Below are 922,746 nucleotides of genomic sequence, written 5' to 3' on the forward strand. Positions count from 1 at the left end.
TTGTTTATGGACCATGGCGTATTAGCGGCGGCAGGACCTCACGACGAGCTCCTTGAACGTGTGCCTCAATATGCCGAGATGGCCCATATTCAGCGAAAAGGAGGTTCAGCATGAACGAGCTGGCGATTTTGTCCAAGGCCATGATAGCAGAGCGTAAGGATATTCTCCTGTCGATTCTGGGAGGGTTTATTGCCGGCGCAGCCGGTGTGGCCCTCTTTTCCGCAAGCGGGTATCTGATTTCACAGACGGTCTTTATGCCGCCGCTCTATACCTTGATTGTTCTTACCGCGCTGGTCAAGCTGCTGGGTCTGCTCCGGGCGGCAAGCCGTTACGGGGAACGCCTGTATTCGCACAGAGCAACCTTTTCCATGCTTAGCCGTTTGCGTACAGGCTTTTTTGCCAGGCTGATCCCGTTAACGCCCGGTATATTGAACAAGAACCGCAGCGGAGATCTGCTTGCGCGTATTGTCGGCGATGTAGAGAGTCTGCAGAATTATTTTTTGCGTGTCGCTTATCCGCCGGTGATCGTCATCACGGTGTTTCTGGCAACCATGGTGTTCAGTGCCTCTTATTCATTCTGGATGGCCTGCTTGTTCGTAATAGGGATGCTGCTGACAGCAGTGGTTGTACCGGGAATCGTATTGGTGGGCCAGCGGGCGATACACGGCCGCGTCCGTAAGCAGCGGGCGCTGCTGTCAACGGAAGTCACCGAGGTCTTGTACGGCTTCCGCGATCTGAAGGTGTACGGGCAATTGCCGCAGCGGGAGCAGCAGCTCCAGGCGGCTTCGGCAGCACTGACAGCAGAGCAGCAGCGTGCAGCAGGTCATCTGCTGCGCGGACAGGCGATGCACACCTTTGTAACCTTTTTTATTTCCTGGGGTGTACTGACGCTTGGGGCCTATCTAATTATGGAGGGTGCGCTGGCTGGCGTGTTTTTAGCGATGCTTGTGATGGCCGCACAGACGGTGTTTGAAGAAGCTGGAGCCATGGCCACTTTGCCAGCCTATAAGCAAGACAGTGAGCATGCGGCCAAAAGGCTGACTGAAACCGTATTGACTGCCACTGATTTACCTGTGCACCCGGACCGCACTCTGCCCGCGGGAAATCCGGTTTCGGTGGAGCTGTCCGGTGTTACGTTCCAATATGATGATGAGTGGCGGCCTGCGCTGACAGAGCTGTCACTGCAGCTCCCGGCAGGCTCCAGAACGGCAGTGGTCGGACCGAGCGGGTCCGGCAAATCCACCCTGATTGATCTGCTGCTCAAGCTGCGCACACCTGCATCCGGGGAGATACGTTTGGGCGGCATTCCGGTACAAGAGCTGGATGAGTCAGGCATTTGGGAAGCTTCGAATGTCGTCTTACAGCAAGGTCATTTTTTCCGTGGAACAGTCCGTGACAACCTGCTGCTGAATGGAGAAGAAGCATCTGACGAAGTATTGTTAGAAGCTCTCGCTAAGGCCCAACTGCCGGATGTGGCATTACATGATGTGGTATTCGAAAAAGGAGAGAACCTGTCCGACGGGGAGAAGCAGCGTCTGGCGCTGGCCCGGGTCATGCTCCGCAAAGGGCGGTTGTGGCTGCTGGATGAACCGACCTCTTCGCTGGATTATGTAACGGAAGAGCGCGTGTTAACCCGTCTCTACGAACAAGCTGCCGGAGATACCTTACTGCTCATTTGCCACCGGCTTACCGGCCTGGAAAGCATGGACAGGATTATCGTCATGGAGCAGGGCAGGGTCATCGAAACAGGTTCATATGCGGAGCTAATGGAGCAACAGGGCTACTTGTACCGTATGAAGCAAATAGAGCTGCAAATGATTGGAGAGCTATAGGCAGAAGGTCTCTATCGCGAGGCGATTATTCATGAATTGATTAACAATGCGACCATCGATATGATTATGCTGCTCACCTTAAGGTGAGCCTTTTTTTTGGTGAAGAAAGTCACATTTTAATTTTGGGATATATGCTATTTTTATCTTGTTAAATGTAAATATTACCTCCTATACTAATTCTCCCTACTTTATACCTATTCATCCCCTTTAATGGTAATAGTTAATTATCACTACTCTGAAGTCTACCAATCCGTTGTAAAATGCATATTTATGCAAAATAATACATAGTTAGTCAATGGAATTTTTTTGTGATTTACAGTTGTGAATGATAAGCATAGTAAAAGGAGCGAGAGGTATGAATAAGCAGACGGACAAGCTAGTGGCGATTGTGGGGATGGGCTGCAGGTTCCCGGGAAGCGCAAATAATGTAGAACAGTTCTGGGACATCTTGAAGTCAGGCAAGGATACGATTACGGATATTCCCGAGGATAGATGGAGTGTTGAAGAATATTATCATCCTAACAAACAGGTAAAAGGAAAAAGCCACGCCAGGCGTGGAGGATTTATCGATAAGTTTGATCAATTTGATGCAAAGTTCTTTGGGATTAATGCCAGAGAGGCAGATCAAATCGATCCGCAACAGAGGCAAATGCTGGAGATTGTCTGGGAGGCTCTAGAAGACGCAGGAATTAAGCCCGGCAGTCTGAGCGGTTCCCGCACCGGTGTGTTTATCGGCGGATTTACGCTCGATTATAAAATTCTGCAATTTGCTGACGCTGCACAAATTGGAACCCATGCTGCAGTAGGAAGCATGATGACGATGTTATCGAATAGAATCTCGTACATATACAATTTAATGGGTCCCTCTCTATCCATAGACACAGCCTGCTCGTCCTCCGTGGTTTCTGTTCATGAAGCCTGCAAAAGTCTGCACAACGGTGAATGCGATCTGGCCTTGGCAGGCGGCATGGAACTGATCTATGCCCCGGAATATTTCATAGCCGAATCCAAAGGCGGATTCTTGTCGGTGGACGGAAGCTGCAAGACCTTCGACGCTGCTGCGAACGGTTATGTCAGGGGGGAAGGGGGCGGAATCCTTGTCCTTAAAAGTCTGGAAAAAGCGCTCGAAGACGGCGACTATGTGTATGCCGTGATCAGAGAGAGCCTTGTGAACCAGGACGGAAAAACGAATGGTATTACGGTTCCTAACGGCGAATCCCAAAAGATGCTGCTGCAGGATGTATATGCGAGAGCAGGGATTGCCTCCGATGAAGTTCAGTATGTCGAATTGCATGGAACCGGAACAGCACTGGGTGATCCCATTGAAGTCAATGCGGTCGGTGAATTCTTTGGAGAGCACAGGACGGAAGATAACAGATGTATCATGGCCTCGGTCAAACCGAACATCGGTCATCTGGAGGCAGCTTCCGGCGTAGCATCGGTAATCAAGGCGGCGTGCATTCTTGATCATAGACAGATTGTGCCGCATATCGGAATGAAAGAGCTTAATCCTGAGCTTGATCTGGACAAGCTGAGGCTAAGAATTCCCTTAACCAATGAAAGCTGGCCGCAGGATGGTAAAGATGCCATCGTCGGTGTCAATTCGTTCGGTTTTGGCGGAACCAATGCGCACGTGATTTTACAGGGAATAACGGGTGACAGACAGTACGATGGAACAGTCAACGAAGAACTGCCTCAAGTATTAACCATCTCCGCAAAAACAGAACAATCCTTAAAGGCTCTTGCCGCAGAATACACTGAATTTTTGAATCAAACCGCCGAAAGCTTACCGGATATTTGTTATTCCGCACTTACCAAACGTGAGAAATTCCCGAAATCCCTTGTGTTATTCGGAGGGAATATACAGGAGATCATTCAGGGTCTGACAGATTATCAGCAGGATACTTTGCCGCAGAATGTGGTTGTGGGCAATGAAGGTAAAGACAAGCGACTGGTGTTTATTTTCACCGGCATGGGTCCTCAATGGTACGCGATGGGACGCGAGCTCTATCATGTGAATACGGTATTCCGCAATACGGTCGAGAAGTGCCACGCTGAGTTCTCCCGATACTTGTCCTGGTCATTGATGGATGAATTCCTGATTCATGAGGAACAATCCAGCATGCAGTTCACCGAAGTCTCCCAGCCGTTGAATTTTACGGTGCAGGTGGCCTTGGTTGAGATGTGGAAGAGCATGGGGGTTGTCCCGGATCTGATTATCGGACACAGTGTGGGTGAAGTGGCAGGATTGTATGCTGCCGGTGTCTACAGCTTTGAAGATGCGGTCCGGATTTCGTATTACCGCAGTATGCTCCAGCAGCGGCTGACGGGTAAAGGCGGTATGCTTGCGGTTGGCTTGAATGAAGAACAGGCCAAGGAGCTGATTGCTGACAATAACGACAAAGTATCCATTGCGGCAATCAACAGCAACACAAGCGTAACCCTGTCCGGAGATATGGCCTGTCTTACAGAGATCAGCAGCAAGCTTGAAGTTGACGGTGTTTTTAACAAGTTCTTAAGAGTAACGGTACCTTATCATAGTGTGTTTATGAATGAGATTAAATCGGAGCTGCTGGAAGCCCTGCGCGATATTCATCCGCAACCAACCAAAATCAGAACGTATACCACCGGAAATGGCCAGCTGGCGGAAGGGCCGGAGCTGGATAATGAATACTGGTGGCTGAATGTATCCGGTTCCGTGTACTTTGCCAAGGCCATGGAACAGATTTTGGAGGAAGGCTATTCCTGTTTTGTTGAGGTTGGCCCTCATCCGGTACTGGCGAATTCAGTCAGTGAGCTTGCGAGTGAGAAGGATATAGAAGTTCTGATCTCGCCCTCCCTCCGCAGAAATGATCCGGAAATACCAAGAATGCTTAGAACCTTGTCTGAGCTATTCTGTGCAGGCTATGAAATTGACTGGTCCCGGATCTACAGAGGAACCTTTAAGTATGTGAAGCTGCCGCATTATCAATGGGAGCATGAGAGGTTCTGGAAGGAATCCAAAGAGCATATGAAGAGACGCCTTGGACAGAAAGAGCATCCTTTTATCGGATACCGCAAGAACAGCGTGGTTCCGGCATGGGAAGCGGAAATCAATGATTATATTATGCCGTTCGTCTCAGACCATTGTGTAAATGGCAGTGTACTGCTGGCCGGAGCCCATTTCATTGAAGCCTCGTTCCAAATGCTCCGTGATTACAGCAAATTAAGCATTGATGAGGTGTATGGTTTATATCATATTCACTTTAAAAGAGCGCTGTTCCTTGATGAGAACAATGCCGGCCATATGTCTATTAACTATGATCCGCAGCATGGTGTGGTGAAGATCGGAAGCCTGGCAGATGGCGATGTATCCAGAACTACCGAGAATTTCCGTGGGGAATTTGTCAGAAAACAGACCTGGAGTGTGAGCCGGACAGCCGATCTGGAGGCTCTTAAGCACAGTGCCAAGGAAATTCTGAATCAGGCGGAATGCTACGGGCTGCTGGAGAAAATGAATTTCACCTACGGCCCTATGTTCCAGGGACTTAAGAAGGTATGGATTAATCATAATGAAGTTCTGGCTGAGATCTGCACGCTGGACGAGTTAGGCATCCAGGACATGGATAATATCCTGCATCCGGCTATTCTTGATGCTGCCTTTCAGTCGCTTCTCGTTAATCAATTTGATGAGCTGAGAGATCACGGACAAGTTGATATTAAGCTGCCGGATACGGTGGACTCAGTCGTCGTATACGGTAACACGTCCGGTCCATTGCGGGTCCGTTCTATAGTGAAGGAATCGGGTAAGGAGTTCATTGCCGGGGATATTGAAATCTATGATGAGCAAGGCAACATTGTTGTCATTGTAGACAACTTTGTGGCCAGATCCGTAGAGAAAAGTCCGGAAGCTGCCGTGCTTAGCGAGAAGAATCTGAAAGAATGGTTCTATGGCATTGAATGGAAGGCTCAGGAGGTAGAGAACGATGAGCAGCTGATCGCAGCTCGACATTCGTATACGAACTGGGTTGTGCTGTGTGATGCTTCCGGCACGGGTGACAGGATTGCCGGGAACCTAAGCGGCAGAGGCTATAACTGCAAACGGTTCTACGCGGATTATCAGAATCCCGGCAACCAGGATGCAGGCAGTGTTATTGTCAGCAATAATCAAGCGGATTATATCAAGCTGATTCAGCACATGGATCAAGAGCAGGAATACGGCATTATCCACCTGTGGGGTATGGACATTACAAGTCATGATCAGATGGACACGGATGCTATTGAGGCTTCCAAGCAGAAGGCTGTCAACAGTATCCGCCATGTTATGAATACTTTGAATGAGCACTCCGTGAAATATCGTACTTGGGCAGTTACCCAAGGGGCAGTCAGTGTTGACGGCAAGGAGCCAGTTGATGTGCTGCAGGGAGCGGCTATCGGTATGTGCAGAGTAATCAGCCACTCCGAGTGCATTGGAAGCTGGGGAGCAAGTATGGATATCGATCATCACCCCGCCTCTGTCGATCTTTTGATCAATGATCTGGAGAACTATACACGTGAAGATCAGCTGGCGTATAGAAACGGTGTCCGTTATGTTGCCAGACTGGAGCATATCTACGATCTGGACGGGAACATCCCGGTAACTATGGCGGACAATAAGATTTATCTGGTCACGGGTGCAATGGGCTCACTCGGGCAGATCACTGTGAATTGGATGTACGATAAGGGAGCCAGACATTTTGTATTGATAGGCCGTACCCCGTTTCCTGGTAAAAAAGAACGAAAAGTGATGACTTCATCCCATAAGCTGTACAGCCAGGTGCAATTTATCAATGAGCTTGAACGGAAAGGCTGTACCGTTGAAGTAGCCGCGCTGGACATCGCTAATGAAGCAGCAGTCGGGGAGCTTACGCATAGATTGATTCATGAAGAAACCATGCCGATCGGCGGTGTGATCCATATTGCCGGTGTAGTCAAAGACAAATTAATGATGCAAATGGAGCAGCATGAGTTCGATGAGGTCTATGACACCAAAGTTAAAGGCGCATGGCTATTGAATAAATATCTTGAAGAGGTTGAACTGGACTTTTTCATTATGTACTCTTCCACAGGATCAGTCGTTACGGCGGTTGGACAAGTGAATTATGCCGCAGCGAACTCCTTTATGGATTCACTGGCCTGCTACCGCCGCAGTAAAGGCAAATCTGCCTTGAGTCTGGGCTGGGGACCATGGGGTGTAGGGATGGTTAAAGAAAAGAATTTGATTGATCATTATAAATATCAAAGAGGCATGAACCCTATCTATGCGGTGAATGGCATGCAGGCGCTGGAAAGAGTGTTCGGACAACAGCTATGCCATGCTGTAATCGGTGAAGCGGACTGGCCGCTTGCGCTTAATAATTATCCGGGCAAGCCGGCATTGTATAATCACCTCGCCATGCAAAGCGAAGATACTGCAGGGGACATGCAGGAGACCGACTTATTCAGCATACTGGCCAAAGCCTCCGGCATGGAAGAAAAAAGTGCAGTTATCATGGATTTCTTCGCTGAGATCATCGCTGAGACCATTCATGCCAAGAAGGATGCGCTTGTTCTTGATGAGCCGATCAGTTCGGTTGGAGTGGACTCCATTATCGCTGCAGAGATCAGAAATAAAATAAATAAGAAATGCAGTATTAACATTTCCATTGTTGACCTTCTGGGCGGAATCAGCATTGCTGACTTGGCCGGAAAACACTTCAATGACATTAACGACTTAATTATTGAAGACGAATCCGAAGCAGACCTGGAAGCATTATTGGACCAGTTAGAGAATCTGACAGAAGAAGAGGCTGCACTTCTATTATCTAAATAAAAACGGAAAGGAGGATACAGAAGCATGGAAATATCCGCTCAGAATGATGATCTTAGAGACCTCGATATTGCCATTATCGGAATGGACTGCCAGGTTCCGGGAGCAGATGACGTAATGCAGTATTGGGAGAATCTGTGCAACGGGACGGAGTCGCTTACCTTCTTCACCGATGAGGAGCTTCGGGCAGCGGGGGTACCGGAAGAACTGCTCAGCAATCCCGAGTACAGGAAGTGCGGCTTCAAAATAAATAATATTGAGCAATTTGATGCGGCGTTCTTTGGCTTCACGCCCAGGGAAGCGGCACTGATGGACCCGCAGCAAAGAATTCTGCTTGAGAGCTCATGGCGGCTGATGGAAAGTGCCGGGTACCAATCGGACCAGTATGCAGGGAAGGTGGGCGTATTCGTCGGAACGGGAACCAGCAAGTATTTATTGAAGAATATTATGTCCAGTATGGATCTGGATTCCACTCCCGAGATCAGACAAATATGGATTGGGAACGATGTTCATTATGCTTCGACCATGATTTCCTACAAGCTGAATCTGAAGGGACCGAGCGTGAACGTGCAGACTGCATGTTCCACTTCCCTGACCGCCGTAGTTCTGGGCTGTCAGGCTCTGCTGAACTATCAATGCGATATGGCCATTGCCGGAGGGAGCTCCCTGTCGCTTCCTCAGGTTAGCGGTTATCTCTACATCAAAGGAGAGGTTCTTGCGGAGGACGGACATTGCCGGCCGTTTGATAAAGATTGCAGCGGTTCATTAAGCGGCAGCGGAGTAGGAACCGTGCTGCTGAAAAGATTGGAAGATGCTGTGAACGACCGCGATCATATCATCGCTGTCATTAAGGGAGCCGCCTTTAATAATGACGGTTCGGCAAAGGTTGGTTATTCGGCACCAAGCATTGAAGGCGAACGCAATGCGATTAAGAGCGCCCAGATACTAAGTGAGATAGATGAAGAAACGATTACTTATATTGAGACTCATGGAACAGCGACTCCCATGGGGGACCCCATAGAGGTACAAGCACTTACAGAAGCCTTCTCGGAAGCCACGGACAAGCTGAATTTCTGCGCCCTGGGTGCAGTGAAAGCCAATATCGGACATTTGGATTCTGCAGCAGGTACGGCCGGGTTAATCAAAACCAGTCTGATGCTCCAGAAGCAGAAGCTTGTACCCTGCATTAACTATAAAGAAACGAATCCTAACATTGATTTGCAGAACTCGCCTTTCTATGTCAATACCCGTCTCAGAGACTGGAACCCGGATTGCGGGGTAAGAAGAGCAGGCGTCAGCTCGTTTGGTATTGGAGGGACCAATGTTCATGTAGTCCTGGAAGAAGCGATCGACACCCGCAAAGTCGAGAGTAATGAGGAATTCCAATTGCTGCTGCTATCCGCAAAGACAAAGACCGCTTATGAAGAGATTGCCGGGCAATTGCTGGATTTTGTGCAAAATAATAAAGATATTGATTACCGTAATATCCTGTATACGATGAATATCGGAAGAAAGAGACTGCCCTATCGAGGCGGTCTGGTCTGTAACAGCAGAGAAGATCTGATTCATAAATTGGGCGGGAGCCTTCCTGCCGTAAAATCTCCAAATGAGAACGAAAAGGAAATTGTATTTCTGTTCCCGGGACAAGGCGTGCAGTATGTGAATATGACAAAACAACTGTACGATACGAAGCCTGTATTCCGGCATGAGCTGGATAAGTGCTTCGAAATCCTTCAGAAGCAGTTGAACTATGATTTAAGACAGCTTATCTTTGCAGATCAAGCGGATGCTAAGGGTGAGGAGACACTCACAGAAACCCGTAATACACAGGTTGCTCTATTTGCCGTTGAGTACTGCTTGGCCAAGACTTTGATGCATTGGGGAATTACTCCCAAAGCTCTGCTGGGGCATAGTGTTGGAGAGTACGTAGCCGCTTGTCTGGCCGGGGTATTCTCACTCGAGGATGGTCTTAGATTAATGGTCATGCGGGGCCGGATCATCCAAAGTCTGCCGGCGGGCGAAATGCTGTATGTGAATATGAACGAGCAGGAAGCGCAGGCCTATATTAACGGGAAGGTCTCACTGGCCTTGATTAATTCCGAGAACCGGGTGGTATTGGCCGGGGATAGCGCAGCGCTGCAGGAAGTGGTCGAACAGATTACAGAGGATCGAGAGTACAGAATTCTTCACACCTCCCATGCTTTTCATTCCTATATGATGCAGGGGGCAGTGGAGGACATGCTGAAGGTGCTCCAGACGGTGACGTTCAACAAGCCGATGATCCCGATCATGTCCAATGTCACGGGAGAGTGGCTGAAGCCGGAAGAGGCGATGAGTGCAGACTATTGGATACAGCATATGCTGGGCACTGTCAGATTTAAAGATGCTGCACTTCATTTGGCACAGAAAAATTATAAATACTTCATCGAAGTGGGTCCGGGAAAAACGCTCTCTGTCTTTATGCAGGATAATTTGAAAGACTACGCGGAGTGCCTATTGTTCCAAACGGTCCGCGGCATTAAGAATACGATGAATGATAATAAATTTCTGGCGGAGTTCGTAAAGAAGGCCTGGATCAGCGGACTAACCATTGATTTTGCAAAATATTACGAAGATGAAAGCTTATTCAGAACCCCTTTGCCGACGTATCCTTTTGAAAGGAAGAGACATTGGATTGAAGCTGGCAAGCAGAAGGCTTATGAAGCGGCTGGAAGCAACGGCTGGGATAGGGAGCTCTCAGCAGACAGTGCTGTAGAAGCGGACACGATAGAGTATAACCGGCCGGATATATCGGTGGAATATGAACAGCCTGACAATGCGATTGAAGAGAGTATAGTGGAAATCCTCCAGGAGATTATGGGGATCACGCCGATTGGAATCAACGATAACTTCTTTGAGCTTGGCGGACATTCTCTGATGATCACACAAGTCGTCCTGAGAATTAAGGAACTCTATGGGATTGAATTGCAGTTGAAACTGTTTATCGAAGCACCGACTGTCAAGAATGTAGCTGACCTTGTATTGGAAGAGTTGTCAGAAAGCCTCGATTTGGATGCAGTCTAAATATGGACAGTTAGAGGTGTGGAGAGATGCAGAACAACGAAAGCGGAAGCGTGAAAAACAGAGTGAATGCCTTGTCGGACGCCAAGAGACTGCTGCTGGAGAGTCTCTTGGAGGAACAAAGAAAAAAGAAAAGACAGATCATCCTGCAAGACAAAGGGCTGCATAGGGTCAGCAAGAGAGCACCGGAGTTGACCGTGTTGCCTTCCAACTATATGCAAAAGAAAATTTGGTATGTCGAACAGCTCTTCAATGAATCGATTACGTATAACGTTTCGGGTTATGTGAAATTCCATGGGAAACTTCAGGTGGAGCTTTTGCACAAGGCCTTCAGAACGGTGGTTAAGCAGCAGGAGGTGCTGCGTTCCAAATTCAAGGGAGGACAAGGACAGCTTGAGGTTGAGCTCAGCGAAGATACCGAAGAGCCGGCCTTCAGAATGTATGATTGCTCCCAGGCAGGGATGGAAATATCGCCTGACGATATCAGGCAAAGGATGTACACGGAAGGAATACAGCCGTTCCGGTTAGCTGAGGGCAAGCTTATTCGCCTGATCTGTTACAAGCTTAGTGAGACCGAATGGATTGGACAAATTGTTTGGCATCATATTGTATCGGACGGCTATTCAAGCGGCATTTTTATTAGAGAACTGCTTCAACTGTATGAAGCCTATACAGGCGCAAGCATGGTACCTGTACAGGAGCCCGTTGTGCAATATTATGATTATGTCATCCACATGAATGAACGGATTGCCAAAGGCGAGTTCGATCATCAGCTTAAGTTCTGGAGGGAACAATTGTCGGGCAGCAGCATGAGCTGTATGCTTCCAACGGATTACACGGCCGGTCATGGGCTTACCTATCATGGCGAACGGGTAGCTTTTTCAATCCGCAAGGAGATGAAAGTAAAACTGGAAGCTGCTGCAAAAAAACACGGAGTTACACTGTTTGTATTGTTAATGAGCGCACTCAAAATCATGCTGCATAAGTATGTACACCAAAACGATATTATTGTCGGGGTCCCGGTTACCGGCAGAAATGAAGAGGAATGCCAGAGCATCATCGGGTGCTTCCTGAACATGCTGCCGATCCGCAGTAATATTGGTGAAGAGCAACCATTATTCGATTATATCCAGGCGGAGAATGCCCAGGTGATGCAGGCCTTGAAGCATCAGGATTTGCCGTTTGATTTTATAGTAGAGGACTTGAAGGTAGAAAGAGATTTGCTGTCCACCCCGATCTATCAGGTGGTGTTCAGTTATGAGACCAATGCGTTAAAGGATATTACAACAAAGGATTTCTACATAGAGTTCGAAGAACTGGATTTAAAAACGGCCAAGGTTGATCTGGCGCTGGAAGTCAATGATGAAAAGGATGGGTTAAGCGCCTGGTTTGAGTATAAATCGGATAAATTCTCCCGGGAGCGGATTGAAAAGATTAAGGATTATTATCTGAATATTCTGCAATTCATTGCTGAATATGACAATCAGCCTATAAAAAATATTGAAATGATCCCGGAAGAAGAAAAGGATGAGATACTCTACTCTTTTAACGAAAAGGTTACGGACTATAAGCCACAGACCATTAAGCAGTTATTCGAGACCCAGGCGGCGCTCCGGGAAGAGGCAGTAGCCATAGTGTGCGGCAATGAGCGGATTACCTATAGAGAACTGAATAACCGCAGCAATCAACTGGCACATCATCTGCGGAAATACGGTGTGGGCTGCGAGAGTCTGGTTGCCATTATGCTGGATAAATCCATTGAGGCCATCATTGCCATACTGGGGGTAACCAAGGCTGGCGGAGCTTATATGCCGGTGGATTCGGCTTATCCCCGGGAGCGGATGGAGTATATTCTGGAAGACAGCAATGTCCGGTATATGATAACTTCCGGCATCCATCAGGATTATGCAGGCATTGAGCAGATTTCAATGGGTGACAAGCATATCGATACCGAGTCCACGGACAATCTTACGGACCACAGCAATCCGGATAATCTTGCTTATGTAATCTATACCTCGGGAACTACAGGTCAGCCCAAAGGCGTTATGGTGGAACACAGCGGTATTGTTAACTTGAGAGATTATTTTTGGGATAAATACAAAGTGACCACGGATGATACGATCCTGCAATTTGCCAATCTTGTTTTTGATGCCTCTGTCTGGGAAATGATTATGGGAATTCTCACCGGTGCAAGACTATGCATCATTACCAAAGAAGTAGCGCTGGATGTGAATCTGCTGGAACTGGAGCTGAAAAGGCATAACGTAACCGTTGCCACCTTGCCTCCGCCATACTGGAATGTAATAGCGGATAGACCCATCGGAATCCGTCTGTTGATCACAGCGGGATCAGCAGCAAGCGTCAATCTAGTGGAGAATTTGCCAGAGCCGATTGAATATTTCAATGCGTATGGACCTACCGAGACTACGGTCTGTGCGTCGGACTGGCAATACGAAAGGACTGTTCAAATCCCGAATAGAATTCCGATCGGCAAGCCAATTGCCAATATGCAAATCTATATTATGAATTATACTTCCTTATGTGGAAAAGGAATTATTGGAGAATTATGTATAGCAGGAGTAGGCATTGCCCGGGGGTATCTGAACAGGCCGGAACTGACAGCGGAGAAATTTATTGATAATCCCTATGGTCCCGGTAAATTGTACCGGACGGGGGATTATGCTAGCTGGCTGAACGACGGAAATATTGCTTTTACCGGAAGAATAGATCATCAGGTCAAGATCAGGGGACACCGGATCGAAATCGGAGAGATTGAGAATAAACTCTCTTCTCATAACAGAGTGATTGAGGCGGTTGTTATCCCGGAGATTGACCACAAGAGCAATCTTTATCTGGCAGCTTATGTAGTTGTGGATGCAGCAGTGACTCTGACAGAAATCAGAAGCTTTTTGAACGATGGATTACCTTCGTATATGATCCCATCAGCATTTTATACGCTTGAGGCCATTCCGCTTAATATGAATGGTAAGCCGGATAACAGCAGATTAGCGTCCTTAGGCCAGCCTATGGAAGCGGAGAACGATTTTGCTGAACCGACCACAGAGATTGAAAGAACGCTGGAACGAATCTGGTGTGAGCTCTTAGGAGTTGAGCGGGTTAGTATCCGTGATCATTTCTTCGAAATTGGCGGAGACTCCATTATCAGCATGCAGGTTATTGCTAAGGCGGCAGAGGCAGGAATTAAGCTCGAATTAAAGTCTTTTTACGATGATAAATGTATTGAACAAATGGCCTTAAAGGCTGCGGCAGTTGAACACATCTGCTGTGATCAGGGAGAGGTTACAGGTACTTACCTGTTGACACCTATCCAGCAGTGGTTCTTCACCAATAATTTCCCGGAAAATAACCATTGGAATCAGTCTGTAAGCTTTGAATTGAAGCAGACTGTAGATGCTGGGCGATTGAATGAAGCACTCAATGAAGTGTGCCGGCAGCATGATTTGTTAAGAACCCGTGTACTTCCCGGAAAGGCTCCAAGGTATGCGGATATTCTGCCGTTTGCCTACAGCGAACGCCTGAAGAAAGTAGAGATTACAGCTTGTGATGACTATGAGCAGCGGATACAGCAGGAATTGCCGGCTTTTCAGCAATCTCTTAATTTGCAAGCGGGAGAAGTGTTTAAAGGGCTGCTTATTGTGTCCGATACATGGTCAAGTAGCAGACTGGTATTGACAGCGCATCATCTGGTATGCGACGCGGTGTCCTTCAGGTTCATCGCTGAGGATGTATTGAATGGCTATCAAGCCTTAATAGACAAGCGGGAAGTCAGGCTTCCGCAGAAAACCTCATCCTTCATAAGATGGAGCAACGCAGCAGAAGCATACGCCGGCAGCCATGAAGCAGTGAGCAAAAAAAAGGAGTGGACCAAAGAAATTGGGGCTCATTCAAGAAAAACCAAAAGAGGCTGCTCCAGCATTGACAATCTTGAAGGAGAAGCAGAGCACTGCCTGTTCTCCTTATCGGAAGAAGATACCGCCAAGCTAATGATTGAAGTGCCTAAGCATTACAGCATTCAGCCGATTGAGGTCATGATTGCCGCCCTGGAAACGATACTGCATGAATGGGATGGGGCAGACCATACCTTATATCTGGAAAGTCACGGAAGAGATATGCTTGCCGATCAGGTGGATCTGTCAAGAACGGTAGGCTGGTTTACCAACCTGTATCCTTTGTACTTCTCCGCAGATGATATTTCAACTACTGGAGCTACGTTAAAAAAAGTGAAAGACAGATTAGCTGCCGTGCAGAAGCGTAAGTTCGAGTTCTTGCTTAGTGATTACCCCCGTGAAGCTATGGATATTGTTTTTAATTACATGGGGCATTTGGATAACAAGAACCCGCAGCATGAACACTTCCGGCTGATTACCGGAGAACCGCTGTATACCAGGGGATTAAAGAATACAAGAGTCAGTCTGCTTGAAGTCAACGGGTATATCCAGCAAGACCGCTTAACCTTCGAGTGGGGATATAACCCGAATATCCATTCCGGGGAGAACATCGTGCAGCAGGCCAATGCTTTCACGGATACGCTTAGGGGGATGATCAGCTACTGTATTGAATCTGAGGATGATGGAGTTTCCGCTGCAGATTTTGACGATGTGGATATGGAAGATTTAGATTTCATCTTGGCAAAGTTCAATTAAGGTCACTCAGGGACAAGAAAGAGGAGAATACATGAACAAGAGGAACGTTGCAGATATCTATGGATTATCCACCATGCAGGAAGGCATGCTGTTCCACAGCTTGAAAAGTGAAAGCAGCAGCATGTATTTGGAGCAATTCTCGTGCAAATTACACGGGCAGATTAATTTCGAATATTTTTGGGATTCCTGGCAGAAGGTCATTAACGATCATTCCGCTCTAAGAACCGCCTTTGTCTGGGAAGGTGTGAAAAAACCTGTTCAGGTAGTTTTGAAGCAATGTGAATGCAGCTACATTCAGTATGACTGGAGCAATCTGCCGCTTGAAGAAATCGGGCATGATTATAGCACGTTTCTTGAAAATGATCGAATGATGGGTTTTGAACTGGACAAGGCTCCGCTGATGAGGTTTGCTCTAATTCAAATTACTGAAGACAGCTATTATTTTGTCTGGAGCTTTCACCACATTATCATGGATGGCTGGTCACTGCCTCTGGTACTGGAGGAAATGTTCGGGAATTATAAAGCGTTCAAGACAGGGGAAGCGCCGGCGAAGCACAAATCCGCATCATTTAAGGACTATATCCATTGGTTGCATAAACAGGATGCCGAGGTCTCCAGACAGTACTGGAAAGACAAGCTGAAGGGCTTTGAGGAAGCTTTGCCTCTCTATACTGTACCTGCAGTGGAAGAGCAGAAGGGTGAGACCCGTAAACTCTCCTTACGGCTTCCAGAGGATATACATCATTCTATCGAGCAGATCACTAAAAGTAATGGGTTCAGCTCCTATCAACTGTATAATCTTGCCTTTGCCATTCTGCTGAGTAGATACAGTGGAAAAGAAGATGTTGTCTATGGGACAACTGTGTCGGGAAGACCTGCGGAATTAAAAGGTATCGATCAAACCGTAGGCATCTTTATCAATACCATTCCGGTTCGTGTTCAGTTAGACGGTAACCTTACCCTGCTGGAGTGCCTGGAGAACCTCACACAGGATCAAATCAGCCGCAGTCCCCATGAATATATGTCTTTGGCTGAGATCAGCAGCGCTCATAATCTGCCTCAATTATTCCAGAGTATTTTTGTATATGAGAATTATGCCAACGCTCAGGCTTATAAGGATATCACAGAGTTCTCAATAACAGAGCTGCAATTAAGAGAAGAAATCAATTATCCGCTGGCCTGGGTGGTTAAGCCGGATCACGGAATCCTTGTGGAGACGATTTATAATTCCGCTTATTTCAGCGACAGGATCATTGAAGAATTTCAAAGGAGCTTCATAACGATTTTGGATGAAATGGTCCTTAAAATAAATGAAGCTATCCGCACGATTCAACTGCTTCCATCTGAGCAGAATACAGATTTCAAAGCAGGGAAGGCAGTATCCGCCGTTGTGAACTTGCATAACCAGCCTATCCCTCAGATATCAGCTTCCGCTATACCGCGCGTTCTGATTGTTGATACATATGGGCACCCGCTTCCGGACGGATTCGAAGGCAGTGTATGTACGCCGGATCAGACCGCCTCTGGGTACATGGGCCGTTATTATGCAGATGGAACGTTAATGATTAATGAGACCTTAAGCACCAGCATGGTAATTGGCGGAATCAAACGTGATTTGCCTGCGCTGGAGCGTGCCCTAAGAGCGGAATCATTAGTAGAAGACGTGAAGATGCTTCACCGTTATAACAGGAAGGGTGAATCCAAGCTTGTTGTCTATTATGTGGAGCCGGTGACGGATGCTGTAGTGGAACAAGCGGCATTCGATGAAGAACGAACCAGAGCCATAAGAAGTGCAATCGCCGACAGATTGTGCATCTTGCTTGACTTAAATAAGAAGGATTGTCTGGCAGCAGCAGAGTTCGTTCCTGTGTCAAACATTCCTTATTACAGAGATGGCGTTGTCAAAATCAATGATCTGCTCGAACTGGAAATTATTAATGACAACCTCATTCAGCGCTGGAGTAACTTAGTGATCCCGGATGAGCAGAGCGCTATGAGTGAATCTCCTGTGAAGTTCGTGCGCAAGGCCGTAAGAATCAGCCGGGATAACGTGCATATCTCCGATTTGGCCGAGCATTTTTCTTTTATTAAGAAGAAGAGCTCCGGCAAAACGGATAACGTTGAAGTGGTTGAAGCCCGCAAGGAAGAGAGCGGCGCTGACACACAGCTATCACTCATTGTTGGAGAAGAAGTGATCATTCCTGAGGATACCGTCTTTGATCTGGGTTATTACATCAAACGGGCTGCCGATCAAGCTCCTGAGGATTATGGCATCCGGTTCGTTAATTATGATGGCAGCATTGAGTTTGCTAACTATAAGCAGGTCTACAGTGAAGCCAAGGCTATCTGCTGCGGTCTTATCGAAAGAGGATTGCAGCCTGGGGACAAGGTCATCTATCAGATGGATAACAACCGGAATTATGTAAATACCTTCTGGGCTTGTATGTTAGGCGGCTTTATCGGGATTCCGGCTACGGTAGCTGCTTCTTATAAAGAAGATAATGCAGTGATCCGCAAACTGTTGAATGCTTGGAAAATGCTTGAACAGCCTGTGATTGTGACGGATGAAGCTCTGGCTGAAAGTATTCGCAGTGTTCCCGGAGTTCTTGGCGGCGAAGAAGAGTTCACCGTCTATTCCGCTGAACAATTGATGAACAGCCGGGAACTAGAAATCACCTACGAGGTGAAGCCGGATGATGTAGCGCTGCTGCTGCTTACCTCGGGAAGCACAGGAATGCCGAAAGGAGTTATGCAGACCCACAGAAATATTCTGAGACGCACCATTGCCGCCTGCCAAAATAACGGGTTTGGTCCAGAAGAAGTGACCTTTAACTGGATGCCTATGGACCATGTGGGCGGAATTGTAATGTGTAATGTAAGAGACATCTATCTGCATTGCCAGGAGATTCTGGCACCTGTTAATTATATTCTGGAAGCTCCGCTCCGTTGGCTTACGCTGATGAGTGATTTCAGAGCTACGAATACCTGGGCACCCAACTTCGCCTTTAATTTGATTAACAGCCTTGAGGGTGGAATCAAAGAACTGAATATTGACCTGTCTGCCCTGCGATTTATAACCAACGGCGGAGAAGTGGTGGTGGCGCGGACCGCACTGAAGTTTAATGAGATCCTTAAGCCATATCATCTGGATAAGTCGGCAATGATGCCGTGCTTCGGGATGTCCGAGACTTGTGCGGGTTCCATATATTCCACGGATTTCGGTCAAGATGTAGTGAAGCAGGAGGATAGCAGTGTAAGTGTAGGCAGACCTCTTCCAGGGAACAGCATCCGTATTGTCGATGCTCAGAATGAATTAGTGCCTCTTTATACAGAGGGACGCTTTCAGATGGCCGGGGTGTGTATTACACCGGGATATTACAATAACCCCAAAGCAAACGCCGAAGCATTTACGTCAGACGGCTGGTTCGATACGGGGGATCTGGGGATTATAACCGACCGGGGACTTACCATTACAGGCAGGGCCAAAGACATCATTATCATCAATGGTGTCAATTATAATAATTCGGAAATTGAGGCCATCCTTGAGGAGATTGACGGGGTTGAAGTATCTTATACGGCTGCGGTATCAGTCAAAGCAAGCGGTTCACAAGAGGAAGAACTAGCGATATTCTTCCATCCGGTATCTATGGATGCCGTGAGGCTCAAAGGAATCATCAAAGAGATGCAAAAGGTCATCACTTCAAAAATCGGGCTTGTTATTGAATACATTATCCCTCTGGCTAAAAAAGAGATTCCAAAGACAGGAATTGGTAAAATTCAGCGGATTCTGTTAAGAGATTCCCTGCTTGCCGGCAAATACGATGCTGTCCTGAAAAAACTCGAAATCGTCAGAAATAAGAACACCGTAAAGCCATGGATATTCAAGAAAGTATGGAAGCCGCTGAGCTTTAAGCTTAAAGAGGGCACCGTACCCTGCATCAATATCCTGGTGTTTGAGGACCGCCACGGATTGGCGGGTGAATTCATAGAAGGTATGGGCCTGGATGAGACCAGGGTCATATCGGTCAAGCAAGAGGACCGCTTCCAGGTATATGACCGGAATCATTATGGCTGTGATTATACCCGTTATGAGGGCTGCAAAGAGCTGTTTGACTATTTTAAGCAAACCGGGTGGAAGGCTGATCATATGATCTATCTTCCCACTTATCAAATCAACGCTAGCGGAGATACAGATATCTCAAGCAGTAACCAACTCGGTGTCTTTAGTCTAATCCACTTACTGCAGGTATTGGCGGACAATGACCTATGCGCTTCTACAAGCCTGTATGTGGGTAGCAGCAATGTGTTCCAGGATGCAGGCGGCCTGGGAACCCGTTATGATAATGCCGCATTAATCGGCTTCATGGCTACTCTGGATACGGAGAATACGGGTTTACGATCGCTGCTGATCGATTTGGAAGGCAGGGATATCAAGCAGGACGCCCGCTTATTACGCGCTGAGATTATGCACGGAGAGACTGCCGTGAAGGAAATCAGTTACCGTGACGGCAGGCGATTAACCTGGAAGCTCCGGAATGTGCCTTTACGGAAAGCAGAACCCAAGACAAGGATCAAACAAGGCGGAAATTATGTGGTAACCGGGGGCCTTGGGGGCATCGGCACAAAAATCTGCAGTCAGCTCATTGAAAACTATCAAGCGAATCTTCTGATCCTGGGAAGAAGCGATCTGGGGACTCGTGAGGATAATGATAGCAGAGTTCAACATTACAACCAATTAGTTGCACTAGGAACTTCCATCAGTTACCGGCAGGCGGATGTGTGTGTGCTGGATTCCATCGTTCAGGCGGTTGAAGATTATGAGCAATCGAAGGGAATTCAGATTGATGGAATTATCCATCTTGCCGGGAATTCAAGCTACCAACGGCATTTTGACAACCGGGATTCATACCTGATTACGGAAATCGGACAGCAGACTTTTACCGAAGAATTCAATGCGAAGGTCTATGGCGTGCTAAATTTGTTTGAACTCTTGAAAAGCAGAAAAGATGCGATGTTGATTACTTTCTCTTCGGTGACCTCGCTGCTCGGAAGTGCGACCTTCAGTGCTTATGCGGCAGGAAACAGCTTCCTGGAAATGTTCTGTAAGTATGCAGCCGGCCAATTAGGGTATGCAGTGAAATGTATCTCTTGGACGATGTGGGATAAGATCGGAATGACTGCGGGCAGCCTGCAATCCATTAACAGTCTCAGTGAATCCATCGGGCAGCATGTGATCAGTGAGCAGGATGGCCTGTTATTCTTTGAAGCCCTGCTGAACCTTGGTGACGACATGGTCTATGTAGGAATTGACGAGAATAATGTGCATATCAGCCACAGAATCGATGAGAAAGTGTATGCCAAAGAATATCTTGCTGTCTACAGGCAGGAAGATACAGAGGCTCTTCTCCAGCTTGAGAACGCCAAGGTCCTAGATGATTATGGCGCGGTAAGCACGCTGAAGATGCTCACGGTCAATAGGGATGGTGAAGTGATCGAAGAGGAACAAGCAGAGCCATATGTAGAAGCGTCTACAGATGCTGAGAGAATCATAAGCAACATTTGGTCCGAAGTATTAGCCGCCGGGAAGATAGGGATGAATGATAACTTCTTTGAGCTTGGAGGACATTCCTTAAAGGCAACCCAGGTCGTCTCCAGAATTAAAAAAGAATACGGGATCGAATTTGCCATCAATGACTTATTCTATCATCCGACCGTTGGAGCGCTGGCTAAGCTTGTGGAAGAGAGGGTTCGCCCGGTTACGGATTCTAAGGGGGAAGGTCCCCTTTCAAAATTATCTGATGAAGAGAAGAAACAGGGCATACCGGCTTCTTATGCCCAGCAAAGACTTTGGTTCTTAAAACAATATGATGAAGAAAGCGCGTTTTACAATATTCTGGAGACCATCAGGCTTAAAGGCGAGCTAAATGTCTCCTGCCTGCAGCAGGCTGTTACAGAAATCGTCAAGCGCCATGAAGGACTCAGAACGACCTTCGACAACATTGAAGGGCAAATTATGCAGGTTCTGCATGATGTGGATGCCGTCTGTATCCCTCTGCAGAATCTAACGCATGTGGAAGAAGAGGCAAGAGAACAGGTAATTACCGAACTGGCAGATGAAGAAGTCCATCAGGAATTTGATTTCAAAAACGGACCATTAATCAGATGTAAGCTGCTTAAATTCGCCGCAGATGAGCATGTTATTTTCCTCACCATGCATCATATTATTTCTGACGGCTGGTCTATGGGAGTCTTTGTACAAGAATTCGTCGAGCTATATGATGCCTTAGTGAATCAAAAGCCGGCCGAATTACCCAAAATTGAATGGCAATATGCGGATTATACCCAGTGGCAGAGGGACTGGTTCACCGGAAAGGTTAAAGAAGACCAGTTCGTATATTGGAAGAACAAGCTCAAGGATGTTGCTACCCTGGATATTCCGTCGGATTACGACAGACCGAAAGTACAGACCTTTAACGGGAAAAAGGACTTCTTTGTATATAACAAGAGCATGATGGACCGGGTGAATGAACTGGCAGAAACTACGGGAGCTACACCCTTTATGATTTATCTTGCGGCGGTCGATGTCCTGTTCGCAAGATATACCGGACAGGATGATATCGCTATTGGAACCCCGATTGCCAACCGTACGCGGATGGAGACAGAGAATACAATCGGATTCTTTGTGAATACACTCGTGCTCCGCAATGATTTGTCAGGCGATATTTCCTTCATGAAATTGATTGAACGGGTAAAGGCAAGTGCGCTGGAGTCCTATGATGCGCAGGATATGCCGTTCGAGATGCTGGTGGATGAATTGGAGCTAGAACGCGATTTAAGCAGAAACCCGTTGTTCCAAGTGATGTTCTCCCTTCAAAATGAAGCACTGCCAGATTTCAAGCTGCCGAATCTTGCGATTACCAGAGTGGAAACAGACAATAAATCAGCAATGTTCGATTTCTGGATTTCTATGAGAGAGCTGGAAGACGGAGTGCACACCTTATGTGAATACAATACGGATATCTATAAAACAGGCACCATACGGAAGATGATGCGGCATCTGGAGAACATCATCAACAGCCTATGCGCAGATCCCTATCAAAAAATCAGGCAGTTCAATTTCATGGATAAAGAAGAAATCAATGAAATCCTCTATGAGCACAATAAGACGGATTATACATTTGAGAAAGAATTATTTATCCATGAATTATTTGAAGAACAGGCTACCTTAAGACCGGATGCACCGGCGCTGAGATTCCAGGGAGACACGCTTACGTATCGGGAATTTAATATGCGGGTGAATCAAGTCGCCCATTATCTGATTGCGCAGGGGATAGGCAGTGAAGATTTTGTTGGTGTGTACGCAGACCGGTCTATTGAAATGATGGTAGCTGTCTATGGGATTCTAAAAGCAGGTGCGGCCTATATCCCTATTGATCCAACATACCCCCGGGACCGGGTAGATTATATGCTACAGGATTCTGAGGTTAAGCTGGTGCTGTACTGCATGGACGAGACCGATGCGCTTGCGGGAATCCGGAAGGTGGATTTGCGGGATAAGGAACTGTTCCTGCCGATGAGTACAGATAATCCGGGAGTACAGGTTGAAGGTACCCACGCGGCATACATGATTTATACCTCAGGTTCGACAGGAAAGCCTAAGGGAACGATTAATATTCACAGCGGCATCCGAAACCGTATTGTATGGGGCCAAAAAGAATTTGGGATGCAGCCGGGAGATCGGCAGGTGCAGAAGACACCCTTCAGCTTCGATGTATCCTGCAGCGAGATTTTTTGGGCGCTGACGGTAGGTGCCTGTCTGGTTATAGCGAAGCCGGAAGGGCATAAAGACGTGGAGTATCTCGCTCAGCTGATCAGGGATGAACAGATTACCATCGCTCATTTTGTTCCTTCGATCCTGAAGCTGTTCCTGGAGCATCCCGGAGCCAAGCAGGCAGGAAGCAGCCTGAGAAAAGTGTTCTGCAGCGGGGAGGCATTGCCGTACCGGTTAAAGGAACAGTTCTTCCAGACCTTCGATGCAGGTCTATACAACTTGTATGGCCCTACCGAAGCCTCCGTTGAAGTATCTTACTACGATTGCAGCGAGCAGCTGGATAAAGAGATAGTGCCGATCGGCAAGCCCATTTCCAATGTACAGCTGTATGTACTGGACGAGTACATGAATCCCGTTCCTTACAATGTGAGCGGAGAGCTATTCATTGCCGGTGTGAATCTGGCCAGAGGATACTACAAACGGGACGACCTGACAGCCGAGAAATTCATTCCGAATCCGTTCAGTAAATATGTGGGTGCACGGATGTACCGGACCGGTGACATTGTCAAATTGCTGCCGGACGGCAACATCAACTTCATAGGACGCGCTGACAATCAGGTCAAAGTAAGAGGACTGCGCATTGAATTAGGGGAAATCGAAAAGGTGATTCAGTCCCATCCTTCCGTTAAGGATAACGTAGTTATAAACCTAGAGGATGGAAATGATGTAAGAATCGTGTCCTATATTGTCCGTGATGTGAATTATAGAGAACTGGATGTCATGGAGGAGAGCAAGGAACAGGTCACCCAGTGGGAGTCAATATTCGATAATGCCTACAACAAAGAGGAAACGATTCAAGATTTCAGCTTAAATACAATCAGCTGGAACAGCAGCTACACCGGGGAGAAGCTTGGGATCCCGGAAATGGAAGAGTGGCTTGCCGATTCCGTAGATCTGATTAAGAGCTTTAAGCCGCGGAGAGTACTGGAGGTCGGTTGCGGTACAGGGATGATTCTGTTCAAAATCGCCCCGTTATGCGAAGAATACGTGGGTATTGATCTATCGAGGATAGGCCTAGATTATATCGAACGGAATTTGGACAGCTCCATGAATGTCAGACTATATCAGAAATCGGCTGATGAGCTTGGTGAGCTGCAGAATGAGACGTTCGACACCATTATTATCAACTCTGTCATTCAGTACTTCCCGAGCGGAGCGTACCTGAATGAGGTGATTACTACTCTTTTAGGCATGCTGAACAAAGAGGGAACCCTTTTTATCGGTGATGTACGTTCCCTGCCGCTGCTGAAGAGCTATCATACTTCGGTGGAATGGTATAAGGCTCCTGCGGATACCACCGTGCAAGAATTAAACGACCGGATTAAGAATTCCATTACAGCGGAGAATGAGCTGCTGTTAGACTCCAGATATTTCTTGAGTCTTAAGGACTCCCTGGAGCAGGTAGAGCATGTGTCCATTCTGCCTAAAGTAACAAAGTTCGAGAATGAGATGAGTAAATTCCGCTATCAGGTAGTGATTCGAACGAAAGAAGCGGAGCAGCTGGACAATATCGTTCAGTTCAGCTGGCGGAATATACAAGCGGAGCAGGGGCTCCAGGATATACTCACCGGGCGGCAGGATGACGTTATTGTAATCCATGATGTCCAGTTCGATAAGCTGGTTCATGAGAACAAGGTTGAGTCGCTGCTGAATGACGATGCGATACAAGCTGCAACTGTCCGTGAGCTGAGAGAAGACGTTAGAGAGCTTCAACTGTATGCTCCAAGCTTATATGATTTGCTCGTGCAGGATGGCGGAAATTACCGGCTTCGCGCTTTGTGGAATGGTCATGGCGAGAGCGGAGATTATCAATTGATCTTGTTCCATAAGAATAAATATGGACCGGACACCTGTGCCTATGATTATGAAGTACCGAATTTCATCCGCTTCAATGAGGACCAAAGTGTATACTTCACCAATCCTCTGGAGTGGAAAGATAACCACAAGTATATTCCTGTCATCAGAGAACATATCAGAAGTCAATTACAGGATTATATGATTCCATCGTTCTTTATTGTCTTGCCGGAGATGCCGTTATTGCCAAATGGCAAGCTGAATAAGAAGATGCTTCCGGAGCCTGGAAGGTTAAGAAGAAGCGTAATGAATGAATTTGTAGAAGCAGCCAATGACAACGAAGCCAAGGTCAAGCGAATATGGGAAGCCGTCCTGAATGCCCGGAACATTGGCGTCAATGATAATTTCTTTGATATTGGCGGCCATTCGCTGCTTGTGGTTCAGGTCTATTACAAGATCAAGGAGAGCTTTGATACGAATATTACAGTGGTGGATATGTTCAAATACCCAACCATCCGCAGTCTTTGTGAATATCTGGGGGAGACAACGAGCAGCTATGCCGAAGTCGCTTCTGCAAGTGAAGTGATGGAGACAGAGAAGGAAGCCATGAAGGTAAAGAGGAAGCGCCTTAAGGAGCTTTTGAAAAGATAAGTAAGGAGTACTTATATGGAGACTAAGAAGGATAAAATCAAATCCTTATCAAGGGAACAGCTCGCAGGACTAATTACAAAGTCCAGAGACAGCAAAAAAAGGGATATTGAGCGGGTGGCCAGAACCTCGAATGCGTTCAGCCAGTCCTTTTCACAGCAAAGACAATGGTTTATGGAGCAGTTCATGAACGGTGGCGTATTTAATGTCCCGCAGTCCTATCGGCTCAAAGGCGATATAAGACTTGATATTCTGGAAGATGTGCTCAATGCAGTCGTTGAGAAGCATGAAAGTCTTAGGACAGTGTTCAACACGATAGATTATATCCCGTCACAGATTATCAAGCCGTATGAAAGGTTCCAGCTGGATATTATTCATTTGGAAGAATCCGACCCTTCTTTGAGAGCTGCCAAGATCAAGGAGATGAACAGCGAAATCGCAAGACGGCCCTTTGATTTGACCGTAGGCCCTTTATGGCGGTTCTATGTGTTGATATTGTCTGAAGAAGAAATCGTATTGACCCTTTCCCTTCATCATATTATCTGTGACGGCTGGTCCTTTGGTGTAATCATGAATGAAATTGCCGGGGCCTATCGGGACAGGCTTCACGGACAAGCTACCCGTTCATTGCTGCAGGTACAATATGTCGATTATTCGGAATGGCAGCGTAAAAGAATTGAAGGCGGCCAGCTGGATGATCAGCTGGAGTATTGGATTGGCAAGCTTAAAGATGCACCAAAGGCCATTCATTTACCCTACGATTATAGAAGGGGCAGCACACAGACTTATCGGGGAAGGACGGAATACTTTTTCATTGAAACAGAAGCAGTGAAGGCAATGAGCGACAGATGTGTGCAAATGAATGGCTCGATGTACCATATGATGATGTCCGCGCTAACCCTTCTGATGCATGGCTACAGTCTGGATAATAAGCTCTGTATTGGAACACCGGTTGCCAACAGAAACCAGCTTGAATTGGAGAAATTAATCGGCCTATTCATTAATACGGTAGTGATCCAAAGTGAAATAGCCAGCAGCATGACCTTTGCAGAGTTATTCACCCAGGTTAGAGACCATTGCATGGAAGCCTTTAATCATGCGGAGATTCCGTTTGAACAAGTGGTAACGGGCCTAGATATTGAACGTCAGATGCAGCATTCACCAGTGTTCCAGGTGCTGTATGTTCAGACCGAGGAGTCGATGCTGAGTGTTAGTATTCCGGGAATTGAGGTTGAAGTACTCCCAGTATCGGTAGAGACGGCACAATTCGATTTGTCGTTGTACGCAACCATTCTGAAGAATGGAATATCTGCAGGGTTCGAGTACAATACGGATCTGTTCGCCCAGGATACCATTCTGCAGATGATTGAGGATTTCAAGCTATTAATCCAGTTGATTACTGAGAATCCTGACCGGACCATCGGTGAATTCGTCTCCTCTCTATCGCGTAAGAAAGTAGTGATGACGGTCGTCTCCTCCTTCGAATCCGGGCCGGTAGGAGAGCCGATGGAATTCTGGCTGGATAAGCTCCGGATCGACTATAAGCTGCAATTCGCACCGTATAGCCAGGTGTTCCAGCAATTGATTGATGATACGGGACTGTTATGCAGAAGCAGTCAGGGCATCGGCATCCTGTTACTCCGTTTGGAGGACTGGATTCAAGGCATGGATGCTAAGGATGCTAGGCTTGAAGCCGTGCTGACGGACAATGCGAACCGGTTCATCCAATATGCCTGTAGCTTTGTGAACAAGCATCAGTCCAAGGTCATCCTATATCTGTGTCCGGCATCGGATAAAGTCAATCAGATGAATGAAACAAAGCGGCTCATTCAACAGTCGGAGCAAAAAATAGCTGCGGAATGTGCGAAAAACGGGAATATATCTGTACTTCATGGAGACGAAATCGCTGTGAAATATAAGCTTAGTGAGTATAACGACGGTCTTGGTGATGAAGAAGGGCATGTTCCTTATTTAAGAGAGTATTACACGGCGATGGGCACAGAACTGGTCATGAGTATTTACAATACAGCACTGCAGTCAACGGGCTGAATGATGAGAGGATGCTGAAGTTATGACATTAAAAGAGATTGTTGCGGATATTCTGGCCATACCGGACAAAGAAACGATTCACGAAGACTTGTCACCGCAAAATGCTCCGGAATGGACAAGCCTGAAGCATATCAAGTTAATCACAACTATTGAAGATACCTATAAGGTGAAGTTCTCCTTCAAGGAAGTAAAAAGCCTGAAAAATCTTGCCGCCTTTATAACGGTCTTAAAGAGCAAAGGAGTAAGCAATGAAATCTTTGAATAATGCCATTGCCGGGCAGGCGGTTCTGGCGGGAAGCACTAGTGATCATGATCTGGAAAGAATGCTGTTGATCCGTCAATATGAGCTATCGGTCCTCGGGCTTTTTTCAAGCGGACATGTCACAGGGACCACTCATACCTGCATGGGACAAGAATATATCCCGGTAGCGTTGAATCCGTTCATTGAAGAAGAAGACTTTGTGATCAGCAATCACCGGGGGCATGGGCATTATATTGCCAGATATGGGGATGCCCAGGGCTTGCTGGCAGAGGTCATGGGCAAACAAGGCGCCGTATGCAATGGAATCGGAGGAAGCCAGCACATTCGCAGAGACCGTTTTATATCTACAGGGGTTCAGGCCGAAGGCATAGCGGTAGGCACAGGCATCGCCTGGAGTTATAAATACAAGCAACAAGATAATCTGGTATTTGTCTATATTGGAGACGGAACCTTTGGCAGGGGCTGCGTATACGAAAGCTTGAACTTTGCCGGCATATGGAATCTCCCGATGGTTATCGTTGTAGAGAACAATGGAATAGCAATATCAACCCATCAAAGCTACAGCATGTCGGGAAGCATAGAAGGCCGGGTACGGGGGTTCGATCTTGATTACCTGTGCATCCGGAGCAAAGCTGTTAATGAAATAAGAGAACAGACTGGTGACGCTATACACCGTGTCCGCAAAGAATCCAAACCCCTGGTCATTGAATTTATAACAGATCGGGTCGCGTCCCACAGTAAAGGTGATGATACTAGAAGTGCTGATGAGCTTGAAAGAGTCCGGGAGAATTACTGGTACAACCAAATGAAAGCCAGCGATAAGGCAAGGGTAGAAAAGCTTGAAGAAGCTGTCCGGAATCAAATGCAAACGCTGCAGGAACTTGTCATACACAGAGAGGGAGCCGAATGGGCGGACTATGAAAAAAGAAAAAATAAATGAGAATTTGAGACATGCCATTCATCAACTGATGTGTGAGGACGAGGCAGTCGTTGTAATCGGGGAAGATGTACGTGAGCCTTATGGGGGTGCCTTCAAAATCAACAAGGGATTATCTGATGATTTTCCGGACAGAGTGATTGGCACGCCGATAAGTGAAGAGGGATTTGTCAACATGGCAAGCGGAATGGCAATCATGGGCCACAAACCGATCGTGGATATGATGTTTTCGGATTTCACTACATTGTCATTTGACCCTCTGCTCAATTTTGCGTCCAAGTCGGTAACCATGTACGGGGACAAGCTGGATCTCAGCATGATTGTCAGATGTGCGAATGGCGGTTACAGGGGGTACGGACCTACACACAGCCAAAGCATGCAAAAATACTTCATGGGCATCCCGAATCTAAGCGTGTATGAGCTGTCTCCTTTTCATGATAATTATTATGTGTTTAACCGGATGTTGAGTGAGAAAAATCCTTGTATTTTTTTTGAAGAAAAAATAATATATTCCCAGTACAGGTATGAAAATGGCGTAATCGATGAACTTTTCAACTATTCCTTTAAAGGTGACCATGAGAACTGGGCAGTCGCCAGTATAGAAGAAAACAGTGTACCGGATGTTCTGATCCTTTGCCCCGGAGGCTTGGCTTCCATGTGCATGAAAGTGGCTGAAAAGCTGATTATGGCGGATGAAATTGAAGTTAAGGTAGCGGTACCTTCCAAGCTGTATCCCTGCGGAATCGAGGCCATTATTGAAGATGCGGTTGCAGCCGGCAAGATTCTCATTGTGGAAGAGGGGACCAGCGGGCATACCTGGGGCGAAGGAATAGCGGTCAAATTATATCCATATCTCAATAAGCAGAAGGATGGAGCCATTGAGCTCTTAAGTTCTTCTGACAGCATTATTCCTGCATCTAAGTATTATGAAAGCCAGGTACTGGTAGGGGAACAGGACATTTATGAAAGTGTACTGAAGCTGATGAAAATCGCTAAAGAAGGATAACGGAGGCGGGTATGAGACCAATTGTTGTTCCACAGTTAAATGCGAATGATAACAGCTGCTTGATCCAGAACTATTATTGCGCGGAGGGCGAATTCATTCATTCCGGTGATCTAATTACCACCTTGGAGACCTCCAAGGCAGCTATTGATATCGAATGTGAAGCAGACGGCTATTTTTATCCTGCGGCTAAAGAACAAACCGATGTGAGAACCGGCGAGGTTATTGCCTTTGTTTTTGAGTCCCTCCAAGAGATGAATACATACAAGGAATTATCCGTGGGCAGTGCCACAGCAGAGAGCACAGCCAATTACAAACTTTCCAATCAGGCAGAAGCGTTTGCCGCATTGCACCAATTTTCGCAGCAGGAGCTGTCAGCCTTAAATAAGAAATTGATTAAATTAAGTGACTTGGAAGAGCTGCTGAAGCAAAGAATCGATGGGGATGAGGCCCGGATTCTCTTGAGTAAGAATCAAAAACAGGTCTCTAAAACAGTAGCCGAATCGCATACGAATATTCCAAACGCCTTTTTATTAATGAAAGTATATTGTGATGAAGCTCTAACCGGAATGCGGGAAATCGGTGAGCAGCTTGAGGCCATTGTAGGGTTTGGAGAAGTATTACCGGTGCTGCTGGTATCGATCAAGGATGAATTCCCATTGATGTACGGAAAGCTGAAGGATGGAGATACATTTATTCCTGCTGCTGAAGTCAATGTCGGTGTGACCATCGATGTGGGGACAGGTCTCTACATTCCGGTAATTAAAGCTGAACACGCTGGAAGAATTGAGCATACTGCAGAAATAATGATGGAATATAAATATAAAGCCTTAAGAAGCAGTTTTGCTGAAACGGATCTGATGGGCGGAACGATAACGATTAGTCTGAATACAAGCGCCGATGTGGTCAGCGTCATTCCCATCATTCTGCCGGGCCAGACCGGGATGATCTCCGTGGGTGCGGTAATGAAGGAATTGGTCCTGAAAGAAGGGACAGTGGCAGAAAGAAGCTATATCAATCTTGGCCTGGCGTACGATCATCGTGTAGTGAACGGATTCTATGCGGTCGAATTTTTGGCGCGGCTGAAGAGCAAGCTTGAACATTTTGAGATCAATGTGTAAGGTGTGAGCCCGGAAGTGGAGAGTGAAGGAGGAGGATGTAGTGAGTGACATGCCGCACAATATTTATGTATTGTCCAGCTTCACTGCTGATTTACTGGAAGACTATCTTGAAGAAGATATCAAGGAACTCGGGCTTCAGTCCAAAATTGAAACCGGACCTTATAATCAGATCATATCCCAGTGCATGGACCCGGACAGCTTATTATTTCAGAAGAAACCGGATTATTTAGTCATCTGGACCCGGTTGGAAGATATTATAGGCCGGAAAGATTTCTATCGGAAAGAGAGCTTTAATTCATGCAAGGCTGATCTGTCGATGTTGATCGAGGCCGTTCTGCAGGCGAAGGCGGCACTCCGCTGCAAGCTGATTTTTATGCTCCCTCCTGTCTATGAGAACAGACCGCTGGGAGTCGGTGACCTGCAAATTGTGTACGGTGCAATGGAAACGTCCATGATGCTGCGAAAGTTTATGATGGATAAGCTTAGATTCGTTGAAGGCATATACCTGGCAGACGGGGAAGAACTGATCCGCAGATACGGCGCAGATCAGAGCTATCACATGGGCATGTATGCTTTTGCCAAAGCTCCTTATGTGAATAGCATCTACAAAGAGGCTGCAAGACAGATTAGCCGAATCATCAAGCTGGATCTGAGCAATAAGCGCAATATCCTTGTCTTTGATGCGGATGTCCTATTGTGTGAGCAAGAGGAACAAGAGGGACACGCAGTTCTTCATCAATTGGATGAGCAAAGAGTGGTTACGGATGATTCCTACCTTTTATTTCAGCGCTATCTGCAGGAACTTGTAAGCTGGGGAAATGAAATCATGCTGTGTTCCAGATCCGCTCCAGGACAATTGAATGCCATATTGGACAGGGAAGATCTCATCCTCACCAAGCAAGAATGTAAGTATATGAGCTGTGAGTGTGAAACGATAACAGAAGCAATCCTGCAAATACATAGAGAACACGATGTTTCACTGGATCAATTCATTGTACTGGATACGAAAGAGCTGCACTTAAGCGGAATACGGCAGGTGCTGCTGCCGGAGGATTCGACACTGTGGATGCAGAGCGTAGAGGCCTCGGGGATTCTGGATTATATATCCGCTGAAGCTTCCCGTTACAGCAATGGCGAAGCTGTCTTGGCAGACAAAACTGAGGAATACAGTCTGGAGGAATTCCTTCAATCCATCCAGCTGGAAGTCACTCTACGGGAAATCAATGAGCTGCAGGCCGAACAGATCGAGCATATCCTCCATAATACCAAAGACTTCAACCTGACAGGATTACTATGGACACAGGAGGAAATCATCGGAGCGCTTGACGGGGATAATCAATTGATTTATTCCGTAAAGGTACAAGACAGATTTGGAGATTACGGCATGGCCGGTACCATCATTGGGACAGTTGATAAGAAGAGCTTCAAGGTTGACGCTCTGCTCTTAAATTGCCGGGTGCTTGGTAAAAATGTTGAATACCATTTAATGAAGGAATTAGCCAATAGAATTAGAGAACACCAGTGTGACTCTATAGTGTTCCACTATCAATCCAGCGGCAGGAATGAGAGTGCGGCTCAATTTCTGGCCAGGATTACCCGCACCGACTTGAAGCGTGTTCACACAGGTGAAGCCCTGACAATTTCTTGTGAAAAGCTCGAGGATTATGCGAATGAAGCACTCCACCCTAACAAAGCAGACCAAGAACCGGATATGCCAGACAAACCGCACAAGGCAGACCGCAGCTTCGACCCCTACCAGTTCATTTTCAACAGATGGAATAAGCTGGATGAAGCCGAAAAAGCTCAAATTAACGATCTGGTTAGTCATACAAAGTCTATTAAAGAAATAATGAGGGCGATTGCGGATTCGAAAATGAAAACAAGAACAGGCGTTAAGGCTGAATATCTGCAGCCGAGAACGGAAACGGAGCAAAAAATTGCCGGCCTGTGGGCAGATATTCTTAACGTTGACAAAGTAGGAGTTTTGGATAACTTTTTCGAACTTGGCGGAACCTCCATCATGGCGGCCCAGCTCATTGTAAAGTTCAAGAATGCCTTTGATATGATGCTGCCGGTGCGGATTTTCTTCGACAGTTCGTCCATTGAGCAAATGGCGATGTATATTGAAGCGGTCAAAAGCGAGCAAAATAAACAGGATATTAATGAATCCGCCGTAAGTAATTTCCGCTATAAGACCCGGGAATTCTTGAAAAATGAGGTGTGGCTGGACGAGGAAATTACCGGAGCTAAGGAACTTCAAGCGTGGGATCATACCCGGATCCATAACGTCCTTTTGACCGGTGTGACAGGATTCCTGGGGGCATTTCTGCTGCAGGAGCTTATTACTATGACAGATTATCATATGGTGCTGCTGGTCCGTGCGGACAGTGTGCAGAGCGGCTACGACAGAGTTGTGGCTAATATGGAAATGTACAATTTATGGGACGAGGCTTACAGAAGCAGAATAGAAGTCTGCACGGGCGATCTTGCCAGACCGTTGCTCGGCCAACAGCTGCAGGATTTCAACGAATTGGCAGTCCGAATCGATTCCATCTATCATGCGGGCGCTATCACTAATTTCCTGGAGCCGTATAACAAGATTAAAGATGTAAACGTACAGGGAGTTCAGGAGATTTTACGTCTGGCATCCACTCATAAGTTAAAGCAGGTACATTACGTGTCAACTCACTATGTATTCTCTACGCTCTCACACGAAAACGGCTATATCGCATACGAGGATAGCATTCCGTCCGATCATGAGGTGCTTGTACTGGGATATCAGCAAAGCAAGTGGGTTGGCGAGAGAATAATGGCTCTAGCCAAAGAGAGAGGCATTCCGTTAAGTATCTACCGCGTCGGCAGAATATCCGGCTCCAGTACCACAGGGGCATGTCAAACCAGAGATATCATGTGGCTTATGATCAAAAGTTGTGTAGAGGCAGGAGTATTGTTCGAGGAGAATGTGAATATAGAATTTATTCCAGTGGATTATGTCAGCAAATCTATTGTGGCATTGTCCATCCAAGCGGGATCAAGCAACAAAAACTTCCATATTGTCGCCAGTAAAATGAACACACTAAATCAAGTGTATACCTGGATGAATTCGTATGGGTTCAAAGTTGAAAAAATGCCCTATGAGCAGTGGAAGGATGAATTGGTGGACAGAGTTGCCGAGAATCCTAATCTGAATACCACCAAGGCTATGCTGCCGTTCATTCCGGAAGATATGGGTGAATGGGATGTGGAAATTACGTATGACACTACCAATGTTACCAAAGGCTTGAGTGAAACCACCATCACTTGCCCAGAGGTAGGAGAGGAGGTGTTCAACCGTTATTTGGATTACTTTGTGAAGACAAAGTATTTTGAGTTAACACCCTGAGGGCAAGTGGATGATCTGAAAAGTTTACATTATATGATTTTATAGGAGGAACAATGATGAAGGAAAGATTGGATGTAATGACAGCAAAAAAAATGAGCCTGTACACTAGCGGGATGTGGGTCTCTCTCCTCATAGGCTTGCTCTACGTGGGAATAGGTATTCTGATGCCTATTGATCCGGCGGAGAAATACAGAGGAACGGAATTCTATGAGCAAATTGCCGCCCATCCGTTTATTCCGCATTTATGGAGATATATTTTCGTAGCGATCGGCTTCTTGTCCATCTACTGGATATCGGCAGCAGTTTCAACATTGAGATCCAAAAGCTATGAATGGGAAGGCTTTTACAAATGGGTAACCATTGTTGGTTATGGCGGCGCCGGCTTGCTGTCCTTGGAGTGGATGAGAGAAATTTTTATTATGAAGGTTATGACTTTGTATTCCACAGGCAATGAAATGTACCGGGTAGCCTTGGAAGTAGCAGCTTTCCCGCTCGACCCTGACTTTATCTGGATGTTTGGCGGCTTTGGATTATGGTATCTGGTAACTTCGCTGTTGGCCAAAAGAAATCAGGTCTTCTCCTCCAAGCTCAACATCTTGGGCATTATCGTCGGACTGGATTTGATCATCACCATGGTTTTTGCCATGACAGACACAATCATTTATTTCGATGGCGGTCAGATGACTGTTATGCAGATTACGGCTCTCCTCGGCGGTATTATGGGGGCTGTGTATCACATCTGGATGTTCTTTGATATGCGAAAGAATCAAGCGCAGTTCGAAAAAAGCATGACTACCTTGCTGGAGCAAAAAAAGAGTGCGGCATAAACGCATGCAACCCATCCTAACTAAAAACAGGCTCGGCTTTTCTCTCAAGGGCCTTATTATTCTTTTGTTGGTATTGCTTCCTAATCTGCTATTTTACGCATTTGCGATAAACGGAACTGCCGGAACCGGGGCGGCCTTTAACAACAAGGTTGAAATGATTAGTTATATTGAACGTGTTAGCCAAGTGTTACTTATGCTTGTATTAATTTTCCGCGTAAATAAAAGCTCCCCGTCATTGCAAAGCAGGTATGTGGTTGGAATGGCCGTATTTTTACTGCTCTATTACGCTTTATGGATTCGTTATTTTGCGGGCGGGATGGACTATACCTTGATCAGCGGGACTTTTTTCGTATTCATGGGGATGTCCGTCTTCCCGTCCGTGTATTTCGCTTTAGCAGAGAAATGGCTGGGGGATCATTTGGGAGTGGGGATCGCCATTACCTTTGGGGTATTCCATACCCTTAACACCTATCTGAATTTTGCAGCTTAATGAGAATAGTGGAGGGTAACATGAAACAAGAGGTTAAACCATGGTTTTTTTTCAAAAGAAACGCCGAAAAGTCCGAAATCAGATTACGCTTGTTTTTGTTCCCTCCTGCGGGCGGGGATGTGTCAACCTTCCTGCACTGGGAAGAGCAGATGCCGCGAGATGTGGAGACCTGCTTGGTCAGGCTGCCGGGCAGAGGGGCCAGAATAACGGAGCCGGCCATTGATAATGTGGATATACTTACAGATCTATTGCTCCAGGAAATGAAAGAGTACACGGATGTGCCCTACGTGCTGTTCGGGCATAGCATGGGAGGGCTGGTCTCCTATGAGCTGACGCAAAAAATATATAAGCAGGGGCTTAACTTACCGGAATATGTAATTATATCAAGCATGAAAGCACCCAACTATATGAACAAGTTCACGGAGAGTCTGACCGAAGACGGAAATGACAAATTATATCTGAAGAGCAATGCTGAATTTATGGATACAATCATCAGTCTCGGCGGAATCCCGGACGCTTTCAGTGAAAACAGAGAGTTTCTGGAATTAATCCTGCCTACCTTTAGAAAAGATATGAAAATGTGTGAAACGTACAATCCTGAGAATGCGCAAGCTGTCCCGGTGTCATTTGATATCTATGGCGGGAACCGCGATAGCATTGCTACTAAGAAAGAACTAGAGGGATGGAAGAAATACACCACCCAAAAATATGCACTCACCCTCTTTCAGGGGAACCATTTTTATTTCATGGATAATCCCAATATGCTTCTGTTCCATCTGCGCAATAAATTAATGGATATAGGGAATAAGCTTACGGATCAAACTCATAGAGAGTGGAGGATGAAAGATGAATGTGATTCAAATAGATAACCTGGTCAAAAAATTTGGTGACTATACCGCAGTAAACGGACTCAATCTGTCCATTGAAAAAGGTGAGGTGTTTGGTCTGTTAGGCCCGAATGGAGCCGGCAAGAGTACCACGATTAATCTGGTATGCGGCCTGCTGCATGCGACATCGGGGAACATCAGGCTATTCGGAAATAAGGTGGAGGATGAGAAAAGAAAGCTTGGCTTTGTCCCGCAAAACATTGCCCTGTATGACAATTTCACTGCGTATGAGAACGTGAAGTTCTTCGGTGAGCTGTATGGACTGAAGGGGAAAGAATTGGAGAATGGAATTGATGAAGCCTTGGAATTCACCGGCCTGTCCGATGTCAAACGTAAAAAAGCGAAGACATTCTCCGGCGGGATGTTAAGACGATTGAATATTGCCACTGCTTTGGTCCATCAACCGCAGATTCTTATTATGGATGAGCCAACGGTCGGGATTGATCCGCAGTCCAGAAACCACATCCTGAAGTCTGTCCAGCGGTTAAATGAGAAAGGCGTGACGATTGTCTACACAACACATTATATGGAGGAAGTTGAAGCGATCTGTAATCGCATAGCCATTATTGACAAAGGCCAGGTCATTGCTTCGGGTACAAAGAAAGAATTAACAGATCTGATCAGTGATAAGAAATCTCTGCAGTTAACCGTTGATGATGCTCTTGAACTGGATAAGGAAGCAATCTCTCATATTGATGGCGTGGTTAATGTGGAAATCAATGACAACCTGATCCAGGTGGAGTCGTTAAAAGAAAATGATAATTTGAATGCAATTATTGCATACGTAAACAGCAAAAATGTGAAAATCAGAAGTATCGGCACCACAGATGTTACGTTGGAAACCGTATTCCTGACATTGACAGGGCGCAAATTACGCGACTGACCATAGAGTCTAGAGGAAAGGAAGATCATATGTTTCAGATCATAAAGAAAATCATTAAAAATCAAATCAGAAATCCAAAGTGGTTATTATTCTTGATGATATTCCCTATCTTTTTAATGATTCTGATCGGTTCGATTCTAACGAGTGCTTTCTCCGATAAATCAAATCTGACCAAGGTTGACGTTGCGTTGCTCAATCAATCGGAAGGAATGGCAGCCGAGGTTATTGATGCCTTAACCACAGCTTCTGTATCCATCGAAAAAGATTACGGGATCAAAATGGGCTACACCGACTCAGAGAAAGAAGGCAAAAAAGAGGCACGGGTGAACAAAAAAGTATTCGTGCACCTGGATAAGGAGAAGATCCTGGTCTACGGAAATGAATCGGAGCCGTTAAATACAGCGAGAGTGGTAGCCTTATTCCGCAGTGTGGCCAGCAGCATTCAGACGGTTAAGGAAGCCTATAAAATAGACGGGGAAAAAGCGATTGAACTGATTGGCGCGGATAATGCCACGTATGAAGTGCCTGTAGAGCTGATTCCCTCCAAAAGTGCCATGAGCTCCTATGATTATTATGGAGTGGTGGAATTAACGCTTATGGTGATGTATATGATGCTGATTCCCATTGGGGATCTGTTTACGGATAAAAGAACCAAAATCAAAGAGAGAATTTTACTTACAGGACTTAGCAGGGTAAAGTATTATTTCGCTTCGTTGGCTGCGTATTCCATTTTTGCCTTAGCGGTGTTCATTCCAGCCTTTATCTTTTCTATCACATACTTGGGAGTAAACTGGGGCAATTATTCTGTGCTCATGTACTTGTATATCGTTTTATTTGCCATATTCAATGTGGCGCTAGGCATGTTATTGGCCCAGTTATTAAAAGCCCGCGGCAAAGTGGATGTGATTCTGTCTGTGATTATCCTGCCGATTTTCTCCTTTCTTGGGGGATCGTATACCCCCTTCCCTTATGATATGGGCGGTGTTTTCGGCAAGATCCTGCTGGTCTCCCCGTTAAGATGGGTGAATGTCGGCATTTTCAAAAGTGTCTACGCGCAGGATAGTCAAGTTATCTGGGTAAGCTCTTCCATATTTATCCTTTTAATATTCATCTGTCTCTTTATTGTGGTTGCTAAAGAAAAGAAGGAGGAATTAAGAGCATGAGAACATTTTATGCATTAATAAAAAATAACTTAAGAATTTCGATAATGCATAAACCGATTTCTTTTCTGTTAATGACCATTACTCCGATCATCGTCCTGATTATTGCCAGTAAGCTGGTCAGCTATTCCACAACCTTTGTTAACGTAGGCATTGCGGATGGGGATCATAGCCGGGCCTCAGAAGCCGTAACCCAAATTGTCGGCGGTCTTGAGGGCATTAAGGTCTTCTATATGGATGAGAATGAAGTGGAGGCTAATTTTCAAAGTAATAAAATCAATGCGGCTTTGGTCATCCGCAGCGGATTCCAGAATGGATTGTTAAATAATTCGATCGAGAAGCTAGTAGTGAAAGGAAATGAAGAGCAGAACGTCTATACCCTGCTACAGGCCATCCTCAAGAATCATTTGTTGAATTTACGTAACTTGGGCAAGATTTCTGGGGGGGATGCTGCTGTATTCGAGAATGCGGTAGGCAATTATATCGCCAGCTCTGAGTTTGTGGAGAAAACCTCTCTTAACGATTTGTATACGGAATACAACAATTCCAATATCTTTGTCGGATTTTTGATCCTGTTCATTTTCTTCAATTCATCAGCTATAGCGAATGTAATCAATACGGATAGGGAGCGCAATATTTACGCCAGGATCTTCCTCTCTCCGGCCAAAGTATGGATGTATTATCTGTCTAATGTACTCTGCAATCTGGTCATCGTCGCCTTTCAAATCCTGGCCGCAGTCCTGAGCATGGAATATTTCACGAATACCTCCATTGGCGTGGAGCCTGGTGTGCTGTTTCTGATTCTCTTCCTGACGGCGTTGGTGGCGGTCTCCTTGGGGACATTCTATGTTTCCATTACGGAAGAGGCGGATGCGGCTTCAATGATTTCCAATTTTGCGAACCTGCTGATTGTTATCCTGGGCGGCTGCTTTATTCAGGTGGAGCTGTTTCCTAAATTAATCAATGCCATTTCCTATATTTCACCGGCAAGATGGGCTATGGGAAGTATTCTGGATTTACAGCAAGGATTAACCTTGGGAGATATAGCTGGAAACGCGTTTTTACTTGGCGGAATGGCAGCGGTGATTCTAGCCGTGTCGGTAATCATAACCAGCAAGCGGGAAAAGAAATTCAGAAGTCTTTCCTAAGTGGCAACTAATTCAACTAGACAAGGATAGGAATATAACTATGGCAGAACTCTATTATATGAATATCGAAGACCCCATAAGTGCTGAAGATTATCAGACGTTACTGGGCACATGTACTTCAGACAAAAGGGAAGCCATACACAAATTCAAATTTGAGGCAGATCGGAAAAGAACATTGTACGGGGAAGTGCTGGCCAGATTCATGATCACAAAGAAAACTGGAGTAACGATGAAAGACATTGAATTTGACAAAAATTCATACGGAAAACCTTATGTAAAGGATCAGAATGAGATATTTTACAATATATCTCATTCTGGAAAGTATGTAGTCTGCGGATTGGATACTGAGGATATTGGAATAGATATTGAAGAAATTCGGGACATTGACCTGGATATTGCTAAACGCTTCTTCCATGTCAAAGAATATGAGGATATCATTTCTCGGGAAATAAGAGAGCAGGCTCATTCGCTGTATGATTTCTGGACGTTAAAAGAAAGTTATATTAAGTTTTTGGGAGTCGGGCTGAATAAGCCACTGAACTCATTTTATTTCATGATTAATGGAGAATCCGTACAGCTCTGCTCCCAAGAAGACCATACAGTTTATTTTCACCGTTACTTGCTACAGGATAATTACAGGCTTGCCGTTTGCGTAAGCACACCTGATCATATCCATATGGAAAAAATATCACTTCATGACCTTGTAGCCTATATTAAGAGTGAAAGTTAATGGATAAAATCTGGTAAGGAGTCCCTGGCATGAAGAAAATAGTTGCGATTTCCGGAGCATTAAGCACTTTGTTTTTTTTGATACATCTTATAGTGGCCTGCATCTATTACGCAGGAATCATGCCGTATGGATATATTCATATGACCATCGGCGGCATTCTGTCCATTGTCATGTCCGTCCATATGCTTTCCGCTATCTTCCTGATGGTGAAAAATCGCCAAAGGGATAAACAAGCCAAGCAATATCCGCAGCTCAATATGGGCACTGTAATCCAGTCCGCAACAGGTATTTTCACAGGGATATTTTTATTGGTGCATATCCTGGTGATTGAATTAAGTAAAAGGATAGACGGGACTGTGTTTAATATTATTTATGTTTCAGCAGAGTTTTTGTTTCTCTTAACTGTAGGTCTGCATATGGCCATCAGCGTGCCCAAGCTCTTTATATCCATGGGAGTCATTAAAAAACGGGAGCATTACCCGCTCTTCATCAGAGGGACCTATGTCTTCTTAGCCTTGGTGCTGGTGATGTATATGGGTTCCCAAATTATGTTCTGGGCAGCATAGACAGCCGGGTGAATCTTGTTGTCTGAGGGAGAGAGAGGAGTGTCAGCATTCGGATGAAGAATATACTAGTAATGGGCAGTGGCCTGGCCGGAATGACGGCAGCGCTGAAGCTTGTGGAAGAAGGAGCAGCTGTTACCTTGGTGTCACCGGCGTATTCAGAGAGAGCACAGTCTGTAATGGCCATGGGCGGAATTAATGCTGCCTTGAATACCAAGCAAGAAAATGATTCGGTAGATGAGCATTTTGCGGATACTATGCGGGGAGGCAGTGATCTTAATGACCCTGAAGCCGTGGCTAATCTGGTACAGAGGGCTCCGGAGATCATCCGCTGGCTTGAAGAAATCGGTGTGAATTTCACCCGGGATGAGAAGGGCAGAGTGGATCTACGGAATTTCGGCGGACAAAAAAAGAAACGTACTGCTTACGCCGGTGCGCGTACCGGTAAACAAATTGCCACAGCTATCATAGCTAAATGCCGGAAATATGAAGCTGCTGGCCAAATCAAGCGGCTGACGGGTTGGAGATTCCACTCCCTATTAATAGAGGGGCAGGAATGTGCGGGTGCTGTTCTGTTGCACGAAAACACGAACGAACTGCAAAACCTGGTTGCTGATGCTGTGATTATGGCCGTCGGAGGGCCGAATGGTGTTTTCGGAAAAACTACCGGCTCCAGATTAAATGATGGCTATGCTGCGGGAATGCTGCTTGAACAAGGGGTCGAATTTTCGAATCTGGAGATGATTCAATATCATCCTACGACAGTACATACTCCTTCCAAACGTATGCTGATTACGGAGGCTGCACGTGGCGTCGGAGGAAGATTGTACGTCATCAGAGAGGGGCAGCCCTGGTACTTCATGGAGGAGTGGTTTCCGGGATATGGGGCATTAATGCCGCGTGATGTGGTGAGCCAGAGTATCTATAAAGTGTGCAATGAGATGAAGCTGGGCATTAACGGGAGCCAGGAGGTTTATTTGGATGTCTCTCATCTGTCCCCGGAAATTATTGATGTACAGTTAGACGAAGTTGTCAGCATCTGTTCGAAATTCTTAAAGGTTAACCCGTATAAGGAACCCATTCCAGTGGCTCCAGGGATTCATTACTTTATGGGGGGAATCAAGACGGATAAGGATCACACCACGAATCTAGCGAGACTTTTTGCCGCAGGAGAATGCTCCGCTCAATATCACGGAGCCAACAGACTGGGCGGAAATTCGTTATTAGGCGCGATTTGTGGAGGATGGGTTGCAGCTGAAAGCTCTCTATTGGTCGGCCCAATGGATAAAGCTGCCGCAGAAAAAATAGGTGAACAGCAGCTGGAGACAGCAAATCAGGAGCTGCAGCATTGGGAAAAGAGGGCGAATACTTCTATAAAAGGCTATTTTCAGATTAAACAAGAATTATCAGAGCTTATGTATGGCGCCATGGGTATATATAGAAAAGAGAGACAGCTGCTGGAAGCCAAAAAAAGGCTGGAGGCAATGAACAACGACACCGCAGAGTCCTGGTATCATCATCATTTTTATGAATACAAAACATTATCAGCCAATATTTTATTGGCAAGGGGAATGGTCGAGTCGGCATTGGCCAGAAAAGAGAGCCGGGGGGCACATCAGAGAATCGATTATAGTGAAAAAAATGATACACAATTCAAGAAATCTACGAATGCAGTATTTCTGAATAATAGTATCTGCATTGAGTTTAATTAAGAAAAGAGGCAGTACTATGAGTATCAGGATTAATATCAAGCGGCAGGAAAATGGGGCGAAGGAAGCCTACTGGCAGAGCTTTGAATACTCGGGTGAATTACATGTATCCATAGGGACTCTAATTAATAATTTGAATAGTGAAATGCTGGAAAAGGACGAGGGAGAACGGCCAATCCGCTTTGACTGCAGCTGTGAACAGGGGCTGTGCGGAGCGTGTGCTATGGTGGTTAATGAGAAGCCGGTACTGTCCTGCCAATTATTTTGCGATGATCTGGTACAAGAGAACAATGAAATTACGATTCATCCCCTAAGTAAATTCCCGGTCATAAGCGATTTGGCAGTGGACCGGAGTCAAATGTTCGAAGTGATGAAGGACATGAAGCTATGGCTGGAAGAACCGGCAAAGGTTAGAACCGCCAATTTAACGCTGCAATATGAAGTGTCCCAATGCCTGATGTGCGGCAGTTGTCTGGAGGTCTGCCCCAATTACAGCCTGGGTGAGTTATTTACTGGAATGTCCTCCGCGATGTCGATGACTAATCTGACCTTATTAAGTGAGGACAAAGCCTATAAAAAACAATATACCCAAAGAGTATATGATGGCTGTTCCAAATCTCTTGCCTGCCAGGAAGTTTGCCCCATGGACATTCCGATTGTGGAGGCGATCTCCAAAATGAATAGAGTATCGGTCTGGGGAATGTGGAACATGTTTGGGAAACATGGATAAAATGAAACTGATTGATATAATTACCAAACTACGATAGCGGAGGACACACCATGAAACAACTCTACATCAAGCAAAAGGTATTCAGCATAGGCGAGAAGTTCACGGTGAAGGATGAGCGGGAGCAGGATGTGTATTACGTGGAGGGCAGCTTCATGCGGATTCCGAAGACGTTCTCGATTATGAATGCAGGCGGAAGGGAAGTAGCACAGATTACGAAGAAGGTGTTCAGCTTCCTGCCCAAGTTCTTCGTGGAAGCGGATGGCCGTGAGGTGCTCACCATTAAGAAGGAGCTGTCGTTCTTCAAGGCGCGTTATTCGATAGATTCGGCGGATATTGAGGTGCACGGGAACTGGTGGGATATGGATTTCCAGGTCTTGCAGCGCGGGGCGGTCGTCGGGGAAGTGAGCAAGAAGTGGTTCACCTGGGGCGACAGCTACAGCGTGCAAGTATGGAATGAGGAGCTGGAGGCGATCATCATCGCGATAGTAGTCGCCATTGATTGTGTGAAGAGTGATGAAGCCTCGTCTTCTAATCAGTAACTATTCTTCCAACAACATAAAAGACAAAAAAAGCAGCGGTTCTCCCGTTATTGGAGAATCGCTGCTTTGTATTTGGTATAAAATCATGAAACAAAATTGATAATGAGAAGCATCAAAACTGATATCTTACCGCAATGAAAGCGGATACAATAAATTTGTAGTAATAATCAAGAGGGGGCAAGAACCATGAAGATCAAAAAAAAGACAATGTTACTGGCAAGCTCGGTAGTTGTACTGTCTGCCCTAATGAGCGGCTGCAGTAAAGAAGCGGCAAGCCCGGAAGCATCACCTGCTGCCCCTGCGGCATCGGAATCCTCCCAGGAGCCTTATGTAGTCAAAATAATTATGGTGGACGATGCGGATGATGAAGCGGTGAAGGCGGTTGCCGCAGAAGCAAGCAAAATTACAGAAGCGAAGTTTAACACCACTATTGAGCTGGTCCGGTACGGCTTCAGTTCCTTTAATCAACAAAGAAATCTGATGCTGTCCTCCGGGGAGAAATTTGACCTGATGCCAAGCCTGGGGCTGACCGTTCCGAACGCCTCCAACAGCGGCCAGGTGGTAGCGCTGAATGATCTGCTCAAGGAATACGGCAAGGATATGCTGGAGCAAATACCGCAGTCCGATTGGGATTCGACTTCCGTGGACGGGCAGATCTATGCGGTCCGCAATAATAAGGAGCTGGCCTCCGGTTATGGCTATACCATCCCGACAGAGTATCTGGAGGCGCTGGGCACCGATCCTGCTTCGATTAAGACTGAAGAGGATTATGAGGAGCTCCTCAAGGCGGCCAAGCAGAAATACCCAAACATGTACCCGCTCGTCTCGGATGCCGGAACGATGGGATATTATATTTCCTACAAGGATGATTTGGGAGGAGACCCCGGGGTACTGGAGGATTCCACCAAAGACAGCACGACAGTGGTGAACTGGTATACCTCTGATACCTACAAGGAGATTGTAGCGCGGCGTTATCAATGGCAGCAGGAAGGGCTGCTGCTTCCCAATGGTTCAACCAACTCGGAGAGCGCGGTTAGTCTGATTAAGGCCGGGAAGGCCTTCTCATCCATCACCAACACCAAGCCTGGTGTAGAGTCCGAGATTGAGAGAAGCACGGGCAAGCCAATGACGGTCATTGAACTGGTCTCCCCGTACTCTACAACCAATAATATTAACAACCTGTGGTATGTTCCCCATAACAGCGAGAAGCCGGAAAGAGCGGTGCAGGTGTTGAATGAAATGTACACTAACCCTGAACTGGCAAATATCCTGATCTATGGCGTGGAAGGCAAGAATTATGTAGTAAAAGACGAATCCAAAGGGCTTATCGATTACCCAGAGGGCATGGATGCCGGTAACAAGACCTACAACGTTGATCCGTGGGCTTGGCCGAATGAGCTGATCTCTCATGTGTGGGCATCCGATTCCCCTACCGTGTGGGAGGATACACTGAAGTTCAACGAAGAAGCCATCAAGTCCGTGGCCAAAGGGTTTGTCTGGAACAACACGAAGGTACTGCCGGAGATTGCTGCAGTGAATAATGTGCTCTCGAAGTTTGTTAATGCACTGGATTGCGGAGATTTGAACCCTGACGAAGTGCTCCCCCGTTTCGAGAAGGAGCTGAAGAGCGCCGGCATCGACACGATTATCGCGGAGAAGCAGGCCCAGCTTGATGCCTGGCTCGCCCAGAAGAAATAACAGCTAGTTAGCCATAAGAACGCTCCCCCGGTCCGGCGGTCAGGACAGCAAGAGCGGGTTCCGGCCGCCGGGGCAGGGAGAGGGGAGGAAGCCAATGAGTCGCGTGAAAAAAATGAGCCGCTGGAAATTTAAACAGTATCTGCCCCTGTATCTGCTGTTGCTTCCCGGCACGATTTATATCATCATCAACAACTATATTCCCATGAGCGGAATCATTGTTGCCTTCAAGCAGTTTAATTACCAGAAGGGGATCTGGGGCAGCGATTTCATCGGGCTTAAGAATTTCGAGTTCTTATTTAAGACCCAGGATGCCTGGCTGATTACACGCAATACGCTCGGTTATAATCTGTTATTCATTGTCATTGGAACTCTGATGTCCGTAGGGGTAGCGATTCTGTTGAATGAGGTGACGTCAAAGGTCGCCAAAAATATATACCAGACCACCATTCTGCTGCCTTATCTGATCTCGATCGTTATTGTGGGTTATCTGGTCTATGGCTTCTTAAGTGCCGAAACCGGATTTATCAACAATTCACTCCTGAAGCCGCTTGGGATAGATGCTGTCTCATGGTATACCAGACCCGAGTATTGGCCATATATTCTGGTAATAGTGAATGTCTGGAAGTATTTCGGCTTCAATACGATTATCTATTATGCCACCTTGGTCGGGATCGACAGCGGCTTCTATGAGTCAGCGGCAATCGATGGTGCAGGCAAGTGGAAGAGCATCCGCCATATCACCCTGCCCACGCTGAAACCGACAATCATCATTCTCACGCTGATGGCGATTGGGCGGATCTTTTACTCGGACTTCGGGCTCTTCTATCAAGTGCCCATGAACAGCGGGGCGCTGATGAATGTAACCAATACCATTGATACTTATGTCTACCGCGGACTTATGCAGACCCAGAATATCGGAATGTCCTCGGCTGCCGGTGCGTACCAGTCTATGGTCGGATTTGTCCTGATTCTGCTGGCTAATTATATTGTCAAAAAAAGAGATCCCGACAGTGCATTATTCTAGAACATTCATAGAAAGCAGGGAATGCAGATGGTTCAAACCAACAAGGGCTTCCGGGTGTTTGTACACTTATGCCTGGCTGCAATATCAATATTATGTATCATTCCCTTCCTGCTGCTGATCGTATCGTCCATTACCAATGAGACCAGCCTGATTCAGGACGGGTATTCATTCTTCACCAGCCATCTTGATTTCACCGCATATAAGTATATATTCACTAATTCCAGCGATGTGGCCCGGGCGTATATGATCTCCATTATCGTCACGGTAGCCGGGACAGCGCTAAGTCTGCTCATTACCACCATGTTCGCTTATCCTCTGTCGCGCAGGGATCTTCCGGGGAAGAATCTATTTTCCTTTTTCATTTTCTTCACCCTGCTGTTCTCCGGCGGATTAATTCCGAGCTATATTATGTGGACACAGGTCTTCCATGTGAAAAATACCATGTATGCGCTGATCTTTCCCAATTTGCTGATGAACGCGTTCAACGTCATTATGATGCGCAGCTATTTCACGACGAACATTCCGGATGCCGTGACGGAAGCGGCCAAGATTGACGGAGCCGGGGAGATCCGGATTCTGTGGAGAATTGTACTGCCCATGTCCCTGCCGATTATTACAACACTGGTCCTGTTTATCGGACTCGGGTACTGGAATGACTGGCTGAACGGACTTTATTATATCAGCGACACAAGCTTGTACAGCTTACAGGTTCTGCTCAATAAAATGCTATTGGACACACTCTTCATGATGAGCGGACTCGGCAATAAGCTGCAGGTTAACATGGCGATGAACTTTCCGACAACTGCAATCAAAATGGCCATTGCCGTAATAGGCCTGCTTCCTGTACTGGTGGTCTATCCGTTTTTCCAGAGGTATTTTGTCAAAGGGATCGTTGTCGGTGCAGTTAAAGGATAAGGGGGAAGAATTTCAATGCCGGACTATTCAAATTTTAAGGTAGCCTTATATTTTACGACGAGATGTATTTCCAATTTTGATTCTGTAGAGAGCCTAAGACGCGGTTTTGATTTTTTTGAGAAGCATTTGAACTGCTCCAAGGTCTATCTGGAGACCCACAGGGACGATATGGACATGTCCAGAGAGCAGCTTGAAGCGATGAAGCAGTTCTTCCTTGCCAAAGGAATTGCGGTCTCCGGCGCGATTACAACCACGCTGATGAAGACGACACTGAGCAAGCCGCTACGCAATGAAACCGGGGTTTTCGGCAGCGGGGGCACGATTTTTGGAAGCCAGGCCGAGCCGGTTGAAGAAGGCTATAAGCGGTCTTGCACAACGCTGTGCTACACCAATGAGGAAGAGCTGCTTAAGCTGGAGGACATGGTCAGATTCTCGGCGAGCGTGTTCGATGAGGTAATTATTGATGATTTCTTCTTCACGAACTGCACCTGTCCGTCCTGTATCAAGGCCAAGGGGGAGCGGAGCTGGGCGGATTTCCGCTTGCAATTGATGACGGATGTATCGGAGAATGTAGTTATGCGCGCCGCCAAAGCGGTCAATCCCAAGGTGAACATGATCATCAAATTCCCGGACTGGTATGAAGCCTATCAGGAGACGGGGTATAACCCCGAGACACAGGCCGGGATATTCGATGAGATCTATACCGGCACGGAGACGAGGGATTCCAACCATTCCGCGCAGAGCCTTCCGCGATATGGCAGCTATTCGCTCATGCGCTGGCTGGAGAAGCTGAAGCCCGGGCATAATGCAGGAGGGTGGATCGATTCGCTGGGAAGCACGCCGCATATCTCCTATTTCCTCGAACAAGCCTATCTCACGCTGTTCGCCAAGGGGAGAGAGCTGACCTTGTTCTGCTACAGCTGGCTGATCGACACCGTTCAGATTCCTGCACTCGGTCATGAGCTGGGCCGCCTGGATCAGGTGCTGGGTGCAGCCGGCAATCCTGTGGGCTTATCGGCGTATGAGCCGTTTCATGCCCGGGGCGAGGATCACCTGTACGATCATCTGGGCATGGCCGGATTCGCTCTGGAGCCTGCACCCCAATTCCCGGACAGCTCCGGCCTCGTCTTCATCTCGGCAAGCGGCGCCCAAGATCCTGACATCATGAATAAGCTGAGTAATCACCTGCTGAACGGATCGGATGTCTGTATCACCTCGGGGTTCCTGCGGGAGATGCAGGGCAAGGGTATCGCAGAGCTTACCTCGGCAAGATATACCGGCAGAAAAGCCTGCTCCAATGAATTTGTCTCCGAAGGCTCAGCCTTCAGCGGCTCCTACTGGAGCGGAAGCAGCGTGCTGTTGCCGGTCATTGAGTATATGAGCAACGCCGGGGATTGTCTGGTCGCGCTTAAGAAAGAAAACCACTGGGCTCCCGTGCTGTTAAGAAATAAATACGGCAACGGAACCGTCTATGTTCTGACCGTACCGGATGACTATGTCGAGCTGTATCAGTATCCGGCAGAAGTACTGACGATCATGCGCCAGCATTTGATGGGCGATTTGAAGATTTATCTAGAGTGCAGAGGGAAGATTTCCGTCTTCCTGTATGATAATGATACGTTTATTTTGGAGTCTTTTGCGGACGGCGAGGAGAAGGTTAAGGTGCACGTATCCGGGAATGGACGCAAATTGGTGGATGTAAGAACCGGAAATGTACTGCCGGTCTTTTACGGGAGACCGAATGAATCCGTATTTGAGGTTGAGGTGCAGCCGCTCCTGTACAGAGTGTTCAAGTTGGTATAGATATCCCCCGAGGAGAGCCGGATGCTTATGAGAGCGAGAGCACGAATTTCATATAAAAAACAGACCCTGCTGATCCTGCTGCTACTGATCGTTCCCTTTCTGATTTGCCTGCTTTTATACAATCTGTATACGGCAAATACGGTGGTGAACGCCAATATATTGCAGGAGAACAAGAGCAAGCTCCGTGTCTACTCCTCGTCCTTCGAGAAGAATCTGTCCAATATCCATGCCTTCATGTCAACAACGGTAGCGAACGATACGAATTTCAAGGTCCTGGGCTATAAAGTGGGGAAATTAGACGCCTTCCTGTCCGCCAATGAGATCCTGGAGAAAAGCAAAAATGTCATGTCCATGTATGATATCGTTACCGGTTTTTTTCTATATTCTGCCCCTAACGGACTGATGTGGAACGAATTTCAACTTAGAACCGAAACGATGAACCGCCCGAAGCTGACAGAAGAAGTGCAGAGGATGATGCAGCAAGGGGATTTCACGCCTGCCGGGTGGTTTGTGCGCGAGCTAAATGCTGAATCCTATCTGGTCCGGGTATTTGAATACAAGCAGGCTTACTTCGTGTCCATCATCCACCTGAACAGAGCCGCCCAGTTACTGAATATCGACGGTTCGGCGAATGCCAATGCGTTGCTGTTTGCTTCCGGGGACATGCGTTTGTTGACGGCCGATCCCGATTTAGATCCTTCAGCGCACGTATTGACAACGAATAGCAGCGGCAAGCCTTATGATACAACGAAGGTAGGAGAGAAGAAGTACCTGTTCATTCAGAGCGACTTCGGGGTGAGCGGGGTGAAGATGGTGTATCTGGTGGCGCTGCGGAGCATCTGGGCCAATATGGACTCCAAGCAGTTATCGCTGCTGTTCTCCTCGATCCTGTGTCTGCTCCTTGTTCCTCTAGGTTATTATCTGCTCAACCGGTCCTTTTTCTCTCCGTTTAAGGGCATGGTCCACACGATGAATAGTATCAAAGACGGTAATTTTGACGTAACCATGAGCAATCAGTCGCCGATCCTGGAATTTGAGCAGATGAGCGAGACCTTTAATGAGATGCTCCAGGAGATCAAGTCGCTGAACATCAAGACCTATGAACAGATGCTGGAAGCCCAGCTGGCCACCATGCAGTACCTGAGAATCCAGATCCGTCCGCATTTTTATCTGAACTGTCTGAACAACCTGTATGCCCTGGCCGAGAACGGAGACTATAAGCAGATCCAGGAGATAATCCTTCTGCTGTCAGGGTATCTGCGGCATATGTTTCAGGAATCTCCCTATTTTGTCTCCCTGGCGGATGAAATGCGTAATACAGAGACGTATGTGGAGCTGCAACGGATGACGCAGTCCATACCGATTTATTTCTCGGCGGATGTGGTGGACGAGCTCCGGGATTTCCCCATCCCCCCGATCACGATCCTGACGTTTGTTGAGAATTCCATGAAATTCGGGATGTACCAGAACAAGTCCTTGATTATCCATGTGAAGGTCAGGCTGCTGAAGAATGACGCAATGAACTATGTCAACATCACCATTCTGGACAACGGGAAGGGCTTCCCGGAGGAGGAGCTGAACCGCCTGAATTCGGAGCAGACCGGGGAAGACTCGCAGCATGTGGGAATCAGCAATGTGAAGCGCCGCTTTTATATTCAATATAAGGGCAAGGCGATTCTGTCTTTCTCCAACTCCAACGGCGCATGTGTGGATATATTCATTCCGTATTCCGAGCCCGAATCCCAGGCGGAGCCTGAGACGAACAATGGGGTGGTCTAGATGATTGTGCTGATTGTGGATGATCAGATCAATATTGTGGAGGGTATCTATTCAGGGATTAACTGGAAATCCATCGGGGTGGAACAGGTGCTGAAGGCATTCAATGCCCTGGAAGCGAAGGAGATTCTTAAAAGCCAGATTGTCGATATTCTGCTCAGCGATATTGAGATGCCCGGGGAAAGCGGTCTTGACCTCCTAAGATGGGTGCAGGAGAAGCAATATGAGCTCATCTGCCTGTTCCTGACCTCTCATGCGGATTTCGAGTATGCGAAGGAAGCGGTTCAGCTGGGCGGGCATGACTACATTCTTCAGCCGGCCAAATATGAGGATATTGAGCAGTCCATCATCCAGGCGGTCCGCAAAATTAAGGGCAAACGCGAGACCGAGAAATACTCCTCCTACGGGAAGCTGCTGTTCAATAACAGTGAGCGTATTCTGCAGGTTCTGCTGAAAGAATGGTTCACAGAGAATTCTACCCATGTGGAGCATTTCCTGGCAGATATGAGAAGCTTCAATATTCCGATTAACGAGAGCAGTAAGGTGTACTTGACGTTAATCGATATGATCAGCGACCGTGATTCCTATAGTGTATGGGATACCCCTACCTTATCCTATGCCTTGTCGAATATTATTACGGAGCACTTTGACGCTTACAGGCAGCAGATTCTGCTGATTCCCGTGGAGGGGCAATGCTTCTTATGTATCATTTTCTCCCGCGAGAACGAACTGGTCAGTACCTGGATTCTTAAGCAGCAGCTGGACAGCTTGAGAGGGTTCATGCAAAAGTATTTCAAATGCAGGATTGCCTGTTATTCCGGCTCCTCCCTGTCTATCGATATGCTGGGCAAGCGGTTCGCTGAGCTCCACAAAATGAAGGAAGACAATGTTACGTTCCTGGATGACGTATTCATATGGAATCAGGATCAGATGCTACCGCAGAATGCAAGCCATGCTGAGGATATACATCTGTGGAATCAATTCCTCGGCAAGGGATCGCCTGAGCAGATCCTGAGTCACGTGCTGTCCTTTCTTAGACAAAGGTCGGAGGAAGGGGCTCTGAATGCGGAACGCCTGAAGCGCTTCTACCAGAACTTCATGCAGTTGCTCTCCCATATGACAGGGTATATGGACATCTCCGTCAATGATATCTTTGAAGGCAGCGAATGGCTGGACAAGTCGCTTCATTCCTATTCCAGTGTAGCGGACATGGAGAAGCTGATTCAATATGTGATGGAATATTTCCAGAGTGTGGCCGTATCCAAGCAGGATGCGCAGCGGCTGGTAGATAGGATCATCCAGTATATCCGCAGCAACATAGAGATTGATATCCGGAGGACGGATATTGCCGATGCTGTCCATCTGACACCCAATTACGTCTCGCGGCTGTTTAAGAGTGTAATGAATGTCTCCCTGAAGAGCTTCATCATCACCGAGAAAATGAACACGGCGCGAACGCTGCTACGGAACACAGCCCTGCCCATCAGCATGGTTGCGGCCAAAGTAGGCTATGCCAATTTTTCGCATTTCACGCAAGCCTATAAATCATTCTTCGGCGTAATTCCCATGGAGGACCGGCAGAACTGAAATTCTGAACGTTGCCCTTACTGGTTATCAAACCGGGGGCAACGGCTGGAAGTCCCGATAGGCTCTGGAGTTACGGCGGCGAAGCCCCGGCCTTGGCCTGTCGCTGGTAATTTCGCGGTGTATACCCGGTCACCTGCTTGAATTGCCGGCAGAAATGCTCCACATTCGGATAACCGCACCGTGCTGCGATATCAGCGATGCTCTCTGTGCTGTGGATGAGGTATTCCTTGGCCATGCGGATGCGGCTGTTAATGACATCTTCCATACAGGAGAGTCCGAAGGTTTTTTTGTAGATATTCTGAAGATAGCCTGAACTGATCTCCAGCACACCGGCCATTCTGGCTACGGTCCAGTACTCCCCGGGATTGGTCTGAATAGACGTGCGCAGCTTCAGCAGCTTGTAATATTGCGGGGTAATATTGTCCTGAAAATAGGATTCCCACAGCTTGTTGAACAGTGCACGCAGGAGCAGATCGATGGAGGAGGCTTTGCAGTCCCCGCCCATATGATGCTCGCTGGCGAGCAGCTCAAGCAGCTTTTGGCAATAGTCAGGGTCGCTAAGCGCAAAGGGGATACCTAAGGGAAGCGGAGATTCGGTAACATAAGGCTCATTGGATTCAAAACGAATCCAGTCATTGATGAATTGGCCGGCGCAGGCCTGATAATATACTTTCTGCTGCGGCTGGTAAAGAACTACGCTGTGGGCAGGGTATTGCTTGAGTCCGCCATGCACCCAGAATAGAGCCGGAGTCTTGGTAATGACCAGGAGCCAGTGCGCGCCAGCGGGAACATCTACAACGAAATTAGAACCGTGTATCGTATTGCACTCGACATAGTGAATAAGGGCCATTTCCATCCTCCTCCCGGCAACCATGCTTAATTATAGCATGGTTTTTTTTATGTTTTTGTCAATGCCGGATAAGTGAAGTAAAAATGTGAGCGTTGTCAATAAATAGGTGCCTCCCCCATAATGAAAGCGTAACCAAATAAAGACCACAATAATTGAACTGGGGGTTGACTATGAACACAGGTACAAGAAAAGGTCAGAGCCTACTGAAGAGCACTTCCATCCTGTTGTTGTCTGCACTGCTGTTATCCGCTTGCTCGGGCAAGCTGGAATCCGGTAACGGCGGCAAGGAAGCGGCAGCCGGTAATGATCCGAAGCCAAGCGCAGCTGTTGATGAGAGTCCGCTCGGCAAATACGATCCTCCGATTGAGCTATCGTTCGTCAGAGATCTGAGCGATGTGGTAGAGAATAACGTGCTTGGCGTATTGAAGGATGAGACGATTGATAACAACCGCTGGACCAAGTTGTATGAGGATCAGCTCGGCATCAAGATCAAATATAACTGGATTGTGAAGGGCAGCCAGACCTCGGATCAATATTTGCAGAAAATCAATGTCACCCTGGCCTCCGGGGATCTGCCGGATGTAACGCCGGTCAACGCCACCCAGCTCAAGCAGTTGGCCGATTCGGACCAGCTTGAGGATATGACGGCGTTATATGAAAAGTATGCTTCCCCGTTCACCAAGAAGGTGCTGTCGGGAGAAGGCACAAGTGTATTCGATGCCGCGACCTTCGACGGCAAGCTGATGGCTATCCCGAGCCTGGAATCCTCCATTGAACGCTCGATGTATATCTGGATTCGGACAGACTGGCTGGAGAAGCTCGGTATGCAGCCGCCGAAGACGATGGCGGATGTCCTGGCGATCTCTGAAGCGTTCGCTGATAAGGACCCTGACGGTAACGGCAAGAAGGACACCTATGGCCTTGGCATCACCAAGGATCTGTGGGGCGGGGCCATGGGACTGGAAGGCTTCATGGCCGGGTATAATGCCTATCCGAACATCTGGCTGGATGATGGAACCGGCAAGCTGGTCTACGGCAGCATTCAGCCGGAAGTGAAGAAAGCGCTCCAGGTGCTGCAGGATATGGCCAAGAAGGGCCAGCTTGACCAGGAGTTCGGTGTCAAGGATGGAGGCAAGGTCTCCGAGCTGATCTCGGCCGGCAAGATCGGGATGGAATACGGCGAGCAGTGGAATTCCATCTGGCCGCTGCAGCTCAACCGTGACAATGATCCCAAGGCGCAGTGGCAGGCCTTCCCGATTGTCTCGGAATCGGGCGACACGCCGAAGGTGCCGCTGAAGTTCAGCACAACCCGCTTCTTCGCAGTCAAGAAGGGCGCTGCCCATCCGGAAGCGGTGATCAAATTGTTCAACCTGCATGTCGAGAAGAACTGGGGCGAGACGGCCGAATTCGATAAGTACTATGCACCGCCGGAAGCGGAAAGTGTCTGGCAGCTGTCTCCGGTTACGCCGTATCCGGTCACGAAGAATGTAGATGCGTTCCGTGAGATTGATGCTGCCCGCAAGGCCGGTGACTTCTCTACACTGAAGGGTGAAGCCAAGACGATCCAGGAGAAGCTAGAGTCCTATGCTTCAGGTTCAACGGAGGGCTTCTCCCTGTGGGGCTGGGAGCGGATCTATGGAGAGCAGGGCTCCATGGGCATAGCTGACCAGTATATCAAGAATGACCAGTTCCTGCAGGAGAAATTCGTCGGCGCTCCGACTCCGACTATGGTCGAGCGCAAGACAACGCTTGAGAAGCAGCAGAATGAAATGTTTGTCAAAATCATTCTGGGTGACCCTATCGATAAGTTCGACCAGTTCGTGAAGGACTGGAAGAAGCTGGGCGGGGATCAAATTACGCAAGAGGTCAACGAATGGTACGCAGCGACTAAGAAATAAAGCGCCCCTGGAGGAAGAAAACGACCTTTTCTTCCTCCATTCCATTCTTGCCTGCAGATGTGGAGGATAACGATGAGAACAAAACTGCGAAAAGAACTGCCGCTTCATTTGATGCTTTTGCCGGGACTGGTGATGATCATTCTGTTCTCCTACGTCCCCATGGCCGGTGTCATGATTGCATTCCAGAAATTCATCCCTGCCAAGGGCTTGTTCGGGGATCAAAAATGGGTGGGCCTCGATAACTTCGAATATGTGATGAACCTGCCAAGCTTCACACAGGTGCTGTGGAATACGCTGTTTATTTCGAGTCTCAAGCTGATTCTGGGCCTGATTATTCCGCTGGTATTCTCGATTCTGCTGAACGAGCTGGCCAGTAATGTAATCAAGCGTTCCGTACAGACAGCGATCTATCTGCCGTATTTCTTGTCCTGGGTCGTGCTTGGCGGCATCTTGATTGATATTCTGTCTCCATCGGGCGGGATTGTGAATGAATTCCTCGGATGGTTCGGTGTCTCCAAGATATTCTTCCTCGGCGACAATGACTGGTTCCCCTTTACGCTGATTGCTTCGGATGTGTGGAAGAACTTCGGTTACGGCACGATTGTATATCTGGCGGCTATAACGGGCATTGATCCCGGGTTATATGAAGCAGCTACCATTGACGGTGCGAACCGCTGGCACAAGACCTGGCATATTACCATTCCGGGCATACGCATGGTCATCGTCCTGCTGTCGGTACTCAGTCTGGGTCAACTGCTGAACGCGGGCTTTGATCAGGTTTTCAATCTGTACAGTCCACAGGTCTATGAGAGCGGGGATATCCTGGATACCTTCGTCTACCGGATCGGTCTGCTCGACGCACAATACGGCGTAGCGACTGCCGTCGGCTTCTTTAAATCGATCATATCGCTTACCTTAATTTCCAGCTCGTATTTCCTGGCTTACCGTTTCGCCAAATACCGGATTTTTTAGAGGAGGGAGTACCCTTGGAGCAACAGCTAACGCCTAAACCGGAGGAATGGACTCCCATTCGCCCCAAAAAACGCTTTGACGGGATTGCGGTATTGAACGCAACCGTTCTGATTCTGGTCTCACTGCTCTGTATCCTCCCGCTTATTCATATTATAGCGGTGTCCTTCAGCTCCAGCGCGGCCGCCTCCGCAGGGTATGTCAGGCTCTGGCCGGTAGATTTCACCTTCGCCTCGTATATGTATACGATGAGCCGCACAGAATTCTGGCAGTCAATGCTTGTATCGCTGACCCGGATCGGGATTGGGACACCGCTGAACTTGTTGCTGACGATCCTCGTGGCCTACCCGCTATCCAAGGAATCACACGCTCTGCGGTTCCGCAGCGTCTATGCCTGGGCCTTCTTCGTCACGATGCTGTTCAACGGCGGGCTGATCCCCTGGTATACCACGCTCAAGGAGTACGGCCTGCTGGATTCCATCTGGGCGCTGGTGCTGCCCGGCGCAGTTCCTGTGTTCAGTGTGGTGCTGCTGCTTAACTTCTTCCGGGAGATTCCGAAGGAGCTGGAAGAGGCGGCGCTGATTGACGGGGCCGGCCACTTCCGGACGGTCTGGTCCATCTTCGTGCCGATCTCCAAGCCTGCGCTGGCTACACTGGCCTTGTTCTCGATGGTGGAGCACTGGAACAGCTGGTTCGACGGCCTGCTGCTCATGGGGAATCCGGCCAACTATCCGCTGCAGAGCTATATACAGACGATAGTGATCCAGCAGAACCTGTCGAATATGTCGCGTGATGCCATGCTTGATCTGGCGCTGATCTCGGACCGGACGCTGAAGTCTTCCCAGATCTTCCTCGGCTCCCTGCCGATTATTCTGGCCTATCCGTTCCTGCAGAAATATTTCGTGAAGGGAATTGTACTCGGCAGTGTCAAAGGTTAACCTCCCGGAAGTTATGCATAAGCCTGCGGCTCTCCCCGGATTCAGGCTATAATGGTGAAAATGATTGCTGGGGGCCTGGGACTGTTGTTCAAAAAGGATTACTCACTGCGCAATACGATATTTCTGCGGCTGATTGTGACCTTTCTGCTCATTATGCTGCCTATTCTTGTCTTCGCCGCTTATCTGTATCAGTGGATTGTGCAAACGGCCAGCAGCGATATCCGAAGCTCGGCCAGCGCGCAAACCGTCTTCTACTTAAATGATATGGAGAATGAGATCGAGCGGATGAAGCTGCTGCAATACAGTCTGCTGGAGGATGAGGATCTGAACAAGCTGGCTCTGACCTGGGAGACGCTGCCGACCATTGACCGCACGGAGAATCTGAATTCGCTGATGAAGCGGCTGTTCATCGTGCAGAACAGCAGCACGTATATCAAGGACGTCAGGGTTCATATCATGACTATAGGCCGCACTATCTCATCGGTTGGCGGCGTGCGTGAGATTGAACTGAAGCGCTTCCGCGAGATCCGCTCGGTCTTCGGGGACCGCCGTTCCCAGGTGATTGAGTGGGATGGCGGCCTGTACCTTAGTGCGATGAAGCAGCGGGGCATCAAGGGGGCGGAGCCGCTGCTGACGGTCGAGATTGAGCTGGACACCCAGGAGCTGCGGGCGGCGCTGGGCCAATTCAATACGTATCCCGGCAGTGGAACGCTGCTGCTCTCCGATAGTGCGAGATTCGCGCTCTACAGCATGACCGGCGAGCTGTCGCAGGCGGAACCGTCCCAGTATGCCCGGGATATCCGCGCGGTGGCCTCCGGGGAGAGGCTGAGGATCGCAGGTGCGCCTTATTATATCGTCCAGACCGGCTCACAGGAGCTTGGCTTGTCCATCTACCGGATCATCCCGGAGGCTATTATCAAGAATCCGCTGAGCAAATTCTATACCTGGGCCTGGGTGTTCGCCGTGTCTGCGCTTGCCATCATCATTGCTTTTGCACTATCGACCTACAAGTTCATTCATAAGCCGATGCTGACGCTGGTGAAGAGCTTCCGGAGAATGGAGCAGGGTGATCTGGACATTCATATCCAGCATGAGTCGAAGGATGAATTCCGTTATCTGTACAGCCGCTTCAACCAGATGGTGAGCAATCTGCACTCCCTGATCGACCAGGTGTACAAGCAGAAGATTATGGCCCAGCGGGCAGAGCTGAAGCAGCTGCAATCACAGATTAACCCGCATTTTCTGTACAACAGCTTCTTCATTCTGAACACAATGGCGAAGACCGGCGATACCGAGCGGATCGAACAGCTTACTACGATGCTGGGGGAATACTTCCAGTTTGTCACCCGGAACGCTTCCGATCTGGTGTCATTGGAGCAGGAGATTCACCATGCAAGGATGTATACAGAGATTCAGGCCATGCGCTTCTCCCGCAGAATTGGGGTCCGGTTCGATGCCTTGTCGGAGGAGCTGAAGAAGGTGCCCGTTCCACGGCTGATTGTGCAGCCGATTATTGAGAACGCGTTCAAGCACAGCCTGGAAAAGAAAGCCATGGAGGGCCTGATCATTGTCCGCTTCGTGCAGGAAGGCCCGGATATCCGCATTATCGTTGAGGATAACGGGGACCGGCTGAGCGATGACACGCTGGAGCAACTGAAAGAGTCCCTTAATGTCTATCAGGAGCAGGCGGAGACCACCGGCCTTGTGAACATTCACCGGCGCATCCGCATAACCTTTGGGGAAGAGAGCGGCTTGCTGGCGGACCGGAGTGAGCTGGGCGGACTAAGGGTAACCATCCTGCTTAGAGCTGGAGGTGAGAATGCTGATGTACAGGATGCTTATCGTTGATGATGAAGAGATTATCACAGATGGACTGGCGGTGATTTTCGGCAAAATGGCGCTTGAGCTGGACATCTACAAGGCCTACTCGGGCCGTGAAGCGCTAAATCTGCTGCACCGGACCCGGGTGGATATTGTCCTGTCTGATATCTGCATGCCCGAGATGGACGGGCTGGAGCTGATGGAGCATATCCGCCGGAGCTGGCCGCAATGCAAAATCGTCTTCCTGACCGGACACAGCGACTTCAATTATGTCTACCAGGCGATTCAGGCTCCGGGCGTCCAGTATGTGCTCAAGAATGAAGGTTATCCGAAGCTGATTGAAGCGGTGATGCGTGCGCTACAGGAATTGAACGACACCATGCAGGTGAATGATCTGATCCGTGAATCCAAGGAGCAGCTGAACACGCTGGAGACCTTGGCACAGGGCGATTATTTCCGCCATCTCATTCACAGCGTCAAGGCGGATCAGGATATGGCCGGGGACTTCGTCCGTCTGAACATTCCGCTGGATGCTTCGCGGCCGGTGCTGATTGCTCTGGGCAGCATCAGTGATCCTGAATCCTCGCGCACGTATATGGACCGCCGGGAGACAGCGCTTGCGGTCAAGTTCCTGTCGGAGAAGCTGCTGAAGGAGCGGACGGTCAGCCTTGGGGTTATCGACCGGTACGGTGACCTGATCTGGCTGATTCAGCCGGGCGGGACGCGAGAGGCTTCGCAGCCGGAGGATTTGGAGCAGATGATTAAATTTCTGGAAGGCACCTTCGAGCTGATTCAGCAGTCGTGCAGGGAATCGCTGGAGGTCGGGATGGCCATCACTCTCAGTGCGGAGGAGTCTGCCTGGTCCAGGCTTCAGGTAGTGTACGATAAAGCGAGGCAGGTTCAGCATTACCGGGCAGGCGACGGAGAGCGGATGGTGCAGAAGGTGCAGCTGAATGAAGCGGCGGCGCCGGATACCATGCGTGACCGGTTCATGCAGGGCAAGGTGGAGACTCTGGCTGCGCATCTGGAGGCGGGCCGTAAGGAGGAATTCCTCCGGCTGTTCGGGGAGATGGCTGAACCTGCTGGGCAGGAATGCACGCGGGGCAACCCTTATTTGACTGAGCTGTATTACACCATTGCTCTGATGCTCATGTCGTATACGAACAGATGGGAAGCGGACCAGGAGATCGGGGCAAGCGGGCTGATGCAGCTGGAGGTCCACCGGACATGGGGAGAAGCCTTCCGTTATCTGGAGGACACCGCCGGGAATCTGTTCTCTGTCCGCAGGAGCGGCGAGCAGAAGCGGGCGGCGGGTGTTATCGACCGGATCTGCATATATATAGAAGAGAATCTCGACCAGGACCTGTCGCTGGTCCGTCTGGCCGATGTGATCCACTTCAATCCTTCCTATCTGTCCCGCCTGTTCAAGCAGGAACGGGGGATCAATCTGTCCGAGTATATCGAGGAGTTGCGCGTCCGCCAGGCCAAAGATCTGCTGCGCAGAGGGGAGCTGAAAGTGTCGGAGGTCGGCTCGCTAATCGGCTACGTCACCCCGCAATCCTTCACCCGGGTATTCAAAAAGTGGACCGGAACCACGCCGCAGGAATACCGTATGGATGTGGTTGGCGGGTAAATGTCCTGCGCTCGTGGCTGGCGGCCACGGGCGAGGGTGGAGCAGGGGAGAGATAACGGGGAAGGTCCATTGGGTGAGAGCGACAGGATGAGAGACGTAAGAATGAGATACATTGGATGAGAAATATTAGAGGAAGATATAGTCGCTCCTTCGGGATGGATGGCGTTGCCTCCATTGTCCGGGGGAGCGATTGTTCGTTGAGGAGAGTAAATGAAAGGGATAAATCCCATTGATGCAGCCAAAAGTCGGCTGGACGGGCGAATGAAAGGGATAAATCCCATTAATGCAGCCAAAAGTTGGCTGGATGGGCAAAAGAAAGGGATAAATCCTATTAATGCAGTCAAAAGTCGGCTGGATGGGCGAATGAAAGGGAAAAATCCCATTAATGCAGCCAAAAGTTGGCTGGATGGGCGAATGAAAGGGAAAAATCCCATTAATGCAGCCGAAAGTGGGCTAGATGGAGAAATGAAAGGGATAAATCCCATTGATGCAGGCGACAGTGATGGTATTAGAGTAACGAGGAGCACCGCAAGTGCCCCTGATATCGGCAGAAGTTAGCTAAATGAGTGAATGAGGAGCAGAAGTGCCCCTGATATTGGTTGAAGTTGGCTAAATGAGTGAACGAGGAGCAGAAGTTGGCTAAACGAACAAATCAGGAGCACAAGTGCCCCTGATTTCACTCTACATAGTCCATCTGCCCCGCCAGAAGTAGGCCAATGGAGGACAGTGAGGCCAACTCTAGCTAGTTTCTTTTACTTATAAATCCGATAATTCCCGCTCAGCGCCAGCATGGTGAAGAAGTATAGACAGTTGTCGTAATACCGCCGTTCTCCGGTGCGCAGCGGGGTGTCCCAGAATAGCTTGACGAAATGCCCGGCATCCGGGCCATCGGCGGCAAGCGAGGCCATGGCCAGAGTGGATAGCAGGCCGACCGGATGCAGCGAAGGCTCGTCGAACGGCTGACCGTCAATGGTATACCGCCGGTAATCAGCCGGATCGATATCGCGGAAGAAAGCCTGAATGCGGTTAGACTGCTCTACCTGCCAAGGATCGCAGCGGAACCATTCATAATCCAGCCCAATGTTGGCGGCGACCCGGTAAGCATCACTGAAGAAGTGGCGGAAGTCGCCATGCGGTTGAGGTTCCGCCGGAGTTCCGTCATAGTTGGCATATTCCGGCGACAGCCCGGTAACCGGGTGGCAGGCCAGATGCAGGTAATCCCGACTCTGAGCAGCGGCATCCTTCCAGAACGCCCGGTCTGCTTCATCCGCTTGCAGCGCAAACAAATCATAGAAATGCGGCAAATGATAGGAGGGATCGCTGAACGGAGTCTCAGGGATGAACTTGATCAGCCGGGTCTCCGGGTCCCACATCGGATGGCCTTCCCCGTCTTCTCCCTTGTGCACACAAGCGCGGAGAATGATTCTGGCCTGCTCGGAATAATTGAACGGCGCGGCTCCGTCACCCCAGCGGCGGGAAGCGAAGAACAGTGCCATCGCGAAGAACTCCTCTCCATCCGGCGCGGGACCGGGAGACAGCCGTGTACCGTCCAGTTTACAGTGCCAGGCGAAATAATCCTTGTAACGGCCTTCCGTATGCTGCATGAATACCTTGGCGAAATTCCAGAGCCGGTCGAACTCCTCCTTTTTATCCATCTGAACCGCCATCATCATCCCGTAGGACATGCCTTCTGTGCGCACATCGGTATTGCCTGTATCTACAATATAACCCTTATCCTCATCCATAGTATGATAGAGCCGGACATCAGGGGCGCCGTAGAACATTTCGTTCCAGGTATCTTCCAGCCGCTGCTGAATTGCCTCCGGACGCAGTCCGTTCTCAAGGAACAGATTTCTGTACTTCCCTGTGTAAAAAGAGCCCTCTGTAGTATTCATCATAACATCCTCCAGGTGAATTTTATTTTGCCCAAGTATATCATAAGCGGCAGTATAGAGATTAAAGCGTTTTCCAGATATTTTATAGAGGATTCCGGCTCCGGCCCATAATCTAAGGATAGATCAAGCTTAGGTGTCTATATGTCATGGACTTCACGCCAAAAGCTTCTCTATACTGATAGGGACATGCTGCAAGATGAATAACAAGGTAAGGGTGATAGAGCTATGAATGAGGTGGCAGAGCTAATGAAGCTTACAGTCTACACGCGCATACCGAACCAGGATTACACCGGGTCTCTCGCCAACAGTGTTCATATGGCCTGTGCAGATGACCCTAACGAATTTCAGCCGCTGAACCGGAACTATGGCCTATTATTTGCCGTGGCCACCGTGGATGAGAACAATGTGATTCATGAAAAAGGACTCAAAAACCCCTATCTGTTCCGTACACAGGATGGTGCTTTCGGGATGATTGCGGTAAGGATTGACGCCTCGGGGGAGGATGACGGGGAGAGCAGGGGGCAGATTCTGCTGTGGACCTCGCCGGATCTGGTGACCTTCGATGCCCAGCGGCTTGTCCGGCTCGATAATGAACGCTATGTAAAAGAAGCCGTCTGCGCACTGGACAGCACTGGCGGATATGAGATCCGCTGGCAGGACAATGACGGCAGCTATTATGTGAACCGGCTGGCCGACCTGCGGAAGCCGGAAGGGATCTCGCCGCCGGAGCCTGCGGAAGCTTACACAGTAGAGCGGCCCGCTCAGCCGCTGCCCGGAACCCGTCCGGGGAATGTGCTGACAGTAGATGGTCCCGCCGGCCGCAAGGTTCAGGCGGCCTGGACCCCGGTGCATAACACCGGTATTCGCGTGGCGGAGCAGGTCAGTGTCCACTCCGCCGGCGAATTGACAAAGGTCAGAGCCACAGCGCTATATTCTGACGGCTCCACTGCCGATAAGCGGGTAGCCTGGGATACCGCAGGGATTGATTTCACCTTGCCGGGAACACATACCATACCTGGCAAAGTGGTCACTCATGACTTGCCGTTCCCGTTAGCAAGCGGCTATGCAGACCCGGTGATTCTCCCCTGGAACGGCAGGTATTACTTCCTGGCTACCAATGACAATGTCAATAATATCGGCATCTATGTCCGCGTGGCAGATACCTTGCAGGACTTATTCGCTCCGGGCTTCCAGGAAGCCGTTATACTGGACCTGAATGAGGAGCTGAACTTCATCCAGACCTTCTGGGCACCGGAATTCCATGTCATCGGCGGGGAGTTGTGCATTCTGTTCGCTGTTGGCGGTAAGGTATGGGGACCGCAATGCCATCTGATGAAGCTGAACCCCGGCGGCGATATTATGAAGGCCGGGGATTGGAGCACGCCGGTCCGGGTGAAGCGGATGGACGGTACTCCATTGGCCGCAGACGGCATTACGCTGGATATGACTTATTTCAAGGCAGACGGCACCTCCTGTGTAGTCTGGTCTTACCGCAAAGGAATCGGAACGCCGCTGGATACCGGCTCCATGCTATACATCGCCACTGTAGATGAAGCGAACCCGGCGGTATTAACCAGTGAGCCGGTGCTGCTGTCGCGTCCGCTGCTGGGCTGGGAGAATGTTCAGGGCACGATTAATAACGAAGGCCCGTATCCGCTCCTGACGGAAGATACCGTGTATATTGCCTATTCCGGCGGGGCGGCAACGGGATATACCTATGCGGTGGGCTGGTTAAGCATTCCACGGGGCGGCGATGTTCTGGATGCCGGTGCCTGGAGTAAGGCGGGCACACCGGCACTTTCTTATTATTCGCTGGACGGGGTGTACGGTCCGGGGCATAATTCCTTTTTCCAGGATGCAGACGGTACTACGCTAGTCCTCTACCACGGGGAAGAGCAACTGGTGAAGCATGGAACGAGATGCTCGGCGATCCACAGAGTCCATTACAACAGTAACGGCGTACCCTTGCTCGATGTGGCCGGGGAGAGAGATGTACATCCGGATTACGCCGACTGCACGATACAGGTAACGGTGCTTGCTTAGTCTGGAGTCACGGCAATTCCACAATGAAACATTAACAACGACAATCTATATAACAAATGGAGGATGTTAGAATGACACAACAACAAGGATTTAACCCCTATTTGCCTTCCTGGGAGTATGTGCCGGATGCGGAGCCTTATGTTTTTGAAGGAAGAGTATATGTCTATGGCTCGCATGACCGATTCAACGGACACGCCTTCTGTCTGAACGACTATGTCTGCTGGTCAGCGCCGGAGGACAATCTGGGAGATTGGCAGTATGAAGGGGTGATCTACAAGACGACAGATGACCCGCTCAACCCGGAAGGCAGCATGTGTCTCTATGCACCGGATGTGACGCAGGGACCGGACGGGCGCTACTATCTCTACTATGTACTTGACAAGGTTTCTGTCGTATCGGTAGCGGTCTGCGATAAGCCGGGCGGCAAATATGAATTCTACGGTTATGTAACCTACGGGGACGGCACGCGTCTGGGCGAACGGGAAGGCGATGAGCCGCAGTTTGACCCGGGGGTATTGACCGAAGGAGACACCACTTACCTGTACACCGGCTTCTGCGGATACGGCGACAAATCCAGACACGGCGCGATGGCTACCGTACTGGGTCCCGATATGCTTACGATTATTGAAGAGCCTGTGTTCGTTGCACCGAGCCAGCCTTACAGCCAGGGAACCGGCTTCGAGGGCTATGAGTTCTTCGAGGCCCCTTCCATCCGCAAAAGAGGGGATATCTACTACCTGATCTATTCCTCCATCTCGATGCATGAGCTGTGTTATGCCACCAGCAGTCATCCTACCCGGGATTTTGTGTATCAGGGAGTCATTGTGAGCAACTGTGATCTGCATATCGATACGTATAAGCCTGCGGACCGGACGATGTATTACGGCGGCAATAACCACGGCAGCATCGTGGAGGTTAATGGAGCGTGGTATATCTTCTATCACCGGCATACCAACGGGACCGCGTTCTCGCGCCAGGGCTGCATCGAGCCGATTACGTTCAGTGAAGACGGCACCATCCCGCAGGTGGAGATCACAACCTCCGGCCCGAACGGCGGCCCGCTGGAAGGACGCGGAGAATATCCGGCTTACCTGGCCTGTCATTTGTTCACGAAGGATCAGGAGATGTACACCGGAGGCTTTGGCAAGGTGGGTGCCTGGATGGACAGCAGGTTCCCGAAGATTACCCAGGACGGCAGAGACGGCGAAGAAGAGGTTGGTTATATTGCCAATATGACGGAGTCGGCGACCGCCGGATTCAAGTATTTTGACTGCAAGGGGGTTAGCCGGGTCTCCATCAAGGTGCGGGGATATTGCCATGGGGAGTTCCAGGTGAAGACGGCTTGGGACGGGCCTGCGCTTGCTTCTATTCCGGTAGGCTTCACCAACGTCTGGAAGGAATATGCTGCGGAAGTGGCGATTCCGGACGGTGTGCAGGCCTTGTATTTCACGTATACCGGCAATGGCGGCGCGCAGTTTGCATCGTTTACGCTGGAATAGACCGGAGGCATCAGACCAGGCATGACACAGACAGCAGGACCAGGGTGCGTGTTCCCGGTGCTGCTGTTTTGTCGTTCACATCGTAGAGCGTACGCTCTCAACCTGCTGCTACACGCCGGAAGAATACCGGGCCTTGTATTCTGAGGGAGTCATGTTCATATAATGCTTGAACCATTTGGAGAAATAGCTGACATGCTGGTAGCCTGACTCCAGTGCAGCCTCCAGCACATTGTATGATCCGCTGCGGAGCAGACTGGCCGCCTGGCTGATGCGGATATAATTCAGATACTCCATCGGGCGCATCCCTGTCTGAGCCTTGAAAAACTTGCAGAAATGCGAGCGGCTCAACGCTACCACGGCGGCAAGCTGATCCAGCTCCAGCCTGTCGCGGGAATGCGCCTCCATATAGCTCAGCACCTCCCGGATCTGCCGGTTATATTCCCGGCCGTGCCGGGTCTCCGCCGCCGGGTTCAGCCTGGTCAGCCCGTATTGATAGCTGTCTGCGATGAACAGCAGTAAGAGCGCCTTCAGGCTCATTTCGTATGCCCCGGGCTTACGCTCATAGCGGCTTAACAGCTCCCTGATCAGCTGAAGCAAGGGGGAGTGGGCGGCATCTGCAGCAGATAACAGAGCGGGAAGCCGGACCTTCCCTTGCAGGACGGGGTCCAGGAACAGCTCCTGTACCCTGTCGGGCTGCGGCGAAGACAGCCAGGAGCCTTTGAACACGATGGAATAATAACAGGTGCCGCCCATTGCGGTGTCCATGCCCGAATGAAGCTCACCGGGATGAACGATCAGGGCATCTCCAGCCTGAATGGAGAACTCGCGGCTCTCAATATGGAAGGTAGCGTTGCCCTCTGCCAGATAGATCATCTCCATTTCGTTATGCCAGTGCACCGGAAGAATGGAATGCACGCGGGCCTGATGCTCCACCCGGTAGATATGCAGCGGGAATTCCGGCTGGCCGTGCAGCTTGTTCTCCCGGTAACGGTGTTCGTACATGATGCCCTCCTCTGAATCGCTATATTGTGATGATATCGCGCAAATATATGTTAGATGAACCGTTATCAATAATAATATCATTATAACCAGAGGAAGTCATAAGGAAGGGTGAAACCATAATGAAACTGATAACTGTTCAATCCGGCGAGGCTGGCGTAAGGCTGGAGACTACAGAGGGGATTATGCATATTGCCTGGTGTACGCCGGGGATTGCCAGAATCCGCTATACGCTGAATGCTGAGCTGAGCGGTAAAGAGAGTCTGATGGTGGTAAGCCGGCCAGAAGCCGAGACCGTACCTTACACTATCACAGACCTGCCCGGCCATCTGGAGATCTCAACGGCGCAGCTAACGATTGAAGTGGATAAAGAGACCTGTGCCTTCAGCTACAGAGCTGCGGACGGCACGCTGCTGACACGGGAGCCGGCCAGAGGCGGCAAAACCCTGGAGCGCACAGAGGTCTATCATACAGTCTTCGATGCTTCAGCAGACACGGTAGAGACCGGACAGGGTGCTGATGGGTTGCGTGCCAGAGCGGAGGGCGTGAACCGGAGACTGGACCGGGAGGCTTTTCATACGAAGCTGGAATTCGAATGGCAGGAAGGTGAAGCTCTGTACGGACTCGGTTCCCATGAAGAGGGGATGATGAACCTCCGGGGACGGCAGCAATACTTGTACCAGCAGAATATGAAGGCGGTTGTACCGGTACTGGTGTCTACACGCGGCTACGGGATTCTGGTAGATTCGGGATCTTATATGACTTTTCATGATGATGCCTTTGGCTCGTACCTCTGGAGCGATGCGGATGAAGAGATGGATTACTATTTCATTTATGGTCCGGAATTCGATCAGATTACGGCGGCAATCCGCTACCTGACCGGAGAAGCACCAATGCTGCCGAAGTGGTCCTTCGGGTATGTGCAGTCCAAGGAAAGATACGTCTCCCAGGCGGAACTCCTTGCCACCGTGCAAGAGTATCGTGAACGTTCGCTTCCCCTCGACTGTATCGTACTTGACTGGCAGTCCTGGACGGGTAATCTGTGGGGACAAAAGACTTTCGATCCTGAGCGCTTCCCCGATCCCTCGCAGATGATGAACCGCCTGCACGCCATGAACGCCAAGCTGATGGTATCGATCTGGCCGATTATGGGCGCGGGCGGGGAGAATCATGAAGAGATGAAGGCACGCGGTTTCCTGCTCGGCAATCAGGCGACTTATGATGCCTTCTCGGAGGAGGCTCGTGCGCTGTACTGGAAGCAGGCCAACGAAGGGCTGTTCGCCCACGGCATTGATGCCTGGTGGTGCGATTGCACCGAGCCGTTCGAAGCGGACTGGAAGGGTGCGGTGAAGCCGGAGCCGGAGCAGCGGCTGCTGATTAATACGGAAGAATCGAAGCGGTATCTCGATCCGGGCTTGATCAATGCTTATTCCATGCAGCACTCCAAAGGGATCTATGAAGGCCAGCGTGCAGCGACCTCTGCGAAACGGGTGATCAATCTGACACGCTCCGCGTTCGCAGGACAGCACCGCTACGGCACGATTACATGGTCAGGCGATATAGCCGCCAACTGGGAGACGCTGAGGAAGCAGATAGCAGACGGCCTTAACTTTTGCATGACCGGTTCGCCTTATTGGACTTTGGATATCGGGGCGTTCTTCGTGAAGAATCACAAGGAGCAATGGTTCTGTAGCGGGGATTATGACGAAGGTGTTGCGGATCTGGGCTACCGGGAGCTGTATGTCCGCTGGTTCCAGCTCGGAGCCTTCCTGCCGATGTTCCGTTCCCATGGCACGGATACGCCGAGGGAGATATGGCAGTTCGGCCAGGAGGGTGAGCTGATGTATGACACGCTGGTGAACTATCTGAAGCTCCGTTACAGGCTGATGCCATACATCTACTCCCTGGCCGGAGCTGTGGCACACCGCAGCTATACTATGTTCCGTGCGCTGGCTTTCGATTACCGGGAAGATGTGCAGGTCCATGCCATCGGCGACCAGTTCATGTTCGGTCCGGCCTTCATGGTGGCTCCTGTGACAGAGGCCATGTATTACGGTCCCGGCTCCCGCGAGCTTGAGGGGGTTCTTAAGCAGCGCCGGGTCTACCTCCCTGAAGGCGAATGGTATGATTATTGGAGCGATGAACGGCTGGAGGGCGGCGTGACGATTGAAGCCAAGGCGGATCTGGAGACGCTTCCCCTGTATGTCCGTGCCGGGTCCATTGTTCCGCTCGGCCCCGATGTTCAATATACGGATGAACAGCCGGAGGCGGTGACGAGACTCAAGGTATACGGCGGCAAGGATGCAGCCTTCACCCTGTATGAAGATGAAGGCGATAATTATAATTATGAGACCGGCGCCTATGCCATGATTGAGCTGAGCTGGTGTGAAGCGGACCGCAGCCTGACTATCGGGAAGCGGGCCGGAGACTATGCCGGAATGCAGGCGGTAAGGCAATTTGCCGTAGAGCTGGCCGGTTATGCGGGAAGCCGCATTGTCACTTATGAAGGGGAAGCTGTAATTGTCCGTGAAGCGGACCTGCAGAGCTGAGACTTCATTCGAAGTGTGACTCATTGTACGCTTGATAGAGAAGCTCTAGTAAGCTCTGTTACTCTTGCGGTAGGCGGCGGGTGTCATGCTGGTGATTCTTTTGAATGTACGGTAGAAATGGGGCAGGCTCTCGAAGCCGCAGGCCATGGCAATCTGCTCGATGGTATAGCTTGATTGCAGCAGGCTGTCCTTGGCGGCAAAAATCCGCTTCGTCGCAATATAATCCGTCACATTCATGCCCAGACGCTGCTTGAAGACCCGGCTGAAGTGGGCCGGTGAGATCGACGCCCGTGCAGCCAGAGAGCTTAGCTCCAGCGGCTGATCCAGATGATCGTTGATATAGCTGAGCGCCTCACGGAACCACTCCGGCAGCAAGGGACTTGAAGCGACAGGCTCAGCGGCTTGCGGCAGGCAGTAGCGGTTCAGATGCAGCAATGTAAGATGAAGCAGCAGCGTAAGCGCCTGCCCGCCGTCCGGCTGATTCTGCTCACGTTCCCGGTGGATCGCATCGATATCATTTTGCAGAATTTCAGCATGCTCTGGAGACAGGGTATACTTGTACTGCTTGTTTGTCTTGGCAGCGTCGAACAGCTTCAGATAGGGATAAGACTCACTGTAGGTATGGTTATGGATCAGGGCCGGGCTGAAAAAAAGGGCGGAGGAGGTCACCGGCTCCTCATTATCGGGAAATCCCCGGTGTACCGTGTTTCCGGGAACGACAATAATGTCACCCGGATGCATCTCATAAAAGGTCTGATCGATGAAAAAGCTTCCTTTGCCGCCGTATACGTAAATGAATTCGTACCAGTCATGCTGGTGGTCGGGCAGCTCGCGCTGCGGACTTTTCGTTTCCTTATAGTCCAGCAGCAGCGTAACCGGCAATTGATGGTCAAAATGCCTGCGGATCGGTTCCATGAAGTCGCCCCCTGAGTTAAATCTCTGCATTCTTACCCACATCATATCAAAATAAGGTATAGATTTGTTTGTTTAAGCTATTTTTATTCCTTTATCGGATGTTTACAATAAGGTGGAATGGAGGCGTTATCATGTATATTGATGCTCACCAGCATTATTGGAAGATAGACAGGGATGATTATGGATGGATTACGCCGGAGATTCCGGTGCTGTTCCGGGATTATCTGCCCGCTGATCTGGAGCCGGAGCTAATGAAGCACGGGATCAGCCGTACGATTGTCGTACAGGCTGCACCTACGGTGGAGGAGACGGAATATATTCTGGGACTCAGCGGGCAGGCGGAGTCTGTCGCGGGCGTGATTGGCTGGCTGGATCTGGCAAGCCCTTCCTTCCAGGCCGAATTCGAGCGCCTCAGCAGACATCCGAAGTTCACCGGGCTGCGGGTGATGATTCAGGAGATGGCGGACCCCGGTGTGCTTTTGACCCGGCCTTATATAGAAGCGCTCTCATATCTTGCGGAGCGGGATGTGCCGGTAGACCTGCTGGTGCTGGCCGATCAGCTTCCGCAGCTCATTGAGATGCTGGAACAGGTTCCGGGACTGCGGGGAGTCATTGATCACCTGGCCAAGCCTCCGATTGCATCGGGTAGCCTGGAGCCGTGGAGAAGCCAAATGGCAGAGGTTGCCAAGCATCCGGGAATTTACTGCAAGCTGTCCGGGATGGTCACTGAAGCAGATCCCCAGGGCTGGACGCAGGAGGATTTCACGGCTTACGTACATGCTGTGCTGGAGCTGTTCGGACCCGGGCGGGTGATGTTCGGCAGCGACTGGCCTGTGTGCCTGATGGCGGCAACCTATGAGGAGGTTGTGGGGATTCTGCGCACAGCACTGCAAGGACGATTGTCTGCGGAAGAGATGGAGCCGGTATTTGGAGCGAATGCTGCTAGATTTTATAAGCTGGATTCACTAATTATAGGAGGTTGAGCGATATGAAATACAGAAAGCTGGGCAATACGGGACTGGATGTCTCCGCATTAAGCTTTGGGGCCTCTTCGCTGGGCAGTGTATTCCGGGAGGTTCCGAAGGATGAGGCTATCCTCACGGTTCATACGGCGATTGATCAGGGGATTAACCTCATTGACGTCTCCCCTTACTACGGCCTGATGAAGGCGGAGACAGTGCTGGGTGAGGCACTCCAGACGGTACCGCGCGACAAGTATATCCTGAGCACGAAGGCCGGACGTTACGGCGAGGGGGAATTCGATTTCTCCAGAGAGCGGATCATCCGCAGCGCGGAAGAGAGTATGGGCAGACTGGGCACAGATTACCTGGATATTCTGCTGCTGCATGATGTTGAATTCGGCTCGCTTACGCAGGTGATGGAGGAGGGGATTCCGGCGCTGGAAGAGCTGAAGCAGGCGGGCAAAATCCGTTACTTCGGCGTCAGCGGCCTGCCGTTGAGTGTGTTCGAGAAGGTGCTGCCGCAGACCAAGCTGGATGTCATTCTGTCCTATTGTCATTATTCGCTGAACGATACCACACTGCTCCGGCTCCTTCCGCTGCTGGAGGAGAGCGGCACAGGGCTGATGAATGCGTCACCCATCTCGATGGGGCTGCTCAGCAACCGTAAGGTGCCGGATTGGCATCCGGCAGGAGCGGAGATTCAGGCCGCATGTCAGCGCGCCGCTGAGTATTGCAGGGACAAGGGAGAAGACATCGCCAAGCTGGCGGTCCAGTTCTCCACCGCGAACGAGCAGATTCCTACGACCTTGGTCAGCACGGCGACGCCAGCCAATATCCGCAACAATATCAAGTGGACCGAAGAGCCGATGGACGAACAATTACTGGCAGAAGTACGCGATATTCTGAAGCCGATTGATGGGGCTACTTGGCCGAGCGGCCGGGCAGAATGGAACGAAGCACCAGGCCGGAACGGGGAGCGCTTATAATGAAGGGAATTATTTGTGAGGAGATCGGAAAATTCGTATTCAGGGAAGATCTGCCGGAGCCGGAGCTGGTGGACGGGGAAGCGGTTGTAAGCATCCGCCGGATCGGCATCTGCGGGACAGATCTCCACGCTTACCGGGGCAACCAGCCTTATTTCACTTATCCGCGTGTGCTGGGGCATGAGCTGTCCGGGATTATTGAGGGCATTGGCGACAACGCGCAAGGGCTACAGGCCGGTGACCAGGTCAGTGTCATTCCGTATCTGCATTGCGGAGAGTGCCGGGCCTGTCTGAGCGGTAAAACGAATTGCTGCCAGAAAATGAGAGTGTTCGGTGTTCACCTGGATGGCGGAATGCGGGAACGGGTGAGTCTGCCTGTCGGCAATCTGCTGAAGACAGACGGGCTGACGCTGGATCAGGCGGCCATGCTGGAGCCGCTGGCGATCGGTGCCCATGCGGTGCGGCGCTCGGGTGTCGGTGAGGGGGAGCAGGTGCTGGTGATCGGGGCAGGACCGATCGGACTGGGCGTGATGGCCATGGCCCGGTACGCTGGGGCGAAGGTCATTGCGATGGATGTCAACGATGAACGTCTGGCCTTCTGCAAGGGCTGGGCGCAGGCAGAGCATACGGTAAGCGCCTTGAAGGAGCCGAAGGAACAGCTATCGGCGCTTACAGACGGCAATTTCCTGCCGCATGTCATTGATTCCACCGGCAACATCTCTTCTATGGAAGGGGCTTTCGGATTGGTCGGGCATGGCGGTACGTTGACTTATGTCGGCTTGGTCAAAGGGAACATTACCTTTAGTGACCCCGATTTCCATGCCCGTGAGATGACGGTGCAGGGCAGCAGAAATGCGACCCGCGAGGACTTCGAACGGGTGATTAGTGCCATTAGGGACGGTTATATTGATGTGGACCGCTATATTTCCCACCGCTGCTCCTTCGGGGAGATGATAGGGCAGTTCGAGAGCTGGCTGAGTCCTGAAACCAAGGTGATCAAGGCGCTGGTGGAACTGGATTAACGGATGAAGCTGGACTAACGGGTGGAACTGACTAACTACGAAGGAGCGGAATTGTAATGAAAAGCAAGGAACACAGCCAGCGGTTATGGTATAGTGAACCGGCACAGAATTGGAATGAGGCGCTGCCGATCGGCAACGGCCGGCTCGGGGCGATGATCTTTGGCAGGGTGGCTGAGGAGAAGCTGCAGCTTAATGAGGATTCCGTATGGTACGGAGGTCCGCGTGACCGCAACAATGAAGATGCGCTGCCCCACTTGCCGAAGCTCCGCCAGCTGATTCTGGAAGGCAAGCTGAGGGAGGCGGAGGAGCTGGCGGCCATGACGATGGTGGGGCTGCCGGAAGCACAGCGCCATTATCTGCCGCTTGGCGACCTGCTACTGTCGTTCGGCGGACATGAGCAGCCTGCTCAGGACTATCAGCGTGAGCTTAATCTCGAATCCGGTGTATCCCGGGTGAGTTATTCCACCGGTGGAGTGCGGTATACCCGTGAGCTGTTCGCAAGCTTCCCGGATCAAGCCATCGTGGTACGGATTACCGCTGACCGGAAGAACGCAATCTCCCTCAAGGCCAGATTCAACCGCCAGAACTGGAGAATGCTGGAGAAGACCGAGAAATGGAATGACAGCGGACTGGTGATGGGCGGGGAATGCGGCGGGCGCGGGGGCAGCTCGTTCGCTGCTGCATTGAAGGTCGTCACAGAAGACGGAACCTGCCGCAACATCGGCGAATATGTGCTGGTGGAGGGGGCGAGCTCGGTTACGCTGCTGCTTGCCGCAGGAACCACATTCCGCCATCCCGATCCGGCGCTGTATGCCAAGCGGCAGTTGGAGGCCTTGAGTATGGTTCCTTATAAGGAACTGCTTGCCCGTCATGTCGCTGATTACCGCAGCCTATACGGACGGACCACGCTGACGCTGCCGGAGAACCCGGAGCTGAGCGGACTACCGACCAGTGAACGGCTGAATCGGTTCCGGCAGGGGGGAGAGGATCACGGGCTAATTACAACCTACTTCCAGTATGGACGTTATCTGCTGATCGCCTCCAGCCGTCCTGGCTCCTTGCCTGCGAATCTGCAGGGCATCTGGAATGACAGCTTCACCCCGGCCTGGGACAGCAAATTCACGATTAACATCAACGCGCAAATGAATTACTGGCCGGCTGAACTCTGCAATCTGGCGGAATGCCATGAGCCGCTGTTCGATCTGATCGAACGGATGCGTGAGCCGGGACGGGTGACCGCGAAGGTGATGTACGGCTGCGGCGGCTTCACGGCACACCACAATACAGACATCTGGGCAGATACTGCTCCTCAGGATACGTATCTGCCAGCCTCGTTCTGGCCGCTGGGAGCAGCTTGGCTGTGTCTGCATATGTGGGAGCATTACCGGTTCAGCCAGGACCGCCAGTATCTGGCGAATGCCTACGATACGATGAAGGAATCGGCACAGTTCCTGCTGGATTACCTGATAGAGGATGAATCGGGCCGGCTGATTACCTGCCCGTCCGTCTCGCCGGAGAACACGTACCAGCTTCCCGGCGGGGAATCGGGCGTGCTGTGTGCCGGAGCCTCCATGGACTTCCAGATTATTGAGGCGCTGTTCAAGGCCTGCATTCAGAGCGCGGAAATCATTGGACGGGATGAGGCATTCCGCGAAGAGCTCCGCTCAGCGCTGAACCGCTTGCCGGGGCCGCAGATCGGTAAATACGGCCAGATTCAGGAATGGATGGAGGATTATGAAGAGGTAGAGCCGGGGCACCGTCATATCTCGCATCTGTTTGCGCTATATCCGGGGGATGCCTTCACAGTGGAGCATACACCGGAGCTGGCGGCAGCGGCCCGTACGACGCTGGAACGCAGACTTGCCAGCGGCGGCGGACATACCGGCTGGAGCCGGGCGTGGATCATTAATTTCTGGGCGCGGCTCCAGGATGAAGGCAAGGCTTATACGAATGTACGGGCGCTGCTGGAGCATTCTACTCTGCCCAATCTGTTCGATAACCATCCACCGTTCCAGATTGACGGGAACTTCGGAGGAACAGCGGGCATCGCGGAGATGCTGCTGCAGAGTCATACAGATAGGATCAGATTGCTGCCTGCATTGCCTGCGGATTGGAGCGAGGGCAGTGTCAAGGGACTGCGGGCAAGAGGTGGCTATACGCTGGACTTCTCGTGGGCGGACGGACATGTTACTGAAGTGATTGTTACTTGTACGGTATCCGGCACATGCCGCCTGGAAGGCCCGGGACTGGCTCCGGTATCGTTCGCTGGAGAAGCGGGCAGTTCGTATACCTTCACCGGGTAGATTAATATTAGGCTGGCTAGTTGACGAATAGGATAGTATAGTAATGTGGGATTGGCGTATTTGCGCCAGTCCTTTTTGCGTGCGTGGTTGGCTAGAACGTCGAGCGGGCCGGATGTAATCGAAAAACCGAACACAATGGAACCGGGAGCGGCGCGCAGGCCCAATGTAGGCGAAAAACCGACCACAATGGAACCGGGAGCGGCGCGTAGGCCAAATGTAATCGAAAAACCGAACACAATTTGTTGGGGGAGTGCGTGTGGGCCAAATGAAGAGCACAAGTGCCCCTGAAATCGCCGAAAGCGGGCCACCGGAGCAAATGAAGAGCACAAGTGCCCCTGAAATCGCCGAAAGTGGGCCACCCGGAGCAAATGAAGAGCACAAGTGCCCCTGAAATCGCCGAAAGTGGGCCACCCGAGCAAATGAAGAGCACAAGTGCCCCTGAAATCGCCGAAAGCGGGCCACCCGAGCAAATGAAGAGCACTAATGCCCCTGTTTCGCCGGATTCCGCCAAAATCCGGCAACCCTTGCAGGCCGTAAGCAGGCTAATCCCCAAGCGCAGCCAGCTCTGAAAGAACGGCAATTCCGCTGCCACGCTGCAAGCAAGCGTTTTCTTTTTATGAATTTTCAGGGGGGAAGACCTATATTCTATGAATTGTAAGCGCATTCTGAAAACGTATAATTAAAGTTGTCACCAGGAGAAATGATAAGCATAAGCGATTAGCCAAAAAGGGGAGGCATAACAACATGCACAAAACGGCAAAACGTTCAGCAGCAGCCGCTGCGGCCGGTGTATTAGCACTCACACTGGCATTGACAGGCTGTGGATCAAGCAATAACACCAGCAACACCGGTACCAAGGATACCGCCACTGGAGGAAACGCCAGCCCGGCAGCAGCCGGAGACGACACGGCTCCGGTAACGTTCTCGGTATTCATGAACGGTCCCGGACAACAGCCAACGCCTGACAATAAGATTCTGAAGCTGATCAAAGACGAAACCGGAATCACCTTCAACCAGGAATTCCTGGTCGGCGACCTGCAACAGAAGCTCGGGGTCATGATTGCCGGGGGAGATTACCCGGACATCCTGTCGGGTGACGACAAATTAATCAATGCCAAGGCATACATTCCGCTGGAGGATCTGATTGAGAAATACGCTCCCAACCTGAAGAAGCATTATGGTGCGGTCTGGAACCAGATCAAGGATGAGAGTGACGGCCACATCTACGTACTGCCAAGCTATGGCGTCTATCAAGGTAAAATTACCGAGCCTACTTATCAGGGACCAGGCTTCTGGCTGCAAAAAGGCGTGCTTGAGGAAATGGGCTACCCTACTCCCAAGACCCTGGATGAGTACTTCGATATCATTGCCAAATATAAAGAAAAACACCCGGATATGATCGGGTTCGAATCACTCAACTTCGACTGGCGCGTGTTCCCGCTGCAGAATCCCCCAGAGCATCTGTCGGGGCATCCGAATGACGGGGCCGTTATTGTAGATAACAATGTAGCACAGATTTTTGCCGACAAGGATATCTCCAAGACCTACTACAAGAAGCTTAATGATATCAACGCTCAAGGCTTGATGGATAAAGAAGCCTTCGTACAGAACTATGACCAGTACCTCGCCAAGATAGCAAGCGGTAAGGTCATCGGGATGTTCGACCAGCACTGGAACTTCCAGGACGGCGAGAAATCCCTGATCTCCCAAGGCAAGCTGGAAAATACGTATATCGGCTTCCCGCTGCTCTATCCGGGCGCAGAAGAATGGTATCGTGACCGCGGAGCGGTCGGCACCAACCGCGGATTCGGAATTTCGATCAATGCCAAGGACCCTGTCCGCATTATCAAATTCTGGGATAAGATGATTACCGAGGATTGGCAGAAGACGCTTCAATGGGGCGTAAAAGGCGAAGATTATGAAGTGAACGCAGACGGCTCCTTCTACCGTACACCTGAGCAACGTGCGAATGCGGATCAGACCAGCTGGCAGGTAGCTAACAAAATCTCAGGGATGTTCGGTTACATGCCTAAGATTCAAGGTACGTACAGCGACGGTAACGCAGCAGATGCCGGTACACAGCCTCAGGAATTCTTCGACAGCCTGAAGCCTTACGACCAGAAAATTCTGAAGGCGTACAACAAGAAATCATGGTCCGAATTCTTCAAGGAACCAAAAGAGAACAATATCTACTTCCCTGCGTATTCCATCGTGCTTAAGGATGGTTCACCGGCACAGCTCGCACAGTCCAAGCTGAATGACCTCATGATTAAGTATTTGCCGAAAGCCATTATGGCCAGCCCTGCTGAGTTCGACGGCGTGTGGCAGGATTATGTGGACAGAATCCACAAGCTGGACATCAAGGCTTATGAAGACCGGATGAATGAAGGCATTCAGCAGCGTATCGAAAAATGGAGCGTTAAATAAACCATTCAATACAGAAGTAGGAGCGGGAAATGCTGTTTCCCGCTCTTCCTAAATAGGAATGCGTGAATAGGACAACGTGGAGAGAATGATTTTTACAGGAGGGAATACAACATGTCTGATGCCGTACTGGACAAACAGGTCAAAAAACAGAAGACCCGAAAAAGAAAAATCGATCCGGAAATCGGTGTGGAACTCAGCTGGAAAACACTGAAAACACAGAAGCAGCTTATTTTTATGTCCGTGCCGATTGCACTCTATCTGATTATCTTCAACTATGTTCCCATTTGGGGCTGGCTCATGGCCTTTCAGAATTACCGCCCGGCGGTGTCCTTCGGCCAGCAGGAATGGGTAGGCTTGCAGCAATTCAAGTTTTTATTCTCTGATGATACCTTTATGCTGGTGCTTCGCAATACCATTGCGATGAGTTTCATTAACCTTGTACTGGGTACGGTTACGGCTATCGGTCTGGCTCTGCTGCTGAATGAGATCAAGCTTAAGTTCTTCAAGCGCGCGGTTCAGTCGATTTCTTATTTGCCGCACTTTCTGTCCATGGTTATCGCTGCGGGGATTGTGTCCACTTCACTCTCCATCGATGGCGGGATTGTGAATGTCGTTCTAATGAAGCTTCACCTGATTAAAGATCCGATTATGTGGCTTAGTGAAGGGAAATACTTCTGGGGCATTATCGGGGCATCGAACGTGTGGAAAGAGGTGGGCTGGGGGACGATTATCTATCTGGCTGCTATTACCTCCATCGATCCTTCCCTGTACGAGGCAGCGTCCATTGACGGCGCGAAACGTTTTCAAAAGATGCGTTATATCACGCTTCCGGGAATCAAGGCTACATTCGTTATTTTGCTGATTATGAACATTGGACATATTCTGGATGCCGGCTTCGAGCTTCAATATCTGCTGGGCAACGGACTTACTGTGGACTATTCGCAAACCATTGATATCTTTGTAGTGAAGTATGGTCTGGCTATGGGTAACTACTCGCTGGCTACGGCGGCAGGGATCTTCAAAACGATTGTCAGTGTCATTCTCGTATTCATCGCAAACAATGTCGCAAAACGCCTCGGCGAAGAGCGATTACTATAGAGGAGGAAGCCCATATGAAAGCCGGGACCAAAGGTTCAAGCCGGATTGAGCCGGTTGTATTTCATACGTTCAACACGATATTTATGCTCTTTGTGGTTACTGTCACGCTCTATCCGTTCCTCCAGACGCTGGCGGTATCCTTCAATGACGGCAGTGACACGCTTACCGGGGGAATCTACCTCTGGCCCCGTGTATGGACGCTGGAGAATTACCGGGCGGTCTTTATATCAGGAACGATCTATCATGCCGCATTTATCTCGGTATCCCGTACGATTATCTCAACGGTGCTTGGTGTTTTCCTTACTACGATGCTGGCGTATGCACTGGCGCAGCCGCAATATATTTTCCGCAAAAAGATCGGCCTGCTGTTCATCCTGACCATGTATTTCAATGCCGGGCTGATTCCGAACTACTTCCTGATCAAGAATATGGGCCTGCTGCATAACTTCATGGTCTATATTCTGCCGAGTCTGGTCAGCGCGTTCAACCTGATTATCATGCGGACGTATATCCGCGGGCTTCCGTTCAGCCTTACCGAATCAGCGAAGATTGACGGGGCGGGTGAATTCAGGATTTTCTGGAAAATCATCTTCCCGCTCTGTACGCCTGTCCTGGCAACCGTCGCACTGTTCATCGCGGTAGGCTCATGGAATTCCTGGTTTGACACATTCCTCTATGCCTCCTCGGATATCAAGCTCAGCACGCTGCAATACGAAATGATGAAGATGCTCGGCTCGATTATGAGTGCGAACAATGATCCGTCGATGCTTGCGGGAGGCCAGAACAATCAGGTCCAGTCGCTGGTTACGCCAGCCTCCATGCGTTCAGCCATTACGATCGTTACAGCAGTTCCGATTCTGTTCGTCTACCCTTTCTTGCAGAAGTATTTCGTGGTAGGATTGAACCTGGGTAGCGTAAAAGAGTAATTGTCAATACGTATTATAGTAAGAAAAATATGTATACTATAACCGTTTCGGGTGCAGCCGAAGCGGTTTCTCCTGTTCAACAGTGGTGAGCCAGCAGATCATAAAAAAACTAGAACAAAGATGGTGATTCCATGCTTAAGGTACTGTTTGCCGACGATGAGCCGATTATGCTGGAGGGGCTGCGCTTTCTGGTGGACTGGAAGGCACTCAACTATGAAGTATGCGGCGAGGCGCTGGACGGGGAGGATGCGCTGCAGCTCATTCACAGCACCCGTCCTGATCTGGTCATCACCGATGTGCGCATGCCGGTCATCGATGGCCTTGAGCTCATTCGAAGAGCCTCAGAAGGCGATTGCCGCCCGAAGTTTATTATTTTTAGCGGCTATGCTGACTTTGAGTATGCCAAGCGGGCTCTGAAATACGGAGTCTCCAACTATTTGACCAAGCCTCTGGATGAAAAGGAGCTGACGGAGGCGCTGCATACAGTAACCGAACAGATTCTTAAAGAACACAAGGCATCCTCACGGCGTGACGCGCTCTCGGCTCTGATGCAGGAGGATACGGTATCCCGGCTCCTGATGCGGGAGAATTCGGAGGAGGAGCGGGAGAAGGGGCTGAATATGCTGGGGATCGGCCCTGCCTCGCGGCTATGCTGTGTCCTGGTCCATGGAGCCGCGCCGGACAGCCTGCAAATGCGCAAGCAGGTCACCGCCATGAGCGGCAAGGAGCCGCTGCGCAGCATCTCAGTCTATCCGTTCACCGCAGGCAGCGGGAAGCACGGGTATCTGCTGGTGTCACCGCAGGAAGGGCCGGCGCTCGACCGGACACTGCTTACCCGGTGGATGGAGGAGATGCGGCCGCTGTACACCACGCCGGTCTTTTTCGCGGCAAGTCTCCAGCATCAGGGCAAGGAGGCCTTGAATACGGCATACCGTGAGGCGCTGGCTGCTGAGCTGTGCAGGCACGATACCACGGGGAGCGATGCCGCCGGCTTCTTCGAGAAGCAGGATAAGTCGCAGATGGCCATGCTTCCGGCAGAGCTGAGACGATCGCTGCTGCAATCCGTCACCGAAGGGAATACCCAGCATCTCACGGATCAGCTTGGCGAGGTGTTCAAGATTTTCTCGGCGGAGGTGGCGTCCAGCTCCTGGATCGACGCTTTTCTGGCCAATGTCAAAGCTGAGCTGCTACGTGAAATTACCGCCAGAGGGGGAGACTATGCGCAGTGGGTGCAGAAATGGTTCCCGTCACGGCATACAGCCAATTGCCTGCCGCTGCTTGAGCGTCAGATAGAGGAGGAGCTGTGTGAGGCTGCAGAGTGGTTCGCAGCGGCTGCGGACGGCAGGGTGGAGGATCAGATTGTGGCCGCAGCGATCGAGTATGTCCGCGGGCATTATCAGGAGAAGCTGAAGCTGCAGGATATTGCGGGGCACCTGCATGTGAACTCGGCCTACCTGGGACAACGGTTCAAGAAATATTACGGCAGCTCCTTTAACGATTATCTCCATGAATTCCGCATTGAAGAGGCGAAGAAGCTGCTGCGCCGGACCGATATGGGTATTTCCGATATTTCAAGCAGAGTGGGCTATTCAGACGCCGATGTGTTCGCCGCCAAGTTCAAGGCGCTTAACGGAGTTACACCTTCCGTGTACAAGAAGAGTTAATTCATGAGGAAGGAGGGGCGTGCATGAAGAATAACCGGAAGCCATCTGCCTTCATCAATGATATTCCGCTTAAATACAAGTTTTTGTTTATCTACTTACTCTGTGTGCTCGTCCCCATACTTAGCATCAATGCCCTCTTTTATGTGCAGATCAGCCGTAATGTGGAGGCACGGGAGAGGGAGAATCTGGAGATTTCGGTAGACCGGGTGGCCTATGACCTGATGCAGATCGTGAACGAATGCTTGGCGATCAGCAATACGGTGGCTGCGGACCGGCCTTACATGGAGATGATGGATTACGCCTACCCGGATAATGAGGCTTATTATGATGCCTATAATGATTCTCTGAAGGATAAGCTGCGGCAGTACAGCACGCTCCACTCCTATATTTCGTGGATGGGCATATACACCTCTAATCCGACCATCCAGAACGGCAACAGCTACTTCATTCTGTCGTACGCGGATAAGCAGAGTGAATGGTACCGCAAAATCTCAAGCAGCACAGGTAAGGTGCTGCTCACTTCTTATCAGGGAACCGACCCGCTGAATCCGCCGCAGCAGGAGGTGCTGGTCAGCCTGATCCGCAAGCTGGATAACTTCACGGGCCAGCCCTACACGAAATATCTGAGGATTGATCTGCGGCTGAACAATGTACAGGAGCTGTTCCAGAAGGAACGTGACTATCTGGATTTCAAGCTGCTGGACGAGAAGAACCGGGTTGTGCTGGACTCGAACCGTTCCTTCTCCTCGCTGGATGCGAGTGCCTTGCTGAATGTGGACACCAGTCTTGACCAGCCCTCCAAGCAGATTGTCCGGGCGCTTAGCAGTGCGGCCTACACCAAGGGATGGCGGCTGGTCGGAACTCCGGAAGGGCGCAAGATCAGCCATGAGATGGACCGTGCGCTCAGGAACTCGCTGATTCTGGTCCTGCTGACGATCATCCTTCCCACTCTGCTCATGATTGTGATTATACGCTCCTACAATCTGAGGGTAAGGCTGCTCTATAAGCATATGAAGCTGGTCAAATATGAACAATTCGAGAGCATTGATATGTATGAGGGGAAGGATGAGATCGGAGGTCTGATCCGCAGCTTCAATCTGATGACAGGCAAAATCCGCAATCTGATCAATGATGTCTACAAGCTGGAGATCCAGAAGAAGGATCTGGAGCTGGAACGGGTGCGGGCAGAGCTGAAATATCTGGAGAGTCAGGTAGACCCTCATTTCCTTTTTAATACGCTGAATGCGATCCTGGTCATCTGTAAGAAGTATAAATATGAACAGGTTACCGATGTCATTAGGAATCTGGCCCTGATTATGCGCAGGCTGCTGAGCTGGAAGGATGATCTGATTACGGTGGAGGAGGAGGTATCCTTCATCGAGATGTATCTGCAGATTGAGAAGTTCCGCTTCCAGAACCGGTTCTCTTATGTGCTGGATATTGCGCCTGAGGTGCTGAACTGCCGGATACCCAAGATGAGTATACAGGCTCTGGTGGAGAATTCCTGCAAGCATGGCCTGCAATCGGTCAAATGGGCAAGGGAAATTCACGTGTCCGCTTCGCGGAATGAGACAGGTCTGCTGATTGTGGTGACTGATAATGGCAAAGGAATCGAGAAGGAGAAGCTGGAATGGATCAAGTCCCATCTGGAGACAGAAGAGGATACGGGACAGAATGTTGGCCTCCGCAATGTGTATAAACGCCTCATGCTGTACTATAACGGCAGAGCCGAATTCAGTATTGAGAGCACCGAATACGAACGTACGGTTATTACTATCCAGATTCCCGAGGATTTGAGTCTGGTTCCGATGGGGGAGGGAGCTCATGTATAAAGTAGTGCTCGCAGATGATGAGACCATTGCCTTAGAGGGGCTGCGGACGCTGACCGACTGGGAGGAGCTGGGCTTCGAGGTATGCGGCGCCTGTGAGAACGGGGAGGAAGCACTGGCTGCCGTTATCCGCAGCTCGCCGGATCTTGTGATTACGGATATCCGCATGCCCGAGATTGACGGGCTTGAGCTGATCCGGCGCGTACGCAGCCTTGATATGGAGCAGCCGGTCTTCATTGTGCTCAGCGGCTACGGCGAATTTGAATATGCCAGAACAGCCATCCGTTACGGGGTAAGGCATTACCTGCTGAAGCCGGTTATGGATGCGGAATGGGATAAGGTGCTTACGGACATTACGGATGAGCTGGAGCTGCGACTTAAGCAGACCATGCAGCAGAGTATGCTGTCCAGCCGTCTGCTGCCGCTTGCCATTGCGCGGATGCTTGAGGGACACTGGGCAGAACCGGATGAGGAAGCTGCTGAGCAGATGGACCGCCTGGATGAGGCGGCCACTGGGTGGACGTATGTGCATGTGGAGGGCAATAGCAGCCGGATTACGGAGCTGTGCCGGGAGCTTGCCGGACCGGGCGGTGCAATGCTCATTGATCTGCCCGGGGATCAGGCCGGGCTGGTCGTGGAGAGCTCGGGGGCGGCGGCAGGGCTGGCGGAGCAGCTATACGCCGGGCTGACCCGCAGCGGAGTAAAGGGCTCGGTCAGCATCGGGCCAAGTGTGCGGTCCCTCCGCGAGCTGCCGGTCTCCTACCGCGAAGCGGCAGACGCTGCGGCCCGCCACTACTTCTATTCGGACGGGTGCGGTCCGGTGGATTCGGCCAGTGAAGCCGAGGGCCAGGTTAATTACACGCTGCCTTCCGCAGAGCTGATTGAGGAGATAATCAGCGCAGTGGAGCGGCTGCAGGAGCATAAGGCTGCGGAGAAGCTGGGCGAATTGTTCCGCGGGTTCAAGGAGAACCGGACAGATCCGGGAGTCGTCCAGATGACGGGCATGGATATCATGCTGCGGAGCATGGAGCTGCTGAAGGAATTCGGCGGCGCGGACGATCAGTGGATCGGCACGCTTGATTTTTTCAGAACGGAGCCGAGGTCCCTGGAAGACTTGCAGGTTACCCTGGAGACAGCGCTCTCCACCAGTATGAACTATATCCGCCAGCACAAGGAGCGTAACTCCGAGCACCCGCTGACCCGCGTGGAATGCTTCCTGCGGGATCATTATGCGGAGCATCTGACGGTAAAAGAGATTGCAGAGCATTTCTATATCAATCCGGTGTATCTGGGCCAGGCCTTCATCAAAAAGCACGGCATCAGCATTCTGGAATACATTCATAATTTACGGATCGAAGCGGCCAAGCAGCGGCTCGTCGACACTCATGACACGGTCAAAAGCATTGTGGAGAGTGTCGGTTACGTACACTATCACCATTTCTTAAGAGAGTTCGAGAAACGGACGGCGCTGAAGCCCGTTCAGTTCCGGGCACAGGCCCAATCTGAACAAGGCTAGGGTATCCATTTATTTATTAGGGTCCAAGTCTTTACTATGGTGATGGTAAACGCATTCAAATACGTTATGATAGAGATAGCTGTCCAAAAATTGCTATTCAATGGAGGTTAGAAAAGATGAAGCAAGCCAGCAGCGAAATTCCTGCATTACATGAGATGTTCCGGGAGGCCTTTAAAATAGGGGCTGCCGTCAGTACTGGCATTATAGCTGCCCAGGGTTCTTTTATTGCCAAGCATTACAACAGCATTACAGCCGAGAATGAAATGAAGCCGGTAGAGGTTCAGCCGGAGGAAGGGAGCTATTCCTTCGAGGCTGCGGACGGTATCTTCGAATTCGCAGAGTCGCGCGGGATCGGTGTCCGGGGGCATACGCTTCTGTGGCATAACCAGACCGGAGACTGGATGTTCAAGGATGCGGAAGGCGGAGCCTGCAGCAGAGAGCAGCTGCTTGCCCGCCTGCAGACCCACATTAACACGGTAGTGGGCCGTTACCGGGGACGGGCCTATGCCTGGGATGTAGTGAATGAAGCGATTGAGGATAAAACAGACCAGTATCTGCGGGATACGCGGTGGCTTGAGATCATCGGCGAGGATTATCTCCGTCAGGCCTTTGAAATGGCACATCAGGCGGACCCTGACGCTCTTCTGTTCTACAACGACTATAATGAGACCGATCCTGTCAAAAGCGTCAAAATCCACAAGCTGGTCCGCAGCCTGCTAGATCAGAATACGCCGATTCACGGTATTGGGATGCAGGGACACTGGAATATCTATGGTCCCTCCATTGAGGAGATCCGTAGTGCTCTTAAGCTCTACGCGTCGCTGGGGCTTAAGATCCATATTACCGAGCTGGACCTCTCCGTGTTCCGTCATGACGACAAGCGCACGGATTTGAAAGCGCCAACAGCTGAAATGCTGAAGCTTCAGGAGGAGCGTTATGCCGAGATCTTCGCTCTTCTGCTGGAATTCAGAGACTCCATTGACTCGGTGACCTTCTGGGGCGTGGCCGATGACTACACCTGGCTGGACGGCTTCCCCGTCCGGGGACGCAAGAACTGGCCGTTCCTGTTCGATGAGCAGAAGCAGCCGAAGGCTTCATTCGCCCGGCTGGCCGAGCTGGCGGCTTCGCAATCTTAATATTCGTCCCAAGCTGGACACCATATCATATCTGGAGGGAATCCAATGACAACTCAATTGAAGCAGGCTGCCGGCAAGGTACAGCCAAATGGCAATCCGCTGGTGGCACACAGATACGGAGCCGATCCTTATGCCCTGGTATTCGGGGACAGAGTCTATCTGTACATGACCAATGATGCGCTGGAGTATGATGAGAACGGTGTGGTGAAGGAGAACTCCTACAGCAGCATTAATACGATTACCGTAATCTCGTCCGCTGATCTGGTGAACTGGACCGATCATGGTCCGATAGCTGTAGCCGGACCGGAGGGTGCAGCGAAGTGGGCAACCCAGTCCTGGGCACCGGCAGCACTTCATACCGTAATTGACGGTAAGGACAAGTTCTTCCTCTACTTCGCCAATAATGCCAGCGGCATCGGCGTTCTGTCGAGTGACAGTCCGGTGGGTCCATGGGTGGACCCGATCGGGGAGGCACTGATTCTGCGCTCCACGCCTGGGGTAGAGGATGTGACCTGGCTGTTCGACCCGGCAGTGCTGTTGGATGACGACGGCAAGGGGTATATCTACTTCGGAGGCGGCGTCCCGGAAGGACAGTTCGCCGAGCCGGGCACAGCACGGGTAATGCCGCTGGGTGAGGACATGACCAGTGTGGCGGGTACAGCGGCAGTGATTCCGGCCCCGTTCATGTTCGAGGATGCCGGAATCCATAAGTGGAACGGAGTCTACTATTATACCTACTGCTCGAACTTTTATGACGGGCAGCGGCCGGAAGGCAGCCCTCCTGCGGGAGAGATCGCGTATATGACGAGCAGCAGCCCAATGGGTCCATGGACTTATCAGGGGACGATCCTGAAGAATCCGGGACATTTCTTCGGCGTATCCGGTAATAACCATCATGCGGTCTTCCAGTTCCATGACAGCTGGTATATTGCTTATCACGCCCAGACCTTGTCCAAGGCCCAAGGGATTGCGAACGGCTACCGCTCCACCCATCTTAACCGCCTGACTCATCATGAGGACGGGTCCATTCCCGAGATTCATGCGGATTACGAAGGTGTGCAGCAGCTTGCAGCGTTGAACCCGTATGAACGGATTCCGGCGGCAACGATGGGCTGGAGCGCAGGGGTGAAGACAGTATACCTGGCCGAGGGCGGAGTTCAGGCGGTCACGGATGTGGAGCAGGGCGGCTGGATCGGACTTTCCAGGGTAGACTTCGGCAGCGGAGCTGAGTCGTTCCAAGTCTCGGTCCTGAGCCTGGAAGCGGGCGGCGTGCTGGAGTTGCATTTGGATGAGCTTGCGGGTCCGGTTATCGGCAGACTGACGGTTCCGGCGGCGGACGGCTCGCAGGAATGGGTAGAATTGAAGACAGAGGTCCAGGGAGCAGAGGGAGTTCACAACCTCTATCTGGTGTTCACAGGAGAGAGCGATAAGAGCCTGTTCAAGCTGGCCGCTTGGCAGTTCACTGCACAAGAACACTAACTTCAAGGGGGCAGAACATTGAATACAGCCAGAATTACCAATCCAGTGATATGGGCAGATGTCCCGGATGTGGATGTCATCCGGGTCGGCCCTGTGTTCTATATGGTCAGCACCAGCATGCACTCTATGCCAGGCTGCCCGATTATGAAATCGGTGAATCTGAAGGACTGGGAGATTGTCAGTTACGTCTTTGATACCTTCGAGGACACTCCGGCCTTCCGGCTGGAGGACGGCGAAGGCATTTACGGCGGCGGTTCCTGGGCTGCCTCGCTGCGGTGCAAGAACGGAATCTACTACGTATGCTTCTCCTCCAATGACACGGACCGGTTCTATATCTACCAGACCCGTGATATTGAGCACGGACCGTGGGAGCGTTCGGTCATCCCGGACCTGCACCATGACCCGGCGCTGCTGCTGGATGATGACGGGCGCAACTATGTAATCTACGGGAACGGGGACATCCGCATCCGGGAGCTGAATGAGAACCTTACAGGTTGGATGCGCTTCGGAACGGAGCAAATGCTGCTGGAAGGCGAGCGGCAGGGCATTATGCTGCGGATGGAAGGCTGTCATGCCCATAAGCGGGGCGGGTATTATTACCTGTTCTTCATCGAATGGCCTGCAGAGGGCAACATGCGCAGACGCCAACTGTGCTACCGGTCCCGGGAGCTGCTGGGTCCGTATGAGCGCAGGGTTATTCTGGACGACAACCTGGGCTACGAGAATCGAGGTGTAGCGCAAGGCGGGCTGGTCGATACTGAGGACGGCGACTGGTATGCTGTGCTGTTCCAGGATCACGGGGCGGTTGGACGCGTTCCCTGCGTATTCCCCGTGAGCTGGGAGAACGACTGGCCGGTGATCGGGGATGGCGGCAAGGCTCCGCTGGCCTTCGATACGAAGCTTCCCGCCGAGGAGGCGAAGCCGCTTGTAATCAGCGATGAGTTCGAGTATACGGAGAACCGGCTGGCGCTTCAGTGGCAATGGAACCATAATCCCGATAACGGGCTATGGTCGGTTACCGAGCGGCCGGGCTGTCTGCGGCTGCATACAGGCCGGACAGCTGAAAGTGTCGTAACGGCGCGCAATACGCTGACCCAGCGGACGGAGGGTCCGGCGTGCAGTGCCGAGACGCTGCTGTATCTGGGCGGCATGAACGAAGGGGACCGGGCCGGCATGGTTGCTCTCCAGTCCGGGTACGGCACGGTTGAGGTAACCGCCGGAGAGCAGGGACAGTTCACCGTGGATATGTGTATCCAGGGTGACGATGGCGTTGAAGTGCTGGAGAGTATCCCATTCACGGGTGAGCGTCTCTCCCTCAGGATTGATTTCAACTTCAAGGATGGTGTGGACGAGGCCCGGTTCTTCTACTCACAAGGCGGGGAGGTCTGGCATTCCATCGGGCAGACGCTGCATATGGAATATTCGCTGGATCATTTCATGGGCTACCGGATCGGCTTGTTCAATTATGCGACCCGGCAGACCGGCGGCTATGCCGATTTCGATTATTTCCGTTATCACAGAGAGGATTAAGCCCGGGTCTGGAAATGGGATGCATATTCGCTGGGTGTCATCGATGTATGCTGTTTGAATATTCTTCCGAAATACGTCAGGCCCGTGAATCCGACCCGGAAGGCCACCTCCTGAATCGAATGCCGGCGAAGCTGGAGCAGGCGGCTGGCCTCATGCACCCGCAGCATGTTCACATATTCGATTAAGGTCTTGCCGGTATTCTTTTTGAACAGATGGCAAAAGTAGTTGGGGGTCACACAGCAGATCCGTGCGGCCTCCTCCACAGTCAGCGGTTCATGGAAATGGTTGCTAAGGTGAATCAGCAGGGGCTGGATGCCCGTCTCCTGCCGGTCTCTTTTGGAAGGCGGTGCTGTGAACTCTGCCAGGGGATAAGCTAGACCCAGGGAAGAGAACAGGCCGCCTTTGATACATAATTCATACCCGGGGCTCTTGCTCTGGTAGCTGTAAATAATCTGTTCAATGCATCCTCTGATCTGGCGGGTAACCGGCTGGTCCGCCCCATAGAAGGCGGGCAGCCGGATCTCACCGGAGAGGAGCGGCCGGATATGCTGAAGCTCAGTCAGGTCCCGTATACCGTTCAGCAGCGCTTCGTTGTAGACAACCGCATACAGCTCACTGCCATCCTCTGTCGGGTAGGCCGCATGAATCTGCGGACGGCTGACGAAGGCAAGCTCACCCTGCACCAGTTCTCTGGAGTGGGGGCCGACCTGGACGCGGAAGCGGCCCTTGGTCACGAGAATCCATTCGAGATGGTCATGCCAGTGAGGCGGAATAATACTGCGGTCCGGAAAGCAGATATGAAATACATTGATGGGAAACAGGCCCTCGGGAATTTCCGTGTGCTCTTTTTTCCATGGATAAGGCTTGTCCTCGAACGCTTCACTCATCTTATTCCCTCCACACAATCGTAATATCGTATGATAGATGCGTACTTTTATGTATAGTATAGCGGCTTTGCACTCTTTATAATGTGGTTGCAACCTTATTATAGAACTGTTGGAGGGATCGCGCTATGTTTCGTGAAGAGAATGGCAGACTAATCAGAGAATATGACCATGAGAGAGTCTGGATAGAGCCTTGGGGAGAGCATTCGCTGCGTATCCGGGCTTCGTATGCGGAGATTACCGATGAGCAGTGGGCACTTCTGCCTGCTGTGCAGACGCTGAGTCATATATCAATTACCCCAGAATGTGCGACGATTGTGAACGGGAATATCCGGGCGGAAATAACAGATAAGGGACAGATCTTCTTCTATAACCAGCATGGCAAGCTGCTTCTTAACGAGACGGAGGATACCTATCAGTTAAAATACGGGGGCAGAGAGCTAAGCGCCATCCCCGGCAGCAGTGACTTCTCCGTGAAGCTCCGGCTGGAGGCGGACCCGCAAGAGAAGCTGTATGGCATGGGGCAGTATCAGCACTCCTTCCTGAATCTGAAGGGCTGCTCGCTGGAGCTGACCCACCGCAACAGCCAGATCAGTATTCCGTTTGTGCTGTCCAGCGCCGGTTACGGGTTCCTGTGGCATAATCCGGCGATCGGACAAGCGCATTTCAGTCTGAATGTGACCGAATGGACAGCCCCGTCCACCAAGCAGCTGGATTATTGGATCACCGCCGGTGACTCGCCTGCCGAGATCGAGGAGGCATATGCCAAGGCTACGGGAACCGTACCGATGATGCCGGAGTATGGCATGGGGTTCTGGCAATGCAAGCTCCGCTACCGTACGCAGGAGGAATTGCTGGAGGTAGCGAGGGAGCATAAACGGCGGGGTCTGCCGATCGACGTCATCGTGATTGATTTCTTCCACTGGACGAATCAGGGGGACTGGCGGTTTGACCCGGAATATTGGCCCGATCCTGAGGCGATGGTGCAGGAGCTGCAGGAGCTGGGCATTGAGCTGATGGTCTCGGTCTGGCCGACGGTCCAGACGGAGAGCGAGAATTATAAGGAGATGCTGGAAAAAGGGTACCTGCTGCGCTCGGACCGCGGGGTGCGGACGCAATTCCAGTTCCTCGGCCAGAATGCGATCTTCGATGCGACGAATCCGGAGGCCCGCAAGTTCCTGTGGGGACTGATTAAGCAGAATTATTATGATAAAGGGATCAAGGTCTTCTGGCTCGATGAGGCGGAGCCGGAGCTGACGGTCTACGACCATGATATCTACCGTTATCATATCGGCTCGAGCAAGCAGATCGGCAATATTTACCCCATGAAATACAGCCAGACCTTCTATGACGGCATGGCGGCTGAAGGCCAGGAGAATATCATCAATCTGGTCCGTACCGCCTGGGCGGGCAGCCAGCGCTACGGGGCGCTCGTATGGTCCGGAGATATTCACTCCAGCTTCAAGGTGCTCAGCATTCAGGTGCGGGCCGGACTGAATATGGCCGTGGCCGGGATTCCATGGTGGACCACCGACATCGGCGGCTTCCATGGGGGCAATCCGGCAGATGCCTCCTTCCGGGAGCTGATGGTCCGCTGGTTCCAGTACGGCGCATTCTCTCCGGTATTCAGGCTGCACGGGGACCGTTCCCCTTTTGTTCAGCCCACCGGAACGCGGGGCGGGGGCGTATGCGGAAGCGGCTCGGATAATGAAGTGTGGAGCTACGGGGATGAGGCGTATGTCATCTTCAAGGAGTTCATGCAGATGCGGGAGCGGCTGAAGCCGTATATCCGCGGGCTGATGCAGGCGGCACATGAGAAGGGCACGCCGCCTATGCGTCCATTGTTCTATGATTTCCCTCAGGACCCGGCGGCCTGGGATATCGAAGACCAGTATATGTTCGGTCCCGATCTGCTGGTCGCCCCGGTGCTGGGCGAGGGTGAACGGGCGCGTAAGGTGTACCTGCCGTCCGGCTCAGAGTGGACTCATGTCTATACCGGCACTGCCTATGCTGGCGGACAGGCTATTATGGTCGATGCGCCGCTTACGCAGATTCCGCTGTTTGTGCGGGACGGTGCCGAGTTGCCTGTGCTTGGCGGGACTGAGGAGTAAGGCAGAAAATAGTTAAATAGAGCAGCGATTCTCCTGATAGTGGAGGGTCGCTGCTCTGTTATGTGGGCCGAATGTAAGCAAAAAACCGAACACAATGGGCGTGGGCGAAGGTAGATAGCGAAAAGTAAAGCATTATTGGGGGGTATACAAGCTAGAAACAGCCTTGGCAAGGGTTTTGCCATGCCTCTAACTAGGATTAGTTGGAAATTATCCACGTGTTAAGGAACGGAGGAGCGCTAGCCAGAGAGCAGATGGAAAAACAGCACTTAATCTGAAGCGGAACATTCAAAGTGGAGGGAATCCTTGAATTTAAATGACGTTTATCCAACTATTTCCTTCAGATGCTGCGAATGATCACAATTAAGATACTTTTTTCCAACTATATAGATTGAACTAAAAACTTAAGTTAAGGGAAAAGTGGCGGAGGGGAATTTTGGAACTGGAGGAGCGGTAGCGACCGCCTTTGTATTTGGATTTCTACCGCTAAGAGCGGTTTTATTCAGGAAATTCAAATACAACAGCGGCCGGAAGTCCAAAACTTCTCTGGAGTCACGGCAATCCCAAAACATAAAAACCATTAGTTCAATTTATATAATTATTAATGTTGCTTGGAAGCCAACCGCTCCCGGTAGGCGCGGGGGGAGAAGCCGGTCAGTTGGCGGAACTGGCGGCAGAAATGCTCGACATTGGCGTAGCCGCAGAGGGCGGCGATCTCGGCGATTTTATGCTGGCCGAAGCCCAGCTTCTCCTTGGCCAGCCGAATCCGGCATTGGATGACATCCTCCATGCAGGAGATGCCGAAGGCGGATTTGTAGATGGTCTGGAGGTAGCCGGTGCTGATGTGCAGATACCCGGCCATCGAGGATACAGTCCAAGGGTGGCCCGGATTGCTGTACAGCGTCTTGCGCAGCTCCAGCAGATTATAATACTGCGGCGTCAGCTTGTCCTGGGACGCTTCGGACAGCTTGTTGAACAAGAGGCGGAACAGGTAGTCAATGGACAACTCCCGGTAATCGTTCTGGAACGAGTTCTCCAGCGACAGCAGCTGGAACAGCTGATGGCAATACCCGGGGTCGGGCAGGGAGAACGGGCTGCCCAGCGGCAGGACGCTTTCGGTGATATACGATTCATCCGCATCGAAACGGACCCAGTCGTTGACATACCTCCGGGAGCAGGCGCGGTAATAGATGTTGTGCCCTGGAGGATACAGAGCGACAGAGTGAGCGGGAAATTCCTTCAATTCACCGTCCACTTCGAACACCGCCGGAGTCTGGGTCAGGACAAGAAGCCAGGCGTCCAGTCCTTCGGGGATACTGTAGACGAAATTGGCCGGATGTGCGGCATCGTATTCCACGTAATGAATTGTGGGCATGGGCTTCTCCTTTCTGCGGATAGATCAATTAATGGTCAGTAAATATCATTGTTAGAATTTCGGTGAATCTCTATAATTTGTAGTGGATATAAGAGTGAATTCTAAGGTTAACCGAACAGTGCGTGATTATTGTTATTAGTAATTATCAATATGAAGGAAGGTTATGAATCCATGATACCACAACAAAACGAGGATCGGAAAGATATCCTTTGCTATACAAGACTGCCGCAGGAGGATATCGTGTATGCATCGAAGCTGGCTTACAGTATGCACCTGGCTTACAAGACGGAGAGGGGCCAGTATCAGGCATTGAATCATAACTCAGGTGTCCTGTTCGCCAAGGCGACGGAGAATGAGGATGGGACGCTCCGGGCCAAAAGCCTGAAGCAGCCGTATCTCTTTTACTTGGCAGACGGGAATTTCGGCGTCCTCGCCGTGCGCACTGAGGCTGACGGGGAAGCAGATGAACAAAGCAAGGGCAAGGTATTGCTGTTCTCCTCTCCCGATCTGCTGCAATACAGCGAGATTGGACTGCTGGAGCTTAAGGCAGACACTCGTGTAAGCGATGTCTCCTGCACCTACGACCCGGAGCGGAACGGTTACCTGATCCAATGGATAGACGGGCAGGGTCAGGGCTACGAGAATTTCACTGCCGACATCATGAGCCTTACGAATGTCTCAGCACCGGTGGAGGCGGAGCCGTTCACGCTGGAAGCGGTGCAGACTGATATCGAGGGAATCCAGCCGCGTAATAGGATCGCTGTCTCCCCTGAGATAGCCCGCAGACTCTTCTGTAAGCTTACGGTACCGGAGAACATTGCTGTCGTAGTACCGGACCGTGTGAATGCGGCATCGGTGGAGGATGTGAAGGGGGTCCGGGCAACGGCCCTATATAGTGATGGAACGCAGGCTGTCAAAAAAGTCCATTGGAACACGGATGCCATCAACTGGGACAAGGCCGGAACCTATAGCATCACCGGTGAGATCCATCAGGATCACTTTCCATTCCCGGTTGCACTTAACCGTGCGGACCCTTGCATTGCAGAGTGGAGGGGGAAATACTATTTCATTGCGACTAATGATGCGGATAAGGAACATACGTTGTATATGAGGGAAGCCGATACGATTCCCGGGCTGGTAACTGCCGAGGAAGCCCTGATCCTCGATTCCTCCACGTATGAAGAGATTGGCGGCCTGCTGTGGGCACCGGAACTCCATATCATTGAAGACGAGCTGTATATTTTCCATGCCGCAACACCCGGCGAGTTCTTCCAAGAGGAATCACATGTGATGAAGCTGAATCCGGGCGGGAGTCCCATGAATGCTGCGGACTGGTCCAGGCCCCGCCGGGTAGTGAAGAAGGACGGCAGCTATCTGTGCGAGGCAGGCAAAACAATCTCGCTGGATATGACCGTCATCCGCTGGAACGGCAAACTCTATGCGGCATGGTCGGAGCGCCAATTCCTGCCGGTGGATCTTGGAGCCTGGGTCTATATCGCCACGATTGACCCGCAGGAGCCGTGGAGGCTGACGAGTGATCCGGTGCTGTTGACCCGGCCGGATTACGGCTGGGCCAATAACCATACGTTCGTGGATGAAGGTCCGTTTGCTCTGTATACCGATGATAAGCTGTACGTGACTTTTGCCAGTGCAGCGGTGGATGCTACTTATGTGGTCGGTCTGCTGACCGCAGACAAGGGGGCAGATTTGCTGGATATTCAGAGCTGGACCAAGGGCAATTATCCGCTGCTGACCTCCAGAAGCGTACCGGGAGAATACGGGCCGGGCCATAATTCCTATGTGACGGACGAGGACGGGGTCATCTGGAACGCCTACCACGCCAGACCGGGAATCGAGGGACCGCGCAGCTCCGGCCTGCGCCGTGTGCATTTTGACATTGATGGTGCTCCAGTTCTGGATCTTACCGAGGAGAAGGACCTGAATCCGGGCCTGAAGCAGGTATCCATGGAAGTCATCGTAGGCTAGACTACGGGCCCGCCTAACTCTATAATATTCCTTATCATCGGGGAATCCTTGACCGTTTACTTAGGCCGGGGATTCCCTTTGTTTCACGATCTTACCGGAGGAGTGGATGCTGAAGTGTACGGGATCATTATTGTCGATGATGAGCTGTTTGTCCGCAAGGGCCTGATCGGAATGATTGACTGGGAGGGCAGCGGATTCCGGATAGTGGATGAGGCGGACAACGGGGAAGATGCGCTGGAGCTGATCCGGGCCAAGCGGCCGCAGCTCGTAATCACCGATATCCGCATGCCGGTCCTGGATGGCATCGGGCTGATTGAGGTGGTGACCGCGGAGCAGCTTGGAACGGAATTTATCATTATCAGCGGATATAACGATTTCCGGTATGCCCAGCAGGCGGTCCGGTATGGCGTGCTGGACTATGTGCTGAAGCCGATTAATGAGCACGAAATTGTGAAAGCGCTTCATAAATTCCGCGATTTATTCACTGCGCGCAAGCAGCTCCAGGACCGGCTGAGCATTCATGAGGGAGTGAAGCGGGTGGAGGCGCTGATCCGGGGGGAAGCGGCGGATGAAGTGCTTGACGCCTGGGAGCAGCAGTGGATAGAGGCGGGGTCCCGCCAGTTCACTTATGTGCTGCTGGAGGTGAACAATGTGTTCCCCTGGAGCGGGCAGTCCATGCCCGGGAAGGCGGAGCTGAAGGAGGCGATCCGGCAGGCGGTGCAGCAGTTCACAGCAGAGACGCCTATTATCTATGAGCACCGGAGGTTCTTCGGCTTCATTGTGCCGGAACATTATCTGGCGAACCATGAAGGGGAGCTGCGCAGCTTCCTGGAGGATTGTCTGAGCAAGCTCTATCAGCGTTATCCCTTGCAGGTTCAAGCGTATGCGGGCAGGCCGGTGAGCACGCTTCAGGAGCTGAAGCATTCGTATACCTCGGCCAAGCAGACTGTGGAGTACAAATATGTCCGGCCTGCCCAGCCGATTCTGCTGTCCTCTGATATTGCCGGTCTGTCCCTGAACTACATCCATACCAGTAGTAGGGTGTTTCAGGCGCTGATTGAAGCGATTGAGGAGGGTAAGCACACGGAGATCATGGGCGGGATCGGTAAGCTGTTCGCAGAATTTCAGGAGAAGCTGGTCTCCCGGGAAGCGATGAAGGCCGTAGCCATTCAATGCGTCCATAGTGTGCTGCATACTATACGGAGCATGGAGGGGGATGAGAAGCAGCTGGCGAGCCTTGTCCCGATGATGAACTGGCCGGATCATAACATCACCCTTGCGGAGCTGAGGTCCTTGTTCGAAGCCTTTGCGCTGGAAGCGGCGGAGCGGATTCAAGAGCTGTACCAGAGCTACGGCAGCAGCGGGCTGTACCGGATCAAGTGCTATGTGGACCGGAACTTCCATGAGAACCTGAACCTCAAGCAGATCGCAGGCCAGTTCTTTATGAACTCAGCCTATCTTGGCCAGGTGTTCAAGAAGAATTACGGCATGTACTTCAATGACTATCTGCTCCAGCTGCGTATCACCGAGGCCAAGAAGCTGCTGCGGCAGACCGATCTGCGGATCTATGAAATCGCCGAGCAGGTCGGATTCAAGAATGCCGATTATTTCGTCACCCAGTTCGAGAAGCTGGAGCAGAGAACGCCTACAGAATATAGAAACCGGACGGGCAACCGTTAATGCCAGGAGGAGGCGCTGCATGAAGCTGCTGAATAATATCCGGCTCAGGAATAAAATGTTCCTCGTCTATTTCCTCGGGGTCATCGCTCCGATTATTCTCACGAATGTGATCTTCTACAACACGATTACCGGAAATGTGAAGGCGCAGCGGATCAAGGACATCGATCTGGCGGTGGAACAGATTAAGAATGAGTTCCGGCTGATGGTGGATCAGGCCGTGGGCTTGTCCTCTTTTTTCTATGCGGATTACAAGACCAATGAGGTGCTGGACCGTAACTTCACACAGACCGAAGACTATGTCGAGGCTTACGACCTCTATCTCAGGTCCACCCTGAACAACTATTCCCCGTTCTCTTCCTCGCTGCAAAACAAGACCATCTATGTGGATAACCCCACGCTGCTGAATTCTGGGAATATCGGGATTCTGTCCGCGGAGGTCCGGGAGAGTGTCTGGTATAAAGAGTGGATGCAGGAGGCCTCTTCCCAGCCGATGTTCGTTCGCACCCAGGATGCAGGCGGCCGGTTCCAGTCGTTCTCGCTGCTGCGGAGGATGGATTATTTCGCGGACCGGATGGTCAAGGAGAAGCTGGTGAAGATTGATTTTAAGACGATTGATCTGATGGAGGTCTTCGCCAATCTGAACGTGCAGGGGGATGTGTATCTGCTGGGGCCGGAGGGCCGGATTGAATATACGACGAACCGGGCCATAGACTGGCAGGGGAAGGAACGGCTGCTGTATACCTCCCTGAAGCAGGAGCAACTCATTGATTTCGAGAAGGAATACGGCAGTATCAGCTATCTGTCCGGCTGGCGGATTGTCGGCACAGTGAATGAGAAGGAGATCATCAAGGAGGTGCTGAAATCCCGTTATTTCATCCTCTGGTCGGCCTGCCTGATGATGATTGTCCCCACCGTTATTATTCTGATCATTACCCGTTCGATCAACCTCCGGATTATTGAGATCCTGAAGCATATGAAAAAGGTGAAGACGCAGCAGTTCCAGATGATCATGCACGGGGAATCGCGCGATGAGATCGGCCAGCTGACCCTGGAGTTCAACAGTATGATTATGCAGATTAAGGCTCTGATTAACGATGTGTATCTTACAGAGATTCAGAAGAAGTCGCTGGAGCTGGAGCGGCGGAAGGCGCAGCTGAATGCTCTGCAGAGCCAGATTAACCCGCACTTCCTGTTCAATGCGCTGGAGACGATTCGGATGCGGAGCCTGCTGAAGCAGGAGAACGAGACGGCCAAAATCATCCAGAGCATGGCGATGATCCTGCGCAGCTCGCTGACCTGGAGTAAGGAGTGGGTGAGCGTGGAGGAGGAGCTGGGCTTCATTCTCTGTTTTCTGGATATCCAGAAATACCGGTTCGAGGATAAGCTGAGCTATCATATCGATGTGCAGCCTGAGGCCTACGCCTGCGTTGTCCCCAAAATGGTGTTCCTGCCCTTCGTGGAGAACGCCAGTATTCATGGCATCGAGCCGCTCAAAAAAGGCGGAAGCATTGAGATCCGCATCAGCATGGAGGGGGATGAGGTGGTCTTCCAAGTGGCGGACAACGGGATTGGCATGAGCAGTGAGCAGGTTGACACTCTGTACGGATACCTCGACATGGAAGGGATTATCGGCGAGCGGATCGGAATACAGAATGTTATCTACAGAGTAACGATGCTGTATGGCAGGCGCGCAATCTTCCAGGTGGACAGCAGACCGGGTGAAGGGACACGGATTGAGCTGAGAATTCCAGTTCATCCATAGTTTTCAAAGGAGAAGCCATAATTTCACGGGTAACGGAGGAATGAAAACGCTTTTATACTAAAGAAGCACTAAACCATGAATATACAAGGGGGAGTACAGGCAATGGGTAAAAGCAAGAGAATATGGCTTCTCGCTCTGACGGCAGTCGTCTCATTATCCGTGGTGACGGCTTGCACGGGGCCTAATAATGCCAAGAAGAATACGGGGACGACGGAGCCGACAAGCGCTGCCGCTACCACAGAGACCGAACCCAAGCAGGATAAGGTAACGTTCAAAATCTTCAACGGGGTGGCCGGCTCAAAGGACGGAAATACCAATGAGACGACCATCGGCAAGCTGCTGGAGGATCAGACCGGTGTCAATTTCAAGCTGGAATTCGTGGTGGGTGACCTCAATACTAAGATCGGAACCATGATTGCGGCCAACGATTACCCGGATGTGCTGATTCCCGATGCCGCTATAGAGGAAGTGCTGAATGCCGGTGCATTCATCCCGCTCGACGAGCTGATTGAGAAGTACGGTCCGAACATCCAGCGTGTGTATGGCAAGTCTCTGAATCAGATGCGCTCCAAGGACGGTAAAATCTATTTCCTGCCGATTGCCGCCCAGGTGAACGATTTCATTCCTGAGCCGGAAGCCGGTGCGGGGTTCTGGGTTCAGCGCCGTGTGCTGGAGGAAGCGGGTTATCCGAAGATCAAGACGCTGGATCAATATATAGAGCTGATTAAGAATTATCGCGACAAGCACAAGGATGAGAATCTGACGGGCATGGTCTCCCTTACACATGACTGGAGATTCTTCGCCACCTCCAACCCGCCGATGCATCTGATGGGCTATCCGAATGACGGTAACGTTACAGTGGATACGAACACCTGGGAAGCCAAGACCTATGCCGGTGCCGAGTCCACCAAAAAGTGGCTGAAGGCGCTGAATGACCTCAATGCTGCCGGTCTGTTCGATAAAGCCTCCTTCGTCGATAACTATGACCAGTATATTGCCAAATTAACCTCCCACAAGGTGCTCGGCTTCTTCGACTACCGCTGGCAGGTGGATAATGCGCTGAATGTGCTGAAGGATGCCGCCCGTAAAGATCCTTCCCTGGACGGCTTCAAGTATTTCCCGCTGCCGGTAACCTTCGAGGAAGGCACGCCGGATGCTTATCTTGATCCGCCTGGGGGTCTGGTAACAAACCGTGGAATCGGGATTACCGTCAGTGCCAAAGACCCGGTCCGCATCATCCAGTTCTTCGACAACATGCTGACCGAAGAGAACCAGACCCTGATGTCCTGGGGAATCAAGGGCGAGACGTATGAAGTGAATGAACAGGGCCGCTACTACCGTACGCAGGAGCAGATCGACAAGATTGACGAGCCGTTTAGAGAGAGCTTTGGCTTCAAGTACTTCAGCTGGAACTGGCCGATGTATAATGCCACTTCTACCCTGGCTGACGGAAATGCCAAGAATGTTGCCAGCCAGCCGGAGGTGTTTCAGATGACGCTGACCGACAAGGATAAGGCGATCTTAGAGAAATACGGCGTACAGACCTACAGCCAGCTGTTCGCTGAACCGGTTCCGCGTCCGTACTTCCCGGCGTGGGGCTTCGCGAAGGAGCAGAATTCCCCGGAACAGCTCTGGGAAGCCAGCAAGGATGAAATGACGAAGAAATATTTCCCTAAGCTGGTGCTGACGACTCCCGATAAGTTCGAAGCAGTCTGGGAGGAATACATGAAGGAATTCGGCAAGCTCGATACTGCGGGTTATGAGAAATGGACCACTGAGCAAGTCAAAGCGAAGGTCGAACTGGCGAACCAATAGCCGCCGGAATCGGCGGGAAAGACCAGGGCTGTACCGAGATGCTGGTCTTTCCTGCTTGCCGCTTAGACACCCCGGTGCGCTGAAGGAGAGAGATACGGATGGATAAAAATACGGTACCCGCGTTATCCCGGCCGGCGGCGGATAAGGAGCCGGGCCGGATGAGGCTGTTCTTCAAAAAGCTGGGCCAGCAGCGGGCCTTGGCAGTGATGTCAGTCCCTTTTCTAATCTGGCTGTTTGTATTCAAATACTTGCCGCTGTGGGGCTGGAGCATTGCTTTCCAGGATTATAAGCCGGCCAGGAAGTTCATGGAGCAGACCTGGATTGGCTTCGAGCATTTCAAATTTCTGTTCGGGGATGACCGCTTCCTCCGGGTGCTCCGCAATACGCTGGCGATGAGCTCGATTAACCTGTTCTTCGGCTTCGTCACTGCGATCACCCTGGCCTTGCTGCTTAATGAAATACGCAATATTGCCTTCAAGCGTGTAGTGCAGACTGTCAGTTATTTGCCGCATTTTATCTCCTGGGTCGTGGCGGCGAGCATCATTCAGACGACGCTGTCCCCGGATGGTACGATTAACCAGCTGCTGGTGGGTCTGGGCTTCCTTGACCGCGGCAATGAAATCCTGTTCCTGGGTATCCCGGAATACTTCTGGACCATCTTCGGAGCCAGCTCCGTCTGGAAGGATATCGGCTGGAACACCATCGTCTACCTGGCGGCTATGACGACGATTGATCCCACACAGTATGAAGCAGCGGAGATCGACGGCGCGAACCGGTTCAAGAAAATGATCTATGTCACGCTTCCGGGCATCAAGTCTGTTGTGATTGTCCTGCTCATTATGAATATCGGCTATCTGCTGGAATCGGGATTCGAGCCGCAGTACCTGCTGGGCAACGGCATGAATGTGGATTATTCCGAGAACATTGATATATTCGTACTGAAATACGGAATTGCCCAGAGTAATTTCTCTCTGTCCATCGCAGCGGGAATGTTCAAGACGGTCGTCAGCTTCATCCTGTTGTTCATGGCGAATAATGCCGCGAAGCGCATGGGCGAAGCCAGGCTGTATTAATAAAGGAGGCGCAGGCATGGAGACCGCAGCTGTCCATAAGAAAAAACGCAAGCCCCCCATAAGCTCTTCCACCGGCGACCGCTTGTTTGTCATTTGCAACTACTGCTTCATGATCGCACTAATGATTGTTACCCTGTATCCGTTCGTGAATGTTCTTGCCGTATCGCTTAACAATGCGCAAGATTCTATTAAAGGCGGGATCTACCTTCTTCCCAGAGAATGGACGCTGGCGAATTACAATTATATTCTGAGAGAGGCCACGATTTTTCATGCGACCTTCATCTCGGTGCTGCGCACTGTGATTGGAACGGTAGTCACTGTCTTCTGCTCGGCCATGCTGGCCTACACGCTTAGCAGACAGGATTATGTGCTGCGCAAATTCATCACCGTAGCTTTTATCATGACGATGTACTTCAACGGCGGCCTGATTCCCAATTACCTGCTGATACGGGATATGGGACTGGTTGGCAGCTTCTGGGTCTACATTCTTCCGGGAATCATCGGGGTGTTCAACCTGATTATTATCCGTTCCTTCATTGAAAATCTGCCGGAGAGCATCATCGAATCGGCTAAGATTGACGGCGCGGGCGATTACCGGACCTTCTTCAGCATCATCCTGCCGCTTACGGTACCCGTGCTGGCTACGGTGGCGCTGTTCTCGGGGGTGTTCCAGTGGAACTCGTGGTTCGATGTCTTCCTCTATAACTCGTCTGATGCAAGTCTCAGTACCCTGCAATATGAGCTGCAGAAGATTCTGCAGAACTCCAATACCACCACCGGCACCTCGTCGCTGGACGGGATGATCCAGGGGGCAACGGGAGGCCAGCAGAATGCGGTCACTCCGATGTCCGTGCGGGCAACGATGACGATAGTAGCGTCCGTGCCGATTATTATGGTGTATCCGTTCCTGCAGAAGTATTTTGTCAAAGGCATGATGGTCGGCGGGGTCAAAGGTTAGGTTGTCTAATTGTATACAAGAGTTCTTCCTTACGGGGAATTATCTTAGAAGGATCGTATGCCGGATGTACAAGGCCTGCGGTCTTTTCTATGAGGATTGTATACATGGTTATAGCAAAATAAAGTATTTTCATTTAAAATGTCCATATGACATACAAGAAAGAGGAGGATGCTAATATGGAATATCATGTTGCATTGCGAGGGAGCGATCAGGCTCCCGGTACAGCGCAGTGGCCCTTTCGCTCAATCTCCCGCGCTGCGGCGCTGGCGGAGCCTGGAGATACGGTTACCGTTCAGGCGGGTACATACAGGGAATGGGTGAGCCCGGCTAACGGAGGAACAGAGGAACAGCGGATTGTTTATCAAGCTGCCGGGGATGGGGAGGTCATCATCACAGGTGCTGAGCCCGTGGCAGACTGGCAGGATGAAGGGGATGGTGTCTGGAGTACAGAGGTGCCGAACAGCCTGTTTGCTGTGCGCAATCCTTTTGAAGAAAAATTATACGGCGACTGGCTGTTCGAAGGGGCGTTTGAGCCGCATCTGGGGGAGGTCTACCTGGACGGCAAATCGTTGTATGAATGTGACAGCGTTACCAAGCTGCGCGATCCTCAGGTATGGCCGCAGGCCAAGTACCCGGCGGACTCTCTGCTCCAGTGGTATGCAGAAGTAGGCGCGGCTTCCACCAGGATCTGGGCGAGCTTCGGGGGCAAGGACCCGCGCCGGGAGAATGTGGAGATCAGCGTTCGCCCTTATTGCTTCTGGCCGGAGCAGACTGGACGGGGTTATATAACCGTCAAGGGCTTCACGCTCCGCCAGGCTTCTCCCCAATGGGCACCGCCGACGGCGTTGCAGGAAGGGCTGATCGGCCCCCACTGGAGCAAAGGCTGGATCATTGAGGACAACCACATCTGCGAGTCCAAATGCACAGGGGTGAGCCTGGGCAAAGAAATCTCAACCGGGCATAACGAGTGGTCAAATGGCCGGATGAAGGGCGGGACGCAGCGGGAGCAGGAGGTTATTTTCCGCGCACTCCGCCAGGATTGGCATAAGGACAACATTGGAAGTCATATCGTCCGCAATAATGTAATTCATGATTGTGAGCAGGCCGGAGTTGTCGGCCATTTGGGCGGGGCCTTCAGCCAGATTGTCCAGAACCGTATTTATAATATTCATCATAAACGGATTTTCCACGGGGCAGAGGTAGGCGGAATCAAGCTCCATGCTTCACTGGATACCCAGATTTGCGAAAATGTCATCTACAGCTCCTACCGGGCGTTATGGCTGGACTGGCAGGCACAGGGCACCCGGATCAGCCGGAATGTGTTCTACGACAACCTGTCCGAGGATTTCTTCATGGAGGTGTGCCACGGTCCTTATATGGTGGATCACAACCTGTTCCTGTCGCCGATGAACTTCCGCAATATGGCCCAGGGCGGCGCGTTCGTCCATAACCTGTTCGCCGGAAGATTCGTGGTGCGCCCCGAGCTTACCCGATATACACCGTACCATATGCCGCATGAGACAGCGGTTGCGGGTTACAGTAATATCGCGGGCGGGGATGACCGCTATTATAACAATATCTTCCTGCGTGATGAGGATACGGGCAATGAGGTAGTGCCGATGACCTTCTTCGAGCATCTGCCGCTTACCCCGAGAGAGCAGCTTAATGATAACGGTGAACGGGTGATGGACGGTATCCCGGATAATTCCCGCTGTTATCTACATCCAGTTGGACTGGGCGGCTATGACGAGCACCCGAATGCGCTGCATAAGCAGTGGTGGGAATTGACCAAGGAAGAGATCAAGGCGATGATCGATTCCGGCAAGCCATTCCATCCTGAACAGATGGCTCTTCCCGTTGCAATTCAGGGCAACCTGTATCTGAAAGACGCGGTGCCGGGTACGCATGAGCCGAACGCGAAGGTCTATGCTGACAAAGGCATTGAGATTGAGGTTGATCCGGCTTCCGGCAAGGTGCAGGTGAATATTGTGAACCCTGAGCTGCTGCGTGCTGCCGCGCCGACCGTGGTCACCACGAATCTGCTGGGCCGAAGCTATCACGCCGAGATGCGTTACGAGGAGCCGGACGGCTCGGCGTACCGGTTCGACCGCGACTTCTTCGGTAAGCAGCGCCCGGACTCGAATGTGACGCCTGGACCGTTTGAATTATCCGATAATGCTGCAGTGAAAATAGTGCTGTAGAAGGTTATGGTTGAGAGCCTGTCCCTGGGGACAGGCTCTTGTGTTTTTTAAAGACATTTATGAGTTGCGGCTATCTGTGCGTAAATGCCCTCCCAATGAGGCGCGTGCCGAATGTAGGCGAAAAACCGACCACATTGTGCTCGGCGGGGATGCGTGGGCAGAATATGGTCGAAAAACCGACCACATTGGGCACGGCGTGGTCGCGTGGGGATGGCGTAAAGTAAGTTGTGTACCAAGATTTGGAGCCTAGTCAGGCACCAAAAAAGTAGGGTATCCTCGGGATTGCGAAACCACCAAGGAGGAACCCTACCAATGAATATTTTACCCGAAAGTTCGCTGAATAATCTATTTGAAAAACTTGTTAAAGATTTTGTGAAAGACAACATGGAACGCCTGTTGCGCGCCGAAATCCAGGGGTTTATGGAGAGTGAAGAAGCTTGGCGCCAGCAATAGTCGCAATGGCTACTATACGCGAGACTTACACACGAAATATGGCCATATCGAGGATCTTCAGGTGCCCCGAGACCGCCAAAGCCTTTTCCAGACGCAGTTGTTTGAGCCGTACCAGCGGCGGGACGGATGGTTAGAAGAGGCCGTCATCCAAATGTATAAATCGGGCATGGGTACGCGGGATGTGGCCCGGTTCATTGAAAGTATGTTTGGCAGCCACTACTCCCCAACGACGGTCAGCAATATTACGGCTACAGTGCTGGACGATATCCACCAGTGGCAAAAGCGGCCACTGAGCAAACGGTACTCTGTGATCTATTTAGATGGGCTGTACGTGAAGCTGAAACGGGGCACGGTTCGTGGTGAAGTGGTCTACTTTGCGATGGGAATTGACGAGGAGGGACAGCGTCAAATTCTCGGGTTCTACGTGGGTGGCCAAGAGAGTTCGAATGGCTGGCGGGAGGTACTCAAAGACCTGTACGACCGCGGAGCGCAGGAAGTCCTGCTGGGTGTGTTTGACGGGCTACCGGGACTGGATGCGGCGTTTAAAGAGACCTATCCTCAGGCGGATGTACAGCATTGCGTAGTGCACAAAGTGCGGGCCACGTTTCATAAAATTCGGGTGGAGCACAAAACCGATGTCATGGAGGCGTTGAAAACCGTATATACGGCACCGGATGAAGTGGTAGCCCGGGCTAACTTTGATACGGTCAAAGCGAAGTGGAACAAGCTGTATCCGAAGGAAATGAGGTCCTGGGAGGAACAGTTATCCACACTCCTGACGTTCTACAACTATCCGCTGTCGATCCGTAAAGCGATCTACACGTCGAACCCCATCGAGCGGATGAACAAGGAAATCCGCAAGCGTCTGAAACCGATGAACAGTCTGACAAACATGGATGCCGCAGAGAAAATCGTGTACCTGGAGATGCTGGAATACAATGAACGTCATGCAGGGCGGGTCGCCCAAGGCTTTGGAGTGGATGCCGTTAAAAAGAAGCTAAAAGAGCTATTCGAAACACGCTACCCCTCTTTGCCCACACCGGAAGAGGCGTAGCAGAGAAATCCAGTTTCTGGGAGTCGGGGTTCCCCCTCCCCCAGAAACACTACATCCCAACCCGTAACCCGGGGGAGGCACTTCTACTCTTTTACACAAACTTCTTGACGCTACCCGCGTGGGCGGAATATGGTCGAAAAACCGACCACAATGGAGACGCCGAGGGTGCGCGTGCCCAATGTAGTCGAAAAACCGACCACATTGGGCACGGCGTGGGTGCGTGGGCGGAATATGGTCGAAAAACCGACCACAATAGGCGCGCCGAGGGTGTGAGGGCCAAATGTGGTCGATAAACCGAACACAATAGGCACGGCGGGGGGCGTGGGCCCAATGTAGTCGAAAAACCGACCACATTGGGCACGGCGTGGGCGCGTGGGCGGAATATGGTCGAAAAACCGACCACAATGGAGACGCCGAGGGTGCGCGTGCCCAATGTAGTCGAAAAACCGACCACATTGGGCACGGCGTGGGTGCGTGGGCGGAATATGGTCGAAAAACCGACCACAATAGGCGCGCCGAGGGTGTGAGGGCCAAATGTGGTCGATAAACCGAACACAATAGGCACGGCGGGGGTGCGTGGGCCCAATGTAGTCGAAAAACCGACCACATTGGGCACGGCGTGGGCGCGTGGGCGGAATATGGTCGAAAAACTGACCACAATAGGCGCGCCGAGAGTGTGAGGGCCAAATGTGGTCGATAAACCGAACACAATAGGCACGGCGGGGGTGCGTGGGCCCAATATGGTCGAAAAACAGACCACAATAGGCGCGCCGAGGGTGTGAGGGTGCGCCACGTAAGCCAAATGTATGCGGAAAACCGAACACAATCGGTGCCGCTGCGCTGAGGGATGGGCCCCGTCTCCGCAGCCCGTACCCTTTTAGAGAAATCCTGCAAGAAATGCAGCAATGCGGCCTAAGTCACAGTATACAATGAGGCATCAGCATCCTTCACCCGCAGGGTGAATTTGTTCTATACAGAGCAATGCAATAAATGATCCTAACAGATCTCTGCCTATAAAGGAAGTGGCCATACGTATAATAGAAGAAGCGTGAATGATTAGAGTCGAAAGAATGGAGATGAGGAGATGAAGGCGTTCAATGAAAAGTACATAGACACCCCGGAGAACTTCAACAACGTTCATGCCTTTTTGAGAAAAATGGTAACTTTGACGGGTAAACTTCAGACCTGGGAATTTGTCAGATTCGAGTTCTGGGACAAGTATGAAGCGCTCAAAAGTGCAGACCCTGATTTCAGGGGGGGAAATGCACATCTATGGAAGAATGAAGCCGGTGAGATCACAGGCCTGTTCATTTCCGAATCCGGAGGCGGTTTCTTCAGTTTAATCGTTCATCCGGATTACCCGCATCTGGCGGACGAGATGGTCGCATGGACCCGGAATGTATGGGGCAAGGAGAAAAAGAAGCTCAACACCGATTGCTATCCCTACGGTCTGGAGGTTCAGGCATTATTAGACCATGGTTTTGTGCAGGATTCCCATATTGGGAATACAAGAAGATACGATCTTTTGCACACGGAGTACACGTTGAACCTGGAAGAAGGCTTTTACATCCGGTGCATGGCGGAAGGGGCAGACGAAGAATCGAAGGGCGAGTTGATTGAACAGATCTTCTCTCCGTCTGATTCCGGCCCAGTCAAGGTAGAGTATTGGAGAAAAACTCTGCCGTCCTATCTAGCGGAGCTTGATTTCTCTGTGATTGATGATAAGGGCCGGCATATTGCCTTCTGTTTCGGGTTCGTGGATCAGGATAACGGGATTGCGGTCATAGAGACGATCGGGACCCACCCCGACTACCGGCAACGCGGATTCGGCAAGGCGGTTGTTACTGCCTGCTTCTTGCGGCTGAAGGAGCAAGGTGTGACAACTGCTTATATAACGGGTTTTTCTGCTGAGGCTAATGCTCTATATCAATCCCTGCAGCCGGTGGAGATTACTCCGATGCATTCGTATGTATACGAAGGTTAAATACAATCGGGACTGTCCAATGTAGGAGAAAGCAGAAGACCTTCTATCCTACATATATTTTTTCTGCAACAGGTTCCTCAGCAGGATTCTACACTTAGTTTATTGAATAAACTAAGTGTAGAGGAATACATATAATCCAAGAGAGGAATGAGCAGCTTTGGACATGAACCATCAGAAGTATACAACACAAGCAGCGGGATATGATCAGGAGAGAGAAGGGATCGAGCGTGGTAAGATCACAATGATCCAATACCCCTCTGCCACAGTAGGCAACACCCGGAAGGCCAGAGTCTATACGCCGCCTGGATACTCTAGCACAGAGAAATATAGTGTCTTGTATCTGCTGCACGGCATTGGCGGAGATGAAGACGAATGGTACACTCACGGCACGCCACAGATTATTCTGGACAACCTTTATGCTGATCACAAGCTGAAGCCCATGATTGTTGTATTGCCGAACGGGCGGGCGATGTTGAATGACCGGGCGGAGGGTGACATCTTCGCTCCTGACAAGTTGGAAGCCTTTGCAACCTTCGAGTCTGATCTGCTGAACGATCTGATCCCTTATATTGAAGCGAATTATTCTGTGCTGACGGACCGGGAGCACCGCGCGCTGGCCGGGTTGTCCATGGGCGGAGGGCAATCGCTCAACATGGGTCTGAATAACCTGGACCGCTTCGCCTGGGTGGGAGCCTTCTCTGCGGCACCTAACACGAAGGAGCCGGAACTGCTGGTACCGGAACCGCAGAAGGTAGCGGACGCGCTTAACCTGCTCTGGTTATCCTGCGGAGACCTCGACAGCCTCAAATATGTCAGCGACCGCACCCATGCTTATTTCTCAGAGCATAACGTACCGCACATCTGGGTAGAAGAGCAGGGCGACCATGACTGGCCGGTCTGGAAGAACGGGCTGTATCAGTTCGCTCAGCTTATTTTTTAAGGGAGCAGGAAGAACAGTTTCCGGTAACAAAAAAGGCAGCCCCAAGCCATTTCCATGGCTCCAGGGCTGCCTCTTCTTTTACTTTTACAGCTTACGCAGTAACGCTCATTTGCTTACTTATTAGCAATCGCATCGGCGCGCATTTTAACGATTTTCTCTGCTCTTTCCTTGTCTACGGCGAAGACATCGTTCCAGCCGAGTCCTTCCACATCGCTTTTCAGCTTGGTCCAGAGCTGGTCGAATTCGGCCTGGTCTTTGGCGAAGATCATTTTCCAGGAGGTGTTCTTGACATAATCCGAGATCTGGCTGCGTTTGTTCTTGACGTCAGAGGAATCAGAGCCAAGACTGGTGTTGATATTCGGCACAATGTCGATCATGTTGTTCTTCGTATAGTACTCGGTCGGAGTAGTAGCATCATAGGTCTTCTGCCAGTCTGTAGTCAGCGCAGTCTTGTTGGCTTCAATGGTGGATGCCCAGTAGGTGCTGTTGTAGAATTCTTTGGTTTCCGGGTCAACCACGAAATCACTCATAATCATCGAGTTGACCTTGCTCTGGCCGTCCTGGTAACCGCCGCCGCCGTATTCGGCAGGGACCGGGGTGTTTTCCTGGAATGCCGTCTGGCCGACTTCGGTCAGCTTGAATTTGCCGTCCGGTGTCTTCTCATAGTTGAAGCCTTCGAAGCCGTTGGTATAGTAACGCAGACCTTCCGGTGAAGACATCCAGTCCATCAGTTCCATAATTCTTTCCGGCTCTTTCGCCTTGGAGCCGATAGCGAACACTCTGCCGTTCCCGAAATAAGCATCACTGTTCTGGATCAGGTGGGTATCGCCGATCGGAACGGCTACGTTGCCGTCGCCCTGGTTGCCGCGTTCAATCGTGTTGTAGAACCCTCTCTGCCAGGAGTACCACAGGAGCAACACCTGCTTGTTGGTCAGCTTCTCAGATACCTTGTTCCAGTCCTGGGAAGGGGAATCCGGGTCGACGAGACCCATTTTGTTAGCGTCATAATAGAACTGCAGAATCTTCTTGTACATACTGTTGTCGTCCACGATCGGAACGATATCGCCCTTGGCATTCAATTGAATCGTTGTCGTGCCGTTCGGCTGCTCATAGCCATACCAGTTGCTCAGCCACCGGACATTCTCCATGCTGCCGCCGTCCCAGTCCTTCCACAGCGTGATCGGAACAATCGGCTTGCCATCCGGAGTCTTCGGATATTTAGCCTGCATGTCCTTCAGGGCGGTCATCAGGTCGTTCAGATTATTCAGCTTCGGCGCGCCGATTCCTTTGTAATAATCCCAAGGCATAATCGGGCTGGAGTAAGGCAGCTCTTCTGAGAAAGTCGTTGGCGAAGTATCGGCGGTGAAGGCCGGGAGAGCATAGATTTTACCGTCTGGATTCTGCTTCTCGAAGGCCACATTGAACGGCTTGAAGTGATTGTCTACATATTGGGACAGATGCTCCGTGTTCTTAATCATGTCGGTTAGATCCATAATCATGCCTGCCGGAATCAGTTCCTCGAGCTGGCTGTTCTCAATAATCAGGAGGTCGCCGAGGTCGCCGGATGCCGAGCGGGTCTTGTACAGCTGGTCGCCCGCTACCTGCGGAGCCAGAATGTTCAGTGTGATATTGAACTTGTCTTTCAGCAGCTTGCCGTACCATCCCGTCTGCTCGCCTTGATAGTTAGCTGCGTTGTCGAATACCGTAATGGTTAGAGGTTTGCTGTGATCGATGCCTGTGCTTGTGCCCGGATCGGATGACTCAGTAGGTGTTCCGGGTTCGGCCGTCCCCGCAGCAGTTCCTCCATTGTTGGAATTACCGCTGCAACCACTTAACGCCGTTGTTACCAGCAGGATGGTCGTCCCTAGTAACAGCGCGGACTTTCTGCCCAGCTTAATGTGTGTTTTCATGTGTAGCCCCCCGAATGATTAATGTATCATAATGGCGCAGGTCCGTTAGCCTTTCACAGCGCCAATTATAATTCCTTTGACAAAAAATCTCTGGAAGATCGGATATACCAGCAGGATTGGTGCGACTACGATAATGGTAACTGTCATGCGAATGGAGGTTGAGGTCTGCTTGGTCGCCAGAGTAGCCATCGCCGTTGAGCCGGCATTCTGCAGGTTGACCATGGTGGACAAGGAGCTCGCCTGATTGATGTAGTTATACAGTATGAACTGTAAGCTATAGAGCTTACTGTCCGTTACCAGCAGGAGCGTATCTTGGAAGGAGTTCCATTGGTTGACGGCCGAGAAGATGGCAACGGTTGCAAGGATCGGCTTGCTGATCGGCAGAATGACTTTGTAGAAAATCGTGAAGATTCCTGCACCGTCAATGCTGGCCGCCTGCTGAAGCTCCTTCGGTGTTGCCTCCACGAAGGTTTTGACCAGGATAATGAAGAAAGGAGCAACAACGGACGGAAGAATATAAGCCAGGAAGTTGTCCGTCAGATGCAGCGATCTCATGGTCAGATACCAAGGGATAATCCCGGCATTGAAGAACATCGTGATGATGGTGAAGCGGTACCAGAATTTCTTGCCCCACATGTCCTCCTGGGCAAACATGAATCCGAGGAAGGCCGAAGCGCCGACTGTTAGCAGTGTACCGATCACTGTTCTGCCGAGAGAGATCATAAAGGCATTGCCCAGACCCGGGATTTTGAACACATCGATATAATTCTGGAAATGAATGCCCTTAGGCCAGAAAATAATTTCGCCCTTGGCGCTCAGGTCGTTCGCGCTGATCGTGTTGATAATGATCGAGTAGAACGGATAAACGCAGATGAAGGCGAACAGTGAGAACAGGATATAAATAATAGTAGAGATGATTTTATCGGTAGCGCTGACCTGCATTTTGACCGTTTTTTTGGTGATGTCGATCTCCCGGGTGTTTGGCGTAAGACTGGTCTGGTTGTCACTCATACAATGCCCTCTCCTCTCAGCATTTTGGACAGCCCGTTCACCGAAAAGAGAAGCACCACGCTGATTACACTCTTCAGCATACTGATCGCAACGGAGACGGAATAGCTGCCGCCGCCCATGGCGAGGTTATACACATATAGATCAAGAACCTGAATAGTGTCCTTGTTAAACGCATTCTGGAACACGAAATACTGCTCCAATCCGTTGTTCAGGAAGCTGGCAATCTGGAGCATCAGCAGGACGAAGTAGGTTGGCATCATGCTTGGCAATACGACATGGCGGATAACCTGCATCCGGGTAGCCCCGTCTACATAAGCCGCTTCATACAGCGATTCGTCGATGCCCATGATGGCTGCGATGTACAGAATGGCGGACCAGCCGAGTGTCTTCCAGGTAGCCCAAGCCCACATGGTCCACCAGACATGCTCCGAGCTCTGCAGGAACATTGTAGGTGAATCGGTCAGCCCGGTCATATGCAGGAAGCCGTTGACCATCCCCTCACTGGAGAACATAGAGAAGGCGAGGGAGTACACAAGCACCCAACTGATAAAGTTCGGCAGCGTGGTGACCGTCTGGATGAATTTGCGGAAACGTACCGCCTTGATCTCGGTCAGGAAGATGGCGAAGATCATCGGGAGCCAGGAGAAAAGGATGCCCAGTCCGCTGATGCCGAAGGTATTCCAGATGACCTGCATCAGCTGGTCGATCTTGACCTGATTCTCAACCAGGGAATGGAACCATTTGAAGCCGACGAACTCAGATTGGGACAACGGGATAGGCGGGGTGTAGTCAAAAAATGCATATACCCAACCATAGAGCGGATAGTAGGCAAAGACAGCGAGTAAAAGCATAAAGGGAGAGATGTAAAGGAATTTCCGGAACGAATTGCTTCTCATGCTCTGGCTGCGCATTGTTTCACTCCTCATCATATTCTCTTTGTATGATTGCTTCCTGAAGCTAAGCCGGGGCAAGCAATCCCGGGCATCTTGTCTGTCTGTCATCCCCCTTCTTCAGTAAGCAACTTCCGTTTTTGATAACGCTTTCATGTATGAAACTATAATAAGTTATCGTTTATCTTCCTACAATGACCGATCCTCACCAATTATTGATCTATTGTCAGGTGAAGGAGACTCGGATGAGAAGGGCAATTGTATGGGAGGGGCGAGTGAGAGAAGCAGGATTCGGAGCCGAAACGGGAGTTTTTAGGAGTGGGAAGAAAGGAATGCGGGAGGCTAAGTGGAAAACGTGAGAGTGATGAGGGGTATTAGTGCCCCTGATTTCATCAAAAGTGGGCGGATGAGCCGAATGAGGGGCATTAGTGCCCCTGATTTCATCAAAAGTGGGCGGATGAGCCGAATGAGGGGCATTAGTGCCCCTGATTTCATTAAATGGACGAGGAGCAGCGCTTTGATGGTCTGGCAGGCAGCAGCCGTACTTATTCAGAGCCTTGCTCCAGATTTCGTACAGGCCGCTCCCTCCACCCCCCTCTGCCTCAGGCAATGACGAAGCACTGCTTGCGGTATTCATTGGCGCTGGTTCCCGTGTATTCTCTGAATTTCTTGTAGAACCAGTCGATTTCCGAATATCCGACAGCGTCTGCAATCTCATAGATCTTCATGTCGGTCGTTTCCAGCAGCAGCTTGGCCTTCTCCATCCGCTGGCGCAGAAGGTATTCGTTGAAGGACATCTTCTCCTGCTGCTTGAATTTCTGTCCGAGATAGGCGCAATTGAAGTTCAGGGTGTCGGAGATCTGCTTGAGTGTAATATTATGATGGAGCTGCTCATCCACGCATTGCTTGATCGTACTGACGATCGGACACGGGGAGGACGGCTCTTTTTGAATGGTGAACTGAGCATAATCCCGCTCTACAGCAGCGGGTTTGCCAGCCTGAGCCAGCACCCGACTAACCGCCTCCAGACTTCCGCCCAGCTCAGCCGGGTCCACCGGGTCTGTTAAGTAATCGCTTACATTATAGAGTAAGGCTTGGCGCGCCAGCCCGAAATCTCCGCTGCCCCCGAGCAGAATAATCGGAACGGAGCTTCCCTGCCTGATCTGCTCACAGACTCTCATGCCCGGCGTATGGGCATCCCTGATATTCAGAAGAACTAGTGATATCCCCTCGCTTCGGATCAGCCGCAGAATATCGGATGAATAATCAGCATGCGCATGAATGATGAAATTCTTAAGTCTGCTCCCTGCCATATAAGAAGCGATCTCCCGCACTTGGGCGTTTCGCTCTACACATAAGATTCTGTACAACATGAAGACCCCGCTTTCAGAGAGAAGTTAAGCTTCCTTCATTCATTATGTGCAACAGAGCCGGGCGCTACAATGTGCAATTCTTGCACCAGGCTCCATTTGTTTACCTGATCGAAATCCGGTTGCCCGGTGGATAAGGACTTGCGGGCCGGACCTATAATTTGACAGGTGAACACCTGAAGTTAGACGGGTTGCTGCCTGAAAATGTAAGCGCTAAACTTTCGAGGTAAGTCATTCATACTTGGGGGGACAGATCATGCGGGCAAAAAAGGTAATGTCAGTATTCATTAGTATGTTGTTATTAGCTGCAACGACGGCATGTGGAGGAGCGGGGAACGGCGGGAACGCCGGCGGGGGAGCGTCAGCCCAGCCGGCAGCGGCTACGGAGGCTCCGGCAGCTGAAGCCACTGCAGAAGCTACACCGACTGCAGAGCCGAGCAATGCTACACCGGAAAAAGATTTCGATATGGGCGGCAGAACGATCAAGATCGTGTCCTGGTGGGATATGACGATTCCTGAGGACAATCCTGATAATATCCAGCGCTCGAAGAATCTGAAGGAATTGATGGCCAAGCATAATTTCAAGGTTGAATATGTAGCGCTGGACTTCGGTGAATACCAGAAGAAGGTTGTGGCTTCACTGGTCGCCGGTGAACCGCTTGGCGATATTGTCAGAATGGGCAAGGGCTATATGATTCCGGTGCTGACGAAGCAGGATATGTTCTGGCCGGTTGACGAGTACACCAAGAATGAGAATGCCTTCAATCAGCGTATGACTACAGAATTCTCGCAATATGAGGGCCGGGGCTATGGCTTCTCGGAGAATGCGGGCAACCTGATCAGCGGAGTATTCTATAACCGCACCCTGATGAAGAAGCTGGGCATGAAGCCGCTCCAGGAATATGTGAACGAGGATAACTGGAACTGGGAGACCTTCACCCAAGTTGCCAAAGAAGCGAACAAGGATACAGATAACAACGGAAAACTTGATGTTTGGGGTTTGGCCTCAGGCGGGTTCCTGGAAATGGCACTGGCCTCCAACGAGACCGATCTGACCATTGACGATAAACAGAATCTCGATGATCCCAAGCTGCTGGAGGTCTTCAAGTTCATCGCCAAGCTGGGTGCCGAGAAGGTAGCGCGGCCGACAGAAGGCGGGGACTGGCAGGAACCGGCGCAGTTCTTCCGTCAGGGGAACACGCTGATGTATGCAGGAGCAGATTATGAGGCGAACGGCTTCAAGACGGATATGAAGGATTATGATATCGGCTTTGTTCCTTTTCCAAAAGGACCTAATGCTACCGAATACCACAGTGTGGAATCCAATGTCCAGTTCCTGACCATCCCGAAGAAGGCCGAGAATCCGGATCAGCTGCTGTATATCTGGGAGAAGATCAACGATATCGAGTCCATCTACGATTATCCGAAGCAGGCTTCCCTGGAGAGCACGTATGACAACGAGGATGATATCAACAACGCCAAGCTGGTCGAAGGCGGCATGCTGCTCACGAACCATAATACCTTCTCAACCATGCCTTATTACGAGATGATTGACGAACTGAAGAAGGGAACCTCGGCATCTACTGTCATTCAGAAGTACAAGGCGAAGGTTCAGGCTTCTGTAGACGCAGTCTACAAAAAATAAACGGATATCCGCATGGAACAACAGTCCCCCGCGGACTGTTGTTCCCATTCTTGCTGAAATTAAAAAGAACCATATAAGAAGCACTAAAGAAATTAACGAAAAGCAAAAAGAAGCGGAGGGGAAATTTGGAACTGTAGGAGCGTTAGCGACCGCCTTTGTATTTGGATTTCTACCGCTAGGAGCGGTTCAAATTAGGAAATTCAAATACAACAGCGGCCGGAGGTCCAAATGTTCACCGCAGTGACGACCATGCTTCGTGTTCAACTCTGAGGTGCTTCTTATATAACTTACGCTTGAAGAACTTATGATCCATCGCTTAAAGGGAGGAGTACGTTGAATATTCGAATCAGGAACATAGCGATTATATTGGTTGTTGTCCTGCTGGCCGGGACGATCTGGATATTTAATTCCTCGGGGCAGCCTGTGCATTCCGACTCTCCCGCAGCAGGCAAGTTCACGGCAGCCACGCAGGATGCTGAAGAAGGCAGCTATGAAGCCTATCTGAAGCAACACGGGGATGCCCCGCGCCCTGACCGGGAGATCCGCATCGAAGGGGAGAGCTATTCCCCCGGCAGCGGAGATGTCTTTGAGGTGAAGCAGCAATTCGAGGGGCTTGACGGAGCAGCAGTCATTACCCAGGAATCGGGAACCATCTCCTGGGAGGTGCCGGTTCCGGAATCCGGGCTGTATAACATCCGGGTTCATTATTATCCTGTGGAAGGCAAAAGCTCGTCCATTGAACGTTCCTTATCCATCAACCGGGAGGTGCCGTTCAAGGGAGCGGATACCTTGCTCTTCGACCGGGTCTGGGGGAACCGTGAGGAGGTCATTAAGCAGGATGACCGAGGCAACGATCTGCGCCCCAGACAGGTGGAACAGCCGGTGTGGCAGTCCACGGTCATTGCGGACAGTGAAGGCTTCTATGAGGAGCCGTATGCCTTCTATCTGGAGCAGGGAAACCAGACCCTGTCGCTGACCGCACTCCGTGAACCGATGGCCATTGATTATATTGAGCTGTTCCAGGACCGGACAGTGCGCTCCTATGCAGAGGCTAAGCAGGAGTATGAGACTAAGGGCCTTCAGCCGGTACAAGAGCCTTATATCGAGGTCCAGGCCGAAGCGGCATCCGCCAAATCCTCGCCTACCTTATACCCGTTATCCGACCGCTCCAGCCCGGCAGTGGTTCCTTATGCCGTCTCAAATTTAAGGATTAACACCATCGGCGGGGTGAACTGGAAGCTTCCGGGGCAATGGATCGAATGGGAGATTGATGTCCCTGAAGAAGGTCTGTACCGGATAGCGCTCAAGGAGAAGCAGAATCAGCTCCGGGGCGTCTATGCCAACCGCAGCCTGACTATTGATGGTGAATATCCGTTCACCGAGATGAAGCAGATCCGCTTCAATTACTCTCCCGGCTGGCAGATGAATGTACTCGGCGGGGAAGAGCCTTATCTGTTCCATCTTACAGAAGGGACGCACAAGCTGAGACTGACCGTGACCCTGGGCGATATCGCGCCGCTGGTCCGTACCGTCCAGTCCAGTGTCCTGACCTTGAATGAAATGTACCGCAATATTCTGGCGATTACCTCCAACAACCCGGATAAGTTCCGCGACTATCAGCTGGAGAAGCGGATACCGGAGATGACCAAGGTATTCCGGGAGCAGGCGGAGATTATCCGCGGTGTCGGCGAATACCTGGAGCAGGCCACCGGGGAACGCAGCGACAAGGTATCCGTGCTGTACTCGATGGTTACCCAGCTGGAGGATATGGCTAAGCATCCGGACACGGTAGCCAAACGGCTGGTCTCCTTCAAGACGAATGTCGGCGGACTGGGGACCTGGATTCTTAGCGTGCGGGAACAGCCGCTGACACTGGATTCACTGGTGGTCTCGGCGCCGGATAAGCCGCTTCCGTCTGCGCAGGCGACCTTCTTCCAGAAGCTGAAGCATGAGCTGAGAGCGTATGGCGCCTCGTATACCGAAGACTATGACAGTATCGGTAACGTGACGAAGAACCAGAAGGCGATTACGGTCTGGATTTCGACCGGCCGGGATCAGGCTCAAGTGATGAAGAGCATGATTGACGATACCTTCACGCCGGATTCGGGCATCTCCGTGGCACTGAGGCTGGTGCCTCCGAACATTCTGCTGCCGGCAACCCTGGCGGGCGAAGGGCCGGACGTAGCCATGCAGATCGGCGAGGATCTTCCAGTGAACTATGCGATGCGCAAAGCATCGGCCGATCTGTCCCAGTTCGCCGATTTCAAAGAAGTGGCTGACCGCTTCCGCGACAGCGCCCTTACGCCTTATAAGTACAATGGAAGCGTCTACGGGCTGCCTGAGCAGCAGATCTTCCCGATGCTCTTTTACCGGAAGGATATTCTGCAGGAGCTTGGTCTGGAGCCCCCTACTACGTGGGAGGAAGTCTACAATGTCGTCTCTGTGCTGCAGAGACATAATCTGGAGTTCTATCTTCCCCTGGAGGATACACTGAACAACGCGACGCTGGTGCCCAATGCGGCCTTCACCATGCTGCTCTACCAGAACGGCGGGCAGCTCTACACGGACGACCAGAAGCGAAGCGCGCTGAACTCGGAGACCTCCATGAGTGAATTTAACAAGTGGACCCAGTTCTATACCAATTACAAGTTCCCGGTGAAGGTGGACTTTCCGAACCGTTTCCGTACAGGCGAGATCCCAATCGGGATTGCCGATTACACCATCTATAACAGCCTGACAGTAATGGCGCCGGAAATCCGCAATTTGTGGGAATTCACGGTGGTGCCGGGAACGAAGCAGGCGGATGGCACGGTGGACCATAGCGTAGCCAGCCATACAACCGGTGTCATGCTGCTGGAGAATGCCAAGGACAAGGATTCGTCCTGGGAATTCATGAAGTGGTGGACAGACAAGGACACCCAGGTCCAGTACGGCCGGGAAATGGAAGGGCTGATGGGAGCGGCGGCACGTTATCCGACCGCGAACATTGAAGCACTGGAGGAGCTGCCGTGGCCGGTGAAGGATTACAAGGAACTGGAGAGCCAGTGGCAATGGGTGAAGGGTAACCCTCAGGTTCCCGGCGGGTACTTCACAGGCCGGCATCTGGACAATGCGTTCCGCAAGGTGGTCAACGGAAATGTGAATCCGCGTGAAGCCCTGTCGGATTATCTGATCTACATTAACGATGAAATTCAGATCAAACGGAAGGAATTCAAACTTCCGTATTAGGTTGGAGGCTGTAAGCTGATGGTACAAATACAGAATACCACTGAACCAGCCTTGCCAGGGCTGGCTGGCGGTCCGGTCAAGGAATCCCGCCTGGCGCAATTATGGAGAGATATCAAGAAGAGCAAGCATTATTATTTCATGATGAGTCCCTATATGATCATCTTCTTCCTGTTCACGGTAATCCCGGTGGTCGTCTCCTTCGGGCTGAGCTTCTTCTATTTCAATATGCTGGAGACGCCGAGATTCATCGGCTGGGAGAACTATTCCAGGCTGCTGCTGGGCGATGATGTGTTCATGATCGCGCTGAAGAACACCTTTCTGTTCGCTGTGATCACAGGCCCGTTAAGCTATATCGCATGCTTCCTGTTCGCCTGGCTGATTAATGAGCTGTCGCCCTTTGTCCGGTCGCTGATGACGCTGGTCTTCTATGCGCCTTCGATCTCGGGCAATGTGTTCTTCATCTGGCTGATCGTCTTCTCGGGGGACAGCTATGGTTACCTCAACGGCTTCCTGATGAAGATCGGGGTGCTGCTGGAGCCGATTATCTGGCTGCAGAATGAGAAGTACATTCTTCCCATTATCATTATTGTGCAGCTCTGGCTGAGTCTCGGCACAAGCTTCCTGGCGTTCATCGCCGGACTTCAGACCGTGGACCAGACGCTGTTCGAGGCCGGAGCGATGGACGGAATCAGGAACCGCTGGCAGGAGCTGTGGTTCATTACCCTGCCGTCCATGCGTCCGCAGCTGATGTTCGGCGCGGTCATGCAGATTACCGCCTCCTTCGCGGTGGCCGAAGTCTCTATTGCGCTGGCGGGCTTCCCGAGTGTCAACTATGCGGGACATACGGTGGTCACGCATCTGATGGATTACGGGACACTGCGCTTTGAGATGGGCTATGCCTCTGCGATTGCTACTATTCTCTTCGCAATTATGCTCGGAACCAACATGATGACCCAGAAGCTGCTTCGAAAGGTGGGTGAATGACCCTGTATTCAAGAGTGATAGGGGCCCTTCGCCCTCAAAAAAGACTGAACCGTTCCTTTGCTGTCAGCTTTATGCTCTTCGGCCTGCTGCTGGGCTTCGGCGCGTTCATGGTTCTTCCGCTGATCTATACGGTGAACAATGCCTTCAAGCCGCTGGATGAGCTGTTCATCTTCCCGCCGAGATTCCTGGTGCGGAACCCGACGCTGGAGAACTTCACCGATCTGATGGTGATCATGGGCAATTCCTGGGTGCCGTTCACCAGATATATTGCGAATACTCTACTGATCACACTGGTAGGGACCGCAGGACATATCCTGCTGGCGTCGGCAGCGGCGTATCCGCTGGCCAAGTTCAAATTCCCGGGCTCCAGCATTCTGTTCAAGATTGTAGTGCTGTCCCTGATGTTCTCGCCGCATGTTACGGCAATACCGAACTATCTGGTCATGTCGCAGCTGGGGTGGATCAATACCCAGGCGGCGATTATCGTACCGTCACTGGCCTTTTCACTAGGTTTGTTCCTGATGAAGCAGTTCATGGAGCAGATCCCGGATGCACTGATTGAGGCGGCCAAAATCGACGGTGCGAACGAGTACCGCGTGTTCTGGCAAATCGTAATGCCGAATGTGAAGCCGGCCTGGCTGACGCTGATGATCCTGCAATTTCCGGCGCTGTGGGGCACAGACGGAGGAAGCTTCATCTACAGTGAGAACCTGAAGACACTTCACTACGCGCTCAGCCAGGTCATCCAGGGCGGGATTGCGCGTGCCGGGGTCGGAGCGGCCGTCGCTCTGCTGCTGATGACCGTGCCGATTCTGTTGTTCATTATTTCACAGAGCAGTGTCATCCAGACGATGGCCACATCCGGTATGAAAGAGTAGAGAGGAGGAACGGTGACAATGGTCGCAAGGATAAAGAAACTGAGAACCGGTCTGCTGGCCTTGTGCTGCCTGGTCAGTCTGGGGCTTGGCGGAGAGCTGGCCCTGGCAGAGAGCGCAGCCCCTTCCTACAATTATTCATACTGGGGGAATGCGGTGGCGGCTCCGTCCGCCTACGAGGCTACTACGCTCATCACGGGTGCCAGCTCCGGTGCGGGCCCATTCAACAATCCGCAGGATATTCAGGTTACGGCGGATAAGCAGATTTATGTTCTGGATAGCGGCAATAACCGGTTTGTGATTCTGGATCAGGACTATAAGTCCGTCAAGACGGTAAATGCATTCCAGTTCAAGGGGAAGGCGGAGAAGTTCAACAATCCGCAGGGCATCTATGTGACGCAGCAGAAGGAAGTGTATGTCGCGGATACGGGCAATAAGCGTATCGTCCATCTCGACAGCGACTTCAAGGCTGTGGGGATCATTGAAGCCCCGAAGTCCGAGCTATTGCAGGCGAACTTTGAATTTCAGCCTGTCCGTGTTGCTGTAGACAAGGCGGACCGCATCTATGTGATGTCGGCCGGCGTCTTCGACGGTTTCATGGAATTCGGGGCGGACGGCGTGTTCAAATCGTTCATTGGCGCGAACCGGGTGCATGTCGATGCGGTAGAGTATTTCTGGAAATCGATCTCCACCAAGGCGCAGCGTGAGCAGATGGTGATGTATACGCCTACCGAGTTCACGAATCTGGACATTAATGACGAAGGCTTTCTGTACGCTACCAACGGTGACGATTACGGGGACCCGATCAAAAAGCTGAACGCGCAGGGGGCAGATATTCTGCGGAGAGAGGGCTATTACAAGCCCAGCGGTGATCTGCTCTACTCCACGCGCTCAGGGGGTGCCCCGCGGCTCGTGGATATCGATGTGAGCGACAGTGAAATATACGCGGTGCTGGATGCCAGCCGGGGCCGGGTGTTCACGTACAACGGGGACGGCTATCTGCTGTACATTTTCGGCGGAATCGGTAACCGTCTGGGCGAATTCAACACTCCGGTTGCCATTGAGCACAGCGGTGACGATATTCTGGTGCTGGATCAGGCGCTGGGTGAAATCACGGTATTTCAGACCACAGAGTATGGAAGAACGCTGAACAGTGCCGTGCGCAGCTACTATAACGGTGATGAGGAGATGGCCTCTCAGCAGTTCAGCAAGGTCGTCAACCTGAATGCGAATATGGAGTATGCCTATGCGGGTATAGGCAAGGCGTATCTGCGGCAAGGCGAGTACAAGGAGTCGGCGGAGTATTTCGAGCGCAGCATGGACCGGACCAACTATTCCAAAGCGTTCCTGCTCTACCGTAAGGAAGTGCTTCGCGGACATTTCTCCACCATTATGACGGCTCTGATCGCGCTGGTGGCCCTATGGCTGGGCCTGAGAATGTACCGGAAAATGAAGGCCAGAAAGAAGGTGGAGCTCCATTGAACAGAGAAGCGCTGCAACATCCGCTGTATGTGATGGTTCATCCGTTCAACGGATACTGGGACCTCAAATATGAACGCAGTCAAAAAACCAGTCTGATCATCTCCTTCGGCATTCTGTTTATGCTGATTCTGACGAATGTTCTGGGCAATCAATACAGCGGGTTCCTGGTCAATATGAATAATCCCCGGTATCTGAACAGCCTGCTGGAGGCGGTCTATGTGCTGGTTCCTGTTCTGTTCTGGTGTGTGGCGAACTGGTCGCTGACTACGCTGATGGACGGGGAGGGGAAGTTCACGGAGATTTTTATTACCACCTGCTTCGCCCTAGTTCCGATTGTCCTGATTAATTTCCCATGGATCTGGATCAGCAATTTCATCTCGGCCCAGGAGAGCTCTTTTTATTACTTTTTCAAAAACTTTGCCATTCTCTGGTCGGGACTGCTGCTGTATGTGGGCATTATGACCGTTCATCAGTTCTCCCCGTCCAAAACGATCGGGACGATTCTGCTGACGCTGCTCGCTATGGCCTTCATGGCTTTCCTGACCCTGCTGTTCTTCAGTCTGGTTCAGCAGATGATTGCATTCGTCTCGACCATATACCAAGAAATTGTCTTGAGGAGATAGGAGGAGGACCGGGAATGAGGAAGCCGTTAATCATGCTGCTCTCGATTCTCTTCAGTATGAGTGTGCTGGCCGGCTGTTCGGCGTCAAGCTCAGGCAGCCAGGCCAGCGGGCATGAACCGAATCTTGAAGTGTCCTTTACGGAAGGGAGCGCGCTGAAATCTGCCTTCACCGATAGTGGGGTGAGCGGCATGACAGGGGTGCTCGAGAACGCGCAGCTCCGGCTGTTCATGGATGAAGCTACCGGAGGGATTGCCGTCAAGAATCTGTCGGACGGGACGGTCTGGTACAGCAACCCGCTGGACCGTGAAGCGGATGCCAAGGCCAGCGGGGATAATAAAGACCTGCTGTCCGCGCAGCTCAAGCTGGATTTCTATAACAACCTGGGTCAAGTCAGCTCTGTCAATTCATATACGGACAGCGTGGCCCATAAGCAAATGAAGATGGAACTGACGCCGGAAGGCGTCAAGGTCTTCTACCAGTTCGGAACGACCGCCGCAACAGCGGAGGATCTGCCGATGAAGATGGGCAAGGAGCGGTTCGAGGAGAAGATCATGAGCAAGATGGATAAGACCGGGCAGCGGACGATGAAAATTGCCTACACCTTCGATGAGGAGAACGGGGTATATACGCGAAACGATGAAGCGCTGAAGGGGCTTCAGCTGGAGCGGACCCTGAAGGGCTTCGAGAAGGCGGGGTACACAGAGGAAGATCTGCAGCAGGACATCGCCGAGAACAAACTCAGCCAGACCAAGCCTGCGCCGCGTATTTTTCAGCTCGCCATTGAATACGCCCTGGACGGGGATCAGCTGGTCGTCAAGGTTCCGGCAGCGGATATCCGCTATCCTGCGGATTATCCGGTGAATGACATCTCCCTGCTGAGCTTCCTGGGTGCCGGAGGGAGCAAGGATTCGGGTTCCATCCTGGTGCCGGACGGCTCAGGAGCGCTGATTCATTTCAATAACGGAAAGATCCGTTATCCCGCATATAAGCAGGCGGTATATGGTGTGGATGGGACGATGGAGACCACAGATGCCTATGCGCAGCAGCAGGAGGTCAAGCTGCCGGTGTTCGGCTTGATCCGGGAGGAAGGCGCCATGCTGGGCATTATTGAACAAGGTGCGTCCTTGGCTACCATCAACGCGGATACCAGCGGCAGATTGAATGGATACAACTATGTGTATCCGAGCTTCACCCTGATTGCCAAGGGAGATCTTACCCTGACGTCAAGTGATCAGAACCGCACCCTGCCGAAATTCCAGCAGGAGCCGCCTAAGACAGATTATGTCGTCCGTTACGCGTTCCTGAGCGGAGCAGAGGCCTCTTATCCGGGCATGGCGCGTTATTACCAGAGCTATCTGGCGGAGCATGGCGGACTGCCTGAGGCGCAGCCGGCAGCTTCCGCAGAAGCTCCTGTGAATACGCCGTTCTATCTGGAGCTGGTGGGCGGAATCACGAAGACCAAGCATGTCCTGGGTATTCCGTATCAATCGCTGGAGGCGTTGACGACCTTCGAAGAGGCCCAGAGCATTCTGGAGCAGATGAAGCAGCGCGGCATTGATCATATCAAGCTGAAATATGCCGGCTGGTTCAACCGGGGCCTCGATCACAAGGTGCCGGACCGGCTGTCTGTGGATCAGGCGATTGGCGGCAGCAAGGGACTGAACCGGCTGGCAGCATACGCTAAGGAGCAAGATATTCAGCTCTTCCCTGACGTCGCTCTGCTTCGGGCGAACCAGACCTCCGGCTTCCGTATTAATCAGAAGGCTTCCCGGATGCTCAGTGAGATTCCGGCAGCTGTCTATCCGTACAATATGGCCTTGAACCGGCGGGACCGTTCCTTCACGCCTGCCTACATTATTTCGCCAAGCAGGGTCGGCGGATATGTCGATGCCACGCTGAAGGAGATTGCGCCGTTTCAGACCGGGGGCATCTCGCTCAGGGATATGGCCGATCAATTGAACAGCGATTTCCGTAAAAATCAAGAAATTGACCGGTCTGCGTCCGAGCAGATATCGGTCCAATCACTGGAGAAGATTACCGGACAGTCCCTGCGCATTCTCGCGGACGGCGGGAATGCCTACGCCCTCCCGTATCTCTCTGACATTACGGATGCTCCGGTGTCCAGCAGCCGGTTCAAGCTGGAGGATGAGGAGATTCCGTTCTATCCGATGGTGGTGCGGGGATATGTGAATTACACCGGCAAGCCTTTTAACCTGTCCACGTTCACGAATCCAAGGCAGTATATCCTGAAGAGTCTGGAGTACGGCTCCGGTATCTATTATGAATGGATGTATGCGCCTAATTACAAGGTGAAGGATACCGACTTCGATAACCTGTATGCGGTCAATTACGAGCAGTGGATCAATCAGGCAGCCGATATGTACACTGAAGTGAACGGAGTGATGAAGAACGTTCAGAATCAGCGGCTGACGGGTCATGAGAAGCTGGCAGACGGTGTCTATAAAAGCACTTACGGTAACGGGATGTCTGTCATCGTCAACTACAATAAGACCGCAGTCCTTGCCGAAGGCCGGACGGTTGAAGCCGAAAGCTATATTACGGGTGGTGAGCAATCTTGAAATCCATACTTAGACTGGACCGCAGATCCTACAAAGAGCAAAAGGCATTAATGGGCTTCTTCTATGTGCTGCCCTGGCTGCTGGGGTTCATCTTCTTCTTCCTGATTCCGTTGTTGTCTTCGCTGCGCTACAGCTTAAGCTCGGTGCAGGCTAATTCCGACGGACTGATTGTTCATTTCAGCGGCTTCCAGAATTATGTCGAAGCACTGACGGTGAATACCGAATTCAACCGCTCGCTGGCCGATGCCATTATGAATATGGTCATCAATGTGCCGCTGATCGTCATCTTCAGCCTGTTCCTGGCGGTGCTGCTGAATCAGAAGTTCATCGGCAGATCGCTGGCCCGTTCGATTTTCTTCCTGCCCGTTATTCTGGCCTCCGGGGTCATTCTGAGCCTGGAGAGCACCAGCCTGATTCAGGCGGTCAACGATCAAAATGCCGGAGCGGGAGCGATTCAGGGACTGGGCACCTTCGAGCTGGAGGGGCTGATGCTGGATGCGGGCTTAAGCGAATGGGTAGTGAACTATCTGACCAGCGCCGTGAGCCGCATCTATAGTATTGTAAGCCAGTCCGGCGTACAGATTCTGATTTTCCTGGCAGGTATCCAGACCATCTCGCCGCAGCTGTATGAGGCGTCCAAGATGGAAGGGGCAACCGGCTATGAGGCCTTCTGGAAAATCACTTTTCCCATGGTCAGCCCGCTCATTCTGGTGAATTCCATCTATACGATTATCGATTCCTTCTCGAATAACGCCATGACGGACCTGATCCGGGAGACCGGCTTCACCCAGTTCAACTTCGGTCTAAGCTCTGCGATGGCCTGGCTGTATTTCGCCGCAGTGGCCTTAATTCTGGCCGTCAGCAGCTATCTGATCTCGAAGAAGGTCTTCTACTATGATTAAAGGGAGGATGGGACTAATGCATGCGACCCGCTTACTGTCACTCGAACGCTGGAAGAAATGGATATGGTCCTTCGTGCGGCTAACGCTCATTGCAGGCCTGTCGTTCGTGATCCTCTATCCGGTACTCCAGAAGATATCCACGGCCTTCAAGGCCAAGAGCGATCTGTACTCACCGATTGTCGTCTGGCTTCCCGAGAATTACACGCTCGACAATTTCGTCAAAGCGATTGGAATAATGGATTACTGGCAGGCCTTGCTGAATACCTTCACCCTGTCGGCGCTGACTACAATCTTGACCGCCATCTCCTGCGCGCTTGCAGGGTATGGCTTCGCCCGGCTGAAGTTCAAAGGGAGCCAGCTGCTGTTCGCCGGGGTCATATTGACGATCCTGGTTCCGCCGATCACGATTCTGATTCCGGTCTACCTGAATTTGAAGGATTTCAGCCTGATGGGGCTGATTCCGCTCTTAACGGGCGGCAAATCGGTGAATCTGCTCAACACCTACTGGCCGTTTATTCTAACCTCTGCTACGGCGAATTCGCTGAAGGCGGGGCTGTACATTTTCATCTTCCGGCAGTTCTTCCGGGGGATTCCCAAAGAGGTGGAGGAAGCGGCTTATATCGACGGGGCCGGGGTAGGCAAGACCTTCTACCGGATTATGCTGCCTAACGCGATACCGTCCATTGTTACGGTACTGCTCTTCTCGTTTGTGTGGCAATGGAACGACAGCTTCTTCACCACGACTTATCTGACCTCCAGCAAGGTGATGGCGACCCAGCTCGGCTCGTTGCCGTATAATCTGGCGATTCTGCTGGAGGACGGCGCCAATTCCAAGGCTGATCCGTTCTACCTCAGCATGGTCCAGGATACAGGGATTCTGCTGGCGATTCTGCCGCTGATCATTATCTACCTGTTCGTGCAGCGGTATTTCGTGGAGAGTATTGAGCGTACCGGGATTGTGGGTTAACCGTAGAAGGAGGATGACTGTGCGCCAAAATAACAGAACAAGCACTCCGGCCAGATTGGCCCGGAGTATAGTCTTCGCAGCCGCGCTTCTATGGTTATCCGGCTGCTCCGCTCCTGGCGGGGATGCGGCTCCTGCTGCATCCCCGCCAGGGAATGTAGCGTCATCCCCGGCGGCCTCGCCCGGCGGGACTCCGGCCGCTGCCGCTACAGCTTCGTCTGATTCTGCGGCAGAAGCTCCGGTGCAGCAGGAGGCTCCGCCGCTGGCGGCAGCCTATGCGGATTACTTTCCTATTGGAGCTGCGGTGGAACCGGACCAATTGGAGGGTCCCGCAGCCGAGCTGCTGAAGCGGCATGTGAACTGGCTCGTGGCCGAGAATGCCATGAAGCCGGATGCGATCGCTCCGGCTGAAGGCACCTTCACCTGGGAACGGGCCGACCGGATCGTCGCCTTCGCGAAGGCGAACGGCATGGGGCTGCGCTTCCACACCCTGGTGTGGCACAGCCAGACACCGGAATGGTTCTTCCGGGATGAAGCCGGTCAGGCAATGGCGGATGAGACCGATGCAGCAGGGCGCGAAGCGAACAAGAAGCTGCTGCTGAAGCGGCTCGACAGCTACATCACCGCTGTTGTCAGCCGTTACAAGGACGACATCTCCTCCTGGGATGTAGTGAATGAGGTGATTGAGCCTGGAGACCCGGATGGCATGCGGGCCAGCGACTGGTATAAGATTACCGGCACCGAATTCATCGAGACAGCCTTCCGGGCGGCCCGCAAGGCTGGAGGGCCGGAGCTTAAGCTGTATATTAATGATTACGGCACAGATAATCCCGAGAAGCGGGACCGGCTCTACGAGCTGGTGAAGGACATGCTGGCGAAGGGGGTGCCGATTGACGGGGTTGGCCACCAGACCCATATTAATCTGGACTATCCTTCGGTGGAGAGCATTATCGAGTCCATGGAGAAGTTCCATGCTCTGGGCCTGGATAATCAGATCACCGAGCTGGATATGAGCCTGTATGTCTATAACGATCTCAGCGATGTCGGCCCTGTAGTTCCTGAGGATATCCTGCAGCGGCAGGCTGCGCGGTACGGCGAGCTATTCGCTGCTCTAAGAGACAGGAAGGAGCTGTTAAGCGGGGTCATGTTCTGGGGCATTGCGGATGATCATACCTGGCTGAGCACGTTCCCGACCGAGCGGACCGAGGCGCCGATGCTGTTCGACAGGCAGCATCAGCCCAAACCGGCCTTCCAGGCGGTCACCGATTTCTAAATGGTAAAGAACGGGTAAGCCAAACAAGAAATGCACCTTACAATTTCATTATTTTTGCCGGGATAATATAATATTCCGGTAATAAATAATCTTGCAAAGTGAGGTTGCAACTGGTGCCCAAAACAATCAAGAATACAATGGCCTGGACTGTCGCTGCATGCATGGCCGTACAACTGTTAACCGCTTGTGAGAGAAGCAATAACCTTGCGGAGCGTTCTCCGGTTCCTGAGGGACAGCCGGGGAGCGCTTCGTTATATGAAGAGCCGGGTCTAAGCAAATATGATCCGCCCATCCAGCTGTCGTTCGTACGTGAGAACAACGATGCGCTGGAAGAAATACTGAAGGAATTGCCGGGAGAGTCGCTGGAGCATAACCGCTGGACCGAGCTGTATGAAGAGGTGCTCGGCATTAGGGTCACCTATGATTGGACGGAGTGGAGCTCCATCTACTCCCGCAAGCTGGGGGTATCTCTGGCCTCCGGGGATATCCCTGATATTGTGCGGGTGAATGCTTCGCAGCTCAGGGTGCTGAGCAATGCAGGGCTGATCCAGGACCTGAGCGAAGTCTATGACCAGTATGCAACCCCGTTAACCCGCAAGGTGCTGAGCGAGGAAGGAACGGGCCCGTTCGAGACGGTTACCCTTGACGGCAAGCTTATGGCGATCCCGGAGACCAATTCGTCCATTGAGGGCGCGATGTTCCTGTGGATTCGCACGGACTGGCTGGAGCGTCTCGGCCTGCAGCCCCCACAGACGATGGCAGAGGTGCTGGCTATTTCGAAAGCGTTTACGCAGCAAGATCCTGACGGTAACGGCAAGCATGATACCTATGGCCTTGCGGTCACCAAATATCTGTGGGACCCGGTCATGGGACTTACCGGGTTCATGGCCGGTTATGGTGCGTATCCCGGAATCTGGATTAAGGACAAGACCGGCAAGCTGGTCTATGGAGGGATCCAGCCGGAGGTCAAGCATGCCCTGCAGGTGCTTCAGGAATTGTACCGGACAGGACAGATTGACAGGGAATTCGCCTTCAAGGACGGGGTCAAGGCCAGCGACTGGATTGAGCATGAGCAGGTTGGAATGATGTATGGGGAGCAGTGGGGCTCCTTCCTCGTGCAGTCCAGCCGTGAGCATAATCCGCAGGCTGAGTGGCAAGCCTTCCCGCTGGTCTCGGAGTCGGGGGCCGCGCCGAAGGTGCCGCTTCCGTTCAGCACCAACCAGTTCCTGGCGGTCAAGCAGGGCGTCCAGCATCCGGAGGCGCTGATTAAGCTGATTAACCTGCATCTGGAGAAGAATTGGGGGGCTACGAGTGAGGTGGAGCGGTACTATAACGCTCCGCAGGCGGTGTGGAAGCTGTCGCCGGTGACGCCGTTTCCGGTGCAGAAGAACCTGGAGGCCTTCCGGGAGCTGGAGACCTTCCGGCGCACCGGCGATGCCTCCGTGCTTCAGGATGAAGCGAAGACGATCCAGAAGCGGATTGCCGCTTACGAGGCCGGAGGTGCGGACAGCGAGACAGGCTGGGGCTGGGAGCGGACGTACGGGCCTTCGGGTGCTTTTTCCATCCTGGACGGGTATGAACGTAAATCTCAGCTGCTCTATGAGAGCTTCGTCGGCGCACCTACAGAGACGATGATCGAGAAGCAGAATATTCTAAATAATCTTCAGATTGATGCCTTTCTTGATATCATTCAGGGCAGACCGCTCAGCGGGTTCGATAATTTCGTGGCACAGTGGAACAAGCTGGGCGGCGAGCAGATTACGGCTGAGGTCAACGACTGGTACGCAGAGAAGGGCGGGAGCAGCAAATGACCGGACCTGAGCAGACGAGTGGAGGCGGTACACATGCTTAAGTTTCCTGCGGTGTCGATGCGCCACACGATTTTTATCCGGATGGTTGTCACTTATCTTGCTATTATTCTGCCGATTCTGCTGCTGGGACTCTACCTCTACAACTGGAGCTACAGGAATGCAAGCCAGGACCTGTCCAGAGCGACCCTGTCGCAGTTAACCTATTATCTGGAGGACCTGAACCGCGAGGTGGAGTGGATGGAGATCCAGCAGTATGATCTTGCCCAGGATACCGAGCTGAACAAGATTGCCGTGACCTGGAATTACATGGACGATGTTCAAAAGCGGGAGAGCCTGAACTACATCACGCAGCGGCTCACCTCTCTGAAGAACAGCAGCGCCTACATCGGCGATGTGTTCGTTCATATCCGTACCATTAATAAAACGCTGTCCGCGATGAACGGCATCGATGATTTTGACAGCAGCAAGTTCAATTTCTTCCGGTCCGTCGATCTCAGAAAAGAAGGCCGGCTGATCAACTGGAACAACTTCCTGGAGCTAAGCGTTACCCAATCCAGCGGCAGGAGGAATGAGCCTCCGCTCTTCATCGTGCAGATTGAGCTGGACAACGAGAAGCTGAAGGATTCGCTCCGGGCGATTAGCGCCTACGAGGAGAGCGGCTCGCTGCTGGTCTCGCGGCTGACGGATTATGCACTCGGTACAGAGAACAGCTCCCCGGAGCTGATTGAGAGCTATCACCAGGCGATCGATGAGGGGAATCTGTACAACTGGGAGCTGGACGGAATCCGGTATCATATTGACAGCTTCACCTCGGACAAGCTGGGGATGGCTGTGGCCACCTATTTGCCTGAGAAGGCGGTCAAGCGGCCGCTGACCAAGTTCGTGGTCTGGGCCTGGCTGTTCGCGGCGGCGTCCTTCCTGGCGGTGCTGATCTATTCCTACGCGACCTATAAGTTCGTCCAGAAGCCGCTGCTTGTCCTGATCCGCAGCTTCAAACGGATGGAGAGCGGCTCGCTGGATATTCAGATTGACCATGGCCGCAAGGATGAATTCGGCTATCTGTATCTCCGGTTCAACCAGATGCTCAGCCGGCTGCGGATGCTGATTGACCAGGATTACACCCAGAAGCTGATGATGCAGCGGGCGGAGCTGAAGCAGCTCCAGTCACAGATCAATCCGCATTTTCTCTATAACAGCTTCTTCATTCTCAGCGCCCTGGCGAAGCAGGGGGACAGCTCCCGGATTGAGGAATTCTCCGGCATGCTGGGCGAATATTTCCGGTTCATCACCCGTAACGGAGAGGATAATGTCCGGCTTGCGGAGGAGACGCGCCATTCCCGGATGTATACGGAGATCCAGAAGATGCGCTTCTCCAGGCGCATTCAGGTTCAGTTCGATGAGCTGCCGGAAGACATGGAGGAGCTGCGGGTTCCGCGTCTGATTCTCCAGCCGATTATCGAGAATGCCTATGAGCATTGTCTGGAGAAGCAGGCGGAGGATGGGGAGCTGCGGGTTTCTTTTGAACAGGAGGAACGGGAGATTCGCATTATTGTTGAGGATAACGGAAGCGGGCTGACCGATGAACGGATCGAGACTCTGAGAAGGCGGCTGAATCAGAACGGCGGAACGCATGAAGTCACCGGCATGAGCAATATCCACCGGCGTATCCAATTAATCTACGGGGAAGGCAGCGGCCTGTTCCTGGACAGAAGCATGTTAAACGGCCTCCGGGTCGAGATCCGGATTAGGCTGACGGGAGGTGAAGGTCTTGTACAGACTATTGATCGTTGATGATGAAGAGATAATAACAGACGGCTTATACGAGGCGTTCAACCAGCTGCTTCCGGACAAGCTTGATGTCTACAAGGTCTATTCGGCCAAAGCGGCCCTGGAGTGGCTCTCGCGCACCCGGATCGATATTGTGCTGACCGATATCCGCATGCCCGGCATGAGCGGGCTGGAGATGTCTGAGCAAATCCGGGAGTTTTGGCCGCGGTCACGGATTGTTTTTCTGACCGGCTACAGTGAATTCGATTATGCCTATAGTGCGCTGCAGCTTCCCGGCGCCCGTTATCTGCTGAAGACCGAGGGCTTCGACAAGATTATTGAGACGGTTCAGGAGGTGCTGCAGGAGATTGAGCAGGGCAATATGCTGAGCGAGCTGCTGGAGCAGTCCAGGGAGCAGCGCGATTCCATGGAGACGGCGGCGCAGGGCGATTATCTCCGCCATCTGCTTCAGGACAGCCAGGCCTTGTGTAAGGATACGGATGCGTTACGTGCAGACTTCAGCAAGCTGGGTATCAGCCTTAATGCGGATACCCCGGTCATGCTCGTTCTTGGACGGCTTACCTACCCGGAGGGCATCTCTTACATGGACCGGCGTGAGCTTCTGACCTCTTCCCGGCTGATCTGGAATTCCCATCTGGCGGAGATGACCCGGCATGCCTGGGTGCTTGACAGGCACGGGGATCTCCTGTGGCTGCTGCAGCCTCTGCATAATGCCGGGGCTGCCTTCGGCGTGAATTTCGCGCGGTATCTGGAGGGGACGCTGGAGATGATCCAGGAATCCTGCCGGCAGACGCTGGGCCTGCCGGTTGCTTTTACGGTCAGCGGCTCGGCCTGTGCCTGGACAGAAACCGGCCGCCATTACGAGCGGCTTCACCGGCTGCAGCAGATGAAGATCGGGGACGGCATCTCCATGGTGCAGATTGACCGCAGCGGTCCGCCGGAGTCTGACGCAGTCCGTGAGACTGGGGTCCGGCTCCAACAGCGGGTTGAGAATCTTGCGGCCCATCTGGATGCCGGACGGCGGGAGCGGTTCGCTGAGACGCTGGAGGAGATCCGGGAAGGCATTCATTCGGGCGTCTCCGTGGAAGAAGCCGCCGAGCTGTATTATACAGTTGCCCTTGTGCTGCTGTCCCATATGAACCGCTCGGAGCTCTACGGCCTTGTCAATGAATATGGCAAGCTGATGCGGCTGGACGAGCATTCTTCCCTGGGGGAGGGCATCTATTATCTGGAGAGGCTGGCCTCCGATCTCTTCGAGCAGAGAAGCACAGCCGAGAAAGAACGCTCCTCGGAGGTTATTGAACGGATCTGTGACTATATCCACAGCCATTTGGGCGAAGACCTGTCTCTGGTGCGGCTGGCCGAGCTGCATTATTTCAATCCGTCGTACCTGTCCCGCTTCTTCAAACAGGAGCAGGGTATTAACCTGTCTGAGTACATTGATCAATGCCGGGCTGTCAAGGCGAAGGAGCTGCTGGGAAATGAAACGCTCAAAATCCGCGATGTGGCGCTGTATGTCGGTTATGAGGCCCACCATTCCTTCACCCGGTTCTTCAAAAAAATGACGGGAATGACCCCCCAGGAATACAGGGAGTCTCTGCATGTAAATTTATAATCTGAGTCTATCAACTATAATTTGTAAGTCTATCAACTATAATCACACAGGTTTCAGCCCGTCTCCCCGCAGAGTACAATTCAGATGTATTCGCTTTCATTAAGGCGGCATCCGCCGATTTCACGAAATGAGAAGGAGATGGGTATCTGTGAGAAAAAGGAAGTTAAGCTTATCCATGAAGCTGCTGGTGATGCTGGCCCTGCTGCTGACGCCGATGCAGTCCGGCGGCGGCACTGCAAACGCTTGGGAGGGTTCGCCTGTTCCCAAGCTGCATGTAAGCGGCAATCAGCTGGTGAACAGCAGCGGGCAGCCTGTGCTGCTAAGCGGCTGGCATCAGCCTACCGGGGCTTACTGGACGTATCAGAACAGCAATTATTATCTGAACCGCAACGGCGGGAACCGGCATAAGGCCACTCTGGAGTACCTGAAGGAGATCACGGATACCTTCACCAGCACCTCCGGCAAATACGGCAACAGCCACGGCTGGTACTCGAATCAGGTCCGCCTGTTCATCGACCGGGAGGATATGGGCGATGTCGCAGCAGGAACGTATAACTTCGCGGGCCTTCAGGCAGCTACCCAGAATCTGATCATTCCCTATGTGGAGTATGCGAAGACGAAGGGGCTGTACGTCACGCTGGGGCTGGACTTCACCCTGCTGGACAATAAGGCGACCACCCAGGCCAATCTGGACAAGTTCAATCAGATCTGGGGTTACCTGGCCTCCCAGCCGGGACTCAAGAGCGCGGATAATGTCATGTTCGAGCTGGTCAACGAGCCGGTGCTGAGCGATGTGAACGGACAATGGGGCGGCAATCCCTCCCAGCCTAACTTCGCAGCTTTCTGGAATTCGCTGAAGAACTTCCAGAACTCCATGATCTCCACGATCCGCAGCAAGGGCGCGGATAATGTGATCTGGGCTTCAGGCCTCGGCTGGGATCAGCATTATCAGCTGACGGCATCGAGTCCGCTGACCGACCCGCTGAACAATTACGGCTATGCCGTACACTGGTATCCGGGCTACGGCGCTTATGACAATTACAACTCGCTACAGCAGATCTGGGATAGCAGCATCAAGCCTGCTGCCGATGCTTACCCGATCAATATTACTGAAACGACCTGGTTCAAGAACCAGCCGGGCGACTCCGCATATTGGGATCTGTTCAACGGTACGAATGCAGGCTTCGGCAAGAATACCAAAGCGATCTTCACCGCCGCCGGCAATGTCAGCATTGCTGTCCATATGAACGGCTTCCTGCTCGATCCCGGTCCCAAAAGCTCCTTCGCCGATCCGGACGGCGGGCTGCTCTATGACGGCAACGCCACCCGGGACGGCATGGCGCGCTTTATCTTCGAATGGTACTACGAGCGGGCACAGTTCAACCCCTGGAACGGGGTGTGGAACGGGGTCACCAACAATGCGAAATATAAGCTGATCAACCGGGCGTCAGGCAAAGCGATTGACGTTCCGAACGGGCAGAATACGAACGCCCTTCAGCTACAGCAGTGGCCGGAGAACACCGCGCTGGCTCAGCAATGGACGGTTACGGATATGGGCACGTACAATAATATTTACCGGCTGCGCAGTGTGAATTCTTCCGACAATAAGGTGATGGATGTGCGTAACGGCACGAAGAATAACGGCGAAGCCATCCAGCTGATGCAGGATTTGAACAACACCGCCCAGCAGTTCCGTCTCATCAAGCTGAGCAACGGCTACTGGAGTATTCTTAATGTGAACAGTAACAAGGCAGTCGAAGTCACAGGAGCCTCCACCGCAGACGGCGCGAAGCTCCAGCAGAACCTCTACCGCGGCGATCTGCACCAGCAGTGGAAGCTGGTCCAGGTGAACTAGAGCTTTATGGTAAGAGCCCCCTTCTCCATCTGCAGGGCGGTCTGGGACAGTACCGGATTGCCGCGCGGGGGAAAGGGGGCTTTTTGCGTGATGAAGCAGGGGAAAGGGGGCGGGCGAGGAGGTGCGAGGCCGAATGTGTGTGAAAAACCGAATACATTCGGCGCTGCGGAGGCGCGTGGGCGCAATGTAATCGAAAAACCGATTACATTCGGCGCTGCGGAGGCGCGTGGGCGCAATGTAATCGAAAAACCGAATACATTCGGCGCTGCGGAGGCGCGTGGGCTCAATGTAATCGAAAAACCGATTACATTCGACGCTGCGGAGGCACGTGGGCTCAATGTAATCGAAAAACCGATTACATTCGGCGCTGCGGAGGCGCGTGGTTGAAATGTAATCGAAAAACCGATTACATTCGGCGCTGCGGAGGCACGTGGGCGCAATGTAATCGAAAAACCGATTACATTCGGCGCTGCGGAGGCGTGCGGGCTCAATGTAATCGAAAAACCGATTACATTCGGCGCTGCGGAGGCGTGCGGGCTCAATGTAATCGAAAAACCGATTACATTCGGCGCTGCGGAGGCACGTGGGTGAAATGTAATCGAAAAACCGATTACATTCGGCGCTGCGGAGGCGCGTGGGTGAAATGTAGTCGGTCTGTAGAGGTGCGGGTGGCGAAGGCTGGAGTGCCGGGCGCAAAGGTGTGGAGGGAAACAGTTGCCTTTTATACACTTACTGGTGAACAAAAGGCTCCTCCTACGGCAATGGTTGGATAAACAACACTTAATTTTGCGCATTTCCACTAAAGTGACGAAATCAAACCCATTAGATGCTCTTTATCCACTTGCTCCCGCCTAATCCTGAGAATACGGAAAATTAAGATACCCTTTTCCATCTATGTCTAGAAGTGGAGACGGATCAAGCAGTTTTGATGGCGGCTAAGGAGGCAGATAAGCATCACACTCAAAAGCAACATTTGTCGATATGAAAGCAACGTCAAGCTATAGAATGCAAGGCCCCAGTATGATTAAATACATAAAGAATACAGCATTTATGCAGATGACTACTAGCTGGTAACTATTTATTTAATGATGGACTCGAAAGGATGAATACGAATGATGGACAAACAGCAACAGCTTGGCTTAACGCCGCCGATGGGATGGAATTCATGGAATACTTTTACTTGGGATATCAATGAGCAATTGATCCGGGAAGCGGCTGATACGCTGGTGGCGGACGGTTATAAGGATGCAGGGTACGAATACATTGTTATTGACGACTGCTGGAGCCTGAAGGAACGGGACAAGGATGGCAAGCTGGTGGCCGATCCGGACAAATTCCCGAACGGAATGAAGGCGGTTGCAGATTATATTCACTCCAAGGGACTGAAGTTCGGCATGTACTCTTGTGTGGGAACGCATACCTGCGCCGGGTATCCGGGCAGCTTCGAGCATGAATTCCAGGATGCCGCATCGCTGGCGGAATGGGGTGTAGACTTCCTGAAGTATGACTACTGCTTCAAACCCAGACATATGTCGGGGGAGCTGCTGTATAAGCGGATGAGTCTCGCACTTAAGAACTGCGGAAGAGACATTCTTTTCTCCGCATGTAACTGGGGTGAAGATAACGTCTACCAGTGGATTCGTGAATCCGGCGCGCATATGTACCGTTCCACCGGCGATATCCAGGACAGCTGGGAATCGATCAAGACGCTGGCGCTGTCACAGCTTGATAAAGCCGCCTACACCGGGGCCTACTGCCATAACGATCTGGATATGCTGGTAGTCGGCATGTACGGGGGCAGCAACAGCGACTTCATCGGCAGCCAGATCGGCGGCTGCACGGATGTGGAGTACAAGACGCACTTCTCGCTGTGGAGCCTGCTGGGCTCTCCGCTGATGATCGGCAGTGACATCCGCAAGGCGAATGAAGCGACCAAGAACATTCTGCTGAACCCGGATCTGATTGCCATCAACCAGGATATCGAGGGCCGCGGAGCTTACCGCATTAAGCCTGAGCCGCAGTGGTTCCATACCAATGAAGTATTCATGCTGGTAAAAGTATTAGCAGACGGTGACCTCGCGATCGGATTCTTCAATCTGAGTGATGGTCAAAGAGAGATGTCGCTGCAATTCTGGGATTTCGGGCTTCCGTATGCCTCCGGCAAATCGCTGTCCCTGTATGACTGCTGGGAGCAGAAGGAGCTTGGGGTGTTCAGAGAACGGTTCGCTCCGGTGGTTCCAGCCCATGACTGTCTGATCGTGCGGGCGAAATTGGTCTGATTGGTCTAGAGATAAGAAAGAAGAGAAGCGTATGAGCATGAACAGAACCTGCAGACAATGCGGGGTCCCTCTGATGACGGATGATGTGGCGATTTACCTGAAGCTGGTCACGCGCAATGCCCAGGATTTCCTGTGTATCGACTGTCTTGGCGAGCAGCTGAAATGCGGACGCGAGCCGATTGAGCGGCTGATCAAGTACTTCAGGGAATCGGGGAAATGCGTGCTGTTCCGTTAGTCACCGGAAGACAGCAGCGGATAGGCTGTTGTGGACCGAGTGCTTGCCGGTAGTGGATTTTTCGCATATATAGAACGACAAAAAGCTCACCGTAAAGGCGATTGCCTCTTTGGTGGGCTTTTTGGCCCGGAATTACCGGGATCTCAATTAGAGAAGCGTGCTCTCCCTGAATTCCTGGGGTGTGACGCCAAAATGCTCCTTGAAGACCTTGATGAAATACGTGGGGTTCTTATATCCCAGACGGTTCGCTATTTCATAAACTCTGTATTTACTGTCCTTCAGCAAGAATACAGCCTTCTCCATCCGCAGACGCAGCAGGTAATCGGACAGGTTCTCTCCCGTCTCCCGCTTGAAGACCTTGGATACATGGGTTGGGTGCATATATACATATTCGGCGATCGCCTGAAGGGAGACATCCTCCGACAGATGCTCCTGTACGAATTGATGAATCTGCGCGACAACGGAGTGACGGGAGGCGGACAGCTCGGTGTTCATCTCATGCTGAAGTCTGTCCAGCAAGCCCGTTGCCCAGTACTCCAGTTCTCCGATGCTCCTGATATCAAGCGGCGTATGCAGGCGGTAGTTTGTCAGCAGACCGCCGTTCTTATGCACAAAGTAGGAGAACGCGGACTTCAAGGCGTAATAAATCTCCGATAAATGCTCATGCGAGCCGCTATACTTCGTGCCCCATTCCAGCAACACCTCCTGGAGCTTCTCTCTTGCTGCCTCCCAGTTCCCGGCCTCAAGCAGATGTGGGAACAAGGGAGGCGAGTAGAGGGAAGCGACCACCAGGGAGGCCGGTTTGACATGATGACCGCCGAGCTGAACGACGAAGTCGTTGTCGTAGCCGATCTGCGAGCGGACCGTGGCTACGCAGCGCTGATACAGCTCCTCCACACTGGCCGGAAAGGTTCCGGAAGGGGAGAGAATGACCGAGACCGTGAGATGCAGCAACCGGCTGACAATCTGCCTCATCTCATCCGCGGTCTGTTCCAGTTGACGGCCGCTTGCGTCCCCGCCGCCATTCACAATGAACAGAAGATGGCCGTATACATCCTCGCAGCTCCAGCTTTTGAAGTGCTGGGACACCAGCTCCTCCACGATATTGGTAACAGCGAAGCCCGGAAGCGACATATCGGACGGATCGTAGCGCTTCTGCGGGTCCTCGATGCGGATCAGAATCAGGGAGATCGTATCGCCTAATCCGATTGGAAGGCCGTATAACTGGAGCTGCTCTGTCAATTTGCGTTCAGTCCACATGCGTCCCTGGATCAGATGGTTCAGCAGGTTGGAGCGCAGGATAGGCAGATTGCGGTGAACCATTGCCTGCGACTGCACGTAGGCAGTCATCTGCTCCCGTTCTGCCTGCAGCGCACGGGCCGCATCAGAGACGGCAGCGAGCAGCTCCTCATCCTTCACAGGCTTGAGGAAATAATGTGCCGCCTTAGCTTTCAGCCCCTGCTGGGCATATTCAAATTCGGCATGGCCGGTAAGCAGAATACTAACCGTCCTCGGCCACTTCTGCTTGACCGCCCGGATCAGCTCAATGCCGTTCATGCCGGGCATTCGGACATCGGTCACCACAATGTCTGCGGCGTTCTTGTCCATCTGCTCCATAGCCTGCTTGCCGGAACAGGCAGAGAATACGCTGGTAATGCCAGCCGTCTCCCAGGCAATGCTTGCGGTCATGCTCTCCACTAAGTGCTCTTCATCATCCACGATTAACAGCTTCATCATCCACCGCCTTCTCTGTCCAGTACAGCTCTACCCGCAGTCCCGAGTCCGCATTGACCGACAGCCTCACCCCTGAGTCCGCCCCGTACCGGAGCTGGAGCCGCCGGTGCACATTCAGCAGGCCGCAGGCTTCCGGCCGTTCTCCATACCGGTTCGCAAGCAGCTGCTGAAGCTCCTGAAGCCGGCCAGTGGTCATAGTGCCGCCGTTGTCGTCAACTATCAATGAATATCCGCTGCCGTCCAGGCTCCCGCTAATCGTTATTCTCCCGGGGCCCTCCAGGGCTTCAATCCCGTGAATCAGCGCATTCTCGACGATCGGCTGGAGAATCAGCCGGGGCACTTCAAGGCCCCGCATGAGGTCCGCCACCTCGATGCTGTAGCGGATGCGGCTCATCCGCATCCGGTGGATGCTGAGGTAATCGGCAGCGTTCTTCAGCTCATCCGCCAGCCTCACCGCCTGATTCTCCACCCGGGTCGTATAGCGGTAGTAATCGGACAGGTGATAGGCCATTTGCAGCACAGCATCCTTCCGTTCCAGCTTGGTCATGCTGATCACGTAGGACAGGCTGTTATACAGAAAATGGGGATTAATCTGTGACTGCAGCTGCTTCAGCTCAGCTTCATGCGTGAGCAGCTGCTGCTCCAGCACATTCTCGATCAGCTGCTGGATTTGCGCCGACATTTCGTTGAATCTGGATACAATGAGCCGGAATTCGTTATTTGCCTGAAGCGGAATTCTGGTCTTGTATTGTCCCATCTTGATGAGCTGAACCCCTCTGACCAGAGCGCGCAGCGGGACCTGAACATTCCGGTATAGCAGCCACGATAAGGCAATGCCCACGATGAGAATCAGTCCGAGGACAAGATAGGCGAACCGGTTGGTCACCCTAAGTGGCGTCAGAATCTCGGATAAAGGCACAATGTTGACCACATACCCGTCCAGCACCTGCACATCGGAATAGGACAGAAGGTAGGAAATTCCGCTGACATCCAGAGTAATATTGCCCTCATGCGCCAGCTGCGTCCGCTTTAAGGCGGATACAGCCTCCTGGAGAAGCTCAGGCGGGCAAGAGGGCGTGGATAAGAAGATGTCATCAGGTTTATAAAAAAGCGCTTCCCCGATTCCCTGCGATTGAAACTGCTCCAGCATCCGGATCACATGGTTCATGTGAAAGCTGATTTCAATGATCGAATTGGCTCTGGCGATGCCGCTGCTGGACTGGTAGGGCTCAAAGGTCAAGTGGATGACCGTGCCCTGTTTATCTCCGTGATCGTCATCCATAATGAAATTCCAGTTGTCCTTGCTCAGCCGCTGAAGACGCTCCAGATCATAGGAGGTTCCGTTGACCGTAGATATGGTCTGCCCTGAACGCGGCGAATAGACCGTGATTTCATTGATCCATTCCGTCGAGGCGCTTTGCAGATACAGCTTATCCTGAATGAGCTTTTTGCGGCTGATTTGTTCGTAGTAGCTGGAGTTCAGCAGGGACAGATCCTGAAATTCAATGACGTTCGGATCACGGATCAGGAGGTAGGTGAAGGTCTCCAGCTGCGTAATAATACTGTCCAGTTGTGTGGCTAAGGTAGATAGCCTGCTGATGCCCGACTGTTTGATCTGGCCGGTAATCACACTCTCATTGACTCTGCTCGAATACACCGACAAGATCAGAACAGGCAGCAATAATAACACCAGCGAGCCGACCAGCTTGGAGAAAAGACTACGTTCCTTGTTGCCCATCTGCTTCTGACTCCTAAGTTTTGTGCTTATCTTATTCTTTAACTGCGCCCATCGTCAACCCTTGTACGAAGAACCTCTGCAGGAACGGATAGACGAGCAGGATCGGCAATGCTCCTATCAGGATTTGCGCAGAACGCACCGTGCGTTCCGACAGAATTTTCAGCTGACTGGGATCAATGTTCGTGTTGCGCATGTCGCCGCTCTGAATGATCGTCTGCAGAAATGTCGCCAGCGGATACTGCCGGTAATCAGTCATATAGATCAGCCCGTCAAACCATGAGTTCCAATGCCAGACCATCGAGAACAAGGATAAGGTGGCCAGGGAGGGAAGCGACAAAGGAAGATAGATCGTGATCAGAGACCTCAGATAACCCGCCCCGTCAATGCTTGCCGCCTCCTCCAGCTCTTTGGGAATGGCGCGGAAGAATTGCATCATCAGAATGGTATTGAACACGTTCACCGCAGACGGCAGAATCAGGACCCACAGCGTGTTGGTTAAATGAAGCTGCGTGATCAGCAGATAGGTTGGAATCAGGCCGCCGTTGAATAGCATGGTGAAGACAAAGAACCAGGAGTAGAAGCTTCTGCCGTAAAATGAACGCGACAGGGTATAAGCGGCGGTAACGGTCAACGCCATAGACAGCAGGGTTCCGGCGAGCGTTCTTTCCACAGATAGAATTAAGGAACGCAGAAACAAGGGATTCGTAAGCGTTCTGGAGTAGGCTTCAGCCGTGAATCCGACCGGCCAGAAAAACACCTGATTAGCCGTAGCCGCCGCACTGGAACTGAAGGATACGGCCGCAACATGCACAAGGGGAAGGATACATAATACGGCCAGAACTGCAAGAAGCGCAGTGTTGAGCACTGTAAACCAGCGGTAAGAGATTGTTTTCCGATACATAGATTCCGCCTGCCTTTACTCAAAAGATGCGATAATTTCCGAACCGGTAGGCCAGCCGGTAAGCCGTAACGATCAGGATGAAGCTGATGACCGATTTGAATAAGCCGACGGCGGTCGCGAAGCTGAAAGAGCCGTTCATGAGACCTACCCTATATACAAAGGTATCTATAATATCCCCTTCCCGGTAGACCAGCGGATTGTACAGGTTGAAGATCTGGTCGAAGCCTGCATTGAGGATATTGCCCAGCGCGAGCGTGCCCACAACCAGGATAACGGGAACCAGCGCCGGCAAGGTGACATGGAGCGTCTGCTTGAACCGGCCTGCACCGTCGATCTCGGCGGCTTCATACAGCGACATATTGATGCCGCTCATGGCGGCGAGATAGATAATTGCGGCGAAGCCGAACTCCTTCCAGACATCACTGACCACTACGGTGATCCGAAACCAGGTTCCGTCTCCAAGGAAAAATACAGTATCGGTGCCAAGGAGCGTCAGCAGGTGATTGACAATTCCTTTGTTGCCTAGGATATCTGTCAGAATCCCGCCCAGAATCACCCAGGACAGGAAATGCGGGAGATATACGAGTGTCTGCACGAACCGTTTGAACAGCAGCGCGCGAACCTCATTCAGCAGCAAGGCAAAGAGGATCGGGACTATAATGTTGGCCGTGATCTTGAGCGAAGCGATAAGCAGGGTGTTATAGATGACCTGCACGCTGTCAGGATAAGTAAACATATATTGAAAATGCTCGAAGCCAACCCATGGTGAATGCAGGAACCCAAGCCGGGGCTTGAAGTCCTGAAAAGCCATCAACAGCCCCGCCATAGGCGCATAATTGAAGATCAGCAGACAGATTACAGATGGCAGTATGAGCAAATGAAGAGGTAGCTGGCGAGTAAATCGCGTCTTGCTCTTCTTCCATTCCATCATCCGGACAACTCCTCTATAGGTTCATTTGACAAAAGTCTTCTATTGGTTAAGCGCCTGATACCACTCGTTCACCTCTTTGGTAATATCATCTCCGCCGGAGGACTTCCATTTCTCCACGAAGCTGTCGAACGAATCCGGCGATTCTTGCCCGTAAATAATTTTCAGGAAAGCTTCACTTTCCATTTTGCGGAGCAGCTCCCCCTTTTGTGCCATGGTTGCTGTCGGAGGGCCGGTATATTTATCGAATACGGAAGCTTCGTCGATGTAAGTCTGCAGTACGGCAGCAGCCTCTGCCCATTTCTTCGGTCTGGCCGAGAAATACATTTCGTAAGGGGTTTCAGGTGTTTTGCCCTGGCCGAGCTTGGCCATGACCTCCAGCTCCTTTTTGGGCGTCTGAATGTCGTTGCCGTAGATGGTGTATTTCTTCACATCAATCCATCCGCCCGGGATTTTGTCCTGGTCATAGACCGGTTTGCCGTCCACGATGACATAGTCGTAGCCCTCGGCCCAGCCGTTAGCCAGTTCGGAGGAAGGATCGTAGAAGCCGGGTCCCATGATGGCGTCCAGATAGTTGAAGAAGGCCTCCATATATTTGAAATCCTTGTTGAAATAGAAGCGGACGGAGGATTGCGGTTCACTGCCAAAGCCCATTTTGCCGTCAATGCCTGCAGGAATGGGAACCGGTACATAATCAAAGGTCATATCCGCACTGAACGGATAGGAAGCCATCCAGGTCGGGCCGAAGACCATGCCGGATTTGCCCTGAACAAAGCTCTCCGCCGCCTTGGCTTCATCCATGATCCCGGCGTCTTTATCCAGATAGCCTTTGCTCATCCATTCGCTAAGCTTGATCAGGCCCTCCTTGACTGTAGGCTGAACAGAGCCGTACTGAAGCTTGCCGTCCGGCCCCTCTGTCCAGTAAGTAGGGATAGCAGATTGTCCGAACAGGAAATCGCTGGATACCATGAAGGTGTCCTTCACGGCCGTGACGCCTTTTTTGAGCGACAGGGATAATCCGAGGGTATCCTTGATCCCATTGCCGTCAGGGTCGCGGTTGACGAACGCATCCATTACAGCTTCCATATCCGCGATAGTCTTGGGCGCCTTCAGGCCTAAGGTATCCAGCCAATCCTGGCGAATCCAGAGCACACTGAAAGAGCTGTTGGCGTTGAAGGTAGGCAGGCCGTAATGCTTGCCGTCATAAGTAACCGTATTCCATATTTCGGGGTACTGGGCGTACAGATCCTTAAGCCGCTGCGAAGCGTACTTGTCAAAAGCCTCGTCGATATCCATCACCTTGCCGGAATCGACGACCTGATTCTCAAGCGTCGGATCGTTCAGGGTGAAGACATCCGGCAGCTTTTCATTGGAGTTAAGCAGAAGGCGGAGCTTGGTCGTGTAAGCATCTCCGGTTCCTACGGTCCAATCTACCTTAAAGTCAATGCCGAATTTCTCCTTGGCCCATTTGGTGTGGACATTATTCTCGATGGTCTCCCCATTCTTGAATTTGTTGTCGGAGCCGACCACACGGCCTAAGGTAATCGTAGCCTCTTGTTGCCCGGTATTTCCCTGATCCCCCTGTGCAGCCTGACCCGGATCGGATGCCGCACTGCAGCCGGCAACAGCTGTCAGCAGGACTCCGGCCACAAGGGCGATAGACGCCTGCTTCGCAAACTTTATCTTCATGTATTGACCTCCCTGTATGTGATGCTGTTTAGTATATCGCCCATGGGACCCAGGGATAAATAACAATATTGCGAGATTCATGCAAATATATTGGCCGTTCTATTTTACTTTCATTTTATTATATGAATTGATTCATTTATTATATTTCATATTATCAAGGCAGCATTTAATATAGTTTGTGTATTTTACTATTTTTATATGGCGGTGATTAGATTGTTGTATGCAGGAGCGAATTACCATCCGCATGACTGGCCCAAGGAGAGATGGGCACAAGATATTGAATGGATGCGGGCAGCATCCTTTAACGTTGTCCGGCTGGGGCATTTGTGCTGGGACAGCTTTGAGCCCTCTGAAGGCAACTTTACGTTTGAATGGTTCGATGAAGTCATGGATCTGTTTCACGAGGCGGGTATACAGGTCGTGCTGGATATCGCAACCCGCCCGGCTCCGACATGGCTCCACAAGAAGTATCCGGCGATTGACCGGACCGATACAAACGGCATCCGTATGGAAGCGCAAACACGCTATATGGAGGATATCGGCCACCCGGCCTTCCAGGAATACGCGTATAAGTTCGCCGAGACACTGGTATGTAAATACCGGAATCATCCGGCCCTGTATGCCTTCGGACTGTGCAATGAGCTGGGCTCGGGAGCGCCTTCCTATTCCAGAGAGGCCAGAGACCGCTTTGAAGCTTGGCTGAAAGACAAGTACGGCACGGTAGACCAGTTGAACCGGGCATGGACTACCCAGCGCTGGTCGCGCAAATTGAGCAGCTTCCACGATGTTGTGCTTCCAGTGTCCGGCCAGATTCAAGGCGCGCCGGAACGGGTGCTGGACATGTGGCGATTTTATTCCGATGAAGTCTTGGCTTATATGCAGGGTCTGAGCCGGATTGTAAGGCAGTTCGCGCCTGATGCCAGAGAATCTACGAATCACTGGTCAGAGAATCCCGGCTATGGGTTCGATTATCTGAAGCAATATGAGGAGATCATTGATCTCCCTGGTATCGGGTTCTACCCCGGCACCAATCCCGAGGACAGACGGGCCTTGACCGCCGCCTGCTTCTTCATGGATCACCGTATTGGCGAGCTTGACCAGCCCATCTGGTGCCTTGAATTCCAGACCGGCGACTTCGGAGGCTACGCTTCCCCGCGCCTGGCCATGAGAATGTATGCCTATCTCTCGCTTGTCCACAGGGCTCAGGCTGTCTGCGCATGGACCTGGCGGACGATGCTGGGCGGTGAGGAGCAATATGTATTCGGTCTGGTGGATCATGACGGCACGCCAGGCTGGAAGTATGAGGAGTTCAAACAAATCGCGGAGGAATTCAAGCTGCTGCAGGAATGCGGGCTTCCCAGACAGACCTCTCCGCAGATTGCCATCGCTTACTCGTACGAGAGCCTGAAGGTGATGGACGGCAACCGGAGTTACTACAAAACCGATTATACCCGGCAAGTCCTGGAGGCCTATGAGGCTATTGAGCGGGCCAATCTGGACTGTAATATTGTGAATCTGCGCAATATGCAGAAGGATTACAGCATCCTGATCGTGCCGGGACATGCCGTCATGGATACAGCCTCAGCGGCCGCCATTCGAACCTTCGTTGAGGCAGGTGGCACCGCTGTGATGACGGCGTATTCTGCGAAGGTCAATGAGCATAACCGCGTGTTCGATACCCCGATGCCCGGCGGGCTAAGCGATGTCTTCGGCATCCGCAGCGGAGCCTTCATGAGAACCAGAAGCCATACGCCTGCGGAGAATGCCGGAGGTCTTGAGAAGACAGAGCTTCATCTGGAACGGGAAAAGCCGGCTATTCTCCTCGGGGAGCAGGAAAGTCAGCCTGAGATCAGCTATTACGAGATACTGGAAGCCCGCACGGCAGAGACTGTGGCTTCGTTCACGAATACACTCGAGAAGTCGCCCGCAGTCACGCGGAACCGTTATGGCAAGGGAGAGGCGATCTATGTCGCGATACCGGCAGATGCCGATTTTCTAAGTCTGCTTCTTGATAGGCTGTACCCGGCGCTTGGCATCCAGAAAGGTCCGGTTACCCCTTCAGGCGTGGTCGCACGCAGCCTGGAAGACGGCTCTTTACTCTGTGTGAACACCACCGGTATAGAGCAGACCATACAGCTGGATAGGGAGGCATCCGGGCTGCTGTCCGGCAGCCGCTTCGCGGATTCGCTGACTTTGGGCGCTTATGAGGTAGAGCTGGTAACGTACTAAACTACTATCAAAGGGGAGCATAGGGATGAATGATAATATCAGAATCGCAGCGCAAGTAGTACCTTCTCCACGGCAGCTGGCCTGGCAGGAGCTGGAATTCTATTCATTTATACATTTTGGAATCAATACGTTCACCGATAAGGAATGGGGGCTCGGCGACGAAGCACCGGCAATCTTCAATCCCGAAGAATTTGATGCCAAACAGTGGGTGGAGGTGTGTAAATCGGCGGGAATGAGAGGCCTGATCCTGACCTGCAAGCATCATGACGGCTTCTGTCTCTGGCCCAGCAGCCATACCGGGCATTCCGTGAAGCACAGTCCATGGCGTGATGGCCAAGGCGATATGGTACAGGAGGTAGCGGATGCCTGCCGTGAGGGAGGACTGAAATTCGGGGTGTACTTGTCTCCGTGGGACCGCCATGACAGCCGGTACGGGACTTCGGAGTATAACGAATATCTCAAGGATCAATTACGTGAGCTGTTAACCGGGTACGGGGACATCTTCTGCGTCTGGTTCGACGGTGCATGCGGTGAAGGTCCGAATGGCTTGAAGCAGGTCTATGACTGGGACGGATATTATGAGGTGATCCGGGAGCTGCAGCCGGGCGCGGTGATCTCCGTATGCGGTCCGGACGTCCGCTGGTGCGGCAATGAGGCCGGCCATACCCGTGAGTCCGAGTGGAGTGTCGTTCCGGCAGAGCTGCAGGATTGCGAGAAAATCCAGGAAGAGTCGCAGCATGTGGACGACGGCGAATTCGCCAGACGCAGCAACTCCCGCGATGAGAATCTGGGGAGCCGGGAAGCCATCGCCGGGAAGGAGCTCGTCTGGTATCCGGCGGAAGTGAATACCTCGATCCGGCCCGGCTGGTTCTACCACGCTGCTGAGGACGACCAGGTCCGCAGCCTCGAAGAGCTGCTGGACATCTATGATAAGTCGGTTGGCGGGAACTCGACGTTCCTCCTCAATCTTCCGCCTGACAAGCGCGGTCTCATTCATGAGAACGATGCCCGGCGAATGGCCGAGCTGGGAAAGGTAATCCGGTCCACCTTCGCACATAATCTCGCCGCGGAGGCTCAGGCCACCGCAACGGAGACGGCGGGAGAGGCCAATGCGGCCGGCCGGGTACTGGACGGGAATAAAGATACATTCTGGTGCCCGGAGGAAGGTACGGAGCAGGCTTCCATTGAGATTGATCTGAAGGCGGAGCAGTCCTTCGATACGATCGTGCTCAAGGAGCATATCCAGTCAGGCCAGCGTATCGAACAGCTTCATCTGGAATATCTGGACGGAGCTATCTGGAAAAGGTTCAGTGAATGTACGGTTGTCGGACACAAGCGTATTCTCAAATTCCCGGAGGTTACGGCAAGGTATATCCGCCTGACCATAGATAAATCACGCTGGTGCCCGACCTTATCCGCATTTGAAGTGTATCTGAGCGCGGTGGAGTAAGCCGAGACAGCAAGGGGCGTCCCATAAGCCATATAATGGCTGCTTGGGACGCCCCTTTGTTTGGAGTAGGATGTATGTTTACACTTGGGTCTTGGGTGGAACTTTTGAAAGCGTCCCATGGGTGATAACTTGGCGGTACCACGGAAATTCCAGTTTTATGTGCAATCATTCCATCCTTTACATACATCAATCCACTCTGAATAACTAGAGTATTGTTCTAATTGTTTTATTGTAAGTTCAATCGCACTATTGCTACTCCCGCAAGCTGGATAGATTGTCTTAAAACGTTTTAAAGAGATGTCTAGATAAACAGAGACATCATTTTTAATAGCAAATGGACAAACACCTCCAATTGCATGACCAACCCTATCAATGGCTTCATCTGGAGAAAGCATTTTTGCTTTTGTTTTGAAATACTCTTTGAATTTTTTGTTATCCACTTTTGCATCCCCGGCGGCAACTACTAAAGCAGCTTGTCCATTTACCATAAAAGAAAGTGTTTTTGCGATTCTCTCTGGCTCACAACCTAATGCAGATGCAGCCAAATCTACGGTTGCACTAGATACTTCAAATTCTTTAATTTGAGAATCCATCCCATATTGTTTGAAAAAATCTTTTACTTTTTCAATTGCCATAATCATCACACCTCATTTTTAAATATTGTCTAGAAGATCATAGATGAAACTTGCCTATGCTCTTGGGTAAAAAATCATGTTGTAAATGACACATGGTTCTTGATAGGGATTATTATAGGAATGAGAAACATTAGCCCGAAAGCGGAGTGCTTGCTTTTCTTTTAGAACAATTTTTTTGTTGTTGACTACCATTTCTAACATACCTTGCTCCACAAAAACATATTCTTCCACACCATCAAGGTGCTTTTTAGATGGATGCTGGCATCCGGGATCAAATTCGATATAGAATATTTCAACGTTACGGGTAGGGTCAAAAGGAAAAACAGGAAAGGCTCTCATTTTTCCATCCTCTTCGAGGATAGCGTTTTTGGACAGTGTATCAACCACACTGCACTCCTCTTCTAGCTCTTCCAATAATAAAGATAAAGGAACTTTTAAGCCTACTGCGATTTTCCAAAGAGTTGTAATAGTTGGTGAAGACTGCCCTCTTTCAATTTGTCCAAGCATGGGCTTACTTACATCGGTAAGTTGAGAAACATCTTCAAGTGTAAGATTTCTAGTTGCTCGTATTTCTTTTAACCGTTCTCCAATAGCTAATACTGGCGATTGCACTGCATCACTCCTGACGTATGTCATAACATTTTTTAATATATTATAACATACAAACTACAGATGCAAGACCAATAAATGAAGTGCAAGAAATGTAAGCTGCCTTCTATAAACAAGCCTCCATAAACCAAAAACAGCAGAGCAGCGATTCTCCTGCTATTGGAGAATCGCTACTCTGCTTGATTTTTATGGTGTTGATAGCATAGCTTAGTTCATTAATTTCGCTTGTGACAGCAAGCGGAGGATGACGGTTGCCGCTTCCGCACGGGTTGCGGATTGACCCGGCTGGAATTGCCCGGCAGGTGTACCGGTGATCAGGCCGGCCTGAACCGCCTTGGCCACATCCTGCTGCGCCCAGCCCGCAATCTTATCTGCATCCTTGAAGGCTGCAGGCTGAAGCTCTGAAGCTGGGAGCGGCGAGCCTGCAAGGGCCATCGCCTTAACCAGAATAATGGTCATCTCCTGGCGGGTAATGATGTCGTTCGGCCGGAAATTATTGTCCGTTCCGCCCTGCACCAGACCCAGCTCAGCGGCTGTTCCGACACTTCCGGTGTACCATGCGCCGGAGGGGGTATCCTTAAACGAAACATCTGCCGAACCGGAGGAGGAGTAGCCTAACGCACGAACCATCATCGCTGCGAATTCCGCGCGCGTTGTGGTAGCGTTCGGTGCGAACCTGCTGTCCGTTAAGCCGGTGAGGATGTACTTGGAGGCCAGCTTTTCGACGGATGGCTGTGCCCAGTGCCCCTTGATATCCGCGAATGTCTTGTTGCTTGAAATTACCGCAAATGTCCCGTTGCTTGGACTGTAGAAGGTTACACCGGTGCCGTTGAAGACCGCCGGGACGAAGGTGAAGCTTCCGTCCTTCCCGATCCGGACCACGGTCGTATTCCGGCTGTCTGCCGGACTGTCGAGCTGCAGGGTGCCCCGGGAATGGCTGCCCTTGAACCCTGGAATCTCGACTGTGCGTCCGTTGGCTTCAGCTGTTACCGTGTATTCAATGGCAGGGCTGATTAATTTGCCCTGGGCTGCCAGAACAGCCTGAAGGATCTCTTGCTGCCGCTGTTCCGGCAGGACCGTCATACTGACCTTAAGCTTCCAGTCCCCGGTTCCCAATTGCTGTCCCCAAGCTGCGGTATCAACCGCTTTTACAGGGAAGTGGAAGGTGCCGAGCGGAGACGAGACGGTGATCTGTTCTGCCGCTTTTACTTTCTGCGCATCCAGTGTGACTGTAGCAGTGGTTCCTGTCACCTCTGCTTCGACGGTCAAATGGCCGCTGCCGCTTGGTGCTTCGGGCTGAACAGGGGTGACTGTACCAACGGTAGTGCCACCGCCGTTGTTATTGCCGCCGCCAGTTTCGCCGCCGTTGTTGTTACCGCCGCCAGGATCACCGCCGCCGTTGTTACCGCCGCCAGGATCGCCGCCCCCGTTGTTACCGCCGCCAGGATCGCCGCCGCCGTTGTTGCCGCCGCCAGGATCACCGCCACCGTTATTGCCGCCGCCAGGATCGCCGCCGCCGTTGTTACCGCCGCCAGGATCGCCGCCGCCGTTGTTACCGCCGCCAGGATCGCCGCCGCCGTTATTGCCGCCGCCGGGATCACCGCCGCCGTTGTTACCGCCGCCAGGATCACCGCCGCCGTTATTGCCGCCGTCGTCAATCGCAAGCGTATGCCGCGCATAAATATCGAACCGGTCGAACGCAGGCGCGTATTGGCGCGGAACCGCTGTGTAAGGAGTGAAGCCTTGCGCCCCGGTTCCTCCATAAGGATTGGAGCCGCCGTCATACGTATTATTGTTGGAGAAACGGATGCTGTTGGTGCCTGCTTTCAGTTCAACATCAAAGGTCTGTGTGGCGAACTGCTGCCATGAGATGGTGTTCTTGAAAAAGACCGTCTGCGGCTCGCCCCCGTTGACGCTTACTTGCGCATACCGTTCAACAACGTCATTGTTGTAGGCATGTGTCCCCGCACTTTCACCGTTCGCGTAGGTAACAACCAGTTTATAAGTGCCTGCTTTGGACACCGTGATGTCCTTAAGCTCCAGATACCGCTCTGCTCCGTCGAAGGAGGTAATGCCGTTCACATATTTGCCGCCTGAAGCATATTTGGCAAAGGCATCCTCGCGGATGAGCGGCAGCTCGGAGCCGGCCGGAGTACCTACGACCGTTGCCGCCTCTGCTTCAACGGAATATACAGAAGTCTGGCTGACGAAGGCTGCGTTAATATAATCCAGGCTAAGCGCAGCGCTGGACCGCACATCGATCAGGTTAATGCCTGTGCGTAAGAAGGTTGGTACTGTAGCGGTCTGCCATTGTCCTCCGGTATCGGTAACAGGCAGATCCACGAGTGGCTTGCGGTCATGTTGAATTTGCAATTTGCCTGCGCCCGATGCGGCATAGCGGATCTGCAGATCATACATGCCGTCTTGCAGCACACTTACCACAAAGCGGGTATTGGCGTTCTGGCTGCTGCCGTAGCCGGTCACATATCCGGCACCCTCGAAGCCTTCGAGGCTGCTCTCTCTGGATAATCCCAGCGCAGAATCATAGTCGGCGAATTCCGCTTGAACACGGTAGCTCGGCTCTGCGCCCAACACACCGCTATAAGTTAATTCCATCGCGTCAAGGGTGGATTCGCCCTGGCCTGCTTCTCCCGTATCCGGGTTGTATTTGCTGATGCCGATGGAATGCGTTCCTTGCGTCAGATCGGCAAAGATCGTATTGCCTCCTAGCAGCTGCATGTTGTAATCCGCACGCAGAACCACCTTCGTTGCCGGCTGATCGTCAATCTTGATGAACCATTCGGAATTGATGCGCTGATTCGCATCTCCGGTATTGGACTGATTGCGCAGGGTGGAGGTTGCGCCGCTGCCGCCAATCAGATCCAGACGGTAGCTCCCGTCTGCCGGAACCGTAACATCGGTCCACTTCACCAGGCTGTCCGCAGCCTTGATGCCTTGGACGTACTGGCCGTTCGAGGCGGAGCGTCCGGTACTCTTGCGCGGATAGTGATCCGTCAGGGTCACATTGGTCCGCACCTGCGCATTCTCAGCCTCGAAGCGCTTATAGAAAGTCTCCTTCGGGGCATGATCTACAGCCGGAGTAATGACTGCATAATACGCCGAGGTGTAATCGTTCAGGTTGACATCCAGTGTGACCGAGCCGTTCTTGACGGGATAATCACGGTCCAGGATCTGGGTAGGCTCTACGAGAAATCCGGTCAAGCCCGTATATCCAGCATGCCATACGGTGATATGCACCGCTTCTGCTTCTGTGAGGAAGGAGGGGCTGTTCCCATTGCCGGTCACGTTATTGAACACGATCTGGCCGTCTCCTTGTGTGCCTCCGAACGCGATACTGACCTGCTTTTTGTTGTCCTGAATGGAGCTTAGCCCGTACAAGCCGGGGCCGAAGGCATCATTCTCATGTCTGGCGTTGATGACCTCAATCTTGGCCATGTCGCCGCCCATCATATCGGCATACCACTTGTAGAGCCACCATGCCCCGTTAGGCTCGTTCTGCCCGGCGAGCAGGGACCCGTAGGAGTTGGCCGTGTTCCAATACGGCAGCATGCTGTTCATTTTCAGCTCATCATAACGTGCAATGTAATGAATCAGCGATCCGCCTACGGCAATCTCCGAGGTAGCGGCATACTCGTTGATGTCCACCTTGATCGGGAAGGGAACCGTCCGGTCCGGGTACAGCTCTTTATAGCGCTGCACGGACCCCGCTTCCACCGTCCGGAAGGTTGCTACGTTCGAGGGAGCCTGGTTGAAGGCTTTGTCCCACAGCATATGCCAGCTGATAATGTCCGGCAGACAGTCATTCTCTACGCAGTAGGGAATGAAATCCTCGAATACCTTGGCTCCGTACTGGGTCAGATTCACTCCGGAAATGACTGCACCGGGGTCAATCTCCTTGATTTTCTTCGTTACCGCCAGCCAGTCGCTGTTGAATACAGCTCTTGAATTCTTGCCTATCTGGTTATCCGCCAGCAGCTGGGGATAACGGGTATTGTTCTGCTCAGGCTCATTGAACGGGATATAGATGAATCTGGCATCCGCATCCCGCCCCGGATTCGCCGCCGCCCATTGCTCTTTATACGCTTTGACTGCCGTTGTAATCGGAATGACGGCTTCCTGAATATATTCGTTAGCCGTTCTGGACGGATAGTACCAATGCTGATAATAATCCTGCATAACGATATTTACAGCTTCCCCGCCAGCCTCGAAGAAATAGTCCGACACCCGCAGCGCGTCACCAGTCGGGTGCTGGATGCCGTTCGGCGGCTTCTGGGAGATATGCGAGGGCTTGATCGGAATCAGTGTATTGATATCCGGCACATTCGGCTCGCTGATCGCATACAGTGCGCCGGAAGAGCCATGGAATACAGGTCCGAGCGAGCGGTCTGCCAGATCAACCGAGATTTTGGCCGGCTTGGCTGAAGTGTTCTCTTCATGCTTCGTCTCTGCATAGAGTGCGCTGACCTGATTGGCATTTAACTGGACATTGTAGATCCGCAGATCGTCGAATTTCCCCTTGATATCTCCATCCGAGGTATAGAGCGATCTGCCGAAATCATTGAATTTCAGGGCGTTCAGATAATCACGCGAGAAAAAATGCTCCAGAACGGAGGGCATGGTCGCTCCTGATGAGCTTTTGCTCTGATCCAGACCTTTGATGCCAACAGGAACACCGTCCAGGTATACCTCATAGGCCCCGCTGCTGGTTATAGTGACGGTCACCTGCTGCCACTTGCCCTTGGCCGGGTTACGGTTCCAGACGATATCGCCTTTGTAGCTGGCAATCTGACTTGGATTCGTGCCGGTATAGATCCGGTTGCTGAACGTGCCGTCCCCGGCGATGATAATGAACTCGGAGTCCTGCCAGCCGCTTACCCCGGCATTGCTCAGCCCCTTCTCGGCAATTGTGGAGGACAGCAGACGGTTATAGGCGTTAGCCGAAGAGTCGATGTTGGCCCAAAAGGAGATGGACAGTTCATCCTTGATCCTGCTGTAGAGCTGATCGGGCAGCTTCAGCCAGGCAGTACCGTTCCCGCCGCCGGGTAAAGAGAGGACGTCTCCGCGCTGGTCGTCATAGACAATGGCAGCTACTCCCTTAAGCTCGGCGTGTTCAGCGGCCGCATCGGGGTAGACGCTGTTTACCACCGAGGTGCGGTCAAGCACCTGCCCGGAGCGGAAGCTCCACTGGAACAGCGGGACCGCCTCAGCAGCGGTCTTCAACTGGAGCTGATCCGGCGCAGTCTCCTGAACAGGAGCAGCCTCCGGCAGTGCAGCAGCATCCGCTACCGCAGCAGCATCCGGCTCCGCCGGGGAAGCAGGGGTTTCATCGGAATCAGGTGCCGTAACCGGATTGGTCACTAACTCCGAATCAGTCATCCATACAGAATCTTCCACAGGAACCGGGTCTGCGGCCGGAGCTGTGGAAGCGCTTGCCAAACTGGAGGGCAGGAGAGTCAGAATTGCCAGTATAGATATCAGTGAACGCTTAAGATATAGCCTCAATAGATACTCACCTCTTTTGTTTTTTTGGGGATACCTGTCCTAATAGAACGGTCTGCGCACTTGAACAATTCTCTATTCACTAACACTTATCTCCGCTATCTCCGCATAGGCACCGCAACCTCCCTGTCATGGCTGTTCGCTTCACCGAGAATGTTAAGTGAATGACCCTTACTATAAAATCAAGCTTTTTTACTGTTTTTGTTCCTTTCTTTACGTCTCTGGGTTACTGCCTGGAGCGGGCAGACAGGGAAGCTGAGGCGGGAGCCGTAGAATCCTGCCAGCCCTTTCCCCGTAATCCCCCTACATGTAAAAAAGGGAACGAAAAGAGTAAAAAAAAGACATGCAGAGCAGGGTGGCGGGAAAGCAGCCGGGAGTCTATCATTAAAGGTATTCTACAAAGGTATTCCACCAACTCTGCCGCCGGAGGTTATGACTTGAAAGCTCCCTTCACCTTGAAGCCCAGCCGCCGTTTTGTGAGCGTGAAGAACAAGATGCTGTTCTTTTTCCTGCTGGCCATTCTGATTCCGGTCGTGATTCTGTTCGCTAACTCCTATATCTCCTCCCAGCAGATGCTTGAACGTAAATATACGGACCTGCTGGCCGATGTGACGAGACAGTCGAATATCCGCATCGAGGAATTCCTGGAGGACACGAAGCAGATTTCTCTCATCGCCAGTTATGGGATTAACAGCTACATCTCAGCGGTCTCGCAGGAGAACTACCCGGTACAGAACTATCTGCACGACAGCTCCGTGACGAACGAACTGCAGGCCACGCAATTGCTGATGAATTACATCACTATGAAGGACCGCGCCATCTCTATCTATGTCTACAATCTGGTGAACGGCAGCGACCTCTATGTGGCCCCGAACAAGCCTGTCGATTATACGTATAACCCCCGTGAGGAGGACTGGTTCGCCGAATTCCTGCGTTCTGACGATATTACGCGCGATCTGCCGACCCGGCTGGACCTGCAGACCAAGGCGGACAGCAATTGGACGATCTATAATCTGCGCAAAATCTTCGATATGGAGAACGGCAAGCTGATCGGCGTAATGGCGGTAAGTGTAGACATAGATTTCATCAACCGGCTGAACAAGCGGATGGAGGCAGGCAACCGTTCGGCCTTCACTGTTACCGATGACAGCGGCATAATTATATTCAACAACAATTATAACCTGATCGGCAAGCCGTTCAGGACACTTTTCCCGGTCCGTGAGGAAGAACTTGCCGCAGGTTCAGGCAGGCAGATTGTCCGTGTATCCGGCAAGGACTATATTCTGATCCAGTCGCCATTTGAGGAACATAACTGGAAGACTTATATGTATATGCCCGTGGAAGAGCTCGCGGTGGAAGGCGACATCCTGAAGCGGAATCTGTGGACGATTGCTGTCGTGCTTATCCTGTTCGCCCTGGCCAGCTCGGTGTACATGTCGAATCTGATCACCCGGCCGATCAAGCAGCTGATCCGCAATATGACGCTGGTGGAGCAAGGGAAATTCGATAATCTCCCGGCGGTCCGCTCGAATGATGAGATCGGTGTCATGGCCAGCCGGTTCGAGCAGATGTCCGCTGAACTCAAGCAGCTGGTGGAGCGGATCTACGTGGAGCAGGAGCAGAAGGTCGAGGCTGAAATTCGCGCGTTGCAGGCCCAGATCAGTCCGCATTTTCTGTACAATACGCTGAATTCAGTCAAATGGATCGCCACCATGCAGCAGTCGGAGAAAATTGTTGAGATGACCGGAGCGCTGATCTCCATGCTCCGTTATACTGCCAAGACGGACAACCGGCTGGTGCCGATCCGTGAGGAGCTGGAGCACATCGGCCATTATATAATCATTCAGAAGGTGCGGTATTTCAACCGGATCGAGTTCCATTCGGAAGTGGAGGAGACGCTTGCGGAGCAGGAGATTCCGAAGCTGAGCATCCAGCCGCTGGTCGAGAATGCGATCTTTCACGGAATTGCCGACCAGGAGGACGGGCTGCTGTCTATCGAGGTCCGGCGGGCCGGTAATGCTGAACTCACCATTACGGTCAGAGACAACGGTGCGGGCATGAGCGCTGAGGCGGCAGCGAAGCTGCGCAGCAGGCTTTGCGGTGCAGAGGACAGCGGCGGCATCGGCGTTATCAATGTGCATCAGCGGGTACGCCGGTTATACGGCGAGCCGTACGGGGTATCGTTCGAGAGCAGTCCGGGGCAAGGTGCGGTATTCGTAATCACAATTCCCATTCGGGACAGGAAGGGGGCCTATTGAGTATGCTGGGTGTGCTTATCGTGGATGACGAGCTGCTAATGCGTATCGGCTTGAAATCGATTATTCAATGGGAAGATGAGGGATTTACGATTCTGGGGGAGGCCGCTAACGGGCGCGAAGCGCTGGAACTGGCCGGGACCCACCGGCCGGATCTGATTATTACGGATATCAAAATGCCGGTGATGGACGGTCTGGAGCTGATCCGGGAGGCCCGGCGGCTGGACATCGGCGGGCAATTCGTCATCCTTAGCTGTCTGGAGGAATTCCAGTACGCCCAGGAGGCGCTCAGGCTCGGGGCGGCGGACTATCTGATCAAGAGCGATATGAAGCCGCACGAGCTGGTGCATGTGCTGGAGACGGTTAAGAAGCGGGCGGTCCGCCTCTCCGCAGGCAGCTCCTCCGGAATGCCCCCCGGCTCCTACAAGGAGAGCATCGGGTATTTGAAGGAGACGCTCTTTAAGGAGCTGATCAGCGGCTTCAAGGCCGCCGGGGATGTGCGGGTTAACCGCGAATCTCTGCGCATCCGCCTGGCAGATGCGCCGATGGTGCTCCTGAAGCTGCGGATTAACCATTTTGAACAGCATAGACGCAAGTATGTGGAGCAGGATGAGAAGCTGCTGCGTTATTCAGTCACCAATATTCTTGAAGAGATTCTTCCGCGCAAGCGGGCGAAGGAGATCATTGTGATGAACTCTGCGGAATATGTGCTGCTGCTGGACCTCGGGCCGGAGGGGCGCATTGTCCGCGCGGAGATTGAACGCGCGGCCGCCAAGATTCAGGCGGCTATGAAGGATTTCCTGAAGCTGACGCTGTCCATCGGCGTCAGCGGTCCGGCTCCCGGCTTTGGCGGCCTGAAGCAGGCCTATCAGGAGGCGGACATGGCGCTTGACGAGCTGTTCTTCGCCAGCGGGAGCGGCCTGTCCTTCTATGATAAGGCCAGGAGCCGTCAGAGAAGGGGGGAGCGGCTGTTCATCGACAAGCCTTGCATGCGGAAGTTCAGGCAGGATACCGAGAGCGGAAGCGAAGGGGCGCTTGCCTTCCTGAACAGCCTGAAGGATACTATGCTGCTGGAGGGCTGCACGAAGCAGGCGGCGCGTTCGACCTACATACGGATGCTTGGCGCCATTCTGTCCTGCTTCCCGGCGCTTCCCGAGCCGAATGAAGCCGGGCTTACGGTGTACGAGAGCATTCTCCATGAAGAGAGTCTGGAGGGGCTGCACCAGACCGTCGCCGGTTATCTGGAGCAGTGCAGGGCGCAGATGTCGGAAGGCGAATCCTCCCGGAGCTATGCAGAGCAAGCGAGTGAACTCATCATGCAGCTGTATGCGGAGGATATCTCCCTGCAATCCGTAGCGGACCGGATCAACGTGAACGCCTCCTATCTCAGCAGGGTATTCAAGCAGGAGACCGGCGAGAACTTCGTCAGCTTCCTGACCCGGCTGCGCATGGAGAAGGCCAAGAGCCTGCTCAGGGACAGGAACATCAAGGTCTATGAGGTTGCTGAGCGTGTGGGTTATCCGAACACCGCGTACTTCAGCAAGCTGTTCAAGAAGCTGAGCGGGATGAGTCCTGAGGAATACCGGGGCTAGAACGGCAATTGTCAAAAAAAGAACAGAGTCTGTAAAAGAAGTGCATCCGCTGCGGGTGCACTTTTTGTATCTTCAGGGGATTGGTCAAAAAAAGGAAATGTTCCGTAAAAAACAGCCATTTCGATACCTGCCCCCTTCACCTACTATTGGAGGTGCAGCAGATGCAGCACATCCTAAATGGAAGTTGGGGGTAATTCTAGTGAAGAAAAAAAGCTTAGCAACCGTATTGTCCATCCTGCTTGCAGCGGCCACCTTGACCGCTTGCGGCAGTGGCAACGGCAACAGCAATACATCGGCTTCACCACCGGCAGAGGCAACGGATGCCGCAGCGGCCACCCAGGCGGCAAGCGGAGAGAAGGTCCAGCTGACCTACGCGATCTGGGATTCCAATCAGGAGAAGGGTCTGCGGACCATTGCCGATGAATTCGAGAGCAAGAACCCGGACATCAAGGTCGATATCGAGGTGACCGGCTGGTCCGATTATTGGACGATGCTGGAAGCGGGAGCCACCGGCGGCTCGCTGCCGGATGTCTTCTGGATGCATTCCAATGAGATCTACCGCTACGCGAATAACGGCATGCTGCTTGACCTGACAGACCGCATCAGTAAGAGCGAGGACGTCAAGCTGGAGAATTACCCGGAAGGACTGAACCAGATCTATAATCTGGGGGGCAAGCAATATGCGGTTCCGAAGGATTTCGACACCATCGGGCTGTGGTACAACAAGACGCTGTTTGACCAGGCGGGTGTGAAATACCCGGATGAGAACTGGACCTGGGATGATCTTCACAGCGCCGCGAAAGCGCTCACGAAGGATGGGGTATACGGCTTCCTCGCGCCGATGCACAACCAGGAGGGGTATTACAACTTCGTCTATCAGAATGGCGGCACCATTATTACAGCGGACAAGAAGTCAGGCTATGACGATCCGAAGACGATCGAAGCCCTGGATTTCTATATAAGCTTCGTACGTGACGGACTGTCCCCTGAGGTGTACGGAGATGCCGAGCGTGCCGATCTGCTGAAGAACGGCAAGGCGGCGATGGGCCTGTTCGGTTCATGGAACCTGAGCGGGTTCACAGAGAACGAATTCATGGCGAAGAATTTCGATGTGGCCGTCCTGCCCAAGAAGGCTGCGCAGGCCTCCATCTACAATGGTCTGGGCAATGCGATTGACGCCAAGACGAAGCATCCGGAGGAAGCGTGGAAGTTCGTGGAATACTTAAGCTCCAAGACCGGCCAGGAGCGCCAGGCGGAGCTGGGCGTTGCCATCTCGGCGTACAAAGGCGCGGCTGACAAGTGGGTGGATTCGAACAAGACCTTCAACATCAAGGCATTCGTTGACATGGTCAGCTATGGCGTAATCCGTCCGTATTCCAATACAACGGCTGTCTGGGAAGACAAGGCTTATGAAGCGCTGAAGCCGGCGTTCTCCGGCAAGGTGTCCGTAGAGGAAGCAGCCCGTAATGCAGCGAAGGTGATGAATGAGAGTCTGGCGGAAGAGAAATAAGCAAGAGTCATATGCCTGCGGCAGCCTCAGGGCTGCCGCAAGTTTGATAGGAGAGGGAAGCAGATGAATCATACCGTCAAGAGGAAAATTGGAGCCAAAACCTGGAATGAATGGTCCTGGGGCTGGTTCCTGATTGCGCCAACGATGATCGGCCTTATCGTCCTCAACTTCATTCCAATAGTGCAGACCGCTTACCTTAGCTTCTTCAAGAGCGGAGATTTCGGCAAAGGCAATATCTACATCGGATGGGAGAATTACCGCAAGCTGATTCATGATCCCCAGGTATGGCATGCTGTCGGCAATACACTGCTCTACACCTTGCTGGTCGTTCCTGTCAGCATTGCCATCGCCATGCTGGTGGCCGTCCTGCTGAACGGTAAGCTCGCGGGCCGCTCGCTGTACCGCACGATCTATTTCATTCCGATGGTCGCCGCTCCTGCGGCAGTGACCATGGTATGGCGCTGGATGTATAACCAGCACTACGGCCTCATTAATTACGGGCTGTCCAAGCTGGGCCTTCCGGCCGTCAACTGGACGACGGACCCGAGGGTAGCGATCTTATCCATCGCGGTGATCGGAATCTGGAGTGTCATCGGCTATAATATGGTGCTGCTGCTCGCCGGTCTGCAGGAGATCCCGAAGGACTACTACGAGGCTTCGGATATCGACGGAGCCAGCCGGGTACGCCAATTTTTCGTGATTACCCTGCCGCTTGTAACGCCAACCCTGTTCTTTGTTGTGGTGACCACGATTATCCAGGCCATGCAAGTGTTCGATGTCATCTATATGATGATCGATGTGAGTAACCCGGCCTATGACCATACAGTATCGCTTGTGTATCTCTTCTATAATAACTCGTTCAAGTACTCGAACAAGGGTTATGGCTCAGCGATTGTAATGGTGTTGCTCGCGCTGATCATGATCATCACCTTCTTCCAGATGCGAGCGCAAAAAAAATGGGTCAACTACATGTAGGAGGCGGCACTATGGCCAAACATAAACAACTTAACCGTATCTTAGCCCAACTTGTGCTGCTCCTGGGAGCAGCCGCGATGATTCTTCCGTTCGTCTGGATGGTGCTGACCTCGTTCAAGTCGGTTACGGAGTCCACCTCGATGAATCCGTTTATCTTTTTCCCCAAGACCTGGAGGGTGGAGAATTATCTGGAGGTATGGCGGCAGAATAACTTCCTGATCCTGTACTGGAATACGTTTGCGATGATGGCTCTAAGGGTGCTGTGCGCGGTGATGTTCAGCGCGATGGCGGCGTATGCTTTTGCCAGACTAAGATTTCCGGGGCGTGACTTCTGCTTCAGTCTGGTGCTGTTCCAGATGATGGTGCCGACCCAGATCTTCATCATCCCGCAATATCTGATGGTCGATACGCTGGGGATGCGCAATACGATCTTTGCGTTGCTGTTTCCAGGGCTGGTCAGTGCCTTCGGCACCTTCTTATTGAGACAATTCTTCATGGGCCTGCCTAAGGAGCTGGAGGAGGCGGCGAAGATCGACGGCTGCAATATCGGCCAGACCTTCGCCAGAATCATGCTCCCGCTGGTCCGCTCCGGTCTGGTGGCCCTCGGGATATTCACAGCCCTCTTCTCCTTCAAGGACCTGATGTGGCCGATGATCGTCAACACAAGCTCGGACGCGGCGACCCTCTCCTCGGCCCTGGCTAAGATTCAAAGCGCCTTCGCCGTGGACTATCCGGAGCTCATGGCGGCTTCCGTGCTGGCCATTTGGCCGATGCTGCTCATCTACATCCTGTTCCAGCGACAATTTATCGAAGGCATTGCAACTTCGGGGGGCAAGCTCTGATTGTCCGTTGACTGCAATCTATGGAATCGGTCAGAATATAACGATAGGGCAAGAACGTTACAGAAGCGAACGGAGAATAGATTAAGGAAGGGGAAGCGTCATGAAGAAGTGGAGACCCGGTATCGGGGGCAGCATTGTTCTGCTGCTGTTCATGATTGGCGGCTGTGATGCCCGGAGCAGTACAGACGCTTCCCTGCTGTCTGGCGGAGGCGGAGCAGCAGACACCCGCGAACCCGTCATCCTCCGGTACTCCAGCTATCTGCTGGATACGGCGCAAGCAGGCAAAGTGTATTTTGATGCGATTGCCGAATTCGAGAAGCTGTATCCCCATATTCAGATCGATGCAGATTTCATCCAGAACAATAATTATACGGCGGGGATCAAGATCCGGCTGCTGGGCGGTGAGCCGATGGATGTATTCGATACGTGGTCGCCCAGCCTGTTCGAGGAATTCCGCGCTCTGCGGAGCGATATGTACCTGGACCTGACCGGAGCCGATTTCCTCAAGGAATTCTACCCGAACTCCCTGCTGCCGGTTACGGTGGGCGGCCGGGTATACGGAGCGCCCGAGGTCATGCACAGTGACGGGCTGCTCTACAACAAAACCTTGTTCGACTCTCTCGGGCTGGAGGTTCCGCGCACCTGGGACGAGTTCCTTGCGCTCTGCGTGAAGCTGAAGCAGGAAGGGCTTATTCCGGTGGCAATGGATGCGGAGTGGTCCACAGCCCAGTTCTTCTGGGGGTCTATCATGTCGGATAACGGGGCGGATGCCGCCTGGACGAAGAAGCTGGAGAGCGGGGAGATCCGGACCCATGATCCGGTGTTCGTGGATGCCATCCAGAAGCACCGGGAGATTATCGACCGGGGGTTCGTGCCGCCGAACTGGAAGAGCCTGAAGCATGAGCAGGCCAAGGATCTGGTCGGCACAGGCCAGGCGGCCATGATTATTACCGGAACCTGGGACATCCCCAGCATCAAGGAGCGGAATCCGGCTCAGGATATCCGCTTCATGATGGTGCCGGGCAGTGTGCGGACGGTGCCGAATATCAATGTCGGCACGTACCGGGTGATCAGCTCGCGGACGGAGCACCCCGAGGAGGCCAAGCAGTTCGTGGCGTTCATGAACGGCAGGGCTACGCAGGAGAAGCTGGCCGCAGGCGCTTTGGCAGTGCCTTCGGTCATCTCGGCCCCGACGGACCGGAGCGATTCGGTCTCGTCCATTGCCGCTGCGGTAACGCGCGAGGACGCCACGCTCTATTGGCCGCATACGGTATCGACCGAGTCGCTCCAGGTGAAGATTCTGGAGGGCGTCAACCAGTATCTTGCCGGACAGCCCTTGGAGACCGCACTGGCCAATATCCAGCAGGCGATTGATGAGGCTGCGGCCAAGCGGCGGAAATCAGAGTGACCTGAGCAGGAGATGGGAGATGCCTCTAGAATATAGTCAGGGAGGCAGTTGAATATATAGACTGAAAGGGTAGGACACAATGGTTAAATACAGAACGGCAGCTCCGCACGAACGCGAGGAATACATAGATTTGGCCAACCTTTCCTTCCGCTTTGATTTTGAGGTCCTGATGCCCAAGGCCTATGACACAAGTGTAGATTCTTCCGCCATGCATAAGGTTGCTGTGGACGAGCAGGGCAGGCTGCGTGCGCTGGTGGCTGTTTTTCCAGAGTCACTGACGGTATGTGACCATACGCTGCGCACCGGCTATCTGGGTACGGTATCTGTTCATCCGCGTGCGCGAGGCGAAGGGCATATGAAAGCGCTTATGAACCTGTGGCTTGAAGAGCTGCGGGGTACCTGTGATATGGTTGTATTATATGGACAACGGCAGAGATATGAGTATTTCGGCTTCACGCTTGGCGGTGTCAAGTTCAAATATACCGTGGCAGAGGCCAATGTGCGCCATGGCTTAAGAGGGGTGAATGACACCGGAATAACCTTCCGTCCGCTGTTTGAGGTTGAAGGAGGAGCAGAATTTGCGCATAACCTGAACACCTCGCGGCTTGCTTATGTTGAACGCAGCTTAGAGCAACTGCCGCTGATTTTCGGTACACTCTGTCAAAAGGCACTTGGCGTTCTGGATCAGGGCAATCTGATCGGGTATCTGGTTGTCAACGAAACGGGCGATGATATAGCTGAATTCGCGCTGGAGAAAGCGGATGATATTCAGCGTACGATTAAGGCTTACATGGCCTACAGCAGAGCCGGGCGAATAACGTTGCATGCGCCGGAATATGACCTGCCGCTGAACACAGCGCTTGGCAGCATTGCCGAAGACTTCGTAATCGAGAATTCGGATATGTATCATATTCTGGATTTCGCCAACATCCTGAAGGCTTACCTTACGCTGAAGTTCAAGACCACAGGCATTATCCCGGGAGAATTCTCTGCAGTAATGGACGGACAGCCGGTGACGGCGCGGGTGGACGAAGAGGGCGTGAGTGTCGAGCGGTCTGCCATGCCGGATGCAGTTGTCCTCAGCAAGCAGCAGGCTCAGACGCTTCTGCTTACCCAGCTTGGCCGATATATGGCAGTGGAGGCACCCGCGGGCTGGTTCCCGCTGCCTCTGTTCTGGTACAAGATTGATAAATACTGAGCCATCCGTTGCGCGATAATCCCTGCCCGAAGCGGGCAACGGACAAGCCGGAGACGGGCGCTTATGCGTCTGCCTCCGGCTTGTTGTTGTATACAAAACTAGTGCAGCATCAGATTTAAACTGGTGGATGGGGCGCTTGATGCCTGAAGGACTACAGGAGTGGAGCCACCCCTTCAGATGCCATTCCCAGACGAAGACGGGAGTTGTCCCTTAGTGGCGTTTGCCCGGCATAACGGACTGAGGCGCGCTTATTCTGGATGAAAGTCACCACTTGGGCAAAGGAACGGACCCCAATGACCCTATTCTTGGAATTTCTACTCTAAACATCTTGTAGAGAGACGATAAGGGCTACTCAGTCCGTTAACCCGCAAAAAGTGGCGTTTTCCTGGGAATAGGGTCTCTCAGGTCCGTTAGGAGCAAACTCGAACGGCCGGTGTAGTTTCGTTTTACGGAACCTCCGGGATCTGACCTATTCACAGAATTAAATCTGATGCTGTACTAGATGGACTTCCGGAATTCCGCCGGAGTCATGCCGGAGAAGTTACGGAACAGCTTGATGAAGTAGCTGACGTTGTCATAACCCAGCTGCTCCGCAATTTCAACGATGGTCAGGTTCGTCTGATTGAGGAGGTCACGGGCGTGCTCCATTTTCACCCTGGTTACATACTCAATGAAGGTCAGCCCGGTCTCCAGACGGAATAACCGGCTGAAATGGGTGGGGTTCAGGCCCAGACGCTTCGCCATCTCCTCCATGCCAACCTTCTCGCTGATATGATTCATTACATAACGTTTGGCTTCGGCTATTTCTTTGCGGACATTCTGCTTCCACATGGAGCTTAGCATGAGTATTTTATCCTTCAGGAATTCCTCCAGCCATTCCATGAGCTGCTCCAGCGTTTCGAATTCCTGGATCGAGCGCTGGAGCCGCTCACTGTTGAAGTTGCTGACGAAGTTCTGCATGACGACATATTTCAATTCCAGCTCCATCACCATCTTGAGCAGCCAGCTCTTCACACTCTCCACCGGATATTTCTGGTCCCCGATGTACTGCTTGATCTCCCTGACCTTGGCTGCAAGCTGTGAGCTGTCCTCCTGCTGAATGCAGTCCCTCAGCTGCTGAAGGATCTCCGAATAATGGATGAACAGGTCCTCGCCGCTGGTCTGGACAGGCGCAAGCTTCATAATCGCTCCCTCGGCGGTATAGAAGCGCAGGGCATGGGAATCCAGCAGCGCCTGAATCTGCTTCTTAATGTCGATCAGACTTGTAGTAGCCTCCCCGTAAAAGAAGGAAATTCCCATCCGCAGATGCAGCTTCGCCATTCTCTGGACATGCCGGAAGTGTTCACGGAACTCCTCATAAAGATTGCGGACGAGGATATGCGGCAAAGGAATGAACAGGATGAACTGCCTTTCCGTCAGCGCGAACTGGATAATGCCGTCTATCTCCAGGAATTCCTGCAGCACATTATCCATCACGAACTGCAGGTTCACCACTCCGCCGAACCGCCTCTCCAGCTCATAGGAGCGCTCCGGGACCGCCAGTACAGGCAGATACGGTGTGCCTGTGTGCAGGCTGATGCCCATCGCTTCGGCTTGTCCGTACCACTCGGCTTCATCCCAGACCGGCTGCTCCACGAACATGCGGATGAACCGGGTCCGGATGGCGGCATGGTTCTGGCTGACCAGCTTCTCCATCTGGAGATAGTGGTTACGGGATTTCAATTTCACCTCCAGCCGGGCCACCGCCTCCGTCAATACGGCAATCACCTGATCGATCTGCAGACTCTCCTTCAATATATATTCGGCCACGTTCAGTTTCACAGCCTTCTGGGCATATTCGAATTCCCCGTGGCAGGACAGGATAATCGTCTGCAGCTGAGGGTTCACCTCCCGCGCCTTCTGGATTAGCTCCAGTCCATTCATCGCCGGCATGCCGATATCCGTAAGCAGAATATCCGGCTGATGCAGCTGGCAGGCTTCCCAGGCCTGTCTGCCGTCCGAGCAGCAAGCCGATAGTTCGAGGCCGAGGGTGTCCCAGGGAATCGAAGTGCTTAAATACTCCAACACCGGATAATGATCGTCTGCCAGTACTACTTTATAGGTCATGATTATCTGCTCCTATCCGCTTCACGGGCATGATTAACTGTACGGTGGTGCGTAGCCCGTGAATGCTCTCAATGTTCATCTCGAAGCGCTCCCCGTAGATTAGCTTGAGCCGCTGGTAGACGTTGATTAATCCGATGCCGCGAGCGGACTCTGCCACTGGCGTCCCGTCAGCACTCAGGGCACCTAACTCCGCATCCTTCTGCCTGATGTGCTGAAGCAGGGCTGCGAGCGTATGCTCCTCCATTCCCGTGCCGTTATCCTCGATGGTAATGGTCAGCCTGGACTGAACGAGTCCGATGGTGATGACGACCCGCCCTCCGCTCTGCAAGAACCCGTGCTTATAAGCATTCTCAATAATGGGCTGCAGGATGAACCGCGGCACCGTTTCCAGCAGCAGCTCTTTGTCCACATGCACTGCATATTCCGTAGGATATCTCATCGTGAACCGCATTAACTCCATATACTGCTTCGTGAAATCAAGCTCACTGGCAATGGAGACGAATTCCTCCCGGCTGGAGAAGCTGGCCCGCAGCATAGCGGAGAGGGAGCCGACGATCGCAGCATTCTCCTCATCCTGCTTCATCAGCAGCTTCAGCCGGATCGAACTAAGTACATTGAATAGAAAATGAGGGTTAATCTGGGCCTGCAGCATCGCAATCTCTGCCTGGCGCTTCAATTCCTGCTCCGTCTCCACCTGCCTGAGCATCAGCTGTACCCGGTCCAGCATGTTATCGAAGGAGTGTCCCAGGCTGCCGATCTCATCGGCTCCCCGGATGCCCGAGCGCACCATGAGATCCCCGTCCTCCACCCGGCGGGCCGCCTTGCCCAGGACAAGCACGGGCTTGGTGAATCTCCGCAGCAGAACCGTCAGCGCGAACAAGAAGCTGACCGCAAATATCGTCTGAATAATCAGGCCGGTCCGGTTAATCCCGTTCAACCTTTCCGTCAGCTGCTCATAGGGAGCGACACTGATGAGTCTCCATCTGGCAAACTTCAGCGGCAGTTCAAGGAGGAGCTGATTCTGCCCCTTGAACTTGACGATGTCAGGGAAGACCAGCTCATCTACAGGCAGCAGTTGATCAAAGCTTGTGCCTATCAGCTCCTGGTTCCGGTTCGACAGAATGTTTTCCTCTTCATCCAGCAGATACACATCCTCTTCCAGTGAAGCAAACCGTTCACGGATCGAAGCCTCACTGCGGCTGACAATCAGGTAGGCGTAGGGAGCGGCAGTCGTTTCTTCTCTTAAGGCACGCGCTGTCATGAAGATATACGGCTGCTCAGCCTGCAGGGAGGTCAGGTAATTGTCTTCTGCTCCCATAAATAAGGTGTCATACGGCGGGAGCTGCTCCAGAGTGGAGAACCAGCGCCGCTTCAGAAATTGCCGGGGATCATAATCATAGAAGGAATAATCGGAATAGGCATGTCCTTCCTTATCCAGCAGAGTGATCCTCAGATCGATGGTATCTCCGGCCACCTGCTCAAGGCGGCTGGTCAGGGTCCGCGCAGCTACGGGATTGGTCTTGGCATCCTCCAGCAGGGTCTTGATCTCCGGATCGAAATGGACGAAGTTCGACACCGACACCATCTCTTCGAAGATGACATCAATCTGCGACTGGACAATTCTCAGGGACTGCGTGGATTTCTCCAAGGAGTGCTCGCGGATAATCAGCTTGGAATAGACGTTGGTAATATAGAGCATCCCCAGTGCCGGAATTACAAGGCAGGCGATGGAGGTAAGGATTAGCTTTTGCCGGAAGGAGAGCTGACTGAGCCTGTGCTTTTCTTTCATTAATATCCCTCCAGTAGTAGACCTTCACAGACTTATGGTACTTGATTCTGCGGTTCGGCTCATCCAATAATTTTTTCGATTTAGAAAAAATAATTCTATACAAAGTTTTCGCCACAGATAAATTCGTTGCATGTGCTGTGAAATTTGCCCTTCTATAATAAAGCTACAAACATAAAAAGAGGTGGATAAAGTGGAGGTTATTACTGAAGAGGGGACGGCAAAACGGTCCGGCAGCCCCGGGATAAGCAAGATGCGCAAGCAATCCTTTTACGACAATATTGCAGGGTATTTATTCATTGCCCCCATGCTCATTCTGACCGTAACGCTGGTAATTATTCCGATTCTCCTATCCGGTGTGATCAGCTTCTCGAACTGGAACTTTGTATCCGGGCTGGACGGGTTTCAATTTGTCGGTCTGGATAACTACACCCGGCTGGTGCAGGACGAGTCCTTTCACCGCTCGCTCTTCAACAACCTGATCATGATTGCCGTCGTTCCGGTCGCGATGTTCCTGGCGCTGGTGCTGGCGGTGCTGATCAACAAGGCAACCTATTTCAAAACCTTTTTCAAAGTGATCTACTTCATGCCCTTCATCTCGAGCTTCGTGGCCATCGCCCTGCTCTGGAGAGTACTCTATCACCCGAACAACGGTCCGATCAACGGCTTCCTCAGATCTATAGGGTTCGAGCATCCGCCCATGTGGCTGGCTGATCCCAAGTTCGCCCTGATCTCGGTCATGATTATTATGGTGTGGACTTCACTCGGCTTCAATATGGTCATCTATCTGGCGGGCCTTCAGAATATCTCACGGGATCTGTATGAAGCCGCCGATGTGGACGGGGCCTCACCGCTCAGACAATTCTTCAGAATTACACTGCCGATGCTGTCGCCTACGTCCTTCTTCCTGCTTATCACAGGAGTTGTCGGGTCCTTCAAGGTCTTCGATCTGATTATGGTGTTAACCGGCGGCGGCCCGGCAGGCTCAACCTCTGTCATTGTCTACTACCTGTATGAGGTGGCGTTCGTGAATCTGGAGTCGGGCTATGCTTCGGCGATGGGCATTATTCTGCTGATCCTCATCCTGCTGGTGACCTTGTTTCAATGGGTCGGACAAAAGAAATGGGTCAACTACTAGGAGGTATACACATGCGATCGATCAAGCTTAACCGTGTTATTGTTACCGTTTTCATGGGGGTTGCGGGCATCCTGTTCATCATGCCGTTCTTATGGATGCTCTCCGCCTCCTTCAAGCCCGAGCTGGATGTGATGAAATATCCGATAGAATGGATTCCCTCGAAATGGAATGCGGTGGAGAACTACAAGCAGGTATGGGCGGGAGCCGTGCCGTTCACACTCTATTACTGGAACACGACGAAGGTTACCCTGATGTCTACAGCGCTGTCGCTGATTATTTCCGCCATGGCGGCTTACGGCTTCTCCAAAATCATTTTCAAAGGGCGGGATATTCTCTTCCTGGTTGTCCTGGCCACCTTCATGATTCCGACGCAGGCCATTCTGGTTCCGCAGTTCATTATGTACCGCTGGCTTGGACTGTTCGACAGCCATTTCGGGCTGGTGCTGCTTGCCGCCTCCGGCGTGCTGGGAACCTTCCTGCTGAGACAGTTCTTCCTGGGAATCCATGATGAAATTATTGAATCGGCGCGGATTGATGCAGCGGGCCACTGGACGATCTTCATGCGGATTGCCATGCCACTGGTGCAGCCAGCCCTTGCTACCTATATGATTCTCCGCTTTATCTGGACCTGGAATGATTACCAGAATCCGCTGATCTTCCTTCGTTCCGATTCATTGTTTACCCTGCAGCTGGGCATCCGGAAATTCGCTGATTTCAGCGGCGAGTTCTACTCCTTGATGATGGCAGGTGCCGTATCAGCCATTCTGCCATTGTTAATTATTTTCATGATCGGCCAGAAGCAGGTGATTGAGGGAGTTGCGATGGGCAGTGTCAAAGGCTAGACTAATTACATTACAGGGGGCCAAATCATGTCAAAAGTAAAACGTAATCTATTCATCGCTGTACCGCTGTTATCCCTGCTGGTATCCGGTTGCGGAGGCGCGGGCAATGCAGAGAAGCAGCCGGCGGCAACAGGTGCCGGAACAGGTGCAGAACAAGCGGTAACCATTAAGCTTAGCAACTGGTATGCCAAAAAAATGGACAACTGGGATATCGTCATTGCCGAGTTTGAGAAGCAGCATCCGAACATTAAGGTGGAATTCGCCTCTGCAGAGGACAACAACTCCAACGAGTATTATAAGAAGCTCGACCTGGCGGTGGCCGGGGGCGATGATCTGGATATCCTCATGTTCAGTAACATGACCTTCCTGTCCCAGCGTGCAGGGCTCGGCATGATCCAGCCGCTGGATGATTATCTGGCCAAGGACGGCATTAATTTCAAGGATGAATATACAGCCGATACCAGCATTGACGGCAAAATCTATGGACTGCCCGGCAAGTCCTCCCAGGGTCTGGTCATTATCAATGAGGATCACCTGAAGGAGGCCGGACTTGAGCTGCCTAAGGATTGGACCTGGGATCAGTACATGGAGTACGCCAAGGCGATGACGAAGAAAAACGGTGATAAAACCCGGTACGGCACCTACTTCCACAGCTGGATTCAATATGGATACATGGTGCAGAACTTCGGTCAATCGGTGAATGCGAATCTGACCACCGATGACGGCAAAAAAGCTAATATCGATAATCCATTCATGCGTAAGTCGCTTGAGCTGCGTCTTCAGGGAGAAGCGGAAGGCTCTGCCACACCGTATTCCGAGGTGGTCAGCCAGAAGCTGAACTACAGACCGCAATATTTCAATCAGGATACAAGTATGCTGGTCACAGGCTCCTTCCTGATCCCGGAAACCGGGGGGACTGAGACCATTCCTGCCAGTTTCAAAACGGTGTTTGCTCCGACTCCCAAGCTGAAGGCTGAAGATCCGATTGCAGCGAATGTGAGCGGGGATGTCTTGAGTATATACAGCAAATCGAAGCATAAAGACGAAGCCTACACTTTCCTCCGCTGGTTCTCCACCGAAGGGATTGTGCTGCAAGGCAAGAATATCCCATCCTGGAAAAAAGCCGATCTGAATGATGTGGTCGACCGGATCATTGCAGGCAGCAAAAACCCGGAGATGATTGATAAAGCCTCCCTGCTCTATGTTCTGGAGAATACCAAAGCCACTACGGCAGCTACGGCCGTTCCTTATCACGCCGAGCTGGAGAAGGTGCTGCTGGAGGAGTTCGATAAAATGATGCTGTCCGGTCAAAGTATCGATGATACGATTCAGCATGCACAAACCAAAATTCAGAAGATTATTGATTCCAAATCCTGAATAAAAGAGAACAGAAAGTAGATAGGAGTGTTGTTCATGCTGTATCCAATCATGACGGAAACCCGCAGTCTGTATGATCTGGGCGGGGTATGGAATTTCAAGCTGGACGATGGCTCCGGCTGGGACGAGAGCTGGCAGGCATCGAAGCTCACAGATACGATCCCTATGGCGGTGCCCTCGGCTTACAATGATCTTGGCGTAAGCCCGGAGATTCGTAATCATGTCGGCTGGGTCTGGTATGAGCGGGAGCTGTCCCTTCCGCGTAACGTCATGAATGAGCGGCTTGTCCTGAGGTTCGGGTCGGCGACCCATAAGGCGAAGGTATTTATCAATGGAAGCTTGGTGATGGATCATGCCGGCGGCTTCCTTCCCTTCGAGGGAGTGATTAATGACTATATCCGGCCTGGAACGAACCGGCTGACGGTAGCTGTTCATAACGTCGTGGATTACACCACATTGCCTGTTGGCCTGTACACGGAGACCGAAGGGCCGGACGGGAAGCTTAGGGTGAAGAACCAGCCGAACTTTGATTTCTTCAACTTTGCCGGATTGCAGCGGCCGGTGCGGATCTACTCTACGCCACTCATCTTCGTTCAGGACGTCACTGTAGTGACCGATTATAAGGAGGAGCAGGGGGAGGAGAGGCAAGGGATAGTCCGCTATAGCGTGGACATTAGCGGCGAAGCCGAGGTCCGGGTTACGGTACTGGATGAAGATGGGAACACGGTCTGCTCAGGGACGGAGCCGTCCGGTGTACTGGATATTCCATCTGTCAGACTATGGCAGCCGCTGAACGCCTACTTGTACACCCTGAAGATTGAGCTTCTGCAAGCGGAGCAGGTGGTTGATGTCTATGAGCTGCCGTTCGGCGTGCGGACGGTCCAAGTGAGGGACGGACAGTTCCTGATCAATGGCGAGCCCTTCTACTTTAAGGGCTACGGCAGACATGAGGATACCCCGTTCCATGGACGGGGCCTGGATGAAGCCGCGAACATAATGGATTTCAATCTGATGAAATGGTCCGGGGCCAACTCCTTCCGCACGGCGCATTATCCGTATGCCGAGGAAGTGATGCGTCTGGCCGACCGTGAAGGCTTCGTCGTGATTAATGAGACTCCGGCGGTAGGCTTGGATCTTAATTTTCTGGTGATGTTCTCAGGAGGTTCGAAGAAGGATACCTGGGCAGAGGTCCAGACCTTCGAGCATCACCGGCAGGTGATCCGGGAGCTGATTAACCGGGATAAGAACCATGCCTGTGTAGTGATGTGGAATGTAGCGAACGAACCGGCCTCCTATGAGGATGGGGCGTACGAATACTTCAAGCCGCTGATTGAGCAGCTGCGGGAAGAAGACCCGCAGCACCGTCCGGTGACCCTGGTGACGCATATTGAGGCATCCCCGGCGAACGACAGAATCTCTGAGCTGATCGATGTGCTGGCCTTCAACCGGTACTACGGCTGGTATGTGGACGGGGGAGATCTGGAGTCAGCAAAGGTCAAGCTGCGGATGGAGCTGCAAGCTTGGAGCCGGCGGTGCCCCGGCAAGCCGATGATGATGACCGAATATGGAACCGATACCGTGGCCGGACTGCATGATGTGGAGCCGATCATGTTCACGGAAGAATACCAGGTGGCGTTCTACCGGGCGAATCATGAAGTCTTCGACGAGTTCCAGGAGTTTGTGGGCGAGCAGGTATGGAATTTCGCCGACTTTGCTACCAGCCAGGGTATTATCCGGGTGCAGGGGAACAAGAAAGGCATCTTCACCCGTGACCGCAAGCCCAAGGCGGCAGCCCACGAGCTGCGCCGGAGATGGACGGAGATACCGGATTTTGGGTATAAGAAGTAGATTGAGTTTAAGTTGCAACGTAAGTTTGCAAGTCTCCAACCCTTCAAGCCTCCTGTTATGGGAGGCTTTTTTATACAATAACCCCCGGCTTGGCTGGGGGCCTTATGTGATACGTTGCAAGAGGGGAGGGCGGATATAGTTGGAAAAAAGGCACTTAATTTTGCCGAAATCGAGGGTTGAGGGCAAGCAGTTTGAAAAAGTACACTTAATTCCTGGAATCCGATGGATTTAGCAGAAGTCGGGCTGAGTAAGCTGCATTTTTCCAACTAATTAGTTTACGTACCCCTTTACCGCCAAAATAGATGTACAATTTCCACTTGTATAAGTCCGCCGCCATGAGTCAGACGCTGTAAGTCCCCCGCGCTCTCAACTGTAAGCAACACTCTCTCGAATCTGTAAATCCCCAGCCCACTAATGATCCAGTCCCGCCTTCCGCAGACACTGCGCCTGCCCGCTCCACTTCCCGCGAGACATTCTACAGTTCCTGCTTGGCGTATCTGCCCGGGGACATGCCGGCCACTTTGGTGAAGCTGCGGATGAAATTGGCGTAATCGCTGAAGCCAGATTGATAGCAGGCCTCGGTGATGCTAAACCCTTCGCGGAGGCAGGCCTTGGCTAATGAAATCCGGCGGTCCAGGATATAGGAACGGAGCGTTAAGCCTGTATGCTGTTTGAACTGGCGGCTAATATAGGTGCTGTTCAAATGAAAGGTGCTGCTAAGCTGCTCAAGCGTGAGGGTCTGGCCCAGATGGGCATCAATATACTCCATGGTCCTGCGGACCAGCTCCGGCATGATATCTGCAGGAACGATGCTTGTTCTATGAAACACGGTGTTGGTCAGCACCAATAATTGAGCAAGCATGCTGTTGGCGAGGATATCTGCCCCATACGCATCCGATGAGAGGACCTCCTCCAGATCGCCGGTCAACTTGAGAACCTGCTGAAGCTCGGCTTCCTCCAGATGCACGATGTTGCCCTTACCCTTCGGGCGGTAGTCGAAGCACCAGGATAGAGGGGTGGCCGGAGTAGACAGGCGGTGCAGATAAGATTTTTGGAGATTGATCGTAATCCGTTCATATTCCGATTCATCCTGGCTGAAGGAACGATGCATTTCTTCCGGGTTCAGCACAAGCAGATCTCCGCGCTGCAGGTGGTAGCAGCTGTTCTCAATATAGAACTTGACGTTGCCGCGCAGAAATAAGTACAGCTCATACGCTTCATGGCGGTGATAGAAGGTTCCCATATTATAGGTGGTTGTCCTGTGCAGGTAGAGGTAATCTTTATGGATAGGGTCATAGCGAAGCTCAAATGGCTCGTTCATAGGTAACCTCCGGATCATTTCGCGCAATAATAACAGCGGAACCTGCAATGATTCTTCTCTGGAACTACTTTAAAATGACATTATCCTAGCATGCAGGAATATGATTTGCAACCCTTTTATCGTATTACAACAGACTGGAGGACAGGGTAGTGGAACTGATCATAACGGCAAGAAGCAAGGCTCAGGAAGATCCTGAATATACCGGACTTAACGGGCATGGACTACATGCATCCGTTGAGATAACAGGCGGGACAGGCAGTGCACAGCACCCCTTTCAGGCTCATGTACAGATCACGAATCTGAACAGCACGCCTTGGTCAGGCGTTATTCATGTGGAGTTGCCGTTCGCTAAGGCTGATCCGCGCTTTTTTCTTCCCGCCTTTATGTATGGGCGCAACCGCGGAGAGGCTCCGCAGAATGTTCCGAATGAGTTCCCGCGGCTTAGAGACGGCCAGCCCTCGCGTCCTTCTTCTCCCTGGTGGATGGTCCGAAGCGACCGGCTGTCGCATCCGGCGGCGCTGGCATATGACAACGGTAAGGTATGGGGACTGTGTGCCAGCCCTTACTTTATATACAGGGAGGGAGAGAAGATCCAGTGGAAGCCTGGACTAGAGGGGGAGTTCTTGCAGTATGGCGGCTTCACCTGCTCGCTTGCCAAGGGAACGGTCGGCTATACGCTGGGGTATGAGAATGCTCCGCTTCTGTTCATCAAATCGCGTCTTGTCAAGGAACGGGCACCGCTGGAGGAGAACTGCTACGAACTGGCGGCATCAGAATCTGTAGCGTTCATGCTGGATTTGTATGACTACAAGGCTGAGTCTGAGCTGGGCATCAATGCCGCGCTGGAAGAGATCTATTCCCGCTATCATCAGCCCCCAAGACCCGGCAGCGGGATCAGGAGCGCTGCGGCCGATCTGTCGAAGGCCATCTATCAGTATGCGTGGCTGCCTGAGGACCGGAGTTACACAACCTTTGTCTATGAGGACAAGGAGACGGGCGGGTACCGGTACAATAAAATCATCTCCATCAGCTGGACAAACGGTCTGACTGTAGCCACCCCTATGCTGATGGCTGCGCTGCGGCTGGGGGATGAGCCGATGCGCGGGCAGGCGCTATCCTGCATTGAGAATATCATCGGGAACTCCATGAACCCGGCTTCCGGTCTTCCCTATGAGGCCTATCAGGACGGGAAATGGAGTATTAACGGCTGGTGGTTCGACGGAATGCGTACTCCGGGACATTCCGCCTATCTGTGCGGACAGGCCTTATTCTATATTATGAAGGCCTATGAATACGAGAAACGGCTCAAGCATGTCGTTCACGAGGAGTGGGTGGACTTCGTGCGGAAGATTCTCCCCGTACTGGAACGAAGCCGGAATTCGGACGATGAATACCCGACGATTCTCTCCGAGCGAACCGGTGCCGGGCTTGAATACGATTCCTTCAGCGGGACCTGGATCATGGCTGCCATAGCCTACTATAGCTGGCTAACCGGAAACCGGTCGCATCTGGACAGCCTGAAGCGCAGCGAGCGGCATTATTATGAGACCTATGTGAGACGGATGGAATGTTATGGGGCGCCGCTTGATGCGGATAAGGCGGTAGATTCTGAAGGGATTCTGGCGTATATCAGAGCGGTCAGATATCTGCATGCCCTCACTGGGGATGAGCTGTATCTGGATCATATGAGGGATGCGCTTGCTTACGAATTTACCTTTAAATTTGCTTACAATTCACCAGTGAAGGTGCCGCCGCTAAGCACGGTGGGGTGGTCGAGCTGCGGGGGAAGCGTGACCTCCGTCGCCAATCCGCATATTCATCCTATGTCGAGCAGCGTGGTAGATGAGCTGTATTATTATGTGAAGCGGCGTGAAGATCCGTATGTGAAGCAGCGGATGCTGGATACCATCGGCTGGGGCTGTCAGACCTACAACCGGTATGACCGGGAATTCGGTCACGGCCTGACGGGCTGGATGTCCGAGAGATTCTGCCACTCGGAGGGTCTGGTGACCGAGACCTACAGTGACGGTTCACCGGCCAGCACCTGGTTCTGTCTGATGCCTTGGGCCAGCGGCAGTATTATTGAAGGTCTGGTTGGCGAGTACTGGGAGGCGGACAGCGAGTAACGCTATTAATTCTCAATGTTGATATTCTGCCAAAAAGATGGGGCTGTCCCAAAAGGGACAGCCTCTTTTATCGTGGAAAATATGTATGCGAAAAACAGCATACATTTGCCTGGCACGCAGGCGTGAGGCCTGAATGTATGCGAAAAACAGCATACATTTTGCTGACGCGCAGGCGTGAGGCCTGAATGTATGCGAAAAACAGCATACATTTGCTGACGCGCAGGCGTGAGGCCTGAATGTATGCGAAAAACAGCATACATTTGCTGGCGCGCATGGAGCGGTCCCACTCCCCCAAATGCTTACGCTGAATCTACTCCAGCATAAAGAGCTATCCCAAGCAGCCGTTTCATGGCTTCAGGGACAGCTCCAATTAAGCTATCGTAAATTTCATACCCATCGTCTGCACTGCATTTCCTTGAATTTCAGTGGAACCATCTTCTACGAATACCGGAATTTCAAGTGCGGATATCAACTTAGTCCAGAACTTAACAGCTTTTACATTCGATTTGAACATCCCCACCTCGTAGCGGCCAGAATGCAGTTGGAAGATTTGCACGACAGCATCTTTGGCTATATTCGTGCCTCTGTATTTGGGCAATACAAATAGCTCCTGCACTGAATAGTCTACTTCCTTTGCAACATAAGGAGGAGAGGTAATCAGAATAAAGCCAACGATTTTGTCATTAAACGTGATGAAGTAAGGATACAACCGTTCGTCCCTATAATATGGCGAGATATCTTCCATTTCGAATGTACCTTCTGCTCCAATATCCTCCTGTGAGTAAGCAGAAAGCTCATAGAGATAGTAATTAAATAAATTTTCAAATTGTTCTTTGCTTGTATCTGTTATTTGTTGAATTGTCGCCTTCATCTTAACCCCCATATATTATTTTCTTTTCAGTGCCCTTTGTTTGACGGGGACCTTTGCTACCCTAACGATACAGTATCACACATTACGTCGAACGTAAGGTGAAAAGACAGCTATAACTAACGTTACCTTTTTCAAAAGAGTGCCCGGGCACTTACGGCAGCATACCAGCCCGGTACCTGCCCGGGGACATACCGGCCACCTTGGTGAAGCTGCGGATGAAGTTGGCGTAATCGCTGAAGCCGGACAGCTCGCAGGCGGCCGCGACACTCTTGCCGGAGGTAAGGTGGCTCATGGCCAGGGAGACGCGCTTGTTAACGATATAGGAGCGGACGGTAAGTCCCGTGTGCTCTTTGAACTGCTGGCTTATATATTTGCCGCTGTAATGAAATTCCTGCTCCAGCTGGGCGGAGTAGATCGGTTCGAGCAGATGCTCCTCGATGTAAGCCATCGTCCGGCGGACAAGCTCCGGCATGAGATTATGCGGCAGAGCGGCGGAGGACTGCTGCAGAGTGTTGATGAATACAAGCAGCCGGGTGGCATAGGAATCGGCCAGCAGATCCTGTCCGTACTCCTCGGAGTGCAGGCTATAGATCAATTGGTCCGCCAGTCTGGAATAGAAGGCGCACTGGTCGCGGGAGAGCCGGATCAGCGTGTTCAGCCCCGAGGGAAAGGCGTTGAAGCAGGCCAACAGGTTCGTGCGGCTGCTGGATAGCCGCCGCAGGGCGGATCTTCGCAGGTTCAGCCCGATCCGTTCATAGGTCTGGTTGTCGGCACAGACACAGCGGTGCATCTCACCTGGACGGATCAGAATCAGATCGCCGGGGGAGAGCTTGTAGCAGGACTGCTCCACATACATATAGGTATTGCCTCTCAGGAACAGGTAGATTTCGTAGGCATCGTGCCGGTGGTAAGGCTGAGCCGGGCTGAGCTGCTCCGTGGTGGTTGATTTGTGGAAGCAGATCATTTCTTCGGGGATCGGGGTGAACACATACTGGGCAAGCTGCTCCATGGCATCCATTCCTTTAATTGGATATATAAGGATTATCGGTATCCGCGCAATATAGTATCGCTGATATGCAACGACGATATATCAACTATTTAATATAATACAGGAATAGGAAGCGCTTGCAAGTGTTGCAAGGAAAAAGGACAAGCCTGTACAGGGTACAGCTGCCGCTTCGATTAGACAGGGGGTGCGACCAGAGGCAGAATTCGGCAGGAATGTTGTGCAGAAATCATATAATAAGGAGATGAAGCAATGAAATCAACGTTTAAAAAATCACTATGTACCTTGCTGGCAACGGTAACTATGTTGTCTATGCTGGTGGTGCCGCCGCCACCCAAAGTTTCAGCAGCCAGCGATGTGACGGTCAATCTGTCCGCCCAGAAGCAGGTGATCCGCGGATTCGGGGGCATCAACCACCCGGTCTGGATCGGGGATCTGACGGCCGCGCAGCGGGAGACCGCCTTCGGCAACGGAGCGAACCAGCTGGGATTATCCATTCTGAGAATCTCTGTGGACGATAACAAGAACAACTGGTCTAAGGAGCTGGACACGGCCAAGGCGGCCGTTGCCAAGGGAGCCATCGTCTTCGCTTCACCCTGGAATCCTCCTGCAAGTATGACGGAGACCTTCAACCACAATGGGAATACGTCAGCCAAGCGGCTCAGATATGATAAATACGGCGCATACGCCCAGCATCTGAATGACTTCGTGACATACATGAAGAATAACGGGGTTAACCTGTATGCGATCTCGATACAGAATGAACCGGACTATGCCGAGACCTGGACCTGGTGGACACCTGCCGAAGTCCTGAACTTTATGAAGAATTATGCCGGTTCCATCAATTGCCGGGTCATTGCTCCTGAGTCCTTCCAATATCTAAAGAATATGTCTGACCCGATTCTGAATGACTCCCAGGCGCTGGCCAATATGGACATTCTGGGTGCGCATTTGTATGGAACACAGGTGAACAACTTTGCCTATCCGCTCTTCAAGCAGAAGGGTGCAGGCAAAGAGCTGTGGATGACCGAGGTCTATTACCCGAACAGCAATAACAACTCGGCCAACCTGTGGCCGGAAGCGCTGGAAGTAGCCTACCATATGCACAATGCGCTGGTGGAAGGGGATTTCCAGGCTTATGTATGGTGGTATATCCGCCGCCAATACAGCCCGATGAATGAAGACGGCACGATCAGTAAGCGCGGGGACAGCATGGCCCAGTTCTCCAAGTTCGTCCGCCCGGGTTATGTAAGAGTTGATGCTACGAAGAACCCTAACACCAATGTCTATGTCTCGGCTTACAAGGGCAGTAACAAGGCAGTGATTGTCGCTATTAATAAAAGCACTTCGGCGGTCAGCCAGCGGTTCGTCCTGCAAAATGGCTCCGCATCGAGTGTGTCCCCATGGACCACAGACGCCAGCCGCAAGGTAGCCGCCGGCTCTAACATTAATGTGTCGAACGGCGCTTTCACCGCCCAACTGCCTGCGCTTAGTGTAACTACCTTTGTAGCCACACTCGGAAGCAGCAAAAGCTCAGTAACGGATGCAATCTATGACATTGAAGTAGATCCCGCCTTGGCTGAGGAAGTTCTTGCCCAGTAGAATACAGTCGCAGCATTTATGACTTAACCGAAGATAGAATCAGCATCCCGGCCTGTGAATCGCAGCTTGTATAGTGCGCTTACAGGCCGGGATTTTTGGTGCTTTCGGGTCATCGTTTAAATTTGAAAGAGAATAGTGTTATTTTAAAATGAATCGTGCATCCTTCTTCTATAAATGTACAATCTGATTTGTTAGGATATTACCAGGCAAAACAATGTAAGCGCATACAAGAGGAGGAATCTCTAGGATGAGTAAAAAGATCAGGAGAAAGGCACTCTCAGTTTCAATGGCTGGTGTGCTGCTGCTATCAGTCATTACCCCTATGCCATTCTCTAACCCGCTTCAAGCTGCTCCGGCTGCTGCCATGCAGGCTGCTATTGCTCCGGCACAGGTAACCGCCGATTGGTACAAGAGCTATCAGACGATGGATGGCGTAGGAGCCGCCTATGCGTATACGGATTCCGTCCATATGCTGCAGCTCGCTTCGGCCGGCCATCAGGATACGGTCCGGCATCTGCTGGATCTGACCTTCAGTGAACAGAAGGGTACAGGTCACGACATTGTCCGGGTGATCATCGGTGACAACGGCGGCCTGACGACTTCCGGGGCTACTGCGGCAAGCCCGGGGTTCAACCCGCTCACCAGTCTCCTGGCCGATGTGAATAATCCCGGCTTTGACATTGAGGGGAATGCCATTCCCATGCGTGGAACAGCAGGACAATACGGCTACAAGATCGAAGCGGAGAACCGCTATTATGACGGCAATACCGACAGCATCTGGCCGGTTGAACCGGAGCATGCTCCTGGAACGCTTGTACCTGTGCAAGACTTTGTATGGGATTATCCCTCCTGGAATCAGCCGATCGGCAATGACGACGGCGGCCCGACCAATCTCCTCAGTAAGCCCGGTGAACAGCCTGTAGTCATCAAGAATTCCCCGCGTACCCGCAAAGAGCTGTTCGATATCGATCAGGTCTGGACCATGCGCCAGGCACAGCAGTATGGCGTCAAGCAATTCTACGCCTGCACCTGGACCGTACCCTACTGGATGAGCCAGTCCAACACCAATTCTCCAAGCAAAATTGTCCGTGGCGACATCGCCACCATTGGCGGAAAACCAGTCAAAATATACTATCAGGCCTATGCAGATTATCTTGTCAATTATATCCGCGGTATGTGGGAGCAGTATGGGATTCCGGTTACCCACATCAATCCCTTCAACGAAGTCGATCTGGCGGGCGGCTCAGCCGCTTACGTTACGGAATTGATTAACGGTTACATCGGACCTGCCTTGAAAAAATCGATGCAGCCTGGCGGCGACCTCTATGATATTAAGAACCCGGAAGGCAAGCTCATTGACTTCATTCCCCAGCTAGCCGCAGTGGACGGCACCAATCTGGGCGCTTCCTTAAGCAGAGGCGGCGAGGTGTTCTCGCAGACGGACCCGGATAATGCGCTCGACAAGAATCCCTATCTCGATGTATTCACTACCCATCTCTACGGTACAGTTGGCATCGGTACGGATGAGAACAAGCTGTACCACACCGGGGATTTCTCCAAGAATCCTCTGGATTATACCAAGGATGGAAGCAAGTATCCCGAATATCTTACTAAGTATAAGCTCTGGCAGGCAGAATTCATGAACCAGGACACCGCTGACGGTTCGGCTGGAGCGTATACGCAGCGCTACGGCAATCAGAATATTAATGATGCCGTGCGCTGGTCAAATCTGATGACCAATATGTTCACCAGCAACCCGGGCTTCACCGGCTTTGTCTGGTGGAGCATGTGGGACAGCAACGGAGCAGACGGCTCTGACCTCATCCGCTTCGTGACGACCAACTCCCAGCAGGAGCCGGGACGGATCAGCACACTGACCGGTGAATACCGGTTGTTCAAGCGCTTTTACAGCTACGGGCATTTCTCCCGGTTCATGAATCCCGGCGATGTGCGCTTTGAGGTTACACGTGTACCGGCGCCTGATCTGAATGTGGTCGGCTTCAAGAATCCGGCTACGGGTGATTTCTCGATGACGGTATCGAGTGCCAACAACGATGACAGCGTTCAGCCGCTGGAATTCAATCTGAAGGACTTCCCGGCAGGAACAGATAGTGTGACGGTGTTCCGCACCTCGGGAAGCGAGAACCAGAAGAAGCTGGGTACGATTCCTGTATCGGGCGGCAAATTCGTCATTAATATTCCGTCGGCCAGCGTTGTGACGGTTGTTCCGTCCAAGGGAACCTTTGCCACTTATCAGGGGCTGGACGGGGAGCGCGATATCTTCTCCACGCTGGAAGCAGAGGGGAATGACAACAGCGTGCCCGGCGACAGTGCAGGCCAAGCAGGCCGTGCCAATGAGGCAGTGACACTGGGTGCAGGCGGTTATCTCGCTTACAACAATGTGAATTTTGCAGACGGCTCGGCGAACGGCGGTGTGGTCCGCAGACACTTGCTGTATCTTACCGCCCAGACGAAGTCGGCGCAGGGAGGCAAGCTTGCTGCTTATGTGCTTCCGGTGGGAACCCCTGCCGGCAGCAGCGCCGATATCCTGTCCCAAGGTACGCGGGTCGCAGAGATTCCGGTACCGGCCAATGACAGCTACGGCAAATTCCAGGACATGGTCGATACAGGCGATCTTAGTGCTTACGGCCATAAGGATCTGTATATCGTGGCCGAACCAAACGGGACTGCGGGTACGATCACCGTTGACCGCTTCCTGTTCGGAGCAGGCGATTCCGACTGGAGTACTGCCGCCAACAATTCTACAGTATCCATTCCGGGCAATCTGCTGCTCAACGGGGATTTTGATACGGCAACCGCTTCCAATACAGACAACTGGTCTGCCGGACGTTACAACAAGGGAACCTTTGAGCCTGCTGCTGCAGGACCAGTGTTAACGGCGGATACCATACAAAGCTATTCGGGTCTGTCACGTTACTTGAAGAACAGCTCGACCTCGAAGGTTGCCGGTTCCGGCAAGCTTGCTGGCCGCATCGACGCTGCGCAGCAGTATGATGGAATGTGGCAGGATGTTACCGGTAAGCTGAACAAGGGAGAGAGCTATAACTTCAAGGGCTACTTCCTCTCGATGATGAGCCGCCCGGACAGCTATGATGTTGCTGCAGAGCATCCGGGTGATGTCGAAGCGGCGCTGGTGTATTACGACGGGAACGGGAATCAGCTCGGAATGACTCCGATCAATGGCCGCGATATGCCTGAACCGTACGCAGCCCGTGAAGCCGGTGATCCTGCATACTGGGCGGGCGGCAAGTTCGTCGGACGCATTCTTGAGGGCGGGCCGCTTAGCTTAAGCTCCTTCCAGCCCGTGGATGTGAAGGTGGCAGACTGGCATGAGACGCCTAATCAGCCATTCACGTATGAGGAACCCGCAGGCACAGCGAAGGTGGTCCTGGCGGTGTATGCGAAGGATGCGAACATCCTGTATGCTGATCAAATGTCGCTTACTCCTGAGGCGGTCGTGTCGCACAACCTCTTTATTGATGGCGTTCAGCCGTCTGATTTTGACGAAGCGAAGCATGAATATAAATATACAGTCACCGGGAACGCCATTCCGAAGGTTACAGCGGTAACCAGCGATCCGGCTGAGCTTGTGAGTATCTCGCAGGCGGACAGTGCGCAGGGCACGGCAGTGGTCCGGTTTATCAAAGGGGAACAAGTTAAGACCTATAAAATCTTCTTCAGTACGAACGAGGTGGTTGATTTCTCGTATGGACTTCCGGCAGGCTGGGAGGTCGTGAATCCGGCTGATCCGCAGAACGTACTTAGCTATAGTGCTGAGGGTGCGGCCATCCAGACCTTGAAGAGCGATACGGACTATCCGGGCAGCCATAATATGCTGCAGATGCCGGGCTCTGCTGAAGGCAACTGGACGCTGACAGCGAAGCTCACCGTTGACAAACCGCTGAATGATCCGTCCATGGGTGAGAATGCCCAGGTTGGACTTGGCATCAGCGCTACTGCAAGCGGAGAATTTTACAGAATCAATGCAAGGAAGGTCAGCAGCAATATCAAAGTCAATAATTCAGGCAAAATTGGCACCCAATCCTTCACCAACAATACGAACCAGACTAACCTGAGCGGTACTAATTATTTCTTGCGGATTGTAAAAGAAGGCAATGTGGTGCAAGGCTATTTCTCCACAAACAGTGGTGCTTCCTGGCTGGCGATGGGGAATCCTTCAACGTATACCCCGGACTTCTTCAAGGATGCCAAGGTGCAGTTGTACGGAACCAATACGAGCGCTGTAACGGACTTCAAAGTCACCTTCTCGGGGGTTACCCTGGTGAAGACCCTGGGAGAGACGGGGGAAATTACTGCAGATCAACAGGCTGTAGAGGAAGCGGCGGCCTTGATTGGCAACCGGATTACCGTTCCTAATGCAGTGGAGGGTGAAGATAACACTAAGCTGATGGCCAAAGCGCAGGCGATTCTGGATGGCAATGAAGCGCTGAAGCAACTGGGAGTGAAGACCGCTATTACTCTCCAGGGAGGCGGATTCACGCTGACTGTAACTAAGGGAAGTGTCAGTGTAAAGGTCAGCCCGTTCACTATTGCAGCGGGGATGAAGGCGGTAAGAGATTTCGAGGATGGGACCGTGCAAGGCTTCCAGCCGAAGGGAAGTGCTGGCGTGAAGCTGGATCTTACCAAGGAAGCTAACCACACCACGGGCGGCGCTTATGCCCTGAAGGTCACAGGCAGAGCGGCTAACCCGGACGGACCTGCGGTCCAGGTCAAGGATGCCGTCACCATCGGCAACGAGTACAAAGCGGCGGTATGGGTTAAGCTGATCAGCCCGGCAAGCGCACAGCTCAAGCTGACGGCACAGGTCAATGCACCTACGCCGTACTATGTCAGTCTGGCTACACAGACGGTCAGTGCAGGCGGAGACTGGGTGAAGCTGGAGGGAACCTACCGTTATCTGCATGATGATGTCACTTTATATGTAGAGAGCCCTAATAGCACTACTGCATCTTACTATATCGATGATTTCAGCTTCACAGACACTGGTCTGGAGAGCATTCTTCCGCTCCAAGAAGTGTATAAGAACGACTTCCTGCTCGGCAATATACCCGGCACTAATGATCTTAATCCGGGCAACGGGCAGAATGCGTTCTTCAATTACCACTTCAATGCCGTGACCTTCGAGAACGAGATGAAGCCGGACGCGCTGCAGAAGACCAAAGGTACCTTTACCTTCAACAAATCAGACGATATGGTTGCCAAATCCCGGGCGATGGGGGCGGAGGTCCATGGGCATGTGCTGGTATGGCATAGCCAGACTCCGGCGTGGTTCACGCAGCAGGTGGATGCCTTAGGCAATGCCGTGAAGGATGGGACGGGGAATCCGGTCTATCTCAGCCGCAGTGAGGCACTGGCAAATATGAAAACCCATATCCGTACGGTCATGGAGCATTACAAGGATTCGGTGATCTCCTGGGATGTGGTCAATGAGGCGATGCAGGATGGTCCTCCGGCCGTAACGGACTGGAAGGATGCGCTGCGTAAGTCACCTTGGTACTATTCTGTCGGCCCTGACTTTGTAGAGCAGGCATTCCTTGCCGCCAGGGAAGTGCTGGATGAGCATCCATCGTGGAATATCAAGCTGTATTACAATGATTTCAACGATGATTTCCCGGAGAAGCGGGATGCCATCTATGACATGGTCAAAGAGATCAATGACCGTTATGCGCTGGCCCATCCCGGCAAGCTGCTGGTTGACGGCATCGGGCTGCAGTCCCACTACGACATGAGAACCAAGCCTGCCAATGTGGAAGCGGCGATTGAGAAATATGCTTCCCTGGGCGTGGAGCTCTCGATCAGTGAGCTGGATGTGCTGGCAGGCATGAATTATTCCCTCTCAGCAGAGTGGGCAGAGAAGCAGGCGAACCTGTATGCCCAATTGTTCCAGATCTACAAGAAGCATGCGGATGTAATCGCGCGTGTCACCCTTTGGGGATATACGGACAGCGCGAGCTGGAGAGCAGGCCAGAATCCGTTGCCGTTCATCAGTTCGCTGGCACCGAAGCCGGCGTATTATGCCATCCTTGATCCTGAGAAGTATCTGGCCGGGCATCCGCTCTATGTGACTCCAGAGACTAAGAGCTCTACGGCGCTGTATGGTACCCCTGACATTGATGGAAGCGTAGACGACCTCTGGGCGAATGCGCCGGAGATCCGGATTGACAATCATCTGATGGCGACAGCGGAGACCACAGGAACCGCCCGGACGCTATGGGATGAAGAGAATCTCTATGTGCTGTTCCAGGTCCAGGATACGCAGTTAAGCAAAGCCAGCACGGATAAGACGAAGCAGGACTCCGTGGAAGCTTATGTGGACGAAGACCGTATCAACGCCTGGCCGTACCGCGAGGATGACGGGCAATACCGGGTCAACTATGCCGGGGAGCAGTCCTTCAAGTTCCTCAGTAATTCGACACCGGCGGTCTCACCGGGATTTGAATCGGCGGCGGTAACCGAAGGAACGGCTTATACGGTGGAGATGAAGATTCCATTCCGCACACTGAGGCCGGAGAACGGGACACAGATCCGGTTCGATGCGCAGGTGAACAATGCAACCGGGTCCAATCTGATCGGCGTAGCCACCTGGAATGATCTGCTGGGCCGGGCTGCGAAATCAACAGAGGTGTTCGGCAGCCTTACTCTCAGAGGCAAGGGAGACGCAGCTCCGCCCGAGTGGTCTGAGGGAAGCAAGCTTGAAGCTGCCGATGTTACGCGTACAGGGGTTACCTTATCGTGGCCGGCTGCAATGGATAATCTTGGTGTTACCGGCTACCGTATCTACAATGGGATTGATTCCGAGCCGGTGCTTGTAACCGGTATCGAACCGGTGGAGACCGCAACCGGAGCCGTATATCGTTATGAGGTAGCTGGACTGCTGCCGAACACGTCATATACCTTCAAGGTAGAGGCAGGCGATGCGGCAGGGAACTGGAGTAAGGACGGACCGTCCGTTATGGTGACCACCCTTCCGGGTGAAGACATCACGCCGCCGGTCTGGGCGGAAGGAAGCACGCTTGCCGCTTCCGGTATTACGAGTAGCGGACTGACGCTGACCTGGTCGGCTACGGCCACAGATGACAGCGGCATCTACGGGTACCGGATTACGAACGGAACCGGAGATAAGCCGATTACGGTTACAGATGCTGTGTATACGGAGACCGTAACCGGTGCTGTATACAGTCATCAAGTAACGGGATTACAGCCGGGTAAGCAGTATACGTTCAAAGTAGAAGCGGGAGACACGGGCGGCAATTGGAGCGAGGGTGGGCCTTCTGTGTCAGCAACCACGCTGCCTGCTACCGACACCACACCTCCGGTCTGGATGGAGGGAAGCAAGCTTGAAGCTTCACGGATCACAGCATCCGGTCTGACACTAACCTGGACGCGGGCTGCTGACGATAAGGGAGTGACCGGCTACAAAGTCTATAGGGGAGCAGAGGAAATCGCTGCGTTGTCTGGAACAGAACTGCGGTACGAGGTAACTGGGCTTGCTGCGGGAACAGAGTATCATTTCTCGGTGCAGGCCGGGGATGAAGCCGGGAACTGGAGCAAGAATGGTCCTGCCCTCTCTGTAACTACGCTAAAAGACAGTGGCGGTCCGTCTGAGCCGACGCCAACACCAACAACAAGACCAACACCTACGCCGACGCCAGTACCGACGTCAGTACCAACATCAACAGCTACGCCAACACCGACACCAACATCGACGCCGGGAGCAACAGGTACACCGGCTGCGTCACAGACACCAGCACCTACGCAGACACCAGTGCCAAGCAGCCCGTTCAAAGATGTAGGTGCCAAATACAGCTGGGCTTCGGAGGCGATTGACACACTGTACAGTCTGGGCATCATCCAAGGAACCTCCGCGGCCACCTTCAGCCCGGAGAAGAACATTACGAGAGCGGACTTTGTGCTGCTGGTAGTGAGAGCATTGGGTCTCGAAGCGGAATCCGGTTCCGGCTTTGCAGACGTAAGCCAGGGAGCCTACTATTATGAAGCGCTCCGCATTGCGAAGCAGCTGGGGATTATCAATGGAACAGACGGCAGCAGCTTCAATCCGAAGGGCGAAATCTCGCGGCAGGATATGATGGTGATTGCAGCCAGAGCCTTGAAGGTGGTGAACAAATTATCTGCCGGCGGCAGTGCCGGAGACCTGGCCGGCTACACAGATAGAATGAAGGTGGCGAAGTATGCCATTGATAGTGTAGCGGCACTGGTCCAAGAGGGAATTGTCCGGGGAGACGGGCAATCCCTTCATCCCACCGGAACAGCCACGCGGGCGGAAGCTGCTGTCATGATCTTCCGCATACTGAAGAAGTAAAGAAGTAACACCCTGCAGGTAAAGCATAGAATCACATCATATAACCCTCACGGCCGCGAGCGTCCACCCATCGGAAGATGGGCCGGATGCTGGCTGGCCGGAGGGATTTTTGAGTAATATAAACTTCCACGTACCAAGTGCAATCCCTCGTCATACCTACCCGCCGGACAACCTAGTAGACCATCAGAATTAAACAAGTGATTTCATTCCAACAAAGCGGTAAGGGATGAAGCTGCGTTTGTAGCGAAAAAACAGGGATAAGTGTATTCAGTGCAACTAAAAACAGTGAAACAGATGTACATCCTCTTCTAATTGTATTTTGTGCAACTACATTTGCCCGGATGGGCGAAAATCCAGGTATAGGGGCATTTTAATTGCACGAACTACATCTAAACGGGGATTTGGCGGCACATCGGACGATTTAGTTGTACGAATTGCAATTAAGCCTCCAACTTGCCTCCTAATCGGGGTGAAGTAACCCCTCAGCAAGCCATTAGTTAAAGTAATTCTCCCGTGTAATCCTGCCCGGAAAGACGAAGCTACCGGAACCGGAATTGGAACTGGAACTAGTTGGAAAATGTACACTGGTGGATTAAGATACGTTTTTCCAACTGTATACTGCTCGAAGCTGTACGTTGGAGCCGGTTACTTCCTGTATCCGATGAGCCACACCCGTTACCTTGTTCCCTGTCATTACTCAACTATTCAGCCTGCCTAATAAACATCGCGTATCCTGCCTATCTCTGGGTCTTCCACATAGCATCCCGCATCCCGCAACTCTGGGTCTTCCCGCCCAGACCTGCCGCTACGCGTTTACCTTGCTGTTATACCGGAAGTACTAATATTTCCTCTGCATCTTCTTTTTTACAAATAATTAGTTTATCATTGCTTCATTCCAAAGATTAGGAGGATTTACTATGCATGGAGTAATAAAACATATAAGCCGATTGTGTGCGGGGCTTATGCTGCTGGGTGCTGTATCATATGCGGGAGGGGAGCAGGTACTGGCTTCGCCTGTCCAGAGTGGACAGGTGATCGGGACAGGGGCAGCGGCTCTGGCTGCTGTGGACGTCAGTTCTTCCATTACAGTGCTGGGCAGCCCGTTCAAGAAAGCGGCTTATGCGCGTAATGTCTGGGACATGCAGCTTTTTGGCGGCAAAATCTATCTGGGCCACGGCAACAGCAGCAACAATGCGCCTTCGCCCAATGCGGGGCCGGTTCCAATCTATTACTGGGATCTTGCCCAGAATAAATTCTCTGTGCAGGATGTTACGTATACGAACCCGGCGACAGGCAAGGTGACCACCAATGTCTATGTCATGGATGAGCAGATCGACACTTTCAAGGTGCTGAATGGGGAGCTGTATATTCCCGGGCATGACTCCAGAGTACCGGGGTGGGCTTACGGGAATTTTTATCGGCTGAATGGGGATCACTGGGATCAATACATGAACATTCCCGGAGGCATCCATGTGTACGATATGGCCTACTACAAAGGCAAGCTGTACGCAGCACTGGGCGCTAACGAAGGGCCTTTGATTTACGTGTCTTCGAACAGGGGAGCGACCTGGACCCGCTTCGGCTCTGTCTCCCAGTACGGTATTATGCGTACGTACAATCTGTTCGAGCTGGGCGACACACTGTATGCTTCCTCGGCCACGGCAGGGAAGACCCAGGGCATTGCAAATGACAAGGGGTATATGACTTCCATCAAGCAGAACAGCAGCGGGGGGATTCAGACGTCCAAGCTGACTTTTACCAGTACCCAGTTGTTCCCGGGGCTCAGCTTCGTTATCAAAGCGGGTGAAGTGAATGTTCCCGGTGTCAGCGGCCAGCCTTGGCTGAAGCTCCTGCGTACGACCCCGGTGAACGACCGGCTGCTCTATATTGCAGGGGTGATCTATAACGACCATCAAGCTATCCCGCAGGGACTGTTCTCGGCCGGAGCTAACTTCCAGAATGTGCGCAAGGAGCTGTTGCCTGACTCTGCTGTAGTGCCTATGGATATTCTGGAGCGCGGGGAGACGGTATATGTGCTCGGTTATGTCAAGGAAGCCTCGGGACAATATACGAATTACGTCTACCGCAAAAGTACCTCCAGCTTCGCAGCCGGCGGGGAGGGCTGGAGTGAAGTCTTCCACTTCAGCCGGGATACGTTCGCCCGTTCCTTCGAGGAACAGGGTGGCGATTTCTATTTCGGACTGGGGAGCTATGCCGACGTCCTTCCGGCTTCCACCGGCACGATTCTGAAGCTGAGCGCCTGGTCTTATTAATGGCTACTCCCCAATAATCGCAATATCCGTGTTGATCCATTTGGCTGTGTCTATATTCTTGGCCTGTAGAAGCAGCGTGTTGATGATATCCTCGCCCCAGTTCTGCTCGTTCTGTGAGATCACACGGGTAATCTGGCCGTTATCCAGCGCTTGCTGCAAGGCCGGGGTCAGGCCGAGGGCGAGGTTATAACGCTTCAGCCCCTTGGCCTTCCAGACCAGGACAGAGCTGGTGCTGGAGACGAAATCCAGATTAACCAGCGCGCTGAAATGGGGATGATCCGAGATCATCTGCTCCAGCTGCCCGGCAGCCCGCTCCTCACTGCCGTCGTTGTGACGGATCTCCAGTACATCAATGTCCGTATGCTGAGTCAGGTAAGTCTCAAGTCCCAGCAGTCGTTCCCGGGTGCTCTGCATCCGGGACATTCCGGACTCCACCAGAATCATTCCTTTGCCGCTTAGCAGACGTTCCACCGTCTGTCCCATCGCTGCGCCGGTTGCCCGGTTATCCGCCCCGATATAGGCTGCTCTCCGGCTGGCAGGCGAATCCGATTCGAAGCAGACCACAGGAATTCCTTGGGCGGCCGCTTTGTTAATCATGGCAGTGAGCGCCTGCGAATCCACCGGAGCAATCGCAATGCCGTCTACCCCCCGCTTAATCATCATCTCCATGATGCGGATCTGCTGCTCCAGATTGGCTTCATCGGGAGCTTGCACCAGCAGCTCTACATTATGCTTCCGCGCTACCGCTTCCGCTTTTCCGGTGATCATCTCGTAAGTGGCATTCACCATAGGGTAGATAATGCCGAAGGTCAGCGGAGGTTCTTCACCTGCACTTAACGGAGAATCTCCCGTTGTCTTCTCAGAAATATCCGCTGCTCCGGCAGCCTTAAGGCAGCCGCCAAGCAGGAAGCCTGCCGTCAGCAGCAGGAGAACCACGGACCAGCCCCGCAGCCTATTTACGTTCACGCATTTCCCGCCCCTCTGCGGATCGTCTGCAGCTGCTCCTCGGGTTTTCCCTGCTTGCGGAATTCCATGGGCGTCATCCCCGTTACTTTTTTGAACAGGTTGGAGAAATAATGCTGATCGTTATAGCCGACCAGATAGGCGATTTCAAAGGTTTTATGCCCCGTGGATTTCAGCAGCTCCTTGGCCCGGTCCATACGTGTAGCCGTCAGGAATTCCGTGATGGTCTGTCCGGTCGCCTGACTGAAGGTCTTGCTCAGATGGCTGGGACTGACCCTGACCACTTTGGAGATGTCATTCAGGGAGAGCTGCTCCTTGTCGTATTGCTCCCGGATATACTGTTTCACCCGGTCGATCAGCTCACGGTGCTTGTCTGCTCCTTCGGACCGCCATTCCCACAGCCGCTCGTACAGCTGCTTGAGATACTGAAGGCCGTCATCACTACTGGAGATTTGCTTCAGCTGTGTCTGCAATTCCTGGAGGATGCCGGCGTGGCCCGCCGCTGCGCGGAACCCGTTCTTCGCCGTCTGCACCAGCTCCAGGGTGATATCGTTCATCAGGTAACAGGCATATCCTGAGTTCCAGTTCATCTGCTCAAGCTCCTTGGACAGCTCCAGCAGGAAGCCGGACATCTGCCTGTGGTCGCCTGACTTCAGGAACTGGACCAGCCGGCTTCTGTCGAGCAGAACCCCATGGGCGCTAGGGTCATAATACGCCTCAAGCATAGCGGCGGAATGCATTCTGGACATCTGCTTGAACATCCGGTCATTCTCAGCCTCCAGATAAGAGAGGTGAATGCCCTGAAGACGTTCGCAGACCTTGCCCCGGCTGACGGACAGCTCCAGCCCGCAGCCCTCCCTCAGCCGCTTCTTCGCAGCCGTGCACAGGTCATCCAGAGTATGGTTCATCCGGAGCGGATCACTGCCTTTATAGATCAGAACCATCTCCATGCGGCTGCGCTTGTAGATGAAGCTGTCGGCCGCCTCCTTGAGCAGGCCTGCTAACAACGCCTCAGCATCCGGTGAAGCGGGGGGAAGCTCCGGGGACTCCTCCATATTGGGCGGATGCAGAGTAAATATAGCGGCGGCGTAGTAAGGAGCTGTTAACTGCAGCTCAAGCTGGGCCGCCGCTTCATAGGCGGCAGCGGTGCTGATCAGGCCTCCGCACAGATCGGCGAACAGATTCTCGGGGGTGTAGGCATATTTGTGCCTGATCCGTAATTCCTCATCAATCCGTGCGCTGACGCTGTGCAGAAGCTGCAGCAGGTCGGCTGCGCTGAACGGCTTCAGGCAGTAATCCTCGACCCCCAGGCGCAGCGCCTGCTGGGCATACTGGAAGTCATCATGGCCGCTGAGAATGATGATTTTGATCTGCGGGAATTTTTGGCGGACGACAGAGGTAAGCTCCAGGCCGTTCATGAACGGCATTTTGATATCGGTAATCAGAATGTCGGGCAGCTGCGCTTCAATAATAGGCAGCGCCAGCTCACCGTCGGGAGCGTCACCGCAATAGAGGAAGCCCTCCTTCTCCCAATCGATACATTCCCGGATATTCTCGCGGATCAGGATCTCGTCATCCACCAGCATAATCTTCTTCATCACTAGACCCCCCTGTTCTTGGGTATGCGAACCGTAATCTGTGTGCCATAGCCTTCCGAGCTGTCCAGACGGATACCATATTCGGGCCCGAAATACAGCCGCAGCCGCTGATGCACATTCTGCAGGCCGAATCCGCCCTGACCGGTGTCCTCGGGTTCCTCCGACTGGATGGGATGCTCGACCGATTTCCGCAGCGCCTCCAGCCGCCCGGTGGGAATGCCGATGCCATTGTCCGAGACCGTAAGCATAATGGTGCCTCCGTCGGTGTACCCGCCAATGCGGATCAGTCCCATGCCCCGCTTATTCTTAATTCCGTGATACAGGGCGTTCTCGACCAGCGGCTGCAGGGTCATATTCAGAATCGGATACTCCTGCAGCTCCTCCGCCACCTCCACCTTGAACTCCAGGATGTCGTGGTAGCGCATCTGCTGGATGATCAGATAGCTCTGCACATGGGCAAGCTCGGAGCGGATCTGTATCCAGTCGCGCCCGTTGTTGAGACTAAGCCGGAAGAACGCGGATAACGCCTTCACCAGCCGGATCACGCCATCGTGATTCCCCGCTTCCGCCATCCAGACAATAGAATCCAGCGTGTTATATAGAAAATGAGGGTTAATCTGCGCCTGAAGCGTCCGCAGCTCTGCCTTTTGCAGCTGCTGCTGCTTACGGATGCTCTGGGCCAGCAGCTCTTTAATCTGCTCCACCATAATGTTGAAGCTCTGCCCGAGATCGGCGATCTCATCGGTACCGTCCGGCTTGACTTTGGCTTCTAGATAGCCACTTGCGGTCAGGCGCATCTTGTGCTGGAGCAGCTGGATGGGCCGGGTTAGCCGCCGGGTCAGCAGATAATGGAGCGTGATCGCAAAAATAATGCTTAAGGCCACGCTGATAATAATCAGCTGCCTGATCCGGTTCGCCTCGGCCACGATCTCCTGCAGCGGGGCTATGCCGATAATCGTCCAGCCTGTCGCCAGCGACGAGGTATGGACGATGAACCGGGGCGGTCCGCCCATCTGAAGCACGAAGCTGCCGCTTCTGCCCCGTTCCCCCGCAGGAATCAGGTTGTCCTGAATAACGGCAAGTTCTCCCGCCCGCACAGGAGGAACATAGAGGGGATTGTTCTGCTCGTCCAGCAGGTAGAAGAATCCGGTAGTGCCGATCGTCACCTTGTCGCAGAACTCTTTAATGAAGGAATCGCTCAGATCCACAATGATATAACCGATGACCTCATGCGTAATCCGCTGCTTGACCGCCGTCATAATCGAGATCACGCCCTCGTCCCCGTAGGTGAATCCGTCCACCCGGTCATAGCCGGTTATCAGCGGCGGGGGCACCCGGAGGATCAGCTCCGGATTCTGGGATAACGCCTGAAAATGTGGATTGCGCAGAGGGTTGCTGGACGACTGGAAGATTCCCCGGCGCTCGCTGATGCCTTTGCCGTACAGATTAATCAGGCTGATGTTGAGCACATTCTCATACTTGTAGGTGTCCCGGTAGAGGGTGAAGGTCTGCAGAATGTCCTTAGCCTCCTGATAGGTCTCCGACTGTGAGAACAGAAAGTGGATGACCTGAGGATTATTGCTAAGCTCCAGCAGACGCTCGGTATCCTTGAACAGGTTATCCATATTCGTTCCCAGCATTTCGGCCTGAAGCATGCTTGAAGCCTTGCTGTGACTGGAAATGGATTGGTAGGATTTCTGGTAGGAAATGAGGCCGACGGCAATCAGCGGTATGGTGGACAGCACTATGAACAAAGCCAGCAGTTTGGCTCTAAGACTGGAGGAGATCCAGCGTGTAATCCGCATTATCGGGAATTCCCTTTCACAAGTAGAGTAGATGCCGTTCCTAACTCTATTTTATAACAAATATTGGAATACCGAAACAAAAAAGAAAGCGCAAACAAAATATCCACCTTTTGAATAAAAAAGTACACCAAAATACCTATTCGGAGGGAATAAACCCAAAATTAGAAAGTAAACGCCAAAGGCTGCCCGTATAATGCTCTTCTGTAAGCGTTCTATAATGGGCACAACACCGGAACAAGGTGAACGTCAAGGGGGAGGAATAAGGAGATATGAAGAAGCTTGGAAAAGTGGGGGCTGTGCTGGCCCTGACCCTGTCCATGACCCTGTTAGGGGCATGCAGCAGCAATAACGGCGGGAACACGGCGGCGGATACAGGTAAGACAGACAGTGCAGCAACGAAGGCGCCGGCGGCAAATGCCACCAAAGAGGCCAAGGACATCACGCTCGGCTTCTCACAGGTTGGGGCGGAGAGCGGCTGGCGCAGCGCGAATACGAAGTCCATTCAGGATTCAGCCAAGGAAGCAGGCTACACGCTGAAATTCTCGGATGCCCAGCAGAAGCAGGAGAATCAGATCAAGGCACTGCGTTCTTTTATCCAGCAAAAGGTCGATGTCATCTCCTTCTCTCCGGTAGTAGAATCCGGCTGGGATACGGTGCTGAAGGAGGCTAAGGCTGCGGGCATCCCGGTTGTTCTGACAGACCGTGCGGTGGATTCCAAGGATACCTCGCTATATGTTACCTTCCTGGGCTCCGATTTCGTGGAAGAAGGCCGCAAGGCAGGGAAGTGGCTGACCGAGCAGTATAAGAATGCCTCAGAGGACGTTAATATTGTGGAGCTGCAGGGAACTACAGGCTCTGCTCCGGCCAATGACCGGATGGCAGGCTTCGCTGAGACCATTAAGGATAACCCGCACCTCAAGGTCATTGCTTCACAGACCGGCGACTTCACCCGCGCCAAGGGCAAGGAAGTCATGCAGGCCTTCCTGAAGGCCAATAAGGATATCGATGTGCTGTATGCCCATAACGACGATATGGCGCTGGGGGCGATTCAAGCGATAGAAGCAGCAGGCCTGAAGCCGGGCCAGGATATCAAGATCATCTCTGTCGATGCCGTGAAGGACGGCATGCAGGCGGCCAGTGAAGGTAAAATCAACTTCATCGTTGAGTGCAACCCGCTGCTTGGACCTCAGCTGATGCAGGTAGTTAAAGATGTGGTCGACGGCAAGCCGGTAGAGGCCCGGATCGTGACCGAGGAGACCACCTTCACTTCCGAGCAGGCCAAGGAAGCTTTGCCTAGCCGCCAGTATTAATCAGTAAGTCGGGTAGAAAACTTGCTCCGGCGGTCCTTGAACCGCCGGAGCGGTTGTCTATGGAGAAGAAGGAGTGGATATAGCTATGAGCACACAGCAGCCCATACTGCAAATGACCCGGATCCATAAACGGTTTCCGGGGGTGAAAGCTCTGACAGATGTGAGTCTGCGCCTGTTCCCCGGCGAGGTTCATGCCTTGATGGGCGAGAACGGCGCCGGCAAGTCCACCTTGATCAAGGTGTTGACCGGCGTCTATTCGATTGACGAGGGCCTTGTAGAGATGGAGGGCACAGCGATCTCCATGCGCAGCCCGCAGGAATCGCAGGCTGCGGGCATCAGCACCGTGTATCAGGAGGTGAATCTGTGCCCCAACCTGACCGTGGCCGAGAATATCTTCATCGGCCGGGAGCCGCGGCGGTTCGGCTGCATCCAGTGGAAGCAGATGAACCTGCGGGCAGCAGAGCTGCTCCGGGAACGGATGAATCTGCACATTGACGTCACCCTGCCTCTACAGAGCTACTCTGTAGCGGTTCAGCAATTGGTTGCCATTGCCAGAGCGCTGAATATCTCGGCGAAGGTGCTGATTCTCGATGAGCCGACCTCAAGCCTGGATCAGAACGAAGTGGATCAGCTGTTCCGCATTATGAGGAAGCTTCAGCAGGAGGGGCTGTCGATCCTGTTTGTGACGCATTTTCTGGACCAGATGTATGAAATCTCCGACCGGGTCACCATTCTGCGCGGCGGCGAGCTGGTCGGTGAATACATGGCGAACGAGCTAAGCCGCCTGGATCTCGTACTCAAAATGATCGGCAAGGAGCTTCATCTGCTGGATGAGCTGCCAACGCTTGCGGCACAGGACAAGAACAGCCTGGGCGATGAGCTGCTGAGGGCGGAAGGGCTGGGCCGCCGGGGCGGAATCGAGCCGTTCGACCTGGCGATCCGCAAGGGAGAGGTCGTCGGACTAGCCGGGCTGCTGGGTTCCGGGCGGACGGAGGCGGCCCGCCTGTTGTTCGGTGCCGACAAGCCGGACTTCGGGCAAGTGATCTTGCCGTCAACTGGCGGCGGGGTGCACTCCCCCCGGGAAGCCATAGGACGGCGGATCGCCTTCTGCTCGGAGAACCGCAAGACCGAGGGGATCATCGGCGATCTGACAGTAAGAGAGAACATTATTCTGGCGCTCCAGGCCAAGGACGGGATGTTCAAGACGATCCCGCGCAAGCGGCAGGAGGAGCTGGCCGGAGAATACATCCGTATGCTGAATATCAACCCTCCCAGCCCGGACCAGCTGATCAAGAACCTCAGCGGCGGCAATCAGCAGAAGGTGCTGCTGGCCCGCTGGCTGCTGACGGAGCCGGAGCTGTTCATCCTCGATGAGCCGACGCGGGGCATCGATATCGGAGCCAAGGCAGAGATTCAGAAGCTGGTGCTGACGCTCTCCCGGCAGGGGATGTCGTTCCTGTTCATCTCCTCGGAGCTGGAGGAGGTGCTGCGGGTCAGCGACCGGATCGCCATTCTGCGCGACCGCCGCAAGGTGAAGGAAATTTCAGAGAAGGACATGAGCCAGCAGCAGATTATGCAGGCGATTGCGGGAGGCTGAACCAATCATGAGCTCAATAATGAAGCATCACTTATTCTGGCCGCTGTGCGTTCTGGCTGCACTGCTGCTGTTCAACCTGTGTTATTCGCCGGATTTCTTCTCGATCACCGTCCATGACGGGCATTTATACGGCAGCTTGATCGACATACTGAACTTCGGTGCCCCGCTGATCCTCGTAGCTATCGGAATGACGCTGGTAGTCGCTACCAAGGGGATCGACCTGTCGGTCGGTTCCATAGTAGCCATCTCGGGCGCTATCGCATGCTTGAGTATCAGCAGGGGAGCGGATCAGAACAGTCTGGGGCTGATCCTGACCTCGGTGCTGCTCGCCGCAGGCTTGTCCCTAATGCTGGGGGCCTGGAACGGACTGCTGGTCTCCGGGGCCGGGATTCAGCCGATTATTGCCACGCTGATTCTGATGGTTGCGGGAAGAGGCATCGCCCAGCTCATTACCGGCGGACAGATTATTACGGTAACCAGCACCAAGTATGCGTACATCGGGTCCGGTTCACTGGCGGCGCTGCCTTTTTCTATTTTTGTCGTAGCTCTGGTTCTGGTGATCGCTCTGCTGCTTACCCGGCGGACGGCCCTCGGCCTGTTCATCGAATCGGTGGGCTGCAATCCGGCCGCCAGTAAGATGTCCGGCATCCGTGCCCACTTAGTCATCTTGTCTGTCTATGTGTTCTGCGGCTTATGCGCCGGTATCGCCGGCCTGCTGCTTAGCTCGAATGTCTCCAGCGCTGACGGCAATAATGCCGGTCTCTGGTATGAGCTGGACGCTATTCTCGCCGTGGTCATCGGCGGGACGTCGCTGAACGGCGGCCGCTTCTATCTTACCGGCACCGTGATCGGAGCGCTGATCATCCAGACGCTGACCACCACCATCTATATGATCGGTGTGCCGCCGGAGATTACGCTGGTTGTTAAGGCCTGTGTCGTCCTGGCCGTCTGTCTGATCCAGTCGGATACCTTCCGCGCCGCGATTGCCGCCCGCTGGAAGTCGCGGCATTACCCCGCTGAGAAGGAGATGAGCCGTCATGTCTCTTAACCGCAAGTATATTCCGATTGTTGTCACCATTCTGCTGTTCATCGTCATGTTCACCGCCGGTTCCTTCCGGTACACAGGCTTCTTCTCTCTCCAGGTGCTGATGAATCTGCTGGTGGACAATGCTTTTCTGCTAATCACGGCGGTGGGCATGTCGTTCGTTATTCTGTCCGGCGGCATCGATCTGTCGGTCGGCTCGGTGATTGCGTTATCCACAATGGTCTCGGCAAGCCTCGTGCAGCAGCAGGGCTGGCCGCCCGCCGTGGTCATCCCGCTGGTACTCCTGATGGGGGCCGTATTCGGCACGGTCATGGGGGCGATTATCCATTATTTCTCCATCCAGCCGTTCATCGTCACACTGGCCGGAATGTTCCTGGCCCGGGGCTTATGCTATGTGATCAGCATCGATACCATTACTATTGATAACACCTTCTATACCGCTATGGCCCAGACGCGAATTCCGCTGCCGGGCGGCAGCTTCCTCTCCATCAGCGCTGTTATCGCTATACTTGTCGTAGCAGCCGCTATCTTCACGGCTCACTATACCCGGTTCGGGCGCAATGTGTATGCCCTTGGGGGCAGTGAGCAATCGGCACTGCTGATGGGGCTGCCTGTGGCGAGAACCAAGGTGCTGGTCTATACGCTTAGCGGGCTATGCTCGGCGCTGGCAGGCGTGGTGTTCACCTTTTACATGCTGTCGGGGTACGGGCTGCATGCCGTCGGCTTCGAGCTGGACACTATCGCGGCGGTCGTCATTGGCGGCACACTGCTGACCGGAGGTGTAGGATATGTGCTGGGCACCTTCTTCGGTGTACTGATTCAAGGCGTAATTCAGACGATTATCAGCTTCGAGGGCACGCTCAGCTCCTGGTGGACGAAGATCGTCATCGGCCTGCTGCTGTTCATCTTCATCCTGCTGCAGCGGGTGCTAAGCTCCAGGCGGCTGACTTTAAAAGAATAAGCACTCCGCATGGAGAGACAAATTATACTTGTCTCTCCATTTTATTGCTATATAATTGTAATCGCTATCATACAGAAGGGGGGATCTGCTTGCGAACGGTAAAAGAATGCCTGGTGCTGCTGTTCTTCGTCCTAACACTGATGCTGACGGGCGGCTGCACGGGTGGCGGAAATAACGGCGGGCCACAGTCGATTCCCATGTCCGAGCCTTCTCCGGCGGCCCTTACAGGCCTGCTGCCATCCGCAGCGGAGATTGCCGCTGACAACGAGCCTATCGTGCTGGGCTTCTCCCAGCTCGGGTCGGAGAGTACCTGGCGGGAAGCGAACACCGCCTCGATCCGCGAAGCCGCCGGGGAGGCGGGGATTACGCTGCTGCTGAAGAACGCCGAACAGGATCAGCAGCAGCAGTTCGAGGCCATCCGCTCTTTTATCCGCAGCGGGGTCGATGTGATCGCCATTGCGCCTGTGGTGCAGACCGGCTGGGAGCCGATTCTGCTGGAGATTAAGCAGGCCGGAATTCCGGTGATTATCCTGGACCGTTCAGTGAATGTACCGGACAGCTCGCTCTATGTCACGTTCATCGGCTCTGACTTCTACGAAGAAGGGGTGAAGGCGGCCAAGTATGTGAGGGACAAGATGCGCCATCACAGCGAAGAGATCCGCATTGCCGAATTGCAGGGAACCGTAGGCTCAACGCCGTCCATCGACCGCGGACGCGGGTTCCGCAAGCTGATCGCGGATCAGCCGAACCTGCGGATTACCCTGAGCGCCCCGGCGGATTTCACGCGCAGCGGCGGTCATGAGGTGATGAAGACCTTCCTGCAGCAGCCGAAGGAGCAGTGGCCCCGCGTACTCTATTCCCACAATGACGATATGGCGATCGGCGCGGTAGAGGCCATTAAGGAGGCGGGGCTTGTGCCGGGGGAGGATATAATCATTGTGTCGGTGGACGGGACGCGGCGGGCATTCGAGCAGATGGTGGCGGGAAGCATCAACGCGGTGGTCGAATGTAATCCGCTGCTCGGGCCTCTGCTCATGCAGGCCGTGAAGGAGATTATGGCCGGCCGGACCCTGCCGAAGCGGATGGTGACCCCGGAGGATATATACACCCAGGAGCTGGCTGTAATAGAGATCAACAACCGCAAATATTAAGACAAAAAAACCAAAAAATTTCAACTTTTCAAACAAAAATCTACATTGTTCATTGGGCAGAAGTATATTAAGATGATCTCGAATAACAAATATTAGTAGATTCATTCAAGTAATTCAATAGGAGGGGAGGATTGTGAGCTTCCGGCATAAGTAACGCATCCGATTGAAAGGGTTTACAAAAAATTGTAATGGAGGAGAATGCCGATGTTCAAAAAGCTCTCGGTGCTTGCGATGACCTTTGTTCTGCTGCTGGGCTGTATGCCTATGCTATCTGCTCAAGCGGCAGGGAACGCCACAGCCAAACAGCCGGGAAATTCCAATCCGCTGATGGACCACAAGCTGGGTGCCGATCCCTTCGCATTGACGTACAACGGAAGAGTCTATATCTATATGTCGAGTGATGCCTATGTCTATAACAGCAACGGAACCGTAAAGGATAATGATTTCAGCGCACTGAACAAAATTAATGTCATCTCTTCGGCAGATATGGTGAACTGGACAGACCATGGCGCCATCCCGGTAGCCGGAGCCAATAATGTCAACGGTTCTGCGGGTATTGCCAAATGGGCCTCGCTCTCCTGGGCGCCTTCAGCAGCCGTGAAGAAAATCAACGGACAGGACAAGTTCTTCCTGTACTTCGCCAACGGGGCATCAGGCATCGGGGTACTGACAGCCAACTCTCCGATTGGCCCATGGTCCGATCCGTTGGGTAAAGCGCTGGTGACAGGCAGTACACCGGGAATGTCCGGGGTGACCTGGCTGTTTGACCCGGCGGTGCTGGTCGATGACGACGGCAGCGGTTACCTGTATGCAGGCGGGGGCATCCCCAACACTTCGGACCCGGCATCTATCGCGAGTCCCAAGACAGCCCGCGTGCTGAGACTGGGTGCGGATATGACCAGCATTGTTGGAAGCGCCTCCACTATTGATGCTCCCTATATGTTCGAGGATTCGGGCATCCACAAGTACGGCGGCAAGTATTATTACTCGTATTGCTTCAACTTCTCCGGCACGCACCCGGCTGCCTATCCGGCAGGTGAAATCGGGTACATGGTCAGCAACAGTCCGATGGGGCCATTTACGTACACCGGACATTTTCTGAAGAATCCTTACACCTTCTTCGGGGTAGGCGGCAACAACCACCATGCGGTATTTAACTTCAACAACCAATGGTATGTTGTCTATCACGCTCAGACTGTGGCGAAGGCTGTCCTCGGTGACGGCAAAGGCTACCGTTCTCCGCATATCAACAAGCTGGTCCATAATTCGAACGGAACCATCCAGGAGGTTCAGGGAGACATGGCGGGCATCGCCCAGATTGCCAATCTCAATCCGTACACCCGGGTGGAAGCTGAGACGATCGGCTGGAATGCAGGCATTACAACGGAACGTACGCAGGCTGCGGGCGGTCCTGTCAGCAATATGAATGTGACCAATATTAACAATGGAGACTGGGTTGCTGTGGGCAATGCCGATTTCGGCTCCGGCGCGTCCAGCTTCAAGGCGAATGTGGCTTCCGCCACAGGCGGCGGTAAAATCGAAATCCGGCTCGACAGCGCAACCGGCCCGCTGGTCGGCACGCTGAATGTTCCTAATACAGGAGGAGCCCAGTCCTGGCAGGAGGTACAGACTACGGTCAGCAATGCGACAGGAGTGCACAGACTCTATCTGGTCTTTACCGGATCAGGCTCCGGCAATCTGTTCAACTTCGATTACTGGCAGTTCTCGACGGGCGGTGATGGCGGCACGACGCCTCCTCCGGTGAGCAAGGTGGAAGCGGAGGATATGACGCTCAGCGGGACCTATGCGGGCAAGATCACTTCCCCTTTCAGCGGAGTGGCGCTGTACGGGAATGATGACGCTGCTGCGTTCAATCAATATTATGCCTACGGCACGCATAACTTCTCGGTCCGGGGGGCTTCTAACAATTCCTCTACGGCGCGGGTGGATCTGCTGATCGGCGGTGTGAACGTTGGCTCCTTCAATTTTAGCGGCACAACCCCTTCTGTGCAGACGTTGACCAATGTGGCCCACGCCACCGGCAATCAGGAGGTCAAGCTGGTCGTAACTACGGACAATGGAAGCTGGGACGCCTATGTGGATTATATTGAATGGAGCCAGTGACGAAGCAATGGGGCGGGAGGAATGGGATTATGGCTAAAAAGGCAGGGCTGTACCTGCTGGCAATTTCGCTCATGCTTGGCATCCTGTTCAATCCTTCTACGGCTGCGGCGGCGACCTTCACCAACCCGTTTATCTATGCCGATGCCCCGGACAATGATGTCATCAGGGTAGGCAATGTGTATTACATGACCAGTACCACCATGCATATGACCCCTGGAGTCCCTATCATGAAGTCCTATGATCTGGTGAACTGGGAAATCGTGAATTATGTCTACGATACGTATGCGAACGGGGATGCCCAGAACCTGAACAACGGACAGAATGAGTATGGCAAGGGTTCCTGGGCCAGCAGCATCCGGTACAATAACGGGATCTACTATGTGTCCTTCGGGTCCAACTCAACCGGCCGGACTTATATCTATCAGACCTCGAATATTGAAAATGGCCCCTGGACCTCATCGGTCCTGAACAGCTATTATCACGATGCGTCGCTGCTGTTCGACAATGGCCGGGTCTTCCTGGTGTACGGAGTTGATAATATCAGCCTGATTGAGCTGACGGCAGATGCCAAGGCGATTAAGTCTGGCGGAATCAGTCAGGTCATCATCCCGAATTCCAGCAATATTGTCGGTTCGAGCTTCATCGTGAAGGCCGAAGGTGCGCATATCCAGAAGATCAACGGCTATTATTATGTGTTCCTGATCTGCTGGCCTTCGGGAAGCGGACGCACCCAATTGACCTACCGCTCCACCAGCTTAACTGGAGGCTATACGGGGCAGGTGTCACTTAACGACTCGGGCATTGCCCAGGGAGGAATCGTGGACACGCCATCCGGCTCCTGGTACGCGATGCTCTTCAGAGACAGCGGGGCGGTCGGGCGGATGCCGTATCTGGTGCCGGTAACCTGGTCAGGGAACTGGCCGGTCTTCGGAAGCGGGGGCAAGGCGCCGCGGACCCTGAACCTGCCTGCCGAAGGGTATCCGGTGAAGAAGGTGTACGAGTCAGACGAGTTCACAGCCCCATCTTCAGGCTCAGGGCTGGCTAAGGTCTGGCAGTGGAACCACAATCCTGATAACTCGAAGTGGTCGCTGACTCAGCGCCAAGGCTTCATGCGGCTGACGACCGGCAAGGTAAGCACAAGTCTGCTGGATGCCCGGAACACGCTGACCCAGCGGACGTTCGGACCGAAGAGCACAGGCATCACGGCTCTGGAGACGGGCGGAATGAAGGACGGGGACGTTGCCGGACTGGCTGCTTTTCAGGCTAAATACGGGTTCGTCGGTGTGAAAATGTCCGGCAATTCCAAATCCATTGTGATGGTCAATGCCAGCTCCGGGTCTATGACTCAAGTGGCGGGTGTGCCGCTCAGCCAGAACAGAGTCTATCTGAAGGTGCTCTGCGATTTCACTAATCAGACGGATAAGGCGTACTTCTCCTATAGTCTGGACGGCAACAACTGGACATCCATAGGGAATACGCTGCAGATGTCTTATACGCTGCCTCACTTTATGGGCTACCGGTTTGCGTTGTTCAACTATGCGACGAAGTCAGCGGGCGGCTATGCGGATTTTGATTATCTGCGTCTGGAATAGCTTGTTTGAATTTGAACCCAATTAGAAAAAGGAGATGTATTCAATTGAAGAATAGAATCAAGAAGGTTGTGGGCGGGCTCGCCTTAGCGAGTGTGCTGCTCACTTCTGTGATGGCAGGCAATGCCAGCGCAGCAATTACCAACGGATCGAAGTTCCTGGGGAATATTATTGCCGGCAGTGCTCCCAGCAACTTCACCACCTATTGGAATCAGGTCACCCCTGAGAACGGCACCAAATGGGGAGCGATTGAAGGCAACCGCAACCAGATGAACTGGGGCAATGCGGACATGATCTATAACTATGCGATTAGCAAAAATATCCCGTTCAAGTTCCATACCCTGGTCTGGGGAAGCCAGGAGCCTAACTGGGTTGCCGGCTTACCGGCAGCGGAGCAGAAGGCGGAGATTAGCTCGTTTATTACTCAGGCAGGCCAGCGTTATTCGGCCAAGTCAGCTTTCGTGGATGTTGTCAATGAACCACTGCATGCCAAGCCTTCATACCGCAATGCCATCGGCGGTGATGGAAGCACCGGCTGGGATTGGGTCATCTGGTCCTTCCAGCAAGCCCGGGCGGCGTTCCCGAATTCCAAGCTGCTCATCAATGAATATGGCATTATCGGTGACCCCAGTGCGGCCGACAAGTACGTGAACATTATCAATATCCTGAAATCCAGAGGACTGATCGATGGTATTGGTATTCAGTGCCACTACTTCAATATGGATAACGTAAGTGTGAGCACCATGAATACTGTACTGGGTAAGCTTGCTGCAACAGGCCTGCCAATCTATGTCTCCGAGCTGGATATTACCGGTGATGACAACACCCAGCTTGCCAGATACCAACAGAAATTCCCTGTGCTCTGGAACCATCCTTCCGTTAAGGGCGTAACCCTGTGGGGCTACATCCAGAATCAGACCTGGGCAGCCAATACCCATCTGGTGAATTCCAACGGTACAGAGCGCCCTGCCCTGAAATGGCTAAAGCAATACCTGGGCGGCTCGTCGGCCCTGATGGAAACCACCGACACCCAGGACATCACCGACAGCGTGATCCAGCCGGACAGTGTGGTTGAGCCAGACCTGCAACTGGATCTCCAGCCCGTGCTGGAACCCGTTCCGGCCGAGTAAGCTGAGGCAGGCCTTCACCATAAGGGCTGTTGCCAAAGTGTGAACAAGGCTGTTACTGATGTATGAATATGGCTGCTCCCCAGCGTGATAAGATGCGCCGGGAGCAGCCTTTTTTTGGTGGGATGCAGTGCGGAGGTGCGCGGACCAAATGTAGGCGAAAAACCGAACACAATGGTTAGTGCGGAGGTGCGCGGACCAAATGTAGGCGAAAAACCGAACACAATGGTTAGTGCGGAGGCGCGTGGGCCGAATGTAGGCGAAAAAGCGAACACATTGATTAGTGCGGAGGCGCGTGGGCCGAATGTAGGCGAAAAACCGAACACAATGTGCGTTTGCAGATGGACCGTAAGGCTCCTTGTGATCTTTATCTTGCGTTCGCTGACCAAAAGTGGCACACTAGTGCTAGATATGTCAAACGTGGCAAAGAATGCCCCGCTCCCTTCTCTTGCAGAAGGAGGCGGGGTTTTGTGCGTTTAGAGAATAATTTCATTGCAGAGCGGGGGAATTAAAGTGGGCTTTACAGAAGAACATGACCAATGGTTAAGCAAGCATTTGAAACGAAGAAAGGGGGAGCGGCTCGATGCACTTAAGCGGGGGCATAGCTACGGTAACCGCTTATTCGTTGAATGTGTGTGGTGGCCGCTTACCGGACATTTTCACGGACTCCATCCGGAATATGAAGTTAAGGACTGGCGCGGGAGATCCTATTTTATTGATTTACTGTGGAAGGTTGGTTCCTCGCGTATTGCATTTGAGATTATGGATTATGGTTCGCATGGTACGGACCGGAGTAAATACCGGATGGACTTGAATCGCGGTCTCTTCCTGCAATCACAGGACTATATGGTGCTCTATATCTCACTGGATGAGTTGAAAGAAAATCCCTCTTTTGTCCTCTCCACACTGCGGAACGTTCTGTCTCCTTATTTGTTGGCAGGAACTGCTAATAGAAGCACAGAGAAATCCTATTCCAGAATCGAACGAGAATTGATGAGGTTAGCTATCCGTAACTATCGTGTCCTTCGTCCCATTGATGCAGCGAGAGAGCTTGAGTTACATTACACGACAATTATCAAGTACAGCCGTATGCTGGTGGATAAGGGGAAATTCCGTCCTGTAGCTAGAGGGACATCTCCACGAGTTACATACTACGAGTACATAGGTACAATTCAAAGTCCAGATCTGGTCTAAAAAACAGCGTCACCGAATGTAATCGAAAAACCGATCACATTGCGCCGGACGGGTGGTGTGGACGGAAATGTAATCGAAAAACCGATTACAATCAGCCGGGCGGGTGGTGTAGCCGGAAATGTAATCGGAAAACCGATTACAATCGGCCGGATGGGTGGTGTAGCCGGAAATGTAATCGGAAAACCGATTACAATCGGCCGGGCGGGTGGTGTGGACGGAAATGTAATCGGAAAACCGATTACAATCAGCTGGATGGGTGGTGTATCCGGAAATGTAATCGGAAAACCGATTACAATCAGCTGGGCGGGTGGTGTAGCCGGAAATGTAATCGGAAAACCGATTACAATCGGCCGGGCGGGTGGCGTAGCCGGAAATGTAATCGGAAAACCGATTACAATGGGCCGGGCGGGTGGCGTAGCCGGAAATGTAATCGGAAAACCGATTACAATCGGCCGGACGGGTGGTGTAGCCGGAAATGTAATCGGAAAACCGATTACAATGGGCCGGGCGGGTGGTGTAGCCGGAAATGTAATCGGAAAACCGATTACAATCGGCCGGGCGGGGGGCGTAGCCGGAAATGTAATCGAAAAACCGATTACAATGGGCTGGATGGGTGGCGTAGCCGGAAATGTAATCGGAAAACCGATTACAATCAGCTGGATGGGTGGCGTAGATGGAAATGTAATCGGAAAACCGATTACAATGGCCCCTATCCGCTACCCCCACCCCCATCCGCCGGAGGAAGAATGAGTGTCCCCTCCCTATACACCTTCCTGTACTGTGAAGGCGTGTACGAAGTAACCTTCTTAAATATCTTCGAGAAGTACAGCGGGTCGTGGTAGCCGACCGAGTAAGACAACGACTTCACCGACAACCGCGACTCTGCCAGCAGCTCGGAGGCCCGCCGGATACGCACGGTGGTCAGGTAGCCGGAGATAGAGGTGCCCGTCTCTTTTTTGAACAGCCGGAACAGGTAACTGCGCTCAATCGACACATATTCCACCACATCCAGCACCGATAAGGAAGACTTCCAATAGTTACTCTCAATATAGGCCTTCGCTGACCCTACATAGTCCTTCTTGAGACTGGCCTGCTCACTCGGATAATACTCCATGTAATACGACAGCAGCAGATGAAGCGCTGCATCCGAGCGCTCCCGTGCATACGGCTCCTGTTGATACCCCTTGACCTGATCGAACATAGCCCTGAAATCCTGCGGGGCAGCCGTTACAACGGGCTGGTCCGGTGAGATATGAATCATGGCAAGTAGGCGCAGAGCCTCCGCCCCGCTGAACTCAATCCAGCAATACGCCCATGGGTCCTGCGGATCAGGATAATAATACACCTCTGTCTGCGGAAAAATCATAAAGCTCTCGCCCGTCTCCACAGGGTGTACCGTCTGGCCGGTCTTCAAGTAGCCCCTGCCGCTTACGATATAATGCAACGCATATACATCACGGACGCCGGGTCCCCATCTGTGCAGATTGGGGGGCTTGTACCCGTTCCCTTTTACCATAGGACCCTCGCCAAGTCCGAATTCCTTTGAGTTCATAGTTGGCACCTATATCCTTCATCTTAGAGCTTCTGTTATAAGAAGCACTAATGAAATTAACGAAAAGCAAAAAGAAGCGTAGGGGAAATTTGGAACTGGAGTAGCGGTAGCGGCCGGAAGTCCAAATGTTCACCGCAGTGACGACCATGCTTCGAGTTCAAATCTTAAGTCTGTCTTCTATACTATAAGACGAATACAACAAATAAACAAAGGAAGCGTATTCAAAAATGACAACGCTTTCTTAAGAATGTTGGCTTACGCCGTCCCCGGGCTTGCAGGTAAACTAAAGGTACGAGGGAGGAGCGCATATGGAATTGGAAACACAGCCAAGAAGTCTCGGAACCGGCGGCGGCCGGCGGTCGATATTATGGAAGCGGTTTAAAAAACAGAAAGTACTGCATTTGTTCGTCGGGCTAGGCATGATCTATCTGCTGATCTTCGCGTATACTCCGATGTTCGGCATACTGATGGCGTTCAAGGATTACAGCATCTCCAGCGGCATCAAAGGAATCTTTACCAGCGATTGGGTCGGGCTGAGGTATTTCGATGAATTCGTCCATGACTATCAATTCGGCAAGCTGGTCCGCAACACGCTGGTCCTTAGTCTGCTGAAGGTCATCTTCGCCTTCCCGGCGCCGATCCTGCTGGCGATCATGCTGAACGAAGTGAAGCACATGGCCTTCAAGCGGTTTGTGCAGACAATCAGCTATCTGCCGCATTTTATCTCCTGGGTGGTCGTGGTTGGCGTATCCTATGCCTTCCTGTCCGCCGATGTCGGTGTGGTCAATAAGGCGCTGATGGCGATGGGCTTCACGGATGAGCCGCTGGCCTTCCTGACCAGTCCGAATTACTTTTGGGGGCTGGCGGTAGGGAGTGCGGTGTGGAAGGAGATGGGCTGGTGGACGATTATTTTTCTGGCGGCAATATCGGGGATCAGTCCTTCCCAGTATGAGGCTGCTGAGATTGACGGTGCCGGAAGGCTGGCGCGAATCCGTTATATCACCCTGCCGGGGATGAAGGGAACTATCGTTGTTGTGCTGGTGCTGACCATCGGGAGTATTCTCGGCGGCGGATTGGTCGGCTCCAACTTCGAGCAGGCCTACCTGTTAGGCAACAGTATCAATAATCCAACCTCTGAGATTGTCCAGACCTACGCATTCAGGGTGGGGTTAAGCGACGGGAGGTTCTCCTATGCAGCGGCGATAGATTTAATTCAATCGGTGATTTCGGTAGCGCTGATATTCTCCAGTAACTATATTGCCAAGCGGGTATCAGGCTCCAGTCTGTTTTAGAGAGAGAGGAGGGAAGGCTATGCTGAAGAGTCAGCGGCAGAAGGATTTGGTTTTTGACAGCGTGATCTATGTGGTATTGTTCATTATTATGCTCACGATGCTGTATCCGTTCTATTATGTGTTAATTGCTTCCTTCAATAAAGGCTCGGACTCGCTGCTGGGCGGTGTGTATCTGTGGCCCCGGAACTTTACCCTGGAGAATTACCGGGTGTTCATGGATGATCCCAAGTGGGTGAAGGCGTTCCTGATCTCCGTACTGCGGACGGTGTCCGGCACCTTGCTCGGACTGCTGCTCACCAGCATCGTCGCTTACGGTCTATCCCATAGAGATCTGTTATTCAGCAAGGTCTATTTCACAGTGATCGTATTCGCCATGTACTTCTCCGGCGGGCTGATCCCTTATTATGTAGTCCTGCGTTCACTAGGCTTGTTAAATTCCTTTGCAGTGTACATTATCCCGTCTATGCTCAGCACGTTCTTCCTGCTCATTGCGATCTCGTTCTTCCGTGAAATTCCCGCTGAGCTAAAAGAATCTGCGCACATAGACGGGGCCGGTGAGCTTACGATATTCTTCCGCATCATCCTGCCGGTCTCAACGCCGGTGCTGGCAACTATGGCCTTGTTCATGGGGGTCGGGCAATGGAATTCCTGGCTGGATTCGGCTTATTTCGTCCAGTCCGAGGAGCTGCGTACGCTGGCCTTCCGCATGATGGAGGTCATCAACAAGAGCAACTCTCCGATGGATTCGCTGGCGGTAGCCAACAGTGCCTCGGCGGGTGTGACCAGCTTCTCCTTACAGGTCACTTCAATGGTGGTGTCGATTGTTCCCATTATCTGTGTGTACCCGTTCCTGCAGAAGTATTTCGTTCATGGCATCATGCTAGGCTCAGTAAAAGGCTAGGCCAGTGCTTCAGTGTTCAAATGTTCCATTGCTCATACAGCTCATTAATTCAATCATGGAGGGATTAGCTTGAACAAAAGCAGAAGCTTCAAGATCGTTGCAGCCGCACTCTCAATGGCCGTCGTATTATCCGCCTGCGGCGGTAACGGGGGAAATACCGGTCAGCCCGCCCCGTCCGGCAGCCCGGACGCCGCAGCAGGCGGGAATGCGCCGGCCAAGCCCGGACAGGTGAAGGAGTTAAGCCTCTTCATCGATGCGTCGTGGTACCCGGTTACGGAATGGAAGGGCCCGGTCGCCGACATGATTACCGAGAAGACAGGAGTGAAGCTGAAGGTTACGGTCGCTACCGATGATAAGCAGCTTCCGCTGATGATTGCCTCCGGTGACCTGCCGGACCTGGTGTTCACCTCTTCCAACATAGACCGGTTATCCGACTCGAAGCTGTCATATTCCTGGAATGAGCTGATTGAGAAATATGCGCCGGATTTCAAGATTGACAAGACCCGGATTGCCATTCATACCATGGATGACGGCAAGTTCTATACCGTGCGGAACTCCTTTGCGACCCAGGAGGAGATGAAGAATAGTAAATATTCGTTAGGCAGCGACGGCAACCCGGGCATCGCGGTCCGGGAGGATATTCTGAAGGAGCTGGGGAATCCGCCGATCAAGACCCTGGATGATTTCGTCAAGGTGCTGGGCATGGTCAAGGAGAAATATCCCGAGATGGTCCCGCTGATCATGGACAAGGACTGGATCGAGCAGTATTTCCTGGCCCAATTCGGTACGGAGACCCTGCTCGACGGCTGGTATGAACAGGACGGCAAGGTGGAATATGCGATCAGGCAGCCGAAGATGCTGGACTTCTTCAAGTTCATGAATAGCCTGTACCGCAACGGCTATATCCTGGCTGAGAATTTCGCACTGGCCAATGACCAGATTGATGATCAATATGCTACGGGCGGCAAAGCCTTCGCCCATAGCCATACTGTATCCACGGCAGATACCGATAACATCAAGATCAAGAGCAATCAGGGGAACTTCTCCTTCAAGATGCTGCCAAGCGTATTGTCGAAGGATGCCAAGGTAGTCAGCTCAGGACTCGGCTTCTCCGGAACCTTTATCACCAAGAAGAATAAGGACCCGGAGGCCTCCATCAAATTCCTTCAGTATCTGGCGAGCGATGAAGGCAAGAAGCTGACGATGTTCGGAGTCGAAGGGGTACACTGGACCTGGAATGAGGAGGGCCACCCCGACTTCAAATATAATCCGTCCGACGCTGATTTCGTGAACAGCAACGGGATTAAATGGTGGTATCTCTATAACGATGGGGTTACCGAAGGTATGCTGTCCTATGTTCCTGAGCTGCAGAAGACCCAGGCGCTGATGGAACTGAAGGCGGTCCGTATCTACAAGCCGGAGATCGGCTTGATCCAGACCCAGCCGGATTCACAGGAGAAGACCATTAAGACCAAGATCGATGAGATGGTCAAGAATGAGAAGGTCAAAATCTATCTGGCTGAATCGGAGGAAGCCGCAGTAGCAGCCTATGAGAATATGCTGAAGAACGCAGAGAACATCGGCCTGCAGAAGCTGACCGACTGGGCGAATGCGACCTATCAGAAGAAGAAAGAACTGTTCAAGTAAGCGAATTCCTGCCGGTAGAGACCTGTCTCTACCGGGTTTTACATGTTCATGGTAGGATTAGAGAACACAAGTCGGGCACCGGAGGGACAGACTGCCGTGAGCATCGTACGCAAGATGATAGTAGGATATATCTTTCTGATTTTTATTCCTGTAGTTACGTTTGGCTACTATTATTATAGTAAGATCTATGACAGTGTAAGCAGCCAGTTTGTGGAGAGCCGTCAAAAGATACTGGAGCAGGCCTATGCCAATATGAAGGCGGATCTGGCCCGGATTGATTCCACCCAGCGTATGCTGCAGTACAACCCGTATGTCACTGACTATCTGGACGGCAGCTATGAGACGGACTCAGAGAGCATATATGCCTATAACCGTTATATCAATCCGGTGATTCTGCAATCGCTTAATATCAGTCCTGAGATCGACACGTTCAGAATCTATATAACCAAGCAGGGCGTGCTGCCCATTACTGACCGGCTGCTCGAACTATCGGCGCTGGATGAACAGGGTGCCGAGGCTACCCGTATGCTGCGGCCGGGACAGGGCAAGTGGATCATTCCCGATCCTGAGGTGGAAGCGCCCCCGCTGGTATTCTACCAGAAAATATATAACAATGACTTTACCGAGATTGTGGGATTGCTGGAGCTGCGGGTCGGCAGTGAGCTGATCCGCAAATTCTACCGGGCGACAGGCGGAGGGGATTGGACCGCGCTGCTTCTGCCGGCAGAGGGCGGGCCGCTGGAGCGGGAAGGTATCCCCGCAGCGGTGGACGATGCCACCTGGAGAAGACTGACTTCGGGAGAAGCGCAGACCTATTTTATCAACCGGGAGGTCATTGTTAATCAGCTATATATGAAGGAACTGGGCGTACGTGTCGCCGTCATCGGCAAGGTATCCGAGGTGTTCCGCTCGATCCGGAGCCAGGAGCTGGTGATGATTACGACATTCGCGGTGCTGCTTGCGTTATTGTCGTTCGCCTATTACACACTCGCATCAACGATTACGAAGCGCGTACTCCGGCTCGCCAGACATATGCGCAACCTGAATGATGATAATCTGAAGCAGTCCATCAGCAAGGAAGATAAGCCGGGCCGCAGAGATGAGATCAGCTTCCTGACTGAGACCTATAATTCGATGCTCCTGCGTATGGATGAGCTGATCAACAATGTTCACCGGGCCGAGCTGCGCAATAAGGAAGCCGCTTACAAGGTGCTCCAGGCCCAGATCAAGCCGCATTTTCTCTATAATACGCTGGAGACCATCCGCATGCTGGCTGAATCGAACAACGACAAGGAAGTGGCGGAGATCTCTTACTGGTTCGGTAAGCTGATGCGCTACAGCCTGTCCGCCCAGGACGATCATACCGTTCTCTCCCAGGAGCTTGAGACCGTGGTCTTCTACCTCAATATTCACAAAATGCGGCTGCAAAAAAGACTTACCTATGAGGTCGATATCGCTGTGGCTGCGAAGACCCTGATCTGTCCAAGATTCATCCTCCAGCCGCTGGTTGAGAATAGTATTATTCACGGAGCTGCTGTGACGCTGCGGCCGGTCCATATCCTGATTCAAGCGCAGGAGACGGCAGAGGAGATCCGAATCAGCGTATCCGACAGCGGCATTGGCATTCCTGAGAACCAGGTGCGGCTTATTCAAGCTCGGTTATCCCGCGGGGAAGAGGTGAAGACTCAGGAAGAGGCGGAGGGAGGCGTGGGCCTGTATAATGTCAGCGAGCGAATTAAATCATTTTATGGCGGGACCTCACGGCTGGTTCTTGAGAGTGAGGAGGGCAAGGGGACCTGCCTGACCATCATCCTATCGAAAGGGGCGGCAGAGCAAGCATGAGAATTTTGATCGTAGACGATGAGCCGATTATCCTTGGAGGGCTGGTGAAGGTGATTGGCGGAGCCGCGCCGGTCGGGGCTGAGATCCGCGAGGCCGGTGACGCCTTCGAGGCGCTTCAGATTATGAAGGAATACATGCCGGATGTGACGGTAACCGATCTGCATATGCCGGAGAAAAACGGGTTCGAGATGATGGAGGAGGCGAAGGAGAACGGTTTATGTGAGCGCTTCATTATTCTTACCGGACATGATGACTTCGAATATGCCCGCCGGGCGCTCCGCTACGGGGTAGTGGACTACCTGCTGAAGCCGGTGGATAAAGAGGAGGTAGCCCGGCTGCTGAGTCAGGTGAACCGGAATCTTCCCTCCCTGGACAGTACGGACTGTCCGCCTCATGCCAAGCGGATTCTTGCCTATACCCGGCTGAATTATATGAATGACCTGTCCCTGGATCATCTGGCCGAGCTGATGAACCTTCATCCGAATTACATCAGCAGCCTGTTCAAGAAGGTCACGGGTGATACCTTTGTCAATTACCTGAATACCACCCGGATCAAGGAAGCGCAGAAGCTGCTGAGCCTCCACCGGGATCTGCCGATAGTCGAGATCGGACGCCGGGTCGGGTATGAGAACAAACATTACTTCAACAAGGTGTTCAAAAAATACACCGGCAGCACCCCGGGCGCTTACCGGGAAGACCACTAAGGCTTGCGCTCGGCCGGGAGGCCGGGCGCGATGGGGCATGCTGTACCTACACGCCTCTCTTGGCCTTCCGGCACTTCAGATTGTACGTACGCCCGTAGGCTTTGCCGTATCTCACGATCCGGTCCAGCATCCGGGTATCCTTCAACTTGGTGAACGGGCAGGGATCAGGGGCGGTGTTCACTTCCAGAATCCAGGGAGTCAGCCGCCGGTCCAAGGCCACATCCAGGCCGATTTCCTTAAGTCCGGGATAGGCAGAGCTTAACTGGATGGCGCACTTCACGCCAAGTCCGTACATTTGGGCAAGCAGAGTCTTGCGCTTCTCGGAACGGGTGTAGGCCTTCAGCAGCGTCTCCACCGGATAGATGCTTCCGCCCTGGCTGCCATTCGTAACCACCTTCTGCGGATGCGCCACGCGTCCCGCCGCTCCTGTAGCCTCCCACTTTCCCTGAAGATTACGCTGCACCATCACACGGATATCAAAAGGCCGTCCGCCGTAAGTCAGCAGCCGGATGCCCTTTTGTACCAGATAGGACCGGCCCCGGGTCTCCGCCAGGAGGGACTGATAGGCCTCGTTATAATTACCGAATGTGCTTATCCTTGTCCCTGCCTGATAGCGGTAGGACCGCGCGTTCCCCGAATCAGCCCCACTTCCGCCAGCGCCGCTATTGCTCCGCAGTATCCGCTGTTCAACCCTTATGACCCCTTCGCCTAACGAACCGCAGCAGGGCTTAATATAGACCATCTGATGATTTTGCAGCATGGTCTGGAGTACTCTCCGGCTTAGTTTTCGGGTCTCCGGGATATGCCGCTTTAATTCAGACTTCTTCGCCAGCACCCTTGTCTTCGTTAATTTATTGGATATTCGGCTGATTTGCTCCTTCATGCTACTCCCCCGTTCTATGGACTCTAATAGGCTATAGTACGGTACAGAGCCGGATTTGGCTTGGGCGGATGCCCCGGGGCTGAACACACAGGCGGATTATTACATAGTTTATTGAAGGTAATTCATCCGGGAGGCTGCGTTCAGGCAACCGGTGCGGGAGGCGTCGAAAGGAATGGCGGAGCAGTGGCGGGATAAAGTAAACGAAGTAATCAGGTACTTCCCCTGGTACAAGGATCTTATCGGCAATGAGCACGTGAATTGCAGTCTGGAGCATCTTCCCCTGATGACTTCGGATCTGCTGGATATTCATTATTATAACAACGAACCGGATGCTTCCCATGCCGTCTACCGGACCTCAGGCACCAGCACAGGACGGCGTAAATCAATCGTCTATTCGGAAGAGGATGAACAGCATTATATCGATATCAAAACCAGGCTGTTCGAAAAATTGCTTCAGGGAAGCGGATGTGCAAGGGCGCTGGCGGATATGGGGACCGGACATGCTGCGAATACCGCGCTGGCCATTTTTGCACGGCTGGGACTGGCTAACAGCTCCATTCCCTTCGAGTTGCCGGTAGAACAGCATATTGAGCGTATTCAGGCTTTCCAGCCCGACCTGCTGTACACCATGCCCTCTATCCTGGATCATATCGTATATGCTGCGGAGGACCCCCGGGCATTTGGAATCCGCAAAATCATTCTGGTCGGCGAGATCGCTACCCGGGAGTGGCAGCAGAACATGGCCCGCCTGTTCGGCCTGAGGCTGCAGGATATTACCGATACGTACGGTTCGATTGAAATCGGCACGATTGCTTATTATTCGCATGAGCTGGGCCGCTATCTGCTGGCTGAAGGCATCGTTGCCGAAGCTGTGGGAACGGAGATCGTAGGGGAAGGACTCGACCCGCTGGGTAACGGCGAAGGCATTCTCGTGCTTACCTCAACCGTGCGTAAGCTGCTGCCTGCCCTCCGGTTTGTCACCTATGATGTGGTGAGGGATTTCAGGACCGTGCAGGTAGACGGCGTGGAGCGGCAGAGCTTCCAGTCCATCGTCAAACGGGTGGGCCGTGAACTGAAGCATGGGGAGAAAATCAGCATCTACGATATTGAACAGGTGGTCTACCGTCATCTTCAGCAGGCCAGGGTCCGGGTTCATGTCAGCCATAATGCATTATCCGTGTATATCCAGAGCAGGTCAGCAGTTCCCTCCTGCATTCCGGTCATCAGGGAAGAGATCAGGGCGTGCATCCCGGAGATTGGTCTGATGATCGCAAATCACCTGCTTGACGATATTGAGGTCATTCTGACGGAAGAGGACGAGGAGCTTATCGGCGGGCAGGTGAAGAACAAGAAGCTGTATTACCGGAAAGATCAAACGGAGCAGCAGACAGTGGAGCAGCGGGCAGAGCCTCAGCTTACCAGCGGGATTTTATCTTCTATCGGACATACACCACTCCTGAAGCTGGATAATCTGTTTGCTGCCAGCGGGTTCAGCGTTTACGCCAAAATGGAGCTGATGAACCCGGGAGGAAGCGCAAAGGACCGCCCAGCCTTGCGGATGATCCGGGAAGCCTGGAAGGAAGGCCTTATCGGACCGGGGACCGTCATTATTGAATCCAGCTCCGGGAATATGGCCATCAGCCTGGCCATGATATGCAAGCAGCTCGGGATGACCTTCATCAGTGTGGTGGATGCCAGAACCACCGGGATGAATCTTCAGCTGCTGAAGACTCTGGGTGCGGACATTGATTTCATTGACCGCCCTGATCCTGAAACCGGGGAATTCCTGCCGGCCCGGCTGAAGCGTGTGCAGCAGCTGCTCGCGGAGATACCGGGCAGCTATTGGCCAAATCAGTATGCCAATCCCAATAACTATCTATCACATTATGATACGACCATGCCTGAGATCGTGACGGAGCTGGGGCAGGTCGATTACCTGTTCTGTAGTGTCAGTACCTGCGGGACGATAAACGGACTGGCAGAATACGTGAAGGACAATGGACTGCGGACCCGGATTGTGGCGGTGGATGCAGAGGGTAGCGTTATTTTTGGCGGCCATCCGAAGAAGCGGCTCTTCCCTGGACTGGGTGCCGGTATTGTGCCCCCGTTATGCAGACTGGACCTGATCGACCGGATTGTGCATGTTGCCGACGTTGATATGGTGAAGGGCTGCCGGGCGCTGGCCCGCAGGGAATCCATTCTGGCCGGAGCCTCCTCCGGGGCAGTGCTTGCTGCTATTCGGCAACTTAAGGAGGAGATTCCTCCCGGCGCAGTCTGCACCGCCATCCTGCATGATAAGGGAGAACGGTATCTCGATACGGTCTACTCAGACACCTGGGTTCAGAGCCAATTCGGAGCGGAGCTGCTGTCAGCCATGGATGAGTATCTGGTGTGACCACCTTACCTGAGCTTGGCCTTATCGGCTGGGGACCGATAAGGCCAAGCTTATTGTCAGATGACTATTAGCGTTCCTTGGCGACCCGATCAAACGGATTCAGATATAGTCATCACCTGGGAAGAAGGCCTATGGTATGATGGACGTAATCGTAATAGCAGATCCGCCCGTGATTTTACACCCCATTAACATCCTTAATATGTTGGCGTGATATAACTGAAACAATCGGTTATAAGAGGAGAAGATGAGATGAAGCTAAGCAAAGAGGAGAGATCGTGGATTCTGTACGACTGCGGGAATTCCGCTTATTCGATGGCAGTGACTACGGCGCTGCTGCCGATTATCTTCGGGATGTTCGATAATGTGGGCAGCAGCATGGACCTGGGGTACTTCAACTCCATCGCCAGTATTCTGGTCGCGGTCCTCAGCCCGATTCTCGGTACGATTGCCGATTATAAGGACCGGAAGAAGCGGTTTTTTATTTTTTTCGCTGCGCTCGGTATCCTTGCCACCGCCTCCCTGGCCTTCGTGTCCCCGGCCAGCGGGCAATGGCAGCTGCTCATCGCCTTTTACATTCTGTCAGCGGTCGGCTTCGCCGGGTCCAACATCTTCTACGATTCCTTCCTGGTGGATGTTACGGAGGATGAACGGATGGACAAGGTGTCTACCCGAGGGTTCGCCTACGGCTACATCTTCAGTTGTATTCCGTTCGGCATCAGCCTGCTGCTGATCTTCCTGCTGGGAATGGACAAGGCCATCGGCTACCAGATTGGGTTCATCATTACGGCGCTCTGGTGGGGGCTGCTGACGGTGCCAATGATCCGCGATGTGAAGCAGAGATATTATATCGAGCCTGAGCCGAAGCCTGTTGCCCGGAGCTTCCAGCGTATCGCTGCCACCTTCAGGAATATCCGCCAGCACCGAATTGTCTTTGTGTTCCTGCTCGCCTACTTCTTCTACATTGACGGAGTAGATACGATTATCAAAATGGTTGTGCCCTACGCCACCTCCGTCCTCGGCACAGATGCCCTGGATACCTTCACGCTGCTGGGAATTCTGCTCATCATCCAGATTATTGCCTTTCCCTGCGCGATTCTCTATGGCAATCTGGCCAAAACCTACTCCGCCCGGAATCTGATTATTGCCGGGATCTTCACCTATGTTATTTCCTGTATCGCAGCGTTCTTCATTAGCTCGGTGTGGCATATTTTCCTGCTAGGTGCGCTGATCGGCTCGGCACAGGGCGGGATTCAGGCACTTAGCCGGTCCTATTTCGCCAAAATCATCCCGAAGGAGAATTCCAATGAATTCTTCGGGTTCTATAATATCTTCGGCAAGTTCGCGGCGATTCTCGGCCCTGCCTTAATGTCCCTGACCACTACCTTGATCGGTGATGCCCGCTATAGTATTTTGTCGATTATCCCGCTCTTTCTGATCGGCTTCTTCATCTTCATCACATTGCCAAAGGGGACATAGTATGGAATCTACTGGACTGCAACCGCCACCACCCTCTGCTGCCAAGCATCTGATCGTCATTTCCTATGATGCATTCTCTGAAGATCACTGGGAGATGGCCAGCCGCCTGCCCAATCTGTCCAAGCTGATCACCAGCGGTGCCTGCAGCAACCGTCTCAGAAGTGTCTATCCCACGCTCACTTACGTGGTACATACGACCATCGCTACCGGCGTCTACCCGGATAAACACGGCATCTATCACAACAATCCGCTGCAGCCGTTCGTGCCGGAGGAGGAGCAGCGCTGGTTCTGGTTCCGGGAGGCGGTCCAGGTGCCAACAATCTATGATGCCGCGCGTAAGGCGGGGCTGAGTACGGCGGGACTGCTCTGGCCGGTAAGCGGCAAGTCCTCGATTCAGTATAATATCCCGGAGATCCGTGCGCTAAAAGGAGAGAATCAGGCGCTCAAGATACTGCGAAGCGGCAGTCCCCTGTACTGCGCCCGGCTGGAGCTGAAATACGGACGGATCAGGCAGGGCATCACCCAGCCGCAGCTCGATAACTTCACCACGAAATGCGCCGCCGATACGATCAAGCGGAAGAAACCGAACCTGCTGCTGATGCATCTAATCGACCTGGATGACACCAAGCATATGTACGGCACGGACAGCGGGGAAGTAGACGATGTCATCCTGCGAATGGACAACCGGCTGGGTGAGATCATGCAGGCGGTAGAGGATGCCGGAATCCGGGAGGAGACGGTGATTATGGTACTGGGCGACCATGGTCAGTTCAACGTGCGCTACAAGGTGCATTTGAACAATCTTTTGCAGGCTAAGGGGCTGATCTATGACAAGGACGGCGTGATGCACTGGCGGGCCTACTTCCAGAGCGGCGGCGGTTCAGCTTATCTGCATGTGCAGCCCGGGGATGAAGAAGCGCTGCGGCTGGCCTTGGCGGCGGTGGATGAATATAGGCGTGACGGAGCACCCGGCATTGAGAGTGTATATACGGAAGAGACGCTGAAGCAGCTTCATGCCAGTCCGGTGGCAAAAGTCATGCTTGAAGCACAGCGGGGCTACAGCTTCGATGAAGCGCTGGCGGACACGCTGGTCACCGATCTGCAGGCTGAGGGTATACGCTATGCTACGCATGGCTACTCGCCGGATGCAAGCGGGTACCGCTGCAATCTCGTCATCGCAGGGGCCGGGATCAAGCAGGGCTATCCCATCGGCGATCTGGAGATGGTCGACATCGCCCCGACGATGGGACGAATTCTGGGGATAGAGTTCGGGCCGGGGGACGGGCGGGTGCTGGAGGAGATTTTTGAGGCATAGCTAGGGGGATAGTAATGGTAGTATGAATGATGAATAGAGCAACTTCCATCGGTCTGATCAGGATGTCCGCGCACGCGGCCGCCGGGTTAGGCTTTTTTTGTTGATAGGGTGGGTGAACAGGAGGATAGCTTGCTTATGCGGAGGTGTGGAGCGGGTGCACGCAAGCTGAATGTATGCGGAAAACCGAACACAATGTGCGCGCCGAGGTAGAGTGGCGTTTACCGCAGGAAATAGGTGAATTTCCTCCACTTGCTAATGAACGAATGAGCGCTTCCCGGACAACAGTTGTATAAACAACACTTAATTTCAGCCCATTTAGCTGCAGAAGCCCAAACAAACTATTTTAGTTGCACTATTTCCACTTGTTTCCATGCATTTGCCTGAAGTGGTCTAATTAAGATACGTTTTTCCACCTGTTTGCCGCTAAGAGGGAGGCGCTGCCCCTGAACATTAACCAACGCCACGACTGTAATTTAAATTTAAATTACCGTTGACAATTTGCCTATGATCAAATATATTATCCATAAGAATAAAAGTTTCCTTAAGGAAACATATATGCAGATGAGAAACAATAGACACATTAATAGGCTATATAGTTTAAACTGAATAATTCAAGTTGCGGGAAAAGTGGCGGAGGGGGATTTTGGAACTGGAGGAGCGGTAGCGGCCGGAAGTCCAAAACTTCTCTGGAGTCACGGCCAATCCCAAAACCTAAAAAGACTAGATAGACCAAATAAGAGACGGGGTGCTGACATGATTCAGATTAAAGGTTTAAATGTTGATTATTTCGGCCATTCGGCGCTGGAAGGAGTGACGCTCGATATCCCCTTCGGGCATTCGGTAGGCATTATTGGGCCCAATGGCGCCGGTAAATCCACATTCATTAAGGCGCTGCTGGATGTGATCAAGAAGAGAAGCGGAACGGTGAAGGCAGAGGGGAAGGACATTGCCCTGTACAGACGGAATATCGCCTATGTGCCGCAGAAGAATGACATCGACCTGACTTTTCCCATTACAGTGAAGGATACGGTCCTGACCGGAACTTATCCGAACCTGAAGCTGTTCCGGCGTCCGGGGAAGAAGGAGAGAGCGATTGCAGAGCGCAGCATGGCGATGGTGGAGATCGGTGACCTTGCGGATAAGCAGATCAGCAATTTGTCCGGCGGGCAGCTGCAGCGGGTGTTTATCGCCCGGGCGCTGGCCCAGGAGGCCAGTGTGTTTTTCCTGGATGAGCCGTTTGTCGGCATTGATATGGTCAGCGAGCGCATCATTGTGAACCTTTTCAAGCAGCTCCGCGAGGAAGGCAAGACCATCCTGGTGGTGCATCATGATCTGCATGAGGTCGAAGAATATTTTGACAAAATCATTCTGCTCAACAAGCAGCTAATCGCCTTCGGAGATGTGCAGGATACCTTCACCACGGAGAACATCCGCAGAGCTTACGGTACATCCCTCGGCAATGTAATGATCCAGGGGGCGGGAGGTGCCGCTCATGCTTGAGTCCTTATCCAGTCTGCTGAATATTCCGGTATACGCTCTGAACGCCGGGTTATCTGCGATTATCCTCGGGATTGTCTCGGGGGCGCTCGGCAGCTTCATCGTTCTGCGCAAAATGTCGCTGATGGGCGATGCCTTATCTCACGCGGTGCTTCCGGGCGTCGCCCTGTCTTATATTCTGGGCATCAACATCCTGCTGGGCGCTTCGTTGTTCGGCCTGTTAGCCGCTATTCTCATTCAATTCATCACCAGCCGCAGCAATATTAAGAGCGATACCTCCATCGGCATCATTCTGAGTTCGTTCTTTGCACTCGGCATTGTCTTGATTACGTTTGCCCGCAGCGGGCTGGATCTCACCCATATTCTGTTCGGCAACATTCTGGCCGTTCCGCAATCCGAGCTGCTGCAATCCTTCATCATCATGCTGGCGGTGCTTGCCATCATTACACTGCTGTACAAGGAGCTGCTGATCAGCTCGTTCGATCCGGTGGTAGCGAAGGCATACGGACTGAAGACCGGCTTCTATCATTATCTGTTGATGATGCTGCTCTCCGTAGTGACCGTCTCCTCCCTGTCCCAGGTTGGGATTGTGCTGGTCATCGCCATGCTGGTCATTCCGGCAGCCACCTCGTATCTGTGGTCTAATTCCTTGCTGCATATGATCGTTTTGGCCTCTGCAGTAGGGGCAGCCTCGGGGATCATCGGTGTATACGTGAGCTTCCGCTACAATTTGCCGACAAGTGCAACCATCGTGCTGGTAGGCGTCACGCTGTTCAGCATTTCATTCATCATATCGCCTAAGAATAATTTTCTGCGGAAAGGATTGAAGCAAGCATGAGACTGTTCAAAATACTATCGGCATCCGTACTCATTCTACTACTCGCAGCATGCTCCAACACCAGTAAGGGGGGAGCGGATGACGGTAAGCTGGAGATCGTGGCCACGTATTCGATTATTGCAGACATGACCCGGAATATCACCGGAGATAAAGCGGAGGTCTACAGCATGGTGCCTATCGGCACTGACCCGCATATGTATGACCCGCTGCCCGCAGATACAGCCAAGGTCTCGAGTGCGGACCTGATTTTCTATAACGGCTTGAATCTGGAGACCGGCAAGGGCTGGTTCCAGGATCTGCTGAAGGTGACGAAAAAGGAAGCTGCCGCGTTTGCCGTCTCCGAAGAGGTCACGCCGATGTATCTAACCGAGAAGGGGAAGGAGTCCCAGGTTGACCCTCATGCCTGGCTGGATATACAAAATGCGGTCAAGTATGTGGACGTCATTACCGCGCGTGTGATCGAACGGGACCCGGACAACAAGCAGTATTATCTGGATAACCAGACCGCGTATGTGAAGGAGCTGACGGAGCTGGATCAGTATGCCAAGGAAGCTGTGAGCAAGGTCCCGCAGGAGAAGCGCGTCCTGGTGACCAGTGAAGGGGCCTTCAAATACTTTTCCCAGGCCTATGGCTTCGAGTCCGCCTTCATCTGGGAGATCAACACGGACAGCCAGGGAACACCGGAGCAGATGAACCGGATCATCGGCATTATCAAGGAGAAGCAGATTCCGGCGCTATTCCTGGAGACGAGCGTCAACCCCAAGACGATGGAGACGATTTCCCGCGAGACCGGTGTGCCGGTGCACTCCAAGATTTTCACGGATTCTCTGGCTAAGGAAGGGGAAGAAGGAGACACCTATCTGAAGATGATTAAGTGGAATATCGATAAGGTCGTTGAGGGCTTGTCCAAGGAATAGGCAGATGCCTGTGTGCGAAAAAGAGACCGCAACAACAAATAACCCGCAAGGCCGGATAAGCACTGCTATCCTTGCCTGCGGGTTATTTGTTATCCTTAGGGGTTATTTTGTGTGGTGACAATCCCGAGCACGAAGCCGTCATAGCCCTTGCTGCCTACTGTCTGTATAGCAGTAGCATCTATACGCGGCTCTGCGGAGAGCAGCTCCATGAATTGCCGGATGCCTTGAACCCGGTCATCCGCACTGCCCGGGTCAATAACCTCGCCGTCACGCACCACGTTATCGGCTACGATGACTGCGCCCGGCCGGGCCAGCTTCAGCGCCCACTTCAGGTAATGCGGATTATTAGGCTTGTCGGCATCAATGAAGATGAAGTCAAACGGCTCATAGCCCCGGGCTTCCAGTAGCGCCAGCGAATCCAGCGCGGGGCCTTCAATTACCTCTGTCTTGTCTGCCAGCCCCGCCATTCTCAGGTTATCCTCAGCTACTACAACATGCTTGTGCTCGAATTCCAGCGAGACCAGCCTGCCCGTCTCCGGCAACGCCCGCGCCAGCCAGATGGTGCTATAACCGCCCAGGGTGCCAATCTCCAGAATGTTGGACGCTCCCTTCATTAGGGCGAGCAGATGCAGCAGCTTCCCCTGATTCGGAGCGACATCAATCGCCGGTAAGCCGGCCCCTGTATTCGCATCCAGCACAGCATCCAGGACCGGATCTGCCGCCAATAATCGGTCATTGAAATAAGCGTCTACGTTGCTCCATTTGTTCTGTTCTTCCATGTGAATCCCTCCGTTAGTTGTTTTTTTGTATTGGTGTATTAGAACTGCTTTAAATATAAGGGATTATCATTCATAATACTAATATATGTTGATGGTCTAATCATAAGTATTAGTTATGAATATAAATTATAAATAGGAGCGTATTTATGAACATTCATGCACTGCGGCTTTTTTATTATGTAGCCGAGACGGGAAGCGTTACGAAGGCGGCTGCCCGGCTGAGGATCAGCCAGCCGGCGGTGACCAGCCAGATCAAGAGGCTGGAGAAGGATTTGGGGTTGCCGTTGTGTAGTCCCAGCGGCCGGGGAATCTCGCTGACTCCCTTCGGGACAGAGCTGGCGAAGCAGGCAGGCAATCTCTTCACCTATGAAGAACGGATAGAGGAGTTCGTAGAGGATTACCGCCAGGGCCGGAAGGGGAAGCTGCGCATTGCCGCCACCTATCTTCCGGCGAATTTCCTGGTCCCGGGCTGGGCCGCCCGGTTCAAGGCAGGGCAGCCCGAGATGGAGATTGAGATTACCACGACCAATTCCACGCAGGCCTTTGAACAATTGCAGCGTCATGAAGCGGATGTGGCCTTTTACGGGGGCGGAGCCAAGGAGAAGCCGGAGGATGTAGACTGGCTGGAGCTGTTTGAGGATGAGCTGTGGTTCGTAGTGGCCCCTTCCCATCCTTTTGCCAATGGTACGGTATCGCTGCCGGAGATGATGCAGGAGCCGTTCGTGATGCGTGAGGAAGGCAGCTCCACCCGGGAGCGTCTGGTCTCGCTCTGTACAACCTACGGCCTGAAGCCGCCGCGTGTGACCCTGCAATTCAGCGGGTTGGGCGAAGTCATTCGTTCGGTCATGGCAGGGTATGGCGCCAACTTCATCTCCTCGCTGGCTGTGCGGGACTATGTGGAGTGGAAGCAGTTATGCCGGGTACAGGTGGAGGGCATTCAGCTTAGCAATCATATTGCTGTCTGTACACGCAAGAACGAGACCCTGTCAGCCGGGCTACAGCGGTTTATTGACATCTGCCGGGAATGATAAAACAATAATTAAATATTATTATTCGATCTAAATATATTGATAAACGATAAATACTGTGTTAAATTGAACTCACAATTAATGAGTGAGGTGCTTGTCTTGATGAAACGTAAACCCGCTTCAACCACTTTTTTGAAGGCTGTGATTCTTCTGCTGGGCATGGGTGCACTGGCCCTGTGTATCTTTGCGGTTCCGTCCATCGCCGGCTTTGCAGCCGAGCTGTATCCGGAGCATGCGTACCTCAAGGCTCTGGTCATGATTGATTTATACGGGGCGGCGGTACCTTTCTACATTGCGCTCTATCAGACCTTCAGGCTGCTGGGGTATATTGACCAGAACATGGCCTTCTCGGAGGCTTCGGTACAGGTGCTGAAGAATATCAAGCACTGCGCAGTGGCCATCAGCGGGATATTCGTTATAGGGTTGCCGCTGTTCTATCTGATGGCGGAGAAGGATGATGCCCCGGGGATCATCGTCATCGGGATGATCCTTATTTTTGCCTCGCTGGTCATTGCCGTGTTCGCGGCAGTTCTCCAGAAGCTTTTGAAAGACGCTATTGAACTGAAATCTGAAAATGATCTGACAGTCTGAGGTGACGACCATGGCGATTATAATCAACATTGATGTCATGCTGGCCAAACGGAAAATGAGCGTAACCGAGCTTACGGAGCGGGTGGGAATTACGATGGCGAACCTGTCCATTCTGAAGAACGGCAAGGCCAAGGCGATCCGCTTCTCAACGCTTGAGGCGATATGTAAGGCGCTGGACTGCCAGCCGGGAGATATTCTGGAATACACAGCGGATGCTATAGAATAATGGACACCGGGAGCGGGGAGGGAACGGTATTGAGAGTCATGACACGGCTGCTGCACTTCGGGTATCATCAGGCGATGAGCTGTATTTTTCCTGTAGCGATCTTTGGAACGTTAATCCTGACCCGCACAATAGAGCTGCCGTTCATCCACCGCTATGATCTGATTCTGCTAATCCTGCTTACTGTGCAGTATCTGATGTACCGGAGCGGGCTGGAGACGCTGGATGAGCTTAAGGTCATCTGTGTGTTTCATATAATTGGACTGGTGCTGGAGATGTATAAAATAAAAATGGGCTCCTGGGCCTACCCGGAACCCGGTTATGCGAAGCTGCTCGGTGTGCCGCTGTACAGCGGATTCATGTATGCCAGTGTGGCAAGCTACATGTGCCAGATCTGGCGCAGGCTGAAGATGGAGTTGACCGGCTGGCCGGGTCTTGCCGCTGCGGGACTGCTGGGAGGAGCGATCTACCTGAACTTCTTCACCCACCACTATATTCCGGATTTCCGCTGGTGGCTGACAGCCCTTGTAGTAGTGGTATTCTGGAGAACCTGGATCATCTACCGGGTGCAGGGTAAGACGTACCGGATGCCGCTTGTGCTGGCTTTTGCCATTGTAGGCTTCTTCATCTGGCTGGCCGAGAATATTGCGACCCTCCTGGGAGCGTGGCAATACCCGGACCAGCACGAGAGCTGGCAGCTGGTAGGCTTTGGCAAGATCAGCTCATGGTTCCTGCTGGTGATTATCAGCGTGATTATTGTCGCTCAGCTTAAGCATGTGAAGGCCGGCCGGAACGGGTCCAGATAGCCAGTCCGTCCAGCGGATAACGGAAGGACGGTCCCGTTCCGCCGGAGACGGAAGGGATTAGCGAACATTGTTCCCCGTTGTAATCAAGGGAGAATAGCTGTTCAATGTGATAGACACCGGGAGACGGTGCTGACTCATAGAGTCTCAAGGCGACTCCAGCAGCCGTTGCTGCTGTGATGGATGCTTCATGTACGCCTGTGATTCCGTATTCTCTGGAGGCGGGTATACCGTCCTTCATGCCACAGGCATCGACTTTGACCGCGTAGCGCTCGGACCCGAAGCGGAAGCGGGTGAACGCCTGGACCGCGAGGTTGCGGAGCGTCCGGTTACGCAGCAGACGGGAGAGTCCGGTGCGGCGCAGCAGCGCTGCGGCTGACGTCATGCTCCGTGAATCGAAGCAGAGCCGGGTCGAGACAGAAGGTACGGTAAGGGTCTGAGGCAGAGTCATCTGATCCGAAAAAGGAAACCGGTAGGCTCTATGCGTCCGCAGAGCAAACCCGAAATCCGCAGACTTAGCCTCCGTGAAGCTTGAGGCGGTGCGCGGTCTGCCGTGTTCGGTAATCTCGAAGTCGGCTCCAAGGTTGTCCACCGTCCACTCCATAGCCGCCTGTCCATGGCTGTCACCCAGTCCCAGCATGATCGAGATGTCGATCTGCTCTGTATGGTCCAGCTCCTGGACAGCCCGTGCCGCAAGCAGGTTCGTTAACCCTGGTGCGAGGCCGACACTCAGCACTGCTGCCGCCTTGAGCTTATGCTTCACAGGGTCGAGCCTTTGCAGCATAGTCAGGAAGTCTCCGCTTGCCGAGACATCTACATAATGGGTGCCGCTCTGGAGGCAGGCTTCGGCCAGCCGGGTGTCCTGCTGATCCAAACACATGACGACCAGCTTGACCTTCCCCAGCAGCTCTGGGGGAAGCGGCTTCTCTGCCGACAGGCGCAGCGGCTTCACATATCCGCCGGTACTGCGGGAGAATTCCTCTGCCCGGTTCAGGTTTCTTCCTGCCGCGTAGACCTTGCCGGGGTGCTGTGCCCCGAGTAGCCGGCATATCTGTGACCCGACATGCCCGTAGCCGCCGATTACTACAATATCTGTTTTCATGAGTATTCCCGTCCTTCGTGGTGGATTGCAGAATCTGCGGTATAATTAACGTTACGTATCATTATCCTGCTAAGGCGGGCGGCAGACTATCCCACATTTGTGGGATTTCGGGAGGACAGAAGATGAACAAGGGAGTACATAGCCTATTACAGCTTGACCCTGTCCGGGGTGGTCCGGTTCTGGATTCACAGCAGTACCGCGAAGCGGTAATTGCCAGGCTCCGCCTGCTGGTTCCGTTCGCTGCGGCCTGTTGTACGACAGTAGACCCGCACACGCTTTTAACCACAGGGGCAGTCACGGAGCAGGGACTTGAAGAGGTTCATCCGCTATTGTTCGAATATGAATATCTGCATGAGGATTATATGAAGTATGAGCAGTTAGCGGTGTCGGATATTCCGGCAGTCTGCTTAAGCGGAGTGACCGGGGGAAGCCTGGAGAAAAGCGCGCGGTACCGCAAGGTGCTGCAGCCCGCCGGATTCGGGGATGAGCTGCGCGTAGCGCTGCGCACAGGCGGGGTCTGCTGGGGGTTCCTGACCTTATTCCGTCAGTTGGGCCAGCCGGCGTTTCAGGAGCAGGAATGTGCCTTGTTGGCTTCGGTAGCTCCGCTGATCGCTGAACGTCTGCGTGCGTATGCCTCCGTCCTGCCGGTATCCGGAGCGGACCGGGCAGTGCCGGAGGATAACGGTATTCTGGTGTTGAGTGAGCGGCTGGTCCCGGTCAGTGCGAATGCAGCAGCCCGTTATTGGCTGAAGCAGATCTGGAGCCTGGAGCAGCTGGAAGAAGGGCAGCTTCCAGGCCCGGTGCGTGCCGTTTGCCTGCGGGTGCTCGGCGCGAAGAAGCCCGCCGGAGCCGGGACTTCTCAGGCAAGAATAAGTCTTCCAATCGGAGACGGGGCGTATCTGACAGTTACCGCAAGCCTGCTTGGCGGCCCGCAGACACAGCTCGCCGTATCCTTGGTAAGTGCCCGCTCCGGCGATGTTTTCCGGCTGCTGGCCGAAGCCTTCGCCCTGACCGCGCGGGAGAAGGAGTTGGCAGAGCTGCTGGCGCTGGGGTTATCGACCAAGGAGCTGGCCGAATCGCTGCATATCTCCGCCTACACGGTACAGGATCATTTGAAATCCATTTTCGCCAAGACAGGCGTATCCAGCCGCAGAGAGCTGATCAGCCGGCTGCTTCCGCGATAAGGGTCGAGAATTACTTATGTGAATTACTAATGTAGAACAAATAAGGGGAATCTCCACAGCCTTTGGCTGGAGATTCCCCTTGCTTCATGTTCGGACTTGTATAGATCTGGAACTGCTTCGAATGAATTCTTACTGGCGCAGTGTCTTCAACGCGCCGCTCCAGGCCAAGACCTGATCCAGCATAGCATTGACATTGGCAGCATGCAGGTCAGCCGGCTTGAACACCGAGCCGTTCTCGAAGTCGGTGAACAGCGAGAGCAGCGGGTGGACACGAACATCGGCGACGGACAATTCGCCGAGAATACCGCGCAGATGCTCAGCAGCGCGGGCGCCACCGGCGGAGCCGTAGCTGACGATTCCAGCAGCCTTGTTGTTCCATTCTTCGCGGGCAGAATCCAGTGCGTTCTTCAGTGCACCGGAGAGACTGTGGTTATATTCCTGAACGATGAATACGAATCCGTCCAGGGTAGCCAGCTTAGCTGCCCAAGCCTGAGCTTCAGCGTAGCTGTCGCTCTCCCCGAGCAGCGGCAGCTTGAAGTCAGCAATATCTACGATTTCGTAATTAGCATCTCCACGGGCATCAGCGATCCCCTTCACCCATTCGCCTACCTGCGGGCTAACGCGGCCCTGGCGTGTGCTTCCAAGAATAATTCCGATATTAAGTGTTGTCATTGTAATTCCTCCTCGAATTTTGTTTTCCGTAATTTGTTTTGCTTGATATGTTTTTTATTATAGCTGATAACTTTAATAAAGCAAGTGAAATTTTGAAACCTAGTTAAATTTTTAGTTAAAATTAAAGCGGCCCAATCGCAGACCCGAATCTGGGAAGGCAATGGACCGCAATTGGTATTATGTCTCTGGTTGCAGCTAATGGCCGGCTTCGGCCGAGTTCACTTTTCCAGCCAGCCGTTTAACCACATAAGGTATGGTGATGGAAGTAAGGATAACAGTAAAAGCAATCTGTGCTATAGCTGTATCCGCATATGGTGCATAAGCCGGGTTAAAACCGGCAGCTATCCCGGGCACAACCATCGATAGACCGGCGACTGAACAGGTAGCCGCCGCTGCATACCCCGGGCGTTTTAACAAGTGACGGTCAATCATAACCAGCGGCAGCAGACAAAGCAGGAAGAAGAGTAAGGTTAGCAGCAGGCCGGATAAGCTCGATCGGAAGGCCAGGCTCAGGTTGATGCTAGACCCGAAGCTGATGCCGAGGAATGGCAATAGGATCACTGTTCCCGGAGCAAACATCCTCTGAAGGTTAGCATCAAGATTGCCAAGCAGTATACCTACGGCAAAAGGGAGCAGCGTGGCCGCCACGCTAAGATAATCAATCTCTGCCCCGCTGGCCGAGTTCAGAATCATGACCGGAATGACCGGAACAGCAATCAGGTTCAAAATACCAAAGGCTCCCTGATCCATTTCATCTCCGTAGGAATTCATCAGCGCCAGGTAAAGGCCCGGATTGCAGCTAGTCAGCACTGCGATGAAGGCAATGGCAGAAATACCGGCAAAGCCCTCGATGCCGAACCCATAAACGAATGCCCATCCAAACATCCAGGCGATCAGGATTCTTGCCAGAACATGCACCCCGGCGCGCTTCAGTGTAGCAGGGAGCAGGCGGAGGTCCAACTGCGTCCCGGATACAAACAGGATCAAGCCGATAAGCACCATCGTTCCTCTGGAGGTAAACAGAGCGGTTGTAGGATCACCAATGCCGAACAGCTGCGGAAACACCGTGTTGACGGCGGCTGCCAGCAGCATGGGGACGATGAGCAGACCGCCAGGTATTTTTTGGACAGACCGTAGTATATTCATACTGTCTACAGCTCGGCCCCGTTCGTCCGGATAACATTCTGATACCAATAGAAGGAATCCTTGCGGGTTCTCTTCATCGTCCCGTTGCCGTAGTCATCCTGATCCACATAGATGAACCCGTAACGTTTGCTCATTTCCGAGGTAGAAGAGCTGATCATGTCAATCGGCCCCCACATGGTATAGCCTATCATTTCGACACCATCCTGAATGGCCAGCCCCATCTGATCGATATGTTTTCTCAAGAAATCTATGCGGTAAGGATCGTTCACAGTACCGTCTTCATTCAACTTGTCGTAGAAGCCTGAGCTGTTCTCCAGAATAAACACAGGCTTGTGGTAGCGGTCATACACCAGATTCAACGTATACCGCAGCCCCACAGGGTCGATCTGCCAGCCCCATTCATTTTCAGGCAAATGCGGGTTTTTATAGACACTGTGTACGTTACCTGCCGTCAGTTCGAGCTGCTCTGTGTCACTGCTGGAGATCATGGAGTTGTAGTAGGACATACCGACGTAATCCGCTGTATGTGCACGGATGCTATCCAGATCGCCATCCTCGATGTGCAGCGTGATATTTTTGTCTTTGAAATAAGTCTTGGCGTAATAAGGATATTCGCCCAGGTTCAAGACATCGAGGAAGAACTGGTTTTTCATCTGGTCATCCTTCTGCATCTGGAGGGCATCCTCCGGTTTGCAGGTGTACGGATAGGTAGTGAAGTAAGCTACCATGCTGCCGATTTGGTTACCCGGATCAATCTTATGCGCCAGTCTGGTCGCTCTAGAGGCTGCCACGAACTGATGGTGTAACCCCTGGAACAGCATTTCCTCATAATTCGGTGCATCGTATTCGATAATTCCGAGCGTTTTTGCTCCGGCTTTGACACTCATATTGATCTCATTGAACGTCACCCAATACTTTACTTTGCCCTTGTAACGCTTGAATAACACCTCGCAGTAGTTGACATATAAGTCCACCAGCCTGCGGTTATACCAGCCGCCGAATTTGTCAATCAGCACGATCGGCGTATCGAAATGGCTAATGGTGATTAGCGGCTCCATGCCGTGCTTCAGGCACTCTTCAATCACCTGATCGTAGAATTGCAATGCCTTCTCGTTCGGGGCGGCATCGTCTCCGCCTGGGAATACACGGGCCCATGCGATGGAGTAACGGAAGACCTTGAAGCCCATTTCGGCGAACAGAGCGATATCCTCACGGAACGTGTGGTAAAAGTCGATGCCGCGGCGTTTTGGATATTTAACCGTATCCGGATCGTTTTTGGCCTCTTCAATCATCTCGCGGTTAATCTTCATCTGCTTGGTTACTTTACGATCGTTATTGGAGTTGAATTTCATCACATCTGGAATGGTCAGGCTCTTGCCGTCTATATTGTAAGCACCCTCTGCCTGACAGGCGGAGAGAGCGCCTCCCCACAGGAAGCCTTCCGGAAACAGAGATTGCGTCATTATAGTGTTCCTCCTTAATTGTATGAGTTACGGAATCAGTTTCAGCAGTGCTTCGCCTTCTTGGATTGAACCGCTATCTGAGGCCGTCAGTACATCGGCGAACTGCTGCATGTTGGTCACGACAATAGAGGTAATTGTAGGGTAGCCATCGGCAATAATTCCTTTGGAATCGAATTCCACCAGCAGGTCGCCTGCCTGAATGGATTGACCTTGCTCTACATAGGATTTGAAATGCTTGCCTTTCAGGCTCACCGTATTTACGCCGATATGAATCAGTATTTCCACGCCGTTCGCTGCTTTAAGCCCGATGGCGTGTTTGGTTCTGTACAATGCCTCAACCACTCCGTCAAAAGGTGCGTAGACTCTGCCTTCACTTGGCACGATGGCAATGCCTTTGCCCATCAGCTCCTGAGAAAAGGCTTGGTCCTCAACCTCGGCTAACGGCTTAATTTCACCTGTCATCGGACTGACGATCAGCATACCAGCGGTATCCGCAGCGCGGGATGCCGAAGGGGTGGCATCCTGAGTGGCTGCCGGCGGAGCGGCGTTCTTCTTAGCCTTCGTAATGGCTTGCCCGCCCGCATCTTCCTTGATGCCTGCGAGCAAGGTGAATACAAATCCCAGAACGACTGCTGCGATGGACCCGATCACAATATAGACGTAACGGTCTGCTGTATACGTTCCCAGGGCCAAGACTCCCGGAAGGGCGATGGCATTTGCACTCGCATGAACAATACTGTAGAAACCGCCTACGATTCCGGCTGCCGCACACCCGGCAAAGAACGGCCGTTTGTAACGAAGATTAACGCCGTAAATCGCCGGCTCGGTAATGCCGAACAGGGCGGTGAAACCGCTTGACCCGGCTGCGGATTTCATCGTATTGCTCTTGGTGAGAACGAAAACACCGAAGGCGGCTCCCGCCTGGGCCAGGTTAGCTGCAAGAGAGGCCGGCAGCAGCATGGTCGAGCCTATGCTGGCAATCTGTTGAATCTGGATCGGCATAATGGCGTAATGCATGCCAAACATAACCATAATGGGCTTGAAGAACCCGAGAATCGTACCTGCCAATACGCCAACGGTTGCATACAGGTAGTTGATGCCGTCGGTCAGCCAAGTACCGATATAAGAGCCGACCGGTCCAAGTACGATCAGTTCCAGCGGGATCATGATGAACAATACAATCATTGGAGTTAAGAGCACCCGCAGAAACTTGGGAATGAATTTGTCCACTACAGGGTAGAGGTAGCTCATGACCCACACGCCCAGAATGATTGGAATCACCGACGAGGAATATTTCATCAGCAGGATCGGCATGCCGAGGAAATCGATTGTTTTCACGCCGGTTTCGGCAATTTTGGCTGCGCCATCGAGAATCACGGGATGCATTAATCCGGCAGCAAGCGCAACGGCCAGATACGGATTGGTTTTAAATTTCTGGGCAGCACTTACAGCGATGAAGAAGGGCAGGAAGTAGAAAATCAGATCGCCAATCATATTGACGATGGACAGGAACCCGGAGCCTTCCATCCATCCTAGCGCTGCCAATACTGTAGCCACGCACTTGATCATACCGCAGCCGATCAAGGCCGGGAGCACTGGAGTGAAGATGCCTGCAATCGTCTCAAGGACCACATTTACCGGATTTTGTTTCTTTTTGGGAGCTGCATCCCCGTCTTCGCTCTGGAGGTTCTCCGAGGTGAGATTGCGCAGCTCAGCATACACAGCATCTACCTTGTTCCCGACCACCACTTGAACCTGCCCGCCTGCATTCTGCGCCTTCAGTACGCCTTCGAGTCGGTCCAGCGCCTTCAGATCGGCCTTTCTGTCTTCTTTAAGCACGAATCTCAGCCGTGTTGCACAGTGGGTGAGCGATGAGATATTACGTTCGCCGCCTACAAGCTCCAGTACGTTTTGGGCCAATTCCTTGTTGTTCATGACCATTCTCCTTACATAAAGTAGTCTGGGAATAAAAAAATGACCAAGCAAGGGAATCGTCATTCCCGTGTGCTTGGTCATGCCTGATCGAATCAGTAACAGTCCAATTCATAGTATGCAATTATCGGGCAGGGCCGGCTAGTCGTTGGAGATTAACCTTTGAATGTGAAGAATCAGATACAGCTTCTCATCATTGGTGCAGCTCCAGCCGTAATTGTTCTGCAGGAATGCCGCGATCTTCTCCACACACTCCAGTTCACGCGGGAATTTCTCTGTTACCATCTCAAACAACGCTTCATTCTCTTTCTTCAGCGACTTGCCGCTCATCTGCCGCATGATGAAATAACGGACATGGGTGGCGAAGCGCATGAAATGAATGGACTCTTCCTCAAAATCAATTTTCAGCGCGTATTTGATGATGGACAGCATCTCGCCGGTAACGGTGGTAATTTTGGTTGTATCGCTCATTTCTCCAGACCCCACCTGGGCATTCACAAAATGTAAGGCAATCAGGGTCGTTTCGGCTGCCGGGAGACGGACTCCCGCTGTAGCTTCAATTAACTGGACTGCAGCTTCACCTACACGGGTCTCATCCGGGTATAGGGTGCGCACTTCCCATTCCAGCGGATTCTTGATGGAGACACCTTCACGGGTACGGGCCAGAGCGAAACTTATATGGTCAGAGAGAGTGAGCAGCAGATTGGTATTGAACGTCTTATGCAGAATGTCGCTGCCCATGGTAATGACTTCTTCCGCCAGATAGATATGCTCAATCGGAATGCTGTTCAACAAGTCGTACATGCGGATGTTTTTGGGAGCGACAAAGATTTTCTCCACCACCATATCGGTTTCAGTCAACTGATAGGGGGTTTTTGGGAAACCAACGCCCTTGCCAACCACAAACACTTCCTCATTGTTGTCATTAATAGCAATAGCTACATTGTTGTTCACTTTTTTGATGACCTTCATACATACTCACCTCCCCTCCAAATAAAAATGACCGAAAAGGATTACAAAAAAATGTAATCGTTTTCGGTCATGCCTGGTTGCCCAGTAACAGTCCGTGTAAGGAATATAACCTTATTATAATCAGCAGATTCGAAAAGTCAATCATGCATTTTATGGGTATTAGAAATCAATTTATATGTCATTTTGCATAACATTGAATAGCTGATTTTAGGCTCGAATACAAAATATTCAGCGAAATAATTGATTGTCATGATGAAATTAGCTTAAAATACACTCAACAAGTCAGTTATTCTGACATATAATTAAGGAATCTTAAGTATCTATAATATATGGAGAGGTGGGGCAGCCATGATAGAGGAAAAGAAACGGCAGGCAGAGCTTGAGCTCCCGCGTGATTGCACCTTCTCGCCTGAAGACTGGCGTATTCTGGCCCAGTACTGGTATCCGGTGGCTACGGCAGCAGAGGTACAGGATCAGCCGGTGGCTGTGAAGCTGCTGGATATGAAGCTGGTATGCTACCGCAGCGGAGGCAAGGTGGTTATTGCCCGGGATCTGTGTTTTCACCGGGGAGCCCCGCTGAGTAAGGGATGGGTGGAGAACGGGGAGATTGTCTGCCCGTATCACGGGTTCCGCTATAATTGTGAGGGGAAATGTACTGCGGTACCGGCACATCCAAGCGCCAAAATCTCGCCCAAATTGAAATTGATTGTCTATCCGGCCATCGAACGCTACGGTCTGATCTGGACCTGCCTGGCAGATGCGCCGGAGCAGATTCCCGCCTTCCCGGCCTGGGATGATCCCGACTATATTAATATTCTAATCCCAAGCTTCGATATTGCCGGCTCGTCTGGGCGGCAGATGGAAGGCTTCCTTGATGTATCCCATTTCGCTTACGTGCATACGGCAACCTTCGGTGACCGCAATAATACAGAGGTTCCCCAGTACAAGGTGTGGCGTGAAGGGGAGACGGAGCTGGTGGCAGAATACTGGAGCACGGTCAGCAACTATGGCAAAGGGCAGGAGAATCCTGCGCCGGAAGGCTTCCAGTGGCTGCGGGAGTTCCGTGTATTCGCACCGTTCGCCGCTTCGCTAACTGTCTATTTCCCGGATGAGGGCAGGCTGAAGATTCTGAACTGTGCTTCTCCGGTGTCGGCCCGTTATACCCGGCTGTTCTGCCCGATCTCGCGGAATTTTGACAAGAACGCCCCCTTGGAGGACACGGTGAAATTCAATCTGCAGGTGTTCCAGGAGGATGCGGAGATGGTGGAGTCGCAGACGCCGGAGGATCTCCCGCTGGATCTGCAGGCTGAAGCCCATATTCCGGCAGACCGCACCTCCATTGCTTATAGACAGCTGCTAAGCAGTCTAGGGCTGGGGCAGAATTATACGTCCTGAGCATTATTAACAGCACACGCCCGGCAGCAGAGAGCAGAAGCTCGGCAGCCGGGCGTGTGCTGTTGTGTTGATTGGGTCTAGGCTGCCTGCGTAACGTCGAGTCAGCGGCAGCAGCTAGACCGTATAATTTTCCAGAGAAAGGCTCCATCTTCCGTCCACAAGCTCAATTCTGTGCAGGCTGGCATAGGAAGCCGGGAATTTACTGCCACGGTTATTCCAATCGATCCCTTTGATGATGTGATAGATGATATTTATGACACCGCCGTGTGTAACAATAATTATGTTATCATCGGGGCCGCTGTCCGCATGCTCTTCGCAGAGCCGGGTGAAGGTCTCTTGAATCCGTGTGAAAAATTCGAGCGGACTCTCTCCGCCGGGATAACGCTCGTCCATCCGCAGTCCTGAGAAGTATAAGCCGGGGTACCGTTCGTTCACGATTTCGTTCGGCATACCGGCGATCACGCCATTGTTCATCTCCCGCCAATCCATGCTGCGCACCAAGGGTAACTTCAGCTCTCTTGCCAGCTCGCCGGCTGTATCCAGCGCCCGCTGCAGATCACTGCTGACTATACGTTGTATAGGGAATGAAGCCGAATTCTCTCTCAAAAAACAGCCCAGCTTCTCGGCTTGTCTGTAGCCTTGGGTATTTAGCCCCCGCTGGCTCCATCCGCCGCGATATCCTTCGTCATCCTTGCCGTGTCTTACCAGATATATCGCCAACTGCTCCTCGGCCCCCTGTTCTATGATGCGTAAGTATGATTCCTTAAAAGGTTCCTTCAAAAAGGATATCCTGCTAAGTCTATCACTTACTTTCCAGAATGTTCAAGAACAGAAGTTACAGTAGGAGTAACGTAGCTTGACAATACCTGGACACAGCTTGCTTGGAGGGTTCGGGAAACTACTTGTTGTGCGGCACGAAGACAATACGCTGCTGGCTGCCCGGCGGAGTCTTCCATACTTGTTCAATTTCGGATAGCGGGTAAACCACAGGGTTAGCTGTAAGCTGACCCGCAGCAATCGCTTGGATCAACGCCGGGAATTCGGCCAGATATCCGGCAGGCGTGACGGACCCCTGGCCGCTGCCGATGATCTGGAAGTTGGCAGAACGGAGTGCAGCGGAAGGAATCGCGGCGTCCGCGCCTGCCATGGAACCGATCTGAATCCAGGTTAACAGCCGGCTGCGGTCGGACCGGCGGGTTAATATCGGGAGCATGGCGAGTGCAGCAGGCTCACCCCACAGATAGTCGAGAACGATATCCACTTCAGCTGAGGCTTCGCCGAGGTTCCGGGCCACTGCCCCGGGATCTCCGGTAAGCGATATGACTACATCTGCACCATACTGTGTAAGCGAACGCAGACGTTCCGGGTTCCGCCCGGCAGCGATGATCTGACTGGCTCCCATAAGCTTGGCGATCTGCACGGCCATTTGTCCAGAGTTGCCGGTAGCACCCAGAATGAGAACCTTGAACCCGGGCTTAGCCTGAACCCGGCGGCGGAGAGTTACCCAGGAGGACATAGCCGGATTCATCGCGGCGGCGATGAGCACGGGATCAGCATCTGCGGGGAGCGGGACAGCACGGCGAAGATCGATGAGGGTCTGGTCTGCGAACGATCCCAGGGCCGTATCGGTGGCTACAAAATAGACCAGCTTGCCATCCGGGAGCCGTCCGACGCCGTCAATTCCTGGGATTAACGGAAGTTCATCCGTACTCGTGTAGTGAGAACCATTGGCTTGTGCCCGGACCCGGAGATGTAATCCGGCAGCCAGCACATCCACCAGAGCTTCGTGTTCTCCTGAAGGTACCGGAGCGTCAACCTTTTCGTATTTCGGACCTGAATCGAATGATCTTACAATAGCAGCGTACATAAATAGGCCTCCATTTACCCGGATAGTTACCCGGGTGAGTGTATTGGTTTGTGAAACAAACTAAAAGGTTTGTAATACAAACAATAATAGTTTGTATTGCGTACAAAGTCAACGGCTGCTGTGGTACAATAGGAGCGAACAGGTCTGAAATATACAAAAGTGCGGAGTGAAATCAATGAGCGGTTACGATAATTCTTTTGATAAGCTGGATGATCTGTCGATGGTAGACAGCCTTGTGCAGCTATCCTTCCTGGTGCAGAATATCCTTGCCCGGATAGGCACGGAGCATGATCTGTCGATCATTCAGATCCGTCTGCTGGGAATACTGCGCGACCGGGAGCCGGGAATGCTGCAGCTGGCCAAGCATCTGGGCCTCGACAAATCCAGTATTACAGGGCTCGTTGACCGGGCGCAGCGCCGCGGGCTGGTAGAGCGTACCGTATCAGAGAGTGACCGGCGGGCATTCAATGTGAGGGCTACTCCGGCAGGCTGGAAGATTATTCACGAGGTCGGGGAGCAGATCGAGCGGCAGATTACGGCGGTAACCGATGGTCTTACCGTGGTTGAGCGGGCACAGATGATAGCCCTGGCCAGCAAGATTCTGGTCACTGCTCCAGGGATGAGCCGCTGAACGAAACGATAGGATTCGTGACGATGAAGCACATAGGAGGGATTTTCATGGATCAGGAGCTTATGAATGAGCTGGCATCTCAATTCAAGAATTCGCTGAAGGTGCTGAACGCGGTCGGTGCCGAGACCCGGCAAGCCATTCTGATGGCCTTGCTGCAAGGGCCGCAAGATCCGGGCATGCGTGTAGGCGAGATAAGAGGGATCACCCATTTTTCCCGTCCGGTCGTGTCCCATCATCTTAGAATATTGTTAGAGGCCGGAATTGTTAGCGTCCGAAAAGACGGCACCCGCAACTATTACCGGCTGGACTCCGGAAGCAAGCTGATGGTGCTCAAAAGCTTGGTGAGCGGGCTGGAGAAGGTTCTGGCACAATGCGAGCGTGAGGCAGGGATTCTCTGATTATGGAGAATCCCTGCTTTGCGGTATGCGGAAAACCGAATACAATCGCTGCTGTGAGGTGCGTGATCCAAATGTATGCTGAAAACCGAATACAATCTCTGCTGTATGGGTGCGTGGGTGCACAGGACAAATGTATACGCAAAATTTAAGCTACCTTGTTTCAGAAAAGCATGCTATGCTATAATCACTTACCGACAGACAGTCGGTCGGTGGTTGTTTATTTACAAATAAAGCTACAGTTACACCCAAAGATGCACGTACACTTACAGTCAAGGTTATATCCAAAGCCACAATCACAGTTACTCCCAAAGTTAGTATCATCCCACCTTTACATAAGGAGACATGACCATGAGAGTTGTAAAAGAAGCAGAAGCCCGCAGAAATGAGATTCTGGACGCAGCAGAGGAGCTGTTCGGACAGAAGGGCTTCGACGGTACCAGCACGGGCGATATTCTGGGCAAGGTCGGTATTGCGCGCGGGACACTGTATTATCACTTCAAATCGAAGGAAGATATTATGGATGCGCTGATTGAGCGGACGAATGCCACTATCCTTCATGCCGCGCAGCAGATTGCTGAAGATAAGAGCATCCCCGTCATTGAGCGGATTCTCCGTGCGGTCATGGCGCTGAACATCAGCAGCGGAGACGGCAGCAGCACGGAGATTATGGAGCATATCCACAAGCCGCAGAATGCGCTGATGCATCAGAAGGTTCAGAAGGCGGTCATCCGCAGCGTTCCGCCCATTCTGGCCTCCATCATCAGCGAGGGGATTGAGCAGGGGATATTCAATACGCCTTATCCGTATGAATGTATGGAGATGGTTGTGGTCTACGCCACCACCATTTTTGACCAAGATATGGTCGAAATGACGGAGGACGAGCGAATGTCACGCATTCTGGCCTTCATCACCAACGTGGAAAGGCTGCTCGGTGCCGGGAGCGGAAGTCTGATGAGCGTGATGCAGATGTTCGGCGGCTCCGGTGGAGTGGAAGCGGGCAATGGTGATGAATAGATCCGGCACAGGCTTCGGCAGATTCCTGTTTTTGTGGTCAGGACAACTGATCTCAGCTATCGGCGGCGGGCTCACCGCGTTCGGGCTGGGGATCTATACCTTACAGCAGACCGGGCAGGCTTCGGCTATGGCGCTGGTGACATTACTGGCATTCATGCCTTCCCTCCTACTCAGTCCAGTCGCTGGCGTGCTAGCGGACCGCTATGACCGCAGGCTGCTGATGGTGCTGGGGGATACGCTCTCTGCCTTAGGTCTGATCTATATTCTGGTCTGCCTGCTGAATGGAGATGCACAGCTGTGGCAGATCTGCTTAGGGGTGACTGTAAGCTCGGTATTCTCCTCGTTGCTAGATCCCGCCTATAAGGCTACGATAACGGATCTGCTTACCGAGGAGCAGTATACGAAGGCCAGCGGGTTTGTGCAGATTGCCGGCTCCGCCAAATATCTGATTTCGCCGCTCATTGCCGGGCTGCTGCTTACAGTCTCTGATGTGAAGCTGCTGCTGATTATCGACATCTGTACTTTTTTTCTAACCGTGCCTACTACGCTTGCGGTCCGCAGCGGTCTTACCTCCAAGAAGACGGAGCAGGCACCGGCCTTTATCCGTGAATTTCAAGAAGGCTGGAGAGCAGTCTCCGGGAATCGGGGAGTACTGGTGCTGGTGATTATGACCTCGGTCATGACCTTCTTCATCGGGTTCATCGAGACCTTGTCGATGCCGATGATTCTGGCGTTCTCCAGCAGTGCGGTCCTGGGGACGCTTGAGACGGTCATGGCATCGGGAATGCTGGTGTCGAGTGTCATTATAGGGATGCTGCATATACAAAAAAATTTCGTACGCATGCTGACAGTGTCGCTTTTTTGCTCAGGAATCAGTATCGCCGTCTTCGGACTGCGTGAGAATATTGTGCTGATTGGCGCTGCCGGATTTATGTTTTTTGCCATGTTGCCCTTTACGAACACGGCCCTGGATTATCTGGTCCGCACCAATATTGACAATTCCGTTCAGGGGAGGGCCTGGTCATTGATCGGACTGCTCTCACAGCTGGGATTCGTGGCGGCTTATATGCTGGCAGGTGTGCTGGCAGACTACGTATTTACTCCCTTGCTGGTGAGCGGCGGAGTTCTGGCGGATAGTGTGGGGCGGATCATCGGCACTGGCAGCGGGCGGGGGATGGGACTTCTCATCATCATTGCCGGGCTGCTGTTAAGCGCTGCTTCGGTCATGATCTATCGGCTCAAATCCATTACAAGTCTTGAGAGCAGGGGGTAACTTATGTTTTACCGAATCATCCGCAGAGATATCCGTACAAGTAAGGGAATTACGCTCACGACTATGCTGTTCGTAGCAGCTGCAGCCATGCTCGTCTCTCTGTCAGCCATTCTAGTCGTCAATCTGACAGGGGCCATCGATCATTTAATGACACAGGCGAAGACGCCGCATTTCCTGCAGATGCATTCCGGCCAGCTGGATCAAGCCCGGCTCAAGGCCTTTGCAGAGCAGAACAACAAGGTGGAAGATTACCAGGTGCTTGATTTCCTCAATGTAGAAGGCGCGAGGATTGTCATGGACGGGCATACGCTTGCGGACAGTGTTCAGGATAACGGCTTCAGCACACAGAGCGGGAAGTTTGATTATCTGCTTGATCTGGACGGGAATGTGATTGATGTACGGGGCGGCGAGGTGTATGTCCCGATCAGTTATATGAAGGATGGCTCCATCAAGGCCGGAGGTAAGGTTACCGTGGGGGATACAAGTCTCACCGTAGCGGGGTTCCTGCGGGATTCACAGATGAACTCGCTGCTCGCTTCATCGAAGCGGTTCCTCGTCAGCACGGAGGATTATGCGGAGCTGGCGCAGTACGGAACCACGGAATATCTGATTGAGTTCAGATTGAAGGACCTGTCGATGCTGGGAGCCTTCGAGACCGACTATACCGCAGCAGGACTTGAGGGGAACGGTCCGGTGATTACATATCCCCTGTTCAGAGTGCTTAATGCGATCTCGGACGGGCTGATGATTGCGGTGATCCTGCTGGCGAGTGTGCTGGTTGTTATTATTGCTTTTCTATGTATACGGTTCACCCTCATGGCAACCATCGAGAGCGATTACCGGGAGATCGGTGTCATGAAGGCCATCGGCCTGCGCGTCTCGGATCTCAAAAAAATCTATCTGGCCAAATATGCAGCGATAGCAGCTCTGGGCAGTATCCTCGGCTTGGCATTATCGTTCAGCTTCAGAGGTCTGCTGCTTGAGAATATCAGGCTGTATATGGGCGAAAGTGCGCATCCGGCACTTGCTCTGGCCTGCGGCATCCTTGGCGTACTGCTCGTATTCCTCGTTATTGTTGCCTATGTGAACAGGGTGCTGAAGCGTTTCCGGAAGATTTCGGCGGTCGAAGCCATTCGTTTCGGTACATCCCAGCAGACCCGGACGGGCTCAGGGCGGTTTACCTTGAGCGGCAACCGGCTGCTGAACACGAATGTCTACCTGGGTGTTAAGGATGTCTTGTCCAGAAAAGCTCTATATGCAACCATGCTTGCGGTGCTCGTCATCTCTTCCTTCCTTATGATTGTGCCCCAGAATCTCTATCATACGATCTCCTCTCCAAGCTTCATTACATACATGGGCATCGGTGACAGTGATCTGCGCATGGATATCCAGCAGACGGACCATATTGCAGAGAAGGCCGCAGATATTGCGCGGGTGATGGAGCAGGATGTGATGATCTTCCGTTTTGCCGTGCTGACCACTCAGGCGCTGAACGTGAAGCTGGACAATGGTGTCGTTGAGCGGATAAAGGTTGAGCTGGGCGACCATTCCATTTTTCCGGTTGCCTATGGTGAAGGACAAGGCCCGGTTGCAGCGAATGAGATTGCCCTCTCCGCCGCGAATGCCAAGGAGCTGGGCAAGCAAGCCGGTGATTCCCTGACCCTGCTCGTAGACGGAGAAGCGAAGGAGCTTACGGTGTCCGGGATTTATTCGGATGTGACCAACGGCGGGAAAACAGCCAAGGCCACCTTCACCACGACTTCGGATCAGGCCATGTGGGCCGTGATTTATGCGGAGCTTGCAGATTCCATGCTAATCAGCAGCAAGGTGAGCGAATATGCAGAGCGGTTCAGTTATGCGAAGGTGTCCGATATCGGGGAATATGTGACGCAGACCTTCGGCTCTACCATTAGCTCAGTCGGTAAGGCTGCATGGGCTGCTCTAGCCGTGATGCTGGTTCTGAATGTACTGATTACACTCTTGTTCATGCGGATGCTGGTAGCCAAGGACCGTTACTCTATTGCCGTCATGAAATCGATGGGCTTCCGGAATTCCGATCTGACTGTACAGTATTATGCGCGTTCTATATTTGTACTGGTGACCGGGATGGTTCTGGGCACCCTGCTGGCGAACACTCTGGGGCAGATTCTTGCCGGTGCTGTGATCTCCTCCTTCGGGGCTTCGTCGTTCAAGTTCGTGGTCCATCCACTCTCGGCGTATCTGCTGTGTCCGCTAATCATGACCGGTTCTGTACTCATCGGGGTGGTTATCGGCACATCGGGCATCGGCCACATTCAAATATCCGGCAATATTAAGGAGTAGATCAAGAAGATGAAGAAGATTATTTCGGGTGAAAATATAACCAAACAATACGGCACCGGCGAGGAGCAGCGCAAGGTGCTGGACGAAGTATCCGTCGATATTCACGAAGGTGAATTCGTCTCGGTGATGGGACCTTCAGGCTCAGGGAAATCCACGCTGCTGTTTGCATTGAGCGGAATGGACCGGATCGACTGGGGCCTGGTTACTTTTGAGGGCAGGGATCTGGGGATACTTGAAGAGGATGAGCTTGCGGATCTCCGCAGAACGGAAATGGGCTTCGTGTTCCAGCAGCCGACGCTGATGAAGAATCTGAACATCCTGGATAATATCATTCTGCCGTCGATGCGCGGCAACCGGCGAAAGGTTGCGGCGATTACGGATAAGGCGCAGCAGCTTATGCAGAAGGTGGGCATCGCGGAGCTGGCGAAGCGTGATATCACGGAGGCTTCGGGGGGACAGCTGCAGAGGGCTGGCATCTGCCGGGCGCTGATGGGCAGTCCGCGCATTATTTTCGGAGATGAGCCGACCGGTGCGCTGAATCTGAAGGCTGCCGAGGAGATCATGGACCTGCTATCCGGAATCAATGAAGAAGGGACGGCTATCATGCTGGTCACCCATGATGCCACTGTGGCGGCCAGGACGCAGCGGATTATGTTCATGTGCGACGGCCGGATTGTCGATGAGATACGCCTGCCGAAATACAGCGGAGGGACGCTTGAGCCCCGCATGAACTTAATCACGGCAAAAATGCGGGAGATTGGGATTTAATATTGAAATGAACCATTAGCCCGGGCTGTTCGTATTATAGTTATTTGCTAACACCAAGGAAGAGGTGAGAGGAAATGCTGACGATTAGACATTTTACGAAGAGCTATAAGGGCGGCAAAAAAGCAGTAGATGATCTCAGTCTGGTAGTTGAACGGGGCGACATCTATGGCTTCATCGGCCATAACGGCGCTGGCAAGACCACGACTATCCGCGCTGTGGTGGGCGTGCTTGATTTTGAACAAGGGGAGATTGAAATTGACGGCATCTCAATTAAAAAAGATCCGTTAGCCTGCAAGGCGAAGCTTGCCTACATCCCGGATAACCCGGACTTGTACGATCACCTGACGGGGATTCAGTACCTGAATTTCATCGGCGATCTCTTCAGTGTATCGGGGGCCAACCGGGAGCGGCTGATTGGGCAGTACGGCGATGCTTTCCAGCTTACAGCGAGTCTGGGCGATCTGATCTCCTCGTATTCCCACGGCATGAAGCAGAAGCTGGCCATTATCTCTGCCCTGCTCCATGAGCCGAAGCTGTTAGTGCTGGATGAGCCTTTTGTGGGGCTTGATCCGAAAGCGGCGCATACGCTGAAGACGATCATGGCAGATGTGTGCAGCAGAGGCAGTGCGATTTTCTTCTCCACGCATGTGCTGGATACCGCTGAGAAGCTCTGCAATAAGATTGCGATCATCAAAGGCGGACGGCTGATTGCCCATGGTAAGACCGAAGAGGTCAGAGGCGAGAACAGCCTGGAGGATGTATTCATGGAGCTGATCGATCATGATTAATGTCTGGAGATTAACGAAGCTGCAGCTGTTATCCTCCTTCGGCCTCAATAAAGCGCTGCATACGAAAGACTCTGCACAGAGACGGAAGGCGCTGCTGCTCAGCATCGCGATGATAGCCGGGATACTCATGATCGGAGCCGTGTCATTCGGCTACAGCTTCATGATGGCGCAGTCGTTCGAGCAGCTTGGGCGGATGGACTTATTGCTGGCAGTGATGATGGCGGCCACTTCGTTGGTCGGCTTCTTCACTACGGTCTATAAGGCAAGCGGGGTATTATTCAGTTATAAGGACTACGATATGATCATGTCTCTCCCGGTGAAGACCAGCCATGTGGTGGCGAGCCGGGTGCTTCAGCTCTATGTGATGAACCTGTTCTTCACGCTGCTGGTCATGCTTCCGGCGGGGGCGGTGTATGCGATATATGTGAAGCCGGGCGTGTTGTTCTATCTGTTTTTCCTATTGACGCTCTTCTTCATTACTCTGCTGCCGATTATAGCGGCTACGCTTGTGGGCACCCTCATTAGCTGGGTCTCTTCCCGGTTCCGGTCGAGCAAAATCCTGAATATGATCCTCACGTTCGCCTTCATCATTGTGCTGATGCTGGGCTCGTTCACGCTCAATCAAGGGCAGCAGGCGATTGCAGATGTTGGAGCCGCCTTGGGTGATATGATCTTCAAGGTGTATCCTCCGGCTTCCCTGTACGTTGATGCGGTCTGCTCGTATCGGGTAAGCGCCTTGCTCTTCTTCATCGCTGTGTCTGTGCTGGTCTTTATGCTGTTCTCAATCCTGCTGGCGACCCGGTATAAGGCGATTCATACAGGGCTTATGACCAGCCGAGCAAGCCGCGGATACACGATGAAGCCGCTGCAGGCGAATTCAGCATTCAAGGCCTTGTATCTAAAGGAGCTGCGGCGTTATTTCAGCTCGGTCAATTATGTGCTGAACACAGGGATCGGGATGGTGCTGCTCCTGATGATGTCCATTTCCTTATTATTCGTCAGCTCAGAGCAGCTGGGAACTATACTTGACATCCCGCAGCTGTCGGACTCCCTAAGTACGCTGAGTCCGCTGGTGATCTCTCTATTCGTTGTTCTGAGCTGTACGACAGCCTGCTCTATTTCGCTGGAAGGCAATCATCTGTGGATCTTGACCAGCTCCCCCGTGCCCAAACCGGCAATTGTATTCAGCAAGGTGGCGGTGAATCTCACTATTACGTTACCGGTTACAGCCGTAAGCTGGGGGCTGCTGGTCTATACCCTGCGTGCCGGGTTGACGGAGAGTATATTGATGCTGGCCGTTCCGGTAATCTATGCCTGCTATTCTGCGCTGCTGGGCGTTATGGTGAACCTGAAGCTGCCCAAGCTGGACTGGACCAGTGAAGTTGCGGCCATCAAGCAGAGTGCGTCGGTGCTGGTAACGATGGTTATCGGCGTTCTCACGCTGGCTGTTCCCGCCGTACTGTTCATGCTTCTTCCTGGGGTGGGCGGAAATCTCATCCTGCTGGGATACTGCATTCTAATGGCAGCGGTCTGCGCCGGCATGTACAGATATATACAGATCAACGGGGAACGGTTATTTCAGAAGCTGTAGCTGCTGAAGAAACCACGCTTGGAACGGAAAGAGACCTGACCTGTTCCAAGAGTGGTTTCTTTGTGTATTCAAAGACAAACAAATGATCACCACTGTCTTAAAACCGGTCTACGCATAACGTCCTATCCTCGATTTAACCTTCTTGAGCAACGGTCCCGCCAGGGCTCTTGCCTTCCGGGCGCCTTCACTCAAGATTGTGTCGATCTGCTCTGGCTCTGCCATGAGATCATAGTATTTCTTCCGTGGCTCCTCCAGAGCAGCATTAACTACCTGGAATAGCTCATGCTTGGCCTCACCCCAGCTAATGCCACTTAGATATTTGTCTCTTAACTCCTGCACTTGAGTGGGCGTCGCAAATTCTTTATACAACAAGAAAATATTAGAGGTCTCCGGGTCTTTCGGTTCCTGCGGAAGTGTAGAGTCAGTTTTGATTTTGCTGATCAGCTTCTTCAGGTTCTCTGCCGTTTCGAAAAGCGGAATCGTATTGTTATAGCTTTTGCTCATTTTCCTCCCGTCAAGACCAGGAATCACCGCTGTGCTCTCATCGACAATATAGTCAGGCAACTTGAACGTATCTCCATAAACCCGGTTGAAGCTTTCGGCGATATCTCTGGCGATCTCCACATGCTGAATCTGGTCTTTACCGACAGGGACCTTGTCTGATTGGAACAGCAGAATGTCCGCAGCCATCAGAATCGGATAGGTGAACAGGCCCATATTAACACCAGTATCCGCATCCACGCCCAGTTGTTCATTTTGATCTTGGATCGCTTTGTAGGCATGCGCACGGTTCATCAGTCCTTTGGACGTCAGGCAGGCTAGAATCCAGCTCAGCTCGAAGACCTCCGGCACATCAGATTGTCTATAGAAAATCACCCGGTCCGGGTCGAGTCCGAGTGCCAGCCAAGTGGCTGCGATACTGTAAGACAGATCACTGAACTCGTCTCTATTCTGTATAAAATTTAACCCATGGTAGTCGGCAATGAAGTAGAGTGAAGTGCAATCACTGGCCCCGGCGATTTGCAGTGCAGGCTTGATTGCTCCGATGTAGTTCCCCAGATGGACTTTGCCCGTAGGTTTAATTCCTGTTAATACAATGTCATTACTCATATTATCCCTCCGTCTATAAAATCAAAAAGGGGTCTTCTCATCCTGAAAAGGACGAGAAAACCCCGTGGTGCCACCTTAGTTAGTCCGAACGGTGATCCGGACCGCTTGAACGTATCGAAACCTCACTATAGGTTTGAATACGCGTCTCTTGTAACGACGAGACTTTCGCCAAAGCCTACTTCCTGAAGGTTCGGTTTGGATGCTCAGAAGCCCACTTCGGCATATTCCCTACACTGATTCGCACCTACCATCAGCTCTCTGAAGTATTCGTTATGCGTACTCTCTTCGTCATTGCAAAGTTATATAATATTGAATTAGTGTATTTATACAGTACTTTCTGGAGAATGTCAAACTTTAGTTCGCGTAGGGTTAGGAGTGAGTCCATGCAGACCATACGAGCAAAGCTGGAGGAGCATACGGCAGTAATCCAAATTCCTCCTTGAAGTTGCCGCTGCGTCAAGTGATAGGATAGGGATGTGATCACAGGAAGGAGGGAGAAATGAACAGGACGGTTGTTAGCATACAGCAATTGTCGGAGCAACTCGGGCTGACGAGCCGCACCTTGCGGCACTGGGAAGCAGAAGGATTGTTTCAGAGTAAGAGAGAGGTATCTTCCGGCTGGCGTACCTACGATGAACATGCGCTTAAGTGTATCAGGATCACAGCGCTGCTGCGGAGAATGGATATCCCGATCAGAGAAATACAGGCTGTCTTGGATAAAAGTTCTGTGCCTGTGCTTAAGCAGGTTATACAGAACAGGATACTTGCTCTACAGGTGCACCAGGAAGAACTAGAACAGATGGGACAGCAATTACATCAGGTACTCGATTACCTGAATACTTCCAATAAGAGAACCTTCATTCAGGAGGAACTGCTTAGCGAAATGGAGAATGTCTTTATGAGTAATGTAACCGGACAGTCCACATTTAAAGTGATTACACTGCCAACTATGAGGGTAGCCTTTCATATCGTGGTAGACGTTTCTCCGGAAGACAAAGCGATGGGTCCTATCATGGATTGGTTGGAATCCGCAAATCTCTTGGGCACGGCGAGGTTATTCGGCGGGAATATGAAGCCTATGCCAAGTAGTGCAGGTAAACCCTATGGCTATGGAATGTGTGCGACAATTCCCGAAGGAATCAGCGTCCCCGAGCCTTTCGAGGAAATGATCCTGCCCGGCGGGCTATATGCCAAGCTGGACAGCAGTGAAGACATTGGAGGTTCCTGGAAGATGCTGATGGATCAATTAGCCCATAGCCCAAAGTACCGCTCTGACCGCAGCAGACTCTGTCTGGAAGAACATATCCGCAATGACAGCCCTGCGGGCGGTGGAAATTTGTATGACTTGAGTTTACTGGAACCTGTAGTGTTGAAGTGAAAGTAACTATACACAAGAAAAGAAGGGAAGTAAATGAACATTGAGTTCAGTAAAATCAGCCAGTTTGAACGGGGAACATTGCTTGAACTATTGAAGGATGCTTATTCCTTCGACCGCAGGTATGAGCAGAACTGTCTGGAGGATTGGCAGGAGTTCGACCACTTTTTCTTTGACAATCTGCAACTTGCGGATCAATATGGGTTCATGACTACGCTGCATGGTAAGGCTATTGGCTTCGTATCCTGGGACCCGAGGCAGATGCCCAGATACGCTGAAATCGGCCATAACTGTATTGCGACTGCCCACAAAGGCAAAGGCTACAGTACCATGCAGCTTCAAGAAGCGGTCGACCGAATCCTGCGGAATAAAGTCGGGCAGATTCGGGTGACCACTAATGATGATCTGATCCCCGCGCAGCGGATGTATGAGCGCGTTGGTTTTGTTTTGCAGCAGAAACGGCACATGGGTCCTGGCTCTGTACTTAAGGGTGAACATTGGGACTACGTGTATAGGGTATAAAGCCAGGAGGTACATACAATGAAACAGTCAGAGGTTACATTAAGTAAAGCTACGTTGGAGGATGCGGCGGATATTCATGCTATGCAGCTTCAGGCCTTTATGCCGCTCTTGGAGAAATATCAGGATTATGAGACAAATCCGGCTAATGAAACGTTGGAGAGGCTCGTAGAACGGATGAATCAGGATTTTGTTGATTACTATATCATCCGAAACGCCGGAAATGCTGTAGGCAGCATGAGAGTCAAGAAGACAGATGAGCATCATTACTGGCTCGGTCAATTATGTGTAGTTCCGCAATCCCAAAGCCAAGGCATCGCCCAGCAGGCATTCGCCCGGATTGAAGAGATCTATTCGGATGCGAAAACGTGGGGGCTGGCGACCGTCGTGCAGGAGGAGCGAAACTGCTACTTGTATGAAAAGCTGGGCTACAGAAGGACGGGTGAGACCCAACAGATCAACGACAGGCTGACCTTGTGTTTTTATGAGAAAAAGCTTGTTAAGCAAAGTTAATGCTGATAGCTAAGAAATACTGCATAAATTGCAACTCTGGTTGATTAATACCTAAGTTTCGGGAGAAATGTTGTATAAAAAGCAGGAATAGTTCCGTCCAGCTGTCTGGTGGATGCGGAAAGCTGCCTTTTGTGCAACATTTTTTGATTACGGGCCATAGAGTGAGCAGAATGTTGCAATATGTGCAGGATTGTCACAGTTCATCTAGTAAAATGTGTTCAAAAACTATTAGTTCAGCGGCCTCTTCTTAAGAAGGGGCTATTTATTGTACTCAAGTACTTGACAACTGTAACTATAGAAAGTAAAGTAAGGATATAAAATATCTTAATTTAAAGATAATATTTAACCAAATATCTTAAATTAAATATATAATTCGAATGAATCAACTTAGGAGGCCATTCAAATGAACAAGCAAACCATGGGTATTCATCATATCACCGCTATTGTCGGGCATCCGCAGGAGAATATGGACTTTTATGCAGGGGTACTGGGACTGCGGCTGGTGAAGCAAACGGTCAATTTCGACGATCCGGGAACGTATCACTTCTACTTCGGCAATGATGGCGGGAAGCCGGGAACGATTATTACCTTCTTCCCGTGGGCGGATGCGTATCAGGGTAAGATCGGCGGCGGGCAGGTTGGTGTGACTTCATATGTGATTCCGGTCGGGGCGATGGCGTTCTGGAGAGAGCGGCTCACGGCATTCAAGGTGGCTTACACAGAGATGGAGCGGTTCGGAGAGCACTACCTGGAATTCGATGATCCGCACGGTCTGCATCTGGAGCTGGTGGAACGGGAGGCGGGTGAGCGTAATGAATGGACCTTCAGCGGCGTAACCCCCGAGGTGGCGATCAAGGGCTTCGGCGGCGCAACACTGCTGTCCACTCAACCTGAACAAACGGCGGAGCTGCTGGAGAAGGTGATGGGACTTACATTCGCAGGGCAGGAAGGTGATGTCGCCCGTTACCATTCGGCTGCGGATCTGGGAAATGTGGTTGAGTTGAAGGTAACGGCTGTACCGCGCGGTGAAATGGGTGTCGGCACCGTACATCATATCGCCTGGAGAGCGAAGGATGACCAGGATCAGCTTGAATGGCAGGATTATGTGCATGATAATGGATATGGGGTAACACCGGTGCAGGACCGGAATTATTTCAACGCCATCTACTTCAGAGAGCATGGGGAGATTCTGTTCGAGATCGCTACCGATCCTCCGGGCTTCGCTCATGATGAAACGCCGGAGACGATGGGGACCAGCCTGATGCTGCCGGAACAATACGAGCCGCACAGAGCACAGATTGAACAAGTTCTGCTGCCGGTTACTGTAAGAGAGCTTGACTAATCTGCTTTGACATTAAAAAGGAGGCACGAGCATGATCACTATTGATCCGCAGCAAGGCACCGAACGGGATAATTATAAGCTTCTGGTCGGGACGATTATTCCGCGTCCGATTGCTTTTGTAACTACCTTGTCGGAAAATGGGGTCTTGAACGGTGCGCCGTTCAGCTACTTCAATATTGTATCCTCCAACCCGCCTATGATCTCTATCTCTATTCAGCATGCCGGGGGGCAGCCCAAGGATACTGCACGCAACATCAAGCACATGAAGGAGTTTGTGGTTCATATTGTGGATGAGCAGAATGTCAGACAAGTGAATATGACTGCCGCACCGTTGCCGCCTGACCAGAGTGAGATCGCCTTAGCAGGTATGACGCCTGTGGATAGCCATCGCATTAAGATCCCTGGCGTCCAGGAAGCGAAGGTGCGGATGGAATGTGTGTTGGAGCATTGCCTGGAGCTGCCTAATAATGACCTAGTGATCGGCAGGATCGTGCAGTTTCATATCGATGAAGAGATTTACGAACAGGGAAGGATTGATCCGGTACGATTAGGGGCGGTAAGCCGGTTGGCAGGGAATAACTATGCGGGGATTGGGGAGATTTTTGAGATCGAGAGACCGGTGTAACGGCTGTGCTGGTGAGCAGACGGTTAGCCGTTTCAGCGGGGAATACAAGGACAGGTTATCACCTAAACAACAAAACCCTGGCGCTTGCGCCAGGGTTAATTATGATTCAGGAAGTATTGCATACAAAGAAATAATATGCTAATGTTAGAAGACTGTTGACTATTTTTGAAAATCAGATCGGAGGTAACGCATCTTATTTATATCTTAATTATAGCAAAGGGATATCCGGTTTGTCAACCCGCCTGTTTGGGACTATTTCAAGAAAGAGGAGTGATCAGGTGATGGAGAAGGTAAGCAGCTGGGAGCAGGAGCAGGAGTGGCTGGAGCAGGTCAAAGAGAAGCTGAAATCGGGGATCGCAAGCCTGGAACCGGAGGTTGGTCAGCTGAAGGAGCAGGCCACAGACATCCGCCGGAGATTCTGGGAAGAGGTTACGGTCAATACGAGTACGGAGGAGGATTTCGAAGAGAGCTTCTTCACCATTACCCAGCAGGACGCAGTCCTGTCTGAACGGGAACGCAGTCATGCGCGGAAGCTGCGGCAATGGAAGAATATGCAGCGGCTGCTGCCGTCGCCTTATTTTGGCCGGATTGATTTTCACGAGGAGGGTCAGGAGGCTGTGGAACAGGTCTATATCGGAGTGTCCTCCTTCATCGAAGAGGATGGTCTGAGCTTCGTGGTCTATGACTGGCGGACCCCCATTGCGAGCCTGTACTACGACTATCCGCCAGGAAAAGCAGCCTTCGACACACCCGGAGGACGGATTAGCGGAACGATGGAACTGAAGCGACAGTACCAGATCCGTGACGGTCAGCTCCAGCATTTGTTCGATTCGAGCGTTACGATCGGAGATGAGCTGCTCCAGCAGGTGCTTGGCAAAGGCGCAGATTCACAAATGAAGAGCATTGTAGCCACGATTCAGGCGGAGCAGAACGCGATTATCCGTAACGATACGAGCCGGATGCTTATTGTGCAGGGAGCGGCGGGCAGCGGCAAAACCTCGGCAGCGCTCCAGCGCGTAGCCTACCTGCTGTACAAACACCGTGAGCGGCTGACGGCGGATCAGATCGTATTATTTTCCCCTAACCCGATGTTCAACAGCTATGTATCTACCGTTCTTCCGGAGCTGGGTGAAGAGAATATGCAGCAGGTCACCTTTCAGGAATATCTGGAAACGTGGCTGGGTCAGGATTACCGGATTGAAGATTCGTTCGATCAGATGGAGTACGTGCTTACCGCTCAGCAGGAAGAGGGGTATGAAGCCCGTCTCAAGGGAGTCGGATATAAGGCGTCGGAAGCCTTCCTCCGGGCACTTCAGGGTTATGCGCAGTGGCTGAAGCTGGAGGGGATGCTGTTCAAGGACATTCGCTTCCGGGACCGCGTGTTAATCTCGGGGGAGCAAATCAAGAGCAAGCTATACAGCTTTGATCCTTCGATTCGTCTGCCTAACCGGATTACGCTGGTGCAGAAATGGCTGCTCGAAGAGCTGGCCAGACTGCAAAAGCTGGAGCAGGGAGCCGCCTGGGTAGAGGAAGAGATGAATTACCTCGACAATGACCAATACGCTGAAGTATACCGGATGCTGCACAGGGAACGGGGCGTGTTTGATTTTGCCGAGAAATACCTCCGCCTTCAGGAATTGCTGGTCCACAAGCGCGAGCAGGATGAGAGTGACTTTGATTTCGCCGAACGGGAGGAAGAGCTGCTGGCCCAGATGATCGTGAAGGAGCAGTTCAAACCGCTGAGACGGGGGATCAGGAAATTCACCTTTATCGACATGAACGGGTTATACCGCGAGCTGTTCACTGATGAGCGGGCCTACCGGGAAATGACAGGGGAAGCAGAGGTGCCGGAGCTGTGGCTGGAGATCTGCGGGCAGACCCGGAAGATGCTGGATAGCGGGACACTCTGGTATGAAGATGCGACCCCGTATTTGTATTTAAAAGAGCTAATCGAAGGTGTGCGGACGAATACGCAGGTGCGGCATATTTTTGTGGATGAAGGCCAGGATTATTCCATGTTCCAGTATGAGTTCCTCAAAAAGCTGTTTCCGCGTGCCCGCATGACGGTGCTGGGAGACTTCGGCCAGGCGATCTTCACGCAGGCGACGAATCTGTATGGAAGCAGCTCACCGCTGCTGAAGCTCTATGGAGAAGAAGAGACTAGCCAGTTCCTGCTGGTCCGCAGCTACCGCTCGACCTTTGAGATTGTGGAGTTTACGAAGCGGCTGCTGCCCGGCGGCGAGGCGATTGTGGCTTTTGAACGGAGGGGCCGGAAGCCGGTATTGGCTAAGCTGGACAATCGTGAGTTGAGGGCGGAGCGCATCGTGAAAGATCTCGCGGAGCTTCAGGCTGAAGGCTATAGCTCCATCGCTGTGATTACGAAGACAGCCGCAGAGAGCAGAGAAGCTTATGAGTGCCTGACTGCCCAAGGTGGCGCCCCGGAGCTGAGGCTGATTACGAAGAATACGCCCACTTTTGAAAAAGGAATACAGGTGATCCCCGCTTATCTTGCCAAAGGCGTGGAGTTCGATGCCGTACTGATCTACGACGCCTCCCCGCAGACGTATCACAGGGAGAGCGAGCGGAAGCTTTTTTATACGGCATGTACTCGGGCTATGCACCGGCTGCAGTTGTATACTACAGGGGAGTGGACGCCGTTTGTCGGTGGGGTAGATGGGGCGTTGTATGAGCAGACAGTAGCTACGCTATAGATCTAAGAAGGCCTCTCCAATTTAATGGAGGGGTCTTTGCATGTTGAGCCTGGTTCAACTATGAGCACGCATTGAATGGATCTGTGATACTTTTTTCATATCAAAATACTCTTTAAATGATATTTCACCTATTAATAGTGATTTGTTACGCTTAAATGGCTATTAAAAAGGAGGTAAGAAGATGGAATATCGGAAATTGGGTGCCAGCGGCTTATCGGTCAGTGAGATTGCTTTTGGAAACTGGATTACGCATGGGGCTCAAGTGGATAATGACACAGCCAAAGCTTGTGTCCATGCTGCATTGAATGAGGGAATTACTACATTTGACACCGCAGATGTGTATTCGGACACGAAGGCGGAGACGGTGCTGGGACAAGTCTTAACAGGTGTGCGGCGGGAGAGCATCGAGCTATGTACCAAGGTCTATCAGCCTACAGGAACAGGCCCCAATGACCGGGGATTATCCCGGAAGCATATCATGGAAGCTTGTAACTCCTCGTTGAAAAGGCTGCAGACGGATTATATAGATATCTATTATGCTCATAGATTTGACAATAAGGTTTCGCTGGAGGAGACCTTCCTGGCCTTCTCTGATCTGGTGCGTCAAGGGAAGGTTCTGTATGTGGGGATAAGCGAATGGACGGCGGAACAGATCACACAAGCTGCGGTGTTGGCTCGGGAGCTGAGGGTTCCTCTGGTCGCTAGCCAGCCGCAATATTCAATGTTATGGCGGGTGATCGAAGCGGAGGTGATCCAGGCTTCCGAGCGTGAAGGGATCGGGCAGGTTGTCTGGTCACCGCTGGCCCAAGGCATTCTGTCGGGAAAATATCTGCCGAATCAACCGGTTCCGCAGGGGTCCCGCGCTTCGACTTCGGCGGGTTCTCCGTTTTTTGAACGATTGGCTGGCCAGTGGCTGCACACAGAGGTTCTTACGGCGGTCTCCCGGCTGTCCTCACTTGCACACGAAGCGGGGCTGACACTGCCGCAATTGGCCATCGCATGGGTGCTGCAGAATCCGCAGGTGTCGGCTGCAATCATTGGGGCATCCAGACCAGAGCAGGTACAAGAGAATGTTAAGGCTTCAGGGGTGCGTCTTGGATCTGATTTGCTGAGTGAGATCGACAGAATATTAGAGGGGCTAGTTGAGCGTGATCCTGCAAAAACCGGGTGAATAACGCTGTCCGCTCACCTTTCACCTGGAATTATGTTCTTGTAAAATCTCTATAAATGCAGAGAGGATGGCCTGATTCGTATCCGTTCTCCAGGCGGCATAGAAGGGGACAGGCGGGACATTGTCTTCAAAGGGTCTGAATACGACTCCGCTGCGCTGGAAGACGGAAACTGAAGAAGGGACAATGGAAACCCCCAGGTTCGCTGCCACAAGGTTCACAATGGTATACATTTGTACGGCTTCCTGTACAACCTGAGGGTAGACATCATGCTCAGCGCAAAAGCCCATAATCAGATCATGAAAAGGAAGACCGTGCTTACGGGGAAAGAAGATAAAAGGCTCGGAACGCAAAGCGGAGACTGGCAATGCAGGCAGCTTGGCGAGCGGATGTTGATCAGGCAATACGGCAACCAGAGTTTCGTTGATCAAGCTGCAATGATTAATATTCTGTGCCGGCTCAATGAAGCGCATGAATCCAATATGGATGGTACCGTCATGCAACGCCTGCCATTGCTGGGCAGAAGTCATCTCCAGCAGGTTCAGCTGTATTTGAGGGAACCTTTGCCGGAAGATTTTGAGCACATCGACCATGATTCCGCCCTCTGCTGAACCTATGAAAGCGATGTTCAAATGTCCAATGATGCCTTGGCTTGCCAGCTGTACAGTTTGAATAGACCGCTCCAGTTGAGATAAAACCCGGCTGGCTTCCTCATAAAAAACAGCTCCCGCCGGTGTGAGGCGGACCTGACGCTTGTTCCGTTCAAATAGCTTCACGCCAAGCTCATGTTCCAGAGCTTGAATCTGCTGGGTCAACGGAGGCTGTGTCATATGTAATTTCTCTGCGGCACGATGGAAATGAAGCTCTTCCGCAACCGCAATGAAGTATTTTAATTTTCGTATATCCATTGTTGTGGTCCTCTTTTCCGGTGCATAATGACTGAACGAGTCGTGAAGGCCGTTTTACATGAATGCTCACAAGAAGTTCCACGATTCCTTTTGGCATTATAGCATATAAGGAGAGTAACTTATTGACATTAACAATTAGTTACACTAAACTGTAACATATACAGTGTAGTGTAACTTTTTTTTGTTTGGATAAGAAAGGGGAGTACGATGCATACGTACACTGCTAAGCAGTTGGCTGAAGTGCTACAGAATGAAGATCCGCAGATGAATCTGCGGACAGTCAGGTACTATACGCAGATCGGGATGCTGCCGCCGCTGGAACTGGTAGGCAATAAGAGGGCGTATACAGATAGTCATTTGCATTATTTACGGGCGATCCTTGTATTAACCAGGAGCGGCGAGACGCTGGCCTCGGCCCAAGAGAAGTTAGCCGGACTGACGATGGACGAAGTCATGAAGCTGGGCGATAACCTGCGGCTCTACCAATCGGATCAGATGCTCCAGAGTGAGATGCATGTTGTTAGTGAGGATGTCATTCTCTCTATTAGCCCGCGGATCACCCCGGCGCTCAAAGAGAAGATGGTTGAAGCGCTCACCCGTTTAGTTCAAGAGGAGGGGCAGGTATGATCCAAATGCGTTTTGCAAAATCTGCTATAGAGCAGGAAGAAGGAATGAATCATCTCTGGCTTCACATCGCGCTGCCCGGCGGGGTGCAGAATACCCGCTTACAATTAATCCTTCCGGCAGGGCTTCACCGGTCCCCTAATCTGAATGGTGCTGTTGAAGACAGCAGTGGGAGAATATGGATTGACGATACGCAGTCAGTAACGGACCTGTACGTTGAAATCTTCACCCGGGAGCCGGTCCCTTGCGGGGAGAATAGTATGGCGGTTGAATTGTCTTACACGGATAGGGATGGAACCGGTACCAGTGTTAAGCAGGTGATTCCGCTGAAGGTCGTGTCTGAGGAGGAGTCGGTGGAGATTCATACCGATGAGGAAGTGGTGCGCAGAATTAAAGAACTGCGACTTCCACAAGACAAAAGTGAGTTGAATGAGTATAACGAATACACCCCGGCCAAGCTAATCAGGCTTGATTCCAACGCTATGTCGGAATGGGAGAAGAAATACCGCGTGGAAGGGGCTAAGATCGAGATCATATGAGAACCCAATTACCATTATTCATTATCACCGGAGCCAGCGGAGTAGGTAAAACCACGGTCATGCATGAGTTGAGGGAGCAGATGCCGGAATTTGTTCTGTTCAGTACGGATGACGATAATTTCGGGACGACGGGGAAGAAGCTAGAGTATCAGGACCGGTATAATGTGCTGTTTCATTGTGCGCGTGCGGTTGCGTTATCCGGGAGAGGAACGATTATTTGCGGGACGATGATGCCCTGGGACGCCAAGAAATGCGATGTTTACGATGCCTTCAATGAAGTGCACTTTATTAACCTGCATTGTGACGATGCCACCCGAAATGCCCGCCTGCGGGGCCGGGAGGATGCAGCGACCTGGACAGAGGACATGCTCAGGCAGCACGAGGAATTCGCGCAGTGGCTGCTGGACCATGCCGATACGGAATATGATCCGCCGATGCCGACTTTTGACACCACTTCTACACCTACGGCCGCGCTGGCGGAACAGATCAAGGAGTATATTAAAGAAAAATGGAAGGGCAGCACGGGAATTGTCTCTTAGGTGAATAAATCTGCGGTGTATAGGATGGTTTACTTTCTGTTCGTGTGTAAAAGCTTAAGGCCATCCCGGTAGGGATGGCCTTTGAACTATTTTAGGTTATCCCACAGCGCCTGGAAGGCACCGGGCTCAACCTCGAAGAATACTGGCGCATTGCCGTAGCGCACAAGTCCCTTGCCGAACAAGGTTAGCTCTACCCGGGCTTTGTCAGCAAGTTCGAGGTAAACCAGCTTGCGGTCCTCATTGTCATAGATGCCTTGCGCCATGAGCGAGTCTGCGGACAGCGGCTTGGCGGCATTAAGCGCGCTCATGAAGCCGTTAAGCGCTGCGCCTTCCGGCAGCGGCAGGTATTGCTGTTTACCGTTATTCCAGCTGTCGAAGCTCTCCCACTGGGCGGAGGCGATGCGCCCGTCCAGGTTCAGCTTGCCGATCAGATCGGCTCCGCTGTTCACGGTAATTCCGTTCGTATGCTCGTACAGCTCGGCGAACACCTGGCCGTCCACCTCTGTATAGGACATGACCAGGAAGCCGGAATCATATCCTTTGACAGCATAGATATCCGTCTCTCCGATGTTCGAGGCCAGTTCCGTATACTCATCCTTGCCGCTCCATTCATCAATCCCGCTGGTCGTGCGGCCCAGCTTCTCCCCGCGCAGTGCAGCCGCATCGCCTGCTTCAATGCGGATCGCCGCCTGGGTATATATATTGCCCTGGTAGACGACCAGGCCGATCATATCGGCCACAGCACCGGAGCTTTTATCCGGCAGCTCGATCTTGGGAATAACGACTCCGGCAGTGTTCCCCGCAGGCGTGCCCGGATCTACCTGGGCTACTTGATTCGGGGAAGCTGTACCATTTAGCTGCTTCATCACGCTTGGTCCGGCCAGGCCGATTCCGGCAGCGACCAGCACGCTTGCTGCGATATAGACCATTTTACGCGGACGGCGCTTTTGTTCCATTTTACCTTCAAAACCTTGCTTCATTTCTCTGCTTGAACTCATAGTATCCACCGCTTTCTTATATTGGGTTCGAAACTGATCTTCCTTCATTCCGCTTCTGCTCCTTCCAGCTCCAGTCTTAACAGCTGCCGTCCGCGCTGAAGTCTCATCTTCACGGCAGACTCGCTGATCTGCAGAATTCTGCTGATCTCCTGGACAGGGTAATCCTCATAATAGTATAGATGAATGACAGTCTTATACTTCACCGGCAGTGCCAGCACGAGCTGCAAGACCGCCAGCTCCTCGGGGTTATCGGCCGTAACCGGCTCCACCCCTTCGAGCTTGACCTCGCGCTTGCGCCAGCCTCTGCCCAGCAGATTCTTGCAATGATTGGTGATGACCCGGATCAGCCAGGCCTTCTGGTGTTCGTCATCTTTGAATACGGGAGCCTTCTCCATCAGCTTGATGAAGGTGTCCTGCGTAGCCTCTTCGGCATCCTGGCGGCCGCCCAGATGAACCAGGGCAATCCGGTACAGCATATCTGCATATTGTTCGTAGCTCTTCATCACAGGATGGCCCGGCCGGGTCATGGGTTGCTGCATGAGGTTGTGCCCTCCTTTATCTATAACACCCTTTAGGACGGCATCCGGTCACATTTTGTTTCCGGGAATTTATTCTGCTTGTTCTAAGCTCACCCTGATACAGCAAAAAACAGGGGATGAAGAAGTCCAAGACTTCCTCATCCCCTGCGATAGAGGCCGTATGAAGCAGCCGGCTCATCCGGCCGCTTGTCTGTTTGCAGCAATCCCGCTGTTACTCCGGCGTTCCTTGGGTTACCCCGTGTACATAAGTCTTCCAGGGGGTGTCCAGCGCCCCTTGGCCCGGATTGTAAGTGAAGAAATACTCTACAGAATCGCCTTGCTGCACGTTATTGACCGCGTAGGTGTAATTGCCGTTGCCTCCGGAGGTCATGGCTACGTTCTGCTGGCCGCCGCCGTTGATCTTGTAATGCAGATCGGCGAAGGTGGCGCCGTTCACATAAAAGAGCAGGTTATTGCCTGTTTTCTTCAAGCCGCGCACCTGATCGCCGATCACAATGGTTGTTGGCGGCGGGGAGACTACAGTGATTGTGCTGCTGGAGGTTTTGTTACCATCCGCGGTTGTTGCAGTAACGGTAGTGGTTCCCGTTGCAATTCCGGTAACAAGACCACTCTGGCTCACTGATGCAATGTTGCTGTTCGCTACAGTCCAGTTTACCTGTTTGTTGGACGCACCGGAAGGTGCTACGTTAGCTGTTAACTGGACATTCTGCCCAATCTCCACTTGGGAGGTTGACGGAGTTACGGTAATGCCGCTAACCGGAACGGTACCCGGATTGCCCGGGTTCCCGGGATTTCCGCCGCCGCTGCCTTCCTTATACACCCGTACATAATCGACCTGCATCGTTGCCGGAATATCGGACGGAGCCGGAGTCAGTCCGCCGTCGAAATGTCCGCCCACTGCCAGATTCATAATCAGATAGAAGGGCTTGTCGAAGGGAGCATTAGGGTTGTTCGGTGCCGCTACAGAATACCACTGCACTCTATTGACCTTGAAGAAGAATTTGCCGTCCACATACCATTTCACGTTGTCTTCTTCCCAGACCATGGAATATACGTGATAGTCGTTCGCAAAGGTCTGACCTTGCGGGAAATGATATTCCCCGGCAATATACTTGTTCACCGGCCATTGTCCGCCGAAGTGAACCGCGCCGCTGGTCGTGCCGGGCAGCCGTCCTTTGGCTTCCATAATGTCAATCTCGCCGGATGCCGCCCAGGCACCGTAAGCCGCATCTTGTGGAAGCATCCACAAGGCTGGCCAGATACCGTTCCCTGTCGGCAGCTTGGCACGGATGTCCACCCGGCCGTACTGGAAGGATAGATGGTCTTTGGTGTTGATTTTGCCGGAGGAATATTGTGCATACCGGTTCGGGTCCTGCGGGAAGGACTTCGGATCGTTCTTGGCCCGGATATTCAGTTGTCCGTTCTGGACAAATACATTCTCGGTACTATTCGTATAATGCTGCAGCTCGTTATTCCCCCAGCCCCAGCTGTTAGGGTCATTGGTGATATAGTAACCCTGCTCATAGTTCCACTTGCTGGTATCCAGTGCGGTTCCGCTGAACTCATCCTGCCAGAGCAGGTTCATGCCCGCTACGGCAGGATCTGATGGAGTACCCAACGTAATATCTTCCTGATCGCTTTCATCTGGACGCGGGGCATTCGGATTGCCGGTGAAGGTATAATACACATAATTGCTGCCGATATTGCCGCCCTGCTGGCCGTTTAACGGATAGCCGATGCGGATCTCCATATTCTCCTGGATCGGCTGGAACCACAATCCATACACATAATCTGCCCAATAGCCCCACTGGTTCGCCGCAGACATATTGTTATAGCCGTTGCCTGCGTAGACGAAGCCGCTCTGGGCGGAATTGCTCAGATCGACCCACTGGCCGCCGATTTTGATCTGATACACATATTTGTTCAGCTCGCTGCCGATTGGTGCGCCCCCGTCAATTTTCGGCAAAGGGAAACCGATAGATCCGTTGTTATCCGCAGTGAAAGCTGTACCTTCATAAGCGGATAGGACATAGGAAGTTCTGACGGGCTGATTGAAGGTAAGGGTGTAGATCAGATTGGCTGATGAGGTCTTAGATTGCAGCTTCACATTGATCGATTCGGTGATGTTGAACCAGTATCCGCCGCCGCCTTCGGTGAACTGGCCGAAGTTGCTGTCGTAGATCCAGCCGCTGGCTGCATTGTTATCAATGTCAATCCAGGTGCTGCTGTTCACCGGCTTCACATAAACCTTCAGATCATCGGCCACAGCTTCATAGGTGAGCGCCGGATCATTATTGAAGGTAGGATAGGTGAAGCCAGCGCCGCCGGTGAAGCCTGCTGCAATCTGCGGTCCTTGGGTCGGCGTCATCGCGCTGATCGTTGTCTTGTTCAGGTTCTGAAAAGCCAGTGTATAATTCAGCGTAACCCCGCTATTCGCCTTGGAGTAGAGCTGGATCTCGGTTGTAGCCGAGAGGGTAAACCAGTAGCCGTTCTGGCCTCCGTCGCTCCAGTGTCCCCAGTTCTGGTTGTAGACAAAGCCGCCAACGCTGTCGATGTCTACCCAATTGCCATTTACTTTCACTTTGACGCCTACATCATCCGAAACATCGCTCCAGGACGCAGCCCCGCCGTTGAATACCGGCATCACGAACCCGTAGCTCGCCTGCCCGACGCCTGATTTGGAGATGACCGGACCGTCTGCCGATGAGAAATAAGCCATCGAACTAACCGTGGTTCCTGCGGCCTCTGCGCGCTGAATGCCTGAAGCAGGGAGCTGGCCGATGCCGGACAGCAGCAGCAGGACCAGGAACAGACTAAGCACCTTCCGCTTGAAACCGGGTTGCGTTTGCACAGTATAAAGTCGCTTCATACTTGCCCTCCTTTAATTAAATGGTAGTGAAGGTAACCGCTTACATATGAGAGAACATCTTTATTCTATCGAAACTTATATCCCGCTAAAAGGGACAATCTTTTTTGTTTTGACCCAATTTTTTGGGTCGCTTAGCTGCTGCGGCGAAAATATTGGCCAGTGCGTGTCCAGAAACATCATGAAGCGGTGGGATGGAGTGTGGGCAGGGGGCGCGTGGGCCCAATGTATGCGGAAAACAGCATACAATGGGCTGGCGCGAGGCGCGTGGGCCAGATGTATGCGGAAAACAGCATACAATGGGCTCGCTGAAGGCGCGTGAGCCAAATGTATGCGGAAAACAGCATACAATGGGCTCGCTGAAGGCGCGTGGGCCAGATGTATGCGAAAAACAGCATACAATGAGCTCGCGCTACCCGCGCGGGCCCACTGGGGATCAGCTTTTTTCACAGCACCGTGTCCCGGTAATCCTCTTCAATGGCAGGCTTCCGGCGGATCAGCAGACGGTATTCGGTCGGCTGCATGTCCATGGCTTCGCGGAAGGCGCGGGTGAAGCTTTTGTAGCTCTCGTAGCCGACCATGGCGGCAATCTCAATGATCTTGTGATCGGTCTCGGCCAGCAGACGCCGCGCTTTGCCCAGACGCACATCACGCAGGTATTCGGCGAAGCCCTTGCCGATATTCTTCTTGAACTGGTTGGAGAAGTAGGCGTAATTCAGCGAGACATGATTGGACACCATCGCGAGATCCAGCGGCTTGTGGTAATTCTCGTGGATGAAGCGGATGGCTTCATTCAAATCCTGCGAGCTGCGGTAGCTGCACTTGTATTCATAGTAGAACTGGTCCAGGCGCAGGAGCTGCTGCTGCAAGGCTTGGATATATTCGCGGATGCCGGGATAGTCGAACAGATTGCGCAGACACTCCAGATCCAGCGCTTCTTCACCCAGATAAGGACGGATGACACGCTCATAATCCTCCATCATCCGGACAACGGCGCGGCATAGCTGCTGGGTGTAACGGATGTGATAGCGCTGAAGCACCTCCTTGTGGAAGAGGCTGGAGATCCCTTGGGTGATTCTGCCGCTGTTACTTGTGCCGGTTAACTGGAAGAGGGCGTACAGCTCCTCATAAGGAAGCTCCCAGTGCTGCTCCAGCCGCGCGATGTGCTGAGGCAGCAGGCAGCGCGTATCCGGGAAAAGAAAGCTGTGGCGGTACAGATCAAGCACCTGTGTATAACTGCCCGGCAGAGTGCTTAATCCTTGGTGCGGATCAGTCATGGCCGTGACGGCCCCGATCTGCTCTTCGCTGAGCGCAGCAGGCAAGGCTCCCGGATCTATGGCTGCATCCACGGCCAGGACCAGGTGGGGGCGGTGCTGGAGACAGATGCAGCCCTGTCTGCCGTACACACGGTAGGCCACGGCTTCGATGCTGTGACTGCTGCTGGCCCCCGGCTGGTTAATCCAGCGCTCCTCGCGCAGGTGGCAGAGGCGGTAGCTGCGCCACAGCCCCGGGTTCTGCTGCTCAGTCGCGGCAATCCACGCTTCATCGCCCGCCGCACCTTGCATATACATCCGCAGCTCCTTGCGGTCCGTCTCCAGGGCGCGCTGCGAGAGCCGCTCGATATTGCTGGTGAGCAATCTGCGCGTCTCGATCTCCTGCCAGACATGCTCCACCGAGACCTGCAGGTCTTCACGCTTCACAGGCTTGAGCAGGTACCCTTTGGCCCCGAGCTCAATGGCCTTCTGGGCATAGGCGAAATCGCTGTATCCGCTAATGATCAGATAATCCGCCTTCAGGCCTTCCAGCCGGCTTTGCGCCATAAGCGCAAGGCCGTCCATATCCGGCATGCGGATATCGGTAATGACGAGCTGGATGATGTGCGCCCGGAGAAGCTCCAGGGCTTCAAGCCCGTTAGCGGCGCTGTACATATGCCCCGGCTGTTGCGGGAACTGGCAGAGCATCGCCTGCAGCCCGTCACGGATATGCTTTTGATCGTCCACCACCAGAATATTGATCATGCCTACCAACCTCCAAGATTCTCATTTTCCCAGGGCAGCCTCAGGGTTACACAGGTATATTCCCCTTGAACGCTGCTGATCCACAGGCCGCAATCCATGCCGTAATGGAGCTGCAGGCGCTTATGTACATTGTCCAGCCCCAGCCCGCTACTGCTGCTGCTGATAATCGGGGTGTCAGAATCGCCCCGCAGCACAGACTGCAGGCTGTCCAGCATCCGGGGAGCTACCCCGGCGCCGTCATCGCGGATCTCGATCAGCAGCAGACTGTCATTCTCTACCCGTACCGAAATGGTGATCTGAATACTGCCGCCGGAAGGGGCCGCATGGTGTACGGCGTTCTCGACAATGGGCTGCATGCACATCTTGGGGATGCGGTAGCGCTGCACCTCCGGCGGAAGATCTGCCGCGAGCTCAATGCTCCCGCCTTCCATGAAGTTGATGAACCGGATATAGCTGCGGATGTTGGCCAGCTCCTCGCTGAGCGCGACCGTATCGCTGCGCCACTGCATACTGTACCGCAGCAGGGAGCCCAGCGAGACCAGTGCGCCTGCAATGGCAGGCTGCCGTTCCACCTCTGCGCGCATTCTGATAGATTCCAGCGCATTGTACAGAAAGTGGGAGTTGATCTGCGAATGGAGAGAGTGGAGCTGCGCATTCTTGGCGATAAGCTGCTTATCTACTACCTGTGTCATCAGCTGCTGGATTTCGTCCAGCATACTATTGTAGCTGACGGCGACATAGTCAATTTCGTCACCGGTTTCGTTCGCGCCAAGCCCGGTATCAATCTTGGCATCCAGCTGGCCCCTGCGCACCTTGCGCATCGAGCCCAGCACCTTATCTAAGCGTCGGAAGATCCGCCGGGTCATCCTCGACACCAGCAGCAGCATCAGCAGCAGGACGGAGGAGGTGATGGCAATGACCAGCAGATACCCGTCGCGCGGACCTTTCATCAGTGCCTGACGGGAGGCGATGTCCACCACATAGGCGTTCAGGGGAGCGATATAACGGTAGAGCGCATAGTAAGTCTGGTCCCCGGAATGGACCTCAATGGGGGCCTTTTGCTCCAGTACGTTCAATTGCTCATGGGTCCGGCTAAGGATGTCGTCCAGCTTCTCTCCGGCCTTCTGCGGGAACACATGCCCCGGAAGGTAGACATTACGGGAAGCATCTGCGCTGTCCATGATCACGGTGAAGAAATCCCGCCCGCTGTCCTCCAGCAGATCGCTGAACAAGACGTTATGCCGCGCCCGGATCTCCATAATCGTAGGCAGCCTCTGCTGCTGGCCCTGAAGCCGCACCAGCCTGTAGTAAGACAAGGTATCTGCGCCATCCTTGAAGGAGAACAGCCGGAAGGCGGCACCGCCTTCATCCCGGAGGGTCATCCAGTAATCCTGCGGCCAGAACTTGCTGTAATGATAGATTTCCGGCCAGATTTCATAGACATCGGGGTTATCTACATAGAAGCTCAGACTGCTAATCATCGTATGGCTCTGGATGATGTTATGCATCTGTTCATATTGGTTCTGCTTGAATTTCACAAGCCGCAGACCGTCCCCGCGCATGCCCGAATGGATGAAATCCACGAAGGACTTCTGGGTCAGGGCGGTCGCGGAAGCGTTCTCAAGAAGTTCGAGCCGGCTGCGCAGCCGTTCGTTCAGCCGGGCGACATGGTTGCTGCCCTCGGCCATAGCCTCTTTATAGAGCTGGTTCTCCTGGCTGCGGATGAACAGGGAAGACACCACAATGGCCGGGATGGCGATCATCAGGCTGAAGGCCAGGAACAGCTTTTGCGAGATCGGGGCATTGCGGTATAGCCTTCTTAACGTGGTCAGCAGCTTCTTCATCGGTAACCCCTCCATCCCAGTAATATAGCATAGATCATAAATGGGCTGGTAGGGAATATGGCACGTATTTTAGCAGCTAGAGCCCGTAGGGGAGCCTCCTCTATGCAGGAAATACCGGCAGCCCTCACGGCCGCCGGTACAGCTCCATTACACAGGCGGATTATTCCGCCATCTTGCCTTTGCGCGCATCCAGCTCGGTCTGGCGGTATTCCATCACCTGCGCGAACCCGTAGCCGTCGCGGCGGGAGCGGAAGCTCTCGAACACCTTGTCAAAAGCCGCCTCATCCTTGGCCGTAATCAGCTCCGGCAGCACCTCTTCCCAGTTCTGGGAGATCCGTGACCAGGCAACCGCCACATCGGAATCGCCGAGCGGGTCCAGGCCTTTGTAGATCCCGCTGTCAATATCGGCCTGCGCATTCGCGAAGTCTTCCATTTGCTTGATGACCGGGGCTTTCTCCGGTCTCCACTGGTTGACGATGACCGGATTGCGCATCATCCAGTAGGTGTCCAGAATGCCGTATTCCTTCTCCAGCTTCTCGATATTGCTGCCCAGCATGTCGGCGAACTCGGCCTTAAGCTGCGGCTTGCCGCCCGCCGAATTCCAGGTTTCGCCCTCCTTGCCGAGGAACAGGTCACGCTGGCCCTCCTCGCTGGCGAGGTAGGTCAGGAAGCGGATCGCCCGCTCCGGGTTCTTCGTGGATTTGCTGATCATGGTCACCATCCAGCCGTCCATGTTGCCAGGGAACAGCTTGGCGCTCTCGCCCTTGTTATTCTGCGGCCCGTCAACCGCGATGTAGTAAGAGTCCGGGTTAGCCCCCGCCGCGAGCATCGGATTGACCGCTGACATGCCGGTCCATTCGCGGATCATCGTGAAGTAGCGGGCGTTGTTCGTTTTCTCCTCTACTTGGGTATCTGAATCCACCAGGAAATCGACGTTAATCAGTCCGCGCTCGTACGCTGTGCGGAAGGTTTTGAGCCAGGCGATGTAATCAGGATCGGTAATACGGTCATATACTTTGTCATCCTTCTCATGCGGAACCGCCAGCAGATTCTGGAGATATTCCGTCATCCCGTAAGGCACATTGCCCTGGGCGAAAAAGGGGCTGATCGGCTGGCCCTTATACTCGGGGTACTTATCCTTCAGCAGCTGCAGCGCACCCAGGAAGCCTTCCGGGGTACTGAGGTCCGGCTTGCCCATCTCCTCGTACAGATCCTTGCGGACCAGGAAGGTTTGGTTAGCCGCCGTCATGCCGGTCTCGTGCATTAGGTTAGGGCTGTAGGAATCATTGGGCACTCCGTAGGTGTTGCCGTTCTCCTGCCGGTACCACTTCAGCGTGCCGTCACCGGCGACCTTGAAGAAATAGGGATCATACTTGTCGGCGAGCTCGTTGAGCGCATAGACATGATCGCCTTCCCACAGCTTTTTGACAGCGGTCTCCCAGGAGCCCATGCTGATCAGGTCCGGCAGCTTGCCAGAGGTCATCATCAGCGTAACCTGCTCATTCGCTTCCCCTGAGGGAACCTCCAGCTTGACGTTCACGCCCGTCTTCTCGGTGACATACTTGGAGGCTAGGCTCTCACCCCAGGTGTGGGCATACCAGTTCGCGCCGACGAACCAGGTGAGATCCACCGGACTGGTATCGAGCTTCCAGGCGGGCTCCTCCGCATTCAGCTTGGTCTCGGTCTGCGGTTCCGGTGACGCTTCGGCCTGAGGCGCAGCCGTCGGCATATTCTCCTTAGTGGCGGAATTGCTGCTGCAGGCGGCTATGCTTAAGGCCAAGGTTACGGTCATCATTGCGGCCAGGATGGGGCGTACAGGTTTGCTTTTCACAGCATAATCATCCTTTCGGGTTAGGTGTGGTTAGACTTCCTACGGTTATCCCTTAATCGCGCCGATCATCACACCCTTGACCAGATAACGCTGAATGAAGGGGTAGAAGATCAGGATCGGCAGCGTAGCCACCATCATGGAGGCGAATTTGATCGAGTTGCCGGGCAGCCGGGCACCGAATTGGGCCATAGCCTGCTGCTGCATGAAGGACATGGAGTTCTCGGCGATGATTTTGTACAGCATGGTCTGCAATGGCAGCAGCTCCTGGGAATGGATGTAGATAACACCCTGATAATAATCATTCCAGTGATAGACGGCGGAGAACAGGGCGATGGTCGCAATGACCGCCATGCTGTTAGGCAGTACAATCCGGAACAGCACGCCGTAATCCGAAGCGCCGTCTACCTTGGCCGACTCCTCCAGGCTGTCAGGAATGGTACGGAAGAAGCTCATGAAGATGACCATATTAAAGAAAGTATACATGGACGGGATGATGAACACCCAGAAGCTATCATACAGGCCGAGCTTCGTCATGAGAATGAAGGAGGGGATGAGCCCGCCTGAGAAGAGCATGGTGATCAGAGAGATTTTGAGATAGAGCTTGCGGCCGATCAGATTGGACTTGCTGATTCCGTAAGCGATAATTGCGGTGAACAGCACATGCACCACCGTTCCGATAACTGTCCGCATTGTAGTGATGTAGAACCCGTTCATCAAGGTCTTATCGTTAAAAGCCACACTGTAGCTGGCCAGCGACAGCTCGGAGGGGAACCAGTTGACGGTGCCGAGTGAAGCCTGCTCCGGCGAATTCAGCGAATTGACGAGCACGAACCACATCGGGTACAGCGTCAGGAAGCAGACGGCCAGCATCAGCAGCGTATTGAAGATCTCAAACAAGCCGATCCGCCGCAATCCTCCATGTCTTGCCATGAATCGTTGATCTCCTTTCCAAGTGAATTTCTTGTGTTCAAAAAATACTGTCCCCCGTAAGCTTCTTGGAACTCTGATTGGCTAACAGCAGCAGTCCCAGCGCTACAATGGAGCGGGCGAACAGGACGGCGGTGGAGAAGGAATGGCGCCCGGAGACCAGCCCCATGTTATAGATGTAGAGGTCCAGGCTCTCCGCCATCTTCATGTTCATATTGTTCTTCAGCATGAAGATCTGCTCGAAGTTGCTTCCGAGAATGCCGCTGACGGCGAGGATGAAGAGGATGGCAATGGTCGGGCGGATGCTTTGCACCGTGATATGCCACATCCGCTGCCAGCGGTTCGCACCGTCCAGCTCCGCAGCTTCATACAGCCCCGGATCAATGCCCGCTATGGCCGCTATGTAGATGATCGCGCTCCACCCGGTCTCCTTCAGCGTATCGGTGAAGAAGGTGATCCACCAGAAGTACTGCGGCTCACTGTTAAACAGGATATCCCGGTCCTGAAGCCCCAGCGCCATCATCAGCTGGTTAATGACACCGCCTTCGCCCAGCCAGTTGAGCGCGATGCCGCCGAAGATCGTCCAGGCGATGAAATGCGGCAGGTAGGAGATCGTCTGCACCGTGCGCTTGAACCGCAGGCTGCGGATTTCATTCAGCAGCAGCGCGAATAGAATAGGGATGGGAAAACCGAGAACGAGCTTGATGCTGCTCATCCCGAGGGTGTTGCGGATCGAGCGCCAGAACCGGTCATCTGTCAGGAAATCGCGGAAATGCTTCAGCCCGACAAACGGAGATTCCAGCATAGGCTTCGCGATACTGAAATCCATAAAGGCTATGATCAGCCAGAGCATGGGGATGTAACAAAAGATAAACATCCAGAGAATGCCCGGGATCACCATGCTCTGCAGCTGCCACTGCCTAAGAAGCGCTTTCATTTGTCCCGTTCGGGTGTGGAACATGTACTGTACCCCCTTCCTTCTTCATCGTATGAAAAAGGCTGGCGGAAAAAAAGGCCATGATTATTGGCCCTATCCCAATTTTTTGGATTCCTCCCGCTGGGGCCGGAAATTCAGTATGCTGTGATTACATGAAGGGAGTGGGCCAAACGATGAACAGACTGGTATGGGAGCAGGATTTCCAAGGGGGGACTGCTGATTTGAAGCTATGGAACATCCGCCTTGGCAATGATCTGCTGGACAATGACGGGAAAGCGATCTTCCCGGGTTGGGGGAATGGAGAGCAGCAATTCTATACGGGGCGGCCGGGGAATCTGTCGGTTGGCGAGGAGGGACTGCGGCTGTGTGCCCGCCGTGAGGTCACAGAGCAGGAGGGGCGGAGCTTCGCTTATACCTCGGCCCGGATCGATACAAGAAATCACTTCGCGTTCTGCTACGGCAGGCTGACCGTGCGCGCCAAGCTGCCGGCCGGGCAGGGAATCTGGCCTGCGATCTGGCTGCTTCCGCAGGATCAGGCGTATGGACCCTGGCCGGCTTCCGGCGAGATCGATATTCTGGAGGCGAAGGGGCGTCTGCCCCGGAAGATAGCCGGAACTCTGCATTACGGTGCAGACATCGAGCGGAAGATTGTTGAAGAGTTCACTTACGAATTAGAGCGCGGAACGATTGAAGAATTCCGGGATTACACGCTGGAATGGCAGGAAGGCTCCATGAGATGGCTGGTAGACGGGCACTGCTATGCCGAGCGGCGGCTTGAGCCGGGGATGCCGTTCGACCAGCCCTTTTATCTGCTGCTTAATCTTGCCGTTGGCGGATGGTATGACCCTGTCGCGGTAGATGAAGCTGCGCTGCCTGCGGTAATGACGGTGTCGGGCATCCGGCTGTATCAGAGCTAAGGACAATCCCTCAGATCCCGGCAAAAATATCATTCAAGCGGTCCCAGTTGGCTGCGATCCAATGATTCTCCTGACGGAAGCGGACGAGCGGCGGGAATTCATCCTGCTGAGGCACAGCAATCCATTCGGCTTCCTTCCACCAGGTTAATTTCACTGACCGGATGAGTGTACTTGCAGGCAAGGGAGTATATTCACGGTAGCCCGTCACAAAGGCCCGTACCCGGTCCAGCCCGATTCCGTCCTCAGATAACGCGCAGGAGAGGATCGGCCGGGCTATATCGAACTCCGGGTAGACGAAATGCAGCCGGTCGAAGTCAAGGATCGCCGCCACCTGATCTGCGCTGAACAGTATATTATCCACGAACAGGTCCCGGTGCCCCCAGCCCCGTTCGCAGTCCGCGAAGATGCCGGTGTCCATCCGGTCGATGATCCTCCGCTGAAGCTCAAGCGCCGATAGAGTATCCTCGCTCTGCCGGGCGGTAGCCTGATGATAGCGTGCCTTCCAGTTTCTCACCATAGACGCCTGGCTGCGGACCTCCCAGTACAGCGGCAACGAAGCAGGCTGGGCGTTAAGTAACTTGTGCATCCGGCCGACTACTCTGCCCAGCGAATACATCTGCTGCTCCGTGGCCGAGCCGGGGGCAATACTGTGCCCGTCACACAAGGTCATCAGCACGTAACGTTCCTGTGAAGGCGTTCTCAATACATAATTTCCGGCGTGCGAAAATAACTTCGGAACAGGAAGGCCTTCCAGGTACAGGTGATCCTGATGGCTTAAGGAGACTTCCAGTCCGCGGGTGAGGGCTTCAGGGTAACGGATTTTACTGTACTGCTTCACGAACAGACGGCCTTGATCACTGTCCAGCCTCCACTTCAGATTCAGGAAGCCCTGATCGATCTGGACCGCTTCAGTGACATGCAACCCGAATTGTTCTGTGATGGAGTCCAGGATCTCATCCCGGATTCTTACGGCGGTGTCTGACATACAATATCTCCTCACCGGGATAATATAGAGGCTGGATTAGCGAAGTATTCACACTAGTAGAGCATCAGATTTAAAATGGTGGAGTAGAGGCTGAAAGAGACAGGGTTATAGAAATGGGAAAAAAGAGCGCAACAGACCGCGCTTCCTTGGTGGAGACATCAGCCTGCCAGCGGCAACCGGATAAAGCTCTTCATGCGGGGAGGGGGATGGACTGCCGGGCTTCTGCATCGTTTCCAGCGTTGCGGATAATTGCTTAATCATTACTCGCATATCCTCAAGCTCTGCACGCTGCTGGAGCAGCTGTACCGAAACGATCTCGCTCGCTTTTTGATCCAGTGTGTGTTCAATATACTCGATCCGGGACCATATTTTATTCATAGGGTCACCATCTGTATATAGGCTTGTATCCTCTTGCAGCGGGCCCCTTGGCAGCTTGTCGTTCGTGAGATCCCGATCTATGCCTTCCAGTGCTTCCCCCTGATTAATACGGTCTTTAATATGATTGAGCTGGCTGATTTGCTGCTCCGAGAAGGTATAATGTCCAAGACGGTCCTTTGGAAAGAAATCGGGGAACATGGCCGCCCAGCGTTTGATCGTAGTCTGGCTAACGGACAGCAGCTCCGCAGCTTCCTTTGTTTTCAGAATTTCCATTTCAATCCCTCCGGTGTAGTAGTCTTCTATGAGTTATTCGCTATTCTTCGGCGGCCCCCTGCACAGGTGACAAAGGAAGTGCTGATTCGCCAAGCAAAGTGTTATTACGACTATTCTTGCTCTCTAGAGAGCAGTGTACATACAGAAGAGTATAATTGTATCCCCGGAGAGCTCCAGAGGTAGAATCTATAACAAAGAAAAAGCTTTCCATAACCCCCTTCCGGGCAATTATGGAAAGCTTTCTTCAGCTAGTTACAGACATTGTGCTGAGCTGCCTTAAGGGAGAAGGCAGTTTATAGCAGGGCGAGCTTGAACTTGAAGGTATACGGACGGTTGGCAGGCAGCGTGAACTGCTCATGTGTTGGCGCACCCCAGCTGTCATCGCCGCCCACGCCCATTTGCTTGTAATTGACACGCAGCACGGTTTTGTCAGAGGCTGTCAGCTTGTAGCCGTGGTCGCTGGCTTCAAGCTCAGCCGGAGACCAAGGAAGTGCATTGACTTCAAGCGGCAGTGCGCCCTCCACAGATAATCCTTGTCCTTCGCGTCCTGCGGTGACGGAAGCATACCGTACATCCGTCTTGTTGCCGCACTCCTGCGGGCGGAGGTAATCCGTGAACTGCTCGCTGACCTTGCCTGTGTACAGTCCCAACAGAGCTCCGGACTTACGGTCCCAATAGTTCTCATGCGGCCCGCGGCCATACCAGGAGATCGTGTCCAGGCTGCTGTCCAGCTCGAAGACCATTCCGAATTCCGGGATCTCCGGCAGGGCGCTGCTGCCCGGGTTAAGCTCCTGTACAATCTCGACCGAACCATCCGTACGAATCTCGTAATGAACACGCAGGGTGGACTGCGGCTGCGTACCCAGCAGATAGTCAGCGGTCACGAAGCCGAGGCCCCCTTCCACACGGCAGCTGAACCGGGCCAGCTGACGCTCGTAGGACGCTTCCTTCCAGATCGCACAGCGCTCAGGATGCTTGTTGCCCAGATCATTGTCTGTTACAGCTCTCCAGAAGTTAGGTCTGGCCGGTGCGACGAGAACCTCCTTACCGGACGACTTCAGCGAGACAAGCGCGCCGGTTGCTGTCTCGAAGGCAAGCGCGAATCCGCTGCCCTCGAAGTTCACGAAGCCATCCTGTTCCTTCACTTGCAGGGTGCCGCCCGAAAGTTCCGGGTTACGGGACGGGATATACGGGGTTAACACGAACTGTTCCCAGGCAACTTCATGCGCGGCCTCAGACCAGGCGGTTGCGCCCTCCTGAACGAACGACACTGTAAGCACAGCTTCCTTGTCCGATTCAAGCAGCGCTGAATCCAGCGGAACGGTGAAGCCGGCTGCTTCTCCAGGCGCTGCGGAGAGCGGTAATTGTCCTTCCTGGGCCGCCTCGCCGTTCAGAGCCAGCGTCCATCTCAGCTGATAGTCTGCCAGATCCGTGAACAGGAAGTTGTTGCGGGCCTCGAAGCTTCCGCTCTTCAGATCCAGTGCGGTGATGGTGATATTCTGATAGCATTTCTTCACTTCGTAGAGCTTAGGGGTCACGCTGCGGTCCGCGAACAGCAGCCCGTTGCCGCTGAAGTTGCCGTCATGCGGCTTTTCCCCGAAATCCCCGCCGTAAGCCAGATAAGACACCCCTTCAGGAGTGGTTGTACGGATCGCCTGATCCACCCAGTCCCAGATGAATCCGCCCTGAATGCTGTCATATTTGTCGAACAGCTCCGTGTACAGATGCAGGCCGCCGCAGGAGTTGCCCATGGCATGGCTGTATTCACACAGAATGTAAGGCTTCTTCGGGTTGCTGAGAGCGTACTCCACGACTTCATCCGGCTTGATGTACATCGTCGATTCAATATCGCTGGCCGCGTCCGAAGGTCTGTAATGATAAGTGCCTTCATAATGCACCGGACGGGTCGGGTCAGCTTGCTTCAAGTGGTCATACATGGCCAGGAAGTTATCGCCGCCGAAGGATTCGTTGCCAAGCGACCAGATGATGACGGATGTGTGGTTCTTGTCGCGCTGCATCATGGAGTTACAGCGGTCAATGACGTTCGCGCGCCATTCCGGGCGGCTGCCGGGAACGTTGCCCTCATGCAATTCCTTCTGCCCGTATTGCCAGGAGCCATGTGTCTCCAGGTTCGTCTCGTCGATCACATAGAGGCCGTATTCGTCGCACAGCTCGTACCATACCGATTGGTTCGGATAGTGGGAGGTCCGCACGGCATTGATATTATGCAACTTCATCAGCTTGATATCGGTGATCATATCTTCCTTGGAGAGCGCGCGGCCGGTATCGCAGGAGAATTCATGGCGGTTCGTTCCCTTGAATACGATCCGTTTGCCGTTGATCTTCATCAGGCCGTCACGGATCTCGAAGGTCCGGAAGCCCGTCTTGCAGCTGAGCGCTTCCAGCAGCTCTCCCTGATCATCCTTCACCGAAATCAGCAGGGTGTAAAGGTTAGGCTTCTCCGCGCTCCATTTCAGCGGGTTCTTCACGGCTGCGGACAGCTTAAGCAGCTGAGTTCCCTCTTGTTCAAAAGCAAAACCGGCTGACACCGGCGCAGCCCATACCGGCTGCTGCTTGCTGTCGTAGAGCTGTACTTCAACGGTGTGTGCCCCGATGACCCGGTTATAATAGTTCTCCAGAGTCAGGTCGACCTGCAGCTCCGCATCGGTGAAGCTCTTGTCCAGCTCGGTGCGGACGAAGAAGTCGGCTACCCGTACTGGAGGCGCAGTGTAGAGATAGACATCGCGGAAAATTCCGCTCAGACGCCAGAAGTCCTGATCTTCCAGCCAGCTCGCATCACACCAGCGGTAGACTTCAACGGCCAGCTTGTTCTCGCCGGGAAGCAGGTAGGCGGTGATATCGAATTCTGACGGTGTGAAGGTATCCTCAGAGTATCCGGCAAGTTCGCCGTTCACCCATACATAGAAGGCGGATTCCACACCCTGGAAGCTGAGGAATACCGGCTGTCCGTCCCAATCCTGCGGAACGCTGAAAGAACGGATATAGGAGCCTACCGGATTGTATACCGTCGGAGCGAAGGGAGGCTTCAGATTCGGCTCGGATACTTCCCAAGGATAGCGTACATTGGTGTATTGGGGATAATCATATCCCTGGAACTGCCAGTGGGAAGGGACGGCGATATCTGCCCAGCCGGCAGCGTCGTATCCGGCCTTATAGAAATCCTTGATCCGTGCATCCGGGGTCTCGGCAAACGCGAATTTCCACGTTCCGTTCAGTGTCTGGTAACGGGATGAGGAAGCTTTATCCCCTTGCAGAGCGTCGGCTGCTGCCGGGAAGGACATCATGGAAGCATGGGCATCTATACGGTTCAATTGAAAAATCTCAGGATTATTGTTCCATTCGGGATATCCGTTGGCAGGCTGCTGATATGAGAGTTTGTTGCGCAAGTTAACATCTCCTTATATTGTTATATTCATATTATAGGATGGGAAATGTTCTGGGTATATATAATGATTTTGTTTAGATATAATAGAATATGAAACTAAGTGATGCCAGATTGCATCTGGAGGGAGGCTGCTATGGACAGTACGATGATCTTTTGCGAAATGGAAGATATGCTTCTGCTGCCCCTGTATCCCATGACCATTGGGTATTGGGAGCATCAGGGGGAGATGTCCCGGCCTGCGGGCTTCCCGGATTATCAGCTGCACCAGGTCCTCGGCGGCAAGGGTGAAGTGAATATCAAGGGGAAATCCTATATTGCCGAGGCGGGTGATATCTTCTGTCTCTACCCGGATGTGCCCCACTCTTATACGCCGCTTACCCGCGAATGGGAGCTGGCCTGGATCTCCTTCAACGGAAGAGAAGCAGCCCAGATGCTGCTCTACGCCGGAATACGGGAGTCCGGGGTGGGACGCCTCAGAGCAGAATCCATCCTTGCTCCGCTTGAGGAGATGCTTACGCTCTCCTGCGGCAATGAGCTTCAGGACAACATGGAGCGTTCCAAGCTGCTGTATGCCCTGCTGCTCGATCTGAAGCGCAGCCTGCTTCCGGCCTCGAATGAGGACAATGAGCTTGCGCGGATGAAGCCGGTGCTGCAATATATTGAGCTTCACCTGCACCGCCCGCTGCTGCTGAAGGAGCTGGCCGAGGTGGCGTCAGTCTCGCCGCAGTATCTGTGCCGGCTCTTCCAGCGGACCGTCCGTGAACGGCCGGTGGCCTATATTAACAAGCAGCGGATCAACCGGAGCAAGCAGCTGATGTTCAGCAGCCGGGGGCAGCGGATCTATGAAATCGCCCAGCGGGCCGGCTTCGAGAATGTCAGCTATTTCTGCGCTGTCTTCAAACGCACTACCGGCATGCAGCCGGAAGAGTGGAGAGGACTGCACGGGTTAGACTAGAGGAGCGGCTTCTAAGATAGCTCACGCAAGCTCCAGCTTAAACACAACCGGCAAGGCGCTTGTGACCGTAGTGGTACGGATGGTTAAGGCCTCAGTATCCCGTTCCCAGGAGGGCTGCTCACTGAAACCGAGGACTGTAATGTCCCTCAGGATTCCCTCGAAGCAGGGGGATTTCTCCCGGAGCGACTGGATGCGCACGATACCATCCTCCGGGTACACCAGTACTGTCGCATACAGGCAGCTGCCTTTTACAGTGAAGCGGATATCTTCCGGTGTGAACGTTTTGGCCTGGCCATCGGTAAATTGTCCTTCTTCAATACGTGTAGGCCCTTCCCCAAAGGTGCGCCAGAAGGAGGTATCATAGATCGCTTCTCCGTTTGTTCCCAGCCAGCTGCCGATGGCCGTCAGAATCGCCTGGTCCTCCTCTGCGAAGCTGCCATCGGCCTTGGGCCCTACGTTCAGGAGCAGATTGCCGTTCTTGCTGACGATATCGACCAGGTCGCGGATGATTTCTGCGGCGGATTTGTAGTCGTTATTCTCCGTATAACACCAGGAATTACGCGCTGCTGCTGTATCTGTCTGCCAGAAGAAGGGCTTCAGCTCGGCGAATTGCCCGCGCTCGACATCGGGGACCGCACTGCCGAACATGAAGGCATCATGCTTATAATTAATAGCAGCCGGCATTCCGCGCTCTGCCGCGCTATTGTAGTAGTAGGCCGCGAACTTTTGCAGATAGGGCCGGAAGGCCGCATTCTCAATCCACCAGTCGAAGTAAAAAATCTTGGGCTGGTACTGATCGACCAGCTCGCAGCAGCGGATCAGCCAGTCCTCCAGATACTCCCCGGACGGGGGAGAGCCGTAGGGATCATGATGATCCGGTTCCGGCATGGCCGGCCAGTAGAAGTCGCCGCGGACAAGCGGCTCGCGGATATCGGAGTCGAATTCCTTGCCGTGGGACATGAAGAACCAGTGCTCCGCGCGGTGGGAGGAGACGCCCAGCTCCAGCTCCTGCTCTGCGAAGGCCGCCTTCAGCTCGCCGAGAATATCCCGTCCGGGACCCATGTCATAAGTGTTATAATGAGAGACAGCGCTTTTATACATCTGGAAGCCGTCATGGTGTTCTGCCACGGGAATGACATATCTGGCGCCGGAGGCCTTGAATAGTGCAGCCCACCTGGCCGGATCGAACTGCTTCGCTGTGAACAGGGGAATGAAGTCCTTGTACCCGAACGTCTTGTGGTTCCCGTAGACTGCCAGATGATGCTCATATTCCTTCGTGCCCTGAATGTACATATTGCGTGAATACCACTCATTGCTGAAGGCCGGAACCGAATACAGCCCCCAGTGAATGAAGATCCCGAATTTGGCCTGGCGGTACCACTGCGGCACCTCATAAGCGCTTAACGATTCCCAATTCGCCTTGTAAGGGCCGTTCTTAATCGTCTCGTCAATAACCTGCAGATAATCAGTTGTGTTCATCATGAGCCAGTCATCTCCCTGTGTATGAAGTAATGCCTTTATTGTACCGGGCGGCAGGGCGGGTAAGAATGTACGGTGCTAACTTTTTGATGTACAAAAATAACCTTTAAGGCGGTCTGTCCCATGGACTCCCACAATCTGCTTACCAGCTACCTGGCCAATCTCAAGGTTGACCTGATTGTAGCCGACTATAACGAATGCTCTATGGATTGGAAGGATCTGGACTACACTCCGGATTACAGCAAATTCTATTACATAATTGGCGGAGAAGGCTGGCTGAAGATCGGGGATAAGGAGTATTATCCGCAGCCGGGTGAGCTGATTCTAATGCCGGAGGGGGTGAGGCAATCCTATGCCTGCATCAGCGAACGCCCCTTTCTCAAATACTGGTGTCATTTCAGTGCCAAGGTCGGGCAGATGAACCTGTTCCGTGTGCTTGAGCTGAGCCATGTCTGTCTTCCTGAGAATTCTGCTGCGGTTGAGGCGGCGTTCAAGGGGATCACCGACAGTGCCAGATCTGACGCGGTCTACGCCCCGCTGCTGGCGAGAAGCAAACTGCTTGAGCTGATGTCCTATTACCTGATGAATCTCAAGCTGGATGAGCTCTCTTATAAGAATCTCGGGGCGGCCCGGAAGCTGACGGCTGTCCTGGATTATATCGCGGAGAATATCGAGCAGAATATGAGCATTCATGATCTTGCCGAGATTGCATACATGCACCCGAACTACTTCATGCGCCTGTTCAAGCAGCAGATCGGCGTGCCCCCCATCCAGTACATTACCCGGCAAAAGATTGAAAAGGCCAAAGAGCTGCTGACCACCACCTCCGGTTCGGTCAGTGCGATTGCCGACCAGCTCGGCTTCGGCGATCTGTTCTATTTCTCCAAGCAGTTCAAGAAGCATGCCGGGCTTACGCCCACCGAATTCAGGAAACACAAGAGCGGAGGGATGATATAGTGATTCTGGAACAGAGCAGAGGTTATCAGATCCGGTTAATGGATGAGCAGGCGGCCAGGGAGATTGTTAATTGGAGATACGAGACGCCATATGCCCTGTACAATATGCTGGATGCGGCTGATGACGCAGAGGATATCGAGGAGCTGCTGGACGGCTCTTATTTCAGTGTAGCTGCGGCGGACGGAGCGTTGATCGGGTTCTTCTGTTACGGACAGAACGCGCAGGTGGGGGAAGGGATAGAGAGCGGACTCTACCTGGATGGAACTTCCCTCGATATCGGCTTGGGGCTAAGACCGGATCTGACCGGGCAGGGCCGAGGACTGGCCTTCCTGCAAGCGGGGATGAAGTTTGCAGAGCGGACGTATGACGCGAAGAGATTCAGATTGTCGGTGGCTGCCTTCAACCTGAGGGCAGTTAGCGTGTATAAGAAGGCAGGCTTCGTCCTCCTGCATAGCTTCGTACATCAGCACGGGGACAGCGAAATGGAGTTCCTGCTGATGGAGACCCGGGACATTGCTGCCCGCCTATAGCGCGAGTGGAGAATTCAGGGTGAAGTCTGTTAATATAGAACTACGGCATCATCCATATCAAAGGAGAATTCAATGTGAACGAGAACCTGAAGCAAGCGTATGTACAGTTAGGATTACCTGAAACCGTAACCAGAGAGGAACTGAACAAGCGGTTCGATCTGCTCCTGAAGCGAAGACGCGCCCTGACCACAGAGGAGGAGATAGCAGCCTACGAAGCGGATTTCCGGGCGTACAAGCTGATTCTCGATACCTGGGATGAGCAGGAGATCCAGAAGGCTGAAGACGAGCGGCTTGCCAAGTATGGACGCTTCTCCGGTACGGCAAGCAAGTGGGAGACCTTCATGCGGCTATACCGGACACATGTGATCCTCGGCATTATCGGGCTGCTGGTAGTGATTTTTGGCGGGAAGGCGCTCTATGACAATTATCAGCATAGACAATATCTAGCTTCTCTGCCGCCAGTAGATGCTAAGATTATGTTCATCGGCAACTTCGGAGTCACGGATACCAGCGGCAAGACCGAGGAGCTGGAGAAGGCGATCATCGCGGCTTATCCGGAATGGAAGCGGGTGGAGACGGTGATGACTTATCTGCCCAGAACGGGCGAAGGCTCTGACTCACTGGATATGAATTATATGCAAAAGGCTGTTGTGGAGCTGGCGGCGAACCGGCCGGATATCCTCATTCTGGATGAGGCCACCGTCAAGTGGATTGGCGGACAGACCGGATTCCAGAATCTGGAGCCGATCACAACGGACGGGAAGCTTGCCGCTGACGATACCCGCATGCAGTGGGGAGTCAACGAGGACACGGGCAAGAATGAGCTGTATGGTGTAGATATTCTGAAATCTCCGTTCATCTCAGAGCTGCCTATCAATTATAATGCGAAATCCATCATTATCGGTGTCCTGAATGACAAGGACAAGGATAAGATGCTGGCGTTTGTGAAGCATATTGCGGAGGAGCCGCCCGTTAAGTAAGCAGGAATTGGCTCTAAATTCCTTTTGAAAAAACAACGAAAACCTCTCTTCTATGGCTGGTTACACCGCCATCATGAAGAGAGGTTTTTGTCTGCTGGTTATTAGCTTACTTGATTACCCGTTCAGCCTTACTGCTCCAGACGGTAGCCCCCATGGAATACAGGACCGACATACTCATTGAACGCATAGCCATTGCGGATGGCGGCGGATACGAAATCCTTCGCCTTCACCACAGCATCCTTCACCGACAAGCCGTTAGCCAATCCGCCGGTAATCGCTGCGGCGAAGGTGCATCCCGCTCCATGGTTATGGGCAGGCTCGATCTTCGCAGTCTCCAGGACGAGGTATTCGCTGCCGTCGAAGAAGATATCAATCGCCTTGTCGCCGCCCAGCGCCTTGCCGCCCTTGACGACAACATTCTGGGTGCCGAGCTGATGGATCAGGCGGGCAGCTTCCTTCATCTGATCAAGCGTAGTCAGCTTGCCGAGACCCGAGAGCACTCCGGCTTCGAACAGATTCGGAGTAGCCACCGTAGCCAGCGGCAGCAGCAGATCGCGGATGGCATCTGCACTCTCCGGGTTCAGTACTTCATCCTCGCCTTTGCATACCATAACCGGATCGATCACGACATTGGTCTGCTTGTTGCTCTTCAGGGCCTGTTCAGTAACCTTAACAATGTCCACACTGCCGAGCATACCGGTCTTCATGGCATCCACAGGACCGCCAGCGAAGATCGTCTTAAGCTGTTCGGCAACGATGGCAGCATCGACAGGGTATACATTATGATGCCAGCCCCGGTCAGGGTCCATCGTTACAATGGTAGTCAGGGCACTAAGGCCGTAAGTACCGTATTCCTCAAAGGTTTTGAGGTCTGCCTGAATGCCTGCGCCTCCGCTGGAGTCACTGCCGGCAATGGTTAATGTCTTAATGATTTTTGACAAAGGTAACGTCCCCTTCTTGTATATAAATAGTATGCTGCTTATTATAACAAAAATCATCGGCTTAGTCCGCAAAAAAAGTATAAGCTCCAAAAACGCACCGCTGCCCTTGGGTGAGAGCAAGGGTTTGCCGGCTGCTGCACTGCATATCATGGTAGTCTAGTGGATTATGTATTCAGGAGGCTGCCATGATTGAGATCAGTTTATGCATGATTGTCCGCAATGAGGAGAAGAGCCTGCCCCGCTGCCTGGCTTCTGTGGAAGGGCTGGTCGATGAGATCGTCATTGTAGATACGGGATCGGCAGACCGCACCAAGGAGATAGCCGGTGCCTTTGGAGCCGCAATTTATGATTTTACCTGGATTGACGATTTCTCCGCTGCCCGTAATTACGCCTTCAGCAAGGCGACCCGGGATTATATCTTCTGGCTGGATGCGGACGACTATCTGAGAGAAGAGGATCAGGCGCTGTTCAGGGAGCTGAAGTCTTCGCTGCCGGAACACGTGGACAGTGTGAATATGCAGTATAATCTCGCTTTTGACGGAGAGGGAAGGGTGACGACCTCCTTGCGGCGCAACCGGCTGGTCCGCCGGGCGTGCGGGTTCCGCTGGATCGGTCCGGTGCATGAATATCTGGAGGTGTACGGCCCGTCGCTGGCAAGCAGAGTCTGTGTCACCCATGAGAAGGATAAAGCTTACACGGACCGCAATCTGCAGATCTACCGCAAACGGGAAGCGGCAGGAGAAAGCTTCTCTGCGCGCGATCAATATTATTACGCCAATGAGCTGCGCGACCACGGAATTCACCGGGAGGCCTGCCGGTATTACGAGCTGTTCCTCAGCGGCGGGCAGGGCTGGATTGAAGATAATATTCAGGCCTGCCTGCGGCTGGTCGAATGCCTGGAAGCACTTGGGAACAAGGAAGCGGCCTTCACTGCGGTCACCCGCACGCTGCAATATGATGCCCCGCGTGCCGAAGGCTGCTGCCGGCTGGGGGCCTGGCATCTGGAGAAGGGCCAGCTTCATCCGGCGATCTACTGGTTTGAGCTTGCTATTCAGCTGCCCGGACAGGCGGAGTCCATGGCGATGAAGAATGAGGCCTTCGCCACCTGGATTCCGAATCTGCAGCTTGCGCTCTGCTATGACCGGCTGGGCCAGCATGAGCGGGCCAACCGCTATAATGAGACTGCGCTGCTTCATTCCCCCGGCCATCCCAGCATGCTGTATAACCGGAATTACTTCCAGAAGCTACTGGGCGACAAGTATGTCTCCTTGCAGCAGCCCTGAACACATAACAAGCGCTCCCCTGCCGAGGCTGGGGGAGCGCTTGTTATTGTCTACGGATGTCCAGGCATTGCCGCAGGCTCCAGCAGCAGCTGAGGTTCACTCATGCGGATGAATTCCAGCACCTTGTCGTAGATAATCCGGTGGCCCTCCCGGTTGGGGTGGATGCCGTCCCGGCAGATGAACTTGGTGTAATCCGGCTGCTGCAGGAAGGCGCCCCGGACATCGATAATCTTGGTCCTGGTGCTCTCGGCGACCTTGAGGATAGCGGAGTTATAACGCTCCTGCCACCAGTAGATTTTGGTGACGCTGCCGAGGAACTTCATAATGTTCACTTCGGAATCGGGATTGTTGCCGCTGACCCACTTGAAGTAGTTGTCCGCATTCAGCGGAGGCAGACTCATCAGAATTGGCGTGATCCCCTGGTTCTTCAGGAAATGAATCATATCAGCCAGCATCCGCTCGAAGGCCGGAAAATCTGTCTTGGGACTATGCTCTGCCTCGGGATTGCTCGCAATCTCACTCCAGTGGTAGTCACAGTCATTGCCGCCGTATTCAATCAGCACCACATCCGGCTTCTCCTTCAGGACATCCCGCTTCAGATTACCGAAGCCCTTCATCAGCGTATTGCCGAATCTGGCAGTATTGCGCATAGCGCCCTTGAGCTTGCCCTGAAGCATGGATACATAATTATCCTCCAGAATGACATACTTGCTTCGGGTCTCGTCATACACAACGCCCTTGGAGATAGAATCCCCGCTGACCATATATTTGAACTGAGACCCCATGGACTCTTGCTGCTCCTCATTCCTGTTCATGCTCCCGCCTCCGATAACCCTAGTATATATACAATCAGTGTAAACCATACGTGCAGCCGTGCCTATGTATAGATGTCATGGGTTCTTAGTCTTGCCGGCAGTATTCTGGCGGATCAGTGGAAAATACAGAAAAGGTTCAACCTTATCCTCATAAGTTGAACCTTTTTCTGCATTCTCCGGGACCTCTACCCATTTTCTGCAAAAGGTCGGCTGGAGCGCGATTTTCCCGCACCGTTCCCTTTTAAAAAGGCAGCGGCTGTCCGTTCCATGATTTTGACACTGTTCTCCCAGGTCCATGATCTTGAATCGGTCTCCCCGCGTGCGGCGATCCGGCTCCGGAGTGCGGGATCTTGAATGAGCCGCATCACATCCGCCGCAAGCCGGTTCTCATACCGGTAGGACAACAAGGAGTTCTCTTCATGGCGGGCATACTCCAGATTTCCTCCCGCATAGACAGAGACCAACGCCGCCCCGCAGCGCATCGCCTCCAGCCCGGGCAACGAGCCGGTGTCGAAAATGCTGGAGCTGACAAAAATATCAGCACCGTTATAGTGATAGCATAGCTCCTCGTCATTGAGCGGCGTGAAGAAGCGGTATTTGCCGCTGTTCATCATCCTTTTTAGTGAATCGGAGGTGAAGCATTCATCCGGCGGACTGATGAAATTGATATTGACCCACGGGAAGTTCTGCTTCACGATATCCAGCTGATTCACCAGGTAATCCTGCTCGCGGTGCCAGGAGAAGCCGTGCTCCACCTTGCGCAGGATCGCTGTAATGTTCAGCGGTTCCTGAAGCTCCTTACGGATGTTCATGTTTCGGAATGAAGCACTGATCCCTACCGGTACAATGCTTCCGCTGATTCCGTGACCCAGCCTAATCAACTCCTGTTGCCATCTGGAGAGGACGATCAGCTTATCGGTAATGTGATAGGAGGGGAAGGATACCTCGTTCTGCGGCAGAAACAGCGGTTCATAGCATAAGGAGAGGCGGATATGCATACCTTTGCCGTTCAGGCTGGCTGCCTGTGAGACCGGAACCGTAGTGTAGAAATTGGAGACGATGATATCACTGACGGGGAAATCGGATTCGCGGAGCAGCGGGTAGTCGGTAATCAGCAGAGTGGAACGGACGTCATAGGAAACATCCCCTCCCAGCGGCATAACAATCACAACCTGGTGGCCCCGGGCAGTAAGACCGTTCGTAAGCTCCACGAGCATGCGTTGTGCCCCGCCATGGCTTAAGGTAAGAATGGGGAAAGTGAACCGCATCTGTGATCCCTTCCTTTCTGCACCATCGCCCTGCAAAAATGCGATAGGTATACTATTTTATTCAGTGAAAAGCGAAAAGTACCGCTAAGCGGTACTTTTGGAGGAAATGGGGTTATGGCCGGATTATAACGATTTGCGCAGATTGCGCAGCAGATTCACAGTGTCCCGGATCTCCAGGCTGGTGACATCCTCCAGCGAGACATCGATCATCGGCTTATGCGCCTCAAGCTTGTTCAGGAACTCAGCGGTGTGGAACAGTCCGGCTCCGGGAGCCCCGTGACGAATGCGTCCGCCGTCTTCATAGATTCCTTTGAGATGGGCGAGGATGATCCGGTCGCCGAACAGGTTGAAGGATTGATCGACGATCTCATCCTGGAGATGAACCTCTTCACCGATCAGGTTGCACGGGTCGAATACGACACCGATGGAGCTGGAAGGCACCTCGTCGAGGATGCGCCGCATTTTGGCTGGAGAGGACAGGGTATGGGTACTGACGCCTTCAAGCCCTAAGAATACGCCCCACTTCTCCGCCTCCTCTGCCAGCTCCTCAATCGTTGCCTTAAGGGCATCCCAGCCGAGCTCCTCATAGCGGTAAGGATCAAGCTCCTGGAAGGTCGTGAGTGCTCCCGTCTCCGTGGCGACCATTGGGGCACCGAACAGGCGGGCATAGCGCAGATGCTCCTTGAAGCGGTCGATCTCCGCCCGGCGGACCGCAGGATCGGGGTGGATCGGATTGATGTAGCAGCCCAGCACGCCGATGCGGATACCGGCCCTGTCAAATTGCTCACCGATATAGGAAGCCAGACCAGGACTCAGCTTGCCGGTGGAGAGGTCGATATCCTGTATGGCTTTGGACAGGGCGAGCTGTACGAAATCAATATTGTAGGTCTGAAGAGCGGCAATCAATTCCTTAATCGGCAGGCAGCCGGCTGTATGCGCCAACGTTCCGTAACGAATAATAAACAACTCCTTTGGAATTCTATGAATTTATATCTATAATATTAATGACGCTTACATAGACATGCAAGGTTAAAGAGTGCATGCACAACAGGAGGAATTGAGATGAATGCAATAGAAGCGCGTAAGCAAGAGCTGGAGAACTGCCGTCCAGAGCCGACACTGGACCGGGAGACGATTGATGAATTCTGGAATGATCTGCTCGCGGAAGATGAAGAGCAGCCGCTGGAGGTGAGCATCACCCCTGAAGATACCCCCTATCCGGGCATGAAGGTGAGCAAGGTCAGCTATATGAGCTATGGGGAGACTACAATCAATGCCTGGTATATCCAGCCTGCCGGTGATACAGAGAACACTGGAGACCGGCCATGTGTTGTGACCTTTCCAGGTTACACCGGAGACCGGGGATATCCCGAGCGTTACGCACATTTCTTGCTGCTTGGATACACAGTACTGGCCGTAGATGTTCGTGGTCAGCTTGGAGAGACCGGCAATCTGCTGCCGCAAGAGCATGGGATTGTCAGAGGCTGGATTACCCAGGGGCTGCTGGAGAAGGAGGAGTCCTATTATGTCGCGTTAGCCATAGATACCGTACGGGCTATAGAGACGGCAGCACAGCTGCCGGGGGTTGATCCGGCGCGTATTGCGATTACAGGAGCGAGCCAGGGCGGGGGGATCGCGCTCTTGGCAGGGGCGCTCAGCAGCCGCGTGGCTGCGGTAGCCGCAGATATTCCTAATCTGTGCCGGCTGGATTTCGGGGTGCTGAATTCCACCAGCTCACTTACAGAGATCGCGGAATACCTGAAGCGCTATCCGGAGCATCTGGAGCGTGTGCTGGAGAATCTGGCCTTTTTCGACATTGTTAATCTGGCTCACCGCCTCACTGTCCCTGTCCTGATGTCTGTAGGCTGGAAGGATACAGTATGTATGCCGGAGACGATCTATGCCGCGTATAACCGGATAGAATCGCCTAAGGAGATTATGGATTATCCGTTCTCCGGGCATGAGGTGAGCGAATTCCAGTGCAGACAGACGGCGTTGTTCTTCCAGGAGCATCTGGGCTCCTAAGTGAAGCATTATAAGCCACAGTGATTAGCCGCAAAGGAATGGTGTGAAGATATAGTAAGGGTTGGCGTGAGGCCATATATAGGCAGTCTAATCACCGGGAGGGAACTACGGATGGACAATCAGACAGGTAAGCTGCCGGCAGGAGTATTGGTGGAGAGCTTTGAGTATGACAAGAAGAATGAGGAGCTTGTGAAGAAGAGCTTCTGGAGCAAAACCAGGAAAGCCGCCGGTAAAATTCCCTTCACCAGAGAAGCGATAGCCATGTACTACTGTGCTATGGATGCCAAAACACCGCTATGGGCGAAAGGGATTGCTTTTGGAGCGCTGGCGTATTTCATTTCCCCGATTGATGCTATTCCCGATGCGCTGATCGGCCTGGGCTTCACAGACGATGCTGCCGTCATGGCGGCGGGCATCCGGGCTATTGCCGGACAGGTCAAGGAGGAGCATAAGCAGAAGGCGGAGGAGTTTTTCGAAGATTCATAATAGGCTGGAAAACGGCCCCTTTTTTTAAGCAGGATTAACGTGAGTACTTGGGTGGACGCTGCGTGAACGAACCGTTGTTCCAATCGCTGTGGTCGTAAGAATTTTTTTCATTCCCCTTAGCGGTGAAAATCCGGAGACCAAGGCGACCGCTGACGCTTTTACACAATCGTTTCGTCCTCTCCGCTGTTTAAGTGGGATACGAAAATATATTTTTTCAACAAAAACAGAAAGCAGCGGTTCTCCAATATGAGAGAATCGCTGCTTTTTTAACATTTGAATCCTTTGAAACATCTGAGATCTGACTCGTCTATAGAATATCTACTTTGAGACAGTCCCTATTCTGCTATGCCCCGTTACACTCCGGTGTCTATAGCCGGACTCTCAGAAATCTGCTGCTTCGCCTGGTACTCCAGACCCCAATCTCTCATCAGCTTGATGATCGGAATCAGAGACCGGCCGAATTCGGTCAAGGAGTATTCGACCTTCGGCGGCACCTGATGATAGACCTCACGGTGTACGACGCCATCCTCCTCCAGCTCGCGGAGCTGCAGGGTCAGCATGCGCTGGGTGATGCGGGGGCAGATGCGGCGGAATTCGTTGAACCGGACTGTGGAATCCATCATATGGTACAACAGCACACCCTTCCATTTACCGCCGATAACATCGAGGGTGAATTCTACAGGACAAGCAAAGGCATTACCATCAGGGCAAGTGCCGAAACCGCCTTTACGGTCGCGCATCACTGAACACGCTCCTTAGTATCATTTTGTATACTACATCACAAAAATGTGCGTACTTCTAAATGTGTTGTATATCCATTACTATAGGCATGGGAACAGGAAAACGTCAATTCCTTATCATGAACGATACACAGAAAGGGAGTATGGAGGATGGAGAACACAAGCACAGCAACTCAAATGACGAAAGAGCAGATTTTGGCAGCCTATGAGTACAGACATGCGACCAAAGAATTCGACAGCAGCAGAAAGATCAGCGGGGAGGATTTCGGCTTCATTCTGGAGACGGGACGTCTGTCACCGAGTTCGTTCGGCTTCGAGCCCTGGAAGTTTGTAGTTGTCCAGAACCCGGAGCTCCGGCAGAAGCTGCTGCCATACGCCTGGGGCGCGCAGAAGCAGCTTCCGACCGCAAGCCATTTCGTGCTTATTCTGGCCAGACAGCCGCGTGATCTGGCAGCTGACTCAGAATATATTCAGAGTATGATGTCGGAGGTACAGAAGCTGCCGGTTGAGATTGCAGAGGGCAAGCAGCGGGTCTACGGCGCATTCCTGAAAAACGATTTCGGCCTGGCTGGCAATGAGCGGGCGATCTTCGAGTGGGGCGCGCGTCAGACCTATCTGCCCCTTGGCAATATGATGACCGCAGCTGCGCTGATCGGCATCGATTCCTGTCCGATTGAAGGCTTCGATAAGCAGAAAATGGAGCAGCTTCTGGCCGACGAGGGGATTATGGACCCTGAACATTTCGGGCTGGCCTGCATGGTAGCCTTCGGCTACCGGAGCGGTGAGCCGCGTGTGAAGACCCGGCAGAACGCTTCGCAGGTGGTAGAGTGGGTCTAAGGGCGATAAGGCCTGCGAGCCGGAGGCTGTTATGAGGATCACAAAGAAACGGATGCTGCCCTGAGGGGTTGCATCCGTTTCTTTTTTTTGAAATATTAGATCAATAATGAAAGTACATAGAAGAGTCGAAAACTTATTGAAAATTTGCTGAAAACTCTGCTACTCTTAGGAAGTCAGCCTGCTGCCGGTAAGCGGCTGCTTATGATCGTCATTTCAAGATTGAAGGGATTCCTGCATTATGAAAATCATCCGCATTATCGCCGAGGTCTGCTTGCTGTATGTGTTCTTCCTGGCCGGAGGCTATCTGCAAGAGCTGCTGCATTTGCCGATTCCAGGCAGTATCGTGGGACTGTTGCTGCTCTTCGTGCTGCTTTTGCTAAAGATTGTGCCCGTGAAGCTGATCGAGAACGGCTCGTCCTTTATACTGGCGTATCTGCCCATGTTCTTCATCCCGGCCACCGCAGGCATCATGAACCATCTGGATATCTTTAGCGGAAGAGGCTTGCTCCTGATCGGCATTCTCGTCATCAGCAGTGTATTGACCATGGTTGTTACAGCACATTCCAGCCAGTGGATTGCCGCCCGCAGCGTCAAACGCTTAACACGCCGGACGTACCGTGCCCGTAATGTCCAAGGGAAGGGGAAGGAAGCATGAGAATTCTGCTGGCTGCCAGCTTCGTGCTGATGAACGTCGTGATCTATCTGGTCATGTCCATACTGTACAGACGTTACCGTCTTCCTGTCCTCCTGCCCGCGCTCACCGCAACGTTCACGGTTGTTGTGCTGCTCATGGGCTTCCATATCTCTTATGAGACTTATATGATCGGCGGCGACTGGATTAACCGCCTGCTGGGACCGGCGGTAGTATCGCTGGCTTATCCCTTATACAAACAGCGGCATGTACTGTGGAAGAATCTCCCCGCCATTCTCGGCGGAACGGTCACCGGACTTATGGTCGGAATGTTCAGCGGGCTGCTGATGGCAGCCGGACTCGGCTTCTCCAAGCTGTATGTGCTGTCCATTCTGCCCAAGTCGATTACCACCGCTGTAGCGATCCAGATCTCCAGCAATCTCGGCGGAGATTCATCGCTGACCTCCGTGTTCGTGATGGTTGCCGGCTTCACGGGAGCAATCGGCGGCCCCTATATAATTAAGCTGTTCAGAATCCGCAGCGAGTCGGGGATCGGCATTGGCCTGGGCACAGCTTCCCATGCCCTCGGCACCGCCAAGGCACTGGAATACGGCGAAGAGTCGGTGTCCATGAGCTCTGTAGCCATGACTGTGTGCGCGATTGTCGGCTCCATCGCCGGACCGCTAGTCGCCTGGATCATGTACCATTAAGCTTGCAGCATTCAGTAATCAGCCGTTCACACGCAGCCGGATTACGTTCCAGGAAGCAGCCGGAAGCATTGCGCTCACCCGGCCGCCATCTGCGGCTGCTGTTCCCCGGTTGTGCGGAAGCACATTCGACGGGTTGGAGCGGGTATTGGCCGCCTGAAGATCCTCATGCTCAAGAACCGTGTGCTGAATAACCTCTACAGCGCCGAAGCTCCGCAGATCAACCGCCAGCTCCATGCCTTCGCTCAGATGGCGGTTCACTGCAAACACAGTAACCTCGTTCAGCTCCTCATTATATACACTGACCGCTTCCAGATATGGAACGTCGGTGAAATCCTTGGAATCATATTTGGAACTTGTAATCAGCGGGTGCAGCACCGTTCCCCGGCCGTAGATGGAGGCATGCATGTAAGGATAATAAGTGGTCTGCAGCCAGAGCGGTCCGCCATCCTCCGTCATAATCGGTGCAATGACATTAATGAGCTGGGCGATACAGGCCATCTTGACCCGGTCTGCATGCTTAAGCAGGCTGATCAGGCAGCAGCCCACCACCAGCGCATCCTCCAGGGTATAGACATCCTCGAATTCAGGCGGTGCAATCTGCCAGTGCTGCTCAGCACGGCTAGAGCCCTGCGATTTCCATACATTCCATTCATCGAGGGACAGGTAAATCTTTTTCTTGCTTTTCTTCTTAGCCTTGATATAATCACATACTGCTGCTACGCTGTCGATGAACTGATCCATATCAAGCGATTGGGCCAGGAAATTCGCTGTATCCCCATCATTGTTATTGTAGTAAGTGTGCAGCGACAGGAAATCGACATTATCATAGGTGAGATCCAGAACTGTAGCTTCCCATTCGGCAAAAGTGCTCATGTTGCTGCCCGAGCTGCCGCAGGCGACAAGCTCCAGAGAAGGATCCACCCAGCGCATCGCTTTGGCGGTCTCATTGGCGAGTCTTCCGTATTCGACTGCAGTCTTGGCTCCGATCTGCCATGGACCGTCCATTTCATTGCCCAGACACCAGGTGCGGAATTTGTGCGGATCCTTGTAGCCATGGGAGATCCGCAGGTCACTCCAGTAAGAGCCGGAGGGATGGTTGCAGTACTCGACCAGATTCCTTGCAGCGTCGATTCCGCGTGTGCCCAGGTTCACTGCCATCATCACTTCAGAACCGGCCAGCTTGGCCCAATCGGCGAATTCATTCGTGCCTACCTGGTTAGTCTCTGTAACCCACCAGGCAAGTTCAAGAGAGCGCTTCCGTTCCGCCTTGGGTCCTACGCCGTCTTCCCAGTTATAACCGGATACGAAGTTGCCTCCCGGATAACGGATGATCGGTACGCGTAGTGCCTTGATAGCCTGGAGGGCATCGCCGCGGAACCCGTTCTCGTCAGCGGTAGGATGTCCCGGCTCATAGATTCCGCCATAGACGGCCCGGCCCAGATGTTCAATGAAGGAACCGTACAGCCTTGGATCTACCTCGGCCAGCTTGAAGTCTTTGTCGACAATCATCTTGGATTGAATGCTCATAGTTAGAATCTCCTTTGTATTAGATTAATGAAATAGCTAATCGTTCAAGCCCGTTTATGATTACATGATACGAATTACGGGGTATACTAAGCAATAACTAATTTCAGGATTAACTTAATAACTAATTCAAAGAGCGCGGAGGGCCACCGATGTATTTAACCACAGATTCCGAATCGTTGAAGGTCTATGAAGCACTTGCCAGTGAAGTGAGGCTGCGGATCATCGATCTGCTTAGCAGCGAGGAGATGCATATTAAGGAGATTGCGGCCAGGCTGTATCTCAGCAGTGCCATTGTCAGCTCGCACGTTGCCAAGCTGCAGAAGGCCGGCATCGTCAGCTCCCAGATGAAGCGGATCGACGGGGGGACTTATAAATTCTGCTCACTTTCCGCGAATTTCTTGCAGATTAAATTATCCGGGGCCAAAGGCATCGCCCGCAAAGTAGTGGAGGTCTCTGTCCCTGTGGGCCATTACACCGACCTTGCAGCTTCACCGACCTGCGGCATTGCCACAACCGAGAAGCTGATCGGGTATTATGACGACCCGCGTTATTTTCTGGACCCGCAGCGGGTGGATGCCGGCATTCTCTGGTTCGCCAAAGGATACGTGGAATATAAGGTTCCGAATTATCTGTTCATGGATCAGACGGTCCAGGAGATTGAGATTTCCATGGAGATCGGCTCGGAGGCACCGAGTGTGAACGAGAAGTGGCCTTCGGATATCTCTTTTATGATGAATGGCATTTCGCTTGGCAAATGGACCAGCCCCGGAGACTTCGGCGTAATGAGAGGCCGGCTGACTCCAGCCTGGTGGAAATCGGATGTGAACCAGTACGGTCTGCTGAAGGTGCTCAGAATTAATGCAGGGGGAACTTATATAGACGGCCAGCAGATATCGGCAGTTACCATTGATCAGGTGGGCTGGCAGCAGGACCAGTGGAGCTTCAGGTTCACGGCAGAAGACACCACCCGAAGGCGGGGTGGCTTAACGTTATTCGGGCGCGGCTTCGGGAATTACGAGCAGGACATTGTGTTTCGTGTGTATTACGAATAAGAGGGAGCAGTCTGCCGAAATGGCAAGTGAATGGATAGAACAGTGAATGGATAAGACAAGTGAAAAGGATCTTTGTTCACATGAGATGTTTGCAAAAGGGGTCTGCGGGTAACTATAACTACGTAGTTCAAATCGCGTACAAGTTGCATACAAGGAGGAATTCACATGTCAGATCATTCCGGTAATGAAGCAGACATCCGCAACAAAGAGAATAAAGACGGGGATTCACTCGCAGAACGCAAAAAGATGGAGAACGGTGTGGATATTGAACCGGAAGCCGATGATTGGGAAGCCAAACCGGCCGAAACCGCCCATCCTGACCCGCTTCCTAAGAATTCGGGTGTAGGGGATTAAGGTATAAGGCATATGCACATAGCAGACTGTTCCTACTGGGGCAGTCTTTTTTCTGATATAGGGATTATGATTTCACCAGACGCAGGCCGACGGAGGTAATAAGGAGTCTGGAATGTATGCGAAAAACCGCCAGATATTCCCGTCATAGCATCCGGTTCCTGGAGGCATACTAGCTCCAATTGGAAAATAATTGGGAGCGGAGGCGGGAATAACTACGATGACACCTTTACTTTTACAGAATAGTTACAGTGTAGTGGCTGCGGCAAGCCCCTATCTGTTCTATTTTACTGTCTATTCGTTTCTGGGGTGGGTCCTTGAAGGCAGCTATAGCCTCTACAGCACGGGAACCTTTCGCAAAGAAGGCTTCCTCAAAGGGCCATTTAAGCCCATGTATGGCTGCGCACCGCTGCTGCTGCTGGCGGCACATGAAATTAGGCTTCCCTTGCCGTTATTCCTGCTGCTTGCGCTGATTGTCCCTTCGGCGGTTGAGTTTGTCAGCGGCTGGCTGCTTAAGGGGATCTTTCGTAGACAATGGTGGGATTATTCAGGGATGCCGTTACAGCTGCAAGGGCATATCTGCCTGAAATTCTCGCTGTATTGGTGGGGACTGTCAGTGGCTTGCATCTTCGGCTTGCATCCGCTGGTACACTTCCTGTATCTGCATATGGAGCGGGTATGGATGCCCATACTTCCCGTCGTCCTGCTGTTATTCACAGCAGATCTGCTGTGGACCTTCCGCACCCGTCGCCGGGGGCTGCAACTGCTGGATCATCTGTTGGAGCCACCAGAGCTTGGAGAAGGTTGAGTAGTTTGTGACGAATGCGAACATAAAAAATGCAAAGAACCCAAAGACATCTCCGCCTTATGGCTGGAGATGTTTTTGGGTTCTATAACCTTTTAGTTCAACAACAAAATTTATTCACTTGAACTACAATTGTAAGTCAGACAAGGAATATCATACAACCATGTCAAATATAGTGCTAACCCAGTTTATTCATAAACCGTGGAGCGGGAGGGAACATGAACAACTTTTTTAGCAAATACAGCCGGGCTATTATAATTCTTGAAACGCTACTTATTGCGGTACTCTCACTATTGCTGATACGGGAAGTCAACAAGCCAGCCCCTCTGGTCAGGGACCAGCGGAACTTAATTACGCATTTTGATCAGCTGGATTTGGACAGAATTACAGAAATGATACATAGATTTAAAGAAGGTAAGGGAGATAACCTCACCATGCTTCAATGGGGTGTTGACAGCGGGCCGTATATTCATGATTTCTACAACGATGGCAGGGTACTGCACTGGACGGTGGACAACAGCCGGGACTGGGCAGGCGACGGCGGGAAGATCGAATATGTGTGCAGAGCGATCCGGCTTGCCGAGACCGAGGAGTTCTATAATGTTGAGCTGAGGGATTGTGAGAATCAGCCGGGTGATTTCGTTGTTCATCCGATTTCTTTCCGCAAGGATGAGCTTTAGGCTGGAATTAACAATGATATAGGGACCAATTGAAATCAAGTCAGGAGGAGGCTTCATGTCAATATCTGAGTATTACCGGGAGCTGCGCGGAAAGGCCGGCAACGGGCTGTTAATGATGCCGTCTGTAGCGGCTGTAGTAAGAGATGAACAGGATCGGATTCTGCTGATCCGCAAAAAGGATGAAACCTTATGGGGCCTGCCAGCCGGAGCCGTTGAACCTGGAGAGACCCCGTCCAGGGCGCTGCGTAGAGAGGTGTTCGAAGAGACCGGCTTAATGGTGACGCCTGAACAGATTATCGGCGTATTCGGCGGTGAGAAATTCAGATATGAATATAGCAACGGGGATCAGGTAGAGTACACGGTTATTGTATTTGAATGTGTCATTGTTAAAGGCCAGCTCAGGAGCCTGGACGGGGAGGCGGAAGAGCTCAGATTCTTCAAGGAAGATGAACTGCCCGGGCTAACAATCCCTTATCCCCCGAAGCTGTTCATGCGGGATGCAGCTGCGCCCAGGAAGGTTATATTTGATTGAAGGTTATATTTGATTGAAGGTTGTATTTGATTGATGAAGGAGTAGTTACGATTGCTGATTTTGAATTTACAATCCAGAATGATCTACTGCGGTGCAGTACTGCTAGCTGCGCTGCTGGGTCTTGCGACCAGGGCATACGGGAACCAGTTGCCGCACTTTGTCAGCGAACACTTTGGGGATGCGATCTGGGCAGGGATGATTTACCTTGCCTCCCGGGTGTTGCTGATCCGGCATCCGCTATGGATGTCGCTTGTCCTTAGCCTGTGCTTCAGCTTCGGAATTGAGTTCAGCCAGCTCTATCAGGCAGAGTGGATTCTGCATGTGCGTGCTACAACCCTTGGCAGCTTGATTCTCGGCCACGGCTTCCTCTGGATTGATCTGGTCCGGTATACAGCCGGAATTCTGTTCTGCTGGACGGTTGACCAAATCTTACAAAATTGATTCTGGATTATATAGGAAGAAGAATATATATTAAGTGAGGCGATCCGGTCTGTAATAATCTGGAACAAGAATGCCGGTCATCTGCCGAATGCTGCCTGATTTGGAGATGAGTAACCGTAAATGACGAACAGCTTATTAGTGGTATGTCTGTTGACTCTGATTATCCATACGGCGGAGACCTTGTCGTATTCGGTGCGTTTTGCCGGAGTGAAGCTGAACAAGATCGCCATCGCCTTATCCCTGACCGGAATTATCGTGCTGGTCTCCAGAACCGCAAATATGGTACAAGGCCCCTTAACGGCGAAGTTCGTAGATTATGCCAAAGCTGACGACAGCTTCCCGCTGCTCAACTATCTGCGGATTATTATGCTGGCATCTTCACTGGGGACATTGATCGCCATCGCCTTGTTCCCGACCTTCGTAGGACTGTTCGCAAGAGTGATCTCCAAGCTGGAGATTGAAGGATCTATCCCTAAGCTGCTGACGAGTGTAACGGTCAGCCAGCTCAAGAATACGCGCAAATATATCCGCAGACCGAAGGTCAGGCTGAGCAGCTTCCGTTATCTTGGAATTCCCAAGCGCTTCATCGTGATGAATGTCTTCGTGACGGCCTTCTACACCGTAGGTGTGTTATCCTCGATGTATGCGGCCAAACTGTTGCCGGCGTTCAGCACCACTGCTTCCCAGGCATCCGGCCTGATTAACGGGATAGCAACGATACTGCTGACGGTGTTCATCGATCCGCAGCTGGGAATCATCACCCATAAGGCAACGGAGAATGTGGAATACCGTGACCAGCTCGGGAAGATCTATGTACTCTTGATGGGCTCGCGCTTCCTGGGATCTCTGCTGGGGCAAGCCCTGCTTGTACCGGGAGCCTTCATTATCACCTGGCTGGTGAAGCTGCTCTGACCCTCATGAATATGCTGCTTCGGCTACTTCGGCAGCTTAAGCTCTGCGGCACGGAGCGCCGTGCTGATTTGTTGCTCCCAGCCGTACAACTGTCCGGCCATAGTACGGATCTCCTTCATCCGGTTATAAGACAGCTTCATTGCAGCCGCAGCCTGGGTAGAGTCTCCCGCCTGGACCGCGGCTTTGTAGCGCTTGTCGGCCTCGGTTCTCTCTGATTGTGCGGCTGAGAATAGCTTGTTCTGGGCGGCAATCTGCTTCTTGAGCAGGGTGATGGGGGCAAGGGCATCCTTAGCCGGCTTGTTCTTCGCGGCAGTTAACGCTTTGGCTTCTGCCAAGGCTGAGGTGGCCTTCTTCACTTCAGCCCTTGCTGCGGTAGCGGCAGCCTTAAGCCTATTGCGCTTCAGCTCAAGCACAGTGGCACTCTTCAGATTGCTTACCTTGCGGGCAGCGGTGATCTGTTTGCTGAGAGCAGTATACTGGTCCAGGAGCGGAGCATGCTTCTTCTGTACCGCTTCCGAGGCAGCCTTAAGCTTGGCGAGCTGGGCAGCATTAGTGGCTTGAAGCTGCTTGTTCACTGCGGCAAGTGCGGCGTTATTCTGCTTGCGCAATTCCTGATTCCGCTGGAGGTCAGACTTCAGCGTTGCCTGTAGACCCGTATAGTCTGTATACAGATTATGAATTTCGTCCAGCGCAGAATCCCAACCGGAATCTGCAGAGACACCGGACAAGGGAGATGTACAAAGTGACAGCAGTATCACCAGCACAAACAGCCTTCTTACAGCTCTTCCCGAGAAAGGTGTAACAACTCCCATCCCTCTCCAATTCGTCAAGCCCGTGAATCTAAACATTGCATTCAGCTCCTCTGATTGTTCATTTGGCAATAGACACAAAGAAGCACCTCCAAGAAAGGCATGGACTGCCTGTCCTGCGAGGTGCTTCTCCCGCTTAATGTGTGCTATTGTGCATTTACTATAACCCCGGTGAACCTGCATAGTCAAGCATTTTTAGGAACGTTAGTTCCTGTGATGGGAATTTTATCTTCTTTTTTGTATATGACTCTGCCGGAAAATCTAGTAGAATATATCTGTAGTTTACAATATTATATAAAGTTCGACATCTTGGTACTCACAGGAATGGGAGATGCATTATGCAGCTTAGACATGTGAAAATAAAAGGTACAGGCAAGTATTTACCGGAACGTGTAGTTAGTGATGCAGAGCTTGATAAGATCCTTGGCACAACACCGGGCTGGGTGAACAAAATCACCGGCGTCGGCACCCGCCATTATGTCAGCATAGATGAAACCGCCTCCTTCATGGGCGCAAGAGCTGCTGAAGCGGCCCTCGCCGATGCAGGCCTCAGCTTCAGTGAGGTCGATTGTCTGGTGTGTACGAGCGGAACCAAGGAGCAGCCGCTGCCGAGTACCGCCGTGTTCATTCAGCAGGCCATGGGACAGGCGGATTCCGGTGTGCCGGCTTTTGATATCGATGCGACTTGTCTCAGCTTTCTGGTGGGGCTTGATGTGATGTCCTACATGGTGGAAGCGGGCAGATATAAGAATGTGCTGCTGGTGGCCACTGAGATTGCCTCGGTGGGGCTGAACTGGCAGGATAAGGAGAGCTCGGCCTTGTTCGGTGACGGAGCGGCAGCGGTAGTGATCGGGCCTGCGGAGACCGGTGATTCCTCGCGGATACTTCATGCTTCGCTCAAAACCTACAGCAGCGGTGCACGTTATTCGGAGATTGCCGGGGGCGGGACCAGACTGCATCCCCAGAATTATACAGCAGAGGATGCACTGCCTTATCTGTTCCATATGGATGGACAGGCTATATTCCGCAAAGCGTCCAAGCTGCTTCCGGATTTCATTGCAGACATGCTGAGCGCCACAGGCAATAAGATGGACGACTTCACGCTGGTCATTCCCCACCAGGGCAGTGCAATGGCGATGCGTCTCCTGCGTAAAAAGCTGGAAATTGCCGAGGACCGCTTCCTCGACAATACCGCAGGCCATGGCAATACGATTGCTGCATCCATTCCGATGGGGCTGCATGAAGCTATCCGTCAGGGCCGGATATCGCGCGGAGACCGGATCATGCTGATCGGCACAGCGGCTGGGCTGTCTCTGGGAGGCATGATTATTGAGTACTGAAGCCCGGCGTATTCTGATTACCGGCGGACGCGCCCCGGTAGCCCTGGAGCTGGCAAGGCTGTTCAAGGCGGCAGGCCACCAGGTATATGTGGCAGAAAGTGCTGAGTATCATCTGTGCCGGGTATCCTCTGCCGTCGAAGCCAGCTTCCGGGTGCCTGCCCCAAGGCATCACCCGCAGGCATATGTCCAGCGCCTGGCTGCGTTAACGGAAGAACTGGAAATTCATTGCCTGATTCCGACCTGCGAGGAGATATTCTATATCTCTGCCGGTCTTGAGCATCTGACGGGGTGCCGCGTACTTACGCCAGACCGGAGGATTCTGGCCGGGCTGCACCATAAAGGGGAGTTCATGATCCTGCTCCGTTCGCTCGGCTTCAAGGTCCCGGACACGTTGCTGATCAGCAGTGCAGAAGAATGGCGGGGAGCCGTGATGCAGGCAGCGCAGGCGGGAGAGCAGCGGGTCTACAAACCTGCATATTCCCGCTTTGCCTCGAAGGTCATTCTCCCGGATAAAAGACCCGCTTCAACTAATCCGCATAACCGCGTTCCGGGAGAAATAGAGCCTCCAGCCGGACTATCGGCCGGGGCTCCCTGGGTATCCCAGGAGTACATTCAAGGCAGAGCGGTTTGTACGTACAGCATACTTCACGAAGGCACAGTTGTGGCGCATGCTGCGTATGACAGCAGGTACAGAACGGGGCGCAGCGGGGCCAGCGTGTATTTTGAACCGTTGGAGCATCCTGCGGCTCTGGAATGGGTACAGCGGTTCGCCGCCGCAACCGGCTTCAGCGGCCAGATCGGATTCGATTTCATCGAACCGGAGAACGGGACGCTGTATCCGATTGAATGCAATCCGCGCGCTACAAGCGGGATTCATCTGTTCACGCCGGAGGAAGGACTGACGGATGCTTTGTTGAATCCCGGACCGCTCGTACAGAGCGGAACAGTCATTGTTCCGCGTTCAGCCCGCACAGCCATGCTGACGCTGCCCATGCTGGGCTGCGGGCTGAAGCCGGGACCCGGGGGCTTCGGCAGCTGGCGGCAAGCGCTGCTTGGAGCAGCAGATGTGGTCTACCGCAAGGATGACCGCCGTCCTGCCCGCGAGCAGTTCCGCATAGTATACGCCGCCTGGAAGACAGCCAGGCGGCACCGCATCTCGATCACAGAGGCGTTAACTGAAGATATAGAATGGAATGGTGAGGCATGACCAAAGCGCTGGTAACAGGTGCAACCGGATTTCTTGGACGGCATACCGCCCGGAGGCTGGCCCGGATGGGCTGGGAGGTCTACGCGCAGGGACGCAACCCGGAGCAGGGAAAGCAGCTGGAGCAGGAAGGTGCAGTGTTCCTGGCCGGGGATCTGCGTGACCCGGAGACTGCCTATGGCTTTTGCCGGGGAATGGATGTGGTGTTCCATTGTGCAGCCTTGTCGTCACCCTGGGGGAAGTACAAGGAGTTCTATACATGCAATGTGGAGGCTACAAGCCATATCGTTGAGGGGTGCAAACGGCATGGCGTAGGAAGGCTGGTTCATATCTCCACGCCCAGTGTGTATTCCAGCCAGCGGCCCCGCTTCGGCATCCGGGAGAGTGATCCGCTTCCCGGCCGGCCGGCCAATGCCTATGCCGCAACGAAGCTGATTGCCGAGCAGGTTGTCCGTCAAGCTTCGAGTGAAGGGCTTACCGCCTTCATGCTCCGGCCCAGAGCCATATTCGGCCCGCTGGACAATGCCCTGTTCCCCCGGCTGCTGGCAGCGAATGAGAGCAAGGGGGTGCCGCTGATGAATGGCGGAGCGGCCAGGCTTGATCTCACCTGCGTAGAGAATGTAGTCGATGCCATGCTGCTCTGCTGTGAAGCCCCGGTGTCTGCTTCCGGCAGCGTCTACAATATTACTAATGGTGAGCCGCTAAGGTTCGAAGAGCTGGTCACCCGGCTATTCTCACTGCTCGGGGTTCCGCTGCTCACCCGGCGATTGCCCTACCCGGTAGCTTATACCGCAGCGGCCTTAATGGAGGGGATCTACAAGGTGCTGCCTATTCCGGGTGAGCCGCTGCTGACCCGTTATTCTGCAGCCGCACTCGGTATCTCCCAGACACTGGATATTACACTGGCCCGCGAGCAGCTGGGTTATCAACCGCGTATAACAACAGACGAGGGACTTCGTGCCTTTGCAGAATGGTGGAGGGAACAGCAATGATTACAGAAATTCCAGTTGAATTATCTATACTGTCTGCGGGCTATTGCCTGCATCCCGAGCGTCTGACGCTGCGTGGAGGCACACTGAAGCCGGTTGCCTTCCCGGCAGGTTACGCCCTGATCCGGCATCCGGAATACGGCCCCATCCTGTTCGATACAGGCTACAGCGCGCGTTTCTTTCAGGAGACAGCTAGTCTGCCAGCCTCTCTATACCGCAAGATCACTCCGGTTGTCTATAGAGAGGAAGAGAGTGCAGTGCGGCGGTTGCAGGCAGGTGGGATCTCGCCGGAGGAGGTGCGGTATGTGGTGCTGTCGCATTTTCATGCCGACCATATCGGCGGGGTAAGGGATTTCCCGCAGGCACAGTATATTTATTTGCAGAAATCTTACGATGCCGTAAGCGGGTTGGGTCCGGTGCGGGCGACGAAGGCGGGATTCCTGCCCGGGCTGTTGCCGGATGACTTCATCCTCCGCTCCATTCCTGTGGATGAAGCCTCAGCGAAGCGTGCGTTGCCGCAAGGCCTTCCGTTCACGGACGCCTATGATCTGCTTGGAGACGGCAGCCTGCTGGCGGTTGAGCTGTCTGGCCATGCCGCCGGGATGATCGGCGTATTCGTCTCCACCTCCCAGCATGATTATCTGCTCTGTGCAGATACGGTCTGGTCGAGCCGGGCGTTCCGGGAGAACCGCAAGCCGCACCTGGCAGCAGGCTTGATCATGTCCAGCCGCACAGAATACCTCCGCAATTTCGAGCGGCTGCGCCAGCTGCATGAACAATTTCCTAAGCTTCGGATTGTGCCCAGCCATTGCCGCGAGGCGCTTGCGCACTGGGGAACAGGAAGTGTGACATGAAGCGGATAAGGCTGGTAATGACCCATTACATTCTCACCAAGTGGGGCAAACGCTGGAAGAACCGGGCAGCACTCGAGCTGTGGCAGGAGAAGCGTATCCGGCTTCATGTAGAGAGGGTGAGGCAGCGTTCGAAGTTCTACAGGGAGCTGTGGGCAGGCATTCCGTCCAAGGAATGGCGGAGTTTCCCGGTGATCGGGAAGCCGGAGATGATGGAGAATTTCGATCAGCTTAACACTGCGGGTATTACGAAGGAGCAGGCTTTTGCAGAAGCCTATGAAGCGGAGAACAGCAGGAACTTCAAGCCTACGCTGCAAGGCGTCACCGTCGGCTTGTCCTCAGGAACCTCCGGCAACCGGGGGATTTTTCTCGTTGGCGAAGAAGAGCAGGCTGCCTGGACCGGCACGGTGCTGGCAAAGCTTTTGCCGGGTGGACTGTGGAAGCGGGCGAGCATTGCATTTTTTCTGCGGGCAAATAGTAATTTGTATGAATCTGTGAAGCAGGGAAGGCTGCAGTTCCGGTATTTCGATCTGCTGGAGCCGCTTCCCCGGCTCTTGATCCGTATGAAGGAGTACCAGCCGGATATCTGGATTGCACCGCCGTCCATGCTGCGTCTGCTGGCTGAGGCACAGCAATCGGGTGAGATGAATCTGCATCCCCGCCGGATCATTGCGGTTGCGGAAGTGCTTGACCCGCTCGACCGGCAGCAGATTGAGCAGACCTTCGGGCAGAAGGTGCATCAGGCTTATCAGTGTACCGAGGGCTTCCTCGGAGCTACCTGTCGTTACGGAACATTGCATCTCAACGAAGATATTGTACATATCGAAAAAGAAATACTGGATGAAAAATCACGCCGGTTCGTGCCTATCGTGACCGATTTCTCCAGAAGTGTGCAGCCCATCGTCCGCTACCGGCTGAATGATATTCTGACCGAAGCGGCAGAGCCGTGTCCCTGCGGTTCACTGTTCACGGCCATTGAGCGGATCGAAGGACGCTGCGATGATATCCTGTATCTGCCCCATACGGCAGACGGCACGCACGTTACAGTATTCCCTGATTTCGTTACCCGGGCTGTGCTGGCGGCTTCCGCAGACATTGAGCATTACCGGGTCATTCAGCACAGCCTCACTGAGCTGGAAATCTCCTATTGTACACGAACCGGCACTGATCAAGGGACGGAGCAGCAGATTACTTCAGAACTGACGCGCTTGTTCGCCAGGCTGTCCTGCATCCCGCCGCAGCTGACTTTTACCGCCTACAGCTTCGTGCCCGGAACTGTGAAGCTGCGCCGGGTGGAGAGGGGCTGGAAGCCGTGAAGGACCGGGTAACGCAATATGACCGCGATTCTGTTGCCGGGTTGGACTGGCCGGATACGGAGTACGGGCGGTATGCCCGGGAGTATCTTACACCGCTGCTGGAGCGGGGAGCGCAACCTTTTATCGATAATGTGAGTACAACTGTTAAGGTGTTGACCATCGATGGGCTGCCGGTTCCGATTACCGTCAACGAAGCAGACTATGACAATTCGTATGTATGCTCACCCTATACCCACTATGTCAGCTATGCGCGTGAGGAGCTGGCCCTGCTCAATAACCGGCTTCTAGAGGGCCTATTGTCGCTAATGCTCTCAGGCATGGGCTGGATGCTGCGACAAGCACGGTTCAACCGGGTGGTTCAGGTGAATAACTGGCTGCTGTCCACCAATCTGTATCCTGCCTTAAATGCGGAACAGCTGACGGCGATACTGGATTACCTCCGGCAGACTTATCCGGGTTATACCTTAATGTATCGTTCGCTTAGCCGGGAGACTTCGGGAGAACACATTGTCAAATTGCAAGGATATGGCTGCAAGCTGGTTCCAAGCCGTCAGATCTACCTGCTGCATCCGAATACCTCCGGCTCGAAGGCCAGGTGGCTGGTCAAACGCGACAGGAATCTGCTGGCGAAGCACGGCTATACTGAGGTGGGCCCGGAGGAGATTACACGGGAGGACATTCCCCGGATCGTGGAGCTGTACAGACTGCTGTATATCGATAAATATTCGACCTATAATCCGCAGTTCACCGAAGCCTATATTGCCCTGGCGCTGGAGCGGCGCACCTTGCAAATCTACGGTCTGCGCAAGGAGGGAAGGCTGGATGCGGTGCTTGGCTTCTATGAGCGGGAGGGCGCGATGACTGCGCCATTATTCGGTTATGACACAAGTCTGCCTCAGTCTCTAGGACTCTACCGTATGCTGTCCGCCGTCCTGATCGGGCTTGCGGGCAGCAGAGAACTATTACTGCACGAGAGCTCCGGCGTCGGCCAGTTCAAGCGCAACCGGGGAGCGGCTGGAGCCACCGAATATTCAGCGGTGTATGACCGGGGCACCTCACTGCTCAACCGCTGCGGCTGGTCCATCCTGGAGCTGCTGCTCCGGCGGATCGGCATGCCGCTTATTCAGAGGCTGAAGCTGTAGGCGGATTCATAACCTGTTAACTTGAGAAAAATGAAAGGAGGTGCCCAATGAACTCTAATCCAAGCCAGCCCCAAGGAATTGATCCGGTTGCGCTGATTACAGGGACCTCCAGCGGATTCGGGCTGCTGACTGCAATTACGCTGGCCCGCAGAGGGTACCGGGTCATTGCCACCATGCGGGATCTTGGCCGCAGCAAGGAGCTTGTTCAGCAGGCTGAACAGGCGGGGGTACGGGAGCGCATTCATCTGCTGGCACTGGATGTCACGGACGAAGCTTCGATTGCATCTGCTATTCAGGAGAGTCTTGAGCTTGCCGGCAGAATGGATGTGCTGGTGAACAATGCTGGCTTCGCCGTAGGCGGATTCGTGGAGGAGGTCAGCATGGAGGAATGGCGGCGGCAGCTGGAGACTAACTTTTTCGGACTGGTTGCCGTAACGAAGGCGGTGCTTCCCCAAATGCGGGTCCAGCGCAGCGGCCTGATCATTAACGTGAGCAGTGTCAGCGGCCTGAGCGGATTCCCGGGCTATGGTCCGTATGCCGCCTCGAAGTTTGCAGTGGAAGGGTTCAGCGAGAGTCTGCGCCAGGAGATGCTCTCTTTTGGCGTCCGCGTTGTACTGGTTGAACCAGGCTCCTTCCGTACCCCCATCTGGGACAAAGGGATTACGGGGATGCACAGAAGTGAAGGCTCCCCGTATCACACCAGGCTTGAGGAGGTGCTGCGGTACTCCCGGCGGGCGTCCGAGACGGCTCCCGATCCGCAGGAGGTGGCTGATCTGATTGGAAGGATCACTGCCTTACGTGCGCCGAAGCTACGCTATCCTGTAGGCCGGGGCTCGCGGGTGCTGATGATCGGCAAGGTCCTGCTTCCCTGGAAGGTGCTCGAGGGCATCATTTCGAGGTCACTGCGGGCGATGAAATGATAGCATGACAGAACAGAATTGAGGTGGATGCTTTTGCCGGGAACGGTTGGATTACATATATGCTTTGATGAGCAAGGCCGGGAGATTGAGGTGCTGGATGTGACCCGGGTCGACAAGGATATCTACCAGATTGAGGAGACGCCGATTTTCAACCCGGGGATTGCGCTTGGCGATATTATCCGAGTGAGTGAGCGTGAGGGGATCGCTTATTACGTTGAGACGGTGAAGAAGTCCGGACTTGTCCGGTATGCCTGGCTGCTCAGCAAAGAGGCGGCGGCTTCCGGCGAGATCCGCAGCTTCACGGAGCGGGTTACAGAGCATGGGGGCAGATGGGAGCAGATCTTCGGCGGTCTGCTGGTGATTTATCTGCCGAAGCACTCTCTAGTAGACGCGGAGCTGGAAATGTCGCAGATTATTGAGCATTTTGAAGGCTAATTATACGAATCCGAGGTGAAGGAAGTTGAAAAAATTCTTGAAGCAGTGGGTGCCGAGTATTGCCATTGGCATTATTCTATCCCTATTTATCCGTACCTACGTAGCAGAAGCAATGCGTGTACCTACCGGCTCGATGATTCCGACGATAGCGATTAACGACCGGCTTGTGGTAGACAAAATGCTCTGGAATACCTCGCTGAAGCATGGTGATATCGTGGTGTTCCATCCGCCGGTCGCTGAAGATGCGCATAAAAGATATGTAAAACGGCTGATCGGACTGCCGGGCGATGTGATTGAGATCAAGGAAGGCACTCTGTACCGTAATCATGAGGCGGTCGATGAGCCATACCTGCAGGAAAAGATGACCTATACCTTCGGGCCTGTCACCGTTCCCGCAGACCAGTATTTTTTCTTGGGCGACAACCGTAACGTCAGCTATGATGCTCACCTATGGGAGACTCCGTTCGTAGACAAGGATGCGCTGATCGGCAAGGTGCTGTTCGATGTGAACCAGTTGTTCTAAATCGGGTAGTCGACCACCACAACGTTCTCCAGAATTCCGTCCAGCATGGACACGAACTTCTGATGGGCCGGATGCGGCCCGTATGCACGCAGGGCTTCCTGATTCTCAAAGGTCACGCGAAGCCCCAACGTATAACCATGGACATTCTGCTGCTCTTCGGTTACATTAATGCCTGCTGTAAGGTCAATGATGCCGGGGATTTGCTTTTTCAGCGCCAGCAGTGCTTGTAACAGGGCTTGCTCCTGGCCTTTATCGAATTGCTCATTGAAGCGGAAGACGACGAGATGCTCATACATAATGGAATGATCCTCCTTGGACAAAGTGTTGGACTGCATTAGCGATTATACTACAAATTAGCCGGACGGAGGTTGAATACGTTGACCGGAGATTCTCTAGCCATAACCGACCGAATCAAAGCGCCTAACCCTGTTAGAGTCTTGATAGGTGTGCTAATTCCCATTATTATTCTGAGACTGCCCCCTAACCCCGACCCGGATAGACATTTCTATTTAAACTACATCATACAGGTATGGGTTGGACTCAGCATCGCGGCTTGCCTCTTCATTCTCATCAACGCGTTGCGTAAGGAAGGTCAGCTTCAGTGGGGGACAGATTCGCTTATTATTCGCAAAAAGCGCATCTCCGCGCAAGGGATTAAGGCCATTTACATAGATGGTCCGATAGTAGGAATATTGCCTGCAGGCAAATGGATTGTCCCGGTTAATCTCTGCTTCAGGTTCACAGAAGACACGGTAGCGGTAAGGAAGAGACTAATGTACTGGGCAGAAGAGAACGAAATTAGGATAAAATACAAGAGATTTGTCAGATGGCTCTGAACAGAATATGGAAAGGCGTCTAAAGACAGGGATTCTATAGAACTAGATTGCTTGGAGTTTGTGACTTTCACCGGATTGTTACTTTACCGTCTGTTGACTATGATCAAGTGGAGCATAACGGAATATTCCTATCATACAAAAGGGGTGCTGGTACTTGAAAGTACATGTCACGGATCTGAAGCACGGTGATTGTCTCATGGCAGACACTTTCAATGGTGTAGGGCTGCACGTTCTCCCCAAGGGGACTCGTGTGGAACGGGAAGAGATTAGTATCCTGATCCGGCACAAAATTGATTATGTCGATATCGAGCCGCGCAGCGGGCTGAATATGGACGCTGAACTGGAGCCCAGCCACGGGCTGCACGATGATTTTGATCTCGCTATTTTGAATTATGAAGCGATTTTTCTGGAAGCCTTGACGAAGGGCAGCTTCTCGCAGTCGGCAGTCGATGATACGCTGAAGCCGCTGCTGGAGACGCTGGAAGGGCAAAAGGATGTTGTCTCCCTGCTGCTCCTGCTGGACCGGGATGACATCGATACATATCACCACTCATTACAGGTGGGCTTATTATCCTATTACATTGCTGCGTGGATGGGTTACTCCAAGGAGGAGCGTTACCAGATTAGCCGCGCGGGCTATCTGCATGATATCGGCAAAAGCCAGGTGCCCCTGTCAATCCTGAACAAGCAGGGTCTGCTGACGGATTCCGAGAAGGATGAGCTGGCACGCCACACCTTCTATGGCTATGATCTGATCCGCGGCTCCCAGATGGACGAGGTTACCGCGCTAGTAGCTCTACAGCATCATGAGTACGAGGATGGCTCAGGCTATCCGAATCAGCTGCTCAAAAAAGAGATTCATCCATACGCCCAGATTGTTTCGGTAGCCAACATCTATATGTCGCTCACCACTTCTACTGCAAACCGTCTCAAGCAGGGGCTGGTTACGGTGCTGCGCAAGGTGCATGAGATGGGCTTCGGCAAGCTGAATGAGACGGTGGTGCAGGCATTGACCGGGCATTTACTGCCGAGCTTCGTGGGCAAGAATGTGCAGCTCAGCAACGGAGAAGTGGGCATGATCGTCATGAACAACCCGCTGGACCTCTTTAAGCCGCTGGTAAAAGTAGGCGAGGGCTTCCGGGATTTGTCGCGTGAACGCAGCCTATCCATCGATGAAGTGGTGAACTGAATAACCGGATGAAGAGGCGCTGTCAACAGCGCCCGCTTCTAAAGAACGGCCAGACTGTCCTTTTGGACGGTTTGGCTTTTTTTCGTAGGCAGAGAGAAGAAAGGAGGTTGCACGCAGGAGTTCCGGTGACCGGAGGAAGGTTTGTGTTCACGTCATAGATTGGCTATGATTAATGAGAGATGGAAGAGTTGTATGGAGATTATAGTCATTCTGTACAGCAGCACAAAGGAGAAATGAAGATGCATACCGACAACCAGTTAGAGAAATTGAAGCAGCTCAAATATGAGCTTACCCGCTTTATGATGATTTACAAGTTCGCTCTTGCCGAGATGGAGACCAAGATTGATATCCTCAAAGAGGAATTCCAGCTGCTTCACGACTATAGCCCGATTGAGCATACCAAGTCCCGGATCAAATCCCCGGAGAGCATTATGAAGAAAATGCTGCGCAAGAACAGTGAACTGTCCCTCCCGCAGATCAGATCCAGTATCAAGGATATCGCCGGACTGCGGATCACCTGTTCATTCATTTCGGATATTTATCAGGTTAGCGCCATGCTGCAGAAGCAGGACGATCTCAAGGTGCTTGAGGTTAAGGATTACATTAAAAACCCGAAGCCCAACGGTTATCAGAGTCTGCATCTGCTTATCGAGGTTCCCGTATTCATGTCGGACTGTCAGGAGCATGTCTGTGTTGAGGTACAGATCCGCACGATTGCTATGGATTTCTGGGCCAGTCTGGAGCATAAAATCTTCTATAAATACAGCCAGGCGGTTCCCGAGCATCTGACCCGTGAACTTAAGAATGCGGCTGACAAGGCGTACGAGCTCGATCTGCAGATGGAGCGGCTGCACCGTGAAATTAAGGAAATCAAGGATTCGCAGGAGGACGAAGATCCATTCTCCGAGTTGCGGGATATGATTCTTAACAATCAACAGTTCAGTCTGCCGGATAACTTTGTTAAGCTGTTGAAGGAATAGATGATGGTTTCACAAGAAAGACATGTACATACAGGAGTCAAGAAGGGAACGGTCCTTGAGCTGGCCAAGTGGCCCTTCCCCAAATACAGCTTCGGCTGGGGGGAAGGGCGGCTATGGCGAGTGACAGTCTACTGGAATTCACCGGCATTGTTCGTGACGGCAAGATTCAATTGCTGATCAGATAAGGAGACGGGCCCATGCAGTCATTCAAAGTGATTAGTCTGGATATGTTCCAGACCTTGGTGAATATTGAGAGCAGGCGGGCAGAGGTCTGGAGGCCGATTCTCCAGCAGAAGTTCAGTGAAGCAAGGGCACTGCAGCTCGGCAAGCAATTGCTGAGCCGTTATTATGCCGCAGCCTGCGAAGCCCGGGAGGCGGGTACTTTTATCAGCAGCAGAGAGATTTATTACAGAGGGTTTCAGAGCGTATTCCAGGAGTCCGGCTTGGATTACGATTGCGGGCAGGCAGTGGATAACCTCTTTGCCCAGCACCGGCTGTCTGAAATGTACGCTGACACCGAGGCGTTCTTACAGCGCATATGCCGGGATTATCAGGTATGTATTGTAAGTGATACAGATGATCTTATGCTTCCTGAGTTCTACCGGAATTATCCAATCTTACTGTTCACTTCGCAGACGTATCAGTCGTATAAGAATGACACGCATAACCGTATGTTTACTGAGGTGATAGCCCATTATGATGTGGAGCCGGAGCAAATTATCCATATTGGAGATTCTGCGTCAGATATTCTTGGAGCAGCCAGAGCCGGAATCAAGTCCTGCTGGCTCAACCGGAACGGACAGCCCTGGGAGCTGGAAGTGAAGCCGGATGTTACGGCGGGAACACTGGAAGAAGCCTATGCGCTGTTGTCACCCGAAAATGGTATGATATCCAAACAACAATAACAAAGGAGCTGTGAGCGAAATGAACGACAATGTGGAAGAGCAGGAGCTGGAGTTGTTAAAATACCCGCTTGGAAGATTCGCCGCTAAGGGGAACCGGACAGCAGAAGTGCGGGCAGCATCGGTTGCGGTCTTTAGTCAGTTGGCAGAGGAGTTGCGGGCAGCAGTAGAACCGCTAACGGCGGAACAGCAGCAGACCCCTTACCGGCCGGGCGGCTGGACTGTGGTTCAGGTCGTGCATCATCTCGCCGATACGGGCATGTATGCATACCTCCGCTTCAAGCGGGGTCTGACGGAGGAAGCACCGCTGGTTCCAAGCTACAGACAGGATCTGTGGGCGGAGCTGAGCGATTCTTCCAACGAACCGGTGGAATCCTCACTCCAGCTCATCGGACTGCTTAACCGCAGATTCGCGAACTTACTGGAATCCTTGCAGCCTGAGGACTATAACCGGACCTTTGTAAGCGGAGGTCTCGGTGAGATGACACTAGATACCGCAGTGGAGAGGTACATCTGGCACAGCCGCCATCACATCGCCCAGATTACAGCATTGATCCAGCGAAGCGGCTGGTAAAGGACAACTTTGGTTTACCATGAACAGACGGAGAGGGTGTGTACCCTCCGTCTTTTTATTTTGTCCGGAACCGGAAAAGGGTGTGGAGGCCTGGCGAGTAAACGGGGAGTCTGGAGTGTATACGAAAAACCGAATACAATGGGCGTGGTGTCCCGAATGTATGTGGAAAACAGCATACATTGGGGCAGAAACGGGGCCTCCGGTCAAAATGTATGCGGAAAACAGCATACATTCGGGCGGAAGTGGGGCTCCGGGCAAAATGTATGCGGAAAACAGTATACATTCGGGCGGAAGTGGGGCTCCGGGCAAAATGTATGCGGAAAACAGTATACATTCGTGAGGCTGCGGGGCATGTGAGACGTTACTCCTTTTATGGTTGCAGCCTCATCCAGCCCAGCCCGTCCGCCAATCCATTGTCGAATTGACCTGTCCAGCTAATTATTCGGCTTAAGGGGCAAATTTACTGTGCGGCGGTGCTATTCATCGTCACCTGGGCATGAGCGGATACATATCCTATAACCAGAACGATAAAAAACGGCCCCGAGGAAAGGACGGATTTGTGTGACCTCTTATATGGACTATACGTCGCCCAATACACAGTTTACGTTTGATATGAACGGCAACACCTTATTCAAGAAGGATGACTGCAATTATATCAACGTACTGGGCATCAAAAATCTGAACACCCTGGAGAATACCTCGCTGCTCGATATCTATCTCAGCAGATCCAATGTGGTCGAGCCGCATTATCATCAAAATGCCGCTGAGCTGGTGTATTGTATCTCGGGCGCGGCTGTGGTGTCGCTGATCAACCCGTTTACGAACGAGCTGCTGCATTTTCCGATCACCCCGGGCCAGGTTGCCAATGTGCCGCAGGGCTGGTGGCATTATGAAGTGGCCACGATGGATTGCACCCATCTGCTGGCGATCTTCGATGCTCCAACACCGGAGGTCATCCTCGGCTCGGATCTTCTGAGCTTAACCCCGGCTAATGTGCTGGCACATACCTACTGCCTTAATGAAGCGCTGGTTAAGGAAGCACTCGCTCCGGTGAAGCCACAGACCTTCATTGGTCCGCCTGCGGATTGCTGTCCTCCTGTGAAGGCGGCAGCCGAGAATATGAAGGGAACCCACATCGCTCCTGCCAATATGACGCCGATGATGGCTAATGCGAACATGCCGCCTTACATGCACCCGCAGCAGGCTCCGCAATCCTTTGGATACCAGCCGATGGCGGTACACGGTTATTATGCTCAGCCGTATGCCCAGTCCTACCGCCAGCAGCAATACGTCCAGGCTCCTCCGCAAGCAGTGCATGAGGCGGGAGCCGAATAACAGAAATCCAGAGGGCACAAACGGCAGCGTATTCTGTGAATGCAGAATGACGCTGCCGATTTTTTTTGCAAATATAAGAAATTATATGTTTCACACGATAGCTTGTCTTCAATGATGCTGATCTGGAACCTTGAAGGAACGCAGATAATTCTGAATATCCTCCTGCGGGGTCTCAAGCAGACCGGCCAGCATGCTTTGAATAGCGTACAGGGCAGCAACCTTTTCGTCGATTTCGGTGATTTTGTCGCGGACGAGTTCCTTTAAGGTATCTTCATCCATCTTCGAGCCGAGCAGGGCAAGCGCCGCCTGGATTTCTTTCAGTGAATAGCCCAAGGACTGGGCATCCTTGATGAACTTCAGCTTGACCAGAATATCTGCAGAGTAGATCCGGTATCCCTTAGCGGTCCGTTCCGGGGCTGGCAGGATGCCGCTGTCCTCATAGTAACGGATGGTTGCCGCACTCAGCCCCGCCTGCCGCGCGAGCTCACCACGGGTCATTCCCTTCATCTGGCATTACCTCCTGTATTGTGATATCTATCTACTCCTATGGTCTCTTGTGCGTGTAGGCCGGGTCAAAGCTCACTTCCGGGTATTCGGCCGATGGACCGTTCAGCAGCGCCTGCGGCTCATCTAGCAGATACTGATCGAAAAATGACCGGACATAGGTTCTGCTTATATCTACAGTATGCACCGGATCAAGGCCATTGGCGAATAAGGAGGGCGACAGCAGGGCTATATCCGTAAAACTTTGGTGAATGAAATGATCCACTGTCAGATAATAGGTATCCCGGGTGCTGCGGCTCATAACTGACTTCAGATCCGGCGTGAATTCTTCATAGATCAGGGGATCTGTGTTCGCTTCGGGATGTGCAAGATTCTGCGCACTCGTTCCGGACATCACATACATAAAAGGCTGCGTCAGCCCTTCACGGGCAACCTTGCCCCAGAACCCGCCTTCCAGACTGACACCGGCCTTAAACCGCTTGTCTTGGGCTAAAGCTTCGGCGGTTGTCGCCCCGCCATAGGAATGGCCGAAGATCCCTGCCCGGGTGAGATCCAGCTTGCCCTGGAACAAGCCATTCGGGTCCTGTGTATTCCATTCCGTCAATGTATCCAGCACAAAGCTGGCATCTGCTGTACGGATTGCGATTCCGTTCACATTGTGATTGTAGAGCTCTGCAGAAGTATCGAATTCGGGATCAGGCACGTAATAGACCGAAGCGCCGTCCGGGTAAGTGACCTTGGCTGAGGTGTAAGGATGATCGATCCCTACGACAATATAGCCGTGGCTGACCAATTCTTCGATAATCGACATACTCTGGAATCGGGTAGAGCGGATTCCCGGCGAGAACAGCAGGACCGGATAGCTGGGTTCTTGTGCCGATAGCTTCACTCCGTCTGTAACATGAGTAGGAATATCGGTCACATGGCTGAATAGCTGCTTCGGCAATCCGAATACAAGGCTAATGGCTTCGCCTAGTGCGGAAGGGTAATGCTCCTTAGGCTTACCCTCAGTCTGGTCAGGATCGGCCGGATACCATACATTAACCATCAGCTTACGTTTGCCGCCTTCCTCAGCGCTCAGCGTCTCGTCACGCTGCTCATCGGTAAGCTCGCGTGCGATCGTCCCGATGGCATATTGCCCTGTTGGCTCAGGTAGCGTGAACATCGGCAGCAGCCTGGACGCATAGACGGATACTCCTGAAAGAAGGAGGATGCATATCAGCAGCAGACTTTTCCATAACTTCGCATACCGCTTAGGCTGGCCCGTTCGGGGACGCCTCACAAGTCTGAATCCGAGTATGCTCACCAGCCCGAGCACTGCGGCGTAGGCCGGAGCCATCTGGATACGGTAATTCTCCAGCACCCCATGCAGCACCACAGCCATAACGACAGCCAGCAGCATAAGGGTATCCAGTCTCCGGTTTTTCTTGGTCCCTATCATTCCTGCTGTAACAGCTAGAATTACCACAATGACTATAATCTCAAATATTCTCATTTGTACTCCCTCCAACTCTATTCATCCGGAATAACTAGAGTATAAAGGTTGAAGTATACTTCAGGGTCAAGGCTAATTTCTAAGATAAGCGGACAAGCACGCGTCCCCGGGTGCCCGACTGGAGAATATCCTGAAGCGCCGCAGGCAGCTCAGTCAGGGAAATCTCACGGTCCACCAGCGTATCCAGCACCTCCGGCTTCATGTCACCTGCCATGCGCTGCCAGAGCTTGGCCCGTTTCTCCATAGGACAAGCTACGGAATCGATGCCGAGCAGACTGACTCCGCGCAGGATAAACGGCAGGACGGTGGTCGGGACAGCCGTGCCCGCGGTTAAGCCGCTTGCGGCAACTGCGCCGCCGTAGGCGATTTTGCTCAGGACCGCAGCAAGCGGGGCGCCTCCGACTGAATCTACAGCTGCCTGCCAGAGCTGCTTGTCCAGCGGCTTCACCGCAGTGCCTGCGACCTCTTCGCGGGAGATCACCTCAGCAGCACCCAGCGCTTGCAAATATCCGGCTTCATCCGTTCTGCCGGTACTGGCAGTGACCTGGTAGCCCAGCTTCGCCAGAATGGCGGTTGCCGCACCTCCGACACCGCCGGTGGCACCGGTGACGAGCACTTTTCCCTGATCAGGGGTCATTCCTTGAGCTTCCAGTGCCTGCACAGACAGTGCCGCCGTGAATCCGGCTGTGCCGTAGATCATCGCTTCCCGCAGCGTCAAGCCTTCTGGCAGTTCAATAACCCAGTCCGCAGGGATGCGGGCGTATTCGCTGAAGCCGCCGAAGTGGGAGACACCGATCCCATAGCTGGTGGCAATGACAGACTGGCCTTCGCGGAAGCGGCTGTCCTTCGATGAGACTACCGTCCCTGACAGGTCAATCCCCGGAATAAAAGGATAATTTCGCACAATATTCCCATTCGGGATGCTTGCCAGCCCGTCTTTATAGTTTACACTGGAATAAGCTACCTTAATTAACACTTCACCGGCGGGCAGTCCCTCCAGCGTTACCGGTCTGACCTCTACGGAGAATGGTTCTGTCTTGTCCACTACCAATGCTTGAAAAGGGTTCATCATATCTTCTCTCTCCTAATCCGTGTTATATTTGTTTGGTTCAAAGATAAGAATTCATAGGCTTCGCGCCATTACTATTGTGCCCTCTCAATTAAGGAAACACAATGATATCCTACACTAAATGCTTACAAAGGAGCGTTTATATGAGAGAGAAAATACGTAAAACCGTGCTTACCACAGCAATCTGCCTCGTTCTGGGCGGGGGAGCGCTATACGGGTTCGCAGCATCTGATTCTGCCCCGGCGGTACACCGGCTGCGTCTAAGTGAGGACGAGCCTGCGCGGTATTTGCAAGGGTTGGAGTCTGTGACTCAAGATCAGCTGGAGCTGTCCCTTGGCGATCAGAGCCGTCCGGGTAATTATATCAGCATCCCTAATCATACAGAATTGCTATGGAGGAAGCCGGTGCCGACTCCGGAAGGTGAAGGGGAGCTGATCAAGTTCGTACAGGGGGGAAGCGCGGTCTATCCTGCTCCTGAAGTTACTTATTATTGGCTGTGTTATCAACGTCCCGGCAAGAGTGACAGCGATGATACGGTCACCTACTATATAGAAGCAAAAGTATTGGGGCAAGATGAAGAGGCTGCGGAAGCAGAGCTGCTAAAGCTGGCTGAAAACTGGGAAATTCCCGGTTAACCCGGATTTAATTGTGAACAACATGTGAACTGTAGTATATTGAGGATAGAATTCATCCGTCTGATGAGGGAGGCATACTCTATGTCCATTGCAACAACGATGATTATCCGGCTTGAAATCCGCAAGGCCGAAGCTTCTTTTGGTGATGTGGCGTCCAGGCTGGCAGCAGCCGGCGGCGATATTGTAGCGATTGACGTAATCCGTGGCGGCAAGGATGTGACGACCCGTGACCTGACTGTGAATGTGCAGGATGCGGCGAATGAAGAGATTATAAGTGTGCTGAAGAATATGCCTGGAATCAAAGTCATCAATGTCTCCGACCGAACCTTCCTGGCCCATCTCGGCGGCAAAATCGAGGTTACCCCGAAGATGCCGATCAAGAACCGGGAGGATCTGTCGCTGGTGTATACCCCTGGTGTGGCACGTGTCTGTACGGCGATTGCCGAAGATCCGTCCAAGGCGTATTCCCTGACGATGAAAAGAAATACGGTAGCGGTCGTCACCGACGGCACCGCAGTACTGGGGCTTGGCGATATCGGACCGGAGGCGGCGATGCCGGTGATGGAGGGCAAGGCCATGCTGTTCAAGCAGCTGGCGGATATTGACGGGTTCCCGCTGTGTCTGGATACCAAGGACCCGGAAGAAATCATTCAGATTGTGAAAGCGGTTGCTCCCGGCTTCGGAGGGATCAATCTGGAAGACATCAGCTCTCCGCGCTGCTTCGAGATTGAACGGCGGCTGTCGGCGGAGCTGGATATTCCAGTCTTCCATGATGACCAGCACGGAACGGCAGTAGTTGCTCTGGCCGGATTGCTGAACGCGCTCCAGGTCGTGGAGAAGTCGATTGCAGACTCCAGAATTGTAGTCGTCGGCATCGGTGCGGCAGGTGTGTCGATCTGCCGTCTGCTGCTGGCGGCTGGCGCGAAGCAGCTCTACGCAGTAGACAAGGAAGGGATTCTGAACCGCAGCGAAGCCTACACCAATGCTGAATGGAGCTGGCTGGCAGAAGCCACGAATCCTGAGAATCTGAGCGGAGGACTGGACGAGGCGGTGCGGGGGGCAGATGTCTTCATCGGCGTATCCAGAGGAGGAATTCTGCAGGTTAGCCATTTGCAGAGCATGGCCCAGGACAGCATCGTGTTCGCTATGGCTAATCCGTCCCCGGAGATTGAACCGGATCTGGCGGAGCCTTACGTCCGGGTGCTGGCAACCGGCAGAAGCGATTACCCTAACCAGATTAATAACGTGCTGTGTTTTCCGGGGATTTTCCGCGGGGCCCTGGATTGCCGGGCGAAGACGGTGAATCTGGAGATGAAGCTGGCAGCGGCGCAGGCCATTGCAGCAGTGGTGCACCCGGATGAGCGGAATGAGCAATATATTATTCCGAGTATTTTCAACGAAAAGGTTGTGGAGCAGGTACGTCTGGCTGTCATCCGGGCCGCTATCGCTACCGGCATCGCCCGGCGCATCCCGCCGGATGTGAGCTGAGGAGCACGCTGAGCATTAGGAAGGTGAACAAGCTGTGGCCTTAGGCTGCGGCTTTGTTTGCGTCTGCTTTTGCGCAGGAGTATATAGTTGACCAATGTGGGAGCCGGGATGCCAGGGGCCTGGGAGCGATGGGTTGTGGACTACGGCTTACGCCGGTGCTTATGGGAGAGGTGGGAGGGGACGACTGGCAGGAATTAGATGGATTTTGTACACTTGCTGGTGGCTGTTTGGGGCATGGAGCGCCAACAATTGGATTAACAACACTTAATTATCGTAATTCAAGTAAAGCGTTCAAAAGTTGAGTTAACAGTTGTGCTTTTTCCACTTGTTTCCCGGAAATCCCCGAAATTCGAGAAAATAAGATACGTTTGTCCACTTGCTTCCTACCGGAGGATTGGAATCCTTTAAAATCAGGCTTTGCTGTTTATATATAAGGGGCAGCATGGTAAAATATACAAATGGATACAATGATTCTTTCATTCAGGAGGGCTTATGTACCGCAGAATTCATATTATGGGAGCTTCCGGGGCGGGAACGACAACCTTGGGCAAGGCGCTGGCGGCGAGGCTTCCGCATGTTCAGTTGGATAGTGACGATTACTACTGGGAACAGAAATACAGCATCAAGAGCGATGTTGCCGCACGTCTGAGCAGACTGGAGATGGACTTGAAGCGCAATGAGCCTTGGATTCTGTCCGGTGCGCTCTGTGGATGGGGTGATCCGCTGCGCGACACCTTTGACCTAGTGATTTTCCTGTGGATTCCTGAGCAGGTTCGTCTGGATCGGCTGCGGGCGCGGGAGTATGAACGATACGGTGATGAAGGTCTGCCGGGAGGATATAAATATGAGGATGTACAGGAGTTCATGGCTTGGGCGGCGCTGTATGATACGGCAGGACCGGAGGTCCGCAGCCGGACGCTGCATGAGGAGTGGATGGCTGGACTAAGCGGCGATCTTTTGCGGCTGGAAGGAGACCTTATGGTGGAGGAACGGGTGGAGGCAGTACTGCAATACATGTCACGTTCACGCTAATTCAATCTATGGGAAAAGGGGGCTGACCATGAGGAAGATACTGCGTGCGCTGCTGCTTCCGGCAATTCTGCTATTGCTGCTGACGTCCTGCAATACGGAAACGACCCATTTCAACTATACCTTCAAGGGCGAGGGGGACACCTGGTCGGGTGTCTATAAGCAGGAGGCCAGCCAGAAGCTGATTACGAAGAAGGATAAAGTGACAAGTGAAAGCTCCAAACAATATACCTTCGATTTGAAATACAAGGGTGAGCAGTCTGATCTCGAAAAGATTAAACAGATGAAATATACTTACAAAGGCAAAGGAAGCGGCGGTAGCCAGAATATCGAGGCCCCAGTTCTTGCAGGAATGCTAAAAATGGGCGGTTCTGGAACTGGCACTATAGAGAAAGAGGACTCCGTCATTAAAGTCACTGTCGATTGGGACGGGAAGAGTGAGGAGTTTGAGCTCAAGAATGAGAAGTAGGGAGGCAACCTGCCATGGTAACGATAGAACAAATTGAATTCGCATCACTGGGAGCACTGAACACACTCTACGATGAATTAATAGGCGGGCCGACGGACCCGGTGAAGCTGGAAACCGCTTATCGGACAATCCGGGAGGATGAGCGGTATGTGCTGCTGGGTGCTTTTGTAGACGGGGAGTTGTTAGGCTCGATGATGGGGATTGTCTGCCAGGACCTGGTGGGCGATTGCCGCCCGTTCATGGTGATTGAGAATGTGGTCGTGTCTTCGCGCGCACGGCGGCAGGGGCTTGGCAAGAAACTGATGACTGCGATCGAAGCGATTGCGCATGAACGGGACTGTTACTATATCATTTTCGTGTCGGGGGAGAAGCGGAAGGAAGCACATATTTTCTATGAGGCGATGGGGTACAGGGAAGAGAAGGTTGAGGGATACCGCAAGCATCTCAGCTCGCATTAGGGTGCATAGAGGACATAAATGTTTGGAGAAACTGAAAATTGCCCCGGCATATTCTGGCCTGAAATAGCAGTGTCCGTGCGAATGACATTGTTATGGAGCCAAATTGAGGGCCATCATCTTCGAAAATTCATCCTCTGAAATGCTACCCAAGAGCGGCATGAAGGTCTGGTCTATTGTATTATGTACAATCAAAAGGTGGAAAACCATAGCTTTTTCGCCATCAATTGTACTTCATACATTAGATTTTCGGATATTTGCCTGAAATGGACCCTTTTAAGAAATTCTATTGCAGCAAATACATTAGAATGCGTTTTGGAGCGCTTTTTTTCCGATTCTACTGTACATAATGCAATTACCTGGCGGGAAATCTAAGAATGACGGAGAGTGGAATGCTCCTTCGTATATACTGGACAACATACTTTTTACTAAAATTGCACAACCAAGAGCAGGGAATGTCTCCCTGCTCTTATTTTAAGTTTGACCATCTCCATGATAGCGCTTTATAATCCGTTCATAGTGGCTAGGGCCAGAGGTCAAGACTACAGAAAGCGGGGGAGAATCATGAATCCAATATGCAAGGTGCTGATTGTGGACGATGAAATCCTGGTCCGGCAAGGGATTAAATATGTGCTGGACTGGGAGCAGGAAGGTTTTCAGATCGTGGGTGAAGCGGCCAACGGGCGGGAAGCGCTGAATTCGCTGCAGACCCTGCAGCCGCATATCATCATTACGGATATTGTCATGCCGGTGATGGATGGCGAGGAGTTAACCCGGCTGGTGAAGCGCGATTATCCGGCTACCGAGGTGATTGTGCTAAGCAGCTTCAGCGAGTTCCATTATGTGCGCTCGACGTTCCAGCATGGGGTGGCGGACTATATTCTGAAGCCGAAGCTGGAAGCCGGGGCCTTATTGCAGGTGTTAAAAAAAACCCGGGACCGCATCCCGGAACTGAGTGCCGCCGGAGGACAAACGGAGGCAGCAGCGCAGCCGCTGGATACCCTGCTCGGCCGGATGCTGGCCGGTTACCGGCTGCCGCCGGAGAGCGAAGCGTATGTGAAGCAGCAGCTTCCGCATCACGCCTTCGCGCTGCTGGGCTGGGAACCGGTGCAGCAAGCACCGGGCGGCGAAGCCATGAACCATACCGCCATAAACGCGGTCAGCAGCGACAACGCTATGAATCATACCGCTATTAACGCAGTCAACAGCAGCAATGCCATGAACCGTATCAACATCAATACTGCCAGCAACGCAGCCAATGCACAAGAGGCCGCATCCGCCACCGTCATCACCACTATCACCAGTGAACTAAACCAGTGTGTACCGGGACGGGTGCAGTGTATTATTCCAGTCGCAGAGCCTTCGGGCACTACATTCATGCTGATCAATCTGGAGGAAGCCCATTGGCCGCAGCTGCTAAAGGCTGTACACCAGTCGGCCGATACGATGGCCGGGCAGGAAGTGGAGCTGCGTCTGACGCTCAGCCGGAGATTCAGTTCCCTCAGCGAGCTTGCGGCCGTCCAGCAGGAGAGCAATGCGAGACTACAGCAGTGCCGGTTTTTCCGGCCGGAGCAGACCCTGCTAATCCAGGAAAAACGTCCGGATCCGGAGACTCCGTTGCCGAAGTTCAATCTGGCGCAATTCACCGAGCAGTTGAAGCGTCAGCAGCTGGCGGAAGCATTCGGTGACCTGCATCAGCATGTGGATGCGCTCAGCCGCCAGAATGATGGAGACGTGTATCAGTTTAAGTCCTTCCTGGGCAATATTATCTTCAATATTACGAATCAGTTCAGTCATCTGCAGGAGCTGGAGGAGGGGAAATACGGCCTGTTCCGGGCCATCGATGAAGCGGGCACGGCCGAGCAGGCCATGCAGATTCTGGATGATTACCTGCGTCGGATCATGGAGCTGACTGCATCGGCAGCGCCGGCACCGGGCGGCAATGCCAGTATGACGAAGCTGCTTCAGTACATAGAGGAGCATTATGCTGAGCCATTAACCCTTACGGAGCTGGCCCGTCATTTTCATTTCAATCCTTCCTATCTGTCGAGCCTGTTCACGACCTACAATCACGAGGGCTTCAAAGAGCATCTCAACACGGTCCGCACGGGCAGGGCGGCAGAGCTGCTGCGGGCCGGGGAGGCACCCATAGCGGAGATTAGCAGCATGGTCGGATATGGCGATCACAGCTATTTTTGCAAAGTGTTCAAGAAATATTACGGCTTGTCCCCGAGCGGCTACCGGCGTCAGCATTACGGGCAGGAGTAGAGCGTATGCGCAGATACTGGGAGCGGTTCAAATTTCACAGCCTGTTCATCAAAATCTTCCTCGTTATGCTGTTCAGCATCATCGCCGTAGCCATCGCCTCCTCCTGGACGACCGTCCGCATGTCGGAGAAGCTGTTCATGAATACGTTCAGCATTACGAATTCCAAGGTGATCAGCCAGATTAAGGCGAGCTTTGAAGCTTTTCATTATTCGATCGTTACGGCTACTAATAATACCCAGCTGAGTGGCACGATCCGTTCCTTCCTGTCTGAGGAGGACTCGGACTCCCTGCGGATGCTGCGGACCTATTACAATATGACCACGCAGATGAAGAAGATTCAGTCCACGCTCGATGCCTACCAGGTCGGGATCAAAATCATGGGCAAAAATGGCCGCAGCTACTCCACCAACACGAACAATCTGCTGATGAGTGACCGGGAGCTGCAGCAGCATGAGCTGACACGTAATACTTTGGCTGAACCGAAACGGCTGATGTATCAGTTCTATGAAGAGACGATGCCGGATTCGGCGCAGAAGGAAGCGGTGATTGTAGGCAGCAAAGCGTTGATGGACCGGACGACCGGCGATATTTACGGGACGCTGTATTTTACCATTCATGAAAAGGATTTCCGCTCCTTCTACGGCAGCTTTGTCAGTACCGGGAACGATGTGGTGATCCTGAATAAGCAGGGGATGATAGTGTCCAGCAACCGTAGTGATCTGATGGGCCAGCGGGCAGAGGATCTATTGCAGGTGGCGAGGCAGATTGAGGAGCAGCAGCTTGCTTACCAGAACACCGATTTCCAGGGCACCGATTCGATTCTGATTGCGGATTACCTGCCGTCTTATGATTTCTATATTGTGAACCTGATCGATAAGCAGACGGCCCTCGGCCAGATGGTCAACGGTAAAATGGTCGTGCTCTTCTGCTCAGCCATCGTGGCCGTGGCCCTGATCGTGGTGTTCCTGATCTTCAGAAGGCTGACCCGGTCGCTCACGCTGCTTACCCGGCAGATGTCCAAGATCACCGAGCGTAACTTCCACAATTACATTACGGTTACGGGAAGCTTTGAATTTCAGGAGCTGGGTCATGCCTATAACTATATGCTGGACGAGCTGAATGAATATGTCGAGAAGCTGGTGGAGACGCAGAAGGAGCAGCGGAATGCCGAGCTTGCGGCCTTGCAGCATCAGATTAACCCGCATTTTCTGTACAATACGCTGGCTTCGGTCAACTTCCTGGTGCAGCAGGGCAGTCAGGAGAAGGCGGTGCAGACGATTCATGCCCTGATCTCGATGCTGCAGAATGCGCTGAGCAATGTCAGTGAGAGCATTACGGTGACGCAGGAACTGGAGAATCTGAAATCCTATGTCTTCATCAACCATGTGCGGTACGGCGAACGGATCCGGGTGAATTTCTTCGTCTCCCCGGATTGTATGGACTGTCATCTGCCGAAGCTGATTATTCAGCCGTTCATTGAGAATGCCTTCTTCCATGCGTTTACGCGCAAAAGCGGCGGATATATCCATATCCTCATCTCCCAGGATGCCGGATCTCTGCTCTGTGAGGTGGTGGATAACGGGGACGGGATGGATACTGGAGCGGCTGATCTGCCTATGTCGAGCCTTGCGGGGAAGCGCCAGCTGTTCACCGGAATCGGTATCCGCAATGTGCATGACCGGCTGGTGCTGATGTACGGTGAAGAATATGGAGTCACCATTAAGAGTGCGCCGGGGGAGGGGACTGCGATCCGAATCCGCCTGCCGCTGATGAAGAAGTGAGATTATTACCATTTTCCAAAAAAAGAACAAACGGCAATCAAGGTAACGCTTACAATCAGGCGATAAAATGACCAATCCCCATAAAGTAAGTTCTAACGGCTCCCCGGGGGCGGGTGATAAGATTATTTATGTAATAAATAAGCGCTTACATTCAAGCGAGAGACAGTAAAGCGCATTAAAGGGGAGGCTTACCAATGAAAAAAGGCTTTGCGTTAGTCCTGATTTGCCTGCTTCTGCTTACGGCCTGCAGCTCGAACTCCGGGTCGAAGAACACCAGCAATAGCGCTGCGGACACGGGAAAGACAGAGAATACAGCAGCTACAGAGCCTGCACAGGCGAAGGAAATCACCATTTGGGCTTGGGACCCTGCATTCAACATCGCTGCACTGGAAGTGGCCAAAGCAGAATATGCCAAGACGAACCCGGATGTGAAAATTAACATTGTGGAATATGCACAGGCGGATATTATCCAGAAGCTGAACACGGGGCTAAATTCCGGAACCACCAAGGGTCTGCCGAACATCGTGCTGATTGAGGATTACCGTTCCCAGAGCTTCCTGCAATCGTACAAGGATTCCTTCTACGATCTGAGCAGCTCGATCAAGGGCGCTGACTTCGCAGATTACAAAAGCGGGCCGACCAGCCTGGACGGGAAGCAGTACGGGGTTCCCTTTGACTCCGGCGTTACCGGACTCTATGTCAGAACGGACTATCTGGAGCAGGCAGGCTTCAAGCTGGCCGATCTGCAGGATATCGACTGGAAGCAATATATTGAAATCGGCAAAGCCGTGAAAGAGAAAACCGGCAAAGCGCTGATTACGCTGGACCCGAACGACCTCGGGCTGATCCGGGTGATGATTCAATCCGCAGGCGAGTGGTATCTGAAGGAAGACGGCAAAACGCCGAACCTGGCGGGGAATGCACCGCTTAAGGAAGCTTTTGAAATCTATAAGGAACTGACTGAATCAAACGTAGCTAAGGTACATGCAGACTGGAGTCAGTTCGTAGCCGCCCTGAACAGCGGCGATGTAGCCTCCGTGCCGACAGGCAACTGGATCACCCCTTCGATTACGGCTGAAGCTTCTCAATCCGGCAAGTGGGGAATCGCACCGCTTCCTAAGCTGACTGCGAACAAATCCGTTCATGCCTCGAACCTGGGCGGAAGCTCCTGGTATGTCATGAATGTGGACGGTAAGGAGACGGCAGCAGACTTCATGGCGAAGACCTTCGGCTCGAATGTGGAAATGTACCAGAAGCTGCTCACGGACATCGGTGTCATCGGTAGCTTCAAAGCGGCTGCGGGCGGAGAGGCTTACAGCCAGGCTAATGAATTCTTCAGCGGCCAGAAGGTTGTATCGGATTTCGCCGCCTGGACGGAGCAGATTCCCAGCGTCAATTACGGAATCAACACGTATGCGATTGAAGACATTCTGATTGTAGAGATGCAGAATTATCTGAACGGCAAGGATATTGACAGCGTGCTGAGCGATGCCCAGGCCCAGGCCGAGTCACAGATTAAATAGTTAGCTCTCATACAGTGACCTTGGGCGTGGCCTGCAGCTTCCGGGAGTTCAGGAGGCGGGCGGCGCCCGGGGTTTATTTTAAATGATAAGGAAAGGACTGGGCAGCTGTGCATCAAACAAATTCCAAACTTAGGTTCCGCACTAAAAGCGTGTTGACCGGATGGTCCTTCGTCCTGCTTGCGGTCATTCTGATCTTCGTCTTCTATTTCTATCCGATGCTTCAGGCACTTATTCTGTCGTTCCAGACGGGAACGGGCAGCAATCTTACCTTCACCGGCTTCGATAACTATTCACGGCTTCTGTCTGACAAAACATTTATTGTATCGGTTAAAAACACCTTCATCTATCTGCTGGTTCAGGTGCCGCTGATGATCATCCTCGCGCTGTTTATCTCGGTGCTGCTGAATGACAGTAAGCTGAGATTCAAGGGGTTTTTCCGGACGGCGATCTTCCTGCCCTGTGTCACTTCACTGGTTGCGTATTCTGTGGTATTCAAGTATTTGTTCTCCGGCAATGGCCTGGTGAATACGATGCTGCTGAAGCTCCATCTGGTCAGTGCCCCAATTGAATGGATCACCGATCCGTTCTGGGCCAAAATCACCATTATCATAGCGATCACTTGGCGCTGGACGGGTTACAATATGATTTTTTACCTGTCAGCCCTGCAAAATATCGATCACTCCATCTACGAGGCCGCCCGGATTGACGGAGCTTCGGCTTCCCGCCAGTTCTTCGGAATTACGGTCCCGCTGCTGAAGCCGATCATCCTGTTCACCTCGATTACCTCAACCATCGGGACGCTGCAATTGTTCGACGAGGTCATGAATATCACGAAGGGCGGCCCGGGCAACGCGACCCAGACGATCTCCCAGTACATCTACAATTTGTCGTTCAAATATGCAGCAGACTTCGGCTATGCAGCCACCGTATCGTATTCGATCGTCATTATGATCGCGCTGCTGTCGTTCATCCAGTTCAAAGTGGCAGGTGATAAGAATGGCTAAAAGTAAACGTTTCTTCATGTATCTGTTCCTGAGCATCGCGGCTATTGTCTCCATCTTTCCATTCCTGTGGATGGTCGTCAGCTCGACGAACCAGTCGGTGGATGTCACCCGCGGGCGTCTGCTGCCGGGCACTCATCTGCTGGAGAATCTGCGTAAGCTGCTGGACACCACGGACCTGCAGTTATCCCTGATGAATTCAGCGAAAATCTCCATAACCACCACGCTGCTGGCGCTGCTAATTGCCTCGCTGGCCGGTTACGGCTTTGAGGTCTTCCGCAGCCGCTCGAAGGATATTGTATTCAACATTCTGCTGCTGTCGATGATGATTCCGTTCGCGGCGCTGATGATCCCGCTGTACCGGATGTTCGGGCAGATCTCGAACGTCTTCCCGTGGATGGGCATTGATACGATGACCTCGGTCATTCTACCTACGGTGACTACCGCGTTCCTGATCTTCTTTTTCCGGCAGAGCACCAAGATGTTCCCGAAGGAGCTGCTGGAGGCCGGACGGATGGATGGGCTTAGCGAGCTGGGCATCTTCCTGCGCATCTATCTGCCGACCATGAAGACGACTTACGCCGCCGGAGCGATCATTACGTTCATGTCGAGCTGGAATAACTATCTCTGGCCGCTGATCGTATTGCAGACGCCGCAGACCAAGACCATGCCGTTGCTCATCTCCACCCTCGGATCAGGCTACGCCCCGGATTACGGGATGATTATGATCGCGATTGTAATCGGCACGATTCCTACTGCGCTGGTGTTCTTCGTGATGCAGAAGCAGTTTGTGGCTGGGATGATTGGGTCGGTGAAGTGAACTTAGACACTCCGGGAGTTTGGGAATAGTCGTGGCTCCAGGGATTGTTTGGACTTTCGGCCGCTGTTAGATTTGGATTTCCTGATTTAAACCGCAGTCTGCAGTAGAAATCCAAATCTAAAGGCGGACGCTGCCGCTCCTACAGTTCCAAACATCCCCTCCGCCACTCCTCCCAAATAGGGGAGAACCAAGTTCACTAGCTGTGGGAGTAGGGCAGAGGGGAAAGGATAAAGGCAAGGGCAAGGGGATATGCTTAATTGCACTCTGTACATCTATATCGTCTGATATACCGCCGATTGTGCGTTTAGCTGTATTTCGTACAATTAAACTGTCTATATATCGGGGATCGCACGCTTTTGGGCAGATTTAGTTGTACAGACTACAGTTAGAAGGAGGAAGCCTGTCTTTATGCGGTTTTTAAGTGTACAGAATGCAACTATCACTGAAGGTTGGCTTCGAACGCAGCATCACACATTAACTTAAGGCTCCTATATTGACATATCGCAAATCATCGATATAATAAAAATTATGAACCCAATCGATGTATTTAAGGCTTTATCAAATGAATCCAGGTTACAGATCTTACATTGGCTCAAAGAGCCATACGTTCATTTTAAACCCCATGAAGGAGTGGATATGGAGGAGATTGGGGTTTGTGTAAGTCAAATAACCGACAAGCTGAACATGACTCAGTCTACGGCTTCTCAATATCTTACGATGTTGCAGCGGGCAGGATTGATCACCACAAAACGTATAGGCAAATTTACATACTATCAGAGAGACGAGGAAGCCATACGTCAGTTAGCTCAGTACACGATGAGTGAGATGTAAGAGAGATGAAACTGAGTTCTTTACACAGAATTCAGCTTTATCTTGGCAATATGATTCGACAATTCGCGATATGTTTTTTTAAATATCATATCGACAATTCACGAATTGTATATTCAAAAATATTTAAAGGAGTTGTATCATTTTATGTCTGTAAGCTGGAAAGTGTATATTTTAGCCATTGTTAGTTTCTTGGTAGGAACGTCGGAGTATATTTTGTCTGGTATTTTAGATAAGGTATCCATTTCCCTAGGTGTGTCAGTTGCTGCAGCCGGGCAATTAATTACGATTTTTTCGCTAGTCTACGCTATATTCACTCCAATTCTTATGGCTGTAACCGCAGGTATAGACAGACGGAAATTAATCATGATGGGTCTAGGCTTGTTTGTGGTATCTAACATTCTCGCCGTTCTTTTGCCCGGGTATGGATTGTTTGTAGTTGCCCGTATCATTATGGCCATAGGCGCAGGGATAGTGGTTGTTACCGCCTTAAACATTGCAGCGAAAATTGCCCCTGAGGGTAAACAAGCAAGCGCGATTGCAACGGTCGTAATGGGCTTTACAGCATCCTTAATCATTGGGGTTCCTCTTGGGCGCATTGCAGCGGATACGCTTGGCTGGAAATCTGTGTTCGGGGGTATTGCCCTTTTAGGGATTCTCGCAATGATTATACTTTCTTTCGCTATCCCGCATGTTAAGGGAGATGAACCTATTCCATTACGGCAACAATTACGTTTGCTACAAAAGCCTAAGGTCGCATTGGGACTCTCGATTACCTTCTTCTGGCTTGGCGGATATTCGGTAGCATATACGTATCTTTCACCGTATCTGCTTGAAGTATCGGGTATAAGTGATAAATATCTCAGCGGCGCTCTGCTTATATTTGGAATAGCCAGCATGATAGGCTCCAAAATCGGTGGCTTCAGCACGGACCGTTGGGGGGTTAACCGAACCTTATTCAGCGGATTGATACTTCATATTGTAATGCTGATCCTATTGTCTGTTGTGACGAATACGCTCATTGGTGTAATGGTTGTGTTATTGTTGTGGTCCTTCTCCGCATGGTCCTCTGGTCCAACGCAGCAATATCATTTAACGACAATTGAACCCGAAGCCTCAGGTGTGATGCTTGGTCTTAATCAGTCTATGATGCAGCTTGCTATGGCAGCGGGTGCTGGTATAGGTGGAGTAGCCATTGGAACGGCCTCGCTTACATCTATAACATGGATTGGTGCTGCTGGGGTTGCGATTGCTATGATCGCTACGCTCATTTTATATAGAATGAATTCTAAATCAGAGATGAATGTTCAACATTTAGTTCAAAACCAGTGAATGTTACTAACCTTATACTTCTGGTGACAAAAAAGCGGTGGCCGGTTTTTCCGGGCACCGCTTTTTTCATCCTATTCCCCGACTCTATACCAGAGCTCACAATATTCATAGCCGTCTGCGCTTGTACCATACATCTCGAAATTACCGCCGTCCAGAATCGTATAGGTTGAGGTTGGCAGCCATTCAGAGAAGATCCGGTTCTTCAATGACTGCAGATCGTACTTGCCGCTGCCGTTCCCGTCATGGAGTGTTGAGAACACGGCCCACGTAGATGCGGGAACATCAACGACAGTGTATCCGTTCACTTGGCTGCCTGGCGTTCTGTAGCACCCGATTAGATAAGGGAAGGTCGAGTTGCTTGTGAAGGTGTAGGCATCGAATGCAAAGACTGCTCCAAGTTCCTTGCAGAAATTGCCTTCGTCTCTCCAAGCCCCGCTTACCGATTGGGCTAAACTTTCGAACTCACCATTCTTGCAGATATTTTGCCAAACCTCCGGGATCGTTACGCCCGCTTCATTCGCAATAGTGTCGTACTGGTAGATGTCCTCCAGCCCATACACTTGAAAAGCATCCCGTTTCTCCATCCGGTAATTCATTCCGGTCACTCCCTTTAAGATGATTTGAAAGGAGATGCGCGGATAGGCTCTTAACTCACTTCCGGCATTACGCGCTAATGTAGGCGTCATTCCATGCAGATTGTGAAATGCACGGGAGAAGGCTTCCGGTGATTCATACCTGTACTTCAAGGCTATCTCCATCACAGTGTTTTTTCTGTCCTTTAGATCAAACGCAGCCAGCGTCAGTCTTCTGCGCCTGATATATTCGGATAACGGGACATCAAGTACAAATGAAAACATACGTTGAAACTGGTAAACTGAACATAAGGCGATTTTAGCGATTTGATCGTAGTCAATGTCTTGTTCCAGGTTATCTTCAATATAACCGATCGCCCGGTTCATTCGCTCCAGCCACTCCACGCAATCCCTCCTTTCGTAAGAAGCATATCATCCGGTAGTAATCGTAGCCTGATTATCCATGCAGCATATTGTCAGGTGGTCATCTGAGCTGGAGCCGCTTTACTTTGGGAATAGTCTTGGCTCCAGGGATCGTTTGGACTTTCGGCCGCTGCGGCTCCTACAGTTCCAAATATCCCTTCCGCCACTCCTCCCAATCCACGAAATTGAGATTTTCTTTATCCTTCAGGCTCCATTCAATTATAGTTTTCACAAGGCTCGGCGTTATAACGTTGTCATCCCACAACTTCATAGGAAACATTGAATTTTTTATCTTCCGAAACAATTAATAGTTTGATCCGTCCGTAGTCTTCATCATCTTCTTTGACATACCAGAAAAAACTCTTTTCGCCATGAACGAACTTTCTTCTTCCCTTTGTATTAATAGCCAATGTGTTCATCCCCGCATTCGTAAATAATTCTAATTCCGATGTTCCACTTCAAGAAAAAATTAATATCCTCAATCGAATCAAGAATTCTCCATTCATATTCTTTATTCTCACGAAGCTCTCTCAGAACAATGGGTTTAACGATGTGTTTCTCTAATTGTCCCTTTGTCCTTGCAATATATGCGAATCCCAAAATAGCATTAGCCCGAACAGCAGCTGATTCATGGTTAGAGAGCCGGGCACAAATATCTTGAGCGAACTTCCAGTTCGAATGGTATTCACCGACAGAAAGAGGGAGCGTCAGAAGATCAGCGGTGTCATTTCTTTTTAGACGGTCCTTTATCTCCTCGCTGGAGAGATCATTGAGCGGTTTATAAATTCTGGACATTTTTAGTATAATTCTCCTTCATCCCCTTGTACTTTGGCATTAAGTTCAATTGCAATCTCCTTCATCTTATCAATCACATTGCCTTCATCGGCTCCGGAAACTGTAAGTCTACCATTAGAATAACGAAAAGGAACCGTTACTTCATCAACCTTCCATATGAAAAAATCACCACTTATTGATATTTGAAATGGGCCAGATGTTGTGAAAATATTCGAATACTCGAAATCATTTTTATTCAAAAATATATCCTTTAACTCGTCAAGTGAAATGGGGTTTTCCGTACTCTCTGTCCAATGATTTGCTCTTGTAATATGAATATCATAGCTCATAATAATAATCTCCTTTGCAATAACTTCACTCTAATTATAAATATCTCAAGTCAGTATTCAAACGGCTTTTACGTGTTCAAGCTGAGAAAAGGCATGTCACGAAAATGACACTGCATCCCTGTGCCGGTTGTTAGATTTTAGTAGAGAGGCGCAACTGATGCGGAAATTTGGAGTAATAAGAAAGATGATAGAAAAATATGAAATAGAGGAAAAGAGAGGATGTTTGGGATGAAGACAGGTAAAAAAGTGTTGACAGCCTTACTGGCTGCGGGGTTGAGCTTCGCCATGTTGACGGGTATGAATCCGGGAAAGGTAGAGGCAGCGGCTAAGAAATACCCTGCGCTTCTGAAAATCAACGATTATTATGTGCTCTATACGGCACCGAAGGCACCATATGTGGATGCCAACTACCGGACGATGATCCCGCTTCGCTCCATTAGCGAGCTGATGGGGGCGAAGGTCAGCTATGATGCCAAGGCTAGAACGGCTGCCATCGAAAAGGATAGTGTAACAGTTAAGTTCACAATTGGTTCCAAATCTATTTCGGTTAACGGAGTTGCCGGGTCGATGGACACGGTTCCGGTGATGGAGCAGAATTCGATGTTCATTCCGGTCAGTGTGCTGGCCGGACGTCTGGGCATTGTGAGCAAATGGGATCAGGCGAATCAGCTCTACACGCTGACGGGTGAAACCCTGATGCAGACGGATATCATCAAGCTTTCTTTAGAGGACACTGAGAAAGGACCCTTCACTTCCCCACCGGGGAAGATCATTAGCGATGATGCGTTCCGGCCAGTGTCTTACACCTTTGACCCTGTAAAAGGCAGCTTCACGGTGAAGGCGAAGAATATAACAGGTAAGGATGTTTCTGAAGGAGCGGCGGATGTAGCAGCGTATATACTTTATGATGATCAATTGATTCAGTTTCCGGCGCAGAAGCGGGAAAGACCAGCTGTTCGTAAGGATGGAACGATTGAGGTTACCGTTAAAACCGAAACACCGAGTACTCCTGCTTATTTACTTGTAAAAGGACGCCTGCTCGACGTCTCAGGGAAGTAAAGAAACAATCAGAGGTGAGCATGTGAAAGATATACTGGCGATCAAAAAAGCTGTAAGCACTTTGAGTGAAGATGAAGTGAAGTTGTATTTGATTCGGATTCTGGTGCAGATCGGACGGGTAAAGGAGCAGAGTAAGCTGCTTGAAGGGCCGCTCGAACAACAGATCGCAGAACCCGTTGCCTCACTGCTGGAATACTACACGAGTCTGATTGAACTTCCGGCCAAACGGGCATTCTGGGACCCCACGCCGGATTGTACCCATGTACATATTTTGTGCGGTGACTCTTTCACCGGCAGTGTGAAAGAGGCATTGAGAGGACTCGGATGGATTGATACACACAAGCTTGTTACGATGCGGGAGAATTACGCTATAGGTCCATTAGGCGAACTGGATACGCCAGTGGGCAGGAAGCTCCGCAGCGACTGGTTCCTCCAAAATATAACGGAAAACTATAATGTCTCATATGATTGTGAAGAAGAGTATACGGAGCTGCTGGACAATCTGGAGCAGATTTCTGCACAGGCCAAGATTATAATCTGGACCAGTGGCAATGCTTGCGAGCAGACCGGGCTGCGTCTTATTGCTCATCTGTTGGGGAACAGACCGAACGAGATCATAGTGTGTGATGCCTGCGCAATCTGTGAGGAACTGTTCAACCGGCCGGATGCTTATATAAATTACTATCATTCCGGTGAGATTCCGTCAGACAAGCTTAGGGAAGCGCTTCTGCGGATTAATGACGGCAGCAGGCTAACTGCCGTGGATATTGCGCGGCTGTCTCAGGAATGGAAGGAGATCACCAGGCAGTCCGGCGTCCTGCGAATCTGGCATGAGGATACTGTGCTGGAAGTACCCGCTGATTACTACGACAGCTATCTGCTGGAGAAGCTGGACTCGCTTCAGCCGCCGCCAGGGGATGATGGATTCCTGAAATCAGCCCGGCTAGTCGGAGAGGCGCTCGGATACTGCGAGCAGTATGTCGGTGATGCTTATTTTGAGTACAGGGTGAGAGAGTTGATCTATAGCGGGGTGCTGGAGATCAAGGGCATTCCCACAGCGATGAGATTCTATAGCATCCGGCGCAGGAAAGGGTAAGGTATATAGAAGCACTAAAGAATTTAACAAAAAGCAAAAGAATCTGAGAGGGATTTTGGAACTCTGGGGGCGATAGCACCCGCTATGTCACGGGATTTTCCGCTTTATAAGAAGCATTAATGCAATCAACAAAAAGCAAAAAGAAGCGGAGGGGAAATTTGGAACTGGAGGAGCGATAGCGTCCGCCTTTGTGTTTGGATTTCTACCGCTAGAAGCGGTTTAAATCAGGAAATCCAAACACAACAGCGGCCGGAGGGCCAAATGTTCACCGCAGCGACGACCAAGCTTTGAGTTCAAATCTAAGGAGGACAACCATGCAAACCTTATTTCGTTATAACTGGCAGGTCCGCGAGGAATGGTATCAATGGTGTGAGGAGCTGCCGGAAGAAGAACGGGTGAAGACACGCATTGGCGGGGTGGGCGGAATCCTGCAGACGCTGGTGCATATTGTGGATGTGGAATTAAGCTGGGTCCGGGATATGGAAGGTAAGCCGGATATCCGTTTAGACTTCACGGAGTACAATACTTTGCAGAAAATCAGAGAGGTGGACGCACGCTTCCGGCCGGAGGTGGAGTCCTTCATAGTGGCCTGGAATGAGGGATTGGAACAGAGGATTCTAAGGGAGGAGCGGCCGGATGGGCAGGTTACCCAGCATAGATGGGGCGAAGTGATGCGCCATGTTGCCGCGCATGAGATTCATCACATCGGCCAGCTCTCGATCTGGTCCAGGGAACTCGGCCGGAAGCCAGTCTCGCCTAATTTGGTGCGCAGAGGTCTGGATACGTATTTACCCGGTACAGAATAAAGGAGGCTGCTGGTCCTAATATAGTCTGGCGGTGTAGTCAGCCTCCCCCGAACTTCTACTTCATATCTACAGCTCCGGCGGAAACCACAGATGGCGCAGATCGACCCAGCCCTGGCTGTTGAAGGTCACCCCGCGCACGGAGGGCAGATAGGCGGTCTCGGCAGGCCGTTCGTAGAGAATATGCAGCTGGTGGTCACGGGTTAGAGTATCCTCGATCACCCGGAAGCCTTCCGACCGAACGGCGGCGTCAGGCTCCCGCGAGATCTGGCGCAGCCTGCCCTCAATACCCGCACGGGTGCGTGGCTCGATATGCTGCGAGAGGGTCAGGTACAGGTCGTACAGCCGGAGCTGCTCGTCCTGGTCGCGGAGCAGCGAGAAGACGATCAGGTCGGATTTCAGGCGGATCGGACCTTTGAATTCCTCCGGCGACACGGATAACACCTTGCAGGAATATCCATGCTGCGTTAGTCTTGCGGCGATGTATTCGGCATCCCCGGCGTACTGCGGGATTGTGGCAATCTGCAAGACTTCAGCCGGAGGCGCTGCGAAATGCCGGAAGGGCACTCTCGGCGCTTCATGCAGACAGGACAGCAGTTCGGCACGGAGAAGGGGATCGCTTAGCGGTCCCTTTTTCTTCGTGTTGCAGGTTACGAATTTGCGGACATAGGACTCGGAGTGGATTCTGCTTAGAGAGTCTGCGCCCGCTGCTGACGGATTCGGGATGACATGGAAGGCAGAGCCGGTCTCTGAGGGCTCCCGGTCAAGGCTCCATGGGACATAGATAATCTCTACACGGTCCAGATGGGCCCGCCCCTGAAAATAATAAGGGAAAACCTCCAGCACACAGTTATCCTCATTCATCTCTACGACCTTGAACGGACCGGTGCCCGCCGGCCTGCGTCCAAACAGATTCTCTCCAATGGACTCCAGATCGCGGGGCACAATCGCCGCCCGGCTGGTGCAGAGGAAGGGAATGAAGAGCTCATTCGGCTTCTTCAACAGGATGCGGACAGTAGAGGCATTCAAGGCCTGGACCTCCTGAATCTCTTTGACAATATAGCTGTACAGCATGCGCTGCGAGGTAGACATCATTCGTTCGAACGAGTAGACCACATCCTCGGCGGTCAGTACCTTACCGTGATGGAACAAGACCTCCTTGCGCAGATGAAAAGTCCAGGCCGTCCGGCTCCCGTCTATCTCCCAGGCATGGGCCAGGCCGGGGATCACCTTGCCGCGTTCACCGCTGCGGCCGACCAGCCCGTCAAAAACATGGCTGGAGACGAATGACTCCGCCAGCAAATTCATATAGAGCGGATCGAAGGTATGGAGCTGCTGGGTGACCGGCAGCCGCAGCGTATCGATCCGCTTGTCGCTGTGCACCTCGGCATGATGCCCGAAGTAAGCCAGCAGCCAGCCTTGCAGTGTGTCCTGCAGCGATGAGGTGCGGGCATGTCCGCGGATGCCCTCCAGCGCACTGCTGATATCCTTGCTGCTTATCGCCTGCTTCATGGATTCCAGGGCAATGTCCTCGGCCGCCGCGAGGAACACCAGCTTGGAGCGCCGCCCCCGTCCCCGGCTGGGGGTCCAGGTGATCCAGCCGAGATCGGCCATTTTGCGGACCACATGCAGTGCATTGCGGTGGGTACAGCCAAGGGTCAAGGCCAATTCGTCCAGGGTGACGGAGATCTCGGCCGGACCACCATGCTGCGAATGCAGCTTCAGGAATTGACTGTGCAGCTTCATTTGGGACATTCTCCTCCTGCCTAATTTATAAAATAGGAAATTAATAATATTATATTTCTCTTTTTCTTCTTATTTTATCAGCTAGAATCAGGATATGACAGTAAAAAGATGGGGGAATTTACCATGGACGAACAAACGGTATCCAAACTGGGGCTTGGGCGTGTAGCCTTACTGGCCGCATTTCTGCTTGCGATTGTGCATCAGTACCTGTTCTACGGCAAAATGCCGGGGATCTCATACCCGATTTTTGTGGTCTCATTTTATGCTTTTATGCTCTATTTCGCCAAGGAGCAGCTACGCAAGCAGACCTGGTTCAGCTATGTTTGGATGGTGTCCATATTTCTGTTGTCCCTGACCTATATGCTGTTCGGCAACTGGTTTTTCTTTGCGCTTAATATCGTTGTTATTCCGGTGCTCATTCTATTACATATGACGTATATGCTTAGTTACCGCAAGCCTGCCTGGAGCGGACTCGCACTGATCGGCGCGGCGCTTGAGCATCTGTTCCCGCAAAGTCTGCGCAACTGGGCCACGGCATTGAGGCTGCTGCGCCGGGGCAAAGGCGGGATACCGAATGAACGCAAGCAGGTATTGATGCGGGTGCTGATCGGTCTGCTGATTTCCGTCCCGCTGCTGCTGATTGTGATCTCGCTGCTCTCTACGGCGGACGGAGTGTTCAGTCAGCTGCTGGAAGCACTCCCGAGGATTTTTGACAATATTTCACTGGGGGACTGGATCTTCCGGGGTCTGTGGGTTCTGCTGCTCGGCCTGGGCATGTTCGGCTTCGTCTGGGGGTTCGTACAGAGTAAATCCTATATCCGCACTCCTCTGGTCAGTGAGTTTGATGCGATGGGGCAGAAGCTGGAAGTGGCTGAAGCAGGGGAGGAGGGTATCGGTCTTGATGACCCGGTCATTATCACTACCGTGCTGACCGCAATCAATGCGGTGTACATGCTATTTGTGAGTGTCCAGTTCTCATATTTGTTCGGCGCCTGGGACGGGATTCTGCCGGAGAACAGTACGTATGCGGACTATGCGCGGAGCGGTTTTCTGGAGCTGATTCTGGTCACATCCATTAACTTCGCGATCTTGCTGTTGTCCTTGCTGGCAGTGCGTAAAGCGGGCGGAATTCTGAAGCGGGTCATTCAGGTCCTGCTGTATATTCTGGTGTTATGCTCCATGGTCATGCTGTATTCTGCGTACTCGCGGCTGACTCTATATGAAGAGGCGTACGGTTACACCTACATCCGGTTCCTGGTGCATGCCTTCATGATCTTCCTCAGCTTGCTGCTGGTGCTGGCGGCCGTGCGGATTAGCCGGGAACCCTTCCCGCTTCTAAAATGTTACATCGTGCTCGGCCTGCTCTCCTACGTGCTGATGAACTATATAGGGATGGATCATATCATTGCGAAGCAGAATATCCAGCGTTATGAAGCAAGCGGCACACTGGATGCCGGTTACCTGGCCGGACTCTCTGCAGATGTGGTTCCAGAGCTGATCGGGTTCAGCAAGCAGGAGAAGGGGATTCTGGACGAGGCGCTGCGCAGCAGACTGTCTGATCGCGCCCAGCCCCAGCGGAGCTGGCCTTCGTTCAATCTGGCGAATCACCGGGAGCGTAGAGCACTTGAGAATTATTTTGTCGGAGAGGTAACGCAGAAATAGCTTCTGTGCTCAGGCTTGTGATACAGTAATTTCAGCAGAAATGACACAAGGAGAGAAGAACCTCATGCAATCGATAATAAATCCGGAGGCGGTTCGAAGCCTTACCGAGCAGAATGGTCTCACAGCCATGTTCAGCAGCAGCGCCATTGCCCAAATGGAGCTTCGGCGTTACGGCGGAGGGGAGGCAGTCTGCTCGGTTGGCGACCGGCTGGAGAATATGTTTTTCCTGATGCAGGGCAAGCTGAAGATTCATACGCTGCTGCCTAACGGCAAGTCGATGCTGGTCCGGTTCGCCCGGCCGATGTCGGTGATCGGGGATGTGGAGCTGCTGCGCCAGTATCCCGTCAAGAATGAAGTGGTCTCCGTAGGGGACAGCCTGCTGCTTGTCGCCGGAAGGAAGCTGCTGCTCCGGGAGATTGAAGACAATACAGCGCTGCTGCGTTTCCTGGTCGGAGAGCTGAGCCACAAAATGTACACGCTTGGGCAGACCTCAGCCATGAATGTGCTCTATCCGGTGGAGAACAGGTTCGCCAGCTACCTGATGTCGCTGTTCGCGGACAACACTGGCGCCCAGCGCGTAGAAGAGATCCGCACCTCCACGCTGACAGAGACCGCCGATCTGCTCGGCACCAGCTACCGGCATCTGAACCGGGTAGTGCGCCGCCTCATTGAAGATGGGATTATTGAACGCAGGAACGGCCGGCTGATTGTGCGGGATGAGGAGCGGCTGGCAATGCTTGCGAACGGGAATCTGTATGATTGAACCGGAATTAAGGGACGTAATTCATAGAACCTCCATTCCTGCTTTTGGCAGGGGGGGAGGTTTTTTTGTGCTCCCGGCAGCGTATTTCAGTTTCATTTAAGAATGAAGATGTACGATACATAGAGGTTACACAGTAGAGCTTACATATTGAGTGGAGGTAGTTATCATGTTCAACAGACTTAGAGGAATCCGGGCCAAAATCATGTTTGGTTTCGCCGCTGTTATTATCGTGTTCATTCTCGCTATACTAGGCAGTACTATTTTTCAGGCTAAGGTGACTATGCTTACAGAGCAGATCAACCGTAATTACAGCAAGCTGTCGATGGTACAGAAATTAACCGATGATATCCGGACGGCGGACGGTCTGGCCGCAAGGTATGTGATGAGTAATACCACGGAGGAGAGAACAGCCAATCTGACCGCCTATGAAGCCAAGATACCAGAGATTACAGCCTCAGTCGAAGAGCTTAAGGGAGCCGGTCTGAATGAAGCGGAGCTTGCAGGAATTCAGAATCTGGAGGGAGAATGGGACAATTATCTGACGGTGCTGGAGCAGGCTTTTGCCTTGGCCAAGGAAGGGAACTTCCCGCAAGCGCAGAAGTCGTTCACAAGCCTCTCCCTTACGACGATCATCGATTCACAGCTCGTGTTCGAGACGATGCTGCATGATGAAATTATGAAGGAACAGAGTCAGGCGGCAACCCACCGCAGCTCCTCTATGATTACCAGCATGGGGGTGACGGGATTATCGGTGGTACTGGCTCTGTTGATCGCATTCGTATTGTCTGCACGGATACTGAAGCCGGTGAAGGATGTCAACAGGCAGCTTCAGGAGATTGCCGACGGCGATGCCGATCTAACCCGCAAGCTTAGTGTGCAGACGAAGGATGAGATCGGTGAGCTGGCCCGGAATTTCAATACAATGACCGATAATCTGGCAACGATGATCACCCAGGTGAAGCTATCCGCGAACGGTCTGGCGGCTTCTTCAGTGAAGCTGACCTCGGATAGCGGATTGACCGCCGAAACGACCGAGAAGATCTCCGGGATTATGGGTGAGGTCGCAAGTGGTGCGGGCATGCAGATGAATGATCTGCAGACTAACATGAACACCATTATTGAAATGTCGGACGGAATTCAGCTGATTGCTGCCAGTGTACAGGATATCTCGGAAGCTTCCCTGCGTTCTGCAGATTATGCCGTTGCCGGGGATCAATCCCTGCAATCTGCCGTCCGGCAGATGGAATCCATCAACGAATCCATTCAGTCCTTATCGGAAAAGGTTATGGGCTTCATGAAGCGTTCACAGGACATTAGCAGCATTGTCGGTGTGATCAAGGGGATCGCCTCGGAGACGAATATGCTGGCACTGAATGCGACCATAGAAGCGGCCCGGGCCGGAGAACACGGCAGAGGCTTTGCTGTGGTAGCCGATCAAGTGCGCAGACTGGCTGAGCAGTCCGCAGATTCCGCCAATCAGATTGCTGAAATGGCAACCGGTATCCAGGCCGATGCAGATCATGCAGTGAAGGTGATGAAGAACAGCATGAACGAAGTGCTGGGGGGAACTCGGATCATAGAAGAGGCCGGGCAGTCCTTCAATGCCATCCGCCATTCGATTGATTCACTAGCGGGACAGGTTCAGGAGGTATCCGGCGCGGTAGAAGAAATCACGGCAGCGACCGAAGAGATTGTAGACTCTATCCGTAACGTTACGCATATCTCGGAGACTACAGCGGCAAGTACACAGCAAGTATCCGCCGCATCACAAGAGCAGATGGCTTCAGTGGAACAGATCGCCTCTTCTGCCAGTGCACTCAGCATGCTGGCGCAAGGTCTGCAAGGTCTGGTAGCACGTTTCAATGTATAATTAGGCAAGCCCCCAACCTGAACGAAGGGAGGGGGCTTGATCTTGCATATCTGTTACTTTTTCATATATTGCCGGTACAGCTCTTCACAAGTATCGTAACGCTGGGGCTGCCGCCCGACCCGCTGATATTCCTCCAGATAGTCATCCATTGCCAGGAGGAACCGGTCCTTGAACAGATCCAGATTACTTGCATCAAAATACTGCATGAGTTCGAACTTCCGGGTTCCCCGCGACTCAGTCATTTCATCCAGCAGACCTTGCGCTCCCATGGCGGCGTAGAAGGCGTAAGAAGCATCCTTACTTTCAGCGCTGGCAATGATCTTGTTGCGGTAGTTGCACCATAATTCCTCATAGGTGCCCGCCAGATTATCATAGGTAGGAACAGGCTGTTCCACATATTTCTGATACAGGGTGCTGTACAGATCAAGGATACTTTTGAGCAAAATGCCGGAGGTACTTCGGATCTCGTCCGTCGTCGTCGCGCAGATCACATTCATATAATTCGTCTCATAATTCTCAGGGAGGTAGCGGTAAGCTGCGGTGTCCTCCAGGTATCTTTTCAGCCCTCTTTTCAGATAAGTATTGTTCATATGCGTCAAAGCGTTCACCAGATTGTAGACCAACTCCGCTGAAGCCAGCCTTACGGCTCCCTTATCCTCTGTAAGACAAATATTCGCATATTCCTGCTTGGCCAGATCGATCCACTTCTTCGCCCGTTCCAGAGAATCGCGTCCCATGGGCTTCGCCAGAGCATCCAGCGCCCGTTGCTGATAGACCCTAAGCTTCTCCAGATCCTCAGGCTTGGCATAGTAGAGCACCTGCAAATCTATTAGAGAGGAGATCATCGGACTTTCAAGAGCGGCCTGTTCTTCGATCCGGGTCTCCCAAGGAGTGCAGTAGATATCATAACCGACATCCCCCAGAATGAAGCAGGACGAGATGCCCCAGCCTTGATTGTTATTATTGATGATGATCAGATCCAGGTCGCTTTTCTCATGATAATCCCCGGTACAACAAGAGCCCGTAAGCCCGATCACCGCAATCTCCTCTGGATAATCCCGTTTGGCCCGCTCGATCACCATGTTGATCAATTTTTCGTTTTTGGATAATAGCTCCTGCCTGGTACTTTCATTCATAGCTGATTCCTCCTGCGCTGTGGCTTGTTGTTGTATTCATTGTAAAAGGATCTGCCGTCCGCGGGTATGCCGACTTCAGTTAGGTCCATTCTCTCCCTGAGCGCTCCGTATGTACGCACATACTTTTCATAGAATACGCCATCGACCTGAGCCAGGCTCTATCTTATATTATTACCATAATTTGTTTTATGAGAGCGCATACTCGAAGGTGGCACCATAATCTATGGGAGGTGGTTGTCAAATGATCAGCAGAACCAGGTCTTCGGTAGCAAGGACATTCCTGATGTACGGTCTGATGCTTGTGTTATGTGTGGGACAGCTCGCGTTATTTCCGGCAGTGGGGGCGGCGGCAGGCAATCTGGCTCAGGGCAAGACGATCAGCGCAAGCTCAGTCGGTGATGTGTATGTAGCAGCGAATGCCAATGACGGTAACCAGGGTACTTACTGGGAGAGTGCCAGCAATGCTTTTCCGCAATGGATCAAGGTGGATCTGGGTGCCAGCAGCAGTGTGAATCAGGTTGTACTGAAGCTGCCTGCTGGCTGGGAAGCCAGAACACAGACGCTGTCTGTGCAAGGCAGTACGGATGATGCGTCTTACAGCAATCTGGCGGCGTCTGCGGGGTATGCCTTCAATCCGGGCAGTGCGAACTCCGTCACCATCAACTTCACAGCTGCAACCGCCCGGTATGTCAAAATCAACTTCACGGGCAACACCGGCTGGCCCGCAGCGCAGCTGTCGGAGATTGAGGTGTACGGCACCACGGCCTCGCCACCCGGAACCTATGAAGCGGAGGCCGCTGCCTTATCCGGCGGGGCCAAGACGAATACCGATCACAGTGGCTATACCGGTTCTGCCTTCGTAGATGGCTACCTGACGCAGGGAGCAGTCACAACCTTCACGGTAACGGCTCCGGCGGCAGGGAATTACAGCGCAGCCCTGCGGTATGCCAATGCGTCCGGGAGTACCAAGACCCTCAGTATCTACGTGAACGGAACGAAGGTCAAGCAGACCTCGCTTGCCAATCTCTCGAATTGGGATACCTGGTCGACACAGGCAGAGATTCTTGCCTTGAACGCCGGAACCAACACCATTGCTTACAAATATGATGCGTCTGACTCCGGCAATGTGAATCTGGATCAGCTTGTGCTGAGCGCTTCCTCGACGCCGACGGCAACGGCTACGCCAGCTCCGACGGCTGTGCCGACCGCAGCCCCAACGGCTACGCCAACCGTAGCTCCAACGATCGCGCCGACCGTTGCACCGACGGCTACACCTACTGTAGCCCCAACGGCAACTCCGGCTCCGACGACCACGCCAACGGCCACCCCAAGCACGGGGCCCGGCTCGAATCTGGCGGTCGGCAAGGCTATCCATGCTTCTTCTTCCGTCTTCACCTTCGTCCCCTCCAATGCCAATGATGGAGATGTCACTACCTACTGGGAGGGTGCGGGCGGCAGCTACCCGAATACGCTGACTGTCAGCCTCGGCGCGAATGCCAATGTCACCTCGGTGGTCGTGAAGCTCAATCCGGCAGCCGCCTGGTCAACCCGTACCCAGACGATCCAGGTGCTGGGACATAACCAGTCCACAGGAACGTTCACCAGTCTGGTACCTGCGGCGGAGTATACGTTTAATCCGGCCAGCGGCAATTCAGTGACCATTCCGGTGACCGCTACAGTCAGTGAGCTGCAACTCAGAATCACGGCGAATTCCGGTTCAGGCGCCGGACAGGTAGCCGAGCTTCAGATTATCGGCACACCGGCGGCGAATCCTGACCTGACGGTAACCGGAATGTCATGGAGTCCGTCCGCTCCGGTGGAGACCGATGCCCTCACGCTGAGTGCCAGCGTCAAGAATATCGGCTCAGCGGCTTCGGCCGCAACCACAGTCAGCTTCTATGTCGGAACCACCCTTGCCGGGACAGCCCCGGTGGGTGCGCTCGCCGCCGGAGCTTCCGCGAATGTATCCTTCAGCCTCGGAGCCAAGGATGCCGGAACCTATATGGTAAGCGCCAAGGTTGACGAGAACAACAATGTCATTGAGCTGAATGAGGGCAATAACAGCTATGCCCATCCTACGGGCCTTACTGTGAATCCGGTATCCAGCTCGGATCTGATTGCTTCTCCGGTAAGCTGGTCTCCCGGCAACCCGGCAGCAGGCAACACGGTCAGCTTCTCGGTAGCCATTAAGAATCAGGGAACGGCGGCCTCAGCCAGCGGTGCGCACAACATTACGCTGACCTTGACCGATGCTACGACAGGCGCAGTCCTCAGAACGTTGACTGGCTCCTATAACGGTGTCATTGCTGCCGGAAGTACTACGGCCCCTGTGGCTCTTGGGACCTGGACGGCGGTGAACGGAAAATATAATGTCAAAACAGAAATTGCCGTGGATGGCAACGAACTGGCGGTAAAGCGGGCCAACAACATCCAGAACCAGTCGCTCTACATCGGACGCGGGGCCAATATGCCTTACGACATGTATGAGGCAGAAGATGGAGTGATCGGCGGCGGAGCTGTCAAGCTGGCACCGAACCGCAATATCGGTGATCTGGCCGGTGAAGCTTCAGGCAGACGGGCCGTTACGCTAAATACCACTGGCAGCTATGTTGAATTCACGACCAAAGCCAGCACGAATACCTTGGTTACCCGGTTCTCTATTCCCGATGCTCCGAGCGGTGACGGCACCACAGCTACACTCAACATCTACGTCAATGGAGTGTTCAACAAGGCCATTACCTTGACCTCCAAATACGCCTGGCTGTATGGCTCGGAGGCCAGTCCCGGCAATTCGCCGAGTGCCGGCTCCCCGCGCCACATCTATGACGAAGCGAATATCATGTTCGACAGCACGATTCCGGCAGGCAGCACGATCCGGCTGCAGAAGGATGCAGCCAATACTTCGCAATATGCCATTGACTTCATCAGCCTGGAGCAAGTCTCGCCGATAGCCAATCCAGACCCGGCCAAGTATACCGTTCCGCTTGGATTCACGCATCAAGATGTGCAGAATGCGCTGGATAAGGTCCGTATGGATACAACGGGTAATCTTGCGGGTGTCTATCTTCCTGCCGGAAACTATGAGACCTCGAATAAATTCCAGGTCTACGGCAAGGCAGTGAAGATCATCGGAGCCGGACCGTGGTATACCCGGTTCTACGCACCGCTCAACCAGTCGAATACAGACATCGGCTTCCGCGCGACAGATTCAGCGAATGGCTCAACCTTCTCGGGGTTTGCTTACTTCGGCAACTATACTTCACGGATTGACGGCCCCGGCAAGGTGTTCGACTTCTCCAATGTGGCGAACATAACGATCGACAACATCTGGACGGAGCATCAGGTATGTATGTACTGGGGCGCGAATACCGATTATATGATCATTAAAAACTCGCGCATCCGCAATACCTTTGCCGACGGCATCAATATGACCAACGGCAGCACGAACAATCTCGTGTCTAACATCGAGGCGCGGGCAACCGGAGATGACAGCTTCGCCTTGTTCTCGGCGATCGATTCCGGCGGCTCCGACATGAAGGACAATGTCTATGAGAATCTGACGTCCATCCTGACCTGGCGGGCAGCCGGTCTTGCCGTCTACGGCGGGTATGCGAATACCTTCCGCAACATCTATATTGCTGATACTCTCTGCTACTCCGGGATTACGATCAGCTCGCTGGACTTCGGTTATCCGATGAACGGTTTCGGGGCATCACCGACGACGAACTTCCAGAATATCTCCGTCGTCCGCTCAGGCGGACATTTCTGGGGCGCACAGACCTTCCCGGCCATCTGGGTATTCTCCGCTTCCAAGGTGTTCCAGGGCATCCGGGTCAGCGATGTGGACATCATCGACCCGACCTATCACGGAATCATGTTCCAGACGAACTATTCCGGCTCTACGCCGCAGTTCCCCGTAGCCGATACGATCTTCTCGAACATTACGATTTCCGGTGCCCTCAAGAGTGGTGACGCCTTCGACGCCAAATCCGGTGTCGGCATCTGGGCTAATGAATTGCCGGAGCCCGGCCAGGGACCGGCAGTGGGCAGCGTGGTCTTCAACAACCTGAAGATTCTGAACACGGTAACGCCGATCAAAAATACAACATCCACGTTCACGATAACGGTGAATCCGTAGGGGAACGAAGCAACGCCTTCTATGAAGCAGCGCACACAAAAAAAACCGCCGCCCGTGTGTCCGGGAGGCGGTTTTTTTGCTTTCTCATCCCGCCCGGCCATAGGAAATCCTGCATCTTTTGCAACAAATCAGTCTCTTCATAGCACCCAAAAAGGAAATCCTGCACAAATTACAACAATGTGGACTCAGACTTCCCGATCTGCTGATTATTCCTGCAAAATGTGCAACAATTGGGGATCAGAGCTACTCGGCGGCTGGAAATCCTGCACAATGTACAACACTGCAAGTCACAGGACCGATCGTGGCTGCAATTCTTTAAAATCGACAAATGCTATCCCGTAACTATACAATGGGTGTTATATCATGCTATAGGATAAGGACTGAAACTAAGGAGGCACACCCATGACGAATCGGGTAGTAAGCGATATTACAGAGCTGATTGGCGGCACACCGGTTGTACGCTTGAACCGGGTAACCGGACCGGAGGACGCGGAGCTGTATGTGAAGCTGGAGATGTTCAATCCCAGCGGCAGCGTCAAGGACCGGGCGGCCTATAATCTGATCCGGCAGGCGGAGCTGGACGGACGGCTGCAGCCGGGCGGGACAATTATCGAGCCGACTAGCGGGAATACCGGGATTGGACTGGCGATGAACGCGGCAGCGAAAGGGTATAAGGCCATCCTGATCATGCCGGATAATATGACGAAGGAACGGATCAATATCCTGAAGGCCTACGGGGCGGAAGTGGTGCTGACTCCGGCGGCGGAGCGGATGCCCGGCGCGATTGCCAAGGCGGTGGAGCTGGGACGGGAGATCCCCGGCAGCTTCATCCCGCAGCAATTCGAGAATCAGGCGAACCCGGACATTCACCGCACCACCACCGCGCCGGAGATTCTGGAGCAGATGGAGGGGCGGCTGGATGTCTTCGTTGCCACTTCCGGGACAGGCGGCACCATTACCGGAACCGGAGAGGCGCTGCGCGCACGATTGCCGGAGCTGCGCGTGGTGGTCGTGGAGCCGCAGGGTTCGCCGGTGCTGTCCGGCGGCCAGCCAGGGCCCCATAAGCTGGTGGGGACCAGCCCTGGCTTCGTGCCGGCAATTCTGAATACCGGCATTTACGATGAGATCGTGCAGGTATCCGATGAGGATGCCTTGGAGATGGTAAGAGAACTGGCCCGTACCGAGGGAATTCTGCTCGGACCTTCCGGCGGGGCCGCAGTCTGGACTGCTTTGCAGGAGTCACGGCGCCTGGGACGGGGCAAGCGGGTGTTATGTATCGCGCCGGATACCGGAGAACGTTACCTCAGCATGGGGATTTTCGACTAAATCATATTGGAGGACCGTTATGAATCAAGCGAAGCACAGTTTCCGGCACAGAGTAAGAGCGGCCGGAAGTCTTATTTTTGCAGCAGCCATAGTCTTTAGCCTGACCGGGTGTGCCCGAACGAATAGCAATGACGCTGCCAGCAGTGCAGCAGCATCGGCCGGGCCGTCTACCGGCAGTCCATCGCCAGCTGCTCAGCAGACGGATAGCCCGCCAAGTGCGGTTCCGACAGCATCATCGTCAGCTACGGCCTCTCCAGCCCCGGCTGCCTTGCTCGACCCTGCCAAGCTGCAACCTGTCTTTGGATTCGCGAGTGAGACCGGGAGTCATATCATGGTCACCAGGGAAGAGGAGGGCGCCGGGGAGCAGATGAAGTCCCTGAACACTGCCATCGGGAACGGGGGCCAGGTGCTGGCTGTGAAGCTGGAGAAGTGGCAGACGGGTAACGAGAACAACAACGGACGGGAGCTGGCGAATAATATTCCGAACCTGTCCGGCTATCTGTTCAAGGTAGAGGGTGGCGCAGCGATGCGGGATGAGACCTATGTTCTGGTTGATTCTGCGGTCTTTCCGCAGGCAGCCTTGCTGGAGCTTCAGCCCGCTGACCCGGCAGGCCCGCAGCTTGCAGCACGTGATCCGCTTCGTAAGAGTGTAGAAACTGCCAAAGGGCGGAAGATCCAGGCAGCCTGGAAGCTGGCCGGGCTTGGCCCGGACAGACAGCTCTATCTGGTGCAATTTGTAAGACAAGATAAGGATATGCTGTTTAGCCTTGTGCTGGAGGAAGACGGGAAGCTAAGCTTCAAGGACTATCCTGCGGAGATTACGGATAATGAATATTCAGTCTGGCGTGTCGATGACGGCGGTGAGGTGAACCCGCAGATGTTCTCCCTGCTGTTCGCGGCACAATCGGCAGACGGATTGCTGCTTGGGCTCAACTGGTGGGGAGCGGAGGGTGTGAACAGCTTTTTCCTGCAGCAGGAAGGTAATGGCTTCATAGAGCTAGCCATCGAATATGGCCGCTATATCTCTCCCTTGTGAGCAGGGCGAACGGACAGCAGGGCTCCCCGTTACTTCTGGGTGACGGAGGAGCCTTGTCTGCCTGACATATAGATCATCATGATCGGACGGATCAGCATATATCCCAGCATTCCGCCGAATGTATTCAGAAGAAGATCATCCACATCAAACGTTCCAATATAGAAGACGGCTTGCGAGCATTCCAGCACCGCGCTTAACGCGAAGGACCACAGCAGGACACCGGTGAAGGAGCCGCTGCCTTTTCCATTCGGGTTGAGCAGCACCAGGAAGATGCCATAAGGGATAAACAAGGCGATATTTCCCAAGAAATTAACGACGGTGCTAGTGTTGATATGGTGATAGGTGTTAGTCAAGGTGGCCAGCGGGATCAGATTTCCGCGTTGCAGACTGGCCGCAATATGGCCCGGGCTGTGCTGAAGCTGCTGCCATAGAAACGGGAGATCCATCGACCCGAATTTGAACAAAATGATTTTAAACAAAATATACACGTAGACGATAAAGAGTACCTGCAAACCGTACTTTGTCTGCTTGTGTGCATGATTCATTTTACATCACCGCTTTCTGTAGATTGTACTGTTATATGGGTTAGTCATTAAGGATAGACCGTCATAATCACACCGTTCATATTGTCGCCGGAGAACTCAACGTGCTGGGCGTCAGGGATAGGGACAGGAGTATTCCCGTTAATTTCGATATAGGAGATCTGATATTCAACCCCGTTAACGGTAGTGGCAATCGACTTCTGCTCCTTTAGGAATTCAAGATATTCTTCCAGCGTGAAGTTCTTGTCGCGCATAATCACACTGTGCGGAAGTCCTACATAACGGAAATGCCAGGGCTCATACTTGATGCCGGTGATGTCTGTTTTATCCTCAGGATAGCGCAGAATGAAGCCGTAATCCCATGCATGCTCACGCAGCCACTGCCCTTCAGGGGCATGGCTCATGGCCATTTGGGAGGAGCCGATGTCTAACGACAAGCCCAGGTTATGCTCGCTGTATCCGGGTGGAAGAGCGTAGTCGGCCCCTTTTTCATCGTATAGCTGCTGCTGCTTGTCATTGTCCCTATATCCGCTGCTGATCAGGAAGCTGTTGATGTCCTCCCCGGCTGCAGCATGTACCATCTCTGTGAATTTCTCCGCGACTTGCCTGGAGAGCAGCGTCTTGTGATCCAGCAGCAGGTAGCCTGAAGTCAGCTCCTCATGATCGAGCAGACGGACGATGTCCCGGCTGACTCCTGTATCGTGAACGGGGTAATCCTTGTTGACCAGCAGCAGGTTCCCCTGATAAATTTGGCCCTTCGGGATCACTGTCAGAGTCTTCGAACCATTATCTGCAGAGACTCGTACCGTCTTAATATTCAGATCTGCCTTGGCATCCTCTTTATCCCTGGACATCCACTCATACCCGATCAGCAAGGCAATCACAATTAACAATAACCATTTCTTCATGTTCTCGTCCTCCTTGTTTCAATGACTTAAGCATAGAGGGGCGTGTTTAAATAGAAGTGGGGGAAAGATAAAGTTTTTCTTAAAAAATAAAAATAAAGCCGTTTCCACCTGAAGTGTCAACGCAAAAAACCGCCCTTCTAAATTCTAAAAGGGCGGCAACACTGCTATAGCTGGACCAGACTAGTGGATCAGACCCGGCAGACGGACCTCGAAGAGCGTGCGGATCGTGTCACTCTGTACGGAGATCGTCCCCTGATGCTGCTCGACGATATTTTTGGCAATGAACAATCCCAGCCCGGTACTGCCTTCCTGATGGGTCCGTGCCCGGTCACCTGTATAGAACATATCGAACAGAAAAGGCAGGTCCTCCGCCGGAATCCTATCTCCGTAGTTCATGACCTGGACAACGATGGTCTCACCCTCCGGGTAGCAGCGGACATCGACATAACGGCCGTCTTTGCCGTAACGCACCGCATTGGTCAGCAGGTTCTCGAACACCCGGGCCAGCAGTTCCCCGTCCCCGGTAATTTTGAGCTGTGGAGTGACTTGGGTGCGGGCCGTCAGCCCGTTGTTCTCCAGCAGAGGATACAATTCCTCGTTCAGCTGGACCAGCAGCTCGCTCAGATCCAGGGGGCGCTGCTCCACGGTAAGCATGCCGTAGTTCATCCGGGTAATCTCGAACAGCTCGTCGATCAGCTTTTCCAGCCGCTGTGATTTGGTGTAGGCAATCGTGGTGTAATGTTTCACTTGTTCAGCGGTTAACTCCCCGTCCTTCAGCACCAGATCCAGGTAGCCGAGCACAGAGGTCAGCGGAGTCCGCAGATCATGAGCCAGATTCAGCACCAGCTTGTCCTTGCTGTTCTCCGCGAAGTCCCCGCGTTCCACCGCTTCTTCGAGTTTGTCTTTGGCCTGGTTAAGATCGGCGGCAATATCCTCGAATTCATCGTTAGAATGGATTTGAATCCGGCTTTTGAAATCCCCGTTAGCCAGCAGGCGGATATGGTGCGAGATTTCTTTGAAATAGCGGGCATACGGCTTGGTGAACAGGAAGAAGAACAGCAGCGCCAGCGGGATGAAGAAGATCAGGAAGAAATTCAGGTCGCCGAAATCGGCAATCAGATAACGGAAGCGGGTCAGCTTGTCTTCATACTTTACCTGAGAGGTATAATACATTTGCAGGCTTTTGTAGAGTACAAAGGTAATAGCACCGGAGCAAATCATGCTGAGTACCAGCAGCGATATCATTTTGAAGCGGAAGCTGCGGACAAGTTTAGCCATTGAACGTGTACCCTACTCCCCAGATCGTTTTGATCCATGTATTTTTATTCTGGTCATCGCCGAGCTTTTTGCGCAGGGTGCGGATATGGACCATCACGGTGTTCCCGCCTTCATAATAAGCCTCACCCCAGATTTGCTGAAAAAGCTGCTCGGCGCTGAATACTTTCTTCGGGTAGCTGGCGAGCAAATACAGGATATCGAATTCCTTCGGCGTCAGCTCCACGGGATGTCCGTATAAGGTTACGGAACGGCGGTCCGGATCAACAATCAGCCCCCCGGCTTCCACCACGGCCTTCTGCTCGGTAACCGGCTGGTTCAGCTTCATAGAACGTCTAAGCTGCGCGTTCACTCTTGCGACCAGCTCCATGGGATTGAACGGCTTGGTCATATAATCATCGGCGCCGATGACAAGACCGGTGATTTTGTCTAGATCCGAAGTCTTGGCGCTCACAAAAATAATCGGCAGCCCATGCTGCTCCCGGATCTGCCGGGTCACCTCATACCCGTCCAGCCCGGGCATCATAATATCCAGAATCGCCAGGTCGATATGCCTGGACTGGATGACCTGCACCGCTGCCGGGCCGTTTGTAACCTTTATGGGGTGGTAGCCTTCTTTTTCCAAATGCAGTCCGATCAGATCGGCAATGTCGGGATCATCGTCGGCGATTAGAATCGTAATCCGTTTCATTTCAATATCTCTCCTGTAGTGTCAGTATGAATGTATTCTTGATTAAATGTTATTCCTAGTGTAACCTATCGGATATTGTTTCGCTAACTGTTATGATAGGACGATGGGAGCTATGAAGAGAATGATTTAACTTTTAAATACTTAATTCTGTAACATATGCGGACGGGCATAGCCCGAAAGAGTCATGCCGGAGATCACCCGGAAATGGTAAAATAACGAACAGAAATTAGGGAGGGAACTGTGACGTATACCCGAATTAAAGTGCTTATTCTGCTGATTCCAACGGTCATGGTGGGTATCTGGGAGTGGGTGAGACATCAGTTCCTGATGCCTTACATCTCTATGGACACAGGCAACTTCTTAACACCTGTATTGGTATTTCTCTTCAGTATTATTCTGCTGCTGCCGCTCTTTCGCCTCATGGAGCGCAATCAGCGGGAGCTGGAGCAGGAGCGGGCGGCAACCGGAGCGATGGAAGCACGGGAGGCACTGGCAAAAGAGCTGCATGACGGCATGGCCCAGTCCCTGTTCCTGCTCTCTGTACGGATCGACCGGCTGGAGCACGGCCGCAAGGATGGCGGGATCAGCGCGGACAGTGTGGATCAGATCAAGAAGACCGTTCACGAGGTTAACCGTTATGTACGTCAGGCTATAGCCAATCTGAAGGTGCCGGTGAGCGGCGCGGAGAGCTTCTCGCTGGAGCGTTCTATTCATGAGCAGTTGGCGGCAATAGCCGGAGAAGTCATGATCGAGGTATCGCTGGACTGGCATCTGGAAGAGCGGGCGCTGACAGCGGCGGAACAGGCAGAGCTGTTGTCCTGCATTCGTGAAGCGATTATTAATGTGCGTAAGCACACACGTGCGGGCAGGGTGTCCGTATCAGGTCAAGGGAATGAGCACGGCTGGCGTGTAACCGTTGCAGATGACGGTGCGGGGATTGAGCATGATGATCCTTTTGCGGTGAGCGGCAGCTATGGCCTGCAGATTATGAGGGAACGGTCCCGCAGTATGGGCTGGGCGCTTAGGCTTCACTCAGGAGCGGACGGAACCACTGTAGAAATTGTAAAAGGGGGTGCGCAGGATGGAACGCTGCCGGGTGCTGATCGTCGATGACCATGCGCATGCACGCGAAGCGATGACCGAGATTGTGGGGCTGGATGAACGGTTTGAAGTGATTGGTGCGGTGGCCAGCGGAGCGGAGGCGATCGTCTGGACCGGGCAATGGATGCCCGACCTGATCCTGATCGATATCGAAATGCCGGGAATGGACGGTCTGGAGACCACGCGGCGCATTAAGCTGGAATATCCGTATGTCCGGATTGTCATCGTCACCGTGTCGGATGAGATCTCTTATCTGTTCGAAGCGCTGAAGCAGGGAGCGCAGGGGTATCTCCTGAAGAACCTGGCTCCGTCTACCTGGATCGAATATTTGCTGGCGATTGTAAGCGAAGAGGTGCCGCTGAGCCGGGAGCTGGCATTCCAGATTCTGAAGGAGTTCGCGGTCACCTCCGTCAAGGAGGAGCGGGAGGCATTAACGGCACGGGAGAAGGAGATACTGGGCTGTGTATCTTCCGGGTCCACCAATAAGGAGATTGCCGCCACCCTCGGGATCTCCGAGCATACGGTCAAGAATCACCTGAAGAATATCCTGCAGAAGCTTCAGCTCCAGAACCGCACGCAGCTCACAAGGTACGCCCTGGAGCAGGGGCTGGCTTCGCGGGAGCGGGATTTTCCGGGGAAGAGATAGATTATAACAAGAGACAAGGAGAGATTCATTTGAATAGATTGTTTCGTAAAATAGCCGCATTGGCCGCACCGGCAGCCGCAGCATTACTATTGTTCGCAGCCGTGGCGAGTGCCCACGTAACCGTAAGTCCAGCCCAGTCCAGTACGGGGGCCTGGGAGACGTATACGCTGAAAGTGCCGTCTGAAAAAGAAAGCGCCACCGTGCAGGTGGATCTGCGGATGCCGGCAGGCTCGGAATTCAAGCAATACGAAGCCACTCCCGGCTGGGAGGTAACAGTGGACGGGAATAAAGTAAGCTGGATTGCCAAGGATGGCGGCATACAGGCCGGACAGTTCCAGCGCTTCTACTTCACAGCCAAAAACCCGGACTCCGCAGGCGATATCGCCTGGGATGCCTATCAGCACTATGCCGATGGCAGCCTCGTGCAATGGTCCGGCGAACCCGGCTCGCAATCCCCGCATTCCATCACCGCCATCGCTGAAGCCTCCGGCAGCGCCGATGGCGGTCACGGCCACGGTGCCGCAGACATGTCCGGCAACGGCACGATGACCATGGACGAGCATCAGGCCATTGTGGAGAAGGAAGGCACCGGCACCTCGCCGATGGTTTACATTACCCTCGGCATCTCGCTGGTCTCCTTCCTGCTGGCAGCGATCGCTTTGCTTCGGGGCCGCACGGAGTAGGCTGGAGGTAAGTGGCGGGTTGACTTGTATGGAAGAACCCCGCAGCAGATGTGAATTCTGCTGCGGGGTTGTTTGTGGTTGGTATATCCAGTGTGCCAAATTATACTGCTGAAGCCGCGGCTCCTTATCCGTTAAGCAACATGAGGCTAAGTGGAAAAACAGCATTTATTTTCGCTGAAATCCCTACAAACAGGCTAACAGTTGGATAAATGCTCCTTAATTTAGCCGAAAGTAGATAATAAGTAAATTAGACCAGAATTAAGTGCTGTTTATCCAATTGCTGTCGGTGTTGTGGTGGAGAAAGAGAGAATAAGTGTTGGAAATCCAATTGTTGTTTGGAGGGTAAAGGGAGTCATCATCTGTGAATGTATAGAGGAGCTAACACTATATCCATTACCAGCACCTTTTATTATAATTGCAGATAACGGAGTCTAAGACCTGAAAAGACTTACCCTAAGTAAGTTATCTCTCAGAAATATTTCCAATAAGGGAGTGCATTTATGTTTGATGACATTGATTTTTCACCGGGTCTAATTACTTATATTGAAACGAGGTACTTGGATCAAGAGGATATATTTCAAGTCAGTTATTTCGAAGGAAAGTATACTCTTGATGTTGGCTGGTATAGAAAAGAGTTCGCGGTATATGTAATTAGAGCTTACGATTGGGAGAATCCGTTGTTAGAAAAGCGTTGTACAGAAGCGGGTATGCTACATGCTCTGGTTCATGAATGCTCTGTGTATGTTAGGGATATTCTAAGCCGCTAAATGTGTTATGTTTATTGATTGAAATGCACCCTAAAAGGAGGCCCCAAAATGTCCCTATCCCGACAACAACTGATCACACTCGTAACCAAGATCGTGAACGCCGAAGGAACAGAGGCGGAGCTGGACGAGTGGCTGGAGGTCGTAGCGAGCAATGTGCCTCATCCCGGTGTGAGTGATCTGATCTTCTGGCATGAGCCGGAGCTGACGCCGGAGGAGATTGTTGATGCTGCGCTGGGTTATCAGCCGATTGTGCTGCCGCCGCCAACAGAGAACTAGCTCTGAACTACCTTGCGATTGCTGATCGCAAGGCTTTTTATAGTTTCCTGCCTTGGAGAAGGTGTGTTGGAACAAATGTATGTGAAAAACAGTATACGTTGTGCTCGCAAGCAGGCATACGGCCTGAATGTATGCGAAAAACAACATAAATTGTGTTCGCAAGCTGATACACGGCCTGAATGTATGTGAAAAACAACATAAATTGTGTTCGCAAGCTGATACACGGCCTGAATGTGTGTGGAAAACAGTATACATTGTGTTCGCAAGCTGACATCGGCCTGAATGTATGTGAAAAACAGTATACGTTGTGCTCGCGCAAAGGTAATTTTAGTTATCCGTTAGGATGATTTTGTCCATTACGTACTACCCTAATCCCCAATTTCGTCAAGTGTGAAAATGGTGCGCTAATTGCTGACAAAATTCCCGCATAATCAACCATTTTCTCTCACAGCACGGGCGAAACCTGCTCTATAATGGAAGCGTTACCAAAGAATGCTTGGGGAGGTAAGGATCATGAGTCGAAAACGTATCCGAAGACTAGGAACACTCGTCCTGCTGGCAGCGATGTCAGGCTCTTTGTTTAACGTTTCTCCCGCAGTAACCCATGCCGCAGCCAGTGAAGATTACAGCTGGAACAGTGTGGTTACCGGTGCGGGCGGCGGGTTTGTGCCGGGGATTATTTTCAACCAGAGTGAACCGAATCTGATCTACGCGCGGACGGATATTGGCGGGGCTTACCGCTGGAACGAGGCGGACGGGAGCTGGATTCCGCTGACTGACACGGTCGGCTGGGCAGATTGGAACAAGAACGGCGTAGACGCGCTGGCTACCGATCCGGTTGATCCGGACAAGGTGTATATGGCAACCGGGACGTACACGAATTCCTGGGACGGCAATGGTCAAATTATGCGTTCCAGCGACCGCGGGGATACCTGGCAATCTACGCCGCTACCGTTCAAGGTTGGCGGCAATATGCCTGGACGTTCAGCCGGGGAACGGCTGGTCATTGACCCGAATAAGAACAGCATCCTGTTCTTCGGGGCGCGGAGCGGCAACGGCCTGTGGAAGAGCGTGGATTCCGGGGTAACCTGGTCCAAGGTCACCTCTTTTACGAACGTAGGGACGTACGTCCAGGATCCGGGAAATGAGTATCAGAGTGATATCGTGGGCTTGTCCTGGATTACTTTTGATAAAAGCACGGGCTCTGCCGGACAAGCTACCCAGACGATCTATGTCGGAGTCGCGGATACCGCCAAAAGTGTGTTCCGCAGCACAGATGGAGGTGCAACCTGGTCAGCGCTGCCGGGACAGCCGGTAGGCCTGCTTCCGCATCATGGGGAGCTGTCGGCAACCGGCGAACTGTATATTACCTATAGTGACGGGGTCGGGCCGTATGACGGACGCAAAGGCGAAGTCTGGAAATTTAACACAACCAGCGGCGTCTGGAAAAACATCAGCCCGACTACAGGAGCCGACAACTTCTACGGCTTCGGGGGGCTTGCGCTGGATGCCCAGCATCCGAATACGCTTATGGTCGCCAGCCTCAATGCCTGGTGGCCGGACGAGGTGATCTTCCGCAGCAAGGACGGCGGGGAGACCTGGAGCCGGATCTGGGATTGGGGCTTTTATCCGGAGCGCAACTATAAGTTCGAGATGGACATCACGGCGGCCCCTTGGCTTGATCATGGACTCTCATCGACATCACTTGATCCTGCGCCTAAGCTGGGCTGGATGATGGGCGATCTTGAGATTGACCCGTTCAACTCGGACCGGATGATGTATGGCACCGGCGCTACGATCTACGGTACGAATAACTTGGGAGCCTGGGACACCGGCGGCAAGGTTAAGATATCCGTGATGGCCAAAGGGGTAGAAGAGACCGCAGTGCTTGGGCTGATCAGCCCGCCAGCGGGTGCCCACCTGATTACCGCGCTTGGTGATGTATCCGGCTTCCGGTATGAGGATCTAACAGCGGCACCCGTCAAGTTCCAGACCAGCCCTTCCTGGGCAAGCACGAACAGTATCGATTATGCGGAGCTGGACCCGGCCTATGTTGTCCGTGTCGGCGGTGTGGACAAAGAGAAATATCCGAACGGTAAGTCGATTGGGATCTCGAATGACAACGGCAAGAACTGGTACATGCCGAATGCAGAACCCTCCAAAGGAGGCAGTACCACGGTAGGGCAGGGTCAGGTAGCTGTATCTGCCAGTGGGAATGCGCTTCTGTGGAGCACCTCGGATATCGGGGTCTTTTACTCCAAGTCAGGCGGCAACTCCTGGACGGCGAGCAGCGGAATTCCTGCCGGAGCGAAGATAGCATCCGACCGGGTGAATCCGAATAAATTCTATGGCTTCTATGAGGGCAAGCTCTATGTCAGTACAGATAGCGGAGCCACCTTCACAGCTACGGCTGCGACCGGCTTGCCAGCCAATAACGTGAACGGCCTGCAGCCGAACCAGGCGCAAGTGAGCCTGAAAGCCATGCCGGGCGTGGAAGGCGATATCTGGTTTGCCGGAGGACATCCGCAGGATAAGTACGGCATATGGCATTCTACGAACTCCGGGGCAAGCTTCACCAAGCTGAGCAATGTGGAAGAAGCGGACCTGATCGGGTTCGGAAAGGCCGCGCCGGGTGAGAATTATATGGCACTCTATACTGTTGCCCAGATTGACGGAGTAAGAGGAGTGTTCCGCTCGGATGACGCCGGAGCCAGCTGGGTGCGGATTAACGATGACGCACACCAGTATGCCAGAATCAACATGGCGATTACCGGCGATCCGCGGATCTATGGACGCGTGTATCTGGGAACCAACGGACGCGGCACCTTGTACGCTGATCCGGTGAACCCTCCGGCAGCAGGCTCCGTCATTACGCCGGTCACTGCCAGCTTCGATAAGAAGACTGGGAATCAGAGCGACATTGCAGTGACAATGACCTTGAACGGGAATACCTTGGATTCCATTACCAATGGTGCTTCTGCATTATCCGCTGGAACGGATTATACGGTGAGCGGTTCCACAGTGACGATCCATAAGGCTTATCTGGCGGCACAGGCTGTGGGAACAACCACCCTAAGCTTCCATTTCAGTGCCGGAGCTGCGAAGACCTTAACGGTTACGGTAGCGGATACGACAACAACGGCTAATGATTCAACCATCACACCGGTCACGGCCAGCTTCGATAAGAAGACAGCGAATCAGAATGACATCGAAGTAGCGATGACCTTGAACGGCAACACCTTAGCCTCCATTAAAAATGGTTCTGCGGCACTAACCGCCGGAACGGATTATACGGTGAGCGGATCGGCTGTGACGATCCACAAGGCCTATCTGGCAGCACAGGCTGTGGGAACAACCACCCTGAGCTTCCAGTTCAGTGCCGGCGCACCGCAGAGCCTGGCGGTCACGGTGACAGATACGACTGCACCAGTGGATGGCGGTCTGAAGGTCCAGATGTTCAATAGCAGCACGGCTAATGCTGTCAATGCCCTCAGCCCGCGGATCAAGCTGGTGAATACCGGTACTGCTGCGGTCTCCCTCGCTGATGTGAAGCTCAGATATTATTACACCAGTGATGGCGAGCAGGCCCAGAATTTCTTCTGTGACTGGTCCCAGGTAGGGAGCGCCAATGTGACTGGGACGTTCGTGAAGCTTCCGGCAGCCTTGAGCGGCGCGGATCATTACCTGGAGCTGGGCTTCACAGCAGCAGCAGGCTCGCTTGCTCCGGGAGCCAGCATAGATATTCAATTGCGGGCCTCCAAGGCAGATTGGAGCAATTACTCCCAGACCGGCGATTATTCCTTCAATCCAGCAGGCACAGCTCCTGCGGATTGGGCCAAGCTTCCCGCCTATATCTCCGGCAGTCTGGTATGGGGGATTGAGCCCTTGTAATCTGTAACGCATAGCCAGGGAGGTTCCGGCGGCAGCAAAAGAACCGGTTGCACATGATGAAATTCATGGGCAGCCGGTTTTTGATATGTCAGGATGTAATAAATTGCATATCAAGGGAACCTTCCACCGCCAGCGGACCAATATAGAGTGTAAGCAAGATAGAGAGGGGGAGAGGAAGATGACAGAAGAAGAGCTTCGGGAATGTCTGCAAAGGCTGGAACATGGAGATAAAGAAGCCTTCACCTTACTACATAACACCATTAGGCAGCAGGTGTACGGAACCGTCAGCCTGCTGGTGAACCGGCCGGCTGATGTGGCTGATGTAGTCAATGAAATCTACATCGAGCTATTCCGCTGCTTGCCGCAGTATGACGGCAAACGGCCTTTCGGAGCCTGGCTGAACGGTATGATCGTCAGGCAATGCAGCAACTGGAACCGCAGAAGCTGGCGCAGGCTGCGGCTCATGAACCGCACCCGGGAGCATGCATCTGAGAGTCTGTATCCGGGGGCGGACACGCAGCTTCTGGTCCAGGAACAGCAGGGAGAGCTGATGCAGCTGGTCAGCGGACTGCCGCCTAAGCTCCGCAGCGTAATTGTCCTGCGTTACTACGGAGAGTGCAGCTATGACGAGATTGCTGCGGCCCTGGGCATCCCGCTGGGAACCGCCAAATCCAGGCACCATAAGGCGCTACGCAAGCTGCGGCAGAATGCGGCATTTACAGCGGACGATGAGATGAAGGGGGAATGGACATGTCTGTCGGGAATCAACTGAAGCAGGAGTTCAACAGGTATAAACAACATACAGCGATGCCGGAGCCGCTGGAGCAGCGGTTAGCAGCGAGCTTTGAGCAATTCCAGCAGCCGCAGCAGAGAGGAAATAGGCCCGTGCACGCGCGCGGGACAGCGAGGATCGCCCTGGTACTCTGCGGCCTGATGCTCTTCGGAGGCGTGGTCTATGGTGCGGAGCGGCTATGGCAGGTTACCTATGGTGCAACCAGTTTGGAAGTGGATATTCATGAGGGCGCTAATGAGTCAACAGCTTTTGCCAACCAGACCCGGCGGGTGATTACAGAGATTCAGTCTCAGCTTGCTGATAATGAATCGGCTATGCTGTTAATTGCTAGATCAAACGGGATGAAGGAGCTCCGTATGATCAACCGTCCGCAGATATTCACAGATATCGAAAGCTGGAAGAAGGCTACAGAGCCTGTCACAGGTAAGCTGGCCGTGCCGGGCAGAATGCCGGAAGAATACCATTTTGCCGAAGGAAGATCCGACAGTACAGTGGAAATTACAGATAGCTCCTGGGTTAAAAAATACACCAATGTCCTTACCAAACGGCTGAAGCCCGGTGAGCATTATGCCTGGATCAAGAGCTTCAATGTGCCCAACCAGCAGGCCGGGACGGTCAGTCCTGAGCTGGTGTACCAAGGTCCTAAGGGAGAAAATGATTACATCTCCGTTACTTATTCCCCGCTTACTCCGTGGGCACAGCTAACATCTGACGTTTGGGCGGATACAAAGGTTGAGCATCTGAAGGTAAAATCTCAGGCAGCCTTGTATGTTGAAAACCGCCAAGCCTATGAGAATAACAGCAACGGCTATTATGCGTACATCCGCTGGATTGAGGTTCGGGAGAACGAGGAGAGAAATATAATGCATGAGGTAGGGACCGGATCGCCTGAAGTCACCAGAGAGATGCTGCTAAAAGTGGCGGAAGGCCTGCGTTAACCTAGAGCGGCGGTAAGACCGTGCAGACACATATAAACCTCTATCGTTGATCAGTACATCAACAATAGAGGTTTATATTGTTACCACTATACCCATGTTAGTCTCAGACTCCTTATCCTATCCTTTGTACTCAGCCGGGTAGAAATGGTCCGAGGCGGCAGTATATTTGCCTATCCTGCACATTCAAACTGCTCAAAACTGATCCGCTAACCACGATAGGAAGGATTGTGAAGCCTGTGAGCTTTAAGAAGCTCATACCGTTTCGTGCAGGGACTCACTTCAGGCGGGAATGTCAGGATCAAAGATATAGTCTCAGTCACAAGGAGGAGCGCTGCTTAAGATTAGCTGCCGGAGATTCTGTCCTGGCTTACGTTCTTCCTGCAGTGTCTGTTTCCTTGAGCTGATACCTGAATTATACCGTCCGTGCGGGGAATAGTAAAAAGCCAAAATTTTTAAATTTGCACTCCCAGTTTGGAAAAAGGTATTGTAAGCGCTATTATTCTGCGTTTTCCTTAGAATCTGCCGAATTCAATTCCCGCTGCCTTTGCTGTATAATGAAAAGGATGGTTTCAATGCTGCGTAGACTCCGGCAGCTTTGCCTGGAGGGAAAGGAAACGGAAATGAGTTTGTATGCAATGAAGCTTGAGGAACTCGGCAGCGGGCTGCTGAAGTCCTTTTTGGAGGATAATTATATATGTGCAGGCTATCCCGGTACGGGAGATCTGGAGAAGCATAGCAGAGAAGAGATCATCAGCAAGCTGGCTGCCGCCGGCTATCACGGGCAGGAGCTGGAGGGTGCAACCCATACTCTGGATATCTTCATTAATGCGATGCAGGATGGGGATTATGTGCTGATCGCCGATGAAGAATGGGTGTATCTCGGGGACCTTGGCGATTACTTCTATGATACCCGGCACAGCGGCGCAGAGGATAGTACAGCCCACCGGCGCGGTGTCACCTGGCTGAAGAGTCTGCCACTCGCTGCGGTTAATCCGGCTGTAACAGGGCTGCTTGCCTCTGACAGCAGAATAACTGCCTATTCAGGAGTGCTGCCCGTAGCCCGAATCGATCTGTGGCTGGGGAATCAGGCAGGGGATGGCGGGAATGCCGCCGGTGCCTGTCCGGTTCAGGTGGATGAAGCTACAGTAGCGCAGGCGCTGGCTGTCCTGAAGGCAGCCTTGAACAGCACGGATGCAGAGCGGAAGGAGCGTGCGGCTGTGGCGATTTTGCAGTATGCGCGGTGAGTATGGATTGAGAATACGGCAGGATGATATAGACAAGGGTCTTTCGGCATATTAGCCGAAAGACCCTTTTTATTAGATGAATTCAACAAACTCATTAACCGGCTTGCGGTAGCCGCGCGGTCTGATCTTATGCTGGTTGTCCTTGCCGATTGTAATCAGCATCACCGGAACCATATGGTCGCCGAGACCGAGGGTAGTCTTCACAGCCTCCGGATCAAAGCCGATCATCGGGCAGGTATCCCAGCCCTTATCCTTGGCAATCAGCATGAACTGCATCGCCGACAGAGAAGCATTGCGGATCGCTTCATCCCGCTGGAACGCATCATTCCCGGTATAAGCATCGTTGATAGATTGAATGGTTTGCTCGTATGCATCCTCGCTCATCGCTCCCAGCAGTTTAAGTCCGCTATAGATTTCAGGAGCCTGCAGGTAGGCATTCTTGTCACCCAGCACCACAATAACAGCAGAAGCAGTGTGAATCTTGTATTGGCCATACGCGTCCTTGCGGATGGCTTCCTTTACGTTGTCATCGCTGATCACCTTGTAATGGGTGTGTTGAAGATTATAAGCCGAGGGAGCCAAGCGGGCCAGGGAGAACATCTCTTCGAGCTCACTCTGCGGAATGGTAACACCTTCCACGAAATTATTAGCCGATCTGCGGGACTGCACCAATTCGGAAAAAGTACTCATAAGTCATTACCTCCATCTAATATGTATGCTGCTTAGTAATAATCAATTGCTGATATTAATTAATAAACTTACATTTAGTTACTTGCTTAAGATATCACGACTCTTTGTATACGTCAATGAGGAAAAACATAATAATTTGTAAATTTAACCTGATCAAACGACTGAGTTCGATAAAACCGATGAGGAAGTGATAATAATCACAAAAATAGGTTGCAAAGGTAAAAAGATTGTGACAATAATAACAAATAGAGTGTTATAATAGTCACATAGTTTCACCTGGATGTCATTGTGCAAGAATACGATTTGTAAAAGGAGACTTCGATATGTCAGAAACCGTTACCCAAACCCTACCTGAACAAGAAATACCAGAAGCAGCTCTTCCCAGAGAGGATGTGCTGAAAGAGCTTTTGAAGCCGGAGGTGCAGCAATCTCTGATTCTTTTGGTAGAGCAGCTGCCGCAGATCACACAAATGGTCAGTGTATTGTCCAAATCACTAGATTTTGTGCAGTCGGTTGCCACGGATGAAGTACTTAAGAATGATACAGTCGGTGCGATTAAGGAAATGGCGGGTCCTGTGGTGGGCACTGCCAAGAATCTGGCGGCTACTGTCATTGAAGCGAAAGACCGCGCCGAAGCAAGCAGCGAAACAGTCAGCCTGTTCGGCATGATGAAGATGATCAAGGACCCGCAGGTACAGAAGGCTCTCCGGTTCATGAATGCCTATCTGCAGGTCAGCGGTGAACGTCAATCGGGCAAATAAGCCCGTAATACTTAATGATGGAGGAATTATCATGTCAAAACATATAGTGATTCTAGGTGCAGGCTACGGCGGCCTGCTTAGTGCCTTAACCATTCGTAAATATATGAGCAAAGCGGAAGCTAAAATAACAGTAGTCAATCAGTATCCGACACATCAGATTATTACGGAATTGCACCGGCTTGCAGCGGGCAGTGCGTCTGAACAGGCGGTTGCCATGCCACTGGCGAAGCTGTTCGCCGGTAAAGATATTGATCTGAAAATCGCCAAGGTCAATTCGTTCTCCCCGGAGAACAAGCAGGTTATTCTCTCGGACGGCGTCATGCTGACCTATGATGCTCTCGTTGTCGGTCTGGGCAGCACCACCGCATACTTTGGTATTCCGGGACTTGAAGAATACAGCATGGTGCTGAAATCAGCAGCAGATGCGCTGCGGATCCGCCGTCATATTGAAGACCGGATTCGTGACTACTCCAAAACCCGCAACGCAGCAGATGCAACAATTCTGATCGGCGGCGGCGGACTGACTGGCGTAGAGCTGGTAGGCGAAATTGCCGATATTCTGCCTAAGCTGACGAAGCAATATGGAGTGAATCCTGCTGAGATCAAGCTTCTGCTCGTTGAAGCGGGTCCGAAGATTCTCCCTGTCCTGCCGGATCATCTGATTGAGCGCGCTACAGCCAGCCTGGAGAAGCGCGGGGTGCAATTCCTGACGGGTCTTCCGGTTACGAAGGTGGCCGATAATAAGATTGATCTCAAGGATGGGCAGCAGATTGTGGCGAACACCTTCGTCTGGACCGGCGGGGTACAGGGCAATCCGCTGGTTGGCGAATCCGGTCTTGAAGTCAACCGCGGCCGGGCCACGGTGAATGAGTTCCTGCAGTCCACTTCACACCCTAATGTATTTGTAGCCGGAGACAGCGCTGTTGTCTTTGCACCGGATGGCCGTCCTTATCCGCCAACGGCACAGATCGCCTGGCAGATGGGTGAGCTGATTGGCTACAATCTGTTCGCTTATCTTAATGATAAACCGCAGGAAGCCTTCAGCCCGGTCAATTCCGGCACACTCGCCAGCCTCGGACGCAAAGACGGGGTAGCCATTGTCGGCGGTAACTCCACTCCGCTGAAGGGGCTACCGGCAACGCTGATGAAGGAAGCCAGCAATATCCGTTACTTGACTCATATCCACGGCTTGTTCAGCCTGGCCTATTAATCATCTATCCTTAGATCCCCCTGGGGCTGTCCTATGGCAGTCTGAGGGGGTTTTTCTGAAAATATAAGAATTTATGTGTTGCACATGATAAATTATCCTTCTATTTCTCGCTGAAACGGTACCGTCCTTTAAAAGGACGGCAAAGTGTTTCCACTTGTTTAATATAAGGAATAATTTTCAATGAAAACGTGTCCGCAGGAAAGCCGATTTGCTATAATGATCATGTTTACATACTATAGATGTTTTCATAGGAGGATTTCAGGCATGCCATTTCAAAAGAACGATATCATCCTGTTTCAGGGGGATAGTATCACAGATTGTGGACGCAATTACGCCGATGCCTCATCGCTGGGTGTAGGTTACGCGCTGATGGCGGGTGCCCGGCTTGGCCTTCAGTATGCGGAGAAGAATCTTACGTTCCTGAACCGCGGAATCAGCGGCAACCGGGCGGTCGATCTGCAGGAGCGCTGGGAGAGGGATTGTCTTGCGCTGAAGCCAACCTGGGTGTCTATCTATATTGGCATAAATGATACCTGGCGGTGGTATGATTCCGGGCAGGAGACTACAGCGGCTGAATTTGAGACGTCCTACCGTGATCTGATTGAACGGACCAAGCAGCATCTGGATGCCAAGCTGGTGCTGGTGGAGCCGTTCGTATTGCCGGTGCCGGAAGACCGCAAGGGCTGGCGTCAGGATCTGGACCCCAAAATCCACGTAGTCCGTGAGCTGGCCCGTGAATACGGCGCTGTACTCGTGCCGCTGGATGGCCTGTTCGCAGCGGCATCCGTCAAGGCTGAACCTGCCTACTGGGCGGCGGATGGCGTACACCCTTCGCCTGCCGGACATGCCTTAATCGCCGATGCCTGGATGAAGGCTGTAGGTGCAATAAGCTAAGAAGTACGTTGATTTCACTCTGCGTAACAAGGCTGTTATACTTGTAGGATACATACTCAAGGTGAAGCTTTGATAACGAGAGGAATGTGAGCAGGGATGACGAGCGATACGCTCCAGGATATGCAAGGACTGAAAGCGGCGGGTGCAGTGGTAGGCCACACCATCGCCGAGATGAAGAAAAGTGTGGTTCCCGGAATGACGACTGCGGAGCTGGATGAAGTGGGGGCGAAGATTCTCAACCATTTTGGCGCAAAATCTGCTCCAAAGGTAACCTACAACTTCCCCGGAACGACCTGTATCAGTGTGAATGAAGAGGTAGCGCATGGAATTCCGGGACAACGTGTCATTCAGGCCGGAGATCTGATCAATATCGATGTCTCCGCCGAGCTGAACGGTTATTTTGGCGATGCCGGGGTATCGTTTCAATTGCCTCCTTATAATGAGAAGCTGATTCACCTCTGCCGGAGTACGGAAGAGACCATGATGAGCGTGATTAATCATCTCCGGGCGGGCATGAAGGTGAACGAGATCGGCCGGGTTATGGAGTCCGAAGCGCGGAAGCGCGGCTATAAAGTCGTGCGTAACCTGTGCAGCCACGGCATTGGCAAAGCGTTGCATGAGAAGCCGTTTGAGATTCTGCCCTTCTATAATCCGCGTGTAACGACGGTGCTGAAAGAAGGCCAGGTCATTACCATCGAACCGTTTCTGTCCACAGGCACTGATTTCGTAGAGCAGCAGCCGGATGGCTGGACACTCAGCGTTGCCGACAACAGCCGCGTGGCCCAGTTTGAGCACACAATTGTGGTCACCAAGGGCAAGCCGATTATTTTGACTAGTGCTTGAAGATATATAGGAATATTTAACAGTTGTAATGTATGCATTACGCAAGAAACCCTCATACTAAAGATGATGTTATCATATGGAATGCAAGAATCTGTTTCCAGAATCGGAGGGTTAATTAAAGTGGATAATGTACCGCAAGTCAGTCATGCCTTTATGACATTTATGAAGGAAGCGCCGGAGCAGCAAAAGGCCCTTGGCGAAATTGTGAAGAAGCTGGATGCCGCAAGCAGCCTGGATGCCAAAACCGAGGAGATTGCCTATATTTCCGTACTTGCGGCGGTTAGGCTGGAGAGCGGACTGCCCTTTCATGTCAAGCATGCCAAAGCGCTCGGCGCAACCCGTGATGAGATCATCAGCGCAGTGCTGCTGCCCCTTCCGGCAGTGGGTAATGTGGTGATTCAAGCCCTGCCGGTGGCATTGCAGGCGTATGACAGTGAATAGTGTTCTGTTGTCTGCAAACTCCTCATGGGATTGACAATTGCTCTAAATGTAACTATTATAGTTGCATCTGGCGGAAGCATTCCGGCCAGTGTGAAGGAGTGATTGACATGAACATTAGCACGCGGTTTGCGGTGGCTATTCATATTCTAACCTTAATTGACAGCAACAAAGACGGCAAAAGCACCTCAGAGTGGATCGCCGGTAGCGTGAATACGAACCCCGTAGTGATTCGCCGCCTTACGGGTATGCTGAATAAGGCAGGACTTGTGGAGGTTCGTCCCGGTGTGGCCGGAGCGAAGCTTGCCCGCAGTGCAGCTGATATTACGCTGCTGCAGATTTATAAGGCGGTGAATGCGGTGGAAGAGGACTCCCTGTTCTCTGTCCATGAGCATCCGAACCCGGAGTGTCCGGTAGGCAAGAACATTGCAGGCGCTATTGTTCCAGTATTCTCTCTTGCACAGAAGGCGATGGAGAATGTGCTGCAGGAGGTCACCCTGGATCAGATCGTACATCAGCTTCCTGTGGCTTGAGACAGGATCTGATGTACGTAAATTTAAGGAAACCTTCAGCCCCGTTTTATGTTTTTTTAAGGTTCGGGGAGTATAGTGAAGTTCTCCACCCCCCAGTGGAACCATTTGTGGAAGACCCCGCCGTGCCTCGGCAGGGTCTTTCTTTGATCCTTGCGGAATTCTGTCTATTTTCATTAAACCTTTATGTGTTTTTCATCTGGGCTTAAGCTTCGCTCAGTATAGTAGACCCATGACCCCCTTACAATAGACTTTTGGCCCTGCCGGTTACCGGCGGGGCCACTTTTTTTGATGAGCAGCTGCTTGGTGCTGACTTTACACTGCGATTTCTATCGTTTAGACTGACACATATGTGACAGGACTATAGGAATATAAGGAGTGATCTCATAATGATTCTTTTTCAGAACGGGGACCTCAGTGTCCGCAGGCTGGAACAGGAGGATGCACCGCTGCTCGTACGATGGCTCTCGGACCCGGCAGTGCTGGAGTATTATGAAGGCCGGGACTGTCCGCATGATCTGGAACGGGTACAGACGAATTTTTATGAAAGTGAAGAAGAGGGATTATACCGTGGGATCGTGCAGTACATGGGTCAGGATATAGGTTATATCCAGTTCTATCCTGTTGGCAGGGAAGAGCTGACGGAGTACGGCTACGCAGATTATACGGGAAAGGTCTACGGAATGGATCAGTTCATTGGTGAGCCGCAGCTATGGAGCCAGGGGATAGGTTCGCTACTGGTAGGTGGGATGGTGAAGCATCTGCTCGAAGCAGAGCAGGCAGACCTCATTGTCATGGACCCGCAGTGCTGGAATCACAGGGCACTCAGAGTCTATGAGAAAATCGGATTTGTACGCAGCAAGCTTTTACCGGAGCATGAACTGCATGAAGGGGAGTGGAGGGACTGTTGGCTCCTTACTTATACTCCTGCACATTGATTCAAGCATACATATAAGGAGATTTTGCCCATGAAGAACAATTATACCATCCTGGGAGCTGCCCTGATTCTGGGCCTGTGTCTGGTTGCCGGCAGCTTCGTAATCGGAGATCGGATTAGAGCGGGCTACGAGATGCAACTGCCGACACCTGCCGGAGCGCAGACGGAAAGTCAAGCTGAGGACCATCCGTTGATGACACTTGCAGAGACTGCACAGTTCCTGCGTCTGAGTGAAGATCAGGTGAAGAATATTATGAAGGCGGAGAATGCAATGTTGCGTAATGATGGACCCTTCGAGGGGACAAAGCTCCCTTATCTCAGAATAGATAACGAGTTCCTGTTCAATAAGCAGCAATTGACGGTCTGGATTCTGGCCGCTACGCAGGAGCACAGGGTATACGCGGGGGAGAAGCTGGCCGGGAATTAAGGATCGCTACAGAGTGGAGGAAGCTTCAGGATGAAATTTTTCACTATACCCTGGTATGAAGAAATGCAGGTGCGCGGGTTCATGGTCTTCCCGGAGACGGAGCAGGACTGGCTGGAGGATGTGGCCTGGCATGTGGCAGAGGGGATCAGCTATGAGGAGCGGGCCAAGGATTTTCTGGAATATATGAAAAAAGATCTGCTGAAATATCTACCCGGGTACTTCCACGCTTCAATACATGACGGAACGATAAATTCCACTTATCCTGCGCCTGAGTTCAAGCAACGGGCCTTGCAGTGGGGCAGGGAATATGATGAACGGGTGCAGGCGATCTTCAGAGAATACCGCAAAGGGTACGAAGCCATTAAGCATGAACTCCCGGAGAGCGCCGTACAGTTAGTCGAGAAGAGTCTGCATGACGCCAGAGTGATCTCCTATACTATGCCTACAGAAGGTGTGCTGGAGATGATTCTGGACTGCGGCGGGGCAATGCATTACCAATGTGAGATCAAGCTAAAGTTCAAAGGTGTGAGCGGACTACGCTTGCCTGAACCGCTTGAAAAGAAATATTGGCTGTATGACGAGATCTATGCCGCGGAGCAGGGGTTCGAGCTTCGGGTTCTAATGGATTCCCCGCCAAGTGAACTAAGAATTACTGCACAGGATGTATTGATAGAGATCCTTGGTGAATCTCAATAACGAAATGACTGCTTCGGAGTCTGGCCTGTCGGCTGGGCTTTTTTTGTAGACTCTAATGTGTATTGTAAAAGTAATTGACAAACATATAGATCGCAACTATACTTAAGTAAGTTAATGTGTAACGGAAATTGAAATTACCTTTGCATGGACAGGATAGGAACAGTCAACACTAACCGTTATTATGCGTGCTTTGGTACCAGGGACTTTATTTGAATTAGCCTATATTCATTTCAGGGGGGATTCCTATGACAGCAACAGCTATATTACCACAACAACTGGAAATTGGACTTGTACAGATCCGTGTAAGTCATTTGGAGCGCTCGCTCAGCTTTTATCAGAATGTAATCGGACTGAAGATTCTGCGGCAGCAAGGGCGCGTGGTAGAGCTGACGGCGGATGGCCAGCAGGTGCTGCTTGTCCTGCGGGAGATTGAGCAGGCTCAGGTGCTGCGCCGGAACTCGGTGGCCGGACTATACCATTATGCGATTCTGCTGCCGGACCGGCCTTCTCTGGGACTGGTGCTGCGCAATCTGATCGACTCCGGGATTTCGGTCGGCCAGGGGGATCATCTGGTCAGCGAAGCTCTATACATCGAAGACCCTGATCATAACGGAATCGAGCTGTACCGCGACCGGCCCCGTGACACCTGGAAGTATGAAGCAACAGGCAATGTGGTCATGACCACCGATCCGGTGGATGTGGACGGTCTGCTGGCTGCATCGGAGGGCCTGAGCTGGACCGGGCTGCCTGCGGGCACTGTAATGGGTCATGTTCACTTCCATGTGGGCGATCTGGCAGAGGCCAAGAAATTCTATGTGGATGCGCTTGGATTCACGGTGACCGCCCATTACGGCGATGCGGCCATGTTCATTTCGGCTGGAGGCTATCATCATCATATGGGACTGAATACCTGGGCTGGAAAAGGGGCTCCGGCGGCTCCTGCGAATGCAGCGGGCATCGATTATTTTACACTATTGCTCCCTGACATTCAGGAAGTGCATGAAGTGGTTGAACGTGTGAAGCGTGCCGGATACCGTGTGGAAGAAGAGGGCGGTATCATTACTCTAAGGGACCCGTGGAATATAGGCATACAGCTGCTAGTGAAACGCTAAAATAACAGGGCGGACAGCATCGCGTTAATATTTACTGCTAGACCAGCGGCGGAAGCCGTGAATGATAAGGCAACGGAAGGTACGGGCGGAGAATTGTAATTTCCGCTGTGCCTTCCGTTTGTTGACGTTAGCCGGGTCATTGCAATAATATAATTGATTATCAGACGGGGAGATGATGGAATTGGAGACTTTTCTGGCTGTGCTGTTGATGCTTGGATTAATCGCCGTATCGAATATCTTGAACCGCTTCATTCCGTTTGTCCCGGTTCCCCTGATTCAGATCGGACTAGGAATCATTGCTGCACTAATTCCGACGGGAATACATATGCACTTCGAGCCTGAGCTGTTTTTTGTATTATTCATTGCTCCGCTGCTCTTCAATGACGGGCGGCGGACGCCGCGCGGTGAGTTGTGGAACCTTAGGGCACCGATTCTGCTGCTGGCGCTGGGACTTGTATTTGTCACGGTATTTGTGGCGGGCTATGCGATTAACTGGATGATTCCCTCGATTCCGCTGGCAGCTTCCTTCGCACTGGCGGCTATTCTGTCTCCTACGGATGCGGTAGCGGTAAGCGCGCTGGCTGGACGGGTTCATCTTCCCAAAAGCATCCACCGGATTCTCGAAGGAGAATCGCTGATGAACGATGCCTCCGGCCTGGTCGCCTTTAAATTTGCGATTGCAGCCATGGTTACCGGCGTGTTCTCTCTGCCTAAGGCCTCGTTTAGCTTTGTGCTGATTGCCGCAGGAGGACTGCTGCTTGGTGCAGTGCTGTCATTCCTGCTGATCCGGCTCAGCGTGTTCATCCGCAGGTTCGGTATGGAGGATGTGACCATCCATGTGCTGTTGCAGATCCTTACGCCGTTCATTATTTATCTGATCAGCGAGGAGATCGGGGTCTCGGGCATTCTGGCCGTTGTGGCAGGAGGTGTCATGTACGCCATTGAGAAGGACCGGGCCGTCTCTCCGCAATATAAGCTTCAGCTTGTATCTGCCAGTACCTGGTCAGTGCTGCTGCTGGTGCTGAACGGGCTGGTCTTCCTGATTCTCGGTGTGTCCGTTCCGGATGTGATCGAGGTGATTTACCGGGATCAGACGCTGAATAACTTCATGGTTGCCGGCTATGTTCTGGCGATCACGGCGCTGCTGATTGTGCTGCGTTTTCTGTGGGTCTATGGTTACTCCTTATGGGAGAGCAAGCGGCTGAAGGCAGAGAAGGCCCCGCTGAAGTCACAGATTATTACCTCGATCTCAGGGGTGAGGGGGGCTGTAACCCTTGCAGGTGCCTTCTCCATTCCGCTGGTGCTTGGGGACGGGGTGACACCTTTTCCGGAGCGGGATCTCATTATTGCGCTGGCGGCAGGTGTGATTCTGATGTCGCTGGTCATCGCCAGCATCTTCCTTCCGCTGCTTGCGGACAGTGAAGAGACCGTAGTTCAGAGCGCCGGAGCTGTATACGGGAATACGGAGCTGGCGGCCAGAAATGTGGTCATTGATGCCGGGATGTCGATGCTGCGCAGCCTGGTCTCTGAGAGCCCGGAGCGCTCAACACAGCCTGTGCTGCTGGAATTTACAGATAAGGTTGATAGACTATGTGCTGCAAGACCGGATCATGACCCGGCCCATGAGCAGTTCCTCCGTCTGGGTGTCGAGGCACGCAAGAGTGCGCTCGAAGCCGAACGCACGGAGTTGCGGCGGATCATGGAGAACGGGGCGCTGCCGGAGCCTGTTGCCGTGAAGATGGAGGAGCTGCTGGATCATACGGAGTCTCTGCTGTGCAAACGGCTGAATACGCAGATTAAATTCTCTTTAACAGAAATTCAGCGGCTGTTCTCTGGACTGTTCTCAGGTAAACTCAGCGGGGAAGAAGGACAGCTCGCCCTGCAGAATGCCGAAAGTGCGCGGACGGCAAAGATTGCGATGTGCCAGGCGGCAGTATCCGCCGTTAGTGCAGGAATGAGTGATGAGAACCGGCTCGCCTCACAGAAGGTCATCGACAAGTACGAACGGCTGGAATCCAGGCTGGTGCAGGGGGAAGGCTGGAGCAATGACGGCGTACTGGATGATGACAAGCTGGAGCTGAAGCTGCAGGCGATTCAGGAGCAACGGAATACTGTACAGGAGATGTATCAGAACGGGGCAATTAATCTTAAGATTGCCGGCAGGCTGCGGCGGTTCGTCGACCAGCTCGAAACCTCAATCTGGGAGGATTAGACCGTTAGAACGCCGGTGTTGCAATATATTTTATCTGATACAATATACAAAGCCCGCTTGCGCAGGGACCCGGGGTCCTTGCTGCAAGCGGGCTTGTTTGTGGAATGGAGCGTTACGGTTGTTTGGGCAATTTCTTGATACGCAAGAACATCTGTCCGAGCACCTCGCTTAGCACCAGACCGGCCGCAATGGCTCCGGACAGCAGGAGCGCCTGAACCCCATACTGGATGCCCAGGTTATTATCATTTTCCACGAACCTCCGCATGGCATCATATGCAAGACCGCCCGGCACAAGCGGGATGATGCCGCCGACACTGAAGATAATGACCGGCATCTTGAAGGAACGCGCAAAAAACTGGCTGATCAGTCCGATCACAACGGTAGCACCAAAGGTTGCGACGACAGTATCGGAACTGTGATCCAGCAGCAGGTACAGCATCCAGCCGATCATTCCGGCGAAGCCGCATTGCAGCAGCGCGCGCACCGGTGCATTGAATAGAATGCAGAAGGTTGAGGCAGCGATGAAACTGGTGATCAATTGCAAAATCATGGCAGGACGACCTCTTTCAAGTGGGTGTTAAAAAATGGACAGGACCAGCCCGATGCCGGTCCCGATGGCGAACGCAGTCAGAAAGGCGTCGGCCCCTTTGGAGATGCCGGATACCAGATGCCCGGCCATCAGGTCACGGACCGCATTGGTGATGAGCAGCCCCGGTACGAGCGGCATTACACAGCCGATAATAATCTTGTCCATCTCCCGTCCCACACCGAGCTTGACGGAGAAGAAGGCCAGCAGACCGATAATGAAGGAAGCAATGAATTCCGCGAAGAAGCGAAACTGCACCAGACGGTGAAGATAAGTGGCCGCTGCGAAGCCTGTACCGGAGATCAGCAGCGACGGCAGAGCATCCTGCAGGCTGCCCTTGAACATGACCGTGAAGCAGGCTCCGGTCAAGGCTGCCGCTGCGATCTGTACCCATACCGGGTAAGCATGCGCCGCATCATCGACCACGCCGAGACGCTCCCGCGCTTCTGCGGCTGTCAGCTGGCGTTCGGTCAGCCGCCTGGAGATGTCATTGACCTCGGATACCTTTTGCAGGTCTGTCGTCCGTTCGGCGATCCGGAACAGCTTCACCGGCTCGGTCCGGCTGGTGGTGAACATAATGACCGTCGGCGTGACATAGCTATGCGCACCGGGGAAGCCTAGTGCCGCAGCCATCCGGCTCATGGTATCCTCCACACGGTATGTCTCTGCACCGCTCTGCAGCATGATCTTGCCTGCCAGCAGGCACAGATCGACAATGTCATGTATGGAAGTGTTGCTATTCGTGCTTGTACTATCCAACTTCGCTGATCCTCCCCGGGAATGTTATCTATTCGATTGTCGCCTGAAAGTCTGAAAATTTCAACCTTTATTCCATAGCATCCGGCAAATTCCGGGTTTTTACTCTTCCAGCGTGCATAATCCCGTAGCGACCCCTCCTGAAACAATCGTCAGAATCGAATGGAAAAAGGTCTCCTTGGAGATCAGAATTCCGCCAGCGCCGATGATCAGGAAATCCGTCAGGAAGATAATCAGGCCGACATTCAGCGGCAGGTAGCGTTGGATGAATCTGGCCAGCAGGTCGGTTCCGCCTGTACTGGCTTTGAACCGCAGCATCAGCCCGAGTCCGGTGCCCATCAGGAAGCCGCCGATAATGGCGCTTGAGATGGAGCCCAGCTCAATATAGTACAGGAAGTAATACTGAAGCGGAAAGAGCAGCTCGATCAGCAGGGAGGAAGCCAGCAGACCCAGAATGCTGTTGTAGAAGATCTCCCGTTGCCGGAACCAGGCCAGCAGGAAGATAGGCAGACTGCATAGCATAATGCACAGTCCGATTTTGGTGCCGGAGATATAATTAATAATGAGGGCAATGCCGATAATTCCTCCATCGAGGATTTTATAGGGGACTAGGAAGAAATTCGTTCCTATTGCAATCAGCAGGCTGGCCAGCAGAATAATAATATAGCTTGGGAAGGATCGCATAGTCAACATCTCCGGAATTGAGGCATGTCTTAATCTTTATGCGCCCATTTGGAAAAAAATAGCTAAAAATTCTGCGCCGCCCGAATCAATTGACCATAAAGCAGGTGAAGTCTGAAATGGGTTATTTCTATAAAATACTGGAGACCGATATGGAGCTGCTGGCTGCTGCACTATCGGAGGTGCCGGTGGCAGTGTTGCTGAAGAGCGGACCGGAGCAGCAGCTGGAAGCGGGCCCGATCAGAGCCTACACGCCCCAGTCCGTACGGATTCGCGGGTTATCCTACTGCCGGGAATTGCACGAGTTCCGTATCCTTGCCCCGGGTTCCGCCTAAGTGCATTCATGCTCAGCGGGAATATCGCTTGCGGAAGCGCAGCGGAGAGATTCCGACCTTGCGGCTGAAGCGCCGGGAGAAGTAAGCTGTACTCTCGAAGCCGGTGCGCTCTGCGATTGCCGCGATCGGGATCTCTGTCTTAAGCAACAGAAGCTTGGCCTGCTCCAGCCGGTAATCGGTCAGGTACTCCATGGGCGTAAGCCCGTAGACACGCTTCATGCAGCGGGCCAGGTAATTGTAGTGAAAATGCAGGGCATCCGCCAGAGAGGTATTCGTGACTTCTTCCATATAATGATTCCGCAGATAGGCCTCCGCCTGCTCGGCAATCTCGTCTGCCTGGCTTCCGGCCGTATCTTGCCGGGCCAGATCCATCGTCCGCAGCATCTCCTCGAAGATACGCTGCTGCTGCCACACGGCGCTTGAGCGCCTGCTATGGTTCAGCTGCAGCAACTGCCCTGCCTGGCCGCTCCGTGCGAAGGGGGCAGGTAGCGGTCCGAACTGGGGAATACGGATGGTATAAGGGTGGGTAAGAAACTGCCGGAAATGCGTTTCCCGGTCGGCATATACCGGCTCACCCGCTGATTCCGTCCATTCTCCCACCGTGTGAAAATGAACCCAAGTGAAGACCGTCTCCGCATCACACGGCTGCACTGAATAATGGTAGCGGTCAGGCAGCAGCAGCAGGGTATGCCCGGCGCCCACTGCCCATTCTGTATGCTCCTCTCCAATGTGCAGGCATCCCTGCTCCACGATGATCAGATCGAATTTGCCCATACGGCTGCGGTTCGGATGCTGGTCTCCGGGCGAATAGACGGTACGGCCGCATTCCAGGAAATAGGGGAAGGGCGGTGCGGCCAGATGAATATAGGAAGAATTAAGTGTCATTAGCAGCTCCTTGGGAAGGCATGTGTCCTGAATTAACTTCGCTAAGCCTTATATAAAAGTTGTGTGAAATAGTACAAAAACGGGGTTGTTTATGCTTCTGTTTTTGTTATATTGTACCGTCTATAATGGCAATTAGCGAGGACGAAATGCTGAAGAGGAGATGCTACAATGAGTCAATTTGAAGGTGCAAAGGTTCGGACAACCGTTCAACCAGATCATTCCGGTCATTCGGATCAGGGAGGCCACAGAGTGCACGTTCAGGATGAATTCTGGGGCCGTTATATCCGGTTGGTGCAGGAGACAGTGATTCCTTATCAATATGAGGCGCTTCATGACCGCGTGGCCGGGGCTGAACCGAGCCATGCCATTGCCAATTTTGAAATCGCTGCCGGAAGAAGACAGGGTAAGTTCGGGGGCATGGTCTTCCAGGACAGCGATGTAGCCAAGTGGCTGGAGGCAACGGGTTATTCCCTCAGCATCCGGCGGGACCCGGAGCTGGAACGCCAGGCGGACGAGGTGATCGATCTGGTGGGAGAAGCACAGCAGGCCGACGGATACCTGAACACTTACTTCACTGTCAAGGAGCCGGGCAAGCGCTGGACGAATCTCCAGGATTGCCATGAACTGTATTGCGCCGGACATTTCATCGAAGCTGCAGTGGCTTATTATGAAGCGACCGGTAAGGACAAGCTGCTGAGTATTATGCGCCGTATGGCCGATCATATCGACTCTGTCTTCGGACCGGAGGAAGGCAAGCTGAAGGGCTATGACGGTCATCAGGAGATTGAGCTGGCGCTGGTGAAGCTGTACCGGCTGACAGGGGAGAAGAAGTATCTGAAGCTCAGCCTCTTCTTCATTGACCAGCGCGGGCAGGAGCCGAACTTCCTGCGCCAGGAATGGGAGAGCCGGGGCAGGGTTACACATTGGGGCGGCCAGACGGATCATATCGATATGGCCTACAATCAGTCCCATATACCGGTCCGTGAGCAGACGGTAGCCGTAGGCCACTCTGTCCGCGCCGTCTATATGTATACCGCCATGGCCGACTTGGCCCGCCTGACCGGAGATGAAGCACTTCGCGAGGCGTGTCTGCGCCTGTGGAACAATATGACAGAGAGACAGATGTATATCACTGGCGGAATCGGCTCCACCCATCACGGCGAAGCATTCACCTTTGATTACGATCTGCCTAACGATACGGTCTATGCGGAGACCTGTGCTTCGATCGGGCTGATCTTTTTTGCCAGACGAATGCTGGAATTGACTCCAGATAGCCGTTATGCCGATGTGATGGAGCGTGCGCTCTATAATAATGTACTCGGCTCGATGGCGCAGGACGGCAAGCATTATTTCTACGTCAATCCGCTGGAGGTCTGGCCGCAGGTCTGCACCTGTAATCCCGGCAAACAGCATGTGAAGGCGCAGCGCCAGGGCTGGTTCGGCTGTGCCTGCTGCCCGCCGAATGTGGCGCGCCTGCTGACCTCATTGAATCAGTATATCTACACTGAACACAGCGATACGCTCTATACGAATCTGTATATCGGAAGTGAGCTTAGAACCTTACTTGGAGGAACAGAGGTGAAGGTCACTCAGTCCAGCAAGCTTCCATGGGAGGGCATAGTCACACTGAAGGTTGATCCTGCGGAAGCCGGGGTGTTCGGTATCGCCCTGCGTATTCCATCGTGGAGCAGCGGAAAGGTCCGGATCAGCGTTAATGGCGGGCTCCTTCCAGCACTTGATGCTTTGGAGCAGGGCTATGCGGTAATCCGCAGGGAGTGGCAGCCCGGTGACATCGTGGAGCTGATGCTTCCAATGGAAGCGCACCGTGTATACGCCCACCCGGAACTGCGGGCTAATGCCGGGAAGACGGCTATTCAGTACGGGCCGCTGGTCTATTGTCTGGAATCTGCGGATAACGGCGAGCCGCTAAGCTCAATATCTCTAAGCAAGAAGGGCAGGTTCAAGGAGGCTTACGATGAAGAGCTGCTTGGCGGAGCTGTAGTAATCCGGGCGGAGGGCTACAGGGTGGAGGAGCAGAGCTGGAGTGGCGGACTCTACGGCAGCACCAGGGCGGCAGTACAGCCGGTGGAAGTAACGGCAATTCCGTACTATCTGTGGGGCAACCGCGGCAGCGGAGAGATGAAGGTGTGGATACCGGAGTAATTCCGGGGCCGCCTGTCCATGAACGAACAACCCGGTTGTACCGCCTAAGCGGACAACCGGGTTGTTATGCTTTTATAGAAGTGATAGATAATTAGCCGAGAGTGACTACAACCTGATGAACAGCACCGTCGCCTACAGGAGCGATAATGTTGCCTTCCACGGCAGCGCCGTCGAGGGTCAGGCTGGCTACGCCTTTAGATACATGGTTCGGATTCTGGATCGAGATCACATAAGTGTCGCCACGGAAGACGCGGGTAATCTCGAAGCCGTCCCATTCTGCAGGGATACAAGGGTCAACCTTGAGCCCGGCAAAGTCTGCCTGAATCCCCAGGATGGACTGTGTAATCGCTACATAGTTCCATGCTGCTGTTCCTGTCAGCCAGGAGTTCTTCGCTTCGCCGTGACGTACAGCATCTTTACCGGCGATCATCTGGGAGTACACGTAAGGCTCCATCCGGTGCACTTCGCTGATGTCCTCCAGATAGGCCGGAGCGATTTTTTTGTAGATTTCAAAAGCTCTGTCGCCGTGTCCAAGGACCGTCTCCGCAATCATGATCCAAGGGTTGTTATGGCAGAAGATCCCGGCATTCTCTTTGTAGCCCGGAGGGTACGTGGAGATTTCACCCAGGTTCAGATAGTACTTGGAATACGGAGGCTGCTGCAAAACGATACCATAGTCCGTATCCAGACGTTCCTGCACGGAAGTCAGGGCGCGGGCTGCTTCACCGTTCTCTACACCGATTCCGGCCATTACGCACATGCCCTGCGGCTCAATGAAGATCTGGCCTTCCTCGTTCTCCTTGCTGCCGATCTTGTCGCCATAGTGGTCATAAGCGCGCAGGAACCAGTCGCCGTCGAAGCCGTGGGACAACGTGATGGCACTCATGTTCTCAATCTTGGCAACAGCGTCAGCGGCTACATCATCCAGTCCGCGCATGCGGCATATCTCGGCATAGTCCGGTCCGACGAAGACGAACAGGCCTGCGATGAACACGGATTCGGCTACACCGCCTGCGATATTCTCCGTGGTCTGGAACGATTCGCCTGGCTCGGTAGAGAAGCAGTTCAGGTTCAGACAGTCATTCCAGTCCGCGCGTCCAATCAGCGGCAGGCCGTGAGGTCCGAGGTTGTTCGTAACATGCTCGAAGCTCAGCTTCAAGTGCTCAAACAGAGTAGCGGTGTGATCCGGGTTGCTGTCAAAAGGAACCTGCTCATCAAGGATCGAATAATCGCCGGTCTCCTTAATATAGGCTGCTGTACCCGAGATCAGCCAGAGCGGATCATCATTGAAGCCGGAGCCGACTTCATTGTTGCCCTTCTTGGTTAGCGGCTGGTACTGGTGATACGCGCTGCCGTCAGGGAACTGGGTAGCGGCGATATCGAGAATACGTTCTCTGGCGCGCTCTGGAATCTGGTGGACGAAGCCGAGCAAGTCCTGGTTGGAATCGCGGAAGCCCATACCGCGGCCAATGCCGGATTCGAAGTAGGAAGCGGAACGGGACATGTTGAAGGTAACCATACACTGGTACGGATTCCAGATGTTCACCATCCGGTTCAGCTTGTCGTCCCCGCTCTTAATCTGGTATTTGGACAGCAGGTTATCCCAGTGTGCAGCCAGAACCTCCAGGGCGGCATCCACCTGGGCATCTGTAGCGAACTGATCAATAACAGCCTGAGCCGGTTTCTTGTTGATCACGTTCAGGGCTTCCCATTTCTCATCCTCAGGGTTCTCGATATAGCCGAGGACGAAGATGAAGCTCTGCGCTTCACCCGGCTCCAGCGTAATGTCGAGGGCGTGGGAGCCGATCGGCGACCAGCCGCTGGCGACAGAGTTAGTAGCCTCACCGGCAGCAACCGCCTGCGGAGCATCCAGGCCATTGTACATGCCCACGAACGATTCGCGGTCCGTATCGAAGCCGGCAATTTCTTTATTTACAGAATAGAAGGCATAGTGGTTTCTGCGCTCGCGGTATTCTGTTTTGTGATAAATGACGGAATCCTTCACTTCTACTTCGCCGGTGCTGAGGTTACGCTGGAAGTTGGTCATATCATCATTGGCATTCCACAGGCAGAACTCGGCAAAAGAGAACAGCTTCACGGTCTTCTTCGCTTCGCCTGTGTTCTTAACAACCAGACGGTGGACTTCCGCATTATGGCCCATCGGTACAAAAGCAAGCTGATTCACGGAAATGCCGTTACGCTCGCCTGTAATAGAAGTGTAGCCCAGACCGTGGCGGCATTCGTAGAAGTCGAGATCCCGCTTCACTGGCATCCAGCCCGGGGTCCAGAAGTCCCCGCCATCGTACAGGTAGTAATAGCGGCCGCCGGTATCCAGCGGAATATTGTTATACCGGTAACGGGTAAGTCTTCTCATCCGCGCATCGCGGTAGAAGGTGTAGCCCCCGGCAGTATTAGAGATCAGGCCGAAAAACTGCTCGTTGCCGAGGTAGTTAATCCAAGGATAAGGTGTTTTGGGAGTGTTGATTACATACTCTTTGCGGGTGTCGTCAAAAGTTCCGAATTTCATGAGAGACAAGTCTCCTTTCGATTGTGAACGCGCGTTTACAGAGCGGAGAAAAAATTCCCTCGGGGCAAGGGATTTTTCTGGATCTGTCTGAATCGGAGTGTAGCTCTACTTCTTCGGCGGCTGACAGGAATCTCGGGTAATCAGACGCGCCGGAAAACTGATGGTGCTGAAGGTAGGCTGCTGTGAATCACACAGCTCAATGACCTTCTCGACAGCGGCTTTGGACATTTCATAAATCGGCAGACGGACGGAGGTCAGCTTGGGATGAATCCGCGCAGCAAGCTGCACATCGTCGAACCCCGCAATGGAGATATCCTCCGGCACGGAAATGCCATGCTCCGAGAACGCTTCCATCGCCGAGATAGCCATATCGTCATTGGAAGAGAAGAAGGCTGTCGGCAGCGGGCCGCCGGAACTGAGCAGCTTTTTCACTTCCTGATAGGCGGTTTCCTTGAGAAAATCACCCTGAAGGACGAAGTCCTTCTGCAGGGCAAGTCCATGGCGCTTTAGCGTATTCTCGTAAGCCATGTAGCGCTCCCGTCCGGAATAAGTATTCATCCGTCCGCAGATCATGCCGATCTCCTGATGGCCGAGACCGATTAAGTACTCAATGGCTTCTACCGTACCTTCATAATCCTTGGAATTCACAATGGCGAGATGATTGCGGTCCAGATGCTCTGACATAATCTCTGAAATGTCATAATCGATCAGCACCAGCGGAGCGCTGAGACCGACCATTTCCCGTACGATCCCGATATCCTTCTGGGTGCCGACAATAATGCCGCCGTCAATCCGTTTCTGCAGGAAGGCCTGCTTGACCTTCAGGAAGTCGTCGGGAGAATAGACGGTGTGAATCAGAACATAACAGCCGCGGGCATTCGACGTATCTACCACAGCATCGACGAACGGGGCAAAATAATTGTTCTGATAGATCCGCGTCGCATTCTCCTTCTCGTTCATGCTGATGGCAAACAGCCCGATCGTGTCGGTCTTCTTGCCGGCCAGCGCCCGGGCGAAGCTGTTCGGCTCGTACTGATGCTGTTCAATCACCTTCAGCACCTTGGCCCGGGTCTCTTCAGGGACATTGGAATAGTTGTTGATCACACGGGATACGGTGCTTCGCGAAACCCCGGCTAGCTTGGCAATATCTTCGCTTCGCATAATGTACCCCCTCTAATGTAAACGCGCGTTTATGAGTTTATTGTAAAATAAACCGGGCTGGAGGTCAATCGTCCTCTGCAATATTTTTGCCTCGGCATTCAAGCGGTTTCCCACTTGCCGGATTCTCCGTTCTGCGTTACAAATAAATGCAGTAAACAAAATGTACCACGGGAAAGGCAGGAACAGATCATGATACAGGCATCCGCTTCGCATTTGAGCAAGGAGAAGGAGGGATGGCTATCTTTTACTCGCTGAAAAACCGACTGATCGCATTCTTTGTTGTGCTGCTTGTCTTGTCCTTCGGCACGATGTCGCTGCTGCTGTTCAATCAGGCGCGCTCGATTATCCGTTCTTATATCGAAACGTCGGCACTGGAGAAGATGGACGAATACGGGTCCTTTATTCATATGGCGCTCCAGCAGAGCTATGACTTGTCCTCTCTGGTCTATAACAGCGATATCACCCAGAAGTGGGATGCGATACTTACCCAGCCGGCTTCCACCGAAGGGCAGCGGATGCTGGCCAGCATCAACATGAGCAAGTTCCTGACCCAGACGACGAATAATTATTCGATCGTCTCCTCGGTCAACATCTACCGCAAGGAGGGGCTGCGGGTCGGGGCCGAGAATCAGGTGGTGGCAGATCGCTCGTTTAGGCAGGAGGCGTGGTACCGCAACTTCATCACACACAGCAATCACTGGGTTCCGGCCCATACCGATGAGGCGGAGATCAAGGGAGCTAAGCCATACGAGGTGGTGAGCTTGCTGCTGCCGATCGGGATCTTCGAGCCTTCGCTGGCGAGGAATGTGATGAAGGTCAACATCAAGGAGGATTTCCTGCTGGAGCCGCTGAACCGTATACATCTTGGTGAAAGCGGTACCATCTTCCTGCTCAACGAGCAGGGCAGTCCCATTCTGTCCCAGCAGGAGTACAGCACCCATCCGGAGGCGGCGAAGGAGGTGGAGCGGGTGCGGGCAGCACGGGACGAACAGGGGGTAGTATATCTGAAGGATAAGCAGGGAGCATCCCACATTCTGGTCTACAAAAAGCTGGCCATCACCAACTGGCTGCTGGTCGGCTTCGTCTCGGAGCAGGACCTGTACGCCAATCTGTTCAAGCTCCGCAACAGTATTATAGTTTTCGCCTCGCTGATGCTGGCGGCCGCCTTTGCGCTGGCCTACTGGATCTCAGCGGGCATTACCAAGCCGCTCTCGCGGCTGGTCTCGGCCATGCGCCATGTGCAGAAGGGCGACTTCGCCCAAGCCGAGCGGCTTACCTTGCCGGAGCGCAGAATCCAGAGTGAGGTGGACTATGCCACCGTCACCTTCCGCAATATGGTCAAGCAGCTATCGCATCTGATCCGCACCGAGTTTGAACAGAAGCTCCTGCGCCAGCAGGCTGAATACAAGGCGCTCTTGATGCAGATCAATCCGCATTTCCTGTTCAATACGCTGGAGCTGATGAGCAGCCTGGCGATCCAGCAGCGCACGAAGGAGACGGTTACGGTCATAGAATCGCTGGGCAAAATGCTCAGGTTCTCGCTGCGGATCAGCGAGGATCTGATCCCGCTGCGCGAGGAGCTGAAGGTCGTGCGCTATTACATGTCCATCCTGGAGGTCCGCTTCGGTGCGGGTCTGGATCTGCGGCTGGACGAGGAGGAGGCGCCATACGATCTGGAGATCGTCAAGTTCCTGCTGCAGCCGCTGATTGAGAATGCGGTGAAGTACAGCTTCATTCACCAGGCTAAGGCCAAGGTACGGATTACCGTCAGAGCGGACAAGGACCAGCTGGTTCTCTCCGTCGCCGACAACGGAATCGGAATGGACCCGGAGCTGCTGCGCGAGCTGAAGGATCAGGCGATGCACCAGCAGCCGGAGCAGTTATTGCAGAGCATGACCCATCAGATTGGACTGCGCAATGTACTGGCCAGATGCCGGCTGTATTACGGAGGGCTCTTCACCCTAAGCATAGAATCAAGCAAGGAGGCGGGCACCTGCATCACGCTGGGCCTGCCCCTTCAGAGGAGGAATGACCATGTACCGCGTATTGATCGTGGATGATGAGCCGGAGATCCGCCAGGGCCTGCGGCTCAAGGCTGACTTTGCAGCGCTGGGCCTCAGCGTAACCGGAGAGGCGGGCAACGGCATGGAGGCCATGGAACGGCTGGCAGGCCAGGCGGTCGATATTGTCATTACGGATATGAACATGCCGGTGATGAACGGCGTATCGTTCCTGGACGATTGCCGCAGGCTGTACCCGGAGCTGAAGCTGGTAGTCATTACAGGCTATGAAGATTTCCATTATGCCAAGGCAGCGATCCGCAATCAGGCGCGTGATTATCTGCTCAAGCCGGTGGCCGCCGATGAGCTGACGGCCGTGCTTCAGAAGCTGAAGGACGAGCTGGATCAGGAGCGCAATGACCGTGACCGGCAGGCGGTGAATGAGTGGCGGCTGTCCCAGTACTACAAGGAGATGAAGGAGCATTTCCTGGTGCAGCTTGTCAAAGAGGAAGTGGAGCCGGTCCATGCGCTGAAGGAGCGCGCTGCGCTGTTCGAACTGGACGGCTGGGACCTGACGCAGGTGCGGTTCGTAACGGCCGGACTCCGTGAGCGTGCGGGGGAGGCGGCGGCGGTGCCGGAGCCTGGGCACGGCAAAGGTTCAGCGCTGCCGGAGCGTACGCCGGGCAAGCTGCGGCTGCCGTTCGAGCTGCTGACCAGGGAATTCGCGGGCAGCTCCGGGGAGCGCTGCCAGGTGCTGCGGGACCCGAGCTATCCAGGGCTGGTCCACTTCATTCTCCAGGATGCGCTGACCGATATGGACCGCTTCTGTGCAGAGCTGGCGGAATGCGTCGCCGCCCATCTGGGCTTCAATCCGGTGATCGGCTACAGCGGCGGGAAGCTTGGATTCCTCCGCTGGAAGGAAGGCTACCTGGAATCTTTGCTGGCCTGGAACCTCTCGGAGAATGCGGCCCAGCCGCCGGCCGAAGGAAGAAGCGAGCCGGGACTGGTGCTTACGGAGGAATTGACACGGACCCTGCGCAGGCTTCTGATCCAGGGGGAATGGGACGCCTTCGGGCAGAGCATCCGCCAGGAGCTGCAGCAGGCGTTCTCCCAGTCCCGCTCCTGCCTGGTGAAGCTGATCTTCCAGCTCTGCCTGCTCGTGGACGGGGCGGGTGCAGAGGCTGCAGACGTCAACATCCAGTCCCAGGAGCTATGGCTCTATCCTGAGGCGGTTCACAAGCTGGATTCGGTGGACAAGGCCGGACAATTCCTGCTGGAGCGGGCGGTCTCCGTGTACCGAATGATGCAGGGGGCCGGCGATGCCGAGGATTCGGTCATCCGCACAGCGACGCAATATATCGACAGCAACTACATGTATGATCTTAACCTGACCCAGCTTGCCAGACGGTTCAATTACAATTCCTCCTATTTCTCGGAGCTGTTCAAGGCCAAGGTGGGCCGGAGCTTCATGGTCTACCTGACTGACATCCGCATGGCCCAGGCCACGCATCTGCTGTTGACGACAACGCTTAACCTGTGGGATATCGCCGAGCTGACCGGCTTCTCGAATGCCAGCTACTTCAGCTCCAGATTCAAAAAAATGTATGGAACCTCCCCGTCGGACTTCCGCCAGCATCCACCTGAAAAATTCAGTAGTCAACAGCCGAAGAAATAGCATTCAAGCAAGCAGCGTTGCTTTCTATAATGAGCCTATATCCATGAAGAAGGAGAAGGCGCATATGAAGACAGCACACAGATCGGCGATGTGGAGAAGGAGCGGTACCGCTTACCTGTTCCTGCTTCCCTGGCTGATCGGCTTTTTCGGACTGACACTCGGGCCTATGCTGGGCTCCTTGTATCTGTCCCTGACCAAGTACGACCTGCTCAATGCCCCGCAGTGGCTGGGCCTGAACAATTACAGGCACATCTTCACGGCAGACGAATACTTCTACAAGTCTCTTACCGTGACGTTCAAGTACGTGCTATTCTCTGTTCCGCTCAAAATGGCCTTTGCCCTCCTGGTCGCCATCGTCCTGAACAAAGGCATCCGGGCGCTGGGCATCTACAGAACGGTGTATTACATTCCGTCCCTGCTGGGAGGAAGTGTGGCAATCGCCATCGTCTGGCGGCAGATTTTCGACGGGGAAGGGCTGATTAATCACTTCCTGGCCTGGTTCGGGATCGAAGGCCCGTCCTGGATTGCCCATCCCAGCTATATTCTCTCGACCATCGTCACGTTGTCCGTCTGGCAGTTCGGCTCCGCGATGGTCATCTTCCTGGCCGGCATTAAGCAGATTCCTGCGGACCTGTACGAAGCGGCGCAGGTGGACGGAGCCGGGAAGCTGCGCCAGTTCGGCCGGATTACGCTGCCGATGCTCTCACCGGTGATCTTTTTTAACCTGGTCATGGGGATTATCAATTCCTTTCAGGTGTTCACTCCGGGATATGTCATTGGAGACGGGCGCGGCGGTCCGGTGAATTCCACCCTGTTCTACACGCTGTATCTGTATCTCAAAGGCTTCTCCTTCTTCGATATGGGGTATGCTGCCGCTCTGGCCTGGATCATGCTGATCATCATCGGCCTGTTCACCTCCATAGTGTTCGTGAGCTCCAAATTCTGGGTGTTCTACGGCGACGGAAAGGACGGGCGATAATTCATGACAGACGACAAAATGATCTTTAGGCTAGGCAAACATGGCGTCATTATTCTGTTCGGGCTGTTGATGCTGTATCCGGTGCTGTGGCTGCTGTCTAGCTCCTTCAAGCCGAATGCGCTGATCTTCTCGGAACCGGGGCTGTGGCCGGGGAAATTTACGCTGGAGAACTACGTGAACGGATGGAAGGGGCTGCAGGGCATCTCGTTTAGCCGCTTTTTCCTCAATTCTGCCACGATCTCTGTCCTGTCGGTCATCGGGAACATACTGACCTGCTCGCTGGCGGCTTATGCGTTCGCCCGGCTGGAGTTCCGCTTCAAAAGTGTGCTGTTTGCCTGCATGCTGGTGACCATTATGCTGCCTTACCATGTCGTGCTGATTCCGCAATATATTATTTTCAGCAAGCTGGAGTGGGTCAACACCTATTTGCCGCTGATCGTGCCGAAATGGCTGGCGCATGACTCGTTCTTCATTCTGCTGATGATTCAGTTCATCCGCGGCATCCCGAAGGAGCTGGACGAGAGTGCCACGATTGACGGCTGCGGCCAGGGCCAGCTGTACTTCCGGATCATTATTCCGCTGCTTGTTCCGGCGCTGATTACAACGGCAATCTTCACCTTCATCTGGTCGTGGGATGATTTCTTCAGCCAGATGATCTACCTCAGCCGGATCAATCTGTTCACCGTGCAACTGGGCATACGCTCGCTCTATGATCCTTCGGGCTCCTCCGACTGGGGCGCGCTGCTGGCGATGTCGGTGCTGTCGCTGGTGCCGATTATGACGATCTTCATGCTCTTCCAAAAGCATTTCCTGGAGGGCATCGCCACCACCGGTCTGAAATGAGCAAGCGATTACAATTATTCTTGGGGGGATATGTTTATGAAGAAAAGCTTAGGTCTTACGCTGAGTGTCCTGCTGCTGGCAGCCACAACCGCCTGCTCGGGCGGCAATAACGGCAAGCCTGCGGCGGCCGGCAACTCCGGCGGTGCGGGAGCTGCGGATCAGGTGGAGCTGCGGATTATGTGGTGGGGCGACCAGAAGCGCGCAGATAAGACGAACGAGGCGCTGCGGGCCTTCGAGTCGAAGCACCCGAACATTAAGGTGGTCGGGGAGTTTGCTCCGAACTCCGGGTATTTCGACAAGCTTAATACCCAGCTCGCTTCGGGCACAGCGCCTGATGTGTTTTTCCTGGGAGGGAACGTAACTGATTACGCCGCGAAAGGTGTGCTGCTGGACTTACAGCCCTATGTCGGCCAAGAGCTGGATCTGACGGATATGGACCAGACGATGGTGGAGTACGGAACGCTGGGAGGCAAGCTGGTGCATATCTCAGCCGGGGCGAATGCCCGGGGGATGGTACTCAATACGGAGTTGTTCAAGAAGGCTGGAATGGAGGTTCCGGCAGACGGCTGGAGCTGGGAGGATTACGCCCGCATCAGCAAGGAAATCTCCGATAAGCTGGGCAAGGGTTATTACGGCACCTACAACTTTACCGTTGAGGGGATGGACATCTATATGAAGCAGCGCGGCAAGCAGGTCTATGATATGGAGAAGGAGGCGCTGGGCTTCGGGCAGCAGGATGCAGAGGAGTGGTTCAACTACTGGTACGGGATCACTAAGAACGGCGGAATGGTCACTCCATCCCTGCAGGTATCCAATCCTCCGGGAGACACAAGTAAATCCCTGGTCGTTACCGGCAAGGTGGCGATGAGCCTGATTCCGTCCAACCAGTTCGCCGCTCATCAGAATCTGACTCAGGATAAGCTGACCATGATTCAGGTGCCGCGCGGGCCGAAGGGAACGGGGGTTGTCTTTGAATCCAGTCAAGGGTTGTCCGGTTATGCCAAGACCAAGCATCCGAAGGAGGTCGCGGAGCTGATGAACTTCTGGATCAATGATCCCGATGCCGCGCAGATTCTAGGCAGTGACCGCGGCGTGCCGGTGACCTCCAAGATGCGTGACCTGCTGATGAAGGAGGCTACGCCGCTGGAACAGACCGTGTACGACTTCACAAGCCGTGTATCCGAAGCGACGAAGAAGGAGCCGTTTGCCGTCAGCTATAACCCGCCGAATTTCACCGAATTCACCAAGCTGGCGGAGACCGCTGTACAGGAGATCGGTTTTGAGCAAAAGGATGTCAAGCAAGGGGTAGAGGATTTCTATACAGGCGCGACGCAGTTATTCGGAGCCCAGTAGTCATATCCCGGAAGCGGGCTGCCCCCGGCAGTCTGCTTCTCTGTCTGGAGAGCAACTAAAGTTACAGGAGGGAATGGAATGACGGGTAGTGTACTGGAGAGACTGCGGAGGATAGCGGTGGACGACCGGATTAGAGTGCTTAAGAAAGCGGCGGACCGGGATTCACTGGAGGAGTGGAAGCAATCGGGCGTGGCCTTCGCGGCTTCATCGGAGAACATGGAGAATGTCTATTACTCTGCGCTGCACAAGCTGCTGGACTGTATCGTGCCGATGGACGGAGGCGGACTTGTGCTGCATGAAGGCGGGGTCTATCTCGGGAGCTGGCTGGAGAGCACGGGTACGATCTGCGCTGAACGGCTGTCGCGGTTCATGCCGGAGGTGGCGGGAGCGACCTTCCGGCTGTTCGCCGACCAGCAGCGGCAGGATGGGCTGATGCCCTACAAGGTGACGCCTGCGGGACCGGCCTACCGGCAGATTCAGATGGTGACGCCGCTGGCCCGCAGCGTCTGGAATCATTATCTGGAGAACGGGCGGGATAAGAGCTTCCTTCGCTCCATGTATCAGGCGATGGGCCGGTTCGACCATTGGCTGCATATGTACCGCAACACTAGAGGGACCGGCTGCGTCGAAGCCTTCTGCACGTTCGATACCGGACATGACCTCTCGCCGCGCTTCTGGCATGTCCCCGACACGCCCCATCTGGAGGATGCGGGACAATATAACCCGGATTCGCCGCTGCTGCCTTTTCTGGCCCCGGATTTAACGGCCAATGTCTACTGTCAGCGGCTCTACCTGTCCAAGATAGCGGTGGAGCTTGGCGGGAGCGGGGACGAATGGCGTGCCCGGGCAGCGGCAAGCAGCCACAGCCTGTTCAGCCATTGCTATGACGAAGAGGATGAGTTCTTCTATGACCGGGATCGCGGAGGCCGGTTCGTCCGTGTACAATCGGATGTTCTGCTGCGTGTGCTGGCCTGCGAGGTGGGGGACGGGGTGTTTTTTGCGTCAGCCCTCCGCCGTTACCTGCTCAATACCGGCAAGTTCTTTGCCAAATATCCCTTCACCTCCATTGCGATGGATGATCCCAGGTTCGACCCTTTCTCCAGCTATAACACCTGGGGAGGTTCGTCGAACTTCCTCAGCCTCATCCGTGCGCCGCATGCCTTCGAGCAGCACGGGCGTTATGTCGAGCTGACCTGGGTCATCCTGCCGATCCTCGCAGCGTTCTCGCGGATGACCCGGTTCGGGCAGACGTTAAGCCCATGGACCGGGGAAGAGGGATATACGGAGACCTATTCACCTGCGATTCTCTGCCTGCTGGACTATATGGAGCGGCTATGCGGGATCGTGCCGGTAGCCGGAGAGGAGCTATGGTTCACCGGCCTGCTTCCCTATGACATGGATCATGGCCAAGAGGTGGCCCATGAGACCGGATACCGCCGGACCGTGGACGACACGGTCTTCGAGCTGGTTACTACGCGTGAGCGGTCTGTAATCTACCGTAATGAAGAGGAGTACCTGACCTTTCCATATGGTGTGCGTGTGGTCCTGGGCCGGGGCGGACAACTGCTGAAGCTGATCGGCATGAGTGTCCGCCAGATCGAAGGGAGTCTGTGCTATGAGGGCCAGACGCTCCCGTTCACCATCAAGGGCAACGAGCAACTTGAATATGCGGACGGCGGTTTCGTGAGCGTCAGCGATATTGGAGTGGTACTGCCGGAATACAGGTAGATCAGGGAGAGTATAAGAGCGAAGTGAGGAGAGGGTCTAAATGAACCACCCGATGAGAACGACAGCGAATAGCGAGCTGCAAATCAGAGATCCGTATGTGCTTCCGCTGGCCGGAGAGGGGCAAGAGGCGGGCACCTACTATTTATATGGCAGCACCGACAGCAATATCTGGGGCACGGGCACGGGGTTCAACGCCTACACCGGCACAGATCTGGAGCACTGGGATGGCCCGTTCCCGGTCTTCCGGCCGGAGCCGGATTTCTATGCGGAGCGGAATTTCTGGGCACCGGAGGTCTATGGTTATGGCGGCAATTACATCATGTTCGCCACCTTCCGGCGCAAGGACAATGATCTGCTGGGCACCGCCGTTCTGATATCGCTGCATCCGCTGGGTCCGTTCATCCCGCATAGTGAGGGGCCGGTGACTCCGCAGGAGTGGAGTTCACTCGACGGAACGCTGTATGTGGACCGGCAGGGCCAGCCGTGGATGGTCTTCTGCCATGAGTGGCAGCAGACCGGGGACGGCGAGGTCTGCGCCATGCGGCTAACAGAGGACCTGCGGAGTGCCGCTGGGGAACCTGTTGTTCTGTTCCGGGCATCCGAAGCCCCGTGGACCACTCCGTTTGAATCCAAGCGTTATGCGAATCAGCTTAATTATGTCACGGACGGGCCGTTCCTGTTCCGCTCAGCGGACGGCACCTTGTATCTGCTGTGGGCCAGCTTCATTAATAATACCTACGCGCTGGGTATCGCCCGTTCCGGGAGCGGAGAGATAACCGGACCCTGGCTTCATCAGGAGCAAGCGCTCTACCAGCAGGACGGCGGTCACGCCATGGTCTTCCGCACCTTCAGCGGTCAGCTGATGCTGGCCATCCACACGCCGAATCAGACGCCTGATGAACGGCCGGTGTTTGTGGAGCTGGAGGAGCAGGACGGTGAGATGAGAGTGAAGGCGTAGGCACTTACGCGGGCAGGCGGGCAGGGGGAGGGCAAATCTGCGGGTAACTAGTCTGCGAGGAATCAGCGGCGGTTCAGCAACAAATCAGCAACGAGGCAAGAACATCACTCTCCCTGCGATTTAGGCTCTAAATGTAATTTGTACAACTAAAATGGGCAAATATTGCGCAGGGAGAGCTTTAGTTGCACTCTGTACACTTATAAGTTACTCTCATGGCGGGAAAGAGCGTTTTCCTCAAATTTAGCTGTACAGAATACAACTATCCCTGCGCGCCAGCCAATTCGCCGTCATTTAGCTGTACAAAATACAACTATCTTCCAAACGCTGCCCATTCCCGGGTGAAGTTTGATTTGCACTATCGGAGTAACCTAAGCCTGTAAACGAACAAAACGATTGCCCTCCTTTAAAAAGTGGCAATCGTTTTTGGGTGCAGGTAACCTGCGGAAGCTTATTCGATATCAATGCTCCATTGTCCGTCTGCTTCCACGGAAAAGACATAAATTCCGTCGGATTCGATTTTTTCCGCTGTGGAGCCGGAGTAGTTCCCAATTTCATTAACCAGCAAGAGGCTATCATTCACTTTGACAGCAAAATTGGATTCACCCGTGTGCTTAGATGTGAACCGGGTCAGCTTGCTTTGCAGCCTTGCAAACACAACATCGTTCCCCTTACCGGATAATTTAACCGGAGCGCTCTTGACGTTCTCAGGGATGCTCTGCTTAATATCTGCTTTCCACGAGCCATCCGACTCCACCTTCAGCATATATTTCCCGCCGTCAGGAATCACGGCTAAAGATTTTCCTTTGTAAGGCCCAATTTCATTCACGAGCATTTTTTTGGTATCTCCTGTTTCATCGTACATATAGATCACAAAGTTAGAATCCCCGTTGTCTGTTGCCTCAATTATGGCGATCCCGCTGTTCAAATAGAAGAACTCTGTAGCCTGGTCCTTTTTCCCTTTGAGATGTATGACTTCGTCCTTTGCTGGCGCTGGCGTAGCGGCTGCAGATGTGGCTGAACTAGGTATCCCTTGGTATAACGGCAGCAGCTCAGCGTATAGCTTTTCAACAGTTGCCTTGTCATCCTTTTGAATGGCATTAGCCATTTCCTTGTATTTGCTTTGATTTTCCTTAATTATAAAATCCACGCTACTGAGAAAATATGCTGAAATATCATCTTTAATTTCTTGGGTAATCTCCTTTTCCAGATAGCTTTTCGCTAAATTAAGTCCTCTCGATCCAAACTCCTGATCTGCTTCTAGGTAGGTCATATCCGTATCTCCGCCAGAGGGTACATCCGTTTCATCGGGTGTAGGTGTGGGATCCGGGTAGCGGCTGGCAACGGAAGCAGGTAGAACTCCACCAATTTTTGTGAAAAGCTTCTTTACATTTTGCACATCATTTTTCTCAATAGAGTCAGCAATCTCCAGGTAAGTGAAGGTATTCTCTTTATCCTCCCGGGCCTTAATCCGGATGTTATTGGCAATTTCTTTGGACGACTCAATATTCCATGAATTAGTACCGAAGTTCTCTAGGTATTCCTGCGTCTTATCTTTCACTGAGAAGTTCTTCAGCTCTGGCGCTGGAGTAGGAGAAGCAGTCGGAGCAGCAGAAGGAGTCGCCGTTTCGGCTTGAGTAATCTCAGCAGACCCGCCACATCCGCTCAATATCACAGGTGAAGCTAAAAGAGCAAAAGCTAAAGTCATTTTGGATAATTTTTCGTACATCAGTAATTTCCCCCAAATGTTTAATCATACTTAGCCAGTATAGCAAAATTGGATTATTTCTACAGTGAAATTTAATAGAACTTTGCATTCCTTACACAAACGTGCCAAACTTGTTATGATTAGGATATAGATCTTATATCATTTTGAATGGGGGATGTAAGCTGTGTATATGACAGGTTTTGGGTCCTTGCTCGCTGGAGGGTTCAGTATTTTTGCTCTTTTACTCTGGTTGAGTTGTCTGGGAATGGGGATATATTTATTTGTGCTGGTGGTGAAGCTTGCCCGCAGGGGAATCATTGCGCTGGATTTGTACAATCACTCCAAAAATCTGGAGATACGCGAACGTTACGAAGCGGCTCACCGGAGAGATGAGTTCTGAATGATTGCATCTGATGGCAGGATTTATTATACTCCCAATAAGGAATATTCAAATTTGTTATAAATGGAGAGGAGTATGATCGAATGAAGAAGAAGATGACTGCTGCACTGACTGCATTTGCCGTACTTGGAGGAATGGGCACAGGTGTGTACGCCGGAGCCAACCTGCAGGAGATCAAGGCATATCTCAATCCAAGCATCAAATTCAAGATGAACGGCCAGCCCGTACAGCTTAAGAATGGCAGCGGTGCGGTGGTTGCCCCAATTTCCTATAAGGACACAACGTATCTGCCGGTCCGTTCCGTATCCGATCTGCTGGGAGTTACCGTTAAGTTCGATGCTGCAACCAACACCATATCTCTGGGGGAGCAGACAGCGGGCGTACCAATCGCTACAGGTTTTGACGACATGTATCACACCAAAGATCCGGGCAAGACGGTCTTCAAGGACAAGGATTACAAGGATGTCTTCTTCGATAACGCCAGTGGTGACCGAGGCACTTCATTCATGCTCCACCCGAACAAAAAATATCAGAAGCTTTATCTCCAGGTAGCCGCGATCGGCGGAGAGATTAAAGACTTCGCGGTACAAGACAGCGACACCAATACTGTGTTGAAGAAGCAGACCATTGACCCTGCCAGCGGGCTTACTACCATCGAAGTGGATATTGCCGGAGTAAGCAGCCTGTATGTCAACGGAGATGTGAAGGATGGAACCTCGGTCTTCGTTCCGCTTACGACATCGTATTATAAATAAATTCTGAACTTATACATCATTCACGAATGACCCGGGAGCCTTGGTTTCCGGGCTTCTTTTTGTCTATTCGTTGTTTTGAGGAAAAAGAAAATGGGTACTATCCGGTAAGCCTGTGAATCTAACTGGCCATGTAACTTTCAATGAATTGACGAGGAGTGAGAAGATGTACACCAAAAAGCTAATAATGTCCTTATCCTTGACGTTGTCCCTCTTGGCCCTCAGTGCCTGCGGTAATGCTGAGGATAAGCCGTCCACCGAATCGATGCAGACCACTGCACCGGCAACAGAGACTGTGCAGACTCCAGCGCCGACAACAGAGGCCGAACAGACTCCAGCACCAACGACAGAGCCGGAGCAGACCCCTGAGGCGACGGCCGGAAGTAACGAGACGGCTGCCGGATCTGCGGACCTGCCAAAATATCTGCCGGAGGACTTCCCGATGCCGGAGAATGTAACGGAGACCATTCTTTCGAATGCGGAGGAGAATGAGGGCAAGAAGACGGCATTGCTGATTTTTAGAACAACGGATAGTATGGAATCGGTAACGAAGCTCTATGATGATTATCTGGCTTCCAAGCTGGGCGATCAGTCCGTGAAGACTATCGATCCCAAGAACCTGATCATTCAAGGCAAGACCAAGGACGATAAGCAGAGCTGGTCAATCATTGGCGGTCCGCTTGCGTCTCAGGAGGGAACCGTGGAGGTTAACGTCATTTGGTCTGAAATTTAGTACGGACAGCCAAGCTGCTGTACACAGAGGAACATCCGTTGAGGCTCGATTCAGAGCGGCCAACGGATGTTTTTTTGATTTGATAAAAAGTGTCGAATTTTGTAATTAAGTAGTATACGTCAGGTGCGGCGGGGATATATAATTAATCTTGTGAACGAAAATTAGTCAGGCGGTGTTATGGTTTGTCGTGGGAACCTGTAGGCTTTATGTTTTTCTCAACGATAGAGACGCTTGCGCTCTATTATCTGATTATGTCTCTCTATAGATTCAAGTGGAGATGGTACATCTGGCAGGCTTTATTTGTCATCTTGCTGAACAATCTGCAAAGCTATCTGTTACGCAATGAACTGGGTATGTCGAATGTTGCACCACTTGTTTTAATCTTGATTTTTATCTTCTTCTTCGCTGCGGTGGTGAGGATGCCGCTCATTCTATCCATCATCGCAACAATATCAGGATTTGCTATTTTTGCCGGGATTCAGACGCTGCTCACCCTGCTCATGTTCGGATCTATATCGAATATTGGTAGTACCGCGAACGGATATTTTCTACAGGTGGCGACTGCGGCCATGGTGTTTGGTGTCTTCGGGTTTCTGTACCGCAAAGGCAAGGGCTTCACATTCGATCTGGATAAACTCCGCTTTAAGATAGAGGATATTCTGCTGTCTCTGCTGATTTTCGGCTTCGTAATAGGGATTTCAGTGCTACTCTACTATAATGATATTCTGCTAAATGCCTTGATTTTCCTGGTGATGACTGTATTCCTTCTATATTATTCCACCCGGAGGGAGCGGGAAGATGCTTGAATTCATGTCCGGCAAGCTGGCATTTACGATTAAAAATATCGTACCTGAGCACCCGGCATCCTACGCTGTCCTGAAATTTGCTATTAGCGTAGTGCTTAATGTGGTGTTTATTATTGGGCTGACGCTGGTAGTATCCCTGTTGACGGGCAGGACAAGTGAAGCTCTGCAGATTCTGATCTCCTTTGCCGTATTACGTCAGGTGTCGGGCGGGGTCCATCTAAAATCTGGTATAGCCTGTGTCTTGTTTACGGTAAGCTTGTTCACAGTACTGTCCTTCGTGGAGCTTAGCTCCTTCTACGTTATGTTATTGAATGCAGCGAGTCTGTTAATAGTTTTCTGGCTGGCGCCCATTGGGATTGAACGACAGACCCGGATTCCGAGGCGGCACTGGCCTAAGCTGAGAATCTTGGCGTTACTGCTGGTAGCTGCCAATATCGTTATAGGCTCATCTGTTATCGCAGCCAGCTTTTTGGCACAATCCATCAGTCTGATTATAGCTAGAAGGGAGGTGAACATCTGACAATGAGAGCTTTGCAGCGCAAAGTAGTGTATAAGCTTGCTTCTGGTTTGTCCGCCTTGGCTGCCCTTATCGTGTTGGTTACAGCAAGTGTATTATACATTAATCAACCGGAGGTTCCTGAAGAGTTACTTAAATAACATTGGAGTTGATCCCTTTGAGCACGATATCTGTTACTAGAGACACAGAGGGAAACACTGGTGTATTCTCACTCGATATTGAAAAAATAACTTTTATGGAATTTGAACGGACTATCTATCGGATCATTGTCCATACGTACGATCAGACCTTTTATACAGTAGGTACGCTGAAATATTGGCTTAATACCCTGGCCAGTTCAGGATATAATTTCGTTCTAGCAGATAGAAACACGTTAATTCAGGTTTCTAACATTATCCAGCTGGATAAGACGTTTCATATTGCTTATTTTGGGGAAGACCACAGAGGAGTCGAGCAAAAGTGTTTTCTGTCAGAGAAGGGCTATAAAGAAATTCTCAAATACGTAAAGACATCCGCATCGGATATTCAATTAGTGGAGCTGCCCCAGTGGTAGCTTTGTTTTTTATGGTATATAAAATTAGGCTGACCCTGCGCAGTTCATTCTGTAGCGCTTGGGTCAGCCCTTGTTCAGGTTAGCTTAATCTGCAGCTAATCTGGAATACATACACAGATCAATGAAGCTTCCTTTGGACCGCTCACTCTGCCTCAGTGTTCCTTCCAGCGAAAAGTTTAATTTCTGCAGTACCTTAATAGAATTGATATTAGCAGGCTGGGCCTTTGCTTCTATTCTATTGAAGCCCAGTGTATCAAACGCATAATCTATTAGTGCGCGAAGGGCTTCAGGCACATATCCTTTTCCCCAGCACTCGCGGCTAAGGTCATAACCGATCTCTGTCTTGGCATTGTCATAGTCCAGCGCATTGAAACCACAGGAGCCGATAATCCGGCCGGATTCTGCTTCCGTGATGGAATAGCGGATCGCCTGATTCTCGGTGGCTAACTTACCCAGCAGCTCAATCATTTCCACGGCCTGACTCTCATCCGTGAAGCTGCTGATATTCATGAACCGGGTGACTTCAGGATCGGACCAGATCGGGAACAGGCTGGCTGAATCGGCGGTGCGCATTTGTCTTAATACTAATCTCTCGGTTTGTAATTCTGTAATCATCAATAAGTTACCTCCATTAAATATATATGGTATTGGTGAGGTGCAACTATTGATATCTGCGCATAGTTCAGTCCTTTCCGTGTGTAAGCTACCTCTATTATATAGAATGCAAGGGAGGAAGTTAAGATCGATTCAGGACCGTTTCAACAAATCTTCATAAAGAAGGGTGCTTTGCTTGGTGGCGATCTCAGGTTTTGATAAATATCTGTCAGCAACCATGCAAAAAAGAGGCTTACGGTCAGTCCTGTCAGGGATGCTACTGTTTCGTATTCCTCCTAACAAGGTAAACTTTAGATAAAAGGATCTGGAGGGTATTATGAGAAAAACGGTACTGGTAATGTTGTTCTTGTTCGTATTGACGGCATGTGCGGATTCAAAGGACGGGGTAACCACCAAAGACTTAGCCATTCAAAAGGTGAACGATCATAAAGCCGTTGTTGAGTATGGAATGAGCCGTGCAGAAGTGGAAGAGGTATTGGGCAAGGGGGAGGATAAGGATATTGCGAATTCAGTCATGTATAGCTCTGGCGTGAGGATTATGTACCGGGAGGATAAAGTGGCAGGGATTACTCTGGCAGAGGAATCGAAAGATACATATGAAACCACTGGCGGTTTTAAAATTGGCATGTCTAAGGATGACTTCAAACAAATCTATGGCGATCAATATCTGAAGGAGATGGAGCGCAACCTGGATTATGCTTACGATGCCACCAACAAGCGATATTTGCAGGAGAAAGAGTGGGTGGCGAAAGCGGAAGATGACACGAAAATATATGTAATTTCAGCCATGTTCAACGGTAAGGGTGAAGCAGACGCCGTTGTATTGGTGGATAAGCGAATGGCGATAACATTAAGGTAGAGGGGGGGCTGAAAGATAAAACATGTTCTTGTATGTTTCATAGCGCTTAGGGGACAGAATAGCAGTATATGGAGCCCAAAAAGCTGGCCTTGTCTACAACGAGTAGTTCTGCCATGATATAATCAGTGTTTGAAGAAGTGTGTGACGATCAATATACTGAACTACTCCTGTCTGCCGAATGACCGTCATCATAATGTGTTTCATCTTCGGGAAGATCATACCGGGATATCTCTTAACAATGATCTTGAGATTCATGTGATGGAATTAACAAAGCTTGAGGAGCAGGCCGTTCCATTAACTGGTGGTCTGATTAACTGGTTATTATTCCTAAAGGGTGTTGAACAACCAAATTGGGAGGTGCTAACCATGAATGAACCGATGTTGAAAAAAGCAATGGATACGCTCGAGTTCCTGAGTCAGGATGCCGCTACAAGGATGGAGTATGAAGCCCGGATGAAGTATTTGCGTGATGAGGCATCACGGATGAATGGGGCTAAGGCTGAGGGGCGAGCTGAGGGACGAGCAGAAGGGCGAGTAGAGGGTGAACGAAAAAAGGCAGAGGCAATGGTGCGTGAACTTCTTGCTCTTGGAGTGGAAACTTCCATTATTGTTAGAGCCTCTGGCCTCTCAGAGCAAGAAGTTTTAAGCTTGAAATCACTAATGGGTAGACACTGACCATGAATGAACCGATGAGAAAAAGAGAAACTTCTAGAAAGCTCTTGGCAATGGAGCAATGGAATTAAAAATTTAAAACTGTTGCAATGATAACAACGAAAAACGAAGCCGATCTTATGATCGGCTTCGTTTCTTTAAAACTCTCCATATATAGGACGGATGGGGTTCGAACCCATGACCCCTACCCTGTCAAGATAGTGCTCTCCCGCTGAGCTACCGTCCTGCAACGAAATTTATAATAACACAGGACGTAAGGGAATGGCAAGATATTTTTTACTATGATACAAATGATACCTTTAATCATAACTCTCCCACACCACCACAATGACAAAAACCCACGACACCCCACCTTTATTAAATTACAATATTGGCGCTTGTCTGGAAGTTACTTAACCAACATAAAAGGTGGAATTCTATCATGATTGTAAAATTTAAAGTAATGCCGAAAGGAGGCCCAGCTCATGAGTTACGAGATTACGAGGTTTAGGCGTCTTGGCGACTACCTGAGATCACGCCGGGAACGTCTGCAGCCTGAAGCTGTAGGGATCAAGGAAACGAACAGTCAGCGCAGAACACCGGGGCTGCGTCGGGAGGAGGTTGCGGTTCTGGCTGGTCTCAGCAGCACCTATTATACTTGGCTGGAGCAGGGCAGGGAGGTTACCGCCTCCAGAGAGGTCATGGAGAGTCTCAGTCAGGCGCTGCGGTTGTCGGCAGATGAGCGTAAGCATCTGTTTGAGCTATGGAATCCGGGCTTGCCGGATACACTTGCTTCTATAGATACAGCCAGTCCGGAGCTGAATCCGCAGTGGCGGAATATTATCCGCCAATTGACTTATCCGTCTTTTATTACGAATGAGCGGTCTGAGTTACTGGCCTGGAATGATAAAGCGAGTGAAGTGCTTAGTGATTTCGGAGGTCTGCCTGCTTCAGAGCGCATTATGATGCGTCTTCTGTTCCTGGATCTGGAGCTGCGCCGCCGGATGCGGAACTGGGAGGAGTTCGCAATCTATTCAGTAGGGGTGTACAGAACCTATTATGACATGAACCTGCACGATCCTTGGTACAAGGAGATGGTCGATCAGCTCCTGGAGGACAGTGCGGATTTCGCTGAGATGTGGAAGCAGCACAATATTCAAGGCAAGAAGGTCAACCGTGTGGTCATAGAGAGTCTTGGCACGAGCCAGCCTGTAGTCTACGATATCAATTCGATGGCCAATCTGGCGGATCACCCGGGTCTGCATATTTGTATCTATACCCCTGTCATAACGTAGTAGAGAATCATCTGAAGGCGCATTTTTACAGGTCTGTTGCTGCTCCCTGGTAATGATCTTACTAGCATGAACGTACTGTGGCTGCTCCACGGCAGGACGGTTAGAATAAGGTCATGTTCATAAGATCTATTACAGGGACAAGAGGAGGCAACCATATGCACACAAGAACACTTGGGAACGAAGGGCTGATCGTATCGGCTTTGGGACTCGGAACGATGATGATGCCAGATAATGAAGAGTCTGTACGAACCATTCATGGCGCGCTTGACCTGGGCGTAACCCTGCTGGACACAGCGGATATCTACGGAGCTTTCGAGCAGCAGCGCTTCGGCGGCAATGAACGGCTTCTCGGACGGGCGCTTAAGGGCCGGAGAGATCAGGCTGTGATTGCGACCAAATTCGGCATTACGCATACTCAGGGACCCAAGGGAGACCCGGCCTATATCAAAAAATCCGTAGATGCCAGCCTCTATCATCTCGGCACAGATTATATCGATCTGTACTATCAGCACCGTCCCGATCCGAACACGCCTATTGAGGAAACCGCCGGTACCCTGGCTGACCTCGTCAAGGAAGGGAAGATCCGTTATATCGGCTTATCCGAGGCTTCGCCTGAACTGATCCGCCGGGCACATGCGGTGCATCCATTGACCGCCCTGCAGACAGAGTATTCGCTCTGGAGCCGGGAGGTGGAGGATGAGATTCTGCCGCTGGTCAAGGAGCTGGGCATCGGCTTCGTTCCTTATAGCCCGCTGGGCCGCGGTTTTCTGACTGGACAGATCAAGAGCTTCGATGATCTGCCGGAGGATGATTACCGCCGCCATTACCCTCGGTTCCAGGGAGAGAACTTCACCCGGAACCTGGAGGTCGTCTCGCTGATCGGGCAGATGGCGGCCGAGAAAGGCTACGCCCCGGCACAGCTAGCCCTGGCCTGGCTTCTAGCACAAGGAGATCAAATTGTACCGATTCCCGGCACGAAGCGGCTGGAGCGGTTACAAGAGAACCTCGGAGCGATTGAGGTTACATTGACGGCAGAGGATCTCGCCCGGATTGAGCGGATATCCCCGCAAGGTATTGCAGCCGGAGCACGTTACCCCGGCCAGAACTAAGTTATCACAGAGAGCGGACAGCCGCTGTGTATTCATCAATATTAAGACCCCGGAGCGTCCTTGCCTTCGCCGCTTGCTTTCGTGAGCGGTATGAGAGGCAGGACGCTTTTGTCTTTCATCCGCTCTATTTCCTCCTCTATGCGCTCTACATCTATCCGCTCAAACAGTAATTCAAGCTCCAATATAGGCTGCTCTGCCAGGACGGATACCGGGTGCCATACGGGCTGTTCTATGGACAGGAAGCCTCTAATCTTCTCGCAGGAGAAAGGGATGAACGGGTTCAGCAGATTAGAGAGGTTGGCAATAATCTGAACACAAGTGTACAGCGTATTAGCCCCGGCCGCAGGATCATGCTTGATCTGGAGCCACGGCTGCTGCTGATCGAAATACTTATTGGCCTGGCGGATATGCGAGAAGATGAATTCCAGGGCTTCCTTGAAGTGTCCGGCTTGGGTCAGCCTTCCTGCTTCCTTATACAGCTGGTCCAGACTGCTAACCCATCCTTCATCCAAGACTCCATCTGGAACGCTGCCGTTCCAGAACTTATTTACGAATACGAGACTGCGGTTGACGAAATTGCCGAACGCGCCCAGCAGCTCGCTGTTATGGCTATAGATGAACTCTCTCCAGGAGAAGTCGGCATCCCGCTTCTCGGGACCGTTCGCAGTCAGGAAATAACGGACCGAGTCCGGGTCATACCGGCTGAGAATATCAGGCACCCAGACCGCCCAGTTGCGGCTGGTGGAGAATTTCTGCCCTTCCAGGGTCAGATATTCAGAAGAGAAGATCCGGTCCGGCAGATGCAGTTCCTCAGCTCCAAGCAGGATAGCAGGCCAGATCAGGCTGTGAAAAGGAATATTGTCCTTCCCGTGCACATAGTAAGCGGTTATAGGCGGCTGCCCATCGTTATCTTGTGCGGACGCTACAGACCAGAAATCCTCCCAGCGGCCCCCCGTCTCGGCGGCCCATTGCTTGCTGGCCGACAGATAACCGCTGACCGCTTCGATCCAGACATAGATTTTTTTGTCTGCGAAGCCTGGGGTGGGGACATCCACGCCCCAGTCCAGATCGCGTGTTGCTGCGCGGTCCTGCAGGCCTTCCTGCAGATATCTGCGGGTTAGACGGACGGCATTGTCTCTCCAGCCCTGCGCGGAATCAGCATATTCTGTGAGTGCTTGCTGGAAGCTGGACAGCGACAGATAGTAATGCTGAGTAGAGCGCAGCACAGGCGTAGAGCCGCAGAGGGCGCATGTGCGCTCCAGCAGATCCACCGGATCGAGAATCGTTGAACAGTAATCGCATTGGTCTCCCCGGGCCTGCTGTCCGCATACCGGGCAGAGGCCATGAACATAACGGTCCGGCAAGAAGCGCTGGTCCTGCTCACAATAACACTGGAGACTCGATTTCTGGTACAGATACCCGTGATCCAGCAGCTTAAGGAACAGCTCCTGCACCGTATTGTGGTGATGTGCCTGATCGGTCCGGGTATACAAGTCATAAGTGAAGCCCAAGGCGCGGAAGCAAGCGGCGAACTCCTCATGATACCGGCTGGCGAATTCACCCGGGGCTACACCCTCCTGCGCCGCCTGTACAGCAACGGGGGTACCGTGACAGTCACTGCCGGATACATAGAGCACAGCGTCGCCTTTGGCACGGTGGTAGCGGGCCAGAATATCTCCCGGAAGAATGCTGGCGAGTCTGCCCAGATGCAGGGAGCCATTGGCATAAGGCCAAGCCCCTCCAATAAAAATGTTAGTCATATTTCTCTCCTCCTCAAATGATGTGAACGCAAAAAAGGCACTCATCCCCTAAAGGGACGAGAGCCTGTGCTCACGTGTTACCACCCAAATTCATCAATGCCTCGCAGCATCCACCTCTTCAGGTACGTCCGCAGAATAAAGCGGGTATACCCTAGCATGGTAACGGATGCGGGTTCCGGCGCAGCCTACGTCCCGGCGATGCGGGCTTCGATGCGCAGTTCTGAGACCATATTCCCGAGGGTTTTCTTTGCTCCTTTTCAGCATCCGGAGCTCTCTGTGGAAGAATTGCCAGGGTACTCTTTCTCTTCGCAGCTATTGTGGTTATCCTAATTACTGGATATCATATACGCAGGCCGGGAGATTTGTCAACACCGTAAGTCTATTTGCAATCCACTGCACTCCTGTGCGACAGTAGAGAGTAAGGGCTAACGGGAAGCAGAGGAGTGCCTGATCCTGGCCTGGAATTGAAGCGACACAGTGATCAAAAGGAGATTGAGACTATTGCAGGAAAACAAACAGGAGAAAAAAAGCTCGGGGGCATGGGGGTGGCTGGGAAGCGGGGCGGTACTGCTGCTGCTCAAGGGAAAAGCCATTATCTCTCTGCTCAAGCTCGGGAAAATCGCAGGTCCGCTGATCTCCATGATGGTATCCATCTGGGCTTATGCCCTGATCTCGCCATGGCAATTCGCGGTGGGCTTCGTTGCCTTAATGTTCGTTCATGAGATCGGCCATGTGATCGCTGCCAAGCGGATTGGGCTGCCGGTGAGCGCGCCTCTGTTTATTCCGTTTATGGGTGCACTCATTACGATGAAGCGGCAGCCGCTGGATGCCAGACAGGAAGCTTATGTAGCTTTTGGCGGCCCTATACTCGGGAGTATTGGTGCGGTTGTAGTATTCGGAGCGGCTTATTATTATCATAGTCCTTTGTTATACTCGCTGGCATACGTCGGGTTCTTGCTTAACTTGATTAACCTGCTGCCGATCCATCCGCTGGATGGGGGGCGAATTGCCACGGCGGTAACACGCTGGTTATGGCTGGTAGGGCTCGTTGGCGGCCTGGCTGTAATTATTTATCTGAAATCCATCCTGTTCTCCATCATCTGGGTAATGTTCGCTTATGATATGTATAAGAAGTACATCAGCCGGCGGACGAAGAATCAGATGCATACTGTGCTCAAAAGCTTCCTGATCCCCATCGGGGATCTGCAGGAGCAAGGATATCTGATCCCCGGCCCCGAGCATAAGCGGGAGCTGCCGTTCACCACCTACAGTGATTTGAACCGCCAGCAGTTTGTCGGCGTACGCTGGGATAACCTGGATTACTATGGAACGACGACCATGCCGGTGCAGTCGCTGATCGGAAAAGTCAAAGTCGTGCAGCTCGATCAGCTGTATGTGGATGCCAGCCTGCAGATGAAGATGACCTGTGAGATCAGCTTCACGGTATATGACAATGACAAGTACTATGAAGTACCGGCCGCTACCCGCTGGAGATATGGGGCCGCGTATTTTGTCCTTGCCGGAGTTCTTGGGGGGATGATGTATCTTGTCCATGTAGTGGGCAATGTAAATCTGTAAATCTTCGTTTATGAACCTCCCGATTCGTCAAAGCTGTAAAGAGCCGAGAAGGATGAGGAGGTTAACAACAATGCGGTTGGCAAGAGTATGTCTCTTATGGATTGGAGCATGTCTCCTTCTGGGAATCGCCGGATGTGCGTCAGGCAAGGAGATTCCTGAATATACGGATGTTCACAACATGACCGGACTGGACGGGAGTCTGAATTCACGGGATAGCCTGACCTCGCCGGTTCTGCGGGATGTGTATGACCGCTCGATTCCCGAGGAGGTCTATGAGACTCCGTAAGTAAGGTGGTCGGAGGTTCCCTGTCCACCGGCCTTGCCCTGAAGCTCTCAGGCTCTATACAGGATATTAATAATTCTGTATAATGCTCCATATTGATTGGAGCTATAGAGAGGAGCCAGGGAGATGGCAGTGGAAATCGTACATGTTACTACAGAGGAGCAGCTTCAAATGGCGCTGGAGATCCGCAAGAAGGTGTTTGTGGAAGAACAGAAGGTGCCGGTAGAAGAGGAAATAGATGAATATGATGCCATCAGTGAGCATGTGCATCATTTCCTGCTCATGGAGGGCGGGCAGCCGGCTGCAACCGGCCGGCTGATCTATTATAAAGCGGACACTGCCAAGATGCAGCGGATTGCCGTTCGGGAGGCCTTCCGCGCTAAGGGATGCGGACGTATTCTGCTGCTGGCTATGGAAGAACGGGCACGTGAGCTGGGTCTGCAGGCTTCCATTCTGGATGCCCAGTGTCAAGCAGAACCCTTTTACCGCAAGCTCGGCTATGAAGTGATCTCCAAGGAGCCCTTCTATGATGCCGGGATTCTACATGTAAGAATGAGTAAAGCCCTGTAATCTGCCGGGTACATACTCTTTCGCTGCGATGGACAAGCTAGAATCGGGCCAGGGTAGCTGGCTAATTCTAGTGCGAAGGAGACGATCCTAAGTGATGAATCAAGAACGGGAACGCTTTATTGCCGCCAAACGTAACGGTGACGGGGACCTGACCGGGTTCCAGACCTCCTCCGGACGCGTGCTGGATTATCAGCAGGCACTTCAGGAGGTTCAGTCCGGCAGCATCGCAGGGGTCAATGTATTTAAGGGCAAAGACGGCGAAATGTATATCCGCGGCGATGCAGATGGAGATCCTACGAACAATCTGGATCAGCTTCCGCAATTTTAGCCGGGCATAGATAACAGGGGGAACGGCCGGACAGGCGTCTTACAGGCGCTGAAGTCCGGCCGTTTCTATGTGCTAAGGGGGACTCCGGCTTCTCTGAAAATACTTCGTTTAAGGTCTGCTGTACATGCCGAAACCGGTTGCTGAAGGGCTTGTTTTTCTTTTCTTCTGCAAAAAGAAATAAATCCCTGAATTCTGCGCAACTTGTCGAAGGCTTAGCAGTATACATTAACAGCATGAATTATTTGGAGGGGCTTTACAATGAGATGGAGAAAAATTGCTCTGTGCACGGTTGTGTTTTTCATGATGGGAAGCTCCTATTTGTTCGCGGACGCTGTGAACCAGAAGATCAAAGTATGGAGCAATGGAAAGGAAATAGCCGATGGCGGCTATTTGATTGACGGCAAGACCTATATTCCCGCCAGGGAGGCCGGGGGTATCGTCAGCTGGGACGGCTCGGGCAGAGTGACGATCCTCAAGCCGAATGTTCATATCGTACTCTTCAAAGGCGACACGGTATTCGGCAATGTTAACACAGGCAAGCTCAAGATGAAGATTCTAACGCAGGTGGACAGCCTCAAGGACAGCATCGCTGCCGTGAAGGTGGCAATCACCGATCCTGCCGGGAATGTGAAGGATATTCTCGAGGATGCTGTCGGGTCCAAGAATGAGGATTTCTGGTTCTCCACACCGGAATTCACCTATGATTTCAAGGAACCGGGCAAATATAGCGTAGGCTTCTTCATGAAGGCGTCGAAGAACGGAGATTACATTCTTGTGTCCGAGAAGGTAGTTACGGCTTCATCCAAGAATTAAGTCTCTCCTGCAAATTGACCTGTCCTTATCTTACGTGTTACGATACCAAATGTAGGATAATTCAATTAAAGTGAGGTATTACAATGAGCGATCACAAACATGAGCATGGCCATGAACATGGTGAAGCATGCGGTTGCGGACATGATCACGACCATGAGCACGAGGAGTTTGTGCTGACCTTGACGAACGAGCAGGGCGAAGATGTAGAAATGGTACTGGTAGAAACGTTCGACGTAGGCGAGAAGTTGTACGCCCTGCTGCTTGAGCGCGAGAATCCGGAAGCAGACGGAATCATCCTTCGTATGGAAGAAGAAGACGAGGAAATGGTTCTGTACAACATTGAAGATGAAACTGAATGGAAAGCTGTTGAAGAAGCTTATAACGAGCTGCTTGCCCAGCAAGAATAGATTTCAGGCATTCATGCAAAACCCCGATACTATACGTATCGGGGTTTTGTATGTCGCACTGCTATAGGACAAGCCTTAGGAGATCGGCTCAGCTTCGACAATTACTTTTATATTGGTAATGCTGCGGTCCTCGGGTCCTTTGACGGGCAATCCGATTTCTACATGGTCAATGATATAGTCGATATTATCCTGGGTAATAACTTCTCCAGGGAGAAGAATAGGAATTCCCGGCGGATAGACGTAGATGAATTCTGCAATGATGTAGCCGGCAGACTCCCGGAAGGGAATCAGCTGCGTATCCGCATAGAAGGCATCTCTCGGGATTAGGGCCAGCTGCGGAATATTCGGCACCTGTACCTTAAGCTCATAGATCTCACCCTTGCTGTAATGGATCGCTGAGAGCACCTGCAGCGCCGCAAGCAGCTTATCTACAGATTCCTTAGTATCTCCAGGGGTAATCAGGCAAAGAATATTATACATGTCGCTGAGTTCAACTTCGATGTTGTACTTCTGCCGGAGCCAGTTCTCGGTCTCGTAACCGGTAATACCCAGATGCCTTACATGAATGTTCAGCTTCGTCGGATCATGATTGAAGGTGGCTTCTGTTCCGAGAATTTCTTTGCCGAAGCTGTACAGCCCCTCGATCTCGTTGATCGAATTGCGGGCATAATTGGACAAGGCGATGGTTCTCGCCGCCATCTCATGGCCGTTCAGGGCAAGGTTGCGTCTGGAGGTATCCAGAGAGGCAAGCAGAATATATGAGGTTGAAGTGGTGGTCAGCATGCTGAGAATGGTCTGTACCCGCTGTGGGTTGACAAGACCCGTCTTGGCATTGAGGTTCAGTACCGAGCTCTGCGTCATGGAGCCGCCCAGCTTATGCACACTGGTTGCTGCCATATCTGCACCGGCCTGCATGGCCGATACCGGTAAGTCCTCATGAAAATGAATCAGTACTCCATGTGCCTCGTCCACAAGTACGGGAACCCCGTAACTGTGGGCCAGGTCGACAATCGAACGGAGGTCGGCGCATACGCCGAAATACGTCGGATTGATAACGAGGACACCCTTGGCATCCGGATGGCGCCTTAAAGCCCGTTCCAGCGAGCTGGTGGTTATGCCGTGGTCTATCCCAAGATTCTCATCCTGTACAGGAGAGACGAAAATAGGCTTGGCTCCGGAGAAAATAATGGCCGACATTACCGATTTGTGAATATTGCGCGGCACAATAATTTTGTCTCCTTCTGAGCAGACAGAGAGGATCATAGTCATGATGGCATTGCTCGTGCCTTGTACACTGAAATACGTGTAATCGGCGCCGAAAGCCTCTGCAGCCAGCTTCTGAGCTTCAAGAATAACCCCGGTGGGCTGATGAAGATCATCAAGCGGTGCAATATTGATCAAATCTATGGATAGAGCGTTATCGCCGATAAACTCACGGAATTCGGCATCGGTCCCTAGCCCCTTCTTATGTCCCGGAATATGGAATTGAACTGGATTTCCGGCGGCATGCTTTTTGAGAGCAGTGAAGAGGGGAGTAGCTTGTTGATTCATTTAATGCTGTCACAACCTTTCGCGAAGAGTGGTTTTTTGATTTCGCTGAAGCAAAAGGCGTCCCCGGAGGGACAGAATACCTATTTCTACTTGAGCAAGCATCAGTATAACAAATCAATCAACATAATACTAGGATGTGATGAAATGTCTGGCAAAGCAGCGGAACGTATGCATATCAGTTTAGCCTCACCGTTCATATTAAAAATGTGGATCATTATTTTCCTGGTCGAATTCGTCAAAGGATCGCTGCTGGTAGCTCTGCTGCCGGTCTATATGGAGAATATTCTGGGCCTCTCCGTAACGGTGGTCGGGTTCGCCTTCGCGCTGCAGTATCTCGGGGATAACCTGTTCCGCAGCCCGTTCGGCTGGGTCATGGAGCGGATCGGCTACCGCTGGACGATGACAGGAGCGCTGCTGCTGCTGTTGGTGGCAGTCGGGCTGATTATCTATGCCAAAGATGCCGTAAGCTTGTCCCTCGCCTGTCTGATTCTGGGGATCGGCACCTCGCCGCTGTGGCCTTGTACGATGACTGGTATCACCGAGCTGGCAGGCTCTACCCGGAGCGGCAGCAGCGGCGCAGCCATGGGGGCGGTGGAGATGGCCTCACTGGCCGGAACCGGCGTCGGTCCGATTATCGTCAACTTCATGATGGATCATGGCGGACAGGGCTACCGGACGGTCTTCCTGGTGCTGATGGGCTTCGCTGCTGCTGTTGTAGCCGTGGCGCTGTTCCTGCCCTCGAAGATCGGCGGTCATGCGCCGCGCGTTGTCCGAGAGATATCGGCGGAAGGGCCACCGGTGCCGCGTAAGCCGGTAAGGCCCCTGGAGAGTCTGAAGCGGACCTGGCAGCAGGTCACCTCCTCCCTGAAGGTAAGCCGCCTGCTGTTCCCGGCATTGTTCCTGCAGGCTTTTGCGATCGGGCTTATGACCCCGGTGGTCACCTTGTTCGCACGTTCGGAGCTGCATGTCACCCCCAACCAGTTCAGCCTGCTGCTGATTGCCGGAGGAGGGATTACCGTGCTAACCCTTATACCCGCCGGGAAGCTGGTCGATAAGGTCGGCACCTCCATCTTCCTTAATATCGGCTTCCTGCTGGCAGCCTGCTCCATGGCTTTCTTCTCACAGGTCCGCTGGCTGCCGCTGGCCTTCGTGGCGGTGGCGCTGGTCGGGATCAGCTATGCGCTGATTCTCCCGGCGTGGAACGCCTTCCTGGCCAAGCAGGTGCCGGAGGGTGAGCGCGGGACCGTCTGGGGGCTCTTCCTGACGCTGCAGGGCTCAGGGATGGTTGCCGGTCCGGTGGTGTCAGGCAAGCTGTGGGATACGGTCAGCCACGGTGCCCCTTTTCTGGCCAGCGCGGGAGTAATGGTTGTGTTATTCGGCCTGCATCTGCTGATCGTCCACCGGACGAAGCTGAAGCACGGCAGGGCGCACTGAGTAGAGCGGACACAGGGGGGGAGTAAGCCGGTGTGGAAATGCAATAAGCCGTAGACTGCCTGAAAAGGAGGCGCAATGCGGCTTTATTGCTGTTTTTGCATATAAAAGGGCTGGTCCAACTCTCCTAAAACGGGTTCCAGCGTTTGGAAAAGGCTAAAAACGGGTAAAAATAGTCAATAAACCAAGTTACCGCTACATATTATGAAGTATAAAATAAGTGTAAGCCACACAAAGAATCAAGGTGCAAGCGGAGGTCCGGCAGTCTGTTCTACTCTTAGGTTAGGCCGTGAAGCTGACTATGCTTAAATCAAGCAGTTAGGGGGGAGTGCCGTGAACAAAAACGATGAAGTGGAGTACTGCAATCTGGAGCTGCGGTTCGACAGACAGCATATCCAGGATCTAATCAAGGACCTGATCAAGGAAGGTTATTCCCTGTACTGGAGTGAGAACGAGACTGTTTTTCTTATTTCGGTGCGCACCGGCCGCAAGCTTGTGAAGCTGCGCTTCCAGCGGATTAAGGACGGCTTCAAGCTGGTGGGAGACTACATGATCCGTGATGCGCGCCTGTCAGAATGGATGGAGAAGCTGATTGGGGATATGAGAGGTCATGCCGTTGTCAAGCGCTTCCGCGACCGTCAGATCATTATAGAGAATATTTTATTCGGTGAAGTCATCCGCCTGGTGGAGATTTCCGGTTATCAGCAGCGTGTGCTGTACCAGAAGGGGCCGCTGCTGTCGGATCAGGAGCTGACGAAGCTGTTCTACTCCATAGAGGGCGAAGAGCGGATCCGTGACCGCAGGCTTGCCGTGGATGAACAGCTCGACTTGCTGAATGAAGCTATGCGTGAGCGCGATACGGAAGCGGTGGCGGCCAGCACAGCGAGGCTTGAGCAATTGACCAGGGAGCTGGCAGCGCTGGAGTGGTAGTGCACTGAGTGAACTTAGGCGACTAAGGGCATCCCATAATGGGGTGTCCTTTTATTGTGCCTTTCTGGTGGAGGGGGTTCACTTCTGCGGACAAAACCGTTAAAATAGTCATTGTGAGCAATTTCCCTGATGGATCGAAGTTTGTCAATGAAATTGATCTCTCTTTCGCAGGCAGAACTTTGCTGTCTCTGACAAAGGGTGGTATTCTTATACTGCGAGAAATGGATTTCACAAAAATACAGGGTGCAAAGGGTGGAGAACCAGATGTCAAAACAACAAATCGGCGTTATTGGCTTGGCGGTAATGGGCAAAAATTTGGCTCTTAACATCGAGAGCAAAGGCTTCAGCGTATCCGTGTTTAACCGTTCCCCGGAGAAGACACATGATCTGGTCGCAGAAGCAGCAGGCAAGAACCTGGTAGGCACGTTCTCCGTTGAAGAGTTCGTAGGGTCGCTGGAAGTACCGCGCAAGATTCTGATCATGGTTCAGGCAGGCCAGGCTACGGATGCCACCATTGAGCAGCTTCTGCCGTACTTGGATCAAGGCGATATCATCATCGATGGCGGTAACGCTTATTTCCCTGACACGGTACGCCGCAGCAAATATCTTGAAGACAAAGGCTTCCGCTTCGTCGGCACCGGCGTGTCCGGCGGTGAAGAAGGCGCACTCAAGGGCCCTTCCATTATGCCAGGCGGTCAAGAAAGCGCGTATAAGCTGGTTGAACCTATCCTTACGGCGATTTCAGCTCACGTGGGCGGAGAGCCTTGCTGTACATATATTGGGCCGGACGGTGCAGGACACTATGTCAAAATGGTGCATAACGGCATCGAGTATGGCGACATGCAGCTGATCGGCGAAGCCTACCACCTGCTCAAGGACGTTCTGGGTCTGGATGCCAAGGAGCTGCACAGCACCTTCGCAGAATGGAACAATGGCGAGCTGGACAGCTATCTGATCGAGATTACGAAGGATATCTTCGCCCAGTATGACGAAGAGACCGGCAAGCCGATGGTGGATGTCATCCTTGATGCTGCCGGACAAAAGGGTACCGGCAAGTGGACAAGCCAAAGCTCGCTGGATCTCGGCGTGCCGCTGTCCATGATTACCGAATCCGTCTTCTCCCGCTTCCTGTCTGCCATGAAGGAAGAACGCGTTGAAGCCAGCAAGGTGCTGAGCGGCCCTGCTGCGGCTCCATTCGATGGTGACAAGGCTGAATTCATCGAGAACGTGCGTAAAGCGTTGTTCGCCAGCAAGATCGTATCGTATGCCCAGGGCTTCGCCCAGCTGCGCGTGGCTTCTGACGAATACGGCTGGAATCTGAAATACGGCGAGCTGGCCAAGATCTGGCGCGGCGGCTGCATCATCCGTTCCCGGTTCCTGCAGAACATCACGGATGCCTATGCCAATAATGCAGAGCTGAAGAACCTTCTGCTTGATCCGTTCTTCAAGGATGTTATGGACAACTACCAGTCGGCATGGCGCAAGGTTATCGCTTCGGCTGTAACTCTGGGTATTCCGGTTCCGGGATTCTCCAGCGCCCTTGCATACTACGACAGCTACCGTACAGAACGTCTTCCGGCGAACCTGCTGCAAGCACAGCGCGATTACTTCGGCGCTCACACCTTCAAGCGTGTGGACAAAGAAGGCGTGTTCCACCACAACTGGCTGGCAGAGTAACAGGCAGCGTTCAGCTTATTGCTTAGGAACCCGAGATGCTTTCCGCTTCATGCGGAGGGCTTTCGGGTTTTTTGCATCCATGAGGCATAGCCATGGCAGGCACAGCCCGCCTGAAAATGAAGGCTGCCGGCATTGTGCAAACTTTTCACCCTGTGTTATGATATGACAAATGTCGCGGCTTGGAGGTTGTTATGGACGATCGAAATATCATTCTCGTCGGGATGATGGCTACGGGGAAATCCACAGTAGGCGCCATTCTGGCCGAGGAGCTTGACTATGAACTGGTTGATCTGGATGCAGTGATTACCGGAAGAGAGGGCCGTAGTATTGCGGATATCTTCGCGGAAGGCGGAGAGCAGGCATTCCGGAGCATTGAATCAGCGGTACTTCATGAAATGCTGCAGGGAGAGCGCAAAGTGATCTCTACAGGCGGAGGGGCGGTGCTTGCGCCGGGGAATGCCGAAGTCATGCTGGAGCATGGATTCGTAGTGGCCCTTACAGCCTCGGAGGATACCATTATTGAACGGGTCAGCGGGGATGAGAACCGGCCGCTGCTCGCCGGCAATGCGGCAAATCGGGTCCGTTCCATTATGGAACAGCGCAGGGAAGCTTACCGTTTCGCGCATTGCACGGTCGATACAACGGAGCTGAATGTGGCTGAGGTCTCGCAATACATTTTACTGCGTTACCGCGCTTGAGCTTTTATGTGTGTTGGTGCTATGCATCAGGATGAAGCTATTCCGCGCTGGTATCATCCCACTCGATCATGCCGCCGCTCAGGTTAGAGCCTTGAATGCCGAATTGCTGCAGATATTCACAGACCCGCTGGCTGCGGTTGCCGGAACGGCAAATGAAGATGATCTCCGTATCTGACGGAAGCTTGTCCGTCTGCTGCGGGATCTGGCCCATCGGGATATGCTGCGCACCGGGAATCATGCCGAAGGCAACCTCATCCTCTTCACGGACGTCGATCAGTACAAGCTCTTCGCCGGCAGCGAGCCGTTTACGCAGCTCCTGCGGTGTAATTTGCGGAATTTCATTCATGATAGTACCCTCTTTTCTGCCTGAATGGGAATGGACTTTCTTCACGCAATGATAACACAACTGCGGATTACCCTGTCAAACAGGACCGTACATACAGACTATATATTATGAAGGAGCGCTTATACTATGGACGTTATTGTTAGGCCTACGCCGACGCTGCAAGGAGAATTCGGAGCCCTGTCCTCCAAAAACTACACCACGCGCTACCTGCTGGTAGCCGCTCTCTCTGAAGGAGTCAGCACGATCTACCATCCTGCCCACAGCGAGGACAGCGACGCGATCCGCAGATGTATCGCCGATCTCGGCGCAGTCCTGACCGAAGATGATGAGAAAATCGTAGTACAGGGGTTCGGCCGCCATCCCCGTGACGTCAAGGAGCTGAATGTAGGGAATGCCGGCGCAGTCCTCCGGTTCCTGATGGCGGTGGCAGCGCTTAGCCCGGAGGTTACTTTCGTGAATACGTATCCCGATTCTCTGGGCAAGCGGCCGCATGACGACCTGATTCTGGCACTTGGCCAGCTCGGCGTGGAAGTAGAGCATAATAACGGAAGACTGCCGATTACGATCCGCGGCGGCAAGCCGCAGGGCGGACGGATTACCGTCTCCGGTGCCGTCAGCTCGCAGTATCTCAGCGCACTTTTATTCCTGACCCCGCTGCTTGAAGAAGACAGTGAGATCATCGTGCTGGATGATCTGAAATCCAAGGTGGTCATCGGGCAGACGCTGGAGGTGCTGGAGCAGGCAGGGATTATCGTACATGCGGCGGACGATTATATGTCCTTCAAGGTGCCTGGACGCCAGAGCTATGCTGCCAAGACCTATACGGTGCAAGGCGATTATCCGGGATCAGCCGCAGTGCTTGCGGCCGCAGCGGTGACTAAGTCGGATGTGACCATTCACCGGCTGGCAGAGAGAAGCAAGCAGGGGGAGCGGGCCATTGTTGATGTGCTGCGGATGATGGAGGTGCCGCTCACCCATGAGAACGGAACAGTGCATGTGCAGGGGAATGGGGTCCTGAAGGCGGTGGAATTCGACGGCGATGCGGCAACTGATGCGGTGCTGGCTATGGTAGCGGCGGCGGTTTTTGCCGAGGGGACCTCACGCTTCTACAATGTGGAGAATCTGCGCTACAAGGAATGCGACCGCATCACGGATTATCTGGCAGAGCTGACCCGGGCCGGTGCGAAGGTTGAGGAACGCCGGGACGAGATCATTGTGCATGGTACGCCGGAAGGCGTGGAAGGCGGCGTAACGATTAATGCCCACTATGACCACCGTGTGATTATGGCCCTTACTGTAGTAGGGCTGCGGTCACGCCAGCCACTGCTCATCAAGGATGCCCATCATGTGGCGAAGTCTTATCCGCAGTATTTCGATCATCTGCGCTTGCTGGGTGCGGATGTGGAATGGGTGAAGTGAGCATCCCAGAGGATATTCATTCCGTTCTGGATGTGTTCGGGATAACCATGGCAATTTGGAACTTCTGGCGCAGCGCTGTATGATGTAGTTGTTGCTGAAAATGATAAAACTGTGACTTAAGCGGCAGTAATGCTGCGGAGGGCATGGAAGAAATCAGACGGAAGGGGAATAGGACATGAGCTTTGAGAACCCAAGCAGGGAAGAAATCGGCGAGATTCTGGCTGCGGCAGGCAATATCGCTGTTGTTGGCCTATCCGACAAAACAGACCGCACCTCATATATGGTTGCAGGCGCTATGCAGAGCCGGGGCTACCGGATCATTCCGGTCAATCCGTTAGTAGACGGGGAAATCCTGGGCGAGAAATGCTACCATACGCTGGCGGAGATTCCGGAGCCGGTGGATATTGTGAATGTGTTCCGCCGCAGCGAATACTGCGCAGCTGTAGCTCAGGAGGCTGCTGATATCGGCGCGCGTGTTCTCTGGCTGCAGCAGGGGATCATCAGCGAGGAGGCGGCGGACATTGCCGCTGCAAATCATATGATCGCAATCATGGACCGCTGCATCAAGGTGGAGGAAGCGATCACGATGAAGGGCCGGAGCCGGGGGTAAGACGAATCGTATGCATGATCAGGTACACAGATCCGGATATACTTGTAGTTCAGAGCTATAAACGTACCTCAGACCTGGTTGCTGCATTCTCGATTAGTTTTTACTAATAAGTATTGCTATACTTGACACAGACGAAGAACGTCCTTTACTCCATTTTAAATGGGGAAAGGGCGTTTTTGTATTTTCAGGGAGGGGGAAGTAGATATGGAATTTGAGCAGGCACACAGCAACTTTATGGAGGCACATACGATTGTAAGAACGGGTGAACGGCGCGGGAGGCTGCTGCGCGGACATAACTATGCTGAGAAGCTATTTCTGCAGAATGTATGGTGGCCGCTATTCGAGTCACTGGAGCAGCTGCACCCGGAATATGAGGTGTATGACTGGAACCGGAAATCGCAGTTTCTGGATTTTGCCTTTCTGCCGCAGAACGGGACCCGCTTCGGGATTGAGTGTGACGGCTATCAGAGCCATATCAAGGATATGGACCGGGAGAAGTTCAACTATGCGCTTAACCGGGACACCTTCCTGACCGGGATGGGCTGGAAGATGCTGCACTTCTCGTTCGACGACATCCAGCAGCGTCCCGAAGTGTGCCGGATGCTGCTGCAGCTGGCGCTGGCGCCGTATTTGGCGCGGAGCAGGGTGGCCGGAGAACAACTGTTGTCTGGAGAAAAAGACGTGTTACGTTTAGCCTGGCAGATGGGCAGACCACTTCGTCCTAAAGATGTAACGGATTATTTCGAGATTAACTTTAGAACGGCACGCAAACTGTTGAGCGTTCTGAGCGAGAAAGGACTGCTCCAGCCTGTTGCTGGTGGAAGAGGGATAAGATCCTATGAACTCAGACCCATGCATAAGGATCAGACCTGGTGAATAAGCTCAGCTGTCCGCCCCTTCATGGTTATAAAGTATAGTTAAATCGTATTAAAGGAGCACCTTGTGCGTTATAATATGACACTTGTGGTCTATGTGGTTCTGTTGGTAGGTGGCTGGATATTACTTTGAATGTATGGACAAGGTGATTGTACTTTGTACATTAGATTCCAGTAAAGAACCACTTTTATAAGGCTTTATTGCACTTTGTGCAGTAGAATTTTGAGTTTAGGCTGAAATTGGTCGGATTCTGAGAATTCTAATGTACGAAGTGCAATAGATCGCTCCTTAGAGCGGAATTGCGGTCCATCTAATGTACAAAATACAATTACGGCTCATTTCTTAGCTGGATGCTATGGTCCGCTTTCAAGCAGAGGTCAGAGGAGCCCATCAGGCTATCGTATCGTACTAGTTGAACTTGTTCCAGTCATGAAGAGGACGGCCCCCCGATCCCACGCCCAGATTCTTTTGACAAAAACTGCTGTAACGCTTACCATTCAATATAGAAAGAAAGGAGAGGGTCGCCTTGAATTGGCTCGGATCTTTGCAGCAGTTGGGCAGAGCCATTATGCTTCCTACCATGGTGCTTCCGGCGGCAGCGATTCTGCTGAGTCTGGGCAGCTTACCGTGGTCTGCATGGGGACTTTCTTCGGTATCCGAAGTGACGACGTACGCGGGGCAAGGAATATTCTATTTCATGCCTTATTTGTTTGCTGTCGGTGTGGCGTGGGGGTTGTCCAATCAGGCCGGACCGGCCGGACTGGCCGCACTCGCAGGGATGTTCACTTATGACCGGATTGTGTCCAACATGGGAGACGGGGCTGTACAGCCTGTAACATTAATTGGGATTATCCTGGGGATTGTAGCCGGTGTAGCGCATAACCGGTTTAAGAATATCAAGCTGCCGGAGGCGATCCAGTTTTTTGGCGGGTCGCGTTTTGTTTTGCTGTTCATGGGCTTATTCTCGGCGCTGTTCGCCTGGGTCATGCTCGGAGTGTCTCCGCTACTACAGGAGCTGCTCAATGAGCTGTTCAGGGTAGTGCAGGTGACCGGCGGCTATGGAGTGTTCGTCTACGGGGTGCTGTACAGGGTGCTGACGGCCTTTGGCCTGCACCATATTCTGAATAATGTGTTCTGGTTCCAATTGGGCTCCTTTACGACGCCTGACGGCAGTGCAGTCGTACAGGGGGATTTGCCGCGCTTTTTTGCCGGTGATCCTACAGCGGGTGTGTTCATGGCCGGACTGTTCCCGATTATGATGTTCGCCCTGCCCGCAATTGCCTTTGCAATCATTCAGGAAGCGCGCGAGGACCTCAAGCCCAAGATCAAGAAGACTTTTTTGCGTGCAGCTTTAGTGTGCTTTTTGACCGGTGTGTCGGAGCAGATTGAATTTGCCTTCCTGTTCGCGTCGCCGTATTTGTTTGCGCTGCATGTGGTTATGTCCGGGCTGGCGATGGTGCTGACCTACTCGCTCGGGATTCATCACGGCTTCTCCTATTCGGCGGGGACCATCGATTTCTTCCTCAACATGCATCTGTCCCAGCGGGCCTGGCTGCTGATTCCGATCGGGATCGGCTATGGCATTGTGTATTACAACGTGTTCCGCTGGGCGATCCGCCGGTTTCAAATTCCTACCCCTGGCCGTGAGGAAGGCTCTGAGCTGGGCGACTGGGCGGGCAATATCCCGTATCAGGCTCCGCTGATTCTGGAGGCGCTGGGCGGCAAGGAGAATATTGTGCAGGTTCAGGCCTGCATCACCCGGCTGAGATTAACGGTGCATAATGACCGCTTCATAGATACAGGGGCGCTTAAGGGGCTGGGCTCCGCAGGCATTATCAAGCTGGGCGGCGGCAATGTGCAGGTCGTCTTCGGGACGTATTCGGAGCTGATCCGCGAAGAGATCGACAAGCTGATGCTGCGCGATCTGCCGCAGGTGCTGTTCAGTGCGCCGATCCAGGGGCGGATGATGCCGATTGAAGAGGTGCCGGATCATATTTTTGCCGCGAAGCTGGTGGGGGATGGAGTGGCCTTTGTCCCGGAAAAAGGAGAGCTGGTCTCGCCTGTATTCGGCAAGGTGATGCACGTATACCCTACGATGCACGCAGTGGGCATTGCTACGCCCGAAGGGCTGGAGGTGCTCATGCATATCGGGATCGACACTTCGCAGCTTAAAGGGCCGTTTGAGGCGCTTGTACAGGAAGGGGACAGCGTGGAGCCGGGGCAGCTGCTGGTCAAGTTTGACCTGGCCTTCTTGAAGGAGCATGCCGCTTCGCTGGCGACACCGATGGTGATTACCAACCCGGACCGGGTCAAATCCTGGAGCTACGCGCCATTCAAAAACGTGAAAAAGGGGCAGTCTTCCGTCATGTCCGTGGTACTACATGAAAGCAATGTTGGAGGGATCGAAGCATGATACAAGGCGTAGGCGCCGCAGCAGGTGTTGCCATTGGGAAGGCCTTTGTCTTGCCGAACTGGGAATGGAGTCTGCCGGACACTCAGGTGAATCCGGTGGATCTGGCTAAGGAGTTCGAACGGTTGTACGAAGGCATTCGGACCTCCAAGGACGAAATCGAGTTTATCAAAAAAGAATTCCGTGAGGTCGTCGGACCGGAGGAATCGAGCATTTTCGATGCCCATCTGGCGATCCTGGATGATCCGGTGTTCATGAGCGAAATCCGCGGCATTATCGAACGCCAATACAAGGCAGCCGAGGTGGCGGTCAAGGAAGCGATCGACCACTTCGTGGCGATGTTCGATTTGCTCGACGATGAATATATGAAAGAACGTGCGGTGGATATCAAGGATGTCGGCAACCGTCTGCTGAAGCATCTCCTGGGTGCGCCGGAGGTCACTCTGCCGTCGGATACCCAGCCGTATATTCTGGTAGCGAAGGAGCTGTCCCCCTCACAGCTGGCGCATTTGAATCCGGCGTATGTGCTGGGCATCGTGACGATGATGGGCGGCAAAACCTCGCATTCCTCCATCATGGCCCGTGCGCTCGGCATTCCGCTGGTGGCAGGCCTGGAGAACAAGATCCTGACTCCTATCCAGACAGGGGACATGCTGGTGCTCGATGGGGAGACCGGGGCGGTTATGATTCATCCAGATGAATCCACACTGCTGGACTTCAACACCAGACGTGCGAAGCAGCAGCGGAAGCGGGAGCAATTGGAGCTGCTTGCAACCGTCGAAGCGGTGACGAAGGACGGTGTGTCTCTGCGGCTGGCTGGCAATATCAGTTCCGTGAAGGAGCTGAACATGGCACTGAAATACGGGGCCGAGGGAGTGGGACTGTTCCGTACAGAGTTTCTGTACATGGACCGTAGTACATTTCCGACAGAGGATGAACAGTTCGAAGTCTATAAGCTGGTTGCGGAAAAAGTCGGCAAGGAGACCGTAGTCATCCGTACGCTTGATATCGGGGGAGACAAGCATCTGGATTACTTCCAGCTGCCGGAGGAGCAGAACCCGTTCCTCGGCTACCGGGCCATCCGGATCAGCCTGGACCGCAAGGACATGTTCAAAACCCAGATTACAGCCATTCTGCGGGCCAGTCATTACGGCAATGTCCGGATGATGTTCCCGATGATCTCTTCTGTCGAAGAGGTGCAGGCGGCCAAAGCAGTGTTGAACGAGGTAAAGAGCGAGCTCGACAGCCGGGGTGTACCGTATAACCGCGACATGAAGGTAGGTATAATGATCGAGGTTCCGGCCGCAGTGATGATTGCCGACCTGCTGGCGGAGGAAGTGGACTTCTTCAGTATCGGCACGAATGATCTGGTGCAGTATGTACTGGCTGTGGACCGGATGAATGAGCAGATTGCCCATATGTATCATCCGTACCATCCGGGAGTGCTGCGTATGATCCGCATGACGGTGGATGCGGCACGCAGCGTAGGCATCGATGTCAGTGTATGCGGTGAGATGGCCGCAGATGAGCGCTCACTGCCGCTCTGGCTGGAACTGGGGATCCATGTGCTGAGCATGTCACCGCAAGCCTTGCTGAAGGTGAAGCACCGCACACTGAACACACTGGCTTCTGAAGCCAGGGAGATTGCGAAGGTCTGCTTCCGCAACCGCACCAGCTCTGAGACGGAGGAGCAGCTTACTGCTTTTGCCTCACGGAGCGGATTCCCGCTGGGCGCCGGCGGTGATTCCAAGGAGAAGACATCATAGCCGGGTAACGGCTGAACGGTATCGGGTTTTCAAGGACAAGCAGCAAGAATATCTAAATAAAGTCCGGGTGAGGGTCAAGGGGGCCACACACCGGACTTTTTGTTTTGAGATCTGAGGGAACAGGCCTGCCATGCAAAAAAGTAAAACCGTTTGGGCTGCGGGACAGTCAGTATATACAGAAGTCAAAAAAGAAAGGGGAGACTAAGCCTGGATGGAGCATACGTGGGAAGGCGAGCAGGTGCGCCACTTGAATGAACAGGAGCAGCTGTTTATCAACCGGGTACTGGAGCAGAAGAAAATACTCTACAGTATTGCGTACAGCTACTTGCGCAGCGAGGCGGAGGCACTCGAGATGGTTCAGGAAACTACATACCGGGCCTGGGTTAAGCGCGGGAGCCTGAAGGATGAGGACCGGTTCGCACCCTGGCTGACCCGGATTCTGATCAACTGCTGCAAGGACGAACTGAAACGGAGGAAGCGGCTGGCTGCTCCTGTGCCGGAACAGGCAAGCGCTGGACTGCAGGAGATGACCAGTGACCGTAAGCTGGATATGGAGCAGGCTCTGGAAGCGGTGAAGCCCAAATACCGTCAGGTGCTTGTACTGAAGTACTACCGGGATATGACGCTGACAGAAATTGCCGAGGTGCTGGGCAAGCCTGAAGGAACAGTCAAGACCTGGCTGAACAAGGGACTTAAGCAGTTGCGAGACAAAATGAGAATCAAAGGGGGATTATAGCAATGGTCAATACAGAAGAAGAGCTGTTGAAGGAATACTACCACAGTCTGTCGGCAGAAGCGGAGGAAATCCCGGAAATGCGGCTGAATACGGCAATCCGCAACGGCATAACGCGTTCTCGCAGAAGCTCTATGACACTAAGGAAGCGTTATGCTCTGGCTACAACGGCGGCAGTACTTGGAATTGTGCTGTTGTTCTCTTTTCCCCGGGTGGGTGAGGTGTTGAAGACCCAGGGAGCCGCTCCGGATCAGGCAGCAATATTTCAGAGCTACGGACCCTTTGAAAAGTACATTCCAGCTGTGATGACCACAAACGCTGTATCTTCGGCAATCGAGGATGGCCTTGTACAGCGCGTCACGGGTGTTACTGCGGAGCAGAACGGATTTGTTCTGACTGTAGATGGAATTGCTGCGGATCAGAAGGGGATCATCATTTTATATTCATTGCAGAATAAGACTGACGAGAATGCCCGAGTAGCACATATTCAGTTAACATCAGCTGTTTCAAATCCTTTGCATACATCCCTGGGGCCTGATAATTCAATTTCCCCAAAACGTATAACCTACGGTTATGAGGTAAGGCAGTGGGAGAGTGATGATGCAGGCGCTCTTCCCGATCAAATTAAGTTTGAGCTTGAGCTTGGTAAGTACAAGCAGTTCACGCCAGCTTCAGCAGATAGCCCTCTCGCTAAATTTTCTGTAGCTCTTCCGCTGGACCAGGAGCAGCTCGCCAAGGCAGGAGAAACCGTACATGTAGACAAAACACTGGAAATAGACGGTCAGAAAATTGAAATTAATGAGGTCTATCTGGCCGCATCCGGCATTTATCTGGACTATACCTGCGACCCGCTGAACTCCAAACAGATCTTCTCCATGTACAAACCGGGGTTCTTAGCAGGCGGCAGCGGTGATTATTCGTATCTGGCTTTACGCGCCGCCAGTTTTACGGACAGTGGAGGCAGACTGATATTTGCCAACGACAGGAGCTCGATACAATCGCTCCAGCTGCAAATTAATGGAATTCTGGCGCTGGATAAGCAGGCAACCCAATTAATTATTGATACGGATAAGCAACAAATTATTAAGGCTCCAGATCAGAATTTGCAAATGTCCATTCACAACACGGAGAAGGGCTCCACGATGGTGCTGGAATATGATTCTCAAGCACAGAGTAACAGTATCTACAATGACCTTATGCTGGGGCAAACATTTACCGATGGAGCAGGTACAGTTCATTCAGCAGATAAATTTGAGTTCGATATTCCGCAGCGCACTGAGCCGGAGAATGCGAAGTCCATCCCTCACATGTACTACCGGGGTCTGGGCAGCAATAAATACCCGCAGCCGCTGACGTTCACTATTGAGGCGTATCCTGCCCTGATCAAAGAAAAGCTATCCGTCCCTATCCGCTAATCCCCCATATAAAAGCAAAAGCGGCAACAAGCCCTGAACCCTGTCAGACGACAGGGCAGGGCTTGTTGTTTATAACAAATCTAATGTTGCCTGCTACTCACCGGCCAGCGCATCGCAGAACGCTTTGCCGTAAGGCGGCAGATCCGGCGGGCGGCGGGCGGAGATGATGTGTCCGTCCTGGACGAGCGGCTCGTCCTTCCAGATGGCTCCGGCGTTCTCCATATCGTCACGGATGCCCGGCGTGGAGGTGACCGTTACGCCTTCGAGAATTTTGGCGGAGATTAAGACCCAGCCGGCATGGCAGATCTGGCCAATCGGCTTCTTGGCAGTATTGAAATCCTGCACCAGCTTCAGCACTGCGCTGTACCGGCGGATTTTGTCGGGTGCCCAGCCTCCGGGAACGAGGATGCCGTCATAATCGGCAGCCTTCAGCTCGTCCCAGCTGTATTCAGCCGTGGCGGGTACACCATATTTGCCTACATACGTCTTGCCCTTCTCAAGGCCTGCCAGATGTACCTCGGCCCCTTCCTCACGCACGCGGTATACGGGATACCACAGCTCAAGGTCTTCAAATTCATCGTCCACCAGAGCAATGACTTTTTTACCAGACAGTCTCATTCTGTACAGCTCCCTTCGGCTTAACTTCCTGATATCTATGTCATTCTATCAAAAGAGACAGTTGAAGTCACTTTTCGATATGGGAATTCCTACTACTATCGCCAATTAAAACATGATATGCAAACTAGCAGGGATTCAGGGGGATGAAGTCGAATACTAGAGAGGGAAAAGGCAAAGCTATGCGTTTTTAAAAGATCATTCTGAGGTGTGGGAGATGTATAAGGAACAATTAATGAAGAAGTCTTGTGGCTGCGGCGGGATCATGACCATACATATGCACACGCTGATTTATAGTGCGAAGATCAAAATTACTAATGTCCCTGTATATACCTGCGGGCAATGCTCCCGTTATGAGCCCTTACCGGTTATTAAGCGTGACCTGGGCCTGCTGATCCGGGAGCTTGGAGAGCGCCCTGCGGGCAAGCTGCATCTGTCCTTTGCGGACCGTAATGAGTGGGCCAGTGTGCTGAAGGATACCTTTGCTGCGGGCTTGTTTGCCGGCGGCTTGCCGGAATTGGAGGAGGCTATCCGCAAGGCTATGCAGAGCCGGATTGATCTGCTGCTGGATGTATACCGCACGGCGGCGGATCTGTCCGACAAGAAGTGGATGGAAGAGATCGGCCTGCGGCTCTCCCAGTTGACGGCTCATTCGGCAGAAAGTGCCAAATAAAGAGCATTTTTTGACATTTTGAAAAAAAGTCTGCAAAAACAATGAAAAACTTTCAACGAATGTTGGATTTTTCACGCGCTTTTTGATACGATAGAGAAAGCATACAGAATTCTTGAAATTTTAAGGGCTTTCCACTGGAAGCTATTGGAGGATCAGGAATTGGCGGAAGGCGTCAAAGCCGCGCCAGGACTGGCGTTTCAACCTTTGAAAGAAATTTTGAAAGGAAAATGAAGCGTTATCATTGCACAATTGTACAAAGTGTCGTATCATAATTTTAATTAGTCGAACGATAAAATTTATCGCAATGGAGAGAGTAATTTGACGGTAACCATTTACGATGTAGCTCGAGAAGCAGGCGTATCTATGGCTACGGTATCACGGGTTGTGAATAATAACCCCAACGTGAAACCGCAGACCCGGAAGAAGGTTTTTGAAGCGATTGAGCGTTTGGGCTATCGTCCGAATGCGGTGGCGAGAGGTCTCGCCAGCAAGAAAACGACAACCGTAGGGGTTGTTATCCCTGATATCTCAAACTCGATTTTTGCGGAAATTGCACGCGGGATTGAAGATATTGCCAATATGTATCACTACAACATTATTCTCTGTAACGCTGACAAGCGTAAAGAGAAGGAGATTCGTGTCATTAACACACTGCTCGAGAAGCAGGTGGACGGGCTGCTGTTCATGGGCGGAACCGTTACGGAAGAGCATATTCAGGCGTTCCAGACGTCTGCTGTGCCTATCGTGCTCTGTGCGACCCGCGATGAGAAGGGAACGTATCCTTCCGTGGATATCGACCATGAGACGGCTGCATTTGATGCAGTGAATACGCTGATCCGCCACGGACACCGCGAGATCGCAATGATCAGCGGTACGCTGCAGGACCCTGCGAACGGCTATGCCCGGTTCCACGGCTACAAGAAGGCGCTGGAGGCGGCAGGTATCGAGTATCAGGAGGATCTGGTACGCATCGGTAACTATCGTTACGAATCCGGTGTCGAAGCCATGAAGTACTTCCTGGGTCTGAAGAAGAAGCCGACAGCTATCTTTGCTGCTACCGATGAGATGGCGATTGGCGCCATTCACAGTATTCAGGACGAAGGCCTTAAGGTGCCGGATGACTTCTCGATTATCAGTGTAGACAACATCCGGATGGCTTCAATGGTTCGTCCGCTCCTCACTACTGTAGCACAGCCGATGTATGATCTCGGTGCTGTAGCGATGAGACTGCTGACGAAGCTGATGAAGAAGGAGACGGTTGAGAATCCGCGGGTTATTTTGCCGCATGAGACCATTCTTCGTCTGTCTGTCAACCATGTCAACAAATAAGTTCAGTACGTTTAGCTCGTGAACATAGGTTTCTTAAGAAGCTCCTTCGGGAGCTTTTTATGTTTGCGGACACAAAGTTCGAGGGGGATATGAAATGAGCGGAGTATTGGGTCTGATTGGCGCAATGGATGAAGAAGTCAAGCTGCTGCTGGAAGAGATGGAGAATCGGCAGACCACGGTGAAGGCCGGAATTACCTTTTATGCAGGGACAGTGTTCGGGAAGGCAGCTGTAGTCTGCAAATCAGGTGTAGGGAAGGTGAACGCCGCAGTAACCACACAGATTCTGCTGGACAGCTTCGGCGTGGAGCAGGTGCTGTTCACTGGTGTGGCCGGGGCGCTGCACCCTGAGCTGGACATCGGAGATATTGTGATTTCGTCCTCCTGCATTCAGCATGATATGGATGCTACAGCGCTCGGTTATGCCAGAGGAGTGATTCCGTATCAGGAGATCTCCGTCTTCCAGGCAGATCCGCTGCTGGTGAAGTTAGCAGAAGAGGCCTGTCTAGAGCTGGAGCAGAAGTCTGTAACAGGCATTGTGCTGTCCGGGGATCAATTCATTGCCAGCAGGGCGTCAGTAGCTATGCTGCGTGAGCAGCTGGACGGGGCCTGTGCAGAGATGGAGGGTGCGGCGGTCGCCCAAGTCTGCCATATGAACGGGATCCCTTTTGTAATCGTGCGTTCAATGTCGGACAAAGCCGACGGCTCAGCCCATGTGAATTACAGTGAGTTCACCGTAACGGCCTCGCAGCATTCCCATGCCATTCTGGAGCATATGCTTAAGGCTATGTAACCTGCAGGCAGGCCGCCTGAATTAATACATAAACCGCTGTCTGAAGCGCACCCGGTCGAAGGTCTCGCGGGAGGACAGCGGCACATCCTGGCCCATGCGGACCATGAGGCAATTCGCCGGATGCGAGCAGATCTCCGGGTCATCGGTGGCATACCACACCATATCTACCGTCTTCATCAGCTTCTCCATCATCTGGCGGTACTCCCATACATTAAGGCCGCTCCCCTTGAGGTCCCAGTGCCAATAATATTCGGTTGTGAATACGATGCAGTTCTCCAGTTGTCCCTTTTCAAAAGCGCTTGCAACCAGCAGCTTCGCAAGCCCGCTTCCGCGATACTCGTCAGCCACTTCGATGGCTCCCAGCTCAATCAGATCCTCCATCCCGCCCTGAGACCATAACTCCAGTTCATCCGGATAATGAAAAGTAACATAGCCCACGATAACGTCTGAGACCACTGCTGCTACGATGCGCCCTTCGGGCAAGCCAGATATCTCGATCAAGGCTTCAAGCTGCTCCTGCGGCTTACGGAAGGCGTCCAGATCGCGGTGCATGCTTAAGGTCTGGAGCGTTTCGGGAGATAAGGGTCCACGGACAGAAATCAGCCGGCCTTGATGCTCTATGGTATGGGATACAGGGATTTTATGGTGCTCCATGCTTGGGCTCCCTTCCGGTTCACTATAATATGGAATGTAACCGCTTCCTGTGATATACTGATTCCGACACGGAATATTCACATTTAGAGCATTGACGGAATTAATAGAATTAGAGGGTACCCTTAAAGCTTAAAGCAAACCAGTAGGGGAGGCAAGAGTAATGGGGCAAGTTCAAGGCGAAATTTTACCGGGCCGGGTGCAGCATTCGAATATGGAGGATTATTCCCGGGCAGTTGATGAATTCCGGTGGGAGGATGTCGAGCGCAGCTTCTCCTGGCATGGGACCGGTAAGGTGAATATGGCACATGAAGCTATAGACCGTCATGTCGAAGAGGGGCGGGGGGCTGCTACGGCACTGATCTACAGCGATGCGGTGCGCGAGGAGCGGTACACCTTCGCTGACTTGAGGGAACGCTCGAATAAGTTCGGTAATGTACTGCGCAAATACGAAATCGGAAAAGGCGACCGGGTGTTCATCTTCATGCCGCGTACTCCGGAGCTGTATTTCAGCCTGCTTGGCATTCTGAAGACGGGGGCAGTGGCGGGTCCGCTGTTCGAGGCATTCATGGAGACGGCGGTCAAGGACCGTCTGGAGGACAGCGGAGCGGTGGCGCTGGTGACCACGCCGGAGCTGCTGCACCGGGTGAAGCGGGAGCAGCTCCCAGGACTCCGCCATATCTTTGTAGTCGGAGCCTCTGCTGATGAGGATGCGGGGTTGCTGAGCTATGAAGCGGAAATGGCTGATGCCTCCGCCGAGCTGGAACCGGAATGGCTGAGCCTGGAGGATGGACTGATTATGCATTATACCTCCGGCTCCACCGGGAAGCCCAAAGGCATCTACCATGTGCAGAGAGCCATGATCCAGCACTATTATACAGGCAAGGTAGTTCTGGACCTGCGGCCGGATGATGTGTACTGGTGCACAGCCGATCCGGGTTGGGTGACCGGAACCTCTTACGGAATTTTTGCTCCCTGGCTGAATGGAGTAGCCAATGTAGTCCGGGGAGGCCGCTTCAGTCCGCTGGATTGGTATAAGACGATCGAGCGCTTCGGGGTGACGGTATGGTACAGTGCGCCCACGGCTTTCCGGATGCTGATGGGGGCTGGCAAGGAGACGCTGGAGGGGATCGATCTCAGCAGTCTGCGTCATGTGCTGTCTGTCGGCGAGCCGCTGAACCCGGAGGTCGTGCGCTGGGGCGATAAAATCTATCAGCAGCGGATTCATGATACGTGGTGGATGACCGAGACGGGAGCGCAGCTCATCTGCAACTACCCGGGAATGGACATCAAGCCCGGCTCCATGGGACGGCCGCTGCCGGGGATTGAAGCAGCTATCCTTGATGACCGCGGCAACGTACTGCCGCCGTATTCCATGGGTAACCTGGCCATCCGCACTCCCTGGCCGTCTATGATGGCCAAAGTGTGGAATAACCAGGCTAAATACGAGGAATACTTCCGAATTCCCGGATGGTATATCTCTGGGGACTCGGCGTACATGGATGAAGACGGTTATTTCTGGTTTCAGGGCCGGATTGATGATGTGATCAACTCCTCCGGGGAGCGGATCGGACCCTTCGAGGTCGAGAGCAAGCTGGTGGAGCATCCGGCTGTCGCGGAGGCAGGGGTAATCGGCAAGCCGGATGTCATGCGCGGAGAGATCATCAAGGCCTTCATCTCGCTGCGGGATGGATACAGTCCAACTGCTGAGCTGAAGGAAGAGATCGCGGCATTTGTCAAAGCGGGCTTGTCTGCCCATGCTGCACCGCGCGAAATCGAGTTCAAGGATAAGCTGCCCAAGACCCGGTCCGGTAAAATTATGCGCCGTGTACTGAAGGCCTGGGAGCTGCATCTTCCGGCAGGCGATCTGTCTACCATCGAAGACTAAACAGAATAAAAAAAGCCCGTTCCCCTTATCCCGGGGAACGGGCTTTTGAAGCTTTTACTGAAGTCTGCCTGATGAGCTTAACGTCCGGAGTTGCCTGGTGCGTTAGTAGCGGTACTGCCTCCGGCATTCCCGCCCGTATTCCCGTTGGCATTGCCTGCAGGCTTCCCGCCGGTATTCCCAGCGGCATTCCCGCCGCCAGCATTGGTACCGCCTAATGGAGTAGAAGTATCCACAGCAGGCGGCTGAACAATGATCATGCCAGGGTCTTCCGTACTGTCCGGGATGATTCCGGCGTCCGGTGTCGGCTCTGCGTCCGGCGTCTGTTCTGGAGTAGGCGTCGGCTCCGGTGTCGGCTTAATGCCCCCAGCCACACTGCCGGAAGCAGTCTCATGTCCGGCTACGTCCACGGCAGCCACATAGAAGGTAGCATTAGCACCTGCCGGAGTACCCGGCCTGAAGACGGTGCTCTCTCCAGCCGCGAGAACGGCCTGCTTCTGGAAAGATCCGCCGTTCAGGGAACGGTAGAGGCGGTAGCCGACAACATCCGGCGAACCGCTTGGAGTGAAGGTAACTACAGCCTTGCCAGTGCTGTAGGAGACCATGACTTCACCGGGAGCACTTGGCCCGTTGCCGTCATCGACCCGCGGATCGACCTCGGTCGGATAGTCGGTTTTGGCATCCTGCGGCATGTAGTACGATAGCGACTCATGCGATTTCATCGCCGGGAAGGCGGCCAGCAGCTCTTTGACCAGCTCCTGAATCGGCTTCTCGCGCTTGACTACGATTTTCTCCTTCAAGAAATCCTCAGGAGTTCCTTCAAGAGGGATGTAGTTCACTCCGTTATAAGTGATGTATTTGGCATTGGAGATTCCGTCATCGCTCTCCTTAGGAACAAATTTCGCGTTGAACAGATCCGTTGTGAATCTGTCCGTCAGCTTGGAAGGCTTCTTGCCGCTGTATGCCGAGACTGTCGCCTTGACAATACCCTCCGGCTGGGCGAATTCCTTCGTGGTGAACAGCTCGGGACGCTTGTCAATCACTGTATTCATTACCTTGGTCCACAGGGTCTGCGCCTGACGTTTCTGCGTATCCCCCTGAAGGGTATTGACCTGCTCTTTGTAGCCCACCCAAATTCCAAGGGTGACATCCGGGGAATAGCCCATGAACCAGACATCCCCGTAGTTCTGGGTGGAGCCGGTTTTGCCGACAATTGGAACTTCCTTGAAATGCTTGTAGTTCCTCTTTACTGTAGTTGCTGTTCCGTCAGTAATTACGGTACGCAGCATATCCGTCATCAGATAAGCGGTCTGCTTGGAGAAGACCTGTTCCGGGTTAACTTTATGCTGGTAGACGATTTTGCCCTGACTGTCCACGATCTTCTCGATCATATAAGCATCATTGAAGGCACCGCCGTTACCGATGGAGGAATAAGCATTAGTCAGCTCTTCCACGGATACCCCGTAACGCAGCCCCCCGATAACCCCGGTCTGAGCGCTATAGTCATTGTCCTGGATGGTGGTAATCCCCAGCTTCTTGGAGAAGGCCCAGGCCTTCTCAATTCCCACCTTGTCGTTGAACAGCTTCAAGGCGGGAAGGTTCAGGGATTTGTTCAGGGCGTACCGGGCGGTAACCAGACCCTGATAACGGTTGTTGGCATTCTTGGGAATGTGGTAGCCTTTGCCCCCGTCCTTCATGACAATCGGCGCATCATCCAGAATGCCGGCAGGCTGAATGAGCCCTGCATCCAGTGCAGGCAGGTACGCTGCAATCGGCTTCATGGTAGAGCCGGGCTGGCGGATCATCTGGGTGGCATAGTTCATCTGCTCGATGTTGAAATCGCGCCCTTCAATCATGCCGAGAATCGCGCCGGTCTTATTGTTGATCATCATGCCGGCTGTCTGTTCCTTGCCTCTAGCCTTGCTGTCCTTGGTGAAATTACTGCTGTCATCCGAGACACTGTGCATCGCACTGTACACTTTCTTGTCTATGGTGGTGTACACCCGGTAGCCGCCGGTCATCAGCTGCTGGCGGGCTTCCTCCAGAAGCTGGGCGGAATCGTTAGCAGTGGCTGCCTTGTCTGCCGTGCCCTGGTTCAGCTTCAGCAGGATCTCGGACGCTTTGCGTTCGGTCTCCATCATGAGATAAGGGAAGGTGGCATAGGCCTTCTTCGTATGCGGTGCAAGAGAGCTCTTGATGTCGAAGAGCAGCGCCTCGTCGTATTGGGAAGTGGTAATCTTGTTCTCCTCCAGCATCCGCCGTAAGACCAGCTTCTGGCGGTCCATCGCCCGGCCGAAGGCCGTCTCGTTGAATTCGCCTACGCCGTTGAACGCAGAATACTTGGAAGGGAGCTGCGGCAAGCCGGCGAGATACGCCGCCTGGGCCACATTCAGCTTCTCCAGATCATCCAGGCCGAAGATGCCTTTGGCGGCGGCCTTGATACCAAATACATTATAGCCGTTGGAACCGTTCCCGAAAGGAACCTTATTTAAATAAGCCGTTAAAATCTCCTGCTTGGACAAGAAACGTTCCAGCCTCAGGGAGAGCAGGATTTCCTTCACCTTGCGGTCTTCCGTACGGTCCAGGTTCAGGAACACGCGCCGTGCAAGCTGCTGGGTCAGGGTACTGCCCCCGGTCTGAACGGATTCATTCAGTACCTTTTGCTTGACGGCCCGCAGGGTGCCGCTGAAATCCACCCCTTTATGATTGTAGAAATTATTGTCCTCTATAGCGAGAACGGCATCAATCACAAGCTGCGGAATATCGTTGAATTCAATAAGTCTGCGGTCTTCTTCTGTGCGGAGCTGGCCGATCGGCTGTCCGTCACTGAAATAGGCAAAGCCGGTAATGGCGTTCAGCCCAACCTGCTGCTGGATTAGTTCTTCGGGCCGGACCGGGTCGTCCTTCACTATTGAAGTGACGTAGCCGGCTACAGCGCCGCCGGCGAACAGGCAGCCGAGTATACCGAGTATGAACATCCACTTCACAACTGAACCGAACCTGCGGAGCCAGGATCTGCGCGGTGGACGCTGTTTTGCGGTCTTCTTTTTCTTCTCCTCAACCATCGACGATAATCCTCCTTTTAACGGAACTATTATAGCACAATTTGGCGATTTTGAATGCGCTTCTGCCGGAGAGGATTTTTAAAATAACCCCACAAAGTGGGGACTTCTGCTTAAATATAAGACTTTATATGTTACACACGATAAATTATCCTTCTATTTCTCGTTGAAACGGTACCGTCCTCTAAAAAGACGGCCAAGCCGTTTCCACTTGCGATGATGACCCAAAAACTTTGCGGGGGCCCAAAAACATATACATTCTTATCATAAAAAAAGCTCCCGGATAGAAATCCGGGAGCTTTGATCAGATTCCGCTCTAAGCGAATCTTAACGGTTGTAGAATTCGACGATTTGCTTCTCATCGATATCCTGGGACAGCTCAGCACGTTCTGGCAAACGGATATATTTGCCTTCGAACGATCCGTCAGCATATTCCAGGTAAGCCGGAAGGTGGTTACGGTTCTCGAGAGCTTCCTTGATCGAAGTCATAGCGCGGCTTCTTTCGCGGAGTCCGATAACGTCGCCAATGCTTACACGGTAAGAAGCGATGTCGACTTTTTTGCCGTTAACGGTTACGTGGCCGTGGGATACCAACTGACGTGCGCCTGCACGGGAGTTAGCGAATCCAAGACGGTAAACCAGGTTGTCCAGGCGGCTTTCGAGCAGGAACATGAAGTTTTCGCCCGCAATACCCTGGAGCTTTTGTGCCTTAGTGAAAAGAGTTTTAAACTGCTTTTCGCCCAGGCCGTACATGTGACGCAGTTTTTGTTTTTCCAAAAGCTGCATTCCGTAGTTACTTACTTTTCTGCGTTGGTTAGCGCCGTGCTGTCCTGGTGGGAAAGGGCGTTTCAGGTCTTTGCCTGTACCGCTAAGGGAAATGCCCAGACGACGGCTGAGTTTGAATTTAGGTCCGGTGTAACGTGCCATATTATAGTAGACTCCTTTTAATGAAAAAATGTATTGTAGGGCCTATTTGCGCCGCAATTCGTATCCGTGAAAGCGTTAAATGGTTTCACACTGCCGAGGGAAGTTCAGCCGCTGCCCTGGCAGTAACGAAATGCGTAGAGGGTGACACAACGTTACGCCCAATAAGACTTGTTACAGTCTTGTTCAACAATAAATATTATATGAAAATGGCAGTCAAAGTCAAGCGCAACTTAAAAGAGTTTTTGTCTATGTTTGTCGTTAGTTCTTTGGTCCTAAAAAAAATCCCGGTTTTGCGGAAAATATAATGCAATACCTCAAGAAAGGGAGTAAAATATAACTAATTGGATGTTATCGGAAAACTGTGATTTCAAATATCCTGACTATATTTACGCTGGATTGGTAATGTCTCTACTATAGAATCAGGGGGCGTACTCCGGTCTGGCCTGATTGAAGATGCAAAGGAGGTCCTCTTTATGTCAGAGCAGGAGGCATACGGCCATAAGGATCGGGACAGCCGTATGCTGTTACAGGACATGAGGCAATCCGGCGGAGAAGATGTAGATCCCGCCGCCTGGCTGAAGGAGACGGATATCGTGTCTCACGATTTCCCCTACGCCGCCAGCTTGATTGCCGAGAGCTTCAGGGAATGGCAAGGACAGGGAGTCCCCGCCTTCGCGAAGGCCTGGAGCTGGTGTGTGCTGAATTATGAAGGTGATTGGATTGAACCCGGCTCTGAATTCCGGCAGGGGCGCTGGAGAGCAGAGTGGGAAGAAGCGGCGGGAATCTGCCTGCAGACAGGCGGGATGTATGCCGCCGAGGTTCTGGAGGAAGGACAAGCCTATACCCTTCTGGCTTTGCCGGTATTTACGCGCGGGCACCGGGAAATCTTTGCCGTGCTTGGCTGCAGAATGCCTGCTGAGCAGTACGAGTCGGGCGGGAAGCATACGGCTGAAGCGATGTCGATGCATTTCCAGACCTGCTTTTATCACCGGTTTGAGCATGTGTTTGTCTCGGATCTTGCGGGAATTCATCTGCATGCCGAGCGTGAGGGCAGCCGCCGTTCGCTGCTTTTTCAGATTGTCCAGCGTATGCATGACAACATTGATGTAGATGCCGTGCTGACGGAGGTCATTGACAGTATCGCTGCGATGTATCCGGGGGCGCGGCTTGATTTGTTCATGTCCCAGGACCACCGCAGCACGCATCCTCAGGTCAAGCCGCTTCCGCTGACATGGGCAGGCAATGATGTCTGTGACCGGGCCTTCAAGGATGGGCGGGTCACGCTTCATGCCGGGCGTGATGAGAACGGGACGGTTGAGGTAGCGCTTCCGCTCGGCGGCAAGCAGGGGGTATACGGTGTGTTTCATATGATTATGGACAAAGCGTCCTTCCATGAGCTGGATCTTAGCTTCCTGACCATGGTCGCGGATACCGCCGGTACAGCCTTTGAGAATGCGAAGCTGTATGAACGCTCCAACCAGCTGATCAGGGAGCTGCGCATGAGCAATGAGCTTACCCAGCGGCTGAATCAGAGCCTCAGGCTCGGCGATATTTTCCAGTTTGCTTTTGAAGAGCTGCTGGCAATGTTCGAGGCGGATTATTGCTGTATCCTCCATAAGAATGAAGAACGCGGCGGGCTTGAGGTAATCGCCTGCAATTATCTGCCGCTGCTGGGTGAAATATTGGATGGCAGTCAGGGACTCGGCGGTAAGGTTTATGCTACGGGAGAGCCGCTGCTGCTGTCCGATTACAAGTATGCTGCGGGGCAGACCTCGACGCTGATGGATGCTACCGGCTCACAGTCGCTGATCGCTACTCCGCTGAATGTGGGGGGAGAAGTGCGGGGAGCCATTATGCTGGCGCATAAGCAGGCCCACTTCTTCTCCTATGACAGCTACCGGCTGCTGCAGGCGATGGCCGGTCATATCGGGCTGGCTGTCGGAAATGCGAGGCTTCATGCCGAGGTGCACCGCCTGGCGAACCGGGATACGCTGACCGGACTTTTTGCCCGGCACTATCTGGATGAAGAGATTAAGCAGCGGCAGTCGAGTGATTTTTGCGGAACCCTGATCGTGGTGGACATTGACCAGTTCAAGATGGTGAACGACACCTATGGACATCAGAAGGGGGACAAAATTCTGAAGCAGGTCAGCGACATCGTGAAGACCTCGATCCGCCAGGGGGATGTCGCCGCCAGATGGGGAGGGGAAGAGCTTGCAGTCTATCTGCCTCAGCTTGGGGTGCAGCAGGCCGTATTCGTAGGGGAGCGTATCCGCAAGCGTGTGATGGGAGAGACAGAGCCGCGTGTGACCGTGTCCTGCGGAGTCGCCGAGTGGAGCTGGACCGATGACCGGGTCAGTGTCGAATCTCTCTTTTACCGGGCGGATATGGCGCTCTACGAAGCCAAGAACAACGGGCGCAACCAGGTAGTGATCGATAACAAAACCGTAGAGAATAATTCGAAGAATCCTTGGGCTTAGGCCTTAAGGATTTTTTTGTGCAAAAGCCTGCTTTGTGGGGGGGCGTCATCCGGCGTATAAGCCCTGCATTCAAGGAGACCCTAGGTAGAATACAGGTACACTCTACTTTCTTGCGGAAAGGGCTTGATGGCCATGATGAACTTACAATGCGTCCGCACGGGAACACTTGCCCTGCTGATGCTCTCCAGCCTTGCATTCAGCGGGTGCGCGGGTGTGAAGGACAAACCGGCTGCGGAGGATTTGAATCTGGTAATGGCGGGGATGGATGGCACTGACGGGGTGTCCTTTGAAGGGGCGGCTGCCCTGCTGATCGACGGGAAAACGATCCCGGAATCCTCGCTCTACTATGGGGGAAAGGTAGCAGATCATAACCGGGTCAGCCTCTATTCGCTCCTGCCGGACGGCGGACATCCCGCTTCTGCGGCGGAGTCCGGTCCGCGTTCTCTGGAGCAGGGCTCGGGAGATGCGCCCGTCTACTATACCCGGATGGTGAAGGAGGACGGGAAATGGACGATGAAGCAGGCCTCTCCGGCCCTGGCCGGCAGTAATCCCCTGGAGGCGCTGAATCCGCTGCGTCAGCTGGAGGAGCTGGAGAAGATGGGCAAGAAGGTGACGGAGGAAGCGGGCAGCGCCAGAGGGACACGGGTCCTGCGGATTGAATTAACGGCAGAGGAGGCGCGCAGACAGCTCTCGGCAGAGCTTGCGCAGAAGATGCAGGCAATCAAGCCGGCTGCCAGAATAGGTGCTGCTGCGCCTGCTGACACTCAGGCTAAGGCACTTGCGGCTAAGACCGCACTGTGGGAACAGAAGCAGACAGAGCTGCAGCAGAGGCTGAACCAGGCGGATATCCGCACGGTATATTATCTTAAGGTTGACCCGAAGCGGAATCTGCCCACCCGGCTGACCTCGAACCGCACCCTAACCTACCCCGGAAAGGGCGGTGCGACCACGGAAGAAGCCTACATTACGCAGGTGGATTTCTATGGTTATAAGTGAGCGGTTCCCTTCCCGCAGATGGCTTGCGCTCTATGACAGGCGTGCTACAATATAACGGTATGTTTATTTTCAGCAAGAGGAAGGAAGAGAGAGACTGATGAATGATCCCCGGATTCAAAAGCTTGCGGCGAACCTTGTAGGTTACTCCGTAAACGTACAGCCCGGCGAGAATGTGCTCGTCGAAATGATCGGCAGTGAACGAGATTTGATCAAAGCCGTTGTGGAGGAAGTGGGGAAGGCCGGAGGCCGTGCATTTGTGCAGCTGACCGACCGCACTGTTCTGCGCAGTATGCTCAAATATGCAACACCTGAAGGCATCAAGACCTGGGCGGAGATCGACCTGAACCGGATGAAGCAGATGGACTGCTATATCGGCATCCGTGCAGGTGAGAATGTCAATGATCTGTCCGATGTGCCGGAAGAGAACATGAAGCTCTACAACTCCCTGTATTCCCACCCGGTACATAGCGAGCAGCGTGTCAAGCACACCAAATGGGTGGTGCTGCGTTATCCTAACGCCAGTATGGCTCAGCTCGCCAACACGAGCACTGAGGCCTTCGAGGATTTTTACTTCGCAGTCTGCAACCTGGATTATGCCAAAATGGATAAAGCCCAGGATTCGCTGGCTGAGCTTATGCGCAGAACCGACAAGGTGCGTATCGCAGGTCCCGGAACAGACCTTACATTCTCCATCAAGGGAATCGGGGCGGAGAAATGCTCCGGCCAGAAAAATATCCCGGACGGAGAAGTGTACAGCGCGCCTGTCCGCGATTCCGTGAATGGAACGATCAGCTATAATGCCGCATCGATCTATAACGGGGTGACCTTCGAGAATGTGAAGTTTACGTTCGAGAACGGCCGGATCGTAGAGGCTTCCAGCAATGATACCGCGCGGTTGAATGAAATTCTGGATTCCGACGACGGGGCGCGCCATATCGGTGAGTTCGCCATCGGCTTCAACCCTTATATTCTGCATCCGATGAAGGATATTCTGTTCGATGAGAAAATTGCCGGCAGTCTGCACTTCACACCGGGCCAGGCGTATGATGTGACGGACAACGGCAACCGTTCGTCCATTCACTGGGACCTCGTGCTGATTCAGCGTCCTGATTACGGCGGCGGCGAAATTTACTTCGACGATGTGCTGATCCGTAAGGACGGAATTTTTGTGGTGCCGGAGCTGGAAGGTCTGAATCCGGAGAACCTGAAATAAAATGGTACAAAAGCCGGATTCCAAAAGCACGTAAAGGCCGGTTTCCAAGAAACACCTTGCGTGAGTAAGCGGATTCAATGTATCATGGAATTGGTAACAAGTGAACATAAGTATATAATCAAGTTGCGGAGGGATTCCTATGTCCAACAATGCGGCAATCGTGGATATTGCACAGACAGCAAGCCAATTTAATTCATCTATCGTTCTTCAAGCGGACAACAAGTACATTGATGTGAAGAGCATCCTGGGCTTGTTCACCACCCTGGTATCCAGCCAAAGCTATGAGCTGCATGTACATGGCACAGATGCCGAGGAAGCCAAGAAAGCCATGAGTGAAGTTTTCGCCAAACACAATTTGAATTTTACAGTAGTAGCAGAGTAATTCCAGTTTCTTCTCAGACGTCCGGCCTTGCGGCTGGGCGTCTTTGCTGTGGAACCAGGTGATTTTGCAGGAACTTCAGGAATAACCCAAACTGCAATCTTGTATTAGGTCCTAATTTCGACTAATATTAAGAATAATAAGCAATCGCTGCTGTAACTTTTGGACATGGGGGGGAAAATGCATGACTTCATCGGATTTGCAGGAACAGCTCAATATCAAAGCAATCAATCTTCTTCAAGAAGATGCCGATAAAATTCAGAAGCTCATTGAAGTACAGATGGAGAATTTGGCAACCCGTTACTGCCCTCTCTATGAGGAAGTGCTGGATACCCAGATGTACGGCTTCTCCAGAGAGGTCGATTTTGCGGTCAGAGCGGGGCTGGTACCGGAGCTTACCGGCAAGCAGGTGCTGAGCAAGCTGGAACGTAATTTGGCTGTACTATACGAGGCACTGAACAAGAAGGCTGAGGAACGGGAGATGTAAGTCCCGGTCATCAAGTGGAAACGGCTTTGCCGTCCTTGTTAAAGGACGGTACCGTTTAATTCTTATATTTTCAACAAAACGCACATGAAAGACCCGGGGGTCGATCATGTGCGTTTTTTTACAATTATTTATAAGTTTTGTGTTTCAGACCAGATAGAACGATACACCGAGAATCAAATAGACCGCCAGCAGCAGGAGACCTTCGTACCAGTTGGTTGCGCCGTCCTGAATAATCGATTTGGCGATGAACACCGATACGGCAATCGCTACAATCTCAATGGTGGTGAAGACAATCGACATGGTGTTGCCCATGAAGTAACTGGCGAAGATCAGCACAGGGGCGACGAACAGGGCAATCTGCAGACTGCTGCCTACGGCGATCTCGACTGCGGCGCCGATCTTGTTCTTCATGGCGAGCATAATGGCAGCGCTGTGTTCTGCGGCGTTACCGATAATCGCTACAAGGAATGCGCCGACGAACAGCTCACTGAAGCCGAAGCGTTCGGTGAGAGTCTCCAGCGTGCCGACCAGCCACTCACTGACGAAGGCGACCATGACTGTGGCAAGGACCAGGTAGAGGATTGAACGGTTCCGGGACCAGACAGGAGCATGCTCATTCGGCAGCTCTTCCGCAGTATCGTCTGTAACATCCGCCAGGTATTTCTTGTGTGTGATCATGGAGAAGACCAGCCAGGCGAGGTAGGCGGCAATCAGGAGGCCGGCAACGACAAGGCTAAGCACATTGGTGTCTTTCTCGGTGATGGAATGCGTGTTGAAGAACATGGCGGGGACGAACAGGGCGATAACCGCAACGATCATCAGTGAGCCGTTCAGACCAGCGAGTGTGACATTGAAGTTCTGAACCTTGAACTTCATGCCCCCGGCAAAAATACTGAGTCCGAGGACGAGCAGCAGGTTGCCGATGATGGAGCCGGTCAGACTTGCTTTGACCATGTCAAACAATCCTTCCTTGACCAGGAAGAAGGCGATGATCAGCTCGGCCGCATTGCCGAAGGTTGCGTTCAGGAACCCTCCAAGCCGTTGTCCGGCATAGTGGGCTACACTCTCTGTGGCCCGGCCGAGGAACCCGGCCACGAAGATGACCGAAACGGCAGACAATATGAACTGAAGGGTATGATCCCAGTTCGCGTAATGCCCTATGGCGCTGAGGATGAAGCTGATGACCAGCAGCGCCGGTGAGATCCATTTTTTCAAGGTTAAGCACTCTCCAGTCTCTATATGTAGGTTGAATTCATAATCAATATACCCAAATTGTTCCTGACTGTAAACGGGGGTGAGAGAAAGTCATTTGCTTTTTAGGCCGCTTTGGAATTACAATAATTGATAATGAGAGTAGGGGGGATATGGCATGGCAGAACAGCTTCAACTGGAATTGGGAAATATACGGATATCGAATGACGTTGTCTCAAAAATTGCCGGCCTGGCCGCGCTTGAGACTCCCGGAATTGCAGCCATGTCTGGCGGTTTGTCAGAGGGCTGGGCAAAGCGCCTGAGCGGCAAGAACGTGCAAAAGGGTGTTACTGTCGAAGTTGGCCAATTGGAAGCTGCAGTAGATCTGCGCATCATCGTACTGTACGAAACGCCGATTCATGAAGTGTGCCGCATGCTTCAGCAGAATGTCCGCGAGGCTGTGGAGAGTATGACCGGGCTTCACATCGTAGAGGTTAACGTTAAGGTCGAAGGCGTAGCCTTCAAGAACGACGAGATTTCTTAAGCACAATTATATTAGGCATCCATGCAAAAGGCAGTCCGGAATATATTCCGGACTGCCTTTAAATTATCTCGATCCTCGACGGTATGTAGCCTCTTAGCGTGCGCGGGTGCCTGCACTTCTGTTGTTGCGTACCTGTCTGACCGTAGTCACAGACTTCACAACTTCCTCCTTGGCCGGACGGTTGGTCTCCCGTGAGATGCTGAGCATGATCCCCATGCAGAGCATGGTGACGAGCAGCGAGGAGCCGCCGTAGCTGATAAAGGGCAGTGTAACCCCTGTAAGCGGAATGGTATTGGTCACACCGCCGATATTGATGAAGGCCTGAATGGCGATGAGCCCCATGATTCCGATGCCGACCAGGGTGCCGAAGGGATCGGTACACCGCAGTGAAATCAGAATCCCTCTCCAGATAAAATACAGATAGAGCAGCAGGAACAAGGCTGTTCCCACGAAGCCGAGCTCCTCACCGATGACGGAAAATATAAAGTCAGTGTAAGGATAAGGAAGGTAGTGAAGCTTTTGGATACTCTTACCAAACCCGGAGCCTTGTGTTCCGCCTTCGCCTAGGGCGATAAGGGATTGCATGATATGATAGCCGTTGCCGGAGGCATCTTTCGCCGGATCAAGGAAGGCTTCAATACGGCCCTGACGGTAATCCTGCTTAATCTCAGCCTTCTCGGTGTGCGGCGACAGGGAGTCAATGGCGGTCTTGGCACCCCAGACGAGAGCCACGCCCAGAATCAACAGGCCAATCGAGCCCATAATGTGCTTCATACTGGCGCCGCCGGCATAGATGATCAGTCCGCTGGTTGCGACAAGAATCATACAGGAGCCTAGATCCGGCTGAAGCATGATCAGTCCGGCTACGATGCCGACGATAATCATGACAGGGATATACCCTGTCCGCAAATCGCGCAGGCGCTCGCCTTTTTTGGTGATCAGGGCAGCCAGGTAGAGAATGATAGAGATCTTGGCCAGCTCGGTAGGCTGAATCCCAAGGGTTCCGATACTCATCCAGCTCTTGGCGCCGTTAATCCCCTCGGTGGTTGCTACGAACAGCAGCAGGACGAGTGTAATCACGAAGATCGGGGCATACCATTTCTTGAATTTGCTGTAGTGGATATTCATTACCACGAACATGATGAAGCTGCCCAGCACAGCCCAGATCAGTTGTTTTTTGACGAAGAAAAATGCATTGTTGCTGTATTTCTCACTGGCAAGGGTTAAGCTGGAACTGGAGCTGAACACCATCAGCAGGCCGAAGCCCACGAACAGCAGGGTGAGAATAAGCAGCTGGAAATCAGGCGTTCCTCTTTTGGGCGGGCGGGCTTTGGCGGCCGTCTTTCCCTTCGCGGCACTCAAACTTCCAGCAGCGCTTTCAATTCATTGATATGCTTCCGGGCTACCTCAAGCACCGGCTGAGGCACCGGGGATTCATATTCCAGCCCGTGGGGGAATGTGGCCTTGCCCAGATAGACGGCTTCAATCGCCAGCACCGCATCTGACTTCTCCAGCTTCCCCTCCACAGCGCGGGTATTAATGCGCAGGAAGTATTCGCCGCCGTCCTTGCGGTCTTCTATCTTGCAGTCATAAGTCGCGCGGTAGTATTCCCATTGCCATCTGATGAATCCTGCCCTTGCTGCACTCTCGTCGAGATAAAGAAGGTCGCTCTTCAGTCCTTCGAGGCCCGTGTTCTCAAATATCATAGCGCACAACTCCCCTTAATGAAGTATAATGATTCATTTGTAATTAAAATTTGTTATTGTTCTTCCTCATGATAGTCTGTTTCCCGGGGTTGTGCAAGGTAGAACAGGCTGATTAATACCCACTTTTTTGCGTTTCTGCTACAATAAAAGAAAGTTGGCAGGCTGCGGAGCGGATAGAGCTCAAGGGCTTGCCCCGCAGGCTTATCCGCAGGATGCTGTCAGAGAAGGGAATGGAGAGTTATGGAGAGGTTAGAGATCGGGGAACTGCTCCCGGAAATGATCAAATGGCGCCGCCATCTGCACCGTCATCCGGAGCTGTCCTATCAGGAGAAGGAGACCTCCGCTTATGTCGGGGCAAGGCTCACGGAGCTCGGGATTGAGGTCCGGCGGAGTGCAGCAGGCTACGGATTGACAGGCATACTTAAGGGCCGGGAGACTGGCAGAACGGTAGTCCTGCGTGCAGATATGGACGCGCTGAGTATTACGGAGGAGAGCGGCCGGGAATATGCTTCCCAGCATCCCGGGGTTATGCATGCCTGCGGGCATGACGGGCATACCGCCATGCTGCTGGCTGCGGCGGCGTATTACAGCTCCCGCCGGGAGGAACTGAGGGGGGAGATCCGCTTTCTGTTCCAGCCGGCGGAAGAGGTCTGTCCCGGCGGTGCAGTGGACATGATTGCGGAAGGCGTGCTTGCGGGTGCGGATGCTGTCTACGGGTTGCATCTGTGGACGCCTTTCCCGCTCGGGACGGTAGGCAGTGCGCCGGGGCCGCTGATGGCTTCGGCCGATGAGTTCTTCATTGATCTGACCGGCCGGGGCGGACACGGCGGCATGCCCCACCGCACAGCAGACAGTATTGTGGCCGGTGCGGCACTGGTTACCGGGCTGCAGACGATTGTCAGCCGCAACGTTGATCCGCTGCGTCCTGCTGTGGTCAGCGTGGGAACGATGCAAGGCGGTTCCGCCCAGAATATCATTGCCGAGCGCTGCCGGATTACCGGGACGGTGCGGGCATTTGATGAAGAGACACGTCATCTGATCCGCCGCCGCATTGAAGAGTTGGCGGCGTCCATAGCCGCAGCCTATGGGACGGAGGCGAAGGTGGACTATCTGATGGGGTACCCGCCGCTGGTGAATGACATTGCTGAGTATGAACGCTTCGCCCGTGTTGCCCCTGAGGCGCTGGGTACAGATGCCCAAGTGATGCTGATGGAGAAGATTATGCCGGCGGAGGACTTTTCCTATTATGTTCAGGAGATTCCCGGCTGCTTCATCTTCGTCGGTGCGGGCAACGCGGCCAAGGATGCCGTCTATCCGCACCATCACAGCAAATTTGATTTCGATGAGGATGCTATGCTCTATGGCGTGAAGCTGCTGGTCGCTATGGCCGACTCCTGTCTGAATGAGTCCTTATCCGTATAAATGTTACCGCTCCAGGAAAAACTACTCTCAAATGCCATGGTAACGTGGACAGGAGGGTTCATTCTTGAAGACAGTCAAAGAAGTGATGACCGCGCAGCCGGTGCCGGTTACTCTGCTGGACAATATCTATGAGGCTGCGAAGCCGCTCCATGAAATCTCACAGCGGCAGCAGCTGCATTAATAGAATGACGAGTGGCTCATATCCGTTTGGCGGAGGTGGGCTTTTTCGTTGTAGGGACAAAGGTGAACCACTATAGCACACAAGGAGGGAATAGGATGAGCGGAGCAGAGGCGGGGCCATGCATCACACGGAATGACCGGACAATTCTGCTGGAATGCGGACATCCGGGATTTGAGGAGGCGCGGACGATTCTAAGCGGATTTGCCGAGCTTGTCAAAAGTCCTCCAGCTTACCACACTTACCGGATCACGCCGTTGTCCCTATGGAACGCCGCAGCCGGGGGACAGACAGCGGCAGAGGTCATTGAAGGACTGCGCAGGCTGTCCAGGTGGGGCATTCCTTCCGAGGTCGAGGGGGAGATGGAGCTGCTGATGTCCCGTTACGGAAGCTTGCATCTGCACGCGGATGAGAGTGATCCGCAGCTTGTTACGTTAACCGCTGACCGGGCGAGCCGGCTGGATGAACTGGATGACTCTCAGAAGCTGAAGGAGCTGGGCCTGCGCCGGACCGGGGAGCTGCATAGCCATTGTCCGAAGATGAACCGGGGTCTGCTGAAGCAGGAGTTGGCCAGACTGGGTTATCCGGTTCTTGACTATGCCGGGTACCGGGACGGGCAGATACTGAAGATGGCCTGGCGGGAAACTCTAAGGGGAACGGGTGAAGAGAGCAGCGCCGAATTCAGGCTCCGGGATTATCAACGGGAGGCTGTCCGAAAGTTCCAGGGAACCGGCGGACATGGCGGCAGCGGTGTGGTCGTGCTGCCCTGCGGGGCAGGCAAAACAGTTGTCGGCCTTGCGGTGCTGGAGCAGCTGCAGTGCGAGACACTGATCCTTACTTCAAGCACGACTTCAGTAGAACAGTGGCGCGGGGAGCTGCTGCTGCGGACCACGCTGAGCGCAGATGAGGTCGGGGAATACACGGGAGAGCACCGGGAGGTGCGGCCGGTAACCGTTACAACTTATCAGATGCTGACCCACAGGCGCTCCAAGGGAGGAGCATTTGTCCACATGAATCTGTTCCATGAACGAAACTGGGGGCTGATTATCTATGACGAGGTCCATCTGCTTCCGGCGCCTGTCTTCCGGGCGACCGCAGATATTCAGGCTACGCGGCGGCTGGGGCTGACAGCAACGCTGGTCCGGGAGGACGGGCGGGAGGGGGATGTGTTCTCCCTGATCGGCCCGAGATGCTACGACCTGCCCTGGAAGGTGCTGGAGCGGCAGGGATGGATTGCAGCTGTCGATTGCATCGAGGTCATCGTTCCGATGAACCAGAAGCTGCGGCAGCAATATGTGTATGCCGGTGCGAAGGAGCAGTTCCGGCTGGCGGCAGGTAATCAGGCTAAGGCGCAGGCCGCAGCGCAGATTGCTGCGGCGCATCCCGCAGCGTCGATTCTAGTGATCGGCCAGTACCTCGACCAGCTGGAGCAGATGGCGCTGGAGCTGGCGGCCCCTCTGATCACGGGCAAGACTCCGCAGAAGGAGCGGAATGCGCTCTACGCTGCGTTCAATGATGGCAAGCTGCCGGTGCTGATTGTCTCCAAGGTTGCGAACTTTGCTGTGAATCTGCCGGATGCCTCGGTAGCAATTGAGGTATCCGGCGCCTTCGGCTCCCGGCAGGAGGAGGCTCAGCGGCTGGGCCGCATCCTTCGCCCGAAGCCGGGGGATAACCGGGCGTATTTCTACACGCTGGTCACGGGAGACAGCCGGGAGCAGGAATTCGCCCTGCGCCGCCGGATGTTCCTGACAGAGCAAGGCTATGAATACGGGGTCCGGATGCTGGACCCGGCGGAAGGAGCTGTTCTCTGATGGAACTGGAACCGGCAGATGATATCGGCAAGCTGTCTGCGGATGCTTGTGAAGTGCTGCTGCGGATAGCGGCAGAGCATGCGGCTTCGCCATGTACAGCGGATTCTGCAGAGCGGCTGCGGCCTGAATTCCTGTGTAGAGCCGAGCAGTTGCTGGCCCTGGAGGAACTGCTTCACACCGGGATGCTGGAGCTGCGTCAGAAGGTGTGGGGGGAGCGGCTGTATCAGATTCCGCAGCAGCAGTATCCCTTGATCCTGCGGAGCTTCTGGACGGGCTGTCCGCAGGTGCGGGTGGAGGGGGCAGTACGGGTTGAGCATGCAGCGTGTTCAGAACTGGCAGGGGAGCTATTTCAGGGACTGCTGTTCATAGCCCAGGAAGGCCTGCCTCTGACATCTAAGGGAGTGATACATAAGAAGCAGCTTGGGCGGTTAGCCGGAAAGTTGTCCATACCGGGGGAGTATCTGACTCTGCTTGAGTCCTCGGCCGGTCACCAGAGCTATCCGCTGCCGGTTACATTAATCATTGATCTGCTGAGCGTATTGGGGCTGATTACCCGCGATAACAGCGGGTATGGAGTAGACAGACCGATGCTGCAACGCTGGCTGGCTCTTACCGCACAAGAGATGACGGATACGCTCTGCACCTTGGTAATCAGCCGCTACGGTGCTCCGCTGCCTGAAGAACAGCATTTCAGACATTTGTTCTCGGCAGCAGAGTTTAAGACGGACGAGTGGTTTGCGGTAGAGCCTGTTCTAAGCTGGATGAGACAGAATGGTCTAGCCGGGGAGCAGCCTGTGCCGGGGGCAGCAGGGACAGGCTCAGACTCAGGGCTTAAGCAGGCGTCACTTGCCTGGATTCGCCTTCTGGCCGCCTTCGGCTGGTGTGAGCTGGGGTATTCAGCAGAAGGAGCGGAGTGCTTCCGCTGGAAGGCAAGGAAGCCGCAACTGACGGGACATAGCCTAGGAATAACCCCGCAGCATCAAGAGGGTGCAGAAGAAGCGGACAGTAACCCGGAAACAGCCAGCAGCAGTCCAAGCATAGCCTCACACAGCCAAGCAATCCTGGACAGCGCCGCCGAAGCTCAAGATACCGTCCTCAGCCCGCAGAGACCCGTAGCAGCTGAAGCCGCATGTAGCCCGCTGCCGCAGGCATCGGCTTCCGCGTCCCCCGGCTTCATTGTTCAGCCGGATTTCGAGGTGCTGGTACCACCGGAGGTCGCTTATACGGTCCGCTGGACATTGGCCGGGTGTGCGGAGCTGCTGCATCACGAGGATCTCTGGAGCTTCCGGCTGACCCGTGAGCGGCTGGAAGCCGCGGCGGACCAGGGGTTCGCCCCGGGTGAAGTGATCTCCTGGCTGAACGCCCATGCCGCCGGAGGATTGCCGGAGCAGGTCATACTGGCGCTACGGCAGTGGGCCAGAGCGATCGGGCGGACCGAACTGGCGGAGGTTCTTCTGCTGTCCTGCGCCGGAGAGCAGGAGGGCGAGATCATCGCCGCCCATCCCCGGCTGCAGGACATCGTTACCCGCATCGGCCCGCTCCACTTCATCGTCCGGCCGGAGGCTGCCGGGCAGCTGCGCAAGGAGCTAGCAGCCGCCGGTCTGGCGCCGTCCTTAAGGGCAGGGGACCTGAACGGGGCTGCGGGCCAGCAGCGGCTGTTCGAGCTGTCTGGGCTGGACGAGCCAGCGCTGCGCTACGAGCTCCCTGCCGCAGCCGGGGAACGGGGCCTGCTGGGAAAGGGCCCGTCCCCGAAGCTCCTGCCGCTGGACAGGGGCGGCCCCCCGATGCTGGAGCTGCCGGGTGAGGAGGCCGTGCCGCAGATGTGGTTCAATCAGTGGAGGCAGTATCATGTCACTACAGCGCAAAAGGTAATGGAGCAGGCCCTAAGCTGGGGAATCAAGGTCCGGCTCTCCTACGGGGGCAAGGCGGCGGATTTCATTCCTGAACGGATCAGCGGACGCCCATGGAAGGTACGGGGCATTCTGCTGCTCCCGGGAACGGAGACAGCAGAGGAGACGGAGCTTGCAGCGGAGGACTGGCAGGAAATTCAGCTGCTGCATCCGCTTAAGCACAGAAATTCTTCTTCTGCTGAGGCGGGCGGATATGTTATGATAAGGTAGTCTATCGCTGCGGTAGAACATTAAATGCAGAAAAGAGTTGAAGTTCATGAGCGTAGCGGAATTAAATACGGTCGATATGGCTGAAGTGCTGACATACGCCTATGAATTAGGCGATATGATTAATCAATCCGCAGAAGTGTCGGATTACCTATACTGGAAGGGACAGGTAGATAACCATCCCCAAATCCAGGCCATGATCAAGCGGCTGCAAGGCAAGAAGGAGCTGTTTGACGAGACACAGCGGTTTGGTCATTTTCACCCGAACTATCACTCGGCCAAGGATGAGGTTGAGGCTGTAGAGCGGGAGCTGGAGCAGTTCGAAGCGGTGGTCCGCTTCAAGAATGCGGAGAAGACGCTGGATGATATTCTTCATTCCATGTCTGAGGCGATCGCATTCTCGGTCTCGGACAGTATTAAGGTTCCCAGCAATGATCCGTCCCCCAAAGGCGGATGCGGCAGCGGCGGCAAATGCTCTTGCGGATAAGCTGACCCGTGAGGAGATAGAGAAAGAGAGGCGGATGAGCTTATGTTTGCGGAACGGACAGGTTATATTGTATGGGTTAGCGACGTCAAGGCGGCGCGCAACCTGGAGAAGTACGGCACATTGCACTACGTTTCCCGTAAAATGCACTATGCGGTAATGTACGTCAATGCGGAGCGCGCCGAGGAAGTTATGAAGAATGTCCGCAGACTTTCTTATGTGCGCAAGATTGAGCGTTCGTACCGCAATGAACTGAAGACGGAATATACCAGCAACGGACCGGACAAGTCCAAGTACTACGGTCTGTAGTTCAGGGATAAGGGTTATTTAGACAGACGCCGCTGGCGTCTGTTTTTTTAAGAGGGGGACCACCAATGAACAAAGAGGAACAGGTCTTAACCGCTTTCCGGGAATTATTCAATAAGATGAGCTGGCTGAACAAGTCCAAGATGGAGATCAGTCTTAAGGGTAATAAACCCTCTGAGGTGCACTGTATTGAATACATCGGACGACATGCAGACGTCAACGTGACCAAGCTTGCAGAGGCCTTGTACATGACCAGAGGGGCGATCAGCAAGATTACACGGAAGCTCCTGCACAAGGGGCTTATCGAGAGCTACCAGAAGCCGGACAATCAGAAGGAAATCTATTTCAGGCTTACCGGTCAAGGGAAGGCTGTGTATCAGATTCATGACGAATTGCACCGTGAGTTCCGGGAGCGGGACAGACCCGTGTTTGAGCAGGTGACCGATAGCCAGTATGCCGGTATGCTCAGCTTCATGGAGAAGTACAATAGGCATTTGGATGAAGAGATTAAGAAGCAGGAGCTGGAGAACAGCACGGAAGAAGATTAATTTCCCCTCTATACTTCAGCAGAATATTACAGGCAGAGTTACTTTCACCCGGCAGGGTGTTTTTTTATGTTCAAAATTTTGTTTCCTTGGAATCAAAAGTGTGCTAGGATGATATTGTTTCTTGGGAAACAAATCATAAACTCTAAGGAGAGAAGATACATGTCCACATCCAAACCAGCTGACAATCAAGATCAACCTTCAGAACCAACGGCGGATAAGCACGCGCTTATATTCGGTCTAATCTCAGTATTTTTATGCGGAATAGGCTTCAGTATCATAGCTCCTGTGGTTCCATTCCTAGTCCAGCCTTACATTAGCGATCCCGGAAAACAAGCGGTGATGGTTACTCTGCTGACCTCAGTGTATGCGGCCTGCCTGTTCTGTGCGGCGCCTGTGCTGGGTGCGCTGAGTGATAAATACGGACGACGTCCGCTGCTTCTGCTATGCTTGCTGGGTTCGGCTGCCGGTTACTTCATATTTGGCCTTGGAGGGGCTTTATGGGTGCTGTTCGCCGGGCGGATCATTGAAGGGATCACAGGCGGGAGCATCGGTACAATCTTCGCTTATTTTGCAGACATCCTTCCGCCGGAGCAACGGACCAAGTACTTTGGCTGGGTGAGCGCGGTGGTAGGGGCCGGTACTATTATTGGTCCGTCGATGGGCGGGCTGCTGGCCAAGTTCGGGTATTCGGTGCCCATGTATGCTGGCGCAGCGGTAACATTACTGAATGTGGGTTATGGCTTCCTGTTCATGCCGGAGAGTCTGGAGAAAAGTAAGAGACTGAAGGCAATCCCCTTAGTCAGGCTGAACCCCCTCTCGCAGCTTGCGAACCTGCTGTCCATGAAGAATCTCAATAGACTGTTTGTCTCCGCCTTCCTGCTGTGGATACCGAATGGCTCATTCCAGGCTATTTTTTCACAGTTCACATTGGATAACTTCAGCTGGAAGCCGGTGATCATCGGATTGATGTTCTCCATCATGGGCTTGCAGGATATCCTGTCCCAAGGATTCATTATGCCGAAGCTCCTGAAAAGATACAGTGACCGGCAAATCGCCCTCCTCGGAATGGTCTCGGAAATTGTTGGATATGTCCTGTTTGCGTTGTCGGCCTTGTTCGCCTTTTATCCCCTTTTTATCGCAGGGATGTTTATCTTCGGCTTCGGCGATTCGGTCTTCGGGCCCTCGTTCAACGGAATGCTGTCCAAATCTGCCGCAGCGGGCGAGCAGGGACGGGTTCAAGGGGGCAGCCAATCGATTCAGGCGCTGGCGAGAATGATCGGGCCGCTGGTTGGCGGACAGCTCTATGTGTTGCTTGGACCGGCTGCACCGGCATTCATGGGGGTGATCCTCATTGGAGCGGCAATCCCTGTGCTCTATACGATTAACCGGGCAGGAGCATTGTCAAAATAGGTCGTTAGTGTGAAAAAAGGTGCGCAGAAGGCAATGCCCCGGCCCGAAGTTTATCCCTGCTTAATAATTCCAATCTATGCTGAAGAGAAGTTATTGAATTCAGGAAGACAAGCATACGGGGGATTAGATGAATAAGACAGGGACCCTTGGCTATGCGCTCGGGAGACCGGCTCATCGGCCTGAGCGTGGAGCGCTTCCGTCTCCAGTGCTCCATTATCCAGTCAAGGGAGGGTGTACGCATGTTTCTGCAGATCGGTGAAATCGCTGAACAAATCCCGGACATTTCGATTCATCACAAATGCGGGTTTGTGGACCAGATTTTCAAAAGCAATCCCCAGCTCCAAGGCGTAGCCGTCACGGAAAACGGGCGCACCGCCGGATTGATTATGAGGATCAGCTTTTATCAGAAAATAGGTACGCTGTATGGGTATACGCTCTATATGGGCAGACCTGTGGAACTGGTGATGGACAAAAATCCGCTGGTGGTGGACTATAACACGCCGATTATTGAGGTAAGCAGGCAGGCGATGTCGAGGCAGGATGAGAATCTGTACGACTATGTGATCGTGACTCATGAGAAGGCCCTGTTCGGAGCGGTTAGCGTACGGGATCTGCTGCTTAACTTCGCGGAGATTCAGGCGGTGGCCGCCAGCTTCCTGAATCCGTTAACAGGGCTCCCAGGGAATATCAGCATTACCGAGTGGATGGTGAAGACGCTGCTGCAGGATGAATTCAGTGTACTCTACATCGATCTTGACCATTTCAAGGCGTACAACGACACCTACGGTTTCAAGGAAGGCGACCGTATGATTCAGGCCACTGCAGAGCTGCTAAAGCATGAGGCGCTGCGGATGAACGGATTCCTGGGGCATATCGGCGGGGATGATTTTATTATTTTTATCAGCGATTATCATTACGAGGAATGCTGCAGAAGCATCATCGCGGCGTTCGATACGGCGGTTAAGGATTTCTATCATGCCGGACATCTGGCCCAGAAATACGTGCTGACCGAGAGCCGTTCGGGACAACTGGAGGAGATCCCGCTGGTCTCGATCTCGATTGCCGTGGTTACGAACCGCAGCCGCCGGTTTGCTTCCATTGAGGAGCTGTCTGTAGAGGCGGCCCGCTTCAAAAAAAGCTGCAAAATGATCAGAGGCAGCAGCTATGTCGATGACAGCGATATCAGTATGCACCGGACGGGCAGCTGAGGTTTCGCCATGTAACTCTCCCGGGGATGGCGGTATGCTTGAACAACGGCCGTCAATGCGGTAAGATTGACAACAATAAGAGCATGCCAAGACCCTTTTTACGTGGAGTGTGATGACTATGCAGGGCAAGGGGATGGACTGGTGGGGGGTGCACGAACCCTTCCATATCATGCTGAATAACTACGGGATTGCCGACATCGTGCTGACCCGGCATGCCAAGAGCCGTTATGCGGACCGGGTAGCTGCTGAGGACAGCGGAAATGTGGAGGTGACCGCCTGGATCTGGCAGGCCCTGAAGCAGAACCGGCTGAGGCCTTACTCGAACAGTGATTATAATGCCTATCTGATCGATAATGATACGGTGATCGTGGTTGATTTCAGGCAGCTTGAGGGCGTCACGGCCCTCTCCGGAGAGCCGCTGTATGTCATGGTAATCGTGTCTTTTCTGGGCAAAATATCGGTGACTCCGCAGCTCCGGGATCTCAAGCGATACTATTCCTGGCTGCGACATTCCCGGCGCATGAAGCTGTCCAAGAAACGCCGCAGGCGCAAGTAGGATACTTGAAACGAGGGAGGCATGCGGCTTAGGGCTGCGTGCCTTTTTGCTTGAAGACTGAAATTAGCGAAGGAGTCAGTAACGTATGAATTTTCATCAGCTTCATATTTTCTATACCGTGTCCGAACGGGGCAGCTTCTCGGCGGCGGCACAGACTCTGCATATGACCCAGCCTGCGGTGACGATGCAGATTCAGGCGCTTGAGGATTATTTCGGAACCAAGCTGTTCGACCGTTCCACCAAAAAAATCATACTCACCGAGGCTGGCCTGACGCTGATGCCGTTCGCGGTGCGCAGCATGCAGCTGATGCGTGAGACGGATCAGGCGATGTCGGCTTTCACCCACATGCTGGAGGGCCGCCTGATGCTCGGAGCCAGCCTGACCATCGGTGAATATGTGCTTCCCCGCCTGCTGGGGCCTTTCGGCAAGGAATATCCGAATATCTCAATTATGATGAAGGTCATGAACACTTCACAGATTATGGATGAGATTCATAAGCATCAGCTGAATTTCGGGCTGATTGAAGCGCCGGTCTCCCACCCGGACATGGTGATTGAGCCGGTAATGGGCGACGAGCTGAAGCTGATTGTGCCCCATGAGCATCCGCTGGCCGGTCAGGCGGAAGTGACGCTGGCGCAGGCGCTCGCCTATCCATTCGTGCTGCGCGAACGCGGCTCGGGCACACGGCGGGTGATGGAGGAGCAGCTTGAGGCTAACGGGCTTGACCCTGCAGCGATGCAGATTGTGATGGAGCTGGGCAGTACCGGGGCGGTGAAGTCGGCGGTAGAGGCAGGGCTGGGGATTACAATTATCTCGACCTCCTCGGTCAAGCATGAAGTAGCGCTCGGCCTGCTGAAGATTGTCAATCTGACGGATGCCTCCTTCAAACGGCAATTCTACGCTATTCATCTGAAATCGACCTTGCTGCCGATCTCGGCGGTAACCTTCCTAGGCTTTCTGCGCCAGCATGCCGGCGGACAGTAACGGATATGCATAGCTAGCTGCGTGTAGCTGCATGAAAGCATGTAAACTTACTTGAAAGAACGGAGGAATTCCATGACAGACCCTACAAGTCATAGCGGGCATTCAGAGGCGGAGTTAGCTACAGCGGGTCTTGCTGATATAGCCGGCAGATGCGACCTGCACACCCATACCCAGGCCTCGGACGGCATGCAGCCGCCGGCAGAGAATGTGCGGCTTGGTTACGACGCTGGATTGGCAGCGTTAGCCATTACCGATCATGATACGGTCAGCGGAGTAGCGGAAGCACTGGAAGCAGGCAAGCGGTACGGGATTACTGTAGTTCCCGGTGTAGAGATCAGCACACGGCAGAGCGGCAAGGAGATCCATGTCCTCGGTTACTATATCGACATAGAACAGGAACTGCTGTTGTCCCGCCTGGAGGAGCAGCGGGGTATCCGGCTCGGGCGTAATGAAGCAATTCTGGAGAAGCTGCGCGGGCTGGGCATTGCGATCACCCTGGAGCAGGTAGTGTCAGGGCTTGGCCGGAAGCTGAAGCCTGATGAGAGCATCGGCCGCCCGCACATCGCGGATGAGCTGGTGCGGCTGGGCGCAGCCGTGGATATGCGGGATGCTTTTGACAAGTATCTGGGTGAAGGGGCGGCGGCCTATGTCTCGCCTCCGCGCATTACCCCGGAGACGGCCTGCCAGTGGATTCGTGAAGCAGGAGGTGCAGCGGTGTTGGCCCATCCGGGAATCTACGGGGATGACGCACTGGTGCGCAGAATCGTGGAGGAATGTGATTTGGACGGCATCGAGGTGTATCATTCCGATCATGGCCCGGCAGAGCATGAGCGCTACCTTGCACTGGCTGCGGAATTCGGCCTACGGGTAACCGGCGGCTCGGATTTCCATGGTGCGCGGCAGGGCGTTGTTTTCCACGGGGATCTCGGCAGTGTGAGTGTGCCTGCCGCTGTGCTGGAGCAGCTTAAGGCTGCCAGAGGCTGACTGTAGGACACAGCAAAGAGCGCAGGATACAAAAACACAAAACGCCAGATACCAGACACAAGACACAAGACACAAGACACAAGACACTAAAAACCTCCGACCCTTAGCGCAGGCGCTACAGGACGGAGGTTTTTTGGTAGGAGCAATCCTTACTGTTAGTAAAGCGCATGATTAGTAAGAGGAAACCACCTACTATTGTGTTCGGTTTTCCGCATACATTTGGCCCCGTGCGCCTTGAGCGAGCCAGATGTATGCTGTTTTCCACATACATTGGGCCCGCGCGCCTTGAGCGAGCCAGATGTATGCTGTTTTCCACATACATTTGGCCCACTCGACTTGAGCGAACTCAATGTATGCTGTTTTCCGCATACATTTGGCCCGTGCGCCTTGAGCGAGCCAGATGTATGCTGTTTTCCACATACATTTGGCCCGTGCGCCTTGAGCGAACCCAATGTATGCTGTTTTCCACATACATTTGGCCCGTGCGCCTTGAGCGAGGATGATGTATGCTGTTTTCCACATACATTTGGCCCGTGCGCCTTGAGCGAACTCATTGCTGTTCGGTTTTCCGCTTAACTCCGCAGCACATTCGGGAGCTGCTTGATCCGCTCTTCATCGGGCGTGACGAAGAGTGTCCGCTGATGATCGTAGATGACGAAGCCCGGCTTGGCTCCGCTCGGCTTGCGCACGTAACGGATGAGCGTACAGTCCACCGGCACACTGCTGGATTGCTTGGCCTGGCTGTAATAGGCGGCGAGCTGAGCAGCTTCCTCCAGGGTGGCATCGCCGAATTCCTCACTGCGGATCACCACATGCGAGCCGGGAATATCCTTGGTATGCAGCCAGGTATCGTTCGGAGCAGCGAGGCGGTTGGTGACATACTCGTTTTGCAGATTGTTTTTGCCGACATAGATGTCAACCCCTTCAGAGGAAGTGAATACCTGCAGCGTAGGTCTGGCAGCCTTCTTTTTCTTCTTGCCTTTTTTGCTGCGGTCGCGGAGATAGCCTTGGCTAACCAGCTCCTCGCGGATCTCCTCAATGTCATTCAGTGAGGCATGGGCTAATTGCTGGAGCAGCAGTTCCATATAGGCAATCTCTTCGTGTGTCTTCTTGACCTGCTCGCCGATCACCCGCAGGCTGTTCTTGTACTTGTTATATTTTTTGAAATACCGCTGTGCATTGTCTGTAGGGCTTAGCAGCGGGTCGAGCGGAACGGTAATCTCCGCCTGATTCTCATCATAGTAGTTTACTAGCTTTGCTTCCTTGTCGCCTTTGTTCACGGTGTGCAGGGAAGCGAACAGCAGCTCGCCCCAGATCTTGAACTGGTCTGCATCCTCGGCTTCGTTCAGATCCTTTTGCAGGTTGGCCAGCTTCTTGATGTTCTTGCTGCGCTCGTTGCTGAGGAAGCGGATCAGGTCGCTAACCCGCTGCTTAACCGTGTCCTTCTCCGCCTTGTCCCCGTAATAATCCTCCAGGCACAAGCTTATGGAGCTGTAATGCTTCACATTCCCGCTCATGAGCTTCAGCGGAATGGCCGAGAATACCGGCTTGCCCTTGGCATTCCAACCGGTGACTGGAGCGAATTCCAACTTGCTGACCGGCTCCATGACGGAATGGAAGGCTTCCCAGAGCTGATCGGGCTTATCCATCCCGCTGCTGAAATCCTCAGCTTCTCCGCCTATCTCCTTGTACCGGTGGAGGATCTCTCCGGCGATCAGCGGACTCAGGCCGCTGAAGGCGTGTACCAGCCAGCCGGCCGGATCGGCTGAAGGGGCCGGGCCGCCGGAGCCGTCAGCCTGCGGTGCCTCAAGTGAGGCCAGCAGTCCGGCGATCTCGCCCTCGATCATATCCTCCTCCGGCTCCTGAGGATGCTCGGCGGCGTAGCGGGCCGCTTCCTCTGCCGAGGCTATCAGGGTAAGGAAATCCGGCTGGCTGATCTGCAGCGGATTCAGCTTATGCTGCTGCGGCGGCTGGGTATAAGCCGCTCCCGGCATAACGACCCGGTAGCTGCTGATTGACGGGGTGACATGATGAATGCCGTCGATAATCGTCCCCGTGGCCAGCTCGGTCAGAATGATGTTGCTGTGGCGTCCCATCAGCTCGATGATGATTTTTTTGGCGGAGACATCCCCCAGCTCATCCCGTGTTCTGATGGTGATATGAATAATTCGTTCAAGCCCCACCTGGGTAATGCTCTCGATGGTGCCGCCTTCACAATGCTTGCGCATCAGCATGCAGAACATCGGCGCTTCCGCCGGGTTGATGCTGCTTCTCTCGGTCAGGTGCAGCCGGGGGTAGGTCGGGTTCGCCGACAGCAGCAGCTTGCCGCCGCCGCCCGCACCGCGCAGGGTGAAGATGAGGTCATGTGTGCTGGGTTGATATATTTTGCCGACGCGTGCACCGATGAAGGGCTGAAGCTCATGCACGATCGCTTGGGTAACAATGCCGTCTAATGCCATGATAAGGTTCTCCTGTCGCCTGATAATAAAGTACTCCCTCTATGATGCCATACTTTTACCGGTTCGCGCAAAAGGAGAAACCCAGATGCGGTGATATTTTGGGACGACCATGAATACACTTGGACATGAACAGGTGGAAAAGCTGTGCGCCGCCGGAAGTCAAGAAACGACCGGGAGGGGAAAGATTAGTTATGGAACAAAAAAGCTGGCACCGGCTCGGTGCAGAGGAGCTGCAGGAGATGTTCGGCGTTCAGCCGGGAACGGGGCTAAGCGCCGAGGACGCCGCCGCAAGACTCAAAGAGAGCGGGTACAATGAGCTGTCTGAGGGCAAAAGGGTATCACCTTTTACGCTGCTGCTCAATCAGTTCAAGGATTTCATGGTACTGGTGCTGATGGGGGCGACTCTGGTATCCGGCCTGCTCGGCGAATACTTAGACGCCATTACGATTATCGCGATTATTCTGCTTAACGGGGTACTCGGATTCGTGCAGGAGTTCCGCGCCGAGCGTTCGTTAAGAGCACTGAAGCAGCTCTCCGCGCCTACGGCCAAAGTGATGCGCGGCGGGAAGCAGGAGGTGCTTCCCGCCAGAATGCTGGTCCCCGGAGATATCGTCCTGCTGGAGAGCGGGGACCGGATACCGGCAGATGTCCGCTGGCTGCAGTGCAGCAGCATCTATGCCGAAGAGTCAGCGCTGACAGGGGAGTCGCTGCCGGTCTCCAAGCATGCCTCGGCGATCTATGCTGAAGACATCCCGCTGGGCGATCAGAAGAATATCGGCTTCATGGGTACGATGGTGACCCGGGGAACCGGCCGGGCTGTGGTCATCCGCACCGGTATGGCTACCGAGATGGGCAAGATTGCCGATCTGATCCAGAACACCGAATCCCAGGAGACCCCGCTGCAGCACCGTCTGGAGCAGCTTGGCAAGATTCTGATCTACGTCTCACTGGGGCTGACCATTGTTGTGGTCCTGGCAGGAATTATGCATGGTCAGCCGGCAACGGCGATGTTCCTGGCCGGGGTGAGTCTGGCGGTGGCAGCTATTCCCGAAGGACTTCCGGCCATTGTGACGATTGCGCTTGCGCTGGGTGTCCAGCGGATGATCAAGCGCAAGGCGATTGTCCGCAAGCTGCCTTCGGTAGAGACGTTGGGCTGCGCCTCCGTCATCTGCTCGGATAAGACAGGAACCCTGACGCAGAACAAAATGACAGTCACCCAGCTCTGGAACGCCGGACGGACCCTTGAGGTATCAGGGGAAGGTTATGCTCCGGTAGGAAGTGTGCTCCAGAAAGGCCGGCCCGTTGATCTGAAGAATGACCAGAGTCTCCGGCGCATGCTTCAGGTGGGTGCATTATGCAGCAACGCAGAGATTTATGAGAGCTTCCCCGACACGCGCAGCAAAAAGAAAGGCAAAGGCGCAGAGGCCGATAAAGGGGCTAACGCTCAGCCGGTCTGGGAACTGAAGGGCGATCCTACGGAAGGTGCGCTGGTCGCTTTGTCTGCCAAGATGGGACTAACTGCCCAAACGCTTGCTGTAACCTATACCCGGGAGACGGAGTTTCCGTTCGATTCTGAACGCAAGCTGATGTCGGTGGTTGTAAATCACCCCGGCGGCCGGATGATCTGCACCAAAGGCGCACCCGATGTGCTCCTGAATTGCTGCACGTATATGCTGTGGGAGGGCGGAGTCGTGCCCTGCACGCCGACCTTGCGCCAGAAGGTGCTGGATGCCAATGAACAGATGGCTTCCGGCGCACTGCGTGTGCTTGGGATGGCTTACCGCGATCTGCGGAGCGGAGAAACGGCCGGCAGCGAGAAGGAGGCGGAGAGCCAGCTTGTCTTCGTGGGCCTGGCCGGGATGATCGATCCGCCGCGCAAGGAAGTGCGCGATGCGATCAGCGTGACCCGCCGGGCAGGCATCAAGACGGTCATGATTACCGGCGACCATGGGACGACCGCAGAGGCGATTGCCCATCAGCTTGGCATTCTGCAGCGCGGCGGCAGGGTTCTGACTGGTAGCGAGCTTACCCGGATGGACGATGATGCGCTCGATAAGGTATCGGACAATGTCTTCGTCTACGCCCGGGTATCTCCGGAGCATAAGCTGCGGATCGTCAAGTCGTTGCAGCGCCACGGCCATGTCGTAGCGATGACTGGCGATGGAGTAAACGATGCGCCTGCAATTAAGGCCGCCGATATCGGGATCTCAATGGGAATCACCGGTACGGATGTGACGAAGGAGGCTTCGGCCCTGGTCCTCGGGGACGATAACTTCTCGACCATCGTGGCCGCCATTGAAGAGGGACGGAATATCTATGAGAATATCCGCAAGTTCATCCGGTATCTGCTGGCCTCGAATGTCGGCGAGATTCTAACCATGTTCTTCGCCATGATGCTCGGGCTGCCGCTGCCGCTGGTTCCGATCCAGATTCTATGGGTCAATCTGGTTACAGACGGCTTACCTGCAATGGCGCTGGGCGTAGACCAGCCGGAGAAGGATCTGATGGAGCACAAGCCACGCGGTGCAAAAGAAAACATCTTTGCCCGGCGGCTGGGCTGGAAGATTGTCAGCCGCGGGCTGCTGATCGGACTCTGTACCCTGGCCGCCTTCTGGCTGACGCTGCGGATTGATCCAGGCAGCGCGCAGCAATTGATCCGCGCGCAGTCGGTTGCTTTTGCCACCCTTGTGATGGCACAGCTCATTCATGTGTTCGACTGCCGCAGCTCGCGCTCGGTCTTCTACCGGAATCCGTTCCAGAACAGATATCTGGTCCTGGCTGTCCTGTCCTCTGTCCTCTTAATGCTGGCTGTAATGTACCTCCCTGTGCTTCAGCCGGTGTTCAAGACCGTTCCGCTCAGCTTCCGTGAATGGTGCCTGGTGCTGGTGATGTCCGGAATCCCGACCTTCCTGATGGGAGCGGGCAGCGTCTGGGGCGGCAAGAAGAACCGCAGCCGCAGCGGTGGACGCCAGATGATAAAAAGTACAAAGTTTTCAGCATAAAATCAATAGCCTCACTCCACTCCTATAAGGTATGCTGGTTTCACTGAGAAGCTTGGTTTATGATGAACCAGGAATGTGGAAACAGCTGATCTTACTTATAGGAGTGGACCTGACAATGGAATTTACTAAAATGCACGGTTTGGGCAATGATTTTATTATCGTATTCGGCGAGGATGAGCTGCCGGGCAATGCCCCGGAGCTGGCAGTTAAGCTGTGCAACCGGTTCTTCGGCATCGGCGCAGACGGACTGGTGTACATTCTCCCTTCGCAGCGCGGCGACTACATGATGCGTATCATGAACTCCGATGGCTCTGAGGCTGAGCAATGCGGCAATGCGATCCGCTGTGTATCCAAATATGTATATGAGCATGGTCTGGTGGAATCGGAGCAGATTGTCATTGAGACGATTGGCGCCGGAGAACAGAAGGTCTCTCTGAAGGTGAAGGACGGGATTGTGGAGAGTGTAACGGTGGATATGGGTGAGCCGGTCCTGTCCGGACTACAGATTCCTGTAGCGATCGACGCGGAGCCTGTGCTCGACCAGCCGATTGAAGCGGACGGCACAGCGTTCAGATTCACCGCAGTCTCCATGGGGAATCCGCATGCAGTCATTTATGTGGATGATGCAGTATCGTTCGATCTCGCAAGCTGGGGACCGAAGCTGGAGGTTCACCCGCTCTTCCCGCGTAAGGTCAATGTGGAGTTCGCCACCGTAGTGAACCGCAGCCACGTGGACATGCGCGTCTGGGAGCGTGGTGCCGGGCCTACCCTGGCCTGCGGAACAGGCGCCTGCGCGACTCTGGTCTCCTCCGTGTTGAACGGAGTGACGGACCGCTCGGCGGTCATCAGCCTGAAGGGCGGCGACTTGTTCATCGAATGGAACGAGAAAGACAATCATGTCTATATGACCGGCCCTGCCCAGGTGGTATATACCGGCTCAGTGGATATCTGATATTTGATTCCCATATAACCACTTGCAATCCCCTGCATGCCAGATGCAGGGGATTTTTTATGTAATTCAGAGCCGGTATGGAACTGGAGTATGAAATGAAAGCCGAATAATGGCAGGCATATCCGCGAATAATAGAACTCTGCATAGAATCAGGGAGGAGGAGCGGAGATGAAGTCAGGGTCCAACCGAAAAGCACGGAATGCGGGAGCAGATACTGCACCGGGACCGGGACAACCTGAGGGTGGTGTTGCCCTGGGCCTTGCGGATACGGTCGCCCAAAGTCTGCTCCATATTCAGACGGAGCTTGGCGGCAGTCCAGATCTCCAGATCCGCAGAATCCAGATCGGGGGAGAACGCCGCCTGGAAGCGGCCGCTGTTCATCTGAGCGGACTGGCGGACCCTGCGGCAGTGAATGAATTCGTACTCGGTTCACTGCTGAATCATACAGAGGAGCTGTTCCTTGACAGAAGGGATGGCGGTGCTGATAGCCGCGGGGAAGAAGCTTCACTTCCGCAGCAGATACTTAGCCGTGCAATGGAGACAGGTGAGGCGCTGCTCCAGGAGGAATGGAAGGAGATCATGCTTGCTATTCTCTCCGGGGACACTGCGATTCTGCTGGAGGGCTGCCGGGCAGCGATTCTGTGCGGGACCAGGGGCGGGGAGCAGCGGGCGGTCAGTGAGCCAACCTCCCAGCTCGTGGTACGGGGGCCAAAGGACGGGTTCGTCGAGTCAGTGGCCACGAACATCGCCCTGATCCGCCGCAGAATCAAATCGGCCAAGCTGCACCTGGAGGTCTTGAAGCTCGGCTCGGAGACCCATACCCATGTGGCGATGATGTACATGAAGGGGATTGCGGGGGAGGATCTGATCCGCGAAGCCAGAGACCGGCTGAACAAGATTTCCATCAATGAGATTCTGGAATCGGGGTACATCGAGGAATTAATTCAGGACAAGACCTTCACGCCGTTTCCTACGATCTACAATACGGAACGGCCGGATGTGGCTGCAGGCAATCTGCTCGAAGGCCGGGTGGTAATTATCGTGGACGGAACGCCGTTTGTACTGATTCTTCCGGCGGTGTTTACGCAGTTTTTTCAATCTGCCGAGGATTATTCCCAACGGTTCGACATTACCATATTGATGCGGCTGGTCCGTTATTTGAGCTTCCTCGTGCTGATTCTGGGTCCTTCGGTGTACCTTGCGCTGACTACCTATCATTATGAGATGATTCCGACGACGCTGCTGATCAATCTGCTCTCCCAGCGGGAGAATGTGCCCTTCCCGGCCTTTGTGGAACTGCTCTTGATGGAGCTGGCCTTTGAAATCCTGCGCGAAGCCGGGGTACGCATGCCGCGTGCCATCGGGCAGACGGTCTCTGTGGTCGGTGCACTTATCCTGGGAACGGCGGTGGTAGAGGCCGGGATTATTGCGCCCATCATGGTCATCGTCGTAGCGTTGACCGGGATTGCCAGCTTTGCCCTTCCGGCGTACAACCTGGCGATTGCCGGGAGAATTATCCGGTTTGCTTTTCTGATCATGGCCAGTATATTCGGCTTCTATGGAATTACTCTGGGCCTGATCCTGCTGGTGGCACATATGAGCAGCCTAAGATCCTTCGGTGTTCCTTATCTCTTCCCCTTCGTGCCGCTCTCCATTAAAGGGCATAAGGACACACTGTTCAGAATGCCGCTCTGGCTGAACGGCGCGGACAAGCCGCCGGCACAAATGCGCGAGGAAATGCCGGACTACATGCTGCTAACGACTGGTCATGAAGAGCAGCTCCCCCCGTTAATCCGCAAGAATAGCAGGACTGAGGAGGAGAACCGTGAGGAATAGAATCTTCGGCGGCATAGGTGTACTGTTTGTCCTTCCAATGCTGCTGCTTACCGGCTGCTGGGACAGTGTTGAACTCAACCGGCGGGCAATTGTCTCGGGGGTAGCGATCGACAAGGGCGACTCTGAGGCAGAGCGGTACAAGCTGTCCTTTCAAGTGATTGTGGCGGAGGAAATCTCCGGAGAGAAGAGCAGAGGTATATCGCCGGTTGCGCTGTACACAGGAACAGGCCGCACGATGTTCGAGGCGCTGGCAGACGCTTCCCGCCAGACGGCACGCTTCCTCTCCCTGGGACATGTGCGGGTGCTGGTGATCTCGGAGGCGTTCGCCCGCGAAGGCATCAAGGACCTTCTGGATGTGCTGGAGCGGGAGAGCGATACCCGGCTGAACAGCCTGATTTTCATCTCCAAGGGACAGCCTGCGCGTGAGATCATGTCCACAATGACCGTGTTCAGCAAAATCCCGGCCAATGATCTTGTGGAGAAGCTGGAGACGACCTCCAAGCAGTTCGGCTATAACTTCCGGATGGCCGTGGATGATGTGATCCGGGGCATTCAGATCAGAGGAGGCGGTCCGGTGATCAACGGGGTATACACCAGAGGAGAGTGGACTCCCTCATCGGGCAGCAATGACAGCCTGAAGAATATCGAACCCCGGTCGATCCTGAGAGTCTCCTCCCTTGCGGCATTCAAGGATGACAAGCTGAAGGGCTGGCTTACGGGTGACGCTGCTCTCGGTACCGTTCTTTTGCATAATCGGATCAAAGAGTTCCCGGTTCTGCTCAAGCAGCAGGAGGGCCGTTATCTCTCCTTCAACATCTATCAGTCCCAGGTGTCACTTGCCGTCGAGTCGTCTGACCCGGAGCATCCTGTCTTTACGGTCAAAATCACGCAGCAGGCTGCGCTCAAGGAAGCTCCGAATCCGCTCGATCTTACCTCGCCTAAAGTGCTGGAAGAGCTGTCAGACCGGCTCATAAAAGAAAGCGTCAAGCATATCCAAGCAGCCATAAGCACAGCCAAAGAATTGGGCAGTGATTATCTCGGCTTTGGACGGGCATTGCAGCGGAAGGATCCGCGCGGCTGGAAGAAGGTCAGGGACCACTGGGAGGACGTATTCGCAGACTGTGAAATCCGGTTCGATGCGGATGTAGTCATCCGGCATACGGATATGCGCAGCAACTCTTTTCAGATTCATTAAGTCTGCCGGTAAGGTAACCGGGTGGGGAGGACCACAGAATATGGGTAAGGTCAAAATCGGACTCGTCGAATTCTTCAGCCTGACGGTGCTGTTCGAGCTGGGCACGGCGCTGGTGGTTAATCTGGGAATGGGGGCAGGCCGGGATGCCTGGCTCTCGATCCTGCTCGGCTGCGCGGCGGGGCTGATGATGTTCACGGGATACGCCTATCTGTACCGCAAGCATCCGGACCAGCCTTTTACAGCTTATACACGGCAAATTCTCGGAAAATATATCGGGGCACCTGTAGGCCTGCTCTACATTATTCTCTACATAAACCTGGCCGCCAGGGATTTGCGCGATGGCAGCACCATGCTCGCAATGTCAACCATGCATCATACTCCGCTGTTTATCTTAAGCACCCTGATGCTGCTCTCGGGAGCTTATGTGCTGCATAAGGGGTTGGAGGTGCTGAGCAGAACGTCCATGGTATTTGCGTTTGTCGTTCTGGGGATCGGCCTGTTCGGGACCGTGATGCTGATACTCTCCGGTACGATTAATCTGCACAGACTGCTGCCTGTACTGGAGAATGGCTTTCAGCCCGTGCTTCGCTCGGTGATTCATCAGAATTATATGTTTCCGTTCGGGGAGATGGTGTGCTTCACGATGCTGATGCCGTACCTGTCCAGTGTCAAAAAAGGGCCTTGGATTATCGCCGCCGCCATGGTGTTCTCCGCGCTGCTGCTCAGCTTCACCATGGCGCTGAATGTTTCGGTTCTGGGTGCTGATATTGTAGAGCGTTCGCCGCTCCCGCTGATGCCGACAATCAGCAAGATCTCCATTTCGGATATCATCCAGCGGGTGGATATTTTCGTGGTGATGGTGCTGATCATCGGGGTGTTTTTCAAAATGGCTGTCTTCTTCGCTGCCGCGCTTATCGGAATTTCGGACCTCTTCAAGATACCGTACCGGAAAATGCTCTATCCCTGTGCGCTGATTATCCTCTTCACCTCGATGCTGGATGCACGAAGCTTCATTGAACATCTGGATGAGGGCGGGACCCTGCTGTACAAGGTGTATCCCTATTTAATGATAGTCGTTCCGGCGCTGCTGGTAATAGTAACGGCGGTCCGCGATCATTTCTCCGCCCCCCGGCCGGGCTGACGGCCGCTAACCCAATAGATGACATCAGGTATGATAAGGAGCAGCACCAGCACAGCCGCAGTCAGCTTCTCCGAGGTAGTATAGAGCAGATAATTCAGTATATAGCGGATATTCTCCGTGCCGTAGCCGAACATCCAGTCCAGCATGTACAGGTACAGCAGCGAGAGCGCCGACAGCAGGAGGATTACGGCATATTTGCGCAGCAGCAGTTTTCTTATTTTTTTCTTCATTCTTACAGTCTCCTTCTGGCAAGATTAAGCGTAGTATGAATCATTTGCCGGACTGGCATACAAGAATAACGGACGGTCGCCTCTTTTGCCTGCTAAAGCTTATCATCCATCCCGATTTATGTTACATTAGTATGAAACTAATGTCAGTCAAGGGGAGGTTCTTGCGGTGAAGCCGGATTTGCGCTCTGCATGGGAGAACAATGTGTTGGTCGGAGACGGAGCGATGGGAACCTTTTTGTATCAAAAGGGTTTCCCTGTCGGCATCTCCTACGAGGAATTGAATCTGACCTCACCGGAGGTCATTGAGGATGTGCACCGGAGCTATATCAATGCAGGTGCTGTACTGCTGGAGAGTAATACCTATTCCGCGAACTACGACAAGCTGTCCAAGTTCGGACTGGAAGCCAAGGTAGCGGATATCAACCGGGCAGGAGTCCGCATTGCCCGCCGGGCTGCAGGCGAGAATGGTTATGTAGTCGGAGCCATCGGCTCGATCCGCGCAGGCAAACGGGCGAATCTGTCCTCCTCCGAGCTGAAGAAGTTCTTCTCGCAGCAGATTGCCGCGCTTCTGGAGGAAGCGCCGGACGGGATCATGCTGGAGACCTTCTATGATGTCGAGGAGCTTCATCTGGCGCTGAAGGCTGTGCGTAAGCTCAGTACGCTGCCGGTAATCTGCCAGCTGGCTGTGGACGATTCGGCGCGGACGCTGGATGGATTAACCCTGCCGGAAGCGTTCCATATTCTGCAGCAGGACGGAGCCGATGTGATCGGCTTCAACTGCAACACCGGACCGAACGGGATCAAGCGTGCGCTGGGTACGCTACAGGGCAAGCTGGCGCTGCCGGTGTCGATCTATCCGAATGCGGGGGTAGCCGATTATGTAGACGGCCAGTACCGCTATGGCGCCTCGCCGGAGTATTTCGGACAGATGGCTCCGGTGTTCGCGGATATGGGCAGCCGGATTATCGGGGGCTGCTGCGGGACTACCCCCAAGCATATCGCTGAGATCTCCGCTGCCCTGAAGGGCTATGTGGTGGAGCCGCTACCTGAGCCCGCTGCCTTCAGTGCGCCTGAGAGAATTGCGGTGCAGGAGCATCTGGCGGATGACGGGGGACAGGGAGGCGGCGAACCGACGCTTGTCGATCTGGTCAAGGAACGCCACACCGTTATCGTAGAGCTTGACCCTCCGCGCGATCTGGACATCGCGAAGTTCATGAAGGGGGCAGAGGCGCTGCGCCGGGCCGGAGCCGATGCGCTGACGCTGGCTGATAATTCGCTTGCTGTCACCCGGATGAGCAATATGGCGCTGGGGCATCTGGTGCAGGCCCGCACAGGCCTGCGGCCGCTGGTGCATATTGCCTGCCGTGACCGCAATCTGATTGGCACCCAGTCGCATCTGATGGGCTTCGACGCGCTGGGGATTGACCATGTGCTGGCCGTGACCGGAGATCCTGCCCGGTTCGGGGATTTGCCCGGCTCAAGCTCGATCTATGACCTGACTTCATTTGAAATTATACGTATGATTAAGCAGCTCAATGACGGCGTGGCCTTCTCCGGCAAGCCGCTCAAGCAGAACGCGAAGTTCGTCATCGGCGCAGCGTTCAATCCCAATGTCAAGCATCTGGACAAAGCGGTCGAGCGCCTGGAGAAGAAGATTGCCTCGGGTGCGGATTATATTATGACCCAGCCTGTGTATGATCCTGAATTGATTGCCCGGATTGCCAAGGCTACTGAGCACCTGGATATTCCGATCTTCATCGGCATTATGCCGCTGGCCAGCGGACGCAATGCAGAGTATCTGCACAATGAGGTTCCCGGCATTCAGCTCTCCGCCGAGGTCCGCAGCCGGATGGCCGGACTCGAAGGCGAAGCGGGACGGGCCGAAGGGGTGCTGATCGCCAAGGAGCTGCTGGATGCGGCTATTGCACATTTTAACGGAATCTATCTGATTACGCCGTTTATGTTCTATGATATGAGCGTGCAGCTGCTGGAGTATATTTGGGAGAAGCAGGGACGTAAGTTATCCCCCTTGTTTCGCTAGTAATAATCAATTACAATAGTGTAATGGATGTGATTCCGTTGTCATATAGTATGACCGGATACGGTCAGTCAGCCCTGGAATACGGCGGACACAAGATAACGTTCGAGGTCAAATCGGTGAATAACCGGTACTGCGAAGTTGTGCTGCGGTTGCCCAGGGAATGGACGGGGTATGAGGATAGGCTGCGCAGAATGGTTCAGGCTCATATCAGACGGGGACGGGTAGATGTTATTATTAATAGAGAACTCACCGACGGGGCGGCTGACACGCATGTGCTGGACCGCCGCAGGGTGAGCTCCTATCTTGATGCAGCGGAGGTACTGGTCCGGGAGTATGGCTTCAAGGGAGAGTTGTCCCTGCGGGATATCCTTGCTATGCCCGGTGTAATGGAACCGAAGGAAGAGACGGCTGTTGCTGACTCCTCCGGAGAACTTGCAGATCTTCTGGAGCAGGGTCTCCAGCTTGGTCTGGAGGCCCTGCTGGAGATGCGCGGACGGGAAGGCTCCTATTTGGCGGCCGATCTGACGCGCAGACTTGACCGTCTGGAAGAGCTGCATGCCGGAATCAGCAGATATGCGCCTCTGGTTGTGGAGGAGCAGCGCGAGAAGCTGCGGCAACGGCTTAACCTGCTGAATGACGGGAGCTTCCCCTGGGATGAGCATAAATTCGGCATGGAGATGGCTATTTTCGCCGACCGCTGCAATATAGATGAGGAGCTGACCCGGCTTCACAGCCATTTCGGCCAGTGCCGGGCCTTGCTGCTGGGCAGCGAGCCTGCCGGACGCAAGCTTGATTTTCTCATCCAGGAGATGAACAGGGAGACCAACACAATAGGGTCGAAATGCAGTCATCTGGCGGTTGTGAATCTGACGCTTGATATGAAGGCGGAGCTCGAGAAGATTCGGGAGCAGGCGGCGAACCTGGAATGACAGGAACCAGGGAGCAAGCTATGATGTTACTTATGGGGGGAACAACCGGAACATGGCAATCAAATTAATCAACATCGGCTTTGGGAATATCGTGTCAGCGAACCGCATTATTTCCATTGTCAGCCCGGAATCGGCACCGATTAAGAGAATTATCCAGGAGGCCAGAGACAGGCATATGCTGATCGATGCCACCTACGGGAGGCGGACGCGGGCTGTCATTATTACCGACAGCGACCATGTGATTCTCTCGGCTGTACAGCCTGAGACGGTAGCTCACCGCCTATCCAGCAAAGACGACGATAACGACGAATAACAACAATTGGAGTGTACTATGTCAAAAGGATTGCTGATTATACTATCCGGCCCTTCCGGTGTCGGCAAAGGTACGGTATGCACAGCGCTGCGGCCGAAGATGCCTGAACTCGTCTATTCCGTTTCTGCCACCACACGCTCTCCGCGTGCAGGTGAAGAGAACGGAGTCAATTATTTTTTCAAATCCAGAGAGCAGTTCGCCGATATGATTGAAGGCGACAAGCTGCTGGAATATGCGGAGTACGTAGGCAATTATTACGGTACTCCGCGTGACTTTGTAGAGAGAACACTTGAGAGCGGAAGAGATATTATTCTGGAGATCGAGGTTCAGGGAGCTCTCAAGGTCAAAGAGAAATTTCCCGAAGGGATCTTTGTATTCCTTCTTCCCCCGTCCATGGACGAGTTGAAGGACCGTATTCGCGGACGCGGAACAGAGCATCCTGATGTAATCAGTCACCGCATGTCTGTGGCAGAAGACGAGATCGGTTTGATCCGGCATTATGATTATGCCGTGGTGAATGATGAGATTGATCTGGCCTGCAAGCGAATAGAAAGCATTATTATCGCCGAACATTGTAAGGTGCGATGAACAAGTTCTACAGGATTGGTCCATATTTACAGTAAAAGATGAAGAGGTGCCTTACATGCTATATCCATCCATTGACGAATTGGTGACTAAGGTCGACAGCAAGTATTCCCTGGTAGTCGCTTCAGCCCGCCGGGCCAGAGCACTCCGTGAAGGCGGCAAGACCGATATCGTTGCGCCTAAATCGCATAAGTATGTCGGTGTTGCACTTGAAGAAATCTATGAAGACCGTATTATAGTAACGCGCGGCGAGGAATAGTCCCCTGAAATGGTGCCGTCCCTTGAATAAGGGCGGCGCAGCCGTTTCTGCCCGCTTAAGCTGCACAATGAAGTGATAATGGCCCGTACCGGGCTGTTCCTGACAACCGGAAGGTTGTTATTTTTTTCTCTATATATAAAGAAAATTTGAAGCGCAGGCTTCTTTTAGCGTAAATATGACATAACGAAGCCGTAAATATGAAGATTTTCATTTCTTCTTTTCATAGCTGGATATAGAATGGGTGCAGATTGAGGAACGGAGGGAGATCAGATTGAAGAGCTTACAAGGGAAGTCGATTATACTCGGAATTACCGGCGGGATTGCTGCGTATAAGGCCGCGGCGCTGACCAGCAAGCTTACCCAGAAGGGCGCCGAGGTGCATGTCATTATGACGTCATCGGCCAAGCAGTTCATTACGGAGCTGACGCTCCAGTCATTGTCGAAGCAGCGGGTGTACAGTGATACGTTCCAGGAGCGGGACCCGTCTTCGATTTCACATATTGATCTGGCTGATGCTGCCGACCTGGTCCTGATTGCGCCGGCTACGGCCAACATTATCGCCAAAATGGCCCACGGGCTGGCAGACGACATGCTGTCCACCACGCTGCTTGCTACAACAGCGCCTATTATGGTAGCTCCGGCGATGAATGTCCATATGTATCAGCATCCGGCGGTCCTCAGCAATATGGATACCCTCTATAACCGAGGTGTTCAGTTTATTGAGCCCGGTGAAGGGCTGCTGGCCTGCGGGTATGTGGGCAAGGGACGGCTGGAGGAGCCGGAAGAGATCGTGAAGGTGGTTGAGAACTTTTTTGTATTGCAGAAGGAGAAGACCTCCGGACCGCTTGCCGGTAAAAAAGTGGTGATTACCGCAGGAGGCACGGTAGAACGTATTGATCCTGTCCGTTATATCTCCAATGATTCCTCGGGTAAAATGGGCTTCGCCCTCGCGCGCGCCGCGCGCGCCATGGGTGCTGCGGTGACGCTAATTGCCGCACGTACCGATGAGGCGCCGCCCCGTGATGCCGGTATCGATCTGGTCCGCGTCCAGTCAGCACAGGAGATGCACGATGCAGTCATGGCCCGCTGGAGTCATTGCGATATTCTTGTGAAAGCAGCGGCGGTTGCGGATTACCGTCCACGCGAGAGCAGTGACTCGAAGATTAAGAAGAGCGGCAGCACCATGACGCTTGAGCTGGTGAAGACGACTGATATTCTGGAGAGCCTGGGCAGAATCAAGGACAAGCAGTTCCTGATCGGCTTTGCTGCCGAGACCGGAAATGCTGAGGTCTATGCCAAGGACAAGCTGGTCCGCAAGAACCTCGATCTGATTGTAGCCAATGATGTGGCCATGGAGGGTGCGGGATTCGGCACGGATACCAACATCGTCAAAGTGTATGATGCCGAAGGCCTGGTGCTTGATCTTCCGCTGGCTTCCAAGGATGAGGTGGCGCGCCGGATTCTGCGGCTGGCGGCTGAGCGTGTTGCCGGAGCCTTATTATAATGGATATTGCCAAGGTCATTGTCGATGTTCCTGTACGCAGCACCGACCGGCCGTTTGACTATATTATCCCGGATGCTCTGAAGCTGTGGATTGAAGTGGGCAGCAGAGTCGCTGTTCCGTTCGGCCCCCGTACGGTCCAGGGGTTCGTAGTGTCCCTGGAATCAGGGGAGACCGGCAGTGTCTCCCGGATGAAGCCGATTGTAGAAGTACTGGATCTGCTTCCTCCCCTATCGCCGGAGCTGGTTGAGCTGGCCGACTGGATGAGCCAAAGATACGCCTGCAGACGGATCTCCGCACTGCAGGCGATGCTTCCGACTGCCCTGAAGGGCAAAGCGGAGCGTTTGATCTCGCTTGGAGATACAGAGGAAGCGTCCAGCGCCCCCGCAGATGAGCTGTTTCCGCTCTTTCTTGAGGCGGACAACGAAGAACAGCAGATCATTGACTTCGTTAGGCGTCACAGCGAAGTATCCATGAAGCTGCTGACCCGTACCTTCCCCGAGGCTGCGGAGACGATCAAGTTCATGGTGCGGCGCGGAGTCCTGGCAGAGAGCCAGTCGATCAAGGATAAGATGGGCAAAAAGAAGCTCAAGGCCGTTGACCTGGCTATTGGCTTGTCAGCAGCCCGGGAGTCGCTCTCCAGCTTCCCCGCGCGTTCAGCGCGCCAGAAGGAAGTGCTCTCCTACCTGATTGATATGGAAGCCATGCTGCCGATGCCGCTTAAGGATATTCTGGCGATCCTTCAGGTCACTGCGGGCACGCTCAAGACGCTTGCGGACAAAGGGTATATAGAGATCAGCGAAATCGAAGTCTACCGTGACCCCTACCGGGGACGGGACTTCAAGCCAAGCACACCGCTTCCGCTGACAGCGGAGCAGGAGAGGGTCTATGAGCGGATTGTGGGTACTGTCGAGCAGCAGACGCATGAAGTCTTCCTGCTGCACGGGGTGACCGGCAGCGGGAAGACGGAAATCTATCTCCAGACGATCCAGCGCTGTATCGAGCAGGGTCGGCAGGCAGTGGTGCTGGTGCCTGAGATTGCGCTGACACCGCAGATGGTGGAACGGTTCAAGGGCCGGTTCGGCAGCGGGGTGGCGGTGATGCACAGCCGCCTGTCTGTCGGCGAACGTTATGACGAGTGGCGCAAGATCCGCGAAGGTAAGGCGATGGTTGCGGTCGGAGCACGCTCAGCCGTGTTCGCCCCGTTCGCCAATCTGGGCCTGATTATCATGGATGAAGAGCATGAAGGCTCTTATAAGCAGGAGGAGAACCCGAAATATCATGCCCGTGATGTGGCTGTCCGCAGGGCAGAGCAGGGCGGGGCCGTGGTAATTCTGGGTTCTGCAACACCTTCACTGGAGAGCTATCATGCCGCCAGATCGCAGAGTGACATCCACTTCTCGCCGATTCTGCTGGAGATGCCGAGCCGTGCACTGGGCAACGAGCTGCCGAAGGTGGCTGTCGTTGACATGCGTGAGGAGCTGAAGGAAGGTAACCGCTCCATGTTCAGCCGCAGTCTGCATGCCGCTCTGGTGAGCAGGCTGGAGCGCGGCGAACAGACAGTGCTGCTGCTCAACCGCAGAGGCTTCTCGACCTTCGTCATGTGCCGGAGCTGCGGCTACGTTGCCGGCTGCCCGGAATGCGATATCTCGCTGACCTATCACAGCCGAAGCGACAATCTGCGCTGCCATTACTGCGGGCATGCAGAACCTGCACCCAAGGTATGCCCGGAATGCGGCAGTGAGCATATCCGCTTCTTCGGGACAGGGACGCAACGGGTAGAAGAAGAGCTGGGCAAGCTGTTCCCCGGTATCCGGGTTATACGTATGGATGTGGACACGACCACGGAGAAAGGCTCGCATGAGAAGCTCCTGAACCAGTTCAGGGACAAGAAGGCCGATGTGCTGCTGGGCACACAGATGGTCGCCAAAGGACTTGACTTCCCCGATGTAACGCTGGTTGGGGTCATTACTGCGGATTCTGCACTCAATCTGCCTGATTTCCGGGCGGCGGAGAAGACCTTTCAGCTCTTGACGCAGGTTGCCGGCCGCGCGGGCCGGCATCAGCTCCCCGGCGAGGTGGTGGTCCAGTCGTATACACCGGAGCATTATTCGATTATCCATGCCAGCGGGCATGATTACCGTTCATTCGTCCGGGATGAGCTGAAGCACCGCAAAGAGCTGCATTACCCGCCCTATTGCCGTCTGATTCTGGTCACCCTGTCGCATGAGCAGCTTCCGCTGCTGCTGAAGCTTGCGGAGAATTATGCGCTCAGCATTCAGGGCAAAGCCAGACAGCTGCGCTGGTACGGCAGTCTGGACAAGCTCTCCTCGGATGCGCTGGATCTGCTGGGACCGGTGGCCTCGCCGCTGCCCCGGCTGAAGGGGCGTTACCGGTTCCAGTGTATTATCAAATGGCGCGGTGCGATTGACGCCATTGCGCTGGCCCGCCAGGTGGCGGAGGAGCTGGAGGATTCTGTCCGCGATAAGGGGCTGCAGATCAGCATCGATGTCGATCCGCAGATGTTGATGTAATTCTCGGGCATGTTACAATGGTAAGGCGGTTTTGCCCTGCCGTTTCGGCGAGAAATAGAAGGATAATGTATAGCGTGAAACCTATACATTCTTATATTTGAACAAGGATGGTGTTAGTGTAAATGGCAATCAGGCTGATTGTGAAAGAACCGGATGAAGTATTGCACAAAAAAGCGAAGACGGTAACCACCGTTACCCCCAATGTACAAAAACTGCTCGATGATATGGCAGATACGATGTATGACGCGGAAGGCGTAGGTCTCGCAGCCCCGCAGGTAGGAATTCTGAAACGGCTGATTGTAATCGATGCCGATGAGGAGCATGGATTGATCAAGCTGATCAATCCCGAGATTCTCAGTATGGACGGGGAGCAGTTCGGACCCGAAGGCTGCCTGAGTATTCCCGGCCTGAACGGGGATGTCCGCCGTGCGGAGACAGTAACTGTACGCGGCCTGAACCGCGAGGGCGAGGAAGTGACCATTACCGGAAGCGGCCTGCTGGCCCGGGCTTTTCAGCATGAGATCGACCACCTGAATGGCGTGCTGTTCACAGACATTGCTGAGAAGGTCTATGAATACACAGCAGAACGCAGTGAAACTGAGGAGTGAATGAAATGAGAATAGTGTTCATGGGAACACCGGCCTTTGCAGTCCCCTCCCTGCGGATGCTGCTGGAAGAGGGCTATGAGGTAGTGGCTGTGGTGACTCAGCCGGACCGGCCGCAAGGCCGCAAGAAGACGCTGGTCCCATCCCCGGTGAAGGCGGCTGCACTGGAGCTGGGCCTGCCTGTCCTTCAGCCCGAACGGCTGCGCCGCCCTGAATCGGTGGCTGAGCTGGCTGCCTATGAGCCGGATCTGATTGTTACCGCCGCTTATGGACAGATTCTTCCGAAGAGTGTTCTGGAGCTGCCGGCGAACGGTTGTGTGAATGTTCATGGCTCCCTGCTGCCCAAGTACCGGGGCGGTGCTCCGATACAGCGCTGTATCATGAACGGCGAGAAGGTGACCGGTGTGACGCTGATGTATATGGCGGAAGGATTGGACACCGGAGATATGATCTCGCGGGTGGAGGTAGCGATAGAGGATGACGACACTTCAGGAACGCTGTTCGAGAAGCTAAGCGTGGCCGGACGGGAGCTCCTCAAGGCAGAGATGCCGCGACTGGCTGCCGGCCGTGTAGAAGCTGCCGTGCAGGATGACAGTGAAGCAACCTATGCGCCGAATCTAAACCGGGAAGATGAACGGATCGACTGGAGCCGGGGCTCGCTGGAGCTATACAACCAGATTCGCGGCCTGGTGCCGTTCTCGGGTGCGTTCACCCTGTGGAACGGCGAGACCTTCAAGGCATGGGCAGCGGTGAAGCCGCAGGCGGAGGAACAGCCGGGCGGTAGCGCGGCTCCGGGCACCGTGCTGTCCGTGAGCGAACGCGGCGTTGAGGTGAAGACCGGTGACGGGACGCTTCGGCTTACAAGCGTCCAGCCTGCCGGCAAAAAAGCCATGAGTGCAGCCGACTTCAGCCGTGGTGCAACCCTCGCACCCGGCACGGTGCTCGGTTGAGCGCGGGCGGTAAGGGAGGCGGCGGACCGCGTCCGCGTACTTCCGGCAATCAGCCTGCGGCTTCCGGCACAAAGCCTGCCTCCGACAGAACCGGCGGAGCGGGCCGGAATCGGCCGGGCGGCAAGCCTGCTGCGCCAGCTTCTGCGCGTGAGGTTGCTCTTGATATTCTGGTGCGCGTAGAGCAACAGGGTGCTTACAGCAACCTGCTGCTGGGAAGCAGCCTCCAGAAAGCGGACCTCAGCCGGGAGGATACGGGACTTGCTACAGAGCTGGTGTACGGAACCCTCTCACGGATGATTACCCTCGATTATGTCCTCAGCAGCTTCGTCAGCAAAGGGATGGCCAAGCTGGAGCCCTGGGTACGGAGTCTGCTGCGGTTAAGCCTGTACCAGATCATGTATTTGGACCGGGTTCCTTCGCATGCAGCCGTTAACGAGGCTGTGAATATCTCCAAGCGACGCGGCCATCAGGGCATCTCGGGTATGGTCAATGGCGTGCTGCGCAGTGTGCTGCGGGCGGGAGAGCTGCCGGTCTTGCCTGAGGGGCTGAGCCGGGAAGAGCGGATCTCCATCCTGCACTCCCATCCCCTGTGGATGGTGCAGCGCTGGTCGGCGGAATACGGCCCGGATACGGCAGAAGCCATGTGTGCGGCGAATAATGAGCCGCCCGCAGTCAGTGTCCGTGTCAATACAACGATGATTAGCCGGGAGGCCATGCTGGCAGAACTGCTTGAAGCCGGTCTGGATGCCGCAGAATCGAAGGTGAGTCCTGCCGGGCTGGTCATCAGAGGCGGCGGCAATCTGGCGCTGACCTCCTGGTACCGGGACGGCTATCTGTCCGTTCAGGATGAGAGCTCTATGCTGGTAGCCGAGGTTGTCGCTCCCGAAGCCGGAATGAAGGTGCTGGACTGCTGCGCTGCCCCCGGCGGCAAAAGCGCCCATATGGGCGAGCTGATGAAGGACGAAGGCTCCATATTGGCCAATGACCTGCATGAGCATAAAGCGGGGCTGATTGCCGAGCAGGCAGCACGCCTCGGCCTGGAATGCATTACCACCGCAAGCGGGGATGCCCTGGAACTGGGTGCAGCCCTCCAGCCGGAATCCTATGACCGGATTCTGCTGGACGCTCCTTGCTCGGGGCTTGGGGTCATCCGCCGCAAGCCTGACTTGAAATGGCGCAAGCAGCCGGAAGATATTGCAAGCGTAGCTGCATTGCAGCTTGAGCTGCTGCAATCGGTCTCCGGGCTGCTGAAGCCGGGAGGCGTGCTGGTCTACAGCACTTGTACTACTGAGCAGGCGGAGAACAGCCGGGTTGTCGCTGCTTTCCTGGAGCGCAATCCCGGCTTCGCGCAGGTCAGCTTCAAGTCAGCCGTCTGGGAGCGGCTGGAGGGAACCGCGCTTGCTGCCGGTGACGGCATGCAGCTGCTCCCGCATCATTATGGCAGCGACGGCTTCTATATTGCCCGGCTGGAGCGACTCTTGTAATATAGTGATTGTGCTTCAGGACTACAGCTTCCCGCCCGCAGATTCCTCCGCGCGGCGGGCTTTTCTTTTACCGGTTCTGAGTTTTGTGTTAAAATAGGAAGAATGAGAAACAATACGCATATAATTTATGAAAGCACAGGTGCAAAAATACAATGAAACCTTTAATATATGATTTTTCTTTAGAAGAGTTGCAGCAATGGGCCAAGGACAATGGAGAGCCGGCTTTTCGCGGCGGGCAGATCTTTGACTGGCTGTATGTGAAGCGGGTCAATGATTTCGAATCCATGAGCAACCTCTCCAAGGCACTCAGAGCCAAGCTGGTAGATCAGTTCAGTATTTCGGCACTCACCGAGATTACGAAGCTGGAGTCCAAGGACGGCACCGTGAAATTCCTGTTCGGTCTGCATGATGATCATGCGATTGAGACAGTCATTATGAAGCATAATTACGGCAACAGCGTGTGTGTGACCACCCAGGTAGGCTGCCGGATCGGCTGTACCTTCTGTGCCTCTACCCTTGGCGGTCTCAAGCGGGACCTGACTGCAGGGGAGATCGTTGCCCAGGTTGTCCGTTCCCAGCAGATCCTTGATGCTCGCGGCGAACGTGTAAGCAGCATTGTCATTATGGGTACAGGCGAACCCTTCGAGAACTATGATGCAACCATGAGATTCCTGCGTCTGATGATCCATGAGAAGGGCCTGAATATTGGCCAGCGCCATATCACCGTATCCACCAGCGGAATTGTGCCGAACATCTACAAATTCGCGGATGAAGATACACAGATTAATCTGGCGATCTCGATTCACGCTCCTAACGATACGCTCCGTTCCAAGCTGATGCCGGTGAACCGCCGTTATCCGTTCGACGATGTAATCGAGTCCCTGCGCTACTATCAGGCTAAGACAGGCCGCCGGATCAGCTTCGAGTATGCCTTGATCGGCGGCGTGAATGATCAGAAGGAGCATGCAGAGGAGCTGGCGGGTGTGCTCAAGACCATGCTCTGCCATGTGAATCTGATTCCGGTCAATCATGTGCCTGAGCGCAAGTATGTCCGGACTTCCCGCAATGATATCTTTGAATTTCAGCGTATACTGGCCGATCATGGCGTGAATGTTACCATCCGCCGTGAGCAGGGCCATGATATTGCGGCCGCATGCGGACAGCTGCGCGCCAAACATATGGAGTTGGGGTGAGGATATTTGATCAGAACAGTTCAAGCCAGCGACATTGGCCGGGTACGTACCGTCAATGAGGATTCAGTCTGGATCGGCGCTACGCGCCACGGTTATACCCTCGGCATTATTGCCGACGGGATGGGGGGGCATCTGGCTGGCGATACCGCGAGCAGGCTTGCACTTGAGACGGTCAGGGGTATTCTGGATCAGCTGGAGCCTGATCTCCCGGAGGCAGAGCTGAAGGAAGCGCTGACTACCGCCATCATGGAAGCCAATAACACAGTTCACAGAGAAGCTCAGAGCGATGAGAAGCTCCATAATATGGGGACCACCATCGTTGCTGCACTGCTGAAAGGGTCGGCAGGCTATATCGGCCATATCGGAGACAGCAGGGCTTATCTGATCCGGGACGGTGAAGCCAGGCAGCTAACCGAGGACCATACGCTGGTGAATGAGCTGTTCAGGAACGGCCAGATCAGTCTGGAGGAGCTGGATAATCATCCGCGCCGCAATGTGCTTACCAGGGCGCTGGGGACGGATACAGTGGTATCCGCGGATCTGGCATATGTTACGCTTGCAATTGGTGAGCTCCTGCTGCTGTGCAGTGATGGACTCAGCAATTATGTCAGTCTGGAGCATCTGGGCAAGGTAGCCGGAATCAATGAAATATCTCTGGAAGAAAGAGCAGAGCGATTACTTCAACTGGCATTGCTTGCGGGCGGCAGCGATAATATAAGCGTTGCTATGCTGGAACACCAAGGAGAGGCCGCAGTGCCCGAGACAAAGGAGTGGGAAAGATGATCGGTCACGAATTGGGCGGCCGTTACCAAGTCATCGAACGGATCGGCGGAGGAGGCATGGCGCTTGTCTATAGAGCCCATGATATTCTGCTTAACCGGAATGTTGCTATCAAAGTACTGCGCAATCAATTTGTGCATGATGAGGAATTCATCCGCCGGTTCCGGCGGGAGGCGCAATCAGCTGCATCATTATCTCATCCCAACGTAGTCAGCATATACGATGTCGGCCAGGAAGATGAAGTCCATTATATCGTTATGGAATATATTGAAGGCAAGAACCTGAATGAGATTATCAAAGAGCGGGCACCGATGCAGGTGGATGAATCCGTGCGGATTGCCTCGCAGATTTGTGATGCGCTGGACCATGCGCATATGAACCAGATTATTCACCGCGATATTAAGCCTCATAATATTCTGATTGGACGTAACGGGCGGGTTAAGGTTACCGACTTCGGGATCGCCCGGGCGGTTACGTCCACTACGATTACCCAGACGGGGTCTGTGGTCGGTTCCGTGCATTATTTCTCGCCGGAGCATGCCAAGGGCGTAACTACAGGCGAGAAGTCGGACCTCTACTCCCTGGGCATCGTACTGTATCAGATGCTTACGGGTGTATTGCCTTTCTTAGGGGAGAGTCCGATCAGCGTGGCGCTGAAGCATCTGCAGGAGGAATTCGAGGAGCCGCGACTGCTGAATCCGCTAATTCCGCAAAGCGTGGAGAATGTAATCCTGAAGTCGATGCGCAAGAACCCAGAGGAGCGCTACCAGTCGGCCAAGCAAATGCTGCAGGATCTGGAGACCTGTCTGCTGCCTGAACGGCGCAGCGAAGCCAAGATGCTGTTCCAGGACGATGATGATGAGGACAGAACACGCATCATTCCGGCGATCAAGCCGCTGCAGCGCGGGCTTAGCAGCCGTGGCGGCGGAGAGGAGCGAATCCGCAGTATGGAGGAAGCTCCGCCGCCTGCTGCTGTGAAGCGCAAGAGCCGTGCAGCGCTGTGGATCAGCCTTACGCTGGTCGTGTTAATCGCCATGACCGGAATTGTATGGTATGTCAATTCCAAGCTGTCGGTCGATGAAGTCTCGGTGCCTGCGGTGACGGGTAAGACCTTCCAGGAGGCCAAGGCTGAGCTTGAGGCTGTCGGGCTGTTTGCCGAGGAGCCCGCGCTGGTTGAGTATAATCCTAATTTCGAAGAGAATATTGTCTGGAAGCAGAACAAGACCAATACGATGGTCAAAGAAGGAACTCATATTATTCTGACGGTAAGTGCCGCCAAGGTTCTTCCCAAGCTTAAGGATGTCTCTAACCTGAGTTATGACGATGCCGTCAAGGAGTTAATCGCGCTTGGCATAGCCCAGAGCAGAATCACTCCTGATGAACGCTTCAGTGAGGAATTTGCCAAGGGTAAGGTCATTAGCTCTGAGCCTGCCGCAGACACTGAATATGATCCTGATACGGTAACTATCAAGCTAATCGTGAGCAAAGGTAAAGAAAGCACCCAAATGCCGGATCTCATCGGGAAGACGGAGAAGGAAGCCAAGGCTGCGCTGGAGAGTGTAGGTCTAGTGCTGGACGCGGTCAAGGAAGAGCCAAGCTTCATCCACGAGAAGGGCAAGGTAACGAAGCAATGGGCCTATGAGCCGGGGGATCTGGTTCCTCCAGGTGAGAAGATCACGATCTATATCAGCACAGGATATCCTCCGGAAGCTCTGGAATTTACGTTCAATGTGCCGGTAGCACCGGCTGCGGAAGGCAAGAAGAGCAAGATCCGTATTGTGTTTGCCGATGCGCGCAACGGAGGCGAGAACCAGGAGTGGGGCACGCGCACGATTGGCAAAAGCCAGACCCTATCCGTGAACATGCTGCTTGCCCCTAATAAAGACGGCATGGTATCTGTATACCGGGACGGGGAGTTCCTGGAGACTTATCCGATCACTTATGTCGATGTCAAGAATAACACGGTGCAGCAGCCTGAACCGCCTCCGGTGGAGACACAGACGCCTGCACCGACAGTTGCTCCTACCGAGCCTGTTCAGCCTACTGAGACTCCGGCTCCCGAGCCGACAGCAGAGCCGGCGATTATTCCGCCGGACACTGGAGAAGGAGAGGTGACGGGCGAGACGGACCAGACGGGTTATGTTCCGGGTAACGGACAGAATAACAATGAGCTGGCTTCCGCCCTCAACAAGGGCAACAGTAAGGGAAAAGCTAACGGTAAGGGCTCTGACAACAAGCCTGGCAAAGATAAAGGCCATAAATAATAGAACAGAGATAAGCTTCAGCCGGGCTGCCGGGAATACGGGCAGGGCTGAAGCAGCGAAATGACCCGGGGTTCTACACACTTGGGTCATTTGCGTAAATATCAGGAGAGGAAGGCTCAGCATGTATGCCTGAAGGAATCATAATCAAAGCGTTAAGCGGATATTACTATGTTAAGCCGCTCAAGGATGAACAGATTGTAACTGAGGAAGAGGCGGTACAGTGCCGGGGGCGCGGCATTCTGAAGAAGAAAGGAATTGCGCCGCTGGTCGGTGACCGGGTAATCTATGTGCTGACCGAGAACGGGGAGGGCATGGTAGATGAGCTGCTTCCCCGTGAATCGGAGCTGATCCGCCCGCAGGTGGCTAACGTGAAGCTCGCGGTGCTGCTGTTCTCCGTGCGGGAGCCGGATATGAATCTTAATCTGCTGGACAAGTTCCTGGTTCATATCGAGCATTCCGGCCTGGAGACGCTGATTGTGCTCACGAAGCAGGATCTGGCCGACGATGAAGGACAGGCTACGGAAGCTGTCAAAGCTCTATATGAGCAGATTGGTTACGAGGTCATGGTCACAAGCTCGCTGAACGGATCAGGTGCGGATGAGCTGCGTCAGCGTCTGGCCGGTATCATCAGCGTCTTCTCGGGGCAGTCGGGCGTAGGGAAGTCCACACTGCTCAACCGCCTTGTACCGGGCCTGGCGCTGGAGACAGGAGAGATCAGCCTCCGTCTCGGGCGCGGACGGCACACCACACGCCATGTAGAGCTGATGGATATAGGTAATGGAGGATTTGTGGCCGACACTCCGGGCTTCAGCCAGCTGGATTTCCTGGAGCTGGGAGTGGATGAGCTGTCCGTGTGCTTCCGGGAGTTCGCCTCTTATGCGGAGAACTGCAAATTCCGCGGCTGCAGCCATCTGCATGAACCGGGCTGCAAGGTGATAGAAGCCTGGAAGTCCGGGGATATTGCAGATAGCCGTTACGAGCATTACAAGCTGTTCTTTAATGAAATGAAAGATAAAAAGCGGAGGTACTAAACTTATGGTAAAAATTGCTCCTTCCATATTGTCAGCAGATTTCGCAGCGCTGGGCGCAGAGGTGGCCGAAGCGGAAGCCAGCGGTGCGGACTGGATTCATGTAGATGTGATGGACGGACATTTTGTGCCGAATATTACGCTGGGTCCCGCGATTGTGTCCGCGGTGAGATCCCATACTTCTTTACCTCTGGATGTACATTTAATGATTGAGAACCCGGAACGCTATATCGCTGATTTTGCGGCAGCGGGCGCTTCTGTGATTACGGTACACGCCGAAGCCTGCGTGCATCTGCATCGTGTAATCCATCAGATCAAGGAGCTCGGCCTGATGGCAGGGGTGGCCATTAATCCGGCTACGCCGGCTGCTGCGGTGCGTGAGGTCCTGGAGGATGTGGATATGGTGCTTGTGATGACCGTCAATCCGGGCTTCGGCGGGCAGGCCTTCATTCCGCGCACACTGCATAAGATTACGCAGCTCCGGGAGTGGGCTGAAGAGATCCATCACAAGGGTCTGCTTATCGAGGTAGACGGCGGAGTAGCCGAAGCTACGGCACCGCTTGTTGCTGAAGCAGGGGCGGATGTGCTTGTGGCAGGTAATGCAGTGTTCGGCCGCAGCGACCGTGCAGGAGCGATCAAGGCCATTCGAGAGGCGGCGGACAACGCTGTCCGGCAATAGGTAATGACGCCCATTTACTATTGAACGAATTGACCCTCAATCTGCTGCATTCGCATACGGAAGGTATAGGCCAAGTTGTGGTCGCATAAATATGGTTACATGAGCAGAAATCTCATGTAGCCTTTTTTGCGGAGGTCTGCAATCGATGGTATATTTTTCATCTAGACAGGATAGTCTCCTACTGCACGGCATGAATTGATGGGAGGGTTAATTATGAAATTTTATACGTTCAAGCTGCCAAGATTTTTGGGAGGTTTTGTTAAAGCGATTTTGAACACGTTTCAGAAGAGTTAGGTTAAAGAAGACAAGTAAATATGAAAAAAAGCACCTTACGAATGTAAAGGGTGCTTTTTGCTACAAATATAATATCTCTTCTATTCTCGCTGAAACGGATACCGTCTGTGTAAGAACGGCATGTCCGTTTCTACTTGGTATGAGATATCGCCAGGCCCGGTAATGATCGGAAACTAGACGCGTTCAACTTTACCGGATTTCAAAGCACGGGTGCTGACGTACACGCGTTTCGGTTTGCCGTTCACCAAGATACGAACCTTTTGAACGTTAACTCCCCAAGAGCGACGGTTGCGGTTGTTAGCGTGAGACACGTGGTTACCGCTGCCCGGTTTCTTGCCTGTTACTGTACATGTGCGGGACATAGATTACACCTCCTTGTTACTTACACCTGCGTAAAACAATACTTGAATATCATATCACAGCAAAAATTGCTTCGTCAACCGATTCAAAAACATTTATTTCTGCAGACTCTTATAGTACAATATAAATTAGTGCATTATGTCCAGTTGATCATCGAATTGATTAGGCATGAAGTTAGGAAGGGGAATTCTCATTGAGTAAGCGTTCTATAAACGGGACAGATTTTACCGCAATGGTACTAGCCGGTGCGGAAATGCTGCAGCAGCATGCCGAGCATGTCAATTCATTGAATGTGTTTCCGGTGCCGGATGGCGATACGGGCACGAACATGAATCTGACTATGACCGCAGGCGCGAACGAATTGAAGAGAAACAACACAGCCTCTGTCGGTCAATGTGCAGGAGTGCTGTCGAAGGGACTATTGATGGGCGCGCGGGGGAACTCCGGCGTTATTTTGTCACAGCTGTTCAGAGGTCTTGGACGTTATGCGGCCCAATATGATGAGCTTAACACACAGCAGTTCGCTGCAGCACTGCAGACCGGGGTAGATACCGCCTATAAGGCAGTGGTGAAGCCGGTTGAAGGCACCATTCTTACGGTTGCCAAGGAAGCTGCAAGACATGCAGTGTATTATGCACGCCGCACAACGGATATTATCGAGCTGATGACCGAAGTCCTGGCCAAAGCCAAGGAAGCCTTGGCGCATACACCTGAGCTGCTGCCTGTGCTGAAGCAAGTGGGCGTGGTGGATTCGGGTGGCCAGGGTCTGGTCTATATCTATGAAGGCTTCCACCAGCATCTGACCAGCGGAGCAGTCTCAGCACCTGCACAGACTCCTGTGCAAGGACAAGCTGCGGCCCCTGTAGCTGTGCCGGCGCCTGTGCTATCCAAACCTGAGCATGCGTTGTCCTCCGTACAATCTTCCGCGCAATCACAGCTCCATACGGAAGACATTGAATTTTTATATGATATGGAATTTTTCATTAACCGTCAGCTTGGCGCATCCGTGAAAACGGATTTTGATGAGGAAGCTTTTCGGAAAGCGTTATCAGTTAACGGGGATTCAATCATCGTCATCTCGGATGATGAGACAATCAAGGTGCATGTGCATTCCAAGACTCCCGGAGAGGTGCTTAACCTGGCGCTCGTCCACGGGGAGATTACCCAGATTCACATCCTTAACATGCGTGAGCAGCACCGCGATCTGTTGACTGCCGGCATGGACATCGCACCGATGCCGGATGTCTTCGCCGATATCCCGGAAGAGAAGGCCAGCGTGCCGGCGCCGGCGGTTCCTCCTGCAGATGATCTGGCGCCGTACGGCTTCATTGCGGTCTCCTCAGGAGACGGAATCTCGGATATCTTCCGCAGTCTGGGTGTGGATGCGATCCTGGCCGGCGGCCAGACGATGAATCCCAGCACAGAGGATTTCGTGAATGCGATCTCTTCCATTTCGGCCAAGCATATCTACATTCTGCCGAATAACTCCAATATCGTCCTGGCTGCGCAGCAGGCCAAGGAGCTGCTGGAGGGCGAACGTGAGATTACAGTGATTCCAAGCAAGAGTATCCCCCAGGGGATCTCGGCTGCCTTTGCCTTCCAGGAAGAGGATGCGGTTGATACCAACACCAGCAATATGCTGGAGGCGATTGCCCAGGTCAAATCCGGACAGATTACCAATGCTGTACGGGATACCGTGATGGAGAATCTGGAGATCAAATCCGGTCAGTATATCGGCATCGAGAGCTCCAAGATTGTTGCAGCTGCCGATGATTTGCTTACGGTCAGCAAGCAGCTGCTGTCAAGCATGCTGGTGAATGGTGACGAGATCGTTACTGTGCTGACCGGTGCAGACACTGAGGCGGCTATTACGGATGCCCTCGGCAGCTGGCTGGAAGAGACGTACCCGCAGGTTGAGGTAGAGATTCATGAAGGCGGCCAGCCGCTGTACTATTATCTTTTCTCAGTTGAGCCGTAGAATCTCTTAGATGAGTGGCGCAGCCAAATCATAGCATGGGGAGGAACATTATGAATCGTACCGTAATCGTTACCGACAGCACCTCCGATATCCCGCCTGCTCTGGCGGAGCAGTACGGCATTGAAGTCGTTCCGCTGACGCTGATGTTCGGCGAAGAGGCATTCCGGGATAATGTGGATATGACTCCGGAACAGTTCTACGAGCGTCTTCCCCGCTCGCCGCAATTGCCGACCACTTCGCAGCCTTCTCCTGTAGAATATATGAATGTGTACCGCCGTATACAGGAGCAGCATCCGGGCAGCTCAATCCTGTCCTTCCACATCTCCTCCGGCTTAAGCGGCACCTACCAGTCTGCTGTCATGGCCAAATCCATGCTGGAAGAGGAGGGAGAAGCTATCACCGTGGTAGATAGCCTCTCCGCCTCCTACGGCTTCGGGTTCATGGTCGTGGAAGCCGCCCGGCTGGCGGAGCAGGGGCATGCTCCTGCGGAGATTCTGGCGAAGGTGGAGAGTCTGCGCCAATCCCGCAAGCTGTATTTTCTCGTGGATACCCTGGAATATCTGCAAAAGGGCGGCAGAATCGGCAAGGCATCGGCAATCCTGGGTACGCTGCTCAATATCAAGCCGATCCTGTCCATTGATGCGGAAGGCATTATCTATGCGGTAGAGAAGGTCAGGGGACGCAAGAAGGCAGTCGCCCGCATGATCGAGCTGTTCAAGGCAGATCTGCCGGGTGTGAATACAATACATGTGGCCGTGGGTCATACAGCTGAACCGGCTTCCGGCGAAGAGTTCCTGCGGGAATTAGCCGGACATTTCACCTTGAAAGAGAAGGTTCTGACTAATGTCGGCCCTGTCGTGGGCAGCCATGTCGGGAACGGAACCTTAGCCGTATTCATCTGGCCCGCCTAAGTATAGGGGATGAACATGGTGCTTACTTTGGATTCAATTCAAGTGAAACAAATAACTGGCGTGAGCGCTCAAAAGCAAAGTGAGCTTCACGCCTTTGGCGTCTTTACAGTGAAGGACTTGCTGGAGTATTACCCTTTCCGGTATGAGGATTTCCGTCCGAAATCTCTTAGTGAGGTCAAGCACGGCGATAAGGCAACCGTGGTAGCCAAGGTCATCGGTATTCCGGTACTCCAGCGCTTCGGAGGCAAGTCCCGCATGAGCTGCAAGATGGTGGCGGAGCCGTGGATGTTCACTGCTACGTGGTTCAACCAGCATTATGCGCGTGAACAACTGACGGTCGGCCGTGAAGTGGTGCTGACGGGGAAGTGGGACCAGAAGCGCAATCAGATTACGGTGACCAACTATGAATTCCCGGACAGGGGCGAAGGCAAGACAGGAACACTGCAACCGGTATACTCCGTCGGGGGCAAAATTACACAGTCCTGGATTCGCAGAATTATCGGCCAGGCTCTACAGCAGTACGGGGACCTGATCCCGGAGATTCTGCCGCACAGCATTATGCGCAAATATGACTTCATGTCACGCAAGCGGGCCATTGCCACGATCCATCAGCCGGAGGATACGCGCGAGGGCCAGCAGGGAAGGCGCCGGATGGTGTATGAGGAGCTGTTTCTGTTCCAGCTCAAGGTACAAGCCTTCCGCGTGCTGAACCGTGGCCGGATGGATGGTGTAGTTCATACGGTGGACAATGCAACAGTAAGGCAATTCGTGCGCAGCCTGCCGTTTGAGCTGACCGATGCCCAGAAGCATGTGGAGCTGGAGATTCTGCAGGATATGCGTTCAGGGTATTGCATGAACCGGCTGCTTCAAGGCGATGTGGGCTCCGGCAAAACTGTACTCGCGGCCATAGCGCTCTACGCGACTGTAAGATCCGGATTTCAGGGTGCACTGATGGTCCCGACTGAAATCCTGGCAGAGCAGCATATGCGCTCGCTCACGAGAATGTTTGAACCGTTTGGCATCACCGTGGGCTTGCTGACCGGGAGCGTATCCGGCCGCAAACGGAAAGACCTGCTGGCCTCTCTACAGATGGGTATGCTGGATGTGGTTGTCGGAACCCATGCGCTGATTCAGGAGGATGTCTTCTTCCGCAGCCTGGGGCTTGTGGTTACGGATGAGCAGCACCGCTTCGGGGTGAACCAGCGCAGTGTTCTGCGGCGCAAGGGGTACAACCCGGATGTGCTGACGATGACCGCTACTCCGATTCCGCGGACGCTGGCGATCACCGTCTTTGGCGATATGGATGTGTCTACGCTGTCCGAACGGCCGAAGGGGCGTGTGCCGATTACCACCTACTGGGTGAAGCCGGATCTGATGGAGCGGGTGATGAACCTGATCAGCCGCGAGATCGGGCAGGGGCGGCAAGCTTACCTGATCTGTCCGCTGATTGAGGAGTCGGAGAAGCTGGATGTGCAGAATGCGATTGATCTGCATGTGCAGATGTCGCAGGCTTTTCCGGATTATAAGGTGGGCTTGCTTCACGGGAGAATGACGCCGTTTGAGAAGGATGAAGTAATGCGGAACTTCTACAGTAACGAACTGCAGCTTCTGGTGTCTACAACGGTCGTAGAGGTCGGTGTCGATGTCCCGAATGCTACGCTGATGATCATCATGGATGCTGACCGCTTCGGGCTGTCTCAGCTGCATCAGCTGCGCGGCCGGGTCGGCAGAGGGGAGCATGCTTCCTACTGTGTGCTGATGGCTGATCCGAAGTCGGAGATCGGGCGTGAACGGATGACCGCGATGACAGATACGGATGACGGATTCGAGGTATCACGGCGGGATTTGGAGCTGCGGGGACCGGGGGATTTCTTCGGGACGAAGCAGAGCGGCCTGCCGGAATTCCGGCTGGCGGATATGACCGCTGACTTCGAGACGCTGGAGCTGGCGCGCGATGATGCCGCTGAGCTGCTGCGGGAGGCTTCATTCTGGACCTCTGCGGATGTTGCGCCGCTGCGCGGGTATTTGCAGCAGGAACAAATTTTCCAGGGGGATTTAATTGACTGAACAGGCACATCCGGGCACCTGCCCTCATATACTGTGAATGATTGGATATGACAGGAGGTGCTGTACTTGGGTTATCAGCAATATGGAATCAGTCCGCAGCTGGTGGATCGCATCAAGCTGAAAATGAAGAATCCGGCGGTCAAGGAACGCGTCAAGAATATGATTACCGGCATCTCCAAACAGGAGCTGCAGGATACAGCAGTCGTGCGCAAGCTGGTGCGTAATGCCTCGTCGGTGATGCATGAGAAGCTGACGAACGCACAGGAAGAGCAAATTGTGAAATTCGTCATTGCCCAAAAGATTGATCCGAACAATACGTTTCACTTAATCCGCTTATGGGGGATGTTCCGCTGACAAATAGCGGGATTCAGGAAGCTCCGATAGTTTTGTAATCTAAAAAGCGTTCCCGTAAGTAACATACGGGAACGCTTCTTACTTGTTCTTCGCCATCCTTGAAGGCTATCCGGCTTAGCCCGGCGGCTTATTGCGGAAAAGCGCTGAGATGCGGTTGTTCCGCGCGGCATTGATCACAATCTTACTGTTCTGATCACAGTCATGCACGATAGAGGCGAGCTGTTCTTCCTCCAGCCTGCTTGCCAGGCAGAATACCGTACCTGGCTCACCCTCCGGTCCAGTGGACCTTACGAGCTTCACTTCGCGGTCCAGTGTCTGCTGGAGCTTGCGGCGGATCTCCTCGCATTTGCTGCTGGTAATGAACACCGCCTGCGTGAGCGAGAGGTCCCTTAAGGAGAACCGCAGAGCTTCAAAGGCAAGCAGATACGCAATGATACTGTACATCGCCTGATCCCAGCCGAATAATGATCCGCCGTAGAGCAGGATGAGCATGTTGAACAGCATGATCGGCATCTCAGCCGATTTGGGCGGCCCTCCATTCAGCAGCCGTACGCTCTGCTTCTCGCTTCCTGCGGTCAGCCCACCGAAGCGTACAGAGATGCCCAGGCCGAACCCGAGACATAGTCCCCCGGCAATAGCCGCGGGCAGCGGCTCGCTGATTGCCGCCGGGAAATGGTGCAAGGCCAGAGACCCTGCCGTCAGACAGATCAGGCCGAGCATCGTATACAAGGCAAAGCGGAGATTAATCTGCCTGCGCGACATCAGAATAAACGGAAGGTTAAACAGGAACAGGAATAATCCAAGCCGCATTTCTGTCACATGGGACAGCAGGGCGGATAATCCGGCAATGCCGCCCGGAAGCAGCTTATGCGGCATCAGGAATAGCTCCAGACCCACGGCTGCAAGTAATCCTCCGCCTACAGTGGACAGCAGACGCAAGGTCTTGGAATAACGTAAGGGTGCAGCGTTTCTATATCTGACCTTCATAAGATTTCCTCCTTTCAGCAGGAAACCGGAATTTGTGTTGCGGATTACGGCGCTTGCAGCTTCATTCAGCGTACAGCCGTACTCCTACGAAATGTGAATTATATTTCAGCGGAATCAGCAACAGCCGCTTCAGCAGAATGTAAATGAAGGGGAGCAGAGATACACAGAGCAGCAGCCCGGGAGGTCCGGACTCCAGCGTTAGCGGGTTCTCACGGGGAGCAAGCCGGACGGCCTGGGTGTCATAAATCTGCGTATGATGTACGCGCACTGGCTGGGCCAGCTTATGCTCATAGCGGTCCGGCCTTACAGAATGCATCTCAGGCTCTTGTTCATGCAGCATCTGGAGGGCCATGATCAGAAAAATCAGCAGCAGCACCGGAAGGAACACAGCCTTCAGCAGATCCAGCAGCGTCAGACGCGTCCAATCTCTCCTCATGAGAACCCCCCCTTTTTTTTGTACATCGCAGTTAAAGCATATCATAGGATCTTAGCAGGACCAAATATAATACGCTATTATTTCAAGGCCTGCGACTGCGGAATAACGAAACCGGAGCTGCTACGCTGCGTATTCTCTAGTAAATTGAACTTTTTGTGAAAAAATGTTCGGAAGGAGCGGTTAATTTGCATAATGCAGGCGTATTTAACGGTTTGTACCCGGCAGTTGCCAGCAGCCAGAGCGGATTTTTCACGGAGGGGCCATTCTTGTTAAAGCTCATTCTGCTGCTGATCGCGGGCTTTGTTACTTACACGATTTGGAGAGGGCTCAAGACCTGGATGACGAACCAGACCAGCCCTCTGCAATCAAGGGTAGTTACGGCTGTTGCCAAACGGACAGAGGTTTGGGGCGGAAGAGGGCATATGGGGACGCATACGAGTTATTATGTGACCTTTGAATTCCATAATGGCAGCCGCAGAGAGCTTGAAGTGAAGCCGAGGGCATATGCCATGATTGTAGAGGGGGACCGGGGTGAACTGTCATACCAGGGCAGCCGGTTCAAAGGGTTCGTGCGGGCAGGGATGCAGAGGGATAGCGGGTGATTGTCGAAGCGAACGGAGAATGCCTCCATGAAGAGCCGGGAGTAACCTTTGGAATAGCATTTATTTGCAGCAAAAAAAATGCAAGGAAGCGGACCGGTCGCTAAGTGAGCGAGCCCGGGCAAGCTGCCTTGCATTTATTGTGTCCTGTTCTAGAGCACGCGCTGCATGTGCAGAATTACGTTGCTCCAGTATCCGCTGTCCAGCTCACTGATCTGCACGCCGGGGTCGCCCCAGGTGTGAATGAAATTCCCGCCGCCGATGTAGATACCGACATGACCGGGAACCGCGTCGCTCTCGAAACGTCCGGGTACGGTGAAGAAGACCAGGTCGCCGGGCTCCAGCGAGCTGCGCGATACCCGTCTGCCGATATTGTCCTGATCTTTGGCCAGCCGGGGCAGATCCACCCCGAATTTCTGAAAGACATGGCGTGTAAAGGACGAGCAGTCGAAGCGCTTGGTCTCTTCATACGGTCCGGCACCGAAATCATAAGGTACACCGAGAAATTTTTTGGCATAAGAAATCAGCTCGCCCGTGTCCACATTCGATACACTCTGAATCCGCAGCGGCTTCGCAGCCTCCACCTTGGCGGAGTCCTCTGTATTCTCCCTGTCGGAAGGAGTCGCGATATTGATCTCGCCAGTAACGGGATTCCAGCCGACCTCAGTCTGCAGCAGCTTGGACAAGGCGGTGGGGGTGATATAGATTTGACCTTCGCGGCGGACGGGGACATCGGGAAGGGTGATTTTCTGGCCCAATGAGAACACCTGGCTGGAATCCGGCCGCAGCATATACATGACATCACTATAGCCGAGCTTGGTGTATCCGCCGCTTGCCGTGTCATCCTTCATCCGGAAGCCGATAGAGGCGACAGCCGGTTTGAGCGGAATCCAATACTTTCCTTCTTTGTCGGTAAAAGAATTCTTCTCATAATAGCTGCCTGCGAACGTTCCGGTTGGCGTCAGCGAGTTAACCTTGGGAGTGCTGTCCTTGCTGGTGTAGCTGCAGGCGGTTGTTCCGGCAATGGCGGTAACTAGGATGGCGGAGGATAATAAAATTTTACTGGTACGCAGATTGATTATTGGCATGGGGCACGCTCCATCTTCAAACTTTAAGGTAAGTTTGTGCAGGACCGCTATTTTTATGTGCTGCAGGCCTTAGCAAACAATGTCAAGAGAAACCGCAGATTGTTGAAGCGAGGAGACACTCATTGTGCGTATTTTGTAAAATATGGACCTCACTTAAATGATTGACGGGAAATCAACCTACATATAATATATGTTTAATAGATTCGGGGAGCGGATGGGGACAGGCTGCGGGTCTTCGCTTTAATGCTTTTAAAGATGAAAGCGATAATGCTGGACCGCTAGCCCAGGTTCTCGCGCTGAACCCGTACAAGAAGAGGGGTAATCTGATGAAGACTAAGAAGATTTGGATGGGGCTAAGTATGGCCTTGATGCTCGTAGCTGCCGGTTGCGGGAACAATAATGCAGCAGTGAAGAATGACGCGGGCACCGGGAATGCCCCGGCCGCAGCAACAGAAGCTCCAGCCTCAAATGCAGGCTCCGGCGATGCCAAGTCCTACAAGATTGCCATCTCGCAATATGTGGAGCACCCGTCATTGGACGCTACCCGTGAGGGATTCCTGGCCGCACTGAAGGATGCGGGGATTGTTGAAGGGGAGAATCTGAAGGTGGATCTTCAGAACGCTCAGGCGGATCAGGCCAACAACCTGTCCATTGCCCAGAAGATTGCCGGCGACAAGAACGATCTGGTGCTGGGGATCGCTACACCTTCGGCTCAGGCTGTCGTACAGAATGTGAAGGACACTCCGATACTGTTCGCTGCGGTAACCGACCCTCTCGATGCCAAGATTGTCAGTGATCTGGAGCATCCCGGAGGTAATGTGTCAGGCGCATCGGATACCAATCCGGAGTCGATTACCCGCCTGATGAACTTCATTGCGACGCAGTTCCCCAAGGTGAAGAAGCTTGGTCTGGTTATTAATGAAGGGGAGCCCAATGCTGTAGTTATGGCTGATATCGCAAAGGGTGAGCTGGACAAGCACGGGATCGAGCTGGTGAAGGCGGCGATTACCAATACTTCGGAAGTGAAGCAGGCTGCGGAATCGCTTGTAGGGCGCGTGGATGCGCTGTACATTACACTCGATAACTCCGTGGTCAGCGGCGTAGACGCGATTATCCAGACGGCCAACGACAACAAGCTTCCGTTCTTCTCGGCAGACCGTGATACGGTGGAGAAGGGTGCTTTTGCTACAGTAGGCTTCAAGTACTATGATCATGGCTATCAGGTCGGCCAAATGGCGGTAGAAGTGCTTAAGAACGGAAAAAGTCCCGGTGATATGAAGGTGACGATGCAGGAGAAGCTGGACTTGGTCCTTAATCTCAAGGCGGCGGCAGCACAGGGAATTGAAGTAACGGATGCTATGAAGGCTGAAGTGGCTGATCCGGGCAATAATATTATTCAATAACCTACAGAGTTCATAAACAGGGTGCGTCCGAGCTGGGCGCCCTTTGCCGCTTGAGGGAGGAAGTCAGCAATGTATAATTCATTAATCGGGGCTCTGGAAATGGGCCTGCTCTACGCATTCATGGCACTTGGGGTGTATATTACCTTCCGTATTCTGGATTTTCCCGATCTGACGGTGGATGGAAGCTTTACAACCGGCGGCGCGATTGCTGCAGTGATGATCAGCAGCGGTTATTCTCCGCTGCTGGCGACCTTGTGCGCAATGCTCGGGGGAATGGCGGCAGGGATGTGTACCGGTCTGCTCCATACCAAAGGGAAAATCAACGGGCTGTTGTCCGGGATTCTGATGATGATTGCCTTGTATTCGATCAATCTGCGGATTCTGGTGAAGCCGAATGTCTCCTTGATGGGAGATGACACATTGTTCAGCTCCATGAATCCGCTGCTGGTCATGCCTTTTATCGTTGTACTGGTCAAAATCCTGATGGATCTGTTCCTGCGCACCGATCTGGGACTGGCCCTGCGGGCCACCGGCGACAACTCGCGGATGATCCGCAGCTTCGGAGTGAACACGGATACAACAACGATTCTGGGGATCAGCCTGTCGAACGGGCTGGTGGCGCTCTCGGGCGCATTGATCGCCCAGTATTCTTCCTTCGCCGATGCGTCGATGGGGATCGGTATGATTGTCATCGGGCTTGCGTCGGTGATTATCGGGGAAGCGATCTTCGGTGCGAAGAACGTCTTCCGGGCGACACTGGCTGTGCTGCTCGGCTCCATCGTGTACCGGATCGTTGTCGCTCTGGCACTCCGGGTGTCTTGGCTCAAGCCTTCCGATCTCAAGCTGATCACCGCAATTATCGTCATTATTGCCCTCGTCTTCCCGTCGGTTCAGCGGTATGTGAAGCAGAAGAGCACGGCCCGCAGACGGACGGCAGAGCTTGCTGAGCTGGCTCAGCGCAGTAAGCAGAGAGGAGGGGCCGCCAATGTTGAAGCTTGACAATGTATGTAAGCTGTTCAACCCCGGCTCGCCGGATGAGAAGGTCGCGCTGCTGGGGATCGATCTTGAACTGAACGCGGGCGATTTCGTAACGATTATCGGCAGTAACGGTGCCGGCAAATCTACACTGATGAATATTATCTCAGGCGTGATGAAGCCCGATCTGGGGGAAGCGCGCATTGAAGGCAGCTCGATCAGCCATCTGGCGGAATACCAGCGCGCACGCTGGATCGGCCGGGTCTTCCAGGACCCGATGGCCGGGACAGCGCCGCATATGACGATTGAGGAGAACCTGGCCATGGCCTACAAGCGGGGCAAACCCCGCGGGCTGTCCTTGGGTGTCAATGCGCACAGACGTACGCTGTTCCGCGAACAGCTCAGCCGCCTGGGCATCGGCCTCGAGGACCGGCTGCGCGCCAAGGTGGGGCTGCTCTCAGGAGGCGAGCGGCAGGCGTTGAGCCTGCTGATGGCGACCTTCACCCAGCCGCAGATTCTGCTGCTGGATGAGCATACAGCTGCGCTTGACCCTTCGCGCGCCGAACTGATCACCACCCTTACGGAATCCATTGTCCGTGAGATGAAGCTGACTACGCTGATGGTTACCCATAACATGGATCAGGCGATCCGCCTGGGCAACCGGCTCATCATGATGGACAAAGGCTCGATCATCCTCGATTTCGATGAGACGCGCAAAAAGGATCTGACGGTAGAGCGTCTGCTTGGCGAATTCGAAGCGATCAGCGGCCATAAGCTGGCTGACGACCGGATGATGCTGGGCTGATTAGGGATCATCAGTCTTTAGCGTTATAGCTTGATCTGCAGCCGGTTGATCCGGTAGCGGATCGAGCTTTTTGTCATTTTCAGGTGTCCCTGGTCCGATTCACTTCCGGGTATGAGAGGTAAAGTTAAGGGAAAGAACATAACTTGAACATCAAACACCAAATGGAGGCGACTGGACATATGACTGCGAAGAAACTGGAAGGCAAGGTAGCGATTGTTACAGGAGGCGGCTCGGGCATCGGCCGGGCATCTGTGCTGGAGTTCGCCAGAAGCGGAGCCAAGGTGGCACTTCTGGACCGTACGGTGGAGAATGCAGAGAAGGTGGCCGCTCAGATCACGCAGGAGGGCGGGGAAGCTGCAGTGTTTGAATGCGATATCGCTGATCCGCCGCAGGTGGAGCATGCTGTGAAACAGGTTATCGAGAAGTGGGGACAGCTGGATGTGGTCTTCGCCAATGCCGGGATTAACGGGGCCATGACACCGATTGAGACGATGGACATCGAGTCCTGGGATCAGACGATTCAGATTAATCTGCGGGGCACCTTCGCCACTGTCAAGTATGCCATCCCCCATCTCAAAGAGAAGGGCGGCAGCATTCTGATCAACAGCTCGATCAACGGTAACCGGGTATTCTCCAATGTCGGTTTCTCTGCATATAGTACGACCAAGGCGGGGCAGGTGGCTTTTATGAAAATGGCTGCTCTTGAGCTGGCCCAGTACAAGATTCGTGTAAACGCTATCTGTCCGGGAGCGATTACCACGAATATAGATGATAATACCTATCCTTCAGATGATCTTAAGGAAGTGCAGATTGAAGTGGAATTCCCGGATGGCGGGCAGCCGCTGGAGAAGGGGCCGGGGCGTCCGGATCAGGTGGCTAAGCTGGCGCTGTTCCTGGCTTCTGAGGATTCGGATCATATCACGGGTACGGAAATCTACTGTGACGGAGCGGAATCCCTCCTGCACGGCTAATCCTTCTATAAGTCACTCATCGCTCATATGATGGGATAAGTGAAGTCTTCTCTGAAGCGGACGATGTTCCTTGCCGGAGCCTTAGGCAGTACTGCCTGAAGATCCCGGTTAGCGGGGATAGGCGTCCGTTTCTTGTTTTGACCGGGCAGCAGAAAATTTCAGTAAAAGTTGCAGCGCATTTCAGGTATACTGATTCTATGTGCCATGACGGGCGAGGAAGGAGGAAAATAAATTATGAATATGGACCTGCTGCATATGGAATCAATCATCAAGCTGCTTGTGGCCATGCTGTTCGGGCTGTTCATCGGCATTGACCGCCAATTGAAACAGAAACCGCTGGGAATCCGGACCAGTATGGTCATCAGCATCGCCAGCTGTCTGGTAACCCTGGTATCTATTCATGCGTATGACAAATTCGGCGGACCGGATCATCCCAATATGGACCCGATGCGTCTGGCAGCGCAGATTGTCAGCGGTATCGGTTTTTTGGGAGCGGGTGTTATTCTGCGCAGAGGCGGAGATGCGATCTCCGGCTTAACCTCGGCCGCGCTGATCTGGACGGCATCCGGTATCGGAATTGCAGTTGGCGCAGGCTTTTATGTAGAGGCGGGTTATGCGGTTATACTGCTTATGTTCGCGGTTAACGCTGTGCCTCTGCTTATCAAAGCCATCGGACCTGAAGTGCTGAACAAGCACGAGATCTCCATCAAAATCATTATGGAACCGAACTATATCCTGACGGATGTGATTCAGAAGATTGAGCAGCGGCATGTCATGACCGACCAGCGCAAAACGCGCAAAACCGGCCGGACCATCCGGCGAATGAAGATCAAGGATCTTGAGGATGGCAGGCAGATGATCGACATGGTCGTTTCTGCACCAGACAAGGATTATGCTACGGAAATCTATTATGATGTGAAAAAAATCGAGCATGTCATGAGTGTCGAAGTCGAGCAGCTGTAAAAATGGCATGTTGCCATTCCGGCAGATGTGGTACTCTATCTATGAGAGAGTCATTTTGATCATATGGAAGGGGATTATTGTAATGACACCGATTACAGCATTTGAAGGACACTATGAGGGAGAAGCCGCTGTCTGGCTGAAGGCCGGCCGTTATGAAGCGGCTATTCTGCCGGGCATCGGCGGGAATCTGATCTGCTTCCGGGATACTGAGAGCGGTTACCGTTTCTTGCATGAGCCTGGCGCGGAAGAGATGGAAGCATTCAAGGCGAACCCGGGCATTCACGGCATTCCTGTACTGTTTCCGCCGAACCGCTATGAGGATGGAGAGTTCCCGTGGAATGGACAGACCTATCATTTGCCTGTCAATGAAGCCAAAACCGGCAATCATCTGCATGGCTTCCTACATACAGCAGCATGGGAGGTAGAGGAATTCGGTACCGGCACAAGCGAAAGCTTCGTCACTGTAGCGATCAAGGTGGATGAGAACCATCCGTCCTATCAGTATTTGCCGTTCAAATATACGATCAAGCTGCGCTACACGCTCGGTGAAGGCGGCCTGTCCCAGCAGCTGCTGGTCCACAATGACGGTGATGTGCTGATGCCTTGCCTGCTGGCGTTCCATACCGCTATTAATGCTCCGTTCGCCCCAGGCAGCAGCGCGCAGGATTACCGTGTTAAGCTAACGATCGGCGAACGCTGGGAGCTTAACGAGCGGATGCTGCCAACCGGCAAATTCCAGGAGCTGACTGCTGATGAGGTAGCTCTGCGCGGCGAAGGATTGTATCCATTCTACGCGTCTATGGACAACCACTATACCGCAGCCGCCCAGAATGGACGGAACCGGATGGAGCTGACCGACCGCAAGGCCGGAGTTACGCTGGTGTATGATGTGGGTACCTCGTATAAGCAATGGATGATCTGGAACAACGGAGCAACCGAAGGCTTCTTCTGTCCTGAGCCGCAGATCAACCTGGTGAATGCGCCAAAGGTGGATCTGCCTGCTGATGACATCGGCTTGTTCGGGCTGGAGCCTGGGGAATATTGGGAGGAGAGCAGCCGGATATACGTGAAGTAGGCTTAGGCGGCTTAGGCACAGGCGTCATTCCGGTGGATATTTGGACTTCCGGCCGCTGTTGCCCCCAGATTTCTTGATTTATACCGCTTACCGCGGTGGAAATCCGGGGACAAAGGCGGACGCTACCGCTCCTACAGTTCCAAAATCCCCCTTCAATCCTTGGCCTAATTAGTTATTATCCTTTTCAGTCTATCCCGCTGGGATGAGAATAGAAAAGAAAAGAGAAGAGCAGCGTCTGATGTATGGATGCTGCTCTTTTTTGTAGCGTTGTACTCATTTGGGAAATGAATTTTAAGGCGGTTTTAAGCTTAAAGGCGTATACTACTCCTTTAATAGTTAGGAGTGAATGAACTTGTCTCGGATATTGCCATCGAAGCGTTTGTTGTATTTGTTGATCATTTTACTGGCTATAGGATTTGGGCTGAATTTGTTTTTGCAGGCTGCTTCTTTTCGGATGGATGTGCTTCATGCGCTAAAGTGGGTTGGCGCTTATCCTTGGCTGTATTGTACCGGAAGTTTGTTTATTTTCTTCATCCTGCTCTTAAGCTCAGTGATCGTGCCGAATGCGTATGCGGGGCCGGCGGTGATCTCGGCGCTGTTCGTGCTGCTGGGGATTGCCAGTGATCAGAAGCTGGCTACGAGAGGAGAACCGCTGTTTCCGTGGGATCTGATGCTGCTGAAGAATGCCGAAGGAATGAGCAAGATTACCAGCGGGATGATCTCTCCGTTTGCTATAGGGACCGCTGTTCTGCTGGTTGCCGGTCTGGTCCTTGTGATTATTAAGCTGCCGAAGAACCGGATCAGACTGTCCTTGCGCGTGACGCTGGCGGGGATCTCTGTAGGGCTCAGCGCATGGTTTCTTGTGCTGGTCACCGGTCAATCTCCGGTTGTTGCAGCAATGAGCTATCAGAACATCTTCTGGAATCAGAAGGTGAATTATACGCAGAACGGGTTCGTGTATGCGTTCGCCGGGAATCTGAGGCAGAGCCTGATGGACAAGCCGGAGGGCTACACCCGCGAAGCGGTTGAGGCGGTAGCTGCCAAGTATTCGGCATTGCCGGAGGCGCCGGCACAGGCCGCGCCAGGGGAGCAGCCGAACATTCTGTTTATGATGAATGAGGCGTTCTTCGACCCTACGCGCCTGCCCGGATATACGCTTAGCGAAGATCCGCTGAAGTTCATCCATGGGGTGGCGGGCCAGACGCCGTCCGGTTATTTGCTGTCCCCGGAATTCGGCGGCAATACGGCTAATGTGGAGTTCGAGGCCCTGACCGGGCTGTCGATGTATTTTCTGGGGGATGGAACGATTCCTTATCAACAGCGCATCGTCAAAATGTCCTCCCTGCCGTCGATCGTCAGTATTCTGAAGGACAGAGGGTATGAGGCACTGGCGCTGCATCCGTTCGATGATACCTTCTATAACCGTAACCGTGTCTATCCGGTGCTGGGGTTCGACCGCTTCACAAGTGAGAAGGATCTGCCGGACGCTGACCGCCTGACTCCAGAGGGGTATGTCTCGGATAAAGCAGCTGTACAGGAGGCGGTCCGGCAGCTTCAAGAGGCATCGGGCCCGGCATTCCTGCATCTGGTGACGATGCAGAATCATTTTCCTTTCACCAAAGGCCTGAACGGACCGAATACCATCACCGTTCAAGGCGGACTGCCAGAGCAGAAGGATGAGCTGGAGACTTATGTGCAGGATACCAAGCTGACAGACGAGGCCATGGCTTATCTCCAGCAGGAGCTGCTGAAGATCAAGCGGTCCACCATCGCGGTGTTCTGGGGAGATCATCTGCCTGCGCTCAGCGCCGGGATCTATACCGCAGCAGGCTGGGATCAGGAGCCAAGGCTGAAGCATGAGACGAAGCTGTTGGTACTCGCTAACTTTGAGATCGGGAAAGAGCCGCTCGGGACGCTTAGCCCGGCCTTTCTCGGCCCTGCGGTCTTCCGGTTATCCGGGCAGACGCTGCCGGCCTTTTATAAGCTGCTGGAGCAGGTACGGGCGGAAATTCCGGGACTTAGCAAGAAGGTGCTAATCGGGCCGGGCGATACCGGAATTCTGCAGGAGCTGACCCCTGAGCAGCAGGCGCTGCTGGATGACTACCGTCTGGTCGAATATGACCTGCTGGAAGGGGAGAAATATGCGGAGTCGCTGATGTTCTGAGCACTCCGCCGTGGCTTAGCGCAGCCCCACATCATGGAAGCGGTTCTCAATCGGCTCCCGCAGCAGCAGACGAATGGACTGGATCGCTGCGGTCTCGATACGCTTCGCTTCCCGGAGGAGTGGAAGCAGAGATTGGGCATCCAGCGAACATGGACCCTCTGGAGCTTGTACAGTCTGCTTGCATAGACTGTGCGTTATTTGATTATAGACAGCAGCCAGAGCTGCATAATGCTCTGCAACGCCTTCAACTTCGGGCCAATATTGGCTGGCTTCTTTTGCGTAGGCTGCAGTGTCCTGCTTCAAACCTGCATAGAAGAGCAGCGTCTCATAAGCTCCGGCAGCATCATAGGTGTTGTCCGCCAAGGCTTCCAGCATAGCATCATAGGCCTGCAAACCGCAGGCATATTGCGATTCCGGCAGCATCAGATCATGAACCTCTGCCTTATACACCGCCTGGATGAAGGACTCTCTGAGCACCTGAACGATATCCTTGCGGATCTGGCCTTCATAGATTTGGCCATACCAATATGGCGATTCATTCCTTCCGAATTGCTCGTAAGGCAGCTCCAGTTCTGCGGCAGAAGCATTCTCTGTGTAATAGAAAAGCTGCCGTTCATCATCACAGCGGGTAATCACTATGAAACGGTCCTTCCAGCAGACCACACCGGTGCCTTGCTCAAGTGATCTGCGGATTTCTGAAATAGCCTGCTTCTGATAGAGAGGGAAGGTAGGGCTGAAGTTAAAGCCTGCACCCTGCATGGCGATAATACCAATCAGATCTGCTGCTACGCAATGTTCAGCCGCCCAGTTATATGCCGTAGCAGAATCCGGGTGAAGCTGCCTGTGTACCGACAGACGGAAACATAAGGCCGTCATTCCGGCCAGCATGGGCTTGGAGAGTGTGAACCAGCCTTTGGCCGACAGGACCTGGTGCATCGCATCTGCAAAAGAAGAAGCGGGCGGCACACGCGGCTGATCCGCAGCGGCTGAAGCGTGCTTATTATGATGTTCATTCATCGTGCGGTGTGCGCCCCCCATCTGGGCAGTGTGGACCGCTTCCGGTCCGGGTACTGCCCAGAAATTTTTGTAACCTGCTGCATCGCCCGTTCCTCCAGCTCCAAGGCCTTCTTCAAAGCAGAGCAGAGGGAGGGAAGCTGAACTTGCATTAGCAGCTTGCCGCTGTTCTTCTCAGAGATTGCAGCCGTGAACGGTCCCCTCAGCCCCTCCACCAGCTCAGCATACAAGTGTTGAACCTCCTCCAGCCCCGGCAATACGGACTGAACCTCCTGCAGATAAGCGGAGATCTCGATCCGTGAAGTCATATACGATTCAAGGATGTAAATAGCGCCGTAGCTGTCGAATCCGCCCTGCTGAAGCGCCCGGATCAGGAAGCTGTAGGCCAGGCGGCCTGAACCGAGGCTTAAGTCAGGAAGTGTTTTGTGAGGAGTCTCCCAATCCTCCAGCGCAAGCCGAAGTGATTCAAGTACAGTATCCTGCAACGGAATCATCACCCGCTCTCCGACATACATACAGTCCCAGAAGGGCGTGAAGTTAAGGCCGAAGTTATCATACAGCACATATTGTGTCGCATCGGACCAGCCATCCTGTACATAGAACACCCGGTCATCCTCATCATAACCATGAATCACTCCGAATTCCGGTATCCAGTAGAGGCAGGCCAGACCGCGGTCCAGACTCTGCTTGACACAGTCAATAGCGATCCGTTGATACGCCCCGAAGGAATCATGTCTGGTTCTCCCGCCGTCATCCACCAAGAAGATCCCGAGGTTGTCGACAGCCCGGCGATGCTCTGTGCCCCACTGTCCGTAAGCCGTAACAGACATGGGGAGGAGCTTCTCATGTACGGTGAATTTGAAGGCCATGCCGCTTAGCCCGGAGAGCATGAATTTTGGACCCTCGAATAACCCGGCGGCAGTCAGTACGGCATAGAGCGCATCGGTAAAGGATTTCGATTCACGCTGCATCCGGACGTCAAGGATTACACCTGTTCGTTTGCTCAATGTTCATTCTCCTGTTCATCCAGGCGGCTCACTACTGTCTCACAGATGCTGCGGAGCTTCTCCTTCAGCCATTTCGGGGCCAGGAGGGCACTCCACTCCGAGTGGAGCAGATGTGCAATGAACGCGCTGGTATCATAAAAATCAACTTCGTAGATATCCTTGTCAGCGGCGCGAAGCTGGTAACCTCCCCAAGACGGCTCCCGGGGTATTCCGGGTAACCGGATTCTTGCCGTGAACGGCTTCAAGGATCTGGCCTGCCCGGCTGGAGCTGCAGGGCCGTTCTCCCCGGCTATAAAAACCCTGCTGGTCAGTGTTAGCTCACGGATGCCCGACAGGTTGTAATACTCACTCCGCCCGTCTCCTTCCACAGCGGCCACGAGATAATCATCTTCAATCCGCCGGCTTAGCTGTAGGGGACAGAGATACAGCTCCTGCGGGGGATCCTGCCCGTTCAGGTAGAGAACATGGACCACCCTGCGGGCCTGAATAGCCTGCTCCAGCATCTCCATGACCTGCAGTCGGTGGGGATTCACTTCAAATACAGGCAGCTTAATCTCCCTGTCCGCAAGCGGCTGCGCCGTGAACCGCTCCAGCAGACCGCCCACCTTGCGGATGGTCTGGGCGTTCTCATAATCATAGTGACTATACCGGTAAGCCAGATATTTCAGCACCCGCTGCTCCTCGTCCGTAATGTACAGATGTGGGAGCACGAAGCTGTTGTCCTCATAGATATATCCGCGCTGCTTCGCTACATAGCGGAGCGGGGCCCGCAGCGATTCCGCCAGGTATTCAATATCCCGCTGGGCCTGGCGCCTGGAAATCTCGAACTGCTCCGCCAGCTTGCTGCTGTTCGGATAAGTAAGCTGGCGGACTTGCTGGTCAAACCACTGAATCCGGTGAATATGGCTCATGCTGCTCCCGCTCCTTTCTGTCAGCCTCCAGTATAGCTGGAGATGGTGCTTTAGACCAGCGTGAGCGTTCCTCTCAAAGAAACAAGGATGCTCCGGCATCCATGCACGAAGCATGAAGCAGGGGGCATCCTTGCGTCATTTTACTTGGTTGCTGCGTCCACTCTAACCTGCGTCGCTTTGTCGCAGCGCTTGCAGACCTTCAGGGCGCTGCCGTCGGATTTTATTTTGGTGTAGAGCAGCTTGATCCGGGTGGTCCCGCAGACCGGACAGGTGCCGCGTCCACGGGAAGGAAGGGTCCAGAGTACCCGTCCGCGTTTGGTTTTTGACATTCTTGTAATCCTCGTTTCATTGAATTGATGGTACCTGTCCAGTATAGAACAAGCGGTACGACATAAAATGTCGTAGCAGATAACGAGTTTTTAACTATTGGCCCAGTAACGTAATTGACGGAACGGCTGCCAAGCCAGTAGACTAGATTGGACATAGATGGAAGAACCTGGGGACCTAGGGCCTTCAGCATTCATTGTTATGAAAGGGGTTACATATGTGAAAAAGCTTGGGCTTGTCTACGTGCTGCTAATCGGCATCTTCGTACTCTACGTGCTGAATTACAAGCAGCAGGGGAATGCGGCAGACCCGTGGGAGACTGCGGGACTGCGCGGCAATATTGAGGACAAATACGTGATGGTTACGTTCCAGATCGGCATAGATTACTGGAAAAGCGTGCTGAAGGGCTTCGAGGACGCCGCAGAGGAGCTTAATGTATCCGTCGAGTATCACGGCTCCACCCAGCATAATGCGAGTGAACAGATGACGGTGCTGGAGCAGACCATCGCCAAGAAGCCGGCGGGAATTGCCATCTCGGCCGTGAATTCCAAGCTGCTTACAGCGACGATTAACAAGGCTGTGGAGAGTGGTATTCCGGTGGTGCTGTTTGATTCGGGAGCGGAGGGCAGCAAGGCGTATTCCTTCCTGGGAACGGACAATTATAATGCCGGAACGAAGGCGGCGCATAAGATGGCCGAGCTGACCGGGGGCAAGGGCGAGGTAGCTATTATCACCACACCGGATCAGCATAATCACCAGGAGCGGACGGACGGCTTCACGGACACAATTCGCAGCAAATACCCGCAGATGAAGCTGGTGGCGGTTAAGGATGGGCGGGGAGATCAGGTGGCGTCCAGGGAGGCTGCCGAGCAGCTGCTGGTGCGTTATCCGCAGCTGGCGGGAATTTTTGCCACGGAAAGTAATGGAGGCATCGGGGTCGCGGAAGCTGTGGATGCCGCCCCTGGGAGCGGACCGGTCCCGCAGATTATCAGCTTCGATACGGATAAAGGCACACTCGATCTGGTGAAGGAAGGCAAGATTGCCGCAACCATGGCCCAGGGCACCTGGAATATGGGTTATTGGTCGCTGACCGAGCTGTTTCATCTGCACCGTGATCTGGAGGCTGATCCTGAGGCCTATGCCAATAACAAGCCCCTGCCTGTCCCCGATTCTGTAGATACCGGAATTGATGTGGTCACGCGGCAGAATGTGGACAATTATTATGCCAAATAGGCGGCAGAGGGGGAGCCTGGGATGCACAAGACCGGCGTGAGCATGGAGAAGCTGAAGCTGAATAATATGCCGATCCGCTATAAGCTGATTATTCACTTTTTGCTGATTAGCATTCTGCCTTCCATTGGACTGGGGCTGTTGATTGGCTGGACGGTGGACAGGATCGTGGAGGAGCAGAGTACCGAGAACACGATGCAGCTCATCCGCAAGGTAAATACCGCCATAGAGAGTGATGTGGAGAATCTGCAGAAAATTACGTACCTGATCTCGTTCGATCCGGGCGTCCAGAAGTTCCTGAAGGGGGCGTCACCGGCTCCGGCACAGCCGGACCCCGCAGCGGGCAATGGGGAATCGGCGGAATACAATATCCGCAAATTTCTGCAGGGATTCACCACACTCAGCTCCGAGATAGCAGGCATCATGCTGGTCAACCGTGAAGGCGATTTCATCAGCAACGAGATGTATACCCGTTCCGGTACCCGGCTGACGGAGGAGAGCTGGTACAAGCAGGCGGCAGAGAATAAGGGGATCTTCCTGATCGTCGGGCATCCGTATGGCCGTGCGGTCAGGTCCCATGTGGACTATAAGGAGAGCGAGGTGGTCTCTGCTGTACGGGCCATTGTGAATCCTGAGACGCAGGTGGTCCAGGGTGTGGTGCTGGTGGATCTGAAGCTGCGGGTGATCGCGGAGACGGCTAGAGATGTCACGCTCGGCAAAACCGGATATCTGACGGTGGTGGACAATCGCGGAGAGATGATTTACGCGCCGCAGCACCCTTTAATGCGTAACATCCCGGCAGGTCTGTTCACCGAGTCCTCGGGCATTACCTCGGAGACAGTAGACGGCCGCAAGCTTCAGCTGATCTACCGGACCTCGCCGTTTACCGGCTGGACCACGATGGGCGTGTTCCCGATGGATGAGTCGGCTTATGGAATCCGCGAGATTACGTTCAATGTTGTCACGTTTGTATTTGTGGTCTGTATGCTGGGCATGACCGCCTCATTCTATCTGGCCTATTCGATCTCCCGTCCTATCGGCCAGCTGGCCTCCTTCATGAGCAAGGCACAGTCCGGTGATCTGACGATCCGCTACTGGGGCAGCCGATCCGATGAGATCGGGCTGCTCGGCCGCAGCTTCAATACGATGCTGGCCCAGATTAGCCGGCTGCTATCCCTGACCGAGCTTCAGGCGCGGCAAAAGCGTGAGGCGGAGCTGCGCAGTCTCCAGGCGCATATCAAGCCGCATTTTCTGTACAATACGCTGGATACGATTCACTGGATGGCCCGCAGCAAGGGAGCGGAGGATATCGCCGAGGTCGTCCAGTCCCTCTCCAGGCTGTTCCGGCTGGGCTTAAGCAAAGGGAGTGATATCATACCGCTCTCCGATGAGCTGGAGCATATCGTCAGCTATCTGAAAATTCAGCATGTTCGTTATAGCACCAAGCTGACCTATTCCATTGAAGTGGAGCCGCACTTACAGGAGCTGTACGTGCTTAAGCTGTTGCTGCAGCCGATGGTGGAGAACGCGATCTATCACGGCATCAAGGAACGACGCGGCCCCGGCCACCTCTCCATTGCAGTTGTAGAACGGGACAACGACCTGTATCTTACCGTACGCGATGATGGTGCAGGGATGTCTGCGGATAAGCTGAAGGAGCTCAGACAGCGGCTCGAAGCGGTTGGCGCAGAAGAATTGGAGCGTACGGAGACGGACATGGCTGTAACAGGCACCGCAGGAAGCGGCTACGGCATATTGAATGTGCAGGCGCGGATCAGGCTGACCTATGGAGCGCCGTACGGTATCCAGATTGAGAGCGGACCGGGGCAGGGAACTCTTGTAACCGTATGTCATCCGGTTGTTCGTGAGCATTACCCTGAGAAGGATTAGGACAGAGGAGGATGATCCGCAGATGATAGAGAAATGGAAAGTAATCATTGCCGATGATGAGCGCATTATCCGGGAGGGCATCCGGCAATGCGTGGACTGGGATAGCCTGGGCATGGAGGTGACGGCAGAGGCAGAAGACGGGGAAGAGGCGCTGGAGCTGGCCGTGGAGAATGCCATTCATATCGCCCTGGTGGATCTGAACATGCCGATTATGCATGGCATGGAGCTGATGAAGCGGCTGCGGGAGGCACTGCCCGGCTGCAAGATTATTGTGATCACCGGCCACGATGAATTCGCCTATGCCCAGGAGTCGATCCGGCTGCAGGTGAATGATTATATTCTCAAGCCTGCGGAGCCGAAGCAATTGATGCAGGTGCTGCGGGGCGTCCGCGATGAGCTGGAGTCCGAGCGGCAGCAGAGCCAGCATCTGGAGCAGGCTTCCCGGCAGCTGATGAAGAACTTCCCGTTGCTGCGCGAGCGCTTCTGCCAGGAATGGCTGGATGGTAATCTGAGCCAGGCGGAGATCCGGGAGCAGCTGCAATTCCTCAAGCTTCCGCCGCAGCGGCCGGAGCTGATCGGCATCATCCGCTGGAGGTGGGAGGGCCAGCATCCGGCGATGAAGGAGAAAGAGCGGCAGCTCTTCTTGTTCGCCATAGAGAATATCGCCGCCGAGCTGTTGGACCCGTATCCCAAGGTGATGTTCCGGGACGCCGCCGGATTGATCGTTATCCTGCTGTGGGATGCCGCCTGTGAGCGCATCCTGGCCGGAGTGGAGGCCGCAGTGCGCAGCCATCTCAAAATCGCTGTTGAAGTCGGCACGCGGCTGATCCAGGGAGAGATTACAGAGCTTGCTGCCGCTTACCGGAGCTGCCGGGTGGCGCTGGTCAAGGAGCAGCCGCTGTCCCCGCTCGTCCGCCGGGCGAAGCAGCATATCCAGGAGCATTACAGCGAATGCGAGCTTACCCTGGAGGCCACAGCAGGCCTGCTTCAAGCCTCCCCGGTCTATCTGAGCCGCCTGTTCAAGCAGGAGCTGGGCCAATCCTTCGGCACGTATCTGACCCAGACCCGTATCCGCCGGGCCGCCCAGCTTCTGCATTCAACCGACCTCAGTATTAACGAGGTGGCGGAGCAGTCGGGCTATGAGACCCAGCATTATTTCAGCACGGCCTTCAAGAAGCAGACCGGTGTGGCGCCGCTGCAGTTCCGTAAAGGGGTGCAGGCTGAGGTACGCAAGTAACTGAAGATACAGAATGAATAGTGGGGAATGCTTCAGTAGCCATCTATAGGCGAGAGGGCATTCCTTTTTGCATATAAAAAGTTATATTTTCACAAAAACAGTAGCCTCAGTGTAAATACGGCACCTGCCCCCGGTTGCTATACTCGATTTGTCACACGGGAACACCTGTGGAAGACATCAGAATAGTTCAGGGGGTAGTGCAGGAATGAAAAAATATTCAATGATCACGCTTCTGCTAACACTGGTACTCATCTTATCTGCATGCGGCAACAGTGGTAATTCATCCAGCAGCGCTGGCAGCTCTTCCGGCGGCGGGGACACATCGAAGGGCAAGGTGGGCATCGCGATGCCGACCAAATCTTCGGAGCGCTGGGTGAATGACGGCAACAACATGGTCAAGGAGTTCGAGAAGCTGGGCTACGGCACAGATCTGCAATATGCGGAGGATGTGGTGGAGAATCAGGTCTCGCAGATTGAGAACATGATCACCAAAGGTGTGAACGCAATTGTAATCGCTTCAATTGACGGTGAGGCGCTGACGGACGTGCTGCAGAAGGCGCATGACGCCAACGTTAAGGTGATCGCTTATGACCGTCTGATCAAAAAAAGTGAATTCGTAGACTATTATGCAACCTTCGATAATTTCAAGGTGGGTGTGCTGCAAGGCTCTTACATTGAAGAGAAGCTTGGCCTGAAGGACGGCAAGGGCCCGTTCAACATCGAGCTGTTCGGCGGATCGCCGGATGACAACAATGCCTACTTCTTCTTCGACGGCGCCATGTCGATTCTGAAGCCATATATCGATTCCGGTAAACTGGTGGTCCGCAGCAAGCAGCTTACGATGGATAAGGTAGCTACGTTGCGCTGGGACGGCGCTGCCGCCCAGTCACGGATGGATAACCTGCTGAGTGCGAACTATGCGAGCGATAATCTGGACGCAGTCTTGTCTCCATACGATGGCATCAGCATCGGTATCCTGTCTTCGCTCAAGGGGGTAGGCTACGGCTCCGGTGACAAGAAGCTTCCGGTGGTTACCGGACAGGACGCCGAGCTGGCTTCCGTGAAGTCCATTCTGGCCGGAGAGCAGACCCAGACAGTATTCAAGGATACCCGCGAGCTGGCCAAGAAGGCAGTGGAGATGACGGAGAGTGTGCTGAAGGGGACCGAAGCTGAAGTCAACGATACCACCACCTACGACAACGGGGTCAAAATCGTCCCGTCCTACCTGCTGGAGCCGGTCTCTGTGGATGCGGGCAATGTGGATAAAGTGCTGGTGGACGGCGGGTACTACACCAAGGATCAGCTGGGACAATAGCCGTCATAGCGCAGGTCTGGCGGGTACCGGCGGCAGCTTCGGAGCAAGGAGCGCCGCCGGAGAACCGCTGCACAGTCACAAGGAAAGCTGGGTGAGAGGCACATGAGCGAAATTATTTTGGAGATGAAAGGTATTACCAAGACATTCCCCGGCGTCAAAGCGCTCTCGTCAGTCAATCTGCAGGTGAAGGCAGGCGAGATCCACGCCCTCTGCGGAGAGAATGGGGCAGGCAAGTCCACGCTGATGAAGGTGCTTAGCGGAGTGTATCCGCACGGGACGTATGAAGGGGATATCTATTACCAGGGGCAGGTATGCCAGTTCAAGGATATCAAGGACAGCGAGGGCCTGGGGATCGTCATTATCCATCAGGAGCTGGCGCTGATTCCGTATTTGTCGATTTCGGAGAACATCTTCCTCGGCAATGAACAGGCCAGACGCGGGGTGATCAACTGGAACGAAACGACGGTCAAGACCAAGGCGCTGCTAACCACCGTCGGCCTCAAGGAATCGCCGTTTACAGGAGTTTCTACGATAGGTGTCGGCAAGCAGCAGCTTGTAGAGATCGCGAAGGCGCTCTCCAAGGAAGTGAAGCTGCTCATTCTCGACGAACCGACAGCGGCGCTGAATGAGGATGATAGCGAGAACCTGCTGCTGCTCATTCTGGAGCTGAAGAAGCAGGGGATATCCTCGATTATCATTTCCCACAAATTGAACGAAATCGAGAAAATAGCGGATTCCGTCACGATTCTGCGGGATGGACAGACCATCAAGACCCTGGATATGAAGCAGGATGCCGTTACAGAGGATGTCATTATCAAAGGCATGGTCGGGCGCGATCTGACGAACCGTTACCCTGAGCGCACACCGGATCTGGGAGAGACGATCTTCGAGATCCGTGACTGGAATGTCTATCATGAGACACAGGCGGGCCGCAAAATGCTGGATCAAATTAATCTCCACATCCGGCGGGGTGAGGTGGTCGGCATTGCCGGGCTGATGGGCGCAGGGCGCACGGAGCTGGCGATGAGTGTGTTCGGCAAGTCATATGGCAAGCGGATCAGCGGCCAGACTTTTATGCACGGCAAGGAAGTACACCTGAATAACATCAGCCAGGCGATAGAGCATGGGTTAGCCTACGTGACCGAGGACCGCAAGCATTACGGCCTGATCCTGATCGACGATATCAAGCGGAACATCTCGCTCAGCAGCCTGAAGAAGCTCTCCCGCCATGGCGTCATTAATGAGAACGAGGAAGTGCTGGTCGCAGAGGAATACCGCAAGAAGCTGAATATCAAGACCCCCAGCATCCTGCAAAAAACCGTGAATCTCAGCGGCGGCAACCAGCAGAAGGTGGTACTCAGCAAATGGATCTACGCCCAGCCGGATGTTTTGATCCTGGATGAGCCTACGCGGGGTATCGATGTCGGGGCCAAATACGAAATCTATTCCATCATCAACAGCCTTGCCGCAGAGGGGAAGGGCGTGCTGGTCATTTCTTCCGAGCTGCCGGAAATCATCGGGATGTGCGACCGGATCTACACCATGTGTGAAGGGCGGATCAGCGGGGAAGTCGAGCGGAAGGATGCGTCGCAGGAGCTTTTGATGAAATTTATGACACGAAGCAGGGGGTAACACCGCATGGGAGCCATTAGTGAACTGTTCAAAAAAAATATCCGCCAATACGGCATGATCATTGCCTTGATTTTTATTTCGGTGTTCTTTCAAATTCTGACCGACGGCATTCTGCTGAAGCCGCTGAACGTGACCAATCTCATTCTGCAGAACAGCTACATACTGGTGCTGGCTATCGGGATGGTGCTGGTAATCATCACTGGGCATATCGACCTCTCGGTCGGCTCGGTAGCTGCCTTCATCGGTGCCCTGTCGGCCATTATGATGGTGGATATGGAGCTGAATCCGGTGCTGGCCGTAGTCATCTCGCTGCTGATGGGCGCGCTGGTCGGGGCCTGGCAAGGCTTCTGGGTCGCTTATGTCAAAATCCCGGCGTTCATTGTTACCCTGGCGGGCATGCTGCTGTTCCGGGGCCTGACGATGATCGTGCTGAACGGGCAGTCGATTGCACCTTTCCCGAAGACTTTTCAGAAGATCAGCTCCGGGTTCATTCCTGATGTCGCAAGCGTGGGCTCGCTGAATGTGCTGACCCTGATCATCGGTGTTCTGTTGTCGCTGCTGGTGATCTATCAGGAAATCCGCAGCCGCAGGATCACAGTGAAGTACGGTTTTGAGCGGTCTGCGGTCTGGATGTCCGTTGCCAAGGCTGCTGCGCTGGTGATCGTCATCAACCTGTTCACCTATGTTCTGGCACAATATAACGGGATTCCTAATATCCTTGTGATTCTGATGGTGCTGATCGTATTGTACTCCTTCGTCATGAACCACATGACCATGGGGCGGCATATCTATGCCCTGGGCGGCAATGAGAAGGCAGCAAGCCTCTCCGGCGTCAAAACCAAACGGGTGACCTTCTGGGTATTCGTCAACATGGGTGTACTCGCTGCCCTTTCCGGTCTGGTCTTCGCGGCCCGGCTGAACTCGGCTACCCCTAAGGCCGGTACGAACTTCGAGCTGGATGCTATCGCTGCCTGCTTCATCGGCGGAGCCTCCGCGTCCGGGGGAATCGGAACCGTAGTCGGTGCTATTATCGGAGGTCTGGTCATGGGCGTCATGAACAACGGTATGTCGCTCGTCGGCCTCGGCGTAGACTGGCAGCAGGGGATCAAGGGACTGGTGCTGCTGCTGGCGGTAGGCTTTGATATCTATAACAAGTCGAAGACAGCCTGATAGTAAGATAGAACCCGGCCGGAACTGCTCCAGAGGGAGCGGCTCCGGCTTGCCTGTCGTACAAGTTCTCCCGCACAGCTTGCAGCATACGGCTCTGGCATGGATAATAGCACCTAAGGTGCTTTATATTTCATGATAGTAACAGGAGGCTACAGATGCAGATTATTGCCATGCTGACCATGCTGATTGACCATGTTGGGCTGATCTTTTTCCCGGGTGAGCTTGCCTGGAGATATGTGGGGAGAATTGCCTTCCCGATCTACTGCTACGCGCTGGCGCAAGGCTATATCCATACCTCCTCCAGACCCCGCTATCTGCGGCGGCTGCTTGTCATTGCGGTGTTGGCACAGATTCCGTACAATCTGGCGATTCATCCGGGAGGCTGGAACGTCGTCTTCACCCTGCTGATCTCAGCGCTGGTCCTTGCCCTGCTCGATAAGCTGCCGAATCTGTGGGCGGGTATTCCGGTAGTGGTAATCGCTGTGCTGCTGATGGATGCACTGCCGCTCGACTACAACGCTTACGGCCTGCTGCTGGTGCTGATCTTCCGGTATACCCATTCGTATGTGCTCGTGCTGGCGCATTTGGCGCTGAATGTATTCTATCTGTTCTATTATCATTGGCTGGTGCAGATGGCCAGCATAATTCCGACCCTTCTGATTGCGCTGACCCCGGGTTTTTGGGTGCTGCTGGAGAAGAGACGTCTGCCGCGCTGGGTCTGGTGGTGCTTTTATCCGGCCCATTTAGCAATCCTTGCGTTGGTAAAGTTTCTCTTTTTCAAAGAATGGGTATTTATAGAATGGCGGAGTTTATTTAGCGTATGAGGGTTCATCATTTCCAGGTGCTGTATTTACAAATTGATGCTCCTCTGAGATGATGGGTACGTTGCCAAATTATGAGCTAGAGGAGACATGCTATGAAGAAAATGAAAGCAAGAACCAAATGGCTGGTGCCGATTCTCGCCCTGCTGCTGATTCTGTCAGGCTGCCAGGCGGTTGGCGGCTTCGATGTCAATAAGGCACTGCTGGGGGATCTGGATGTCAAATCCTCTGAATCCAGCACTACGATGACCCTGAGCGCTGTTCCTGCTGCAGGCATCACCGCAGAGGACCGTGAAGTTGTTGATCTTATTAATTCCTTATCGCTTACGCTCGGCCATGTGAAGGTTCAGGATAACGGCAATGTCTCGGCCACGGGAGTTGTGGGTTACAAGGAGTTCAAGATTCCTTTCTCCCTCTTCACCGACCAGAAGAACCTGGTCTTCACCGCAGAAGGTGCGAAGCAGCCGTTCTACATGCCGCTTCAGAGCAATGAAATGTTGCTCGGCCTGGAAGCAACCGATCCTGCCAAGACCTTGGAATTCACTAAGCTGGCCTCCCAGTTTGTGATCAAGAATCTTCCGAATCCGGGTGCGATCACAGTGACATCAGTAAATGAATCCGTATACGGCCAGCCAACCAGCTTGACGAAGCTACATACGGAAATTACAGGGGAAGAGCTTCCGGTATTGCTTAAGAGCTTCCTGAGATCTGTGTCTAAGGATACCGAAGGCTTCACTGCCCTGATCAGCGGTCTGTATGATTACATGTATCCGCTCATCAAAGACAGAGCTGAAGATCTGAACAGCATCGGTCTGGGCGATATTCCGCTGGAAGACAAAGAAGGGGTAGTCACCGTAGTGCATGATGCAGCCAAGCTGGCGGTGGATGCTCTCCTGCTCGTCTATGACAAGCAACTGGAGAATCTCTATGAATCGACCCCTGAACTCAAGACTGTTCTCGGCAAGGATACGAAGCTGACTGCGGATATCTTCGTGGATAGCGGCTTCCATGTCCGCAAACAGAACATTGACTTGAGTGTTGCTCTTCCGGCCGATGAATATCTGCCGCTGCAGAGCATCAACATGAAGCTGGTGTCCGAGACTTGGAATGTGAATGGTCCGGTAACAGCTGATCCGATCAGCACGACAGGCGCAATTGATTACTCCAAGGGAGATCTTACGCCGGGTGAGACGCTGAGAAGCTTCGATGCCAATTCATCCGTCTATAAGCTGCTCAAAGAGGAAATGGCAATTACCTCCAAGAGCCTGATGATCGCACCGGACGACGATTACTATTATCCGGTCGTGAAGAATGGCACTACCTATGTACCGCTGCGCTATGTGGCAGAGGATCTGGACGCTAAGGTAGAGTGGGATGGGCCTAACAAGTCGATCAAGGTTACCGACGATGTATACGGCGATCAGCTCGTATTCAAAATCGGTTCCGCGCAGGCACAAATTGCCGGCAAGACCGTGAAGCTTCCGTTAGCCGTATTCGTAGATGAGTACGGAGATGCTAATGTGCCGCTGCGTGTATTGGCCGAAGGCCTGCACGCCACGGTTGAAGTGGATGATGACGGCTATATCTGGATCGAACGTCAGTAAGAAGTAACGTTCTAGTCAAAAAACCGGGACCCCTGAGTAATCAGGCGGTTCCGGTTTTTTTGTTGAATAGGAAATTATGATTTTCGTCCGGTGTCTTGGAGCATCGGCAGGATGACTATATTCTGAATCAGTAATAGGATTACACCGGACACATGGACAGCGCGTGGTCATCTGGGCCGAATGTGGTCGAAAAACCGACCACATTCGGTGCGTCAGAGGCGTGTGGGCGGGATATGGTCGAAAAACCGACCACATTCGGTGCGGCGGAGGTGTGAGGGCCGGATATGGTCGAAAAACCGACCACATTCGGTGCGGCAGAGGCGTGTGGGCTGGATATGGTCGAAAAACCGACCACATTCGGTGCGGCGGAGGCGTGTGGGCCGGATATGGTCGAAAAACCGACCACATTCGGTGCGTCAGAGGCGTGTGGGCTGGATATGGTCGAAAAACCGACTACATTCGGTGCGGCAGAGGCGTGTGGGCCGGATGTGGTCGAAAAACCGACCACAATGGGGATGCCGCAGGCATTTTGTTCTGTGGGAGTTACCAGTCTTGCCTTGACAATATAGGTTTATTGCAATAGACTTAACGTCATTAGGTCTACTGCAATAAACTTATAAGGAGTGAACAGGATGGAGCCCTACAAATTATATGATGCTGAATATAAATTCGCTTGCCTGATCTGGGATCATGAGCCGATTAATTCTACAGAGCTGGTGAAGCTGAGCCTCTCGGCGCTGGGCTGGAAGAAATCCACGACCTATACCGTGTTAAGAAAGCTATGTGAGCGGGGAATTCTCAGAAACGAGGGGGCCATGGTCACAGCTGTCATCCCGAAGTCGGAGGCGCAGCGGCATGAGAGCCAGACGGTAGTGGACAAAGCCTTTGGCGGGTCGTTGCCGCAGTTTTTGACTGCTTTTCTCGGGGATAAGAAATTGTCCGCGAAGGAAGCGGCAGAGCTGAAGAGGATTATCGAGGAGGCCTCCCAATGACGGACCTGTGGATCAGCATTCTGAACATGAGCATTACTGCCAGCTATGTAGCCGTCGCCGTAATACTGGCGAGAGTTCTGCTGCGGCGCGCCCCCAAGATCTTCTCCTATATGCTGTGGTCCGCAGTAATGATCAGGCTGATCCTGCCGGTAAGCTTCACTTCAAGCTTCAGTATCCTGAGGCTGGCAGGGCCTGCAGGCTCGTCCGGCACAGGGCAGCTGCAATTCGTTCCGAAGAATATAGGGAGGCAAGCGCAACCTGCATTGGACACCGGAACAGGTTCAGCAGGAAGCCTGTGGAACAGCCTGCTTCCGCCGGTAGCACCGTCAGCAAGCGTGAATCCGGTGCAAGTCATCCTGTGGGCCGGCAGTATGATCTGGCTGACAGGTGTTATAGTACTGCTCCTGTACAGCGTGTTCTCTTATGTGAGAGTCATGCACAGTGTCCGTACAGCAACAATTGTGAAGGGGCATGTCTTTGAGACGGACCAGATCATGACTCCGTTCGTATTCGGCTTCTTGAAGCCAAGGATCTATATCCCGGCCGGGATGAGTGAACAGGAGCTGTCCCATATCCTGCTGCACGAGCAGACTCACATTAACCGGCGGGATTACCTGATCAAGCCGCTGATGTTCCTGCTGGTCATTCTCCATTGGTTCAATCCGCTGATGTGGCTGTCTTTTGTGCTCATGAGCAAGGATATGGAGATGTCCTGCGATGAGGCGGTGATCCGGAAGCTGGGTCCGCAGGTTAAAAGCAGCTACTCAGGCTCCCTGCTTGGATTTTCAACCCGCCGGAGCGGTCTTATGACCGGCAGTCCGCTGGCTTTTGGAGAGAGCAGTGTAAAGGCACGGATTAAGCATATTCTTGCTTACCGCCAGCCGACCTCGGGGAGTGTGGCCGCTTTTACCCTCGTCCTTGTGATCCTGCTGATTGGATGTACCGCTAATCCCAAGCCTGTGCATCGTCCGTCGCAGCAGCTATATTCCGGTTATACGGTGGATCAGCTGCTGGAGAATAAGACAAAGTATATTGGCGACCCCAGCAAGGTCACAGCGCTGCTTGGTGCAATGCCGCTGCCCCAGGGACTGGAGAGGGCAGGCATTGAGCTGACAACCGGCTCCCGCCCGTATGAGTTAACCATCAATTATACAGTGAACGATATTAAGGGAATGTGGAACGATGAGCTTCAGGCGTTAAGCCGGGAGCCTCTCCTGCATAATTCGATCCTGCTGTTCAGCCTGATTGATAACGCGGATATTATTAATTACTCACTTGCTGATGAAGGTATAACTTACAGCTTCACGTTCGCCAGAGAAGAGATGGATAAGCTGCTTGGAGAGGATGTCCGCCCTTATGGAGCGGATGAAGCTGGCCTTCGTAAGCTGATTGACCGGCTGGAGAGTGTCAAGCTGACTCCTTAAATGCCGATTTTCACTGCATATTTACGAAACACTGCTGCACCTTTTATCCAATGCTTGAACGCGGATGATAATCTGGAATGAGGTATACATTCTGGAGGCAAGGGAGCAACAGGTATGCAAGCAGAGAAACAGACGGTACCGGGAGAATATCGGAAGGGGAAGGCTGGAGCTTTACTTGAGATCCTGTTTGTATCGGCCCAATTGGGTCTTACCTCCTTCGGCGGACCGGTCGCCCATCTGGGTTATTTCCACAATGAATATATCCGCCGCCGGAGATGGATGGATGAACGGAGCTATGCGGATCTGGTAGCGCTCTGCCAGTTCCTACCGGGTCCCGCGAGCAGTCAGGTGGGGATTGGCATCGGGATAATACGGGCAGGCTGGCTGGGCGGGTTGGTCGCTTGGCTGGGCTTCACTTTGCCTTCCGTCCTTGCGCTGGTCGCGTTTGCCTTCCTGCTGCAGGGCTATGATATTGCCGATGCGGGCTGGATTCACGGTCTGAAGATCGTAGCTGTAGCAATTGTTGCCCAGGCCATCCTTGGTATGGGGCAGAAGCTGACCCCGGACCGGGAAAGAGTAGGCATCGCGGTTATAGCGGCAGGTGTTACATTATCATGGCAGACGGGCTACAGCCAGATTCTCACGATTGCTGTAGCGGGCATAGCCGGGGTATGGCTGTACCGCCACAGTTCTGCGGAGAACGTGACAAATCTTCCGATCCCCATCCGCCGGTCGTCTGGCATCGTTTGTTTAGCATTGTTCGGCGTACTCCTGATAGTGCTCCCGTTCCTTAGAGGTACGGCTGAGGCGGGACCGTTAGCGATATTTGACAGCTTTTATCGTTCCGGTGCTTTGGTGTTCGGCGGTGGACATGTCGTGCTTCCGCTGCTGGAACAAGAAGTTGTTACTGCCGGCTGGGTGAGCCAAGCCGATTTCCTGGCGGGATACGGGGCCACGCAAGCTGTACCGGGTCCGTTGTTCACTTTTGCCGCCTATCTTGGAGCAATGACCGCCGGTGTGCCCGGGGCCATCTTGGCCACGCTCGCGATTTTCCTGCCAGCCTTTCTGCTGGTTGCGGGCGCATTGCCTTTTTGGAACAGCTTAAGAAGGAGCCCCCGGATGCAAGGAGCCTTAACCGGAATCAATGCTGCTGTGGTCGGAATTCTGCTGGCCGCCTGGTACGACCCCCTGTGGACGACAGCCATCCTTGCGCCGCTGGACTTTGCCCTCGTTGTCATTCTGTTCGTAATGCTGGTCTTCTGGAAGCTGCCGCCTTGGTTGGTTGTGGTGGCCGGTGCGGCGGGAGGAATGGTGATCGGATGGTGACTTAACCGTATAACTCATGGAACGCTACATGTTGAACTGGCCTTTGCTTAATTGCGAGGTCAGTTTTTTGGTATACAGCCAGGTTCATCATTCATTCGTAACATTGTAAGTCTATAAGTCATGTGGTAAAATAATAATAGAAATATTGAAATAGGTAACCTAAATCAAAAAATGAGAGGACTAATTAAATTGACTCAAAATGATCTAAAAATAGGTCTTTCTAATAAAGAAGGTCAATTAGGGTTCATGTCTGCAAGAGGAGGTCCCCGGGAGGGAGCAGGCCGCAAGAACATAGGTGTAACGAAAAAAGTCTCGGTAACCTTAACTAGTGAGCTCTGGGAGAAGGTTGAACAACATTGCGCAGAGCATAAATTGTCCCGATCGGAGCTTATCCGATCTCTGATTGAGTCTACCGATTTGTAATGTAGCTTATGGAAGCGGGTGAAGCCAGTGCGGATCAACGTAAGCAAGGATATTCTTCTCAAAGCTCTTCAGCAAGTGCTTAAGGCTGTACCTGCAAACCAACAGATTCCCATACTGGCAGGGGTTCATATACAAGCTCTAACCAATGAACTAGTAGTTACGGCAAGCAATAGCAGTATGACTATCCAGTATCGGATTCCCGGGGAAGATACCTCTTTGACGGTTCAGAGAATTGGAGAAGTGGTTGTACCGGCAAGGTATTTCTGCGAAATCATACGTAAGTCTGATGCTGGGATGATTACTTTGGAAGTCGACAGATCCTTACGGCTCACTATCTCCTCAGAACATACACAAATTCGGTTATGCGGAATGGATGCTGTAGATTATCCGGCGATACATCCTGCTGAGAATCATGCTGTACTTAAATTAGCAGTTAATAATCAACTATTGAAGGCTTCTATCCTACAAGTGGCAGGAGCGGCTTCTTCATCAGAACATAGGCCTGTGTTGACCGGGGTATCTTTTCAGTATAGAAATCATCGGTTACAGTTAACGGCTACTAACGGTATTCGTCTGGCTTCCCGGACTATAGATGTGGAACATGATGCTGAGATAGAGAGGCATATTATTGTGCCTGGCAGAAATTTAGTTGAAGCGGTTAAAATCATGGACGGCGAGGACAGAACAACAGAAGTTGAAGTAACCAACCGTCATGTTAGATTCACTGCTAACCATATTATGGTTCAATCTGCTTTAATTGAGGGGGAGTACCCGTCCCTGCACCATGTGATTCCGCACACTTTTATATCAGAGATTACAATTGGAACAGCTCCTCTGTTAAAAGCCGTCGAACGGACGACGGTATTGGCGAGTGAAAGTATTATAAGGTTAGAGACCGCTGCCGACAGACTACGTTTGTTATCCCAAACCGCAGAAATCGGAGATATTGAGGACGAGGTATCTATACTCGAGAAGAACGGGGAGGATTTCACGATCTCGCTAAATGGAAAGTATGTGGCAGACATCCTACATGGTACGAGTAGTGAGTTCATACGCTTGAGATTTACCGGCAAAATGAGCCCGATAGTCATACACCCGAAGAATGATCTTTCTTCAACTTTTTTTCTAATTACTCCAGTGCGAACCGCAAAGTAAGCGTAAGGCATAGCCCTGTTATCCGTAAATTAAAAGCAAAGAGAAGCGGAGGGGAAATTTGGAACTGAAGGAGCGATAGCGACCGCCTTTGTCACCGGATTTCTACCACGAAGAGTGGTTTAAATCAAGAAATCTGGGGACAACAGCGGCCGGAAGTCCAAATGTTCACCGCAGCGCCGACCCTGCTTGGATTTCAAATCTTAACTATATACCAATTCACACAAGGAATTGCCGAACGTAAGGGAGGCTTTGCTATCTGCTATTGTGTAGTCAGAATCATCTCCAGCGAGGTATTGCTCACTTCTGCATGCTCCGCCATACTGCGGATATATCCGGACATGAAGCCGCCCTCCATACTCTCCCACAGCTTGAATCCCGGCATCGCCCGGATCTCCTCCAGCGAATCAGCAGCGTTCCCGGCAAAATACTTCACGTTCAGCTTCGACATCACCTCAGCCATCGACTGCTTCTGCGCCTCCGTGAAGCTGCTCTCCTTAAGCCGTTTCATCGCTTTGTCATATGAGTTCTCTGCGAAAATCTGCTCCGCATACGCTTTGAAGTTCAGCAGGTGCGGATCAGTCTTGTGGTTGGCCTTGGCCCAGCCGTCAACATCCACTTGAGCGGTGTGGTAGGTCACGGCCCGCGAAGCGGGATCGAAGGTCATTCTGCCGTACTGGTGCGGGTTCACCGCGAAGGCGCTTGTAGCAATATCATAGACAGGTAAGGCCGGATCTATCGAGGCTTCTGGAGGATCGCGGCGGATATCCTGCATATGAATATGCCCGGATAATACCAGGTTTAGCCCATTCCTGCGAAAAGCTTTCATCGTCTCCTGGCTGTTATTGAGCTTGAACCCGGAGACGGCCATGGAGGTATGGCTCAGCAGATTATGATGCATCACGGTAATCACAGACGCATGCTCCTGAGCGGCCCGCTTCACATTGTCGTCGATCCAGGCAAGGGTGGAGGGCAGCAGGCGCCCGTCGGTCTGCGGAAAATTATATTCTTCGTTATGTGCATACTGGGCACTATCAAGCATCAGCAGCCACAGGCCGGGTGCTGCCTTCACCGCATAGCTTAAGCTGTCCGCATCCCGCGAGACCGCCTCGTTATATCCGAAATCATCATAGATGCGCAGGAAATCCTCTACATTAATATGCTTGGCAACGACCTGCTTGTCACCGTCGAACGATCTGGCCCAGGGGTTGTTGATATCATGGTTGCCCGGAGTCACGTAGACGCGGGTTCCGGCAGCCTCCATCCGGTGCAGCTTCGCGGCCAGCTCGTTATGACTGCCCTCTTCCCCGTTATTGGTGAGGTCGCCGCTCAGAATGAGGAAAGCCGGCTTGTTCTGTTCCACATCCCGGACCAGAGCTTCGGTCAGCTCATCGCTGTAAGGAAGCATTTTGCCATCGCCGCCTGTGACATAGGTCTGGAAGGCCTGACCGCCGTCCTCCAGGGTTTTGTCCAGATAATGCGTATCGGTGGCGACCCAGAAGGATACAGGTTCTCCGGGTTCTGCAGCAGGGGTCAAGGCCTCAGCAACTGCTGGAACAGTGTTCAAGGCAGAAGAAGCGGAGTCTTCACACCCGCTGAGGATGAGGATGGAGGAGAGAAGCATTATTAAGGTGAGCTTCACCGCATGGATTGTGCGGTTATGAAGCGAGACGCGCATAGCTTAACCTTCTTTCTGTATTTTAGCTGAATCATTGTAGCTTATTTATAACCAGGTTGTATATACGATATGTTAGCCGTTGTTTCTAAACCTCCAGAATAGCTTATAGAAAATAGTGGAAGGTGCATAAATGAACGCAATTCAGCGACACTAAGAGCGGTTATACAAATAAAGAGCTGGTACAGGAAAAAGTTGTGAATGATGTGTTGTATTCAGGTCGGAAAAGTGTTATGATTAAAAAAAGTAAGTTACTTAATTAAATGGAGGTAGTTATTTTATGTCTAAGACTTTTTTTGAAGCGGTAAAAGGCAGACGTTCCATATACGCCATCAGTAAAGAATCCCCAATCTCTGATGAACAAATTCAGAAGATTGTAGAAGAGGCTGTTCTACATAGCCCAACTTCCTTCAACTCGCAAAGCTCCAGAGCTGTAGTATTGCTGGGTGAACAACATGATAAGCTGTGGGATATTACAGCAGAAACCCTGCGTAAGATCGTTCCTACTGAACAATTCGAAGGCACAGCTCAGAAGCTGTCCTCTTTCAAGGCCGGCTACGGCACTGTGCTCTTCTATGAAGATCAGGCAGTGGTGAAGCACCTGCAGGAGAACTTTGCACTGTATGCTGAGAACTTTCCGATCTGGTCCAACCAGTCCTCCGGGATTCTGCAATATGTAGTATGGACTGCCTTCGCCGAAGAAGGTCTGGGAGCCTCCCTTCAGCACTATAACCCGCTGATCGATGATGAAGTGAAGGAGACCTTTGGTATTGCTGCGGACTGGAAGCTGATTGCCCAGATGCCATTCGGTAACATCCTGACTCCTCCAGGCGAGAAGGAATTCCAGCCGATTGAAGAGCGCGTGAAGGTAATTAAATAAGCAAACCCTGCGGTAAGCAGTTTAGAACCTCCCTGATCCGGCTAAGTATAAATATAGCCAGATCAAGGAGGTTTTTGTCATGCCATGGAACAAGGAGAACTATCCGGATTCATTGAAGAATTTCACGGCGCCTGTTCGCAACAAAGCGGTGGAGATCGCCAATGCGCTGCTGGAGGACGGATATGAGGAGGGGCGGGCCATCGCCATTGCCACTGCACAAGCCAAGGAGTGGGGCGAGAATCACGATAAGCAAATCCGCAAAAAAGGTCACTGACCCCTCTGCCTGGACTCCGTTGGTGAGGCGTCCATCTGGGCATAAGCAAAGAGGACAAGCGGTTATCCGCCTGTCCTCTTTGTAAGTATAGCTTGTACACCAATGCGCTATTCGTTATTTCGTTGCAGGAGCTTCCGTTGCAGGAGCTTCTGTTGCAGCAGCAGGTGCTTCACTAGCTGCCGGAGTAGCAGATGCATCCGGTTTATCGGTCAAAGTATTCGTGATTTTGGCATTCTTGTTCAGATCAGCGAGCCAGGTAGCAGACATCTCGGATACCTTTTGGGACATCAGCGTCTTTTTGATCTCGTCTTTCTTCTCGGCCAGTGTATATTCCTTGGCTTCCTTGCGGTCGGTAACCTTAATAATGTGGTAGCCGTAATCGGATTTCACTGCACCGCTGGTTTCGCCAACCTTCAGCTTGAAGGCAGCATCGGAGAACTCAGCAACCATGTCTCCGCGTTTGAAGAAGTCAAGATCGCCGCCTTTGTCCTTCGAGCCGGTGTCAGCGGATTTTTCCTTAGCCAGTGCAGCGAAGTCTCCGCCTTCTTTGAGCTGCTTAACGATGGCTTCAGCTTCTTCCTTGGTCTTCACCAGGATGTGGGAAGCGCGAACTTCTTCCTCCTGATTGTATTTCGCTTTGTTTTCTTCGAAGTATTTGGAGATTTCATCATCGGTAACCGTTACCTTCGGTTCTACCAACTTGCGGATTTCAACCTGGAGCGGCATTTGCTTCTTCAGGTCTTCAATGGTCATCGAGCTCTGCTGCAGAGCGTTATTCAGAGCTTCCTCGCCGCCGAACTGGGTTTTGAGGTTCTCGATCTCTTCATTGATGTCTGCATCGGTAACCTTAATGTTGGCTTTCTTGGCTTCCTGGCCCACCAGTGTAGTGGTGATCAGGTTTTGCAGGGTGGATTCCCCGCCGGCTTCAACCAATTTATCATACAGCTGCGCTTTGGTGATGTCTGTTCCATTCACAGAAGCAACTGCAATTTTGCTGTCATCTTTCTTGAAAGGTTGTACAATCAGCACTACGATTAGCGCTGCTGCCAGTACGAGCGATGCAATCATCCAGCCTTTGCTGCCGCCGGATGGAGCAGGTGAGGAAGGAGGAGTACCGCCGCCGCCGACTTTGTTCATCACGGGAACGCTTTCTTCAACTCTTGGAGCTGTTCGTACAGGTTCCTGCGGTACAGGGGCTGTTCCGGCAGGTTCAATAACTTCTTCCGGAGTACTCACAGAAGCGTCATTCTCTTCCGGCGTAATGCCGTTTTCTAGCTTTTCATTTTCATTGAAATCTTTTTTGTCCATTATAATTAATGACTCCCTTCAATATAGGTGGTGCCTGTCTTTCTACAACTTTACCAGAAAACAGAATTCCAAACCTTAAGAAAGTATAAAAAAGCACAATTACTTTTTAAGATTCCATTAAGAAACAGGTAAAACACAGGAAAAACCGGAGCAGCACGGGTGTCCCCATATGCGCTCCGGCCTGATGAGAGAGACTGTAATGATTCGAATAGAATAGTACCAAGGTGCAAGAGGTGTGCGGATAACGCTCCGGCTTAAGAGCTCAGTCCCCTAAGCAGATGACGGATGTTCTCCTGCTTGCGTCTTGGAACCCGTACAGACTTGGCATAGAGGCCCATTTCACCGAAGTAGATGCAGTCGTCCTCGATGGAACTGATCTTGTTCAGATTCACGTAGCAGCCGCCGTACACATGATAATAGCTGTTGCTCGACAATAAGCGGTTCAGTTGCTCGGCAGTCATTCTCTTTTTAATATTGTAGTTTCTGCCGTGAAAAATGACCAGGTCATGGTCCCCGACCTTAAAGAACAGAATGTCTGTCTCCACCTCGAAGTCCTCATATACATTTCTGGCTTCCAGCAGGCTGCTCATTCGTGTTCCCCCTTTATCTTGATTAATAACATTAATGTTAGCGCTTTCATTATATCATACTCTGTTTGCTTTGAGAAGTCTTATTTTTGAAATGTTTTTTGTCATTTTTTCCGTTGCATTTGTCATCTCTCACGAAAAAATGTAAATTATATAGATGGCTATTTAACTTGAGGAGGAATTCTAGATGAACGAGAAGACGAAGCTGCTGTTATTTACCGGTTCATATGCCACCGCAGAAGAGAGCGGAGTCCAGGTGTTTGCCTTTGACGGTGAAGCCGGAGGCACGCTGGAGCGCCTGGATACCGCAGAAGGCCTGACGAATCCTACGTTTGTCAATGTGGACCCTTCCGGGCGGAAGCTGTATGCCATAGGGGAGAAGCCGAACGGTACGGGCGGCAAGGAAGGGGAGGTTATAACCTTCGCTATCGATCCTGAGACAGGCATGCTGACCGAATTGCAGCGGATTCAGACTATGCCTTCGGAAGGCACAGGACAGAGCACGACCTGTAACATTAACCGGGATGTGAGGAATGAACATCTGGTCGTATGCAGCTATCACGGGGGATCGGTCGGACTGCTGAAGCTGGATCAGGACGGACTGCCTGTAGCATTGACGGATATCGCTCAGCATACAGGACATGGGGCGACTCCGGGCCAGGACCGTCCGCATCCGCATTCGGCCATCTTCAGCCCTGATGGACGCTACCTGTTCGTCTCGGATCTGGGACTGGATCTGATCCGCAGCTACCGGATAGATACAGAAGCGGGAACCTTTGAAGCGATTGGAGATACCCCGCTGCATGCCGGAGCAGGACCGCGGCATTTCGTGTTCCATCCAGACGGGAAGTCCGCTTATGTCATTAATGAGCTGGATAGCACGGTGACATCCTTCCTGTATGATGCTGCGGCAGGAACCCTTAAGACGGCTGCTACCGTATCCACACTGCCTGATGGATATGGGGCCGGCCAGAACAGCTGTGCAGAGATCTCGTTCTCCAAGGATGGCAAATATCTGTACGGCTCGAACCGCGGACATGACAGCATCGTTCAGTACGCTGTGAATCCGCAGACGGCCGGGCTGACCCTGGTAGAGCATGTATCCACCAGAGGCGGACATCCCCGCCATTTCACGGTTACACCGGATGGTGCATATCTGATTGTTGCCAACCGGGACGGCAATAATCTGGTTGTCTTCTCCCTGGACGAAGGCAGCGGCCGCCTGAGCTTCACCGGCAATACAGCTGAGCTGTCGAAGCCGGTGTGCGTGATGCCGGCGGTCTTCCCTGCGTAGGACAGGCAGCCTGGCCCTAAGGAGACAAAGGCAAAAGGAACACCGGGATGCTGCTCCGGTGTTCCTTTTGAGTTCCTGAACGGTTCATTTGTAGTAGCTTAGGTTAGAATGTGCGCCGTGCAGACAGCTTATTTGAGTGAGACGGGCTTCAGCGGCACCACGGTAGAGACTGCCGATTTGAAGAGTACATTCTGTCTCCCGTCACCTTGACCCTGCAAGGTGATCGTATAAGCGTCATAAGAGGTTACCAGTCCCTGCATTTTGACTCCGTTAGTTGTAAAGATCGTCACAGGCATCTTTGTTGAGATGCACTGGTTCAACAAACGTTCCTGCAATTTTAGACTTTCCACTTGGCAGCACTCCATCTTTAATTAAAATAATTTCTCCAGGCCATTATAACACGGGACAGACCTTCCCAGGAAATGTGTTCATAAGGCCTGACAAATAGACAAGGGGGTAGTTATGCTATATTATCATTACTGGTCCCGCGGATTCCGGCGTTTTATATGGTTTTTGCTGGCTTTTATCCTGATCGCATTGCTGGTTAAGCTGGGTGGGGCCCAGGGCTTCGACCATGCAGTGATCCGGTTCGTGCAATCGATGGAGTCCCCGCCGCTGACGGCGCTGGCCAAAGGCTTATCCCTGGTCGGCTCCTCGAAGCTGGCGGTCGGGATCTCTATGCTGACTATGCTCATCTTGTTCTTCGCGCTGAAGCACCGGCTGGAGCTTGCCCTGTTCCTGTGGGTAGGCCTCGGCTCCCAGCTGCTGAACACGCTCTTGAAGCTGTGGTTCCACCGGGAGCGTCCCACCATTCACAGGCTGATTGAGCAGACAGGCTACAGCTTCCCCAGCGGACATTCAATGGCGGCCTTCTCCTTATACGGGGTCATTGCCTACCTGCTGTGGCGGCACATGCATAACCGGAGCGAGCGTTTACTGCTGATTCTGTTCACTGTGCTGATGACCGGGGGGATCGGCTGGAGCCGGATTTATCTGGGGGTGCATTATCCGAGTGATGTGATCGGCGGCTATGCCGCGAGCGGAGCCTGGCTGATGCTGTCGGCGGCCTGCTTCGAGGCTTACCGGAATTACAAGGCGAATCCGCGTAACACAAAGAATGCCCGGAAGTAGTTACTCCGGGCATTCGGTGCCTGTTCTGTTGCATACTGCTTCTATCATTAGGAGGACGGTCTGGCTTGTCTTCCTTGGTGACGATGCCTTATAGTTCAGGGGGCCTTCGTTGCAGCCGGCGGCGGTGACGGCTTGCCCTGGTGAAGCTGGGCTACGCGGCTGAGACTGCGCTTAATCAGCGTTGGCAGGCCCGGCTTCAGCTTCGCCGCGTCTTCCTGCGTCAGCTTCCCATCCTTGACGAATCCATCCAGCTTCAGGCTGGCGGCATCGCTCAGCTTCTGGACATACTGGTCTTCACTCCAGCCCTTCTTCTCCTGGGCCAGACCCGCCAGGGTCTTACCCGATTTCAGGCTGGCAATCAGCTCCTCACGGCCCATTCCGAGCAGCTCAGCCGTTTCGCTGATAATGAAATGGCCTCCGGCCCTGAGATTCCGGTCCCCGCTGCGGGGAGGGGTATGCTCTCTGCCGGTATGCGGTGAGGCCGGGGGAGGGGTGGCTCTGCCTTTAGGAAGCTGCTCGCCGAAGGCGGCGGCTGGAGACAGGGCAAGCATCATCGCTGCTGCCCATGCGGTTAGGGTTCGGGTCGTTTTTTTCATGGATACACCTCTTCTGTTGGTTGTAGTTACTACCCGGTATAACAGTATTCCCTGAAAGCTGAAAGAATCCTGAAGCCCGGCTTAAGACATACTAAAATTCGCCAGCGCAGTTCATGGGTAATAACAAGATATACATAAAGGATGAACATCCGCAGTAATTATGATAAGCTTCAAGCTCTTGGGAGGGATGGACTTGGCTTTCGGTGCCCGCATACTCAAAACAGGAATGGCCGTAACGCTTGCCCTTTATCTGTCCGTTCTATTCAACTTCGCCTCTCCTGTCGGTGCGGCTATTGCGGCGATCTTCGCTATGCAGCCCTCCATATACAGATCATGGCGGTATTTCCTCGATCAGATCCAGACCAGCACGATGGGGGCGGTGATAGCGCTGCTTGGCGGAATGCTGCTCTCCAATGAACCGATTGCGGTTGGACTGGTATGTATCCTGGTGATTATGATTAGCATGAAAATGAACCGCGCCGACACCATCGGCCTGACGCTGGTCACCGTCATCTCCGTCATGGAGGCTTCCGGCCAGTGGCAGTTCGCGTTAACCCGGTTCCTGCTGACCCTGACCGGGATTCTGTCGGCTTTTATTATCAATATTTCTGTATTTCCGCCCCAGCCTCGCAAGCAGTACATCCAACAGATCGAGAATGTGTTCACCAGCCTGTCGCTGCTGCTGCGGACGGCAGTGTCGCATGAGATGAAGGAAAGTGTATTCCGGGATGAGAAGAACGGCCTGGAGGGCGCGATTAAAGCGCTGGCTGACAAATACGCATTGTTCGAGGAGGAGCAGAAGCAGCTCCGCAGGGCTAAATACAGTCAGACGAGGCAGATGGTAGTCTACAAAAACCTGCTGAATTCCCTGCAAAAGGGCTATCAGGTGCTTGAGGCGATTGACCGGCATTATTTCCAGGCCGACCGGACGGAGCAAACGGATGAGCTGTTCGACCGCCATCTGGAGCAGCTGATTAAGTATCATGAGTACATTCTGCTGAAATTCGAGGATAAGCTGAAGCCGGGAGCCAATGACTCCGAGCCGCTGGCGGAGGACAATGACCGCTTCCTGAAGTCCGCCATTAACGGGTATGATCCGCAGAAATCCGGGCAGCTTCGGCTGTCGGTGGTGGCTGCGGCCATCTATGACTACGGCTATCAGCTGGAGCGTCTGGATAAGGTGGCTGACCAGATCCACCGGATGAACGCAGACGACAAGGAAAGTGTAGTGCTGAGCGAGAAAATATAGAGCACAAGCTGAATATAGCAAAAACTTGTAAAACGACTACAGAGTTGGTAACATTGTTAGTCAACCTTCCGAAGGGGATGAAATGAATTGGATAAACATGATCACGAGTGGCAAAAGGAGCAGGAGCGGGTAAACGGCATTACCAAGCTGCTGTCTACCCATATCCGGCTGCTGTCAGAGGAGCTGGGACTCCACCGCACGGATGTCGTGGATATGCGTAAAGACTTTTGGGAAGAGGTCACAGTGAACTTCAGCAGCCCCGACGACCTGGGGGAGACTTCAACCAGTCTGCGGCAGCAGGCACAGATTCTGAACGAACGCGAACGCCATCATCTGCAATCCAGCAAGGCGCTCAAAAAATATAAAAAGCTTGTGGTATCGCCCTATTTTGGCCGGATTGATTTCTCGGAGGCGGGGGATGCTGCGGCTGACACCATCTATCTGGGCATCGGTTCGCTGATGGAGGATAACGGAACCTTCCTGATCTACGATTGGCGTGCGCCAATCTCCAGCCTGTATTATGACGGGGCGCCGGGCCCTGCATCCTATGAGACACCAGGCGGACAGATTACAGGCACCATGGAGCTTAAGCGGCAATTCGTAATTGATAACGGAGAGATTGAAGTCATGTTCGATACGGGCGTCACTATCGGCGATGAATTGCTTCAGCAGGTACTGAGCCACAGCGCCGATGACCGGATGAAATCGATCGTAGCCACCATCCAAAAGGAGCAGAATGCAGTCATCCGCAATGACCGGAGCCGGATGCTGGTTGTGCAGGGAGCCGCCGGGAGCGGCAAGACGTCAGCGGCGCTCCAGCGGGTAGCTTATCTGCTCTACAAGTACCGTGAGGTGCTTCAGGCGGATCAGATGCTGCTCTTCTCGCCGAATCCCTTGTTCAATAGCTATGTATCTACTGTGCTGCCTGAGCTGGGGGAAGAGAACATGCAGCAGACCACCTTCCAGATGTACCTGGAGCACCGGCTGGGCCAGGAATTTCAGCTGGAGGATGTGTTCAGCCAGACGGAGAGTCTGCTGAATACCCCGGACGGGGAGGAAGCCTACATCCGCCGGGAAGGTATTGCATATAAATCGTCGGTAGCCTTCCTTAGCGCCATCCGGCAATACGTGAATCTGCTGGAGCATGAAGGCATGCTGTTCAAGCCGCTGATGTTCCAGGGGAAGGCTGTTGCCACTAAGGAAGAGATGGAGCGCCAATTCTACAGCTATGACCCGGGCATCAAGCTGGCGAACCGGATTGAGCTGATGACGGGCTGGCTGCTCAAAAAAATTGCGGCCTTCGGCGCAGAAGAGCGGAGTGCGGCATGGGTAGATGAGCAGATTGAGCTGATGGACAACAGCGATTATCAACGGGCCTATAACCAGATGCGCCGTAAGGGCGGAGGGCATAACGACAGCTTCGATGATTATGATGCGGAGCGAATCCTACTTGCCCGCTACGTGGTCAGCCAGCGCCTCAAGCCGCTGCGCGGCTGGACCAAGCGCGGACGCTTCGTGGATGTGAAGGCGCTGTACAGCCGCTTATTCGAGGGTCGTGAGCTGATAGAGAGCCTGGATACCCGCCAGCCGCTGCCTGAAGCATGGGATGAGATCTGCGCGCAGACGCTGGCTGCGATCAGGGGGAATGAGCTGGCCTACGAAGATGCCACACCGTTCCTGTATTTGAAGGAGCTTAGCCAGGGCTTCCGGACGAACACACTGATCCGTCATGTTATTGTGGATGAGGTGCAGGATTACTCGCCGTTCCAGCTCGAATTCATGCGCCGCCTGTTTCCCCGGGCCAAAATGACCGTGCTGGGCGACCTGAATCAGGCGATCTATGCCCAAGGCGAGGTGCTGGGAGATCTGGCCGGACTGGTGAGCATCTACGGTGAAGAGAACACCGAAGTGATCTCATTGACCCGCAGTTACCGGTCTACGTATGAGATTGTTGAATTCACGCGGGCGATGATTCCCGGCGGCGAGAAGATCGTACCCTTTAACCGCCGGGGGGAGGAGCCGCTCCTGACGCTGGTGGACAGTGAAGACGATCTGCTCTCCTCAGTGGAGCAGGATGTGCTTAAGCTTCATGCGGAGGGTTATCATTATGTGGCCGTAATCTGCAAGACAGCAGAAGAGAGCGCACAGGTATACCGTGAATTGGAGAAGCGGCTGCCGGTGCGGTTGGTCACGAAGGAAACGCCTAATTTTCAAAAAGGGACGCTGGTGCTTCCGGCCTACCTTGCCAAGGGCGTCGAGTTCGATGCCGTAATTATCTATGACGGTTCCGCTGAGAAATACGGGCGTGAACATGAACGTAAGCTGTTCTATACCGCCTGTACCCGGGCGATGCATCTGCTTCATATCTACAGTCTGGGACAGCCAAGCCCGTTCCTGCCTGCTACTGTGCGTGAAACGGTTACGGCTGGTTCGCAGGAGAAGTGAGTGACAGTTGTACAGACAAAATAAACCGCCTGCGCGTGTGACGCGAGGCGGTTTTGTTCTTATATTAGGAAACTATAGTTTCCTGCTGCTGTGGAAAAGGTGTGTGTTGGAGCAAATGTATGTCAAAAACAGCAGACATTGTGCTCACAAGCAGGCATACGGCCTGAATGTATGTCAAAAACAGCATACATTATACTCGCAAGCAGGCATATGAACCAAATGAATGTCAAAAACAGCATACATTGTGCTCGCAAGCAGGCATACGGTCTGGATGTATGTCAAAAACAACATACAATGTGCTCACAAGCAGGCACTCGGACCAAGTGTATGTTAAAAACAGCATACATTATGCTCGCAAGTAGGCGCACGGCCTGAATGTATGTCAAAAACAGCATACAATGTGCTCAAGCGCAGGTAATCTTATTTACTCGGCAGAGTGGTTTTCTCCAATTCAAGTAAACATAGCTTCCAGCTATCCCTGTAGGGCAGCTTTGCGCTTACTGTTCTGCCGGGTCACGAGTACCAGAAGATAGACAGCGAGCAGCAGGAGAGGCGCCAATATCGAATACCGGTACATTACGGCGTAGCTGGTGAACATGGCGACAGCGCCAAGCAGCATGGAGCCGATGGCGACACCGAGATCCAGGGAGTTCAGGAACATTCCGTTGGCTAACCCGCGCTGGCGCGGCTCGACAGACTGGATCATCCAGGTCTGGAGCGCAGGCTGCATGGAGCCGAAGCCGAAGCCGTAGCATAGAGCGGCCGGGAACAAGCCCGCCGTTGTGGAGGCGAAGGAGAGCAGCAGCAGACCGGCGACAATGAACAGGCTTCCTGGGATGAGCAAGGCAGCCGCGCCATAGCGGTCGTAGATTCTGCCGGAGAGCGGCCGGATCACAACAATGGCTACGGCATTGAACAGGAAGAAGTAAGCGATATGCTGGAGGTGCTTCTCTTGCCCGTAGAGCGCCAGGAAGCCCAGCAGCCCGCCGTAAGAGATGGATAAGAGGAAGTTAAGCAGGCAGGGAAGCAGCAGCCTGCGATATGGATTGCTTCCCGCAGCTGCAGCCGGAACTGCGGCCGGCTCCAGATGTCCGCCAGGCAGTGTTTTCGCCAGGCGGAAGCCCATCGGCAGGATCAGAGCAAGCGCGACAGCCGTCACCAGCAGCAGGGACCCGAAGCCTGGTCCTTGCAGGAGGCTGAGTCCGATTAGCGGGCCAGCCGACATGGCGAGGCTGGTGGATAATCCGAAATAACCCATGCCCTCACCCATCCGGCGGATGGGGATGACATCGGAGGCCATGGTCGGGAACGCCGTGCTGGCCATGCCGAAGCCTATGCCGAACAAGATGCGGAACAGCAGCAGGGTGAGGATGCTGCCTGCGAAATAATAGCCCGCCACCGCAGAGAGGGCAATGGCAAGGCCGAGGAAGATCAGCAGGTTGCGCCCGCCCTTCTCCATGGCCTTGGCCGAGAAGAGGCGGGAGGCAATGGCGCTGAAGGCGAACAGGCTGGTGACAAGGCTAACCTGCACGGGTGAAGCATGCAAGGCACTTTCCGCATAAGCGGGAAGGGTAGATAAGGTCATCTGCAGTCCTATGAACAGCAAAAGGTTGCAAAGGGTCAGTGTGATGAAGGATGTGGTCCATAGACGTTCAGAGGATTGATTCAAGTGGGTAGACTCCTATTCCTGATGTATATTTCCGGTGTTGTGATAGATTTGCTCCAGCATACTGCGGAGATCTTCAAGCTGCTGCGGCTGCAACCCGGCTACAGCCATATCTATAGTCTGCTGTTCCAGTGCTATAGTGTTCTCAATTAACGCCCGTCCCTCTCCGGTGGCAGAGAGCTGGAACGCCCTGCGGTCCTCGGGGTTGGCCGTTTTGGTAATGAAGCCTTTCTTGAGCAGGAGCTCCACGATCCGGGCGGTGGTCGGCTGGTCTTTGGCAGAGGCAACGGCAACCTCCTTCTGGTTGACTCCGCTGCGGTCACAGATCATCAGCAGGGTGGACCATTGCTCGGGTGTGATGTCATACGGCTTCAGCGCCCGGGCGAAGCTCACTGAGATTCTCCGGTGGGTCGTGCCCAGCAGGAAGCCGAGGAATTGCTGTGGAGAGGAAAGAGTCATAAATGAACTGCTCCTTTGTATTTACTTGTTACAACAATTATAAGCACAACAAGTAAATGAGTCAAGGATGAATGGGGTTCTTCCAATCTGACAACACCAAAAAAGCCCCGCTCCGCATGATGCGGAAGGGGGCTTGAATGATTTGCTTTGTTTTAAACCTGTGGAACCTTCTCCCAGTCCTTCAGGAAGCGTTCGATACCATTGTCGGTCAGCGGGTGCTTCCAGAGTGATGGCAGGAGTGAGCCCGGGATGGTAGCGATGTGAGCGCCGGCAATGGCAGCTTGCTCCACATGGGCGATGTTGCGGATACTGGCGGCGATGATCTCGGATTTCAGGTCGTAGTTGGTCAGAATCGTCTTCAGATCCTTGATCAGCTTCATACCGTCTACACCGATATCATCCAGACGTCCGACGAACGGACTGATATAAGTAGCTCCTGCCTTGGCGGCCATAAGGCCTTGAGCAGCGGAGAATACGAGGGTTACGTTGGTTTTGATGCCTTTTTTGGTCAGTTCATAACAAGCTTCCAGACCATCTTCGGTCATAGGCAGCTTGATGACCACGTTCGGAGCCCATTCTGCGATCTCGTAAGCTTCCTTAAGCATCTCTTCAGCCGTAAGACCGATAACCTCAGCGCTTACAGGACCAGGAACAATTGCTACGATCTCCTTGATTACGTCCTTAAACAATCTGCCTTCCTTGGCGATCAGCGACGGGTTCGTCGTTACGCCATCCACTAATCCGAGGCGGGTAATACGTTTGATTTCCTCAATATTTCCGGTATCCAAGAAAAATTTCATTTCCAGGTATCCTCCCTTGATTTCGTATGGATTTGACAAAACAGCAGGCTCCACTTCATTATGAGACATGCCACGTGAAGTTTCAACTGTTAATTTGAATATCTCAAAATAACTTTATGGAATCGGCGCAAAAAATGTTTTTTACACAGGCAAGGACCATTCACGGGTACTTCTGTCCATGATACTATAGAAGCGGTATTGTTCATTACAGGCGATGGGCTGGTGACAGGGATGTATACTTTAATTGCGGGAGTGGTGCTGTTTCTGCTGGTCACAGCCGGAATTATTGCATATCAGAACAGCAGAATTCTTGCGGAGCAAGAGACGGATGCTTCCAGAGCACATACCGGCAATCTGATGTATTCGGTATATAATCAGAGGTTCTCTGCGGGAGAGGAGCTGCCGGAGGCGGTGCCGTTGTTCCAATTCACGGTGGTTGAGCCCGGGGAAGAGGACCTGCCGGAGGCAGAGGCGGGGACAACCCGTGCCCTGTGCAGGGTTGCCGCTGGTACGGGTGAGCTGGTGTTATCTGATGCGCAGAATTATATGCTGGGCATTCTCCGCCAGGCCGCAGTGCAGGGGGGCCGGCTTACGTATGATTCTTTTTCGGGGAAGGCTGCCCGCAGGGGCGAGAAGGAACTGATTCAGGCACTGGAGACTGCGGCGAAGGAGGAGACCAGCTATGCAGATCAGCATTAATGATGTAGTCCTGTCGGTGCATGAAGGCGACATTACCTCATGGCAGGGCGAGATGATCGTCAATGCCTCGAACTCCGGTCTGTATGGAGGCGGGGGAGTGGACGGGGCTATACACCGGGCCGGGGGGCCGGAAATTGCGGAGGAATGTGCGGTAATCCGCCAGAAGCAGGGCGGTATTCTTCCCGGCGAAGCAGCGCTCACCAGTGCGGGACGGCTTGCTTTTCGCGGGGTGATACATACGGTGGGGCCGATCTGGAAGGGCGGTACGGCTGGTGAAGCGGCTGTGTTGGCGAGATGCTATAAGAGCAGCCTTGATCTGGCTTGCGCCCATGGAGTGAAGAGCCTCGCTTTTCCGAATATCAGCACGGGCATTTATAACTTCCCGAAGGAGCTGGCCTGCAAGACGGCGCTGGAGGCCGTAGCTCTATATGTCCGCGCGAAGAACCCGGCAGAGCTCCCTCTGCGGCAGATCGATTTCGTCTGCTTCGAGCATGAGAATGCCGGGCTATATGGGGCCATGCTTGGGAATTATAGCTGAACAGGTGATTTAGATAGTATGTGTTACGGCAAAAGCCTGTCGGGGCAGAAGCCCGGAAGTCAGGCGTGATACTTGCCTACGGGTGCGTTCAATACCCATTCCAGCATTAGAATCAGATCTTCTAGCCTGGTCAGCTGGGCGTCTAGCGCGGCCCTCTGCGGGTCACCGGGGGGCAGGGGAGCCAGCCGGGACTCCAGGGATCTGCGCTGGAGCGTCATTTCGTTGATTTTGGATTGGATTTGGTTCTCGGTTCTCATGCGGATGCCTCCTGATGGATTATTAGTGTCAGGCTGATTAGTAAGGCTAAGAATTCCTTGTGGACGGGCACAGCCCATTCCACTTCGTTCATTATAACGGATAATATGGAGGGAATAAAATGAGTATCAATGTGAAACAGCTGGCAGCGGAGAAGGCAGTCGAATATGTGAAGGACGGTATGAGGGTGGGCCTGGGAACAGGCTCCACTGCTTACTGGGCCATCCGCAAGCTGGGGGAACGGGTAAGCGAGGGCTTGCAGATTACAGCCGTTGCTACTTCACAGGCGTCTGAGGATCAGGCCCGTGAGCTGGGCATCCCGCTGGTAGCGTTCAGTGATGTGGACAGCCTCGACCTGACGATTGACGGGGCGGATGAGCTGGACGGGGCGCTGCAGCTGATTAAGGGCGGGGGCGGTGCGCTTTTGCGGGAAAAGATTGTCGCTATGGGCAGCGCCCGCATGATCGTTGTGGCCGATGAGAGCAAGGCGGTGACCACGCTCGGGAAGTTCCCGTTACCGGTGGAGATTGTGCCGTTCGCCTGGGAGTGGACGGTTGCCGCTCTCGCTAAGCTGGGCTGTAAGACGGAGCTGCGGCGCAGCGGAGAAGACCTGTACAAGACGGATAACGGCAATTATATTGCGGACTGCCGTTTTGAAGCGATTGAATCGGCGGCAGAGCTGGCGCTTGCCCTCCAGCGTATTCCGGGAGTTGTCGAGCACGGCCTCTTCATCGGAATTGCAGATCTGGCGATTATCGGCAAGAAAGACGGCACGATTGAGATTATTGAAGGTGACCAGGATCGCTAAGCCGCGTACAAGCCGCCGGAAGGGGAAGGCCGCTACAGTCAAGCAGGCGCTTCCACCCGGACGCCGGTTCCTGGCCTGGCTGCTGCTGATTGCCTATAGCGCAATGCTGCTGTACTGGATGTTCATCGGGTTCGGACGGACCGTTCAGCTGGACGGGCCGCTCCGTTACAATCTTGAACCGCTGCGTACGGTGCGTTTATACTTTGATATGGCCAATGGATTATCGTATGCCAGCAGGCTGGTGAATCTTCTGGGGAATGTGGCGGTATTCGCGCCTTTTGGCATTCTGCTTCCGCTGGTGGTGACCGGTTACCGTTCTTTTATCCGCCTGACGCTTCTCTCTGCGCTTGGCATCATTATACTGGAGCTGCTGCAGATGCTGCTGCATGTCGGGAGCCTGGATATCGATGATCTGCTGCTTAACCTGGTGGGTGTGTGGACGGGGTATGCGCTGCTGCGGCTGGTGCGGGGATAGCGGTAGTCTGGGGCCAGGTATACTTTTAGGAGGATGAGACATATGTTGATTGATTTGAAGCCGCTTGTCGGCACACCGCAGGTGAATGAGCTGCTGGCTTATGCGGTTATAGATGACCCGGATGCGCTGATCCGCACTTCGGAGGAATACAGTAAGCTTGCGGCTATGCAGCTGTGCGGCTGGGAGGAGGACGGGCTGCTGGTCGGACTGACCGGCTACGAAGAGACCGAAGACGGCTCGCTCGACATCCGCCATATCGCAGTGCTCCCGGAGAACCGGGGCAAAGGATATGCGCGGGGCATGATTCTTGAGCTGGTCACCTCCCGTCAGCCGCGTTACCTGATAGCGGAGACCGAGGACGAGATTGCCGCTGACTTTTACCGCAGTCTGGGCTTCATGGTGTACAGCCTGGGCGAGAACGCTGCCGGCATCGAAATGTTCCGCTGTGTCTATGAGGTGGAAGAGACGGAGGACGAGGAGTAAGCGGGCCGAGCGGTATCGGGAGAGGCAATAGGTGAAAATTACAATATTAGCCACTCTGCACTTTGCGTGCAGGGTGGCTTTTTGCGTCCATGAGGCTTATTTAGTCCCCCTGATGAATATCAATGTAAAATTCATGAAACCAGTTGACTTTTAACGCAAAGGACAATATAGTTTTACTATAAAACTATTCTACAGGTGAACTATTATCCGGAAAGGTGGAAGCAGCTTTGAAGAAAGATGCAGAGGAATGGATCAACCGCTACGTAGACGCCTATATGGTTGTCACCAGGCAGATCAACGCGAGGCTCCGGGAGATTTTTGGCGAAGGTCTGACGACGGATCAATTCCTTATTCTCAGGCTGATCAGCGGGCAGGAGAAGTGCACCTCGACTTATCTGTCTGAAGCTGTCGCCGTAGGCAAAAGCTCGATTACTGCTATTATCAACCGGCTGGATGAAGCGGGGATGATCCAGCGGACCCGGGACGAGAATGACCGCAGGCAGGTGTATCTGACCATGACGGAGCATGGGAAGAGCGTCTACTATACCTCTGATAAGCAAATGCAGGAGGTTATCTCCCCTTATTTGTTCCATTTCGAGGATAACAATATTGAGCAGTTTATTACGATGTTTGAGAAGCTGGCATTTCTGATGCAGGATGCAGGGGGGAGAAGCAATTGAGAACGATTTTGAAGGCAAGATGGGCCATTATCGCGGTATGGCTGGCTGTGGCAGTAGTGTTATTCTTGACAGCACCCGGGATGTCGGATCTGGTCCGGGAGAAGGGGCAAATCTCAGTACCGGCTGGCTACACTTCATCAAGGGCGGCCGAGATTATGAAGGAAGTGGCATCTGCCAAAGACGGGGAAACGGTGCATCAGGTTGCACTGGTGTTCCATAAGCCGGAGGGGCTTGAAGCCGCAGACACCGAGAGTATTAAGCAGGGTGTGGAGCGGCTGGCGGAGAATAAGGATTCCCTGAAGCTCAGCACGATCACAGATCCGTTCTCACAGCCTGAGCTTAAGGATACGCTGATTGCGGGGGACGGCAAGACGATTATGGTCGCTTTGTCGGTGCAAGGCGGAGAAGATGCGGTCAAGGAGCTCCCGGCAAAGTCTGCTGAGCTGCTGGGTAACGTCACTGCGGATCATTACATGACCAGTGAAGGACTGATTACAGAGGATACGATTGCCAGCTCGGAAGCCGGACTGAAGAAGTCGGAATACATCACTGTCGTGTTTATTTTGCTGATCCTGTTCGTGGTGTTCCGCTCGGTCGTGGCGCCGTTTGTACCGCTGTTAACGGTGGGGCTGAGTTATATCGTTTCCCAGTCGATTGTGGCTTTTCTGGTGGACCGGTTTGATTTCCCGCTGTCGACCTTCACACAGATCTTCATGGTGGCCGTTATGTTCGGGATCGGGACCGATTACTGCATTCTGCTGATCAGCCGGTTCAAGGAGGAGCTTGTCCAGTCTGAGGATACTACCAGTGCCATTATCGCCACTTACCGGAAAGCCGGAGGAACAGTCTTCTATTCAGGACTGGCGGTCTTCGTCGGCTTCCTGGCCATCGGCCTGTCCCAGTTCATGCTCTACCGTTCGGCGGTGGCGGTGGCTGTCGGCATAGCTGTTATGCTGCTGGCGCTCGTGACTGTGGTTCCGTTCTTCATGGCGGTGCTGGGTCAAAAGCTGTTCTGGCCGTCACGCGGCAAGCTGGAACATAGTGAGAGCCGGATCTGGGGAGCGGCCGGTTCGTTCTCCCTGAAGAGACCCTGGGCTGCGCTGCTGATTGTAGCTGCCATTGTTGCGCCGTTCCTGCTTACCTACAGCGGGAAGCTGTCGTTCAACAACATGGATGAGATCGGGCCGAATTACGCTTCGGTCAAAGGCTTCAATATTATTTCCGAGAGCTTCGGTCCGGGCGAATCCATGCCTGGCAAGATAGTGATCAAGAACGATGACCGGATGGATACCGCTGAATATATGGGGCTTGCGGAGAAGATCAGCCGTGAGCTGGAAAAGGTAGAGGGTGTCAAAGCTGTACGCAGCATGTCACGGCCAACCGGGGAGCAAATTAATGACTTCCTGATTCCTACTCAGGTGGCAACTCTGTCAGACGGTCTTGATCAAAGTAATGAAGGCTTAACCAAAATCCAGAGCGGGCTGAGCGAAGCGAGTAAGCAGCTGAAGGAGAATGAGCCTAAGCTTACAGAAGCGGCTTCTGGCAGCGCCAAGCTGACAGAGGGCACAGCCGAGCTTAAAAAAGGGATTGAGGCGCTGGGCGACGGCTTGTCGAGGATCGAGAGCGGCATCCGCAGCGGCTCGGCCGGAGCCGGCGAGATTAAAGCGGGCCTCACGCAGGCGGCGGCCAGCGCGAAGCAGCTGGCCGATGCAAACGCTGCGCTGCTCGAAGGCTATAAGAAGATCGGCGGCGGCCTGACCGCGCTGAACGGGGGCCTCGCCGGTCTGCAGACACAGCTTCAAGGCGTGGCGGATGCGCTTAACGGTCTGGGAGCTTCCTTCACTGGACTGGAAGCCGCCTACCCTGAGCTGCTCCAGGATGTGAATTACCAGACGATTAAAGGCACGGTAACGCAGAGCGGTACCGGAGCTGCGGGACTGGCTGGAGGACTGGGCGAGATTTCGGCCCAGCTAAGCGGTGCAGCAGCCGGATTGAACGAGGCCAATGCCGGTTACTCCAAAGCGGCAGCAGGCCAGGTGGCGCTGGCGAAAGGGCTGGATCAGCTGGTAGCTGGTATCGGCCAGCTGCAAACCGGCCTGAAGCAGGCGGCAGACGGCCAGGGGCAGATTGTCGGCAAGCTTCCGGCGATCACCACCGGGCTTACACAGCTGCAAGGCGGGCAGAAACAGCTTGCTGACGGGTTCGGCGAGCTTACGGGCCAGCTTGGCCAGCTGACGGACGGACTGACGCAAAGTGCGGATGGTCTGGGACAAATCACCAGCGGCCTAAGCTCTGCGCAGGATTACCTTAAGCAGATTCAGGACGCCAAGGATGATGAGCTGAGCGGGTTCCTGGTTCCGGCAGAGGCGCTTAAGGCTAAGGGCATGCAGCAGGTATTTGATAACTATCTGTCCGGGGACCGCAAGGTCATGACGATTGATGTTGTATTCGCGGGTAATCCATACAGCGCGGAGGCTATTGACAGCGTCGGACAGATTCAGGAAGCGTTGGACCGTGCCGTGGCCGGCACCAAGCTGGAGAATGCGGAGACAGCCATGAGTGGTGTGACCAGCACCTACAGCGATTTGCAGACAATCTCCAATGAGGATTACACACGTACGGTGATTCTGATGCTGGGCGGTATTTTCATCATCCTGGTGGTACTGTTCCGTTCGATTGTTATGCCAGTGTATCTGATTGTCTCGCTGCTGATCACTTACTTCACTGCACTTGGGGTAACGGAAGCAATCTTCGTTCATCTATTGAACTATTCAGGGATCACCTGGACGACTCCGTTCTTCAGCTTCGTCATGCTGATTGCTCTCGGGGTGGACTACAGTATCTTCCTGATGGCACGCTTCAACGAGAATAAAACCTGGGATGTGCGTGAAGCCATTCTGCACGCTATGCGCAATATGGGAACTGTGATTCTCTCGGCTGTAGTGATTCTGGGCGGTACCTTCGCCTCGATGTACCCGTCCGGGGTCCTGTCGATGATGCAGATTGCCACGGTTGTACTGTCCGGTCTGGCACTGTATGCACTGGTATTCCTGCCATTCTTCGTGCCGGTGATGGTGCGGATGTTCGGCCGGGCTAACTGGTGGCCGTTCCGTCCGGCGGCCGGGGAGGATCAGCCTAGAACGCTGGATATGTAACAAGTAAGTTAGCGTTGGATGAAACAGCAAAGAGCAGGCTTTCGCTACTAAGCGGAGCCTGTTCTTTGCTGTTGGGGAAGTTATGATTTACATCTGTCCGAGGATATGTGCTCTTAAGATTGATCAGTTTGGCATGTATGCGGAAAACCGAACACAATCGGGGGTCGAGTGAGCACATGGGCCAGATGTGTACGGAAAACCGAACACATTCGGTGCTATGTGGGCGCGTGGGCCAAATGTGTGTGAAAAACCGAACACAATAGGCTGGCGTGGCGGATATGGAGCAAATGTATGCGAAAAACCGAACACAATCGGCGGTCGCGTGGCTCATGAGCCAAATGTATGCGGAAAACCGAATTCGTGCGTTCCTGTTCATGAACAAGCGTAGAAAAAATATAAGCTTCGATGTAACCTTATCGGCTTGTACATCATCTAAAGAGTATATGAAAGAAAGCACTGAATGGGGATGCGGCAGCTTCCCGGAAGAAGGGGGGCAATCATATTTGAATAACGGACAAGAGGATCTGGTCAGGCGAGCCCAGGCGGGTGACAGCGAGGTCTTCATCCAGCTGGTAAAGAGGCAGGAGCGGCGGATGTACAGTATGGCTAAGTCCATGGTCAGGAGTGACGAGGATTGTGCAGATGCGATGCAAGAGACGGTGCTGAAAGCTTTTAAAGCCATCTCAGGACTGAAAGAAGCGGCTTATTTCAACACATGGCTATTTCGTATTCTGATCAACGAATGCAACTTGATTCTGCGCAGACGGGAAAGGGTAGTCGTCATGCCCGATCCGCCGGAGAGCGTACAAGTCATATCTTCGTTCGCAGAAGAGATGGATCTGCGTCAGGCCATTGGCAGGCTCGAAGAGATATCAGGTACCATTGTTAAGCTGCATTATTATCAGGGGTTAACTGTACAAGAGATTGCCGGGCTGCTTGAGCTGTCAGAGAGCGCCGTCAAGACCAGGCTGCACCGCGCCCGTAAGACGTTACAGCAATCCCTGGAGCAACCTGTAGAAAGGAAGGTGAACGGATGAGCCAGCAGCGGTTGGAAAGCAGGCTGACAGACCTTCAGGAAGAGACTCTTCCTGAACTGCCGGAGCTTGTGCATCTGCGTATGGAGGAGACTTACCAGATCATCAGTGGGAAGGATGAGACTCGCTTGGAGGCGGCTTCAGAACATCAAGAGACCGTTAGACGTAAAAGAATGCCCCGGTGGCTGTCCCGGGTGATGATCAGTGCAGCATCTGTGGCCGGAGGGCTGGTGCTCCTGATTAGCCTGGGATTTATCTCACCGGCCATGGCAGAGACCTTGAAGCAGTTGCCGTTCATGTCAAGCGTATTCCAGCTTGCAGGAGATGCCGGGCTGCGAAAAGCAAATGAAGCAGGGTTAACCACAAATGTTCAGCAGACCGTTACACAGGACGGGATGACGCTAACCGTATCGGAACAAATGTATGACGGAAGCCGTCTGTCGCTGGTGCTGACCCGGTCGAAGGGCGTGTATGAGCACAAGTCTTTTTCAGATTCATGGGCTATCCCTGATCCGAAGACAGGCAGTCTCAATCGGCCCATCGATTTCTATGTCAACGGAGAGCTTGTTAATACGGGAGGGGGGATTGCACCCGGAGGGCCGGAGGCACCCGATTCTGTCATTGTTACAGCTCTAAATTCAGGGAATTTGCAGCTTCCGGACACCTTTGATTTAAAAATGTCTGTCTATCTTCCCGGGTTTGCCGACCCGTTCATTTTTGAGTTCCCCGTAACCCGCCAAGTATCGGAGAGCTTCGTTCTTACACCGGATATTCTGAAAACTCATGATCACATTAAACTGATGATTAAACGGCTGGAGGTAAGTACTACTTCAACTCAGCTGACGGCAGAAATACAAGGAGAACCAGGGGCGCACATTACGGCAATAGAAGCAAACATTCCGGATAAATATAAGGTGAATGGTCACTTCTCGGTCTTTTTTGAGCTTTCAGACGAGCAAGGGCGGGAAGTTAGGGAACTCGGCGGCGAAGGCGGGACGGGCGAAGGCAATTTCTTATACAAGAATTTTAATTATGAACCGTTTGAGACGATCCCGGACCGCATCACCATTAAGCCTACCATTTGGAAGGATGGACAGAAGCTGTACATTCCCGAGCTGGAGGTCACTGTTCCGGTAAAATAGCACAAATAGCCTCCGGTTTCCATAATACACTTGGACCGGAGGCTATTTGCTTAGAAAGAATGCCGAGATGCTTAACTTCTGATCCAGCCTAAGTCTCCGGCTCCTTACGCCACTCCCTAGGCGTCATCCCCGTATGCTTACTGAAGATTTTGCTGAAGTACCGGCCGTCCTGGTAGCCGACCATCTCGGCGACGGAGGTTATTCTATGCTCCCCTCCGGCGAGCAGCAGCTTGGCATGACCGATCCGGACACGCTCCAGATATTCCGAAATATTCTCATGGAACACCTGCTTGAAGCGCCGGGAAACGTACTCGCGGCTAAGAAAAAACTCGCCGGCGATTTGCTGGAGCGTCAGATTATCCATGTAATGCTGGTCAATATAGCGCTTGATCTCATAAATCGCGTTGTTCTCCTGCAGCCGGGATTCCTTGAGGGTGTCAGCGACTTCTGTGAACGCCTCCGTCCACTCCCGCTGCCATTCTTCCAGGGACAGACGACCGTTCTCATCCAGCGGGAACAGCCCGGGGAAGGAAGAGGGGGCAGGCTCGCCGGCCATCGGTGTCTTGTCCTGAAGCAGCCGGTTTCTGAGCAGCCCGTATTCGTAACGCCAGTATTTCAGATCCTCCCATGTGACCGCCTGCCGTTTGCCTACCGCATCCATCCAGGCGGAGATTACTTGTCCAATCTGGGCAGTGTCCCCCCGGTGGACCGCTGTCGTGATCCGGCTGGCATAGTCAGCCAGCACAGTCCTTGCAGCGCGCGGCGTAGACGGGTTCCCGCCATAATGATAGATCAGCGGAGTATCGTCCAGGAAGGAGATTCCGCGCGCCGTTTGCAGCGTCTGCTGGAAGCCGGTGTTAACGCCGTGCGGGAAGGAGACAATGCCTCCGCAGGCAAAGCGGAAACGTGCCCCAAGCACCTTATAGAGCGCGTCATTCATCGCTTTCAGCTTCGCATCGGTCTGCCCCAGCTCCCCGGTCAGCAGGAGGACAAGCCCGTAATTCGGGTCTGTATGTTTAAAGGCATAACCGTTACGGACCGGGCCGATTACTTCGTTGCAGATATTGCCCATCAGAAAATGCAGCAGATCCGGATTGCGCCCGAATTTGCCCAGGACGGTGCGCGGAAGCGGATCGGTCAGCAGCAGGACAACCCGGCATTCCGCCCCCGCCGGCCATCCGAAGGCAGCACTTAGCTCGTCAGCGGCTCCCGCCTGGGAGCCAGGCTGGGAGACGAGGGCCGAGAGTGTTTTGTCCCAATACATAGGCAGCGTTTTGTTGATCTCTACCTCCCGCTGGATGTTGAGACTGCGCGCTTCCTCGTCCTTGCGCCATGCGTTTGCGGCACTATTGACTGCCTCAAGCAGCTCGCTGCGGTTGATCGGCTTCAGGAGATAGTCCATTCCGCCATGCTTGATGGTGTTGCGGATGTAAGCATAATCGTCATAACCGCTGATCACGATCCGCTTGGAGAACGGGGATTCGTCCTCAATCCATTGCAGCAGCGCCATGCCGTCCATATTGGGCATTTTCATATCGGTAAAGATAATCTCCGGCCGCTCGCGCATAATCAGTGTCAGCGCCGTTTCCCCGTCGCAGGCCTCCAGAATGTCCGTAATGCCGTATTCCTCCCAGTCCACAAGCAGCCGGATAGAATCTCTTACGTCGGCTTCATCGTCCACGATCAGCACTTTCATGGTGTTACGCCCCTTCCGTCAGTGGGATTCTAATCTGCACGTTGAAACCGTGAGGCTCCGCATGCCCAAGTATTACATCTGCTTGATCGTTAAAGAACAAGCGCAGCCGGGAGACGACATTCATCAGCCCGATGCTGTCGCCTTCCGTGCCGCCCGGCTGTTCACCGGCTATCTGCCGCTCTAGCTCCAGCAGGCGCTCCGGGGTGACGCCGGGACCGTTGTCGGAGACTGTAATACTTAGCGTGTCACCGCTGACTTCGACTACAATGCCAATCTCGGCCTGCTCCGCTCCTTCAAAGCCGTGCTTGAAGCAGTTCTCGATAAGCGGCTGCAGAATCATTTTGGGAACCGGTGTATTTAAGTCAGCCTCCCCTCTGATCTCAATGCGGTGGCGGAGCCTGTCCTTGAACCGCTGCTGCTGCAGCTCCAGGTAAGCCTGGGCATGGGCAATCTCCTTGGAGAGCGGCACGACCGGCTCCTCTGTGTTCATGTTGTAGCGCATCATGAGACCGAGGGAAGAGGTGAGCTCGTAAATCCTGGGCACCTTATGGTGCAGGGCCACAGAGCCGATAGACTGCAGCGTATTAAAAATAAAATGCGGATTAATCTGAGCCTGAAGCGCTTTTAACTGGTTATCCTTGTTGGCCAGCTCCAGCCTCAGCTCCCGCATAATCAGATTGTCGATCGTATCGACCATGTTCTTGATTGCGCTCCCGAGCACGCCAACCTCGTCGCTGCGGTCAGGATCGCCGTCGAACTGCAGCTTGCCGAGCTTGATCCTGCGGATCGATTCGGTCAGCCGCTTGATCGGAGCGGTCACCATGACCGAAACTAACAGCGCAGCTGCGATCGCAATGAACAGACAGGTCAGCAGCACAAGCATATTAATGCGCAGCACGCTGGCCGCGTTGCTGTACAGGTAGCTGTCCGGGATCTGCTTAGCGACGGTCCAGATACGCCCGATCAGCTCGAACTTCTCGAATACGACGATGCCATTGAAGTCCCCGTCCCTGTTCCAGTAGAAGTGGCCGGCCCCCGCGAAGCTGTACCGGGCATGCTGCAGCCAGGCATAATCAGGTTTGGTGCCGATTTCATCTTCCCTGGACGTATAGACGGCAGTTCCGGTGTCGTCCAGCAGATAGATATTCTCTTGTCCTTTATCATAGAGCATGTTCATAATGCTGCGGAATTCATCCAGCTTGAAGTCGATTGACAGCACCCCGATCCGCTCCTTGAGCGGTGCCCGGTACACCGGACGGTGAATCGTAAATACGGTGTTGGACGGGCTGTACGGGAATTCCTCCATGCCGTAATTATGTGAAGGATGGGGCGGCTCCAGATAAGGATCGTTTTTGTCAACCGGCTGCACGAAATGGCCGTCTAATCCGCCGCTGCCCGGCTCGCGCTTCAGGTAGCCGTCAATCAGCAGCCAGGACTGGTCGGCAAGATCCGAATACAAATAGACCTGTTGAATGTCCCTGCTGGATTGCTCGATGGCATGAAGACCGGAATATATATTATTCTCCACCATGAAGTCGCTCCGGCCCTGCACCAGAATGTTGTACAGGCTATTCGTCATCCTGAGGTTATTGTAGGCGTTCAGCGAGATATTGTTCATGGCGTTCAGCTGCCCCATCAGGCTGGTGGTCCCTTGGCGGACCGTATTTGAATTTTCGCGGATCGCGTCATTCTTCAAGGAGTGCTTGGTGTAGAAATAGGAGATTAGAATTGAGGCTGCGATCGGCACGAGAATGGCGGCCATCAGAAAGACACTCAGCTTGTAGCGTATACTGCCTCGGAAGCTACGGTACCGCAATGGCGTTCCTCCTTATTCCGCAGATTGGTCTACAGTCTAGCACCGCTTCCAAGGAAGGGTCAATAGGGTCACAATCTTACACATTTTTGGTCAACACCGGCTGTATTCCCGTTCCCGGTAAAGTTAGTATACTGATCGTGTAAAGCGCTTACAAGATAAACGCAGGGAGGTTAAGGCATGAAAAAATGGTCTTCTCTACTGATGGCAGGCTCGCTGTCACTGGCAGTATTAACGGCCGGATGCTCGAACGGAGGCTCTAATGCAGGAAGCGGCGCGAACAGCGCGGATTCCGGTGCAGCAGGCGGCAAGGATGAAATTACGCTCTATACCATTCAATCCACCAACCCGAATTTTCAGGCCTGGCTGGAGGAAGCGCAGGAGAAAAGCGGGGTCAAAATCAACTGGGTCGCCGCGCCGACCGATTCGGATACCCGCCAGCAGAAGATTTCCACGATTCTTTCTTCCGGGGACAGTACGGTGGACATTCTGGAAGTCAATGACGAAATGGCTACGTCTTTCAAAAACGCCGGTTGGCTGGACCCGCTGCAGGATACGGTGCTGACAGAGGATATTATGAAGCAGCTTCCGCAGGGCTACATGAAGGATATGCTGACCTCCGCTAAAGGCGATGTGCTCGGCGTGCCAAGCTATACAGGGTATCTCGGACTGTGGATCGACCAGAAGAAGCTGGATGCGGCCGGGATGACCTCGATCGAAACCAAGGAGGATTTTGAAAAGTTCCTGAAGGCTTCGACCAAGGACGGGCAGTACGGGTACGGCGGCTCCTGGGAAAAGACTTACGTCTTCAACGAAATTGCCACCTTCGTCAATTTGTTCGGGGGCGACTACTACGATTGGACCAATGAGAACAGCCGGGAGGCGGTCAAGTTCATGTATGACATGGCCAACACGTGGAAGGTAACGCCGGTCGATCAGATCGCGGACAAATATGAGCAGATGAACCAGAAGTTTATCGACGGCAAATACGCCTCAGTGTTCATGTGGGGGACAGGTACGGATTATAAGCAGGCGAACCGGTATGGTCCCGACCAAATCCATATGGTCAATATGCCTAAGTTTGCGAAACGCAGCATTTTCACGGATTCCTGGAGCTATGTGCTGAATTCGGCTTCCAAAAACAAAGCGGCGGCGATCAAATTTCTGAAGTACGCAGCCAGCGAGGACGGCGAGTTGAACAGCTGGAAGAATTTTGACCGCTACCCGGCCAGAGCAGATGTTGCTGCAAACGAAGCCGTGACCGGCGATATTAAGGACATCTATACAGAAATTCAGTCCACTAATGAGGTTCACGGACGCCCTATGCTGCCGCAGACAATGGAGTTCATCGCCGAGATGGGCACGCTGTTCCAGAACTATATTCAGGATAAAATCACGCTGGACGAATTCTGCCAAAAAGCGCAGGATGCGGTTGAACGTTACCAGTAATGCCGCAGGAAAGGGGCGCTGTCCATGTATGCCAGCCGAAAATACTGGGTGATAGCGTGGATGCTAGTGCTCCCCGCGCTGATCATCCGGGTGTTCACCACGATCTATCCCATCATTGAAACGTTCCGCATCAGCCTGTATGATGTCAAGCTGCTGCGGGGGATTCACGAGTTCGTTGGCTTCGATAATTTTATTCAGTTGTTTCAGGATTCCAAGGTAATCACTTCTATTGAATTTACAGCTATATTCGTTGCAGGCTCCATGCTCGGCCACATCGTGCTCGGCATTGCGCTGGCGCTGATTCTCAACATGAAATTCGCCGGGCAAAAGGTGCTGCGGACGATAGTGCTGCTGCCCTGGGCTATGCCTATGGTGGTCATCGCTATGGCCTCGAAGTGGGCGTTCAATAACGAGTACGGGCTGATTAACGATTTTGTCCGCTGGTTTAACCCTGGCTTTACGCTGGACTGGCTGATCCATACGAATACGGCGCGTTTTGCGGTTATTGCCGTTGATCTGTGGAAGGATCTGCCCTTCTTCGCCATTCTGGTGTTGGCCGGACTGCAGTTTATATCTTCGGAAATGTATGAAGCGGCTAAAATCGACGGGGCAGGCCCGGTCCGTTCCTTCTTCAGCATCACCCTGCCGCTGCTGTCACGCAACATTCTGATGCTGAGCATTTTCTTCACCATGTGGCGGATTACGTCCTTTGATGTCGTGTATGCGATGACGAGCGGGGGACCCGGAGAGAGCACGGCACTGATCGCCTACCGGGTAACGACCGAGGCATTTACGAATCTCAACACGGGCTATGCTGCCGCCATTGCGGTCGTACTGTTTCTGGTCATGGCCTTGCTCAGCGGGCTCAGCATGTCGGCCGCCAAGCGCGTAGATTACTAAGGAGCGATGTATGATGACCACTCACAACCACAGACCGCTGCCGCTCACCCTGCTCATGTGGGGACTGGCGCTGATCGTTGCCTTTCTGATTCTGTTTCCGCTCTGGTGGATTTTTATTTCGTCTATTACCCCGGCGGGGGAGCTGTTCTCGAAACCAATTAAATACTGGCCGGACCATCCGACACTTGCCAGCTACCGCTACCTGATTGAGAACGTGGGACTGCTGCCGAAAATCTGGGATACTGCCATTATCGTCGGGCTGTCGATTCTGATCGGGATGATCGTGTCCGTGATGGCTGCCTTCAGCTTCGCCCGGTTCCGCACCAGGGGGCTTGCCATTGCCACCGGCTTCCTGCTGGCCTCCATGCTGATTCCCGATGTCGTCACCGCCCGGCCGCTGTACGATTTCCTGCGCAGCGTGCATCTGTACGATACGCATACCGGACTGATTATTTTGTATATCAGCGGCATTCTTCCGTTCACCATTCTGATTCTGCAAAACTATCTGAACGATATCCCGGTTTCGATCGAGGAGTCGGCGGCGATTGACGGCTGCGGATTTGTCCAGTCACTGATTTACGTTACCGTTCCGCTGCTCCGTCCGGCGCTGGCGACGGTCTGCATCGTCAACTTTATTACCTGCCTGAATAACTTCTTCACGCCGCTGTTCTACTCCAATGGAATCTCGGTGCTGTCCACGGCCATTACGCAATTGCCACTAAGAGACAATATGTACGCCGTGCCGTGGGATCTGGTCAGCGCGATGGGCTGGATCATTATTTTGCCGATTATCGTGTTCGTAGCGATCTTCCAGAGACAGATTATGGAGGGAATTATGGCCGGCGGAGTTAAGGGCTGATTAGCTGATGATTAGAAAAAGAAAATGAGAGGAGTCTGTTACTATGGTTGAACATCCGTTTCTGGGAGGGCTGTCGGCGCTTCCCCTGCTCAAAGCCGGCCGCAGCCGGGCCGTTAACGCAGAGAATCCGAAAGGGGAGAAAGGTAAGGGAGGTATGGCGGCCAGCCATCTCGGCCCTTCCCGCAAAGGCTCGCCCTGCATCCGGGATGTTGCGCCTGGAGCCACTGCCCTGCTGGCCGAAATTGATGGCCCGGGCATTATTGAACATATCTGGATTACCGTCACTGACCGGACGGAAGCGGACACCTTTGTCTTACGGGACCTGGTGCTGCGCATGTATTGGGACGATGAGACAGAGCCTTCCGTGGAAAGTCCACTCGGGGATTTCTTCTGCAACGGCTTCGGGAGGGGCTGCACCGTCAATTCCCAGGCGATGGTCGTCAATCCGACACGGGGCTTCAACTGCTACTTCCCGATGCCGTTCCGGCGTAAGGCGAGAATTGAAATTGAGAACCAGCATGAAGCCAAGGTTCCGGCTCTTTTTTATCAGGTCGATTACTGCCTGCATGATGAACTGCCAGAAGAGACCGCCTATTTTCACGCCCAGTGGAGACGGCAGCGGATCACGAGCAAAGCGGAGGATTACGTTATTCTGGACCATGTGAAGGGCCGCGGACAGTACGTGGGAACCTATATCGCGCTGACGACGCTGGAGCGGTATTGGTGGGGGGAAGGCGAACTGAAGATGTACATCGACGGAGACGATGAATATCCGACGATCTGCGGCACGGGGATGGAGGATTATTTCGGGGGCGCTTGGAGCTTTGCAACACAGCAGAACGGCAGGACCGTGGAGAACACGTACTGTACGCCTTACATGGGCTACCCGTATTATTCCGCTCACGATGAGGAGGTTCATAATTTCTATCATAACGACGACGCGCCGCCGATGCGCGGGTTCTACCGCTGGCATATTCTGGACCCGATCCGGTTCCATGAGGATTTTAAAGTGACGGTACAGCAGATTGGAGTCTATAAAAAAGGCCTGTTCGAGCGTCAAGACGATGTGGCCTCGGTTGCCTACTGGTACCAGACGGAGCCGCACCAGCCGTTCGGGCCGCTGGCGTCCAAGGAAGAGCGTTGGCCTAGATAAGGCGCAGGCCGAGATAAAGCGCAGGTAAATATTTCTTCGTATCTTCCCGCTGGGAATGGCGTTTATACTGGTTGTAAAGCCAGCCAGCTTGCGGCGAAGGGGGAGACGATGCGATGAGATCCAGGCGGGCGATGATGAGATCCAGACGAGAGATAATGAGTTCCAGGCAGGTGATGTTAATCGCAGTCATGCTCCTGCTCACTGTTGCAGTGACGGCCTGCGGGGGAAGAAACGGCGTCGTCTATGAGTCAGATGCCGGGAGAACTCAGGTGGAAGATGCCGGGAACTCCGGGCGGCCGCTGAAAATCTTCAACTTCAAGGTGGAGATGGCGGAGCAATTGAATGCGCTGACGCAGCAGTATCAGGATGAAACCGGCGTACCTATTGAGCTCGACACCTGCGGCGGGGGCTGTGATTACAGCGCGGAGCTGAAGACGAGGTTTAACTCCGGCGACAAGCCCGATCTGTTCTTCGTGGCCGGGTATACGGATCTTGATCTGTGGGAGGAGTACCTGGAGGATCTGAGCAGTGAACCGTGGGCGGAGGAGATACAGGAGCTGGCCAGACCCGCCACAATGAAGGACGGGCGGATCTACGGGATGCCGCTTGCTATGGAAGGCTGGGGGTTTATTTACAACAAGACCCTGTTCCGCAAGGCGGGCATTGAAACCCCGCCGGTGACGCTCAGCGGGCTGAGAGCAGCGGCGGAGCAGCTTCAAGCGGCCGGCATCCGGCCGTTCGAGAACGGCTATGCGGAATGGTGGGTACTCGGTAATCACCTGCTGAATACTGCCTTTGCTCTGCAGCCTGATCCGGCCGATTTTATTGATGAGGTCAGCAGCGGCAGTGCCAAGCTGACCGGTAACAGCATATTTGACAGCTGGCTGGATCTGATTGACCTCACGCTGGAGTATGGCCAGGAGGCACCGCTGCAGACGGATTATTATACCCAGGTGATGCATTTTGCCGACGGTCAGGCAGCGATGATGCAGCAGGGGAGCTGGACACAGCTGCAGCTGGACAAGCTGGCTCCGGGTCTGGACATCGGCTTCCTGCCCATGCCGGTGAACGATGACCGCGCGGGGATGGATAAGCTTCAGATCGGGGTGGCGAATTATTGGGTCGTGCTGAAGAACTCGGTGATGAAGGAGGAGGCCAAGGCGTTCTTGCGCTGGCTGGCCAGCTCTGAAGCTGGCAAGAAGTTCGTCGTGGACGATGCTCGGCTGATTCCCGCTCTTAAGAGCATACCGGTCCCGGAAGGCCGATTAGGACCACTCGCTGACGACATTATGTCGTACATGAAGGCCGGCAAGACACTTCCCTGGCTATGGCAGCGCTACCCGGGATACGAGGCAACCACCTCGCAGATGAGTGTGCAGATGCAGGCTTACATCGGCGGCCAGATCGGCCGCGAGAAGCTGTTGGCTGAATTCCAGCGGATCTGGGATTCGGCGCGGGGGGTTACAGCAACATCCCCGGAGTGATTTGAAGCGGGATAATAATACAATAGACGCTGCTGCGATGAAGTGTGGCTCACATGCTCCATTGCCATTCACAGTTATAGAGAAATCCTGCAAAAAGTGCAACAATGCTGCTCCATAGAAGCGCTCTATGCGGAAATCCTGCACAAAATGCAACAAATCCAGCACTAACTTACTCTAACCGCCGGAAATCCTGCAAAAGATGCAACATTGCTCCCTAGCCAGTAACATTTACAGAGAAATCCTGCAAAAAATGCAACAATGCAACTCCTTACAAGCGACTGGTGAGAGAGAGAAACTTCAGAACGTATGTGAAAACCAAATACCCGTAAAATAGCATAATAGCCTCCGGTTTCCATAATACACTTGGACCGGAGGCTATTTGTGCTGGAAATATAGCGAAGATACCTAACGCAGCTTCGCAAAATAACTGCGCAGCGCCCAGCCGCGTTCCTGGCGTTTCTTGTATTTGGGCAAGGAACGGTAGACGGCAAGCGATTCCTCAAAAGCGCGCTTGGCATCGTCTGTCCGGCCCAGTGTCTTGTACATGGAGCCGGCCAGATAATAGGCTTCGCTGGAGGAGGTCTGGATCTCCTGGAATTGGCTCACATAATGGAGCGCCTTGTCCTGGTCGATATGCCGGAAGGTCTCGGCCAGACGGAGGTAAGGCTGTCCATATTGGGCTCTGCGGTTGATCTCAAGGCCTTGAAGCATCTGGGCTTCGCCTTCGGCAAGCTGGCCCAGCTTGAGGTTGGCGTATCCGAGCTCCACCCAGTATTCAGCCGAGGTCTCATAACGGTCGGCGATGGCCGTCAGCAGCTCCTTGGCCTCGCTGTAGCGCTTGCGCTCAATCAGCAGCCGGGCCAGATCGAATTTGGCGGTGACATCGTTCGGGTTCTGGGCAATGGCTGTCCGCAGCCTGGACATCTGGCGGCTGCGGCGGAAAGGCTTGGAGAAGCTGGGTAGAATGCCGACATAACGGCGGTCTACGAAATATAGAACGACGAGCAGAATGATCAGGGCCAGAAAGGGATTGCCGAGCAGACGGTACAGCAGCAGGAAACCTAGAATTTTAATCATGAATATGAATTCCCTCCATTACTTTTGTGGTTCATTTGTGTTTCCTGCAAATTGGATACGAATAGGCAGGGTAATTATACCATATCAACCTTTTTAGAGGCCACGATAAAAGAGACTGGGGGCCGGTTATCCAGTTTCAGTGATCCATAAGCCCCCAGCTCCTGCCTGCACTGCTGTCATTGACAGGCTGCTGCCGAAGTCATAAGCTTTGTGTACAGTCAGATTGTCTCATCGCTAGATTAGCTCTTATATAACAGTGTATTCAACTAACACTTGGAAAGAAGGATGAACCGTGGAGACATTGGCAAGCAAGGTCCAGCTGCGTCCTCTGGGACGCTCTGAGCTATCGGTATCGCCGCTTGGCCTGGGCTGCTGGCAGTTCAGCCGGGGAAGCGGAATCGTAGGCCGCTACTGGAGCAATATCACAGACGCGGATATTCTGGATATCGTACGGGTCAGCCTGGAAGGCGGCATGAACTGGGTGGATACCGCAGAAATCTATGGTGGAGGCAAATCGGAGGAAGCATTGGCTCATGTGCTGGATCAGCTTCAGCAGGAAGGCAGCCCGCATGCGGCTCCGCTGATTGCCACCAAATGGTGGCCGATGCTGCGGACAGCGCGCTCGATTACCTCCACGATTGATCAGCGGATTGCTTGCCTGGGAGGCAGAGGCATTGATCTGTACCAGATCCACCAGCCGTTCTCCTTATCCTCGATTGCCAGTGAGATGAAAGCAATGGCGGGACTGGTACAGGCCGGCAAAATCAGGTATGTCGGGGTAAGCAATTACTCAGCTAAGCAGATGGTGGAAGCGCACCGTATCTTGCAGACCTACGAACTTACCCTGGTCTCCAATCAGGTGAAATACAATCTGCTGCACCGCAGCATCGATCAGAACGGCATCATTGCTGCGGCCAAGGAGCTGGGTATCTCGATCATCGCCTATTCCCCGCTTCAGCAGGGCATCCTGACCGGTCGCTTCCACAATGATCCTTCTCAGGTGGCAGCTGTCTCGCGGTCCCGGCGGATGATGTCCGGCCTGGACGATAAAAGCCTGGCGCGCAGCAAGCCGCTGATCACCTCCCTAACCGCACTGGCTGACAAATACGGATGTACACCGGGACAGATTGCGCTCAATTGGCTGATTTATTATCATGGCGACACCGTAGTTGCGATTCCCGGCGCTTCCAAGGTCCGTCATGCCCGGGAGAATATCGGCACCATGACCTTCCGGCTGGAGCCGGAGGAGCTGGAGCTGCTGAATGAGGCCTCCTGGGCTGCCTTGAAGAAGTAACCCGGCATTCGGGCAGCTCTTCATTAACTCAAACGGGGAGTGAACTGGAATGAATCAGAAATGCTGGGTTGTCTTACAATATCCCTTGAAAAGCATTAAAGGGAGCCAGCGCGATGAATGGTTGAGGGATAAAGTAACGGAATATCTGAATGTACACTTGGCTGATGCTGAACTCGGCTATGTAGACGGGGCTGAGATGGGCAAAACGGTATCAGACCCGCAGCAATTTGTACTTAATATCTTTTGTGTCATTACGGATGAACAACGGGGTATAGCTCTGATCAAAAAAGTATTAAGAGAGTATAGGCTTGATTATACCCGGATCAAACTGGCCACGATGCCCTTTGAGGGCGGAGGAACCTATACGCTGAAATATGCCGCTAAGAAAGGCGTGACTGATTTTTCGTTATAGCCATTATTTAGTCGGGTTGATGAATGAATAGGATGATACTCAGCAGCGGACCCGGACTTTGGTTTTCAAGTCCGGGTCCGCTATTTCCATTTTTCTGAGATAAAACTGTTTAGGACTGGAAAGAGCGGTTTATATAAGGGTTAAGATGCTTCGCACTCACGCAAATAAGGTGAAGATTATGGAAGGAGGTTGAACTTCAATGAGTATGAGCGTACATAACCTTATGGCTTTTAATCATCAGTTTTTTAGACCTCAGCCCGTTGTCCATCCCAAAGCGCAGAGACAGGAAGACAAAGTCCAGAGCTTTCAGGAGGTCCTTAACGAGAAGTTGAGCAGCTATGGCGACATGAAGAAATAAGCAAGCAATAGAGCCGCAGAACTATTTTATGCAGAAGACATCGCAGCAAATCATAGAACCTTCAGCAAAAGCAGCAAAAAGGTGCCTCCCGGAACTCGGAAGGCACCTTTTTGCTGCTTAAGAAATTATTATCAGGAGTATATCAGATTTCACCGGTTAAGGCTGAATGTATGCTAAAAACAAAATACAATCGGCTGGTATAAGGCATATGGTCAGAATGTATGTGAAAAACAGCATACATTGTGCTCGCACGCAGGTCATCCTAAGCCTCTGCTAGGATGCCTTGTTAAGAACAGAATGTCTATGTTTCACGCTGTACATTATCCTTGTATTTCTCGCGAAAACGGTACCGCCCTTAGAAGGGCGGCAAAGCTTTTTCCAGTTGCTGCGCTTTGCACCTCAGAGCACCAGCATCATCCTGCCATCCGGCAGATTAACGTTTGCTTCGAACGCGCTTTGATTTACGCAGCTTGGGTTCGGAGCCCGGCGCCTGCCGCATGATCCATTTCAGATAAGCGGCAATCTGCGGGTCGCTGCGCAGTCCCTCCAGTGTCGTAAGACCAAGAACAACGAGATCGCTGTTGGTATACAAGGCATGAATCTGCCGGTGGCAAGCCTTGCACAGAAGGGCAGTCGGGAGCAGACTGCCGCCTTTCTCGCGGGGAATCAGATGATGAACGGTAGTTGCAAGAGGAGAACGGCCGCACAGCTCACACGTGTCCAAGGCCCGGGCATTCATCACTTAAGGCCGGACTTCAAAGAATTCACAGCGGCTGCGCGAGTAATACGTTAAATCACTGACCCGCGACTGAATCACAACATCCGAATCCGTGAACCGCACTATAGTAGCGCCGGAATTCACCAGATGGTCATCCTGGAAGACGCGGACGGGCAGCTTGCGGTCAATCGCTTCCTGCAGATCCTGGTCAGTGAGTAGTGGTCGGTTGATGGGCATGGAATAAATCTCCTTTAGATAGGGATAACTGCTGCTTCAGCAATTATATCATTTGATAAATTTTAGTTCGACCTATGAAGGAACTGAATGCTAATAATATTGCGATTGTAGATTTGATTAAAATTGATGATGTGATACGAGAAGTACATAACAAAACCCCGGATAGTTATTCCGGGGTTAAATCTATTCACACGCTACTCCGTCACCATCTTTATCAAGCTTTCTAGAGTATCCAGGCTCTCCGGCATAGATCGGCGCAGCACCGGCTGCTCTCACGGCAGAACAGTTCTTGTAGTAAACATCTTGAACTGGTTGCGGGGTTGCTTTTGGTTTCGGTTTTTTAGTAGTTGCAGGTTTTTGAGTTTTAGCTGGAACAGGTTTTTTAGTAGCGGTAGGCTTCGGTGTGGCTGTGGGCTTAGGTGACGGTTTAACTGTGGCAGTTGGCTGGATAGTAGCTTTAGCCACAACGGTATCATCATATCCTTTATCAGTTGCGTAATCTTTTAAGCTCCATATCCCTAATTTTGCTGCTTGAGCTTTTTTCTGGATAGACCTGAACTGATCAACATTTTTCACATTCGGCTGAAAGACAGCGACTCGTGCAAGACCTTTCTCCAGCAGCAATTCATTTACCATTTTATCATCGATATAGGCGTAAGCAAGGAGACGGCCGTACTGGTCGCGTTCGGATACATCGAATTCAAGTCTGACTGTATTATCCGTAAGCAACTTTGTTATAAACGCACTCGCCTCTGGCCCGAAGGGCTGTACAGGTTTTGTTTCAGGAGTGTCGATTAGAAGGAGCCGCACCTTTTCAGACTTTCCGTCTAATTTGACTGTAAAGGTATCACCATCAGTAACAGCGGTGACCTTTGCTTCAATGGCATTTGCATTCATAGACAAGCTGGCAAGTTCAGCATTCTTCTGAGTTGTTTCAGATTTAAGTACATAAGTGTCAAGAACTTCCGTGTGGTCATCAGTCTTATTAGTAGCTTGTTCCAAGGGAGAGGCTTTTGGAATTGCAATCACGAACAAAATAAAAAATATAATAAACATAACAGCAGAATACTTGGTAATTGTTTTTCGATTTCCCCAGCGAACAATGGTCGGCTTAAACATTCCAACGAACCAAAAAATAATTACAGCAAGTGATGCAAGAAGAAAGTTCATCCCTAAGGCTTCTCTCAAGGACATGCCTGTAAAAATAGCAATTTCTAATAAAGCGATGATTCCGATGGAAATCAGAAGCTTTTTTGATCTAAACATTAAAATCCCCCTTTGTACGTCTACCTTTTAAACTATCGGTAATTTACAATGATTTGTAAATACTGTAAGGATAAAAACTCTCCTAATTTAGAATCGTAAGTATTTCCACCATAAATCGGCAATATGCCTCCTCAAAAAAAACAGTGGCCTACGGTACACTGAATCTTGTAAAAGAAACCTTTGAGAGGGGTACAGAGGAATGAAAAAAACAAAGAACCTGGCGCTGGCGCTGGTCTCCATCATGCTCATGAGCTCACTTGCGGCGTGCGGAGGAAGTAACAACGGCGGCAACAAGGCTGCCGAAGGGAATTCAGGTAACAAGGGAGAAAGTACAGCAGCACCCGCAGCTGAAGGAGACAAGACAGAGCCAGCAGAGAAGGTCGAACTGTCGTTCTGGACGCTGGGCAACGTGAACTATGAAGAGCTGGCGGCTGCCTACACTAAGGAACACCCTAACGTAACCATTAAAATTCAGAATACCGGTGACCAGACGGCTCACCACAACAATCTGACCACAGCACTCTCGGCGGGTTCAGGCGCACCTGATATTTTCCAGCTTGAGATCGGTTTCATGGAACGCTTCCTGGGAGCCCAGGACAAATTCTACAACCTGAATGACCTCGGAGCCAAAGACATCCAGGCCAACTATCTCGACTGGAAATGGAAGCAGGCTTCCTCCATCGACGGCAGCTTCCAGCTTGGACTTCCGACGGATATCGGCCCTACAGTAGTCTACTACCGTACTGACCTGGCTGAAGCCGCCGGCTTGCCGGCCGATCCTGAGGGCTTCGGCGCAGCCATCGATACATGGGACAAATTCGCTACGGTAGCGAAAGCGTTCAAAGACAAGACAGGCAAGTATTTCTCCGACTTGACCGACCTGACGTACAATGCGCTTCGTGACCAGTCGGCGGACGAGATCTATTTCAGCAAAGCAGACGGCAGCTTCATCGGCGATACCAATCCGCAAGTGAAGAAAGCGTATGACTTTACCGTTAAAGGCATTCAAGAGGGCTGGATCAGCAATGTCATGCTCTGGTCGCCTGAATGGGGCCAAGGCATGAACGATGGATCGTTCGCTGTCGTGATGGGTCCGGCCTGGATGGCCGGCAATATCAAGAGCAACGCACCGGACTCCTCCGGCAAATGGAGAATTGCCCAGCTTCCTGAGGGCGCCGGCAACTGGGGCGGTTCGTTCATCACGCTGCCGAAGGAAGGCAAGCACTCCAAGGAAGCCTATGATTTCATCCAGTGGCTCGTGAACAAGGATAACCAGCTGGAATCCTTCAAGACCAAAGGCCTGATGCCTTCTATCCCTGCACTGTACGAAGATCCTGCGTTCGTGGATTTCAAGGATGACTTCTTCGGCGGACAGCAGACGGCGGTGGAATTCGGCAAAGCGGCTAACCGCGTGAAGCCGGTATACTACGGACCGCTGCATGACCAGACCGATACCTTCTTCAAGAATGCACTGAAGAACGTGCTGGAGAAGAAAGCCGATCCGGCCAAAGAGTGGGACGATGCTGTCAAACAGTCAAAAACGCTTGCAGAACGCGGCTAACCTGTAATATGCGGGAAACAGACTTCCCCAAATGTCCGGATTCACGGAGTAATCTCTCTGTGAATCCGGATTTAGATATGAATTCTCTGGAGGTGTGACATGGCTGAGCCCGTAATTACGAGTCCGCATGCCGAGAGCAAACGACCTTTCTTCACTGAACAAAGACGGAGCCGCATCACTGCGTATACTTTCATTTCACCGTTCTTTATTCTGTTCTCGATATTCGGACTATATCCAATTTTCTTCACATTCTATTTATCGTTCTTCAAGTGGGATGCCTTAGGTCCAATGAAATACGTCGGCTTCAAAAACTTCGAGCTGATCACCACGGACCCGACCTTCTGGATCTCCTTCAGCAACACGCTGATTATGGGGCTGATGGGTACTGTGCCGCAGGTTATGCTGGCGCTGCTTCTGGCGGTGCTGCTGCATTCGGGGATGACCCGATTCAAGAAGACCTTCCGCATCCTCTATTTCATGCCGAATATCACTTCGATCGTGGCGGTTACACTGGTATTCAGTACGCTGTTCGGTAATAACGGGATGATCAACTGGCTGCTTAACGGAATCGGGTTAGAGAGCATGGCCTTCAACTCCGGCTGGTGGGGGGTCAAAATTGCCATCTCCACGATGGTCATGTGGCGCTGGACGGGCTACAATGCGATCCTGTTCCTCTCGGGCCTGCAGAGTATTCCGATGGATCTGTACGAATCGGCCAAAATCGACGGGGCTAACCGCAGACAGCAGCTTTTCTTCATTACACTGCCCCTGCTTAAGCCGTTCATTATCTTCGTATCCCTGCAATCCACCATTGGTGCGCTGCAGCTCTTCACAGAGCCTTATGTCTTCCTCGGCCAATCCGGCACCGGATCTACCCGGCAGGAAGGGATTACGATGGTTACTTATTTGTACAGTGAGGCCTTCCGGAACGGCTTCTTCGGTACAGCGGCGGCTACAGCGGTTCTGCTGTTCCTCGTTACGATTCTGTTCTCTGTCCTCAATATGCTGATCTCCAGAGGCGGCGGCAGACAGACTGGAGGGAAAAAAGCGTGAGCACACTGCGTATGTTCAGAAAAAAACCGGATGATCTCGGCTTCCTCGGCAAGCTGGGCTTCTATCTTCTGCTGATTCTCGGAGCACTGGTCTCCATCTTCCCGTTCTATTGGATGTTTGTGGTCGGGACCAATGACAAGGGAGCCGTGTTCCACGTACCGCCGCTGCTCACCATCGGAGACCAGTTCTTCGAGAACTTCAAGCGGGTGCTGGACAAATCGGACTTCTTCCAGGCGCTTGGCAACTCGCTGTTCGTCTCGTCCATGGTGACGGTCTCGGTCGTGTTCTTCTGTACGCTGGCCGGGTATGCTTTTGCCAAATATGAATTCCCCGGTAAAAACGTGCTGTTCGTATTCGTTATTGCCACCCTGATCGTTCCCCAGCAGCTCGGCGTACTGCCAACCTATGTCATTATGGCCAAGCTTCACTGGATCGACAGCTTCAAAGCGCTGATTGTTCCGGCTATGGTCAATGCCTTCGGCATCTTCTGGATGCGGCAGTACATCTCCTCGGCCGTGCCTACCGAGCTGATTGAAGCCGGACGTATTGACGGAGGAGGCCACTTCCGGATTTTCTGGAGGATTGCCGTTCCGGTCATTACACCCGCGATGGCTACCCTGGGTATTCTGAATTTCATGACGGTATGGAATGACTTCTTCTGGCCGCTTGTGGTCTTGAAGAACAAGGAGCATTTCACGATTCAGATTGCATTGCAGCAGCTGTTCACTACACGTGACGGTCTTGATTACGGGATGATTATGTCCGCTACGTTCACGGCCACGCTGCCGCTGCTGGTTGTCTTCCTGCTGTTCAGCCGCTGGGTCATTGCCGGACTGACTTCAGGTGCCATCAAGAGTTAACTGTCTGTCTATTCAATAAGTAAGAGGATTTACAGAATGCTGTGAAGAATAATAATCAAGTGGAAACGGTTTTGCCGTCCTTTTGAAGGACGGCATTCGTTTCAGCGAGAAATAGAAGGATAAGTTATCGTGTGAAACCTATGAATTCTTCTATTTGGACAGAGACCGCAGGAGGAAGGGACCCGTCATGAAGCTCCGCCGCAAAATCTTGTTCGCTATTATTCTTCTTGTATTCATTCCCGTGATTGTCATGGGGATTGTGACGTATGTGAATTATTCGAATGCTATGGAGAAGAAATCAAGTAATTTCTACTGGATCTCCCTGCTGGAGACGGACCGCAAGCTGAAGTTCGCCCTCAGTGAGATTTCATCGATCACCAATTCAGCTATTACGCAGCCTGCGATCCAGCAGTCGCTGAAGCAGCAGAATTTTGTCCTCACCTATGACCGCAAGCAGGAAATCAACAACCTGCTGATTAACCATCCGATGATCACCTCGTTCAGCCTGTACGGGAAAGACCGGCTGCTGTACCAATACAATGCGCCGATGTCTTTTGCGGATATGCACAAGCAGGTCTGGTTCGGAGCCATGGAGGCTGCCGAAGGGCGTCCTGTCTGGTCCGGTCCCGGAGAGAACGGCTCGGCCAGCGGCGATAAGCCGGTGCTGGTCCATGCCAGAGTGATTAAGGACTATTATTCGCTGGAGGATATCGGCTATCTGGTTGTATATGTGAAGCCGGATCTGCTTGATCAGATTTTCTGGGAGGCTGCGACCCTGAAGAAAGGGGATATCCTGCTGGTCAACAAGCAGGGCAATATCGTCTTTAACAAGTCCGGGGAGCATATCGGGGAACGGACGGATTTTCCTTTTTTGCAGGAGAATTATAACCAGGAGCAGGACTATTACATTGACAATTATCAAGGGGAGCGGTCACTGATCACTTTCCTGCCTTCACATAACGCGGACTGGTATCTGGCGGCCATTACGCCGATGAACCTGATCTCCTCTGAATCGGTCTCCATCCGCAATATTGCGATTATTCTCGGCATGGTGTCGCTGCTGTCGGCCTTCCTGTTCGACCGTTATTTCATCCGCAGGCTTGTCCGCAGCATTAACAGCGCCGTGAACGGCATGAAGCGGGTCAAGCAGGGGATCTTCACCCCGATTCCGGTACCGCTGCGGGCCAATGATGAGAGCGATTCCCTGATTGACGGCTTCAACCGGATGAGCTCGCAGATCAATGAGCTGATTGACCAGGTCCAGACCGAGCAGGGACGCAAAAAGGAAGCGGAGATGCAGGCGCTGATGGCCCAGATCAACCCGCATTTCATCTATAATTCACTGGAATCGATCAACTCCATGGCGGTGTTGGCAGGCAACCGGGATATCAGCAAAATGGTCATCTCGCTCGGCCGGCTGCTGCGGATCAGCATCAGCCAGAATCAGGAGCTGATCCCGCTGCAGATGGAGTTCGAGCATGTCCGCCATTACTTGGATATCCAGAAGTTCCGGTTCGAGGACAAATTCTCCTATGAGCTGGACTTGCCGGAGCCGCTGAAATACGTGATGACCCAGAAGCTGATTGTTCAGCCGATTGTGGAGAACGCTTTGTATCATGCCATTGAGCAGATGGAGGAGCACGGGACCATTACAGTCACCGCCCAGGAGAACGGCAAGGATATTATCATTATTGTGAAGGATAACGGGCCGGGCTTCGATCTTGAGGTGCTGATGAGCCAGTGGAACAAGGAGCGGAGCAATCCCAAGAAATACAGCGACAGCGGGGTTGGGCTGAAAAATGTGCATGAGCGCCTGAACATCCGGTTCGGCAATCCCTATGGCATTCTGGTCTGCTCCTCACCGGGCTTCGGATCAGCCATCTGCATCCGGATTCCGAGGATACAGCCGTCATGAGAGGGAGAAGCCAAATGAAAGATCAGCGACATGTGCTCCGATGGTTGACCAACTGGGGATGGATTCTCCTCTATATTGTGCTGATGTCCGGCGCCGTATGGTTCATTATGCAGGAGGACCGGGAGCAGATTGAGGATACTTCGCCCGAGAAGATCACATTGACCTTCCGGCATTTCTGGATCAAGGAGCATGACCGGCCGCTGCTGGCGATCTTCGAGGAGGTTGTGCGCAGCTACCAGGAGAGCCATCCGAATGTGAAGGTGAACTTCGAGGGGCTGGACCAGAATATCCACCGGGAGCAGAAGCTGAAGAGTGAGATGGTAACCGGCACACCGCCCGATATGTTCGTCCTGTTCGGCGGAGCGGAGATCGAGCCCTACGTGCGTTCAGCCCGGCTGATGGATCTGACCGATTTCACTGCCCAGAACGGTCTCAGCAACCAGTTCAAGGATCTGCATCTCTGGACGTTCAACAATCATATCTACGGACTGCCTATCGAGGGCAATGCGGAACCGCTCTATTACAATAAAAAAATCTTCACCAAGCTAGGCATTAACACTCCGGCTACGTTGGCCGAGCTGGATACGGTGATGGCGAAGCTGAAGGCAGCGGGGTATATCCCGTTTGCGCTGGGGAATGAAGACCGCTGGCCTGCGGGGATATTCGCCCATTATCTGATGGACCGCTACGCCGGACCGGAGTTGATTCAGAAGCTGGTTACTGGCGAGGATATGTCGAGCTTCCAGAACAGTGGCTACCTGGAAGCGTTCCGGCATCTGAACAGATGGGTGAAGGCAGGCTATTTCAGTGAGGACTCTAATGATACCTCCACCGAGGGTGCGGTCCGTCTGTTCACTGAAGGCAGGGCAGCCATGTATCTGAACGGCAACTGGGATATCAATTTATTCTCGGGGGACAATGCCCCGGACGATTTCCAGAGCCGGGTTGGAGTCATTTCCTTCCCCGCGCGGGAGGCCGGCACAGAGCCGTCTATCGCCGGAGGGTATACGATTGGCATCGGGCTGTCTTCGAGCCTCACCGGAGCGAAGCGGACAGCGGCACTTGAATTGATGAAGGGCTTCTATACGAAAGAGATTCAGACGCGGATTGTCTATGAGGGTCTCCGAATTCCGTCGATGCGGATTGCATTTGACCCGGAGAAGACCGGACCGGTCTTTGCCCAGGTGATGGATATGATGGAGGAGAATGAGCAGAGCTTCGTCCCGTATGACAATCTGTTATCGCCTGAAGTGAAGAAGACCTTCCTTAGTGTCATCGAGGAGATGATTGACGGAGGGCTGCAGGCGGAGCAGGCCTTGCAGCAGCTGCAGGATGCGTCCAAGCAGTATTGGAATCTGATCCGGAGTTCTTCGGGTCAATAAGCCTGGGGGTGTAAGTGATGAAGGAGCAGCAGGAGAAATATAAGGTACTGCTCGTAGATGATGAGCCGATTATACTGCGCAGCCTGAAGGTTGCGATTCCATGGGATGAGCTGGGCCTGAGCATTGTGGGGGAAGCGAAGAACGGGGAGGCCGCCTTGCAGCAGATTCAGCAGACCGCACCACACATCATTATCAGCGACATCCGTATGCCGGTGATTGACGGGATCACGCTGATGAAGGAGGTTCTGCCGCGCAGCGCCAAGCTGATCTTCATTTTCATCAGCGGCTACGGGGAATTCGAATATGCCAGGGAGGCCCTGCGGCTGGGGGCCTTTGATTACTTGCTGAAGCCGATTGACCATGACGAGCTGGTGGAGATGCTTAAGCGGGCCAGGGAGCGCCTGGACCGCCAGAAGGAGAATGAGCAGCTAATGCTCTCAGTGCAGACCCTGTCGCTGCTGGCCCGCGAGCGCATGCTGGCCGAATTCACGCTGGGCAATCCGCGGCCGCTGCAGCACCTTGCGTGGCTGGAGAACAGCGAGCTGGAGGGAGAATACTTCATGGCCGTGGTCCGTCTGGACGACTACGCGGCCTTGACGGCGAAATGGAGCGCCGAGGAGAAGCGTCTGTGGCTGTTTGCCGTGCGCAATATCCTGGAGGAGTGGTCGCTTACGAACGGGGCATTGTCTATCTTCCCGTTCTATAACGGAGAATGGATTCTGCTCTTCCCGGCCAGCCTGAATGATGGTAAGCGGGAACTCGGGGAGCAGCTTATAGCCGGAATCAAGCGCTACTCCAAGCTGAACTGCTCTGTCGGCATCAGCAGAAGCACCAGCGGGATTGATCAGCTTAGCACGGTATACCCGTTAGCCTCCCAGGCGCTGTACCAGCGCTTCTATTCCGGTCAGGCCGGTGTCTTCCTGGAAGAGGAGACAGCAGCGGCAGGCAACCGGGAGGTGCAGTATCCGAAGGAGCTGGAGCTGTCGCTGCTTGAGAGCATCCGTACTCTGAATATGGAACGTATGCTGACTCTTTTTGACGAGATGTCCGTATTCATTGAAGCCCAGAGCTTGCCCCAGCCGCTGGCGGAGCGCCTGATGATTGAGATGAGTGTGGTGCTATACCGGCAATTCGAACATCTGAATACGCATAATGACTGGTCCATTGAAGGGCTGTTCAGCAAGCTGAACGGACTGGGCACGTTGCCGGACATGATGAATGTCCTGAAGACCACCTTCCGCGACTGGCTGGAGCAGAGTCATAAGACCGCAGCCCGGGAGGACGGACGGAGCATCATTGAGAAGGTCCAGCGGTACATTGAATCCAATTACCATAAGGATCTAAGCATCGAGGAGGTATCCGAGGTGGCCGATCTCAGCATCAGCCATTTCTGCACCCTGTTCAAGCAAATCTCCGGCTACACGTTCCTCGAATTCGTCACCCACTGCCGGATGGAGAACGCCAAATACATTCTGCGCAGCAGCAATGTGAAAGTGTATCAGGTCGCACCGCTGGTCGGTTATCAGGACCCGAGATACTTCACCCAGGTATTCAAAAAAGCGACCGGCAAGACGCCCACAGAGTACCGTGAGGAGCATGTGAAGCAGGCTTAGCAGACCGGCAGGCAAGAAGCTGAGTAAACGCAGGATATACATAAAGGCCGGATAAGGAATCGGCCTAAGAGTCTGAGCAACTAAGAATCTAAGCACCTAAGCGACTAAGCACCTAAGCTAGTGGGTGCTTTTTTTGTCGTTCAAGGCGTTAATGCTGATTAATTTGCTACATCCTTGAAGAGTGGGATTAATCAAGAAATCTGGTGACGGGCAGCGGCCGGAAGTCCAAATGCTCACCGCAGTGACGGCGAAGCTTCAAGTTCAAAACTTAAGTGCGTCTTATATAAGTGGAAAAACTCCAACTCTTTCAGCCGAAATCTTTGGAACCGGTGAAGCAGTTGGATAAACGACACTTACTGGAAGCGAAATTGGAGCTTTAGCGGAATGGGGTCGAATTAGATGACAAAAATCCACTTAATCTTCTTGCGGAAAGAAAAACGGATTTATTAAGTGTATAAAATCCAACTAAGGTGGCGAACAGGGGCTGCTTTTCGTTCATCATTACTGCTTCTGTATTGGAACGATTAATCATGCTACTATAAGTAATCAATAGACGAATTATAATATTATCCTTAAATATATAGACAAATAAATAAAACATCTATATATTAATATACAGATTAGATGTTTATCTATTTAGTCTATTTTGAATGATGGAGGATGTTAACGTGTTAAGTAACAAGTATGTACGGACGATTATGCTGTCAAATGTGCTATTGCAGCTCGGGGTATGGGTGCGGAATTTTGCGATTCTGCTGTATGTGACGGAGATTACGCAGAATGATCCTTATTATGTCTCGCTCATTTCGGTGGCTGAATACGGCCCGCTGTTTCTGTTCGCCATCATCGGGGGAACCTTCGCAGACCGCTGGCGTCCCAAACGGACCATGATCGTAAGCGATCTGTTGTCCGCGTGCTCAATCTTTGTTGTATTGCTGGTGGTCATGTCAGGCTCATGGCACGCCCTGTTGTTTGCAACAATGGTGTCGGCCGTCTTGTCCCAGTTCTCACAGCCTTCAGCGATGAAGCTGCTTAAGCAGCATGTGCCTGAAGAGCAGCTGCAGAGTGTAATGGCCATGTTTCAGTCGCTTACAGCCTTCTTCATGGTCATTGGTCCGGTGATCGGCACCTTCATCTATAGTCATTACGGCATTGAGGCCTCACTTGCTGTGATGGGCGGGATGTTCATCGGCTCGGCACTCATTCTGGTCAAGCTGCCCGCTGACCGGATGGAGGAGACCGGACAGGCCCGCAGCGGGTTCCTGGCGGAGATGATATCCGGACTGAATTATGTGCGTGCAAGCCGGGTACTGAAGAACCTTGGAGTAACGTTTGCCTTCGCCGGGCTTGCCGCCGGACTGGTTCAGCCGCTGGGTGTCTTCATCATTATGGAGAATCTGGGCAGAGACAAAGGCTTCCTGCAGTGGGTGATGATGGCGAATGGAGCGGCGATGCTGCTGGGTGGAATGTTTATTATGAGTAAAGGCAAAACTATGAAGCCGCAGACAATGTTATCCCTAGGCCTGCTGATCAGTGCGGCAGGAACGGTAGGGGTAGGCTGGTCGCATCACACAGCGCTCACGCTGGTGCTCCAGACGGTTAGCGGATTCTTTTACCCTTGTATTCATATCGGTATCAATACCCTGCTGCTCCGTCACACAGAGACTGCTTATATGGGCAGGGTGGGCGGCATTATGGGGCCGATGTTCATGGGCTTCATGGTGATAGGAATGTCTGTAGCCGGCTACGCCAAAGGCACGCTCTCCCTATCTGCAGTCTTCACCGGGAGCGGCATACTGTTCCTGATTGCGGTGCTGATTCTGCTGCCGCTGCTCAGAACGAAGGAGGCGGGCAGACAAGCACTCCAGAGCCGACTATGACATTTGTCATACATCAGAGTTGATATTTATGACTTACGGGGATGACACTTCTTTCTTTATACTGGAAATATAAGAAGTATCCTTGAATGGATGCATCCGAGGAGGAACCGATCCCGATGACCAACAACCAGATACCCCAGCTCTCTACATTGAAGAAAAGCGTAGCCCCTTACGAGAAAACAGACCTCAACACGAGCATAAAACAGCTCATTAATACGCTTGGGCCGCTAGTGCTATTATGGACCGCCGCTTACTTAAGCTTATCCGTGTCCTACTGGCTGACGCTGCTGTTCGCTATTCCGGCTGCCGGCTTTGTCATCCGCACCTTTATTATTTTTCATGACTGCTGTCATGGGTCGTTCTTCAAGAACCGCAAGGCCAATGATATTGTCGGCACCATCACCGGTGTGCTTACCCTGGTCCCTTACCGCCAGTGGAAGCACAGTCATTCGATTCATCACGCCGGAAGCAGCAATCTCGACAAAAGAGGCATCGGGGATATCTGGATCATGACGGTGGATGAATATGTGGCTGCTAAGCCGCTCCAGCGGCTCTATTACCGGATCTACCGTAACCCGCTGGTAATGTTCGTCATCGGACCGATTGCCGTATTCCTCATCCAGTACCGGTTCAATGCCAAAGGGGCAAGACGCAAGGAACGGATGAATACGTACCTGACCAATGTATCTATTGTGGGTCTATATACTGGAATCATTCTGCTCATAGGCTGGCAGGCGTTCCTGCTGGTACAGCTGCCGATTGTGTTCGTGTCCGGCTTCCTCGGCATCTGGCTGTTCTATGTACAGCACCAGTTCGAACATACTTACTTCGAGCATGATGAAGAGTGGAGCTACGTGAACGCCGCTGTAGAAGGAAGCTCTTACTATAAGCTGCCGAAGCTGCTACAATGGATTACCGGCAATATCGGATTTCACCATGTGCATCACTTGAGTCCGAAGGTGCCGAATTATAATCTGGAATTGGCTCACAATGCCAGCCCGCCTTTGCAAAAGGCAACCACCATTACACTCAGCACCAGTCTCGAAGCGCTGAAATACCGTCTTTGGGATGAAGAGCATAAGGTCTTTCTCAGCTTCAAGCAGTTGAAGCAGCGGTTGCGTAAGAGTGAGCCTGCCGTGAAAGAGGGGCTGAAGGTAATCAAACCGGGGTTCCAGAGCGAATAGAAGCGGTAACATGATAACATGCAGAAAGACAGATCCGGGGAGCAGGATGCCGGGTCTGGTCTTTCTTTTTAGAATACACACAGGTTGTTTCGAAGGAAGTTGCCGGTCGGAGGCTGGTTTATGTTAAAATGGGGGTATAAACTTGCTGGCAAAAAGGATGGCTAACATGCAGAAGTGGCATCATATTTTTCATAAAAGTACGGGACTGAGCCCTTATGTATGGGTTGTTTTTTACATTCTTCCGTTCTATTTTATCTTCCGATCCTCCTCCGCGGACCGCTGGGTGTATGGCATCCTGATGATTATGGTCTTCTTCGCCTGCTACGTGCTGTCGTTTAAGTCCAGGGGCTGGGTGGTCTATTTCTGGACCAGTGTGCAGATGATAGTTTCTGTTACGATGACGCTGCTGTTCGGGTACATGTACTTTGCGCTGTTTCTGGCTTTTTTTATCGGGAATATTCAGAAAAGAGCGGCCTTCTTCACCCTCTATCCGATCCATCTGCTGACGACGATTGTAGCCATTAACTATGAGCTGATTATGCGCAATCCCGTATTCCTCTCGCAGCTGCCGTTCGTGTTGGTCAGTATCATTGCTGTGGTGCTGCTTCCGGTCACAACCTATAACCGCAATAGGCAGGATAAGCTGGAGGAACAGCTGGAGGATGCCAACAAACGGATCTCCGAGCTGGGCATCATGGAAGAGCGTCAGCGGATCTCCCGGGATCTGCATGATACGCTGGGACAACGCCTGTCACTGATCGGACTCAAGAGTGACCTGGCCGGCAAGCTGATCACCAAGAATCCGGAACAGGCCATGATCGAAATTAACGATGTCCGTGTAACCGCCCGCAGCGCGCTTAAGGAAGTCCGGGAGATGATCACACAGATGCGGGGCATCCGGGTTGAAGATGAGCTGGTGCGCATCCGGCAATTCCTCCAGGCGGCGGAGATCGGTTATATACTGGAGGGTGATCCCGTTCTGACCAATACCTCGCTGATTACCGAGAATGTACTGAGCATGTGCATGAAGGAGGCGGTAACCAACGTGGTGAAGCATAGCGGCGCCTCGCTGTGCCGGATACAGATTGAATCTTCACGGACCGATCTGGTCATCAAGGTGAAGGACAACGGCGGAGGGATTGAGGGGACCAAGCTGTATCATAAGGGGCATGGTCTGCAGGGAATGCGGGAGCGGCTTGAGTTCGTGAATGGTTCGATGGAAGTGATCCAGGATGAAGGAACTACACTAGTGATTAAGGTGCCGAATGCGTCGCAGCAGCCGGACATGGAGGTGAACGCGCAATGATATCAATCGTGATAGCCGAAGACCAGCGGATGCTGCTGGGAGCACTGTCGGCGCTGCTGGACCTGGAGGAAGACATGCAGGTAGTCGGCAAGGCGGGCAACGGGGAAGAGGCTGTGAAGCTGGTGAAGCAGCTGCAGCCGGATATCTGTATTATGGATATTGAAATGCCGGCTATGACGGGCCTGGAAGCGGCAGAAGCCCTGAAGGGGGCAGGCTGCAAAATCATGATTCTGACCACATTTGCCCGGGCAGGGTACTTCGAGCGTGCGGTCAAGGCCGGAGTGGATGCCTATCTGCTTAAGGATAGTCCCAGCGAGGAGCTGGCGCTGTCGATCCGCAGTGTCATGGACGGCAAACGGATGTACGCGCCGGAGCTGATGGATGAAGCCTACAGCAAGGAAGCGAATCCGCTGACCGAGCGCGAGAAGGAAGTGCTGGGGCTGATCGCCGACGGCAAGAATACGAAGGAGATCGCCAGCCAGCTCTATATCACCACGGGTACGGTCCGCAACTATATCTCGGTCATTCTGGACAAGCTGGATGTGGGCAACCGGATTGAGGCGATTACGCGGTTTAAGGAGAAGGGCTGGTTCAAATAAAATATCCCTGCGGGGAAGCAGGAACGGCAGCTGTCTTTTAGGAGGGCTGGCCGTTTTTTTGTTCGACTTTTGTTCGATTATAGAGTTTACATAAACCGCTTAGAACGGAGCTTGACCAGAAGCGAATCTAGGACCTATCACCCATTTTTCATCTGAAAGCGGTTACTCTATTGGATCGGACGCTAAGATTTGCTAAAATAAATGCAAACATATGATCTTATTTGTAGTCGTTCCATGTGAAGCTGGGTAATAAATACTTGTGCCCCGTATGCACGTTCATTCATTCTGCTTACAATCCTAATTCAGCCGGGAGGAATCTAATTTGCCAGAGCTAACATCCACGTACGTCGATTCACTTGCACCCAATGCTGCTGCGATCAAGAACGGCCAGGGGCTGGTCCGCAAAAAGAGCTTTGTGGAGCTCCATCAGTCGGAGAACGGAGAGCTATTATTCGGAAAATGTGCCGGAAGCGGCAAAACGCCCTATGAGTGCTCAGTGGACTTCATCGCAGCAGACAGCCCGGTCTTCCGCTGCAGCTGCCCCAGCCGCCAATTCCCCTGCAAGCACGCACTAGGTCTGCTGTATGCCTATACCGAAGGCCAGACGTTCACACCTGCTCCGGTTCCCGAAGACATCGCATCGAAGCGCGAGAAGGCGGAGAAGCGGGAAGAGAACAAGGTGAAGCAGGCGGCTGAAGGAGCAGACCCCAAGCCGAAGAAGGTTAACAAATCCGCCTTGAAGAAAAAAATCAACGCGCAGCTCGAAGGGCTTGATCTGCTGGAAAAGCTGGTGCTCTCCTTCGTACGCAGCGGCCTGTCCACGATTGACAAGTCTGCGGCCAAGACGCTTCAGGGGCATGTGAAGCAGCTCGGGAACTATTATTTGTCCGGTGCCCAGATTGAGCTGCGCCGCTTCGCGAATCTGATGTTCAGCGGCAAGGATCAGGAGCAGAACTATACATATGCGGTGGAGCAGCTGACACGGCTACACGCATTTATCAAGAAGGGCCGGACGTATCTGCTGGCCCGGAGCGAGGACCCGGAGCTGGCGCTGGATCATGAATCCACCATTGATGAATGGCTGGGCCATGCCTGGCAGCTTAGCGAGTTGAAGGAATACGGGCTGGTAAAAGAGGGGGCAGAGCTGCTGCAGTTATCCTTCTACAGCTACAACGATGCGGCCCGCCAGGAGTTCGTAGACCTTGGCTTTTGGCTGGATCTCTCTGCGGAAGCCGGGGAGATCCGCCGGACCTTTAACTACCGCCCTTACAAGGCGGCGAAGCTGATGCGCGAGGAAGACAGCTTCTTCGACATTGCCGTGGTTCCACAGCTGTACACCTATCCCGGGGATATGAATGCCCGGATTAGATACGAGTCCATGTCTTCAAGACCGGTGCAAGGCACGGATCTTGAGCGGGCGGCCGCCAAGGCTCACCGTTCATATTCCGAGGTCTTCAAGAAGGTGAAGAACCAGATCAAGAACCCGCTGAGCGACAAGCAGCCGGTCATGCTGCTGCATGCCGCAGCTCTGGGCGTCACAGAGAACGGCCAGTATGTTATGACTGACGGGGAAGGAACAAGGCTCCTTCTGGAGGATATTCCGTCGATGCCGCAGGGCACAGTGGAACTGCTGCCGTTCCTTCCGGCAGGCGCCCGCGAAGATTGTACAGTTCTGGTCATGTTCGAGCATGACCTGGACCAGGGACGTCTGCGTGCCCAGCCGCTAAGTGTCATTAAGGACGAAGAGATCGTTCGTCTGCTGTACTAGAGTAATTTAACATTATCCACAAACCTTTATTCATATGGGAGGACAATCCATGAGCACAGCGTTATTGCAGGAGCTGCATCAGGAATACAGAAGACTGTATATTGCCGGAAGTGAGCTGGCGGCCGAAGATTTCCGCCTGAAGCGGCTGCTTCCGCAATTTCAGCAGCTAGGCGAGCGGTCACCGGTCTTTAAGAAGCTAGGCGAGGGAATCACGGCACTGATTGAACCGGGGAGCCCGGACGGTCCTGCCCCGGGCATTCAATTGCAGGAGAATACCCTGCTGCTGGAGTCCGTTCTGTATACTCAGGGAACGACAACCGTGGATGGAACTCCCGGACCCTTGCCGGTTCGGAAGTTCACCCTGCAGACGAATCAGACTTACCGGAAGCTTGCGCCTGTGCTGGAAGCACTCACCACTACCGGAAGCGGCAGATATGAGATTGTAGTGGATGCGTATAAGGATGGGGTCTTCCAGGATCTGCGATTGCTGCCGCTGGCGGTCTCTGCGCTGAACGACCCGTATGCGGAGCTGGCGGAATATGCGATGAATCATATTCTCCCGTCCTACGGGCCGGTCATTGCCAGCCACCTGCTGGAGAGTCTTAATCTCTCAGGGGGAAGAAGTGAGGTCCGCAAACTGGAGGTAATCTGGAAGGTCGGTGCAGACGAATACCTGGATAAGATCTTCCACGCTGCCGAGAGTGGAAGTGAGGAGGTCCGCGCTGCAGCCATCAGATGCCTGGGCGGTTATGAACAATTCACGCCCAACCTGCTGGAGTGGTCCACTGACAAGAAGAAAGCCATCCGCGAAGCGGCCTATGCGGCGCTGGCGGCAGGCGGTACGTTACAGGGAGGGGAACGGCTGGTTGAGGCATTCATCCAGAAGAAGGACCGCGAGATTCTGGGCAGAGTGCTGGCGGACGGGCATTCCGCAGAGGTGAGTGCCCGTCTGGCGGCATTATTCATGGAAGAGCTGCAGGCAGCCCCGCAGAAAAATGACGGCGTGAAGCTGACAGACAAGATATGGAATGAGCTTCTTCCCTTCCTTACCGCTCTTCGCCGGGTACGGAGTCAGCAGCTGGATGAAATCTACAGCTATATCCTTCAAGAGTATCCCCGGTTCTCGTCACTGGGCTGGATTCCGCTTTTGGACCACGCAGCCTTGTATAAAGAGAAAACTCCAGACGGTGCTGCTCTGGCAGAGCTTGCAGAGCTGGAGAAGCGGAGCGTGCGTTTCCTGCCGCATTATTTCCATGCCGCCCAGCAGTCTATAAGTCCGAAGGAGCTATTCGACCGGTTCGCCGGCGGAACCTTCTTGGATAAACTCAAAGCGCTTGTGGGTAAGGAGGCCAAGGATGCGGCTCAGCGCTCCCAGCTGCTGATTAATACCATTGAGGATCAGGTTGTGGATATCCGCCGGCGGAATTATGAAGTAGAGTGGGATGCAGCGGGAATCAGACAGCCTTACAGCAGGGAGATGCTTCCGGCTCAGGAGATTGCCGCAGCTTGGGACCCCCGCTGGCTGGACTGGTTCATCCAGCACAATGCTGTGAATCTGGCCAGTGCCTTTGCCCGGCCGGGTCACAAGGGCGTGCGGAACTTTCTGGTTGATAAGCTGCAGGACCTGTCCAAACGCCGTGCCAGTGATTTCATTCCCAACATCTTCAAGGGACTGGAAAGGGCCGGGGTGCCTGAGCCGGAGCGTCTGGAACTGTTGATGAGTGCCCTGGAGACTAAGAGTCCTCATAACCCGTATACCTTCGAATTGTATATATTTAAAATGATGGAGCGCTTCCCTGCCAGCTATGCCAGCCGTGTGGAAGCGGTTATTCCCAACTATAGATATGAATGCAAGCAGCAGCTGGAATATGTGCTGGCCAGCCTGCGGAGTGCCAAGAATACCTGACCCTTATAACAGCTACCCTGTTCCTCGAAGCCATACATTCTTAACTTTAGCTTTTCACAAAACAGTTGCAAGGAGAGGTGTACATGTCAACAGAACAAGATCAGCTTCAGGATTACATGCGTCTGCCTGCCGAAATCCTGTACCAGGATGAGCTGGAGGCTCTGCGCAAGGAGGACACCGGGCGTATTCCGGCCGGATGGCAGATGTCCCCGCGTTCAGTTCTCACGTTCATTACTGGCGGCAAGGCGGGCAAGACCGTGATTACGCCGAAATACATCGGCAACACCCGGCTGATCGAGATGGCGGTTGCCACACTGGTCACCGACCGTGCACTGCTGCTGATCGGAGAGCCGGGCACGGCGAAATCCTGGCTGTCCGAGAATCTGGCGGCGGCAATCTATGGCAACTCAGGCATGGTTGTTCAGGGGACAGCGGGAACAAGCGAAGAGCATGTACGCTATTCCTGGAACTATGCCATGCTCCTGGCGAACGGTCCAACGCCGGAAGCGCTGGTCAAGAGCCCGATTATGCGGGCGATGGAGGATGGCGGCATTGCCCGGTTCGAGGAAATTTCCCGCTGTGCTTCCGAGGTACAGGACGCGCTGATCTCAATTCTGTCGGAGAAGACGATCTCTGTGCCGGAGCTGGGCAAGGAGACCAGTGCCCGCAAGGGCTTCTCGATTATTGCCACTGCAAATACCCGGGACCGCGGAGTCAATGAAATGTCCGCTGCCCTGAAGCGGCGCTTCAATATCATTGTGCTGCCTGCGCCATCGGACCTTGAGACGGAGCTGTCCATTGTGAAGAAGCGTGTCGGCGAGATTGCCTCCTCCTATGAGCTGCAGGCTGCTGTTCCGGCGGATGAAGCGCTGCTGAAGGTGGTCACCATCTTCCGCGAGCTGCGCAGCGGCATGACGCTCGACAAGAAGGAGAAGGTGAAGACTCCAGCCGGTGTAATCTCCACGGCAGAAGCCATCTCGCTGCTGACGAACAGCATGGCTCTGGCAGCAAGCTTCGGGAGCGGAGAACTGACCGACGAGGATCTGGCAGCGGGACTCCAAGGGGCGATCGTCAAGGATGACGACAAGGATAAGCTGGTGTGGAAGGAATATCTGGATAATGTAATGAAGAAAAAAGGAGCGGACTGGCGCGGACTCTATCAAGCCTGCAAGGAGATGAACGAGTGAGCAGGGCAGCGGTTGCCGGCGTTCATGTCTTCGGAGTCCGGCATCTGTCTCCGGGCGGTGCCAGGCATGTCCTGGAATATTTGAACGAGCTGCAGCCGACCGCCGTGCTGATTGAGGGGCCGAGTGATGCAAGCGGAGAGATCCGTCATTTAACCCATGCGGTAACGAAGCCGCCGGTAGCTATTCTGGCCTTCACCGAGGATCTGCCCGTACGGACGGTACTCTGGCCGTTCGCTGTGTATTCCCCGGAATATCAGGGGATGAAATGGGCGCAGGAGCATGGAGCACAGGCAGAGTTCATCGACCTGCCTTCCTCAGTAACGCTGGGGCTGCAGGACGCGTTACGGCAGGATGCCGGCGGACGCCCGGAGCTTGCGGCTGTGGCTGAAGAACAGGGGGAGCCGGCGGAAGAGGAAGTCAGTGAGCCGGAGTCCGTATACAGCCGGATTGCCCGGCTTGCCGGTGAGCATGACTATGATATGTACTGGGAGCGTAATTACGAGCATAACGCCAGCAGCGGCGCATACCGAGCCGCGATTCTGGCCTTCTCTGCCCAGATGCGGGAGCTGTCGGAGTCCACGGAGCGTGCAGAGCAGCCGCGGGAATATGCTTATAACGCGTTGCGCGAATCTTATATGAGGCGGAGAATTAAGCTCAAGATTGAAGAAGGGCATCTGCCGGAGAAGATTGTTGTGATCTGCGGTGCATACCACGCCGCCGCACTGGCTGATCTCTCGGAGGGAATGAGCGATACGGAGCTTGCGTCATTGCCTACACGCTCTACCAAGCTGACGCTGATGCCTTATTCCTACTATAAGCTCTCCACTATGTCGGGTTACGGTGCGGGCAACACGGCTCCGCACTACTTCCAGATGATGTGGGAGCTGATGGCCTCAGGCCGCGCTGAGGAGCTGCCCCATCTCTATCTCTCCTCTGTGGCCCGGATGGTGCGCAGAGCAGGGACACACCGCTCCACTGCCGAAGTCATTGAAGCGGTGCGGCTGGCAGAGTCGCTGGCGGCGCTGCACGGTGGAAGCGCACCTACGCTGCGCGATCTGCGCGATGCCGCACAGACCTTGCTCGGCCACGGTGATCTGGCCGTTATCGCCGATTCGCTGGCCCGGGTGGATGTCGGTACGAATATCGGAAGGCTGGCCGATGGCGTCAGCCAGACGCCGATTCAGGATGACCTGAACCGGCTGCTGAAGCGCTACAAGCTGGAGAAGTACAGATCGACTGTAGCCAGCGACCTGACGCTGGATCTGCGCGAGAACCGCCGGGTGTCAAGCAGTGAAGCGGCTTATCTCGATCTGCACCGCTCGGTGCTGTTCCACCGGCTGGAGCTGCTCGGCATCCACTTCGCCCGGAATGTGCCGAGCGGCCAGTCCGGGGCGACCTGGGCAGAGCACTGGGTCCTCCAGTGGGCGCCGGAGGTAGAGATTGAGATCGTGGAGTCTACACTGCTGGGCGAGACCATTGAGGTGGCGGCAGCCTACGTGTTGCGCGAGAAGCTGCTGGAATGCAGCTCTATCGCTGAGGCCTCTGCGCTGATTGTCACCGCCTGCGAATGTGCCATGACCACGCAGATGGAGGAGAGCAGCCGCGTGCTGCAGCGCCTTGCGGTGGATAGCCGCGATGTCGTCTCGATTGCCACAGCGGCCAGCGAGCTGGCCAAGATCATCGGTTATGGCGACATCCGCAAGGTGGATACGGCCCCGTTCGTACCGCTGCTGGAGGAGCTGTTCCGCCGGGGCTGCCTGTTCCTGCTGGATGCCAGCGGCTGCAATGATGAAGCGGCGGCGCTGATGATAAGTGCAATGAATGACCTGAATAACATCTCGCAGGAGCATAGCGAGATTGCGGATACAGCTCTGTGGCTGCAGGAGCTGCTGCAGCTGGCGCAGCGGGATGACCGCAACCCGCGGCTGTCGGGCTTCGCCTGCGCGATCCTGATGGAGCGTGGAGCCATCCCTGCCGGGGAAGTAGCGGCGGAGGTGTCGCGCCGCTTGTCTCCGGGGATACCGGCGGACCTCGGGGCAGGCTGGTTCGAAGGGTTGTCCATGCGTAACCGCTATGGTCTGTTGTCGCGAATGAGCCTGTGGGAGCAGCTAAATGACTATATCAACGCCTTGGAGGATGAGGAATTCAAGCGTGCGCTGGTCTTCCTGCGCCGGGCGTTCAGTACCTTCTCCCCGCGTGAGAAGACGATGATCGCTGAGCTGCTGGGTGAGCTGTGGGGCGTGAACACAGAGCAGGCCGCCGAGATTCTGACAGGAGAACTGAAGGAGGAGGAAGCCAAAATGCTGGATGATCTGAATGATTTTGACTTCGGGGATCTATAGATGGGTGAAGAAGAGCTGAAGGAAGAGCTGAAGGAGGATAATCAGAACGGTGCCCTTACACGCTGGCGGCTGATTCTGGGGCAGGAAGCGGAAGAGGCCTTGCCCGGCTACGGTCAAGGCAGCGGTCGGACGCTAAGTGAGGAAGAGCTGATTATGGATGCGGCACTGGCGGCTATCTATAATGAGACAGGCGCAGGCAAGGCAGAAGGGAGTGCCGCTGCCGCATCGAAGGGCAGAGGTGCAGGCTCGGGACATGCTGCGATTAACCTGTCCAAGTGGCTCGGAGATGTGCGGAATTTCTTCCCGGAGGATGTGGTCTCGGTCATTCAGACTGATGCGATGGAGCGTAAGGGCTGGAAGCAGCTGCTCTTCGAGCCGGAGCTGCTGGCGGCAGTGAAGCCGGATATCCAGCTGGTGGGTACGCTGCTGGCACTTAAGGGCAAAATCCCGGAGAAAACCAAAGAAACCGCAAGGATGCTGGTCCAGGCGCTTGTGGATGAGCTGGTCAAGCTGCTGGAGACCGATATCCGCCGTGCGGTTACCGGAGCGCTTAATAAGCGGCAGCATTCCCCGCTGCCTTCACTAAGCGGACTGGACTGGAAACGGACGATCGAGCGCAATCTGAAGCATTATGATGCGGAGCGGCGGATGATTATCCCCGAGCGCTTCTTTTATTTCGACTGGGCCCGCCGCAGCAAGGAATGGACGGTTATCGTGGATATTGACCAGAGCGGCTCGATGGCCAGCTCTGTGATCTGGGCGTCGGTGATCGGCTCGATCTTCGCCAGTATCCCGGCGCTGAACACGCGTGTCGTTGCTTTTGACACCGAGGTGGTAGACTTGACGGAGCAATGTGCGAATGATCCTGTTGACATGCTCTTCGGCATCCAGCTCGGGGGCGGAACGGATATTCATAAGTCGGTGAAGTATTGCGAGCAGTTCATCGAGGAGCCGAAGAAGACGCTGTTCATTATCGTATCGGATCTGTACGAGAACGGCAATCAGGCCGGTCTGGTCCGGCGGATGCGCGAGCTGCGGGAATCCGGGGTGCGGACGATGACGCTGCTGGCCCTCTCCGATGAGGGTAAGCCTTCCTATGATGAACGGCTGGCCGCTCAGCTCGCCCGTGACGGAACCCCTTGCTTCGCCTGTACTCCGGCACTGCTGCCTGTCCTGGTGGAAGGGGCACTGAAGGGCCAGGAGCTGGGTGAATTGGCGAAGCGGCTGGGGATGACGCGGTAATTTTATTAGAAGAGGAAACACTTACTTTATAATCACATATTGTGTAACATGCCGCTATCATTTATAATCGGTTATTAAAAAGCACCTTTCGCTAGGCGCTGCTTGAAAGGAAATGAATTTCTTATGTCGAGGAAGCTCAGAGCGGGTATTGTTGGCGGTACCGGTATGGTCGGCCAGCGTTTCATTGCACTTTTGGAGAATCATCCATGGTTTCAGGTAACGGCGATTGCGGCGAGCGCGAATTCAGCCGGCAAGTCCTATGAGGAGTCTGTTCAAGGCAGATGGAAGCTCTCCACCCCTATGCCAGAAGCAGTCAAAGGCATTATGGTTCAAGACGCCTCCAAGGTAGAGGAAGTGGCTGCGGATGTGGATCTGATCTTCTGCGCCGTAGATATGAAGAAGGAAGAGATCAAGGCGCTGGAAGAAGCTTATGCGCGTACCGGAACTCCGGTGATCTCCAACAATTCGGCACACCGCTGGACACCTGATGTTCCGATGGTGATTCCCGAGATCAACCCGGAGCATCTGGAGGTTATCGCCCAGCAGCGCAAACGTCTGGGGACAGAGACCGGCTTCATCGCCGTGAAACCGAACTGTTCCATTCAGAGCTATATGCCTACTCTGAATGCACTTCATGAGTTCAAGCCTTCCAAGGTGGTTGTAACCACTTATCAGGCGATTTCAGGTGCAGGCAAGACCTTCGCGGACTGGCCGGATATGGTAGATAACGTGATTCCTTTCATTGGCGGGGAAGAAGAAAAGAGCGAGCAGGAGCCGCTCCGGATCTGGGGTAAGGTAACCAGTGAAGGGATCGTACCAAGCGAGCAGCCGGTAATCACCACACAGTGTATTCGTGTACCTGTGGCTGACGGCCATATGGCGGCTGTCTTTGCTTCCTTTGAGCAGAAGCCTTCCCGCGAGGAGATTCTGGAACGCTGGAACAGCTTCCAGGGGCGTCCGCAGGAGCTCGGTCTGCCGAGTGCTCCTAAGCAGTTCATCACGTATTTTGAGGAAGAGAACCGTCCGCAGACCCGTCTGGACCGCGATATTGAGAACGGCATGGGCATCTCCGCAGGACGCCTGCGCGAGGATTCACTGTACGATTACAAATTCGTCAGCCTGTCCCACAATACGGTGAGAGGCGCTGCCGGCGGTGCGGTACTGATCGCTGAATTGCTTAAGGCCGAAGGATATATTCAGCCTAAATAAGCCACTCTATGCTCTTGGATAGATACCTGTTATGCAGCCTGCCGGAGGCTCTCCGCGCAGGCTGTTTGCAGTTGGGCCTGACAATCCGCCCGAAATAATGGTAAGATAGAGTAATGTACGACGAAAACTGAATATTGACGGAGTGATATTGTGGCAAAAAGTAAAGGCGGCGGCACAGGCAGAGGAACAGGCAGCAAGGGCTGGACCCGCTGGAATAAGACGGCAAAACCCGTGAAGCCGGCCCGAAGCGGCCCTCCCGGAAGCCCAGGTGCCAAAGGAGCCAAACCGGCTAAGAGCAGCAGCGGCAGCAACAAAACCGGAGGCGCTAAATAAGCGGACATCTGCCCATTGATAATTACCAAATATAAGGGTTATAGGTTGGAGGCAACATCTGATGGCTATGTGAATCAGGTGTTCTTTCATATGTAGGACCTGAAAGCGGGTACTTCATGAGAATTAACAAATACATCAGTGAGACCGGTATCTATCCGCGCAGAGAGACGAACCGGCTGATTGCCGCCGGAAGGATCACGATTAACGGGAAGGTCTGTACGCCTGGAGCAAGCGTGGAGCCTGGAGATACGGTAGCTGTAGACGGGATTACTGTGACTCCAGACCGGGAGGAGCGGGTCTACCTGGCGCTGAACAAGCCGGTAGGCATTACCTGTACAGCCGCCCGGCATGTGGAAGGGAATATCGTAGATTATATCAACTATCCCTCCCGGATTTTTGCCGTCGGCAGATTGGACAAGCACTCGGAAGGGCTGATTCTGCTGACCAATGACGGGTCGATTGTCAACCGGATGATGCGTTCCGAGCATAGTCATGAGAAGGAGTACCGGGTGAGCGTGGATAAGCCGGTCACGGAAGACTTTTTGGCGGAGATGTCAGCGGGTGTAGATATTCTGAAGACCCGGACCAAGCCATGCCTCACCCGGCGGATCTCGGATCAGGAGTTCATGATTATTCTGACCCAAGGGCTGAATCTGCAGATCCGCCGGATGTGCAAGGCGCTGGGCTACCGTGTGCTCCGCCTGGAGCGGATACGGATTATGCATATCACGCTCAGTGGTCTTCCGCAAGGGCAGTGGAGACGGCTGACGGAGGAAGAGCTCGAAGAGCTTCATGCCAGACTGGAAGATTAGGGGCAACTCACATACCAGTACGGCTTCCGAAGTGGGCTCCCGGACAGGTATACAGGAAGTCATGCTACCACGACACGACATTTAGGAGGATTACATGCGGATTATTAGCTTATTGATAGCCTTAGCGATCATAGCGGGTTGCTCAAGAACAGGGGATGGCGGATCAGCAGATCCGTCTGCAGCGCCAGCCGCTTCCCCGGCAGCGGATCTCTCAGCAGCACCTGGAGGGCATCAGGAGGAAGACGCGGCTGCCGCAGCGCTCGCGGAAGTGTCCCCTGAGATTGCAGATGAATATTCGGGATTCGTACATATGGATGCGGTTCAGTTGAACGGGCAGATTTTTCAGGTGTATTACTGGAATAAGGGAGAGTTCAGCTATACACAGTTCGCCATCGTTAAGGAGGGCAAAATGGTCTTTGACAGCAAGAAGGCCGGGCTTACCCTGGAAGGCGGCGGCATTTGGAATGAGGAGGAGCAGCTCTGGGCTGAAGCCGTGGTGCAGAACAACCGGAATACCTTCTTGTTCAGTCTGATGGACAACCGTCCCGCCTACGCGTCAATTGTGGTCGAAGAGATCGACGGAACGATGCAGGTAACGGTTAACGATCTGTTCAGCGTGAATTATGAGGATGTGGATCAGGACGGGAGCGAGGATCTGCTGGCCAGCCCTTATCCGGGTCAATCCCCCCTGGGTCCGGCGCTGATGGGCATCTACCAGCTGGAAGGGACGAATTATGTGCCGGATGAGCTGCTAACCAAGCAATATGCGGTAGATCAGCTTCAGCTCAGTGAGCAGGAGTATAAAAACAATCCGTCCGAGCAGACGTTAGAGCAGCTGCTGAACGCCTACCTGATTCTCGGGCAGCGCAGTGTCGCGCTGACGCGGTTCGAAGAGTTCCATGAGTGGGCCGGACAGCTTGCCGGTGACGGCGGGTATGTGGACGAATATCAACGGCTGCTGCGCAGCACGGAGACGGCAGAACAAATCAGCGGCTGGATGGACAAGCTGAAGCCGCTGCGTACTACGCGATAAGCCGGACTGATCGCGGACAGGAAGAGAAGGGATTCCCAGAGCAGGTGATGCTGCTCCGGGAATCCCTTTTTATGTGCGGCCGCGCTATTGGCTTATGAATCTTCCCGCTGAAACTGCTTGTTGTACAAATCACGGTATACCCCATTCTCTGCCAGCAGGGAAGCGTGCTGCCCCGACTCCACAATTCTGCCGTCCTGAACAACCAGAATATTGTCGGCTGCCATGATGGTGGATAGACGGTGGGCGATGACCATGCTGGTCTTGCCGCGCAGCAATTCATGCATGGCTTGCTGGATGTAATATTCCGATACCGTGTCCAGCGACGAGGTGGCCTCGTCCATAATGATGATGGGCGGATTCTTGAGCAGCACGCGCGCGATGGACATCCGCTGCTTTTCGCCGCCGGACAGCTTGATTCCCCGGTTGCCGACAACCGTGTTGTAGCCCTCAGGCAGCTTCAGAATGAAATCATGAATAAAAGCAGCTTCGCAGGCGGCCGTCAGCTCGGCTTCCGTGGCTTCAGCGTTGGCATAGAGCAGATTCTCGCGGATCGTCCCGTTGAACAGGTACGTGTCCTGGGTGACTAGGCCAATCTGTGAGCGAAGCGAATGCAGCGTGAACTCGCGGATGTCCTTGCCGCCGATACGGATCACGCCTGAATCCAGCTCATAGAGCCGGGGAATCAGGTTGGTAATGGTGGTTTTGCCTGCTCCGCTGGGTCCGACCAGGGCAGTCAGTGATCCGGCGGCTGCCGTGAAGGAGATCCCGCTCAGCGCGGGCTTGTCCGGGGCGTAGGCGAAATTCACCTGCTCGAAGACGATGTCTTGTCCCTCAACCCGGCTTGGAAGAGCCAGCTTAGCATCCACAATTAGCGGGTCCATATCAAAATAGTCAAAAATCCGTTCAAACAGCGCCACCGAACGGTTCACATCCACATAGAGATTGGTCATCTGCATAACCGGAATATACAATCTGCTCAGCAGTGCCACGAAGGTGATAATTGCTCCAATGCTCAGCTCTCCCTGGATGAATAAATAACCCCCGTACAGATAAATCAGCATCGGCCCGATACTGGTAAAGGTGGTAAGGACCAGCATAAACCAGCGGCCGGCCATCGATTCGCGGATCTGCAGCCGTGTCGCCTGGGCGTTTACGGTCTGGAAGCTTGCCAGCGCGGTGTCCTCTCTGGTGAACAGCTTCATAAGCATGTACCCGCTGAGGCTGAGCGTCTCTTCAATGATCTGATTCTGCTCCGAGATCTTCTCCTGCGTCTCTTTGGCCAGCTTCCAGCGGACATTGCCCATTTTGCGGGTGGGCACGATGAATAAGGGAATGACCAGGATGCCTAGCAGCGCAAGCTTCCAGTTCATGATGAACAGGGTTACCGCCGTGGAGATGAGAATGAACAGATTGCTGGCACAATTGACGATGGTGCTGTTGAAGACGCCCTGAATTCCGGCAATGTCACTGGTCATCCGGGTGATGACCTCGCCTTGCTTGACGCCTGAGTAGAACTGCAGCGGCATGCTCTGCAGATGGCGGTACATCTGGTTTTTCATATCATGGACAATATTCTGGGAGATAAAAGAGTTCAAATAATTCTGCAGCACGCCGAGCAGTCCTGACACAACCGTTGTAGCCAGCGAGGCGGCAACGAGCAGGAAGAGCAGCTGCAGATTCTTGTCCGGGAGCGCCCGGTCAATGATCTGCTGAATCAGGATAGGAGGGAGCAACCCCAGCACTGCGGAGATGCACAGCACGGTCATCACCAGCAGCGTCTGCTTCCAGTATGGGACGAAATATTTGACGATGCGTAATAGCAGGGCTTTGGATATATCCGGCTTCGCCTCCTCCTCATCGAACTTTAATTTGCCATGCCCGAAGCCTCCTCCGGGTCCCATGGCTCTGAAGCCTCTCGACAATAGGGTCACCAGCTTTGCTTGAATTTTAGGGATACTATATATGTAAAAAAAATCCTGAAACATGTCTGTCATGGGCATTATACGCCTGGATTTTACGGAAGTAAATGCTAAACTGGATAAGCCGGAATGAAGTGGAGAACGAGATTGCAGCCTTAAGCTTGGGAGGGGAGAAGCAGAATGATTATTGTTGCACAGGGATATGAAAATAAAGGGCTCCGATACACGGTGAGATCCGCCGTACCGCAGGATGCCCATCAGTTATCAGCGCTGAGGCTGAAGATCGACGGGGAGACGGAGAATTTAGACCGGGTTCAGGGGGAAGCATTCATCGGCCCGGAGGGCTTCCGGTCGCTTATAGCGGCGGATACGGCCAGCGGCACGAACCTGTTCCTGGTTGCCGAGGTTCAGGAGAGGCTGGCGGGCTTCGCCAGATGTGAAGGAAGTCCGCTTCGCAGGCTGGCCCATCAGGCCGAGTTCGGAGTCGGGGTGCTGCAGGAATTCTGGGGATATGGAATCGGCAGGAGCCTGCTGGAGCAGTCTATCGGCTGGGCGGATACCATCAGTCTGGAGAAGCTGAGCCTGAAGGTTCTGGAGGGGAATGACAAGGCGATCCGGCTCTATGAGCGCCTTGGCTTCGAGGTCGAGGGTGTCCTGCGCAGAGACAAGCGGCTGGCAGACGGACAATTCTATTCTACTATTGTTATGGGAAGATTACGTGGGGATAGAGGGGGTAGCGTAGGTCGAATGTAATCGAAAAACCGATCATAATTGGACAAGGATGGATGGCGTAAAATAAGTTGTGTACCAAGATTTGGAGCCTAGTCAGGCACCAAAAAAGTAGGGTATCCTCGGGATTGCGAAACCACCAAGGAGGAACCCTACCAATGAATATTTTACCCGAAAGTTCGCTGAATAATCTATTTGAAAAACTTGTTAAAGATTTTGTAAAAGACAACATGGAACGCCTGTTGCGCGCCGAAATCCAGGGGTTTATGGACAGTGAAGAAGCCGGTGCCAGCAATAGTCGCAACGGCTACTATACGCGAGATTTACACACGAAATACGGCCATATCGAGGATCTTCAGGTGCCCCGGGACCGCCAAAGCCTTTTCCAGACGCAGTTGTTTGAGCCGTACCAGCGGCGGGACGGATGGTTAGAAGAGGCCGTCATCCAAATGTATAAATCGGGCATGGGTACGCGGGATGTGGCCCGGTTCATTGAAAGTATGTTTGGCAGCCACTACTCCCCCACCACGGTCAGCAATATTACGGCTACGGTGCTAGACGATATCCACCAGTGGCAGAAACGGCCACTGAGCAAACGGTACTCCGTCATCTATTTAGATGGGCTGTACGTGAAGCTGAAACGGGGCACGGTTCGTGGTGAAGTGGTCTACTTTGCGATGGGAATTGACGAGGAGGGACAGCGTCAAATTCTCGGGTTCTACGTGGGTGGCCAAGAGAGTTCGAATGGCTGGCGGGAGGTACTCAAAGACCTGTACGACCGCGGAGCGCAGGAAGTCCTGCTGGGTTTGTTTGACGGGCTACCGGGACTGGATGCGGCGTTTAAAGAGACCTATCCTCAGGCGGATGTACAGCATTGCGTAGTGCACAAAGTGCGGGCCACGTTTCATAAAATTCGGATGGAGCACAAAACCGATGTCATGGAGGCGTTGAAAACCGTATATACCGCACCGGATGAAGTGGTAGCCCGGGCTAACTTTGATACGGTCAAAGCGAAGTGGAACAAGCTGTATCCGAAGGAAATGAGGTCCTGGGAGGAACAGTTATCCACACTCCTGACGTTCTACAACTATCCGCTGTCGATCCGTAAAGCGATCTACACGTCGAACCCCATCGAGCGGATGAACAAGGAAATCCGCAAGCGTCTGAAACCGATGAACAGTCTGACAAACATGGATGCCGCAGAGAAAATCGTGTACCTGGAGATGCTGGAATACAATGAACGTCATGCAGGGCGGGTCGCCCAAGGCTTTGGAGTGGATGCCGTTAAAAAGAAGCTAAAAGAGCTATTCGAAACACGCTACCCCTCTTTGCCCACACCGGAAGAGGCGTAGCAGAGAAATCCAGTTTCTGGGAGTCGGGGTTCCCCCTCCCCCAGAAACACTACATCCCAACCCGTAACCCGGGGGAGGCACTTCTACTCAGGATTTTACACAAACTTCTTGACGCTACCACATCGAAAAACCGATCATAATTGGATGCGCCGCGTAGGCCGAATGTAATCGAAAAACCGATCATAATTGGATTGGGCGCGCCACGTAAGCCGAATGTAATCGAAAAACCGATCATAATTGGACAGGGCGCGCCGCGTAGGCCGAATGTAATCGAAAAACCGATCATAATTGGATTGGGCGCGCCATAAGCCGAATGTAATCGGAAAACCGATCATAATTGGATTGGGCGCGCCACGTAAGCCGAATGTAATCGAAAAACCGATCATAATTGGACAGGATGCGCCGCGTAGGCCGAATGTAATCGAAAAACCGATCATAATTGAATTGGGAGCGCCACGTAAGCCGAATGTAATCGGAAAACCGAACACAATGGGTATGCGCCCTGGTTAACGTTATATGTCGCCACAAAGAGACGGGTGGAAAAGTGAGGTATATCCTATGCGTGGCATGAGGCACCCGCATTGTTCCACAAGCATCGTTCCACCCGCAGCCTGCCTGGTTTGAAATTATGAAGAAGGAGCAGTGACGAGCTGCGCGAATCTCCGCGTGGTCTCGCGTATATCCTCAGCTCCGGCAATGGCCGAGATGATGGAGAGACCATCCGCACCCGCCCGGATTACCGGTGGGGCATTCTCCAGGGTGATGCCGCCGATTCCCACCACAGGAATGCTCAGGCCGCTTCGTCTTAGCTCTTCAATGACAGTAGTTCCCCGGACGGCCTGGGCATCATCCTTGGACGAAGTAGGATAGACAGGACCGACTCCGAGATAATCGGCGCCGTCCGCGATAGCCTGCCGGGCTTCCGTCAGATTATGTGCGGAGACTCCGATGATCTTATGCTCACCGAGCTGTTCCCGGATCAGCCTGGCAGGCAGATCATCCTGGCCGACATGAATGCCATCGGCATCCAGCGCAGCGGCAAGCTCCAGATCATCGTTCACGATGAACGGGATGTTATAGGCCCGGCAGATCTGCCGGAGCTGTTGCCCTAGACGGAGCAGTGCGGCACCCTTGAGCGCAGCAGGACCCTTTTCCCGGAATTGGAACAGAGTGATGCCCCCAGCGGCAGCAGCGGTTAAAGTGTCCTCGGGTGATTGGCGGCAGTTCACACTGCCCATAATGAAGTACAGCTTCAGCAGTCTGCGCATATCCTCGATGTCTATCCGTGTCATAGCGGTATCCCCCTTGATCTCATCCGGTTCCCATAAGCAAAATGATTCGTCGGCCCCTGCCCGGCCCCGATATTCAGACTATCCTCAATCGCCGCTTGAATGAAGGCCTTGGCGGTATGGACCGCTTCAGGCATGGAGCGGCCCAGCGCAAGACCCGCCGTCACCGCAGCCGAGAAGGTACAGCCGGTTCCGTGAGTATGCTTCGTCGCAATCCGCGGGCTGGACATATACTGGAATTCCCGTCCGTCATAGAGCAGATCCACGGCCTCATCTCCTGAGGAGTCATGTCCGCCTTTCAAGATAATGTACTCGGGTCCCATCTGATGAAGCAGTCTTGCCGCCTGTTCCCGGTCTTCCCGGCTCTCAATCTTCATACCTGTCAACATCTCTGCTTCTGGAAGATTGGGGGTGATGGCAAGCGAGAGAGGAAGCAGGCTTGTAATCAGCGCCTGTACTGCCTCCTGGAGCAGCAGCTGTGAGCCGCCCTTGGCGACCATGACCGGATCGATCACCAGCTTCTGCTGCCAGCCGTACTGCTGCACTTTACTGGCAACCACGCGGATAATGTCACTGCTGAACAGCATCCCTGTCTTAATGGCATCCGGCGGCAGATCACTGCCGATCGAATCTAACTGGGCTGCAACGGTCTCCGGCTCCATCGGATAGACGCCCTGGACTCCTAATGTATTTTGGGCGGTGAGTGCAGTAAGTGCAGACATGCCGTACACCCCCAGCTCCTGAAACGTCTTCAAGTCCGCCTGAATCCCGGCCCCGCCGCCGCTGTCAGAGCCGGCAATGGTCAACGCTTTGCGTATGCTAGTCATCTTGTTCTCTCCTTTGAGGTGCGCTTTCTAGGCTTCGAGCAGCTTCAGCCGTGAGCGGCTGCTGTATTGCTCCGGGGTCACTAGTGACAATTGATTCAGGAACAAGGTCTGGAAGCTGCCCGGACCTTGGGCTTCAGCCGCCTCAGCGGCAAGCTCTGCTGCCACGCCGTAGAAGGAGAGGGCCTCGGCCGCCGCCTCAAGCACCTCCCCGCCGCTTACGGCAAGAAATGCACCCACCACCGCACTGAGCAGACAGCCGGTTCCGGTTACCCGGGTCAGGATGGAATGCCCGTTGCTGGCGATATAAGTGCGCTTGCCATCTGTGATGATGTCTTCCTTGCCGGTGATAATTACGACACAGTTCAGCTTCTGCGCTGCTTTAATGGCTAGAGCTACTACATCGCCCTCGCCTGCTCCGGCATCCACGCCTTTGCTAGCCCAGCTCTCCCCGGCCACATTGGCAACCTCGGCCACATTGCCGCGCAGCGCAGTAAGCTGTAGCTCACTGAGCAGCTTAGCTGTAACATCCGTGCGGTAGGCGGTAGCACCGGCTCCAACGGGATCAAGCACGAGCGGTACATGGTGGCGGTTCGCAGCCTTTCCGGCTTCGATCATGGAAGCAATGGCAGCTTCATTCAGTGTACCGATGTTCAGCACAACCGCGCCGGACATGGCGGCGACATCCGCTACTTCTTCAATGGCATCGGCCATGAACGGCGAAGCTCCCAGGGCCAGAAGCCCATTAGCTGTGAAGTTAGCAACTACGATATTCGTGATATTATGCACCAGCGGGTTCGCCTGGCGTACTTTGGACAGATAAGACATATGAATTCCTCCTGAAAGATGTAATTAAAAATTAATAAAAGCATTCTTAACATCCACTTCGGCAGCCAGCAGACCGTTCTCGCTCAGCCACTGGTTCACCTTCTCCCATGATGCGCTGTCCTGATAGCCGAAGGGCTGGGAACCGGCATCCATCAGCGGCAGCAGGATCTCCAGACTGCGCTGCTCAATGGCTTCATCCAGCGGTGCGGTATCCTCCTGATGGGTAAGCAGCAGCTTCAGCGCTTCATCCGGGTGATCGGCTACATACTGCTGGCCTTTTCTGATGGCATCCACGAATTTGTGATAAAAGCCCTGTGAATCCTGCAGTCCCTGTTCACTGGCGACCAGCACCAGCTCATAATAATCCGGGACCCCGTAATCCACAGGATTGAAAGAGCGGACCGGATGGCCTTCCTGCTCCAGAATCAGCTGCTCATGGTTGATGAACCCGCCCATAATGCCATCCACCCGTCCGGTGGAGAGAGCAGGGATCAGCTCATAGCCGACATCCACCAGCTTGAGGGAGGAAGGGTCCCCGCCGTCGCTTTTGACCATCGTGTTCAGCATGGCTTCATACAACGGGACGGAGGAATATCCGGCTTGCTTGCCGGACAGCTCTCCCGGGCGGGTAATGCCGCTGTCTGCAGCTACCATGAGATGATTCAGCGGGTGGCGCACCAGCGCAGCAATCGACTTGATCGGAATCTGCTCCCCCCGTGCCATCAATACCTGCGGCTGGTAACTGAGTGCCAGGTCCACCTTTCCCGCAGCAACAAGCTTCAGCGCATCATTGGTATCGGCCGGCATCTGAATATCAACCTCCAGACCTTCCTCGGCGAAATAGCCTTCAGCTTCTGCCGCATACAAAAAAGAGTGGACAGCATTGGGATACCAGTCGAGCATAATCGTCAGCTTATGGACTGCGCCTTCGGCTCCAGTCCCAGCTTCAGAAGTGGCTGTAGTCCCCGCCGAAGAGCCGGAGGACGCCGGACTGTTCGTATTGGTGCAGCCTGCCAGGACGGGCAGCATACAGAGCAGCAGAGCAGACAGTAGAACGGTTGGCCTTGAAATCGCATGGTGCAGATAACGGAAATAGCGGATAGTAGTCATGAATAACGTCCTCTTTTCTTCAGAATAATCTTCTCCAGTGCGGCGACAGCCAGAAACAGCAGGATACCGAGCACGGATAACAAGACAACAGCGGCGAACATCTTGGCACTCTGGAGATTCCCTGCCATTCTGCGGCTGAAATAGCCCAGCCCCTGGCTGCCTCCAAGCCATTCCCCGATGGTTGCACCGATCACACAGTACACAGCCGACAGCTTCAGTCCGGAGAAAAAAGAGGGCAGGGCCAGCGGAACGCCCACCTTCCCGAGAATCTGCCAGCGGTTCGCGCCATATGTCAGCAGCAGCTCCCGGTAGGCGTCCGTGTTCTTGGACAAGCCGTCATAGGTGCCGATGACCACCGGGAAGAAAGCGGTCAGGAAGACAACGGCGACCTTACTCCATAGGGTGTAGCCGAACCACATGATGAACAGGGGAGAGAGCGCGATCAGCGGAACCGTCTGGCTGATGATCAGCAGCGGGTACAGCGCCTTGGCCAGCGGACTGAACAGGTGCATGGCGATTCCCAGCAGGCAGCCGCAGACCACAGACAGTGCGAAGCCCGTGAGTACCTCAAGCAGTGTAGCCGGCAGATGCACCCCGAATAACAGGCGGCGTTCCTCCAGCAAGGCCTTGCAGACCGCAGACGGAGCCGGAAGAATGAAGGGAGGAACCAGGCCCAGCCGGGCTACAGTCTCCCAGACTGCAAGCGTCAGCAGGGCGAGCAGGGAAGCCGGACCGTAATGCTGGAGCAAGCTTCTAGGAGCGGCGGTTCTCATATAGCTTCAGCTCCAATTCCTGGCGCAGGGCGGCGAACTGCGGTTGATAGTTCAGACTGTGATGGCGCGGACGGGGGAGACCGGCTGGGAATTCCTGCATCCCGCCGCCGCTGCCCGTCATTAGATAGATTCTGTCACTGAGCAGCAGAGCCTCCTCCAGATCATGGGTGATGAACAGCACCGTCTTGTCCAGCTCCGCCCATAACTCGAGCAGCCAGCGCTGCAGTGAGCGCTTGGTAATGGCATCGAGCGCCCCGAACGGCTCATCGAGCAGCAGCAGGTCATTCCCCGCCGCCACGGTGCGGAGGACCGCCACGCGCTGGCGCATCCCGCCGGACAGCTCCTGGGGATAAGCCCCTTCGGTTCCCTCTAGGCCGAAGCGTTGCAGCAGGGTAAGAATCTCGGCCACGGCGGCCGCTTTGGGACGGCTGCGCTTGAGTTCCCAGGGCAGCAGACAGTTGTCCAGCACGGTCCGCCAAGGCAGGAGAAGATCCTGCTGCGGCATGTAGGCCACACTGCCCAGCCTCTTCGCTGCTGTAGCGGACTCGGCTCCGTTCAGCGTAATCCTGCCGTTGTCCGGCTCCAGCAGGCCGGCGATGATTTTGAACAAGGTGCTTTTGCCGCATCCGCTTCCGCCTACGACAGAAATGAATTCGCCGCGCTGCACATTCATGGATAGCTCTGAGAAGACGGGTGTCCGGGACGAACCGGTCCCGAAAGCATAGGATAGATTGCTAATGTTGATCATAAGACTATGTACAAGCCTCCCCGGATTGAAATAGAACCTGCGCGGAGCACAAAAAAGCCCCATTCATTCCCGGAGGCAATGAATGGGGCGGAAGGTACAGTCGGCTGCGGCCCTGTGACGGGAACCACTGATACATTCTGCTCCACTTCCCTCCGCTGGTATGATCCAGATCAGGTTCAAAGGGTCCGGAGCTTAAGCTCCGTCTCAGTCGGCCGACTCCCCTAGTGAATTAACAGGTGTTATTGAATTCGTAATTGCTACTTAATATACCACAAATTCCCCTCTTGTAAAGAGCAGGCGGTCAGCGCTTCGCCAGACCGGTCACGAACAAGGTGACGATGCCCCGGGAGATGTCCAGCTTGGAGGAGTGGTGCCGCTTCTGCTCATACAGGTACAGATCAGGGCTGAGAACAGAGATTAAGGCCGTGGCCGCAAAGACAGGATCAATGTCAATAATCTCATCGCCCTCCGCAGCACGCTGCAGCAGCTCTGTCATCATCACCCCCAGCCGCTGAAAAAAAGGATGCTCAAACTGGGTCAGCTGCTTCTTACCTGTGAACTCGGCTTTGATCATATTCAGCAGCTCGGCATACTGCTCAATGAAATCGGCAATCTGCTCAATGCTGCTCTGCAGCTGAGCGAGAGCCGGAGCTTCACCGGCACTGGCAGCCACCTGCTGCTCCAGCCCGGACAGGAATTGATCTGCGCTGCCCTTCAGCAGTGCAGAACAGATCTCACCCTTGTCCGTGAAGCGGCGGTACAGGGAGCCTTGTCCTATGCCTGCCCGCTTGGCAATGCTGTACATGCTGACTGCCTCAAGTCCGCTCTCGGTGAACAACTGGCGTGCAGCTTCAAGAATCCGCTGTACATAAGGATCGGCGGACTCGGACGGAGCGGATTCTTTGGCTTGCGGAGCTGAGCGCGGGAGCTGTGCAGCATCGGTGTCTGGCTTTTTCATGAGAACCCCTTTCAGAAATAAATCAGCGATTTACAGAAAAATAAATAAAAGAATTGACACAACGGACAATTGTCCGTAGACTATGAATTGCACTTACGGACAGTTGTCCGTTCACTCATTATATAGAACAATCTGCCCGCAGGTCAATGTAGAACGCGGACAGCTCAGGAGGAGAAGAGACATGGATCAGACCTTGAAGCAGGAAGCCGATTTCCGGCTGTCCAGCATTCTGGTTCCGCTGCTGGCCATTATTGCCGGAGTATTTATGGTTGTGCTGGACAGTACGGCGATGAATGTAGCCTTGTCCAGGCTGGTGGTGGATTTCAAGACGGACCTGCATACGCTGCAGTGGGTAGTTACCGGATATATGCTGGCTCAGGCTTCAGTTATTCCGCTGTCAGGCTGGCTGTCTGACCGGTTCGGGGCCAAGACGGTCTTCCTGACGGCGGTAATTGTGTTTACGATAGGCTCGATTCTGTGCGCTACACCAAGCAGCGCCGAATGGCTGATTGTTTTCCGGGTCATTCAGGGACTAGGCGGCGGCTGTGTGCTCCCTGTCGGGATGGCCTATGTGTACAGACTGGCCCCCAAAAGTAAGGTTGGCGTTGTCATGGGGATTATGGGCATTCCCGTCCTGTTCGCACCCGCTATTGGTCCGGTATTGTCGGGCTGGCTGGTTGAATACCATTCCTGGCGCTGGATCTTCCTCATTAATATTCCGATTGGCATCATTGCTGTGCTGATCGGACTGCGCAAGCTGCCGAATGCGGCAAAGAACAGCGTGCCCGGCATGGATAAGCTCGGTATGGTTCTTGGACCGCTGGCTTTTGCTTCGTTAACCTACGGGGTTAGCCAGGGCGCGCAGAGCTGGACCTCTGAGAAAACGCTGATCGGGCTGCTGCTGGGCGCTGTGGCGCTGACCGCTTTTGTCATCGCTGAACTGCGCTCCAAGACACCGCTGCTGGAGTTGCGGATTCTGAAATCCGTTGATTTTACGACAGGAATCATCGTGCAGTGGATTGCCCAGTTCGGCTTATACGGCGCACTATTCCTGCTTCCGCAATTTCTGCAGCAGGCCCGGGGCTTCGGCGCATTTGATACCGGTCTGACGCTGCTGCCGCAAGCCATCGCTTCCGGGCTGATGATGCCGATTGCCGGGATCCTGTTCGACCGGATCGGTGTGCGCTGGCTCGTGGTCTGCGGTCTGAGTCTGGTCTCCGGCGCGTTATTCCAGTATTCTCATGTGGATCTTACCACGCAGAGCCGCGATCTGATCCTTCCGCTGATCATGTGCGGGGCTGGAATGGGACTGATGATGATGCCGATGAACACGCATCTGCTCAACAAGGCACCAAGTCATCTGGTGAACCGGGTAACCTCGCTGACGAATTCGATGCAGCAGGTGATTACCTCGCTGGCCGTCTCGACCCTGGTTACGATTCTGACGGCAAGAACAACGGCGCGCGGTACCGAGATGCAGGAGGCCGCTGCCGCTGCCGGAAAGAGTACCGCAGGCGCTTCGCAGGATGCGCTTCTGCTGGCTAAGCAGACGGTATTGTCGCAAGGCTTCGCGGACACGTTCCACATTATGATGTTTGTCGCGCTTGGCGGTGCGGTCCTTGGACTGCTGCTGCGCCGGGGCCGCCATTCCGGAGCTGAGCGTTCCAAGGAAAAGGCGGCACCGGAAATCATGCACGTATAGCTATGCCCACACAGAAGCAGAGCTTGTAACATCCATAAAGCAGCGATTCTCCTTTTGCCGGAGGGTCGCTTTTTTTTGTTGATTTCTGTTCTGAATATCCTGATGCAGGAGCAGAATTTGGGGCAAGCTAAGCTATGGAAAATCAATACAATATAAATCCGATGTATATAATCGGAAAAAGTTATTGACGCAGGTAACACCCCGGTGTTACGATTCATTTTGCCACTAATTACGGTGCCTGAAGAGAAGAAGATACGAGAGGGGATTCATCGAATGAAAAAACTAAGTCTAACTATTATGCTGCTCCTGACCATGGTCACGGCTGCGGCTTGCGGAAGCAACAATACGGACAAGACAGCAACGGGCGGCAACACTCCGGCTGAACCTACGGCTGCGGCTACAGAGGGTGCAGCTTCCGGGGAGCAGAACAGCCTGGAAGCCGTCAAAGCCAGCGGCAAGCTGCGCATCGGAACCGAAGGGACCTACGCACCGTTCACCTTCCATGATGCAGACGGCAAGCTGACGGGCTTCGATGTCGAGATCGCCGAAGAAGTCACCAAGCGCCTGGGTGTGAAGCCGGAGTTCATTGAGACGCAGTGGGACGGGATTTTTGCCGGGATGGATGCGAAGCGCTTCGATGTGATTTTCAATGAAGTCTCTATCACCGATGAGCGCAAAGTGAAATATGATTTCTCCGATCCGTATATTGTCTCCAAGGCTGTGCTGATCGTGCCGGAGGATAATCAGGATATTAAGACATTTGCTGATCTCAAGGGTAAAAAAGCCGGCCAGTCGCTCACCAGCAACCTCGGCAAAATCGCCACAGACAACGGTGCCGAGATCGTATCTACCGAAGGCTTCAACCAGGCGATTGATCTGCTGCTCTCCGGACGGATTGACGCCACTGTCAATGACGGCTTGTCTTTCCTAGATCTGAAGAAGCAGAAGCCGGATGTCAAGATCAAGCAGGTGGATGAGATTGCCGAAGGCTCGCATAGTGCCGCAGTCTTCCTGAAAGGGAATGACGAGCTGGTGCAGGCTGTGAACGAAGCACTGACCGCTATGAAGAGCGACGGAACCTACCTTAAGATCTCCGAGAAGTACTTCGGCACTGACGTATCGAAATGATGGATGACCGCCAAATACAAATATTTCTCGATTCATTGCTGCCTCTGTTCAAAGCAGGGGTGGCTTTTACCCTTCCGTTAGCACTGGTATCATTCATCCTGGGCCTGCTGCTGGCTGTAATTACGGCACTTGCCCGGCTGTCCTCCTGGAGGCTTCCGAGGCTGATCGCCCGCTTCTACGTCTGGGTGATTCGGGGAACGCCGCTGCTGGTGCAGCTGTTTATTATTTTCTATGGACTGCCCGCCGCCGGGATTGTGCTTGATCCATTCATCGCTGCTGTCATCGGGTTCACGCTCAGTGTTGGGGCCTACTCCTCCGAGATTGTCCGGGCTGCCATCCTGTCTATCCACAAAGGCCAGTGGGAGGCCGCGTTCTCGGTGGGAATGAGCCGGAAGCAGGCTCTGCGCCGGGTGATATTGCCTCAAGCGGCCCGTGTGTCGGTTCCGCCGTTATCGAATTCTTTTATTAGCCTGGTTAAGGATACTTCGCTTGCGGCCAGTATTACTTATGTTGAGATTTTCCGAAAAGCCCAGCAGATTGTGGCGACCTCCTATGAACCCCTGCTGCTGTATTGCGAAGCGGCGTTGTTCTATCTGCTGTTCTGTTCCGTGTTATCGGCGCTGCAGAATTACTTGGAGAAGCGGCTGGACCGGTATTCGGCCAGTTAGGGTTAAGGAGGCATACGCATGATTGAAATACGCGATTTACATAAGTCCTTCGGGCCGCTTGCGGTGCTAAAAGGTGTGGATCTCGCCGTTGAACACGGCCAGGTCATGGTCATCATCGGACCTTCCGGCTCCGGCAAAACCACGCTGCTGCGCTGCTTCAACCTGCTGGAGACCCCTGACAAGGGCAGTCTTACGCTGAACACGATTAAGCTGGATTTCACCCCGGGCGCCAAAATTCCACAGCGTACCGTACTGTCCCTGCGCCAGCAGACAGGCATGGTGTTCCAGTCCTATAATCTGTTCCCGCATATGACGGCGATCGGCAATGTCATGGAGGGACAGATCACGGTGCAAAAGCGTTCCAAGGACGAAGCGCGCAGCAAGGCACTGGCACTCTTGGACAAGGTGGGTCTGGCAGACAAGGCAGATGCGTATCCGCATCAGCTGTCCGGCGGCCAGCAGCAGCGTGTAGCGATAGCCCGCGCCATGGCGGTCTCGCCGGAGGTGCTGCTGTTCGATGAGCCTACCTCGGCGCTTGACCCTGAGCTGGTCGGCGAGGTGCTGAAGGTCATCAAGCAGCTGGCCCGGGAGGGGATGACGATGGTTATCGTCACCCATGAGATGAAATTCGCGGCCGATGTGGCCGACCGGATCATCCTGATGGATAACGGAGTCATTCTGGAGCAGGGAACCCCCCGGGAGGTACTGGAGCAGACGAAGAACCCGCGCGCACTTCAATTCCTGAACCGGCTCAGCGGGGAAGAGTGATTGCGGGACGGAGTATATTAAGGCAGACCGGGAGGGGAGTCCTAGTCTGTCTTTTTATTGTTTTGTAGGAAATTATAGTTACTGTCCATTGCGGATATAGTGTACATGCATAAAACCGAATGCAAATGGCTGGTACAACAGTTCATGAGCTAATGTATGTGAAAAACAGCATACATTGTGCTCGCAAGCAGGCATATGGTCTGAATATATGTGAAAAACAGCATACATTGTGCTCGCAAGCAGGCACACGGTCTGAATGTATGTGAAAAACAATATACATTGTGCCCGCAAGCAGGAATATGGACCAAATGTATGTGAAAAACAGCATAAATTGTGTTTACGCGAAGATGAGGTGGTAGGCGAACGTAAACGAAGAAGTGCACTTGAATCCGTGTTTGTAACTCCCCTCTTTAAACAGCGGAGCGGGCGGAATGATTGTGGAGAAGCGGAGCGGTCGCCTTTGTATCCGGATTTTCACCGATTAGGGGAATGAAAAAAATCTGGATGCAAGAGCGATTGGAACAACATTCCGTTTGCGGAGCGTGCTCCTAAGCGTCGCCGTAATTTATACTCCATTACAAATACAATAAAAAAACAAGACTGCCCCTAGCCGTAACGGCTTCCAGGACAGCCTATTATTTATCATACGCGGATAAAGCGGTATGAACGAATCCAACTTTCCTTTACTTCTGTGTGCCGCCATCGCTAACGGACTTCAAGTAGTCCAGCGTGTTATACAGTATTACTGCTGCTTCAGCGCGGGTAATATTGCTCTTCGGATTGAACTTGCCGCTGGCATCGAGGGCAGTGATCTTGTATTTCAGCGCCCGCTGAATGCTGCCCTGATAGGAAGGGTCCAGCGCGTCTGCATCTGTAAGTTCAACTGGGACAAGATTTATCATCGGCAGGTTACCGGCCTTTTCCACAGCTTGAACCAGCATACTGGTATACAGCTCTTTGGTAATCGGCTTGGCCGGATCGATATTGGCCGGGATATTCACACCATTATAATGGGCATTGATGAAGGCTTCGGCGTACCAGGCATTGTCTTTTACTTTGGAGAACAGCGCACTTGCCTGTGGTGCCTTATTGAAATCAATCGCTGCCAGGCTAAGCTGGAGACCGCCGGAGATAAACTGTATCCCTTGCGCTGTAGTTACTGTGGATGCCGGCAGAAATTGGGTGTCGGAGATTCCTTTGATCAGGCCTTGCTCCTTCAGAGAGTTGATCTTATCCTTACCGGTAACCTGGCCGATATCTTTGAAGCTGCTGCCGGCTGCGAAAATTTGTCCGCCAAGAGAGAAGGAAAGGAGGGTTACTGCTGTAATAGCTGCGATCGTGTTTTTTTTCATACTCATCTGAATTCCACCTCTATTATAGGGTTGGGCCGTTTGGCCTGTATCAACTCCTCTAACGTAATGAGATCAGAAAAGGTTGCAAGCGAATGTATCCCGGTCTACAGGTCCGGCCAGCTACATCATTTCCTGAAACAGCAGATTGCGGTAGGGGTACCGGCTGAATCTGGTCTTGAACAGCAGGGCTATTCCGCTTTCTTCAATCGTTACGGATTTCAGTGACGTTGTCTTCACATGGCTGCGGACCATCGCCCTTACCGCCCGGTTGTCCTTACGCCGGATGGCGGCAGCCATCGCTTCCGCGAAGCTCCGGTTAACCGCAAGCTCGCGGTACAACGGGATGATGGAACGCGCTATGCAGCGGTGGGCGTCTGTATTGAAGGTGAACTGAGCGGTTCCCGGCGGAATCGTCGTGCCATTGGTATAGAAGGCAACAGGCAGCGGGAAAGGGAAAGAGATGAAATAACCGATCCCGTTCGTTCCGTAATTCTCCGCATCCGCAAGTGCGGGGATACTGTGGAGCAAGCTGCCCATCAGGTCCAGGTCGGCAGTGACAATCGCGGTTGTCCATTGCCTGGCATAACTGCGGTTTCCGGCAATTTTCCGGTAGAACGGCAGCATGGCCGCAGCTACGCTGCGCAGTACACGGGCTGTTACAAGCCGCTGCGTCTGCTTAGGTTGTACTTTCGCCATCCGGATCATCCTCACTTTTTTACAGATTCGTTTCAATATAAGCACCTATAGGTTTTATGTGATCTTGATATAGAGTATGGGGATAGCGGGCACTTCGGAATGGGCGGACCCGGTTTCGGCAGAAATATTATCTGTGCGTGGAGCGGCAGAGGGGGGGCTATTACGGGCAAGTGGTGTTATACTGGTGTCAGGACTTTTCTTTGACGGGCAAGTTTGTTATGCTTATATCGTAACGATTACTAATTATTCTGCGGGAATTGTTCTGCTTCCGGAAAGGTGGGAACCCGGGTGAACCGAGTGGCAAATATCAGCCAGCAGTTTGCGGCTCATAATTATAAGCTTACACCACAGCGTGAGGCGATAGTGAGGGTGCTGCTGGATAATGAGAAGGATCATCTAAGCGTGGAAGAGGTATATATGCTGGTCAAGCGCAGTTACCCGCATTTGGGGCTGGCGACCGTCTACCGTACCTTGGAGCTGCTGTGTGAACTTCATATTGTGCAAAAAATGAATTTCGGCGACGGCGTCGCCCGTTATGATCTGCGCGACGACGATCATGTGCATATGCATCATCACCTGATCTGCAATGTATGCGGTAAGCTGGAAGAGATCAAGGATGATTGGCTGGTGGAGCTGGAGGCGCGGGTAGCCCGTGAATATGGCTTCAGTGTGACTGATCACCGTCTCGATTTCAAAGGCACCTATAATAGCTGTCAAAAGAACGGCTGCAAGGGCGACAAGGACTGCCGCGCCGTCTCATAAGCACAACTGCAACGCACAGAAGGCGCAGGGCTGAAGTTCAGCCTGCGCCTTCTTGCTAATATAAGAAGTTATAGGTTTTACTCTATAACTTATCCTTCTATTTCTCGCTGAAACGGTGCCGTCCCTAAAAGGACGGCAAAGCCGTTTCCACTGGTGTATAAGGAATCTGCGAAATGCCGCTGCTAGGAGCGGTTCGGAACGAAGGATTTGATCCAGGTTCCGAAGCTGCCGGGATTGCGGGTCTGAACCAGGATCACCCCTTCGCCGCGGAACCGGCAGACCAGGGCCTCGCCGCTGGTTAAGCTGTTCAGCCAGCCGGAGGCTGCTTTTTCCACCTTGTAATCCATATAGTCCGGCCAAGCTACAAGGTGTCCGTTATCGATGATCATCTCTTCACCCGGCCCGAGGTTAATGGCGTGAATTGCTCCGAAGGAGGAGAGGAAGACGGTGCCCCTGCCGCTGATTTCCAGAATGAAGAAGCCTTCGCCGGAGAACAGGCCGCGGGTCAGATTCTGCATCTTGGTATTGACCTGAATGCCTTGGGTTCCCGCCAGGAAGCCGTCCTTCTGTACGATCAGCTTGTACGACCCGTCCAGCTCAATGGCCTGTACATCCCCGATGGAACCGGGTGAGAGCAGCACCTCACTCTGTCCGCGCGTGGCGGTCAGCTCCTGGAAGAAGAATTTCTCCCCGCTCAGCATGCGGCCCAGGCCGCGCATAATTCCGCCGTCCACGGTGCCCCGCAGCTCCACATTCGGTGACATGGCGACCATCGCACCCATCTCCGCCTTAACGCTCTCGCCCGGCTCCAGCAGGACCTTAAGCATGGCGAAGGCGCCGTCATACAGCACATCATATTTCATAATAGTGTTCCTCCTCATTCTTCCGGTTGTATTCCTATGATCACAGGTATGTAGCTTGCTCCTCAAGGATACTGTAACAGGCTGTTCTACTGCAAGCCGCGCTTTAGGCAACAAGGAGCTAACATGCGGTAAGAGATGATTATAGTGAAGAGTACCGGGCAGCGATTAAGATATTGTGTTAAAATTGAACAGACAGTGCAGCCGCACTGAATATACGATTGACAAGGAGTGTCGCCGCTTATGGCACGGACAAGAACGCAGAAGGCGCTGCTTAAGGCAGAGCGCTCAGGCACATGGTGTGCAGAAAGAAACCGCAGACTCAATCAGGATTACGGGGCCATCTCCCAGCATGTCAGAGTTACACCCGGCAAACGCCAGCAACTGAATAAGGTCAAACACAAGGAGCGGATCTTCCATGATGGCGCTCCTTTTGCATGCCTGGGAGCAGCGGGGTAATACTTATACCTGTGCCCTGCTGTGAATACGGTACTCCTTGGGCGACATGCCGAACCGGCTGCGGAAAATCCGGTGGAAATAGGTATAGTTCGCAAAACCGCAGGTCTCGGAGACATGCTCCAGCGGCATGGGGCTGAACGTAATCTTTTCCCGGGCCATATCCAGCCGTACATCATTTACATATTTAACAATCGTGGTGCCGAAGGCTTCCTTGAACAGATGAACCGCCCGGGAGACAGAGATATCCACATGTGCGGCCACATCCTCCAGCCGGAAGGCGTAAGAGGCGTGTTCCTCAACGTACTGCTTCATCCGGTAAGCCAGATAAGCCTTCGGTGAGATCGCGGGCTGATCAATCATCAGCCGGTCAATCTCCATACATAGAATCTGCAGATAACAAGCAGAGATATCCGGAGAGGAGTCCGACAAGCGGCGCTGCTCCAGCACAAGCTGGCGGAAGAGGCCTAGAATATGATCACTCATCGGCAGGCGGAGTACCGCCGGACGCTGCTTGCGTCCCCACCATTCTTCAATCCACGGGCCGCTGCAAAAGATATGATAGTCACCGCTCTCGATCCTCGGCTTGCCGACGGGATAGACTTCCTTGTCGATACTCAAGTAGTAGGGATCATTCGGTGCGAACAGCATGAGATCACCGCTCTCAACGGTCGTAATGGCTCCGTTCTCCCTGGTGCGGCTGCGCCCTTCAGTCTGGAGCCGCAGCAGATAATACTGTACACCCTCGCTGCGTGACATATGAAATGGTTTGCGGTGGAAGGAGAATCCGGCGGATAGAATGTGGCAAGCGGCAGATGTTGTCATGTGTCCCTCCTAGTCTAATAAATGATAAGCAGATTGTTCATGTTTTAATCATATTATTCATTTTATTATATACGCTTTCATATTACCATGTAGCTAAGCAAAAAACATATAAATGATGTGGAGAAGGCCGTATTGCGGCGCTAATCGCTACATTTACAAACTCTGGAAGCAGTGGATGAAACCATGAGAACGCTGCGTTCTCCAATGTTTACAGCCCGTTTGTTCAGGTGATGCGCTTCAGGGAAGGTAACCGGGAGTGCGGCGGCAGCAAGAACAGGATAACTCCGGATCATATAAGGAGTGGGAATAACAATGCTTAAGGTTGGACTGCAGCTGTACACGCTGAGAGAAGAACTGGAACAGGATTTCGAGGGAACTATACGTAAGGTAGCCGAGCTGGGTTACAGCGGTGTGGAGTTCTTCCACTATTTCGGCCGTACGGCCGGGCAGGTGAAGGCGCTGCTTGAAGAGACAGGGCTTGTTGCTGTCGGAGCACACCGCCCGTACGATGCGATGCTGAATGATACGGAGCAGGAGATCACCTTCAATCTGGAGATCGGCAACCGCAATCTGATCGTGCCTTATCTGACAGAAGAACAACGGAACTGGCCGGAGGTAGCCGCGGGTCTGCGGACCATCGGCGAGAAATGCAAGGCTGCCGGTGCTGTTCTGTCTTATCATAATCATGATTTTGAATTCACGGAGAAGGTTGACGGCCAGCCGGCCTTTGATTATCTGTTCGAAGCGGTGCCTGCTGAGCAGCTTCAAGTGGAGATGGATACATGCTGGGTGTATTACGGCGGATATGATCCGGCAGAATATATCCGTAAGTATGCAGGCCGCCTGCCGATCATCCACCTCAAGGATCTGAAGAAGAAAGAAGACGGCTCACCGGAGACTGTAGTACTCGGCGAAGGTGAAGTGGATCTGGCTGCGATCATTGAAGCAGCAGCTAGCGCTGGTGTGGAATGGGCAGTGGTGGAGCAGGACTTCTGCAGCCGCTCGCCGCTTGGTAGTGTCGCTGACAGCTTGAACTGGATCAAAACATATGAGAATCAAGGAGGAAGTATTCATGTCTAACAAACTCAAAATTGCTATTATCGGTTGCGGTGGTATTGCAAACGGCAAACATATGCCAAGCCTTGCCCGTCAGGAGGATGCCGAAATGGTGGCATTCTGTGATATCGTGGAAGAACGTGCCCAGGAGGCTGCCAAGACTTACGGCTCGGAAGGCGCTGCCGTATTTACCGATTTCCGTGAGCTGCTGGCAACGGGCGGATTCGATATCGTGCATGTCTGCACGCCGAATGACAGCCATTCCGAGATTACGGTTGCTGCACTGGAAGCCGGCAATCATGTATTGTGTGAGAAGCCGATGGCCAAGACCACTGCACAGGCTAAGGAAATGCTGGATGCTGCCAAGCGTACTGGCAAGAAATTGTCCATCGCTTATCAGAACCGTTTCCGCGCAGACAGTGAATATCTGAAGGGGCTGTGTGAAGAAGGGGAGCTTGGCGATATCTATTACGGTAAGGCTATTGCGCTTCGCCGTCGCGCTGTACCAACCTGGGGCGTGTTCCTGGATGAAGAGAAACAGGGCGGAGGACCGCTGATCGATATCGGTACCCATGCGCTGGATCTGACACTCTGGCTGATGAATAACTACAAGCCGCGTATGGTGGTAGGCTCTACCTTCCATAAGCTGGGCCAGAAGAAAAATGCCGCAAATGCCTTCGGTCCATGGGACCCTGAACAATTCAAGGTAGAAGATTCCGCCTTCGGCTTCATTACAATGGAGAACGGTGCTACAATTGTACTTGAATCGAGCTGGGCGCTGAATGTGTCCGAATTCGGCGAAGCTAAGACGATGCTTGCCGGAACGGAAGGCGGTGCGGATATGAAGGACGGGCTGCGTCTGAACGGTGAACGTGCCGGCCGCCTGTATGAGACCAAGGTGGACCTGTCCTCCGGCGGTGTAGCCTTCTACAGCGGAGCTGCGGAGAATGAAGCAGACCGTGAAGCCCGTCTGTGGCTGGAAGCCGTAAGAGAAGACAAGGATCCGGTGGTTCTGCCGGAGCAGGCCTTCGTAGTTACCCAGATTCTTGAAGCGGTGTATGAATCAGCACGTACCGGACGCGCCGTATATTTCGACGGAAGTTCTGACAACTAAGAGCCTCTTCCGGTTCACGCGACTATTAGACAAACAGGAGTGGAATCCATGAGTTCAATCAAACATACTGTAGCCATCGTTGGTTACGGCGGAATGGGAAGCTACCATACCCAACTAATCAAAGAGAGTGACCGGGTGGTAGTGACCGGAGCCTTCGATCTGCTGGCAGAGCGGCGCACCTTGGCTGAGGAAGCAGGCTACACCGCGTATTCCAGTTATGAAGAGTTGCTGGCAGATCCGGCTGTGGACATCGTTCTGATCGCTACACCGAATGATGTACACAAGGACATTGCCCTTCAGGCTTTTCAGGCGGGCAAGCATGTAGTCTGTGAGAAGCCGGTGGCCATGTCCTCGGCTGAATTCATCGAGATGCAGGCTGCTGCGGAGGCGGCCGGACGGGTGCTGATGGTGCACCAGAACAGACGCTGGGATGAGGATTTCCGCGTAATCAGGGAGATGTATGAGCGGGGGACGATTGGATCACTCTTTCAGATTGAATCCCGGGTGCATGGTGCCAACGGAATTCCCGGCGACTGGCGTCATGTGAAGGAGCAAGGCGGCGGGATGCTGCTGGACTGGGGCGTGCATCTGCTGGATCAGCTGTTGTTCATGATTGACAGCAAGGTGAGCAGTGTCAGCAGCAGTCTGAGCTTTATCCTCGGCAATAACGTGGATGACGGATTCGATGCGGTGCTGCAGTTCGAGAACGGCATCAGAGCCATCGTCGAGGTAGGGACAACCAATTTCATTACGATGCCAAGATGGTATGTGAAGGGCACCGGGGGAACCGCTATTATTGAAGACTGGTCGCTGAGAGGCAGAATTGTAGCCCCTAACCACGAATCGGAAAAGATTGAACCCACACCGATCCGCGCAGGTGTAGGCTTGACTAAGACGATGGCCCCGCCTTCAGAAGGCTCGACCGTACTTGAAGATCTGCCTGCGGCATTAGAGATGACCTCCAGCTTCTATGGTAATCTGGCCGCTGTCATCGAAGGCACAGCGGAGCCGATTGTCAAGAATGCTGAGGTGCTTCGTGTGCTAAGACTGATTGAGGCGATCTTTGAAGCAGCAGAGCGTAACGAGACGGTTAAGAATTTCGATATCTACGGAGCTTAAGCAGGCTTCAATACAACCTTAGGAGAGGTGGAATCTGCAAATGAAACTTGGAGTATTTATGGTGTTGTTCGGCGGCCGCAAGCTGGAGGATGCACTGGATTATGTGGTCTCCAAAGGACTGAAAGCCGTTGAGATCGGTACCGGAGGGTACCCTGGAAACAGCCACTGCAATCCCAAAGAGCTGCTGGAGAATGAAGCGGCCCTTCAGGAATTCAAGCACGCGATTGAATCCCGCGGCTTGATCATCAGCGCGCTAAGCTGCCACGGCAACCCGCTGCACCCGCAGAAGGAGCTGGCAGACAAGGATCACGAAGTATTTGTAGACACCGTGAAACTTGCACAGAAGCTGGGCGTCAAGGTTGTGAATACCTTCTCCGGCTGTCCGGGCGATCATGAAGGCGCGAAATATCCGAACTGGCCGGTTGCCCCATGGCCGAATGATTACCAGGAGATTCTGGCCTGGCAGTGGGAGAACAAGGTCATTCCTTATTGGACAGAGCAGGCGGCCTTCGCCACTGCACATGATGTGAAGATTGGTCTTGAGCTGCACGGAGGCTTCTCGGTACACACTCCGGCTACCCTGCTGAGATTAAGAGAAGCTGCCGGGGATGCCATAGGGGCGAACCTTGACCCGAGCCATATGTGGTGGCAGGGAATTGATCCGGTACAGGCCATTCATATTCTCGGCCGTGAAGGCGCAATCCATCACTTCCACGCGAAAGATACCGTTATTGATCCGGTGAACGTCAACAAGCATGGCCTGACGGACATGCAGTCCTATACGAATATGCTGGACCGCGCCTGGCAGTTCCGTTCCGTAGGCTACGGACACGATGTCAAGGTCTGGGCAGATATGATGAGCGCACTGCGTCTGGTAGGCTACGACTTTGTAGTCAGCATTGAGCATGAAGACGGCTTGATGTCCATTGAAGAAGGCTTCTCCAAAGCGGTTGACAATCTCAAGCAGGTGCTGATCGAAGAGCCGCTGTCTGAGATGTGGTGGGTCTAACCGGTGGAGAGCTTCACTAAAGTCCAATTGAACGACTGGCAGCTTAGTCTCTTGACTGCCGCAGCCTTTGGGACAGATGTGCAGATCGCCAGCAGCAGGGAGTTGACTGCCGGATTCTTCAATACGGCTTATGACCTGGAGCTTAGCGACGGCCGCTCCGTCATTCTTAAGGTGGCTCCGGACCCGGAGACAGAGACTCTTAGCTACGAGAAGGATATCATGCGTGCTGAGGTGGAGGCTCTCCGGCTGGTACGTGGTGCTGGCGGTGTGCCTGTGCCGGAAGTGTACAGCTATGACGACAGTCTGCAGCTGGTTCCGTGTCCGTATTTTTTCATGGAGAAGATTGAAGGGCAGCCGTATAACGAGGTGAAGGAGAGTCTCACCGAGGAACAGCGGTATTCCATTGAATACGAGCTGGGTCAGTATCAGCGGAGAATCAATGCGATTGAAGGGCCAGCCTTCGGGCTGTTCGGCAAAGAGTCTGACGGGAGCGGGCTCACCTGGAGGGAGACCTTCCGGTCTATGCTGCTGAACCTGCTTCAGGATGCGGTCAGACTGGGTGCACGATTGCCCGCAGAACAGCAGGAAATAGAACAGGTGCTGGAGCTGTATCTGCCTGCTCTGGATGAAGTGACGCAGCCGCGCCTGGTGCACTGGGATCTGTGGAACGGCAACATCTTTGTAAGGGATGGGGTAATCGTATCCATCATTGACTGGGAGCGGGCGATGTGGGGCGATGTGCTGCTGGAGTATTATTTCCGGCATTTCGAGAGCTCGGCAGCGTTCTATGAAGGGTATGGGTCGGCTTTTGCCAGCCGGAATGAAGGGCTGCGTAAGCAGCTATATGACCTGTATCTGGACCTTATCATGCTTATAGAATGTTATTCGCGCCAGTACAAGGATGAGAATCATGTGAACTGGGCGCATGAAAATCTCGCTGAGTCCTGGAAGCGGTTCTCGGCTCTGGTACTATAGGATACACAAGAGGCCGGATCTCTTCTGAGATTCCGGCCTCTTGAGATTGTGTACAACAGACCAGATGAATGTCAGTCAGCAATCAGTAGCTGCTGTTCCGGATGGCAACAACCGGGCTGATGTCAGCTTCATAGTCAACGCCACCGGATTCGAAGCCGAACAGCTGGAAGAACTCGCGTCTGTAACCGGCCAGATCGGAATATTCGTAGACGTTCTCCGTGCTCAGCATGGGCCAGATCCGGTCCACTTCGGTCTGCACAGCGTGGCTCATCTCATGGTCATCTATCCGGATACGCCCTTGCGCATCTACCGGAGTCCCTTCCGGGTTGTACAGGAAACCGGTATACAGCCGGTAGGCTTGCTCAATACAGCCTTCGTGCACTCCCTGTTCCTTCATGACCTTATAGAGTACTGAAATGTATAGCGGGACTACAGGAATCGCCGAGCTGGATTGGGTCACCAGACCCTTACTGACTGCCACATAGGCGCGGCCGCCAGTTCGTGATAATTCTGCATTTAGCTGTAAGGCTGTAGCTTCCAGATGGTCTTTAGCCCGGCCGATGGTCCCGTCGCGGTAGACAGCCTGTGTAAGCTCTGGACCTACATAGGAAAAGGCGAGAGTGACCGCATCTGCTGCCAGAACCCCGGAATCCCGAAGCGCTTCAATCCATAGCTGCCAGTCTTCTCCGCCCATCACATGAACAGTAGCATCGATTTCAGCTTCGGTGGCCGGTTCAATCTGTACGGTGCTTAGTTCTCCGGTATGGAAATTAACGGTTGTATTGGTATAAGGGCTGCCGATGGGCTTCAACACAGATTGATAAACTTCTCCGGTCTGCGGGTCTGTTCTGCCCGCCGAGGCCACACTGTAGATGACCAGATCGACCTGTCCAAGCTCACTGCGGATCAACTTGATGGTCCGTTCTTTTGTCTCAGCGGTAAAAGCGTCCCCGCACACGCTATAAGAGCGCAGGCCCGCCGTGTGGGCCATCTCCTCAAACGCTGCGGAATTATACCAGCCTGCGGAGGCGGTCCGGGTCTCGCTGGCTGTACTCGGCCTATAGACACCTACAGTGGCTGCTCCAGCACCGAAGGCTGCTGCAATTCGGGCAGCAAGCCCGTAACCGGTTGAAGCGCCGATAACGAGCACATTGCGGGGACCTGTAAACCTTTTTTGATTCAGTACATAGGTCACTTGCTCCTGTACCTGCTGCGCACAGCCTGCCGGATGGGCAGTCGTGCAGATGAACCCGCGGGTTCTTGGTTTTATGATCATTTTAGTGTTACCTCGCTTTCCTGGGTGGTCCTAGGATATAATTTACTTTATCGAGTGTTATCCCCGCAAGCAGGACAGTGACAGCAGAGAACATACCGGATGACAACTTTCACGGCAAAGGGACGGATGTTATGATGTTGAACTGGCTTCAAATACATATGGACGTAATAAGCTTGCTGTGGCTGCTGCCTGTAGTCTTTATGTTTCATGATTTTGAAGAGATTCTTACAGTGGAGTCTTGGGGGAACAAACATGGACCGGCTGTTACCGCATCGCTTTCCCCCTCCTTGCGGAAGCGTATGGCACCTATGATGGGCATGACTACGAGGAATTTTGCCATGGATGTGCTCTTCGTGTATATTCTGATAGTAGGGGTAACCTCCGTTGCGGTATTTTTAGAGTTCTACTGGCTCTACTTAGCTGTCCTCGCTGCGCTGTTGCTGCATGTCTTCACACATTTGGCACAAAGTATAGTTCTGAAGCTGTATACCCCAGGTGTTGTGACAGCATTGCTTGTGATATTTCCGTATTCCTTGTATGCTTTTTACCGTCTGCTTCATGAGGGTGTTGTCAGTGAAGCTGACATAGGCTGGTCGCTGCTGCTCATGTTGATTCTAACACCGCCGCTTGTATGGGGATTGATGAAGAAGCGGGCAAGGCATAAGCATAGCGAAGAATGATGATTTTTGACGGTGACGTTTTCAGAAAAATCTTGACGTAAGCCCCTAAAGGTAGATAAAATAATAGTATTGCGTGTTTTTTGGAATCACTATCATAACTTGAAAAGAAACAGAGAGGGTGACAGGATGGAGCGCCTTTTAGAGGTAAAAGACCTGGCTATATCATTCAGAACACGCGGAGGAGAAGTTCAAGCAATCCGTGGTGTCAGCTTTCATGTAAATAAAGGGGAGACACTGGCGATTGTTGGCGAATCCGGTTCCGGTAAGAGCGTAACCTCGCAAGCCGTCATGAAGCTGGTTCCTCAGCCTGCGGGCGAATATAAGCGTGGACAGATTCTGTTCGATGGACAAGATCTGATCGGCAAGAGTGAGAAGCAGATGCAAAAAATCCGCGGCAAAGAAATCGGAATGATCTTCCAAGATCCGATGACTTCACTCAACCCGATGATGAAGGTTGGCCGGCAGATTACGGAAGTGTTGTTCAAGCATGAGAATATCACGAAGGAAGCTGCCTACAAACGTGGTGTTGAATTGCTTAATCTGGTAGGTATTCCGTCACCGGAACGCCGTTTCCAGCAGTATCCGCATGAATTCAGCGGCGGGATGCGCCAACGTGTTGTAATCGCTATGGCACTGGCGGCTAACCCTAAGCTCCTGATTGCCGATGAGCCGACAACCGCGCTTGACGTAACGATTCAGGCACAGATCCTTGATCTGATGAAGGACCTGCAAAAGAAGATTGATACAGCGATCATTTTCATCACCCATGACCTTGGGGTTGTGGCAAGAATGGCTGACCGTGTAGCTGTAATGTATGCCGGACAGATCGTTGAAATGGGTACCGCAGAAGAGATCTTCTACGATCCAAGACATCCGTACACTTGGGGCCTGCTGGCTTCCATGCCAAGTCTGGAGAGCAAAGGCTCGATGCTTACAGCGATCCCGGGCACACCTCCCGACTTGATCAAGCCGCCTAAGGGGGATGCTTTCGCCCTGCGCAGCACGTATGCAATGGCGATTGACATGGAGAAGGAACCGCCAATGTACAAGGTATCGGACTCCCATCTTGTGAAGTCCTGGCTGATGCATCCGATGGCACCAGCGGTGGAGCCGCCGGATGTCGTGAAGAAGCAGCGCCGCGTGTTGAGCAATGCCTATCCAGAGCCGGTACTTGTCGGCAACAGCAGCGAATACTAAGTTTGATTAGATCAGCGTCAGGCCATAATCGGCCTGGCGTTTTTTTGTTATATGGGGGATTATACTTCATATAAACCTAAAACAAAACTAACTAATATAAATAAAAGTATTGACTTAATCTCATTTGCCCAGCAAAATGTAAGGGTATACATAGGGAGGTTATGATGAGATGAGAAAAAGATCCTTAACGGCGCTGATATCCTTATCCCTGCTGTCGGCATGCAGCGGAGGGAATCCGGAAGGGCCGCCGGAGTTCGGGAATGTATCTGTACACGATCCCTCTGTGATTAGGGTGGAGGATACGTATTACGTGTTCGGTTCGCATCTGGCCTCGGCCAAATCCAAGGACCTGATGTCGTGGACGCAGATTTCTTCCGGCGTGACGGACGATAATGTGCTGATACCGAATGTAACGGAGGAGCTTAGCGAGACGCTTAGCTGGGCCCAGTCGGATACGCTGTGGGCACCGGATGTCATTCAGTTGGCAGACGGCAAGTTCTACATGTATTACGATGCCTGCAAGGGGGATTCCCCGCTGTCGGCGCTAGGTATTGCCGTAGCCGATGAGATTGAAGGTCCTTACAAGAATAAAGGCATTATTCTGAAGTCGGGAATGTCCGGCATCGGGGATGATGGAGAGGTGTACGATGCCACGGAGAAGCCGAATGTGGTGGACCCTGATGTGTTTTTTGATAAAGACGGCAAGCTGTGGATGGTCTACGGCTCCTACTCGGGCGGCATCTTCATCCTGGAGCTGGACCCGGCTACGGGCTTCCCGCTGGAGGGCCAGGGCTACGGCAAGAAGCTGCTCGGAGGGAATCATGCGCGGATTGAAGGGCCGTATATGCTATACAGCCCGGAGACCGATTATTACTATCTGTTTCTCTCCTACGGAGGGCTTGATGCGAATGGCGGCTATAATATCCGTGTAGCGCGTTCCAAGCATCCGGCTGGCCCGTTCGAGGACTCGGAAGGTAAGGCTATGCTGGATGCGCAGGGGACGCCGGGAGTGCTGTTCGATGATCCGGCCTACGCACCTTACGGCGTGAAGCTGATGGGGAATTATGAATTTGTGAATACAGCTGAAGAAGCCGCCGGATCAGGTACAGGCTATGTCTCCCCTGGACATAATTCGGCGTACTATGATGAGGCAAGCGGGCAGTATTATCTGATTTTCCACACGCGGTTCCCGGGTCTTGGGGAGCAGCATGAGGTTCGGGTTCATCAGATGTTCATGAATGAAGCAGGCTGGCCTGTTGTCGCACCCCATCGTTACGGAGGCGAGAAGATAGGCAAGTACACTGCCAAGGACGTGACGGGTGCTTACATGCTGGTGAACCACGGCAAGGAGATTACGGCTGAGCTGGCGGAGTCGCAGAGGGTAGAGCTGAACACAGACGGCACGATAAGCGGGGCAGCAACAGGTACATGGTCCTTGAGCAAGGATCATATGGCGAAGCTGACGATAGAGGGTTCGGAGTACAGCGGGGTGTTCCTGCGGGAATGGAATGAAGCGGCCGCAAGCGAGGTAATGACCTTCACAGCACTTTCAGCAGAAGGCGTTGCAGTCTGGGGCAGCCATGTGTCACCGGAGAAAAAGTAACCTGATCCCGTGAACAGTCAAGTCGCAGCCGGCATCATACCCTTAACCATTACAAACAGCGGAGCTCCCTTAGAATGGGAGATCCGCTGTTTGCTGTATATAGGAATTAGCTGCGATTATGCTTCATACTTGCGCAGAACGATTACAGCGTTATGGCCGCCGAAGCCAAAGGAATTGGAGATCCCGATCTTCAGCTCCGCTTGGCGGGCTACGTTAGGAACATAATCCAGGTCGCAGTACTCGTCCGGCTGCTCCAGATTAATCGTCGGCGGGATGATCCCTTCTTGCAGGCTTTTGAGCAGGGCAATAGCTTCCAGACCTCCGGCTGCGCCGAGGGCATGTCCGGTCATCGATTTGTTCGCCGTGACGGGAATCCGATAGGCCTGCTCTCCGAACAGCTTCTTGATCGCCAGGGTCTCCGAACGGTCTCCGACGATCGTGCTGGTTGCGTGTGCGCTGATGACATCTACCTCTCCGGGACTAATTCCAGCCTCGCTGAGTGCCAGCTTCATTGCCTGATAGGCTCCTATCCCCTCAGGATGGGTGGCTACCATATGATAAGCGTCCGAGCTGGCGCCATATCCGGTGACCTCGCCATAGATGACGGCATCTCTGCGCAGGGCATGGGAGAGGGATTCGAGGATCACAATAGCTCCGCCCTCCGCAATGACAAATCCGTCCCTGTTCCGGTCAAAAGGCCGGCTGGCCCCCTGCGGCTCCCCGTTCCGGGTAGACAAAGCGGTCGCATTCCCGAAGCTGGCCAGGGCAATCTCGGTCACCGCCGCTTCCGCCCCTCCGGCGATGATTACATCGGCCCCGCCGTAACGGATCAGGCGGAAGGCTTCGCCAATGGCCGTATTCCCGATGGAACAGGCAGTCACCGGCGAGAGTGTAGGCCCCTGTGCCCCCAGCTTGATGCTGATCATGGCTGCCGCCATATTGGAGATCAGCATCGGGATCAGGGTAGGGCTTACCCGCTCCGGTCCCCGGGAACGCAGCAGTTCGCCCTGGTCCATCAATGTCTGGATACCGCCTACGCCGGAGCCTACATAGACGCCCAGCCGTTCCCGGTCCAGCTCCTCAAGCCGGAGACCGGAATGCGTCCAGGCTTCCTCTGCGGCAGCAAGCGCGAACTGGCTGAACCGGTCCATCCGCCGGGCCTCCTTGCGGCCGAATCTGGCATCCGGGTCGAAGGCCTGTACCGAGCCGGCAATCTTGGTTTTGAAGTGAGTGGTATCAAAAGAATCAATCGGCGTAATCCCCGATTCTCCTGCCGTAAGGCGGCTCCAGAACTGGTCCACGGTATTGCCAAGCGGGGAGATGACACCCATTCCTGTAATCACGACACGTTCCATCTGCTATTCCTCCTGTTAATCTGAATAAGCTTATTTTTTCATGTTGCTTATCCTATTACAAGTTGTAGTTTATACTAGTATAATTACTACTACACTAACAGACAGACGAACTGTAAGGCAGGAGGAAGCATGATGTCCAATCAGAACAGGCTTCAAGCATTATCAGAATTCCTGAAAGCAAGACGCGCGGCCATCACCCCGGCAGCGGCGGGCCTCCCGGAGGGCACCCGCAGGCGGACGCCCGGGCTCCGGCGCGAGGAAGTGGCGCAGCTCTCGGGAGTAAGCAGCACCTGGTATACCTGGCTGGAGCAGGGGCGGGATATTAAAGTATCTCCATCTGTTCTTGATTGTATTGCCGCAGCATTACAGCTGACGAAGGATGAGCGGAGTTACTTGTTCGCTCTGGCGCTGGAGAACGGACCGGCAGTCGCAGACTATACCCAAGAGGAGCCTTCGGTAATTCATCCGTCCCTGCAGAAGATATTGCAGGAGCTGAAGACCTGCCCGACAATCATCTCGGACCGGCACTGCGGCATTGTCGGCTGGAATGAGGCAGCGGCGCATGTGTTTCTTGATTTCGCCAAGCTGGCTCCGCAGCAGCGCAATATGATCTCACTGCTGTTCGAGCGCAAGGAGTTCAGGCGGCTGGCGGTGAATTGGGAGCAGTTCGTCCGGGGATACCTATCGATCTTCCGCGCCTACTACGGGCAATACCTGGAGGACCGCTGGTATGATGAATTCATTGCGGAGATGAAGGAGGGGCATCCGGAATTCAATCAGCTATGGGAAGAGAGCCGGGTCAGCTCCGCGCCGGATGTTGTACTGGAATTCCGGCATGCCAAAGCCGGCAAAATGCTGTTCCATCTAACCTCCCTACAAGTACAAGGTGCAGCGGATCTGCGCTGTAGCATCTACACGCCAGCCGGTGACTCTGGTACAGAAGCCAAGCTGAAGCAGCTCATGGAACCTAAGTAATACAGGTGATAGAATTTTCTTATTGATTCATAAAAAACTATAAATATGCAATATAGATTTTGCAGTTTATACTCCTAATATGATGAATTTCTTCCTGCGGGACCGGAAAAGGGGTAAAGATATAATGGCTAAAGTAACGGGATTAGAAGGCGTAGTTGCCGGAGAGACAGCAATTGGATTGGTAGATGGGGAGAAAGGGTATCTGGTGTACCGCGGGTATTGGGCGAAGGAGCTTGCGGTGAGCAAAAGCTATGAGGAAGTTGCTTATTTGCTCTGGAACGGACATCTGCCTGATGCGGAGGAGCTGGCGCAGCTCAAGGTGCAGATGGCAGCGGAGAGAGCGATTCCTGAATATCTCTGCAAGATGCTTGATCTGTATCCGGCGTCTGTACCGCTGATGCTGGTATTACAAAGTGCAGTGGCTGCACTTGGGGATGAGGAGAACGCTACCTGGCCGCCCACGCTGAAGCAGGCCGTGCGGTTGACGGCAATGCTTCCGGCGATCATAGCTTACCGGTACCGCAGCCTTAAGGGCTTGCCGCCGCTGAAATCGCTTCCTGAGCTTGGCCATGCCGCGAATTATCTGTATCTGCTCACAGGCAAGCTGCCTGAAGAGGCTCATGTAAAGGCGCTTAGCGCCTATATGATCCTGTGCATGGAGCATGGCATGAATGCCTCTACCTTCGCCGGGCGGGTGGTGCTGTCCACGGAATCGGATATGTGCGCGGCCGTAGCCGGATCGATCGGGGCCATGAAGGGTCCGCTGCATGGCGGCGCGCCGTATGAAGTGATATCGATGCTGGAGGAGATCGGGACGAAGGAACGCACGGAGCCTTGGCTGAGAGAGAAGCTTGAGGCCGGGGAGAAGCTGATGGGCTTCGGGCACCGGATCTACAAGACCAAGGACCCGCGGGCGGAAGCCCTGCAGATTGCGACCCTTACGATGGTCGGCAAGGATGCTTCCTTTGATCTTGCGCTTCATGTGGAGGCTACAGCGATAGCGCTTCTGGAGGAATATAAGCCGGGCCGCCGCCTGTTCACCAATGTTGAGTTCTATGCTGCGGCTATTCTGAAGGCGCTGGAGCTGGCGCCTGAGATCTTCACGCCTACATTCACAGCGGGAAGAATTGTCGGCTGGACGGCCCATTTGCTGGAGCAGTCAGCCCATAACCGGATTTTCCGGCCACAATCTACTTATATCGGACCTATGCCTGAATCAGAGACTGCCTTGTAAAAGCACATACCATCCGCCCAAATGGCGCACAAAACATCTCCAGTCGCCTAACAGCCGGGGCCAACCCGCAGCGAGGCGCATGGGAAATGTCCCGGAACGTAAATAATGCCCTTTACACTTCCTGCTGGGAAGGGAAAGGGCTGAAAAGTTTGCGTTCATGTTACTAGGAGGACTTGATGATACTTATTGACCGGCTGTATTTGAAGCCCAGACAGGATACCAGCCTAAACCCACGTTCTGTGTGTTGTAAAGAACTAAATTTCCGTCATCTTGAACGATTAGCAGGTCACCCACGAGGTTGACTGGTACATTCCCTTGTCCGTACCACGCTGTAGCCCATGCATTATTGTCTGACGTCCAAAATGGAGTATTATTCCAATCCATTAACTTAAGTCTGCCATTATATTGATCAATGACGAGCTGGGATATTCTAAAGTCGCTGGTATTGGTGTGCCATATCATGGTGCGTTTGTGATTATTCCATAACTGTATATCTCCTGAAGGCATAAAATTCAGGATATATTTCATGTTGTTTGATACTAGCGGGCTCGCATTCCCAATAAATCTTTCGCGAACCGTGAGACGTTCTCCAAATGCAAATGTTGCAGAAGCAATAGGGAGCTGGATCATGAGCACCGCAAATAAAAGCAGAAAAATCTTTTTCATAATAGCCTCTTTTCTGGTATATTTTATCATTTTCTCATCAACTATATCATAAATTTTATATAAATGAGAGATTAATCTAAAGATTGTAAAATATATTTCTGAATTGAGAGATTCAATCAAATAAGCGGAATGGATCGTATTTGTCCTGAAACGACAAAAAGATGGACTCCCCGGAATAGCGAGAAGTCCAAAAATAGTCAACAGAGCATGAGGGGATACTCTTACATTAGATTAGAAATCAGAGGTTGCCACTTCGATGGTGCCGAAGACTGCCCCGGCAGCTGTGCTGAGAAGTCCGGCGACAAGCAGGGCATGAACAGATAGAGTGAGACTGTTAAATGCAGGGATCAGATAAGTGACCACTGGAGCGTTGACGCGGTAAATAACGAGATCCACGGGGAACCCGGAATTGTTGTTTACCGTCACAGCTGCGTTGATGCCACCTGCCAGATTTTCATAGTAAGATTTACCTACAGAAGCCGGCAGATTGAAGAATTGTTGCGGTAATAGGATAGCCATTGTAATGTCCTCCTTTTCCTTGTGATAGGATAGTATATTCGGCAAAACTATGATTGCTGTAACGTATGCCATGGGAGATTCACACATTTCAATAGGATGCCGGCAGATTCATAGACAAATAGACAACCCGGATCTATGGTACACTGGATGTAATCTAGTGACAGGTAAGGGGAAATGACAACGATGAAGCTGGTGTCCTGGAATGTGAACGGTCTGAGAGCTTGTGTGAATAAAGGGTTTAGCGAGTATTTCCGGGAGGTTGACGCAGATATCTTCTGTGTGCAGGAGACGAAGCTTCAGGAGGGGCAGATTGTTCTGGATCACGGGGAGGAATATGCTCAGTACTGGAATTATGCGCTCAAAAAAGGATATTCGGGTACGGCTGTATTCACTAGAATCAAGCCGCTATCCGTACGATATGGACTGGAGCAGGAGACGGAGGATGAGGGGCGGATTATCACCCTGGAATTCCCTGATTTCTATCTGGTGAATGTGTATACGCCGAATGCCAAGCGCGATCTGTCGAGGCTGGACTACCGGATGGAGTGGGAGGACCGGTTCCGCGCCTACTTGCTGAAGCTGGATGAGCATAAGCCGGTTGTCGTGTGCGGGGATCTGAATGTGGCGCATCAGGAGATTGACCTGAAGAATGCGAGATCGAACCGGGGGAATTCAGGCTTCACCGACGAAGAACGCGGCAAAATGACCACGCTGCTCGCAGCCGGCTTCGTGGATACCTTCAGATGGTTCTATCCTGAGCTGGAGGGTGCCTATAGCTGGTGGTCCTACATGCCCAAGGTCAGAGAGAAGAATGTGGGCTGGCGGATTGATTATTTTCTCGCTTCAGAGCGCTTGACCCCGCGTCTGCTGGACGCCGGAATTGAATGTAATGTCCTAGGCAGCGATCATTGCCCGGTGGTCCTCCATCTGGCGGATACGGCGGAAGCATAGACAGAGTGTATAGATATGATATACAAAAGGCGGTATCCCGGAGTTCGGGATACCGCGTTTTGTGATTGTGTCAGCGGCTGAGCGGAGGCTAACCAGTTAATCTGACGAGCTGCCTGGCTCCAGCACCGGCGACCGCCGGTGCTTCGTAGCCTGCTCGTAACTATACGCAATCCCTAGCAGCATAGCTTCACTATGGGCTGAGGCACAGAAGGTGATACCTTGCGGTCCCTTGGTAAGATAGCCGCCTGGTGCAACAATACCCGAGTAGGTATAGCCGGCAGGAACTGTAATCAGCGGATAACCCGCTCTTGCCGCTACTTCACATCCGTGATCTCCGGGGAACAGGAGCACATCCAGACCGTAATGCTCCAGGGCATAATCGATTCCCTGCTTACCGGCCAGTGAACGGGAAGAATGCAGCTGCTCCAGATACTCTTGCTCTGTAATATTATCCCCGGAGGAATTCAGCCATTCCAGTTTTCCTTGGCCGTATTTCAGCGCCTGTCCGCTATGCTGCTGGTTGAAATCAAGCAGCTGCTGCAGAGAATGCACAGGAGCCGACTCCGGCAGGCTTCCCAGATAGCGGTTCAAGCCGTGCTTGAACTCATATTGTAGAATCGTAGGGTTCCATTCAGCATTCTGATTCTGATTGGGCAGCTCCACAGGGTCGATAATCTCTGCCCCCAGCTCCCGCAGGACCGCTATGGCAGATTCCATCATGTCCAGCGCTTCAGTATCCAGATCACTATAATAGAAGCGCGGAATTCCGATCCGCTTGGCTGTAAGTGCATCTACTTCCAGCCCTGCCGAATAATCCAGGGCAGCAGAGGAGGAAGAGCCGTCGTTCCCGGCCATCACATGCAGCAGGAGTGCGGCGTCTTTGACGGTTCTGGCCATGGGACCGGCGCTGTCCTGGCTGCCGATTCCCGGTATAATTCCCTTATTGCTGACCAGTCCCCAAGTAGGCTTCAGGCCGACAAGGGAGTTGTGAGCCGCCGGGCTGATGATGGAGCCGGAGGTTTCCGTTCCTACGGCCACGGTGACAAGGTTAGCGGCAACAGCTGCCGCACTTCCCGAGCTGGAGCCGCCAATGAACAGCTCCCCGGGACCGTAGGGATTAAGTACCAGCCCGCCGCGTGCGCTGTATCCGGCCCACATGGTAGGCGACATGAAATTGGCCCACTCGGTCATATTGGCTTTGCCCAGAATCACTGCTCCGGCTGTCCTTAACCGTGTGACGACCTCAGCGTCTTCATTAGCTATGCAATCTGCAAGCGCCAAGGCTCCTGCACTGGTATGCAGCTGATCTGCTGTGCCGATGTTATCTTTGACCAGGACAGGAATACCGTGCAGCTGTCCGCGGCTGCCCTGATCTCTTCGTTCCTGATCGAGCTTCGCGGCAATTGCAAGAGCCTCCGGATTCACCTCCAGTACGGAGCGGAGCAGACCGTCCAACCGGTTGATTCTTTCCAAATACCAGCCTACCAGCACTTCGGAGGTTAGGTTACCTTGTGCCATTTGCTCCTGAATGCTGGTGATGTCTGCTTCTATTAACCAATCTTGCTCATCTTGAGCAGGAGACTTGCGGTTGTTGTCGTTATGATTCATAAGGTTATTCATAAGGATGTTGTACCTCTATTCATTGTTTGTCGTGTTGTCCACGGTCTCGCTTGCCGCTGCCTGATGCCGCTTCGGCCAGCTGATTACATTGCGGGTTCTGCTAAGCTCCTCGTAGAGGAGCGGACGGTCACGCTTAATCAGCCGCAGCACCAGATGGATGAAGAAGACCAAATCTGCCAAGAGGATGACTATTTTCACAAGAGCAGCCAGAGCTGTACCGATAGAGACGAAGAAGGAGGAGTCAGGCATCAGGGAATTCATTCCGCCTAAGACGCCATAGAGTAATCCATATCGTGCCCATACCCCCCAGGGTCTGGCCGGGCCGCCGTCTTCACTCCTAAGCCGGATACGCACGACCCATTTGCCGAAGGTGCGTCCGCCTGTGAGCAGAGGAATGCTCAGGAAATAGACCATACTAACTGCCCACAACGAAATACTCAGCGAGAGCAGATTGAGGAGAATGGTCACCGCGAGCAGCAGGATGGAATCCAGCAGGAAAGCAAGGGCGCGGCGGGTGTAGGTCACTCTTTTGGCGGAAAGGTCCTCTTGGCTGTCAAGCTTCTCAATCCTCGGCAGCAGGCCGGAGATCCATAGGGAGAGCTTGAATCCGATCATGCCGCCCAGCGTATTCGTGATCATGTCATCGACATCGAAGATCCGGTAGGGGTGGTCGAAGAACCCGTAAATGCCTGTAATTTGCGTAATTTCGAACAACAGCGACAGCGCAAAGGACAGAATAATGCAGACCACCCAGCGCGTGCGGAAGTAGTAGCCCAGGAACATACCGAAGGGTACGGTCAGCAGGACATTGAAGGCCGCCAGCAAAAAATCCGCTCCGGTCAGCACATTAAGGTAGCTGGAAGGATCGCTGCGCGTAATTGGCGTATTGTGCAGAATATCCTGGATGAATTGCAGCGGCACGAACTGGAGCATGCTCCCGGCGGGGGCGGTATTATGCCTGGAATCAGGCAAGGGAAGCAGGACCAGGAAGAAAGCGTTAAGCAGGTACAGCAGCAGCAGATACAGCACCAAGGCCCGGATTTTGTTGATATAGCCGTGCCGGCGGTATTGCACAATCAGGAATGGCAAGGTGAAGAACAGTGCCGCAACCGGAAAGGCCATGAATGCATAGGAAATTGGGAATAGATAAGTCTGGAACATGGGTTCACCTGCTGTCAGTATTTTGTCACAACGACTTCATTATAGAATTAAACCTAAACCGTCTCAACAGAATTAATCATTCTAACCGTTCTTTCCTGCATAGACATGTTAGGAGAGGAGCGTGAGGACTATATGGAAAAGAAGGTTCAACAGTATTACAAGCTCAAGGCGAAGCAGAAGGAGCTGGAAAAGGAGCTGGCCGGACTCCGGCAGGAGATTCTTGCCCATGTCAATGAAGCGGGGCAGACTGAGGCAGTGTTCGGCACCTACAAGGTCAAGCTGGTCACTCAAAACCGCAAGGAATATGATGACGACAAGCTCTATCAGACCCTGTCCGACCCCGAACTGTGGCGGCTGCTCTCCCGGGCAGATCCGGCCAAGGTTGCCAGCCTGACGAAGCTGAAAGTGATCGCGGAAGAGAAAATCGCCCATACGTATGATGTGAAGACCATTCAATTACTTCAGGTGGATAAGCAGTAGCGGAAGCGATGCCGGAAGCGGAGGGATTACATTATGCTCAGCTTCCGGTTGTATATAGAGCATAGATAGGTGCCATCTTCCCGGTCTTCCGCTATAATTATACAGAGACAGTGAAGATATGGAGGAAGAGAAGAAATGAAGGATTTTGAGCAGATGCTGGAGAAATACGCAGAGCTGGTAGTCAAGGTCGGTGTGAATGTGCAGCCGGGACAAGTGCTGATGGTTCACGCCCCGCTGGAGACCGCGGAGCTTACCCGGCTGATTGTAGGCAAGGCCTATGACGCCGGAGCGAAATACGTGCTTGTAGACTGGGACGATGAAGCGGTCACACGCATCCGTTACGAGAAGGCTCCTGAGGAATCGTTCGGGTATTATCCGCAGTGGCATGCCGATATGCTGGAGGGATTCGCTGAAGAAGGCGGGGCTATATTACATATAAAGGTGCCGGACCCGGAATTATTCCGCGGGATCGATTCGGCCAAGGTCTCCACTGCCGTTAAGGCAGCTGCGGTTGCGCGCAAGAAGTACCAGGCCTACACCCGCAACAGTAGAATCAGCTGGTCGCTGATCAAGGCGCCGACACGTGCCTGGGCGGACAAGGTGTTCGCCGATCTGCCGGAGGAAGAACGGATCGATGCGATGTGGGAAGCGGTGTTCCAGATGAACCGTGTGAACAGCGAGGACCCGGTTGCGGCGTGGCGCAGCCATATCGGAGAGCTGAAGCAGAGCCAGGACCGTATGAACGCCAAACGCTATAAAAGCCTGCATTACCGCGCTCCGGGCACGGATCTGCGTGTCGAGCTGCCGGAAGGCCATTTATGGCGGGGCGGCGGCGGGGAGAATGCGCGCGGCGTCTATTTTGTAGCGAATATGCCTACAGAAGAGATCTATACGATGCCCCATCGCACCGGCGTAAATGGCACGGTCAAGAGTACGCTTCCGCTGAACCTGAACGGGCGGCTCGTCGACGGAATTACTGTTACCTTCACAAACGGCAAGGTTACAGCGTATGACGCTGAATCCGGCCGCGAGCACCTGACTTCCTTGCTGGATACGGATGAGGGAGCCTCATACCTCGGAGAAGTGGCGCTGGTGCCGCATGACTCGCCGATCTCCCGGCTGAACAGAGTATTCTATAACACCGGAATTGACGAGAATGCCTCCTGTCATTTCGCACTGGGCAGCGCCTATCCGGTTAATATAGAAGGGGGCACCTCCATGACAAGCGAAGAGCTGCTGTCCAGAGGTGCCAATGTCAGCCTCACGCATGTCGATTTCATGGTCGGCTCCGATGCGCTTGATATTGACGGGGAACTGGCCGACGGTACGATCGAGCCGGTGTTCCGCAAGGGGAATTGGGTGCTCTAGGTGTGTCCTATCGAGAAGTGAAGTAATCTACAGAACTAAGTCATCCTAACGGATGAATAGGATTACCTTCGTACCAGTGCAATGTATACTGTTTTCCGCATACATTCAGGCCGAGTGCCTGCTTGGGAGCACAACGTATGCTGTTTTTCACATACATTCTGGGCCATACGCCCGCGCGCAGCACAATATATACTGTTTTCCACATACATTCAGGCCGAGTGCCTGCTTGGGAGCACAACGTATACTGTTTTCCACATACATTTAGTCCAACACACCTTCTCCACAGCAGCAGGAAACTATAGTTTCCTATATAACAAGAAAGGCCGCAATATTCCCGGCAACGGGGATTGCGGCTTTTCTGTTGAAATATAAGAATTTATAGGTTTTACGCTATAAATTATTCTTCTATTTCTCGCTGAAACGGTACCGTCCTTTAAAAGGACGGCAAAGCCGTTTCCACTTGTTCATGAGGATTATAAAATAATTGCCGCAGACTAAAACTGTTTGCATAACCTCTCCGTCTAATTCATGTAAAAAAAGATGGAGAGGAGAGGGAGAGATGACGATGTCAGGCGCAGAGATGAAACGGGTCACTGCCGCTGTGCCGCTTGAAGAGACAGATTTCGTCAAAGCGGTGATGGAGCACAGCGACCAGTTATATTCTATTGCCTACAGTTATCTGGGCAACCGCAATGACGCACTGGAAGCGTTGCAGGAGACGACTTGCCGGGCGTGGATGAAGCGAAGGACCCTTAAGGACTCAGGCGCGTTCAAATCCTGGCTGATCAGGATTCTAATCTATGTCTGCATAGACGAGCAGCGCAGAAGGAAGAAGGCGGTTCCCACAGCGGCAGAACATATGCAGGAGGCCGTCATTCATAACAGTACCGAATCTATGGAAATGCAGTGGGCACTCTCACAGGTGAAGGTGAAATACCGCCATGTGCTGCTGCTCAAATATTACAATGACATGACCTTGGCCGAAATCGCAGTCCTGCTGGGCAAGCCGGAGGGAACCGTCAAAACCTGGCAGCACAAAGGGCTGAAGCAGCTTAGGACCATTATGAAGAACCGGGGTGAGTGGGATGGACAGTAGTAGAGAAGAGCAGGCGATGCTGACGGATGCGGCACGTATACACAAGGAAGCCGGAGCGGACGCCGGAGGCAATGAGATTAGGCAGGCTGTTCAGGCGGGAATCGAGCGCGGACGCCAAAAAAGCTGGCAAGGCAGACTCACCAAAGGCTCCTTCCTCGGATTAGCCGCTGCCGCGGTTACCGCAATCATTCTGTTCCTCATTCCGGTCATTCATGATGCAGCACCTCGTGCTGCCGGACCTGCCGGAGAAGTGAACTGGGGCGGGCTGGAAATGTTCAAGCGGCTCTATTCTTCTGATTCAGAGGCACCTACACTGGATACGGCCATCCGGCACGGCTATATCCAGGAGATTAATCAAAGCGTAGCCAGCGGGGATTACCGGATTACCCTGAATGCAGTAACGGCGGATGAGAATAAAATCATCTTTTTGTATACAGCAAATGTCGCGGAAGGACAGGAGATCTATAGTGTTAACAGTGCGAGAATCAAGAATCCGGCAACCGGCTATGATCTTGAGAACGGGGGCGGGATCGGCGCCCATGCTAAAAACAATGGACACGATGATAAGCGTATTTTTTACGGGCGCGGCGCCATCCTTCTGGACCGGAATCAGCCTTTTCCGGAGCAGCTTGAAGCGGATTTCCAGATCGCCTCTGTAGACCCCGGTAAATTGAAAGATCCCAAGACGGGCAAGAATGCAGCGGAAATGAATTATTCTCCAAGGCTTAAGATCAGCTTCAAGCTTGACCCGAAATTCAAAAAGCAGCAGACAGTTATTGTCCGGCCGGGGGAGGATTTCATGCTGGAGGGGATTCAAGTGACGCTCGAGCAGGTTGAGCTCTCTCCCTTGATGATCCGCACTGTAGTCAAAATTAAAAACGAGTCTGAGATTACATGGGAGAACAGGCAAAAGATATCTGGCGCTGTACACAGGAATGAAATTCAGTCGACAGCCAAGTACGGAACCACCGAGATATGGTCACCGACAGGTACTGGAACCTATGAGGGCTTTGAACATTATTTCGGCAGCAATCTGCTCGATCAGCCGGAATCGATGAACATGATTATGAAGACCGGAGAAGGCAAGAATACCAAGGAGATTAACTTGCCAATTCTGCCGTGAATCCATGCATGTGGAAAAGGCTGACTGCCGGTATGTCCGGCGGATCAGCCTTTTTGGCGGTTGGGTTAGAGCGGTTGTAATCCCCGGTTATCAAACTTGAAGGCAAGCTTATTCCCATCGAAGGTATCTCCGGTTCTTTCGGTATATTTCCCCTGTGTATAGCGGGAGACGGTCTTCCGCCAAAATTTCTGTCCGGTTATATTCTTCGCCGCCGGATTCGTGAACAGCTCCCATTCACCCCGGAATTGTTCAAACACCAACACCGCCGCCTCTTCCGCGATTCCTGTCCCTCTGAAGGGCTGCAGCAGAAAGAAGTCGTTCACGAAATAATCAACGCCTTGCGCGCAGTGAGGAGGGGTGGCGATGAGGGCAAAGCCTGCCGGCATCGCATCAGCTTGAATTAGGAAAGGGTACAGAATGCCCGGCTTGTCCCACCAAATATTCTGCACGTCATACTGATCTGCCAGCGTGCGGTATTCGTCTGTATCCTCAAAGATACCATGCCGGTTAGGCGGATGCCCCTCTACAAGTCCGTAATGTCCCGACAGATCGTGCAGATAGAGCGGGTACATATTTTTGATAATGTGGGCTTCATCCGGTCCGGTTAGCTTGATTGCGATATTCATTTCCAGCCTGCTTTCTGTAATTATCTATAACGTCTACTCCCACTGTATACCGGGAATGAAGTCTTTTCATAGGCAAGTCTCTGTTATAAACTGAACTTTATCTATTCGCATCTTAAAAAAGCCGAAACTTCCGATATCGGAAATTCCGGCTTATTCTCTCTGTATATTACTTCGCGGAGACCAGTGCTAAGTAGCTAACCGGACCAGTGGACAGCTTGATTTTGGTTTTGCCGTCATTGCTGTACCGGTACAGGCAGTCGTTATCCAGACCGTTGATATAATACAAGCCGGGAATATCGTCTGTAATTACAGAGTAATCGGACTCAACGCCCGTCATTTTGGTCAAGGATGAATCGGCATTCAGAACGTAAGCATCGGCTGCGGTGAACAATACGGTGGTGAGCGTCGTTCCGTTCTTAACCGTTCTGACATCTTGAACATTCGTCAGTGGAAGAGGCTTGGAGGAGGTGACTTTGCCGTTAGCAAGCGTGCTGATGTAGGCTTTGCCTTTGGAATCTGCATAAACCAGCTTATTCGCAGCAATCTCGCTGATGCTGGTCACACTGTTCTGGCTGAGCTGCAGGATCTTCCCGTTCTTATCCATCAGGAAGCCTTTGCCGGTGTTATAGTCCAGCTCATCGCCGGTGGCATCCACTTTAATACCTTTGTTGAACAGAAAATAATGATCGGACCAGCTACCGGCAGTGGCGGCATTGGATTCAAGCGGGTTTTTGGCATTGGCTGCTTTGGGAGCTCCACCGCTTAGAGGGAGAGTGTAGAGCACCATTGAGTTCAGAGAATACTCGGTTTCGGCAGGTTTGTTGTCAATCATAAGGTTAATACTTGTAGCATAAGGATGATAAAATTTGCTCTTCTGAATAGCTCCGCTGGCAATCCACTGAATGGCTCCACTCCCGTCGCGGGACCTCGAAGCAACCCAGGTAGTGTTGTTCTTCAGCGCATTATAGTAGATTCGCCCGCCCAAGACGTCGAAGGCCCGGAAATTCACATCGGCATTGTCTGCGATAAGGGTAAGCTGTGAATCATCGTCAGCGTCGGCCAAGGTGCGGTAGATGTGTCCTGTATCATCCAGGAAGTACAGATAGGGACCCTCGAACAGGTAAAAGAGGATATTCCGGTCCCCGAGGAAGCTGGTAATTAAAGCATCGGGATCGCTCAGAGATAGCCGCTGAATTCCCATACCGTCATCATAATAAAAATACAGATATTTGCCGGTTGAATCTAATCCGTTGCCGTCATAATTCTCAACGATCTTCTGTGTCTCACTTCCATCTGTGGTCACACGGTATAAAACATCGTCAGAGACATAGTACACATATGATTTCGCAGAAGCTGCCGCTGCTGCCGTATGTGACTGTCTGCCGCCCCCAACTGTACCGAGTGCCGCTAGTAGCAGCACGAGCAGAAGGACACCTGTTTTTCTGGATAGTAATTGTAAAGCCTTCATAGTCATTCTCCCCTTCAGCCAATGTGGTAAACATACGAACAAATCCTGTTCTAATAAGATATCGGAGAAACGGGCAGTTTCAAATATACAGCTTAAGCCCTAAAAGGCTTGCATGAAAGAGAAAATTAAACATTGCGCTGGGTCTCATGGTCCGGGTGCATCAATGCGATAAGCAATAGATCAGGATGGCCTGCTGAAGATAGATCAGGCTTTTCTTGAACCCGAATCCGGCAAAATAAGGCGAAGCAATCACCTCTTCACTGACCTCCTCATTGCGGAAGAAGGGAGGACAGGGGTTCAGCAGTGCCCCGGGTCTTGTCTGCTTCATCCGGTCCAGTGTAATCTGATAGGCGCCGATATACTCCGGGGTCAGGAAATCCTTGGGCAATGAATCGGTAAGAATCACATCGCTCTCCGGCAGCACGCTGTCCAGGCTCGTATGAAAGGTATAGCTTGGATGATTGCCGCTGCTCATCTCATGACCTGGCGTGCATACATGATGGAAGGATAGATTCAGGGCTTGCGCCGCCTCCAGCCAGGTTCTTGATATATTGCCGGGCGGTCCAACGAAGGTGTAGGTCAGCTCCCGGTAGTTGTCCCGGAGGGTGCGCAGAGCATACAGGTCAGCCATAATCTCGCAGGGATGATTATGTGCGGTCATTGCATTAATAACGGGAACAGAGGCGTGTGCAGACAGCTCCTCCAGTTTGCAGAGATCCGGGATTCTGGCAATGATGCCATCCCCCCAGTTCTCCAGGTAGCGGACGATATCACCCGGCGCTTCTTTCTTGTTGAGCGTCTCCGGCGGAAAGGTAATGCAGGCCCCGCCCAGATCGCTGATGCCTTTCTCGAAGCTGACCCGTGTCCGCAGACTGGTCTCCGGGAAGAAGAGAATCATCGTTTTACCTTCGAGCAGCGGTTCTGATTTTCGGTGACGAAGCCGGTCGGTTAATTCAAAGATATCCAGAATCTGCTCTGAAGTAAGCTGGTTGATATTCAAAAAATGCATAGATGTATCCCCCGGTAGATGAGAAATCAGCAATAATTGCCGGTTGAATAAATATACAATAATCAGGAATAGTATACAACCCATTTAATGTTAAAAAGTGCATTCTACCGGCAGTTGAATAAAGGGGATGCAGCCGTTCAACCAGCGATTGATAGGATTGTGCATGCTGAAATGCTATGCTGTTTTCGACAGTGTGCACTGTACATTTTATAATCTCGGAGGGATATCATGCTCGACTTACGTAGAATTGGGGCTTATATTTCGCGGCTTCGCAAAGACCAGGACTGGACCCAGCTGGAGCTTGCCGATCAACTGAATGTAAGTCATCAGGCGGTCTCGAAATGGGAGCGTGGCGACTCGCTGCCGGATATTGGAACACTTCCGCAGGTTGCGGGGTTATTCGGCCTAACCGTAGACGACATTTTGAATGCAGGAGATCACGCAGAACATCGGGAGCACCTGCATCTGGGTCGGATCGTAGAGGAGATTGCAGAGAACAGGCCGGGCCAGGTTACAGAGCTGGTCAATGCCGGTAAGCTGGAGATGGAAGAGCTTGTAGAGGTAGCACCTTTTGTAAAAGCAAGTGCCCTGAATAAGGTTACAGAGGGCATAGACAGCAGCGTCCTTACGCTAGAGGTAATTATGCGGCTGGCCCCGTTCCTGGGAAGAGATACATTGGATGAACTGGTTCGTCAGGCTGAACAGAAAGAAATAGCTTGGAATGTCATTTCTGGACTTGCCCCGTTCGTCAGCAGCACCACCTTAAGCTGGCTGGTCGATCAATCAGCAGACGGTTCGAGAGAGGTGAACAATCTTGTGGGCATCGCCCCGTTTCTGGAACGGGAACAGCTGGACCTGTTGGTGCAACAAACCAGAGGGGAGAGCCCCAGCTGGCATTCCATTCAAGGGCTGGCTCCCTTTATTAGCAGAGAGACGTTAGGCAATCTAGTTGACCGGGTGGCAGACGGTACTGTCGATGGAAATCGGCTCACAGGCCTCGCTCCTTTTCTGGACAGAGGGAAGCTTGAGAAGTTGCTTGGTGAAGTCGAAGCGGATCAGCTCAGCCCGGATTTGTTGGCAAGCCTAGCTCCTTTCCTGGATCAAGGGACGTTAAGCAGAATGGTGACAGGCTTACTGAATTCAGGAAGGTAGACAGCAAAAGGAAAATAGACAGGCAAAAAAACAGAGCACCGGCGTAACCGCCGCCATGCTCTGTTTTGCGTTAAATATGGGCAGTGATACTACAGCCCGAGCGTATTGCCTTTTTCTAGCCGCTGAATCTGCTGTTCCCCGTTATCTGCCAGCTCCCGGAACTGGGTAATGGTCTCCCGCATCTTGGGGAGCGCCTCCTGCTTGTAGGTGCTGATCGAATCCAGGGCAGAGAGAACGTCTGTGAAGGCCTGCTTCAGCGTATCGACCGAAATACTGGTTTCAAGCGATTGCTTATGAATGGCAGCACCCTGCTCCTTAAGCATTCTGGAGGTGCCGCTGATCAGATTGTCGGTGGTCTGGTTCAGCAGCTCGATTTTTTGGAGCACGATCTTCTGGTTGTACAAAGCGCTGGCTACTGTAACCGAAATTTTGAGCGCAGATACCGTGACATTCCGTGCTCTGTCGACTCCACGGATCAGTTCCTTGTTGTTGCGGATAACAACCTCAATGGCCATAATTCCCTGTTGATTAACCACGAGCATCTGCTGCAGATCCATGACCCGCTGGCGCAGCGGGAACAGCACTTCCTCCGTGATGAACCGCACCTTATCCTCATCTTCACCGCGCTGCTTGGCCGCTTCAATCTGCTTCTCGATCTCCTCATCCATCAGGATGCCGAGCTGAATCTCCTTCTTAAGCCGCTTGGTCAGCTCCCGCAGGGTCTGCTGTTCAATCTCCAGTGTCGTATTGTCATTCTTCAGCACGGCTTTGCCTTTATCCAGAGATAGGATAATATCTGAGATGACGGCATCGGCCTTTTGATATTTGGCGAAATAATTACGCAGGGGGTGGAAAAACTTGCCGAGGAACCCGCTTTTGGCAAAATCGACCGCGCTAGGGTCCAGATCCTTGAGCTGCTGGTGCAGCTCGGTTAATCCCTTGGCGACCTGGCCGCCTTCATCCCCGGTCTTGGACAGATTGCCCACCGATACCTGAAGCAGGGAGTTCTTCTCCGACGAGGAGCGCATGGTGCCCATCCCGAAGCTGTCAATCGACTGCAGCACGGCCTTGCGTTTCTCCAGAGACTCGAAGTCCAGCTCCAGAATGCTGGAGACATTATTGATCGCCTGCTCCTTAAGCTGGGTGACTTCCTCCGGCTCCGGCTGGACCTGCTCCTCGATGACCGATTTCAGCTTCTCGGGGCTGGGAATTTCCATGGTGAATGACATATGAACCCTCCTTCAGAATATAAAGTCTACATTTGCACGTTGAGCAGGTTGCCGATTTTGTATACTACATCCTCTGTGTCAGCGTTGATATTGGCCGCCTCGTTGATGCTGGAGATGCTCTCCAGTGCCTTGATATTGGCGTTATATCCAATGGTGTATACCGGAATCTTGTAAGTCTCGATCAGGCCCCGGATATCATCCAGGGAATGGCCTTCGTTGGTCTCCCCGTCGCTAAGCACGAAGATCAGGGGCTTCATGTCCGGGTTCACCGCCAGCTCATCCTTCAGCATCTTCATCGCAACCACCAACCCGTCGAAGGTAGCCGTGCCGCCCACAGGCTGAAGGCTGTTAATCGCGCCTACGAACATGGACTGCTGATTGGTGTCATATTTGCCGATGGGCAGATTGATGGTCACATCACTGGAATAGGAGACGAAGCCGATGCTGTTGTCCTTACCGAGGAATTTCTGGCCCTTCAGCAGGGACTCCTTCAGACGGTTCAGCGGCTCACCGGCCATGCTCCCCGAGACATCGGCTACGAATACTGCCGCAATCGGCTTGCTGCCGTTCTTTTTCTCCTTCCAGAGCTTCTGGGCCGAGGAGAGAATGGAGCCGTCAACCGGTGCCAGCTCGGAGACATAGTCCGTCAGGCCGTTGAAGCCCTTGTCCGCAGCCGTCTTCTGGTACTTATCCTGCTGGACGAATTCGCCGAACTTCTTGATGATCGCCAGCTTCTCCGGCGGCAGCTGCCCGAGTGCATACAGCGGGCTGTCATGTCTTACCCCGAACGGGGTGAACACATAGCCGCTTGTCAAATCCTTCGCATTGACGAAGGTCTGATACTCAAGGACGAAGGCATCCAGCATGCCGGATTTGGCCGCTTCCCGCATTTGCAGGGTGGTGGAGGCGATGAAGGGCACGTTGGCCTGGAACTTCTCGAAGCCTTGAACCGCCTTGTCTCCCAGCAGATCCGAACTGTCGAAGGTACTCAGTGCGGTGACCAGGAAGTTCAGACCCGTTGAGCTGGCAAAAGGATCGGTGTACCCCATCGCCAGCTCATTAGCCGCAATGGCATCGGTAATTGTCTTGACGTTGATCGAGCCGTATTTGTCGACCAGCTGATCGTATTTCTGCTTGCTCATTACCACTCCGGCCACGTTGCCGGTCAGACGCTTCGTAACCAGCTCGGCCTGCACGCCGCTGGCCTTGACCATCTCGCCCCATAGCTCATTAGAGGGAGTGAAGGCGTCAGGCACATATTTGCCGGACCGGATATAATCAGCGGCTGTGCCGGAAGCGATGTTGCGGATTTTGACTGAGGCGGGTTTGCCGTCTATTGTAATACCGGCAGCGTTGAAGTCTGCGGCGACCTCATTCAGCCAGCCGTCATTGCCTGTTCCTGACTTCTCCGTGGAGGAGAAAATCTCGACGAAGCTATCCGTGGTGCTCTCAATGGAGATGGGGAACTTGGAGATATCGGGCAACGAATCGCCGATGGATGCCGGATCAAGATCGATCTGCCCTTTTACAGGCTCAGCACTGGTCACGTTGATATCCTTATAGATGCGGTTGAGTCTTTTGTCGGCGTCTTCGGCAGAGATTTCTGTCTTGGATTTGCCCAGATTGGACGTTAAGGTAATGCCGAAATAGACAAGTGCGAAGACGGATGCGGCGATAATGCCGAGTATGAACAGTGTTTTGCCTTTCCTCATAGGTTCATCTCCCTTTCCTTACTGATAGAGTTTCGTCTGCCCGATCAGGGCGGTTAATTCCTGCATGCATGGCATTTCTTCTACATTGCTATAATCTGCGCTGCCCAGCTCGGTAATCTCCAGCAGCAGCTGATCCAGCTTCAACAGAATTTCCTCATTGGCCCCGAGGCAGCCTTTGACATAGGAGAGATATTCGTTGTATAGGGCGGTTTTCTTCTGAATCAGAGCGCTGGAGAAGCGGGTGGACGAGTTACCGGCACTGAATTTGGCAAACTCCGAGGCATCGAATACACTAAGCTTGTTCAGAAGCCCCCGGATATTCAGGTAGAAGAGCTTCTCAACCTCCATAATTACGGAATGAAACTTGCGGAAGCTGAGCTCAGCCGGATCGAACCTGCGGCCCAGCACCTGGAGCAGTGCGGTCTTCTTCTTCTCAATCCGCTCCATCTGGTCCAGGGCGAGGGAGATATCATCCTTCAGCACCTTCACATTCCGGTGACGGCCGAGGCCTGCAATGTAATCCTCCCGCGTCTCTAATTGCTCGCTGACGGGCTTGGCAGCCGGAGGTTTGAAGAGCAAGGTGTAACTGCCGTATAGGACGACCAGCAGACTGATGATTAGCAGGGTTACTGCCGATGCCGTTTCCAGCGGGCTTCCGCCGATCTCGACACCTAGCAGGCCGGGAGATAGAACAATGACATTTAAGATTACAACTCCGGCAATCATGCCGAATAGCTTAACGGGCCCGGATCTGTTCAGGATCTACACCTCCTCCGTAGTAGTATATTTGGGGATAGCAGCTTGAATCACATGAAATGGGATTGGAATGAAGGCTATTACAGACTGCTACGTATCGAAACTTGTCAATGTTTCAAATTTTTACGATCGCGCCGGATTGAGGACGGGTCTTCACCATATGTAAGGCTCCTTTCGAATGAACTGCTGAATTGAGTTATATTTTATCATAATTTGGGAGAGGGGGGGACTGTGTTTGTATTGTTCATTGGCTGGAGAATTGATTAAAAAGAGGTCTACGTACGGTGAATTTCAAATTTAAAAGAAATATAGGTTGACGTCAGCTCACTTGGCGTGTAACATACAAAGAGTCGTCAACCAGGCAATAATTCCATAACTCTATATTGTTCTCGTATAACCTCGCAGCCATTCAGATATCACAGGGCGAGGGTTTCTACAGGAAGCCTACTCTTCCTAACTACGATGATAAGGACCATGAACCAGCGGTCCCTGTCCCGGAGTTAGGATTTTTTGCGTCTCTGCGGTCCTTGACCTTGACGCAGCATAATTCAGATCAGAAGATTCAGGAGGCATAACAGACATGAAAGATATGAAATATTTAATCTCCGTACTTGTAGGCGCTATGAGCTACGGCATTTTATCAACGATTGTTGTATTGGCTTACGGGCAAGGTTACAAGCTGGGAGAGGTGGTCGGCACTCAGCTCTTAACCGGCTGTATTCTCGCCTGGCTGCTCGCGTTATATACCAAGCTTAGAGCGAACCGCAAACAGCGCAGCACAGCGAACGTTGCGGCGTCCGCCAAAGCGGCTCCCACCCGGCTGACCTGGAAGCATAGACTGCTCTTGATGATGGCCGGTGCGCCAACCGTGGTTACGGGTCTGCTGTACTACCAGTCGCTCCGGTATATTCCGGCTTCGCTGGCGATTATCCTGCTGTTCCAGTTCACCTGGATCAGTGTGCTGATTCAGGCGGTAAGCAAACGTCAGCGCCCAGACAAAATCACGGTGCTGACGCTGATCCTGCTGTTCGGCGGAACCCTGCTGGCCGCAGGTATTCTGAATCAGGGAGCTGCCGAGTTTAACCTGCTGGGGCTGCTGCTGGGATTATTATCGGCAGTCAGCTATTCGATGTTCATTATCTTCAGCGGCAAAGCCGTTCCTTCGGCCCATCCGGCCTACCGGAGCGCCTGGATGGTCACTGGCGGCCTAGTGCTGCTGTGTATCCTGTTCCCGCCGACCTTCCTGTTTAACGGTATGCTATGGGGACCGCTGCTGCTGTTCGGCTTCCTGCTGGGCTTGTTCGGCGCCTTTATCCCGCCGCTGCTGTTCGCCATCGGGGTTCCGCATATCGGCGGAGGGATGGCCGGTATTCTGGGCGCCGTCGAACTGCCTGTGGCTGTCTTAATGTCCTCGTTCGTATTGCAAGAGCATGTAAGTCTTCTGCAATGGACCGGAGTGGTGCTGGTGCTGCTGGGTGTGGTATTGCCGGAGCTGTATAAGCTGCGGTGGGGAAATGCTCAGAGCGTGAGTTCGTCATCGGTCTGAGCTCTGGAGGATAGAAGAAGAGGAGTGTTCCCAGTGAATAGGGGAGCACTCCTTTTACAGTTAGCATTGTTGTCTTTGTCTGTGGAACTATATGGATGTTGACTTGTAACTTTCTTGTAAAATTTGTTTTGCGATATAAATGATCTGACCCATATGCTCCGAGTAATGTGCGGCACATTGATGCAACATATCCAGATTTGTTCTTTCACGATTCCTGACCCATTGTGTTTGCTCTAACTCTTCATCGGTAATGTTTTTTACCGTGGCAATGATCAATTCAAACTTAGCTTGGATGATCTGTTCCAGTTCGGACCTGGTAATATACGTTGGTTTGAGCTCCTCATCACGATTTCTATGAACGTCTTGATGTAAAATTCCCTTTAAAATTCTTTCATGAATGTTACCTTCAACATGTTTTATTAATGTCGAGATGCTGTTACTTGTGTTATCAGGTCTCCAATTTACTTGTTCATCATTGAGTTGTTGCAGGGCTTTAATTAGACGTGTACTTATCTCATCAAACTTTTTTGAAAGCCAATCCCTGTTAAAATCATATTTCATTGATATTACCTCCTAAGAATATGACTGCCATATTTCACTTAAAATATAAGAATTTATATATTCCAGATAATAACTTATCCTTATATTTCTCGCTGAAACGATACCGTCCTTAAACAGGACGGTATAGCCGTTTCCACTTGTTCGACTTAATGCTCTTGTAATCCTTCTTACTAATTAAGGGAAATGGTAATGGTTTCTCGTTTGTTACTTTCACATGCCAATATGTAAGCGCAAACATTTTTGTTGCCAAAAGTGAAATTCAGTGCTATTCTGAATTTGGGATTGTTACTGCAAAGGCAAAACCCAAAACATGGTCACGTGTTTTGGGTTTTGCCTTTCTTTATGTTAAGGACCCTGCGGGACGCTGCAAGGAACCTTGACCCGTCTAACATCCTGTAAGCAGTGCCAAATGAAATTCGGGGTAAAGGAGGGCAGCTTGGTTGATTATCGAGAAGATTTTCAATAACAATGCCATTATTGCCAAGGATTCAGGTAAGGATGAATTGGTTGTTATGGGACGCGGCATCGGCTTCAAGAAGAGCCCGGGCGATCCGGTGGATGTCTCTCTGATCGAGAAGACATTTGTACTGAAGCGAAATGACGCGTCCGAGAAATTCAAGGCCTTAATGGCGGATGCCCCCGCCGAATATGTAGCCTTAAGCTATGACATTATCGAGTATGCCAAGCAGACGCTGAAGGCCCGGCTGAGCGATTATATCTATGTGACCCTGACGGATCATTTGACTCATGCGCTGAGGCTTCATGAGCAGGGCATCCATAATGACAATCCGCTTCTCTGGGAGATTCAGCGCTGTTATCCGAGGGAGTATGCCATCGGACATCATGCTATGGGGATGATTGAGCAGGATACCCGTATCCGCCTACCGGAGGATGAGGCCGGGAACATTGCACTCCATCTGATTAATGCGCAAATGAACAGCTCAGGCAACAAGATTGCAGATCTTACCAGGCAGACCCAGCAGATTGATGACATCCTCAATATTGTAAAGTATTCCTATAACAACGAGATTGATGAGAATACCGTCAGCTACGAACGGTTCATCACCCATTTGCGTTATTTCTTCCAGCGCTCGCGCAAGCAGGAGTCTGAGGAGTCCGTGGACGATTTTCTGCTCAAGCAGGTGAGGATGAAATACAGGAAGGCGCATCACTGTGTGCTCAAAATTGAGAAGTATCTGGACCTGAAGCTCCTGGATGAAGAAATCCTGTATCTGACGATTCACATTCAGCGGGTAACACAAAGACAAACTGAATAAAACCACTTGGATTGTTACTGGTCATGCAGGCGAAACCAAATCAGGCAGGAAGCTGCCGGGATGGTTTCGCCTTTTGCTTATCATTCATCAGGAAACGGGAGGACTTACTATGAAATATGAGGCACTAGCCAAGGATATTATCAAGCATGTCGGCGGCAAGGAGAATATCAACGGACTCAGCCATTGCGTGACCCGTCTGCGCTTCAAGCTGAAGAATGAGGCGGTGGCGAATACAGATGTGCTGAAGAATATGGACGGAATTGTAACGGTGATTCAGAGCGGCGGCCAGTATCAGGTCGTGATCGGCAATCATGTGTCTGAGGTCTATGCCCAGGTGATGACAGCGGGCGGATTGCAGGAAGGCGGATCAGAGACAGCCTCCGGTGAGAAAATGGGTCTGTTCAACAGCTTCATCGACATGATCTCCGGCGTATTCTCGCCGACCCTGGGTGTACTGGCTGCGACCGGGATGATTAAGGGCTTCACCGCCCTGTTCCTGACCGTGGGACTCCTTACCAAGGAGTCGGGGACTTACCAGATTCTGAATGCGCTCGGGGATTGCCTGTTCTATTTCTTCCCGATCTTCCTGGGGTATACCTCGGCTAAAAAATTCGGAGCCAACATCTTTATCGGGATGGCGATAGGCGCTACGCTGGTGTACCCGTCCTTCGGCACGATCACGGCGGCGGGCGAACCGCTGTACACGCTTTTTAGCGGAACGATCTTTGAATCGCCTGTGTACATTACCTTCCTGGGGATTCCGGTCATCCTGATGTCCTATACCTCCAGCGTTATTCCGATCATCATCTCGACTTATATTGGCTCCAAGCTGGAAGCCTTCTTCCGAAAAGTGACGCCGAGCGTGGTGCGTACCTTCCTCGTCCCGTTCTTCACCCTGCTGGTCACCGTTCCGCTGGCGCTGATTGCCATCGGACCGATCTCCACCTGGGCCGGACAGCTGCTGGGGCAGGGAACCTTGTTCCTCTACAACCTTAGTCCGGTTATTGAGGGGCTGCTGGTAGGCGCGTTCTGGCAGGTCTTTGTGATCTTCGGGCTGCACTGGGGTCTGGTGCCGATTGCCCTCAATAACATGGCTGTACTGAAATCCGATCCGATTCTGGCGGCTTCCTTCGGCGCTTCGTTTGCCCAGACCGGTGCTGTGCTGGCGATTATGCTGCGGACCAAGAATGCCAAGCTGAAGTCATTGTCGATTCCGGCTATTATCTCAGGGATCTTCGGAGTTACGGAGCCTGCCATTTACGGGATTACGCTACCGCGCAAGAAGCCGTTCATCTTAAGCTGTGTCGCGGCGGCGGTCGGCGGCGGTATTGTTGGTCTGATGGGCACCAAAGGCTATATTCTCGGCGGTCTGGGGATCTTCGGTATCCCAAGCTACATCAGTCCGGAAGGGATGGATAAAGGCTTCTACGGCGCGATTGCCGCCATTGTGATCAGCTTCATTCTCGGGTTCATTCTTGTCTTCTTCTCCGGCTTCAAGGATGAGGAAGCAGTGGACAGCAAGAGCGGCGGGACTGCCCGGAGCAATCTGGTGAAGCAGGAGACGGTGGGAAGTCCGCTGAAGGGCCAGATTAGAGCCTTGTCGGAGCTTACGGACGAAGCCTTCTCTACAGGCGCAATGGGCAAAGGTATAGCGATTGAACCGCTGGAAGGCAAGGTGTACTCGCCCGTTGACGGGGTACTGACCACCTTATTCGCCTCCGGCCATGCGATTGGCATTACCAGTGATCACGGGGTCGATATTCTGATTCATGTCGGGAAGGACACGGTCAAATTGAAAGGCAAACACTTCACCCCCCGGGCCAAGCAAGGCGATACCGTCACCAAAGGGCAGTTGCTCATGGAGTTCGACGTTGCCGCGATCAGAGAGGCGGGCTATACGCTGACCACGCCTGTGATCATCTCTAATTCCGGTGAGTATCTCGATGTTATTGAGACGGACCAGAAGAGCATCGATTACCGGGAGAATCTGCTGACTGTCATGATCTAAACGGTATCCTAATTCAATCTCAGGAGGAACGAATATGAATAAGAACGTGAATGTAAGTGTGAACAACAGAAGTTTTCCGGCAAATTTCCTGTGGGGCGGGGCAACGGCTGCGAATCAGCTCGAAGGCGGGTTCGATGCGGGAGGCAAGGGGTTAAGCACAGCAGATGTCATGACCGCGGGAACGCATACAGTCTCCCGGAGAATTACTCCGGTGCTGGAAGCCGGGGCTAATTATCCGAGTCATGAAGCGGTTGATTTTTATCACCGGTACGAAGAGGATATCGCGCTGTTCGCCGAGATGGGCTTCAAGGTGTTCCGCATGTCCATCGCCTGGTCGCGAATCTTCCCGAACGGGGATGATGCCATGCCAAGTGAAGAAGGGCTGCAGTTCTATGACCGGGTGTTTGCCGAGCTGGCCAAGCACGGGATCGAACCGCTGGTGACGATCTCGCATTATGAAGCACCTTACCATCTGGCTGAAGCTTATAACGGATGGGCGGACCGCAGAACGATCGATTTCTACATCCGTTACTGCGAGGTGATCTTTAACCGCTACAAGCACAGCGTGAAGTATTGGCTGACCTTCAATGAGATCAACATCCTCACGATGCCGTTCGGGACATTCATGGCCGGGGCGATGAAGCCGGAGGGTAATGCCGAGTTGACTGCGTCTGCGCAAACCGACAATGAGCAGCTAAGATACCAGGCGCTCCATCACCAGTTCATCGCCAGTGCCAGAGCCGTGAAGCTGGGACATGAGATTCATAAGGATTTTCAGATCGGCTGTATGATTGCCTACATGTGCTCTTACCCGCTGACCTGTAATCCCGAGGATGTACTGCTGGCCCAGCAAAAGGATAATCTGAGTAATTTCCTCTGCTCCGATGTTCAGGTGAGAGGCACTTATCCGGGCTTCGCGCTGCGATACTTCCAGGAGAAGCAGATTGAGCTGCAGATGGAGGCAGGTGACGGGCAGATACTTAAGGAAGGCTGTGTGGACTTCTACACCTTCAGCTACTATTCGTCCACCTGCGTGAGTGCAGCCCCGGATCAGGAGTCGGTTGGCGGCAATATGTCGCTGGGTCTGAAGAACCCGTATCTGCAGGCAAGCGCGTGGGAATGGCAGATTGACCCGCAAGGCCTGCGGTGGTCCCTGAATAATATCTACAACCGTTACGGACTGCCGATGATGGTGGTGGAGAACGGGCTTGGCGCAGTAGATACCGTAGAAGCAGACGGTTCAATCAAGGATAATTACCGGATCGATTATCTGCGGGAGCATGTCCGGGCGATGGGTGAGGCGCTGGCTGACGGCGTGAACTTAATCGGATACACCTCCTGGGGCTGCATCGATCTAGTCAGTGCAGGCACCGGAGAGATGAAGAAGCGATACGGGTTCATCTATGTGGATAAGGATAACGAAGGCAAGGGTACTCTGGACCGGTCCCGCAAAGACAGCTTTTTCTGGTATCAACGGGTAATCGCCAGTAACGGAGCTGAGCTGGAGTAATCCGCGTCTGCCGTCAGCTCACTTTTACAAATATCTGTCTGCTGTTTCAGTCTGTCATCCCTACGGTATATGATTATTAACAACCATTAAAGGGGATTTCCTATGATCATAAAAGGGATCGAGAACATGGACGGCGGCAATATAATGAGCCAGATTCAGCAAGGCGGCAAATTCGTGATCTACACGTATTGCTTCTCTGTTGTCCTGATGACGTTCAGACGTAGCTCGGGCATCTACTTTATCAAGGCGGGCGAGGGCTCCGTCAAAAAAGGATTGAAGTACACCCTGCTGACGTTCCTAGTGGGCTGGTGGGGAATTCCCTGGGGGCCGATCTATTCCATCGGCGCGTTCATCACCAACTTCAAGGGCGGCAAGGATGTCACGAATGAAGTGTTAGCCGCCCTGTCGAACCAGAACGCTTCATAATAGAAGTACACATATGAGAAGCTGTCCCGCAAGCCGTGAAATATGGCTGATTGGGGCAGCTTTTTATTTTAAGAAGAGGTACTCATCCGTGGTATCTTCACCGGAATAATCACTTAATTATCTATAGCACCTTATAATATGTTATAATGAATTTCTGATTTCATACTACTAAGCAGAATAGAGGTCGCCAGAGGATGAAAGTAAAAATTAACCGCAATGCAGCTAAGGTTCTAAAAGATATGCTGAACAGCCCGGAAGCGGAAGGCAAGAAAATCCGCGTGGTCATCACCCAGAATCACGGAGATCACGGACACTATGATGTAGCGCTGGATACACCTACTGAGCACGATGAAGTGGTTGCTACAGATAAGGATATCGAGATTCTGCTGGATACCCGCGAACCGCTGCTCGACGGCGTCTGGATTCAGTATTTCTATGTGCCACAGGAAGGCTTCTTCATCACCAATCCGTCTACCGGATTCCTGGAGAAATAAGCAGCAGATCACTATCATCTGTGTTGCCTTAGGGGCGGCACCATCTGAATCAGCCTCAATCGGCTGGTAAGATGGTGCCGTCTTTTTGTTGTTAGATTTTCGGGAGATCCTGGAGGATGTGCAACCATGCTGCTCCATACAAGCGTGGTTAAAACAGAAAATATTTAGGTGGATATTTTCTTATATTGAGGTGGAGGTTTAAGAATGAAAGCATGAAGCTATGGAGCAGGGTAAGCACATTTAAATACGAATGTATGTTCCTTTTATTATATACATTTCCTGAATGATGGAATATAATTACATGCAAGAAGTCTGACACTTGATCCGGGAGGCGATAGAGATTTCTATACCGCATGATGAGGCTTTTAAAAAGCTACTGGAAAATTTTTACCAGGAATTCATTGAGCTGTTCTTTCCCGAGTTGGGCGCTATGCTCGACTATAGTGAAACCCGGTTTCTGATGCAGGAATTGCTGGTGGATATTGTCGGCGAGGAGGCGCGGGAGCTGGATCTGTTGTTGGAGACCCGCTACAAAGGGCTGGACGGTTACATTCTGATTCACCTGGAGCCGCAATCGTACAAGGATCATGAATTTCGTGACCGGATGTTTATTTATTTCAGCCGTTTATTCGAGCGTTACCGGAAAGACCATAAGCTGATCATCCCTATTGCGATCTTTACCTCGGATGAGATCAGGGAGGAACAGGACACGCTGGAGATGTCCATCCCGGAACATAACATTCTGCGCTTCCAGTTTCTTAAGGTGGAGCTGCGCAAGCAGAACTGGCGGCGGTTCATCGATTCAGATAATGCGGTGGCTGCTGCGTTATTGGCGAAGATGGGGTATACTACAAGAGAAGCGAGAGAAGTGCGCCGGGAATTCCTGCGGATGTTCATTAAGCTGAAGGCTCGGCTGGATCAGGGCCGATTGGCGCTGATTATGTCAGTAGCGGATCTGTACTTCAAGCCGGACCGGGCACAGGATGAGGAGATTCTAAGAGAATTAATTAATGAATACTCGGAGGAGGGAGAATTAATCATGGAACTCATGCCAGCCTGGAAGCGTTGGGGTTATGAAGAGGGCATGGAGAAAGGCAAAGCAGAAGGAAAAGAAGAAGGCAAAGCAGAGACGATTCGTAAGCTGCTGCTCCACGGATTTTCTCCCGAGGCGGTATCCGAAGCCGTTGAATTGCCGCTAGATGAGATTAAGAAGCTGATGTGAATACAGACCCGGGCGTATGTTGCTCGGGTCCTTTTTTCTTATGGGCTATCTTACAGGAATATTATGTTATCCCGCTCTAAAAGTCGTTGCAAAAGTATGTATAATCGTTGAATGCCTATATTAGCGAGGCGCAGATTTTTTATTATACTGTTCTTGTAAGCGATTACACACATATAGCTGGGGGGAAATTCTAGTGAATAAGAAAAAAGCAATGACACTGATGTCCAGTATCCTGATGATCTCTCTGCTTAGCGCGTGCGGAGGCGGTAACGGCAATGCCGGAGGGAACGCAGCGGAGCCGAAGGCCTCAGCCGCAGCAACGGAAGCTGCCGGAACCAATCAGCCCGCCGCAGATTCCGGCACTGTGGATACATCCCAGCCTGTTACCCTGAAGATGATCTTCGTAGGTCCGAAGCCGGTTGATTACGATCAGGTATTTGGGGAGATCAATAAGAAGCTCAAGGAGAAAATAAACGCTACACTGGAAGCCGAATTCCTGGACTGGTCCGACTGGGCGCAGAAATATCCGCTTAAGCTGGCGGCTAACGAGGACTTCGATCTGATCTACGCCGCCAACTGGGCAGGCTATAACGACCAGGCACTCAAAGGCGGGTTCCTGGAGCTGACGAACGAGATGCTGGAGAAATATGCACCGATGACCTGGAAGGCGATGCCTGAAGTAGCCTGGGGCCAGGCGAAGGTGAACGGCAAGCTGTATATGGTGCCTCAGAACCGCGGCGAAACCGTGGAGAAGCTGATTCTGTACCGCGAAGACCTGCGCAAAAAATATAATCTGCCGGAGATCAACAGTCCGGAGGCGTACGCCAACTATCTCAAGACGATATCCGGTAAAGAGAAGGGGGTTACCCCATTCGTACCGGAGACCGGAGACTGGAAGCTGCATAATCTGGACCGGATCCTGCTCAAGCAGCAGAACGAATGGAATCTGTTCGACCTCGATCTGCCGATGGGCTTCAAGCTGGATGATCCGGCCGGCAAGGTATTCAACTTATATGAGACTCCTGAATTCAAGGAGCTTGTCTACTATTATAAAGATCTGGCCGAGAACAACGCCTGGTCGAAGAGCGCACTGAACAGCAAGCTGGATCATCAGCAGGAATTCAAGGCCGGCAAGGCAGCCTCCATCACCCACAATCTGGGTACGCTTGGCGCCTTGATGACCGATATGCGGGAGAAGAACTCCCCGTATGAGCTGGCTCTGGCCGATATTAACCCGGATAAGAAAAAATCCGTTGCCGTCTCTACCCAGAACGGTGTAGCGATTCACTCCACCTCCAAGCAGCCGGAACGTGCGCTGATGATGATTGATCTGCTCCAGAACGATAAGGAACTGCATGATCTGATCATGAACGGCATCACGGCGGTTCATTATAATCCGGTCGGCGAAGATAAATTCACGAACGCCGAGAAGAATGCCAACTACACCGGCTTCTCCAACTGGGGCTTCAACTCCCCGCTGAACCGGGATAATGCTTCCTTCCCTGATGAAGCGAACGCCCTGACTGACAAATGGGAAGGTGAAGTGTATCACTATCCGCTGGAGACCTTCGTCTTCGACAACAGCAAGGTGAAGACCGAAGTGGCCAATGTCGGCAATGTCATGCTGCAATACGGCATTCCGCTGGAATACGGAACGGTGAAGGATGTAGACGCGGGTCTGGCCAAGCTCCAGCAGCAGGTTAAGGCAGCCGGTATCGACACCATCATCGCAGAGGTTCAGCGTCAGATTGATGAATTCCTGGCGAACTCAGGCCAGTAAGCCAAGCACAGCATAGCTTCAAAAAAACGAGCAGGGACGGCAAACGCCTCCTGCTCGTTTTTATTCGAACTCAGCTCTTGATGCGGGCTGGCGGGATACTCTGCGGATTGTTGAATACATTCCCGGGATCATATTTCGCCTTGACTCTGCGTAATCTGGCATAGTTCGTTCCATAATAGACCGGGCCGGAATGCTTGATGCCCTGGTCAGGCACATTGATGTAGCTTCCCACGATGAACGGCTGCAGCTTGCGGCGGGTGTTACGGACGTAGAATATATTTTTGGCGGCATCCGATTTCTTGATCCATGAGCTGTTCCACTCCACGTAGAATTTGGCCTTTCGCCAGTAGAAGGCAGTAGATTTAGGAGATTTACGGCTTACAGCCCCACCCCAGTTGAGGAAAAAGAACCCGGCGTCTTTCCCCTCCACCTTCTCCAGGAACTCACGCATTGGCTTGAATGCCTGATCCGGGAACGGGTTCCTTGCGAAGGCGCTGGAGAACTGGTTGCTGAAGCGCTGAGTCTGTACCGGATCGGGAGCTAACAAGAAGCTGACCACTTGCGGATAAGGCAGGGAACGGATCGTTTGGATCGTAGGGGTTCCTACACTTGTAATGGGCTTCAAGAGGCGGACAGCCTCAGCCTTAGATCCGAGGAATAGTCCCAGCATGCTGACATTTCCGCCTTTTTTGGGACCGATGGATAATTCGCTGCCCAGTCTGGTATTCACGGAGGGAGCCCAGCGCTGCCAGGTCTTCAGGACCTTCTCGAACTGGCCCCAGGGCCAGGTGATGCGGAATACCGTTGCTGTGGCAGGAGCCGGGCGTACTTTGAATTTGTAACGGGTGCACACGCCGAAATTGCCTCCGCCGCCGCCACGGGAAGCCCAGAGCAGATCGGCATTACTTTTCTTATTCGCAATAATAATTCTGCCCTTGGCATCGACCATTTCAAGCTCCACCAGATTATCGCTGACGAGCCCAAGGGTACGCTGAAGCGGGCCGATGCCGCCGCCCAGTGTAATGCCGCCGATTCCAACGGTAGGACTGTCCCCGAAAGGCGCCATATACCCCTTCCGGGCAAGCGTATGGGCGATTCTCCCCACTGTATTTCCGGCTCCGACGACGGCTGTCCCCGTTTTTTTGTTTAGCTTGATGCTGTTCATTTCACTGACATCAATGACGATTCCGCCGTTCACCTGGGACAGATTGACCTCCAGCGCATGTCTGCCGCCTCTGGGCCGGATGGGAATCCGGTGCTCGTTGGCCCATTTGATAGCATTGGCTACATCCTGAGTCTTCTGGGCGAACACGAATACTTTGGGGAATCGGTCGGTATGCGGGTCCCAATTTTTGCGCGCGGCCTCATAACCCGGATCACCTTTGTAGATGACGCGTCCGGTAAGCTTCGTTGCTGAGTTCACTGGTTTCCAGCTCCTTTTGAGCTAATATTGGCATACATGAAAATGACTTTGACTAGGTTAATGTATGCGGGGCGTTAGTCTATGGCGTGGGCATAGTTGAAATTCATTCTGGAGGGTTTTTGGGGAACGGGACAATAATCTGGCGGTGCGGCTGTGCAACTTAATATTTACATTTCGTGTAATGTATATATACTTAACTTTTGAAGGATTCATATCTCCGGGTTAACCGGCAAGGGAGGATATTACAGACATGACATCAACCATTAGAGTAGGCATCGTCGGATACGGAAATTTGGGTAAAGGGGTACAGCAGGCCATTGAGCAGAACTCCGATATGGAGCTGGTAGCCATATTCACCCGCAGAGATCCGCAGCAGCTGGCAGACATCACAGGAACGCGCACCGAGCACATCTCAGCCGCCGAGCAGTACATAGGCAAGATTGATGTAATGATTCTGTGCGGCGGTTCCGCAACAGATCTGCCGGAGCAGACTCCGCAGCTGGCCCGGTTATTCAATACGGTGGACAGCTTTGACACTCATGCCAAAATCCCTGATTTCTTCGCTGCGGTGGACAAGTCTGCCCGCGAAGGCGGCAGCGTAAGTGTGATCTCCACCGGCTGGGACCCGGGCATGTTCTCTATGAACCGGCTGCTGATGCAGTCCATCCTGCCGGTAGGCGAGGATTATACGTTCTGGGGTACAGGAGTCAGCCAGGGGCATTCGGATGCGATCCGCCGGGTTCCCGGTGTCAAGGCAGGCGTGCAATATACCGTGCCAGTCCAGGAGGTTATTGACAGCATTCGCGGAGGCGAGACCCCGCAGCTGTCCACCCGCGAGAAGCACCGCCGGGAATGCTACGTAGTGGCTGAAGCAGGAGCTGACCGCGATGCCATTACCCGGACGATTGTGGAGATGCCGAACTATTTCGCCGATTACGACACAACGGTTCAATTCATTACGGACGAGGAGCTTGCTGCTGAGCATTCAGGGATGCCGCATGGCGGCTTCGTCATCCGCAGCGGAGTGACCGGAGGCGGAAGCAAGCAGATCGCCGAATTCGGGCTGAAGCTGGACAGCAACCCGGAATTCACCGCCAGCGTCCTGGCTGCCTATGCCCGTGCTGCTGTGCGGCTGAAGCAGGAAGGCCAGACAGGAGCTAAGACGGTATTCGACATTCCGCTCGGCCACCTGTCCCCAAGATCGGCAGAAGAACTGCGGCGCGAGCTGCTGTAGGCTACAATGAGCGGGATAAATCCCGTTGGTGGGGCCCAGTACGGCTGAGGGAGAGTAATGAAGAGCACAAGTGGATCTGAATTCGCCATTCGTACGCGTAAGACCAACCGAGTGCGTTCAGCCTAATTATTAGCGAGCACACAGGATCACCAACCATTCATTTTCTAAACCTAAAGAAGAGGTGTCCCCCAGCCGAATGGCTCAGGGACACCTCTTCTTGTATCAATTAGTCTATAACAGGTTACACGATACCCTGCGCCAGCATGGTATCGGCAACCTTCAGGAACCCGGCGATGTTGGCGCCGGCAACCAGGTTACCGGCGACGCCGTAATCCTCTGCTGCCTGAACGGTGCTGCTGTAGATATTTTTCATAATGACTTGCAGCTTCTCGTCCACCTCTTCGAAGGTCCAGGACAGACGCATGCTGTTCTGGCTCATCTCCAGGCCCGAGACCGCTACGCCGCCGGCATTGGCGGCCTTGGCTGGAGCAAACAGCACCTGGTTCTCCAGGAACAGCTCCACCGCTTGGAGAGTGGTCGGCATATTAGCACCTTCACCGATGGCCTTAACTCCGTTCAGGATCAGCGTCCGGGCGGATTCCAAATCCAGCTCGTTCTGCGTGGCACACGGCAGAGCGATGTCGCAAGGCAGGCTCCAGATTCCGCTACAGCCCTCAACATACTCGGCATGCGGGTGCTCCTTCACATATTCGCTGATGCGCAGGCGCTCTGTTTCCTTCAGTCTTTTGACGGTAGCCAGATTGATGCCCTGAGGATCATGAATGTAACCGTTCGAATCACTGCAGGCAATTACGTGGGCTCCCAGCTGTTGAGCTTTCTCGATAGCATAGATGGAGACATTCCCGGAACCGGAGATGACCACCTTGCTGTCCTTGAAGCTTGCTCCGTTCGATGACAGCATCTCTTGCACGAAGTATACACAGCCATAGCCGGTAGCTTCCTTGCGTGCCAGACTGCCGCCATAGAGCAGCCCTTTTCCGGTAAGAACACCGGCAGCATGCCCGCCGTGAATCCGTTTGTATTGGCCGAACATATAGCCGATCTCGCGCGCGCCTACACCGATATCCCCCGCAGGAACATCTGTATCCTGTCCAATGTGGCGGTACAATTCCGTCATGAAGCTCTGGGTGAAGCGCATTACCTCCTGATCCGATTTATCCTTGGGATCGAAGTCGCTGCCGCCTTTGCCGCCGCCCATGGGCAGGCCGGTCAGCGAGTTTTTGAAAATCTGCTCGAAGCCCAGGAACTTGATAATTCCGAGATAGACGGAAGGATGGAAGCGCAGGCCGCCTTTGTAGGGACCGATGGCACTGTTGAATTGAATGCGGAAGCCGCGGTTAACCTGGGTATTACCGGCATCGTCCACCCAAGGGACACGGAAGGAGATGCTGCGCTCAGGCTCAACCAGCCGCTCGAGAATCCCGTGCTTCATATACTGCGGGTGGCGGGTCAGAACGGGGGTGATACTCTCCAGGAATTCCTGGACAGCCTGGTGAAATTCCGGCTCATGCGGGTCGCGCTTCTGGACCTCTGCATAGATCCGCTGCACGTACTGCACAGCCTCATTTGATACTTCTGACGTTAGTGTAGGAACGATGGACACTTTGGCAAGCACTCCCTGTCTGATTGTAATTCGGGCTATCCCGTATTAATTAGAATTTAAAAGAATTCTATAAAACCTGACATCAATTTGCCAATCAATTATTTTTGGCATACTCATTAAGAAATTCTATGAACCTCACATAATATGCCAGCTATATGCGGCGGAATGTTAATAAACCTCTGGTCAATTCAGGATTGCAGTTCCCACTGAATAGGGTATATATAAATATTGGAAACAGCATAATGCATTGAGAGAGAGGCGTAAGCATATGCACTTATTATCTGTAGCAGATTTAGTAGATGTGGAGAACCATGCCTGGGAGGAGATCAGGGAGCTGCTGAGCCAAGGGCCGCATACCTACCGGCTGGAGGCGGCAGAAGCGGAACACGCGGTACAGACGCTGGTCCGCTTGCAGGTCAGCACGAAATCCTATCTGGGAGCGATAGCCTACGAGACAGGAGGAATCGTGTTCGAGCATGGATGGCTTACCTTGCTCGGCGCTGGAGCCGAAGGCATCTTCGGAAGCCTGACCTCATGGAATGGCCTGGGTGATGCAGAGGACACAGTCCCGCTTCCGGGAATGCTGATTGTGGCCTACGATGCGGCAGGCGGCTTCTTCGGCCTCGATACGGGGCGGTTCGGGCAGACGGGTCATATCTATTATTATGCCCCGGATGTCCTGAAGTGGGAGACAACGGAGCTAACCTATTCGGGCTTCATCGGCTGGCTGGCAGAAGGGGACCTGGATCTGTTCTACGAAACATTCCGCTGGGTGGGCTGGGAAGAGGAGATCCAGCAGCTTGAACCGGGCCAAGTGATGGGCTATTACCCGCCGCTGTGGACGAAAGAAGGCAGCGGTTCTGCCAGCAGCAAAGCGCCGTTCTCTATTCTGGAGGCCTGGCATTCAGCGAGAAGTGCGGGCACGGAATGAAGAAGAGTAATAGAGCAGACGGAGCGGCAGCCACCCGGAACAAACGCTTCTGTTTTGTCCAAGTCTTGTCCGTAAACTTTACAAACAGCATCGGAATAGATATAATTTAGGTATAACTTTCAGGGTTTGAAACAACAGAAAGGGGCCTAACGCCATTAGGCTCCTTTTGTATTTCCGGCCCATGTTAACAGGAGGGCGAAAGTCATTCACAAGGAAAAGATTATGGTATGTGTTCATTACGGCCCGCATGGCGAGCGTTTGATCCGGCGTGGAGTCCAGTTATCCGAGTTGATCGGGGCACCGCTGTATGTGCTCAATGTGGATAGTTCAGACAGTGATGAATATAATCAAAGCAAAGAAATGTATATGGCGGTCTGGAAGCGTCTGGCTGAAGAAGCCGGTGCTGAATTCATGGTGCGCAAGCGCCGCGGCCGCAAGACAACGGATGTGATCGTTGAAGCGGCAGAAGAACATGAAGTCACTCAGGTTATCATCGGGCAATCGGCCCAGACCTTATGGCAGGAGCTGACTAAACGCAACTTCGTCAATGAACTGATCAGCAAGATGAAGATGATGGATCTGCATGTAGTTGCAGTTCAGCGTATGCGCGCCGGTCTTGAAGAGACCCATGAAGAAGGGGTAACCGCTTATTTGGTGAAGAACGAGGGAATGTATCAGCTCAGCGATGAGCCGGAAGGTACAGACTTCATTAAAGGGAAATACTTCCACGAATTGCACACCGAGTTTGAGAATGGCTTGTTCAAAATTGAGCAAGATGGTAAAGCAAGATATTTGCATATCTGTGAAGGGAACTTGGCCGATCCGCTATAACCGGTCTTGTTGTCAGGAAGTAAGTACCAGTGTTCACAACCTATACCACTGAAGGGAAAAGGAGGCTTGCCTTTGCTGCATATAACCGTTCTTGTTCCGTTTCTTATGGCCCTGATGATAGCGCTTCTACGCGGGAGGGTACGCAAGCTCCATAGAGGATGGCTTGTACTGGCCGCACCGCTGATGTTATTTATCTACTTCTTTACCCGTATTCCGGTCATCAAGGGAGGGGATCTCGGATATGAAACATTGTCATGGATTCCTTCCCTTGGGATTGATCTGGTCTTCCATCTGGATGGATTAAGCCTGCTGTTCGCCTTGTTAATCACGGGAATGGGCACCCTGGTCTTTATCTATTCGATCTTTTATCTGGACAAACGCAAGGAAGAGCTGACTCCATTCTATGTGTATCTGCTGCTGTTCATGGGAGCTATGCTGGGAGTCGTCCTATCCGATAACCTGATGGTGTTATACGGATTCTGGGAGCTTACGAGTGTCTCATCCTTCCTTCTGATTGCCTACTGGCACCGGAGACAGAAATCACGCTACGGCGCGCAAAAGTCGATGCTGATCACTGTCTTCGGCGGTCTGGCGATGTTCGCAGGCTTCCTGATGCTATATGTGATGACAGGTACCTTCAGCATCCGCGAGATCTGGAGCCAGGTGGGCGACATCAGCGGACAAACGCTTTTCATCCCCGCAATGCTGCTTATTCTACTGGGTGCCTTCACCAAATCGGCCCAGTTTCCGTTCCACATCTGGCTGCCTGATGCAATGGAAGCGCCGACTCCGGTCAGTGCGTATCTGCATTCAGCAACCATGGTCAAAGCCGGTTTATATCTGGTAGCACGGTTCAGCCCGGTGTTTGCGGGGCAACATGAGTGGTTTTGGATAGTGTCGGGCGTCGGCCTGATCACCTTGATCTATGGATCGATCCAGGCGATGAAGCAGACGGACCTGAAGGCTCTGTTAGCTTATTCTACAATCAGCCAGCTCGGTCTGATTATGGGATTACTCGGCATGGGATCGGCAGCTTCCTTTTATACAGGGGAACAGGCTGTATTCTATACCGCCGCAACAACGGCAGCACTCTTTCATTTAATTAATCATGCCATATTCAAAGGTTCGCTCTTCATGGTGGTCGGAATTGTCGACCATGAGACGAATACCCGTGATCTGCGCAAGCTGGGGGGGCTGGTGTCTCTGATGCCGGTAACCTTCACATTAGCGCTGATCGGCAGCTTCTCAATGGCGGGTCTTCCGCCGTTTGCCGGATTCCTGAGCAAGGAAATGTTCTTCACGGCTGTGCTGAATATCAGACAGCTGGATATCTTCAGCCCCGGGGCCTTCTTTACCATATTCCCGGTGCTGGCGTGGATTGCAAGCATATTTACCTTTGCATACAGCATGATTATGGTCTTCCATACCTTCTTCGGGAAATATCAGCCGGAGAAGCTGGACAAAAAACCGCATGAAGCGCCCTTCGGCCTTCTGCTTCCGCCAGTAATTCTGGCACTGCTGGCCGTTATCACCGGCTTCTTCCCCAACATCCTGTCCAAGACACTGATCGTTCCGGGAATGAATGCCATTCATCCGGAGCTTGCAGCCAGCTCGCCTTTTTACGTCAACATCTATTTCTGGCACGGATTCACCGCCGAGGTCTGGATGACGCTGGGCGTGATCCTTCTCGGGATTATCGTATACCGCGTATATGGCCGGTTCAGCCTCGTGGATAAGGAATGGCGCAGCGGCCTCACGCTGACACAGGTATATGACGGGAGTATCCGGCTCGTGGAGGGACTGTCCCGTGCAGTGACAGGGCTATACATGACCGGTTCGATGCGTCATTATCTGATGTATATTTTCACCCTGATTATCGCCGTAGTAGGCGGTACTATGCTGTATTCGGAGGGCATTACGTTTGGCCAGGGGAACTACGCTCCGGTCACCTTCTTTGAAGTTGTTGCCGTACTGGTCCTGCTGACCGGTGCGCTCGCCATACCATTCGCGAAGTCCAGAGTCTCGGCGATTCTGCTTACCGGAATGGTCGGTTACATGGTAACGCTATTGTTCATCCTGTTCCGCGCACCCGATCTGGCCCTCACCCAGATGATTGTTGAGGTGGTCTCGGTCACGCTGTTCCTGCTCTGCTTCCGGCATCTGCCGAAGCTGAAGCGGGAGAAGGTCAAGCTGCGGGTTAAGGTGCCGAGGCTGATCATCGCCTTAGGCTTCGGGATCACGATGACGCTGGTGGCGCTGGCCGCGCTAGGCAGCAGTCCGTTCGAGTCTATCTCAACCTACTATGTGGAGAATAGTTACAAGCTTGGCGGCGGCAAGAACATTGTCAATGTGCTGCTGGTGGACTTCCGCGGCTTCGATACCATGTTCGAAATTACGGTGCTGGGGCTGGCGTCGCTGGCCATCTACTCGATGATCAAGCTGCAGCTGGATCAGGATCATACGCCTGTTCTGACCAGAAACAAACCGGATGAGAGCACGCGCCGCTATACCCGCAGCAATGATGTATTGCTGCAATCGGTGGCAAAGGTAGCCTTCGTGATCATCATCACGTTCTCCCTGTATCTGTTCTTCGCGGGTCATAATCAGCCGGGCGGCGGCTTTATCGGAGCCTTGATGGCTGCGGCGGCGCTGGTGCTGATCGCGATTGCCTTCGGTACGGAGTTTGTGGAGAAGGTGCTGCCGGTCGATTACCGCAAGTTAATCGCAGTCGGGATTATGATCGCTTTTCTCACCGGAATCGGTTCCTTTGTCTTCGATGCTCCGTTCCTGACCCAGGCCTTCGGTTACTTTGAACTGCCGGTCATGGGCAAGACGGAGCTAACCACGGCGATGCTGTTCGATCTCGGAGTCTACCTCTCGGTGATTGGTGTCACGATGAATATTATCTTTACGATCGGGAGGGATAACTAATGGAGATCCTTATTGCCCTGGCGATCGGTGTCTTGTTTACCGTAGGTGTCTATCTGGTCCTGTCCAAAAGTCTGCTCCGCATCCTGCTCGGGACGACGCTGCTGACTCACGGCGTTCATCTGCTGCTGCTGACGATGGCGGGCCTGAAGACGGGCGCTTCACCTCTGCTTGGGGAGAAGGCGGACAGTTATGTCGATCCGCTGCCGCAGGCGCTTATCCTGACTTCCATTGTAATCAGCTTTGGGGTATCCGCGTTCTTCATCGTTCTGGCCTACCGGGCTTACCGCTCGGCGGGAACGGATGATGTGGAAGGAAGCAAGGGGGAGAGACCATGAACAACCTGCTGGTACTGCCTTTGCTGATCCCGGCCTTTACGGCGGTCATCCTGATTTTTCTCAAGGAACGAATTAAGCTGCAGCGTATCCTCAGTGCCATCAGTGTGCTGGTGAACATCGCAGTAGCGCTTATCATTATGTACCAGGTCCATACGGATGGGATTCAGACGCTCTATATGGGAGGCTGGATTCCGCCTTACGGCATCGTCTTCGTAGCTGATATGTTCGCAGCGCTGCTTGTCTTGACGGCTGCGGTGGTAGGGGCGGCTTGTCTGTTCTTCTCCTTCGCAAGCATCGGTGAGGAGCGGGAGCGGTTCTACTACTATACATTTTTCCATTTCCTGCTCACCGGTGTGTTCGGCTCGTTCCTGACGGGTGACCTGTTCAACCTGTTTGTCTGCTTCGAGGTGCTGCTGGTTGCTTCCTACGCCATGATTGTTCTGGGTGGAACCCGGATACAGCTGCGGGAGACGCTCAAGTATATCCTTGTCAACGTAATTTCCTCCACCCTGTTCGTAGCGGCGATTGCTTATCTGTACGCGGCGACAGGCACGCTTAATATGGCTCATCTGGCCATCCGTGTGGGAGAGGCCGGGCAGGGCGGAGTCATGAATGTGATTGCCGTACTCCTGCTGCTGGTGTTCTCGCTCAAAGCAGGCCTGCTGCTGTTCTTCTGGCTGCCGGATTCGTACAGTGCTCCTCCGCAGGCGGTAAGGGCATTGTTCGGCGCACTGCTTACCAAGGTGGGGCTGTATGCCATCACCAGAACGTTCTCACTGATTTTTGTCCATGATATGGGCCTGACCCATTCGCTGATCGGCTGGATGGCTGGGGCCACTATGATTCTTGGAGCCATAGGGGCACTCGCCTATAATGATCTAAGCCGGATCTTTAATTATAATATTGTCATCAGTGTCGGCTTCATCGCTTTCGGTATCTCTGTGGCTACCCAGGATTCGCTGAGCGGGGTCGTATTCTATCTGATGCACGATATGGTTGCCAAGGCACTGCTGTTCTTCCTGGGCGGGCTGATTGTCGCAGCTTCGGGGACGGAGCAGCTGAGGCTGATGGGCGGTCTGATCCGCCGGTATCCGTGGACGGGCTGGATGTTCTTCGTCCTGACGCTGGCGCTGGTCGGCGTCCCTCCGCTGAGCGGTTTTGCCGGGAAGGTCATGATGGTCCGCAGCGGCTTCGGAGAGCAGCATACCGCGCTTGCGCTTATCGCTCTGGCTTCCAGCTTCGTCGTCTTGTATTCGCTGATCAAAGTCTTCCAGCAGGTATTCTGGGGAGGCGAGAAGAGCGATGAAGAAATCCGTCCTCTGCGCTACAAAGCTATGATGGTACCGGCTGCGGCGCTGTTTGTGCTCGTCATCCTGATGGGCATAGGCGCCGAGTGGGTGAACGGCTATGTGGGGCAGGCCGGCGCAGTCCTCGCTGATCCGGCAGCGTACATTAATGCTGTCATAAGGAGTAGATGAAGATGGCCTTTCAAATATTATTGAATCTCATGATCGCCTTCCTGTGGATGTTCCTGAATAATGACTGGACGGCCTCCGGCTTCATCATCGGCTATGTGCTGGGGGTGGCCGTACTGGTGGTTATGCGGCGCTTCTTCGACGGACGGCTGTACCTGGGTAAAATATGGGCAATTCTGAAGCTGGTGGCCTTGCTGCTGCGGGAGCTGGTGGCATCCAGTTATGTAGTGGTGAAGGCGGTTCTTCGCCCGAATCTCAATATTCGCCCGGCTATCCTGATGTACCATACGGAGCTGGAATCGGACTGGGAGGTGGCGGTGCTGATTACTATGCTCTGCCTTACGCCGGGTTCCGTCGTGCTGGAGGTGTCCAAAGACAACCGGACCTTATACATTCATGCCATGGACATACAGGATGTGAAGCAGTTCGATGCGAATATCCGTAATACCTTTGAACGCGCGATTCTGGAGGTGACCCGTTCATGATTCAATCGATTCTCATGGTGGCGCTGTCGATCATGGTCATCTCCATTGCTATCTGTGCCTGGAGGCTGGTCAAGGGGCCGTCACTGCCTGACCGGGTAGCCGCACTCGATACCATCGGTATCAATCTGCTGGCGATGGTCGCCGTCCTCTCGGTCCTGTTCAAGACGCAAGCCTATATTGAATATATTCTGCTGATTGGAATCCTCTCTTTTATCGGGACGATGGCCTTGGCCAGATATATCGAAAGGGGGGTGGTGTTTGAACATGGACCTGATCAAGACGGTCATTGAGTATGTGTTTGTCTTGCTGATTCTGACCGGAGCCTTGCTTAGCGCAGTCAGCTCTGTAGGTCTGATTCGCTTGCCCGATGTCTACTTAAGATCACATGCCGCCGCCAAAAGTGCTACGCTCGGTGTGCTCTGTGTACTCAGCGGCGCATTCCTCTATTTCGCCTTCTTCCTCGATTTCATCAGTGCGAAGCTGCTGCTCGGAATCGTGTTCGTATTCATGACTTCTCCGCTCTCCGCTCATCTGACCGGCCGGGCGGCTTACCGCTCCGGTGTTCCGCTCTGGAGCCGCCGCGTCCAGGATGATCTCAAGGAGGCGCTGGAGAAAGAGCAGGAACAGGTGAAGACCGATTCATCCTCATCATAGATTAGTATAAAAGTACAAACAGGGATGCCCAACGGCCGTAATTGGTCCGAGGGGCATCCCTGTTTGCTTACTGCTGAGCTTGCTGCGGAATAGTGTCTTTGTATGCCGTCTGTCTGCGGTACAGGTGCAGAAGCACATACGAGGCAACGAACGCTGCGGTTACCAGCCACAGCGGAATTCTCGGGTCGAGCTTGTATGCCCAGCCTCCGATAATACCCGCAGGTGCGGTGAATACCAGGATCAGGACCGACAGCATGGAGAACACCTTGGCCCGCTTCTCATCATCAATGGCGTTCTGCACGGCTGCCTCCAGATAAGGAGAGCTGATCATCAGGCCTACGGCTGCCAGAATGGTGCTCAGCCCGATCCAGATGAAGCTCGCTGATGGGTATAGAACCAGCATGGCATTCGACAGAGCAGATAAACCGAAGCCTGCCATCATGGCTCGGCTTTCGCTCTGATCCGGGATTCTGGGCATCAAGAGCCACAGGGTCAGCAGCATGATGACAGAGGACACCGCCGGGAACATAGACAGGATGCCGCTGTCCAGCTGGATGTAATCTGCCAGATAGAGGTACAGGTAGGTGCTTTTCAGCGTAGCCTGGAAGTTGAACAGAATGTATACGCCGAAGATCAGCAGCAGATTGCGCTCAGCCCCCAAATCACGGAAGGCGCCGCCGTATTCAATCATACTCTCTCTAAGGCCGAGCTCCCGGGTCTCTTGCCTTTTGCGGATGCCTGCCTCGGTCTCCCGGGTAGTCAGATGACGGCCCACGAACTGGAAGGTCATGAAGAGGAAGGCCAGCACGTACATGATTCTCATGCCCGTGACCATTCCATACTGGTGGACAAGCAGACCGCCCAGCGGTGCGAACAGGCCTCCGATCACCCCGATGATCTGCAGTAATGTGAATACATAGGTCCGGTCAGAGGGTCGGGTATCTTCAACTATCAGGCAGTAAAAGGCGATATGCGGCACACGCTGGAAGCCGTTAATCACTGCAGCTGCGGCGAAAAACCACAGGTTCTGTGAGAAGGCCCATAACAAGGTGGCGAGGCTCCAGCTAAGCAGGTCAAAGTACAGAATAGCCCACTTGCGTCCTAGCCGGTCTGTTAAGTATCCGCTGAGCAAAGAGGAGAATACCTGTACTAAGAGTCCGATGGTTGTTATCCAGCCGATGTTCAGCTCGGTCAATCCAAGCTCATACATGTACAGGGTGGCATAGGTAGAGAACATGCTGTAGGGAATCAGGAAAAAAGGCTCAAAGGTCAAGCAGCCCCGGCTGTTTCCCTCCAGCCGCGGAAAGAAAGGTTTTGCCATGATGAAATCCTCCAGGGAACCGTTTCAGGTCAGGTTATTTTCCATTATGGAATAGATGCTTTCTATATTGGAATTGTTTGTATGGCGACCGCGCGTTTAGAATGTAATCATGCCTTGGCGCCTTAGGTACATTTTATTTCCGAAGGAGAATGTGAAATTTGTTACAATGCAAGTTCAGGATGATGATTGAATTACATAGTCAATAAATGCCGAGATGCTGTCTGTATTCTGTTTATTCTTGGGATTCACCATGGCAAACGAGCTAAGAACCGGATCGGCCAGCGGCACGATGCTAAGCTTGGGATGATCCACATAACGGGCAATCTGATTCATTAGCAGGGTTACGCCGAGATTCTCGGCGACGAGCTCCATAATAGTCTCAATCCGGCTGTTGGTGAAGAGTACCTCAGGCGTGAAGCCGGCCTTGCGGCACTCTTCCACACAGGTAGTATATATACCCGAAGTCGAGTTAAGCAGAATGAATTTGTCGGTCTGCACCCGGGCCAGCTCCACGGAGGCTTGATCTGCCAGGGGATGATCCTTGGAGACCACCAGTACTAAGAAATCATCCACCAGCGGATGCACCTCGGAGAGCCCCTCGGGAATATAGTTAGTTCGCATGAACGCTACATCCACCTCGCCATTGCGGAGCATGGATACAATGATATCATTTTCTTTTTCAATCAGATGCAATTTGATATGCGGATACATTCCTGTAAACCCGGCTATGATTGAAGTCATGCCATATTGTGACATCACGGGAATGGTCGCAATGGATATATGGCCTTTTTCGAGCAGCTCATGCTTCTTCATGTTCGACATCATCTCATTGTAATTGGCCAGAATCTTCTCGGCATATAATACGAACTCATCTCCGGCAGGCGTCAGGCTGATCGTCCGTGTCCTTCGGTCGAACAGCAGGGTGTTCAGCTCGCCCTCCAGGGATTTGATCTGTTTGGATATCGCGGATTGGGTGATGCACAGCTCATCCGCTGCGCTGGAGAAGCTCAGATATTTACGAATTGTCAAAAAATATTGAAGCTGTGCAATAGTCATGGGTGATCATCCTATCTGAAGGTATAGTGGGTTCTGAAGTAGAGTGGCGTATCGCGACCTTTATATATTAACAAAAATGGTTCCAAGAAGGAGTACAAATGAGGAAAAAGAATCTAAAGAAGATGCTGTCGGTTATGCTGTTGGTGTCATTGGTGATCTTATCTGTGGCAGGATGTTCAGGTACAAAAAATGAAGATAGTTCTAAAGATGCCGGGGGCATCACTTATAAGGCCGGAACCTATACAGGATCTGCGGACGGGAAAAACGGTGCGGTGCAGGTGGAAGTTACCTTCTCGGAGCATGCCATCGACGCTGTGAAGGTAGTGAATTTCAAGGAGACCGAAGGGGTCAGTGACGCATCCGTTACCAAGATTCCGAAGGCTATTGTCGATAACCAGTACTTGAAGATTGATGCCGTCTCCGGGGCAACCGTCACCAGTGATGCGATCCTGGCCGCCGTCGCCGATTGCGTAACCCAAGCCGGTGTAGATCCGCTGGTTCTGAACAATGATGTGAAGAAAGTGGAATCGACCGAGGTAGAGGACTTAACGACAGATGTAGTCGTCATCGGCGGCGGCGCGGCAGGCATGTCCGCTTCCCTTCGTGCAGATGAGCTTGGACTGAAAACCATCCTGCTGGAGAAAATGACTTACATCGGCGGGGCCATCTCGATTAGCGGCGGCAATCAGGTGGTTGGACTCTCCAAGCTTCAGCAAGATGCTGGAGTTACCGACGACAGTGCCGACAGCATCGTGACGGATTTCCTTGCCAACGGGGGCAATAAGAACGTTGCCGAGTTATTGAAGCTGTTCGCAGCCAACGTCGGGCAGACTACAGACTGGCTGAATCAATATGTGGGGATTAAATACGATATGGCAGGCGGATTGCATAAGCTGGCAGAGTACAGTCATGACCGGGAGCTTGCCTACGATCAAGGCGGACCCGGATTCGCCAAGCAGGCCCGCCAGAAGGTCGAAGAGTCGGGTGTGGAACTGTACCTGGAGACCAGAGCAGAGAAGCTGGTTACAGATGATAGCGGAACTGTTACAGGTGTCGTTGCCAAAGACGGCACCGGGAAGACCTACAATATTACAGCTAAGGCAGTGATTATGGCTACCGGAGGTTATGGTAATAATAAAGACCTGCTCTCCGATCAGTTAAAGACCGCTCTATACTATGGTCCGACCTCCTCGACTGGAGATGGAATTGTAATGGCCAAGGGTGAAGGCATCGATGCCGCAACCCGCCTGATGGAGTACGGGAAACGTTACCCCAATGGAGTTGAGGTATCCGAGGGAATTGCGAAATCTACCATTGTCGGCAATATCGCTGCATTCAAAAAGAGCGGAATTCTGGTGAATAGTGCCGGAGATAGAGTAGTGAATGAGAAGTCCAGTAATCGCAGCATTCTGGAAGTGGAACTTACGCAACAGAATCAGATGCTATACTTGCTGATGGATCAGGCAACCTTCGATGTGTTCAAGACCAGTCTGGGTGAAGCAGGAATCTCACAGGGTGATATTGAGACATGGCTGAAGAACAATGGTTCAACTAAGCCGTATTTCTTCCATGCCGAGACGGCTGAAGCGCTGGCAACGGCTGCCGGAATGGATGCTGGTGCGCTGCAGAACACCATTAACCGCTATAACGGCTTCGTTAAGGCCCGCAAGGATGAGGACTTCGGGCGTTCAGCGGATTACATGAAGGAATCTATTGGATCAGGCCCTTACTATCTGGTAGAGCAGAAACCGCGTTTCGCTACAACCATGGGGGGACTGGTTGTGAACGCGGACTTTGAAGTCCTGAACACGAGCAGCCAGATTATCTCCGGACTCTATGCAGCTGGCGAGGTTGTTGGAGGTGTCATGGGAGATGACTCCCCCTCTGGGGCCAATAATGCCTGGGCATTGACCTCCGGTAAGCTGTCAGCAGAGGCAGTGGCGGATAAGCTTAAATAAGCCCGGCTGTCCCTATAGTGGAAAAGACCAAGGTGCCATGAGATAATATGTTATCCGAAAATTAGATAAGGTGGTTAACATGTTTATCATCATTGGGCTAGTATTCATTGCTTTATACGCGTTAATTGTCTTCTATATCGGCTGGAGCGGCTGGGGCTGGATCAAGCCGGTCGTCTCCGGACGGTTCAGGCTGTTCTACATCATTGCGCTGATCTTCCTGGCCAGTTCGCTGATCCTCTCCAGAGTGGTGGCGGGGTCAGCGGTCTTAAGCGTCATTGGCAGTTACTGGCTGGCCGTTTTCAGCCTGCTGCTCATGCTGCTGCCGCTAGTGCACCTTATGGTCTGGCTCACGAAGCTGGTCAGGCTGCCACGCCGAGCCGTTCAGAAGTGGTCCGGTATTCTAACGCTGGTTGCGCTGGTGAGCCTGCTCGGGTATGGAAGCTATAATGCATACAGCCCGGTTGTGCGTTCCTACGAGGTACAGATTGACAAGCCGGGTCCGGCCAGCGGTAAGCTTCATATCGTGATGGCTTCGGATATGCATTTCGGTTATTTATCCGGCAAACGCCATGCGGAGCGGATGGTACAGGAGATTAACGCCTTGCACCCCGATCTAATACTGCTCCCGGGCGATATCGTGGATGATGATGTCAGGCCGTATAAGGAGAAAGGACTCGGCGCTGTGCTGGCGAAGCTTGAAGCTCCGCTCGGAGTGTATGCTTCCCTGGGGAATCATGACCGGTTCAAAGGCGGGACGGAGGAGATCATCAGCCTGCTGAAGGAGAGCGGGATGCAGGTGCTCTATGATGAAGACGTCGAGGTGGGCGGCTGGCTGACGCTGATTGGACGGAAGGACTACAGCGATAAGGAGCGGGCCAAGCTGGCTGATCTGACCAAGGACATAGATCATTCCAAGCCAGTGTTCATGCTGGAGCATCAGCCGGTGGAGTTCGGGATTGCGCAGGAGCAGGGCGTGGATCTGATGGTCTCCGGCCATACCCACCGCGGGCAGATCGCGCCAGCCAACCTGATCACTTCCCGGGTGTTCGAGAATGATTGGGGGTACCTGAAGAAGGGGCAGCTTCATACCATCGTGTCTTCAGGCTATGGCTTCTGGGGTCCGCCGATCCGCATCGGGTCGCGCTCAGAAATCGTGTCCATTCAAGTGCAGTTTTCTAACGCAGACCAGTAAGTTGACAGGGCTGACCCGAGATGGGTTAGCTCTTTTTTTTGGATAAAGGTTTACAAATACCTGTAGATCGGCTATATTGTACTGGTACAATAAGTACACTGTTCACGCAAGGAGGCAGCGTGTGGAGATCATCATCAGTAGTAACAGGAACAAGCCCATTTATGAGCAGATCACCTCGCAGATCAAAGGCAAGATTATGAGCGGAGAGCTTCAGGCAGGAGATCCCATACCTTCGATGCGTGCCTTGGCCAAATCCATTCAAGTCAGTGTCATCACCGTACAGAAGGCGTATGAGGATTTACAGCGCGACGGCTTCATTGAGACTACGGTTGGCCGGGGGAGCTTCGTTTCCGCCGTGAGCCAGGCCCTGTTTCAGGAAGAGCAGCAGAAGCAAGTGGAGGAGCATCTGATCACAGCGGCCGAGATCGCCCGCGCAAGCGGAATCAAACTGGAAAAGATGGTGGACATGCTGACTGTCTTTTATAAGGAGGGTAATCATGAATCTTAGTTTGGAAATCACCGGACTGACCAAGTCCTATGCCGACTCCGGCTTTATGCTGGATAATGTATCATTAGCAATTCCCAGCGGAACCATTATGGGGTTCGTGGGTGAGAATGGAGCAGGGAAGACGACAACAATCAAGTCTATTCTGAACACGGTTCAGATCGACAGCGGTACAATCCGGCTGTTAGGCCAGGAGATGACGGATAGGGATACTGCTTTACGCGAAGACATCGGGGTTGTGCTTGATTCAGCTAATTTCTCGACGATATTGACCCCCGGCAAGCTTGCTAAGGTGATGCGCGGAATCTACCGGCAATGGGATCAGGAGCTCTATGTGAGGCTTACGGACAAGTTCGCTCTGCCCATGAATAGGAAGATCAAGGAATTCTCGCGGGGCATGACGATGAAGCTTGCCATAGCCGCCGCCATGTCGCATCATCCCAAGCTGCTGATTCTCGATGAGGCTACCTCGGGACTCGACCCCATTACCAGAGAGGAGATTCTGGAGGTATTCCTGGAGTTCGTTGAGGACGAGCATCACGCCATACTGATGTCTTCTCATATCACAAGCGATCTGGAGAAGATCGCCGATTATATTACCTTTATTCATCAAGGGAAGATCATTCTGACTGCGATGAAAGATGAGCTGATCTATGACTACGGCGTGGCCCGCTGCACCAGCGACCAGTTCCGGCGTATTGCTGAAGGTGACAGGCTGGCTTACCGGGTGAAGGAGCATCAGACCGATGTGCTGGTGAAGGACAGAAGAGGCTTCGGGCAACAATACAGCGGGATTACGGTGGATCAGGTATCCATTGATGAAATTCTGCTGCTGCTCGTAAAGGGGGAGAAATAATATGCGCGGGCTGCTGTTAAATAATTATTACTCACTGCAAAATAACATCAAATCCTCCCTCGGCATTGCGCTGCTTCTGTCGCTGGTTTCCTTTGCCGGGGTGGATCACAGTGTACTGAATGCAGTCATCGCGGCGCAGATTTGGATTTTTGTGTTGAGCATCGGGGCCTCCCTGCAGATGGATGAGGCTTCTAAATGGAACCGGTTTGAACTCACCATGCCGATCAGAAGGAGAACGGTCATCCATGCGAAGTACCTGTCCTTCCTGATGTTAATGCTCATGGGCACCGCTGTAAGTCTGGTTACTCTGGCATTAACCTATGTAAGCAAGGGAGACATAGCACATTTGAACCTGTCCACCGGGTATACCTTCGGTTTATCTTTATCTATCTCCACCCTGGCGATCTATTATCCGGTCATTCTTAAATTCGGTGTGGAAAAAAGCGAGCAGATGGTGATGATATCGGCAGGGCTAGCGGTGGGCCTTCGTTTCCTGGTGTGGATGCTGCTGAACCTGTATATGGACGATGTGAACTATAATGGTCCTGAAACCGGGTATGTCACCCTGCTCCTTGCTGTTCTCCTGTTCGCGGTGTCGTATCTGATTTCCGTGCGGATTCACCGGAACAAAGAATTCTGATCCTGCTGTAAGCCGGTGGCTTCCTCGGCTTCCTCAGCTTTGCCGGCTCCGCATGATCTCCTTGTAGACTTCGATGGCGTATGCCCGGGACCGCTTCAGATCCACAATGGCATCTTCGGCGGGCAGGTGAATGTCCTTATCAGACCAGTCCTCGCGTTCCGGCAGCCAAGTGCGGATATAGCTGCCGCCGGGATCATGGGTCTGGGATTGGGTGACCGGATTCATTACCCGGAAATAGGGAGAGGCATCGAAGCCGAGCGAAGAGCTCCACAGCCAGCCGCCACGGTTCTGGGCGTTGTCATAATCGCTTAGCTTCAGCCGGAAATAACGCTCGCCATAGATGAAGGGACAGCCCAGATTCTTCGTCAGGAACATGGCCGTTATCATCCGCAGCCGGTTAGGCATCCAGCCGGTTGCGTTTAATTGGCGCATAGCTGCATCGATGACCGGAATGCCGGTCCTGCCCTGAGCCCAGGCCTCGAAGTGCTGTGTCCCCAGCACAGAGAGATCATATACATTCTCATAATTGAAGAAATCCCGGTCCAGCCGTGCTTGACCCAGATAGAAATCCCTCCAGGCCAACTGTCTCAGCCAGTCTTCGCCGATATCCTCTTCTTCAGTAAGTCTGCTATATAGTGTCCGTGCCGAGATCGCTCCCGTATTCAAATGCCTGCTGATCCGGCTGGTGCGTTCATGTGCGTAATGATCCCGGTTGATCTTGTAATCCTGCAGGTCTGCGTGAAGGAAACTCTCGAGCACATGATCCGGGTTCATCTGCTCTGCAGCGGGAGCCAGCGCTGTAAGCTCCCGGGCAATCTCTTCGGGAAGCTGGAAGGCGTCTGCGAGCTGCGGGTGAAGATCAACGGTTCGCAGACTACTTAGCCCGGCAGCGTACGGCGGCTGGAACCGCTGCGCGAGAAAAGTACGCCAGCGGCGGTAGAAGGGAGTAAACACCTTGAACGGCTCACTCCGGCCGCACCAGTCCATGAATGCATCCAGATCACAGAGCATGCTGTCATGCCGGGCATGGAACCGGAGGTTCAGCGCATAGGCGGTATCCTGCAGAAGCCGGTCTCTGGTGAGCGCATAAGGTGTATAATCCGCATGGATGCTGACTTCCTGGATAGGATGTACCCCGGCCAGACGCTGTAAGACCGCCTCCGGCTCTCCATATAGGAGATGTAGCAGCTTACCTTGTTTCGCATATTCCTGCTGAAGACGGGCAACATGCTGAAGGAAATTCTGTCCGCTATGCTCCAGATAACGCTTATTCCGGAGCAGGAACGGCTCCAGTATTAATACATGCAGCGAGTCTTCCTGCGCCGAAGCTATGGCATCGAAGGCCGGCAGATCAGAAGTCCGCAGGTCCTTGCGGTGTATGAATAGAATCATAGATGTAGTTCCTTTCCGATGCAGGTGTGATCTGTTAAATTCTAAACGGTATGGCAGGCAGATACAACTGGGTTAACCCCTGCATATGGTGAAGGTTCATGGGATCAACTACTCCAAAATAAGGGAGCTGCCACTTCTGTGTTGCTAAAGCCTGCTTATTGGTTACGGTATCCCAGGCTGGATATACCCGTATCGCCATTTTTCCCGGTGTATGATCGGTTGCCAGCACGCCATGCATTTTCAGCAGGTCCTTCGGAAAGACAAACTGTCCAAGCGCCCCGTTGACGGGATGGAAGGTATTGATGACCAGCAAATCAGGGGCATCGGCATAGGAGAAGGCCTGGTTTTTACGCCCGACATTTTTTTCCCACATCGCGACAAATTGACCGGTCTTCGTGGGGGTGATTTTGGCAACCCGAAACCGGACGGAAAGATCACCCAGTTGAAATAGACCGGCTCCATATTCGGCGTTCTGTGTTTCTTCACGTATGGAAGCGACAGTTAAGCGGGCCGGTGCGTACAATGCTTCATTTATATAAGCTAACGTGGTATGAAATTTATTCATAGTCTGTCCCTTCTTCCATAGAGATGCTGATGCTGTTTCTACTATAGATACTATCAGGGAAATCGGCCTGAAGGAAATTTTCCGGTAGTCGGTCAGGTTTTTTGTTAGAATTAGGAAGGCAACAGCAACAGGATTTTACTCGACTAAAGGAGAGGTCTTATTTGTTGAAAAGAACGTTCACAATCATACTCTCGGCACTATTGCTGCTATCGGGCGGTATTACAGCATTTGCCGCAGAGCAAGGCAGCACTGGAGCAGGTGGAGCTACCCCATCCGGCATTCCGCTGACCGGGCTGGAAGCTTTTGTAGACGATTATGTAAAAGAATACATAGGAACGCAGACCGTAGGCGCTTCCGTTGTGATGGTGAAGGATGGACAGGTCGTGCTGTCCAAGGGGTACGGCTTCGCCGACGTGGAACAACAGAGCCCTGTCTCCCCGGATACGGTCATGGAATGGGGCTCTATCAGCAAGCTCGCCGTATGGACATCCGTAATGCAACTGGCTGAGCAGGGCAAACTGGATCTGAATGAAGATATCCGTAAGCTTTTGCCGGAGCATTTCCTGACCAAGCTGGAGTATGACGAGCCGATCACCATGCTGCATCTGATGAACCACAATGCCGGATTTGAAGAGTATATGTTCGATATGGCTTACCAGTCGCCTGAGGAAGTGCGGTCACTGGAAGAAGGTCTGAGGCTGGCTCAGCCGGCACAGATCTACAGACCGGGAGAGGTAGTCGCTTATTCGAACTACGGCAACTCACTGGCTGCCTATATTGTGGAGAGAATCAGCGGGCAGCCTTATCATGAATACGTCCAGCAGCATATTTTTGAGCCGCTGGGCATGAAGCATTCCATTGCTTATTCCGTGGTGGAAGACCGCCCGGAACTGCTGAAGCTCAAGGCCAAAGGGTATTTCTTCGCCGGACAAGGCTCCTTCAAACAAGGCTCATGGAATTATATGTCCATGTACCCGAACGGCGGAAATAACGGGACTGCGGAGGATCTGGCCAAGTTCGCCATGGCCTTCATGCCCGCAGCCGGAGAGCAATCCCCGCTGTTTCAGAAGTCCGGTACGCTTGGTACGATGCTGACCCGGAGTCATTCTGCTGCAGAAGGCATGCCGGGCATCGCCCACGGGTTCTGGGAGTATCCCGGGGCACACCGGACGCTGGGACATGGCGGGAACACGATTGCTTTTGCCACCAACCTTATGCTTGTGCCTGAAGACCGGTTTGCAGTCGTGATTATGACGAACCAGGCGGGCGAATCCCACATTGTACATGGTCTGACCAAAGCGGTAGTGGGGCAGAGAGCGCAGACGGAGGCAGCGGTTCTGCCGGACGTGTCAGAGGTGGAAGGCCGATTCGTCGCGGCGCGCCGTCCCGGCCATGGCTTCATGAAGCTGTTCCCATATCTGACGATGATGAAGCTTGAGCCTCAGGGAGCAGATCAGCTTAAGGTGTCACTTGCCGGGATGAGCGGAAGCTATAAGCAGGTTGAGCCGTACCTCTATGAGAAGACGGGCGGGGATTCAGGACTGGATGCCTGGCCGATGCTGTATGCCACAATGAAGGACGGGAAGGTAGAGGCTGTCTCGGTGTACACCTCCGATTATCTGCCGCTGTCTCCGGGCCGGTCCATGCCGTTACTAATTCTAAGTGCAGCACTTGCAGCGCTGGCTATCGTCTATTTTGTTATTGCTCCGTTCGTGTGGCTGGTACAGATGCTATTACGCAAAAGGAGAGCACAGCGTAACCGTCCTGCACCCCGATCCGCCAACCGGAAGCTGACGGCCGGACTGACCTTAACCGGTACCGGTCTGGTGGTGAACAATCTGGTGCTGGCCTTACGGATGCTTAGCAACAATGAACGTGCCTATGCGGAGGTGTATCCGCAGATTATAGTGAATATTGGGCTAACCGGACTGGCTGCACTGCTTATCGCTGCGCTGTTTCTAACCAGGAAGAGGCACCTGACTCCGTCGCCTGCTTCAACGGCCCGTTATCCTTGGTCTGTCATCGTGCCCATGGTGATGATGGCAATTCTGCTGGCCCAGCTTGTATTCTGGGAGTTCTACAGTTAAGTAGCATTCAAGTAGGTGATTGTATTTCCTGCAATAGAAAATGGATTACTGACCGTAAAATGAGATTCTATTGTATTTCCTGCAATAGAAAATGGATTACTGACCGTAAAATGAGATTCTATTGTATTGTATACAGTAGAATCTTGTATTCTGGGTGAAAACAGGCCTTTGTTCAACATTCAATTGTACGGAATACATTAGATTCTATTTCGAAGCCTTTTTTACAGCAATCCATATATTTAACTCTGACGCTCTACTAGCAGGAAATAGATGGATTTTATCCATTTACTGAAGGAGGCTGGAGCCCTGCGACGACAACAATTGGAAAAAGGGCACTTAATTCGTCTCCAAGAACGTCTAATAGCGAAAATGGATAGTAGCAGCTGCTGTTTATCCACTTATTTTCCTGAATTCAACAAACAGGTGAAAATTAAGATACGTTTTTCCACTTGTTTTAAATCCCACCCACAGGTGCGGCGATTATCTGCTCGTAGGGTATCGACAGAATACCTTTCATTCTCTGTACTAACTTCAAACGGCTAGGCCATCCTCCTAAGGACGGCCTAGCCGTTTCCACTTCTGCAATAAGAGCCATATTAGTATTTCGGTTGCTTAATGAAGGGGGATAGTACCTTCTGTGCAAAGGGACGAAGCCAAAAAGCTACAACGGTCGTTCCCGTCCATGAGCTGCGCTTATTTTGCAGATATTGATCATTAATGATATAAGTCCGGGTCGAAGCAGGGCTCCTAAGGCCCAGCCGTTCCCATTCAGCCGGATCATTGGACCCTCCAAGCCTGACCAGCATCGCCTCTTCCGCACGGTTGATCTTGCCCGGGATCTGATCGAACGCTCCGGTAATCTGTGTATGAAATTCATCGATCGGGCTGCGGCTGGCGATGCTCTCCAGGTGAATGCCTTCGCGGAGATAGGAGACGAAGGCTAGATGGTCAGCCCAGCATTCATCGATATAGAATAGCCGTACCCGCTGCTCCGCAGGGCTCATCGGCTGCTCGCCCAGCAGAATGCTGAGCCGCTCTGCGTAGAGAATCCGCCGCTGGTCCTCGATCATATCCGAATAACGGTTCAGCTCGTTATGGATATCGAAGTTCTGACTCATTACAATTTGCTGAATACTTACGATTTTCCGGCCAAGCAAAGGCTCTTCAATAGCTTCCTGCTGTCTGACCGCATGGGCTGGGGTAGGGGAGCTGAAGCGGCGCATCAGATCGTCTTCCAGACTGACATAGAAGACAGAAGCCCCCGGGTCGCCCTGGCGGCCGGAACGCCCGCGAAGCTGGTTGTCAATCCGTACGCTTTCGTTCACATGGGTGCCAATGACATATAAGCCGCCGAGCCGGGCGACAGCGTCTGCCTGTACCGGATCACCGCCGCCGAGCCGGATATCGACACCGCGTCCCGCCATATTCGTTGAGACTGTTACGGCGCCCAGTTCTCCGGCTCTGGCGATAATATCAGCTTCCTCAGCATCATTCTTCGCATTCAGCACCTGAGCGGGAACCCCGGCAGCCGCAAGCTCCGCAGCCAGCATGTCCGATTCCTCAACACTTGCGGTTCCGATCAGAATGGGACGGCCCTCCCTGTGAATAGAGGAGATGTCCTGCACGAGCGCCTGATATTTGGCTTCCTTGTGTGTGTAGATCCGGTGCGGGTAATCGGTCCGGATGTTCAGCCGGTTCGGCGGAATCTGTACCACCTGCAGAGCATAGATATCCTTGAATTCCATAGCGGAGGCACAGGCTGTAGCCGTCATTCCGCAGATTTCAGGATATAGGCTAATGAAGTGTTGAATAGTGATCGTACCGAGTATTTTCCCGCCTGCAGCCCATTTCAGTCCTTCCTTCGCTGTCAATGCCGCTTGCAGCCCGTCCGGCAAATAACGGTTCTCTGCCACGCGTCCTGTATACTCTTCAATCAGCTCGATAGCACCGCCACGGACGATATAATCAATATCCTTCGTTAATAAGGTCTCCACATGCAGTGCACAATTCAGTGAGGTTAGCAGCTGACTATTCCGGCTATCATAGAGATTACCGCATCCCAGCAACTCTTCTACTTTGGCAGCACCCACATCGTTCAGGTATACGTTCCGCTGGAATTCGTCATAATCGTAATGTTCTCCAGCCAGCAGCTGCCGGGCCAGATCCGCGTATCGCATGCCGTCGCTATGACTGACCTCAGATTCTCCGCTGATTACAAGCGGTACCCGCGCTTCATCAAGCAGCAAGGAATCGGCTTCGTCCACGATGACGTAGTGGAAAGGGCGGTGTACCGTAGCGGCTTCCGTGAGCGCAATGGTATCTCGCAAGTAATCGAACCCTGCTTCTTTTGCCGTAACATAGGTGATATCGCTCCTGTAGGCAGCCCGTTTCTCAGTCAGGCTCATGCCCGCTTGAACCGAATCCACCGATAGTCCCAGGAAGCGGTAAATGGGACCCATCCACTGCGCATCCCGCCGGGCCAGATAATCATTGAAGGTCAGCACATGAACGCCTTTGCCGGTCAGCGCATTCAGATAGGCCGGCATTACGGCTGAGAGGGTTTTGCCCTCACCGGTGTGCTGCTCGATCAGCATTCGTTCATGCAGGGCGATCCCGGCCATGATCTGGACATCATAAGGCTGTAAGCCGAGTGTTCTTGAGGAAACCTCACAGACTAATGAATAGGCATCGACAAGCAGCTCGTCCAGAGCTATGCCGGATTGGGCAGCTTGCTGGAGCCGGAAGGACTCCTCCTGAAGCTTGGTGTCATCCCATGCCTGCAAATTCCGTGTGCGGATTTGCTCCGTTTTGTCACGATAGGCTTTAAGCATATTCCGGTTATCGTATTCTCTGAAACGCTGCACGAATTTAGCGGCTATATTCATAGACAGTTCACTCCCCGTTCTCCCAACTACTAATATGAACGTCATCGGGCTACTTTACCTGTATATTATAGTCCATTACTGTTTCGGTTTACCAATGTATGGATTATAAGCTCCTGAGACAAGTATTAGCCGGATAGAAAAGGGGAGGGTAAGCGGCCTTTAGGCACTCAGCCCGCCGTCTACCGGCAGGATGACCCCTGTTACGAAGGATGCTTGATCACTAAGCAACCAGGCCGCAGCCTGTGCGACTTCTATGGGTTCAGCCGGACGCCGGAGGGGCGTTTTGGCACTGATTTGCTCGATAATCTCAGGATTGATGGAGACCCATTGTTGAATCATATCTGTCATAGTTGTGCCGGGGGCGATGGCATTGACCCGAATGCCCGCTGGTCCGTATTCGATGGCAAGCAAAAGTAATTAAAAAAACAAGCGGTCTTCAGACAAGGCGGATGGCCTTCCGAAGATCGCTTGTTTATGTGCAGAGCTTTTTACAATTAGCCTTTTACCCCACCGACAACCATCCCTTTAACGAAATACTTCTGCAGGAACGGATAGACGATGATAATCGGTACACTCGCTACAATGGTCATCGTAGCACGGATAGAGGTCGGTGTAACAGTCGCTTTATTGCCCTGCGCGTTCGCAAAGGCATCGGCTGCCGAGGAGCTGGACATCGCGGTGTTGGATGTTGACAGCATCTTCATCAGCTCGTATTGCAGCGTACTCAGGCTTGGCGTGGAGGAGTTGTACAGGAAGACGTCAAACCATGAATTCCACTGATAGACCGCTACGAACAGGGAGACGGTAGCCAGCGCCGGAACGGTCAGCGGAAGCACAATGCGCGAGAAGGTGATGAAGTCGCCTGCGCCGTCGATTTTGGCCGATTCCATCAGTCCCTCAGGCAGTGCCTCAATGAAGGAGCGGATGACGATCATATTAAATACGCCGATGATGCCCGGAATGATATAGACCCAGAAGCTGTTCAGCATGTTCAGCTCTTTGATCAGCAGGTAGCCTGGAATCAGACCGCCGCTGAAGTACATGGTGAAAATAAACGTGACGGACACAAACTTCTTCAGCTTATATTCCGGACGGCTTACCGTATAGGCCAGCATCGCTGTACAGAATACGGAGACCACAGTGCCGATTACCGTCCGTGCTGCAGAGACAAACGTTGAAAAGAAGATGTTGGATTCACTGAATACATACTCGAAGTTGCGCAGCGTCCATTCACGAGGCCAGATATAAATATCCCCGCGGACAGAGTCATTCGCTTCATTGAACGATAAAGCAAACATATTCAGGAACGGATAGAGGGTAACAATGACCAAGAGAATCATGAAGATCGTATTGCATATGTCGAAGATTCGGTCACCCAACGAAGAATTCCGGTATGAATTGGTTTTGGATTTAGCCATTACTTGTGTCCTCCTTTCTAGTACAATCTGCTTTCGCCCATACGCTTGGCGATATTATTGGCTGCGATCAAGAAGATGAAGCTGACCAGCGTTTTGAACATACCTGCTGCGGTGGCTAGCCCGAAGTTATTCATCTGCATCCCGTACTTCAGTACGAAGATATCCAGATTCTCCGAATAGTCGAGGTTCATCCCGTTACCTAACAGGTACTGCGCCTCGAAGCCGGACTCCAGAATATGGCCCAGATTCATAATCAGAATCAGTACGATAACCGGCTTAATACCCGGCAGGGTAATATAGAACATTCTTTGTAGACGGGATGCCCCGTCAATCTCAGCCGCTTCATATTGAGAAGGGTCGATGGAGGTGATGGCTGCCAGATAGATGATAGTATTCCAGCCGACATTCTTCCAGACTTCCGTAACCCCGAGTATTCCCCAGAAATACTTGCCTTCGCCCAGCCACAGAATTGGATGATCAATAAGCTGCATTTTGACCAGCAGCACATTGATGATCCCTTCCGGTGCCAGTGCCATTTGTACAATATTGGCCGCTACGACCCAGGAAATGAAGTAGGGCAGGTAACTGATCGTCTGAACGGTGCGTTTGAAGAATACATTGCGCAGCTCATTAAGCAGAAGGGCCAGAACAATAGCCGTTACAAAACCCAGTACCAGGTTAATAGAGCTCATAACCAGAGTATTACGAAGTACGCGATAGAACTGCTGTTCCTGGAACAGGAACTTGAAATTGTCCCAGCCGACCCACTTCTGGTCGAACAGATCCTTGGCTGGCTTGAATTTCTGGAAAGCAATCGTCCATCCCCATAGGGGGAGGTATTTGAATACAATCACCCATAACAGAAAGGGCAATGACATCAGCATCAGCATTTTCTGTTTAGATAGCTCTTTAAAAAAGGTTTTGAAGCGCGAAGTGCCGGTATTATTCGATTTTGCCAACTGCACAGCGGTTTTTCCCACCTGTACCGTCCCCTTTCCAAGCTCCATATTCTCTATTTGCTAACAAGTGTAAGTGTAGAAGGGAAAAGTGAAGGCGAGCTTCACTTTTCCCGGTTCATCATGCTGCATCTGGGAAGCGGACGCTTACCATTTGCCGTCGATGCGGTCCTTGATCTTGTTAGTCATGAATTCTTCGTAGCCCTTAGCATCGAGCTTGTTGTATTCGGCCAGGTATTCACTCCAGACCTTTTCAAATTGGCCAGGGGCAGCAAGCACCATACGAGGATAGTACTTCTGCTGCAAATCGCCGGCTCTCTGGCTGAAGAGCTGCTCAGGGGAGCCCGGTTCTTTCTCAATACTCCAAGCAGGGTACCATGGACGCTCTACCGGCTCGGCATAGAAGTCGGAGAAGGTCTTCAGGTTGTATGCCTTCAGCAGTGTTTTGTCGCCTTCTGTGTAGTTGATAGCTGCAACTTCCGGCTGGTTGAACGGAACGTGGGCGTTGCCGTCATCATAAACGGAGTTGTCGCCATAACGCGGCCATTCATAATCGAAATAAGCGAAGCCGAATTTACGTTTGAAATCATTGTCGTTGCGGTTTGTCAGCTGTTCTTCGCTCATCACCATACGGCCTTCAGCGTTCTTAGTGTAAGTTTCGCCTTCAATGCCCCACTCTACAAGCTTCTGGTTCTCGTCGGTCAGCAGGTTGTCGAAATACTTGATGATGCGGACCGGATCCTTCGCGCTGACAGAGATGCCCAGCCCGCGGTTGTTCACGAAGGACGGAGGATCAACATAAGCGTCTTTAATGCCTTCGTCAAATACGATAGGAAGGGCAACGTAACGCAGGTCGTCATTGCCAGCGGATCTCAGGTTGTTAGTGGCGTCGTTGATTTGCCAGGAATAGTTGACATATCCGAGCACACGGCCGGAGGTCAGCTTCGCCAGATACTGGTCTTTGTTCGCTGTGAACGTCTCTGGGTCAACCAGACCCTTACCGTTCATTTCGTTCAATTTGGCCAGCCAGCGCTTCTCATCTTCGGTTCCCTGATACAGCTTGGCTTCATGAGACTCCATGTCCACCAGGACGCCGCCTTCATTCGGATAACCGGCCAGATGCATTGGCTGGTTGGTGATGGTGAAGAATTCACCGGCTGTACCGGCGAAGGTGGCGAAGCCGATGGTGTCTTTACCATCCACCTTAGGGTACTTGGCCTGGTATTTCTCAATCAGGTCAAAGTACTGGTCAAGCGTTTTCACTTCCGGGTAACCGAACTCCTTAAGGACGCGTCTCTGCATCCAGAAGGTGCTGCTAGGGTCCGGGGGTGACAAGTATCCGTTTACATTTGCAGTGAAGGGAAGGATATAGATGTTGCCGTCTTCATTGGTGATCTTGTTCATATAATCGCCGTAGACACGCTTGATATTAGGGCCATACTTCTCAATCAGATCATTGAGCGGAATGTATGCACCGGCATCGAGCAGCTTGGCCAGCTCGCCGACTGGAGAGATGACATCCGGATAGTCGCCTCCGGCAATCATAACCCCGGACTTGGTGCTTCCATCGCCAACTACGTATTCCATTTTCCAGTCTACACCTGTCTGTTCCTGAAGCTTCTTACCGATGGTAGTATCACTGGCCATGGTATCCTTGTTGGCCCCGAAGCCGAAGTAAGTGAACGTTACCGGCTCAGTGCTTACCTCGCCGTCGTTGCCGCTGGAACTGTTCTTGTTCCCGTTGTTACCGCCCGAGCAGCCGGCAATGAGGAGGGCTGAAGCCATAACAGCAGCCAGTCCGGTTTGCAACCATTTCTTTGTACGCATTTCATATCCCCTTTCTTTACTTTGTGCTATTGAACAACCTCATTATAAAAGAAAGCGTTTAACTTTGTTACAGGGCAAACCTTAGATCAGTCTTTGAATAATTAAGGTATACCCTATATTTATTTGTTCTCCAGAGGCAGACGCAGCAAAATGCGGGTTCCCGCTCCGGGCTCGCTCGTGATGGAGAAGGTGAACGATTCCCCGTAGGTGATCCTCAGCCGGGTGATTACATTCTTCATCCCGATTGAATCACCCATGGCAGACTCATCCTCCAGGTAATGCATAAGCTCACTGATTTTCGCCTGGTCCATGCCCACGCCGTTATCTGCAATGACGAAGACAATCTGCCCGTTCTCCTGGGCGATCTGGATGTTGATATACCCGATGCCCGCTATATTCTCAATCCCGTGAATACTGGCGTTCTCCACATACGGAAGGAAGGCCATCTTCGGAATTTCAATGCTCAGCAGCGACTGGTCCACCTCGATGTGATATTCAAGCTTGTTGTCGAAGCGGTATTTCTGAATCTCCAGGAAGCTCTCGATTAATTCAAGCTCCTCGCGGATCGTAACGAAGCTGCTCTTCCACATGATTGATTTGCGGAAAATCTTCGCCATGTTCTGAATCGTCCGGGCCGTCTGGGTCTCGCCCTTCATCATACTGCGCATCCGGATCGTCTCCAGCGCATTGAACAGGAAGTGAGGGTTGATCTGGCTGTGCAGCGCATGCAGCTGAGCCTGCCGCTGCCGCAGCTCAAGCTCCTTCTTCTGTATTTCTGCAACATATACATCATTGATCAGGTTCTCAATACGTTTACTCATCCGGTTGAACTCGACGGTAAGCTCACCGATCTCATCCCGCTCCAGGTGGTAGGGGATCAGTCCGAAATTTTTGTCTTTTACAGACTTCATATGCTTCAGAATGTTCTTAATACGCGTGTGGATAGAACGGGACATGATCATAATTACAATGGTGGGAACCAGGAAGTTAATGCCGGCAAACCACAGGATAAATTGCCCGGATTGTCTGACATCTGACAAAATAAGGGTCTCATCCAGGACGCCGTAAATCGACCAGCCGCTTAGGTAACGGTTATTCTGGTAAGTCTTGTCGATCACAATCGCCTGCTTTGGCTTGGGAATCTCAGTTGGGGTCAGGGTGTGCGCCGCAGTAATCAGCCCGCTGGGCTGACCGCTGGAGAGACGGCCGAAGCGGGCCTGGCCCGACGGGTCGAGAATATAGAAATCACCGCTGAAGCTGGAAAGATCCAGAATCTGCCGGATATAGTTCATGTTCAGGTCAATTTTCAGGACATGCTCATACGTCTCCAGCCTGCGGTCAGTGAGCCGCTGGATCACGCTGATGCTGTCGGGCGTCACATAGAGATGGGGGTGTGTGTTGCTGAATTGGCTGATCTCTTTATACCAGTCCTGCTGGCGCATACTGTCCTCCAGCTTAATGATATGGGCTGAGGCCAGAACGGTTGGATTGTCGGTCATAATCACCGAGGAGCTCAGCACCTTGTTCTCTTTGTCAGTCCGGTTGAACAGATTCGATATGGCGTTCAGCGACTCCACATAGCGGTCCGTTGAAGCATAGGTGGTATTCAGATGCTGGATCAGCTGCCGGTCAATGGAGTAGAGGTAGGATATGCCTGCTGCATCTTCAATTACGGTCCTCAGCTCAGCCTGCAGCAGATTCATCGCCTGCTCGGCATCTGCGGTCTTCTGATTCTTGATATTGGCGGTGGTCACCTGATAGAACATTACATTGGTCAGGATGATCGGAATGAACACGCATACAATGTAGATGACAATCAGCTTGCTTCTAAGCTTCATATGATTCAGACGGAAGTTGAACACGGCAGGGAGCCTCCTTATTTACTGCCCAATCATCATATTGCGATAATCAGTCGGCGTCATATTCTCAAGCTTTTCAAACTGGGTGGCAAAATAATCCGCATTCTGGAAGCCGACCAGCTCCGCGATTTCGTACATCCGTTTCTTGGTCTGCCGCAGCAGGCGCTTGGCCTCCTCAATCCGCAGGGTCAGCAGGTATTCATTGAAATACACACCGTAGGTTTTGCGGAATAACTGTCCAAGATAGACCGGATTCATATCGAAATCGGCGGCAATACCCTTGAGGTAGATATTTTCACGGTAATGCCCGTCGATGTATTTTTTGATTTTTTCAATATTGCCTTCGCTCTTGCCGCCGCGCTTCTCTGCGATATATTCTGCGGCTTCGGCGATAAACTGCTGGAATACCTGCTTCAGCTGCTTCAAATTACGGTATTTCAGCGGCCAGTTGAGCAGCTCGGTCATCCATTGCAGTGCGTTCTCGTCACCTTCAAGCTGCCGGATAATGTTGATGATGGCAATCATGCTGCGCCGGATCGTGTTCGTCACCGCCCCGGGGGCGAAGTGGCGCTCCTGGAACATGGTGAAAATAGCATCCACAGTTGAGCTGTAACCCTTGTTGTCATTGGCTTCGACCTCGTAAATCAGCTTGCTGTGCAATCCTTCATCGATATCGAAATAGTATAAGGGCAGCTCCAGCAGCTCGTCCGCCATATAAATGCCCTCGAAGCCGGCGGCAAAACGGTACTGGAGGCATTGCTCCGCACTGGCCCCGGAGGCTACAATCTGATTGAGATGGCTTACCTTCCGGCCAACGAACAAAGCGATGCTTGTTTCAAGCTCCCGTTCCAGTGTATCCAGCATCGTACGGTAGCCTCCCCACGGGGAAGGATGGGGTTCATCCACCCACTGGCCGGGCAAGATCATCCCGTATTGATTGTTCGTGCGTACATGAAGAAGCAGAGTCTGAGCCTCTTGGCGGAAATAACGCAGCAGAGAGTTCTTCAGGGCAGGCAGATAATCGACTTCTCCGGCAGGAAGCTGATCCTGCATTTCTGCGATGAGGTACGTATAGGAAGAGGTGAGAGGCAGCTCCAGCGCATAGGCGATCCGTCCCATGACCTGATCATCGGGCTGCGTCTGCAGCAGGCTTTCGATGACCGTCTCGACCAAGGGCTTCTCCCGGGTGATGGAGAGGAGCTGCTTTTTGTTCAGCATATGGGCGATTTTGCCAAGCGCAACCGTAAGCTCCTGTTCGTCAACCGGCTTGAGGATATAATCCGACACATTGTACCGGAAGGCTTGCTGGGCATAGGAGAAGTCGGCATATCCGCTCAAAATAATAAAAATCGGCTCCTGCACAAGCTCCGTCTTCACTTTCTTGATCAGTCCCAGCCCGTCCAGCACGGGCATACGGATATCGGCAATCACCAGCTCCGGGTTCAATTGTTCAATCAGGGTAAGCGCTTGCTCCCCGTTCTCGGCTTCACCGCAAATCTCGAATTGCGGCGAGCATTCGCTCAGAATCCGGATCAAGCCCTTCCGCACAAAAACTTCATCATCTACAATCAGCACCTTATACAATGGACTTCCTCCTTGGGGTTATTCTGGATTGCTTGGTCTTGTTCCATCCTCGGTCAAGTCGCAGTGTGATCATTATAAGCTAATTCCCTGACAGAATTCGAGTGGAAACGACTTTTTATTCTAGCACCTGCTGGAAAATCCTTTCAACACGAAGAGCCTGCATCGTTAGACACAGGCTCTCCGGTATTGTATTTTCCGCTTAATCTCCGGACTTATTTGTCATTCTGCCGGAGATGCGGGGGCTGGGGATGCACATGCTGTACCAGATCAGCAGCCCGGGTCTGTACATTCGCCAGTTCAGCTGAATAATCATCCGCCCACAGGTCTCCTCTGGCCAGGCGTTCCTTCAAATCCTGGGTGAGGGCAGCGGCGACCAGATCCATCAGCTTCTGCGTACTGGTTCCGCTTGTGCCTGCCAGTTCGGCAAGGGATTGTCCGCTGCCGAGACCGGAGGCAAGCTGGCTGGTGCTGATTCCCAGCAGTCCGGCGAGTTCCGAGCGGTCAAGACTTTCCAGCCCAGGCCCGAGCGGCGGTAATTCAGCCGTATCTGCCGGTGCTGAACCGGGCACCGGCGGCTTCGGCCGGGTCTGGTTCAGCAGGGACGCCGCACGCTTGGAGACTTCACTGAGGCGGCTCTTATACACGCTCTCGGTGATACGTCCATCCTTATATTCCTGGCTGAGTCTGGCCTCTATTGCATTTGCGGTGAGCTGGAGCAGCTTCTGAGAGTCCACGTTCTGCTGCTTGGCAATTGCGCTAAGCGAGCTTCCCGATTCAAGCGCTGTGCGCAGCCCGCTGGCCGACAGGCCAAGCGTGGCCAGCAGGTCGCTGGTCTCGATGCCGCCGAGACCGGGACCGCCTAAGCCGGGGCCGCCGGGTGCTCCGGCTGGCGGGCTTAGCGGCTCTGTACCGGCAGGCGGAAGGCCAGCTTCAGGAGCCGGAAGCAGCGGAGCTGGACTCGAAACGCTAGTAGCCGATGGGGAAGAGGCAGCGAAGGCGCTCAGCCCGCCAGTACTTAGGATGAGTGCTGCCGTCAAGGTGCCTGCAAGCAGCTTGCTTGCTTTTGGAGTGAATAGATTACGTGGTGAAGTCATCGTAGAATCATCCTTTCCCGCTAGGGGTAATGTATGGCGTGCCACTTACTCTATACTCCCAGTGTGAAAATACGGAGAAAGGGCAACTGCATTGTTTTCACCAGATTTTCACTGGAATGTGGTATCTTGATATATTGACAAATGTACAGGACACAAGCACCTGATGAGAGGGAGGGGAGGACCCCATGAAGATCTTGCTCGCGGAAGATGATACCCGGCTGGGTGAACTGATCGTACATATGATTAAGAAGAAAGCGGCATACACCGTTGAATGGGTCACTTCCGGGGATGAGGCGTATGATCTCGCCAGTGTCTCCGGCTATGATGTGCTGGTGCTGGACTGGATGCTGCCGGAGCGGGATGGCCGGGAGGTGTGCCGTCAGCTGCGTCAGGATGGCTATCTTGGGGCTATCCTGATACTGACGGCAAGAGATTCGCTGGAGGACAGGATTCGCGGTCTTGATGCGGGAGCGGATGATTATCTGGTGAAGCCGTTCGAAATAGACGAATTGCTGGCCCGGCTCCGGGCCTTGGGCCGACGGACCTTCCTCCCGCTGGAGAATGACACATGCCGGATCGGAGAGCTGGTGCTGGACCGGAACAGCCACCGGATTGCGGCAGGGATGCAGGAGGTTCAGCTTACGCCCAGAGAGTATCAGCTCCTGGATCTGCTCCTGAAGAACCAGGGCACGGTGCTTGCCCGCGAGGTGATCCTGGACCGGATCTGGGGGATGGAATCTGAGGTTACGCTCAAGACCATCGATGCCACGGTCAAGCTGCTCCGTAAGAAGCTGGCACTCTTGGACGGAGAACAGCAGCACATTCACAGCATCCGGGGAGTGGGGTATAGCTTTGAAATTTAATGTTTTTCGTTCCGGGGCCAGCCGCTCCGGCAATGACTTGTTCGCACGCACCCAAAAGCGCCTTACCTGGCGGTACAGTGCGGTGATGAGCGTATTTCTGCTATTGTCCTTCCTTATCATCTATCTGCTTCTGCATCTTCTGATCTGGAATAACCAGAAGGAGCGGCTTCATTCTCTGCTGGATGCCGAGGTGAAGCAGCTGCAAGGACCTATGTTCGATGAACTGCTGCAAGGGAGGGATCATGGGCCGGGGAATCAGGAATTTACACTCAGTGCGGATCAGTCATTCTACGTGATCTTGAATACGGAGGGCGGTCTGCTGGGCAGCGGCGAGATTCAGCCGGGACTGAAGGAGCAAGTGCTGAAGCTGGCAGATTCCGGGGCGGCCAAGACAGCGGAGGGACTTGCGATAGTGGAGCTGGAGCAGGGGCCAGGCCTGCTGCATAAGGGGAATGATCCCAAGGACAGCCCGCAGGCTGCTTATCTGCTCGGCAGCCGGGTCTTCGAGCATAAGGGGCAGCCTGCGGGCATCCTGTATGCCGGTAAAGATGTTACCTTCCAGCAGCAGTTATTCCGCTGGCTTCTCGGCGTATTGGCCGCCATCGCAGCGGTATTCATCCTGCTGGCCGCCGTCTTCAGCCGGGTGATGTCGCGGCAGGCGATGGTGCCGGTCCGCGAGGCGTATGACCGGCAGAAGCACTTCGCGGCGGACGCCTCGCATGAGCTCCGCACGCCGCTGAGCGTGATGCTGTCCTCCATCGAGACGCTGAAGCTGGAGGACAGCATCAATGAACAGGCGTTCACCCGTCATGTGGTGGACGGGATGTATTCGGAGGTCCAGCGGATGACCGCGCTGACCCGTGACCTGCTCCTGCTGGCCCGCAGTGATGCCGGGCTGCTGGAGCAGGTCCTCCGGCGCTTCGACCTTGCGCCGGTCCTGGCCCTTACGCTCTCCGGCCTGGGCGTGCTGGCCGAAGCGAAGCAGATCCGGCTTACCCTCGAAGCTCCGGCGGAGCTTCCGGTGAAGCAGGATCAGGAGAAGCTGGTGCAGCTCATGGTCATTCTGCTGGAGAATGCCATCAAGTTCACACCCGCAGGCGGCCGCGTCATTCTGCGGGCTGCGCTCATTCAGAAGAACAGCAGCACGTGGCTGGCGCTGGAGGTGCAGGATACAGGCATGGGTATTCCTGCGGAAGACCTGAGCCGGATCTTCGAGCGCTTCTACCGCCCTGACCAGTCGCGTTCGCGGGAGGCCGGGGGCCACGGGCTGGGGCTTGCCATTGCCAAGGAGCTGGTAGACACGCTTGGCGGCAGCATAATGGCTGAGAACTGCCCCGGGGGAGGCAGCGTGTTCCGTGTGGAGCTGCGGAGCTGAAGCGGTAGTAAGGGCACGAACAGAATGTATGCGGAAAACCGAACACATATTGACTTGTAGGCGAATTCTGCTTCTATCTTGCCGTATATGGGAGCATCTGTCCGAACATCTGCGAACCTGCCTGCTGAGTCAGCCTCTTCTACGCTGAGCGCAGCTCACCCGATGTAAGTCCGGATGCTCCGCATTGGGTGAGCCGGGTCTTTCCCGTATAATAGTAGACGTTACGCCGGATGTGACATCAGAGCTTCACCCTGGCGTATGAACTCTAGCTTCAGGAAGGGAATGAAGAAACGTTGACTTATACGAAACTGTTGGAACGAAAAGGCGAAATTCTCAAGCGAACCGTGGAAACCTGGATCATGAAAGAGAATCGTGACGGACTGGATCGTCAAGAAGCCCATATCTACAGGAATATGGTCAAAGAGCTTCATCAGAACGAGCAGGAATTGAATGTGGCACGTGTGGAAGAACTGGATAAGAGCCCGGATTCGGACACAGAAGGAGCAGCTTCAACAGCTTCAGCCCAGAGAGAGCTTGTATCGCAGGGTGTGTGAAACCGATAGCCTATGAAGCTGTCTCACTAAATAATATTACAATGGAAAAAGCCGCCCGGCTTCGCTTGATGCGAAGGAAGGGCGGCTTTTGGATGTCTTATACTAATGTTCGTAATCCTACAACCTAACAACCCGCCGGTACACCAGGCAATCCAGCAGATCCTCCCATGTAAGCTCGCTCTCATAAGGATCGCGGAAAGCGGTCGCGGTTGGGAGATACCCGAGGGCAACACCTTGGCCGCCGTGCAGATTGCAGCCGCCGTCGCCGCCTTTGCCGGTGATACCGTCCGGTGTGAGGACCAGCTCCTTCTTGTAAGGATCGCCGGGGAAGCATAGCCCGAACCCATTCGGCAGCTCCAGCGGGTACGGGTCCTCAGCATTAGCCTGCCCTGAACCGGACACATGCCTGAGCCGCATGGACGTATCAATCTCGTCACCCCACGGGAACAGTGTTGATGCACCTACGCCGTACAGATACTCCCATTCGTCCTCAGTCGGCAGGGTGAAGCCCTCCGGCAGCTCCGACTCGCACCATTCTTCGAACGATTCGCTGTTATCGAACAAGTACACAACAACCCGGTCACCGTCCCGTTCCAGCCGGAAATACTGGGAATATTCATAGCTGGTATGCGGCCCCTGGCGGAACTCTTCGATAGCTTCGAGCACATCCTCATCTTCTTCCGGGTCCAGCCGGTCCAGCGGACATTCGTACCAGCCTGCCGAAGCAGGCTGGCGCTGCACGAGCAATGGCCCGATCACAGCTTCGCGGACGGGAGACATCTCTGCATACATATGTACCTCTGAGCGGCCCAGGGTCACCGTGTCGCCCGGCACGTACACGTATTCACTGCCCTCATATACGAAGACACCCGTTTCTATGGACTGGCCGTAACGTTCGAACCTCTCTAACCGCAGCCACTTGAAGCCAGCGGGCAGCTGCTTAAGCACTCCCTGCATCGCGTGCCTTTTCTCTTCAACCGTTAATTGCCCCCATGCGGCACGGTCCCATGCTACCATGTCATACTCTCCTCCCGGGAATAGGCATTGTCAGCCTGATTACTGTCATTGTAATGGACAGCCCCGGGTACTGGCAAATGCGCCGGGAATGCGGCCGGACACACCGGTTAGATAGCATCCATTTATAACCTGTCCTTATTGTCTGGGTGGTCATATAATAATTCAGGTTGGAACATTAATACATAGTAAAAGAGGGATAGGAGTTATGAATTCAAAACGATTGAAATTTTTCACCGCAGGCTTTGCGCTATTACTGGCGGCACAGGTACTGCTTCCTGGACGCTCATCGGCGGCAAAAGTCATGGAACAGCTCCCGAAGCCGGAATGGAGCTATACGCTGCCGGATGGCATTACCTTCTGGGGCACTATAGACACCTTACAGAGTAAGAATCGGATGTTCATTCCGCTGGTCAAGACCGTAACCGTAGCCCCTTCCAAGACGAAGTCTTCGGGCATGTTGTACGCATCCATTGACCGCATTAACGGTTCTGCCAACTGGGTATATGACTATTCGGACATGGCCAACGACAAGCCGTTTACTGCTAATGGATTTTATTCTGCCAGTAACGGCTACAGCTATTTCTATAAAATGTGGGGCGGCAAACCCTATGATCTTACCGTAGTTGATCCGAACGGCAAACGGAAATGGACCAAAACCATAACTGGGTCCTACTCGCCGGTGGTGTTGGATAACGGAAATATTGTGATTCGAACCTTGGTTAGCGGCAATGTAGCTTCTCGTGGTATTACCGAGTACAGTCAGGACGGGAAGCAGGTACGCAAGCTTAAGCTGACCGGCAAATGGGCCTCAGGGGTGATTGATGTGCTGCCGAACGGCTATGTGGTACATAAGGAGCTGGATACAAACAGAGTCAGCGTATACCGGAGTCTGGATGCTCTGACGAAACCGCTGGCTGCCTACACCGCTCCCAAAGCAGTTAAATATCCTGATTTCCAGGTGTATCCGCTTCGCGGCGGTTCGTTCCTGATTAAGATGAGAAGTAGCGATACCTGGCTGTTATTCGGCTATGACGCTAACGGCACCAAGAAGTGGGTGCGTCCTGTGAACAAGATGGATCGGATCGATACGACCGGCAACAACTATCTGATCCAGAGCGACAACGTCTACAAATTGTACAGCAAAGACAACCAATTACTCGGCAAGCAGCAGATCGGTGAAGCCGGGGACCGCGAATGGTACTGCCGGATAACACCATCGGGCGAGATTACGGTCGAGAAGCAGTACCAATGGCAGGAGCGTCCGGCTGTCGTTGATCCTGAGACCTTTGAGGGGGATATTGCCAAGGAGGATTTCTATGTGCTGGACCCGGCGAACCTGCAGATCAAATATCATCTCTCCACAAGCTGGCACGACTACGAAACCGGGCATAATTACATTTATGCGGGAGGCGGGGAGCTGTACATCACGAGGAGCTATGCGCCTAAGACGATTACCAAGTACATGTTAAAATAGCACCGAACCAGGCTTAGACCTCCGCATGACAAAAAGATCGCCAAGTGAATCTCTTTCTTGGCGATCTTTTTGCATACCCCGTTACTCCAGCTTGAACTGCCGCAGTTCTTCCTCCAGCCTCTGTGAGATTTCGCTCAGCTCTCTGGACAGTTCAGCTACCTGCTCAATACTGCCGAGCTGCTCCTGTGTATTGGCACTTACCTCTTCAGTGGAGGCAGAATTCTCCTCGGTCGTCGAAGATATGACCTCAATCGCCTGCAGAATCTCATCCTTGTGCTTGTGGACAATCGAGGTGTTATTGCTGATCTGCAGCATCCGTACCTTCAGCTCCTCCAGGTCACTGTTCAAGCTGAAGAAGACCTGCTTCGCATTCTCGACAGATATGGCATTCTCCTCCGCAATCGTAAGGCCATGAGTAGTGTGTTCTACGGATAGGCTTGTTTTTTCCTCAATGGCGCTGACCTTCTTGTAGATTTCTTCAGTAGCCCGGGCTGTTTGCTCGGCAAGCTTACGCACCTCACCAGCCACCACCGCGAAGCCTCTGCCATGTTCACCTGCCCGTGCCGCTTCAATGGAAGCATTAAGGGCGAGCAGATTGGTCTGTGTCGCTATTTGATTCACTGTGCCTACGATACCCGAAATCTCATGACGGCTCAGATCAATATCCTCAATGAGCGATGACATCGCTTGTGTAGATCGGTGATTGTCTTCTGCAGCTTTGGAGAGTTGCTCCACCAAGTCAAGACCGGAACTGCTGAGCTCTGCTGAGGTCTGTACCATGGTTCCAACAGTCTGGGCATCACTGGTGATTTCGTCAATTTGATCCGATAATGCACCGGTTTTGTGGAGAATGCTCTCGGATTCAGCGGACTGGTAGTTGGTAGCATTCGCAATTTCATTAATGGCCGTAGCCGTTTCGTTCATGGTTATCGCGGTTTTGGTAGAGATGGCTTGCAGGTTCTGGGAGGATTGGGTCAGCACCTGAGTCGTATTATGGATCACCTGAATCATGCCCTGAATCTTCTGGACCATGCCCGCAATGCCATGAGCAATCTGTCCGATTTCATTGCGAGAGGCATCATTGAGCTGAACCGTCAGGTCTCCGTCTGCAATCCGTTGGATAGCGGCCAGCAGTTTTGGAATGGAGCGTAACAGGTAGCGCAGTGTGAGATAACAGATGAACACCAGGACCAAAGCGGCAACAGCAAAACCGGTGATGGTCGTCCGGGTGAAGGACGTCAGCTCGCTAAGCGCCTCTTGCCGGGTAATGGTTAAGCCTACAGACCATCCGGTATCCTTGCTGGTGGCATAGCCGATATAACGGGGGTTGCCATTATCATCAATGAGCGATACGCCGGATTCGCCGTTAATCATTTTTTTACCGATGGCGCCTAGATCGCCCGGACTCTCTGTAATTTTCTCCTTCAGTACCTTGGCTTCATCCGGGTGGTAGAGAATATCGCCAGAGCGGGTAGCCAGAATGGAGAACCCGGTGCTTCCCAAGGAGTAGCTCTGCATGATCTGCGGGATGTCATCGAAGGCAATATCTGCGGCAATGAAGCCGATCATTTGGCTGCTCTCATTCAGAATCGGATAGAAAATGCCCATCAGCATTTTGCCGCTAATGACGTCGGCGTAAGGTTCAGAATAGTAGAGACCCTTGGATTCGGATACAGGCTTGAAGTAGGGGCGGGCGCGGATATCAAAGTCCGATTTAGAGGTCAGACCGTCATTTTGGAGGAAATATCCCTTCCCGGATAACCCGGCCACCCAGGCATCGGCGAAGGAGGGCTCAGACTTTACAATGTCCGCCAGTGTGGCGAGTGCTTCTGCGGCGTGGGGGGAAGTGGTGATTTGATCTGCTGTAGTGCTCTCAATATATTTTTGGAAAATCGAGTTGGTGGACATTTGTTTGACCAGTGAGCCTTTCTCCTTGAACAGAGCATCGAACTGGCTGACAATTCCCTGCGTTTTGGTCATCAGCATCGACTCTTGCTGGCTTACTAGAATGCTTCGGGTGCTGGAATAGAAGAAGGTACCCAGGATCGAGAAGACGACAAGAATAATGACTAGCAGCACAATGGCCAATGTGTTGGCGATGCTGGTTGAACGGACTGGCCGTTTTTGAATTAGCTGTGACATAGGTCATCTCCCGGATATGTATTAGAGCGAAAGCTCTTAAATAATATGTCGGAATATGGCGGATATTCTTGTAGAGTGAAGGATGTTATTTCACAGAAAAAACCGGCTGGGAAAAGGTTCCAAGCCGGTGCGTAGTCTATAAGCCCGTTCTAATTAAAGGATAGGACATCCGCCGCAATAGCCATGATCCGCTCTGAGCTGGTAGGCCAGACAGCAGGTCGCCTTAATGGATATCGTATCATGCGGAGGGTGGGGGTCCGTCCGGAACTTGGGGGTGATACGGAACGGATTGCTGCGAAGTCCGAATACCTCCGGGGTCAACTCCCAGAGTGCAGCTTGGAATTGCCCGTGGATCTGGGTGCGGCTGTACTCACTGGGAGCGTCAAGAGCATCCTCTTCGATAAAAGTATACAACTGATTATAGACATGCTTCCACAGCATCATTGCTCTGGTCTGTGAGGCCTCGGCAAGCACGTCAATAACCGGTCTGACAACACTGCTGTAGAACATGCCGAGCTCGCCGGATAATTCTTTTCCATCTCCATCCTGGTCATAGGTCCCGTTCCCCTGATCGTGGATAAAAAAGGCGAATTCGGGATACCCCTCCGTGCGGATGAGTTGCACAGACAGGTTATTCAGGCGCAAGGCATGAGCCAGCGGGTCTGCGGCTGTGAGCAGTGCGTATTTGGCTCCGCAGATCCCGGCGACCCATGTGCAGAAGATGGCTGCCGCTATACGTTTATCCTCAGTCCCGAGCATGGAAGCATAAGTGGTAAGCAGATGCTCAGCATGTGCGGGCATACATAATTCGGTCAGTCGTAAAGTAACCACTGCATTCTCAATAGCTTCGGGGGAGATGAAGTAACGTTCAGCCCCCTGGAGCTCGCCAGTGTTGCCCATCTGAAGTCCCCCTTTATTTGGAGTTGCCTTCAAAGGCCTGAAGCACCGCATCCACCGCATAACGGTTAGCCAGAGGAGACATCCCCAGGTTGAACCAATCCTTGCCGGCCATGGTGTAGACCTGGTTCTTTTTGACCGCCGTCATGTTCTTCCATAATGGACTCTTCAGCAGATCCTCATAGGTTTTCTTCACCCCGGCATCGTCCTCGTTATTCAACTGAAGGAAGATGTGATCGGGATTATACTCCGGCAGCTTCTCCAGCGAGATGGATAAGGAAGGATCTTTAGTTGGGAAATTCGGAATCATCTCCAGCCCAAGCGTAGTGTGAAGGAATTTTCCGCGGTCAATCTGATCCCCGTAAAGAACGAAGCTGCCCGGCATGACCATCATGTACATCACCGTTTCATTACCCACCAGATCATCCAGCTTCTGCTTGGCTTCAGCCTCCTGAGCCTCCAGATCCTTAATTACCTTCTCTGCAAGCTCCGTCTTGCCGAGTACCCCGGCGATATCCTTCAGCTCATCCCGCCAGTCATCGCGCTGCGGCAGCAGAACCGTCGGAGCGATCCCCGACAACTGGTCATAATCCTTAGCCGACCACCATGTAGGGGCGAGGATCAGATCAGGATTGGCAGAGAGAATCATTTCAAAATTCGGAGTTTGGGCTATACCCATCTTCAGCGTATCCTTGAAGGGCTCCTCTAGATAAGTCGGGAACTCCTCCTGGTAGTTCTGTACAGCAACGGGCTTAACCCCCAGGGCCTGCAGGAATTCCGGGTAGACCACAGACAATCCAATCACTCTGGCCGGGTGGGCGGGGATTTTGATCTCGCCTTTCTCACTGCCTACTACCCGGGAATCTGCTTCAGCGTCTGCGGCCACCTTGGCCTGTCCACTGTTGTTGGAGCAAGCCGTCATGACCAATGTTAATACTATCGCCATGCAGAACACCATTCTTTGTCTCATCTGTTGCATATCTTCACTAACCTCCTGAGTATCAATACCTGTCTTCCCACCTGAGAGTGAGAATCAATATCACTGTTAGGAGTATAAAACAATCCGTGCGATTCGACTATTGACTATCACGCCAATATTTCATGTCCGATTACGCCAGAGTGTCAGCGCGGAGTCAAGAACCAGCTCTTGGGTGAACGAGTTATACTCTGTCCAAGGGTAGGAAGGGAGGTGCCCGATACGCGAAAACCCTGCGGGATCAGGGGGCAGCAAGGACTCTCTGTCCCGGAACGCAGACCAGACGGCCTGCGAAGCCGCATCCTCATCCACAATGAACAGCAGCTTGTCCGCATCAGCCGACCACAGCTCCTCCGGGGTTATTGTCTGATTGCTCAGCCTACGGTCCACAATGGACGCCTGAATGAAATGCAGATCATCATAGAATACCTCAGCTAAGCTTCCCGTAGATAGCACGGTAATGGACTGCCCGGATATGCGGGCAAGGAGCAGCTTGTTCATGGCTGGTTCTTGACCCAATTGTGCCCGGATGCTCTTGGCCTTGCGCTCATAGTTGTTCAGCCAAGCTGCTGCTTCCGGCGCCCTGCCCACGCATTCTCCAATGAAGTGTAATTGCGTACGCCAATCCGTCTGAAGCGAAGACACAAGGAACGTGGGCGCAATTTCCTGGAGCTGCGGAAGCATCCCCCGGCTTACCGATGTCTCCAGCCCGAGAATGTAATCAGGACGAAGAACGGTAAGCTGCTCTAGCCGTAGAGTATCCTCCCGGGCAAGCGGCAGCGCCGCATCCGTCTCATATTTTCGCCGGTAATATTCAGCCCAGGGATGGTCCGCAGGAGCCGCGCAGGGAATAATATTCAGGGTGAGCAGCGCCCCTATGAGGCTGCCGTGACAAACTGCGATTTTGAGCTTGGCATTGCGCATGAAGGTGGCCGGAGCTACACCGGTAATTTGCTTGAACTTGCGCCGGAAGTAAGGAACATCCTTGTAACCGACATAAGCGGCGATATCCTTTAATTCATAATTCGAATGCGGAAGCATAAGACTTCTTGCTTGTCTGATCCGGTATTCGGTCAGGTATTCGATGGCGCTAAGACCATATTTGTGCTTGAACAGCCGGATGAAATGCCTTACGCTAATGCCTGCCTCGCCCGCCAGCAGGGTGATCGAAAGCTCTTCACGGTAATGCTGCTCTATATAGGCCTTGACCCGTTCCATAATCGTATCGGTATCGTCTGGCTCGGACTGCCTGGCATCGCTGAGCAGACTGTACAGCAGCTCATAGAATCTGCTCTGGGCAAGCAGCTGCTGTAAGGGGTCTGTACTGCCAAGGGAAGCGGTGATAGCCTCACAGTGTTTGCTGTATGTAACAGTTGAAGACATCGCTGTTTCTCCTTCCAGGGAGAAGGGGAGCTGGGGCTCCGTTGAGCTTATCCAGCCCGGTTGTACAGGCAGATTCCGCTGGCTAAAGACATCAAACCGCAAAATGTATATATTCGTTTCGTCTGAACCGTCCAGGCAGGCTTCGATTAATTGCCCCGGCAGGCAGACAAAGGCAGCTCCCGCTCTGAGTTCGCCATACTTGCCGTCCACAGTGATCCAGCCCCGGCCCGAAACTGGAATCAGGAGCAGATGCGATTCAAGGAATTGCAGTCGGAGTGAACACCCTCCCGTGAGACTGCTGTTCTGCTCGCTGCTCCGAAGCCTGAACCACATCTGATCAAGCTGTCCGAAGGCTCCCGCAGGAGGATTTCCGTTGTTGTTATTCATTCTTCGCACCTCCTTCCGCTATCTGTCACCATGCAGATCAATATCCCTCAGCACCCTTGTGAGTACATACCCCAGGTGGATAAATGCCAGCCTGGAGTGACGGTAGAATGTAGTGCGGCTCATATGAAAAGCTTCGGCAAGCTGTGATTTCCGGTAGTTCTTTTGCAAATAACTCTCTCTCAGTAAGCTTTGCTCCAGCTCTGTGAGCGGATAAGGCGGCTGCTTATCCGTCAGGATATGCTGTACCTGCTGACGTACATACTCTCCGGCAAGCCCAAGCCGCTGCACCAAAGGTATCTCTTCCAGCAGGGCATCCTTATACAAATGCTGAACAATCTGCTTGACATCCTTCCAGTCCAGAGACTGCGGTTCTTCCGCAAGGACTGCTTCCGGGGCTTGCACAGCCAGCTGAAATACCCGCTGTACCCACACCTCAAATGTCACCTGGCGGAAATCGAGGTCCCACACAATCAGCCCTGTTGGAGCAACCTGCTTAGATCTTGACTGTATCTGTTCCTGAAAGCCCAGAAGCGGCAACAGCAGGTTCAACTGGTTATCCGCAGTCGCGACAATGGTGCGCAAGCCCCCGGAAGTGTAAACCAGCCATGACTGGAGCAGCATGGCACCCAGCTCTTCCGGCTGGTAGTAGGGCTGCTCTGTATCTACCGCTGCCAGCAGAATGAACAGTGTATCCGCAGCTTCCGCAGGCAGGCTGTAGAGAGGCCCGGCCAATTCCCCCAGCAGTTCCCTGTGGGCTGGCGCGTAACGGTCAAGCAGAGGCAGCGTAAGTGCATGCAGGCGCAGGCCTGCCGAGAATCCCAGCGGAATCCCGCTGCTGTTACACAGGACTACAATGCTGCCTGGATCATGCGCTGCGATATCCTCCAGCAGCGCATGATGCTCACCGGCTGCAATCAGCTCCGACTGCCAGTCCGATCGGGCCAGCGATGCCTCAAGAAAACGGTGCAGATAAGGAAGATCCCCCGGCTCATACCCCCGCTGCCGTTCCTGGGTCCTTACGGTTGAGAAATCTGTATATGTGCCGGCAACCGGCAGCTGCTCGCGGTATAGCTCCAGCACATGGGCGGCAATCTGCATTTGCTGAAGTGTATTGGACGCGGGGAACCTCCCGGTGAGCAGCTCAAGCGTTCTGGACCGCATCCGGTGATATTGTCCTGGGTCCCGCCGCTGATAGTCTTCCCGCAGCATCCGCGATACGAGCTGGTGCAGGCATAATCCGTTCATGCTGGTACGCACACAAGACAATCGGCTCAGCTCCGCATATTCCGAGGCCGACAGGGGATGGGCCAGCAATTGGTTCAGGATTGTCTGGTCTGCCGCAGGAAGAAGAGATAAGAGCTGCAGAGCCTCATACATAAAGGGGGAGGAGGCTTCCTTCAGCAGCTCTGCACTGAGTATCCCCGGAAGCTGATATTCGCGTTCCTGTCTCTCCGGCTCCTGGCGGAGCAGCATATCCAGCGTAAGCGCCAGCAGCAGGGGGTGGCCTCCGGTCTTCTGAACGATATCAACCTGAAGGACTGGTGAGAGTCCGCTGTCTTGCAGATATTCATAGATCTCCTCACGGGAGAACAACTCCAGAGGATAGGAATGAATCCGCTTGGACCAAAGGGGATGACTATGCCATTTCGTCGGCAGACCGCGGCGGGAGGCCAGAATGAGCAGACATTCAGCTTCGGCCAGCCTGGGCAGCAGACTGGCCAGCAGCCAGCTTTCAAGATAATCTATATGCTCACAGTTATCTATAATCAGTACGGTCCGCTGGCGGGTTAACTCCCGTACCGCATAAGCCAGCATCGTCTCGTCTGTTGCCCGTGTCAGGCCGTATTCTATCTCCAGACTCATCTCCAGACAGGACAGAAAAGCACCTGGAGTCTGCAGGCATATTTGTCCGTCCATCCATAATGTACGCGTGGAGGTACGGCGGGCTCCGGCGTTCAGTTCTGTGAGCAGGGTGGTTTTGCCGATGCCGCCAATACCCGTGACGGAGAAAATTTGCGAACCGGCATCGGGTGCAGCAAGCCATTGGAATAAGGCGTTCTTTTCCCGGCTGAAGCCGACGATCCGCTGAGCAGAGATTTTGCTGTTAGCCGAAGAGAGGTTCATGCTGCACACTACTTTCTATTCAAATTTGAAACAAAAACGGGACCTTTCGATTCAATTCATATATTATACTATTTTTTGATCCGCAGCTTCGGCAGATTTGCAGATGCTTGAACCATTATTATCGTAGCCAAAGGGGAGACTGTAATGAAAAAATACCTGACTATAACGGCAGCCTTGCTGGTTATTGTGATGCTCGTAGGACAGCTTGGACTGTATTCCTTAGTGGTCCATGCTGATTCCGGCTCCGATGAAGCGGGTGGCATCCCGCCTGTTACAGACGGATGGGCGGAGGTGTCCACCAGAGAGCAGCTTATGTATCTTAATCAGAATCAGGAGAATTACTTGAGTGCACATATCCGCCTGATGAAGAACATTGACTTATCCGGGGGGAATTGGGTTCCGCTAGGCGGGAATGCTTATGCTGCGTTCAGCGGGATTTTTGATGGACAAGGTCATACGATTAGTGGTGTTGAGGTAACCGGTAACAGCGGCACTAATACCGGCTTCTTTGGCCAATCTACCGGTGCGATCCGAAATCTCGGTCTGGATGTCAATATAAGCGGCGGCTCCATGGTTGGTGGTCTGGTGGGGCATCAAAGCGGGGGAAGTATTGAAAGGGTCTATACGCAAGGGAGTGTTAAAAGCGGAACCGATGGTAGGGTAACCGCTGCCGGAGGTATAGCTGGTGCGATTGTTAATACCAGCCTGAAAATGTCATCCTCCAGTGCCTCAGTCACTGTTGCCAACTCCCCCAATATGTATGCCGGTGGACTTGTGGGTTCTCAGGGGTATGGATCTGTAGAAGATTCTTATTCGACTGGCGAGATAAGCAACGAGCCTCCCGATTACTTTGTGTTCACGAGCGGGATCACAAGCTACCAATTTCATAATACAATAAAAAACACCTATGCCGCAGGACACCTCTCTACTTCGAATGCTGCAACCTATACCCGGAGAGGCGGCATTGGAGCTTTTGGATTTGAGACTACTATTGAGCATTCTTTTTTTGACACGACGACAACAGGAATTCCTGCCAGTGGAATCAATACTAGTGGAGCGGATTTATTCACAAGCAGCACAATAGATATTAAGGCACTGACTACTGTGGAGATGAAGAAGCAGAGCAGCTATGCAGGATGGGATTTCAATCATACCTGGAACATTCATGATAATGTTAACAACGGTTATCCCTACCTGCGTCCTGCCGTATTGACGGAGGAGCTTCCCGGGGGAATCAAGGGGCAGCCTTATTCCGTAGACCTGTCAGCCTTCGACGGCGCACATATTGGTCTCAATTGGAGTGCCTCCGGCCTTCCGCAAGGACTCAGTGTCAGCACCCGTGGAGAGCTGCGGGGTACGCCCGCAGAGGCCGGCACCTTCAATATTCGTCTGCAAGTAACGGATGCGGGCTTGGCCACCGCTTCACGTGATCTTCAGCTTGTTGTCAGTCAGTATGCTCCTGAAATCGGTATACTTGCGATTCATCCGGGTCAGGTGGTAGGCTCCACGGCAATAACGGCTGAGCCGAACCGGTCCGGCGACAGCTTCGCTTATGTTCTGGGGAGTACCGGGATGTCACCGCCGCTGCTTGACAGTGCCCTGCCGGTGGATGCGGTAGATTATATTCCGGACACGGATATCCCTGCTGTCCTTGCCGGACAATATCTCGATCTGTATGAGGTCAATGAGGACCGGCTGATTCAGGCATGGCACCAGTTCAGAATAGAAGACGGTCATATCCGTACTTTCATTCCGGTCAGTGGTGTTAGCCTGAATGTCTCCCGGCTAACCTTGAGGGTCGGCGAGCCCTCTGTCCGGCTGCAGGCAACCGTTCTGCCTGAAGACGCAACGAATCCGGATATCACCTGGAGCTCAAGTAACACGGAGGTAGTAACCGTAGACCAGAACGGGCAGGTGGAGCCTGTCGCTGCTGGCGAAGCGGCGATTACCATTACTTCTGTGCAAAATGCCTTGATGGCGCAGACAGAGATCACGGTGCTTCCCGCCACTGTCCAGACAGGGACGATTACCGGTTCAGTCTATGGTACGGGGGATTTACCGCTGGCGGGAGCCATTGTATCCATAGACAGCTTCAGTGCAGTTACCGGCAGTGAGGGAGTATACAGGCTGGATGAGGTTCCTGCCGGCGTATATACACTCCAATTGTCTGCACAGGGTTATGCGCCTATGGAGCAGCTAGTGAATGTGTATGCAGGACAAACGGCAGATGCAGGCCGCACTCATCTAACTTTGCTGGCAACGCCGACACCGGTGCCAACGGAAACACCGACGCCGACACCGACAGCAACGGCCACGCCGACAGCAACGCCAACGGCGACACCGACAGCAACGCCAACGGCGACACCGACAGCAACGCCGACAGCGACACCTACGGCAACGCCGGCAGCGACACCTACGGCAACGCCGGCAGCGACACCTACGGCAACGCCGACAGCAACGCCAACGGTGACACCAACAGCGACGCCGACGGCAACTCAGGAGCCCTCGATTGTGCACGAAGCAATTGTCGTTTCGAGCCCGCCTAATCCTGGCGTTGTTCTGATCCGGCTTACTGCTAATGATCAGGAGCTTCTGGCGAAAGCAACGCTTGAAGCCATGGATGATGGCCGGTCGGCGCTCCGGGTCAGGCTTGATGATGCTTTTATTGTCCAGGCGTTTGCTTCAGACAAGGAAGCTGTGATCAAGCTCGAGAACAGCAGGGATATTGCATTTGTTGATGTATCGCTTTCCGTTCTGAGGGAGGTGTTACAACAACGGCCGGGCGCTTCGTTAACCATTGAAGTAAATGGAATCGGCTTCGAGCTGCGGCTTGACCCGTTAGATCAGTGGCCTGACAGCAAGATCATTACAGTCGGAATGGGCACAGCCGCATCTGCAACCAGCGACAGCTTCAGCGCAGCTTCTATCAAGAAGGGCTATAAGCTGCTCGGCAGTCCTGTAGACTTCACGCTTGATATCGATGGTGTCCAGGCAGAGAGCTATAGTCCTCTGTACACCAGACATATCCTTCCTCTTGCCTCACCAGCCAATCCGGGGACAACAACTGTGGTATGGGTGGATAATGACCAGGAGCTTCATTATGTACCTGCCGTGTTTGACGTTGAAGGGCAGGCGGGCCGGGCTATAGTCTACACGCCGCTTAACCGTGCATATGCGCTCGTTACGTCCGGGTATTTCTTTGCGGATTCGGCTGGACATTGGGCACAGGCTGACATTGAACTGCTTGCCAATAAGCTGATTGTTGAAGGGATAAGCAGCGTTTCCTTTGCCCCTTCGCAACAGGTTACGCGCGGTGAGTTTGCAGCAATGCTTGTGCGTTCTCTTGGACTTCATGCCCGTCCATCGGTAGGTCCGTTCGCAGATATCCCGGCAGAAGCCTGGTATGCTGAATCCGTCGGCATGATCCAGACCGCAGGGATCATGGACGGCTTCGAGAAGGGTTTATTCAGGCCGGAGGATTATATTACGCGGGAGCAGATGGCTGTAGTTATGGCCCGGGCGCTGAACTTCTCAGGCAAGCTGCCCCAATCGTCCGGAACTGAAGTGTTCTCCGACCAGAACAGCATTGCAGCATGGGCATCTGAATCTGTGGTCCTGCTGTCGCAAGCCGGACTTATCCATGGGGACCCCGCAGGCGATTTCAACCCTAAGGAGCCGGCAACCCGCGCAGAGAGCGCAGTAATGATTAGGCGGCTGCTGCAATATCTGCAATGGATCAATAGCTGAGCTTGTTACCTTGAATCGTATAAATAGTCTATAACAAGCCTGTTCCTGCGGATGAACGCAGGAACAGGCTTGTTGTCTGAACCGCTCTCAACCCAGAATTGAATATTGATTATTACACAAGTATGCCTTATCATCTTCATTAACGCTTTGGCTCATTAAAGTGGAGGCGAATGTATGCTGCTTCAGTGATCATACACAGAGTGAATTCAGTATGAATGAACTGGAACGGTTTTATTGGGGGGAGAGAATACATGTTTGGTTGGCTGGGCTGGAAGACAGGATTGCCTTTATGGTGGTCCAATCGCTTGAACAGGAATTTAGAGTCTGATATTACTGATGTTTTTGAAGGAATTGCAGAAACACGTAAGGAAATATTACATAATTGGGCTGAATTGTATTGGAATTACTTAAGTCGGCTGCACGAGCAGTTACGGATGCTTCCCGGTGAGAACCGTTTTCCAAATGGAGGGGATCCGGCCGTATGGGAGTCATTATTCACAGCCACCCGAGGCAGGGCAGCTGATTTTTCCGAGATTTTTGTGCTGAATGGGGAAGGCGCCGTAATATCGACTACCTTTCCGGCGCACCGTGGCAAACAGTATGGGGACGAAAGTATCCTTGGTGCGTGCTTACGCTATGCCTCCGAGGGAGCAGAGGGGCGTAAATGTCTGTTCGGACCCTACGCCGATCCGGTGACTCTGCAAGCGGGGCCCGGCACCTCAACCTTTTTCGATGAGATCACGATGTTGTTTGTGCTGCCGGTTGTGGAGCAGGGGAAGATCGAGGGCTTCTTGTGCGGCCGCGTGCCTAATGATGTTATTGGTGATTTGATCCAGCGGGAGTCGGGGCATATCTATCCGGATTCGGGCGACCATTATCTGTTCATGGCAGAGCCCCGGCTGCAGGTGGGGATTAAGCCGGGGACTGCGTTGTCTCGGAGCCGGTTTGAGGACCGCACCTTCACACATGGCGAGAATCTGAAGGATGGGGTATCGACGCGCTGGGGGACGGTGAAGGTGGAGAAGCATACCGAGCTGGAGCTGATGTTTACCGACCCGGCTTCGGGAGAGCTCCATCCCGGTGTGGCAAACGTGATTGCTTACGGCAGTAATGTATGCGTTTCATTTCCAGGCTACTCGGACTACCGCCATATTCCTGTCATTGGCAAAGGGGTTACAGTTCAGCTTCCACATTGCCCTGATGTGTGGGGAATGATGTGTGAAGCCGACTTTGAGGAAGTCTATCGCACCCGCAGCCTTGGCTTTAACGTGACCAAGCTGATGCTGCCCTTGCTGATTGCGATGGCTATCCTTGTTGCGGCAGTGGCCGGACTGCTGAACGGAAGCGGGGCTGTTGCCCGGATGGGCAGCGCTTTGGGAACGGGGACGGCTGTGCTGATCTGCGGGCTGATGCTCTGGCAAATGATTCTCCGTACCATCCTGCTTCCCGAAACAGGACGTATTCATCAATTGAACCGCTTCATACGCCGCAATACGGAAGGCAGCAGCGATCTCACCCAAAGAATTCCGCTTCACGATTTCGGAACGGATGAGCTGCGTGATACGGCGAAATGGATCAACAGTATGATTGACTCCCAGGAAAGCATTCTGCTGAAGGTCAAGCACGCAGCGGATGATGTCATTGTGAGCCAGCGCCAATTGAGTCATTCTACCGCTGAGACCGAGCAATCGACTGAACGCGTAAATGAACGCATTGAAGCCATGGTGGAGAGCATTCTTCGGCAGCTTCAAGACCTTGATGCGGTAAGCGCTGCTGTGGCGGATATGCGCATAACTCTACAGAATCTCGAACAGCAGGCTGCTGATCAGATCAGAGTGGCCCGCGAGGAGGTGGAGAATATCGGAGATCAAATGTCGAACATCTCCCTGCAGGTATCAGCTACGCATGAAACGATGGACTCCTTCGTCGGCACCACGCGCCAGATTGAGGACGTATTGCAGATGATTGAGCGGATCGCCTCTCAGACGAATCTGCTGGCGTTAAATGCTTCGATTGAAGCAGCCAGGGTAGGAGAGCATGGAAGAGGATTTGCGGTTGTTGCCTCAGAGATTCGTAAGCTGGCGGAATCAACCGGACAATCGGTAGCGGACATTCAGGAGACGATTGGGCACATCTATACCGGCTCAGAGCGTGCCCAGCAATCCATGGCAGAGGTTACTCAAGTAGTTGAAGAGGGCAATACGCGTGTCGCTGCAGCAACCAGACTGCTGATACAGGCGAATGATCAGGATGCGAGCAAATCTCAGGTCATTGACCGGGTTGTCCAGCTGATGGAGGAGATCACGGCCGTCAGCATGGATAACCGCAGCATCTCTGCTGAAGTCGAGAAGAAGCTGGCAGCGCTCAGAGAAGACTATGTTCATGTACAACAGACCACGCAATTTGTTGAGGTGATCGGGACCTTTTTGCAGCAGCTGATCGGACAGTTTAGATTGAAGGATATTCGAAAATCTTAAGTGTTAAAGGGGGCACCGCTGATACGCCGCCTTTTTAGCCATCGGGCCTTGGCAGCCGACCGCGATTGGCAGGATCTCAGCATTATCGCCCTCATTCAATCATAAGAAGCCCGCATCCTGTGCGGGCTCTTCGTGTTTTACTGAATGAAATCAATCCCAATGAATGATTGCCACCGTATTCTCCTCAGACGAAATTCAGTGGCTCCAGTCACCATTGCAGTGTTGTAAATGATAATGGTTATCAATTATAATGTGGGAAATATACGATGAGGTGCTTCTATGAAGTGGTCAGAAAGATTTCGGATATGGAATCATGTGCCTGTGAAAGTGTTGGATATCCGTCATGTGATCATGCAGCCGGGAGAGAAGCTTCAGAGTTATACTTTGCCTTCAAGTGCGTTTGTGTTCACGAATCAGGGAGAAGCCAAAGTCATGCTGGACGGGTACGGGAGCGCATCAGGCAATCACCAGGTCGTACATGGCGGCAAAGGTGCAGTTCTTCATATCTGCTGCTTGAGCAGTACGTTTGATTATTACCTGATCTTATACAAGCCTTGTCCCGGCAGCCCATTCACAGACCTGGCGGGGGGCAATCACAATCCGTTCCAGCAGCCCTATGTCTTCCAAGGGAGCGATCCCTGGATGATCCTCTCCCTGCAAGAGCGCATGCTTCAGCTTTGGACAAGCGGAGGGGAGCTGGAACGGTTGCAGGTGACCGGACTGTTCTATCAGTTCGTGTCTGAACAATTCCGTCAGCTCCAGCTGGCGGGAGAGCAGCAGACGGAACCGGATCTGGCTGAACAGATCGCCCGTTATATCCGGGAATATTATCGCCAGCCCCTCTCTATGACAGCTATGGCTGAGCTGTTCCACTACAGCGCCCATCATTTGGTGAGGGTATTCAAGCGCAGGTATGATTGCAGTCCCATGGAGTATGTGAGCCGGACCCGGATGCAGCAAGCCAGAACCCTGCTGGCAGGGACAGATGCTCCTATCCGCCATGTTGCTGAAAGTGTCGGGTATACGGATTTCTATTACTTCAGCAGACTATTCAAAAAGCTGTACGGAGAGACCCCCGCCCAGTTCAAAATGCACGCACCGTTACACAAAGGTTCAATTCCTACCAATGATATGCCGGAATCGTTCATTGCTCCAGCGAAAGAACAACGCTATATTGATATCAGTGATAATCATTATCAATACAGAGCATGGAGTGTGAATGATTTGAAAGTTAGCCATAAACCCACTTTTGCTGTATCCCTCTTGTTCAGTCTGTCTGTGCTGCTTGCAGCTTGTGGAGGCGGTAATACGAAACCCGAAGCAGCAACAAGAATAGTTACCGATGGCTTCGCCAGACAGGTGGAAATTCCAGTCGAGCCTGGCGCGGTAGTGGCGCTCGCTTATGGCGGTTATATGCTTCCTCTCGGCCTGATGCCGGCGGGTGTCAACCAGGAGACGCTGGATCAATACAAGGAAGAGATGAAGACTGTGGAGAATATAGGGGCAGGAACAGGCAGTGTTGAAGCCATTTCTGCATTGGAGCCAGATCTGATTATCATTCCGGACTATCTTGGTGAAGATGTAATTGAGACCTATGAGAAGATTGCTCCAACCGTAGCCGTCGCCTGGGGCGGTGACCCGGATGTGGTGAATACCTTAAGAACCATGGGCGATATTATGGGCAAGCAAGAGGAAGCGGAGCAATGGATTGCTTCCTTCGACGAGAAGCTGCAGGGCATCCGAGATAACATCAATATCAAAATTGATGAAGGAACTACAGCGATCTCATTCATTATCCGTAACGGAGAGGTGCTGCTTGGAGGCGAAGGAGGAACCTTGGGCAAGCTGATCTATCAGGATTTCGGTTTTACAATGCCTGAACAATTCAAGCCCTATGCGGATGGGGGAACGGTACTGTCCATGGAGATGCTGGTGGACAAGCCGGCGGATTACTTTTTTACACAAATGACGGATGAAGAGCTGGCTGCCATGATGGAGCTGTTCAAGGAGCCTGTCTATCAGAGCATCCCTGCGGTGAAGAACAACAGGATTATTAATGTATCCCGTGTGAACTGGAACAACGGCCCTTATACCGTAGACAGAGGCGTTGATGCGTTGATTGAGCAGGTAGCGAAGCTGCAGGAATAGACGGCTGGACCTGAAGCTACCCCGGAAGCATGGAGATGTAAGACTTTGACATTGATGATTTTTTTGACAAAAGACACTCTCCTCAGAACAATGAGAAGAGTGTCTTTGAGTTACCGGCTTCCCCTCATAACGAATCGGGTTTCTTCTGGTGCAATGAACTCGTGAATGATTTGACGGAAGGATTCGTGATTATCATAGCTGTTGTACATGCGCCAGGCCAGTGTGTGGGAGCTGCCGAAAAATAACCGCTCAAACTGGATTTGTCGCCCGCCGAATGCACCCGCTCCGAGTTCCCAAGCAAGCCGGAATAAAGCGTTTCGGAACCACGCCTCCGAAGCCGTACCCTTCAAATACTGACTGAGGTATGCACCAGCGCTTGTATCGAAGTCGGACTCCGAGAGGATCATGATGAGACCGCTTGAACTGAGATGTTGAACCATTTCAATCAGGTCCGGATAAAACTCCGAAAAGTGAACGGACGAAGCCAAAAGTGGACCTTTGTCTGGAACGAGATATCCGAATTTGTCCGGGGAAGCCCCTATTTCAGAAGCAAGTCTTAAGGCTTTGAAGGTCTCCAAATAAGTTATCGTTCTGGAAATAGGCTGAATAGTATGGGGCTCAGGGATAACGTTTTGTTCTTCCGCCAAAGATTCCAGCAACCCGAGAAAGAACTCTGTTTTTGCAATATAGCGGGTGATGATTTGATGGGCCATATGCGTATGGAAGTGACTCTCGCCGAACAATCGGGAACAGTACATTTCATCTCCGTAATAAAATACACGGTCATGAGGGATAAGAACGCGGTCAAATATGACTAAGGTATCCATTTCTTCATATCTTGAGCTTAACGGATGGTCGTAGGCAGATGAAGCTGCGTAGCTTTCACGGCAAAAAAAAGTCATCCCTTGCAGATCATTAGGCACGGCGAAGGCAAACGCGAACGGATTATCATCATCCACAAACGAGGGGGAAGGCGTTGGGAATACAAGCATTTCATCGCATGTAGCCCCTTGTGTTGCCATCATAAAAGCACCGGTTACAATCATCCCTTCAGCATTGATTTCAACGACTTTAGCAGCGATAGAATCCTCTGTAGCATCAATCTGGCCGGATATTTTGCTTGCTTGAGGCTGGATGAAGGCATGGGATAAGGTAATGTCATGATCCCGGCAGTAAGCATAGTACTTCCTGAGGTTCTCAGCATATTTCGGATTCAGCTCCTCAAGGATATCGGCAGCTGTAAACAGAGACATGAGGGCTGTATTCATATAATCCGGGGAACGTCCTAAAAACCCATGATGGCAGTTGGACCAGAGTTCAATCATTTTTCTGCGGCGCTGTAAATCCTCAGCATTCTTGGGTGGAAGAAAAGATAGACCGACAGGCTCTCCTGTATCGGGTGAAGGGTAGGTCATCTGTGCTAAATAATGCTCATCACACTGCATGTTGTACATTTCGGCTTGGGTTTGTATGAGACCTTGAAATGCGGGATGCTTGGATAAAGGGCCTTCGATCCGTGTTCCTTTGTAAAAAATATTGATATTTTGCCGGTCGATACGTTCGATGTATTGGCTACCTGTTTTAATAGGCACACGGTTCACCTCTTTAAAAGACAGCTTTCACTAAAAAGCCGTGATATTGCTTTTAATATACGTAACCATGATCCGCTTTGTACATTGTCCGTAGATCGTGCACTTGCGCCTATACGGTCTCTACCCCTGGTCCCATTCTGTGCTCCGTGGCAAGAGGTCATAGTGTGGAAGCTTCTCGGTTCTGAACGGTTGCTTAGCTTTCGATGATAATGCTTTCCAGCTTGAGATTAACCGGGTTTGCGAGCGTATCTCCAACTGGGCATTTGCTTTCCAGGAATCGTACAAATTCTTCAACCTGTTCTTTGGGTGAATCTGTTTTAATACGGAAGCTATACCGAATTTCTGAATAGCCCGGACGCACCTCCGACTTGTTGAAAAAGCCATCCAGATCAAGATCGCCTTCTACATCCACGAAGAAATCCTTGAGGTTCACGCCGAATTTAGGCGCATACACTCTGGCCACGATAGACTGGCATGCTCCCAGCGAGGCCAGCAAAGCTTCGACCGGATTCATACCGGTATCAGTTCCGCCCAAGCTTTTGGGCTCGTCAATAATAAATTCAAAGTTTCGGGATGCTACTTTCACTTGGACTCCGTCTTGCAAATGCGCAGATGCTTTAAAGGTTTGGAGAGCGGTCATTTTAAAAATCTCCTTCTATGGTTAGTTTATAATAAATTAAATCATACTTTTCCGCTGTGATTATTTTAAATTTAACTTGTCATATTGTCAATCCTCAAATTACCAGCTTGTCGATCTCTGGAACAGCGCGCGCGAAAATGCCGAAAAAGGGCCGTGAGCAGCCTGCCTTCCGGCAACCTGTCACAGCCCCAAAACTCAAATCCGATGCGGTCAATCGGCTTTTACTCGTCTCCTGTGGCCACCGGGTTATCTTCATAGCTAATCCAGTCACTCCAGCTTCCCGCATACAGCCGCACATTCGTATATCCGGCCTTTTCTAGCGCCAGTACATTCGGGCAGGCAGTTACGCCGGAGCCGCAGTAGACGATGACCTCACGGTCTTTGTCCAGTCCGGCAAAATGTTCTTCAAGCTGCTCCGCACTCCTCCAGCTACCGTCCGGATTTTGCGTGTCTTTCCAGAAGTAGTTGACCGCCCCAGGGATATGCCCGCCGACCGGGTCCAGGGTCTCATTCTGGCCGTGATAGCGGTCATTGGCCCGGGAATCGATCAGCACGGGAAGAGCAGGCACGGCATCCGCAACGTTGACGTCACTCTCAGACTCAGCGCCAGCATTATTAACTGTCTTCTCCGATACCTCGCGCACCTCCTCAACTCCCGCCAGCATCTGCGGCTGAACATTAGCTGTAAAGGTACTAGGCACCCGCACCGGCTGATGATCCGTCACCGGATATTTACCCTCTTTCCACTGGCTGAAGCCGCCCTCCAGAATGAATACCTGCTCATGCCCCAGGTAACGCAGCAGCCACCACAGACGGGCGGCGTTCATGCCGTTCTCATCGTCGTAGGCGACAATGCGAGTATCATTACCGATTCCGAGTTTGCTGAGCCGTGCAGCCAGCACTTCAGGGTCAGGCAGGGGATGGCGACCGCCATGCTCGCTCACCGGAGAGGACAGATCCAGTTTCAGATCCAGATAGATCGCGCCCGGAATATGCTCTTGTTGATAGCTGTCTCTGCCGGCCTTAGGCTGGCCTAATGTGAACCGGCAGTCTACGATGGTCTGTTCCGGCTCGTAGAGTCTGGCGAGCAGCCAGCGTTTGCTAACGGTTGCGTCCATATGTATCCCATCCTTTGCTTGTATTGTATGGATTACATTATAGCGGATAATCAGGCATTCCGCATATTATTGAAGTGGTGCAAGCATAGGCTTATCAGATCAGGAGTGATCGTGATAGTGAGCGTGCTGCTATTCTGTACAGTTTTACCAGAAACAAAAAAAGCTCAGGACTCGCCTGAGCAATGAAATGAAGTTAACTAAGGACGGGACCGATGATGTTCCAGTCTCCGAATGGATATACCTGATCAAACACTATGAAGCCGGCTGCATCCCGGGCTACTGCGTATAGCGAGATGTCGTTCACGAATCCGGGAGCACCAGGTGAAGAAACGGTGATACTGTAATTGGCCACTGTCGTTGGTATGATGAGCGTAACCACACCATTTGGAGCGGCAATCCCGAACGTTGTTGTGAAATTCAGAGTTTCAGCTATCCCCTCCGGGCCGGAATCTGCGACACTGTAAGCATTGACTACAATAGGTTCCAGCCTTGCAACGGTTGTGTTGGTGATTCGAAGCTCGACGAATTGCGATATTACTGTTCCGGTAGGCTCAAGGTTGGGCACTGCACCGATAGTATAAATTGGCATTTGGAAGTCCTCCTTTTCTCTTGATACAGTAATATATGTAAATCTGATAGTTTGTTTTGTATAATTGTCTTTTGCAGCTAAAAAAGGCGACTGGATCAGAGGCTAGCGAACCGCCCCAATCCTAGTAGATTTGACATAGCCGTACCCGGATTCTACAATTGCTTCTGAACCTAATAGAAAGGGGCATAAGCCTACGGAAGCTATAGTGAGTCAGGTCTGGCCTGAATGGAAGGGCTCGCTGCGCAAGCGGAGCGGAGGATGGAATAATACAACGTATTTCGTGGAGAGCGGGGAACGCCGCGCTGTGCTGCGTATCTATGACACCCATAAGGACAGGAACAAAATAGAATTTGAACATACGGTGCTGCTGAAGCTGGCCGCTGCGGGTCTGCCGTTCAGTACACCTCTTCCGATCCGTACTGCCAGTGGAGAGACCTTGGTTCAACTTGAAGAGAGCGGGAAATTCGCTTGCTTGTTTGCTTATATTGAAGGGGAATCCCCGTCCGGGCAAGCTGCGGATTACTATGAGTCCTTCGGAGAAGCGGCAGGCATCTTGTCCGCTGCGCTGGCTGAGATAGATACGGGCATCCCGTCCGTATACCGTCCATACTATGAGCTGCGGACCTCGTATCCGCTATGCACCCGTGAAGCGCTGCATGGTCTGGTGACGGACCCGCCCGAGTCTCTGAAGGAGCTGCTGCCGGAGCTGACCCTATTAGTGGATGCCTACGACAATGTGGCTGACTCGCTGGAACAGCTTCAGAGCCTGCCGCATCAGCTGGTGCACGGCGATCTGAACGCTTCCAATCTGCTGGTGGATGGAGCGGATACCGCCCGGGTGACAGCGCTGCTGGATTTTGAATTTTGCACCCGGGATTTAAGGGTTATGGATGCTGCTGTGATTCTGTCGGCCTTGCTCAGTCATGAGGACTCGGAGCGGATCATCCGTGATTTCTGGCGGGGTTATAACCGCAGGGTTACGCTGACTCCTGAGGAACTGGCGGCGATTCCGGTGCTCATGCTCCTGCGCAAGATAGACGTATTCCTGCATTTCGCCACCCGTTACTGGGAAGGAACGGATGAGGTGAATGTCCTGCAGCAGCAGGTCCGTGAGCTGGCGGCAGAGGTAGCTGCGATGTAGGCGGGAAGCTGTATGGAACTTGCACTGCCTTCAAGCTTTCTTACAGGAAAAGCTGCTGATTATGTATTCTTTTCATAAGCTCTCTGCCAGATCGGACGACCTCGGGTTGATGATTGTGAGTGCCCCAGCAGATATCGCCGAGAGCCATTTTGATGCAGCATATTTGTATTTCAGCAGACTGGTCCTTAAGCACTTCAGGTCCATACCCTGCAAAATAGGAATCTCTGGCTGATGGATGATCTATGAAATATCTGGCGAACAGAATGGAGAAGTTGTCCACAGCCAGCCCCCACAGCATATTCTCGAAGTCTATCATTCCTGTCAAAATACCCTGCTCATCCACCAGCCAGTTGCCTGGTGTGGAGTCCCAGCTAATAGGAACAGGTCTGCTATGCCGGAATACATGAACGTTCTGAAGTGCCCATTCGGTTAACCTTATTTCATAGGCCTGCAATAGCCCCTCAACAACACACCGAGAAGTTAAGTCCTGTATTGCATCAGCAACATACTGCACCGGGTCAGCATGGTGACTTAGCTCTATCGGATTCCCATATTGATCGGGGCGGCCGAACCAGCGGCCTGTCTGCGATAGATGCAGAATCTTTGTTAACTCACCAGCCTTATAAAAAGCAGCTTTAGCAGCACTTGGGCTTAGTGGCGTCTCTCTCATAATGGACCCGTCGATTGCAGTAATTAGTATAGCCTGCCAGCCCTCCCCCTCGTAAGCAGCTATTAACTCTGGTACATACGGTTTCAACTGACCTATCCAGTGACGGTATGCATAAACCTCAGGATGCCATCTCTGTTTGCGGCTGTACGTTTTTAAGTAATAACATTTAGAGTCCTGATCGGATTGCAGCTTCCAAACCCCGGTTCTCACACTATTCGGTCTGTAGTTTCTCAAGACCTGAAAGCTGCCAATGTCGGACTGAACCTGCTCATACAACGCTGTTGGATGGATATCCAGTGGCTTCATATTCTGTTGGTCCTCCTCGTGGAATGCTAGTTTTCACAGTATATACTGCCGGCCCGGTGATCTGGTCTGAAGATACTATTGAATTTGATTAGCTAAGTCTATAAAGGCGGAGACCTCTAATTTATTAGTGTGGATCGGATCTAGATTTCCGTTGATATAATATACAAATCGCGCCAAAAATCCGTTCTCCCCCTCCCACCAGATGGATTGAGTAGTTTCGTCTTCGTCATAGTATGCTTCTTTTCCATTATCAAGTTCTAAGCGTTGCTTGCCTTGGGTGGAAATTTTCTCTGGTGCACTCATAACCTTGCTCAGGATGTATCTTATTTCTTGCAGGGTCTGCTTGTTTTTATAATGAAAAACATACTGTTGTAGCACATACGGGTTATCAACTGCGATTTCAGTACGAACTTCATTGATCTCAAACGGAAAAAGATGTGGTTCATTGAAGCTGTAATTCATGTTTATGATTCGCTCTCCGGTTGGGTTGCTACATCCACTCATCAGAAAAATAGATACCAGAATGGAAAAGCAAATACTCCGCATGATCTCACCCCCTATAACTTTAACGAAAAAGGAATCATTTAGTTGTGCTAAAAAGTACGTTAATCACGATAATCCAATACCAAACAGGGCACTCTCCGGCTGGGCGGTACCAGAGGGTGCCCTGTTCAGCGTGCGTGTTCTGTTAGATTAAGCGGTAGCCTGCAGGAAGATCCCCGCTGCTGCGGATACGGCGGATCTGGTCCAGCGTCAGTCTCTGGTTGGTAGAGATGATAGATTCTACGTCATTGCCTGAAATGTAGTCATCCAGATCACGGATGCTGTGGTTGCCGCGAAGCACGCGGAAGCTGCCTCTGAACCGGGTTCTGCTGAACAGGACAAGCGTGGCATTGCTGCTGGTGGAGAAGAAGCGGAGACTTTCGATTCCATCCAGAATATTGTCCGTATCGCGGATGCCTAGATTACCTCTGTAGATTCTGCTTCTTCCCCGGAAGTTTTCTTCGCTGTACACCGTTAGTCTTGGATAAGTCTGAGAGATATGAACCTCTTTATTCATGTGTATTCCTCCTTGGAGCGGTTTTTGGCAAAAGCAGCACGTACTGCCAGCTGCAATACTATTCTATGTATGCTGATAGAGATTGGTATGGTTAGAACCCCTGCACGGATAGCCTGTTTACACAGTGCTTCAGGAATTTTTTCACAAACCTGCTTTACAAACCAAAATTACTAGTGTACTATTTAACTAACACACCAATACAACATTGAAAATACACATGTTCCAGCTTAGCAACAACCCGTGGAATTAATACTCCACCTATACCGATCCGCACAAGGAGGCTGTCATGAATTCAACCGCTCATAATGTTCAGGAGCCGTCAGGCCCTGCGCAAGAACAAACCGTACTGGAAATGCAAGGCGTCAGCAAATTGATAAAAGGGAAGGCCATTGTAGATAATCTAAGCTTCAAGATCCATAAGGGAGAGATTGTCGGGCTGCTGGGACCGAATGGCGCCGGCAAAACGACCACCATCCGGATGATGACCGGACTGATCCGCATGAGCGGGGGGGATGTTCTGATTCATGGACACAGCATCCGGAAGGAATTCAAACAGGCGATCTCACAGATCGGGGCGATCATTGAGAATCCTGAGTTCTATCCGCATATGACCGGGTACGACAACCTGCTGCAATATTTACGCATGAGTGATGGAGCCGGGGTATCACGGATCAAGGAGGTCGTGGAGCTGGTGGGGCTGCAGGAGGCGATGAACAAGAAGGTTCGGGCCTACTCCCTCGGTATGCGCCAGCGTCTGGGGATTGCTCAGGCCTTGCTCCACTCGCCGAAGCTGCTCATTCTGGATGAGCCGACTAACGGGCTGGACCCCGCCGGCATCCGGGAGATGCGCGACTATATGCGGAGAATAGCAGAGGTAGAGGGCATTGCCATTCTAATCTCCAGTCATATGCTGGCTGAGATTGAACAGATCTGTCACCGCGCGGTGGTCATTCAGAACGGGAAGCTTGTAACGGTGACACAGCTTACGGAAGTACCGGAGGCACGTAGTGAGGTAGCACTTACGATCCGGGTAGATAAGCTTGAAGCTGCACGGACTGTGGCCGGAGCCTTGCAGGGCGTCAAGGTCACTGGAGCGGATGAAGCTCATTCCGAGCTGCATGTACAGCTGCCGGATGGAGCCGTACCGGAGCTGGTGGCGGCACTTAGCGAAGCTAAGGTCGGGATATACCGGATTACTGAGAATAGACAAAGTCTGGAAGAGGATTTCCTGAAATGGACAGGGGGCAACCGCATTGCATAAATTTAATCTGCTTGTGCTGAATGAATGGCTCAAAATATCGAAGAAACGCAGCAATATCATTCCTTATGTCATCCTGCTGGTGCTGTCGCTGGCAGTGGGCTACATGACTCGTACATTTGCCGCTGATATGTATGCTTCAGCGGCAGACTTTACAGCGGATTCCCTGCAGCCCAGAGGCATTGGCCAGCTTCTGGCCATACTGGTGATCGTCGGGACAGCGGGGATTGTATCCAGGGAATACAGCCAGGGGACGATCAAATTTCTGCTGATCCGTGCCCGCAGCCGCACGGCGATTCTGGCCTCCAAATATGTAACTGTACTGCTCTATACACTTAGCATGCAGGTAGTTGCGACGGTGGGGCTTTTCCTCTCAGGAGCGGTCTTCTTCGGACTCAGCGGAGGGGAAGCGGGAATCGGTGAGATCCTAACCTCGCTGCTGTATTCAACTGTGTACTGCACCGTCTACGCTACGATCGGCTTCATGCTGGGGATTCTGACGAAATCGACTGGCGTAACCATTGGAGCAACCATCTTCGCCACCACCATCGACAAGCTGGTCATTTCCCGTGAGTTCTACAAATATGTGCTGTTCCCTAATCTTAATCTCGCAGCCTACAAGGATGGCGGTGCACCGATGCAGGGAATGACATTAACCTTCTCCATTATCCTGCTGTGCATCTACATGACGCTGTTCCTGCTTGCAGGCTTCGCCGTCTTCAGACGCAGGGATGTTGCTTGATGGGGATCGAATTCGATAATAACCAGCCGATTTATCTCCAGATCATGAATTACATCAAGGGAGAGATTATCACCGGCAAGCTGAAGCCTGGAGACAAGATTCCCTCTGTCCGTGAATTGGCCGCTGAACTGCAGATTAACCCGAATACCGTGCAAAGAACATTTCAGGAACTGGAGCGTGAGACCATCGTGGAGACCCGCCGCGGCATGGGCAGATATGTGACCGGAAGCGAAGAGACGATTCTGACCGTCAAGAAGGAGATGGCGCAGGATGTGCTGGACCGTTTTATCCGCGGAATGCAGGAGCTAGGCTTCCAGGGCGAAGAGATACTAACTGCAGTAGCAGAGAACATTCACCAGCGGGACCAAGAACAGGGGGAGTAAGAAGAGTGGACGATATACTTGACATTCAGAATGTAAGCAAACAGTTCGGCCCCAGACAGGCGCTGAACCAGGTCTCCTTCAAGCTGGGCAGCGGCACCATCACTGGCCTTCTGGGAAGTAACGGCAGCGGCAAAAGCACGCTCATGAAGCTGATCGCCGGACTCGCCTGGCCCGCCTCGGGCCGGATCTCAGTCCTCGGGATGCCCGTGGGCGTAGAGAGCAAGAAGCTCGTCTCCTTCATGCCGGATGTGCCGGTCACGGAGTCATGGATGAATATCGGGGATGCGCTGAGATTCCAGCAGGATTTCTACCCGGATTTCGATCAGGCCAAGGCACTGCGGATGCTGGATTTCATGAAGCTGCGTGCAGCGGATAAGGTGCGGACGTTATCCAAAGGGATGAACGAACGCCTGCAGCTGACATTAGCGCTCTCCCGCCGGGCCAGATTATACCTGCTCGATGAGCCGATTGGAGGCGTTGATCCGGTGGCACGGACCAAGATTCTGAATGCGCTGATGGAGTTCTATGAGGAGGACAGCAGTATTCTGCTCTCTACTCATCTGGTGACGGATATCGAACGGATCTTTGATGAGGTGATTTTCCTGAAGGAGGGGGAGATTGTGCTGCATCGTCCGGTGGAGGAGCTTAGACAAGAGCATGGGAAGAGTGTAGATGAGCTGTTCAGAGAGGTGTTTGCCGAATGCTGAAGCTATTAAAATATGATCTTAAACGCCGACAAGAACGCATTCTCGTCTTCATCGTCATTGCGTTGCTCGCTCAGGCCGGACTGTGGATCTCCAGTGCAAAGATAGACACGGGCTTGGCTTCCCTGAATCTGGTTATTTACTGCATCCTGGCCATCGCGATGATATTTATAGCGGTCACCGGATATTTCCGTAATCTTAAATCCTATCAGCGGCGGCTTCTGCCGGTTACAGCACTGCAGACGGTCCTGTCTCCCATGCTGCTGGCGCTGCTGTTGATTGGGGTGGTCATCCTCCTCGGCCTGGCCCATCTGGGAATCCTCAAGCTGCTGAACACGGTGGATTTACTGCCCGGCAATCTATGGACGGTTGGCTTCCGGGCATTGCTTCAATCGATCTGGTCTACCTTATTTCTAATGGTGATGGTGATGTTCTCCTTTACAGTAGCCTATAGTCTACGTATGAAGTGGAGAGTATGGCTTGGCATCGGCCTTCTGGTCCTGCTGCAGAACGGAATAGGTTATCTGGAGAAGCTGCTCTTTGACACCTACTTCATTGGTCTGGATATTGCCTTTAACTTCGAGATTTACACTGGAGAGCCCCAATCCGGCAGTGAATTTATTATACCATACCTTCCGGTTGATCTAAGGGCGCTGCTGTTTGAAGTGGCGGTGGTCTGCCTGATGATCTATGGAATGGTGGCGCTGGTGAAGAGAAGAATCGAAGTATAAAGCGAAGTGTAGCAGAGGGATAGCGCATCGTTCATAGTTCACGCAAGCAAGGCTCCTAATCAGCCTTGCTTGCGTTTGTGTGCATTATTGGGGATAGGATGGACTATAAGCCTTGCGCGCTTCTTCCGCTGGTCCAGAGCTCCAGCTCCCGCAGCAGCTGTTCTTCCTCTTCTTCCTGCAGGTCCAGTCTTACCCCGTACTGGTATTGCCCCAGACCGAACATCCAGCCCCAGCGGACACTGCCTTCGTACTGCAGCTTCTCTTCCGCCAGCTGAAAATGAATAATCAGCTTCGTATCCCCTGCGGTGAAGCGGAGGTTCAGCGACGTGCGGACCTTGCAGCCGGAGCGGCTAAGGTCAAGCAGAATACCTTCAGTCAATTTTCCCGCTCCCGGTCCCGAATTACTGGCGGGAATCTCAAGCCAGCAATCGATGGGCTGGTTCATTACATATCGGAATGGTTCTTTTCTGCTGGAGTCATCCATCATTTACCTCCGCTATTTTATTTGCTATTATATCGAAACGGCTACACTTGGACAATCTCCTAAAGTAGTATATTTAAAGATTTATATAGTATCTGTTATACCATACCTTTGCTCCAATACCCAGATAAAGAGGTGCTTAAACTATGTATCAATACCATAATGAAACCTTTAATGAGCATAATTTTGATTACGCAGCATTGCAGGATGGAGAAATAAACGGCTGCACCTTTGAGCGCTGCTCCTTTCGGGGAGCTTCAATGGAAGAGATGACCTCCACCGGCTGCCGGTTTGTCGATTGCGATTTCACCGGTGCCCTGCTGAATGCTTCGCTGCACACGGATGGCGCATTCACCAACTGCAAGTTCACCGGAGCGAATCTATTCGTGGCGAAGTTCGAGAACTGCAAGATGGTCGGATCGGATTTCGCCAATGCCTATATGGACGGAATCACACTTAGCGGAGGGGACTGGGCCTATACGAATCTGCGCCATCTGAATCTCAGCAGGCAGGATCTGCGGGGCATCCGGTTCACCGAGGCAGACATGCAGGGCTGCGATTTGCAAAAGGCGGATCTACGCGGGGCGGATTTAAGCCGGGTTCAGCTCGCTCAGTGCAAGCTTGCAGGGGCAGATCTGCGTGACGCCAAGCTGGAGGGGATTGACCTGAAGAGCCTGGAGCTCAAAGGAGTGCGGCTGGATGTGGAGCAGGCCGTGCTGCTGGCCCGTTCTATGGGAGCGAAGGTAGGGTAACGACTCAAGAAAAAACGGCTGGTGCCTGAAGCTGTATTATATTTCTGCCGGACTCTTCCGATAAAGAAATATCGACCCAGTTCGACATGTTGCCGCAAGATATCTTCAGTGGTCGGAAGCATGAACAAGGTCATCGGAAGAGGAGAGTGTACATGTCATTAAGTCTTCGCACTTTATTTTCAGCTGCATTTGCGGTTATTATCATTCTGCTCACGGCTATTCTCAGCTATGTGATCGGCAACCGCTCCACCACTTCTGTGGAAGTCAGTATCGGCAGCTCCCTGGCCGCAGAGGCCAATCAAATGTCCGAGAAGCTTGATCAGTTCATGTGGTCACGTTCCGGTGAAATAGAAGTTTTGAGTAAGCTGAATGCTTTTCAGGAGCCCGTTGAACAAGCAGAGGCCGGCAGATTGCTGAATCAGCTGAAGAAGAGTCTGCCGGTATTCACCTGGGTGGGCTTCCTGGATAAGACAGGGAATGTGGTTGCTTCCACGGATCAGATCTTGCAAGGAACGAATATCAGCCAGAGGCCTGTCTTTCAGCAGGCACTTAAGGGAACCTTCGTCGGGGATGTCCACGATGCGGTGCTGCTATCTAAGCTGCTGCAGAGTAAGACGGGGGAAGCCCTGCAGTTTGTTGATGTGAGTGTGCCGGTCATGGACAAGCAAGGACAGACAAGCGGCGTGCTGGCGGCACATCTTAGCTGGGAGTGGTCACGTGAGGTCGAGGCCTCCATTGTGAATCCGCTCAAGGAACGCCTTAAGGGCGTGGAAGTGTTCGTGGTCAGTAAGAAGGACGACACCATTCTATTGGGGCCAGAAGCGCTCACCGGCAAAAGAATGACGGCTGCGGTCCTGCAGCAGGCCCGCAGCGGTAAGAGCTCATACGCGATCGAACAGGATCGGGGCCGTGACTCCTATTTAACGGGATACGCCTATGGTGATGGCTACATGAACTACCCGGGCCTTGGCTGGACGGTCATTATCCGTCAGCCGGCAGACATCGCTTTTGCCTCAGTCCATCAGCTTGAACGCTTCATCCTGATCAGCGGTCTGCTGACCGCTGCGGCCTTCGCACTGATCGGCTGGCTGCTGGCCGGATGGATCAGCCGACCGTTGAGGGATATCACCCGTACAGCCGACCTGCTCAGCTCCGGTGCCGATGTGGAGATCCCGGCCTCTACCCGGTTCAAGGATGTGGCGATTCTGTCGGCCTCCCTGCGGAGCCTGGTGAACAACCTGACCAAGACAGAGACCAAGCTGAGCTATATGTCGGATATGGCGCTGCATGATAAGCTTACCGGCTTGCCCAACCGGGCAGCACTGGATGAGTTTTTGGCCCATGCGGTCAGTAAGGCCAAGCAGAAGCGGACGACACTAAGCTTTTTGTACATGGATCTGGACGGCTTCAAAAAAGTGAATGATAGCTTCGGCCATGCGGTTGGAGATGCCCTGCTGCAGGAGGTGGCCTTCCGGCTGATGGATTGTACGCGGGACAATGAGATCGTTGCCCGGCTGGGCGGGGATGAATTCGTGATTATTCTGAATACCTCGGCGGGCAAACCGATGAAGGAAGCGGAGGTGGTGGCTTCGCGGATTATCAGCAAGATCAACCAGCCGATTCTGATTAAAGGCGAGGAGCTTCGTGTAGGCTGCAGCGTAGGTGCTGCTGTATGGACTCCGGACGGCGGAGATACGATCGAGACCCTGCGGCTCGCAGACGAAGCGCTGTATATCTCCAAGCGGAGCGGGAAGAACCGGATTACCTTCGAGGCGGCATCTTAGGATCAGCAATCAACAGCAGACAGAAACAACAAACAACCTTTTAACGGCAGGACGGGGATGCTTCTCTTGTGCCGGAAAAAGGTTGTTTGACGTTATCTCATTACGTTCAGCGTAACCGCTTACGTGGATTAGACCATCTCTTTATCCACAGAAATCCTTCGTCATCCCGGAAAAACTTAATGCCTATCCAGCTCAGCGGTGTCCAAATTTCCTTGAAATAATATGAAGGCATAGTAAATTAGTCCCTCCGATATAGTTAATTATTACTAGTTTAAGCCAGGATGGAAGATTTAACAATACTTTTTTTTACATATAAATCCCATATTGTGCGTTCGCCCAGTTTTTTTGGGACTACAGGCATATGATGTAGAGGGATCAAAGCTGGGCATGTGCGTAAGAAAGGAGGGCTCCGGATGAGTGGAGGTCTGAGAACGTCAACGGCTACCATACTGGTGTTGTTTATTTTGCTGATTATTATCCTTAGCGTATTTTAGTGGAAGGGAATATAGTGGGTTATTGAAACAGTGCCGGTGCATCTGCTCCGGCGCTGTTTGCGTGCGTATAAGGTGCAGCTCACTTCCATATACATCATAACAGGGATAAGCACAGGCAGTTTGGCAGGGCGGGGCATTTAATATAGTAGGAAAGGAAGTGAAGCAATGACGAACTCCGAATTTATCGCCCGGATCGCTTCTTTCGCAGTAGCGGATATGCAGCGCACCCGTATCGCAGCTTCGCTGACGATTGCCCAGGCGGCACTGGAATCCGGCTGGGGAACGAGCGGCTTGACGCTGAAGGCAGGCAATCTGTTCGGCATCAAGGGCAGCGGGCCTGCGGGCAGCCTGGCGCTTCCGACAACGGAATACAGGAACGGCCAAGCTGTACAGGTGACTGCCCAGTTCCGTTCCTATCATAACTGGGGAGAATCTATAGCGGATCATTCCGCATTGATTACTGGGGGAGTGTCCTGGAACCCCAAGCTGTACAGCAAGGCTATTGGAGTCGACGGCAAAACAGCCGCCCGCGAGATTGCTGCTGCAGGCTACGCAACGGACCCGGGTTATGCGTCCAAGCTGATTCAGATTATGGATTCATATAACCTGTATCAATATGACGAGCTGAAGGAGGATGAAGAGATGTCAGCTGAAGATAAACAAAAAATTGCGGCGCTGGAAACCGAGCTGCGGGAACTGAAGGAGCTGCTGGCAGGGCTGTCTGTCAGCAGAGATACACTGAAGGCCGGCGTTCAAGAGCAGGGCCAGGCCATTAAAGGTGTCACGGAGCGGCTGGCGGTCATTGAGGGCCGCACAGTAATGAATGTGCCGGCCTGGGCTGAGCCTGCGGTACAGGCCGCGTCTGCCGCCGGTCTGTTGGATACGCCGTCAGGAGGCAGCTATGATTTCTACCGGATGCTGACCGTATTGAACCGCGCCGGTCTGCTGGTTACAAGCAAGGGGGTGTAGCCGTTATGTACAATGATGCACTTAACAATGTACTAGCTTTTGCATCCGTATTGGCGGTATTCGTTATGGCGCTGGTCCAGTTCGTCAAGAACAGCGTTAATCTTCCGCGCAACGTGGTTCCTGCTGTGGGGCTGGCCATCGGCCTGCTGGTAGGAGCGGCTGCGTACCCTTTTACAGACATGAATCTCATTCTTCGTCTATGGGCCGGAGGCTTGGCCGGATTATCGGCAACGGGGCTGTTTGAACTGGCGTTCAATAAGCGGAGCGGGACTACCAAAGAAGATTAGTAGAGCGGCGGCTTCAGGCGGTAATATAAGATGGGGAATAAGTAATGGTGATATCATCCAAGCGATTTAGAAGGAACGCGAATATATTAATTAAGAAGAAAGGAGGTGCTTGATATGGGAACTTATGTTGATGGAAGAACCTCGCAGAATGCTAGTTTTGCTAACTCTATTGCAATACCTATCCTAGTAATTAATACTCCGCAGCTGTTCGGGCAAATTGGGCTGATCACTGCAGGGGTAGGCACGAACCCTCGCGTAATACTAAAAGGAACCATTTCGTTGCAGCTTCCGCTTGCGCTGCTAGGCATAACTGTAACAATTGTTAGAGGAACACTACCAACTGACCCGCTGGTCTATTCCGCCACCTCTACCTTCAATCTTAGTGTTCTGGCTCCACAGATTATCACATTCTCTGCAGATGATTTCCTTCCGACAATTACTCCGCAGTTAACGTATACTGCGTTTGTCAGCTCGAACCTTCTGGGTACAATCCGTGTAGGTCCGGAGAGCTTCGATGGAATCCTGGTATCCGATTAAGCAATAGCATGGGACATCCTGGGCTGCCCGCAAGGAGGGCGGGCAGGATGCCCTTGTACATACGCCCCAAATTATGTCCGTTTCGCCCAATCTGATGAGGCAACCGGCTCATATGCTGTTCTGTAGTCAACATTATGAAGGAGGTAATCTCATGGGTGCAGATTGCGGATACGGTGGCAATGTAGGCGGCGTGAATACGTGTGGAGTAGGTCCCTGGACATCTACAGGTGCGATTCTGGTTCTTTATATCCTGCTCGTTATTATTCTGAGTGCCTGCTTCTACTAGGAGATCCAATCAGTCAGCGCAGTCCCGGCAATCCGGGACTGCGCTTGTTGCAGATGCAGGATGGACAAGCTATGCTGCATGACGGTAAATTTAAATTCGCCTTGCCCCGAATGGATGTGCGATAATAGAGGTCATTGTCTTCAGGGCAATTAGTGCTGGCATGAAAGAGGTGTACGATGGAAGAGAAGGAAAAGATATATGCCATCCTCAAGCGGATTGAAGCGGAACAGGCGGTTAATCAGGAGGTAATGGAACTCGAAGCCGAGGCCTTCGCCGATATTATGGAGGAGCTTATCGACAGCCGGATGGTGGAGAATATTAAGATCTCCCGGTCAGGCAGCGGGATCGTGACAGTCAGAACTACTGACATCAAATTGACCCGGCGTGGTCATGATTTTATTTTATTGAAGGAGTCCGGCCGAATTTGATCGGAAAATAGATGTCATTACCCGGCACTGTAAGAGGCCGGGCTATTTTTGTTGACTAGGGTCCCTGCTTGATGAATCAACGCTTAAGGCTATTTATTGCTGTATTTTTGCAGAATCCCTTTCTTCTCAAACAACAGATAGACGCGGTCCAGAATCGTTGCCAGTTCTGCCCGGGTAACAGGGGCGAGCGGTCTGTAGTATCCACGGGAATCGGCTGTAATAATCCTTTGGGAGTCCATCGCTGCAATGGCGTAAACCGGCAGAAAGGTGAAATCTCCAATTAGCGAGATAGATCCATTTTGGTATGTATAAAAAATCGCTGGGGAGAGCTCATCCCCGGGTATGTATGTATCCCATCTGGTGCCGGCCCTTGCTCTTTCTGTATCCATGTATTGATCCATAGCATTCTGAGTATTGAATTTTCTCAAGGGAATATCCTTGAATTTACTTAACCGCTGGTATAACTCTTTGTCAGGATCATCGGTATTCGTACCCTTGTCGAAATCTTCAGCGAATAATTGGTAGAGCATAGACGTTAGCTTGAGTCGTGTCAGCCGGGCTTCAGGTTGGAAGGTATACTTGCCTGTTGAAGGGTTTTGGGAAATCCCGCCGCCGCTGACCGCAGAGGAATTGTATAGCTCAGATATTTCTTTGTAGGCCCAGTGATCTTTGGGGACATCAAGGTAGCTGGTGACTTTTTGTTCATAAAATAAGGGCTTTACATTGGGTCGGTATTTATCGAATAGACGGTAGAGCATAACGGAGAACTCGGCCTTGGTAACCGTTGCTTCAGGTTTAAAGGTGCCGTCGGAATACCCTTTTAGCACATCGTTATCCGTCATGAAAAGAATGGATTCCATCGCCCAGGAATATTTCTGCTCGTTGACATCGGAGTACAAGCTTTGCGCACTTGCGGATGAAGACGGGGCAGAGCTGAGAAGCATCATGCTGATGACGGGGAAAAGGATTGTTTTTTTGAACATGGGACCTCCTGATCAATTGAATTCTTATGATGAATGCGGGAGCCCTAAGCTCCCTTACCCTAATGAACGGTATCACCATCATTCCTGAATTGTCAATAAATACGGGAGGTCCCATGCCGGAGACATAAGGAGGTTTACTTGGTTGTAATCTCCGACAACGCCTTGTCCATCTGCGTTTCATTCGATTGTACGGCTTCGCTGTCCACAGCATCAATTCCGCGGAAGACATTCTTAGTGTTCTGATAAAAGTCAAAGGCAAACTTCTTAATAGCCTCACCGTCAGGGTGATTGCGCTCAACAACGGTAGCCTTGAACAGGTTCGTCAGCATGTATCCGGCATCCTCGCTATGCGCGAGATAATTCCCGGCGGTGTACTCCTCCACGATCTGGGATTCAAAATCCTTAAGCTCCACAGCCGACGGAGTGTACGATTTCGCCAAAACTTCCGCGGCATCTGCTTTTTGCGTGGCCTCCGTATCCGTAGTCGCGATTTGCTGGATCGCAGATTCCCAGTTCACGGACGCCTTCCCGGTGGAGGGTTCAGTGGCTGGTGCTGACGTGGGTTGCGCTGCTGTCGGCTGTGCTGTCCCGGCGGGAGTTGGGGTGGCCTGATTAGCCGAAGTGTTGCAGCCTGCGGTCAGTCCAATGGCACCGCTGAATAGGGTGACTAGGGCGAGGGACGACATCTTTTTATACAAGGACTTCTTCATAGCGGTTCCTCCTGAATCTATCTGATATTCCTATACTATATATGTAACCTTGTCCGGACGGATTGAATTTATTCGCTAATGTGACTAATAGATATGTATATTTGTCAAGATCGACAAGGTCAAATGATGTAGAATAATAAATTGGATTCTGGTACAATCTATATATTAAGTTTGAAGGAGCGGAGCACATGGATAATGATTTGGTGCAGGTATTAAGATCCGTTTTTCGCGAAGAATTGGAGCCCGTTAAGGCGGAATTAGGAACCGTCAACGAGCGTTTGGATCGAATAGAGACAGAGCAGCAGAACATGAAACAAGATCAGCAGACAATAAAACAAGATCTGCAAACAATGATGCAAGATCAGGAACAGATTAAACGTGCTGTGCTGGAAACAAACGAGCGACTCATCAACGTGGAGTCTTTATTGGAGAATCAGCACAGAATTATCGAACTGCTCTCAGCGCGCTCCATTGAGCAGGAAGCCAAACTGAAGCGGATTATATAACTATATACACAGCAAGCCCACGTATCTTGATTTCAAGGCGGGGGCTTTTTTTGCGTAAAACAAAAATCGAGGCTCCCTTTCGGGAGCCTCTTTCATGGGAGAGGAGAAACCGGACGAAGAGCTTATGGGGAAACGTAAGCCTGCTCCGCGGTTGTCTACGACATTTTGTGATGTCGATAATTACAGGATGACCCGGATGCGGGAGTTTTATACATTTGCTTGCGAATATTCTTCTGCTCCGCATTGTGACAAAGTCGGACAATCTTTTTATTTCATGGAATAATTGTGGTACTATAGGCTTGGACTTATGCCCTGTAACGGCATAGTAATGTAGAGACAAAAGCTAAAAAGCAGGTGGATGATCGGTGAGAGTCATATCGGGAAGTGCAAAAGGCAGGCCGCTTAAAAGTGTTCCAGGCAATGGCACACGGCCTACTACCGATAAAGTAAAGGAAGCGTTATTCAGTATGATCGGGCCTTATTTTGAAGGAGGTACAGTGCTTGATCTGTATGCCGGTACCGGAGGCCTGGGAATTGAAGCCCTAAGCAGAGGGATGGAAGCTGCGGTGTTTGTGGACATGGAACAGAAGGCGATTGACACGGTGCGTGCGAACCTGAAGGCGGCCCGGCTGGAAGCGCAGGCTGAGGTCTACCGCAATGATGCGGGAAGAGCGCTTGGTGCACTCGGGAAGCGGGGGAGAGCATTTGATCTTGTTTTTCTGGACCCGCCTTACCGTATGAAGCATGGAGACGAGCTGATGGTTACGCTGGCGGACAAGCTGCTGCTGAACCCTGATGCAGTGATCGTGCTGGAGCATGAATCGGGGTATACCTATCCCGAGGATATACCGGGGTTCGTTAGAACGAAGCAATCTGTCTATGGAGAGGTTACGATCTCTATCTACCGGTATGAAGCTGCTGTTCCAGAGGCTGCCGCAAGCGGCAAGGAGGTTAATGATGAGTCTGCAAATTAGAAAAGAACGTGTCGCTATCTATCCGGGAACCTTCGATCCGGTTACGCTGGGCCATATGGACATTATTCACCGGGCCGCCAAGCAGTTCGACAGGCTGATTGTGGCGGTGCTGAACAACCTGAGCAAGAATCCGTTGTTCTCGGTCGAGGAACGGACAGAGCTTCTGCGTCAGGCGACAGCAGATATACCGAATGTTGAAGTGGACAGCTTCCGTGATCTCCTGGTTAACTATGTGAGGCAAAAGGATGCGCAGGTTATTGTCCGGGGAATCCGGACCGTTACGGATTTTGAATATGAGCTGCAGAATGCTTCCATTAATCATAACCTTGACCCTGAAGCGGAAACTATATTTATGATGACTAATCCGAGATACTCCTACCTTAGCTCCAGTGTGGTGAAGGAGATTGCCCACTTCGGCGGGAAGGTCTCGGATTTTGTAACCCCTGAGGTGGAGCAGGCCATGAAGCTGAAGTTCAGCCGGATGGACGGCGGCTCGAAGTAAACAGCTTTACGGCAGCAGACAGCAACAGCAGCAGCATAACAAGCAGGGTCTGAAGTCCCAGGATCTGTGGGGCCAGAGTCCATATTCTCAGTGAAGTGCCTATGTCTTGTAGCTGTACGGCCGGGGGTGAGCCGGCTAGAACGGGCAGCACCGCAGACTGAATATGGAGCAGCGGTGTCCACAGCAGGAGTGTGAAAGCAAAGGCAAATAGTCCATGCAGCAGCCTGACTGCGGTGAACGGAAGGAAGTGGACATTCGCTGCCTTCAGCACAGTCAGTGCCTGGAGCTGGGCGCAAATGCCGCTCCAGGCCAAGCCGGCCGACAGCAGTGCCGGGCCAAGAAGACCGCCTATTAGGAAGCCTTCAAGTCCTGCTGCGGCCGAAGTCATTGACCGGGCTCCGAGATGAATCTCAAGCATGCTTGCTGTAACCAGATTCGGCAGCCATGGCAACAGTCTGGTAACAATACTTACAACAACTGCGAACATAATCATGTAGCCGCCTATAATCATCAGGCTCTGTACGGCGGAGGATACGGATTCACCGAGCACCTTGCCGAAGCCCCGTCCATCCCTTGAACGGGCATCCGCTGCTGCCTGATGGATACGCCGTGGCAAGGATGCTTTTTTGCTGCGGGGGCGGCTGCCCGTCAGGCTGGAATCACTTTCTTTCGGAACTTGCGGAAGGACTTGCGGAAGCGGAATAGGTGAAGTTATCTTACGGGAGCCATTGAAGCAGGCGGATAGAATACCTGCGGCTATCCCTGACAGCCAGTGGATGGCCAGCAGGGCATACCCGGCGGCTGGACTGTGCAGGAAGGCTGTCCCGACTACAATAAGCAGTGTGACCGGACTGGCATAATGCACGATAGCCGCCAGCCGTCCGGCCTCCTTGTCCGTAATGTCCCCCTGCTTGTGCAGCTGCATCACTCCTCCGGCTCCTGCCGGGAAGCCGGCGGTAAGGCCGAGCACCAGCGTCCAGCCGCCCGCCCCGGGAAGCCGGAAGCAACGCTTCATCAGCGGCTCCAGCAGGACGCCGATACCATGCACGAAGCCGGATGCGCTCAGCATCTCTGAGAGGATCAGGAAGGGCAGTAGCGCCGGAAAGACCAGGGTCCACCAGAGCGTAAGGCCCGTAAGTGAAGCCTTGAATGAGGCTTCAGGTGCTATGATTATTGCTATAGCTAGCAGAATGGCTGCAGCCCCGGGTATAAATGGAGCTGAACCCGAAAGGAAGCGTCTGGATCTAAAGTTTATCATTAGAGTTATCCCCTCTTCATAGCTTAGGACATGGGCAGATCTTGTTATCAATTTATGCAGGGGAGACAACCATCATGCCACAGCCGGAGTGAAGCTTCAGGCTAAGGTACCACATTCTAAGTGCCGGGGTATCATCCGCAGGAAAGAAGGGGAAGAGACTTGAGGCAGTACAAACGCCGGGTAGGCATCCGCGCTTCAGCCTATTTATTTTCATTCGTGGTCATTCTCTATGTTGTCGTCTTTATGAACACGCCTTACATTGTATATCAGCCGGGAAGCGCCTCCGAGGTGGCACCGATGATCAAGGTTGAGAATGCCGATCCGCAGGAGCAGGGAACCTTCATGATGACCACGGTCTCTGCAAGCTATGCGAATGTGGCTCTTCTAATCGCTTCTGTGTTCAACTCGAATGCCGAGGTAGTATTGAAAGAAACCCGTCTGCAGGATAAGACAGAGCAGGAGTATGCTGCGGAGCAGGTATTCTATATGAATAGTTCGCAGTCCTATGCCGTGCAGGCGGCCTATCATGCGGCAGGTGTACCTTATGAGGATGTCGTGGATTATCTGTATGTGTTCTCGGTACCAGAGACTGCTAATCAGGACCGGTTCAAGCCGGGGGACAAACTCATCAGTGTAGGCGGACAAAAGGCAACCGATCCGGCCGCGCTGTCCAAATTGCTGTCGGTTCATCAGATTGGAGATAGCGTGGAGGTATCGCTCCAGCGTGACGGCAAAGAGATCAAGGAGCAGGTCAAGCTGGTGGGGGTCAAGGATAAAGAAGCTGCGGTTGCCCGGCCGGGCTTTGGAGTCGTTATTGGTGCGGTTCAAAAAGTGGAGCCTAAGCAGGAAGGCAAAGCCGTCAGCTTCGTGGATACTAACGTGGGCGGACCCTCTGCCGGTCTGATGTTCACCATGGAAATCTACAACCGGCTTACGCCGGGGGATCTCACTAAGGGCCGGAAGGTAGCAGGCACGGGTACGATAGATCCCGAGGGGAACGTGGGGCCAATCGGCGGTGTGAAGCATAAGATTGTAGCGGCCGATCGCAAGGGGGCGGAGATCTTCTTCGTTCCGCTTAAGAACTACGACGAGGCCAAGGCAAAAGCGGATCAGATCGGCACGAATATGAAGCTGGTTCCTGTCTCAACCCTACCCGATGCCCTGAAATACATGGAGGAGCTGCCGGTCATTAAATCCTGACCGGCGGCTCAAGATAATCACTGTACAGATCGCTGCGCAGCGGGTCGGCATAAGCCCCGGCGAACACGGCAGCCGCCTGGAGGTCCCGCTCCAGCATGGGATGGGTGCACCGGGCCGGGCTTATAATCACCGGAAGCGCCGCTGTCTGCTTCATCTGCTTCAGCAGCTCCCGGCCGCTCTCGCGGAAGCCAAGAACTCTTATGTAGCCGGGACCCCGGGAGAGAACGGAGGGGGACAGCTCTGTTTTGCTGTGGTTCAGCAGGGTGTGAAGCAGCAGACGCTGGAGCCTGGTAAGGGTATACCGTTTGCTCTTAAGCTCCTGCAGCAGACCGCCGACTGTGAACTTATCCAGCTGGCGCATGCTTCGGAGCAGCCGGTTCTCCAAGCCCTCGTTCATATCCTGCACTGTGTGCAGCTCCGCAGCGGAGCGCGTATAGAGCACATGGCGCAGCGGCCCGGCGAAGTCTTCTAGCCCTACCGGGCCCCGGCCTGCGTCACGCTCCCGCTCCAAGATGGACAGGGCGTACTCCGGCATGTAAGCCGCCGGTGATCCGCCCTCCTGCAGCAGCCTGCGGATGGCTGTTGCACTCGCAATGGCCGACCCGCCCTCCAGCGGGTCGTGGAAGCCCGCGCCGGTACGCGGCACGGTCAAGGGCCTGATCACGCTGCCCAGCCGCCGCAGCGCGATCAGGTAGTGCAGGCCGAGGCTGTTGTTGGGCTGCCGTAATATATCTTCGGCATCTTCCGGTGTCTCCTCTCCCAGGAAAGAGGCCTTCCAGGCCGCCGCCGCCGCTGCGCTGTAGGCGGCGGGGAATCCCGCGCCCTCAGAGAGGCGCGCGCGGATCTCCTCCTTAAGCGCGCTGCTCTCTTCGGCCAGGAAGCCGGCCAGAGGCAGCAGCACGCCCAAAGTGCCTGCTTCGGAGCCGAAGCACAGGCTGTCGACGACGCCGGTCGCCTCCAGCAGGGACATCGCTCCGAAGGCGAACCATTCCGCCGGCTGGACGGCGTACGCCACCGGCAGCTCAATGACCAGATCGGCGCCCATGTGCAGCGCCATCTCGGTACGGGCGCGCTTGCTGACCGCCGCCGGCTCGCCGCGCTGGGTGAACGGTCCGCTCATAATGACAACGGAGCGGTCCGCTCCCGATATTCTTTTGGCCTCGGTGAAATGATGGACATGCCCGTTATGTAAAGGGTTATATTCGGCTATAATACCTACAGTTGCCACAGTTGCTTCACGCCCCATTCTGGAAGATATATTGTATATCATAAATTGTCACGCTCCCTGAAACAATATAAAGGGAAAATGGTTGACAAACTCAGGGAATAATAGGTATAATAAATTTTGTTTGTTTGGAGTGATAAGAATGAACATTCACTTTCGCAAATTAGCGAATGCCGACGAGCCTCTGGTCCTCCACGAAGTTGTGGATGTCAGCGGGGTTGTCACAGGGCGCAAGGATATACTTGCTGTTGCACCACTCTCAGTAGACCTTAAAGCGCTGCCCGCGGGAACCGATAGTGTGAACGTGGTGGGAACACTGAACGGAGAAGTGGACATGTTATGTTCACGTTGTCTCGTTGAGGTCAAGAGTAAGCTGAACATTCCTTTCGCTGAGACCTTCAAGTGGCTTAAGCAGCCAATTCTTCCGGAAGATGAAGATGAGGAACTCATTTACATCAAAGATGAGATTGTGGATCTTATCCCGTATGTGGAAGAAAATTTCGTACTGCACTTACCGGATTCGGTATTGTGCAAGGCAGACTGTCTTGGTCTTTGTCAGAAATGCGGACAGAACTTGAACGAAGGCACCTGCAGTTGCGACAACACAGTGATCGATCCAAGACTCGCTGCGTTGAAAGGATTCTTTACCAAGCAAGATGACTAAGAACAAATCCCGAGGAATTGGGTTACAACAAAATCAGGAGGTGTCTAACAATGGCAGTACCACAACGCAGAACGTCCAAGACTCGCCGTGACAAGCGTCGTACTCACTTTAAACTGGTTGTTCCAGGTATGGTGAAATGCGAACAATGCGGAGAGCTGAAGCTTGCTCACCACGTATGTAAAGTTTGCGGAACATACAAAGCAAGAGAAATCATCAAACAATAGTTTGCACATAAGAGTAGCACTTCATCTGCCGGTGGAGTGCTATTTTTATGTGAAAATAAAGCTGGGGCAGAGCTTATATGCCTTGCGCTGCGCGGGTTTTCAGGCGCTTTTCAAGCCAAAGCTTTATTTTTGCGCCGGCATGCTTTATACTACATATTAGTACCTGGTTCTAATTGATAAGGTAGAACAGAGAGATATGATTACAGCGGCCACTCTTACGGGCCGGAAAGCTGCACATCAGGCCTGTGCCGGGAGGTGAGCCGCTATCGAGCGGATGTCCAAGAAGGAACGTCAGCAGCAGCTGCTGGCTATAATAGAAGGGAACCCGTTTGTAACGGACCGGGAATTGACCCGCCAGCTGAAGGTGAGTATCCAGACGATCCGGCTGGACCGGCTGGAGCTGGGGATTCCCGAGCTGCGTGAGCGGATGAAGCAGATGGCGGAGCATTCCTATGATCAGGTGCGTTCCCTGCCAGCTGATGAAGTGGTCGGTGATATTGTGGATCTGCAGCTGGATAAGAGCGGGATTTCGATCTTCGAGATCCGCGGTGAGCATGTGTTCTCTCGCAACGGGATTGCCCGTGGCCACTACGTCTTCGGCCAGGCGAATTCGCTGGCAGTAGCCATAATTAATGATGAGATTGCCTTAACGGCTTCGGCCGACATCCGGTTTGTGCGCATGGTCCGGCTGGGTGAGAAATGCATTGCCAAGGCGCAGGTGCGCTCACTTGCGGGCCGGAACGGCAAGGCTGAAGTGGATGTATTTACATATGTCGGAGAAGAGCTGGTATTTCAAGGCCATTTTATAGTGTATCGTTCAGCAACTGAAGAGTACAGCGAAGGGGGAAACCGGAGTGCGGATCGCCATTGATGCCATGGGCGGGGATAATGCTCCTGAATGTAACGTGGAAGGCGCGCTGGCAGCGGCTTCGGAGTGGAAGGACATAGAGATCATACTGGTCGGTGATGAAGCGCGGCTTGAGCCGCTGCTGAAGACTAAGCCTTCTAACGTTACCGTACGTCATGCGGGGGATGTGATCGGTTCGGATGAAGAGCCGGTGAAGGCAGTCCGCCGCAAAAAGGACTCATCCATGGTCGTAGCCGGACGGATGGTCCGCGAGGGTGAGGCCGATGCCATGATCTCCTCTGGGAATACCGGAGCATTGATGACTACAGGACTTCTGGTAGTCGGAAGAATGGAAGGGATCGAGCGGCCGGCGCTGGCTCCGATGATTCCGACGCTGGATGATGTCGGTGTGCTGGCCCTGGATCTTGGCGCCAATATGGATGCCAAGCCGCAGCATCTGGCACAGTATGCCCAGATCGGCAGCATATACCGTAACAAAGTGCACGGCATTGCGAAGCCCCGGGTAGGCCTGCTGAACGTCGGGACTGAGCCGGGCAAAGGCAATGAATTGACCAAGGAAGCCTATCCGCTCCTGGAGGCGCTGCAGGGCATTCATTTTGTCGGCAATGTAGAAGCGCGGGATGTGCTCACCGGAAGCTGCGATGTGCTGGTCTGTGACGGCTTCGCCGGTAATATACTTCTGAAGACGCTGGAAGGAACAGCCGGCGCAATGTTCTCTCTGCTGAAGGAGCAGTTCAGCAAATCGCTTAAGACGAAGCTGGGGGCGGCGATCCTGATGCCGGAGCTTAGAAGCCTGAAGGGCAAGATGGATTATAAGGAACATGGCGGAGCGCCGCTGCTTGGTCTTAGCGGCCTGGTAGTCAAGGGGCATGGTTCGTCCGACGGCAATGCGGTGAAGAATGCGGTAAGACAGGCACGGATTGCCCTGAAGGCGGATCTGGTGCCTAGTATATCGAAGGAAATTAGCGGGAAGTGAGTGAAGACATGAGACAATTACGTCCGGTAGGAATTATTGGGACTGGGAAATATGTGCCTGAGAGAATATTAACCAACAGCGATCTGGAGAAGATCGTCGAAACGAATGATGAATGGATTGTCAGCCGCACAGGAATCAGGGAACGGCATATTGCGGCCCCGGAGCAGGCTACCTCTGATCTGGCCTATGAAGCGGCCCTGAAGGCACTGGAATCCGCAGGCATGAAGGCCGAGGAGCTCGATCTGATTATTGTCGCTACAGTTACACCTGACAGTGCTTTCCCATCCACAGCCTGCATTCTTCAGGACAAGCTGGGGGCCAAGAACGCAGCTGCCTTTGACCTGTCGGCAGCCTGCTCCGGGTTCGTTTACAGCCTGGCTACAGCCACGGGCTTTATCCAGAATGGAATGTATAACAATGCGCTGGTGATCGGTGCGGATACGCTGTCACGTATTACAGACTATACAGACCGCAACACCTGCGTGCTGTTCGGTGACGGTGCCGGTGCGGTTATCGTCGGCGAGGTTCCGGAAGGACGCGGCTTCCAGTCCTTCGATCTTGGGGCGGAAGGCTCTGGCGGCAGCCTGCTTAATCTGGAAGCGGGCGGCTCACGTCTCCCGGCTTCCCAGCAGACCGTAGAAGACAAGAAGCACTTCATCTATATGAATGGCCGCGAGGTCTTCAAGTTCGCAGTTCGCGTCATGGGATCGGCTACGGAGCGTGTGCTTACCAAGGCGGGATTGTCTAAGGAGAATATCGACTTGTTCGTGCCGCATCAGGCCAACATCCGTATTATTCAATCCGCTATGCAGCGTCTGGATCTGCCGCCGGAGAAGGTTGTAGTCAACGTTGATAAATACGCGAATACCTCCGCTGCCTCCATTCCGCTGGCGCTTGTAGAAGCAGCCGAGGAAGGCCGGATGAAGGCAGGCGATGCAGTGCTTATGGTCGGCTTCGGCGGCGGACTTACCTGGGGCGCTTCTGTGCTGATCTGGTAAGAATCGGGGCATTACTAGTGAATAATCGGAATTAATAATAGCAACGATGCAGCTCTTCTCAGGCGTTATGTGCCCGGCGGAGCTGCAGCTAACGGGAAGGAGCTTTAACCCTCATGAGCAAAATCGCATTTGTCTTTCCCGGTCAGGGTGCACAGGCAATCGGTATGGGTAAGGATGTATATGAAGCATTGCCTCAGAGCCGTGCAATCTTTGAAAAGGGTGACGAGGTGCTTGGGTTTCCGCTGAGCGGGCTTGTATTTGAAGGGCCGGACAGCGAGCTTAAGCAGACGGTGAACACGCAGCCGGCACTGGTTACAGCCAGTGTGGCTTATCTGGAAGCGCTAAGCGGCCTCCAGGTTACGCCGGATTATGTGGCAGGCCACAGTCTTGGCGAATATAGCGCTCTTGTGGCAGCCGGTGTGCTGTCCTATGAAGATGCTGTAAGGCTGGTCCGCCTGCGCGGACAATTCATGGAAGAAGCAGTTCCCGGAGGACAGGGGGCTATGGCAGCGGTGCTTGGAGCAGACCGTGAGGCGCTTACGGAATTATGCCGCAGTATTACAGCAGCGGGTACTCCCGTTGAACTGGCGAATGTCAATTGTCCGGGACAGATTGTGGTGTCCGGTTCCGTAGCCGGTGTAGATGAGGTGGTCAAGCGTGTGAAGGAAGCCGGGGGCAAACGGGCGATTCCGTTGGAGGTTAGCGGCCCGTTCCACTCCTCATTAATGAAGGGTGCGGCTGAGCGGCTGGCTGCTGAGCTCGAGAAGGTAACCTTCAATGCTCCTGCTATGCCGGTAGTGGTCAATGTCACCGCTGCTCCGGTGACAGACCCTGAAGAAATCCGCAAGCTGCTGGTAGAACAGGTATATTCTCCGGTACTCTGGCAGGATAGCGTGGAATGGCTCATAGGTGCAGGTGTAGATACTTTTGTAGAGATTGGCTCCGGCAGTGTGCTGGCTGGCCTGATCCGCAAGATTGACAGGAAGGTCAAGGTTGTGAATATCAACAGTCTGGAGAGCGTGCAGGCTGGCTGGTAAGCAGCTTGGCCTAACCGCAGCCGCATGATTATCGAAGGGGGACAACATAGCATGTTTGCAGCACTAAAAGGTCAGACCGCCCTTGTAACCGGAGGGTCCCGGGGGATCGGCCGCAGCATTGCCTTGGCACTCGCTGCTCATGGCGTGAAGGTCGCGGTGAACTATTCCGGCAGCCTTCAGGCGGCTGAAGAGACCGTGGCCCGGATTCACGAGCTGGGCTCGGAAGGAATCGCTCTGCAGGGGAATGTCGGCCGCAGCAGTGACGCCGAGAACCTGGTCAAAGAGGTTATCCAGACCTGGGGGAAAATCGATATCCTGGTGAACAATGCGGGCATTACCCGGGACAATCTGATCATGCGTATGAAAGAGGAAGAATTCGATCAGGTCATCGAGACGAATCTGAAGGGCGTCTTCAACTGCCTGAAGGCAGTAACCCGCCCGATGATGAAGCAGCGTTATGGCCGGATCATCAATATTTCCTCGGTTGTGGGCGTGACGGGGAATCCCGGACAGGTGAATTATACCGCTGCCAAGGCAGGGGTAATCGGCATGACGAAGTCTGCGGCCCGCGAGCTGTCTTCACGTGGAATCACAGTGAACTGCATCGCGCCAGGCTTCATTGATACCGACATGACCCGCGAGTTGTCCGATGAGGTTCGCAGCGAGCTAATCAAGGGGATTCCCTTGGGAGAGCTTGGGCGGGCGGAGGACATTGCGAATGCGGCGGTATTCCTGGCTTCGGAAGGGGCAGCTTACATGACAGGCCAGACGCTTCATGTGGATGGCGGAATGTACATGTAAGGCTTCGCAGGGCGTTAGATCGTTACGGGTGAAGATGGACAGAGGCGGCCAGGGCAGCGTTTTTTATGCTCTATGGTATTTTGACTTCATATCTCGTATAATACCAAAAGAGGAGGTGAACCGGATGTCCGATGTATTGGAGCGTGTAACACGCATTGTCATCGACCGCTTAGGTGCCGATGAAGCAGAGGTAACATTAGAAGCGTCTTTCAAAGATGATTTAGGTGCTGATTCTCTTGATGTTGTAGAATTGGTAATGGAATTGGAAGATGAATTCGACATGGAAATCTCTGATGAAGATGCAGAGAGAATTACGACCGTGGGTGAAGTTGTGAAGTACATACAATCTCATACCTAGAGTCATATGATTGAGGGTCCCGTTCCTGCCAGGGCGGGACTTCTCCTCATTTTACAGTGATAATAACAGAACCGCAGATTAACTAATCCTGCGGCGACTGCAGTTTATATAGACATCTGGTATGTTTGCGTTTACACATTGTAGAGGTACACAGCCTATAGACGGGGTGATTATGTTTGAATCATAGAGTAGTTGTAACTGGTATGGGTGTAATGACTTCGCTGGGTAAGGATCTTGAGACGTTCTGGGATAGCCTCATGAGCGGCAAGTCCGGAGTATCCCTGGTTGAAGCTTTTGATGTCAGTGAATATCCAACAAGAATTGCTTCCTCGGTCAAGGATTTCGATGCGGAAGCACGCTTCGGCCGCAAGGAAGCCCGCAAGATGGACCGGTTCGTACAATTCGCAGTTGCTGCCGGTGAAGATGCGCTGAAGGACAGCGGACTTACGATCGGTGAAGATATCGATGCAGAGCGGATCGGGGTATCTGTCGGCTCTGGAATCGGCGGCCTCGGCACATGGGAAGATAACCACAACCTGCTGCTCGAAAAAGGCCCGAAGCGGGTCAGCCCGTTCTTCATTCCGATGATGATTGCCAACATGGGCTCCGGCCAGCTGTCGATCAATCTCGGGGCCAAGGGACCGAATACAACGACAGTGACCGCTTGTGCAACAGGCAGCCACTCCATCGGAGAATCCTTCCGTCTGATCCAGCGCGGTGATGCGGATGCGATGATCTGCGGCGGTGCGGAAGCCACCATTCGTCCTACAGGAATGGCAGGCTTTTGTGCAATGAGAGCCATGTCTACCCGCAATGACGAGCCGGAGAAGGCCAGCCGCCCGTTTGATGTGGACCGTGACGGCTTTGTCATGGGCGAGGGTGCGGGAATCCTGATTCTCGAGTCCCTGGAACACGCCGAGAAGCGCGGAGCCAAGATCTATGCCGAAGTCATCGGATACGGTCTCAGCGCCGATGCCCACCACATGACGGAGCCTGATCCTGACGGTGCAGCACGCTGCATGAAGATGGCGATCCGTGATGCCGGTATTAATCCTGAGGATATCGACTACATCAATGCGCATGGTACATCTACACCGGTAGGCGATAAATCTGAGACAGCCGCTGTGAAGAAGGCGCTCGGAGAGCATGCGTACAAGGTTGCGATCAGCTCAACCAAATCGATGACAGGCCACTTGCTTGGCGCTGCCGGCGGGGTGGAAGCGATTATCTGCGGGCTGTCCCTGCAGAAGGGTATGATTGCCCCTACCATCAATTTGGACAACCCTGACCCGGATTGCGATTTGGACTATGTTCCGAATGTGCCACGTCAGGCGGAGCTGAATATCGCGATGTCGAATTCCTTCGGATTCGGGGGACATAACGCGACCGTTATTCTCAAAAAATATAATAAGTAAGGGGAGACAGTGCAGTGAAAGGAGACCTGAAGCAGTTACAAAGCCAACTTCAAATCCAATTTCACGATCCTGTACTTCTGAAGCAGGCTTTCACCCATGCATCTTATGTGAACGAACACCGGTTCAATCAGCATCAGGACAACGAGCGCCTGGAGTTCCTGGGTGATGCGGTGCTTGAGCTGACGGTGTCCGAATATCTGTATAATCTGCTCCCGGACAGGCCCGAGGGAGAATTGACCAAGCTGCGTGCTGCGATTGTCTGTGAGCCGTCGCTGGTCCGGTTCGCCGAGACCTTGGGCTTCGGGCGGTATGTACTGCTGGGAAAAGGGGAAGAGCTTACGGGCGGACGTACCCGCCCGGCTCTGCTGGCTGATGTGTTCGAAGCCTTCGTGGGAGCGCTCTATCTCGATCAGGGACTGGAGACGGCCCGGAGATTCCTGGATAATCACGTATTTCCGCTGGTGGAAACCGACGGTAAGCTGCAAATGCAGATGAGCGACTTCAAGACAGAGCTTCAGGAACTGATACAGCATCATGGGATGGGTACGCTGGAATATCGGATTATTGAAGAACGCGGACCGGCGCATGAGCGTGAGTTCGTCTCAGAAGTATATATGGCCAGCCGTTCACTCGGCAGCGGCAGCGGCCGCTCCAAGAAGGAAGCGGAGCAGCAGGCAGCGGCAGCGGCGTTATTGCTTCTGAAGGAAGATGGTGCCTGAAGGCACATATGAACATCTGAAATGCGGAGTAGAGCAGCAATGGTCTGAATGCCGGCGGTTCGGCGGAAGTCAGACTTTTGCTGCTCTTTTTCGAAACATCAGAAATGATATGTTTTGGGGTAAACATCGAAGCGGGTGCACCACTTTATGGGGTTGTTTTGGCAAGGAAACACTATGGTATAATGGGTCAGAGGTGAGTAGCGAGTTATGTTTCTGAAACGGATTGAATTAGCAGGCTTCAAATCATTTGCCGACAAAACGGAGATGGAATTTGTGCGCGGAATAACGGCTGTAGTCGGCCCGAACGGCAGCGGCAAAAGTAACATATCCGACGGCATCCGCTGGGTGCTTGGGGAGCAGAGTGCCAAATCCCTGCGCGGCGGCAAGATGGAGGATATTATATTTGCCGGAAGTGATGCCCGCAAGGCGGTCAACTACGGTGAGGTCTCGCTGACGCTGGATAATGAGGATCATGTGCTGCCGCTGGATTTCAGCGAGGTGACCGTGACCCGGCGTGTCCACCGCAGCGGCGACAGTGAATATCTGATCAATAAGCAGGCCTGCAGGCTGAAGGATATTACGGAGCTGTTCATGGATACCGGTATCGGCCGTGAAGCTTATTCAATTATCGGACAAGGCCGGATTGAAGAGATTCTCAGTACCCGTTCGGAAGACCGGAGGGGGATCTTTGAAGAGGCTTCAGGTATTGTTAAATATAAGTCACGTAAAAAGGATGCCGGCCGCAAGCTCGATGAGACCGAGCAGAATTTGCTGCGGATTCATGACCTGATCAGCGAGCTGGAGGATCAGGTGGGACCGCTGAAGGACCAGTCCGAGAAGGCGATAAGATACAAGGAGCTGCGGGAGCAGCTAAAGCATCTGGAGATTTCGGTATATGTGCATCAGATCGAAGGCATACATACATCCTGGCAGGAGGGCAACGCCCGCCTGGAGGTGCTTAAGACGGAGCAGCTGGAGCTGTCCACTATAGTCTCTGCCCATGATGCCAAGCTGGAGAGCGGCCGGGCGGAGCTGCGTAATCTGGAACAGGAAGTGGAGAAGCTGCAGGAACAGCTGCTGCGCAGCAGCGAAGCCAACGAGAAGAGCGAAGGCTACGGAGAGCTGCTGAAGGAGCGCCGCAGGAATCTGGAGCAGAACCGGGAACAGCTCATGCAGACTCTGGGTTCTGTAGGCGAACGCTCTGAGGGGCGGCAGCGTGAGCTGGCGGAGCTTGAGCATAAGCTGAAGCAGACCAGGCAGACGCTTGCGGAGCTGCGGGCACAGCTGGCGGATGAGGAATCGAAGCTGCAGGGTGTAGCCGGAGGCATCAGCCAGAGCAAGGAAGAGAAGCTGAAGAGCGCTCTGCTTGAGCTGATGAACCTGATGGCCCAGGCGCGCAACGAGATCCGCTATGCGGATCAGCAGAAGGAGAGCCTGGAGCGGCGGATGAGCCGCAGCCAGGAGGAGAGCGGCAAGTGGACAGCGCGGCTGGAGGAGCTGGTCTCTGCACAGAGCGGGCTGAAGGATAAGATTGCCGCGCTAGGCAAGGAAATCGGGCTGCTGCGAGGCGCATACATTACGGAGAGCGAGCAGACAGGCAAACGGCAGAAGCTGCTCGAAGAGACGCAGAGCGGCCTGCGCAAATGGGAGCAGAAGCGCGAAGCCCAGGTGTCCCGGCATGAGACGATGAAGGAAATGCAGGATGATTTTGACGGCTTCATGCTTGGGGTCAAAGAGGTGCTGAAGGGCGCGCGCAAAGGACAGCTAAGCGGTGTACACGGGGCAGTTGCCGAATTGATCTCCGTTCCCGAGAAGCTGGAAATGGCGATTGAGACCGCCATGGGCGCTTCCTTGCAGCATGTGGTTATGGAGAATGAAGCGGTGTCCCGGCAGGCGATTGCTTTTCTGAAGCAGCGTCAGCTCGGACGGGCGACCTTCCTCCCGCTTGATGTGATCCGGCCCCGGCAGATTACCGGCAGTGACCGCAGCATGGTTCAAGGTGCTGAAGGGTTTGTCGGTATCGCCTCGGAGCTGGTAGGCTATGAAGACAAGTATGGAAGTATTATCGGAAGCCTGCTTGGCAATGTCGTAATCGCTGAGAGTCTGGAGCAGGCGAACCGCATTGCGGCCAAATGCCAATACCGCTACAGAGTGGTTACGCTGGAAGGCGATGTGGTGAATGCAGGCGGCTCAATGACGGGCGGCAGCCAGCATAAAAAGAACAACAGCCTGCTTAGCCGCAAGCGTCAGCTTGACCAGCTCTCCGGCGAGATTGAAGAGAGCGAGCAGCAGATTGCCAAGCTGAAGCAGGGGATCAGCCGCTTGCGCGCTGAACAGGACAAAGGCTCCCAGAAGCTGGAGCAGCTGCGGCATGACGGTGATGAGAAGCGGCTGGAGGAACAGCGCGTATCCGGCGATCTGAAGCAGCTGGAGCAGGAGCTGCGGCATGTGCAGGAGCAGGTCGAGGGCGCGGGCGCGGAGCGCAGCGGCTTCGAGCAGGAGGTACGCGGGCTGGATGAGGCCCGCAAGCAGGCGGAAGCAGAGCTGTCCCGGCTGGAGAAGGAAGAGCAGGAGGCGCACGCAGCAATCCGCAGTGCCGAGTCGGACCGCAAGGCGAATGAATCGGCCAAGGAAGAGCTGCAGGGCAAGCTGACCGGGATGAAGGTCACGGAGGGCAAGCTGGATCAGGAGATCTTCTCGCTGGAAGAGCAGCTGCGCCGGATGAGGCAGGACGCCGGCTCCCAGGAGAAGGAGCTGCGCCAGAGCCGCAGCCTGCTTATGACCATCGAGCAGGATCTGGAAGAGAATGCACGGGAGACCGTGAAGCAGAAGGAAGAGGTCAACAGTCTGCGGCTGAGCAAGGAAGATACGTCTGCGAGGCTTGACCTGGCCCGTGCCGACCGCGCGGCGATCTCGCGCAAGCTGGAGCTGGCCGAAGGCGAGACCAAAGACCAGCGTCAGGCGCTCCGGGCGGTCGAAGACAAGCTCCGGTCCACGGAGGTTGCCGTTGGCCGGCTGGATGTAGAACTGGACAATATCCTCCGCAAGCTGAGCGATGACTACGAGCTGAGCTACGAGCTGGCGAAGCAGCGTTATCCGGTGCCGGAGGATGTGCCTGCGGCACAGCTGGAGGTGCAGCGTCTGAAGCGCAGCATCTCCGGTCTGGGCGAGGTCAACCTGGGTGCGATTGAAGAGTATCAGCGGGTGCATGAGCGGTATACTTTTCTCAGCGGGCAAAAGGATGATCTGGTGGAAGCCAAAACAACGCTGTATCATGTCATCCATGAGATGGAAGAGGAGATGTCGAAGCGCTTCAAGCAGACCTTCGATGCCATCCGCCGCGAGTTCGGTACGGTGTTCACGAAGCTGTTCGGCGGCGGCCGGGCAGATCTTCAGCTGCTGGACCCTGAGCATATGCTCGAGACAGGGATTGATATCGTTGCCCAGCCGCCGGGTAAGAAGCTGCAGAATCTCCAGCTTCTCTCCGGCGGAGAACGCGCTTTGACCGCGATGGCTCTGCTGTTCGCCATTCTGCAGGTGAAGCCGGTGCCGTTCTGCGTGCTGGATGAAGTGGAAGCGGCGCTGGATGAAGCCAATGTGGTGCGCTTCGCCCAGTACCTGCGCGAGTTCTCGGAGCAGACGCAGTTCATCGTAGTGACCCACCGCAAGGGAACGATGGAGGAAGCAGACGTACTCTACGGCGTGACGATGGAGGAAGGCGGCGTGTCCAAGCTCGTATCCGTGCGGCTGGAGGATGAAGAGGCAGAGATAGCTTAATTAGACGCAGGATTCATGAAGTGATCCCTATAACCCTTTAGGAGGAAGCATAAGCCTATGAGTTTTTTCAAAAAACTGAAAGACAGCATTTCCGGTAAAACGGAAAGCGTAACGAAACAGTTCCGCGACGGTCTGGAGAAAACACGCAAGGGCTTCGTTGAGAAGGTCTCGGATCTGATTATCCGCCGCAAAAAGATAGATGAAGAATTCTATGAGGAGCTGGAAGAGATTCTGATCGGCGCAGATGTCGGCGTGAATACGGTCATGAATCTGGTAGAGGAGCTGCGTGCCGAAGTGAAGCAGAAGCGGATCGAGGACGCGGCAGAGCTTCAGCCGATTCTCTCCCGCAAGCTGATGGAGCTGCTGCGCGGCGATGATGACAACAGTCTGAACGAGAATCCGGATGGCATTACCGTGATCCTGTTCGTCGGCGTGAACGGAGTCGGGAAGACGACGACCATCGGCAAGCTGGCGCACCGCTACAAGCAGGAAGGCAAGAAGGTTCTGCTGGCGGCAGGCGACACCTTCCGTGCCGGAGCCATTGAGCAGCTTGAGGTGTGGGGCAAGCGTGCCGGAGTGGATGTGATCAAGCAGCAGTCGGGATCGGACCCGGCAGCGGTGATGTTCGATGCGGTTCAGGCTGCCAAGCAGCGCAGTGTGGATGTGCTGATCTGCGATACAGCAGGCCGGCTGCAGAACAAGAGCAATCTGATGGAAGAGCTGAACAAGATCTTCCGTGTCATTCAGCGCGAGATTCCAAGCGCCCCGCATGAGGTGCTTATGGTGCTGGATGCTACCACCGGGCAGAATGCGCTCACCCAGGCCAAGCTGTTCGGCGAGAAGAGCGGCGTGACCGGCCTGGTACTGACGAAGCTGGACGGTACGGCGAAGGGCGGAATCGTGGTAGCGATCCGCCAGGAAATGAACCTGCCGGTGAAGCTGGTTGGTCTGGGCGAGAAAATGGAAGATCTTCAGCCGTTCGATTCCGACCAGTTCGTGCATGCCCTGTTCGCAGGCATGATCTCGGAAGAAGCGGACTCGGAAGAATAACTGCTCAGGCTTGCATTTGAAGCAGTGCAGGCAGAACGAAATAACGGCCATTGCAGCCTCCCTGAGGAATGATTCATTCCCGGGGAGGTTTTTTGTTGAACGGATTGGACCCGCTGAGAGGGGAGGGGAAGAGAAAATAGTTGGATTTTCTCCACTTGCTGATGAAAGAAAGGTCTTTGTTAGGGCAGGAGTTGGAAAAACAACACTTAATTGAGCACATTTCAGTCAATGTGGCTGATACTAACACTAGCAGTTGTAGTTTTTCCGCTTGCTTTCCCCTATCCCTCAGAAATCGAAGAATTAAGATACGTTTGTCCACCTGTTGTTGCGGGGCTGCCGCTTCTTGGCTTCCCGCGCAGAATCTCCCGCCACGGACATATGCTCCTCTGCCGAAAGGAGCCTCCACCAGTACATACCATCCTTCGGCTTACTCCCCTTTTGGCGTTTCAAAGAATACGCCGAAATCATATTAAAAATACATCATATGAAAAACTCATAATAGTACTGCTTGTCAGCATCCCCGCATACAATTGGATGTGGAATCATCATGCAGCACCCCGAAAAGCAAGTTTAAGAGAAAGGAAGCGATTCCAAAGCGGCAGGGTAGTTCAAAAACTCCATTTTGCTGTTATATATATTGACATGGATAATATCATTTACGTATTATGAAGGTAGTAAATCATATTTTCGTGGTGAATTTTTAAAATTTGAACTTATTTGTCAAGAAACATAACACATTATACTGATCCGAGAGGAGTCGGGCTCATGTCCAAACTAGATCCTTTGCCCGGTCTGTCTCCGTATCCGCTGCAGCATTTCTATGATGAGATGTATGCGGATGAACGGAACGTCCGGCCTCATTACAAGCATGTGAACCGCATGTTTTCCGGGATGAGCCCCGAAGAGCTGCAAGAGAAGCAGAAGCTGATGCAGCGTCGGATGATGGAAGAAGGCATTACCTTTACACTGTACAACCCGGCACAGGATCAGCCTATGGAGCGGACGATTCCCTTCGATATGATTCCGCGCATTATCCCCAAGGGGGAATGGGGACGGCTGGAGGCGGGCATCGTGCAGCGGATTACCGCACTGAATCTGTTCATTCATGATATTTACCATGAGCAATACATCGTGAAGGACGGTATAGTGCCGAGGCGGATGATTATTTCGAACTGTTATTTCCGGCCGGAAATGACCGGACTCCGTGTACCCGGCGGTGCGTATATCACCACTTCAGGGATCGATCTGATCCGCCATCATGACGGCGAGTATTATGTGCTTGAGGATAATCTGCGTACACCCTCTGGCTTCTCGTATCTGTTCAAAGGCAGATCGCTCATGAATCAGCTGTTTCCTGAGTTGTCGTTTGCCAGCTCGATCCGCGATGTGGATCACAGTCTGAACCGTTTTCTCTCCGTGCTGCGCAGCCTGTCCCCGTCCCGGACCAAAGACCCGGTCATTGCCCTGCTGACACCGGGGGAATACAATTCGGCTTATTATGAGCATGCTTTTCTGGCGCAGCAGATGGGCATTCATCTGGTTGAGGGCCGTGACCTGGTTGCGCAGGACCACAAAATCTACCTGAAGGTGATGAACGGTCTGCGCAAGGTCGATGTGCTGTACCGCCGCCTGGATGATGATTTCATTGATCCGCTTGCTTTTCAGCCCAGCTCGCTGCTGGGGGTTGCAGGTCTGATGAATGCCTACCGGGCAGGGAATATCGCGATTGCCAATGCGCCCGGAACCGGGGTAGCCGATGACAAGGCCATGTATGTGTATGTGCCGGATATGATCCGCTATTACCTTAATGAAGAGCCGATTCTGGGCAATGTGCCGACCTATCTGCTGTCACGGCCGCAAGAGCGCCAGTATGTGCTGGACCATCTGTCTGAAATGGTGGTGAAGGAGACGTCTCTCTCCGGGGGCTACGGCATGCTGATCGGGAGTGAGGCGACGAAGGAGGAACTCATAGACTTCCGGCTCAAAATACTGGCCGAACCCGAGCGTTATATCGCCCAGCCGATTATGTCGCTGTCCCGTGCACCGGTCTTGTCAGAAGGCAGTATGGCTCCGCGGCATATCGATCTGAGGGCATTTGTGCTGATGGGGGCTGACCGCAAGCCGCATGTCATTCCAGGGGGCTTGACCCGGGTAGCGATGCGCGAAGGCTCGCTGGTCGTGAACTCCTCCCAAGGCGGCGGAGTGAAGGATACCTGGGTAATGGCCTAGAGACTATCTACGTTAAAGGGGTGGCTAGAATGCTGAATCGCAATGCGGAGGCTCTATTCTGGATCGGCCGTTATATTGAACGGGCTGAGAATCACGCCCGGCTGATCGACGTACATTACCATATCCAGCAGGAAGAGGATTTCAAGGAAGAGGGCCACAAGTGGTCGCGCCTGATTGACGCGCTTGGGGTACGGAGTGAATATCTGCGGCAGTTCGAAAGCTTCAGCGAACAGGACGTATTATCCTTCATCACGCTGGATCTGGGGAATACCAATTCCTTGTTCTCCTGTGTACATCAGGCCAGGAATAATCTGCGCACTCTGCGCCAGCATCTGCCGAGTGAACTGTGGGATATTGTCAACGGCTTCAACCTGTGGCTCGGGGAGCAGTCGGTAGCGGATATCATGCGCGGTCCCCATCAATTCTATCAGCAGGTCAAGGAACGGGCGGCGATGTTCCTTGGCGCGGAGCAATCGGTAATGCTCCGGGGCAATGAATGGCATTTCATCGAGAGCGGCCGGTTTCTGGAACGGGCGGAGAATACGACGCGTATCCTGCAGACCGTCACCGTATCCTGCAAGTCGAAGGATATCAATTCTATCTATACCCAGCTTCAGGCTGTGCTGAAATCGGTGAGCGGATATCAGTCCTTCCGCCGGTATTATGCCGATGATATGTCGCCGGAGTGCATCCTGGAATTCCTGATCGTGAACCCGCTGTTCCCCCGTTCGATCCGCTTCTCGTTCCACAAGCTGGAGGAGCATCTGGCCAAGCTGGAGCTGGACACTACAGAGAAGGGCTCGGGGCATGAGAAGGTGATCCGGCAGGCGGGCAAGATCAAGGCGGAGCTGGATTATATGGAGAAGGACGAGATGTCCGGGGACCTGACCCTGGATGTGCTGGAGTCACTGATGATATCCTGTCAGAGGCTCGGCCGAACGATGGACGGTGCTTTTTTTCGCCGTGAAGGAGTCTCGGTATGAAAATACAGATCAACCATACAACCACCTACAGCTACCCCGAGCCGGTGACGGACAGTGTCAATGAGATCCGGCTGACGCCGCGCACGAACTACCGGCAATCCTGCTATCACCATGAGGTGGAGGTGCACCCGCCAGCCAATCTGCTAACCTATGAGGATTTCTTCGGCAACCGGGTCCATGCCTATTCGGTGAATAAGCCGCACACGGAAATGGTGATTCACACCAAAGCGACCGTGGTCACGCTCGACAAGGCGCAGGGCACGGATCTGCCGCATATTCCGCTGGAGGAGCAGGTGAAGCTGCTGAATGACGAGAAATTTCAGAACCGGTATATAGAGTTTATTCTGCCTACCCGGTACACCGAGGTGACGCCGGAGCTGGTGGAATTTGCATCGCAGCATCCTTTTGAGGATGCAGAGGATATGTATGAATGGACCCGGAAGCTGTCGTCCACCATCTATGAGCAGTTTACGTACGATCCTGAGGCGACAAGCGTCAATACTACGGTAAAAAGAGCACTGATGCTCAAGCGCGGAGTCTGCCAGGACTATGCGCATCTGATGATTGCGGTCTGCCGCAGTGTCGGCTTGCCATCGCGGTATGTGAGCGGGTACCATTTTGTCGGGGATCTGCAGGGGGGCAATGCGAACTTCGAACAGGCCTCCCATGCCTGGGTGGAGACACATATTCCGGGTACGGGCTGGCTGGGCTTCGATCCGACCAATAATGTTGAAGTGAACTGGCGGTATATCAAGCTTGGACATGGACGGGATTATAAGGATATCGTTCCGGTCAAAGGCGTATACCGCGGAGCAGCGGGCACGCTTACGGTTAAGGTGGATGTACGGCAGCTGGAAAATTAAATGAGCCAGAGCAGGCCCCCGCAGATGTGGGGTTTTTGCTGTTGCAGACAAGATATGCAGGGGCTTATCAAGCGGATAGGCTGTGCATGTTGCACTGAGCTTGTGCAATTTTTTGCATAACATGATTATAATCAAGCATCATTTGGGTAATCTTGAAACAGAGCCATTACATGCAGAATGGTATTCACGGAAGGAGAGTGTACATATGAGCCCCAATATAGCAAAAAAGCAGCGTTTTCAAGGGAAAACAGCCATAATCACAGGTGCGGGCTCGGGAATCGGCAGAGCGGCAGCAATTCAGCTGGCACGTGAAGGTGCGAATGTCGCCTTGTTCGATCTGGTGAACGAACGTACTTCAATCCTTGAACAGAAATTGAATAAGCTGCGCAGGGATTGCGCGTTAGCTATTGATGTGGATACTTCGGATGCCGGCCGGATGGAGGAAGCGGTGCGCAGAACCGTGGAGCATTTCGGAGGTCTGGATATTGTGTTCGCCAATGCTGGCATTAACGGAGTGGTCGGGCCGATAGAGGAGCTGAGCGTGGATGATTGGGAGAAGACGTTGTCTGTCAACCTCACTGGCACCTTCCTGACCCTGAAATACACCATTCCCCATCTGAAGGAGAAGGGCAAAGGCAGTATTATTATTACCAGCTCGATCAACGGCAACAGCAGATTTACCAGCTTCGGCTGGTCACCATATAGTACTACTAAGGCCGGTCAGGTCGCTTTTGCCAAGATGGCTGCACTGGAGCTGGCCAAGTTCAAAATCCGCGTCAATGTCATTTGCCCGGGAGCGATTGCCACGAATATCGACGAGAGCACGGAGTGGAACGATGATGTGGAGTCCATTGTCATTCCAATTGAATTCCCTGAAGGAGCACAGCCGCTGGCAGACGGACCGGGCAAGCCGGAGAATGTCGCCGATCTGGTCGCGTTCCTGGCCTCGGATGAATCCATTCATATTACCGGCTCGCAGATTGTGATTGACGGTGCGGAGTCTTTGTTGTCTTAGGCATATCCTGCTGCTGTTCTTTCTATTATGAGACACTGCCATGATTGGCGGTGTTTTTCTTTTGCCATAAACAATCTAATTAGATGGTTGTAAAATAACAAACAAAATGATAATATGTCTATATAAAAGTAAACAAAGGGTGTGGTGGTCCGGTTGGTAGAAGAGAATGAAGCAGTGCGGATATCGGAGAAATTCTGGAATGCGTCCATTGCAGAATTGAAGCAGGGCTATAATGTGGAGACGGAAGGGCGGACGGAAAAGTATCATTGTCTGGTCTGCGGAGCTGCCTTCGAGAAGGGCTTGATCTATAAGGATGAAGGGCAGTATTACGAAGCGGAGAAGTTCGCAGCTCTGCATGTGGACAGGGTTCATGGCGGGATGTTCCATTGGCTGCTGACGCTGGACAAGAAGCTCAGCGGGTTAACCGAATTGCAGAAGGGACTGCTGCAGGCCTTCCGCCAAAGTCTTAGCGATGCAGAAGCAGCCAAGGAGCTGGGGATCGGCAGCACCTCCACGGTGCGTAACCACCGGTTCACGCTTCGCGAGAAGGTGAAGCAGGCCAAGCTGTTTTTGGCGGTTATGGAGCTGGCTGAGGAGAAGCCTGGAGCTTTATCTCCTTTTGTGAGTATTCCGCGTACGGCTGTGATGGTTGATGAACGGTTCGCGATTACCGAGCAGGAGAACGCCGAGATTCTGGGCACCTATTTCAAACAGGGGCCGGACGGCCCGTTGTCAGAGTTCCCTAAGCGGCAGAAGCGGAAGGCGGCTATCCTGCGCCATTTGCTGCAGCGTTTTGAGACCGGGCGCAAGTATAGTGAGAAGGAAATCAATGCGGTGCTCGAAGCCGCTTACCCCGATTACGTGACGCTCCGGCGGTATCTGATCGATTACGGGCTGCTGGACCGTGAAGAAGACGGAAGCAGCTACTGGGTGAAATTATAACGGAGAGAAGAAGGGGAGAGAAGTAATGACGGATAAAACCAGACGCAAGGAATTGGGATATAATTACGCACACTCGCACAGGCCGATGGGGGTATACCGGATTGTGAACACCGGCAATGACAAAATGTATGTGGGAAGCAGCCTGAATCTGGACGGGGTCTGGAATAAGCATAAGTTCATGCTGGATATCAAAGGCCATGACAACAAGGCGCTGCAGGAAGACTGGAATGAACGGGGTGAAGCCGGCTTCCGCTTCGAGGTGCTGGAGCAGATTAAGCCGGAGGAGGATTTCGTGGCCGATGTACAGGAGCTGAAGAAGTACCGTAAGATGCTGCCGGACATGGAGAGTAAGTGGCTGGAGCAGTTGTCTCCTTACGGGGAGCGCGGATATCATAAGCAGAAATAGCTTTCTGCCTGGTGATAAGAAGCGATAACTTACAGGCAAACCGGGAATGAATTTCAGCAGCACCCGTGCTAAAATAAGGACAAAGCTGTAGCAGAATGTGCCGTTTGGAATGTAAAAGGGCAACGGGGCGCTGATGAAAGGAACGGTGTGGATGGCTATATTATCTTGGCTTGCAGAACAGAGAATTCAGGAAGCGATGCGCAGCGGAGAGTTCTCCAATCTGCCGGGGCACGGTAAGCCGCTTGCGCTGGAGGATCTCTCCGGCGTACCGGAGGAATTGCGGATGTCCTACAAGATTATGAAGAACGCCGGGCTGTTGCCGGAGGAAGTGACGTTGCGGGCAGAGTGCGTAACGCTCGAAGAGCTGCTGGTGGCTTGCCACCGCAGCGGCAGCAGCACTGCCGGGGAACGCAAGGAGCTGGAGGGCAAGCTCTCGCTGAAGCGGTTGCGTCTTCAGATGCTTTTGCAGGAACGGGGTCTGGAAAGCAATGCTGCATATGCAGATTACGGGGACGCGATCGGGCAGCGGCTGACCGGGGTGGAACGGGATGGTAGGGAGTAGTGGGTGAGGAAACGGGTGAGTAGACGAGTATTGAAGTAAGTATGAGACCTCCGGTTCATGGAACCGGGGGTTTTTGTGCAGAGATTAGGTGGGAGTGTATTGTTGAACGGGGCATCTATCTTGCAGAAGCAATGAACTGCTTGATATCTGGAATGAATTCGCCGATGATAGGGAGATGGAGATTTAACTTAACTTTTAGCAGATGATGGAGAGATGAAATGAAGCAGCTTCCGATTATGCAGGTGCTCCCTGACCTGAAGAGAATTCTGACAGACCGTGCAGCGGCCGTTCTGATTGCCGAACCTGGAGCGGGGAAGACAACGGCGGTGCCGCCTGCTTTTTTGGAGGAGCCTTGGCTGACCGGTAAAACCATTCTGATGCTGGAGCCCAGACGCCTGGCAGCGCGTTCGGCCGCAGCTTATATGGCGTCCTGTCTGGGGGAGAGTGTGGGTCAGACCGTAGGCTATCGCATGCGGATGGATACCAAGGTGGGGCGGAATACACGCATTGTTGTTGTGACGGAAGGCGTGCTGACGCGAATGCTCCAGAGCGATCCTTCGCTGGGGGATGTGGGTCTTGTGATCTTCGATGAGTTCCATGAGCGAAGTCTGCATGCGGATCTTGGACTGGCACTGGCGCTTGAAGCGCAGAGTGTGCTGCGCGAGGATCTGCGCATTCTGGTGATGTCGGCGACCCTGGACGGAGAACGCGTAGCTTCTCTGCTGGGCGAAGCGCCGGTCGTCCGTTGTCCGGGCCGGACGTATCCGGTGGAGACGGTCTATGTGCTGGAGGCAGGCAATGCTACCCCTGAGAAATCCGCAGCCGCCGCTGTCCGGCGCGCGCTTGCTGAGCAGCCGGGGGATGTGCTAGTCTTTCTGCCCGGCGAGCGGGAGATCCGCCGGACGGAGCAGGAGCTGGCATCAGGAAGTCTGCCGCCGGGAACGGTGCTGCGGCCGCTCTATGGCCAACTGCCGCAGCCGCAGCAGGATGCGGCGGTGGCTCCTGCAGTGGAAGGCGAACGGAAGGTCGTACTGGCAACCTCCATTGCCGAGACGAGTCTGACAATCGAAGGGGTACGCTCGGTGATTGACACGGGGCTTCGCCGGACGCAGGTATTCTCTGCGCGTACCGGCATGCCGCGCTTAACGACGGTGCCGGTCTCGAAGGCCTCGGCCGATCAGCGGCGCGGCCGGGCAGGCCGCACAGCACCAGGCGTCTGCTACAGGCTATGGAGCCGAGAGGCGCATGATCATCTGCCGGACGACAACGTGCCGGAGATCATGGAGACCGACCTGGCGCAGCTCGCCCTGGAGCTGGCGCTGTGGGGCGTGCGCGATCCGGGAGCGCTCGCCTGGCTGGATGCGCCGCCTGCCGCGCCTTACGCGCAGGCCTCGGCGCTGCTGCGCCAGCTCGGTGCGCTGGACGCCGGCGGCGCCATTACGCCGCACGGCCGCAGCATGGCCGTGCTTGGCGCGCACCCGCGCATCGCGCATATGCTGCTGCGCGCGGCAGACCTTGCAGCTGCGCCGCTCGCCGCCAGGCTCGCTGCGCTGCTGCAGGAGCGGGACCTCTTCCGGGGTCCCGCGGCTCTAGATAGCGACCTCACGCTTCGCGTGGAGGCGCTGCTCGGGTTCGAGCGCTCCGCCAGTAGCGGCGGAGCGGACCCGGCGGCCTTGCGCGCGGTGCAGCGCGAGAGCCGCAGCTTCCTGGCGCAGCTGCAGGCAGCGCCGGGAGAAGGGCCCGGCGACATCAGCCGCAGCGGCCTGCTGCTGTCGTTCGCCTATCCCGACCGGATCGGGCAGGAGCGCGGCAATGGCGCGTTCCTGCTCTCCGGCGGCCGGGGGGCGGCGATGCGCGAGGGGCAGCCGCTGGCGCGCTCGCCCTACATCGTGGCACCCGGCGTGGATGACCGTGCCGGGCAGAGCCGGATTATGCTTGCCGCAGCGCTCTCCGAGCAGGACCTGCTGAAGCATCATGCGGACAGCCTTCTTGAGGAGCGCGAAGTCTACTGGGACAGTGAGAGCGGAAGCGTGAAGGCGCGAAGAGTGACCCGGCTGGGGGCGCTCATTCTGAAGCAGACGACCCATGAGCGGGCTACTTCCGAGGAGACAGAGAGCGTACTGCTGAAGGTGATCGCGGCGGAAGGGCTACAGCTGCTGCCTTGGGAGAAGGGAACCCTCCAGCTGCGGCAGCGGATGGAATTCATGCACTCGCAGCGGGCCGACTGGCCCGATATGTCGGATGAGGCGTTGAAGGATACATTGGAGGAATGGCTGGCACCCTTTATACAAGGGATGCGGAATCTCCGTGATTTACAGCGGGTGAAGCTGGCGCAGGCGCTGGAGGGGATGCTGGACTGGAACAGCCGCCAGCAGCTGAACAAGGAGGCGCCGACGCATATTAAGGTACCGAGCGGTTCGCGGGTTCCCTTGGATTACAGTAATCCCGGGGCGCCGGTACTGGCAGTTAGGCTGCAGGAGATGTTCGGGCAGACGGATACTCCGCGGATCGGCGGAGGGAAGGTCCCGGTGCTGCTGCACCTGCTGTCTCCGGCGAGAAGGCCGATGCAGATCACCTCAGATCTGGCCAGCTTCTGGCAGAACACTTATTTCGAGGTGAAAAAAGATCTGAAAGGCCGTTATCCCAAGCACTACTGGCCGGATAATCCGCTGGAGGCAGTGCCGACCAACCGTACCCGTCCTACCAAATAGAATGAGAGGGGTATCAGGTATTAATTCATCCGGTGATGCTTTTCCTGTTTGGGCACCGCGTGAACGGGTAATAGAGTAGCGAACAACAATTACGAAGGAGGGCTTCAAGTGACAGAGAAAATTATTGGCGTATTCGATACGGAACAAGAAGCAACCAGAGCAATTGAAAGTTTGCAGAGTCAAGGGTTCACGAACGATGAGATTTCAGTAATTACGAAGGATCGAGATGACCTGAAACACATCTCCGAGGATACAGGAACAATGGCGCCGGAAGGCGTTGCTACAGGTGCGGCCACCGGCGGCGTAGTGGGCGGAATTACCGGACTGCTGGCCGGGATCGGTGCGCTGGCCATTCCGGGAATTGGCCCAATCCTTGCTGCAGGCCCAATCGCAGCTACACTAACAGGGGCGGCCATCGGAGTAGGAGCAGGCGGACTGGTAGGCGGATTAATCGGACTCGGCATTCCCGAGGATGAGGCCAGAGACTACGAAGGCTACATCGACAGCGGTAAAATCCTCGTCCTGGTCGATGACAACGGCCGTGGAAGAGATATCCATACGGTATTCCGGGGCAACCGTTCACTCAATTCCGGCCGTTACGACAGCCTGTATCCAGAGGATACGCTGGCTGACCGCGGAGCAACTAACCCTGACCTGGTCCCTAGGGACACGACGGTTGGCAATACCTTGGGCAACAGAGGCTCGATGAATGCAGACCGTGACCCGGACCTCTACAACCGCGACAAAATCTAAAAATTATAGCAGGCTTAAGCCCGCTCCTATAGCATACTTAAGAACTGCCTGCGGCGAACATGCCCGGGCAGTTCTTTGTGCTTGATTTTGTGCTGATTAAATTAATTGTGCTAGAGGATGATTCTGGTCATGATTAGATCTGTTTGCTCCTCGTCACCCATATAGAAAGAATGAGTTCCTGTCTGTACGAAATTCAATTTTGTATAAAAGGCAACTGCGTTTCCGTTTTGTTCCCAAACCCCCAGCCAGAGCTTCCTCTTATTCTTTTCGGCCGCGATTTCCACCGCTTTCTCAATCAGCTGTTTCCCTAGCCCCAGCCTATGAAAGGGCCTTCTAATATAGATCCGTTCCACTTCAAGCGAGTCCTTGTCCATATGTTCGGTTTGGGCATCATCGGCGTTAACCTTCAGGTACCCGGCAATTTCTTCATTATAATAGATGAAGTAAAATTCAGAATGGCGGTTGGCGCATTCTTTTTTTAATTGCTCTGTACAAAATGCTCTTTTCAAATAAGCTTCCATAGCTTCTGGTGAATTTTGATTTTTGAAGGTGTCCGTAAACGTTTCAATACTGATTTTTTGCAAGGTCTCCAGATCGCCGGAAGAGCATCTCTTTATCAAAATAGTCATCTATAATTCTCCTTTTGTATAATCAATAGTCCCGTTTGTTTCCCTTTTTTACATATTCCCAGTCTTTTTCCACATTGGACCTGACTCTTTGCAGGAGTTTTACCAGGGTTTCAGCCTCACTTTCGGAGAAGCCGGACAGCGCTACGCTATTAGAATAATCGTTCTCTCTCTTGAGCAGAGGGTAGACGGCCTGCCCTTTCTCTGTAGGGATCAGCCTCTTGATTTTTTTGTTGTGCCGATCTTCATTTTTTTCAATAAAACCGTTAATCTCAAGCTTCTGTATAGCGCGGGCAGCCGTTGTCCGGTCCACCTTAATCATTTCAGCCAGCTTCTCCTGGATCATCCCCGGATGCTCACAGATCCGCATCAGATACAAATATTGCCCCCTGGTAAGGTCGTATTGCTTAAATTCGATATTGCTGATCGAGTCCAGTGACCGGGCAATCATTCCAACCTCGCGTAGAATCTCCTTCATAATCACAGCCCCATTGATCATGTATTTTCCAAGCCTATAGTTTTAAAATAATACATGATTTTTGTTGCAATTACAACAAAATAAATAAGAGTAATCGTCTGTGGAGAGGCAGAGAGGGGGGGATTATTCATGTCATTTCATCATATGAAAAATTCATAATAATGACCCCAAATATTAATAAAAGACTTATTGCGTCCACAATAACCTTTATTCTGCAGAGGTATAAGCAACGGGTGTCCGGGGCGGAAAGTTAAAGTCGTTCTCTATTAATATAAATTCATCATATGAAAAATTCACAATAGAGTGCATAAAAACACCAGCCGTATCTACTAATACCATCTAACCGTCTCACCATATGCGTACCTATCTTCTTCAAAACAGAAAAAGTAAACCTAAACTCCGCACCGGAAAAATGAAACTATAAAATATAACTTGTTGTGAAAACTGGGAAATAGAGTTTATACTAGAGTTGTAGCTGGAAATGCTACCCACATCATTTGACTGCCGGAATTAAGTGACAAGGGGCTATGGCTGTTCTTCTCTAAGGATTCTAACAAAAAAACACCCCGGGAGGTGTCTTATGGCGTTTATGATTGCTCAGCGGGCGTTTATAAAGGTATATCTGATTACGATGGTGGAGCAACACAAGGGGTATGGTTATCAGATGCTGGAGGATCTGCGCAGAGATTTCAAAGCTCATGGCTATTCGCCTCCCCAAAGTGAAATTTACCGCGCTCTGCATGAGTTGGTGCAGCAAGGGATACTTTACCGTACCAAGCAGCTTAAGGGGAGCGATCCGAAAGTCGATTTTCAGGAGATTGTCCTGTATCACTTCACTTCGGACGGGGAGGAGAAGGCCAAACTATATAAGAAGCAGGTGAAGGCCGATCTGGACCGTTGTCTTGGTATTCTTAATAAGGCAGTAGCAGACAACTTCTGATGGGAGATCCACGAGCTGGCGGGCTCATGCATATCGATCTGGCCACGTTCCGGCGGACTCATCTATATCAGTCTATCCAGAACCCTCACAAGTCGTGACCTGCCGGCTCAGGAATCCTCATCTTCAGAATCCTGGCCCGGCGGGGTTACCGGCGAGCTTGCGCTGCCATAATCCTCCACGGCTTCCCAGGCACCAGCGTCGTCGAACCTTCCGCTATTCTGCTGGCGTCCTTCGCCTGCACCGGTTGGCGGCGGGGTCATGACCTCTTCTTCCACAGGACGTGCGTCAATGTCATTGCTGGTTGGGGCATGTTCCACGGTATAGCGGGTGTAGGGGATGGCCTCAAGCCGCTCATAAGGAATCTCTTGCTTGCTGGCTTCGCAGATGCCGTACGTTCCGTTGTCCATCCGCGCAAGAGCAGCTTCGATCTCCGTTAATTCTTCGGATAGCGAGGTGTTGATGGACAGGTCGCGGCTGCGTTCAAACGTCTCTGTTCCTGTATCGGCGGGATGGTTATCGACCGAAGAGAGCTCGCCCGTTGAGAGGATAAGGGAATCGCCAAGCAGGCTGTCTTCTGCTCCATTGCCGGAGAAATGCTGTTCCAGTTCTGCCTTGCGTTCTTCAAGCGAGGTTCTAAGCTTAGTCAATTGGTCTTTGGTTAAGTGGCTCATCTGTCATCTTCCTTTCAGCTTGATTAGTAGTTATACTGTCGTAATCTTTCCTTACCCTAATGTGTTATAGGGCAATCAGCAGGCATCCCTATGCTGAATTGTAACTTTAGTGATATTTTCATGCTGCTTTCACCCTGTTATAATAATACCTGCCGGATGAATGCAGCATACACTTGGAGGTTATGAAATGGACGAACATATGAAACGGCGGCTGGATAAGCAGAGAAAGCTGTTCAGCCAGCTCGGTATTACCCTTGATGCACTTACCATTCATGAGAAGGAATTCAGTATGAAGCTTCGCGGCTATGATGCCGAAGAGGTGGATACGTTCCTGGACAGCGTCATTAAGGATTATGAACGGTTCTATGCTACCATAGCGGATCTGATGGATAAATGGCAGGAGCAGCAGATTGAGATGAAAGAGCTGAAGGCAGAGGTGAAGACCGCAGCCACTCCGGCCCCTGTGCCGATTATTAAGGGCATTGATCCGCAGGATCTCGAAGATATTATCATCAAGCTGGAAGCCAATGTGCGTCAGCTCAAGGACAGATTGCCCATTCCCCGCACGGAGGGGTATTTGTAAGCCCTGTGCAGCCACAGCGTGAGAGACAACAATATGCAGCATAAGTATAACTCTGGACGGGGGTAGGACCATTGCCGGAGAAGCATGCTTGGAGCTTGAAGATCCGCGGCAAAATCGCACTTGGATATGTCATCATATTATTAATGCTGGGGCTATTTCTAATTATAGTCTCTGGCCGGATTAACAGCCTGGAGAAAGAAACCGTGTTCTTGAGCGATCATGATATAGAAGTTCATGAACTTACATATCAAATTGAGAAAAATGTACTCGATATGGAGACTGGACAGCGGGGGTATGTCCTTACCGATGATGAGTCCTATCTGGCACCGTATAATGACGGGCTGGTGCAGTGGAGGATTAATGCAGCGAAGCTGAATAATCTCATTGCCGATAACCCGAAGCAGGTACGGAATCTGGACACGATTACGGATAATATCGAGAAGTGGGTCGATGTTGCCGGACAGCATGTGGTTGAGCTGAAGAAGAATGGTCATACGGAAGCGGTCAACGCTTTTTTTCGCAACGATACGGGAAAAAATCTCGTCGATACGATCCGTTCCCAGTCCGATTACTTCCGTGACATCGAACGTACGCTCACGAACGACCGGATCAGCAACCTGAAGGACAGCAATCATAAGCTGCTGATTACCATGTACATATTGTGGGGATTGGTGGTCGTACTTGCGCTGCTCATCACTTATCTGCTCTCGGCCAGCATTGTGAATCCGTTGCACAGCGTCATACAGGCCATCAACAGTATTGCCTCCGGCGGTAACCGCTCGGAGCGCATTAAGGTGAAGACGCTGGATGAAATCTATGACCTGGGCGAAGCGACGAACGGGCTGCTGGATAACGTGCAGCGGGAGCAGTGGACGAGCGAACAGCTCACCTCAATGTCGATTGCCCTGCAAGAGACCATTGATATGCCTTCGCTGTGCAGAATTTTTGTCAGCCGGTTGTCGGTTATGCTGGAAATGCAGTATGCCACTATATACGTCGTGAATAACGAGGAACTGTTCGAGCGCATCTATTCCTATGCAGGCGCAGAGAATAAGGAAGAACGCATCGGGCCCGAGGTTATTCAGCCGGGAGTAGGCCTGGCAGGTCAATGTGCGCTGGATCAGCGGATGAATGTGATTGAGCAATTGCCTGATGACTATATCTCCATCAGCTCCGCTCTGGGCAGAACGCCGCCGAGGTTCGCTGTGATTGCTCCGATTATTTTTGAGAACAAGACTGTTGCTGTACTGGAGATTGCTGCGCTGACCCGTTGGGCGCCTTACCATTTCGAGCTGCTGAAGGAATTGCTGGACATGATGGGGGTTACCGTGAATTCGGTGAAGACCCGGATGGAGATCCAGAGGCTTCTGCATGAATCACAGGTGATGAACGAAGAGCTTCAGGTTCAATCCGAAGAGCTGCAGACTCAGTCCGAGGAGATGCAGATGCAGACGGAGGAGCTTCAGAGTCAGACCAGCGAGCTGCTAACCGTGAACAAGGAGCTTGAGAACCAGAAATATGTAGCCGAGAATGCAGCGATCGAGCTGGAGCGGTACAATGAACAGCTGGAACAGAGCTCGCGCTACAAGTCTGAATTCCTGGCCAATATGTCGCATGAGCTGCGGACACCGCTGAACAGTATGCTGATTCTCTCACAGCTGCTGACGGAAAACCGCAATCATACGTTAACCGAGGAAGAACTGGGCTATGCCTCTGTCATTTACAATTCCGGAAGTGATCTGCTTAGTATGATTAACGATATTCTGGATCTTTCCAAGGTGGAAGCGGGCAAAATGCTGGTGGAAATGGATGCCGTCAATCTCACCGAGCTGCCTTCGCTGCTGCAGGGTTATTTCGGCAAGCTTGCAGAAGCGCAGAATGTGGAGTTTAACGTAACTCTGAACCCTGAGGTTCCGGATCTGTTTTTCACCGATGAGATGCGCCTGCACCAGATTCTGCGGAATCTGCTGTCCAATGCCTTCAAATTCACGGAGCAGGGCTCTGTTACCATGGAGATTACCAAGCTGGCGGAATATTCAGATCAGAGTTACATAGCAGAGGGGCCGGTACTGGCCTTTGCTGTCCAGGATACCGGAATCGGCATCTCTGAAGAGAACCGTGAGCTGATCTTCGAGGCCTTCCGCCAAGTGGACGGAACGACTGCCCGCAAATTCGGGGGAACCGGTCTGGGCTTGTCCATCTCCCAGCAATTGGCTCAGCTATTGGGCGGGCATATCAGCCTGGAGAGCGAAGAGGGCAAGGGCAGTACATTCACCTTGTATCTCCCTTGCCGTGAACTGGACAGTGAAGAAGAACCGTTCCATCCGGCGGAGCTGGCTCAGACTGCAGCCGGGTCGGAGCACTCCAGAACCGTTCATGATACAGGGCAGGCGGGTAATAGCGGGGACTCCCTGTTCGAGAAAGAATACGCCATGCTGCAAGGCAGAACTGTCCTGATTGTGGATGATGATATGCGCAATATTTATGCCTTGCAGAAGGGTCTGGAGCCTTACGGAATGATCATTATTACCGCTCAGACAGGGTATGAATGTCTTCAAGTGGTTAGAGAGCAGCCGGAGGTGGATATCGTACTACTGGATATTATGATGCCGGTTCTGGATGGCTATGACACGCTGTCTATTATCCGTGAGGAGATGCACCTCACCGACCTCCCGATCATTGCGGTCTCTGCCAAAACGATGAAGGAAGACCGTGAGCGTTGCCTGGCCGCCGGAGCCACTGATTTCATCAGCAAGCCGGTATTGATACAGGACGTCATTACACGAATGTGCCGGTACATTTGACTTTTCCAAAAACCCATTGACGGGAATACAAGGTATGCTTTATGATGGGTTCATAAATGATCATTTATATGCAGTGGCGTGTTACCTTAACAGGGCATGAGCCAAGATTCGTACTCAATACTTTGAGTCCAATCTTGGCTCTTTTTTGTGCAAAAAATCAGGATATGGGCGGAAAGGAGGGGGAACTTGGCGAGGGACACTGAACAATTTCAGGTGCTGCGGGTGATTGGGAATAATGTCGTAATGGTAGAGGGCGGCAAGAAGAGCAAGGAATATGTAATTATCGGCAAGGGCATCGGGTTTGCGCTTAAGGATACGGGTGTTATTGATTCGGATGATCCCCGGATTGAAAAGCTGTTTCGGCTGGAGGACCGGGAGGAATGGAGTCAGTATCAGATTCTGCTGGAGGACATTGATCCCAAGGTCATGAGGATTACGGATGAGATTATCTCTGATATCGCCCGTGAGTTTCCCGGCAAGTTAAACGACAAGATCTATTTGGCGCTCCCCAGCCATATCCAATTCACCATTTTCCGCTTGCGCAGCGGGATGGACATTGTGAATCCATTCCTGGAGGAGACCCGGATGACGTTCCCCAAGGAATTTGAGATCGCTTCCAAGGCGGCCGGGAAGATCAGCGAAGGCTTTGAAGTGCAGATTCCTGAGGACGAGGTCGGTTTCCTTACTTACCACGTCTATTCTGCGGTCAGCAATGTGCCGGTGGGCCAGCTTGTGAAGGCCTCCAACATTGTCAGTGAGCTGATGGAGATGATCCGCAGTGAACGCAAGATCCGCTTTGAGCAGGGCAGTATGAATCATGTCCGGCTGATGGTTCACTTGAGATTCTCGATTGAACGGATTCTGCAGGGTTCGCTCATCGACAATCCTTTTGTGAAGCATATCAAGAAGGAATACAAGGATGAATACAAGCTCGCGCAAAGGATGGGCAAAGTCATGCAAGGCAAGCTCAGTGTAGACGTACCCGAAGAAGAAATCTGCTTCCTGGCTATGCATCTGCACCGGCTGTTCCAGACCATAGAGAAGAATAAATAGCAGCAGCAAGGAGTGACTTTTATGTTTTCGAGATGGAAAGCTAAAAAAGAAGAGAAACCTACTGAGGCGGTAACCCGCCTGGAGATATACGCTCCGGTCAGCGGACAGTCCGTACCGTTAACGGAAGTGCCGGATGAGACCTTTGCCGGTGGGCATATGGGCCAAGGCATCGCCATAGAACCTATAGAGGGACGTTTAACGGCCCCTTTTGACGGAAAAATTGCGCATGTGGTCAAAACCAATCACGCTCTAATCCTGGAGCATGCCTCTGGTCTGCAACTGCTGATGCACATCGGAATTGATACGGTCAGCTTACGGGGCGAAGGCTTCATCAGCCATATTGCCACCGGAGATGAAGTGCAGGCAGGGCAGACGCTGATCGAATTTGATCTGGAGGCAATCCGCGCTGCGGGTTATCGTACGATCACTCCGGTAATTGTAACGGGCAACGGGGAGGACACCCCGGAAGTGGATTGCCATTACGGCCAGGTTACGGCAGGAACAAGCAGTGTTCTTACAACAGCAGTAGCTTCACAGCCTTAGAACATACATGTACTTAATATGAAACCAGGGGGATGATTTCATTATGTTGGCTTTTCTACAAAAGTTAGGGAAATCTCTGATGCTTCCAGTCGCAACTTTACCGGCGGCAGCGATTCTGCAAGGGTTCGGACTGATTAATTATGAGAAGGATTTCCATCTGGGCAGTACCGTAGGGGGATTCCTCAACCAGTATGTGGCTCCTTTCCTGAATGCCGGTGCGGGCGCAATCTTCGGTAATCTGGCGCTGATTTTTGCAATTGGGGTAGCGATCGGGTTCGCAGGGGATGCGGTTGCCGCGCTGTCTGCCCTCATTGCTTATCAGGTGCTGGACAGTATTCTTAAGGTGCTTCCAGCCCAAATGCCGTTCATTGCCGATGATGTGAAGCTCAATATGGGCGTGCTGGGCGGGATCTTTGCCGGAGCCTGGGCTGCGTACTTATACAAGAAATATCATAATATCAAAATGCCGGACTGGCTTGGCTTCTTCGCAGGTAAGCGGTTCGTACCTATCATTACGGCCATAACCACCATGATTCTCGCAGTGCTGTTTGGGATGATCTGGAGCCCGATTCAGGATGTGATCAGTGACTTCGGCACTTGGGTTGTTGGTCTTGGCGGTGCAGGGGCATTTGTATTCGGGACAGCTAACCGTCTGTTGCTTCCGTTCGGCCTGCATCATGTAATCAACGCTATCGCCTGGTTCCAGTTGGGTGATTTCACGAACGCTGCAGGGGATATTGTTCACGGAGATCTGACGCGCTTCTTCGCCGGAGATAAGACTGCGGGAATGTTCATGACAGGCTTCTTCCCGATTATGATGTTCGCTATGCCGGGTGCAGCCCTGGCTTTCATTCATACAGCCAAACCGGAGAAACGCAAAATGGTTGCGTCCATCTTCATCGGATCGGCGATTGCTTCCTTCCTGACAGGGATTACGGAGCCCCTGGAATTCTCCTTCATGTTCCTCGCACCGCTGCTGTATCTGGTACACGCTTTGCTGACCGGTTTTGCCGGATTCCTGATGTATGTGCTGGATGTGAAGCTGGGGTTCGGATTCTCCGCCGGGCTCATTGACTACCTGCTTAACATGAAGCTCTCCACCAATGCGTGGGTGCTGATTCCGGTTGGGCTTGGCTTCTTCGTCCTCTATTATGTGCTGTTCCGGTTCATTATCGTCAAGTTCAACCTCAAAACTCCCGGACGCGAGGATGAGACGGAAGATGACCTGATTGATCTGTCCAAGAGCGGTACAGCCGCGTCGTCCTCTTCCAGAGCCGCCAAGATTCTGGAGAACATCGGCGGTCCTGCGAACATCCGTAGCATTGACGCTTGTATCACCCGCTTGCGCCTTAACGTGAATGATGACAAGGCGGTTAAGGATTCCGCGCTCAAGCAGCTTGGTGCATCGGGAGTCATGCGGCTTGGTCAGGGGGCTGTACAGATTGTATTTGGACCACAGTCCGAGCAACTCAAGGATGATATTAAGAAGCTGATGTAGCTTGAAGCTGGTTAGCACAGCAAAATAGGGAATTCCATGCAGGCATCCTTCACAGGATGTCTGTTTTTTTGTGCGCAGGCTATTGCAATATCTACAATACCGAGTATAATACTTGGTATAAAGAAAAAAGGAGTCGGTCCCTTTGTCAATAGATGATTATCTGGATTTGCTGAATTATGCCAAGGCAATTAACGATGAACAGTGGCAGGCTGATCTCCTGGAGCAATTGAAGAACTATGAGGCGCTTGTCGAAGAAAAGAAACAAGTGGATAGCGTGAGAGCGCTATGGACGCGGTTCGATGATATTAACGGACTGCTGATGCAATTATTCGATAAGCTGAGAGAGCATGAGGATACACCGGATAGCGCTCTGTGGAAAGAGCGGATTTGGGAGCTGAAGATGGAGCGGATTCACGTGGCCAAGCAGCTTCAAGCGCGGTATATCAAGATTAGATAGAGGATAGAGAAGAATTAATCGGAGATATGAAGAGGTAGATATAGAGATAATATAGTTTAATTAAAAAATGGCATGCAGTTAGTCTGCTCAGCCATGACATGCACAGTAAAGGTGAATTTCGCAGATTCACTCTCAAGGGCTTGCCGTCGTGTACTTGGACTTACTTGGACATTTCCATTCCATTACGCATCATGGTCATGCACATGGTCATCATTTCATCGCACTGCTGCATTTGAGTCATCATCTTGTCCATATCCATGTTCATCATGCCCATTTCGTTCATGCTTTCCATGCACATCTTCATGTTCTTCATCTTCGACATCATGTCTTCCATACACATGTTCATCATCATTTCCATACATTTCTGTTCCATCCTTAGCTCCACCTTTCAATTTATAATAGTTTACACCTAATAAACTACTATATTTTATTGGTGAGATCAACCTTTTTATGGATATACACCAGATATCAGTCCTACCGCGTGCGGGAGGGCTTTTTCTGTGCGTTTGTATAGGCTCTTCTATACTTTGCTCATTCGTCCGCTTGCTCCTTATCGTCCGACGTTGATCACCTTGCGGGTCCAGGACGGTTCGCTGCCTGCCGCACGCAGCAGGCAATCGGCACAGGCAGCATAAGGCAGCGCCTGGAGCGGATGGATGCGGGCCGATGGGCCTGCCGTATAATTAGAAGAACTCTCTGCGTATTTAAGCACGGATGCCCGTACGATTACCCAGTCTAATCCGCTGCGCATTACTGCTTGTTCAGCGGCTGCCTTATCCTCAATCGCTTTGCGGAACATGCGGCGCATCAAGCGGACAGCCCAGCGGTTGACGAGTGACAACTCCCTCCCGTCACTCAGATTAATCCCGCTCTGCATCACCAGCCGTTGAACTCCATGATGCCGACAGGCTGCAAGGATATTTGGAATTCCTTCTGACATGACGGTACCCGGCGAGAAGTTCGCTGCCATGACATTTTTGCCTGCCTTAAGATTTACAAAGCCCTTCTTGCCGGCAGCATCCGGGGAGAAGTTGCTTGGAGGACCAATACAGCTGATGACCGCTTCGCTTCCGGCGAGGGCCAGGATCATGCTGGATCTGTCGAATACATCCCCTTGCCGGATAGTGAGCCCCGCTGCAGGGGAGAGCGCCTCCGGTCTGCGTACCACAGCTATCACCTCATGTCCCGTTGCAAGTGCCAGCTCCATTACTTTTCTTCCAGTTCCTCCAGTGGCTCCGATAATTGCAATTTTCATTATAATATTCTCCTTTAAATGCACAGTCGTGAATTAATAAGTATGTATGTATAATAATAAGCAGAACAAGAATCGATACAAGTCTTAAAAAGCCTGATTCTGTGCATTAATTCACGACTTCAACGGAATTGTGCAGTAATCTTCAGGAAAGCTGGTGAGGATAGAGTGTTAAAGATCGACCGGAGAATACGCAAGTCCCAGGAAGCCCTAAAAAAGGCTGTTATTGAGCTGATGCAGGAAAAGGATTTTGATCAAATTACAATACAGGATATTGCTGATAGAGCGGATGTCAGCCGTAGAACCCTTTATCTTCACTACACAGATAAATTTGATCTTCTGGACAAGCTCATAGAAGAGCATATCAGCAATATACGCGAAATCTGCGAAAGTTCAGACGATGCCGCCGGATATACCGAAATGGGATTGGTGTGGTTTGAATATTTTGAGACGCATTCGATGTTCTTCTCTGTTTTGCTGGGGAGTAAAGGCAGCGTGTTTTTCCGCGGGCGGTTTCTTGAATTCTTCCTCGGCGAGCTGGAGAAGGATAACAGCCTGTCTGAAGGGAGCGACAAGGATTCAGCCAACATCAGAAACGTGGACATCCAGTTTCTAGGATCGGCGATCGTTGGGGTAGTGGAATGGTGGTTCAAGAATGGACAGCCGCTCCCTCCAGACGTAATGGCGCAGCGGATCGGGAACTTGCTGGAGAGAAATCTTGAGGCAAGGTGATACAAATCCGCCTTAGCCTTCGTCTTACATATAGCTGCAGCGGATAAGGAGGATTTACCTAATGAATATTCCGGAATCAGACCCATACAAATTAATCTTTTATGAGCATTACCCGAGTGTGCGGCGCAAGCTGGCGGCACTTGTGAGGGACGAGAGTGCTGCCGATGATCTGGCGCAGGAGGTTTTTATCAGACTCTACAGAAATCCGCCGGATGATCCCGCGGCTCTGGGGGCATGGCTGCATAGAGTGCTAACACGGATCGGATATGATTATCTGAACCAGCGGGTGAGAGAGCGGCGTCTGATCAACAAACAGGAGCTGTTATATGATGCGGGGGCTTCTGCTCCTACAGGGGAAGAAGTAGTCCTCAGCAAGCTGGATCAGGAAGATGTGCGGAGCTGGCTGGAGGATCTTCCCGAACGGGACCGGCAGGCCCTGCTGCTTAAGTATTCGGGCTACAGCTATGCAGAGATCGCCGGGGAGCTGGGAGTGAAGCCGCCAGTAGTCGGAACCCTGTTAAGCCGGGCGACAGCCAAACTGAAACACCATGCGGTGAAATCCATTCCGCAAGAATAATGAGATCCGGGAGGAAAGAAACCATGAATAGAGCAAACGGGCAGATACAGCCCCAGAGCACAGATGAAGCTTGGGCTAAATTACAGGAGAAGCTGGGAGACGAGCCGGTCAATCCGGTGTGGGCTACATGGGGCAAGCAAGAGACCCCTATAGAGGAACAGACTGTCAAGGCTGATAGATCAGATAGAACAGAACCGGAAGCAGATGTTGTGCTTCAGGCAGCTAAGGCGGGTAACCTTGCAGCAGCGGAGCCAGTGCAGAATACAGGGCGGAAGTCACGCCGGCCTATGATGAGCCGCAGCCGCAAGTGGGCCGCTGCGGCAGCGGGCGTAGCGATTTTCGCAGCAATTCTGGCTACTCCGGTAGGGAATACAGCCATGGCAGCCTTGCTGAACCAGTTCAAGATGCAGGAGGCTACTGTTGTTGAAGAAGGCGATCTGCGGGATATGTTCTATCAGATAATTCAGAATGGCAATGGCAATGGCAATATTGAGCAATCCCTTGAGGCCTTCGGTGACATCTCCATCACCAATGGTGAGATGAAGGAGAATGTTCCGCTCAAGGATATCCAAGGCTTGCTGGGCTACGAGCCGCTGAAGGGGTCCGTTATGGATTCAGTCAAGTTTGTTCAGGTCAGCGGGTCCCATGATATCACACTGAACCTGAAGGTGGATGAAGTGAACAAGGCACTGAAACGCCTGGGCTCGGACAATCTGCTGCCTGCATCTGTAGATGGCAAGCCGATTACGCTTCATATCCCCGAGCAGGTGAACTACGATCTGGGCAGCGATCAGCACTGGGGAGCCTTGTCACAGATGAACACACCTGTCGTTACCGTAGATCCTTCTGTGGATCTGGACGAAGCGATTGATGCCGTTGTGAACTTCCCGCTGATTCCCGACAATCTGCGAAGCAGTCTGCAGAAGAGCCGGATTTTGTCCGGCGATCTGCCGATGCCGCTGATTAAGGGCAATCATGATGAACAGATTACGGTGGCTGGTACGCCGGTCATTCTTACTGAAATGAAGTTCAGTAACGGCAACAGCTATACGGCTGTCTGGGTTCAGAAGGGGCAGCTTCTGCAGCTTAGCGGCGGAGATATCTATCCTGAGCGCGAGCAGTTCATTCAGAAGGTACAGGAGTTGATCACACAATGAGCAGTATCCCTGCGATTGATGCGAACGCCTTGACCAAAGCTTATCCGAACGGGCGCGGTTGCCGGGATGTTACCTTGACTGTTGGGAAAGGGGAAGCCTTCGGCTTCCTCGGCCCCAATGGTGCCGGCAAGAGTACTTTTGTCAAAATGCTGGTTGGACTCATCTCACCAACAGGCGGCCATGCTTCCATCCTGGGCCATCCGCTGGGCTCTATGGAAGCCAAAATGAAAATTGGCTATCTGCCGGAGCTGTACCGCTACCAGGATTGGCTGACCGGTGAAGAGGTGGTCAGGCTTCATGCCAAGCTGTGCCGGATTCCGAAATCCGTCATGGATCAGAGAATCCCTCACCTGTTGCAGGAGGTAGGTATCGGGCTGCGCGGAAGGGACCGGGTTAAGCATTATTCCAAGGGAATGCAGCAGCGGCTGGGTCTTGCGTGTGCGCTGGTGAATGACCCGGAGATTCTGTTCCTGGATGAACCCTCTTCAGCCCTTGATCCCATCGGGAGAATGGAAGTGCGGAAGATTCTGCAGCGGCTGAAGGACCGGGGAATTACTATTTTTCTCAACTCTCATTTACTTGAGGATGTTGAAGTGCTGTGCGACCGGATGGCTCTGCTGAGTAACGGAGCGGTCCTGCGGCACGGCAAAGTAGCGGAGATGCTGAACAAACGGACAAGCTGGCATTTCAAAGTGGGCGGATACACGCCTTTTTTGCTGTCCTGGCTTAATGAGCATACAGGGCTATCCATCCGGGAATCCGTGCCTGCGGCGGGTAAATCGGGCTATGATCCGGCACAGGAGGAGTCAGATTCAAGCGTCGTGTGGCTGGAGGCGGAGCTGGATCATGAGGAACAGGCTGGCTGGCTGAACGGGCTGATGGTGGAGCAAGGGATGACGCTGTACCAGGTAAGCCGCCAGACTGAACGGCTGGAGGACTGGTTCATGGATGCGGTAGCCGGGCTCAGTCATAGGGGGGAGAAGGAATGAGAACCATATTAGCAATGACCTGGAAAGAAATGCTGCGCAAAAAAGTGATGCTGCTAACCCTCCTGCTTACCCTGGTGTTCCTGATTGCCTTCTGGTTTGTGGCCGATACCGTAGGAACGAACGATCAAGGGGCCGGAACGCTGGGAAATGACAGCGGGTTGTTCATGCAGTACATGAACGGCGCTTTTATTCTGAGTCTGGGCTTCTTCTTCGGCGCGTTCGTTATTGCCTTTCTGGCGATCTTCAGCTCTTTCTCGGTGATTGCTGGTGAAGCGGAGCAGGGGGTCATGCAGGCTCTGTTACCCCGGCCGCTGCCGCGCTGGAAATGGTATCTTGGCCGCTGGCTGGGCTTTGTCACGCTGGGAACGATGTATGCCCTCATTCTGTTCACTGCAATTCTGCTGATTACAAGTGCCCACGCGAATGTTCCCAGAGATGCAGTCGTGCTTGCGAAGTCATTCCTGCTGTTCGCCTCTGTAGTTCCCTTGTTAATCTCCGTATCCATGCTGGGTTCAGGACTATTCTCGGCGCTTGGCAACGGTGTGTTCATGACAATGCTCTACGGGGCGGGATTTCTCGGAGGGATGGTAGATAAGCTTAGCGGTTCGCTGAGACTGGAGGACGACGGACTGAAGGTGCTGAATAATCTGACCGGAATGATCTCGATGATTATGCCCGCAGATACCTTGCAGCGCCGGATGACTGTCGAGCTGTTCAGCTTACAGGATATGAATGGTATGTTATCGATGGATAGCGGGGCGCTTAGTCTGATGAATTTCAATTCATTTCCGTCTAATACCTTTGTCGTATACGCTGCAATCTACACTGTGGTTATCTTTGGGCTGGGGCTTCTGCGCTTTCAGCGTAAGGATCTGTAGGAATCGAACAAGCTTATTATAAAATCAAACAAAGCAGCGCCCCGAAGGTTCCCGTTCAGGAGCTTCAAGGGCGCTGCTTCGCGTGCCGTGCGGAAATCATTTGGTCACGCCGATCTCGATCCAATCCGTAGACCAGTTACCGATCTCTCCAAGAATGGGAGCCAGGGCCGTACCTTTATCGGTTAACGAATATTCAATTCGTACGGGCATCTCAGGATATACAGTGCGCTGTATGATCCCTTCCGTCTCCATCTCCTTCAACCGGTCTGACAAGACCTTGCCGCTAAGGTTGGACAAGCAATGCTCAATTTCTCCGAACCGCCGCGGACCATCCATCAGGACAAATACGATCAGGGCGACCCACCGCTTACTCAGCACATCCACAGCTTTCTCAAACCGGGGGCACATCTCAAAATCATTCATAAGGATCACCTCAGCATTCATTATATCATAAACTTACAATAAGTAATTATAAATATTTAAATATATATTATAACTTGACGAAGTTATATTACAATGATAAACTAACTTACAAATAGTTACTAAGAAGCGTACGCTATCAAACTTTTAGGACGGTGCTCTTATGATCAACCCAGATATCCTATCTATACTACAGAACAAAATCAGCCGGATTCCTATGGAAAACTCCACGAATATATTGGTCGGACCTATTACCCTGCCTGTCAATCTGGACGGGGAGACGATCACCTTCAAATGGTACAGCTGGCTGAATGTGACGGACGAAGAGCTTCAGCGCGCTGAAGGCAAGGAGGCTACCGAGCTGCTCATCAGCCGGTTGTCATCGATGAAGCTTGCGGATGGACAGCAGTCCAGTGTCCTGGTCTACGGAGATTTCGAGCATTCCGAGGATGCGCTGATCCGGATGCACAGCATTTGCCATACCGGGGATATCTTCGGCAGCAAGCGCTGCGATTGCGGCTTCCAGCTGCACCAGTCGATGAAGATGATTGCCCAGCATGGCGCCGGGGCCCTCTTTTATCTGGCGAATCATGAAGGAAGAGGCATTGGCCTGTTCAGCAAAGCAATGGCATATCTTCTTCAGGAAGAAGGGTATGATACAGTAGAGGCCAATCTGGAGCTGGGGTTCGCCGATGATTCCAGAGATTACACAGATGCGATCAGCGTGCTTCAGCATTTGCGCAGCCATCCTGTGACTCTGATCACCAACAATCCGAAGAAGCTGGAAGCACTACGGGCTGCCGGAATGAATACAGTGAAGCGGGTGCCGCTATGGGGCGACGTATCGGCCTTCAATGAGAAGTACCTGCGGACCAAGGTGGCCCGTTCTGGACATCTGGAGGCTGTGCCGGGTGCAGAGTTTTTTGAGGGAAGAGTGGCTAAATAAGCAGGCTGGACGGATATGCATCCGTTCCATTATAATGGGGTACTGAACCCAATACTTAGCTTAGTGAGGTAACCTATGAATGCTATACAAGTGCAGGACTTGCGCAAGACCTTCAAAGTCCAAAAAAACCGCGAGGGCCTCAAAGGGGCCTTCGCTGATTTGTTTAAGCGGCAATATTCCGAAGTAACAGCAGTGAAGGACATCTCGTTCAGCATTCCCGAAGGTGAAATCTGCGGATATATTGGGGAGAACGGGGCAGGGAAGTCCACTACGATCAAAATGCTTACCGGAATTCTTGTCCCTACCGCCGGCAGTCTGACTGTCGGCGGCTTCGTGCCGTACGAGGAGCGCGAGAAGTTCGTGCAGAACATCGGCGTTGTTTTCGGACAGCGCAGCCAGCTCTGGTGGGATATCGGCGTGATTGAATCATTCCAGCTGCTGCGCAAGGTATACCGGGTGCCGGAGCAGGACTTCAAAAAACGGCTGGATGAGCTGGTGGAACGCCTGGAGCTTCAGGATCTGCTGAACCGTCCGGTCCGCAAATTAAGCCTGGGCCAGCGTATGCGCTGCGAGCTTGTAGCGGCACTGCTGCACAATCCGTCCATTTTGTTCCTGGATGAACCCACGATTGGACTGGATATTGTTGTGAAATCGGAGATCCGCGAATTCCTGAAGGATATGAACCGGGAGCATGGCACAACCATCCTGCTGACGACTCATGATCTGCAGGATATCGAAGCGCTCTGTTCGCGGGTCATCATGCTGGATGACGGGCGGATTATCTATGACGGAGGTCTGGATGATCTGAAGCAGCGCTGGGGAACCGGGCGTGAGGTGCAGTTCCAGTTCGGAACGGCCACGAAGCTGCAGCAGTTGATCGGCTGGACGGAAGGCATGCCGGTGACCTGGACCGCAGAGAATGAGCTGGCGGCCAAGGTCTGGATTCCGCTGGAGTTGAATGTATCGGATGTGCTGGGCCGGGTCGTCGGACAGGCCGATATTACAGATATCAAAATCATCGAAACAAACACGGATGACATCGTCCGCAGTATTTATCAGTCAGGCTCGGCAGAGAAGCCGGAGGAGCGGATCGCCGCTCTCAGCGATGAGAAAGAGGTTATCCATGTCTGAGAAGCTGGCAACGGCAGTTCCCTCCTCCGGAGGTTCTCGGGGCGGTTCCGGGGAGAATGGGCGGAGGCTGCTGCTTGGCGCTTATTTTGATTTTATCCGTATCCGGTTCCTGACGATGCTTGCTTACCGGGTGAATTACTATTCGGGGATTCTGATCTACACGCTCAATATCGGGGTGAACTATTTCACCTGGAGAGCGATCTATGGCGATGGTGAATCGCTCGGCGGCTTTACCGGGGCTCAGATGACCACGTATGTGGCGGTGTCCTGGATGGCGCGTGCCTTCTACTTCAATAATCTGGACCGGGAGATCTCCACGGATATCCGTGACGGAAGCATCGCGATCCAGTTCATCCGGCCTTATAATTATGTTCTGGTCAAAATGATGCAGGGCCTCGGCGAAGGCCTGTTCCGCTTCATGATGCTGATGATCCCGGGCATGGTGATTGCCATTCTGCTGTTTCCGGTACAGCTTCCTACGGAGCCTTCGGCTTGGGCCGGGTTCCTGGTCATGCTGTTCTTCAGCTTCCTGATCAGCTCGCAGATTAATATTATCACAGGCCTGTCTGCCTTCTTCGTGGAGAACAATGAGGGGATGATGCGCATGAAGCGTGTGGTCGTGGATCTGTTCTCGGGGCTGATTGTGCCGATTACCTTATTCCCGGACTGGTTGTCCTCCGTGCTTAAGGTACTTCCCTTCCAAGCGATTACCTATCTGCCGGGCTCTGTATTTACAGGCCGTGTGCAGGGGGTGGGCATCTGGAATGTGCTGGGTATCCAGGTCATCTGGTTCCTGATTCTGCTCATTCCGATTGTCTGGCTAAATCACGCAGCGCGTCAGCGGCTGTTCGTGCAGGGGGGTTAAGCTGAGCTATGTACTACCTGGACTTATTGATTGAATACCTGAAGAATTATATGAAAACACGGTTAACCTACCGCGCGGATTTCTGGGTGGAGGTCATCTCCGACCTGCTGTTCCAGGCGACGAACTTTATCTTCATCCTGGTCATCTTCATGCATACTGACAGCCTGGGCGGCTGGAATCAGAACGAAGTGGTGTTCGTCTACGGCTTCTTCATGGTTCCGTTCGGCGTGTTCAGCTGCTTCGTCAATATGTGGGGCTTCAGTGAGCGGTATATTGTCAAAGGCGAAATGGACCGCATCCTGACCCGTCCGGCACATAACCTGTTCCAGATCTTCCTGGAGAATGTGGACCCGCCATCCCTGTTCGGCTCCTTCATCGGGCTGATTGTCATGGCGATCAGCGGCAGCAATCTGGGCCTGCCGTTTGAATGGTGGACCCTGCCGATGCTGATTATTCTGACGCTCAGCGCTGTAGCCATTTATACAGGGATCTATACGACACTGACCTCGTTGTCGTTCTATTCGGATGCGCCTACAGGCATTCTGCCGCTGATGTATAACATCCAGACGTACGGACGTTATCCGGTAACGATCTACAACCGGGCGATTCAGGTGCTGCTTACCTGGATTATCCCGTTTGCTTTTGTCGGGATCTATCCGGCAGCCTTGTTCCTGCACCGCGATGAGATGCGGACGATGGCCCTGCTGACCCCGCTGGTCGGCGTGGTCTTCCTCAGCATCGGCCTGATGGCCTGGAGCTTCGGCGTCAAGCGGTACAAGGGTGCCGGTTCTTAAGAGAATGGAATGAAATAGATATACAGTGAGGGTTGTCCCGCAGCTTCTGAATTGGCTGCCGGGGCAGCCCTCTTTGTCAATAAAATAACAGCAATCGCTATCCGCAGGATGTTCGCTTTCAAGTGAAACGTACTATCCAGATGCTCGGAAAATGCTACTTATCTAAATGCTGAAAGCGCATAATAAGAGAAGAGAGGTACAGCATTCTAATAGGGAAAGAAGGATGGGACAGAATGGATAAATACATAGTCGGCATTGACCTGGGCGGAACCAATATCAAGGCAGGCCTTTTTGATAAGCATTTCACAGCCCTGGAGGAGTTGTCGATACCCACAGAAGCGCAGAAGGGTCCGGCACATGTGCTGGAGCGGATCAGGCTTGCTGTTACACAGCTAAGTGCAGGAAGCGGAATTTACGAGTCGCAGATTGCCTGTATGGGAATGGGAATCCCTGGTCTGCTCGACCCGGAGGAGGGCCTGTCGGTCTTCTCACCGAATTTTCCCGGCTGGGAGCAGGTCCATGTGGTCAACGAAATGAAGCCTTACTACGACTTCGAGGTCTACATAGATAACGATGTGCGGGTTAATCTCTACGGAGAATGGCACCATGGTGCCGGACAAGGGCATAAGCATCTGATACTGCTCACACTCGGGACCGGTCTCGGCTCCGGGATGGTTCATGACGGCAAGGTGCTGTATGGGACAACCTTCAGCGCAGGTGAAATCGGGCATATGAATATGTACCGGCAGGGACGTCCCTGCCGCTGCGGAAGCTCTGGATGCCTGGGGAGGTATGTATCTGCGGTGGGGATGGTGAATACCTTCAAGGAGAAGCTGGAGGCAGGTAGGGTCAGCCTGATTCAGACCTGGACCAAGCAGACCCAGAAGCAGATTACGGCGCAGATGATCTCAGAGGCTTATGATCTTGGAGACCCCTTGGCCATTGAGGTTATGCATGAGACGGGGGAGCTGCTGGGATACGGGCTGGCGAATGTGATTAATCTGCTGAACCCGGAGCTGGTTATTATCGGGGGCGGCATGGCCGCAGCAGGAGACCGTCTCCTGAACAGTGTCCGCGATACTGTAAATGCCCATGCGCTGAAGCTGTCCGCAAGCCGGTGCCGGATTGTTCAGGCTGAACTGGGCAGCCGTGCAGGTACGCTGGGTGCGGCTGTATATGCTTATCAGAAACAAAAGCATGTACAACTAGACCATTCTAATTGAGCGGAAATTCGCGTGCTACTGGCCGCACCTGCCTGATGCAAAACTATTGATTTTCAATAATTCACCATATGTCCATATAAAAGCTTGAAATCGACATTAATCGTCAAATTAACCCAATGAATACAGGAACTTGAAGGCGGTATACTGGGTACAGTGGCATATTTACTGGTATATATATCCTGCATCTCTTGAGGAAGCAACATGGATATTCCGGTTCATCATGACTGCGAACCATACTCACGGGCAGATTGAATGGACCGTCATGCAGCTTGCTGAAGGTATTCATGCGTTCGTTAAGGAGCCGTTAATGTTATGAATCTCGTAATTGGAGGCAATGGCGGTCTGGGCCATTCCATCACACAAGAATTACTGTCACGGGGCAGACTGGTGAAGGCTACCTACCACCGTTCCAGCCAGGCTTTACACAGGCTGAGAGGCCCGCTGTTGACCCTGGCGGCAGTAGATGTAAGGAATGAGAAGGTGCTTGCTGAAGCACTGAATGGGGTAACAACCGTCTATTTCTGCCTTAATGTACCGTATCAGGATTGGTACTCTGTCATGCCAGAGGCGCTGGAGCGGGTAACCCGTCAGCTTAAGTCCGGCCAGACCCTGGTATTTCCGGGCAATATCTACGGTTACGGCAAGCTCCAATATCTTCCGGCGGATGAACGCCATCCGAAGGAGGCACGAACCCGCAAGGGGAAGCTGCGGAATCAACTGGAGGAGCTGCTGAAGACGGAGGCTGAACGGCGGGGATTCCGTTACGTGATTCCGCGATATCCGAATTACTACGGTCCCAATGTCACGAACCGCTTATTCGGACCGATCTTTAGCGGAGCCCTCCAGGCGAAGACGATTAAGTGGCCGGTGAAGCTGGACGTTCCGCATGATCTGGTCTATATCCGGGATGCGGCCAGAGCAGCTGTATTGCTGGCGGAGAGCGGTGAGCAGGGGGAGTGGCATGTGTCCGGCTCCGGAGCTATTGAGGGGCGGCAATTTCTGATGAATATCCACCATGCGGCTGGCAGTCCGGGAAAGTGCTGTGCGGTGCCGAGCTGGGCAGTCGGATTAGCCGGTGTGTTCAATAAGGAAATAAGCGAATTCCATGAGCTTCTATACGAATTCGAGTATCCGCTTCTGCTGAATGATAATAAATTCATGATGCGGTTCCCCGAATACAATCCGACATCGTATAAGAGGGCCATTAGGGAAACCATAGAATGGTTCCGTGAAGAGCTGGGTTAGCGGATGAAGCCAAGGGAAATGAGCAGCAGTGCTTTTTCATGACAAGCTTGCAGAATTGTACGCCGTCCCGGGTAGCATGATATGCTATAGGCAGTAATACACGGGAGGTAATATGATGACACGTGACATACAACATATGCCTTATGGCTATGACCCGCCAGCCAGTGAGCGTAAGGGAACGCTGATCTTCTATGATTCGTTCGAGCATATATCGGATATGGAGCTGCTTAAGGCGGCGGAGACGGCAGTGGAGCGCAAGTTCACGAAGCTGGTGCTCTACCCGCTGCATGAAGAAACCGTCCGGCGGATGACGAAGGAGCCGGTGAAGGCCTGGTATAAGCGGGATGACCGGCTGCATGCGTGGAAAAAAGAGCAGGGACAGTCCTTCATCACCGTAGAGAGCCTCGAAGGTAAGCGTAAGAAGTATACCCCGCTGGATTCGGCACTGCGTCATATCAGCGACATTTACCCCGCGCCGTATTTTCTCTATCTGACTCCAGATATGGCGAATCTGTTCGCCTCCTTCTCCTCCTTCGAGGAGTGGATCGTCAAGCTGCGTCTGCTGCTCTCCGAAGCGCCGGCTGAGGTCCATCCGCGCCTCGAGAAGTTCCGTCACCGCTGGGATGTGGCAGGCAGGGAACGCTGAACGGGCTACACCTTAGTCCGTCTCATTCCGGCAGGCGCTTCCCAGGGCCTGATTCTTAATATGGATGGGGGCGCAGGCCAGCCAAGCCTTGACAGTAGTGTTCTACTGCTGCAAGGACTGGCTGGCCTGTTCTGTGACAAGGGGTAGAGGTAAGCAGCAGGAAGGAAATCCCGGATTATTTGTGAAGCTCGGCCTGCTTGCGTCTGTAAGTGTACATTCTCCACTGATAATGAATGAAGCAGCCGATGCAGAAGCCGAGAATGGCAACCGTTGCTGCGATTCCGACCATCATGGTGAAGATATATCCGGCAATTGTCCAGCCGGCCAGAAAGCTGACCAGTCCGCCCGCCAGACAGAAGACGGCAATCTTCTGGTTGAATTGCTGCTGCTCCGGGTCTTCAAGCACATAGGCGGAGCGCGGCTTCGTCAGCAGCGGGCTGCATAGCCTGATGACGGGATGATATCCGAAGATTAGACCTGATAATCCGGCGGCAAGCGGGAAGGCGAGAATCCAGTGGAGACCTGTGAGCAAGGCCAGTAATACAGATATGACAATGAAGGCCTGATTGAGCTTCACTAGCGGGCGGGGAATTCCCTGCATTGTAGGCTTTTGACTCATTATAATCACACCTTTCACATTGGAATAATTAATTTTAATTCGATTATAGCGACAGAACGGATGTGTGGCAATCCTTAAGTCTTATGAACCAACAGTGAAAATTAAAATTTAATATTATTATCCATTGACAGGAGGAGTTTTTTTGTGGTTTTATTATGTAGACCAATTGTTATAATGGTTGGATCGTCAAGATAAGGAAGTGTAGAGCTTGTCGAACAAGCCTAATGCACGCGAAGCCATTGTGGATACGGCTTCCAGGTTGTTTTTTACACAGGGGTACCATGCTACCGGACTGAATCAGATCATTAAAGACAGCGAATCGCCCAAGGGTTCCTTGTATTATTATTTTCCCCACGGCAAAGAGGAGCTGGCCCTGACCTGCATTAACCGGACTAGTGAAGAGGTAGCCCGTTTATTGCGCCATTATATGGAGAGTGAAGCGGTGCCGGCTCAGGCTGTGCAGAATTTCATCATGTCTATGGCAAATGAGGCGGAGAAATCCTCTTTTGAAGGACTGGTTCCGTTCAGCTTCTGGGTAGCCGTGGAGACCTCCTGTGTCAGCCATGAGCTGCGCACTGCTTGCCAGTGTGTCTTCAGGGATTGGCAGGATATTATTGCGAAGCGTCTGATCCGGGAGGGGGTACAGGAGGAAACGGCAGAGTGCAAAGCTTCGGTGGTGGTCTCCTTGTTCGAGGGGGCGCTGCTGCAGGCGTTGACCTGCAGAAATATTCAACCGCTGGAAGCAGCAGCAGAGTGCATTCCGGCAATACTGGCTTAACCGTATTACGCAAGATCATAGAGAGATATACACAGATACCAGGAGGATACGAGAGTGAATGCAACTATGACTGACAAGGGTTCAAGTAAGCCCCGGCAATTCAAGACTTTACCCATTCTGATCTCCCTGCTGATTGCCGGCTTCATCGGCATGTTCAGTGAGACCGCCCTAAATGTAGCTTTAAGTGATCTTATGAATGTCCTGCAAATTACACCATCGACGGCGCAGTGGCTGACTACCGCCTATCTGCTGACGCTGGGCATTCTGGTTCCGATCTCAGGGATGCTGCTGCAGTGGTTCACCACAAGACAGTTGTTCGTCGCTGCCTTATGCTTCTCTATTCTGGGCACGTTCCTTGCGGCGATTTCGCCGAATTTCGAGTTTCTGCTCACTGCGAGAGTGGTGCAGGCGATGGGAACCGCGCTGCTGCTACCGCTGATGTTCAATACGATTCTAATCATCATTCCCGCTGAGAAAAGAGGGGCGGCGATGGGACTTATCGGCTTGGTAATTATGGTAGCTCCAGCGATTGGACCTACGATTGCCGGTCTGCTGATTGAGAGCCTGAGCTGGCACTGGATCTTCTGGCTGTCCCTGCCGTTCCTGGTAATGGCTCTAATTAGCGGAATTCTCTTCATGCAGAACGTCACGGAAGTGACGAAGCCTAAGATTGATGTCCTGTCCATTATTCTGTCCTCCTTCGGCTTCGGCGGTATTGTCTACGGCTTCAGCAGTGCCGGTGAAGCGGAAGGCTGGGGAAGTCCGAAGGTTATTATCGCCATCGTGATCGGTGCGATTGCCCTTATTCTGTTCTGTATCCGCCAGTTGACGATGAAGCAGCCTATGATTGATCTGCGCGCCTTCAAGTTCCCGATGTTCGTGGTTGGGGTACTGATGGTCTTCATCTGTATGATGGTTATTCTCTCCTCGATGCTGATTCTTCCTATGTATCTGCAGCAGGGACAAGGGTATTCAGCCTTCAAGGCAGGATTACTGCTGCTGCCGGGCGGAATCATCAACGGGCTGATGTCGCCGGTCATGGGACGTCTGTTCGACAAATACGGTCCGAAATGGCTGGTTATCCCAGGACTGGCGCTCGTCGCCGTCTCCTTGTGGTTCTTCTCGGGAATTACAGCTACTTCGACCGTTGTCTTCGTGATCGTGCTTCACAGTGTGCTTATGATCGGAATCTCCATGATTATGATGCCTGCACAGACGAATGGTATCAATCAGCTTCCGCTGGAATACTATCCGCATGGTACAGCCATTATGAATACACTTCAGCAGGTAGCGGGTGCGATTGGTACAGCGCTGGCGGTAAGCATCATGACCTCCGGCTCCAAAAGCTACATGCAGACCGTCACTAACCCGGCTGATCCGCTGAACATCGGCGCTGCCTTCACTCATGGAGTGCAGAATGCCTTCATCTTCGGGATGGTCATGGCTATTATAGGTCTGGTGATTGCGTTCTTCCTTAAGCGTGTCATCGTATCGCACAAGACTCAGGCTTCTATGCATTAATTATCATGGAATTGAATAAGAACCTCTCCTTGCTAAAATGGGCAACCATTTGGCGGGAGAGGTTCTTTTGTGCGTGTAATGTATGGAGGCGGATGTCGGAAAGGCTGGACTTCATTTGGTTAATACTGTATATTAAGCATAGATTAACGATGTATAGGCAAAACAAACAGGAGGAAATGCCGATGAAGGTCAGCAAAGAAATGCTGAAGGGGAGCACGGGGACGATGATCCTCACGCTGCTGCTCGACAGGCCGCTGTATGGGTATGAGCTGATTAAGGAGCTGGAGCAGCGCTCGCAGGGAGTTTTTGCCTTGAAGGAGGGTACGCTCTACCCGATTCTTCATGCGATGGAGAGTGAACGCTGGGTGGAAGCGTATTGGATGGAGGTAGACGGACGCAGACGCAAGTATTACCGGCTACTGGATGAGGGCAAGCACAAGCTGCAGGAGAAGAAGGCGGAATGGGCACTGTTCAAGGGTGCCATGGATACCGTTCTGGGGGAGGGCAGCGGCTGATGGAACAGAGTAAGAAGGAACTGGAGCGTTATCTGGATACAGTATGCGCAGAGGTTAGAGCCAAAGGGATGCACAGTGAAATCCGGGACGAGCTTAGCGGACACTTCACAGACCTGGTGTCGGAGCGGCTGGAGCTTGGTGCTTCCGAAGAAGAGGCGCGACAATATGCGATCAGGCAAATGGGAGACCCGCAGGCCATCGGCCGGGATCTGCACCAGATTCACAAGCCCAGGATTCCCTGGTCGCTGCTGGCGGGTGTTATTCTGTTGTCGGCCGTAAGTCTGCTGGGGATGGCGGCTGTGGAGTCGGGGTTTACTGGGGATCTTATTCCTAATGCTCTAATGTTGCGTCAATCTGTTTTTATCATCCTTGGTCTTATAGCCATGACCGGAATGTTCTTCATCAATTTCAAGCAATTGCAGCGGGCCTCGGGGTGGATCTATGGCGGAGCGCTGCTGTTGATTGCCGTCGGTATGTGGTTTAATCCGAATATGATAAACGGTACGAGGCGTTATGCTTTCATTCTGGGCTTCCCGTTCGATCTCATTGGATATAGTCCTTATCTCTTTATAGTCGGACTGGCAGGGATCTTGAAAAGACCCGGGGTGCAGAATGCTTCAGGCAGCCGGATTAGAAACTGGAAGGAGGTAGGCTTGCTGCTGCTGCCTGCGGCCATCTATCTTGTCATATCTTCTTTTGCCGAACTGGTTGTATATCTGGCGGTTGCTTTACCATTATATGTGTGGATAACCCGGAGATGGGGCAGAGCGGTGGTTGTTGCCGCAAGCTGTGTATCTGGCCTTGCCCTCTATGTTTGGAGTCAACTTCATTTGAGTGACCGGAACATTGCTGCCTTCTATGATGTAGTGACAGGTGCAGGCTATATTAATGGGATCATACAGGGTACGCTTACCTCCGCCGGCTGGAAGGGCCAGGGGTTCGATGGAGCAGAGAACGGGTTGATTTATCCGTATACAGATTTTTTCCCTGTGTACCTGGTTCAGAGCTTCGGCTGGGCCGGCGGCCTGCTGCTGCTTGTGCTGGTCTGCTGGTTTGTGCTCAGAATGTTATCCTCTGCACGCACCGTAAGCGATACCTATGGACGGGCACTGATTCTGGCACTGGCTCTGATGCTCTCCATTCGTCTAATCTATGGCCTGACTATTCTCACCGGCAGAATGCCGCTGATCTCCATACCGTTCCCGTTTCTGAGCTACGGACAGCATGTGTTCATTGAATTCGCGGCTCTCGGGCTGCTGATGGGGGTCTATAGGCGTAAAGATATGCTCCCAGCGGGTCAAGCTCCATCTTCGCTATAGACGCTCCCTGGGGCTGCACCGTATACTGGAAGGGTAAATATGGGATGAGGCAGGTGAGGAGTAAACATTGTGAATAAGCTGAGATATAGAGGCACAAGACTGGGATTACTGTTAGGCGCAATAATTGTAAGCGGGGCTGTGTTTCTGGGCGCCATGACAACGGCAACAGCAGCACCCGTGACTCCTGAGACACCGTTTACACCAAGCACAGTTGTGAAGAAATACAATCTCCCCGGCGGTTTTGTCTATCTGGATGAGGTTATTCCCTCGGCGCAATATGAGATCCGTTACTATAGTGAGAATAATTTTACCGGCACCAGGGTAGACGGATATAAGGCCCCGCTCGCGATCTTCTCGAAGACCGCCGCTGCTGCGCTGAAGAAGGTTAGCGAAGATCTGGAACAGAAAGGCTATATCCTGAGAGTCTATGACGCTTACCGTCCGCAGCAAGCCGTTAATCACTTCGTGCGCTGGTCACAAGACGCCGGTGATCTGAAGATGAAGGCGCAGTATTATCCGAAGCTGGACAAGCGGAATCTGTTCAAGCTGGGCTTCATCGCCAAGAAATCCGGGCATTCCCGGGGCAGCACGATCGACCTGACGCTGGCTCAGAAGAGTACAGGCAAGCTGGTGGATATGGGCAGTCCTTATGATTTTTTCGGCGAAATCTCTTACTATAATACGAATCTCATCAGCAGCACCCAACATGCGAACCGGAAGCTGCTGAAGGATGCGATGGTGAAGCAGGGCTTCAAGCCGTACGCCAAGGAATGGTGGCATTTCACACTGATCAAGGAGCCTTACCCGAAGCAATATTTCAACTTCAAAGTGGAGTAGGGCTGTTCCAAAGCAGTATATAACGGTTAATGAATTAGGCAAGGTTAATCTCTGAAGCATGCGTGCATAATATTCGAATATAGGAAAGGTGGGATCGATTTGTTCAAAAGAATCGTAGCCGTATTCCTTAGTGTAATGTTATTTGCAGCAGGAGCAGGTGTATTGACCAGTAATAACGTTAGTGCCGCCGGAAGCTTGAGGATTATCGTGAACGGTCAGGAATTGCAGACGGGTGAGACATCGGCCTATACCAACGGACCGGACGTCATGCTCCCGCTGCGGGAGACGGTAGAGGCCCTCAAATATAAGGTCACCTTCAGTGGAGCTACCGGGACGTTCCTGCTGGAACGGTTCCAAGAGAGTGTTCAGTTCAGATTATCCGGTAAGGAGCTTGTGCTGGACGGCAAGAACAAAGTACCGTTTACAGGCGGCTTTGAGTTAAAACAAAAAAAGGCGTACGCGCCGCTGTCTTTTTTTGCAGCGATCGGGTTGGTTACTTCTTATAATCCGGAAACCGCTCAGGTTGAAGTATACACACGGGAGGTAATGGCAAGTGCCGTAGCAGGTCTGCTGGCAGCTGGTAACTATCCGGCACTGAAGGAGCGGTATTACGCCAAGGACGCAGAACCCGCTGTTCTTCCGGTTCTCCAGCAGAGCTGGGAAGGGATTAACATGCTGGCGGGCAGTTACCGCGGAGTGAAATCGACCACCAGCACACAGCAGGATGGAGTAATCACGATTGTGAGCGTATTGTCCTTCACCAAAGCGGAGGCTGTACTGACTCTGGAACTGGGCGCTTCAGGCAAGCTCACCAAGCTAACTCTAACGCCGGTCCAGGCAGCCAGTGAAGTATTGGCCGGCCCGGCCCCATCCTAGATTCTCATAAGACATAACTCTGCTCCCAAGGGAGAATTCCACGGCTTAAATATAGCTGCAGGAATTCTCCCTTTAACTTTCTGTTGACAGAATGCCGGAAAGAGAGTAATTTTAAATTCGAATTAAACAATGTTTAAATCGTTGATTAGATCAATGATTAAGATTCTGTGACAGAGGAGGGCGACAAGCTGCATTATGGTTAAATTGGGCAACAAAGCTGATTCTTCAGATAAAGATACGAAGCAACTTATCCTCGATGCCACGGTTGCGCTGATCCGTGAGGACGGATTCCAATGCATTACCCTGCGCAGTATCGCGGCAAGAGCTGAGACCAATCTGGCCCTGGTGAACTACCACTATGGCTCCAAGGAGAAGCTGTTCGGCGATGCTGTGAAGCAGCTCGTGGCGACCTTTGACGATGCTTTTAAGGCACTGGAGGACACTTCGTTGCCGCCGAAGGAGCGCATGAAGCTGTTTTTTACCCGTTACATTATGAATCTTAGCCGTTATCCCGGGATGGCCCGGCAGATGCTGGATCAGAGACACCATATTATGGGCTCCCACGATGAATATGCGAAATATTCCAAGCTGATGAGAATTGAACGGATTCTTGATGCACTTGCCGAGATTACCGGAGAGCAGGACCGTGACAAGCTGATGACGATGACGATGCAGATCTACGGGGCCATTGTATTTCCGGTGATTATGGTGAGCAGTCTCCCCAAGGAGCGTGAGGATCTTCAGCAGATCTTCAAGCTGGCCCCGCTGGAGGAGCAGATTGATGGGTTGTTTGAGCTGTATTTTCACAAGTATAACTAATCATGAATAGAGAAAAGAGTGGACAAGAGAATGTCAAAACCTATGAATCCAAGTAACACCGCCGCCGCAGAGGCGCCGTTCTCGTTGAGAGCTATAATTCCATCATTGCTGGCGATTATTGTCGGCATGATCATGGTTATTCTGGACAGCACCGCAGTCAATGTGGCCGTTCCGAATCTGGTGCAGTATTTCGATACGGACCTGAAGACTGTTCAATGGGCGATTACCGGCTACACGCTTGCGCTCGCTGCTGTAATTCCGCTGGCAGGCTATATGACCGACCGGTTCGGGTCCAAGCAGGTATTCCTAACGACCATTGCCATGTTCGTGCTTGGCTCTGTGTTATGCTCGGTAGCTCAGACTTCGGGGCAGCTTGTCTTGTTCCGCGTCATTCAAGGTCTTGGCGGCGGCATGGTCGCTCCGATCGGGATGGCGATGGTCTTCAGACTCGCTCCGGCAGAACGCAGAGGCTCGATCATGGGGATGCTCGGTATTCCAATGCTGCTGGCTCCGGCCCTTGGCCCGATCCTCGCAGGTTATCTGGTGGAGTATGTGAGCTGGCACTGGATTTTCCTGATTAACCTGCCTATCGGTATTGTGGGTATTATTCTTGGCCTTAAGTATTTGCCGGTGACCGAGAAAAAGGGAAGAGCCCACCTCGATATCCTCGGAATCATTCTGGCTCCGCTCGCGTTCTCGATGCTGGCTTATGGCGTCAATCAGGGCGGCGGAGAGAGCTGGACCTCAACCGGGGCTATCCTAGGCTTGTCGGTTGGGGGAGCCGCGTTGATCGTCTTTGTCATTGTTGAACTGCTGCAAAAGCATCCGCTGCTGGAGCTGCGCGTCTTCCGTTCCTCGGACTTTACGCGCGGGATTATTCTGTCCTGGGTCACACAGGCGGCATTGTTCGGCTCCATGCTGTTCGTTCCGCTGTACCTCCAGCAGATCCGCAATTACACACCGCTGGAGACCGGGCTGATCCTGCTTCCGCAGGCGCTGGCTTCCGGAGTAGGGATGCCGCTGGGCGGCCGATTGTTCGACCGGATCGGAGCGCGTCCGCTAGTGTTCGTAGGTCTCAGTATTATATCGACGGCACTGTTCCTGCTCTCAGGAGTTACAGTAGACACCAGCCTTCCTGTTATTATACTGTCTCTGGTCATGATGGGCCTGGGAATGGGTCTGTCGATGATGCCGGTCAACACCCATGTTCTGAACTCTGCGCCGCGTGAATGGGTGAACCGGGTTACCCCGCTTACCGCCGCTGCCCAGCAGGTTGTGGTATCGTTCGCTGTTGCCGGCATGACCGGGTACCTGACCAGCCAGATTGCGGTGCATATGGGTAAAATGACGGCCGGAAGCAATCCGCTTGCCGCTGCCGTACAGGGCTTCGGGGATGTCTTCTTCCTCTCGGGCTGCATCGCCGTGGCCGGAGTGGTCCTCAGTCTGATTCTGCGCCGTCCGAAGACAGCAGGCGCTGCACCTTCTCCTGAAGAACAGCAGACGGATGCCGCCATGATGATGGGGCATTAATCGGCCATAGCTGTTATAGGCGACACATGTTATAGACTAACAAAGAACGTCCCTGACTGCCGGTTGGCAGGGGGACGTTTTTTTTGTGCTTTTTGAACGCTCAGGTGGGGATAAGAGATATAGAGGGGCCATGGGTGCGAGCCGGATGTATGTGGAAAACTGAATACAATGTGCGGGTGAGGGGGTGCATGGGAGGATGCTGGACCAGCTCAAGGCTGAAGGTAGATGAATGAAGAGCACTAGTGCCCCTGAATTCGCGGGATGTGGGCGAAAGGAGCAAATGAAGAGTCCATAGTGCCCCTGAATTTGCGGGATGTGGGCGAAAGGAGCAAATGAAGAGCACTAGTGCCCCTGAATTTGCGGGATGTGGGCGAAAGGAGCAAATGAAGAGCACTAGTGCCCCTGAATTCGCGGGATATGGGCGAAAGGAGCAAATGAAGAGCACTAGTGCCCCTGAATTCGTAGGATGCCCCAAAAGTGGACGGATGTCTAAGATGTTTGTTCCATTTCCACTCAATCTAGCAGAAGAAGAGCTACAGATGCGCCCGCCGCTTCCTCAGTAGCCTTGCCGGAGGAACCATATGCAGCTTGCCCAGCAGCTCAGAGGCCAGAATGCCCAGCAGCACAAGGGCGGCACCGGTGTAGCCCTGGAGCGAAAGCTGTTCGTGTACGAACAAGTAGCCGAAGAAGGCAGCGAATACCGGCTCAAGGGCGAAGATCAGACCAGTGCGGGTCGGTGTAGTATACTTCTGGGCAACCGGCTGCAGGATGAACCCGCAAGCGCTGCACAAGATCCCCAGAGCCAGAATCGCGATCCAGCCCGGGAGGGTGGACGGTAGCGAAGGCGTCTCGAAGATAGCAGATAGAATCAGGGCATAGCCCCCGGCGAAGCCGAGCTGTAGAATGCCGATATTCAGTGAGTCGCAGGTCTTAACCGCCCGGCTAGTCACGAGAATCTGCACCGCATAGAATACTGCTGACAGAATGCAGAGGAGATCACCGGGCCGGATTTGCAGCGAGCCATTAAGCGTAAGCAACCCGATGCCGCTGATGGCGAGCACAGTGCCGAAGATTTGCGGGGGCGCGACTTTTTTTCTAAACACCAGAACCTCAAGCATAGGAACAAAGACAACGGTCAACGCAACCAGGAATCCGGCATTAGAGGTCGTGGTCGTCTTCAGCCCGAAGGTGATGCAAGTGAATACGCCAAGCAGCAGGAAGCCGAGCAAGGCTCCGTATTTCAAGGTTCTGGCATCCACACTGCGCAGCCGTTTGCGGAACAGCAGCCCCGCCAGGATGAACGCAAGCCCGAAGCGCAGTGCGATCAGATTGAATTCTCCCAGTGTACCCAGTCCCAGCTTCATGAACAGGTAGGAGGAGCCCCAGAACAGTGTTACTACAATGAGCATTAGCTCGGCCTTAAGCGGCTTCATCCAGTCATCATCCTTCTTTATTTCAAGTGACTATAGTATAATACGCTCGAATACATAAGGTAACTGAATGTTTATCATAGGATACATGAGGAATTGTCATGCTAAGTGAGGGGGCTGGACATGAGTCTGATTAAGTACGAGGTGTTCTTGAAAGTGGTGGAGCTGGGCAGTCTTACGAAGGCAGCGGAGGCGCTGGGCTTTACCCAATCCGGCATCAGCCATACGATCAGCAGTCTGGAGCAGGAGTTCGGGTTCCCGCTGCTCGTGCGCAGCCGATCGGGCGTGAAGCTGACGGTGAACGGGGAGCAGGTGCTTCAGCCGATCCGGGAGATTCTGAATTGGAATGAGCAGCTTAAGCAGCAGGTAACGGATATTCACGGCCTGGAGACGGGGACGATCACGATCGGCACCTTCACCAGTGTCTCTGTGCATTGGCTGCCGGATATCATCAAGCAGTTCCGTGAGGAATATCCGTACATTGAGTTCAAGCTGATGGAGGGTGGTTATCTGGAGATTGAGCAGTGGATCGAGGCTGGGGTGGTTGATTGCGGCTTCCTCTCATTGCCGACAAGGGAGCGGTTCGAAGTCATTCCGCTGAAGCAGGACCGGATGCTGGCGATCCTCCCGCTCGGCCATCCGCTGAGTAAGGCCCCTTATATGCCGCTGGCCCAGATCGCTTACGAGGACTTCATCATTCCGAAGCCCGGCTCAGATTATGATGTGCAGCGGGTGCTGGAGAAGGCCGGGATTAAGCCGAACATCAAGTTCTCGGCCGGGGACGATTACGCCATTATTGCCATGGTGGAAAAAGGCCTGGGCATCAGCATCCTTCCAGAGCTGGTCACCCGGTTCCAGTATGAGCGTGTAGCCATGCTTGAGCTGGAGGAGCGGAGCTTCCGTTCCCTGGGCATCGCAGTCAACTCGATGAAATATGCTTCACCTGCCACGCGGCGATTCTTACAGCATGTGCAGCACTGGTCTTCCAGCCAAGGAGCCATTTAACTTGCTGAAAAAACGAAAAAAAGGCATGTTTTCAAAATAGAAAACATGCCTTTTTGCCAATACGTATCCGCGTATCATTCGCTTAATTTGCGCCCCTCATTGTCGAGAAACAACAGCTCGTAGTATTTTTTGGGACGCCCCTTACTGTTGTCCCTTTTTTCAAATACCGTTTGTACTTGTTTACTTTCCTCAATTTTGTTAAGAATTCGGTTTGCACCTTTAACGGTCATGGACAGGCACTGTGCAACATCCTCAGAGGATAGCTTATTGGTTCGCATGATTTCTGCGTAGGACATGATTTTCTGCAAATTGATGTTGTTGATTCCGATGGTGTTGGCTAACGCAAGGATTTCCGGGTCCCCCTGCTCGGAGAACTGGATGACATTCATGCTCCGCATGGGGCCGGCAACCTTCTGATTCTCGTCTATAAAAAAGCTGCTGCTGCCCGTATAGGCTTCCGCCTGTCTGTGAGCCTTGGTGGCGTTGACGTTCGCTTGAAAATATTCATGCCCCGAGCCCCAGCCGATCTTTACCTTGCCCTGTATACGCTCCTCCAGATACTCCAGCAGGGAACAGTTATGAGCGTTAGAGGTGATCCTCATGAAATGGCCGAAGGTGGTGTACAGTCTGACATAGCCTTCTGAGATTTGGGCCGTGTCTGCCAGATTCACGCTACGCAGAAAATTGCCGACAAGGACTTTCAGCTCATGAAGCTCCTCTTCGGAGAAGTGCTGCTCATTTTGGACCGATAAGCACGCAACCACTGCCCTCTGGTTCTTAAGCTTGAGAATGGTAATCTCGTTGATGATCTCGCTGATGGTTTCTTTAACGCTCTCCAAAGTGGGCCGAATTAAGATATATTTGACGCCGTGCTTCTGGAGTTCCGGAACAAAGTGGCCGAAGGCCGTGATGGACAGATCTATTTTCTTGTCTTCCCATAGCGTGATATGGTTCTCCAGCATGGTCTCCACCCGCTCCAGCAGATTTCCGCTGTTCACGGGCTTTCCTTCATGAGTCAGGTATTGCTGGAATTCGCTGAAAGATTCGATGATATACGCATAATCCACATAGATCCGGGAGATATCAAGTCCAGGTTTTGTAACCAGCAACCGGAAAAGCTCCCTGTACAGCAGGTTCTCATCATCATGCAAAATGTGAACAGGTACCTTGTCATCCAGGCATTCCTTGTCAATGGCCTCGTAAAGAATCCTCCCGCTGATCACAAATCCATCCACCGAATCCAGGTTTTTGAGATAGATGTCCGTTGTTTCCCGGAAATTGCTGATGGTAAGGAAGCGGAACTGGCATAGGGGCCGCATTTCTTCTTCAATGGCGCGGAAATAATCCATATGGGACTCTGGCGTGATAATACCCAGCTTGATTTTCATAATAGATTCCTTTCATGAACAGTTCAATCAAAAGAGTTATATCACAATAAATGTGATATTACAATGCTCCGGCAGCCTCTGAAATAATGTTCTTAAAATGTCTTAATATCTCTTGACAGGGTATGAAAATGCCAGTACGATAAAAGTGTTCTTAAAAAGTCTTAAAATAAAAAGGAGGGAATGCCCGCACTGTTCTTACGTTCATTCAATTTATGCTTTGGGAGATGTTCATTGTGAGTGAAGAAGCTGAAGACTTAATGAGTATGGCTCATCAGCTGCAGGACAAAATGGTCATGAACAGGCATCATCTTCATGCGGTTCCGGAGCTTGATCTAAGTTTGCCCAAGACAACAGCCTACGTGAAAGAGGCGCTGGAATCGATGGGGCTTAAGCCCACTCTCGTCGGGGAATCTGGGCTGACAGTTACCATTGGCGGACAGCATGAAGGGAAGGTGGTTCTGATCCGTGCGGATATGGACGGGCTGCCGATTCAAGAAGAAACGGATTTGTCTTACGCATCGTTGAGCGGAAACATGCATGCTTGCGGTCATGACATGCACACTTCCATGCTGCTGGGAGCGGCGGAGATTCTGAAGGCGAGCGAACAGCAGCTTCGCGGGACAGTTAAGCTTATGTTCCAGCCGGGTGAAGAGACGCTGCACGGGGCACAGATGATGCTGGAAAATGGGATTCTCGACAATCCCAAGGTGGATGCAGCCATGATGCTTCACGTATTGACCGGAATGCCGCTGCCTCTCGGACAATTTGTAGTACCTGAGGAAGGCGGAACGATTTCAGCTTCCTCGGATTGGTTCGAAATCATCATCCGGGGGAGGGGCTCACATGGCGCTATGCCCGAGGCCGCAGTGGACCCCTTAAATGTAGCAGCTCATCTTCATCTGGCGCTGCAAGGTATTCTAAGCCGGGAAATCTCGCCGATTGATAATGCAGTGCTTACCATTGGCGTGATGGAGGGCGGAACTACGAACAACGTGATCCCCGATACGGCCAGATTGAAGGGCAGTGTACGCACATTTAACGCCGCTTTGCGGGATAAAGTGGAAGCCCGTATCCGCGAAATTAGCGCAGGGATCGGAGAAACTTTTCAGGCCAAGGTGGAAGTGATCTATACGCGGGGTTGTCCTGAGGTGAAGACGGATGGCGGACTTAATGAGCAAATGAAGGCTTCAATTGAAAATACCTTTGGCGCCGGCTCCTATATCGGTATCACTGAGCTGGTACCCGGTGGTAAATTAATGGGCTCGGAAGACTTCGCCTTTGTCTCACAGGCAGTGCCAAGTACAACAGTGTTTCTTAACGCAGGCAATGCCGAAGAAGGTTATAGCTATCCTGTACACCATCCTAAGACGATGTTCTCGGATGAGGTGCTTCATAGAGGGGCTGCGGCTTACGCAGCTTTTGCCAGAGACTGGCTTGAAAGCAACAGTTAAGCTCTAAACCAAACTTAGGAGGAATTACAATGACAGAGAGACGTATGATTGGACCCACCAAATTCGAAGAGTACTCGGAGAAATACAAGGAATTCCTGTTAATGACCCGCCGTGACGGAATCCTTGAAGTGCGTCTTCACACGGGTGGAGGTTCGTACACGCACAATTGGGAAGCTCATACCGCCTGGTCTCATGCCTGGTCAGATATTGGCCGTGACCCTGAGAACGAAGTCATGATTATTACGGGAACCGGGGATAAATGGCTGATTGGCGACCCTGAGGTCTGGAATACGAAATTCATGGACTGGCCGAAGCAAAAGAAGCTCGAACAGTATCATGAATCGCTGAGACTGCTTGAAAATCTGATCTTCTGCATTGACATTCCGACCATCGGGGCGGTAAACGGTCCGGGAACGCACTGTGAACTCGCAACGCTCTGCGATATTACCATTTGTACGGAAGACGCGGACTTTTTCGATCCGCATTATCTGGGAGGCACGCCTCCAGGAGATGGAATGCTGCTCACGCTGCAGAGCATGATCGGGTTCAAGAAAGCAGCCTACTACGCCTACACCGGCAAGAATATCAATGGTCAGACCGCACTGGATCTGGGTATCGTCAGTGAAGTGCTGCCCCGTGAAAAGCTTCTTCCGCGCGCATGGGAGCTTGCGGAGATGATCATGCAGGCACCGCGTTCAACAAGACATCTGTCTCACTCCATTATCTCCCGTCCATGGAAGCAGGCTCTGGTCGCCGATCAGGGATTCCAGCTTGCCCACCAGATGTACGATATGGCCATTGATGAAGAAGGAGCGCTGGAGCGGCTGAAGAAAATGCAAGGACGCCTGATGGGCGACGATGTTCAATAGAAAGATGACGGGACCTACCCGGCTCGAAGAGTACTCGGAGAAGTACAAGGACTTATTCCTCATGACCCGCCGCGGCGGCATCCTCGAAGTGCGCATGCACACTGACGGGGGATCTTTACAATTCGACTGGCCGGTCCAAGCCGCATATGGTCATGTATGGTCAGATATTGGCCGTGATCCTGAGAATGAGGTCATGATTCTTACAGGGACAGGAGAGCTGTGGCAGACCGGCACTCCTGAAGTCTGGAATACGAAATTCATGGATTGGCCGAATCGCCGGAAGCTGGAAATGTACCATGAATCACTCCGGATGATTGAAAATATGGTTCATTGCATCGACATCCCCACGATTGGGGCGATCAATGGCACAGGTGCACACTGGCAATTGGGAACGCTCTGTGATATTACCATCTGTACGCAAGACACGGCCGTTTTCGATGCCCATTATCTGGGCGGTGTACCGCCCGGAGATGGAATCGTCCTGGCACTTCAAAGGATACTTGGAACCAAGAAAGCGGCATACTATGCATACACGGGGATGAACATTACTGCAGAGGAGGCACTAGACCTCGGTCTGGTCAGTGAGGTATTGTCTCGTGAACAGCTTCTTCCACGGGCATGGGAGCTGGCAGAGCTGATCATGCAGACACCCCGCTCTACAAGACATCTGACGCATTCGATTGTGTCGCACCCGTGGAAACAAGCTTTGGCAGAGAATCAGGGTCTTCAGCTTACACACCAATTGGTTGACATGGCTATTGATGAAGAGGGGATTTATGAGCGGCTGATGAAGCTTAAGGAACGTTTTCAGAGAAGAGCTTAAGCCAAAGACAACTGAGAAGGGATAAGGGTGCTATGAGATCGTTGACTGAACTATTTAAGATTGGCAGCGGACCGTCCAGCTCCCATACCATGGGACCGGAGAAAGCAGCCGGAATCTTCAAAGCGGAAAATGAAGACGCAGACCAGTTCAAGGCACGGATCTATGGTTCCCTTGCCAAAACAGGTAAAGGCCATATGACGGACAAGGCTATTATTCGGGCACTCTATCCCGTCCGGACGGAGGTTCAATTTGTTCCGCAGCCTGACTTTGATTTGCCTCATCCCAATACAATGGATTTGTTCGCTTACAAAGACGGTCAGCAAACAGTCTCCATGCGTGTTGCCAGTATCGGCGGCGGGGAGATCGTGATTGATGGGCGGGAGGAGACGCGGGGACCTGATGTCTACCCGGAGAACAGCTTTGCCGAGATCAGTGCCTATTGTAAAGCGAAGCATATCCGCCTAAGCGATTATGTCGAGCAGCGTGAAGGCCTACAGATCTGGGAGTTCCTCCAAGGCATCTGGGAAGCGATGAAGCGGTCGATCGACGAAGGACTGTCTGTCACAGGTATTCTGGAGGGCGGCCTGAATGTCGAGCGCAAGGCGAAATATCTGTATCATCAGGGGACTGTGGATGAGAGCCCGGAGACGCGGGAGAACCGGATCGTCAGCGCGTACGCTTTTGCCGTCAATGAACAGAATGCGGCTGCCGGTACAGTCGTAACGGCTCCAACCTGCGGGGCCTGCGGTGTTGTACCCGCCTCGCTCCGTTATATGCAGGAGAAGCTGCTGGTCCCGGACGAACGGATTCTCCGGGCGCTGGCCGTCGGCGGGCTCATTGGCAATCTGGTCAAGCATAACGCCTCGATCAGCGGCGCTCAGTGCGGCTGCCAGGCGGAGGTGGGCACGGCTTGCTCTATGGCAGCGGCTGCACTGGCTGAACTGTCCGGGATGGAGATCGACCAGATTGAGTATGCGGCGGAGGTGGCCATGGAGCACCACTTGGGGTTAACCTGTGATCCGATTAACGGACTGGTTCAGATCCCTTGCATTGAGCGGAATGCGGTCGGTGCGATGCGGGCAATCCATGCGCTGAGTCTGGCAAAGTTCTTGTCCGGTACCCGTAAAATATCCTTTGATCTGGTTGTTCAGACTATGTACGAAACTGGCCTGGATATGAACAGCAGGTACCGTGAAACTTCGGAAGGCGGGCTTGCTAAGTTCTACAACATGGGCAGTTAACTGATAATGATATCGCTATATACGAGGAACGTCCCTTGCTGCCGGTTGGCAATAGGGGCGTTTTTAATTGTGGTTATGTAAGCCAGATCTAAACGTCCGGGAAGAAGGGATTTGACTTAAGCGCGGCCTGAATGAGAAAATGTATGCGTGTACATCGAGTAGTCTATTCAGTGAGGAGGCACCAAATGAAACAGCTACGCATTGGAATGATAGGTTATAAATTCATGGGCAAGGCCCACAGCAACGCTTACCGCAGTCTGCCGATGTTCTTCCCCAAGGCAGTTAAGCCGCATATGTCGGTCATCTGCGGACGCAATGAGGAAGCAGTTACAGAGGCGGCAGCACAGCTTGGCTGGTCGGAGAGTGTGACTGACTGGAAGGAGCTGATCGCACGCAGCGATATTGATCTGGTCGATATTAATGCGCCAAGCAATGCCCATAAAGAGATTGCACTGGCGGCTGCGGCCGCAGGCAAGCATATCTTCTGCGAGAAGCCGCTGGCGCTGAATCTGGAGGATTCCCGCGAGATGCTGGAGGCTGCTGAAAAGGCTGGAATTGCGCATATGATTGGCTTCAACTACCGTTTCTCCCCGGCGGTGCGGCTGGCGAAACGTCTGATCGAGAGCGGCCGGCTGGGCACAATCTATCACTTCCGCGCGTGGTTCCTGCAGGACTGGATTCTGGACCCTGAGTTCCCGCTGGTCTGGAGGTTGCAGAAGGAGATTGCAGGCTCGGGATCGCATGGTGATCTGGGGGCGCATCTGATTGACCTGGCCCATTTCCTCGTAGGGGATGTGGAGGAGGTTATCGGGATGAGCGAGACCTTCGTCAAGGAGCGGCCGCTGGCAACGGAGATGACTGGTCTGAGTGCCAAGGCAGGCAAGGATGCGCCGCGCGGTCCGGTAACCGTGGATGATGCAACGCTGTTCCTGGCCCGCTTCAGCAGCGGTGCGCTGGGCAGCTTCGAGGCGACACGCTTCGCAGCCGGACACCGCTCGACCAATTCCTTCGAGATCAACGGCAGTCTGGGCAGTGTGAAGTTCGACTTCGAGCGGATGAATGAGCTGGAGGTGTATCTGACCTCGGATGACGAGGATGTGCAGGGCTTCCGCCGGGTACTAGCCACCGATCCGTCCCATGACTATGCGGAGGCCTGGTGGCCACCGGGCCACACCATCGGGTTCGAGCATACCTTCATCCATGAGATGCTGGAGCTGTCGAATGCCATTGAGGAAGGCCGTCAGCCGGAGCCGAACTTCAATGATGGCGTGAAATGCCAGGCGGTGCTTGAAGCGGTCGAGCGTTCGATTGAACAGCGGCGCTGGGTGCAGATATCAGAGATGTAAGGGAAGACAGGGAAACACCGCCGGCTGCTTGATGGCCTGCGGTGTTTTTTTGAATGTCAGGGAGGCGATGGGGCGTTAGCCGGATGTGTGTGAAAAACCGACCACAATTGGACGGTGAGTGGCGTGCGGGCCAAATGTAGTCGGAATACCGACCACAATTGGACTGTGAGGATGGCGTAAAGTAAGTTGTGTACCAAGATTTGGAGCCTAGTCAGGCACCAAAAAAGTAGGGTATCCTCGGGATTGCGAAACCACCAAGGAGGAACCCTACCAATGAATATTTTACCCGAAAGTTCGCTGAATAATCTATTTGAAAAACTTGTTAAAGATTTTGTGAAAGACAACATGGAACGCCTGTTGCGCGCCGAAATCCAGGGGTTTATGGAGAGTGAAGAAGCCGGCGCCAGCAATAGTCGCAATGGCTACTATACGCGAGACTTACACACGAAATACGGCCATATCGAGGATCTTCAGGTGCCCCGGGACCGCCAAAGCCTTTTCCAGACGCAGTTGTTTGAGCCGTACCAGCGGCGGGACGGATGGTTAGAAGAGGCCGTCATCCAAATGTATAAATCGGGCATGGGTACGCGGGATGTGGCCCGGTTCATTGAAAGTATGTTTGGCAGCCACTACTCCCCCACCACGGTCAGCAATATTACGGCTACGGTGCTAGACGATATCCACCAGTGGCAGAAACGGCCACTGAGCAAACGGTACTCCGTCATCTATTTAGATGGGCTGTACGTGAAGCTGAAACGGGGCACGGTTCGTGGTGAAGTGGTCTACTTTGCGATGGGAATTGACGAGGAGGGCCAGCGTCAAATTCTCGGGTTCTACGTGGGTGGCCAAGAGAGTTCGAATGGCTGGCGGGAGGTACTCAAAGACCTGTACGACCGCGGAGCGCAGGAAGTCCTGCTGGGTGTGTTTGACGGGCTACCGGGACTGGATGCGGCGTTTAAAGAGACCTATCCTCAGGCGGATGTACAGCATTGCGTAGTGCACAAAGTGCGGGCCACGTTTCATAAAATTCGGGTGGAGCACAAAACCGATGTCATGGAGGCGTTGAAAACCGTATATACGGCACCGGATGAAGTGGTCGCCCGGGCTAACTTTGATACGGTCAAAGCGAAGTGGAACAAGCTGTATCCGAAGGAAATGAGGTCCTGGGAGGAACAGTTATCCACACTCCTGACGTTCTACAACTATCCGCTGTCGATCCGTAAAGCGATCTACACGTCGAACCCCATCGAGCGGATGAACAAGGAAATCCGCAAGCGTCTGAAACCGATGAACAGTCTGACAAACATGGATGCCGCAGAGAAAATCGTGTACCTGGAGATGCTGGAATACAATGAACGTCATGCAGGGCGGGTCGCCCAAGGCTTTGGAGTGGATGCCGTTAAAAAGAAGCTAAAAGAGCTATTCGAAACACGCTACCCCTCTTTGCCCACACCGGAAGAGGCGTAACAGAGAAATCCAGTTTCTGGGAGTCGGGGTTCCCCCTCCCCCCAGAAACACTACATCCCAACCCGTAACCCGGGGGAGGCACTTCTACTCTTTTACACAAACTTCTTGACGCTACCACTGTGAGTGGCGTGCGGTCCAAATGTAGTCGGAAAACCGATCACAATTGGACTGTGAGCGGTGTGCAGGCCAAATGTAGTCGGAAAACCGACCACAATTGGACTGTGCGTGGTGTGCGGGCCAAATGTAGTCGGAAAACCGACCACAATTGGACCGGGAGCGGTGTGCAGGTCAAATGTAGTCGGAAAACCGACCACATTTGGACTGCGCGCGCCACGTGAGCCTAATGGTCGGCCGGAGCACACACTTGGATTTACTCTTGTTTCCGTGCCTGGGAAGGGGTTAGACCCTTGTACTGCTTGTACAGCTTGGTGAAGTAATTCGGATTGTCGCAGCCGACCCGGCCTGAGATCTCGGTAATCGTCAGATTGGTCTCCAGCAACAGCCGCTGCGCCTCATCCATTCTGCAGAAATTCACATAGTCGATGAACGTCCGCCCGGTGAGCTTTTTGAAGGTTTTGCAGAAATGAAAAGGGTTCAGATTCACGAACCTGGCAGCAGCCTCAATCGACATCTTCTGATCTGTGTGGTTCTCCAGGTGTTCCAGCAGCGGCTTGAAGCGCTCCCGGTGGATTGAATGGCGTTCACTGTGCTCCCGCTCGCTGCGCTGCCGGGCCGGGAAGGCCCGGGACATCAGGGTGAAGAACAGGTGCAGCTGATTCTTTACCACAAGCTGAAAAGCCGGCTGCTTCGCCTCCACTTCGGCAATCACCCGCTCCAGCAAATGATAATACGCGGCGCATTCAGGCTGCTGGGCGGCAGGCATAACCGGGAACTGATTCAGATTATTGAGGTACGGAGCAACAAATTGCTCATGCTGGGAATCCTGGTTCCGGTCCTTGAACAGCGAGGCATGGAATACAATCGAGACATATGACAGGTCACCGCTGCACTTGCTATAGCCGACATGAAGCCCTCCGGACGGCACCATCAGGACATCCCCCGGCCCGGCCTCATAAGGCTTGCTGTCCACATGAAAAATGGCGTGTCCTTCGCGCATAATGATGATCTCGAAATGCTCATGCCAGTGCAGAAACAGGATATTCTGTTCAGGCGACACCTCCCGGCAGGTGTTGAAGAACAGACGGAACGGATACGTTTTCTCTTCCAGCCTTGGATATTCCTTGAGTTCCTTCGGATAGGTCATCTTTATTCAACTCCCGCAAGATTCAGCTAGTTTAGCACAAGATAAGTAGAGATTTTGCCCAATATGAGCGATATACTAGGAATGTTGCATTAACTATAAACCAATATTGGAGTGGCATACAAGATGCAGGATACATTAAGAATTGGAACATTGGTTGGGGGCGGGGATGCAGTCAAAGTCATTCCGCAGATTATTGGACATGGCTTCGAATCCTTCAGCTTAACCTTTTGGCAGACTACAGGAACTACTGATTTGGCAGAAACAGCGTCACGGGTGCGTGAACTGGCTGCAGAGCATGATTTCACAATTTCTTCAATCGGCATATTCGGGAATCCGCTTACAGGAACAGGCGACAATGCGGATACGGTGGCCAGCTGGGAACGGCTGATCGACCATGCCCATTTGTTCGGGACGGACCTGGTCTCCGGCTTCACCGGACGTCTGCCCGGCGTATCTATAGATGAGTCGATTCCGAAGTTCGCTGAGGTGTTCGGTGAGCTGTCGAAGCGGGCGGCGGAGCGCGGAGTCAAGATCGCTTTTGAGAATTGCTCGATGGATGGGAACTGGCAGGCAGGGGACTGGAATATTGCGCATAACCCTACAGCCTGGGAGAAAATGTTCAACGCGGTCAATGCCGATAATCTCGGCCTGGAATGGGAGCCCTGCCACCAGATGGTGCAGCTGATTGACCCGATCCCGCAGCTGCGCAAATGGACGGACAAGATTTTCCATGTCCACGGCAAAGACGCAACTATCGCTTGGGATATTATTAAGGAATACGGAATCCACGGGCCTAAGCCGTATGTATGGCACCGGACGCCGGGCTTCGGGGATACGAACTGGACAGATGTGATCTCGATTCTCCGTCAAGCTGGATACAAGGGCACGATTGATATTGAAGGCTGGCATGACCCTGTCTATCGTGACGATCTGGAGATGACCGGTCAGGTTCATGCACTGAATTATCTCAAAACCTGCCGGGGCGGCAGCTTCATCCCGAACCCGGTGTAACTGGAGGAAAGAGTGATGACAGCAGGACATCGTGTGGTTGTGGCGGGCTGCGGGGCAATGGCTAATGAGTGGATTACCTATGCACTGAAGCATACTGATGAAATAGAGATTGTAGCGCTCGTGGATATCCGGCGGGAGTCCGCTCAGGCCATGGCAGAGAAGCACGGGCTTACTTGCCCGGTATTTACTGAAGTGGAGCAGGCAATTGCGGATACAGCGGCTAATCTGGTATTTGATGTGACGGTGCCGGCCAGCCATTACAATATTGCCAGCAGTGCGCTTGAGGCTGGTTGCCATGTGTTCGCGGAAAAGCCGCTGGCGGAGACGATGGAGCAGTGCAATTCGATCGTTAGCATCGCTGAACGTACCGGCAGGAGCCATGCGGTGATGCAGAACCGCCGGTATGATCCGCGCATCCGCTCTTTGCGGGAGCTGATCACTTCAGGGGCTATAGGGCGGACAGGCTCAATCAGCGCGAATTTCTTTCTGGCTCCGCATTTCGGCGGCTTCCGGGATGCGATGGACAGCCCTTTGCTGCTGGATATGGCGATCCACACCTTCGATCAGGCCCGCTATATCAGCGGCGCTAATCCGGTAAGTGTGTATTGCCAGGAGTTCAATCCGCCGGGATCGTGGTATGCAGGGAATGCGGCGGCGGTCTGTATTTTTGAAATGTCGGACGGCTCCGTGTTCTGCTATCAAGGCTCATGGTGTGCGGAAGGTGCGCCTACGTCCTGGGAAGCTTCTTGGCGGGTTCAAGGTGAAAAGGGTGCTGCGATCTGGGATGGCCGGGATCTGCCATATGCCGAGGTGATTAGTGCCGGGAGTGAACACTCCGGCCAGTTCCTCCATGAATTCGAGCGGGTGGAAGCGCCGGAGGTACAGATGGAGGAGACTTTCCATCAGGGCTGTCTCGATGAAATGTTCCGTTCGCTGGCCGAGGGCCGTCCCGCCGAGACAGATTGCCGCGATAACCGCTACAGCATGGCCATGGTGCTGGGCGCTCTGGAGAGTGCGCGGACTGGCCGCAAGCTTAGTATTGCCGAATTCATAGAGGGCGCTGAGCTGGCGGGGAGTAAGGGGTAGGGGATTTTAGCAGAAGAAGCAAAATGGAATGCAAAAAGGCATGGGGAAAGCCCCATGCCTTTTCTTTTACCGCCGTCTTCTCAATTCTGGTTATTTATCCGTCCCCAGTAACAAGTTCACAACCGTATCCAGCTGCTGCTCCAAAGAATAGGGGTCCTCCATGACGAATTCATCATGATAATTATCCCCATATAAAAATACTTTGCCCTTCTTCACAGCAGGTACACTTTTCCATATATCACTTTCCATTGCTTGGTTTGTAATCTCAGCATCACCATTATAGACAAAGATATAATCACCTAAATATTCAGGAAGCACCTCAAGCGAGATCGATTCGAACCCCTCTTTCATATGTAAGGCACTTTCTGTTGGAGGCAGCTGCAGCATTTCGTAGATAGTGGAGGAACCATAATTTCCGCCCGTTGCTGCTAACACATATACTGTTTTTTCGGCAAACTGAACGATGGATACCGTCTCCCCTTCCTTGATGACGTTAGATACCTTTGACCTTGCTTCAACAACCTTCTGTTCGTATTCCGCAATCCAATCCTCAGCCTGCTGTTCTTTTCCGAATATCGAGGCTACTCGTCTGAATTTATCAAGTGGCCCGGCTGTTGACAACTCTTCCCAGTATGGCAGAAAAACAGTGGTGCCGATCTTCTCATATTGGTCAACGTAATCTTCGATGGAACCGATAATGAGGTCTGGCTCCAGCATGGTCAATTTCTCCAGATTCATCGGAAATTCCCCTAAATCTTCGATCGTATCGAGTGTTTCTTGTGGAATCTCCGCCTTGTCCATCCAGCCTTCGTCGAGCATGAATGTTCTTGCCCCGATAGGGACAATGCCCAGCTTCAATAAATGACCCATATATTGGTCTGCCGCGACTTTTACCGGCTCTGCGGGTACTTCAATGTCTCCTCTTGGCGTGGATACGATCCGCGTCTTCGGACTTTCTTCTGAGGCAATCGGAGTTGCCTGATTAACTTTATTGTTTGCGTTGCTTGAATTCTTCGCCGCTGTGTTCGTGCCGTTGGAGCAAGCGCTGAGCAGCAGGGAGCCGCACAGCAGGATTGCAGCTATGGCTACAGATCTGGTTGGTTTTGATGTAAACATATGTATTTCCCCTTTGTCCGTATTATGATAATGATTATCATTATTAATATACAGATCAGTAACATTATCAGAAATAGAGGATGTGGGGAAGTTTAATGGACTTTCAGCAACTTTGTGCTGCAGCAGCTCGCTATTTCTATGATAAGCAGGGGCTACACCCTTACGCTTTTTATAAATCCTGCTGAAATAATACACGTCTTTATACCCGACACTCGCCGCAATCTCCCCGACTGAAGCATTAGTTGTCATTAGAAGCTCTGATGCAAGGTCAAGCCGGTAGCGGATTAAGTAATCAATCGGACTGACGCCTGTATGCTCTTTAAATAAGGATGACAAGTGATAAGCGCTGAAATTGAACACTTCCGCAAGTGAGTCTAAGGTAACGGGTTCCGCATAATACTCCCGGATATAAGTGATTACCTGCACTGCAACAGAAGTTGTTCTGACCTCGGTCTCATGCTCTTGCAGGCGCAATTCCTTTAACGTCAGATGAACGAATTGGTAAAAAAGTGCTTTTACATGAAGACGCTCTTCCGGCTGATCCCATTTCTGATGCATCTGCTGAATTTTGTTATAGAGTAAAAGCGGAGCCTCAGGGCTAAAGCAATACTGCTCTTGAAAAGGATTCGCTTCATGGAGCAAGGCTTTGTAGTAAATGATATAGTAGATAAATTTATCTTTTATGGGAACGATGCTTAGGATGGCCCCTTTGCCGCTATGTAAAAGTTGAAATCCTGTCCAAGCAAATTCAGCCTGGTCTGACTGAACTTGTGCGCTTCCTTGTACCGATAGCAAAAATATATTGGCAGGTATTATAAATGGAGGAAGAACTTCGCCTTGCGCTAACTCCTTCTGCCGGATATCCACCAGTGTAATTGCAGCCTGATCCCAAAGTAATAATTGATTGCTGATGTGCATGATGCGATATTCCCCTCCGTTATCTGTCTACTCCTCATTTTAAATGATAACCATTATCAATGACAGTCTGAATAATACTTGCTACATTAAAAGTCACATAACTCCATATCTTTCTAACATCGCTGTATTCCAGATCCTTACAATGAAGATTAGAATAAATAGCAGATAGTGGATGTGACTAACAAGGGGTGATCTCGATGGATGAATCCGCTGTGCTGTGCCGGATGGGTATTTTCCGGATGAAGCTTATCAGAAAATTGTACAGGTCGGAGGACCAGGTCCCCTGGATCATCCCGCGGCGTCTCACCGCATCGTACATAATTACAATACCCTGCGAGGCATGTTCACGGCTGGCTGCTTCGAGGTCAAACTGCTGGAGTATTGCGATGAATCCGGGAAGTTTCATTATAACTACTGGGATGAAGGCGGAGGGTTTATCTACCGTTCCAGGCGCTTCGACCACCGCAATACAGAGGGAAGATTAGGCTTTGTCTCGCTGATTGTGGATGCCGTTAAGAGATGACACATAGTTTCCGTACCTTGAAAAAAAGGCTGATCCGCGCAGCATGACTCGCTACACTCAGACCAGCCTGTCCTTCATTCAACCCGCCCGGGCTAGAAGCCCCGGTATTGCGGTTCTTCCTTTTCCAGCTCAGTTACGCGTCCTTCTACCTGCTGAACAATCTGCTGAGTCTGCTCGGCGGCATTGGTAAACAGGGTCTTGGCTTCTTCATTTTGTGTTTCCATGGCGAATTGCTCCAGGCTGGCCTGGGCACTTTTTAGCGAAGCTACGCACGTCTTGACTTGTGAGGCGACAGTCATCGGTATACCCTCCTCCATATCATAGAAATGGATCATCATCCACGGACTCTAGTATCTGCATTCCTGCAGCTCATATTCTGGAAAATCACTCCAGCCTCACGAGAGCATAATCAGCCGGCACGAAATCTTGTGGTTAATTCACCCCTGGTTTGACAAATACTGAAGCAGAATGCCTGAGCACACAGAGCATGAAATATCACAATACAGGGGGTTATTCGAATGCCTGAAGCGCTGGAGGTTGTCTTGCGGACCTTGTTTGCTGTGGTCGTAATGTTTTTTCTAACCAAGATACTCGGCAAACGGCAGGTTTCGCAGCTGTCTTTTTTTGAATATATTACGGGAATTACAGTGGGGAGCTTGGCTGCTTATATCTCGCTGGACACGGATAAGACCTGGCATCTGGGCCTGATTGCCTTAGGCGTCTGGGTTGCCTGCTCGCTGGGCATCGAATATCTGCAAATCAAGAGCAAAAAGGCCCGGGATTTCATTGACTTCAAATCAACGGTACTGATTAAGGACGGCAAGATTCTCGAGAATAATATGAAAAAAGAGCGTCTGAGCGTCGACGAGCTGCTGGAGGAATTGCGCAAAAAGGATGTCTTTAAGGTGGCCGATGTGGAATTTGCGATTATGGAATCGGATGGTGCGATTAACGTGCTTTTGACCAAGGAGAATCAGCCCTTTACCCCTAAGGATCTGGGAATCAAGGTTGCACCGGAGAAGGAGACGCTCGCTGTAATTATGGATGGTGAGATTCTGGACGAGCCTCTGGATACGCTGAATCTGTCCCGGAAGTGGCTGCAGACCGAGCTGGAAAAGCTGAATCTGACCGTGAAGGATGTTTTCCTCGGGCAGGTAGACTCTTATGGTGAGCTTACCGTGGATCTCTATGCTGACAAAGTCAAGGTGCCGCAGCCGCAGGATAAGCCTCAGCTGTATGCGCTGCTGAAGAAATGTGAAGCCGATCTGGAGCTGTTCGGTCTGTCCACCAAGAACAAAGCGGCGAAGCAAATGTACGGAAATTGTTCAGAGCAATTGCAGGAGCTGCTGCAGAAGCTGAAGCCTTTTATCCAGAACTGACAGCATGAGCAGTTTCACAAGCAGGAGCCGGTGATCCGGCTTCTTTGGGCATGTCCGGGCATAAATCCAGGAACGAGCTGGAATACTAAGGCAGAATCCCCACTACCGGAAGGAGGCTGCCAGATTGCCTGATCAGGATATGCTGGAGTTAATCAAGGAGCAGTTGACAGATTGCAGCGATGCGGTCTACCAGTCTATTAATGTCTACGGGCATTCCTGTATGCTGATCTATATTCCTTCTATCGTGGATACCCTAAGCCTGCAGGAATTTGTCGCCACGCCCCTGAAGGCAGAAGCCAATGCGGAGCCGCACTGGGCGGATTTCATGGAGCGTCTGGATCACGGATCTGCATTCGCGATTCCTTATATTAAGGCCTATCATCCCGGCCGGGTAGTGGAGCTGATCGTCAGCGGGAATCCCGTACTCAGCATCGCAGGCTTGCCGTATGTGTATTATTTTGAGATTGCCCACTATCAGAAAAGGGCGGTGTCCGAATCACAGAACGAGCTGGTGGTCATCGGGCCGCAGGAAGCTTTTATTGAGGATATTCAGACGAATCTGTCGCTGCTGCGCCACAAGATCAAGCATGCGGATCTGAAGACCAAGCATTTCGCTATCGGCAAATATACCAAGACCGATGTATATCTGGTCTATCTCGAAGGGCTCTGCAAGCCGGAGATCCTGGCGGAAATGGAACAGAAGCTGGGCAGTCTCGATGTAGACGGGATTCTGGGCATCAGCTATCTGGCGGAGCATATGTCCCGGGGGCAATTCTCCCCTTTTCCGCTCTATCAATATACGGAACGCCCTGACTCTGTCGCCGCCTCGCTCATGGAAGGCAGAGTCGGCATTCTGCAGGACGGCACACCGTCTGCTCTGTTGGCGCCGGTTACTTTTTTTGCGCTGCTGCAATCCTCCGAGGATTATTACCAGAGCTTTTATGCAGGCAGCTGGATCCGGCTGGTCCGCCTCTTTTTCTCGCTGATCTCGATGATACTGCCGTCATTATATGTCGCCATTACAACCTTTCACTCACAGATCATTCCCTCTGATCTGCTGATAACGATAGCTGCGGCCCGCGAGAATATCCCGTTCACTGCCCTGACGGAGGCGCTGATTATGGAGCTTACGTTCGAAGCCCTGCGTGAAGCCGGGACCCGTATTCCGAAGCCAGTGGGTCAGACCGTCTCCATTATCGGTGGTATCGTTATCGGACAGGCGGCGGTCCAGGCGGGAATTGTCTCGGCACCGATGGTCATTGTAGTGTCCATTACGGGGATCGCTTCTTACATCATTCCGCATCTGGAGCTTGGACTGACCTTCAGGCTGCTGCGCTTTGTGCTGCTCATTCTGGGCGGAACCCTGGGACTGATCGGCGTCTTTATTGCGGTATTTATGATCTATGGGCATTTGGCCCATCTCCGGTCCTTCGGCTCACCCTACCTGCAGCCGCTGGCGCCGCTTGTTTTGGAAGACTGGAGAGATACCCTGTTTCGCGTCCCCTCCCAGTATATGAATAAGCGGAGCAGCTCTTTTACCGACAGCAAAAATAAAAGGAGGCAGAAGCCATGAGAGCCGTCAAGCTGGGCATGGCACTGCTGCTGCTCTTCAATCTGACCGGCTGCTGGTCCAAAACGGAGCTTGATAAATTGACCTTTATCTATGGAATATTCATCGACAAAGGGAAGGAGCCGGGTACCGTTGAAGTCACAATCAGTTCGCCGCTGCCGAACCGGCTGATGTCAGGGGCCCAGGGAGGGAGCGGCGCGTCTGACGGCAAGGCTTATTCGATGATCACCAAGACAGCACAGACTATACCGGAAGCAGTAATCCTGATTCAGAAGGATCTGTCCCGAAAGATTGAGATTTCCCATATCAAGATTGTGGTCGTGGGGAAGGAGTACGCCAGGGAAGGCATTGGGGAAATGCTTGAATGGTTCAAAAGGCAACCGGAGATCCCCCTGGGAACCTTCATCATGGCTGCACCCGGCAAAGCCAGCGAGATTCCCAAATTGTCTCCGATCTTCGAACAGTTACCGGATCAGGTACTCAGCAACATTGCCCAAGAAAACCTCCTGTTCAGCACTACGATCAGAGACTGCATGCTCTCGGAGGCCTCGCATATGGGGTATGCGATGGATTATTTATCTTTTGGACTAAAGAGCGACAACACTGAGAAGAAGGAGGAGTACTGGGTTGGGGTCGGCGGTGTAATGCTGTTCCAGGAGATGAAGATGAGAGGTCTGATGAATGTCAGTGAGGGCAGAGCCTTGGCCTGGGCTGCGGGGAATCTCGCCGGCCACATCGCGTTTCCGGTATATTCGATAGACTGGGATGATGACGGCACAGGAGCTGCAAATGCCATCTTCCTCAGGAACACCGCAGCTTCCTCAGTAAGCATGACCCCCGAAGGTCCGTTGTTTCATGTGAAAATAAAAGGACATGCCAGCATCACCTACTTCAAGGATTCGGAGCACCGCGATGCGAACAAGCTCAGCTCCCTGCTTCTGAGCAAGCTTGAACAGAAGGTGGCCGGAGAAATCACAGCCGCCCTAGACCGTATTCGGCAGGAGGGTGTGGATGTGCTGCAATTGGGTATGCTGGTGGAATGGAATGATCCGGCAGAGTGGAGAAAGCTGCGTGAGCGTTGGAAAGACTACTATACCTCGGAAGCCCGGATTAAGGTGACAGCGAAATTCGTTATCGAGGATTTCGGTTCAGAAAAATAAGGGGAAGAAAAACAGTATGCAGACAACGAAATGGCAAATCACCAGGTTCTCTATCGTATATCTGGGCTCCCAGAGCACCATGTTTCTGGTTCCCGGCCTCATTGAATCCTCCGGCTATCAGGGGTGGATCGGAATTCTGGCCGGCTATGCCCTGGCGCTGATTCCGCTGTTCTTCACCGTTCAGATCGGGAAGCTGAAGGCCGGGGCAGGCTGGGTGGTTAGCGGCGAGGAAATTACGGGGAAATGGGTGCACCGGATGATAGTTCTCCTCCTCTTATGCTGGTGTGTCTACTATGCTTCGTATGATATCGAGAATTTTGTCCTGTTCTTCGGATCTAACTATCTGCGCGGAACACCGCCGCTGCTTATCCAGCTTCTTATAGGACTGGTCATTATGTACACGGCTCATCTCGGAGTCACCTCTATAGTGTATATGTCTGACGGCATATCGCTTATTTTCGTAGCTTCGACGATGCTGAGCATCTATCTGTTCATCCAGCATGCCAATTACGCCATTCTCCCGGCGTTTCTCCATTACCATGATCCGTTTATCGCGTTCAAGGACTCGTTAACCGTCATGTCCTGGCTGGGGGAATGGGTGGTGTTCCTGTTTGTTGCCCCGGAGCTCAAAATCAGCAAGAGCACCATGAAAAAGCTGGCCCTTGGAGGCATGTGCGTGATGCTGACGATTCTGCTGGGCTGGGTGATGACCTTGCTGAATTTCGGAGCCTATCTGGGCAAAGAGCTGGCGTTCCCCTATCTGCAGCTCGTCCGCAGCTCGTCCAACAACGAGCTTCTGGGCAATTCGGATCCCCTGCTGATCGGCATCTGGTCCGCTTCTATGTTCATTCACAGTTCATTTCTGATCTATGTAGCGAGTAAATGTGCTGCCTATCTTACCGGCCAGAGAGCGAAGAAGCTGCTGATTCCCGGCCTGACAGTCTGCTCTGTGACGATTGCCTATCTCTATTCCAGAAATCTGGCCCGGTATGATCACGACTATTACTCCTTCAATACGGCCCTTGTGTGGCTGATTGTAGAGTTTATTCCGATGTACTATTTCTTTGTGTTAATGCTCCGGAAGAAGCGGCAGCCGCAGGCATAAGCCAGGGCTGCAATTTCCGCTATTATATTATGTAGGCGCTTTCTGGTATGATTAGTTTATATGTACATACCTTTTTCTGGAATAGGATGGTGTTATTATTCATGAATCTTCAAGAAGCAACCGCTCTAATTGAAGCGATCCGAAGTAATCTGGCACAAGTTATTGTCGGCAAAGAGAGCGGCGTGAACCTGCTGCTGACCGCCTTGCTGGCGAATGGCCATGTGCTGCTGGAGGATGTTCCCGGCACCGGAAAGACACTGCTCGCCAAAACACTGGCCCGCTCCCTGGACTGCACGTTCAAGCGGATTCAGTTCACGCCCGACCTGCTGCCGTCCGACTTAAGCGGTATCAATTACTATAATCAGAAGACCGGCGAATTTCAATTCCGCCCCGGTCCGGTGTTTGCCAGCATTCTGCTTGCGGATGAGATCAACCGGGCTACGCCGCGCACCCAGTCAAGCCTGCTGGAGTGTATGGAGGAACGGCAGATTACGATTGACGGCGTGACACATGAGCTGGAGCGGCCGTTCCTGGTCATTGCTACCCAGAATCCGGTGGACAGCCAGGGGACCTTTCCGCTGCCGGAAGCGCAGCTGGACCGGTTCCTCATGCGGATTACCAGCGGGTATCCGACATTTGAGGAAGGGATACATATCCTCCAGAGATTCCGTCAGAATAACCCGCTGGAGGATACCGCTGCGGTGGCTACGGCCCGGCAGATTCAGGACATTCAACGTCTGGCTGCGGAGGTTACTATCAGTGACGAGCTGCTCGCTTATATGATGCGCGTGGTTGAGGCTACCCGTACCTCCCCGGCGGTCCGGCTGGGAGCAAGCCCCAGGGCAGCTTTCGCCTTGCTGCGCGCTTCGCAGGGATACGCACTGATCCAGGGCAGAAGCTACTGTATCCCGGATGATATCAAAGAGGTTGCGGTTCCTGTGCTGGCGCACCGGCTGATTCTTCAGCGCGGCCCCGGAGTCCGTGAAGGCCAGTCGGCAGAGGTAGTGCTTCAGGTACTGCGTGAAATTGAGGTGCCGGCTGAACCTGCTGTCCTGTCCAGAGGCGGAAGGGTGGAGTGATCCATGTCGCTGCCGTGGTTCATTGCAAGCACCTTCATCCTGCTGGTCCTGATCTCGCTGGTCTATGACCGGAATGCGCTGAAGAAGGTCAGCTATACCCGTTACTTCTCTGCCAAAGCGGTGTACGCGGGTGAGCAGGTAGAGATGGTTGAGGAAATCATGAACAAGAAGCTGCTGCCGCTGCCGTGGCTGCGGCTGGAATCCAGCATAGCTAAGGGGCTTGAATTCGGTAACCAGGAGAATCTGGGCATCAGCAGCGGAGAGATTTCCCAGAATCATGTCAGCCTGTTCTTCCTGAGGTCTTTCCGCCAGATCAAACGGCGGCATCATATCACTTGCAGGGAGCGGGGGCTGTTCGTCCTGGAGACGGCAACCATGACTACCGGCGATCTGTTCGGACTGAGCCGCAGCGCCAAGACCTTCCCGCTTCATCTGGAGCTGCTGGTCTACCCCGGATTGCTGCGTTTCCATGACCTTCCGTTGCCGGTTCACAGCTGGCTTGGAGAGCTGCCGGTCAAGCGCTGGATTGTCGAAGATCCGTTCCTGACCGCCGGTACAAGAGAATACAGCGCCGGGGATTCTCTGGCGAGCATTAACTGGAAGGCGACAGCCCGGACGGGAAGTATGCAGGTGCATCAAAAGGATTACACCGCCGATTCCCGGCTGGTCATCTGCCTGAACGTGGAGACGAGTGAGTCCATGTGGAGAACGGTTACCGATGTGCAGCGAATAGAGCTGGGAATCCGCTATGCGGCAACTGTAGCCGAGTATGCGATCAGCCACGGTATTGAGGTCCGGCTGCTCAGCAATGGAAGACTGGAGGGGAGCGGGGCGAGAGATTCGGTGGACACCTGGTCCATTGTTCATACCGAGGAGTTCCTTGGCCTGCTGGCCAGACTGAATCTGGACCGGACCGTGCCGATGAGCAGGCTGATGGAGATTGAAGCGGACAAGGGTGAGGCAGATAAGGATTATCTGATCATTACCTGTCACCGGGGGGCAGAGCTGCAGCTGGCAGCTTCAGGCTTAAGCTTCCTCGGAAACGGTGTAGAGTGGCTGGATATTCCTTCTGAAGGGGGCGGTGAGCTATGACTTCCCGAATCCCGGATGCTTTCAAAGAAAATTACGCCATATGGATGGCAGCCTTCATCGAATGGCTGCTGCTGCTCCCGGTATGGCTGGTGCTCCAGACTTATTTCCAGCCGGAGGCCGAGGCGCTGAGCTGGATCTATCTGCTGCCGGTACTGGCCGCAGTCGGTGTGCTGCTGCGGGAGAAGTGCAACCGCCGCTGGAAGCAGCTGCTCGCGGCGCTGGTTCTCGGAGCTATATCAGCGGCGTTAACCGGTACGCTGACACTTATGGGTCTTCCGCTGGCAGCCGGAGCGGCAGTGTCTGCCTTCCTTGGCATGACAGCAGCCACACGGGTGAACCGGCTGTGGCTGTATATCAGCGGGATCATGCTGTATTTTGTCGCTTCGATTGCCTTCTCGCGCATCCCCGGTCTCCAGCCGAGTGCACCGGTGCTCACCTGGAGCGGCAGCTTGTGCCTGATCCTGGCACTGCTCGCTACGAACAGCACCCACCTGCGTTATAGCTCCTTGAACGGAGGTGCAGGAAATCTGCCTCAAGGACTGCGGCGGCATAACCGGATGTTCGTAATCGGCTTCATTATCCTGGCAGCACTGCTTGCAGCGGGGGGCGGTAGGGCGGTTGGGATGCTGCTGTGGAATATGACACGGGGATTCTTTGCCTGGCTCAGCCGGTTATCCTCCGGTTCCGAGGAGGCACCGCCAGCAGAAGCGCTGCCTGAGGCCATCCCTCCCATGCCGGCAGCGGAGCCGGGGGAGCCTGGCTTGTTGTCGATGATTTTAAATATAGGCTTCTATATTCTGGGTGCGGCAGCCATTCTTGCCCTGATGTATTTTATTCTGCGTTGGTTGTACAGAAATACAGGAGGTATCCTGCGAAGAGCGATGGACAGGCTGCTGTCCCTGCTGCGCAGAGACACACCTGTGGCTGCGGGGTATCAGGATGAGGAGACCAGCCTGTTCAACTGGGAGCAGACGGTCCAGGATTTCCGGCAATACGTGCGTTCCAAGCTGACACCAGCCAGCCGCCGGGACCGCTGGGAGGGGATGGACGGCAGCCGCGAGCGTATCCGCTGGCTCTACCGGCACTGGCTAGGGGCCAGACATGCGGAAGGGTATGAGGTGAAGCCCTACCTGACCCCGCAGGAGACAGCCGCCGATGTAGCCGCCTGGTCGCAAGGCCAGAAGCGCTCAAGCAAACACTCTGGCGGAGATGCCTCTGCCAATGACCGGCTGCTCGGCCTATATAACAAGGCCCGCTATACGGAGGAGGAGCTGATTGAACTTACTGCCGCTGAGGCGGCAGCGCTTAAGGAGCAGTTGAAGCTGTAGCAGCTTCATTCAGCGAATACGGGAAAGGAGCGGCACGCATGACCCTTTATCTGCGCGGTGAGCTGGCTAAAGAGGCTCAGATTAATATGGAGACGCTCAGGTTTTATGAGAAGAAGGGGCTGATCCCGCTGCCGCAGCGTTCAGCAGGCGGGTATCGGCTGTATCCGGAGGAGACGCTCCTACGGATTGCTTTTATCCGTAATGCCAAGAGCTGCGGGTTCACACTTCAGGAGATCAAGAAGGCACTCGTTAAATCTGCCGACCGAAGCATTGGAATCAGTGATTTCGTCGCAGTTATTGAGCGGAAGATCGCTGCTGTCGATCTGGAGATTGCCCGGAGGAACGAGACACGCAGTCAGCTTGAATCGTTAAAGTCCGGCCTTCTGTCTCAAGACAGGCACCCGGGCGTGCAGGATACGCTTGCTATGTTGAACATGAATGATTAATCCGCTGCCGCCTGTAATCCTGGAGGAATTGCCTCTTGACTCTGTACATAGCTACAGGGTCTATAGTATGGGCATCCCAGGATAACAGGAGGAATTACACGTATGTTGTATCCGAGCAGCACCCCGATTGAACAGTTGCAGGCCATTTCAGCCTATCTCAAAAGCAATAATAATTACTCTGGAAGAACGGTGCAGGAGATCCGGGCTGCGGCTGCGGAAGCTTCCAGGCAAATCCCCTTACTTGAAGGTGTGACGGTTGAACCGGTTGAAACAGAGACTTTCAGCGGAGAGTGGGTCAGAGCTGAGGGAGAGAGTCGGCAATGTGCCGGGCATCCGCAACCCGCAGATAACAAGGTAATTCTATATTTTCACGGTGGAGGGTTCGTATCCGGCAGCTGCGAGATCTATAGGGATCTGGCAGCCCGTCTATCTGAAGCAGCTGGGGGAATTGCCATTTTAACTGTGGAGTACCGGCTTGCACCAGAGTTCTGCTTCCCTGCAGCCAATGAGGATTGCCTTGTAGCTTACCACTGGCTACTGGAACGGGGCGTTCTTGCCGGGAATATTATAGTCTGCGGAGAGTCCGTCGGAGCCACGCTTGCGCTGATGACCTTGATTACGCTGCGGGACCAGGGGGACAAGCTCCCTGCCGGTGCATGCCTGCTATCTCCCCATGCCGATCTTATTCATTTGGACGGGGAGTCTTATGACAGCCGTGCGGGAATGGACCCGACAGGAAGCCGGGAAGCGAATCAGAGAATGATTGAGGAATATATGGGGGACTATGGCGGTGCGTGGCCTGCAATATTATCACCATTAAGAATGGATCTCCGGGGCTTGCCGCCCCTGCTCATACAGGCGGGAGATCATGAGGTGCTGCTGAGTGATGCAGAACGCTTGGCTGAACAGGCAAAGGCGGCGGGCATCACAGTAGAACTTCAAATCTGGAAGAACATGTGGTGCGCCTTTCAGCTGATGGCTGCCATGCTTCCTGAAGCGCAGCAGGCCATCGGGAACATAGGCAGCTTCATTAAGAGAGTATTGCAGCTGGAGGGCAGGCAAGATTAGCACCCGTAGTCAGAAAGTGATCATACAGTGCATCCAGTGAACAGGGTCAGAACAGCAGCCGCAGCAGCATCAGCGTCACAATACCGGTCAATACGGTGGCCAGCAGGCTGCGGGTCTTGACGGCTACCCAGAAGGTAGGGAGGGCGGCGATTAGCTCCACATTGGTGGATAGGACTGCGAACCTGCCGCCGGTTACGAGCAGCTCTTGGGCAACCAACGCAGCCATGACAGCAATCGGCACATAGCTCAGCCAGCGCATGCCCCATTCCGGGATCGTGATCCGGCTTAGCAGCATCAGCGGAAGGACACGCGGAATGAAGGTGACGAGCGCGGCTCCGAGAATGATTATGGCAATTTCCAGTCTTATTTCCATTGTTCCATCACCACTCCAATCGTTGAGGCTACCAGCGCCGCAGCTATAACGCCCATGCTGGGTGACCACAGCACAGAGACGAGCACGGCAACAACAACAGCCGCTAAGCCGACAGTGATATCCAGTCTATACTTGCGCCGTCCCATAATGGTCAGGACCAGCAGCCCGATGAACATAGCCGGCAGGGCGAAATCCAGTCCCCACTTCTCGGGGCTGGATATCCATTGACCGAGAATAGCGCCGGCGATATTGGCCAGGAACCAGTTCAGATAAGCGGTAATATTCAGGCCGTGCATCCATCTCTCGCTGATCTGCTTCCTTGCGGCGCTCTTCTGAATGGCTACGCCGAAGGTCTCATCTGTAAGAAGTGAGCCGATCAGCAGGTTGCGCAGCGGAGTCAGATGCCGGAAGTATGGCGACAATGCTGCGCTTAACAGCAGATGCCGCAGGTTAACCAGCAGAATCGTAATGACAATACCGGAGGCGCTGCTCCCGGCGGCAATCATGCCAGCGGCAATAAACTGGGCCGAACCGGCGTACAGGATGATGGAGATCATGGCGATTTCGGCAAGGGTCAGCCCCGCTGTTTTCTCCACAACGCCTGCGGCGAACCCGATGCTGAGATAACCGAGCAGAGTGGGGAGGCAGTCCTTGACCCCTTGCCAGAACGTATCGCTGCTCTCCGGCACACTTGGGCTATCTGTAACCAGGCTGCCGCCGGAAAGCGGCTCCTGATGAATGGATTCTGGCTTCATGGGCATGCTCCTTCTGGTTCATGGAATAATGACTAGTATAGTGTCCGATTTAAACTAGTAGATGGGGCGCTATCATACCTGAATGAGTACAAGAGTGGAGCCAACCTACAGGTGTCATTCCCAGATGAAGACGAGAGTTGTCCATTAGGGACAGTTGGCCTGACGTAACGGACTGAGGTGCGCTTATTCTAGTATAAAGTCACCACTTGGGCAAGTAACGGACCTCATGAAGCTTATTCCTGGATTTTCTACTCTAAACCTCTCGTAGAGAGACGATAAGGGCTCCTCAGTCCGTTAAACCGCAAAAAGTGGCGTTTGACTGGGGATAGGGTATCTCAGGTCCGTTAGGAACACACTCTTCTGGCCGGTGTATTTTCGTTTTACGGAACCTCCGGGATTCGACCCTATTCACAGAGTTACATCGGATACTCTACTATCGCCGATAATAAATACATTGTATTAATATCTAATAATTCATAGCGAATTGCAAGGGAATATTAGTTGTAACTGTAAAAAGGGTTCCGCCGTCCACAGAGCGATCTGCGGCAGCGGAACCCTTTTGGAGTTCGTGGTTATTTCAAGATGAGTACGCCGAACCCTTCCATCGTATAGCTCCCTGACAGGGTCTGGCCGCTTAAGAGGTCCGTCTTGGCTGTCTTAAGCACAATCTGTGCCGGTTCTTCGCTGTAGTTGAGCAGGAAGGCGACACCGGAAGAGGCGTCTTCCCCCGTAGCACGAATCTGCAACTCAACCTCTGGCGGCAGCTCCGCCCAATCGGCGGCTGGCGAGACCAGCCCCAGACTGCCAAGCATCTGCAGCACAGCAGGCTCATTGAACACGGCGCCGTAATACCATACTTCGCCTTTGCCCCTGGTGTTGCGGGTTACCGCCGGTTTGCCGGCATAGTAGTCGGTCGCATAGGTTGCCATGACCTCCACACTGTTCTCTTCCACATGCAGGATGTCATTGAAGGCATCTGCACCGGTCAGCGCCTCAGGATCATGGTTCCAGCGGATGGAGGTAGGCTTGCGCGTTCCTTTGACCAGCGTGAATTCTTCCACGGTTACCCCGCACATCTCCTGCGCCGCTCCGGGAAAAGGCCGCATGTAGCATTGTCCGGTAATATCCTTGTAGCCTGTGCGGCAGCCGAAGACCAGCTTCCCGCCTTGCTGTACATACTGGTCGAGCAGAGCCGCCGTATCATCGGTCATAATCGCCGGATGCGGGTAGACCAGCACTTCATAACGGGCAAGCTCTGCAAGGGTGGTATGGCTGCGCAGGTACAGAACGTCATTCGGAATATGCTTCCGCTGCAAAGCCTTGAACCATTCCTTGTTGCTCTGCCACATGAACGGGCCGTGCCAGACATCATATTCCCCGTCCCACTCATTGTCATAATCACGCACGATAGCAACGTTCGCCTGAGTCCGGCTGCCGATGAACTGCTGCCCGATGCTTGCCAGCTCGCGGCCGATCTGCTCCGCTTCCCTTACCCGCCGGTTAGGCTGGTTATGGTAATCGTTCAAGCCGTGCCAATAGATCTCATTGCCCATCGTGGCGGTCCGCCAGCGGAAATAGAGCAGCATGTCAGCGCCATGGGCGACGGACTGGTAGGTCCACAGCCGCATCTGTCCCGGCTTCGGTGAAGGCATGTCCAGCCGGTTGACCCAGCCCCCCGGACCGGATTGCTGCTCCATGACACAGAAGTTGCTGCTGACCGAACGTACGGCCGACAGGGACAGTCCCCAGCCGCGGTCAAGCATCGGGTTCACCTCTGCCGGATCGAAGCCGATGGTGGAGAACTGCGGATACGAGTCATAGCTGAAGAAATCCAGCAGCTCGTCATTCAGCTCATGGCTGTCCAGATGTCCGAACAGCCCGTTGGTGGTAACCCACTGATTAGGAGCCAATTCCCGGAGGATATCTGCCTGGATTTTGGCGAAATGGATGGTGTTATCAGAGATGAAGCGCTTCTCATCCAGAGCCTGGTGCGGATTCGGCTGATTCGGTGAAGGAGTAGGCCGGGTGAGGCAGACCTGTGACCAGCTCGTATAGGTCTGATTCCAGAACACCGTGCCCCAAGCCTGATTAAGCTTGTCCAAGGTGACATACTTCTCCTGCAGCCAGAGGCGGAAGGCCTGATGATCACTCTCCGAGTAGAATACATTGATCTCACAGTTCAGCTCGTTGTCAATCTGCCAGCCGACAACACCCGGATGATTGCCGTAATGTTCAGCAAGCTTCGTTACAATTCGGGCACAGAGCTCACGGTATTTGGGACTGCTGTAATTGTAATGGCGGCGCATGCCGTGCTGTAGCGTCACACCTTCATAAGTAACATTCAAGGCCTCAGGGTACTTCTCGGTAAGCCAGGCAGGCGGAGTGGCCGTAGGCGTTCCCAGAATGACCTTCAGCCCGTAGCTGTGTGCCATGTCGACCGCACGGTCAAACAGATCGTATTGAAACACGCCTTCTTCCGGTTCAAAAATGGACCAGGCGAACTCAGCCAGACGTACTATGGTGAATCCGGTTTCAACCATACGCCGGTAATCGTCAGCCCACATGGATTCAGGCCAGTGCTCAGGATAATAGCAGACGCCCAGTTCAAATCGTTCTGCTGCAACAGGTTTCTTCATCTTAACCTCCAAGTGTAAAAATATGCTTTCATTAAGCTACCAATCTATTGTATTATCAGCAGTGTATCCACTTATATAACATAATATTGCTATTATATCATTATATTGCGTGCTTGATTCAGCGCAGGGCAGGAGGAGATTTACATGAGAAAACACTGGGTTCTGCCGCAGCCTGCTTATGCCCACTATGTATGTTATCCGGAGATGCTGGGGCATTACAGCGACTTCCCGGAGCATGCAGAGCGCAGAAGTGAGGGGTTCCTGAACAGCTATAATCTCCACATGGTTTTCGGGGGAGAAGGGTATGTATTTCAGGGAGGGGAGCGGATATCCATGAGGCGGGGCAGCGGGTTTCTTTTTCCCAGAGGGGCTTATCAGCAGTACGGTTCTGATCCCGGAGCTGCCTGGGATGTGCGCTGGATGCACTTCGCCACGGCGATGCCTCTGCCTATGCTGGAGGAGGCGGATCAGTCACGCGGCTACTTCTTCACCTTCGATCCCGGCACCGGTTATGAAGCGCTCTTCGAGGAAATGTACCGGCTCAGTGCAGGCTATGAGACCCGGAGTGAACCGCGCCTCTCCACACTGCTCTATGAGATTCTGGTTACGCTGATGCAGAACACCGAGCCGCTCCACGGCTCCGTTCCGCTGGAGATCCGGCATTCCATCCGGCTTACCGCCGACAGGATCTATAGTGAGTGTGAGCGGCCCTGGACGCTGGAGTCTATGGCCAGACTTGCCGGTTATAGCAGCTACCACTTTCTCCGCCTGTTCCGAAGCATTATGGGCAAGACGCCGAACCGGTATTTAAGCGATTGCCGGATGGCCCGGGCCAAGCTGCTGCTGGCCTCCACCAAGCTGTCCGTTGCGCAAATTGCACTGCAAAGCGGCTTTCAACAATCCAGTTATTTCATCAAGGTGTTCAGACAGCTCGAAGGGATGCCACCGAACCAATACAGACGTTCCTTCAACTCATAGAATCAAGCCTTTTTAGGACCAAGTATTAAGAAAGTTTGTAACATTTATGGCAGAATTCACGCCGCGATAGCCTTGGTTAGGTGACAGAAAGTTACAAATGGAAACAAAGGGTTACAAAGTGGATACAAATTCCACGCGCCAAGCAACTATACTATTGCTAGTAAATACATCTGGAGGGAAATAAATGAGAAAGTATAGAGTTACATATGCTGCATTGCTGGTGAGTTCACTCGTTGCCGGCCAGGTGGCTGGCAGCGTCACTGCGCCTGCTGCACATGCAGCCCCGGCGGCGAAGGCCCCCGCAGTATCCGCTCCGGCGGCATTCAAGTTCAATTCCGTTCCCATGGGTGCCGGAGTGACCGCAGTACTGGAGAATATCAACATATGGAGCCAGTCCAGCGGAAACATCTTGTCATACACACTTAAATATACGAATTCCGGCAATTCAAGCGCAAGCCTGATGCATTATTTCTCACGCGTTGTCACCCCGGGAGGATCAGTACTTCCAGGTAATCCCTTAGGTGCAGATGCCCTGAAGAAGAAAGTCGGCGCCAAAGAAAGCCTTAGCGTGACTTACTATGTAAATGTGGGACAAACCTCCTCTTTGCAGGGGATCAAAATCTCGATGCTGGTCTGGGACGCCAAGACGAAGGGGTATCTGAAGCAGACGGGATCTTTTGGAGTGCCCGCTAATTATTCAACTACGGCTGCAGTTGGAACAAGCCTAAGTACAGTCATGAACGACATTCCCGTCGCGGCCAGTGCTGACTCCCTCCAGCTCTACAAATACAGCGGCAAGGTCTATGCCAAAGTAGGGGTCAGTCTGACCAACAAGGGCAATAAAATCCTCAGTGATCCGGGCTATTCGGCGTATCTGGTATCTGCGAGCGGCACCTCCTTCGAGCTGGCGCTGAGCGGTACACAGGCGGATTACAAGATTCAACCGCAGGAGAAACGGAGCATTTATTATATTACGGAAATCCCGGCCTACCTTAAAACAGATAATATGAAGCTGCAATTCACGCAGAAGGACGAGACCACGAAGCTGGAGCTGGCTAAATCCTCTTATAAACTTCCCGCAGCAAGCTCGCCTAATCTGGTAGTGGGCAGCGGGGTAGTCAAAAAGATTGTAGTCAATAACAACACGGTAGAAACGCTGCTCCGCAATGCCAATGTGTACGCACAGGATGCAGATGCGGTATGGACGTTCCAGATGCAGCTTAAGAATACCGGCAACAAGGCGGTAACCCTGCCAAGCTACGACCTGGCGGTCAAATCGGTGAAGGGCAAGGTTTTTCCGGTGAACTCCAAAGGCGTAAGCGGAGTCACCCTCAAGCCGCTAGAGACCAAAATTGTACCGCTTACGGTTCGCGTACCGCTTGAAGTCGATCAATCCGGATTGCAGCTTATGATGATCGAATCAGTAGGCGCAGAGAGCTCAAGTATGCCTGAGCCGAGCGGAACCGGCGAGACAACCGGAAATACCGGGAATACCGGAACGCCGTCCACTTCGCCTCCTGCAACACCGACTGCCAAAATGGTTTTCCCGGTAGCCTATTTCGTCATTCCTTATGCCCTGCGTACGGAGGTAACGACCGGCCAGGAGTATATGACCACGAATTCATACGGATCCTTCTCGTACAGTATTCAATCTCTGCAGCGTTATCCTTGGAGAGATGATGATATCGTAGCTGCCAGACTGAGAATCACCAATACCCAGAACGTGTCTCTTACGCTGCCTGAGCTGAAGGGAACCATTAAGCTGGATAAAGAGAATCTGCCCGTGACTACAGAGCTGTATATGGACAATAAGGATGCTTCTGTCCTTGCGCCAGGGAAGTCGGCGGATCTGTATGTACTCGGCAAAATTGCCTATACCTCAGAGTTTCAGAATATGCGGATTGCCCTGAACGGCACACAGAATTCAGAGACCGTTCCGTTCCTGGATGTCAGCGTCAACAACTCGATTAACAGTATTCCGACCATCGAGAAGGGCAAGAGCTACACCATTAGCGGCAAAGGCAAAACGGCCAGTGTACAGGAGAACCGGACAACGATCTATCAAGGGGAGAGCCACAATCTAGTGTACACAGAGCTCTATCTGAGCAGTGAGGAGAAAAGACAGAGCAAAATGGCCCGTCTCCAGGCTTACTATAAGACCAAGGACGGCCAGTATTTCGAAGCGGGCACCAGCCAGTCGGAGAACAGCGCGTCTCCGGGTGCCAAGCAGCTCGTGGTCCTGTGGGCCAAGGTGCCTAAGGCTACGGACCTCGCGGATGTCTCACTCTACCTCGGTTCCGGTATCAAAGAGGGTAAGCTGATCGAGGCCAAGGAGGAAGCGACCGGATTCGTCAATGTGGCAGCACTTCAGCTGAATCCGCAGGCTAACGTACCGAAGAATACGCTGGAATCAACGGCATTATATCCTTATACGATTTCTGTTCTGACCTCTGAAGGCAAGCGGATGAAGTCATCGGATACCCTGGATATTACTATGAATTACAGCCTGAGGAAGGATAACCTCTACGATGCAGGCGTGCTGGAGCATAAGCTGATTCTGCAGATTACCGATCCGTTCGGCATCGCGACCGAGAAGGTTCTTACACTGGGCACAGACCTGATTGAAGGGACGAACAACCAGTATTCCTTCTCCCTCAGCAGACCCGTGTACAAGACGATGGACGGCGGCGCTTATAAGTTAGCCTTCTATGATGAATTCCAGGGTGAACGTCTGATGCTGGGCAGCCAGGCCTTTGGAGTCACCAACGTGGTTCCGAACAAGACACAGGAATAATCGTCATTCGCTTAACTAAAACATTCTTGTATTTTTAAAAAAGGAGCAGCTTCCATGTTGCGTGTTGAAGATATTACGCATTCGTACAAAAGCGGTAATGAATGGACCTCCGTTCTTCATAAAATCAATTTCGCCGTCAAAAAAGGAGAAATGGTTGCCCTGCTGGGCAGTTCAGGTTCCGGGAAGTCCACGCTTCTCAACCTCATGGCCGGCTTGATGAAGCCCACGGAAGGTCATATCTACATTGCTGATCAGGACATTGTGAAAATGGGCGAGAATAAGCTGGCCGAGTTCCGCCGCAAGAATATCGGATTTATTTTTCAGGCCTATGAGCTAATTACCAGCCTGACGGTCCGCGAGAACGTGGAGCTGCCGCTGGTCTTCCAGTCAGTCTCTCCCAGGGCACGCAAGGCCAAGGCGCTGGCGCTGCTGGAGCAGGTGGGAATTCCCGACAAGGCAGATCTCTTCCCCTCGCAGCTCTCCGGAGGACAGCAGCAGCGGGTCAGTATCGCCCGGTCGCTGATCACAGAGCCGTCGGTCATCTTCGCCGATGAACCGACGGGGAATCTGGATTCCAAGACTGAGGAAGAAATTATCGGCATTCTGCTGAACCTGAACCGGACGATGAAGACGACTTTTATCGTCGTTACTCATGAATACAAGGTGGCTGAACAAATGCAGCGGATTTTCACGCTGAAAGACGGCTTCCTGGTCACTGAATCGCAGGCAAAACCGCAAGCAGATATAAAACTGCAAAAAGAACCGCAGCTTGAGACGCAGACAGAAGTACAGGTTGAAGAGCAAATCGCTGAGGAAGCTGAACCGCAGACCATGGTAGAGGTTGAAGAACAATTAGCTGCAGGAGCTGAACAGGAAGCTGTAGAGCCAGTACCGCAGACAGCAGGAGCGGATGAAGATCTGCCGGCTGAGGAACCTGAACACCAGACCGCTGAGGAAGCTGATCCTGCAGAGGGAGGGAAGCCGTGAAGATCAGAGACATTTCACGGATGGCCTGGGAACAGGTCAAACGGCGCAAGGTGGTTACAGGTCTATGTATGACCGGGATATCCATCGGCTGCGCAGCAATTATCGTGGCTTTGAGTGTAGGCCAATCTGCACAGGTCTATGTAACGGAACAAGTTAATGCCAACTTCAAAATGGATGAGATTATGGTCTCACCGGGCGGAGGACTTCCAACGAACGGGAAGAGCGGAGGCGGCGGATCGGGTGAGGTAAATGAGAACCTCGACCCCGGCAAGCTGACCGATCAGAAGCTGAAGATCATCCAGGGGCTGAATCATGTGAAGGCGGCTTCGCCTTTTCATCAAGCAGGATATCTGCAGATGGTAACCATAGACAACAAGATCTCCGATGTTCAGGTCGTTGTCGCCGATTTACAGAAGCTGACGGCGTACGACCACAAGTTCAAGCAGGGAGGGGCGAATGGTCAGCTCGGATCCATTGTGCTCAATCACGGGGCTACACTGGGCCTGATTGACCTGGAGACCCGGCAGAAGCTGTTCGATCAGATGAGTGCGGATCCGTTCAACCAGGAGCTGTACCAGCAATATGACAAAATGGCCACTGTGCCTACTGAATTGTACCGCAAGCAGGTTCAGATTCAGGCGCAGGACTATAGCTCTACATCCCCGGTGTTCAAGCTTAGCTCGCCCCTGCAGATCTCCGGAATTCTGGCGCTTCCCAAGGGTATGGATGAACTGCGGTCATCCTATGAGAAGATTATGTATGTGTCTCCCGAGACCGCACAGCAGCTCTCCAAGGAGCTTGCGTTCGATAATTCCACCACCAGTGTGCTTACGCTTCCGCCGGAGGGCAGCTATAACTCGATTACGGTCAAGGTGGACGATGTGGCGAACATCAAGCCGGTGGAGCAGATGATTCAGAAGCTGTCACTGAGTGCTCAAGACAATCTGTTCCAGCAGGAGATGCTGAAGGAGCAATTTGATATGATCAAAATGGCGGCTCTCGGCATCGGGGTATTCATCCTGATCATCGCTTCCATCTCCATCATAGTGGCCATGACCATGTCCACCCATCAGCGGCGGCGCCAGATTGGGATTATGAAGGTCCTCGGGGCCAACATGGGACAGATCCGTAACATGTTCATTACCGAAGCTGCGCTTCTGGGGCTGCTCGGGGGCATGCTGGGTGTTGCATTCTCCTATCTCATTGTGATGGCGCTCAACAAGCTGGTAGGCAGTGCAGGGGACGGGATGAATTTCTTCATTCCGACGACGAATCTGCCGATCGGGATATCTTTTGCCATTATGACCGGCGTGCTGTCGGGGATCTATCCGGCGATCAGCGCCTCCAGAACCGATGCATTAACTGCTATTAAACGAGACTAACCCTAAGCTAGAAAGGAAGCCGAAACAATGAAGAGGACTCTAAAGAAGAGCCTGAAATGGATCATAATCTTAGGTATCATCGGAACTGCCGGTTATTTCGGATATACCAAATTCTTCAAGGCTGATGATACCGCAGAACTCCCGCCTGAACCGATGCAGGTAATCAGCTTCCCGGTAACGGAAGAGACGTTAACCAGCTCTGTGCAGATCAAAGGCAGATCGCAATACCAGAAGGAGACACTGGTGTATGCCCCCTTTGCTTCCAAGGTGACTGCCTGGAAGGTGGAGAACGGGGCACAGGTGAAGAAGGGCCAGGTGCTCTTCACCCTGGATCAGAGCACACTCCGTAATGAGATTGCCACGGCGGAGGCAGCCGCCCGCAAGGCGAAGCTGGAGGGGGAACTGAATGCTTTTGTCGCGCAGCAGGAGGATGATTCTCCGGCCCCGGCCGGTACGGAAGCAGAACGGCTGAAGGCCTTGGCTGCCCAGGAAACCGCCCGTCTGAGCGATGAGCTGAACCAGGTGAATGCCGAAATTCAAGCCAAAGAGCTTACGGAGAAGAAGGCGAAGCTGAACACTGCGGTATTCCATGCACCGGAGAACGGCATCTTCCTCTTCGACAGCAGCACAGAACGGCCGCAGACTGTCACCGATAATCAGTACATCGGCAAGATTGTGGACACCAACAAGGTAGAGTTCATAGCACAGGTCGGGGAGCAGGATATCTTCCGCATCAAAAAGGGCATGAAGGTGAAGGTGAAGATGACGGCCGTAAAAGATCTGGTCCTGGACGGGGAGGTAACCGATGTGGCCAAGTTCGCCACGACGACCACCGGACAGAACACAGCCGGCCAGCTTCCGCAATTCGAGGTGGTCATCTCCATGCAGCCGGACGAGCATTTGATGGGCGGCCTCAGCCTGAGCGGAGACGTCGAGACCTCACGCAAAGAGAAGGCGGTGGTTGTATCCAATATCGCCGTCATCCGTGAAGGGGATCTGGCCTTCGTTATGGTGGACAAAGGAAACGGCCAATACGAACGCAAAGAGATCAAGACTGGAATGGAAACGACGGATAAGACAGAGGTGCTGTCGGGACTGAAGGCAGGAGACACCGTGGTTCTGCAGTAGTTAGCAGTAGATGAGAGTAGTTGAAAACAGCTGAAAGCCCCAAACCCGGGTAATAACTGTCGGTGGACAAGAACATAGTCCCATTTGAGCCCGCGCCCAGCGCGGGTTTTGCTATTTAAGGGACCAAGTTCATGTCCTTTTCTTTGGACAAGAACATAGTACTATTGCCGATTTGATACATATCTAATCAATTGGAATACCAGCAAGGCAACTACAAACAAATGGATATTCATCATGAACAACTTATAATTCAACATATTTTGATACAAATAGACTCACTTACTGATGGTACAATGTCTATACAGCGAAAAGGACACATTCTAATCTAGATTATTCATAATTTATTTCGGTTTATAGTGTCTTTTTGACTAGTGATTTCCGAGAGGTGAATTAATTAATGAGTACTTCTTTACCACAAAACTATAGAAAGCTCATCAATGTTCGTCGTAAATACGGGAAATTAAGAAAATGTGAATTTCACATTCATACTCCTGCATCTCATGACTATAGATTAATTAAAGATAAAGAATACCAGAGTATAACCGTTGAAGAATTAATTCACTTTGCTTATAACGAAAAATATTACAATGAAGAACAACGAGATTTGATACTTCATAAATATTTTAATGGAGAATTAGATGATATTAGTTCTCTTCAGTATTTTGCCGAAAAAGGCTACAATTCATTTAAAGAATTTTTATCATACCATTTAATTGCGCACAAACTATATGAAAATCAAGTGGAAATTGCAGTAGTATCTGATCATAATACTATTTCTGGTTATAAAAAATTAGAGGGAGCAATATGTAACTATTACATAGAAAGATTAAAAGGTACTGAGCAAAAGAAAGAGATGATTAAACTATTACTTGGGATTGAAATATCATGTTCAGAAAAAATACATTTAGTAGGTATTTTTGATGAAGAATTATTCGATAGAGTAAATGATCTGATTAGAAATCATATTCCTTCTCAAGAGCTAGGTACATATGAAACAAGTCTATCAATGATTGAAAAGATTAGCTCAATGGGAGGTATTGCTTATATAGCTCACATTAATACAGCGGATTTGAAGAATACTACACGTCTTTATAAGCAAACGTTATTGAATAATAAAAATTTAAATGTAATAGGATTAACAGCTTTAGAAGTAGATCGACAGTTGGGAATTCTTCAATCACATGGGGCAGTAAATCCACATGAAAAATTTTGTTTAGTTTATGAAGGAGATTCTCATCAAATTGATGAAATAGGTAGAAAAAATACATGGATAAAGATGAGCAGGGTTGGGTTTAGTTCATTGAAAAAGGCATTCTACAACCATAAAATTTGTGTATTTACTGAAGAGCCAAATAAAACAGATAAATACATAAAAGGAATGCTTATAGAACCGGGAAGGAGGGGATACCTGAAAGGCAAGAATGGTGAAGGGGCATTTATAGTGGATTTTTCAAATGATCTTAACTGTATTATAGGAGGCAGGGGGACTGGGAAAAGTACCGTTTTGAATATCTTAGAGGTTATTTTCACTCTAGAATGTAATTCATATGAAACTTTAAGTTTCATATGTAGAAACGAATATATTATAGTAAATTTTGTTTGTGAGAACTCTGAGTTTTTAGTAAAGTTCATACCACAGGTTAAGAAAAAAAATTACACTCCAGAAGACATCTTTGAAGAAAAATCTTTTGTTGAAGAAGACAAAAAGTCAGGGCACTATATTTTACAGCAACATTGGTTAGAATTATATAAAGTAGTCCATGCCAGGACTGAAACTTTATTTCATAAAATAGATGATCCAGATGAAGTATCCAATATTTTAGAAAATGTATATCGGAAAAGTTATTCAATAAACAATATTATCAATCAAATAAATCATCAAAAAACAGGTGACTTCATTAAAGAAGTTGTATTTAATGGTGTGCCTTTCGAAAGAAAGGAGGACTTTCTTCGTACCTTCAAAAGTCTATCGTCAACTAAAACAAGAACATTCTTATCAAAGGAACTCTCTTTAGTAAATGCATCTCTTGAGCATAGAAAAGAAGAAATCAATAGTAAACTAAATTCATTTAACAGGCAATATAGCAAGCAATTTCAAGTGGTTTATTCTCCTAAAGCAAAATCTGATAGATTTTACCTTGAAATATTATTTTTCTCCTTAAGAAGAAAGGGCTCATATTTGCTCGGTTATAATATTACTTGGGATAATATCGAAAGATTTATGCTAATTGTATGTGAAAAAATAGGATTCATTAACTTTTTGATTCTTTTAGTGAATAACAAGTTTCGTAATATAGAGTCTTATAATTCAATAATATTATATGCTAATCAAGATGCCACTAGTGTTGAAAGCATAGATCAGGAGCGAGAAAATCTTAATAAAGATAATTTAATTGATGTGTATCGAGGAATCAGAGATAAAATTTTAGTCAATAAAAAAAGCCTAACCAATTGTTTAGAAAGTTATTTTGAAGCAGTGGATGATTTTTCACTTCTGTTTAACATTAACTCCAAAGAAAATGTTAAGACAATACCTCCATCTATGAAAGATATTAGTTTGTTATCTTTAGGTCAAAAAGTAGTAACAATATTAACTTTCATTTTTGAATATGGTAAATTTTTTAAAGATAGTACACCTCTTATTATTGATCAACCTGAAGACAATCTGGATAATCAATATATTTATAGGAATCTTGTGAACAGTTTAAAACTTATCAAAAATACGCGACAAATCATAATTGTTACTCATAGTTCAACTATTGTTACTAATGCAGATGCAGAACAAGTAATTGTCCTTGAATCAGACTACCGACATGGATGGGTAGTAAATAAAGGATACCCAGATGATGATATAATAACACGTCACATAATCAATTATTTGGAAGGAGGAGAAGATTCATTTAGACACAAAATTGGTATGTATCAAAAAGTATTAAATGTATAGATAAACGATGATGCAGATCTGACTTTATGTTTAGGCTTGTGTTTCACCTATGAAAACATAGTCGATGGAGCTCTCCATTACCGTTGTAAGGATATAGACTATAATGCAATCGAATTTGCTTCACTATTGTAACCGGGTTATGTAGAACTACACAAAGTCCCATACTCGCTTGGAGAAATGGCCGTGTGGTATTGATAAATAGAACTAATTCAATGAATACTCCTAAGTATTTTTGCTTGAAGAGCGAAAGTATGCGACTTTGTGTCAGTCTACTTGCCGGATTTGGGGCTTTTCTGCGGATTGTAGCCTGAGTAGGGCAGCAGTTGTTGCTACCGTATGAAAGGCTTACGCCAAGCCTGAATATCACTGTTCAGTCCGGCGAGATCAGGCAAGGGCACTGCTTCGTCCGTTAATTGATACTTGGCTTTCAATGCCAGAATCCGGTAGACACTCTCATCTATGCGGGATTCAGAAATCGTGCCGTTCTTGACACTGTCTAATAGTGCGGCGCGTACAGCTTGCTCGTTCTTGTATTCATGGGCGACCAGCAGGATATCGCTGCCAGCCAATACGGATTCTATTGCCGCAGCAGGGAGACTGTAATTCTTGACGATTGCGCCCATGGTCAAGTCATCCGTAATAACTACCCCTTCGTATCCCGTCAGCCCGCGGAGCTGTTGGCCGATAATCACTTGGGACAGGGAGGCGGGCTTGTCCGGGTCGAGCTTCGGATATAGAATATGGGCCACCATTACAGCATCAGCCTTCTCCCGTATCGCTGCCTGGAATGGCAGCCATTCCAGTTCTGCCAGCTGGGTCTCAGTCTTGTTGATGACCGGCAGCTCCAGGTGTGAGTCTACCGAGGTATCGCCATGGCCTGGATAATGCTTGATCACGGGAATAACGCCTTCACGCTCGAGCCCCTGCATCTCGGCAATGCCGAGCCGGGTGACCAGCTCTGCGTTGCTGCCGAAGGAACGGTCACCAATTACCGGATTATCCGGGTTGCTGTTGATGTCGAGCACCGGCGCGAAGTCCATATTGAAGCCGGAGGATTTCACCGCCCGGGCAAGCAGTTCGCCCATCGTTCCGGCAGCGGCGGCATCATCTCCTCTGCCGACTGCCGCGTTCGAAGGGAAGGTGGCGTAGTCATCGGGGAGACGGCTGACCTTGCCGCCCTCCTGATCGACACTCATGAACAGCGGTGCGGGATTCCCCGCATTGCTCTGCTTCAGAGCGTTGGTCAGCTGCACCAGCTCCTTCAGGCTGCCGACATTATTAGAATACAGAATGATTCCGCCGACCTTATCTTCGGCAATCATCTTCAGGGCTTCTGCTCCTGCCGCTTTGCCTTGGATGCCGACCAGCAGCATCTGCCCGATCTTCTCCTCCAGGGTCATTCCGGCGAGCTTCCGGGAGACCGGGTCAGGAATGGCCGAAGCCTCAGGTGACGGGGTCACTGGGGCATCGGTTGCCGCAGGCACAGGCGTCTGTGCGGCAGCCGGAGAGGCTGGCACCGCTGCCTGGGAGGAGCCTGCGTTTGTCAGTTGTGCTGAATTTCCATTCCCCTCACAGCCGCTTGCCAGCAGCAGAGAGGCGGAGGCAGCGAGCAGGAGGAGAGCGCGGCGGGGGGAAGTATTGTTTATTTTTTGACGGCTGAACCATTTCATAGGGGGAATCTTCCTTTCGATTGCGGTTTGGCGGATAAGGATGATAGAATGAATAAGACATTACATATGAACTGCTTCAAGCATAATCAATACTATAGGATGAGGTGACCTGTCAATGAAAGAGCAATTAATGAACACGCTTAATGAACAAATGAACTTCGAATTCTATTCGGCTCATGTCTATCTTGCGATGGCTGCGTATTGTTCCGGTGAGAGCCTGGACGGATTCGCCAATTTCTTTCTGGTGCAGGCTGAAGAAGAACGGTTCCATGCCATGAAAATCTACAAATTCCTGAATGACCGGGACTACCGGGCCACCCTTGCGGCGATGCCTGAACCGAACAATGAGTATAGCTCCATGCTGGATGCGTTCGAGCATGCCTTCGCCCATGAGCAGCAGAATACGAAGAAATTCTATCATCTGGCGGATCTGGCCCTGGATGAACGGGAGCATGCGACGATCTATTTCCTGAAATGGTTCATTGATGAGCAGGTGGAAGAAGAGGCACTCTTCAGCAACATTATCGCCAAGCTCAAACGGATCGAAACCGACAGCAATGCCTTCTATATGCTGGATGCAGAATTTGCAGGACGTTCATTTACACCGCCAGCGGAGTAGAGGACAGCTAGGGTAACCATTCATACGCAAGCTTAGCGGCATTCTCCTGAAGAAGGGGAAGCCGCTTGTTTGTGTGCAAATATAAGAAATTATATGTTTCACACGATAACTTATCCTTCTATTTCTCGCTGAAACGGTACCGTCCTTGAAAGGACGGCAACGCCGTTTCTGCTTGGCCGACCTAAGGTCCCCATATACTTAGACTACGTTTTGCGAGAAAAGTTACACGGCCTGTCAGCAGCAAATAGGCTGCAAAGTTGAACAAGGGCAAAGAATGTAGGGAGCCGCAACTTACTTCCGGGTTGCCAACTCTATTTAGCGGGGTTAACTCTTGCGCTGTCCGGCAACACTGTTTCTCTAGACCCACCCGTAAGTCAGCGTGTAGTATGGAACAATACTAATCTTTGGAGGTCCTTTTTCTTGGAAAATTACAGCGATATCAAACAAAGTGAAAAAGGAGCATGGCTAAGTCTTTTAGCGTACATACTCTTATCTGCCGTCAAATTATTCATAGGAACGGTGTCAGGCTCTCAGGCCCTCCTGGCTGACGGGCTGAATAACAGCACCGACATTATTGCTTCCCTGGCCATTCTGACCGGACTCAGGATTTCCCGCAGACCCCCGGATTCGAACCATGGCTATGGTCATTTCAGAGCAGAGACAGTTGCCGCACTGGTCGCCTCTTTTATCATGATTGCTGTAGGCTTCCAGGTGCTCTATCAGGGTGTGAACAAATTCATTCAGCCTGTGCTGGAGACCCCTGATCTGATTGCAGCGTGGACGGCAGCTGCCTGTGCTGTGGTTATGATCGCAGTATACCGGTATAACATCAGGCTTGCCCGCAAGCTGAACAGCAATGCCATGCATGCAGTGGCGCAGGATAACCGTTCGGATGCGCTGGTCAGCATGGGAGCCTTCGTCGGTATTATCGGCTCACAGTTCGGCATTCCCTGGTTAGATCCGCTCACAGCTACGATTGTCGGATTGCTGATCTGCAAGACGGCCTGGGATATTTTCCGCAAAGCTACACATGACCTCACCGACGGCTTCGATGCCGGTAAGCTGGAACTGATGAAGCAGACGGTAGCTGAGATTGAAGGTGTGGAGTCGATTAAGGATATCAAAGCCCGTATTCACGGTAATAATGTGCTGGTCGATACTACAGTACTGGTGGATTCCAGTCTGAATGTGGTGCAGAGTCACGATATTACGGAGGAGATCGAAGATCAGCTTAAGGACCGTCATCAGGTTTCTACCGTACTTGTCCATATCGAACCGTTGTGATCAACAGGTGTACAACAAGAATAGGTTATATGAATTGCCTTGCCTTCGGGTGGGGCATTTTTTTGTACTGTATTTTAGGAAAAGCGTTCATCCTTCTAGCCCAAACTTGCCCTCATTCCAGGGACATGTATATAATATCAATATGTTATTAACAATCGAAGCCTATTAATCGATTCAAGAAAAGGAGAATATCCATGCCAAATCAACCCGTAACCGACTCTAACGGCTTGAACGAGGAGCAATTCCTGCAGAATTATAATGCGGGCAACTACGAACATCCGTCTGTCACCGTCGATATGCTGATTTTCACCGTGATGGAGCGGGAGCAGAATAACTACCGCAAGCTGGCGGATAAGTCCTTACAGCTCTTGCTGATTCAGCGCGGGGAGCATCCTTTTCTGGGACAGTGGGCCTTGCCGGGAGGGTTCGTAGGGATCAGTGAGAGCGTAGAGGAAGCAGCCCGCCGGGAGCTGTACAGCGAGACTAATATCGATAATATCTACATGGAGCAGCTGTATACCTGGGGCGAGGTAGACCGTGATCCGCGGATGAGGGTGATCAGCTGCTCCTACATGGCGCTCGTGGACCGCAAGGCTCTGGACGTACAGGCAGGGGATGATGCAGCCGCAGCTGCCTGGTTCGATGTCTCGTACCACATTCTGGAGACCCGCCGCGAGGTGCTGGAGCAGGATGTCCGTCAGGAGACACTGGTGGAGATTATACTGGAGAGTGAGCAGGAGAAGCTAAGCGGGGTGGTCAAGCTTACCGAGACTATTCAAGGGCATGTCCGACAGGTCAGCCGTGAGATCGTGCGCAGCGCGGGGTTTTCTTTTGACCATCTGCTCATGGTGCAGTATGCCATCGAACGTCTGCGCGGCAAGGCGGAATATACCGATATTATCTTCAATCTCATGCCGCCGTTGTTCACCTTGTCCGAGCTGCAGCGCGTGTATGAGATTATCCTCGGCAAAGAGCTGCTCGCCGCCGCCTTCCGCCGCAAAATTGCCGAGCGGGTCATCGAGACGGATCAGAGCACCCGGGATGCCGGACACCGTCCCTCGAAGCTGTACCAGTATAACCGGGAATGGAATTTATTTTGAGAATGCCCTTCTGTCCGGCAACGCTGCCTTGTGATGTTCTTAATAGAACTTTCATAGGGAAAAGCAGACAATTAGTTATATTTTGACTATTGTGTTTATGGCAAAGGACAGGGTGAGCCTATGATTAGCTGGAAGGATTCGTATGATATCGGAGTAGAAAAGATTGATTGTCAGCACAGGCAGCTGCTGGTGAAGCTGAACGACTTTTTTGACGCTTGCAGCAACCAGCAGGGCAAAGAAAAGATTGAAGAGACGCTGAGGTTCCTCAAGGATTACACCGTGGAGCATTTCGGCAGTGAAGAGCAGCTGATGAAGGATATCGACTTCCCGGAGCTGACGGAGCATCAGAAGACACACGCTGAATTCGTGCAAACGGTGTTGGAACTGGAGGAGATGATTAAGACCAAAGGGGTATCCGTATTATCCACGATCAAGCTGAACCGGACGCTGACGGATTGGCTGATCAACCATATCCACAAATGCGACAAGCTAATCGGTGAATGCATCGCTGCCAAAGGAAACCGGGCGGGCTAACTGAATGATCGGGAACAAGGAAATGCTGTAAGGCATTTCTTTTTTTATATTAGCTGCTTGGACCGGATGCGCCGCGTAGGCCAAATGTAATCGAAAAACCGATCACAATTGAACTGTGGCGCTCCGCGTAGGCCAAATGTAATCGAAAAACCGATCACAATTGGACTTGGCACTCCGCGTAGGCCAAATGTAATCGAAAAACCGATCACAATTGGACTTGGCACTCCGCGTAGGCCAAATGTAATCGAAAAACCGATTACAATTGGACTTGGCGAAAAGTAAGTTGTGTACCAAGATTTGGAGCCTAGTCAGGCACCAAAAAAGTAGGGTATCCTCGGGATTGCGAAACCACCAAGGAGGAACCCTACCAATGAATATTTTACCCGAAAGTTCTCTGAATAATCTATTTGAAAAACTTGTTAAAGATTTTGTAAAAGACAACATGGAACGCCTGTTGCGCGCCGAAATCCAGGGGTTTATGGAGAGTGAAGAAGCCGGTGCCAGCAATAGTCGCAATGGCTACTATACGCGAGACTTACACACGAAATACGGCCATATCGAGGATCTTCAGGTGCCCCGGGACCGCCAAAGCCTTTTCCAGACGCAGATGTTTGAGCCGTACCAGCGGCGGGACGGATGGTTAGAAGAGGCCGTCATCCAAATGTACAAATCGGGCATGGGTACGCGGGATGTGGCCCGGTTCATTGAAAGTATGTTTGGCAGCCACTACTCCCCCACCACGGTCAGCAATATTACGGCTACGGTGCTAGACGATATCCACCAGTGGCAGAAACGGCCACTGAGCAAACGGTACTCCGTAATCTACTTGGATGGGCTGTACGTGAAGCTGAAACGGGGCACGGTTCGTGGCGAAGTGGTCTACTTTGCGATGGGAATTGACGAGGAGGGACAGCGTCAAATTCTCGGGTTCTACGTGGGCGGCCAAGAGAGTTCAAATGGCTGGCGGGAGGTACTCAAAGACCTGTACGACCGCGGAGCGCAGGAAGTCCTGCTGGGTGTGTTTGACGGACTACCGGGGCTGGATGCGGCGTTTAAAGAGACCTATCCTCAGGCAGATGTACAGCATTGCGTAGTGCACAAAGTGCGGGCCACGTTCCCTAAAATCCGGATGGAGCACAAAACCGATGTCCTTGAAGCGTTGAAAACCGTATATACCGCACCGGATGAAGTGGTAGCCCGGGCTAACTTTGATACGGTCAAAGCGAAGTGGAACAAGCTGTATCCGAAGGAAATGAGGTCCTGGGAGGAACAGTTATCCACACTACTGACGTTCTACAAGTATCCGGAATCGATCCGTAAAGCGATCTACACGTCGAACCCCATCGAGCGGATGAACAAGGAAATCCGCAAGCGTCTGAAACCGATGAACAGTCTGACGAACATGGATGCGGCAGAGAAAATCGTGTACCTGGAGATGCTGGAATACAATGAACGTCATGCAGGGCGGGTCGCCCAAGGCTTTGGCATGGATGCCGTTAAAAAGAAGCTAAAAGAGCTATTCGAAACACGCTATCCCTCTTTACCCACACCGGAAGAGGAGTAGCAGAGAAATCCAGTTTCTGGGGGTCGGGGTTCCCCCTCCCCCCAGAAACACTACACCCCAACCTATAATCCGGGGGAGGTACTTCTACTCTTTTACACAAACTTCTTGACGCTACCGACTTGGCACTCCGCGTAGGCCAAATGTAATCGAAAAACCGATCACAATTGGACTTGTCGCTCCGCGTAGGCCAAATGTAATCGAAAAACCGATTACAATTGGACTGGGCGCTCTACGTAGGCCGAATGTAATCGAAAAACTGATTATCATAGTATTCAGTTTGTTTAAGGGGGAGGATCATCATGGATTGCCTGGGGTGCAGAATTGCGAACGGGGTGGAACCCGGCCTGAATATCGTCTATGAGAATGAATATATCACCTGTGTACTCGATATCGATCCCTTCAATGAAGGCCACACCCTGATTCTGCCGAAAAAGCACTATTGGGACGTCGATGAGATGGATGCGAAGACTGCACATACTGTTATGGAGGCTTCACAGAAGCTCTCCGCGCTGCTCAAATATTTGTACCAGCCGGACGGGATCAGAATCATTGCCGACGGCGGTAAATTCAATGATCTGACCCACTATCATATGCATGTGCTTCCCCGGTATGAGGGGGACGGGCTACTGTGGGGAGAACCGCTGCACCCGGACGGAGCAGGGGAACGGCTGGGCGAGACGAGACGGAGAATGGTAGAAGCATTAGTAGAGAGAGAACCTATGCTGAAAAAAGCGATGGACACGCTAGAGCTTCTGAGCCAGGATGCCGCAGCGCGGATGGCTTATGATGCCCGGATGAAGGCGCTGAGCGATGAGCAATCCCGTATTGAAGGAGCCAAGTCCGAGACAAGTAAAGAAATAGCTATTAAACTTCTAGACCGGGGTATAGACCTGCAAACCATTTCCGAAGCCACCAGCTTACCGGTAGAAGAAATCAAGGGACTAAGACAATAAGCGAAAACACGCATTCCATCAACGGCAGCCGCAGGGCTGTCTTTCTTTTTTTGTTCAAGGGGAACTCAGGTTTATCACAGGTTGGCGGCACAGTTTATACCTGGTGAATACTTTGTGTTATGATTTGAAGTAGATAGGATAGAAACTTACTTTAAGGGAGTGGAATAAAGTGAAAAACATGCGGATGCTGGCCGGGGCTGCGGTGATGGTGCTGGTGCTGGGACTGGTGAATGTCTACATTGGATGGCATCTGTCCGTATTGCTCCAGGCATGGCTGCCGGGGATGAATACTGCTGCGTACTGGACTATCTTTCTTGTCATTTCCTTCTCTTACATGATTGGCCGGGTGCCGCTGCCGCAGGCGCTGAGACCGGTAGGCAGGTTGTTCAAAGTGATCGGCTCTTATTATCTGGCCTGTATGGAGTTCGCCGTGATCATGCTGCCGCTGACCGATCTGCTCTATGGTGTGCTGGCGCTCGCAGGCGCGAATCTCTCCGCATTCGTAACGGAAGCAGGGACTACATTGCTGGTATTGCTCGCAATCTTCCTGATCTGGGGATCACGCAATGCCTGGAGTACTGTGGTGCGGACCCACCGGCTTAAGGTGGACAAATCCATCGGAACCAGCGTTCCGCTGACGGTAGCTGTAGCCTCCGACCTGCATCTGGGCAACATTGTCGGCAACCGCCATCTGCGCAGAATGGTCAGGGAGATGAACGCGATGAACCCGGATATCATTCTGCTGGCCGGGGATGTGCTGGATGACAGTATCGAGCCTTTTCTCCGCAATGGGATGGAGCAGCAGCTGAAGCAGCTGAAGGCACGTTATGGGGTCTACGCCGTGCTGGGGAATCACGAATACTATGGCGGATCGATTGCGCAGTATACGGAGGTTATGCGGAGTGTTGGCATCCAGGTGTTACAGGATGAAGTGGTGGAGACTTCAGGAGTCTACGTGGTCGGGCGCAAAGACAAGACGGCTGAAGCGATGGAGGCCGGTGGACGGCTCAGCGTGGAAACTCTGCTGGAGGGTCTTGACCGCAGCAAGCCGATTCTAATGATGGATCATCAGCCGACAGGCTTCGGGATCGCTTCACAGGCTGGAGTAGATGTGCTGCTGTCAGGACATACCCACCGGGGGCAAATTGCACCGAATCACTGGATTACCCGGCGCCTGTTCGAACTGGATTGGGGCTATCTGCTCAAAAACAAGCTGCATGTCATCGTCTCGTCGGGCTACGGAACCTGGGGACCGCCGATCCGGCTGGCCAGCCGCTCGGAGCTGATTAAGCTGGAACTTGTGCTGGATGGCAGCATGAGCTATGGTGAAGACAAGGTGTCAGCTGCGGCTAAGCCTGTTTTAATCTAATGTAATTCTGCATGTGGCTGTATCGTACCCTCTGCCTTCCTTAGGAAGGATAGGGGGTTTTTATTTGGCAACGGGGGAGTGGATTCGTTTCCTTTGACAATCCTGACGGAATCAGCTAATCTATCTATAGAAATAGTTAAGCTATTAACTAAATGGAGTTGACTACTGCCAATGGATGATTTACAAAGTTATGTGCTTGAGCTGCCGCTTGAAAATGAGGTTTTCTTCGCCTTGGTGGGAGCGACAGCCGGCACTGTGGCCGTCTCCGAGAAATACTGGCAGGCGCAGGGGCTGAACGGGGCAAGAATCCGCGTACTGGTTGAGATTGCGAAGGATGGAGGGTCGATCCTGCCTTCGCTGCTTGCTGAGCGAATCGCGGTAACCAAAGCCAATATCAGCCTGCTGCTGACTCCGCTGGAGAAGGACGGCTATATTACGCGGGCGGCTCATGCACAGGATGGCCGTAAGACAGTTATTTCGCTGACTGAAGCAGGTAAGCGTCTGCTACTGGAACAGCTGCCGGGGAACCGGGAAGCAGTTGCGGCGGTAATGAACCGGCTGGATGAGCCAGAGCTACACCTGTTGCTGGAGCTGCTGAACAAGCTGAGCAGAGGATAGAGGGTCTGGAATGTTCCGCTTGCCGGGAGGCTGCCCGCAGACAGAGATTATATATAGCGGCTGGAATATGCCGGCGGGGATGTGAAGAGATCTTATTTCAATAAGGAAAGGATGTTATCGCCTATGACGACAATAATGATTACAGGAGCAAACGGGCAATTGGGAAGTCTGATTCTGGAGAATCTGCGCAGCCGCATTCCTGCAATGCATATCATTGCCGGAGTAAGAAGTGCTCCGCAAGCGGACCATTTCCGGGAGCTGGGAATTGAAGTCCGTAAGGTGGATTACGACTTGCCGGAATCCCTGGAGGAAGCGTTCCACGGGATTTCCCGGCTGCTGCTGATTTCCAGTTCGCATAAGGATGATGATGTACGTCTCGCCCAGCATAAGCGGGTGATTGATGCAGCGAAGCAAAGCGGGGTCCGGCATCTGCTTTATACGGGTTTTGCTTTTCCGCAGCAGAGTGCTGATCGGAGTAAGCCCGGCAATGTGCACACAATGACGGAGCAGGCGATTATAGAGTCCGGGCTGGAATATACCTTTTTACGCAATGCCCTTTATATTGATTTCGTAGGGGTGCTGGGGCTGAAGGAAGCGCTCTCCAGCGGAGAGCTGGTGACGGCGCCGGGCGGATGGAAGTTCAACTCGGTTGGCCGCCGGGACCTTGCTTTGGCTGCTGCTGCTGCACTTGTCGAAGAGGGCGCAGGCAGCCGGATCTATGAATTGACCGCTACGCACACCTGGGATTTCGCAGATCTGGCCGAAGTTCTGACAGAGGTTGCCGGTAAGCCGGTGGTGCACCGTCAGGATGAGGGAATACAGCACTGGATCTATGCTTTTATGAGCCAGCTGGATACGGCTTCCACCTCCGGCGACCTGGAGCAGCTTATGGGCAGACCGGTCACTCCGCTGAGGGACAGCATTCTGCCTTTTATAGTATGATGACATTGATCAGGCAAGCCGGAGGGAGCGTATGTAAGTTGAAAAAGATACTGGTAGCCGACGACGATGTTCATATCCGCACGCTGCTGCGGCATGTTCTTACCAGAGAGGGATATCAAGCGATAGAAGCCGGAGACGGGCTGGAAGCGGCGGCACGCATGAAGGAGCAGACGGTCGATCTGGCGGTGGTGGATGTGATGATGCCGCATATGGACGGATTGGAGCTGTGTGCATACATAAGGGAGAACTATGATATTCCCGTCATTCTGCTGACGGCGCGTCAGCAGCTCAGTGATAAGGAGCAGGGGTATCTGCACGGGACGGATGATTATGTGACCAAGCCTTTTGAACCGGAGGAGCTGATCTTTCGCATCAAGGCCTTGTTCCGCCGTTATTCCATCGCCTCAGATGATCGGATTCGCCTGAATTCGCTGGTGATCGACCGTAAGAATTATGAGATCAGTGACGGGACGGAGGTGCTGCTGCTGCCGGTGAAGGAGTTCGAGCTGCTGGCCCAGCTGGCCCAATATCCGGGACGCCTGTTCACGCGTGGTGAGCTGATTGAGCTGGTCTGGGGAGCGGACTACGAAGGGGATGAGCGGACGGTGGATGTGCATATCAAGCGCCTGCGTCAGCGGTTCAGCGAATACCAGAATGATTTTATCATCCGCACGGTCCGGGGAATTGGCTACAAAGTGGAAATGGTGAACTCATGAGATCGCTCTATGTACGGATGAGTATTATCTTCTGCTCGGTGATTATGATCAGCAGTGTGCTGGGATTTCTGGTCTCCAACCTCTATTACCAGTCCCAAATCAAGCCGAAGAATGACGCCAAGCTGACCCGGATGGCTATAGGTTTGCAGCAGTTCATCGAGGACCACCCGGATGCGGTGGAAGAGTATCTCCTGAGTACAGCTTCTTTGGGGTATAAGATGTATCTGGTCAATGCCGATGGAGAGGAACGCTTCTACGGCCTGCCTTTCCGCAAAAATGACCTCAAGGACGAGGCGCTGCGCAAGGTGCTGGACGGGGAGATCTACCATGGGGTGGGGAATTTCCCCGGCCAGCTGTTCGTGACAGGGTTCTTCGATAACCAGCTCAGCAATTCCATTGGGGTCCCGGTCCATATTAACGGGGAGATCTATGCCTTGTTCATGCGTCCGGATGCTCAGGTGCAGTTCGGGGAGCTGCGGATCTTTTTCGGCGTGCTGATCGTGGTTATTATTCTGCTGAGTCTGGGGTTTGTGCTGATCAGCGCATTGCATGTGGTGAAACCGATCACCCGGCTGACCGAGGCCACGCTCCTAATCTCCAAGGGCCGCTACGACATTAAGCTGTACACCGCACGCCGCGACGAGATCGGGCAACTGGCTTCCCACTTCATGACGATGAGCCGCGAGCTGGAACGTACGAACCGGGCAAGACAGGAGTTTGTCGCCAATGTCTCGCACGAGATCGAGTCGCCGCTAACCTCTATTCAGGGCTTTGCCCATGCGCTCCAGGACAGTACTCTACCGGAAGCCCAGCGCCAAGAGTATCTGTCAATTATCGGCGATGAGAGCCGGCGGTTATCTATGCTCAGCACGCAGCTGCTCACCTTGTCCTCGCTGGATTATGACGAGCATGCCCTGCAGAAAAGAAGCTTTGATCTGCGCGCCCAGCTGCGCCAGGTGATTCAGATTATGGAATGGCATCTTACGGAGAAGGAGCTGGCGGTGCGGCTGCATGCCGGAGACATCACGCTTACGGGCGATTCCAATCTGCTCTATCAGGTGTGGATGAATCTGGTGACAAATGCGGTCAAATACACTCCGGCGGGCGGGACCCTCAGTATCGCAGCCCATGTGGAGGGCCGGCAATGTATTGTAACGGTGACCGACAACGGGGCGGGCATTCCGGCGGAGCAGCTGCCGATGATCTTCGACCGGTTCTACAAGGTGGATCAGTCGCGATCCCGTGAGCCGGGCAGCAGCGGTCTGGGGCTGGCCATTGCCCAAAAGATCGTCCAGGCGCATGGCGGAACCATCGAGGTGACGAGCACAGTAGGAGAAGGAACTACGTTCACTGTCACTCTGCCCTGCCACCCTAACGATATAGATTGATTAGTCCTTCATAAAATAGATGAAAGCAACGGAGGGGAATTTTGGAACTGGAGGAGCGGTAGCGACCGCCTTTGTATTTGGATTTCTACCGCGAAGAGCGGTTTAATCAGGAAATTCAAATACAACAGCGGCCGGAAGTCCAATATTCACCGCAGTTGCGCCTGCCATCTGTTTTTGGAAGCGGCTATGTTCAATCTATATAGTGTAATTCTCTATTCATACTCCGTTCATCTTCACTCTCTAAACTGTGGATATACAGATTAGAGGGAGTGGTTATATGTTCTTGGCAATTCGGGAGATGAGGCACTCCAAAGCACGCTACAGTCTCATTATGGTGATTATGCTGCTGGTCTCGTTCCTGGTGCTGTTCGTCACCGGCCTGGCTAGAGGTCTTGCTTATGCCAATATTTCGGCGCTGAAAAATATGCCCGCCAATTACTTCGCCGTGCAGAGCGATGCGGATCATACCTTCAGGCGTTCACAGTTAACGGATACGGAGCTTGCGGCTGCCCGGTCAGTAGCCGGAGAGGCGAACGCGACTCCGCTGGGGGTACAGACCAGTACAATTACAGCTGCCGGTGCGGAGGTTAAGGCGGATATTACTTTTTTTGCCATAGATATGACGGGCATGCTGGCTCCTGAAGTAACGGAAGGCGCCGGATTCACCAATGAGGTTCAAGGCAGCGCGGTTGCAGACTCCAAGCTGGAACAGTCCGGCGTTACCATTGGCAGTACGATCCGTGATCAGGCTTCCGGCATGAGCTGGACGGTTACCGGCTTCGTGAAGGACAGCTCCTACAGCCATACTCCGGTGGTCTATATCAATCAGCTGGACTGGCAGGCGATGAAGCAAGGAACGGTTCAGGGAGGCGGCGGTTCAGGCAATGCCAATGCCCCATACAATGTGATCGCGCTGGATGTAACGGCGGCTCAAGCTGCGCAGATTGCGGATCAGCAGCAGTCCATAGAGGTAATTACACAAAAGCAGGCGATCGCCAGTGTTCCCGGTTATTCCGCCGAGCAGAATTCGCTGCTGATGATGATTGTGTTCCTGTTCGTGATTGCTGCGGTAGTTCTTGCTGTATTTTTCTATGTCATTACGATCCAGAAGACCAGCCAATTCGGTATCCTGAAGGCGATGGGGACCAAGATGTCCTATCTGGCCTGGAGTGTAGTCGGTCAAGTAATGCTGCTGTCTGTCGCCAGTCTGGTGCTGGGCATTCTGCTTACGCTGGGGATGAATATGGGCCTGCCCGATTCGATGCCGTTTGAGCTGGATGGACAGACGATGGCGATGACCAGTCTGCTGTTCATAGGGATGTCCCTGCTGGGCTCGTTAATTTCGGTAGCAAGAGTAGCTAAGGTGGATGCCTTGGAAGCGATAGGGAGGACTGGAGCATGAGTGCGAAATTAGTGATGAAGCAGGTAACCAAGACTTACGGGGATGGGGACGGGGCGATGACCGTACTGAACCATCTGGACCTTACGGTGAACGAAGGCGAATTCATAGCAGTACTGGGGCCATCCGGCTCCGGGAAAAGCACGTTTCTCTCCGCAGCCGGTGCGCTGCTTACGCCCACCAGCGGAGAGATCCTCCTCGACGGCGAACCGCTGCGTGACAAGGACAAGAGGGCACTGACGGAGCTAAGGCTGAAAAAAATCGGCTTCATGTTCCAAAGTGCGCAGCTGCTGCCGTTCCTGAAGGTAGAGGAGCAGCTGCTCTATGTAGCGAAGCTGGCTAAGCTCAGCCCGAAGGAAGCGAAGGTGCGTGCCGCCTATCTGCTGAAGCGTCTGGAGATCTGGGAGCGCCGCAATCATTATCCCGAACAGCTGTCCGGGGGCGAGAAGCAGCGAGTGGCGATTGCCCGGGCATGGATGAACAAGCCGGCCATTCTGTTCGCAGACGAGCCTACAGCCAGCCTGGATTACAGCCGTGGCCGGGAAGTGGTACGGATGATAGCCGACGAGGTGCGGAGCGAAGGCAAGGCTGCTGTAATGGTTACTCATGACGAACGGATGCTGGACTGGTGCGACCGGGTGCTGCATCTGGAGGATGGCGTGCTGGTTGAAGCGCATAGCCTTAATTAATTGGAACTGAACCCTGGGGACGGGGTTCAGTTTTTTTGAATGCCGGTTTCCCGCTGCAGAATGCCTTCACACGCCCGAGTAGGCCATAAACCCGCCATCTACGGGGATGGTTACCCCGGTTACGAACCCGGACATGCGCTCATCGGCCAGCCAGAGCAAGGTGCCGAGCAGATCCTCCGGTGTGCCGAAGCGGCGCATCGGGGTCTGGGAGATGATTTTGAGCGAACGTTCGGTTAGTTCACCGTTCGGGTTCTTCAGCAGCTGTTCATTCTGTGCAGTGACGAAGAAGCCGGGGGCGATGGCATTCACCCGTATGGCGGACTCTGCCAGATGAACCGCAAGCCACTGTGTGAAGTTGTTGATGCCTGCCTTGGCCGCACTGTAAGCCGGAACCTTGGTGAGTGGCGATGCGGCGCTCATGGAGGAGATGTTGATCACCGCTGCTCCGGGGCGTCCGAGCATTTGCTTGGCGAAGATTTGGGTTGGAATTAATGTTCCGGTCAGATTGAGGTCAAGGACCGTTCGGAACCCGCTCACGGACAGATCAAAGAAGGAGACGACATCGGGATTCTCCAGGTCTCCCGGTTCTAAGGTCTCCTTGGTGGTAATCGCCGAAGGCTGATTGCCCCCGGCTCCATTGATCAACAAGTCGCAGGGACCCCAGTGCTTGTGGATCTCATCCGCTGCCTGCCGGACACTCCCGGCATCCATAACATCGCAGGCCAAGGCCAGGGACTGACCGCCGCCGGAAGTGATCTGTGCAGACAGAGCTGCCCCTTTGGCCTCCGTACGGTTCAGGATGGCGACCTTCACGCCTTGCCGGGCCAATTCCAGCGCCATAGCGCTGCAGAGGGCTCCGGCTCCTCCGGTAATTACAGCGGTCTTGCCTGCCAGTGCAGGCTGTAATGCCAACTCGGACATAGTGATCCAACCCTTCTTGGTGAAAGTATGATCTTGCGTCAGGTTATATCAGTCTGCGGATCTTTGCTTATAATATTGCGGATATTTCTCCATCAGCATCTCCTGATCGGCGATCGTCAGGGCCATATGCTCCTGCATAAGCTGATCCCCTTGCTGAATATTATGCTGCTCAATGGCTTCATATAGACCATAATGCTGCCGGTACAGATGCTCCCAGTTGTGATCTGCCGTGAGCTTGAGCATCCGGCTGCGGTTCAGGTGAACCTTGATCTGCTGGATGACCTCCCAGGTATTCTTTTTATTGCAGCCCATAAAAATCACATGATGGAACTCTTCGTCCAGCATGAACATTTCCTTATAGTCCTGATCCTCGATGCAGAGCTTCTGCTTGTCCAGATTAGCCTTCAGATCGATAAGATTCCTGGCCTGGAAGGCGCTGCACGATTCCCGGATGACTGCCCGCTCCAGATGCTCGCGCATGAAGCGGGCTTCTTCCACGAGCTCGGAATCAATCAGGGAGACCACCGTTCCCCGCTGGGGGTATACAGCAAGCAGGCCCTCCTGGGCCAGACGGACAAAAGCCTCACGGACCGGAGTGCGGCTGACACTGAACTTCAGCGAAATCTCCTTCTCCGAAATCCCGGTTCCGGGCGGCAGCTCCAGCAGCAGAATCTGATTCTTCAGTGAACGATACACGATGTCCCTTGTGGAGAGTGCTTGTGTACCGATAGTGTATTCCATCGTGTAACCCTCCTGTTAATGATTAATGTAAGCACTACCATACTACCATACTTGTATGGTAGTATGGTAGTGCGAATGGGCAGAAGCGCCTGCTGTCCGCTTCAGGACGGTATCCGTGGCCCGTCAATATCATACACGAGAGGCTGGATAACAATATGAGTACCTCATCTTTTATTCATGACGACTGGCTGCTGTTAAGTCCAAGTGCACAGAGACTGTATCACGATTATGCCGCTGCAATGCCGATTTATGATTTTCACAGTCATCTGAATCCGCAGGAGATCAGCAGTAACCGCAGGTTCCGCAATATCGCTGATCTCGCCTTATCTGGGGACCATTACAAGTGGCGGGCGCTCCGCTGGCTGGGCGTTGACGAACAGCTAATTACCGGGAATGCGCCGGACAAAGACAAATTCATGGTCTGGGCGCGTTCCCTGCCTGAGATGGTGGGCAATCCGCTCTACCACTGGACTCATCTGGAGTTGAAGCGCTACTTCGGGATCGACGAGCTGCTCTCCGGGGAGACTGCGGACAGTGTGTGGGAACGCTGCAATGAGCAGCTCCAGGGAGATGAACTGACTACGCAGGGGATTCTCAAAAAACTCAATGTCGATGTGGTCTGCACAACGGATGATCCCATTGATTCACTGGAGCATCACATTCAGATTAAGAAGGACAATGTGCTTCAGACGGTGGTTGCCCCGACCTTCAGACCGGACCGGGTGCTGAATATCCGTGATGAAGGATTCACCGGATACGTGGGCCTGCTTGGTGAGGCGAGCGGTATTGAGATCCACGATTACTCCGGATTCCTCCAGGCTGTGACCGCGCGGATCGATTATTTCCATAAGCATGGCTGCCGGCTGTCGGATCAGGCTTTCGGTGAGCTGCCGCATGCCCAGTCTACAGAGCATGAAGCGGCCTACATATTCGCCCGGGCCTTCAAAGGGGAAGAGATCAGCCCGCAGGAGGAACAGAAGTTCCAGAGCCATACGCTGATCAAATTAGGCCGGCTCTATCATGAGCGGGGCTGGAGCATGCAGCTGCATATCGGAGCGCTGCGCAACAACAACGCACGGATGTTCAGTGCCATCGGCAAGGACAGCGGCTTCGATTCGATTCTGGATTTCAATATGGCCCGCAGTCTCAACGCACTGCTGAATGAGCTGGATGCCAGCGGACAGCTGCCGAAGACCATCGTCTATACGCTGAACCCTTCGCAATACGAGATGATAGCCACCGCAATCGGTAACTTCCAGGGTGATGGCATCAAGGGCAAGGTGCAGATGGGTTCCGGCTGGTGGTTCCATGATCAGAAGGAGGGCATGCTGCAGCAGTTGAAGGCGCTATCCAGCATTGGCCTGATCAGCCCTTTTGTCGGCATGCTGACTGACTCCAGAAGCTTCCTATCCTTCACGCGTCATGAATACTTCCGGCGCATTCTCTGCAACCTGTTCGGCACGTGGATGGAAGAGGGGGACCTGCCGCGAGACTATGCCTTGATCGGCCGGACCATTGAGAATATATGCTACAACAATGCGGATGCGTATTTCGGGATCAAGTAGAGAGCAGGAGCGCAGCATACCATTCATGGCTTGGAAAAGCACAAGTGGAAACGGCTTTGCCGTCCTTTTAAAGGACGGTACCGTTTCGGAAACCTATAAATTATATTTTCAAAAAATCAGCAGGCTTCTTACAGAGGCATGCTGATTTTTTGTTTCTTGAGGAAACTATGATTTTCCTCTGTTGTGGATAAGTGGTACGCAGGCGCGTGACCCTAATGTATGCGGAAAACAGCATACATTCGGTGCTGGTGCGTATTTGTTCTGGCACCTTCCGGTGCATCCTACCGCGTACTGCTCCGATAAGCAGACGGGGATACGCCGGTTGACTTCTTGAACACCTTCGAGAAGTGGGCCAGCTCCATGCCGACCTGCTCGGCGATACTGGAGATGCTGAAATCGGTGTAGGAGAGCTGCCTCTTCGCGAGCTCCATCCGTTTCAGCTGGACGTACTGCATCGGCGGAACGCCGATGAACTTCTTGAAATAGGGAATGAAATAGTTCGGGTGCAGATGGACCCGCTCTGCCAGCTCCTCGACCGTCAGCGGCCGCATTAACCGTTGATCGATGTAGCCCAGCACATTCGCCAGCTTGCCCTGGTCGCTCGTATGCGTCAGATCGTCAAGGAAATTGCTATAGCCTCCTGATTCCAGACAGAGGGACAGCAGTGTAAGCAGCGCAGCCTGCGTCCGAAGGGTAGCGAGGAAACCGGTATCCTGGAACCATTCAATCATCTCCGCGAACATCGTCCGGGTGGCCTCCGGATCAGGCACATCACAGATATACAGCTTATTCGCCGAATGAAACAGCGGCCATTCCCCAATCTGCGCATCGAAGTGGCAATAGTAGCGTGTATAAGGATCATCACGTGAAGTATCCGTGGTCTGGGTAGAGCCTGCGGGCATAATCATCAGCTGTCCGGGTCTCGGATAGTACGCCACTCCGTTGATAATCACCTTGCCTTCGCCGGAATCAATGTAGTAGAGCCGGTTGAATGCAGGGGTCTCATTCGTCCGGTTCCATCCCGGATATCTGCTGGTTAATTGGGCATGGGTAACGGTAACCGTCAGGTTGTGCAGCAGGCGTCCGGTCAAATTACCATTGCCTTTCGCAGTCATATTCATATCAGAGCTCCTTCAAATAAGGCTATAAAGCTATTATAACGCTTCCATTTATCCAATACATCTTATTATTATACAAATATACCTTAATTACAGTCATGGCCTCCACCGGCAAATAGGGTTATCCTCATAACATAAACTGTTTCAGGAAGGGAATGGGAGATGGATAAGGTACGTTATGGAATTATTGGCGTAGGGGGTATGGGGCGGACCCATGCACAGAGTCTGCTGAGTGATATTAAGGGGGCCGAGCTAACGGCCGTATGCGACATCAGCCTTGAGCGGCTGGAATGGGCAGAGGAGCATTTGCCGGATCATGTACAGCGCTTTCTGTCGCCGGAGGAACTGTTCAAGTCCGGGATCATTGATGCGGTGATGATTGCCACCCCGCATTATGATCATCCGCCGCTGGCGATTCAAGCGCTGGGCTACGGGCTGCATGTTCTGATCGAGAAGCCTGCCGGTGTCTATACGAAGGCAGTACAGGAGATGAATGACGCCGCAGCGAAGTCTGACCGCAAATTCGGCATTATGTATAACCAGCGGACGAATCCGCTCTATCAGAAGCTGAGAGAATTGATTCAGTCCGGGGAGCTGGGAGAGATCCGGCGCACGAACTGGATTATCACCAATTGGTACCGCTCTCAGAGCTACTACGATTCCGGCGGCTGGCGGGCGACCTGGGGCGGGGAAGGCGGCGGAGTGCTGCTGAACCAGGACCCGCACCAGCTTGATCTCTGGCAGTGGACTACCGGAATGATGCCTAAGCGGGTACGCGCTTTTTGCCAGTTCGGGAAGTACCGGAATATTGAGGTTGAGGATGATGTGACCGCTTATGTGGAGTATGAGAATGGCGCAACCGGGCTGTTCATCACGACTACAGGGGAAGCGCCGGGGACGAACCGGTTCGAGATTACAGGAGACAACGGTAAAATCGTCGTCGAAGACGGCACGCTGACCTTCTTCCGCCTTCGCACCCCGGAGCCGAAGTTTAATGCGGAATATACCGGAGGGTTCGGAGCACCGGAGTGCTGGAAATGCGAGATTCCGGTGGAAGCCGGAAATGGAGAACAGCATAAGGGGATTCTGCGCAACTTCACCAATGCCATTCTGCAGGATGAGCCGCTGCTGGCTCCGGGGGAAGAGGGCATTCACGGTCTGACCCTGTCCAATGCCATGTATCTGTCCGCATGGACCGACAACTGGGTGGACCTGCCGATCGACAGCGAGCTGTTCTATGAGAAGCTGATGGAGCAGGTGGAGAATTCGACTTTTCAGAAAGCGCCGGTCAGCCAGAAAGCCCTGGATGTATCGGGCACCCACTAGACGAACCTTACTCTCTTACGCAACTCAAACTTATCTAGGAGTGGATGAATACAATGAACCGTTCAACGATTGCCGCCCAAATGTATACCCTGCGTGAATATACCCGGACGCCGGAGGACTTGAGAGAGAGCCTGCGGAAGGTGAGCAGCATGGGGTACCAGGCTGTGCAAATCTCCGGGATCGGTCCCATGGACCCTAAGCTGGTGAAGGAATATGCGGATGAATTTAATCTGAAAATATGTGCGACACACGTTCCCTGGGACCGGCTGGTGAATGATCTGGATGCGCTCGCTGCCGAGCATAAGCTGTGGGACTGCAAATACATCGGTCTTGGCTCGCTGCCTGCGGAATATCAGACCAGCCAGGAGGGCTACCGCACCTTCGCTAAGCTGGCTTCCGGCATTGCACGGACACTTAAGGAAGAGTATGGCCTGCAATTCGTTTATCATAATCATGATTTTGAATTTGAACGTTTTGACGGTCTGACCGGTATGGATGTGCTGCTGCAGGACAGTGATCCGGAGGTCTTCGGGTTCGAGCTGGATCTGTACTGGGTTCAGGCGGGGGGCGGAGATCCTGTAGAGTGGATTCACAAGGTGGAAGGCAGAATGCAGGCTGTGCATTTCAAGGATATGACTATTCTGAACCGTAAGGCTGTGTTTGCCGAGATCGGCGAAGGCAATATGAACTATGGAGCGATTATTGATGCCTGCCGCAAGACGGGGGTGGAATGGCATATCGTGGAGCAGGATGTGTGCCAGCGTGATCCGTTCGAGAGCCTGGAGATCAGCCTCCGGTATCTGCATTCCAGATTGGAGGTGCAAGCATGAGCCGCAAGGATGGAATGATGTATGCTCCGGTACATGAGGCGAAGCCTGTGGTGGGGCCGGGTGAATTCGTAATCGCTGCGCTGGCACTGGATCATGGGCATATTTACGGGATGTGCAACGGGCTGGTGGAGGCGGGAGCCGAGCTGAAGTGGGTATACGATCCTGACCCCGAGAAGGTAAAAGCATTCCTGAACAAGTATCCCGGCGTCAGAGCCGCGCGTTCTGCTGAAGAGATTCTTGAAGATCCTGAGGTCCGGCTCGTTGCAGCGGCGGCCGTTCCTTCGGAGCGCGGTCCGCTCGGTCTGCGGGTGATGGCACACGGGAAGGATTATTTCACGGACAAATCTCCGTTCACTTCTCTGGACCAGCTCGCGGCAGCACGCCTTCAGGTGGAGCAGACGGGGCGGAAATACATGACATACTACAGTGAGAGACTGCATGTAGAGAGCGCTGTCTATGCCGGTCAGCTGGTGCAGCAGGGGGCGATTGGCCGTGTGCTTCAGGTCATGGGACTGGGTCCGCACCGGTTAAATGCACCCAGCCGGCCGGAATGGTTCTTCCAGCGTGACAAATACGGCGGCATTCTCTGTGACATCGGCAGTCACCAGATTGAACAGTTCCTCTTCTATGCAGGCTGCCGCGATGCCAAGGTGCTGCACAGTAAGGTTGCCAACTACAACAATCCGGCATACCCGGAGCTGGAGGATTACGGGGATGCTACGCTGGTTGGGGACAACGGGGCTACGCAGTATTTTCGCGTGGACTGGTTCACACCGTCAGGACTCGGAACCTGGGGCGACGGACGGACGATCATTCTCGGCACGGAAGGCTATATCGAACTGCGCAAATACAGCGATATCGGCCGCTCCAGCACACCGGACCATGTCTACTGGGTGGACGGTGAGGGAGAGCATTATGAGCATGTGGCCGGGAAGATCGGCTTCCCGTTCTTCGGTGAGCTGATTCTGGACTGCCTGGAACGGACGGAGAAGGCGATGACGCAGGAGCATGCATTCAAGGCGGCTGAGCTGTGTCTGGAGGCGCAGCAGCAAGCGGTGAATCTGACACCGGATACGCTCAAATAGTTGCAGGACAGCTATCAGAAGATCGGAAGGTGGATAAGATGAATACCAACGGAGCAGCGATTATCGGCTGTGGGGCGATTGCCCCGCTGCATGCCAGAGCCATTGCCTCGATCGAGAATGTGCGGCTGGTAGCCGTGGTGGACAGTGACCCTGTTCAGGCGGCTCAGTCCGCTCAGGATTACGAATGTGAAGGCCTGACGGATTACAGGGAGCTGCTGGAGCGTGCAGATATCGGCATCGTCCATCTCTGCACGCCGCATCATCTGCATGCCGGAATGGCGGTGGAGCTGCTGAAGGCGGGCAAGCATGTGTTAACCGAGAAGCCCATGGCGCTGGATGTGCCTTCGGCCCGCTTGATGCAGGAGGCGGCGGAGCAGGCTCCGGGACAGCTGGGTGTAGTATTCCAGAACCGCTATAATGAACCTTCGGTGCGCATCAGGGAGGTGATCGATTCCGGCAGCCTGGGTAACCTCCTCTGCATGAAGGGCTTGGTAACATGGACCCGGACTGAGGAGTACTACACGAACAGTCCATGGAGAGGCCACTGGGCTACGGAAGGCGGAGGGGTATTGATCAATCAGGCTATCCATACCCTGGATCTGCTGCAATGGTTCGGCGGTGACATCGCTTCCGTGAAAGGCAGTGTAAGCACCGATGTGCTGAACAATGTTATTGAGGTCGAGGACAGTGCACATGCGTGTATCGACTTCAAAAACAAGGCGCGCGGGCTCTTCTACGGAACCAATGCATATCAGGCCAATTCACCGGTGGAGCTGGAGCTGGTCTTCGAGCAAGGGACCCTGCAGCAGCGCAGGGACAGCCTGTATCTGTGGAAGGATGGTCAGGAGACGCTGCTCTGTGAGCCGCAGAGCATCAGCAGCGGCGGGAAATCCTACTGGGGCACCGGGCATTCACGGTTAATTCATGACTTCTACGCCCACATCCGTGAAGGCCGCAGGTTCTGGATTGACGGTGCTGAGGGCATCAAAGCGCTCACGCTGATTGCAGAGATCTACAAGTCCTCGGGGAGCCGGAATCTGGTCCCTCAGGTCTAGTGTACATCATCCGGCTGATGCCGGAATAGGCTGTCTCTTATGCAGAGCCCTGCTTAAGGGATGGCCTCATTTGTGTTATCCGCTACAGCTTAATAGCAAGCCAGCAGGCTTCAATGGTCTGCTGAATCTGCTGCTCATTCAGCGGATATTTTCCGTCCAAGTAGCCTTTGATGACAGCAATTAATATCCCGTAGATCAGCTGATAGCACAGACAAACATTCATTTCCCGGATGATTCCCTGCCGCTGTCCTTCTTCAATGATGGAGAATATCTCTAAGGTTGAGGGAGCCGGCGTGTTCCGCAAGTCCTCGGAAATATAGGGCGAGGAGCAATAGTTCTCTGTGAAATCAACCTCTTTGGGGTATTGAAGCGAATAGTTAGCCGTATTCTTCAGAAGGCTCTTCACACGCTCATAGATGGTTAAGCCGGGGTCATAGCCGTTCATGACGAACTCATTTTTATGTATGCGGACTTTATGGTACAACTCATTGACCAGCTGCTCCTTGTTCTCGAAATAATGGTAGAATGTGCTGGAGCCTACATTGGCCCTTTTGAATATTTTGGCGAAAGTAACAGATTGTAAGCCTTCTTCAGTAATTAAATCAAGGGTTGCCTGAAGAATATCATCTCGTTTACCCATCATTACACCTCACTAACGGAAAAATCATTCTATAAAATAGTACATCCCCTGCAAGGAAATGTCAATTATCAGAATGTCTATTCCGCTGCAAAGTGGAAAAAAGATAGAATTTGTGGTGAAATAGACAATAAAAGAACTATATTTTTGTCTAAATTAGGAAAAATGGAATTTTCGTTCTGAATTTATTTGAAGTTTGATTTTCTTCCTTTTAGAATATCAATAGAATAAACATTCTATTTCTTAAGCATATGAATGGATTGCTAATACAAGCAATCCAATTGACTTTTAGACCATTAGGCTTTATCTTAGTACAGGGTTTACCTAGAGTCAGCAGAAGAGAGACAGGGAGTGGGAGTATGGCTATGGAACAGGCAATGTTTGCCGGAGGCTGCTTCTGGTGCATGGTTACGCCGTTCGAAGAGCTTCCCGGAATTCACGGGATTGTATCGGGATACGCCGGAGGAACGGTAGAGAACCCTACTTATGAGCAGGTGAAGACCGGTACAACCGGTCACTACGAGGTGGTTCAGATCACTTATGACCCTGAATTATTCCCTTACGAGCGGCTGCTTGCGCTATTCTGGCCGCAGATTGACCCGACGGATGACGGCGGACAGTTTCAGGACCGGGGAACGCAGTACCGCACGGCGGTATTCTATTATACGGAAGAGCAGCGGCTGGCTGCACTGGCTTCCCGGGAGCAGGTGGCGGTCAGCGGCAGATTCGAGCTTCCGGTGGTGACGGAGATTCTGCCTGCGCCGGTATTCTATCCGGCAGAAGACTATCATCAGGACTATCATAAGAAGAATCCGAAGCATTATAAAGAGGACCGTGAGCAATCCGGGCGGGATACCTTTATTTCGCAGCACTGGGAATAGTGAATACGAGAGGGAAGCCTACAAAAGCCTTTAATGACCAGGCGTCTGGGAATTAAGGGCTTTTTGCTATTTTTGCAGCACCGTGCGGGTTAAGCTATAGATCATTATACCAAAAACCAAAATATGGGAACCTAAATCCGAAATTCCGTGCCTACTCAATTGCCGATTGTGCAACTATAATCATATTTGTAAACGGATACAAGCATTGGTAATTCTGGTTCTGATGCAGGCGGGAATAGGGGGGAGGTAGCAGGGTACGGGTACAGAGGATAGAATAAGCGGCTTGGCGAAATACAGAATGCTCTACAGCTCCTGCAGTTGAAGGGAAGTACTGCAATGCCAATATAATTCAGGAGGAATCTAAGAATGTCCAAAAAATGGTTAATGACGATGCTTGCGTTCGTGCTTCTGCTCTCTTGCCTGCCTTTGTTCAATTCCAAAGCAGCCGCAGCTGATTATACCCAAGGTGTAGATCTGTCGGGAACCTCAGCTACCATCTGGTTCAAATCTACAGTCAGTACCAGCTGGACCGATGTGCATTACAAGGTGAACTCGGGAACCCAGCTAAACTACCGAATGACTTATAACAACAGTAAATCGCGTTATGAGCAGGTGGTTACAGGCGTCGCGAGCGGCACAGCACTCTCGTACTTCTTCACCTACAACAATGGGACTCCGGCTTATGATACCGGCTGGTTCAACTACACTGCGGGAACCGCGCCCACTGCAGCGCCGACTACTCCGCCTTCCGGGTCTTCCGGTTCCATCTATTCTATCGCTGCCTCTTCTATTCCGACACCGCCGGGAGGCTCCGTGTCTGTCAAAGTCATGAACGGAACGGGAGGCGCTTACCCTGATAACCAGGTCTATTGGGGCGTCATCGGTATCAATCCGGCTAACGGCAAATGGAGTTATCTGGATCTTAGCGGCAATCTCATTCCGATCTCGAATGCGCTGAATAATGCTTCCGGCCATCTGACCAAGAACGGGGTCAACTATGCCAATATTTATCATACGGTTAGCCAGACCAGCTGGGTGACGCTGCCCAAAATCACCTCCGGCCGCATGTTTCTAAGTGTTGGCACGCCGTTGTATATTAAGACCTATGACGACGGCTTTGCCGGACCGGATATTGATAATCCGACCGATCCTAACCGTAATCTCTATTTCGACTTCGTTGAATTCACGGTGGATGCTACAGGCTACCATGGCAATACGACCCGTGTCGATGCATTCGGCTTCCCGGTCCAGCACCGGCTGGTAGGCTTGTCCGGCGGCTATGACAAGACGGTAGGCGAGCTGGAATCGGAGACACGCGCCGGAATCTTCAGCAAATACCAGAATGAAGTGCCGTCTGCCTTCAAATCGCTGGGTACCGATCAGGCGCCTTACCGGATCATCGCTCCTGTCCATGGTTCGTTCAAAGCCGGCGGGGCCAACGGCAATTATTTCGCAGGCTATGTCAGCTATAGCACCCAGGATATTCTCCGTAACGATGGCTCGCTTATCGATGCTGCCACCGGCGCTGCCATTAACCGCCATGTCTACACCACTAGTAACTGGAACAACGTAGCTAACTATTACAATGCGGCTCCCGCCAACTTTTATGCAAAATTCTGGCATGACCACAGCATCAGCGGGCTGGCTTACGGCTTCCCGTATGACGATGTCAACGGCCAGGCGTCCTACCTGGAAGTCGGTGACCCCAAAGGCCTGATTATCCGCGTGGGCTGGTAAGCACGTAAGCCACAGGTAAAGGAAAACTACGATTTTACAATAGAGGCGCCCCGTAAGCCAGATAATGGCTGAATGGGTGCCTTCTTGTGTGTGCAGTGATTATCGGCGCGGAGAAGCCTGTGGAAAATAAACAGGAAGCAAGGTATGATGGATAGCAATTACACACGAAGGGAGCATCCGGAAGAGATGAAGGACAGCTTGCAGCACATCTTATTTGATCTGGACGGCACACTAACCGATCCCAAGGAAGGCATTACCAAAAGCGTGGAGTATGCGCTCAACCAATTCAGCATTGAGGTGGAGCATCCTGACTTGCTGATTCCGTACATAGGTCCGCCGCTATATGATTCTTTTATTGAAATTCAGGGCTTTACGGCGGAGGCAGCGGCACAGGCTGTAGAGTTCTACCGGGAGCGTTACCGGACGCTGGGGATGTTCGAGAACCATGTGATTCCAGGCATTCCAGAACTGCTGGAGAGCTTGAGGAGTAAGGGATTCGAGCTGTATGTGGCGACCTCCAAGCCTATTGTGTTCGCTGAGCAGATCCTCCGGCATTACGAATTGGACGGGTTCTTCAAGTATGCGGCCGGCAGCAACCTGGATGGCACAAGATCGAAGAAGCGCGAGGTGATTCAGCATGTGCTGGAGGAGAATAATCTTCTTGCTTCGCATTCGCTGATGATCGGGGACCGGGAGCATGACATCATCGGGGCCAGAGCCTGCGGTGTAGCCTCTGTGGGCGTGTTATTCGGCTATGGTTCAGAGGAGGAGTTATCGGCGGCCGGGGCGGATTATATTGCGCATACGGTGGAAGAAGTAGGGGATATTATTCAGCGGTTGCAGCGGAATGAGCTCGGTGGGCAAGGCCCACGGGCTGAGGGATTAAGGGAGTTAAAGTTAAAAGGATTAAGCGGTCAAGCGGGAAGCGGATTTTAAGTTTTTTTCTGCGAAGTATTGACTTCTGTCGAAGACCGTGCGTATTATGTAACCAGCAACACCATAACCAAGGCAATGACCAGAGACAGGATATCCCGTGAGGACTGACCAGAGAGAGAAGTGCAAGGTGAGAGCTTCTTACAGAGACCAGCCGGATGTTACCCCTCTATAGCCGTGACACTGAACCCTCCTGCTGTTAGCGAGGCTGTAAATGTCACCGCCCCATCCCCGTTAACGGATGCCATGAGGATTGTACTGATCACGTTTCCGCCGAACAGCCGGGGGTGAAGTGACGTATAGTCGAATTAGGGTGGAACCACGAGCTTAGACGCACTCGTCCCTTTCCGGGATGAGATGCGTTTTTTTGTGTTCACATATACGAATATACACTGAAGAAATGGAGGCCATAATCATGGAGATTCAAGTGCAGCTGCCGGATGGAGCAAATAGGAGGTATTCGCGTAACACCACAATTGCGCAGATTGCGGAGTCGATTAGCGTAAGTCTAAGGAAGAATGCAGTAGCCGGCAAAATCGATGGCAGACTCGTTGACCTTGATTGTCCGGTTGAAGGGGACAGCCTCGTGGAGATCGTGTCAGCGGACAGCAGCGACGGGCTGATGATTCACAGACACAGCACAGCCCATGTGATGGCCCAGGCGATCAAACGGATCTATGGAGAACGGAACGTGAAGCTGGGCATTGGTCCAGTGATCGAGGACGGCTTCTATTACGATATAGATATTGAACAACCCCTGTCCAGCGAGGATCTTGCTGCGATTGAGCGGGAGATGGGGAAGATCATCAAGGAGAACCTGCCGATCCGGCGCCGGGTGGTCAGCCGGGCGGAAGCGGTGCAGTACTTTGAACAGTCGGAAGAGCCGCTGAAGCTGGAACTGATCCGGGATCTGCCGGAGGACGCGGTCATCAGCCTGTATGAGCAAGGCGAATTCACGGACCTGTGCCGGGGGCCGCATCTGCCCTCCACTGGCCGGATTAAGGCGTTCAAGCTGCTAAGTGTAGCAGGTGCCTACTGGCGCGGAGATGCTGACAAACAGGTGCTTCAACGGATATATGGCACAGCCTTCCTGAGCGCTGCGGCACTTGAAGAGCATCTGCATCTGCTGGAGGAAGCGAAGAAACGGGATCACCGCAAGCTGGGCAAGGAGCTGGGCTTGTTCATGTTCTCCGAGGAAGCGCCGGGCATGCCGTTCTACCTGGCCAAAGGGATGCTGATCCGCACAGCGCTGGAGGATTTCTCCCGCAGGCTGCAGCGCGCGGACGGGTATGAGGAGGTCCGCTCGCCGCTGATGATGAACCGCCGTCTGTGGGAGCAATCCGGACATTGGGATCATTACAAGGACGAGATGTATTTCACTAAGGTGGATGAGACAGATTTTGCGCTGAAGCCGATGAACTGTCCCGGACATATGCTGATCTACAAGAATAGCCTCCGTTCCTACCGGGACCTGCCGATCCGCATTGCGGAATACGGCCAGGTTCACCGCCATGAGTCTTCCGGCGCGCTGAACGGGATGATGCGGGTCCGGACTTTTTGCCAGGATGATGCCCATTTGTTCGTGCTGCCGGAGCAGATTGAATCCGAGATCTCGCGGGTGCTGGAGCTGATCGATCAGTTCTATTCCATCTTCGGCTTCGAGTACAAGGTCGAGCTGTCTACACGCCCGGAGGACTATATGGGGTCCGAAGAGCTCTGGGATCAGGCGGAGGAGTCGCTTGCGCGGGTGCTGAAGAATAACGGAATCGAGTACCGGGTGAATGAAGGAGATGGCGCTTTTTACGGGCCGAAGATTGATTTCCATGTCCTCGATGCCCTGAAGCGGAGCTGGCAATGCGGTACAATTCAACTGGATTTCCAGATGCCCGAGAAGTTCGACCTGACTTATATTGGCGAAGATAACAACAAGCATCGTCCGGTAGTCATTCATCGTGCCGTGTTCGGCTCCATTGACCGGTTCATGGGTATTCTTACAGAGCACTATAGCGGGGCGTTCCCGCTGTGGCTGTCTCCGGTGCAGGTCAAGCTGCTGCCAGTCTCTGTGGTTCATGATGAGTATGCCGAGCAGGTCAGAAGACAACTGGCGGCAGCCGGACTGCGGGTGGAGGTGGATTCCCGGAATGAGAAGCTGGGCTACAGAATCCGTGAAGCTCAGCTGGAGAAAATCCCTTATATGCTGGTGCTGGGAGATCAGGAGCAGAATGACGGAACAATCTCGGTACGAAGCCGTGCGGAGAACGCACTGTCCACGCTGAGGGCGCAGGAATTCATTCGGCAATTGACTGCCAGGATTGACAGATGGGAATAAATCGCTTCATATATAATAGGTGAAAAGCTAACAGGTAAAAAGATATAGGGGGAAATCAGTTGACAGCAATTGAAACAGGGCAGCTTGCAGGTAGCGTAATCCGGCTTGTGCCTTTGACAGCAGAGCACAAGCCTGAGCTTAAGAAGCTGCTGCATAATCCGTTGATCTGGGAGTACACCTGGAGACGGATCTGCTCAGAGGAACAGGCAGGACAACTGGTGGATACGGCTCTGGCGAATCAGGCGGCAGGCAAGGATATGCCTTATGTGATGGTGGAGCAGGCATCCGGCCGGATCGTAGGGACTACGCGGTTGATGCATCTGGACGGTACGCATCGCAATGCAGAGATCGGCTGCACCTGGATCTCACCGGAATACTGGAGAACTGCGGTGAATACGGAGTCGAAGCTGCTTTTGCTGCAACATGCCTTCGAGGTGCTGGGGCTGATCCGGGTGGACTTCTCCATTGTCAGTCACAACCTGCGCTCCCAGCGGGCCATTGAGCGGATTGGAGCGGTCCGGGAGGGCGTCCTGCGCAAGCATCGTATTACCGCTGACGGGGCTGTTATGGACAATGTGCTGTACAGCATTATCGATGAGGAATGGTCTGCGGTGAAGAAGAATCTGCAATATCTGGTGAATGAGAAATATAAATAGCGGTTGCTATGGTGTGGTTTAAAGTAGTGCTTTAACATGGAGGGGTCCCTGCGCGGGCTCCTCTATTTATTTTGCAAATAGCCATATCTATGAAACATTGATATAATAGAATGACATGAGAATAGAAACATACATTCCCATTATCTCGGGGTTCTGAGCATGAACAAACCGTCTATATTTGTATGTTCCGGCCCAACCTTCACCCTGCGGTGCGGATTTGGGTTTATGTTATGTTGTAGGGAAATTATGAAGTGATGGCGAGGTTGGCTAGAGGATGAACTGGAATGATTTCGGAGAACGGAACAAGCGGCTGAATCCCTTATGGAGTCTGGGCGCAGGCATGAATCTGGGTGAGCTGCAGCCGTATAAGGAAATGATTGCGCTTAGTGTGCTGCTGCAGGTCTATTATCTGGAGCTGGAATCGAATGAACAGCGGGCCCGGGAGGATCTGGTGGATCTGGCCTGGAGCTCACTGGAGCGCTTCGGCATAGCGAAGTCGGGCAGCCCGGAATCGGTCGAACGGCTGATAGACGGACTGCTGTGGAGCGGCAGCGGCGGCGATTTCGAGGCCCATTATTATGATGACCATACCCGGCAAATCGGGGTCCAGAAATACAAGTATTTCACTGTGGACGAGGATGCTACGCGTATCAGCTGGGAGGAGAACGGGACGACCATTTACCGGCTCTCCGAGTATGCGATGGAGCTGATCTTCATGAGCCACGAGATTATCGATGAGTTCCAGGTCAGCATCAAGCTGCTGGAGATTCAGATGCATATCAAGCATGGACGGGTTACCCGGGCGATGCAGGATGTGAATGAGCTGATCTCCCGCGTGCGCAAAATGACCCAGCAGCAGCAGGAATACCGTAATGCCCTGCGCCGTAATCCGAAGCATATCTTCAGCGAATACGGCACTCAGCGGCACGAGCGGCTGGAGGAGATCCACCAGCAGTTTGACGAGGAACGCAAGCATTTCGATAATATCCACCGCTCGCTGGCCCGGCTGGCCAATGATGAGAAGGATGTCATTGATTTCAATGAGCTGCGTCAGCTCTCCGAGCGGGTGGAGCTGTCCCGGCGGGTGCACGACGAGCTGGCCGAGGTTGTGCTGAGCATCTTCGAAGCAGAGACGAATCTGCGGCTGAACTTCCCGGAATTATTCTGGGGAGCAGCGGGCTTTAACTTCCGCACCCATGTGTGGGAGGAATGGGTGAAGCCCGAAGGGCTGCGGGATGGGGATAGCCTGGAGACGCTGATCAGCGGGCTGTTCTCGCCCAGCCAGGATTTCATCTATCCGCTGGCCTGGGCCTGGGAGGAGCAGGAGGTCGGCTTCCTGCCGGAGGATACGCCGGATGTGACGGAGGAAGCCGGGGAAGAAGAGGAGATCCATTATGTGCCCAGAGGTATTCCCTGGACCGAGGTATGCGAGCTATGGCTGCCGGTTATAGCCGGAGTGGCTGCGCAAGGCAGCTTCACCTTCACTGCGGAGGCGTTCACGGAGCAGGAGCAGCGGCGCTGGGCGGATTGTCCGGATGCCGTGGATTTGTGGGTGCAATTTTTCCATACCGTAATTACTGTCGAGGAGCAGGAAGCGGAAGGCCATGGCGTCGCGGACGAGTGCCAGAAGCTGCTTCAGCGGCTGATGCTGGACCACCCGGAGCTTGCGGTGTTGCGCGGCTTAAGGCTGCGGACTACCATCTCTTCACAGCAGCAGGGCAGCATCCGTATCCCTGGTCTTGAGATCAGCCCTTATACCATTACTATAGTAGAGAAGTGAGATGATTCGGATATGAGTTATTCCTTAGAGCAAGTTCAGCAGGCTTCCCGGCTGTTCTTCGACCTGCTTCGGCGCAAGGTGATTCCGCTGGATGATCCCGCTGCCGCCGAATGTCTGCAGGATACTGCCGCCTATGATGCCCTGCAATATGTAGCCAAAGAAGCCGGCTGCCGGATTATGAATTCCGGTCACCGCCTGCACCTGCTCGTGAGTCCGATCGGCTCCGGATTCGCCAGCAACTTCACTCAGCTGCGCAATAAGTATTCACGGATTGAGCGCAAGACGCATCTACATATCATTAACGTTATTATCCTCGTTTTTCTGGCGGAGATGGACCAGGATGAGCAGCACTTCAAGCCGGGACAGGACAGCATGTCTTACATACAACTGTCTGATCAGGTATCCGAGCTGTTCCAAGGCTGGATCGGTATGGATGAAGACGGCAGCTTCAGCAAGCAGTGGCGGCTGGATATCCAGGCCATGCACAGAGTATGGACCAGCCTCTATATGCAGACCCGCAGCCAGGAGGAGGGCGATTCGCTGACCCGCGGTGCAGGCTCCCGGATTGGCCTCATCCACGAAGGCATGAAGCTGCTGGAGGAAGAGCATCTGGTGTTCATTTCCGAGAATGAGAAGCGGATTTTCCCAAGGGAAGAGCTGTACGAGCGGATGCGTTATCTCTACCACGATGTGGACCGGTACAAAGAGCTGAAGGCTCTGGTTGGCCGCACACTCAGCGAACAGGAAGGTGAAGCCCATGCCGCGCATTGAGCGAATCCGCATCGCCGGACTGAAATACGAGAAGATGCTGAAGAAATATGAGGATATGATCCTTGATCTCTGTAATGAAGAAGGCCCGGCCAATACCCTGATTACGCTGATGAACGGCGGGGGGAAGGGCGTATTATTGCAGTCGATTTTCCAGTTGCTGATGCCTAGAGCCGCCTGGGGTAAGGATAATGAGAACCAGGTCGAGGCCTTCTTCCATAATCACAAAAAACAGCTGAAGCCCTACACCTTCCACGTGGCGATTGAATGGCGGCTCGACGATAAGGAGCGGACGGAGTATGTCACCACCGGGATCGCGATGACTGCTCAACATTCCATGGACCAGCTTGAGATCAAAGTGGATTATCTGCTATATGCGCTGCTGAAATATGAGGAGACGGCTGAGCTTACACTATCCACCCTGCCCTTATATGATCATGAGCTGAATACGCCTGCGAGCTTCGAAGCGATTCAGCAGTTTGTGCGGGAACGGCGGGGTGAGATTAATGTCTACGGCAGCAGCAGCTCCGATCTGAAGAAATACTATGCCTACCTGGCTGACCATGATATCCATATTGATGAATGGCGCAATATGCGTAGAATCAACGGGGAAGAGGGCGGCATCAAGGGCTATTTTCAAAAAAATGACGCATTCACCAATCATAATCTTTTTGAGCGGCTGATTATTCCAGAGATTGGTTCCAGTCTTGGGGGAAGTATGCGCGAGGATGAAGGCTCGCTTCAGCGGATGTTCGTGGATACCGCTACGGTTGCACAGCGGCTGCCGATGCTGGAGCAGCGGGAGCGGGCTTTTGCCGAGTTCACCTCTCTTGCGGCTCCTCTGTATGAAGCGGTGAAACTCGGAACGGAGGCGGACCTCAGCTTCCGGGAGACCGAGAGGCTAGGAGCGCAGCTCTATACCGTTATTCATGATGAACTGAAGCAGGCGGAAGACAAGCGCCGCAGAACGGCGGATGAGCTGGCCGGACATTATCTGGAAGCGAAGACGCTCAGATTCGAGAGCGATAATCTGAAGTACCTGCGGCTGAAGGAAGAGCATGACGGCAAGCAGGAGCACTTCAGAGCGGTCTCTGACAATCAGACACGGGCCAAGCAGCGTCTGGAAGAATCGAAGCAGCGGGAGAAGTCGCTGGAGGTTGCCCATTATCTGGCCCGGCGCAAGCTGCAGCTCCGCCAGATGGAGCAGTGGCAGAAGGAGATTGAAGCCATCGAAGGGTCGCTTGCGATGAAGGAGCGCCAAGAGGTGATTCAAGGGGCCAAGCAGGAGCTGCGGGTACAGTGGGAGCAGGTCTACCGGCTATGGCAGGCGAAGAGCCTGTTCTACAGCGGACAGCAGCATTCCCATGCAGCGGAAGAACAGATTCTGCGCAAGGGCAGGGAGGAATTGCTGCTGGAGCTTGGCAGGCTGGATGGGAAGCTCCAGGAATTAACAGCCATGATCCGTCAATATACGGAGGAGCTGGGTGTGTTCGCTTCCCGCCACGGACAGGAAGCCGCCCACTCACCGGCAGCCGCCCTACAGCGGACGCTGATTGCGGCCAGAGGGCTGACTGAGCAGATTGAGGCCTTGAACGAACAGCGTAAGACCGCTGAAGACCAGAAGCTGCTCCTGCATACGCAGCATACCCGGCTGGCTGAGAAGCTGCTGGGGGCCGAGGCCCAGGCAGAGGAGCTGAGCGGACACATCGAAGCCCAGATGAACAAGGAATCACAGCTCTGGTCACAGCTCGTAGTGCTGCTGGAGATGTATGAGGAGCATCAGCTGCTGGGCGCGACAGCTCTATTCGAAGCGAAGCCTCTAATCCAGGAGCGGTTCATCCGCAGGCTGGAGGATACCGAGCAGCAGACGAGGAGGCTACGGCGGGATTATTATCAGCAGCTATTGGATGTCGAGCTGCAGCAGGAAACCTACTGGCTGCCTAACCATGATATCGTAACGGTGAAGGATACGCTGGATGCCCTCAAGATTAGCTCCATGACCGGCACCATGTATCTGAACGATCAGCCTTATCTGGTCCGCGAGGAGGAACTGGAACGTCATCCGCTGCTTCCTTACGGCCTGATTGTCACGAAGCGTGAAGCGGCTAAGCTCCAGCCGGAGCTGCTTAAGGAGCTCCTGCTTAAGGCTCCGGTCCCGATCTTCGTGCGAGAGGAGATGGCGGAGGGCGGTACAGACGCCTTCCTGCTGCTGGCGCATCAAGGGCCGCAGATGGTCTTGCAGCCGGATCATTTCCAGGAGTGGAAGCGGGGGATGGCCTCCAGACTCCGTGAGCAGGAGGAGGAGCTTCAGGAGGAGGAAGCATATCTTGCCAAGCTAAGATCCGCCCGTCAGGAATATGAACGTCTGCATCAGGGCGAGCATACTGCAAGTCTGCGGATCAGACAGAAGAGTGCGGAGACCCTGCTGCAGGAGCTTCGCAGCCAGCTGAATGAAATGAACGCAGAACAGGCACGCTATGAGGAGGTTCTGGCTGGAATTTCCAGAGACCTGTCAGCCTGTGAAGCGGAGAAGTCCGAGCAGGAGGCCCGGGCAGCGGCGCTGCGGGAGTGGAGTGAGCAGAGCCGGAAGCACGAGCAGAATTATACAGACAAGCACAAGTCTGTGGAGCAGAAGAATAATCTCAGCAAAGAGATTGCGGTTAAGGACCAGCAGCTCGCCCGGCTGAAGGCGGAGATGGACAGTCTCGCCTTGCAGCGCGAGAAATGGATCGGGGATGCCCGCTATTCTGTATTCCCGCGGCTGCAGAACTGGTTCCCGGACATAGAGTTCCCCGGTGAATTTGCGGGTGCGAAGGTTCAGGGTGCTGATGCTGAGGCGGATGTTAAGGCAGATGAAGCTGCTGCCGATGAAGTACTAAATGAGACGGTACAGGACAAGCTGCTGCAGCTGCTCAGTACAGTTGAGAGTCTTCAGCAGTCGCTAAGCCAGAATGAGCTGGAGATCCGCACAAGAACAGCCCAGATTAAGGGGGCCAGAGAACAGCTGGCTGAGCTGGAAGCTGCTGTGCAGCAGGTAGATGCCGGATGGCCGTCTGCCCCTGAGCCGCAGGAGTCACCGGATATGATTCAGTCCGCCAGAGTCCGACAGAAGAGCGACACGATGATTCTGGACGAGGACTATCAGCAGCTCCGTGACTCCTTCATCCGCTGCCAGACCGAGCTTGACAGCCTGCGCAAAGAGCTGGGCAAGTCCGAGAAGGCGATCAAGGAGAAGCATGAGCGTACGGTAGAGCTGTGGCATGAGCCGCTGGAACAGAAGGAAGAAGAGATCAGTCTGCGGGTCCGGGAGAATGAGCATCTGCTGAATACCAGTAAGCAGGCGCTGGCTTCTATGGATCAATGGCTGCTCGTTCTCGGCAATCAGAGCCGGATCATGGATACCCATGTCGAGCACCGTGTGCCGCTCCGGGATGTGCCTGAAGAATTGCAGCTGAAGGTGCGGGAGAGCTGCGAGACGCTGGTGGAGGATTGGCTGCAGCGCAGCAAGGAGAGCCGCAGCCAGCGGGCGGATATCTCCCGCAAGGTGAAGGAAGAGAAGACGGAGCTAAGCGGCAAGGTGGCCAAGTCCGGCTGGAATGCGGAGCTTGAGACGAAGATTCTGGAACGCCTGAACAATGTTCACTGGGATGATTTCGCTATCGCCTTACAGGTGCTGGATTCGATGCTTCAGAGCTCACGTGATCAGATGGAGAGCATCCGCAGCGATAAAGAGGATATGGAGCTGTCCCGCAAGCTGTGGGTAGGCCGGGCAGCCAAGCGTGTAGTGCAGATCGTCGATATTCTGAAGCGGATGGAACGCCGGATGATCATTCACAATGAGAACGGCCATGCCTTCCCGCTGGTTAAGCTTAATTACAAGAATATTAACGTTCCACGGACGACTGATGACATCGAACCGCTGGTCAGCGACTATTTCAACCGTTGTATCAGCAGCCTGCTGGAGAAGTATCCAAAGATGGAGCAGGTTCCGGCTTTGGCCGTCAGAGAGCTGATTAACGATGGACGCATGGTGTACGCCGCACTGCAGAACCGCTTCCCGGTGTTGCAGGTGTATAAGCCGGTGACGGAGAATTACTTCCTGTATGCCGCTCCCGAGGACTATCATTATTCCGATTGGGAGGTTATTAACCGCGGCGCACTGGATGAGGCGGTAGGCAGCGGCGGGCAGCGTCAGTCTGTTCAATTGCTGGTGGCGATGATGATAATGACCCACAAGCGTGTTAACCGGGAAAACAAAGGCTGGACGGTCTTCCTGTACGATAACCCGTTCGGTGAGATGGTCTCGAATAACGTGCTCGATCCGGTCTTCGAGATCTCGAAGGCGCTGAAGTTCCAGTGGCTGATCGTCACGCCGCCGGAGCTGGTCAAGAATGATGTCAGCATCCGCTTCGGCGTGTACTGGCAGCTGTATTTTGGCGGAGATAAAGGGGATGCCCTGGATTCGACCCTGATCAAAGGCGGGCGCAAGCTGATCCCTGCTTCATTATTCTAGTTAATCTAACCAATCCAATAGACAGGTGGTAGTGTGATTATGATGAACTTAAAATCGGCAACGAAATTAGCTAACGGTGTAGAAATGCCATGGTTCGGGCTGGGTGTCTTCAAGGTACAAGAGGGTCAGGAGGTTATTGACTCGGTCAAAGCAGCCATCAAGGCCGGTTATAGAAGTATTGATACGGCATCCGTCTATGGAAATGAAGAAGGGGTCGGACAGGCTATCCGTGAATCGGGAGTTGCGCGTGAGGAGCTGTTCATCACCACCAAGGTATGGAATACAGAGCAGGGCTATGATTCTACGCTGGCTGCATTTGACCAGAGCTTAAGCAAGCTGGGACTGGATTATGCCGATCTGTATCTGGTACACTGGCCGATCCGGGCCAAATACAAAGACACCTGGCGCGCACTTGAGAAGCTGTATGCGGACGGTAAAGTCCGTGCCATCGGAGTATCCAATTTCCAGATCGATCATCTGGAGGATCTGCTGGCTGACGCCACCGTGAAGCCGATGGTCAACCAGGTGGAGCTGCATCCGCTGCTTAACCAGCAGGAGCTCCGCGAATATTGCAAGGCACAGGGCATTCAGATTGAAGCCTGGGCCCCGCTGGCCCAAGGGCATCTGCTGGATAATGAGGTACTGGCAGATATTGCAGCCCGACACAACAAAACACTGCCGCAGGTCATCCTGCGCTGGGATCTGCAGAACGGAATCGTGACGATTCCGAAGTCGGTCAAGGAGGAGCGGATTATTGCGAATGCCGATATTTTTGACTTCGAGCTGTCTGAAGAGGAGATCAGCCGGATCAACGGCCTGAACCGCGATCAGCGCTTCGGCTCTCACCCGGACCGGTTCAACAACGAGTAAAGGGCCCGGCGGTCTCTTTCGAATATTTGCTAGATTCGGACATACACATAAGAGAGATGGAACTATAAGTCCATCCTGTGCGTAACCGATATAGTAATAAAAGAGATTTGAGAAGCCGGAGGGGTAACTATGAATCGTAAAAGTATGCAAGCAGCACTTACCGCCATCCTGATGATTGTGCTTCTGCTGCCGCTGGCACCCGGGCGGGCGGAGGCTGCTGTTCCGAAACATTCAGAATCATTCTATGTGAATGACTTTGCAGGCGTAATTGATGAGAAGACCGAGAATTACATGGTCAACTATGGGGTGAAGCTCTATCAGGAGACCGGTGCGCAGGTAGTGCTGGTCACCGTGGATTCGACGAACGGCGTTTCTATGGAGAAATATGCGACCTCGCTGTTCAATTCATGGGGAGTGGGCTCAGCGGACAAGAATAATGGACTGCTGCTGCTACTCTCCATTAAGGACGATGATTACTGGGCGGTTCCCGGCAAGGGACTGGAGAATGAACTGAACAGTGGTGTAATCTCGAAGATTCTCTCGGCATCGCTGGAGCCGGACTTCGCAGCCAAGAAGTATAGCGCCGGTGCGAATAAAACCTATGGCGCCTTCATTCAGAAGCTCGGCGGAAGCTACTCGGAAACACTAGGCACCCGAAGCTATGTCTCGGATAATGCCGGAATCCTCCCGCAAGTCACCAAGGATTATCTGAACCAGTCCAGCAACCGTTACGCGGCTACCACCGGGAGCGGAATCTATGTGGTAACTGTTAAGAATACTGGCGGTAAGAGCCTGCAGGATTACACCTATGCGAAGTTCGCCGGGGTTGCTGCCGGTCCCAGAGATGTGATGCTGGTGCTGGATATCGGCGGGGATAACTATCATGTGCTACAGGGCAAGTCGATCGACAGAGTGCTGACGAATGAGCGGATCAGCGGGATTCTGAATACGGTGCTGGAGCCTAAATTCGCGGCAAAAGATTACGCTGGCGGTGCAACGGGGACGGCGAATGCCTTCTACAGCTTCTTCCTGGCCCGGGCAGATGCTGCTTCGGGACAAGCCGCAGGCAACTCCACATCTACAGCAGCCTCCAACGTCAGCAAAGCACCTGTGACAGCGAAAGAACCTGTGAAGCTGATGCCTGTCTCCAGAACGAAGGGGATGATGATTCTCGGGATTTTCCTGGTTCTTGTCGCACTAATCAGTCTCGCGGCTGCCGCGCGCAACCGTTATGTTGCCCGTTACGGGATACGGCTGAATCCGCATAACCCTCGCAATATCCGGCGCTACGGCGTCTGGACCGGTCAGCCCGGCTATGGCTACAGCCAGAGAAGAAGATACCGGCGGCCGCACCATCACTCCTCCTCGGGGAGCGGCTCATCCAGCTCCAGCAGCTTCTGGGGCAGTAACTCCGGGGGCGGAGGTTCTTCGAGCGGAGGGGGAGCGGGGCGGTATTCCTCCTCTCATAGAGAATCGAACAGTGGAGGAGGGGGTTCTTCCAGCGGTGGCGGCTCTGGCCGGCACTCCTCTGGCTCTTCCGGTGGTGGAGGAAACTCCGGAGGTGGCGGCAGCGCAAGCAGCGGTGGCGGCGTGGGCAGACACCGGTGAGCCGGACACACTAACCCGTTAAGGGTTAGGCATTGTTCGTCAACATTCTGAAGTGTAACACGCATAGAATGGACAAGAAGAGGAAGCCGTGCAGGGATGCGCGGCTTCTTTTCAAAAGCACAGTGCAACTGGAAAGGAAGGATTGATCTTATGAGTAAATCTACACTTGTCCGCCGGATGAAGTCCGAAGACATTACATGGATACATGAAGGGCTGGCCCCGCATGATGTCAGCAAACCCGTAGAGTATATTGAACATTGTTGGCAGGAGAACGTAGAGAATAAACGTCTTACGCTATTAGCCTTCCATGAGAATCTGTTTGCAGGCTGGGGACATATCGTGTATACCTCACACTATCCTTATTTTGTAGAGAATCACATCCCTGAGATCCAGAATCTTGATGTGATTCCTACCTTGCGGAAATGCGGCATTGGCAGTGTGTTGATGGACGCTCTCGAAGCAGAAGTGTTCGCAACATTCGATACGATTGGAATCGGGTTTGGACTGTATGACAGCTACGGTACGGCCCAAAGGCTGTACACCAAACGCGGCTACATTCCGGATGGCCGGGGACTCATGTATGACAACAAGCCTGTGGTTCCTGGAAGTCAGGTGCGGGTGGATGATGAGCTTATTCTATACTTGACAAAATCAAGGTAGAGCACGAATTACCATTACTATAGCGGCAGTCAGGGATATTAATGTCCGGGCTGCCGCTATTAGGTTTCTTTAGATTTTTCAGCATCATAGCGTGCCAAAAATTCAGAAACTATTTCAGGATTTGTCATAAGCGCCACCGATTCATTCTCTAATTCCTCAGCCAGCTCATCGTCGGTCATGGATACAAAGAAGGTAATGTCCTCTTTGGTTTGATTATATTTTGTGAATAAATCGTCCTTGGTTTCATTAACAGCCTTGGCAATGATTTTGACCATTTCATCTTTATATTGGTATACATTATCCTCTGCATATAAAAAACGGCTGATATGATTGAAATGCGAATGCTCACCATATTGAAATTCGGAAATTGCCCATTTGTAATAAAGCTCTGTTTCAGCATCATCACATAAGCCTTCACTTGTCATATCGGCAATATGTCTGGCAAGTGATTGCTCTGTATTGACAGCAAGGAACAGAGTGACAAAGTCGCTATCGGTCCCGACTGCGCAGACATATACCTTCTCATGTGCTACTTCGGCCAATATAGCTTCAAGGTCAGCCACCAAGCCCTCGCGAATCCGTTGTTCAAATTCAGTAAGAAAAGCGTTCATTATAACCCTCCTTATATTACGATTAAGTATGACTTCACTTATAGAATAGTGGCGTTGCGTATAGGAATGCAAGCACCTGTCCTTATTTCCGGTTTGCGTCCGTAAGCGCATTCTCCCGGATCGTATTCAACTCCTCTGCACTGAACAATCCGCTCCGATACAGATTAACGAACTCGTCCGACACACTCTGGTCAAAAATAATCATATCATCAGTGTTCACCGTGACTGTGACGCCATAATCATAGAGCTTGCGGATGGGATGTGACGCATAATTGGCCACCCGGGAAAGCAGAACATTGCTGGTAGGGCAGATGTTAAGCTGGATATGATGGTCGGCAAGCCACTTCATCGTCTCCGGTGATTGTGCGGCTGCGATGCCATGCTGAACCTGATCGAGCTCCAGTTCCTCCACAGCTTGTTTTACCAGATCAGATGTACCAAACTCCCCAACATGCGCTTTGAGAATTAGCCCTTGTTGCTTCGCCATGCGGAACACCTGCTTAAATCCGGGAACGGCAAACTCATCGCCAAAGATATCGAGGGATTTAAAGTAGTTATGTTCCAGATATTGTTCGAGCATCTCAATGGTTTCTTGAATCGGCGTATGGGTGAGAAAAGCAAGCTCCGGGACAAAATGAATCTCTGGTGCAAACCGCTGGTGAATGCCCTGGATGGTCTGAATCAGTGTTGCTATAGAGCCGTCAAACCATTCTTCTTCCCCCATCGTCACACTCATATGCAGCAATTGAACACCGTCTGACTTCGCTTGAACAAAGGACGCCTCAATACGCTTCTCATAACCGATTCGCCCAGTCAGTAAAGGCTTGATATAGCGGGCATTCCACCGGTTCATCTCCCCAAGATCCTTATATGTTGGACATTCCGGTATAGCCGTACCGCACCAGGCACTTATATACCGTTTGTTGCCTCCCCGGGTGATATGGTTGTGCAGATCGCCTTTAGGTATTTGCCGGATGCTGTCCAGATTGTTCTGCTCCAAGGCTGTGATGAATTGCTGTTTCATGCCGCTGTCCTCCTATGTTTTAATTGGGCCGGCCTGCGCTTATATGAACTAGTTTACAGTTTCTGGACAGAGTTAAACAAACTGAAACTTTTAAATCAGAGATTTCGTCTATCATGGAAGTTGTGAGTTTATAGACTTAACCATTATCAGTATGTTAGGGAGGATTTCAGAAGTGAGCTCTTTACCACAACGTTCAACTGTCCGCAAGAAGAAGACACCGGCGCGCAAGCGCAAGAAAAGAGGGTTCTTCCGCACACTCTTCAGGGTGTTCATGGTCTGTTTCATTCTGGTTATAGCAGCCGGAGGCTGGCTCTATTTTGCACCGTCAGCCCAGAATACGCGCTTCCTGATCGCAGATACGCTGATTACAACTCAACACCGGCACTGGGCCAAATATATTATCGGCGAAGAGGAACTGAAGCACCGCGTCAGCGATTATACCAAGCGCTTCGAGGAGATGGGCGACGAGGTAGATACCCATGAGATCAAGCCTGAGCCTGTAAAGGAAGCGGAGCATACACCGCTCGTCCAGATTGAAGAAGTCACGGGCAGCGGGTATAGCGGCTATGTCATGATTGTGAACGATCCCAAGAAGGTTCGCCTGGGTGTGCCTAGCAAAATCGGCTCCGGGGAAAAGGTATCCAGCATGGTGGCGCGGACAGGGGCTATCGCCGGGGTGAACGGCGGCGGCTTCGCCGATCCGAACTGGAAGGGCAATGGCTTCAAGCCGATCGGGCTGGTGATCTCGCAAGGGAAGCTGTTCTACAATGGACTGGGCGGCAAGAAATCCACACAGATTGTCGGCATCGATAAGGAAGGCAAAATGGTCGCCGGTAACTACACTCTGGATCAGCTCAGCAAGATGGGGGTGCAGGAGGCGGTTTCTTTTCAGCCACGGATTATTGTGAACGGTAAAGGCCAGATTAAGAATGCCGCCGAAGGCTGGGGCATCGCGCCAAGAACGGCTATGGGCCAACGGGCGGACGGTGCGCTCATCTTCGTAGTGATTGACGGGCGGCAGCCGGGCTACAGCATCGGGGCGAACCTGTATGATGTGCAGCAGATTATGCTGAAGCATGGGGCGGTCATCGCGGCCAATCTGGACGGGGGATCTTCGACGGTGCTGGTGAAGGACAATGAGATTGTCAACAAGCCCTCTTCGCAGTATGGAGAGCGTTACTTGCCGACGGCATTCCTGGTATTCGATGACCCCGAGAACGCGAAGATCAAGAATATCTGGGAAGGGCTGGACCCGGCCAAGATCGACGCAGGCAAGAAGCGCACCCAGTAACATACGCTAGGTTCCCCTGCTTCATAATCAATAGTAGATCAGACGCGGCAGGTGTGCTAGGATAACAAGTAAATTCTTATTTTGCTGAACCTGCCAGGTGAAGTCCATGATCGGAGGGGGAAAAGGTTTGACTTTGCAGCAGCTCCGCTACGCAATTGAGATTGCGAACAGCGGCTCTATGAATGAAGCGGCCAAACGGCTATTTGTGTCGCAGCCCAGTCTCTCGAATGCTATCAAGGAGCTGGAGAACGAGCTTGGCATCACGATTTTCGAACGGAATAACCGTGGGATCAGCATCTCGGCGGAAGGCATGGAATTCCTGGGCTACGCCCGGCAGATTATTGAGCAGACTGAATTCATGGAGAACCGCTATACCGGTAAGAAGCGCAGCCCGATCTATTTCTCGGTATCTACACAGCATTATGCGTTTGTTACGGATGCTTTTGTGAAGCTGATGAAGGAGAGCAAGGTGCAGGAATACAATTTCAGCCTGAGAGAGAAGCAGACCTATGAGATCATCGAGGATGTGCGTACCCTGCGCAGCGACATCGGGATTCTGTATATCAACGAGAGCAACTACAAGATCATGAACAAGCTGTTCAGTGACGGGAACCTGAAGTTCACCCCGCTGTTCAATACGAATCCGCATGTATATGTGCGGGAAGGGCATGTTTTGGCTGCAAAAGAGAGCATTACGGCCGAGGACATTCATCCGTATCCTTACATTACTTTTGAGCAGGGGGATAACAACTCGCTGCATTTCTCGGAGGAGATGCTTAGCTTCACGCAGATTGAGAAGAATATTAAGGTGACGGACCGGGCCACACTGACTCATTTGCTGCTCGGAAGTGATTCGTATACCGTGGGGACCGGGATTATGGCCTCTGAGCTGGATGATGCGGGGCTGATTACGATTCCTTTTGACAGCAAGGAAGTATTCTCTGTCGGCTGGATCGCCCACAAGGACCGCAAACCGAGTGAGATTATGTCTACATACATTGATATTCTGAATGATCTGGTGTCGGGTAATGTTTTCGAGCTTGAATCTTTCTTACTATAAGAGCAGGAGGGACGTATGAGCAGTCCAGTGATCGGATCGACAAGAAATGCACCGCCCTTCCGTTACGACATTGTCGGGAGCTTCCTGCGTACAGAGGAGATCAAGAATGCACGCAACCTGCATGCGGAAGGTGAGCTAACTGCGGGACAGTTGGCGGAGATTGAGAATATAGAGATTGAAAAGCTGCTGCAGCAGGAGAAGGCGCTTGGGCTGAAGGCTGTGACCGATGGCGAATTCCGCCGCTCCTGGTGGCATCTGGACTTCTTCCTGGGGATTGAGGGTACTGGAAAGATCACTCTTGGCGGTACTCCCGGCGCTTCCAAGGAGCAGACGAACCGGGCGGAGAGCTTCAGAATTACCGGTAAAATCGCCTTCGGGGACCATCCCATGGTCGCGGAATTCCGTACCTTGCAGCAGATGGCCGGAGAGACGCTGGCCAAAATGACGATTCCATCACCCTCTTTGTTTCATTTCGTGCAGGAGTATAACGGAAACGAGATTTATTCCGATACCGAAACGCTGTACGGAGATATCATTCAGGTGTACCGGACGGCGATTCAGGCCTTCTATGATGCCGGTTGCCGTTATCTGCAGCTGGACGATACCACCTGGGGGACGCTGTGCAGCGGCAGACATCGTGCTCATCTGCGCAGCAGGGGCGTTGACCCGGATCAGTTGGCAAAAGATTACGTCCGGCTGATTAATGAGAGCATTGCCAGCCGCCCGGCGGACATGACCATTGCCCTGCATGTATGCCGGGGCAATCTCCGCTCCACCTGGTTCGCCGCCGGCGGGTACGGGCCGGTCGCCGAGGAGCTTTTCTCGAATACGAACGTGGACGCGTTCTTCCTCGAATACGACAACGAACGCTCCGGCGACTTCGAGCCGCTGCGCTTCATCCGGGACCAATTCGTTGTACTGGGACTGGTGACAACCAAGCATGGCGGCCTGGAGAGCAAGGAGCAGCTCATCGCGCGTATTGAAGAAGCTACACAGTACGTAGACATCAACAAACTGTGTCTTAGCACACAATGTGGCTTCGCCTCCTCGGAGGAAGGCAATATTTTGACGGAAGAAGAGCAGTGGGATAAGCTGCGGCTGGTGATTGAAACGGCGAATGAGGTTTGGGTGTAGGTTAGTGGGGAGGATTGCCGGGGGGCGATCCTCCTTTTTGGCGAGGGAGCGCTAGGCAGCGGGCTGTGGCGGATCATAGGTGGATTTCCTCCACTTGCTGATTAATGAACGGACTTTGCCGGGACAACAGTTGGATAAACGACACTTAATTTCTCCCATATTCCGCTGTAGCGGCATATCCCGATCCAGTAGTTGCTGTTTTTCCATTTGTTTACCTGAAACTATTAGAAACGAGGGAAATAAGATACGTTATTCCATTTGTTTGCTGCGGAGGGTGGGGTTGTTCTGTGTGCATGTAGTTGTAGTCTTCTTCTTTAACCATTCTGTACCAACCGTAGAGATTCCCTCTACAGTATAATGTTGGGAGCGGATTCAAGACTGAGGCTATATCTCTGGAGGGAATATCATGGTTATTGAACTACGACCTGTATCGGTCGAGAACTGGTATGATTGTACGCAGTTAAAGGTGAAGCAGGAGCAAGAAAGTGTTTTTCCTGCGCCTGTGGTGTATTGGATTGCAGAAGCGAAATTTGTACAAGAGTTTGAACTGCGGGCTATCTATTCAGGAGCTGCAGTGGCCGGATTTATTGTCTTTTGTACAACTCCCGATGAGGACGGTAACTGCTGGATACCAGCCCTTATGATTGATGAACATCATCAAGGACAGGGTTATGCCAAACAAGCCATGGGAAAGTTAATCGAGCATATGCGAAATGAAGGGTGTACCCGATTAATGATCGGACATAGACCCGACAATCAGATTGCCGGGTCGTTGTATGAGTCGCTTGGATTCCAAAAGGTCAGTGAAGAGTTATGTGACGGTGAGGTTGTGCGTTGTTTGGAGCTTAATCAATAATAGGGTATTAACTTCTATCTCACTGTTGCTGCGGAAAATTTCAAATTTGACATGCTTATATAGTACAATCTAGGTTCAAGCTCCTCTCCGGTGTTGGGGTCTTTATATCTCATTGTGATTAGGAGCTTGTCATGATATCTCGAAATATTAATCATATAATACCTTTTGTCATCAGCATTAAACGTAGTTTTTCTAATTGTGCCGTTTGAGTAACTCAATAGATATAAGTCATTTTTTTGTCCAAACGATTGATAAAATAAACCTGAGAGTTCACTTTTTGCAGATTCTGAAGACATTTCAAATTCCGGATTAACCTCTATAATAGGGCGCAGAGATTTATTGTTTATTTTTCCTAAAAATCTTGTAATACTAAAATTCGCATAGTAGATATAATCGTTTGTAACAACAAAATTAGATACCCCTTGACGTAATTCACTCTGTGTCGCATCCGTAGAATTGGGTGAAATCGTCGACACATCAACGCTATTCTGGAATTTCATATCATGATCGTATACATCCAGAAACAACTTTGATTTACCATCCGAGTCTATTTTTAATCGTAATAATGAAATTGTATTCTCGTCAGATGTGATTTGCCGGATGGCTTCACCTGTATTTGCTTTGTCATCAAAGTCGAATTTCTTAAGAATCTTTCTCTCCTTCGTTTCTGAATTATATTCTTCTAACTCAGAACCGCCAGCAGCGATTACTCTAACCATTAATAATTTGTTGCCCACAGCGGTCATACTGTTATAGGGGAATCCGCCTGTTTCAGAAAAAACAACGGACATAGTATTGTTCTTTAAGTCTATTTTATAGAGACGAAGTGTTCTGCTTGTAATATCCGATATCTCACCAGTTGTGACAAACATGTATAAAGAGTTATCGATAATGGTTGTATCATTCTTAGCTTCATATGACCAATGTTTAACTGTACCTAGTTTTATATTTTCTTTTGTTTTAAAAATGTAACGATAATAATCCATTTCGGATATTGAGTCAACAGACCCCGTTGGGATCTTATTGTAGATGATACTGTCATCGGTTAGCACTAACGCTCCATAACGCTCGATTTTTCCGATTATTGTATTGTTGATGTTATAAATTGAAATGGCTTCATTTGAAACCGTAGTATTGGGGGGCAGTGTTTGTTTCAAATCTTGTGTTTTTTGATTTTTGGCATGGTCATCACAACTACATAGTATCAGTATAAAAATCAAGCCAAGTAACCCTAGTATTCTTTTCAAACAAACCCTTCCTTTTCGTAGAAGCTCTTTCTATATGAATCTACTATATCATCCTTAATTAGACAATGCTTGTAATTAGATTCTTGTGATCTAGTTAATGAAAGCTTAAACGGCGGGTACCTTGTATTCATACTGACATAACCTAAAAATGGTGATTAAATATGGATTTATAAACAAATGTGTTTGAAAAGAATGAAATAAGAATTGGAAATAGGCTGGCCAAGCTTTTATAAGTTTCTGCAAGATTATTTTGATCTAAGTAATTGACACCGCCCTCCCTGCCGAAGTATTATTGCACATAACAACTTACAGCAACAAGCGATGAAGAGAAGAGTAAGCAGGCGGCAGCGTTCACAGAGAGCTCCAGAGTGGTGAAAGGGAGCAGCGAAGCGCCTGATCTGAAAAAAGTCTCCGAGCTGCATAGGGAATTGGGCACAAGGGTCCAAGGATGGTATGCCGGGTTCTCCCGTTACAGAGATAGGGTATAAGCGTCATGGCCGTACCCGAAGAGGCGGATCAGGCAACTTGTCCGTGAACAGAGGTGGTACCACGAAGCTTATCCAAGCTCTCGTCCTCAAGATATTGATCTTGAGGGCGGGAGCTTTTTTGCGTTCACAGGCGGGCAGCTCCGAGCGCAGTCAAGCAGGCTCCAAGTAAGATTCATACTATCAGTAGAGGTGATTCATTGTGCATTGGGCAGAAAAAATTGCAAACCGGTTAATCGCGGAGCATCCGCAGCGGCAGACGTATGTATGTGCATCTGGGATCAGTCCGTCCGGGTCCGTTCATATCGGGAATTTCCGCGAGGTGGTAACGACTGCATTTGTGGCGAAGGCGCTGCGGCGGGCGGGGAAGGAGGTGCGGTTTATTTTCTCGTGGGATGACTTCGACCGGTTTCGTAAAGTTCCGGCCCATATCGATCCCGGCTTCGCTCAGTATATTGGGCTGCCATATTCGAAGGTGCCTTGTCCGTATGGCTGTCATGCTTCGTATGCGGCACATTTCGAGTCGGAATTCGAGCAGGCGCTCCAGGTATTTGAGATTGAGCCGGAGTTCATTTATCAGAGCCGGGAATACCAGTCAGGCCGTTATTATCCGCAAATTCTGCACGCCCTGCGCCGCCGGGGAGAGATTTACGATATCCTGATGTCGTTCAAGACAGGTGGGAGTTCAGCGGATGAGCGGGCGGCATTCTATCCCATCCATCTCTATTGCGGGCAATGCGACAAAGACTCGACCACCATTCTGGACTACGACGACACGGCGGAGACCGTGGCTTACCACTGCGGCTGTGGTCATTGCGATACTGTACATATTCCGCAGGCGGACAATATCAAGCTGCACTGGAAAATCGACTGGCCGATGCGCTGGCAGCAGGAGCAGGTCGTATTCGAGCCGGGAGGCCGGGATCATTCGTCAGAGACAGGAAGCTATAATGTGGCTGCGGTAATCGCAGAGCAGATCTACGGGTATTCGCCGCCCATGTATGAGCCATATGAATTCATCAGTATTAAAGGCAGTTTCGCCAAAATGTCCAGCTCCTCCGGGCACAATTACACTCCAGATGATCTGCTAGAGGTCTATGCCCCTGAGAACATCCTGTTCCTGTTCGCCAAATACCAGCCGAATGCCGCCTTTCATATCGGGCTGGATGAGGATGTGCTGCGCAACTATGCGGAGTTCGAGCGGTATGCTGCGGGAGCACGGGCAGGCACGCTAACGGGCGATCTTGCAGGTGCGCTGGAGCTGTCTCTGCGAAGCGACTCCCCGGTGAGTGCTGGAAGCAACGTTAGCTTCGGCCAGGTAGCCAGTCTGCTTCCCTTAATCAACTTCGACAGGGGAAGGCTCCGGGAGATGTTCAACAGAAATAATGTGGAGATTGATGAACTCCGGCTTCAGAGGGTGGCGGACCGTGCGGAATACTGGATTAGGAACTGGATGCCGCACAAGCTGGTGACGATCCAAGCTTCGCCCAACTATGCATATTATCACTCCCTTACTGGAGTGGAACTGAGATGGCTGCGGAGCTTGTGCATTCTGCTGCGGAGCAGGGAGCTGGACGAGACGCAGCGGATGACCGAAATCTACGCCATTTGCCATCATGAAGACAAAAAGACGATGCGCATCCAACAAAAAAGACTGTTCACCATCATCTATCAGCTGGTGCTTGGTGCAGAGGAGGGGCCTCGTCTGCCTTGGCTGATTCAGGCAGCCGGAACGGAGCGGATGCTGAATTTGCTCGAATTGTGAAGGAGTGTGGACTGCCCTTTACGGGATAGATCGAACAGAGGTATAATATACAAGACTGTTTTTAATCAAATGTTGGAAAGCGAGCGGTAACGATATGGGTCGTAAATGGAATAATATTAAGGAAAAGAAAGCATCCAAGGATGCGAATACAAGTAAGGTCTACGCCAAGTTCGGGGTAGAAATCTATGTTGCAGCGAAGAAGGGCGAGCCTGATCCGGAATCCAACCGGGCGCTGAAGGTCGTTCTGGAGCGTGCCAAGACCTACAATGTACCGAAGGCGATTATTGACCGTGCCCTGGAGAAAGCCAAGGGCAGCGGCGATGAGACTTACGTTGAGCTGCGTTATGAAGGTTTCGGTCCAAGCGGCTCGATGATTGTAGTCGATGCGCTCACGAATAACGTCAACCGCACGGCTCCGCTGGTCCGTTCCACGTTCAGCAAGAACGGCGGCAACATGGGCGTCAGTGGATCGGTTACGTATATGTTCGATCCGACAGCGGTAATCGGGGTAGAAGGCAAATCAGCGGATGAGGTGATGGAGCTGCTGATTGAAGCAGACCTGGATGTCCGCGATGTGCTGGAAGAAGACGAGGCGGTAATCGTGTATGCTGAGCCGGATCAGTTCCATGCGGTACAGGAAGCCTTCCGCGGCGCGGGAATCACGGAATTCACCGTAGCCGAGCTGACGCTGCTCCCGCAGAACTATGTAGCTATTCCTGAAGATGCGCAGGCTCAGTTCGAGAAGCTGATCGATGCGCTCGAAGAATTGGACGATGTGCAGCAGGTCTACCACAACGTGGATTCGGAAGAATAGAATAGCGGTAACTTGAATGAGCGGGCAAGCCGATTTCCAGGCTTGTCCGCTTATTCTTTCGTGTTGTTGTACAGGAAACTATAGTTTCCTCCTGTTGTGGACCCAATGTATGTGGAAAACAACATACAATGGCCTACCAGCTGGCGCATGGCCCAAATGTATATGAAAAACAACATACAATGGCCTATCACGCTGGCACATGGCCCAAATGTATGTGAAAAACAACATACATTGGCTACCAAGCTGGCGTATGGCCTAAATGTATGTGGAAAACAACATACACTGTATTAGCGCGCAGGTAATCCCATTCACCCGTAAGGGTGATTTTGTTCAGTGAGAATGGAGAGGAAGAATTGGAATGGAAGTCTTTCGATTAGTCAGTGTGGTCCATGTATTTCTGATTAAGGACGGACAAGTCCTGCTGCTGAGACGGAAGAATACAGGACATCATGACGGGGAGTATGGATTGCCTGCCGGGAAGCTGGATGGCGGCGAGCCGCTGCATACCGCTGCCATCCGCGAGGTCCGGGAAGAATGCGGTGCGGTTATAGCTCCCGCCGATCTTACCCTGATCGGAACGATGCACCTGCGGACCTCCGGGGATGAGCGGGTGGATTTCTTTTTCAGGGCGGAGCAGTGGAGCGGAGAGATTCGCAACATGGAGCCTGACAAATGCGATGAGGTAAGCTGGTTCCCGGTGGATGCGCTGCCGGAGAATATCATCCCGTTCGTACAGGAGGCCTGGAATACATTCAGGGACGGCGTGTGGTATGCCGCTCACGGATGGAATTAGATTAGAGTAGCGGGGGGATGGCGCAGTAATGGAAGACTGGACGCTCAGTATGGTTCTTATATTGGTGGTATGCGGATTTTTGGCCGGATTAATTGATTCTGTAGTGGGCGGCGGCGGACTGATCGCGATTCCGGCGTTGCTGGCGGTAGGGATTCCGCTTCCGCTGCTGCTGGGCAGCAGTAAATTGGCCGGTTCGATGTGCTCGCTGACCAGCACCGCCTCGTTCGTGCGTTCCGGCAAAATCAATTTCAAGCTGGTGCGGACGCTGATCCCGCTGTCGATCATTGGAGCGATGGCCGGAACGCTGACTGTCCGTCAGGTGCCTTCCGAGTTCCTGAAGCCGCTGGTGATCGTGATGCTGGTGGTCATTACAATCTACACCTTGTTCAAAAAAGCCTGGGGAGACGTCTCCACCTTCTCTGCCAGCAACGGTAAATTACGTCTGGCGGGAAGCATGGCAGCGCTCATAATCGGCTTCTATGACGGGTTCTTCGGCCCGGGAACGGGGTCGTTTCTGATTTTCGCTTTTCTGATGATGGGGTTTGAATTTGTCACCGCCGCAGGCAACGCCAAAATCCTGAATTTCGCCAGCAACATCACAAGCCTGCTTACATTCATTGCCCTGGGCTCTGTCAGTTACACCCACGGGCTGATTCTGGGGATTCCGATGGTGATTGGAGCCATTGTCGGCTCCCGGATGGCGATCCGCAAAGGGGCAGCGTATATTCGGCCGTTATTCATTACAGTCACTGTCATATTGATCGGCAAGCAAATATGGGATACGATGCATTAAGCACAACTAATGGAGTGGATGAGATGGAGATCAAGCTTATACATAAGGAAGAAGTATGGAAGCTTAGGCATGAAGTGATGTGGCCTGAGCGGGAGCCGGATTATATTAAGCTGGCAGATGACGATCAAGGCAAGCATTACGGGCTGTATGTGGGGGAGCGTCTGGTTTCTGTGTTATCCCTCTTCGTCAACGGCACAGATGCACAGTTCCGCAAATTCGCTACCCTGGAGCTGGAGCAGGGCCAGGGCTATGGCAGCAAGCTGCTGAAGACGGTTCTTGCGGAAGCGGAGAAGGCGGGGGTGCGGCGGATTTTCTGTAATGCCAGAACGTACAAGGCAGGCTTTTACAAGAAATTCGGCATGCAGAGAACGGATGAAGTGTTCAGCAAAGGCGGCAAGGATTACGTGGTCATGGAGAAGTTCTTCGGACCTGCAACGGACGCGAATGGAGGAGCTTAAGGGATGACCAAGAAGCTATATTATGATTCAGCTTATATTCAAGAATGGAGTACCGTGATCACTTCCGCGATAGAGCGTGAAGACGGGAGCTATGTGACGCTTGCGGAGACGACCTTCTACCCGCACGGCGGCGGACAGCCCTGCGATACGGGTACCATCGGCGGGATTGCTGTACTGGATGTGGTGCTGGAGGATCAGGAGGTACTGCATAAAGTAGCGCAGCTTCCCGGGCAGACTGAAGTAGACTGCGCCATCGACTGGAGCCGGAGATTCGACCATATGCAGCAGCATAGCGGCCAGCATCTGTTGTCGGCGGTATTCCGCGAGCTGTATCAGGCACTGACACAGAGCTTCCACCTGGGCAGCGATTATGCCACGATTGATCTTGATCTGCCGGAACTATCTGCGGCGCAGCTGGCGGAGGCTGAACAAGAGGTGAACCGTCAGATCTATCTGAACCGCGCAATTACCAGCTACTTCGTGACCGCAGAGGAAATGGCCAAGCTGCCGCTGGTGAAGCTTCCTAAGGTAACGGAGGACATCCGGATTGTCGAGATTGAAGGTGTTGAGCATAACGCCTGCGGCGGCACCCATGTGTCTTCGACAGGGGAGATTGGGATGATCAAGCTGCTGCGGTCCGAGAAGCAGAAGGGCAATATCAGGATTACCTTCAAATGCGGGAGCCGGGCGCTTGCGGAATTCAACGATCAAATGCAAATCCTGAGTCTGTTGTCGGCCAAATTCAATACGAACAAGGACGAAATTATGGACCGGATCAGCAAATGGGAGCAGGAGCAGAAGCTGCTGGTAGCAGAGCTGGCTGCCGTGAAGGAGCAGAACGACAGCTATCTGGCCCGGGACCTGTTAGCTTCTATGGAAGAGGGCAGCCGGGTGCTCACGCATATGTCGGACGGGAGAACGCTTAAGGATCTACAGAGTCTGGCTGCGAAGCTGACGGCGTTGACCGACCTTCCGGTGCTGCTGCTGAGTGCGGCGGAGAATAAGGCCGTACTCGCGCATAGCGGCTCTGCGGAATTCTCGTGCGGGGCATTTTTCAAGGCTCATCTGGGCGGATACCAGGGCAAGGGCGGGGGCAGCGACAAGCTGGCTCAGGCCGGATTCCCGGCATGGGAAGACACACTGGCATTTTACAATTTTGCTAAAGGGCAATTCTGAGGTAGGGCAGTTAAGGAGCTATGGAGCGTTTATTCCGTAGCTCTTTTTGCTGTTTTCATAGGGTAAGCAAGGATTGGACCGACTTAAGGATTATTTAACATTTGAAGTCTTATAATCAGGACAGAGCTTGACGAAGGGAGAAAATTAACGTGTTCCTGACTATTCTAAAAAAGGATTTGCGGCGTAAAAAGGTGATGAATACCGTTCTGCTGATCCTCATCATCCTGGCCTCCACACTAGCCGCAAGCAGCTCCAGCCTGATGTATTCCACCTCCAGCGCCTTGGGCAGCTTCATCGAAGCCAGCAAGGTGGCGGATCTTAATATCACGCTGGCCAATGACCCCGTCTATAACTCGGCAGTAGAAGACTGGGTCAAGCAGGAAAAGAAGGTGGAGACAGCTTATACAGAACGGCAGCTCAATCTCTTACTGAATCAGGTTACGATGCCTGAAGGCCGCAAGAGCTTCTCGGGAAATGTAAGCTTCGTGCTGTCCGCCATTCCTGAGCAGGTGAACCTGGTCTTCGGTGAAGACAATGAGCGATATTCACTTCGCCCAGGGGAGATCGGTCTTCCGGCCAGCCTGATGCTAAGCAGTGGTATCGTACCGGGAGAGCAGCTGAAGCTTAAGTTCGGTGAGATTACGAGAACGTTCACGGTGAACGGTTACTTCAAGGATGCGTTCATGGGGGCAGATCTGCTGGGACTGAAGCGCCTCATGCTGTCAGCAGAGGATTTCAAGGAAATAGAGAAGCTGGTGCCCGAAGATAAACGGATGAATCTATGGAGCTTCGTGGCGGCACCGGGTGTAGCGTCTACTGAGATATCATCTTCTTTTGCGAACAGTGATCTGCCCATCAGCTTCGAGGTGGATAAGGCGCTGGTCAAGATGACTTATATGACGGACCGGATGATCTCGGCCATGATGTTTGCAATTAGCGTGTTTCTGATCTTCATTGCTTTTCTGACCCTGCGCTTCACCATTGTCTCCACTCTGCAGGATGAATACAAGGAGATTGGCGTTATGAAGGCCATCGGGTTCAGGAACCGGGCGATCAAGCAGCTCTACCTGACAAAATATACAGGGCTGGCCTGTCTCGGCGGCGTTCTCGGACTCGGCATCAGTCTCCCATTGACTGCGCTGATGTCCCGCAAAACCTCGCAGTATATGATTTTACCCGGAGGCAGCACCAATATAATGATCTCGGCGCTTAGCACGGTGGTTATGATCGCATTCATTCTGCTGTTCTGCTTACTCTGCATGCGCAAGATTAACAAGGCCTCGGCCATCGATGCAATCCGGCAAGGCCAGACCGGCGAACGCTTCAAGGCATCCCGGCGCATTCATTTACACAAAAGCCGTTTCCTCCGGCCCCCGTTCTTCCTCGCGCTGAGCGATGTGCTGAACCGGCTCAAGAGCTACACTTCGCTGATCCTGACGCTGATCCTAAGCTCCGCGATCATTCTGATCCCGGTCAATCTGACCAATACCATTGTAACTCCTAAGTTCCTGGAATATTTAGGTACAATTGGTGCGGATTTTTATAGCTCAACCGTCGTGGCAGAGAAACCCGTTGAGAAGATCCAACAGGACAAGGCACTCCTGTCCAAGCGGCTGAAGGATCAGGGCTTCGAGGTCACGCTTACAGCGAATTATACGGTAAGTACCAAATATATCTCCGATAACGGGCAGGCCAACCGGCGGATCAACGGCCAGAAGAATGATCAGAACGGATCTGTTGAGATTCTGGAAGGGACAGCCCCGCTCCTGAAGAATGAAATTGCGATTACAACCATCATGTCCGGGAAATACGGGAAGCGGGTGGGCGATAATATTACTTTTGAAATCGGCGGGGTTCAGGGGACCTTCATGATCAGCGGACTGTTCCAAAGTATCTCTAACGAGGGGTATGCGGTCTGGATTGCACGGGACTATGAGCTGAAGACAATACCCGCTTACATGTTCTCCGGCGAACTCCATGCCCCGGAGCAAGCGAAGGCAGGGATGATGAAGGAAATTCAGCAGCAATTCCCGGAACAAGGCTTCAAAACCTCGTTTGAACTGCTGGGAGAGATCACGGGCGGCTTCATGGGCCAGCTTCACAGCATCAATGGGCTGCTTACGGCTATCATCTGCCTCATTACGTTCTTCATCACCAGCCTGTTCGTCCGATTGATGATTGCGAAGGAGGTTCACGGCATTGCTGTCATGAAAAGCATCGGCTTCACGAATGCCGCGATCCGGCGGTGGCAGGCGCTGCGCATTCTGATTATTATGTCCGTCTCCCTGGTGTTGGGCGTTATCGCTGCGAACACCCTAGGCAGCCGCCTGCTGGGTCTCATTTTCCGGATCTTCGGACTGACCAGCCTCCAGTTAAATATTCTTCCGCTTCAGGTCTATCTGCTGTATCCGCTGCTGATCCTTGCCGTGGTCATGCTGGCAGTGTATACCAGCTGCGGCCAGATCAAGCGTGTGCAGATATGGAATATGAATAAGGAATAGGCGATTGGATTCTAGAATAAGAATCACGGGAAATAACAAAAAGCTAAAGGAGCGGAGGGGAAATTTGGAACTGGAGGAGCGGTAGCGTCCGCCTTTAGGTTTGGATTTCTACCGTGAGCAGCGGTCCAAATCAGGAAATCCAAACCTAACAGTGGCCGGAAGTCCAAATGTTCACCGCAGCGACGATTAAGCTCAATGTTTATAACTTTGTGATTCTTGTAAATAGATCCAAGCGTTTATATTAAAAGAAAAGAAGGAGTGGCGAAATGGCAGCAGTACTGGAAGTAACCAACCTATGTAAGACCTATATCGTCAATAAAAGTCAGAATAACGTGCTGCGGAATATCAATTTCTCGCTTCATGCCGGGGAGTTCGTGTCTATCATGGGGCCGTCCGGTTCGGGTAAGTCTACGCTGCTCTATACCGTCAGTGGGATGGACCGGCTTACGGCGGGCGAGGTGGTCTTTGACGGGGAGAGTCTCTCGCAGCTCTCTGAGAAGGGCATGGCTGAACTGCGGCTGCACAAAATGGGCTTCATCTTCCAGCAGATGCATATGCTGAGCAATCTCTCGGTTTATGATAATATTATTCTATCAGGCTATGAGTCGCTGAGCGGCAAGAGAGGCGGACAGGGACGCAGCCGCAGCGAGGTGAATCAATATGCCGATGAGCTGATGCGGAAGCTGAACATTATGGAGACAGCGGGCCATGACATTACAGAGGTGTCCGGCGGACAGCTGCAGCGGGCCTGCATCTGCCGGGCGCTCATCAACAAGCCGGCTATGCTGTTCGCAGATGAGCCGACAGGTGCGCTCAATTCCAAAGCCGCACAGGAGGTCATGTCCGAGCTCTGCCGGATCAACCGGGAAGGAACAACGCTGATGGTGGTTACACACGATGTGAAGGTAGCCGCGCAGAGTGATAAGGTGCTGTATATGGTAGATGGAAATATTCAGGGCGAGCATGTGCTGGGCAAATATATGCCGGAGCAAGGTCCGAGGGAACGTGAACGCAGCCTGACCGGCTGGCTGATGGAGATGGGCTGGTAAGAAGCTGCAAGCAGCAGGAGGAGAGAACCGTGGCGGACATTCTGATCATTGAGGATAATGCGGAGCTGGCGGAGGTGATGAAGGATTTTTTGCAGGTGGAAGGATATTCTGTATGCAGTATGGCCTCTGCGGAAGAGGGCTTGGCTTATTTGGAGACGAATGCCGTCAAGCTGCTGCTGCTCGATATTATGCTGCCGGGGCTGGACGGCTTCGCCGTATGCAGAATCGCCAGGGAGAAGTTCAATCTGCCGATTCTGATCATGAGCGCACGCCACGGGGATGAGAGCAAGATTATCGGGCTTGAGCTGGGTGCGGACGATTACCTGGAGAAGCCCTTCTCGGCTCCTCTGCTGACGGCGAAGGTCAAGGCGCACCTGCGGCGGAGTTATGAGATGAACGAGAACAAGCTGCTGCTGACGGATGGCGAACTTACAGTGAATCAGACCGCAAGAGTAGTATATAGAAGCGGTCAGCTACTCGGGATGACAGCCAAAGAGTACGAGCTGTTGGTCTTGCTGATGAGCAACAAGGGCAAAGCGCTGCGCAAGGAGTGGCTGTTCCAGCAGGTATGGGGGGCAGACAGCTTCAGTGAGCCGTCCACGTTGACCGTACATATGAACAAGCTGCGGGACAAAATCGAACATAACCCCAAAGATCCAAGGCGCATCGTTACCATCTGGGGAGTGGGATATAAATATGAAGGCATTTAACAGGCTGATGCTCTGGGCGTTACTTCTCGGGCTGACGTTCATAGCGGCTCTTAATGGATATGTATCCTCCAGGGAGACAGGGACGGCCGGGAAGGCTTACCGGATAGAGATCAACCGAATCTATGAGCAGGTGCAGCGAGGAATTCCTCCGGAGGAACTGCTGCCTGATCTGAACAGGTATACCTACGTGAACGGCTTAAGCTGGATCGGGAAGGAGGCGGGGCCGGATGAGGTTCAGCGCTTTTTTGCCGGTATCGAGGTGGAGGACAGCAATGAATTCATGGTCAAGCCCTTGTATGCGGATCAGCAAATCGCAGGATACTTAAGGTTCTCTTATCGGATGCCCGGGCCGGATGTTCATGCGCTTCTGGTTCTGGATCTGTTCCTGCTGGCGGCGCTTGGAGCCGTGATGGTGCTGCTGTTCTACATCCGTAAGCAGATTCTTCGGCCGTTCCATACTCTGCAGGAGTTACCTTATGAGTTATCCAGGGGGCAGCTGAGCATAGGTATGAAGGAGCACCGTAGCCGGTACTTCGGCCGGTTCGTGTGGGGGCTGGACCTGCTGCGGCAGACACTGGATACCCAGAAAGAGACGAATCTCCGCCTGGAAAAGGACCGCCAGACGCTGATCGCGTCTCTCTCGCATGAGCTTAAAACCCCAGTCGCCACGATCAGGCTCTACGCCAGCGCCCTGGCGGACGGCCTCTATGACAGCGAAGTCAAGCGGCAATCGGCCGCCCGGCTGATTGGTCAGCAAGCAGAACAAATGGAGCAGCTGATCGGCGGGATCATCACCGCTTCCGTCTCTTCTCTGCAGAATATAGAGGTGGCCCCGGGAGAGTTCTATCTTAGCGGTCTGGTCGGCAAGGTCATCCGTAACCATAAGGAGCGGCTGGAGCTTCTGAAGGTGGAGCTCACGGCAGGTGCTTATCAGGACAAGCTGCTGCTTGGAGACGAAGAACGGCTGCATGAGGTGCTGAATAATCTCATTGAGAATGCCATTAAGTATGGAGACGGCAGGTCGATCTCTATTACCTTCCGCGAGGAGGATTACCGCCAGCTGATTGTGATCGAGAATTCGGGAGAGCCGCTGCTCCTGAGCGAGCTGCCCCATATCTTCACCAGCTTCTGGCGCGGGTCCAATGCGGACGGCAAGCCGGGCAATGGCCTCGGCCTCTTCATCTGCAAGCAGCTGCTGCAGAAAATGGGCGGCGATATCTTCGCGGAGCCGCTTGAGCGGGGTATGCGGTTTGTACTGGTGCTGCGGTATTAAGTAGAGGCTTGAATGGAGGAGATCGCAATGAATGAGCTTAATGAGCTTAATGGGCTGATGGAGCTGCAACCTGGGAATTATACTGCGGTTTATGATTTTTACGCCGGTAAAAAGCAGTACATTCCCGCCTTATCCGTCCTGCTGGAGAACTATCCCGGGCGGGTATTTGCTGATCATACGGAAGCACCAACACTGGCTGTGGTATGGGCTACGGGGAGATGGATGTATGCTGCCGGAGATATCAGTACTGAGATCAACCGGCTGAAGCTGATGGTTTTTTTGCAGACGGTAGTCGTACCTGATTGCCAGCAGAGGCAAGAGAAATGGTTCGAGATCTATACGGATGATAGTGATTCATGGACGGAACTATTGAAGCTGGAGATTGCCGGGCTGAGCGTAGACAGACATATGGAGTCGGTCTATGAGTTCAATAGCGAACGATTTGTTCAGCTAAAAAACAGGCGTGCTGCTATCCCCTTGGAGGGAGATCTATCTGTCGCCTGCGAGGAATTTCCCGTGCTCACCCATAAGGGGTCTGTACGAGAGGACAGGTTCATTGGGCTGACAACCACTGGTGCTGTAGTGAAGATCAGGGATGAAGTGGTCTCTATTTGCAAAAATAACGGCTTCAGCGTGAATAACAGGTACTTCATTGATGTAGATACTTATGCAGAATCGGAGCGCGGGAAGGGCTATGCTACACTCGCCGCTGTATCGTTAATTAGTCACTATCTCGTTCAGGGAATGCTTCCTTTATGGGAAACAACGCATGAGAATGTGGCTTCACATAAGCTGGCGCTGAGGCTCGGCTTCGAGCCGGTGGAGAGTTATCCGGTATTTGCTTTTGTCATGGAAGGATAGTCGTACCCGCAGAGAGAGAACGAAAGAGCTTAATACTTTTATCGTATAGGAGCGGTATTGATGAAGAGGTTAGCAATCCTTACAGTCGGTAAAACGCATAGCGGGAAGACCACATTTGCCAGAGAATTAGAGCGGTGCTTACCTGAATCGGTTGTCATTGACCGGGATGATCTGGCTGAATTCATCAATACCCGGTACGAAAGTCTGCTGCCCAAGCAAGGGGCGAATACGCTCAAGGACGCTCTGACCCGGACGTTAGTGGATTATGCCGTTCATGAATCGGAGCATCTGTTTGTAATCAACGACAGTGATGAAGTACCCGGCACGATTCAGAAGATCGTCCAGATCGCAGGCGGGAAGTCCATATGAATGTTCGTTCGCCGCAAGGACGACCATGCTTCAAGTTCAATCCGGCTACCAACTGGACCTGACCGCCCAAACCCTTCATAATAAGAAGAGTTGTGAACGGTTCCACACAAACTCATAAACGGAGGTTCATAGAATGAAATACCGCGAACTGGGAAACACGGGTCTGTCTGTCAGTGAGGTCAGCTTTGGCACTTGGGCGATTGGCGGGGACTGGGGGAATAGCAAGGATGAGGACGGGCTGAGAGGCTTGCAGGCGGCGATGGAGCAGGGCGTGAATTTCTTCGATACGGCAGATGTCTATGGCGGAGGCCATGCGGAGGAGCTGCTCGCCAAGGCGACCCGGGGCAAGCAGGATGAGATACATATTGCCACGAAGTTCTGCCGCGCCGGTGATATCCATGACCCGGAGAATTACTCCGCGCGCCGGATCAGCGAATACTGTGAGCAGAGTCTGCGGCGTCTGGAGCGGGAAGCGATTGATCTGTATCAGATCCATTGTCCGCCGATGGAGATTCTGCGTGATGGGAGTGTGTTCGCGGCGCTAGGCCAGTTGAAGGCAGAGGGTAAAATCCGTCACTACGGCGTCAGCGTTGAGACTATCGAGGAGGGCTTGCTCTGCTTGGAGTATCCTGGCGTTGCGGCGCTGCAGGTGATCTTCAATCTGTTACGCCAGCAGCCGGCACAGGAGCTATTGCCGCAGGCTGCTGCCAAGGGTGCAGGCATCCTGGTGCGCCTGCCGCTGGCCAGCGGTCTCTTGACCGGCAAATTCACGCCGTCCAGTACCTTCCAGGACAACGACCACCGCAAGTTCAACGCGAACGGGGAGCAGTTCAATGTGGGCGAAACCTTTGCCGGGCTGCCTTTTGTTAAAGGTGTAGAACTGGCGCAGAAGCTGGAGTGGATCACTGAAGGACGTGGCAATATGGCACAGGCCTCTATGCGCTGGATTCTGGACCATCCGGCCGTCAGCTGTGTGATTCCGGGCTTCAAGAATGAGTCTCAGGTGAACGATAATCTGGCCACTCTGGATGTACCCTCCTTCAACCCAGGGGATATGGAGCGCTTGGCTGCTTTTTACCATTCAGAAGTGGTTCCGCATATCCGTGGAGAGGTGTAGCGGTACTGTATGAATATAACTGTCGGACTGCTCGCCCATGTAGATGCCGGGAAGACGACCTTCGCCGAGCAGCTGCTCTACCATACCGAAGCCATCCGCAGCAGGGGGCGTGTGGACCATCAGGATACGTTCCTGGATACCCATGAGATTGAAAAAGCACGCGGGATTACCGTCTTCGCCGATCAGGCGGAGTTCACCTATAAGGATGCCCGCTATTTCCTGCTGGATACGCCGGGCCATGTCGATTTCTCCCCGGAGATGGAGCGCTGTCTGCAAGTGCTGGACTATGCAGTGGTGATTCTCAGCGCGGTGGAGGGTGTAGAGAGCCACACCGAAACGCTCTGGCAGCTGTTGCGCCAGCACCGGATTCCCACCCTGATCTTCATTAACAAAACCGACCGTGCAGGCAGTGATCCTGAACGGGTCCTGGAAGAGATCCGGCAACTGCTTAGCGGTGATGCCTTGCTGTTGCCGGAGCAGCCGGAAGCAGCATGGACCGAGGAGATGAAATCGTTCCTTGCCGAACGCGACGAGACGCTGCTGGAATCTTATCTTGAAGGCACGCTGACGGACAGCGATTGCCGCAGTGCGCTGAGGTCTATGGTGAAGTGCGGAGAGATTTTTCCGTGTATGCAGGGCTCTGCGCTGCTGGACCAGGGCGTGGGTGAATTTCTGGAGGTTCTGGATGCGCTCACGTTCACGGAGTACGATTATACGCTGCCTTTTGCCGGGAGGGTCTACAAGATCCGCCACGATGCCAGAGGCACCCGCATCACCTACATCAAAGCGCTGCAGGGAGTCCTGAAGAACCGTGAGTTCTTGACGTATGGACCCGAGTCAGAACAAATATCTGAACGGATTACCGGAATCCGCAAGTACAACGGTACTGCTTATAGTGCTGCGGACTGGGCCGCCGCCGGGGAGCTGTTCGCCGTTGTAGGCCTAAGCTCCGTGCTTCCGGGTGCGGGAGTGGGCGCACTTCAGGACGCGCAGGGCAGCGGACTTATTCCCACCTTGAAATCCAAGGTGCTCTTCAAGCCGCCCGTGCACCTGAAGGAGCTGATGCATGCCTTCGGACAGCTCGGCGCGGAAGATCCGTCACTGAATGTAAGCTGGGATGAAGATCTTCAGGAGCTGCATATTCAAGTGATGGGCGGGATACAGCTTGAAATTCTTGAGCAGATTGTGGCGGAGCGGTTTCAGCTTAAGATCTCTTTTGGCGCGCCGGAGATTCTCTATAAGGAGACTATTGCCGGTACGGTCTATGGCTGTGGGCATTTCGAGCCGTTGGGCCACTACGCCGAGGTTCATCTGATGCTTGAGGCCGGGGAACGCGGGAGCGGGATCACCTTCATTAACCGCTGCCACCCGGATGATCTGGCGGCAGGCTATCAGCATCAGATTGAGCAGCATCTGCTGGAGAGCGGCCATCACGGCCTATTGACCGGTTCCCCGCTGACGGATCTGAAGATCACCCTGCTTACGGGAAGGGCGCATAATAAGCATACGAGCGGCGGCGATTTCCGGGAAGCGGCTTACCGCGCGTTGCGCCAGGGGCTGGAGCAGGCAGAGAATCTGCTGCTGGAGCCGGTCTACGACCTGAAAATCCGGATAGATCCGGACGATGTGGGAAAGGTTATGAGTGATATCCAGCAGGCTGGAGGCCGCTTCAATCCCCCGGATATCACACCGTCCAAGGCCGTAATTACCGGCACAGTTCCGGCGGCAAGCTTCATGAATTACGGAGTGAGACTGGCAGCGATGACGCAGGGCAAGGGATCGATGTCGCTCAGAGTAGCCGGATATGAGCCCTGCCATCAGACCAAGACGGTGGTGGAGCAGCGGAATTATAATAAAAATGCAGATCCGGCCTACTCCTCGGCGTCTATTTTTTGTGCCAAGGGGGAGGGATATGCTGTACCCTGGGAAGAGGCCGGACAGCATATGCATATTCAAGCAGCAAGCAGGATCGGGTACACGGTTCTTAAGAGAGCAATACCGTTTCATTGTGAAGTAGAAGGAAAGGTGCAGATTGACAATGACTAATGTAATAGATAAGGTAGCCTGGATTTACGTCGTAGACGGCAAGGTGCTGGGCGCGCGATCCAAAGGTAAAGACACTTATTATTTTCCCGGCGGCAAGCGGGAGCCCGGCGAGAGTGATGCAGAGACTCTGATCCGTGAGGTTGAGGAGGAGCTGTCCGTTCAGATCCTGCCGGAGACGATTGCGGAGTTCGGAAGCTTCGAGGCTCCGGCCCATGGCAAAGCGGAAGGCGTGCTCGTGCGGATGACCTGCCTTACCGCAGATTTCACAGGTGAGCTTGCCCCGGCTTCGGAGATTGAAGAGCTGGCCTGGTTAACCTATAAGGACATAGACCGGGTATCGGCGGTCAGCGTCATCATCATGGACAAGCTGCGGGAGATGAGCCTCATCTCCTGAATATAGAAGAGAGAGTAAGCCCGTTTTGAGCCGGAACCCGGCCTGAAACGGGCTTGTTGTCTCTTTAGCAGGGCGATGCAGGCGGCGAGGCGAGTACACTTTTACCAAATAGGACATATGTCCTTCCACAATCCGGCGAACTGGCTTTTAATAAGTACAGAGAAGCAAATAGAGGAGAGAGACAGATGAAAGGAATACTATTCGCATTTTTGGCCGGAGCCTGCATTACACTTCAGGGGGTAGCCAATGCCAGAATCAGTCAGGATATCGGCACGTGGCAGGCGGCCACCATTACCCAGCTTACCGGATTCATTATGGCGTTAGCGATAGCGCTGGTGGTACGGGACGGGAAAAAGCACGGCTTCCGCAAGGTACATCCGCTATACATCAGCGGCGGCGGTCTGGCCGCCTTCGTGATTTTCAGCGAGGTGACTGCGATTCAGAACATCGGGGTTACGCTGACGATCTCGGCGCTGCTGATTGCCCAGCTCTGCCTGACGTTTATCATTGACATCCGGGGCTGGTTCGGAGTCGTCCGGCAGAAAATGAAGCTGCCGCAGTTTATCGGCATCGGGATGATGATTCTCGGGGTAGTTGTACTGAAGTTCTAAACGAAGGGGGCAAAAGATATGTTAACAGGGTTAGTACTTGCACTGATCGCGGGCGCGCTGGTCAGTTTACAGAATATTTTCAACGCCAAGGTTAATGAGCACACAGGCTCCTGGTCAACCACTACACTAGTGCTGGGCATGGGCTTCGCCGCCTCGCTCGTCATGGGGCTGATTATGGAAGGGAAAAATATGTTCACGCTGCAGCACATGCAGCCCTGGTACTGGTTAAGCGGAATGATCGGCGTGGGGGTCGTGATCTGCCTGGTCCAGGCTACCAGAATTCTTGGCGCTACCTATGCCATCTCGATTGTACTAACTGCCCAGCTCGGCTTCGCCTTGCTCTGGGATTCACTGGGCTGGCTGGGCCTGGCAAAGGTTCCGTTCTCGTTCAACCAGCTGATCGGCGTGCTTATTATCGTAGGCGGGATATTGGTGTTCAAGCTGGGTGGCAAAAGTGATGCCAGAGAGCCCGCCGGGAACTCAGGTTCCGGCAAGCCGCAGGGAGCGCTGCATACGGATTAACGGAAGCATTTGCATTAACGGAAAAGAGCGTGCACCGCAGGAATGCGGATGGCACGCTTTTTTGGGATGTGTGTGGAAAACCGAATACAATGGGCTGGCGTGAGGTCTGTGGGCCGGATGTGTGCTAAAAACCGAATACATTGGTGGTTGCGAGGGCGAGTGTGCCGAATGTGTGCGGAAAACCGAATACAATAGTGGTTTCGAGGGCGCGTGGGCCGAATGTGTGCGGAAAACCGAATACAATAGTGATTGCGAGGGCGTGTGGGCCGAATGTGTGCGGAAAACCGAATACATTCGAGAGCTGCTACTGCTGCGCGGGGCATAAACTAGCCAAAGGTAGGGAATCAGGTGCAGAAGTGCACCCGAATTCGCTAGATACAGTCGAAAGCGGCAAATCAGGTGCAGAAGTGCACCTGAAATCGCCAGACACATCTAAAAGTGGAAAATGAGGTGCAGAAGTGCACCTGAAATCGCCAGACACATCTAAAAGTGGAAAATGAGGTGCAGAAGTGCACCTGAATTTGCCAGACGCACCCATAAGCGGCAAATGAGGTGCAGAAGTGCACCCGAATTCCCAGGAGGCAGCCATACAAGGTTGTGTGCACCTCAATGAACTGGCGAACGGAGAAGTCGGGCTCTGCCGGCTACTCTTATCCCTGCCCGAGTGAAGCGACCCTGCTGCCCGCCAGTGCGTGCTGCCAGCGCTGATAGGTCTCCCAAGCCCGCCCGTTATCCAGCAGAGGCTTACAGGTATAGACGCCTTCCTCAATAGAATTCACACGCCCGGCGGCATGCAGTCTCGCAGCGGCATTCAGCAGCGTCTGGTTGTAGTAGGCCATATGCCCGCCGCCTTGCAGGACCTCCTCTGCTATACGGAGCTGCCGCAGAGCTGTCCACTCCTGCTCCTCAGGCAGTGTCACCTCCAGGCCAAGCGCCTCGGGGTCAATGATATCCAGCTCCGCCGCTCCATCCTGAATCCGGTATACGCGGTTCGGCCGGTCAATGTACAGATCCTCCGAGCCTTCCACACCCTGCACTACCAGCCCGCACTGATAGCCGAGCTTCACAATGAGCCGGGAGATCCGGTCGAATACCGTATTATGGAATATCCCGAATACAATAAACGGTGAGCAGGAATAGTCAATCAGCTTCTCCGCCGTATTGAGAATCGTCCGCATGCCAATGTCCTCCCGGAGTCCGCGAAGCTCCCCCAGCGGCGGGCACCACTGCTCCGACTTCACGAACAGAACCCCGCTGGCTTCAGCGGCATGAACCGCGTCGCAGCGGCTCAGTCCGGCTACATCCACTCCGCTGGCCTGGATCATATCCTGTAGCGTAATGCCCCATTTGGGCGGTAAGCCCGCTGAACCATGCAGGGTAACCGGCAGACCTGCGGCTGACAGCAGAAAGGCCGTAGGGAAGGTGGCGATGAACGAATGTACCCTGCCGTCATACGGACCGGCGCAGTCGATTCCCTGGTGAACAGGCTCACGGAAAGCGTATTTACGGCAGACTGCCACAAAAGCCTCCAGCTCCTCCAGGCTCTCCAGCTTCATGCGCTCTGCAATCAGGAACGCGCCGATCTGCACCGGCGAAGCAGCCTGGGTGAGTATGGCTTCCGCCGCATATTCAGCTTCCCCGTAGCTTAAATCCTTCGCACCGCGTTTGCCGCGGGCAACTTCCTTGAGAATATTAATCATATGGTGTTCTCCTTAAGTTTGATCCTGCAGCATCTGGTAGACCTTGACGATGGAGGTTGCTACATCGACGATCCGTTTGCGTTCATTCATCGCCTGCTTGCGCAGCAGGTCGTAGGCTTCCGATTCGCTGATATTCTTGGCCTTGGACAGAATGCCTTTGGCCATATCGATCCATTTGCGTTCCTCGATCCGGGAGAGCAGCTGCTCCCGTTCCTTCAGCCATTGCTTGCGCTCGAAGCATTGTCTGGCACTGAAATGAAGCGTCCAGTGAATCTCCGGCGGCTTCATGGCAGGGGACAAAATGCCGTCCACCATAATATCGTCGCCGCAGGCAGAGACGGAGAGGTTAGCGGTATGCGGGGTACACCACCAGATTACCGGCGCGATCCTTTGCCGCACCAGCAGGGATCTCCAGTGGCTGATATCCGTCACCGGAAGATTGAGGATGAAGGCGTCGGCATCGCCGATGAACGGAGCGGCCTGCTCCGGTGACGCTGCGGTTCCAACTACATAGCCGCAAGAGCTTAAAATGTGATCAGGCCCATCAGAGGAGCGCGCTTCTGCGAGATTCTCTGTTCCGGCAGGCTCTATAACCAACAGGGAATGCATGGGGGACGACGCTCCTTTTACCTAAGAATAGAGACATCTTGTATGATTGCTGACAATCCAATTACAGGGTAGGATATGTTATATTATATAACACAAATTCAGCATTATTGTCGATAAATTAAATTAATTAAATTTTATATGTCATAATTATTGACGTATCGTAACCGGCTGTAGTATAGTCGTTTTAACAAATTCAACAATTCACGAATACAACGATGTATTCGGCTGAAGCGGCAATGGCGCCTGCTCTCACTTATATCGCTTACGGGAAATGTATCTTTTCCGGGCGGGGTGAAGCGGGCTATTTCTGTTGTGCACCTGGAGAGGAGAGAGATACAGATGACAGTGAAGCGTAAAAAACTGATATTAGTCGGCAATGGGATGGCGGGGGTCAGGGCCATTGAGCATCTGCTCAAATTGGCGCCGGAGGCGTACGAGATTACGATTTTTGGTACAGAGCCTTATCCCAATTATAACCGCATCATGCTGTCTTCTGTGCTGGCAGGCGGGGCAAGTCTGGATGAAATCATCATTAATGATCTCGCGTGGTACAAGAGCTTCAACATCAAGCTATATACCGGACACACAGTGACTTCTATTGATACTGCTGCACGTACAGTCTATACGGATAAAGGAGTTACCACCGCGTATGACGAGCTGATTCTGGCGACTGGCTCCAATCCCTTCATGCTGCCGATTCCCGGAACGGAGAAGGAGGGCGTCATTGCCTTCCGTGACATCAAGGATACTCAAATCATGCAGGACGTCTCACAAAAATACAGCAAAGCGCTTGTCATCGGCGGCGGTCTGCTCGGATTGGAGGCGGCCAGAGGGCTGCTGCATCTGGGGATGGACGTCTCGGTTGTTCACATCCACGAATATATTATGGAGCGTCAATTAGACGAGGCGGCATCCCGGATGCTGCGGGGAGAGCTGGAGGCTCAGGGCATGAAGTTCCTGCTGAAGAAGCAGTCGGAAGCCATTCTCGGCAAAAAGAGAGTCAAAGGCCTGCTGTTCGCAGACGGCGAGATGGCGGAGGCTGATCTGATTGTGATGGCGGTCGGCATCAAGCCGAATGTTATACTTGCCCGCAGCAGCGGGATTGAGGTGAACCGGGGCATCGTGGTGAACGATTATATGGAGACCAGCCTGCCCGGCATCTACGCTGTCGGGGAATGTGCAGAGCATCGCGGCATTGCCTACGGCCTGGTAGCCCCGCTGTATGAGCAAGGCGCTGTGCTGGCCAAAAGACTGGCAGGCGCTCCCACAGAGGGCTATGCCGGTTCAGTCACCTCAACCAAGCTGAAGGTATCTGGTGTAGATGTCTTCTCAGCGGGACAATACAACGAGCAGCCCGGAACAAAAGCGCTCCGGTTCCAAGATGAGACGGAGGGAATCTACAAGAAGCTGGTCATCCAGGAGGATAAGCTGATCGGCGCTGTCCTGTTCGGCGATACGAATGACGGCGCGCAGCTCTTCTCGATGATCAAGAAGGGCGAGAATATCAAGGGACGCGAGAAAGAACTGTTGCTCGGCATTCGGGCTGATGCGCTGGCTGCGCCCAAGGGCAACCGGCTGGAAGGGATGCCGGATGACGAGATCATCTGCGGCTGCAACGGAGTAACGAAGGGAACCATTGCCGAAGCGATTACCGCCGGCGGCTGTACCAGTGTCGGACAGATCAAAGCCTGCACCAAAGCTTCCGCCTCCTGCGGCGGCTGCAAGCCATTGGTAGAGGGACTGCTCCAGCTCTACGCCGGAGAGGCTGCCGTTACGGTCAAAGAGGGCATCTGCGGCTGCACGACGCTGGGCCGGGATGAGATTGTCGCTGAGATTAAGCGGATGAAGCTGACTACGGTGAAGGAAGTCATGCATGTATTGTCCTGGAGCAACGAGGAAGGCTGCCCGAAATGCCGCCCTTCGCTGAATTATTACCTGGGTATGCTCTGGCCGGAGGAATACGTGGATGAGAATGAATCCAGATATACGAATGAGCGCTACCATGCCAATATCCAGAAGGACGGGACTTATTCAGTGGTGCCGAGAATCTACGGCGGGGTCACTTCTCCGGCGGAGCTGATCAAGATAGCGGAGGTCGCGGTGAAATACGATGTGCCGCTGGTCAAATTCACCGGCGGGCAGCGCCTGGATCTGCTGGGCGTGAAGAAGGAGGATCTGCCGAAGATGTGGGAGGAGCTGGATATGCCTTCCGGCCATGCCTACGGCAAGACGCTGCGCACTGTGAAGACCTGTGTAGGCTCCACCTTCTGCCGCTTTGGGACCCAGGATGCGCTGGGGATGGGAATTCGGCTGGAGAAGGCTTTTGAACGGCTGAATGCGCCGGGGAAGGTGAAGCTGGCTGTATCCGGGTGTCCGCGCAACTGTGCGGAAGCGACAATCAAGGACTTCGGGGTGGTCGCGATTGACGGCGGCTGGGAGCTGCATGTCGGTGGTAACGGCGGCGTTCATGTCCGGGCGACCGATCTGCTCTGCGTGGTGAAGACCGATGATGAGGTCCTGGAATGGGCAAGTGCGTTCCTGCAATACTACCGCGAGCAAGCCGGATGGAATGAACGGACCGCACAGTGGATCGAGCGCGTGGGCCTGGACAGCATCAAGCAGGCGCTGGAATCACCGGAGGAACGGGCGGCGCTGGTGGAGAGAATTCAGAAGACGCTCAGCCTGACTACCGATCCATGGAAGCAGATTGTGAATACCCCGGAGCTGCGCAAAAATTTCGAACCGATCTCTTTGCCAGAGACGGTATAAGGAGGCCCCCAGGATGACAATGACGAAACTGCTGATCGGCAACCTGAATGATGTGGATCTGAAAGGATCACGAACAATACGGATAGATCACTTGGAGATTGCCTTGTTCCGGCTAAGCAGCGGAGAGGTGCTGGCGGTGGAGAACCGTTGTCCGCACAAGGGCGGCCTGCTCTCAGAGGGTATGGTCTGCGGCTCCAAGGTGCACTGCCCGCTCCATGACTGGCGGATCGAGCTGCATACAGGCGAGGTGCAGGCCCCCGATACGGGACATGTGACCACCTATGAGGTGGAAGTCGATCACGCCACAGGCAGCTTGTACTTAACGATCTGATTCATTCATACATGGACACGTATAAAGGGGGATTCATAATGGACTATGTCAAACCAGGCGAAGTGCTGGGCTCCATGATTGAAGCGGGAAAAACCAAAGCAGAACTGGGCATCATGCAGCTCATTGTCCGCGGCAGTCTCGGCGGTGCCATTCTGGCATGCGCCACCACACTGGCCTTCACCGCAGCGGCACAGACCAAGATCCCTATGGCGGGCGCGATTCTTTTTCCGGTAGGCTTCGTGATGATTATTCTCCTCGGGCTGGAGCTGGTTACCGGCAGCTTCGCCTTGATTCCGCTGGCCGTACTGGAGAAGCAGACTACCATCAGACGCATGCTGGGGAACTACTTCTGGGTCATTCTCGGACATTTGATTGGATGTGCCGTCTATGCCGCATTATACGGGCTGACGATTACGAGGATGGGCACCGATCTGTCGAACCCCATGGTGCAGACGCTAATTACGGCAAGTGAAGGGAAGACGACGGCTTATCAGAGCCTGGGGGCAGAGGGGCTCGCGCTGGCCTTCATCAAGGCGATGCTCTGCAATTGGATGGTTACGCTGGGTGCGGTGATGGCGATGACCTCGAAATCCACCTCCGGCAAAATCCTCGCCATGTGGCTCCCCATCCTGACCTTCTTCGGACAGGGCTTCGAGCACACGGTTGTCAATTTCTTCGTCATTCCGGCGGGGATGATGCTTGGAGCGAATGTGACGATGGCGGACTGGTGGGTCTGGAACGGCATTCCGGTGCTCCTCGGCAACTTCGCGGGCGGTCTGCTATTCACGGGCCTGCTATTCTATTTATCGCAAAAAGGCAGCAGGTCGCAAAAAGGCAGCAAACCCGGAGCAACTGCGGCAGCAGAGCTTCCGGGACGCGGAGAGGCGGGGCTCGCGAGCACACCTGCCCTGGAGAAAAGCGTATGAAGCAGGGCAGCATATCTATTGTAGGCGCAGGTCCAGGTGATCCCGAGCTGATTACATTGAAGGCGCTGCGGCGCATTCAATGTGCCGATGTCATTCTGTATGACCGGCTGGTGAATGAGGAGCTGCTGGATTATGCCAGGAGCGATGCCGTGCGCATCTACTGCGGCAAAGCGCCGGGCCTGCATTCGATGCCGCAGGAGACGACAGAGCGGCTGATGATCCGCTATGCCTCAGCCGGAAGCCATTTAGTCCGGCTGAAGGGCGGCGACCCGTTCGTGTTCGGCAGAGGCGGGGAAGAAGCGTTGTCCGCAGCTGCAGCCGGTATTCCCTATGAGGTGATTCCGGGAATCACCTCGGCGGTCGGCGCAGCCGCTTCTGCGGGCATTCCGCTGACCCATCGCGGTGTGGCGGCCTCCTTCGCCATCGTGACCGGCAGCCGCTGCCAGGACCAAGATTCGCCACTGCGCTGGGATGCACTGGCCCATGGTGTGGATACGCTTGTGATTTATATGGGCGTAAGCAAGCTGGGGGAGATCTGCAAGGAACTGCTGGTACACGGCAAAGATCCGCAGACCCCGGTTGCATTAATTGAGAACGGAACAACGGTGCGCGAACGGATCGTGACCGGCACGCTTGGCAATATCGACAAGGTCGCCGCCGCAATGAAGATCAGCAATCCGGCCATGATCATTATTGGCGAGGTGGTCCAGGTCAGGGCGGAGCTGCTGAATCTGGAGGAAGCCGTACGTTCGCAGATCGGGTGAAGCAGAATAGGGCAGGCGCCCACATCTCCGGGCAGTGAGCCGGGTTATGGCAGCGCCTGTTTCTGTGTTATATTCAGGAGGGAGATTATATCGATGATGTGGCATGCTGCGTTGAAAGTTATATTTTCACATTCACAGTGACTGCTGTCACACGGGTCTGCGTAGATTAGGGACTATACTTGTCGCCTACAGATACAGCATAACGGACAGGTTGTCCTGAAGGGAGAAATTACAGATGCAGATTGAGCTTAATGCAATGACCCGCGAACGGCTGGAGCAGAGTCTGGCCGGGAAGCCCGGGCAATTCAAAATGTTCTACGATACGGAGGACTGCGGCTGTAATGGCGTGCTAGTGATCCGGGTAGTTAGCGAGCCTTCGCCGACAGATATTGTGTTTCAGACCGAGCCCTTTACCTTCCTGTGTGACCGCCAGCAGGAATTGCTGTTCGATGACGTTATGCGCCTCGAAGCAGAGGCCGGGTATCCGGCCTACAAGCTGACGAGTGATTCCACCTTATTCGGGAGCAATATCAGGGTGCAGGATGCACGGAGCTGAAGCAATAAAGGTAGTTTAAGAAAAGAGGCCATCTTCCCGTAGCATGCGGGGGATGGCCTTTACTAATAAGCCGTCCATCCGCCGTCTGCTGTAATGACTGCCCCATTCACAAAGCCTGCTTCTTCTGAAGCCAGGAACAGAGCGAGCTGTGCGATTTCTGCGGGCTGGCCCATCCGTGGATTAAGCGCCATGCCCGGCTGTGTACGTTCCATGCCAAAAGGATTGATATGGGTCATGGTTGAACCAATATTGGTCTCCACACCGCCCGGCGCAATCGCATTGCAGCGGATTCCCTTGGCAGCATACATGAATCCGGTATTCTTCGTAAAGCCGATAACTGCATGCTTCGAGGCTGTATAAGCCGCCCCGGCACGGGCACCGAACAGACCGCCTACCGAGGCGACGTTAATGATAACGCCCTGTTGTTTTTCCAGGAAAATAGGCAGTACCTTGCGCGTAGCGCGCATCACCGAAGTTGTATTGACAGCGAGAACCCGCTCCCAGCTCTCATCCTCAATATCACCCGCCGGTTCAAAGTTATCCATGATCCCCGCATTATTCACCAGAATATCTACCGTGCCGTAGGTGTTGACTGTACTGTCGATCAGATTCTGGATATCAGACTCATTTGCAACATTGGCTTGTACCGCTATGGCTTCCCCGCCGCCAGCTTTAATGTCACCGGCCACCGTCTCTGCAGCCTCCAAATGAATATCCGCCACTACGACCTTGGCTCCTTCCTTCGCATACAGGACGGCAATCGCCTTCCCCATCCCGGATGCCGCCCCGGTTACTACAGCTACTTTGTTGTGAAGTCTCATATATGTACCTCCGTGTATAGTTATCTTTCTCTGGTCTAGTATCTTTTGCTTCATAGTGTTTTATGCGCCCGGTTGACGCTATCCTTCGCGAAGGCTTAACATATGGGCTATACAACAGGGAAGAGGATGGAGCCTATGATTACGGCCGGACTAGATATCGGAACCACATCCATCTCCGGGCTGCTCTATGATCTGGAGAAACGTACGATTCTGTATAGTATTACAGAAGCACAAGCGAGCCTGCCTTTCAGCCTGAATCAGGAATGGGAGCGGCTGCAGGACCCGGAACTGATTGTGAAGCAGGTGGAACACATACTTGACCGTCTGCTGGCGCAGCAGCCGGAATTAACGGGAATTGGCTTAACCGGGCAGATGCATGGGATTGTCTATTTGGATACAAGCGGGAGAGCTATAGGTCCGCTGTATACCTGGCAGGATGGACGGGCGGGACAGCTCACCGGAGGGATGCGCAGTCCTACCTATGCGCAGCAGCTCAGCAATATTACCGGGTACACTGTAGCTCCCGGCTATGGACTCGCTACCCATTACTATAATGTGTGCCGACAGCTTGTCCCTGAGCATGCAGTCGGCTTCTGCACGATTGCGGACTATATTGCGATGAGGCTGGCGAACAGTGATGTGCCGCGGATCGATGCAACACAGGCGGTGGGGATTGGGGGCTTTAGTCTGGGGACAGGGGATTTCGATAGAACTGCGATTAGTCTCGCCGGGATCGACCCTTCGTTTTTGCCGCAGGTCGTCCCCTCCGGGACGGCAATCGGTAGCACATCACTTGGCATTCCCGTATACAGCTCGCTCGGGGATAATCAAGCCAGCTTCCTGGGCAGTGTGCCCCAGCCCGGAGAATCTCTACTGCTGAACATCGGCACAGGGAGTCAGCTTTCGGTCTGGGTGCCTGACTGCGCCAACGCACCTTCCGCGATGGAGGTACGCCCGTTCCCTGGCGGCGGGATGTTGATGGTTGGCGCTGCCCTTAGCGGCGGCAAGTCTTATGCCCTGCTGGAGGGATTCTTCCGGCAGTTGATTACCGCATACACCGGAGAAGCGCCGACAGATGTCTATTCCCTGATGTCCAGGCTGCTCAGTGAAGAGATTCCGGGAAGCGGCAGCACAGGGCTTACGGTGAACACACAGTTCCTGGGGACAAGGACAGACCCGGAGAAGCGCGGCAGTGTGGAGGGAATCACGCTGGAGAATTTTACTCCCAGCGGGCTGGCCCATGCTTTTTTGCAAGGGATGGTAGATGAACTGCACGGCTTCCTGGCAGATCTGGAACAGCAGGGCGCGGGCACATTCAGCCGTCTTATAGGCTCAGGCAATGCGCTGCGGGCGAATCCGGTGCTGTGCGCCAAGGCCGAAGCGGCCTTCGGGCTACCGCTTGAGCTTGGTGAACATGCTGAGGAAGCGGCGGTGGGAGCGGCGCTCTGTGCCGCTGTCGGCAGCGGGGAGATCGCAATCTTCAGTGAAGCAGGGGCTTATCTTAGAGCAGAGCCTAGCTGAGTTAACGGGAAGGGGCTGTCTCAAAAGTGATTTTCTATGAGGCGGCGATAGCCCTTTGCAGAAATCTCCCGAAGCCCCGGTTGTTCTTCAGTTCGCGCTTAAATAGCAGCGATGGGAACAACGTTCTGTTTGCGGAGCGTCCACCCAAGTGCTAACGTAGATTCTTCCCATTCTCCCCACCTTCCCTGACACCGTCTGTCAGGGGAGTTTTACTATAATAAGCTATACCAAATAGTGATGGGAGAGTTGCAATATGCACAACAGACAAGCTTATCTATATGTATTCAATACGATGTCAGACTGGGAATGCGGGTATTTAGCCGCAGAACTGAACACAGGCCGAATTCTTTTTCCAGCTAATGGGCTCGTTAGATCAGGGATAAACAGGAAATATTGTAACATCTATCATTGACAAAAAATATTTTATATGCTATAATTTACATATTAATAGTTTGTGTATATAATAAGGTTCTCCTGGCCAGGGGAATCTTATTTTTGCATGGAGGAACCATCAATGAAGCAGAACAAGTCCAGCATGACTGCCTTAGTGGCCGCTTTTGGCCGAGCTTATCACAGTCAATATGACAATCCCAAGATATTCAATGATGATGTGGCGCCGAAGCTGATATCACCACAGGAGTTCGCGGATATCCGCAGGAATATGGTGCAGGGAATTGCATTCTTCAGTCCCGAGATCGCGGAGAGTTACCCGGACGATCCTGAAGCCATCTTGAGATGGATTGTCCAGGTCCAGTTATCGCCCACACCGCTGGCACGTGCTGCCTACTGTGAGGCTATTGTGCTGCATGAGCTGAGTCTCGGGCTGAAGCAGTATGTAATTCTTGGCGCGGGGCTGGACAGCTTTGCCTACCGTTATCCTATGCTTATGGAGCGGCTCACGATTTTTGAAGTTGATGCTCCTGCTACCCAGGCATCCAAGCAGCAGAGGCTTAAGGACGCACTGCTTGAGGTTCCGGGCAATCTTCATCTCGTCCCCATCGACTTCACGGGCGAATTTTCGTATTCCAGTCTGCTTAATCGGGGATTCGATCCCGAAGCTAAGACCTTGTTCAGCCTGCTGGGGGTATCCTACTACCTTACCAAGGAGGAGAATGCCCGCCTGATTAAGGAGCTGCTCGCAAAAGTTCCCTCAGGTAGCTCTATCGTTCTGGATTATGCAGATGAGTATTTAATGGAAGAGCAGGGCGTGTCCGGCCGGGTGGCTAAAATGGTGCAAATGGCTGCTGCCAGCGGCGAGCCCATGCAATCCTGGTTCAGCTATTCGGAGATAGAAGATCTGCTGGCCGGGGCCGGGCTGCTGGTCTACGAGCACCTGTCTCCGGTTGAGATCAACGAGAGGTTTTTCAGCGGCCGGAGTGATGCTCTAAGCGCTTTTGAGACGATCCATTATGTTCATGCGGTTAAGCGGTAGCTTCCTCTCCATAAATAAAAGCCTCCACCGCCGCTACAGCGACATTCCGGTCAGGATGGGAATTGTCGATCTGCGCCACCTGAGCAGACGGGAGCGGCCAGGCTACGGTGCGGGGACCTAGAGAAGCGCTAAAGTTCTCCCAATGGGCGAACTTCCAGGTGTCGAGCGCGGAATGCCTGCCTTCAAGCCGTTCACGGAACATGGCTGCATCCGCAAGTCCTACCAGGACTACCTTGACCTCGACTTCCTCCAGTGTGCGCCCGATGCGCGCCAGTTCGCGGCCGATCCACTCCGGATCGGCCGCTTCTTTGGTGAAGGGACCCACCAAGTAGATATCGTTGGACAGACCGATATTATCCAGCGCTGCATCCATAGTAATGCGATAGCCGAGGTCGCGGCATAGTCTTTTATACTCATCAGAATCTCTGTCGTCAGGGTCAAGCCCATGCATAGTCATGATCGCGGTTGCTGCCGGACGCAGCAGAATGTCCATATCGAACACCGCCGCCGGACGCCGGGCTGCAACAGCCTTAGCTAATGTGGTTTTGCCCGCCCCTCCAGGTCCGAGGAAAAAAACCAGCTTGTTCATCTGTCTCACTCCTTATCCTGCTTGCAAATCCCAGTATAGCAGGCGAATCGTTCAGGGGGAAGGAGCCAAACCGGAGAGGGTGGCCTAGCTATTGCGAGTGAATGACAGCAATCAGCAGCAAATGATATGATAGGTTAACTATACATTGAAGCAGGAAACGAAACAGATAGAGGGTAAGAGGAGGACAACGATATGATTACCATCCGTCCCATTGAGCGCAGGGATAATGCAGCCATTGAGGGGATTATCAGGGAATGCCTGATTGAATTCGGCGGCAACCGCGAAGGCTTGGCTTGGGCAGATGATAGCCTGCATGACTTATATACCTATTATAATAGCGCGGCAAACCGGGCTTACTGGATTATTGAAGTGGATGGGCAGGTGCTGGGCGGCTGCGGGATTGCGGCTTTTGACGAAGCACAGCAGATCTGTGAATTGCAGAAAATGTACCTGTCCGCAGCCATCCGCGGCCAAGGCGTTGCAGCAGAGCTGCTGGATACAGCGCTTGCCTTCGCTAAGCAGCATTACAACAAATGCTATCTAGAGACACTGCTGACGATGCAGGCCGCTGGCCGTTTCTATGTCAAGCACGGGTTCAGCCCGCTGGATGGCCCGCTGGCCGGTTCCGAGCATTATGCCTGCGATGCATGGTATATCCGAGACTTACATAACTGATTTAATGCGGAAATATGGGCACGATGAAGAATTCACTTCTATAAATTTAATGGAAAATAAATCCGATAATAAAGGGATGTGTATATCATTTATGGGTATATTTTGAATCCTAATATTGTACATTGGAATCCATTCTGGAGAAGGAAGCAGGGATCATAGTGTCTTCCACGAAGCTAGTATTTAACGAAGATGAAGTCAGGCGCCTGCAGTCGAAGATTGGCCAGGTGAGTCAGGACACCAATCGGTTATATCTTCAATTGAAGGGCCAGTCCAGTAGCTGGGGCGGCATTCCCATGGGCGACCATCTGGTCAGGGCCCAGGTCATGATTAATGAATTAACCGTAGAAGCGGAGAAATTAGAGGATATCATCCGGGTTGCCCTAAGAGGCGTATCGGAGCTGCAGGAAGAGAATAAGCGGCAGGCGGACAAGCTGACAGGCCAATTTAATCTGTTGCTCGCGGCTTTCGGCAGCTTGGGGCTGCAACCAGCCGCCGGACGGGTCTCCATCCCCGAATTTGTGCAGCGAAGTGCGACGAACCTCATCACTTCGATTGCCGCTCTATCGGGAAAAGATGAACTCAGCAGGGACCCGGTGGTGCAGCAGCTCAGGAATGTTATTCAAACCTCCGGCCTCTTGACCGTAGAAAGTATCGCTGCACAAAGTAAGCTGAATGATATCTTCGCGGCGCGGAATCAGATCGCCAAGGCACAGATGGCCTTCAAAGTGTATCAGGCGTTTGGAAACCAGGTACAGATGGAGGCTGTCCATACGCAGGCGGAAGAAGCCCGGCTGAAGCTGGCCTCTCTAGGCGTAGCCAAGATCTACTATGAAGCCAGCAAGGATCTAAGCGCCCATTACAAGCAACCAGCGGTTACTGCTTGTGAGTATGATCCGTCGATTACGAAGGACAAGGTCCCCTTACTACATAACGAAGAATATTTACTGCTTTTGCGGCTGGCGATGGAGAAAACCGCCGCCGGAGCATATGCCCGGAGTCAGCTTGTGGCGAAGCGGCAGGAAATTCAGATCGCAGCGGCTCTTAAGCAGGTTCAAGAGCAGATCGAAGCAGAGCGGCGGTTGAACGGGCCGCCGCTCACGCTGCCGGACGGTACGCCAATTACCGCAGACAACAAGGAAAATGAGACTACCTGGGACTTTTATCAGGCGAAAGTCTATGTGCCGAATGAATATCTTACCCCGATGTACACCAGTTATCTGGGGTGGCTGGATAACACGTACGGCCTCACGAAATGGGAGAGCAAGGTCCGTCAATCAGGAGATGTAGTGTTGGCTTTTACCGAAGGACTGGTGAAAGAGGTCGTCATGGGCGTGGCGGATACGGCAACCTTTGCCTTCAAGCTAGTTGTGGACCCGGTCAAAACCACCACAGAAATGAAGCAGCAAGCGCAATATCTGATTGACCATCCCGAAGTGCTGGTGGAAACAGCGAAGATGGCATATCATCAGTTTGACGAGGGCACCCCGGAAGAGAAAGCGAGAATGCTGGGCTCGGTTGCGTCGATTCTGGTCCCCGGATTCCAGGTCACCAAAGCAGGCAAAGTGGGGAAAGTCCTAGGCGAGGTAGAAGACGCCGTCAGCCAAGCGGCGAAGGATGCCCTGCAAGGGATTAAGCAAAAGCTCCCGGATCTGGGACGGGCAGTGCAAACGCCGGAAGGGTTTGTTTTCAAGATAGGAGAGATCCCCGATATGCCAGCCTTGCCGAAGACGCCGGTGCAGCAGCGGTATATGGATGGGTTGGAGGGTGGGGGCGGTAGAGTTGAGGGGACGGATAATTCTAATAGTATTGTTAAAATATTTAAGGACGGAAATAAAACAAATTATAAGAATCCTGCTGGGAATGAGCTATCGTGGACTGATCAGCATCCTAGAAGTATTAATAATGATATTGATGCTAAGTTAAACAGTTCAGACCCGGGTAAGGCTACCGAGGCTAAAGTAGCTTCTTTTGTAAGAGAAAATAAGGAAGTCACAGGGTTTGGACAGCAAGTTAAAAAGGCAGATAATAGTTTAGCTGGTGATTTAGATGTTGTTACTAAAGATGAGATTATTGAAGTTAAAAAATCAATAAAGGCAATAACAGATGTAGAACAGTTTGATAAATATATAAACCCAAATAACGGTAGTTATTTCAATCCCGGTCAGAAGAAAGTTATTTTGTATATTGACAAACCATTGACAAACTTACATCCAAATGATTTAAAAAAATTACAGGAGATTAAATCTAAGGGCGTTACTATTGTTAATTCCCTGGATGAACTTAAGGAGGCGTTAAAATAAAATGGGTACTTCGGCAGTTATTTTGACACTAAAAGAAGAATATTCACCTGAGAAATTGTTATCAGATACAATAGTCTCAGTATTCCATGCTAATGCAACTCTGTATTTTCATAATAATAAAAATTATTCGGATAATGGGGAATTTTCGTATACTACACTGAACATTAATAACAATTCATTTGCAGAGAAAAGTGAACAATCATTTATTTTTTCAGTTCACGCTATTAACAGTCCAAGTATTGATTTTTACTATCATGAAGATTTGAAACTGGATTCTAATTTATCATTATGTCAAGTTGGTCATATTGAAGATATTTATGGTGTTCAAAAATTAATTTTTAATTTTATTTATGAATACCTCAGATTGAATCCTGACAATTACTTTTGGGTTACAGATTATGATTGGGTTTATAGCTGGGGGGACATGAAAAAAATGAAATCTTTACCATATGATCCGGATTGGTGTTATATAGATCCAAGGTTGATTGATTTACCTTGAAATATTCTGCCACCTAGTACTTTCCCAGATGGCTTGGGGTTTATAGAGTAAAAACAACAAGACGAAGATAAGAAATGCTACTTGATACCAAGGAAATTAGGCATAATAAAGAAATCAATCACGCTAATAACGCTTTTAAGTTCCATAGTACAGGTCAATTATGGTCAGAATCTGCCATAGTTGATCTTTTTTTATTCTTGGCTAATCTCAATGATCAGTTTCATAGAATCACCTATCTTTTCCGTAGAAATAGCTCTTAAAGAGTTCTCTGCATTAAACCTATAATGAGTGTGTATTGCAGCGAGGGGAGGGCGGGAAAGGGATCTCAATAGTTGTAATCGCTATCATTAGAGGGCTGTGAATATCACTGTGTGTCGTTCCACATCAGATTAAGGAGGAATAGAATGCGCAACAAGTCTGTTACATGGTCGCTTGTAATTACGCTGCTCATCTCAACGCTATTCATGGCGGCTGGACCGCTTAACCGTTCGTCGGCTGCTGGAGGAGCGAATCTGGCACTTAACAAAACCATTACCGCCAGCGGGCAATCCCAGAATTATACGCCGGATAACGTTAAGGACAGTAATCAGAATACGTATTGGGAGAGCGCAAATGATGCTTTTCCCCAGTGGATTCAGGTCGATCTGGGTACGCTCACCAGTATAGACCAGCTTGTATTGAAGTTACCGGTCAACTGGGAGACACGGACGCAGACTCTGGCGGTACAGGGAAGTACGAACGGCTCTACCTTCACGGATATCGTTGCTTCGGCCGCATATGTCTTCAACCCTGCGGTAGCGAACAACAGTGTCACGGTGAACTTCAATGCTGCCAGCACACGTTATGTCCGTCTGCTGTTCAGTGCGAATACGGCATGGCCTGCGGGCCAGTTGTCCGAGCTTGAAATCTACGGTACCAGCACCCCAACCTCTGCCCCTACAGCCAGCCCTACTGCATCACCGGTTCCAGCGGGCACCTATGAAGCAGAGGCTGCTGCATTATCCGGAGGAGCGCAAGTGAACACGGACCATGCCGGATACTCCGGCACAGGCTTTGTGGACAACTATCTGGCCCAAGGTCCAGCCACGACCTTCACGGTAAATGTACAAGCTGCAGGAATGCGGAACGTTACACTGAAGTATGCCAATGCAAGCGGAAGCGACAAGACGATCAGTATCTACGTGAACGGAGTTAAGCAGCGCCAGACCAACTTGCCGAACCTGGCGAACTGGGACACCTGGAGCACGAAGGCTGAAGCCCTCCTGTTGAATGCTGGCAGTAATAGCATTGCTTACAAATACGATGCAGGGGATACGGGCAATGTCAATTTGGATCTAATTACGGTAGCGGCTGCAATCATCTCCACGCCCGCACCTTCACCTACAGCAGCTCCAACAACTGCCCCTACATCAACGCCGGTAGCTACCCCGGCCCCTACAGCTACGGTGGCACCAACTTCCGCACCAACACCAGCACCGACAGCAACACCGGTGCCTACACCAACGGTGTCTCCTGGAGGGAACATCGCCATTGGTAAGGCGATCAGCGCCTCCTCCAACACACAGAATTTCGTTGCCGCGAATGCGAACGACAATAACACGGCAACTTACTGGGAAGGCAGCGGGAATCCAAGCGCCCTTACGCTCGACCTTGGAGCCAATCATTCGATCACTTCGATTGTGCTGAAGCTGAATCCGGCAGCCGAATGGGCGGCCCGGACCCAGAACATTCAAGTGCTCGGACACAATCAGAATACGACCACCTTCAGCAGTCTGGTTGCCGCCCAGAACTATACCTTCAATCCGGCATCAGGCAACACGGTGACCATCCCCGTGACAGCAACCGTTAAGCGGCTTCAGCTTGCTATCGCCGCCAACTCCGGTGCGCCCGGAGGACAAATTGCCGAATTCCAGGTATACGGCATACCGGCAGCGAACCCGGATCTGACGATTACCGGCATGAGCTGGACGCCTACTTCTCCGGTGGAGACCAGCGCGGTGACCCTGAATGCTGTGGTAAAGAACACCGGTACAGCCGCAGCCGCAGCGACGACTATCAATTTCTATCTGAACGACGAGCTGGCGGGTTCGGCTCCAGTAGCGGCGTTGGCAGCAGGAGCTTCGGCATCCGTCTCCTACAATGCAGGGACGCTAACAGCTGGTACTTATCCGCTCAGTGCCAAGGTAGATGAAGCGGGCCAGATCATTGAGAAGAACGAAAGCAACAATAGCTACACTAATCCTGCTTCCCTGGTCATTGCTCCAGTCTTCAGCTCCGACCTTGTCGGGACGACTTCCTGGTCACCGGGGACACCAGCTGCGGGGAGTAACGTGGCCTTCACTGTCAGTCTCAAAAATCAGGGCAATGTTGCCTCCGCAGGCGGTGCCCATGGCATCACAGTAGCCCTGAAGAACGCTGCAGGCTCGACAGTGCAGACCTTCACGGGCTCATACAGCGGCGTGATTGCTACCGGGGCTTCTGTCAATGTGTCGCTTCCCGGCACCTGGAGTGCAGTGAACGGAAATTATACGGTCATTACAACCATTGCAGCAGATGCCAATGAGGTAACAACCAAGCAGGTCAACAACGTGAACACTGTGAATCTGGTAGTGTACGCCTTGCGCGGAGCAAGCGTTCCCTACAGCCGGTATGATACAGAGGATGCAACCCGCGGCGGCTCGGCAGCGCTGAGATCCGCACCGAATTTCGATCAGACACTGATTGCGTCCGAGGCTTCGGGCCAGAGCTATGTGGCCTTACCGTCCAACGGTGCATATGCACAGTGGACAGTGAGAGCGGGGCAGGGCGGTCCCGGAGTCACCATGAGATTCACGATGCCGGATTCGGCAGACGGAATGGGTCTTACCGGTGCGCTTGACGTATACGTGAATGGAACCAAGGCCAAGACCATTCCGCTCACCTCCTATTATGCCTGGCAATACTTTTCTGGAGATCAGCCGGGTGATGCTCCAAGTGCTGGACGTCCGCTATTCCGGTTCGATGAAGTTCACTGGAAGATGGACACCCCTCTGCAGCCCGGAGACACCATCCGTATCCAGAAGAACAACGGAGACAGCCTTGAATACGGGGTGGATTTCCTGGAGATTGAACCTGTACCGGCAGCCATTGCCCGTCCGGCCAACTCAGTGTCGGTCACCGATTACGGCGCAGTGGCAGGAGACGGACAGGACGACCTGGCCGCCTTCAACAGTGCGGTTACAGCCGCTGTCACCAGCGGGAAATCTCTATATATTCCGGCTGGAACTTTTAATCTGAGCAGCATGTGGGTCATTGGCTCGGTCAGCAACATGATCAACAACATTACAATTACAGGCGCAGGCTATTGGCACACCAATCTGCAATTCACCAATCCGAATGTAGCCGGGGGAGGAATCTCCTTCCGCGTTCAAGGCAAGCTGGATTTCAGCAATGTCTATATGAACTCGAATCTGAGATCCCGGTACAATCAGAATGCCATCTATAAAGGCCTGATGGATAACTTCGGCAACAATTCGGTCATCCATGACGTATGGATTGAGCATTTTGAGTGTGGCATGTGGGTGGGGGATTATGCGCGGACGCCGGCGATTTTTGCGAACAATCTGCTTGTAGAGAACAGCCGCATTCGCAACAATCTGGCAGACGGCATCAACTTCTCCCAGGGGACCAGCAATTCTACTGTCCGCAATACCAATGTGCGCAATAACGGGGACGACGGACTGGCCGTCTGGCCGAGCAATACGTTCGGGGCGCCGGATGGGGTGAATAACACTTTTTCGTACAATACGATTGAGAACAACTGGCGTGCCGGCGCTATCGGCATCTTCGGGGGCAGCGGTCACAAAGCGGATCACAACTACATTATCGACACGGTGGGCGGCTCCGGTATCCGGCTGAATACGACCTTCCCGGGGGCACATTTCAACAGTAATACGGGGATGATTTTCTCGGATACGACGATTATTAACAGCGGCACCAGCCGTGACTTGTATGACGGGGAGCGAGGCGCAATTGATCTCGAAGCTTCGAGTGACCCGATCAAGAATGTAACCTTCACCAACATCGACATCATCAACACCCAGCGCGATGCGATCCAGTTCGGCTACGGCGGCGGCTTCTCGGGTATCGTATTTAACAACATTAACATTAACGGCACCGGCCTCGATGGAGTAACCACTTCACGATTCTCCGGCGCCCATAAGGGAGCGGCAATCTACACGTATACCGGCAACGGCTCGGCGACCTTCAACAACCTGACGACCAGCAATATTGCGTATCCAAGCTTGTATTATATTCAGAGCGGGTTTGGGCTGTTGATTCAGTAGCCTAGAGATATACAGGGGAGGGGCCTAAGTGGCTCCTCTTTTTGTGTAATCTTTTCATAGTAATTTCATATTTGCTTTCGATTTTTTGCGACAGCATTACAGCATCTCTGCATGTTATTCTATTCATTAAGTACATAATGACTTTACAAAGGGGAAACGTTGATGAAAAGGTTGCTTTATATCATTTTGGCAGTAGGTTTAATGATGAGTGTAACGCTCACGGGAGGGGCAGGTACTTCATCTGCTGCACAAGCTAATAAGGTATTGCGTATCGGTCTGGGAAGTCTTCCTGATCAGCTTGATCCGGCAGCAGCTGCGGATGACAGCACAGTGACAGTTCTCAAAGGGTTATTTGAAGGACTGGTCCGGTTGAATGCGGCTGGTCAGGCCGTTCCGGCAATAGCAAAATCATGGACCCTCTCGAAGGATGGCAGAACGTATACCTTTGCGCTTCGCGGGGATGCGAAATGGAGCAACGGGCAGCAGGTGCTGGCCTCGGACTTTGAGTATGCCTGGAAGCGGGCGCTGGCTCCGGAAGCCAAGAATGTCTACGCTTTTAATATGTACATGATTAATAATGCGCAGAACTACAACGAGGGACTTCTGAAGGATACTTCCAAAATCGGCGTAAAGGCATTGAATAACACCACACTACAGGTCACATTAAAGGAGAAAACCTCCTATTTCATCCAACTGCTCGCAGAGAGCATCTATTATCCGGTGTACGCTAAGACTGCGAAGGCCAACAACCAATGGGCAACAGACCTTAAGTCTATGGTAACCAATGGTCCCTTCAAGCTCAAGACATGGAAGAATAATGAGATTTCTATAGTTAAAAACCCAGCTTATTATGCGGCCCAAGAAATTAAGCTGCCGGAGGTACGTCTGCTGCTGCCTGAGAATCCGACAGTCGCTTATATGGACAAGGAGGTTGACTGGGTTGGAGGCGGAGGGGTGGAATCAGTGGATTATACATCTTTAGATAGCGCATCTTACCGCGACCTGCATGAAGGGCCGTATGCTTCCACCTATTTTTATCAATTCAATCTGACTAAGCCGCCGTTTGACAATCTGAAGATCCGCCAGGCATTGGCGATGGCGATTGACCGTGAAGCCTTGCGTTACGGCAATCCGGCGTTTGGATTTGTGCCGCCAAGTATTCATGGGACCCAGTTGAATTTCCGCACAGAGATGTCGGACAAGATGTACTTTCATGAGGATGTGGCGGCGGCCAAGCAATTACTGAAGGAAGGCATGAGAGAAGCGGGACTCACCAAGTTCCCCAGCTTCACTATTATCGTGAATGAATATATCAATCATGACGTTATCGCAAGTAAAGTGATCAAGGACTGGCAAAAGAACTTAGGCATTGAAGCAAGTGTAGAAATCCAAAGCTTCGAGGAACTGCTGGATAATCGTATACATCAGAACTATGCTATAGCAAGAGCGGGATGGAGCGCTGATTTCAATGATCCGGCCTCGATGCTGGAGCTGTTCAGTTCACAGAATGTCTCCAATGATACAGGGTGGAGCAATACAGCGTATGACCGTTATATGCAGCAAGCCCGGCAGGCGGCCGACCCCGGCACGCGTATGCAGATCTATGCCACGGCCGAACGGCTGCTCATGGATCAAATGGCAGTTATTCCGCTGTTTTACACTGTGACTGATTATTTGAGTCATCCGAATATCAAAAATGTATATATTGATTACGACGGGTCCATAGCTTTCACAAGAGGCTCGTGGCGGTGAAAAGCGTTTAGAATACAAGGATCAGGAAGTCATGAGCAGATTGCTGCTCGTGGCTTCTTTCTTTTGGCCCGGAAGCTCTTCACCAATCGTTCAAAATCAAGCCGTGTCCGTACAGACAACAGCGCATATCTATGTTAATATACGTTATGAATGAATATAAAATAATTCATTCATAATCTGGGCTGGTATCAAGAGAACTACTATTTTGCATTCTATTCTGGAGGGACTATCATGAAGAAGGTCATCGCAATTATCGGCAATCAGCAAAAGAACAATACGTACAGAGCGGTCCGTGAGTTTGAAGCACAGCTCCGAACCTACGGGGAGATTGAGTTTGAGTATATTTTCCTCAAGGACTATAGGCTGGAGTTCTGCCGGGGCTGCAAAACCTGTTTCAGTAAGGGCGAAGAATATTGTCCGCTCAAAGATGACCGGGATGTGCTGATCGAGAAGCTGGAGAGCGCGGACGGTGTGATTATGGCGACTCCCAATTACGCCTTCCATGTCTCGGCATCGATGAAGAATCTGCTGGACCGGCTGGCGTATGTGTTCCATCGGCCGCAGTTCTTCGGCAAGACGTATACGTCGGTCGTCAATCAGGGGATTCACGGCGGGAATGCGATTGTCAAATATCTTAGCAGCATGGGAGAGAATCTGGGTTTCCGGGTTACCCAAGGGTGTGTGCTTAGTACGATGGAGCCAGTTACCCCGGCAGCCGCGCAGAAGAATGCAGTGAGAATCCGCAAGTCTGCGGCCCGCTTCTACAAAGGACTGATGCGTCCGGCACCGCCGGCTCCCACATTATTCCGCTTGCTGATGTTCCGGCTGTCCCGGACCAGTATTCAGCATATGCTGGATGAGCGGTCGAAGGATTACCGGCATTACCAGGCTAACGGCTGGTTCGAAGCGGCGTATTATTATCCGGTCTCTCTGGGTCCTGTCAAGAGCTTGGCCGGACATCTGTTTGACAGAATCGGTAAAAGAATGGCTAAACGCGCTTAATAATGAATGAACTTAAATATATTCATTCATAACCAGGAGGGTCAACATGAAAAAGAAGTGGAAACGCAACCTGCTGCTGTTGTGCCTAACCGTGATTCTCGTGGGACTAATCGGCTCAGGCGCGGCATTGCTGTATACAGAGAAAGAGCGCCGTGAAGCGCGGAATGTAGAGATTGATCAAGTGAACTTCAACAAGCTGCATGCAGGTGAGTATACAGGTGAATATGCTGGCGGAATGTATAAATGGAGGGCGAATAAGGTGTTGGTTACCGTCACAGCGCACAAAGTTACAGCGATCCAGCTCCTGGAGCATGCGGAGAATCAGCCTGCGGCGTCGGCAGATGAATTGTTCGGCAGAGTGATCCAGGCTCAATCGCTTCAGGTAGACAGCATCAGCGGTGCCACGCTTACAAGTAAAGCCTATCTCAAGGCCATAGAGAATGCTCTTCACAAGAGCGTTGAAATGTAACAAATATTTTGCAATACTAGCAATACCATTATGAGATCCTTACGCGAAAAAAAACCAAAGGAGCAACATCCATATGCATACTGCCTCATTATCCGCCATCGCGGCGGGATACCGCCATTCTGTTCTGCTCTTGCCGGACGGAACCGCGCGGGCTTGCGGCGAAAATACATACGGGCAATGCGAGGTAAGCGGCTGGCGTAATATAATTGCGGTTGCAGCGGGCAATGCTCATACAGGGAATTCGCATACAGTAGGCCTAAGGCCGGACGGAACGGTGATCGCGGCCGGCTGGAATAAGCATGATCAATGTAGCGTGGGCGATTGGCACGATATCGTTGCGGTTGCGGCAGGCTGGCGGCGTACGGTCGGGCTGAAGACAGACGGAACAGTGGTTGCGGCGGGAAGAAACAACGAGGGTCAATGTGAAGTCAGTGGCTGGTCGGATATCGTTGCGGTTACCGCAGGAGACTGGCACACAGTTGGACTCAAGGCCGATGGTACGGCTATTACGGCGGGGAACAACCGCTATGGGCAGCGGAATGTGAATGGCTGGCAGGAGCTGAAGATGATCTCAGCGGGTTATCTTCATACGGCCGGACTTAGAGCAGACGGTACAGCAGTAGCTACAGGTCTGAACAAGCGCGGACAGGGTGAAGTAGGCGGTTGGCGCAAGATTAAGGCCATCACGGCTGGCAGTCATCATACGGTAGGCCTTCAATGGGATGGTACGGTGACGGCTACAGGCTGGAATGATTACGGACAATGCGAGGTAAGCGGCTGGAAGGATATTGTTGCCATTGCGGCAGGCTGCACCCACACGCTCGGTCTACAGAAGAATGGCTCAGTGGTTACGGCGGGGAGTAATGCGTATGGGCAATGTGATACAGCGCTACTGCAAGGTCGATCATCTTAATACAATCTTAATGCCACAGCCGAATCCGTAATACTATGCTGATTATGCACATGCTATACTAACGCTACAGTGTACAATGGCTGGTCTATAGATGGGCTTAGAGGGAAGGAAACCTTCAGATGATAGGGGAAAATACAGCGAAGAAGCGGCGGGGCAGGCTGAGGATATTCTTCGGATATGTGCCGGGGGCAGGAAAGACCCGGGCGATGCTGGAGGCTGCCCATGCGGAGCAGAAGAACGGCCAGCAGGTGCTGGCGGGCTACATTGAAGCCCATGACAGAGCAGATAATGCGGAGCTTATTAATGGACTGGAGCTGATGCCGCCGCTGGACATTCCTGTAAACGGGACCATCGTGCCGGAATTTGATCTGGACCAGGCGATCCGCAGGAGGCCGGACCTGATTCTGCTGGATGAACTGGCCCACATCAATGCTCCGGGCGTACGTCACAAGCGGCGGGTTCAGGATGTGGAGGAGCTGCTGCGCGCGGGAATAGATGTCTACACTACGGTTAGTATAGAACAGCTGGAAAGTATGACCGATGTTGTAGCATCCATGACCGGAATGGCTGAGCCAGCGCGTATTCCCGACAGTGTGTTCGAACGTGCGGACCAGGTCGAGTTCATTGATATCAGTCCGGACATTTGGCTGGAGCGTCTGCATGAGGGGCGAATCTATTCCACGGAGCAGCTCCGGCAGGAGGCCGGTGATCTGTACACTCCCCAGAAGCTGAGCGCTTTGCGGGAATTGGCTCTACGGTACAGGGCGGATCAAATCAAACGTTATGAGGGCAGGTTAGGGGAACGGGCAGTGGAAGCCAGCTTGTACAGCAGAGAGCATATCCTGGTCTGTCTGTCGTCGGCAATATCCAATAAGAAGGTCATCCGCACTGCGGCAAGAATGGCCGAAGCCCTACAGGGGGAATTCACTGCTCTCTACGTGGAGACCTCAAGAACGAAAGAGTTAACGGTGAGGAACAAGTCGGAGCTGCGGGAGAATCTGCGTCTGGCCGAACAGCTTGGTGCGCAGGTTGCCACGGTATACGGGGAGGATGTGCCGGGGCAGATCGCCGAATATGCCCGAACCAGCCGGGTCTCCAAAATCATCCTGGGCCGGTCGCAGAATCGCAGCCATTGGCCAATCGCTTCGAACTTCGTAGATAAACTGACGGCTGCTGCCCCGAATATCGACGTCTATATTATCCCGGATCAAGAGTCTGCCTTGCAATCCAAAATCCCGCAGTATGCCAGACCTCCGTTACTCTCGCTGGCTGATACAGGCAAAACCCTGGGGATTCTGCTGGTCTGCACGATCATCGGGCTGTGGTTCAAGGTGCTCGGCTTCAGTGAAGCGAACATTATCACCGTCTATATTCTGGGTGTTCTATTGGATGCGATGGTTACAAAAGGACGGCTGTACAGCGCGGTGACGTCGATTTTGAGCGTGCTGGTCTTTAACTATTTTTTCACCGAGCCTTATTTCTCGCTTCAGGCCTATGATTCCGGGTATCCGGTGACCTTCCTCGTGATGCTGGCCGCCTCGTTCATCACCAGTACGTTAACGCTGCGGGTGAAGGAGCAGGCCAGAGAATCAGCGCAAAAAGCCTACCGCACCGAGGTGCTCCTGGAGACCAGCCGGAAGCTGCAGCAGGCCAAAGATACGCCCGCCATCCTGAGCGAGACCGCGCTGCAAATGCTCAAGCTGCTGGACCGGAGCATCATCATCTATGAGGTGGAGGGCGATGGACTCTCGGAGCCGCTGCTGTACGGCAAGGATGGGAGTACAATTGTCGCTCAAAGAGATACGCTGGAAGCGGAGCGCGAGGTAGCGGAATGGGTGCTGCGGAACAATAAACGGGCCGGAGCGTCTACCGATACCTTTTCGGCAGCCCAATGTCTGTATCATGCGGTGCGGAGCGGCGATACGGTGTTTGCGGTGGCGGGAATTGTGATGCAGCAGGAAGAACCGCTGGAGGTGTTCGAGTCAAGTCTCATGATCGCTATGCTTGGCGAATGCGCCCTCGCTCTGGAGAAAGACAAGCTGAACGAGCTGCAAAAGGAAAGCTCCCTGCAAATCCGGCAGGAGCAGCTGCGCGCCAATCTGCTGCGCGGCATCTCGCATGATCTGCGCACGCCGCTTACCAGTATTTCCGGCAATGCGGGCATCCTGATCGGCAACTCGGCGGTGCTGAGCGAGGAGCAGAAGCAGGAGCTGTACAGCGATATCTATGACGATTCGATCTGGCTGATCAATCTGGTGGAGAATCTGCTTTCGATTACCCGAATCGATAATGGTGCGCTTCATTTGAATTTTCAGGCGGAGCTGCTGGAGGAAGTCATCGCGGAAGCGCTGCTGCATGTGAACCGCAACAAGGAGGATCATGTGATCCGGGTGGTGCTGGAAGATGAGCTGCTCATGGCAAGGATGGATTCCCGGCTGATCATTCAGGTGATCATCAACCTGGTAGATAATGCGATTAAGTATAGCGGGTCGGGTTCACATATTACCCTATCCGCCAGACAGGAGAAGGGGCTTGTTGTGGTCGAGGTTGCGGACGACGGACCGGGAATAGCCGCAGAAGCGAAGGCCAAGGTATTCGAGATGTTCTATACGGCGGATAACGTGCGGGGAGACGGCAGGCGCGGGCTGGGTCTGGGTCTTGCGCTCTGCAAATCAATTATTCATGCCCATGGCGGGCATATTGAAGTACAAGATCATGCACCGCAGGGAACGGTTTTCCGCTTCACCCTGCTGGCAGAGGAGGTGAATGTCCATGAATAAACCCATGATTCTGGTTGTCGAAGACGACAAGCCGATCCGCAAGCTGATTACCACAACTCTGGAGACTCAGGGCTATAAATACCATACCGCAGAGACAGGGGAGGCTTCCATCCTGGAGGCGGTATCCAGTCAACCGGATCTTATGATCCTGGACCTCGGTCTGCCCGATATGGACGGGGTGGATATTATCCGGAAGGTCCGGGCGTGGTCGAACCTTCCGATCATCGTGGTCAGTGCCCGCAGTGAGGACCGCGACAAGATTGAAGCGCTGGATGCCGGAGCCGATGACTATCTGACCAAGCCCTTCAGCGTGGAGGAGCTGCTCGCCCGGCTGCGGGTCAGTCTGCGGCGAATCCGGGGGGACAGCGAGAAGCTGATGAAGGATTCGCCCTTTTTTGCGAACGGAAATCTGCGGATTGACTATGCGGCGGGCTGTGTCTGGCTGGAGGGTGACGAGATCCACCTGACGCCGATTGAGTATAAGCTGCTGTGTCTGCTGGCGAAGAATGTGGGCAAGGTCCTGACCCATAATTATATCCTGCATGAAATCTGGGGCAGTCCTTCGTACGACATTCCGGCGCTCCGTGTATTCATGGCTACGCTCCGCAAGAAGATTGAGCGCAGCCCTTCCCAGCCCAAGGTGATCCAGACCCATATCGGTGTGGGCTACCGGATGCTGCAGGCGGGGGACGACAGCCGAGTGATTTGAACCGGCTTGCGGAAGCCGAATAGCGTGTTTCATAGTGTTTCTAACCATGCCTGTGCGGGCATGGTTTTTTTGCCGTTCCGGCGGATGGTGCAAGCGCGGCTGGAGCGGCGTTCCGGCGGTATTTTAACGTAATCTTAATCTGTAGAACCAAACCCTAATCCTGAACTAATGGCGGGAGTGGTACGCTGAATTCTGAAGTTAACCTACTGGAGAGAAGGCTTGGAGATGGATGTGTGGCTGAGAAATATTGGATGGGTGACGGTGCTGACGGGGCTGCTGGTGCTGATCAAGCGGCATTATGACCGGATCTGTCTGCTGCAAGACTGCATCTATGAGAATAGCGGGGTGTACGCTGCCGCATACCAGTTTGCCTGCGGGGCTTCGGCCCGTGAGGTCAGTGAGCTGCTTGTGACCAGCTTCGAGTTCGATCGTCAGGAGACGGAAGTGATCCTTGCCTGGGCGCTCCCGCACCGGATGGAGGCGGACGGAGGCTATGGTGCTTTTATCGGGGCGGTCAACAGGGTGCTGGGTGAAGAGATTTACCGCCTCTCCTGAAGTCTTAATGCAATCTTAATGCGCCTGAGGAAACCCTTACCCTGAACTAATGGGAGAAATGATACGCTAGACCGGAAGTTACAAGAGAGAGATTACCTTAAGGTGAGGAGTGGCAAAGACGATGATGGATGTGTATATGACGGCAATGCTGGCAGCGATATTCACGGTATTCTATGCGTTTGTACAATGGTGCAGCCGTGTGACCGATGAGCAAGGGGGGACGGAGTAATGGCAGTTGTCCTCGCAGCTACTGTGCTGCTGTTTCTGTATTTGGGCTATGCTTTGATTCATCCTGAAAAATTCTAAGGTGGGGCTGTTCAAGCTGAGTGAGAATCTAAGTTATGGATCATCCGTGCCTGCGGAGAACATTTGGACTTCCGGCCGCTGTTGTCTCCAGATTTCTTGGTTTGTACCGCTAATTGCGGATGAAATCCGGAGACAAAGGCGGTCGCTACCGCTCCTACAGTTCCAAATTTCCCCTCCGGCACTCTATCCATAAAGATCAATTCCAAATTCAGCTGTACAGGAAGGGGTAGGGCAGAAGAAAGACAAAGACTGAAAATGATAGTTATATTAAAAGGAGGGCCATCCGTGGGGATTGTGCAGATTGTAGTCGTCATCTTAATACTCGTACTGCTGGTGAAGCCGGTGGGCACTTATCTATATCATGTATTCTCAAATGAACCGAACCGGACAGACCGGGTGTTTGGTGCCGCGGAGAAAGGAATTTATCGTCTGATCGGGCTGAAGCAGCGGGGCGGGATGTCCTGGAAGAAATATGCGCTCAGCTTCATTGTAACGAACATTGTATTGGTGGTATTCAGTTATCTCTTTCTGCGGCTGCAAAAGGGGCTTCCGCTCAACCCGAACGGGATCGGCAATATGGAAGAGACGCTCACCTTCAATACGGTAATCAGCTTCATGACCAATACGAACCTCCAGCATTACAGCGGGGAGAGCGGCGTGTCCTACTTCTCACAGATGGCGGTCATGACGATGCTGATGTTCACCTCGGCCGCCAGCGGCTTCTCGGTCGCGGTTGCTTTTGTCAGAGGGATTACGGGACGCACCTCGGTGGGGAACTTCTTCGAGGACTTCGTCAAAGCGCATATCCGGATCTTCATTCCACTGGCACTGCTTGTAACACTGGCGCTTGTAGCGCTTCATGTGCCGCAGACTCTGAAACCTACGCTGGAAGTCACCACGCTTGAAGGGCAGACCCAGCAGATTGCTATCGGTCCGGTGGCCTCCCTGGAGTCCATTAAGCATATCGGGACGAACGGCGGGGGCTTCTTCGGAGCTAACTCTGCCCATCCTTTTGAGAATCCGGGTCCGCTGAGCAATGTGCTGGAGATCCTCTCCATGTGGCTGCTGCCCGCGTCTCTGCCGTATATGTACGGGAAGTTCGCCGGGAACAAGCGGCAGGGCTGGATGATTTTTGGCGCGATGATGACGCTGTTCGTGGTATTGCTGGGAGTGAATTACGCTGCGGAAAGGGCGGGCAACCCGGCGATTAACGCCATGGGGATAGATGCTTCACAGGGCAGTATGGAGGGAAAAGAGGTTCGGTTCGGCATCGCACAGTCGGCGCTGTTCACCACCGTTACAACGGCGGCCACCACCGGCAGTGTGAACAATATGCATGATACGCTGACGCCGCTCGGCAGTATTACCCCGCTGACCCTCATGATGCTGAATAATGTATTCGGCGGCAAAGGGGTCGGGCTGATCAATATGCTTATGTATGCGATCCTCGGCGTGTTCCTCTGCGGGCTGATGGTGGGCCGGACGCCGGAGTTCCTGGGCCGCAAGATTGAAGCGCGGGAGATGAAGCTGATCGCCATCGCGATTCTGATTCATCCGCTGATTATTCTGGTGCCGACGGCGGCTGCTTTTCTGACGGAGCTCGGTAAAGGAAGTATCAGTAACCCCGGCTTCCACGGGATGACCCAGGTGCTGTATGAATACGTATCGTCTGCGGCCAATAATGGCTCGGGCTTCGAAGGGCTGGCGGATAATACCTCCTTCTGGAATATCACCACCGGTGTGGTCATGCTGCTGGGCCGGTATGTCTCAATGATCGCCATGCTGGCGGTTGCCGGTTCCCTGCTGCGCAAGAAGCCGGTGCCGGAGACCATTGGAACCTTCCGCACGGATAACGGGCTGTTCACTGGTATTCTGATCGGTACGGTGCTGATTATCGGCGCGCTGACCTTCCTGCCGGTGATTGTCCTCGGTCCGGTTGCAGAATATTTGACTTTACGGTAGGGAGAGGGAGAGAAGAGAATGAGTACTGTACACAGAAAGAAGCTGCTGACGGGTCCCATCCTGCTAAGTGCTGCCAAGGATAGTCTGGTGAAGCTGAACCCGGTGACGCTAATGAAGAATCCGGTCATGTTCGTTGTGGAGGTCGGGACGTTTATCGTCTTGCTTATGGTGCTGGCGCCCGCGTATTTCCATGCGGAGCATGCGGTAGGCTTCAATATAACCGTGTTCTTCATCCTGCTGTTCACTGTGCTGTTCGCTAACTTCGCGGAAGCGCTGGCGGAGGGCCGGGGCAAGGCACAAGCCGATTCGCTCAAAAAAACCAAGCAGGACATCACCGCCAATAAGCTGGCGGGATCAGGGGTCAAGCAGGTGCCGGCCTCTGAGCTGCGCAAAGGCGATATCGTAGTCGTCAGCCAAGGCGAACTGATTCCCGGCGACGGGGAAGTAACCGAAGGGCTGGCTTCTGTAGACGAATCGGCCATCACCGGAGAGTCGGCCCCGGTCATTAAGGAAGCCGGAGGCGACTTCGGCTCCGTGACCGGCGGTACCCGCGTAGTCAGCGACCAGATCAAGGTGCGGATCACCAGTGATCCGGGGGAATCGTTCCTGGACCGGATGATCTCGCTGGTCGAAGGGGCGAAGCGCCAGAAGACACCGAATGAGATTGCCCTGAACACGCTGCTGATCAGCCTCACGATTATTTTCCTGATTGTCGTCGTTACCCTGCGTCCCATCGCGGATTATATCGGGGTGAAGCTGGAGATTCCGGTCATGATCGCACTGCTCGTCTGCCTGATTCCGACCACCATCGGCGGGCTGCTGTCGGCCATCGGGATTGCGGGCATGGACCGGGTGACGCAGTTCAACGTCCTGGCGATGTCCGGGAAGGCGGTGGAAGCTGCCGGGGATATCAACACGATGATTCTGGATAAGACGGGGACGATTACCTTCGGCAACCGGATGGCCAGTGAGTTCGTTGCGGTAGGCGAAGCGTCAGTAGCCGAGCTCGCGGCCTGGGCAGCGGTCAGCTCACTGAAGGATGAGACGCCCGAAGGCCGCTCTGTCCTGGAGCTGGCGAAGAAGCTGGAGCTTCATTATGAGAGCAGCCTCGCGGACGGCGGGGAGTTCATTGAGTTCAAGGCGGAGAGCCGGATGAGCGGGATAGATCTCCGGGACGGACGCTCTGTGCGCAAGGGAGCGGTCGATTCCGTGAAGAAGTGGGTGCTGTCCCGGGGCGGCAGCGTGCCGTCTGATCTGGACAGCAACTCGGATGCTATTGCCCGGCTGGGCGGCACTCCGCTCGCGGTTGCTGTAGATAATAGGATCTACGGGCTAATCTATCTGAAGGATACGGTTAAGCCAGGGATGAAGGAGCGCTTCGACGAGCTGCGCAGCATGGGAATCAAGACGATTATGTGTACCGGGGATAACCCGCTGACCGCCGCCACGATTGCCCGTGAAGCCGGGGTTGATGATTTCATTGCCGAGAGTACCCCGGAGGATAAGATTGCGGTGATCCGCCGGGAACAGAACGAGGGCAAGCTGGTCGCCATGACCGGGGATGGAACGAACGATGCTCCCGCGCTGGCCCAGGCCGATGTGGGTCTGGCGATGAACAGCGGGACAACCGCTGCCAAGGAAGCGGCCAATATGGTGGATCTGGATTCTGATCCGTCCAAGATCATCGAGGTTGTAGCCATCGGGAAGCAGCTTCTTATGACGCGCGGGGCGCTGACCACGTTCAGCATCGCTAACGATATTGCCAAGTATTTTGCGATCATTCCGGCGATGTTCACGCTCGCTATTCCTGAGATGGAAGCCCTGAATATCATGGGGCTGGGGTCCCCAAGCTCGGCGATAATCTCGGCGCTGATCTTCAATGCCATCATCATCCCGCTGCTGATTCCGCTCGCGATGCGCGGGGTCTCCTATAAGCCGATGAGTTCTACCAGGCTGCTGACACGCAACATTGTCATCTATGGTCTGGGCGGGGTCGCTGTTCCATTCGCCGGCATCAAGCTGATTGATATGCTAGTCAGTATATGGATCTAGGGGTCCGGCTGACGATTGACTATATAAGGAGGGCGTAATCATCATGGCACAATCTACTCATGAGACAACCGGAGAGCAGGTCTCCGCTTCACCAGCAGCTTTTGTCTTCACTACAGTGAG

General features: G+C 52.8%; 778 protein-coding genes, 1 tRNA gene, 5 pseudogenes, 1 riboswitch and 2 other annotated features (2 of these 787 cut by a window edge). Of the genes and pseudogenes, 582 read left to right on the plus strand and 202 right to left on the minus strand.

The window, feature by feature from the left end:
• The 29 genes from cydD to NYE26_RS10220 all read left to right on the plus strand — a co-directional run.
• On the plus strand, nt 1-114 hold the 3' portion of the coding sequence (cydD, locus tag NYE26_RS10080) for a thiol reductant ABC exporter subunit CydD (protein WP_339255477.1). It extends 1,647 nt beyond the left edge of the window; 114 of the gene's 1,761 nt are visible here — the last part of the coding sequence; the start codon falls outside the window, past its left edge; its stop codon occupies nt 112-114.
• Nucleotides 111-1,832, plus strand: a complete 1,722-nt coding sequence (gene cydC, locus NYE26_RS10085) for a thiol reductant ABC exporter subunit CydC (protein WP_339255479.1) — start codon at nt 111-113, stop codon at nt 1,830-1,832. The genes cydD and cydC overlap by 4 nt, the downstream gene beginning before the upstream one ends.
• A gap of 355 nt (nt 1,833-2,187) precedes the next feature.
• On the plus strand, nt 2,188-7,662 hold the full coding sequence (locus NYE26_RS10090; RefSeq protein ID WP_339255481.1) for a type I polyketide synthase: 5,475 nt from the start codon (nt 2,188-2,190) through the stop codon (nt 7,660-7,662).
• Between the two features lie 24 nt (nt 7,663-7,686).
• Nucleotides 7,687-10,722, plus strand: coding sequence for a beta-ketoacyl synthase N-terminal-like domain-containing protein (locus NYE26_RS10095; protein ID WP_339255483.1), 3,036 nt, complete (start codon nt 7,687-7,689; stop codon nt 10,720-10,722).
• Nucleotides 10,723-10,748: 26 nt separating this feature from the next.
• Entirely contained in the window at nt 10,749-15,383 is a 4,635-nt protein-coding gene (locus NYE26_RS10100) for an amino acid adenylation domain-containing protein (RefSeq protein WP_339255485.1), read from the plus strand.
• 31 nt (nt 15,384-15,414) lie between these two features.
• Nucleotides 15,415-25,659: an amino acid adenylation domain-containing protein gene (locus NYE26_RS10105; protein ID WP_339255487.1), complete on the plus strand. Its 10,245-nt coding sequence runs from the start codon at nt 15,415-15,417 to the stop codon at nt 25,657-25,659.
• A 15-nt stretch (nt 25,660-25,674) separates the two neighbouring features.
• Nucleotides 25,675-27,705 carry a condensation domain-containing protein gene (locus tag NYE26_RS10110; RefSeq protein WP_339255489.1) on the plus strand — a complete coding sequence of 677 codons (2,031 nt, stop codon included), beginning with the start codon at nt 25,675-25,677 and terminating at the stop codon, nt 27,703-27,705.
• A 22-nt stretch (nt 27,706-27,727) separates the two neighbouring features.
• A complete protein-coding gene (locus tag NYE26_RS10115; RefSeq protein ID WP_036725003.1) occupies nt 27,728-27,970 on the plus strand; it encodes an acyl carrier protein in 243 nt (80 codons plus the stop codon).
• Nucleotides 27,971-28,028: 58 nt separating this feature from the next.
• Nucleotides 28,029-28,907 (plus strand): thiamine pyrophosphate-dependent dehydrogenase E1 component subunit alpha, encoded by an 879-nt coding sequence (locus NYE26_RS10120; protein WP_339257429.1) that lies wholly within the window; start codon nt 28,029-28,031, stop codon nt 28,905-28,907.
• Nucleotides 28,885-29,910 carry a transketolase C-terminal domain-containing protein gene (locus tag NYE26_RS10125; protein WP_339255491.1) on the plus strand — a complete coding sequence of 342 codons (1,026 nt, stop codon included), beginning with the start codon at nt 28,885-28,887 and terminating at the stop codon, nt 29,908-29,910. The genes NYE26_RS10120 and NYE26_RS10125 overlap by 23 nt, the downstream gene beginning before the upstream one ends.
• A 122-nt stretch (nt 29,911-30,032) precedes the next feature.
• Nucleotides 30,033-31,028, plus strand: coding sequence for a 2-oxo acid dehydrogenase subunit E2 (locus NYE26_RS10130; protein ID WP_339255493.1), 996 nt, complete (start codon nt 30,033-30,035; stop codon nt 31,026-31,028).
• Nucleotides 31,029-31,587: 559 nt separating this feature from the next.
• On the plus strand, nt 31,588-34,410 hold the full coding sequence (locus NYE26_RS10135; RefSeq protein WP_339255495.1) for a thioester reductase domain-containing protein: 2,823 nt from the start codon (nt 31,588-31,590) through the stop codon (nt 34,408-34,410).
• Nucleotides 34,411-34,463: 53 nt separating this feature from the next.
• Entirely contained in the window at nt 34,464-35,237 is a 774-nt protein-coding gene (locus NYE26_RS10140; protein ID WP_339255497.1) for a hypothetical protein, read from the plus strand.
• A complete protein-coding gene (locus NYE26_RS10145; RefSeq protein WP_339255499.1) occupies nt 35,227-35,727 on the plus strand; it encodes a hypothetical protein in 501 nt (166 codons plus the stop codon). Before NYE26_RS10140 ends, NYE26_RS10145 begins: the two co-directional genes overlap by 11 nt.
• Nucleotides 35,728-35,747: 20 nt before the next feature.
• Nucleotides 35,748-36,596 (plus strand): alpha/beta fold hydrolase, encoded by an 849-nt coding sequence (locus tag NYE26_RS10150; protein WP_339255501.1) that lies wholly within the window; start codon nt 35,748-35,750, stop codon nt 36,594-36,596.
• Nucleotides 36,574-37,497, plus strand: a complete 924-nt coding sequence (locus NYE26_RS10155; protein ID WP_036724993.1) for an ABC transporter ATP-binding protein — start codon at nt 36,574-36,576, stop codon at nt 37,495-37,497. Before NYE26_RS10150 ends, NYE26_RS10155 begins: the two co-directional genes overlap by 23 nt.
• A gap of 29 nt (nt 37,498-37,526) precedes the next feature.
• Complete coding sequence (locus NYE26_RS10160; protein ID WP_339255504.1) at nt 37,527-38,660, plus strand: ABC transporter permease; 1,134 nt, start codon at nt 37,527-37,529, stop codon at nt 38,658-38,660.
• Nucleotides 38,661-38,704: 44 nt separating this feature from the next.
• The gene (locus tag NYE26_RS10165; protein ID WP_162174685.1) at nt 38,705-39,805 is read left to right on the plus strand and encodes an ABC transporter permease; all 1,101 of its coding nucleotides are present in this window, start codon (nt 38,705-38,707) and stop codon (nt 39,803-39,805) included.
• Between the two features lie 58 nt (nt 39,806-39,863).
• Nucleotides 39,864-40,535, plus strand: coding sequence for a 4'-phosphopantetheinyl transferase superfamily protein (locus NYE26_RS10170; RefSeq protein ID WP_339255507.1), 672 nt, complete (start codon nt 39,864-39,866; stop codon nt 40,533-40,535).
• A 29-nt stretch (nt 40,536-40,564) separates the two neighbouring features.
• The gene (locus NYE26_RS10175) at nt 40,565-41,101 is read left to right on the plus strand and encodes a hypothetical protein (RefSeq protein WP_339255508.1); all 537 of its coding nucleotides are present in this window, start codon (nt 40,565-40,567) and stop codon (nt 41,099-41,101) included.
• A 53-nt stretch (nt 41,102-41,154) separates the two neighbouring features.
• A complete protein-coding gene (locus NYE26_RS10180; RefSeq protein ID WP_339255510.1) occupies nt 41,155-42,810 on the plus strand; it encodes an FAD-dependent oxidoreductase in 1,656 nt (551 codons plus the stop codon).
• A 16-nt stretch (nt 42,811-42,826) separates the two neighbouring features.
• A complete protein-coding gene (locus tag NYE26_RS10185; protein WP_339255512.1) occupies nt 42,827-43,537 on the plus strand; it encodes a 2Fe-2S iron-sulfur cluster-binding protein in 711 nt (236 codons plus the stop codon).
• 50 nt (nt 43,538-43,587) lie between these two features.
• The gene (locus tag NYE26_RS10190) at nt 43,588-44,076 is read left to right on the plus strand and encodes an LURP-one-related family protein (protein WP_209878066.1); all 489 of its coding nucleotides are present in this window, start codon (nt 43,588-43,590) and stop codon (nt 44,074-44,076) included.
• A gap of 186 nt (nt 44,077-44,262) precedes the next feature.
• Nucleotides 44,263-45,774: an ABC transporter substrate-binding protein gene (locus NYE26_RS10195; protein WP_339255514.1), complete on the plus strand. Its 1,512-nt coding sequence runs from the start codon at nt 44,263-44,265 to the stop codon at nt 45,772-45,774.
• Between the two features lie 94 nt (nt 45,775-45,868).
• Nucleotides 45,869-46,798: an ABC transporter permease subunit gene (locus NYE26_RS10200; protein ID WP_076073563.1), complete on the plus strand. Its 930-nt coding sequence runs from the start codon at nt 45,869-45,871 to the stop codon at nt 46,796-46,798.
• 27 nt (nt 46,799-46,825) lie between these two features.
• Nucleotides 46,826-47,713 (plus strand): carbohydrate ABC transporter permease, encoded by an 888-nt coding sequence (locus NYE26_RS10205; RefSeq protein ID WP_339255516.1) that lies wholly within the window; start codon nt 46,826-46,828, stop codon nt 47,711-47,713.
• 126 nt (nt 47,714-47,839) lie between these two features.
• Entirely contained in the window at nt 47,840-49,516 is a 1,677-nt protein-coding gene (locus NYE26_RS10210) for a permease (RefSeq protein WP_339255518.1), read from the plus strand.
• Between the two features lie 27 nt (nt 49,517-49,543).
• Nucleotides 49,544-51,295: a histidine kinase gene (locus NYE26_RS10215; RefSeq protein WP_339255520.1), complete on the plus strand. Its 1,752-nt coding sequence runs from the start codon at nt 49,544-49,546 to the stop codon at nt 51,293-51,295.
• Entirely contained in the window at nt 51,296-52,879 is a 1,584-nt protein-coding gene (locus NYE26_RS10220; protein WP_339255522.1) for a response regulator, read from the plus strand. It begins immediately after the preceding gene.
• A 70-nt stretch (nt 52,880-52,949) separates the two neighbouring features.
• Here the strand turns inward: NYE26_RS10220 and NYE26_RS10225 are convergent, their stop codons facing one another.
• On the minus strand, nt 52,950-53,729 hold the full coding sequence (locus NYE26_RS10225) for an AraC family transcriptional regulator (protein WP_076073573.1): 780 nt from the start codon (nt 53,727-53,729) through the stop codon (nt 52,950-52,952).
• Between the two features lie 170 nt (nt 53,730-53,899).
• On the opposite strand from NYE26_RS10225, the gene NYE26_RS10230 reads away from it, so the two are divergent.
• From NYE26_RS10230 to NYE26_RS10255, 6 genes are all read left to right on the plus strand, one after another.
• On the plus strand, nt 53,900-55,627 hold the full coding sequence (locus NYE26_RS10230) for an extracellular solute-binding protein (protein ID WP_339255524.1): 1,728 nt from the start codon (nt 53,900-53,902) through the stop codon (nt 55,625-55,627).
• 72 nt (nt 55,628-55,699) lie between these two features.
• Nucleotides 55,700-56,599, plus strand: a complete 900-nt coding sequence (locus NYE26_RS10235) for an ABC transporter permease subunit (RefSeq protein ID WP_036724972.1) — start codon at nt 55,700-55,702, stop codon at nt 56,597-56,599.
• A 56-nt stretch (nt 56,600-56,655) separates the two neighbouring features.
• On the plus strand, nt 56,656-57,534 hold the full coding sequence (locus tag NYE26_RS10240; protein WP_076074807.1) for a carbohydrate ABC transporter permease: 879 nt from the start codon (nt 56,656-56,658) through the stop codon (nt 57,532-57,534).
• A 51-nt stretch (nt 57,535-57,585) separates the two neighbouring features.
• Nucleotides 57,586-59,382 carry a histidine kinase gene (locus tag NYE26_RS10245; protein ID WP_339255526.1) on the plus strand — a complete coding sequence of 599 codons (1,797 nt, stop codon included), beginning with the start codon at nt 57,586-57,588 and terminating at the stop codon, nt 59,380-59,382.
• Entirely contained in the window at nt 59,360-60,988 is a 1,629-nt protein-coding gene (locus NYE26_RS10250; protein WP_339255528.1) for a response regulator, read from the plus strand. Before NYE26_RS10245 ends, NYE26_RS10250 begins: the two co-directional genes overlap by 23 nt.
• 210 nt (nt 60,989-61,198) lie before the next feature.
• Complete coding sequence (locus NYE26_RS10255) at nt 61,199-61,546, plus strand: hypothetical protein (RefSeq protein ID WP_339255530.1); 348 nt, start codon at nt 61,199-61,201, stop codon at nt 61,544-61,546.
• A gap of 194 nt (nt 61,547-61,740) precedes the next feature.
• Here NYE26_RS10255 and NYE26_RS10260 read toward each other — a convergent pair whose 3' ends face one another.
• Nucleotides 61,741-62,883 (minus strand): glycosyl hydrolase family 8, encoded by a 1,143-nt coding sequence (locus NYE26_RS10260; protein WP_339257431.1) that lies wholly within the window; start codon nt 62,881-62,883, stop codon nt 61,741-61,743.
• Nucleotides 62,884-63,108: 225 nt separating this feature from the next.
• Here NYE26_RS10260 and NYE26_RS10265 point away from each other — a divergent pair, with 225 nt between their 5' ends.
• Entirely contained in the window at nt 63,109-64,926 is a 1,818-nt protein-coding gene (locus NYE26_RS10265) for a family 43 glycosylhydrolase (protein WP_339255532.1), read from the plus strand.
• Nucleotides 64,927-64,997: 71 nt separating this feature from the next.
• Nucleotides 64,998-66,425: a family 43 glycosylhydrolase gene (locus NYE26_RS10270; protein ID WP_339255534.1), complete on the plus strand. Its 1,428-nt coding sequence runs from the start codon at nt 64,998-65,000 to the stop codon at nt 66,423-66,425.
• Nucleotides 66,426-66,533: 108 nt separating this feature from the next.
• Here the strand turns inward: NYE26_RS10270 and NYE26_RS10275 are convergent, their stop codons facing one another.
• Nucleotides 66,534-67,427 carry an AraC family transcriptional regulator gene (locus tag NYE26_RS10275; protein ID WP_339255536.1) on the minus strand — a complete coding sequence of 298 codons (894 nt, stop codon included), beginning with the start codon at nt 67,425-67,427 and terminating at the stop codon, nt 66,534-66,536.
• Between the two features lie 119 nt (nt 67,428-67,546).
• Between NYE26_RS10275 and NYE26_RS10280 the strand changes: the two genes are divergently transcribed.
• The gene (locus NYE26_RS10280; protein WP_339255538.1) at nt 67,547-69,973 is read left to right on the plus strand and encodes a TIM-barrel domain-containing protein; all 2,427 of its coding nucleotides are present in this window, start codon (nt 67,547-67,549) and stop codon (nt 69,971-69,973) included.
• A 45-nt stretch (nt 69,974-70,018) separates the two neighbouring features.
• Here the strand turns inward: NYE26_RS10280 and NYE26_RS10285 are convergent, their stop codons facing one another.
• Nucleotides 70,019-70,888 (minus strand): AraC family transcriptional regulator, encoded by an 870-nt coding sequence (locus NYE26_RS10285; RefSeq protein ID WP_339255540.1) that lies wholly within the window; start codon nt 70,886-70,888, stop codon nt 70,019-70,021.
• A 131-nt stretch (nt 70,889-71,019) separates the two neighbouring features.
• On the opposite strand from NYE26_RS10285, the gene NYE26_RS10290 reads away from it, so the two are divergent.
• From NYE26_RS10290 to NYE26_RS10350, 13 genes are all read left to right on the plus strand, one after another.
• Complete coding sequence (locus NYE26_RS10290) at nt 71,020-71,871, plus strand: amidohydrolase family protein (RefSeq protein WP_339255542.1); 852 nt, start codon at nt 71,020-71,022, stop codon at nt 71,869-71,871.
• A gap of 5 nt (nt 71,872-71,876) precedes the next feature.
• On the plus strand, nt 71,877-72,836 hold the full coding sequence (locus tag NYE26_RS10295) for an aldo/keto reductase (RefSeq protein WP_339255544.1): 960 nt from the start codon (nt 71,877-71,879) through the stop codon (nt 72,834-72,836).
• Nucleotides 72,836-73,855, plus strand: a complete 1,020-nt coding sequence (locus NYE26_RS10300) for a zinc-binding alcohol dehydrogenase family protein (RefSeq protein ID WP_339255546.1) — start codon at nt 72,836-72,838, stop codon at nt 73,853-73,855. Before NYE26_RS10295 ends, NYE26_RS10300 begins: the two co-directional genes overlap by 1 nt.
• Before the next feature lie 56 nt (nt 73,856-73,911).
• Nucleotides 73,912-76,158 (plus strand): glycoside hydrolase family 95 protein, encoded by a 2,247-nt coding sequence (locus NYE26_RS10305; protein ID WP_339255548.1) that lies wholly within the window; start codon nt 73,912-73,914, stop codon nt 76,156-76,158.
• 744 nt (nt 76,159-76,902) lie between these two features.
• Nucleotides 76,903-78,585: an extracellular solute-binding protein gene (locus tag NYE26_RS10310; protein ID WP_076073607.1), complete on the plus strand. Its 1,683-nt coding sequence runs from the start codon at nt 76,903-76,905 to the stop codon at nt 78,583-78,585.
• 111 nt (nt 78,586-78,696) lie between these two features.
• Complete coding sequence (locus tag NYE26_RS10315) at nt 78,697-79,683, plus strand: ABC transporter permease subunit (protein WP_339255550.1); 987 nt, start codon at nt 78,697-78,699, stop codon at nt 79,681-79,683.
• A gap of 14 nt (nt 79,684-79,697) precedes the next feature.
• On the plus strand, nt 79,698-80,609 hold the full coding sequence (locus NYE26_RS10320) for a carbohydrate ABC transporter permease (protein ID WP_036724944.1): 912 nt from the start codon (nt 79,698-79,700) through the stop codon (nt 80,607-80,609).
• 131 nt (nt 80,610-80,740) lie between these two features.
• Nucleotides 80,741-82,273: a response regulator transcription factor gene (locus NYE26_RS10325; protein WP_339255552.1), complete on the plus strand. Its 1,533-nt coding sequence runs from the start codon at nt 80,741-80,743 to the stop codon at nt 82,271-82,273.
• 23 nt (nt 82,274-82,296) lie between these two features.
• Nucleotides 82,297-84,105 carry a histidine kinase gene (locus tag NYE26_RS10330; protein WP_036724942.1) on the plus strand — a complete coding sequence of 603 codons (1,809 nt, stop codon included), beginning with the start codon at nt 82,297-82,299 and terminating at the stop codon, nt 84,103-84,105.
• Nucleotides 84,098-85,618, plus strand: a complete 1,521-nt coding sequence (locus NYE26_RS10335; protein WP_339255554.1) for a response regulator — start codon at nt 84,098-84,100, stop codon at nt 85,616-85,618. The genes NYE26_RS10330 and NYE26_RS10335 overlap by 8 nt, the downstream gene beginning before the upstream one ends.
• A gap of 116 nt (nt 85,619-85,734) precedes the next feature.
• On the plus strand, nt 85,735-86,754 hold the full coding sequence (locus NYE26_RS10340; RefSeq protein ID WP_339255556.1) for an endo-1,4-beta-xylanase: 1,020 nt from the start codon (nt 85,735-85,737) through the stop codon (nt 86,752-86,754).
• A 45-nt stretch (nt 86,755-86,799) separates the two neighbouring features.
• Complete coding sequence (locus NYE26_RS10345) at nt 86,800-88,233, plus strand: glycoside hydrolase family 43 protein (RefSeq protein WP_339255558.1); 1,434 nt, start codon at nt 86,800-86,802, stop codon at nt 88,231-88,233.
• A gap of 18 nt (nt 88,234-88,251) precedes the next feature.
• Complete coding sequence (locus tag NYE26_RS10350; RefSeq protein ID WP_339255560.1) at nt 88,252-89,763, plus strand: glycoside hydrolase 43 family protein; 1,512 nt, start codon at nt 88,252-88,254, stop codon at nt 89,761-89,763.
• On the opposite strand, the gene NYE26_RS10355 is transcribed toward NYE26_RS10350, so the two are convergent.
• Nucleotides 89,760-90,650 carry an AraC family transcriptional regulator gene (locus NYE26_RS10355; protein WP_339255562.1) on the minus strand — a complete coding sequence of 297 codons (891 nt, stop codon included), beginning with the start codon at nt 90,648-90,650 and terminating at the stop codon, nt 89,760-89,762. The genes NYE26_RS10350 and NYE26_RS10355 overlap by 4 nt on opposite strands.
• Before the next feature lie 125 nt (nt 90,651-90,775).
• Here NYE26_RS10355 and NYE26_RS10360 point away from each other — a divergent pair, with 125 nt between their 5' ends.
• The gene (locus NYE26_RS10360) at nt 90,776-92,758 is read left to right on the plus strand and encodes a glycoside hydrolase family 31 protein (RefSeq protein WP_339255564.1); all 1,983 of its coding nucleotides are present in this window, start codon (nt 90,776-90,778) and stop codon (nt 92,756-92,758) included.
• A 598-nt stretch (nt 92,759-93,356) separates the two neighbouring features.
• Here the strand turns inward: NYE26_RS10360 and NYE26_RS10365 are convergent.
• Nucleotides 93,357-94,130, minus strand: a complete 774-nt coding sequence (locus NYE26_RS10365; RefSeq protein ID WP_036724936.1) for an AraC family transcriptional regulator — start codon at nt 94,128-94,130, stop codon at nt 93,357-93,359.
• Between the two features lie 240 nt (nt 94,131-94,370).
• Between NYE26_RS10365 and NYE26_RS10370 the strand changes: the two genes are divergently transcribed.
• The 10 genes and pseudogenes from NYE26_RS10370 to NYE26_RS10415 all read left to right on the plus strand — a co-directional run bounded on the left by NYE26_RS10370 (nt 94,371) and on the right by NYE26_RS10415 (nt 110,036).
• Nucleotides 94,371-96,116: a family 43 glycosylhydrolase gene (locus NYE26_RS10370; protein WP_339255567.1), complete on the plus strand. Its 1,746-nt coding sequence runs from the start codon at nt 94,371-94,373 to the stop codon at nt 96,114-96,116.
• Between the two features lie 78 nt (nt 96,117-96,194).
• Nucleotides 96,195-97,796 (plus strand): response regulator, encoded by a 1,602-nt coding sequence (locus NYE26_RS10375; protein ID WP_339255569.1) that lies wholly within the window; start codon nt 96,195-96,197, stop codon nt 97,794-97,796.
• A 19-nt stretch (nt 97,797-97,815) separates the two neighbouring features.
• Nucleotides 97,816-99,558 carry a histidine kinase gene (locus tag NYE26_RS10380; protein WP_339255571.1) on the plus strand — a complete coding sequence of 581 codons (1,743 nt, stop codon included), beginning with the start codon at nt 97,816-97,818 and terminating at the stop codon, nt 99,556-99,558.
• A gap of 102 nt (nt 99,559-99,660) precedes the next feature.
• Entirely contained in the window at nt 99,661-101,373 is a 1,713-nt protein-coding gene (locus NYE26_RS10385; protein ID WP_339255573.1) for an ABC transporter substrate-binding protein, read from the plus strand.
• Nucleotides 101,374-101,531: 158 nt separating this feature from the next.
• Nucleotides 101,532-102,446, plus strand: a complete 915-nt coding sequence (locus NYE26_RS10390) for an ABC transporter permease subunit (RefSeq protein WP_235218379.1) — start codon at nt 101,532-101,534, stop codon at nt 102,444-102,446.
• A gap of 16 nt (nt 102,447-102,462) precedes the next feature.
• Nucleotides 102,463-103,404, plus strand: coding sequence for a carbohydrate ABC transporter permease (locus NYE26_RS10395; RefSeq protein ID WP_051477981.1), 942 nt, complete (start codon nt 102,463-102,465; stop codon nt 103,402-103,404).
• Between the two features lie 176 nt (nt 103,405-103,580).
• A complete protein-coding gene (locus NYE26_RS10400; protein ID WP_339255575.1) occupies nt 103,581-105,605 on the plus strand; it encodes a right-handed parallel beta-helix repeat-containing protein in 2,025 nt (674 codons plus the stop codon).
• 312 nt (nt 105,606-105,917) lie between these two features.
• Nucleotides 105,918-107,112, plus strand: a pseudogene (locus NYE26_RS10405) (IS256 family transposase).
• A gap of 1,084 nt (nt 107,113-108,196) precedes the next feature.
• On the plus strand, nt 108,197-109,096 hold the full coding sequence (locus NYE26_RS10410) for a GNAT family N-acetyltransferase (RefSeq protein WP_339255577.1): 900 nt from the start codon (nt 108,197-108,199) through the stop codon (nt 109,094-109,096).
• A 163-nt stretch (nt 109,097-109,259) separates the two neighbouring features.
• Nucleotides 109,260-110,036, plus strand: coding sequence for an alpha/beta hydrolase-fold protein (locus tag NYE26_RS10415; RefSeq protein ID WP_339255579.1), 777 nt, complete (start codon nt 109,260-109,262; stop codon nt 110,034-110,036).
• A 113-nt stretch (nt 110,037-110,149) separates the two neighbouring features.
• Here NYE26_RS10415 and NYE26_RS10420 read toward each other — a convergent pair whose 3' ends face one another.
• The 4 genes from NYE26_RS10420 to NYE26_RS10435 all read right to left on the minus strand — a co-directional run bounded on the left by NYE26_RS10420 (nt 110,150) and on the right by NYE26_RS10435 (nt 115,220).
• On the minus strand, nt 110,150-111,946 hold the full coding sequence (locus tag NYE26_RS10420; RefSeq protein WP_339255581.1) for a hypothetical protein: 1,797 nt from the start codon (nt 111,944-111,946) through the stop codon (nt 110,150-110,152).
• Between the two features lie 45 nt (nt 111,947-111,991).
• Nucleotides 111,992-112,957, minus strand: a complete 966-nt coding sequence (locus NYE26_RS10425) for a carbohydrate ABC transporter permease (protein WP_081751123.1) — start codon at nt 112,955-112,957, stop codon at nt 111,992-111,994.
• Entirely contained in the window at nt 112,954-113,808 is an 855-nt protein-coding gene (locus NYE26_RS10430) for an ABC transporter permease subunit (RefSeq protein WP_339255583.1), read from the minus strand. The genes NYE26_RS10425 and NYE26_RS10430 overlap by 4 nt, the downstream gene beginning before the upstream one ends.
• A 641-nt stretch (nt 113,809-114,449) precedes the next feature.
• Nucleotides 114,450-115,220 (minus strand): helix-turn-helix domain-containing protein, encoded by a 771-nt coding sequence (locus tag NYE26_RS10435; RefSeq protein ID WP_209875796.1) that lies wholly within the window; start codon nt 115,218-115,220, stop codon nt 114,450-114,452.
• 253 nt (nt 115,221-115,473) lie between these two features.
• Between NYE26_RS10435 and NYE26_RS10440 the strand changes: the two genes are divergently transcribed.
• The 17 genes from NYE26_RS10440 (at nt 115,474) to NYE26_RS10520 (ending at nt 139,355) form a co-directional block, all read left to right on the plus strand.
• Entirely contained in the window at nt 115,474-116,862 is a 1,389-nt protein-coding gene (locus NYE26_RS10440; protein WP_209875794.1) for an extracellular solute-binding protein, read from the plus strand.
• Nucleotides 116,863-117,195: 333 nt separating this feature from the next.
• Nucleotides 117,196-120,090 carry an extracellular solute-binding protein gene (locus NYE26_RS10445; protein ID WP_339255585.1) on the plus strand — a complete coding sequence of 965 codons (2,895 nt, stop codon included), beginning with the start codon at nt 117,196-117,198 and terminating at the stop codon, nt 120,088-120,090.
• An 18-nt stretch (nt 120,091-120,108) separates the two neighbouring features.
• On the plus strand, nt 120,109-121,074 hold the full coding sequence (locus tag NYE26_RS10450) for a sugar ABC transporter permease (RefSeq protein WP_076073655.1): 966 nt from the start codon (nt 120,109-120,111) through the stop codon (nt 121,072-121,074).
• Entirely contained in the window at nt 121,071-121,952 is an 882-nt protein-coding gene (locus NYE26_RS10455; protein ID WP_036724919.1) for a carbohydrate ABC transporter permease, read from the plus strand. The genes NYE26_RS10450 and NYE26_RS10455 overlap by 4 nt, the downstream gene beginning before the upstream one ends.
• A gap of 18 nt (nt 121,953-121,970) precedes the next feature.
• Nucleotides 121,971-123,431, plus strand: a complete 1,461-nt coding sequence (locus NYE26_RS10460) for a hypothetical protein (RefSeq protein WP_339255588.1) — start codon at nt 121,971-121,973, stop codon at nt 123,429-123,431.
• Entirely contained in the window at nt 123,428-124,054 is a 627-nt protein-coding gene (locus NYE26_RS10465) for a YIP1 family protein (protein ID WP_036724916.1), read from the plus strand. The genes NYE26_RS10460 and NYE26_RS10465 overlap by 4 nt, the downstream gene beginning before the upstream one ends.
• A 14-nt stretch (nt 124,055-124,068) precedes the next feature.
• Nucleotides 124,069-126,633, plus strand: coding sequence for a DUF5696 domain-containing protein (locus tag NYE26_RS10470; protein WP_339255591.1), 2,565 nt, complete (start codon nt 124,069-124,071; stop codon nt 126,631-126,633).
• Entirely contained in the window at nt 126,630-127,535 is a 906-nt protein-coding gene (locus NYE26_RS10475; protein ID WP_036724913.1) for a sugar ABC transporter permease, read from the plus strand. Before NYE26_RS10470 ends, NYE26_RS10475 begins: the two co-directional genes overlap by 4 nt.
• A gap of 16 nt (nt 127,536-127,551) precedes the next feature.
• On the plus strand, nt 127,552-128,502 hold the full coding sequence (locus NYE26_RS10480) for a carbohydrate ABC transporter permease (protein ID WP_036724912.1): 951 nt from the start codon (nt 127,552-127,554) through the stop codon (nt 128,500-128,502).
• Nucleotides 128,503-128,521: 19 nt separating this feature from the next.
• Nucleotides 128,522-129,772 carry an endo-1,4-beta-xylanase gene (locus tag NYE26_RS10485; protein ID WP_339255593.1) on the plus strand — a complete coding sequence of 417 codons (1,251 nt, stop codon included), beginning with the start codon at nt 128,522-128,524 and terminating at the stop codon, nt 129,770-129,772.
• Nucleotides 129,773-129,933: 161 nt separating this feature from the next.
• Complete coding sequence (locus tag NYE26_RS10490) at nt 129,934-131,583, plus strand: extracellular solute-binding protein (RefSeq protein WP_339255595.1); 1,650 nt, start codon at nt 129,934-129,936, stop codon at nt 131,581-131,583.
• Between the two features lie 33 nt (nt 131,584-131,616).
• Nucleotides 131,617-133,374, plus strand: a complete 1,758-nt coding sequence (locus tag NYE26_RS10495; RefSeq protein WP_339255597.1) for a histidine kinase — start codon at nt 131,617-131,619, stop codon at nt 133,372-133,374.
• A complete protein-coding gene (locus tag NYE26_RS10500; protein WP_339255599.1) occupies nt 133,343-134,986 on the plus strand; it encodes a response regulator in 1,644 nt (547 codons plus the stop codon). Before NYE26_RS10495 ends, NYE26_RS10500 begins: the two co-directional genes overlap by 32 nt.
• A gap of 148 nt (nt 134,987-135,134) precedes the next feature.
• Entirely contained in the window at nt 135,135-136,841 is a 1,707-nt protein-coding gene (locus NYE26_RS10505) for an RICIN domain-containing protein (protein WP_339255601.1), read from the plus strand.
• A gap of 90 nt (nt 136,842-136,931) precedes the next feature.
• Nucleotides 136,932-137,228, plus strand: coding sequence for a hypothetical protein (locus NYE26_RS10510; RefSeq protein ID WP_339255603.1), 297 nt, complete (start codon nt 136,932-136,934; stop codon nt 137,226-137,228).
• 725 nt (nt 137,229-137,953) lie between these two features.
• Complete coding sequence (locus tag NYE26_RS10515) at nt 137,954-139,120, plus strand: glycoside hydrolase family 27 protein (RefSeq protein WP_235191859.1); 1,167 nt, start codon at nt 137,954-137,956, stop codon at nt 139,118-139,120.
• A gap of 31 nt (nt 139,121-139,151) precedes the next feature.
• A complete protein-coding gene (locus tag NYE26_RS10520) occupies nt 139,152-139,355 on the plus strand; it encodes a hypothetical protein (protein ID WP_036724896.1) in 204 nt (67 codons plus the stop codon).
• Nucleotides 139,356-139,502: 147 nt separating this feature from the next.
• Here the strand turns inward: NYE26_RS10520 and NYE26_RS10525 are convergent, their stop codons facing one another.
• The 5 genes from NYE26_RS10525 to NYE26_RS10545 are packed head-to-tail and all read right to left on the minus strand — an operon-like array spanning nt 139,503 to nt 146,345.
• Nucleotides 139,503-141,092, minus strand: coding sequence for a response regulator (locus NYE26_RS10525; protein ID WP_339255606.1), 1,590 nt, complete (start codon nt 141,090-141,092; stop codon nt 139,503-139,505).
• Nucleotides 141,067-142,827, minus strand: a complete 1,761-nt coding sequence (locus NYE26_RS10530) for a histidine kinase (RefSeq protein ID WP_339255607.1) — start codon at nt 142,825-142,827, stop codon at nt 141,067-141,069. The genes NYE26_RS10525 and NYE26_RS10530 overlap by 26 nt, the downstream gene beginning before the upstream one ends.
• Nucleotides 142,828-142,858: 31 nt before the next feature.
• Nucleotides 142,859-143,728 carry a carbohydrate ABC transporter permease gene (locus NYE26_RS10535; protein ID WP_036724892.1) on the minus strand — a complete coding sequence of 290 codons (870 nt, stop codon included), beginning with the start codon at nt 143,726-143,728 and terminating at the stop codon, nt 142,859-142,861.
• Nucleotides 143,729-143,747: 19 nt separating this feature from the next.
• A complete protein-coding gene (locus NYE26_RS10540; protein WP_339255609.1) occupies nt 143,748-144,659 on the minus strand; it encodes an ABC transporter permease subunit in 912 nt (303 codons plus the stop codon).
• 39 nt (nt 144,660-144,698) lie between these two features.
• Nucleotides 144,699-146,345, minus strand: a complete 1,647-nt coding sequence (locus NYE26_RS10545) for an extracellular solute-binding protein (RefSeq protein ID WP_339255611.1) — start codon at nt 146,343-146,345, stop codon at nt 144,699-144,701.
• A 204-nt stretch (nt 146,346-146,549) separates the two neighbouring features.
• Here NYE26_RS10545 and NYE26_RS10550 point away from each other — a divergent pair, with 204 nt between their 5' ends.
• A complete protein-coding gene (locus NYE26_RS10550; protein WP_339255613.1) occupies nt 146,550-148,574 on the plus strand; it encodes a beta-galactosidase in 2,025 nt (674 codons plus the stop codon).
• A gap of 25 nt (nt 148,575-148,599) precedes the next feature.
• Nucleotides 148,600-150,024, plus strand: a complete 1,425-nt coding sequence (locus NYE26_RS10555; RefSeq protein ID WP_339255615.1) for an alpha-L-fucosidase — start codon at nt 148,600-148,602, stop codon at nt 150,022-150,024.
• 155 nt (nt 150,025-150,179) lie between these two features.
• Here NYE26_RS10555 and NYE26_RS10560 read toward each other — a convergent pair whose 3' ends face one another.
• The 3 genes from NYE26_RS10560 to NYE26_RS10570 all read right to left on the minus strand — a co-directional run bounded on the left by NYE26_RS10560 (nt 150,180) and on the right by NYE26_RS10570 (nt 156,665).
• Nucleotides 150,180-150,659: a YbaK/EbsC family protein gene (locus NYE26_RS10560; protein WP_339255617.1), complete on the minus strand. Its 480-nt coding sequence runs from the start codon at nt 150,657-150,659 to the stop codon at nt 150,180-150,182.
• Nucleotides 150,660-150,713: 54 nt separating this feature from the next.
• The gene (locus NYE26_RS10565; RefSeq protein WP_339255619.1) at nt 150,714-151,271 is read right to left on the minus strand and encodes an XRE family transcriptional regulator; all 558 of its coding nucleotides are present in this window, start codon (nt 151,269-151,271) and stop codon (nt 150,714-150,716) included.
• Between the two features lie 204 nt (nt 151,272-151,475).
• Complete coding sequence (locus NYE26_RS10570; protein WP_339255621.1) at nt 151,476-156,665, minus strand: S-layer homology domain-containing protein; 5,190 nt, start codon at nt 156,663-156,665, stop codon at nt 151,476-151,478.
• Between the two features lie 560 nt (nt 156,666-157,225).
• Here NYE26_RS10570 and NYE26_RS10575 point away from each other — a divergent pair.
• The 7 genes from NYE26_RS10575 (at nt 157,226) to NYE26_RS10605 (ending at nt 166,568) form a co-directional block, all read left to right on the plus strand.
• On the plus strand, nt 157,226-159,046 hold the full coding sequence (locus NYE26_RS10575) for a sensor histidine kinase (protein ID WP_339255623.1): 1,821 nt from the start codon (nt 157,226-157,228) through the stop codon (nt 159,044-159,046).
• Between the two features lie 2 nt (nt 159,047-159,048).
• Complete coding sequence (locus NYE26_RS10580; RefSeq protein ID WP_339255625.1) at nt 159,049-160,635, plus strand: response regulator; 1,587 nt, start codon at nt 159,049-159,051, stop codon at nt 160,633-160,635.
• A gap of 199 nt (nt 160,636-160,834) precedes the next feature.
• Complete coding sequence (locus NYE26_RS10585; protein ID WP_339255627.1) at nt 160,835-162,145, plus strand: sugar ABC transporter substrate-binding protein; 1,311 nt, start codon at nt 160,835-160,837, stop codon at nt 162,143-162,145.
• A gap of 63 nt (nt 162,146-162,208) precedes the next feature.
• The gene (locus NYE26_RS10590; RefSeq protein ID WP_209875766.1) at nt 162,209-163,120 is read left to right on the plus strand and encodes a sugar ABC transporter permease; all 912 of its coding nucleotides are present in this window, start codon (nt 162,209-162,211) and stop codon (nt 163,118-163,120) included.
• 11 nt (nt 163,121-163,131) lie between these two features.
• Complete coding sequence (locus NYE26_RS10595; RefSeq protein ID WP_339255629.1) at nt 163,132-163,962, plus strand: carbohydrate ABC transporter permease; 831 nt, start codon at nt 163,132-163,134, stop codon at nt 163,960-163,962.
• A 100-nt stretch (nt 163,963-164,062) separates the two neighbouring features.
• Nucleotides 164,063-165,370, plus strand: a complete 1,308-nt coding sequence (locus tag NYE26_RS10600; protein ID WP_339255631.1) for an extracellular solute-binding protein — start codon at nt 164,063-164,065, stop codon at nt 165,368-165,370.
• 79 nt (nt 165,371-165,449) lie between these two features.
• Nucleotides 165,450-166,568 carry a GNAT family N-acetyltransferase gene (locus NYE26_RS10605; RefSeq protein WP_339255632.1) on the plus strand — a complete coding sequence of 373 codons (1,119 nt, stop codon included), beginning with the start codon at nt 165,450-165,452 and terminating at the stop codon, nt 166,566-166,568.
• Nucleotides 166,569-167,066: 498 nt separating this feature from the next.
• Here NYE26_RS10605 and NYE26_RS10610 read toward each other — a convergent pair whose 3' ends face one another.
• Together NYE26_RS10610 and NYE26_RS10615 are read right to left on the minus strand one after the other, a co-directional pair.
• Nucleotides 167,067-168,674: a helix-turn-helix domain-containing protein gene (locus tag NYE26_RS10610; protein WP_036729972.1), complete on the minus strand. Its 1,608-nt coding sequence runs from the start codon at nt 168,672-168,674 to the stop codon at nt 167,067-167,069.
• Complete coding sequence (locus NYE26_RS10615; RefSeq protein WP_339255636.1) at nt 168,664-170,463, minus strand: histidine kinase; 1,800 nt, start codon at nt 170,461-170,463, stop codon at nt 168,664-168,666. The genes NYE26_RS10610 and NYE26_RS10615 overlap by 11 nt, the downstream gene beginning before the upstream one ends.
• A 190-nt stretch (nt 170,464-170,653) precedes the next feature.
• Here NYE26_RS10615 and NYE26_RS10620 point away from each other — a divergent pair, with 190 nt between their 5' ends.
• From NYE26_RS10620 to uidA, 4 genes are read left to right on the plus strand one after another with little or no spacing between them, the layout of a single operon-like run.
• Entirely contained in the window at nt 170,654-171,598 is a 945-nt protein-coding gene (locus NYE26_RS10620) for a sugar ABC transporter permease (protein WP_339255638.1), read from the plus strand.
• A gap of 11 nt (nt 171,599-171,609) precedes the next feature.
• The gene (locus NYE26_RS10625) at nt 171,610-172,440 is read left to right on the plus strand and encodes a carbohydrate ABC transporter permease (RefSeq protein WP_209875756.1); all 831 of its coding nucleotides are present in this window, start codon (nt 171,610-171,612) and stop codon (nt 172,438-172,440) included.
• Between the two features lie 27 nt (nt 172,441-172,467).
• Nucleotides 172,468-173,817 carry a sugar ABC transporter substrate-binding protein gene (locus NYE26_RS10630; protein WP_339255641.1) on the plus strand — a complete coding sequence of 450 codons (1,350 nt, stop codon included), beginning with the start codon at nt 172,468-172,470 and terminating at the stop codon, nt 173,815-173,817.
• Between the two features lie 36 nt (nt 173,818-173,853).
• A complete protein-coding gene (gene uidA, locus NYE26_RS10635) occupies nt 173,854-175,665 on the plus strand; it encodes a beta-glucuronidase (protein ID WP_339255643.1) in 1,812 nt (603 codons plus the stop codon).
• Between the two features lie 475 nt (nt 175,666-176,140).
• On the opposite strand, the gene NYE26_RS10640 is transcribed toward uidA, so the two are convergent.
• Entirely contained in the window at nt 176,141-176,986 is an 846-nt protein-coding gene (locus NYE26_RS10640) for an AraC family transcriptional regulator (protein WP_339255645.1), read from the minus strand.
• A 149-nt stretch (nt 176,987-177,135) separates the two neighbouring features.
• Between NYE26_RS10640 and NYE26_RS10645 the strand changes: the two genes are divergently transcribed.
• Nucleotides 177,136-179,112 (plus strand): hypothetical protein, encoded by a 1,977-nt coding sequence (locus NYE26_RS10645; RefSeq protein ID WP_339255647.1) that lies wholly within the window; start codon nt 177,136-177,138, stop codon nt 179,110-179,112.
• Nucleotides 179,113-179,482: 370 nt separating this feature from the next.
• Here NYE26_RS10645 and NYE26_RS10650 read toward each other — a convergent pair whose 3' ends face one another.
• Nucleotides 179,483-179,983, minus strand: a complete 501-nt coding sequence (locus NYE26_RS10650) for a GNAT family N-acetyltransferase (RefSeq protein ID WP_339255649.1) — start codon at nt 179,981-179,983, stop codon at nt 179,483-179,485.
• A gap of 151 nt (nt 179,984-180,134) precedes the next feature.
• A complete protein-coding gene (locus tag NYE26_RS10655; protein WP_081751327.1) occupies nt 180,135-181,001 on the minus strand; it encodes an AraC family transcriptional regulator in 867 nt (288 codons plus the stop codon).
• Nucleotides 181,002-181,241: 240 nt separating this feature from the next.
• On the opposite strand from NYE26_RS10655, the gene NYE26_RS10660 reads away from it, so the two are divergent.
• The 3 genes from NYE26_RS10660 to NYE26_RS10670 all read left to right on the plus strand — a co-directional run bounded on the left by NYE26_RS10660 (nt 181,242) and on the right by NYE26_RS10670 (nt 193,226).
• Nucleotides 181,242-182,591 carry a glucuronoxylanase gene (locus NYE26_RS10660; RefSeq protein WP_339255651.1) on the plus strand — a complete coding sequence of 450 codons (1,350 nt, stop codon included), beginning with the start codon at nt 181,242-181,244 and terminating at the stop codon, nt 182,589-182,591.
• Between the two features lie 247 nt (nt 182,592-182,838).
• Nucleotides 182,839-190,953 carry an endo-1,4-beta-xylanase gene (locus NYE26_RS10665; RefSeq protein ID WP_339255653.1) on the plus strand — a complete coding sequence of 2,705 codons (8,115 nt, stop codon included), beginning with the start codon at nt 182,839-182,841 and terminating at the stop codon, nt 190,951-190,953.
• 917 nt (nt 190,954-191,870) lie between these two features.
• Nucleotides 191,871-193,226 carry a hypothetical protein gene (locus NYE26_RS10670; protein WP_339255655.1) on the plus strand — a complete coding sequence of 452 codons (1,356 nt, stop codon included), beginning with the start codon at nt 191,871-191,873 and terminating at the stop codon, nt 193,224-193,226.
• A 3-nt stretch (nt 193,227-193,229) separates the two neighbouring features.
• Here the strand turns inward: NYE26_RS10670 and NYE26_RS10675 are convergent, their stop codons facing one another.
• Genes NYE26_RS10675 through NYE26_RS10685 form a run of 3 tightly spaced genes read right to left on the minus strand, consistent with a single transcriptional unit; the run spans nt 193,230 to nt 197,592 of the window.
• On the minus strand, nt 193,230-194,192 hold the full coding sequence (locus tag NYE26_RS10675) for a substrate-binding domain-containing protein (RefSeq protein WP_339255657.1): 963 nt from the start codon (nt 194,190-194,192) through the stop codon (nt 193,230-193,232).
• Entirely contained in the window at nt 194,189-195,787 is a 1,599-nt protein-coding gene (locus NYE26_RS10680; protein WP_339255659.1) for a response regulator, read from the minus strand. Before NYE26_RS10680 ends, NYE26_RS10675 begins: the two co-directional genes overlap by 4 nt.
• A 2-nt stretch (nt 195,788-195,789) precedes the next feature.
• Entirely contained in the window at nt 195,790-197,592 is a 1,803-nt protein-coding gene (locus NYE26_RS10685; protein ID WP_339255661.1) for a sensor histidine kinase, read from the minus strand.
• A gap of 269 nt (nt 197,593-197,861) precedes the next feature.
• On the opposite strand from NYE26_RS10685, the gene NYE26_RS10690 reads away from it, so the two are divergent.
• From NYE26_RS10690 to NYE26_RS10735, 10 genes are all read left to right on the plus strand, one after another.
• A complete protein-coding gene (locus NYE26_RS10690) occupies nt 197,862-198,902 on the plus strand; it encodes an ABC transporter substrate-binding protein (RefSeq protein WP_339255663.1) in 1,041 nt (346 codons plus the stop codon).
• 85 nt (nt 198,903-198,987) lie between these two features.
• A complete protein-coding gene (locus NYE26_RS10695; RefSeq protein WP_209875729.1) occupies nt 198,988-200,499 on the plus strand; it encodes a sugar ABC transporter ATP-binding protein in 1,512 nt (503 codons plus the stop codon).
• A gap of 19 nt (nt 200,500-200,518) precedes the next feature.
• Entirely contained in the window at nt 200,519-201,547 is a 1,029-nt protein-coding gene (locus NYE26_RS10700) for an ABC transporter permease (RefSeq protein ID WP_036730241.1), read from the plus strand.
• On the plus strand, nt 201,537-202,505 hold the full coding sequence (gene yjfF / locus NYE26_RS10705) for a galactofuranose ABC transporter, permease protein YjfF (protein WP_036729927.1): 969 nt from the start codon (nt 201,537-201,539) through the stop codon (nt 202,503-202,505). The genes NYE26_RS10700 and yjfF overlap by 11 nt, the downstream gene beginning before the upstream one ends.
• Nucleotides 202,506-202,594: 89 nt before the next feature.
• Nucleotides 202,595-203,656 (plus strand): ABC transporter substrate-binding protein, encoded by a 1,062-nt coding sequence (locus NYE26_RS10710; protein WP_339255666.1) that lies wholly within the window; start codon nt 202,595-202,597, stop codon nt 203,654-203,656.
• 204 nt (nt 203,657-203,860) lie between these two features.
• Nucleotides 203,861-205,780, plus strand: a complete 1,920-nt coding sequence (locus tag NYE26_RS10715; protein WP_339255667.1) for a carbohydrate-binding protein — start codon at nt 203,861-203,863, stop codon at nt 205,778-205,780.
• A 29-nt stretch (nt 205,781-205,809) separates the two neighbouring features.
• Nucleotides 205,810-207,372 (plus strand): glycoside hydrolase 43 family protein, encoded by a 1,563-nt coding sequence (locus NYE26_RS10720; RefSeq protein ID WP_339255669.1) that lies wholly within the window; start codon nt 205,810-205,812, stop codon nt 207,370-207,372.
• Between the two features lie 92 nt (nt 207,373-207,464).
• Nucleotides 207,465-208,499 (plus strand): endo-1,4-beta-xylanase, encoded by a 1,035-nt coding sequence (locus NYE26_RS10725; RefSeq protein WP_339257433.1) that lies wholly within the window; start codon nt 207,465-207,467, stop codon nt 208,497-208,499.
• A 510-nt stretch (nt 208,500-209,009) separates the two neighbouring features.
• Complete coding sequence (locus NYE26_RS10730; RefSeq protein WP_339255671.1) at nt 209,010-209,690, plus strand: hypothetical protein; 681 nt, start codon at nt 209,010-209,012, stop codon at nt 209,688-209,690.
• A gap of 39 nt (nt 209,691-209,729) precedes the next feature.
• Complete coding sequence (locus tag NYE26_RS10735) at nt 209,730-210,440, plus strand: hypothetical protein (protein ID WP_339255673.1); 711 nt, start codon at nt 209,730-209,732, stop codon at nt 210,438-210,440.
• On the opposite strand, the gene NYE26_RS10740 is transcribed toward NYE26_RS10735, so the two are convergent.
• Entirely contained in the window at nt 210,400-211,242 is an 843-nt protein-coding gene (locus NYE26_RS10740) for an AraC family transcriptional regulator (RefSeq protein WP_339255674.1), read from the minus strand. The genes NYE26_RS10735 and NYE26_RS10740 overlap by 41 nt on opposite strands.
• Nucleotides 211,243-211,550: 308 nt before the next feature.
• Between NYE26_RS10740 and NYE26_RS10745 the strand changes: the two genes are divergently transcribed.
• From NYE26_RS10745 to NYE26_RS10765, 5 genes are all read left to right on the plus strand, one after another.
• Entirely contained in the window at nt 211,551-212,534 is a 984-nt protein-coding gene (locus tag NYE26_RS10745; protein WP_036729919.1) for an ABC transporter permease subunit, read from the plus strand.
• 19 nt (nt 212,535-212,553) lie between these two features.
• Nucleotides 212,554-213,435, plus strand: coding sequence for a carbohydrate ABC transporter permease (locus tag NYE26_RS10750; RefSeq protein WP_036729917.1), 882 nt, complete (start codon nt 212,554-212,556; stop codon nt 213,433-213,435).
• A 69-nt stretch (nt 213,436-213,504) separates the two neighbouring features.
• Nucleotides 213,505-215,082, plus strand: coding sequence for an extracellular solute-binding protein (locus tag NYE26_RS10755; RefSeq protein ID WP_339255677.1), 1,578 nt, complete (start codon nt 213,505-213,507; stop codon nt 215,080-215,082).
• A 96-nt stretch (nt 215,083-215,178) separates the two neighbouring features.
• Entirely contained in the window at nt 215,179-216,924 is a 1,746-nt protein-coding gene (locus NYE26_RS10760) for a sensor histidine kinase (protein WP_209875717.1), read from the plus strand.
• Nucleotides 216,921-217,628 carry a response regulator gene (locus NYE26_RS10765; protein ID WP_036729911.1) on the plus strand — a complete coding sequence of 236 codons (708 nt, stop codon included), beginning with the start codon at nt 216,921-216,923 and terminating at the stop codon, nt 217,626-217,628. The genes NYE26_RS10760 and NYE26_RS10765 overlap by 4 nt, the downstream gene beginning before the upstream one ends.
• Nucleotides 217,629-217,674: 46 nt before the next feature.
• Here NYE26_RS10765 and NYE26_RS10770 read toward each other — a convergent pair whose 3' ends face one another.
• A complete protein-coding gene (locus NYE26_RS10770) occupies nt 217,675-218,511 on the minus strand; it encodes a YheC/YheD family protein (protein ID WP_339255680.1) in 837 nt (278 codons plus the stop codon).
• 172 nt (nt 218,512-218,683) lie between these two features.
• On the opposite strand from NYE26_RS10770, the gene sbnA reads away from it, so the two are divergent.
• The 6 genes from sbnA to NYE26_RS10800 all read left to right on the plus strand — a co-directional run bounded on the left by sbnA (nt 218,684) and on the right by NYE26_RS10800 (nt 226,949).
• Nucleotides 218,684-220,906, plus strand: coding sequence for a 2,3-diaminopropionate biosynthesis protein SbnA (gene sbnA, locus NYE26_RS10775; protein WP_339255681.1), 2,223 nt, complete (start codon nt 218,684-218,686; stop codon nt 220,904-220,906).
• Between the two features lie 249 nt (nt 220,907-221,155).
• Nucleotides 221,156-222,382 carry an MFS transporter gene (locus NYE26_RS10780; protein ID WP_339255683.1) on the plus strand — a complete coding sequence of 409 codons (1,227 nt, stop codon included), beginning with the start codon at nt 221,156-221,158 and terminating at the stop codon, nt 222,380-222,382.
• Nucleotide 222,383: 1 nt separating this feature from the next.
• Nucleotides 222,384-223,697: an ectonucleotide pyrophosphatase/phosphodiesterase gene (locus NYE26_RS10785; RefSeq protein ID WP_339255685.1), complete on the plus strand. Its 1,314-nt coding sequence runs from the start codon at nt 222,384-222,386 to the stop codon at nt 223,695-223,697.
• A gap of 756 nt (nt 223,698-224,453) precedes the next feature.
• Entirely contained in the window at nt 224,454-225,197 is a 744-nt protein-coding gene (locus tag NYE26_RS10790) for a metal ABC transporter ATP-binding protein (RefSeq protein ID WP_339257435.1), read from the plus strand.
• Nucleotides 225,190-226,032, plus strand: a complete 843-nt coding sequence (locus NYE26_RS10795; protein WP_209875708.1) for a metal ABC transporter permease — start codon at nt 225,190-225,192, stop codon at nt 226,030-226,032. The genes NYE26_RS10790 and NYE26_RS10795 overlap by 8 nt, the downstream gene beginning before the upstream one ends.
• A complete protein-coding gene (locus NYE26_RS10800; RefSeq protein ID WP_339255687.1) occupies nt 226,029-226,949 on the plus strand; it encodes a metal ABC transporter substrate-binding protein in 921 nt (306 codons plus the stop codon). Before NYE26_RS10795 ends, NYE26_RS10800 begins: the two co-directional genes overlap by 4 nt.
• Nucleotides 226,950-227,044: 95 nt before the next feature.
• On the opposite strand, the gene NYE26_RS10805 is transcribed toward NYE26_RS10800, so the two are convergent.
• Nucleotides 227,045-227,728: an O-methyltransferase gene (locus NYE26_RS10805; RefSeq protein WP_339255689.1), complete on the minus strand. Its 684-nt coding sequence runs from the start codon at nt 227,726-227,728 to the stop codon at nt 227,045-227,047.
• 146 nt (nt 227,729-227,874) lie between these two features.
• Here NYE26_RS10805 and NYE26_RS10810 point away from each other — a divergent pair, with 146 nt between their 5' ends.
• The 4 genes from NYE26_RS10810 (at nt 227,875) to NYE26_RS10825 (ending at nt 230,376) form a co-directional block, all read left to right on the plus strand.
• Complete coding sequence (locus tag NYE26_RS10810) at nt 227,875-228,756, plus strand: LysR family transcriptional regulator (RefSeq protein WP_339255691.1); 882 nt, start codon at nt 227,875-227,877, stop codon at nt 228,754-228,756.
• 102 nt (nt 228,757-228,858) lie between these two features.
• Nucleotides 228,859-229,347, plus strand: coding sequence for a DUF2975 domain-containing protein (locus NYE26_RS10815; RefSeq protein ID WP_036729895.1), 489 nt, complete (start codon nt 228,859-228,861; stop codon nt 229,345-229,347).
• Nucleotides 229,348-229,357: 10 nt separating this feature from the next.
• Nucleotides 229,358-229,573 (plus strand): helix-turn-helix transcriptional regulator, encoded by a 216-nt coding sequence (locus tag NYE26_RS10820; protein ID WP_036729893.1) that lies wholly within the window; start codon nt 229,358-229,360, stop codon nt 229,571-229,573.
• Nucleotides 229,574-229,602: 29 nt separating this feature from the next.
• Nucleotides 229,603-230,376 (plus strand): DUF817 domain-containing protein, encoded by a 774-nt coding sequence (locus tag NYE26_RS10825; RefSeq protein WP_339255694.1) that lies wholly within the window; start codon nt 229,603-229,605, stop codon nt 230,374-230,376.
• On the opposite strand, the gene NYE26_RS10830 is transcribed toward NYE26_RS10825, so the two are convergent.
• Complete coding sequence (locus tag NYE26_RS10830) at nt 230,339-231,475, minus strand: saccharopine dehydrogenase NADP-binding domain-containing protein (protein ID WP_339255696.1); 1,137 nt, start codon at nt 231,473-231,475, stop codon at nt 230,339-230,341. The genes NYE26_RS10825 and NYE26_RS10830 overlap by 38 nt on opposite strands.
• Nucleotides 231,476-231,597: 122 nt before the next feature.
• On the opposite strand from NYE26_RS10830, the gene NYE26_RS10835 reads away from it, so the two are divergent.
• Nucleotides 231,598-232,659 carry a LuxR C-terminal-related transcriptional regulator gene (locus NYE26_RS10835; protein ID WP_339255698.1) on the plus strand — a complete coding sequence of 354 codons (1,062 nt, stop codon included), beginning with the start codon at nt 231,598-231,600 and terminating at the stop codon, nt 232,657-232,659.
• A 129-nt stretch (nt 232,660-232,788) separates the two neighbouring features.
• On the opposite strand, the gene NYE26_RS10840 is transcribed toward NYE26_RS10835, so the two are convergent.
• The 5 genes from NYE26_RS10840 to NYE26_RS10860 all read right to left on the minus strand — a co-directional run bounded on the left by NYE26_RS10840 (nt 232,789) and on the right by NYE26_RS10860 (nt 238,844).
• Nucleotides 232,789-233,331: an NADPH-dependent FMN reductase gene (locus tag NYE26_RS10840; RefSeq protein ID WP_036729889.1), complete on the minus strand. Its 543-nt coding sequence runs from the start codon at nt 233,329-233,331 to the stop codon at nt 232,789-232,791.
• Nucleotides 233,332-233,526: 195 nt separating this feature from the next.
• Nucleotides 233,527-234,477 (minus strand): 2-keto-3-deoxygluconate permease, encoded by a 951-nt coding sequence (locus NYE26_RS10845; RefSeq protein ID WP_339255700.1) that lies wholly within the window; start codon nt 234,475-234,477, stop codon nt 233,527-233,529.
• A gap of 5 nt (nt 234,478-234,482) precedes the next feature.
• Nucleotides 234,483-235,940: a family 1 glycosylhydrolase gene (locus NYE26_RS10850; protein ID WP_339255702.1), complete on the minus strand. Its 1,458-nt coding sequence runs from the start codon at nt 235,938-235,940 to the stop codon at nt 234,483-234,485.
• 27 nt (nt 235,941-235,967) lie between these two features.
• Nucleotides 235,968-237,875: a beta-glucoside-specific PTS transporter subunit IIABC gene (locus tag NYE26_RS10855; protein WP_339255704.1), complete on the minus strand. Its 1,908-nt coding sequence runs from the start codon at nt 237,873-237,875 to the stop codon at nt 235,968-235,970.
• Between the two features lie 138 nt (nt 237,876-238,013).
• Entirely contained in the window at nt 238,014-238,844 is an 831-nt protein-coding gene (locus NYE26_RS10860; RefSeq protein WP_339255706.1) for a PRD domain-containing protein, read from the minus strand.
• A 348-nt stretch (nt 238,845-239,192) separates the two neighbouring features.
• Between NYE26_RS10860 and NYE26_RS10865 the strand changes: the two genes are divergently transcribed.
• Nucleotides 239,193-240,239 (plus strand): aromatic ring-hydroxylating dioxygenase subunit alpha, encoded by a 1,047-nt coding sequence (locus tag NYE26_RS10865; RefSeq protein ID WP_036729879.1) that lies wholly within the window; start codon nt 239,193-239,195, stop codon nt 240,237-240,239.
• A gap of 114 nt (nt 240,240-240,353) precedes the next feature.
• Here NYE26_RS10865 and NYE26_RS10870 read toward each other — a convergent pair whose 3' ends face one another.
• Both NYE26_RS10870 and NYE26_RS10875 read right to left on the minus strand, forming a co-directional pair.
• On the minus strand, nt 240,354-240,959 hold the full coding sequence (locus NYE26_RS10870; RefSeq protein ID WP_339255708.1) for a histidine phosphatase family protein: 606 nt from the start codon (nt 240,957-240,959) through the stop codon (nt 240,354-240,356).
• Nucleotides 240,960-241,137: 178 nt separating this feature from the next.
• Entirely contained in the window at nt 241,138-242,106 is a 969-nt protein-coding gene (locus NYE26_RS10875) for a zinc-binding alcohol dehydrogenase family protein (RefSeq protein ID WP_339255709.1), read from the minus strand.
• A gap of 175 nt (nt 242,107-242,281) precedes the next feature.
• Between NYE26_RS10875 and NYE26_RS10880 the strand changes: the two genes are divergently transcribed.
• From NYE26_RS10880 to NYE26_RS10915, 8 genes are all read left to right on the plus strand, one after another.
• Entirely contained in the window at nt 242,282-242,737 is a 456-nt protein-coding gene (locus NYE26_RS10880) for a MarR family transcriptional regulator (RefSeq protein ID WP_339255711.1), read from the plus strand.
• A gap of 47 nt (nt 242,738-242,784) precedes the next feature.
• Nucleotides 242,785-243,135, plus strand: a complete 351-nt coding sequence (locus NYE26_RS10885; protein WP_339255713.1) for a metalloregulator ArsR/SmtB family transcription factor — start codon at nt 242,785-242,787, stop codon at nt 243,133-243,135.
• A gap of 348 nt (nt 243,136-243,483) precedes the next feature.
• The gene (locus tag NYE26_RS10890; protein WP_339255715.1) at nt 243,484-244,149 is read left to right on the plus strand and encodes a TetR/AcrR family transcriptional regulator; all 666 of its coding nucleotides are present in this window, start codon (nt 243,484-243,486) and stop codon (nt 244,147-244,149) included.
• Entirely contained in the window at nt 244,142-245,422 is a 1,281-nt protein-coding gene (locus NYE26_RS10895; protein WP_036730223.1) for an MFS transporter, read from the plus strand. Before NYE26_RS10890 ends, NYE26_RS10895 begins: the two co-directional genes overlap by 8 nt.
• 3 nt (nt 245,423-245,425) lie before the next feature.
• Nucleotides 245,426-247,744, plus strand: a complete 2,319-nt coding sequence (locus NYE26_RS10900; RefSeq protein ID WP_339255717.1) for an ABC transporter permease — start codon at nt 245,426-245,428, stop codon at nt 247,742-247,744.
• Nucleotides 247,745-247,753: 9 nt separating this feature from the next.
• Nucleotides 247,754-248,512 (plus strand): ABC transporter ATP-binding protein, encoded by a 759-nt coding sequence (locus NYE26_RS10905; RefSeq protein ID WP_209875682.1) that lies wholly within the window; start codon nt 247,754-247,756, stop codon nt 248,510-248,512.
• A 74-nt stretch (nt 248,513-248,586) separates the two neighbouring features.
• Nucleotides 248,587-249,300, plus strand: a complete 714-nt coding sequence (locus NYE26_RS10910) for an ABC transporter ATP-binding protein (RefSeq protein ID WP_339255720.1) — start codon at nt 248,587-248,589, stop codon at nt 249,298-249,300.
• A complete protein-coding gene (locus tag NYE26_RS10915) occupies nt 249,293-250,891 on the plus strand; it encodes a hypothetical protein (protein ID WP_339255722.1) in 1,599 nt (532 codons plus the stop codon). The genes NYE26_RS10910 and NYE26_RS10915 overlap by 8 nt, the downstream gene beginning before the upstream one ends.
• A 108-nt stretch (nt 250,892-250,999) precedes the next feature.
• Here NYE26_RS10915 and NYE26_RS10920 read toward each other — a convergent pair whose 3' ends face one another.
• On the minus strand, nt 251,000-252,001 hold the full coding sequence (locus tag NYE26_RS10920; RefSeq protein WP_339255724.1) for a tryptophan--tRNA ligase: 1,002 nt from the start codon (nt 251,999-252,001) through the stop codon (nt 251,000-251,002).
• 44 nt (nt 252,002-252,045) lie between these two features.
• Nucleotides 252,046-252,302, minus strand: a binding site (T-box leader).
• Nucleotides 252,303-252,500: 198 nt separating this feature from the next.
• Between NYE26_RS10920 and NYE26_RS10925 the strand changes: the two genes are divergently transcribed.
• The 7 genes from NYE26_RS10925 to NYE26_RS10955 all read left to right on the plus strand — a co-directional run bounded on the left by NYE26_RS10925 (nt 252,501) and on the right by NYE26_RS10955 (nt 260,257).
• Nucleotides 252,501-253,379, plus strand: a complete 879-nt coding sequence (locus NYE26_RS10925; protein WP_339255726.1) for a MerR family transcriptional regulator — start codon at nt 252,501-252,503, stop codon at nt 253,377-253,379.
• A 33-nt stretch (nt 253,380-253,412) separates the two neighbouring features.
• Nucleotides 253,413-253,898, plus strand: coding sequence for a GNAT family N-acetyltransferase (locus tag NYE26_RS10930; RefSeq protein ID WP_339255728.1), 486 nt, complete (start codon nt 253,413-253,415; stop codon nt 253,896-253,898).
• Between the two features lie 18 nt (nt 253,899-253,916).
• Nucleotides 253,917-254,408 carry a GNAT family N-acetyltransferase gene (locus NYE26_RS10935; protein WP_339255730.1) on the plus strand — a complete coding sequence of 164 codons (492 nt, stop codon included), beginning with the start codon at nt 253,917-253,919 and terminating at the stop codon, nt 254,406-254,408.
• 403 nt (nt 254,409-254,811) lie between these two features.
• The gene (locus NYE26_RS10940; RefSeq protein WP_339255732.1) at nt 254,812-255,750 is read left to right on the plus strand and encodes a ring-cleaving dioxygenase; all 939 of its coding nucleotides are present in this window, start codon (nt 254,812-254,814) and stop codon (nt 255,748-255,750) included.
• Between the two features lie 31 nt (nt 255,751-255,781).
• The gene (locus NYE26_RS10945) at nt 255,782-256,375 is read left to right on the plus strand and encodes a flavin reductase family protein (protein ID WP_339255734.1); all 594 of its coding nucleotides are present in this window, start codon (nt 255,782-255,784) and stop codon (nt 256,373-256,375) included.
• A gap of 281 nt (nt 256,376-256,656) precedes the next feature.
• Nucleotides 256,657-259,086 (plus strand): RNA polymerase recycling motor HelD, encoded by a 2,430-nt coding sequence (gene helD, locus NYE26_RS10950; protein WP_339255736.1) that lies wholly within the window; start codon nt 256,657-256,659, stop codon nt 259,084-259,086.
• A 181-nt stretch (nt 259,087-259,267) separates the two neighbouring features.
• Nucleotides 259,268-260,257: an aldo/keto reductase family protein gene (locus NYE26_RS10955; RefSeq protein ID WP_339255738.1), complete on the plus strand. Its 990-nt coding sequence runs from the start codon at nt 259,268-259,270 to the stop codon at nt 260,255-260,257.
• A gap of 21 nt (nt 260,258-260,278) precedes the next feature.
• Here the strand turns inward: NYE26_RS10955 and NYE26_RS10960 are convergent, their stop codons facing one another.
• A complete protein-coding gene (locus tag NYE26_RS10960; protein WP_339255740.1) occupies nt 260,279-261,163 on the minus strand; it encodes a LysR substrate-binding domain-containing protein in 885 nt (294 codons plus the stop codon).
• Between the two features lie 240 nt (nt 261,164-261,403).
• On the opposite strand from NYE26_RS10960, the gene NYE26_RS10965 reads away from it, so the two are divergent.
• Genes NYE26_RS10965 through NYE26_RS10975 form a run of 3 tightly spaced genes read left to right on the plus strand, consistent with a single transcriptional unit; the run spans nt 261,404 to nt 262,865 of the window.
• Nucleotides 261,404-261,790 carry a MerR family transcriptional regulator gene (locus NYE26_RS10965; protein ID WP_339257437.1) on the plus strand — a complete coding sequence of 129 codons (387 nt, stop codon included), beginning with the start codon at nt 261,404-261,406 and terminating at the stop codon, nt 261,788-261,790.
• Complete coding sequence (locus NYE26_RS10970; RefSeq protein WP_339255742.1) at nt 261,787-262,326, plus strand: hypothetical protein; 540 nt, start codon at nt 261,787-261,789, stop codon at nt 262,324-262,326. Before NYE26_RS10965 ends, NYE26_RS10970 begins: the two co-directional genes overlap by 4 nt.
• Nucleotides 262,323-262,865 (plus strand): AAA family ATPase, encoded by a 543-nt coding sequence (locus NYE26_RS10975; RefSeq protein ID WP_339255744.1) that lies wholly within the window; start codon nt 262,323-262,325, stop codon nt 262,863-262,865. The genes NYE26_RS10970 and NYE26_RS10975 overlap by 4 nt, the downstream gene beginning before the upstream one ends.
• Before the next feature lie 86 nt (nt 262,866-262,951).
• On the opposite strand, the gene NYE26_RS10980 is transcribed toward NYE26_RS10975, so the two are convergent.
• From NYE26_RS10980 to NYE26_RS11015, 8 genes are all read right to left on the minus strand, one after another.
• Nucleotides 262,952-263,845 (minus strand): hypothetical protein, encoded by an 894-nt coding sequence (locus NYE26_RS10980; RefSeq protein WP_339255745.1) that lies wholly within the window; start codon nt 263,843-263,845, stop codon nt 262,952-262,954.
• Between the two features lie 62 nt (nt 263,846-263,907).
• Nucleotides 263,908-264,402 (minus strand): RNA polymerase sigma factor, encoded by a 495-nt coding sequence (locus NYE26_RS10985; protein WP_339255747.1) that lies wholly within the window; start codon nt 264,400-264,402, stop codon nt 263,908-263,910.
• A 211-nt stretch (nt 264,403-264,613) separates the two neighbouring features.
• Complete coding sequence (locus NYE26_RS10990) at nt 264,614-267,271, minus strand: family 16 glycosylhydrolase (protein ID WP_339255749.1); 2,658 nt, start codon at nt 267,269-267,271, stop codon at nt 264,614-264,616.
• 443 nt (nt 267,272-267,714) lie between these two features.
• Complete coding sequence (locus NYE26_RS10995) at nt 267,715-269,286, minus strand: response regulator (RefSeq protein WP_339255751.1); 1,572 nt, start codon at nt 269,284-269,286, stop codon at nt 267,715-267,717.
• A gap of 2 nt (nt 269,287-269,288) precedes the next feature.
• Nucleotides 269,289-271,130, minus strand: a complete 1,842-nt coding sequence (locus NYE26_RS11000) for a histidine kinase (RefSeq protein WP_339255753.1) — start codon at nt 271,128-271,130, stop codon at nt 269,289-269,291.
• 160 nt (nt 271,131-271,290) lie between these two features.
• A complete protein-coding gene (locus tag NYE26_RS11005) occupies nt 271,291-272,961 on the minus strand; it encodes an extracellular solute-binding protein (RefSeq protein WP_339255755.1) in 1,671 nt (556 codons plus the stop codon).
• Between the two features lie 45 nt (nt 272,962-273,006).
• Complete coding sequence (locus NYE26_RS11010; protein WP_339255757.1) at nt 273,007-273,891, minus strand: carbohydrate ABC transporter permease; 885 nt, start codon at nt 273,889-273,891, stop codon at nt 273,007-273,009.
• 37 nt (nt 273,892-273,928) lie between these two features.
• Entirely contained in the window at nt 273,929-274,849 is a 921-nt protein-coding gene (locus tag NYE26_RS11015; RefSeq protein WP_036729794.1) for an ABC transporter permease subunit, read from the minus strand.
• 149 nt (nt 274,850-274,998) lie between these two features.
• On the opposite strand from NYE26_RS11015, the gene NYE26_RS11020 reads away from it, so the two are divergent.
• Nucleotides 274,999-275,742: a glycoside hydrolase family 16 protein gene (locus NYE26_RS11020; protein WP_339255759.1), complete on the plus strand. Its 744-nt coding sequence runs from the start codon at nt 274,999-275,001 to the stop codon at nt 275,740-275,742.
• A gap of 10 nt (nt 275,743-275,752) precedes the next feature.
• On the opposite strand, the gene NYE26_RS11025 is transcribed toward NYE26_RS11020, so the two are convergent.
• From NYE26_RS11025 to NYE26_RS11035, 3 genes are all read right to left on the minus strand, one after another.
• Complete coding sequence (locus NYE26_RS11025) at nt 275,753-276,727, minus strand: phosphotransferase (RefSeq protein WP_339255761.1); 975 nt, start codon at nt 276,725-276,727, stop codon at nt 275,753-275,755.
• Between the two features lie 105 nt (nt 276,728-276,832).
• Nucleotides 276,833-277,378, minus strand: coding sequence for a MerR family transcriptional regulator (locus NYE26_RS11030; RefSeq protein WP_339255763.1), 546 nt, complete (start codon nt 277,376-277,378; stop codon nt 276,833-276,835).
• Between the two features lie 293 nt (nt 277,379-277,671).
• Nucleotides 277,672-280,785 carry a glycoside hydrolase family 2 TIM barrel-domain containing protein gene (locus NYE26_RS11035; protein ID WP_339255765.1) on the minus strand — a complete coding sequence of 1,038 codons (3,114 nt, stop codon included), beginning with the start codon at nt 280,783-280,785 and terminating at the stop codon, nt 277,672-277,674.
• A gap of 159 nt (nt 280,786-280,944) precedes the next feature.
• Between NYE26_RS11035 and NYE26_RS11040 the strand changes: the two genes are divergently transcribed.
• Entirely contained in the window at nt 280,945-281,739 is a 795-nt protein-coding gene (locus NYE26_RS11040; protein ID WP_339255767.1) for an AraC family transcriptional regulator, read from the plus strand.
• Nucleotides 281,740-281,760: 21 nt separating this feature from the next.
• Here NYE26_RS11040 and NYE26_RS11045 read toward each other — a convergent pair whose 3' ends face one another.
• Nucleotides 281,761-283,221, minus strand: coding sequence for an alpha-L-fucosidase (locus NYE26_RS11045; protein ID WP_339255768.1), 1,461 nt, complete (start codon nt 283,219-283,221; stop codon nt 281,761-281,763).
• Between the two features lie 120 nt (nt 283,222-283,341).
• On the opposite strand from NYE26_RS11045, the gene NYE26_RS11050 reads away from it, so the two are divergent.
• The 3 genes from NYE26_RS11050 (at nt 283,342) to NYE26_RS11060 (ending at nt 285,685) form a co-directional block, all read left to right on the plus strand.
• Complete coding sequence (locus tag NYE26_RS11050; RefSeq protein ID WP_339255770.1) at nt 283,342-284,175, plus strand: helix-turn-helix domain-containing protein; 834 nt, start codon at nt 283,342-283,344, stop codon at nt 284,173-284,175.
• Complete coding sequence (locus NYE26_RS11055) at nt 284,175-284,705, plus strand: GNAT family N-acetyltransferase (RefSeq protein ID WP_339255772.1); 531 nt, start codon at nt 284,175-284,177, stop codon at nt 284,703-284,705. Before NYE26_RS11050 ends, NYE26_RS11055 begins: the two co-directional genes overlap by 1 nt.
• A gap of 74 nt (nt 284,706-284,779) precedes the next feature.
• On the plus strand, nt 284,780-285,685 hold the full coding sequence (locus NYE26_RS11060) for a hypothetical protein (RefSeq protein WP_339255774.1): 906 nt from the start codon (nt 284,780-284,782) through the stop codon (nt 285,683-285,685).
• A 128-nt stretch (nt 285,686-285,813) separates the two neighbouring features.
• Here NYE26_RS11060 and thiD (NYE26_RS11065) read toward each other — a convergent pair whose 3' ends face one another.
• A complete protein-coding gene (gene thiD, locus NYE26_RS11065) occupies nt 285,814-286,626 on the minus strand; it encodes a bifunctional hydroxymethylpyrimidine kinase/phosphomethylpyrimidine kinase (protein WP_036729773.1) in 813 nt (270 codons plus the stop codon).
• A 185-nt stretch (nt 286,627-286,811) separates the two neighbouring features.
• Here thiD (NYE26_RS11065) and NYE26_RS11070 point away from each other — a divergent pair, with 185 nt between their 5' ends.
• Nucleotides 286,812-287,909 (plus strand): glycosyltransferase family 2 protein, encoded by a 1,098-nt coding sequence (locus NYE26_RS11070; RefSeq protein ID WP_339255777.1) that lies wholly within the window; start codon nt 286,812-286,814, stop codon nt 287,907-287,909.
• Nucleotides 287,910-287,959: 50 nt separating this feature from the next.
• On the opposite strand, the gene NYE26_RS11075 is transcribed toward NYE26_RS11070, so the two are convergent.
• The 3 genes from NYE26_RS11075 to NYE26_RS11085 form a co-directional block, all read right to left on the minus strand.
• Nucleotides 287,960-288,724: an SGNH/GDSL hydrolase family protein gene (locus tag NYE26_RS11075; RefSeq protein WP_051478358.1), complete on the minus strand. Its 765-nt coding sequence runs from the start codon at nt 288,722-288,724 to the stop codon at nt 287,960-287,962.
• Nucleotides 288,725-288,909: 185 nt separating this feature from the next.
• Nucleotides 288,910-289,992: a glycosyltransferase family 4 protein gene (locus tag NYE26_RS11080; RefSeq protein ID WP_339255780.1), complete on the minus strand. Its 1,083-nt coding sequence runs from the start codon at nt 289,990-289,992 to the stop codon at nt 288,910-288,912.
• Nucleotides 289,993-290,115: 123 nt separating this feature from the next.
• Nucleotides 290,116-290,934, minus strand: coding sequence for a sugar phosphate isomerase/epimerase family protein (locus tag NYE26_RS11085; protein WP_339255781.1), 819 nt, complete (start codon nt 290,932-290,934; stop codon nt 290,116-290,118).
• 120 nt (nt 290,935-291,054) lie between these two features.
• On the opposite strand from NYE26_RS11085, the gene NYE26_RS11090 reads away from it, so the two are divergent.
• Nucleotides 291,055-292,017 (plus strand): acetylxylan esterase, encoded by a 963-nt coding sequence (locus tag NYE26_RS11090; RefSeq protein WP_339255783.1) that lies wholly within the window; start codon nt 291,055-291,057, stop codon nt 292,015-292,017.
• A 111-nt stretch (nt 292,018-292,128) separates the two neighbouring features.
• Nucleotides 292,129-292,503, plus strand: a complete 375-nt coding sequence (locus NYE26_RS11095; RefSeq protein WP_051493493.1) for a YkvA family protein — start codon at nt 292,129-292,131, stop codon at nt 292,501-292,503.
• 353 nt (nt 292,504-292,856) lie between these two features.
• On the opposite strand, the gene NYE26_RS11100 is transcribed toward NYE26_RS11095, so the two are convergent.
• Entirely contained in the window at nt 292,857-293,243 is a 387-nt protein-coding gene (locus NYE26_RS11100; RefSeq protein ID WP_339255786.1) for a helix-turn-helix domain-containing protein, read from the minus strand.
• 150 nt (nt 293,244-293,393) lie between these two features.
• On the opposite strand from NYE26_RS11100, the gene NYE26_RS11105 reads away from it, so the two are divergent.
• From NYE26_RS11105 to NYE26_RS11115, 3 genes are all read left to right on the plus strand, one after another.
• Nucleotides 293,394-294,080 (plus strand): NAD(P)H-dependent oxidoreductase, encoded by a 687-nt coding sequence (locus NYE26_RS11105; RefSeq protein WP_209875604.1) that lies wholly within the window; start codon nt 293,394-293,396, stop codon nt 294,078-294,080.
• A gap of 238 nt (nt 294,081-294,318) precedes the next feature.
• On the plus strand, nt 294,319-294,735 hold the full coding sequence (locus NYE26_RS11110) for a CidA/LrgA family protein (RefSeq protein WP_245368333.1): 417 nt from the start codon (nt 294,319-294,321) through the stop codon (nt 294,733-294,735).
• Nucleotides 294,732-295,421, plus strand: a complete 690-nt coding sequence (locus NYE26_RS11115) for an LrgB family protein (RefSeq protein ID WP_209875602.1) — start codon at nt 294,732-294,734, stop codon at nt 295,419-295,421. Before NYE26_RS11110 ends, NYE26_RS11115 begins: the two co-directional genes overlap by 4 nt.
• An 18-nt stretch (nt 295,422-295,439) precedes the next feature.
• Here the strand turns inward: NYE26_RS11115 and NYE26_RS11120 are convergent, their stop codons facing one another.
• A complete protein-coding gene (locus NYE26_RS11120) occupies nt 295,440-296,948 on the minus strand; it encodes an alpha-N-arabinofuranosidase (RefSeq protein ID WP_036729752.1) in 1,509 nt (502 codons plus the stop codon).
• Nucleotides 296,949-297,097: 149 nt separating this feature from the next.
• Between NYE26_RS11120 and NYE26_RS11125 the strand changes: the two genes are divergently transcribed.
• From NYE26_RS11125 to NYE26_RS11155, 7 genes are all read left to right on the plus strand, one after another.
• Nucleotides 297,098-298,000, plus strand: coding sequence for an ArsR family transcriptional regulator (locus tag NYE26_RS11125; protein ID WP_036729749.1), 903 nt, complete (start codon nt 297,098-297,100; stop codon nt 297,998-298,000).
• A 165-nt stretch (nt 298,001-298,165) separates the two neighbouring features.
• Nucleotides 298,166-298,354 (plus strand): hypothetical protein, encoded by a 189-nt coding sequence (locus tag NYE26_RS11130; protein ID WP_339255790.1) that lies wholly within the window; start codon nt 298,166-298,168, stop codon nt 298,352-298,354.
• A 217-nt stretch (nt 298,355-298,571) separates the two neighbouring features.
• Nucleotides 298,572-299,159 (plus strand): putative ABC transporter permease, encoded by a 588-nt coding sequence (locus NYE26_RS11135; protein WP_339255792.1) that lies wholly within the window; start codon nt 298,572-298,574, stop codon nt 299,157-299,159.
• Between the two features lie 431 nt (nt 299,160-299,590).
• Entirely contained in the window at nt 299,591-299,836 is a 246-nt protein-coding gene (locus NYE26_RS11140) for a hypothetical protein (RefSeq protein WP_339255794.1), read from the plus strand.
• Nucleotides 299,837-299,891: 55 nt separating this feature from the next.
• Nucleotides 299,892-300,368, plus strand: coding sequence for an NUDIX domain-containing protein (locus NYE26_RS11145; RefSeq protein WP_339255796.1), 477 nt, complete (start codon nt 299,892-299,894; stop codon nt 300,366-300,368).
• A gap of 51 nt (nt 300,369-300,419) precedes the next feature.
• Nucleotides 300,420-300,809, plus strand: coding sequence for a DUF2809 domain-containing protein (locus NYE26_RS11150; RefSeq protein ID WP_339255798.1), 390 nt, complete (start codon nt 300,420-300,422; stop codon nt 300,807-300,809).
• 120 nt (nt 300,810-300,929) lie between these two features.
• A complete protein-coding gene (locus NYE26_RS11155; RefSeq protein ID WP_209875594.1) occupies nt 300,930-301,721 on the plus strand; it encodes a lipid II flippase Amj family protein in 792 nt (263 codons plus the stop codon).
• 23 nt (nt 301,722-301,744) lie between these two features.
• Here NYE26_RS11155 and NYE26_RS11160 read toward each other — a convergent pair whose 3' ends face one another.
• Nucleotides 301,745-302,569: a hypothetical protein gene (locus NYE26_RS11160; protein WP_339255801.1), complete on the minus strand. Its 825-nt coding sequence runs from the start codon at nt 302,567-302,569 to the stop codon at nt 301,745-301,747.
• Between the two features lie 299 nt (nt 302,570-302,868).
• On the opposite strand from NYE26_RS11160, the gene NYE26_RS11165 reads away from it, so the two are divergent.
• From NYE26_RS11165 to lepB, 9 genes are read left to right on the plus strand one after another with little or no spacing between them, the layout of a single operon-like run.
• A complete protein-coding gene (locus NYE26_RS11165) occupies nt 302,869-303,870 on the plus strand; it encodes a beta-ketoacyl-ACP synthase III (protein WP_339255803.1) in 1,002 nt (333 codons plus the stop codon).
• Nucleotides 303,860-305,077 carry an ATP-grasp domain-containing protein gene (locus NYE26_RS11170; protein WP_339255805.1) on the plus strand — a complete coding sequence of 406 codons (1,218 nt, stop codon included), beginning with the start codon at nt 303,860-303,862 and terminating at the stop codon, nt 305,075-305,077. Before NYE26_RS11165 ends, NYE26_RS11170 begins: the two co-directional genes overlap by 11 nt.
• Nucleotides 305,074-306,066: an SDR family NAD(P)-dependent oxidoreductase gene (locus tag NYE26_RS11175; protein WP_339255807.1), complete on the plus strand. Its 993-nt coding sequence runs from the start codon at nt 305,074-305,076 to the stop codon at nt 306,064-306,066. The genes NYE26_RS11170 and NYE26_RS11175 overlap by 4 nt, the downstream gene beginning before the upstream one ends.
• A complete protein-coding gene (locus NYE26_RS11180) occupies nt 306,063-306,917 on the plus strand; it encodes an MBL fold metallo-hydrolase (protein WP_339255809.1) in 855 nt (284 codons plus the stop codon). The genes NYE26_RS11175 and NYE26_RS11180 overlap by 4 nt, the downstream gene beginning before the upstream one ends.
• The gene (locus NYE26_RS11185; protein WP_339255811.1) at nt 306,914-308,230 is read left to right on the plus strand and encodes a F390 synthetase-related protein; all 1,317 of its coding nucleotides are present in this window, start codon (nt 306,914-306,916) and stop codon (nt 308,228-308,230) included. The genes NYE26_RS11180 and NYE26_RS11185 overlap by 4 nt, the downstream gene beginning before the upstream one ends.
• Nucleotides 308,227-309,372 carry a GNAT family N-acetyltransferase gene (locus tag NYE26_RS11190; protein WP_339255813.1) on the plus strand — a complete coding sequence of 382 codons (1,146 nt, stop codon included), beginning with the start codon at nt 308,227-308,229 and terminating at the stop codon, nt 309,370-309,372. Before NYE26_RS11185 ends, NYE26_RS11190 begins: the two co-directional genes overlap by 4 nt.
• A 47-nt stretch (nt 309,373-309,419) precedes the next feature.
• Complete coding sequence (locus NYE26_RS11195; protein ID WP_339255815.1) at nt 309,420-310,292, plus strand: SDR family oxidoreductase; 873 nt, start codon at nt 309,420-309,422, stop codon at nt 310,290-310,292.
• Nucleotides 310,293-310,325: 33 nt separating this feature from the next.
• Complete coding sequence (locus NYE26_RS11200) at nt 310,326-310,727, plus strand: DUF4265 domain-containing protein (RefSeq protein ID WP_339255817.1); 402 nt, start codon at nt 310,326-310,328, stop codon at nt 310,725-310,727.
• Between the two features lie 25 nt (nt 310,728-310,752).
• Complete coding sequence (lepB, locus tag NYE26_RS11205) at nt 310,753-311,250, plus strand: signal peptidase I (RefSeq protein WP_036729709.1); 498 nt, start codon at nt 310,753-310,755, stop codon at nt 311,248-311,250.
• Here lepB and NYE26_RS11210 read toward each other — a convergent pair.
• Nucleotides 311,247-311,546 (minus strand): Dabb family protein, encoded by a 300-nt coding sequence (locus tag NYE26_RS11210; protein ID WP_339255820.1) that lies wholly within the window; start codon nt 311,544-311,546, stop codon nt 311,247-311,249. The two genes, lepB and NYE26_RS11210, sit on opposite strands and share 4 nt — an antisense overlap.
• Before the next feature lie 81 nt (nt 311,547-311,627).
• Between NYE26_RS11210 and NYE26_RS11215 the strand changes: the two genes are divergently transcribed.
• From NYE26_RS11215 to NYE26_RS11245, 7 genes are all read left to right on the plus strand, one after another.
• Nucleotides 311,628-312,086, plus strand: coding sequence for a hypothetical protein (locus NYE26_RS11215; RefSeq protein WP_036729707.1), 459 nt, complete (start codon nt 311,628-311,630; stop codon nt 312,084-312,086).
• Nucleotides 312,087-312,240: 154 nt separating this feature from the next.
• Nucleotides 312,241-313,275 carry an HD domain-containing phosphohydrolase gene (locus tag NYE26_RS11220; protein WP_339255823.1) on the plus strand — a complete coding sequence of 345 codons (1,035 nt, stop codon included), beginning with the start codon at nt 312,241-312,243 and terminating at the stop codon, nt 313,273-313,275.
• A 239-nt stretch (nt 313,276-313,514) separates the two neighbouring features.
• Complete coding sequence (locus tag NYE26_RS11225) at nt 313,515-314,255, plus strand: GTP pyrophosphokinase family protein (RefSeq protein WP_076074027.1); 741 nt, start codon at nt 313,515-313,517, stop codon at nt 314,253-314,255.
• On the plus strand, nt 314,256-314,432 hold the full coding sequence (locus NYE26_RS11230; protein ID WP_339255824.1) for a hypothetical protein: 177 nt from the start codon (nt 314,256-314,258) through the stop codon (nt 314,430-314,432).
• Between the two features lie 20 nt (nt 314,433-314,452).
• Complete coding sequence (locus tag NYE26_RS11235) at nt 314,453-315,160, plus strand: HAD family hydrolase (protein ID WP_339255826.1); 708 nt, start codon at nt 314,453-314,455, stop codon at nt 315,158-315,160.
• A gap of 19 nt (nt 315,161-315,179) precedes the next feature.
• Nucleotides 315,180-315,731 carry a YfiT family bacillithiol transferase gene (locus NYE26_RS11240; RefSeq protein WP_339255828.1) on the plus strand — a complete coding sequence of 184 codons (552 nt, stop codon included), beginning with the start codon at nt 315,180-315,182 and terminating at the stop codon, nt 315,729-315,731.
• Nucleotides 315,732-316,304: 573 nt separating this feature from the next.
• Nucleotides 316,305-317,066, plus strand: coding sequence for a cupin domain-containing protein (locus NYE26_RS11245; protein ID WP_339255830.1), 762 nt, complete (start codon nt 316,305-316,307; stop codon nt 317,064-317,066).
• A gap of 108 nt (nt 317,067-317,174) precedes the next feature.
• Here the strand turns inward: NYE26_RS11245 and NYE26_RS11250 are convergent, their stop codons facing one another.
• From NYE26_RS11250 to NYE26_RS11260, 3 genes are all read right to left on the minus strand, one after another.
• The gene (locus tag NYE26_RS11250; protein WP_339255832.1) at nt 317,175-317,573 is read right to left on the minus strand and encodes a MerR family transcriptional regulator; all 399 of its coding nucleotides are present in this window, start codon (nt 317,571-317,573) and stop codon (nt 317,175-317,177) included.
• Between the two features lie 37 nt (nt 317,574-317,610).
• Nucleotides 317,611-319,065, minus strand: a complete 1,455-nt coding sequence (locus tag NYE26_RS11255) for a prolyl oligopeptidase family serine peptidase (protein WP_339255834.1) — start codon at nt 319,063-319,065, stop codon at nt 317,611-317,613.
• A gap of 79 nt (nt 319,066-319,144) precedes the next feature.
• Nucleotides 319,145-320,137 carry an acryloyl-CoA reductase gene (locus tag NYE26_RS11260; RefSeq protein WP_339255836.1) on the minus strand — a complete coding sequence of 331 codons (993 nt, stop codon included), beginning with the start codon at nt 320,135-320,137 and terminating at the stop codon, nt 319,145-319,147.
• 140 nt (nt 320,138-320,277) lie between these two features.
• Between NYE26_RS11260 and NYE26_RS11265 the strand changes: the two genes are divergently transcribed.
• The 12 genes from NYE26_RS11265 to NYE26_RS11320 all read left to right on the plus strand — a co-directional run bounded on the left by NYE26_RS11265 (nt 320,278) and on the right by NYE26_RS11320 (nt 333,763).
• On the plus strand, nt 320,278-320,769 hold the full coding sequence (locus NYE26_RS11265) for a hypothetical protein (RefSeq protein ID WP_339255838.1): 492 nt from the start codon (nt 320,278-320,280) through the stop codon (nt 320,767-320,769).
• Between the two features lie 81 nt (nt 320,770-320,850).
• The gene (locus NYE26_RS11270; RefSeq protein WP_339255840.1) at nt 320,851-322,257 is read left to right on the plus strand and encodes an NAD-dependent malic enzyme; all 1,407 of its coding nucleotides are present in this window, start codon (nt 320,851-320,853) and stop codon (nt 322,255-322,257) included.
• Between the two features lie 492 nt (nt 322,258-322,749).
• Nucleotides 322,750-323,289 (plus strand): AAA family ATPase, encoded by a 540-nt coding sequence (locus NYE26_RS11275; protein ID WP_339255842.1) that lies wholly within the window; start codon nt 322,750-322,752, stop codon nt 323,287-323,289.
• A gap of 28 nt (nt 323,290-323,317) precedes the next feature.
• Nucleotides 323,318-323,755 carry a hypothetical protein gene (locus NYE26_RS11280; protein WP_339255844.1) on the plus strand — a complete coding sequence of 146 codons (438 nt, stop codon included), beginning with the start codon at nt 323,318-323,320 and terminating at the stop codon, nt 323,753-323,755.
• Nucleotides 323,756-323,769: 14 nt separating this feature from the next.
• Entirely contained in the window at nt 323,770-324,213 is a 444-nt protein-coding gene (locus tag NYE26_RS11285) for a GNAT family N-acetyltransferase (RefSeq protein ID WP_339255846.1), read from the plus strand.
• Nucleotides 324,214-324,774: 561 nt separating this feature from the next.
• Nucleotides 324,775-326,478 carry a response regulator transcription factor gene (locus NYE26_RS11290; RefSeq protein ID WP_339255848.1) on the plus strand — a complete coding sequence of 568 codons (1,704 nt, stop codon included), beginning with the start codon at nt 324,775-324,777 and terminating at the stop codon, nt 326,476-326,478.
• Between the two features lie 5 nt (nt 326,479-326,483).
• Nucleotides 326,484-328,259 carry a sensor histidine kinase gene (locus tag NYE26_RS11295; RefSeq protein WP_036729661.1) on the plus strand — a complete coding sequence of 592 codons (1,776 nt, stop codon included), beginning with the start codon at nt 326,484-326,486 and terminating at the stop codon, nt 328,257-328,259.
• 194 nt (nt 328,260-328,453) lie between these two features.
• Nucleotides 328,454-329,782: an extracellular solute-binding protein gene (locus NYE26_RS11300; RefSeq protein WP_339255851.1), complete on the plus strand. Its 1,329-nt coding sequence runs from the start codon at nt 328,454-328,456 to the stop codon at nt 329,780-329,782.
• A 107-nt stretch (nt 329,783-329,889) separates the two neighbouring features.
• Nucleotides 329,890-330,786: a sugar ABC transporter permease gene (locus NYE26_RS11305; protein WP_209992261.1), complete on the plus strand. Its 897-nt coding sequence runs from the start codon at nt 329,890-329,892 to the stop codon at nt 330,784-330,786.
• Nucleotides 330,779-331,603 (plus strand): carbohydrate ABC transporter permease, encoded by an 825-nt coding sequence (locus tag NYE26_RS11310; protein ID WP_209879804.1) that lies wholly within the window; start codon nt 330,779-330,781, stop codon nt 331,601-331,603. Before NYE26_RS11305 ends, NYE26_RS11310 begins: the two co-directional genes overlap by 8 nt.
• A gap of 528 nt (nt 331,604-332,131) precedes the next feature.
• Nucleotides 332,132-332,434 (plus strand): metalloregulator ArsR/SmtB family transcription factor, encoded by a 303-nt coding sequence (locus NYE26_RS11315; RefSeq protein WP_209879806.1) that lies wholly within the window; start codon nt 332,132-332,134, stop codon nt 332,432-332,434.
• A gap of 144 nt (nt 332,435-332,578) precedes the next feature.
• Nucleotides 332,579-333,763: an MFS transporter gene (locus NYE26_RS11320; protein WP_339255855.1), complete on the plus strand. Its 1,185-nt coding sequence runs from the start codon at nt 332,579-332,581 to the stop codon at nt 333,761-333,763.
• Nucleotides 333,764-333,834: 71 nt separating this feature from the next.
• Here the strand turns inward: NYE26_RS11320 and NYE26_RS11325 are convergent, their stop codons facing one another.
• From NYE26_RS11325 to NYE26_RS11340, 4 genes are all read right to left on the minus strand, one after another.
• Entirely contained in the window at nt 333,835-334,740 is a 906-nt protein-coding gene (locus tag NYE26_RS11325) for a helix-turn-helix domain-containing protein (protein ID WP_339255857.1), read from the minus strand.
• A 272-nt stretch (nt 334,741-335,012) separates the two neighbouring features.
• Nucleotides 335,013-335,168: a hypothetical protein gene (locus tag NYE26_RS11330; RefSeq protein WP_339255859.1), complete on the minus strand. Its 156-nt coding sequence runs from the start codon at nt 335,166-335,168 to the stop codon at nt 335,013-335,015.
• On the minus strand, nt 335,158-335,553 hold the full coding sequence (locus NYE26_RS11335) for a hypothetical protein (RefSeq protein ID WP_339255861.1): 396 nt from the start codon (nt 335,551-335,553) through the stop codon (nt 335,158-335,160). The genes NYE26_RS11330 and NYE26_RS11335 overlap by 11 nt, the downstream gene beginning before the upstream one ends.
• A gap of 2 nt (nt 335,554-335,555) precedes the next feature.
• Entirely contained in the window at nt 335,556-335,882 is a 327-nt protein-coding gene (locus tag NYE26_RS11340; protein ID WP_209879819.1) for a hypothetical protein, read from the minus strand.
• 228 nt (nt 335,883-336,110) lie between these two features.
• Between NYE26_RS11340 and NYE26_RS11345 the strand changes: the two genes are divergently transcribed.
• The 3 genes from NYE26_RS11345 to NYE26_RS11355 all read left to right on the plus strand — a co-directional run bounded on the left by NYE26_RS11345 (nt 336,111) and on the right by NYE26_RS11355 (nt 338,843).
• Nucleotides 336,111-336,941, plus strand: coding sequence for a copper amine oxidase N-terminal domain-containing protein (locus tag NYE26_RS11345; RefSeq protein WP_339255863.1), 831 nt, complete (start codon nt 336,111-336,113; stop codon nt 336,939-336,941).
• Between the two features lie 22 nt (nt 336,942-336,963).
• Nucleotides 336,964-338,037 (plus strand): DUF1835 domain-containing protein, encoded by a 1,074-nt coding sequence (locus NYE26_RS11350; RefSeq protein WP_339255865.1) that lies wholly within the window; start codon nt 336,964-336,966, stop codon nt 338,035-338,037.
• Between the two features lie 314 nt (nt 338,038-338,351).
• A complete protein-coding gene (locus tag NYE26_RS11355) occupies nt 338,352-338,843 on the plus strand; it encodes a DinB family protein (protein ID WP_339255867.1) in 492 nt (163 codons plus the stop codon).
• A 66-nt stretch (nt 338,844-338,909) separates the two neighbouring features.
• Here the strand turns inward: NYE26_RS11355 and NYE26_RS11360 are convergent, their stop codons facing one another.
• Entirely contained in the window at nt 338,910-340,586 is a 1,677-nt protein-coding gene (locus tag NYE26_RS11360) for an ABC transporter substrate-binding protein (RefSeq protein ID WP_339255869.1), read from the minus strand.
• Between the two features lie 123 nt (nt 340,587-340,709).
• On the opposite strand from NYE26_RS11360, the gene NYE26_RS11365 reads away from it, so the two are divergent.
• The 3 genes from NYE26_RS11365 to NYE26_RS11375 all read left to right on the plus strand — a co-directional run bounded on the left by NYE26_RS11365 (nt 340,710) and on the right by NYE26_RS11375 (nt 344,881).
• Entirely contained in the window at nt 340,710-342,248 is a 1,539-nt protein-coding gene (locus tag NYE26_RS11365; RefSeq protein WP_339255871.1) for a DUF4173 domain-containing protein, read from the plus strand.
• Between the two features lie 64 nt (nt 342,249-342,312).
• Entirely contained in the window at nt 342,313-343,011 is a 699-nt protein-coding gene (locus tag NYE26_RS11370) for a cyclic nucleotide-binding domain-containing protein (RefSeq protein WP_339255873.1), read from the plus strand.
• 166 nt (nt 343,012-343,177) lie between these two features.
• A complete protein-coding gene (locus NYE26_RS11375) occupies nt 343,178-344,881 on the plus strand; it encodes a methyl-accepting chemotaxis protein (protein ID WP_339255875.1) in 1,704 nt (567 codons plus the stop codon).
• 53 nt (nt 344,882-344,934) lie between these two features.
• On the opposite strand, the gene NYE26_RS11380 is transcribed toward NYE26_RS11375, so the two are convergent.
• A complete protein-coding gene (locus tag NYE26_RS11380) occupies nt 344,935-346,017 on the minus strand; it encodes a nucleotidyltransferase domain-containing protein (RefSeq protein ID WP_339255876.1) in 1,083 nt (360 codons plus the stop codon).
• Nucleotides 346,018-346,258: 241 nt separating this feature from the next.
• Between NYE26_RS11380 and NYE26_RS11385 the strand changes: the two genes are divergently transcribed.
• The 3 genes from NYE26_RS11385 (at nt 346,259) to NYE26_RS11395 (ending at nt 352,517) form a co-directional block, all read left to right on the plus strand.
• The gene (locus tag NYE26_RS11385; protein ID WP_339255878.1) at nt 346,259-350,155 is read left to right on the plus strand and encodes a discoidin domain-containing protein; all 3,897 of its coding nucleotides are present in this window, start codon (nt 346,259-346,261) and stop codon (nt 350,153-350,155) included.
• A 402-nt stretch (nt 350,156-350,557) separates the two neighbouring features.
• On the plus strand, nt 350,558-351,481 hold the full coding sequence (cysK, locus tag NYE26_RS11390) for a cysteine synthase A (RefSeq protein ID WP_339255880.1): 924 nt from the start codon (nt 350,558-350,560) through the stop codon (nt 351,479-351,481).
• Nucleotides 351,482-351,500: 19 nt separating this feature from the next.
• The gene (locus NYE26_RS11395) at nt 351,501-352,517 is read left to right on the plus strand and encodes a hypothetical protein (RefSeq protein WP_339255883.1); all 1,017 of its coding nucleotides are present in this window, start codon (nt 351,501-351,503) and stop codon (nt 352,515-352,517) included.
• Between the two features lie 29 nt (nt 352,518-352,546).
• Here the strand turns inward: NYE26_RS11395 and NYE26_RS11400 are convergent, their stop codons facing one another.
• The 4 genes from NYE26_RS11400 to NYE26_RS11415 form a co-directional block, all read right to left on the minus strand.
• On the minus strand, nt 352,547-353,062 hold the full coding sequence (locus NYE26_RS11400; protein ID WP_339255885.1) for a VanZ family protein: 516 nt from the start codon (nt 353,060-353,062) through the stop codon (nt 352,547-352,549).
• A gap of 47 nt (nt 353,063-353,109) precedes the next feature.
• Complete coding sequence (locus NYE26_RS11405) at nt 353,110-353,967, minus strand: M15 family metallopeptidase (RefSeq protein ID WP_339255887.1); 858 nt, start codon at nt 353,965-353,967, stop codon at nt 353,110-353,112.
• Nucleotides 353,968-354,147: 180 nt separating this feature from the next.
• Entirely contained in the window at nt 354,148-355,245 is a 1,098-nt protein-coding gene (locus NYE26_RS11410) for an ATP-binding protein (protein WP_339255889.1), read from the minus strand.
• Nucleotides 355,238-355,933: a response regulator transcription factor gene (locus NYE26_RS11415; protein ID WP_339255891.1), complete on the minus strand. Its 696-nt coding sequence runs from the start codon at nt 355,931-355,933 to the stop codon at nt 355,238-355,240. Before NYE26_RS11415 ends, NYE26_RS11410 begins: the two co-directional genes overlap by 8 nt.
• A gap of 240 nt (nt 355,934-356,173) precedes the next feature.
• Between NYE26_RS11415 and NYE26_RS11420 the strand changes: the two genes are divergently transcribed.
• The 9 genes from NYE26_RS11420 (at nt 356,174) to NYE26_RS11460 (ending at nt 366,272) form a co-directional block, all read left to right on the plus strand.
• Nucleotides 356,174-357,046 (plus strand): histidine kinase, encoded by an 873-nt coding sequence (locus tag NYE26_RS11420; protein WP_339255892.1) that lies wholly within the window; start codon nt 356,174-356,176, stop codon nt 357,044-357,046.
• The gene (locus NYE26_RS11425) at nt 357,015-357,680 is read left to right on the plus strand and encodes a response regulator transcription factor (RefSeq protein ID WP_209877779.1); all 666 of its coding nucleotides are present in this window, start codon (nt 357,015-357,017) and stop codon (nt 357,678-357,680) included. Before NYE26_RS11420 ends, NYE26_RS11425 begins: the two co-directional genes overlap by 32 nt.
• 29 nt (nt 357,681-357,709) lie before the next feature.
• Complete coding sequence (locus NYE26_RS11430; RefSeq protein WP_339255893.1) at nt 357,710-358,363, plus strand: DUF1775 domain-containing protein; 654 nt, start codon at nt 357,710-357,712, stop codon at nt 358,361-358,363.
• Nucleotides 358,364-358,863: 500 nt separating this feature from the next.
• A complete protein-coding gene (locus NYE26_RS11435) occupies nt 358,864-359,130 on the plus strand; it encodes a hypothetical protein (RefSeq protein WP_339255895.1) in 267 nt (88 codons plus the stop codon).
• Nucleotides 359,131-359,178: 48 nt separating this feature from the next.
• Entirely contained in the window at nt 359,179-359,406 is a 228-nt protein-coding gene (locus NYE26_RS11440; RefSeq protein ID WP_339255897.1) for a hypothetical protein, read from the plus strand.
• A 513-nt stretch (nt 359,407-359,919) separates the two neighbouring features.
• Complete coding sequence (locus tag NYE26_RS11445) at nt 359,920-363,297, plus strand: X2-like carbohydrate binding domain-containing protein (protein ID WP_339255899.1); 3,378 nt, start codon at nt 359,920-359,922, stop codon at nt 363,295-363,297.
• Between the two features lie 178 nt (nt 363,298-363,475).
• A complete protein-coding gene (locus NYE26_RS11450; RefSeq protein ID WP_339255901.1) occupies nt 363,476-364,069 on the plus strand; it encodes a sigma-70 family RNA polymerase sigma factor in 594 nt (197 codons plus the stop codon).
• Nucleotides 364,048-365,028 (plus strand): hypothetical protein, encoded by a 981-nt coding sequence (locus NYE26_RS11455; RefSeq protein ID WP_339255903.1) that lies wholly within the window; start codon nt 364,048-364,050, stop codon nt 365,026-365,028. The genes NYE26_RS11450 and NYE26_RS11455 overlap by 22 nt, the downstream gene beginning before the upstream one ends.
• Nucleotides 365,029-365,663: 635 nt before the next feature.
• Nucleotides 365,664-366,272: a hypothetical protein gene (locus NYE26_RS11460; protein ID WP_339255905.1), complete on the plus strand. Its 609-nt coding sequence runs from the start codon at nt 365,664-365,666 to the stop codon at nt 366,270-366,272.
• Nucleotides 366,273-366,344: 72 nt separating this feature from the next.
• On the opposite strand, the gene NYE26_RS11465 is transcribed toward NYE26_RS11460, so the two are convergent.
• Nucleotides 366,345-366,962, minus strand: a complete 618-nt coding sequence (locus NYE26_RS11465) for a nitroreductase family protein (RefSeq protein ID WP_339255907.1) — start codon at nt 366,960-366,962, stop codon at nt 366,345-366,347.
• Between the two features lie 323 nt (nt 366,963-367,285).
• On the opposite strand from NYE26_RS11465, the gene NYE26_RS11470 reads away from it, so the two are divergent.
• The 11 genes from NYE26_RS11470 to NYE26_RS11520 all read left to right on the plus strand — a co-directional run bounded on the left by NYE26_RS11470 (nt 367,286) and on the right by NYE26_RS11520 (nt 377,022).
• On the plus strand, nt 367,286-367,723 hold the full coding sequence (locus NYE26_RS11470) for a DUF1641 domain-containing protein (RefSeq protein ID WP_036729594.1): 438 nt from the start codon (nt 367,286-367,288) through the stop codon (nt 367,721-367,723).
• Nucleotides 367,724-367,754: 31 nt separating this feature from the next.
• Nucleotides 367,755-368,933: an NAD(P)/FAD-dependent oxidoreductase gene (locus NYE26_RS11475; protein WP_339255909.1), complete on the plus strand. Its 1,179-nt coding sequence runs from the start codon at nt 367,755-367,757 to the stop codon at nt 368,931-368,933.
• Between the two features lie 264 nt (nt 368,934-369,197).
• Nucleotides 369,198-369,827, plus strand: coding sequence for an SGNH/GDSL hydrolase family protein (locus NYE26_RS11480; protein WP_036729589.1), 630 nt, complete (start codon nt 369,198-369,200; stop codon nt 369,825-369,827).
• 96 nt (nt 369,828-369,923) lie between these two features.
• Nucleotides 369,924-370,670, plus strand: coding sequence for a type I methionyl aminopeptidase (map, locus tag NYE26_RS11485; protein WP_036729586.1), 747 nt, complete (start codon nt 369,924-369,926; stop codon nt 370,668-370,670).
• A 153-nt stretch (nt 370,671-370,823) separates the two neighbouring features.
• Nucleotides 370,824-371,111, plus strand: a complete 288-nt coding sequence (locus NYE26_RS11490; protein ID WP_036695137.1) for a carboxymuconolactone decarboxylase family protein — start codon at nt 370,824-370,826, stop codon at nt 371,109-371,111.
• 107 nt (nt 371,112-371,218) lie between these two features.
• Nucleotides 371,219-371,641: an Rrf2 family transcriptional regulator gene (locus NYE26_RS11495; RefSeq protein ID WP_036729584.1), complete on the plus strand. Its 423-nt coding sequence runs from the start codon at nt 371,219-371,221 to the stop codon at nt 371,639-371,641.
• A gap of 386 nt (nt 371,642-372,027) precedes the next feature.
• Nucleotides 372,028-372,576: a GNAT family N-acetyltransferase gene (locus NYE26_RS11500; protein WP_339255913.1), complete on the plus strand. Its 549-nt coding sequence runs from the start codon at nt 372,028-372,030 to the stop codon at nt 372,574-372,576.
• Nucleotides 372,577-372,606: 30 nt separating this feature from the next.
• Nucleotides 372,607-373,002 (plus strand): hypothetical protein, encoded by a 396-nt coding sequence (locus NYE26_RS11505; RefSeq protein ID WP_339255915.1) that lies wholly within the window; start codon nt 372,607-372,609, stop codon nt 373,000-373,002.
• 30 nt (nt 373,003-373,032) lie between these two features.
• Entirely contained in the window at nt 373,033-373,698 is a 666-nt protein-coding gene (locus NYE26_RS11510; RefSeq protein ID WP_339255917.1) for a DUF4085 family protein, read from the plus strand.
• 245 nt (nt 373,699-373,943) lie between these two features.
• Complete coding sequence (locus NYE26_RS11515) at nt 373,944-374,810, plus strand: VOC family protein (RefSeq protein ID WP_339255919.1); 867 nt, start codon at nt 373,944-373,946, stop codon at nt 374,808-374,810.
• Between the two features lie 181 nt (nt 374,811-374,991).
• Complete coding sequence (locus tag NYE26_RS11520) at nt 374,992-377,022, plus strand: Na+/H+ antiporter (protein WP_209877713.1); 2,031 nt, start codon at nt 374,992-374,994, stop codon at nt 377,020-377,022.
• 112 nt (nt 377,023-377,134) lie between these two features.
• On the opposite strand, the gene NYE26_RS11525 is transcribed toward NYE26_RS11520, so the two are convergent.
• The 3 genes from NYE26_RS11525 to NYE26_RS11535 form a co-directional block, all read right to left on the minus strand.
• A complete protein-coding gene (locus NYE26_RS11525; RefSeq protein WP_339255922.1) occupies nt 377,135-377,572 on the minus strand; it encodes a threonine/serine exporter family protein in 438 nt (145 codons plus the stop codon).
• A 27-nt stretch (nt 377,573-377,599) separates the two neighbouring features.
• Complete coding sequence (locus tag NYE26_RS11530) at nt 377,600-378,367, minus strand: threonine/serine exporter family protein (RefSeq protein WP_081751313.1); 768 nt, start codon at nt 378,365-378,367, stop codon at nt 377,600-377,602.
• A gap of 99 nt (nt 378,368-378,466) precedes the next feature.
• Entirely contained in the window at nt 378,467-379,048 is a 582-nt protein-coding gene (locus NYE26_RS11535) for a YitT family protein (protein ID WP_036729573.1), read from the minus strand.
• Nucleotides 379,049-379,164: 116 nt separating this feature from the next.
• On the opposite strand from NYE26_RS11535, the gene NYE26_RS11540 reads away from it, so the two are divergent.
• Nucleotides 379,165-379,380 (plus strand): hypothetical protein, encoded by a 216-nt coding sequence (locus NYE26_RS11540; RefSeq protein ID WP_036729570.1) that lies wholly within the window; start codon nt 379,165-379,167, stop codon nt 379,378-379,380.
• Nucleotides 379,381-379,392: 12 nt separating this feature from the next.
• Here the strand turns inward: NYE26_RS11540 and NYE26_RS11545 are convergent, their stop codons facing one another.
• Nucleotides 379,393-380,265 (minus strand): AraC family transcriptional regulator, encoded by an 873-nt coding sequence (locus NYE26_RS11545; protein WP_036729568.1) that lies wholly within the window; start codon nt 380,263-380,265, stop codon nt 379,393-379,395.
• Nucleotides 380,266-380,433: 168 nt separating this feature from the next.
• Here NYE26_RS11545 and NYE26_RS11550 point away from each other — a divergent pair, with 168 nt between their 5' ends.
• Nucleotides 380,434-382,428 (plus strand): beta-L-arabinofuranosidase domain-containing protein, encoded by a 1,995-nt coding sequence (locus NYE26_RS11550; RefSeq protein WP_339255927.1) that lies wholly within the window; start codon nt 380,434-380,436, stop codon nt 382,426-382,428.
• A 91-nt stretch (nt 382,429-382,519) separates the two neighbouring features.
• On the opposite strand, the gene NYE26_RS11555 is transcribed toward NYE26_RS11550, so the two are convergent.
• Together NYE26_RS11555 and NYE26_RS11560 are read right to left on the minus strand one after the other, a co-directional pair.
• Nucleotides 382,520-384,955 carry a glycosyl transferase gene (locus NYE26_RS11555; protein WP_339255929.1) on the minus strand — a complete coding sequence of 812 codons (2,436 nt, stop codon included), beginning with the start codon at nt 384,953-384,955 and terminating at the stop codon, nt 382,520-382,522.
• Between the two features lie 105 nt (nt 384,956-385,060).
• A complete protein-coding gene (locus tag NYE26_RS11560; RefSeq protein ID WP_339255931.1) occupies nt 385,061-386,116 on the minus strand; it encodes a LacI family DNA-binding transcriptional regulator in 1,056 nt (351 codons plus the stop codon).
• Nucleotides 386,117-386,349: 233 nt separating this feature from the next.
• On the opposite strand from NYE26_RS11560, the gene NYE26_RS11565 reads away from it, so the two are divergent.
• The 7 genes from NYE26_RS11565 to NYE26_RS11595 all read left to right on the plus strand — a co-directional run bounded on the left by NYE26_RS11565 (nt 386,350) and on the right by NYE26_RS11595 (nt 395,652).
• A complete protein-coding gene (locus NYE26_RS11565; RefSeq protein ID WP_339255933.1) occupies nt 386,350-388,176 on the plus strand; it encodes a sensor histidine kinase in 1,827 nt (608 codons plus the stop codon).
• Nucleotides 388,151-389,791, plus strand: coding sequence for a response regulator (locus NYE26_RS11570; protein WP_339255935.1), 1,641 nt, complete (start codon nt 388,151-388,153; stop codon nt 389,789-389,791). The genes NYE26_RS11565 and NYE26_RS11570 overlap by 26 nt, the downstream gene beginning before the upstream one ends.
• Nucleotides 389,792-389,855: 64 nt before the next feature.
• Nucleotides 389,856-390,770: a sugar ABC transporter permease gene (locus NYE26_RS11575; RefSeq protein ID WP_339255937.1), complete on the plus strand. Its 915-nt coding sequence runs from the start codon at nt 389,856-389,858 to the stop codon at nt 390,768-390,770.
• Nucleotides 390,771-390,773: 3 nt separating this feature from the next.
• Nucleotides 390,774-391,613: a carbohydrate ABC transporter permease gene (locus NYE26_RS11580; protein ID WP_209877698.1), complete on the plus strand. Its 840-nt coding sequence runs from the start codon at nt 390,774-390,776 to the stop codon at nt 391,611-391,613.
• A gap of 30 nt (nt 391,614-391,643) precedes the next feature.
• On the plus strand, nt 391,644-392,966 hold the full coding sequence (locus NYE26_RS11585; RefSeq protein ID WP_339255939.1) for an extracellular solute-binding protein: 1,323 nt from the start codon (nt 391,644-391,646) through the stop codon (nt 392,964-392,966).
• A gap of 78 nt (nt 392,967-393,044) precedes the next feature.
• Nucleotides 393,045-394,694, plus strand: a complete 1,650-nt coding sequence (locus NYE26_RS11590; RefSeq protein ID WP_339255941.1) for a hypothetical protein — start codon at nt 393,045-393,047, stop codon at nt 394,692-394,694.
• Nucleotides 394,695-394,734: 40 nt separating this feature from the next.
• A complete protein-coding gene (locus NYE26_RS11595; RefSeq protein ID WP_339255943.1) occupies nt 394,735-395,652 on the plus strand; it encodes a glycoside hydrolase family 43 protein in 918 nt (305 codons plus the stop codon).
• 448 nt (nt 395,653-396,100) lie between these two features.
• Here NYE26_RS11595 and NYE26_RS11600 read toward each other — a convergent pair whose 3' ends face one another.
• Entirely contained in the window at nt 396,101-397,378 is a 1,278-nt protein-coding gene (locus NYE26_RS11600; RefSeq protein WP_339255945.1) for a hypothetical protein, read from the minus strand.
• A 244-nt stretch (nt 397,379-397,622) separates the two neighbouring features.
• Here NYE26_RS11600 and NYE26_RS11605 point away from each other — a divergent pair, with 244 nt between their 5' ends.
• The 6 genes from NYE26_RS11605 to NYE26_RS11630 all read left to right on the plus strand — a co-directional run bounded on the left by NYE26_RS11605 (nt 397,623) and on the right by NYE26_RS11630 (nt 401,118).
• Entirely contained in the window at nt 397,623-397,757 is a 135-nt protein-coding gene (locus NYE26_RS11605) for a hypothetical protein (protein WP_339255947.1), read from the plus strand.
• Nucleotides 397,758-397,840: 83 nt separating this feature from the next.
• On the plus strand, nt 397,841-398,512 hold the full coding sequence (locus NYE26_RS11610; RefSeq protein WP_036729545.1) for a stalk domain-containing protein: 672 nt from the start codon (nt 397,841-397,843) through the stop codon (nt 398,510-398,512).
• Nucleotides 398,513-398,675: 163 nt separating this feature from the next.
• A complete protein-coding gene (locus NYE26_RS11615) occupies nt 398,676-399,242 on the plus strand; it encodes a hypothetical protein (RefSeq protein WP_036729541.1) in 567 nt (188 codons plus the stop codon).
• A gap of 182 nt (nt 399,243-399,424) precedes the next feature.
• Nucleotides 399,425-400,048, plus strand: coding sequence for a hypothetical protein (locus NYE26_RS11620; RefSeq protein ID WP_339255952.1), 624 nt, complete (start codon nt 399,425-399,427; stop codon nt 400,046-400,048).
• On the plus strand, nt 400,041-400,568 hold the full coding sequence (locus NYE26_RS11625; RefSeq protein ID WP_339255954.1) for an accessory gene regulator B family protein: 528 nt from the start codon (nt 400,041-400,043) through the stop codon (nt 400,566-400,568). Before NYE26_RS11620 ends, NYE26_RS11625 begins: the two co-directional genes overlap by 8 nt.
• A gap of 154 nt (nt 400,569-400,722) precedes the next feature.
• Complete coding sequence (locus NYE26_RS11630; protein ID WP_209877684.1) at nt 400,723-401,118, plus strand: LytTR family transcriptional regulator DNA-binding domain-containing protein; 396 nt, start codon at nt 400,723-400,725, stop codon at nt 401,116-401,118.
• Nucleotides 401,119-401,202: 84 nt separating this feature from the next.
• Here NYE26_RS11630 and NYE26_RS11635 read toward each other — a convergent pair whose 3' ends face one another.
• Nucleotides 401,203-401,733 carry a GNAT family protein gene (locus tag NYE26_RS11635; RefSeq protein ID WP_339255957.1) on the minus strand — a complete coding sequence of 177 codons (531 nt, stop codon included), beginning with the start codon at nt 401,731-401,733 and terminating at the stop codon, nt 401,203-401,205.
• A gap of 316 nt (nt 401,734-402,049) precedes the next feature.
• On the opposite strand from NYE26_RS11635, the gene NYE26_RS11640 reads away from it, so the two are divergent.
• Both NYE26_RS11640 and NYE26_RS11645 read left to right on the plus strand, forming a co-directional pair.
• Entirely contained in the window at nt 402,050-402,592 is a 543-nt protein-coding gene (locus NYE26_RS11640; protein WP_339255959.1) for a hypothetical protein, read from the plus strand.
• A gap of 123 nt (nt 402,593-402,715) precedes the next feature.
• Nucleotides 402,716-403,267, plus strand: a pseudogene (locus NYE26_RS11645) (Rpn family recombination-promoting nuclease/putative transposase); the annotation flags it as partial.
• Between the two features lie 151 nt (nt 403,268-403,418).
• Here NYE26_RS11645 and NYE26_RS11650 read toward each other — a convergent pair.
• A tRNA-Val gene (locus tag NYE26_RS11650) sits at nt 403,419-403,490 on the minus strand.
• 238 nt (nt 403,491-403,728) lie between these two features.
• On the opposite strand from NYE26_RS11650, the gene NYE26_RS11655 reads away from it, so the two are divergent.
• Nucleotides 403,729-404,538 (plus strand): helix-turn-helix transcriptional regulator, encoded by an 810-nt coding sequence (locus tag NYE26_RS11655; protein ID WP_339255961.1) that lies wholly within the window; start codon nt 403,729-403,731, stop codon nt 404,536-404,538.
• Between the two features lie 155 nt (nt 404,539-404,693).
• Nucleotides 404,694-405,647, plus strand: coding sequence for an aldo/keto reductase (locus tag NYE26_RS11660; protein ID WP_339255963.1), 954 nt, complete (start codon nt 404,694-404,696; stop codon nt 405,645-405,647).
• A 41-nt stretch (nt 405,648-405,688) separates the two neighbouring features.
• Here NYE26_RS11660 and metG read toward each other — a convergent pair whose 3' ends face one another.
• The gene (metG, locus tag NYE26_RS11665) at nt 405,689-407,407 is read right to left on the minus strand and encodes a methionine--tRNA ligase (protein ID WP_339255965.1); all 1,719 of its coding nucleotides are present in this window, start codon (nt 407,405-407,407) and stop codon (nt 405,689-405,691) included.
• A 501-nt stretch (nt 407,408-407,908) separates the two neighbouring features.
• Here metG and NYE26_RS11670 point away from each other — a divergent pair.
• The 6 genes from NYE26_RS11670 to NYE26_RS11695 all read left to right on the plus strand — a co-directional run bounded on the left by NYE26_RS11670 (nt 407,909) and on the right by NYE26_RS11695 (nt 411,386).
• Nucleotides 407,909-408,985 (plus strand): site-2 protease family protein, encoded by a 1,077-nt coding sequence (locus NYE26_RS11670; RefSeq protein ID WP_076074247.1) that lies wholly within the window; start codon nt 407,909-407,911, stop codon nt 408,983-408,985.
• A 70-nt stretch (nt 408,986-409,055) separates the two neighbouring features.
• Nucleotides 409,056-409,271, plus strand: a complete 216-nt coding sequence (locus NYE26_RS11675; RefSeq protein ID WP_339255969.1) for a hypothetical protein — start codon at nt 409,056-409,058, stop codon at nt 409,269-409,271.
• A 123-nt stretch (nt 409,272-409,394) separates the two neighbouring features.
• The gene (locus NYE26_RS11680) at nt 409,395-409,838 is read left to right on the plus strand and encodes a GNAT family N-acetyltransferase (RefSeq protein WP_339255971.1); all 444 of its coding nucleotides are present in this window, start codon (nt 409,395-409,397) and stop codon (nt 409,836-409,838) included.
• A gap of 91 nt (nt 409,839-409,929) precedes the next feature.
• Nucleotides 409,930-410,166 carry a DUF3892 domain-containing protein gene (locus NYE26_RS11685; RefSeq protein ID WP_036695032.1) on the plus strand — a complete coding sequence of 79 codons (237 nt, stop codon included), beginning with the start codon at nt 409,930-409,932 and terminating at the stop codon, nt 410,164-410,166.
• Between the two features lie 258 nt (nt 410,167-410,424).
• The gene (locus NYE26_RS11690; RefSeq protein WP_036729511.1) at nt 410,425-410,979 is read left to right on the plus strand and encodes a copper amine oxidase; all 555 of its coding nucleotides are present in this window, start codon (nt 410,425-410,427) and stop codon (nt 410,977-410,979) included.
• A gap of 83 nt (nt 410,980-411,062) precedes the next feature.
• Nucleotides 411,063-411,386, plus strand: coding sequence for a DUF1292 domain-containing protein (locus NYE26_RS11695; RefSeq protein ID WP_036729508.1), 324 nt, complete (start codon nt 411,063-411,065; stop codon nt 411,384-411,386).
• A gap of 75 nt (nt 411,387-411,461) precedes the next feature.
• Here the strand turns inward: NYE26_RS11695 and NYE26_RS11700 are convergent, their stop codons facing one another.
• The gene (locus NYE26_RS11700; protein WP_036729506.1) at nt 411,462-412,937 is read right to left on the minus strand and encodes an aminotransferase class I/II-fold pyridoxal phosphate-dependent enzyme; all 1,476 of its coding nucleotides are present in this window, start codon (nt 412,935-412,937) and stop codon (nt 411,462-411,464) included.
• Nucleotides 412,938-413,081: 144 nt separating this feature from the next.
• On the opposite strand from NYE26_RS11700, the gene NYE26_RS11705 reads away from it, so the two are divergent.
• The 4 genes from NYE26_RS11705 to NYE26_RS11720 all read left to right on the plus strand — a co-directional run bounded on the left by NYE26_RS11705 (nt 413,082) and on the right by NYE26_RS11720 (nt 417,673).
• Nucleotides 413,082-414,371 carry an MFS transporter gene (locus NYE26_RS11705; protein ID WP_076074274.1) on the plus strand — a complete coding sequence of 430 codons (1,290 nt, stop codon included), beginning with the start codon at nt 413,082-413,084 and terminating at the stop codon, nt 414,369-414,371.
• 330 nt (nt 414,372-414,701) lie between these two features.
• Complete coding sequence (locus NYE26_RS11710; RefSeq protein ID WP_209877659.1) at nt 414,702-415,298, plus strand: hypothetical protein; 597 nt, start codon at nt 414,702-414,704, stop codon at nt 415,296-415,298.
• 264 nt (nt 415,299-415,562) lie between these two features.
• Complete coding sequence (gndA, locus tag NYE26_RS11715) at nt 415,563-416,975, plus strand: NADP-dependent phosphogluconate dehydrogenase (RefSeq protein WP_339255976.1); 1,413 nt, start codon at nt 415,563-415,565, stop codon at nt 416,973-416,975.
• Between the two features lie 191 nt (nt 416,976-417,166).
• A complete protein-coding gene (locus NYE26_RS11720; RefSeq protein ID WP_339255978.1) occupies nt 417,167-417,673 on the plus strand; it encodes a shikimate kinase in 507 nt (168 codons plus the stop codon).
• Between the two features lie 37 nt (nt 417,674-417,710).
• On the opposite strand, the gene NYE26_RS11725 is transcribed toward NYE26_RS11720, so the two are convergent.
• Nucleotides 417,711-418,019 (minus strand): rhodanese-like domain-containing protein, encoded by a 309-nt coding sequence (locus NYE26_RS11725; protein WP_209877658.1) that lies wholly within the window; start codon nt 418,017-418,019, stop codon nt 417,711-417,713.
• A 126-nt stretch (nt 418,020-418,145) separates the two neighbouring features.
• On the opposite strand from NYE26_RS11725, the gene aroA reads away from it, so the two are divergent.
• The 7 genes from aroA to NYE26_RS11760 all read left to right on the plus strand — a co-directional run bounded on the left by aroA (nt 418,146) and on the right by NYE26_RS11760 (nt 427,248).
• On the plus strand, nt 418,146-419,438 hold the full coding sequence (aroA, locus tag NYE26_RS11730; protein ID WP_339255980.1) for a 3-phosphoshikimate 1-carboxyvinyltransferase: 1,293 nt from the start codon (nt 418,146-418,148) through the stop codon (nt 419,436-419,438).
• A 175-nt stretch (nt 419,439-419,613) separates the two neighbouring features.
• Nucleotides 419,614-420,048 carry a CoA-binding protein gene (locus NYE26_RS11735; RefSeq protein ID WP_036729492.1) on the plus strand — a complete coding sequence of 145 codons (435 nt, stop codon included), beginning with the start codon at nt 419,614-419,616 and terminating at the stop codon, nt 420,046-420,048.
• A gap of 204 nt (nt 420,049-420,252) precedes the next feature.
• On the plus strand, nt 420,253-420,924 hold the full coding sequence (locus NYE26_RS11740) for a hypothetical protein (RefSeq protein ID WP_339255982.1): 672 nt from the start codon (nt 420,253-420,255) through the stop codon (nt 420,922-420,924).
• Between the two features lie 526 nt (nt 420,925-421,450).
• Nucleotides 421,451-423,337: a glucose PTS transporter subunit IIA gene (locus tag NYE26_RS11745; RefSeq protein WP_339255984.1), complete on the plus strand. Its 1,887-nt coding sequence runs from the start codon at nt 421,451-421,453 to the stop codon at nt 423,335-423,337.
• Nucleotides 423,334-425,100, plus strand: coding sequence for a phosphoenolpyruvate--protein phosphotransferase (gene ptsP, locus NYE26_RS11750; protein WP_036729485.1), 1,767 nt, complete (start codon nt 423,334-423,336; stop codon nt 425,098-425,100). The genes NYE26_RS11745 and ptsP overlap by 4 nt, the downstream gene beginning before the upstream one ends.
• Before the next feature lie 211 nt (nt 425,101-425,311).
• The gene (locus NYE26_RS11755) at nt 425,312-425,836 is read left to right on the plus strand and encodes a sigma-70 family RNA polymerase sigma factor (RefSeq protein WP_339255986.1); all 525 of its coding nucleotides are present in this window, start codon (nt 425,312-425,314) and stop codon (nt 425,834-425,836) included.
• A gap of 2 nt (nt 425,837-425,838) precedes the next feature.
• Nucleotides 425,839-427,248 (plus strand): DUF4179 domain-containing protein, encoded by a 1,410-nt coding sequence (locus NYE26_RS11760; protein ID WP_339255988.1) that lies wholly within the window; start codon nt 425,839-425,841, stop codon nt 427,246-427,248.
• Between the two features lie 93 nt (nt 427,249-427,341).
• On the opposite strand, the gene NYE26_RS11765 is transcribed toward NYE26_RS11760, so the two are convergent.
• Nucleotides 427,342-427,866, minus strand: a complete 525-nt coding sequence (locus NYE26_RS11765) for a type 1 glutamine amidotransferase domain-containing protein (protein ID WP_036729480.1) — start codon at nt 427,864-427,866, stop codon at nt 427,342-427,344.
• Between the two features lie 232 nt (nt 427,867-428,098).
• Between NYE26_RS11765 and NYE26_RS11770 the strand changes: the two genes are divergently transcribed.
• The 3 genes from NYE26_RS11770 to NYE26_RS11780 all read left to right on the plus strand — a co-directional run bounded on the left by NYE26_RS11770 (nt 428,099) and on the right by NYE26_RS11780 (nt 430,655).
• Nucleotides 428,099-428,536 (plus strand): hypothetical protein, encoded by a 438-nt coding sequence (locus NYE26_RS11770; RefSeq protein ID WP_339255990.1) that lies wholly within the window; start codon nt 428,099-428,101, stop codon nt 428,534-428,536.
• 318 nt (nt 428,537-428,854) lie between these two features.
• Complete coding sequence (ccpA, locus tag NYE26_RS11775) at nt 428,855-429,865, plus strand: catabolite control protein A (RefSeq protein ID WP_036695017.1); 1,011 nt, start codon at nt 428,855-428,857, stop codon at nt 429,863-429,865.
• 94 nt (nt 429,866-429,959) lie between these two features.
• Nucleotides 429,960-430,655, plus strand: a complete 696-nt coding sequence (locus NYE26_RS11780) for a 5'-methylthioadenosine/adenosylhomocysteine nucleosidase (RefSeq protein ID WP_339255992.1) — start codon at nt 429,960-429,962, stop codon at nt 430,653-430,655.
• A gap of 21 nt (nt 430,656-430,676) precedes the next feature.
• On the opposite strand, the gene NYE26_RS11785 is transcribed toward NYE26_RS11780, so the two are convergent.
• A complete protein-coding gene (locus NYE26_RS11785) occupies nt 430,677-431,309 on the minus strand; it encodes a GNAT family N-acetyltransferase (protein WP_339255994.1) in 633 nt (210 codons plus the stop codon).
• A 160-nt stretch (nt 431,310-431,469) separates the two neighbouring features.
• On the opposite strand from NYE26_RS11785, the gene acsA reads away from it, so the two are divergent.
• Nucleotides 431,470-433,194 (plus strand): acetate--CoA ligase, encoded by a 1,725-nt coding sequence (gene acsA / locus NYE26_RS11790; protein ID WP_339255995.1) that lies wholly within the window; start codon nt 431,470-431,472, stop codon nt 433,192-433,194.
• Nucleotides 433,195-433,271: 77 nt separating this feature from the next.
• On the opposite strand, the gene NYE26_RS11795 is transcribed toward acsA, so the two are convergent.
• Together NYE26_RS11795 and rpsD are read right to left on the minus strand one after the other, a co-directional pair.
• Nucleotides 433,272-436,256, minus strand: coding sequence for a transglycosylase domain-containing protein (locus NYE26_RS11795; RefSeq protein WP_339255997.1), 2,985 nt, complete (start codon nt 436,254-436,256; stop codon nt 433,272-433,274).
• 324 nt (nt 436,257-436,580) lie between these two features.
• Nucleotides 436,581-437,180 carry a 30S ribosomal protein S4 gene (gene rpsD, locus NYE26_RS11800; protein ID WP_036729464.1) on the minus strand — a complete coding sequence of 200 codons (600 nt, stop codon included), beginning with the start codon at nt 437,178-437,180 and terminating at the stop codon, nt 436,581-436,583.
• A gap of 473 nt (nt 437,181-437,653) precedes the next feature.
• Here rpsD and NYE26_RS11805 point away from each other — a divergent pair, with 473 nt between their 5' ends.
• The 5 genes from NYE26_RS11805 (at nt 437,654) to NYE26_RS11825 (ending at nt 442,735) form a co-directional block, all read left to right on the plus strand.
• Entirely contained in the window at nt 437,654-439,660 is a 2,007-nt protein-coding gene (locus tag NYE26_RS11805; RefSeq protein WP_036729461.1) for a sensor domain-containing diguanylate cyclase, read from the plus strand.
• A gap of 132 nt (nt 439,661-439,792) precedes the next feature.
• Entirely contained in the window at nt 439,793-440,656 is an 864-nt protein-coding gene (locus NYE26_RS11810; RefSeq protein WP_155991624.1) for a hypothetical protein, read from the plus strand.
• A gap of 97 nt (nt 440,657-440,753) precedes the next feature.
• Entirely contained in the window at nt 440,754-441,869 is a 1,116-nt protein-coding gene (locus tag NYE26_RS11815; RefSeq protein WP_036729456.1) for an aminopeptidase, read from the plus strand.
• 139 nt (nt 441,870-442,008) lie between these two features.
• Complete coding sequence (locus tag NYE26_RS11820) at nt 442,009-442,251, plus strand: HPr family phosphocarrier protein (RefSeq protein ID WP_036695008.1); 243 nt, start codon at nt 442,009-442,011, stop codon at nt 442,249-442,251.
• A gap of 181 nt (nt 442,252-442,432) precedes the next feature.
• Nucleotides 442,433-442,735 (plus strand): YlaN family protein, encoded by a 303-nt coding sequence (locus NYE26_RS11825; RefSeq protein ID WP_036695007.1) that lies wholly within the window; start codon nt 442,433-442,435, stop codon nt 442,733-442,735.
• A gap of 144 nt (nt 442,736-442,879) precedes the next feature.
• Here NYE26_RS11825 and cax read toward each other — a convergent pair whose 3' ends face one another.
• On the minus strand, nt 442,880-443,950 hold the full coding sequence (cax, locus tag NYE26_RS11830) for a calcium/proton exchanger (protein ID WP_076074340.1): 1,071 nt from the start codon (nt 443,948-443,950) through the stop codon (nt 442,880-442,882).
• Nucleotides 443,951-444,104: 154 nt separating this feature from the next.
• On the opposite strand from cax, the gene NYE26_RS11835 reads away from it, so the two are divergent.
• Nucleotides 444,105-444,470 (plus strand): Asp23/Gls24 family envelope stress response protein, encoded by a 366-nt coding sequence (locus NYE26_RS11835; protein ID WP_036695005.1) that lies wholly within the window; start codon nt 444,105-444,107, stop codon nt 444,468-444,470.
• Nucleotides 444,471-444,563: 93 nt separating this feature from the next.
• On the opposite strand, the gene ftsW is transcribed toward NYE26_RS11835, so the two are convergent.
• Nucleotides 444,564-445,832, minus strand: a complete 1,269-nt coding sequence (gene ftsW, locus NYE26_RS11840; protein ID WP_339256003.1) for a putative lipid II flippase FtsW — start codon at nt 445,830-445,832, stop codon at nt 444,564-444,566.
• Nucleotides 445,829-446,176 (minus strand): YugN family protein, encoded by a 348-nt coding sequence (locus tag NYE26_RS11845; protein ID WP_036729451.1) that lies wholly within the window; start codon nt 446,174-446,176, stop codon nt 445,829-445,831. The genes ftsW and NYE26_RS11845 overlap by 4 nt, the downstream gene beginning before the upstream one ends.
• Before the next feature lie 240 nt (nt 446,177-446,416).
• Here NYE26_RS11845 and NYE26_RS11850 point away from each other — a divergent pair, with 240 nt between their 5' ends.
• The 11 genes from NYE26_RS11850 (at nt 446,417) to NYE26_RS11900 (ending at nt 458,185) form a co-directional block, all read left to right on the plus strand.
• Complete coding sequence (locus tag NYE26_RS11850) at nt 446,417-447,598, plus strand: amidohydrolase (RefSeq protein WP_076074347.1); 1,182 nt, start codon at nt 446,417-446,419, stop codon at nt 447,596-447,598.
• A 276-nt stretch (nt 447,599-447,874) separates the two neighbouring features.
• Nucleotides 447,875-449,587: a DNA repair helicase XPB gene (locus tag NYE26_RS11855; protein ID WP_339256007.1), complete on the plus strand. Its 1,713-nt coding sequence runs from the start codon at nt 447,875-447,877 to the stop codon at nt 449,585-449,587.
• On the plus strand, nt 449,587-451,707 hold the full coding sequence (locus tag NYE26_RS11860; protein ID WP_339256009.1) for a helicase-associated domain-containing protein: 2,121 nt from the start codon (nt 449,587-449,589) through the stop codon (nt 451,705-451,707). Before NYE26_RS11855 ends, NYE26_RS11860 begins: the two co-directional genes overlap by 1 nt.
• Before the next feature lie 46 nt (nt 451,708-451,753).
• Nucleotides 451,754-452,191 (plus strand): YlbF family regulator, encoded by a 438-nt coding sequence (locus NYE26_RS11865; RefSeq protein ID WP_036729443.1) that lies wholly within the window; start codon nt 451,754-451,756, stop codon nt 452,189-452,191.
• Nucleotides 452,192-452,233: 42 nt separating this feature from the next.
• A complete protein-coding gene (locus tag NYE26_RS11870) occupies nt 452,234-452,497 on the plus strand; it encodes a YlbG family protein (protein WP_036694997.1) in 264 nt (87 codons plus the stop codon).
• A 65-nt stretch (nt 452,498-452,562) separates the two neighbouring features.
• On the plus strand, nt 452,563-453,042 hold the full coding sequence (locus NYE26_RS11875) for a MarR family transcriptional regulator (RefSeq protein ID WP_339256011.1): 480 nt from the start codon (nt 452,563-452,565) through the stop codon (nt 453,040-453,042).
• 159 nt (nt 453,043-453,201) lie between these two features.
• A complete protein-coding gene (locus NYE26_RS11880) occupies nt 453,202-454,452 on the plus strand; it encodes an MFS transporter (protein WP_339256013.1) in 1,251 nt (416 codons plus the stop codon).
• Between the two features lie 152 nt (nt 454,453-454,604).
• Nucleotides 454,605-455,660, plus strand: a complete 1,056-nt coding sequence (locus NYE26_RS11885; protein ID WP_339257439.1) for a GGDEF domain-containing protein — start codon at nt 454,605-454,607, stop codon at nt 455,658-455,660.
• A gap of 112 nt (nt 455,661-455,772) precedes the next feature.
• Nucleotides 455,773-456,216 (plus strand): hypothetical protein, encoded by a 444-nt coding sequence (locus NYE26_RS11890; protein WP_339257441.1) that lies wholly within the window; start codon nt 455,773-455,775, stop codon nt 456,214-456,216.
• Between the two features lie 85 nt (nt 456,217-456,301).
• Nucleotides 456,302-457,201 carry a selenium metabolism-associated LysR family transcriptional regulator gene (locus NYE26_RS11895; RefSeq protein WP_339256015.1) on the plus strand — a complete coding sequence of 300 codons (900 nt, stop codon included), beginning with the start codon at nt 456,302-456,304 and terminating at the stop codon, nt 457,199-457,201.
• A gap of 72 nt (nt 457,202-457,273) precedes the next feature.
• Nucleotides 457,274-458,185, plus strand: a complete 912-nt coding sequence (locus NYE26_RS11900; protein ID WP_339256017.1) for a PHP domain-containing protein — start codon at nt 457,274-457,276, stop codon at nt 458,183-458,185.
• 572 nt (nt 458,186-458,757) lie between these two features.
• On the opposite strand, the gene NYE26_RS11905 is transcribed toward NYE26_RS11900, so the two are convergent.
• Nucleotides 458,758-460,644 carry an NFACT RNA binding domain-containing protein gene (locus NYE26_RS11905; RefSeq protein WP_339256019.1) on the minus strand — a complete coding sequence of 629 codons (1,887 nt, stop codon included), beginning with the start codon at nt 460,642-460,644 and terminating at the stop codon, nt 458,758-458,760.
• Nucleotides 460,645-460,835: 191 nt separating this feature from the next.
• Here NYE26_RS11905 and NYE26_RS11910 point away from each other — a divergent pair, with 191 nt between their 5' ends.
• From NYE26_RS11910 to NYE26_RS11930, 5 genes are all read left to right on the plus strand, one after another.
• Entirely contained in the window at nt 460,836-463,646 is a 2,811-nt protein-coding gene (locus NYE26_RS11910) for a calcium-translocating P-type ATPase, SERCA-type (protein ID WP_339256021.1), read from the plus strand.
• 115 nt (nt 463,647-463,761) lie between these two features.
• Nucleotides 463,762-464,598, plus strand: coding sequence for a diaminopimelate epimerase (gene dapF / locus NYE26_RS11915; RefSeq protein WP_339256023.1), 837 nt, complete (start codon nt 463,762-463,764; stop codon nt 464,596-464,598).
• Between the two features lie 168 nt (nt 464,599-464,766).
• Nucleotides 464,767-466,434 (plus strand): spore germination protein, encoded by a 1,668-nt coding sequence (locus tag NYE26_RS11920; protein ID WP_339256025.1) that lies wholly within the window; start codon nt 464,767-464,769, stop codon nt 466,432-466,434.
• Nucleotides 466,424-467,629, plus strand: a complete 1,206-nt coding sequence (locus NYE26_RS11925; RefSeq protein WP_339256027.1) for a Ger(x)C family spore germination protein — start codon at nt 466,424-466,426, stop codon at nt 467,627-467,629. Before NYE26_RS11920 ends, NYE26_RS11925 begins: the two co-directional genes overlap by 11 nt.
• Before the next feature lie 40 nt (nt 467,630-467,669).
• Complete coding sequence (locus NYE26_RS11930; RefSeq protein ID WP_339256029.1) at nt 467,670-468,770, plus strand: GerAB/ArcD/ProY family transporter; 1,101 nt, start codon at nt 467,670-467,672, stop codon at nt 468,768-468,770.
• Here the strand turns inward: NYE26_RS11930 and NYE26_RS11935 are convergent.
• The gene (locus tag NYE26_RS11935; RefSeq protein ID WP_339256031.1) at nt 468,743-469,000 is read right to left on the minus strand and encodes a hypothetical protein; all 258 of its coding nucleotides are present in this window, start codon (nt 468,998-469,000) and stop codon (nt 468,743-468,745) included. The two genes, NYE26_RS11930 and NYE26_RS11935, sit on opposite strands and share 28 nt — an antisense overlap.
• A 166-nt stretch (nt 469,001-469,166) precedes the next feature.
• Between NYE26_RS11935 and NYE26_RS11940 the strand changes: the two genes are divergently transcribed.
• From NYE26_RS11940 to spoVM, 16 genes are all read left to right on the plus strand, one after another.
• A complete protein-coding gene (locus NYE26_RS11940; RefSeq protein WP_036729413.1) occupies nt 469,167-471,041 on the plus strand; it encodes a bifunctional homocysteine S-methyltransferase/methylenetetrahydrofolate reductase in 1,875 nt (624 codons plus the stop codon).
• Between the two features lie 38 nt (nt 471,042-471,079).
• Nucleotides 471,080-471,970, plus strand: a complete 891-nt coding sequence (locus tag NYE26_RS11945; protein ID WP_339256034.1) for a YicC/YloC family endoribonuclease — start codon at nt 471,080-471,082, stop codon at nt 471,968-471,970.
• A gap of 52 nt (nt 471,971-472,022) precedes the next feature.
• Nucleotides 472,023-472,283: a DUF370 domain-containing protein gene (locus NYE26_RS11950; RefSeq protein WP_006209218.1), complete on the plus strand. Its 261-nt coding sequence runs from the start codon at nt 472,023-472,025 to the stop codon at nt 472,281-472,283.
• A gap of 18 nt (nt 472,284-472,301) precedes the next feature.
• Complete coding sequence (gene gmk, locus NYE26_RS11955) at nt 472,302-472,871, plus strand: guanylate kinase (RefSeq protein ID WP_036694520.1); 570 nt, start codon at nt 472,302-472,304, stop codon at nt 472,869-472,871.
• A gap of 55 nt (nt 472,872-472,926) precedes the next feature.
• The gene (rpoZ, locus tag NYE26_RS11960) at nt 472,927-473,127 is read left to right on the plus strand and encodes a DNA-directed RNA polymerase subunit omega (protein ID WP_036694519.1); all 201 of its coding nucleotides are present in this window, start codon (nt 472,927-472,929) and stop codon (nt 473,125-473,127) included.
• Between the two features lie 271 nt (nt 473,128-473,398).
• Nucleotides 473,399-474,631, plus strand: a complete 1,233-nt coding sequence (gene coaBC, locus NYE26_RS11965) for a bifunctional phosphopantothenoylcysteine decarboxylase/phosphopantothenate--cysteine ligase CoaBC (protein ID WP_339256037.1) — start codon at nt 473,399-473,401, stop codon at nt 474,629-474,631.
• Nucleotides 474,631-477,162 (plus strand): primosomal protein N', encoded by a 2,532-nt coding sequence (gene priA, locus NYE26_RS11970; RefSeq protein WP_036729405.1) that lies wholly within the window; start codon nt 474,631-474,633, stop codon nt 477,160-477,162. The genes coaBC and priA overlap by 1 nt, the downstream gene beginning before the upstream one ends.
• A gap of 122 nt (nt 477,163-477,284) precedes the next feature.
• Entirely contained in the window at nt 477,285-477,770 is a 486-nt protein-coding gene (def, locus tag NYE26_RS11975) for a peptide deformylase (protein WP_036694508.1), read from the plus strand.
• 5 nt (nt 477,771-477,775) lie between these two features.
• A complete protein-coding gene (gene fmt, locus NYE26_RS11980; protein ID WP_339256041.1) occupies nt 477,776-478,717 on the plus strand; it encodes a methionyl-tRNA formyltransferase in 942 nt (313 codons plus the stop codon).
• Nucleotides 478,714-480,201 carry a 16S rRNA (cytosine(967)-C(5))-methyltransferase RsmB gene (rsmB, locus tag NYE26_RS11985; protein ID WP_339256043.1) on the plus strand — a complete coding sequence of 496 codons (1,488 nt, stop codon included), beginning with the start codon at nt 478,714-478,716 and terminating at the stop codon, nt 480,199-480,201. Before fmt ends, rsmB begins: the two co-directional genes overlap by 4 nt.
• Nucleotides 480,202-480,353: 152 nt before the next feature.
• Nucleotides 480,354-481,394: a 23S rRNA (adenine(2503)-C(2))-methyltransferase RlmN gene (gene rlmN, locus NYE26_RS11990; RefSeq protein WP_036729399.1), complete on the plus strand. Its 1,041-nt coding sequence runs from the start codon at nt 480,354-480,356 to the stop codon at nt 481,392-481,394.
• A gap of 6 nt (nt 481,395-481,400) precedes the next feature.
• Nucleotides 481,401-482,177 (plus strand): Stp1/IreP family PP2C-type Ser/Thr phosphatase, encoded by a 777-nt coding sequence (locus tag NYE26_RS11995; protein ID WP_036729396.1) that lies wholly within the window; start codon nt 481,401-481,403, stop codon nt 482,175-482,177.
• Nucleotides 482,174-484,438, plus strand: coding sequence for a Stk1 family PASTA domain-containing Ser/Thr kinase (gene pknB / locus NYE26_RS12000; RefSeq protein WP_339256046.1), 2,265 nt, complete (start codon nt 482,174-482,176; stop codon nt 484,436-484,438). Before NYE26_RS11995 ends, pknB begins: the two co-directional genes overlap by 4 nt.
• A 125-nt stretch (nt 484,439-484,563) precedes the next feature.
• Nucleotides 484,564-485,469, plus strand: a complete 906-nt coding sequence (rsgA, locus tag NYE26_RS12005; protein WP_036729391.1) for a ribosome small subunit-dependent GTPase A — start codon at nt 484,564-484,566, stop codon at nt 485,467-485,469.
• Nucleotides 485,470-485,473: 4 nt separating this feature from the next.
• The gene (gene rpe, locus NYE26_RS12010) at nt 485,474-486,145 is read left to right on the plus strand and encodes a ribulose-phosphate 3-epimerase (RefSeq protein ID WP_339256048.1); all 672 of its coding nucleotides are present in this window, start codon (nt 485,474-485,476) and stop codon (nt 486,143-486,145) included.
• Between the two features lie 213 nt (nt 486,146-486,358).
• Nucleotides 486,359-486,439, plus strand: a complete 81-nt coding sequence (gene spoVM, locus NYE26_RS12015) for a stage V sporulation protein SpoVM (protein ID WP_020431362.1) — start codon at nt 486,359-486,361, stop codon at nt 486,437-486,439.
• 173 nt (nt 486,440-486,612) lie between these two features.
• Here the strand turns inward: spoVM and rpmB are convergent, their stop codons facing one another.
• A complete protein-coding gene (gene rpmB, locus NYE26_RS12020) occupies nt 486,613-486,801 on the minus strand; it encodes a 50S ribosomal protein L28 (RefSeq protein WP_076074411.1) in 189 nt (62 codons plus the stop codon).
• Nucleotides 486,802-486,992: 191 nt separating this feature from the next.
• Here rpmB and NYE26_RS12025 point away from each other — a divergent pair, with 191 nt between their 5' ends.
• The 4 genes from NYE26_RS12025 to NYE26_RS12040 all read left to right on the plus strand — a co-directional run bounded on the left by NYE26_RS12025 (nt 486,993) and on the right by NYE26_RS12040 (nt 492,109).
• Entirely contained in the window at nt 486,993-488,777 is a 1,785-nt protein-coding gene (locus NYE26_RS12025; RefSeq protein ID WP_339256050.1) for a DAK2 domain-containing protein, read from the plus strand.
• Between the two features lie 50 nt (nt 488,778-488,827).
• The gene (locus tag NYE26_RS12030; RefSeq protein ID WP_036729383.1) at nt 488,828-489,688 is read left to right on the plus strand and encodes a DegV family protein; all 861 of its coding nucleotides are present in this window, start codon (nt 488,828-488,830) and stop codon (nt 489,686-489,688) included.
• Nucleotides 489,689-489,703: 15 nt separating this feature from the next.
• Nucleotides 489,704-491,755: an ATP-dependent DNA helicase RecG gene (gene recG, locus NYE26_RS12035; RefSeq protein ID WP_339256055.1), complete on the plus strand. Its 2,052-nt coding sequence runs from the start codon at nt 489,704-489,706 to the stop codon at nt 491,753-491,755.
• Nucleotides 491,756-491,821: 66 nt separating this feature from the next.
• Complete coding sequence (locus tag NYE26_RS12040; protein WP_036729378.1) at nt 491,822-492,109, plus strand: stage VI sporulation protein F; 288 nt, start codon at nt 491,822-491,824, stop codon at nt 492,107-492,109.
• A gap of 114 nt (nt 492,110-492,223) precedes the next feature.
• Here the strand turns inward: NYE26_RS12040 and NYE26_RS12045 are convergent, their stop codons facing one another.
• Nucleotides 492,224-493,096: a YitT family protein gene (locus NYE26_RS12045; protein ID WP_339256058.1), complete on the minus strand. Its 873-nt coding sequence runs from the start codon at nt 493,094-493,096 to the stop codon at nt 492,224-492,226.
• A 61-nt stretch (nt 493,097-493,157) separates the two neighbouring features.
• On the minus strand, nt 493,158-493,532 hold the full coding sequence (locus tag NYE26_RS12050) for a hypothetical protein (protein ID WP_036729375.1): 375 nt from the start codon (nt 493,530-493,532) through the stop codon (nt 493,158-493,160).
• A 266-nt stretch (nt 493,533-493,798) separates the two neighbouring features.
• On the opposite strand from NYE26_RS12050, the gene NYE26_RS12055 reads away from it, so the two are divergent.
• A complete protein-coding gene (locus NYE26_RS12055) occupies nt 493,799-494,134 on the plus strand; it encodes a DUF2500 domain-containing protein (protein ID WP_339256061.1) in 336 nt (111 codons plus the stop codon).
• A gap of 149 nt (nt 494,135-494,283) precedes the next feature.
• On the opposite strand, the gene NYE26_RS12060 is transcribed toward NYE26_RS12055, so the two are convergent.
• A complete protein-coding gene (locus tag NYE26_RS12060) occupies nt 494,284-495,219 on the minus strand; it encodes an NlpC/P60 family protein (protein ID WP_339256063.1) in 936 nt (311 codons plus the stop codon).
• 326 nt (nt 495,220-495,545) lie between these two features.
• Here NYE26_RS12060 and NYE26_RS12065 point away from each other — a divergent pair, with 326 nt between their 5' ends.
• From NYE26_RS12065 to NYE26_RS12095, 7 genes are all read left to right on the plus strand, one after another.
• A complete protein-coding gene (locus tag NYE26_RS12065) occupies nt 495,546-496,622 on the plus strand; it encodes an ABC transporter substrate-binding protein (RefSeq protein ID WP_339256065.1) in 1,077 nt (358 codons plus the stop codon).
• A 69-nt stretch (nt 496,623-496,691) separates the two neighbouring features.
• Nucleotides 496,692-497,621, plus strand: a complete 930-nt coding sequence (locus NYE26_RS12070; RefSeq protein WP_036729369.1) for an ABC transporter permease — start codon at nt 496,692-496,694, stop codon at nt 497,619-497,621.
• Nucleotides 497,608-498,402, plus strand: coding sequence for an ABC transporter ATP-binding protein (locus NYE26_RS12075; RefSeq protein WP_076074433.1), 795 nt, complete (start codon nt 497,608-497,610; stop codon nt 498,400-498,402). The genes NYE26_RS12070 and NYE26_RS12075 overlap by 14 nt, the downstream gene beginning before the upstream one ends.
• Nucleotides 498,403-498,581: 179 nt before the next feature.
• A complete protein-coding gene (locus NYE26_RS12080; RefSeq protein WP_076074436.1) occupies nt 498,582-499,373 on the plus strand; it encodes an SDR family NAD(P)-dependent oxidoreductase in 792 nt (263 codons plus the stop codon).
• A 240-nt stretch (nt 499,374-499,613) separates the two neighbouring features.
• Nucleotides 499,614-500,336: an MgtC/SapB family protein gene (locus tag NYE26_RS12085; RefSeq protein ID WP_036730147.1), complete on the plus strand. Its 723-nt coding sequence runs from the start codon at nt 499,614-499,616 to the stop codon at nt 500,334-500,336.
• A gap of 82 nt (nt 500,337-500,418) precedes the next feature.
• Entirely contained in the window at nt 500,419-501,411 is a 993-nt protein-coding gene (locus NYE26_RS12090) for an aldose 1-epimerase (protein ID WP_339257444.1), read from the plus strand.
• Between the two features lie 454 nt (nt 501,412-501,865).
• Nucleotides 501,866-503,575: an LTA synthase family protein gene (locus NYE26_RS12095; protein ID WP_339256073.1), complete on the plus strand. Its 1,710-nt coding sequence runs from the start codon at nt 501,866-501,868 to the stop codon at nt 503,573-503,575.
• A gap of 15 nt (nt 503,576-503,590) precedes the next feature.
• On the opposite strand, the gene NYE26_RS12100 is transcribed toward NYE26_RS12095, so the two are convergent.
• The 4 genes from NYE26_RS12100 to NYE26_RS12115 all read right to left on the minus strand — a co-directional run bounded on the left by NYE26_RS12100 (nt 503,591) and on the right by NYE26_RS12115 (nt 506,836).
• Nucleotides 503,591-504,592, minus strand: coding sequence for a hypothetical protein (locus NYE26_RS12100; protein ID WP_339256074.1), 1,002 nt, complete (start codon nt 504,590-504,592; stop codon nt 503,591-503,593).
• Nucleotides 504,589-505,596, minus strand: coding sequence for a hypothetical protein (locus NYE26_RS12105; RefSeq protein WP_339256076.1), 1,008 nt, complete (start codon nt 505,594-505,596; stop codon nt 504,589-504,591). The genes NYE26_RS12100 and NYE26_RS12105 overlap by 4 nt, the downstream gene beginning before the upstream one ends.
• Nucleotides 505,593-506,507 (minus strand): WYL domain-containing protein, encoded by a 915-nt coding sequence (locus tag NYE26_RS12110; RefSeq protein WP_339256078.1) that lies wholly within the window; start codon nt 506,505-506,507, stop codon nt 505,593-505,595. Before NYE26_RS12110 ends, NYE26_RS12105 begins: the two co-directional genes overlap by 4 nt.
• 140 nt (nt 506,508-506,647) lie before the next feature.
• A complete protein-coding gene (locus tag NYE26_RS12115; RefSeq protein WP_036729349.1) occupies nt 506,648-506,836 on the minus strand; it encodes a hypothetical protein in 189 nt (62 codons plus the stop codon).
• 217 nt (nt 506,837-507,053) lie between these two features.
• Here NYE26_RS12115 and NYE26_RS12120 point away from each other — a divergent pair, with 217 nt between their 5' ends.
• From NYE26_RS12120 to dnaN, 15 genes are all read left to right on the plus strand, one after another.
• A complete protein-coding gene (locus NYE26_RS12120; RefSeq protein WP_339257446.1) occupies nt 507,054-508,067 on the plus strand; it encodes a substrate-binding domain-containing protein in 1,014 nt (337 codons plus the stop codon).
• A 21-nt stretch (nt 508,068-508,088) separates the two neighbouring features.
• Nucleotides 508,089-509,954 carry a sensor histidine kinase gene (locus NYE26_RS12125; protein WP_339256080.1) on the plus strand — a complete coding sequence of 622 codons (1,866 nt, stop codon included), beginning with the start codon at nt 508,089-508,091 and terminating at the stop codon, nt 509,952-509,954.
• Between the two features lie 22 nt (nt 509,955-509,976).
• Nucleotides 509,977-511,191 carry a response regulator gene (locus NYE26_RS12130; RefSeq protein ID WP_339256082.1) on the plus strand — a complete coding sequence of 405 codons (1,215 nt, stop codon included), beginning with the start codon at nt 509,977-509,979 and terminating at the stop codon, nt 511,189-511,191.
• A 205-nt stretch (nt 511,192-511,396) separates the two neighbouring features.
• A complete protein-coding gene (chvE, locus tag NYE26_RS12135) occupies nt 511,397-512,506 on the plus strand; it encodes a multiple monosaccharide ABC transporter substrate-binding protein (protein WP_339256084.1) in 1,110 nt (369 codons plus the stop codon).
• A 102-nt stretch (nt 512,507-512,608) separates the two neighbouring features.
• Nucleotides 512,609-514,138, plus strand: a complete 1,530-nt coding sequence (gene mmsA / locus NYE26_RS12140; RefSeq protein WP_339256086.1) for a multiple monosaccharide ABC transporter ATP-binding protein — start codon at nt 512,609-512,611, stop codon at nt 514,136-514,138.
• A 6-nt stretch (nt 514,139-514,144) separates the two neighbouring features.
• Complete coding sequence (gene mmsB, locus NYE26_RS12145; RefSeq protein ID WP_036729333.1) at nt 514,145-515,308, plus strand: multiple monosaccharide ABC transporter permease; 1,164 nt, start codon at nt 514,145-514,147, stop codon at nt 515,306-515,308.
• A 155-nt stretch (nt 515,309-515,463) separates the two neighbouring features.
• Nucleotides 515,464-516,132 carry a TraX family protein gene (locus NYE26_RS12150; protein ID WP_339256089.1) on the plus strand — a complete coding sequence of 223 codons (669 nt, stop codon included), beginning with the start codon at nt 515,464-515,466 and terminating at the stop codon, nt 516,130-516,132.
• A gap of 92 nt (nt 516,133-516,224) precedes the next feature.
• Nucleotides 516,225-517,733, plus strand: a complete 1,509-nt coding sequence (locus tag NYE26_RS12155; RefSeq protein WP_339256091.1) for a copper amine oxidase N-terminal domain-containing protein — start codon at nt 516,225-516,227, stop codon at nt 517,731-517,733.
• 152 nt (nt 517,734-517,885) lie between these two features.
• Nucleotides 517,886-518,008: a hypothetical protein gene (locus NYE26_RS12160; RefSeq protein WP_339256093.1), complete on the plus strand. Its 123-nt coding sequence runs from the start codon at nt 517,886-517,888 to the stop codon at nt 518,006-518,008.
• Nucleotides 518,009-518,017: 9 nt separating this feature from the next.
• Nucleotides 518,018-518,302, plus strand: a complete 285-nt coding sequence (locus NYE26_RS12165) for a hypothetical protein (protein WP_339256095.1) — start codon at nt 518,018-518,020, stop codon at nt 518,300-518,302.
• A gap of 63 nt (nt 518,303-518,365) precedes the next feature.
• Nucleotides 518,366-518,725 carry a BlaI/MecI/CopY family transcriptional regulator gene (locus NYE26_RS12170; RefSeq protein ID WP_036729328.1) on the plus strand — a complete coding sequence of 120 codons (360 nt, stop codon included), beginning with the start codon at nt 518,366-518,368 and terminating at the stop codon, nt 518,723-518,725.
• The gene (locus NYE26_RS12175) at nt 518,722-520,149 is read left to right on the plus strand and encodes a M56 family metallopeptidase (protein ID WP_339256097.1); all 1,428 of its coding nucleotides are present in this window, start codon (nt 518,722-518,724) and stop codon (nt 520,147-520,149) included. The genes NYE26_RS12170 and NYE26_RS12175 overlap by 4 nt, the downstream gene beginning before the upstream one ends.
• Before the next feature lie 114 nt (nt 520,150-520,263).
• The gene (locus NYE26_RS12180) at nt 520,264-521,475 is read left to right on the plus strand and encodes a chromate transporter (RefSeq protein ID WP_339256099.1); all 1,212 of its coding nucleotides are present in this window, start codon (nt 520,264-520,266) and stop codon (nt 521,473-521,475) included.
• A 246-nt stretch (nt 521,476-521,721) separates the two neighbouring features.
• Nucleotides 521,722-521,898, plus strand: coding sequence for a ribbon-helix-helix protein, CopG family (locus NYE26_RS12185; protein ID WP_200869585.1), 177 nt, complete (start codon nt 521,722-521,724; stop codon nt 521,896-521,898).
• 27 nt (nt 521,899-521,925) lie between these two features.
• A complete protein-coding gene (gene dnaN, locus NYE26_RS12190) occupies nt 521,926-523,053 on the plus strand; it encodes a DNA polymerase III subunit beta (protein WP_339256102.1) in 1,128 nt (375 codons plus the stop codon).
• A gap of 259 nt (nt 523,054-523,312) precedes the next feature.
• Here the strand turns inward: dnaN and NYE26_RS12195 are convergent, their stop codons facing one another.
• Nucleotides 523,313-524,728 (minus strand): metallophosphoesterase, encoded by a 1,416-nt coding sequence (locus NYE26_RS12195; RefSeq protein WP_339256104.1) that lies wholly within the window; start codon nt 524,726-524,728, stop codon nt 523,313-523,315.
• Nucleotides 524,729-525,005: 277 nt separating this feature from the next.
• Between NYE26_RS12195 and NYE26_RS12200 the strand changes: the two genes are divergently transcribed.
• Nucleotides 525,006-525,605 carry a nitroreductase family protein gene (locus NYE26_RS12200; protein ID WP_036729316.1) on the plus strand — a complete coding sequence of 200 codons (600 nt, stop codon included), beginning with the start codon at nt 525,006-525,008 and terminating at the stop codon, nt 525,603-525,605.
• A 79-nt stretch (nt 525,606-525,684) separates the two neighbouring features.
• The gene (locus NYE26_RS12205) at nt 525,685-525,879 is read left to right on the plus strand and encodes a DUF2188 domain-containing protein (RefSeq protein WP_339256106.1); all 195 of its coding nucleotides are present in this window, start codon (nt 525,685-525,687) and stop codon (nt 525,877-525,879) included.
• Between the two features lie 114 nt (nt 525,880-525,993).
• Here NYE26_RS12205 and NYE26_RS12210 read toward each other — a convergent pair whose 3' ends face one another.
• Complete coding sequence (locus NYE26_RS12210) at nt 525,994-527,187, minus strand: peptidylprolyl isomerase (protein ID WP_339256108.1); 1,194 nt, start codon at nt 527,185-527,187, stop codon at nt 525,994-525,996.
• A gap of 254 nt (nt 527,188-527,441) precedes the next feature.
• A complete protein-coding gene (locus tag NYE26_RS12215; protein ID WP_036729308.1) occupies nt 527,442-527,777 on the minus strand; it encodes a LytTR family transcriptional regulator DNA-binding domain-containing protein in 336 nt (111 codons plus the stop codon).
• Nucleotides 527,778-527,961: 184 nt separating this feature from the next.
• Here NYE26_RS12215 and NYE26_RS12220 point away from each other — a divergent pair, with 184 nt between their 5' ends.
• Nucleotides 527,962-529,068: a lactonase family protein gene (locus tag NYE26_RS12220; RefSeq protein WP_339256110.1), complete on the plus strand. Its 1,107-nt coding sequence runs from the start codon at nt 527,962-527,964 to the stop codon at nt 529,066-529,068.
• 128 nt (nt 529,069-529,196) lie between these two features.
• On the opposite strand, the gene hfq is transcribed toward NYE26_RS12220, so the two are convergent.
• A complete protein-coding gene (hfq, locus tag NYE26_RS12225) occupies nt 529,197-529,418 on the minus strand; it encodes an RNA chaperone Hfq (protein WP_051478328.1) in 222 nt (73 codons plus the stop codon).
• A gap of 112 nt (nt 529,419-529,530) precedes the next feature.
• Here hfq and NYE26_RS12230 point away from each other — a divergent pair, with 112 nt between their 5' ends.
• Nucleotides 529,531-530,199, plus strand: a complete 669-nt coding sequence (locus NYE26_RS12230) for a phosphatase PAP2 family protein (RefSeq protein WP_339256112.1) — start codon at nt 529,531-529,533, stop codon at nt 530,197-530,199.
• Between the two features lie 95 nt (nt 530,200-530,294).
• Here NYE26_RS12230 and NYE26_RS12235 read toward each other — a convergent pair whose 3' ends face one another.
• Nucleotides 530,295-530,795 (minus strand): hypothetical protein, encoded by a 501-nt coding sequence (locus tag NYE26_RS12235; protein ID WP_339256114.1) that lies wholly within the window; start codon nt 530,793-530,795, stop codon nt 530,295-530,297.
• 193 nt (nt 530,796-530,988) lie between these two features.
• Here NYE26_RS12235 and NYE26_RS12240 point away from each other — a divergent pair, with 193 nt between their 5' ends.
• Both NYE26_RS12240 and helD (NYE26_RS12245) read left to right on the plus strand, forming a co-directional pair.
• On the plus strand, nt 530,989-532,044 hold the full coding sequence (locus NYE26_RS12240; protein WP_339256116.1) for an aromatic acid exporter family protein: 1,056 nt from the start codon (nt 530,989-530,991) through the stop codon (nt 532,042-532,044).
• 87 nt (nt 532,045-532,131) lie between these two features.
• Complete coding sequence (gene helD, locus NYE26_RS12245; protein ID WP_339256118.1) at nt 532,132-534,489, plus strand: RNA polymerase recycling motor HelD; 2,358 nt, start codon at nt 532,132-532,134, stop codon at nt 534,487-534,489.
• A 472-nt stretch (nt 534,490-534,961) separates the two neighbouring features.
• Here helD (NYE26_RS12245) and NYE26_RS12250 read toward each other — a convergent pair whose 3' ends face one another.
• The 3 genes from NYE26_RS12250 to fsa all read right to left on the minus strand — a co-directional run bounded on the left by NYE26_RS12250 (nt 534,962) and on the right by fsa (nt 537,414).
• A complete protein-coding gene (locus tag NYE26_RS12250; protein ID WP_339256120.1) occupies nt 534,962-536,158 on the minus strand; it encodes an MFS transporter in 1,197 nt (398 codons plus the stop codon).
• 12 nt (nt 536,159-536,170) lie between these two features.
• The gene (locus tag NYE26_RS12255; protein ID WP_339256122.1) at nt 536,171-536,614 is read right to left on the minus strand and encodes a MarR family transcriptional regulator; all 444 of its coding nucleotides are present in this window, start codon (nt 536,612-536,614) and stop codon (nt 536,171-536,173) included.
• 152 nt (nt 536,615-536,766) lie between these two features.
• On the minus strand, nt 536,767-537,414 hold the full coding sequence (gene fsa / locus NYE26_RS12260) for a fructose-6-phosphate aldolase (protein ID WP_036694437.1): 648 nt from the start codon (nt 537,412-537,414) through the stop codon (nt 536,767-536,769).
• Nucleotides 537,415-537,612: 198 nt separating this feature from the next.
• Between fsa and NYE26_RS12265 the strand changes: the two genes are divergently transcribed.
• Together NYE26_RS12265 and NYE26_RS12270 are read left to right on the plus strand one after the other, a co-directional pair.
• A complete protein-coding gene (locus NYE26_RS12265; protein WP_036729279.1) occupies nt 537,613-538,113 on the plus strand; it encodes a hypothetical protein in 501 nt (166 codons plus the stop codon).
• The gene (locus tag NYE26_RS12270; protein ID WP_339256125.1) at nt 538,097-538,651 is read left to right on the plus strand and encodes a macro domain-containing protein; all 555 of its coding nucleotides are present in this window, start codon (nt 538,097-538,099) and stop codon (nt 538,649-538,651) included. Before NYE26_RS12265 ends, NYE26_RS12270 begins: the two co-directional genes overlap by 17 nt.
• Nucleotides 538,652-538,710: 59 nt before the next feature.
• Here the strand turns inward: NYE26_RS12270 and NYE26_RS12275 are convergent, their stop codons facing one another.
• Nucleotides 538,711-538,908: a hypothetical protein gene (locus NYE26_RS12275; protein ID WP_036729275.1), complete on the minus strand. Its 198-nt coding sequence runs from the start codon at nt 538,906-538,908 to the stop codon at nt 538,711-538,713.
• Between the two features lie 125 nt (nt 538,909-539,033).
• Here NYE26_RS12275 and rpiA point away from each other — a divergent pair, with 125 nt between their 5' ends.
• From rpiA to NYE26_RS12310, 7 genes are all read left to right on the plus strand, one after another.
• Nucleotides 539,034-539,714, plus strand: coding sequence for a ribose-5-phosphate isomerase RpiA (rpiA, locus tag NYE26_RS12280; RefSeq protein ID WP_339257448.1), 681 nt, complete (start codon nt 539,034-539,036; stop codon nt 539,712-539,714).
• Entirely contained in the window at nt 539,698-540,189 is a 492-nt protein-coding gene (locus NYE26_RS12285) for a VanZ family protein (protein ID WP_339257450.1), read from the plus strand. The genes rpiA and NYE26_RS12285 overlap by 17 nt, the downstream gene beginning before the upstream one ends.
• A gap of 42 nt (nt 540,190-540,231) precedes the next feature.
• Entirely contained in the window at nt 540,232-540,672 is a 441-nt protein-coding gene (locus NYE26_RS12290; RefSeq protein ID WP_339256127.1) for a GNAT family N-acetyltransferase, read from the plus strand.
• 227 nt (nt 540,673-540,899) lie between these two features.
• Nucleotides 540,900-541,352 carry a MarR family transcriptional regulator gene (locus NYE26_RS12295; RefSeq protein WP_339256129.1) on the plus strand — a complete coding sequence of 151 codons (453 nt, stop codon included), beginning with the start codon at nt 540,900-540,902 and terminating at the stop codon, nt 541,350-541,352.
• On the plus strand, nt 541,349-544,507 hold the full coding sequence (locus NYE26_RS12300; RefSeq protein WP_339256131.1) for an MMPL family transporter: 3,159 nt from the start codon (nt 541,349-541,351) through the stop codon (nt 544,505-544,507). Before NYE26_RS12295 ends, NYE26_RS12300 begins: the two co-directional genes overlap by 4 nt.
• Nucleotides 544,508-545,010: 503 nt before the next feature.
• Nucleotides 545,011-545,544 carry a sigma-70 family RNA polymerase sigma factor gene (locus NYE26_RS12305; protein ID WP_339256133.1) on the plus strand — a complete coding sequence of 178 codons (534 nt, stop codon included), beginning with the start codon at nt 545,011-545,013 and terminating at the stop codon, nt 545,542-545,544.
• On the plus strand, nt 545,541-546,683 hold the full coding sequence (locus NYE26_RS12310) for a DUF4179 domain-containing protein (RefSeq protein WP_339256135.1): 1,143 nt from the start codon (nt 545,541-545,543) through the stop codon (nt 546,681-546,683). Before NYE26_RS12305 ends, NYE26_RS12310 begins: the two co-directional genes overlap by 4 nt.
• Nucleotides 546,684-546,771: 88 nt before the next feature.
• Here the strand turns inward: NYE26_RS12310 and NYE26_RS12315 are convergent, their stop codons facing one another.
• Nucleotides 546,772-548,379 carry a response regulator gene (locus NYE26_RS12315; protein ID WP_339256137.1) on the minus strand — a complete coding sequence of 536 codons (1,608 nt, stop codon included), beginning with the start codon at nt 548,377-548,379 and terminating at the stop codon, nt 546,772-546,774.
• Nucleotides 548,380-548,383: 4 nt separating this feature from the next.
• A complete protein-coding gene (locus NYE26_RS12320) occupies nt 548,384-550,195 on the minus strand; it encodes a histidine kinase (protein ID WP_339256139.1) in 1,812 nt (603 codons plus the stop codon).
• 177 nt (nt 550,196-550,372) lie between these two features.
• Here NYE26_RS12320 and NYE26_RS12325 point away from each other — a divergent pair, with 177 nt between their 5' ends.
• Genes NYE26_RS12325 through NYE26_RS12340 form a run of 4 tightly spaced genes read left to right on the plus strand, consistent with a single transcriptional unit; the run spans nt 550,373 to nt 554,553 of the window.
• Nucleotides 550,373-551,641 (plus strand): extracellular solute-binding protein, encoded by a 1,269-nt coding sequence (locus NYE26_RS12325; RefSeq protein ID WP_339256141.1) that lies wholly within the window; start codon nt 550,373-550,375, stop codon nt 551,639-551,641.
• 24 nt (nt 551,642-551,665) lie between these two features.
• Nucleotides 551,666-552,541, plus strand: a complete 876-nt coding sequence (locus NYE26_RS12330; RefSeq protein WP_036729248.1) for a sugar ABC transporter permease — start codon at nt 551,666-551,668, stop codon at nt 552,539-552,541.
• A gap of 10 nt (nt 552,542-552,551) precedes the next feature.
• Nucleotides 552,552-553,400 carry a carbohydrate ABC transporter permease gene (locus NYE26_RS12335; protein ID WP_339256143.1) on the plus strand — a complete coding sequence of 283 codons (849 nt, stop codon included), beginning with the start codon at nt 552,552-552,554 and terminating at the stop codon, nt 553,398-553,400.
• Between the two features lie 43 nt (nt 553,401-553,443).
• Nucleotides 553,444-554,553, plus strand: coding sequence for a glycoside hydrolase family 172 protein (locus NYE26_RS12340; RefSeq protein ID WP_339256145.1), 1,110 nt, complete (start codon nt 553,444-553,446; stop codon nt 554,551-554,553).
• On the opposite strand, the gene NYE26_RS12345 is transcribed toward NYE26_RS12340, so the two are convergent.
• Nucleotides 554,546-554,743 (minus strand): hypothetical protein, encoded by a 198-nt coding sequence (locus tag NYE26_RS12345; RefSeq protein WP_339256147.1) that lies wholly within the window; start codon nt 554,741-554,743, stop codon nt 554,546-554,548. The genes NYE26_RS12340 and NYE26_RS12345 overlap by 8 nt on opposite strands.
• Between NYE26_RS12345 and NYE26_RS12350 the strand changes: the two genes are divergently transcribed.
• Nucleotides 554,727-556,037, plus strand: a complete 1,311-nt coding sequence (locus NYE26_RS12350) for an ABC transporter substrate-binding protein (protein WP_339256149.1) — start codon at nt 554,727-554,729, stop codon at nt 556,035-556,037. The genes NYE26_RS12345 and NYE26_RS12350 overlap by 17 nt on opposite strands.
• Before the next feature lie 405 nt (nt 556,038-556,442).
• Here NYE26_RS12350 and NYE26_RS12355 read toward each other — a convergent pair whose 3' ends face one another.
• Nucleotides 556,443-557,114: a tetratricopeptide repeat protein gene (locus tag NYE26_RS12355; RefSeq protein WP_339256151.1), complete on the minus strand. Its 672-nt coding sequence runs from the start codon at nt 557,112-557,114 to the stop codon at nt 556,443-556,445.
• Nucleotides 557,115-557,406: 292 nt separating this feature from the next.
• On the opposite strand from NYE26_RS12355, the gene NYE26_RS12360 reads away from it, so the two are divergent.
• From NYE26_RS12360 to NYE26_RS12370, 3 genes are all read left to right on the plus strand, one after another.
• Complete coding sequence (locus tag NYE26_RS12360) at nt 557,407-558,408, plus strand: aldo/keto reductase (RefSeq protein WP_339256153.1); 1,002 nt, start codon at nt 557,407-557,409, stop codon at nt 558,406-558,408.
• 49 nt (nt 558,409-558,457) lie between these two features.
• Nucleotides 558,458-558,820 (plus strand): hypothetical protein, encoded by a 363-nt coding sequence (locus tag NYE26_RS12365; protein ID WP_339256154.1) that lies wholly within the window; start codon nt 558,458-558,460, stop codon nt 558,818-558,820.
• 199 nt (nt 558,821-559,019) lie between these two features.
• Nucleotides 559,020-559,178: a hypothetical protein gene (locus NYE26_RS12370; protein WP_209873214.1), complete on the plus strand. Its 159-nt coding sequence runs from the start codon at nt 559,020-559,022 to the stop codon at nt 559,176-559,178.
• A gap of 433 nt (nt 559,179-559,611) precedes the next feature.
• On the opposite strand, the gene NYE26_RS12375 is transcribed toward NYE26_RS12370, so the two are convergent.
• The 3 genes from NYE26_RS12375 to NYE26_RS12385 form a co-directional block, all read right to left on the minus strand.
• Nucleotides 559,612-559,917, minus strand: a complete 306-nt coding sequence (locus tag NYE26_RS12375) for an HNH endonuclease signature motif containing protein (RefSeq protein WP_339257452.1) — start codon at nt 559,915-559,917, stop codon at nt 559,612-559,614.
• A 3-nt stretch (nt 559,918-559,920) separates the two neighbouring features.
• Nucleotides 559,921-560,133, minus strand: a complete 213-nt coding sequence (locus NYE26_RS12380; RefSeq protein WP_209873220.1) for a hypothetical protein — start codon at nt 560,131-560,133, stop codon at nt 559,921-559,923.
• 183 nt (nt 560,134-560,316) lie between these two features.
• Nucleotides 560,317-561,399, minus strand: a complete 1,083-nt coding sequence (locus NYE26_RS12385) for a thermonuclease family protein (protein ID WP_339256157.1) — start codon at nt 561,397-561,399, stop codon at nt 560,317-560,319.
• 199 nt (nt 561,400-561,598) lie between these two features.
• Here NYE26_RS12385 and NYE26_RS12390 point away from each other — a divergent pair, with 199 nt between their 5' ends.
• The 19 genes from NYE26_RS12390 to NYE26_RS12480 all read left to right on the plus strand — a co-directional run bounded on the left by NYE26_RS12390 (nt 561,599) and on the right by NYE26_RS12480 (nt 586,584).
• Entirely contained in the window at nt 561,599-562,960 is a 1,362-nt protein-coding gene (locus tag NYE26_RS12390; protein WP_339256159.1) for an extracellular solute-binding protein, read from the plus strand.
• A 99-nt stretch (nt 562,961-563,059) separates the two neighbouring features.
• Entirely contained in the window at nt 563,060-564,013 is a 954-nt protein-coding gene (locus tag NYE26_RS12395; protein ID WP_036729218.1) for a sugar ABC transporter permease, read from the plus strand.
• Nucleotides 564,010-564,873 carry a carbohydrate ABC transporter permease gene (locus NYE26_RS12400; protein WP_339256161.1) on the plus strand — a complete coding sequence of 288 codons (864 nt, stop codon included), beginning with the start codon at nt 564,010-564,012 and terminating at the stop codon, nt 564,871-564,873. Before NYE26_RS12395 ends, NYE26_RS12400 begins: the two co-directional genes overlap by 4 nt.
• A gap of 187 nt (nt 564,874-565,060) precedes the next feature.
• Nucleotides 565,061-566,788 carry a sensor histidine kinase gene (locus NYE26_RS12405; RefSeq protein WP_036729213.1) on the plus strand — a complete coding sequence of 576 codons (1,728 nt, stop codon included), beginning with the start codon at nt 565,061-565,063 and terminating at the stop codon, nt 566,786-566,788.
• 14 nt (nt 566,789-566,802) lie between these two features.
• Entirely contained in the window at nt 566,803-568,170 is a 1,368-nt protein-coding gene (locus NYE26_RS12410) for an extracellular solute-binding protein (protein WP_339256164.1), read from the plus strand.
• 17 nt (nt 568,171-568,187) lie between these two features.
• A complete protein-coding gene (locus tag NYE26_RS12415) occupies nt 568,188-569,783 on the plus strand; it encodes a response regulator (protein ID WP_339256166.1) in 1,596 nt (531 codons plus the stop codon).
• 668 nt (nt 569,784-570,451) lie between these two features.
• Entirely contained in the window at nt 570,452-571,663 is a 1,212-nt protein-coding gene (locus NYE26_RS12420; protein WP_339256168.1) for an MFS transporter, read from the plus strand.
• 116 nt (nt 571,664-571,779) lie between these two features.
• Nucleotides 571,780-572,847: a fatty acid desaturase gene (locus NYE26_RS12425; protein ID WP_036730133.1), complete on the plus strand. Its 1,068-nt coding sequence runs from the start codon at nt 571,780-571,782 to the stop codon at nt 572,845-572,847.
• Nucleotides 572,848-573,013: 166 nt separating this feature from the next.
• Nucleotides 573,014-574,153 (plus strand): sensor histidine kinase, encoded by a 1,140-nt coding sequence (locus NYE26_RS12430; protein WP_036729207.1) that lies wholly within the window; start codon nt 573,014-573,016, stop codon nt 574,151-574,153.
• Nucleotides 574,150-574,752, plus strand: a complete 603-nt coding sequence (locus NYE26_RS12435) for a response regulator transcription factor (protein WP_036729204.1) — start codon at nt 574,150-574,152, stop codon at nt 574,750-574,752. The genes NYE26_RS12430 and NYE26_RS12435 overlap by 4 nt, the downstream gene beginning before the upstream one ends.
• Before the next feature lie 322 nt (nt 574,753-575,074).
• Nucleotides 575,075-576,520 (plus strand): SWIM zinc finger family protein, encoded by a 1,446-nt coding sequence (locus NYE26_RS12440; RefSeq protein WP_339256171.1) that lies wholly within the window; start codon nt 575,075-575,077, stop codon nt 576,518-576,520.
• 49 nt (nt 576,521-576,569) lie between these two features.
• Nucleotides 576,570-578,426: a HEAT repeat domain-containing protein gene (locus NYE26_RS12445; RefSeq protein ID WP_339256173.1), complete on the plus strand. Its 1,857-nt coding sequence runs from the start codon at nt 576,570-576,572 to the stop codon at nt 578,424-578,426.
• 83 nt (nt 578,427-578,509) lie between these two features.
• The gene (locus NYE26_RS12450) at nt 578,510-579,613 is read left to right on the plus strand and encodes an AAA family ATPase (protein WP_076074576.1); all 1,104 of its coding nucleotides are present in this window, start codon (nt 578,510-578,512) and stop codon (nt 579,611-579,613) included.
• Nucleotides 579,610-581,955 (plus strand): DUF5682 family protein, encoded by a 2,346-nt coding sequence (locus NYE26_RS12455; protein ID WP_339256175.1) that lies wholly within the window; start codon nt 579,610-579,612, stop codon nt 581,953-581,955. Before NYE26_RS12450 ends, NYE26_RS12455 begins: the two co-directional genes overlap by 4 nt.
• Nucleotides 581,956-583,197 (plus strand): VWA domain-containing protein, encoded by a 1,242-nt coding sequence (locus NYE26_RS12460; RefSeq protein ID WP_339256177.1) that lies wholly within the window; start codon nt 581,956-581,958, stop codon nt 583,195-583,197.
• Between the two features lie 123 nt (nt 583,198-583,320).
• Complete coding sequence (gene asd / locus NYE26_RS12465) at nt 583,321-584,406, plus strand: aspartate-semialdehyde dehydrogenase (RefSeq protein WP_209873247.1); 1,086 nt, start codon at nt 583,321-583,323, stop codon at nt 584,404-584,406.
• 147 nt (nt 584,407-584,553) lie between these two features.
• Complete coding sequence (locus NYE26_RS12470; RefSeq protein ID WP_036729188.1) at nt 584,554-584,739, plus strand: DUF3934 family protein; 186 nt, start codon at nt 584,554-584,556, stop codon at nt 584,737-584,739.
• Nucleotides 584,740-584,855: 116 nt separating this feature from the next.
• Entirely contained in the window at nt 584,856-585,551 is a 696-nt protein-coding gene (locus NYE26_RS12475) for a pseudouridine synthase (RefSeq protein ID WP_339256179.1), read from the plus strand.
• A gap of 94 nt (nt 585,552-585,645) precedes the next feature.
• Nucleotides 585,646-586,584 (plus strand): hypothetical protein, encoded by a 939-nt coding sequence (locus NYE26_RS12480; protein WP_339256181.1) that lies wholly within the window; start codon nt 585,646-585,648, stop codon nt 586,582-586,584.
• A gap of 92 nt (nt 586,585-586,676) precedes the next feature.
• Here NYE26_RS12480 and NYE26_RS12485 read toward each other — a convergent pair whose 3' ends face one another.
• Nucleotides 586,677-588,485 (minus strand): ABC transporter ATP-binding protein, encoded by a 1,809-nt coding sequence (locus NYE26_RS12485; RefSeq protein WP_339256183.1) that lies wholly within the window; start codon nt 588,483-588,485, stop codon nt 586,677-586,679.
• 198 nt (nt 588,486-588,683) lie between these two features.
• Between NYE26_RS12485 and NYE26_RS12490 the strand changes: the two genes are divergently transcribed.
• Nucleotides 588,684-589,256, plus strand: coding sequence for a GNAT family N-acetyltransferase (locus NYE26_RS12490; protein ID WP_339256185.1), 573 nt, complete (start codon nt 588,684-588,686; stop codon nt 589,254-589,256).
• Between the two features lie 134 nt (nt 589,257-589,390).
• The gene (locus NYE26_RS12495; RefSeq protein ID WP_339256187.1) at nt 589,391-590,584 is read left to right on the plus strand and encodes an IS256 family transposase; all 1,194 of its coding nucleotides are present in this window, start codon (nt 589,391-589,393) and stop codon (nt 590,582-590,584) included.
• A gap of 626 nt (nt 590,585-591,210) precedes the next feature.
• Here the strand turns inward: NYE26_RS12495 and thiE are convergent.
• The 7 genes from thiE to NYE26_RS12530 form a co-directional block, all read right to left on the minus strand.
• The gene (gene thiE, locus NYE26_RS12500; protein WP_339256189.1) at nt 591,211-591,876 is read right to left on the minus strand and encodes a thiamine phosphate synthase; all 666 of its coding nucleotides are present in this window, start codon (nt 591,874-591,876) and stop codon (nt 591,211-591,213) included.
• Entirely contained in the window at nt 591,873-592,700 is an 828-nt protein-coding gene (gene thiD, locus NYE26_RS12505; protein ID WP_339256191.1) for a bifunctional hydroxymethylpyrimidine kinase/phosphomethylpyrimidine kinase, read from the minus strand. The genes thiE and thiD (NYE26_RS12505) overlap by 4 nt, the downstream gene beginning before the upstream one ends.
• 27 nt (nt 592,701-592,727) lie before the next feature.
• The gene (gene thiM, locus NYE26_RS12510; protein WP_339257454.1) at nt 592,728-593,531 is read right to left on the minus strand and encodes a hydroxyethylthiazole kinase; all 804 of its coding nucleotides are present in this window, start codon (nt 593,529-593,531) and stop codon (nt 592,728-592,730) included.
• An 18-nt stretch (nt 593,532-593,549) separates the two neighbouring features.
• A complete protein-coding gene (locus NYE26_RS12515) occupies nt 593,550-594,635 on the minus strand; it encodes an ABC transporter substrate-binding protein (protein ID WP_339256193.1) in 1,086 nt (361 codons plus the stop codon).
• Entirely contained in the window at nt 594,632-595,408 is a 777-nt protein-coding gene (locus NYE26_RS12520; RefSeq protein ID WP_209873270.1) for an ABC transporter permease, read from the minus strand. The genes NYE26_RS12515 and NYE26_RS12520 overlap by 4 nt, the downstream gene beginning before the upstream one ends.
• Nucleotides 595,389-596,156 (minus strand): ABC transporter ATP-binding protein, encoded by a 768-nt coding sequence (locus tag NYE26_RS12525; protein ID WP_339256196.1) that lies wholly within the window; start codon nt 596,154-596,156, stop codon nt 595,389-595,391. The genes NYE26_RS12520 and NYE26_RS12525 overlap by 20 nt, the downstream gene beginning before the upstream one ends.
• A 130-nt stretch (nt 596,157-596,286) precedes the next feature.
• Nucleotides 596,287-596,389, minus strand: a riboswitch (TPP riboswitch).
• Between the two features lie 68 nt (nt 596,390-596,457).
• A complete protein-coding gene (locus tag NYE26_RS12530) occupies nt 596,458-597,114 on the minus strand; it encodes a TetR/AcrR family transcriptional regulator (protein ID WP_339256198.1) in 657 nt (218 codons plus the stop codon).
• A 181-nt stretch (nt 597,115-597,295) separates the two neighbouring features.
• On the opposite strand from NYE26_RS12530, the gene NYE26_RS12535 reads away from it, so the two are divergent.
• The 4 genes from NYE26_RS12535 to NYE26_RS12550 all read left to right on the plus strand — a co-directional run bounded on the left by NYE26_RS12535 (nt 597,296) and on the right by NYE26_RS12550 (nt 601,380).
• Entirely contained in the window at nt 597,296-598,816 is a 1,521-nt protein-coding gene (locus tag NYE26_RS12535; protein ID WP_339256200.1) for a DHA2 family efflux MFS transporter permease subunit, read from the plus strand.
• 273 nt (nt 598,817-599,089) lie between these two features.
• The gene (locus NYE26_RS12540; RefSeq protein ID WP_036729159.1) at nt 599,090-599,944 is read left to right on the plus strand and encodes an amino acid ABC transporter substrate-binding protein; all 855 of its coding nucleotides are present in this window, start codon (nt 599,090-599,092) and stop codon (nt 599,942-599,944) included.
• Nucleotides 599,944-600,612 carry an amino acid ABC transporter permease gene (locus NYE26_RS12545; protein ID WP_036729156.1) on the plus strand — a complete coding sequence of 223 codons (669 nt, stop codon included), beginning with the start codon at nt 599,944-599,946 and terminating at the stop codon, nt 600,610-600,612. Before NYE26_RS12540 ends, NYE26_RS12545 begins: the two co-directional genes overlap by 1 nt.
• Nucleotides 600,613-600,630: 18 nt before the next feature.
• The gene (locus NYE26_RS12550; RefSeq protein WP_209873279.1) at nt 600,631-601,380 is read left to right on the plus strand and encodes an amino acid ABC transporter ATP-binding protein; all 750 of its coding nucleotides are present in this window, start codon (nt 600,631-600,633) and stop codon (nt 601,378-601,380) included.
• Nucleotides 601,381-602,063: 683 nt separating this feature from the next.
• Here the strand turns inward: NYE26_RS12550 and NYE26_RS12555 are convergent.
• Both NYE26_RS12555 and NYE26_RS12560 read right to left on the minus strand, forming a co-directional pair.
• Complete coding sequence (locus tag NYE26_RS12555; protein ID WP_339256203.1) at nt 602,064-602,738, minus strand: S-layer homology domain-containing protein; 675 nt, start codon at nt 602,736-602,738, stop codon at nt 602,064-602,066.
• Nucleotides 602,739-602,852: 114 nt separating this feature from the next.
• On the minus strand, nt 602,853-603,428 hold the full coding sequence (locus tag NYE26_RS12560; protein WP_036729149.1) for a hypothetical protein: 576 nt from the start codon (nt 603,426-603,428) through the stop codon (nt 602,853-602,855).
• Nucleotides 603,429-603,716: 288 nt separating this feature from the next.
• Between NYE26_RS12560 and NYE26_RS12565 the strand changes: the two genes are divergently transcribed.
• On the plus strand, nt 603,717-604,190 hold the full coding sequence (locus tag NYE26_RS12565; protein ID WP_036729146.1) for a transcriptional repressor: 474 nt from the start codon (nt 603,717-603,719) through the stop codon (nt 604,188-604,190).
• Between the two features lie 182 nt (nt 604,191-604,372).
• On the opposite strand, the gene NYE26_RS12570 is transcribed toward NYE26_RS12565, so the two are convergent.
• Nucleotides 604,373-605,053 carry a TIGR00266 family protein gene (locus NYE26_RS12570; protein WP_036729143.1) on the minus strand — a complete coding sequence of 227 codons (681 nt, stop codon included), beginning with the start codon at nt 605,051-605,053 and terminating at the stop codon, nt 604,373-604,375.
• A 240-nt stretch (nt 605,054-605,293) separates the two neighbouring features.
• On the opposite strand from NYE26_RS12570, the gene NYE26_RS12575 reads away from it, so the two are divergent.
• Nucleotides 605,294-605,509: a hypothetical protein gene (locus tag NYE26_RS12575; RefSeq protein ID WP_036729140.1), complete on the plus strand. Its 216-nt coding sequence runs from the start codon at nt 605,294-605,296 to the stop codon at nt 605,507-605,509.
• A gap of 3 nt (nt 605,510-605,512) precedes the next feature.
• On the opposite strand, the gene NYE26_RS12580 is transcribed toward NYE26_RS12575, so the two are convergent.
• Nucleotides 605,513-606,331 (minus strand): helix-turn-helix domain-containing protein, encoded by an 819-nt coding sequence (locus tag NYE26_RS12580; protein WP_036729137.1) that lies wholly within the window; start codon nt 606,329-606,331, stop codon nt 605,513-605,515.
• 312 nt (nt 606,332-606,643) lie between these two features.
• On the opposite strand from NYE26_RS12580, the gene NYE26_RS12585 reads away from it, so the two are divergent.
• Genes NYE26_RS12585 through NYE26_RS12605 form a run of 5 tightly spaced genes read left to right on the plus strand, consistent with a single transcriptional unit; the run spans nt 606,644 to nt 611,604 of the window.
• Complete coding sequence (locus NYE26_RS12585; RefSeq protein WP_036729134.1) at nt 606,644-607,411, plus strand: sugar phosphate isomerase/epimerase; 768 nt, start codon at nt 606,644-606,646, stop codon at nt 607,409-607,411.
• Nucleotides 607,404-608,501, plus strand: coding sequence for a Gfo/Idh/MocA family oxidoreductase (locus NYE26_RS12590; protein WP_036729132.1), 1,098 nt, complete (start codon nt 607,404-607,406; stop codon nt 608,499-608,501). The genes NYE26_RS12585 and NYE26_RS12590 overlap by 8 nt, the downstream gene beginning before the upstream one ends.
• A 48-nt stretch (nt 608,502-608,549) precedes the next feature.
• Nucleotides 608,550-609,620 carry a Gfo/Idh/MocA family oxidoreductase gene (locus NYE26_RS12595; RefSeq protein WP_339256207.1) on the plus strand — a complete coding sequence of 357 codons (1,071 nt, stop codon included), beginning with the start codon at nt 608,550-608,552 and terminating at the stop codon, nt 609,618-609,620.
• A 40-nt stretch (nt 609,621-609,660) separates the two neighbouring features.
• Nucleotides 609,661-610,629: a sugar phosphate isomerase/epimerase gene (locus NYE26_RS12600; protein WP_036729128.1), complete on the plus strand. Its 969-nt coding sequence runs from the start codon at nt 609,661-609,663 to the stop codon at nt 610,627-610,629.
• Nucleotides 610,630-610,632: 3 nt separating this feature from the next.
• Nucleotides 610,633-611,604, plus strand: a complete 972-nt coding sequence (locus NYE26_RS12605) for an aminoglycoside phosphotransferase family protein (RefSeq protein ID WP_339256209.1) — start codon at nt 610,633-610,635, stop codon at nt 611,602-611,604.
• A gap of 82 nt (nt 611,605-611,686) precedes the next feature.
• Here NYE26_RS12605 and fabV read toward each other — a convergent pair whose 3' ends face one another.
• Complete coding sequence (fabV, locus tag NYE26_RS12610) at nt 611,687-612,880, minus strand: enoyl-ACP reductase FabV (RefSeq protein WP_339256211.1); 1,194 nt, start codon at nt 612,878-612,880, stop codon at nt 611,687-611,689.
• Between the two features lie 158 nt (nt 612,881-613,038).
• Here fabV and NYE26_RS12615 point away from each other — a divergent pair, with 158 nt between their 5' ends.
• From NYE26_RS12615 to NYE26_RS12625, 3 genes are all read left to right on the plus strand, one after another.
• Nucleotides 613,039-613,560: an HXXEE domain-containing protein gene (locus NYE26_RS12615; protein WP_339256213.1), complete on the plus strand. Its 522-nt coding sequence runs from the start codon at nt 613,039-613,041 to the stop codon at nt 613,558-613,560.
• 126 nt (nt 613,561-613,686) lie between these two features.
• Nucleotides 613,687-614,757, plus strand: coding sequence for an ABC transporter ATP-binding protein (locus NYE26_RS12620; protein WP_036729120.1), 1,071 nt, complete (start codon nt 613,687-613,689; stop codon nt 614,755-614,757).
• A gap of 169 nt (nt 614,758-614,926) precedes the next feature.
• Nucleotides 614,927-616,360, plus strand: a complete 1,434-nt coding sequence (locus tag NYE26_RS12625) for a glycoside hydrolase family 43 protein (protein WP_339256215.1) — start codon at nt 614,927-614,929, stop codon at nt 616,358-616,360.
• Between the two features lie 116 nt (nt 616,361-616,476).
• On the opposite strand, the gene fabF (NYE26_RS12630) is transcribed toward NYE26_RS12625, so the two are convergent.
• Nucleotides 616,477-617,715, minus strand: a complete 1,239-nt coding sequence (fabF, locus tag NYE26_RS12630) for a beta-ketoacyl-ACP synthase II (RefSeq protein ID WP_339256217.1) — start codon at nt 617,713-617,715, stop codon at nt 616,477-616,479.
• A gap of 132 nt (nt 617,716-617,847) precedes the next feature.
• Here fabF (NYE26_RS12630) and NYE26_RS12635 point away from each other — a divergent pair, with 132 nt between their 5' ends.
• Complete coding sequence (locus tag NYE26_RS12635) at nt 617,848-618,690, plus strand: helix-turn-helix transcriptional regulator (protein ID WP_339257456.1); 843 nt, start codon at nt 617,848-617,850, stop codon at nt 618,688-618,690.
• Nucleotides 618,691-618,814: 124 nt separating this feature from the next.
• Nucleotides 618,815-619,924: a citrate synthase/methylcitrate synthase gene (locus tag NYE26_RS12640; protein ID WP_339256219.1), complete on the plus strand. Its 1,110-nt coding sequence runs from the start codon at nt 618,815-618,817 to the stop codon at nt 619,922-619,924.
• Between the two features lie 183 nt (nt 619,925-620,107).
• Here NYE26_RS12640 and NYE26_RS12645 read toward each other — a convergent pair whose 3' ends face one another.
• Both NYE26_RS12645 and NYE26_RS12650 read right to left on the minus strand, forming a co-directional pair.
• On the minus strand, nt 620,108-620,590 hold the full coding sequence (locus NYE26_RS12645; RefSeq protein WP_339256221.1) for a hypothetical protein: 483 nt from the start codon (nt 620,588-620,590) through the stop codon (nt 620,108-620,110).
• 231 nt (nt 620,591-620,821) lie between these two features.
• On the minus strand, nt 620,822-621,109 hold the full coding sequence (locus tag NYE26_RS12650) for a hypothetical protein (RefSeq protein ID WP_036694360.1): 288 nt from the start codon (nt 621,107-621,109) through the stop codon (nt 620,822-620,824).
• 183 nt (nt 621,110-621,292) lie between these two features.
• Between NYE26_RS12650 and NYE26_RS12655 the strand changes: the two genes are divergently transcribed.
• Nucleotides 621,293-622,060 carry an exodeoxyribonuclease III gene (locus NYE26_RS12655; protein WP_339257458.1) on the plus strand — a complete coding sequence of 256 codons (768 nt, stop codon included), beginning with the start codon at nt 621,293-621,295 and terminating at the stop codon, nt 622,058-622,060.
• A 96-nt stretch (nt 622,061-622,156) separates the two neighbouring features.
• Here NYE26_RS12655 and NYE26_RS12660 read toward each other — a convergent pair whose 3' ends face one another.
• Complete coding sequence (locus NYE26_RS12660; RefSeq protein ID WP_339256223.1) at nt 622,157-623,680, minus strand: amidase family protein; 1,524 nt, start codon at nt 623,678-623,680, stop codon at nt 622,157-622,159.
• A 15-nt stretch (nt 623,681-623,695) separates the two neighbouring features.
• Nucleotides 623,696-624,802: a VanZ family protein gene (locus NYE26_RS12665; protein ID WP_339256225.1), complete on the minus strand. Its 1,107-nt coding sequence runs from the start codon at nt 624,800-624,802 to the stop codon at nt 623,696-623,698.
• Nucleotides 624,803-624,973: 171 nt separating this feature from the next.
• On the opposite strand from NYE26_RS12665, the gene NYE26_RS12670 reads away from it, so the two are divergent.
• The 4 genes from NYE26_RS12670 (at nt 624,974) to NYE26_RS12685 (ending at nt 628,908) form a co-directional block, all read left to right on the plus strand.
• Complete coding sequence (locus NYE26_RS12670; RefSeq protein WP_339256227.1) at nt 624,974-625,321, plus strand: hypothetical protein; 348 nt, start codon at nt 624,974-624,976, stop codon at nt 625,319-625,321.
• Between the two features lie 135 nt (nt 625,322-625,456).
• A complete protein-coding gene (locus NYE26_RS12675) occupies nt 625,457-626,689 on the plus strand; it encodes an aminopeptidase (RefSeq protein ID WP_036729096.1) in 1,233 nt (410 codons plus the stop codon).
• A 559-nt stretch (nt 626,690-627,248) separates the two neighbouring features.
• Complete coding sequence (locus NYE26_RS12680; protein ID WP_339256229.1) at nt 627,249-627,785, plus strand: sigma-70 family RNA polymerase sigma factor; 537 nt, start codon at nt 627,249-627,251, stop codon at nt 627,783-627,785.
• Nucleotides 627,775-628,908, plus strand: coding sequence for a DUF4179 domain-containing protein (locus NYE26_RS12685; protein ID WP_339256231.1), 1,134 nt, complete (start codon nt 627,775-627,777; stop codon nt 628,906-628,908). The genes NYE26_RS12680 and NYE26_RS12685 overlap by 11 nt, the downstream gene beginning before the upstream one ends.
• Before the next feature lie 65 nt (nt 628,909-628,973).
• On the opposite strand, the gene NYE26_RS12690 is transcribed toward NYE26_RS12685, so the two are convergent.
• The 3 genes from NYE26_RS12690 to NYE26_RS12700 all read right to left on the minus strand — a co-directional run bounded on the left by NYE26_RS12690 (nt 628,974) and on the right by NYE26_RS12700 (nt 632,011).
• Nucleotides 628,974-629,534: a hypothetical protein gene (locus NYE26_RS12690; RefSeq protein ID WP_339256233.1), complete on the minus strand. Its 561-nt coding sequence runs from the start codon at nt 629,532-629,534 to the stop codon at nt 628,974-628,976.
• Between the two features lie 166 nt (nt 629,535-629,700).
• The gene (locus tag NYE26_RS12695; protein ID WP_339256235.1) at nt 629,701-631,002 is read right to left on the minus strand and encodes a DUF5050 domain-containing protein; all 1,302 of its coding nucleotides are present in this window, start codon (nt 631,000-631,002) and stop codon (nt 629,701-629,703) included.
• Between the two features lie 160 nt (nt 631,003-631,162).
• Nucleotides 631,163-632,011: an ornithine carbamoyltransferase gene (locus tag NYE26_RS12700; protein ID WP_339256237.1), complete on the minus strand. Its 849-nt coding sequence runs from the start codon at nt 632,009-632,011 to the stop codon at nt 631,163-631,165.
• Nucleotides 632,012-632,239: 228 nt separating this feature from the next.
• Here NYE26_RS12700 and NYE26_RS12705 point away from each other — a divergent pair, with 228 nt between their 5' ends.
• Nucleotides 632,240-633,163 (plus strand): helix-turn-helix transcriptional regulator, encoded by a 924-nt coding sequence (locus NYE26_RS12705; RefSeq protein ID WP_339256239.1) that lies wholly within the window; start codon nt 632,240-632,242, stop codon nt 633,161-633,163.
• Nucleotides 633,164-633,252: 89 nt separating this feature from the next.
• Here the strand turns inward: NYE26_RS12705 and NYE26_RS12710 are convergent, their stop codons facing one another.
• The 3 genes from NYE26_RS12710 to NYE26_RS12720 are packed head-to-tail and all read right to left on the minus strand — an operon-like array spanning nt 633,253 to nt 636,830.
• On the minus strand, nt 633,253-634,392 hold the full coding sequence (locus NYE26_RS12710; protein WP_339256241.1) for a toxic anion resistance protein: 1,140 nt from the start codon (nt 634,390-634,392) through the stop codon (nt 633,253-633,255).
• 26 nt (nt 634,393-634,418) lie between these two features.
• Nucleotides 634,419-636,104 (minus strand): VWA domain-containing protein, encoded by a 1,686-nt coding sequence (locus tag NYE26_RS12715; RefSeq protein ID WP_036729085.1) that lies wholly within the window; start codon nt 636,102-636,104, stop codon nt 634,419-634,421.
• Between the two features lie 18 nt (nt 636,105-636,122).
• Nucleotides 636,123-636,830 (minus strand): hypothetical protein, encoded by a 708-nt coding sequence (locus tag NYE26_RS12720; RefSeq protein ID WP_339256244.1) that lies wholly within the window; start codon nt 636,828-636,830, stop codon nt 636,123-636,125.
• A 619-nt stretch (nt 636,831-637,449) separates the two neighbouring features.
• On the opposite strand from NYE26_RS12720, the gene NYE26_RS12725 reads away from it, so the two are divergent.
• Nucleotides 637,450-638,406, plus strand: a complete 957-nt coding sequence (locus NYE26_RS12725; RefSeq protein WP_036730119.1) for a DMT family transporter — start codon at nt 637,450-637,452, stop codon at nt 638,404-638,406.
• Nucleotides 638,407-638,493: 87 nt separating this feature from the next.
• On the opposite strand, the gene NYE26_RS12730 is transcribed toward NYE26_RS12725, so the two are convergent.
• Complete coding sequence (locus tag NYE26_RS12730) at nt 638,494-638,967, minus strand: DUF1572 family protein (protein ID WP_339256246.1); 474 nt, start codon at nt 638,965-638,967, stop codon at nt 638,494-638,496.
• Between the two features lie 440 nt (nt 638,968-639,407).
• On the opposite strand from NYE26_RS12730, the gene NYE26_RS12735 reads away from it, so the two are divergent.
• From NYE26_RS12735 to NYE26_RS12765, 7 genes are all read left to right on the plus strand, one after another.
• Complete coding sequence (locus NYE26_RS12735; RefSeq protein ID WP_339256248.1) at nt 639,408-640,244, plus strand: PRD domain-containing protein; 837 nt, start codon at nt 639,408-639,410, stop codon at nt 640,242-640,244.
• Between the two features lie 109 nt (nt 640,245-640,353).
• Nucleotides 640,354-642,252 carry a beta-glucoside-specific PTS transporter subunit IIABC gene (locus NYE26_RS12740; RefSeq protein WP_339256250.1) on the plus strand — a complete coding sequence of 633 codons (1,899 nt, stop codon included), beginning with the start codon at nt 640,354-640,356 and terminating at the stop codon, nt 642,250-642,252.
• 34 nt (nt 642,253-642,286) lie between these two features.
• Entirely contained in the window at nt 642,287-643,762 is a 1,476-nt protein-coding gene (locus NYE26_RS12745) for a 6-phospho-beta-glucosidase (RefSeq protein WP_339256252.1), read from the plus strand.
• Nucleotides 643,763-643,864: 102 nt separating this feature from the next.
• On the plus strand, nt 643,865-644,188 hold the full coding sequence (locus tag NYE26_RS12750) for a hypothetical protein (protein WP_339256254.1): 324 nt from the start codon (nt 643,865-643,867) through the stop codon (nt 644,186-644,188).
• A gap of 194 nt (nt 644,189-644,382) precedes the next feature.
• Nucleotides 644,383-644,682 (plus strand): heme biosynthesis protein HemY, encoded by a 300-nt coding sequence (locus NYE26_RS12755; protein WP_036729071.1) that lies wholly within the window; start codon nt 644,383-644,385, stop codon nt 644,680-644,682.
• 319 nt (nt 644,683-645,001) lie between these two features.
• Nucleotides 645,002-645,904, plus strand: coding sequence for an Rpn family recombination-promoting nuclease/putative transposase (locus NYE26_RS12760; protein ID WP_339256256.1), 903 nt, complete (start codon nt 645,002-645,004; stop codon nt 645,902-645,904).
• A gap of 193 nt (nt 645,905-646,097) precedes the next feature.
• Nucleotides 646,098-647,684, plus strand: coding sequence for an ABC transporter substrate-binding protein (locus NYE26_RS12765; RefSeq protein WP_339256258.1), 1,587 nt, complete (start codon nt 646,098-646,100; stop codon nt 647,682-647,684).
• Nucleotides 647,685-647,754: 70 nt separating this feature from the next.
• Here NYE26_RS12765 and NYE26_RS12770 read toward each other — a convergent pair whose 3' ends face one another.
• Complete coding sequence (locus NYE26_RS12770; RefSeq protein ID WP_339256260.1) at nt 647,755-649,107, minus strand: FAD-binding oxidoreductase; 1,353 nt, start codon at nt 649,105-649,107, stop codon at nt 647,755-647,757.
• A gap of 250 nt (nt 649,108-649,357) precedes the next feature.
• Between NYE26_RS12770 and NYE26_RS12775 the strand changes: the two genes are divergently transcribed.
• A complete protein-coding gene (locus tag NYE26_RS12775; RefSeq protein ID WP_076077646.1) occupies nt 649,358-650,341 on the plus strand; it encodes a diaminopimelate dehydrogenase in 984 nt (327 codons plus the stop codon).
• Nucleotides 650,342-650,582: 241 nt separating this feature from the next.
• Here NYE26_RS12775 and gdhA read toward each other — a convergent pair whose 3' ends face one another.
• Nucleotides 650,583-651,959, minus strand: coding sequence for an NADP-specific glutamate dehydrogenase (gene gdhA / locus NYE26_RS12780; protein ID WP_339257461.1), 1,377 nt, complete (start codon nt 651,957-651,959; stop codon nt 650,583-650,585).
• Between the two features lie 274 nt (nt 651,960-652,233).
• Between gdhA and NYE26_RS12785 the strand changes: the two genes are divergently transcribed.
• The 8 genes from NYE26_RS12785 to mnhG all read left to right on the plus strand — a co-directional run bounded on the left by NYE26_RS12785 (nt 652,234) and on the right by mnhG (nt 659,607).
• Entirely contained in the window at nt 652,234-652,896 is a 663-nt protein-coding gene (locus NYE26_RS12785) for a DUF2625 family protein (protein WP_339256264.1), read from the plus strand.
• 222 nt (nt 652,897-653,118) lie between these two features.
• Nucleotides 653,119-653,727, plus strand: a complete 609-nt coding sequence (locus NYE26_RS12790; protein ID WP_076077653.1) for a hypothetical protein — start codon at nt 653,119-653,121, stop codon at nt 653,725-653,727.
• A gap of 66 nt (nt 653,728-653,793) precedes the next feature.
• Nucleotides 653,794-656,658 carry a Na+/H+ antiporter subunit A gene (locus NYE26_RS12795; RefSeq protein ID WP_339256266.1) on the plus strand — a complete coding sequence of 955 codons (2,865 nt, stop codon included), beginning with the start codon at nt 653,794-653,796 and terminating at the stop codon, nt 656,656-656,658.
• The gene (locus NYE26_RS12800) at nt 656,658-656,993 is read left to right on the plus strand and encodes a Na(+)/H(+) antiporter subunit C (RefSeq protein WP_036729053.1); all 336 of its coding nucleotides are present in this window, start codon (nt 656,658-656,660) and stop codon (nt 656,991-656,993) included. Before NYE26_RS12795 ends, NYE26_RS12800 begins: the two co-directional genes overlap by 1 nt.
• A complete protein-coding gene (locus NYE26_RS12805; RefSeq protein ID WP_339256268.1) occupies nt 656,990-658,471 on the plus strand; it encodes a Na+/H+ antiporter subunit D in 1,482 nt (493 codons plus the stop codon). The genes NYE26_RS12800 and NYE26_RS12805 overlap by 4 nt, the downstream gene beginning before the upstream one ends.
• Before the next feature lie 2 nt (nt 658,472-658,473).
• Nucleotides 658,474-658,953, plus strand: a complete 480-nt coding sequence (locus tag NYE26_RS12810; RefSeq protein WP_209873388.1) for a Na+/H+ antiporter subunit E — start codon at nt 658,474-658,476, stop codon at nt 658,951-658,953.
• Entirely contained in the window at nt 658,950-659,243 is a 294-nt protein-coding gene (locus tag NYE26_RS12815) for a Na(+)/H(+) antiporter subunit F1 (RefSeq protein ID WP_209873390.1), read from the plus strand. Before NYE26_RS12810 ends, NYE26_RS12815 begins: the two co-directional genes overlap by 4 nt.
• Nucleotides 659,218-659,607, plus strand: coding sequence for a monovalent cation/H(+) antiporter subunit G (gene mnhG, locus NYE26_RS12820; RefSeq protein WP_076077665.1), 390 nt, complete (start codon nt 659,218-659,220; stop codon nt 659,605-659,607). Before NYE26_RS12815 ends, mnhG begins: the two co-directional genes overlap by 26 nt.
• A gap of 67 nt (nt 659,608-659,674) precedes the next feature.
• Here mnhG and NYE26_RS12825 read toward each other — a convergent pair whose 3' ends face one another.
• Complete coding sequence (locus tag NYE26_RS12825) at nt 659,675-660,928, minus strand: MFS transporter (protein WP_339256273.1); 1,254 nt, start codon at nt 660,926-660,928, stop codon at nt 659,675-659,677.
• 174 nt (nt 660,929-661,102) lie between these two features.
• Nucleotides 661,103-661,984 carry a LysR family transcriptional regulator gene (locus NYE26_RS12830; protein ID WP_339256275.1) on the minus strand — a complete coding sequence of 294 codons (882 nt, stop codon included), beginning with the start codon at nt 661,982-661,984 and terminating at the stop codon, nt 661,103-661,105.
• Between the two features lie 98 nt (nt 661,985-662,082).
• Here NYE26_RS12830 and NYE26_RS12835 point away from each other — a divergent pair, with 98 nt between their 5' ends.
• The 5 genes from NYE26_RS12835 to NYE26_RS12855 all read left to right on the plus strand — a co-directional run bounded on the left by NYE26_RS12835 (nt 662,083) and on the right by NYE26_RS12855 (nt 667,135).
• Nucleotides 662,083-663,942, plus strand: coding sequence for an FAD-dependent oxidoreductase (locus NYE26_RS12835; RefSeq protein WP_339256277.1), 1,860 nt, complete (start codon nt 662,083-662,085; stop codon nt 663,940-663,942).
• Nucleotides 663,943-664,021: 79 nt separating this feature from the next.
• Nucleotides 664,022-665,134, plus strand: a complete 1,113-nt coding sequence (locus NYE26_RS12840; protein WP_036729032.1) for a metallophosphoesterase — start codon at nt 664,022-664,024, stop codon at nt 665,132-665,134.
• A gap of 121 nt (nt 665,135-665,255) precedes the next feature.
• A complete protein-coding gene (locus NYE26_RS12845; RefSeq protein ID WP_036729029.1) occupies nt 665,256-665,642 on the plus strand; it encodes a GntR family transcriptional regulator in 387 nt (128 codons plus the stop codon).
• A complete protein-coding gene (locus tag NYE26_RS12850; protein ID WP_339256282.1) occupies nt 665,632-666,495 on the plus strand; it encodes an ABC transporter ATP-binding protein in 864 nt (287 codons plus the stop codon). The genes NYE26_RS12845 and NYE26_RS12850 overlap by 11 nt, the downstream gene beginning before the upstream one ends.
• 1 nt (nt 666,496) lies before the next feature.
• On the plus strand, nt 666,497-667,135 hold the full coding sequence (locus NYE26_RS12855; protein ID WP_339256284.1) for an ABC-2 transporter permease: 639 nt from the start codon (nt 666,497-666,499) through the stop codon (nt 667,133-667,135).
• Nucleotides 667,136-667,168: 33 nt separating this feature from the next.
• Here NYE26_RS12855 and NYE26_RS12860 read toward each other — a convergent pair whose 3' ends face one another.
• Nucleotides 667,169-668,527: a deoxyribodipyrimidine photo-lyase gene (locus NYE26_RS12860; RefSeq protein ID WP_339256286.1), complete on the minus strand. Its 1,359-nt coding sequence runs from the start codon at nt 668,525-668,527 to the stop codon at nt 667,169-667,171.
• 34 nt (nt 668,528-668,561) lie between these two features.
• The gene (locus NYE26_RS12865) at nt 668,562-669,092 is read right to left on the minus strand and encodes a MepB family protein (RefSeq protein ID WP_339256288.1); all 531 of its coding nucleotides are present in this window, start codon (nt 669,090-669,092) and stop codon (nt 668,562-668,564) included.
• A 161-nt stretch (nt 669,093-669,253) separates the two neighbouring features.
• On the opposite strand from NYE26_RS12865, the gene NYE26_RS12870 reads away from it, so the two are divergent.
• A complete protein-coding gene (locus tag NYE26_RS12870; RefSeq protein ID WP_339256289.1) occupies nt 669,254-671,179 on the plus strand; it encodes a serine hydrolase domain-containing protein in 1,926 nt (641 codons plus the stop codon).
• A gap of 596 nt (nt 671,180-671,775) precedes the next feature.
• On the opposite strand, the gene NYE26_RS12875 is transcribed toward NYE26_RS12870, so the two are convergent.
• The 8 genes from NYE26_RS12875 to NYE26_RS12910 all read right to left on the minus strand — a co-directional run bounded on the left by NYE26_RS12875 (nt 671,776) and on the right by NYE26_RS12910 (nt 682,802).
• Nucleotides 671,776-674,064: a DEAD/DEAH box helicase gene (locus tag NYE26_RS12875; RefSeq protein ID WP_339256290.1), complete on the minus strand. Its 2,289-nt coding sequence runs from the start codon at nt 674,062-674,064 to the stop codon at nt 671,776-671,778.
• Between the two features lie 159 nt (nt 674,065-674,223).
• Nucleotides 674,224-674,475: an SDR family oxidoreductase gene (locus NYE26_RS12880; protein WP_339256292.1), complete on the minus strand. Its 252-nt coding sequence runs from the start codon at nt 674,473-674,475 to the stop codon at nt 674,224-674,226.
• 83 nt (nt 674,476-674,558) lie between these two features.
• Nucleotides 674,559-675,482, minus strand: coding sequence for a carbohydrate ABC transporter permease (locus NYE26_RS12885; protein ID WP_036729010.1), 924 nt, complete (start codon nt 675,480-675,482; stop codon nt 674,559-674,561).
• Between the two features lie 17 nt (nt 675,483-675,499).
• Nucleotides 675,500-676,441: an ABC transporter permease subunit gene (locus tag NYE26_RS12890; protein ID WP_235191993.1), complete on the minus strand. Its 942-nt coding sequence runs from the start codon at nt 676,439-676,441 to the stop codon at nt 675,500-675,502.
• Nucleotides 676,442-676,585: 144 nt separating this feature from the next.
• On the minus strand, nt 676,586-678,265 hold the full coding sequence (locus NYE26_RS12895) for an ABC transporter substrate-binding protein (RefSeq protein ID WP_339256294.1): 1,680 nt from the start codon (nt 678,263-678,265) through the stop codon (nt 676,586-676,588).
• Between the two features lie 119 nt (nt 678,266-678,384).
• A complete protein-coding gene (locus tag NYE26_RS12900; protein WP_339256296.1) occupies nt 678,385-680,127 on the minus strand; it encodes a sensor histidine kinase in 1,743 nt (580 codons plus the stop codon).
• Between the two features lie 18 nt (nt 680,128-680,145).
• A complete protein-coding gene (locus NYE26_RS12905; RefSeq protein ID WP_339257463.1) occupies nt 680,146-681,699 on the minus strand; it encodes a response regulator in 1,554 nt (517 codons plus the stop codon).
• Nucleotides 681,700-681,920: 221 nt separating this feature from the next.
• A complete protein-coding gene (locus tag NYE26_RS12910; protein ID WP_339256298.1) occupies nt 681,921-682,802 on the minus strand; it encodes a hypothetical protein in 882 nt (293 codons plus the stop codon).
• 185 nt (nt 682,803-682,987) lie between these two features.
• Here NYE26_RS12910 and NYE26_RS12915 point away from each other — a divergent pair, with 185 nt between their 5' ends.
• From NYE26_RS12915 to NYE26_RS12925, 3 genes are all read left to right on the plus strand, one after another.
• The gene (locus NYE26_RS12915) at nt 682,988-683,665 is read left to right on the plus strand and encodes a response regulator transcription factor (protein WP_339256300.1); all 678 of its coding nucleotides are present in this window, start codon (nt 682,988-682,990) and stop codon (nt 683,663-683,665) included.
• Nucleotides 683,655-685,040 carry an ATP-binding protein gene (locus NYE26_RS12920; protein ID WP_339256302.1) on the plus strand — a complete coding sequence of 462 codons (1,386 nt, stop codon included), beginning with the start codon at nt 683,655-683,657 and terminating at the stop codon, nt 685,038-685,040. The genes NYE26_RS12915 and NYE26_RS12920 overlap by 11 nt, the downstream gene beginning before the upstream one ends.
• 311 nt (nt 685,041-685,351) lie before the next feature.
• The gene (locus NYE26_RS12925) at nt 685,352-685,594 is read left to right on the plus strand and encodes a hypothetical protein (protein ID WP_339256304.1); all 243 of its coding nucleotides are present in this window, start codon (nt 685,352-685,354) and stop codon (nt 685,592-685,594) included.
• Nucleotides 685,595-685,711: 117 nt separating this feature from the next.
• Here NYE26_RS12925 and NYE26_RS12930 read toward each other — a convergent pair whose 3' ends face one another.
• Nucleotides 685,712-686,611: a hypothetical protein gene (locus NYE26_RS12930; RefSeq protein ID WP_339256306.1), complete on the minus strand. Its 900-nt coding sequence runs from the start codon at nt 686,609-686,611 to the stop codon at nt 685,712-685,714.
• A gap of 205 nt (nt 686,612-686,816) precedes the next feature.
• Here NYE26_RS12930 and NYE26_RS12935 point away from each other — a divergent pair, with 205 nt between their 5' ends.
• The gene (locus NYE26_RS12935; protein WP_339256307.1) at nt 686,817-688,085 is read left to right on the plus strand and encodes a hypothetical protein; all 1,269 of its coding nucleotides are present in this window, start codon (nt 686,817-686,819) and stop codon (nt 688,083-688,085) included.
• An 81-nt stretch (nt 688,086-688,166) separates the two neighbouring features.
• Here the strand turns inward: NYE26_RS12935 and NYE26_RS12940 are convergent, their stop codons facing one another.
• The 5 genes from NYE26_RS12940 to NYE26_RS12960 form a co-directional block, all read right to left on the minus strand.
• Nucleotides 688,167-690,227 carry a methyl-accepting chemotaxis protein gene (locus NYE26_RS12940; RefSeq protein WP_339256309.1) on the minus strand — a complete coding sequence of 687 codons (2,061 nt, stop codon included), beginning with the start codon at nt 690,225-690,227 and terminating at the stop codon, nt 688,167-688,169.
• A gap of 153 nt (nt 690,228-690,380) precedes the next feature.
• Entirely contained in the window at nt 690,381-691,127 is a 747-nt protein-coding gene (locus NYE26_RS12945) for a (2Fe-2S)-binding protein (protein ID WP_339256311.1), read from the minus strand.
• 13 nt (nt 691,128-691,140) lie between these two features.
• A complete protein-coding gene (locus NYE26_RS12950; RefSeq protein ID WP_339256313.1) occupies nt 691,141-692,103 on the minus strand; it encodes an ABC transporter substrate-binding protein in 963 nt (320 codons plus the stop codon).
• A gap of 120 nt (nt 692,104-692,223) precedes the next feature.
• Complete coding sequence (locus NYE26_RS12955; protein ID WP_339256315.1) at nt 692,224-693,870, minus strand: helix-turn-helix domain-containing protein; 1,647 nt, start codon at nt 693,868-693,870, stop codon at nt 692,224-692,226.
• 18 nt (nt 693,871-693,888) lie between these two features.
• Complete coding sequence (locus NYE26_RS12960) at nt 693,889-695,994, minus strand: bacterio-opsin activator (protein WP_339256317.1); 2,106 nt, start codon at nt 695,992-695,994, stop codon at nt 693,889-693,891.
• A 144-nt stretch (nt 695,995-696,138) separates the two neighbouring features.
• Here NYE26_RS12960 and NYE26_RS12965 point away from each other — a divergent pair, with 144 nt between their 5' ends.
• The 3 genes from NYE26_RS12965 to NYE26_RS12975 all read left to right on the plus strand — a co-directional run bounded on the left by NYE26_RS12965 (nt 696,139) and on the right by NYE26_RS12975 (nt 704,366).
• On the plus strand, nt 696,139-699,741 hold the full coding sequence (locus tag NYE26_RS12965) for an S-layer homology domain-containing protein (protein WP_339256318.1): 3,603 nt from the start codon (nt 696,139-696,141) through the stop codon (nt 699,739-699,741).
• A gap of 692 nt (nt 699,742-700,433) precedes the next feature.
• Nucleotides 700,434-702,218 (plus strand): methyl-accepting chemotaxis protein, encoded by a 1,785-nt coding sequence (locus NYE26_RS12970; protein ID WP_339256320.1) that lies wholly within the window; start codon nt 700,434-700,436, stop codon nt 702,216-702,218.
• Nucleotides 702,219-702,497: 279 nt separating this feature from the next.
• Nucleotides 702,498-704,366: an ABC transporter substrate-binding protein gene (locus NYE26_RS12975; RefSeq protein ID WP_339256322.1), complete on the plus strand. Its 1,869-nt coding sequence runs from the start codon at nt 702,498-702,500 to the stop codon at nt 704,364-704,366.
• Between the two features lie 110 nt (nt 704,367-704,476).
• On the opposite strand, the gene NYE26_RS12980 is transcribed toward NYE26_RS12975, so the two are convergent.
• From NYE26_RS12980 to NYE26_RS12995, 4 genes are all read right to left on the minus strand, one after another.
• Entirely contained in the window at nt 704,477-705,958 is a 1,482-nt protein-coding gene (locus NYE26_RS12980) for a 4-hydroxyphenylacetate 3-hydroxylase N-terminal domain-containing protein (RefSeq protein WP_339256324.1), read from the minus strand.
• Nucleotides 705,959-706,151: 193 nt separating this feature from the next.
• Complete coding sequence (locus tag NYE26_RS12985; RefSeq protein ID WP_339256326.1) at nt 706,152-706,598, minus strand: OsmC family protein; 447 nt, start codon at nt 706,596-706,598, stop codon at nt 706,152-706,154.
• A 221-nt stretch (nt 706,599-706,819) separates the two neighbouring features.
• On the minus strand, nt 706,820-707,716 hold the full coding sequence (locus NYE26_RS12990) for a sulfurtransferase (protein WP_339256328.1): 897 nt from the start codon (nt 707,714-707,716) through the stop codon (nt 706,820-706,822).
• A gap of 193 nt (nt 707,717-707,909) precedes the next feature.
• Nucleotides 707,910-708,305 (minus strand): hypothetical protein, encoded by a 396-nt coding sequence (locus NYE26_RS12995; protein WP_036728963.1) that lies wholly within the window; start codon nt 708,303-708,305, stop codon nt 707,910-707,912.
• A gap of 205 nt (nt 708,306-708,510) precedes the next feature.
• Here NYE26_RS12995 and NYE26_RS13000 point away from each other — a divergent pair, with 205 nt between their 5' ends.
• A complete protein-coding gene (locus tag NYE26_RS13000) occupies nt 708,511-709,446 on the plus strand; it encodes a phosphotransferase (RefSeq protein ID WP_339256330.1) in 936 nt (311 codons plus the stop codon).
• Between the two features lie 40 nt (nt 709,447-709,486).
• Here NYE26_RS13000 and NYE26_RS13005 read toward each other — a convergent pair whose 3' ends face one another.
• The 3 genes from NYE26_RS13005 to NYE26_RS13015 form a co-directional block, all read right to left on the minus strand.
• A complete protein-coding gene (locus tag NYE26_RS13005; protein ID WP_339256332.1) occupies nt 709,487-710,422 on the minus strand; it encodes an aminoglycoside phosphotransferase family protein in 936 nt (311 codons plus the stop codon).
• A gap of 75 nt (nt 710,423-710,497) precedes the next feature.
• Entirely contained in the window at nt 710,498-710,884 is a 387-nt protein-coding gene (locus NYE26_RS13010) for a hypothetical protein (protein ID WP_155991614.1), read from the minus strand.
• Nucleotides 710,885-711,110: 226 nt separating this feature from the next.
• Entirely contained in the window at nt 711,111-711,482 is a 372-nt protein-coding gene (locus NYE26_RS13015) for a hypothetical protein (protein ID WP_339256334.1), read from the minus strand.
• Nucleotides 711,483-711,768: 286 nt separating this feature from the next.
• Here NYE26_RS13015 and NYE26_RS13020 point away from each other — a divergent pair, with 286 nt between their 5' ends.
• The 5 genes from NYE26_RS13020 to NYE26_RS13040 are packed head-to-tail and all read left to right on the plus strand — an operon-like array spanning nt 711,769 to nt 715,300.
• Complete coding sequence (locus NYE26_RS13020; RefSeq protein WP_339256336.1) at nt 711,769-712,743, plus strand: ABC transporter ATP-binding protein; 975 nt, start codon at nt 711,769-711,771, stop codon at nt 712,741-712,743.
• Complete coding sequence (locus NYE26_RS13025) at nt 712,736-713,482, plus strand: ABC transporter permease (RefSeq protein WP_339256338.1); 747 nt, start codon at nt 712,736-712,738, stop codon at nt 713,480-713,482. The genes NYE26_RS13020 and NYE26_RS13025 overlap by 8 nt, the downstream gene beginning before the upstream one ends.
• Nucleotides 713,482-713,865, plus strand: coding sequence for a GntR family transcriptional regulator (locus NYE26_RS13030; RefSeq protein ID WP_339256340.1), 384 nt, complete (start codon nt 713,482-713,484; stop codon nt 713,863-713,865). The genes NYE26_RS13025 and NYE26_RS13030 overlap by 1 nt, the downstream gene beginning before the upstream one ends.
• A 5-nt stretch (nt 713,866-713,870) precedes the next feature.
• Complete coding sequence (locus NYE26_RS13035; protein WP_339256342.1) at nt 713,871-714,572, plus strand: ABC transporter ATP-binding protein; 702 nt, start codon at nt 713,871-713,873, stop codon at nt 714,570-714,572.
• Entirely contained in the window at nt 714,566-715,300 is a 735-nt protein-coding gene (locus NYE26_RS13040; RefSeq protein ID WP_339256343.1) for a hypothetical protein, read from the plus strand. Before NYE26_RS13035 ends, NYE26_RS13040 begins: the two co-directional genes overlap by 7 nt.
• A 103-nt stretch (nt 715,301-715,403) precedes the next feature.
• On the opposite strand, the gene NYE26_RS13045 is transcribed toward NYE26_RS13040, so the two are convergent.
• A complete protein-coding gene (locus NYE26_RS13045; RefSeq protein WP_235191988.1) occupies nt 715,404-715,745 on the minus strand; it encodes a PilZ domain-containing protein in 342 nt (113 codons plus the stop codon).
• A 182-nt stretch (nt 715,746-715,927) separates the two neighbouring features.
• On the opposite strand from NYE26_RS13045, the gene NYE26_RS13050 reads away from it, so the two are divergent.
• From NYE26_RS13050 to NYE26_RS13085, 8 genes are all read left to right on the plus strand, one after another.
• Complete coding sequence (locus tag NYE26_RS13050; RefSeq protein ID WP_339256346.1) at nt 715,928-716,533, plus strand: pentapeptide repeat-containing protein; 606 nt, start codon at nt 715,928-715,930, stop codon at nt 716,531-716,533.
• Nucleotides 716,534-716,685: 152 nt separating this feature from the next.
• Nucleotides 716,686-718,317 carry a diguanylate cyclase gene (locus tag NYE26_RS13055; RefSeq protein ID WP_339256348.1) on the plus strand — a complete coding sequence of 544 codons (1,632 nt, stop codon included), beginning with the start codon at nt 716,686-716,688 and terminating at the stop codon, nt 718,315-718,317.
• 413 nt (nt 718,318-718,730) lie between these two features.
• Nucleotides 718,731-718,811: a YjcZ family sporulation protein gene (locus NYE26_RS13060; RefSeq protein WP_245368211.1), complete on the plus strand. Its 81-nt coding sequence runs from the start codon at nt 718,731-718,733 to the stop codon at nt 718,809-718,811.
• A 165-nt stretch (nt 718,812-718,976) separates the two neighbouring features.
• Nucleotides 718,977-719,780 carry a glucosaminidase domain-containing protein gene (locus tag NYE26_RS13065; protein WP_339256350.1) on the plus strand — a complete coding sequence of 268 codons (804 nt, stop codon included), beginning with the start codon at nt 718,977-718,979 and terminating at the stop codon, nt 719,778-719,780.
• Between the two features lie 5 nt (nt 719,781-719,785).
• Nucleotides 719,786-720,067, plus strand: coding sequence for a holin (locus NYE26_RS13070; protein ID WP_036728921.1), 282 nt, complete (start codon nt 719,786-719,788; stop codon nt 720,065-720,067).
• Nucleotides 720,068-720,181: 114 nt separating this feature from the next.
• Entirely contained in the window at nt 720,182-720,604 is a 423-nt protein-coding gene (locus NYE26_RS13075; protein ID WP_339256352.1) for a hypothetical protein, read from the plus strand.
• A 151-nt stretch (nt 720,605-720,755) separates the two neighbouring features.
• The gene (locus tag NYE26_RS13080; RefSeq protein WP_268748465.1) at nt 720,756-720,890 is read left to right on the plus strand and encodes a hypothetical protein; all 135 of its coding nucleotides are present in this window, start codon (nt 720,756-720,758) and stop codon (nt 720,888-720,890) included.
• 176 nt (nt 720,891-721,066) lie between these two features.
• A complete protein-coding gene (locus NYE26_RS13085; protein ID WP_036728915.1) occupies nt 721,067-721,318 on the plus strand; it encodes a hypothetical protein in 252 nt (83 codons plus the stop codon).
• Nucleotides 721,319-721,407: 89 nt separating this feature from the next.
• Here the strand turns inward: NYE26_RS13085 and NYE26_RS13090 are convergent, their stop codons facing one another.
• Nucleotides 721,408-722,301 (minus strand): S-layer homology domain-containing protein, encoded by an 894-nt coding sequence (locus NYE26_RS13090; protein WP_339256355.1) that lies wholly within the window; start codon nt 722,299-722,301, stop codon nt 721,408-721,410.
• A 134-nt stretch (nt 722,302-722,435) separates the two neighbouring features.
• Nucleotides 722,436-723,011 carry a hypothetical protein gene (locus tag NYE26_RS13095; protein WP_339256357.1) on the minus strand — a complete coding sequence of 192 codons (576 nt, stop codon included), beginning with the start codon at nt 723,009-723,011 and terminating at the stop codon, nt 722,436-722,438.
• 188 nt (nt 723,012-723,199) lie between these two features.
• Here NYE26_RS13095 and NYE26_RS13100 point away from each other — a divergent pair, with 188 nt between their 5' ends.
• From NYE26_RS13100 to coaD, 4 genes are all read left to right on the plus strand, one after another.
• The gene (locus NYE26_RS13100) at nt 723,200-723,517 is read left to right on the plus strand and encodes a hypothetical protein (protein WP_339256359.1); all 318 of its coding nucleotides are present in this window, start codon (nt 723,200-723,202) and stop codon (nt 723,515-723,517) included.
• A gap of 94 nt (nt 723,518-723,611) precedes the next feature.
• Complete coding sequence (locus tag NYE26_RS13105) at nt 723,612-723,800, plus strand: single-stranded DNA-binding protein (RefSeq protein ID WP_143803648.1); 189 nt, start codon at nt 723,612-723,614, stop codon at nt 723,798-723,800.
• Between the two features lie 82 nt (nt 723,801-723,882).
• On the plus strand, nt 723,883-724,491 hold the full coding sequence (rsmD, locus tag NYE26_RS13110) for a 16S rRNA (guanine(966)-N(2))-methyltransferase RsmD (RefSeq protein ID WP_339256361.1): 609 nt from the start codon (nt 723,883-723,885) through the stop codon (nt 724,489-724,491).
• A complete protein-coding gene (gene coaD, locus NYE26_RS13115) occupies nt 724,475-724,993 on the plus strand; it encodes a pantetheine-phosphate adenylyltransferase (RefSeq protein WP_339256363.1) in 519 nt (172 codons plus the stop codon). Before rsmD ends, coaD begins: the two co-directional genes overlap by 17 nt.
• Here the strand turns inward: coaD and NYE26_RS13120 are convergent.
• Nucleotides 724,965-726,251, minus strand: a complete 1,287-nt coding sequence (locus tag NYE26_RS13120) for a nucleoside recognition domain-containing protein (protein ID WP_339256365.1) — start codon at nt 726,249-726,251, stop codon at nt 724,965-724,967. The genes coaD and NYE26_RS13120 overlap by 29 nt on opposite strands.
• Before the next feature lie 159 nt (nt 726,252-726,410).
• Between NYE26_RS13120 and NYE26_RS13125 the strand changes: the two genes are divergently transcribed.
• On the plus strand, nt 726,411-727,451 hold the full coding sequence (locus tag NYE26_RS13125; RefSeq protein WP_339256367.1) for a SepM family pheromone-processing serine protease: 1,041 nt from the start codon (nt 726,411-726,413) through the stop codon (nt 727,449-727,451).
• Here NYE26_RS13125 and NYE26_RS13130 read toward each other — a convergent pair.
• On the minus strand, nt 727,441-728,679 hold the full coding sequence (locus NYE26_RS13130; protein WP_339257465.1) for a nucleotidyltransferase family protein: 1,239 nt from the start codon (nt 728,677-728,679) through the stop codon (nt 727,441-727,443). The two genes, NYE26_RS13125 and NYE26_RS13130, sit on opposite strands and share 11 nt — an antisense overlap.
• Nucleotides 728,680-728,818: 139 nt before the next feature.
• Here NYE26_RS13130 and NYE26_RS13135 point away from each other — a divergent pair, with 139 nt between their 5' ends.
• The 22 genes from NYE26_RS13135 (at nt 728,819) to NYE26_RS13240 (ending at nt 752,027) form a co-directional block, all read left to right on the plus strand.
• Nucleotides 728,819-729,340: a DUF177 domain-containing protein gene (locus NYE26_RS13135; RefSeq protein WP_339256369.1), complete on the plus strand. Its 522-nt coding sequence runs from the start codon at nt 728,819-728,821 to the stop codon at nt 729,338-729,340.
• Between the two features lie 50 nt (nt 729,341-729,390).
• Nucleotides 729,391-729,564, plus strand: coding sequence for a 50S ribosomal protein L32 (rpmF, locus tag NYE26_RS13140; protein ID WP_019911234.1), 174 nt, complete (start codon nt 729,391-729,393; stop codon nt 729,562-729,564).
• A 274-nt stretch (nt 729,565-729,838) separates the two neighbouring features.
• Entirely contained in the window at nt 729,839-730,435 is a 597-nt protein-coding gene (gene fapR / locus NYE26_RS13145; RefSeq protein WP_339256371.1) for a transcription factor FapR, read from the plus strand.
• On the plus strand, nt 730,419-731,408 hold the full coding sequence (plsX, locus tag NYE26_RS13150) for a phosphate acyltransferase PlsX (RefSeq protein WP_339256373.1): 990 nt from the start codon (nt 730,419-730,421) through the stop codon (nt 731,406-731,408). Before fapR ends, plsX begins: the two co-directional genes overlap by 17 nt.
• 8 nt (nt 731,409-731,416) lie before the next feature.
• On the plus strand, nt 731,417-732,406 hold the full coding sequence (locus NYE26_RS13155; RefSeq protein ID WP_155991613.1) for a beta-ketoacyl-ACP synthase III: 990 nt from the start codon (nt 731,417-731,419) through the stop codon (nt 732,404-732,406).
• A gap of 113 nt (nt 732,407-732,519) precedes the next feature.
• Nucleotides 732,520-733,443, plus strand: a complete 924-nt coding sequence (gene fabD, locus NYE26_RS13160; RefSeq protein ID WP_036728885.1) for an ACP S-malonyltransferase — start codon at nt 732,520-732,522, stop codon at nt 733,441-733,443.
• A 51-nt stretch (nt 733,444-733,494) separates the two neighbouring features.
• On the plus strand, nt 733,495-734,244 hold the full coding sequence (gene fabG / locus NYE26_RS13165; RefSeq protein WP_036728883.1) for a 3-oxoacyl-[acyl-carrier-protein] reductase: 750 nt from the start codon (nt 733,495-733,497) through the stop codon (nt 734,242-734,244).
• 124 nt (nt 734,245-734,368) lie between these two features.
• Complete coding sequence (gene acpP / locus NYE26_RS13170) at nt 734,369-734,602, plus strand: acyl carrier protein (RefSeq protein ID WP_036694165.1); 234 nt, start codon at nt 734,369-734,371, stop codon at nt 734,600-734,602.
• A gap of 176 nt (nt 734,603-734,778) precedes the next feature.
• A complete protein-coding gene (gene fabF, locus NYE26_RS13175) occupies nt 734,779-736,017 on the plus strand; it encodes a beta-ketoacyl-ACP synthase II (protein ID WP_081751295.1) in 1,239 nt (412 codons plus the stop codon).
• A gap of 14 nt (nt 736,018-736,031) precedes the next feature.
• Nucleotides 736,032-736,736: a ribonuclease III gene (gene rnc, locus NYE26_RS13180; RefSeq protein WP_036728876.1), complete on the plus strand. Its 705-nt coding sequence runs from the start codon at nt 736,032-736,034 to the stop codon at nt 736,734-736,736.
• A gap of 207 nt (nt 736,737-736,943) precedes the next feature.
• Entirely contained in the window at nt 736,944-740,513 is a 3,570-nt protein-coding gene (gene smc, locus NYE26_RS13185) for a chromosome segregation protein SMC (protein ID WP_339256379.1), read from the plus strand.
• Between the two features lie 57 nt (nt 740,514-740,570).
• Entirely contained in the window at nt 740,571-741,563 is a 993-nt protein-coding gene (ftsY, locus tag NYE26_RS13190; protein WP_036728871.1) for a signal recognition particle-docking protein FtsY, read from the plus strand.
• Between the two features lie 16 nt (nt 741,564-741,579).
• Nucleotides 741,580-741,777, plus strand: a complete 198-nt coding sequence (locus NYE26_RS13195; RefSeq protein WP_339256382.1) for a hypothetical protein — start codon at nt 741,580-741,582, stop codon at nt 741,775-741,777.
• A gap of 551 nt (nt 741,778-742,328) precedes the next feature.
• Nucleotides 742,329-743,792 carry a circularly permuted type 2 ATP-grasp protein gene (locus NYE26_RS13200; RefSeq protein ID WP_036728868.1) on the plus strand — a complete coding sequence of 488 codons (1,464 nt, stop codon included), beginning with the start codon at nt 742,329-742,331 and terminating at the stop codon, nt 743,790-743,792.
• A gap of 29 nt (nt 743,793-743,821) precedes the next feature.
• The gene (locus NYE26_RS13205; protein ID WP_339256384.1) at nt 743,822-744,775 is read left to right on the plus strand and encodes an alpha-E domain-containing protein; all 954 of its coding nucleotides are present in this window, start codon (nt 743,822-743,824) and stop codon (nt 744,773-744,775) included.
• Nucleotides 744,772-745,638 (plus strand): transglutaminase family protein, encoded by an 867-nt coding sequence (locus tag NYE26_RS13210; RefSeq protein ID WP_076077821.1) that lies wholly within the window; start codon nt 744,772-744,774, stop codon nt 745,636-745,638. Before NYE26_RS13205 ends, NYE26_RS13210 begins: the two co-directional genes overlap by 4 nt.
• Before the next feature lie 205 nt (nt 745,639-745,843).
• Complete coding sequence (locus NYE26_RS13215; RefSeq protein ID WP_036728859.1) at nt 745,844-746,653, plus strand: SDR family NAD(P)-dependent oxidoreductase; 810 nt, start codon at nt 745,844-745,846, stop codon at nt 746,651-746,653.
• A gap of 174 nt (nt 746,654-746,827) precedes the next feature.
• The gene (locus tag NYE26_RS13220) at nt 746,828-747,595 is read left to right on the plus strand and encodes a DUF2087 domain-containing protein (RefSeq protein WP_339257467.1); all 768 of its coding nucleotides are present in this window, start codon (nt 746,828-746,830) and stop codon (nt 747,593-747,595) included.
• Nucleotides 747,596-747,620: 25 nt separating this feature from the next.
• Entirely contained in the window at nt 747,621-748,001 is a 381-nt protein-coding gene (locus tag NYE26_RS13225; RefSeq protein ID WP_036728853.1) for a GIY-YIG nuclease family protein, read from the plus strand.
• Between the two features lie 151 nt (nt 748,002-748,152).
• The gene (locus tag NYE26_RS13230; RefSeq protein ID WP_339256387.1) at nt 748,153-748,563 is read left to right on the plus strand and encodes a DnaJ family domain-containing protein; all 411 of its coding nucleotides are present in this window, start codon (nt 748,153-748,155) and stop codon (nt 748,561-748,563) included.
• Between the two features lie 218 nt (nt 748,564-748,781).
• A complete protein-coding gene (gene hrpB / locus NYE26_RS13235) occupies nt 748,782-751,274 on the plus strand; it encodes an ATP-dependent helicase HrpB (RefSeq protein ID WP_339256389.1) in 2,493 nt (830 codons plus the stop codon).
• 108 nt (nt 751,275-751,382) lie between these two features.
• Nucleotides 751,383-752,027 carry a general stress protein gene (locus tag NYE26_RS13240; protein ID WP_036728847.1) on the plus strand — a complete coding sequence of 215 codons (645 nt, stop codon included), beginning with the start codon at nt 751,383-751,385 and terminating at the stop codon, nt 752,025-752,027.
• Between the two features lie 110 nt (nt 752,028-752,137).
• On the opposite strand, the gene NYE26_RS13245 is transcribed toward NYE26_RS13240, so the two are convergent.
• On the minus strand, nt 752,138-752,656 hold the full coding sequence (locus NYE26_RS13245; protein ID WP_339256391.1) for a GNAT family N-acetyltransferase: 519 nt from the start codon (nt 752,654-752,656) through the stop codon (nt 752,138-752,140).
• Between the two features lie 22 nt (nt 752,657-752,678).
• A complete protein-coding gene (locus NYE26_RS13250) occupies nt 752,679-753,131 on the minus strand; it encodes a MarR family transcriptional regulator (RefSeq protein WP_339256393.1) in 453 nt (150 codons plus the stop codon).
• Nucleotides 753,132-753,711: 580 nt separating this feature from the next.
• On the opposite strand from NYE26_RS13250, the gene NYE26_RS13255 reads away from it, so the two are divergent.
• The gene (locus tag NYE26_RS13255; RefSeq protein ID WP_036694148.1) at nt 753,712-754,071 is read left to right on the plus strand and encodes a helix-turn-helix transcriptional regulator; all 360 of its coding nucleotides are present in this window, start codon (nt 753,712-753,714) and stop codon (nt 754,069-754,071) included.
• A 107-nt stretch (nt 754,072-754,178) separates the two neighbouring features.
• Here NYE26_RS13255 and NYE26_RS13260 read toward each other — a convergent pair whose 3' ends face one another.
• Nucleotides 754,179-754,742, minus strand: a complete 564-nt coding sequence (locus tag NYE26_RS13260; RefSeq protein ID WP_339256395.1) for a TraR/DksA C4-type zinc finger protein — start codon at nt 754,740-754,742, stop codon at nt 754,179-754,181.
• 187 nt (nt 754,743-754,929) lie between these two features.
• Between NYE26_RS13260 and NYE26_RS13265 the strand changes: the two genes are divergently transcribed.
• The 6 genes from NYE26_RS13265 to NYE26_RS13290 all read left to right on the plus strand — a co-directional run bounded on the left by NYE26_RS13265 (nt 754,930) and on the right by NYE26_RS13290 (nt 761,680).
• On the plus strand, nt 754,930-755,325 hold the full coding sequence (locus NYE26_RS13265; RefSeq protein ID WP_036728841.1) for a DivIVA domain-containing protein: 396 nt from the start codon (nt 754,930-754,932) through the stop codon (nt 755,323-755,325).
• Nucleotides 755,326-755,396: 71 nt separating this feature from the next.
• Complete coding sequence (locus NYE26_RS13270; RefSeq protein ID WP_339256398.1) at nt 755,397-758,129, plus strand: CHASE3 domain-containing protein; 2,733 nt, start codon at nt 755,397-755,399, stop codon at nt 758,127-758,129.
• Between the two features lie 186 nt (nt 758,130-758,315).
• Nucleotides 758,316-759,182 (plus strand): PRD domain-containing protein, encoded by an 867-nt coding sequence (locus NYE26_RS13275; protein WP_036728836.1) that lies wholly within the window; start codon nt 758,316-758,318, stop codon nt 759,180-759,182.
• A gap of 21 nt (nt 759,183-759,203) precedes the next feature.
• A complete protein-coding gene (locus NYE26_RS13280) occupies nt 759,204-759,725 on the plus strand; it encodes a PTS glucose transporter subunit IIA (protein ID WP_339256400.1) in 522 nt (173 codons plus the stop codon).
• A gap of 43 nt (nt 759,726-759,768) precedes the next feature.
• A complete protein-coding gene (gene nagE / locus NYE26_RS13285) occupies nt 759,769-761,223 on the plus strand; it encodes an N-acetylglucosamine-specific PTS transporter subunit IIBC (RefSeq protein WP_339256402.1) in 1,455 nt (484 codons plus the stop codon).
• A 142-nt stretch (nt 761,224-761,365) separates the two neighbouring features.
• Nucleotides 761,366-761,680 carry a hypothetical protein gene (locus NYE26_RS13290; RefSeq protein ID WP_036728829.1) on the plus strand — a complete coding sequence of 105 codons (315 nt, stop codon included), beginning with the start codon at nt 761,366-761,368 and terminating at the stop codon, nt 761,678-761,680.
• Between the two features lie 160 nt (nt 761,681-761,840).
• On the opposite strand, the gene NYE26_RS13295 is transcribed toward NYE26_RS13290, so the two are convergent.
• Nucleotides 761,841-762,053 (minus strand): hypothetical protein, encoded by a 213-nt coding sequence (locus NYE26_RS13295; RefSeq protein WP_339256404.1) that lies wholly within the window; start codon nt 762,051-762,053, stop codon nt 761,841-761,843.
• Nucleotides 762,054-762,230: 177 nt separating this feature from the next.
• The gene (locus NYE26_RS13300; RefSeq protein WP_339256406.1) at nt 762,231-762,935 is read right to left on the minus strand and encodes an NAD(P)H-binding protein; all 705 of its coding nucleotides are present in this window, start codon (nt 762,933-762,935) and stop codon (nt 762,231-762,233) included.
• Between the two features lie 165 nt (nt 762,936-763,100).
• On the opposite strand from NYE26_RS13300, the gene NYE26_RS13305 reads away from it, so the two are divergent.
• The 5 genes from NYE26_RS13305 to NYE26_RS13325 all read left to right on the plus strand — a co-directional run bounded on the left by NYE26_RS13305 (nt 763,101) and on the right by NYE26_RS13325 (nt 767,265).
• Nucleotides 763,101-763,664 carry a TetR/AcrR family transcriptional regulator gene (locus NYE26_RS13305; RefSeq protein WP_339256408.1) on the plus strand — a complete coding sequence of 188 codons (564 nt, stop codon included), beginning with the start codon at nt 763,101-763,103 and terminating at the stop codon, nt 763,662-763,664.
• Between the two features lie 61 nt (nt 763,665-763,725).
• Nucleotides 763,726-764,241: a sigma-70 family RNA polymerase sigma factor gene (locus tag NYE26_RS13310; protein WP_036728818.1), complete on the plus strand. Its 516-nt coding sequence runs from the start codon at nt 763,726-763,728 to the stop codon at nt 764,239-764,241.
• Between the two features lie 23 nt (nt 764,242-764,264).
• On the plus strand, nt 764,265-765,398 hold the full coding sequence (locus tag NYE26_RS13315; protein ID WP_339256410.1) for a hypothetical protein: 1,134 nt from the start codon (nt 764,265-764,267) through the stop codon (nt 765,396-765,398).
• The gene (locus NYE26_RS13320) at nt 765,395-766,387 is read left to right on the plus strand and encodes an ABC transporter ATP-binding protein (protein ID WP_339256412.1); all 993 of its coding nucleotides are present in this window, start codon (nt 765,395-765,397) and stop codon (nt 766,385-766,387) included. The genes NYE26_RS13315 and NYE26_RS13320 overlap by 4 nt, the downstream gene beginning before the upstream one ends.
• Entirely contained in the window at nt 766,384-767,265 is an 882-nt protein-coding gene (locus tag NYE26_RS13325) for an ABC transporter permease subunit (RefSeq protein WP_339256413.1), read from the plus strand. The genes NYE26_RS13320 and NYE26_RS13325 overlap by 4 nt, the downstream gene beginning before the upstream one ends.
• Before the next feature lie 96 nt (nt 767,266-767,361).
• On the opposite strand, the gene NYE26_RS13330 is transcribed toward NYE26_RS13325, so the two are convergent.
• Nucleotides 767,362-767,688 carry a helix-turn-helix domain-containing protein gene (locus NYE26_RS13330; protein ID WP_036728810.1) on the minus strand — a complete coding sequence of 109 codons (327 nt, stop codon included), beginning with the start codon at nt 767,686-767,688 and terminating at the stop codon, nt 767,362-767,364.
• Between the two features lie 160 nt (nt 767,689-767,848).
• On the opposite strand from NYE26_RS13330, the gene NYE26_RS13335 reads away from it, so the two are divergent.
• The 7 genes from NYE26_RS13335 to NYE26_RS13365 all read left to right on the plus strand — a co-directional run bounded on the left by NYE26_RS13335 (nt 767,849) and on the right by NYE26_RS13365 (nt 774,535).
• The gene (locus tag NYE26_RS13335) at nt 767,849-768,631 is read left to right on the plus strand and encodes a GTP cyclohydrolase II (RefSeq protein ID WP_339256414.1); all 783 of its coding nucleotides are present in this window, start codon (nt 767,849-767,851) and stop codon (nt 768,629-768,631) included.
• Nucleotides 768,632-768,706: 75 nt separating this feature from the next.
• Nucleotides 768,707-769,762: an ABC transporter ATP-binding protein gene (locus NYE26_RS13340; RefSeq protein ID WP_339256415.1), complete on the plus strand. Its 1,056-nt coding sequence runs from the start codon at nt 768,707-768,709 to the stop codon at nt 769,760-769,762.
• Between the two features lie 70 nt (nt 769,763-769,832).
• Entirely contained in the window at nt 769,833-770,627 is a 795-nt protein-coding gene (locus tag NYE26_RS13345; protein ID WP_036730060.1) for an ABC-2 family transporter protein, read from the plus strand.
• 8 nt (nt 770,628-770,635) lie between these two features.
• Nucleotides 770,636-771,421 (plus strand): ABC-2 family transporter protein, encoded by a 786-nt coding sequence (locus NYE26_RS13350; protein ID WP_339256416.1) that lies wholly within the window; start codon nt 770,636-770,638, stop codon nt 771,419-771,421.
• Between the two features lie 233 nt (nt 771,422-771,654).
• A complete protein-coding gene (locus NYE26_RS13355) occupies nt 771,655-772,644 on the plus strand; it encodes an ROK family protein (RefSeq protein WP_339256418.1) in 990 nt (329 codons plus the stop codon).
• 312 nt (nt 772,645-772,956) lie between these two features.
• A complete protein-coding gene (locus NYE26_RS13360) occupies nt 772,957-773,889 on the plus strand; it encodes an NAD-dependent epimerase/dehydratase family protein (RefSeq protein WP_209870281.1) in 933 nt (310 codons plus the stop codon).
• A 115-nt stretch (nt 773,890-774,004) separates the two neighbouring features.
• Complete coding sequence (locus NYE26_RS13365) at nt 774,005-774,535, plus strand: hypothetical protein (RefSeq protein ID WP_339257469.1); 531 nt, start codon at nt 774,005-774,007, stop codon at nt 774,533-774,535.
• A gap of 175 nt (nt 774,536-774,710) precedes the next feature.
• On the opposite strand, the gene NYE26_RS13370 is transcribed toward NYE26_RS13365, so the two are convergent.
• The gene (locus NYE26_RS13370) at nt 774,711-775,154 is read right to left on the minus strand and encodes a DUF4395 domain-containing protein (protein ID WP_339256421.1); all 444 of its coding nucleotides are present in this window, start codon (nt 775,152-775,154) and stop codon (nt 774,711-774,713) included.
• 208 nt (nt 775,155-775,362) lie between these two features.
• Between NYE26_RS13370 and NYE26_RS13375 the strand changes: the two genes are divergently transcribed.
• From NYE26_RS13375 to NYE26_RS13410, 8 genes are all read left to right on the plus strand, one after another.
• Nucleotides 775,363-775,932, plus strand: coding sequence for a TetR/AcrR family transcriptional regulator (locus tag NYE26_RS13375; protein WP_036728785.1), 570 nt, complete (start codon nt 775,363-775,365; stop codon nt 775,930-775,932).
• Between the two features lie 66 nt (nt 775,933-775,998).
• A complete protein-coding gene (locus tag NYE26_RS13380) occupies nt 775,999-777,453 on the plus strand; it encodes a DHA2 family efflux MFS transporter permease subunit (RefSeq protein ID WP_209871028.1) in 1,455 nt (484 codons plus the stop codon).
• 182 nt (nt 777,454-777,635) lie between these two features.
• Nucleotides 777,636-777,968 (plus strand): PadR family transcriptional regulator, encoded by a 333-nt coding sequence (locus tag NYE26_RS13385; protein ID WP_036694109.1) that lies wholly within the window; start codon nt 777,636-777,638, stop codon nt 777,966-777,968.
• On the plus strand, nt 777,968-779,287 hold the full coding sequence (locus tag NYE26_RS13390; RefSeq protein ID WP_339256423.1) for an FtsW/RodA/SpoVE family cell cycle protein: 1,320 nt from the start codon (nt 777,968-777,970) through the stop codon (nt 779,285-779,287). The genes NYE26_RS13385 and NYE26_RS13390 overlap by 1 nt, the downstream gene beginning before the upstream one ends.
• Before the next feature lie 69 nt (nt 779,288-779,356).
• Nucleotides 779,357-780,124 (plus strand): M15 family metallopeptidase, encoded by a 768-nt coding sequence (locus NYE26_RS13395; protein ID WP_339256425.1) that lies wholly within the window; start codon nt 779,357-779,359, stop codon nt 780,122-780,124.
• A 99-nt stretch (nt 780,125-780,223) separates the two neighbouring features.
• Complete coding sequence (locus NYE26_RS13400) at nt 780,224-781,000, plus strand: stalk domain-containing protein (protein ID WP_339256426.1); 777 nt, start codon at nt 780,224-780,226, stop codon at nt 780,998-781,000.
• 204 nt (nt 781,001-781,204) lie between these two features.
• Nucleotides 781,205-781,819, plus strand: a complete 615-nt coding sequence (locus tag NYE26_RS13405) for a TetR/AcrR family transcriptional regulator (protein WP_339256428.1) — start codon at nt 781,205-781,207, stop codon at nt 781,817-781,819.
• Nucleotides 781,820-781,861: 42 nt separating this feature from the next.
• Nucleotides 781,862-783,349, plus strand: coding sequence for a DHA2 family efflux MFS transporter permease subunit (locus NYE26_RS13410; RefSeq protein ID WP_036728772.1), 1,488 nt, complete (start codon nt 781,862-781,864; stop codon nt 783,347-783,349).
• Nucleotides 783,350-783,882: 533 nt separating this feature from the next.
• On the opposite strand, the gene NYE26_RS13415 is transcribed toward NYE26_RS13410, so the two are convergent.
• On the minus strand, nt 783,883-784,782 hold the full coding sequence (locus NYE26_RS13415) for a DMT family transporter (RefSeq protein WP_339256431.1): 900 nt from the start codon (nt 784,780-784,782) through the stop codon (nt 783,883-783,885).
• Between the two features lie 120 nt (nt 784,783-784,902).
• Between NYE26_RS13415 and NYE26_RS13420 the strand changes: the two genes are divergently transcribed.
• The gene (locus NYE26_RS13420; RefSeq protein WP_076077906.1) at nt 784,903-785,784 is read left to right on the plus strand and encodes a LysR family transcriptional regulator; all 882 of its coding nucleotides are present in this window, start codon (nt 784,903-784,905) and stop codon (nt 785,782-785,784) included.
• A 74-nt stretch (nt 785,785-785,858) separates the two neighbouring features.
• Here NYE26_RS13420 and NYE26_RS13425 read toward each other — a convergent pair whose 3' ends face one another.
• Nucleotides 785,859-787,172 carry a transcriptional regulator gene (locus NYE26_RS13425; RefSeq protein ID WP_339256433.1) on the minus strand — a complete coding sequence of 438 codons (1,314 nt, stop codon included), beginning with the start codon at nt 787,170-787,172 and terminating at the stop codon, nt 785,859-785,861.
• A gap of 224 nt (nt 787,173-787,396) precedes the next feature.
• Between NYE26_RS13425 and NYE26_RS13430 the strand changes: the two genes are divergently transcribed.
• The 6 genes from NYE26_RS13430 to NYE26_RS13455 all read left to right on the plus strand — a co-directional run bounded on the left by NYE26_RS13430 (nt 787,397) and on the right by NYE26_RS13455 (nt 794,369).
• Entirely contained in the window at nt 787,397-788,623 is a 1,227-nt protein-coding gene (locus tag NYE26_RS13430) for a M20 family metallopeptidase (protein WP_339257473.1), read from the plus strand.
• Between the two features lie 29 nt (nt 788,624-788,652).
• On the plus strand, nt 788,653-789,492 hold the full coding sequence (locus tag NYE26_RS13435) for an enoyl-CoA hydratase/isomerase family protein (RefSeq protein WP_339256435.1): 840 nt from the start codon (nt 788,653-788,655) through the stop codon (nt 789,490-789,492).
• On the plus strand, nt 789,482-790,315 hold the full coding sequence (locus NYE26_RS13440; RefSeq protein WP_339256437.1) for an enoyl-CoA hydratase/isomerase family protein: 834 nt from the start codon (nt 789,482-789,484) through the stop codon (nt 790,313-790,315). Before NYE26_RS13435 ends, NYE26_RS13440 begins: the two co-directional genes overlap by 11 nt.
• Nucleotides 790,316-790,347: 32 nt before the next feature.
• Nucleotides 790,348-791,556: an L-serine ammonia-lyase, iron-sulfur-dependent, subunit alpha gene (locus tag NYE26_RS13445; RefSeq protein ID WP_339256439.1), complete on the plus strand. Its 1,209-nt coding sequence runs from the start codon at nt 790,348-790,350 to the stop codon at nt 791,554-791,556.
• 185 nt (nt 791,557-791,741) lie between these two features.
• Nucleotides 791,742-792,902: a Gfo/Idh/MocA family oxidoreductase gene (locus NYE26_RS13450; RefSeq protein ID WP_339256440.1), complete on the plus strand. Its 1,161-nt coding sequence runs from the start codon at nt 791,742-791,744 to the stop codon at nt 792,900-792,902.
• Between the two features lie 273 nt (nt 792,903-793,175).
• Nucleotides 793,176-794,369 carry an IS256 family transposase gene (locus NYE26_RS13455; protein ID WP_339249823.1) on the plus strand — a complete coding sequence of 398 codons (1,194 nt, stop codon included), beginning with the start codon at nt 793,176-793,178 and terminating at the stop codon, nt 794,367-794,369.
• Between the two features lie 370 nt (nt 794,370-794,739).
• Here the strand turns inward: NYE26_RS13455 and NYE26_RS13460 are convergent, their stop codons facing one another.
• Entirely contained in the window at nt 794,740-795,633 is an 894-nt protein-coding gene (locus NYE26_RS13460; protein ID WP_339256442.1) for an AraC family transcriptional regulator, read from the minus strand.
• Nucleotides 795,634-795,756: 123 nt separating this feature from the next.
• Here NYE26_RS13460 and NYE26_RS13465 point away from each other — a divergent pair, with 123 nt between their 5' ends.
• Complete coding sequence (locus NYE26_RS13465) at nt 795,757-796,644, plus strand: sugar phosphate isomerase/epimerase (protein ID WP_339256444.1); 888 nt, start codon at nt 795,757-795,759, stop codon at nt 796,642-796,644.
• 15 nt (nt 796,645-796,659) lie between these two features.
• On the plus strand, nt 796,660-797,730 hold the full coding sequence (locus NYE26_RS13470; RefSeq protein WP_339256445.1) for a Gfo/Idh/MocA family oxidoreductase: 1,071 nt from the start codon (nt 796,660-796,662) through the stop codon (nt 797,728-797,730).
• A gap of 90 nt (nt 797,731-797,820) precedes the next feature.
• Here NYE26_RS13470 and NYE26_RS13475 read toward each other — a convergent pair whose 3' ends face one another.
• On the minus strand, nt 797,821-799,764 hold the full coding sequence (locus NYE26_RS13475; protein ID WP_339256446.1) for an AraC family transcriptional regulator: 1,944 nt from the start codon (nt 799,762-799,764) through the stop codon (nt 797,821-797,823).
• A 199-nt stretch (nt 799,765-799,963) separates the two neighbouring features.
• Here NYE26_RS13475 and NYE26_RS13480 point away from each other — a divergent pair.
• Nucleotides 799,964-800,287: pseudogene (locus NYE26_RS13480) on the plus strand (SAM-dependent methyltransferase); the annotation flags it as partial.
• A 92-nt stretch (nt 800,288-800,379) separates the two neighbouring features.
• Here NYE26_RS13480 and NYE26_RS13485 read toward each other — a convergent pair.
• Nucleotides 800,380-800,586, minus strand: a complete 207-nt coding sequence (locus tag NYE26_RS13485; protein ID WP_036728736.1) for a DUF1657 domain-containing protein — start codon at nt 800,584-800,586, stop codon at nt 800,380-800,382.
• Between the two features lie 219 nt (nt 800,587-800,805).
• Between NYE26_RS13485 and NYE26_RS13490 the strand changes: the two genes are divergently transcribed.
• The 9 genes from NYE26_RS13490 (at nt 800,806) to NYE26_RS13530 (ending at nt 810,514) form a co-directional block, all read left to right on the plus strand.
• Nucleotides 800,806-801,666, plus strand: coding sequence for a DUF421 domain-containing protein (locus NYE26_RS13490; RefSeq protein WP_036728733.1), 861 nt, complete (start codon nt 800,806-800,808; stop codon nt 801,664-801,666).
• Between the two features lie 124 nt (nt 801,667-801,790).
• A complete protein-coding gene (locus tag NYE26_RS13495) occupies nt 801,791-803,239 on the plus strand; it encodes a spore germination protein (protein WP_339256451.1) in 1,449 nt (482 codons plus the stop codon).
• The gene (locus tag NYE26_RS13500) at nt 803,236-804,396 is read left to right on the plus strand and encodes a Ger(x)C family spore germination protein (protein ID WP_339256453.1); all 1,161 of its coding nucleotides are present in this window, start codon (nt 803,236-803,238) and stop codon (nt 804,394-804,396) included. The genes NYE26_RS13495 and NYE26_RS13500 overlap by 4 nt, the downstream gene beginning before the upstream one ends.
• A 16-nt stretch (nt 804,397-804,412) precedes the next feature.
• Complete coding sequence (locus tag NYE26_RS13505) at nt 804,413-805,501, plus strand: GerAB/ArcD/ProY family transporter (RefSeq protein WP_339256455.1); 1,089 nt, start codon at nt 804,413-804,415, stop codon at nt 805,499-805,501.
• 101 nt (nt 805,502-805,602) lie between these two features.
• On the plus strand, nt 805,603-806,580 hold the full coding sequence (locus NYE26_RS13510) for an AAA family ATPase (RefSeq protein ID WP_339256457.1): 978 nt from the start codon (nt 805,603-805,605) through the stop codon (nt 806,578-806,580).
• Nucleotides 806,581-806,583: 3 nt separating this feature from the next.
• Complete coding sequence (locus NYE26_RS13515; RefSeq protein ID WP_339256459.1) at nt 806,584-807,672, plus strand: DUF58 domain-containing protein; 1,089 nt, start codon at nt 806,584-806,586, stop codon at nt 807,670-807,672.
• The gene (locus tag NYE26_RS13520) at nt 807,669-809,000 is read left to right on the plus strand and encodes a hypothetical protein (protein WP_339256460.1); all 1,332 of its coding nucleotides are present in this window, start codon (nt 807,669-807,671) and stop codon (nt 808,998-809,000) included. The genes NYE26_RS13515 and NYE26_RS13520 overlap by 4 nt, the downstream gene beginning before the upstream one ends.
• Before the next feature lie 38 nt (nt 809,001-809,038).
• Nucleotides 809,039-809,446, plus strand: coding sequence for a MerR family transcriptional regulator (locus NYE26_RS13525; RefSeq protein ID WP_339256462.1), 408 nt, complete (start codon nt 809,039-809,041; stop codon nt 809,444-809,446).
• Between the two features lie 102 nt (nt 809,447-809,548).
• Nucleotides 809,549-810,514 (plus strand): alpha/beta hydrolase, encoded by a 966-nt coding sequence (locus NYE26_RS13530; RefSeq protein WP_339256464.1) that lies wholly within the window; start codon nt 809,549-809,551, stop codon nt 810,512-810,514.
• 46 nt (nt 810,515-810,560) lie between these two features.
• Here NYE26_RS13530 and NYE26_RS13535 read toward each other — a convergent pair whose 3' ends face one another.
• From NYE26_RS13535 to NYE26_RS13545, 3 genes are all read right to left on the minus strand, one after another.
• Complete coding sequence (locus NYE26_RS13535) at nt 810,561-810,887, minus strand: AzlD domain-containing protein (protein WP_339256466.1); 327 nt, start codon at nt 810,885-810,887, stop codon at nt 810,561-810,563.
• Nucleotides 810,878-811,642, minus strand: a complete 765-nt coding sequence (locus NYE26_RS13540) for an AzlC family ABC transporter permease (RefSeq protein ID WP_083684804.1) — start codon at nt 811,640-811,642, stop codon at nt 810,878-810,880. Before NYE26_RS13540 ends, NYE26_RS13535 begins: the two co-directional genes overlap by 10 nt.
• Before the next feature lie 572 nt (nt 811,643-812,214).
• Nucleotides 812,215-814,278: a beta-galactosidase gene (locus tag NYE26_RS13545; protein WP_339256469.1), complete on the minus strand. Its 2,064-nt coding sequence runs from the start codon at nt 814,276-814,278 to the stop codon at nt 812,215-812,217.
• Nucleotides 814,279-814,422: 144 nt separating this feature from the next.
• Between NYE26_RS13545 and NYE26_RS13550 the strand changes: the two genes are divergently transcribed.
• The 6 genes and pseudogenes from NYE26_RS13550 (at nt 814,423) to NYE26_RS13575 (ending at nt 824,491) form a co-directional block, all read left to right on the plus strand.
• Nucleotides 814,423-815,256 (plus strand): AraC family transcriptional regulator, encoded by an 834-nt coding sequence (locus NYE26_RS13550; RefSeq protein ID WP_036728714.1) that lies wholly within the window; start codon nt 814,423-814,425, stop codon nt 815,254-815,256.
• A gap of 184 nt (nt 815,257-815,440) precedes the next feature.
• Complete coding sequence (locus tag NYE26_RS13555; protein ID WP_339256471.1) at nt 815,441-818,050, plus strand: hypothetical protein; 2,610 nt, start codon at nt 815,441-815,443, stop codon at nt 818,048-818,050.
• 54 nt (nt 818,051-818,104) lie between these two features.
• Nucleotides 818,105-818,767: pseudogene (locus NYE26_RS13560) on the plus strand (ABC transporter ATP-binding protein); the annotation flags it as partial.
• Nucleotides 818,768-819,033: 266 nt separating this feature from the next.
• Nucleotides 819,034-820,419 (plus strand): ABC transporter permease, encoded by a 1,386-nt coding sequence (locus NYE26_RS13565; protein ID WP_339256473.1) that lies wholly within the window; start codon nt 819,034-819,036, stop codon nt 820,417-820,419.
• Nucleotides 820,420-820,446: 27 nt separating this feature from the next.
• Nucleotides 820,447-821,547: an efflux RND transporter periplasmic adaptor subunit gene (locus NYE26_RS13570; protein ID WP_036728712.1), complete on the plus strand. Its 1,101-nt coding sequence runs from the start codon at nt 820,447-820,449 to the stop codon at nt 821,545-821,547.
• A gap of 397 nt (nt 821,548-821,944) precedes the next feature.
• A complete protein-coding gene (locus tag NYE26_RS13575) occupies nt 821,945-824,491 on the plus strand; it encodes a Spaf_1101 family AAA-like ATPase (protein ID WP_339256475.1) in 2,547 nt (848 codons plus the stop codon).
• A gap of 329 nt (nt 824,492-824,820) precedes the next feature.
• On the opposite strand, the gene nagZ is transcribed toward NYE26_RS13575, so the two are convergent.
• Complete coding sequence (gene nagZ, locus NYE26_RS13580) at nt 824,821-826,161, minus strand: beta-N-acetylhexosaminidase (RefSeq protein WP_339256477.1); 1,341 nt, start codon at nt 826,159-826,161, stop codon at nt 824,821-824,823.
• A 115-nt stretch (nt 826,162-826,276) separates the two neighbouring features.
• Here nagZ and NYE26_RS13585 point away from each other — a divergent pair, with 115 nt between their 5' ends.
• The 13 genes from NYE26_RS13585 (at nt 826,277) to NYE26_RS13645 (ending at nt 839,336) form a co-directional block, all read left to right on the plus strand.
• Nucleotides 826,277-826,780, plus strand: coding sequence for a ferritin (locus NYE26_RS13585; RefSeq protein WP_036728710.1), 504 nt, complete (start codon nt 826,277-826,279; stop codon nt 826,778-826,780).
• A 420-nt stretch (nt 826,781-827,200) separates the two neighbouring features.
• The gene (locus tag NYE26_RS13590) at nt 827,201-828,064 is read left to right on the plus strand and encodes a cation diffusion facilitator family transporter (RefSeq protein WP_339256479.1); all 864 of its coding nucleotides are present in this window, start codon (nt 827,201-827,203) and stop codon (nt 828,062-828,064) included.
• A gap of 194 nt (nt 828,065-828,258) precedes the next feature.
• Nucleotides 828,259-829,164, plus strand: a complete 906-nt coding sequence (locus NYE26_RS13595; protein ID WP_339256481.1) for an NUDIX domain-containing protein — start codon at nt 828,259-828,261, stop codon at nt 829,162-829,164.
• Nucleotides 829,165-829,284: 120 nt separating this feature from the next.
• Entirely contained in the window at nt 829,285-829,698 is a 414-nt protein-coding gene (locus NYE26_RS13600; RefSeq protein ID WP_339256483.1) for a bacteriohemerythrin, read from the plus strand.
• 370 nt (nt 829,699-830,068) lie between these two features.
• A complete protein-coding gene (locus NYE26_RS13605) occupies nt 830,069-831,262 on the plus strand; it encodes an IS256 family transposase (RefSeq protein ID WP_339256485.1) in 1,194 nt (397 codons plus the stop codon).
• Nucleotides 831,263-831,561: 299 nt separating this feature from the next.
• Nucleotides 831,562-832,215 carry an HIT domain-containing protein gene (locus tag NYE26_RS13610; protein WP_339256487.1) on the plus strand — a complete coding sequence of 218 codons (654 nt, stop codon included), beginning with the start codon at nt 831,562-831,564 and terminating at the stop codon, nt 832,213-832,215.
• A 178-nt stretch (nt 832,216-832,393) separates the two neighbouring features.
• Complete coding sequence (locus NYE26_RS13615; RefSeq protein ID WP_339257475.1) at nt 832,394-833,584, plus strand: metallophosphoesterase; 1,191 nt, start codon at nt 832,394-832,396, stop codon at nt 833,582-833,584.
• Between the two features lie 171 nt (nt 833,585-833,755).
• The gene (locus NYE26_RS13620; RefSeq protein WP_339256489.1) at nt 833,756-834,202 is read left to right on the plus strand and encodes a MarR family transcriptional regulator; all 447 of its coding nucleotides are present in this window, start codon (nt 833,756-833,758) and stop codon (nt 834,200-834,202) included.
• Between the two features lie 123 nt (nt 834,203-834,325).
• The gene (locus tag NYE26_RS13625) at nt 834,326-835,144 is read left to right on the plus strand and encodes an NAD(P)H-binding protein (RefSeq protein WP_339256490.1); all 819 of its coding nucleotides are present in this window, start codon (nt 834,326-834,328) and stop codon (nt 835,142-835,144) included.
• A gap of 38 nt (nt 835,145-835,182) precedes the next feature.
• A complete protein-coding gene (locus tag NYE26_RS13630; protein WP_339256491.1) occupies nt 835,183-835,860 on the plus strand; it encodes a response regulator transcription factor in 678 nt (225 codons plus the stop codon).
• A complete protein-coding gene (locus tag NYE26_RS13635) occupies nt 835,857-837,248 on the plus strand; it encodes a HAMP domain-containing sensor histidine kinase (RefSeq protein ID WP_339256493.1) in 1,392 nt (463 codons plus the stop codon). Before NYE26_RS13630 ends, NYE26_RS13635 begins: the two co-directional genes overlap by 4 nt.
• 277 nt (nt 837,249-837,525) lie before the next feature.
• Nucleotides 837,526-838,650, plus strand: a complete 1,125-nt coding sequence (locus NYE26_RS13640) for an ABC transporter permease (RefSeq protein WP_339256495.1) — start codon at nt 837,526-837,528, stop codon at nt 838,648-838,650.
• Nucleotides 838,647-839,336, plus strand: coding sequence for an ABC transporter ATP-binding protein (locus tag NYE26_RS13645; RefSeq protein ID WP_339256497.1), 690 nt, complete (start codon nt 838,647-838,649; stop codon nt 839,334-839,336). The genes NYE26_RS13640 and NYE26_RS13645 overlap by 4 nt, the downstream gene beginning before the upstream one ends.
• Nucleotides 839,337-839,402: 66 nt before the next feature.
• Here the strand turns inward: NYE26_RS13645 and NYE26_RS13650 are convergent, their stop codons facing one another.
• A complete protein-coding gene (locus NYE26_RS13650; protein ID WP_339256499.1) occupies nt 839,403-840,257 on the minus strand; it encodes an SDR family oxidoreductase in 855 nt (284 codons plus the stop codon).
• 48 nt (nt 840,258-840,305) lie between these two features.
• Complete coding sequence (locus NYE26_RS13655) at nt 840,306-840,998, minus strand: GntR family transcriptional regulator (protein ID WP_339256501.1); 693 nt, start codon at nt 840,996-840,998, stop codon at nt 840,306-840,308.
• A 155-nt stretch (nt 840,999-841,153) separates the two neighbouring features.
• Here NYE26_RS13655 and uxaC point away from each other — a divergent pair, with 155 nt between their 5' ends.
• On the plus strand, nt 841,154-842,563 hold the full coding sequence (gene uxaC / locus NYE26_RS13660; RefSeq protein WP_209870386.1) for a glucuronate isomerase: 1,410 nt from the start codon (nt 841,154-841,156) through the stop codon (nt 842,561-842,563).
• A 281-nt stretch (nt 842,564-842,844) separates the two neighbouring features.
• On the opposite strand, the gene NYE26_RS13665 is transcribed toward uxaC, so the two are convergent.
• Nucleotides 842,845-843,684: an AraC family transcriptional regulator gene (locus NYE26_RS13665; RefSeq protein ID WP_339256504.1), complete on the minus strand. Its 840-nt coding sequence runs from the start codon at nt 843,682-843,684 to the stop codon at nt 842,845-842,847.
• Between the two features lie 159 nt (nt 843,685-843,843).
• On the opposite strand from NYE26_RS13665, the gene NYE26_RS13670 reads away from it, so the two are divergent.
• Genes NYE26_RS13670 through NYE26_RS13685 form a run of 4 tightly spaced genes read left to right on the plus strand, consistent with a single transcriptional unit; the run spans nt 843,844 to nt 847,977 of the window.
• The gene (locus NYE26_RS13670; protein WP_339256506.1) at nt 843,844-845,007 is read left to right on the plus strand and encodes a Gfo/Idh/MocA family oxidoreductase; all 1,164 of its coding nucleotides are present in this window, start codon (nt 843,844-843,846) and stop codon (nt 845,005-845,007) included.
• A gap of 53 nt (nt 845,008-845,060) precedes the next feature.
• A complete protein-coding gene (locus NYE26_RS13675) occupies nt 845,061-845,837 on the plus strand; it encodes a sugar phosphate isomerase/epimerase (protein ID WP_339256508.1) in 777 nt (258 codons plus the stop codon).
• The gene (locus tag NYE26_RS13680; protein ID WP_339256510.1) at nt 845,834-846,922 is read left to right on the plus strand and encodes a Gfo/Idh/MocA family oxidoreductase; all 1,089 of its coding nucleotides are present in this window, start codon (nt 845,834-845,836) and stop codon (nt 846,920-846,922) included. The genes NYE26_RS13675 and NYE26_RS13680 overlap by 4 nt, the downstream gene beginning before the upstream one ends.
• A 38-nt stretch (nt 846,923-846,960) precedes the next feature.
• Nucleotides 846,961-847,977: a Gfo/Idh/MocA family oxidoreductase gene (locus tag NYE26_RS13685; RefSeq protein ID WP_339256512.1), complete on the plus strand. Its 1,017-nt coding sequence runs from the start codon at nt 846,961-846,963 to the stop codon at nt 847,975-847,977.
• A gap of 82 nt (nt 847,978-848,059) precedes the next feature.
• On the opposite strand, the gene NYE26_RS13690 is transcribed toward NYE26_RS13685, so the two are convergent.
• The gene (locus NYE26_RS13690) at nt 848,060-848,620 is read right to left on the minus strand and encodes a TetR/AcrR family transcriptional regulator (RefSeq protein ID WP_339256514.1); all 561 of its coding nucleotides are present in this window, start codon (nt 848,618-848,620) and stop codon (nt 848,060-848,062) included.
• 359 nt (nt 848,621-848,979) lie between these two features.
• Here NYE26_RS13690 and msrA point away from each other — a divergent pair, with 359 nt between their 5' ends.
• The 11 genes from msrA (at nt 848,980) to NYE26_RS13745 (ending at nt 865,349) form a co-directional block, all read left to right on the plus strand.
• Nucleotides 848,980-849,495 (plus strand): peptide-methionine (S)-S-oxide reductase MsrA, encoded by a 516-nt coding sequence (msrA, locus tag NYE26_RS13695; RefSeq protein ID WP_339256516.1) that lies wholly within the window; start codon nt 848,980-848,982, stop codon nt 849,493-849,495.
• A gap of 366 nt (nt 849,496-849,861) precedes the next feature.
• Entirely contained in the window at nt 849,862-851,232 is a 1,371-nt protein-coding gene (locus NYE26_RS13700) for a glycoside hydrolase family 64 protein (protein WP_339256518.1), read from the plus strand.
• 144 nt (nt 851,233-851,376) lie between these two features.
• The gene (locus NYE26_RS13705) at nt 851,377-852,168 is read left to right on the plus strand and encodes an HAD family hydrolase (RefSeq protein WP_339256520.1); all 792 of its coding nucleotides are present in this window, start codon (nt 851,377-851,379) and stop codon (nt 852,166-852,168) included.
• Nucleotides 852,169-852,580: 412 nt separating this feature from the next.
• Nucleotides 852,581-854,494, plus strand: coding sequence for a threonine--tRNA ligase (gene thrS / locus NYE26_RS13710; RefSeq protein WP_339256522.1), 1,914 nt, complete (start codon nt 852,581-852,583; stop codon nt 854,492-854,494).
• Between the two features lie 59 nt (nt 854,495-854,553).
• A complete protein-coding gene (locus NYE26_RS13715) occupies nt 854,554-855,150 on the plus strand; it encodes a GNAT family protein (protein ID WP_339256523.1) in 597 nt (198 codons plus the stop codon).
• 274 nt (nt 855,151-855,424) lie between these two features.
• Nucleotides 855,425-856,930, plus strand: coding sequence for a hypothetical protein (locus NYE26_RS13720; protein ID WP_339256525.1), 1,506 nt, complete (start codon nt 855,425-855,427; stop codon nt 856,928-856,930).
• Nucleotides 856,931-856,942: 12 nt separating this feature from the next.
• Nucleotides 856,943-857,701 (plus strand): DUF6063 family protein, encoded by a 759-nt coding sequence (locus NYE26_RS13725; protein ID WP_339256527.1) that lies wholly within the window; start codon nt 856,943-856,945, stop codon nt 857,699-857,701.
• The gene (locus NYE26_RS13730; RefSeq protein ID WP_339256529.1) at nt 857,688-862,211 is read left to right on the plus strand and encodes a hypothetical protein; all 4,524 of its coding nucleotides are present in this window, start codon (nt 857,688-857,690) and stop codon (nt 862,209-862,211) included. Before NYE26_RS13725 ends, NYE26_RS13730 begins: the two co-directional genes overlap by 14 nt.
• Before the next feature lie 36 nt (nt 862,212-862,247).
• On the plus strand, nt 862,248-863,081 hold the full coding sequence (locus tag NYE26_RS13735; protein WP_339257477.1) for an aldo/keto reductase: 834 nt from the start codon (nt 862,248-862,250) through the stop codon (nt 863,079-863,081).
• A gap of 129 nt (nt 863,082-863,210) precedes the next feature.
• Complete coding sequence (locus NYE26_RS13740) at nt 863,211-864,689, plus strand: TPM domain-containing protein (RefSeq protein WP_339256531.1); 1,479 nt, start codon at nt 863,211-863,213, stop codon at nt 864,687-864,689.
• Nucleotides 864,690-864,839: 150 nt separating this feature from the next.
• Entirely contained in the window at nt 864,840-865,349 is a 510-nt protein-coding gene (locus NYE26_RS13745; RefSeq protein ID WP_339256533.1) for a GNAT family N-acetyltransferase, read from the plus strand.
• Between the two features lie 59 nt (nt 865,350-865,408).
• Here the strand turns inward: NYE26_RS13745 and NYE26_RS13750 are convergent, their stop codons facing one another.
• Both NYE26_RS13750 and NYE26_RS13755 read right to left on the minus strand, forming a co-directional pair.
• Nucleotides 865,409-865,960, minus strand: coding sequence for a DUF4303 domain-containing protein (locus tag NYE26_RS13750; protein WP_339256535.1), 552 nt, complete (start codon nt 865,958-865,960; stop codon nt 865,409-865,411).
• 82 nt (nt 865,961-866,042) lie between these two features.
• The gene (locus NYE26_RS13755) at nt 866,043-866,984 is read right to left on the minus strand and encodes a hypothetical protein (protein WP_339256537.1); all 942 of its coding nucleotides are present in this window, start codon (nt 866,982-866,984) and stop codon (nt 866,043-866,045) included.
• Nucleotides 866,985-867,135: 151 nt separating this feature from the next.
• Between NYE26_RS13755 and NYE26_RS13760 the strand changes: the two genes are divergently transcribed.
• The 4 genes from NYE26_RS13760 (at nt 867,136) to NYE26_RS13775 (ending at nt 871,325) form a co-directional block, all read left to right on the plus strand.
• On the plus strand, nt 867,136-868,275 hold the full coding sequence (locus NYE26_RS13760; protein WP_339256539.1) for a phosphodiester glycosidase family protein: 1,140 nt from the start codon (nt 867,136-867,138) through the stop codon (nt 868,273-868,275).
• 127 nt (nt 868,276-868,402) lie between these two features.
• Nucleotides 868,403-869,335, plus strand: a complete 933-nt coding sequence (locus NYE26_RS13765) for a LysR family transcriptional regulator (protein WP_339256541.1) — start codon at nt 868,403-868,405, stop codon at nt 869,333-869,335.
• Nucleotides 869,336-869,350: 15 nt separating this feature from the next.
• The gene (locus tag NYE26_RS13770; RefSeq protein WP_339256543.1) at nt 869,351-870,469 is read left to right on the plus strand and encodes a 5-methyltetrahydropteroyltriglutamate--homocysteine S-methyltransferase; all 1,119 of its coding nucleotides are present in this window, start codon (nt 869,351-869,353) and stop codon (nt 870,467-870,469) included.
• A gap of 406 nt (nt 870,470-870,875) precedes the next feature.
• Nucleotides 870,876-871,325: a GNAT family N-acetyltransferase gene (locus NYE26_RS13775; protein ID WP_339256545.1), complete on the plus strand. Its 450-nt coding sequence runs from the start codon at nt 870,876-870,878 to the stop codon at nt 871,323-871,325.
• Between the two features lie 14 nt (nt 871,326-871,339).
• Here the strand turns inward: NYE26_RS13775 and NYE26_RS13780 are convergent, their stop codons facing one another.
• Nucleotides 871,340-872,572 carry a hypothetical protein gene (locus NYE26_RS13780; RefSeq protein WP_339256547.1) on the minus strand — a complete coding sequence of 411 codons (1,233 nt, stop codon included), beginning with the start codon at nt 872,570-872,572 and terminating at the stop codon, nt 871,340-871,342.
• Between the two features lie 312 nt (nt 872,573-872,884).
• Nucleotides 872,885-873,151, plus strand: a binding site (T-box leader).
• Between the two features lie 108 nt (nt 873,152-873,259).
• On the opposite strand from NYE26_RS13780, the gene lysS reads away from it, so the two are divergent.
• The 17 genes from lysS (at nt 873,260) to NYE26_RS13865 (ending at nt 890,309) form a co-directional block, all read left to right on the plus strand.
• Nucleotides 873,260-874,822, plus strand: coding sequence for a lysine--tRNA ligase (gene lysS / locus NYE26_RS13785; RefSeq protein ID WP_339256549.1), 1,563 nt, complete (start codon nt 873,260-873,262; stop codon nt 874,820-874,822).
• 94 nt (nt 874,823-874,916) lie between these two features.
• Nucleotides 874,917-875,636 (plus strand): YebC/PmpR family DNA-binding transcriptional regulator, encoded by a 720-nt coding sequence (locus NYE26_RS13790; protein WP_036728630.1) that lies wholly within the window; start codon nt 874,917-874,919, stop codon nt 875,634-875,636.
• Nucleotides 875,637-875,994: 358 nt separating this feature from the next.
• Nucleotides 875,995-876,429, plus strand: a complete 435-nt coding sequence (locus NYE26_RS13795; protein WP_339256551.1) for an NUDIX domain-containing protein — start codon at nt 875,995-875,997, stop codon at nt 876,427-876,429.
• Between the two features lie 28 nt (nt 876,430-876,457).
• The gene (locus tag NYE26_RS13800; protein WP_036728626.1) at nt 876,458-877,222 is read left to right on the plus strand and encodes a TSUP family transporter; all 765 of its coding nucleotides are present in this window, start codon (nt 876,458-876,460) and stop codon (nt 877,220-877,222) included.
• Between the two features lie 23 nt (nt 877,223-877,245).
• The gene (locus NYE26_RS13805) at nt 877,246-877,680 is read left to right on the plus strand and encodes a GNAT family N-acetyltransferase (protein ID WP_339256555.1); all 435 of its coding nucleotides are present in this window, start codon (nt 877,246-877,248) and stop codon (nt 877,678-877,680) included.
• Between the two features lie 3 nt (nt 877,681-877,683).
• On the plus strand, nt 877,684-878,856 hold the full coding sequence (locus tag NYE26_RS13810) for an alanyl-tRNA editing protein (RefSeq protein WP_339256557.1): 1,173 nt from the start codon (nt 877,684-877,686) through the stop codon (nt 878,854-878,856).
• Between the two features lie 149 nt (nt 878,857-879,005).
• Nucleotides 879,006-881,357, plus strand: coding sequence for an ABC transporter permease (locus NYE26_RS13815; protein ID WP_339256559.1), 2,352 nt, complete (start codon nt 879,006-879,008; stop codon nt 881,355-881,357).
• A gap of 266 nt (nt 881,358-881,623) precedes the next feature.
• Nucleotides 881,624-882,406 (plus strand): ABC transporter ATP-binding protein, encoded by a 783-nt coding sequence (locus tag NYE26_RS13820; protein WP_339256561.1) that lies wholly within the window; start codon nt 881,624-881,626, stop codon nt 882,404-882,406.
• 29 nt (nt 882,407-882,435) lie between these two features.
• A complete protein-coding gene (locus NYE26_RS13825; RefSeq protein WP_339256563.1) occupies nt 882,436-883,116 on the plus strand; it encodes a response regulator transcription factor in 681 nt (226 codons plus the stop codon).
• On the plus strand, nt 883,103-884,389 hold the full coding sequence (locus tag NYE26_RS13830; RefSeq protein WP_339256565.1) for a HAMP domain-containing sensor histidine kinase: 1,287 nt from the start codon (nt 883,103-883,105) through the stop codon (nt 884,387-884,389). Before NYE26_RS13825 ends, NYE26_RS13830 begins: the two co-directional genes overlap by 14 nt.
• Before the next feature lie 27 nt (nt 884,390-884,416).
• A complete protein-coding gene (locus NYE26_RS13835; protein ID WP_339256567.1) occupies nt 884,417-885,250 on the plus strand; it encodes a GNAT family N-acetyltransferase in 834 nt (277 codons plus the stop codon).
• Between the two features lie 60 nt (nt 885,251-885,310).
• Complete coding sequence (locus NYE26_RS13840; protein ID WP_339256569.1) at nt 885,311-885,619, plus strand: hypothetical protein; 309 nt, start codon at nt 885,311-885,313, stop codon at nt 885,617-885,619.
• A gap of 133 nt (nt 885,620-885,752) precedes the next feature.
• Complete coding sequence (locus NYE26_RS13845) at nt 885,753-886,736, plus strand: aldo/keto reductase (RefSeq protein WP_339256571.1); 984 nt, start codon at nt 885,753-885,755, stop codon at nt 886,734-886,736.
• Nucleotides 886,737-886,745: 9 nt separating this feature from the next.
• Nucleotides 886,746-888,782 carry a translation factor GTPase family protein gene (locus tag NYE26_RS13850; protein ID WP_339256573.1) on the plus strand — a complete coding sequence of 679 codons (2,037 nt, stop codon included), beginning with the start codon at nt 886,746-886,748 and terminating at the stop codon, nt 888,780-888,782.
• A complete protein-coding gene (locus NYE26_RS13855; RefSeq protein ID WP_036728610.1) occupies nt 888,775-889,176 on the plus strand; it encodes an NUDIX domain-containing protein in 402 nt (133 codons plus the stop codon). The genes NYE26_RS13850 and NYE26_RS13855 overlap by 8 nt, the downstream gene beginning before the upstream one ends.
• A 185-nt stretch (nt 889,177-889,361) precedes the next feature.
• Nucleotides 889,362-889,787, plus strand: a complete 426-nt coding sequence (locus NYE26_RS13860; RefSeq protein WP_036728608.1) for a DMT family transporter — start codon at nt 889,362-889,364, stop codon at nt 889,785-889,787.
• Between the two features lie 18 nt (nt 889,788-889,805).
• Nucleotides 889,806-890,309, plus strand: coding sequence for a DMT family transporter (locus tag NYE26_RS13865; RefSeq protein WP_339256575.1), 504 nt, complete (start codon nt 889,806-889,808; stop codon nt 890,307-890,309).
• A 650-nt stretch (nt 890,310-890,959) separates the two neighbouring features.
• Here the strand turns inward: NYE26_RS13865 and NYE26_RS13870 are convergent.
• Together NYE26_RS13870 and NYE26_RS13875 are read right to left on the minus strand one after the other, a co-directional pair.
• Nucleotides 890,960-892,009: an anthranilate phosphoribosyltransferase gene (locus tag NYE26_RS13870; protein ID WP_339256577.1), complete on the minus strand. Its 1,050-nt coding sequence runs from the start codon at nt 892,007-892,009 to the stop codon at nt 890,960-890,962.
• Nucleotides 892,010-892,021: 12 nt separating this feature from the next.
• On the minus strand, nt 892,022-892,618 hold the full coding sequence (locus tag NYE26_RS13875) for an ANTAR domain-containing protein (RefSeq protein ID WP_339256579.1): 597 nt from the start codon (nt 892,616-892,618) through the stop codon (nt 892,022-892,024).
• A gap of 339 nt (nt 892,619-892,957) precedes the next feature.
• Between NYE26_RS13875 and nirB the strand changes: the two genes are divergently transcribed.
• The 5 genes from nirB to NYE26_RS13900 all read left to right on the plus strand — a co-directional run bounded on the left by nirB (nt 892,958) and on the right by NYE26_RS13900 (nt 897,964).
• Nucleotides 892,958-895,387, plus strand: coding sequence for a nitrite reductase large subunit NirB (nirB, locus tag NYE26_RS13880; RefSeq protein ID WP_339256581.1), 2,430 nt, complete (start codon nt 892,958-892,960; stop codon nt 895,385-895,387).
• A gap of 19 nt (nt 895,388-895,406) precedes the next feature.
• Nucleotides 895,407-895,718 (plus strand): nitrite reductase small subunit NirD, encoded by a 312-nt coding sequence (gene nirD / locus NYE26_RS13885; protein WP_339257479.1) that lies wholly within the window; start codon nt 895,407-895,409, stop codon nt 895,716-895,718.
• A 38-nt stretch (nt 895,719-895,756) separates the two neighbouring features.
• Entirely contained in the window at nt 895,757-896,644 is an 888-nt protein-coding gene (locus tag NYE26_RS13890; protein ID WP_339256583.1) for a formate/nitrite transporter family protein, read from the plus strand.
• Nucleotides 896,641-897,408, plus strand: coding sequence for a uroporphyrinogen-III C-methyltransferase (gene cobA / locus NYE26_RS13895; protein ID WP_339256585.1), 768 nt, complete (start codon nt 896,641-896,643; stop codon nt 897,406-897,408). The genes NYE26_RS13890 and cobA overlap by 4 nt, the downstream gene beginning before the upstream one ends.
• A gap of 235 nt (nt 897,409-897,643) precedes the next feature.
• Nucleotides 897,644-897,964 (plus strand): iron-sulfur cluster biosynthesis family protein, encoded by a 321-nt coding sequence (locus tag NYE26_RS13900; protein ID WP_339256587.1) that lies wholly within the window; start codon nt 897,644-897,646, stop codon nt 897,962-897,964.
• Between the two features lie 62 nt (nt 897,965-898,026).
• Here NYE26_RS13900 and NYE26_RS13905 read toward each other — a convergent pair whose 3' ends face one another.
• Nucleotides 898,027-898,785 carry an SDR family oxidoreductase gene (locus NYE26_RS13905; RefSeq protein WP_209870475.1) on the minus strand — a complete coding sequence of 253 codons (759 nt, stop codon included), beginning with the start codon at nt 898,783-898,785 and terminating at the stop codon, nt 898,027-898,029.
• Nucleotides 898,786-898,911: 126 nt separating this feature from the next.
• Here NYE26_RS13905 and NYE26_RS13910 point away from each other — a divergent pair, with 126 nt between their 5' ends.
• From NYE26_RS13910 to NYE26_RS13920, 3 genes and pseudogenes are all read left to right on the plus strand, one after another.
• Entirely contained in the window at nt 898,912-900,306 is a 1,395-nt protein-coding gene (locus NYE26_RS13910; protein ID WP_339256589.1) for an FGGY family carbohydrate kinase, read from the plus strand.
• 253 nt (nt 900,307-900,559) lie between these two features.
• Nucleotides 900,560-900,649, plus strand: a pseudogene (locus tag NYE26_RS13915) (glutamine amidotransferase); the annotation flags it as partial.
• 171 nt (nt 900,650-900,820) lie between these two features.
• The gene (locus NYE26_RS13920; RefSeq protein ID WP_339256591.1) at nt 900,821-901,738 is read left to right on the plus strand and encodes a class I SAM-dependent methyltransferase; all 918 of its coding nucleotides are present in this window, start codon (nt 900,821-900,823) and stop codon (nt 901,736-901,738) included.
• Here the strand turns inward: NYE26_RS13920 and NYE26_RS13925 are convergent.
• On the minus strand, nt 901,728-902,327 hold the full coding sequence (locus tag NYE26_RS13925; RefSeq protein WP_339256593.1) for a hypothetical protein: 600 nt from the start codon (nt 902,325-902,327) through the stop codon (nt 901,728-901,730). The genes NYE26_RS13920 and NYE26_RS13925 overlap by 11 nt on opposite strands.
• A 192-nt stretch (nt 902,328-902,519) precedes the next feature.
• Here NYE26_RS13925 and NYE26_RS13930 point away from each other — a divergent pair, with 192 nt between their 5' ends.
• The 14 genes from NYE26_RS13930 to kdpC form a co-directional block, all read left to right on the plus strand.
• Nucleotides 902,520-903,002, plus strand: coding sequence for a GNAT family N-acetyltransferase (locus tag NYE26_RS13930; protein WP_339256595.1), 483 nt, complete (start codon nt 902,520-902,522; stop codon nt 903,000-903,002).
• A 158-nt stretch (nt 903,003-903,160) separates the two neighbouring features.
• The gene (locus NYE26_RS13935; RefSeq protein WP_339256597.1) at nt 903,161-905,302 is read left to right on the plus strand and encodes a hypothetical protein; all 2,142 of its coding nucleotides are present in this window, start codon (nt 903,161-903,163) and stop codon (nt 905,300-905,302) included.
• Nucleotide 905,303: 1 nt separating this feature from the next.
• Nucleotides 905,304-905,801, plus strand: a complete 498-nt coding sequence (locus NYE26_RS13940; protein ID WP_036728532.1) for a hypothetical protein — start codon at nt 905,304-905,306, stop codon at nt 905,799-905,801.
• A 404-nt stretch (nt 905,802-906,205) separates the two neighbouring features.
• Nucleotides 906,206-910,126, plus strand: coding sequence for a discoidin domain-containing protein (locus NYE26_RS13945; protein ID WP_339256599.1), 3,921 nt, complete (start codon nt 906,206-906,208; stop codon nt 910,124-910,126).
• A gap of 201 nt (nt 910,127-910,327) precedes the next feature.
• Nucleotides 910,328-911,878 carry a peptide ABC transporter substrate-binding protein gene (locus tag NYE26_RS13950; RefSeq protein ID WP_339256601.1) on the plus strand — a complete coding sequence of 517 codons (1,551 nt, stop codon included), beginning with the start codon at nt 910,328-910,330 and terminating at the stop codon, nt 911,876-911,878.
• A 231-nt stretch (nt 911,879-912,109) separates the two neighbouring features.
• Complete coding sequence (locus NYE26_RS13955) at nt 912,110-912,880, plus strand: NAD(P)H-dependent oxidoreductase (RefSeq protein WP_339256603.1); 771 nt, start codon at nt 912,110-912,112, stop codon at nt 912,878-912,880.
• 46 nt (nt 912,881-912,926) lie between these two features.
• Entirely contained in the window at nt 912,927-913,349 is a 423-nt protein-coding gene (locus NYE26_RS13960) for an FMN-binding protein (protein ID WP_339256605.1), read from the plus strand.
• Between the two features lie 73 nt (nt 913,350-913,422).
• The gene (locus NYE26_RS13965) at nt 913,423-914,262 is read left to right on the plus strand and encodes a chromosome condensation regulator (protein ID WP_339256607.1); all 840 of its coding nucleotides are present in this window, start codon (nt 913,423-913,425) and stop codon (nt 914,260-914,262) included.
• Nucleotides 914,263-914,381: 119 nt separating this feature from the next.
• Nucleotides 914,382-917,042: a sensor histidine kinase KdpD gene (locus tag NYE26_RS13970; RefSeq protein ID WP_339256609.1), complete on the plus strand. Its 2,661-nt coding sequence runs from the start codon at nt 914,382-914,384 to the stop codon at nt 917,040-917,042.
• Nucleotides 917,035-917,751 (plus strand): response regulator transcription factor, encoded by a 717-nt coding sequence (locus tag NYE26_RS13975; RefSeq protein ID WP_339256611.1) that lies wholly within the window; start codon nt 917,035-917,037, stop codon nt 917,749-917,751. Before NYE26_RS13970 ends, NYE26_RS13975 begins: the two co-directional genes overlap by 8 nt.
• Nucleotides 917,752-917,976: 225 nt before the next feature.
• Nucleotides 917,977-918,306, plus strand: coding sequence for a hypothetical protein (locus NYE26_RS13980; protein ID WP_339256613.1), 330 nt, complete (start codon nt 917,977-917,979; stop codon nt 918,304-918,306).
• A 591-nt stretch (nt 918,307-918,897) separates the two neighbouring features.
• A complete protein-coding gene (gene kdpA, locus NYE26_RS13985) occupies nt 918,898-920,574 on the plus strand; it encodes a potassium-transporting ATPase subunit KdpA (protein WP_339256615.1) in 1,677 nt (558 codons plus the stop codon).
• 18 nt (nt 920,575-920,592) lie between these two features.
• Nucleotides 920,593-922,626 carry a potassium-transporting ATPase subunit KdpB gene (gene kdpB, locus NYE26_RS13990; protein WP_339256617.1) on the plus strand — a complete coding sequence of 678 codons (2,034 nt, stop codon included), beginning with the start codon at nt 920,593-920,595 and terminating at the stop codon, nt 922,624-922,626.
• Nucleotides 922,627-922,669: 43 nt separating this feature from the next.
• Nucleotides 922,670-922,746, plus strand: the 5' end (the start) of a protein-coding gene (gene kdpC / locus NYE26_RS13995) for a potassium-transporting ATPase subunit KdpC (RefSeq protein WP_339256619.1). 544 nt of this gene lie beyond the right edge of the window; the window shows 77 of its 621 coding nt (coding positions 1-77); it begins with the start codon at nt 922,670-922,672; its stop codon lies off the right edge, out of view.

Source organism: Paenibacillus sp. FSL P2-0136 (genome assembly GCF_037975325.1).
In the GTDB taxonomy this organism is placed as follows: domain Bacteria; phylum Bacillota; class Bacilli; order Paenibacillales; family Paenibacillaceae; genus Paenibacillus_AQ; species Paenibacillus_AQ silagei.

What these genes read in the sequence shown, in the direction of transcription:
- cydC (WP_339255479.1), top strand. Translation starts at nt 111, where the DNA reads ATGAACGAGCTGGCGATTTTGTCCAAGGCCATGATAGCAGAGCGTAAG.
- thiD (WP_339256191.1), bottom strand. Translation starts at nt 592,700, where the DNA reads ATGACTAGCATACGCAAAGCGTTGACCATTGCCGGCTCTGACAGCGGC.
- NYE26_RS10960 (WP_339255740.1), bottom strand. Translation starts at nt 261,163, where the DNA reads ATGGATATACGAAAATTAAAATACTTCATTGCGGTTGCGGAAGAGCTT.
- NYE26_RS12425 (WP_036730133.1), top strand. Translation starts at nt 571,780, where the DNA reads ATGACCAACAACCAGATACCCCAGCTCTCTACATTGAAGAAAAGCGTA.
- NYE26_RS10920 (WP_339255724.1), bottom strand. Translation starts at nt 252,001, where the DNA reads ATGAGTAATGACATTGTATTAACAGGAATTAAACCTACGGGCAAAGTC.
- NYE26_RS10125 (WP_339255491.1), top strand. Translation starts at nt 28,885, where the DNA reads ATGAAAAAAGAAAAAATAAATGAGAATTTGAGACATGCCATTCATCAA.
- NYE26_RS11340 (WP_209879819.1), bottom strand. Translation starts at nt 335,882, where the DNA reads ATGAGCTATGATATTCATATTACAAGAGCAAATCATTGGACAGAGAGT.
- NYE26_RS10480 (WP_036724912.1), top strand. Translation starts at nt 127,552, where the DNA reads ATGCATGCGACCCGCTTACTGTCACTCGAACGCTGGAAGAAATGGATA.
- NYE26_RS13080 (WP_268748465.1), top strand. Translation starts at nt 720,756, where the DNA reads ATGGGTGCAGATTGCGGATACGGTGGCAATGTAGGCGGCGTGAATACG.
- NYE26_RS10915 (WP_339255722.1), top strand. Translation starts at nt 249,293, where the DNA reads ATGATTAATGTCTGGAGATTAACGAAGCTGCAGCTGTTATCCTCCTTC.
- NYE26_RS13685 (WP_339256512.1), top strand. Translation starts at nt 846,961, where the DNA reads ATGAATACCAACGGAGCAGCGATTATCGGCTGTGGGGCGATTGCCCCG.
- NYE26_RS11225 (WP_076074027.1), top strand. Translation starts at nt 313,515, where the DNA reads ATGCATACCGACAACCAGTTAGAGAAATTGAAGCAGCTCAAATATGAG.
- NYE26_RS11950 (WP_006209218.1), top strand. Translation starts at nt 472,023, where the DNA reads ATGGCAATCAAATTAATCAACATCGGCTTTGGGAATATCGTGTCAGCG.
- aroA (WP_339255980.1), top strand. Translation starts at nt 418,146, where the DNA reads ATGGACGTTATTGTTAGGCCTACGCCGACGCTGCAAGGAGAATTCGGA.
- NYE26_RS10430 (WP_339255583.1), bottom strand. Translation starts at nt 113,808, where the DNA reads ATGCTTTTACTCGCTGTCTTTGCCTACTATCCGCTCTATGGTTGGGTA.
- NYE26_RS11625 (WP_339255954.1), top strand. Translation starts at nt 400,041, where the DNA reads ATGCTTGAATTCATGTCCGGCAAGCTGGCATTTACGATTAAAAATATC.
- NYE26_RS12625 (WP_339256215.1), top strand. Translation starts at nt 614,927, where the DNA reads ATGAGAAAAAGATCCTTAACGGCGCTGATATCCTTATCCCTGCTGTCG.
- NYE26_RS11560 (WP_339255931.1), bottom strand. Translation starts at nt 386,116, where the DNA reads ATGCGAAGCGAAGATATTGCCAAGCTAGCCGGGGTTTCGCGAAGCACC.
- NYE26_RS13065 (WP_339256350.1), top strand. Translation starts at nt 718,977, where the DNA reads ATGACGAACTCCGAATTTATCGCCCGGATCGCTTCTTTCGCAGTAGCG.
- NYE26_RS10555 (WP_339255615.1), top strand. Translation starts at nt 148,600, where the DNA reads ATGAATGATAATATCAGAATCGCAGCGCAAGTAGTACCTTCTCCACGG.
- NYE26_RS10990 (WP_339255749.1), bottom strand. Translation starts at nt 267,271, where the DNA reads ATGAAGCGACTTTATACTGTGCAAACGCAACCCGGTTTCAAGCGGAAG.
- NYE26_RS10680 (WP_339255659.1), bottom strand. Translation starts at nt 195,787, where the DNA reads ATGAAGAAGATTATGCTGGTGGATGACGAGATCCTGATCCGCGAGAAT.
- NYE26_RS11245 (WP_339255830.1), top strand. Translation starts at nt 316,305, where the DNA reads ATGGACTATACGTCGCCCAATACACAGTTTACGTTTGATATGAACGGC.
- NYE26_RS10335 (WP_339255554.1), top strand. Translation starts at nt 84,098, where the DNA reads ATGTATAAAGTAGTGCTCGCAGATGATGAGACCATTGCCTTAGAGGGG.
- NYE26_RS11375 (WP_339255875.1), top strand. Translation starts at nt 343,178, where the DNA reads ATGTTCAACAGACTTAGAGGAATCCGGGCCAAAATCATGTTTGGTTTC.
- NYE26_RS10220 (WP_339255522.1), top strand. Translation starts at nt 51,296, where the DNA reads ATGATTGTGCTGATTGTGGATGATCAGATCAATATTGTGGAGGGTATC.
- NYE26_RS10415 (WP_339255579.1), top strand. Translation starts at nt 109,260, where the DNA reads ATGAACCATCAGAAGTATACAACACAAGCAGCGGGATATGATCAGGAG.
- NYE26_RS12175 (WP_339256097.1), top strand. Translation starts at nt 518,722, where the DNA reads ATGACGGACCTGTGGATCAGCATTCTGAACATGAGCATTACTGCCAGC.
- NYE26_RS13280 (WP_339256400.1), top strand. Translation starts at nt 759,204, where the DNA reads ATGTTTTCGAGATGGAAAGCTAAAAAAGAAGAGAAACCTACTGAGGCG.
- NYE26_RS11255 (WP_339255834.1), bottom strand. Translation starts at nt 319,065, where the DNA reads ATGAGAATATTTGAGATTATAGTCATTGTGGTAATTCTAGCTGTTACA.
- NYE26_RS13845 (WP_339256571.1), top strand. Translation starts at nt 885,753, where the DNA reads ATGAAATACCGCGAACTGGGAAACACGGGTCTGTCTGTCAGTGAGGTC.
- NYE26_RS13965 (WP_339256607.1), top strand. Translation starts at nt 913,423, where the DNA reads ATGCATACTGCCTCATTATCCGCCATCGCGGCGGGATACCGCCATTCT.
- NYE26_RS13100 (WP_339256359.1), top strand. Translation starts at nt 723,200, where the DNA reads ATGGATAATGATTTGGTGCAGGTATTAAGATCCGTTTTTCGCGAAGAA.
- NYE26_RS13690 (WP_339256514.1), bottom strand. Translation starts at nt 848,620, where the DNA reads ATGATGGGTAAACGAGATGATATTCTTCAGGCAACCCTTGATTTAATT.
- NYE26_RS13775 (WP_339256545.1), top strand. Translation starts at nt 870,876, where the DNA reads ATGGTTATTGAACTACGACCTGTATCGGTCGAGAACTGGTATGATTGT.
- NYE26_RS10880 (WP_339255711.1), top strand. Translation starts at nt 242,282, where the DNA reads ATGAGCGGTTACGATAATTCTTTTGATAAGCTGGATGATCTGTCGATG.
- NYE26_RS12860 (WP_339256286.1), bottom strand. Translation starts at nt 668,527, where the DNA reads ATGATTCTATTCATACACCGCAAGGACCTGCGGACTTCTGATCTGCCG.
- nirD (WP_339257479.1), top strand. Translation starts at nt 895,407, where the DNA reads ATGACGAAACTGCTGATCGGCAACCTGAATGATGTGGATCTGAAAGGA.
- NYE26_RS10995 (WP_339255751.1), bottom strand. Translation starts at nt 269,286, where the DNA reads ATGATCAATATTCTGGTGGTGGACGATCAAAAGCATATCCGTGACGGG.
- NYE26_RS13585 (WP_036728710.1), top strand. Translation starts at nt 826,277, where the DNA reads ATGAAAGAGCAATTAATGAACACGCTTAATGAACAAATGAACTTCGAA.
- NYE26_RS11890 (WP_339257441.1), top strand. Translation starts at nt 455,773, where the DNA reads ATGACTATGCAGGGCAAGGGGATGGACTGGTGGGGGGTGCACGAACCC.
- NYE26_RS12755 (WP_036729071.1), top strand. Translation starts at nt 644,383, where the DNA reads ATGAAAGTAAAAATTAACCGCAATGCAGCTAAGGTTCTAAAAGATATG.
- NYE26_RS13770 (WP_339256543.1), top strand. Translation starts at nt 869,351, where the DNA reads ATGAGCAGTCCAGTGATCGGATCGACAAGAAATGCACCGCCCTTCCGT.
- NYE26_RS11700 (WP_036729506.1), bottom strand. Translation starts at nt 412,937, where the DNA reads ATGAATCAACAAGCTACTCCCCTCTTCACTGCTCTCAAAAAGCATGCC.
- NYE26_RS11590 (WP_339255941.1), top strand. Translation starts at nt 393,045, where the DNA reads ATGACGGGTAGTGTACTGGAGAGACTGCGGAGGATAGCGGTGGACGAC.
- NYE26_RS13385 (WP_036694109.1), top strand. Translation starts at nt 777,636, where the DNA reads ATGAAGGTCAGCAAAGAAATGCTGAAGGGGAGCACGGGGACGATGATC.
- NYE26_RS12680 (WP_339256229.1), top strand. Translation starts at nt 627,249, where the DNA reads ATGACGATGTCAGGCGCAGAGATGAAACGGGTCACTGCCGCTGTGCCG.
- NYE26_RS10215 (WP_339255520.1), top strand. Translation starts at nt 49,544, where the DNA reads ATGAGAGCGAGAGCACGAATTTCATATAAAAAACAGACCCTGCTGATC.
- NYE26_RS11675 (WP_339255969.1), top strand. Translation starts at nt 409,056, where the DNA reads ATGCGGTTGGCAAGAGTATGTCTCTTATGGATTGGAGCATGTCTCCTT.
- NYE26_RS12060 (WP_339256063.1), bottom strand. Translation starts at nt 495,219, where the DNA reads ATGCCAATAATCAATCTGCGTACCAGTAAAATTTTATTATCCTCCGCC.
- NYE26_RS11050 (WP_339255770.1), top strand. Translation starts at nt 283,342, where the DNA reads ATGGACTCCCACAATCTGCTTACCAGCTACCTGGCCAATCTCAAGGTT.
- NYE26_RS13840 (WP_339256569.1), top strand. Translation starts at nt 885,311, where the DNA reads ATGAAGAGGTTAGCAATCCTTACAGTCGGTAAAACGCATAGCGGGAAG.
- NYE26_RS10425 (WP_081751123.1), bottom strand. Translation starts at nt 112,957, where the DNA reads ATGAGTGACAACCAGACCAGTCTTACGCCAAACACCCGGGAGATCGAC.
- NYE26_RS10745 (WP_036729919.1), top strand. Translation starts at nt 211,551, where the DNA reads ATGGAATTGGAAACACAGCCAAGAAGTCTCGGAACCGGCGGCGGCCGG.
- NYE26_RS13155 (WP_155991613.1), top strand. Translation starts at nt 731,417, where the DNA reads ATGAGACAATTACGTCCGGTAGGAATTATTGGGACTGGGAAATATGTG.
- NYE26_RS13215 (WP_036728859.1), top strand. Translation starts at nt 745,844, where the DNA reads ATGAGCCCCAATATAGCAAAAAAGCAGCGTTTTCAAGGGAAAACAGCC.
- NYE26_RS11705 (WP_076074274.1), top strand. Translation starts at nt 413,082, where the DNA reads ATGTCTGGCAAAGCAGCGGAACGTATGCATATCAGTTTAGCCTCACCG.
- ptsP (WP_036729485.1), top strand. Translation starts at nt 423,334, where the DNA reads ATGATACAAGGCGTAGGCGCCGCAGCAGGTGTTGCCATTGGGAAGGCC.
- NYE26_RS13205 (WP_339256384.1), top strand. Translation starts at nt 743,822, where the DNA reads ATGCTGAATCGCAATGCGGAGGCTCTATTCTGGATCGGCCGTTATATT.
- NYE26_RS12695 (WP_339256235.1), bottom strand. Translation starts at nt 631,002, where the DNA reads ATGAAGGCTTTACAATTACTATCCAGAAAAACAGGTGTCCTTCTGCTC.
- NYE26_RS12560 (WP_036729149.1), bottom strand. Translation starts at nt 603,428, where the DNA reads ATGGCGAAAGTACAACCTAAGCAGACGCAGCGGCTTGTAACAGCCCGT.
- NYE26_RS12085 (WP_036730147.1), top strand. Translation starts at nt 499,614, where the DNA reads ATGGACCTGCTGCATATGGAATCAATCATCAAGCTGCTTGTGGCCATG.
- NYE26_RS12830 (WP_339256275.1), bottom strand. Translation starts at nt 661,984, where the DNA reads ATGACTATTGCACAGCTTCAATATTTTTTGACAATTCGTAAATATCTG.
- uidA (WP_339255643.1), top strand. Translation starts at nt 173,854, where the DNA reads ATGCTGTATCCAATCATGACGGAAACCCGCAGTCTGTATGATCTGGGC.
- NYE26_RS12125 (WP_339256080.1), top strand. Translation starts at nt 508,089, where the DNA reads ATGCACAAGACCGGCGTGAGCATGGAGAAGCTGAAGCTGAATAATATG.
- NYE26_RS10800 (WP_339255687.1), top strand. Translation starts at nt 226,029, where the DNA reads ATGAGACTGTTCAAAATACTATCGGCATCCGTACTCATTCTACTACTC.
- NYE26_RS10850 (WP_339255702.1), bottom strand. Translation starts at nt 235,940, where the DNA reads ATGACGCAATCTCTGTTTCCGGAAGGCTTCCTGTGGGGAGGCGCTCTC.
- NYE26_RS12570 (WP_036729143.1), bottom strand. Translation starts at nt 605,053, where the DNA reads ATGAAATATGATGTGCTGTATGACGGCGCCTTCGCCATGCTTAAGGTC.
- NYE26_RS13090 (WP_339256355.1), bottom strand. Translation starts at nt 722,301, where the DNA reads ATGTTCAAAAAAACAATCCTTTTCCCCGTCATCAGCATGATGCTTCTC.
- NYE26_RS11780 (WP_339255992.1), top strand. Translation starts at nt 429,960, where the DNA reads ATGAGCGGAGTATTGGGTCTGATTGGCGCAATGGATGAAGAAGTCAAG.
- NYE26_RS12850 (WP_339256282.1), top strand. Translation starts at nt 665,632, where the DNA reads ATGAATCTTAGTTTGGAAATCACCGGACTGACCAAGTCCTATGCCGAC.
- NYE26_RS10835 (WP_339255698.1), top strand. Translation starts at nt 231,598, where the DNA reads ATGAACAAGGGAGTACATAGCCTATTACAGCTTGACCCTGTCCGGGGT.
- NYE26_RS13230 (WP_339256387.1), top strand. Translation starts at nt 748,153, where the DNA reads ATGGCTATATTATCTTGGCTTGCAGAACAGAGAATTCAGGAAGCGATG.
- NYE26_RS13040 (WP_339256343.1), top strand. Translation starts at nt 714,566, where the DNA reads ATGCTGAAGCTATTAAAATATGATCTTAAACGCCGACAAGAACGCATT.
- NYE26_RS12290 (WP_339256127.1), top strand. Translation starts at nt 540,232, where the DNA reads ATGTTGATTGATTTGAAGCCGCTTGTCGGCACACCGCAGGTGAATGAG.
- NYE26_RS10225 (WP_076073573.1), bottom strand. Translation starts at nt 53,729, where the DNA reads ATGGCCCTTATTCACTATGTCGAGTGCAATACGATACACGGTTCTAAT.
- NYE26_RS13700 (WP_339256518.1), top strand. Translation starts at nt 849,862, where the DNA reads ATGTCCAAAAAATGGTTAATGACGATGCTTGCGTTCGTGCTTCTGCTC.
- NYE26_RS12885 (WP_036729010.1), bottom strand. Translation starts at nt 675,482, where the DNA reads ATGGCTAAATCCAAAACCAATTCATACCGGAATTCTTCGTTGGGTGAC.
- fabD (WP_036728885.1), top strand. Translation starts at nt 732,520, where the DNA reads ATGAGCAAAATCGCATTTGTCTTTCCCGGTCAGGGTGCACAGGCAATC.
- NYE26_RS11875 (WP_339256011.1), top strand. Translation starts at nt 452,563, where the DNA reads ATGAACAAAGAGGAACAGGTCTTAACCGCTTTCCGGGAATTATTCAAT.
- NYE26_RS10320 (WP_036724944.1), top strand. Translation starts at nt 79,698, where the DNA reads ATGAAAGCCGGGACCAAAGGTTCAAGCCGGATTGAGCCGGTTGTATTT.
- NYE26_RS11635 (WP_339255957.1), bottom strand. Translation starts at nt 401,733, where the DNA reads ATGATTACAGAATTACAAACCGAGAGATTAGTATTAAGACAAATGCGC.
- NYE26_RS13750 (WP_339256535.1), bottom strand. Translation starts at nt 865,960, where the DNA reads ATGAACGCTTTTCTTACTGAATTTGAACAACGGATTCGCGAGGGCTTG.
- NYE26_RS10885 (WP_339255713.1), top strand. Translation starts at nt 242,785, where the DNA reads ATGGATCAGGAGCTTATGAATGAGCTGGCATCTCAATTCAAGAATTCG.
- NYE26_RS10340 (WP_339255556.1), top strand. Translation starts at nt 85,735, where the DNA reads ATGAAGCAAGCCAGCAGCGAAATTCCTGCATTACATGAGATGTTCCGG.
- NYE26_RS10380 (WP_339255571.1), top strand. Translation starts at nt 97,816, where the DNA reads ATGAAGCTGCTGAATAATATCCGGCTCAGGAATAAAATGTTCCTCGTC.
- NYE26_RS10890 (WP_339255715.1), top strand. Translation starts at nt 243,484, where the DNA reads ATGAGAGTTGTAAAAGAAGCAGAAGCCCGCAGAAATGAGATTCTGGAC.
- NYE26_RS10805 (WP_339255689.1), bottom strand. Translation starts at nt 227,728, where the DNA reads ATGGAAGAACAGAACAAATGGAGCAACGTAGACGCTTATTTCAATGAC.
- NYE26_RS10570 (WP_339255621.1), bottom strand. Translation starts at nt 156,665, where the DNA reads ATGACTGATTCGGAGTTAGTGACCAATCCGGTTACGGCACCTGATTCC.
- NYE26_RS11395 (WP_339255883.1), top strand. Translation starts at nt 351,501, where the DNA reads ATGAATCAAGCGAAGCACAGTTTCCGGCACAGAGTAAGAGCGGCCGGA.
- NYE26_RS10690 (WP_339255663.1), top strand. Translation starts at nt 197,862, where the DNA reads ATGAAGAAGCTTGGAAAAGTGGGGGCTGTGCTGGCCCTGACCCTGTCC.
- NYE26_RS13050 (WP_339256346.1), top strand. Translation starts at nt 715,928, where the DNA reads ATGTATCAATACCATAATGAAACCTTTAATGAGCATAATTTTGATTAC.
- rpsD (WP_036729464.1), bottom strand. Translation starts at nt 437,180, where the DNA reads ATGGCACGTTACACCGGACCTAAATTCAAACTCAGCCGTCGTCTGGGC.
- NYE26_RS10665 (WP_339255653.1), top strand. Translation starts at nt 182,839, where the DNA reads ATGAGTAAAAAGATCAGGAGAAAGGCACTCTCAGTTTCAATGGCTGGT.
- NYE26_RS13855 (WP_036728610.1), top strand. Translation starts at nt 888,775, where the DNA reads ATGACTAATGTAATAGATAAGGTAGCCTGGATTTACGTCGTAGACGGC.
- NYE26_RS10155 (WP_036724993.1), top strand. Translation starts at nt 36,574, where the DNA reads ATGAATGTGATTCAAATAGATAACCTGGTCAAAAAATTTGGTGACTAT.
- def (WP_036694508.1), top strand. Translation starts at nt 477,285, where the DNA reads ATGGCAATCAGGCTGATTGTGAAAGAACCGGATGAAGTATTGCACAAA.
- NYE26_RS11000 (WP_339255753.1), bottom strand. Translation starts at nt 271,130, where the DNA reads ATGAAGAAGCTGCTGACCACGTTAAGAAGGCTATACCGCAATGCCCCG.
- NYE26_RS13910 (WP_339256589.1), top strand. Translation starts at nt 898,912, where the DNA reads ATGGAGCCTATGATTACGGCCGGACTAGATATCGGAACCACATCCATC.
- NYE26_RS10865 (WP_036729879.1), top strand. Translation starts at nt 239,193, where the DNA reads ATGATAGAGGAAAAGAAACGGCAGGCAGAGCTTGAGCTCCCGCGTGAT.
- fabF (WP_339256217.1), bottom strand. Translation starts at nt 617,715, where the DNA reads ATGGAACGTGTCGTGATTACAGGAATGGGTGTCATCTCCCCGCTTGGC.
- NYE26_RS10245 (WP_339255526.1), top strand. Translation starts at nt 57,586, where the DNA reads ATGGTGAAAATGATTGCTGGGGGCCTGGGACTGTTGTTCAAAAAGGAT.
- NYE26_RS10840 (WP_036729889.1), bottom strand. Translation starts at nt 233,331, where the DNA reads ATGACAACACTTAATATCGGAATTATTCTTGGAAGCACACGCCAGGGC.
- NYE26_RS11070 (WP_339255777.1), top strand. Translation starts at nt 286,812, where the DNA reads ATGATTGAGATCAGTTTATGCATGATTGTCCGCAATGAGGAGAAGAGC.
- NYE26_RS12480 (WP_339256181.1), top strand. Translation starts at nt 585,646, where the DNA reads ATGCGGATTATTAGCTTATTGATAGCCTTAGCGATCATAGCGGGTTGC.
- NYE26_RS13470 (WP_339256445.1), top strand. Translation starts at nt 796,660, where the DNA reads ATGACAGCAGGACATCGTGTGGTTGTGGCGGGCTGCGGGGCAATGGCT.
- NYE26_RS13975 (WP_339256611.1), top strand. Translation starts at nt 917,035, where the DNA reads ATGAATAAACCCATGATTCTGGTTGTCGAAGACGACAAGCCGATCCGC.
- NYE26_RS13500 (WP_339256453.1), top strand. Translation starts at nt 803,236, where the DNA reads ATGAGAGCCGTCAAGCTGGGCATGGCACTGCTGCTGCTCTTCAATCTG.
- NYE26_RS10605 (WP_339255632.1), top strand. Translation starts at nt 165,450, where the DNA reads ATGGTTAAATACAGAACGGCAGCTCCGCACGAACGCGAGGAATACATA.
- NYE26_RS12775 (WP_076077646.1), top strand. Translation starts at nt 649,358, where the DNA reads ATGACATCAACCATTAGAGTAGGCATCGTCGGATACGGAAATTTGGGT.
- NYE26_RS10985 (WP_339255747.1), bottom strand. Translation starts at nt 264,402, where the DNA reads ATGCAGCAACCCATGACCCGGCCGGGCCATCCTGTGATGAAGAGCTAC.
- NYE26_RS11415 (WP_339255891.1), bottom strand. Translation starts at nt 355,933, where the DNA reads ATGAAACGGATTACGATTCTAATCGCCGACGATGATCCCGACATTGCC.
- NYE26_RS12235 (WP_339256114.1), bottom strand. Translation starts at nt 530,795, where the DNA reads ATGAAAAAAACGACCCGAACCCTAACCGCATGGGCAGCAGCGATGATG.
- NYE26_RS10670 (WP_339255655.1), top strand. Translation starts at nt 191,871, where the DNA reads ATGCATGGAGTAATAAAACATATAAGCCGATTGTGTGCGGGGCTTATG.
- NYE26_RS13890 (WP_339256583.1), top strand. Translation starts at nt 895,757, where the DNA reads ATGGACTATGTCAAACCAGGCGAAGTGCTGGGCTCCATGATTGAAGCG.
- NYE26_RS10180 (WP_339255510.1), top strand. Translation starts at nt 41,155, where the DNA reads ATGAAGAATATACTAGTAATGGGCAGTGGCCTGGCCGGAATGACGGCA.
- NYE26_RS11920 (WP_339256025.1), top strand. Translation starts at nt 464,767, where the DNA reads ATGAAGTCAGGGTCCAACCGAAAAGCACGGAATGCGGGAGCAGATACT.
- NYE26_RS11455 (WP_339255903.1), top strand. Translation starts at nt 364,048, where the DNA reads ATGTCTGTCGGGAATCAACTGAAGCAGGAGTTCAACAGGTATAAACAA.
- NYE26_RS12495 (WP_339256187.1), top strand. Translation starts at nt 589,391, where the DNA reads ATGAATATTTTACCCGAAAGTTCGCTGAATAATCTATTTGAAAAACTT.
- cobA (WP_339256585.1), top strand. Translation starts at nt 896,641, where the DNA reads ATGAAGCAGGGCAGCATATCTATTGTAGGCGCAGGTCCAGGTGATCCC.
- NYE26_RS11040 (WP_339255767.1), top strand. Translation starts at nt 280,945, where the DNA reads ATGGAAGATATGCTTCTGCTGCCCCTGTATCCCATGACCATTGGGTAT.
- NYE26_RS11295 (WP_036729661.1), top strand. Translation starts at nt 326,484, where the DNA reads ATGCGCAGATACTGGGAGCGGTTCAAATTTCACAGCCTGTTCATCAAA.
- NYE26_RS10165 (WP_162174685.1), top strand. Translation starts at nt 38,705, where the DNA reads ATGCATAAACCGATTTCTTTTCTGTTAATGACCATTACTCCGATCATC.
- NYE26_RS13460 (WP_339256442.1), bottom strand. Translation starts at nt 795,633, where the DNA reads ATGACCTATCCGAAGGAACTCAAGGAATATCCAAGGCTGGAAGAGAAA.
- NYE26_RS12095 (WP_339256073.1), top strand. Translation starts at nt 501,866, where the DNA reads ATGGATGTGCTTCATGCGCTAAAGTGGGTTGGCGCTTATCCTTGGCTG.
- NYE26_RS11880 (WP_339256013.1), top strand. Translation starts at nt 453,202, where the DNA reads ATGTCCACATCCAAACCAGCTGACAATCAAGATCAACCTTCAGAACCA.
- NYE26_RS12865 (WP_339256288.1), bottom strand. Translation starts at nt 669,092, where the DNA reads ATGAATAAATTTCATACCACGTTAGCTTATATAAATGAAGCATTGTAC.
- NYE26_RS11605 (WP_339255947.1), top strand. Translation starts at nt 397,623, where the DNA reads ATGGGGATATATTTATTTGTGCTGGTGGTGAAGCTTGCCCGCAGGGGA.
- NYE26_RS10660 (WP_339255651.1), top strand. Translation starts at nt 181,242, where the DNA reads ATGAAATCAACGTTTAAAAAATCACTATGTACCTTGCTGGCAACGGTA.
- NYE26_RS13360 (WP_209870281.1), top strand. Translation starts at nt 772,957, where the DNA reads ATGAATCTCGTAATTGGAGGCAATGGCGGTCTGGGCCATTCCATCACA.
- NYE26_RS11495 (WP_036729584.1), top strand. Translation starts at nt 371,219, where the DNA reads ATGAACATTAGCACGCGGTTTGCGGTGGCTATTCATATTCTAACCTTA.
- NYE26_RS13210 (WP_076077821.1), top strand. Translation starts at nt 744,772, where the DNA reads ATGAAAATACAGATCAACCATACAACCACCTACAGCTACCCCGAGCCG.
- NYE26_RS10900 (WP_339255717.1), top strand. Translation starts at nt 245,426, where the DNA reads ATGTTTTACCGAATCATCCGCAGAGATATCCGTACAAGTAAGGGAATT.
- NYE26_RS10750 (WP_036729917.1), top strand. Translation starts at nt 212,554, where the DNA reads ATGCTGAAGAGTCAGCGGCAGAAGGATTTGGTTTTTGACAGCGTGATC.
- NYE26_RS13600 (WP_339256483.1), top strand. Translation starts at nt 829,285, where the DNA reads ATGATTAGCTGGAAGGATTCGTATGATATCGGAGTAGAAAAGATTGAT.
- NYE26_RS11180 (WP_339255809.1), top strand. Translation starts at nt 306,063, where the DNA reads ATGATTACAGAAATTCCAGTTGAATTATCTATACTGTCTGCGGGCTAT.
- NYE26_RS12935 (WP_339256307.1), top strand. Translation starts at nt 686,817, where the DNA reads ATGAATTCAAAACGATTGAAATTTTTCACCGCAGGCTTTGCGCTATTA.
- NYE26_RS11565 (WP_339255933.1), top strand. Translation starts at nt 386,350, where the DNA reads ATGGCTATCTTTTACTCGCTGAAAAACCGACTGATCGCATTCTTTGTT.
- rpe (WP_339256048.1), top strand. Translation starts at nt 485,474, where the DNA reads ATGGTAAAAATTGCTCCTTCCATATTGTCAGCAGATTTCGCAGCGCTG.
- NYE26_RS13465 (WP_339256444.1), top strand. Translation starts at nt 795,757, where the DNA reads ATGCAGGATACATTAAGAATTGGAACATTGGTTGGGGGCGGGGATGCA.
- NYE26_RS10655 (WP_081751327.1), bottom strand. Translation starts at nt 181,001, where the DNA reads ATGGATGCCATGGAGCAGCTTGCCCAGTATGTGTTCACCCCGATCCCC.
- NYE26_RS13760 (WP_339256539.1), top strand. Translation starts at nt 867,136, where the DNA reads ATGTTAGGGAGGATTTCAGAAGTGAGCTCTTTACCACAACGTTCAACT.
- NYE26_RS12515 (WP_339256193.1), bottom strand. Translation starts at nt 594,635, where the DNA reads ATGACTACTATCCGCTATTTCCGTTATCTGCACCATGCGATTTCAAGG.
- NYE26_RS12475 (WP_339256179.1), top strand. Translation starts at nt 584,856, where the DNA reads ATGAGAATTAACAAATACATCAGTGAGACCGGTATCTATCCGCGCAGA.
- NYE26_RS10135 (WP_339255495.1), top strand. Translation starts at nt 31,588, where the DNA reads ATGGGCATGTATGCTTTTGCCAAAGCTCCTTATGTGAATAGCATCTAC.
- NYE26_RS12370 (WP_209873214.1), top strand. Translation starts at nt 559,020, where the DNA reads ATGAGTATGAGCGTACATAACCTTATGGCTTTTAATCATCAGTTTTTT.
- NYE26_RS10200 (WP_076073563.1), top strand. Translation starts at nt 45,869, where the DNA reads ATGAGTCGCGTGAAAAAAATGAGCCGCTGGAAATTTAAACAGTATCTG.
- NYE26_RS13860 (WP_036728608.1), top strand. Translation starts at nt 889,362, where the DNA reads ATGAAAGGAATACTATTCGCATTTTTGGCCGGAGCCTGCATTACACTT.
- NYE26_RS12620 (WP_036729120.1), top strand. Translation starts at nt 613,687, where the DNA reads ATGGAGCGCCTTTTAGAGGTAAAAGACCTGGCTATATCATTCAGAACA.
- NYE26_RS13820 (WP_339256561.1), top strand. Translation starts at nt 881,624, where the DNA reads ATGGCAGCAGTACTGGAAGTAACCAACCTATGTAAGACCTATATCGTC.
- NYE26_RS11250 (WP_339255832.1), bottom strand. Translation starts at nt 317,573, where the DNA reads ATGAAGGGAATGACCCGTGGTGAGCTCGCGCGGCAGGCGGGGCTGAGT.
- NYE26_RS12635 (WP_339257456.1), top strand. Translation starts at nt 617,848, where the DNA reads ATGTCCAATCAGAACAGGCTTCAAGCATTATCAGAATTCCTGAAAGCA.
- NYE26_RS11120 (WP_036729752.1), bottom strand. Translation starts at nt 296,948, where the DNA reads ATGAGCATTCAATCCAAGATGATTGTCGACAAAGACTTCAAGCTGGCC.
- NYE26_RS12325 (WP_339256141.1), top strand. Translation starts at nt 550,373, where the DNA reads ATGAAAAAATGGTCTTCTCTACTGATGGCAGGCTCGCTGTCACTGGCA.
- NYE26_RS10610 (WP_036729972.1), bottom strand. Translation starts at nt 168,674, where the DNA reads ATGACCTATAAAGTAGTACTGGCAGACGATCATTATCCGGTGTTGGAG.
- NYE26_RS13605 (WP_339256485.1), top strand. Translation starts at nt 830,069, where the DNA reads ATGAATATTTTACCCGAAAGTTCTCTGAATAATCTATTTGAAAAACTT.
- hrpB (WP_339256389.1), top strand. Translation starts at nt 748,782, where the DNA reads ATGAAGCAGCTTCCGATTATGCAGGTGCTCCCTGACCTGAAGAGAATT.
- NYE26_RS11500 (WP_339255913.1), top strand. Translation starts at nt 372,028, where the DNA reads ATGATTCTTTTTCAGAACGGGGACCTCAGTGTCCGCAGGCTGGAACAG.
- NYE26_RS13430 (WP_339257473.1), top strand. Translation starts at nt 787,397, where the DNA reads ATGTTCATTGTGAGTGAAGAAGCTGAAGACTTAATGAGTATGGCTCAT.
- NYE26_RS10855 (WP_339255704.1), bottom strand. Translation starts at nt 237,875, where the DNA reads ATGAACAACAAGGAATTGGCCCAAAACGTACTGGAGCTTGTAGGCGGC.
- ftsY (WP_036728871.1), top strand. Translation starts at nt 740,571, where the DNA reads ATGAGTTTTTTCAAAAAACTGAAAGACAGCATTTCCGGTAAAACGGAA.
- NYE26_RS12580 (WP_036729137.1), bottom strand. Translation starts at nt 606,331, where the DNA reads ATGACAACATCTGCCGCTTGCCACATTCTATCCGCCGGATTCTCCTTC.
- NYE26_RS11535 (WP_036729573.1), bottom strand. Translation starts at nt 379,048, where the DNA reads ATGCGATCCTTCCCAAGCTATATTATTATTCTGCTGGCCAGCCTGCTG.
- kdpB (WP_339256617.1), top strand. Translation starts at nt 920,593, where the DNA reads ATGAGTACTGTACACAGAAAGAAGCTGCTGACGGGTCCCATCCTGCTA.
- NYE26_RS11355 (WP_339255867.1), top strand. Translation starts at nt 338,352, where the DNA reads ATGCAAACCTTATTTCGTTATAACTGGCAGGTCCGCGAGGAATGGTAT.
- pknB (WP_339256046.1), top strand. Translation starts at nt 482,174, where the DNA reads ATGATCGGTCACGAATTGGGCGGCCGTTACCAAGTCATCGAACGGATC.
- NYE26_RS13520 (WP_339256460.1), top strand. Translation starts at nt 807,669, where the DNA reads ATGACTTCCCGAATCCCGGATGCTTTCAAAGAAAATTACGCCATATGG.
- NYE26_RS11870 (WP_036694997.1), top strand. Translation starts at nt 452,234, where the DNA reads ATGTTTGCGGAACGGACAGGTTATATTGTATGGGTTAGCGACGTCAAG.
- NYE26_RS11895 (WP_339256015.1), top strand. Translation starts at nt 456,302, where the DNA reads ATGAATTTTCATCAGCTTCATATTTTCTATACCGTGTCCGAACGGGGC.
- NYE26_RS12155 (WP_339256091.1), top strand. Translation starts at nt 516,225, where the DNA reads ATGAAGAAAATGAAAGCAAGAACCAAATGGCTGGTGCCGATTCTCGCC.
- NYE26_RS10435 (WP_209875796.1), bottom strand. Translation starts at nt 115,220, where the DNA reads ATGTTGTACAGAATCTTATGTGTAGAGCGAAACGCCCAAGTGCGGGAG.
- NYE26_RS10330 (WP_036724942.1), top strand. Translation starts at nt 82,297, where the DNA reads ATGAAGAATAACCGGAAGCCATCTGCCTTCATCAATGATATTCCGCTT.
- NYE26_RS12995 (WP_036728963.1), bottom strand. Translation starts at nt 708,305, where the DNA reads ATGCCAATTTATACTATCGGTGCAGTGCCCAACCTTGAGCCTACCGGA.
- NYE26_RS12185 (WP_200869585.1), top strand. Translation starts at nt 521,722, where the DNA reads ATGTCTGCAAGAGGAGGTCCCCGGGAGGGAGCAGGCCGCAAGAACATA.
- NYE26_RS12525 (WP_339256196.1), bottom strand. Translation starts at nt 596,156, where the DNA reads ATGATCAACATTAGCAATCTATCCTATGCTTTCGGGACCGGTTCGTCC.
- NYE26_RS12700 (WP_339256237.1), bottom strand. Translation starts at nt 632,011, where the DNA reads ATGCATTTTTTGAATATCAACCAGCTTACTTCAGAGCAGATTCTGGAT.
- NYE26_RS12875 (WP_339256290.1), bottom strand. Translation starts at nt 674,064, where the DNA reads ATGAATATAGCCGCTAAATTCGTGCAGCGTTTCAGAGAATACGATAAC.
- NYE26_RS13200 (WP_036728868.1), top strand. Translation starts at nt 742,329, where the DNA reads ATGTCCAAACTAGATCCTTTGCCCGGTCTGTCTCCGTATCCGCTGCAG.
- NYE26_RS13980 (WP_339256613.1), top strand. Translation starts at nt 917,977, where the DNA reads ATGGATGTGTGGCTGAGAAATATTGGATGGGTGACGGTGCTGACGGGG.
- NYE26_RS11270 (WP_339255840.1), top strand. Translation starts at nt 320,851, where the DNA reads ATGTCCATTGCAACAACGATGATTATCCGGCTTGAAATCCGCAAGGCC.
- NYE26_RS13255 (WP_036694148.1), top strand. Translation starts at nt 753,712, where the DNA reads ATGGCGTTTATGATTGCTCAGCGGGCGTTTATAAAGGTATATCTGATT.
- NYE26_RS10595 (WP_339255629.1), top strand. Translation starts at nt 163,132, where the DNA reads ATGGCCAAACATAAACAACTTAACCGTATCTTAGCCCAACTTGTGCTG.
- NYE26_RS12545 (WP_036729156.1), top strand. Translation starts at nt 599,944, where the DNA reads ATGGATGACCGCCAAATACAAATATTTCTCGATTCATTGCTGCCTCTG.
- NYE26_RS10700 (WP_036730241.1), top strand. Translation starts at nt 200,519, where the DNA reads ATGAAGCATCACTTATTCTGGCCGCTGTGCGTTCTGGCTGCACTGCTG.
- dapF (WP_339256023.1), top strand. Translation starts at nt 463,762, where the DNA reads ATGGAATTTACTAAAATGCACGGTTTGGGCAATGATTTTATTATCGTA.
- NYE26_RS11585 (WP_339255939.1), top strand. Translation starts at nt 391,644, where the DNA reads ATGTTTATGAAGAAAAGCTTAGGTCTTACGCTGAGTGTCCTGCTGCTG.
- NYE26_RS12675 (WP_036729096.1), top strand. Translation starts at nt 625,457, where the DNA reads ATGAAGGATTTTGAGCAGATGCTGGAGAAATACGCAGAGCTGGTAGTC.
- NYE26_RS12640 (WP_339256219.1), top strand. Translation starts at nt 618,815, where the DNA reads ATGGCTAAAGTAACGGGATTAGAAGGCGTAGTTGCCGGAGAGACAGCA.
- rpmB (WP_076074411.1), bottom strand. Translation starts at nt 486,801, where the DNA reads ATGTCCCGCACATGTACAGTAACAGGCAAGAAACCGGGCAGCGGTAAC.
- NYE26_RS12395 (WP_036729218.1), top strand. Translation starts at nt 563,060, where the DNA reads ATGGCTGAGCCCGTAATTACGAGTCCGCATGCCGAGAGCAAACGACCT.
- priA (WP_036729405.1), top strand. Translation starts at nt 474,631, where the DNA reads ATGGATATTGCCAAGGTCATTGTCGATGTTCCTGTACGCAGCACCGAC.
- NYE26_RS11905 (WP_339256019.1), bottom strand. Translation starts at nt 460,644, where the DNA reads ATGGCATTAGACGGCATTGTTACCCAAGCGATCGTGCATGAGCTTCAG.
- fabV (WP_339256211.1), bottom strand. Translation starts at nt 612,880, where the DNA reads ATGATCATAAAACCAAGAACCCGCGGGTTCATCTGCACGACTGCCCAT.
- NYE26_RS13905 (WP_209870475.1), bottom strand. Translation starts at nt 898,785, where the DNA reads ATGAGACTTCACAACAAAGTAGCTGTAGTAACCGGGGCGGCATCCGGG.
- NYE26_RS11380 (WP_339255876.1), bottom strand. Translation starts at nt 346,017, where the DNA reads ATGAATGAAAGTACCAGGCAGGAGCTATTATCCAAAAACGAAAAATTG.
- NYE26_RS12220 (WP_339256110.1), top strand. Translation starts at nt 527,962, where the DNA reads ATGAACGAGAAGACGAAGCTGCTGTTATTTACCGGTTCATATGCCACC.
- map (WP_036729586.1), top strand. Translation starts at nt 369,924, where the DNA reads ATGACGAGCGATACGCTCCAGGATATGCAAGGACTGAAAGCGGCGGGT.
- NYE26_RS10150 (WP_339255501.1), top strand. Translation starts at nt 35,748, where the DNA reads ATGAAACAAGAGGTTAAACCATGGTTTTTTTTCAAAAGAAACGCCGAA.
- NYE26_RS12070 (WP_036729369.1), top strand. Translation starts at nt 496,692, where the DNA reads ATGTATAATTCATTAATCGGGGCTCTGGAAATGGGCCTGCTCTACGCA.
- NYE26_RS12810 (WP_209873388.1), top strand. Translation starts at nt 658,474, where the DNA reads ATGGCCTTTCAAATATTATTGAATCTCATGATCGCCTTCCTGTGGATG.
- NYE26_RS11140 (WP_339255794.1), top strand. Translation starts at nt 299,591, where the DNA reads ATGCTTCAATGGGGTGTTGACAGCGGGCCGTATATTCATGATTTCTAC.
- NYE26_RS13870 (WP_339256577.1), bottom strand. Translation starts at nt 892,009, where the DNA reads ATGATTAATATTCTCAAGGAAGTTGCCCGCGGCAAACGCGGTGCGAAG.
- NYE26_RS12815 (WP_209873390.1), top strand. Translation starts at nt 658,950, where the DNA reads ATGATTCAATCGATTCTCATGGTGGCGCTGTCGATCATGGTCATCTCC.
- NYE26_RS10875 (WP_339255709.1), bottom strand. Translation starts at nt 242,106, where the DNA reads ATGTACGCTGCTATTGTAAGATCATTCGATTCAGGTCCGAAATACGAA.
- NYE26_RS10250 (WP_339255528.1), top strand. Translation starts at nt 59,360, where the DNA reads ATGTACAGGATGCTTATCGTTGATGATGAAGAGATTATCACAGATGGA.
- NYE26_RS11135 (WP_339255792.1), top strand. Translation starts at nt 298,572, where the DNA reads ATGACACCTTTACTTTTACAGAATAGTTACAGTGTAGTGGCTGCGGCA.
- NYE26_RS10795 (WP_209875708.1), top strand. Translation starts at nt 225,190, where the DNA reads ATGCTTGAGTCCTTATCCAGTCTGCTGAATATTCCGGTATACGCTCTG.
- NYE26_RS11385 (WP_339255878.1), top strand. Translation starts at nt 346,259, where the DNA reads ATGATCAGCAGAACCAGGTCTTCGGTAGCAAGGACATTCCTGATGTAC.
- NYE26_RS12750 (WP_339256254.1), top strand. Translation starts at nt 643,865, where the DNA reads ATGATCATAAAAGGGATCGAGAACATGGACGGCGGCAATATAATGAGC.
- NYE26_RS12210 (WP_339256108.1), bottom strand. Translation starts at nt 527,187, where the DNA reads ATGGACAAAAAAGATTTCAATGAAAATGAAAAGCTAGAAAACGGCATT.
- NYE26_RS11260 (WP_339255836.1), bottom strand. Translation starts at nt 320,137, where the DNA reads ATGATGAACCCTTTTCAAGCATTGGTAGTGGACAAGACAGAACCATTC.
- NYE26_RS12385 (WP_339256157.1), bottom strand. Translation starts at nt 561,399, where the DNA reads ATGTTTAGATCAAAAAAGCTTCTGATTTCCATCGGAATCATCGCTTTA.
- NYE26_RS13325 (WP_339256413.1), top strand. Translation starts at nt 766,384, where the DNA reads ATGAGAACCATATTAGCAATGACCTGGAAAGAAATGCTGCGCAAAAAA.
- NYE26_RS13265 (WP_036728841.1), top strand. Translation starts at nt 754,930, where the DNA reads ATGGACGAACATATGAAACGGCGGCTGGATAAGCAGAGAAAGCTGTTC.
- NYE26_RS13940 (WP_036728532.1), top strand. Translation starts at nt 905,304, where the DNA reads ATGGGTACTTCGGCAGTTATTTTGACACTAAAAGAAGAATATTCACCT.
- NYE26_RS10460 (WP_339255588.1), top strand. Translation starts at nt 121,971, where the DNA reads ATGGTCGCAAGGATAAAGAAACTGAGAACCGGTCTGCTGGCCTTGTGC.
- NYE26_RS12435 (WP_036729204.1), top strand. Translation starts at nt 574,150, where the DNA reads ATGATATCAATCGTGATAGCCGAAGACCAGCGGATGCTGCTGGGAGCA.
- NYE26_RS10235 (WP_036724972.1), top strand. Translation starts at nt 55,700, where the DNA reads ATGAGAACAAAACTGCGAAAAGAACTGCCGCTTCATTTGATGCTTTTG.
- NYE26_RS11100 (WP_339255786.1), bottom strand. Translation starts at nt 293,243, where the DNA reads ATGCGCGACCGTAAAGGCGGTTTCGGCACTTGCCCTGATGGTAATGCC.
- NYE26_RS13515 (WP_339256459.1), top strand. Translation starts at nt 806,584, where the DNA reads ATGTCGCTGCCGTGGTTCATTGCAAGCACCTTCATCCTGCTGGTCCTG.
- spoVM (WP_020431362.1), top strand. Translation starts at nt 486,359, where the DNA reads ATGAAATTTTATACGTTCAAGCTGCCAAGATTTTTGGGAGGTTTTGTT.
- NYE26_RS11690 (WP_036729511.1), top strand. Translation starts at nt 410,425, where the DNA reads ATGAGATGGAGAAAAATTGCTCTGTGCACGGTTGTGTTTTTCATGATG.
- NYE26_RS13030 (WP_339256340.1), top strand. Translation starts at nt 713,482, where the DNA reads ATGGGGATCGAATTCGATAATAACCAGCCGATTTATCTCCAGATCATG.
- NYE26_RS10945 (WP_339255734.1), top strand. Translation starts at nt 255,782, where the DNA reads ATGATCACTATTGATCCGCAGCAAGGCACCGAACGGGATAATTATAAG.
- NYE26_RS12335 (WP_339256143.1), top strand. Translation starts at nt 552,552, where the DNA reads ATGATGACCACTCACAACCACAGACCGCTGCCGCTCACCCTGCTCATG.
- NYE26_RS10110 (WP_339255489.1), top strand. Translation starts at nt 25,675, where the DNA reads ATGGAGACTAAGAAGGATAAAATCAAATCCTTATCAAGGGAACAGCTC.
- mnhG (WP_076077665.1), top strand. Translation starts at nt 659,218, where the DNA reads ATGGACCTGATCAAGACGGTCATTGAGTATGTGTTTGTCTTGCTGATT.
- NYE26_RS11155 (WP_209875594.1), top strand. Translation starts at nt 300,930, where the DNA reads ATGACGAACAGCTTATTAGTGGTATGTCTGTTGACTCTGATTATCCAT.
- NYE26_RS11425 (WP_209877779.1), top strand. Translation starts at nt 357,015, where the DNA reads ATGGAACGCTGCCGGGTGCTGATCGTCGATGACCATGCGCATGCACGC.
- NYE26_RS13045 (WP_235191988.1), bottom strand. Translation starts at nt 715,745, where the DNA reads ATGAACCAGCCCATCGATTGCTGGCTTGAGATTCCCGCCAGTAATTCG.
- NYE26_RS11370 (WP_339255873.1), top strand. Translation starts at nt 342,313, where the DNA reads ATGCAATCGATAATAAATCCGGAGGCGGTTCGAAGCCTTACCGAGCAG.
- NYE26_RS11855 (WP_339256007.1), top strand. Translation starts at nt 447,875, where the DNA reads ATGAGCGGAGCAGAGGCGGGGCCATGCATCACACGGAATGACCGGACA.
- NYE26_RS11465 (WP_339255907.1), bottom strand. Translation starts at nt 366,962, where the DNA reads ATGAGTACTTTTTCCGAATTGGTGCAGTCCCGCAGATCGGCTAATAAT.
- NYE26_RS12615 (WP_339256213.1), top strand. Translation starts at nt 613,039, where the DNA reads ATGGACGTAATAAGCTTGCTGTGGCTGCTGCCTGTAGTCTTTATGTTT.
- NYE26_RS13790 (WP_036728630.1), top strand. Translation starts at nt 874,917, where the DNA reads ATGGGTCGTAAATGGAATAATATTAAGGAAAAGAAAGCATCCAAGGAT.
- NYE26_RS10185 (WP_339255512.1), top strand. Translation starts at nt 42,827, where the DNA reads ATGAGTATCAGGATTAATATCAAGCGGCAGGAAAATGGGGCGAAGGAA.
- NYE26_RS12960 (WP_339256317.1), bottom strand. Translation starts at nt 695,994, where the DNA reads ATGAACCTCTCTTCGGCTAACAGCAAAATCTCTGCTCAGCGGATCGTC.
- NYE26_RS13575 (WP_339256475.1), top strand. Translation starts at nt 821,945, where the DNA reads ATGAGTACTTCTTTACCACAAAACTATAGAAAGCTCATCAATGTTCGT.
- NYE26_RS12940 (WP_339256309.1), bottom strand. Translation starts at nt 690,227, where the DNA reads ATGTCACAGCTAATTCAAAAACGGCCAGTCCGTTCAACCAGCATCGCC.
- NYE26_RS10845 (WP_339255700.1), bottom strand. Translation starts at nt 234,477, where the DNA reads ATGAATATACTACGGTCTGTCCAAAAAATACCTGGCGGTCTGCTCATC.
- mmsA (WP_339256086.1), top strand. Translation starts at nt 512,609, where the DNA reads ATGAGCGAAATTATTTTGGAGATGAAAGGTATTACCAAGACATTCCCC.
- NYE26_RS10440 (WP_209875794.1), top strand. Translation starts at nt 115,474, where the DNA reads ATGCGGGCAAAAAAGGTAATGTCAGTATTCATTAGTATGTTGTTATTA.
- NYE26_RS12270 (WP_339256125.1), top strand. Translation starts at nt 538,097, where the DNA reads ATGCAGATCAGCATTAATGATGTAGTCCTGTCGGTGCATGAAGGCGAC.
- NYE26_RS11090 (WP_339255783.1), top strand. Translation starts at nt 291,055, where the DNA reads ATGAATGCAATAGAAGCGCGTAAGCAAGAGCTGGAGAACTGCCGTCCA.
- NYE26_RS13745 (WP_339256533.1), top strand. Translation starts at nt 864,840, where the DNA reads ATGAGTAAATCTACACTTGTCCGCCGGATGAAGTCCGAAGACATTACA.
- NYE26_RS13540 (WP_083684804.1), bottom strand. Translation starts at nt 811,642, where the DNA reads ATGAAGCCAGAATCCATTCATCAGGAGCCGCTTTCCGGCGGCAGCCTG.
- NYE26_RS11445 (WP_339255899.1), top strand. Translation starts at nt 359,920, where the DNA reads ATGAGTCGAAAACGTATCCGAAGACTAGGAACACTCGTCCTGCTGGCA.
- NYE26_RS12200 (WP_036729316.1), top strand. Translation starts at nt 525,006, where the DNA reads ATGTCTAAGACTTTTTTTGAAGCGGTAAAAGGCAGACGTTCCATATAC.
- NYE26_RS13335 (WP_339256414.1), top strand. Translation starts at nt 767,849, where the DNA reads ATGATCAACCCAGATATCCTATCTATACTACAGAACAAAATCAGCCGG.
- NYE26_RS11720 (WP_339255978.1), top strand. Translation starts at nt 417,167, where the DNA reads ATGGACGATCGAAATATCATTCTCGTCGGGATGATGGCTACGGGGAAA.
- NYE26_RS10455 (WP_036724919.1), top strand. Translation starts at nt 121,071, where the DNA reads ATGACCCTGTATTCAAGAGTGATAGGGGCCCTTCGCCCTCAAAAAAGA.
- NYE26_RS10770 (WP_339255680.1), bottom strand. Translation starts at nt 218,511, where the DNA reads ATGAAGGAGCAAATCAGCCGAATATCCAATAAATTAACGAAGACAAGG.
- NYE26_RS11290 (WP_339255848.1), top strand. Translation starts at nt 324,775, where the DNA reads ATGAATCCAATATGCAAGGTGCTGATTGTGGACGATGAAATCCTGGTC.
- NYE26_RS11320 (WP_339255855.1), top strand. Translation starts at nt 332,579, where the DNA reads ATGTCTGTAAGCTGGAAAGTGTATATTTTAGCCATTGTTAGTTTCTTG.
- NYE26_RS13135 (WP_339256369.1), top strand. Translation starts at nt 728,819, where the DNA reads ATGAACATTCACTTTCGCAAATTAGCGAATGCCGACGAGCCTCTGGTC.
- NYE26_RS11525 (WP_339255922.1), bottom strand. Translation starts at nt 377,572, where the DNA reads ATGATTTTGCAATTGATCACCAGTTTCATCGCTGCCTCAACCTTCTGC.
- NYE26_RS13245 (WP_339256391.1), bottom strand. Translation starts at nt 752,656, where the DNA reads ATGACTATTTTGATAAAGAGATGCTCTTCCGGCGATCTGGAGACCTTG.
- gndA (WP_339255976.1), top strand. Translation starts at nt 415,563, where the DNA reads ATGTCAAAACAACAAATCGGCGTTATTGGCTTGGCGGTAATGGGCAAA.
- NYE26_RS10310 (WP_076073607.1), top strand. Translation starts at nt 76,903, where the DNA reads ATGCACAAAACGGCAAAACGTTCAGCAGCAGCCGCTGCGGCCGGTGTA.
- NYE26_RS13865 (WP_339256575.1), top strand. Translation starts at nt 889,806, where the DNA reads ATGTTAACAGGGTTAGTACTTGCACTGATCGCGGGCGCGCTGGTCAGT.
- NYE26_RS10625 (WP_209875756.1), top strand. Translation starts at nt 171,610, where the DNA reads ATGCGATCGATCAAGCTTAACCGTGTTATTGTTACCGTTTTCATGGGG.
- NYE26_RS13650 (WP_339256499.1), bottom strand. Translation starts at nt 840,257, where the DNA reads ATGTCCGAGTTGGCATTACAGCCTGCACTGGCAGGCAAGACCGCTGTA.
- NYE26_RS13530 (WP_339256464.1), top strand. Translation starts at nt 809,549, where the DNA reads ATGTTGTATCCGAGCAGCACCCCGATTGAACAGTTGCAGGCCATTTCA.
- NYE26_RS13555 (WP_339256471.1), top strand. Translation starts at nt 815,441, where the DNA reads ATGAGAAAGTATAGAGTTACATATGCTGCATTGCTGGTGAGTTCACTC.
- NYE26_RS13250 (WP_339256393.1), bottom strand. Translation starts at nt 753,131, where the DNA reads ATGAAGGAGATTCTACGCGAGGTTGGAATGATTGCCCGGTCACTGGAC.
- NYE26_RS10810 (WP_339255691.1), top strand. Translation starts at nt 227,875, where the DNA reads ATGAACATTCATGCACTGCGGCTTTTTTATTATGTAGCCGAGACGGGA.
- NYE26_RS10270 (WP_339255534.1), top strand. Translation starts at nt 64,998, where the DNA reads ATGACACAACAACAAGGATTTAACCCCTATTTGCCTTCCTGGGAGTAT.
- NYE26_RS13645 (WP_339256497.1), top strand. Translation starts at nt 838,647, where the DNA reads ATGAGTGCGAAATTAGTGATGAAGCAGGTAACCAAGACTTACGGGGAT.
- NYE26_RS10450 (WP_076073655.1), top strand. Translation starts at nt 120,109, where the DNA reads ATGGTACAAATACAGAATACCACTGAACCAGCCTTGCCAGGGCTGGCT.
- NYE26_RS13620 (WP_339256489.1), top strand. Translation starts at nt 833,756, where the DNA reads ATGGATGATTTACAAAGTTATGTGCTTGAGCTGCCGCTTGAAAATGAG.
- NYE26_RS11335 (WP_339255861.1), bottom strand. Translation starts at nt 335,553, where the DNA reads ATGTCCAGAATTTATAAACCGCTCAATGATCTCTCCAGCGAGGAGATA.
- NYE26_RS13380 (WP_209871028.1), top strand. Translation starts at nt 775,999, where the DNA reads ATGACTGACAAGGGTTCAAGTAAGCCCCGGCAATTCAAGACTTTACCC.
- NYE26_RS13610 (WP_339256487.1), top strand. Translation starts at nt 831,562, where the DNA reads ATGGATTGCCTGGGGTGCAGAATTGCGAACGGGGTGGAACCCGGCCTG.
- NYE26_RS11760 (WP_339255988.1), top strand. Translation starts at nt 425,839, where the DNA reads ATGGTCAATACAGAAGAAGAGCTGTTGAAGGAATACTACCACAGTCTG.
- NYE26_RS10715 (WP_339255667.1), top strand. Translation starts at nt 203,861, where the DNA reads ATGTTCAAAAAGCTCTCGGTGCTTGCGATGACCTTTGTTCTGCTGCTG.
- NYE26_RS11680 (WP_339255971.1), top strand. Translation starts at nt 409,395, where the DNA reads ATGGCAGTGGAAATCGTACATGTTACTACAGAGGAGCAGCTTCAAATG.
- NYE26_RS12965 (WP_339256318.1), top strand. Translation starts at nt 696,139, where the DNA reads ATGAAAAAATACCTGACTATAACGGCAGCCTTGCTGGTTATTGTGATG.
- NYE26_RS10400 (WP_339255575.1), top strand. Translation starts at nt 103,581, where the DNA reads ATGGAATATCATGTTGCATTGCGAGGGAGCGATCAGGCTCCCGGTACA.
- NYE26_RS12165 (WP_339256095.1), top strand. Translation starts at nt 518,018, where the DNA reads ATGGTCGAAAAACCGACCACATTCGGTGCGGCAGAGGCGTGTGGGCTG.
- NYE26_RS12655 (WP_339257458.1), top strand. Translation starts at nt 621,293, where the DNA reads ATGAAGCTGGTGTCCTGGAATGTGAACGGTCTGAGAGCTTGTGTGAAT.
- NYE26_RS11115 (WP_209875602.1), top strand. Translation starts at nt 294,732, where the DNA reads ATGAGAATTCTGCTGGCTGCCAGCTTCGTGCTGATGAACGTCGTGATC.
- NYE26_RS12730 (WP_339256246.1), bottom strand. Translation starts at nt 638,967, where the DNA reads ATGAAATATGATTTTAACAGGGATTGGCTTTCAAAAAAGTTTGATGAG.
- NYE26_RS12115 (WP_036729349.1), bottom strand. Translation starts at nt 506,836, where the DNA reads ATGTCAAAAACCAAACGCGGACGGGTACTCTGGACCCTTCCTTCCCGT.
- NYE26_RS12195 (WP_339256104.1), bottom strand. Translation starts at nt 524,728, where the DNA reads ATGCGCGTCTCGCTTCATAACCGCACAATCCATGCGGTGAAGCTCACC.
- NYE26_RS11275 (WP_339255842.1), top strand. Translation starts at nt 322,750, where the DNA reads ATGTACCGCAGAATTCATATTATGGGAGCTTCCGGGGCGGGAACGACA.
- NYE26_RS13005 (WP_339256332.1), bottom strand. Translation starts at nt 710,422, where the DNA reads ATGAAGCCACTGGATATCCATCCAACAGCGTTGTATGAGCAGGTTCAG.
- NYE26_RS10630 (WP_339255641.1), top strand. Translation starts at nt 172,468, where the DNA reads ATGTCAAAAGTAAAACGTAATCTATTCATCGCTGTACCGCTGTTATCC.
- NYE26_RS13810 (WP_339256557.1), top strand. Translation starts at nt 877,684, where the DNA reads ATGACCAAGAAGCTATATTATGATTCAGCTTATATTCAAGAATGGAGT.
- NYE26_RS11475 (WP_339255909.1), top strand. Translation starts at nt 367,755, where the DNA reads ATGTCAAAACATATAGTGATTCTAGGTGCAGGCTACGGCGGCCTGCTT.
- NYE26_RS12590 (WP_036729132.1), top strand. Translation starts at nt 607,404, where the DNA reads ATGTCTAACAAACTCAAAATTGCTATTATCGGTTGCGGTGGTATTGCA.
- NYE26_RS10355 (WP_339255562.1), bottom strand. Translation starts at nt 90,650, where the DNA reads ATGAGTGAAGCGTTCGAGGACAAGCCTTATCCATGGAAAAAAGAGCAC.
- NYE26_RS11755 (WP_339255986.1), top strand. Translation starts at nt 425,312, where the DNA reads ATGGAGCATACGTGGGAAGGCGAGCAGGTGCGCCACTTGAATGAACAG.
- NYE26_RS11725 (WP_209877658.1), bottom strand. Translation starts at nt 418,019, where the DNA reads ATGAATGAAATTCCGCAAATTACACCGCAGGAGCTGCGTAAACGGCTC.
- acpP (WP_036694165.1), top strand. Translation starts at nt 734,369, where the DNA reads ATGTCCGATGTATTGGAGCGTGTAACACGCATTGTCATCGACCGCTTA.
- NYE26_RS11835 (WP_036695005.1), top strand. Translation starts at nt 444,105, where the DNA reads ATGGCAGAACAGCTTCAACTGGAATTGGGAAATATACGGATATCGAAT.
- NYE26_RS11125 (WP_036729749.1), top strand. Translation starts at nt 297,098, where the DNA reads ATGTATTTAACCACAGATTCCGAATCGTTGAAGGTCTATGAAGCACTT.
- NYE26_RS12405 (WP_036729213.1), top strand. Translation starts at nt 565,061, where the DNA reads ATGAAGCTCCGCCGCAAAATCTTGTTCGCTATTATTCTTCTTGTATTC.
- NYE26_RS10170 (WP_339255507.1), top strand. Translation starts at nt 39,864, where the DNA reads ATGAATATCGAAGACCCCATAAGTGCTGAAGATTATCAGACGTTACTG.
- NYE26_RS13720 (WP_339256525.1), top strand. Translation starts at nt 855,425, where the DNA reads ATGAACTGGAATGATTTCGGAGAACGGAACAAGCGGCTGAATCCCTTA.
- NYE26_RS11360 (WP_339255869.1), bottom strand. Translation starts at nt 340,586, where the DNA reads ATGAAGCTGCACAGTCAATTCCTGAAGCTGCATTCGCAGCATGGTGGT.
- NYE26_RS10830 (WP_339255696.1), bottom strand. Translation starts at nt 231,475, where the DNA reads ATGAAAACAGATATTGTAGTAATCGGCGGCTACGGGCATGTCGGGTCA.
- NYE26_RS10090 (WP_339255481.1), top strand. Translation starts at nt 2,188, where the DNA reads ATGAATAAGCAGACGGACAAGCTAGTGGCGATTGTGGGGATGGGCTGC.
- NYE26_RS11345 (WP_339255863.1), top strand. Translation starts at nt 336,111, where the DNA reads ATGAAGACAGGTAAAAAAGTGTTGACAGCCTTACTGGCTGCGGGGTTG.
- NYE26_RS10520 (WP_036724896.1), top strand. Translation starts at nt 139,152, where the DNA reads ATGAGCATGAACAGAACCTGCAGACAATGCGGGGTCCCTCTGATGACG.
- NYE26_RS12895 (WP_339256294.1), bottom strand. Translation starts at nt 678,265, where the DNA reads ATGCGTACAAAGAAATGGTTGCAAACCGGACTGGCTGCTGTTATGGCT.
- NYE26_RS11845 (WP_036729451.1), bottom strand. Translation starts at nt 446,176, where the DNA reads ATGATATTTGAGAACACGGGCCTCGAAGGACTGAAGAGCGACCTTCTT.
- NYE26_RS11765 (WP_036729480.1), bottom strand. Translation starts at nt 427,866, where the DNA reads ATGAGACTGTCTGGTAAAAAAGTCATTGCTCTGGTGGACGATGAATTT.
- NYE26_RS11440 (WP_339255897.1), top strand. Translation starts at nt 359,179, where the DNA reads ATGTCCCTATCCCGACAACAACTGATCACACTCGTAACCAAGATCGTG.
- NYE26_RS10140 (WP_339255497.1), top strand. Translation starts at nt 34,464, where the DNA reads ATGATGAAGGAAAGATTGGATGTAATGACAGCAAAAAAAATGAGCCTG.
- NYE26_RS10895 (WP_036730223.1), top strand. Translation starts at nt 244,142, where the DNA reads ATGAATAGATCCGGCACAGGCTTCGGCAGATTCCTGTTTTTGTGGTCA.
- NYE26_RS12535 (WP_339256200.1), top strand. Translation starts at nt 597,296, where the DNA reads ATGGATCAGACCTTGAAGCAGGAAGCCGATTTCCGGCTGTCCAGCATT.
- NYE26_RS11550 (WP_339255927.1), top strand. Translation starts at nt 380,434, where the DNA reads ATGAGTCAATTTGAAGGTGCAAAGGTTCGGACAACCGTTCAACCAGAT.
- NYE26_RS11555 (WP_339255929.1), bottom strand. Translation starts at nt 384,955, where the DNA reads ATGAAATTCGGAACTTTTGACGACACCCGCAAAGAGTATGTAATCAAC.
- NYE26_RS13570 (WP_036728712.1), top strand. Translation starts at nt 820,447, where the DNA reads ATGAAGAGGACTCTAAAGAAGAGCCTGAAATGGATCATAATCTTAGGT.
- NYE26_RS12725 (WP_036730119.1), top strand. Translation starts at nt 637,450, where the DNA reads ATGAAATATTTAATCTCCGTACTTGTAGGCGCTATGAGCTACGGCATT.
- NYE26_RS13370 (WP_339256421.1), bottom strand. Translation starts at nt 775,154, where the DNA reads ATGAGTCAAAAGCCTACAATGCAGGGAATTCCCCGCCCGCTAGTGAAG.
- NYE26_RS10105 (WP_339255487.1), top strand. Translation starts at nt 15,415, where the DNA reads ATGAACAAGAGGAACGTTGCAGATATCTATGGATTATCCACCATGCAG.
- NYE26_RS11735 (WP_036729492.1), top strand. Translation starts at nt 419,614, where the DNA reads ATGAGCTTTGAGAACCCAAGCAGGGAAGAAATCGGCGAGATTCTGGCT.
- NYE26_RS10195 (WP_339255514.1), top strand. Translation starts at nt 44,263, where the DNA reads ATGAAGATCAAAAAAAAGACAATGTTACTGGCAAGCTCGGTAGTTGTA.
- NYE26_RS12595 (WP_339256207.1), top strand. Translation starts at nt 608,550, where the DNA reads ATGAGTTCAATCAAACATACTGTAGCCATCGTTGGTTACGGCGGAATG.
- NYE26_RS12950 (WP_339256313.1), bottom strand. Translation starts at nt 692,103, where the DNA reads ATGCAACAGATGAGACAAAGAATGGTGTTCTGCATGGCGATAGTATTA.
- NYE26_RS11145 (WP_339255796.1), top strand. Translation starts at nt 299,892, where the DNA reads ATGTCAATATCTGAGTATTACCGGGAGCTGCGCGGAAAGGCCGGCAAC.
- NYE26_RS10490 (WP_339255595.1), top strand. Translation starts at nt 129,934, where the DNA reads ATGGCCGTACAACTGTTAACCGCTTGTGAGAGAAGCAATAACCTTGCG.
- NYE26_RS13435 (WP_339256435.1), top strand. Translation starts at nt 788,653, where the DNA reads ATGACAGAGAGACGTATGATTGGACCCACCAAATTCGAAGAGTACTCG.
- NYE26_RS11195 (WP_339255815.1), top strand. Translation starts at nt 309,420, where the DNA reads ATGAACTCTAATCCAAGCCAGCCCCAAGGAATTGATCCGGTTGCGCTG.
- rsgA (WP_036729391.1), top strand. Translation starts at nt 484,564, where the DNA reads ATGCCTGAAGGAATCATAATCAAAGCGTTAAGCGGATATTACTATGTT.
- NYE26_RS11045 (WP_339255768.1), bottom strand. Translation starts at nt 283,221, where the DNA reads ATGATGAACACAACTGATTATCTGCAGGTTATTGACGAGACGATTAAG.
- NYE26_RS13020 (WP_339256336.1), top strand. Translation starts at nt 711,769, where the DNA reads ATGAATTCAACCGCTCATAATGTTCAGGAGCCGTCAGGCCCTGCGCAA.
- NYE26_RS11460 (WP_339255905.1), top strand. Translation starts at nt 365,664, where the DNA reads ATGAAGCTTGAGGAACTCGGCAGCGGGCTGCTGAAGTCCTTTTTGGAG.
- NYE26_RS12790 (WP_076077653.1), top strand. Translation starts at nt 653,119, where the DNA reads ATGGTATGTGTTCATTACGGCCCGCATGGCGAGCGTTTGATCCGGCGT.
- NYE26_RS12310 (WP_339256135.1), top strand. Translation starts at nt 545,541, where the DNA reads ATGAGCCAGCAGCGGTTGGAAAGCAGGCTGACAGACCTTCAGGAAGAG.
- NYE26_RS10650 (WP_339255649.1), bottom strand. Translation starts at nt 179,983, where the DNA reads ATGAAGGCGACAATTCAACAAATAACAGATACAAGCAAAGAACAATTT.
- NYE26_RS13055 (WP_339256348.1), top strand. Translation starts at nt 716,686, where the DNA reads ATGTCATTAAGTCTTCGCACTTTATTTTCAGCTGCATTTGCGGTTATT.
- NYE26_RS10360 (WP_339255564.1), top strand. Translation starts at nt 90,776, where the DNA reads ATGTTTCGTGAAGAGAATGGCAGACTAATCAGAGAATATGACCATGAG.
- NYE26_RS12390 (WP_339256159.1), top strand. Translation starts at nt 561,599, where the DNA reads ATGAAAAAAACAAAGAACCTGGCGCTGGCGCTGGTCTCCATCATGCTC.
- NYE26_RS10540 (WP_339255609.1), bottom strand. Translation starts at nt 144,659, where the DNA reads ATGATGGAATGGAAGAAGAGCAAGACGCGATTTACTCGCCAGCTACCT.
- NYE26_RS11095 (WP_051493493.1), top strand. Translation starts at nt 292,129, where the DNA reads ATGGACAATCAGACAGGTAAGCTGCCGGCAGGAGTATTGGTGGAGAGC.
- NYE26_RS10255 (WP_339255530.1), top strand. Translation starts at nt 61,199, where the DNA reads ATGAAAGGGATAAATCCCATTGATGCAGCCAAAAGTCGGCTGGACGGG.
- NYE26_RS11580 (WP_209877698.1), top strand. Translation starts at nt 390,774, where the DNA reads ATGACAGACGACAAAATGATCTTTAGGCTAGGCAAACATGGCGTCATT.
- NYE26_RS11805 (WP_036729461.1), top strand. Translation starts at nt 437,654, where the DNA reads ATGTCAGAGCAGGAGGCATACGGCCATAAGGATCGGGACAGCCGTATG.
- NYE26_RS13970 (WP_339256609.1), top strand. Translation starts at nt 914,382, where the DNA reads ATGATAGGGGAAAATACAGCGAAGAAGCGGCGGGGCAGGCTGAGGATA.
- NYE26_RS13670 (WP_339256506.1), top strand. Translation starts at nt 843,844, where the DNA reads ATGGATAAGGTACGTTATGGAATTATTGGCGTAGGGGGTATGGGGCGG.
- coaD (WP_339256363.1), top strand. Translation starts at nt 724,475, where the DNA reads ATGAGTCTGCAAATTAGAAAAGAACGTGTCGCTATCTATCCGGGAACC.
- NYE26_RS10685 (WP_339255661.1), bottom strand. Translation starts at nt 197,592, where the DNA reads ATGCGGATTACACGCTGGATCTCCTCCAGTCTTAGAGCCAAACTGCTG.
- NYE26_RS12650 (WP_036694360.1), bottom strand. Translation starts at nt 621,109, where the DNA reads ATGGCTATCCTATTACCGCAACAATTCTTCAATCTGCCGGCTTCTGTA.
- NYE26_RS12575 (WP_036729140.1), top strand. Translation starts at nt 605,294, where the DNA reads ATGGCACGGACAAGAACGCAGAAGGCGCTGCTTAAGGCAGAGCGCTCA.
- NYE26_RS13390 (WP_339256423.1), top strand. Translation starts at nt 777,968, where the DNA reads ATGGAACAGAGTAAGAAGGAACTGGAGCGTTATCTGGATACAGTATGC.
- NYE26_RS11365 (WP_339255871.1), top strand. Translation starts at nt 340,710, where the DNA reads ATGGACGAACAAACGGTATCCAAACTGGGGCTTGGGCGTGTAGCCTTA.
- NYE26_RS12075 (WP_076074433.1), top strand. Translation starts at nt 497,608, where the DNA reads ATGTTGAAGCTTGACAATGTATGTAAGCTGTTCAACCCCGGCTCGCCG.
- NYE26_RS12430 (WP_036729207.1), top strand. Translation starts at nt 573,014, where the DNA reads ATGCAGAAGTGGCATCATATTTTTCATAAAAGTACGGGACTGAGCCCT.
- NYE26_RS10970 (WP_339255742.1), top strand. Translation starts at nt 261,787, where the DNA reads ATGATCCAAATGCGTTTTGCAAAATCTGCTATAGAGCAGGAAGAAGGA.
- NYE26_RS10860 (WP_339255706.1), bottom strand. Translation starts at nt 238,844, where the DNA reads ATGAAGGTCATCAAAAAAGTGAACAACAATGTAGCTATTGCTATTAAT.
- NYE26_RS12410 (WP_339256164.1), top strand. Translation starts at nt 566,803, where the DNA reads ATGAAAGATCAGCGACATGTGCTCCGATGGTTGACCAACTGGGGATGG.
- NYE26_RS11540 (WP_036729570.1), top strand. Translation starts at nt 379,165, where the DNA reads ATGGGTTATTTCTATAAAATACTGGAGACCGATATGGAGCTGCTGGCT.
- NYE26_RS10940 (WP_339255732.1), top strand. Translation starts at nt 254,812, where the DNA reads ATGAACAAGCAAACCATGGGTATTCATCATATCACCGCTATTGTCGGG.
- NYE26_RS13010 (WP_155991614.1), bottom strand. Translation starts at nt 710,884, where the DNA reads ATGAATTACAGCTTCAATGAACCACATCTTTTTCCGTTTGAGATCAAT.
- NYE26_RS12365 (WP_339256154.1), top strand. Translation starts at nt 558,458, where the DNA reads ATGAATCAGAAATGCTGGGTTGTCTTACAATATCCCTTGAAAAGCATT.
- NYE26_RS12555 (WP_339256203.1), bottom strand. Translation starts at nt 602,738, where the DNA reads ATGAGTATGAAAAAAAACACGATCGCAGCTATTACAGCAGTAACCCTC.
- NYE26_RS10815 (WP_036729895.1), top strand. Translation starts at nt 228,859, where the DNA reads ATGAAACGTAAACCCGCTTCAACCACTTTTTTGAAGGCTGTGATTCTT.
- NYE26_RS11240 (WP_339255828.1), top strand. Translation starts at nt 315,180, where the DNA reads ATGAACGACAATGTGGAAGAGCAGGAGCTGGAGTTGTTAAAATACCCG.
- NYE26_RS12825 (WP_339256273.1), bottom strand. Translation starts at nt 660,928, where the DNA reads ATGGCAAAACCTTTCTTTCCGCGGCTGGAGGGAAACAGCCGGGGCTGC.
- NYE26_RS13455 (WP_339249823.1), top strand. Translation starts at nt 793,176, where the DNA reads ATGAATATTTTACCCGAAAGTTCGCTGAATAATCTATTTGAAAAACTT.
- NYE26_RS13725 (WP_339256527.1), top strand. Translation starts at nt 856,943, where the DNA reads ATGAGTTATTCCTTAGAGCAAGTTCAGCAGGCTTCCCGGCTGTTCTTC.
- NYE26_RS11655 (WP_339255961.1), top strand. Translation starts at nt 403,729, where the DNA reads ATGAGTTACGAGATTACGAGGTTTAGGCGTCTTGGCGACTACCTGAGA.
- NYE26_RS12985 (WP_339256326.1), bottom strand. Translation starts at nt 706,598, where the DNA reads ATGACCGCTCTCCAAACCTTTAAAGCATCTGCGCATTTGCAAGACGGA.
- NYE26_RS11020 (WP_339255759.1), top strand. Translation starts at nt 274,999, where the DNA reads ATGAACAGACTGGTATGGGAGCAGGATTTCCAAGGGGGGACTGCTGAT.
- NYE26_RS11510 (WP_339255917.1), top strand. Translation starts at nt 373,033, where the DNA reads ATGAAATTTTTCACTATACCCTGGTATGAAGAAATGCAGGTGCGCGGG.
- NYE26_RS10160 (WP_339255504.1), top strand. Translation starts at nt 37,527, where the DNA reads ATGTTTCAGATCATAAAGAAAATCATTAAAAATCAAATCAGAAATCCA.
- NYE26_RS11080 (WP_339255780.1), bottom strand. Translation starts at nt 289,992, where the DNA reads ATGCGGTTCACTTTCCCCATTCTTACCTTAAGCCATGGCGGGGCACAA.
- NYE26_RS13450 (WP_339256440.1), top strand. Translation starts at nt 791,742, where the DNA reads ATGAAACAGCTACGCATTGGAATGATAGGTTATAAATTCATGGGCAAG.
- NYE26_RS10495 (WP_339255597.1), top strand. Translation starts at nt 131,617, where the DNA reads ATGCTTAAGTTTCCTGCGGTGTCGATGCGCCACACGATTTTTATCCGG.
- NYE26_RS10785 (WP_339255685.1), top strand. Translation starts at nt 222,384, where the DNA reads ATGGAATCTACTGGACTGCAACCGCCACCACCCTCTGCTGCCAAGCAT.
- NYE26_RS12915 (WP_339256300.1), top strand. Translation starts at nt 682,988, where the DNA reads ATGAAGATCTTGCTCGCGGAAGATGATACCCGGCTGGGTGAACTGATC.
- NYE26_RS13525 (WP_339256462.1), top strand. Translation starts at nt 809,039, where the DNA reads ATGACCCTTTATCTGCGCGGTGAGCTGGCTAAAGAGGCTCAGATTAAT.
- NYE26_RS12805 (WP_339256268.1), top strand. Translation starts at nt 656,990, where the DNA reads ATGAACAACCTGCTGGTACTGCCTTTGCTGATCCCGGCCTTTACGGCG.
- NYE26_RS11505 (WP_339255915.1), top strand. Translation starts at nt 372,607, where the DNA reads ATGAAGAACAATTATACCATCCTGGGAGCTGCCCTGATTCTGGGCCTG.
- NYE26_RS13510 (WP_339256457.1), top strand. Translation starts at nt 805,603, where the DNA reads ATGAATCTTCAAGAAGCAACCGCTCTAATTGAAGCGATCCGAAGTAAT.
- NYE26_RS12460 (WP_339256177.1), top strand. Translation starts at nt 581,956, where the DNA reads ATGGGTGAAGAAGAGCTGAAGGAAGAGCTGAAGGAGGATAATCAGAAC.
- NYE26_RS12030 (WP_036729383.1), top strand. Translation starts at nt 488,828, where the DNA reads ATGAATCGTACCGTAATCGTTACCGACAGCACCTCCGATATCCCGCCT.
- NYE26_RS11025 (WP_339255761.1), bottom strand. Translation starts at nt 276,727, where the DNA reads ATGTCAGACACCGCCGTAAGAATCCGGGATGAGATCCTGGACTCCATC.
- NYE26_RS10280 (WP_339255538.1), top strand. Translation starts at nt 67,547, where the DNA reads ATGAAACTGATAACTGTTCAATCCGGCGAGGCTGGCGTAAGGCTGGAG.
- NYE26_RS10285 (WP_339255540.1), bottom strand. Translation starts at nt 70,888, where the DNA reads ATGGAACCGATCCGCAGGCATTTTGACCATCAATTGCCGGTTACGCTG.
- NYE26_RS13615 (WP_339257475.1), top strand. Translation starts at nt 832,394, where the DNA reads ATGCGGATGCTGGCCGGGGCTGCGGTGATGGTGCTGGTGCTGGGACTG.
- NYE26_RS11910 (WP_339256021.1), top strand. Translation starts at nt 460,836, where the DNA reads ATGGAACAAAAAAGCTGGCACCGGCTCGGTGCAGAGGAGCTGCAGGAG.
- NYE26_RS13930 (WP_339256595.1), top strand. Translation starts at nt 902,520, where the DNA reads ATGATTACCATCCGTCCCATTGAGCGCAGGGATAATGCAGCCATTGAG.
- NYE26_RS11160 (WP_339255801.1), bottom strand. Translation starts at nt 302,569, where the DNA reads ATGTTTAGATTCACGGGCTTGACGAATTGGAGAGGGATGGGAGTTGTT.
- NYE26_RS13440 (WP_339256437.1), top strand. Translation starts at nt 789,482, where the DNA reads ATGTTCAATAGAAAGATGACGGGACCTACCCGGCTCGAAGAGTACTCG.
- helD (WP_339255736.1), top strand. Translation starts at nt 256,657, where the DNA reads ATGGAGAAGGTAAGCAGCTGGGAGCAGGAGCAGGAGTGGCTGGAGCAG.
- NYE26_RS12800 (WP_036729053.1), top strand. Translation starts at nt 656,658, where the DNA reads ATGGAGATCCTTATTGCCCTGGCGATCGGTGTCTTGTTTACCGTAGGT.
- NYE26_RS13665 (WP_339256504.1), bottom strand. Translation starts at nt 843,684, where the DNA reads ATGAATATGACTGCGAAAGGCAATGGTAATTTGACCGGACGCCTGCTG.
- NYE26_RS10975 (WP_339255744.1), top strand. Translation starts at nt 262,323, where the DNA reads ATGAGAACCCAATTACCATTATTCATTATCACCGGAGCCAGCGGAGTA.
- NYE26_RS10600 (WP_339255631.1), top strand. Translation starts at nt 164,063, where the DNA reads ATGAAGAAGTGGAGACCCGGTATCGGGGGCAGCATTGTTCTGCTGCTG.
- NYE26_RS12945 (WP_339256311.1), bottom strand. Translation starts at nt 691,127, where the DNA reads ATGGGCAACACTGGCGAGCTCCAGGGGGCTGAACGTTACTTCATCTCC.
- NYE26_RS12255 (WP_339256122.1), bottom strand. Translation starts at nt 536,614, where the DNA reads ATGACTCTTTCCTCTCCACAGCAATTCCTCGGCTTCCTGCTGGGCACG.
- NYE26_RS13850 (WP_339256573.1), top strand. Translation starts at nt 886,746, where the DNA reads ATGAATATAACTGTCGGACTGCTCGCCCATGTAGATGCCGGGAAGACG.
- NYE26_RS10720 (WP_339255669.1), top strand. Translation starts at nt 205,810, where the DNA reads ATGGCTAAAAAGGCAGGGCTGTACCTGCTGGCAATTTCGCTCATGCTT.
- NYE26_RS10365 (WP_036724936.1), bottom strand. Translation starts at nt 94,130, where the DNA reads ATGCCCACAATTCATTACGTGGAATACGATGCCGCACATCCGGCCAAT.
- asd (WP_209873247.1), top strand. Translation starts at nt 583,321, where the DNA reads ATGTCGAGGAAGCTCAGAGCGGGTATTGTTGGCGGTACCGGTATGGTC.
- NYE26_RS10260 (WP_339257431.1), bottom strand. Translation starts at nt 62,883, where the DNA reads ATGAATACTACAGAGGGCTCTTTTTACACAGGGAAGTACAGAAATCTG.
- NYE26_RS10385 (WP_339255573.1), top strand. Translation starts at nt 99,661, where the DNA reads ATGGGTAAAAGCAAGAGAATATGGCTTCTCGCTCTGACGGCAGTCGTC.
- NYE26_RS12540 (WP_036729159.1), top strand. Translation starts at nt 599,090, where the DNA reads ATGAAAAAACTAAGTCTAACTATTATGCTGCTCCTGACCATGGTCACG.
- fmt (WP_339256041.1), top strand. Translation starts at nt 477,776, where the DNA reads ATGAGAATAGTGTTCATGGGAACACCGGCCTTTGCAGTCCCCTCCCTG.
- NYE26_RS12720 (WP_339256244.1), bottom strand. Translation starts at nt 636,830, where the DNA reads ATGATTGCCGGAGTTGTAATCTTAAATGTCATTGTTCTATCTCCCGGC.
- NYE26_RS13740 (WP_339256531.1), top strand. Translation starts at nt 863,211, where the DNA reads ATGAATCGTAAAAGTATGCAAGCAGCACTTACCGCCATCCTGATGATT.
- NYE26_RS13225 (WP_036728853.1), top strand. Translation starts at nt 747,621, where the DNA reads ATGACGGATAAAACCAGACGCAAGGAATTGGGATATAATTACGCACAC.
- NYE26_RS11860 (WP_339256009.1), top strand. Translation starts at nt 449,587, where the DNA reads ATGGAACTGGAACCGGCAGATGATATCGGCAAGCTGTCTGCGGATGCT.
- NYE26_RS10205 (WP_339255516.1), top strand. Translation starts at nt 46,826, where the DNA reads ATGGTTCAAACCAACAAGGGCTTCCGGGTGTTTGTACACTTATGCCTG.
- NYE26_RS13755 (WP_339256537.1), bottom strand. Translation starts at nt 866,984, where the DNA reads ATGAAACAGCAATTCATCACAGCCTTGGAGCAGAACAATCTGGACAGC.
- NYE26_RS13805 (WP_339256555.1), top strand. Translation starts at nt 877,246, where the DNA reads ATGGAGATCAAGCTTATACATAAGGAAGAAGTATGGAAGCTTAGGCAT.
- NYE26_RS12350 (WP_339256149.1), top strand. Translation starts at nt 554,727, where the DNA reads ATGTTAATCGCAGTCATGCTCCTGCTCACTGTTGCAGTGACGGCCTGC.
- NYE26_RS11570 (WP_339255935.1), top strand. Translation starts at nt 388,151, where the DNA reads ATGTACCGCGTATTGATCGTGGATGATGAGCCGGAGATCCGCCAGGGC.
- NYE26_RS13315 (WP_339256410.1), top strand. Translation starts at nt 764,265, where the DNA reads ATGAATAGAGCAAACGGGCAGATACAGCCCCAGAGCACAGATGAAGCT.
- NYE26_RS11285 (WP_339255846.1), top strand. Translation starts at nt 323,770, where the DNA reads ATGGTAACGATAGAACAAATTGAATTCGCATCACTGGGAGCACTGAAC.
- NYE26_RS10580 (WP_339255625.1), top strand. Translation starts at nt 159,049, where the DNA reads ATGCTGGGTGTGCTTATCGTGGATGACGAGCTGCTAATGCGTATCGGC.
- NYE26_RS13420 (WP_076077906.1), top strand. Translation starts at nt 784,903, where the DNA reads ATGAGTCTGATTAAGTACGAGGTGTTCTTGAAAGTGGTGGAGCTGGGC.
- NYE26_RS13350 (WP_339256416.1), top strand. Translation starts at nt 770,636, where the DNA reads ATGTACTACCTGGACTTATTGATTGAATACCTGAAGAATTATATGAAA.
- NYE26_RS12380 (WP_209873220.1), bottom strand. Translation starts at nt 560,133, where the DNA reads ATGCCCATCAACCGACCACTACTCACTGACCAGGATCTGCAGGAAGCG.
- NYE26_RS11230 (WP_339255824.1), top strand. Translation starts at nt 314,256, where the DNA reads ATGATGGTTTCACAAGAAAGACATGTACATACAGGAGTCAAGAAGGGA.
- NYE26_RS13800 (WP_036728626.1), top strand. Translation starts at nt 876,458, where the DNA reads ATGGAAGACTGGACGCTCAGTATGGTTCTTATATTGGTGGTATGCGGA.
- NYE26_RS13550 (WP_036728714.1), top strand. Translation starts at nt 814,423, where the DNA reads ATGAGAAAACACTGGGTTCTGCCGCAGCCTGCTTATGCCCACTATGTA.
- mmsB (WP_036729333.1), top strand. Translation starts at nt 514,145, where the DNA reads ATGGGAGCCATTAGTGAACTGTTCAAAAAAAATATCCGCCAATACGGC.
- NYE26_RS12130 (WP_339256082.1), top strand. Translation starts at nt 509,977, where the DNA reads ATGATAGAGAAATGGAAAGTAATCATTGCCGATGATGAGCGCATTATC.
- NYE26_RS11795 (WP_339255997.1), bottom strand. Translation starts at nt 436,256, where the DNA reads ATGGTTGAGGAGAAGAAAAAGAAGACCGCAAAACAGCGTCCACCGCGC.
- metG (WP_339255965.1), bottom strand. Translation starts at nt 407,407, where the DNA reads ATGACTAACATTTTTATTGGAGGGGCTTGGCCTTATGCCAATGGCTCC.
- NYE26_RS13410 (WP_036728772.1), top strand. Translation starts at nt 781,862, where the DNA reads ATGAATCCAAGTAACACCGCCGCCGCAGAGGCGCCGTTCTCGTTGAGA.
- NYE26_RS12450 (WP_076074576.1), top strand. Translation starts at nt 578,510, where the DNA reads ATGTCAACAGAACAAGATCAGCTTCAGGATTACATGCGTCTGCCTGCC.
- NYE26_RS10420 (WP_339255581.1), bottom strand. Translation starts at nt 111,946, where the DNA reads ATGAAAACACACATTAAGCTGGGCAGAAAGTCCGCGCTGTTACTAGGG.
- NYE26_RS13105 (WP_143803648.1), top strand. Translation starts at nt 723,612, where the DNA reads ATGGGAGAGGAGAAACCGGACGAAGAGCTTATGGGGAAACGTAAGCCT.
- NYE26_RS10740 (WP_339255674.1), bottom strand. Translation starts at nt 211,242, where the DNA reads ATGAACTCAAAGGAATTCGGACTTGGCGAGGGTCCTATGGTAAAAGGG.
- NYE26_RS11185 (WP_339255811.1), top strand. Translation starts at nt 306,914, where the DNA reads ATGAAGCGGATAAGGCTGGTAATGACCCATTACATTCTCACCAAGTGG.
- NYE26_RS12345 (WP_339256147.1), bottom strand. Translation starts at nt 554,743, where the DNA reads ATGACTGCGATTAACATCACCTGCCTGGAACTCATTATCTCTCGTCTG.
- NYE26_RS12550 (WP_209873279.1), top strand. Translation starts at nt 600,631, where the DNA reads ATGATTGAAATACGCGATTTACATAAGTCCTTCGGGCCGCTTGCGGTG.
- NYE26_RS11490 (WP_036695137.1), top strand. Translation starts at nt 370,824, where the DNA reads ATGACATTTATGAAGGAAGCGCCGGAGCAGCAAAAGGCCCTTGGCGAA.
- NYE26_RS11610 (WP_036729545.1), top strand. Translation starts at nt 397,841, where the DNA reads ATGAAGAAGAAGATGACTGCTGCACTGACTGCATTTGCCGTACTTGGA.
- NYE26_RS11175 (WP_339255807.1), top strand. Translation starts at nt 305,074, where the DNA reads ATGACCAAAGCGCTGGTAACAGGTGCAACCGGATTTCTTGGACGGCAT.
- NYE26_RS10765 (WP_036729911.1), top strand. Translation starts at nt 216,921, where the DNA reads ATGAGAATTTTGATCGTAGACGATGAGCCGATTATCCTTGGAGGGCTG.
- NYE26_RS11450 (WP_339255901.1), top strand. Translation starts at nt 363,476, where the DNA reads ATGACAGAAGAAGAGCTTCGGGAATGTCTGCAAAGGCTGGAACATGGA.
- NYE26_RS12670 (WP_339256227.1), top strand. Translation starts at nt 624,974, where the DNA reads ATGGAAAAGAAGGTTCAACAGTATTACAAGCTCAAGGCGAAGCAGAAG.
- NYE26_RS11310 (WP_209879804.1), top strand. Translation starts at nt 330,779, where the DNA reads ATGGCTAAAAGTAAACGTTTCTTCATGTATCTGTTCCTGAGCATCGCG.
- NYE26_RS12065 (WP_339256065.1), top strand. Translation starts at nt 495,546, where the DNA reads ATGAAGACTAAGAAGATTTGGATGGGGCTAAGTATGGCCTTGATGCTC.
- NYE26_RS13900 (WP_339256587.1), top strand. Translation starts at nt 897,644, where the DNA reads ATGCAGATTGAGCTTAATGCAATGACCCGCGAACGGCTGGAGCAGAGT.
- NYE26_RS12660 (WP_339256223.1), bottom strand. Translation starts at nt 623,680, where the DNA reads ATGAATAACCTTATGAATCATAACGACAACAACCGCAAGTCTCCTGCT.
- NYE26_RS12485 (WP_339256183.1), bottom strand. Translation starts at nt 588,485, where the DNA reads ATGGGACCCGGAGGAGGCTTCGGGCATGGCAAATTAAAGTTCGATGAG.
- NYE26_RS13320 (WP_339256412.1), top strand. Translation starts at nt 765,395, where the DNA reads ATGAGCAGTATCCCTGCGATTGATGCGAACGCCTTGACCAAAGCTTAT.
- NYE26_RS12315 (WP_339256137.1), bottom strand. Translation starts at nt 548,379, where the DNA reads ATGAAAGTGCTGATCGTGGACGATGAAGCCGACGTAAGAGATTCTATC.
- NYE26_RS11810 (WP_155991624.1), top strand. Translation starts at nt 439,793, where the DNA reads ATGATGAACTTACAATGCGTCCGCACGGGAACACTTGCCCTGCTGATG.
- NYE26_RS10530 (WP_339255607.1), bottom strand. Translation starts at nt 142,827, where the DNA reads ATGGGCAACAAGGAACGTAGTCTTTTCTCCAAGCTGGTCGGCTCGCTG.
- smc (WP_339256379.1), top strand. Translation starts at nt 736,944, where the DNA reads ATGTTTCTGAAACGGATTGAATTAGCAGGCTTCAAATCATTTGCCGAC.
- NYE26_RS11900 (WP_339256017.1), top strand. Translation starts at nt 457,274, where the DNA reads ATGACAGACCCTACAAGTCATAGCGGGCATTCAGAGGCGGAGTTAGCT.
- nagE (WP_339256402.1), top strand. Translation starts at nt 759,769, where the DNA reads ATGTTGGCTTTTCTACAAAAGTTAGGGAAATCTCTGATGCTTCCAGTC.
- NYE26_RS13640 (WP_339256495.1), top strand. Translation starts at nt 837,526, where the DNA reads ATGTTCTTGGCAATTCGGGAGATGAGGCACTCCAAAGCACGCTACAGT.
- NYE26_RS12340 (WP_339256145.1), top strand. Translation starts at nt 553,444, where the DNA reads ATGGTTGAACATCCGTTTCTGGGAGGGCTGTCGGCGCTTCCCCTGCTC.
- NYE26_RS13545 (WP_339256469.1), bottom strand. Translation starts at nt 814,278, where the DNA reads ATGAAGAAACCTGTTGCAGCAGAACGATTTGAACTGGGCGTCTGCTAT.
- NYE26_RS13120 (WP_339256365.1), bottom strand. Translation starts at nt 726,251, where the DNA reads ATGATAAACTTTAGATCCAGACGCTTCCTTTCGGGTTCAGCTCCATTT.
- NYE26_RS13655 (WP_339256501.1), bottom strand. Translation starts at nt 840,998, where the DNA reads ATGGAATACACTATCGGTACACAAGCACTCTCCACAAGGGACATCGTG.
- NYE26_RS12855 (WP_339256284.1), top strand. Translation starts at nt 666,497, where the DNA reads ATGCGCGGGCTGCTGTTAAATAATTATTACTCACTGCAAAATAACATC.
- NYE26_RS11400 (WP_339255885.1), bottom strand. Translation starts at nt 353,062, where the DNA reads ATGAATCATGCACACAAGCAGACAAAGTACGGTTTGCAGGTACTCTTT.
- NYE26_RS10315 (WP_339255550.1), top strand. Translation starts at nt 78,697, where the DNA reads ATGTCTGATGCCGTACTGGACAAACAGGTCAAAAAACAGAAGACCCGA.
- NYE26_RS10545 (WP_339255611.1), bottom strand. Translation starts at nt 146,345, where the DNA reads ATGAAGATAAAGTTTGCGAAGCAGGCGTCTATCGCCCTTGTGGCCGGA.
- rpoZ (WP_036694519.1), top strand. Translation starts at nt 472,927, where the DNA reads ATGCTATATCCATCCATTGACGAATTGGTGACTAAGGTCGACAGCAAG.
- NYE26_RS11435 (WP_339255895.1), top strand. Translation starts at nt 358,864, where the DNA reads ATGTTTGATGACATTGATTTTTCACCGGGTCTAATTACTTATATTGAA.
- NYE26_RS13295 (WP_339256404.1), bottom strand. Translation starts at nt 762,053, where the DNA reads ATGGAACAGAAATGTATGGAAATGATGATGAACATGTGTATGGAAGAC.
- NYE26_RS11515 (WP_339255919.1), top strand. Translation starts at nt 373,944, where the DNA reads ATGACAGCAACAGCTATATTACCACAACAACTGGAAATTGGACTTGTA.
- NYE26_RS12645 (WP_339256221.1), bottom strand. Translation starts at nt 620,590, where the DNA reads ATGAAAAAGATTTTTCTGCTTTTATTTGCGGTGCTCATGATCCAGCTC.
- NYE26_RS10535 (WP_036724892.1), bottom strand. Translation starts at nt 143,728, where the DNA reads ATGTATCGGAAAACAATCTCTTACCGCTGGTTTACAGTGCTCAACACT.
- NYE26_RS12170 (WP_036729328.1), top strand. Translation starts at nt 518,366, where the DNA reads ATGGAGCCCTACAAATTATATGATGCTGAATATAAATTCGCTTGCCTG.
- NYE26_RS13490 (WP_036728733.1), top strand. Translation starts at nt 800,806, where the DNA reads ATGCCTGAAGCGCTGGAGGTTGTCTTGCGGACCTTGTTTGCTGTGGTC.
- NYE26_RS13415 (WP_339256431.1), bottom strand. Translation starts at nt 784,782, where the DNA reads ATGAAGCCGCTTAAGGCCGAGCTAATGCTCATTGTAGTAACACTGTTC.
- NYE26_RS12710 (WP_339256241.1), bottom strand. Translation starts at nt 634,392, where the DNA reads ATGTCATTCACCATGGAAATTCCCAGCCCCGAGAAGCTGAAATCGGTC.
- NYE26_RS10325 (WP_339255552.1), top strand. Translation starts at nt 80,741, where the DNA reads ATGCTTAAGGTACTGTTTGCCGACGATGAGCCGATTATGCTGGAGGGG.
- NYE26_RS11410 (WP_339255889.1), bottom strand. Translation starts at nt 355,245, where the DNA reads ATGGCTAAACTTGTCCGCAGCTTCCGCTTCAAAATGATATCGCTGCTG.
- NYE26_RS11265 (WP_339255838.1), top strand. Translation starts at nt 320,278, where the DNA reads ATGAGAGAGAAAATACGTAAAACCGTGCTTACCACAGCAATCTGCCTC.
- NYE26_RS10230 (WP_339255524.1), top strand. Translation starts at nt 53,900, where the DNA reads ATGAACACAGGTACAAGAAAAGGTCAGAGCCTACTGAAGAGCACTTCC.
- NYE26_RS12690 (WP_339256233.1), bottom strand. Translation starts at nt 629,534, where the DNA reads ATGAATATCGCAATCAAGCTAACCGGACCGGATGAAGCCCACATTATC.
- NYE26_RS11105 (WP_209875604.1), top strand. Translation starts at nt 293,394, where the DNA reads ATGGAGAACACAAGCACAGCAACTCAAATGACGAAAGAGCAGATTTTG.
- NYE26_RS11110 (WP_245368333.1), top strand. Translation starts at nt 294,319, where the DNA reads ATGAAAATCATCCGCATTATCGCCGAGGTCTGCTTGCTGTATGTGTTC.
- NYE26_RS10295 (WP_339255544.1), top strand. Translation starts at nt 71,877, where the DNA reads ATGAAATACAGAAAGCTGGGCAATACGGGACTGGATGTCTCCGCATTA.
- NYE26_RS10930 (WP_339255728.1), top strand. Translation starts at nt 253,413, where the DNA reads ATGAACATTGAGTTCAGTAAAATCAGCCAGTTTGAACGGGGAACATTG.
- NYE26_RS11740 (WP_339255982.1), top strand. Translation starts at nt 420,253, where the DNA reads ATGGAATTTGAGCAGGCACACAGCAACTTTATGGAGGCACATACGATT.
- NYE26_RS10300 (WP_339255546.1), top strand. Translation starts at nt 72,836, where the DNA reads ATGAAGGGAATTATTTGTGAGGAGATCGGAAAATTCGTATTCAGGGAA.
- NYE26_RS10640 (WP_339255645.1), bottom strand. Translation starts at nt 176,986, where the DNA reads ATGAACGAGCCATTTGAGCTTCGCTATGACCCTATCCATAAAGATTAC.
- NYE26_RS13365 (WP_339257469.1), top strand. Translation starts at nt 774,005, where the DNA reads ATGACACGTGACATACAACATATGCCTTATGGCTATGACCCGCCAGCC.
- NYE26_RS11660 (WP_339255963.1), top strand. Translation starts at nt 404,694, where the DNA reads ATGCACACAAGAACACTTGGGAACGAAGGGCTGATCGTATCGGCTTTG.
- NYE26_RS13445 (WP_339256439.1), top strand. Translation starts at nt 790,348, where the DNA reads ATGAGATCGTTGACTGAACTATTTAAGATTGGCAGCGGACCGTCCAGC.
- NYE26_RS11280 (WP_339255844.1), top strand. Translation starts at nt 323,318, where the DNA reads ATGAGGAAGATACTGCGTGCGCTGCTGCTTCCGGCAATTCTGCTATTG.
- NYE26_RS11935 (WP_339256031.1), bottom strand. Translation starts at nt 469,000, where the DNA reads ATGAAGAAAAAAATAAGAAAACTGCTGCTGCGCAAATATGCCGTAATC.
- NYE26_RS11815 (WP_036729456.1), top strand. Translation starts at nt 440,754, where the DNA reads ATGAATGATCCCCGGATTCAAAAGCTTGCGGCGAACCTTGTAGGTTAC.
- NYE26_RS11770 (WP_339255990.1), top strand. Translation starts at nt 428,099, where the DNA reads ATGAAGAAGTCTTGTGGCTGCGGCGGGATCATGACCATACATATGCAC.
- NYE26_RS13060 (WP_245368211.1), top strand. Translation starts at nt 718,731, where the DNA reads ATGAGTGGAGGTCTGAGAACGTCAACGGCTACCATACTGGTGTTGTTT.
- NYE26_RS12415 (WP_339256166.1), top strand. Translation starts at nt 568,188, where the DNA reads ATGAAGGAGCAGCAGGAGAAATATAAGGTACTGCTCGTAGATGATGAG.
- NYE26_RS10780 (WP_339255683.1), top strand. Translation starts at nt 221,156, where the DNA reads ATGAAGCTAAGCAAAGAGGAGAGATCGTGGATTCTGTACGACTGCGGG.
- NYE26_RS10695 (WP_209875729.1), top strand. Translation starts at nt 198,988, where the DNA reads ATGAGCACACAGCAGCCCATACTGCAAATGACCCGGATCCATAAACGG.
- NYE26_RS11885 (WP_339257439.1), top strand. Translation starts at nt 454,605, where the DNA reads ATGCGCTCGGGAGACCGGCTCATCGGCCTGAGCGTGGAGCGCTTCCGT.
- NYE26_RS11640 (WP_339255959.1), top strand. Translation starts at nt 402,050, where the DNA reads ATGAGAAAAACGGTACTGGTAATGTTGTTCTTGTTCGTATTGACGGCA.
- rpmF (WP_019911234.1), top strand. Translation starts at nt 729,391, where the DNA reads ATGGCAGTACCACAACGCAGAACGTCCAAGACTCGCCGTGACAAGCGT.
- NYE26_RS13920 (WP_339256591.1), top strand. Translation starts at nt 900,821, where the DNA reads ATGAAGCAGAACAAGTCCAGCATGACTGCCTTAGTGGCCGCTTTTGGC.
- fabG (WP_036728883.1), top strand. Translation starts at nt 733,495, where the DNA reads ATGTTTGCAGCACTAAAAGGTCAGACCGCCCTTGTAACCGGAGGGTCC.
- NYE26_RS10120 (WP_339257429.1), top strand. Translation starts at nt 28,029, where the DNA reads ATGCTGTTGATCCGTCAATATGAGCTATCGGTCCTCGGGCTTTTTTCA.
- NYE26_RS12180 (WP_339256099.1), top strand. Translation starts at nt 520,264, where the DNA reads ATGCAAGCAGAGAAACAGACGGTACCGGGAGAATATCGGAAGGGGAAG.
- NYE26_RS10390 (WP_235218379.1), top strand. Translation starts at nt 101,532, where the DNA reads ATGAGGCTGTTCTTCAAAAAGCTGGGCCAGCAGCGGGCCTTGGCAGTG.
- sbnA (WP_339255681.1), top strand. Translation starts at nt 218,684, where the DNA reads ATGGCGGAGCAGTGGCGGGATAAAGTAAACGAAGTAATCAGGTACTTC.
- NYE26_RS13795 (WP_339256551.1), top strand. Translation starts at nt 875,995, where the DNA reads ATGGAAGTCTTTCGATTAGTCAGTGTGGTCCATGTATTTCTGATTAAG.
- NYE26_RS13595 (WP_339256481.1), top strand. Translation starts at nt 828,259, where the DNA reads ATGCCAAATCAACCCGTAACCGACTCTAACGGCTTGAACGAGGAGCAA.
- NYE26_RS10100 (WP_339255485.1), top strand. Translation starts at nt 10,749, where the DNA reads ATGCAGAACAACGAAAGCGGAAGCGTGAAAAACAGAGTGAATGCCTTG.
- NYE26_RS13875 (WP_339256579.1), bottom strand. Translation starts at nt 892,618, where the DNA reads ATGCATTCCCTGTTGGTTATAGAGCCTGCCGGAACAGAGAATCTCGCA.
- NYE26_RS12585 (WP_036729134.1), top strand. Translation starts at nt 606,644, where the DNA reads ATGCTTAAGGTTGGACTGCAGCTGTACACGCTGAGAGAAGAACTGGAA.
- NYE26_RS10525 (WP_339255606.1), bottom strand. Translation starts at nt 141,092, where the DNA reads ATGATGAAGCTGTTAATCGTGGATGATGAAGAGCACTTAGTGGAGAGC.
- NYE26_RS10175 (WP_339255508.1), top strand. Translation starts at nt 40,565, where the DNA reads ATGAAGAAAATAGTTGCGATTTCCGGAGCATTAAGCACTTTGTTTTTT.
- NYE26_RS12090 (WP_339257444.1), top strand. Translation starts at nt 500,419, where the DNA reads ATGACACCGATTACAGCATTTGAAGGACACTATGAGGGAGAAGCCGCT.
- NYE26_RS12930 (WP_339256306.1), bottom strand. Translation starts at nt 686,611, where the DNA reads ATGGTAGCATGGGACCGTGCCGCATGGGGGCAATTAACGGTTGAAGAG.
- NYE26_RS12530 (WP_339256198.1), bottom strand. Translation starts at nt 597,114, where the DNA reads ATGAAAAAGCCAGACACCGATGCTGCACAGCTCCCGCGCTCAGCTCCG.
- NYE26_RS12955 (WP_339256315.1), bottom strand. Translation starts at nt 693,870, where the DNA reads ATGAATAACAACAACGGAAATCCTCCTGCGGGAGCCTTCGGACAGCTT.
- NYE26_RS11575 (WP_339255937.1), top strand. Translation starts at nt 389,856, where the DNA reads ATGAAGACAGCACACAGATCGGCGATGTGGAGAAGGAGCGGTACCGCT.
- NYE26_RS11820 (WP_036695008.1), top strand. Translation starts at nt 442,009, where the DNA reads ATGTCCAACAATGCGGCAATCGTGGATATTGCACAGACAGCAAGCCAA.
- fapR (WP_339256371.1), top strand. Translation starts at nt 729,839, where the DNA reads ATGTCCAAGAAGGAACGTCAGCAGCAGCTGCTGGCTATAATAGAAGGG.
- acsA (WP_339255995.1), top strand. Translation starts at nt 431,470, where the DNA reads ATGGGGCAAGTTCAAGGCGAAATTTTACCGGGCCGGGTGCAGCATTCG.
- NYE26_RS13425 (WP_339256433.1), bottom strand. Translation starts at nt 787,172, where the DNA reads ATGAAAATCAAGCTGGGTATTATCACGCCAGAGTCCCATATGGATTAT.
- NYE26_RS10910 (WP_339255720.1), top strand. Translation starts at nt 248,587, where the DNA reads ATGCTGACGATTAGACATTTTACGAAGAGCTATAAGGGCGGCAAAAAA.
- NYE26_RS13960 (WP_339256605.1), top strand. Translation starts at nt 912,927, where the DNA reads ATGAAAAAGAAGTGGAAACGCAACCTGCTGCTGTTGTGCCTAACCGTG.
- NYE26_RS11600 (WP_339255945.1), bottom strand. Translation starts at nt 397,378, where the DNA reads ATGTACGAAAAATTATCCAAAATGACTTTAGCTTTTGCTCTTTTAGCT.
- NYE26_RS10820 (WP_036729893.1), top strand. Translation starts at nt 229,358, where the DNA reads ATGGCGATTATAATCAACATTGATGTCATGCTGGCCAAACGGAAAATG.
- NYE26_RS13955 (WP_339256603.1), top strand. Translation starts at nt 912,110, where the DNA reads ATGAAGAAGGTCATCGCAATTATCGGCAATCAGCAAAAGAACAATACG.
- NYE26_RS10615 (WP_339255636.1), bottom strand. Translation starts at nt 170,463, where the DNA reads ATGAAAGAAAAGCACAGGCTCAGTCAGCTCTCCTTCCGGCAAAAGCTA.
- NYE26_RS10560 (WP_339255617.1), bottom strand. Translation starts at nt 150,659, where the DNA reads ATGGCAATTGAAAAAGTAAAAGATTTTTTCAAACAATATGGGATGGAT.
- NYE26_RS12685 (WP_339256231.1), top strand. Translation starts at nt 627,775, where the DNA reads ATGGACAGTAGTAGAGAAGAGCAGGCGATGCTGACGGATGCGGCACGT.
- yjfF (WP_036729927.1), top strand. Translation starts at nt 201,537, where the DNA reads ATGTCTCTTAACCGCAAGTATATTCCGATTGTTGTCACCATTCTGCTG.
- NYE26_RS10305 (WP_339255548.1), top strand. Translation starts at nt 73,912, where the DNA reads ATGAAAAGCAAGGAACACAGCCAGCGGTTATGGTATAGTGAACCGGCA.
- NYE26_RS13085 (WP_036728915.1), top strand. Translation starts at nt 721,067, where the DNA reads ATGGAAGAGAAGGAAAAGATATATGCCATCCTCAAGCGGATTGAAGCG.
- NYE26_RS11235 (WP_339255826.1), top strand. Translation starts at nt 314,453, where the DNA reads ATGCAGTCATTCAAAGTGATTAGTCTGGATATGTTCCAGACCTTGGTG.
- NYE26_RS11695 (WP_036729508.1), top strand. Translation starts at nt 411,063, where the DNA reads ATGAGCGATCACAAACATGAGCATGGCCATGAACATGGTGAAGCATGC.
- NYE26_RS13925 (WP_339256593.1), bottom strand. Translation starts at nt 902,327, where the DNA reads ATGAACAAGCTGGTTTTTTTCCTCGGACCTGGAGGGGCGGGCAAAACC.
- NYE26_RS13680 (WP_339256510.1), top strand. Translation starts at nt 845,834, where the DNA reads ATGAGCCGCAAGGATGGAATGATGTATGCTCCGGTACATGAGGCGAAG.
- rlmN (WP_036729399.1), top strand. Translation starts at nt 480,354, where the DNA reads ATGAAACCTTTAATATATGATTTTTCTTTAGAAGAGTTGCAGCAATGG.
- NYE26_RS11470 (WP_036729594.1), top strand. Translation starts at nt 367,286, where the DNA reads ATGTCAGAAACCGTTACCCAAACCCTACCTGAACAAGAAATACCAGAA.
- NYE26_RS13095 (WP_339256357.1), bottom strand. Translation starts at nt 723,011, where the DNA reads ATGAAGAAGTCCTTGTATAAAAAGATGTCGTCCCTCGCCCTAGTCACC.
- NYE26_RS10980 (WP_339255745.1), bottom strand. Translation starts at nt 263,845, where the DNA reads ATGAAGCAAGGTTTTGAAGGTAAAATGGAACAAAAGCGCCGTCCGCGT.
- NYE26_RS12230 (WP_339256112.1), top strand. Translation starts at nt 529,531, where the DNA reads ATGCTATATTATCATTACTGGTCCCGCGGATTCCGGCGTTTTATATGG.
- NYE26_RS12080 (WP_076074436.1), top strand. Translation starts at nt 498,582, where the DNA reads ATGACTGCGAAGAAACTGGAAGGCAAGGTAGCGATTGTTACAGGAGGC.
- NYE26_RS10345 (WP_339255558.1), top strand. Translation starts at nt 86,800, where the DNA reads ATGACAACTCAATTGAAGCAGGCTGCCGGCAAGGTACAGCCAAATGGC.
- NYE26_RS10510 (WP_339255603.1), top strand. Translation starts at nt 136,932, where the DNA reads ATGAAGCAGGGGAAAGGGGGCGGGCGAGGAGGTGCGAGGCCGAATGTG.
- NYE26_RS10190 (WP_209878066.1), top strand. Translation starts at nt 43,588, where the DNA reads ATGAAACAACTCTACATCAAGCAAAAGGTATTCAGCATAGGCGAGAAG.
- NYE26_RS12205 (WP_339256106.1), top strand. Translation starts at nt 525,685, where the DNA reads ATGCCATGGAACAAGGAGAACTATCCGGATTCATTGAAGAATTTCACG.
- NYE26_RS10290 (WP_339255542.1), top strand. Translation starts at nt 71,020, where the DNA reads ATGTATATTGATGCTCACCAGCATTATTGGAAGATAGACAGGGATGAT.
- NYE26_RS11595 (WP_339255943.1), top strand. Translation starts at nt 394,735, where the DNA reads ATGAACCACCCGATGAGAACGACAGCGAATAGCGAGCTGCAAATCAGA.
- NYE26_RS13485 (WP_036728736.1), bottom strand. Translation starts at nt 800,586, where the DNA reads ATGACTGTCGCCTCACAAGTCAAGACGTGCGTAGCTTCGCTAAAAAGT.
- NYE26_RS13945 (WP_339256599.1), top strand. Translation starts at nt 906,206, where the DNA reads ATGCGCAACAAGTCTGTTACATGGTCGCTTGTAATTACGCTGCTCATC.
- NYE26_RS13355 (WP_339256418.1), top strand. Translation starts at nt 771,655, where the DNA reads ATGGATAAATACATAGTCGGCATTGACCTGGGCGGAACCAATATCAAG.
- NYE26_RS12375 (WP_339257452.1), bottom strand. Translation starts at nt 559,917, where the DNA reads ATGAATGCCCGGGCCTTGGACACGTGTGAGCTGTGCGGCCGTTCTCCT.
- NYE26_RS10515 (WP_235191859.1), top strand. Translation starts at nt 137,954, where the DNA reads ATGATGGACAAACAGCAACAGCTTGGCTTAACGCCGCCGATGGGATGG.
- cysK (WP_339255880.1), top strand. Translation starts at nt 350,558, where the DNA reads ATGACGAATCGGGTAGTAAGCGATATTACAGAGCTGATTGGCGGCACA.
- NYE26_RS12990 (WP_339256328.1), bottom strand. Translation starts at nt 707,716, where the DNA reads ATGGACGCAACCGTTAGCAAACGCTGGCTGCTCGCCAGACTCTACGAG.
- recG (WP_339256055.1), top strand. Translation starts at nt 489,704, where the DNA reads ATGGTGCTTACTTTGGATTCAATTCAAGTGAAACAAATAACTGGCGTG.
- NYE26_RS13625 (WP_339256490.1), top strand. Translation starts at nt 834,326, where the DNA reads ATGACGACAATAATGATTACAGGAGCAAACGGGCAATTGGGAAGTCTG.
- NYE26_RS12835 (WP_339256277.1), top strand. Translation starts at nt 662,083, where the DNA reads ATGAGGAAAAAGAATCTAAAGAAGATGCTGTCGGTTATGCTGTTGGTG.
- NYE26_RS11480 (WP_036729589.1), top strand. Translation starts at nt 369,198, where the DNA reads ATGCCATTTCAAAAGAACGATATCATCCTGTTTCAGGGGGATAGTATC.
- NYE26_RS10275 (WP_339255536.1), bottom strand. Translation starts at nt 67,427, where the DNA reads ATGTACGAACACCGTTACCGGGAGAACAAGCTGCACGGCCAGCCGGAA.
- NYE26_RS12050 (WP_036729375.1), bottom strand. Translation starts at nt 493,532, where the DNA reads ATGAGGAGAGATTGGACGCGTCTGACGCTGCTGGATCTGCTGAAGGCT.
- NYE26_RS12160 (WP_339256093.1), top strand. Translation starts at nt 517,886, where the DNA reads ATGGACAGCGCGTGGTCATCTGGGCCGAATGTGGTCGAAAAACCGACC.
- NYE26_RS13340 (WP_339256415.1), top strand. Translation starts at nt 768,707, where the DNA reads ATGAATGCTATACAAGTGCAGGACTTGCGCAAGACCTTCAAAGTCCAA.
- nagZ (WP_339256477.1), bottom strand. Translation starts at nt 826,161, where the DNA reads ATGAAATGGTTCAGCCGTCAAAAAATAAACAATACTTCCCCCCGCCGC.
- uxaC (WP_209870386.1), top strand. Translation starts at nt 841,154, where the DNA reads ATGAGTACCTCATCTTTTATTCATGACGACTGGCTGCTGTTAAGTCCA.
- NYE26_RS11785 (WP_339255994.1), bottom strand. Translation starts at nt 431,309, where the DNA reads ATGGAGCACCATAAAATCCCTGTATCCCATACCATAGAGCATCAAGGC.
- NYE26_RS11615 (WP_036729541.1), top strand. Translation starts at nt 398,676, where the DNA reads ATGTACACCAAAAAGCTAATAATGTCCTTATCCTTGACGTTGTCCCTC.
- NYE26_RS11015 (WP_036729794.1), bottom strand. Translation starts at nt 274,849, where the DNA reads ATGTTCCACACCCGAACGGGACAAATGAAAGCGCTTCTTAGGCAGTGG.
- NYE26_RS12275 (WP_036729275.1), bottom strand. Translation starts at nt 538,908, where the DNA reads ATGAGAACCGAGAACCAAATCCAATCCAAAATCAACGAAATGACGCTC.
- NYE26_RS11010 (WP_339255757.1), bottom strand. Translation starts at nt 273,891, where the DNA reads ATGGCAAGACATGGAGGATTGCGGCGGATCGGCTTGTTTGAGATCTTC.
- gmk (WP_036694520.1), top strand. Translation starts at nt 472,302, where the DNA reads ATGTCAAAAGGATTGCTGATTATACTATCCGGCCCTTCCGGTGTCGGC.
- NYE26_RS10095 (WP_339255483.1), top strand. Translation starts at nt 7,687, where the DNA reads ATGGAAATATCCGCTCAGAATGATGATCTTAGAGACCTCGATATTGCC.
- thiE (WP_339256189.1), bottom strand. Translation starts at nt 591,876, where the DNA reads ATGACACGGATAGACATCGAGGATATGCGCAGACTGCTGAAGCTGTAC.
- NYE26_RS11130 (WP_339255790.1), top strand. Translation starts at nt 298,166, where the DNA reads ATGTCAGATCATTCCGGTAATGAAGCAGACATCCGCAACAAAGAGAAT.
- NYE26_RS12785 (WP_339256264.1), top strand. Translation starts at nt 652,234, where the DNA reads ATGCACTTATTATCTGTAGCAGATTTAGTAGATGTGGAGAACCATGCC.
- NYE26_RS12045 (WP_339256058.1), bottom strand. Translation starts at nt 493,096, where the DNA reads ATGAAGGTCAGATATAGAAACGCTGCACCCTTACGTTATTCCAAGACC.
- NYE26_RS10410 (WP_339255577.1), top strand. Translation starts at nt 108,197, where the DNA reads ATGAAGGCGTTCAATGAAAAGTACATAGACACCCCGGAGAACTTCAAC.
- NYE26_RS10590 (WP_209875766.1), top strand. Translation starts at nt 162,209, where the DNA reads ATGAATCATACCGTCAAGAGGAAAATTGGAGCCAAAACCTGGAATGAA.
- NYE26_RS13310 (WP_036728818.1), top strand. Translation starts at nt 763,726, where the DNA reads ATGAATATTCCGGAATCAGACCCATACAAATTAATCTTTTATGAGCAT.
- NYE26_RS12740 (WP_339256250.1), top strand. Translation starts at nt 640,354, where the DNA reads ATGAAATATGAGGCACTAGCCAAGGATATTATCAAGCATGTCGGCGGC.
- NYE26_RS12745 (WP_339256252.1), top strand. Translation starts at nt 642,287, where the DNA reads ATGAATAAGAACGTGAATGTAAGTGTGAACAACAGAAGTTTTCCGGCA.
- NYE26_RS13015 (WP_339256334.1), bottom strand. Translation starts at nt 711,482, where the DNA reads ATGAATAAAGAGGTTCATATCTCTCAGACTTATCCAAGACTAACGGTG.
- thrS (WP_339256522.1), top strand. Translation starts at nt 852,581, where the DNA reads ATGGAGATTCAAGTGCAGCTGCCGGATGGAGCAAATAGGAGGTATTCG.
- NYE26_RS12150 (WP_339256089.1), top strand. Translation starts at nt 515,464, where the DNA reads ATGCAGATTATTGCCATGCTGACCATGCTGATTGACCATGTTGGGCTG.
- NYE26_RS10925 (WP_339255726.1), top strand. Translation starts at nt 252,501, where the DNA reads ATGAACAGGACGGTTGTTAGCATACAGCAATTGTCGGAGCAACTCGGG.
- NYE26_RS12975 (WP_339256322.1), top strand. Translation starts at nt 702,498, where the DNA reads ATGAAGTGGTCAGAAAGATTTCGGATATGGAATCATGTGCCTGTGAAA.
- NYE26_RS11075 (WP_051478358.1), bottom strand. Translation starts at nt 288,724, where the DNA reads ATGAACAGGAATGAGGAGCAGCAAGAGTCCATGGGGTCTCAGTTCAAA.
- NYE26_RS13075 (WP_339256352.1), top strand. Translation starts at nt 720,182, where the DNA reads ATGGGAACTTATGTTGATGGAAGAACCTCGCAGAATGCTAGTTTTGCT.
- NYE26_RS10395 (WP_051477981.1), top strand. Translation starts at nt 102,463, where the DNA reads ATGGAGACCGCAGCTGTCCATAAGAAAAAACGCAAGCCCCCCATAAGC.
- NYE26_RS13505 (WP_339256455.1), top strand. Translation starts at nt 804,413, where the DNA reads ATGCAGACAACGAAATGGCAAATCACCAGGTTCTCTATCGTATATCTG.
- NYE26_RS12490 (WP_339256185.1), top strand. Translation starts at nt 588,684, where the DNA reads ATGATTATTGTTGCACAGGGATATGAAAATAAAGGGCTCCGATACACG.
- NYE26_RS12355 (WP_339256151.1), bottom strand. Translation starts at nt 557,114, where the DNA reads ATGATTAAAATTCTAGGTTTCCTGCTGCTGTACCGTCTGCTCGGCAAT.
- NYE26_RS13070 (WP_036728921.1), top strand. Translation starts at nt 719,786, where the DNA reads ATGTACAATGATGCACTTAACAATGTACTAGCTTTTGCATCCGTATTG.
- NYE26_RS11315 (WP_209879806.1), top strand. Translation starts at nt 332,132, where the DNA reads ATGAACCCAATCGATGTATTTAAGGCTTTATCAAATGAATCCAGGTTA.
- NYE26_RS13730 (WP_339256529.1), top strand. Translation starts at nt 857,688, where the DNA reads ATGCCGCGCATTGAGCGAATCCGCATCGCCGGACTGAAATACGAGAAG.
- NYE26_RS13635 (WP_339256493.1), top strand. Translation starts at nt 835,857, where the DNA reads ATGAGATCGCTCTATGTACGGATGAGTATTATCTTCTGCTCGGTGATT.
- NYE26_RS12600 (WP_036729128.1), top strand. Translation starts at nt 609,661, where the DNA reads ATGAAACTTGGAGTATTTATGGTGTTGTTCGGCGGCCGCAAGCTGGAG.
- NYE26_RS12100 (WP_339256074.1), bottom strand. Translation starts at nt 504,592, where the DNA reads ATGAATGAACATCATAATAAGCACGCTTCAGCCGCTGCGGATCAGCCG.
- NYE26_RS10905 (WP_209875682.1), top strand. Translation starts at nt 247,754, where the DNA reads ATGAAGAAGATTATTTCGGGTGAAAATATAACCAAACAATACGGCACC.
- NYE26_RS12715 (WP_036729085.1), bottom strand. Translation starts at nt 636,104, where the DNA reads ATGAGGAAAGGCAAAACACTGTTCATACTCGGCATTATCGCCGCATCC.
- NYE26_RS10935 (WP_339255730.1), top strand. Translation starts at nt 253,917, where the DNA reads ATGAAACAGTCAGAGGTTACATTAAGTAAAGCTACGTTGGAGGATGCG.
- NYE26_RS11165 (WP_339255803.1), top strand. Translation starts at nt 302,869, where the DNA reads ATGCAGCTTAGACATGTGAAAATAAAAGGTACAGGCAAGTATTTACCG.
- NYE26_RS11030 (WP_339255763.1), bottom strand. Translation starts at nt 277,378, where the DNA reads ATGGAAATTCTGAAAACAAAGGAAGCTGCGGAGCTGCTGTCCGTTAGC.
- NYE26_RS13675 (WP_339256508.1), top strand. Translation starts at nt 845,061, where the DNA reads ATGAACCGTTCAACGATTGCCGCCCAAATGTATACCCTGCGTGAATAT.
- NYE26_RS13330 (WP_036728810.1), bottom strand. Translation starts at nt 767,688, where the DNA reads ATGAATGATTTTGAGATGTGCCCCCGGTTTGAGAAAGCTGTGGATGTG.
- NYE26_RS12665 (WP_339256225.1), bottom strand. Translation starts at nt 624,802, where the DNA reads ATGGCCTTTCCGGTTGCGGCACTGTTCTTCACCTTGCCATTCCTGATT.
- msrA (WP_339256516.1), top strand. Translation starts at nt 848,980, where the DNA reads ATGGAACAGGCAATGTTTGCCGGAGGCTGCTTCTGGTGCATGGTTACG.
- NYE26_RS12110 (WP_339256078.1), bottom strand. Translation starts at nt 506,507, where the DNA reads ATGAGCCATATTCACCGGATTCAGTGGTTTGACCAGCAAGTCCGCCAG.
- NYE26_RS12520 (WP_209873270.1), bottom strand. Translation starts at nt 595,408, where the DNA reads ATGAGAACCGCCGCTCCTAGAAGCTTGCTCCAGCATTACGGTCCGGCT.
- NYE26_RS10265 (WP_339255532.1), top strand. Translation starts at nt 63,109, where the DNA reads ATGAATGAGGTGGCAGAGCTAATGAAGCTTACAGTCTACACGCGCATA.
- NYE26_RS13260 (WP_339256395.1), bottom strand. Translation starts at nt 754,742, where the DNA reads ATGAGCCACTTAACCAAAGACCAATTGACTAAGCTTAGAACCTCGCTT.
- NYE26_RS12445 (WP_339256173.1), top strand. Translation starts at nt 576,570, where the DNA reads ATGAGCACAGCGTTATTGCAGGAGCTGCATCAGGAATACAGAAGACTG.
- NYE26_RS12705 (WP_339256239.1), top strand. Translation starts at nt 632,240, where the DNA reads ATGCTCGACTTACGTAGAATTGGGGCTTATATTTCGCGGCTTCGCAAA.
- nirB (WP_339256581.1), top strand. Translation starts at nt 892,958, where the DNA reads ATGACAGTGAAGCGTAAAAAACTGATATTAGTCGGCAATGGGATGGCG.
- NYE26_RS13475 (WP_339256446.1), bottom strand. Translation starts at nt 799,764, where the DNA reads ATGCACATCAGCAATCAATTATTACTTTGGGATCAGGCTGCAATTACA.
- NYE26_RS13300 (WP_339256406.1), bottom strand. Translation starts at nt 762,935, where the DNA reads ATGAAAATTGCAATTATCGGAGCCACTGGAGGAACTGGAAGAAAAGTA.
- NYE26_RS11850 (WP_076074347.1), top strand. Translation starts at nt 446,417, where the DNA reads ATGGAGAGGTTAGAGATCGGGGAACTGCTCCCGGAAATGATCAAATGG.
- chvE (WP_339256084.1), top strand. Translation starts at nt 511,397, where the DNA reads ATGAAAAAATATTCAATGATCACGCTTCTGCTAACACTGGTACTCATC.
- NYE26_RS13705 (WP_339256520.1), top strand. Translation starts at nt 851,377, where the DNA reads ATGATGGATAGCAATTACACACGAAGGGAGCATCCGGAAGAGATGAAG.
- NYE26_RS11865 (WP_036729443.1), top strand. Translation starts at nt 451,754, where the DNA reads ATGAGCGTAGCGGAATTAAATACGGTCGATATGGCTGAAGTGCTGACA.
- NYE26_RS10115 (WP_036725003.1), top strand. Translation starts at nt 27,728, where the DNA reads ATGACATTAAAAGAGATTGTTGCGGATATTCTGGCCATACCGGACAAA.
- fsa (WP_036694437.1), bottom strand. Translation starts at nt 537,414, where the DNA reads ATGAAATTTTTCTTGGATACCGGAAATATTGAGGAAATCAAACGTATT.
- NYE26_RS10955 (WP_339255738.1), top strand. Translation starts at nt 259,268, where the DNA reads ATGGAATATCGGAAATTGGGTGCCAGCGGCTTATCGGTCAGTGAGATT.
- NYE26_RS12840 (WP_036729032.1), top strand. Translation starts at nt 664,022, where the DNA reads ATGTTTATCATCATTGGGCTAGTATTCATTGCTTTATACGCGTTAATT.
- NYE26_RS11545 (WP_036729568.1), bottom strand. Translation starts at nt 380,265, where the DNA reads ATGACACTTAATTCTTCCTATATTCATCTGGCCGCACCGCCCTTCCCC.
- NYE26_RS13835 (WP_339256567.1), top strand. Translation starts at nt 884,417, where the DNA reads ATGAATGAGCTTAATGAGCTTAATGGGCTGATGGAGCTGCAACCTGGG.
- NYE26_RS11300 (WP_339255851.1), top strand. Translation starts at nt 328,454, where the DNA reads ATGAAAAAAGGCTTTGCGTTAGTCCTGATTTGCCTGCTTCTGCTTACG.
- NYE26_RS11405 (WP_339255887.1), bottom strand. Translation starts at nt 353,967, where the DNA reads ATGAAGAAATGGTTATTGTTAATTGTGATTGCCTTGCTGATCGGGTAT.
- NYE26_RS11825 (WP_036695007.1), top strand. Translation starts at nt 442,433, where the DNA reads ATGACTTCATCGGATTTGCAGGAACAGCTCAATATCAAAGCAATCAAT.
- NYE26_RS13535 (WP_339256466.1), bottom strand. Translation starts at nt 810,887, where the DNA reads ATGGAAATAAGACTGGAAATTGCCATAATCATTCTCGGAGCCGCGCTC.
- NYE26_RS13950 (WP_339256601.1), top strand. Translation starts at nt 910,328, where the DNA reads ATGATGAGTGTAACGCTCACGGGAGGGGCAGGTACTTCATCTGCTGCA.
- NYE26_RS13830 (WP_339256565.1), top strand. Translation starts at nt 883,103, where the DNA reads ATGAAGGCATTTAACAGGCTGATGCTCTGGGCGTTACTTCTCGGGCTG.
- NYE26_RS12215 (WP_036729308.1), bottom strand. Translation starts at nt 527,777, where the DNA reads ATGAGCAGCCTGCTGGAAGCCAGAAATGTATATGAGGACTTCGAGGTG.
- NYE26_RS10470 (WP_339255591.1), top strand. Translation starts at nt 124,069, where the DNA reads ATGAGGAAGCCGTTAATCATGCTGCTCTCGATTCTCTTCAGTATGAGT.
- NYE26_RS12910 (WP_339256298.1), bottom strand. Translation starts at nt 682,802, where the DNA reads ATGACTTCACCACGTAATCTATTCACTCCAAAAGCAAGCAAGCTGCTT.
- NYE26_RS11210 (WP_339255820.1), bottom strand. Translation starts at nt 311,546, where the DNA reads ATGTATGAGCATCTCGTCGTCTTCCGCTTCAATGAGCAATTCGATAAA.
- NYE26_RS12330 (WP_036729248.1), top strand. Translation starts at nt 551,666, where the DNA reads ATGTATGCCAGCCGAAAATACTGGGTGATAGCGTGGATGCTAGTGCTC.
- NYE26_RS11930 (WP_339256029.1), top strand. Translation starts at nt 467,670, where the DNA reads ATGGGTAAGGTCAAAATCGGACTCGTCGAATTCTTCAGCCTGACGGTG.